This is a genomic window from Enterobacter sp. DSM 30060, assembly GCF_013375955.1.
GTDB lineage: Bacteria > Pseudomonadota > Gammaproteobacteria > Enterobacterales > Enterobacteriaceae > Enterobacter > Enterobacter intestinihominis.
Genome location: NZ_CP056118.1, coordinates 1,771,953 through 2,694,698 on the forward strand (window position 1 = coordinate 1,771,953; position 922,746 = coordinate 2,694,698).

Consider the following 922,746-nt stretch of genomic DNA (forward strand, 5'->3'; position numbering starts at 1 on the left):
TCCAGGTCGATCGGGCCGAGCTTCATGCCGTGGATTTTTGAGGTGGCAGCGTAGTTGCCCTTGTCACCCGTGCCGGAACCGCCGGTACAGGTGATGCGCGACGGGTTGGCTTCATCTTCCATCACTTCCGGGCTACAGGATTCCACCGCCGCCACGGCAGCCACGTCGAACTGCACGCCGCCGATGTCGAAGTTCTTCACCCCGGCGCCCTGGCCATCGTGGTTCATCCAGAAGTAATCGTTGATGCCCTGCTGCGGACGCTGGTGGAAGTCACGACCGGCCCAGAAGTAGGCGTTCGGGTTGGAGGCCATAATGTTGGTCACCCCGGCGTAAGCTTTTTTGAGGTTAACTTCGTCGCCCCAGTGGTCGATCATCACGTTGATGTCCCAGATGGCGCCGTTATCACCCTTGAAGGCCTTGGAGAGCTGGAATTCCCCGCCGTTGCCTTCGTTACCCAGACGACCAATCGCGGACGCGCCGTTGTAGGAGCCGTCCACCGCCACATACTTCTGGTCAGCGGCCTGGAAGTGCGCGCCGTAGCGGGCGTAGCCGGTAAATTTGATGCCAAACGGAATCGCCATGTCCGGGGATTGCGCTGCGCTCTGCGGCTCGGTGATGACGTCTGCTTTTTTCGCGACCGCCGCATCCATTTTCGCCTGACGCTCGGCCAGGGCTTTATCCACCGCTTTCGCCACAATGGCGTCGATTTGCTCCTGCGTAAATTCTTGCGCGAGCACGGAAATTGGACAAAGCGCGGCGATAACCGCCATGGTTAATGGAAGTTTTTTAATCGTATTCATGGTTATCTCAATATAGTTTAATTTTATTCAGACAATAACCATCCCGCTCCGATCTGACAGAATATGTCGCTATCATCAGAACAAGTGGATTTCTAGTTTTAGGTACAGAGGTATTACATTAATTTATTTCGCCATAGACTATCTCTGATATAAATGAATAATCTCTTCAGATAATTCACGCGCTAATAGCGAATTCATTAAATGATCCTGCGCGTGCACCATAATTAAGGTCATCGGCTGGCGGGCTTCGCCCGCGTCCTGCTCGATCAGTTTGGTCTGCATCTTGTGTGCCTGGCGCGCGTAGCCATCGGCTTCACGCAGCAGGCTTTTGGCTTCGTCAAGGTTGCCCTGGCGCGCCGCATGCAGCGCTTCGAAGCACAGGCTGCGGGACTGACCGGCGTTGACGATAATTTCCATTACGGCTTCTTCTAATGCGATCATCATTTTTACTCTTTATCAAAGCAATTATTTAAGGCGGTAGCGGCAAACCACTCTCCGCTTTTTTTAATGGTGCGCTGCTGCGTCTCCAAATCGAGCTGAATAAAACCGTAGCGGTTTTTATAGGCATTGCACCACGACCAGTTATCAATAAACGTCCACATATGGTAGCCCAGGCAATTGCAGCCTTCGCTAATACCTTTATGCAGCCACGCTAAATGCTCAGAAATAAATTCGATGCGGTACCGGTCGTTTATCTGACCGTTTTCAATAAAGCGCTGCTCGTTTTCGACACCCATCCCGTTTTCAGAAATAAAACAGCGGGGGTTACCGTAATTGTCGCGCAGGTTAACCAGAATATCGTAAATACCCGGCTCGTAGATTTCCCAGCCGCGGTACGGGTTCATCTTACGGCCCGGCATCTCGTAGCTATCAAAGAACCACTCCGGCATAAACGGCGCCTGCGGGTTCACCGCGCTGTCGCGACACTTCACGCGACGCGGCTGATAGTAGTTAACGCCGAGCAGGTCGATTTTCCCTTCCGCAATCAGGAAACCGTCTTCCGGCTTGCAGGCGGGTAGCTGATCGTAAGATTTCAGCAATGCCACCAGGTCGGCCGGATACTCCCCGCGCAGCACCGGGTCGAGGAAGCTGCGGTTAAACATCAGATCCGCGATATGCGCCGCCTTCACGTCCGCCGGGTTCTGCGAACGCGGGTATGACGGCGTCAGGTTCAGCACGATGCCGATCTCCCCCGCGTAATGCCCGGCGCGGTAAGCCTGAACGGCCTTCGCATGGGCCAGCACCGTGTGATACGCCACGGTGGCCGCCCGACGAAAATCCACCACGTTGGGGTAGTGGAAGTCGTACAGATAACCGCCTTCCACCGGCACGATCGGCTCGTTGAAGGTAAACCAGTGCAGCACGCGGTCGCCAAACAGCTCGAAGCAGATCTGCGCATAGCGGGCGTAGGCGTCCACTACGTCACGGTTTTCCCACCCGCCTATCTCCTGCATCGCCATCGGCATGTCGAAATGGAACAGGGTGATAAACGGCGTGATGCCCTGTTCATTCAGCTCATCAATAACCTGATTATAAAAATCGACCGCGTCCGGGTTCACTTCACCGATACCGTCGGGGATCAGGCGCGCCCAGCTAATCGAGGTGCGAAAGCTGTTGTGGTTCAGCTGCTTCAACAGCTGAATGTCCGTTTTCCAGTGCTGATAAAACGTGGAGGTGTGCTGCGGTCCCACGCCGTTGTGAAAACGGTTCGGCTCGCGGGCAAACCAGTAGTCCCACGTGGTTTCACCCTCTCGTGTCCCTTCCGTCTGGAGAGCGGAGCTTGCGCTGCCCCACCAGAAGTTATCGGGAAATGCGTATTTCATGACCCTTCCTCTTTGACTTAATTGCTAACTGTTTCAGCGGTGCCGACGGTTGCCTGGGCTTTCTGCTCTTCATTTTTGATGAGCGTACGCTCATAGGCGCGCAGGAATGGCAGGTACATCAGGGCGGACATCACCATGCAGACCAGGCACATCACCACCGGGCTCAGCGCCCAGTTCGCCGCCCACGAGGCGCCAATCGGCGCGGGCGTGGTCCACGGGGTTAACGAAACCACCTGGGCCAGCCAGCCGAGTTTGGTTGCGCCGTACGCCAGGCAGGCATTGACCAGCGGAACAAACACGAACGGGATAAACAGCATCGGGTTCATGATGATCGGCGCGCCGAACAGAATCGGTTCGTTGATGTTAAAGAAGCTTGGCACAACGCCCATTTTGCCGATGGTGCGCAGGTGAGTGGCGCGGCTGCGCAGCAGCAGGAACGCCAGCGGCAGGGTCGAGCCTACGCCGCCAATCAGCAGGTAGTGATCCCAGAAACCTTGCAGATAAACGTGCGGCAGCGCCGCGCCCGCCGCCAGCGCCGCCTGGTTTGCAGAGAGGTTCGCCATCCAGAACGGGTTCATGATGCCGGTGACAATCAGCGACCCGTGGATACCGGCAAACCAGAAGATCTGGCACAGCAGAACGGAGAGCAGAATCGCGGGCAGCGAGTCAGACGCGGACACCAGCGGCTCCAGCAGGTGCATAATCGCCTGCGGGATGATCATCCCGGTCTGCGCTTCAATGAACAGGTTCAGCGGATGTAGGGTACCAATCACCACCATCACCGGGATCAGGATCTCAAACGAACGCGCCACGCCGGTCGGCACCTCTTTCGGCAGGCGGATGGTGACGTTGTTCTGCTTCAGCCACGCGTACACACGGGTGGAGTAGATCGCGGTGATAAGCGCAGTGAAGATGCCCTGACCCGACAGATACTGCGTCGAAATTTTGCCGTCGGCATACGGCGCGGCGACCAGCAGGAAGGCCATAAAGGCCAGCAGACCGGACATCACCGGATCGAGGTTAAACTGACGTCCCAGGCTCGCCCCAATCCCCACCGAGATGAAGAAGGTCATCACGCCCATGCTGAGGTTAAAGGGCAGCATCAGCTGTTCGCGGTAGGTCTCGGAGAAATCCAGCCAGCCGCGGGCGAAGCTGTTGGTGGTATCCGCCGAAAACGGCGGGAAGATAAACACCAGCATAAACGAGCCGATGATCATAAACGGCAGCGCGGCGGTAAAGCCGTCGCGGATTGCAATCACATACTTTTGCTGACCGAGCTTCGCGGCCAGCGGCGTAATTGACTGTTCAATCGCCGCGACCATGGATTGATATAACGAACTCATGTGAACACCTTTTAGTGTGCCGCTTCGATGAGCGACAGAGCATAGTCCAGTACTTTATCGCCACGCTGCATGCCGTAATCCATCATGTCGATGGGCTGCACCGGTATGCCTTGCGTCGCTGCCTTGTCTGAGAGCGTCTTTAACATGTATTTCACTTGCGGTCCGAGAAGCACCACCTGATAGTGCGGAAACTGCGTATCAAATTCGGATACGCCATACGCATCTATCTTCACGGGCAAGCCCCGTTCTTTTGCAACATCGATCATTTTGCTGACCAGCAGGCTGGTGGACATCCCGGCAGAGCAGCACAGCATAATCTTGAACATCGACGACCATCCTCAAAATGTAAAAAGTTATTGCGATGATGATTGGACATGATACGGAAACCGGTTTCCATTCATAAAAGACAGAAGTGTGACAACCATCAATATCCACTACTTATGACGCTAATTAACCGGATGTGGGTCACATAATTTGGCTGTTTTGACATCAAATTGAGTGGAAACGGAAAATCGGTTTCCATGGAAAACGGAAACGGATATACTCCGTTCTGGCTATAATGTGAGCCGTAGCGGTGATGGAAATTACAGACGCCAGTTGCGTCTGACAGGGGAGAGAGATGTCTACAATCAACGATGTATCGCGTCTGGCCGGGGTGTCCAAAGCCACGGTATCACGGGTGTTGAGCGGGTCGCGTGGCGTTAAAGAAGCCAGCCGACAGGCTGTTCTGAGAGCGGTGGATGAGCTGAACTATCGTCCGAACGTGATCGCCCAGTCGCTGCTCAGCCAGTCGACGGGCTGCATTGGGGTGATTTGCGCGCAGGAGAACATTAACCAGACCACCGGTTACCTGTACGCGCTGGAAAAACACCTCAGCCAGCATCAAAAACATCTGCTGCTGCGTTTCGCACACACGAAAACAGAAGTGATGAACGCTCTTGAAGAACTCTCCTGCGGCTTATGTGATGACATTCTGGTGATTGGCGCGCGTTTCCCGCTGGACGTGGACATGGACAACGTCATTCTGGTCGACTGTATGGAAGCCGATAACGCCAACAGCATTCAGTTCGATCACGCGTTCGCGGCTGAAACGGCCTGCAACTATCTCACCAGCCAGGGGCGTCGCCAGATAGCACTGATCCACCCGCACGGCAGCGGCTTTGCCGATCAGGTGCTGCTGGGTTACAAACATGCGCTGGAGAAAAACTTCCTGCCCTTTAATCGCAACCTCGTGTTTATGGACGCGACTTCATCGTCCGTTGCGCTTCAGGAATTACTCAACAACGCGTCCACGCTGAACTTCAACGCGCTGCTGGTGGCAGACGAGCAGGAAGCCCAGCGGGTGATCCCGCAGTTACAGGCGTTTAATAAATCGGTACCGGAAGACATCATGGTCTTCAGCCTCGGCGGTTCGCTGCATCTTCCGGGTATTCCGGTGATCCCGGCCATTGAGTATTCCATGGACGCCATGGCGGCGCGCATCGTGAGCTGGCTGACGGCGAAAACGCAGATGCTCGGGTCCTACGTTCTGCGTGGGGATTTGATTATTCCGGATGTGCGGAAGCGTTAAACATGTGATGTAGGCCGGGTAAGGCGCAGCCGCCACCCGGCGCTCAACCCTCAGTAATCTTCCATACAATCCACCTGACTTACTGCATCCCAGTAGGCGTCCAGGTTGTCACGCTTCACGGCGGTGATGGCATTTTTGATCAGCAGCTGATTGGCCTCAGACGACAAAATCATCGCCTGCCAGGCCTTATCGCTCTGCTTTTTCTGCGGGGTACAGGTTTTCTTCACATCTTTCAGGACCTGCTGTTTTATCTGGGCCTCTTTCTCCGGAGCGCTCTTCTCCTGCGCGTGAACAAACGCAGCGAAAATCAGGCAAACGAGCAGGCAAACCAGGTGTGCAGATTTCATTGAAACCTCCGGTAAAGTCACAGGCTTTCCCTGAAATGTATCGTTACATTCAGGCAGGCGATTCCAGCCGAAAGTATGAATTTACTTTTCACCTGGTATGAGAATCGCCCACCGATGAGGTTACTGAACCCCTCCACCCAGCGATTGCCACAGCGTGATGCGGTTTTCCAGGTCGGTTTGCTGCAAGGCAATCAGTGATTCCTGTGCCGACCACAGCGATCGCTGCGCGGTGAGCACCGTCAGATAATCGCCCGCGCCAGCCTTGTAACTGCGCGTCGCCACATCCAGCGTTTTTTGCTCCGCCGCCACGTATTCACGCTGGGCATCAAGCTGTTCGCTCAACGTTTCGCGCCGCGCCAGCGCGTCGGCCACGTCCTTGAACGCGCTCTGGATGGTCTTCTCATAGGTGGCGATTAGCCCCTTCTTCTCCGCTTCCGCATAGCGCAGCTGCGCCATATTGTTGCCCCCGCTAAACAGCGGCAGGGTGATGGACGGCGCGAACGACCAGACCTTCATGCCGTGGCTGAACAGGGATGACAGCGAATCGCTGCCGACGCCCGCGCTGGCGGTCAGTGAAATGGTCGGGAAGAAGTTGGCGCGTGCCGCGCCGATGTTGGCGTTAGCGCTCAGCAGGTTATGTTCCGCCTCCTGAATGTCCGGGCGACGCAGCAGCGCGCTGGAGCTGACGCCCGCCGGGATCAGCGTGATGGCGTTATCGCTCAGGCTCTCCAGCGTGCCGGGCAGCAGGTTCTCGGGCACCGTATCGCCCGCCAGCAGGTTAAGGGCGTTTTTGTCCTGCATCACCAGCGTCTGGTAGCTCGCCACGCTGGCGCGCGCCTGCTGGTAAACCGCCATCGCTTCACTGACGTCCGTGGCCGCTGCCACACCTACTTCCTGCTGACGTTTAACGATTTTGAGCGAGTTCGCGGCGCTCTCCAGGGTGGATTTCGCCAGCGCCAGATTGCTGTTATCCGCCGCCAGCGTCACCCAGGCCGTGGTCAGCTCGCTGACCATTGTCAGGCGCGTGTTCTGCGCGGTGAACTCGCTGGCAAGCCAGGTTTCCCGCGCGGCACGCGACAGGCTCTGGTTGCGGCCAAACAGATCCAGTTCGAAGCTGGAGACCGTGCCGTTGGCTTCGTCGCTCGTCGCGACGCCGCTCGCCAGCGTACGGCTGCGGGTATGACTCAGTTCCGCGTCCACCGTCGGGAACAGGGACGAGCGCGTTTCGCCATACTGGGCACGGGCGGCGTCGATATCCGCAATCGCTTTTTGCACGTCGCGGTTGCTGTTGAGCGCCATCGTCACCACGCTTTTCAGCCGCGCATCATTCATCACCTGCTGCCACTGGCTCACCACGGCGCTGGCTTCGCCGTGCGCGCCGGGTAGGGTGGCCGGAACGGGCGCGTCCGGGCGCTGATACGTGGGATCTAATGACACACAGCCTGCGCTCAGCAGTGCTAACGCTAAAACAGTTACACGAAACATTATGACCTCCGGTTTGCGTGCTTACCGGAGAACAGACGTTTCACCAGTACAAAGAATAAAGGAACAAAGAAGATAGCCAGCAGCGTCGCGGCCAGCGTCCCGCCGATAATGCCTGTACCGATCGCCACGCGGCTGTTGGCCCCGGCGCCGGTGGCAATCGCCAGCGGCGTCACGCCTGCGATAAACGCCAGCGAGGTCATGATGATCGGACGCAGACGCGTCTGGGCGGCCCGCAGGGCGGCGCGCGTCAGTGAGTAGCCTTCGGCCACTTTGGCTTCGGCAAACTCGACAATCAGAATGGCGTTCTTCGACGACAGACCGATGGTGGTCAGCAGCGCCACCTGGAAATAGACATCGTTGCTCAGGCCGCGCAGGGAGGCGGCAATGGCCGCGCCCAGCACCCCAAGCGGGATCACGAGGATCACCGAAATGGGCACCGACCAGCTCTCATACAGTGCCGCCAGGCACAGGAACACCACGAGGATGGAGAGGGCATAAAGGCTCATCGCCTGACCGCTCGCCAGTTTTTCCTGCAACGACAAACCGCTCCACGCCCAGGTGCTGCCGGACGGCAGGTTATTCGCCAGCTGCTCCATTTTGCTCATCGCCGTACCGGAGCTGGCGCCGCTGGCGTTCTCGCCCTGAATTTCATACGCCGCCGAGCCGTTGTAGCGCACCAGGCTTTCCGGGCCATACTCCCAGCGGGTAGTGGCGAAGGCGGAGAATGGGGTCATAGTGCTGTCGCTGCCGCGCACATACCATTTGTTGAGATCCGACGGTACCGCGCGATAGTCGCTGTCGCCCTGGATGTAGACCTTTTTCACGCGGCCACGGTCAATGAAGTCGTTCACGTAGGTGCCGCCCCAGGCGCTGGACAGGGTGTCGGTGACGTCGCTCAGGGAGAGCCCCAGCGACACGGCTTTGTTGTTATCGATATCCACCTGAAGCTGCGGCATCTGCGGCAGATCGTTGGCGCGCACGGCGTGCAGCGAGCTGTCCTGATTCGCTTCGCCAATCAGCTGGTTACGCAGTTTCAGCAGCGCGTCGCGGTCGGTGCCGCCGCTCGCCATCAGCTCAAAGGTAAAGCCGTTGCTCTGGCCCAGACCGTCCACTGCCGGCGGTGTCATCGCAAAGATGGTGGCATCGCGGATGGCGCTCAGCTCCTGCGTGGCGCGCAGGGCAATGGCCTGCGCGGTGTTTTCCTCGCCTTTACGCTCTGACCAGTTTTTCAGGGAGACGAACGCCATCCCGGCGTTCTGGCCGCTGCCGCTGAAGCTGAAGCCTTCAACGGTAAAGATCACGTCGGTATTGGCTTTCTCTTTGGTGAGGAACCACTCGCGTACCTGGCGGCTTACCTCTGCGGTACGCACCGCGGTTGCGCCGGCAGGGAGGGTGTACTGCACCATGATTTCTCCCTGGTCTTCGGTTGGCAGGAAGCTGCCCGGCAGTTTCAGCATGGCGAACCCCATCGCGCCGCAGAGCAGGGCGAAGATCACCAGCATGCCGCCGGAACGGCGCAGGGCGCGCAGAACCTTATTCTGATAGCCGTGCTCGGTCTTACTGTAGAAGCGGTTAAACGCGCCGAAGAAGCCCTTTTTGTGCGGAGCGGTGTGATTCAGGATCGAGCCGCACAGCGCGGGCGTCAGGGTCAGCGCCACCACCACGGAGAGGAACATCGCCGAAATAATGGTGACCGAGAACTGACGGTAAATGACCCCGGTAGAGCCGCCGAAGAAGGCCATCGGCAGGAATACCGCAGAGAGCACCAGCGCAATGGCGATCAGTGCGCCGGAAATTTCGCCCATCGATTTTTCGGTCGCTTCCCGGGCGGGCAGCCCTTCGTCGCGCATAATACGCTCGACGTTTTCCACCACCACGATGGCGTCATCCACCAAAAGTCCTATCGCCAGCACCATGGCAAACAGCGTCAGGGTGTTGATGGAGTAACCGAACAGCGCCAGTACGCCGAAGGTGCCCAGCAGCACCACCGGCACAGCCAGCGCCGGGATCAGCGTCGCGCGGATGTTTTGCAGGAACAGGTACATCACCACCACCACGAGGATAATGGCTTCGAACAGGGTCTGAATCACGTCCTCAACGGAGATCTTGATGAACTCGGTGCTGTCTTTCGGGTAGGCCACGTCGTAGCCTTCCGGCATCGACTTTTTGAACTCGGCGATCTTGTCTTTTACCGCCGTGGCGGTGTTAAGCGCGTTGGCGCCCGGCGAGAGCATCACCGCCATACCCGCCGCCGGGTGGCCGTTCAGCTTCGCGGTGGCGGTGTAGTCTTCGCTGCCCATCTCCACGCGCGCGACGTCGCTGATGCGCACCACCGCACCGTTGGACTCGCTCTTGACGATGATTTTTTTGAACTCATCGACCGTTTGCAGACGCGACTGAGCGCGAACGGTGGCGGTCAGCTGTTGGGCGTTCGACGAGGGCAGCGCGCCGATTTTACCGGCGGAGACCTGCACGTTCTGCGCTTCAATCGCGCTCTGCACGTCGGAGGGCATCAGCGAGTACGACGCCAGCTTAGCCGGGTCGAGCCAGATGCGCATCGCGTATTCTGCACCGAACACCTGCAGGCTGCCGACGCCATCCACGCGCGCCAGCGGATCCTGCATATTACTCACCAGCCAGTCGGCGATATCCGAGCTGCTGGCGGTGTCGGTTTTATCATATACGCCCATGATCAGCAGGAAGTTGCTCTGGGATTTTTCGACGGTGATCCCGGACTGCTGCACCTCGGTCGGCAGGCGCGATTCCGCCTGCTGGACTTTGTTCTGCACCTGTACCTGAGCGGTGTCCGGATCGGTTCCCTGTTCAAACGTGACGTTGATGCTCACCGAACCGTCCGAGCTGCTGGTGGAGGTGAAGTAGAGCAGGTTATCCAGCCCGGTGAGCTGCTGCTCGATCACCTGCGTCACGCTGTTCTCCAGCGTTTGTGCGGAGGCGCCGGTGTAGGTGGCGGATATTTTGATCGACGGCGGGGCAACGTCCGGGTACTGCGCAACGGGCAGCGTGCGGATCGCCAGTATCCCGGCGAGCATGATGAGAATGGCGATAACCCAGGCAAAGACCGGGCGACGCACGAAGAAACGGGAAAACATCAGGCGTTTCCTCCGTTGGTTTTCATCTCTTCAGCTTTCACTTCCTGCCCGGCGGTGACTTTGTCGGTGCCTTCCACAATCAGCTTATCGCCCGCCTTCAGGCCATTCAGCACCAGCCATTTATCGCCGTAGGTGTCGCCCGTTTCCAGCTGACGCTGCTCGACCTTGTTGCTGGCGTTCACCACCAGCGCGGTGGCGGTACCTTTGGCGTCGCGGGTGATGCCCTGCTGCGGCGCGAGGATCGCGTCATTCATGATGCCTTCATCCACTCGGGCGCGGACGAACATGCCCGGCAGAAGCTGATGCTGCGGGTTCGGGAAGACAGCGCGCAGGGTGACTGAGCCGGTAGACTCATCCACCGCCACTTCGGTTAACGCCAGATGGCCTTTTTCGCTGTAGCTGCTGCCGTCTTCGAGGATCAACGACACGTTCAGCGTATCGCTGTTGCTGGCGAGGGTTTGCTTGCGTAATCGCAGCAGATCGGCGCTGGAACGGGTTAAATCGACGTACATACTGTCCAGCCCGCGAATAGTGGCCAGCGCGGTATCCTGCTGGGCGGTCACCAGCGCGCCGGGGGTCACAGAGGAGATGCCGATACGTCCGGCAATCGGCGCGGTGACGGTGGTCCAGTTGAGGTTAATGCGGGCACTTTCCAGCGCGGCTTTCTTTGACTCGACGCTGGCCTTGTCCTGCGCGCAGGTGGACTTCGCGTCTTCCGCATCCTGACGTGATACGCCGTCGTCCTTCACCAGCTGCGCATAGCGTCGGGCTTTCTGGCAGTCGGCCTGCACCAGCGCCTGCGCCTGTTTTAGTGCGGCGGCAGCTTCATCATAAGCGGCGCGGTAGCTGGAAGGATCGATCTGATACAGCGCCTGCCCGGCCTTGACCGTATCGCCTTCGGTGAAGAGCCGTTTCTGAATAATGCCGCCCACCTGAGGGCGCACTTCGGCGCTCATCGCGGCGGCGGTGCGGCCGGTCAGCTCGCTGACCACGGACACCGGCTGGCTCATGAGTGTGACAATCCCCACTTCCGGAAGAGGACGCTGGGGAGCAGATGTTTGCGCATTATCGCACCCTGTCAGGAGGAGTAATGCTGCGATGGAGGTTGTTATGGTTTTCATAATCTTTTTCCAGGGTGAACGAAGCCTGCCCTGTTAATCGCTTAACAGGGAGGAGGGCTAATTAAAAGCACAGCGATCCCGCATCTCTGGCAGAGCCAGAAATGAAAAAAGGGAAATTACTTATTTCCGCTAATTATTCACATGCGATTACTTCGCAGAGAAAAGCATATTTAAAATATTCTGGTATATGGGCTCTAATTGTTCTGACGGTACTTTTAAAGGCGTGAGTCGACGGTAAATCGTGCCTTCGATCATCACGGCGGTAATCTCCACGCAGCAGCGAATATGCTCATCGCTCAGGTGGGGGAACTGCTTTTTCAGGTGCTCACAGGCGTTGGCGAACATGCGGGCTTCGGCTTCGATCAGCATGTTTGCCACCAGCGGATTGCGCGTGGCCTCTGCGGACATTTCGAGCATTAGCGCGTCATCATCTTCGTTAAGCGTCTGGCGCCAGGCAAGCGCCTGCGGCATCCCTTCAACCAGGGTTTTGCCCTGCATCTCCTCAATACGTGAGTCGATAATGCGCCGGATCATCTCTTCAATGATCGCGTCTTTGTTACTGAAATAGCGATAGATTTGTCCGACGCTGAGCCTGGCTTCGCTGGCGATCTGCGACATGCTGGCAGCGTGAAATCCACTGGCGCGAAAGCAGCGGCGCGCGGCGGTGATGATTTCGTCCTGCCGTAGTTTTTGTCGTTCTTCCAGCTTTGTGCTCATCGTCGGCTACCGTAAAAAGTGAGAATGATCGTTCTCATTATACGTTTTCGGAGCCTATTGGAAAGGTTTTTTTTATTTACATATTGAATGAATATTTCCTTGTTTAAACAATGGAGGAAATAAGGAGTTTTTATGAAGGTTAAGCTGTGAGATATTCAGATTGCGCTGAAAATAAGGAGAGATTTATGCACCTGAGCATTACAGATAAAGTCACGGCTGAAGAAAAAGAAGAATTATTAACGGGGCTAAGAGCCTATAACGCGCAGTATTTAGATCTGGCGACGTTTAGTGGCGATATTGGCGTATATGTGCGAGACGACAGCGGCGTCATGCTGGGCGGGTTAATCGGCGTACGTAAAGGCGACTGGCTGAATATCGACTTTCTGTGGGTCAGCGACAGGGTGCGGGGAACGGGCGTCGGCAGCCAGCTGATCAAAACGGCTGAAGAGGAGGCCCGTCGTAAAGGGTGTCGTCACGCGCTGGTGGATACGGTCAGCTTCCAGGCGCGTCCGTTCTATGAAAAACAGGGTTATCAGGTGCAGATGTCCTTACAGGATTACCCTTATCAGGGAATGCAGAGACACTATCTGACCAGGGATCTTTAACCGCCGATCCCGTTGCCGATCACGGCTAACACGTGGCGCACAACGATCTCCGGCGAGAGGGCATTAAGCCTCTCGTCATTGCGCATGCGAGAGAACGGCACCAGCACCAGGCTCAGCAGCGTCGTGAACAGCAGTTCGGGGGCTAGCGCCGGATTCAGCTTTCCTTCCTGCTGCCAGCCTTTGATGGTTGCCAGCGTGGTGTGATATTTCTCATCGCCAAAGCGCTCCTGCAAATGCGTACGCAGTACCGGCATCTCGCCGATCACCTCCTGCATCCACAGCGGGGCAAACCAGCGATACTTTTCCGCCAGTTCGGCCAGCACCCTGACCATTTCCGTCAGGGCATCCACCGGCGAATCCCGGTTGTCGGCGAAAATCGCCCCGATCCGCTCACGTAACGGCAGGAAGCGCTCCTCAATCATCGCATCCAGTAATTGTTCTCTGGAGTTGAAGTAGTAGTGCAGCATGGCGGGCGTCACGCCGGCTTCGCGGGCAATAGCGTTCAACGACGTATTGGCGATCCCCTGGCGGGAAAAGAGATTCAGGGCGATATCCAGCAGCTGTTCGCGGCTGGCGGTAACGCGCTTGCCGCCGCGTGGCCGACCGGGGCGGCGGGGTTCAGAATTGTCCTTTTGTGCTGACATGGTCACCGTATCTCTTGATCTTATTCATCACTTCCACAAATATTAATTATACGATTAATTAATTTCAAGTGATGTCTTATGGAGTCCGACGTAATGACTCAACCTGCGAAAAAGGCGCCGTCGATTAAGCTGCTGTTCAGCGCACTCCTGCTGGTGATGCTGCTCTCGGCGCTGGATCAGACCATTGTCTCCACCGCGCTGCCGACCATCGTCGGCGAGCTGGGCGGGCTGGATAAGCTCTCCTGGGTGGTGACAGCCTATATCCTCAGTTCGACCATCGTGGTGCCGCTGTATGGCAAATTCGGCGATCTGTTTGGCCGAAAAATCGTTCTGCAAATCGCGATTGTGCTGTTTCTTGTAGGGTCCGCGCTGTGCGGTCTGGCGCAGAACATGACCCAGCTGGTGCTGATGCGCGCCCTGCAAGGGCTGGGGGGCGGCGGTCTGATGGTGATCAGCATGGCTGCCGTGGCGGACGTGATCCCGCCTGCCGATCGGGGTCGCTATCAGGGGTTGTTTGGCGGCGTGTTTGGCCTGGCGACGGTGATAGGGCCGCTGATCGGCGGGTTTATCGTTCAGCACGCATCCTGGCGCTGGATTTTCTACATCAACCTGCCGCTGGGGCTGTTTGCGCTGCTGGTGATTGGCGCGGTATTCCACGGCAGCGCGCGGCGCAGCAAGCATGAGATTGATTACCTGGGGGCGATTTACCTCAGCATGGCGCTGCTGTGCATCATTCTGTTTACCACCGAGGGCGGTACGATCCGCCAATGGAACGACCCGCAGCTGTGGTGCATTCTGGCCTTCGGCCTGACGGGGATCGCCGGGTTTATTTACGAAGAGCGGCTGGCGTGGGAGCCGATTATCCCGCTGTCGCTCTTCCGCGACCGCAGCTTCCTGCTCTGTAGCCTGATTGGCTTTATCATCGGCATGTCCCTGTTTGGCTCGGTAACGTTCCTGCCGCTCTATTTACAGGTGGTGAAAGACGCCACGCCAACGCAGGCCGGCTTGCAGCTGATCCCCCTGATGGGCGGGCTGTTGCTCACCTCCATCATCAGCGGGCGCATCATCAGCCGCACCGGGAAATACCGTCTGTTCCCGATCCTCGGCACGCTGCTCGGCGTGGTGGGGATGGCGTTACTGACGCGCATTTCAATCACCTCCCCAACCTGGCAGCTGTACCTGTTTACCGGCGTGCTGGGCATGGGGCTGGGACTGGTGATGCAGGTGCTGGTGCTGGCGGTGCAGAACAGCGTGTCAGCCGATCAATACGGCGTAGCGACCTCTGGGGTGACGCTGTTCCGTTCCATTGGCGGGGCGATTGGCGTTGCGTTGTTTGGCGCGGTGTTCACCCATATTCTGCAATCAGGGCTGATCGACAGGCTGCCGGAAGGGGCGGAACTGCCGCGCGAACTTAATCCCGTTGCCATTCACCATCTGCCTGATGCCCTGCGTCTGGACTATCTGGATGCGTTCGGCTCGGCTATCCATGCGGTGTTTATGCTGGCGGCGGGGATTATGGTGCTGGCGTTTGTGCTGTCGTGGTTTTTGCGCGAAGCGCCGCTGCGTCGGCAGGCGTGAGGTTAGCGGTTCTGCTTGCGCCTGGACTACCGTAGCCTGATGCCCATCGCCCGGTGGCGCTACGCTTACCGGGCCTACACTTCGCCCGTTACGTAGGCCGGGTAAGCGCAGCGCCACCCGGCAACAGGCCGCATATAACTTAACCGTCTTACTGATTCCTTTTCGTTTTTTAGCCTGCCGTCTCGTTGTCGATATAGTCTTCAAAACCACTGTCGAAAGGAACTGTCTCGTGAAATTTCAGTTGAGTGCTCTGGTGCTCGCGGCCCTGCTGCTGGCAGGTTGCGATCAAGGCGGCAATGATGCCAAACACATTAAAGTCGGCGTGATTAATGGCGCTGAGCAGGACGTGGCGGAAGTCGCCAAAAAGGTGGCAAAGGAGAAATACGGTCTGGATGTTGAGCTGGTGGGCTTTAGCGGCTCGCTGCTACCCAACGATGCCACCAACCAGGGCGAACTGGACGCCAACGTCTTCCAGCATCGCCCGTTCCTTGCACAAGATAACAAGGCGCACAATTACACGCTGGTCGCCGTGGCCAATACCTTCGTCTTCCCGATGGCGGGTTACTCCCGAAAGATTAAATCGGTGTCTGAGCTGAAGGACGGCGCAACCATTGCGATTCCAAACGATCCCACCAACCTTGGTCGCGCGCTGTTGCTGCTGCAAAAAGAGAAGCTGATTACCCTTAAACCGGATGTGGGCCTGCTGCCGACGGCGCTGGATATTACCGCGAACCCGAAAAACTTACAGATTATGGAGCTGGAAGGGGCGCAGCTGCCGCGCGTGCTGGACGATCCGAAAGTGGATGTGGCCATCATCAGTACCACCTATCTTCAGCAAACGGGGCTGTCTCCGGTACATGACAGCGTCTTTATTGAGGACAAAAACTCGCCTTACGTGAATATAGTGGTCACGCGTGAAGACAACAAAGACGCCGAAAACGTGAAGGAATTTATCCAGTCCTATCAGTCGCCGGAAGTGGCGAAAGCGGCGGAGACCATTTTTAACGGTGGCGCGGTGCCGGGCTGGTAAGCCACGGTAAGCTGGCCCTCACAGCTTTACGCGGGCATCGGTGCGGCTTTCGGGCCACAGAAAACCCTGGCCAGACTGTGCGCCAGACGTGCGGGCGCGCGCCAGATCCCGCGAATTCTCGATGCCTTCGATAAGAATTGATTGCGCGATACCTGCCCTGACCTCCTGCACAAACGGGGCAAGCGGCGCTCGCTCGCGCAGCGCTGAGCGGTCAATTTTTACCCCATCCAGCGGCAGCGCAAGCCGCGCGAACGCCTCAGCCAACTCCCGGGTTAAATCGTCCAGCCAGATTTGCCATCCCGCCTCTTTTAACCGAACAAGCGTGGCATGAAGACGATGTTGCTCAGCCTTACTCAGCCGTGTGATGGTGAGAGGATCCTGAATTTCAATCGTTAACCGCTGCTGATGGCGTAACGCCAGCAACAACCGGATAGCGCGTTCGTCGAGAAGGTGCTCTGCCGGAAGGTTTAGCCAGTAAGCGTCCCGGGCGGGTATCTGTAACAGGGTGTTGGCCTGCCAGAAGAAGATTTGCAGCGCGCTGCGCGAAGGCAGAGAAGCAAACAATATCTCCAGATTGACGTTATGGATCTCCACGAGAACTTCATGCGCGAACATCTGGCCCGAATGAAGATCGACAAGCGGCTGGAATCGCAGCCCTGAGATACGTTGCAACAGGGGAGAGGGAAGAACGGTATACATGGAACAGCCTTCAGGAAATGAAAAAAAGGTTCCCGCGGACACGGGAACAAAAGGCAAACGACACACGGTCAAATTCTTAATTCAGGATCCAGCGAATGCTCTGGTAAAACGAGGGGCCACGCACGGCCTTAAGCTTGTTCATGGCGTTGTTTTTATAAAAGTAAACCAGCCTGACGTTACACCCCAGCTGACGGGCGATTTGCTTGGTTTTGAGATTACAGGAATAGCCGCGCAATACGCTGGCCTCCTCGCTGGACAGCCTCGCCGGGGTGCGTAAGCGGGTAGTCATGCCTACGTTGTAACGACCAGACTCTTGCGGCGTCTGGCTCATCAGTATTTGCCACAGCGCTTTGATATCCCCCAGGGAGACTCTTTTGCTGATTACCCCATCAACATGTTTGAATTTCAAATAGCCAGCGGATAACGAATAGATATAGATCTTCGCCGTCACTTGTTTCTGTTTAATACAGAGAATGTCGTCATTCGTCGTCACCCGGAAATGACGCGTATTCAACGGATCATAAATGATGATATCAAAGAGTTGTTCACTCATAGCAAGTTCTTCGATATGGGTAAACCCATGGAAAATAACGTCGTGTTTTTCATCAGGCTCACGCTTTCCGAGCGATTGCAGGCCAATCATCGTGAATTCGCAGCTGTCAACAACGGCAACGTGAATTGTTTTTTTATTTTGCATTGGCATTCTCCTTTCGCTGAGTAAACAGTCCATATAAGAGAAAATGGCGGTTCGCACTCTCTTATTAAAAGAATGGCGAGCACTTTTTAAATAACGCGATGCGATGGCATCAATGTAAGCCAATACAAACCGTCGAGTAAAGCCGATGCCAATTATTAGAGGAAGATAAAATTGAAAAATGGTTTTAATGGTATATGCAATTGTTTTAATCTTCTAATAATATTCATGCCAGATTTTTATTCTGTGAATGGGCGGTTAATAAGCATCAGAAGGTTGATTGATGGGGTTTATCCACCGTTTTTTCAGTGGTTTACTGTTATTCCTGAAAGAAAAATTGTGATCGCGGCAGGGTTATCGACAAGGCTTTATCTGCAAGAGGAAACGGCGTGCAGAATAAAATAGAATTTTTTCTATAAATTTAATGTCCTTGTTCAGATTTTTAAGCCTGAGAAGGATAAAATCCTGGCGTGAAGAGGTTGTGAGTGATGAGTACATAAACTATTATCATTTTCCTCCGGTCACGAGAATTTAGAAAAGACATGAATAATACTGAACGTATCGTAAAGGTAATGGTGTTTTACAAAATAAATATATTTAAAGAGATAATATTCCGGGCGCTCCATGATCTTTTACCCGATTACGTACTGAACATTACTCAGGTCGATTCCACTGAACAGGCGCTGGCGGCGGTGGCGGATAATAACGTGGATGTTTTCTTCACTGAATTTAATTATCTGCTTAATCATAAAGAGTGGAGTGCGGAGGTCAGCAGCCGTTTTACATCTTTATGTAAAACCCATCACGTCAGGCGTGTTCTGTTGGTGCCCGAGCTGCCTTACGGGCTGTTAAAAAAAGTTCTGGAGATGAAATTTGAATTAACCATCAGTCAGCAGGATGAATTGACTGAACTGAAAAAAGAATTACCCGCGTTGCTCATGGCAGACGGGCAAACACCGTCGATCTCTTCGTGGCTCAGGCGGGTAATGCGGTCCGGTTCCCGGGCGCGCTCCATCCTCTCGGCCAGAGAGTGGGAGGTGCTCCATCTTATCGTGGAAGGATTTTCAACGACGGAGATTGCCCGTCATCGAAACCGTTCGGTCAGTACCATTGCGACGCAGAAGCACAATGCGATGAAAAAGCTGAATCTTTCCAACCACAGCGAACTGATTAAGTATGTGCAAGCGGTTGGAAAGATGGATAAATAGCTCACATCAGGGATAGATAATATTCAGCGTAGCCGATGTATTGATCTTACCCTGGCTCACCTGGGCGGGCGCCCACACGTAATAGTACGCCGCCATCGGAAGGGTGAAATGTTCGTCCAGCGCCGCGCCAGCCGCCACGCTGAAAATCATCGTGGCGTTGCCACGGCTGGTGGTTGAGGTAGAGAAGGTCACAGGCGTTTGTGGGGCGTCACGTTTTATCAGGCGTAGCCCCACGCCCTGCGCCGCGCTACTGCCGCTGTCGATCAGCACCGAGCTGTCGGTTGAGAGCAGCTGCGTGCTGGACAGAAACATCTCAATTGCCCGATCGGAATTGCCGTTAACCCCGACGTTCTGACAGCTCATGTTCAGTGAAAAAGGCGTCAGCCCCGGCTGTGAGGATGCACTGAGCTGGGGAATGCCGAGCGTCGGCAGCGCTACGGTCAGCCCCGCATTATCAAAGGAACAGGTAGTCAGTTTTGGCGCGTATTTGATGATCATCGGCTGACCAAACATATCCCGGTTGTCGTAAGGCCACTTGAACCCGCTGAATAACCACTGCGCTATCTTGATGACCTGATTGATTGGCCAGGTGATGATTTCCCAGAAGGATAACCCACTCATGTCGCTGACGAACAGAACGTCGCTCATGTTCGCCGTATCCCCCGTCAGGGTAGTGCCGCTCTGGTTAACGAGGGTGAAGCGAACCGTAAACGGTGTGTTCAGCTCAGACGCCGTATGGCTACCGCTGGCAGTCAGGGTTTTATTGGCCGGGGGATTGGTGATCTCCGCCCGCACCATATACTTGTTATTGCTGAACCCGAGGATGGTCGCGTATTTGCTGTCGGTCGAGAGGATCGGTGTGTAAGAAAATTCACTGTTACCCGTCGTACAGTTGAAAGAGCCGCTGTACTGGGTGCTGAAGCTGCCGGTCCATGTGGGCGTGGCCGGGCTCAGCTTATCCGATAAATCAATGGTAATCGGTGTGCCATAAACGATGCTGCTGCCGGAGCAGGTGGCATAGCTCATCCCACTAATACTGGAGAGGAGCAGGAATATGAATGATCGTAACATTTTGATAATCCGTAATTAATGGCAAACCGATGAGGGGCTGTTCAGCCCCCAGGCTGGGGCGGAGATTTCGCACTTCCCGCCGCGGAGATGCACGTTGAGCGCGCGTGGCGGCTGTTCAGCGCGGATATACAGTACGCTGGCCTGGCCGACATACCCGACAGATTCACCGTGTTCATCCAGCACTTCGGTACCAAAGGGCAGCGGTTTGCCGTCGGCACGCGTCGCATGAAGTACCCATGACTGGCGTTTGTCGGTTTCGAAGCGGATGTAGCTCACCGCCCCGTCGTAAGGGGCCACGTTAGCCATGTTGCCGATCACCTCCGCGCCAGCGCTGTTTTCCGTTTGCGATAACGTAATGGCGTTTTTGCGATACGGGGTGGCGTAAGGCACCAGCGCCACGCCATCGCGGTTCGTCATAATGCTTTCATCGCCGTTCACCATCAGTCCCTCCGCTTTTGGCGCATCGACGATAGTCATGGTTGTGCCGGTTTCGTTTGAGGCGAGAACGTGCCACGGGTAGGCCACCAGGCTTCCCCGTCCGCTGAGCCCGGTCTGGCGGTAGTCGGAGGATTCGCTGTAAGAGCCACCGAGTGTCGCGAAGTTCGAACGGTACGCGGCGTTAACGCTTGCCGCATTTTTACCCCCCCGCGCATTACTGCCGGAGAGGGTGTAGCTCAGTCGGTTCGACGCCAGCGCGTTCCCGCTCATGCTGATATTGCTCTGCTCGTAATGCGAATCGCTGGCCGTCAGGCTGGAGGTGATCCAGGCATTATTATCAAACAGCGAGAACGGCAGGCTGAGGGAGAGGTAAAGGCGCGTCTCTTCTTCACTGTCCCTGTTCCGTACCCGGCTGGCCGACAGGGTATAGCTGGCGCGGCCGATGGCGTTGGAATAGCCCATCTGGTATTCGCGCGTGGTTTGCTGTGAGTTCCAGTAATCGCGCTGTGTGCCGGAGACAAATACCGTGCCCCAGTTATTGAGCAGGCGCTGATTAAGGTTAAGCGTAAAGGTATTCTTGGGCTGCGCCGCGCGCAGGGCATCCCAGGTGCTTAGCGACATGTCGGGCGCAACGCCAAACCGATCTTCATAGTCGTCGTACTGCGCTCTCAGGCGCTGATACCCTTCGCGCGAATAGAGCGCGTCGCTGAAGCTGTAATAGCCTTTAGTGGAATAGCGATATGCCGCCAGGGTGAAGTTGGTGGCGGTGGTATCGATAAATTTGCTGTACGACACGCGATAACTCTGACCGCTGCTGGTGCGATCCTGTAGGGTGGTTTTGGCGTGGGTGACATCAAACGAGACCGCGCCAAACGGAAGGTTCCACCCGGTACCGACAAGCCCGGCCTGGTAGTTATCGCTAATAATCGTCCCGGTATACCCGGTGATGAGGTTATTAAACCCGTAGCGCAGCGTGGCCTGCATGAATGCGGGTTCGGCATCGAGCGTGTTCTGGTGCACTTTACCCGCCACCACGCTGTACTGACTCACCCCTTCTTTTAGCATCCCGGGCACGGCGGAAAACGGCACCGTGAAGGACTGCTGTGAACCGTCCGCTTCACGCACCACCACCAGCAAATCGCCCGCAGAGCCGGTAGGCTGAATGCTGTCGAGGGTAAACTGGCCCGGCGGTACGTTCTCCTGATAGATCACGTTGCCATTCTGGATAACTTTCACCAGGGCGTTCGTCCGTGCCACGCCGTGAACCACCGGTGAAAAACCCTGCTGTGAATTTGGGCGCATCTTCATGTCCGACGCCAGCGACACGCCGCGCACGCGCAGGGAATCAAACAGATCGCCAGGAATATAAAAGTCACCCAGCGTCAGGTTGGATTTCAGCGAGGCCAGGGGACGGCGCAGGTAGCGGGTATTATTCTGCCAGCTACTCTCTCCGCTGGCCGTTTTCCGCCAGGCGCTGCTGTCGCGAAACTGCCAGCCGAACAGGTTGGCGCCGGAATCCAGCCCGGCATAAAAATCATCATTTGTGTCTTTCGCAGCGCCTTTTGCACGGGTGTTATACCAGGTCGTGTTCCACGAGAGCATCAGCGCCGGGATCCCCTCATCCCAAAACTGGGGGGCAATGTAACCTTCTTCAGTACGCAGCACAGCCGCCTGCGGAACGGTAAGCGCCAGACTCAGGGTGCTGGTATCGGTTTTGACTTCACTGCCCTGAACCAGATCGCGCAGCTGCACCTGCCCGTGCGCAATGGCGGGCGCAGGTACGGACGTGGTGTTGATGCCAAGCGACCGGGCATCTTTCCAGGCAAGGCGGATGTCGTCACGCTGCTCGCCGTAGATGACGGTATAACGTCCCTTCCAGCTGCCGTTTACGTAGATATCCATCTCCTGATTGCCGGCAGGCATGGCGTTGTTTTCGGAAAAGCGAGACAGATCGGACTCACCGGATGCGCCAGCAAGCAGGGAGGGATCAAACGAGACGGCCCCTGATTTATGCGAAAGCAGAAGCGTGCAGACTGCCAGCAGACAGAGTCTGTTTTGTTTCATTTTCATGGTGAGTCTTTCCGATCACTGACTGGTGAAAGTCCGGGTTTTATACGCGCCAAGATCGTCCACATACATCAGCTGGAAGGTCTGTCCGCGCTTAACCGTATTTTTTGCGGCGACCGTCAGCTGCCCAAACGGGGAAACCATCGGGGACTCCTGGAGCATTTTCGTTTTACCCAGCGAAATATTGGCGACCGTAATATGGAACGGACTGTTATTTGTAATGCGAAAGCGATCGCCTTCGGCGGCGAGCGTCAGTTTCGCCACCGCGTCATCCAGCGTGCCTTTCAGCGCAGCGGGCCGGTAAAAAAGTTTGATACGGGATTTAATCGCCAGCTGAACGGTATTCTGATTTTGCAGATTTTCAGGTCTGGGCGGAATGTCGAGGACATTCAGGAAAAAGACGGATTCGCGATCCGCAGGCAAGCTGGACGGCAGCTTTTTAATACGAAGCTGTTGGCCATTATGTTCGTTAACTTTTATCACCGGCGGCGACAGCAGAAACGGCACATTGGCTGTTTCCGGCGTGGAATTAATATCACCGTCATCTATCCAGGATTGCACCAGAGCAGGCGCATCGCCCGTATTCATTAACTGGACGATCACCTCTTTGTTATTTTCAGGATAAAGGACACGGGTGCCATTAATGACAATATTGGCCCATGAGTGACCGGTGCTTAGCAGTAAGCCTGCCAGCAAAATTGCCTTGCGCATGATTGCAACCTTAAATACAGGCTCTGCGAAAACAGAGCCTGAATAATCATTATTACAGGTAGGAAATGGTATACGTTACGTTGGAGCTTAACTCGCCCACGGTGGCGGCAGCGGCGTTCGTTTTATAGTAATAAACATCCAGCGTCAGCGTCTCGGAATCTGGCGCGGTCGCTGTACCCATAATATCCGTAGTGTAAGGCTGGTTCAGGGTAATTGGCGTAGACGAACCTGGCTCCACTAACGCAAAACCGACATTACGTGCCACACTGGCATCGCTTTCGTTCACGCTGTTATTCAGCAGGTATTTACCGTCAGTGGAAATATTATCCGCGCTGGAGAAATACACTTTCAGCGGGGTACCGGTTGTTCCGGCTGCTGGTGAACAACCTGAGAACGTCAGCGCAATAGATTTTTTATTCTTAGTGATCAGGCCAACCGTGGTGCCTGCATCTTTTACCGAAATAGGGGAAAGCGCAACGGTAAAGTCCGCGCTTTTACCGCCGTTAATGGTACAGGTTGTATCGGTAATAGCGCCGGTAAAGTTAATGATACCACCCGCTGAATTGTCTGCGGCAACTGCGCTGGTAGAAGCAATAGCGGCGGCCAGCAGTGATACGGTCATGATCGATTTGAACATGATAAACTCCATGAAGATTTGTGTTATTTAAAATGAATGTTAATCGGCTACACATGTCCCTGATGTACCGGCTAGACGCATGGCGACTCGGGAGAATGCTTTGACGATATTATGTTGCACTAAAAAAGTACATAACAAAACATTATTCCAACAACTTCTAAAGTTTAAGATTATAATCTTGCGAGTTAGTTTTTTTTAATGTTTTAACCTAAATGCGTTAGTTCGAATATTTTTATTAATGATTTAATAATTGTTAATTAATGAAGCTTTATGAATTCATCTCTCAATTAATATCACGCGACTTGACCACACAAACTTTAGACTTATTATTGCCTGGCAAATGCACATAATTTTAACAATGGCGTAATAATAATATGAAGTATCTCATTGATCTTACAATGCTTTATGAAGTCGACACCGGTATGATCATGATTAATGGAGAGGAAGAGTCATCCATTAAGTTATCTAACCAGGCGGGTCGTCTGCTTTATGAACTTATCATCAATAATGGTAAAACTCTCGACAGAGACGACCTGATAAAGAAGGTCTGGGAGGATCATGGTTTCTCTGGTTCTTCGGTGAGTCTGAATGTTGCCATAAGTGAAATCAGAAAAGCATTTCGTACATTAGGATGCGATCCTTTACTGATAAAAACGATACGTGGCAAGGGATTTAGCCTTGCCGCGCATATTGAACATCACACGGTCAGGCCGCCGGTCGTTTCAACGCTTAGTGAGCAATCTGCCTCTGAAGCATTCGATACGCTAGCGCATAAGAAAGATGCCGATCCGCCTAAACAATTAATATCGCTGCACAGACTCTTTATTTCTCTTTGCACGTTATTACTGATTACCGTTATCGGCACCGCTGTTTTACTGTTGCACCAAAGGGATTCCTATGCCGAGAGCCTGAAAGATTCTGATATGCATCTGCTCGGTAAAGTGGACCGGTGTACGGTGTACCTGATCGATAAGAATATGTATCAGCCGCGACAGCACTACTTTAATCACGTAAAAGAGGTCATTGCCAGTCAACATATCGACTGTCAACACCAGGTTGCAGATGCTTACTATTCCAGGTTTAAAAAGTCGCAGATAGAAAATTATTTCCTGGCCATCTGTTATCAGCAGGACAGTATCGACGATTATAAGAACTGCATTTCTTACAGAAGCCTGACCGGGAGTTAAAATATGTCAAGGACTAAAATGAGTGTACTGTTCAGTATCGTACTGGCGCTGTCTGCCATCGCGTTGTTGTGGATCTATTTTACCAGAACGCAGGATGAGGGGTTTGGCTGCCAGTCAGATACCATTTCCTGGAAAACCTATTCCACGGGTGAGTTAACCGATATGTCGCTAACCACGCTTTTCCTGTTTAACAACAAAGATGTTGTGACGGTTATTCATAAAGGCGTACTCAAGAAAGAGGGCAAAAGCTACCTGATTGACAGAAATTACACGCTCAGCGTGGAAAAAGTCGACGGAAGCAATATCTTTTATATTAAGGATAAAAAGCTGAATAAGTCTGAAGATGATGCGGCGCCGGATGGCGTTGTAAACGAAATGTTACTTGATAATATCAACTTCTTCTATATTACCCGCGTTAAACCGCACGCCTGGTTAATTAAGGGGCTGGTTTTGCCTGTAATGATGTGTGTGGCTGTTCCGACGTCCTGATATTTCTCTTTATTGAAAAATCGATATTTATCTATTGCTCGGGAAATTGAGTGATTTACTCAATATGTAACAATAAGATACGAGAAATTTATTTATATTTTTATTGTTATTCTCCGGCGAGTGAATTTTTCTGTATTGCCTCGTTATTTTGCGGCTGTCTATACTCCGCCTCGAAAAAGGGGCTCCCCTTTTTATACACGTGGATTCTTTTTTGAAGGACTAAATAAATGAACAAACTGAACGCTATCGTTCTGGGCTCCCTGTTGTCTGTTTCTGCCCTGAGCGCAGTTAATGCAGCAGAAACGACGGCTTCTGCCACCTGGCAGGCAACCGCGACCAAAGACAGCGAATCCGACCTGGTTGTTACGCCAACGCGTGCTTTGAACTTCGTTTACAGCGCCAATACCAAATCTTTCAACACCGATACCGGTCTGTTTGATGTGGCTATCCGTGGCGATCACTCTACGGCGACCAGCTTCAAACTCGAAGCTATCCTCGACGATTCAAACAACACGCTGTTCAGCGTGGGCGGTGAAGCGACCAAGCTGAAAGTGGGTGCGCGTTGGGGCGGTAACGACCTGGGCTCTATCGGTGGCACCGTGGGGGCGAAATCAACCGCATGGACCACGCTGGTTGATTCTTCTTCTAACACCGGCGTCTCTTCTGGCCTGTGGAACCTGACCACCAGCGCAGGCGCGGCGGCAGATACCGAAATTACCGGCCAGGACAAATTCGTCTTCTACGTTGACTCCGCTCAGGACAACGCGGGTACTGCGAAAGAGTTCAAAGACCTGACCAACAGCCTGTGGGAAGGGACCGTATCTGTTGCGTTCCGCGCAACCTGGGGCTAAGGCCTGATCGATCCAGGGGCGCAAGCCCCTGTTTAGGGAAATAGCATGTTTAACCTCAAATCCGCCTTCTTATTTTTATTATTTATCTCTTCCTCCGCGCTGGCCATTAATGTGGGAAAAGTCACCACCATTATTCCTGCGGATGCTGACTCCACCGCCAAGGAAATAAAAAACGAAGCAGACAGCGTGCGTATTGTTTCTGTTCGCGCACAGCGGATCAGCAGCCCAATGGATGAAGGGATCGTCATTAATCCGGAGAAAGTGGACGAGCTGTTGCTGACGCCCACGCGCATGGTAATGCCCGCCGGTACCAGCAATATTGTCAAATTTTACTATCACGGGAACGCCGATAACAAAGAGCGTTACTACCGCATTACCTTCACGGATGAAGGGGTGAGCGAAGAGGTGGACAGCGGTTCACCAAAAAACGGTACCGGGATGACGCGCGCGGTGGTGAGCACCATTCTGGTGGTTCAGCCCCGTGATAAGAAGATCGACTTCGTCTATGTGGCGGGAAAAATAACGAATAAGGGCAACACCGCTTTTCGCGTCAATGCGACCGGAACCTGCCTGAAGCCGAATCCGGAATCACCGACTACGCCGTGTACCAAAAACTTCTACCTGATGCCGGATACCTCGCGCGCTATCGAGGATATCAACGTTACGGATAACCATTTTCATCTCGGAATATGGGACCTGAAACAGTTCATACCTGTTAAGTAAGGATGCATGGTGAAAAATAAATTAGTGTTGCCGGTGATGATGGCTTGCGCATCCGGCACGCTGCCCGCGCTTGCGCATGCAGCCTCAAGCTCCGTGGTTATCGCTAATTACCGTTTTCCCGACTCGCTTTATGCACTGCTGGAGCAGGGGATCAAAATTCCCGTCTATCTGGTGAATACGCGTTCACACTCAGCACAACAAGGGAACCACGAAGGCACGGCGAGCGAATATGTTCGTATCGGTGACGTGACGCTCTTTGCAAAAGATCTGAAGCTGGGGCTGAGGGACGTTCAGGTCCAGGAGTCTGATAACGGCATTCGTCTGTCAAAAGAGATGAGAACGTTATTGCAGAGCATTAACGACAAGCAGTTTGATGACCAGATGCGCATTCCGGTAAGTACGGGGTCCGCGTTCGAGCTGGATCAGAAAAAAATGCGCCTGTTGCTGAATCTGTCGCAGAGCGACTACGGGGTGAATATTCGCCCGCGTGAGGTGGACATTGATGCGCCGGAGTCTGACGACCTGAGCGGCACGTTCTCCTACAACCTCGGGGCGTATCACACCGAGAGCGGCTACGGTGACAGCTGGTCGTCGGGCTATCTGAACGCAAGAAACTGGATCTCAATGGGCGTTGATCATGTGCTGATCGACGGCTCTGGCTACGTCAACGAGAGCAGCAGCGATACCCAGATGAATGCGGTTATGTGGGAGCGCGACTATCAGGGGATGCGCTACGCCGCGGGCATGCTGAACGGCTGGGCGATGCAGTCTCTGGCGAGCGTCAGCGGGATTTCCGGCGGTGAAGTCTACGGCGTTTCCATGGGTAACCAGGCCAACTCCCGTAAGCGCGATAACACGCTCTCTCTGACGCCTGTGGTGGTCTATTTCCCCACGGCGGGCGAGGCCCGTATTCGTCGTGACGGGCAGCTTATCGGGATTCAGCGCTTTGACGTCGGCAACCATGAAATTGACACCAGCAGCCTGCCCTACGGGATCTACAGCATCGAAGTTGAGGTGGTGAGCGGAAGCCGCACCGTGTCGCGTAGCATGTACACCGTGAATAAGTCGTTCTCCAGCAACGTGTCGGAAACGCTGCGCTGGCAGATGTGGGGCGGGATGTATAGCCGCGATAAATCCGTCGTCAATTATAAAAAATACGCGAAACACAAAAACGAGCAGGACAACACCTACTACTACGATTACGACACCAAACATAAAGACACCATGTCGCTGGTGGGGGCCTCGTTCAGCAAGCGCAGCGGGATGGTCGACTGGAACGCCTCCACCTACATGATGCGGGAACACATCGTCAGCGAGCTGTGGGCCTCCCTGAACCTGACGGGCTATTTCTCGGTGAATACCCAGACCATGGCCGCCTCCGACGGAACGTACCGCGCCAACTACGGCGCGAATCTCAGCCTGCCGTGGCAGATCGGTTCGGTCTGGTACTCCCATGAACAGCTCTCCAGCGGCAAGTTCCTCGATATCTATGAGAGCAAGGGCAACACCTGGGGCGCCTCCTTTAGCCTGCCGTCGTTCGGCCTGCCCTCAGCGGGCAACCTGAGCCTGATGCGTCAGGAGGACGACCTCTATCGCTATAAACGCTATCAGCTGGACTACTCCCAGGGGTTATACGCCGGTCGCTACGGTACGGCGCGCCTGCGGGTGGGGATGTCGCGCAACAAATACGACGGGTATTACGAAGAGAAAGATCGCTACGTGATGCTCGATTTCGCCATACCGCTCGGCAATACCGTGTCGGTTGGCGTTTCCCACAATCGCGATACCGGCACGGCGCTGAACGTCAGCGCCAGCCGCCAGTTTGAAGGCGATTACCTGAAATCGGCCACCGCCAACGTCTCGAAAGCCTTTAACAGCCGCCAGGATCGCAGCGTAAGCGGCGGCGGCAGCGTGAACTTCGACACGCCGTGGAACAGCAACATCCTCAGCGTCCAGAGCGGCATGAGTAAAGGATGGAACTCCACGCTGACCAGTGACGGCAGCGTGGGCTGGTCCAAAGAGGCCATCGCCGCCGGGAAAGGCACCGAAAGCGCAGGGGTGATTGTCAGTACCGGTCTCAAATCTGATGAAGCGCTGACCCTGAAGCTTAATGGCCGGGCAGAACGCATCAAAGGGGATAAAACCTGGCTGTCGCTGCCGGCATACCAGGCTTATGACCTGGAAGTGATGAACAGTGAAACCGGTACGGAAAGCTATGAGATTGGCGCGAATGCGCGTCGCCATATCACGGTTTATCCGGGCAATACCGTGGTGATGAAGCCGCAGGTGAAGAAAATCGTCACCCTGTTTGGCCGCCTTGTGGATGCAAACGGCAATCCGATTGGCGCCACGCAGATCAAAAACCACGTTGGGCTGACCCGGACGGAGAACGACGGACGCTTCGTGATCGACGTTGATAAGAACAACCCTGTCCTGAGTATCGCCACGCCGGACGACAGCGTCTGCGAAGTGCGCCTGGACATTGAGTCTAACCGCGGTGCGCTGTGGCTCGGGGACATCTCCTGCGACAAAGGCGATTTCGTCTGGCAGGAAGCAAAAGGAACGCAGGAACGTGACGATGAAAAAGATATTCGCTCTTAATTTGCTGCTGATGAGCGCGGTGGCCCATGCGCAGGAGCTGCCCTATTTCGCCATTAATAATCCGGACAATAACGGTACGGGAAACAGCGCGGGGCTGTTTAGTCTGAACAGCACCTCGACCGCGTTTTTACACGGTTCGCGTGAGTGGCCGACGCTGAGCGCGAAAACGAATAACGGTATCGCCACTTACATCCCGGACAACAGCTACAGCGGTCCGGCAGGCAGCGCGCTGACCATCGACTTTTCGGTGACCGGTTCCAGCGCCTCTCCGTTCTTTAAAGGGACGGCGTGTTCCTCGTCCTGCGGCAACACGGGGTACACCCCGACGACCCGCTATACCGATACGTCGATGGTGGTTAAGCCGCCGGTGATGGAGCCCGGCACGTCATACGGGCGCTGGGTCCTGGGCGATCCGTTCTTTAACTATCTGCTCAACGCCGCGCCAGGGGATGAAGTGACCATCACCTCCACGCCGCAAATCAGCTCCATCAACAAAGTGACCACCACCAATACGCTTCACAAGGTGGGCACGCTGACCATGACCAACTCCAGGGCGCTCAACCTGGGGATTGACCCGATCAGCGGCGAGGTGACGATAGTCGATGGATCAACGGGGGCCACCTGCACCAAATACACCCGCAACACGATCTCTGGCGTGCTGTGCGACCTGCTTGAATACACGTTTGTTGGGGAAGATATCTCCGGTTACAACGGGGGGCTGGCGCTCACCTCTTCCCGCGTCAACAGCGTGCTGCAATCGCACATGAACGGCGGCACCGGGCTTGCCGCCGAGCTGACCTTCGATGAAAACACCTGGTACAGTATCTCCGGCGGTATCCTGAGTGATACGCGTGTCCTGGCAAACACCTTCCTCGCGGCGCCGCAGAAAAACGGCGGCAAAGCGTACCTTAAAATATTTTTGCCGAAAGCGTTAATTCTGAGCGTGGCGCAGGCGGGGGACGGCAGCAGCATTGGCAATATCGTCAGCCTGTGCCTGACGCCCGGCAACAGCTCGCTGGCGGCGGATTTCTGCTTCCAGCCGGGGGGCGGCCTGGTGATTAACCCTATTCAGCCGGGGCTGGAGATTACGCCCGACAACCCGGATTACGCCCTCGATCCTGACGGTCTGGGCGGCTCCGGGAAAGGCGCCATCGGCGAAACGCCCATTGAGATCCCCTACACCATCACCTACAGCGGGGCGCAAAAAGATGCGGCGATTGCGGTCACGGTAAAAGTCACCGGGCCTACTCAAAGCCTGAATGGGGTGGACTACTGCGCCTTCAGCGGCAACGGCTTTACGGTTCCCATTCCTGGCAACGTGCTGGTGGGGAAAAGCCAGACGCGCATGGCGCATAACTGTAAAGGCGAGGTACTGTCGATCCCGGCGCCGGCCACCCATGCGGAAGAGTGGGACAAAATGAGTTCCGGCGTGACCGATATGTGGCTCTGGAAAACACCGCTGATCCTCCAGTTCGTTATGGATAATCCGGTATCGAAGACCACCTATGACGGAAATAGCTGGTTTGGCGAAGTGACCGCGCAGGGAAGAATAGATGTTAGCGCATCCTGGAATTAATCAACCATGACTGGAAAATTCCTGGCTATTTTTGCAATAAATTGCTTCATTTCCACAGGGGCAAATGCTTTAATTATCGAAAGTCTGAATATTGATTTTCTTCCCGAAAGAGAAGTTGTTTTTCAGCCGATAAAAAACGATACCAGCGAACGTCAGAATTATACCGTTTCGCTTATTCAGGTAGACGTTCCTAAAGAGAAGGGAAAAGAAACCGAAATAAAAGACGGCGAAGTCATGTATTCGCCTAAGCAATTAACGCTGGGGAGCGGTGAGCGCGCGGGTTTTAAATTTTACTATACCGGCCCGCATGACAACAAAGAGCGATACTATCGCGTAAAATTCACCGAGACGCCGCTCCAGGCAAAGGTCATCACGCGCAAAGGCCAGCGCATCCAGTCGGATGTGGTGGTCTCGCTTGAGGCTATTTTGATTGTCCGTCCATGGACACGACATTTTGATTATGCGTTTAGCAACGGGGTGGTGAGTAATACCGGGAATACCTATTTTAAATATGTTTCCTCGGTCGGGTGCAGTACGCAATACAATAATTCAAAATATATTCCTCCAGGGCAACGGCTGGAAATAGATAATGCCGGGCAGGCTGCAAGGCGAATGATTATTTATGGCAATAAAATCATTCCGCTGACCACCTGCCCGTAGCAACCGCTTTCCTTCATAAAAGGAAATTAGCCTTTAGCATCATGCTAAAGATCCATCACTACAGGAGATAAAAATGAAAGCGATTTCATTCGTAGAAGCGAAAGACATTATTGGCGGCGCGTTAAACCCGTTCGCTGGTCTGGTTAAAGGTGCACAGCTGGGTTACGACACTGGCGCCAGCATCATGGGCATGGTTGGCGGTGTGGTTGGCGGAGTTCTGGGTGGCGCAATGGGCTTCCTGGGCGCGCTGGTTGGTAGCTACAACTAATTCACGTTTACAGGAAAAGTATCATGCAAGTTATCGATTTCAAAAAAGCACAGGCCATCATCGGTGGTTGGGATCCGTTTGCTGCCGCTATTCAGGGCGCAAGCGCGGGCTATAACGCGGGCAGCCAGATGTTAGGCGCGCTGGGCGGCACCATCGGCGGCGTATTCGGCCTGGTGGGCGGCTTCATCGGCGGTTTCTTCAGCGCTTAAGCGAGAAGCACGTTGTACGCATGGCCCGCATTGCCGGGCCATTTTTTTATTTCAGCCACGGATCATTATGTTTTCGCTCTTTCAGTATAAAAAACAGGGAAAGACCCCTATTATTCGCCAGCATGAATTTACCGAATGTGGACTGGCCTGCCTGGCGATGGTGTTGGGGCACTATGACCACCATGTCTCCGTCAGCCAGCTGCGCCGGGAGATTTCCGTTTCCGCCGATGCGGGAACCTCAATGGCGGAATTGTTGACCCTTGCCAGCGATAAAAATATGTCTGGCCGGGTGCTTAAAGGCGAAATCACTGAAATAGAAACGTCTGAGCTGCCGCTCATCGCCTTCTGGCGCGGCAACCATTTCGTGGTCATCGTGAAGATCGACAGCCGCAGCGTGACCGTTCACGACCCGGCCAGCGGCGTGCGTCGTTACCGCCTGAAAGAGGCGGAAAAACTGTTTTCCGGCTATGTGCTTGAGCTTAAGCCCACGCCGTGTTTCGAAAAGAAATCCCCGGATGAAAAGCTCACGCTTGGCCGGTTAGCCAATAAATCTCCGAGCCTGTTCCAGCGGCAGCTGCTGCTGTTTGTGCTCTGTATTTTTACTCTCATCACCATGCTGGCGAGCCCCACCTACGTGCAGCTGATTATGGATGAGGCCATTTCCCGCAGCGACAGCGATCTGGTGATCCTGCTCACCGCGATCTTCGCTATCGTCTTTATCTTTGAAGTCATCGGTAAATTCCTCAAGCAGCTGCTTGAGATCCTGATGCGTAACATTGCCTATGACGATTTAAGCCAGTCCGTGCGCCACTACATGCTGCGCACCCAGACCAGCTGGTTCCGCTCGCGCCCGCCGGGCATCGTGCTGGCTATTGAAAAATCGCTCCACGCCTGCGCGGAGTTCATCAGCAATGGTTACGTGCAAATTCTCTTTTCCAGCCTGATCGCCGTCACCAGCCTGCTGTTTATGCTGCTGTATAACGTCAAAATTGCGCTGCTGACGATGCTGCTGATGGGCGTGTTTTTCCTGATCCGCTTTTCGCTGATCGGCCCCTATCAACGCGCGGTGGATGACTCCATCGAGCGTACCGCCCAGTATGAATCTCTGCTGGTAGAGACACAGAAAGGGATCATTACGCTCAAGGCGAACAATATGGAGCAGGCCCGGGATGCGGTGATGGACAAATCCCAGCGCGAACACATCGCCGGGCTGATGCGTAAAGAGCGGCTGCTGGCCCGTTTTGACGTGGCTTCGCTGCTGGTGATCAATGCCGAGCAGCTGCTGGTGGTCTGCTTTGGCGCGTGGCTGATCCTGGAAGGGCAGATGAGTATCGGGATGCTGTACGCCTATATCAGCTATAAGCGCTATTTTTCCGATGCCATGGTGCAGGTGGCGCAGAAGCTGCTGGACAAAAATGCCCTTAAGGGGCCGCTGGATCGCGTGGGCGACCTGCTGTTTGCCCCCTCTGAAACCAGCCAGTTTGGGAAGCGGATTGTCACCTCGCCGGTCTGTCTGCAATTTGAGGATGTCTCATTTGCTTATCCAGGCCGGGAGGCCACGCTACAGCATATCAACATGACCCTGAAGCAGGGCGAAGAGGCGGTGATTGTGGGCCAGAGCGGGTCGGGAAAAACCACGCTGCTGCGTCTGATCTCCGGCATGTTGCTGTCATCGTCTGGCACGCTGCGGATCAATAAGATCCCCATTGAAGAGTGCGATCTTTCCTCGCTACGCCAGCACATCCGCATTGTCCATGCAGACGATATTCTCTTCACCGGCTCGATTCTGGACAACATCGCCTGCTTTGACAGCGCGCCGGATAAAGAGCAGGTCATCGCCGCGTGTCGGCTGGCGGAAGTGGACCACGTCGTCGCCCGTCTGCCGCACGGTTACGAAACGGAGATGCTGCCGGGGAACACCTTTTTCTCGGCCGGGGAGATGCAGCGTCTGGTCCTGGCGCGCGCCCTGTACAGCCAGCCTAAGCTACTGCTCTGCGACGAAGTGACGGCGAACCTGGATAAGACCACCGCGCAAAAGGTGCTGGCGAACCTGCGTAGCCTGGGGATTGGCCTGGTATTTGTTACCCACTCGCCGGACGTGGTGGGCTGTCAGGGGCGTCTCTATACCATGGAAAACGGCACCCTGCGGGAGAGTGAGCAATGATGTTTCTGCCGCGTCTCTATGCCCGACTCTGCGCGCGCCAGGCCGGACGCACCTTAATGGCAAACCGGATTGCGCAAAACTACAGCCAGTTTATGCCCTGCCCGGAGGCCGATGTGCCGGCTGATTTTCTGCATCAGAACGCCCATGAGCTGAGCGGGTTTAACTTCGTGGAGCAGATCTTCCCGCCCGCGCTGTGGGCGCGCAACGTTCGCTTCGATCTGCATGCGTACGTGGCGCAGTGGACGCAGGATCAGGGGTTTTACAGTTCGCCTCGCACCCTGCTTCTGGGCATGCGCTGGGCGGGCTTTGGCCTGATCGTGGATGCGCTGCTCGCCACCGCGCCAGATGATGTGCGCTTTCAGTTTATTACCCGTCACCCTGCGCTGCACAAGCTGATGGCCGCACACGACGGACGGCGCGTCGGCTCGTTTTTCGCCCCTCAGCGCCTGGTGACGGTGCTGCTGATGGATGAACGCCTGCCGGATGCGCCACTGTTCCCAATTCAGGCAGGCGATCGCAAGGCGTGGTTAACGGACGTCTCCACGCGGTTTTTATCGCGTTATGGCTACAGCGTCCGAACGCTGCTGCCGGTCTGTTCGCTGCACGCGGTAGAGTTTGGGCTGGAGAGCCAGGCGTATGCGCCAGAGGATTACCGTCTGGCCGCCGCCGACACGCTGAACGCGCTGCGCAAAACCCCCACGCTCTGGAGTGGATGGGACGATCTTTCAGTGATTTATCATGGATGACATATCGTGAAATTAAAAAACCGAAGCCGACAGCGTCGGGCGCTAATCCCGCACCACTTCTCAAAAAGCTATCAAATCAACGCGCCGCGGCTGAAAACCGTGCTGACGCTGTTCATCGCCTTTTTTCTCTGCCTGCTGGTCTTTGCGATTGCTTTCAACTTTTCGGAAACCACGCTGGCACGCGGGGTGCTGATCCCGGCGCAGGGCGATGTGGAGGTGCGCGCCAGAGAGTCCGGAACCCTTGTTGATTTTGCCGTCCGGCCCGGCCAGTACGTGAAGGAAAACGATCCGCTGTTCACCGTGTCGCAGGACTATGGCGGCAAGCAGGGCTCGGTGGTGCAGTTTGACCGCCAGCAGATGGAAGCGGAGAAAAAGCGCAGCGAGCAGCGCATCCAGGCCATTGAGGACTCGATTGCGTCGTATCGCAAAAATCTGGCGCAGCAGCTGGCTCTCACTGACAAGCAGATCGCCGTTTCCCGCGATAAGGTGAAGAAGCTGCGCGCGCTGTTAAAAAACAGCACCGACACCTACGAGGCGTGGAAATCCGTCTCCGGGAAGGGCTATGTCTCCAAAGTGGATCTCGATAAAAGCCATAACGATGTGCTCAACGCCCAGCTCAACCTGACGCTGGAGGAGAGCACTATTCTTGAGCTTGAGGCGCGCAAAACCAGCCTGACCGACAGCACCCAGTCGCAAATTGATTCGCTGAGCGAAGAGCAGCTGTACGTGAAAAACCGCATCAGCGAAATCGATCGCAACCTGTCCAGCCGGGGGAGTTCCACCATGGCGATGCTGGCCCCTTCAGATGGCTACGTGGTGGCGATTAACTTCCCGCCAGGCCGGGCCATTACGCAAAACAGCGAGGTGGTGGTGGTGATCCGTAAAAATACCGCGGCGACGATGGAGGGGTACCTGTATGTTCCGGCAACGGGGGTGGGGCGCGTGGCGAAAGGCGATAAGGTTAAGCTGCGCTTCGACTCCTGGCCCGTGGACAAATACGGTTCCGTGGAGGCGACGCTGTCCGATTTCTATGAGGTAAACATTGATGCCCATTCGGCGCTGATCCCGCTCCAGGAAGGGCAGAACTACTACCTGGCTAAAGTGCGCGTCCCCTCCTGGTTTACCGACCCGGACAAGAAAAAGCGCATGCTGATGGGCGGGATGACGGTGAACGCCGATATCGTTATCGATCGTAAGCCGCTTATCAATCTGCTGATTGCGCCGCTGGAAAGGGTGCGCAAGCGGTTTATCGATTGACCCGATTTCATTTTGAAGCATTTATGCAGGCACTTTTCTGAATTTAATCAAAGTGGTATTGCCTTGTTATCCTTAACAAATATAAGGGTTTAACCTTTATCTCTTTGATTAATGGATTATGCTATGGACACAGTAGAGGAATCTGGCGGGACGTATTTCTATCACGGGAATGCGAACGTAACCCCACAGGAGCTATTTTTGCTGATATTCGCTGAGGGTCTGGCGAACCATCTGGGCGTAACTGTGGAGACTGCTGCAACAATCCTGGCGGGGCAGCCTATATTACCCAAGCGTAAGGTGTTGGGTGCGTCCGGTTCGCGTACAAGTATCGCGTCCAAGGTAGCGCGTCGCATTTTAAAGGGGGTCCACTTTCCTGAAGGCATGAGAGTGGAGACTATCATCGGTATGGGTAAAACCAGACAGACAAATAAGGTTGGGGCCGTCGTGGGAAGAGCAGTTCCCTTTGTTGGCTATGCCCAGGCGGTAATTATCTTTGCCCTAGTTGCCAGAGAAACCAGAAACAAGTACAACCTCATTGCCCGACCGAAAGATCGGATTGCCTGGACCTATTTCTAATGTTGTTGCCGGATGAGCAGGAATTTTTAGATTACATTACTGAGAACTACAGTGAGCGCAAGCGTCCTGCCCTGAAGGAATGGACCTTCCAGGAGCATTTTAACCTCGTACCTGAAGATCTGGAGGAGATGCTGCTCGACCTTTTCAACCGGTATGAAATTGAGCACAGCAACTTTGTCATGGATAACTACTTTGAGCCCGAGCTTTTTTGGTTCCAGTTTGGGCTAAGAAAGAAGTTTCGAGATCGTCAGTACAAGCCGCTAACGCTCGAAATGATAATTGAGTCTGCCAAAGCGGGGCGCTGGTTGTATGATTAAGGGGCTAAGCGCCCCTTGTGCGTTCTATGCTGACTGGCGTTCGTTCCATGCATCGCTGAAGATAATGTTCCCGTCGTTATGCTTCCAGGTAATCTTCTCGTAACGCAGTTCGACCGTTTCCATATGGTTTTCGTTAGGGTTATCCCCTGGCGCCATTGCCGGTGAAATCGAAACTATTCGCACGCCTTCAAGCAGCATGTTGAAGTATTCCTCTTCCTGACCAGAGTAGTTGATCCGATACCATTTTATTTCTGCTGACACCAGGCTTTGACCTGTCGCAACTGCTTTATAAAGATATGGGCTAGAGCAGTCGAATTCTTTAATGATCAGCATAGGGGAATGCATACGTGTACCGGTTATTTTGCCGGTTGCGTTATCTGTTGGGATCATGAGATTGTGGTGGAACCCTTTAACCTCAATGCTGCACTCTCTGTGCTGAACATCAACTCCGCCTTTGATTAATGCTCCACCGTCGTCCTTAAGCCATAAGTATGCTGGTATAGACATTTCCCTATTTCCTTATTTTGTTGAATAACGTCATTATTGCGCTTGAAAACCCCATACCTATTTTTCCATCAAGTATGTCAATACGCTCCAGCGTATGTCCGCTATCCGCATGGAAAGGTGAAACCAGATCATGTTTACTCCCAATCGATGTCCTTTTAAGACATTGACCAGGCAGATTTTAACCAAAATAAGGAGTTAACTTATGACGCTTCCAGAAAAGATAAAAAGCGGTTCTCTCAGCACTACCGGTGAGGATGACAATTACCCCAGCCGCTCCATCCGCGTCTCCCCCTCCATCATCGACAGCTGATACAGCGAAAACGATCGGTGCTTCTCAATCAACTGCGCCAGCTCCGGCGAGTGGCTGGTGAGCCAGATCTGCGAGTAGCGGCTGGCCTCGGCAATGAGGCTTGCCAGAGCGGGCAGCATCTGCGGATGCAGGCTGTTTTCCGGTTCGTTGAGGGCGATAAATGCGGGAGGGCGCGGGCTTAGCAGCGCCACCGCCAGGCACAAAAAACGCAGCGTGCCGTCGGAGAACTCTGCCGGTTCCAGCGGTCTGCTTAGCCCCTCGCGCTGCATCATCATGCGGAAGCGACCGCCGGTGTTGTCGCTGTAAAACACGCAGCCGGGGAAGGCCTGGTCGAGAATGCGTATCAGCAGCAGCTCGTCGCCAATTTCGACAATGGTCTGAAACGCGGCGGCCAGGTTCGCGCCGTCGCTGGCCAGCACCGGGGAACGAAAACCCACCTGCGGCGCACGGATCGCCGAGCCGGATGAGACGGAAAACTCATGATAAAAGCGCCAGTTACGCAGGGACTCGCGCATCTGCGACACTTCGGGATAGAGGTGCGGTTCGCCGAGCTGCCCGAACACCGACTCGTTCTCATACAGCGTACCGCTGTGGGTCACTTTTTCGTGATGCACGTTGTTCAGGAAAACCGCCTGATTCTTACGCTTCATCAGCTGTGACGACGGACGACGGTGCTGGCCGCTCAGCCAGATAGCTTCCTCTTTGATCACCGGATCGAGCTGAAACTGTGAGGGATAGGGCAGCTTTTCCACGAACCCGACCTGAAGCTCATATTCATAGGTTTCCGTTTCCACCGCCAGGTTCATGCGCCGCAGCTGGTCGCTGCGGGTTTTGCCCGCCCAGAACACTTTCAAAATTCCCCCCTCGTTTGCCAGCGCTTGGGAGAATTGCCCCTGCGCCGCGCTGTGCATCAGGTAAATCGCTTTATAAATATTGGATTTTCCGGTGCCGTTGGGGCCGAACACGATGTTGAGCTGTTCCAGCTCAAGCGACATATCGCGAATTGAGCGGTAGTTCTGAATATGCAGATTTTTGATCATCGGGGTACTCCGCTGTGCATGCTTAACCTGTACAGAATTACAGTATTTTACGCTGAGCGCAAAAAAAAGACGACAGTGAGGGTGTCGTCTAAACGGGGTACAGCTTTGGGCCTCTGTGGGTCAATGGGCCTTCGCTTCTTTCTTATCAGGTAACGGCCAGACGCAGACCCAAATCATCAGGATAGGGATCAAAGTAGTTTTGCGTCATCAGATAGCGGTCAGGGTATTCAGCCAGATAATGCTTAAGCAACGTCAGCGGCGCGAGGATCGGCAGCAGTCCGTCCCGGTAATGCAGGATCACATCACGCAGTTCTCCGCGCTGGCGGCTGTTCAGCTGGTTACGGAAATAGCCCTGAATGTGCATCAGCACGTTAGTATGATTCTTCCGCGAAGCGGGTTTTTTCAGGATATTCATCAGTTTGTCGCGATAGGCCACGAAAAACGCGTCCAGATCGTCCCACTCATGCAGTGATGCCACAAACGGACCAATTTCACGGTAGCCTGCCTGATGGTGCGCCAGAAGCTGAAGCTTATAGCGGCTGTGAAAGTCCAGCAGGGCACGGCGCGTCAGGCCATTTTTACGCATTACGTTCAGTTCGTGGAGAGCAAAAACGCGCTCAACAAAGTTTTCCCGCAGTACCGGATCGTGCAGGCGACCGTCTTCTTCGACGGGCAGCCAGGGGAAAGTTTCAAGGAGGGCGGCGGTGAACAGCCCGACACCCTCCTTGCGGCCCCGGTTGCCGTTTTCGTCGTACAGCCGCACGCGCTCCATGCCGCAGCTAGGGGATTTTGCACAGACGATAAACCCTGACAGATCGCCGATTTTCAGCAGATAATCTGCCGTAAATGCGGCCATCTTCTGCGTGACGTCATCGTGCGGCGCTTTGCTGAATCGCATTTCTGTCTCGCCGCCGGTGGTCATCACCAGGCGCAGCGCCGGACGAGGCGTGGGCAGGCCGATAGCCATTTCAGGGCATACCGGGCGGAAAGCGACCCACTGCGCCAGCTCATCCATCACAAAGCCCATACGCTTATGTCCGCCGTCAAAGCGAACGGCGGAACCGGTCAAACATCCGCTAATACCCAGCACAGGTTTTGTTGTCATGATGTGCACCTCCCGATCTCATATCTAAAAGTTACACAACAATGCGTATTTGTCCAAGTATTGACGGGATTATTTTTTAATCGTCTTTAAAATCAAGAGCAATCAGCTGCCCTTGTAGGTTGAGTAACCGTACTGGCTGAGCAGAAGCGGGATGTGCAGTTTTTCATTGGTGCGGGTGACGGTGAACAGCACCGGCACTTCCGGGAAGAAGGAGTCCAGCTTTTTGCCGTGGAAGTAATCTGCGGTTTTGAAGGTCACTTTATACACGCCTGGCGCCATATCCTGATCCTGCGGATAGAGCGATTTGATGCGCCCGTCGTGGTCGGTTTTACCGCTGGCAATCGGGGTCCACTTGTTCTGCTCCTGCTTTTCCAGCGTGACGGCCACATCCGCTGGCGGCATACCGGTTTGCTGGTCCAGAACGTGGACGCTCAGGGTGCCTGCCGGGGCGCTGAACGCGGCAGGGGCGAAAGCCATTGTAGCCAGCATCATCAGAGGGAGTGTCTTTTTCATCGTGTTTTCCTGTTGAGTTGTCGGTGACAGGAAAACGTTAGCACTCGCTGCGCGAAAAAATATTCAACTTTTCGTGAAGTTTGCCACAGCAGAAAATAATCAGAGGATAATTACCTCAAGGGAAACCTGCTGCTGCCACTGCGCAACCTGCTTTTTCCGCGCGGCGGTAAGTTTACCGCTGGTAACCAGCAGCCATTTGCGATCCGGGAAAATTTCCGGGGCCAGCGCGGCAGGGGGAACCGGCAGTATGTCGATGCGGTGGCCCTGGCCGGTGCGCGTCAGGGCTTCAAGCCAGATCTCACACGGGTCGTTCAGATGCCAGCCGCTGATGAGGATGTTATCGCCCGGCGCTTTTTTATCGGCCTCAAGGCAAAACGAGGTGTAGGCGATGAGGATGCCGTCGAGGATCTCACGCAGCGTCATGGCGGCGGCGACGTTGGCCGATATCTGGCTGCGCAACGGACGCAGCACGTTAGTGACCAGCTCTGGCCTTGGGTATTCGCGTCCGGCGTCGTAAATCATCTGACGCAGGGATTCAATTTTCCCCTCCTGCAACTTTTGCAGCATGGCCTGTTGCAGGGTTTGCCAGTTATTGGCGCGGCGCGGAACAGGGCGTTCCAGCAGTGATTTTACCTGGCCGATGGGTACGCCTTTTTTAACCCAGTCGAGGATTTTCAGCGCCTGCTGAACGTCCTCATCGCTGTACAGGCGGTGACCGCCGTCCGTACGCTCGGGTTTGAGTAATCCATAGCGTCGCTGCCACGCCCGCAGCGTGGTGGCGGTGATGCCGCTGAGTCTGGCGAATTCGCCGATGGAGTAAGCCATGTCTGCATCCGAAGAGAAGGAGTAGTCTCAATATACTACGAATATTCCCCGACGGGATGAAGCGCCGCACGGGTGCGCTACACTTAACGTCCAACCGCGTAAATGAAAGGAGTTCTCATGAGGCTATGGCCTGTCGTTACCGGTGTCGCCATTGCGCTGACGCTGGTTGCCTGTAAATCTCCCACGCCGCCGAAAGGCGTGCAGCCCATTACCGGCTTTGATGCCAGCCGCTATCTCGGCAAATGGTATGAAGTCGCCCGACTGGAAAATCGCTTCGAGCGCGGTCTGGAACAGGTGACCGCGACGTACGGCAAGCGCAGCGATGGCGGTATCAGCGTACTGAATCGTGGCTATGATCCGGTGAAGAACAAGTGGAATGAGAGCGAAGGAAAGGCGTACTTTACCGGCGAACCGACTACGGCTGCGCTGAAGGTTTCGTTCTTCGGCCCGTTCTACGGCGGCTATAACGTGATCAAGCTGGACGATAAGTACCAGTACGCGCTGGTCAGCGGCCCGAACCGCGACTACCTGTGGATTTTATCGCGCACCCCGACCATTCCGGATGCGGTAAAACAGGACTACCTGAATACCGCACGCGATCTGGGATTCCGGGTCGATCAGCTGGTGTGGGTTAAACACTGACCTACTGATACGAAAACGTAATGCTCGCCAGGGCGTTAGCCGAGCCGGGGACCAGCTCTCCGGTTCGGATGTACTGCGCCTGGAACGGCAGCGACAGCGTTTGTGCTGCGCTGGTGGTCTGGATGAAAAACTGTCCCGTCGTGCCTGCGGCCGAGCTGTCTGACCCCATCATCAGCGGCCCGGTACCGTTATAGAAAAACTGTACGCCAATGCCGGAGGCCGTGGAGTCCCCGGTCAGCGTCACGACCGAGGTGGTATTTGACGGCGTGGTCTGATCGGTCATTACTGCGTTAACCGCCACGTTCTCATCGCAGGTCAGGCTGACGTTAAACGCCTCCGATGGCGAGGTGCTGCCTACGCTGGGTAGCGTGTGAACATCAATGGTGCCCAGGTCGACGTTGGCGCTTTTCGTGCCTACCGTGCAGCCGCTTGCCGTCACCGTGATGGTGGTCGGGTTGATGATCACCTGTGCGGTTTTCACTTCGTTGTTATAGGCCGTCAGGATCGCCGCATTAATGGTGGGGGTCTGGTATACGCCGGATTTCAGCGGAACGCCGGTCTTGATAAACGTCACTTTTGCCGACCAGCCCAGTGTGGAGGCGTAACCGTTAGTCCCGTCGGCCGGATAACTCTGCGTAATGCCCGTCTGCATCGGGACATAGGTGGTGCCGTTATAATCTTTAAGCCCAAGAATGAAGCCGATGCCGGGCACGCCCGTTTCAAATACCATGTAATTTGCGCCATCAAGAATAACCGTGATGCCGGTGGCCGTTACGCTGCTGCTCGGCTCCAGCGTCCCTTTGGAGCAGGTAAATACCAGGCCGCACCAGAAGACTTCCGAGACGCTCGCAGTGGCGCTCCATTCAGAGCCGATCGTCTTTCCGGGCACGATGGAGTCTGCCGGGCCGGACCAGGACATGGGCGTGGGTGAAAGTGTGATATCCGATGTCCAGGAGAGGGCAAGTGCCTGAGACGTCATGAAAAACAGGCCTAAAAACAGTAAACGCATTATTGATACTCCGTCGTCCAGGTCGCCACTGCCGAAACGTCTCCGGCATTGACCGGCGCACCCGTGGCGGCCAGTCGCGCATAGAAGGTCATTTTTACGCTGTCATCCCCCGCCGCGCCGTAAGCAGTGGTTTGGGTGTCCAGCGGGATAAGTACGCTGTCTTTATCCAGAATCTGCACCGCCACGCCGGTCGCGCCGCCGTCAGCGACTTTCAGAAGCTGCGGATTCTCGTCATCCGGCGTACCGCTGAAGCGGATTTTCACGCCAGCAAAGGTAGGGCCGCACGCTTCAAGGGTGAGCGTGAAGGGCGTTTTGATATTGCTGACTGCCCCCGCCTCGCTAAATTGCTTTACGCCGAGGGTGCCCAGCGGCACGTTTTGCTCCTTCGAATCTTCCGAGACAATACAGGTATTGCCGATCACGTTGCCGGTCACGGAAACCAGCACGTCATAGCCGCGTACGGGGACGGTGATGAACATCAGCAGGATCAGGGGGAGAAACCGGACGGTTACTGACATATGACCTCCTGGGAATACAGCCCGGTGCGGGCCTGATAATTTTTCGGGTTCAACGCATAGCGGATCGTGCAGCGCTGGGCGCTGTCGCGTCCCCATACGGCATGCAATGTTCCCTTCGCTGACAGGCCGGTCAGATACACGCTGCCGCCATCGCCGACGATACCGCTGGCGTTGTCATCCTCTGACGAGACCAGCGTGCCGAAGGGGAGCACGTCTTTAGCGTGACGCACGATAAACATCGCTTTTGCCCCCTGACGCGTGGTGAGGGTGGCGCGAACCAGTGCCCCGTCGGTGGGGATTTTATTGGCGATGGCGTTCTCAAGCTCCACGTCATTGCCCACGGTGGTGACATCCAGCGCAACCTGATTAACGCGATACGGCGTGGCGTACGGGATCACCGCATAGCCCCGGCTGTCGGTTTTGATGCCCTTGTGGTTGAGCACGGCGACATGGCTGGCGCCCGGGGCTTTCACCAGGATATTGGTGTTCCCGAGCGGCTGGCTCAGCGTCAGGCCATCCTCATGCAGCACCGCACCGCCGCTCATCCCGTAGCTGAGGTTGCGGGAGTCACCGGCGTAGCTGTGGCCCAGGTTATACTCTCCCCACGCGCCCTCGTATTGCAGCGCGGCATCGCCGCCGTAGTGCTGCTGCGCGCTGTAGCGCTGGTTGACGCTATAGAAAAGATTCTCCTGTCCCGGCAGATAACCACTGACACCGGTACTGGCGGTGGTGCCAGCGGGATCCGCATGGGTAGCGGTAAAACGGAGACGGGTCGACAGCGCCGGGTTACCCAGCGGCACCGACAGGGACAACGCAAGGATATTGTCTTTCTTGTTGTCGTACAGGCTAGAGCTACGCTGGGCGCTGATGCCAAGCGACAGATTACGAAACGTTGCGTTCCACGCGAACTGCAAACTTTGCGTGGTTTTTGACGTATTCCAGTAGGTTTGTTGATCCCAGGACAGCGACAGCGCGCCGTATTCGCCCATCGGCTGCGACAACAGCAGCTGATTTTTTGCCTTACGCGACATATGCAGGTTGTAAACCGTGTCGTAGCGGGTGGTGACGGTGCCATCGTCTTCTACGGTCTGTTCTGGCGCTCCGCCCGCCATGCCTTTGTAAGTGGTATCGCTGAGGGTATAAAACCCTGCCGTTGAGTAACGCAGCGAGAAGAAATTGACCCGCGTACCGATATCGTTCAGCAGCTTGCTGTACCGCAGGCGCACCGAATCCCCGGTGTAGTGCTGATTATCAGCCAGCTGGCTGCGGGCATGGGTGAGGTCGAGGGAGTAGGCGCCAAAGCGGCCGAGATTCTGCCCTATACCTAAGGCCAGGCCGTTGTAGCGATCGGAAAACTGCGCCCCGCCATAAAACGTGAGACCGTATCGCCAGCCCAGGAACAGCTCGCCCTGCGCGAAGGAGGGCGAAATCTGATTGCCCGCAGGGCGGTATTTCCCGGCCCCCAGAGCATATTTGACCTGACCGTTACGCACCAGATTCGGCACGCTGGCAAAGGGCAGGGTGTATTGCGTCTGGCTGCCGTCGCTCTCCTGAATGGTGACCGCGAGATCGCCGCCGGAAGAGGTCGGATAGAGATCTTTCAGCACAAACGCCCCCGGCGGAACCGAGGTTTGATAGATAACGTTACCGTTCTGGCGAACCGTCACCGTGGCATTGCTGCGCGCAATGCCGCGCACTTCAGGCGCGTAACCGCTCAGGCTGGCGGGCAACATATTGTCATCGGTCTTCAGGGCAATCCCACGCAGGCCAACGGCGTCAAACACCTGCGATGAGGTGAACGTTTCACCGGCATAAACCTGGGCACGCAGGGCGCGGATATCCCGCTGTAGCCAGGTCTGGACGTGGGTGAGCTCGTTACTCTCTTTGGTCCACGTGGTGAAATCACGCAGCCGCCATGCGCCCAGGTTGGCGCCGCTGTTCAGGCTCACAAACAGCTGTTGTTCCCGCGTGCGCGTCTCGCCCCGGTAGTCATTATTCGCGCCATTGACCACATAGTTCAGCCACGCGGCAGGGATGCCGGATTCCCAGCTCTCCGGGCTGACGTACCCGCGCGGCAGAGCGCGCATCGCGCTTTGCGGTACGGTGAAGTTGAGGGTAAGCGTCCTCTGGTCAAAATCAAACCGGGTATCGGCGAACGACCGGGTTAAAAAAATGCAGCGCTGCGCAGGCGACAGCTCACCCCCTTTCGCCTGACGGCTGTCGATGCCAAGTGCGGCGAATTGCGCAGGTGTAAGGCACGGCAGGGCTTCACCGGCGGTGTTTTCAGCGACGCGAAACGTGACGTTACCTGTGAACGCGAACTGGGTGTTGATATACACGTTAAGATTGTACTCGCCCGGCGGCAACGCGCTCCCGGCGTTGACCCAGGCGAGATCGGCACTGTTTGCCTGTTCGCCGTTGAGAAACGCAGGATTAAAGTGCAGCTCGCTTTCGGCAGCCACGGCTTGCCGAATCACCAGGGCGATCGCCGTGGCGCACAGGATTTTAATTTTCATGTGGTCACGCCTTACTGTTTTTATTATTGGGACAATGACGTGCGGGTGACGGGCGTCCAGGCCCCATAATCGTTAATCGTCTGGTAGCTCATGCTGGTCGCATGGCTGAAGGTGTCTGCCAGCGTCACGCTGGCTTTCGGCGGCACCATGACGGGCGACACCGGCCTGCCATCAATTTTCAGATTAATGGTGGTGAGGTAATACGGCGTTGGGTTGGTCAGCGTGACCTTGCCCGCGCGGTAGGCGCCTGCAAGGTTTTTCCATGCCTCTCCTGCGCCTTCCCGAAGCGACTCAGGGCGATAAAAGACCTTGATGCGGTTGGCAGAGGCGAATTGCAGCGAATTGCCGGAACCGTTTTTAACCTGCTGTGGGATAGCTTTGACCGTCATCCAGTACAGCGTTTCGCGATCGGCTGGCAGTGCGTTGCCGCTGAACATGATTTTCACCGCGCTTTCGCTGGCGGGCTTCATGACGTACAGCGGCGGCGTGATGACGAAGTCGTTGGTACGGCTCCCTTTCTCGTCTTCCATCCATGACTGGATCAGGAACGTGGCATCAGGGTGGGTATTTCTTACCTGCATCATCGTCTGCGTCGTCGCGCCTGCGTAGACCAGCCGCGTTGCACCCAACCCCACGCCGCCTGCATACACGGCGGATGAACATAACGTGCCAGCCAGACAAATCCATGTGTTTACGCGCATTGTGCGTCTCCTGAAAGCTGAGTCAGACCCGGCCAGCAGACCGGGCCTGAAGATTACGAATAGGTCACGGTGTAGGTTGCGACCGCGCTGGCATCACCCGCCGTGGCGTTGCCCAGTGGGGAGTAATATTTCGCGCTGAAGTTCAGGGTGTTCGCCCCCGCACGCAGGGGGATCGCTGCTGCCGGCTCACCCAGCCTGACGAAGTTGCCCTGTTCATCATAAAGACGGATAGCGACATGCTGCGCCGAGCCCGCGCCGCCGTTTACTCCCGCGGCCAGGCTATTCACATCGGTACTGTCCGGCGTACCGGTGAAGGTGATAGCCACAGTCGTTGCGGCAATGGGGTTATCTTCCGTGGACGCGGAGGTATCGGCGATTTCGCAATCTTCCAGCGTGATGGAGAAGGCTTTTGCGGTACTGGCTTCACTGCCTGCGGCAGCCAGCGTGGCGGTACGCACTTCACCCATGTCGACGTCGATATTGGCGCTACCGGCGCTGATGGCACAGGCGGAGGTCACCACTTTACCGCTGAAGTTAACCGTGCCGCCGCTGGTGGTGGCGGCCAGTGCTGAGCCCGCTGGCAGCAGGGCGGCAATGCTTAATGCCAGTAGAGATTGGCAAGTAAGGCGTGCTTTCATTTCATGGTTCCTTGGTTTTTTTATTACGAGATTTGCTCTGAAAGCGGCAGGTCTAACTGGTTAAAAAGACCAGCAAATCTGTCTTATTCCTGAGCCCGAGTTTCCTTATCGCTGAGCTTTTTAAAGCGCTCACGCGGCGATAAGAAAGTTTCTCCAGTTCTGCGATGTAACGTATATCCAGTCCGTTCCTGAGTTCCTTTAATACCCTCCTTTCTCCTGGCGTCAGCGATAACGCCGCTGGCTGCTTTTGGGGCCGATAATGGCTATCGACCATTTTTGCTAGCTTTATCCGCCACTGATAAACCGTGTTCTGTAGCGAGATATAGGCATCAATATCTTCCCTGGCCCATAACAGGGAATGGGCAGAGGTTGAGTACAGGCAGATAATCACCTCTGGATGCGTGGCTTTGATTTTTTTTAAATATTTTAGTGAGCCATACCCTGTATGGTATTTCTCTGCGCCGGATATAAATAAGATATCGATACGAATCGATGAGAGCGCCTTATCCAGTTCCTGATAACCTCCTTCGATGATAATGATGTGTAGGTCATCGCGGATGCTGCGTAATAACGTTTTAATGCCGTTTCTTGCATAATGATCGCCGCCCATCAATGCAACAGTAATATGCTGTGTTATTTGGTTATTGTTCGTCATGTTATTCCTCGATTTATAATAGTAATCAGGCGAATTATTTATAAGGGTATCGCCAGTATTCTCGAAGCAATGACGTATTGCATAGTGTAGGCCTACTATACGTCGGCCAATAAAGAGGTAATCTGAATTAATCTAAAATTGTATTAATTACTAAGATCGAGACCGGTTACGACGCTTCCCTCTGATTGGTCTTATTCCGCTTCGCTTTCTGTAAATTATGATAGCCGCTATTTTTAATGAAAATTTAGCTTTGATAAATGTTTTGTAAGGAATTTGTCGTCTGATGTCAGTGCGGGTGTGAAGTTGCTGACGGGGAATAACAATTTACGAATGTTATCATCGATAAAAACTGATAGAGTGGTGGCTGAAAAGCATACAAAAACCATGTAAATTATTGATATTTGTCAGGTTGAGAAAACTTAAGGCTTAAGAGTACTGAATGTTTCAGACACGCATGTCCGTGGCGTACAATGTTTTTTTATGTAGATATTTGTCAATGTCAAGAGGCGAGGAGTGCGCCAAAAGGAAAGGCTCTGATAAAAGAGATGCTGTCGATAGTCAGATACTTCTGTGGAGCGGAAATTCACTTCACAAAACATCATAATGAGGATGATCGCGGATGAATCGGCTCTGCAAGCCACATTCTACAAGGGTTGAGTTCTTATGCAGGTTCAGTGAAGCTTAAGGGATGAAATATAAATTAAGATTTTTCGCCAATGGCGAAGATATACAGCATGCCGTTAATCAGTCACATTAATCCCGACGCGAATGTCATCACATACATGCGGTGACTCAGGTTCAACATTTGTTAACCGGAGAATTCATACTGCCCCTATGCATAAGCATTACATTATAAATAATATCGTCGAATTTCATCCTGCGGCCAGCACGTTACGTGATATCAACAATCCTGACCGTGTGGTTGTGTTAAATTCGCCAGCAGGCCGATGCCTGTTGTTATTAATCGACAGAGCGGGGTCGATTGTCACTCAGCAAGAGTTCCTTGATATTGTCTGGCAAAGCCGCGGCATGCTTGTCTCCTCCAATACCTATTACCAGAACATCTCCATTCTGCGCAAAGGGCTCAAAAAGATTGGTTTTGAAACTGACCCTATCGTTACCATTCCCCGTATTGGGCTGACGCTGGCAAGCGACACGCAAATAACCGTCAGAGAGTCTTCGCCTGTCACGCCTCAACCCGCAGAGGGACAATGTGTGGAGGCGCCAGCGATCGAGGAGGTCTCTGCATCCTCCGAGCCAGCAGCGCCCGTTGCCAGGAAGCCCACGCGCTGGCTGGCTGTCGTCATGGGGCTATTGGTCATCCTGGCCGGGGCAGGCGTGACGGGATATATGAGCGCCAGGGAAAACCGTTTTGTTGAGGATTACCGTTTTGCGGCATCCGTTGGGGCCTGTCGCGTTTATCTTGCGAACGACATTCAGACTCACGCTGAACGCGCTTCCGCGCTGACCTATGTAGAACAATTCAAGGCTGAATGCGCGCAATATCCCTGGGTTTACATCAGCTGGTACGCCCTGCTTCCTCGTGCGTCGGTTATTCGCTGCGACCGGCCAATGAAAGAACCGAACCGCTGTATATCTGATTATTTCCTGAAGGATAACTAGCATGACTCGTTTTCGGCAGATGCTGTATGTCATCGTGACGGGCCTCGTCACGGCAGGCGTGCTGACGGGCTATTACCTGTGGCACCGATCTTACGTTCAGCCTTTTTCATGCCAGGCTAATCTGGTACAGCACCATCCGGATGAGACGCTGACGGTCTGGCTGAATTACACCTTCGACGGGAAATTCGGCACCCTGAGCATGAATGGCCGGGCAAAGAGCGATCCGGGTAAAACCATCGACAGGAAAATTTCCTTTCGGGTGGAGAGAAAAGATCGCCTCTATTTGCTGACGTCAGAAAAAAATATGACTTTCCCGGACGATAATGTCGAAGACAGCTGGCTGGAAAAATATGAACCGCAATTTTTTGTCTATCCGGGCAAGAGTATTTATATGCGTATCAATGAACAACATAATGGTAACTATATCTTTACCTTAGGAACATTACCGACATATGTGTGTCGTGGTTCAAAAAAAGAATGATGTAAACGAGAAAAGCATTATATTTTCCTCCCGTCTCATTTATGCTTGATTTAAAATATCAGGATTATCTTAGAAATATAAAGTGCGACAGATCATGTTGCGATAATGTAATTAATTTTAAATTTGGCAAGTAAATGAAAAGTGTATTTTACTCCTCCGATGGGGGGAAATCAGTACCGGAAAAGTGTCTGCATATTGGGTTGATATTATGGCCCCGTTATTCACTTCTGGCGGTATCTGGATTGCTGGAAGCGCTGCGTTATGCAGCGAAAGCTCAGGATAAATTAGCATTTAAAATCAGCCTGATAAGTGAATTTCCTGATATCCCGATTATCAGCAATGCGGGGATTATCATGAGGCCGGATTCTCCCCATGGGCCGCCGGACAGTTTTAACTACCTTGCTGTTATCGGCGGTGAATTGCAGTATCTGGACTTAGGGTATCAGGGGGATAAAGCGTATCTGGCACATGCCCACCATGCCGGGGTTCCGCTCATTGGCATTGGCACCGGCAGTTTTGTCCTCGCACAGGAAGGATTGCTGAATGAACGACGAGCGTCCATCCATCCTTTCCACCTTGATGCATTTCGGCAGGCTTTCCCGCTGGTTTATGCTGAGCAAGGGTATGATTTCATCGACGATGGCGATGTGCTGACCTGCCCGGGCGGTATTTCCACCCTGACGCTGGCAACTGAGCTTATCCGCGCCCATGCCGGGGATGATATCGCCAGCACCACCTGTCAGCGTTTGTCGCTCGTTCCGCATGAAATTGCCACCCCACGTCCGGCGAATCTTGCGCTTATCCCTGACTCGCGGTTGCGCCGCGCCGTCATGCTGATAGAACAGTTCCTGACCCGGCCGCTCACTACCGCCGGGCTTGCGCGAGAAGTGGCATTGAGTGAACGCCAGCTCAACCGTCTGTTCCACGCAGAATTCGGCAAAACGGCCCGCGAATTTATCCGCAGCGCCAGACTGCGCTATGCTTGCTGGCTGCTGAAGAACTCGCAGCAAAGCGTGACGGATATTGCGCAGCGGATGGGGTTCAGCGACTGCGCGCACTTTATTCGTCATTTTCAGACGGAGTACGGTTGTACGCCTGGGGTGTGGCGCACGTCGCAGAATTAATTTTCTGAGGTGGATGTAAAATGTGGCTTATATAGTTGCGCCATCAACTACAGATACAATCGCGCTAGAGATGAAACGCAACCTGCTTGCCAGTGGGTAGTTCCACGTTAATGCTAAGTTTTCCGCCCATCGCTTCGATGTAACGCTTAAGCGTAGCAATCTTCAGATCGTTTCCACGCTGCTCCAGCTGTGTTACCGCAGGTTGACTTACGCCCATAAGATCGGCGACATGTTTTTGCGAAAGCTGGAGCTCTTCACGCAGAAGTTGCAGACCGGTTTCGAGGAACATTTCCTCTGCCATCTCCTGAATGCGCTGTTGGCTTTCCGGTGAGCGTGACGCAATCACTTCATTTAAGGTTTTCACTTGGCTGCCTCGCTGGCAGTTGTTCGATAAAACCGAACAACTGCATTTTCGACCCGTCCACCCTTATCAGAAATGCTTCATAAAGATAATGTCTGTAAGCTCGTAGTATGCCAGAAACAGCCGCTAAGCCAGGTGGTTTGTATTTGATTTTGCGAGGTGCTTTCCAGGAAGCTGTGTTTGAATCGCTGCAAGCGCGTCTTCTATCTCGGTGAGCTTTGCCTTCGTCCTTTTATAGTCGTCCTGCAACCTCTGCTCCTGCTCGTTATACGCCACCAGAACGATGCATCCTTTCATGACCTTTACTGTGACCTGCTGTCCGGTATCAAAACCCGCCGCGCGCAGCCACTTTCCGGAAAGGATTATTCTCGGCGTAGATTTGTCGTAAACATTCGGGCGGTATCCCACAATTACCGAACGCTCGGTTCCGGATTGGTCGGTGTCTGAGGTAGAATGCGAATCAGCCATAATCAACTCCTTGATAGTTGATGAGGTTAGACGCCCTTTAGTGCTCCAACACTGCTGGGCGTTGCAGAATTCCGAATCCATGTGGTAGGTACCACATGCAGATAAATTAACCGAAGTGGTACCTACCATGCAAGAGAAAAAGAAACCAAATTTTGACCGCACTAAGAGCACGATGAAGAATATTCGGTTCGAGGATGAGCTTTTGGAGCAGATTGAGAAGGCTGCGGGGAAAGGGAACTTTAGTAAGTGGGTCAAAGAGGCTTGTAGGCTTAGGCTTTTGAGTAAGTAGCAATCAAAACTTTTTTGATAGCGGTAAGGAATAATTAAATGATAAGTTTGAAATGCATAGTCCGAACTTATCATTTGTAAACATTATGAAATAAAACTTTATTAATTTATTTTTAACCGAATCTGCTTTTAAATTTTTGCGAACTAACTTTTCGTTGCATTTTACCATTGCAATTAGGACACAAATGTTGTTTCTCTCCATCTATTTTCCATGTGTAGTATTTTCTCTTGAAATAAGTATGGCAGATATCACATTGTCTTGGTTTTAATATGGCAACAAGTATTGCTATTAAAATTACAGCACCTACAATCCATTCCATAACAGCTTCCCTAGAATATTATTTCAAAATAAAGGAAAGGATAACACTCAATACTAAAATCAATAAGTGATCATGTTCACATAAGGGAACTGCAAGGTGGGACGATTTAATGTTGGACGTGTTTTTATTAAAAGAGTGGACATTTTTGGCGGAGATCACAGGAGTCGCATTTGGTGGTTAATCATGTTGAATTTATTGATTATTTTACTATGCGTTTTACTGATATGCCCCCGATTATGCCCCCACATGTTTTTCCTTAAGGATCAGTTGGCTGATTTATGGGCGTTTCAAGCCAAGGTTGGACTGTGCCCGATGAACATCCAAAGATGTTATCCAGGGTTCTTGATCCTGCCAGGAGAAACTCTTCTGGTCAATGCGCACAAGCTCGAATCGTTCCACAAGGAAATTAACAGCATCAGTAAGATTCACTCCCGCCTCTATATGTTCCTGAATCGTCGTATCGTTACTGAACGGTGTGTCGTTGATCGTGAGGCCGTAATGATGCTCTAAAATATACGTTAATAGTTTTTGCCAAACTTGGACAGGAGACAGGCGTGACGAAACCGTCACTGTTTTCGGTACAGTCGAAATATGCATGAGTTGATTCCCTGATAAAAGTAGAGGAAGGTGTTAACTGGTTATAGCTGATGGGGATAAATGGCGATATAAACGTAGCCATAAGAGCCGAGAGTGTCAGCTTCACAAGTAAGTCCATTGTGATGCAGTGTGACGCAGTGCTGGTTGTGAGGATCAAGCTCGCCAGTTGTCAGCATCCGCTCAAGCTGTTTCACCATTAGTGGAAACGCTTGGTCCAGACTCAATGCTTCTGCGTCACTGAATGAGCCATTAAATCCTGCCCGGTCAGCCAAAAAGTATAGGCGCTTGCCTTTCTGTACCAGACGAGCGCCGAAGCACGGCGTGATATTACGTTTTAATCCCCACTGAAGGCAGGATGTGTTCTTCGCCGATGTGCCGGATATGGTGGTCGACTGCATTAATATACTCCTTAATGATTGAGTGGGATGATTAGTTCACCGTCACGCAGCGAAGAATAGCGTACGGACCTGCCCGGTCCTGACGACGTTCAACAAAAACAGCGAGTACGCCGCTGATATGCTGAACTTCATATCCATAGTAATGGCATACACTGCCATGCCACTGGTAGTGGCCTGTACAGAAGGCAGATAGCCTGGATTCGGGATGCTGACGATAAATATGCATCGCCTGGCGCTTACTGATGATTTTCATTCTGCACCTCATAACAAGCCACATTCAGCAAAAGACACCACTTCGTTCCCGACCACAAGATGATCCAGCACACGCACTTCCACCAGAGCCAAGGCTTTAGCAATTCGCTGAGTGACATGTTTATCCTGCTGGCTAATTTCTGTCGTGCCGGACGGGTGGTTATGCGCCAAAATGACCGCAGCAGCGTTATGTTTCAGGGCTGATTTAACCACTTCGCGGGGATGCACTTCGGTATGGCTGAGCGTGCCGGTAAACAGTGTTTCCCGCTCTAGCAGGCAATGCTGATTGTCGAGATACATTACAATGAAGACTTCCCGCTCCAGGTGAGCCATCTGCAGTTGCAGCCAGGTTTTTGTAAGGCTGGCAGAGGTAAATGACTCACTCGGTTGACGCTGGTATTTCTCCAGCAGACGTAATGCTCGCTGGATGACTCGCTGCTCGTTTGCAGGAAATACCGGGGATAAATTGATCGTAGACATGGTTGCTCCTTAGAAAGAAAAGCCCTTCCGAATCTTCGGAAAGGCGTTAAGGGAAAATAGTGGAAGAGATCATGAAGCAAGCTGCAGCATATTCTCAGCCATCACCCAGAGGGCCCGGTTGAGCTTCACATCACCGTCAATACCTTTCACTGCTCGGGTATGGGCGCGCTTTCCTTTGGTTGTTCTCCCCGATAGCCCGCCTTTAATCAGGTTTTCCTGAATGCGCTGATAAGTGGTCCACAGGTCGTTACTCTCATCTTGCCAGCGGCGTGGGGAAAGTATCTGCGTCTCTGTCACCGGTTGGTGCTCCTCACCGAAGCGATATGTCAGCGCCGCTTTCGCCATAGCCTGCTGAGCGGGCGGCGGCAACAAAAGCGACTGCATGGAATCGCGTTTCTCTTCTACGCGGTCAAATATTCCCAGTACTTCGTAGGCCCCTTCGATGACTTTCTCTACTACGTTGCCTTTATGCGGCACGCGTACTTCGCCAAAACTCTCACCGCAAATCAGCCCATTTTGGCAAACTGCTCTGAATAACCCCGGTAGCATCTGATATGAGCTGGAGCCGTCGTGGCTGTTCAGCAGAATAATTTCGGGAACTTGTTTGCCAGTAATCTGGCCTTCACGACGCAGGCGCAGCATGTGCTTCGTATGCTCTCGTTTGCTCTGGTCGCGGACTCTGGTTTGACACGCGAAGAATGGCTGGAAGCCTTCGCGTTGCAAGTTATCGAGAAGGGTAATTGTCGGGATGTAGGTATAGCGATCACTACGGGATTCATGCTTTTCTTCGCTGAAGACACTGGGCACATAATGGGCCAGTTCGTCGCGAGTTAACGGGCGGTCACGACGAACAAGGTTGACTGCACCAAAGCGGCTGGCTAAACGGGTCATAGTTGATTCCTTTTAAAACGGGCATAAAAGCCACTCCAGTAGAGTGGCATTGGATGGAAGATAAAATGTTCAGGGAGAGGCTGGTGGCTGGCTCTGCTGTGGCGAGAGTTCTCTGTCAGGTAATGCCGGTGGTATTAGCTTTTCGGCCTGGTGATGTTGTAATCTCTGCAGAATAAAGGGTTTACTGTACTGGAAGTATCGAAGACACCACTCGTATTTAACGACTCGCCTTATGTTCAGAGGTAAGCGTTCATACGCTTTGCTGCACACCGATAAAACAAAGGCATCATCATTGATTCTGTCCTCTGCTATTGCAGCCAGCCCTTTGATAAAGGAATGCTTCAGCTTTTGTCGAGAGTTAGCTTCCTGGCGAGCTTCGGAAGGTGATAGTACGTCTGGTACAGGTGTTAGAACACAAACCGTGTTGCCTGATTGGGACTTTTCAGGCAAGCGTGGCGAGTTTTTTTATGAGCCTTATCAGGCTATAGGTCATCAGGCTGGCTCCCATTGTCTGGCATACGACCGACTTACTTCTCAGCAGAGTGAGGCCTGCGACGCTGAAAACAACGGGCCAGGTCAACCCAAATGATTCTGCATCTGGCGTTGTATCGTCCGGGGATTTTTTAGTTTTCATAGGTTGATCCAAAAGGCGTCCGGTATCGCAGGAAGCTTATACCGGACTAGAAGAGTAATTAGGGGAGATCGATTGAGGCTATTTCCTCAGAAGCGTTTGTGGGGCCACTGTAAATGCCGACGTATTCATTTTGAGGGAAGATAATTACTGCATTTTTCTTCGGGTCAAAAGAGCAACCATTTAATCCTGCAATTTCGGCGGTTTTCCCGGAGCTTGTGTTTTTAACAACCAGTTTGTTGTCAGCACAACTGCTACCTTTTACATAATTCACCACATAACCGTCCTGCTCTGCGACCGTTTCTCCAGCTGCTGGTTTTGGCTGAGAGTTACTTTCTTTATTCCTACTTACGCGTTTGCTGTTGTAAGGAATATATTGCGCAGCATCATTCCGCATGGTCGGTGGATCATTGTTCAGACCAAGATATACAGGACAACTGGGGACACCCACCTCGCAACTCTTTTCGACGATAGCACGTGACGGCCAGCCTTTTGTGCCGATGTAAGCAGCACCGGTTTCATCAAGGCAGTAGGTTTCCTCCCATGTGTCATTTTTATTCTGACCCGGCATAGTGCGGGTCGTTACGAGACAAGTCAGAGCCTTAACCGGTTTACTGTCGTAGCGGATAAAGTTCTGTTCAAGGGGTGATGCTGCGTACAGCAAAGGAGATATGTTCGCAGCAGCAGCCTTGCTCTGTGCCTCAGCGCTAAAACCAACTTTGTTGTTGAGTTTTACGCTGACTGCCGCATCGTTCATTTCGCGAAGCATTTCACCGCCTCTATCTGTTAGAAAGAACGTGTATCGCTCTGGGTGAATATTACCGGGAATTGTGATGGCAAAACTGAAGGCCGGGATTGAAAGGGTACAGAGTAAAATCAGGCGTGAAATGAATGTCGCCATATAAAGATATCCTCACTAATGATTAACAATGTGGGAGCATGGGCTACCCGATGGGGTGGTTAATGGCTGATGCAGTCTTCCCAGTTGAGGTTCTCCAGTGCGTCCCTGAGCCCTGCGGTATTGAACGGGTGAGATACGGATTTATTCATCCTGGTGATTTCAATTTTCCCATGGCTGTCTGTGTTTTTGAGTGCGATGAAAGCCGCCTTGCCTGGCAGGTAATGTACTGCGTTGATATTAATCCCCATGGCTTCCTGACCTTCATCTGGTACACCCAGGGGTTTCTTATCAGACCCGCTGTAGTTCAACATCAGATGATTGTCCCGGCAGGTGAGCGTCATGCGTTCTCCGGCGCTATTGTCGGTATTCAGTTCAAACTCCATCGCATTAACAGTGCCAAACCAGTTGCCCCATTGTTGCTCCTGGCCCATGGCGTGTACCGCCGCGCTGAACAGTGCCGTACTGAAAAAGAATGCGGAACTTATCTTCAACATAGAGAATCCTTGCTGTTGTTTTGCAAACGAAAAATGGCCCTTTGCTGAACAAAAGGCCACCTGATCGTATGCATTTGAGAGGGAATGGGATAATAGTTAATACAGATCAGTTTCAATAAATTGATCGTTATTATCTATAATAAAAACGATCAATTGACCACCTATTGATAGGTGAATGCTATCTTTTGATTGAGTATCGATCGGTATTGATGATCAATGAGATATTCGTCCAGACAAAGATATGCCGGTGTTCTCAGTAGGGTGATATAGGTTTGAAATAATCTGGAGTGAGTGATGTTGACAATTATGGGCCACTTTCATCGTGGCCTTTGTTATTTATAAATAGAAAACTCTAAAAAGGAATGCCATACCAGTTATTTACTGAGTCATCTTTGACTTCTTTGTTTTCTGCGGCATCAATTTCAGGAGTAGGTGTAATTTCATTTAGCTTTTCATTGGATGTTTGTAAGAGTAATTTATCATGAAGCTTTTCAGCTTCTGAAGGTATTTTTGCGATGATTTTCTCTGCATCAGTTACATTACTGAATTCCCGCCCTACTGGTTCTGACGTTGATTTTTCGCGAACCGTGACTTTCTTCTTTGTCTTCCTGTAAACCGATGATTCCCACGATTTCTTAAATCTGGATAAAAATTTATTGTCGTAACAATACATGCAAATATAAATACAACGTAGTGCAAGATACTTCTCAGTTGTCGTTGATGGCCTGAAAAGGCTAACGAAATGAGGGTTGTGGACGTATCCCTGTAAAGCTGCTTTGTACGCCTCATTAAAAATATGCTCAGAAGGTATATTGTCCTGATGGGGTTGAGTTCCTTTTGCTATCTTAGCTTGCGCTCTCTTTATTGAACCAATGATAACGTTAACCTTGTCCTTAGAAATATAGTCCCACGCCCATTGTATTTTTACTTTCTCAGATTTCTTTAGGGGGAGGTTATTTACTAAAGGAGAGTGTCTGTCCCACTCGTATCTTATCTTCGACATTATCAATAGTTTTGTTGAAAGATCCATCGATGACCTGTCAAAAAAATCTTTTATGCACTCAAGGCGTTCACTATGGCTTACAGGATACTGAATTTTAATCAGCCGGTGATAATACGTCCGGGTATAAACAGTGCACGGTTCATTTATATTAAAACTACCAAGTGCTTTATTTTTATTACTGAGAACCCTTATATACACCCAGGTAAAGTAACAGGCATCATTGCAGCGTTTAAACCAGTTGAATTCTTTTAATGGCAACATTGCATCTTTGGCTTTTTTAAAATTAGATGCATATGCACGAAGTATATCTGGGTCTTTATAAAACAGACGAAACGCGTCATTTATTGCCTCTGCTGCTAATCTATAATCTTCTCCATAAATTAGATCTGCGCTGTATTTCTTGCTGCTATCTTTCAAACGATAATTGTAAATAGCGACATCATCCCCGTTTAGCCACAGAAATAACCTGATATCACGCGAGCTTTTAATGTCGATCCATAACTCATCACTCACAAGGAATTACCTCTTTTTATTATGTGAACTGCAATTCACGTATAGTAGTTCATAGGGTAATTCATAGCAATAATCATAGTGTAAATCGTAGGGTAAAAGTCTAATGCAACCCCTGTAATTAGGCACTTTTTTAGTGAAAAACTGTCTATGAGAACACCATGAAATGGCTGTGTGAAAGTGTAGCTGCGCCAGATTTTTGATGTGTGGTTGATAGTTATCCCCGTCTCGACCGGCAATCCTTTTCTTATGAAATAGCGTCAGGGAAAAGTAAATCTGTACATATGAGGCCTATGACATGAAAGGATGCCATCCGGTGTCCTCCTGATACATTTTTGGAGACATGTCATGAGCACGATTAATATTCACGAGGATAAATTTGTCAGCATGCAGTTTATTACTGAACTAACCGGTTTGTCCGATAAGTGGTTTTATAAAATGGCGCAGGACGGTAAGTTCCCAAAACCGGTGAAATTTGGCCGCAGTTCCCGCTGGATTGAACGTGAGATAAAAGAATGGTTAGAAGCCCGTGTTAATGAGTCAAGAGCATAAAAGACTCCAAAGATAGGGATGAGAAGGTCACTAACTTCACACCATGATTTTATGCTCTCGTGCCTTATGGCACATGGCCTTAATGTGATTTGCAAAGTCGGTTTATTTATTATTGTATTTAATGTATTACCAATCATTAATTAACACATTCAATCACCAATCAATATCACTTCATATAAACACGCTATATCACACTCATTAATGGCGTCATACACTTAGACTTTGTTATCACACAGACACTATTTCTGATATTACTATTCATGCTTCATATCAGATGAAGCCCCTCGTCCAATAACCTCCTTTATACATTGCCAGCCAGTCATTACTGACTGGCTTCAGGGAAATACATTATGGACTTACCAGAATCATTCCTGTTATCTCATGCTGAATATCATATTGAGAATAATACTCCCCACATCATCATATCCGATGACAATGAGTTCAGATGCAAATTAGAACAGCTGGATAATTGCCTTAAAACTATCAGCAGAGGGCGTAAGTTACCTTTCACTATTTTGTATAACCGTTCAGGATACAAAGAGAGTGCAGAGTCAGCCATCATTCTTGATGCCATCCGTCATCTCAATATGTTGCCGCAAGATGCGATGAAAGTACGAATAGCTAATCCACGTATAGCTACATTTCAGCGTTTATTTAATAGCGCCGATTTATATTCGCGTGTCCATAACGGGAAAATAGTAGGGGCAGATACCGTTACCACAGCAGAAATGCTGAATAAGCTGATGCAGGATTACCGATTTACTGTGAGTCAGGCAGGATTTAAACAAGCATGCAGAAAGTACCAGCGGACTTCGGTTAAAAATCTGAAGGGAGTGATAAATTACATCAGGCATCTACAGGAGCGTCATTCCCGGCTGCTGGTCTTGCGGGTTGATTTATCATGGGCAAATGAGCATAAAGCTGACATCACTGCTGATGATGCCCGTAAGCATCGTCAGCAGCTGTTTCGCAATATGCAAAAGAATCCAATGTTTCGCCATGTCCTCGGGACGGTATGGAAACTGGAATATGGCCCACAACGTAAATTTCATTACCACATGCTATTTATCTTAAATGGTAATAAGGCACAACAGGATGGCGTGATTGCTCATGCTTTCGGGAGATACTGGAATGAAACTATTACTAAAGGTAAAGGCATGTTCTACAACTGCAACGCTTACAAAGAGCGTTATGAGGACTGCTGCCTCGGCAAACTGAAACGCGGTGACAGTAGTAAGGACAAGGGGTTACTTAAGGCGCTAAGTTACATCACCAAAATCGATGCCTGTGCACGTCTGGTTCTTCCGGGTAATGCCAGAACCTTTGGTCGCGGAGAAGTACGTTCATTGAAAAAAAGGAAGAGAGCATAAATATGCCGGTAAACCTAACCTGTTGTAACAGTCGGTAATGCTTCCTTCCCCCCTTCTATCTACAAAGCCAGCTAACCATGCTGGCTTTTTTCATTTGTTACGGAGTTCATGATGAATTACTTCGTCTTAGCCACTCACGCCGTCACCGTAGATGGTGAATGGGTTACACCAGAATCTGTTCAACAGGTTGATTTTGATTCATTGCTTTGTATTTACTGCAAACTGCAGATCGGTGTTCAGTTTAATCCTCTGACATCTACAAAAACGTTTGTGCACATACCGAGGCATATCAACAATGTTGCTCGGCTTAAAACATGTCGATTTAACAAGTTCCAAACAGTACCAGAACAAACCTCGCCAAAAACTATCCCGCCTCCAGAAATGCGCCTTCGACCTACTAACACGACGATACGGCAATGGCGATGCTGCTGGTGCGATACTCACTGGCATGGGGACAAGGTTTGTCCGAACTGTCGCGACTTGATTTATGTGTTAGAAGTTTAAGAGACAGTTTCGGTCGTTAGAGTTCGTAGGTTAAATCTGAGCGTGCCGACATCTACCATTGCCTCTCTTTTACCAGGAAAGGAAATTAGGTATATTTCTACAATTCCGGAAATATAGAAATGAGATGCAAATGGAGCTTTCAAAAGCAGCAGACACTCTGAAAGAGCTGGGACATCCTACGCGACTGAGCGTGTACAGAGAGCTGGTTAAAGCCGGACATGAAGGTTTACCGGTTGGCGAACTGCAGAAGCGGCTCGACATCCCTGCCTCTACGCTGAGCCATCATCTCTCATCGCTGATATCAGTTTCTCTGGTACGCCAGGAACGTCAGGGCAGAACGCTCTTTTGCCATGCTCGATATGAAAATCTTGAGGCTCTGATTGCCTTCCTGACAGAAGAATGCTGCTCAGGAGCTGACGACTGCCTCACCATGCCCCAGAAGACGGAGAAGTAAAATGACAGGTGATCTTAAGAATGTTGATTCGGGTTTGTTCGACACCTCAATCACAGAGGCAAGATTCGGCGTTCCTGCCGTGCCCCATCCTCCACGTATCCTCATGTTGTACGGCTCTGTACGCGAACGTTCCTACAGCCGACTGGCAACTGAGGAAGCTGCAAGGCTGCTGACTGCCATGGGCGCAGAGGTGCGGATCTTCAATCCTTCTGGCTTGCCTCTTCCTGATGATGCGCCTGATTCGCATCCTAAAGTCATGGAGCTGCGTGAGCTGGTTCGTTGGTCCGAAGGCATGGTGTGGTGCTCACCTGAACGCCATGGTGCGATGACCGGCATCATGAAGGCCCAGATTGACTGGATACCACTTTCGGAAGGCGCTGTTCGCCCTTCTCAGGGTAAGACGCTGGCCGTTATGCAGGTCTGCGGTGGCTCCCAGTCTTTCAATGCCGTAAATCAGATGCGCATTCTTGGCCGCTGGATGCGGATGATCACCATCCCGAATCAGTCCTCCGTGGCAAAAGCCTGGCAGGAGTTTGATGAAGATGGACGAATGAAACCATCGTCTTATTACGACCGCATCGTGGATGTGATGGAAGAACTGGTGAAATTTACTCTGCTGACAAGAGGTAGCTCAGCTTATCTCGTCGATCGCTACAGCGAACGTAAAGAGTCTGCAGAAGAACTTTCCCGGCGGGTTAATCAGAGCAAAATCTGAGGGCTAGGATGAGTGATGTAACGGCATTCAACAACTGCATGAGCGCGTTATGGCGGCAACATGAAGCCGAACTCTCTCGCTTCCTGACATCGAAGACAGGTGATAGCGAAAAAGCAGTAGACCTTCTGCAAGAGCTATTCCTGCGTGCCCGCGCTCATTCAGACAGTTTCTGCGAGATGGAGAATCCGCGAGCCTGGCTATATCGGGCGGCGAGGAATCTGCTGATTGATGAGTACCGCACCACCAGGGAGTTTGTTGAGCTGGAAGAAGATGCCCCATTAACAGACGCATCCCCTGATGCAATCTCAACGCTGGATATTTGCCTGCCTGAAACATTACAGGCTTTACCCGAAGATGAGCGATGGTTGATTGAAGAGTCCGACCTTAACCGGCGTCCCCAGCAGTCTCTGGCCGATGAACTGCGAATCACGCTTACGGCGTTTAAATCCCGTTTGATTCGGGCCAGAAAGCACCTGAAAGAAACGATGACAGAACTTTGTCAGATTGAGGCGGATGACACGACTCCCATCTGCTGCCACAAAAAAATGAATTAATCGCGCATCTTTTTCCCGTCAACTTCGTTTACCTCAGTGTAAAGCCAAATGACTAAACACTGAGGTAAACAGTCCATGTCAAAAATTGAGATCTTTGAAGCAGCAGGCTGCTGCGCAACCAGCAGCGTTGTGGTCAGCGACAATGCCGTCAAATGGAACGCCAGCGCCGAATGGGCGAAAAAGAATGGCGTTGATATTCAGCGCTACAGCCTTGCGAAGAACCCACAGCAGTTCCTGAATACCCCCGTCATCAAAGAGTTCCTGAACACATCAGGAATGGGGTCCCTCCCCGTCACCTTGCTCGATGGGAAGCTCGTGATGGCAGGCAAACTCCCGACGCGTGAAGATATCGCCCGTTGGTCAGGTATTCCGCTTACTCAGGACTGGAGTGAAGACAACACGCAACCACGCTGCTGCAGCATTCCACGTATGCCTTAATTCCAGAGGAGCTATTACTGATGAATATTCCATTTTTAAAAGACATTCCCCCGTTCATCTTCTTCACTGGCAAAGGTGGCGTGGGTAAAACATCTCTGGCCTGTGCTACTGCGGTATGGCTGGCCGATCAGGGTAAGAGAACGCTTCTGGTGAGTACCGATCCGGCTTCCAATGTCGGCCAGGTCTTTAGCCAGACTATCGGCCACCGAATCACAGATATCAGCACCGTAGAAAATCTTGCCGCGATGGAAGTTGATCCGATGGCTGCAGCACAGGCTTATCGTGACCGCGTACTCGACCCGGTTCGCGGGCTGATGCCAGCCGATGTGGTCAGCAGTATTGAAGAACAGCTCTCTGGCTCATGCACCACGGAAATCGCTGCGTTTGATGAGTTTACCGGTCTACTGACCAATCATGAGCTGCGGGAAAAATATGACCATATCGTATTTGATACCGCGCCAACCGGTCACACCATCCGCATGCTTGAGCTGCCGGGAGCCTGGAGCGGTTATCTGGAAGCGAACCCCGATGCCGCCGCTAACCTCGGGCCGCTGGTGGGGCTGGAGAAACAACAGCACCAGTACTCAGATGCGGTTAAGGCGCTCTCTGATGCTGCACTCACGCGTCTGGTTCTGGTTGCCCGCGCCCAGGCTTCGACACTGAAAGAGGTTTCCCATACGCATGATGAGCTGTCTGCTATCGGTTTGCGGCATCAACACCTTGCCATTAATGGTGTGTTGCCGCCATTTGTGGGTGAAAATGATCCGCTGGCGCAAAGTATTTTAGCTCGGGAGGAAAAAGCGCTACTTGCTATGCCAGAGAATCTGGCGAACCTTCCCCGCTCGCAGCTGTATCTGAAGCCATTTAATCTGGTCGGTCTCGAAGCCCTGCGTGGGTTATTTACAGAGAGCGAAGCCTCGATGTCTCTCCCAACTACCACGCTGAACACTCTGGATTTACCGAAACTTGCCTCGCTGGTGGATGAACTCAGCCTGACAGGTAAAGGTCTGGTAATGACGATGGGTAAAGGCGGGGTCGGCAAAACGGCTGTTGCAGCATCGGTGGCGGTATCTCTGGCAAAACGCGGCCATAAAGTCCATCTGACGACGTCAGATCCGGCAGCACATCTGTCTTATACGCTGGATGGCTCGATACCAAACCTTCAGGTCAGCCGTATTGACCCGAAAGTAGAGACTGAACGCTATCGTCGCTTTGTTCTGGAAAATCAGGGGAAAGGGTTAGATGCAGAAGGGCTGGCGGTGTCGGAGGAAGATCTCCGCTCACCATGTACTGAAGAGATCGCCGTCTTCCAGGCATTCTCGCGGATCATCAAAGAGGCAGACGATCATTTTGTCATTATGGACACCGCGCCAACGGGTCATACGCTTCTGCTACTGGATGCAACAGGGGCCTATCACCGGGAAATGGTGCGCCAGATGGGGCAAACACATGACCATGTGATGACACCAATGATGCAATTGCAGGACCCGGAGAAGACGAAGGTGATTATCGTGACGCTTGCCGAAACGACACCTGTACTGGAAGCAGCAAACCTGCAGCAGGATTTGCGTCGGGCTGAAATTGAACCATGGGCATGGGTAATCAATAGCAGTCTGGCTGCTGCGAAACCGTCCTCACCGTTCCTGGTAACCCGAGCCAGTCGCGAACTGCCGCTGATAAATGACGTTACAGAGCAGTTTGCAAAGCGTATTGCATTAACACCACTGCAGAACGAAGAACCAGTGGGTGCGGCTCTGCTGGCAAAAATGGCAGGCTAATAGATGGGGCTGCGGCCCCATCTTCTGTAGCCAAACTTTTGCTTATACAGATTATAAGTTTAAGTGCTTAACCTGCTGTCGCGAATTCCGGTAGTTTGTAAAACACCACTACTGGAGCAATTCGATGCACATTATCAAAGCTGAAGAACAGCACATTACCGCGATACGCAATATCTATGCTCACCATGTTCTGCATGGTACAGGTAGCTTCGAAACCGAACCTCCGGATATGCAGGAAATGCTTAACCGACTGAGGAGCATTCAGTCTCGGGGATTCCCATGGTATGTCGCCCTGCAGGGCGATACGATCATTGGCTACTGTTATATTTCCCGTTACCGCGAACGCCATGCTTATCGGTTCACGGTTGAAAATTCGATATATATTGATCCGGCTTATCAGCGCCAGGGCGTCGGAAAAGCACTGCTCGATCATGCATTAAAATGGGCCGAATCTCAGGGATATCGTCAGATGATTGCTGTTGTGGGTGACAGCGCTAACGTTGCTTCTGTTGCGCTGCATATCCGCGCAGGATTTACTGAAATAGGCACATTAAAGGACATTGGTTTCAAACATGGCCGCTGGCTTGACACGGTTTTGCTGCAAATGAAACTTGGTGAAGGCAATAGTACTCTGCCAGAAGGTTCAGATCTTATGCCTTGAGGCAGGAATAAGGGGGCGTCTGCCCCCTTTATGTTTATTTCAATCGCTTACCTGTTTCATCAACAACTTTCTCGCCGTCTTCCTTAGCAAATGCACCTTTTTGCGCATCCGGAAGAATATCCAGTACCACTTCGGAAGGGCGGCAAAGGCGCGTTCCCAACGGTGTCACCACAATCGGGCGGTTAATCAGGATCGGATGCTGAAGCATAAAATCGATTAACTGCTCGTCAGTAAACTTATCTTCGGCAAGCCCCAGTTCTTCATAAGGCTCGACATTTTTACGCAGCAGCGCCCGTACTGTAATCCCCATATCTGCAATAAGTTTGACCAGTTCATCGCGTGACGGTGGATTTTCAAGGTAATGAATAACGGTCGGTTCATTACCACTGTTGCGAATCATCTCCAGCGTATTTCGCGACGTGCCGCAGGCTGGGTTGTGATAAATGGTGATGTTGCTCATATCAGTATCTCATTACAAAGTGAAAGAGAGACGTAGCGCCAGCGCGGCCAGCGTTACAAACAGCACAGGCAGAGTCATGACGATCCCGGTGCGGAAATAGTATCCCCAGGTGATGATCATATTCTTCTGTGAAAGGACATGCAGCCAGAGCAGCGTTGCCAGGCTACCAATAGGTGTAATTTTAGGTCCCAGATCGCAGCCAATCACGTTGGCATAAATCATCGCTTCTTTGATAACGCCTGTTGCGGTGCTGCCATCAATAGAGAGAGCGCCAACCAGCACGGTAGGCATGTTGTTCATGATGGAAGACAGGAAAGCCGTCAGGAAGCCAGTACCGAGCGTCGCAGCCCAGAGTCCTTTATCCGCCAGTACGTTCAGCACACCTGCAAGGTATTCGGTTAGCCCGGCGTTGCGCAGACCGTAGACCACCAGGTACATCCCCAGCGAGAAGATAACGATCTGCCATGGCGCACCGCGCAGCACTTTACCGGTGTTAATGGCATGGCCTCGTTTAGCTACTGCAAACAGGATCACAGCGCCAACAGCCGCAATCACGCTAACGGGAATACCCAGCGGCTCAAGGACAAAGAACCCAACCAGCAGAAGAATTAAAACTATCCAGCCGGTTCTGAAGGTTGTCAGATCTTTAATCGCCTTTGCCGGTGCTTTCAGGAGAGCCAGGTCGTAAGTCGGTGGAATATCTTTGCGGAAGAACAGATGCAGCATCACCAACGTGGCGATAATAGCGGCAATATCCACCGGCACCATTACCGACGCATACTCAGTGAAGCCCAGTCCAAAGAAGTCCGCCGAGACTATATTCACCAGGTTCGACACGATAAGCGGCAGGCTGGCCGTATCGGCAATAAAACCGGCAGCCATGACGAATGCCAGCGTGGTGCCTTTGCTGAACCCTAATGCCAGTAGCATGGCGATGACTATCGGCGTCAGAATAAGTGCCGCACCATCGTTGGCAAACAGTGCCGCCACCGCTGCGCCGAGCAGAACGATATACGTAAAGAGCAAACGTCCGCGACCGTTACCCCAGCGGGAAACGTGCAGCGCTGCCCATTCGAAAAAGCCCGATTCATCGAGCAGAAGGCTGATAATAATCACGGCAATAAAGGTCGCCGTCGCATTCCAGACGATATTCCACACCACCGGAATATCGCCCACATGCACAACGCCAGATATCAGAGCCAGTCCCGCGCCCAGCATTGCACTCCAGCCGATCCCTAATCCCTTTGGTTGCCAGATAACCAAAACAATGGTCAGGACAAAAATAGCGCCTGCCAGTAACATAAAACCTCCTGACAGGGCGACTTTGTCGCCCTGTATATGCCAAAAAATTAACTCATCAACTCTCTGAGTTTTTCAATACCGGCAGGCTCTGACGCCAGCACAGGAACAAGCGCTATACGGTTAGAGTGCTGATTCTTAACAGCCTCAATCTGAGGCTGTTCCTGACAAGCGCGCTGGCAAAGCAACGGAGAGCGCGTATCCGCAATGGAAAGGCTGTTATTGATAATCCAGCCCCACGGATAAATCCCCGCTCTTTCAAGGTCAGCCTGCAGGTTTGCCGCTTCCAGCACCGGTGTGGTTTCAGGAAGCGTAACAAGCAGAACTTTGGTTCTATCCGGATCCTGAAGCTGCATCATTGGGGTAGTAAAATGACCTTTACTCCCCATTTTTTTGGCAATCTCTCGGTGGTAAGCCCCGGTCGCATCCAGCAGCAATAGCGTGTGTCCCGTAGGGGCGGTATCCATAACAACAAACCGTTTACCCGCTTCACGAATCACCCTGGAAAAGGCCTGAAACACGGCAATTTCTTCAGTACAGGGAGAGCGTAAATCCTCTTCCAGTAGCCGTTTCCCTGCTTCGTCCAGATCTCTTCCCTTCGTCTCAAGAACATGCTGGCGATAGCGTTCGGTTTCATCGTGAGGGTTGATGCTGCTGACCTGCAGGTTTTTGAGGCTGCCGTTCAGCGTTGTACTCAGGTGTGCAGCAGGATCAGAGGTCGTGAGATGCACGTCAAATCCCATGTCTGCCAGCCTGACGGCGATGGCAGCAGCCATCGTGGTTTTCCCTACGCCACCTTTGCCCATCAGCATAATCAGGCCGTGTTCACTGCGAGCGATATCATTGACCAGGCCAGAGAGCGATAAGTTTTCAGGCGTGTACAGGATGTTCGTTACCGGGAGCGGTAATGCCTCAGAATGGGTATCCAGCAGTCCCTTCAATGCTGAAACACCAACCATATTGACTGGCTGTAGTAATAGGGTATCTGTCGGTAGCTCAGATAAACCGGCAGGAAGATTTGCCAGTGCCTCCTGCTCACGTTGCCATATCGCAGCGGCCAGGGCGTCATGTTCAGCTTCGGCTTTAGGCAGCACACCATTAATAACCAGGTACTGGTTTTTCAGGCCAATTGCGGCGAGTTCTTCATGGGTGCGGGCGACTTCCTGCAGCGTAGATTTTTGCAGTCGTGCAACCAGAACCAGGCGGGTACGTTCAGGATCGGATAACGCCTCTACCGCATGAGCATACTGCTCACGCTGCTTTTCCAGCCCAGCCATTGGACCAAGACAGGAAGCACCATCCGGGTTACTTTCGATGAAACTGCTCCAGGCTCCGGGAAGCTGAAGAAGGCGAATCGTGTGGCCCGTCGGCGCTGTATCAAAAATGATGTGATCGAAACGGGTCAGCAGGGAAGCGTCTGTCAATAAACCGGTGAACTCATCAAACGCCGCAATCTCAGTGGTACAGGCTCCTGAAAGCTGCTCACTGATACTGTTAACAACGTCATCAGGCAACAGACCTTTAATAGGATCAACGATTCTGGCGCGGTATTGCTGGGCGGCTTCCTGCGGGTCAATCTCCAGAGCGGAAAGTCCAGGAGCTGCCGTCACAGGGCGAATGGTGTTACCGATAGCCTGATCGAATACCTGGCCGACATTCGAGGCAGGATCGGTACTGACCAGCAAAACCTGCTTACCCTGTTCGGCAAGGCGGATAGCCGTCGCGCAGGAAATAGAAGTTTTTCCTACGCCTCCCTTGCCAGTAAAAAACAGGTAAGGCGGGATATTCTGTAAGAATTTCATATGTCCTCCTGACATATTCAGCAACAGGAAGTATTACCACCACAGCAGCTGGTGGGAGTTAACCCGACCTTCTCCAGCGGAATACCGAACCAGCGAGCCAGCTCAGCACGTTTTGGGTATCGCCCTGCCATCACCGTTTCACCGTCCAACAGCAGTAGCGGAAGCCCTTCTGCGCCAGATGCTTCGAGGAATGCTTTCGCTTTCTCATTCTGAACAAAGCTCATGGGCTGCTGCGCCAGGTTGTAACGTTCAACCTGTACGCCACGTCCTTTCAGCCACTGCACATCAGCAGAAAAATCAACCAGAATCTGATCGACATCTGAGCCACATACGCCGGTACTGCAGCACATTGCCGGGTCAAACACCGTTAACGTCTTCATTCTAAATATCTCACATTCGTAAAAGCATATATGTCCAGGCAAATTTTTTAGATGCAAACAGCCTTACCGCTACCAGAGCAGTTTGCCGATGCCAGCTTACGGGCGATGGCCTGTACGTCGTCCTGTTGGCTTAACCAGGCCTGCTCAATCACCTGAGCGGCCCAGGAAGGAATATGCGGGGATAAGCGGTAGTGAACCCACTTACCCTGTTTACGGTCCAGCAATAGACCACTTTCCCGGAGCATTGCAAGATGACGGGAGATCTTGGGCTGCGACTGCTCCAACGCCGTGCAAAGATCGCACACGCACAGCTCTCCCATCTCCCTGAGCAGCAGCACGATGCCCAGGCGGGTTTCATCGGAGAGATTTTTGAACAGTTGTAATGCTATGATTTTCATTAAATTTAACGAGGCCTTGAAATTGTGTTGCTTAAAGAACAGAATCAATGCATATGGTAAAGCATATATTTATGATCATAGTAGACCCTTCGTTTCACCAAATCAACTAATAGATCTGCTGCAAAAAATGAGCAAAATTAGGTTGCATACTTTACGTGAAACCTCATTATAAATATGATTGTTTACTTTAAAGAGGGATTTTAAGTTGGAAATATCATATCTGAAACTTAAAGGTTTTAGAAACTTTAAAGATGCACATATCAATTTTAATTCGAACACTCTGATTATCGGAGCTAATGATGTTGGCAAAAGTAATATGCTGCATTCGCTAAGAATGCTATTAGATAAAAGTGTATCAGATTCAGAAATTGAACCAAATGAGCTTGATTTCCATTTAGAAAATGGGAATTCATGTGAAGAGTTTGAGATTATTCTTCATTTTAAAGATATCAATGAAGATGCGGTTCTTTCAATTTTGAAAGGTAATGTCAGTGACTCTGGTGAATCTTTTATTAAGTATGTTGCACAAAAATCTGATCTCAGCTACAAACTTTTTATAGGTGACTCTTTAGAGTCTTTACAAGAAATTAACTCTCGTTATTATCTTAAGTTCGTTAATCTAAAATATATTCAGTCACAACGAGATTTAGAAAGATTTATCCGCAAAGAAAAAAGACAACTCTTAAAAATTGCCCAACAATCATTGAACTCTGATGAAAGAAAAGAAGATGAAGATTTATTAGGAGAGATAAGTACAGATTTGCAGTTGATCAATGATAAAATATCTCAGCTTGTATATGTAGAAAGAGCTACAAAAGAAGTCAACGATGAGTTGAAAAAACTTGCACATCATTATTCAGAGTATTCTGTGCAACTAGATACTGGGGCAATTGGAATAAATGATTTTATTGATAATCTACAACTTGGAGCTAATACAAATGGTTCTAACGTAATGCTTGGAGGAGACGGACGGAACAATCAAATATTATTAGCATTATGGAAAGCGAAAAGTATTAAGGAACATGATATCGATAACGAAGTCATCTTCTATGTTATCGAAGAACCTGAAGCACACCTACACCCTCACCAACAAAGAAAATTGGCTGATTATTTGATAGCTGAACTCCCAGGTCAAACGATCATTTCATCACATTCTCCCCAAATAGCGGTAAACTTTGAGCCAGACTCTATAATAAGATTGCTTGACCGTGGGGGACACACTGTAGCCGCAAGTGAAGGATGCTCAAAAGGTATTTCAGATGGCTGGGAGGATATGAGCTATCGGATGAGTATATTACCAGCAGAATCATTTTTTTCAAATGGCGTTTTCTTAATCGAAGGGCCATCCGAAATTTTGTTTTATCATTCCTTAGCTAAAAGTTTGAAAATTGACCTAGATTATTTAAATATTTCATTGATTTCAGTTGATGGAATATCATTTAAAATATACGCAGCAATTCTAGATGCTTTAGAAATTCCATGGGTAATGCGCACTGATAACGATGTATCAAAGCTAAAAGATAAAGAAAAGTGGCACTATGCAGGGATTAATCGATGTTTAGATATAGCTGGTATAGAAAAGTTTGAGCATAGCGACAAAAAAATATCTTCTCAAGATACTCTTGCTAACGGTGATTGGCAAAAAGTTTCTGATGAAGTGAATAGATCTGGAATATATTTATCAAAAATTGATTTGGAAACTGATCTTGTAGAAGAATTAGGTGCTTCAATATTAGATGCACTAGATAAAAAAATAACCAAAGCGCAATAGAATATTTACAAAAGAAAAAAGCAATAAGAATGCGTATACTTCTTAAGAAAATTAAAAATGACCTTGATAAACTTAGTATGGGTGATTTGGTTAAACCGTTACACCATCTTGTAAAAATAGTTAAAGGTGAATGAAATGAGCGTTTTTTCACCAACCACTCAGCAAGCATCAGCCATTGACTACCCTAAAAGTATGGTAATAACAGCATGCCCTGGTAGCGGTAAAACTACAGTTATAAAAGAGAAAATTAGAAATATTACCGGTTGTCTTCCTGAGCATAAAGGAGTCATTGCTATTACTTTTACAAGGAAAGCAAGTGCAGAACTAGAGCGTAGATGTAAGGCCGATGGGCACGATATAAAACATAGTTTTTTTGGTACGATTGATAGCTTTTGCTTAAATGAAATAATCATTCCGTTTCTTCCCAAAATATGGGGTGGCAAACCAACAGAATGTAAAGTACTTAAGAAATTAGATTCTCCTTATAAATATTACTTAAAGGAGGATTTTTTTGGAACACCATCAATTGTTAATGTCAATGAAGACGCTGGCTATAAGAGACTGTATGATGAGGGAATGCTGTGGATGAGTTCATTTGCTGCCTTATCTTTAAAAATACTCAATGAATCTCCTGCAGCACAACGATATATAAAAGCGAGATATAGCCATATATTTATAGATGAATATCAAGACTCATCCTTATCACAGCATCAATTATTTTTAAAAATAAATGAGATCGGTTTATGTTCTATTGCTGTTGGTGATGTTTGGCAATCAATTTATGAGTTTCGAGGTGGAAATGCAGAGTTGTTACTTGACTTGGTTAGAGATAAAAGTATTTTTGAGCATTTTGAGATAAATTTAAATCATAGATGTCATTCATCAATAATTAATTATGCATCTCGACTACTAGATTCAAATTTCGTATTATTGCCAAGTGAAAGTATTAATGTTTATAGGAAGAGATTGCCTGGAAATCTTAAAGATGTTTCGATGACATTATCATCATGGATTTCAAAATGGTTAAATGTAGGTCAATGGGGCGTGGAGCAAGCAAGCCAAATAGCTATTTTTGCAAGAAAAGAACAGTCATTACTATTGCTATGCTCGGGATTGACATCAAATTTCAGGGTTTATATTGATACGCCATTAGATAAATTGGGCACAGAATGTTCAGATTTATATAAAGATCTTCTAGCGTATAGATACAAGGCAATAGGTACTGCGCAAGAATTAATTAATAAAGTATTTGATGGCTTAATCATGAATGACAACCATCAGTTTTTATTAAGGAAAAAAATTAAAATTCTCAGGAGTAATCTAACTGATGAGGAACTAATTAATTACTTCCATGAAATCGCTGGAATGCTAAACATTCAGTTTACTGAATCTAATGATAATGCAGTTTTGGAAATTATATCAGATGGTATGTACTTAAAGCAGTTTATGCCATTAGATAAAAATGAAGTTCAAGTAATGACACTTCACAAGTCTAAAGGACTTGAATTTAAAATAGTATTACATTTGGATATGGATGAATGGTCTTTTCCATATAGATTAGTAAATGAGGTTGATAGAAATATAGCACTTTATCCCAGTCTTCCACAAGAAACAAACCTTCATTACGTTGGTATTACAAGAGCTGAGAAATGCTGCGTATTAATTAATGCAGAGTTACGCCAAAACTCGACTGGGGCATTTAAGAAGTCTGAAGCATCTTACTTTTTTAAATTGCCCCAACTAGAGGGTCTTTATCGTTAGGAAATACAGGTGCATATTTTAATATGCACCATATTTGTTCTTATCTGCTTTAAATACCCACAATGGCTTATACATTAATAAAGATAATTAACATATTACATATTAATGGTTTTTAGGTCTGGAAAGTATACTGAACTATCTCTATCAACAATAAGGTTGTCAAGATAGTTCCCATACCACTGCATCATCTCCCTACGCCCCTCCAAATACTGCGCATGGTTGTAAGTCCCACGTATCGCGTTCTTATCCACATGTGCTAGCTGCGTTTCTATCCACGCTGAGTTAAAACCTTCTTCATGGAGGATGGTACTCATCGTGTGGCGGAAACCATGTCCTGTCAGCCTTCCTTTATATCCCAATAACTCAATAACCTGATTAACGCTTTCCTTTGAGATCGGCTTCGTTCGATCGTTACGTCCGACGAATACCAGTGGGTATAGCCCGGTAATAGGTTTAAGTGACTCAAAAAGTTCGACAACCTGATCCGACATCGGAACGATGTGTGGTCGTTTCATCTTCATCACTTCAGCAGGGATCTCCCAAAGCCGCTTTTCAAAATTGATATCCTCCCAGCGGGCAAAACGTAATTCCTGGGTTCGTACCCCTGTAAGCATAATGATTTGAGTCGCAGTCTTGGTAATAACGCTACCGGTGTAACCGGCAAGATCCCTAAGAAAGTGAGGGAGTTCTTCGGCTGTCAGGAATGGAAAATGTGTTTTCTTTGGTGTTGCGAGGGCTGTGGCGAGATCGGGTGCTGGATTGTATTCAGCGCGTCCGGTCACAATCGCATGACGGAAAACTTCACCGCAGCGCTGTCTGACTTTGCGCATCTTTTCTAATGCACCACGCTTTTCCATACGACGAAGGGTTTCCAGCAATTCCATGGGCTTAATTTCAGCTATAGGGCGCTTACCGATGTAGGGGAAAATATCCTTTTCAAAGGTATCAATAATTTCATCGCGATAGCGTAATGACCAACGATCCGCTCTCAACTGATGCCATTCACGGGCAATAGCTTCGAAGGTATTTTCATAGTTAAGCTTTTGGGCAATTTTCTCTGCTTTCTTTACTTCACCGGGATCGCTTCCGGCAGACAGCAGCTTTTTCGCAGCATCACGCTTTTCGCGTGCTTGAGCGAGAGAAATCTCGGGATAAACGCCGAAAGCAAGACGCTTTTCTTTACCTGCGTAGCGATACTTTAAACGCCAGTAACGTGAGCCGTTGGTAGTTACTTCAAGGTAGAGGCCGCCACCATCAGATAGCTTATACGGCTTCTCTTTGGGTTTGGCTGTATCAATTTGTCTGACTGTTAGCTTCATTGGGGGCATCTCAAAATAGGGCTATAAATCATGCCCCCCATTATGCCCCCAGAATGCACTTGATTCTGGTAGAGACAGTAGACCTCGGGAGAACATAATCAGCTTTAATTGCGGGTATTATAGGGGATTTACTTGAGACAGTGGAGTTCAGTAGAGGCTAATTGGCGGAAGATCACAGGAGTCGAACCTGCCCGGGAACGCTGGCGCCCCCAACTGGATTTGAAGTCCAGCCACCTCACCGGAGATGACGATCTTCCGCGCCTGCATTGCTACATGGAGGCGGGCGCATTATAGCTACTTTCAGGCATTTACCACATACCCCACACCACTTTTTTCACCGCTCTTTTGACCTTAACCCCCCTGTTTCAGCTAATTCTTAAGAAAATCCTCAGGTTAGCATTTTGTGCTCACCAACCTTTATCCCGATCACAAAAAACAAGAAACGTAATCTGCTAACCAGAAAACGCAATACCCGCTCCTGAAACAATGGTTTAAAAAACGGTAACCGGTCTCAGCGCCCCCTACAGCGTGAAGGATAAAAAGATGAGCGAAGTCCTGTCAGTAAAAGAGAAGATTGGCTACGGCATGGGAGACGCCGCCAGCCACATCATTTTTGATAACGTCATGCTTTATATGATGTTTTTCTACACCGATATTTTTGGTATTCCCGCCGGGTTTGTCGGCACCATGTTCCTGCTGGCCCGCGCGCTGGATGCGATCTCCGACCCGTGCATGGGGCTGATTGCCGACCGCACCCGCAGCCGCTGGGGCAAGTTCCGTCCGTGGATTTTGTTCGGCGCGATCCCGTTCGGCATCGTCTGCGTGCTGGCGTATACCACGCCGGACCTCAGCCTTAACGGCAAAATGGTTTACGCAGCCATCACCTACACGCTGCTGACCCTGCTCTATACCGTGGTCAACATCCCCTACTGCGCGCTGGGCGGCGTAATTACCAACGACCCGACGCAGCGTATCTCCCTCCAGTCCTGGCGCTTTGTGCTGGCGACGGCGGGCGGCATGCTCTCCACGGTGCTGATGATGCCGCTGGTGAACCTGATCGGCGGCGACGATAAGGCGTTCGGCTTCCAGGGCGGGATCGCCGTGCTGTCGGTGGTCGCGTTCCTGATGCTGGCGTTCTGCTTCTTTACTACCAAAGAGCGCATCCAGGTGCCGCCAAGCACCACCTCCATGCGGGAAGACCTGCGCGATATCTGGCAAAACGACCAGTGGCGCATCGTCGGCGTGCTGACCATCCTCAACATTCTCGCCGTTTGCGTGCGCGGCGGCGCGATGATGTATTACTGCACCTGGATCATGGGCTCGCCGGAGGTGTTCGTCGCGTTCCTGACCACCTACTGCGTCGGCAACCTGATTGGCTCGGCGCTGGCGAAACCGCTCACCGACTGGAAGTGCAAGGTCAGCATCTTCTGGTGGACCAACGCCGCGCTGGCGGTGGTCAGCGTGGCGATGTTCTTCGTGCCGATGCATGCCACCGTGCTGATGTTCGGCTTCATCTTCGTTATCGGCGTGCTGCACCAACTGGTGACGCCGATTCAGTGGGTAATGATGTCCGATACCGTCGACTACGGCGAATGGACCAACGGCAAACGTCTGACCGGCATCAGCTTTGCGGGCACGCTGTTCGTGCTGAAGCTCGGCCTGGCGCTGGGCGGGGCGATGATCGGCTGGATGCTGGCAGGCGGCGGCTACGACGCGGCAGCCAAAACCCAGAACAGCGCGACCATCAGCATCATTATCGGTCTGTTTACGCTGGCTCCGGCGATCTGCTACGTGCTGAGCGCCATTATCGCCAGGCGCTACTACACGCTGAAAACCCCCTTCCTGACCAAAATCCTGCGCGAGCTGGCGCAGGGCGCGCGCCGCAATCAGCAGGAGTTTGAAAACCTGCCGGTCAGCAAAGAATTGCAGAACTAAGAGGACGTAAGCATGAAAATCAGTGATGGAAACTGGCTTATCCAACCGGGCCTTAACGTGACGTATCCGGTACAGGTGTTCGACGTGGAGCAGCAGGGCAATGACCTGGTGGTGTATGTGGCGCCGCGTGACGTGCGCGCACGCACCTGGCAGCTCGACACGTTGATGTTCACGGTGCGCCTGTTTGCTCCGCAGGAAGGGATTGTCGGGGTGCGCATTGAGCACTTCCAGGGCGCGCTGAACAACGGCCCGCACTATCCGCTGAACGTTCTGAAGGATGTAAAAGTTGAGATTGAAAACAACGCCGAATTTGCCGAGCTGAAAAGCGGCAGCGCCAGCGTGCGCGTCACCAAAGGCGAGTTCTGGGCGCTGGATTTCCTGCGCAACGGCCAACGCATTACCGGCAGCCAGCTGAAAAACAACGGCTACGTGCAGGACAGCAACACCGACCGCAATTACGTGTTCGAGCGGCTGGATCTCGGCGTGGGGGAAACTGTGTATGGCCTGGGCGAGCGCTTTACCGCCCTGGTGCGCAACGGTCAGACGGTCGAAACCTGGAACCGCGACGGCGGCACCAGCACCGAGCAGTCCTACAAAAACATCCCGTTCTACCTGACCAACCGCGGTTATGGCGTGCTGGTGAATCATCCGGAAAACGTCTCGTTTGAAGTCGGCTCTGAAAAAGTCTCCAAAGTGCAGTTCAGCGTGGAAGGGGAGTATCTCGAGTACTTCGTGATCGACGGCCCGACGCCGAAAGAAGTGCTGAACCGCTATACCCGCTTCACCGGCCGTCCGGCGCTGCCGCCTGCGTGGTCGTTCGGCCTGTGGCTGACCACCTCCTTCACCACTAACTACGACGAAGCGACGGTCAACAGCTTTATCGACGGAATGGCCGAGCGCGACCTGCCGCTGCACGTGTTCCACTTCGACTGCTTCTGGATGAAAGCCTTCCAGTGGTGCGATTTTGAGTGGGACCCGGTGACCTTCCCCGACCCGGAAGGGATGATCCGCCGCCTGAAAGAGAAAGGGCTGAAGGTCTGCGTGTGGATCAACCCGTACATCGGCCAGAAATCGCCGATCTTCCGTGAGCTGAAAGAGAAGGGCTACCTGCTGAAGCGCCCGGACGGCTCCCTGTGGCAGTGGGACAAATGGCAGCCGGGGCTGGCGATCTACGACTTCACCAACCCGGACGCGTGCCGGTGGTACGCCGACAAGCTGAAAGGCCTGGTGGAGATCGGCGTCGACTGCTTCAAGACCGACTTCGGCGAGCGTATCCCGACGGACGTCCAGTGGTTTGACGGTTCCGATCCGCAGAAGATGCACAACCATTACGCCTACATCTACAACGAACTGGTGTGGAACGTGCTGAAAGAGACGGTGGGAGAAGAAGAGGCGGTGCTGTTTGCCCGTTCTGCCTCCGTGGGTGCGCAACAGTTCCCGGTGCATTGGGGCGGCGACTGCTACGCCAACTATGAATCGATGGCGGAAAGCCTGCGCGGCGGGCTGTCGATTGGCCTGTCCGGCTTCGGGTTCTGGAGCCACGATATCGGCGGGTTCGAAAACACCGCTCCGGCGCACGTCTACAAACGCTGGTGCGCGTTCGGGCTGTTCTCCAGCCACAGCCGCCTGCACGGTAGCAAATCCTACCGCGTGCCGTGGGCGTACGATGACGAGTCCTGCGACGTGGTGCGCCACTTCACCCAGCTGAAATGCCAGCTGATGCCGTACCTGTATCGTCAGGCGGCGCTGGCCCGCGAGTTCGGCACGCCGATGCTGCGGGCAATGATGCTGGAGTTCCCGGACGATCCGGCGTGCGATTACCTCGACCGCCAGTACATGCTGGGGGATTCGATGATGGTGGCGCCGGTGTTCTCCGAGGCGGGCGACGTGCAGTTCTGGCTGCCGGAAGGGCGCTGGACGCACCTGTGGCACAACGATGAAATCGAGGGCAGCCGCTGGCATAAGCAGCAGCACGATTTCCAGAGCCTGCCGGTCTATGTGCGCGACAACACGCTGCTGGCGCTCGGCAATAATAACCAGAAGCCGGACTATGCGTGGCACGAGGGGACAACCTTCCAGCTCTTCAACCTGAGCGATGGCGCAACGGCGGTAAGCGAAGTGCCTGCGGCGGACGGTTCTGTGGTGTTTACGCTGAAGGCGTCACGTCAGGGCGACGTCGTGACCTTTACCTGCGCGGGAGATGCGCAAAACTGGTCGGTGTGCTTGCGCAACGTGCAGAAGGTTGGCGGCGTGAAAGGCGGTTCACATGCGGGCAGCGAGTGGGGTGTGGTGGTGAAAGCCGAGGGGGATGAGGTGGTGATCCACCTCTGAGCTGGAAAAATGCCCGGTGGCGCTTCGCTTACCGGGCCTACGGTAATTATGCGGTCTGATGCCCTCACCCACGGGGAGAGGGAACCAAAACCTCGTAGGCCGGGTAAGGCGAAGCCGCCACCCGGCTTTTTACTGTGCCGGAGCCACCGCCGACACCATCCCGCGGGTCATGGTCTGTTGCACCTGCTGTTTATCCATATTCACCGCGCTAAGCTTCCCGTTCACCGTCGGCTTCAGCGGCGCATTCGCCTGCACGCTGCCGCTGGCGGTGAGCTGAATATTGCCGTCGCCCGCAATCGGCAGCGCTGGCCAGCCCCACTGCTGCAAAACGTTGAGTGGTACACCGCGCCCGTTCAGGCTCACGGTGGTTTGTCGCTGTGGCAGCTGTGACACGGTGGCGGTCGCTTCCAGGATCCCTTTCTCGGTAAAGGCGCTCAGGTCGGTAATGTTTACCGTTGCGGCGTTGGCATTCAGCGCCAGCGACGGGCGTCGCACGTCGACGCGGTTAAAGGTTGCTGCCGCCCCGTTCAGGGTTGCGTTACCGCCCCACACGCCCCACTTGTGGTCTTGCGCCAGACGCAGATTAGCGCCATAACCGTCGAGGGAGGTGATCTGCCATGGGAACGCCGGATCGATGTCGATCACCAGGTTGCGGCTCAGGCCGAATTTTTTCAGCGTCACGCTGTTCAGCCATGCCGGAAGCGGATCCATCCACAGCGTTTTCCAGTTTTCCGGAAGCGTATATTCCAGCCCGGCAATGGCAACGTCGTCCAGCACCAGCGCGTTCCCGTCGCGCAGCCAGTTGCCGGAGGTGCGCACCATGCCCCCTTCCCAGCGGGAAGTGAACTGACGCAGCGCAATGCCCTGCGGGGAGAATTCCGCGTTCAGGATAGGGTCAAAAAGATGCAGCGAGCCGTAGATAAATTCGCTGGCGTTCATGGATAACCGTCCCTCCTGGCTTTGCCAGTCCCCTTTACTCAGGGTGAGGTTACGCAGGCTAAGATCAAGGTCGGTTACCGCCCAGTCTGGCCCCTGTAGACGGGCATCGGTCACTTCCAGCCGCCCAATCTGTAACGAAGGCAGGGTGGAGAGAGGGGCGAAGAAATCCAGCAGCGATTTGTCGCTTTGCAGGCGTATCTCATTCAGACGCAGGGTGTCGATAACCCAGCCACCGTCGGCATTACGCAGAGCCGACCCCGTAAGCGAGCCGCGCGCCATATCGGCACCGATGGTATTCAGCACCACCTCTTTGCCGTTGAGTTGTCCCTGAATCAGCACGTTGTTGGCCGGTATGCCGTTGAGCGTGAGCGACCCGGCGCTCATCTGGATTTGCGCATTTTTCCCCAGTACGTTCCCCGCCTCGGGCTGCCACGGGCTGACGCCACCGGTCACCTTTTGCGCACTGAGATCCCACTCCGTATTCGGGCTGTTAAAGGCCATGTTATTCAGTTGCAGACGATCGGCCTGGAACGGCAGCGGCGCCGTCTGTGGAGATAAATTCAGCGTGCCATCGAACAGGGTGATGGCGTCCATATGCAGCGGGTCGGTGATCTGGCGGCTGCTTAAGCCAATATCCACTTTTTTAGCGACCAGCGTGGCCGGTTTGCCATCTCGTCCGAAGGTGACGTTTTCCAGAAGGATGTGAGAAGGGGATGAAAAGCGGTGATCCATCAGGTCAAAGTTGAGCTCGTAATCGGTATTCACCGTGATCCAGCTGCTGACCTGCGATGCGCCCCAGCGGGTCTGGAGCAGAAAATAAAAGGCGAGCACTACAATGAGCAGGGCTACCAGAAGATAGATAAGCAGCTATCCAATAAATTTCATGGTCTTCCTTCCCGCGAAACGCACATAAGGGTGTTATGCACGATTTATGCGCAATGCTCAAGGCGGGAATGGTGTAAAGAGATGTCACGGCAGGCATTGACAGCCTGCCGTGTGGGGATCAGTTCTTTTCAGGCGGGAAAATGAGATTCAGCACGATAGCGGTAATACCGCCCGCGGCGATGCCGGAAGAGAGCAGGTTTTTCACCCAGTCCGGGGCAAACTGCAAAATCATCGGCTGCTGGGAGACGCCAAGTCCTACGGCGAGAGACAGCGCAATAATCATGATTGCGCGGCGGTTCAGCGGCTCGCGGGAGACGATACGCACGCCGGAGGCCGCGATGGTACCGAACATGACCAGCGTCGCGCCGCCCAGGACCGGCTCGGGAATGTGCTGTACAAACCCGCTCACCGCCGGGAACAGGCCGAGGACCACCAGCATCAGCGCCACCACGAAGCCCACGTAGCGGCTGGCAACCCCGGTCAGCTGGATCACGCCATTGTTCTGGCCGAAGCAGGAGTTCGGGAATGTGTTGAACACCGCCGAGACAAACGAGTTCAGTCCGTTCGCCAGCACGCCGCCTTTCAGACGTTTCATGTACAGCGGGCCGGAGACCGGCTGCTCGGACACGTCGGAGGTGGCAGTGATATCGCCAATGGTTTCCAGCGAGGTGATCATAAAGACCAGCATCAGCGGCAGGAGCAGACTCCAGTCAATGCCCAGGCCGTAGTAGAGCGGCGTTGGCACGGTAATCAACGCGCTGTTGGTTGGGGTGGTGTTTTCCGGCAGCATGCCCAGCGCCCACGCCAGCAGGTAACCGGCCGCCATGGCGATCACCAGCGAAGCCACGCGCAGGTACGGGTTACGCTGGCGGTTAAGCAGAATAATGATCGCCAGCACTACGCCTGCCAGCAGCAGGTTTTTCGGCGCGCCGAAGGTATGGTCGCTCATTGCCGCGTAGCCGCCCCCGATGGAGGTCAGACCCACCTGAATCAGCGACAGGCCGATAATCATCACCACCACGCCGGAGACCAGCGGGGTGATCACCCGGCGCGCAAGGTGCAGAACGCGGGAGATGATCATCTCTGTGCAGCTTGCCAGCATCAGGGTGCCGAAAAGCGCCGCCATCATCGTCGGGACATCTGCGCCGCCGGTTTTCAGTGCCGTACCGCCCATGATCAGCGGCGCCACAAAGTTAAAGCTGGTGCCCTGAATCGACAGCAACCCCGAACCCACCGGACCCCAGGCTTTAATTTGAATGATGGAGGCTACACCGGAAGCGAACAGAGACATACTGATGATGTGTTGCGTATCCTGCGCCGGTAACCCCAGCGCCTGACAAATCAGCAGAGCCGGCGTGATGACCGCAACGAACATCGCCAGCAGATGCTGGCAGGCGGCAAACAGGGTTTGAGGCAGCGGGGGACGATCTTCAAGGCGGTAAATCAGTTCACTGTTTTGCTTCTGCGCAATCGGTTGCGCATCAGCAGACTCCAGAGTGTTAACAGACATCGGCGGCAATCCCACGGTGGAAAAGCGGGCATTTTAGCTGACCACCTGGTAAAAGCAAACGATTGCCAGCAAAAAAAAGAGAGAAAATCTGCCGGTGTGAGCAGGTTTTCTACAACGAACAGGAAAAAAAAATTACACTTTTCGCGCCGGCGGCTCATGACGAGCAACACCCGGCCCAGGATAACGCCGCGTGTGTATGGAACACGCGCATAACAGGAGCCTTTTATGATTCATCTCGATACGTTGTCGACCCTTGTTGCCGCAACGCTGGTTCTTCTGCTTGGTCGCAAGCTGGTACACAGTGTTTCCTTTCTGAAAAAGTACACCATTCCTGAACCTGTAGCCGGTGGATTGCTGGTGGCGCTGGCCCTGCTGGTGCTGAAAAAAAGCATGGGTTGGGAAATTGATTTTGATATGTCCCTGAAAGATCCGTTGATGCTGGCCTTCTTTGCCACTATCGGCCTGAACGCTAACCTCGCAAGCCTGCGTTCGGGTGGCAAGGTGCTGGGCGTGTTTTTGATTGTCGTGGTGGGCCTGCTGCTGATGCAAAACGCCATCGGCATCGGTATGGCGTCGCTGCTGGGGCTGGATCCGCTGATGGGTCTGCTGGCGGGGTCGATTACCCTGTCAGGTGGCCACGGAACGGGCGCGGCGTGGAGCAAGCTGTTCATCGAACGCTATGGCTTTGAAAACGCAACGGAAGTGGCAATGGCCTGCGCGACCTTTGGCCTGGTGCTTGGCGGGCTGATTGGCGGCCCGGTGGCGCGCTATCTGGTGAAACATTCCACTACGCCGGAAGGCAGACCAGACGATGAAATGGTGCCGACCGCGTTCGAAAAACCGGACGTTGGTCGCAGCATCACCTCGTTGGTGATGATTGAAACCATCGCCATGATTGCCATCTGCCTCACCGTGGGCAAAATCGTTGCGCAATGGCTGGTGGGAACGGCTTTCGAACTGCCAACCTTTGTCTGCGTGCTGTTTATCGGGGTGATCCTGAGCAACGGTCTGGCGCAGATGGGCTTCTACCGCGTCTTCGAACGCGCGGTGTCCGTGCTGGGGAACGTCAGCCTGTCGCTGTTCCTGGCGATGGCGCTGATGAGCCTCAAGCTGTGGGAGCTGGCCTCGCTGGCGCTGCCGATGGTGGCGATCCTGGCGGTACAGGCCGTGTTTATGGCGCTGTATGCCATCTTTGTTACCTGGCGCATGATGGGCAAAAACTATGATGCGGCGGTACTGGCTGCGGGTCACTGTGGATTTGGTCTGGGAGCGACACCAACGGCCATCGCGAATATGCAGGCGATCACCGAACGATTCGGCCCGTCGCACATGGCGTTTCTGGTGGTGCCGATGGTGGGCGCATTCTTCATTGATATCGTCAACGCGCTGGTCATTAAGCTCTATCTGATGCTGCCGATGTTTGGCTGACCGTCAGGCGTTGGAATACCGCTCGGTTTCCGGCATCCAGCGTTCAATTAACGCTGCCGCCTGTTCGGGGTAGCGTTCATGAATATGACGCGCAAGGCGTTGTACTTCGGGGATCATGGCCTGATCGCGCAGCAAATCCGCCACTTTAAATTCGGCGTTACCCGTCTGACGCGTGCCCAGCAGTTCACCCGGGCCGCGGATCTCCAGATCTTTTTGCGCAATGACGAAGCCGTCATTGCTGTCGCGTAATACCTGCAAACGCATCTGCGCGGTTTTCGACAGCGGGGCTTTGTAGAGCAGCACGCAGTGAGAGGCGATCGCACCACGGCCCACGCGGCCTCGTAGCTGGTGGAGCTGCGCCAGGCCCAGACGCTCCGGGTTCTCAATAATCATCAGGCTGGAGTTCGGCACATCCACGCCCACTTCGATAACCGTGGTCGCAACGAGTAAGTGCAGCTCGCCCTGTTTGAACGACTGCATCACCGCCTGCTTCTCGGCAGGCTTCATGCGCCCGTGAACCAGACCGACGTTCAGCTCCGGCAGGGCGAGCTTTAACTCTTCCCACGTGGCTTCGGCAGCCTGCGCTTCCAGCAGCTCAGACTCTTCAATCAGGGTACAGACCCAGTAAGCCTGACGCCCTTCCTGCGTACAGGCGTTGCGCACGCGGTCAATGATGTCGCTGCGGCGCGTGTCCGGAATGGCGACCGTCGTCACCGGCGTACGGCCCGGCGGCAGCTCGTCGATGGTGGAGGTATCCAGATCGGCATAGGCCGTCATCGCCAGGGTGCGCGGAATCGGCGTGGCGGTCATGATCAGCTGATGCGGGTGGAAGCCCTGTTGCAGACCTTTCTCCCACAGCGCCAGTCGCTGATGAACACCAAAGCGGTGCTGTTCGTCGATAATGACCAGCGCCAGGCCGTTAAACTGCACCTGTTCCTGGAAAATGGCGTGCGTGCCGACAATCATCTGCACCTGCCCGCTGGCAATGGCTTCCTGCTGCGCAAGACGTGCTTTGCCCTTCTGCTTCCCGGCCAGCCAGCCCACTTCGATCCCCAGTGGGGCGAACCAGTTACGGAAATTGTTGGCGTGCTGCTCGGCCAGCAGTTCTGTCGGCGCCATCAGCGCCACCTGCTTGCCGTGGGCGATAGCGCGTAAAGCGGCCAGCGCGGCAACCAGCGTTTTCCCGGAACCCACGTCGCCCTGCACCAGGCGCATCATCGGCACATTCAGCGCCATATCGCGTTCAATCTCGGCGGTAACCCGCGCCTGTGCGCCGGTGGGTTTAAACGGCAGTGAGGCCAGCAGCTTATCTTTGAGTTCATCACGCTGGCCTAAAGGCTGAGCGTGGAAACGCTGCGCACCGGCGCGCAGTGCCAGCATGCTCAGGTTATGAGCCAGTAACTCCTCAAGGATAAGACGCCGTTGTGCGGGGTGTTTACCGCTTTCTAAGTCTATGAGCTGAAGCGTCGGCGGCGGACGGTGCAGGGTGCGCAACGCCTCCGGCAGGCTCATCATGCCCTGCGCCAGCTCCGGCGGCAGCAGCTCGTTAATGGCGCAGGTATTGAGCAGCTCCAGCGCCTGGTCGGTGAGCTTGCGCAGCGTGGCCTGCTTAATGCCTTCGGTGGTTGGATAGACCGGCGTGAGCGTCTCCTGTAGCTCAGGTGAGCTGAGATCGCCCTGCACGCGGTATTCCGGGTGGATCATCTCCGCGCCGTATTTGCCCCGTTTGGCTTCACCGTACGCAAGTACGCGTCGTCCGGTGGCAAGGCTGTTTTTCATCGCCGCATTGAAGTTGAAAAAGCGCATGGTGAGAATGCCGGTGCCGTCGCTGATCTGGCAGGTCATCATCCTGCGTCCGCCAAAGGTGATGTTGCAGTTCAGCACTTCCCCTTCAACGGTGGCGTAAATAGCGGGCAGCAGATCGCCAATTTTATAAAGCTGAGTACGGTCTTCGTAACGCAGGGGGAGGTGGAGCAGGAGATCCTGCACGGTGTGCAGGCCAATCTTCGCCAGTTTACTGCTTTGTGCCGCGCCCACGCCCGTCAGGCTGTTGAGCGGTATGGCGTCCAGCAGGCGGCCTTTCATGATTTATCCTGCGTACTGCATGGTGGACCACCACTCGGCATCGGCTTCAATTTCGCCCTGCGCGTTGACGTGGGGGTAAGGCAATTTCTTCTGCTTCGCAACGCGAGCCAGCACCGGATAGCCACCTTCAAACAGCAGGCGCTGCTGCTCCTCTTCCGGCAGCATGCTGTTGCTGCGCTCGTACATTCCGGCATTCTGACGCTGGCGCTGCGCTTCATACAGGATCAGCGCTGAGGCGACCGACACGTTGAGTGACTGGACCATGCCGATCATCGGAATGATGATGTCCCGGTCAGCCAAATCCAGTGCTTCCTGCGTGATCCCCGTTTTCTCCTGGCCCATTAAAATGCAGGTCGGACGGGTGTAGTCGATCTCACGGAAATCCACGGCTTTAGCTGAGAGGTTGGTTGCCAGAACCTGCATGCCACGCCCTTTCAGGTGCGAGACCGCTTCACCAATAGTCTGGTGAGTTTTCACGGATACCCAGCTGTTGCTGCCTGCGGCGGTGGAGGCCATGGTACGCATACGTGCGCCTGGCCAGACGGCGTGGACTTCATGCACGCCGACGGCATCTGCGGTGCGGACGATAGCAGAGACGTTATGAGGTTTATGGACCTGCTCCATGCAGACCGTCAGATCAGGCTGACGCCTGGCGAGCATTTCGCAGATTCGCTCGTAACGTGTTGAATTCATAATGCTAGTTTCGGTTACGGGTGACTTTAATGACATCCGGCATCACGCGGATCTTGCGCATAATATTGGCCAGATGTACGCGGTCACGGGCGGTCAGGCGAATAAAGGCGCTGTAAACGCGGCCATCTTTTTCTTCAGTATTCAGGCTCTGAATGTTTGACGAGGCCGTGTTGATCGCTGCCGTCAGGTTCGCCAGTGCACCCTGGTGGTTAAACATATCCACCTTGATTTCAGTGATAAATTCCTGCGCTGTCTCTTTATCCCATTCGACCGCCATGAACTTCTCAGGCTCTTTCTGATAGCCACGGATGTTACGGCAAGATTCGTGGTGGATCACCAGCCCTTTACCCGGGCTGACGTGCGCAATAATCGGGTCGCCCGGGATAGGGCGGCAGCATTTGGCGAAGGTGATTAGCACCCCGTCAGCGCCTTTGATTGGCAGGTGACCATGATTTTGCGCGTTAGCAGGAACGGCTGTCGTTTCGCCCTGTTGCAGGTTCTTCGCCACGACCACGCTCATGGCGTTTCCGAGGCCAATCTCTGCCAGCAGGTCATCCAGCGAGGCGAGCTTCATACGCTCCAGCTCATGCTGAATGTTTTCTGGTGGGATCTCTGCCAGTTTGCGGCTGCCACCCAGCGCGTGATTGAGCAGACGACGCCCCAGGCTAACGGAGTCGTCGCGCTTGAGATTTTTCAGCAGCTGGCGGATTTTTGCGCGCGCTTTTGAGCTCACGACAAAGTTCAGCCAGGCGGCGTTAGGACGTGCGCCCGGCGCGGTAATAATTTCGACAGTCTGCCCGCTGAAGAGCGGCTGCGACAGCGGATAAGGCTGCCTGTCGACGCGGGCACCCACGCAGGCATGGCCGATATCGGTATGCACGGCGTAAGCGAAGTCGACCGGCGTCGCGCCCGCAGGCAGTTCGACAATGCGCCCTTCCGGCGTGAAAACGTAAATCTCATCCGGGAAGAGATCGGATTTAACGCTCTCGATAAATTCAAACGAGCTACCTGCACTCTGTTGCAGCTCCAGCAGGCTCTGCATCCAGCGCTGGGCGCGGATTTGCGCGGTGGTGCTGCTTTCGCCGCCGTGCTCTTTATAAGCCCAGTGCGCCGCGACACCCATTTCCGCCATCTGATCCATGTCTTCGGTACGAATTTGCACCTCAACCGGAACGCCGTGCGGGCCAATCATGGAGGTGTGCAAAGATTGATATCCGTTCGCTTTTGGAATGGCGATGTAATCTTTGACGCGCCCCGGACGTGGCTTGTACAGGCTATGCATCTGCCCCAGCACGCGGTAGCAGGTGTCAGAGTCGTGGACGATGACGCGGAACGCGTAGATATCCATGATCGAGTGGAAACGTTGCTCTTTGAGCACCATTTTGCAGTAGATAGAGTACAAATGCTTTTCGCGACCGCTGACGCGGCACGGAATACCGGCTTCCTGCAAGCGCCCTTCGATTTCAGAGAGGATCTTTTGAATCATCTCTTTACGGTTGCCTCGTGCGGCTTTCACCACCTCTTTAATCACGCGATAGCGGTTCGGGTATAACGCTTCAAAACCCAGCTCTTCCAGCTCGGTTTTAATGTGATGAATACCTAAACGGTGCGCCAGCGGACTGTAGATTTCGAGGGTTTCACGGGCGATGCGGCGACGTTTATCCGGGCGAAGTGAGCCCAGCGTGCGCATATTGTGGGTGCGGTCAGCAAGTTTGATGAGAATGACGCGGATATCCTGCACCATCGCCATGATCATCTTGCGAAAGTTTTCGGCTTGCGCCTCTTTCTTATCGCGGAATTTCAGCTTATCAAGCTTAGAGACCCCTTCCACCAGCTCGGCAACGCTTTTGCCAAACAGCTGTTCCATGTCCTGGTAGGTGGCAGGGGTATCTTCAATCACGTCATGCAGCAGGGCGGCCATGAGCGTTTCGTAGTCGAGTTTCATCTCGGCCAGAATACAGGCCACCGCTACCGGGTGCGTGATATAGGGTTCACCGCTTGAACGTGTCTGGCCCTCGTGAGCGTCACGTGCAACGAGATACGCCTGCTGAAGACGCTTAATCTGGTCTTCAGGCAGGTAGGTTTGAATCAGTTGATTCAGGCTTTCAAACAGATACAAGGGCGACCCGCAGGTTTAATTAACGACGACCTTCAGCAATGGCGGTTACGGCCTGCAGTTCTGCGGCTTCCTGCTCTTGCTGCTCCTGGCGCTCACGCACGTCGAGGATCTGGTTGTTGATCAGACCTTCTTCGATTTCGCGAAGTGCAATAACGGTGGTTTTATCGTTTTCTTCCGGTACCAGCGGATCTTTACCGCCTACCTGCATCTGACGAGCGCGACGCGCGGCGACCAGTACCAGGTCAAAACGGTTACCAATTTTCTCTACAGCGTCCTGAACAGTTACGCGTGCCATACTTAAAATGCTCCACAGGTGAAGAAATGACTGGGCATGATACTGAAAGTGGGTTCAGTCTGCCAACAGTTTGGTGATTAATGCGTCATGTCGCTGCTTCTGGCGGCTCATACGCAGACGTTCTGCGCGAAGGATAGTTTTGAGATCGCTCAGCGCGGCATCAAAATCATCATTCACAATAAGGTAATCATATTCCGCGTAATGGCTCATTTCTGCAACAGCCTGTGCCATACGCTTCGCGATAACTTCTTCGCTGTCCTGGCCGCGACCCCGCAGGCGGCGATCCAGTTCATCTTTCGATGGCGGTAGAATAAAAATACTGCGCGAATCAGGCATTTTCTTACGAATTTGCTGCGCGCCCTGCCAGTCGATATCCAGGAACACGTTCACGCCGGTCGCCAGAACCTGCTCAATGGTTTCACGCGAAGTACCGTAGTAGTTACCGAATACTTCTGCGTGTTCAAGAAACGCGTCTCTGCCAATCATCGCTCTGAATTCGTCGTGATTCACAAAGAAATAGTGTTCACCGTGCACCTCACCCGGACGCGGTGCTCGCGTGGTGTGAGAAACAGAAACCTGTGTATCGTACAGCGGTTGGGTTTTTAACAGTGCCTGAATAAGGCTGGATTTACCCGCGCCACTAGGGGCAGAAACAATATAAAGCGTGCCTTGAGCCATGAGAGTCTTTTGTATGTGTTAACGAAGAAGTCCTACATACGGGCTTATTATACACGTCGCCGCTGTGTGACGTAGCCTTTGTCACACTTTTTCCCGTGGATGATTAAATTTTGCGTGCCGTTTTCAGGTTTTGTCTGCGGTTTGCAGCAACAAAAAGAAACGCTGGATAACGCCTCGTAAAGCGTAACGTTGCCATTCGCGTCGTTTTCAATACCGGGTTATACCTCCTCCAACGCAAAGGAGGGGTAATAATGTGGCGATGGATAAGCGGGTTTGCGCTGTTGTGGTGTAGCACCGGGTTAGCGGTATGCCCGGTATGGTCGCAGGCAAAAGCAGAAAAGGAAATTGTAGCGCTGAGCGCGCAGATCAAACGCTGGGACGATGCTTACTGGAAGCAGGGAGTCAGTGACGTTGATGACGGGGTTTACGATCAGCTTAACGCGCGGTTGAACCAGTGGCAGCGCTGCTTTGGTCATGTCTCTTCCGAAGAGAGACCGCCACCTCTGACAGGTAGTGTGACACACCCGGTTGCGCATACGGGCGTGCATAAGGTTGCCAGTAAAGCTGAGCTCAGCCAGTGGATGCGAGCCCGGCAACATCTCTGGATGCAGCCCAAAGTGGATGGCGTGGCTGTGACGCTGGTGTACCAGGGCGGGAAGCTTGTCCGGGCCATTAGCCGTGGCAACGGTGTGAAAGGTGAAGACTGGACGGCGCAGGTTCGATCAATCCCCTCTGTTCCGCAAAACCTGTCCGGCCCCCTGGCAAATAGCGTCTTACAGGGTGAACTGTTCTGGATTCATGAAAACCACATCCAGCGTCAGATGGGGGGGATGAACATGCGGGCAAAAGTGGCGGGCGCCATGATGCGTCATAACGATAGCGCACTTCTCAGGCAGCTCGGCGTGTTTATCTGGGCCTGGCCGGATGGACCTAAAGAGATGCAGGTATCTCTGGATGCGTTGTCAAAAGCCGGGTTCACCCTGACGGCGCGTTATACGCTGCCCGCCGCGTCTGTGAATGCGGTCGAAGCGCAGCGTTCAGCGTGGCATACAACAGCATTGCCCTTTGCCACGGACGGCATTGTGGTGCGTTCAGCGGATGAACCCGCGGGCGACGGTTGGTTACCCGGTGAAGGCCGTTGGGTTGTCGCATGGAAATATACGCCTGTCGCTCAGGTTGCTGAAGTGCGAGGGATACAGTTTGGCGTCGGGCGAACGGGCAAGGTGTCCGTTGTAGCCGAACTGGATCCAGTAAAGCTTGATGATAAACAGGTGCGGCGGGTGAGCCTGGGGTCGGTCACACGCTGGCAGCGGCTGGATATTGTTCCCGGCGATCAGGTTCTGATAAGCCTCGCCGGGCAGGGGATCCCCCGATTCGATCGAGTTGTCTGGCGGGGAGCGAACAGGGAAAAACCAGAACCTCCGGCACTGCAGTACCACTCGCTGACCTGTTTTTATGCCTCACCAGCGTGTATGGAACAGTTCTTTGCCCGGTTGACGTGGCTTAGCTCGAAACAAGGGCTAGGGATCGAGGGGTTAGGCGAGGCGGGCTGGCGAACGCTTCATCAGACGCATCGTTTCGAGCATATTTTTTCGTGGTTAACACTGACGCAGGCGCAGCTACAGTCCACGCCTGGCTTTTCCGCCGGGCGCGGGTTATCGCTCTGGCATCGTTTTAATATGGTGCGCAAACAACCTTTTATTCGCTGGGTCACAGCGATGGGGATCCCGCTGACAAAAGCCACGCTGAATGCGGTTGGGGCGGCGTCGTGGCAGGCGCTGAATCAGCGGAGCGCCGCTGACTGGCAGGCTTTGCCGGGAACAGGTGAAGAGAAGGCGCAGCAGGTCGTTAACTGGCTGCATGCGCCTCCCGTTGATAGGCTGGCAAGGTGGCTGGCTGAGCAGCACATTAACGGGTTCTGACCTTAATGCGCGTTGTGCTTGTAATGAAAAACCGGCAGGCCAAGCTTCAGACGCAATGCCAGCATACGCGCCGTGAAACCAAACAGCAGCGTGGAGATAACGACCACATCGTGGTTGGTGACATAGTGCTGCAAGGCGACATAAAGCACTGCCGCGGCAAAGGAGATGCCGGCGTACAGTTCCTTCTGGAAAACCAGCGGGATACGTTTGCAGAACATATCCCGCAGCACCCCGCCAAACACGCCCGTGATCACCGCCGCAATGGTGGCGATAACCGGGCCTTCACCCATATCGAGAGCAATTTGTGCGCCAATGATGGAAAAAACAATCAGCCCAAGCGCATCCAGCACCAGGAACAAGCGGCGCAGATGAGGCATCACCGGGGCTACAATCGTGGTTAACACGGCTGCCGTTGCCACGATAATGACGTACTCAGGGTTTTTAACCCAGCCGAGCGGATAATGGCCAAGCAGGATATCGCGCACGGACCCGCCGCCGAGCGCAGTGGCCGTGGCAATAATGATCACGCCGAAGGTGTCCATACGGCGACGTCCGGCGGCGAGCGCGCCGGTCATGGCTTCAGCGGTAATGCCAATAAGATAGAGAATGTGAAGCAGCATAAACCCTCCGGAATGAAGAGGAGGAGATTAGCGATTTGTGCGTAAGATCACGATTGAGATTTTCTAAGGCGAGGGGATTTGCCCTAAAGGAATTTATCAACGCATGCCAGGCGGGCTTTTGATAAGGCGGGAGGCAAAGATAGTAAGGATAAATAAGGATTAGAAAAAGTAATGGGTGATGTGCCAGACACCACCCTGAAAGGTATTACTCGATTGAATCTGTTTATTGAGTAGATGGTTTAAAGCTGCTTGTTTGCTGGTTTTTTGGTAATGCGTTTTTTTATTAGGTACACCCTTGTGTACACCGTAAAGTGATGTGCTTAAAGGCGCGTCTATTTTTTATCCAGCTTCTTGGCGGCAGATTCTAATTGTTTGATGCTTTTTTCCGGTGCGGGCAGATTCTCTGGCATTGTCCCGCCTAGCTCTTGGATTGTTTGCCTAACTTTCCGGCCGACCTCGAAGTGAGTTTCATTAGCTTTTTGCTTCGATTTAACATTATCTCTGCGGAGCTTTTCTTCTGCCTGAGTCGCTCGGAACAGGTTGGCAGCCAATTCGGTAGAACCCATGTGATCGAGTATCTTTTGGCTCTTTTTAAGCCCTTTTCGCTGATGGATAGCCTTTTGGTCTAACCCGCCATAAAGCCCCTTGTATCCGTGATTCTGGAAGATTGCAAAGTCCAGTGTTGTTTCAACACCAGCTTGCTGTGCTGCCTCGACCAATTGTTTATTGTGCTCTTTTAGTTCGTTCCTGAGAAAAAGGCGTTTCTCATCTTCGCGGAGTCGCTTGAACGTCTCATCGTCAGCTAGTTCCTGCCGCCTGGTCTGTATTGCAAAGTACGTTTGTCCCGCTGCTATAACGGGTTTGGTGGGGTCTCCGTTTTGAACGACTAAGTAGCTAGCGTACCGGGACAGTCTTATATCCTTTAGCTCCCTTTGCGCACCTGAACCAATTTTGACCATACCGAGGACATCCTCGAAATGGTCGTCAACATTGTGCCCACTGTTAAGGCACGCTTCTTTTGCTCGTTCTAAAACAGGAGTGAAATGACGATACTCTGAGTAATCCAGCAACTTTGCTAGCTCTCGTGCTGACCAATATTCCGATCCTTCGTCATCAACCTGCTTGATCTCTTCGAAAGGCTGGTGGTGCTCGTTCATTGCTCACTCCATGTATTAGCTTGATGTTTAAGGATGGCGGCTATCATTGCCGCTAATGGTAACGGCAAGACTCAATATCTCACATCCTGATTAATGTATGATAGAGGTATCCCACAATAAGGAACCTGCCAGCCATGAGAATGACCAGCCGCAAAAAAGAGATACTCAGTTACTTTGAGCCGGATAACCTCGAGTGGGTATCGGGTGAGATCGGCGCTCCGCCACTCGATGTGTCGGGCGTGGCCTACCTGCTTCACGGCATGGGATCGTTCGATAAACGACACCAGCTCGAATCAACCCGCCGCACGCTCGAAAGCATGGTTGCCGGTGGACTGCTTGAGCGAATGACAGTGTATGAATCGCGGCAGGTACGGCGCGGCGGTGAAACCAACGCAACGGTCGTGCGTTACGGTTTACCCGGTCAGTGCGCTGTTATGCGCGATACTGGCGGCGCTGATAACGCAATATCAGGCGAATATATGCGGGTCAGTTAAGAGCCTGCAATCTATCGTTGATGCTGCTCAGGTCGTAAACCCGGCGCTCAATATCCAGCATCAGGAAATTGTGGATCTCGGCCTGTTGAGGATTATCAGAATCTCTGGCCTGTAAGAGCAATTCATTGTATCCATGCAAACCACCTGAGTTTTCCGCCGGGGTGGTGCCTTTCCCGCGCAGACAGCCAATGGGCTGCTTACTAGTATCGTGTGTTCGCTTCTCCAGCACAACGAGGCAATCCCACCAGTCGCCAAAGTCATACGTGTAAACCAGCCTGTCCCCCTCATTCTGGAGCGCCGCCCATAGTGGCGTGATTGCCGCGTTACCCATGCTTTCATCCTCACCCCATACGCGATACTCGCTACCGGGATCACCTTTACGACCTTTCTCGAACATATACAGATGTTCGTCATTCCAGCCAAAAGCCAACTGGATCACCGCGTGAAGTTCACTAAAGGGGATTTGCTCTGGAACCAGCACACGCCGCCATATTGGTGGTTTGCTGTCTCGGATGGTTATCTTTAGCTGGTACATGCAAATCCTGAATAAATGCGAATCGGAAGGATAACGATACTGACGCACTCACAATTCTGTAAAGGTGAATAAAGGTAATTTGCTTAATACGCATAAGTTACATGCGGAATAATCCCGTATCTACCTGCGCGGCGCTGGCTTCCTCCACTGGTAGGCGGGTGATCGCATCATTTCGCGGAATTTGTCACGCCGGGCTATATCGGCATTAACTGAGCGTTCTATCTCCCGTTGATCTGCCGGGGTTAGCTGGTGGCCTTCGTGCTCCAGTTTGGCGGTGGTCAATAAAGCTATTTCGCGTGGTGTCATACGTCATACCCATCTGGAAGGATGAAACACGCCCGGATTAAATTTTATTTTTCGCGGGTATAAACATTCGATGAGGCGGGCAGTCCTTAAGGCTCAGGGTTGCAGAGATTTGGCCTCCCCCTCCCGGTGATAGTTTATTGCTTGATGTGGACGGCTTGCTATATTGGCGGCGAATGCAAATTGTCGCAGAAGTCTATCCCGTTCCTTGACGCCCCGTGCGGGCGTTTTGCTTTTACAAAGTCAGGCCAATGCCTCTGGCTGCTTTCCCCGTCTTACGCTCAATCACGCCCGTGATTCTATCTACTACCGGACTGAATGCCTGCCAGTAAGCCATCTCCATTGCTGACAACTCTGCCCGCTTCCTGTCAAACGTAGCCCAGCGCATCCCCTTTGGCTTCGGGAACATGCGAATGTCATTAAACAGATTATTGGTAAGGTCATTGTTGCCCCATATCGCGCATCGCTGCTGGCGTATCTTCATTCGCATCCTGTCCAGTCTGTCAGCGCTCTGGCTTTTGTAGTGGAGCTTCCAGCATTCCCGGCAGCCAATATCTTTTTTACCGATATACAGCTTTGCAGCCCGCTTCATACAGTGGGGGCAAACGTACCATTCCCGCACGCCATATCCGGCCTGCGTGGTTGTAGTGCGAATCGCCCGCGTCACGCCGTTGATTGTCATGGCGTAGCTGTCGGCTTGCCGGAAGGCATACAACGTTCCGCTTTCGGTCTGGGTATAAAGCTGTGTACCCGGTTCGGCGTCCGTCAGCCTGCGACGCATGTTCGTAAGGAATGGCAACCCTATGCGGGGCAGGTCGGTGGTATAGCTGCGTGTTCTGTCTCTCACTTTCCGATCCCTCCTCTGCGCAACGTTAGGAAATGTTAGGATTTGCGCTGCGCACTGCGCAAAATGAATACGAAATAATATGCGTATTTTACTGTAAATTGCGCACCACTTTTGTAATTTCAAATCAATAAAGCCAGTAACCGCGCGGGGTTGAGGATGGTTTGCGCATTGGTATCCGTTTCGTTTTGCGCAGATTTTTGGTGAACTGCGCAATTCGCAATTTACTGCGCCCAAAACCTTAGCAAAACTTAACATATCCGTGGTGCTACCAACTGCGAATGGACTAATCTGCGCCAGTAATATCAGTCCTCTCCGCTATTTTGCGAATTCGCATTTCGTTCTGCGCAATTTACGACGAATTCGCAATGCCGCCGTTAGAATTCGTCAGATGGTACGCACGCTGAATGCGCAGTTTTGCTGCGTACCTGACTGCGTACTGCGAACCAATGGCGCGAACCAGAATATTTTTGACAACCTAAATCACGTTCTGGCTTCCAGCCCGCGACTGGCGCGGGTTTAGCGCTACTAGGGTTTAAAATCTGTCAAGAACAGTCCAGAATTTACAGCCGTTCTGGTGCAAACCTTACTGCGAACTGTCGCACCCTTTAACACGACACAGAGTACCTCCTTCTAAATATCAGCAATCATGCCGCTGACTCTCGAGACTCTTAAGGATAGCGATAAAAAACCCGCGAAGCGGGTTTCGAATATGATCCAATATGTTAGCTAAAGAGAGCTTTTTTTCGCGCCTTCAATCTCGGCTTTGCAAATATCGTTATTAGTGAAGTTATACTGTAGAAAAATATACCCCTTCTCGGAACCGTCCGCTCTAGCTTCGATAGATACGGAGATCAGGTTATTTTTCAGTGGTTTTTCTTTAGTTCCTTTCCATTCCGCTGACAAAAACCGCTCCTTTTTATCCAAGGACATCATCCAGTATTTAGGCTCTTTCCAGATTGAACCTGATATCAAGAAATCATTTTTATCAGCTTTACCATAGATAGAGGATAGTGAGTCGCTAAGTTCCTCATATTTGGATTTTAAAGCAATGCCAAAACTATCAGTATCAATGCTTTTCCCCACTGCCCTTATTTGACATAGGCCAGCATCTGGGGAGATTAAAAGCCCATAAGCCTCAAATTCAGCATTCTTTTTCGGCAACGATGCGGATGTGTAAAGGTCAGCACTATTTGCCACAGGTTTAAGATCTTCGCCGGTCATATCCTCAATATTCTTTTTAGATAAACCAACATCTAAACCAAACGGTCCTTCGCCCGGGGGTAACAATGGTGCGTTAGTGGCTGCTGCCGATGGTTGTGGTGTTTGTTTTGCAGCAGCAACCGTATTAGCCTGCTCAGTGGGAACTTTGACCTCAGCCAATCCATACATCGCCGAAAGGTACCGCTGTTGTAGCATCGCCATTGTCTGTTCCTGAGTCGCAACAGTCGACAGTTTCAGCGCCTGGACAAGACCACCGCTGTATTGGCTTGCTTCCTTTTTGGCATCGCTGATTTGGACAGCAAGCTTATCAATTTCAGTTTTTAAAACCGCCGCCGCCTCTGGGTCTGGTTTAACACCGCTAATGGCTAAATCAATCTTAGCGCCCGACTCGATAGCGTTGATACGTTGTTCTAAAAGAGCTTTATTAGTTCCCAGCACTTCAAGCCTGGCCGTCGTGAGATTTTTGATTAATCCACCCGTGAACTGCCCCTGCTGCTCTGTTGCTGCGGCTATTTCTTTTTCCGTCTGCGAAAGCTCGCTCTTGAGATTGCTCACTTCCTGCTTTTGCTCAGGGGTTAATTCCTTTGGACCACACCCGGTTAGAAGAGTGGCAGCAATAACGCACGCTAAAATTGTTCTTTTCATGTCCCTATTCCCATTAGTGATATTCGGATAAATCCTAGCACGCAGCTAGTTACCCGTCAGTAGCCTAAGATCAAAACTGACTCAATGCTTCTATATAAGTAAAAATGTGTTGGTTCAGTTGGTTCAGTTGGTTCACTGCCCGCCAGCACGCACCAGCACTGGGTTTTGCTGAACCAACATCGGCGATTTTGTGTTGGTTCAGCGGGGCTTTCTGTTGGTTCACTGCCTGCCAGAGTGAATACCCCTATCAAAGCATGTTGGTTCAAAACGGGCATTTGTTGGTTCAGTGTTGGTTCAAAACGAAAATTAAATCCTTTATAAAACAAAAATCTTTACATATTGAACCAACTGAACTGACTGAACCAACACCCTTTTTACGCATGTGAGAAGTGCTATTCCTCTGATGGAGCGTAATCCTCTGGTTGGAAGGTCAGGACGTAAACGTTAATCTGTCGCCCGTCGATACGCGGTGATTTACGCTGATAACCACGCCCGCTGGCTGGCGGTTTCAGCATCCCGGCATTTTTCAGAACTTCGGCGAACTGCGTCGGGTTAAAGTTCTGCGCGATCTCCTTTTCGAATGCGCCGCGAAAGGTGTAGAAGATTACAGGGTCGCTATCGTGGTTCCCCTTCTGACGATACCCCGCCAGATCCTTAACGGGCATGTCGGCAGAACTGTAGGGGAACGGCGCGAAACGGCTGAACCCATACGCATTAAGAAACGCTTCCGTTTGCTCAATAATCTGCTGGTGCTCTTTGTTCCCCGTACCGAATTCACGCAACCACGCGTTGTAGCTGTGCTGTATCGCATCACGGCATGTCTGAGCATCCCATCCGGTGACAACTTCACCCAGCAACAAAGCAGCCTCCAGAATGGCAAAGCGTGCAGCCACGCGGTGAACCTGCTCGCCATAGTCGGCAGGAATAAGACTGCGCCAGCGGGCTTCACACTCACGCACGGTATCAATGGCCTGCTGCTGGTGGTCTGCCAGCCACCTGATCCACTCCCGCCCGGCAGTGCCGTGATGGTGCTGGTAAGCATCTTTCAGCGCGTCGGCGTGCTGTTTACCGTTCTGGTGTTCGTGGAAACGTACTGCCTTACTCAGCGGAATATTCAGCAGGCGCACCAGTTGCCCGGCTTTGGTCTTGCGTCCGGCGGTGGCGATGAAGGTTTCCAAGTCCATTTCACCAGTGCTGATCGCCACGGTTCGCCAGCGTTTTAAATCGCGGTTGCCACCCTCTTTTGCGCCCTGCAATTTCCCCACGCCGTTAAACAGCGCATAGGCAGACTGTGACACGCTTATCGGGTCTGCCCCCTGTCCAACTTCATCCAGGGGCATCAGCCCGTCATTGTGTGCGGCGGCTTCGTTCGCCAGCCCCAGCGCCGTGCCGTACCACGTCAGGCGCAGTAAGTCCGGGTTGCCGTATAAACTGCTCGCCACGTTCGCCGTGGTGGTTTTACCCGCGCTCGACTGTTCATAGAAGTGAATGCCGAAACCGTCAGCGCCAGCCAGCCCGATTAACGGTGCTGCCAGTGCGGCGGCAATGCCCGTCATCATCGCGTAGTTACCGTATGCCAGCCGCGCAACACTGTTACGCCAGCTCTCTGAGGTTCCCGCTACGCTGTACCCGGCGGCGGCAGAACTGCGTCCACTGAATAAAACGGGTTGCGCAGGTGCGCCGATAATTTCCCCATCCGGCATAATGTATGCCCCGCACTGCCAGCCACTAGCGTGAGCAACGCGCCACAATTCACGCGAGCCGCTACGCTGTAGCCAGTCAGCCAGAATCGCCCGCAAGCTGCTCTTGGTGGTGACGTTAACCCCGCCCGCTTTCAGGGTGCGCCATCCCTCGCGCTCGCCAATGTCAGCCAGGGGGATAGCCGCTGTTGTCGGTATGCCTGCGCCAAAGGCCAGCCAGCGCAATATCAGGTACTGATCCTTATCGTCCCGCCCGGTGCCGATAACGTCCATCGATGAGGCCAGCCAGCTTTCATTGTTGATAATCTCGCCGCTTTCCTTGTCCACCTTAGGCGTGATCCAGTAAACGCCATCTTTGCGGCTCTCAATGCGGGGTTTTAGCGGGTCTTTCTCTGGCTGGTCAGTTTTACCGCCCTCAATGGCCTGTAGTTGTGGTTTCACGCATTCCCCCTGCGGCTGGTACATCGAATCATTAAACGCAGCCGTAGCGACTTCCAGCCCGTGTTGATGGTGGTAGTCGTTCCAGTCAGCTTTGTAGTCTGTCGGCGGCACGGCAACATAGCCCGCCACGGCAGAAGCGGCTTTCTCCGCCCGTTCAGTGCCAGTATTGGGCTTGTCATCCAGTCGGTCGTTATCAGCGGCAATGATGATCTGCGCCTGTGGGTACTGCTGGCGCATAAACTCCGCCACTGGCAGCAGGTTGCCCGCATCAATGGCGCACACTGTCAGTGCGTCAGGCCGCATCAGGTGAGTAGATAAAGTCGTTGCCAGCCCTTCGGCAATGATCACCTTCTGCGGCTGTCCCGGTGCGTTAACGGCGTGATATGCCCCACGCTTTGCTGAACCTGTCAGGAGTCGTTTTTCACCCTGCGGGGTGATGGTCTGCGCCGCCACCACTGCGCCTGATTCATCCACCAGCGGCAGGAGTAACGAACCATCGGACATAACCGGGTAATTGAACCCGGTCAGCCCTTTTGATTGCAGGTAATCAGATTCGCCCTGTGTGACGTTCTGGCGCATTCCGGCATACAGACGGGTAAACGTTGCCCTTCGCTGCTCTGCGTCCTCTGCTGCCTGTTGCTGGCGCTCCTGCTCACGCTGCTGGCGGTCAGCCTCCAGTTGCTCCCTTCTCTGGCTCGCTGCCGTCTGGTCGGTTTGTGCTGCCCGGTAATCAATACCCAGCACATCAGCGGCAAGGTGCGCCGCCTCTGTTGTGTCGCAATTGTTCACCCGCTTGATTAAATCCAGCCCGTCGCCCGCGCCGCACTGATTGCAGATAAAGCTGCCGCGCCCGTTGTCGTCGAACCGGAAGCGATCCGTACCGCCACATGCAGGGCAGGGGGCATGACGGCGTGATGAATCAGGCACGTCGATAGACAGGCCAGCCAGCACATAAGGCCAGTTACCAGCGGCGGCGGTGGTCACTTCGCGGATAAGGTCGATATTACGCATTGTGTCGCTCCCTCAGTGCGCCGCTGGCATTTCAGGCCAGCCGTTTTCATCCAGATCAGCAATGAAGTGATCGTGTAGCTCTGCCAGCGTTTCACGTCCGAACGGGGTCAGCTCTCCGCGTTCCGCATCCAGCATGGCGCGGTAGAACACAATGGCGTTCTCTGTTCCTTGCTCAACGCCGTAGCGCTCAATCATTGCGCCCTCGATGTTGTTCGCCATCGCCAGCCGTTCAGCAAACGGGTAAATCACCATGCCCGCATTACCATTGGAGTAAATCGCCACCTGCGATGTTGTGCCGTCAGCCTCCGTGACGTAGGTTGTGCCGTTTTCGCGCTTCATCTCAGAAATGAACGTGGCAGCAATCAGCCAGCGCCACATAGTCAGGTTATGCTGCGCGGTGAAGTCGAACCAGCCACGCGCCCCGCCGTCAGCCACTGCAAAATGCAGGGCAAATCCTTCATCGGGTATTTCGTCATACCTGCCGCTATCGAGATGAGTTACCGCGTCTGAATAGGGAACAAGGCAAACATGCTCATACATCCCGGCATCATTGCGGGTCATGATGTTTACGCCGTCCGGTGTGGCTTCTGCGTGGAACAGGTCGGGATTTCCCGGTTTAATGGTCAGTATATTGCTCATGCTTTGCCCTCCCGTTCTGCCAATTCTTCAATCAGCCATGCGGCAACATCACCGGAAAGGCGCTTTAACAGAGTGGCGATTGCGGATACTTCGCTATCGGCAAGGTGGTGGGGGAAGTCTTCAACCAGACGGGCAATTATTTCAGTCTGGTGCGCGCGTTCTGCGACCTGCTCTAAGGTGAGTTCACGGCTCATGCTGCTACCTCCAGACGGATACGGCCTGCAAAGAAACAGACGTGATCCTGCGCCAGCGTGCGGCGGGCTTCGCGCTCAGTTTCAGCAGCAATGTGATGGATTTTGGCGGCTATTGTCGGCATATCGCGGCGAACGGCAGCGATTAACCAGATGAAATGCGGATTTTGGGTAGGGGTAGTAGCCATGATGGCAGCCTCTATACAGTGAATTTTGAATTCACCACCAAGAGACGCCAATCTCAGACTGGTGGTGAGCTGAACAAGGTTGGCGTAACCGGCCTGTATAGACACCGGCCTTCCTTTCGGAAGCCTCATCCAGCCCACCATAATTTGGGTGCGCAGGAATTTTGCCGACAAAAAAACACGCTTAGTGCGTGTCGGCACTATACAGGTTATCGGGACGCCAATCCCGACACCAGATTTTGCTGGTGCGCTATAACCATAAACCGGGTTGGCGATAGTCGGCAAGCCCTTTTTTATGGACTCCAGAAACTCACCTTCGCGCACGCGCGTACTGGTCTCGAAACTCTCCTCGTCACCACGACGAGAAAATGAGGAGCTGGCATTAGCTGGCACTGTTATGCCAGCTTTACCCTCATGCGTGTGCGCGATCCCGCGCAAGGTACACATCAGGCCAGCCAGGGGAAAGGCTTTATTCTGGACGGCGGCATTAAGCATGATTAGCCCCCAGATGTTTAGCTAACCAGCGCTGAGAGAGGCGGATTAGCTCGGCTTTACGCAGGTCATATCCCATACCCATATCAATCAGCGTAATGTTGGTACTCTCCAGGTAGGTGAGGTGTTCCAGTTGCCCGGCGTTCATGCTGTCGCGTGGTTCGCCAGTAATGCTATTCGCCTGCGCCCACTGCTTCGCTGTCATGCCACCCAAAACAATGCGGGCGATCATATTACTCTCGTTGCTGTAGTGGCGAGCCTGCGTCTGTTTACCCTGTTCTGCGCGGGCGCTTTCCAGTGCTACGCACATCGGTTTAAACAGGTTGGCGGCACCGATACGGGCTTTGAGCTGGCGGCGATACTGAGCGGCAATCTCTGGCACGCTGCGCTGTAGGGCTTCTTCACACTGAATAAAGTAACGGCGAACGGCGCGACCTTGTTCGTTTCGCTCAACCATTGCCAGTTCTTTAGCCATTCCCAGAGAAAGGCCATAATCTTTACTGCGACGGTCGCCGCCACGCTTTGTCACCCATCCGGGGCTACCCTGTTCAAAATTTGAACTTTGATTCCTGAAATCTGAGGAATCAAAAACCACGTAATCAGCACTCAGGCTAAAGCCATATTCATCAATGCGTAGTTTGATCCAGGTTGAAAAGTCGTTACCTACTCCGAGCGCTTTATGCAGTGCCTTAGCGCTAACAATACTGGCCTCACGCCCGCCAATTTGACCGGAAATAACGGGAACAATCGCGGCAAAGTCATTATTGCTATGTTCGCCCTGGCAAGTGTTGGATTGTGGGGCGGCCTCCGAATGGAATCGGCTTTTTTCGATAGTCATGTTTTCGGCTCCGTTATGCGGCGTTAAACGCGTCCGGGTAGAGGTTCAGAATGTCGGAAATATCCTGCTGAGATAACCCGTGATGTTCATTAATGGCGGCGTTATGGTTCACAAGCTGGATCACCTTGAGAACATCGCCACGGCAGGAAAAGCGGTAGCGCAGGTGTGCGCCGATACCATCCGGGTTTTTCTCGTCGATACGCTCCAGTTGAATATCAAGCTGGCGCTCCAGTTCAGACGCATAATTACGCCCGGATGAAAGACGGCAGTAGCGCAGAATATCATTTTCTGTCCATCCCTCTACGCCAGTGCGCAGCATATAGACTCGGGCGCGGTGTTTCTTTGGGGTTCGCTTAGGTACTTGTACCGGGCTGGTGGTCGGCGTAATATCAGACGTGCGAATATCTGAGTTAGCCGCCTGCTGTACGGGGCGGTTTTTCTTTTCCATTACGCCACCTTTCCCCGGCGCTCAGCCAGCCAGTTATTAATCTCTACCGCATCAAAGGCGGTCACGTTATCGGTGAGTTTTACCGGGCGCGGCAGAGTACCGTTCTTAACCCAGCGGTCAATAGTTGGCATGGAAACACCCAAAAGTTCCGGCATACGAAAACGGCGGATGTATCCAGTAGTGGGAAGTGCTGATTGTGCGGCTTGAGAGGCTGTCATATGTCCCGTAACTCCTGTGATAGCTGGTGATGGAAAGGCTATCAATAGCAGTTCACAATCTCGCCGAGTTTTAGAAAATTCCTCCGAGTTATGAGATTGTTTGCTTGAAGCTAACGGCACATCTTCATTGGCGAAAACTAACCATAATTACCTATAACCGGCTTTTTCCAACCAATCCCGTAAAGAGTCATCCGTTACGTCAGGAAATTTAACCTCATTTGCCATATGGCTTAATCTATCCATAATATTTTTGATGGAAAGCGTTTTTAGTTCGTCTTGCGTCACGCCTAGAGCATTTATTAGATAGGCAATAAATCTAGATTGCTTTGCCGTTTCCCTAATTTTTGGCTTAGCCTTAATTGATTCAGATACGGTCAATCTATCTTCTGGTAAATCTATACCTTGGACTCCACAATTGTAAATTAGCTCTATATCCTCCCTGCTTAGATAAACATCATTCATACTCAAAACAATTGGCTGAGCATCGTAGCAATACGCATAAACAGGTCTAATTAAAATATCATCTACCGACAGCACCGGGCGGTCTTCACCAACATATGGAGCGCCTAGTTTTGCAATAGGAATCGCGCAGAACAAATCTTGCGGAAAGACCATTAGCTCATCATTTTCAATTAAATACATCCCTTCCAAAACGGATGCCATACCATCAAAGTAGCCCACAAAATCCAGTGTTTTTTTATTTTTATCGATGATGAATGCGGTATCTATCATTGGCGAAGTTGGATTCAATCCGCCTCGTGAGGCTACAGGTATAAGGTCAATATATTCTTTTGAAATATCCCCATATTCATATGGGTTATCATAGTTATTCAATGTAACCGTCAGAGTACCTTCCACTGAACTTTGTTTAAATTCAATCATAGGATTCAGATGATTCATCCATGCTGAGAAGTCTGATAATTCGCACTTCAATAGTGTTGCTGCTCTGTTTAGTGAGCACCACGGTAATGGAGGGATGGAATTTTTTTCCCAGATATTACTTAATTTGCCATGTGCCATAACGTTACCTTTTACGTCATGCCTTTAAAGTGATTGAGCCAGGCGGTAAGGCTTCCCGCTTTTCACCCCGTCGGGCTAGGCTCAACCAGTTCAGTTAGTTTGCCTTTCTAATAGGCATCACGTTGTAATCCTCGCCACGTTCCAGCGCCACCAGCAGATCACACCACAACGTAAGTGCTGCTTTGCGTTCATCGAAATACTGGTAGCGGTTATAAATCCCCTCAACGCCCTTAATACGGTGATTCAGGCAGCGTTCAGCTACCACGGGATCCACACCTAACGCCGCAAGATGGGTGCGGGCAGTGCGCCGGAAGTCATGAATGGTGTAATTCGGTACGTCTGGCATTTCAGCGCGAACCTTTGCCAGCGCAACGGGTAGGGTGCTTTCCTGAATATGGGGAATCATCCGGCTTTGCATCTTTCTGGCTGGCAGCACCCATGCTGTATTACATGAGAATGTGTGAAGCTCACGTAGCCATGCTACGGCTGGTGGGGGGAGTGGTATGTCGATAGCATCGCCGTTTTTGCTGCGTTCTTCGGGTAAGTGCCAGATAGCCCCGTCTAAGTCGAACTCCTCCCAGCGGGCGGCGCATAACTCCATCTTACGCACACACAACGTCAGCAGTAGCTTGAAGGTAAGCTCGTTCTGACGGCTGAATCCCTTAGCCATACGCATAGCCTGAAACAGTCGGATTAGTTCATCACGAGTTAACCAGCGGTCACGGGCAACCTCTTTCCCCCCAGCGTCTGACACCTCAAAAGCTGAACAGGGGTTAATCTCCAGTGCGTGCCGTTTGATGCCGTAATCGAATATGCGGCGCGTCCAGCGTAGAACGTCTGTAGCGATGGTTGGCGCTCCACGGTCAACAATGCCTTTCAGCATGTCGTCAATGTGGCGGGGCTTCACGTCCTCCACCTTCATGTTACCAATGCAGGGGTTTATATCTTTGTCGATACGGCGGCGCAGAATGTCGGGGTGCTTCCAGCGCGGCAGTATCTGACGCTCAAAGTATTCAGCCGCCAGATCTGAAACGCGCATAGCGTTCATCTCTGCTTCCATCTTCGCCAGTGCTTCGGTTTTGCGCTCCTGCTTCTCTCCGGCAACGTCATAGCCCAGCGATACACGCGCCGATAATTCTTTGGCGGATTCTCTGGCTTTGGCTAATGACAGTTCAGCATAAGAGCCAATTAGCATAGCGCGGGACTTCCCGGCAAGTTTATAGCGGAATCTCCATGTAGGGATTTTGTCGGCCGCACGGTAACGCAGGTATAAACCGTTCCCATCTGCCCGCCCCTCGAATCGCTCCCCGCTCTTAATCCATGCACGGATCTGCATATCAGTCAGTTTTGGCATTTTGCGAATATCCAAACTTTGAATAGGGGGTGTACCCAAAGTGATGTACACAAACCTCATTGGGTACACCTTTGTGTACACTCTAATCATGCGCTTTGTTGCGTCGTTATGATAGCCCATGATAACAAAAAAGCCCGCTGGGTTGCGGGCTTGTTGTGATCTATGCGTCGTCTTGAATCTTGCTGATAGTTTACTCGATATTCTGAATCTGCTCGCGCATCTGCTCAATCAGGACCTTCAGTTCAATTGCTGAATTGGTCACCTCTGCATTGATAGACTTAGACGCCAGCGTGTTCGACTCGCGGTTGAACTCCTGCATCATAAAGTCGAGACGGCGGCCTACCGCTTCTTTCTTCTTCAGGATGTTGTAGGTCTCTTTAACGTGCGCTTCCAGACGATCCAGCTCTTCAGCCACGTCTACACGCTGCGCCATCAGCACCAGCTCTTGTTCCAGACGGTTGTTTTCCAGCTGGACTTCCGCCTCTTCCAGTTTGGCGACAAGACGCTCACGCTGCCATTGCAGCACTTCTGGCATATGAGCGCGCACTTTAGCCACTTCGGCGCTCACGCCTTCAAGGCGTTGCTCAATCATCGCTTTCAGCGCCTGGCCTTCGGTTTCGCGGGCAACGATAAAGTCATCCAGCGTGCCGTCGAGTGCAGCCAGGATTTCAGCGGTAATCGCGTCCAGATCCTGCTCTCCGGCGGCCATCACGCCAGGCCAGCGCAGAATATCAACCGGGTTGATCTCGCCTTCATCGCTTTGCATTTTGACCCAGTTCGCCGCATTAACCAGCTGTTTTGCCAGCTTTTCGTTCAGGATCAGTTCGCCCTGGGCACTGGCATCGGGCTCAAAACGCAAATTACATTCCACTTTCCCGCGGGTCAGACGCGTACGGATACGCTCACGCACCACGGGCTCCAGGCTGCGCAACTGTTCCGGCATACGGAAATATGTTTCCAGATAGCGCTGGTTTACCGAGCGCATTTCCCAGGTAGCGCTACCCCAGCTACCCTTGATTTCACGCCGGGCGTAGGCGGTCATACTGCGGATCATAGACATTCCCGTTTTTAAAGGAGAGATGGGGGGATTATAGCTTTCAGGGGCTTCTCAGGATAGGAATAAGCGTCCTTTATCCGTATAATGCGCAGCCACATTCGTTTCAAGCCGGAGAATCCATCATGCGTCCAGCAGGTCGTAGCGCCAACCAGGTGCGTCCCGTCACCCTGACCCGTAACTATACAAAACACGCTGAAGGCTCCGTGCTGGTTGAGTTTGGTGACACCAAGGTGCTTTGCACCGCGTCCATCGAAGAGGGCGTGCCTCGCTTCCTGAAAGGTCAGGGGCAGGGGTGGATCACCGCCGAATACGGTATGTTGCCGCGCGCAACCCATACCCGTAATGCCCGTGAAGCGGCAAAAGGTAAGCAGGGCGGCCGTACTATGGAGATCCAGCGCCTGATCGCACGTGCGCTCCGCGCCGCGGTTGACTTAAAAACGCTGGGTGAGTTCACCATCACGCTGGATTGCGACGTGATCCAGGCCGATGGCGGCACGCGTACGGCCTCCATTACCGGTGCTTGTGTGGCGCTGGCAGATGCGCTGAACAAGCTGGTTGCCGCCGGTAAGCTGAAAACCAACCCAATGAAAGGGATGGTTGCTGCTGTCTCCGTTGGTATTGTTAACGGCGAAGCGCTTTGCGATCTGGAATACGTTGAAGATTCTGCCGCAGAAACCGACATGAACGTGGTGATGACCGAAGATGGTCGCATCATTGAAGTGCAGGGCACGGCAGAAGGCGAGCCATTCACTCACGAAGAACTGCTCACCTTGCTGGCGTTGGCCCGAGGGGGTATTGAATCTATTGTAGCGACGCAGAAAGCGGCGTTAGAAAATTGATTTTAAGGCGACCAATGAGTCGCCTTTTTTTTGCCTGTAAGACTGAAAAGACAAAGGAGCAAATCCATGAAATCGTATCAGCGCCAGTTTATTGAGTTTGCGCTTAACAAGCAGGTACTTAAGTTTGGCGAGTTCACGCTGAAATCCGGTCGTAAAAGCCCGTATTTCTTCAACGCCGGGCTGTTTAATACCGGGCGCGATTTGGCACTGTTAGGCCGCTTCTATGCCGAAGCGCTGGTAGATTCCGGGATTGATTTCGATCTGCTGTTTGGCCCCGCGTACAAAGGCATTCCAATTGCAACCACCACGGCGGTGGCGCTGGCGGAGCACCATGACCGCGACGTACCGTACTGCTTTAACCGTAAAGAGGCCAAAACCCACGGTGAAGGCGGCAATCTGGTCGGCAGTGCGTTGCAGGGCCGCGTGATGCTGGTGGATGACGTGATCACCGCAGGCACCGCGATCCGTGAATCGATGGAGATTATCCAGGCTAACGGTGCAACGCTTGCGGGTGTGCTGATTTCGCTTGATCGTCAGGAACGCGGGCGTGGCGACATCTCTGCTATTCAGGAAGTGGAACGCGATTATGGCTGCAAAGTGATCTCTATCATCACGCTGACAGACCTGATTGCATATCTGGAAGAGAAGCCTGAGATGGCGGATCACCTGGCGGCAGTAAAAGCGTATCGCGAAGAGTTCGGGGTTTAATTGCGTTGCCCGGTGGCGCTACGCTTACCGGGCCTACCTGTTCGTAGGCCGGATAAGGCGAAGCCGCCATCCGGCGATGGCGTTACTGTAATTGTGCTGCCACTAACGGCCAGCGGGCGTCAAAATCGTCCGTTGGTCGATATTTAAACTCGCTGCGCACAAACCGGGAGAGCATCCCTTCGCAAAATGCCAGGATCTGGCTTGCCAGCAGCGTCTCATCCGTATTATATCCCTCACCTTCCCGCATTTTCTTCTCGCGCAGAACCTGACGAAGCTGGGCTTCGATACGCTCAAAAAGCTGGTTTATACGGCCTTGCAGACGATCCTGTTCAAACATCAGCGCGTGGCCAGTCAGAATACGGGTCAGACCCGGGTTACGTTCACCAAAGCCCAGAATCAGCAGCACAATCAGACGCAGACGCGTGCTGGTGTCTTTTTCATCCTTCAGAATCAGGTTGATGCGCGTGATCAGGCTATCTTCGATAAACTCGATCAGGCTGTCGAACATCCGGGTTTTGCTCGGGAAATGACGATACAGCGCCGCCTCTGACACGCCCACAGAGGCCGCCAGCTTGGCGGTGGTGATGCGTTGACTGCCGTCGCTGGATTCAAGCATCAGAGCCAGAGATTGAAGTATTTCTTCGCGACGATTCCTTTTCGCGGTTTGTTTTTCTGCCATGTTACAAAATACCCCTGAAAATAAGCACTTGTCAGGCTGGCAACCACACAGCGACCCGCAAACTGACGTTTGCGGTTTGTTATTGCATTATGGCGCTGTGAGATGCGTGTTTGTCGGGCGGTTATTTGCGCCCGGAATGGCCGAAGCCGCCTTCGCCACGGTCGGTAGCGTCGAAGTCTGCCACCAGGTTAAATTCTGCCTGCACCACCGGTACAAACACCATCTGCGCAATACGCTCGCCCGGTTCAATGGTGAAGCTGTCCTGGCCACGGTTCCAGACGGATACCATCAGCTGACCCTGATAGTCAGAGTCGATCAGGCCGACCAGGTTACCCAGCACGACGCCATGCTTATGGCCCAGGCCAGAGCGCGGCAGGATCACCGCTGCCAGTGACGGGTCAGCAATGTGAATCGCCAGCCCGGTCGGGATCAGGGTCGTTGCACCCGGCGCCAGTTCTACGGCGTCATCGAGACAGGCGCGCAGGTCAAGACCGGCAGAGCCGGAGGTGGCATACGTTGGCAGCGGAAATTGCTCGCCAACGCGCGGGTCCAGAATCTTAACGTCGATTTTTTTCATCATAACGGGTAACGATCTCGTCCAGTAATTGTTGGCCCAGGAGTTCTTTGCGCTCAAGCGGTAAGACTTTATCTCCATCCTGCCAGAAAAGGTGCAATGCGTTGCTGTCGCTGTTAAATCCTTGAGTGGACAGCGATACGTCGTTCGCGCAAATCAAATCGAGGTTTTTGCGGGTACGTTTTTGCCGGGCATATTCTTCCACATTATTCGTTTCTGCGGCAAACCCAACAACGTAAGGACGATGAGTTTTCAATGCGGCGACACCGGCAACGATATCCGGATTCTTCACCATTTTTATTGTTAATTCATCACCTTGCTTTTTAATTTTGGCGTCGGCAATGGTTTCGGCGCGGTAATCAGCGACGGCCGCACAGCCGATAAAAATATGCTGCTGTTGAGCATGCGCCTGTACGGCGGCTTCCATTTCCAGCGCGGTAGTTACATCAATACGCCGCACAAACGCAGGGGTGGTAAGCGACACCGGGCCGCTCACCAGCGTCACGTTCGCGCCGCGTTTGGCTGCCGCGGCAGCAATCGCAAAGCCCATTTTGCCGGAGCTGTGGTTGGTGATGTATCGCACCGGATCCAGCGGCTCGCGCGTGGGGCCCGCGGTAATCATGATGTTGAGATGTTGCAGATCGTTGACAGGCGAGAAATGGGCGGCGGCCATATCAACAATCGTCAATGGGTCGAGCATACGCCCTGGCCCCACGTCGCCACAGGCCTGGCTGCCGCTCTCCGGTCCCCAAATTAGCAGGCCGCGCGAGGCCAGCGTATCCAGATTATGCTGGGTAGCGGCGTTGCGATACATCTGCTGGTTCATTGCGGGTACAACCGCGACGGGCGCAGGCGTGGCGAGGCAAATGGTCGTTACCAGATCGTTCGCCATCCCGGCCGCCACGCGGGCAATTACATCTGCCGTGGCGGGGGCAAGGATAACCAGATCGGCCCATTTCCCCAGCTCAATATGGCCCATTGCGGCTTCGGCTGCCGGGTCGAGAAGGCTGTCGGATACCGGGTATCCCGAGACGGCTTGCAGGCTCAGCGGGGTGATAAAGGCTTTGCCGCCTTCGGTGATCGCGACCCGTACGTCGGCCCCGCGCTCGCGCAAACGGCGCACCAGGTCTGGCGTTTTATAGGCAGCAATACCGCCGCTGACGCCAAGAACGATTTTTTTACCGGCCAGGCTCATCATGATTCTTTCCTGTTGGGTTTCACCAGAGAGCGGGCATTTTATCACAATCCCTAAAACGGGGTGATGATGTCCTCAATTCACTTTGCGAGGCGCTACGCAAGAACGAAACGCCAGCGTCGAGCCCCGAATTTGCCTGTGGCAGCATAATGGCAAACAGAAGGAGGCCGGGCATGGAAGAGACTGAACTGCTGCTACCGCGTGAAAAAATGCTGCGCCATGGCGTCACATTGTTAAAGGACGACGAGCTGCTGGCGCTCTTTTTACGCACAGGCACGCCGGGGAAAACGGTATTTACGCTGGCGAAAGAGCTGATAGAGCATTTCGGCTCACTGTATGGATTGTTGACCGCCGAGCTGGAGGCGTTTACGCACGTTGAGGGTATTGGCGTGGCGAAATATGCCCAGTTACGGGGCATTGCCGAGCTGGCCCGGAGATTTTACAACGTGCGTATGGAAGAAGAAGACCCGATCCTCACCCCCGATATGACCCGCGAATTTCTGCAAAGCCAGCTTTCCGATCTGGAGCGGGAGATCTTTATGGTGATCTTTCTCGACAACAAAAACCGGGTACTGAAACATACCCGCCTTTTTTCGGGAACATTGAGCCACGTTGAGGTGCATCCGCGTGAAATTGTGCGGGAAGCGATAAAATTGAATGCAGCCGGCGTGATCCTCGCGCATAATCACCCCTCTGGCTGTGCAGAACCAAGCAGAGCTGACAAAGCAATTACCGAACGTATTATCAAATGCTGTCAATTCATGGACATTCGTGTGCTGGACCATCTGATAATTGGCCGCGGAGAGTACATTTTTTTTGCCGAACGTGGCTGGATTTAGGCCTTTTCTCGCGATCCATCGGGATCTTTGTCTGTTCGGGACTTGAGCACACCGCCGAGTCAGCGTATACTACGCCACCTTTGAGAATCTCGGGTTTGGCATTTGGGCCTGGCAATCGAGAGTTCAATAGAACTATGCGATGACCGGGCTGTAAAGCCTGACGAGGCGCCGATACCCCATACGAAGCTCGAGCTAATTTGATTTTTGGAGAATAGACATGTCCCGAGTCTGCCAAGTTACTGGCAAGCGTCCGGTGACCGGTAACAACCGTTCCCACGCACTGAACGCGACTAAACGCCGTTTCCTGCCGAACCTGCACTCTCACCGTTTCTGGGTTGAGAGCGAGAAGCGTTTTGTCACCCTGCGCGTATCTGCTAAAGGTATGCGTGTAATCGATAAGAAAGGCATCGATACAGTTCTGTCCGAACTGCGTGCCCGTGGCGAAAAGTACTAAGTACTTAAAGAGGAAATAAATCATGGCTAAAGGTATTCGCGAGAAAATCAAGCTGGTTTCTTCTGCTGGTACAGGTCACTTCTACACCACCACGAAGAACAAACGTACTAAGCCGGAAAAACTGGAACTGAAAAAATTCGATCCAGTTGTACGCCAGCACGTACTGTACAAAGAAGCTAAAATCAAATAATTTTAGTCTCCTTGTATTGAAAAACCCCGCAACTGCGGGGTTTTTTGCATTCTGCATCTCAACGGAGGAACCATGCCTGAATTACCTGAGGTAGAGACCAGCCGCCGCGGCATTGAGCCCCATCTGGTTGGCGCGACTATTCTTCATGCTGTCGTTCGCAACGGGCGTCTGCGCTGGCCGGTGTCCGATGAGATCCACGCGTTAAGCGATAAACCCGTCCTGAGCGTACAGCGCCGCGCGAAATACCTGCTGCTGGAGCTGCCTGACGGCTGGATCATTATCCATCTGGGCATGTCGGGAAGCCTGCGCATCCTCACCGAAGAGTTGCCTGCGGAAAAGCACGACCACGTTGATCTGGTGATGAGTAACGGCAAGGTGCTGCGTTACACCGACCCGCGTCGCTTTGGTGCATGGCTGTGGACCAAAGAGCTGGAAGGGCACAACGTGCTGGCGCATCTTGGACCTGAGCCGCTCTCAGAGGCGTTTAACGCGGATTATCTCAAAGAGAAGTGCGCGAGAAAGAAAACCCCGATCAAACCCTGGCTGATGGATAACAAGCTGGTCGTGGGCGTGGGGAATATCTATGCCAGCGAATCGTTGTTTGCCGCCGGGATCCATCCCGATCGGCTGGCCTCTTCGCTGTCTGCGCAGGAGTGCGAGCTGCTGGTCAGAGTGATTAAAGCGGTACTGCTGCGCTCAATTGAGCAGGGCGGGACGACGCTGAAGGATTTTCTGCAAAGCGACGGGAAGCCGGGCTATTTTGCGCAGGAGTTGCAGGTTTATGGTCGTAAGGGGGAACCGTGCAGAGCATGCGGGACGCCGATTATTGCCACGAAGCACGCTCAGCGCGCCACGTTTTACTGTCGTCAGTGCCAGAAGTAGGGTTACTTTAACTTTTCCATCAACGCCTGGTGGACGTTAACCGGCAGAAAGTGGGTAACGTCCCCGCGATGGCGCGCCACCTCTTTTACCAGCGAAGAAGAGATGAAGGACCACTCTTTGGAGGGCATCAGGAATACGCTCTCCAGCTCCGGCATCAGATGGCGGTTCATGTGCGCCAGCTGCATCTCATATTCGAAGTCTGCTACCGCGCGAAGACCGCGGATCAGGATATTGGCCTGCTGAGCACGGGCAAAGTTTGCCATCAAATCGCTGAATCCGACGACCTCAACATTCGACAAATGCGAAATCGCATCGGTGGCAAGCTGCACGCGTTCGTTCAGGTCGAACATCGGCTTTTTGCTCGGGCTGGCGGCAATGGCCAGAATCACCTTGTCGAACATACACGCCGCACGGGTGATGATATCAAGATGACCGTTAGTGATCGGATCGAAGGTACCCGGATAAATCGCTTTTGTGCTCATGGCTCACGTTTTCTCTGAGTAGCCGCGGTTCAGCGCCCACAGCTCGGTGTATTTATTGAAAGTATACTGGGCATTCACTACCGCCAGTAACCAGCCCTGTTTGCCGTCCAGCACGCCACCACGTAGCAGCAGCGTTTTCAGAAACGCGCCCAGCGTGTGGGTGAAGATGCCGGTCAGCGTGGCCTTCTTGCCGCGCGCATGCCGCTCCTGTGCCCAGGCGGTGGCATAGTTCAGCTGTTTCCGCTGGAAGCTGGCGAAATCGCGGCAGGTCAGATGAAGCAGATCGCCCGTCAGGGGGATGACCTGAGCGTTATCGCAGGCCAGAGACTCATGGACCAGGTTGTCGTTGTACTGATAACGCTCGCGGGCATAGAGGCGCATCACGCGGTCGGGGTACCAGCCGCTGTGGCGCATAAAGCGGCCCAGGAAATAGTTACGACGCGCGATACTGTAGACCGCGCCGGGCTGTGGCGCGGCAAGCACCGTTTGAATGGCCTGTCGGAGTTCCGGGGTGACGCGCTCATCGGTATCGATCATCAACACGTAATCGCCCGTGGCGTAACTCTGCGCACGCTGACGCTGAATACCGTAGCCCTGCCAGTCGGTGTCGGTAAAGACTTTTGCCCCGGCTGCACGGGCAACGTCCGCCGTATTGTCCGTACTTCCGGAATCGAGAATGACGATTTCGTCAGCCCAGGCAACAGAGGCCAGGCAATCCGGAAGCAGGTCGGCGGCGTTTTTGGCGATCATCACGACCGACAGACGCGTTGACATTAGTGGCTCCGCTGCGGCAGGTAAGGTTGCAGAAGTTGCAGCAGACGGGTCAGTGCGCCCTGGTTCTGATGCAGGACTTCAACGGCGTGACGACCGTACCACAGGCGGTAATCTTCGTCAGTCAGAAGGGTTGAGACCTCTTTGACCACCGAGTCCGCATCGGTCACGGTGATTAAGCCATCGGCTTGCTGCAATTTCGCGCAGATATCTTTGAAGTTAAACGTGTGTGGACCCATCAGCACGGGAATGGCGTGGGCTGCCGGCTCCAGCGGGTTATGACCACCGCGCTCCACCAGGCTTCCGCCAACGAAAGCAAGATCGGCAATCCCGTACAGCAGCATCAGTTCGCCCATCGTATCGCCAATCACCACCTGCGTGCTGCCAGAGGGGATTTCACCGCTGCTGCGCAGGGTGAAGCTGAAACCGCCTTTTTGCACCATCTCCCGGGCATCTTTAAAACGCTCAGGATGGCGAGGAACCAGAATCAGCAGTAAATCAGGGAATTTTTCCAGCAGCTGGCGGTGAGCCTGAAGAATAATGGCCTCTTCGCCGTCATGGGTGCTGGTGGCAATCCAGACCTGGCGACGCGGCGCCCACTGACGACGCAGCGTCACCGCACGGGCGGCGAGTTCAGGGGTGACGGAAATATCGAACTTCAGGCTACCCGTGACCGCAAGCTGGTTGCGCTTCAGGCCGAGGGCGATAAAGCGCGCGGCATCTTCTTCGTTCTGCGCGGCGATCAGCGTAATTTTGCTGAGCAGGCGACGCATAAATTTACCCAGCTTGCCGTACCCTTTCGCCGAGCGTTCCGACAGACGCGCGTTGGCGATAACCAAAGGAATTTTACGGGCATGCAGGGCGGAAATCATATTCGGCCACAGTTCGGTTTCCATGACGATCACCAGTTTAGGGCGAACGGTATTCAGGAAACGGTTCATGGCGCAGGGGAGATCGTACGGCAGGTAGACGTGATGCACGTCTTTACCGAAGGCAGACATCACGCGCTCTGAGCCGGTTGGCGTCATCGTGGTGACGGTGATGGGCAGTGACGGATAACGATGGCGTAAGGCACGCACCAGTGGAATGGCGGCCAGCGTTTCCCCAACTGACACGGAATGCAGCAGAATACCGTCCGGCGCCACTTTATTGCGGCAGTAGCCATAGCGTTCGGCCCAGCGTTTACGGTACGCAGGCGCTTTACGGCTACGAAGCAACAGTCGCAGCCACACCAGTGGCTGAATGATGTAGAGCAGGGCGGTATACAACAATTCCAAGCGATTATCCGTTTTTTTAGTTTCGGCCGGGAAATTCTAAGCATTTAAGCGTGCTAAAGCTATCTCTTATGCCAGATACCGTTTTAAACGGAAGTAGCGTCGGCCCAGGCGCCAGCGCAAACGCGGGCTTTTGGCACTTTTCCAGATGAGCTTCCAGATCCCGGTGTCGAAGAACTCTTTGATTATCATTGATTTCTTCGCTTCATCCTTCATGTTGTCGAAGGTATGAATAATTCCCAGACCCTCTTTGGCGATTTGCCAGTGACAGGCCGGGATATTTTTCACTTTATCCGGGTAGCGCTGGTTAATGGCATCTAGCATCTTCAGGATCTTCATGTAATGGCGCGCTGAGCGAATCAGCGTGTCGTCATTATCCGGGGTGTGCGATACCGAGGCGGAGTGAATGTAGTAGTCGTAAAAGCGTTCGCTGGTGTACTGAACGCGTTCTGCAGCAAGCAGCACCTCAGTCGTCCACGGGATATCCTGATGGCGCAGGCCAGGCTCGAAACGAAAGCCGTGCTGACGAATAAAATCGTGACGATAGATATTCAGCCAGGTCACATGCAGGAACTTACGTGAATCCAGCGCCGTTTTTAACCATGCCGCGCCATTCATGACGCTCGTTGAGGCGAGCTTATCTTCAGGGAAGATAGGGCGAGACGGTTTTTTGTTATTTTCCCAGACGTAGTTGCCATTGCAGGTGGCGACATCCAGGTTCTGCGTGACGGCCATATCCAGCAGACGCTGGTACATGCCGGGTTTGAAGACATCATCAATATCCGGGAAAGAGAGATATTGGCCGGTCGCAACGGCCAGGCCGGTATTACGCGCGATGGACACGCCCTGATTAGGTTGTTCAATAACCTGCATCTGTGGCAGCTGTTCGCGCCATTTTTCGACAATCTGCATCGAGCGGTCAGTAGAGCCGTCATTCACGATGATGACTTCCATACTGTCGATATGTTGATTTACAAGGCAGGTAAAGAACTGATCGAGAAAAGCTTCACCGTTATAAACGGCAACCACCACGCTTAATAAAGGCGCTGAATTTTGCATATGAAACCTGATTATTTTTGGTTGTCGACCAAAGCAATGTATTGCTGGCAAATGGCGTTGATACCGAACGATGCGATCGTTTCGCGATCAACAACCGGCGGAGAGGCATACAGTTCTGCCAGTGTTTTCGCCAGTGATTCGTCGGTTAACGCGGTCAGACCGCGCGCCAGGGGGCCAGTAAGGATCTCAGCAGGGCCGCCAGGGCAGTTTGTACTCACCGGTGGGGTCTGACAGATAATGGACTCTACCAGTACATTACCAAAACCTTCGCAGTCGGAACTTAACACTAAAAGGCGTGCACCTTTGATCCACGGATAAGGATTGGTTTCAAACGGGCGGAAGACGATCTTGTTTTCAATTCCCAGCTTAGCGGCAAGCTGTTTGAGCTGGTTAATTTTCACGTCAGAGCCTTTGCCCATCAACACCAGTGATGCGTCAATCTTGCTCATCGCGAACGCGCGAAGCAGCCGGTCGTGACGTTTGTGCTCATGAAAACGGCCAACGTGGATAATGTAATTCTGCCCCTGCATCTCAAAGGGCGCTTCCGCCAGACGCTGAATTTCAGGGATATCAAACGGGTTATGGATAACCGCTTTGCGCCGCAGGGGGATCGCGAGTACTTCAGACAGATCGTGCAGCACGGCGCCGGATACCGCCACCACGTTGCGGTTTTCATAGGTATGACGAATTTTATAATGCTTAAACCAGCGAGAAAGCCCGCTGCGATGGCGCAAATAGGAGAAGGAGAACATCCCGTGTACGCAAAACCAGACCTTATCGCGATCCAGCACGCGGCTGTGCGCCACGATACGGTCGGTTTTATGCAGATGCGAGAAGACGACGTCAAATTTACCGCTGCGTTCTGCCTGCTCAATGGCGCGATCCAGCAAACGGGCGCGACGCGGGATCTCGGTCAGCTTCCGCCAGGGTTTTTTACAGGTATCCTGCACGACCTGAAAATCGATGCCTTCCGGAATGGCGTAGTCGCACACCTTCCGTAAGGAGAAAAGGGTGACCTGATGCCCCAGTTCTGTCAGTCCGCTGGAGAGGGTGAGAACCGTTTTTTCGGCTCCTCCACCGGGTAAACCATCAATAATCATTAGGATGCGCATTATTAATCCAGTAATTTTTGATAAAGCGAAATAAGCTGACTTGATAGTTTTTCAGGGGTTGCTTCTCTAACGCGTTCACGCGCCGCAAGCCCCATATTGTTATTTTTTTCCAGTGAAGGGATGGACATGACGGCCTCCTTCAATGTGTGGATATCAAGTGCATCACAGTAAAACCCGTTCTGGCCTTGCTCAATAAATTCTGAACCACCGCAACTCTCTGACGTAATGACGGGCAATCCACAGGCCATTGCTTCAAGTATGACGTTAGGGAAAGGATCATACAGCGTCGGCAGCAGTAAACCATCAGAAAGCTGATAAAATGGCAGCGTCTCTTTTTGCATCCCCAGGAAACGGATTTGCCCCTCACAGCCTAATGAACGGGCGAGGTCGCGATAGCGGCTTTCCGCTTTATCCTGACCGACCACAACCAGCCACGCCGATGTTCCTGCTATAGCCTGAATAGCGCTTGCCAGCCCCTTGCGTTCAAACCCTGAACCCACGAAGCAGAAAATGACGGCATCAGCGGGTAAGCCAAATTGCTTACGCAGTACAGCGCGCTGCCTCTCTTCTGCCGGAACGAAGCGGCGGGAATCTATTGAATTATAAATCACATGTATCTTTTTTGCGTCAATATCAAAGTCTTCGACGATTTCGCGCTTGATCATCTCCGCATTACAGATAACGGCTTTCAACTCGGGAGCCTGGTACATTTCACGTTCGGCGTTCATCACGTAGCGGTGATAGCGATCGTGCATGAGCAGCTTCGCGCGCCAGGCGGGAAGAATACGCGTACGCTGTAGCAGCCAGCGTCGATGTACACCATCTCCGGCGCGGTAAATATCGCAGCCCGGAATACGTTCGTGGCTCTGTACAATATCAAACTGCTGTTGCTGCCACAGCGCGCGCGCGGCGTGTGCAAAGCCGCGTTCACGGCTGATGCGGCCCCACTTTCGTGGATCGCAAATATGAATATGCCAGTCGTCCTGCTTTTCGCCCTGCCACTCGCGGGTGATGACGTTGAGCTCAAGATTTTGATTGCTCAGCGCGGTGAGTGCCCTGGAGACAAAACGTTCTGCTCCCCCATCCGGCCGATATTTTTGGCGCACAATGGCCAGACGATGAAGCTTCATTGCAGGTATCTCCTTGCGGCGGAGACGACAGCATCAACGGGGATGGCGTCGAGATAACGTTCCGTCGTTTTTGTATCAATGGCGTCAGGGTTGGGAAGCGGGCCGTAGTTACCAGCCCAGATGACCTCGCCGTTAACCTGCCATGGCGACCAGAACGTCAATTTTGATGGGCCAAACAGCGCCACGCAGGGCGTCTGAAGGGCGGCGGCCATGTGCATGGGGACGGAGTCAACGCCAATGAACAGGGCTGCGTGATCGATAAGCGAGGCCAGCTGGCGCAGGGTTAACTGCCCTGCCAGCGACACAACACCCGTCTGCGGGGAGGCGGCAAGAATGCGGTCAATCATCGCCAGTTCTTTCTTATCCGGTCCCGCCGTAAGGACGATAGTGTGGCCGTCCTGCTGCAATGCGGCGATAGCTTGCGCCATTTTGCCTTCGTCCCAGCACTTAAAGAACCAGCGTGAAGTGGGTTGAATAACGATATAGCGTTCCCCCACGCCCTTTTGTGTCAGCTTGTGATGAGCATGGTGCCAGTCATCCGCGCTGTAAGCCATGGTGACGGCGGGTCTGGCGGCAACGGGTAATGGTTTCAGTATGGACAGGTTTTGTTCAACGGTGTGCAGGTTCTGATGGCTGGCGACCGAGACCAGTTCACTGTGACAAAAACGCCAGAAGGCATTATTGCGCTTGTTAAAAGCGAACCCGAGCCGAACCGGTGCGCCGGTGAAGCGGGTAACCAGCGCGCTGCGCCACTGATCGGCAAGATTGATCACCAGATGATAATGCTGAGCGCGTAAAGCACGAAGCAACTGCCACTCTTTTTGCAGGTGTTTCAGCGTCCCCAGCTGCTTCCATTTACGATCGATACCATAGATCGTACCGATTGCCGGATGCGCGGCGAGCATGTCTCGCGTCTCTTCATAGAGAAGGACGTCGATTTGGGCTTCAGGCCATTTCTGGCGCAATGAATTGATGACGGGGGTGGTGAGTAACATGTCACCATGATGGCGAAGTTTAATCAGTAAAATGCGCAAATCAGGCGTGTCAGGTAAGTTATTCATCATCATCTTATCGGCGTTGTACTGTTGGCAATTCTAATAGACCTGGTAACGACTTGCACTCTTTCTCCATAATGTCAGGAATTTCCCTGGAAGGGTTTACTCCTGCTTTCGGGCGTGCGTAACATAGCGCTAACTATTTTGTCTTGCGGACTCATTATGAAAAAACCAGCGTTTATCATCACGATCGATACCGAAGGGGATAATCTCTGGCAGAACCACCGGGTCATCAAAACGGAAAACGCGCGCTACCTGGCGCGGTTTCAGACGCTTTGCGAGCGTTTCGGCTTTAAGCCTGTCTGGCTCACCAACTACGAGATGGCCGTCGAACCGGTGTTCATTGAGTTCGCGAAAGAGGTCATAGCCCGGGGGCAGGGCGAGGTAGGAATGCATCTCCATGCCTGGAACAGCCCTCCGGAGCACGATCTGACCGGTGATGACTGGCGCTGGCAGCCTTATCTGATTGAGTTTTCAGACGAGGTCATGCGTGAGAAAGTGCTGTTCATGACCCGCCTACTGGAAGAGACCTTCCAGACAAAAATGCTCAGCCATCGCGCCGGGCGCTGGGCATTCGACAGCCGTTACGCCCGGTTACTGATTGAGCTGGGGTATCAGGTAGATTGTTCCGTTACGCCGCGCGTGAACTGGCGCAACGCGAAAGGTGCCCCACAGGGTAATGGCGGAACGAATTACCAGCATTTTCCCGATCGCGCCTACTTTTTGGACGTAGACGACATTTCCCGGCCGGGAAACAGCCTTCTCCTCGAAGTGCCAATGAGCATCCAGTATAAACACCCGGCATGGCTGAATTCCCTGAAGCAGGGTTACGATCGTCTGCGCGGTAAATACCGTTCTCCGTCAGTTAACTGGTTACGCCCGTCCGGCGGTAACGCGCAGGAGATGATTAAGGTTGCGCAGCAGTGCCTGTCTCAGGGAAATGACTACGTAGAGTTCATGCTGCATTCGTCGGAATTTATGCCTGGCGGCAGCCCTACTTTTAAAGACGAGGCCGCGATTGAGGGGCTTTATCAGGATCTGGAGCAGCTCTTTACCTGGTTATCAGATAAGACCGTGGGGATGACGCTGGCGGAGTTTTACCAGTACAAAAAATAGTTATGCCCGCCAGGCGGGCATATTTGCTATTGCTGCTTTGTTTGGGTGAAAGGTGTACTTAATGCAAACAAAACCATAAAGAAGATTAAGGCTTCTGAACTGAGCAGTATGACATCCGTCAGACCATACAAAAGCAAAAGTAGCATCGAGGTTAGCAGCAGTGCGTTTCTGTTTCGTAGGGCATACACAATCATCGAAACGAAGAAAAAGAGCATAACCGCCACGCCGGGGATCCCCTGCAATGAATATTTCTCTATAAATTCATTATGCAGGTGGACTTTGATGTACACGAGCGCGGTAGCAAGATGTGGATGACCGTCTTTTATATACTGCCGTGTCCACGTTTCACGCTCTTCAAGTGATTGCCCCAACGGATGTGCAAGACCATTCTCGATCCCGACAGTCCACATCGAAAAACGTGCGCCCAGTGACGTGCGGTCATAGCCTTGCTGATATTTCTCAACTTCAATTTGGGTTTGCGTTATTTTCGGTGCAATCAACGGCTTGTAGCTTACGACGACAATGCCGGCCACAATGCATAAAAAGATGAGAGTGGATTTGAGATGAATTTTTCTGAAATGATATAGCGTGAGCACTATCGCCAGAAGCAGATATAAACCCATCGCAGCACGGGTACCCGTCAACAGTATGACGAAGTAAGAGATTAATATAGTGAAACCCGCGACAACATACAGCTTCACGTTCTGCTGAAGGTAAAGACTGTATACGAAAGCCAGTGACAGGACAGAATAAACATAGGCTGAAACGGTGGCACGGTTAATTGCCATCTCAACGCGAGTCATACCTTGCGAGGCCTGCCACAAGCCATATCCTGTGGCGAGCACAAACCCTAAGGCCGCTGCGTAGAAGAAAAATTTCCTGAAGTTGTCTTTATCAATGTAAAACTTAAAGCGGTCAATATAGAAAATCAGGATACTCGCTAAAATTAACTTTTTGCTGGCGCCTAGATAGTCGCTGTAAAGATTGAGTCCCTCGTTATGATACTCATAGATTAAGTACCAGCCGAGGTTAAGTAACCCAATCAGCAAAATGGGCAGCGCTATAGTAAAAGGTCGAAGAGTGATTTTTTTATATTCGAAAGCCAGGCCAATAATACTGACGTAAATAGCAATATAGAAAAACTCTCTTTGCTTCCCTGAACTGACTAATGCCAGCATCAAAGAGATGAGGCTCAAAGCAATCGTCAGTTGATATAGCCGTGGTTTTATTTTTTCCATAACGCCTCAATAACCCTTTTTTTGTAGCTAAAACGAACATCGGTGGACAGGAAAAAAGACAATGTGTACATGGCCTTTACGCGTTGTTTCACGAGTTGCAATTGTTGGTCTGTAAGACAGGACCGATGGTTGCTGTAAATATCAAACCAGTGGCAATTGACAAGATGCCTGTAGCTTGACGGAAATGTTCTTTCCATCTGTAACGTGCATTCGACAAGCGTTGAAATTTTGCTGGCGTCCAGACTGCTCGACAAACTGTCGCGACGCTTGACGTAATAATAATGCCCCTGGCGTTGATAGACTATTTTGCTCGACTGCATCAACATTCCGGGGAAGACAGCGAAATCCTCATAACATAACATTGGAGGAATAGGGTTGCTTTCGTACAGGCTACGATGAATAAACTGGCCAATGAGATGCGCCTGAAAGTCTTTATGGCGTAAGAAACGAGCGACTGCTTCATGTTGTGACAATGGCACAGGATTGAATCCCTGCCAGTCTGAAGTCATTTTCCGGGGATCGCGAATCTCAAGCAAACGTGTCAGTAACATATCCGGACGTTGCGCTTTCAGAAAGGTAATTGCGTCCCTGAGGCTGCCCGGCTTTAAGCAATCGTCACTGTCGAGCATCGTAATATATTCACCGGATGCCAGTGCGACAGCACTGTTTCGTACCCGGCCGACGTTACGAAAGTTCACGGTGCGCGTTATGATCTGAGGAAATTTAGGTGACCACTCTTCAATTATTGCCTGCGTGGTATCCTCAGAACTGTCATTAAAAATAATAATTTCAGTGTCTTGAACGGTGGCTGCCAGCAGGCTTGAAAGCGTGGCATGCAGCGTAGCTTCAGCGTTATGCGCAGCAATAATGACGCTTAAAAAAGCCATAAAAATTAGTTTCCTTGAGCGTCGGTAGCGCTAGCCAGTGAGCGGGCTTTGGGTAATGTACGGATAAACTGCTGAAGATCGTGTAACGCGGAGTCAGTGACAGAGAATAGTGCTTCCCGTTCTTGCGGGAAGTAATAGCGCGTTTCAAACACATAAGAACAAATGTTGTTGTCATTCCCGATCAGCAACACATTGCCAAGCGGACGTTGTTCATAGTGACAACACGGACCAAACAGCAGGACTACCGGAACGCCAACGGCGTCTGCGATATACACATTCCCCGAGTCAGACGCGATATAACAGTCCATCTTAGAAATGGCCCAGGGAAGCTCTTCCAGCGAAATTTTGCCAATAAGATTGATAAAATTAGGGATTTTACCGTAAAGGCGGGTGATATCGTCCATCCACGACTGTTCATTTGGCGCGCCGAAGACATAAAACTCGCAGGGTAAATCAGCGAGTTGATCAACAATCCGCTTCCAGATAACCGGAGGAACGGTTTTGGCTTTATTGCCCGCCGCAATACTGATGCCGATGCGGATAACGTCAGGTTTATCAAGAGTGGCCGGCCAGGTCGTCGGTTTAAAGAGCGGCTTTGTGGCGTGCTTGGGAGAGTCTTGCCATGTGAGTGCGCGGTCGGCCAGTTTCAGGTAGTTCGTCACCGAAAGCGTTTTTTTGCCATGCTCAACGGTACCGTCAGCCGCAAGATAGAAAATCCCGTGATACCACCTGCGCGTGTAAATGGTTAAAAATTGTTTGTTTTTAGCATTGCAGACGGCGGCAAAAAAGAGGTTCACGCTGTTGGGTTGTAGCAGGTAGACGTTGTCGTAGCGGTTCATGATCCTGCACGCGAAGCACAGTTTACGCCACAGGTTGCGCTTATGCTGCTCAATAAAATAGATCTGCTCGATAGTCTCATCATGCTTCGCCAGCGCACCAACGCTGCGACTGACCAACACATCGCTTTTTTGCAGATATGCCAGTAGAGGTGTCGCATTAATAAAGTCACCGATTTTGGCTGTCTGAATGACAAGGTTTTTGCCCGTGTCTTTTCGAAACAGCTTCCGGAGGAGTTTCACCGGAAAGAGTAAAATCAGCAGAAATACATAACTCATGGGTTAAATATCCCTGTTGGAAAGCCGATGGCTGCCCTGTAAAAATGAAAAAATAGCATCTGCGCTAATATCCTTCGTTTGTTGCGTAGGGCTGACCATCTGATGCTGGTTTTTACCGTAACCCCCGATCAACCCCGGATCGGTCGGGCCGAAAATCGTGATATTAGGACGATCCAGTGCGGCGGTTAAATGGCTTAACCCTGTATCCACAGAAACGACGGCGTTAGCGCCCGCCAGCTGTGCGGCAACCTGCGCCAGCGTGAGTTTGGGTAACACCTCAACGTGGGAAAAGCCTGCTGCCAGACGTTCCGCACGCTGCCGCTCATGTTCTGCACCCCACGGGAGTTTAATATGGATACCGCAAGGTTGCATTAGTTCAATCAGCCTTCTCCAGTGCGTTTCCGGCCAGTGCTTATCGTCGCGCGTTGTGGCATGCAGGAACACCAGATACGGTTCAGCATGCTCCTCCGTCTCGCGCAAAAAATGCTGTGCAATAGCGTAGTCACCCTGGGCTTCAGGTTTTGCATAGCCCAGGCTTTTCGCGAACAGCTCGCGGGTACGTTCCACGGCGTGCTGCTGCTTCGCAATATGGTGGCGACGATTATAGAACAGGCTCGCCAGCGGTTCGCGGGCGGTTTGCCAGTCCATGCCGTGCTTTACGCCGTGCGCCAGACGCGTGACCAGCGCGGCGCTTTTCACCAGGCCCTGAGCGTCAACGATCGCGTCGTAACGCCGGGCCTGCACCGCTTCGCGGAAGGCTTTACGTTCGGCTTTAATCGGTGCGGAGAACCATGCTTTGCGCCAGCGGCGAATGGCCACCGGGATCACGCGGTCAACCGCTTCGTGCCAGGTGGGGATCTGCGCGAAGCCTTCTTCCACCACCCAGTCAAAACGAATGCCGGGAATGGCCCGCATCGCGTCCGTCAGTGACGGCAGCGTATGCAGCACATCGCCCATCGAAGAGGTTTTAACGATCAATACCCGCATTCGTTATCCTTCTTCGCTCAACAGAAGTTCGTTGAGCTCTTCGAGAACGCGCTGCGGCGTAATGTCGATCAGGCTCTGATGGTAGCCTTCTGCGGCATCACCTTTACGTACCTTGTGGTAGCCGGTGATCAGGCGAATTACGCGCGCTTTGTGCGACAGCGGCGGCGTGAAGTCCGGGCTGCTCGGGCCATACAGCGCCACCAGCGGACGATCCAGCGCGGCGGCGACGTGCATCAGGCCAGAGTCGTTGCTGACAACGGCTTTACAGGCGGCAATCAAAATAACCGCCTGCTCGAGCTGCGTTTCCCCGGCCAGGTTTCGGCACCAGGCCTGTTGCTCGGTGCTGAGCGTGGCGAGAATTTCATTGCCCGCCTCGTGATCTTTCGCCGAGCCAAACAGCACAATTTGATAGCCTTCGTCGATCAGCTGTTTCGCCAGCTCTGCGTAGTGATAGTGCGGCCAGCGTTTTGCCGGACCAAACTCCGCGCCGGGGCAGAAGCCAATCATCGGGCGTTCGGACGAAATGCCAAACGCGTTGCAGGTGTGGGATTTCTCCCCGTCGCTTACCTGGAGCTGCGGCCACAGTAGCGGCTGCGGCAGATCTTTCGCGCTGCGCATCACGCCTTTGTCGTAGGCCAGCGCCACGTAGCGTTCTACCATCAGCGGCCAGGCCTCTTTATCCAGCACACGGGCATCGTTCAGCAGGCCGTAGCGCATTTCACCGCGCCACCCGGTACGGTGCGGGATGCCCGCAAAGAAGGGCACAAGAGCGGATTTGAAGGAGTTTGGCAGGACATATGCGCGATCATAGCGTTTCTCGCGCAGGCTATGGCCGAGTTTGCGGCGTTCACCGATTTCCAGCGCCCCGTGGCCGAGCGGCATCGGGATCGCCTCGTTCACTTCCGGCATACGCGATAACAGCGGACGGCACCATGCGGGTGCCATCACGTCGATTATCGCCTGGGGATAACGCGCCTTGAGCGTGCGATAGAGACTTTGCGACATCATCATGTCGCCCACCCAGGACGGGCCGATCACCAGTATTTTCATTCACTTCATCCTTCAAGCTGTCTCTGCGTTGGCTGCCTGCGTTCACTCCAGTCACTTACTTTTGTAAGCTCCCGGAGATTCACTTAGTTGCCGCCTTGATACCGCTCGAATGATTTTGTGAATTTATATCGCGGTCACGGTTCAGCCAGGCCATATATTCCGTTACGCCTTCGGCAACGGTCTTGAACGGCTTGTCGTAGCCTGCGGCGCGCAGGTTAGTCAGGTCCGCCTGGGTGAATGCCTGGTAGCGGCCTTTCAGCTTATCCGGGAACGGAATGTACTCGATGCTGCCTTTCTTATGGTAAGCCAGCGTCGCGTCTGCCACCGCCTGGAAGGATTCCGCGCGGCCTGTGCCCAGGTTGAAAATGCCGGACACGCCGTTTTCCAGGAACCACAGGTTCACTGCCGCCACGTCGCCTACGTAGACGAAGTCACGCTTAAAGCCGTCGCTGCCTTCGAACAGTTTCGGACTTTCGCCGTTATTTAACTGGGTGTTCAGGTGGAACGCCACGCTCGCCATGCTGCCTTTGTGGCCTTCGCGCGGTCCGTAGACGTTGAAGTAGCGGAAGCCGACAATCTGAGAGTTGGCTTCTGGGAGGATCTGACGCACGTACTCATCAAACAGGAATTTGGAGTAACCGTAAACGTTCAGCGGCTGCTCATACTCGCGGGATTCGATGAAATCTGAAGTGCGTCCACCGTAGGTTGCCGCGGAAGAGGCGTACAGGAACGGAATTTCACGCTCCAGGCAGTAGTGCAGGATCTCTTTGGAGTACTGATAGTTGTTGTCCATCATGTACTTGCCGTCCCACTCGGTGGTGGAGGAACAGGCCCCTTCGTGGAAGATGGCTTCGATCTCGCCGAACTCTTCACCCGCCATAATCTGGATAAGAAAGTCTTCTTTATCCATGTAGTCAGCGATGTTCAGATCCACCAGGTTTACGAACTTGGTGCCGTCTTTCAGGTTGTCCACCACCAGGATGTCGGTGATGCCTTTGTCATTGAGGGCCTTAACAATATTGCTGCCGATAAAGCCCGCGCCGCCGGTAACGATGATCATAACTGTAACCTTTGAAGTGTGGAGTCCGGGGAACATCCCGAACGCTAATCTCTTTATCATATCATCACAATGCCCGGTCTTCAGCCATTCACCGATATGCAGCAGGGGTACACGTGATTTATGCTGCAAAAACGAGAAGAGATACGGCGTCATCTCGTCATGAACTATTGGTTTGGGTAATATGTGCCAAAATTTGCCGAGTCTGGAGAATTGCAATGCGTGGTGATTTTTACAAACAGTTAAACAGCGACCTCGACACCGCACGTGCGGAAGGGTTGTTCAAAGAAGAGCGTATTATCACGTCTGCCCAGCAGGCGGACATCACCGTTGCCGACAGCAGCCATGTGATCAACTTTTGCGCGAACAACTATTTAGGTCTTGCGAATCACCCTGAGCTGATTGCCGCGGCGAAAAACGGCATGGATACCCACGGCTTCGGCATGGCCTCCGTTCGCTTTATCTGCGGTACCCAGGACAGCCACAAGCAGCTTGAGCAAAAGCTGGCGAACTTCCTCGGAATGGAAGACGCGATTCTGTACTCCTCCTGCTTCGACGCCAACGGCGGTCTGTTTGAGACCCTGCTCGGTGCAGAAGACGCGATTATCTCCGACGCCCTGAACCACGCCTCCATCATCGACGGTGTACGCCTGTGCAAAGCGAAGCGTTTCCGCTACGCCAACAACGACATGGTTGAGCTGGAAGCCCGCCTGAAAGAGGCCCGTGAAGCCGGTGCCCGCCACGTGCTGATCGCCACCGACGGCGTGTTCTCCATGGACGGCGTGATCGCCAACCTGAAAGGCGTGTGCGATCTGGCGGATAAATACGACGCGCTGGTGATGGTGGATGACTCTCACGCGGTTGGCTTTGTCGGCGAAAATGGCCGCGGCTCCCACGAATACTGCGACGTAATGGGCCGCGTAGATATCATCACCGGTACGCTGGGCAAAGCGCTTGGTGGCGCGTCTGGCGGCTACACTGCTGCGCGCAAAGAGGTGGTTGAGTGGCTGCGTCAGCGCTCCCGCCCGTACCTGTTCTCCAACTCCCTGGCGCCGGCGATTGTGGCCGCCTCTATTAAAGTGCTGGAGATGGTGGAATCCGGGGCTGAGCTGCGCGACCGCCTGTGGGCTAACGCCCGCCTGTTCCGTGAAAAAATGAGCGCCGCAGGATTCACCCTGGCCGGCGCTGACCATGCGATCATTCCGGTGATGCTGGGTGACGCGGTTGTCGCGCAGAAATTTGCTCGTGAGCTTCAGAAAGAAGGGATTTACGTGACCGGGTTCTTCTTCCCGGTGGTACCAAAAGGTCAGGCGCGTATCCGCACCCAGATGTCTGCGGCGCACTCGCCTGAACAAATTGAACGTGCGGTGGAAGCCTTTACCCGCATCGGCAAACAGCTGGGCGTAATTGCCTGAGGACGTGTGATGAAAGCGTTATCCAAACTGAAAGCGGAAAAAGGGATTTGGATGACCGACGTGCCGGAGCCGGAAGTCGGTCATAACGATCTGCTGATCAAAATTCGTAAAACCGCCATCTGCGGTACTGACGTTCACATCTACAACTGGGACCAGTGGTCGCAAAAAACCATTCCCGTGCCAATGGTTGTCGGCCACGAATATGTCGGCGAAGTGGTCGGCATTGGCCAGGAAGTGAAAGGCTTCAACATTGGCGACCGCGTCTCCGGTGAAGGCCACATTACCTGCGGTCACTGCCGCAACTGTCGCGGTGGGCGTACGCACCTGTGCCGCAACACCGTCGGCGTGGGCGTGAACCGTCCGGGCTGCTTCGCGGAATACCTGGTGATCCCGGCGTTTAACGCGTTCAAAATCCCGGACAATATCTCTGACGACCTGGCCTCCATCTTCGACCCGTTCGGCAACGCGGTACACACGGCGCTCTCCTTTGACCTGGTGGGTGAAGACGTGCTGGTCTCCGGCGCGGGCCCAATCGGCATTATGGCGGCAGCCGTGGCGAAGCATGTGGGTGCGCGCAACGTGGTGATCACCGACGTGAACGAATACCGCCTGTCGCTGGCGCGCAAAATGGGCGTCACCCGCGCGGTGGATGTCTCGAAAGAGAGCCTGACAGACGTGATGGAAGAGCTGGGCATGACCGAAGGCTTTGACGTGGGTCTGGAGATGTCCGGCGCGCCACCGGCGTTCCGCACCATGCTCGACACCATGAACCACGGTGGCCGAATCGCGATGCTGGGTATTCCGCCGTCAGATATGTCCATCGACTGGAACAAAGTCATCTTCAAAGGGCTGTTCATTAAGGGCATTTATGGCCGCGAGATGTTCGAAACCTGGTACAAGATGGCTGCGCTGATCCAGTCCGGTCTGGATCTGTCCCCGATTATCACTCACCGTTTCTCCATCGATGAGTTCCAGCAGGGCTTCGACGCAATGCGTTCCGGCCAGTCAGGGAAAGTGATCCTGAGCTGGGATAAGTAATCAAAAAGGGGCCTGAGGCCCCTTTTTTACTGATTCTTTTTCTCTTCGTCCGTCAGGTAACGCACCTTGCGGGTGTAATCCTGACCTTTGAACAGCAGCTTATTATCCGGTGATTCCAGATACTTCTGCCATTCGGAAAGCGGGAAACCGCCGTGCGCGCCAATCACCTCTTTCGGCACAACGGCTTCCTGTCCGCCGATCTTCTTGGAGACCGGCCAGTTCATCCAGTCGCCCAGGTTAACCGTTTTGACATCCAGCATGTCCAGCAGCGCAGCGAGCGGCAGCTGATCGGTCGGCGGCTGCGTATCGTCCATCAGCTCCCAGGTATCCTGGAACAGCGTCAGCCACAGCGGGCAGATACGGCGCCAGGTCTTTTTGGTGGCGGCAAGAAACGCGCCGTTAACATGATCGACCAGATACGGGCGCACCGTTTCTTTGTAATACGCCGGCACTTTCTCCGCTGGCGCGCCGTCCAGCTTGGCAATCATTTTGCCCTGACGGAAGCTGGAGTAGATGTGCATATCCGCCATGTTGATCTCTGGCATTTTAAGCAGGTTGAGATCGGAGTCGATCATCAGCACACCTTCACCGCGCGCCTGCAACGGAGCGTTAAGCTTCACCAGACGACTGAGGTAGATCTGCTTATAGCGGTAACCTTCTTCACGTTTTGGAAGCGTGAGGGTAACAACGCGAGTTTTTGGCGGCAGTTCGCCGAAAGCGGATTCAGGCTGATCGCTGACGATAACAATCTCGCTGACGTCAGAGGCATAACGCTCTGCAAAGGTCGCTGACAATAACGCCTCTTCGACGAAATCTGCGCCCGTACACGGGATCACAATGGAATCAACCGCAACGAGATCGCGCGTGACCGGAAGGGAAGCGTAAGGAATGTTATGACGCCCGGTAATGTGGCGGTAGCGAGCATTCAGGAATTTAAACATGTTCTTCTCGTTTGGTTATTGCGCGCCAAGAACGGCCTCGACACCGTTAACATAGCTTTCAATGGCATACATGTTGCAGACATTCTGGTGCGCGGCAGCGGCGAGCCGGGCGCGCAGAGCAGGATCCTGCCAGATATTATCCAGATGTTGAGCAAGTTGCGACACGTCGCTCCAGGGAAACAGCAGGCCGGTCGACTCATGATCGATCAATTCTGCCGTGCCGGTCACCTTTGAACCAATCACGGGGATGTTGAGCAGCATTGCTTCCAGCACGACGCGGGGCAAGCCTTCGCTCTGCGAGGCCAGAATGAACGCGTCAAAAGTGGCGAGATAGTCAAAAGGCGTGTTCTGGAAACCGGTAAAAATGACGTGCTCAGCAATACCTGATGCATCAGCTTGTGCAGCCAGCGCGCCGCGTTCAGCCCCTTCACCGACCAGCACCATTTTCCATTTTGCCTGCGGGTGTCTCTGGCTGAACTGTGCCAGCGCCTCCAGCGTGTGGTGGTTGGCCTTACGAGGGATTAACGAGCCAATGCTGCCGAATACAAACGTATCGTCTTCAATATTCAGTCGCTGGCGCATCGCGCATCGGTCCGGCAAAGGCTGATGGATGTCGATGGCATTGTTGACCGTGGTACACAGCTCTGGCCGGACGCCATGCTGAAGTAGCACGCGTTCAACGCCGTGCGAGACGGCAATGATTTTTGTGGCATGGGCATTCACCAGCTTCACCAGCGGCGGGGTCAGCACCGGTTCAATCCGGCAGTGCTGGATTATCCGTGCACGCAGGTTTGCGCCCGCCAGATACCCTTCTTCATTAGAGCCTGGCTGGTTGTTCATATACAGCGTATCGAATCCACCTTCCCTGAAAATGGTCTCGATCTTGCTGACGTTGGGCCGGATACGCCACAGGGTATCAATATGCCGCGTAAATGCTTTGCGCGCCGAACGCGAGAAAAACAGCAGACCACGTCCCGCTTCTTTCAGGAGTTTTGCCCATGCCGGTTGCTTACGTTGAGGGATAACGAGTAATGGGATCCCAATGCTGTTGAGCACCTGGCCTATCGTTTGACCTTCAGCACGACTATAATCACTGTAAAAACAACAGGTAATGTCGAATTTGTCGCGGTTGATTCGCTTCAGAAGCTCAAGCATACTGTTGGTACCTCCCCCCCATTCTTTGCCTGTGTCCAGGAGGAGGATTTTACGTTTTTGCGGCATGTCTGAATCCGTATGCTACCCTTCATCTGACCGCATTATAAAGAATTTACTGAAATAAAATAGATTTTTTGTATTTCTTTGTCTTTTTATAAGGAAAGGTTTTAAACGCGCTTATTTTAAAAGTGCGATTTAAGACTTTAATCGCCTCTTCTCAATTCGATAGTATTAGCGCAAAAATTTTATGTTGTTTTTGAGAGAGTGAGAATATGTTTAAAATAACGGTTTGCTTATTAACGTTTAACTCCGAAAGAACGTTGCACGATGTTATTCCTCCTCTTTTAAAAATAGCAGATGAATTCGTTGTAGTTGATTCCGGCAGTACAGACGCAACGATATATATTTGCCAGAGTTATGGATTGTCGCCCATATTCAAAAAATATAGCTGGCACGGCGAGCAGATGAACCATGCCATATCCCATGCGCACAACGACTGGGTGCTGTGCATGGACAGTGACGAAATACTCGATCAAGAAACCGTTGGTGCTATTTTAAAATTAAAAATGGGCGATGAACCCGAACCGGATATGGCGTGGCGGATATGTCGTCACTGGTTTGTTCTGGGAGAAAATGTCCGAACGATTTATCCAGTCTCATCTCCGGATTATCCGGTGCGTCTTTTTAACCGTACGCAGTCGCGATTTAATAACCGGCCAGTAGACGATCAGGTTGAAGGTTTTCTCCGTTCTGAACGTATTCCTGGCTATGTCAGACATGATACGTTTTATTCACTGCATGAACTTTTCAATAAATTAAACGGATATACCACTCGCCTGGTTCAATATCAGACGATACGTCCCTCTCTTGGTCGCGGCGCGATCAGCGCTATCGGCGCATTTTTCAAATGGTATCTGTTTAGCGGTGCGTGGCGTAAGGGCAAAGTGGGTGTGGTGACAGGGTTTTATGCCACGGCGTACAGTTTTTTGAAGTATTTCAAGGCCTGGTATCAGGATCGGGAAAAGAAAGAGTCCGTTGCAAAAGAGCAGTCGGACTCTTATCTGGCAGAATAGGCGTTAGCCGATCAGGCTTTTTTTCCCCAACCCTGCCACTGTTGCTGGACGTATTTAACCAGCGTACTGCTGCTGATGCTTTCGCCAATCACCGTGAAGAAGCGGGTTGCATAGACCGGTTCAGGCGGCTGTTTCAGCGTGCAGTTCTTCACGCCGCGGAATGGATTACGCGGCTGCGTTGCGGGTGGTTGCGCGCTACCCGGACGGGAAGTATCCACCTGAGGTTCATTGAGCAGATCGCTCGGACGCACCAGCGTGATATCGGCGGGTAAGCCCGGCAACATTTGCTGCAAAACGCGAACGGTAGACGGATGCGGATGCCCAATGGCAATCGCCGAACCGTTACGGCGCGCCAGCTGTACCGCGCGGTTGAACTGCACGCGGATATCCGCTTCGTTCTGGGAGTCGTCCAGGAAGACTTTGCGCTTGATGACTTTTACACCCGTCCCCTGAGCGGCACGCATCGCCTGGCTGTTGCCGATGGTCATGCTGTCGAGGAAATAGAGATTGTAACGCTCCAGGGCCTGCATCACTTTCAGCATACCGTACAGGCTGGAGGTCATCGCGCTGCCCATATGGTTATTCAAACCCACGGCATACGGCACTTTATTGTACGCATCGCGGATGATGCGATCGATCTCGTCGCTGCTCATGTCCGGACGCAGGGTATCTTTTTCCAGCGGCTGCTTGCTGAGAGGGGCCATCGGCAGATGGATGAGGACCTGATGGCCGCCATTGTGCGCTTTGGTCGCCATTTCATGCGCGTGAGGCGCATTAGGCAGGACGGCGACAGAGATGGCTGACGGCATCGCCAGCACCTGATTTTCATAGTGTGGTCGATAACCGAAGTCATCAATCACAATCGCGAGTTTGCCTGCATAAACCGGTGCAGCCAGCGCCAGTGCGCTGACGACGGAAAAAACAATTCGACGAAATTGAAGCAAAACTTATCTTCCCAACCACGGCTGTGGATTGACCGCCTGACCCTGACGACGAATTTCGAAATAGAGTGACGGGCGGCCCTGACCGCCACTGCTGCCCACAAGGGCAATGGGTTGACCCGCGCGCACCTGAGTGCCAACGCTGACCAGCGCGCTCTGGTTGTAGCCGTAAAGACTCATGTCGCCTTTACCGTGCTCGACCACCACCACGAGCCCGTAACCCTGTAGCCAGTCGGCCAGGATCACGCGGCCATCGGCGATGGCTTTCACTTCGCTACCTTCAGACGCACCGATAACGATCCCCTTCCAACGTAGCTCACCCTGCAACTGTTCGCCATAGCGATGCAGGATCGTACCGCGAACGGGCCAGTAAGCCTGACCACGCGGGGAGCCGAGGCCGCCGGTACGCGATATCAGGGAACGTTCATTTTCAGTCGGTTTGTAGGTGGTGCCTTTCCGGGAGGCTTCCTGCTGCTTATTACGCACCGCCTGCGCTTCGCGCGCTTCTTTTTCGGCGCGCGCTTTGGCCGCGGCTTCTGCCCGGGCAATGCTGTTACGCAGTCTGGATTCGTTGGCGCGCATTTCGCTCAGCTGGCTTTGTCCTGCCTGGATAGAGGACTCCAGCCCGGCGAGCGTCTTCTTACGCTCATTGCGCGCCTGCTCAAGCTTCTCCTGCTGCGCCTGCTGATCGTAGAGCAGCGTTTGCTGCTGGCTCTGCTTCTCTTCCAGCTCGGCTTTTTGCGTGGTGACTTCTTCGCGCGTCTGTTTCAGCTGCGCAATGGTCTCCTGACGAGCCTGGTTGAGATAGCCGAAATAGGCCTGTAAACGCTGACCGCGCTGGCTCTCTTCACCGCTGAGGATCAACTGAAGGCCTGTGTGCTCACCCTGGCGGAAAGCGGCATCAAGCTGTGCAGCAAGGTTCCGCTCCTGGGCATCGCGCTGACGCTCCAGTTTCGCAATCGATGCGTTCATTTCATCGATTTGCTTATTAAGCTGGGCAAGGGTGTTTTGTGTTTCACGCAGCTTACGCGCGGCGGCGGAAATAGCCTCTTCCTGCTTTTTAAGCTGGGCAAGCAGGGCAGAGCGCTGCTGCTGCTGCTGGCGTACCACACGCTCTTTGGCGGCGATATCGGCCTGAATGGATTTGAGCTGGTCGCGGTCATCCGCGTGGGCAGATGCGGCGCACAGCAATACGCCAGCGCTGAGTGCGCTGGCGCAAAGCAGAGGTCTGACTGATAACCGAAACGGCTTCACGACCCATGTGATTGAAAAAATCGCCTTTCCCCTCATGGGGAGCGATTATTCCACGATGAACAGCGGCTTGCCAGTCATCTCTTCAGGGATTTCCATACCCATCAGCGACAACATGGTTGGCGCGATGTCGGAAAGCTTGCCGCCTTCCACTGCTTTCACTGACTTATCACCTACATAAATCAGTGGAACAGGCAGGTTGGTATGGGCGGTATGCGCCTGACCGGTTGCCGGGTCACGCATCTGTTCTGCGTTACCGTGGTCAGCGGTGATCAGCAGCTGGCCGCCCACGGATTCAACCGCTTTCGCGACCTGCTCAACGCAGTGGTCCAGCGCTTCAACCGCTTTAACGGCAGCTTCCATCACGCCGGTGTGGCCCACCATGTCGCCATTCGGATAGTTACAGATGATGGTGTCGTATTTACCGCTTTCGATCGCGGCCACCAGTTTTTCGGTCAGCTCCGCAGAGCTCATTTCTGGCTGGAGATCGTATGTGGCGACTTTCGGTGAGTTAATCAGGATGCGGTCTTCGCCTTTAAACGGCTCTTCTACGCCCCCGTTAAAGAAGAAGGTCACGTGCGCATACTTCTCAGTTTCGGAGATGCGCAACTGCGTTTTATCGTTTTTCGCCATCCACTCGCCGAAGGTATTTTCCAGGGAAGCGGGTGGATACGCGCATGGGGCTTTGATATCCGCTGCATACTCGGTCAACTGGATGAAATCGATCTTCGCCACTTTCTTACGGGCGAAACCGTCGAAATCGCTGTTGACGAAGGCGCGGGTGATTTCGCGCGCGCGGTCAGCACGGAAGTTCATGAAGATCAGCGCATCGCCATCTTCCATAGCGGCATCGGCCTGGCCTTCAGCGCGGATCACGGTTGCCTTCACAAATTCGTCGTTTTCATCACGCGCGTAAGCCGCTTCCAGGCCTTCAACGGCGGTCGGGAACTGGAACTCGCCTTTTGCCAGGGTCAGCAGATCATAGGCTTGCTCAACGCGGTCCCAGCGGTTGTCGCGGTCCATGGCATAGTAACGACCAACGATGGATGCCACGCGGCCTTTGCCCAGTGCGGCAAATTTATCTTCAAAGGCTTTCAGAGAACCTTTTGCGCTGCGTGGCGGCGTATCGCGACCATCCAGGAAGGCGTGCAGATAGATTTTTTCCGCACCGCGCTCGGCGGCCAGTTCAACCATCGCCATGATGTGATCTTCGTGGCTGTGCACGCCGCCTGCAGAGAGCAGGCCCATAATGTGCACGGCCTTGCCTGCGGCAACGGCTTTATCTACCGCTCCGGTGAGCGTTGGGTTGGCAAAGAATGTACGTTCTTTGATTTCAACGTCCAGGCGCGTCAGGTCCTGATAAACGATACGGCCTGCGCCCAGGTTAACGTGACCCACTTCAGAGTTGCCCATCTGACGATCCGGCAGGCCGACTTCCAGACCAGACGCATCAATCAGGGTGTGGGGACGTTTTGCCCATAGCGCATCCATAACCGGGGTTTTGGCGTTGAAAATGGCGTTATCCTGTTGATCTTCACGGTAGCCATAGCCATCCAGAATCACCAGTACCATAGGTTTTTTAGAAACCGACATTGCGACAACCTCATGCTCAAGAGACAAAAAATTTGCGTAATTTTACTACAGCTGAATCGATAAAATAGCCGCAGAAGATCAAAGAAAGCGCGGGGGCAAGGCTGTTCTCAGGCCATTTTGAGGCTTTTTTTACGTGGCATGCCGCAGAAAATAGATTAGCTTTATGTCGCTGGCTGTATTTGCCACAGCGCACAGGTATACTCCTGTCCTGGTTTTTTTAATCACTTAGTCGGGAGTTGTTACCCCCCATGCAAGAAATTATGCAATTCGTTAGCCGCCACCCGGTTCTGAGCATCGCGTGGATTGGCCTGCTGGTCGCTGTACTGTTCACCACATTTAAGGGACTGACGTCTAAAATTAAGGTGATCACCCGCGGTGAAGCGACACGTCTGATCAACAAAGAGGACGCCGTGGTTGTCGATCTGCGTCAGCGCGACGATTTCCGCAAGGGCCATATTGCAGGTGCTATCAACCTGCTGCCAGCGGAAATTAAAGCGAACAACATTGGTGAGCTGGAGAAGCATAAAGCCCAGCCGATTATTGTTGTTGACGGCACTGGCATGCAGGCGCAGGAATCTGCCAACGCACTGCATAAAGCAGGCTTTGAAAACGTAACGGTGCTGAAAGAAGGCATCTCCGGCTGGAGCGGGGAGAATCTTCCTTTAGTGCGCGGTAAATAAGGAGTTAAGTGATGGCCAATATTGAGATCTACACCAAAGCAACGTGCCCGTTCTGCCACCGAGCGAAAGCGCTGCTGTCCAGCAAAGGCGTAACGTTTAAGGAACTGCCGATTGATGGTGACGCGATTAAACGCGAAGAGATGATCCAACGCAGTGGTCGCACAACGGTTCCACAGATTTTTATTGATGCGCAGCACATTGGCGGCTGTGATGACTTGTATGCGCTCGACGCCCGCGGTGGACTCGATCCGCTGCTGAGCTAGAGACTTTAGGACAATTAAAAAGGGTTTTTCCATGTCAGAACAAAACAACACCGAGATGACTTTCCAGATCCAGCGCATCTACACCAAGGATGTCTCTTTCGAAGCGCCAAATGCGCCGCACGTTTTCCAGAAAGACTGGCAGCCAGAGGTTAAACTTGATCTGGATACCGCATCCACCCAACTGGCGGATGACGTGTATGAAGTCGTACTGCGTGTCACCGTGACCGCCTCCCTGGGCGAAGAAACTGCATTCCTGTGCGAAGTCCAGCAGGGCGGTATCTTCTCTATCGGCGGCATCGAAGGTAACCAGATGGCGCATTGCCTGGGTGCATACTGCCCGAACATCCTGTTCCCGTATGCGCGTGAATGCATCACCAGCCTGGTTTCTCGCGGTACATTCCCGCAACTGAACCTTGCGCCAGTCAACTTTGATGCGCTGTTTATGAACTATCTACAGCAGCAGGCTGGCGAAGGTGCCGAACAACATCAGGATGCCTGATGAGCACTGTTAATGCGTCAATGACTGTGATCGGTGCCGGCTCTTACGGCACCGCTCTTGCCATCACACTGGCAAGAAATGGTCACGACGTGGTCCTGTGGGGCCACGATCCAAAACATATCGCGACGTTGCAACACGACCGCTGCAACGTGGCGTTTCTCCCGGACGTTCCGTTCCCTGACTCACTGTATCTGGAAAGCGACCTCGCGACCGCGCTGGCGGCCAGCCGCAATATTTTGATTGTGGTGCCAAGCCATGTGTTTGGCGAAGTCCTGCGTCAGATTAAGCCGCTGATGCGTGCGGATGCGCGTATTGTGTGGGCGACGAAAGGGCTGGAAGCGGAAACCGGACGTCTGTTGCAGGACGTTGCCCGCGAAGCGCTGGGAACAGCGATCCCGCTGGCGGTGATCTCCGGGCCGACATTCGCCAAAGAGCTGGCTGCGGGCTTGCCGACGGCGATCTCGCTGGCGTCCACCGACCAGGCATTTTCCGACGATCTTCAGCAACTGCTGCACTGCGGCAAAAGCTTCCGCGTGTACAGCAACCCTGATTTTATCGGCGTACAGCTGGGCGGCGCGGTGAAGAACGTCATTGCCATCGGGGCCGGGATGTCTGACGGCATCGGCTTCGGCGCGAATGCGCGTACGGCGCTGATCACCCGTGGCCTGACCGAAATGTCACGCCTGGGCGAAGCGCTGGGCGCCGATCCGGCCACCTTTATGGGGATGGCTGGGCTGGGCGACCTGGTGCTGACCTGCACCGACAACCAGTCGCGTAACCGCCGCTTTGGCATGATGCTCGGACAGGGCAGCGATGTAAAAAGTGCGCAGGAGAAGATTGGTCAGGTGGTTGAAGGCTATCGCAATACCAAAGAAGTTCGCGAATTGGCGCATCGTTTCGGTGTCGAAATGCCAATAACCGAGGAAATTTATCAGGTATTGTATTGCGGAAAAAATGCGCGCGAGGCAGCATTGACCTTATTAGGTCGTGCGCGCAAGGACGAGCGCAGCAGCAATTAGCCGGGAAGTATCGTCACCTGAATGACCCAGCCAGCGCAGAACTGGCTGGTCATTAACTATCGTCTGGAGCAAGCAATGCCGTGTGAAGAACTGGATATCGTCTGGAATAATATTAAAGCCGAAGCCCGAGCGTTGGCCGACTGTGAGCCCATGCTGGCCAGTTTTTATCACGCGACGCTACTCAAGCACGAAAATCTCGGCAGCGCCCTGAGCTACATGCTCGCCAATAAACTGGCTTCCCCTATCATGCCTGCTATCGCTATTCGCGAGGTGGTGGAAGAGGCCTACGCTGCCGATCCGGAAATGATTGCTTCTGCCGCCTGCGATATTCAGGCCGTGCGCACGCGTGACCCGGCGGTGGATAAATACTCCACGCCGCTGCTGTATCTTAAAGGCTTCCACGCCTTACAGGCGTACCGCATCGGCCACTGGTTATGGAATGAGGGACGCCGCGCGCTGGCCATCTTCCTGCAAAACCAGGTTTCCGTGACCTTCCAGGTCGATATTCACCCGGCGGCGAAAATTGGCCGCGGGATCATGCTCGATCACGCCACCGGCATTGTTGTCGGTGAAACGGCGGTGATCGAAGATGACGTGTCGATTCTGCAATCCGTTACGCTGGGCGGTACAGGTAAAACCAGCGGCGATCGCCATCCGAAAATTCGTGAAGGGGTGATGATCGGCGCGGGTGCTAAAATCCTTGGCAATATTGAAGTCGGACGCGGCGCAAAGATTGGCGCGGGATCGGTTGTGCTCCAGCCTGTACCGCCGCACACCACCGCCGCTGGCGTCCCGGCGCGCATCGTCGGTAAGCCAGACAGCGATAAACCGTCGATGGATATGGATCAGCACTTTAACGGTATTCACCACACCTTCGAATACGGCGACGGTATCTGAACGCTGGAACACTCAAATAAAAAAGCCCGGTGAGTTAATGCACCGGGCTTTTGATTAGTTGCGGTATAACACTTTGATAATGTGATAGCCGAACTGCGTATGCAGTGGGCCGGTTGGCTCCAGCACCGGGCAGGAGAAGACCACTTTATCAAACGCCGGAACCATCTGGCCCTGGCGGAACTCGCCTAAGTCACCACCGCGTTTGCCTGACGGGCAAATCGAGTGTTTCTTCGCCAGTTTGCCGAAGTCGGCGCCGTTTTTAATCTGTTCGAGCAGATCCTGTGCCAGTTTTTCTTCTTTAACAAGGATATGCAGTGCTGCTGCTGTTTTTGCCATGATCGTGCCTTGAGTCAACGAGTTTACGATCGGTATACTACCACGCGTTTTTCCTCCTCTCCCGACTTTCATTGAGTGATCATTTATGCGTTTAAACCCCGGACAACAACAAGCTGTCGAATTCGTCACCGGACCCTGCCTGGTGCTGGCGGGAGCGGGATCCGGTAAAACACGCGTGATCACCAACAAAATCGCCCACTTAATTCGGGGTTGTGGATACCAGGCGCGCCATATCGCGGCGGTCACCTTTACCAACAAAGCGGCGCGTGAGATGAAAGAGCGCGTCGGCCAGACGCTGGGCCGTAAAGAGGCGCGCGGGCTGATGATCTCCACCTTCCACACGCTGGGTCTGGATATCATCAAGCGCGAATACGCGGCGCTGGGAATGAAGTCCAACTTTTCGCTCTTTGATGACACCGACCAGGTGGCGCTGCTCAAAGAGCTGACGGAAGGGCTGATCGAAGATGACAAAGTGCTGTTGCAACAGCTGATCTCAACGATCTCGAACTGGAAAAACGATCTGATGACGCCGGCCCAGGCAGCGGCAAGTGCCAAAGGCGAGCGTGACCGCATCTTTGCCCACTGCTATGGCCTGTACGACGCGCATATGAAAGCCTGCAACGTACTGGATTTCGACGATCTGATCCTGCTGCCGACGCTGCTGCTTCAGCGGAATGAAGAGGTGCGCGAGCGCTGGCAGAACAAAATGCGTTACCTGCTGGTGGATGAATACCAGGATACCAACACCAGCCAGTACGAGCTGGTGAAGCTGCTGGTAGGACAGCGCGCGCGTTTTACCGTTGTAGGCGATGACGATCAGTCGATTTACTCATGGCGTGGCGCACGTCCGCAAAACCTGGTGCTGCTGAGCAAAGACTTCCCGGCGTTGCAGGTGATTAAACTGGAGCAGAACTACCGTTCTTCCGGGCGTATCCTGAAGGCGGCGAACATCCTGATTGCCAACAACCCGCACGTCTTTGAGAAGCGCCTGTTCTCTGAACTGGGTTACGGGACCGAGCTGAAAGTCCTTAGCGCCAATAACGAAGAGCACGAAGCGGAGCGCGTAACCGGCGAGCTGATTGCCCATCACTTCGTCAACAAAACTGAATACAAGGATTACGCGATCCTCTATCGCGGAAACCACCAGTCGCGCGTCTTTGAAAAGATGCTGATGCAGAACCGCATCCCCTACAAAATCTCCGGCGGTACGTCGTTCTTTTCGCGTCCGGAAATCAAGGATCTGCTGGCTTATCTGCGCGTGCTGACCAACCCGGATGACGACAGCGCTTTCCTGCGCATTGTAAATACGCCGAAGCGCGAGATTGGCTCTGCGACGCTGCAAAAGCTGGGTGAATGGGCGATGACCCGCAACAAAAGTCTGTTCACCGCCAGCTTCGATATGGGGCTGAGCCAGACCCTGACCGGGCGCGGCTATGACGCCTTAACCCGCTTTACCCACTGGCTGGGTGAGGTGCAGCGTCTGGCAGAGCGCGAGCCCGTGGCGGCAGTACGCGATCTGATCCACGGCATTGATTACGAATCCTGGTTGTATGAAACCTCCGCCAGCCCGAAAGCGGCAGAAATGCGCATGAAAAACGTTAACCAGCTCTTCAGCTGGATGACCGAAATGCTTGAAGGATCTGAGATTGACGAGCCGATGACCCTGACGCAGGTGGTCACCCGGTTCACGCTGCGCGATATGATGGAGCGCGGCGAGAGTGAAGAAGAAGCCGATCAGGTCCAGCTGATGACGTTGCATGCCTCGAAAGGGCTGGAGTTCCCGTATGTCTATCTGGTGGGGATGGAAGAGGGCCTGCTGCCGCACCAGAGCAGCATTGATGAAGATAACGTCGACGAAGAGCGCCGTCTGGCCTACGTGGGGATCACCCGTGCGCAGAAAGAGCTGACGTTTACGCTGTGCAAAGAGCGCCGTCAGTATGGTGAGCTGGTGCGCCCGGAGCCGAGCCGTTTCCTGCTGGAGTTGCCTCAGGACGATCTTATCTGGGAGCAGGAGCGTAAAGCTATTACCGCTGAAGAGCGGATGCACAAGGGTCAAGCCAACGTGGCGAACATACGCGCCATGCTGGCGAAAGCCAAAGAGAAAGGATAACAATTTTGTAGGCCGGGTAAGGCGAAGCCGCCCCCCGGCACGCTTCAAAGGGTCACTTCACATCAAGCGCCCAGTGCACATAGCTCTGCCACTGGCACTCCTGCTCGATCAACTCTGCTCCAAGCGGATGATCTTCTAGCCAATTTTCCGGCAGCGTCAGCGTCAGTTTTTCATCGTCTGCCACCAGCGTAATGGCCGGGAGGAGATCGTCGCGACGCCGGCTGGCAAACAGAATCGCCAGACGAAGTAAGCGGCAGAGATGTTCGGCCACGCGCGGCGGTACAGCGTTTTGCTGATGGAGGGAAGAGAGGTCAACGGCGTTGGTTTGATTCAGCAGCAGGGTCGCGAGCAATTTTTTCTGCGCGGGAGTGTAGCCCGGCAAATCGAGATTACGCACCAGCCAGGCTGCGTGTAGCGGCGCTTGTTTGTACTCAACGCTAAGCCCAATTTCATGTAATGCACACGCACTTAGCAGCAAATCGCGGCTTAACGGTTCGATATCCCAACGTGGTTTAACCTGATCCGCAAAGAGCGATGCCAGTTGGCCCACTCGCTGCGCCTGATCGGTATCCACAATAAAGCGGCGCTGGACGTTACGTAGCGTACGGCTTCGAATGTCCTGATCCACCGAAAGATGCAGCATCCCATAGACCAGACCTTCGCGCAGTGCGCCGCCTGCCAGGGTCATGCACTGGATGTTTAGCTCGGTGAAAATGGCGATGAGAATGGCTAGCCCGCTGGGGAAGACCAGCGCACGTTCGAGCGTCAGCCCTTCAATTTCCAGCTCTTCCAGACGACCACATTGAATGGCGCGCTGTTTAAGCTGCTGGAGTTTAGCAAGCGTGATCCGCTCATCCATCCCCTGCGCCATCATGATTTCCTGCAACGCCTGTACAGTTCCTGACGCCCCAACACACACTTTCCAGCCGTGGTAGCGCAGTTCGTCCATGACCGGACGCAGCACTTCACGCGCGGCATTTTCAGCCTCGTCGAAGTTTTCTTGCGCGAGATTGCGGTCAGTAAAGTAGCGCTCAAGCCAGGTTACGCAGCCCATCGACAGACTGAACAGCGAGGTCGCCTGGGCACCCGTGCCGGTCACCAGTTCAGTACTCGCTCCGCCAATATCCACCACCAGACGGCGATCGTCGCCCCCGGTAGTGTGCGCCACGCCCTGATATATCAGACGCGCTTCTTCTTCACCGCTGATGACTTGCACCGGGCAGCCGAGAATTTCCTGCGCTTTGGCAATAAAATCGACGGCATTAACCGCCAGACGGAGCGTCGCGGTCGCGACAACGCGGATTTGGGCATGCGGTATGTCCTGCAGACGCTCTGCAAAGAGGCGCAGACACTGCCAGCCACGTTCCATGGCTTCGGGAGAGAGGTGATTATCGCTGCTCAGGCCCGCCGCCAGGCGGACCTTGCGCTTGATGCGCGTCAGCGTCTGTATGCTTCCCGCCACCTCGCGTACAACCAGCATATGAAAACTATTCGAACCGAGATCAATTGCCGCATAGAGCGAGGTGGAACTGAGCATCATTTTTTAACCTGAACGACGACGATTACGCGGCGCACCGCCGGAACGACGCGGGCCATTACCGGTACGTGGACGGGTAAGGCGCTTAGGTGGCGGCAGTTCGCTCATCAGCGCGTCCGGATTGTATTTACTCTGTGGAATAGAGTGACCGATATAGGTCTCAATGGCCGGAAGGTTCAGCGCATACTCTTCACATGCAAGGCTGATGGAGTGACCGCTTGCGCCGGCACGACCGGTACGACCGATACGGTGTACATAGTCTTCACAGTCATCTGGCAGGTCATAGTTAAAGACGTGCGTCACGGCTGGAATGTGCAGGCCACGGGCCGCCACGTCGGTCGCGACCAGAATATCAAGGTCGCCACGAGTAAATTCGTCGAGAATGCGCAGGCGTTTTTTCTGCGCCACGTCGCCGGTCAGCAGGCCCACACGGTGACCATCTGCCGCCAGGTGGCCCCAAATATCTTCACAGCGGTGTTTAGTGTTCGCAAAGATGATCGCGCGATCCGGCCACTCTTCTTCGATCAGGGTTTGCAGCAGGCGCATTTTCTCTTCATTAGAAGGATAGAAGAGCTCTTCTTTAATGCGGTGCCCGGTTTTCTGCTCCGGTTCTACTTCCACATATTCCGCATTGTTCATCTGCTCGAATGCGAGTTCACGTACGCGGTATGACAGGGTTGCGGAGAACAGCATGTTCAGACGCTGGTTTGCCGCAGGCATACGGCGGAACAGCCAGCGGATGTCTTTAATGAAGCCCAGATCGTACATGCGGTCTGCTTCATCCAGCACCACGACCTGGATTGCGCCGAGGTTGATATGGTTCTGTTTAGCGTAGTCGATAAGACGGCCTGTGGTCCCAATCAGGATATCCACGCCGCTTTCCAGCACTTTCAGCTGTTTATCGTAGCCGTCGCCGCCATAGGCCAGGCCAAGTTTCAGGCCAGTGGCTTGCGCCAGGGGCTCAGCGTCTGCGTGGATCTGTACCGCCAGTTCTCGCGTCGGGGCCATAATTAGCGCGCGCGGCTGGTTAACTTTGCGGTCTGCAATCGCTGGGTGAGAAAGTAAATAATGAAACGTTGACGTTAAAAACGCCATCGTTTTGCCAGTACCGGTTTGCGCCTGCCCTGCAACATCACGACCGGCCAGCGTCAGCGGCAGGGCGAGAGCCTGAATGGGCGTGCAGTTATGAAACCCTTTAGTTTCAAGGGCTTCGATCACCTTTGGGTGCAGGGCGAAGTCGGAAAACTTCTGTTCTGTTAAATGTGTTTTGCTCATAGTGTGGTAGAATATCAGCTTACTATTGCTTTACGAAAGCGTATCCGGTGAAATAAAGTCAACCTTTAGTTGGTTAATGCGACATCAACACGTCGTTGGTGGAGACAAAACCAACGTACCAGGCTTATTCCTGTGGAGTTATATATGAGCGATAAAATTATTCACCTGACTGACGACAGTTTTGACACGGACGTACTTAAAGCTGACGGGCTGATCCTCGTTGATTTCTGGGCTGAATGGTGTGGTCCTTGCAAAATGATCGCTCCGATTCTGGATGAAATCGCTGACGAATATCAGGGCAAACTGACCGTTGCCAAGCTGAACATCGACCAGAACCCGGGCACCGCGCCAAAATACGGTATCCGTGGCATCCCGACCCTGCTGCTGTTCAAGAACGGTGACGTGGCGGCGACCAAAGTGGGCGCACTGTCCAAAGGTCAACTGAAAGAGTTCCTGGACGCTAACCTGGCGTAAGGTTTCTCCGCTGAGCGTCCAGAGCGCCTAATTAATGGTGAGCTCTGGACGCCCGGCTTTAGTCGTGCTAAGTTAGCTATGACTACGTTTTAAACATATCTTGTTGTTTGAATCTTGTTTTACCCGATACTTCCCGTTGTTAACTTAAACAGTGCGTGAAGTTGCTAGATTCCGGGCTTGTCACTCAATCCGTCTTGTCGTTTCAGTTCTGCGTTCTTTCCCTGTGACCAGACAGCGAACAGACATGAGGTGATGGCCGCTAAACAGGCATGGATGACCCTGCCATACCATTCACAACATTAAGTTCGAGAATCACCCCGAGTTTAAGAACCCACACCATTATGAATCTTACCGAATTAAAGAATACGCCGGTTTCTGAGCTGATCACTCTCGGCGAAAATATGGGACTGGAAAACCAGGCTCGTATGCGCAAGCAGGACATCATTTTCGCCATCCTGAAGCAACACGCTAAGAGTGGCGAAGATATCTTTGGCGACGGTGTGCTGGAGATACTGCAAGACGGATTTGGTTTCCTCCGCTCTGCAGACAGCTCCTACCTCGCCGGCCCTGACGACATCTACGTATCCCCTAGCCAAATCCGCCGTTTCAACCTCCGCACTGGTGACACCATTTCAGGTAAGATTCGTCCTCCAAAAGAGGGTGAACGCTACTTTGCGCTGTTGAAGGTTAATGAAGTCAACTACGACAAACCGGAAAACTCCCGCAATAAGATCCTGTTCGAGAACTTAACGCCGCTGCACGCGAACTCTCGTCTGCGTATGGAGCGTGGTAACGGGTCTACTGAAGACTTAACCGCTCGTGTGCTGGATCTGGCATCGCCAATTGGTCGTGGCCAGCGTGGTCTGATTGTGGCACCACCGAAAGCCGGTAAAACCATGCTGCTGCAAAACATCGCGCAGAGCATTGCTTACAACCATCCAGACTGTGTGCTGATGGTGCTGCTGATTGACGAACGTCCGGAAGAAGTGACCGAGATGCAGCGTCTGGTGAAAGGGGAAGTGGTTGCGTCAACCTTCGACGAGCCTGCTTCCCGCCACGTTCAGGTTGCGGAAATGGTTATCGAGAAGGCGAAACGCCTGGTTGAGCACAAGAAAGACGTGATCATCCTGCTCGATTCCATTACCCGTCTGGCGCGTGCCTACAACACCGTGGTGCCGGCTTCCGGTAAAGTACTGACCGGTGGTGTGGATGCCAACGCCCTGCATCGTCCGAAGCGTTTCTTCGGTGCGGCGCGTAACGTGGAAGAGGGCGGTAGCCTGACCATTATCGCGACGGCGCTGATCGATACCGGCTCCAAAATGGACGAAGTTATCTACGAAGAGTTTAAAGGTACAGGCAACATGGAACTGCACCTTTCTCGTAAAATCGCAGAAAAACGCGTCTTCCCGGCGATTGACTACAACCGTTCCGGTACCCGTAAAGAAGAGCTGCTTACCACTCAGGAAGAGCTGCAGAAAATGTGGATCCTGCGCAAAATCATCCATCCAATGGGCGAAATCGACGCAATGGAATTCCTCATTAACAAACTGGCGATGACTAAAACGAACGACGATTTCTTCGACATGATGAAACGCTCGTAACGCAAATAATCCCAGTAAACGCCACGTTTTTACGTGGCGTTTTTTATTTATGGACTATACGCTATTACCACACACTCCCAATTTTGACCGGTCGGTGCGACAATAAGAAGGTTTGCACAGTCAAAGAAATAATTGATTGAAAAACATACAAAGGGAGTTGTGATAAGCCTTCTTTAATCCTTCTGAGGCAGAGGCTTCATGGTTATACTTCCGGGACTAACATTTGTTGAGAGCAATCCATTGTGAATCTACTCACTGCAGTAACTGAGCTGATCAGTATTTTTTTATTCACAACCTGTTTTTTGTTCATTGCGCGCAAGGTAGCAAAAAGAATTGGGTTAGTGGACAAACCGAATTTCCGTAAACGACATCAGGGGCTTATTCCGCTGGTGGGCGGCATTTCGGTATACGCAGGCATCTGTTTCACATTCGGGATCGCGGATTACTATATCCCCCATGCCGCACTCTACCTGGCATGTGCCGGTGTGCTGGTACTGGTCGGCGCCCTTGATGATCGTTTTGATATCAGCGTGAAGTTCCGCGCGACGGTGCAGGCGGCCATTGGCATCATTATGATGGTGGTGGGCGGCCTCTATCTCAGAAGCCTGGGCTACGTGTTTGGTCCCTGGGAGCTGGTGCTTGGGCCGTTCGGCTTCTTCCTCACGCTGTTTGCCGTGTGGGCGGCTATCAACGCCTTTAACATGGTTGATGGCATAGACGGTCTGCTCGGTGGGCTGTCCTCTGTTTCGTTTGGCGCAATCGGCATCATTTTATGGTTTGACGGCCAGTACAGCTTGTCAATGTGGTGCTTTGCCATGATTGCCGCCATTCTGCCTTACATCTGCCTGAACCTGGGTGTGTTAGGGCGTCGCTATAAAGTCTTTATGGGCGATGCGGGCAGTACCCTGATTGGCTTTACGGTGATCTGGGTCCTGCTGGAGACCACGCAGGGTAAAACGCACCCTATCAGCCCGGTAACGGCTCTCTGGATTATCGCCATCCCGCTGATGGACATGGTCGCTATTATGTACCGTCGTCTACGTAAAGGGATGAGCCCGTTTTCTCCCGATCGGCAGCATATTCATCATCTGATTATGCGCGCCGGCTTCACGTCTCGTCAGGCGTTTGTGCTGATTACGCTAGCGGCTGCTATTCTGGCTGCGATTGGCGTTGCCGCGGAATACGCTCATTTCATTCCTGAATGGGTAATGTTGGTATTATTCTTGCTAGCATTTTTCATGTACGGTTACTGCATCAAGCGTGCATGGAAAGTCGCGCGTTTTATTAAACGTTTAAAACGCAGGATGCGTCGGAACAGTGGCAAAAACACAACATTAACTAAGTAAAACCGGGACTATGATGACTCAACCGTTGGCGGGAGCGAAATCAGTGGGCACTGAGAACGAGCTGGATATTCGTGGTTTGTTTCGAGTGTTATGGCAGGGCAAACTGTGGATTGTGGGGATTGGCCTGGGGTTCGCGCTGTTAGCGCTTGCCTACACCTTCTTTGCGAAACAAGAGTGGAGCGCCACGGCGATCACAGACCGACCAACGGTGAATATGCTTGGAGGCTACTACTCCCAGCAGCAATTCCTGCGTAATCTTGATATCAAGGCCAATCTGGCGACCCCGGATCAGGCCTCGGTGATGGATGAGTCCTACAAAGAGTTTGTGATGCAGCTGGCGTCGTGGGATACACGTCGCGATTTCTGGTCCCAGACAGACTACTACAAGCAGCGCATGGTCGGTAACAGCAAAGCGGATGCCGCGCTGCTGGATGATTTAATCAACAACATTCAGTTTATGCCTGGCGATGTGCTCCGTAACGTTAGCGACAGCGTGAAGCTGATTGCGGAAACGGCGCCTGACGCCAATAACCTGTTGCGTCAGTACGTTGCTTTTGCCAGCCAGCGTGCGGCCAGTCATCTGAATGACGAGCTGAAAGGCGCCTGGGCTGCGCGAACTATCCAGATGAAAGCGCAGGTCAAACGTCAGGAAGAGGTCGCTAAGGCCATCTTCGCCCGTCGCGTGCATAATATTGAGCAGGCGCTGAAGATTGCGGAACAGCACAATATTTCCCGTAGCGAAACGGATGTTCCGGCTGACGAACTCCCTGATTCAGAAATGTTCCTTCTTGGTCGCCCAATGCTTCAGGCACGTCTGGAAAATATCCAGGCCGTTGGCCCTGACTTTGACCTTGATTACGACCAAAACCGCGCCATGCTCAATACGCTCAACGTCGGTCCAACGCTGGACCCGCGTTTTCAGACCTATCGTTATTTAAGAACGCCTGAAGAGCCTGTAAAACGCGATAGTCCGCGTCGCGCATTCCTGATGATCATGTGGGGGATTGTGGGCGCACTGACTGGCGCTGGCGTAGCGTTATTACGTCGCCGCACAAACTAAGAACGCCGTCTACGATGAAGGCTGCGGCCTTCATCGTCTAATCGAAGAGAATCGATGTGAAAGTACTAACCGTATTTGGCACCAGGCCGGAGGCCATCAAGATGGCGCCTCTGGTTCATGCGCTGGCCAGAGATCCTGATATTGAAGCGAAAGTGTGCGTGACTGCCCAGCACCGTGAGATGCTCGATCAGGTCTTAACCCTCTTTTCTATCGTCCCGGATTACGATCTCAATATAATGAAACCGGGACAGGGACTGACGGAAATCACCTGCCGTATTCTGCAAGAATTAAAGCCTATTCTGGAGTCGTTCAAGCCGGATGTAGTGCTGGTGCACGGCGACACCACCACCACCGTGGCGACCAGCCTGGCCGCGTTCTATCAGCGTATCCCTGTTGGCCATGTCGAAGCGGGACTGCGTACCGGCAATCTTTATTCCCCGTGGCCGGAAGAGGCCAACCGTACGCTCACCGGTCACCTGGCGATGTACCATTTTGCGCCAACCGAGAACTCACGTCAGAACCTGCTGCGCGAAAATATCAGCGACAGCAAAATCTTCGTTACCGGCAATACGGTCATTGATGCGCTGATTTGGGTGCGTGACCGCGTGCTGGCTAACAGCGAGCTTCAGGCAGAACTCGCTGCGCGCTATCCGTTCCTGAACAACGGCAAGAAAACGATTCTGGTGACGGGACACCGCCGCGAAAGTTTTGGCCGTGGCTTTGAGCAAATCTGCCACGCGCTGGCTGAAATCGCCGCGCAGAATGAGGATGTGCAGATTGTCTATCCGGTGCACCTTAACCCTAACGTCAGCGAACCGGTCAACCGTATCCTGGGCCATGTGGAAAACGTGCTCCTGATAGAGCCGCAGGACTATCTGCCATTTGTCTGGCTGATGAACCACGCCTGGCTGATCCTGACCGATTCTGGCGGCATTCAGGAAGAGGCGCCTTCCCTCGGTAAGCCGGTACTGGTGATGCGCGAAACCACTGAACGTCCGGAAGCGGTCACTGCCGGTACCGTGCGTCTGGTGGGAACGGATCCGCATCGTATTGTCGAAGAGGTCACGCGCTTACTGCATGACGAAGAAGAGTATCAGGCGATGAGCCGTGCCCATAACCCGTACGGGGACGGGCAGGCTTGTGGACGTATTTTGCACGCACTTAAACACAATCGGGTAACGCTATGAGTTTTACTACCATCTCTGTTGTTGGTCTCGGCTATATCGGGCTGCCTACTGCGGCGGCCTTTGCCTCTCGTCAAAAGCAGGTTATTGGCGTAGATATCAACGCGCATGCGGTAGAAACCATCAACCGTGGCGAAATTCATATCGTGGAGCCCGATCTCGATCGTGTGGTGAAAAAGGCGGTGGACGGTGGCTTCCTGCGCGCCAGCACCACGCCGGTAGAAGCCGATGCGTACCTGATTGCGGTGCCTACGCCCTTTAAAGGCGATCACGAGCCTGACATGGTTTACGTCGAGGCGGCGGCAAAATCCATTGCGCCTGTGCTGAAGAAAGGGGCACTGGTTATTCTTGAGTCCACTTCACCTGTTGGGGCAACCGAGCAGATGGCACAGTGGCTGGCCGAGGCGCGTCCCGATCTCAGCTTCCCCCAGCAGGCGGGCGACCAGGCCGATATCAACATCGCCTACTGCCCTGAGCGCGTACTGCCAGGCCAGGTGATGGTGGAACTGATTAAAAATGACCGCGTGATTGGCGGCATGACCCCAGTCTGCTCCGCGCGCGCCAGCGAGCTGTATAAGATCTTCCTTGAAGGCGAATGCGTGGTGACCAACTCCCGCACCGCCGAGATGTGCAAACTGACCGAAAACAGCTTCCGCGATGTTAACATTGCATTTGCGAATGAACTGTCGTTGATTTGCGCCGATCAGGGGATTAACGTCTGGGAACTTGTTCGCCTTGCCAATCGTCACCCACGCGTGAACATCCTTCAGCCGGGGCCGGGTGTGGGTGGGCACTGTATCGCTGTCGATCCGTGGTTTATCGTGGCGCAGAATCCGGAACAGGCACGCCTGATTCGCACCGCGCGCGAAGTAAACGACCACAAACCGCACTGGGTTATCAACCAGGTGAAAGCCACGGTGGCGGATTGCCTCGCGGACAGCGGCAAACGTGCCAGTGAGCTGAAAATTGCCTGCTTTGGTCTGGCATTCAAACCGAATATTGACGATCTGCGCGAAAGCCCGGCAATGGAAATTGCCGAAACGATCGCAGCCTGGCACAGCGGTGAAACGCTGGTGGTTGAGCCGAATATTCATGCGTTGCCGGCAAAACTTGCCGGTCACTGCACCCTTACCGCACTGGATGACGCGCTGGCGACGGCGGATGTGCTGGTGCTGCTGGTGGATCACAATGCGTTTAAAGCGGTCTCCGCTGATGCCGTGCGTCAGCAGTATATTGTTGATACTAAGGGCGTTTGGCGTTGATTACTCTCAACGGCGTGCTGGAGTCCCTTGAGTGGGAAAGCGTATTTTTTTCGCTCCCCTCAGCGATAGTGCGTCTGCGCGATAACGCTCCTGCGTTGCAGGACGCAGACTTCAGCGCCTGGCAGCGCGTACAGGCTAAGATCCCGGCGGACCGCGCCGATCTGCTGGACGCGCTCCAGCAGCACGGATTCCGGCTGGTCGAGGGCGAGGTTGATCTCTCTGTTACCGTGGCCCGCCACGGCTCACCGGGCGCGGAAATTGCAACGGAGCAGGATATCCCCGCGCTGCGCAAGATGGCGGCGCTGGCTTTCGCTCAAAGCCGTTTCCGGGCGCCCTGGTATGCGCCCGATGACAGCGGCCGCTTTTATGCCCGGTGGATAGAGAATGCGGTTAAAGGCACGTTTGACCACGTCTGTCTGGTGTTCCGTACTGCCGGTGGGCAGATTCAGGGTTTTGTTTCGCTTCGCAGGCTCAACGAGCAAGAGGCGCGCATCGGTTTGTTAGCCGGGCGCGGCATGGGCGAAAAACTCATGCAGGCGGCGCTGCACTGGGCGGAGCAACAACAGGTATCGACGCTGCGGGTCGCAACCCAGATGGGCAACACCGCTGCGCTTAAACGTTATATTGCGAGTGGTGCCAGCATCGACGCCACCGCCTACTGGTTATACAGGTGACAAGATGATTCCATTTAACGCGCCTCCCGTTGTGGGCACTGAACTTGATTACATGCAGTCGGCTATGGGCAGCGGCAAGCTCTGTGGCGACGGTGGTTTTACCCGTCGCTGCCAGCAGTGGATGGAGCAACGTTTTCACAGTGCCAAGGTGCTGCTGACGCCGTCCTGTACCGCATCGCTCGAAATGGCCGCGCTGCTGCTGGATATTCAGCCCGGCGATGAAGTGATCATGCCGAGCTACACCTTCGTCTCCACGGCGAACGCGTTTGTCCTGCGCGGGGCGAAAATCGTGTTTGTGGATATCCGTCCGGATACCATGAACATCGACGAAACGCTGATTGAAGCGGCGATCACCGACAAAACGCGGGCGATTGTTCCGGTGCATTACGCGGGCGTGGCCTGTGAAATGGACACCATCATGGCCATCGCCAAAAAGCACAACCTGTTCGTGGTGGAAGACGCCGCGCAGGGCGTGATGTCCACCTACAAAGGTCGCGCGCTGGGAACCATCGGTCATATCGGCTGCTTTAGCTTCCACGAAACTAAAAACTACACCGCAGGCGGCGAAGGCGGCGCGACGCTGATTAACGATCGTGCCCTTGTGGAGCGTGCGGAAGTGATCCGTGAAAAAGGGACCAACCGCAGCCAGTTCTTCCGCGGTCAGGTGGATAAATACACCTGGCGCGATATCGGCTCAAGCTACCTGATGGCGGACTTGCAGGCCGCGTATCTCTGGGCGCAGCTGGAAGCGGCAGAGCGAATCAATCTGCAACGCCTCTCCCTGTGGCAAACCTACTACGACGCGCTGGAGCCGCTGGCTAAAGCCGGACGTATTGAACTGCCGACTATTCCGGCAGACTGCATCCACAACGCCCACATGTTCTATATCAAGCTGCGCGATAACGACGATCGCAGCAAGCTGATTGCCTGGCTGAAGGAGGCGGAAATTATGGCGGTATTCCACTATATTCCGCTGCACTCCAGCCCGGCTGGCGAAGCCTTCGGGATGTTTGCCGGTGAAGACCGCTACACCACCAAAGAGAGCGAACGTCTGCTCCGCCTGCCCCTGTTCTACAACCTCGCGCCGGTGAACCAGCGTACGGTGATCAATTCGCTTCTGAGTTATTTCGCCTGATATGTCTCTGGCAAAAGCGTCGGTGTGGACGGCAGCGTCCACGCTAGTAAAAATTGGCGCCGGGTTACTGGTCGTCAAGCTGCTGGCCGTCTCATTTGGTCCGTCAGGCGTTGGGCTGGCAGGGAACTTCCGCCAGCTGGTCACGGTGCTTGGCGTGCTGGCAGGTGCCGGGATATTCAATGGCGTCACCAAATACGTCGCGCAGCATCATGACGATGCCGAAAAGCTTCGCACGGTGGTGGGCACCTCCTCTGCTATGGTGCTGGGCTTCTCTACGTTGCTGGCCATCGTCTTTTTGCTGGCGGCGGCACCTGTTAGTCAGGGACTGTTCGGACACACGCACTATCAGGGACTGGTGCGCCTGGTGGCGTTCGTTCAGATGGGGATCGCCTGGGCGAACCTGCTGCTGGCGCTGATGAAAGGCTTCCGTGATGCCGCCGGGAATGCGCTGGCGCTGATCCTCGGCAGCATTATCGGCGTTATCGCCTACTACTTCTGCTATCGGCTGGGCGGCTATGAAGGCGCGCTGCTGGGGCTGGCGCTGGTGCCTGCGCTCGTTGTCGTTCCGGCAGCGTTTATGCTGATGCGCAGAGGCAATGTCCCGCTGAGTTACCTGAAACCGCAGTGGGACAAGATGCTGGCGGGGCAGCTAGGAAAGTTTACCCTGATGGCGCTCATCACTTCGGTAACGCTTCCCGTGGCTTACGTGATGATGCGAAACCTGCTGGCAGCGCATTACAGCTGGGATGAAGTGGGGATCTGGCAGGGCGTGAGCAGCATTTCAGATGCTTACCTCCAATTTATTACGGCTTCCTTTAGCGTCTATTTGCTGCCAACCTTATCGCGCCTGACGTCCAGGCAGGATATTACCCGCGAGATTTTTCGCGCCCTGCGTTTCGTGTTGCCGGCGGTTGCGATCGCCAGCTTTACCGTGTGGTTACTGCGTGATTTCGCCATCTGGCTGCTGTTTTCGGCGAAGTTTACCGCCATGCGCGATCTGTTTGCCTGGCAACTGGTCGGCGATGTGCTGAAAGTGGGGGCATACGTTTTCGGCTATCTGGTGATTGCGAAGGCTTCGCTGCGGTTGTATATCCTGGCAGAGATCGGCCAGTTTGCGCTGCTGACGGCATTTTCTCACTGGCTGATCCCCACCCACGGTGCGCTGGGGGCGGCGCAGGCCTATATGGCAACTTATATCGTTTATTTCGCTGCCTGTTGCGGCGTATTTTTACTTTGGCGTAAACGCGCATGACTGCACTGATACACATACTGGGATCGGATATCCCGCATCATAACCAGACCGTTCTGCGGTTCTTCAACGATGAACTGGCATCCGGCACGCCCGATGCGCGTGAGTTTATGGTCGTTGGACGCGACAGCGGCCTGAGCGCGGCGTGTCCGGCATTGCATATCACCTTCTGGCCAGACAAAGCGGCGCTGACGAAGGCCGTGGTTGCTAAAGCCAAAGCGGATCGAAGCCAACGTTTCTTCTTCCATGGACAGTTCAATACCGGACTGTGGCTGGCGCTGTTAAGCGGCGGGATCAAACCTTCTCAGTTCAGCTGGCATATCTGGGGAGCGGATCTCTACGAAGTCTCCCGTGGCTGGAAGTTCCGACTTTTCTATCCGCTGCGTCGTCTGGCGCAGGCGCGCGTGGGCTGCGTTTTTGCTACCCGAGGCGATCTCAACTATTTTGCTAAACAGCACCCGAAGGTTCGCGGGGAGCTGCTCTATTTCCCGACCCGTATGGATCCGGCGCTGAACACCATGGCGAATGACACGGTTCGAGAGGGCAAGCTGACCATCCTGGTGGGGAATTCCGGCGATCGCAGTAACGAGCATGTCGCGGCGCTGAGGGCGGTGCATCAGCAGTTTGGCGACACGGTGAACGTGGTGGTGCCGATGGGCTATCCCGCCAATAACGACGCCTACATCGATGAAGTTCGCCAGCAGGGGCTTGCGCTGTTTAGCGCGGAAAACCTGCACATTCTCAGCGATAAGCTGGAATTTGATGACTATCTCGCGCTGCTGCGAAAATGCGATCTGGGCTATTTCATCTTTGCCCGTCAGCAGGGGATTGGCACGCTGTGTCTGCTGATTCAGGCGGGCGTACCCTGCGTGCTCAACCGCGAAAACCCGTTCTGGCAGGACATGGCCGAGCAGCATATTCCGGTGCTGTTTACCTCTGACACGCTTAATGTCGAGGTGGTACGGGAAGCGCAGCGTCAGCTCACGCTGGTTGATAAAAATAGCATCGACTTTTTCAGCCCGAACTACCTCACGCCGTGGCACCGCGCGCTGCGTATTGCTTCAGGAGACAACGCATGAGCCAGTTGCAGTTTAGCGGCTTGCTGGTGGTCTGGCTGCTGAGCACGCTGTTTATCGCCACGCTCACCTGGTTTGAATTCCGGCGGGTACGTTTTAACTTCAACGTATTCTTCTCGCTGCTGTTTTTGCTGACCTTTTTCTTTGGCTTCCCGCTGACCAGCATCCTCGTGTTCCGCTTTGATGTTGGCGTCGCGCCGCCGGAAATCTTGTTGCAGGCGCTGCTCTCTGCGACCTGCTTCTACGCGGTGTACTACGTCACTTATAAAACGCGCCTGCGAGCGGCAAAAGACACCACCCCCCGTCGTCCGCTGTTTACCATGAACCGGGTAGAAACCCATCTGACGTGGGTTATGCTGATGACTATCGCCCTCGTCAGCGTGGCGATTTTCTTCATGCATAACGGCTTTTTACTGTTTAAGTTGCAGTCCTATAGCCAGATTTTCTCCGCCGAAGTCTCCGGCGTCGCGCTCAAGCGTTTCTTCTATTTCTTTATCCCGGCGATGCTGGTGGTCTTTTTCCTGCGTCAGGACAGCAAAGCCTGGCTGTTCTTCCTGGTCAGCACCGTCGCATTTGGCATTCTGACCTACATGATCGTCGGCGGCACCCGCGCCAACATCATTATCGCCTTCGCGATTTTCCTGTTTATCGGCATTATTCGCGGCTGGATCTCGCTGTGGATGCTGGCGGCGGCAGGCGTCTTTGGCATTGTGGGGATGTTCTGGCTTGCGCTGAAGCGCTACGGGCTGAACGTGGCCGGCGACGAAGCGTTTTACACCTTCCTGTATCTGACGCGCGACACCTTCTCGCCGTGGGAAAACCTGGCATTACTGCTGCAAAACTACGACAAAATCGAATTCCAGGGGCTGGCGCCGATTGTTCGCGATTTCTATGTCTTTATACCGACGTGGCTGTGGCCCGATCGTCCCGGCATTGTCCTGAACACGGCGAACTACTTCACCTGGGAAGTGCTGAACAACCATTCGGGTCTGGCGATTTCCCCAACCCTGATTGGCTCGCTGGTAGTGATGGGCGGAACGTGGTTTATCCTGCCTGGCGCGATCGCGGTAGGGCTGATAATAAAATGGTTCGACTGGCTATATACGCTGGGTAACGAAGAGACCAACCGCTACAAAGCCGCTGTTTTGCACAGTTTCTGTTTCGGTGCCATTTTCAATATGATCGTTCTGGCGCGCGAGGGGCTGGATTCATTCGTCTCACGCGTGGTGTTCTTTATGGTCGTTTTCGGACTCTGTCTGCTGCTGGCAAAACTGCTGTACTGGTTGTTTGACAGTGCAGGGCTTGTGCACAGACGTGAGCCACAGGGCAGCACAACGCTGTCGCAAGTCTGAGTAGGGATTATCATGACGGATACAACTTCAGCCCCGCGTTATGCGCTGCGCGGGCTACAGCTGATTGGCTGGCGTGACATGCAGCACGCGCTGGATTTTCTGTTCGCGGACGGGCAGATGAAGTCGGGCACGCTGGTGGCCATCAACGCAGAAAAAATGCTGGCGGTTGAAGATAATGCGGAAGTGAAAAGCCTGATTGAAGCCGCGGAGTTTAAATACGCAGACGGTATTAGCGTGGTGCGTTCAATTCGTAAAAAGTTTCCAGACGCTAATGTGTCTCGCGTGGCGGGTGCTGACCTTTGGGAGCGGCTTATGGAGCGCGCAGGCGCTGAAGGCACGCCGGTATTTTTGATCGGTGGCAAGCCAGAGGTGCTGGCGCAGACCGAACAAAAGCTGCGTAACCAGTGGAATGTTAACATAGTGGGCAGCCAGGATGGCTATTTCAGGCCGGAAGATCGCCAGGCGTTATATGAGCGCGTGCGCGACAGCGGGGCGAAAATTGTCACTGTCGCTATGGGGTCGCCGCGCCAGGAAATACTGATGCGCGATTGCCGTCTGGTCAGCCCGGATGCGCTTTATATGGGCGTTGGCGGCACCTACGACGTCTTTACCGGCCACGTTAAGCGTGCGCCCAAAGTCTGGCAAAACCTGGGGCTGGAGTGGCTCTACCGCCTGCTCTCCCAACCGACGCGTATAAAACGACAGATTCGCCTTCTGCGCTACCTCGCCTGGCACTACACCGGGAAAATGTAATCAATATGCAGCGCGATCTGCTGTTCGCGCTGCAACGCCCCCCGCAAAACTGCTGAGTTTATGTGCAATGCATTCATTTTTTTAATGCATTGTTTGCCATTTGCCAGAATTTAAGAAACCATTCGCTCCGTATTTCAGTACCCCTCAAAACAATACCCGGCAACAAGTCGGGAAACAGCAAACACAACCGAGGAATTATGGCAGAGAAAAAACCGGAGCTTCAGCGTGGGCTGGAAGCTCGACATATTGAACTGATCGCGCTGGGCGGGACTATCGGCGTTGGCCTGTTTATGGGCTCGGCAAGCACGCTGAAGTGGGCGGGGCCTTCCGTCCTGCTGGCGTATATTATTGCCGGACTGTTCGTCTTCTTCATCATGCGCTCAATGGGCGAAATGCTGTTCCTGGAGCCGGTGACGGGCTCTTTCGCCGTTTACGCCCACCGGTATATGAGCCCGTTCTTTGGTTATCTCACGGCCTGGTCGTACTGGTTTATGTGGATGGCCGTGGGGATTTCGGAGATCACCGCCATCGGGGTCTACGTGCAGTTCTGGTTCCCGGAGATGGCCCAGTGGATACCCGCGCTTATTGCCGTAGGGCTGGTGGCGCTGGCGAACCTTGCCGCCGTTCGTCTTTACGGCGAAATCGAGTTCTGGTTTGCGATGATCAAAGTCACCACCATCATCGTGATGATTGTCGTTGGCCTTGGGGTCATCTTCTTTGGCTTCGGTAACGGCGGGCACGCTATCGGTTTTGGTAACCTGACCGGGCACGGCGGCTTCTTTGCGGGCGGCTGGAAGGGCTTTCTGACGGCGCTCTGTATCGTTGTCGCCTCCTATCAGGGCGTTGAGCTGATCGGCATTACCGCAGGTGAGGCGAAAAACCCGCAGGTCACGCTGCGTAGCGCGGTAGGCAAGGTACTGTGGCGTATCCTGATTTTCTATGTGGGCGCGATCTTCGTTATCGTGACCATTTTCCCATGGAACGAGATCGGCACCACCGGCAGCCCGTTTGTCTTAACCTTCGCTAAGATTGGCATCACGGCGGCAGCCGCCATTATCAACTTTGTGGTGCTGACGGCGGCGCTCTCCGGCTGTAACAGCGGAATGTACAGCTGCGGGCGCATGCTTTACGCGCTCTCGCAAAACAAACAGCTGCCGGCGGTGATGGGTAAAGTCTCCCGCGTGGGTGTACCGGTGGCGGGCGTAGCGGTGTCGATTGTGATTCTGCTGATTGGCTCTTGCCTGAACTATATCATCCCGAATCCGCAGCGCGTGTTTGTTTATGTTTATAGCGCCAGCGTGCTGCCGGGGATGGTACCGTGGTTTGTCATTTTGATTAGCCAGCTGCGTTTCCGACAGGCGCACAAAGAAGCGATCGCCAGCCATCCATTCCGTTCCATTCTGTTCCCGTATGCGAACTATTTGACGATGGCGTTCCTGATTTGCGTATTAATTGGAATGTACTTTAATGAAGATACCCGCATGTCGCTGTTTGTCGGGATGATCTTCCTGGCTGCCGTCACAGCTGCATATAAACTTTTTGGCCTGGGTCGCCGTGGCTCCGCCCATAAAGTGGAGGAATAAGCGGCAAAATGTGCAAACCATAACCAAACGCGCATTTTTTTCAAAAAAGCACTAGACAGCGGGGTCGGAGGTACGTAATATCCAGCCCCGCAACGGCGCTAAGCGCCCGTAGCTCAGCTGGATAGAGCGCTGCCCTCCGGAGGCAGAGGTCTCAGGTTCGAATCCTGTCGGGCGCGCCATTTTAGTCCCGGCGCTAGAGCTGCGGTGGTCTGAGAAGTAGTCAGAACCGCGTGAAAGAATACAGTGGTGGCTATAGCTCAGTTGGTAGAGCCCTGGATTGTGATTCCAGTTGTCGTGGGTTCGAATCCCATTAGCCACCCCATTATTGAAAGAGTTGTGAATTGCGAAGGTGGCGGAATTGGTAGACGCGCTAGCTTCAGGTGTTAGTGTTCTTACGGACGTGGGGGTTCAAGTCCCCCCCTCGCACCACGACTTTTAATGAGTTGAACTAAAAATTCAAAAAAGCAGTACATCGGCGAGTAGCGCAGCTTGGTAGCGCAACTGGTTTGGGACCAGTGGGTCGGAGGTTCGAATCCTCTCTCGCCGACCAATTTTGAACCCCGCTTCGGCGGGGTTTTTTGTTTTCTGCGCTTTTTCATCCTGTAGCCATTCCCCGACAACACTCTATATCCTTGTCGCGATTCAGCGACATATAAGCCTTTAATAATAAAGAATTTATTATTTTCTCTCTTAACCTGTCTCCTGGTGACGACAGATTGCCGCCCTTAGCGCGAGTTTGTATGGCGTAAGGCGCCTCTTAACAACATAATTTCCTTTTATCTTAAAATGTTGCGCGATGTAAAAGTTATGCGTGTAAACCTGGCACATTACATGCAATAATATGCGTGTAGATGCTCATTCCATCTCTTATGTTCGCCCTACGGCCTCATAAACTCAGGAATGACGCAGAGCCGTTTACGGTGCTTATCGTCCACTGACAGATGTCGCTTCGGCCTCATCAAACACCATGGACATAACGTTGAGTGAAGCACCAAATATGTTGTCTTACAGACCTGTTTTAACGCCTGCTTTTATAGCAGGCGTTTTTTTATGGGTACAAAAAAGGAGGCCATCTGGCCTCCTGGATAATTACTGCTGCGTTCCGTTATTGTGTAGCGTAAGCAGAAGCCCATCACGCCGCATGGCTGCGGCCTCTTCCGGCTTGTGCTGCTTGTCCAGCGAATCAGCAAGCCAGGCGTAATCAAATGCGTCCGGGCGTTGCTTCAGCGCAGCGCGGAAGGCGAGACTCGCCTCCTGCCACTCGCCGTGTTTCATCAAAGACTGGCCAAGCGTACTCCACAGCAGCGGACGATCGCCCACGGTTTTGATCTGCTGGCGCAGTGCTTTTTCTATTTGTTCCGGATTGTTGGTTTTCAGACGCGGGATGACCATCACCAGGCGGTCATCATACTGTCGCTTGAGACCGTCGAGAAGGATCTCCTGCGCGGTGTCATGGTCGTCACACTCAATCAGATGTTCTGCCATCGCCACCTGAAGGGGAACCTGCTGGCGCGTTTTGCGGCTCTGGTTTTTCCACCAGGTTTTCAGGCCGTCGCTGCCAAGATCGGCGCGCGCCTGATCCATCAGGCCAATCCAGGCCAGACGCTGAAGTTCATCACGATGTTCATCATCGCCCACGTCGGCTTTCGCCATGGAAGGGATAATGTCCAGCAGCGAACCCCAGGCACCTGTCCGAATGTATGCCTGCTCCGCAAGACGCAGCACTTCCGGATGACGAGGGGTGATTTCCAGCAGACGGTCAACGCCGTGACGTGCGGCATGGTTTTCATTGCGCGCCAGTTGCAGACGAACGCGGGTGATCTCAACCGGAATCGGATCCTTAGTTGAGAGCTCAGATGCGCGTTCAAGATGCTGATTGGCGCGGGCCTCATCGCCTCGCTGTTGCGCCGCCTCAGCGGCCAGCAGATAGTTAACAACCGGCTGTTCTGCATGGTCGGCATTTTTCGACATCAGCTTTTCAACCTGCTGATAGTCGCCTTCGGCCAGCTTCAGCAACGCTTGCTCGGTCTGCTTACGGGCGCGACGGCGCTTACGGCCAACGAACCAGCCGCGCGTGTGAACGCCGGTACGGAAAATCCGACGCAGGATCCATTCCACTGCCAGCAGGACGACCACACCCAGGATCAGGATGATCACCAGCCCTGTCACGCTGGTTTCGACGTTGTAGTTATCGGTCTGGATCAATACGTAACCCTGGTGACCCGCGAGCATCGGCCCCAGTACAATTCCGGCGATCAGCAGAATGAAGAGTAAGAAGACTTTTAGCATCATCACTCTCCTTGCGGCGCGCTTTCAGGCGCTGGCGCGGCGGCAGGTGCTTCAGCCGGGCGCTCTGCCGGAACGCCCGGCTGGGCCAGCAGGTTACGCACGCGCGTCTGCATGATCTTCTCCAGAATCGGCTGGCTTTCCAGCTTGTCCGGCACGTTCATGGTGATGTTTTGCTGGCTCAGCTTGTCGATATCCTCCAGGAACGCGGTCGTGGTTGCGTCATTGGTATCGTAGTAAGCACGTACCCACGTTGAAACGTTATCCAGCGCCTGTTTGTAGGTCTCTTCCTGGTGACGTGGTACGGCCTGGGCAGCCACCAGCAGGCGGGAGCGAATGTTTTCGCGCAGATAGACATCCTGGTTCGGTGCCAGCAGCGGCACGGCGGTTTCATCGCGGCGGCGAATGGTAATAAAGCTGTCCATAAAGTTCTGCCAGCTCTTTTGCAGGTTGATACGCCATTCGCTCAGGGAGCTGGAAAGCTCGGTGCCGTCAGAATCCATCGGGGAGTCATCATCGTTGTTATCGGCCAGCTGAAGGTTATCAATCTGGTTTGAGAGCTGATTTACCTTAAGGATGATACCGTCGTAGTCGACCTGAGAAACCGCAGACAGGCTGGCGATATCTTCCGTAATAGCGCGGCGTGCGTTGATGAGGCTCGGATCGTTCATATCGGCCAGGCTTGCGTCGGCGCTTTTCAGCAGCGCGGCGGCGGTGGTGACATCCTGATCGCTCCAGAGCTTGCGCCCGGCCAGCTTCACCAGAAAATCGGCCTGTGAGAGCAGCCAGGTTTTGGCATCGGTTCCCGAAATCGTGGCGACTTTCTCCTGCACTTCGCTCAGCTGTTTGGTCAACTCTTCACGTTTGCTGTTCGCGTCGGCGAGGGCGGCAGCCTGCTGTTTGATCACGCCTTCCAGCTCAGCTTTTTGCGTCTCCTGCGCTTTCTGTAGGGCGGTGATTTGGTTAACCAGCGCGTCGCTGGTGGCCGTCTGGTTGGTGCCTTGTTTCTTCACCAGTCCGTAGAGACCCACGCCTGCGGCCAGCGCAATCGCGATGGCAATCACGCTCAGCGTGAGGCTGGTTTTATTGCTGCCGTTTTTCTTCTCAACGGTTTTGTCTGTCGTCTCTGGCTGTGACGTGGTGTCCACAGTCTCCCTGGTCTCTTCAACCACGGCGGAGGATTTTTCGTGTTCCGTCATTATGGCTTCCCATTTGAGAGTTATTGTAATGCGCGCAGCAGCGCATCGTTGTCGGCGTTATCAGCGATCCGAATATCCTGCCAGCCCAGTTCCCGGGCGTGGTTCGCCAGACGCTCGCTGACGACCAGAAGCCGACAGCGGAGTAACCAGTTTTCGCGATACCAAAGCGGAATCAGCGACCATAGCTGTTGTAACATTTCACCGCTGGTAACCACCAGCGTATTAATGCCGCGCGCATGCCAGCGCATGGCTTCTTCCGCGCCATCATAGTGTTTTGCACAGCGCTGATAGCACTCCACAAACGTCACGTCTGCGCCGCGTTCGCGCAGCGTCTCGCCCAGCAGTTCGCGGCCACCGTTGCCGCGCAAAATGAGCGCACGCTTTCCGGCAATAGTTTGTAATTCAGGTAATTGTAGCAAGACTTCGCTGATTTCCCGATCTAACGGGTAACGAACATCGATTCCGCTCGCGGTATGTAAGGCCAGCGCCGTGGTGCGCCCGATGGCGAAATAGCGGGGTGCGTGGGGCCAGTTAACGCCCTGCTGTTGTAGCTGCGCATGGGCAAATTCCACGGCATGCTGCGATAGCGCAAAGAGCAGATCACCTTCCTGCAAGGCACGCATCTGGTCAGCGAGCGTAGGCAGCTCGCGACCGGGGGAGAATTCAATCAACGGAAAACTCCAGGCCACCTGCCCCAGTGCGCGCAGACGGCTCACTAACTGCTCTCCTGCGGGAGAAGGGCGGGTGACAAGTATGCTCATGCAGGGGGCTCTCCGTTATAGACCTCAGCCAGAATTTCACGCGCGCCGTTACTCAGCAGCTCTTCCGCCAGCGATACGCCAAGCGCCTCGGCATCCTGCGGCTTGCCGCGACGTTCACCGCGAACCATCTGCGAGCCGTCCGGCGCGCCAACCAGCGCACGCAGCCACAGCTCACCGTCAGTTAATTCAGCATAGCTGCCAATTGGCACCTGACAGCCCCCTTCGAGGCGAGTGTTCATCGCGCGCTCGGCTTTTACGCGAACGGCGGTATCGTCATGATTCAGCGGCGCGAGCAGTGCCTGAGTACGCGCATCATCCAGACGACACTCAATGCCGACGGCACCCTGGCCGACGGCGGGCAGCGACAGCTCCGGCGGCAACGCCACGCGAATACGTTCTTCCAGCCCCAGGCGTTTCAGGCCCGCAACCGCAAGAATAATGGCATCGTAGTCGCCGTTATCCAGCTTGCCAAGGCGTGTGCCGACGTTCCCGCGCAGCGAGCGAATCACCAGATCCGGACGACGTTCAGCCAACTGACACTGGCGGCGTAAACTTGACGTGCCGACCACGCTGCCTGCCGGCAACGCATCAAGCGAGTCATAGCGATTAGAGACAAACGCATCGCGCGGATCCTCGCGCTCGCAGATGGTCACCAGCCCCAGCCCTTCCGGGAACTCAACGGGCACGTCTTTCATCGAATGCACGGCGATATCGGCGCGGTTCTCAAGCAATGCCAGCTCCAGCTCTTTGACAAACAGACCCTTTCCGCCCACTTTGGCCAGCGGCGTATCAAGAATGACATCGCCACGCGTGACCATTGGCACCAGCTCAACGCGTAATCCGGTGTGGCAGGCTTCCAGGCGCTGCTTAACATAATGTGCCTGCCAGAGCGCAAGAGGACTTTGGCGTGTGGCAATTCTCAAAACATTGTCTAACATGCTTGTTACCGTCATTATCAATCGCTAACCATCCTAACATTGTTGACACTCGGATGGCAGTTTTACGGTTGATGAAGAGTGAGAGGGACAGGGCGGCGTTCGCGTCAGCCACCGCCGTATTCAGGAATTTACACGTACAGAACGGTGCTACACTTGTATGTAGCGCATCTTTCTTTACGGTCAACCGGCAAGGTGTTAAATTGATCACGTTTTAGACCATTTTTTCGTCTGTACCACCAGAAAACAACAAGGCGAAAAAGGGTAACGGTTATTTTTTGAAATACTGCGGGTCCGCTGCTTGTTCTGTTTTGACTGGCGTGCGACACCCGGAAACATCAGGCGATACGTCTTGTACCTCTATATTGAGACTCTGAAACAGAGACTGGATGCCATCAATCAATTGCGTGTGGATCGCGCGCTTGCTGCCATGGGCCCTGCTTTCCAGCAGGTATACAGTCTACTGCCGACATTGTTGCACTATCACCATCCGCTAATGCCGGGTTACCTCGATGGTAACGTTCCCCAGGGCATTTGCCTCTTCACGCCTGATGAAACCCAACAGCACTATCTGACTGAACTTGAGCTTTACCGTGGTATGCCGCCGCAGGTTTCGCCGAAAGGCGAGCTGCCGATTACCGGGGTTTACTCCATGGGCAGCACGTCATCGGTTGGGCAAAGTTGTTCTTCTGACCTGGATATCTGGGTCTGCCATCAGTCCTGGCTCGACAATGAAGAGCGCCAGCTGTTGCAGCGTAAATGCAGTCTGCTGGAGAGCTGGGCGGCGTCGCTCGGCGTGGAAGTGAGCTTCTTCCTGATTGATGAAAACCGTTTCCGCCATAACGAAAGCGGCAGTCTGGGTGGTGAAGACTGCGGCTCGACTCAGCATATTCTGTTGCTGGATGAGTTTTACCGTACAGCGGTTCGCCTGGCCGGAAAACGTATTCTGTGGAATATGGTGCCGTGCGATGAAGAAGAGAATTATGACGACTACGTCATGTCGCTTTACTCGCAGGGCGTACTGACGCCAAACGAGTGGCTGGATCTGGGCGGTCTGAGCTCCCTGTCCGCCGAAGAGTACTTTGGTGCAAGCCTCTGGCAGCTCTATAAGAGCATTGATTCACCGTACAAAGCGGTGCTGAAAACCCTGCTGCTGGAAGCCTACTCCTGGGAATACCCCACGCCGCGTCTGCTGGCGAAAGATATTAAGCAGCGTCTGCACGACGGGGAGATCGTCTCCTACGGGCTTGATGCCTACTGCATGATGCTGGAACGCGTCACCGAATACCTGACGGCCATTGATGACGCCACGCGTCTTGACCTGGTGCGTCGATGTTTCTATCTCAAAGTCTGTGAAAAACTGAGCCGCGAGCGCGCCTGCGTTGGCTGGCGCCGTGAAGTGGTCAGCCAGTTAGTCAAAGAGTGGGGATGGGACGAAGCGCGTCTCGCCATGCTCGACAACCGCGCCAACTGGAAAATCGATCAGGTGCGCGAGGCGCACAACGAGCTGCTTGATGCGATGATGCAGAGCTACCGCAACCTGATCCGCTTTGCCCGCCGTAACAACCTTAGCGTTTCTGCCAGCCCACAGGATATCGGGGTGCTGACCCGTAAACTGTACGCCGCGTTTGAAGCGTTGCCGGGCAAGGTAACGCTGGTGAACCCACAGATTTCGCCTGACCTGTCTGAACCGAATCTGACCTTTATCTACGTGCCGCCGGGCCGCGCGAACCGCACCGGGTGGTATCTGTACAACCGTGCGCCAAGCATGGATTCAATCATCAGCCATCAGCCGCTGGAATATAACCGCTACCTGAACAAGCTGGTGGCCTGGGCCTGGTTTAACGGCCTTCTCACCTCACGCACCCGGTTGTTTATCAAGGGCAACGAGGTGGTCGATTTAGCCAAATTGCAGGAGATGGTGGCGGATGTCTCGCACCACTTCCCACTGCGTCTGCCTGCGCCGACGCCAAAAGCGCTCTACAGCCCGTGTGAGATTCGCCATCTGGCGATCATCGTCAACCTGGAATACGACCCGACGGCGGCCTTCCGCAATCAGGTGGTTCACTTTGACTTCCGTAAGCTGGACGTCTTTAGCTTCGGTGAGCAGCAAAACTGCCTGGTGGGCAGCGTGGATCTGCTGTACCGCAACTCGTGGAACGAAGTGCGTACCCTGCACTTTAACGGCGAGCAGGCGATGATCGAGGCGCTGAAAACGATCCTCGGCAAGATGCACCAGGACGCCGCGCCGCCGGACAGCGTGGAGGTGTTCTGCTACAGCCAGCACCTTCGCGGCCTGATTCGTACCCGCGTGCAGCAGCTGGTGTCTGAGTGCATCGAATTGCGTCTTTCCAGCACCCGGAATGAAACCGGACGCTTTAAAGCGCTGCGCGTCTCCGGCCAGACCTGGGGGCTGTTCTTTGAGCGCCTGAACGTGTCGGTGCAGAAGCTGGAGAACGCCATTGAATTCTACGGCGCGATTTCACACAACAAACTGCATGGCCTGTCGGTTCAGGTGGAAACCAACCACGTTAAGCTGCCGCAGGTGGTGGATGGCTTTGCGAGTGAAGGGATTATTCAGTTCTTCTTCGAGGAGTCGGGCGATAACGCCGGGTTTAATATCTACATTCTGGATGAAACCAACCGTGCCGAGGTGTATCACCACTGTGAAGGCAGCAAAGAGGAGCTGGTGCGCGACGTCAGCCGGTTCTATTCATCCTCGCACGATCGCTTTACCTACGGCTCAAGCTTTATCAACTTCAACCTGCCGCAGTTCTACCAGATTGTGAATGTGGATGGACGAGCGCAGGTGATCCCGTTCCGTACGCAGGCGATTACCCCTGCGGCGCCCGCTAACCAGGAAACTGCGCCGCTGTTGCAGCAGTATTTCTCCTGACCCTTTTCGCCGGGTGGCGCTAACGCTTACCCGGCCTACGGTCTGAGCCGCTGTTGCCGGGTGGCGCTAACGCTTACCCGGCCTACGGTCCGAGCTGCTGTTGCCGGGTGGCGCTAACGCTTACCCGGCCTACGGTCTGAGCCGCTGTTGCCGGGTGGCGCTAACGCTTACCCGGCCTACGGTCCGAGCTGCTGTTGCGGTTGGCGCTAACGCTTACCCGGCCTACGGTCCGAGCTGCTGTTGCGGTTGGCGCTCACGCTTACCCGGACTATGGTTCGAGCCGTTGTAGGCCCGGTAAGGCGTAGCCGCCACCGGGCAACAAAACTACCTGAAACTCACTGCCTCGCCCGCCTGCGCGGTCGCCGCCTGCTCCAGCAGATCCCAGAACGTTTCACCGCTGCGGTCGCAGATCCACTCGTCACCTTTTAGATCAAAGTGATAGCCGCCCTGTTTCGCCGCCAGCCACACCTGGTGAAGCGGCTCCTGACGGTTAATAATAATCTTGCTGCCGTTTTCGAAGCTTAAGGTCAGGATCCCGCCGTTGATTTCACAATCGATATCGCTGTCGCCGTCCCACTCGTCGATACGCTCTTCGATGGTCATCCACAGGGTATCGGCAAGGCGATGAAATTCACTGTCGTTCATGGTTTTATTCCTGTTTTTCGTGATGGCGGCAGTATAACGCTAAATAATTCCCGTTGCAGGAAAGCGGCAAACTCTTGCTTTTGTGTCTTCTCCTGCGATGATAGAAACAGATTTGAACTTACGGGCAACCTCTACATGAAAAACGTCTTCCGAACGCTTGTCGTTCTTGTCACTCTGTTTAGCCTGACCGGCTGTGGACTGAAGGGACCACTGTACTTCCCGCCAGAGGATAAAAACGCACCACCGCCGACAAAACCAGTGCAAAGTGGTATCGAGTCATCTACGCCGGATACCAACGATCGCGGCAATAACGGCGGCCCGACTCAGGTCAATCTCTGACGATTACGTTCTGTACCCGCGCAATGGAGCAAATGATGCAGTTCTCTAAAATGCATGGCCTTGGCAACGACTTTATGGTCGTCGACGCGGTAACGCAGAATGTCTTTTTCTCCCCGGAACTGATCCGTCGCCTAGCGGATCGACACGTGGGCGTGGGGTTTGACCAGCTGCTGGTGGTGGAGCCGCCTTACGATCCTGACCTGGACTTCCACTATCGCATTTTTAACGCCGACGGCAGCGAAGTTTCCCAGTGCGGCAATGGCGCACGCTGTTTTGCCCGCTTTGTTCGGCTGAAAGGGCTGACCAACAAGCGCGATATCCGCGTCAGCACCGCCAACGGCCGGATGGTGCTCAGCGTCACCGACGACGAACTGGTGCGCGTGAACATGGGCGAGCCGAACTTCGAACCCGCTGCCGTGCCGTTTCGCGCCAACAAAGCGGAAAAGACCTATATTATGCGTGCCGCCGAGCAGACAGTATTGTGCGGCGTCGTCTCGATGGGTAACCCGCACTGCGTGATTCAGGTAGATGATGTGCAAACTGCGGCGGTTGAAACGCTCGGCCCGGTGCTGGAAAGCCACGAGCGCTTCCCGGAGCGGGCGAACATCGGTTTCATGCAGGTGGTGAAGCGTGAACACATTCGCCTGCGGGTTTACGAGCGCGGCGCGGGCGAAACCCAGGCCTGCGGAAGCGGTGCCTGTGCGGCGGTGGCCGTCGGTATCTCGCAGGGGTTACTGGCGGAAGAGGTTCGCGTGGAATTACCGGGCGGGCGTCTTGATATCGCCTGGAAAGGAGCGGGTCATCCACTGTACATGACTGGCCCGGCGACACATGTTTATGACGGGTTTATCCATCTATGAAGCAACCAGGGGAAGAACTGCGGGAACCTGTAACGGAGCTGGATGACAGCGCTGTTGTGGATTACCTGCTGCACAATCCTGAGTTTTTTATCCGCAATGCACGCGTCGTCGAAAGGATGCGCGTACCGCATCCGGTTCGCGAGACCGTGTCGCTGGTTGAATGGCACATGGCGCGCTCGCGCAACCACATCAATCAGCTCGAAGAGAACATGACGCTGCTGATGGAGCAGGCCAGCAATAACGAAAGCCTGTTCTATCGTCTTCTGCACCTTCAGGCGCGTCTGGCTTCCGCGCACAGTCTCGAAGAGTTCCTCAACCGCTTCCATCGCTGGGCGCGCGAGCTGGGGCTGGCAGGCGCGACGATCCGTCTCTTCCCTGACCGCTGGCGCATTGGCGCGCCGTCCGGGTTTACCCATCTGGCGCTGAGCCGTCAGGCGTTTGAGCCGCTGCGCATTCAGCGTCTGGGCCATGAGCACCACTATCTGGGGCCGCTTAACGGGCCAGAACTGCTGGTGGTGCTGCCGGAAGCCAAAGCTATCGGCTCGGTGGCGATGTCGCTGATGGGGCGCGATGGTGACCTGGGCGTGATGTTATTTACCAGCCGCGACGCGCATCATTATGAACAGGGGCAGGGTACGCAACTGTTGCAGGAGATCGCCCTGATGCTGCCTGAGCTGCTGGAGCGCTGGATTGAGCGCGTATGACGGACGGACTGCTCGCCACTGACGTCACCCGTTTTCTGCGCTATCTTGGCGTAGAACGCCAGCTTAGCCCTATTACGCTGCTCAACTATCAGCGTCAGCTTGATGCCATCATGCAGATTGCCGATGAAATCGGCCTGAAAAGCTGGCAACAATGTGACGCCGCCACGGTTCGCGGCTTCGTTGTGCGTAGCCGTAAAAAAAACTTAAGCCCGGCGAGCCTGGCGCTCCGGCTCTCTGCCCTGCGCAGTTTCTTCGACTGGCTGGTCAGCCAGGGCGGTCTGAAAGCCAACCCGGCAAAAGGGATCGCCACGCCAAAGGCCCCGCGTCATCTGCCGAAAAATATCGACGTCGACGACGTAAACCGCCTGCTGGATATCGATCTCAACGATCCGCTGGCCGTGCGCGACCGCGCGATGCTGGAGGTGATGTACGGCGCGGGCCTGCGTCTCTCTGAGCTGGTGAACCTCGACTTAAAGCACCTCGATCTGGAATCTGGCGAAGTGTGGGTGATGGGCAAAGGCAGCAAAGAGCGCCGCCTGCCGATCGGCCGCAATGCGGTTTCCTGGATTGAGCACTGGCTGGATCTGCGCGGTCTGTTTGGCGCGGAAGAGGATGCGCTGTTCCTGTCGAAGCTCGGCAAGCGGATCTCGGCGCGTAACGTGCAGAAGCGCTTTGCGGAGTGGGGCATTAAGCAGGGGCTGAACAGCCACGTTCACCCGCATAAGCTGCGCCACTCTTTTGCGACGCACATGCTGGAATCAAGCGGCGACCTGCGCGGCGTACAGGAGCTGCTTGGTCACGCGAATCTGTCGACCACCCAAATCTATACCCACTTAGACTTCCAACACCTTGCCTCGGTGTATGACGCGGCGCATCCACGCGCCAAACGGGGGAAATAATGCGTTTTTACCGCCCACTCGGTCAGATCTCAGCCCTGACGTTTGATCTTGATGACACCCTTTACGACAACCGCCCAGTGATCCTGCGTACCGAGCAGGAGTCGCTGGCGTTTGTGCAAAACTACCATCCTGCGCTGAAAGCGATGCAGAACAAAGAGTTCCAGAAGCTGCGTCAGTCCCTGCGGGAAACCGAGCCGGAAATTTATCATGACGTGACCGAATGGCGCCGCCGTGCGGTTGAGCAGGCGATGCTCAATGCCGGCCTGAGCGCGCAGGACGCGGCCATGGGTGCTGAAGCGGCCATGGAAAACTTCGCCAAATGGCGCAGCCGAATCGACGTGCCGCAGGAGACCCACGACACGCTGGCGAAGCTCGCCGAAAAGTGGCCGCTGGTCGCCATTACCAACGGCAACGCTCAGCCTGAACTGTTTGGTCTGGGGAACTATTTTCAGTTCGTGCTGCGCGCGGGCCCGCACGGACGCTCGAAGCCGTTCAACGATATGTATCATCTGGCGGCGGAAAAACTGGATTTGCCGCTCGGTGAGATCCTGCACGTGGGCGACGACCTGACCACGGACGTCGCCGGGGCGATCCGCTGCGGCATGCAGGCCTGCTGGATCAAGCCGGAAAATGCCGATCTGATGACTACCCCGGATAGCCGTCTTCTGCCGCACGTGGAAATTTCACGGTTGGCATCCCTCACGACGCTGATATAATCATCAATTGTTCTGTATAAATTAACAGGGTTTTGGCGAATGGAAACATTTGCCCGCCCGACATGACGTGACGGTGCCAATGGACGTTTCTTACCTGCTCGACAGCCTTAATGACAAACAGCGTGACGCGGTTGCCGCCTCGCGTACAAACCTGCTGGTACTGGCTGGAGCGGGCAGTGGTAAGACGCGCGTGCTGGTTCACCGTATCGCCTGGCTACAGAGCGTGGAGAACTGCTCGCCGTACTCGATTATGGCCGTGACGTTCACCAACAAGGCGGCGGCGGAGATGCGCCACCGTATCGCACAGCTGATGGGCACCAGCCAGGGCGGCATGTGGGTTGGCACCTTCCACGGCCTGGCGCACCGTCTGCTGCGCGCGCACCATATGGACGCTAACCTGCCGCAGGATTTCCAGATCCTCGACAGCGAAGACCAGCTGCGCTTACTGAAACGTCTGATCAAGGCGATGAACCTCGACGAGAAGCAGTGGCCGCCGCGTCAGGCGATGTGGTACATCAACGGTCAGAAAGACGAAGGGCTGCGTCCGCACCACATTCAAAGCTTCGGTAACCCGGTTGAGCAGACCTGGCAGAACGTCTACAAGGCCTATCAGGAAGCGTGCGATCGCGCCGGTCTGGTGGATTTCGCCGAACTGCTGCTGCGCGCCCACGAGCTGTGGCTCAACAAACCACATATCCTGCAACACTACCGTGAACGCTTCACCAACATTTTGGTGGACGAATTCCAGGATACCAACAACATTCAGTACGCGTGGATCCGCCTGCTGGCCGGGGATACCGGCAAGGTGATGATCGTGGGCGATGACGACCAGTCTATCTACGGCTGGCGCGGCGCGCAGGTGGAGAACATCCAGCGCTTTCTCAACGATTTCCCCGGCGCGCAAACCATCCGTCTGGAGCAGAACTACCGTTCTACCAGCAACATACTGAGCGCGGCCAACGCCCTGATTGAGAACAACAACGGGCGACTGGGTAAAAAGCTGTGGACCGATGGCGTCGACGGCGAACCGATTTCGATTTACTGCGCCTTCAACGAGCTCGACGAAGCCCGCTTCGTGGTGAACCGCATTAAAACCTGGCAGGAGAACGGCGGTGCGCTGGAGCAGTGTGCCATTCTCTATCGCAGCAACGCCCAGTCGCGCGTGCTGGAAGAGGCGCTGTTACAGGTGAGCATGCCGTACCGCATTTATGGCGGTATGCGCTTCTTCGAACGTCAGGAGATCAAAGATGCGCTCTCGTATTTGCGTCTGATTGCCAACCGTAACGACGATGCGGCGTTTGAGCGCGTGGTGAACACGCCGACGCGCGGCATCGGCGATCGTACGCTGGACGTGGTGCGTCAGGCCTCGCGCGATCGTCAGCTCACGCTATGGCAGGCATGCCGCGAGTTGTTGCAGGAAAAAGCCCTCGCCGGGCGCGCCGCCAGCGCATTGCAGCGCTTCCTGGAGTTAATCGACGCGCTGGCGCAGGAAACGGCCGACATGCCGCTGCACGTCCAGACTGACCGGGTAATCAAAGATTCCGGCCTGCGCACCATGTACGAGCAGGAAAAAGGCGAGAAGGGCCAGACTCGTATTGAGAACTTAGAGGAGCTGGTGACGGCAACGCGCCAGTTCAGCTACAACGAAGAAGACGAAGACCTGATGCCGTTGCAGGCATTCCTCTCTCACGCCGCGCTGGAGGCGGGTGAAGGGCAGGCCGATACCTGGCAGGATGCGGTTCAGCTGATGACCCTGCACTCCGCGAAAGGTCTGGAGTTCCCGCAGGTGTTCATCGTCGGGATGGAAGAGGGGATGTTCCCGAGCCAGATGTCGCTGGATGAAGGCGGGCGTCTGGAAGAGGAGCGTCGTCTGGCCTACGTGGGCGTGACCCGTGCGATGCAGAAACTGACCCTGACCTACGCGGAAACCCGCCGCCTGTACGGGAAAGAAGTGTATCACCGTCCGTCGCGCTTTATCGGCGAACTGCCGGAAGAGTGTGTGGAAGAGGTGCGCCTGCGCGCCAGCATCAGCCGTCCGGTCAGTCATCAGCGTATGGGCTCGCCAATCTCGGAAACCGATACCGGTTACAAGCTGGGCCAGCGCGTGCGCCACTCGAAGTTTGGCGAAGGCACCATCGTCAATCTGGAAGGCAGCGGCGAGCACAGCCGTTTGCAGGTCGCGTTCCAGGGGCAGGGGATCAAATGGCTGGTGGCAGCCTATGCCAAGCTGGAAAGTGTGTAACTTTCAGAAAAATATCACTATTTTGTAATAATCTGCTAGCCTTATACGTTGAAGGTCAATTAATGCCCTTCAGCGTTCCGTTGCGTGTTGACGCCACAGTTATTGCTGGCGTAACATGCGCGCACGATTACGCTAAGAGGACATTCGCCTTGGACACACCCAGTAGATACTGGCTCAATTCCCTGTCATCCAGGAACAACTCCTAAGGCTATCTCCTCTTGCTGATGGCCTTAGTGGTTGTCAGCGACTGCATCATTCCCGTCGCGCTGAGTCAGGCTGTTTAATGGTCTGAAACCCAATTTGTTTCTGTGTGCCCACCGAACTGTCCGATATTTTTTGCATTGGGAGTCCCGGTCATGTTGAGCGCATTTCAACTCGAAAATAACCGACTGACTCGGCTTGAAGCCGAAGAGTCACAGCCCCTCATTGATGCCGTATGGGTGGATCTGGTCGAGCCGGACGACGATGAGCGCCTTCGCGTACAATCTGAACTGGGGCAAAGCCTGGCGACACGCCCGGAACTGGAAGACATCGAAGCATCCGCCCGTTTTTTTGAAGACGAAGACGGCCTGCACATTCACTCCTTCTTCTTCTTCGAAGATGCCGAAGACCACGCGGGGAACTCCACCGTGGCGTTTACCATCCGCGATGGCCGCCTGTTCACCCTGCGCGAGCGCGAACTGCCTGCGTTTCGTCTCTACCGCATGCGCGCCCGCAGCCAGGCGATGATGGACGGTAACGCCTATGAGCTGCTGCTGGATCTGTTCGAAACCAAAATCGAACAGCTGGCGGATGAAATCGAAAACATCTACAGCGACCTGGAAAAGCTGAGCCGCGTGATCATGGAAGGCCATCAGGGCGATGAGTACGACGAAGCGTTGTCCACGCTTGCAGAGCTGGAAGATATCGGCTGGAAGGTGCGTTTGTGTCTGATGGATACCCAGCGCGCGCTGAACTTCCTGGTGCGCAAGGCGCGTCTGCCGGGCGGTCAGCTGGAGCAGGCGCGTGAGATCTTACGCGATATCGAATCCCTGCTGCCGCACAACGAATCCCTGTTCCAGAAGGTCAACTTCCTGATGCAGGCGGCAATGGGCTTTATCAACATCGAGCAGAACCGCATCATCAAGATCTTCTCGGTGGTTTCCGTGGTGTTCCTGCCGCCGACGCTGGTGGCATCCAGCTACGGGATGAACTTTGAGTTTATGCCGGAGCTGAAGTGGAGCTTTGGCTACCCGGGGGCGATTATCTTTATGATCCTCGCCGGGCTGGCGCCGTACCTGTACTTCAAGCGGAAGAACTGGTTGTAAAAATCAGGCGGGTGGCTCTGCGCTTACCCGCCCTACAAAGCACCTAAATTCCTCTGCGAGTCCTGCGCTGGGTATAAATTGCATCCGCAACGAAAATCGCCAGCGCCACCCAGATAAAGGCGAACGTCACCATCTTATCCGCACCCGGCACCTCGCCGTAAAACACCACCGCCAGCAGGAACATCAGCGTCGGGCCGATGTACTGGAAGAAGCCAAGCGTGGAGAGGCGCAGACGCGTTGCCGCGCCGGTGAAGCACAGCAGGGGTATCGTCGTGACCACGCCCGCGGCCATCAGCATCAGGTTCAGCGACCATGGGTTACTGCCCATGTGGCTGGTGGCGCTGTCGGCAATACCGAACAGGTAGATCGCCGCGACAGGCAGCAGCCACAGGGTTTCAAACAGCATTCCCGTCTGCGCTTCCACGGCGATTTTTTTACGCACCAGGCCGTAGAAGGCAAAGCTGAACGCCAGCCCCAGGGCGATAACCGGCAGTGAACCGAAGGTCCACAGCTGCACCAGCACGCCGCAGAGGGCCAGAATCACCGCCACCCACTGCATCCGGCGGAAACGTTCGCCGAGGAAAATCATCCCCAGCACGATGTTCACCAGCGGGTTAATGAAGTACCCCAGGCTGGCTTCGAGCATGTGATGGTTATTCACCGCCCAGATAAACAGCAGCCAGTTTCCGCCAATCAGCACCGCAGAGAGGGCAAGCAGGAAGACCTTCTTCGGGGTTTTCAGTAGCGTTTTGACGCCTGACCACTGACGGCTGATGCTCATCAGCGCAATCATAAAGAAAAACGACCAGATGACGCGGTGAGTGAGGATCTCGTCCGCCGGGACATAGGCGATAAGCTTGAAGTACGCCGGCGCGATACCCCAAATAAAATAAGCGGCAAGGGCGAGTAAAACGCCCTGCCGCGTCTGTTTAGCATCCATCGGGAAAATCCGTTACAAAAAAGTGAAGTAATTTTACCCGAATTTGCCGTCTCAACCCACCATATAAGTGGCGGTTGCGCTGGCGATATAAACCTGCTCCTCGTTATGCAGCTCAACGCGGGCGACGGCAACTTTATTCCCGGCGCGCAGCAGGCTGCTGGTGCAGGTGAAGCGGTTTCCGCGTCCCGGTCGCAGATAGTCGACGCGTAAATCGATGGTGCCCATGCGCGACAGGCGCTGGCGTAATTCATCTTCGTTGATGGTGTCATGGCGCGTCAGCGTGCTGCCCACGCACACCAGACCGGCCGCCACGTCCAGCGCAGAGGCAATCACTCCGCCGTGCAAAATGCTTTGCGCCCAGTTACCGACCATCATTGGCTGATTATTGAAACTCAGCTGAGCGAAGTCTTTTTCGTATCGCTCCAGCTCAAGACCCAGTGCACGGTTGAATGGCATGTGATACACAAAAATCTCGCCCACGAGCTTTAAGGTTTCTTCGGCGGTGAGTGTGGCTGACATCTGACGTGGCATCCTTGTTGTTAACAAAATGTTTATTTTATGCTTCAGGATAAAGGAATGCCACTTTAAGAAACGAGGAAGCGGAAGTTATCGCAGAAGTCTGTAGAATGCCCGGACAAAACTATTCATTAAATGTCACAATTTCAGGAGAACACCACCGATGCGGACGTATCTGGGTTGGTTACTGGCGGCGGTTGCGCTGCCCCTCACAGCATATGCGCAGGAAGCGACGATCAAAGAAGTGCATGATAAACCTGCCGTTCAGGGCAGCATCATCGCCAATATGCTTCAGGAGCATGACAATCCGTTCACGCTCTACCCCTATGACACAAACTACGTGATCTATACCCAGACCAGCGATCTCAACAAAGAGGCGATAAGCTCCTATAACTGGTCTGACAATGCGCGTAAAGATGAGGTGAAGTTCCAGCTCAGCCTGGCCTTCCCGTTATGGCGCGGCATCCTGGGGCCGAACTCGGTGCTTGGTGCATCTTACACGCAGAAGTCATGGTGGCAGCTCTCCAACAGCGGGGAATCTTCACCGTTCCGCGAAACCAACTATGAACCGCAGCTGTTCCTCGGTTTCGCCACTGATTATGAGTTTGCAGGCTGGACGCTGCGAGACGTGGAGGTGGGCTATAACCACGATTCCAACGGTCGTTCCGACCCAACCTCACGCAGCTGGAATCGCGTTTATACGCGTCTGATGGCGCAGAACGGCAATTTCATGGTGGAAGTGAAGCCGTGGTACGTGGTGGGCAGCACCGATGACAATCCTGATATCACCAAATACATGGGCTATTATCAGCTTAAAGTGGGCTATCAGCTGGGTGACGCGGTGCTGAGCGCCAAAGGGCAGTACAACTGGAATACCGGCTACGGCGGCGCAGAGTTGGGCCTGAGCTACCCGGTGACGAAACACGTTCGTCTCTATACCCAGGTGTATAGCGGTTATGGCGAATCGCTGATCGACTATAACTTCAACCAGACCCGCGTTGGTGTGGGCGTCATGCTGAACGATATTTTCTAAGCTGCTCGAATGTTTTTGCGTTAAACGTTGAAGTTTCTCTCTCAGGCGCTGAAAATAGCGCCTGTTTCATTTCTGGCATATGGGGTTAACGTGGCGCAGGCGGAAGTATTGAATCAGGAATCGCTGGCTAAACAGGTTTTGCATGAAACCTTTGGCTACCAGCAGTTCCGTCCTGGCCAGGAAACCATCATTGAAACCGTGCTGGAAGGCCGCGATTGCCTGGTGGTCATGCCGACCGGCGGCGGAAAATCGCTCTGCTATCAGGTGCCCGCGCTGGTACTTAATGGCCTGACGGTTGTGGTCTCCCCCCTTATTTCCCTGATGAAAGACCAGGTCGACCAGCTGCTTGCCAACGGCGTGGCGGCGGCCTGTCTTAACTCGACGCAAACCCGCGAGCAGCAGCAAGAGGTGATGGCCGGGTGCCGCACCGGGCAGATCCGCCTGCTGTATATCGCGCCAGAGCGCCTGATGCTGGACAACTTCCTCGATCACCTGGCGCACTGGAACCCGGTGCTGCTGGCGGTGGATGAAGCGCACTGTATCTCCCAGTGGGGGCACGATTTCCGCCCGGAATATGCCGCCCTCGGCCAACTGCGTCAGCGCTTCCCTGAGCTGCCGTTTATGGCGCTTACCGCCACGGCGGATGACACCACGCGTCAGGACATCGTTCGCCTGCTGGGGCTGAAAGACCCCTATATTCAGGTCAGCAGCTTCGACCGGCCGAACATCCGCTATATGCTGATGGAAAAATTCAAGCCGCTGGATCAGCTCCTGCGCTACGTGCAGGAGCAGCGCGGCAAGTCCGGCATCATCTACTGCAACAGCCGCGCGAAGGTGGAAGACACCGCTGCGCGTCTGCAAAATCGCGGCTTTAGCGCGGCGGCATACCATGCCGGGTTAGAAAACCACATCCGCGCCGACGTACAGGAAAAATTCCAGCGTGACGACCTGCAAATCGTGGTCGCAACGGTGGCGTTCGGGATGGGGATCAACAAGCCTAACGTGCGCTTTGTGGTGCACTTTGATATCCCGCGCAATATCGAATCCTACTATCAGGAAACCGGTCGCGCCGGGCGTGATGGCCTGCCTGCGGAAGCGATGCTGTTTTACGATCCGGCGGATATGGCGTGGCTGCGCCGCTGTCTCGAGGAGAAACCGCAGGGGCAGTTGCAGGATATCGAACGCCACAAGCTTAACGCGATGGGTGCCTTCGCCGAAGCGCAAACCTGCCGCCGTCTGGTGCTGCTCAACTACTTTGGTGAAGGGCGTCAGGCGCCGTGCGGCAACTGCGATATCTGCCTCGACCCGCCGAAGCAGTACGACGGTCTGATGGACGCGCGCAAAGCGCTCTCGACTATCGGACGCGTGAACCAGCGCTTTGGGATGGGCTACGTCGTCGAAGTGCTGCGCGGGGCTAACAACCAGCGTATCCGCGACATGGGGCACGACAAGCTGCCGGTTTACGGCATCGGGAAAGACCAGAGCCATGAGCACTGGGTGAGTATCATCCGCCAGCTGATCCATCTCGGCTTTGCCACGCAAAATATTGCCCAGCACTCTGCGCTTCAGCTTACCGAAGCGGCGCGACCGGTCCTGCGCGGTGAGGTTGAACTGAAGCTCGCCGTTCCGCGCGTCGTCGCCCTGAAGCCGCGCGTGATGCAGAAATCCTACGGCGGCAACTACGATCGCAAGCTGTTCGCCAAGCTGCGCAAGCTGCGTAAAGCCATTGCCGATGAAGAGAACATCCCGCCATACGTGGTGTTCAATGACGCGACGCTGATCGAGATGGCCGAGCAAATGCCACTCAGCGCCAGCGAGATGCTCAGCGTCAACGGCGTCGGCACGCGCAAACTGGAGCGCTTTGGTAAAGAGTTTATGGCGCTTATCCGTTCCCACGCTGATGGTGAGGATGAGGAGTAGTCAGCTGGGCGAAAAAGTGCCAGGATGATGACTCACTACATTATTTCCCCGCGAGCTAATTATGTTAATGCTATTTCTCACCGTGGCGTTAGTGCACATCGTTGCGCTGATGAGCCCTGGCCCTGACTTCTTCTTCGTGTCACAAACGGCCGTCAGCCGCTCCCGCAAAGAGGCGATGATGGGTGTGCTCGGTATCACCATGGGCGTTATGGTCTGGGCGTCGGTTGCGCTGCTTGGTCTGAACCTGATCCTGGCGAAAATGGCGTGGCTGCATAACATCATCATGGTTGGCGGCGGTCTGTACCTGTGCTGGATGGGCTACCAGATGCTGCGCGGGGCGCTGAAGAAAGAAGAGAAAAAGCCGGAAGAGCCAAAGGTTGAGCTGGCAACGGGCGGCCGTAGCTTTGTGAAAGGGCTGCTGACTAACCTGGCGAACCCGAAAGCGATTATTTACTTCGGCTCTGTGTTCTCGCTGTTTGTAGGAGATAACGTCGGTGCGGGCGCGCGCTGGGGGATCTTCCTGCTAATCGTTGTTGAGACGTTCGCCTGGTTTACCGTTGTGGCAAGCCTGTTTGCTTTACCGGCGATGCGTCGCGGCTACCAGCGCATCGCGAAGTGGATCGACGGCATTGCCGGCGCACTGTTCGCCGGATTCGGCATTCATCTCATCATTTCTCGCTAAGCATGACGCGCTGACGCAAGCAGCGCGCCAACCAGCATAAACAGCGAACCAAAGACTTTGTTCAGGGCCTTCATCTGCTTAGGCCCTTTGATCCACGCCGCAATTCGCTGCGCCAGCGTCGCGTAACCAATCATCACAATGATATCGACAATAATGGTGGTCGCGCCCAGCACCACGTACTGCATCACCTGGGGCTGATGCGGCACGATAAACTGCGGGAACAGGGCGGCGAGGAACACAATGCTTTTCGGGTTGGTCAGGTTAACGAATACCGCGCGCTTAAACAGGTGGCCGCGTGTTTGCGTCCGGGAGAGCGTATGCAGATCAATCGAGCCTGCGGCGCGCCACTGTTGAATACCCAGCCAGATAAGATACGCTGCGCCAGCCCATTTCAGCACCTCGAAGGCCAGCACCGAACGGGAGAACAGCGTGCCCAGACCAATCCCCACCAGCACAATGTGAATGCCAAGCCCTGTCTGTAAACCGGCAATTGACGCCGCCGCGCCGCGATAGCCGTGATTAATGGAGGTGGTCATGGTGTTGATTGCGCCCGAGCCAGGTGAAAGGCTGAGGATGATGGATGTCAGCAGGTAAGCGAACCACCACTCGAAGGTCATTTGAAACTCCCGGATCGTCTGTTTTTATGCCACAATACGCTATTGTTGAGTCATTTTGTGACCGGTGACGAAAAAAACGATATTCCCTGAATTACGGGGGGTGGAAACCCAATGTTTCAGCAGAAAAAGGACTGGGAAACACGAGAAAACGCATTTGCTGCTTTCTCCATGGGGCCGCTGACCGATTTCTGGCGCCAGCGTGAGGAAGATGAGTTTATGGGCGTCGGGGATATCCCGGTACGCTTCGTTCGTTTCCATGATGAAAAAAATGACCGGGTGATTGTGGTTTGCCCCGGGCGCATCGAAAGCTATATCAAATATGCCGAGCTGGCGTATGACCTGTTCCATCTGGGCTTTGATGTGTTAATTATCGACCATCGCGGGCAGGGGCTATCCGGCCGGATGCTGCCGGATACCCATCGCGGCCACGTGGATAACTTCAGCGATTACGTCGACGATCTGGCCGCGTTCTGGCAGCAGGAAGTGCAGCCCGGACCGTGGCGCAAGCGTTATATTCTTGCCCACTCCATGGGGGGCGCGATCTCGACGTTGTTTTTGCAGCGCCATAAGCACCAGTGCGACGCCATTGCGCTGACCGCGCCGATGTACGGCATTGTGATACGTTTTCCTGACTGGATGGTGCGCCATCTTCTCGACTGGGCTGAGGGCCATCAGCGCATTCGTGAAGGCTATGCCATAGGAACAGGACGCTGGCGGGCGTTGCCGTTTGCCATCAACGTGTTAACCCACAGTCGGCAGCGTTATCGCCGCAACCTGCGTTTTTATGCCGATGAACCGCGTCTGCGGGTCGGCGGCCCCACCTGGCACTGGGTGCGGGAAGGTATTCATGCCGGTGAGCAGGTGCTGGCGGGCGTAGGCGATGATGACACGCCGACGCTCCTGATCCAGGCGGAAGAAGAGCGTGTGGTGGATAACCGCATGCATGACCGCTATTGTGAACTTCGCGCCGCGGCGGGTCATCCCTGTGAAGGGGGTAAACCGCTGGTCATCAACGGTGCGTACCATGAGATCCTTTTTGAAAAGGACGCTATGCGCTCAGTCGCGCTCAACGCCATTGTTGAATTTTTCAACAGGCATAACTGATTATTGTTTTCCACCAGAGGTTGAAATCCCTATGTACCAGGTTGTTGCATCTGATTTAGATGGCACGCTGCTTTCCCCCGACCACACCCTGTCGCCTTATGCGAAAGAGACCTTAAAACTCCTGACTGCCCGCGGCGTGAACTTTGTGTTCGCCACCGGCCGCCACCACGTGGACGTGGGGCAGATCCGCGATAACCTTGAGATCAAGTCGTACATGATCACCTCCAACGGTGCGCGCGTACACGACACGGACGGCAACCTGATTTTTACCCACAATCTCGATCGCGACATCGCCACTGATTTGTTCGGCATTGTGCATAACAACCCGGATATCGTCACTAACGTTTATCGCGACGACGAGTGGTTTATGAACCGTCATCGCCCGGACGAAATGCGTTTCTTCAAGGAAGCCGTCTTCAACTACTCCCTGTATGAACCGGGTTTGCTGGATCCTGAAGGGATCAGCAAGGTGTTCTTTACCTGCGAAAGTCACGAAGCGCTGCTTCCGCTGGAGCAGGCGATCAACGCCCGCTGGGGAGACCGCGTGAACGTTAGCTTCTCCACGCTGACTTGTCTGGAAGTGATGGCGGGCGGGGTGTCCAAAGGTCACGCGCTGGAAGCGGTCGCGAAGCGTCTGGGCTTTGATCTGAAAGACTGCATCGCGTTCGGCGATGGCATGAACGATGCCGAGATGCTCTCCATGGCGGGCAAAGGCTGCATCATGCAGAACGCGCACCAGCGCCTGAAAGATCTGCACCCGGAGCTGGAAGTGATTGGCACCAACGCAGACAACGCGGTACCTAAGTATTTGCGCAAACTGTTCCTTGAATAATCTTCATTTGATTGTTTATTGTTCAGATGTCAACTAAAGAGTTCGCTACAATGCCTCTCCTTCTTTCTGAGAGACAAGCATTGTGGCGCTACTCATTATCACCACTATCCTGTGGGCCTTCTCCTTTAGCCTGATTGGCGAATACCTTGCCGGATCGGTCGACAGCTACTTTTCGGTGCTGATGCGTGTGGGGCTGGCGGCGCTGGTGTTCCTGCCGTTCCTGCGTACCCGCGGGCAATCGCTGAAAACCATTCTGCTGTACATGCTGGTAGGCGCAATGCAGCTCGGCATCATGTACCTGTTCAGCTTCCGGGCTTACGTCTACCTCTCCGTCTCGGAATTTCTACTCTTTACCGTGCTCACGCCGCTCTATATCACGCTGATTTACGACCTGCTCAGCAGGCGCCGCCTGCGCTGGGGATATCTGCTGAGCGCGGCGCTGGCAGTCATTGGCGCGGCGATAATTCGCTATGACAAGGTGAGCGATCACTTCTGGACCGGGCTGATGTTCGTCCAGCTGGCCAATATCAGCTTCGCCATCGGGATGGTGGGCTACAAACGCCTGATGGAGACCCGCCCGATGCCGCAGCATAACGCGTTTGCGTGGTTCTATATGGGCGCGGCGATTGTCGCGATTGCGGCATGGTTTATGCTCGGCAACCCGCAAAAGCTGCCGACCACCACCGTGCAGTGGAGCGTTCTGGTCTGGCTGGGCGTGGTGGCCTCGGGGCTGGGCTACTTTATGTGGAACTACGGCGCGACGCAGGTAGACGCCGGAACGCTGGGGATCATGAACAACGTGCACGTGCCGGCGGGGCTACTGGTGAACCTCGCCATCTGGCAGGAACAGCCGCACTGGCCGAGTTTCCTTATTGGGGGAACGGTGATCCTGGCTTCGCTGTGGGTACATCGCCGCTGGGTCGCTCCGCGCTCCGCACAAACGGAAGATGGTCGCACGCGTGGTTCCGCGCTGAGCGAATAAACGCTTCCGTAATCGGCTGACGCTGCTCGCCGTCGCGCACGGCGGCGTACAGCCGGCTCCACAGTCCTTCACCCAGGGTTTTGGTAACCACCAGACCCTGGCGTTCAACCGTCTCGACCACCCAGTGCGGCAGCGCCGCAATTCCCATTCTGGCCGCCACCATCTGAATTAACAGCAGCGTGTTATCCACGCTTTTCAGCTGTGGGCTGATGCCCGCGGGTTGCAGGAAATGGCGCCAGATATCCAGACGACTGCGCTGTACCGGGTAAATCAGCAGCGTCTCCGTTGCCAGATCTTCCGGCGTGATACGCGTTTTGGCGGCCAGCGGATGGTCCGGGGCCAGCACCAGACGCACCTCAAAATCAAACATTGGCGAATAGTGCAGACCGCTGCGCGGCAGAATATCTGAGGTCATCACCAGATCCAGCTCACCCTGCTGAAGCGACGGCTGCGGATCAAACGTGACGCCGGACTTGAAGTCCATCTCCACCTGCGGCCACTTCTGGCGGAAGTTCTCAAGCGCGGGGGTCAGCCACTGAATACAGCTGTGACACTCAATGGCGATGCGCAGGGTGGTCTGCTGCGGCTCGTTGCAGGACTGCAACGCGCTGGCAATCTGCGGCAGCACCTGGTTCGCCAGCTGAAGCAAAATTTCGCCCTGCGGCGTAAAGCGCAAAGGCTGGCTCTTACGCACAAAAAGACGAAAGCCGAGGCGTTGTTCCAGATCGCTGAACTGGTGAGAAAGGGCAGACTGAGTCTGGTGCAGCGTGGCCGCTGCCGCCGCAAGAGAACCGCAGTTCCGCAACGCTTGTAGCGTTTTCAGGTGTTTTATCTCGATCATGAAAGTCCTTCACTTCGCCATGAACATTTTGCGCTTGAGGAATATACAGTACCTGCCAATTATAGATGTGTAAACATCTGGACGTCTAAATAACGAATTTCACAAGGGGCATACCATGACAATCCGCACTCACACTCTCGGTTTCCCTCGCGTTGGCCTGCGTCGCGAGCTAAAAAAAGCGCAAGAAAGCTACTGGGCAGGTAACGCCACCCGTGAAGAACTGCTGGCGGTGGGACGTGAGCTGCGCGCGCGTCACTGGGATCAGCAAAAACAGGCGGGCATTGACCTGCTGCCGGTGGGCGATTTCGCCTGGTACGACCATGTTCTGACCACCAGCCTGCTGCTTGGCAACGTGCCGGCTCGTCATCAGAACAACGATGGATCGGTGGATATCGATACCCTGTTCCGCATCGGCCGTGGCCGCGCGCCAACGGGTGAGCCAGCGGCGGCGGCGGAAATGACCAAGTGGTTCAACACCAACTATCACTATATGGTGCCGGAGTTCGTTAAAGGCCAGCAGTTCAAACTGACCTGGACCCAGCTTCTGGATGAAGTGGACGAAGCGCTGGCGCTGGGTCACCAGGTGAAACCCGTGCTGCTGGGGCCGATAACCTACCTGTGGCTGGGCAAAGTGAAAGGCGAACAGTTCGACCGCCTCAGCCTGCTGAACGACATTCTGCCGGTTTATAAGCAGGTGCTGATTGAGCTGGGCAAACGCGGCATTCAGTGGGTGCAAATCGATGAACCGGCGCTGGTGCTTGAGCTGCCGCAGGCGTGGCTGGACGCCTTCAAACCGGCGTATAACGCGCTCACCGGGCAGGTGAAGCTGCTGCTGACCACCTACTTCGAAGGCGTAACGCCGAACCTGAAAACCATTACCGCGCTGCCGGTTCAGGGTCTGCACGTTGACCTCGTTCACGGCAAAGACGATGTAGCAGAGTTGCACAAGCGTCTGCCAGTGGACTGGCTGCTCTCTGCCGGTCTGGTGAATGGTCGTAACGTCTGGCGTGCCGATCTCACCGAGAAATATGCACAAATTAAAGACATAGTCGGTAAACGTGAATTGTGGGTGGCCTCTTCCTGTTCCCTGCTGCATAGCCCGATTGACCTGAGCGTGGAGACCCGACTCGACCCTGAGGTGAAAAGCTGGTTTGCCTTCGCCCTGCAAAAGTGTGAGGAGCTGGCTCTGCTGCGCGACGCGTTGAACAGCGGCGACACGGCAGCGATTAGCGACTGGAGCGCTCCGATCCAGGCGCGCCGTCACTCGACGCGCGTGCATAACCCGGCAGTGGAAAAACGTCTGGCGGCCATCACCGCCCGGGACAGCCAGCGCCAGAGCCCGTATGAAGTGCGCGCCGAAGCCCAGCGTGCGCGCTTTAACCTGCCCGCGTGGCCGACCACAACAATCGGCTCCTTCCCGCAGACTACCGAGATCCGCAGCCTGCGCCTGGACTTCAAAAAGGGCAATCTGGATGCGAATCACTATCGCACCGGTATTGCGGAACACATCAAACAGGCGATTATCGAGCAGGAACGTTTAGGTCTGGACGTGCTGGTGCACGGTGAAGCCGAGCGTAACGACATGGTGGAATACTTCGGTGAGCACCTGGACGGGTTTGTCTTTACCCAGAACGGTTGGGTGCAGAGCTACGGCTCCCGCTGCGTGAAGCCGCCGGTGGTAATCGGCGACGTCAGCCGCCCGGAAGCGATTACCGTGGAGTGGGCGAAGTATGCCCAGTCTCTGACCGACAAACCGGTAAAAGGCATGCTGACGGGTCCGGTGACCATTCTCTGCTGGTCGTTCCCGCGTGAAGACGTAACCCGGGAAACCATCGCCAAACAGATCGCCCTGGCGCTGCGCGATGAAGTTGCGGATCTGGAAGCGGCCGGGATTGGCATCATTCAGATCGACGAACCTGCGCTGCGTGAAGGTTTGCCGCTGCGTCGCAGCGACTGGGATGCTTACTTACAGTGGGGCGTGGAGGCGTTCCGCCTCAACGCGGCCGTCGCGAAGGACGATACGCAGATCCACACCCACATGTGTTACTGCGAATTTAACGACATCATGGACTCCATTGCCGCGCTCGACGCCGATGTGATCACCATCGAGACCTCGCGTTCAGACATGGAACTGCTGGAGTCGTTCGAAGAGTTCGACTACCCGAACGAAATCGGGCCGGGCGTGTACGACATTCACTCCCCGAATGTGCCAAGCGTGGAGTGGATTGAATCGCTGCTGCAAAAAGCGGCCCAGCGCATCCCGGCGGAACGTCTGTGGGTAAACCCGGACTGCGGCCTGAAAACCCGTGGCTGGCCTGAAACCCGCGCGGCGCTGGCGAACATGGTGCAGGCGGCGCAGAATTTGCGTCAGGCTTGATGAAATGTAGGCCCGGTCAGGCGTAGCCGCCACCGGGCTTTTTGCTTTTACGCTTTTTTCCCGCCGTACTGGCTAAACCATGTCAGCATCCGCTGCCAGCCATCTTTCGCCGATTCCGCATGATAGCTCGGACGATAATCGGCATTAAAGGCGTGCCCGGCTTCCGGATACACCACAATTTCCGCCTTCGCGTTTGCTGCGCGCAACGCATGGCGCATGGTCTCGACCGTATCAAGCGGGATCCCGGTATCCTGACCGCCATAGAGCCCCAACACAGGCGCATTTAAATCCGTGGCAATATCAACAGGTTGCTTCGGTGAATTCAGCGTTTTTTCACCCACCAGCTTGCCGTACCAGGCCACGGCCGCTTTTAGCTGCGGGTTATGCGCGGCGTACAACCAGCTAATGCGTCCGCCCCAACAGAAGCCAGTCACCATCAGACGATGCGCATCGCCACCGTTGCGCGCTGCCCAGCTGGCAACGTGGTCGAGATCGGCCAGCACCTGCGCGTCCGGCACTTTGCTGACCAGGTTGCTGAACAGCGTCGGGATGTCACTGTAATCATTCGGATCGCCCTGACGGAAATAGAGTTCCGGCGCAACGGCCAGGTAACCTTCCAGCGCCAGACGGCGGCAGAGGTCGCGAATATGTTCATGAACGCCAAATATTTCCTGCACCACGATCACGATGGGCAGCGGGCCATCGGCGGATTTTGGCCGCGCGTGGTACGCTGGCATGTTCTCTCCCTGGGAGGGAATGGAGGTCTCGCCTGCGGTAATGGCCTCTTCAGGGGTTGAGACGATGGTTGAAGCATGCGGGGCCGCAGCAGGTGCAAAACCGGTTTTTTCAGTCATGGCATTCTCCGTACCAATGAATGGATTAGCGCAAAGATAAATATAGACACCAGGTTAACAACCCACAGTGCCTTATAGCGTCTATCTTTTGTGCAGCACCCGGCGATATAACTTGTTAATGTGATGTGAATCACTATTTTATGGAAATTAACTGCAATCATTTTCATTCATGGTGAGGTGTGTCACGAAATAATGCACATTGCTTCTGTAAAGTACCGTTTTACTTCTTCTGACAAACCGACCCACAGAGGAGTCACCTATGTCTAAGTCTGATGTTTTTCATCTCGGCCTCACTAAAAACGATTTACAAGGGGCTACGCTTGCTATCGTCCCTGGCGATCCTGAGCGTGTGGAAAAGATCGCCGCGCTGATGGATAAGCCGGTTAAGCTGGCAGCGCATCGCGAATTCACCACCTGGCGCGCAGAGCTGGACGGTAAAGCGGTGATCGTGTGCTCTACCGGTATCGGTGGCCCGTCTACCTCTATCGCCGTTGAAGAGCTGGCACAGCTGGGCATTCGTACTTTCCTGCGCATTGGCACCACAGGCGCCATTCAGCCGCACATCAACGTGGGCGACGTGCTGGTTACCACCGCATCCGTGCGTCTGGACGGGGCAAGCCTGCACTTTGCACCGATGGAATTCCCGGCAGTGGCTGATTTCGAATGCACCACCGCACTGGTTGAAGCGGCGAAATCCGTGGGCGCCACCACCCATGTGGGCGTCACGGCATCATCCGATACCTTCTACCCGGGCCAGGAGCGTTACGACACCTTCTCTGGTCGCGTGGTGAGCCGTTTCAAAGGCTCAATGGAAGAGTGGCAGTCGATGGGCGTCATGAACTACGAAATGGAATCTGCGACGCTGCTGACCATGTGCGCAAGCCAGGGTCTGCGTGCCGGTATGGTGGCGGGCGTTATCGTCAACCGTACCCAGCAGGAGATCCCGAACGCTGAAACCATGAAGCAGACTGAAAGCCATGCGGTGAAAATCGTGGTTGAAGCGGCGCGCCGTCTGATCTAATTCTCTCTTCAGTGCTAAAAGGCCGACATGCTCGGCCTTTCTTTTTTGCGTAACGCCTCGCAGGAAAACCCTTTCAAACTGGACGTTCATACAGCACAATTCTATTTTGTGCGGGTTAGACGTGGATGCAGGGGGCATTGTGGATATCTCAATCCTGGTTTATGCGGTAGTTGCGCTGGTGAGCGTGGGGATTGGCTGGCTCATTTGCGGCTACCAACATGCTCAGCAGAAAGCCGATCAGCTGGCAGAGCGCGAAGAGATCGTCGCCGAACTCAGCGCGACGAAACAACAGCTTGCGCTGTGTGACCACTGGCGCGATGAGTGTGAACTGCTCAATAACGAACTGCGCAATCTGCGCGACATTAACACCTCGCTGGAGGCCGATCTCCGGGAAGTGACCACCCGCCTTGAATCCACCCAACTGCACGCCGAAGACAAAATCCGTCAGATGATCAACAGCGAGCAGCGTCTTAGCGAGCAGTTTGAGAACCTTGCGAACCGCATTTTTGAGCACAGCAATCGCCGCGTGGATGAGCAGAACCGCCAGAGCCTGAACAGCCTGCTGACGCCGCTGCGTGAACAGCTGGACGGCTTTCGCCGTCAGGTGCAGGACAGCTTTGGTCAGGAGGCTCGCGAGCGCCACACGCTGGCGCATGAGATCCGTAATCTCCAGCAGCTGAATGCGCAGATGGCTCAGGAGGCGGTTAACCTGACGCGCGCACTGAAAGGTGATAACAAAGCGCAGGGAAACTGGGGCGAAGTGGTCATGACGCGCGTGCTGGAGGCCTCTGGCCTGCGTGAAGGATACGAATACGAAACGCAGGTCAGCATTGAAAACGATGCGCGCTCGCGAATGCAGCCGGATGTCATTGTTCGTCTGCCGCAGGGCAAAGATGTGGTTATCGACGCCAAAATGACGCTGGTGGCCTATGAGCGCTACTTCAACGCGGAAGATGACTATACCCGCGAAACAGCGTTGCAGGAGCATATCGCCTCCGTGCGTAACCATATCCGTCTGCTGGGCAGAAAAGATTATCAACAGTTGCCGGGGCTGCGATCGCTGGATTATGTGCTGATGTTCATTCCGGTTGAGCCAGCCTTCCTGCTGGCGCTCGACAGACAGCCCGAACTGATCACCGAAGCGCTGAAAAATAACATTATGCTGGTCAGCCCCACCACGCTGCTGGTGGCGTTACGTACCATTGCCAACCTGTGGCGTTATGAGCACCAAAGCCGAAACGCACAGCAGATTGCCGATCGCGCCAGCAAGCTGTACGACAAAATGCGGCTGTTTGTGGACGATATGTCCTCGGTGGGGCAAAGCCTGGATCGCGCGCAGGATAACTACCGCCAGGCAATGAAAAAACTCTCCTCCGGGCGCGGCAATTTGCTGGCGCAGGCGGAGGCGTTTCGCAGCCTGGGGGTGGAAGTTAAACGCGAGATTAATCCGGAACTGGTGGAGCAGGCTACGGCTCAGGACGAAGAGTTTCGTCTGCGTGAAGGCGATGGTGAGCAAAATAGCCGCAATGAAGACAATGGGTTAGCGGCGAGTTTATCCCCCGAAGCGCAGTCGGCGCGTTTCTTTCACGGTGGTTGAAACGTAGGGCAAATGCGCCCAATCTGTTACACTTCACGAACATTTGACTGATTAGCAGGCTCTGAGATGGTTGACGATTCACAAGACACAACGCACTTTGGCTTTCAGACTGTCGCCAAAGCGCAGAAAGCTGACATGGTGGCCCACGTATTTCATTCCGTGGCGGCGAAGTACGATGTGATGAATGATTTGATGTCGTTTGGCATTCATCGCTTGTGGAAGCGCTTCACTATTGATTGCAGCGGCGTGCGCCGTGGACAAAAGGTGCTGGATTTAGCCGGCGGCACAGGGGATCTGACCGCTAAATTCTCCCGTCTGGTTGGCGAAACCGGTCGCGTGGTGCTGGCAGATATCAACGACTCCATGCTGAAAATGGGACGCGAAAAGCTGCGTAACATCGGCGTGGTAGGCAACGTTGAATATGTTCAGGCCAACGCCGAAGCGCTGCCGTTCCCGGACAATACGTTCGACTGCATCACCATCTCCTTCGGCCTGCGTAACGTGACCGATAAAGATAAAGCGCTGCGCTCTATGTACCGCGTGCTGAAGCCGGGCGGCCGACTGCTGGTACTCGAGTTTTCTAAACCGATTATCGACCCGCTGAGCAAAGCTTACGATGCCTATTCCTTCCACGTTCTGCCGCGCATCGGCGAGCTGGTGGCAAACGATGCAGAAAGTTACCGTTATCTGGCCGAATCCATCCGAATGCACCCGGATCAGGACACGCTGAAAGCGATGATGCAGGATGCGGAGTTTGAAAACGTGGAATACTTCAATATGACGGCGGGTGTCGTCGCGCTGCATCGTGGTTACAAGTTCTGAGTGGAGGTTTCCCGTGCCCATTAAACCCTTAGTCACCGCAGGCATCGAGAATGTACTGAATGCCTTTCTGTATCGCGCCCCGGCGCTGAAAACCGCACGTCAGCGGCTTAACGGAAAGGTGCTGCGTATCGTTTTAAAAGAGTTCTCGACGCCGCTTGTGCTGGTCTTCAGCGAACGCCAGCTTGACGTTCTGGGGGAGTGGGAAGGCGAGGCTGACTGCTCGGTGATTACGCACATGAGCGTATTGCCAAAACTGCGTGACCGTCAGCAGATGACGGCGCTTATTCGCAGCGGTGAGCTGGAGGTCGAGGGCGATATTCAGGTGGTACAGAACTTCGTTGCACTCAGCGATCAGGCTGAATTTGACCCCGCGGAACTGCTGGCGCCCTATATCGGCGACATCGCGGCTGAAGGGATAAGCAAAACGCTGCGCACGGGTTCCACTTTCCTGCGTAAAGGCCTGCTCCGTCAACAGCGCTATGCTGCCGAGGTGCTGACCGAAGAGTGGCGTATGGCGCCTGGGCCTTTAGAAGTCGCCTGGTTTGCAGAAGAGACCGCGGCAGTTGAGCGCGCAGTTGATGCGTTAACCAAACGGCTTGAAAAACTGGAGGGCAAATGACGCCTGGTGAAATTCGGCGCCTCTATTTTATCGTTCGCACCTTTTTGAGCTACGGGCTCGACGAGCTTATCCCCAGAATGCGTATCACCCTGCCGCTTCGGCTTTGGCGTCGCACGCTGTTCTGGATGCCGAATCGCCATAAGGATCAGGAGCTGGGCGCACGCCTGCGTCTTGCGTTGCAGGAGCTGGGACCGGTCTGGATCAAGTTTGGGCAGATGCTCTCAACGCGTCGCGACCTTTTCCCGCCGCAGATTGCCGATCAGCTCGCGCTATTGCAGGACCGCGTCGCTCCGTTTGACGGAGAGAGAGCGAAGAAACAAATCGAAGAAGCGATGGGCAATATCCCCATCGAGACCTGGTTTGATGATTTCGACATTCAGCCTCTGGCCTCTGCCTCTATTGCGCAGGTTCACACCGCGCGCCTGAAGGAGAATGGCAAAGAGGTGGTCATTAAGGTGATTCGCCCGGATATCCTGCCGGTTATCAGAGCGGACATGAAGCTGATCTATCGCCTGGCTCGCTGGGTGCCGCGTCTGTTGCCGGATGGCCGCCGTCTGCGTCCGCTGGAAGTGGTACGGGAATACGAAAAAACGCTCATCGATGAACTTAACCTGCTGCGTGAATCGGCGAACGCCATTCAGCTGCGTCGAAACTTTGAAGACAGTCCGATGCTGTATGTTCCGGAAGTCTATTCTGACTATTGCAGTCAGAACATGATGGTGATGGAACGTATCTACGGCATCCCGGTCTCGGACGTGGTAGCGCTGGAAAAACAGGGCACAAACATGAAGCTGCTGGCCGAGCGCGGCGTGCAGGTCTTCTTTACTCAGGTTTTCCGCGACAGCTTCTTCCATGCTGACATGCATCCGGGCAACATTTTCGTCAGCTATGAGCACCCGGAAGATCCGAAGTACATTGGCATCGACTGCGGTATTGTCGGCTCGCTGAATAAAGAGGATAAGCGTTATCTCGCCGAGAACTTTATCGCTTTCTTCAATCGCGACTACCGTAAGGTGGCCGAACTGCACGTGGATTCAGGCTGGGTTCCGCCAGATACCAACGTGGAAGAGTTTGAATTTGCGATCCGTACCGTCTGTGAGCCAATTTTTGAAAAGCCGCTCTCAGAGATCTCTTTCGGGCATGTTCTGCTCAACCTGTTCAACACCGCACGCCGTTTTAATATGGAAGTGCAGCCACAATTAGTTTTACTTCAGAAAACATTACTTTACGTTGAGGGTGTAGGCCGCCAGCTCTATCCTCAGTTAGACTTGTGGAAAACCGCGAAACCGTTCCTCGAATCCTGGATTAAGGATCAGGTCGGTATTCCAGCCCTGGTTCGCTCGCTTAAAGAGAAAGGCCCGTTCTGGATTGAAAAAATGCCAGAAATTCCTGAACTGGTTTACGACAGTTTGCGTCAGAGCAAGAACCTTCAGCACAGCATGGATAAAATCGCGCACGAGCTTCAATCCAGTCGCGTGCGTCAGGGGCAGTCCCGCTATCTCTTCGGAATTGGCGCGACGCTGCTGATAAGCGGCACGTTGCTGTTGATCAATCGTCCGGACTGGGAAATGATGCCAGCCTGGATTATGGCTGCCGGTGTGGTTGTCTGGCTTGCTGGCTGGCAAAAAACACGCTGAATTAGCGTCGCTATCGAGGGATTGCATACGTATAATGCGATCTGACTAATTAATCATCTATCACTGGGGAACACGCATGGGTGGTATCAGTATCTGGCAGTTAGTGATCATTGCCGTCATCGTTGTGCTGCTGTTCGGCACGAAAAAACTCGGATCAATTGGTTCCGACCTGGGCGCGTCAATCAAAGGCTTCAAGAAAGCCATGAGCGATGATGAGAATAAGCAGGAAAAAAGCGGTCAGGACGCTGATTTTACCGCTAAATCTATCGCCGATAAGCAGGACGAAGCCAAAAAGGAAGAGGCCAAACGTCACGATAAAGAGCAGGTGTAATTCGTGTTCGACATTGGTTTTGGTGAGTTACTGCTGGTCTTTGTGATTGGTTTGATTGTGCTGGGGCCGCAGCGTTTACCCGTTGCGGTAAAAACTGTCGTGGGCTGGGTGCGTGCGCTCCGTTCGCTGGCAACGACCGTGCAGAACGAGCTGGCGCAGGAACTGAAGCTTCAGGAATTTCAGGACAGCCTGAAAAAGGTTGAAAAGGCGAGCATGGACAACCTGACGCCGGAGCTGAAAGCATCCATGGATGAGTTGCGCGAAGCGGCTGAATCCATGAAGCGCTCATACAGCGTTAACGATCCTGAGAAGGCGAGTGATGAAGCAAACACCATCCATAATCCGGTGGTGAAGGGCAGCGAAGAGCAGCGCGAGGGTGTGACGCCTTCCAGCGCGGAACATCAGGCTGCTTCGCCAGAGCAATCGCCGCAGGAGCCCGAAGTGAAAAAGCAGGTGCCGCCGGAAGAGCCCGTGGTCAAAACGGCTGAGGTAAAACCCGCCGCGCCCGTTTCCGAATCATCCCCCTCGTCGAGTGATAAAGCGTAAACATGGCAGTAGATGATACTCAACCGCTGATTACGCACCTCATTGAGCTGCGTAAGCGTCTGTTAAACTGCATTATTGCGGTTTTCCTCATTTTTTTATGTCTGGTCTATTTTGCCAACGATATCTATCAGGTGGTTTCCGCACCGCTGATTAAGCAGATGCCGCTGGGCGCAACGATGATTGCAACGGACGTTGCCTCGCCGTTCTTTACCCCGATCAAGCTGACCTTCTGGGTGTCGTTGATTGCCTCTGCGCCGGTCATTTTGTATCAGGTCTGGGCATTTGTGGCACCCGCGCTGTACAGGCATGAACGCAAGCTGGTTATTCCGCTGCTGGTGTCCAGTTCGCTGCTGTTTTATATCGGTATGGCGTTCGCCTACTTCGTTGTCTTCCCGCTGGCCTTCGGCTTCCTGACGCATACCGCGCCGGAAGGGGTACAGGTGTCGACGGACATCGCCAGCTACCTCAGCTTCGTTATGGCGCTGTTTATGGCGTTTGGTGTCGCCTTCGAGGTGCCCGTCGCGATAGTCCTGCTCTGCTGGGTGGGGGTGACCACGCCTGACGATCTGCGTAAGAAGCGCCCGTACATCCTGGTGGGGGCATTTGTCGTTGGTATGCTGTTAACGCCACCGGACGTCTTCTCGCAAACCTTATTGGCGATACCCATGTACTGCCTGTTTGAAGTCGGCGTATTCTTCGCTCGTTTCTACGTCGGAAAGGGGCGTACCCGGGACGAAGAAGACGAGCCGTCTGAAGAGACCACTAAAGAATAAAACCAACCGCCCGTCAGGGCGGTTGTCATATGGGGATACGTATGTTTGATATCGGGCTTAACCTGACCAGCGCCCAGTTTGCGAAAGACCGCGATGAAGTGGTGGCGCGCGCGTTTGCCGCCGGCGTGAGCGGGCTGTTACTGACGGGAACAAATCTGCATGAGAGTGAGCAGGCACGGCAGCTGGCGCAACGCTATCAACACTGCTGGTCCACCGCAGGCGTGCACCCTCATGACAGCAGCCAGTGGGCGCATGAAAGCGCTGAGGCGCTTCATCGTCTGGCGGCTACGCCAGAAGTGGTTGCCATTGGCGAATGCGGGCTTGATTTCAACCGTAACTTCTCGACGCCTGAAGAGCAGGAGATGGCATTTACCGCCCAGCTCGCGCTGGCTGCAGAGCTGGGGATGCCGGTGTTTATGCACTGTCGCGATGCGCATGAACGTTTTCTGGCGCTACTGGACCCCTGGCTGGAGAAACTGCCAGGCGCGGTGTTGCACTGCTTTACGGGCTCCCGTCAGGAAGCGCTGGATTGCCTGAACCGCGGGCTTTACTTGGGTATCACGGGCTGGGTGTGCGATGAGCGTCGTGGGCTGGAGCTGCGCGAGCTGTTATCCGTAATCCCGGCCGATCGTTTGTTGCTGGAAACGGATGCGCCGTATCTGTTGCCCCGGGATATGCAGCCCAAACCGGCATCACGACGTAACGAACCGGCTTATCTGGGACACATTGCTGAGCGAGTGGCGTACTGGCGCGGGGAAGATGCGCAGTGGCTGGCAGCCCAAACCGATGACAACGTGCGTCGTCTGTTCGGCGTGCAGTTCTAAACTTTGCGGAAATCGGTGTTTTTAACGCTCTGCAACACCTCTTTGTTCAGCAGGTTGAGCAGCAGCATAGAACGCGCTTCACCGTCTGGTTCAGCGAAGATGGCCTGTAACCCTTCAAAAGCGCCTTCGGTGATCACCACGCTGTCCCCGGCATAAGGGGTTTCCGGATCGGTAATATCTTCAGGCTGCTGGTAGACAGAGAGCTGATGAATAACCGATGACGGTACTCTTGCCGGATGGGCGCCAAAACGCACAAAATGGCTGACGCCGCGCGTGGCGCTGATCGTCGTGGTGTGGATCACTTCGGGGTCGAACTCAACGAACAGATAGTTCGGGAACAGAGGCTCACTGACGGTCGTGCGTTTTCCACGCTGCATTTTTTCAAGCGTGATCACGGGCGTCAGGCAGTTAACAGACTGACGTTCAAGATGTTCCTGTGCGCGCTGAAGTTGCCCGCGTTTGCAATACAGTAAATACCAGGCCTGCATAATCACTCTTCCCATTGTTCGGGGCGCAAGCATACCAAAACCCTGGCGGGATCGCTAAGGTGATTATAATGGCGAAAAAGAGAGTAAGTCGTGGAAGTTCACGCTAATTTAACAAAATTACAGCATCACGCGGTCTTACGCCGTATAATGAAGCGCTTACAGAGAGGCCATGATTAACTGCATGAAATACCACGATCTACGCGACTTCCTGGCGCTGCTGGAAAAGCAGGGCGAACTCAAACGCATTACGCTTCCTGTTGATCCGTATCTGGAAATGACAGAAATCGCTGACCGCACCCTGCGCGCGGGCGGCCCGGCGTTGCTGTTTGAAAACCCAAAAGGCTACGCTATGCCGGTACTGTGCAACCTGTTTGGCACACCTCGCCGCGTGGCGATGGGCATGGGGCAGGAAGATGTCACGGCGCTGCGTGAAGTGGGCAAACTGCTGGCCTTTCTGAAAGAGCCGGAGCCGCCAAAAGGGTTCCGCGACCTGTTCGACAAGCTGCCGCAGTTTAAGCAGGTGTTGAATATGCCCACCAAACGCCTGCGCGGCGCGCCATGCCAGCAAAAAGTGCTGGAAGGCGATGCAGTTGATCTGACCAAAATTCCCATCATGCAGTGCTGGCCTGAAGATGCCGCACCGCTGATTACCTGGGGCCTCACCGTGACGCGTGGGCCGCATAAAGAGCGTCAAAACCTCGGCATTTATCGCCAGCAGCTGATTGGCAAGAACAAGCTCATCATGCGCTGGTTGTCCCACCGCGGTGGCGCGCTGGATTTCCAGGAGTGGTGCGCGGCCCATCCGGGCGAACGCTTCCCGGTTTCCGTCGCGCTGGGTGCCGATCCGGCAACCATTCTGGGCGCGGTGACGCCTGTTCCTGATACGCTGTCTGAATATGCCTTTGCAGGGCTGTTGCGCGGCACCAAAACCGAAGTGGTGAAGTGCATCTCCAATGACCTGGAAGTGCCAGCCAGCGCAGAGATCGTGCTGGAAGGTTACATTGAACAGGGCGAGCTGGCACCCGAAGGACCGTACGGCGACCACACCGGCTATTACAACGAAGTGGATAACTTCCCGGTATTCACCGTCACGCACATTACCCAGCGTGAAGATGCCATCTATCACTCTACCTACACCGGCCGTCCACCGGATGAACCGGCGGTACTTGGCGTGGCGCTGAACGAAGTGTTCGTGCCGATCCTGCAAAAGCAGTTCCCGGAAATTGTTGATTTTTATCTGCCGCCGGAAGGGTGTTCGTATCGCCTGGCGGTGGTGACGATGAAGAAGCAGTATGCCGGTCACGCTAAGCGCGTGATGATGGGCGTATGGTCTTTCCTGCGCCAGTTTATGTATACCAAGTTTGTGATTGTCTGCGATGATGACGTCAATGCCCGCGACTGGAATGACGTCATCTGGGCCATCACCACGCGTATGGATCCGGCGCGTGATACGGTGTTAGTGGAAAACACGCCGATTGATTATCTGGACTTTGCCTCGCCGGTTTCCGGCCTTGGTTCAAAAATGGGACTGGATGCCACGAACAAATGGCCTGGCGAAACCGACCGTGAATGGGGTCGCCCGATCGAAAAAGATCCTGCCGTGACCGCGCGAATTGACGCGATCTGGGACGAGCTGGCCATAATGAATAACGGTAAGGCAGAATAAGACCGTTTAGCCCTATAGACTTCCCGACAGAGAGAGCGAATGACAACCTTAAGCTGTAAAGTGACGTCGGTAGATGCTATTACCGACACCGTATATCGCGTCCGTTTGGTTCCTGAAGCGGCATTCTCATTCCGTGCCGGTCAGTACCTGATGGTCGTGATGGACGAGCGTGATAAGCGTCCTTTCTCTATGGCCTCAACGCCAGCAGAGAAGGAATTTATTGAGCTGCATATTGGTGCGTCTGAGCTTAACCTGTACGCGATGGCCGTGATGGATCGCATCCTGAAAGAGCGTGAAATCGTGGTCGATATTCCTCATGGCGAGGCCTGGCTGCGTGAAGACGAAGACCGTCCGCTGATCCTGATTGCCGGTGGTACAGGCTTCTCCTATGTCCGCTCTATTCTGTTGACGGCGCTGGCGCGTAATCCAAATCGCGATATCACCATCTACTGGGGCGGCCGTGAAGAGAAGCACCTTTACGATCTGTCTGAGCTGGAAGCGCTGAGCGTCAATCATCCAAACCTGCGCATCGAGCCGGTTGTCGAGCAGCCGGAAGAGGGCTGGCGCGGGCGCAGCGGTACGGTGCTGACTGCGGTATTGCAGGATCACGGAACGCTGGCCGGGCACGATATCTACATTGCCGGTCGCTTTGAAATGGCGAAAATTGCCCGCGACCTGTTCTGCAATGAGCGTGACGCGCGGGAAGATCGTCTGTTTGGCGATGCGTTTGCGTTTATCTGATTGTGAGACCCGCTTCGGCGGGTTTTTTACGCTCGGGCAATAGCGCTGGTGAAAATTTAACCTTGAAATGGGCGGCGCATTGCCGTTATTCTTGTTCCCGTTAAATTTCGCCCTCAGGAGCGCCCCCCAAAAATGAACAAACACGACTGATGAATTTCGATCCTTGCTCAACGCATCGCGTCGGCAGGGGATGTTTTGATTTCATTCAGGAGTGCTTATGGCTCATTTTGCGCAATCCCCCTCTTTTATTTTGCATCAGGTCACCTGTCAGTTTGCGACGGGCGATATCCTTTTTGGTCCACTGAATCTTTCTCTGGATGCGTCAGTGTGTGCGCTGGTTGGCCGCAACGGCAGCGGTAAAACACGCCTTCTGCGTCTGCTGGCAGGGGTTGATGAACCCGCCAGCGGTCACGTTGAGCGCTTTGGTTCACACGTCTATGTGGCGCAGCAGCAGGATATTTCTGCGGATACCACGCTTGCCGGATTGCTTGGTTACGACGCGATCTTTGCGGCGCGCACGCGCATCGACAGCGGTCATTATGAACCCGACGATCTCGACACGCTCGACGGTTACTGGGATCTGGCTGAACGGCTGAGCCAGGCTTTTATCGCTGCAAAACTTCCCCCTTTTGACCCGAGTAAACTCGCGGCAGAGTTGAGCGGCGGCGAGCGCATTCGTGCCTTGCTGTGCAGCGCATTCACCGCGGATGCTGACTACCTGCTGCTGGACGAACCGACCAACCACCTCGACAGGCAAGGCCGCAAGTGGTTCTACGAGCAGCTTTCCCGGTATCATGGCGGGGTGCTGGTGGCCTCTCACGACCGTGAGTTGCTGGCCCAGGTACCGCGAATCCTTGAACTGAGCGCGTTGGGCTTGCGCAGCTACGGTGGGAATTATGCTGACTATCGAACCCAGCGTGATGCTGAACAGCTGGCTGCCCGCGCCGCGCTGGAGCATGCTGCCACCGAACGCAAGCGTACCCGCGCCCGTATGCATAAAGAGCATGACGACAGCCAGCGTCGTTCGGCCAAAACGCTTCGCACGGTCGACAGCCTTAACATCGCCTCGTTTGAACGGGTCAAATACAAAGGGGCGGCGAAAGAGCGGATTGGTTCCTGGAAAAAACAGCATAGCGATCAAAATCATGCCCTGAACGCTGCGGTTAACCAGGCACGCGAGCGGGTTGAAGGGGATAACGCGGTGATGTTTACCCTGCCGGGCAGTGAAATCCCGGAAGGAAAACAGGTGCTGGTGCTGGAAGAACTGGTGCTTCCGCACGTGCCTGTCTCCCCGATAAACTGGCGAATGGATGGCCCGATGCGCGTGGCGCTACGCGGGCCGAACGGCTGTGGGAAATCCACGCTGTTGAAAGTGATGTTGGGCGAAACCGCCCCTGTTACGGGAACCTGTAAGGTCTCCGTCAGATGTGCTTATCTCGATCAGCATCTTTCCCGGCTGGATCTGTCGCAGTCGGTGATGACACACCTTAGCCTGGGCAATACGCCGCTCGAAGAGGGGGCGCTGCGTACCCGTTTAGCGCCGCTTCAGCTGGGCGCAGAGAAAGTGACACTTCCACTGGCCGATCTAAGCGGCGGCGAGCGCCTGAAGGCCGCACTGGCCTGCGTATTGTGGCGTGAAGCGGCAACGCAGCTGTTGCTTCTGGATGAGCCTACCAACCATCTTGATCTGGCTTCCGTTCAGGCCATTGAAGCGGCCCTGGCCGATTATCCCGGCGCGCTGCTGGTGGTGTCGCACGATGAAGCGTTTTTAGCAGGATTAAAGCTGACGCATGAGCTGGTGTGGGAAGAGTCGGGATGGCGATGTGAAAGCTTCTAAACACAAGCCCCCGCAAGGGCGGGGGCAAACAAACTTTATCAGGCTAACTGCTTGCGAAGGTCAGGGTTTGCCTGTATCAGGCGCATCAGCTTTAGCTCGGCTGGGGTAGGTTTTTCACGCTTTGACTCCCACTCCAGCACCATCGCTACGCTGACACCCATCGCTCTTGCGAATTCATCTGTTTTCAGGCCCGACCCTTTGCGTAAACGCTCAAATTCACTAAAAGGATTGGACTTTTGATTCAGGGTAACCGTCGGCGGTACATCTTTAAAAATAATCTGTTCCAGGCTGCTCAGCAGCTCAAACTCAGGATCTTTTAATTCCATTGAGAACTCCTCATAAATCACACATCGGGATCATGAACATCAGAGAGCATGTTAAGAATAGTCCCTAAACCAAACACAGGATCGTCACGGTTGTGATTAATTGTGCGATAACGATCGCTTTACCCGTTTCAGCTATATGGATAGTTATGCTAATTACCTGATTAATCATATGTAGGGATGCACAGGTATTTTTTTGTAAATAGTCAGTACAAAAACGGCAATACCCGTTTTGCATGAAAACTCTATCTTGCAAGGCTGACCTGGACTATCCTTGTCAGCGTTGGGCACGCGTGTGCCGGTGTGCGCTTTTTGGGTGAAAGGAGTAATAAAATGGCGACAGGAAAGTCCTGCTCTCGCTGGTTTGCGCCTATTGCGGCGTTGTTGATGGTTGTTAGCCTGAGTGGGTGTTTCGATAAAGAAGGCGATCAGCGCAAAGCGTTTATCGATTTTTTACAGAATACAGTGATGCGTAGCGGCGAGCGTTTACCAACGCTGACTGCGGATCAGAAAAAACAGTTTGGTCCATTCGTGTCGGATTACGCCATTCTGTATGGCTATTCACAGCAGGTAAGCCAGGCGATGGATTCGGGCATTCGCCCGGTCGTGGATAGCGTCAATGCCATTCGCGTTCCACAGGATTATATGACCCAGCGCGAACCGCTGCGCCAGTCCAACGGCGCCCTTGGGGTGCTGAGCCAGCAGTTGCAAAATGCCAAAATGCAGGCTGATGCGTCGCGCTCCGCGTTGAAGCAGGACGAGGATCTCAAGCCGGTTTATGACCAGGTGTATGAGAAAGTCGTGACCAAGCCGTCAAACGCCTTGCAACCACTGATCCCGGCGGCGCAAGTCTTTACTCAGCAGCTGGTTCAGGTGGGTGACTTTATTAATGAGCAGGGTACGCAGGTGAGCTTCGTCTCTAACGGTATCCAGTTCCCGACCTCCCAGCAGGCGAGTCAGTACAATACGCTGATAGGGCCGCTGGCGTCCCAGCATCAGGCCTTTAGCCAGGCCTGGAGCGCAGCGGTCGCTGCAACGGAATAAGAAAAACCCCCGCTTCGGCGGGGTTTTTTTATGCATGATGAAAATAACGCTTGTCATTCTTCTACCATATCGGTATAACTATCTTCGTCGGTTTGTTACACAGACCTAAAGCAGTTTAGTAAAGCAGTCCAGATTGTTATCCATAGATACCCTTCGTAGTGACCCTTCCTTCATCGCTTAAAAATCTGTAACGCAATCCATCAAGCCGGAAGGCACAATATATTTGTTAATAAGGTAATTTCTATGTCTGCTAAAATGACTGGTCTGGTAAAATGGTTCAACGCTGATAAAGGTTTCGGCTTCATTACTCCTGACGATGGCTCTAAAGACGTGTTCGTACACTTCTCTGCTATCCAGAACGATGGCTACAAATCTCTGGATGAAGGTCAGAAAGTTTCCTTCACCATCGAAAGCGGCGCTAAAGGCCCAGCAGCTGGTAACGTTGTAAGCCTGTAAGCTTCCAACCCAGTAGCACAAAATTCAAAAACCCGCCTTCTGGCGGGTTTTTTCGTTTCTACTGTTGTATCTGCGGGTTAACGCAGTTCTTATCCACTTTACCGCCGAGCGCGGCAATCAGGTTATCCACGGCGGTCGCCGCCATGTTGTAGCGTGTTTCGTGAGTTGCAGAGCCGATGTGGGGCAGGGCGACGACGTTTGGCATGTTCAGTAGCGGAGAATCCACCGGCAGTGGCTCCTGTTCAAACACGTCCAGACCGGCGGCGTGGATCTCACCGTTTTGCAGTGCCTCAATCAGCGCCTTCTCATCGACCACCGGGCCGCGACCTGCGTTGATGAAAATGGCCGATTTCTTCATCTTTTCAAACGCCGCCCTGCCGATGAGATGACGCGTTTCATCCGTCAGCGGCAGGATCAGGCAGACAAAGTCGGCTTCCTGCAACAACGTATCAAGCTCGCAGTAACGGGCGTTGAAACGTTCTTCAGCTTCAGCGTGATGACGGCGTGCATTATACAGAATGGGCATGTTGAAGCCGAAATGGGCGCGCTGTGCCAGCGCCAGACCGATACGGCCCATCCCAACAATCCCCAGCGTTTTGCCATGTACGTCCACGCCGAACCAGTCCGGGCCAATGCTTTTCGTCCATTCGCCCGCTTTCACGCGCTCAGCCACCTCCACCACGCGACGAGCAGTGCTGAGCACCAGCGCCATCAGCGTGTCGGCGACGGTTTCCGTCAGAGCATGTGGCGTGTGCATCAGCAGGATGTTGCGCGCGTTAAGCGCATCCACGTCGAAATTGTCGTAGCCCACAGAAACGGTTGAGGTTGCACGAAGCTTCGGCATTTTCTCCAGCAGCGCTGCATCCACCTTTTCGCTTGAACCCAGCAGGCCCTCGGCGCAGGCAAACGCGTCGGCGTGCTGTGCCACGGTTTGCGGGCTGAGGTTCTTTACCCGGGTAACGGTAAAGTGTTCCTCCAGGCGTTTTTGCAGATCTTCAGGCAGTGCTTTGTACAAAATGACGGACGGCTTCATGCTAATCTCCGTTGATTTAAAAGGATTCAGGCGTGGCGTGCGCCGACGGGTAGCTGTTGATTATTAGCAGGCTTAACGATCAGAGTAAGCCATACCGAGGCAAAAAGCGCCACCCCCATAAAGATGTAAGAAGCTGAAGGGCTGCCGGTGGCGCCGTTCAGATAGCCCACAAACCACGAGCCAAAGAACGAACCCAGCGCACCCATACTGTTGATCAGCGCCATCGCGCCCCCTGCGACGTTACGCGGCAGCATTTCCGGGATGATGGCAAAGAACGGACCATACGGGGCATACATGGCCGCACCCGCAATCACCAGCAGCGTATACGAGGCCCAGAAGTGGTTCGCGCCTACGGCCCAGGAACCAATGAAGGCAAAAGCAGCGATCAGCAGGAGTGGCCAGACGAACAGCTTACGGTTTTGCAGCTTGTCCGATGCCCAGGAGACGATAATCATCGCGATGGTTGCAGCCAGGTAAGGCACTGATGACAGCCAGCCCACTTCCACCATGCCAAGGTTTTCACCGCCGCTGCGGATAATCGACGGCAGCCACAGAACAAAGCCGTACACGCCAATACTCCAGGTAAAATACTGTGCGCACAGTAGAATAACGTTCCGGGAGCGGAAGGCTTCGCCGTAGTTACGCACCGCTTTCAGCCCCTGCTGCTCTTTATCCAGCTGCGCCTGGAGTGCGGCTTTTTCGTCTTCAGAAAGCCATTTTGCCTGGGCTGGCTTATCTTTCACCAGCACCCACCAGCAGAAGGCCCAGATAATCGCGGGAACCCCTTCGATGATGAACATCTCACGCCAGCCGAAGGACTGGATCAGATAGCCGGAAACCACCGACATCCACAACACGGTGACCGGGTTACCGAGTATCAGGAACGTATTGGCACGTGAACGCTCAGATTTTGTGAACCAGTTGCTGATGTAAATCAGCATTGCTGGCATGACGGCCGCCTCAACCACGCCGAGAATAAAGCGAATAGCCGCCAGAGCAGGAATGTTATTCACCACGCCAGTAAGCGATGCACATGCACCCCATAAGATCAGGCAGATGAAAATGAGCTTTCGCACGCTGCGGCGTTCAGCGTAAATCGCGCCGGGGATCTGGAAGAAGAAATAACCCAGGAAGAAGAGGGCGCCCAGCAGGGAGGAGACCCCTTTGGTGATCCCGAGGTCTTCGTTGATCCCGGCGGCGGATGCAAAACTGAAGTTGGCACGATCCAGGTACGCCAGGCTGTACGTGATAAACACGATTGGCATGATGTACCACCAGCGTTTTACTGCATTGGTCGAACTGTTCATAGGCTTGCCTCTGTTGTTGAGGTTGTTGCCGCCGTTGTCTGTAGGGTACACGGTGGCTTAATTATCTGGTGCGGATTGCTGCCCTCACCCTGGCCCTCTCCCACAGGGAGAGGGAATTCAGACTCCGAGCTCTGCTCGTGTTGGTAATCCTTCGCTGTCGCCCTGCACCTGAATCGCCAGCGAACCAATTTTGTTGCCTCGCGCCACGGCCTGCGACAGCGGTTTGCCCTCCAGCAGGGCGCTGATGACCCCGACGGCAAACCCATCGCCCGCACCCACGGTATCGACCACGTTATCGACTTTTACCGCAGCGACGGCGCCTTGCTCGCCGTCGGCAGTTTTGAACCATGCACCGTCAGCACCGGTTTTCAGCACCACGGCTTTTACTCCTTTGTTGAGGTAAAAATCAGCAATGCCTTCCGGCGTGCTCTCGCCAGTGAGGATCATTCCCTCTTTTACCCCCGGCAGTACCCAGTCCGCCTGAAACGCCAGTCGGTTGAGTTTCTCAACCATCTCCGCTTCGCTTTTCCACAGCACCGGACGCAGGTTTGGATCAAAGGAGATCGTTTTGCCCTGCGCTTTCATTGCCGAAGCGGCATGATCGAGTAAATCGTACGAACTGGCCGAGAGCGCCGCCGCCACGCCGCTCAGGTGCAGGTGGCGCGCAGAGGAGAAATACGCGGCGTGATAATCATCCACGGAGAGATGGCTTGCCGCTGAGCCTTTACGGAAATACTCCACGATGGGATCGGTTCCATTTTCAACTTTAGATTTCAGCTGAAAGCCCGTCGGGAAGCGTCCGTCGAGAGTCACGCCTGCGGCATCAATGCCCTCTTTTTTCAGCGAGTCGAGTACGAAATGGCCAAAGCTGTCATTTCCCACGCGGCTTACCCAGCCAACATTCAGCCCCAGCCGCGCAAGGCCGGTAGCAACATTCAGCTCAGCACCTGCAACGCGTTTGATAAAGTGCTCCACTGCGTTCAGCTCGCCTGTTTCGGTGGCGACAAACATCGCCATGGCCTCGCCGATGGTGATGACATCCAGCGTCTTGTGCATGGTTTACTCCTCGCGCAGCAGGTTGACGTAATGGCGGGTGACGGCGGTGAGATCCGTCCCTTCCAGCGGAAATTCGATACCGCGTGGCGCATCGGCAGGCAGTTGATTAAGCAGATCCCGCCAGCGAGAATCGGTCTGATCCGGCGCGACGGCGCGGAATTGCGCCTTATGCGGGACCGCGGCCTTCACATGAATGTAGCTCACGGCGGGAGCCAACTGACGTGCAGCCTCTTCCGGGGAGTCGCCAACCCACAGCCAGTTGCCCATATCGAACGTCAGCGTGACCGGCAGCGCCATTACCCGGCAGGCGGCTTTGAAGCGCTGCATCGGAGCGAGCTGACCGCAGTCGGTCTGGTCGTTTTCCACCACCAGCGTCATGCCGCTTTCATCCAGCAGTACGCGCAGGGCTTCAAGCGGTTGTTTGTCGCTGAAATGGCCCAGCGAGACTTTAAGCCACAGGGCGTTCAGGGTGCTGGCTTCGCTAAGGTAGCGCGGAAGATCCGGGTTGAGGGTTCCATCGGGCATAAACAGGGGGGCCGGGGCGGAGAAGCACGCCAGTAACCCCAGCAGTTCAATGGACTCGCCGAGCGCAGGCAGGGCCATTAACTCGTCGCTGCTGAAGAGCTCGCGGCGGATTTCAACGCCATCAGCCCCTGCGCCGGCAATAACGGGAAGCATCGCCCGTTGACCGCCTGCTTGTCGCACCTGATCCGCGCCATACGCGGCGGTGACCACCATAATTTTCCTGCTCATTTCCTGACTCCAGGGCGTAATCGATAGTATTACGCTAGATGGAACCGGTTCCAAAGAAAAGATCGGGATGCTGAATTTATGATCGCTGTCACGAAGGGGAAATTAACGGGCAGTAGAGCCGCGAACGACCAGCTCGCCAGAAAAAACCTGCTCGCGTACGGCGTCGCGGGTGCCTTCAATGCGGCGAACCACTTGTTCAACCGCGGCATAGCCGATCTGCCAGGTGGGTTGTTTGAGGGTGGTAATGCCTACGCCAGCAAGTTCAGCCCACTCCAGTTCATCAAAGCCGAGTAAGCCGATGTCGCTGCCCCAGTGCAGGCCAATGCGTTTAAGCGAGCGGGCAACCTGAAGCGTCAGCGCCCCGTTCGCGGAGATCACCGCTTTGCGCATACCCCGATGGCGGGTATGGAACTGGCGCAGGGTATTATCCAGCTGATCGGCTTCATGGAGGGAGATTTCGGCATTTTCGGCGATCACACCGGGATAACGCGCCAGCGTGGCACGAAATGCAGCCAGGCGGTCGCGGCGGGTGTTAACCATACCCAGCGGTTCGCTCAGGAACAAAATGGCTTCGAAACCCTGTTCAATCAGATGTTCGGTGGCAGTGGTGGCCGCCTGGGTGTTATCCAGCCCGACCACATCGCAGGCAAATTCCGGGATTTTGCGGTCAATAAGCACCATCGGCAGCGACGATTGTTGCAGGCGATTTAGTCCCTCTTCGCGCATCCCGACGGCATTGACCACGATCCCTTCCACCTGATAGCTGCGCAGCAGATCGAGGTAGTGCAACTCCTGATCAACTTCGTTATTGGTGTTACAGACCAGCGGGGTAAAGCCTTTCTCACGGCACGCCGCCTCAATGCCGCTGAGGACGTTAACGGAGTAAGGGTTGGTGATATCGGCGATGATGAGGCCAATCAGACGGGTACGACCCCGCTTGAGGCCGCGCGCCATCAGGCTGGGACGGTAGTTGAGATCGGCAATGGCCTGTTCAATTCGCGCCAGCAGTGCATCGGAAAGCAGGTGTTTCTCGCCGTTGAGGTAGCGTGAAATGCTGGTTTTACCGGTTTTGGCGGCTTTCGCCACGTCGCTGATGGTGGCCCGGGTTGGTTTGCTCATCGCTGATTTCCCTGAATTTAGTGAGAATACCTTAACGGGAAAATCTGACGAATCAAGCAATTTGCCGGGTGGCGGCCTGATGCCCTCACCCCAACCCTCTCCCACGGGAGAGGGCGCAAACACTAAAAACGGCAACGGGGTTGCCGTTTTGCTTTTACCTACTGCACAGGGCTCAACGTAATCTCAACGCGGCGGTTCTGCGCTTTGCCTTCCGCCGTGCTGTTGCTGGCGATCGGGTTAGCCGGACCCATGCCGCTGGTGCGGATGCGGTTCGCTTCTACGCCCTGGGTGATCAGCGAGCTGGCCACGGAATCGGCACGCTGCTGCGACAGACGCATGTTCAGATCCTGGCTGCCGGTACTGTCGGTGTAGCCAATCACGTTCACGGCAGTTTTGTTGTACTCTTTCAGCACCGCAGCCACGCCGGTCAGGGTGTTCGCGCCTGCGGGTTTCAGCGTCGCGCTGCTGCTGTCAAAGGTCACGTTGTTTGGCATGTTCAGGATGATGTTGTCACCGCTGCGCGTCACGCTCACGCCTGTACCTTTCATTTTGTCACGGAGTTTTGCTTCCTGCACATCCATGTAATAACCCACGCCGCCGCCCAGGGCTGCACCTGCCGCTGCGCCAATCAGCGCACCTTTACCGCGATCTTTCTTGGAGGAGGAGAGTGCGCCAACGCCAGCGCCCACCAGGGAACCAATACCCGCGCCAATGCCGGATTTACCCGCTTCGCGTTCGCCGGTGTAAGGGTTGGTTGTGCAGCCTGAAACAGCCAGAGCACCGCTCACCAGAGCGGCAATAACGAGTACGCGTTTTTTCATCTTATTTCCTTAATCCTTTTTATTCTTTGCCACGACGGACGTGGCAGTGGATTATGACGTCCGAATACGGAGAAAATTCAGTGTATAACTCTGAAATTTGTCACAAACGATAAACTGCCTCAATGAAAGGCCGTCATACCTGCACGCAACCAGGAGCGCACGCTTTGAGCACCTCAACAAAAACCATTCTGACCGCCGCCCACTGGGGGCCGATGCTGGTCGAAACCGATGGCGACACCGTGCTGTCGTCTCGCGGGGCTTTGCCTTCGCGCCATCTCAACTCTTTACAGACCGTCGTTCGCGATCAGGTACATAGCAAAACCCGCGTACGCTGGCCGATGGTGCGTAAAGGCTTTCTGGCGTCACCGGATAAACCGCAAGGTATTCGCGGGCAGGATGAGTTCGTGCGCGTGAGCTGGGACGATGCCCTGGCGCTGATCCATACGCAGCATAAACGCATCCGCGACAGCTATGGCCCGACGTCCATTTTTGCCGGCTCCTATGGCTGGCGCTCAAACGGCGTGCTGCATAAGGCCGCAACCCTGCTGCAACGCTATATAAGCCTGGCCGGAGGATATACCGGCCATCTGGGTGATTACTCGACCGGCGCGGCGCAGGCGATCATGCCGTATGTCGTGGGCGGGAATGAGGTTTATCAGCAGCAGACCAGCTGGCCGCTGGTGCTGGAGCATACAGAGGTGGTGGTGCTGTGGAGCGCCAACCCGCTCAATACCCTTAAAATTGCCTGGAATGCGTCCGACGAGCAGGGCGTTTCCTACTTCGATGCGCTGCGCAAAAGCGGCAAGCGCATCATCTGTATCGATCCGATGCGTTCTGAAACGCTTGATTTCTTCGGCGACAGCGCCGAGTGGATCGCGCCGCATATGGGCACCGACGTGGCGATGATGCTGGGTATCGCCCACACCCTGGTGGAGAACGGCTGGCACGACACGGAATTTCTGACGCGCTGCACAACGGGGTTCGATAAATTTGCCGACTATCTGACGGGCAAAACCGATGGTATCGCCAAAACCGCAGAGTGGGCTGCGGCGATTTGCGGCGTTGATGCCGCTAAAATCCGCGAACTGGCAGCGTTATTCCATAGCCATGTCACGATGCTCATGTCCGGATGGGGGATGCAGCGCCAGCAGTTTGGCGAGCAGAAGCACTGGATGCTGGTGACGCTCGCCGCGATGCTTGGGCAGATTGGCACACCCGGCGGCGGTTTTGGCCTTTCCTATCACTTTGCCAACGGCGGCAACCCGACGCGTAAAGCGGCGGTGCTGGCGTCCATGCAGGGCTCGGTGCAGGGTGGCGTGGACGCTGTGGATAAAATTCCGGTGGCACGCATTGTTGAAGCTCTGGAGAACCCCGGCGGGTTTTATCAGCACAACGGTCAGGATCGCCATTTCCCGGATATTAAGTTTGTCTGGTGGGCGGGTGGGGCCAACTTCACCCATCACCAGGATACCAACCGCCTGATCCGCGCCTGGCAGAAACCGGAGCTGGTGGTGATCTCGGAGTGCTTCTGGACCGCGTCAGCGAAACATGCCGATATCGTTTTGCCCGCCACGACCTCGTTCGAGCGTAACGATCTCACCATGACGGGGGATTACAGCAACCAGCATATGGTACCGATGAAGCGCGTCGTGGCTCCCCGGGATGAAGCGCGGGATGATTATGACGTCTTTGCTGACCTGAGTGAATTATGGGAAGCGGGCGGACGGGAGCGTTTCACCGAGGGCAAAACGGATCTGCAATGGCTGGAAACGTTTTACCAGATTGCCTGCCAGCGCGGGGCTGCGCAGGGCGTGACGCTGCCGCCATTTGCTGAGTTCTGGGAGGCGAATCAACTCTTCGAAATGCCGGAAAGCGAGCAGAACGCGCGGTTTGTGCGCTTTGCTGACTTCCGTCGCGATCCGGAAAATCACCCGTTAAAAACCGAAAGCGGGAAGATTGTGATCCACAGCGAGCGCATCGCCAGCTTTGGCTACGCGGACTGCCCGCCGCACCCGGCGTGGCTGGAGCCGGACGAATGGCATGGCAATGCGCAGCCGGGGCAGCTTCAGCTGCTGTCTGCCCATCCTGCCCATCGTCTGCACAGCCAGCTCAACTATTCGGTTCTGCGCGAGCAGTATGCGGTGGCGGGTCGTGAGCCGATCGCGCTGAATAGCGACGATGCAAAGGCGCGGGGGATTAACGACGGCGATCTCGTTCGCGTCTGGAACGCACGCGGGCAGGTGCTGGCTGGCGCCGTGGTGAGTGACGGGATCCGCCCAGGCGTGTTCTGCATTCATCAGGGAGCATGGCCGGATCTGGCGCTGGACGAGGGCGGTATTTGTAAGAACGGCGCCGTAAACGTGCTGACCAAAGATCTCCCCAGCTCGAAGCTGGGGAACGGCTGTGCGGGGAATACGGCGCTGGCATGGGTGGAGAAATATGAGGGGCCGGCGCTTCCCCTTACGGCATTTGATCCGCCTGCCAGCTCATGATCCACGTCGGGTGTTGGGTATCATCCTGCCAGGCGCTGTCTTCGATGCGAAAACCCTGAGCATGATAGAAATTCACCGCCCGCACGTTTTTCTGATACACCTCCAGGGTTAAATATGGGTAGTGCTGCTGAACATAGTTCAGCAGCGCACGCCCGATCCCCCTTCCGATGAACGCCGGGGCGACAAACAACGCCCCCACGAACTGGAACTGCATGACGCTGATAAAACCGCACAGGGTACCGTTTTCCTCCCAGACCCAGGTCTCGGCGGCGGGAAGGTAATCATCCCGCACTACCGCTTCATTCGCTTGCCAGTAACTTGCGTCGATAAACGGATGCGCCTCGGTGGTGCTCTCCAGCCACAGACTCAAAAGCGGAGCGGTATCCTCACTTTGCCATTTGCGGATCATGGTGGCCCTCCGGGTGGCAGAAGCAGCCCTTAATGTGGTCATTGACCAGCCCGCAGGCCTGCATAAAGGAGTAACAGATGGTGGTGCCCACAAACTTAAAGCCGCGTTTTTTCAGTGCTTTTGACAGGGCATCTGAGGCGGGGGTAGACGTTGGGATCTCTGCAAGCGTGGCGGCCTGCGTCACCTTCGGCTCGTTATCCACAAACGACCAGACAAAAGCTGAGAAGGGTTCGCCGTTTTGCTCCATCGCCAGATAAGCACGCGCGTTACCAATAATGGCCTGAATTTTACCGCGATGGCGGATGATACCGGTATCCAGAACCAGCCTTTCCACGTCTTCGTCGGTCATGGCGGCCACCGCAACCGGATCGAAATGGTGGAAGGCCTTGCGATAGTTCTCACGCTTTTTCAGAACGGTGATCCACGACAGCCCGGCCTGCTGGCCTTCAAGGCAAATCATTTCAAACAGTTTTTTACCGTCGGTTTCCGGCACGCCCCATTCCTTGTCGTGATAATCGATATAAAGCTGATCCTGGCTTACCCAGCCGCAACGTTGCATAGGTCATCTCCCTTCCTGATACGGTAAACGCAAAAATTTCAATCTGCCCGGCTTGACGTGTTTGCTAAAGAGGCAATAGTTAATACAGGGCTATACGCCCTAATACCTCTTCGAACAATGACATATATCGCCGAACTCGGCTCTTTCTGGAGTCGCTTTGATGATGTTAAAAAAAATCAGTGGTCGCCATGCTGCTTCTGGCCTGGTGGGTGTCTCAGCCTGCCTGCTTATATGTAACACCGCTTTTGCGTGGCAACAGGAATATATCGTTTCAGATGCACAAAGTAATACGACGGAACGTTATACATGGGACGCCGATCACCAACCTCGTTATGAAGATATTCTCGCGGAGCGTATCAACCATTCGCAGAATGCTGCGGGCTTTGCCCTGAACGACCCATCCGGTTCAGATGCGGAAACCGTTCTGAGCGTTGGCTGGAATTTTCCCGTGGCGGGACATTTTACCACCGGCCCCGTCATGGCGTGGCGCACTGATGGCGCTCCCCCTGCAACGGTGAATGCATTTGGTGAGGTAACTACCACGCAGCCGCTTACCGATCCCCTCTGGCATGCCAGCGTGAACTCGTTGGGGTGGCGCGTTGATACGCAGTATGGTGATTTACATCCCTGGGCGAAGATCAGCTACAACCAGCAGTCGGAGGAAGAATATTTGTACACCCTGGGCTTAAGCGCCAAATTTTAGGATTGTTACTTTTTTAAACGCTGCGGTAACATATTTAATACAATAACGGCGCGGGCTGTGGTGATAGTGGTCACTCACCTTTAAGCGTTTTCTTTTCCGGCAAGGTCATTCATTCCCGCTTCCAGGCATTTCATTCCGTATCTCCTGCATTTCATGCCGTTTTACCCCTGGCGTTTTGGGGTTTTGTTTATCGTGTCCTCAGCGAACTTCCTTAATTTCTCTTGCAGGACACTGCCATGAACACATCAACTTATAACCGCACGCGTTGGCTGACGCTTTTCGGCACCATCGTTACCCAGTTCGCACTGGGCTCGGTCTATACCTGGAGCCTGTTTAACAGCGCCCTGTCCGATAAGCTCGGCGCACCGATAAGCCAGGTGGCATTCTCCTTCGGCTTGCTGAGCCTTGGATTAGCGATTTCCTCTTCCGTGGCGGGCAAACTTCAGGAGCGCTTCGGCGTGAAGCGCGTAACCATGGCCTCCGGGATCCTGCTGGGCGTGGGCTTCTTCCTGACGGCACATTCAAACAACCTGATGATGCTGTGGTTAAGCGCCGGGGTGCTGGTGGGTCTGGCGGACGGCGCAGGTTATCTGCTGACGCTGTCTAACTGCGTGAAGTGGTTCCCGGAGCGTAAAGGGCTTATCTCCGCGTTTGCCATTGGTTCATATGGCCTGGGCAGCCTGGGGTTCAAATTCATTGACTCCCATCTGCTGGCCTCGGTGGGGCTTGAGAAAACCTTTATGATCTGGGGCGTGATTGTGCTGGTAATGATCCTCTTCGGCGCCACGCTGATGAAAGATGCGCCACAGCAGGAAGTGAAAACCGTTAACGGCGTGGTGGAGAACGATTTCACCCTCGCTCAGTCCATGCGTAAGCCGCAGTACTGGATGCTGGCGGTGATGTTCCTGACGGCCTGCATGAGCGGTCTGTATGTCATCGGTGTGGCGAAAGATATCGCGCAGGGGATGGTAAAACTGGACGCGGCGACGGCGGCGAACGCGGTAACGGTCATCTCCATCGCTAACCTCTCGGGTCGTCTGGTACTGGGTATCCTGTCTGACAAAATCGCCCGTATCCGTGTGATTACGCTGGGGCAGGTCATCTCCCTGGTGGGTATGGCAGCTCTGCTGTTCGCTCCGCTGAACGAGGCGACATTCTTTGCAGCAATTGCCTGCGTAGCCTTTAACTTTGGCGGCACTATTACCGTCTTCCCGTCACTGGTGAGCGAGTTCTTCGGCCTGAACAACCTGGCGAAAAACTACGGCGTCATTTATCTCGGCTTCGGTATCGGCAGTATTTGCGGTTCACTGATTGCCTCGCTGTTTGGCGGCTTCTACGTGACCTTCTGCGTGATATTCGCTTTGCTGATTATTTCGCTGGCGCTGTCCACCACGATCCGTCAGCCGCAGCGCGAACTGTATAAAGAAGCGCATGTATGATGCGATGAAAAGAGGCCGCAGGGCCTCTTTTATTTATTTCTAAATCGCTTCCGGACTTGCTATTTTGTAAAAATCTTCATCGATTCACATTCTCTGCTGCCACTTTTCTTCCCTGCTGTGGTCTACTTATCGCGCTTGTAGACGTTTCTGATAACGGTTTCTCTCGCATCTACTTACTCTGTCAGCTTTCTCACTGAGATTCGGCGGGTTTTTATACCCCTTCCCCCAGGGTTGTTTGCATGAAATATATTAGGTCTCTTACCCAGCAAAGATTGTGTCTGATGCTGGCTGTCTATATCGGTTTGTTTCTGAATGGCGCGGTGCTGTTCAGACGAGTGGAAGGTTATTTCGAACACCTCACTGTAAGAAATGGAATTTTTGCCGCGATTGAAGTGTTTGGCTCAATTCTGGCGACCTTCTTCCTGTTACGCCTGCTCTCTCTCTTTGGCCGTCGTACATGGCAAATTCTGGCCTCGCTGGTGGTGATTATCTCCGCCGCCGCAAGCTATTACATGACATTCATGAACGTGGTCATTGGCTACGGTATTGTGGCCTCGGTGATGACCACGGACATCGACCTCTCGAAAGAGGTGGTGGGTCAAGGGTTCATCCTGTGGACGATTCTGACCTGCCTGATCCCGCTCTTCTTTATCTGGAGTAACACCTGTCGCTACACCCTGTTACGCCAGCTGCGTACCCGGGGACAGCGCATCCGCAACGTCGCCGTCGTTCTTCTGGCGGGTCTGCTGGTATGGGCGCCTATTCGCCTGATGGAAAAGCAGCAAAAACGGATCGAAAAAGCGACAGGCGTGGATATGCCAAGCTACGGCGGCGTGGTGGCTAACTCGTACCTGCCGTCTAACTGGCTGTCGGCGTTAGGTCTTTATGCCTGGGCTCAGGCGGACGAATCCAGCGATGTGAAATCGCTGATTAACCCGACCAAAAAGTTCACCTACCAGGCTCCGGCTGACGGGCTGGATGATACTTACGTGGTCTTCGTTATCGGCGAAACGACGCGCTGGGATCATATGGGTATTCTCGGTTATGACCGCGATACCACCCCGAAACTGGCGCAGGAAAAGAATCTGGTGGCATACCGCGGCTACTCCTGCGATACCGCCACGAAGCTCTCGTTGCGCTGTATGTTTGTTCGCGAGGGCGGTGCGAGTGATAACCCTCAGCGCACTCTCAAAGAGCAAAACGTGTTTGCTGTTCTGAAGCAGCTTGGATTTAGCTCCGATCTGTTCGCCATGCAAAGTGAGATGTGGTTCTACACCAACACCATGGCGGATAACATCGCCTACCGCGAGCAGATTGGCGCCGAGCCGCGTAACCGCGGAAAGAACGTTGATGACATGCTGCTGCTCTCTGAGATGGAACAGTCGCTGAAAAACCATCCGCAGGGTAAGCACCTTATTGTTCTGCATACCAAAGGGTCACACTACAGCTACTATCAGCGTTACACGCGCGATTTCGCCAAATGGACGCCTGAGTGCGTCGGCATTAACAAGAACTGTAGCAAGCAGGAGTTGATCAATGCCTATGATAACTCGATTCTGTATGTGGATACCTTCCTCAGCCGGGTGATTGACCAGCTTCGCGATAAGAAAGCGATTGTGATCTACGCGGCCGACCACGGTGAGTCCATCAACGAGAAAGAGCATTTACACGGTACGCCGCGTAAGCTGGCGCCACCAGAGCAGTTCCGCGTGCCGATGATCATGTGGATGTCGGACAAGTATCTGGAAAACCCGGACAAAGCCAAAATGTTTGCCCACCTGAAACAGCAGGCAGAGATTAAGGTACCGCGCCGTCACGTTGAGCTGTACGACACTATTATGGGCTGTCTCGGCTATACCTCACCGAACGGTGGGATTAACGAAAACAACAACTGGTGTAAACTCCCTGATAACACCACAAAAGCCGCGCAGTAGCTGGTCTGGCGAGAATATCGCCAGTTGAATGGCTTTTTGAAAATAAGGGATTGACGAGGGCGCACCTCAGCAGTAAGATGCGCTCCGCATTCGGCGAGTAGCGCAGCTTGGTAGCGCAACTGGTTTGGGACCAGTGGGTCGGAGGTTCGAATCCTCTCTCGCCGACCACATTCTAAAAAGGGCTAACCGCAAGGTTAGCCCTTTTTGCATTAACGCGTTACCCCACACGAGTCCTCAAAATACCCCTTAGCCCTGCTTCCCCCCGCCTGCTTGCGGTTTTGTGACATAATCCATTGTATTTTTTTATATATAGTTTGATCTTTTTTCGCGTTGCTTATGGATAACCTCAGCATTTTTCGCTGTGCGTTTTAACGTTCGCGGTATTTAGTGCTCAGATAATCACCATTCTGTAAGAAAATTTACCCATTCTGAATAAAACTTAATCACTGGGTGTTGCGAAATAGGGAGGGGTTTGTGCTGCAACATGGCGAGTAGCATAAATTTCTCTGCTGAAAACTGGCATTCAGAGTTTTTTTAATCTTTGTTTGCGGTTTCTCACACTCCACGTAAATCCCCGCCACCTGTATTGACGTTTTCACATTCTGTTGACAGATTGTAGGGCACGAGGGGCATTTCAGGGAGGATCTGCGCTGCAACTCAAACGCTCTTCTGAAAGGATTCTCTATCCCTTTTAACGCCCTCGGGCATCACCGACCGGACCGGGTAAAAAATAAATAAAGGTCAGGCGGCGTAACACAACAAAGCAAAACATCACATTGGAGCACAATAATGAGTATTTCCTTGAAGAAGTCAGGGATGCTGAAGCTTGGTCTGAGCCTGGTGGCCATGACCGTCGCAGCAAGCGTACAGGCAAAAACCCTGGTTTACTGTTCTGAAGGCTCTCCGGAAGGCTTTAACCCACAGCTCTTTACCTCTGGTACGACTTACGACGCAAGCTCTGTACCGATCTATAACCGTCTGGTTGAATTTAAAACCGGTACCACGGAAGTGATTCCTGGCCTGGCTGAAAAGTGGGATATCAGCGAAGACGGTAAAACCTATACCTTCCACCTGCGTCAGGGCGTGAAGTGGCAGGACAGCAAAGAATTCAAACCTACGCGCGACTTTAACGCCGACGACGTAGTGTTCTCCTTCGACCGTCAAAAAAATGCCCAGAACCCGTACCATAAAGTGTCTGGCGGCAGCTATGAATACTTCGAAGGGATGGGTCTGCCAGACCTGATTGCTGAAGTGAAAAAAGTGGACGATAAAACCGTTCAGTTCGTGCTGACGCGTCCGGAAGCGCCATTCCTCGCTGACCTGGCGATGGACTTCGCCTCTATTCTCTCTAAAGAGTACGCGGACAACATGCTGAAAGCCGGCACGCCGGAAAAAGTGGACCTGAACCCAATCGGTACCGGCCCGTTCCAGCTGCTTCAGTACCAGAAAGATTCCCGTATTCTGTATAAAGCCTTCCCGGGCTACTGGGGCACCAAGCCGCAGATCGACCGTCTGGTCTTCTCCATCACGCCTGACGCATCCGTGCGTTACGCAAAATTGCAGAAAAACGAATGTCAGGTGATGCCGTATCCAAACCCGGCTGACATCGCGCGCATGAAGCAGGATAAAAATATCAACCTGATGGAGCAGGCGGGCCTGAACGTGGGTTATCTCTCCTTCAACACCGAGAAGAAACCGTTCGATGACGTGAAAGTGCGTCAGGCGCTGACCTACGCGGTGAACAAAGAAGCGATCATCAAAGCCGTTTACCAGGGCGCTGGCGTTGCGGCCAAGAACCTGATCCCACCAACCATGTGGGGCTATAACGACGACATTAAGGACTACACCTACGATCCTGAGAAAGCGAAAGCGCTGCTGAAAGAAGCGGGCCAGGATAAAGGTTTCACCGTTGAGCTGTGGGCGATGCCGGTACAGCGTCCTTACAACCCGAACGCACGTCGTATGGCGGAAATGGTTCAGGCTGACTGGGCGAAGATTGGCGTACAGGCCAAAATTGTGACCTACGAGTGGGGCGAGTACCTGAAACGCGCCAAAGCGGGCGAACACCAGGCGGTCATGATGGGCTGGACCGGCGACAACGGGGATCCGGACAACTTCTTCGCGACCCTGTTCAGCTGTGCGGCAGCGAAAGACGGTTCCAACTACTCTCGCTGGTGCTACAAGCCGTTTGAAGACCTGATCCAGCCGGCGCGTGCGACCGATGATCACAACAAACGTATCGAACTGTACAAGCAAGCGCAGGTTGTCATGCACGATCAGGCTCCGGCGCTGATTGTTGCTCACTCCACCGTGTACGAGCCAGTGCGTAAAGAAGTGAAGGGCTACGTGGTCGATCCACTGGGCAAACACCACTTCGAAAACGTGTCTGTTGAATAATAAGTAGGGTGTTCTCCCTCTCCCTGTGGGAGAGGGCAGGGGTGAGGGGCGTGCATGCATCCCCTCACCCTAACCCACTCCCGAAGGGAGAGGGAATTTACATTTGTGAGCAATACAGACGTCACGCTACTGAGCGTGCGTCATCAGAGAGAATCCGGGTTATGTTGCAGTTCATCCTCCGACGTCTGGGACTGGTTATCCCGACGTTTATCGGTATCACCCTTCTCACTTTTGCCTTCGTCCATATGATCCCGGGTGATCCGGTGATGATTATGGCGGGCGAGCGTGGTATCTCCCCTGAACGTCATGCGCAACTGCTGGCTGAACTCGGCCTTGATAAGCCGATGTGGCAGCAGTACCTCCACTACATCTGGGGCGTATTACACGGCGATTTAGGGATTTCACTGAAAAGCCGTCTTCCGGTGTGGGACGAGTTCGTGCCGCGTTTCCAGGCGACGCTGGAACTCGGCATCTGCGCCATGATCTTCGCGACCGCGGTGGGGATTCCCGTCGGCGTGCTGGCTGCCGTTAAGCGTGGCTCTATTTTCGACCACACCGCCGTTGGCCTGGCACTGACCGGCTACTCCATGCCTATCTTCTGGTGGGGCATGATGCTGATCATGCTGGTCTCGGTGCAGTGGAACCTGACGCCGGTCTCCGGACGTGTCAGCGATATGGTTTTCCTTGACGACACCAACCCGTTAACCGGCTTTATGCTGATTGATACGGCGATCTGGGGCGAAGAGGGCAACTTCATTGATGCGGTTGCGCACATGATCCTGCCTGCAATGGTGCTTGGCACCATCCCACTTGCGGTGATCGTGCGTATGACTCGTTCCTCCATGCTGGAAGTGCTGGGCGAAGATTATATTCGTACTGCCCGCGCTAAAGGTCTGACCCGTATGCGCGTCATCATCATTCATGCCCTGCGTAACGCCATGCTGCCGGTGGTGACCGTTATCGGTTTGCAGGTCGGTACGCTGCTGGCCGGGGCGATCCTGACCGAAACCATCTTCTCCTGGCCAGGCCTTGGACGCTGGTTGATTGATGCGCTGCAACGCCGTGACTATCCGGTTGTGCAGGGCGGTGTATTGCTGGTCGCGACGATGATTATCCTCGTCAACCTGCTGGTCGATTTGCTGTACGGCGTGGTGAACCCGCGTATTCGTCATAAGAAGTAAGGGGCCATCATGTCACAAGTTACTCAAAATAAAGCGGTTACCGCACCGGTGCCAATGACGCCGATGCAGGAATTCTGGCACTACTTCAAGCGCAACAAAGGCGCGGTCGTCGGGCTGGTATATGTTTCCATCATGATCCTGATTGCGGTGTTTGCGAACTTCCTTGCGCCGTATAACCCCGCGGACCAGTTCCGTGATGCGCTGCTCGCGCCACCGGCCTGGCAGGAAGGTGGTAGCCTGACGCACCTGCTCGGTACTGATGACGTTGGCCGCGATGTGCTGTCTCGTCTGATGTACGGTGCGCGCCTCTCTCTGCTGGTTGGCTGTCTCGTGGTGGTGTTGTCGCTGATCATGGGCGTTGTGCTTGGTCTGGTGGCGGGCTACTTCGGCGGCATCGTTGATAACGTCATCATGCGTATCGTCGATATCATGCTGGCATTGCCAAGCCTTCTGCTGGCCCTGGTGCTGGTCGCGGTCTTTGGTCCTTCGATAGGCAATGCCGCGCTCGCGCTAACGTTCGTTGCGCTTCCTCACTATGTCCGATTAACCCGTGCGGCCGTGCTGGTCGAGGTGAACCGCGATTATGTGACAGCATCTCGAGTGGCGGGTGCGGGGGCGATGCGCCAGATGTTCGTCAATATTCTTCCTAACTGCCTTGCACCGCTGATTGTTCAGGCGTCGCTCGGTTTTTCTAACGCCATTCTCGATATGGCCGCTCTTGGCTTCCTTGGCATGGGTGCGCAGCCGCCAACACCGGAATGGGGCACCATGCTCTCCGACGTGTTGCAGTTCGCGCAAAGCGCCTGGTGGGTCGTCACCTTCCCGGGTCTGGCGATTCTGCTGACGGTGCTGGCATTTAACCTGATGGGTGATGGTCTGCGTGATGCACTTGATCCCAAACTGAAGCAGTAAGAGGCACGAGATGGCGTTATTAAATGTAGATAAATTATCGGTGCACTTCGGCGATGAAGGCACACCGTTTCGTGCTGTGGACCGCATCAGCTATAGCGTAAATCAGGGCGAAGTGGTTGGTATCGTTGGGGAGTCCGGTTCCGGTAAGTCAGTGAGTTCACTGGCAATCATGGGGCTGATTGATTATCCCGGCCGCGTAATGGCGGAAAGCCTGGAGTTCAATGGTCAGGATCTGCAGCGCATTTCCGAAAAACAGCGCCGCCAACTGGTGGGAGCGGAAATGGCGATGATCTTCCAGGACCCGATGACCAGTCTGAACCCGTGTTACACCGTGGGTTTCCAGATTATGGAAGCCATTAAGGTGCACCAGGGCGGTAACAAGCAAACCCGTCGCCAGCGCGCTATTGACCTGCTGACGCAGGTGGGTATACCCGATCCGGCATCGCGTCTGGACGTTTATCCGCACCAGTTGTCCGGTGGGATGAGTCAGCGTGTAATGATCGCGATGGCCATTGCCTGTCGTCCAAAACTGCTGATTGCCGATGAACCGACAACCGCGCTGGACGTGACCATTCAGGCGCAAATTATTGAGCTACTGCTGGAGTTGCAGCAGAAAGAGAATATGGCGCTGGTGCTGATTACGCACGATCTGGCGCTGGTGGCTGAAGCGGCACACAAAATCATTGTGATGTATGCAGGCCAGGTGGTGGAGACCGGGAGTTCACACGATATCTTCCGGGCCCCGCGTCATCCCTATACGCAGGCGCTGCTGCGCGCGCTGCCGGAGTTCGCGCAGGATAAAGCGCGTCTGGCCTCGCTGCCGGGGGTGGTACCGGGTAAATATGACCGTCCTCAGGGCTGTCTGCTTAACCCGCGCTGCCCGTATGCGACGGATAAATGCCGCGTCGACGAGCCGGAGCTGAACCTGTTAGCTGACGGACGTCAGTCGAAATGCCACTACCCACTCGATGATGCCGGGAGGCCAACACTATGAGTACGCAACAAATGCTGTTGCAGGCCATCGACCTGAAAAAACATTACCCGGTGAAGAAGGGCCTCTTTGCTCCTGAGCGCCTGGTAAAAGCGCTGGATGGTGTCTCCTTTACTCTCGAACGCGGAAAAACGCTGGCGGTGGTAGGGGAATCTGGCTGTGGGAAGTCCACGCTGGGCCGTCTGTTAACGATGATTGAAGTTCCGACTGGCGGCGAGCTTTACTATCAGGGCCAGGATCTGCTCAAGCACGATCCGCAGGCGCAGAAACTGCGACGTCAGAAAATCCAGATTGTGTTCCAGAATCCGTATGGTTCGCTGAACCCGCGAAAAAAAGTGGGGCAGATTCTGGAAGAGCCGCTGCTGATCAACAGCAACCTGAGCAAAGAGCAGCGTCGTGAAAAAGCGCTGGCGATGATGGCGAAGGTGGGCCTGAAAACCGAGCATTACGATCGCTATCCGCATATGTTCTCTGGCGGTCAACGTCAGCGTATCGCCATCGCCCGTGGTCTGATGCTCGACCCGGACGTGGTGATTGCCGATGAACCGGTTTCGGCGCTCGACGTATCCGTGCGTGCGCAGGTGCTGAATCTGATGATGGATTTACAGCAGGATCTTGGGCTGTCGTACGTTTTCATCTCCCATGACCTGTCTGTGGTTGAGCACATTGCCGATGAGGTGATGGTGATGTATCTGGGACGCTGCGTAGAGAAGGGGACGAAAGATCAGATCTTTAATAACCCGCGTCATCCATATACTCAGGCACTACTGTCTGCGACGCCGCGACTGAACCCGGATGACCGTCGTGAGCGCATTAAGTTGACCGGCGAGTTACCAAGCCCGCTTAACCCGCCGCCGGGATGTGCGTTCAACGCCCGCTGCCGTCGCCGCTTCGGTCCGTGTACGCAGTTGCAGCCACAACTGAAAGATTATGGCGGACAGCTGGTGGCCTGCTTCGCGGTCGATCAGGATGAAAACGGCGAAAAGCCGCATGCATAAAGGAAAAAACCGGCGATAAGCCGGTTTTTTTACGTCTGAGATCTACTTCCGTAAACGAATCTGGTCAACGGCGTGTTTCTCACTCTTGGTGAGGATCAGGCTTGCACGTTCGCGCGTCGGCAGGATGTTCTCTTTGAGGTTGACGTAGTTGATCTCATTCCACAGCCCGGTCGCCACGTTGATAGCCTCTTCTTCAGAGAGCTGAGCGTAGTTGTGGAAGTAAGAATCCGGGTCGGTGAACGCCCCTTCACGGAACTTCAGGAAGCGGTTGATATACCAGCGTTGCAACAGATCTTCAGGCGCATCCACATAAATTGAGAAATCGACGAAGTCAGAGACAAACACGTGATGCGGATCGTGAGGGTAATCCATCCCGCTTTGCAGTACGTTTAAGCCCTCCAGAATCAGGATGTCGGGCTGCACCACCGTTTTGTCACCATCCGGGATGCGGTCGTAGATCAGATGCGAGTAGACCGGTGCGGTAACGTTCGGCACGCCCGATTTTAAATCAGAGACAAACTTTACCAGGCGGTGCATATCATAAGAGAGCGGGAAGCCCTTCTTCTTCATCAGGCCGCGTTCTTTCAACACCTCATTGGGATGCAGGAAGCCGTCGGTGGTGATCAGCTCCACGCTGCGGTGTTCCGGCCAGCGGCTCAGCAGCGCCTGTAGCACGCGCGCGGTGGTACTTTTACCCACTGCCACGCTGCCCGCAATACTGATGATATAAGGAATACGTTGACCGTTCGTGCCGAGGAACTGTTCCAGTACGGCCTGACGACGCAAGTTGGAGCTGATGTAAAAGTTAAGCAAGCGAGAGAGGGGGAGATAGATTTCTGCCACCTCTTCCAGGGAGAGATCTTCGTTTATCCCTTTTAGCCGTGCGATTTCACCTTCCGTCAGTGTCATAGGGACGGAGTCACGCAGGGCTGCCCACTGGCTACGGTTAAACTGAAGATAGGGCGTCATTAACGTTTGCTCTTTTTTGCTCATAAGCATGCTTCTGTGAACCATCACGAAACGGCGGGTGCGGGCTCATCACATAGTTAATTTTGGACAATGGGCAGGAGGTTAACACCAGATGAGAGGAATAATAAGAAAAAATATGGGAAAGCGATGCTTAACCGGGCAGGCATCACCCGGGGCTATAGCGTGCCGAAATCAGGCGTTCATGTTGGATTTTTAATCGCGAGCGGATGAATTTACAGCGGTTAGCCCTGGTTTCGAATAAAATGTGAGCGAAAGAACGTTTTATGCAATTTTTTAGTTGCATGACTGCGCAGGTCTCCATAGAATGCGCGCTACTTGATGCCGACTTAGCTCAGTAGGTAGAGCAACTGACTTGTAATCAGTAGGTCACCAGTTCGATTCCGGTAGTCGGCACCATCAAGTCCGGTGGGGTTCCCGAGCGGCCAAAGGGAGCAGACTGTAAATCTGCCGTCACAGACTTCGAAGGTTCGAATCCTTCCCCCACCACCACTTTCTGGCAGCGTCAACGCCGCCGGAGCTGGTTGGAAAAATTGACCAGCTCGAACAGAAAAGAGAGAAATCTCTTTTTTTGTTACAGAAAGAACTGGGTAGCCGAGTTTCAGGATGCGGGCATCGTATAATGGCTATTACCTCAGCCTTCCAAGCTGATGATGCGGGTTCGATTCCCGCTGCCCGCTCCAATACGTGCTGATATGGCTCAGTTGGTAGAGCGCACCCTTGGTAAGGGTGAGGTCCCCAGTTCGACTCTGGGTATCAGCACCACTTCACTTCTCCCTCCCTTTCTCTCTGTTTCAATGTAAATGTATTCAACAGTTCAGGCATTTTCGCCTGGTTGATGTGGTGATATCACCGATTTATCCGTGTCTTAGAGGGACAATCGATGTCTAAAGAAAAGTTTGAACGTACAAAACCGCACGTTAACGTCGGTACTATCGGCCACGTTGACCATGGTAAAACAACGCTGACCGCTGCAATCACTACCGTACTGGCTAAAACCTACGGCGGTGCTGCTCGTGCTTTCGATCAGATCGATAACGCACCAGAAGAAAAAGCTCGTGGTATCACCATCAACACCTCTCACGTTGAGTATGACACCCCGACTCGCCACTACGCACACGTAGACTGCCCAGGCCACGCCGACTATGTTAAAAACATGATCACCGGTGCTGCGCAGATGGACGGCGCGATCCTGGTTGTTGCTGCGACTGACGGCCCTATGCCTCAGACTCGTGAGCACATCCTGCTGGGTCGTCAGGTAGGCGTTCCTTTCATCATCGTGTTCCTGAACAAATGCGACATGGTTGATGACGAAGAGCTGCTGGAACTGGTAGAGATGGAAGTCCGTGAACTGCTGTCTCAGTACGATTTCCCAGGCGACGACACTCCAATCGTTCGTGGTTCCGCGCTGAAAGCGCTGGAAGGCGACGCAGAGTGGGAAGCGAAAATCATCGAACTGGCTGGCTTCCTGGATTCTTACATCCCAGAACCAGAGCGTGCGATTGACAAGCCATTCCTGCTGCCAATCGAAGACGTATTCTCCATCTCCGGTCGTGGTACCGTTGTTACCGGTCGTGTAGAGCGCGGTATCATCAAAGTTGGTGAAGAAGTTGAAATCGTTGGTATCAAAGAGACTGCGAAGTCTACCTGTACTGGCGTTGAAATGTTCCGCAAACTGCTGGACGAAGGCCGTGCTGGTGAGAACGTTGGTGTTCTGCTGCGTGGTATCAAACGTGAAGAAATCGAACGTGGTCAGGTTCTGGCGAAGCCAGGCTCAATCAAGCCACACACCAAGTTCGAATCTGAAGTGTACATTCTGTCCAAAGACGAAGGCGGCCGTCATACTCCGTTCTTCAAAGGCTACCGTCCACAGTTCTACTTCCGTACAACTGACGTGACCGGTACCATCGAACTGCCAGAAGGCGTAGAGATGGTAATGCCAGGCGACAACATCAAGATGGTTGTGACTCTGATCCACCCAATCGCGATGGACGACGGTCTGCGTTTCGCAATCCGTGAAGGCGGCCGTACCGTTGGCGCGGGCGTTGTTGCTAAAGTTCTCGGCTAATCGCTGATAACATTTGACGCAATGCGCAATAAAAGGGCATCATTTGATGCCCTTTTTGCACGCTTTCACATCAGAACCTGGCTCATCAGTGATTAATTTTGTCATAATCATTGCTGAGACAGGCTCTGCGGAGAGCGTATAATACGAAAAGCGAATAGCATTTCGATTGGTTTGCCTCGCACTCGCGGGGTGAAAATGTTTGTAGAATACTTCTGACAGGTTGGTTTATGAGTGCGAATACCGAAGCTCAAGGGAGCGGGCGCGGCCTGGAAGCGATGAAATGGGTAGTTGTAGCCGTGCTGCTGATTGTGGCGATTGTCGGCAACTATCTTTATCGTGACATGATGCTGCCGCTACGCGCGCTTGCAGTGGTAATTCTGATTGCTGCGGCGGGTGGTGTCGCGCTGTTGACGACGAAAGGCAAAGCGACCGTTGCGTTTGCCCGCGAAGCGCGTACCGAAGTCCGCAAGGTCATTTGGCCGACTCGCCAGGAAACATTGCACACCACGCTGATTGTAGCGGCGGTAACCGCTGTAATGTCACTGATCCTGTGGGGACTGGATGGTATTCTGGTTCGCCTGGTATCCTTTATCACTGGCCTGAGGTTCTGAGATGTCTGAAGCCCCTAAAAAGCGCTGGTACGTCGTTCAGGCGTTTTCCGGTTTTGAAGGCCGCGTAGCTACGTCGCTGCGTGAGCATATCAAATTACACAATATGGAAGAGTTATTTGGCGAAGTTATGGTTCCGACCGAAGAAGTGGTTGAGATCCGTGGCGGCCAACGTCGCAAAAGCGAGCGTAAATTCTTCCCGGGTTACGTGCTGGTTCAGATGGTGATGAACGACGCGAGCTGGCACCTGGTGCGCAGCGTACCACGCGTGATGGGCTTTATCGGCGGCACATCTGACCGTCCGGCGCCAATCAGCGACAAAGAAGTTGATGCGATTATGAACCGCCTCCAGCAGGTGGGTGATAAACCGCGTCCGAAAACGCTGTTTGAACCGGGTGAGATGGTTCGTGTTAACGACGGTCCGTTTGCTGACTTTAATGGCGTCGTCGAAGAAGTGGACTACGAGAAGTCCCGCCTGAAAGTTTCCGTTTCTATCTTTGGTCGTGCGACCCCGGTAGAGCTGGACTTTGCTCAGGTAGAAAAAGCCTAAGCAGCGATCAAAAAAGCGACGATTTAATCGTTGCACAGGGCGCGAGATTGGAATACAATTTCGCGCCTTTTGTTTTTATGGGTTCCGACCCGTAAAACGAATTTTATTCACGGGGAGCCTCTCCGAGGCGTTATTACCCAATCAGAGGATTTTAGAATGGCTAAGAAAGTACAAGCCTACGTCAAGCTGCAGGTTGCAGCAGGTATGGCGAACCCAAGTCCACCAGTTGGTCCAGCTCTGGGTCAGCAGGGTGTGAACATCATGGAATTCTGTAAAGCGTTCAACGCCAAAACTGAATCCATGGAAAAAGGTCTGCCAATCCCAGTTGTAATCACTGTTTACGCTGACCGTTCTTTCACTTTCGTTACCAAAACCCCTCCAGCAGCAGTTCTGCTGAAGAAAGCAGCGGGCATCAAGTCTGGTTCCGGTAAGCCGAACAAAGACAAAGTGGGTAAAATTTCCCGCGCTCAGCTGCAGGAAATCGCGCAGACCAAAGCTGCCGACATGACTGGTTCCGACATTGAAGCGATGACTCGCTCCATTGAAGGTACTGCACGTTCCATGGGCCTGGTAGTGGAGGACTAAGAAATGGCTAAACTGACCAAGCGCATGTCCGTGATCCGTGACAAAGTTGATGCGACCAAACAGTACGACATCAACGAAGCTATCGCTCTGCTGAAAGAACTGGCAACTGCTAAGTTCGTTGAAAGCGTTGACGTTGCCGTTAACCTGGGCATCGACGCTCGTAAATCCGATCAGAACGTTCGTGGCGCAACTGTACTGCCACACGGTACTGGCCGTTCCGTACGCGTAGCTGTATTTGCTCAGGGTGCAAACGCTGAAGCGGCTAAAGCTGCCGGCGCTGAACTGGTAGGTATGGAAGATCTGGCTGATCAGATCAAGAAAGGCGAAATGAACTTTGACGTTGTTATTGCTTCTCCAGATGCAATGCGCGTTGTTGGCCAGCTGGGCCAGGTTCTGGGTCCACGCGGCCTGATGCCAAACCCGAAAGTGGGTACTGTAACTCCTAACGTTGCTGAAGCGGTTAAGAACGCTAAAGCAGGTCAGGTTCGTTACCGTAACGACAAAAACGGCATCATCCACACCACCATCGGTAAAGTGGACTTTGACGCTGACAAACTGAAAGAAAACCTGGAAGCTCTGCTGGTTGCGCTGAAAAAAGCTAAACCAACTCAGGCGAAAGGCGTGTACATCAAGAAAGTTAGCATCTCCACCACCATGGGTGCAGGTGTTGCAGTTGACCAGGCTGGCCTGAGCGCTGCTGCAAACTAATGCCTTTACGTGGGCGGTGATTTTGTCTACAATCTTACCCCCACGTTTGCTAACAAAAGTTAGCGGCTAAAAGAATTGTTCGTTGGAGCCTGGCCTATCCAGGCCTCCGTCGAAGACCGCAGGTGTTTCGCAAGAAACTTAATCCCCTGCGTAGACGGTGACAGAACGCTAAGATTATTTTAAATACTCTGGCTTGTTTCTGCTCACCGTATTAAGACGCTCTTCCCGTTGGGTCGAGTGAAGTGAGTTCCGGAACATGAGTTCCGGCAAACATCCAGGAGCAAAGCTAATGGCTTTAAATCTTCAAGACAAACAAGCGATTGTTGCTGAAGTCAGCGAAGTAGCCAAAGGCGCGCTGTCTGCAGTAGTTGCGGATTCCCGTGGCGTTACTGTAGACAAAATGACTGAACTGCGTAAAGCAGGTCGTGAAGCTGGCGTATACATGCGTGTTGTTCGTAACACCCTGCTGCGTCGCGTAGTTGAAGGTACTCAGTTCGAGTGCCTGAAAGACACGTTTGTTGGTCCGACCCTGATTGCATACTCTATGGAACACCCGGGCGCTGCTGCTCGTCTGTTCAAAGAGTTCGCGAAAGCGAATGCAAAATTTGAGGTCAAAGCTGCAGCCTTTGAAGGTGAGTTGATCCCGGCATCGCAAATCGATCGCCTGGCCACCCTGCCGACCTACGAAGAAGCAATTGCACGCCTGATGGCAACCATGAAAGAAGCTGCGGCTGGCAAACTGGTTCGCACTCTGGCTGCTGTACGCGATGCGAAAGAAGCTGCTTAATCGCAGTTATCTTTATAAAGCATTTGCTTACGTATAAACTTATTCTGATTTTCAGGAACAATTTAAATGTCTATCACTAAAGATCAAATCATTGAAGCAGTAGCAGCTATGTCCGTAATGGACGTTGTAGAGCTGGTTTCTGCAATGGAAGAAAAATTCGGTGTTTCTGCTGCTGCTGCTGTAGCTGTAGCTGCGGGCCCGGCTGAAGCTGCTGAAGAAAAAACTGAATTCGACGTAATTCTGAAAGCTGCTGGCGCGAACAAAGTTGCTGTAATCAAAGCAGTACGTGGCGCAACTGGCCTGGGTCTGAAAGAAGCTAAAGACCTGGTAGAATCTGCTCCAGCTGCGCTGAAAGAAGGCGTGAGCAAAGACGACGCAGAAGCACTGAAAAAATCTCTGGAAGAAGCTGGCGCTGAAGTTGAAGTTAAATAAGCCAACTTTTCTGGTTGCAGCCTAAGTAATTAGGCTGATGGCTGGTGACTTTTTAGTCACCAGCCTTTTTGCGCTGTAAGGCATCAGCAGCATTTCACACTGTTTGACTGCTGGTTGTCCTGACAATGCTTGTTTCTATCGACGACTTAATATACTGCGACAGGGTGCTCGCTCTGTGTAAATCGCAATGAAATGGTTTAAGCGTGATAGCAACAGGTATTGCGGAAAGTATTCAATTTTCCGGTCCACAAAATGGTGTTGCACAAACTGTCCCTTCGTCGGACAGATGGGTCGACTTGTCAGCGAGCTGAGGAACCCTATGGTTTACTCCTATACCGAGAAAAAACGTATTCGTAAGGATTTTGGTAAACGTCCACAAGTTCTGGACATTCCATATCTCCTTTCTATCCAGCTTGACTCGTTCCAGAAGTTTATCGAGCAAGATCCTGAAGGGCAGTACGGCCTGGAAGCAGCCTTCCGTTCCGTGTTCCCGATTCAGAGCTACAGCGGTAATTCCGAGCTGCAGTACGTCAGCTACCGCCTTGGCGAACCGGTGTTTGACGTTCAGGAATGTCAGATCCGTGGCGTGACCTATTCCGCACCGCTGCGCGTAAAACTGCGTCTGGTGATCTACGAGCGCGAAGCGCCGGAAGGCACCGTAAAAGACATTAAAGAACAAGAAGTCTACATGGGTGAAATTCCACTCATGACGGACAACGGTACTTTCGTTATCAACGGTACTGAGCGTGTTATCGTTTCCCAGCTGCACCGTAGCCCGGGCGTCTTCTTCGACAGCGATAAAGGTAAAACGCACTCTTCCGGTAAAGTACTGTATAACGCACGCATCATTCCTTACCGTGGTTCATGGCTGGACTTCGAATTCGATCCAAAAGACAACCTGTTTGTCCGTATCGACCGTCGTCGTAAGCTGCCTGCAACCATCATTCTGCGTGCACTGAACTATACCACTGAGCAGATCCTGGACCTGTTCTTTGAGAAAGTGATCTTTGAAATCCGCGACAACAAGTTGCAGATGGAGTTGGTGCCGGAACGTCTGCGTGGTGAGACCGCGTCGTTCGACATCGAAGCCGACGGCAAAGTGTATGTGGAAAAAGGTCGCCGTATCACCGCGCGCCACATCCGCCAGCTGGAAAAAGATGATATCAAACACATCGAAGTTCCGGTTGAATACATTGCAGGAAAAGTAGCCGCGAAAGATTACGTTGATGAATCAACTGGCGAGCTGATCTGCCCGGCGAACATGGAGCTGAGCCTGGATCTGCTGGCTAAGCTGAGCCAGTCTGGCCACAAACGTATCGAAACGCTGTTCACCAACGATCTGGACCACGGTCCGTACATCTCTGAGACTGTACGCGTCGACCCAACCAACGATCGTCTGAGCGCGCTGGTTGAAATCTACCGCATGATGCGTCCTGGTGAGCCACCAACTCGCGAAGCGGCTGAAAGCCTGTTCGAGAACCTGTTCTTCTCCGAAGACCGCTACGATCTGTCCGCGGTAGGTCGTATGAAGTTCAACCGTTCTCTGCTGCGCGACGAAATCGAAGGTTCCGGTATCCTGAGCAAAGACGACATCATTGAAGTGATGAAGAAGCTCATCGATATCCGTAACGGTAAAGGCGAAGTCGATGATATCGACCACCTTGGCAACCGTCGTATCCGTTCCGTAGGCGAAATGGCGGAAAACCAGTTCCGCGTTGGCCTGGTTCGTGTAGAGCGTGCGGTGAAAGAGCGTCTGTCTCTGGGCGATCTGGATACCCTGATGCCTCAGGATATGATCAACGCCAAGCCGATTTCTGCGGCAGTGAAAGAGTTCTTCGGTTCCAGCCAGCTGTCTCAGTTCATGGACCAGAACAACCCGCTGTCTGAGATCACGCACAAACGTCGTATCTCTGCACTCGGCCCAGGCGGTCTGACCCGTGAACGTGCAGGCTTTGAAGTTCGAGACGTACACCCGACTCACTACGGTCGCGTATGTCCAATCGAAACGCCTGAAGGTCCAAACATCGGTCTGATCAACTCCCTGTCCGTGTACGCACAGACAAACGAATACGGTTTCCTTGAGACCCCGTATCGTAAAGTGACCGACGGTGTGGTTACCGACGAAATTCATTACCTGTCTGCTATCGAAGAAGGCAACTACGTTATCGCTCAGGCGAACTCCAACCTGGATGACGAAGGCCACTTTGTAGAAGATCTGGTTACCTGCCGTAGCAAAGGCGAATCCAGCCTGTTCAGCCGCGACCAGGTTGACTACATGGACGTATCCACCCAACAGGTGGTATCCGTCGGTGCGTCCCTGATCCCGTTCCTGGAACACGATGACGCCAACCGTGCATTGATGGGTGCGAACATGCAACGTCAGGCCGTTCCAACTCTGCGTGCTGATAAGCCGCTGGTTGGTACCGGTATGGAACGTGCTGTTGCCGTTGACTCCGGTGTTACAGCAGTTGCTAAGCGTGGCGGTACCGTTCAGTACGTTGACGCATCCCGTATCGTTATCAAAGTTAACGAAGACGAGATGTATCCGGGCGAAGCGGGCATCGACATCTACAACCTGACCAAATACACCCGTTCTAACCAGAACACCTGTATCAACCAGATGCCTTGCGTATCTCTGGGTGAGCCAGTTGAGCGCGGCGACGTGCTGGCAGACGGTCCGTCCACCGACCTCGGTGAACTGGCGCTCGGTCAGAACATGCGCGTAGCGTTCATGCCGTGGAACGGTTACAACTTCGAAGACTCCATCCTCGTCTCCGAGCGTGTGGTTCAGGAAGATCGTTTCACCACCATCCACATTCAGGAACTGGCCTGTGTGTCCCGGGACACCAAGCTGGGGCCAGAAGAGATCACTGCCGACATCCCTAACGTGGGTGAAGCTGCGCTCTCCAAACTGGATGAATCCGGTATTGTTTACATCGGTGCGGAAGTGACCGGCGGCGACATTCTGGTTGGTAAGGTTACACCGAAAGGCGAAACCCAGCTGACGCCAGAAGAGAAACTGCTGCGTGCTATCTTCGGTGAGAAAGCGTCTGACGTTAAAGACTCTTCTCTGCGCGTACCAAACGGTGTTTCCGGTACGGTTATCGACGTTCAGGTCTTCACTCGTGACGGCGTTGAGAAAGATAAGCGTGCGCTGGAAATCGAAGAGATGCAGCTCAAACAGGCTAAGAAAGACCTGTCTGAAGAACTGCAAATCCTCGAAGCGGGTCTGTTCAGCCGTATCTATGCGGTGCTGGTTGCCGGTGGCGTTGAAGCTGAGAAGCTCGACAAACTGCCACGCGATCGCTGGCTGGAGCTGGGCCTGACCGACGAAGAGAAACAGAATCAGCTGGAACAGCTGGCTGAGCAGTATGACGAACTGAAACACGAGTTCGAGAAAAAACTCGAAGCGAAACGCCGCAAAATCACTCAGGGCGACGATCTGGCACCAGGCGTGCTGAAGATTGTTAAGGTGTATCTGGCTGTTAAACGTCAGATCCAGCCTGGTGACAAGATGGCAGGTCGTCACGGTAACAAGGGTGTTATCTCTAAGATCAACCCGATCGAAGATATGCCGCACGATGCTAACGGTACGCCGGTAGATATCGTACTGAACCCACTGGGTGTACCGTCTCGTATGAACATCGGTCAGATCCTGGAAACCCACCTGGGTATGGCTGCGAAAGGTATCGGCGACAAGATTAACGCCATGCTGAAGCAGCAGGAAGAAGTCGCGAAACTGCGCGAGTTCATCCAGCGTGCCTACGATCTGGGTACCGACGTGCGTCAGAAAGTCGACCTGAACACCTTCAGCGATGATGAAGTTCTGCGTCTGGCGGAAAACCTGCGTAAGGGTATGCCAATTGCAACGCCGGTATTCGACGGTGCAAAAGAAGCTGAAATTAAAGAGCTGCTGCAACTGGGTGGTCTGCCAACGTCTGGTCAGATTACGCTGTTTGACGGCCGTACCGGTGAACAGTTCGAGCGTCCGGTAACCGTAGGTTACATGTACATGCTGAAACTGAACCACCTGGTCGACGACAAGATGCACGCTCGTTCTACCGGTTCTTACAGCCTGGTTACTCAGCAGCCGCTGGGTGGTAAGGCTCAGTTCGGTGGTCAGCGCTTCGGGGAGATGGAAGTGTGGGCGCTGGAAGCATACGGCGCAGCATACACCCTGCAGGAAATGCTCACCGTTAAGTCTGATGACGTGAATGGTCGTACTAAGATGTATAAGAACATCGTAGACGGCAACCATCAGATGGAACCGGGCATGCCAGAATCCTTCAACGTACTGTTGAAAGAGATTCGTTCGCTGGGTATCAACATCGAACTGGAAGACGAGTAATTCTCGCTCAAACAGGTCACTGGTGTCGGGTTAACCCCCGACACCAGATTGTGCTAACTCCGACGGGAGCAAATCCGTGAAAGATTTATTAAAGTTTCTGAAAGCGCAGACTAAAACCGAAGAGTTTGATGCGATCAAAATTGCTCTGGCTTCGCCAGACATGATCCGTTCATGGTCTTTTGGTGAAGTTAAAAAGCCGGAAACCATCAACTACCGTACGTTCAAACCTGAGCGTGACGGCCTTTTCTGTGCGCGTATTTTCGGGCCAGTAAAAGACTACGAGTGCCTGTGCGGTAAGTACAAGCGCCTGAAACACCGTGGTGTGATCTGTGAGAAGTGCGGCGTTGAAGTGACCCAGACCAAAGTACGCCGTGAGCGTATGGGCCACATTGAGCTGGCGTCTCCAACTGCTCACATCTGGTTCCTGAAATCTCTGCCGTCCCGTATCGGCCTGCTGCTGGATATGCCGCTGCGCGATATCGAACGTGTTCTGTACTTCGAATCTTATGTTGTGATCGAAGGCGGGATGACGAATCTGGAACGTAACCAGATTCTGACCGAAGAACAGTATCTGGACGCGCTGGAAGAGTTCGGTGACGAATTCGACGCGAAGATGGGTGCGGAAGCTATCCAGGCCCTGCTGAAGAGCATGGATCTGGAGCAAGAGTGTGAAACTCTGCGCGAAGAGCTGAACGAAACCAACTCCGAAACCAAGCGTAAAAAGCTGACCAAGCGTATCAAACTGCTGGAAGCGTTCGTACAGTCTGGTAACAAACCAGAGTGGATGATCCTGACCGTTCTGCCGGTTCTGCCGCCAGATCTGCGTCCGCTGGTTCCGCTGGATGGTGGTCGTTTCGCAACGTCGGATCTGAACGATCTGTACCGTCGCGTGATCAACCGTAACAACCGTCTGAAACGTCTGCTGGATCTGGCTGCGCCGGACATCATCGTACGCAACGAAAAACGTATGCTGCAGGAAGCGGTAGATGCCCTGCTGGATAACGGTCGTCGCGGTCGTGCGATCACCGGTTCTAACAAACGTCCTCTGAAATCTTTGGCCGACATGATCAAAGGTAAGCAGGGTCGTTTCCGTCAGAACCTGCTCGGTAAGCGTGTTGACTACTCCGGTCGTTCTGTAATCACCGTAGGTCCATACCTGCGTCTGCATCAGTGCGGTCTGCCGAAGAAAATGGCTCTGGAGCTGTTCAAACCGTTCATCTACGGCAAGCTGGAACTGCGTGGCCTGGCCACCACCATCAAAGCCGCTAAGAAAATGGTTGAGCGTGAAGAAGCTGTCGTTTGGGATATCCTGGACGAAGTGATCCGCGAACACCCGGTACTGCTGAACCGTGCACCAACTCTGCACCGTTTGGGTATCCAGGCATTTGAGCCAGTCCTGATCGAAGGTAAAGCGATCCAGCTGCACCCGCTGGTTTGTGCGGCCTATAACGCCGACTTCGATGGTGACCAGATGGCTGTTCACGTACCGCTGACGCTGGAAGCCCAGCTCGAAGCGCGTGCGCTGATGATGTCTACCAACAACATCCTGTCTCCAGCGAACGGTGAACCTATCATCGTTCCTTCTCAGGACGTTGTATTGGGTCTGTACTATATGACCCGTGACTGTGTTAACGCCAAAGGCGAAGGCATGGTGCTGACTGGCCCGAAAGAAGCTGAGCGTATTTATCGCGCTGGCCTGGCCTCTCTGCATGCGCGCGTTAAAGTGCGTATCACCGAATACGAAAAAGATGAAAACGGCGAATTCGTGGCGAAAACCAGCCTGAAAGACACGACCGTTGGCCGTGCGATTCTGTGGATGATCGTACCGAAAGGTCTGCCTTTCTCCATCGTCAACCAGGCGCTGGGCAAGAAAGCGATCTCCAAAATGCTGAACACCTGTTACCGCATTCTGGGCCTGAAGCCGACCGTTATCTTCGCTGACCAGACAATGTACACCGGCTTTGCTTATGCAGCGCGTTCAGGTGCATCTGTTGGTATCGATGACATGGTCATCCCAGAGAAGAAACACGAGATCATCTCTGAAGCGGAAGCTGAAGTTGCTGAGATCCAGGAGCAGTTCCAGTCTGGTCTGGTAACCGCAGGCGAACGTTACAACAAAGTTATCGATATCTGGGCTGCGGCGAACGATCGTGTATCCAAAGCGATGATGGATAACCTGCAAACCGAAACCGTGATTAACCGTGACGGCGTAGAAGAGCAGCAGGTCTCCTTCAACAGCATCTACATGATGGCCGACTCCGGTGCGCGTGGTTCTGCGGCACAGATTCGTCAGCTGGCAGGTATGCGTGGTCTGATGGCGAAGCCAGATGGCTCCATCATCGAAACGCCAATCACCGCGAACTTCCGTGAAGGTCTGAACGTACTCCAGTACTTCATCTCCACGCACGGTGCGCGTAAAGGTCTGGCGGATACCGCATTGAAAACGGCGAACTCCGGTTATCTGACGCGTCGTCTGGTTGACGTTGCGCAGGATCTGGTCGTCACCGAAGACGATTGTGGCACCCTCGAAGGTATCACCATGACCCCGGTTATCGAGGGTGGTGATGTTAAAGAGCCGCTGCGCGATCGCGTACTGGGTCGTGTGACCGCGGAAGACATCCTGAAGCCGGGCACCGCAGACATTCTGGTTCCACGCAACACTCTGCTGCACGAACAGTGGTGTGACCTGCTGGAAGCGAACTCTGTTGACTCTGTGAAAGTGCGTTCCGTTGTATCCTGTGACACCGACTTTGGTGTGTGTGCGCACTGCTACGGTCGTGACCTGGCGCGTGGCCACATCATCAACAAAGGTGAGGCTATCGGCGTTATCGCGGCACAGTCCATCGGTGAGCCGGGTACACAGCTGACGATGCGTACGTTCCACATCGGTGGTGCGGCATCTCGTGCGGCTGCTGAATCCAGCATCCAGGTGAAAAACAAAGGTAGCATCAAGCTCAGCAACGCGAAGTCTGTTGTTAACTCCGCAGGCAAGCTGGTTGTGACTTCTCGTAACACCGAGCTGAAGCTGATCGACGAATTCGGTCGTACCAAAGAGAGCTATAAAGTGCCTTACGGTGCGGTTATGGCGAAAGGTGATGGCGAGCAGGTTGCCGGCGGCGAAACCGTAGCAAACTGGGATCCACACACCATGCCGGTTATCACCGAAGTAAGTGGTTTCATCCGCTTCACTGACATGATCGACGGCCAGACCATTACTCGTCAGACCGACGAGCTGACCGGTCTGTCTTCTCTGGTGGTTCTGGATTCTGCTGAACGTACTACCGGTGGTAAAGATCTGCGTCCTGCACTGAAAATCGTTGATGCTCAGGGTAACGACGTTCTGATCCCTGGCACCGATATGCCTGCGCAGTACTTCCTGCCGGGTAAAGCGATTGTACAGCTGGAAGATGGCGTACAGATCAGCTCTGGTGACACCCTGGCGCGTATTCCTCAGGAATCCGGCGGTACCAAGGACATCACCGGTGGTCTGCCACGCGTTGCGGACCTGTTCGAAGCACGTCGTCCGAAAGAGCCTGCTATCCTGGCTGAAATCAGCGGTATCATCTCCTTCGGTAAAGAGACCAAAGGTAAGCGCCGTCTGGTTATCACGCCAGTAGATGGCAGCGAGCCGTACGAAGAGATGATTCCTAAGTGGCGTCAGCTCAACGTGTTCGAAGGTGAACGCGTGGAACGTGGTGACGTGGTCTCCGATGGTCCAGAAGCGCCGCACGACATCCTGCGTCTGCGTGGTGTGCATGCTGTTACTCGTTACATTGTTAACGAAGTACAGGACGTATACCGTCTGCAGGGCGTTAAGATTAACGATAAGCACATCGAAGTTATCGTTCGTCAGATGCTGCGTAAAGCAACCATCGAAAACGCGGGCAGCTCCGACTTCCTGGAAGGCGAGCAGGTTGAATACTCACGCGTTAAGATCGCTAACCGCGATCTGGAAGCGAACGGCAAAATCGGTGCGACCTTTGCACGCGATCTGCTGGGTATCACCAAAGCGTCTCTGGCAACCGAGTCCTTCATCTCTGCTGCATCGTTCCAGGAAACCACTCGTGTCCTGACCGAAGCGGCTGTTGCAGGTAAACGTGATGAACTGCGCGGTCTGAAAGAGAACGTTATCGTGGGTCGTCTGATCCCGGCCGGTACCGGTTATGCGTACCACCAGGATCGTATGCGTCGTCGCGCAGCGGGCGAACTGCCAGCTGCACCGCAGGTGACTGCCGAAGATGCATCCGCGAGCCTTGCAGAACTGCTGAACGCAGGTCTGGGCGGTTCCGACAACGAGTAATCGTTGATGCCGTAAATAAAAAACCCGCCTCGGCGGGTTTTTTTATATCTGCATTTTCAGTTTACCAGCGGGATGCGTCGATAAAGCTCAATCATGTCGCCCGCCAGATCCTGAATAACCATCGCGTTCATCAGATGGTCCTGAGAGTGAACGGTGATCAGGTTAACCGGAAGTTTCCCGGTCCCTTCGTCAAGACCGATGAGCTGCGTCTGGATCGTATGCGCATGTTTCACATATTCACGCGACTCTTCCATCGCTTTCTCGGCTTCGTCAAAGTCACCTTTTCGCGCCATCTGCAACGCTGTCAGGGCCGCACTGCGCGCCGCACCTGCATTGACCAGTAGCTCCATGATTGTGGTTTCTAAGTCTTCCATTATGACTCCAGCAGCTTGAGCGCTTTTTCCAGTACGGCATCACCTTTCATCATGCCGTAATCCATCATGTCGATAACCGCGACCTTTTTTCCGAGCGGATCGGCCTGCGCCTGGAGTTTTGCCTGTTCGTATTTAACCTGTGGCCCCAGTAATACGATATCAGCCGTCGCGATGTTATCTTTAAACTCCGCGACCGGAACGGCTTTAATGGTTACTTCGACTCCTTTTTTCTGCGCGGCATCTTTCATACGTTGAACCAGCATGCTGGTTGACATTCCCGCTGCACAGCATAAAACGATGTTCTTCATAGTCAGCCTCGATCTACATGTGTTTATTGATAATTATCCCGCGCAGACCGCTTCAACAACCGCTTTACCGCGATTGTGTGTCAGGCATCACAAAGAAATCGGCATTTTTCTGAAACCGGTTACAATTTTATACATGAAAGCATTCTGCCCGTCTTAACGGGCGGAATTTCAGGAAGGGTATTATCGGCTAGCCGTGTTTACGATGCGGTTTTTACCCTGTTGTTTAGCGGTATACAGCGCTTCATCTACGTTGCCGATAAATTGTTCCAGCGGTTCGAAGTGCCACTCTCCCACCCCCGCGCTGAAGGTTACTCGCAGGTTCTCTTCCCGCCAGGTCCGTTTTTCCACGGCGGTGCGCCAGGCTTCCAGTAGCGCGTGCGCGGAGTTCATCAGCTCGGCCGGGAAAATCACCCCGAACTCTTCCCCACCGTAGCGGTAAACGGAAACGTGGTGCGGCTGCATGATCTGAATACCTTCGCGCGCCACGCTGCGCAGAACAATATCCCCGCTCAGGTGGCCCCAGGTGTCGTTAATAGATTTGAAGTTATCGATATCGACCAGCGCAAGAACGAAGGGTTGATGAGCGGTCAGCAGCTCATCCACATCGTTGTCGAAAGCACGGCGGTTCTTGCAGCCTGTCAGCGCATCATGGGTGGCCTGACGGACATAGGCCATCTCACGTTCCTTATTGGTTCGAATGGTATGGCTGAGCATCGCCTCAAGACGTGGCGCCTGATTGACGTCTCCGGTTTTGATGGCGTTGATAATGTTCATCAGCACAGAACGCGAGGCATGGCGCAGGTAGAGCCCGAACAGAATGATGATGATTGCCGCCAGCGCAAATCCCCAGCCGACGACGGTGGTTTCATGCCGGGTGATGACGGAAAGCGTGGCATCGGAGACCCGATAAATCACAAACCAGTCCGGATTGGTGAAAGAGTAGTAGTAATACCAGGTTTTACTTTTGGGGTCGAAAAGATGCCCTTCGCCGCTGGTCATTTTGTCCATCAGCGCTTCGCTTACGTACTGCTTAAAGAGCGCCCCCGTGTCCGGATGCAGCACAACGGCGCCGTCACGTTCCACGACAAAAAACTCACCCTGAACCGGTGCCACCATCTGGCGCAGGGTATACCCCATGGAGGTTAAATCAAGATGGAAAGCGAGCGTGCCCTTCAGACGGCCTTCCGGTGAAATGACCGGTTTATAGAGGGTGACCGTAGGATGTTGGGTGAAATAGTCCAGATAGGGGCGGGTGTAGTGAGGAAAGTTGCTGGCTTCCGCTTGCCCGATAAACCATGGGCGTGTTCGTGCGTCGAACGACCTACTCTTCTCCGTTAGCATTACTTCCGGCGCGCGCAGATGGTGCCCTTCGGTGTCCGCAAGAGAGATAGACGACACCGTCGGCATCAGATTCTGCAAATGCATTAACATCTGCAAACCCTGTGCTGGATCGATATTTATCGTCTGATTCACTCTGTCTTCACGGGCGTAGTACATCGCAGCGCGACCAAGAATATAGTCATTTTCTCGCAGGATGGATTCGGTATAGTTCACCGCCAGATTATGGGTGAAGTTACCATTAATTTTATGATAATCCTCAATAAAATCCTTCCATTGTGAAAGGATGACCAGGATCGCGATTATCGCGAAACTGAACAGAATCCCCGCGAAGCTGACCATAATTGGTCGGGTGAAAGAGAGCTTTTTACTGTGGAGTGCCATGAGTTGTGCATCAATCCAGATGGTAGACGCGTTGCGTCTGTCGATATCCTCAGCATAGTCACTGTCAGATTGCTGGTAGTAAATTATACAGAAAGCGATTTCCGACGGGTTGATTTATCTTAAGAGTAGATAAGAAACGACGTATTTATTTTATCAATTGAAATTTTGTTTAAGGGGCGGAGGGCAGGGCGAAACGAGGAAGAAGCATTTTCACCCTGGTCAGCGTCCGTTGCTGACGTGGTTAATCCTAATAAAACCGGGCAGATCTCCTCAATCGCCCGGCGTTGATCTTACGAGCCGTCTCGTAACCTTTCCGCGTTGTTGCAGGCGGTTTCAGCGCAAATGCGAAGCTCTTCCCAGCCAGCTGTCCCAGTCTTTCCACACGGGCTGTAGCCCCTGTGCAGTCAGGGCTTCCGCCACCGCGTCGGGCCGTCGTCCGTCGTGCGGTGCAAACTGTTCCAGTTCCGGGCGATCGTCCGCGTAACCGCCCGGCTGCGTTTTGGAAAAGGCGCTGACGTTGTTGATCGCCAGAGGGATCGCGCGGTCGCGAAACGCGGGGGATTCACGCGTGGAGAGCGACAATTCCACTTCCGGCGCGAACAGGCGAAATGCGCACAGGGTTTGCACCAGCTGGCGCTCATCCATCAGCGAGGCGGGTTCAATGCCTCCCGTACACGGACGCAGCCGTGGGAATGAGATGGAATAGCGGCTTTGCCAGTAGTACTGCTGTAGCCACAGCAGATGCTCCGCCACCATATAGCAGTCAACCCGCCAGCTGTCGGACAGACCGATAAGCGCGCCCAGCCCAATTTTATCGATACCGGCGCGCCCCAGCCTGTCCGGCGTTTCCAGCCGGAAGATGAAATCCTGCTTCTTCCCTTTCAGGTGATGTCGGGCATAGGTCGCCTCATGGTAGGTTTCCTGATAAACCATTACGCCGTCCAGCCCAAGGGTTTTCAGTTCCGCATATTCCTCTTGCGACAGAGGCTGCACTTCCATTTGCAATGAGGCAAATTCGCGGCGGATGGCCGGAAGATGCTGGCGAAAATAGTCCATCCCCACTTTGCCCTGATGTTCACCCGTCACCAGTAAGAGATGTTCAAAACCCATCTCACGAATAGCCGCACACTCGCGGGCGATCTCATGCTCATCCAGCGTTTTACGCTTAATGCGGTTGCTCATTGAGAAGCCACAGTAGGTGCAGTCGTTGGCGCACAGGTTAGAGAGATAAAGCGGCACGTAAAAGCTCACCGTGTTGCCAAAGCGCTGGCGGGTGAGGCGTTGCGCGCGCTGCGCCATCGGTTCAAGGTATGCGCTTGCTGCCGGAGAAAGCAGGGCCATCAAATCCTCGCGGGTCACATGCCGGGCTGTTAATGCCCGCTCTACGTCCGCAGAGGTTTTACTGTTGATGCGTAAGGCAATATCGTCCCAGTTAAGCTGACGCCAGCGATCGATAAAGGTAGCCATCAGAGTGCCTCCAGAAAACCGGTCAGCGGGCTGGTGGCCTGCGCCTGAAAGCTGCGCGAGCCGGGGCCGGACTGTCGTGCCAGCAGACCGGACTCCACGGCAAGGCGGAACGCACGCGCCATCATCACCGGGTCGTCGGCCACCGCAATCGCGGTATTGACCAGCACCGCATCGGCCCCCATCTCCAGCGCCTGCGCGGCATGACTGGGTACGCCGATGCCCGCATCCACCACCACGGGCACGGTCGCCTGCTCGATGATGATCTCCAGCATCGCGCGGGTCTCCAGTCCCTGGTTGGAGCCAATGGGCGCCCCTAACGGCATCACGGCCGCGCAGCCGACCTCTTCCAGACGCTTACACAGCACGGGATCGGCACCACAGTAGGGCAGAACGGTGAATCCCTGCTGCACCAGCGTCTCTGCCGCTTTCAGGGTTTCGATCGGATCGGGCAACAGCCAGCGGGCGTCCGGATGAATTTCCAGCTTCAGCCAGCAGGTGCCGAGCGCTTCCCGGGCCAGATGCGCAGCGAAAATTGCTTCCTCGGCCGTTTTCGCACCGGAGGTATTGGGTAAGAGCGTCACGCCTGCCTCCAGTAAAGGCCCAAGAATGGCATCGTTGTGCTGACGCAGATCCACGCGCTTCATCGCCAGCGTCACCAGCTGGCTGCCGCTTTCACGAATAGCATCCACCATTAGCTGCGGGGAGGCGAATTTTCCGGTTCCGGTAAACAGATGTGAATCAAAGACTTTGTCGGCAATACGTAACATCTCAGCCCCCAGCGATAACCTGAAACAGCAGGATCTGGTCGCCTTCATTGACCTGCTGATGTTCCCACCGCTCGCGCGGCAGGATCTGTTGATTGAGCGCCAGCGCCGTTCCCGGCTTCAGCTGGCGCAGCGTGTCGAGCAGGGCGGCAACGGTGAGATCGTCGTCGCACGTCATCGGCTCATCGTTAAACAGAATGCGCATCGCGGCCTCCGCATACCGGGCAGCGGTTGGCGCGGTTTAACGCCAGATGGCGCCAGCCGCTGGAACGGGCGTCGAACAGCCGGAGCGTGTTGCGCTCTGTTTCCATGCCGCTGAGCAACTTGATGGCTTCCAGCGCCTGAAGGGTACCCATCACGCCCACCACCGGCCCAAGAATGCCAGCCGTGCGGCAGTTACGCTCCGGTTCAGCCTCGTCCGGCCACAGGCAGCGGTAGCAGCCCTGCGTCCACGGCGGCGTAAGCACCATTATCTGCCCGCCTAAACCGACTGCGCTGGCGGTGATCAGCGGCGTGTTCTGTGCAACACAGGCCGCATTAATGGCCTGACGCGTCGCCATATTGTCCGTGCAGTCCAGCACCACGTCGGCAAGGGCAACTTCGCGTTGCAGATCTTCTCCGCTCAGCCGCGTCTGGAGCGCCACCAGTTCAATATCGGGGTTAAGCTGGTTCAGCCGCTTGCGCGTAACCTGTGCTTTAGGCTGGTTAACATCTTCTGTCGTGAAGAGGATTTGCCGTTGCAGGTTGCTGAGGTGTACCTCATCGTCATCGGCCAGTACCAGCGTTCCCACGCCCGCCCCGGCCAGATACAGCGCGGCGGGCGCGCCCAAGCCACCCAAACCGACAATCAGTACCCGGCTGGCGAGCAGCTTTTGCTGCCCGTCAATGGCGATATCCTCCAGCAGGATCTGGCGGCTGTAGCGCATAAAATCACGATCTTTCATCGCCTGCTCCTGCCAGTTGTAAGAGCCGTGCGGTGGCGGCCTGCCAGTCTGCGGCCTGGGTGATAGCGCTGACGACGGCGATACTGCCGACGCCGGTTTCCAGCACGGCGGGCGCACGTTCAAGGCTGATCCCGCCGATGGCGACGGTGGGGTAATCGGCAAGGCGCTTAACGTGGGCTGCCAGCTGAGCCAAACCCTGTGGGGCAGACGGCATCTGTTTGGTTTGCGTCGGGAAAACGTGGCCGAGGGCGATGTAGGAGGGGCGGGCCGCCAGCGCCACGTCGATCTCCATATCATCGTGGGTGGAAACGCCCAGCCGCAGACCGGCGTCACGGATTGCGTTGAGATCGGTCGTTTCCAGATCTTCCTGTCCCAGATGCACGCCGTACGCCTGGTGTTTAACCGCCAGCCGCCAGTAGTCGTTGATAAACAGGCGGGCGTGGTAGCGACGTCCCAGCGCGATAGCGGCGGCCACATCGGCCTCCACCTCTTCGTCGCGTTTATCCTTGATGCGCAGCTGGAGGGTGCGAACGCCTGCCTCCAGCAAGCGCTCTATCCACGCCACGCTGTCCACCACCGGGTAAAGCCCTAAGCGGAAGGGGACAGGTGGGAAATCGGGCTGGTACATTACGCCTCCTCCTTTTTGAGGTAGATTTCGCCGCCTTTGGCGCGGAAGGTTTCGGACATGTCTGCCATGCCGACTTCAATGGTCTGCGCGGCGGCGTAGTCGCGCACCTCCTGGCTGATTTTCATCGAGCAGAACTTCGGCCCACACATGGAGCAGAAGTGCGCGACTTTGCCCGATTCCTGCGGCAGGGTTTCGTCGTGGTAGGCGCGGGCGGTGAACGGATCCAGCGCCAGGTTGAACTGGTCTTCCCAGCGGAATTCAAAGCGCGCTTTGGACATGGCGTTGTCGCGAATTTGCGCGCCCGGATGGCCTTTCGCCAGATCCGCCGCGTGGGCGGCAATCTTGTACGTGATCAGCCCCTGCTTCACGTCCTCTTTGTTTGGCAGCCCGAGGTGCTCTTTCGGCGTCACGTAGCAGAGCATGGCGCAGCCGAACCAGCCGATCATCGCCGCGCCGATCCCGGAAGTGAAGTGGTCATAGCCCGGCGCAATATCGGTGGTCAACGGCCCCAGGGTGTAGAACGGTGCTTCGTGGCAGTGCTCCAGCTCCTCGGTCATGTTGCGGCGGATCATCTGCATCGGCACATGGCCCGGGCCTTCAATCATCACCTGCACATCGTACTCCCAGGCGATTTTGGTCAACTCGCCCAGCGTGTGCAGCTCGGCAAACTGCGCCTCGTCGTTCGCGTCACGGATGGAGCCAGGACGCAGGCCATCGCCCAGCGACAGAGAAACGTCATAAGCGGCGCAGATCTCGCAGATTTCGCGGAAGTGCTCGTAGAGGAAGTTTTCCTGATGATGGGAAAGGCACCATTTCGCCATAATCGAACCGCCGCGTGAGACGATACCGGTCAGACGCTTCGCGGTCATCGGCACGTAGCGCAGCAGTACGCCCGCGTGAATGGTGAAGTAGTCCACGCCCTGTTCCGCCTGCTCCAGCAGCGTGTCGCGGAACGCTTCCCAGGTGAGGTTTTCGGCGATACCGTTTACCTTCTCCAGCGCCTGATAAATCGGGACGGTGCCAATCGGCACCGGGCTGTTACGCAGGATCCATTCGCGGGTTTCGTGAATGTAACGGCCGGTGGAGAGGTCCATCACCGTGTCCGCGCCCCAGCGCGTCGACCAGACCAGCTTTTCCACCTCTTCTTCGATGGAAGAGGTGACGGCAGAGTTGCCGATGTTGGCGTTGACCTTCACCAGAAAGTTGCGGCCGATAATCATCGGCTCGGATTCCGGGTGGTTGATGTTGGCGGGAATAATCGCGCGCCCGGCGGCTACTTCATCACGCACGAATTCCGGCGTGATGTTCTCCGGCAGGCGAGCGCCAAACCCTTCACCCGGATGCTGGTGGCGCAGCACTTCGCTGCGAATGCGCTCGCGGCCCATGTTTTCGCGGATGGCGATGAACTCCATCTCCGGCGTGACGATACCCTGTCGCGCGTAGTGCAACTGGGTTACGCATTTGCCCGCTTTAGCGCGTTTTGGCGTCAGCAGGCCAGTAAAGCGCAGCTCGTCCAGACCGTCGTCGGCCAGGCGCGCGTTGGTGTACGCCGAGCTGCGCACGCTCAGTTCTTCGCAGTCGTTACGGGCGTCAATCCACGGCTGGCGAAGCTTTGCCAGACCCTGCTGCACGTTGATAGCAACATCAGGATCGCCGTACGGGCCGGAGGTGTCATACACCGGCACGGCTTCGTTGTCTTCAAACTGCGGGTGCTCTTTGCTGCCGCCGATAAGCGTCGGGCTGAGCTGGATTTCGCGCATCGGCACGCGGATATCGGCCTGTGAACCGGTGATGTAGATGCGCGTTGAGTTCGGGAAAGCGGTGCCTTCCAGGGTGTCGATGAAGCGTTGTGCGTGTTCGCGCTGTTCGCGGCGGGTCAGTTTTGTTGTAGACATAGCTCATTCCAGATGTGAAGGACATGGCTTGTCAGACGACGGATGAAGCAAGAGAAGATCGCCCGAAGGCGATACAACAGCAGTGTGACTCTTGTTCCCTTCGCAGGTATTAACCTGATCAGGTTCCGCGGATCCCGAATTAACGGTCTCAGCCCGTGCTTTCACACTGGGCACTCCGACAAGAAAAATCCCCCTCCGCAGAGGGGCGAATGGTTGTAAATTACTCGTTAACGATTAAGAACTCAAGCAGGGCGCGCAACGTTATCGCTGGTGCTGATAGTCAGGTTGTTGTCCAGCACGAGGGCGATGAGCTTGTCTTCCAGCGTGAATCGCTCTTCCAGTGCTTCGCCAAGGTCGGAAAGCGCCTGCTGAAACTCAAGATAGTTATCGTGATCGATAGCGTTCTCCAGCGTGGAATCGTAGTAGTCCATGATCTGCTGGGTGTTGGCTTCAAGCAACGGACAGAGTTTACTGGCCGCTAAATACGGCGTTGTCCCTTCCATTTCGCGGATAATGCGTTCATAAAGGTTGAAATGGCCGTCGGAGAGGTAGTCGACCAGGCTCTGACAAAAGTCGTCCAGCGCTTTTTCATTGAGTCGCATAAAGGATTCTTTGCCAGGCTTAAGACCAACCAGATTGTAATACGCCACAAGGAGATGCTTGCGCACATGTAGCCAGCGATCCACCAGGGTGTTACTTCCTCCAACGCGCTCAGTCAGGCTTTCCAGCTGGTTTAACATGGTCGACTCCATAAGGTTTAAAATGGGATCTGCTTATCCAAAATGTAACCACAATGCTAACAACATGTCAGTGAAGCGAAGGTAGTGCAATAGATATGGATCGTATTATTGAAAAATCAGATCTGGGTTGGTGGATCGTCAGCCACGAACAAAAATTATGGCTGCCCTCAGGAGAGTTGCCCTACGGTGCCGCGGAAACGTTCGATCTGGTGGGCCAGTCCGCGCTGAAGATCGGCGAGTGGCAGGGCGATCCCGTGTGGTTGATCCAACAGGCGCGCCGTCAGGATATGGGATCCGTACGTCAGGTGCTGGATCTGGACGTCGGCCTGTTCCAGCTGGCGGGGCGCGGCGTACAGCTGGCGGAGTTTTACCGCTCGCACAAATACTGCGGTTACTGCGGCCACACCATGCACCCGAGCAAAACCGAATGGGCGCTGCTCTGCGGCCACTGCCGTGAACGTTACTACCCGCAAATCGCACCGTGCATCATTGTCGCCATCCGCCGTGATGATTCCATCCTGCTGGCGCAGCATACCCGCCATCGCAACGGCATTCACACCGTCCTCGCCGGGTTCGTGGAAGTCGGCGAAACGCTGGAACAGGCGGTGGCGCGCGAGGTGATGGAGGAGAGCGGCATTAAGGTGAAAAACCTGCGCTATGTGACGTCGCAGCCGTGGCCGTTCCCGATGTCCCTGATGACCGCGTTTATGGCGGAATACGACAGCGGCGAGATTGTTATCGATCAGAAAGAGCTGCTGGAGGCGAACTGGTATCGCTACGACGATTTACCGCTGCTGCCCCCGCCGGGAACGGTGGCGCGTCGCCTGATAGAAGATACCGTGGCAATGTGTCGGGCCGAGTATGAGTAGTGTTACACTGACGGACTGACGCAATAAGGAACTGCAAAATGACCGAACTGAAGAACGATCGTTATCTGCGTGCGCTGCTGCGCCAGCCCGTTGATGTCACCCCGGTGTGGATGATGCGCCAGGCGGGACGCTATCTGCCAGAGTACAAAGCCACGCGTGCGCAGGCGGGCGATTTTATGTCGCTGTGCAAAAACGCCGAACTGGCCTGTGAGGTGACGCTCCAGCCGCTGCGCCGCTTCCCGCTCGATGCCGCCATTCTTTTTTCGGACATTCTTACCATTCCGGACGCGATGGGCCTTGGGCTCTATTTCGAAACCGGCGAGGGCCCGCGTTTTACCTCTCCGATCAAAAACAAAGCCGACGTTGATAAGCTGCCGATCCCCGATCCGGAAGGCGAGCTGGGCTATGTGATGAACGCCGTGCGCACCATCCGCCGCGAGCTCAAAGGCGACGTGCCGCTGATTGGCTTCTCCGGTAGTCCGTGGACGCTGGCAACCTACATGGTGGAAGGTGGCAGCAGCAAAGCCTTTACCGTCATCAAAAAGATGATGTACGCAGAGCCGCAGGCCCTGCATGCCCTGCTCGACAAGCTGGCGAAGAGCGTCACGCTCTATCTCAACGCGCAGATTAAAGCGGGCGCGCAGTCGGTGATGATTTTCGACACCTGGGGCGGCGTGCTGACCGGGCGTGATTATCAGCAGTTCTCCCTGTACTACATGCACAAAATTGTCGATGGTCTGCTGCGTGAAAACGAAGGCCGCCGCGTGCCGGTAACGCTGTTTACGAAAGGCGGCGGTCAGTGGCTGGAAGCGATGGCGGCCACCGGCTGTGATGCGCTGGGCCTCGACTGGACCACTGATATTGCCGATGCGCGTCGTCGCGTGGGGGATAAAGTGGCGCTCCAGGGCAACATGGACCCGTCCATGCTCTATGCACAGCCTGCCCGTATCGAAGAAGAAGTGTCGACTATACTGTCTGGTTTCGGCCAGGGCGAAGGCCACGTCTTCAACCTTGGTCACGGTATTCATCAGGATGTACCGCCAGAACACGCTGGCGTATTTGTGGAGGCGGTGCATCGGCTTTCTGCCCAGTATCACAAGTAAGGAGTGGTTATGGATCTCGCGTCGCTACGCGCTCAGCAAATCGAACTGGCTTCATCGGTGATCCGCGAGGATCGTCTGGATACGGACCCTCCGCGATACATTGGCGGGGCGGATGTCGGGTTTGAGCAAGGCGGTGAAGTGACGCGAGCGGCGATGGTGGTGCTGAAATACCCGTCGCTGGAGCTGGTGGAGTACAAGGTGGCGCGTATCGCCACCACCATGCCCTATATCCCCGGCTTTCTCTCCTTCCGCGAATATCCCGCGCTGCTGGCCGCGTGGGAGCAACTCTCGCAAAAACCCGATCTGCTGTTTGTGGATGGGCACGGCATCTCCCATCCGCGTCGCCTGGGCGTTGCCAGCCACTTTGGTCTGCTGGTAGACGTGCCGACCATCGGCGTGGCGAAAAAACGCCTGTGCGGCGCATTTGAGCCGCTCTCTGCCGAACCGGGCGCGCTGGCGCCGCTTATCCATAAAGGCGAGCAGCTGGCGTGGGTCTGGCGCAGTAAAGCGCGCTGCAATCCGCTGTTTATCGCAACCGGGCATCGGGTCAGCATGGACAGCGCCCTGGCGTGGGTGCAACGCTGTATGAAGGGCTACCGCTTACCTGAGCCTACCCGCTGGGCTGACGCCGTTGCCTCTTCACGTCCGGCATTCATTCGTTGGCAGGAAATTCAGCCGTGATTCAGGTAAACTGCGGCTAATTTTCGATTCGAGACATCATCATGTTACAAAACCCGATTCATCTGCGCCTTGAGAAGCTGGAAAGCTGGCAGCACGTGACGTTTATGGCTTGCCTGTGCGAGCGCATGTACCCCAACTATGCCGCGTTCTGTAAGCAAACGGAGTTTGGCGAAGGCCAGATTTATCGACGTATCCTGGATTTGATCTGGGAGACGCTGACGGTCAAAGACGCAAAGGTAAACTTCGACTCTCAGCTTGAAAAGCTGGAAGAGGCAATTCCTGCGGCGGACGATTACGACCTGTATGGCGTCTACCCGGCTATCGATGCCTGTGTGGCGTTGAGCGAGCTGATCCACTCCCGTCTGAGCGGTGAAACCCTGGAGCACGCCATTGAAGTCAGTAAGGCATCCATCACCACCGTCGCGATGCTGGAAATGACCCAGGAAGGCCGTGAAATGACCGACGAAGAGCTGCGTGCTAACCCGGCGGTTGAACAGGAATGGGATATTCAGTGGGAAATTTTCCGTCTGCTGGCGGAGTGTGAAGAACGTGATATTGAGCTGATCAAAGGGCTTCGCGCGGACCTGCGCGAGGCCGGCGAGAGCAATATTGGTATAATTTTTAACCAATGAGACAACAAAACGTGATTTAACGCCTGTTTTGTCACTCCTCGACTCTTCCCTTTCGCCCCCCGTCTGGTCTACATTTGGGGGGCGAAAAAAAGTGGCTATCGGTGCGTGTATGCAGGAGAGTGCTTTTTTGGCATTTTCGTCGCACTCGATGCTTAGCAAGCGATAAACACATTGAAAGGATAACTTATGAACAAGACTCAACTGATTGATGTAATTGCGGACAAGGCTGATCTGTCTAAAGTGCAGGCTAAAGCTGCTCTGGAATCTACCCTGGCTGCTATTACTGAGTCTCTGAAAGAAGGCGATGCTGTACAACTGGTTGGTTTCGGTACCTTCAAAGTGAACCACCGCGCTGAGCGTACTGGCCGCAACCCGCAGACCGGTAAAGAAATCAAAATCGCCGCAGCTAACGTGCCGGCATTTGTTTCTGGTAAAGCACTGAAAGACGCAGTTAAGTAAGACGCGTGGCAGTGAACAGTTTTAACGAAGGGGCGGCAACGCCCCTTTTGTCATTCTGGCGTGGACCGCTCGCGCTGGCAGGCGTACTGTTGCTGTCTGCCTGTAGTCATGATTCCTCACTCCCCCCGTTTACCGCCAGCGGCTACGCTGACAACCAGGGTGCGGTCAGGATCTGGCGCAAAGATTCCAGCGATGAAGTGCATATGCTTACCGCGTTCAGTCCGTGGCATAACGGCAATACCTCGACCGCAGAATACCGCTGGCAGGGCGATGCGCTGTCGCTCATTGAACTGAATATCTACAGTAAGACTCCCGAACACGTGAAGGTGCGTTTTGACGACCACGGCGAGCTGAGCTTTATGCAGCATGAGGTCAGTGGACTGAAACAGCAGCTTTCCAGCGATCAGGTCGCCCTCTACCGCTACCGTGCTGAACAACTTCGCCAGACCAGCGATGCGCTGCGTCAGGGCCGCGTGGTGCTGCGCCAGGGGCGCTGGCATGCCGACGGCACGGTGACCACCTGCGAAGGGCAGACAGTGAAGCCTGAGCTTGAATCCTGGGCAACCGAACACATTCAGCGTCGTCAGCGGCATTCATCTATGGAGGTGAGTGTGGCATGGCTGGAAGCGCCGGAAGGCTCTCAGCTGTTGCTGGTGGCGAACGAAGATTTCTGCACCTGGCAGCCGACAGAGAAGAGTTTCTGACGTAAATCCCCTCTCCCTTTGGGAGAGGGTTAGGGTGAGGGTGTGAAATTACTCTCCCTGCTCCCGCGCAATGGCACGATAGCCGATATCCTGGCGGCTGAAGCTGCCGTTCCAGTGAATATCCGCCATCAACGCATAGGCGCGCTTCTGCGCCTCTGCCACGGTATGACCCAGCGCGGTCGCACACAGCACGCGTCCACCATTAGTGAGCACGCGGTCATCGTCAGAGAGCTTTGTACCGGCGTGGAAAACCTTCGCACCGTCAATCTCTTCCAGCGGCAGGCCGTGGATCTCATCCCCGGTGTTGTAGCTACCCGGATAGCCACCCGCAGCAATCACCACACCTAAAGAGGCACGCTCGTCCCACTCGGAAGTTTTCTCATTCAGCTTGCCTTCGCACGCCGCCAGACACAGATCAACCAGATCGGACTTCATGCGCAGCATGATCGGCTGAGTTTCCGGATCGCCGAAGCGGCAGTTGAATTCAATCACCTTCGGGTTACCCTGCTTGTCGATCATCAGGCCTGCGTAGAGGAAACCGGTGTAGGTATTGCCTTCCGCCGCCATCCCTTTTACGGTTGGCCAGATGATGCGGTCCATGGTGCGCTGGTGTACTTCGTCAGTGACCACTGGAGCAGGGGAGTAAGCACCCATCCCGCCGGTGTTTGGACCCGTGTCGGCATTGCCTACGCGCTTGTGATCCTGGCTGGTGGCCATCGGCAGGACGTGCTCACCGTCAACCATCACGATAAAGCTCGCTTCTTCACCGTCGAGGAACTCTTCAATCACGATGCGGTGGCCCGCATCGCCAAAGGCGTTACCCGCCAGCATATCCTGCACAGCGGCTTCCGCTTCTTCAAGGGTCATCGCCACGATAACGCCTTTCCCGGCAGCCAGACCGTCGGCTTTAATCACAATCGGCGCGCCTTTTTCACGCAGGTAAGCCAGAGCAGGCTCTACCTCGGTGAAGTTCTGATATTCCGCCGTCGGGATGTTATGACGCGCGAGGAAATCTTTGGTGAAGGCTTTTGAACCTTCCAGCTGTGCGGCACCTTCCGTTGGGCCGAAAATTTTCAGGCCCGCGGCGCGGAAGGCATCTACAACGCCGATCACCAGCGGCGCTTCCGGGCCCACAATCGTCAGATCGATATTCTCGTTCCGGGCAAAGCTCAGCAGCGCCGGGATATCGGTTACGCCGATGGCGACGTTCTGTAGCGCGGGCTCCAGTGCGGTACCGGCGTTACCCGGTGCCACAAAGACGGTTTCAACCTGCGGAGACTGCGCTGCTTTCCACGCCAGGGCGTGCTCGCGCCCGCCATTACCAATCACTAATACTTTCATTTTCTGCTCCGGAAATTAATGGCGGAAGTGGCGCATGTCGGTAAAGATCATTGCGATGCCGTGTTCGTCGGCAGCGGCAATCACTTCGTCATCACGGATTGAACCGCCAGGCTGGATCACACAGGTGATGCCCACAGCAGCGGCCGCATCAATACCGTCGCGGAACGGGAAGAAGGCGTCAGAAGCCATGGCGGAACCTTTGACTTCCAGACCTTCGTCACCTGCTTTAATACCCGCGATTTTCGCAGAGTAAACGCGGCTCATCTGGCCTGCGCCTATCCCGATGGTCATGTTCTCTTTGGCGTAAACAATGGCGTTAGACTTCACGAACTTCGCCACTTTCCAGCAGAACAGCGCGTCGCGCAGCTCCTGTTCGGTCGGCTGACGTTTGGTCACCACGCGCAGGTCGGCTTCTGTCACCATACCCAAATCGCGATCCTGAACCAGCAGACCGCCGTTCACGCGCTTGAAGTCCAGGCCCGGCACGCGTTCCGCCCACTGACCGCAAACCAGCACGCGCACGTTCTGTTTCGCCGCGGTGATTTTCAGCGCTTCTTCGGATGCGGATGGCGCGATGATCACTTCGACAAACTGACGGGAGATGATGGCCTGCGCGGTTTCCGCATCCAGCTCGCGGTTGAAGGCGATAATGCCGCCGAACGCGGAGGTCGGGTCGGTTTTGTAGGCGCGATCGTAGGCATCCATAATGGAGGTGCTTACTGCGACGCCGCATGGGTTGGCGTGCTTGACGATAACGCAGGCCGGCTCGCTGAACTCTTTCACGCATTCCAGCGCGGCGTCGGTATCAGCAATGTTGTTATAAGAGAGGGCTTTGCCCTGTACCTGCTGAGCAGTCGCAACAGAGGCTTCTTTCACCTCTTCTTCTATATAGAAGGCTGCCTGCTGGTGGCTGTTCTCGCCGTAGCGCATATCCTGCTTCTTAATGAAGTTCAGGTTCAGGGTGCGCGGGAAGCGACCAGATGGATCTTTGCTTTCACCGTGGTAGGCAGGAACCAGGCTACCGAAGTAGTTGGCGATCATGCTGTCGTACGCGGCGGTGTGTTCGAAGGCTTTGATGGCGAGGTCGAAACGCGTATCAAGCGTCAGGGACCCTTCGTTGGCGTCCATCTCATTAATAATGGCGCTGTAGTCGCTGCTCTTCACTACGATGGCCACATCTTTATGGTTCTTGGCTGCGGAGCGCACCATGGTCGGGCCGCCGATATCAATGTTCTCTACGGCATCTTCCAGAGAACAGCCTTCGCGGGCGACGGTCTGGGCGAAGGGATAGAGGTTAACGACAACCATGTCGATGGGGGCAATATTGTGCTGCTCCATAATGCCGTCGTCCTGACCGCGACGACCCAGAATGCCGCCGTGCACTTTCGGGTGCAGGGTTTTGACGCGTCCATCCATCATTTCCGGGAAACCGGTGTAGTCGGACACTTCGGTTACCGGCAGACCTTTCTCTGCTAACAGGCGAGCGGTACCGCCTGTAGAAAGCAGCTCCACACCGCGTGCGGAAAGTGCCTGAGCGAATTCGATGATACCGGCTTTATCAGAAACACTGAGCAGAGCGCGGCGGACTGGACGACGTTGTTGCATGGTAAATCCCCTGGATTTCACGATTACAGAGAGCGTTAGATGAATTTTCCAGCGAAAAACTCATCTAACACACCTGACGAGGCCTCCTTGTTAAGCGCGAGCATTTTAACGAAAACGTTTGCGCAACGCTCGCATATTTTCACTTTTTCGAAGCGCTGTGGATAACTCTGTGCGTAAAAGGGTATAAGGCGGGGTTTTGCTGGGGAATGCAGCAGTCAGTCATTTTTCTGTCATTTAGCGGTTGCGGCCTGCGGAGAACTCCCTATAATGCGCCTCCATCGACACGGCGGATGTGAATCACTTCACAGACTACCCGGTCGGTTGAAGAGAAAAAATCCTGAAATAACGGGTTGACTCTGAAAGAGGAAAGCGTAATATACGCCACCTCGCGACAGAGCGCTGAAGCGCGTCGCAACTGCTCTTTAACAATTTATCAGACAATCTGTGTGGGCACTCAAAGTGACATGGATTCTTAACGTCCTCGGACGAAAAATGAATACCAAGTCTCTGAGTGAACATACGTAATTCATTACGAAGTTTAATTCACGAGCATCAAACTTAAATTGAAGAGTTTGATCATGGCTCAGATTGAACGCTGGCGGCAGGCCTAACACATGCAAGTCGAACGGTAACAGGAAGCAGCTTGCTGCTTCGCTGACGAGTGGCGGACGGGTGAGTAATGTCTGGGAAACTGCCTGATGGAGGGGGATAACTACTGGAAACGGTAGCTAATACCGCATAACGTCGCAAGACCAAAGAGGGGGACCTTCGGGCCTCTTGCCATCGGATGTGCCCAGATGGGATTAGCTAGTAGGTGGGGTAACGGCTCACCTAGGCGACGATCCCTAGCTGGTCTGAGAGGATGACCAGCCACACTGGAACTGAGACACGGTCCAGACTCCTACGGGAGGCAGCAGTGGGGAATATTGCACAATGGGCGCAAGCCTGATGCAGCCATGCCGCGTGTATGAAGAAGGCCTTCGGGTTGTAAAGTACTTTCAGCGGGGAGGAAGGCGACAGGGTTAATAACCCTGTCGATTGACGTTACCCGCAGAAGAAGCACCGGCTAACTCCGTGCCAGCAGCCGCGGTAATACGGAGGGTGCAAGCGTTAATCGGAATTACTGGGCGTAAAGCGCACGCAGGCGGTCTGTCAAGTCGGATGTGAAATCCCCGGGCTCAACCTGGGAACTGCATTCGAAACTGGCAGGCTAGAGTCTTGTAGAGGGGGGTAGAATTCCAGGTGTAGCGGTGAAATGCGTAGAGATCTGGAGGAATACCGGTGGCGAAGGCGGCCCCCTGGACAAAGACTGACGCTCAGGTGCGAAAGCGTGGGGAGCAAACAGGATTAGATACCCTGGTAGTCCACGCCGTAAACGATGTCGACTTGGAGGTTGTGCCCTTGAGGCGTGGCTTCCGGAGCTAACGCGTTAAGTCGACCGCCTGGGGAGTACGGCCGCAAGGTTAAAACTCAAATGAATTGACGGGGGCCCGCACAAGCGGTGGAGCATGTGGTTTAATTCGATGCAACGCGAAGAACCTTACCTACTCTTGACATCCAGAGAACTTAGCAGAGATGCTTTGGTGCCTTCGGGAACTCTGAGACAGGTGCTGCATGGCTGTCGTCAGCTCGTGTTGTGAAATGTTGGGTTAAGTCCCGCAACGAGCGCAACCCTTATCCTTTGTTGCCAGCGGTTAGGCCGGGAACTCAAAGGAGACTGCCAGTGATAAACTGGAGGAAGGTGGGGATGACGTCAAGTCATCATGGCCCTTACGAGTAGGGCTACACACGTGCTACAATGGCGCATACAAAGAGAAGCGACCTCGCGAGAGCAAGCGGACCTCATAAAGTGCGTCGTAGTCCGGATTGGAGTCTGCAACTCGACTCCATGAAGTCGGAATCGCTAGTAATCGTGGATCAGAATGCCACGGTGAATACGTTCCCGGGCCTTGTACACACCGCCCGTCACACCATGGGAGTGGGTTGCAAAAGAAGTAGGTAGCTTAACCTTCGGGAGGGCGCTTACCACTTTGTGATTCATGACTGGGGTGAAGTCGTAACAAGGTAACCGTAGGGGAACCTGCGGTTGGATCACCTCCTTACCTTAAAGAACCTGCCTTTGTAGTGCTCACACAGATTGTCTGATGAATGATGAACTTCTGAATGTACTTTTGAGTGCATTAAGAAGTTTTGCTCTTTAAAAATCTGGATCAAGCTGAAAATTGAAACGACACATCTTTAATGGTGTGTTCGAGTCTCTCAAATTTTCGCAATCAGAAGTGAAACATCTTCGGGTTGTGAGGTTAAGCGACTAAGCGTACACGGTGGATGCCCTGGCAGTCAGAGGCGATGAAGGACGTGCTAATCTGCGAAAAGCGCCGGCGAGGTGATATGAACCTTTGACCCGGCGATGTCCGAATGGGGAAACCCAGTGCAATCCGTTGCACTATCGTTAACTGAATACATAGGTTAACGAGGCGAACCGGGGGAACTGAAACATCTAAGTACCCCGAGGAAAAGAAATCAACCGAGATTCCCCCAGTAGCGGCGAGCGAACGGGGAGCAGCCCGGAGTCTGAATCAGCTTGTGTGTTAGTGGAACGGTCTGGAAAGTCCGACGGTACAGGGTGATAGTCCCGTACACGAAAGCACACATGCTGTGAACTCGAAGAGTAGGGCGGGACACGTGGTATCCTGTCTGAATATGGGGGGACCATCCTCCAAGGCTAAATACTCCTGACTGACCGATAGTGAACCAGTACCGTGAGGGAAAGGCGAAAAGAACCCCGGCGAGGGGAGTGAAAAAGAACCTGAAACCGTGTACGTACAAGCAGTGGAAGCCTCTTTATGGGGTGACTGCGTACCTTTTGTATAATGGGTCAGCGACTTATATTCTGTAGCAAGGTTAACCGTATAGGGGAGCCGAAGGGAAACCGAGTCTTAACTGGGCGTTAAGTTGCAGGGTATAGACCCGAAACCCGGTGATCTAGCCATGGGCAGGTTGAAGGTTGGGTAACACTAACTGGAGGACCGAACCGACTAATGTTGAAAAATTAGCGGATGACCTGTGGCTGGGGGTGAAAGGCCAATCAAACCGGGAGATAGCTGGTTCTCCCCGAAAGCTATTTAGGTAGCGCCTCGTGAACTCATCTTCGGGGGTAGAGCACTGTTTCGGCTAGGGGGCCATCCCGGCTTACCAACCCGATGCAAACTACGAATACCGAAGAATGTTATCACGGGAGACACACGGCGGGTGCTAACGTCCGTCGTGAAGAGGGAAACAACCCAGACCGCCAGCTAAGGTCCCAAAGTCATGGTTAAGTGGGAAACGATGTGGGAAGGCACAGACAGCCAGGATGTTGGCTTAGAAGCAGCCATCATTTAAAGAAAGCGTAATAGCTCACTGGTCGAGTCGGCCTGCGCGGAAGATGTAACGGGGCTAAACCATGCACCGAAGCTGCGGCAGCGACACTATGTGTTGTTGGGTAGGGGAGCGTTCTGTAAGCCGTTGAAGGTGTCCTGTGAGGGGTGCTGGAGGTATCAGAAGTGCGAATGCTGACATAAGTAACGATAAAGCGGGTGAAAAGCCCGCTCGCCGGAAGACCAAGGGTTCCTGTCCAACGTTAATCGGGGCAGGGTGAGTCGACCCCTAAGGCGAGGCCGAAAGGCGTAGTCGATGGGAAACAGGTTAATATTCCTGTACTTGGTGTTACTGCGAAGGGGGGACGGAGAAGGCTATGTCAGCCGGGCGACGGTTGTCCCGGTTTAAGCATGTAGGCGGAGGTTCCAGGTAAATCCGGTACCTTATTAACGCTGAGGTGTGATGACGAGGCACTACGGTGCTGAAGTGATAAATGCCCTGCTTCCAGGAAAAGCCTCTAAGCATCAGGTAACACGAAATCGTACCCCAAACCGACACAGGTGGTCAGGTAGAGAATACCAAGGCGCTTGAGAGAACTCGGGTGAAGGAACTAGGCAAAATGGTGCCGTAACTTCGGGAGAAGGCACGCTGATAGGTAGGTGAAGTCCCTGCGGACGGAGCTGAAATCAGTCGAAGATACCAGCTGGCTGCAACTGTTTATTAAAAACACAGCACTGTGCAAACACGAAAGTGGACGTATACGGTGTGACGCCTGCCCGGTGCCGGAAGGTTAATTGATGGGGTTAGCGGCAACGCGAAGCTCTTGATCGAAGCCCCGGTAAACGGCGGCCGTAACTATAACGGTCCTAAGGTAGCGAAATTCCTTGTCGGGTAAGTTCCGACCTGCACGAATGGCGTAATGATGGCCAGGCTGTCTCCACCCGAGACTCAGTGAAATTGAACTCGCTGTGAAGATGCAGTGTACCCGCGGCAAGACGGAAAGACCCCGTGAACCTTTACTATAGCTTGACACTGAACACTGGTCCTTGATGTGTAGGATAGGTGGGAGGCTTTGAAGCGTGGACGCCAGTCTGCGTGGAGCCAACCTTGAAATACCACCCTTTAATGGCTGGTGTTCTAACGTAGACCCGTAATCCGGGTTGCGGACAGTGTCTGGTGGGTAGTTTGACTGGGGCGGTCTCCTCCCAAAGAGTAACGGAGGAGCACGAAGGTTGGCTAATCCTGGTCGGACATCAGGAGGTTAGTGCAATGGCATAAGCCAGCTTGACTGCGAGCGTGACGGCGCGAGCAGGTGCGAAAGCAGGTCATAGTGATCCGGTGGTTCTGAATGGAAGGGCCATCGCTCAACGGATAAAAGGTACTCCGGGGATAACAGGCTGATACCGCCCAAGAGTTCATATCGACGGCGGTGTTTGGCACCTCGATGTCGGCTCATCACATCCTGGGGCTGAAGTAGGTCCCAAGGGTATGGCTGTTCGCCATTTAAAGTGGTACGCGAGCTGGGTTTAGAACGTCGTGAGACAGTTCGGTCCCTATCTGCCGTGGGCGCTGGAGAATTGAGGGGGGCTGCTCCTAGTACGAGAGGACCGGAGTGGACGCATCACTGGTGTTCGGGTTGTCATGCCAATGGCACTGCCCGGTAGCTAAATGCGGAAAAGATAAGTGCTGAAAGCATCTAAGCACGAAACTTGCCCCGAGATGAGTTCTCCCTGAGACTTTAAGTCTCCTGAAGGAACGTTGAAGACGACGACGTTGATAGGTCGGGTGTGTAAGCGCAGCGATGCGTTGAGCTAACCGATACTAATGAACCGTGAGGCTTAACCTTACAACGCCGAAGCTGTTTTGGCGAAGAGAGACAGACACGATTTTCAGCCTGATACAGATTAACAGAATTTGCCTGGCGGCTTTAGCGCGGTGGTCCCACCTGATCCCATGCCGAACTCAGAAGTGAAACGCCGTAGCGCCGATGGTAGTGTGGGGTCTCCCCATGTGAGAGTAGGGAACTGCCAGGCATCAAACAGAAAGAACCCCGTACCGGAAGGTGCGGGGTTTTTTGCTTTGTGCGTTCTGAAAAGTCGGGTGGTGGCCCCACCTTACCCACCCTACATGCTTTCCCTCCTTGAAACTTTCTCACCTTTCGCTTGCAGACTCGACATTAAGCCCGTTTCTGGGTATCGTTAGCTGTCTGGATGTCTAAACGTTTATACGTATGTTGTGAGGATTTAAGGTTATGCCGATTCGGGTGCAGGACGAGCTACCAGCCGTCAATTTCTTGCGTGAAGAGAATGTCTTCGTCATGACGGCTTCGCGTGCGACAGGTCAGGAAATTCGCCCGCTGAAGGTGCTTATTCTCAATCTGATGCCAAAAAAGATCGAAACGGAGAACCAGTTCCTGCGTTTGCTCTCCAACTCTCCGCTTCAGGTTGATATCCAGCTGCTGCGCATTGACGCCCGTGAGTCACGCAACACGCCTGCTGAGCATCTGAATAACTTCTACTGTAATTTTGAAGATATTCGCGATGAGAATTTCGATGGACTGATCGTCACCGGCGCACCGCTGGGTCTGGTGGAATTTAATGACGTTGCCTACTGGCCACAAATCAGGCAGGTGCTGGAGTGGGCAAAAGATCACGTCACGTCCACCTTATTTGTCTGTTGGGCGGTACAGGCCGCGCTGAATATCCTCTATGGCATTCCCAAGCAAACCCGCAGCGACAAACTTTCTGGCGTATACGAACACCACATTCTTCACCCGCATGCGCTGCTGACGCGTGGTTTCGATGACACTTTCCTGGCTCCGCATTCTCGCTACGCCGATTTTCCGGCACAGCTGATCCGCGATTACACCGACCTGGAAATCCTGGCCGAAACGGAAGACGGCGATGCCTACCTGTTCGCCAGTAAAGACAAACGCATCGCGTTCGTTACCGGCCATCCTGAGTACGATCCGCATACCCTCGCGTCAGAGTATTTTCGTGACGTTGAAGCGGGTCTGAATCCGGATGTCCCGTACAACTATTTCCCGAAAAACGATCCGCAAAACACGCCTCGGGCAACCTGGCGTAGTCACGGAAATCTGCTGTTCACTAACTGGCTCAACTATTACGTCTACCAGATTACGCCGTACGATCTGCGCCACATGAATCCGACGCTGGAGTAATCGTCTGCATTAAACGATCCTAAAGCGTTTCAGCTATTCAGATCAGGCACCTTAGGGTGCCTTTTTTATTTCCGAAAACCAACTCAACATCGTGAAAAATTTTAATCCCATATTAATCATACAGTTGTGATTGGATATGAATTAAAATGGAAATTGTTTTTGATTTTGGAAAAATTATAGATAGTCTTAATTCTGCTGAGCGAAAACTAAACAACGATCTTTCGCTCGCATCGGGGGCGTGATTTTGGATCTTTGATGAGGAGCAGAACGATGACTCAACAGGCAACAACGGTCGATGAACTGACCTTTACCCAGCCGAATGGTGAGCAAGAACAGCAAGTTTTGACGGCAGAAGCGGTAGAGTTTCTGACTGAACTGGTGACTCGCTTTACGCCACAGCGTAATAAACTGCTGGCGACACGCATTCATCAACAGCAGGAGATCGATAACGGCAAGTTGCCAGGGTTTATTTCGGAAACCGCTTCCATTCGTCATGGTGAATGGAAAATTCGCGGAATCCCTGAAGATTTACAGGATCGTCGCGTAGAGATCACCGGCCCGGTAGAGCGCAAAATGGTGATTAACGCCATGAATGCCAACGTCAAAGTATTTATGGCGGACTTCGAAGATTCCCTCGCGCCGGACTGGCAGAAATTTATCGACGGGCAGATCAACCTGCGCGACGCCGTCAACGGCACCATCAGCTATACCAACGAAGCCGGTAAAATTTACCAGCTCAAACCGAATCCGGCGGTGCTGATCTGCCGCGTACGCGGTCTGCATTTGCCTGAAAAACACGTCACCTGGCGCGGAGAAGCCATTCCGGGCAGCCTGTTCGACTTTGCGCTGTACTTCTTCCACAACCATAAGAACCTGCTGGCGAAAGGCAGCGGCCCCTATTTCTATCTGCCGAAAACCCAGTCCTGGCAGGAAGCGGCGTGGTGGAGTGAAGTCTTCAGCTACGCAGAAGACCGTTTCAGCCTGCCGCGCGGCACCATTAAGGCTACGCTGCTGATTGAAACCCTGCCAGCCGTATTCCAGATGCATGAGATCCTCCATGCGTTGCGTGACCATATTGTGGGCCTGAACTGCGGCCGCTGGGATTACATCTTCAGCTACATCAAAACCCTGAAAAACCATGCCGACCGGGTATTGCCGGATCGTCAGGTTGTCACCATGGATAAACCCTTCCTCAGCGCCTACTCGCGCCTGCTGATTAAGACCTGCCACAAACGCGGCGCCTTTGCGATGGGCGGTATGGCGGCCTTTATCCCGAGCAAAGATGCTGAGCGTAACAACCAGGTGCTCAACAAGGTGAAAGCCGATAAAGAGCTGGAAGCCCGTAACGGCCACGACGGGACGTGGATTGCCCACCCCGGTCTGGCCGACACGGCGATGGAGGTCTTCAACCGCGTACTCGGCGACAACAAAAACCAGCTGTTTGTCACCCGTGAAGACGATGCGCCAATCGCAGAAGAACAGTTGCTTGCGCCGTGTGCGGGCGAGCGTACGGAAGAGGGCATGCGCGCCAATATTCGCGTCGCCGTGCAGTACATCGAGGCATGGATCTCCGGCAACGGCTGCGTGCCGATCTACGGCCTGATGGAAGATGCCGCCACGGCGGAAATTTCACGTACCTCCATCTGGCAGTGGATCCATCATCAAAAAACGCTCAGCAACGGCAAACCGGTCACCAAAGCCCTGTTCCGTCAGATGCTGGCCGAAGAGATGCGGGTCATCCAGGACGAACTGGGCGAGCACCGCTTCAGCAGCGGGCGTTTTAATGACGCTGCGCGCCTGATGGAGCAAATCACCACCTCTGATGACTTAATCGACTTCCTGACCCTGCCGGGCTACCGCTTCCTGGCGTAATTCACCACATAACAATATGGAGCATCTGCACATGAAAACCCGTACCCAACAGATCGAAGAGTTACAAAAAGAGTGGACCCAACCGCGCTGGGAAGGCATTCGCCGTCCGTACAGCGCAGAGGAAGTGGTGAAGTTACGCGGCTCGGTTAACCCGGAGTGTACGCTGGCGCAGAACGGCGCGGCGAAAATGTGGGATCTGCTGCACGGGGGGTCTAAAAAAGGTTATATCAACAGCCTCGGCGCACTGACTGGCGGTCAGGCATTGCAGCAGGCGAAGGCCGGCATTGAAGCTATCTATCTTTCCGGCTGGCAGGTCGCGGCGGATGCTAACCTGGCCTCCAGCATGTATCCGGATCAATCTCTTTATCCGGCGAACTCGGTGCCGTCAGTGGTAGATCGGATCAACAATACCTTCCGCCGTGCGGATCAGATCCAGTGGGCGGCGGGCATTGAGCCCCACGATCCGCGCTTTACTGATTATTTCCTGCCGATCGTCGCCGATGCGGAAGCCGGTTTCGGCGGCGTGCTGAACGCCTTTGAGCTGATGAAATCGATGATTGAGGCCGGTGCAGCGGCCGTACACTTTGAAGATCAGCTGGCGTCGGTGAAGAAGTGTGGGCATATGGGCGGGAAAGTGCTGGTGCCAACTCAGGAAGCGATCCAGAAGCTGGTTGCCGCGCGTCTGGCTGCTGACGTGCTCGGCGTGCCGACGCTGGTCATTGCCCGTACCGATGCGGACGCAGCGGACCTGATCACCTCTGACTGCGACCCGTACGACAGCGAATTCATCACCGGCGAACGCACAAGCGAAGGGTTCTATCGCACGCATGCCGGTATTGAACAGGCGATCAGCCGCGGCCTGGCGTATGCCCCTTACGCCGACCTGGTCTGGTGTGAAACATCCACGCCGGATCTGGCGCTGGCGAAGCGCTTTGCCGATGCGATTCATGCGAGATATCCGGGCAAGCTGCTGGCCTATAACTGTTCGCCGTCCTTCAACTGGCAAAAAAATCTGGACGACACGACCATCGCCAGCTTCCAGCAGCAGCTGTCGGATATGGGCTACAAGTACCAGTTCATCACCCTGGCGGGTATCCACAGCATGTGGTTCAACATGTTCGACCTGGCGCATGCCTACGCACAGGGCGAAGGCATGAAGCACTATGTTGAGAAGGTACAGCAGCCAGAATTTGCGGCGGGCAAAGAGGGTTACACCTTCGTTTCGCACCAGCAGGAGGTGGGAACCGGCTATTTCGATAATGTGACCACGATTATTCAGGGCGGGACTTCCTCCGTCACGGCATTAACGGGCTCAACGGAAGAAGCACAGTTCTGATCTTTCCCCCTCTCCCCCCTCGGGGAGAGGGTTGGGGTGAGGGGGAATATATGTCGCGTGGTCTGGAATTACTGATAGCCCAAACTATTTTGCAGGGCTTCGATGCCCAGTATGGCCGCTTTCTGGAAGTTACCTCTGGCGCGCAACAGCGTTTTGAGCACGCCGACTGGCATGCGGTTCAGCAGGCCATGAAGCAGCGTATCCATCTTTATGATCACCATGTAGGTCTGGTGGTGGAACAACTGCGCTGTATCACCGACGGTAAAACCCCGGATGCGGAATTTTTACTGCGCGTGAAAGAGCATTACACCCATCTGTTACCCGACTACCCGCGCTTCGAGATTGCGGAGAGCTTTTTTAACTCCGTCTATTGCCGGTTATTTGACCACCGCTCATTATCTCCTGAGCGGTTATTTATCTTCAGCTCCCAGCCCGAGCGACGCTTCCGAACCATTCCGCGTCCGCTGGCGAAAGATTTCTTTCCCGATCGCGGCTGGGAAAAGCTCCTGCACCGCGTCTTAACGGATTTGCCGCTGCGCCTGCCGTGGCAGAATAAACCCCGGGATATCGGCTATATCCACGCGTATCTCAGTGAAACCTTCGGTGAGGCGGTGCTCAGCCGCAGCCATTTGCAGGTTGCCAACGAGCTTTTCTACCGCAATAAGGCCGCCTGGCTGGTGGGCAAACTGGTTACGCCGACAGCCATCGTGCCGTTTCTGCTGCCCATTCACCGTACCGACGACGGCGAACTGTTTGTCGATACCTGCCTGACTACCAGCGCTGAGGCGAGTATCGTATTTGGCTTCGCCCGCTCCTATTTCATGGTCTACGCCCCGCTGCCCGCCGCCCTGGTGGAGTGGCTGCGCGAGATCCTGCCGGGCAAAACCACCGCCGAGCTGTATATGGCGATTGGCTGTCAGAAGCATGCCAAAACGGAGAGTTATCGGGAATACCTGCGTTATGTCACCACGGCTGATGAGCAGTTTATCGAAGCGCCGGGTATCCGCGGCATGGTGATGCTGGTCTTCACGCTGCCGGGCTTTGATCGGGTGTTTAAGGTGATTAAGGATAAATTCGCCCCGCAGAAAGAGATGCCCGCAGCCCACGTCCGTGCCTGCTATCAGCTGGTAAAAGAGCACGATCGCGTCGGGCGAATGGCCGATACCCAGGAGTTTGAAAACTTTGTGCTGGATAAGCAGCAGATCGATCCGGCGCTAATGACGCTGCTCATGCAGGAAGCGCCGACGAAAATTACCGATCTTGGCGATAAGATTGCGATCAGTCATCTCTACATTGAGCGCCGTATGGTGCCGCTAAATATCTGGCTGGAACAGTCAGAGGGCCAGGCTTTACGTGATGCCATCGAAGAGTACGGCAACGCCATCCGCCAGCTCGCCGCTGCCAATATTTTCCCCGGGGATATGCTGTTTAAAAACTTCGGCGTCACCCGTCACGGGCGGGTGGTGTTCTACGATTACGATGAAATTTGCTACATGACCGAGGTAAATTTTCGCGATATCCCGCCGCCGCGCTACCCGGAAGATGAACTGTCCAGCGAGCCGTGGTACAGCGTCTCGCCGGGCGATGTGTTTCCGGAGGAGTTTCGCCACTGGCTGTGTGCGGACCCACGCATCGGGCCGTTATTTGAAGAGATGCATGCCGATCTGTTCCGCGCCAGCTACTGGCGCGGGCTGCAAACGCGGATTAAAAACGGGCACGTGGAAGATGTCTACGCTTACCGCCGCAAGCAGCGGTTTTGCATCCGCTTTTCTCCCTCTCCCGCAGGGTAAGGGCATCATGTTTTCTCCCTCTCCCTGTGGGCTGAGGGATCCCCAGTAATTTTTTTATGCAGAAGCAATAAAGTTGCTTTCTAAATGACTGAGGGCTGTCAGCGATGCCCTGGTCCGGCTGTAAATCGCTGAGGCGTTTGCCTTCCGGCCGGGGCGAGGCGCAGGGATGCGCCGAGAGGGCGGCTTTACAGGGACGTTGCCTCCGCCCGTACCCGATAAGCCGGAAGGAATAAGCCGAGGGCACCGCGAAGCGGCGATTTACCGCCGGGAGCCCGGGTCGGCAGGGTGGTGGCGACTGAGCCACCCTGGCACGTTCACCGGTCATGTCGTTACAGAGTAGCAAGGAACATAAAGTGAACGGAATGACCACCACCGCCGTATGTTCCCCTCACCCTAACCCTCTCCCCGGAGGGGCGAGGGGATTGCTCAGTGCTCGCATTAATTTGTGGGGAACCCTCAGCCCTGTGGGAGAGGGCCGGGGTGAGGGCACCAGACCGCCCTCAATCCTAGCGAATCCCACCATACGCCAGCGTCACCTCTTTTGCGGCCTTAATCACCAGCGCACCCAGCTCGGTGACGCGGTCGTCGGTCATACGTGAAATCGGCCCGGAGATGGAGATGGCGGCAAACGGCTCGCGGTGTTCGTCGAAAATACAGGACGCGAGGCAGCGCAGCCCGAGGGCATGTTCTTCGTCATCAAACGAATAGCCGCGCTTGCGGGTCAGAGCCAGATCTTCTTTCAGATGCACCGGCGACACCAGGGTGGCGTGGGTGTAGGCGTGCAGACCTTTACGGTGCAGCAGACCCGTCACCTGCTCTTCGCTAAGCTGCGAGAGAAACGCTTTCCCTGCGCCAGAGGCATGCATCGGCAGCTTGCCGCCAATCGGTGCAGACATGCGCATCAGCTGCGTACACTGCACCTGGTCGATGATAATCGCCTGATGATCGCTCTGATCCAGCACGGCCAGGTTTACCGTCTCGCCGGACTCCTCCATCAGCTTGCGCAGAATCGGGTGGACAATCGCCAGCAGGTTGCGGCTTTGCAGGAAGCTGCTGCCGACGATAAAGGCATGCGCGCCAACCGCCCAGTGACCCAGCTCGCCCACCTGACGTACGAAGCCCAGCTGCTGCATGGTGGTTAACAGGCGGTGAGTGGTGGAGTTCGGCAGTCCCGCCTGCTGCGCCAGCTCCGTCAGGGCCACGCTACCATGCGATTCGGCTATCCATTCCAGCAGCTTCAGGCCGCGCGTTAGGGATTGAACCTGTCCGCCAGGTTGTGCAGCGGTGGTTGCAGCAGGTTTTCTGCCGCGTTTAGCGGGAACGGTCGTAACCATGACGAATTCCTTTTTCTGTATCGTGGAAATCATTTTCGTTTTATTTGGTGGTTTTGCAACCGCTTTCCTGACTGATCGGAGGAGTGATAGTGAACATGTCTCATGTTACCGCTGTGTGACTTTTCGACCCTTAGAGATTATGCCAGTATGGAACGCAGCCTTTTGGCCATGTTGAACGTTGTCGGGAGCAAGTGTGAGCAGCAAAGTAGAGCAACTGCGTGCGCAGTTAAATGAACGAATTCTGGTGCTGGACGGCGGCATGGGCACCATGATCCAGGGCTATCGTCTGAGTGAAGACGATTTCCGTGGAGAGCGCTTTGCCGACTGGCCTTGTGACCTGAAAGGAAACAATGACCTGCTGGTGTTGAGCAAACCCTCTGTCATCAGGGATATCCACAACGCCTACTTCGAAGCGGGTGCGGATATTGTAGAAACCAACACCTTCAACTCGACAACCATCGCCATGGCGGATTACCAGATGGAATCCCTGTCGGCGGAGATCAACTTTGAAGCGGCGAAACTCGCCCGCGCCTGCGCCGACGAGTGGACGGCCCGCACGCCGGACAAGCCGCGCTATGTTGCCGGGGTGCTGGGCCCGACCAACCGCACCGCGTCGATTTCTCCGGACGTGAACGATCCAGCCTTCCGCAATATCACCTTTGACCAACTGGTGGCCGCGTATCGTGAGTCCACTAAAGCGCTGGTGGAAGGCGGTTCCGACCTGATCCTGATTGAAACCGTATTCGACACTCTCAACGCCAAAGCCGCAATTTACGCGGTGAAAGAGGAGTTCGAGGCGCTGGGCGTTGACCTGCCGATCATGATTTCCGGCACCATCACCGATGCCTCGGGGCGCACGCTTTCCGGCCAGACAACCGAAGCGTTTTATAACTCTCTGCGCCATGCCGAAGCGCTCTCCTTCGGCCTGAACTGCGCGCTGGGGCCGGACGAGCTGCGCCAGTACGTGCAGGAGCTTTCGCGCATCGCAGAGTGCTACGTCACCGCCCACCCGAACGCCGGTCTGCCGAACGCGTTCGGTGAGTATGATCTGGATGCCGATACCATGGCGGCGCAAATCCGCGAGTGGGCCGAATCTGGCTTCCTCAACATCGTCGGCGGCTGCTGCGGCACCACGCCAGAGCACATCGCCGCCATGAGCCGCGCCGTCGCCGGGCTTGCACCGCGCAAGTTACCCGAGCTTCCGGTAGCCTGCCGTCTGTCCGGCCTTGAGCCGTTGACCATCGGCGACGACAGCCTGTTTGTGAACGTGGGTGAACGTACCAACGTCACCGGTTCTGCGAAGTTCAAGCGCCTGATCAAAGAAGAGAAGTACAGCGAAGCGCTGGACGTTGCCCGCCAGCAGGTGGAGAGCGGCGCGCAGATTATCGATATCAACATGGACGAGGGGATGCTCGACGCCGAAGCGGCGATGGTGCGCTTCCTCAACCTGATTGCCGGCGAGCCGGACATCGCCCGCGTGCCGATCATGATTGACTCTTCCAAATGGGACGTCATCGAAAAGGGGCTGAAGTGCATTCAGGGCAAAGGCATCGTTAACTCCATCTCAATGAAAGAGGGCGTCGATACCTTTATCCACCACGCGAAGCTGGTGCGTCGCTACGGGGCCGCCGTGGTGGTGATGGCCTTCGATGAAGTGGGCCAGGCCGATACCCGCGAGCGCAAAATTGAGATTTGCCGCCGGGCGTACAAAATTTTGACCGAAGAGGTGGGCTTCCCGCCGGAAGACATTATTTTCGACCCGAACATCTTTGCTGTCGCAACCGGCATTGAAGAGCACAACAACTACGCCCAGGACTTTATCGGCGCGTGTGAAGACATCAAACGCGAGCTACCGCATGCGCTAATTTCCGGCGGCGTGTCGAACGTCTCGTTCTCGTTCCGCGGCAACGACCCGGTGCGTGAGGCCATCCACGCCGTGTTCCTCTACTATGCCATCCGCAACGGGATGGACATGGGGATCGTTAACGCCGGACAGCTGGCGATTTACGACGACCTGCCCGCAGAACTACGCGACGCAGTAGAAGATGTGATCCTCAACCGTCGTGACGACGCCACTGAACGCATGCTGGATCTGGCGGAAAAATACCGCGGCAGTAAAGCTGACGAATCAGCCAACGTTCAGCAGGCCGAATGGCGTTCCTGGGATGTGAGAAAGCGTCTGGAATACTCGCTGGTAAAAGGCATTACTGAGTTCATTGAGCAGGATACCGAGGAAGCGCGTCAGCAGGCAGCCCGTCCGATTGAAGTGATCGAAGGGCCGCTGATGGACGGCATGAACGTGGTCGGCGATCTGTTCGGCGAGGGCAAAATGTTCCTGCCGCAGGTGGTGAAATCCGCCCGCGTCATGAAGCAGGCCGTGGCTTATCTTGAGCCGTTTATCGAAGCCAGCAAAGAGAAGGGCTCCAGTAACGGTAAGATGGTCATTGCCACCGTGAAGGGCGACGTGCACGACATCGGCAAAAACATTGTCGGCGTGGTACTGCAATGCAATAACTACGAAATTATCGATCTTGGCGTGATGGTCCCGGCGGATAAAATCCTCAGGACCGCTCGCGAAGTGAATGCGGATCTGATTGGTCTTTCCGGGCTGATTACGCCGTCGCTGGACGAAATGGTCAACGTGGCAAAAGAGATGGAGCGCCAGGGCTTCACTATTCCACTGCTGATTGGCGGGGCAACCACCTCGAAAGCCCACACCGCAGTGAAAATCGAGCAGAACTACAGTGGGCCGACGGTGTATGTCCAAAACGCCTCGCGCACCGTGGGCGTGGTCTCCGCGCTGCTGTCTGACACCCAGCGCGATGACTTTGTCGCCCGCACCCGCAAAGAGTATGAAACCGTCCGCATTCAGCATGGACGTAAGAAACCGCGCACGCCGCCGGTTTCGCTTCAGGCGGCACGCGATAACGATCTGGCGTTCGACTGGTCCAGCTATACGCCGCCGGTCGCGCACCGTCTGGGCGTGCAGGAGGTGACGGCCAGCATCGAAACGCTGCGTAACTACATCGACTGGACGCCGTTCTTCATGACCTGGTCGCTGGCGGGCAAATATCCGCGCATTCTTGAAGATGAGGTAGTAGGCGAAGAGGCGAAACGCCTGTTTAAAGATGCCAACGATATGCTCGACAGACTGAGCGCAGAGAAAGCCCTCAACCCGCGCGGCGTGGTGGGGCTGTTCCCGGCGAACCGCGTGGGCGACGATGTTGAAATTTACCGCGATGAAACCCGCACCCATGTGCTGGCCGTGAGCCACCATCTGCGCCAGCAAACCGAGAAAGTGGGCTTTGCCAACTACTGCCTGGCGGATTTCGTCGCACCGAAACTCTCCGGTAAAGCCGACTATATCGGCGCCTTTGCGGTGACCGGCGGTCTGGAAGAAGACACGCTGGCGGACGCGTACGACGCACAGCACGATGATTACAACAAAATCATGGTGAAAGCGATCGCCGATCGCCTGGCGGAAGCCTTTGCTGAGTACCTCCACGAGCGCGTACGTAAGGTGCACTGGGGCTACGCGGCGAATGAGAATCTCAGCAACGAGGAGCTGATCCGCGAAAACTACCAGGGCATTCGTCCGGCGCCGGGGTATCCGGCCTGCCCGGAACACACCGAGAAGGGCACTATCTGGAAACTGCTCGACGTGGAAGCGCATACCGGCATGAAACTTACCGAGTCGTTCGCCATGTGGCCGGGCGCGTCCGTTTCCGGCTGGTATTTCAGCCACCCGGACAGCAAGTACTTCGCCGTGGCACAGCTTCAGCGGGATCAGATTGAAGACTACGCCCTGCGAAAAGGCATGAGCGTGTCAGAGGTGGAACGCTGGCTAGCGCCGAATTTAGGCTACGACGCAGACTAACGTCACTTTTCCTTACAACAAACAGGGCACCGCTATGGTGCCTTGTCTCTTTCTTACGTTTAAACCCTTATACTGGAATAAAGTTCTTACTATATTGCCCGGCGGCGCTGCGCTGACCGGGCCTGCGCGTAGGCCGGATAAGGCGTAGCCGCCATCCGGCAAGATAACGCGCAACAAGCCTCAGGAAAACAGATAACGATAAGGAGGAAAACCCACTGTGTTGACGTTGTTACACCTGCTCTCCGCAGTCGCACTGCTGGTATGGGGCACCCATATCGTTCGTACCGGCGTGATGCGCGTGTTTGGCGCACGTTTACGTACCGTTCTCAGCGGCAGCGTTGAGAAGAAGCCGCTCGCCTTCTGTGCGGGTATTGGCGTCACGGCGCTGGTGCAAAGCAGCAACGCCACCACTATGCTCGTCACCTCGTTCGTGGCGCAGGATCTGGTGGCGCTCGCCCCGGCGCTGGTGATTGTCCTGGGCGCCGACGTCGGTACCGCGCTGATGGCACGTATCCTGACCTTCGATCTCTCCTGGCTGTCGCCGCTGCTGATTTTTATCGGCGTCATTTTCTTCCTCGGTCGAAAGCAAAGCCGTGCCGGGCAGCTTGGCCGCGTCGGTATTGGCCTCGGGCTGATCCTGCTGGCGCTGGAGCTGATTGTGCAGGCAGTTACGCCGATTACCCAGGCCAACGGTGTGCAGGTCATTTTCGCCTCGTTAACCGGCGATATTATGCTGGATGCGCTGATCGGCGCGGTGTTTGCCATTGTCAGCTACTCCAGCCTGGCAGCGGTCCTCCTGACGGCGACCTTAACCGCTGCGGGCGCGATCTCTTTCCCGGTGGCGCTATGCCTGGTCATCGGTGCGAATCTTGGCTCTGGCCTGCTGGCGATGCTCAACAACAGCGCAGCCAATGCTGCCGCCCGCCGGGTGGCGCTGGGGAGTTTGCTCTTCAAGCTGGTGGGTAGCCTGATCATTCTGCCGTTTGTGCACCCGCTGGCGAACCTGATGGACAACCTCTCTCTGCCGAAAGCGGAGCTGGTGATCTACTTCCACGTCTTCTACAACCTGGTACGCTGTCTGGCGATGGTGCCGTTTGCCGCGCCGATGGCCCGCTTCTGCGAGCGGCTAATTCGTGATGAACCGGAGCTGGACGCGCGCCTTAAACCGAAGCATCTGGACACCTCGGTGCTGGACACGCCCGCGCTGGCCATCGCGAATGCCGCCCGCGAAACGCTGCGCATGGGTGACGCGATGGAAACCATGCTGGAAGGGTTGCAAAAGGTGATGCACGGCGAGCCGCGCGAAGAAAAAGAGCTGCGCAGGCTGGCGGACGATATCAACGTGCTGTATACCGCCATCAAGCTCTATCTGGCGCGGATCCCACAGGACGAGCTGGCGGAAGAGGAGTCGCGCCGCTGGGCGGAAATTATTGAGATGTCGCTTAACCTGGAGCAGGCTTCGGATATTGTCGAGCGTATGGGCAGTGAAATCGCAGACAAATCCCTGGCCGCACGTCGGGCGTTTTCTGTTGAAGGGCTGAAAGAACTGGAAGCGCTGCACGAACAGCTGGTCAGCAACCTGAAGCTGGCGATGTCGGTCTTCTTCTCCAGCGACGTGCCGAGCGCGCGCCGCCTGCGCCGCAACAAGCACCGTTTCCGCATCCTCAACCGGCGCTACTCGCACGCCCACGTTGAGCGTCTGCACCAGCAGAACGTGCAGAGTATCGAAACCAGCTCGCTCCACCTGGGGCTGCTGGGAGATATGAAGCGTCTTAACTCGTTGTTCTGCGCGGTGGCATACAGCGTGATGGAGCAGCCGGATGAAGACGATGAGCGGGATGAGTATTAATCTCTGAAAGCGCCTCGCAAAACGGTTTTGTGAGGCGTGACTCCCCATAAAGAGCAATTTATTCTTCAACCCTTACATTTTTAAGGGAATAGGAAGTGCTCAATTATTACGCTACACTTCGCCAGTTCATGCGCATTCCAATGGGGGGTCTCATGCGGTGCTAATAGCATTAAAAAATCAGTGAATGTTTCCCTGTCGCCGGACATCCTTGAAGAGGCGCGAAGGCTTAAACTTAACCTTTCTGCCGTGCTAACGGCGGCTTTGCAGGAGCAATTTCGTGAACATCGGCGCGCAGAGTGGCTTGAAGAAAATAAAGCTTCTATTGACGCCATTAACCAGTGGGTTGATGAAAACGGCTCCTTTAGTGACTTTCAGAGGTCGTTCTGATGAAGCATGTACTGGTCGCTCCCGCCGTTGAGGTCGCGGGAAAACCCTGCGTGGTGATGATGCACATGATGGCAGGCATATCGCTAAAAGAGTTAGGTGAACGCGTTGCCGATCTTACTAACAGCAGTGCTTCATTGCGGGATGCACTCGATTTTCTGATCAGCGGTTACTAGGACTTTTTTGTCAGGCGCAAGGTAAGGTATATTTCGCCCTTCACAGGAGAAACTATGCTGCCAACTCAATCAACCCGATTAAACAAATACATTAGCGAGAGCGGGATCTGCTCACGTCGCGAGGCTGACCGTTACATTGAACAGGGTAACGTGTTTCTTAACGGCAAACGCGCCACCATTGGCGATCAGGTGGTACCTGGCGATGTGGTGAAAGTGAATGGTCAGGTCATCGAACCGCGTGATGCCGAAGACCTGGTGTTTATCGCGTTGAACAAACCGGTTGGGATTGTCAGCACCACGGAAGATGGCGAGCGGGACAACATTGTTGATTTCGTGAACCACAGCAGCCGCATTTTCCCGATTGGCCGTCTGGATAAAGACTCTCAGGGGCTGATTTTCCTCACCAACCACGGCGATCTGGTGAACAAAATTCTGCGTGCCGGTAACGACCACGAGAAAGAGTACATCGTGACGGTGAACAAGCCGGTGACGGACGAGTTTATCCGCGGAATGGGCGCTGGCGTGCCGATTCTGGGCACCGTGACGAAGAAGTGTAAAGTCAAAAAAGAAGCACCGTTCGCGTTCCGCATCACGCTGGTTCAGGGCCTGAACCGCCAGATCCGCCGCATGTGCGAGTACTTCGGTTATGAAGTGACGAAGCTGGAACGCACGCGCATCATGAACGTCAGCCTGTCTGGCATCCCGCTGGGCGAGTGGCGTGACTTAACGGATGACGAGCTGATCGAGCTGTTCAAACTTATCGAGAACTCCTCGTCCGAAGCGAAGCCGAAAGCTAAAGCCAAACCGAAAACGCAGGCGGTTAAGCGTCCGGTGGTGAAGGCACCGCAGGCGGAAGAGAAAGGGCGAGGCAAGCCGGGCAACGGAAAACGCTTTACCCAGCCGGGGCGCAAAAAGAAAGGGCGCTGATTAGCGCCTTCCACGGGTTGATGTGCTGGCGGACCAGGAAAAAGTCGCCTCTGCGTCGGGTTTATACGCCTGCTCTTTTTTCAGCTTGCGGGCTTTTTTCGCCGCGGCATCACGTTGCGCCATCAGCTTATCGATGTACTCTTTTTTAACCTGATTGGTTTCGGCGTTCGTCAGCGTGCGGCCATGCGCGATGCGGGCGCGGTCGAGAAGCGTTTTAAGTTCGCGCTGCTCGGCTTCGGTCATGTCTTTCTGGGTCAAACGTGGTGTAGCCATTGCTGAAGCCTCCTGATGGGGAGGCTTCAGTGTAAAGCAAGCCGGCTCAATTAACCCTGTTTCACCGCATCTTTTTTCGGTTGGTCATCAATCGGCTTACCGGACCAGTACCCTGCTAACAGCGAACCGGACAGGTTGTGCCAGACGGAGAACAGCGCTCCCGGTAGCGCCGCCAGCGGTGAGAAGTAAATTTTACCCAGCGCCGCCGCCAGGCCAGAGTTCTGCATCCCCACTTCGATCGCCAGCGTGCGGCAGGTGGATTCGTCGAAACCAAACAGCTTTCCACCCCAGTACCCGCCCAGCAGACCAATGGTGTTATGCAGCACAACCGCGACGATCACTACAAAGCCCACCGAAGCAATGTGCGATGCGGAACCGGCTACCACGGCGCTGATAATGGCAAGTATGCAGACCATCGAAAACGCGGGCAGATACGGCTCAACCGCTTTCACCACCCGCGGGAAGAGATGGTGGATCACCAGTCCCAGCGCAATCGGGATCACCACGATTTGCAGAATGCTGAGCAGCATGCCCATCACATCCACCTGGATATGCGCGTCCACGTACAGGCGGGTTAACAGCGGCGTGGCAATCACGCCCACTAGCGTGGAAACGGAAGAGATAGTGACGGAGAGCGCCACGTCGCCTTTCGCCAGATAGATCATGACGTTAGATGCCGTGCCGCTGGCGACGCTCCCCACCAGCACCATCCCGGCGGAAAGGTCGGGCGGCATCTTAAAGGCCATCGCCAGCAGCCAGGCCGCGAGCGGCATCACCAGGTAGTGCAGGAAAATCCCTGCGGCAACCGGTGCCGGGCGAGACAGCACGCGTTTGAAATCGTCAATTTTTAGATGCACGCCCATGCCGAACATAATCAGCATCAGTAGCGTGGTGACCCACGGACCAATGCCCGTGAACGTGGTGGGAGTGTAATACGCGAGTACGGAGAGCAGCAGCGCCCATAACGGGAACAGCCGGGTGATAGCGGAGAGCATAGTGAATTCCTTGCAGTATTGTCGTGTTGTTTTGTTATAAAAAAGCCGGGTCTGTGCCCGGCTTATGGATAATGTTTATCGTGCTAACGAATTTTATTCAAACAAATTCTGATGAAGTTTCTGCACAACCTGCTCGGCCTGATCGGCAGGGACCAGGAAGCAGAGGTTGTAGCTGGACGCGCCGTAGCAAATCATGCGGATGCTGAACGGGTCGAGCACGCCGAACACCTCTTTGCCCACGCCGCACGCGCGCGACAGCTTATTACCGATGATGGCAACCAGCGCCAGATCTTCTTCCACCTCCACGCGGCACAGCTCGGAAAGCTCAATCAGCAGCGACTGCGTCAGCAGGGTGTCGCCGGTAGAGGTGGAACCGGTGGTGTCGAGCGTCAGCGCAATGCTGACTTCTGACGTGGTGATCAGGTCCACGGAGATATTGTGGCGCGCCAGGATGCCAAACACTTCCGCCAGGAATCCGCGGGAGTGCAGCATATTATGGCTGTGCAGGGTAACCAGCGTCTGCTTACGACGCAGGGCCAGCGCGCGGAACAGCGGCGGGTTCTCGGTTTTCTTGCAGACCAGCGTCCCGCCCGCCTTTGGATCTTTACTGGAGCCAACGAAGACCGGAATGTCGCTGCGCACGGCGGGCAGCAGCGTGGCCGGATGCAGCACTTTCGCGCCGAAGGTGGCCATTTCAGCCGCTTCTTCAAAGGCGATCACGTCAATGCGTTTTGCCGCAGAGACCACGCGCGGGTCGGTGGTGTAAATGCCCGGCACGTCCGTCCAGATATCCACGCGGGTGGCATGCAGGGCTTCACCCAGCAGGGCGGCGGTATAGTCGCTGCCGCCACGGCCCAGCGTGGTTGTGCGCCCTTTGGCTTCGCTGCCGATAAAGCCCTGGGTGATCACTATGCCTTCATCCAGACGCGGGGCAAGCTGCTGGTTAGTGAGCTCTGCCAAAGCTTCAACGTCCGGCTCGGCGCGGCCAAAGCGGTCGCTGGTGCGCATTACTTTACGCACGTCGAACCACTGCGCCTGAATATTGCGCTCGCGCATGATCTCAACGAACAGCAGGGTGGACATCAGTTCGCCGTGGCTGACCAGTTCATCGGTTAGGGCGGTAGAGGTTGCCAGTGAAGCGGCTTCTGCCAGGGTAGTGATATTTTCCAGCAGGCGTTCCACTTCCTCACGAATGACGTTCGGGTTTTGCAGACGCTCAAGGATGTCGAACTGAATTTTGCGCAGTGCATCCAGCTTCACGAAACGCTCGGTCGCTTCCAGTCCTTCAGACAAAGAAACCAGCAGGTTCGTCACGCCGGCTGAGGCGGAGAGCACCACCAGGCGGGTATTCGGATCGGCCAGCACCACATCGGCGCTGCGGTTCATGGCAGCGTAGTCTGCCACACTGGTGCCGCCAAACTTGGCGACCACAAAACTCGTCATAACAACCTCATGTCAGGGAATGAATAGAGCGACCTTGGCACAAGAATGAAGCGAGAACAGGTGCAGGCGCAAAATACGGCCCTATAAATAAAATGCGGGGGAGGTCCTGTCAATGCTGGGATTATGCGGATTTTTCATGGGGGGGTACCCCTCAGAAACAGGACTTATAACAGGCCCATATATTATGCTCCTTTTTACCCCTTTTTGACCAACATTTCGCCACGCCGGAAGGGCGCGACAGCAGCTATACTTTTCGGGTCTTTTCACCTGCGTTTGATGCAGACCAGGGCAATGGCATAAAAACCATCACAATTTTTATTTGCAGGCGCTACAATCGACCGCAGTCACAATTCTCAAATCAGAAGAGTATTGCTATGAAAAACATCAACCCAACGCAGACCGCTGCATGGCAGGCACTACAGAAACATTTTGATGAAATGAAAGACGTCACTATCGCGGATCTGTTCGCGAAAGATGCCGATCGTTTCAGCAAGTTTTCCGCCACCTTCGATGACCTGATGCTGGTGGATTTCTCCAAGAACCGTATCACCGAAGAGACGCTGGCGAAGCTGCAAGATCTGGCGAAAGAGACTGAGCTGGCAGATGCCATCAAATCCATGTTCTCCGGTGAGAAGATCAACCGCACCGAAGACCGTGCCGTGCTGCACGTGGCGCTGCGCAACCGTAGCAATACTCCAATTATCGTTGACGGCAAAGATGTGATGCCGGAAGTGAACGCGGTGCTGGAAAAGATGAAAACCTTCTCTGAAGCGATCATCTCAGGTCAGTGGAAAGGCTACACCGGCAAAGCGATCACCGACGTCGTAAACATCGGTATCGGCGGCTCTGACCTCGGCCCGTTCATGGTGACCGAGGCGCTGCGCCCGTACAAAAACCATCTCAACATGCACTTCGTGTCCAACGTCGATGGGACTCACATCGCTGAAGTGCTGAAAAAGGTGAACCCGGAAACCACGCTGTTCCTGGTGGCGTCTAAAACCTTCACCACTCAGGAAACCATGACCAACGCCCACAGCGCGCGCGACTGGTTCCTGAAAACCGCGGGCGACGAAAAGCACGTGGCGAAACACTTCGCGGCGCTGTCCACCAACGGTAAAGCGGTGGGTGAGTTCGGTATTGATACTGCGAACATGTTTGAATTCTGGGACTGGGTGGGTGGCCGCTACTCACTGTGGTCTGCAATCGGTCTGTCCATCATCCTGTCCGTCGGCTTCGACAACTTCGTTGAGCTGCTCTCCGGCGCGCACGCGATGGACAAACACTTCTCCACCACCGCGCCTGAGAAAAACCTGCCGGTGCTGCTGGCGCTGATCGGGATCTGGTACAACAACTTCTTCGGCGCTGAAACCGAAGCGATTCTGCCGTACGACCAGTATATGCATCGCTTTGCGGCCTACTTCCAGCAGGGCAACATGGAATCCAACGGCAAGTACGTTGACCGTAACGGTAACGCGGTGGATTATCAGACTGGCCCAATCATCTGGGGCGAGCCGGGCACCAACGGTCAGCACGCGTTCTACCAGCTGATCCATCAGGGCACCAAAATGGTACCGTGCGATTTCATCGCCCCGGCGATTACGCACAACCCGCTTTCCGACCACCATCCGAAGCTGCTGTCTAACTTCTTCGCCCAGACCGAAGCGCTGGCGTTCGGTAAATCCCGCGAGGTGGTTGAGCAGGAGTACCGTGACCAGGGTAAAGATCCGGCTACGCTGGAACACGTTGTGCCGTTCAAAGTGTTCGAAGGCAACCGTCCAACTAACTCCATTCTGCTGCGTGAAATTACGCCGTTCAGCCTGGGCGCGCTGATTGCCCTCTACGAGCACAAGATCTTCACTCAGGGCGCTATTCTGAACATCTTCACCTTTGACCAGTGGGGCGTTGAGCTGGGCAAACAGCTGGCAAACCGCATTCTGCCAGAGCTGGGTGACGATAAAGCAATCGACAGCCACGACAGCTCCACCAATGGTCTGATTAACCGTTATAAAGCATGGCGTGCGTAATAAATATGTCATGAACAATGCCGGCGATATGCCGGCATTTTTTTATCGGATAATTCCTGATGTCTGTTAGTTATCTCAAATTCTGAATCTGAGTTTAATCCGAAAAACACGGTTACCCCGTTAATTGCTGAGGGTTATTTTAAGAAAATACGGAGTGATATTTTAATGGGTTTATATTATAACTGTTTGATAATGAATGGTTATCTATTTCAATAATTATTTTTTCTTTTCATTTTTAACCATTAGTCTGAAAACCTCATCCCTATTTACCCCCACGGTAAACCCACTGCTTTAGTTGTGTATACTCGAATCCGCCTGAATTTCTTTTCGGGCAAATCTCCATTCATTCATTGAAGGGAAATTGTTATGAAGAAAGTACTGTATGGCATTTTTGCCATATCTGCGCTTGCGGCGACGTCTGTCTATGCAGCTCCGGTCCAGGTCGGGGAAGCAGCAGGGTCGGCAGCGACGTCTGCGTCTGCGGGGAGTTCTACCGCAGCCAGCACCAGCGCCGTAAGTTCAGCCGTGGGTGTCGCGCTGGCGGCAACCGGTGGCGGTGATGGCTCCAATACCGGAACCACGACCACTACGACGACCAGCACCCAGTAATACCGGGTGTTTTAATCATAACCACACTTCGGTGTGGTTATTTCGCCCCTTCGGAGAAGAGTCGTGAAGCGACCTGCAATCATCCTGATTTGCCTGCTGTTGCAGGCGTGCTCAGCTACCACCAAAGGGCTGGGCCACTCACTGTGGGACAGCATGTTCGGCACGCCGGGCGTGCATCTGACCGATGACGAACTTCAGAACATGCCGTATGCCAGCCAGTACATGCAGCTAAACGATGGTCCGCAACTGTTTGTGGTGCTCGCTTTCGATGAAAACGGGCAGCAGAAATGGGTGACGCAGGATCAGGCCACCATCGTGACTCAGCATTCCCGAATCGTGAAAACGTTGCTCGGCGGCGACAACCTGCTTGAGATAAACAACCTGGCTGAAGATCCGCTCATCAAGCCGAATCAGATCGTCGATGGCGCAAGCTGGACGCGCACAATGGGCTGGACCGAGCACAAACAGGTGCGCTACGCCACGGCCCGCTCCACCTTCCGCTGGGATGGTACGGACAGCGTCAAAGTGGGCAGCGACGAAACGCAGGTGCGCGTGCTGGATGAAGAGGTGACAACCGATCAGGCCACCTGGCATAACCGCTTCTGGGTGGACGAAGAGGGGCAAATCCGCCAGTCCTTACAGTATCTCGGTGCCGGTTTCTTCCCGGTGAAGACCACCCTGATCAAGGCGGCGAAATCATGAAAATGTTCATTCACGTTGCGCTTCTCGCCAGCCTGGCCTCGCCGCTGGCGTGGTCTGCGGGAACGGTACAGGTCTACACCCCGGACAGCGAAAAACCTAAAACCTTAACCAATGCCGGGCATCTGCTCGATCTGGTGGGGCAGCCGAGGCTGGCGAAAAGCTGGTGGACCGGGGCGGTTATCAGCGAGCGTCAGGCGACGATTGTAGCGGAACAAAAACATCAGGCGCTGCTCGCCCGACTGAGCGGGCTGGCACAACAGGAAGATGCTGACGATGCCGCGGCCATTACTAGCCTGCGTCAGCAGCTTCAGGCGGTTAAGGTGACGGGTCGCCAGAAGGTGAATCTCGATCCGGATGAGGTGCGCGTCGCCGAAAACGGCAATCCGTCGCTGGAAGGGGACTATACCCTGTGGCTGCCGGCTCAGCCTTCCACCGTCACCGTGATGGGGCTTATCAGCAGCCCTGGCAAAAAGTCGTTTACGCCGGGCCGGGACGTCGTGAGCTATCTCGACGAGCAAAGCTTGCTCAGCGGTGCGGATAACAGCTATGCCTGGGTGGTCTATCCGGACGGGCATACGCAAAAAGCGCCGGTGGCTTACTGGAATAAACGCCATATAGAACCTATGCCAGGCAGCATCATTTTTGTCGGTTTTGCCGACCATTTCTGGACGAAAGCGTATGACGGGCTTAATGCCGATATCCTTCGCTCCCTGATACAGCGGATACCGGAATAATGAAAAAAACCTATCTCTACAGCATGCTTGCACTGTGCGTGAGTGCCGCCTGTCATGCAGAAACGTATCCGGCACCCATCGGCCCGTCGCAGTCCGATTTTGGCGGCGTGGGCTTACTGCAAACCCCGACCGCGCGTATGGCCCGCGAGGGGGAAATCAGCCTTAACTATCGCGATAACGATCAGTACCGTTACTACTCTGCGTCCGTGCAGCTGTTCCCCTGGCTGGAGACTACGCTGCGCTACACCGACGTGCGTACAAAACAGTACAGCAGCGTGGACGCCTTCTCCGGCGATCAGACCTATAAAGACAAAGCCTTCGACGTGAAGCTGCGCCTGTGGGAAGAGAGCTACTGGATGCCGCAGGTCTCCGTCGGGGCGAAAGACATTGGCGGGACCGGCCTGTTTGATGCGGAATACATCGTTGCCAGCAAAGCCTGGGGACCGTTTGATTTCTCGCTGGGTCTTGGCTGGGGTTACCTCGGCACCAGCGGCAACGTAACCAACCCGTTCTGTACCTACAGCGACAAATACTGCTACCGCGATAACAGCTACAAAAAAGCGGGTTCCATCAACGGCGACCAGATGTTCCACGGCCCGGCCTCGCTGTTTGGAGGCGTAGAGTATCAAACGCCATGGCAGCCGCTGCGCCTGAAGCTGGAGTACGAAGGCAATAACTACAGCGAAGATTTTGCCGGCAAGATTGAGCAGAAGAGCAAGTTTAACGTCGGCGCCATTTACCGCGTCACCGACTGGGCCGACGTTAACCTCAGCTATGAGCGCGGTAATACCCTGATGTTTGGCTTTACGCTGCGCACCAACTTTAACGACATGCGGCCGCGCTACAATGATAACCCGCGGCCCAAATACCAGCCGGAGCCGCAGGATGCGATCATTCAGCACTCCGTGGTAGCGAACCAGCTGACGCTGCTGAAATATAACGCAGGCCTGGCGGATCCGAAGATCCAGACCAAAGGCGATACGCTGTACGTCACCGGCGAGCAGGTAAAATACCGCGACTCCCGCGAAGGGATCGAGCGCGCCAACCGGATCGTCATGAACGATCTGCCGGAGGGGATCCGCACGATCCGCGTGACGGAGAACCGTCTCAACCTGCCGCAGGTTACAACCGAAACCGATGTTGCCAGCCTTAAGCGTCATCTTGAAGGCGAACCGCTGGGACATGAAACCGAGCTGGTGCAAAAACGCGTTGAGCCGGTGGTGCCAGAGAGCACCGAGCAGGGCTGGTATATCGATAAATCCCGCTTCGATTTCCATATCGATCCGGTGCTGAACCAGTCCGTGGGTGGGCCGGAAAACTTCTACATGTATCAGCTGGGCGCGATGGCGACGGCGGATCTGTGGGTGACCGACCACCTGTTGACCACCGGTAGTCTGTTCGGCAACCTTGCCAACAACTACGACAAATTTAACTACACCAACCCGCCGAATGATTCAAAACTGCCGCGCGTGCGTACCCGCGTTCGCGAATATGTGCAGAACGATATCTACGTGAATAACCTGCAGGCCAACTACTTCCAGTACTTCGGTAACGGCTTCTACGGCCAGGTTTACGGTGGCTATCTGGAAACCATGTTCGGCGGCGCGGGGGCGGAGGTGCTTTATCGTCCCGTCGACAGCAACTGGGCGTTTGGGATTGATGCCAACTACGTGAAACAGCGTGACTGGCGCAGCGCGCAGGACATGATGAAGTTCACCGACTACAGCGTCAAAACCGGCCACCTGACCGCCTACTGGACGCCGTCGTTCGCACAGGATGTGCTGGTGAAAGCCAGCGTCGGGCAGTACCTGGCGGGCGATAAGGGCGGCACGCTGGATATCTCCAAACACTTCGACAGCGGCGTAGTGGTAGGCGGTTATGCCACCATCACCAACGTTTCGCCAGACGAGTACGGGGAAGGGGACTTCACCAAAGGGGTGTACGTGTCGATTCCGCTGGATCTGTTCTCGTCAGGCCCAACCCGCAGCCGTGCGGCAGTGGGCTGGACGCCGCTGACGCGCGACGGCGGTCAGCAGCTTGGACGTAAGTTCCAGCTGTATGATATGACCAGCGATAAGAACATTAACTTCCGCTGATGCTTGTTTGCCCGGTGGCGCTGCGCTTACCGGGCCTACGAAAGTATTTTTGTAGGCCGGGCAAACGCAGTGCCGCCCGGCAGGAATGTTCATCTGGACAAAACATAAACAAAAAATATAGATCCCCGTCACATTTTTGCGTTATACAGGAACCTCGCCCTGGAGAATGAGGTGCTGTATGACATCCCTGACTCGTCCGCGCGTTGAGTTTATCTCAACGATACTCCAGACCGTGCTGAACCTCGGTCTGCTGAGCCTTGGCCTGATCCTGGTCGTGTTTCTGGGTAAAGAGACGGTGCATCTGGCGGATGTGCTGTTCGCACCTGAGCAAACCAGCAAATACGCGCTGGTGGAAGGCCTGGTGGTCTACTTTCTCTACTTTGAATTTATCGCCCTGATTGTGAAGTACTTTCAGTCCGGCTTTCACTTCCCGCTGCGCTATTTTGTCTATATTGGCATCACCGCCATTGTGCGGCTGATCATCGTCGATCATAAATCCCCGCTCGACGTGCTGATCTACTCGGCAGCGATCCTGCTGCTGGTGATCACCCTCTGGCTGTGCAACTCAAAGCGGCTGAAACGCGAATAAAAAAAGGGCGCTCCGAAGAGCGCCTAACAACAGTCACAAGTTGGTTCAATACAATACGTCTAAAGTTGAGGGTTGCAGTGGCATAACAGATGAAACTTAACCTTTCACACCGCCCGCCGTCAGGCCGTTGACCAGCCAGCGCTGGGCCAGCAGGAACACCACGGTAATCGGGATGGCAGAGAGTACGGCCGCCGCGGCAAAGTCGCCCCACAGGTAGTTTTGCGGGTTGAGGTATTGCTGCATACCGACGGCCAGGGTGTAGCTGTTCACATCGCGCAGTAACAGAGAGGCGACCGGTACTTCGGTGATCGCCGCGATAAACGACAGGATGAACACCACCGCCAGAATCGGCACCGACAGCGGCAGCAGCACCAGACGGAACGCCTGCCACGGGGTGGCGCCATCCAGCGCGGCGGCTTCTTCCAGTGAACCATCGATGGTTTCGAAATAGCCCTTGATGGTCCACACATGCAGGGCGATGCCGCCAAGATAGGCGAAGATCACGCCGCCGTGGGTGTTCAGGCCGATAAACGGCACGTACTGGCCCAGACGATCAAACAGGGCATACAACGCCACCAGTGACAGCACCGCCGGGAACATCTGGAAAATCAGCATCCCTTTCAGCAGGGTCGCTTTGCCAGGGAAACGCATACGGGCGAAGGCGTAAGCACAGGTGGTGGAGAGCGTCACGATGCCGATGGCAGTGATGGTCGCCACTTTTACCGAGTTCCACAGCCACAGCAGCACCGGGAACGGCGGCGGAGTGACGCGGCCATCCGCGTGTTCCACACTGAAGCCCAGCGCGAGTTTCCAGTGCTCCCAGGAGATTTCATCCGGGATCAGGCTCCCGGTGGCGAAGTTCCCCGAACGCAGGGAGATGGCGATAACCATCAGCAGCGGGAACATGATCGCCGCGATGAAAATCAGCAGGCCTAAGTGCGTCGCGAGGAGGCGCAGTTTCTGAGATTTGGGTTGTACCATAGCCATGTTCAGTGCCCTCCTTAGTCAAATTTCATACGTGTAGCTTTCAGGTTCACGATCGCCAGGGCGCCCACCAGCAGGAAGATCAGGGTGGCAATCGCCGCCGCCAGTCCGAAGTCCTGGCCACCGCCGCCTTCGAAGGCGATACGGTAGGTGTAGCTCACGAGCAGGTCGGTATAGCCTGCCGGCGTGGTGGTGCCGAGACGGTCCGGTCCACCGTTGGTCAACAGCTGAATCAGCACGAAGTTGTTAAAGTTAAAGGCGAAGCTGGCAATCATCAGCGGCGTCAGCGGCTTAATGAGCAGCGGCAGGGTAATTTTGAAGAAGTTCTGGAACGGACCCGCGCCGTCCATCGCCGAGGCTTCGTACAGGTCATCCGGGATGGCCTTCAGCAGCCCCATGCACAGGATCATCATGTACGGATAACCGAGCCAGGTGTTCACGATGATAATCATCGAGCGAGCGGTGGTCGGGTCGCTGAACCAGGCCGGTTTGATGCCGAACAGCGCGCTCAGCATCATGTTGATTTCACCGAAGCTCTGGTTAAACAACCCTTTGAAAATCAGAATCGAGATGAACGACGGCACGGCGTACGGCAGAATCAGCAGCACGCGGTAAATCGCTTTGCCCTTCAGGGATTCCCACTGGACCAGACAGGCCAGCACCATGCCCACGGCCACGGTCAGGATCACGGTCAGGATGGAGAAGACTACCGTCCAGACGAAGATGGCGAAGAACGGTTTCTGGATGCCTTCGTCGGTAAACACGCGGGTAAAGTTATCCCAGCCGATGGTAACGGTATAGCCCGGGCTGAGCTTGTCGTCGCCCCAGCTGCCGTCGGCATTCACCGACTGATAGAAACCAATGTCGTTATTCGGACGGTACTTCACGCCGCTCTGGTTGTTGGTCAGCGTGCCGTCATCCGCCAGAGTATAAAGCGGCTGCGTGCCGGAAAACTGGCGCAGCGAGCTCATGGTTACTTTGCTGTCATCGGGCAGCACAGCGGTGAGCTGGGTCAGCGCCTGGCGATTTTGAGTGATGATACGCAGGTTGGCACGTTCACCTTCCGGCAGGGCCGCGGCCTCTTTTAAGACCAGCTTCTGCTCGCCGCCAAATTTGAACGCGTCGGAAAGATAGTTTTTGCCGCTCTCACCGTCAGTGAGCGCTAACTTCCATTCATCTCCCGCAGGATACAGGCCGAAGTTAAAGGTTTTACCCGCCTGATAAGAACGATCCAGAAGCACCTGGGTGGCACGCTCCTGCGCGAGCTGGTTGGTGCTGCTGTAGTTAGTAAAGGCAATCGCGATGGTGCAGATCAGCGGAAAGAGGACAAACAGCCCCATCCCGGCAACACCGGGGTAGACATAGCGCCAGGCATACGCTTTACGGTTGGCGAAAATATACAGGCCAACCGAGCTTAAAATCAGCGTCATGATGGCAAAAAGGTATTCCCCTTGCACGTACATTAAAACAACAAGGTAACCCACCAGCAGACACAGCAGACCTATCACTGACCACTTCAGTGCGTCGCTTTGCCACCAGCGTTTCTTTTTAATGACATCCATGGGGTTCTTCCTCTACAACGGTGGAAACTTATCGTCAGGTGGCGCTGCGCTTACCTGACCTACGGATCGTGCCGTAGTCGTAGGGCGGGTAAGCGCACGCGCCACCCGCCGTTTTTCAGACTTACTTAGTAATACGACCCTGAGCATCTTTCAGCGCGGCATCAACAGTCTGGCGACCGCTTGCAGCGTTGATGACGGCGGTACGGGTGGCGTACCAGAACGCAGCCATCTGTGGGATGTTCGGCATGATTTCGCCTTTTTGGGCGTTATCCATGGTGGCCGCAATGCGTGGATCTTTCGCTAACTGATCCTGGAAGGATTTCAGCGCAACGGCGCCCAGCGGTTTGTCCTTGTTCACTTCATCCAGACCCTGATCGGTCAGCAGGTAGTTTTCCAGGAACTCTTTCGCCAGCTCTTTGTTCGGGCTGGCGGCGTTGATACCCGCGCTCAGCACGCCAACAAACGGTTTAGACGGCTTGCCGTTGAAGGTTGGCAGCAGGGTCACGCCGTAGTTGACTTTGCTCTTGTCGATGTTGGTCCAGGCCCACGGACCGTTGATGGTCATCGCGGTTTCGCCTTTGTTGAACGCCGCTTCCGCGATGGAGTAGTCGGTATCCGCGTTCATGTGTTTGTTCTTAATCAGGTCAACCAGGAAGGTCAGGCCTTTTTTCGCGCCCGCGTTGTCCACGCCCACGTCTTTCACGTCATATTTGCCGTTTTCAAACTTGAACGCGTAGCCGCCGTCGGCAGCAATCAGCGGCCAGGTGAAGTACGGCTCTTGCAGGTTGAACATCAGAGCGGATTTACCTTTCGCCTTCAGCTCTTTATCCAGAGCAGGGATCTCTTCCCAGGTTTTCGGTGGATTTGGCACCAGGTCTTTGTTGTAAATCAGTGACAGGGCTTCAACCGCGATTGGGTAAGCGATCAGCTTGCCGTTATAGCGAACGGCGTCCCAGGTGAACGGGAACAGTTTGTCCTGGAAGGCTTTGTCTGGCGTGACTTCTGCCAGCAGGCCAGACTGCGCGTAGCCCCCGAAACGGTCATGCGCCCAGAAGATAATGTCCGGACCATCGCCGGTTGCCGCAACCTGCGGGAACTTCTCTTCCAGTTTGTCCGGGTGTTCTACGGTGACTTTGATACCGGTGTCTTTCTCGAATTTTTTGCCCACTTCGGCCAGACCGTTATAGCCCTTGTCGCCGTTAATCCAGATAACCAGCTTACCTTCTTCAATTTTGGCGAGAGCCGGTGCGGAAATCATCATTGCTGCGAGGGCGGACAATGCGAAAACGCGTGCGCCAGTCTTGATCTTCATATCTGCCATCCTTTATTGGTGATGTGCTCGTGGATACATAAGGTGGTTCAACGTGACTCAGTCTCCTTATTTGACATCCTCTTTCCATCCTCCCAGTCCCTACGCCCCACCCCCTGTTTGTGTGATCCCTGTAACATAAATTTAAGTTATGAGTGCTGGCGCACATAAAAACCCATTGAATTTTGCAGGCCGCTTCACGATTTTCGCCTCAGCCCCTCCGCTGCGGTCGCAGAGCCTGCTCTCTCATCCTCCCGCCTCCTCCCCCATAAAAAAGCCGGGGGGTGGAGGATTCACGAAAGTAATGGAACACGCATAGTGAACTTATCTTGAATGTTTCTGTCGGTGACAGGTTGTAACGAAGGGAGAAGGGCATGGCGAGCGTACAGCTGCGTAATGTAACGAAAGCCTGGGGCGACGTTGTGGTGTCAAAAGACATCAATCTGGACATCCACGAAGGTGAGTTTGTGGTGTTCGTTGGTCCATCAGGCTGTGGTAAATCTACTCTGCTGCGTATGATTGCCGGTCTTGAAACCATCACCAGTGGCGATTTATTTATTGGTGATACCCGAATGAACGACATCCCGCCAGCTGAACGCGGCGTGGGCATGGTGTTCCAGTCTTATGCGCTTTATCCGCATCTTTCCGTTGCCGAGAACATGTCCTTTGGCCTGAAGCTGGCCGGCGCGAAAAAAGAGACCATTAACCAGCGCGTCACCCAGGTGGCGGAAGTGCTCCAGCTGGCACATCTGCTGGAGCGTAAACCGAAGGCGCTCTCCGGTGGTCAGCGTCAGCGTGTGGCGATCGGCCGTACGCTGGTGGCCGAGCCGCGCGTGTTCCTGCTCGATGAACCTCTCTCTAACCTGGATGCCGCCCTGCGCGTCCAGATGCGTATCGAAATCTCCCGTCTGCACAAGCGTCTTGGACGCACGATGATTTACGTCACCCACGATCAGGTCGAAGCGATGACGCTGGCCGACAAAATCGTGGTACTGGACGCCGGTCGCGTGGCGCAGGTGGGCAAACCGCTGGAGCTGTATCACTACCCGGCAGACCGCTTTGTTGCGGGCTTCATTGGCTCGCCAAAGATGAACTTCCTGCCCGTAAAAGTGACCGCGACGGCAATCGAACAGGTACAGGTGGAGCTGCCAAACCGTCAGCAGGTCTGGCTGCCAGTCGACAGCGCCAACGTACAGGTGGGGGCCAATATGTCCCTCGGTATCCGTCCTGAGCATCTACTGCCAAGCCACATTGCGGATGTGACGCTGGAAGGTGAAGTTCAGGTCGTCGAACAGCTTGGTCACGAAACACAGATTCATATCCAGATCCCCGCCATCCGTCAGAACCTGGTCTACCGCCAGAATGACGTGGTGTTGGTAGAAGAGGGTGCCACATTCGCTATCGGTTTGCCGCCAGAGCGTTGCCATCTGTTCCGTGAGGATGGCACTGCATGTCGTCGGTTGCACAAAGAGCCAGGCGTTTAAGCATTCCAATTACAAAGAAAAGCAATGATCTCAGGAGATAGAATAATGATTACTCTGCGCAAAGTCCCTCTGGCTGTCGCCATTGCGGCAGGCATCCTGTCTGCCCAGGCGGGCGCCGTAGACTTTAAAGGTTATGCTCGTTCCGGCATTGGCTGGACCGGAAGTGGCGGTGAACAACAATGTTTCCAGGCAACAGGCGCACAAAGTAAATACCGTCTCGGTAACGAATGTGAAACCTACGCCGAACTGAAACTGGGCCAGGAAGTGTGGAAAGAAGGCGACAAGAGCTTCTATTTCGACACCAACGTAGCGTACTCCGTTTCTCAACAGAATGACTGGGAATCCACCAGCCCGGCCTTCCGTGAAGCTAACGTGCAGGGTAAAAACCTGATTGAATGGCTGCCAGGCTCTACCATCTGGGCCGGTAAACGCTTCTATCAGCGTCATGACGTACACATGATCGACTTCTACTACTGGGATATCTCTGGTCCTGGTGCCGGTATTGAAAACATCGATCTGGGCTTTGGTAAACTCTCTCTGGCAGCGACCCGTTCTTCTGAGTCCGGCGGTTCTGCAACCTTCGCCGATCGTGATGCGAACGGCGACCGTATTTATGACAACGTGGTACCAAACGATGTCTTCGACGTCCGTTTAGCCGGTCTGGAAACCAACCCGGGCGGTACGCTGGAGCTGGGCGTTGACTACGGTCATACCAACATTCCTGACGACTACTACCTGCAACCTGGCGCCTCTAAAGATGGCTGGCTGTTCACCGCTGAACACACCCAGAGCATGATGAAAGGCTTCAACAAGTTCGTACTGCAATACGGTACGGATTCCATGACCTCTAACGGTAAAGGTATTCCACAGGGCGGCAGCATCGATAACGACGGCTCTATGTGGCGCGTGCTGGATCACGGTGCAATCACCCTGGCAGACCGTTGGGACCTGATGTACGTCGGTATGTACCAGAACATCGATCGTGACAACAACAACGGTACCGAGTGGTGGACCGTGGGTGTTCGTCCAATGTTCAAATGGACGCCGATCATGAGCACCTTGCTGGAAGTGGGCTACGACAACGTCAAATCTCAGAAAACTGACGACAAAAACAGCCAGTACAAAATCACCCTGGCACAGCAATGGCAGGCAGGCGACAGCATCTGGTCCCGTCCGGCTATCCGCGTCTTCGCAACCTACGCGAAGTGGGATGAGAAATGGGGCTACGCGAACAACGGCGATACGGGCTACACCTCTGGCGTAGCGTATAGCGACACCTCCGCGAAAACCTTCAGCCGTGGCGACAACGATGAGTGGACCTTCGGTGCCCAGATGGAAATCTGGTGGTAATTCGTTAGACCTGACGTAATGACCTAAAAAGAGGGGCGTGAGCCCCTCTCTCCTTAGGGTGCTGCGCGCTATTGCCTGGCCACCGCAGTGCTCACGCTATCAGAGGTAATAACAATGAAAATGAAGAAAAGTCTCGTCGCGCTGTGCCTCTCTGCGGGGCTGTTGGCCTGTGCGCCTGCGGTCACCTTTGCAGATGTGAATTTTGTTCCTCAAAATACCAGCGCTGCGCCAGCTATTCCGGCTGCGGCACTTCAGCAACTGGTGTGGACGCCAGTTGATCAATCGAAAACACAAACTACCCAGCTTTCAGCGGGGGGTCAGTCACTGAACGTGCCGGGTATCAGCGGTCCGGTCGCGGCTTTCAGCGTGCCGGCGAATATCGGCGAGCTGACCCTGACGTTGACCAGTGAAGTCAATAAACAGACCAGCGTCTTCGCGCCTAACGTGCTGATCCTCGATCAGAACATGACGCCATCCGCGTTCTTCCCAAGCGACTATTTCAGCTATCAGGAGCCTGGCGTCATGAGTGCCGATCGGCTGGAAGGCGTTATGCGCCTGACGCCAGCCCTGGGTCAGCAGAAGATTTATGTCCTGGTGTTCACGACTGAAAAAGATCTGCAACAGACAACGAAGCTTGTTGACCCGGCAAAAGCCTATGCGAAAGGCACGGGGAACTCTGTCCCGGATATTCCGGACCCGCTTGCCCGTCATACAACCGATGGTCTGATCAAGCTGAAAGTCTCCACCAACAGCGCCTCCAGCGTACTCGTAGGCCCACTGTTTGGCTCATCTGGCCCGGGTCCGGTAACGGTGGGTAATACTGCCGCGCCTGTGTATGCCGCGCCAGCCGCAGCACCAGCCGCAGCCCCGGCCCCGGCGAAAAAAGCCGAGCCGGTGCTTAACGATACTGAAACTTACTTTAACAACGCCATCAAGCAGGCAGTTAAAAACGGCGATGTCGATAAAGCGCTGAAACTGCTTGATGAAGCCGAGCGTTTAGGTTCAACCACTGCCCGTTCCACCTTTATCAGCAGTGTAAAAGGCAAGGGGTAACCGTCTCCCCACAGTGCTGATTTTGTTAGTCGTTTGGTGCGCCTTCGCGGGCGCACTTTTTTTGGCTAAGTTGCACCTTTGTTGCGATAGTGATCGTTAAATTCTGTTTGTCCGTCCTCATTTTGCCAATCTGCGATACAATGCTTTTACGTTATGTATCGGAGAGTCTGGCATGTCACACCCCGCGCTAACGCAGCTGCGTGCGCTACGCTATTTCGACCACATCCCTGCGCTTGACCCGGAACAGCTGGACTGGCTGCTGCTGGAAGATTCCATGACAAAACGTTTTGAGCAACAGGGTAAAACGGTCACGGTGACGATGATTCAGGAAGGGTTTGTCTCGCCTGCGGAGATTGCCAGCGAGCTGCCGCTGCTGCCGCAGGAAGAACGCTACTGGCTGCGTGAAATTTTACTCTGTGCGGATGGCGAGCCGTGGCTTGCCGGGCGAACGGTGGTTCCTGAGTCTACACTTTCCGGGCCGGAGCTTGCACTGCAACGCCTCGGCAAAACGCCGCTGGGGCGCTATCTGTTCACCTCGTCTGAACTGACCCGTGATTTTATTGAAATTGGTTGCGATGCCGATTTGTGGGGGCGCCGCACCCGCCTTCGTTTGAGTGGCAAGCCGTTAATACTGACGGAACTCTTTTTGCCTGCATCGCCGTTGTACTAAGAGGGAGAAAAAATGGAGTGGAGTCTGACGCAGAATAAGCTGCTGGCCTATCACCGCCTGATGCGTACTGATAAACCTATTGGCGCGCTGCTGCTGCTGTGGCCGACCTTATGGGCGCTGTGGGTTGCCACGCCGGGCGTACCGCCGCTGTGGATCCTGGCGGTGTTTGTGGCGGGTGTCTGGCTGATGCGCGCTGCGGGCTGTGTGGTCAACGACTATGCTGACCGGAAATTTGATGGACATGTTAAGCGCACCGCGAATCGTCCTTTGCCGAGCGGTCAGGTGACCGGGAAAGAGGCGCGCATCCTGTTTGTGGTGCTGGTGCTTCTCTCTTTCATGCTGGTGTTAACCCTTAACACCATGACCATTCTGCTGTCCGTCGCTGCTCTGGCGCTGGCCTGGGTCTATCCATTTATGAAGCGATACACCCATCTGCCGCAGGTGGTATTGGGTGCGGCATTTGGCTGGTCGATTCCCATGGCGTTTGCCGCGGTCAGCGAGTCCGTTCCGCTCAGCTGCTGGCTGATGTTCCTGGCGAATATTCTCTGGGCCGTTGCGTACGATACCCAATACGCGATGGTCGATCGCGATGACGATCTCAAGATTGGCATCAAATCGACGGCGATCTTGTTTGGCCGTCACGACAAACTGATCATCGGCATATTGCAGGTGTCGGTGCTGGCGCTGATGGTGGCGATTGGTAGCCTGAACGGGCTGAACTGGGAGTTTTACTGGTCCGTGCTGGTGGCGGGTCTGCTGTTTGCGTATCAGCAGAAGCTGATCGCGAAGCGCGAGCGTGAAGCCTGCTTTAAAGCGTTTCTGAATAATAACTACGTCGGGCTGGTGCTGTTTATGGGGCTGGCGATGAGTTATTGGTCATAAAAAAGCCGGGTGGTGGCTTCGCCTTACCCGGCCTACGATTTAGCAGAACATGTAGGCCGGGTAAGCGTTAGCGCCACCCGGCTTTAACATCACTCGCCCTGCGTCGAACTCTCAATCGTTAAACGCACATCCGCGGTAATCAGCTCTGCCAGCATCTGGTAAACCTTCATCGTCTCTTCCGGCTCAGCATCGCCCGTATCGCTAATGTAACCTTCGTCGCGCAGCGTCAGCACCAGGGAGCTGAATACCGCTTTGTCGAAGAATTCCGGGGCGTTAATGCCATGCAGAACGGACAGGCGCTGGGCCAGCGTCCGACTCTCTTTTTCCAGCGTACCGCGGTTGATTGACGGGTTAGCACTCAATAACCAGAAGGTAATGGCGTAGCGCTGCAACGTCTCACGCGCACCGGAAGCCAGGAGCTGCAAGGTTCGGGAACGTGACGGATTGATATGCAGTTCGTCATCACTGATGGTAATCAGCCCCTGACGACGCATCTCTGCGGACATTTTATCGAGCTCTGCCGCCAGCTCATCCTTACTCCAGCGCAGGAACAGCTCCGCTTTCAGCATCGGATAGATGGCCTGAATATGGCGCAGCAGCTCCTGACGCGAAATACGGCGGTGCTGGGTAATAATGGCAGCCATCAGTGACGGCAGCATCAGCATGTGAGTGATGTTATTACGGTAGTAGGTCATCAGCACGGCCTGCTCGCGCGGCAGAATGATGATGTCACCAATCGTATCTTTCTCGACTTCGAACTTGTTCATCTGCAACGCGTGATCGATCAATTCGCTGGCGGTGGCAGACGGCACGGTCGAATCCACGGAATACGGCACGTTGCGCATGATATCCAGATAGCAATCAATCTGCTCGGTCAGCTGTTCACGGGTCAGTGAACGCTGGCGAGAGGCCAGAAGCGCGGTACAACACAGGTTCATGGCGTTTGCCGCACCAGCATTGTTGATGCGTACCATCAGCTCGGATGCAATGCCGTTGACCGTTGGCGTCAGCCATGCCGGACGTACCGCTTCGATAGGATCAATAGACTCGCGCCACTCCGGAACATGATGGTTCAGATACGTCATCAGCGGCAGGGGCTCGCCAAAGTTCACGTAGCCCTGACCGAGGTTGCGCAATTTACTCAGACCACGCAGCATCTGCGGCAGACTCTCTTTCTCTTTGGTCGCACCGCGCAGCTCTTTCGCGTAGGTGCCCACTTCCATCACGTGTTCATAACCGATGTAAATAGGCACCAGCGTGATAGGACGCGTACCGCCACGCAGCATGGCCTGAATGGTCATCGACAGCGTGCCGGTCTTCGGATCGAGCAGACGACCGGTACGGGAGCGACCGCCTTCAACAAAGTACTCCACGGAATAACCGCGGCTGAACAGCTCGCCCAGATACTCCCTGAAAACGGTGGAGTAGAGCTTGTTACCCTTGAAGGTACGACGAATGAAGAACGCACCCAGACGGCGGAAAATCGGACCTGCTGGCCAGAAGTTCAGGTTGATACCGGCAGCAATATGCGGCGGCACCAGGCCCTGGTGATAGAGCACGTAAGAGAGCAGCAGGTAGTCCATGTGGCTGCGGTGGCAGGGCACATAGACAATCTCGTGGCCGTCATGCGCTAACTGACGCACGCGCTCGGCGTTGTGGACGTTAATCCCCTGATAGAGGCGGTTCCACGTGAAACCGAGGATACGGTCGGAGAGACGAATCATCTCGTAGGAGAAGTTTGCGGCGATCTCTTCCATCAGCGCGATTGCGTTCTGCTGCGCTTTCTCGTGCGAAATCTTCTTGCTGCGCGCTTCGTCTTCTACGGCACGGGCAATCGCTTTGGAAGCCAGCAGCTTGTTAAACAGATCCTGACGCGCCGGGAGACGTGGCCCAACGGCCGCCAGACGCTGACGTGCAAAGTGCATACGCGCAACGCGCGCCAGCTTTTGCGCAATGATTTTGTCAGTACCGTGTTCATCCGCCATGCGGCGCAGTGAAACGGAAGGCGAGAAGCGAACAAAGCTGTCGCGTCCCAGCCATGAGACGGCGAAGAATTTCTGAATGCCGTTGAGCATACGCAGCGGCGGGTTCTCTTCCCCTTTTTCACGCCCCGGACGACGGCCAAACATCACCGACACCGGCACCATCTGCACGTCCAGATCGGGGTTGCTGCGGTGCAGATCGAGGTAATCATGGAACAGCTTAATGGACTCTTCTTTCGGCGTGTAATAGGTGAACACGCGCGGTCCGCCATGGATGAACACGTAGCGCGGCAGCAGCGTACCGTCGACTTCCAGCGGTTCAAGCGGGTCAGGTAAATCGTGCGCCAGACATTGAGCGCGAAGCGTTAGCAGGTCTGCCTTCGAGTTATAAGGCAAAACGTACATAATAGGGCGCGACGTATCGAGCCCTAATTCCAGCGCAGGTTCTGCTGGGATAGACTTACTTTTTACCAGTACGCTTAATGGTAAATTAAGTAATTTGTAGTAAATTCGTGGCCAGCCGGACATAAACGATGTAAAGCCTCTGGTTAATAATGCAATTGCGGCGCAAGGATAACAGAAAGCGCGCAAAATTTCTGTTGTTACCCGTCATACTTCAGGTTGCAGCAAAACGCGCTGCGGCTTTAGTTACAGACGCTATTTATCATAAAAGGTTCTTTTAATGGCCAATAATACCACTGGGTTAACTCGAATCATTAAAGCTGCCGGTTATTCATGGAAAGGTTTCCGCGCCGCATGGGTTAATGAAGCCGCTTTCCGCCAGGAGGCGGTTGCTGCAATCGTTGCCGTTGTCATCGCCTGCTTCCTTGATGTTGATGCTATCACCCGCGTACTGCTCATCGGATCTGTCCTTCTGGTGATGATAGTGGAAATTCTGAATAGCGCTATTGAGGCCGTAGTTGACCGAATCGGGTCGGAATTCCATGAACTGTCTGGCCGGGCGAAAGACATGGGTTCCGCTGCCGTACTGCTGTCGATTATCACGGCGGCGATCACCTGGGTCACGCTACTTTGGTCGCATTTCCGATGAGCCTCGAGGAATAATTAAGTCCCTGGTTTTTTGTGCAGTTTTTGGTTCCAAAATCGCCTTTGACTGTATATACTCACAGCATAACTGTATATACACCCAGGGGGCGGTATGAAAGCGTTAACGACCAGGCAGCAAGAGGTGTTTGATCTCATTCGGGATCATATCGGCCAGACGGGTATGCCACCCACGCGTGCAGAAATTGCGCAGCGTCTGGGCTTCCGTTCTCCTAATGCTGCCGAAGAGCACCTTAAGGCGCTTGCGCGTAAGGGCGTGATTGAGATTGTTTCCGGCGCCTCACGCGGCATCCGTCTGCTGGTGGAAGAAGAGAGCGGTATTCCGCTGGTGGGCCGCGTAGCCGCAGGTGAACCTCTGCTGGCGCAACAGCACATCGAAGGGCACTATCAGGTTGACCCTGGCATGTTCAAGCCGAGCGCCGATTTCCTGCTGCGCGTTAGCGGAATGTCCATGAAAGATATCGGTATTCTGGATGGCGATCTGCTGGCGGTACACAAAACGCAGGACGTGCGTAACGGGCAAGTCGTGGTGGCGCGCATTGATGATGAAGTGACGGTTAAACGCCTGAAAAAACAAGGCAATACCGTGCAGCTTCTGCCTGAAAACAATGAATTCTCCCCGATTGTGGTGGATCTCCGCGAGCAGAGCTTCTCTATTGAAGGGCTGGCGGTCGGCGTTATCCGCAACGGTGAATGGCTGTAATCTCTTCCTGACAGGCTGTAGTTCCTCTACAGCCTGGCCTGTTTTCTGATTCCGGTAATTTCCATGGCATTGCTAACTTCTGCCGATAAGGCGTTGTGGCGTCTTGCGCTACCGATGATTTTTTCCAATATTACCGTTCCTCTGCTGGGGCTGGTGGATACGGCAGTTATCGGGCATCTCGATTCGCCGATTTATCTCGGCGGCGTCGCGATCGGCGCAACGGCGACCAGCTTCCTCTTTATGCTGCTACTTTTTCTGCGCATGAGTACGACAGGCCTGACGGCCCAGGCGTATGGTGCAAAAGATCCCCTGCGTCTGGCGCGTGCGCTGGTTCAGCCGCTCATTCTGGCGTTCAGTGCTGGCGCGTTAATCGTTCTGTTGCGTACGCCGCTGATTGATCTTGCGCTCCATATTGTAGGCGGTAGCGATGCCGTACTGGAACAAGCCCGGCGGTTCCTCGAAATTCGCTGGCTCAGCGCGCCCGCTTCACTGGCAAACCTGGTCCTGCTGGGCTGGCTGCTGGGCGTGCAGTATGCCCGCGCGCCGGTGATCCTGCTGGTGGTGGGTAACCTTTTCAATATTGTCCTCGATCTCTGGCTGGTGATGGGACTGCACATGAACGTCCGGGGCGCGGCGCTGGCTACGGCAATTGCCGAGTACGGGACGCTGCTGATCGGTTTGGGGATGGTCTGGCGCGTGCTGGCGATGCGCGGTATCACCCTGGATCTGCTGAAATCGGCCTGGCGCGGCAATATGCGTAAGCTGCTGGCGCTTAATCGCGACATCATGCTCCGTTCGCTCCTGCTGCAACTCTGCTTCGGCGCATTAACCGTTTTTGGTGCGCGTCTTGGGCCTGAGATCGTCGCCGTCAACGCAGTGCTCATGACGTTACTGACCTTTACCGCTTACGCGCTGGATGGTTTTGCTTACGCCGTCGAGGCGCATTCAGGGCAGGCTTATGGCGCGCGTGAAAGCGGCCAGTTACGCGAAGTCTGGCGTGCTGCCTGTCGTCAGGCGGGTCTGGTGGCGCTGGTCTTTGCTCTGGTTTACGCCTGTTTTGGTGGGCATATTGTCGCGCTTCTCACCTCGTTGCCCGCGCTACGTGAGCTGGCCGATCGCTACATCCTCTGGCAGGTAGTATTACCGGTGGTGGGCGTGTGGTGCTATTTGCTGGACGGCATGTTTATTGGTGCGACGCGAGGGGCGGAGATGCGCAACAGTATGGCCGTCGCTGCGGCGGGGTTCGGCCTGACGCTGCTGACCTTGCCGTATCTCGGCAATCATGGTCTGTGGCTCGCGCTGGCGGTGTTTCTCTCACTGCGTGGCCTTTCGCTGGCCGTTATCTGGCGTCGTCACTGGCGAAACAATACCTGGTTTCCAGCCCCGCACGATATATCGTAACGGTTAAAGATTCCGAATATAAAAATAAATGCCGAATCCTTAACTACAATAATAATCACGTCCAGCAGAATAGAACGAAGCGGACGACACTCATAGACGCTTAACACGAGGACACGATTATGAATAAAGACGAAATCGGCGGCAACTGGAAGCAATTCAAAGGTAAAGCGAAAGAACAGTGGGGTAAGCTGACAGATGACGATATGACCGTCATTGAAGGTAAGCGCGATCAGCTGGTAGGTAAAATCCAGGAGCGCTACGGTTATGAAAAAGATCAGGCGGAAAACGAAGTCAAAGACTGGGAAACCCGTAACGACTACCGCTGGTAACCGGCACTATCCCCAAGGGCGGCTCTGAGCCGCCTTTTTCTTTGGCCTTAACGCGGCTTTTTCTTCACCAGGATAGAGTGATCGTGCTGACAGGCATCCTGATGACGGCATGACTCCACCTCCACGCAGGCAGAACATAAGCCGTGGGCTTCGATCACATTATGACGCAGCGCAAAGCCCATTCTGGCTGCCAGCGTATGCATAATATCTTCCACACCTTCCGCACACTCTTCCTTCACCACGCCACAGCGATCGCAGATAAACATGGCGGACGTGTGAGTAGGCTGGTCAAAAAGATGGCACAGCACATAGCTGTTTGTTGATTCCACTTTATGCACAAACCCTTGCTCCAGCAGAAAATCCAGCGCCCGATAGACGGTCGGCGGTTTTGCCTGCGGCTCGCTTTCACGCAGCAGGTCGAGCAGATCGTAAGCGCTGATGGCACCCTGTTGCAGGCTCATCAGACGCAGTACCTCAAGGCGCTGCGGGGTCAGGCGCACATTGCGTTGCGCACAGAGCTTTTCAGCTTGCGCTAACAGCTCTTTTGTGGACTTGTCCATCGGGCACCTCGGATGTGGTAAGGGGTGAAAACCCTCACTTTATCATGTTCTGCTAAAAACACCGAGATCCGCCAGGCTGTGCTATACCTGACGCATCGCAAATCGGGAGATCGCATGATGAAAAGACCTGACTGTATTCGGCACTGGCGGGACGTGGAAGGCGCCGATGACGCAACGTATCCGGACAGCAATGAACGGTTTTCTATTGGCGCGCCGCTGGCCCGCAAGCTGGGTCTCGGCCGCATTGGTATTCACCATGAACGGCTGCCGCCCGGACGCCGTACTTCTTATCCGCATGCGGAAAGCGACGAAGAGGAGTTTGTTTACGTTCTGGAGGGTTACCCTGAGGCCTGGATCAATGGTTATCTGTGGAAGCTTGAACCCGGAGACAGCGTGGGATTTCCTGCCGGCACGGGGGTGTGCCATACCTTTATCAACAACACCGATGAAGAGGTGCGCTTACTGGTGGTGGGTGAGGCTAATAAAAAACATAACCGCATCTACTATCCCCTCAATCCGGTGTATGCCGTGACGCGCGAAGACCACTGGGTAGACCATCCGCCTCAGTTTTTTGGCCCGCACGATGGAAAACCTGGGCGAAAATAATTTCCTCTTCTATAAATATTGATGGTCGTCACACATTAGAACAGGCCGGGATGGAATTTAACTTAGGGAAATAGCGGGTCTTTTTGTACTTATTCACAGCAATAGTTCGTTCCTGTTTGGGTGATAACAGACAGGGTTAACTAATAACAAACTATTTACGAGCACACTGTGAAAAAACATTTTAAATTTTCGATGGTTAGCATTGCTGTCTCCTTTTTTATGGCAAATCAGGCGGGAGCAGCCAATACCTGGACGGAAGCGCGTAGCGACGCAATGGGCGGAACGGGTGTCGCGGCAGGGAGCTATGGCAGCGGGGCGTTAATCAACCCCGCGTTACTGGCAAAATCTAAGCCCGAGGATGATGTGACGGTCATTTTGCCGTCCGTTGGCGTGCAGGTGACCGATGAAGACAATCTTCAGGACGAGATTGATACCATTAACGATAAAATCAATCATTACAAGGACGTGGTTGATAGTCTGACCCCCATTGATATCATCACGGATCCATTAGGTTCGATCAATCAGTTCCAGGGCGCAGCGAAAGATCTCGCTGATGAGCTGGACTACCTGAAAGGCAAAACCGCACACGCCACCGCAGGGGCGGGGATTGCCGTCAGTATCCCTAACGATGTCCTTTCCGTGGCCTTTATGGCCAAAGGCTATGCACATGGCCGCGTCAGCTCTTCAATCGATCAGCAGGACATTGATTATCTGCGCGGTATACAACGAAGCGATGCGGTGGCTGCCGGTCTGGCGCTGGATGCCGCGCTAAACGGTTCCGATCAGATCACCAAAAACCTTAACTCTACGGCGTCTGGTCGGGCGGCGATTGTGTCCGACTACGGTATTGCGGTAGCCCGTCAGTTCGATCTTGGCGGCGTTCCGGTTTCCGTTGGCGTCACGCCGAAGCTGCAAAAAACCTGGCTCTATAACTACACTACTTCAATCTACGATTACGACAGTAATAAGTGGAACGACAGCCGCTACCGTACCGACGACACTGGCTTCAACGTCGATGCCGGTATTGCTGCTGATTTCGGTGAAAACTGGACGGTCGGCGTGAGCGGGCAAAACCTGATGTCGCGCGATATCGATACCAAAGATATCCGCATTCGCAACGGGCGTACGGGAGAGGTGGTGAGTTATAAAGACACTTATCAGATCCGTCCGCTGGTCACTGCCGGGGCCGCCTGGCACAACGATCTGGTCACGCTGACCGCAGATGGCGATCTGACCGAAACCAAGGGCTTTAAAAGCGAAGACACCTCCCAGTACGTTGGCGTCGGTGCCGAAGTCACGCCGCTGAGCTGGCTGGCAGTACGCGCCGGTTATCGTGCGGATATGAAGGGGAACGACAGCAACGTCTTTACCGGCGGTGTCGGTTTCGCGCCGTTCAACTCCGTCCACGTTGACCTGATGGGGCTTTATGGCGAAGACGAGACCTGGGGTGCAGGGGCACAGTTGAGCATGACGTTCTAAAGTGCACCGGAGGCGCTGCGCCTCCGGCTTTTCTTTGTGCTATAGTAGCGCCCCTTTTCCACCAGATGCTTAAAAGTTCGCCATGTCGTCAGAATTCCAGACCGCTTTCCCTGCACACCGTTTTTCCATTGCGCCAATGCTCGACTGGACGGACAGACATTGCCGCTATTTCCTGCGTCAGCTCTCCCGCCATACGCTGCTATACACCGAAATGGTCACTACCGGCGCAATTATTCACGGCAAAGGCGACTATCTGGCGTACAGCGAAGAGGAGCATCCGGTTGCGCTGCAACTCGGTGGCAGCGATCCGGCTGCGCTGGCGCAGTGCGCGAAGCTGGCCGAAGAACGCGGCTATGACGAGATTAACCTCAACGTCGGTTGTCCGTCCGACCGTGTGCAAAACGGCATGTTCGGCGCGTGTCTGATGGGAAATGCGCACCTGGTGGCGGACTGCATCAAAGCGATGCGCGACGTCGTCTCTATCCCGGTCACGGTCAAAACCCGTATCGGCATAGACGACCAGGATAGCTATGAGTTTCTGTGTGATTTCATCAACACGGTATCAGGGAAGGGTGAATGCGAGATGTTTATCATCCACGCCCGTAAAGCCTGGCTCTCAGGCCTCAGCCCGAAAGAAAACCGCGAGATCCCGCCGCTGGACTACCCGCGCGTGTACCAGCTGAAACGCGACTTCCAACACCTGACCATGTCGATCAATGGCGGTATTAAGTCGCTGGACGAGGCCAAAGCGCACCTCGAACATATGGATGGCGTGATGGTCGGACGCGAGGCGTATCAGAATCCGGGCATTCTGGCGACGGTTGACCGGGAAATCTTTGGCGTTGAGGGTGCTGACACCGATCCCGTGGCCGTAGTGCGCGCCATGTATCCGTACATTGAGCGCGAGCTGAGTCATGGTACGTATCTGGGCCACATTACCCGCCATATGCTTGGCCTGTTCCAGGGCATTCCTGGTGCGCGCCAGTGGCGTCGTTATCTCAGCGAGAACGCGCATAAAGCCGGTGCGGATATTGAGGTACTGGAACACGCGCTGCGTCTGGTTGCGGATAAACGTTAAATTTCGCTAAAAGATGGTCAAATACGCCACGCCCTGCAACACATTGCGGGGCGTTTTACTTTCAGAACAACAACTTATTTTTGGCATGATTCTTGTAATGATCGCAGCATCATTCGGGAACTCGTGGGAGAGCACCATGCTGGAACTACTTTTTGTGATTGGCTTCTTTATCATGCTGATGGTCACGGGCGTGTCGCTGCTCGGTATTCTGGCCGCGCTCGTTGTGGCCACGGTGGTGATGTTTGTCGGCGGATTATTTGCCCTGACGATTAAGCTCTTGCCGTGGTTACTTCTGGCGATTGCGGTGGTATGGGCCATACGGGCGATTAAATCACCAAAACTGCCGACTTATCAGCGTAATAACCGCTTCCGTTACTAAGGTATTGAGGGGTACGTCACATACCTGCAACTTTTCCGGCAGCAATCTTTAGAACAGAATAGGATTTACTTATCGAATCTGTCACTATGGCTGCCGCTAAAGAATTCATCGAGCTGTACCCTACATACAGCCGAACTAAAAAAAAGAAAGGGCTTCCCATGGGAAGCCCAATTTCTTTTTATGGCTCAGGGAATTAACAGACTTGAGCCCTGGGTTGCCCGGCTCTCCAGCACCTCATGCGCACGTTGCGCATCGGTCAGCGGATATTTCTGCGCTTCTGCCACATCCACTTTGATCACCCCGCTGGCGATCAGCGAGAACAGCTCGTTGCTGGCTTCCTCAAGTTCTTCCCGATTAGTGATGTAACCTTGCAGGGAAGGGCGGGTGACATACAGCGACCCTTTCTGATTCAGAATGCCCAGGTTCACGCCGGTGACAGCCCCGGAGGCGTTACCGAAGCTCACCATCAGCCCGCGACGTTGCAGGCAGTCCAGCGAAGATTCCCAGGTGTCTTTCCCCACCGAGTCATACACCACGCGTACCTTTTTGCCGCCAGTGATCTCTTTCAGCCGCTCAACGATGCTCTCTTCCCGGTAGTTGATCACCTGCCATGCGCCCGCGTCCAGCGCGCGCTGCGCTTTTTGCGCGCTGCCTGTGGTGCCGATCAGCTTCGCCCCCAGGGCTTTCGCCCACTGGCAGGCAATCAGCCCTACGCCACCTGCGGCTGCGTGAAACAGGAATTGCTCGTCAGGCTTAATTTCGTAGGTTTTGCGCAGCAGATAATAGACCGTCAGCCCTTTCAGGAATGAGGCGGCAGCCTGCTCGAAGCCGATCGCATTTGGCAAAAGCGCCGCTTTCTCGGCCGGAACGTTATGGATGGAGCTGTAAGCGCCCAGCGCCGACTGCGCGTACACCACGCGATCGCCTTCCTTAATGTGCTTAACCGCGCTGCCCACTTTGCTGACGATACCGGCCGCCTCGGTGCCCAGTCCGCTCGGCATCGACGGAGGCGGATAGAGACCGCCGCGAATATAGGTATCGATGTAGTTAATGCCGATCGCTTTGTTTTCAACCTGGATTTCGTTCTCGCCAGGTGCCGTGGGGGTAAACTCCACGGCTTGCAGTACGTCTGGCCCGCCATGTTTCTGGAACTCAATGCGTGTTGCCATGCTCCCTCCGTTAGAAAATTATGGTAATCTTTCGACCCACTCTTTATCTCGGTAACTCCATTCACTATGGCAGGAAACAAACCCTTCAACAAACAGACTGAACCCCGTGAACGTGATTATCAGGTCGCCGGGTTAAAAGTCCCGCCGCACTCGATTGAAGCGGAACAGTCGGTGTTGGGCGGTTTAATGCTGGATAATGAACGCTGGGACGACGTCGCCGAGCGCGTTGTTGCGGAAGACTTCTATACCCGCCCGCACCGCCACATCTTTACGGAAATGGCGCGTTTGCAGGAGTCGGGCAGCCCAATCGACCTGATTACGCTCGCAGAATCGCTGGAGCGTCTGGGACAGCTCGACAGCGTCGGCGGATTTGCCTATCTGGCAGAACTGTCAAAAAACACGCCAAGTGCCGCGAACATCAGCGCTTACGCTGATATCGTCCGTGAACGTGCCGTTGTCCGCGAGATGATCTCGGTGGCGAATGAGATCGCCGAGGCCGGTTTCGATCCCCAGGGGCGCACCAGCGAAGATCTACTTGATCTTGCCGAGTCCCGCGTCTTTAAAATCGCCGAAAGCCGTGCGAACAAAGACGAAGGCCCGAAAAACATCGCCGATGTGCTCGACGCCACCGTTGCGCGTATTGAGCAGCTTTTCCAGCAGCCGCACGATGGCGTGACGGGGGTGAACACCGGTTATGACGATCTCAACAAGAAAACGGCAGGTCTTCAGCCATCGGATTTGATTATCGTCGCGGCGCGTCCGTCGATGGGTAAAACGACATTTGCGATGAACCTCGTCGAAAACGCGGCGATGTTGCAGGATAAACCGGTTCTTATCTTCAGTCTTGAGATGCCCTCAGAACAGATCATGATGCGTTCTCTGGCATCCCTGTCGCGTGTGGATCAGACCCGCATCCGTACCGGTCAGCTCGACGATGAGGACTGGGCGCGGATCTCCGGCACCATGGGGATTTTGCTGGAAAAACGGAACATCTATATTGATGACTCCTCCGGCCTGACGCCGACGGAAGTGCGCTCCCGCGCGCGCCGTATCGCCCGTGAACACGGTGGTATCGGCCTTATCATGATTGACTACCTTCAGCTGATGCGCGTTCCGTCGCTTTCCGACAACCGTACGCTGGAGATTGCCGAAATTTCCCGCTCGCTCAAAGCGTTAGCCAAAGAGCTGCACGTGCCGGTGGTGGCGCTGTCGCAGCTAAACCGTTCTCTGGAACAACGTGCAGACAAGCGCCCGGTCAACTCCGACCTGCGTGAATCCGGCTCCATCGAGCAGGATGCCGACTTAATCATGTTCATCTACCGTGATGAGGTTTATCACGAGAACAGCGATCTGAAAGGGATCGCCGAAATTATTATCGGTAAGCAACGTAACGGCCCCATCGGTACGGTACGTCTGACCTTTAACGGCCAGTGGTCGCGTTTCGACAACTATGCCGGTCCTCAATATGATGATGAGTAATTTCTAAGGAATTCAAATGCAAGCGGCAACTGTTGTGATTAACCGCCGCGCTCTGCGACACAACCTGCAACGTCTGCGAGAACTGGCGCCCGCCAGTAAGCTCGTTGCAGTCGTGAAAGCGAACGCTTACGGACACGGTCTTCTTGAGACCGCGCGAACGCTCCCCGATGCCGACGCTTTTGGCGTCGCCCGTCTCGAAGAAGCTCTCCGCCTGCGCGCAGGTGGAATTACGCAACCGATTCTGCTCCTCGAAGGCTTTTTTGAAGCCTCGGACCTGCCGACCATTGCCGATCAGCACCTGCACACGGCGGTGCATAACGAAGAACAGCTGGCCGCGCTGGAAACGGCCGAACTGAGCGAGCCGGTCACCGTGTGGATGAAGCTCGACACGGGCATGCACCGCCTGGGCGTGCGCCCGGAGAATGCCGAAGCGTTTTATCAGCGGCTGTGCCAGTGCAAGAACGTGCGTCAACCGGTGAATATCGTCAGCCACTTTGCCCGCGCCGATGAGCCTGAATGCGGCGCAACGGAACAGCAGCTTGATATCTTCACCACCTTCTGCGAAGGCAAACCGGGGATGCGCTCCATTGCGGCGTCCGGCGGCCTTCTGCTGTGGCCGCAGTCGCACTTCGACTGGGCGCGTCCGGGGATTATCCTGTATGGCGTTTCCCCGCTTGAGAACAAACCCTGGGGACCGGACTTCGGCTTTAAGCCGGTGATGTCGCTGGTTTCAAAGCTGATTGCCGTGCGTGAGCACAAAGCAGGGGAGCCGGTAGGTTACGGCGGCACCTGGACCAGTGAGCGCGACACGCGGCTTGGCGTGGTAGCGATGGGCTACGGCGACGGCTATCCGCGCGCCGCGCCAACGGGTACGCCGGTACTGGTCAATGGTCGCGAAGTGAAGATTGTCGGCCGTGTGGCGATGGACATGATTTGTGTCGATCTGGGACCCGACGCGCAGGATAAAGCGGGGGACGATGCGGTGATGTGGGGCGAAGGCCTGCCGGTAGAGCGTATTGCTGAAATAACAAAAGTGAGTGCTTACGAACTTATCACGCGCCTTACCTCAAGGGTCGCGATGAAATACGTCGACTAAACATGAGCGGGATGCGGTGCATCCCGCTTCTGTTAACATCCCCTCGATCTTCTCCTGCTTCCGGTTTATTGTTGAAAATCCTGCCTCATAACAATCCGGAGAACATCGCGTGTTTCAGAAAGTAGACGCCTACGCCGGCGACCCTATCCTCTCCTTGATGGAGCGTTTCAAAGAAGATCCTCGCAGCGACAAAGTGAACCTCAGCATCGGTCTTTATTACAACGAGGACGGCATCATTCCTCAACTGAAAGCCGTTGCCGAAGCCGAAGCGCGTCTTAACGCAACCCCGCACGGGGCTTCGCTTTATCTGCCGATGGAAGGGTTAAATACCTACCGTAATACCATTGCGCCGCTGCTGTTTGGTGCGGATCACGCGGTGCTCGCGCAAAAGCGCGTGGCGACTATCCAGACGCTGGGTGGCTCGGGTGCGCTGAAGGTAGGCGCAGATTTCCTGAAAAAGTACTTCCCGGATTCCGGCGTGTGGGTCAGCGACCCGACGTGGGAAAACCACGTGGCCATCTTTGAAGGCGCGGGCTTTAAGGTTGCGACCTATCCATGGTTCGACAGCGAAACCAACGGCGTACGCGTTGATGCGCTGCTGGAAAAACTGAACACTCTGCCGGAGCGCAGTATCGTATTGCTGCATCCGTGCTGCCATAACCCGACCGGTGCGGACCTCACCAATGCCCAGTGGGATGCGGTGATCGAGGTACTGAAGGCGCGTAACCTGATCCCGTTCCTCGACATCGCCTATCAGGGCTTTGGGGCGGGCATGGAGGAGGACGCCTACGCCATTCGCGCGATTGCCAGCGCGGGTCTGCCTGCGCTGGTCAGCAACTCTTTCTCAAAAATCTTCTCCCTCTACGGCGAGCGCGTCGGCGGTCTGTCCGTGGTGTGTGAAGACGCCGAAGCCGCGGGACGCGTACTCGGTCAGTTGAAAGCGACGGTCCGCCGTATTTACTCCAGCCCGCCGAACTTTGGTGCGCAGGTGGTCGCGACCGTACTGGGCGATGATCAGCTGAAAGCCACCTGGCTTGCGGAAGTGGAAGGCATGCGTAAGCGCATCCTGTCGATGCGTCAGGAGCTGGTTAACGTTCTGAAAGAGGCCGTGCCTGGACATAACTTTGATTATCTTCTCAAGCAGCGCGGGATGTTCAGCTATACCGGACTGAGCGCAGCGCAGGTCGATCGCCTGCGCGAAGAGTTCGGTGTCTACCTGATCGCCAGCGGCCGTATGTGTGTGGCGGGGCTGAATGCCGGCAACGTCCAGCGCGTGGCGCAGGCGTTTGCATCCGTAATGTAAGTATTCACTTACTTGCATGCTATATGTAGGCCGGGTAAGGCGCAGCCGCCACCCGGCTTTTTTGTTCGCGCCGGTGCCAGTCATTGTCCGGCGGCGCTTCGCTTACCGGGTCTACACGTTTCTTCTGCGCTTTGTGATCGTCTTCTTTTTATTCAGCTTCATAAGCAAAAACTCCTTTTCTTCCCCTCCCGCTGGGGTTATGGTCGGATAGTTTTTGACCATCCGCTCAAAATAAAAAGATAACAAACTGAATATTCAGGGGAAAACATGCGCAAGATCACACTGGCGCTCAGCGCCGCCTGCTTATTGTTCTCGCTTAATAGTACCGTTGTTGCGCGGGCTTCTGCACCCACGCCGCTTTACACCGGAACCACCGCCGCCATTCTTGCCGAACAGGCCCCCATTCATTGGGTTTCAGTGGCACAAATCGAAAACAGCCTGACGGGTCGCCCGCCGATGGCCGTGGGCTTCGATATTGACGATACCGTTCTCTTCTCCAGCCCCGGTTTCTGGCGCGGCAAAAAAACGTACTCCCCGGACAGCGAAGCCTATCTGAAAAACCCGGAATTCTGGGAAAAGATGAACAACGGCTGGGATGAGTTCAGTATCCCGAAAGAGGTTGCCCGCGCGCTGATCGCCATGCACGTAAAGCGCGGCGACAGCATTTACTTCGTGACAGGACGTAGCCAGACCAAAACCGAAACCGTCTCGAAAACGCTACAGGATGATTTTCTGATCCCGGCGGCCAGCATGAATCCGGTCATTTTTGCCGGGGACCAGGAAGGGCAAAACACCAAAACCCAGTGGCTGGAAAAGAAAAATATCAAGGTGTTCTACGGTGATTCAGATAACGACATCACCGCGGCGCACGACGTGGGAGCAAGAGGCATCCGGGTGTTACGCGCCTCGAACTCTACCTACCGGCCGCTGCCAATGGCCGGTAAATTTGGCGAAGAGGTGATCGTTAACTCCGAATACTGATGCATTAACGGCGGGGTGAATGCTTTTTTAAGCAAATCTCGCCGCGCGGGTTTTACCTTTCGCTTTCTTGCTGCACACTTAGAAAGATTCATCTTTCAACACGGAGCAGCACATGTGGTATCAACAGACCCTGACCTTAAGCGCAAAACCACGCGGATTTCACCTGGTGACGGACGAAGTCATCGGGCAAATCCGCGACCTGCCGCGCGTCAAAACGGGTTTGCTGCATCTGCTGCTTCAGCACACGTCTGCTTCTCTCACGCTCAATGAAAATTGCGATCCCACCGTCCGGTCTGACATGGAGCGGCATTTTCTGAAAACCGTCCCGGATAACGCCCCGTATGACCATGATTACGAGGGGGCGGATGATATGCCTTCGCACATCAAATCCTCTTTGCTGGGGGTCTCGTTGATGCTGCCGGTCCACAACGGACGGCTGCTGCTGGGAACGTGGCAGGGGATCTGGCTGGGAGAACATCGCATTCACGGTGGTTCGCGTAAAATTATCGCAACGCTACAAGGGGAATAAAGATGACAATTTCGGAGATACTTCAGTACTGCATGAGCAAGCCGGGCGCAGAACAGAGCGTTCACAGCGACTGGAAAGCCACGCAGATAAAAGTGGGTGATGTGTTGTTCGCGATGGTAAAAGAGGTGGAGGGACGTCCTGCGGCATCGCTGAAAACCAGTCCTGAACTGGCCGACTTACTGCGCCAGCAGCACGATGATGTCAGGCCAAGCAAGCATCTGAATAAAGCACACTGGAGTACGGTGTTTCTCGACGGCTCGCTGCCAGATTCGCAAATTTACTACCTGGTAGATGCGTCGTATCAACAGGCGGTAGAACTGCTGCCGGAAACGATCCGACAGCAGCTCTCCGTGTAACGATTACAGCAACGGTTTGAGGAAGCGCGCGGTGTGCGAGGCTTCGCACTCTGCAACGGTCTCTGGCGTACCGGAGACGAGGATTTCACCGCCGCCGCTGCCGCCTTCCGGGCCGAGATCGACAATCCAGTCCGCGGTTTTAATCACGTCCAGGTTGTGCTCAATTACCACGATGGTGTTGCCCTGATCGCGCAGCTGGTGCAGCACGTCCAGCAGCTGCTGGATATCCGCAAAATGCAGGCCGGTGGTCGGCTCGTCCAGAATGTACAGCGTCTGACCGGTACCGCGTTTGGACAGCTCACGCGCCAGCTTCACGCGCTGCGCTTCACCGCCGGACAGCGTTGTCGCTGACTGCCCCAGACGAATATAGGTCAGACCCACATCCATCAGGGTTTGCAGCTTACGCGCCAGCGCAGGGACGGCGTCAAAGAACTCGCGCGCCTCTTCGATGGTCATATCCAGCACTTCGTGGATGGTCTTGCCTTTGTACTTAATCTCCAGCGTTTCGCGGTTATAGCGCTTGCCTTTACACTGGTCGCACGGCACGTAGATATCCGGCAGGAAGTGCATCTCAACCTTGATTACGCCGTCGCCCTGGCACGCTTCACAGCGGCCGCCGCGCACGTTAAAGCTGAAACGTCCTGGCGTGTAGCCGCGCGAACGCGCTTCCGGTACACCCGCGAAGAGTTCACGGACGGGCGTAAAGACGCCAGTATAGGTCGCCGGGTTGGAACGTGGGGTGCGGCCAATCGGGCTCTGATCGATATCGATAACCTTGTCGAAATGCTCCAGCCCCTGAATGTCGCGGTACGGTGCAGGCTCGGCCAGCGTCGCGCCGTTCAGCGCCGTCTGCGCAATCGGGAACAGTGTATCGTTGATCAGCGTCGATTTACCGGAACCGGACACGCCGGTGATGCAGGTAAACAGCCCGACAGGCAGCGTCAGGGTCACGTCTTTCAGGTTGTTGCCGCGCGCCCCGGTTAGCTTCAGCACTTTTTCCGGGTTCGCCGCCACGCGTTGTTTTGGCACTTCAATTTTGCGCTTGCCGCTCATGTACTGGCCGGTCAGCGACTCGGGCACCGCCATAATGTCTTTCAGCGTCCCTTCTGCCACCACCTGTCCGCCGTGCACGCCAGCGCCCGGGCCGATGTCGATCACGTGGTCTGCGGCGCGAATGGCGTCTTCGTCGTGCTCAACCACAATCACCGTGTTGCCAAGGTTACGCAGGTGAACCAGCGTGCCGAGCAGGCGTTCGTTGTCGCGCTGGTGCAGGCCGATAGACGGCTCATCCAGTACGTACATCACGCCGACTAAGCCCGCGCCAATCTGGCTCGCCAGACGGATACGCTGGGCTTCACCGCCGGAGAGCGTTTCAGCCGATCGGGAAAGCGTCAGGTAGTTCAGGCCGACGTTCACGAGGAACTTGAGGCGATCGCCGATCTCTTTCAGCACTTTTTCGGCGATTTTCGCGCGCTGGCCGGAGAGCTTCAGGTTGTTGAAGAAGTCCATCGCGTGGCCGATGCTCATGTCTGAGATGGTCGGCAGCGCCGTGTTTTCGACAAACACGTGACGCGCTTCGCGACGCAGACGTGTACCCTCGCAGGTGGCGCAGGAGCGGTTGCTGATGAACTTCGCCAGCTCCTCGCGCACCGCGCTGGATTCGGTCTCTTTGTAGCGGCGCTCCATGTTGTGCAGCACCCCTTCAAACGGGTGGCGACGCACGGAAGTGTCACCGCGATCGTTCATGTACTTGAACTCGATGTTCTCTTTGCCGGAACCGAACAGGATCACTTTATGTACGTTCGCGCTCAGGCTGGCCCACGGGGCTTCAACGTCGAACTTATAGTGCTCTGCCAGCGATTTCAGCATCTGGAAGTAGTAAAAATTACGCTTATCCCAGCCGCGAATGGCGCCACCCGCCAGCGACAGCTCCGGGTTCTGGATCACGCGGTCCGGGTCGAAATATTGCTGAACGCCGAGGCCGTCACAGGTCGGGCACGCGCCCGCTGGGTTGTTGAACGAGAACAGGCGCGGTTCCAGCTCGCGCATGCTGTAGCCGCAAATCGGGCAGGCGAAGTTGGCGGAGAAGAGCAGCTCTTCCGCTTTCGCATCGTCCATGTCTGACACCACCGCCGTGCCGCCCGACAGTTCCAGCGCCGTTTCAAAGGATTCCGCCAGACGCGTCGCCAGATCTTCACGTACCTTAAAGCGGTCAATCACCACTTCGATGGTGTGTTTCTTTTGCAGCTCCAGCTTTGGCGGATCGGACAGGTCACACACTTCGCCATCGATACGGGCGCGGATATAGCCCTGGCTTGCCAGGTTTTCCAGCGTTTTGGTGTGTTCACCCTTACGCTCTTTAATGATTGGCGCCAGCAGCATCAGGCGTTTGCCTTCCGGCTGAGACAGCACGTTATCCACCATCTGGCTGACGGTCTGGGCCGCCAGCGGAACGTCATGATCCGGACAACGCGGCTCGCCCACGCGCGCATACAGCAGACGCAGGTAGTCATGGATTTCGGTAATGGTACCGACCGTAGAACGCGGGTTATGCGATGTGGATTTCTGCTCAATGGAGATAGCAGGAGACAACCCTTCAATGTGGTCGACATCCGGTTTTTCCATCAGCGACAGGAACTGACGCGCGTACGCCGAGAGCGATTCAACGTAACGACGCTGTCCTTCGGCATACAAAGTGTCGAAAGCCAGTGAGGATTTGCCAGACCCCGAAAGCCCGGTCACGACGATGAGTTTGTCGCGAGGGATTATGAGGTTGATATTCTTGAGATTGTGGGTGCGGGCGCCCCGAACTTCGATCTTATCCATTCACCTTTCCCGGTTGGAACACGGATTGCCTGATTTGTTTGAAGGACAAACGGCTGTCAGAAACGGCTAATTATGACACAAAATGACCTGTTTGAATATACAGTATTGGAATGCATTTTCTGATTCACTGTGTAACAATGTCGAGTCCGCGAGAGAACTCTGGAACATGCTACGCAACTATCAAAGTGTCGTATGGAAATGGTACACTCGCGCGTTTACACTATTAAGAAACGTATTCAGGAGACACGAACATGGCCAGCAGAGGCGTAAACAAGGTGATTCTCGTCGGTAATCTGGGCCAGGACCCGGAAGTACGCTACATGCCGAGTGGTGGCGCAGTTGCCAACATTACGCTGGCTACTTCCGAATCCTGGCGTGATAAAGCGACCGGTGAAATGAAAGAGCAGACCGAATGGCACCGCGTTGTGCTGTTTGGCAAACTGGCTGAAGTGGCCGGTGAGTATCTGCGTAAGGGTTCTCAGGTCTATATCGAAGGCCAGCTGCGTACCCGCAAATGGACCGATCAATCCGGTCAGGAAAAATACACCACGGAAGTGGTGGTCAACGTAGGCGGCACCATGCAGATGCTGGGTGGTCGTCAGGGCGGTGGCGCACCGGCAGGTGGCGGCCAGCAGCAGGGCGGTTGGGGTCAGCCTCAGCAGCCTCAGGGCGGCAATCAGTTTAGCGGCGGCGCGCAGTCTCGTCCGCAGCAGCAGTCTGCTCCGGCACCGTCTAACGAACCGCCAATGGACTTCGACGACGATATCCCGTTCTGATATCCAGACGCGTGAAACACAAAAAACCCAGACAATGTCTGGGTTTTTTATAACAGGCTATCAGGTAATCACCATCGGCCAGTCTGGCGGAGTGTGGCTCATGGCTTCAACCATCACCACTTTAATGTTTTCCCAGACGGCGGCCATATCCACCAGCGTAATGCCGAGCAAACCTGTCGCGAACCAGCATGCGGCACCCAACCCTAACAGGGTGCTAATCACAGCAAGACCTGCGTAGTCGGACTTTCGGAACTGAATGTTTAACGTGCTGGCCAGGAACATCAAAACCGCGCTCAACAACGGCCAGCGCAGGAGCACCATGCTGGTGGTAATGGTTGCCATAAAACCCATCCTCGACAAAACAGACGAACTGGAATGAAACAATGTTTCTCGTTACATAAGATGTGTGAACTATATCACATTTGCTGTTTTATTCGCCAGTATCGTATGAGGTAAAAGTGGGTTTATAACCGGGGAAAATATATCGTACTCGCCCAGATCGGCGCTTAGCCGGAATTTTTATTTTTAATTCATTCAGATAGCAAAACCTTTGCAAAACACCCTCGGCTGTATAGCGTTTACAGCAGTATGTCTATGGATTATGCTTGTGTGGAACAATAAATGTACCCGCAAAAATAATTCATCACATTGAATTATTTGGTTTTTTTTGGATTTTTATTCTTTTTTAACACTCAGCATACTCTTTGATTTCGTGGTCTTATTCTTTTATTCAGATATGAGTTATTGCGGTTGCTCTCTCGATTAATGACCTGCGAAAAGATAATGAAAGAAAAAAGACGCGAGATTATTAACGACAGCATGCAGGCTCTGCACGCCCTGGCGAAGCTGATGCCACAACTCAACGCGCAGTGTTCGCCGGTTGAAATGCTGGAAATCATCAACAGCGCACTGGGGGCAAATCTCTCGTGGGTCAGTGTCGAATCCGCAGACGGGCCGCGCGTGGTTTGTGCCGGCGACGTGACGTGTCACGCCTTCAACGTGGCGGATTTTCTTGCCAGCACCCTGTTGCAGCGGCATCACCGCGCCTGGCGCGTTATCTACTGGAAAGAGCATATTGGCCGGGCGGTATTTTCCCCTCAGCACCCGGGCTATGCGCGGCTGCAAAGCGGCGTGCTGTGTAAACTCTCAGCGCATGGCAGACAGTGCAGTGGTTATTTCTTTTTGGCTTTTAATGAAAAACTGACCTCGTTGCCGATATTGAAAAATATCGTGGTGGTATTGGTCGAGAAGCTAAAAGATTATTTTGATGACATCATCGTGAGGGAAAAAACAGCGCAAGAGATGCAGCGCGTCGTCACGCAATATAAAACTTTATTTGAACGTGCTCCGGTATTGATGAACGCCTTTGACAGACATAACCGGTGTGTATTGTGGAACGCCGAATGCGAAAAAGTCTTTGGCTGGAGTATGACTGAAATCGGCGAGCACCCCGATCCGCTGGCCCTGTTTTACCCGGATCCCGAGGAGCGACAGCGCGTGCAGGAGTCGGTTCGTTTCGCACCACTTAAGGATATGTACGAATGGCACCCGGTGCGTAAAGACGGGACGCCGTTAACCATCCTCTGGTCAAACATCCTTTTACCGGATAACTCCATTCTCAATATTGGCCTCGATATCACCGAACGTAAAAAAGCAGAACAGCAGCTGACCGTCAAAGCCACCACGGACGATCTGACGGGCTGTCTGAATCGCTCGACAATTTTACAGCGGCTCAAAATGGCGCTGGCTGCCAGTTCGCCGCAGGATGTCAGTAGCCACTTCTGTCTCCTGATGTTCGATCTCGATTATTTCAAGCAGATCAACGATCGGTGGGGACATCAGGTTGGCGATGCGGCATTGATTCACTTTTGCGACCGTATTCGCGAAGTGAGCCCGGCCGGGTCGGCACTGGGACGGGTAGGAGGCGAAGAGTTTGTTCTTCTGCTGGCGCGTACGGATGGTATGGCCGCTACGTTGCTCTCTTCCCGGCTGCGTGCCGCGCTGATCTCAAAACCGCTGCGTGTGGGCGATAAAACGCTGGTACTCTCTTTCAGCGCCGGGGTGGTTGAAGTCTGTCAGGGGCAACGGGATACTTCTGCCATACTGATGCGTGCCGATCAGGCATTATATGACGCCAAGCGTACGGGAAGAGGAAAAACGGTTCTGGCGTCTGATTATTTATAAATCAGCATAAGAACAAAGAGCAGGCTATTTCAGCCAACAAATTTTCCACACATGTCGCGGGTAATTATTATCCTTATCAGAAACGAAATGAATACTTTTAGTTTGGCTTACGGGAAAATATTATCGGCATCACGAATTTTAGGATTTTTAATACCAAAAGTCAGTTGCTAACTTCCCATGATTCATGCAACGTAATCACCTGTTTATCAAAGCAGCCGGTCTTCATTGCTACAGGCGTACAACATGCAGGGATACAGAGCGGGAAATGAATCGTAGCGCGCGGCGCAAAATGCTCAAAGCGGTCGGGATTATCATGGTAGTTATGCTGCCGGTGATGCTTGCGCTATGGTTTGCCCAGCTTAGAGCCGTGTCGGAAATCAGCGCTCAGCTGCGCACGTTTGCTGAACTTGCTTTAAACAAAACTGAACGGGTTATTCAACAGGTTGATATGGCCCGGGAAGACGCAGAAAAATATCAGGGTAAAGTGTGTACGCCGGAGCATCGTCAATATATGTTGAACGTTTCCCGCGGTCGCCTTTTTGTTGCCGATTTAATTTATGCTGAAGGCCAGGACTTTCTCTGCTCGACCCTTTTTACGCCGGATCATCCTTACATCATCCCCGCTGCCAATTACACACGTAAACCCGACGTTGCTATCTATTATTTTCGCGATACGCCATTTTTTAATGGTTATAAAATGATATATATGCAGCGCGGAAATTATGTCGCAGTGGTCAACCCGCTTTCGTACAGTGAGGTGATGTCAGACGATCGTTCCCTGTCGTGGGGAGTGTATGACACCGTCAGCAATGCATTCTTTTCTGTGAGTCAGAAAGCCAGTATTTCTTTATTGCATTCGATGCTCCGACATCAGGAAACGACTTTTCAGAAAGATGACCGTTTTTATACGATTGTAAAATCAGAGCAGAGGCCCATTGCGGCCATCGTTTCAACCTCCAATGCCCGTTTTTATAAAACGCTTTATCATCAGGCTACTCTGACGCTACCGCTGGGGATGATTTGCAGCATTATTATTTTGCTGGTGTGGTCGCGAACACACCGTGAATTCAATTCGCCTGGCCGACTTCTGCACCGGGCGCTGAATAAACGCCAGCTGTGCGTCCATTATCAGCCCATTATTGATATAAAAAATAACCAGTGCGTGGGAGCAGAGGCGTTGTTGCGCTGGCCAGGATTCAACGGTCAGGTTATGAGCCCGGCGGAATTTATTCCCCTGGCCGAAAAAGAGGGGATGATTGAGCGCATTACGGATTACGTCGTGGAGGAGGTGTTCACCGATCTGGGCCATTTTCTTGCCGCTCACCCCGATCTGTATGTCTCGATTAACCTGTCGGCGTCAGATTTTCACTCTTCGCGTCTTATCGCCCTGATCTCCGACAAAGCCCGCTTTTACTCGGTTCGCGCGCAGCAAATAAAAATTGAGGTGACGGAGCGGGGGTTTATTGACGTGCCGAAAACCACGCCGGTCATTCAGGCGTTTCGCCAGGCGGGGTATGAAGTGGCGATTGATGATTTCGGAACCGGCTACTCTAACCTGCATAACCTCTATTCGCTGAACGTCGATATCCTGAAAATCGACAAATCTTTTATCGATACCTTAACCACCAACAGTACCAGCCACCTGATTGCCGAGCACATCATTGAGATGGCGCAAAGCCTGCGGCTGAAAACCATTGCGGAAGGAGTCGAGACGGGGGAGCAGGTGAGCTGGCTGCTGAAGCGTGGCGTGCAGTATTGTCAGGGATGGCACTTCGCGAAAGCGATGCCGCCCCAGGCATTTATGGCCTGGCAGCAGCAACCCTTGCGTTAACACGCATTAATTGAGCTGATGGCGGTAGTCGCTCGGCGTACGGTCAAACTCGCGGCGGAAGACGCGGGAAAAGGTCTGCTGCGACACATAGCCCAGATCCATTGCGATATCAAAAATGGGCCGCTGCGTTGAGCGTAACGCCTGCGCCGCCAGCAGGAGCCTGCGCTGGCGAATGTAGTCACCCAGCGTTTGATGCATTACGGTGCGGAACATTCTCTGTAAATACCATTTCGAATAGCCCGACTTCTTAGCGACCACATCAATGTTCAACGGCTGGTCGATATGTTCATCAATCCATTCAATAAGCGTCTGAATAATTTGCTGATGCGACATAAGGTTACCCCTCTGTGGAGACATCTGTCCTGGTTGATTCGTCGTTTTCTCTGCGGGGGAGTATAATTCCTCAAGTTAACTTGAGGTAAAGAGGTTTTATGGAAAAGAGATTACCGCGCATCAAAGCGCTGTTAACCCCCGGTGAAGTGGCGAAACGAAGCGGCGTGGCGGTGTCGGCGCTCCACTTCTATGAAAGCAAAGGGTTAATAAAAAGTATCCGTAACGCCGGAAACCAGCGGCGCTATACCCGCGATGTGCTCCGCTACGTGGCGATTATCAAAATTGCGCAACGTATCGGCATCCCCCTGGCTACCATCGGCGACGCGTTCGGCGTATTGCCGGAAGGACACTCGCTGAGCGCGAAAGAGTGGAAGCAGCTGTCGTCCCAGTGGCGAGAAGAACTGGATCGTCGTATTCACACGCTGGTGGCCCTGCGCGATGAACTGGATGGCTGCATTGGTTGCGGGTGTTTATCACGTAGTGATTGTCCGCTGCGTAACCCGGGTGACAGGTTGGGCGAGCAGGGGACGGGGGCGCGGTTGCTGGAGGAGGATTGAAAGGTGTTTGCCGGGTAAGGCGCAGCCGCCACCCGGCAACAAGCATAAAGAACTAAAGCGCCACTAAGGGCGCTTTAGTTTTTTCCGGTCTTTGTCTTTCTCTCTATCCCGCTGGCTCACGGGAGGGTTTCCCCCGACATCAGTACTCCTCGTGTCGAGCTTGTGGAGGAGGTTCCGGTTTGTACTGACACTTTAATTCTATGCCCGGCCGCCGTTTTTGCCACCGGAGATGATGAGATTTTAGCCGAATTTTTTTCGTGAAGTTGTTCAGTTTTCTATAGTTAAAAAGTATGAATCACCGGAGAACATCATGCTAACGGTCCACCACCTTAACCAGTCTCGTTCCCATCGCGTCCTCTGGGCGCTGGAAGAGCTGGGTCTGACATATGAGATTGTGCGCTACCAGCGCGAAAAAACCATGCTCGCACCAGAAGCGCTCAAAAAAGTGCATCCGCTGGGAAAATCCCCGGTACTGGAAGATAACGGACTGGTTCTGGCTGAATCAGGCGCGATTCTGGAATATCTTCAGGAAACGTACGATTCGGCGTCACGATTCAAACCGTTAGATCCCGCCCATAAAGTGCAGTATCGCTTCTGGCTGCATTACGCCGAAGGATCTTTGATGCCGCTGCTGTTAATGAAGCTGGTATTTAACAGCCTCGGCAAACCCCCCGTCCCGTTTGGCCTGCGCACGCTGGGTAAGGCGCTGGGGCAGGGGGTGCAAAAAGCGTATCTCAACCGCCAGCTGGAAACGCATGCGCGCTTTATTAACGATCATCTTGCCGAAAACAGCTGGTTTGCCGGCGATACGCTGAGCATGGCTGATATCCAGATGAGTTTTCCCCTCTTTGCCCTGCTGGCGAGAGGCGGCATCGACAATCTCGACCACATAGCGGCGTGGAAACAGAGAGTGGAGGCACGTCCGGGCTGGCAGACAACGCTTGCGAAAGGCGGCCCGCTGACAATACCCGGCGGGGGATGAAATGTAACGAAATTGCGCATGGACGATAACGTTTGCGCATCCTCTGCTTAATTCTTCATCGTCATGAGGCAATTTTAGCGAAAAACGAGAAAGTTCAGTTGAAAAGGGCGGGTATTAGGCTAGATAATCGTTTGCCTACATTTGACCACCCGTTTTGTAAGCGCGGAGCTAAACGTTTGCTTTTTTTGTGACGCCCCTTTCGTCGCAAACGCAGCACAAGGATTTGACGTTTCGCTGGCAGTGGAGTCTCCACCACGCTTACGGACTTTCAATAAAAATTTTCAGGGGATGTTTTCTATGTCTACGCCATCTGCGCGTACCGGCGGTTCACTTGACGCCATGTTTAAAATTTCTGCTCGCGGCAGCACCGTGCGCCAGGAAGTTGTTGCCGGTCTGACGACGTTTCTGGCGATGGTGTACTCCGTCATCGTGGTGCCGGGCATGCTCGGCAAAGCGGGCTTCCCGCCAGCGGCGGTCTTCGTTGCCACCTGCCTGGTTGCGGGTGTGGGTTCGATTGTGATGGGCCTGTGGGCGAACCTGCCGCTGGCGATCGGGTGCGCCATCTCCCTGACCGCGTTTACCGCCTTCAGCCTGGTGCTGGGCCAGCATATCAGCGTCCCCGTAGCGCTCGGCGCGGTGTTCCTGATGGGTGTTCTGTTCACCGTGATCTCTGCTACCGGCATCCGTAGCTGGATTTTGCGCAACCTGCCGCAGGGCGTGGCGCACGGCACCGGTATCGGCATCGGCCTGTTCCTGCTGCTGATTGCCGCCAACGGCGTGGGTCTGGTCATCAAGAACCCGCTGGACGGCCTGCCGGTTGCGCTGGGTAACTTCGCGAGCTTCCCGGTAATTATGTCGCTGGTGGGTCTGGCGGTGATCATTGGCCTGGAAAAACTGAAAGTGCCGGGCGGCATTCTGCTGACCATTATCGGCGTGTCCATCGTCGGCCTGATTTTCGACCCGTCCGTTCATTTCTCCGGGATTTTCGCCATGCCGTCGCTGAGCGATGACAACGGTAACTCCCTGATTGGCAGCCTGGATATTGTGGGCGCGCTGAACCCGGTGATCCTGCCAAGCGTGCTGGCGCTGGTAATGACCGCGGTGTTTGACGCCACCGGGACCATCCGCGCGGTGGCGGGGCAGGCTAACCTGCTGGACAAAGACGGCCAGATCATTGACGGCGGCAAAGCGCTGACCACCGACTCCCTGAGCAGCGTTTTCTCTGGCCTGGTGGGTGCAGCGCCAGCGGCAGTGTACATTGAGTCCGCAGCGGGTACGGCGGCAGGCGGCAAAACCGGCCTGACGGCTATTACCGTTGGCGTACTGTTCCTGCTGATCCTGTTCCTCTCTCCGCTCTCTTATCTGGTGCCAGCTTACGCGACCGCACCTGCGCTGATGTACGTTGGCCTGCTGATGCTGAGCAACGTGGCGAAAATCGACTTTGCTGACTTTGTTGATGCCATGTCCGGCCTGATCACCGCGGTCTTTATCGTGCTGACCTGTAACATCGTGACCGGCATTATGATCGGTTTCGCCTCGCTGGTGATTGGGCGTCTGGTCTCCGGTGAGTGGCGCAAGCTGAACATCGGTACCGTTGTCATCGCCGTTGCGCTGGTGGCGTTCTACGCGGGCGGCTGGGCAATTTAAGTTATCCATTGATGCGAAAACGGGTGGCTCAGGCCGCCCGTTTTTATTTTCAGGACTCATCCCGTTGTCTTTTACGTTACTCTGGAGAGGATAGAATAAGAGGCACGACGCCTCAGGTTTGGCTTGAAAAGAAACACAGCAAACAGGGAACGCATGGAAATTTTCTTCACAATACTCATCATGACCCTTGTGGTCTCATTATCCGGGGTGGTTACACGCGTACTGCCCTTCCAGGTCCCCCTGCCTTTAATGCAAATAGCTATCGGCGCGCTGCTGGCGTGGCCGACGTTCGGTCTGCACGTGGAGTTCGATCCGGAACTGTTCCTCGTGCTGTTTATCCCGCCGCTGCTGTTTGCCGATGGCTGGAAAACGCCGACGCGCGAATTTCTTGAGCACGGGCGAGAGATCTTCGGTCTGGCGCTGGCGCTGGTGGTCGTTACCGTGGTCGGGATTGGTTTCCTGATCTACTGGGCCGTACCGGGGATCCCGCTTATACCCGCCTTTGCGCTGGCTGCCGTGCTGTCGCCGACCGACGCCGTGGCGCTGTCCGGCATTGTGGGCGAAGGGCGCATTCCTAAGAAAATCATGGGCATTTTGCAGGGCGAGGCGCTGATGAACGACGCTTCCGGCCTGGTCGCCCTGAAGTTTGCCGTGGCGGTAGCCATGGGCACCATGGTCTTTACCGTCGGCGGTGCAACCCTCGAATTCTTCAAGGTGGCGATTGGCGGTATCCTCGCAGGCTTTGTTGTAAGCTGGCTGTACGGTCGTTCGCTGCGCTTCCTCAGCCGCTGGGGCGGCGATGAACCGGCGACGCAGATCGTCCTGCTGTTCCTGCTGCCGTTCGCCTCTTACCTGATTGCCGAACATATCGGCGTGTCGGGCATTCTGGCGGCGGTAGCCGCGGGGATGACCATCACCCGTTCCGGCGTGATGCGCCGGGCGCCGCTGGCGATGCGTCTGCGCGCGAACAGTACCTGGGCGATGCTCGAGTTTGTCTTTAACGGCATGGTGTTCCTGCTGTTGGGCCTGCAACTGCCGGGCATTATGGAATCTTCGCTGATCGCGGCCGAAGCGGATCCAAACGTTGAAGTCTGGATGCTGTTTACCGATATCGTACTCATCTACCTTTCGCTAATGCTGGTGCGTTTCGGCTGGCTGTGGACGATGAAGAAGTTCAGCGTTCGCTTCCTGACCAAAAAGCCGATGGAGTTCGGCTCCTGGACCACGCGCGAGCTGCTGATTGCCTCTTTCGCGGGCGTTCGCGGGGCGATCACCCTTGCTGGTGTGCTCTCCATTCCTCTGCTTCTGCCGACGGGCGACGTCTTCCCGGCGCGCTACGAGCTGGTGTTCCTGGCGGCGGGCGTGATCCTCTTCTCCCTGTTTGTCGGCGTAATTATGCTGCCGATTCTGCTGCAGCATATTGATGCGGGTGACACCTCGCAGCAGCATAAGGAAGAGCGGATTGCCCGTGCGGCGACGGCGGAAGTAGCGATTGTCGCCATCGAGAAGATGGAGGAGCGTCTGGCCGCCGATGCCGAAGAGAACATTGATAACCAGCTGCTGAAGGAAGTCAGTTCACGCGTGATCGGTAATTTGCGTCGCCGTGCTGACGGACGTAACGACGTGGAAAGTTCGTTGCAGGAAGAGAACCTCGAGCGCCGTTTCCGCCTGGCGGCGCTGCGCTCCGAGCGTGCCGAGCTGTATCACCTGCGCGCGACGCGGCAGATCAGCAACGAGACGCTGCAAAAGCTGCTGCACGATCTGGATCTGCTGGAAGCGTTGTTGATAGAGAATCAGTAGCGCTGTAATTGCCCGGTGGCGCTGCGCTTACCGGGCCTACGTGCTCGATCGGTTCCCTCTCCCTATGGGCTGAGGGTTCCCCACAAATTAATGCGAGCACTGAGCAATCCCCTCGCCCCTCCGGGGAGAGGGTTAGGGTGAGGGGAACATACGGCGGTGGTGGTCATTCCGTTCACTTTATGTTCCTTGCTACTCTGTAACGACATGACCGGTGAACGTGCCAGGGTGGCTCAGTCGCCACCACCCTGGCGACCCGGGCTCCCGGCGGTAAATCGCCGCTTCGCGGTGCCCTCGGCTTATTCCTTCCGGCTTATCGGGTACGGGCGGAGGCAACGTCCCTGTAAAGCCGCCCTCTCGGCGCATCCCTGCGCCTCGCCCCGGCCGGAAGGCAAACGCCTCAGCGATTTACAGCCGGACCAGGGCATCGCTGACAGCCCTCAGTCATTTAGAAAGCAACTTTATTGCTTCTGCATAAAAAAATTACTGGGGATCCCTCAGCCCTATGGGAGAGGGTTAGGGTGAGGGTACCCAAAACCCCTCACAGCATTGCAACCACGCCTGTGCGCTGTGCGACAGATACACCCCTTCACGCCAGATCATCCCTAACTGCCAGTGCAGATCGCTCTCCAGCGGGATCCAGCGCAGCGTGTTTTTATCCAGCCGCTCGCAGATCGGCTGCGGCAGAATGGCTATCCCCACGCCCGCCTGTACCATCGCTGCCAGAAAATCCCACTGGCCGCTGCGCACCGCAATGCGCGGCTTTACGTTGTGCTGGTTGAACAGCGCCATCAGCTGGCGGCTTAAGGCGAAATCTTCGTTGTAAATCAGCAGCGGGTGTTCGCCGAGCAGCTCGGGTTTTACTGATTCAATCTTCAGCCAGTCGCCGGAGCGCGGCACCAGCACGCACAGCGGGTGGCTGAACAGCGGCAGCGTCGCCAGGCCGCTTTCCTCCTCTACGGGAAGGGCCGTCATGGCCACGTCCAGTTCACCGTTCATCACCGCCTGCTGCACGGTCAGGCCGCCAAACTCAGAGATTTTTAGCTCAACGCCGGGATAGCGCTGGCGAAACAGGCTAATCGGCCCGGCCATCATCATGCCGACCATCGGCGGAATGCCGAGCCGCAGCAGCCCTTTTGTCAGGTGGTTGATGTCCCCAAGCTCGGCCTCCAGCTGGCGGAACTCCGCCAGAATTGCCAGCCCGCGCTCGAACACCACGCGACCGGTATCGGTCAGCAGCAGCTTGCGCCCGTCGCGGATCAGCAGGGTACAGTTCAGCTCATCTTCGAGGTTTTTCAGCATCTTACTGATGGTAGGCTGGGTTACGAATAACTTCTCCGCTGCGCGGGTAAAACTTTGCTGGCGAACCACCTCGACAAAATAGCGCAGCGTTCTTATGTCCATGATTATTCCTCGAAACTATACCTTCGATGATTTTAATTCATTTCAGTCGATACCGTACGCTCACTATACTGGCGCCTCGTCTCATTTCTGAGGAAAACCCCCATGGCCGTGGCGTTAAGCCGTGTTACTCCTGCCGTTGTTCAACGACTCCAGGTACCGGTTCAGGTACTGCTCTACGCGGGACTGTTTGTTTTTGCTGAATATCTTGTCGACTGGCTGAACCTGCCTTTACCCGCCAACCTGGTGGGAATGGTGCTGATGCTGACGTTGATCCTCTGTCGCGCGTTACCCCTTAGCTGGGTGCGGGCCGGTGCGCGCTGGCTGCTGGCGGAGATGCTGCTGTTCTTCGTTCCGGCCGTGGTGGCGGTGGTGAATTATGCGCAACTGCTGATGGTCGACGGCTGGCGCATCTTTGCGGTTATCGCCCTGAGCACGCTGATGGTGCTGGGCGCCACCGCCTGGGTGGTGGATAAAGTGTATCGCTTTGAAATCAGCAGGCAGAAGCATGACTAACTTTCAGATAAGCGTGCTATGCCTGATTGCGACAGTCGTCATTTACTTTGCCAACAAGCGCCTGTATCGCCGCTTTCGCACGCTGCCGCTGATGCCGCTGGTCTTTACGCCGATCCTGCTGGTGCTGATGCTGGTCTTCGGCCATATCTCCTGGCAGAACTACATTGGTGAATCCCACTGGCTGCTGTGGCTGCTCGGCCCGGCGACTATCGCCTTTGCGGTGCCGGTGTATGACAACCTGGCAATTATTAAACGCCACTGGATGTCGCTCAGCGCGGGAGTCGTCACCGCGACGGTAGTGGCGGTGTGCAGCTCGGTCTGGCTGGCGCGGCTGTTTACCCTGTCTGATGAAATCCAGCGCAGCCTGGCGGTACGCTCGGTGACCACACCGTTCGCGCTGGCGGCGGCTAAACCGCTCGGCGGACAGCCGGATCTGGTGGCGCTGTTTGTGGTGGTGACCGGCGTGTTCGGCATGGCAGTGGGGGATGTGCTGTTTCTGCGCCTTTCCATTCGCGAAGGGATGGCGAAAGGGGCGGGGTTTGGCGCGGCGTCGCACGGGGCGGGGACGGCACGTTCGTATGAGCTGGGACAGCAGGAAGGCGTTGTTGCAAGCCTGGTGATGATGCTCTCGGGCGTGACAATGGTATTAATCGCGCCGCTGGTGGCGTGGGTGATGTTTTAAGTTCCCCGGCCAGAGCGACCGGGGAGAAAAGGTTTAGTGCGCGCGGCCCTGCTCAACACCCAGGCCGGTTTGCGAGCGGATAAACTGGGCGCGGAATTTCTCACGCTCCAGGTTACCCTCCGGCGAGTTGTCGGTCGCTGAGAAGAACCAGATCCCGATAAACGCCACGGCAATGGAGAACAGCGCCGGGTATTCATACGGGAAGATAGCGCTTTCGTGACCGAGGATCTGCACCCAGATGGTCGGGCCGAGGATCATCAGAATCACCGCCGTCAGCAGCCCCAGCCAGCCGCCAATCATCGCCCCACGGGTGGTCAGTTTTGACCAGTACATGGAGAGCAGAATGATCGGGAAGTTACAGCTTGCCGCAATCGAGAAGGCCAGCCCCACCATAAAGGCGATGTTCTGCTTCTCGAACAAAATCCCCAGCAGGATGGCGACGACGCCCAGCACCAGTACGGTGATTTTGGAGACTTTCAGCTCATCGCGCTCGCTTGCGCCTTTGCGGAAAACGTTGGCGTAGAGATCGTGCGATACCGCAGACGCACCAGCCAACGTCAGCCCGGCAACCACCGCGAGGATGGTGGCGAAGGCCACGGCAGAGATAAAGCCGAGGAACAGGTTACCGCCTACCGCGTCGGCCAGATGCACCGCCGCCATGTTGTTACCGCCGATAAGCGCGCCCGCCGCGTCTTTAAACGCCGGGTTTGCCCCCACCAGCATGATCGCGCCAAAGCCGATGATAAAGGTCAGTATGTAGAAGTAGCCCATAAACCCGGTGGCGTAGAACACGCTTTTACGCGCTTCACGTGCATCAGACACCGTGAAGAAACGCATCAGGATATGCGGCAGGCCAGCGGTACCGAACATCAGGCCGAGACCGAGCGAGAGCGCGGATATCGGATCTTTCACCAGCCCGCCCGGGCTCATGATCGCTTCCCCTTTCGGGTGCACTGACATGGCTTCGGTAAACAGATTATTGAAGCTGAACCCGACGTGCTTCATTACCATAAAGGCCATAAAGCTGGCGCCGAACAGCAGCAGTACCGCTTTGATGATCTGTACCCAGGTGGTGGCCAGCATGCCGCCGAACAGGACGTACATCACCATCAGCACGCCTACCAGCACCACCGCGACGTGGTAGTTCAGACCGAACAGCAGCTCGATCAGTTTGCCCGCGCCGACCATCTGGGCAATCAGGTACAGCGCCACCACCACCAGCGAACCGCAGGCGGAGAGCATGCGGATGGGGCCTTGTTTGAGGCGGTATGAAGCTACGTCTGCAAAGGTGTAGCGGCCAAGGTTACGCAGGCGCTCGGCAATCAGGAACAGAATGATCGGCCAGCCGACGAGGAAGCCGAGGGAGTAGATCAGGCCGTCATACCCCGAGGTATAAACCAGCGCGGAGATCCCGAGGAACGAGGCGGCAGACATAAAGTCTCCCGCAATCGCCAGCCCGTTCTGGAAGCCTGTAATGTTGCCGCCCGCGGTGTAGTAATCGTTACGGGAGCGCACGCGTTTCGACGCCCAGTAGGTGATGTAAAGCGTTAGTACCACGAAAATCAGGAACATGATAATCGCCTGCCAGTTGGTTGGCTGGCGCTGGACCTCGCCGGTAAGGGCATCTGCCGCATGGGCAGCAAAGGGAAGTGTGGCGGCAAGCGCCGTCAGGACTCGCTTCATGATGCTTTTACCTCGCGCAGAACTTCTCTGTTAAGACGATCGAATTCACCGTTCGCACGCCAGACATACACACCTGTCAGCACAAACGAAATAACGATAACGCCAATGCCAATTGGGATGCCGCGCGTAACGCTGGTTCCGGCGTGCAGCGGCGTACCGAGCCACTGCGGCGCAAAGGCGATCAGCAGAATAAAGCCGACGTAAATAACCAGCATGATGATGGAAAGGATAAAGGCAAACCGTTGCCGTTTTTCGACGAGCTCCCTGTAGTGCGCACTATTCTCTATCTGCTGACAAATATCGTTATTCATCACAGAGTCTCCAAAGGTAAGGTTGGTTTGTTTTTATCCCCTCTCCCCTATGGGGAGAGGGTTAGGGTGATGGAAGGAAGGTGCGGTCTGATGCCCTCACCCCGGCCCTCTCCCACGGGGAGAGGGAGAAAACACTAGGAAGGCATTGCGATGGCCTGCTTCTCTTCGAGCAGTTTGTCCACCACGCCAGGATCGGCAAGCGTTGAGGTATCACCGAGGTTGCTGGTGTCGCCCGCTGCGATTTTGCGCAGAATACGGCGCATAATCTTGCCGGAACGGGTTTTCGGCAGTGAGTCGGTCCAGTGCAGCACGTCCGGCGTGGCCAACGGGCCGATCTCTTTACGCACCCAGTTACGCACCTCGGTATACAGCTCTGGCGACGGCTCCTCGCCGTGGTTCAGGGTGACGTAGGCGTAGATCGCCTGGCCTTTGATGTTGTGAGGAATGCCGACAACTGCCGCTTCGGCAATCTTCGGATGCGACACCAGCGCAGACTCAATCTCCGCCGTGCCCAGACGGTGGCCGGAAACATTCAGCACGTCGTCCACGCGTCCGGTGATCCAGTAATAACCGTCTTCGTCCCGGCGCGCGCCGTCGCCGCTGAAGTACATGTTTTTAAAGGTCGAGAAGTAGGTCTGCTCGAAGCGCTCATGGTCGCCGAACAGGGTACGCGCCTGGCCAGGCCAGGAATCGACGATTACCAGGTTGCCTTCGGTGGCCCCTTCCTGAGGATTGCCTTCGTTGTCCACCAGCGCGGGCTGCACGCCGAAGAACGGACGGGTGGCCGAACCGGCTTTCAACTGCGTGGCGCCCGGCATCGGGGTGATCATGAAGCCGCCGGTTTCGGTCTGCCACCAGGTGTCCATCACCGGGCACTTCTCGTTGCCGATCTTCTTCCAGTACCACTCCCAGGCTTCCGGGTTGATCGGCTCGCCCACGGAACCGAGGATGCGCAGGGAAGAGCGGTCGGTCCCTTCGATGGCTTTATCGCCTTCCGCCATCAGCGCACGGATCGCCGTTGGCGCGGTGTAGAGAATGTTGACCTGATGCTTATCGACCACCTGGCACATACGCGCCGGCGTTGGCCAGTTAGGTACGCCTTCAAACATCAGCGTCGTTGCGCCGCAGGCCAGCGGGCCGTACAGCAGGTAGCTGTGACCGGTGACCCAGCCCACGTCGGCGGTACACCAGTAGATGTCGCCCGGATGGTAGTCGAAAACGTATTTAAAGGTGGTGGCCGCGTAAACCAGATAGCCGCCGGTGGTATGCAGCACGCCTTTCGGCTTACCGGTGGATCCGGAGGTATAAAGGATAAACAGCGGATCTTCCGCGTTCATCTCTTCCGGCTGATGCTGGTCGCTTGCGTTTTCAATCAGATCGCTCCACCACAAGTCTCGGCCCTCGTGCCAGTCAATGTTGCCGCCCGTGCGTTTGAAGACAATGACGTTATGGATGGATTTCACGTTCGGGTTTTTCAGCGCTTCATCGACGTTTTTCTTCAGCGGAATGCCGCGCCCGGCACGCACGCCCTCGTCAGCGGTGATCACCAGCTTTGAGTTCGAGTCGACGATACGTCCGGCAACCGCCTCCGGCGAGAAGCCACCAAAAATAACGGAGTGGATCGCGCCGATGCGCGCGCAGGCCAGCATAGCCACCGCGGCTTCCGGCACCATCGGCATATAGATCGCCACCACATCGCCTTTTTTAATGCCCTGGGCCAGCAGCACGTTGGCGAAGCGGCAGACATCGCGATGAAGCTCTTTATATGAGATGTGTTTGCTCTGAGAGGCATCATCGCCTTCCCAGATAATGGCCGTTTCGTTGCCGCGTTCGGCAAGATGGCGGTCCAGGCAGTTCGCCGCCAGGTTCAGCGTGCCGTCTTCATACCATTTAATGGAGACGTTGCCCGGCGCGAAAGAGGTGTTCTTTACCTTCTGATAAGGTTTGATCCAGTCGAGGATGTGGCCCTGTTCACCCCAGAATGCGTCAGGGCTGGAAATGGACTGCTGGTATTTCTCCTGGTACTGCTCCGGGCTTATCAGGCAACGGTCCGCAATGTTTGCGGGAATGTCGTGTTTGTGTATTTGGCTCATGGCTTTTTTTCTCCTTGTAAGATGTTAATAATATGTCGCAAAAACGTTAATAGTAGGGGCTTTACAAGCTTTGTTTAGTATTTGGGCGACAGATCACGCAATGTCTGAAGAGTATGAAAATTGAGCGAATGAAACTTTGAAGGGAAATAATTCATCTGAAGAATTATTCACTTTTTTGTTTGTAAAAGTTTTTTCATAACAATCGGTTATTGATGTGGATTGCTATTAATTACCGTCAATGACGCTTTTTGCAGTGAAATGCCTTGTTCTTTAAGGCTTGCGCAGCATGCCGTGCAAATGATACTCATACGGCGCGTTAAAAAATCCCATAAACCAACGCAACACAATTCATACCCTTTCAGTATGTCTCCATATTCATGCAGTTTTGCTGGTGCGGAGATTTCATTGAGGAAGTCAGTTTCTATGAAAAATTTGAAAGTCAGCCTGGCCTGGCAGATCCTGCTGGCCCTTGTGCTGGGCATCTTGCTGGGCAGTTACCTCCATTACCATAGCGACAGCCGCGAGTGGCTGATTGCGAACCTTCTCTCGCCAGCGGGCGATATCTTTATTCATCTGATCAAGATGATTGTTGTGCCGATTGTGATCTCGACGCTGGTGGTCGGTATTGCCGGGGTAGGTGATGCGAAACAGTTAGGCCGCATCGGCGTTAAAACCATTCTCTATTTCGAAGTGATCACCACGGTTGCCATCATTCTTGGTATCACCCTGGCGAACGTGTTCCAGCCAGGTTCCGGGATTGATATGTCGCAGCTGGCGACGGTGGATATTTCGAAATACCAAAGCACCACCGCCGACGTGCAGAGCCATTCGCACGGTCTGATGGGCACAATTCTGTCACTGGTGCCGACCAACATTATCGCGTCAATGGCGAAGGGCGAGATGCTGCCGATCATCTTCTTCTCGGTGCTCTTTGGTCTGGGGCTTTCTTCCCTGCCCGCGACGCACCGTGAACCGCTGGTAACGGTGTTCCGCTCTATCTCTGAAACCATGTTCAAAGTTACCCACATGGTGATGCGCTATGCGCCGGTGGGTGTTTTTGCGCTGATCGCCGTAACCGTGGCGAACTTCGGCTTTGCTTCCCTGTGGCCGTTGGCGAAGCTGGTGATTCTGGTGCACTTCGCGATCCTGTTCTTTGCGCTGGTGGTGCTGGGGATTGTGGCGCGCCTGTGCGGGCTGAGCATCTGGATCCTGATCCGCATTCTGAAAGATGAGCTGATTCTGGCGTACTCCACGGCAAGCTCCGAGAGCGTGCTGCCGCGTATCATTGAGAAGATGGAGGCCTACGGTGCACCGGCGTCCATTACCAGCTTCGTTGTACCGACCGGTTACTCCTTCAACCTGGATGGTTCAACGCTATATCAGAGTATTGCGGCAATCTTTATCGCTCAGCTGTACGGCATTGACCTGTCGCTGTGGCAGGAAATCGTGCTGGTGTTGACCCTGATGGTGACCTCAAAGGGTATCGCAGGCGTGCCGGGCGTCTCCTTCGTGGTGCTGCTGGCGACGCTGGGCAGCGTCGGTATTCCGCTGGAAGGCCTGGCGTTTATCGCCGGTGTGGACCGTATCCTCGACATGGCGCGTACCGCGCTGAACGTGGTGGGTAATGCGCTGGCGGTGCTGGTAATCTCCAAGTGGGAACACAAGTTCGACCGTAAAAAAGCACTGGCGTATGAACGCGAGGTGCTGGGTCGTTTTGATAAAACGGCTGACCAATGATGTAAAAATGCCGGGTGGCGGCTTCGCCTTACCCGGCCTACATAACCGTAGGCCCGGTAAGCGCAGCGCCACCGGGCAATAATTTACTCCCCGCTCAACGCATCAAACTCTTCACACCCGGTATCAAACCCTTCCGTACAGCTCAGGTTTAACCAGTAAAGCGCTTTCTGTTTATTCGGTGTGATAAAGCCTTTCTCACCCTGCCTGAACAGCATGCCTGCCCAGTACTCCGCATAGCCCGTCCGGGACAGAGCCGAACTCCGCTTGAACCACGCCGCAGCCTGCACGTCATCCTGAGGGACTTCAACGCCGTTGGCATAGATCAGCCCCAGCAGCTGTTGCGCGTCTACCGCCGAGTCGCTATCGATGTCTTCGGTCGACGTTTGCAGCAGTTTAATGGCCTGCGGGTAGTCGGTCTTGCCTGCTTGCGTGTTCACCAGCACCCGCGCCAGCATGATCGCGCCGCGTTTGCTGCCCGCAATGTTTGCCTGTTGGGCCAGAGCTTTGGCCTGTGCGTAGTCGCCCTGCGTAAAGAGGATTTGCGACAGCAGCGCCATGGCGTCGACATTGCCGCCTTTCGCCGCTTTCTCGGCCCACAGCGCCGCCTGCGCGCTGTCGCCGGAACTGAACCAGGTATCGGCAAGATAATACTGTGCGCGCGCATCGCCCGCTTCAGCCTGCTTTTTATACTGGCTGCCTATCTCATCGGCATGGGCAAACGCGGTTAAAAATAACAACAACAGAAAAAGGGTTTTCATGGATTCTTATCATCTGGGTACACGCCGCGCAGTATAATCGCGGTGACAGAAGAAAAAAACGGGTGCGTTAAGACCTCAGCATCCCACAAGCCGGGCGGAACACGGGTTCCGCCCGAAGAGGTTAGCCTGCATTACAGGCTAATTTAGCCGCCACCTCCTGATGTTCACTCTTTATTGAAAACTCACATAAGTTACCGCGAGTAATAAAGGTAAAGATCACTATCGTCAGGCAAATAATAAAGACGATGCCTAACGCAGTTTTTAATGGCGTCATGCCTTTTACTCCTTGTGAAAAAAAGAATAAGAGGCTACTCTCAACCTGTTGGGGGTTGAGGGGTAGCCTCGGGTAAATGCAAATTTCCCGGGGCTTTCCACTTTCTGTCCCTCAACAATGCTCAAGACAGAAAGTCTTAAGCACCCGCCGCATATCTTATCCCTCTGAATTAAAATGCAAAGATGTAATTAATTTTCGCGCAAATTACATTTTTCTGCGAGACGTCTTCAGAGAAATATATTGATATTATTAATAGCGATGCCAGAAATAATAATGGGGTGAATATCTCACCCCATTTAGTCAGCGATTAATTAACAGCTTCATCCCATTGCGCTTTCACGCAGGCGGGCTTTCAGCTTGTTATATTCGTCGATCACGTACTGTTCCGCTGCGCGCTGATCCGCTATGGGCTCCACGTTTACGGCGCAGTATTTATACTCCGGCGTTTTGGTTATCGGGCTTAAGTTCTCCGTCACCAGCTCGTTACAGGCGCCAATCCACCACTGGTAGGTCATATAGACCGCGCCTTTGTTCGGACGGTCGCTGACCTGCGCGCGGGTAATGATGCGGCCTTTACGCGAGTTCACCCACACCAGCGCTTCATCTTCAATACCGAGCCGTTCGGCATCGGCGGTGTTGATCTGCGCGTAGCCCGGTTCATCCGCCAGCGCCGCCAGCGCGGCGCAGTTGCCGGTCATGGAACGGCAGGAGTAATGGCCCACTTCACGCACGGTGGAGAGCACCATCGGATACTCGTCGGTGAGTTTATCGATCGGCGCGACCCAGTCGCAGGTGAAGAATTGCGCCAGCCCGTTCGGGGTGTCGAATTTTTCTTTAAAGAGGTACGACGTTCCCTGATCCGCCTCTGACTCATCCCGGCATGGCCACTGGATGTAGCCTAGCTCACCCATTTTTTCATAGGTTGCCCCATAAAAGTCCGGGCACAGATGCCGCAACTCGTCCCAGATCTCCTGGGTGTTGTTGTAGTGCATCGGGTAGCCCATGCGGGTGGCGATTTCGCTGATGATCTGCCAGTCCGTTTTCAGATCCCACTTCGGCTCGACAGCCTTGAAGAAGCGCTGGAAGCCGCGGTCTGCCGCCGTATAGACACCTTCATGCTCTCCCCAGGAGGTCGACGGTAAAATCACATCCGCCGCCGCCGCGGTTTTGGTCATAAAGATATCCTGAACAATCACCAGCTCCAGATCCTCAAACCCTTTACGCACCGCAGACAACTCGGCGTCGGTCTGGAGCGGATCTTCACCCATGATGTAGGCCGCACGCACTTCACCGTGCGCCGCGCGGTGCGGCAGCTCGCTGATGCGATACCCCGTGTGCTCAGGCAGGCTCTCCACGCCCCAGGCCTTCGCGAATTTCTCGCGATTTTCCGGGAATTTGACGTACTGGTAGCCCGGATAGGTGTCCGGCAGCGCGCCCATGTCGCACGCGCCCTGCACGTTATTCTGACCACGTACCGGGTTCACGCCCACATGCGCTTTACCCAGATTGCCGGTCAACATGGCGAGGCTGGTGAGCGAGCGCACGGTTTCCACGCCCTGGTAGAACTGGGTCACGCCCATACCCCACAGAATAGCGGCGGTTTTCGCTCCGGCGTACATCCGCGCCGCCTGGCGGATCTCCTGTGCGCTGACGCCGGTTATCGCCTCAACGGACTCCGGCGTATAGCCTTCGACAATCTTGCGATACTCTTCAAACCCTTCCGTACGGCTTGCGACAAACGCCTGGTCGTAGAGGTTCTCCTCAATAATGACGTGCCCCATAGCATTTAACAGCGCGATGTTCGAGCCGTTTTTCAGTGCGATGTGCATATCGGCAATGCGCGCGGTTTCAATTTTGCGCGGATCGCAGACGATGATTTTCGCCCCGTTCTGTTTGGCGCGAATCACGTGATTCGCGACGATAGGGTGAGAATCCGCCGGGTTATAGCCGAAGATGAACACCAGATCGGTGTTATCTATCTCATTGATGGCATTACTCATTGCGCCGTTACCGACCGACTGGTGCAGACCTGCAACCGATGGGCCGTGTCAGACGCGAGCGCAGCAGTCGACGTTATTGGTACCAATAACGGCGCGCGCGAATTTTTGCATCACATAGTTGGTTTCATTCCCGGTTCCGCGTGAGGAGCCGGTGGTCTGAATCGCATCCGGGCCATACTTGGCCTTGATGGCGCTAAGGCGCGTGGCAACATAATCCAGCGCTTCATTCCAGGAGACGGCTTCCAGCTTGCCGCCGCGCTCGCGGCGGATCATAGGGGTTTTCAGGCGCGGGGTGAGGATTTGGGTATCGTTAATAAAATCCCAGCCGTAGTACCCTTTCAGGCACAGCGTGCCCTGATTGGTTTTACCCTGCGCCGCTTCCGCCCGGACGATTTTGCCGTTATCGACCACCAGGTGGATCTTGCAACCTGAGGCACAATAAGGGCAAACCGTGACGACTTTTTTCATCACTTTGCTCCAGTTAAACAGTTCTTACCTGCCCAATATGCAGCTTCTATGCCATGTTTTTACTATGGGTATTTCCTGACTTTACGACCCTTTGCGGGGCAAAACCCTGACGAAAAACAGCCAATCGTCAAAATTGACGTGTCGAAAGGGCAGGGGATGTGACATGGATTGAATTTCCGTCACGTAAAAAACAATTCGGCTGGAGCCGGCGGCAGAATGGTTCAGACTTAACATAATTCCCTGACGGAAGCATGCGATGAAACCGGCGATTCTGGTGGTTGATGATGATGTCGCAGTCTGCGAACTGCTACAGGATGTGCTCAGCGAGCACGTCTTTACCGTGCTGACGTGTCACACCGGTCAGGAAGCGGTGAACCGTGTCCAGCAGGACTCCGGCATTGCGCTGGTTCTGCTGGACATGATGCTGCCGGATATCAACGGATTACAGGTTTTGCTGCAGATGCAAAAGCGGCGACCGTCGCTACCGGTGGTGATGCTGACGGGGCTGGGAAGTGAATCAGATGTGGTCGTTGGGCTGGAAATGGGCGCTGATGATTACATCGGAAAACCGTTCAATCCGCGCGTGGTGGTCGCCCGCGTTAAGGCGGTGCTGCGTCGTACCGGCGCGCTGGCCGCGGAGCCTGCCGCGCCGCGCGTTGAGGGTATTGCTTTTAACGGCTGGACGCTGGACACCACCCGCTGCGAGCTGAGCGATCCGCAGCGTAATACCGTGCCGTTAACCCAGGGCGAATATGGCCTGCTGCTGGCATTAACGCAAAACGCCCGCCGGGTACTGAGCCGTGAACAGCTGCTTGAACTGACCCACAGCGAAAGCGCTGAGGTCTTTGACCGCACTATCGACGTGCTGATCATGCGGCTGCGGCGAAAAATTGAGGTCAATCCGCACCAGCCTCTGCTGATCAAAACCATTCGCGGTCTGGGCTATGTTTTTGCCACGGACGTTTCCCATCATGAGAAAGCCGCCTGACCGTTCTCCTGAATAAACGTCTGAAGCTCGGCCAGCGTTTTCGCGCCGTCAATTGCATTAGCCGCCAGCAGGCTGGCCCGCGCGCAGGCGTGCGCCAGATAAATACTCTCCGTCAGCGGCAGGGATTCATGGCAGCCGTATAAAAAGCCCGCGCAAAACGCGTCGCCCGCGCCGACGCTGCCGATAATCTCGTCCTGCGTCAGCTTCCACGACGGAACCCATTGCCCTTTTTCACCCGGCGATTCACCCCATGCCCCTTCCGGACAGTGGATCACCACCCGCTGCCGCACGCCTGCCGCCAGCAGCTGTGCGGCAGCGTCGGCGATATGGGCCATGTTCAGCGCATCATGGCTGTCGCGGATCTCAAGCCCGCTAAACTCACCGGCTTCCAGCTCGTTAATCACCAGATAATCAAGATGGCGCAGGGCAGGGAGCACCAGCGGCTGATAGCGCGGGTCGCCCTTGCGGGACACCAGATCGAGCGAGGTTTCATACCCCTGATCGTGCATCTGTGCCAGTAACCGCGCGCTGCGGGTGCCAAATTCGTCATCCGGCATGTCCAGGCTGTCGAGCAGCAGCAGATAGCCGAGATGGAAGATCTTCAGCGATCCATCTAAACGATCGAAGGCGGGAAGATCCAGCAGGCGGTTGGCGCCCGGCGAGTGGAAAAAGGTGCGCTGTCCGCTGGGGTCGGTCATCACCTGCGACATCGACGTTGGGGAGAACGTCGTGCGCTGCACGCGCTGGCGATTGACGTGATACTGGTCGAGCATCGCCAGAATATAGTCTCCGTCGCTGTCTTCCCCAATCAGCCCCACCGCCTGTAACGGCAGGCCGACGTGCATTTTTGCCAGCGTCAGCAGAACGTTGAGCGGCGCACCGCCGGTTGAGCGTTCGCTGTGGGTGATTTCTGCCAGCCAGCCGCGCTCCGGCCACTGTACGATCTGGTGGACGTGATCCACCAGCATATTGCCTGCGGCGACGATCCCTTTGCGTTCCATTAGGCCTGCCCCGCACTGCCGAAGATGCGCATCTGTTCCGCAACCGTATCGGTAATGGCCTCTTCAATGCCCAGCAGCAGCTCGGCAAACTCATCGTAAAGCGGTTGGCGGTTCGCCATGCGTTGCTCAACGGCGGCAAGTGCGGCCTGCGACATGCCGGTATAGAAATTGATTTTATGAATACCGAGTTCAATGGCGCGGCGGAAATCAGAGTCGCTTATGCCAGAGCCACCGTGTAAAACCAGCGGCAGGCCCGTCTGCTGGCGAATGGCGTCCAGACGCGGAAAATCAAGCTTCGGCTCGCCCTTGTATTTGCCGTGCGCGTTGCCAATGGCAACCGCCAGCGCATCGATGCCGGTTGAATCAACAAATTCGCGCGCCAGCTGCGGGTCGGTAAAGAAGGCTTCATCCGCATGACCGTACAGCGCGCCACCTTCATCCCCGCCTACCGCGCCCAGCTCCGCCTCTACCGAGACGCCCACCGCGTGGCACATCTTCACCACTTCCCGGGTCTGGCGGATATTTTCCTCATAGCTCAGCGTGGAGCCGTCGAACATCACCGAGCTGAACCCTAAACGCAGGGCGCGCACCACCGCCTCAAAATGCAGGCCGTGGTCGAGGTTCAGCACCACGGGAATATCGTGGCGGGCAGCTTCGAATTTCACCGCTTCCACCAGCGACTCCAGAGACACGTACTTAAAATGCACTTCGGCGATGTTGATGATAAACGGCGAGCGTTCCTGCTTCGCGGCGGCAAACAGCGCGCGCAGGAAATGGGAGTCGAGCACGTTGAACGCGCCCAGGGCGTAGCGGTGTTCCCTGGCGTGGGCCAGACCGTCGGCAAGAGAAATCAATGGCATCATTCACTCCTTATATCCGAAACAGGTTGTACTCGTTGCACAGCACCAGCACCGCCGGTTCGTCTTCTTCAATGGTGTTGTAGCGGTCAATGGGCTGTAAAAAGTGGTTGTCGTGTTCATCGTCATTGACCGACGACACTTCGCCCACCAGCACGTCACCAAAGCCGCGTTCACCCCAGAAGCTATGGTACAGGCCGGGCGTCAGGCAGATGCTCTCCCCTGGCGTGAGGCGCAGCTGGCTGCCGGGCGCGTGCGTCTGCCGACAGCCGTCTATCGTGACGGTCACGTCGGTGTTTTCGGTCTCTTCATGCGCGCCCGCATTCCATAACTCAATAATCAGATTCCCGCCGCCGCGGTTAATAATGTCCTCCCGCTTGCGCCAGTGAAAATGCATCGGCGTCACCTGGCCGTCGCGGACGTGCATGATTTTTTCGGCATAGCACTTTTCATAGGGCACGCCGTTGGGGGAGCCGTTGCGCAGGGTGAAAAGCGTTAACCCCTGTGCAGCGAAGTTGTTGCCACCAAATGCCGTCACGTCCCAGCCGAGCCTGAGGTCAAACACCTCCTGCCAGGCGGCCTGGTCAAGCTGCTGCCATTTTGTCGGCGGAAAGCTGGCAAAAGGGGGGAGATGCACGTCGTGCATGGAGAAGAACTGCCGTGTGTGGCCGAGGATTTCATTGATGTCGGAGCGTTTCATGGGGACTCCTTACTTTTTTTGCCGCCCCCTCACCCTAACCCTCTCCCCAAAGGGGAGAGGGAACTTGAACACCCTCTCCCCTTTGGGGAGAGGGCCGGGGTGAGGGGCTTACTTAACCGTCCACCCCTTATACGTGCCGACGTTCTTTTTATCGATCATCGTCACCGGGATCAGCACGGGCTCTTTCGGCGCAGGTTTGCCCTGAAGAATGTCATAGCCGATCTCCACCGCCTTCGCCGCCATCACCTGCGGATCCTGCGCCGGGGTAGCAACAAACAGCGAGTTTTCACGCTTCAGGGCTTCTTCACCGTCCGGGCTGCCATCCACGCCAACGATAAAGAATTCGTTGCGTTGAGCCTGTTTAGCCGCCAGATCGGCGCCGATCGCGGTCGGATCGTTAATCGCGAATACGCCGTCGATCTTCGGATTGGCCGCCAGCAGGGAGGTCATGACCTCCAGGCCGCCTTCGCGGCTGCCTTTGGCGTTCTGATTATCCGAGAGCACTTTGATATCCGGGTGGCGCCTGAACTCGGTCTGGCAGCCCTCCACGCGGTTTTGTACCGCAGAAACCGGCGGTCCGTTGATGATCACCACGTTGCCTTTACCTTTCAGGCGGTCGGTAATGTACTTACAGGCCATTTCCCCCGCCTGAGTGTTATTGGAGGTGATGGTCGCATCGGCCCCTTCCGCCGCCACGTCCACCGCCACGACCACGATCCCCGCCTCTTTAGCGCGTTTTACCGCGGGGCCGATCCCTTTGGAATCCGCGGCATTGAGGATGATCATGTCTACTTTCGCCGCAATGAAGTTATCGATCTGCGACACCTGCTGGCCCAGATCGTACCCGCTGGAGACCAGCGTCACCTTGACGTTGTCCCCCGCCAGCTTGCGCGCTTCCAGCTCGGCACCTTTGGTGATCTGCACGAAGAACGGGTTAGCCAGGTCACCCACCGTCACGCCGATGGATTTCAGATCTTTTGCCTGCGCAAACGGGGTTGCGGCCAGCAGCGCGCCAGCACAGAGCGCGGTCACTAAGGGCTTCAATCTCATGCTGTATTCCTCACGTAGGGTATTGTTGTTATGCACTTTGATGGTGTCGGGTACGGTATTTGTCGATCAGCACCGCTATGATGATCACCGCCCCTTTGATCACCAGCTGCCAGAAATAGGAGACGCCCATCAGCGTCATGCCGTTGTTGAGGGTGGCGATGATCAGCGCGCCCACCAGGGTGCCGGTGATCGTGCCGATCCCGCCGACGAAGCTGGTGCCGCCGAGGATCACCGCCGCAATCGCATCCAGCTCGTACCCCGTGCCGAGGTTGCCGTTGGCGCTGTAGAGACGTGAAGCGCTCATCACGCCGCCTAAGCCCGAGAGCAGGCCACTCATGCCGTAGACAAACAGCAGCACCAGCCAGACCTTAATGCCGGTTAAGCGTGCCGCCTGCATGTTGCCACCAACCGCATAGATGTGAACGCCGAGGGTGGTGCGGCGCAGGATGAACCAGCACACCACAATCACCGCCAGGGCGATCACCACCAGCCACGGAATCGGGCCGAGGTAGTTATTGCCGATCCACTCGAAGTTAATGTTGGAGTTAATAACCGTCGTGCCGTCCGCCAACAGGTAGGCCGCGCCGCGCAGCGCCGTATAGGTGCCGAGCGTGACGATAAACGGCGGAAGTCCGGCGAAGGCCACCAGCGCACCGTTGAACAGCCCCAGCACCATACCGAGCATCAGCGCCGCCGGAATGGAGAGCATCGCAAATTCAGGGATAAGCGAGACCACCATCGCCGCCACTGCCGTGGTGCCCAGAATCGAGCCCACGGAGAGGTCAATCCCGCCGGTCAGGATGATGAAGGTCATCCCGGCCGCCAGGACAATGTTGATCGACGCCTGCCGGGTAATGTTGAGCAGGTTGCTCTCGGTGAAAAAGTTCGGGGCGATAAAGCCAAATACCGCCACAATCAGGATTAAAATCGGCAAAATGCCGATCGTTTGCATCAGATCGCTCATCAGCATTTTTTTGGCGGAGGCGGATTTCGCCACCTGCTGCGGATGGGTTGGAGTTGTCATAATTACACCGCCTGATGATGTGTGTCGTTTACGCCGGTTGCCAGCGTCATGATGTTTTCCTGAGAGATGTCGCGCCCGTGCAGTTCACCCGCAATGCTGCCTTCCCGCATCACGTACACCCGGTCGCTCATCCCTACTACTTCCGGCAGCTCGCTGGAGATCATCAGTATCGCAACGCCTTTGCGCGCCATCTGGTTCATGATGCGGTAGATCTCGCTTTTTGCGCCGACGTCTACGCCGCGCGTGGGCTCGTCCAGAATCAGAATGCGCGGGCCTATCGCCACCCAGCGGGAGATCAGCAGTTTTTGCTGGTTGCCGCCGGAGAGCCCGCCCGCGCGCACCTGTGAATGGGGCACGCGGATATTGAGCAGGGCGATGGCGTCATCGGAAATCGACTGCGCTTTTTTGCGGTTCAGCCAGCCGAAGGTGGCGTCGCGCTCCAGCGTCGCCATGGTGATGTTCTCCTGCGCCGCCAGCTCCAGAAACAGACCTTGCTCCTTGCGGTTCTCGGTAAGAAAACCGATGCCGTTCTCAATGGCCGCGCGCGGGGAGTGGATCACCACCGGTTCGCCGTCCACCTCAATCATGCCGCCGGTGGCTTTGCGCACGCCGAAGATCAGCTGCGCCAGCTCGGAACGCCCGGCCCCGACCAGCCCTGCCAGCCCGACGATTTCACCGGAGCGCACCTGCAAACTGCACGGCTGTACTTTTTTGCCGTCGGTGAGGTGGTGGACGTTAAGACGCGGGCTGCCGAGGGGAATATCGCGCTCTTTGTTAAACAGATCGCTGAGCGGACGGCCCACCATCATGCGCACAAGCTCGGAGGCGTTGAGCCTGTCGCGCGTCAGGCTGCCGACGTATTGCCCGTCGCGCAGCACGCTGACGCGGTCCGAGAGTTCATACACTTCCGCCATCCGGTGGCTGATGTAAATAATCGCCATGCCTTCATCGCGCAGGCGCAAAATCAGTTCGAACAGACGGTGGGTTTCGCGCGAGGAGAGGGCGGCGGTAGGTTCGTCCATCACCAGAATGCGGCTGTTGCGGCGCAGGGCGCGGGCGATCTCCACCTGCTGCTGCTCGGCGATCGTCAGCTTCATGACCAGGTCGGTGGCGCTGAACTGCGCGCCCAGACGGTCAATGACCGCCTGCGCCTGGGCAGCCATCTCTTTGCGCTGGACCAGCCCGCCGCGCGACAGCTCGCTGCCGAGAAAAATGTTTTCCGCCACGGTCAGGTTAGGAGCAAGCTGCATCTCCTGATAAATCAGGGTAATGCCTGCGGCCAGCGCATCCTTCGGCCCTTTGATATGAAACGGCTTACCGTCGATGAGGATGTCGCCGCTGCTGGCGGTATAGGCACCTGCGAGGATCTTCATCAGCGTGCTTTTTCCGGCGCCGTTTTCCCCCATCAGCGCGTGGATCTCACCGGGGAAAACCGTCAAATCCACGCCCTTGAGCGCGTGGAAATTGCCAAACGTCTTGGCAATATTGCGCATCTCTAAAACCGGGGTTCTGCTCATGGCGGATCTCCTGTGAATGTCGATATCTGCACTTCATCACAGGCGCGTAAATGCAAAATGTCAGAAGCTGTTCATATTTGTCATAGTTATGAATAGCTAATCGCCATCACATTTTCCTTTTCCCTCTCCCTGTGGGAGAGGGCCAGGGTGAGGGCACCAATCCGCAGAGGAGCCCAAACCCATGTCTTCACGCCCCCCGTTCTTCACCAGCGCCCGCGGACGCCTGCTGATTTTTAATCTGCTGGTGGTCGCCGTCACGCTGATGGTCAGCGGTGTGGCGGTGCTCGGCTTTCGTCACGCCAGCCAGATCCAGGAGCAGGTCCAACAGCAAACGCTGGATGACATGACCGGCAGCATGAACCTCGCCCGTGATACCGCAAATGTGGCAACGGCGGCGGTGCGGCTGTCGCAGGTGGTCGGTGCGCTGGAGTACAAAGGCGAAGCCGAGCGGCTGAAACAGACGCAGATGGCGCTGCGCCACTCGCTGGATCAACTTGCCGATGCGCCGCTGGCGCAGCAGGAGCCGGCGCTGGTGGCGCGAATTATTCGCAGGAGTAATGAATTACAGCAGAGCGTGACGGGAATGCTGGAGCGCGGGCAAAAGCGGCATCTGGAGCGTAACGCGCTGCTCAGCTCGCTCTATCAAAGCCAAAGCTACCTGCGTCATTTGCAGGATATCAACCGCCGTTACGCGAGCAATGTGCCAGACGCCCGACAGCTTGCAGAGATGGACAGGCTGATCGTTGCCGCCATTGATACCCCTTCACCGCGCGCCACGGTGCAGCAGCTGGATGCAGTAACCGCGGGGTTATCCGCGAGCGCCCTGCAACCGGTGGCCAACCTGGTGCTCCCGGATTTTAATGATGAGCTGCGCAAGCTCGCACCACTGTCGACGCAGCTGGAGGAGAGCGAACTGTCCATCAGCTGGTACATGTTCCACATCAAGGCGCTGGTGGCGATATTAAACAGCGACATTAATCAGTACGTTGAACAGGTGGCGCAGGCTTCCCGGCTTCGCACGGCCCAGAGCCATCACGAGCTGCAATCCATCAGCGTGTTTATCAGCATCTTCGCGGTGCTGGCGCTGATCATCACCGGCTGTGCCTGCTGGTATATTTACCGCAATCTGGGCTCCAACCTGACGGCTATCTCAAGGGCGATGTCGCGTCTCGCTCACGGGGAGCAGGATGTGTCGGTGCCCGCGCTACAGCGGCGTGATGAGCTGGGGGAACTGGCGCGCGCGTTTAACGTTTTCGCCCGCAATACCGCTTCGCTGGAGCACACCACGCGGCTGCTGAAGGAGAAGACCTCACAGATGGAGGTTGACCGCATCGAACGTCAGGGGCTGGAGGAGGCGCTGCTGCACAGCCAGAAAATGAAGGCGGTCGGGCAACTGACGGGTGGCCTGGCGCATGATTTTAATAACCTGCTGGCGGTGATTATCGGCAGTCTGGAGCTGACCGATTCGGCATCACCGGACGCGCCGCGCATCACCCGTGCGCTTAAAGCCGCGGAACGCGGAGCCATGCTCACCCAGCGTCTGCTGGCCTTCTCGCGCAAGCAATCCCTGCATCCACATGCGGTAGAGATGAAGCCGCTGCTGGAGAACCTGAGTGAGCTGATGCGGCACTCGCTTCCCGCCACGCTGACGCTGGATATTGAAGCGCAAACCCCGGCCTGGCCCGCATGGATTGACGTCAGCCAGCTGGAAAACGCCATTATCAACCTGGTGATGAACGCCCGTGACGCAATGGAGGGGCAAAACGGTGTGATTAAAATTCGCACCTGGAACCAGCGTGTGACCCGCAGCGACGGGCGCAGGCAGGATATGGTCGCGCTGGAGGTGATTGACCACGGCTGCGGGATGTCGCAGGAGGTGAAATCGCAGGTCTTTGAACCGTTCTTCACCACCAAACAGACCGGCAGCGGCAGCGGGCTAGGGCTGTCGATGGTGTACGGCTTTGTGCGCCAGTCGGGTGGTCGCGTTGAGATCGAAAGCGCGCCGGGGCAGGGAACCACCGTGCGGCTCCAGCTGCCGCGCTCGACGCTGCCCGCGTTCTCCGGTGATGTCGTGCTGGCGACCACGGCCCCGGCAGAAAGTGAGCTGCTTGTGCTGGTCCTGGAAGATGAGGCGGGCGTGCGTCAGACCCTGTGCGAGCAACTGCACCAGCTTGGCTACCTGACGCTTGAAGCCGAAAACGGCGAGCAGGCGCTGAACATGCTGGACGCGTCGCCGGATATCGGTATGTTTATCAGCGACCTGATGTTGCCGGGCGGCCTGAGCGGTGCGGAGGTGATCGGCCATGTACGCAGCCACTATCCGCAGTTGCCGGTTCTGCTGATCAGCGGGCAGGATTTGCGCCCGGCGCATAACCCGCAGCTGCCGGACGTTCCGTTACTGCGAAAACCGTTCACCCGCGCACAGCTGGCGCAGGCGCTGCGCAAGGTGATGGTAATTTGAGATTCCTCCGCTACTCCCGCTAACAGCCAGTCATTACTTTAAGGCCAGTTCACCTGCGAGTCTGGCCTTATGAAACGTTACTCTACCGCTCTGTTATTGGGTCTGCTGACTTTAACCAGCCAACTGGCGCATGCCGATGTGATTGATGATGCTATTGGCAATATTCAGCAGGCGATCAACGACGCCTATAACCCCGGCAGCAGCCGTAATGACGATGACGACGATCGTTACGATCGCAGCCGTCAAACCGACAGCCGCCAGTACGACGATCGTCGCCGGCAGTTAGAAGACCGACGCCAGCGCTTAGACGAGCGTCAGCGGCAGCTGGATGACGACCGGCGTCGGTTAGAGGAGGATGAGCGCCGGTTAGAGGATGATTACGATCGGTGGTAAACCCCGGTATCGCAACGCGTAGGCCGGGTAAGGCGCAGCCGCCACCCGGCAAAACCTAATCCAGCACCAGTACCATCCCGTCATACCCCGCTTCAATGCCGGACGGCAGCGGGTTATCCATCATCCACACGTCAAACTGATGGCTGATATGCGTCAGGATCACCTGCGGACAGCCAATCACCTCGTTCAGCGCAATCACCGTATTCAAATCACAGTGGTTGCGCGGCGTCTCCTGGCGCGGTTCATGGCTACAGTCAATAATCATCGCCTGCGGCTGATTATTTAGCAGAAACGTCACCGTTTTATCCGGTAGCCCGGCGGTATCAGAAAGCCACGCCACGCGACTGTGGGCGGACTCCAGCAGATAGCCAAATGTGAGTTTTGAATGGTTGAGCGGCAGCGGCGTGACCCGCAAGCCCTGAAGTTCAAACGTCACAAACGGCTCTACCATGTGGCTGAAATCCAGAAGGCCCGGATGTTTGAACAGGTCGTCACAGCCTGCGTCGTCCGGCGGACCGTAAACCGGAATGGTCGCTCCCACGCCCCAGCGCAGAGGAAACAGCCCCTGAACGTGATCCATATGATAGTGGGTAAGCAAAAACTGCCTGAAACTCCCTGCGGGCCAGTCGTCCATCAGGTGTGGAATACCTGCGTCCAGCAAGGTGACCGCATCGTTGAATTTCACCGCCGCGCTGCAGGGGCGACGGCGATAATTTTCCTGTAAACGCGCCCGTCGGCACGCCGCGCAGTCGCAGCCAAACACCGGCACCAGCTGCGCCCCTCCCGTTCCTGTTAGCGTGATCGTCAGACTCATAACGCACCTCTACAGCGGTTTGGTGAAGCGGAAATGGCTTTGCGTATACCCTTCACGAACATAAAAACGGTGCGCGTCCACGCGCTTCACGCTGGTGGAAAGCTCGGTCAGCTCGGCGCCTGCCTGGCGTGCGATCTCCTCTGCCCAGGCCAGCAACTGGCTGCCCACTTTTAATCCGCGCGCCTGCGGCATCACCACCAGCTCCTGGATCTCGCCGATCCAGCGGGCGTGGTGCAGGTGAAACTGCATGTGCAGGCCGATCATCCCGATGATCTTCCCGTCGAGCTCGGCCAGCTGGTAGCGCATATTGTGATCCTGCAAGTTGGCCAGATACCCGGCGTGAAACGCCTGATGATCGAACTCGGCCTGCTTAAGTTCGCAGATCAGAGCGTAAACTATCGGCGCATCGTCGGCGGTGGCGGGGCGAAGCTGGCAGTCAGGCATGCTGTTTCTCCTTCTGGCGAATAAGCGATAGAAAGGTCTCGACTGACTGTAGCAAACTTCCGTCGTTATTGAGGAGATGGCAACCCGACGGGGTGTAGCGCGCCGCCCGTTCCAGCCGCTGGTCGATCTCGCGTGCGTTTTCGCGCCCCCGCTTTTGCAGCCGGCTACGCAGAACCTCCGGGGAAACCTGCAAACAGACCGGGAGCAGCGCCGCTTCGTACCGGGCGCGAGCCTGCGGGAGATGCGCCCGTGAGCCGTTAACCAGCACGTCGAACCCCGCGTGCAGCCAGAGGTCGATCTCAATGCCGACGCCATAGTAGTAACCGTTGGCATGCCAGCTTAGCGCCAGCAGGTTTTGTCCGGCGCGGGTAAAAAACTCCTGCTCGCTCAGGGCGATATGGTTTTCGCTTCCGGCGTTGGCATCGCGCGTGATATAGCGGTGCGCCACCAGCAGCTGTGAGTGTTCCCGCTGCCGTAACGCCGACAGCAGGCTGTCCTTCCCGGAGCCGGACGGGCCCATTAACCAGATGAGTCTTCCCATCAGAACACCCTTTTTCCCTGACGCCAGACGTGGTCGATATGAATATGCTCGCCCTTACGGTGCGCCAGCACCAGATCGGCCCGTTTCCCCTCGGCAATTTCCCCGCGATCGTGAAGATTAAGCGCCGAGGCCGGGTTTTTCGTCACCAGACGAATTGCCTGCGGCAGCGTGAAGCTATTGCCTTCGTCGTCCGCGACGCGGAAGGCCGCGTCCAGCAGGCTGGCGGGGTAATAGTCAGATGAGAGGATATCCAGCAGGCCGAGGGAGGCGAGCTTGCTTGCCGCCACGTTGCCGGAGTGTGACCCGCCGCGCACGATGTTCGGCGCACCCATTAGCACGTTCATGCCATGCTTACGCGATGCCTCTGCCGCCTCGAACGTGGTGGGAAATTCGGCGATCACGCTCCCAAGCTGGTGGGATTCGCGAACATGGTCGTGCGTGGCATCATCATGGCTGGCCAGGGCAATATTACGGTCACGGCACATCGCGGCAATGGAGAGACGATTCGGCTGCGACCACCGCGCCGCAAGCTGGAGCTGCTCTTCTTCATAGCGCGCCATCTCGGCATCATTGAGCGCGTATTTGCCCTGATAGTATTCGCGATACTTTTCAATGTTGGCGAACTGGCGCTGCCCCGGCGAGTGATCCATCAGGGAAACCAGCGAGACCGGCTCGCGGCCCACCAGCTTTTCAAACAGCGGCAGGGTAGTGTGGTGCGGCAGCTCGCAGCGCAGGTGCAGGCGGTGCTCGGCGCGGTTGAGGCCGCGCTTTTGCGTCTCCTCCACGGCGTTGATCATCTTCTCCAGGTTCTCCAGCCGATCGCCGCCGTCGCGCACGTCGCCGATCGCCACCGCGTCCAGCACCGTGGTGATGCCGCTGGCGACCATCAGCGCGTCGTGGCTGCTCATCGCTGAATGCGCGGGCCAGTCGACCTTCGGGCGGGGCGTGAAAAATTTATCAAGATTATCGGTATGCAGCTCAATCAGCCCCGGCAGCAGCCAGCCGCCTTCGCCATCCATCGCGTCCGGTGAGCGGCTCTGGGTTTCAGCAAACGCGCGGATGACACCGTCCCGGACCTCAACCGAGCCGTTCACGACCTCATTTTCCAGTACCAGCCTGACGTTATTGATAATCATACGTTTGTCCCCATCGGGTGCAGTCTGTCCGCCACGCGATGGCGTACGGCGTCGTCGTGGAAGATCCCGACGATCGCCGCGCCGCGCGCTTTGGCCTGTTCGATCAGTTCCATCACCGCTGCGCTGTTCTTACTGTCGAGCGAGGCGGTGGGTTCATCCAGGAGTAAAATCGGGTAATCGACGATAAAGCCGCGGGCGATGTTCACGCGCTGCTGTTCGCCGCCGGAAAAGGTCGACGGGGCGAGGTGCCACAGACGCTCCGGTACGTTGAGACGCGTCAGCAGGCTGGCGGCTTTAGCGGCGCAGGTTTCGCGCGGCACGCCGAGATCCAGCAGGGGCTGCATGACCACGTCCAGGGCAGAGATCCGCGGGATCACCCGCAGGAACTGGCTGACCCAGCCGATCGTCGAGCGGCGTACTTCCAGCACCTTGCGCGCGGGAGCCTGGACCAGATCGACCCATTCATTGTTATGGCGGATATGGATATGGCCTTCGTCCGGCAGGTAGTTGGCATACAGGGAGCGCAGCAGGGTGGATTTTCCGCTGCCGGAATGGCCATGCAGCACCACGCATTCGCCGTTGCTGACCTCTAATGAGGCATTTTGCAGTACCGGCAGGCGGACACCGTTTTGCTGGTGGAGCACAAAGGTTTTACTGACATTTTCAACGTGGATCATTTTTGCCTCGCGATTCGTTTTGCCGGGTGGCGGCTTCGCCTTACCCGGCCTACGGGTGCGGTGTTCGTTTTGCCGGGTGGCGGCTTCGCCTTACCCGGCCTACGGGTGCGGTGTTCGTTTTGCCGGGTGGTGGCTTCGCCTTACCCGGCCTACGGGTGCGGTGTTCGTTTTGCCGGGTGGTGGCTTCGCCTTACCCGGCCTACAGGTGCGCTGTTCGTAGGCCGGGTAAGCGCAGCGCCACCCGGCAACAGCGCCCTCAATTCTGCAACACCGACGACACCAGCAGCTGGGTGTACGGATGATGCGGATCGTCGAGCACGCGGTCGGTCAGCCCACTTTCCACCACCTGACCCTGCTTCATCACCAGAAGACGGTCCGCCAGCAGGCGCGCGACGCCTAAATCATGGGTGACAATCACCACCGCCAGGTTCAGCTCCACCACCAGGCCGCGCAGCAGGTCGAGCAGGCGAGCCTGCACGGATACGTCCAGCCCGCCGGTCGGTTCGTCCATAAACACCAGCTTCGGATGGGTGACGAGATTGCGGGCAATCTGTAAACGCTGCTGCATGCCGCCGGAGAAGGTGGTCGGCAGGTCGTCGATGCGCGAGGCGGGGATTTCAACTTCCTCCAGCCAGTGCTGCGCCGTGGCGCGGATATTGCCGTAGTGGCGTGCGCCGGTGGCCATCAGCCGTTCGCCGATGTTGCCTCCCGCTGACACCTGACGGCGCAGGCCGTCCATCGGGTGCTGATGCACCACGCCCCACTCGGTGCGCAGCAGGCGGCGGCGCTCGGCTTCGCTCATGCCGTACAGCGATGCGCCCTCATACAAAATGTCGCCATTCTGCGGCGTCAGGCGCGCGGAGATGGACTTCAGCAGGGTGGTTTTACCGGAGCCGGACTCGCCGACAATGCCCAGCACTTCGCCCGGCCACAGCTCAAACGACACGTCGCTAAAGCCTTTGCCCGGCGCATAAAGGTGAGTCAGGTTGTTAACCGAAAGCAGCGGTTTCATTGGCTGTTCGCCTCGCTCTGTTGGCGGCAGTAATCGGTGTCGGAGCAGACAAACATCCGTTTGCCCGTGTCGTCCAGCACCACTTCATCCAGATAGCTGTGTTTGGATCCGCAGATGGCGCACGGCTCGTCCCACTCCTGCACCGTAAACGGGTGATCGTCGAAATCCAGGCTCTCTACGCGGGTAAACGGCGGTACGGCGTAGATGCGTTTTTCACGTCCGGCACCAAAAAGTTGCAGGGCGGGCATCATGTCCATCTTCGGGTTATCGAATTTCGGGATCGGCGACGGGTCCATCACGTAGCGGCCGTTCACCTTCACCGGATAGGCGTAGGTGGTGGCGATATGGCCGAAGCGGGCGATGTCCTCATACAGTTTGACCTGCATGATCCCGTACTCTTCCAGGGCGTGCATGGTGCGGGTTTCGGTTTCCCGCGGCTCGATAAAGCGCAGCGGCTCCGGGATCGGCACCTGGAAAATCAAAATCTGATCTTCCGTCAGCGGGGTTTCCGGGATGCGGTGACGGGTCTGGATCAGCGTCGCGTCTTCGGTTTTTTCAGTGGTGTTGACGCCCGTTACGCGCCTGAAGAAGTTGCGGATCGACACGGCGTTGGTGGTGTCGTCTGCCCCCTGGTCGATGACCTTCAGCACGTCCGCTTCGCCAATCACGCTGGCGGTGATTTGAATACCGCCGGTGCCCCAGCCGTAGGGCATCGGCATTTCGCGGCCGCCGAACGGCACCTGGTAGCCGGGGATCGCCACAGCCTTAAGGATGGCGCGGCGGATCATGCGTTTAGTTTGCTCGTCCAGATAGGCAAAGTTGTAGCCGCTTAAGTTAGCCATTGGCGCGCTCCCGTTGCAGGCGTTTCAGCAGTTCCAGTTCGGCCTGGAAATCGACGTAGTGCGGCAGCTTGAGGTGCGAGACAAAGCCCGCGGCCTCAACGTTATCCGCGTGGGCCAGCACGAACTCTTCGTCCTGTGCCGGGCCTGCAATATGCTCGCCGTAGTCCGGCGCCTGGAGCGCACGGTCAACCAGCGCCATCGCCATCGCCTTGCGCTCGCTCAGGCCATACACCAGCCCGTAGCCGCGGGTAAAGTGTGGATCTTCATTTTCTGGCGCGACAAAACCGTTGACCATTTCGCACTCGGTCATCAGCAGTTCGCCGATGTTCACCGCAAACCCCAGCTCTTCTGGCACAATTTCGACATCGAGATAGCCGCTGCGGATCTCTGCCGCGAACGGGTGGTTGCGCCCGTAGCCGCGCTGCGTGGAGTAGGCCAGCGCCAGCAGATAGCCTTCGTCGCCGCGCATCAGCTGTTGCAGACGGGACGAGCGCGAACAGGGATAGACCGGCGGCGTGCGGGTGATGTCATCCGGTGTGCTGCCGGTGTCTTCTTCCGCCTTCGCCAGCCCCTGGTTTGCCAGCAGGCTAAAGACGTGCGGGGAGGCGTCTTGTTCAGCATCAGAGGCGCTGAGCTGCGGTGTTTCACCGTTTGCCAGCAGAGCGAAGTCCATCAGACGATGGGTGTAGTCGTAGGTGGGGCCAAGCAGCTGGCCGCCAGGAATATCTTTATACACCGCAGAAATACGGCGCTCTAAACGCATTTCCGCCGTATTTACCGGCTCGCTCACCGCCAGCTTCGCAAGCGTTGTGCGGTAAGCGCGCAGCAGGAAGATGGCTTCCACGTTATCGCCGCTGGCCTGTTTCAGCGCCAGTGCCGCCAGCTCACGGTCCGCGATGCCGCCTTCGGTCATCACGCGGTCGACGGCCAGGTTTAACTGCTGTTCAATCTGGGCGACGCTCAGCTCGGGAAGAGCGTCATCCCCCCGGCGTCTGTGCGCCTGCAAGGCATGGGCGGCGGCGATCGCCTTCTCGCCCCCTTTGACGGCAACGTACATCAGCACACCTCCACGTGAGTGGTTCGCGGGATCGCCAGCAGGCGCTCGCCGCAGGTCAGGATCAGGTCGATACCGAGCGGGAACGGATGCGGGCGCTCGGTCAGCTCATGAATGATGCACTCCGGCAGCTGGGGGGCGACCATCCGCTCGTCGGCGATGCCTGCACCCGTCAGGCGAAGCATGCGACCACCGCTCAGGCTGGAGACCTGCAAAATCAGCGTGGCGCTGGTTTCCGGTGCGACGGCGCTGCCTTCGCTCAGGGCGTTAAGCTGCTCGTGGCTGATTTGCTCGTCTGCCACGGCGAAGACCGCCTGCTGGGGCTGCTCGACCAGCGGCGCGTTGGTATGAAAGCGCAGGTTCTGGCTGGCGATATCGTTCAGCAATGCCCCTGACAGCCATACCGGCGTGTCGTTGTCCGCCAGCGTCAGCAGCACGCTGGTAGAGGCGAGATTCAGCGGCAGCCAGCCCTGCGAAAGCTGGTGCAGCGAGACGATCACGCCGGGCTCGCTCATGGCTTTCAGCAGGCGACGGAAACTCTGTTGGGCATCCTGGACGGCCAGGGTAAAGGCAGGTTGAAGCGTCATGCGTTGTCTCCGCGAACGAGCGTAAAGAAGTCGACCCGGCTGGTATTCACTTCGGCCTGACGCGCGGCAAGGCGTGCGGCGCGGTCAGCTTCCAGCGGGGCAATAAGGGTTTCCATTAAGGTCTGAAAATGCGGCTGTTCCTGTAAAAGCGCGTCGATCACGGCGCAGCGCTCGGCGTGTGTTTTGTCGCGCCCAAGTACGTAGCCGTAGCCCAGCGTGCCGCTGCTCAGGCGGATCACCGCGCGGGTGAGGGTGGCATCGCCGGCGAAGAAGCGCTCGCCGGTGCCGCCCATGCGTGCCTGGATCTGCACCAGGCCGATCTCCGGCGCGCGGATCGTGTCGTAGTCCGGCGTCAGGCCGAGCGCGTTCATGCGGGCAGCCAGCGCAGCAGGCTGGCTGTGGGCCAGCACGCGCATCCAGCGCTGACGAGGGGAGGTGTCGAAGTGCATTCAGTGCTCCATGGTAAATTCAATCATGTCGGCGCGGGTCAGGCTGACGGAGTATTCCGTTGCGTTGACGTCGCCGTCACGGTGGTTGAGGGTGCGCACGCAGAGCAGCGGGGCCATGTTGGGGATCTCCAGCACCTTGCTCTCTTTAGCCTGCGCGCGGCGGGCGCTGATGCGCGTCTGGGTGCGTTTGAGCGCGATACCCGTCGCCTCCTGAAGAAAATCATGCAGGGAACCGCTGGCGAAATGTTGCAGCACGGGCCAGAGGGAGAGGTCCGCGAAGTAGTGGTCGATCTGACAGACCGCCACGCCGTTCACCCGGCGCAACGTGCGCAGGTGAACGACGTTGTCGCCCTCCTGAATCCCCAGCGCGTCCGCTACGTGGCGGGAGGCCGGGCGCAGGACAGACAGCAGCTTTTCGCTGGTGGGGTGGCTGCCCTGATCGAGCAGGTTCTGGCTAAAACGCGCCTGGGCATTGAGCGGGTAGTCAAACGGGCGCATCAGCACCAGCACGCCGACGCCCTGACGACGCTGGACCCAGCCGCGTTCCACCAGCTGATCGATGGCGCGACGCAGGGTGTGGCGATTCACTTCGTAGCGGTCGGCAAGCTGCTGCTCGGCGGGCAGGTAGTCGCCGCACCGATAGTGCGTGCGCAGCTCCACTTCGAGCTTTGCCGCAATCTCTTGCCAGCGGGTAGGATAACTGGTCGGATGTCTGGATAAGTGCATACCAATCAAAGCCTCGCTTCTCAGATGAAGTGCTTACGCAAGCGTTGAGAGAGGAAATCCAGCAGGCTGACGGTGACGATGATAAGCACCATCAATGCGCAGGTTTGCTGGAACTGGAAACCGCGAATCGCTTCCCACAGGGTGACGCCAATACCGCCTGCGCCCACCATGCCGACCACGGTGGCGGAGCGAACGTTGGACTCGAAGCGGTATAGCGAATAGGAGATGAGCAGCGGCATGACCTGCGGCAGGACGCCGTAGAGGATCTCTTCGATTTTGTTCGCGCCGGTTGCGCGGATGCCTTCCACCGGGCCGGGCTCGATGGCTTCAACCGCTTCGGAGAGCAGCTTGGAGAGTACGCCGGTGGTGTGGATGAACAGCGCCATCACGCCAGCGAACGGACCCAGGCCGACGGCGACCACGAACAGCATCGCAAAGACCATTTCGTTGATGGCGCGACAGGCGTCCATCAGGCGACGCATCGGCTGGTAGATCCACCACGGCACGATGTTTTCGGCGCTCATCAGGCCAAACGGAATGGAGAGGATCACGGCGAGGGCGGTGCCCCAGACGGCGATTTGCAGGGTGGTGGCCATTTCACTGAGGTAGTCCTGCCACTGGCTGAAGTCAGGTGGGAAGAAGTCGGCGGCGAAGGTCGCCATGTTGCCCGAGTCCCTGAAGAGCAGCAGCGGATCCATCTCCGCGCCCTTCCAGGAGATAACGAGCACCGCCAGCAGAACGGCCCAGCTTATGAGCGAGAACCAGCTGCGCTTTGGCGGCGGGAGGGTGATGGTTTGCATGTTGGCTCCTTAATCTGTTCTCCCTCTCCCTGTGGGAGAGGGCCGGGGTGAGGGCATCAGCGTGCGCCTTTCCCCCTCACCCTAACCCTCTCCCTTGAGGGAGAGGGGACTTGAGTTACTGCACCGCTTTATTCACGCTGGTCATCGCGCCGAGCGCGGCGGTCAGGCGGTCGAGATCGTCCAGCTGCGCCTGAATTTCCGACACTTTGCTGGTCTTCTCTTCTTCCTTCAGACCTTTGTTGTCCTTCACGCCCTGCATCTGTTTAAACAGCGCCAGCTGGCGAATCGGCACCAGCTGCAAATCGCTGGACGCGCGGAACGGTGCCCAGCCCAGGTGCGCCAGCACCGCTTTCTCTTCCGGCGTTTTGCCGTAGTTCATAAAGAAGTCGTAGACCTTGTCTTTGGTGCTTTCGGAGAGGTTTTTACGCCACACGATCGGGTCGCCCGGGATCAATGGCGATTTCCAGATCACCTTCAGCGCTTTCAGCTTGTCCGGCGCGGAGGTCTTCAGCTTGTCGAGGTTTTCAGTGTTGTTGGTGGCAACGTCTACCTGCTTGTTCGCTACGGCCAGGGCGTTGGTTTCGTGGCTGGCGTTGACCGTGCGCTTGAAGTCGCTGGCGGAGATGTTGTTTTTCGCGAAGACGTAGTAACCCGGGACGAGGAAGCCGGATGTAGAATTCGGGTCGCCGTTACCAAAGGTCAGCTCTTTGCGTTTGGCGAGCATATCGTTGAGGTTGTTGATCGGGCTGTCTTTGTTAACGATCAGCACGCTCCAGTAGCCCGGGGAGCCGTCTGCTGCAACGGTCTGGGCAAAGACCTGGCCGTTGGCGCGATCTACCGCTTCCATGGCAGAGAGGTTGCCGTACCACGCGATGTCGACTTTGTTGAAGCGCATTCCCTGGATAATGCCCGCGTAGTCCGGGGCGAAGAAGGCGTTCACTTTGATCCCCAGTTTGGTTTCCATATCTTTCAGGAACGGTTCCCACTGCGGCTTCAGGTTTTGCTGTGATTCCGTTGAAATGATGCCAAAGTTCAACGCTTTTTCCTGTTCCTCTGCCCAGGCCGGGCTTAACAGGGTGCTGATGCTGAACATGCTGGTGAAGGCCAGCGCGGCAACGGCTTTGTAGTTCATTTCCATTCCTCGTTATCGGGGCGTTAAGCAGCCTGCGCGCGTTCTTCGACGCGGTTTACGCTGCGGTAGAGATGATCAAAACGTTCGTTATCAAACTGATGGCTGGCGCCATCGAAGAACACGTGGCCCTGACGCAGGGCGACGATGCGCTCGCAGTAGCGCAGGGCGTAATCCACCTGATGCAGCGTCACCACCACGGTGATGCCGTCGTTCTGGTTGATGTCGCGCAGGGTTTCCATCACGATGCGGGCCGATTCCGGATCCAGCGAGGCGATAGGCTCATCGGCCAGAATGATTTTGGCTTTCTGCATCAGGGCGCGGGCGATGGCGACGCGCTGCTGCTGTCCGCCGGAGAGCGTTGAGACGCGCTGGTGGGCAAAATGCGCCATGCCGACGCGGGTCAGCGCCTGTAAGGCTTCTTGTTTCTGGGAAGGGGAGAACCAGCGCAGGCAGGTGCGCCAGAACGGGGTGCTGCCGAGCGCGCCAATCAGCACGTTCTCGAGCACCGTCAGGCGGTTCACAAGGTTGAACTGCTGAAAGATATAGCCCGTCTGCGCGCGGCTTTTGCGAATATCGCTCGCCAGACGCCCCGCATGCTGCACAGTGTTACCCAGCAGCTCGACGCGGCTTTCCGGCGTTTTGTCACAGGTAATGAGGCCGCTTAAGTGACGAAGAAGGGTGGATTTTCCTGAACCGGATGGCCCCAGCAGCGCCACCATTTCGCCCTGCTGGACGGTCAGATCAACGGCATGCAGCGCCTTGTTGTGATGGAAGGTTTTGCTCAGTTTCTCGACGCGAATGACAGTTTGCATGTGCTGGGCCTCACGATAAATGTGGCCTCATGCTGGCGCATCAATATGACATTCAGGTTAAGTGTTGGTTGCGGGAGTTTGAAGAGTTGAGGGGGATTTGATGACAATCACCGTAGGCCCGGTCAGCGCAGCGCCACCGGACGCTGTTGCCGGATGCGCTGCGCTCATCCAGCCTACGATTTAACGACGTTAATCATCCACGGCACGCCGTATTTGTCGGTTACAGTGCCGAATCCGTGCGCCCAGAAGGTCTCCTGCCAGGCCATTTCAATATTGCCGCCATCGGCGAGGTTGTCGAACCAGCGCTTGCCTTCCGACACATCCTGGGTGTCGAGCACCAGTGTGAAACCCGCGTATTGCGCGCTGCTGCCAGGCGGTATCCCGTCGCTCATCATAATGTCGCTGCCCGCGATGCGGACGTTAGAGTGGGCGATGGCGGTATCCGGAAAGTTCATGCCGGACGGACAGCCTTCTTCGCTGTTTTCGTCTTTAGGCATTTCGCCGAAGGTGATTTTGTAGAGGAGTTCTGCGCCGACGGCCTGCTGATAGAAGGCGGTGGCCTCCGCACAGTTGCCAGCGAAAGAGATGTAGGGACTTAACGGCATAATCTTTACCTCACGTAAGAAAAGCCCGTTAAGTGTAGTTCCCGAACGCCCGGTAAGCGAAGCGTCACCGGGCGGGTCAATCAGTTCTTTTTCACGAACTCAGATTTCAGTTTCATCGGACCGAAGCCGTCAATTTTGCAATCGATATTATGATCGCCTTCAACAAGACGGATGTTTTTCACTTTGGTACCAATCTTCAGCATGGAAGAACTGCCTTTTACCTTCAGATCTTTCACAACGGTAACGCTGTCGCCGTCTGACAGCAGGTTGCCGTTCGCGTCTTTCACAATCAGCGTATCGCTGTCCTGCGCAGGCTCCGCATCGTTCCATTCATGGGCGCATTCCGGGCAAACGAACATGCCATTGTCTTCATAGGTGTATTCAGAATTGCATTTCGGGCAGTGTGGAAGTTGCATGTTGGTATCCTCAAAAGTGTTAACACGCTGGAAAACGCCAGCTAAATGACGGCAGTGTGCCGAAAAAGGCAGCGAGTATAACGCAAATCCCCACTTTTGTCGGTGATATTGTTTTAGAAAAATAGCGCAAAAATGCGTAAAAGATGACACGAACTGTCAGTGAATTAAGGGAAGCTTATGCCCTGCACGGCAGTGATCGTTATGATGATAAATATATCGAATATTTTATTACAGCAAATTGCTACGCTGTGCCATTTCGGATAAGGTGAAGGAACAAGCCGTTATTTATCTATCCTTTCTGATGCTATACATCTTTTGGTGTCAGGGAATACCTCTCTTTTTTGGTGGGTAAATAACGATGATATCTCCTGATGTTTCCTGAAAATGCGTTTTGTCTATTTACTTTTGGTCTTCTGACCAGAGGGATGTTTTACACGTATTAGAAGGGTGAGATTTAAATTCTCATTATCTTCAGTTACTTGTATTAAATGAACATGTTTTCCATACGTGATCATATAAGCCTGAACAGTATAATTAAAAAAACGTGGCTTAATAAAAGTAATAAATTTGCGTTAAGGGAAGGCTTTTATCATGCACACACAGACCATATTTGAATTAAGCCAGGAAGCCGAACGTTTGTTACAGCTGGCTCTGAACAATCTTGATTCATTAAAATCAATGCCGATTGCAAAGCTGGATAGCACAGCCGCTGCCATGAGCGGCGTTAATAACAACGTTTTGCCATTACATTTTAGCGCGCGGGGTGTCGACGCTCAGCAGGCGTTGCTGAATAACGAATTACGCAAAATAACCCGCCTCGAAATGGTGCTGGCGATTGTGGGTACCATGAAAGCGGGAAAATCGACCACCATTAATGCGATTGTGGGCACGGAAGTGCTGCCGAACCGCAATCGTCCGATGACGGCGCTGCCCACGCTGATCCGCCATACGCCGGGCCAGAAGGAGCCGGTGCTGCATTTTTTGCACGTTGCGCCCATTGATACCCTGATTTCCCAGTTGCAGACGAAATTGTGCGATAAAGATCGCGGCAAGCTGGCGCGGCGTCTGGAAATCGACAAGGACATGAATACGCTGCTGGAGCGCATCGAAAGAGGTGAGGCGTTCGGAAAACATCACCTGGGCGCGGAGCCCATCTTTCATTGTCTGAAAAGCCTGAACGATCTGGTGCGGCTTTCGCAGGCGCTGGGCGTGGAGTTTCCTTTTTCTGAGTACGCCGCGATTGAACATATTCCGGTGATTGAGGTGGAATTTGTGCACCTCGCCGGTCTGGATGCGCACCTGGGGCAACTGACGCTGCTCGACACGCCGGGGCCGAACGAGGCCGGTCAGCCGCACCTGCAAAAAATGCTCAGCGAGCAGCTGGCGCGCGCCTCCGCCGTGCTGGCGGTGATGGACTATACCCAGCTTAAATCCATTTCCGACGCCGAGGTTCGGCAGGCAATTTCGGCGGCGGGGAAATCCGTGCCGCTTTACGCCCTGGTCAATAAATTCGATCAGAAAGATCGTAACAGCGACGATGAAGAGCAGGTACGGGCGATGATTTCCGGCACGCTGATGAAAGGGAATATTTCTCCGGGACAAATTTACCCGGTCTCTTCCATGTGGGCCTACCTGGCAAACCGCGCCCGCTATGAGATGAACACCCATGGGCGGCTTCCCGATCATCAGGATCAGCGTTGGGTGCAGGATTTTGCCGAGGCCGCGCTGGGCCGCCGCTGGCGTATGGCCGATCTCGACGATAGTGACCATATTCGCCATGCGGCGGATCTGCTGTGGGAGGATTCGCTGTTCGAACAGCCCATCCGCAAGCTGATTTACGCGGCTTACGCCAACGCCTCGCTGTTCGCCCTGCGGTCGGCATCGCATAAGCTGCTGAACTATGCGCAAAATGCCAGAGAATACCTGGATTTTCGCCATCAGGGACTGACGGTCGCCTTTGATGAGCTGGAGCGGAATATTAAGCGCCTGGAAGAGGACATGGCGATGCTGCGTCAGCGGCAGAGCGTAGTGAGCGATGAGGTCCAGCATGAAGTTGAAGAGGCGCTCAACGCAGCGGATACATTTCTGCTTAGTCAGAAAGGTGAACTTCACCAGGCGCTGGACGACATGTTTAGCCGCCCGTTAATTCTTGATTTAGCCGGGCGCGAGCCATCCAGCATGCGTACAGACGACACGGATGAGCACCAGCAGCTGGTGCTTGACGATGAAGGGCAGGCACAGATTGTCCTGAGCAAGATCCGATCGTCATGCGAGCAGATTTTGCTGAATGCGCAGAGCAGAATTAGCCGGGAGCTGGCGTTACGCTTCGATCAGCTGGAGTCTACGCTCGCCCGATCGTTGAATGAGGCGATGCGCCCCATCGAGATGCAAATTAAGGAACAGCTCAGTCATGCCGGCTTTCGGGCGCGGATTAGCTTTCCGGCGTTTCAGGCAAACCAGCTTAACTTCAATACGCGCGGCTTATTTAATGATGCCATTGTGCAGGACACCCCTCCCGCCAGTCAGCCTGCAGGGGCGGGCAGCGTACGTAATACCGTCTCGCGCTGGCTCAATCATCCCGGCTGGGGCTGGGAAGCGTATGTGGAGACGCGCACCCGATATGTCATCGATATCGCTCAGCTTCATGGCAAATTTACGCAGCATACCGATCAGTTTTGCGATCAAATACGTAAAGCTTTGGCCGCGCAGGTCGATGTCTCTGTTACGGCAGGTATGGCAACGTTTTTTGCAGAGTTTTCGTTGTGCCTGACCGGGTTACAGGAAAGCTTGCGTGATAGCCTTGCCGTGCGGCAGCAGAATGAGCATTCAACCCGGGCGCTTAGCCAGTTGTTGAAGCAAAGTATGACCACAGCGGCGTGGATTCAGGAAGATACCCGACTGTTACGCGATGATATTCAAACCTTATTCGCGGCAGAGCAACCATGACAACACAGCTACTGGACGGTCCCGGGCGGACGCTGGAGTGTATTCATCCAAAATTTATGGTCGATTTGGTCCAGGGGGCGGATGCTGCTCGTCACACCCTCCTGGGGCCACAGCAACTGCAATTTCGTGAGCGTTTGACGCAGGAGATCGTTACGCAGACCCGGTTGCGGCCATGGGCAATGGCGGGAATGCTCAACGAAAATGCAGCACTGCGGCTGGGTCTGGCGGAGAAACTGGCCGGTATGCTCGACCCCGGACACCTGGCGCTGACCCGCATGTCCGACAAGCTGGTAGCCCTGCGCCAGCAGGTTAATCCACGCCTCCCTCAACCTTCCGGATTGTTGCAACAGTACGAGGCGCTCTCCGCACATTTCAACCAGCGTGCCGCCTATAAAGAGAAAGCGCTCGCGCAGCGCGGCCTTACGGTTCAGGCGGGTGAGCACAGCGAGCAAATTTTTACCCGCTGGCGAGCCGGGCAGTATGAAGGCTGGTCGCTGGCTGGCCGCTGCTTTATCGTGCTGGAAGAGTTGCGCTGGGGCGCGTTTGGCGATGCCTGTCGTCTGGCGAATAGTGATGTGGCGGCCATGCTGAAAGATAACCTGCGCAGCATGGCCGCAAACTATCTGGCACAGGGGATTAACGCTTCTCCCACCACCCGGCATTTTTACCATCAGTGGCTGACGACGCCCGCTTCTCCTGGTCTGATGGATTATAAAGATATGCTTGGCTGGCTGGGGGACTGGTGTCAGGCGGATAAACATCCGGTGAGCTGGTCAGTGACGCAGAGCTGGCAAACGGTCGCGCTGGGTATGCCGAGACTCTGTTCGGCAAAACGGCTGGTGGATGGCATGATGGAAGAGATATTTAGTGCGTGATTGCCCCCTCTTTTTAAGGAGGGGGCGAACGACTTAGTGGTGCATTTCTACCGCTTTCGGCTCTGCCTGGGTTTCCGGAACCTGTCCAAAACGTCTGGCGTACAGCGCCGTGATGATCGGGACCAGAATCGCCGTCACAATCACGCTGGCGGCAACCAGGGCCGTGGCGGAAGCCGCCACCGGTTCAAAGGCCGGGTTAATCTGGGCGATAATCACCGGGTTAGCTACCGCAGCGCCTGCGGCCGACGAGGCGGCCACACCTGCGGTTCCGTTACCGCCCCCGATGACGCGGTCTGCAATAATTAGCGGAATACCCGTGATGACGATGACGGCAACACCCAGCACAATACCCAGCAGGCCGGTTTCCAGAATCACGTTCAGATTGATGGTATTGCCCAACGCGAAGCCGAAGAACGGGATCAGTACCGGGGTGGCTTTGCTGAAGAAATCGCGCAGATCGTGATCGAGGTTGCCTAGCGCAAAACCAATCAGGAACGGCAGGATCGCCCCGACAAAATGGTGGGGTTCAAAGGAGGCAAGGCCGGCAGAACCCAGAATCAGCATGGTCATCAGCGGACCCGACTCCAGGGACATCAGCACGAACGCGCCTGATTCTTCTTTGGTGCCATATTGATTCATCAGGCTGGCATAGAGACCGCCGTTGGTCATATCCATTGCTGAAACAATGGCCAGAACGGATAATCCGGCGAAGAATCCGGTCTGTATGCCATTCTCCGGAATGAACATCGCGCAGATCATGGCAACGACCCAGGCGACCGCAATTTTAGTAATGACCAGCGTCCCTGATTTACGTAATACCGTACCAGTTGCACGTAAATTAATAGATGCGCCGATGCAAAAGAACCAGACTGCCAGAATCGGCACCGTTCCGGTGATCATACCTTTTGTAAAACCGCCAAAATAAGCACCGGTATTCGGGGCCAGCGTATTTAATATCGCGCCAAGTACCAGCGGGACCAGCATCATCCCGCCCGGGATGCGTTCTATTGTTGCTTTAATCTTCATCATTAACCCTCACATCTCGCCCGCGTGGCTGGCGGAAATCTCAAAAAATAGATCAACAAATTCAAATGATTGCCTTTTTGAAGACCAATCTATTCGTTACTTATGCTGTAAAGCGAAATTCAGGTGCTTAGCATTCCTTCATTTGAAAGCCGCTGGGATATTGTGTTCGGGTTTATCATGCGATCTTTGGAATTGCGATTCAATGAAAATAAAACACTGTTTTAGTTATCTGCGTCACATATTGAATGTAAACAGGAATGCCCGCTGTTAATAATTAAATTTTGTGTAAATTCGATGTGAAGAAATGTGATTGTTTTTTGTTTTAAGAGGAATAATAACGGGTGTTAAGATGTGCTTGATAAAGGGGGTGAGAATGACCTTATTTATCGTGAATTGACAAAACCTGAAGCCAACTTACGAACCGGAAAAATATATGTGAAGTTGATCACATATATAAACGCTGGTAGGGTAAAAAGGTCTTTAACTGCCCAGACAGGCGTCAACAGGTTCGGTTGTATTGAGGTAAAACGTCAATGTAAGTAAACCTGCTACGCTTGAATAAGGAGATTCGCATGGAGCGGATCTCTGGTTCACAGCTTGCAAATGCGCTGTGAAACGGACGGGGCTGAGTCTACGAGGAAAGCTATGCTTAGAAGGAAAAAAGTAAAACCCATCACGCTGCGCGATGTCACCATTATTGATGATGCGAAACTGCGCAAAGCGATTACGGCGGCCTCGCTCGGTAATGCGATGGAGTGGTTCGATTTTGGTGTCTACGGCTTTGTTGCCTATGCGCTTGGTAAAGTGTTCTTCCCCGGTGCCGATCCCAGCTTGCAGATGATTGCCGCGCTGGGTACGTTCTCTGTTCCCTTCCTTATTCGCCCTCTCGGTGGCCTGTTCTTCGGCATGCTGGGTGATAAATATGGTCGCCAGAAGATCCTGGCTATTACTATTGTCATCATGTCGATAAGTACATTCTGTATCGGCCTTATTCCGTCCTATGCGACCATTGGTATATGGGCACCGATCCTGCTGTTGATCTGTAAGATGGCGCAGGGCTTCTCCGTTGGCGGCGAATATACCGGTGCATCGATTTTTGTCGCCGAGTATTCTCCGGACCGAAAACGCGGCTTTATGGGCAGCTGGCTCGACTTTGGTTCGATTGCCGGGTTTGTCATGGGCGCGGGAGTTGTGGTTCTGATTTCAACCGTAGTGGGTGAAGAGAACTTCCTCGACTGGGGCTGGCGTATTCCGTTCTTCCTGGCGCTGCCGCTTGGCATCATCGGTCTTTACCTGCGTCACGCCCTGGAAGAGACGCCTGCGTTCCAGCAGCACGTTGAAAAGCTGGAGCAGGGCGACCGTGAAGGGTTGCAGGATGGCCCGAAAGTGTCGTTCAAGGAGATTGCGACCAAACACTGGCGCAGCCTGCTGACCTGTATCGGTCTGGTGATTTCCACCAACGTGACCTATTACATGCTGCTGACCTACATGCCGAGCTATCTGTCGCATAACCTGCACTACTCGGAAGACCACGGTGTGCTGATTATTATCGCCATCATGGTAGGCATGCTGTTCGTGCAGCCGATTATGGGTCTGCTGAGCGACCGCTTTGGCCGTAAGCCATTCATTATTCTCGGTAGCGTCGCACTGTTCGCGCTGGCAATCCCGGCCTTTATTCTGATTAACAGCAATGTGCTGGGGCTGATTTTCGCCGGTCTGCTGATGCTGGCGGTGATCCTCAACTGCTTTATCGGGGTGATGGCTTCTACGCTACCGGCAATGTTCCCGACGCATATTCGCTACAGTGCGCTGGCGGCAGCCTTTAATATCTCCGTTCTGATTGCGGGCCTGACGCCGACGCTTGCTGCTTCACTGGTGGAGAGCACGCAGAACCTGATGATGCCTGCTTACTATCTGATGGTTATTGCGGTGATTGGCCTGATTACCGGTATTACTATGAAGGAGACGGCGAACCGTCCACTGAAAGGGGCAACGCCTGCGGCGTCCGATATTCAGGAAGCGAAGGAGATCCTGCGCGAGCACTACGATAACGTAGAGCAGAAGATTGAAGATATTGACGCAGAGATTGAAGAGCTTCAGAAAAAACGTTCTCGCCTGGTTGACCAGCATCCGCGAATTAACGAGTGATAAAAAACCCGCCGCTGGCGGGTTTTCTTTTATTAGCATCCTGCGGCGATATAGTCGCCGCTGGCGCTGACGGGGATCACCGTCAGGAAGAGGATAGTTGCGAACAGTATCAGAACAACTCCTCCGGCTATTTTGACCATCGGCATTACCCAGTTCAGGGAAGTGCCGCCACTAAACCAGGCTACTGTGCGTTCACGCGCGTAACGTACTGCCAGCGACAGCCCCATAATCGACAACGCCGTTCCCAGCGACATTGTCATCACAGCAGCAATTCCCCAGCTAATAATGCCGAGCGCATTCGAGAACATCAGGATCATAATTGCTCCGCTGCACGGGCGTGCGCCAATGGCCAGCACCACGCCCAGACGGGTTTTCCAGTCGCTTTTAGCCAGATCCACCCCTACGCCGTGATGGCCGCAGCCACAGTGTTCATTATGCTGATGATGCGGCTTGATGGCGCTAATCGCCATTTTGCGCGGACGCAGGCTGCTGAGCGCCTGATAAATGATAAACGCACCGAAGGCGGCAATCAGTAAGGCGCTGATTTTCTCGACGTACCAACGGCTGGTACTGATATCCCCTGCCGCGAGGTTCAATCCAACCGCCAGGATAAAGACAAAGAGGATCGCGCTGACGCCCTGCATCAGGCTACCGATAAACGGTACGACGCGCGCCGCGAGCTGGCTCTCTTTATTGGTGCTGAGATACGTGGCGACGATAAATTTGCCGTGTCCTGGTCCAACGGCATGGAGTACACCATAAAGAAACGCACCGGTTAACAACCACAGCCCACCGCTGTACTGATGATTATTAAGTTGCAGCAAATACATCACCAGATAACGGTGCAGGGTGATCTGAGCGGCGAGGCACCACTGAATAAAAGCATTCCAGTGCGTATGCAGTGCGAAACCTGCCATAAGTAACACCAGCACGGCGAGCCCGGCGGTTGGGATACGCCAGTCACGTTGAAGTCGTTGTGTCGTCATCAGGTTGGTCTGCGAGAGGAATATTTGCCGCTAGTATAGTGTTCAATTAGCGGGATCGCACCGGGATCGTCAATGGATTGTGGATAACTCTGTGCGTAAAAGGGTATAAGGCGGGGTTTTGCTGGGGAATACAGCAGTCAGTCATTTTTTTGCAACTTTTCTGTTGCGGTCGCTCGGGAACTCCCTATAATGCGCCTCCATCGACACGGCAGATGTGAATCACTTCACAGACTACCCGGTCGGTTGAAGAGAAAAAATCCTGAAATAACGGGTTGACTCTGAAAGAGGAAAGCGTAATATACGCCACCTCGCGACAGAGCGCTGAAGCGCGTCGCAACTGCTCTTTAACAATTTATCAGACAATCTGTGTGGGCACTCAAAGTGACATGGATTCTTAACGTCCTCGGACGAAAAATGAATACCAAGTCTCTGAGTGAACATACGTAATTCATTACGAAGTTTAATTCACGAGCATCAAACTTAAATTGAAGAGTTTGATCATGGCTCAGATTGAACGCTGGCGGCAGGCCTAACACATGCAAGTCGAACGGTAACAGGAAGCAGCTTGCTGCTTCGCTGACGAGTGGCGGACGGGTGAGTAATGTCTGGGAAACTGCCTGATGGAGGGGGATAACTACTGGAAACGGTAGCTAATACCGCATAATGTCGCAAGACCAAAGAGGGGGACCTTCGGGCCTCTTGCCATCGGATGTGCCCAGATGGGATTAGCTAGTAGGTGGGGTAACGGCTCACCTAGGCGACGATCCCTAGCTGGTCTGAGAGGATGACCAGCCACACTGGAACTGAGACACGGTCCAGACTCCTACGGGAGGCAGCAGTGGGGAATATTGCACAATGGGCGCAAGCCTGATGCAGCCATGCCGCGTGTATGAAGAAGGCCTTCGGGTTGTAAAGTACTTTCAGCGGGGAGGAAGGCGACAGGGTTAATAACCCTGTCGATTGACGTTACCCGCAGAAGAAGCACCGGCTAACTCCGTGCCAGCAGCCGCGGTAATACGGAGGGTGCAAGCGTTAATCGGAATTACTGGGCGTAAAGCGCACGCAGGCGGTCTGTCAAGTCGGATGTGAAATCCCCGGGCTCAACCTGGGAACTGCATTCGAAACTGGCAGGCTAGAGTCTTGTAGAGGGGGGTAGAATTCCAGGTGTAGCGGTGAAATGCGTAGAGATCTGGAGGAATACCGGTGGCGAAGGCGGCCCCCTGGACAAAGACTGACGCTCAGGTGCGAAAGCGTGGGGAGCAAACAGGATTAGATACCCTGGTAGTCCACGCCGTAAACGATGTCGACTTGGAGGTTGTGCCCTTGAGGCGTGGCTTCCGGAGCTAACGCGTTAAGTCGACCGCCTGGGGAGTACGGCCGCAAGGTTAAAACTCAAATGAATTGACGGGGGCCCGCACAAGCGGTGGAGCATGTGGTTTAATTCGATGCAACGCGAAGAACCTTACCTACTCTTGACATCCAGAGAACTTAGCAGAGATGCTTTGGTGCCTTCGGGAACTCTGAGACAGGTGCTGCATGGCTGTCGTCAGCTCGTGTTGTGAAATGTTGGGTTAAGTCCCGCAACGAGCGCAACCCTTATCCTTTGTTGCCAGCGGTTAGGCCGGGAACTCAAAGGAGACTGCCAGTGATAAACTGGAGGAAGGTGGGGATGACGTCAAGTCATCATGGCCCTTACGAGTAGGGCTACACACGTGCTACAATGGCGCATACAAAGAGAAGCGACCTCGCGAGAGCAAGCGGACCTCATAAAGTGCGTCGTAGTCCGGATTGGAGTCTGCAACTCGACTCCATGAAGTCGGAATCGCTAGTAATCGTGGATCAGAATGCCACGGTGAATACGTTCCCGGGCCTTGTACACACCGCCCGTCACACCATGGGAGTGGGTTGCAAAAGAAGTAGGTAGCTTAACCTTCGGGAGGGCGCTTACCACTTTGTGATTCATGACTGGGGTGAAGTCGTAACAAGGTAACCGTAGGGGAACCTGCGGTTGGATCACCTCCTTACCTTAAAGAACCTGCCTTTGTAGTGTCCACACAGATTGTCTGATGAAAAGTAAATAGCAAGGCGTCTTGCGATTGAGACTGTACGTCCCCTTCGTCTAGAGGCCCAGGACACCGCCCTTTCACGGCGGTAACAGGGGTTCGAATCCCCTAGGGGACGCCACTTGCTGGTTCGTGAGTGAAAGTCACCTGCCGTCATATCTCAAAACTGACTTGCGAGTCATGTTTGAGATATTTGCTCTTTAAAAATCTGGATCAAGCTGAAAATTGAAACGACACATCTTTAATGGTGTGTTCGAGTCTCTCAAATTTTCGCAATCAGAAGTGAAACATCTTCGGGTTGTGAGGTTAAGCGACTAAGCGTACACGGTGGATGCCCTGGCAGTCAGAGGCGATGAAGGACGTGCTAATCTGCGAAAAGCGCCGGCGAGGTGATATGAACCTTTGACCCGGCGATGTCCGAATGGGGAAACCCAGTGCAATCCGTTGCACTATCGTTAACTGAATACATAGGTTAACGAGGCGAACCGGGGGAACTGAAACATCTAAGTACCCCGAGGAAAAGAAATCAACCGAGATTCCCCCAGTAGCGGCGAGCGAACGGGGAGCAGCCCGGAGTCTGAATCAGCTTGTGTGTTAGTGGAACGGTCTGGAAAGTCCGACGGTACAGGGTGATAGTCCCGTACACGAAAGCACACATGCTGTGAACTCGAAGAGTAGGGCGGGACACGTGGTATCCTGTCTGAATATGGGGGGACCATCCTCCAAGGCTAAATACTCCTGACTGACCGATAGTGAACCAGTACCGTGAGGGAAAGGCGAAAAGAACCCCGGCGAGGGGAGTGAAAAAGAACCTGAAACCGTGTACGTACAAGCAGTGGAAGCCTCTTTATGGGGTGACTGCGTACCTTTTGTATAATGGGTCAGCGACTTATATTCTGTAGCAAGGTTAACCGTATAGGGGAGCCGAAGGGAAACCGAGTCTTAACTGGGCGTTAAGTTGCAGGGTATAGACCCGAAACCCGGTGATCTAGCCATGGGCAGGTTGAAGGTTGGGTAACACTAACTGGAGGACCGAACCGACTAATGTTGAAAAATTAGCGGATGACCTGTGGCTGGGGGTGAAAGGCCAATCAAACCGGGAGATAGCTGGTTCTCCCCGAAAGCTATTTAGGTAGCGCCTCGTGAACTCATCTTCGGGGGTAGAGCACTGTTTCGGCTAGGGGGCCATCCCGGCTTACCAACCCGATGCAAACTACGAATACCGAAGAATGTTATCACGGGAGACACACGGCGGGTGCTAACGTCCGTCGTGAAGAGGGAAACAACCCAGACCGCCAGCTAAGGTCCCAAAGTCATGGTTAAGTGGGAAACGATGTGGGAAGGCACAGACAGCCAGGATGTTGGCTTAGAAGCAGCCATCATTTAAAGAAAGCGTAATAGCTCACTGGTCGAGTCGGCCTGCGCGGAAGATGTAACGGGGCTAAACCATGCACCGAAGCTGCGGCAGCGACGCTTATGCGTTGTTGGGTAGGGGAGCGTTCTGTAAGCCGTCGAAGGTGTGCTGTGAGGCATGCTGGAGGTATCAGAAGTGCGAATGCTGACATAAGTAACGATAAAGCGGGTGAAAAGCCCGCTCGCCGGAAGACCAAGGGTTCCTGTCCAACGTTAATCGGGGCAGGGTGAGTCGACCCCTAAGGCGAGGCCGAAAGGCGTAGTCGATGGGAAACAGGTTAATATTCCTGTACTTGGTGTTACTGCGAAGGGGGGACGGAGAAGGCTATGTCAGCCGGGCGACGGTTGTCCCGGTTTAAGCATGTAGGCGGAGGTTCCAGGTAAATCCGGTACCTTGTTAACGCTGAGGTGTGATGACGAGGCACTACGGTGCTGAAGTGATAAATGCCCTGCTTCCAGGAAAAGCCTCTAAGCATCAGGTAACACGAAATCGTACCCCAAACCGACACAGGTGGTCAGGTAGAGAATACCAAGGCGCTTGAGAGAACTCGGGTGAAGGAACTAGGCAAAATGGTGCCGTAACTTCGGGAGAAGGCACGCTGATAGGTAGGTGAAGTCCCTGCGGACGGAGCTGAAATCAGTCGAAGATACCAGCTGGCTGCAACTGTTTATTAAAAACACAGCACTGTGCAAACACGAAAGTGGACGTATACGGTGTGACGCCTGCCCGGTGCCGGAAGGTTAATTGATGGGGTTAGCGGCAACGCGAAGCTCTTGATCGAAGCCCCGGTAAACGGCGGCCGTAACTATAACGGTCCTAAGGTAGCGAAATTCCTTGTCGGGTAAGTTCCGACCTGCACGAATGGCGTAATGATGGCCAGGCTGTCTCCACCCGAGACTCAGTGAAATTGAACTCGCTGTGAAGATGCAGTGTACCCGCGGCAAGACGGAAAGACCCCGTGAACCTTTACTATAGCTTGACACTGAACACTGGTCCTTGATGTGTAGGATAGGTGGGAGGCTTTGAAGCGTGGACGCCAGTCTGCGTGGAGCCAACCTTGAAATACCACCCTTTAATGGCTGGTGTTCTAACGTAGACCCGTAATCCGGGTTGCGGACAGTGTCTGGTGGGTAGTTTGACTGGGGCGGTCTCCTCCCAAAGAGTAACGGAGGAGCACGAAGGTTGGCTAATCCTGGTCGGACATCAGGAGGTTAGTGCAATGGCATAAGCCAGCTTGACTGCGAGCGTGACGGCGCGAGCAGGTGCGAAAGCAGGTCATAGTGATCCGGTGGTTCTGAATGGAAGGGCCATCGCTCAACGGATAAAAGGTACTCCGGGGATAACAGGCTGATACCGCCCAAGAGTTCATATCGACGGCGGTGTTTGGCACCTCGATGTCGGCTCATCACATCCTGGGGCTGAAGTAGGTCCCAAGGGTATGGCTGTTCGCCATTTAAAGTGGTACGCGAGCTGGGTTTAGAACGTCGTGAGACAGTTCGGTCCCTATCTGCCGTGGGCGCTGGAGAATTGAGGGGGGCTGCTCCTAGTACGAGAGGACCGGAGTGGACGCATCACTGGTGTTCGGGTTGTCATGCCAATGGCACTGCCCGGTAGCTAAATGCGGAAAAGATAAGTGCTGAAAGCATCTAAGCACGAAACTTGCCCCGAGATGAGTTCTCCCTGAGACCTTGAGTCTCCTGAAGGAACGTTGAAGACGACGACGTTGATAGGTCGGGTGTGTAAGCGCAGCGATGCGTTGAGCTAACCGATACTAATGAACCGTGAGGCTTAACCTTACAACGCCGAAGCTGTTTCGGCGAAGAGACAGACACGATTTTCAGCCTGATACAGATTAACAGAATTTGCCTGGCGGCTTTAGCGCGGTGGTCCCACCTGACCCCATGCCGAACTCAGAAGTGAAACGCCGTAGCGCCGATGGTAGTGTGGGGTCTCCCCATGTGAGAGTAGGGAACTGCCAGGCATCAATCAGGAAGAACCCCGTACCGGAAGGTGCGGGGTTTTTTGCTTTGTGCGCGGAAAAACATGCCGGATGGCGGCTTCGCCTTATCTGGCCTGCGGGTTTTGTAGGCCCGGTAAGCGCAGCGCCACCGGGCAATGCCGGCCGCACGACCTCATCGGGAAGAGATACAGGAATAAATTTAAGGTAAGGTTGGTAATGCTGCCAACTTACTGATTTAGTGTATGATGGTGATTTTAAGGTGCTTGCGTGGCTTCCATTTCCATCAGATGTCCTTCCTGCTCCGCTACTGAAGGCGTGGTGCGTAACGGCAAAAGCACTGCCGGACATCAGCGCTATCTCTGCTCTCATTGCCGTAAAACATGGCAACTACAGTTCACTTACACCGCCTCTCAGCCCGGTACGCACCAGAAAATCATTGATATGGCCATGAATGGCGTCGGATGTCGCGCCAGTGCACGCATTATGGGCGTTGGCCTCAACACGGTTTTACGTCACTTAAAAAACTCAGGCCGCAGTCGGTAACCTCGCGCATACAACCGGGCAGTGATGTGATTGTCTGCGCTGAAATGGACGAACAGTGGGGCTACGTCGGTGCTAAATCACGTCAGCGCTGGCTGTTTTACGCGTATGACAGGATACGGAGGACGGTTGTGGCGCACGTCTTCGGTGAACGCACTCTGGCCACACTGGAGCGTCTTCTGAGCCTGCTGTCGGCCTTTGAGGTCGTGGTATGGATGACGGATGGCTGGCCGCTGTATGAATCCCGCCTGAAGGGAAAGCTGCACGTTATCAGCAAGCGTTACACTCAGCGCATTGAGCGACATAACCTGAATCTGAGACAACATCTGGCAAGGCTGGGACGGAAGTCACTGTCGTTCTCAAAATCGGTGGAGCTGCATGGCAAGGTCATCGGGCATTATCTGAACATAAAACACTATCAGTAAGTTGGAGTCATTACCATCAACACGTTGGTATCATTACCCACCTGTGAACTGACGTCGGCATTTTGAATCTCACTTCGGCGTGCCCCCTCCGAATGGCGCAAAACATTTCGTGGTATGGCATGATAGCACCCGAAGAGAGTCAATTCAGGGTGGTAAATGTGAAACCAGTAACGCTATACGATGTCGCAGAGTATGCCGGTGTCTCTTATCAGACCGTTTCCCGCGTGATGAACCAGGCCAGCCACGTCTCTGCGAAAACGCGGGAAAAGGTGGAAGCGGCGATGGCGCAGCTGAACTACATTCCCAACCGCGTGGCACAACAACTGGCGGGCAAACAGTCGTTGCTGATTGGCGTTGCTACCTCCAGTCTGGCCCTGCACGCGCCGTCGCAAATTGTCGCGGCGATTAAATCTCGCGCCGATCAACTGGGTGCCAGCGTGGTGGTGTCGATGGTAGAACGAAGCAGCGTCGAAGCCTGTAAAGCGGCGGTACATAACCTTCTCGCGCAACGCGTCAGTGGTCTGATCATTAACTATCCGCTGGATGACGAGGATGCCATTGCTGTGGAAGCTGCCTGCGCTAATGTTCCGGCCCTATTTCTTGATGTCTCTGACCAGACTCCCATCAACAGTATTATTTTTTCCCATGAAGACGGTACGCGACTGGGCGTGGAGCATCTGATCGCATTGGGTCACCAGCAAATCGCGTTGTTAGCCGGTCCATTAAGTTCTGTCTCGGCGCGTCTGCGTCTGGCGGACTGGCATAAATATCTCACACGCAATCAAATTCATCCGATAGCGGAACGGGAAGGCGACTGGAGTGCCATGTCCGGTTTTCAACAAACTATGCAAATGCTGAATGAGGGCATCGTTCCCACTGCGATGCTGGTTGCCAACGATCAGATGGCGCTGGGCGCAATGCGCGCTATTACCGAGTCCGGGCTGCGCGTTGGTGCGGATATCTCGGTAGTGGGATACGACGATACCGAAGACAGCTCGTGTTATATCCCGCCGTTAACCACCATCAAACAGGATTTTCGCCTGCTGGGGAAAACTAGCGTGGACCGCTTGCTGAAACTCTCTCAGGGCCAGGCGGTGAAGAGCAATCAGCTGTTGCCCGTCTCACTGGTGAAAAGAAAAACCACCCTACCGCCCAATACGCAAACCACCTCTCCCCGCACGTTGGCAGATTCCTTAATGCAGCTGGCACGACAAGTTTCCCGACTTGAAAGCGGGCAGTGAGCGCAACGCAATTAATGTGAGTCAGCTCACTCATTAGGCACCCCAGGCTTTACACTCTATGTGTCCGGCTCGTATGTTATGCGAAAATGTGAGCGGATAACAATTCACACAGGATACAACTATGACAATGATTACGGATTCACTGGCCGTCGTATTACAACGTCGTGACTGGGAAAACCCTGGCGTTACCCAACTTAATCGCCTTGCGGCACATCCCCCTTTCGCCAGCTGGCGTAATAGCGAAGAGGCTCGCACCGATCGCCCTTCCCAAGAGTCGCGCAGCCTGAATGGTGAATGGCGCTTTGCCTGGTTTCCGGCACCAGAAGCGGTACCAGAAAGCTGGCTGGAGCGCGATCTTCCTGACGCCGATACTGTCATCGTCCCCTCAAACTGGCAGATGCACGGTTACGATGCGCCTATCTACACCAACGTGACCTATCCCATTGCGGTCAATCCGCCGTATGTTCCCACGGAGAATCCGACGGGTTGTTACTCGCTCACATTTAATATTGATGAAAGCTGGCTACAGGAAGGCCAGACGCGAATTATTTTTGATGGTGTTAACTCGGCGTTTCATTTGTGGTGCAACGGGCGCTGGGTCGGTTACGGACAGGACAGTCGTTTGCCGTCTGAATTTGACCTGAGCGCATTTTTACACGCCGGAGAAAACCGCCTCGCGGTGATGGTGCTGCGCTGGAGTGACGGCAGTTATCTGGAAGATCAGGATATGTGGCGGATGAGCGGCATTTTCCGTGACGTCTCGTTGCTGCATAAACCGACCACGCAAATCAGCGATTTACATGTAGCCACTCACTTTAATGATGATTTCAGCCGCGCTGTACTGGAGGCAGACGTTCAGATGTACGGCGAGCTGCGCGATGAGCTGCGGGTGACGGTTTCTTTGTGGCAGGGTGAAACGCAGGTCGCCAGCGGCACCGCGCCTTTCGGCGGTGAAATTATCGATGAGCGTGGTGGTTATGCCGATCACGTCACCCTACGTCTGAACGTCGAAAACCCGAAACTGTGGAGCGCCGAAATCCCGAATCTCTATCGTGCAGTGGTTGAACTGCACACCGCCGACGGCACGCTGATTGAAGCAGAAGCCTGCGATGTCGGTTTCCGCGAGGTGCGGATTGAAAATGGTCTGCTGCTGCTGAACGGCAAGCCGTTGCTGATTCGCGGCGTTAACCGTCACGAGCATCATCCTCTGCATGGTCAGGTCATGGATGAGCAGACGATGGTGCAGGATATCCTGCTGATGAAGCAGAACAACTTTAACGCCGTGCGCTGTTCGCATTATCCGAACCATCCGCTGTGGTACACGCTGTGCGACCGCTACGGCCTGTATGTGGTGGATGAAGCCAACATTGAAACCCACGGCATGGTGCCAATGAATCGTCTGACCGATGATCCGCGCTGGCTACCCGCGATGAGCGAACGCGTAACGCGAATGGTGCAGCGCGATCGTAATCACCCGAGTGTGATCATCTGGTCGCTGGGGAATGAATCAGGCCACGGCGCTAATCACGACGCACTCTATCGCTGGATCAAATCTGTCGATCCTTCCCGCCCGGTACAGTATGAAGGCGGCGGAGCCGACACCTTCGCAACCGATATTATTTGCCCGATGTACGCGCGCGTGGATGAAGACCAGCCCTTCCCGGCTGTGCCGAAATGGTCCATCAAAAAATGGCTTTCGTTGCCTGGAGAGACGCGCCCGCTGATCCTTTGCGAATACGCCCACGCGATGGGTAACAGTCTTGGCGGCTTCGCTAAATACTGGCAGGCGTTTCGTCAGTACCCCCGTTTACAGGGCGGCTTCGTCTGGGACTGGGTGGATCAGTCGCTGATTAAATATGATGAAAATGGCAATCCGTGGTCGGCTTACGGCGGTGATTTTGGCGATACGCCGAATGATCGCCAGTTCTGCATGAACGGTCTGGTCTTTGCCGACCGCACGCCGCATCCGGCGCTGACGGAAGCAAAACACCAGCAGCAGTTTTTCCAGTTCAGTTTATCCGGGCAAACCATCGAAGTGACCAGCGAATACCTGTTCCGTCATAGCGATAACGAGCTCCTGCACTGGATGGTGGCGCTGGATGGCAAGCCGCTGGCAAGCGGTGAAGTGCCTCTGGATGTCGCTCCACAAGGTAAACAGTTGATTGAACTGCCTGGACTACCGCAGCCGAAGAGCGCCGGACAACTCTGGCTAACGGTTCACGTAGTGCAACCGAACGCGACCACATGGTCAGCAGCCGGACACATCAGCGCCTGGCAGCAGTGGCGTCTGGCGGAAAACCTCAGCGTGACACTCCCCTCCGCGCCCCACGCCATCCCGCAACTGACCACCAGCGAAACGGATTTTTGCATCGAGCTGGATAATAAGCGTTGGCAATTTAACCGCCAGTCAGGCTTTCTTTCACAGATGTGGATTGGCGATAAAAAACAACTGCTGACGCCGCTGCGCGATCAGTTCACCCGCGCACCGCTGGATAACGACATTGGCGTAAGTGAAGCGACCCGCATTGACCCTAACGCCTGGGTCGAACGCTGGAAGGCGGCGGGCCATTACCAGGCCGAAGCAGCGTTGTTGCAGTGCACGGCAGATACGCTTGCCGACGCGGTGTTGATTACCACGGTCCACGCGTGGCAGCATCAGGGGAAAACCTTATTTATCAGCCGGAAAACCTACCGGATTGATGGAAGTGGTCAAATGGCGATTACCGTTGATGTTGAAGTGGCGAGCAATACGCCACATCCGGCGCGGATTGGCCTGACCTGCCAGCTGGCGCAGGTAGCAGAGCGGGTAAACTGGCTCGGATTAGGGCCGCAAGAAAACTATCCCGACCGCCTTACTGCGGCCTGTTTTGACCGCTGGGATCTGCCATTGTCAGACATGTATACCCCGTACGTCTTCCCGAGCGAAAACGGTCTGCGCTGCGGGACGCGCGAATTGAATTATGGCCCACACCAGTGGCGCGGCGACTTCCAGTTCAACATCAGCCGCTACAGTCAACAGCAACTGATGGAAACCAGCCATCGCCATCTGCTGCACGCGGAAGAAGGCACATGGCTGAATATCGACGGTTTCCATATGGGGATTGGTGGCGACGACTCCTGGAGCCCGTCAGTGTCGGCGGAATTCCAGCTTAGCGCCGGTAGCTACCATTACCAGTTGCTCTGGTGTCAAAAATAATAATAACCGGGCAGGCCATGTCTGCCCGTATTTCGCGTAAGGAAATCCATTATGTACTATTTAAAAAACACAAACTTTTGGATGTTCGGTTTATTCTTTTTCTTTTACTTTTTTATCATGGGAGCCTACTTCCCGTTTTTCCCGATTTGGCTACATGACATCAACCATATCAGCAAAAGTGATACGGGTATTATTTTTGCCGCTATTTCTCTGTTCTCGCTATTATTCCAACCGCTGTTTGGTCTGCTTTCTGACAAACTCGGGCTGCGCAAATACCTGCTGTGGATTATTACCGGCATGTTAGTGATGTTTGCGCCGTTCTTTATTTTTATCTTCGGGCCACTGTTACAATACAACATTTTAGTAGGATCGATTGTTGGTGGTATTTATCTAGGCTTTTGTTTTAACGCCGGTGCGCCAGCAGTAGAGGCATTTATCGAGAAAGTCAGCCGTCGCAGTAATTTCGAATTTGGTCGAGCGCGGATGTTTGGCTGTGTTGGCTGGGCGCTGTGTGCCTCGATTGTCGGCATCATGTTCACCATCAATAATCAGTTTGTTTTCTGGCTGGGTTCTGGCTGTGCACTCATCCTCGCCGTTTTACTCTTTTTCGCCAAAACGGATGCGCCCTCTTCTGCCACGGTTGCCAATGCGGTAGGTGCCAACCATTCGGCATTTAGCCTTAAGCTGGCGCTGGAACTGTTCAGACAGCCAAAACTGTGGTTTTTGTCACTGTATGTTATTGGCGTTTCCTGCACCTACGATGTTTTTGACCAACAGTTTGCTAATTTCTTTACTTCGTTCTTTGCTACCGGTGAACAGGGTACGCGGGTATTTGGCTACGTAACGACAATGGGCGAATTACTTAACGCCTCGATTATGTTTTTTGCGCCACTGATCATTAATCGCATCGGTGGGAAAAACGCCCTGCTGCTGGCTGGCACTATTATGTCAGTACGTATTATTGGCTCATCGTTCGCTACCTCAGCACTGGAAGTGGTTATTCTGAAAACGCTGCATATGTTTGAAGTACCGTTCCTGCTGGTGGGCTGCTTTAAATATATTACCAGCCAGTTTGAAGTGCGTTTTTCAGCGACGATTTATCTGGTCTGTTTCTGCTTCTTTAAGCAACTGGCGATGGTTTTTATGTCTATTCTGGCGGGCAATATGTATGAAAGCATCGGTTTCCAGGGCGCTTACCTGGTGCTGGGTCTGGTGGCGCTGGGCTTCACCTTAATTTCCGTGTTCACGCTTAGCGGCCCCGGCCCACTTTCCCTGCTGCGTCGCCAGGTGAATGAAGTCGCTTAAGAAATTAATGTCGGATACGGCGCGAGCGCCTTATCCGACCAACTTATCAGGACGGAATGTTAAAAATGAACATGTCGATGACAGAAAAAATAAAAGCAGGCAAGCTATTTACCGATATGTGCGAAGGCTTACCTGAAAAAAGACTTCGTGGGAAAACATTAATGTATGAGTTCAATCACTCGCATCCATCAGAAGTTGAAAAAAGGGTAATGACTCCAACTTATTGATAGTGTTTTATGTTCAGATAATGCCCGATGACTTTGTCATGCAGCTCCACCGATTTTGAGAACGACAGTGACTTCCGTCCCAGCCTTGCCAGATGTTGTCTCAGATTCAGGTTATGTCGCTCAATGCGCTGAGTGTAACGCTTGCTGATAACGTGCAGCTTTCCCTTCAGGCGGGATTCATACAGCGGCCAGCCATCCGTCATCCATACCACGACCTCAAAGGCCGACAGCAGGCTCAGAAGACGCTCCAGTGTGGCCAGAGTGCGTTCACCGAAGACGTGCGCCACAACCGTCCTCCGTATCCTGTCATACGCGTAAAACAGCCAGCGCTGACGTGATTTAGCACCGACGTAGCCCCACTGTTCGTCCATTTCAGCGCAGACAATCACATCACTGCCCGGTTGTATGCGCGAGGTTACCGACTGCGGCCTGAGTTTTTTAAGTGACGTAAAACCGTGTTGAGGCCAACGCCCATAATGCGTGCACTGGCGCGACATCCGACGCCATTCATGGCCATATCAATGATTTTCTGGTGCGTACCGGGCTGAGAGGCGGTGTAAGTGAACTGTAGTTGCCATGTTTTACGGCAATGAGAGCAGAGATAGCGCTGATGTCCGGCAGTGCTTTTGCCGTTACGCACCACGCCTTCAGTAGCGGAGCAGGAAGGACATCTGATGGAAATGGAAGCCACGCAAGCACCTTAAAATCACCATCATACACTAAATCAGTAAGTTGGCAGCATTACCAGAGACGGCAGCTGATTAAAAAATAGCCTTAACGTACAATAATTTTCGATATCCAAACTGACCCCATATAACCCGGCGTCATTTTTTTCCTGACGGCTTCGCGCGTATCTTCCGGACTCAGTCCCGGGAAAACCGGTACCGTGGGGGTGTCTTCGGTAAAAAGGATCCGCTGACGGTCTTCCGCTGGCAGATTTTTCCAGGGAGTGTCGATGTCATACCCCAGCGTCACCAGAATATCCCGCAGATTCTGTCCGTGCCAGGCCGGGGGCCAGGAAGCAATAGCCCTTTCACGGATACTAAGTGAAGGATCGGGCACCATCAGTGTTTCAGTTACCTCATAGATATGGCCCAGACAATGGCAAGAAGGGCATGCCCCCTGCGGCGTGTTGGGAGAAAAATCCTCGGCATACAGCATCGGCTGTCCGGCAAGATAAGCGCCCGCCCGTGAGTACATAGACGGCAGGCGAGCTGTGTTACGCAGTCAGGTTCTGGAACTGCATAACATCAGCCATGGCTCTGCTGGCGCAAGAAGTATCGCCATCATGGCAACCCTGAGAGACTTCAAAATGGGACGCTGGCTTGCTGGCAGGCTCATGAAAGAACTGGGGCTGGTGAGTTGTCAGCAGCCTACCCACCGGTATAAACGTGGTGGTCATGAACACATCGTTATCCCGAATCACCTTGAGCGACAGTTCGCAGTGACAGAACCTACCAAGTGTGGTGTGGCGATGTGACGTATATCTGGACAGGTAAACGTTGGCCTTACCTCGCTGTTGTTCTCGATATGTTCGCAAGGAAACCGGTGGGCTGGGCAATGTCATTCTCGCCGGACAGCAAGCTGACCATCAAAGCGCTGTAAATGGCGTGGGAAGCTCGCGGTAAACCAGCCGGAGTGATGTTCCATAGTGACCAGGGTAGCCTCTATACAAGCAGGCAGTTCCGGCAGTTACTGTGGAGTTGCCGGATCGGGCAGAGTATGAGCCGACGTGGAAACTGTTGGGACAACAGCCCGATGGAACGCTTCTTCCGTAGTCTGAAAAACGAGTGGGTGCCGGTGACAGGTTATATAAACTTTAGCGAAGCTGCTCATGCGATCACAGACTATATCGTCGGGTATTACAGCTCGCTAAGGTCGCATGACTATAACGGTGGATTACCCCCAAACGAATCGGAAAACCGATACTGGAAAAACTCTAAAGCGGTGGCCAGTTTTAGTTGACCATATATGGACGCCCCGGGTGATGCAAGTACTAGTTCGATGCGGTTTGCGACCATATATCCGGCGTCGTTAGTAGGTTCAATGACCTGCGCCATGATGTTATCCGAGCCCTGTTTCCTAATCACTACACCGGTATTTGATTACCCAGGTCAACTTCAGGCTGTTACAGGGACGGCAACCGTGTCAGCACATCCTTGAGATAGGCATACGGATCGTGCCCATTATTACGGGCCGACTGGATCAAACTCATGATCGCAGCAGCGCGCTTGAGCATGCGAACCCACGCCGAGCATTTGAGAAGGCAACGGGATGAACGCTGGCTGGATAGCCGTGGTTTTGTGGGTAGGCAGCCGAATCCATTTGTGGTCGAGGTTGGCATTGAGGCTGTAGCCCAAGGCGATGTTTGCGATGGAGGCACCGGGTTCAGAACACTCCTGAATGACCTGAGCCTTGAAAGATTTGCTGTAGGTACGGCGCTGAGGGCGCATGGAAAATCCGCTTGATGGGCCATGGCCTTCGGAGGCGGTGTCGGGAAGGTGTGTTGGCCGGACGGATACTGTTGAACTACGTTGTCTGGGGCAACGGAAGTGTTTCGGCCCGACTCTGGAACGCGATCCGCAGCGACGACTGGGCAATTCCGCACGTTGGCCTGAGCAGCCTCGGGGAAATCGTCGTCTGGGCGCGCCCAGACGAGTTTCCGCCAAGGAACATGCAGACGAGCAAGGGGCTGCGGGCACTCGGCTACAACGAGAGGATCGGTGTTTGATCGAGGCGCCTGTGGCACACGCAGGCTGAGGAGCCAGGCGCTGTCCATTGCCTGATCAGGCCGCCCCCCTGTGCCTTGCCTGAGCAGTTGACCTGCATCAATGGGGCGGGAGAACGCTGCACATTGACTCTTGACTCTTGAAGTTTTTCATAGTAGGCCTAATATTACAAAGTATTGCAAGGATATCCTTGGCCGGAACCGCAAAGCGACGCGATTGGAGAGGGTGAGATGAAAGCGCACCTACAGGTGATTTTCACGCTCGATGAATTGGCTGCGTACTTGAAAGTCGGCAAGCGGACGCTTTATCGGCTCGCCGCACACGGGGAAATTCCGGCTTTCAAGGTGGGCGGGACGTGGCGGCTTCGTCAAAGTGAAATCGATCAGTGCATCAATGATCAGACCCGAGCCGGAGCAAAGAAGGAGGTGATGCGCAAGCGTGAACAGCAGAAGTCATCCGAGCAGCCCGTGTCGCCTGGGCGCACTGCCCGTCGCAGCAGGCAAAGGGCTTGAGTAACTCGTTTTCCAATTTTTCTGGAGGTATGACATGGACATCGATTTCAAGAAGTTGGCTCCCTGGAACTGGTTCAAGAACGAGCAGCAAGAGCAGCAGACCGCCTCCTCCCTGCCGGTGCAGCGCAATGACCTGCCAGCGGCGAGCGGGCCAGTCAGCCCGATCCTGCAACTGCATCGGGAAATCGACCGGCTGTTCGATGACGCATTCCGGGGCTTCGGTTTTCCGGCGTTGAACATGCCGCAGTGGCCATCCGATTGGTCGGGCATGCTGAAGCCGGCCCTGGACATCCAGGAAACCGACAAGCAGTACAAGATTGCCCTGGAAGTGCCCGGTGTCGAGGAGAAGGACATCCAGATCACCCTCGACAACGACGTGCTGATGGTGCGTGGCGAGAAGCGCCAGGAACAGGAGAAGAAGGAAGGTGGCTTCCACCGTGTGGAGCGCTCCTACGGCAGCTTTCAGCGTGCCTTGAACCTGCCTGACGACGCCAACCAGGATTCGATCAAGGCATCGTTCAAGAACGGGGTGCTCACGGTCACGATCGACAAGCGCGAGGTCAGCGCGCCGAAGCAGGGACGCTCGATCCCGATCAACGGCTGACGTCGCCGGCTCGTTCGTCACAAGAAAAACCCGGCCCGAGACGAGGTGTCGCGGCTCGCGATGCCTCGTCGCCTCAACCTTTTCAACCTTCTAAGGAGCATCAGCATGGCCAGAAAACAATGCCAGGTCTGCGGCCAACCCGCCACCGTGCGGGTGGAAGCCAATCTCAACGGTCGTCACAGCACCATGCTGTTGTGCGACGACCATTACCGGCAATTAGTGCGCCAGCAAAAGCGCACCGTTTCGCCGCTGGAAGCCTTGTTCGGTTCGCGCAGCGGCCTGTTCGAGGACTTCCTCGGCAGTGACTTCTTCCGCATCGGCGACGACGCGACGCCAGTTGCCGCCGATACCGATGACGTGGTCGATGCCTCGTTTGGCGAGCCCGCCGCCGCAGGTTCGGGTGCGCCGCGCCGTCGCGGCAGTGGGCTGGCCAGCCGCATCAGCGAACAGTCGGAAGCCTTGTTGCAGGAGGCCGCCAAACACGCTGCCGAATTTGGCCGCTCCGAGGTGGATACCGAACATCTGCTGCTGGCGCTGGCCGACAGCGACGTGGTCAAGACCATCCTGGGTCAGTTCAAGATCAAGGTCGATGACCTCAAGCGGCAGATCGAGTCTGAGGCCAAGCGCGGGGACAAGCCCTTCGAGGGCGAGATCGGCGTGTCGCCGCGCGTGAAGGATGCGCTCAGCCGCGCCTTCGTGGCCTCCAATGAACTCGGCCATTCTTATGTCGGTCCAGAGCATTTCCTGATCGGTCTGGCCGAGGAAGGCGAAGGGCTGGCCGCCAACCTGCTGCGCCGCTACGGCCTGACGCCGCAGGCGCTGCGCCAACAGGTCAGCAAGGTGGTCGGCAAGGGCGCCGAGGATGGACGCGCTGAGACGCCGACCAACACGCCAGAACTCGACAAGTACTCGCGCGACCTGACCAAGATGGCGCGCGACGGCAAGCTCGACCCGGTGATCGGCCGCGCGCAGGAGATCGAAACAACCATCGAGGTGCTGGCCCGGCGCAAGAAGAACAACCCGGTGCTGATCGGCGAGCCGGGTGTGGGCAAGACCGCCATCGTCGAAGGGCTGGCGCAGCGCATGGTGGCGGGTGAAGTGCCCGAGACCTTGCGCGACAAGCGCCTGGTGGAACTCAACATCAACGCCATGGTGGCCGGCGCCAAATATCGCGGCGAGTTCGAGGAGCGCGTGCAGAAGGTGCTGAAGGAGGTGACCGAGCACCAGGGCGAGCTGATTTTGTTCATCGACGAGGTGCACACCATCGTCGGTGCCGGCCAGGGCGGTGGCGAAGGCGGGCTGGACGTGGCCAACGTGTTCAAACCGATGATGGCGCGCGGTGAACTCAACCTGATCGGCGCCACGACGCTGAACGAGTACCAGAAATACATCGAGAAGGATGCCGCACTGGAGCGGCGCTTCCAGCCGGTGACGGTGCCCGAGCCGACGGTGGCCCAGGCCATCATGATTCTGCGCGGCCTGCGCGACACCTTCGAGGCGCACCACAAGGTCAGCATCTCCGAGGACGCGATCATCGCGGCGGCCGAGTTGTCCGACCGCTACATCACGGCGCGCTTCCTGCCGGACAAGGCGATCGACCTGCTCGACCAGGCGGCCGCGCGCGTCAAGCTGTCGGCCACGGCCCGGCCGGTGGCCGTGCAGGAGCTGGAGTCCGAACTGCACCAGCTGCGGCGTGAACAGGATTACGTGGCCGCGCGCAAGCAGTACGACCAGGCCGCCGAGCTCGGCAAGCGCATCGAAGCCAAGGAGGCCGAGCTCAAGAAGCTCGTCGAGAACTGGGAGCGGGAGCGGGCCTCCGGCAGTGCCGAGGTCAAGGCGGAACACGTGGCGCAGATCGTCTCGCGCCTGACCGGCATCCCGGTCAACGAGTTGACGGTGGAAGAGCGCGAAAAGCTGCTGCACTTGGAACAACGGCTGCACGAGCGCCTGGTGGGACAAGACGAGGCGGTCCGTGCCGTGGCCGATGCCGTGCGGCTGTCCCGCGCCGGCCTGCGCGAAGGCAGCAAACCGGTGGCTACCTTCCTGTTTCTGGGCCCGACCGGGGTGGGCAAGACCGAGCTCGCCAAGGCATTGGCCGAATCGATCTACGGCGATGAGCACGCCCTGTTGCGCATCGACATGTCGGAATATGGCGAACGCCATACCGTGGCGCGGCTAGTGGGCGCGCCTCCGGGCTATGTCGGTTACGACGAAGGCGGTCAGCTCACCGAGAAGGTGCGGCGCAAGCCCTACAGCGTGCTGCTGCTCGACGAGATCGAGAAGGCACACCCTGACGTCTACAACATCCTGCTGCAAGTGTTCGACGACGGTCGCCTCACCGACGGCAAGGGCCGGGTGGTGGATTTCACCAACACCATCATCATCGCCACGTCCAACCTGGGTTCGGACATCATCCAGCGACGGCTGAAGGCGCGTGGGGCGGCCGACGAGGAGTACGAAAAGACCAAGACCGAGGTCATGGACGTGCTGCGCGGCCACTTCCGGCCCGAGTTCCTCAACCGCATCGACGAGATCATCGTCTTCCATGCGCTGGGCAAGGAGGAGATCCGCCACATCGTCGGCCTGCAGCTCGATCGCGTGGCGCGCAGCGCCGCCAGCCAGGGCGTGACGCTCACTTTCGATCAGACGCTGATCGACCATTTCGCGGAAGAAGGCTACAAACCCGAGTTCGGTGCGCGTGAACTCAAGCGCCTGATCCGCAGCGAGCTGGAAACTGCGCTGGCGCGCGAGATGCTCGGTGGCAGCATCGGCAAGGGCGATCACGCCAGCGCACGCTGGGACGACAAGGCCGAACGCGTGGTGTTCGAACGCAAAGAGCTACCGCAGACCCCGGCCGAGCCGGAGCAGCCGGATGTCGCGAAGGCGACCGAGACGCCGCACGGCGACGCTGGCAAAGGCTCGCGCAAGAAGAAGTCGGCGAGCGACGCATCTTGATGGCGGGCGAGGCTGCCGTGTCCGACCCCATCGGCCTGGCATGGGCAGCCTCCCTGGCATCAATCGCGGTGGCGGTCGTGCCCGCGGGTCACGCGGTCGTCTACAAGCGTGATCCGCGGTCGGCCACGCCGTGGGGGCTGCTCATCAGCGGCGGCACTGCCCTCCCGCTCGCTGGCCATCCGTTTGCGTGACGGTGCGGCCCGTCTGTTCACCTGATCCTCTGGCAACTCGACTTTCGAGGAACAAGGCCCATGGAAAAAAAGAATCAATGGAATACCGGCTACTGGATCGTTGCCCTCCTGCTGTTGCTGAGTTTGCAGAGATACTGGCAGACGGCGAAAACCGTCGAGCCGGTGCCCTACAGCGAGTTCGAGAAGGCGCTGGACGAGGGGCGCGTGGCCGAAGTGCTGGTGTCGGATCGTACGGTGACCGGGCGCCTGAAGTCGCCGGACAGCCGGGGCAAGACGACGATCGTGGCAACGAGGGTCGAACCCGATCTTGCCGATCGCCTGTCGAAGTACGACGTGCCCTATGCCCGCGTGTTGGAGAGCACCTGGCTGCGCGATGTGCTGTCGTGGATCCTGTCAGCGGTATCCTTCTTTGGCGTCTGGTTCTTCCTGTTCCGCCGCTTCGCCGAGAAGCAGGGCATGGGCGGGTTTCTCAACATCGGTAAGAGCCGCGTCAAGGTGTTCGTGGAAAAGAACACCGGTGTGACGTTCGCCTATGTGGCGGGGGGGGATGAGGCCAAGGCGGAGCTGGTCGAGATCGTCGATTTCCTGAAGAATCCGCAGGACTATGGCCGTCTCGGGGCGCGCATTCCCAAGGGCGTGTTGCTGGTCGGCCCACCGGGCACCGGCAAGACATTGCTGACCAAGGCTGTTGCCGGCGAGGCGGCGGTGCCCTTCTTCTCCATCTCCGGATCAGAGTTTGTCGAGATGTTCGTCGGCGTGGGTGCGGCCCGTGTGCGCGACCTGTTCGAGCAGGCCCGAGGGCAGGCGCCGGCCATCATCTTCATCGACGAGCTCGATGCGCTGGGCCGCGCGCGCGGCGTCGGCGGCCCCATCGGCGGTCACGACGAGCGCGAGCAGACCCTCAACCAGCTGCTCACGGAGATGGACGGCTTCGACAGCTCGGTCGGGCTGATCATCCTCGCCGCCACCAACCGCCCCGAAATCCTCGACCAGGCGCTGCTGCGTGCCGGCCGCTTCGACCGCCAGGTGCTGGTGGACCGGCCCGACAAGAAGGGGCGGCTGGACATCCTGAAGGTTCATGTCAAGAAGGTGACGCTGGCCCAGGATGTAGACCTCGAACAGGTAGCCGCACTGACCACGGGCTTTTCCGGCGCGGACCTCGCCAATCTGGTCAACGAGGCGGCGCTGGCGGCGAGGAGACGCCGTGCGTCCGCCGTGGAATTGCAGGACTTCACCGCGACCATCGAGCGCATCGTGGCGGGCCTGGAAAAGAAGAGCCGCGTGCTCAATCCCAAGGAGCGGGAAACCGTGGCCCATCACGAGATGGGCCATGCGCTGGTGGCGCTGGCGCTGCCCGAAACCGACCCCGTACACAAGATCTCGATCATCCCGCGCGGCATCGGCGCGCTGGGCTACACCTTGCAGCGCCCCACCGAAGACCGCTTCCTGATGACGCGTACCGATCTCGAGCACAAGATCGTCGTACTGCTGGGCGGGCGTGCCGCCGAAAAGCTGGTGTTCGGCGAGTTGTCTACCGGGGCGGCGGACGATCTGGCGCGAGCCACCGACATCGCCCGCGACATGATCACCCGCTTTGGCATGGACGAGGGCCTGGGCTACATCGCCTTCGAGGCGCAGCGGCCCCGCTTTGTCGATACACCGGAACTGGCCCACGGCGGTTGCCGGGTGGCCGAATCGACCCAGGCGCGCATCGATCAGGCTATCCGCGACATCGTGATGGGCGTGTTCGAGCACGCCTACCGGATTCTCGACATCAACCGCGCGGTGCTGGAGCGCTGTGCGCGCGAGCTGCTGGCGCGGGAAACGCTCGACGAAAGCGATATCCGTCAATTGACTCAAGGACTTGTTCGGAACTGAAAACAGTAGTAGGTGCCATTCAGAGTAAACCGACGGCTCTGTTCAGTGCGTCATCCAATTCGTCGGCATTGTTCAAGGAGAACCGATATGTCTGCATTGACTCCGTGGGACCCCTTCCGGGAACTGGATGAATTGCAAAACCGCCTGGCGACGATGTTCGGACGAATACCCCAGCGACAGGGCGCCCGTACCGGCAACGAAGCCATGACCACGGCGGACTGGGCACCAATGGCGGACATCAGCGAGGATGAGAACGCATTCCTCCTCAAGCTGGATCTGCCGGAGGTCCCCAAGGATGCCGTGCGCGTCAGCGCGGAAAACGGTGTGCTCACCATCAGCGGCGAGCGCAAACTGGAAAAAGAGGAGCCGGGCAAGAAGTTCCACCGCATCGAACGTGCGTATGGCCGCTTTGTGCGCAGCTTTGTCTTGCCTGACAACGTTGATCCGACCAAGGTGACGGCTTCCATGAAAGACGGCGTGCTGGAAGTGCGGCTTGTCAAGGCCGAGCAAGCCAAACCGAAACAGATTGAAATCTCAGTCAACTAACTTCAACCAAGAGCCCAAGATCATGAATATCAAACAGCCACAATACACCTTCTCCGCACTTGCCCTGGCGGTCGTCGTCGGACTGAGCGGACCGGCTCTGGCCCAATCGGCGGCAGGTTCTAGCCCAGGTGCTGCAGCACCCTCTGCCGCATCCAAGGCGGCACAGCCACAGGTAGATGACAAGGCCGCCCGGGAAGCCGATAAAAAGCGTGCCGAGCTCACTCAAGACGCCATCACGGCGCTCACCAAGACCCAGGAGGCTTTGACCCTCCTTGATGCAAAGAAGACCAAGGAGGCGCTTGCTGCGCTGGAACTGGCCAGCGGAAAGCTGGAACTGGTATTGGCACGCGACGCCAAACTTGCTTTAGCGCCGGTCGATGTACGCGTCATCACCCACGATATCCACGCCAACGTGGAATCGGTAAAGAAAGCGGTCAAGTTGTCTCGGGAGTTGTTGGGTGATGGCGAGGTGCAAAAGGCCCGGCCCATCGTTGCCAATCTGGCCAGCGAAATCGTAATCCAAACCGACAACCTTCCGATGGCAACGTACCCGGCAGCGATCAAGTCGGCCGTACGGCTCATCGACAGCGGCGAGATCGACAACGCCAAAGCGGAACTCGCCCGAGCACTGAACACGCTGGTGGTGACCTCGGTCGCCTTTCCTCTGCCCGTGCTACGGGCCGAAGCCGCGATGGCAAAAGCTGAAAAGCTGGCCGAGACCGACAGGCGCGATGCCAAGCAGAACGAGGAGCTCAGCACCTTGCTGTCGTCCGTGCGCACGGAGATCGAGATGGCGCAGATCCTGGGTTATGGCAAGAAGGCGGACTTCAAACCCATCTTCGATCAGGTGAAGTCCATTGAGCAAAAGTCGGCTGGTGGCAAAAGCGGCAAGGGATGGTTCGACGAGTTGAAGACGCGCATCCAAAAGCTGTTTTGAGGTGATGAAGGGGCTGACTGCTCTGTCGGTCAGTCTCGCGATGTTCGCATTCAGCCCCAATAGATTCGCCTATTTTCACTATCTCATACGAGGCATATCACCATGAATGAGCAAACACCGAATCCCAATGCGACGAACGAAGGAATAAACGAACAGGCCGCGGTAAGCAGCCTTCCTGTCAGTCCAGAGTCCAAGCCTGAAGTCGTCACGGAGGTACAGCCTGAGGTTCAGAAAGAAACGGACTCGCAGGCGGCAGACAAACGTAAACAAGTCCTCGATGAGGCAGTCTCGGCCTTGTCGCTGACCAAATCAGCGCTGGCCGCACTTGACGGCAAGGACACTGCACGCGCATTGGCAACGCTGGCCGAAGTGACGGGAAAGCTGGAGCTGATCGTCGCGCGCGAACCCACGCTCGCCCTGGCCGGCGTTGATGTGCGCACCATCGTGCACGACTTGTTCGCCAACACGGAAACCATTGAGGCGATGACCGACGAGGCGCTGGATGCCCTCAAACATGGCGAGGTGCAACAGGCTCGCCACGTGCTGGCTTTGCTGGCCAGTGAAATCGTGATCACGGTCACCAACATCCCTTTGGCGTCCTATCCCGCAGCCGTGAAGGCAGTCGTGCCGCTGATCGATCAGGGCAAGATCGAAGAAGCCAAAGCCGCGCTGCAGTCAGCGCTCAGCACGCTGGTCGAGGAGCGCAGCGTGCTTCCGCTGCCCGTCCTGCGTGCGAAGCTGCTCCTGAAGCGCGCCGAGCCCCTGGTAGAAGATGGTCAGCGCAGCGAAGCATCCAATGAGCGCCTGGAGACATTGTTGAACGAAGCCCGGCAGCAGTTGGAAATGGCAGAACTGCTGGGCTATGGAAAAAGGAAGGACTTTGAGCCCCTGTACGCTGAACTCAAGAAAATCAAGGAAAAGACGGGAGGGGGAGGCTGCGGAAAAGGCTGGCTCGATGAAGTCAAGGCAAAACTGTCCAAGTTGTTCTGAAACCGCTGGAGAGGGGGCGCATAGCGCCCCCTCTCTTGTCCCATGAGTGTTTGATTTTTTATTTTGTATAGATCTTTAGGAGATATTGCATGAACACAGACACCATCGCCAATTCCAATGCGGATGACCCCACCAAAGCACTGTGTTCGCTGAGCCAAAATTGGTGGCTTTTTGTGCTGCGCGGTGTCTTGGCATTGATTTTTGCAGCCCTCGCGTTCTGGATGCCACAATCGGCTCTGTTGGCCATGACCATCATGTTCGGCGCATTTTCCTTGGTCAATGGCGCGTTCAACTTGTTTGCAGCGGTGCGCCATATCCAGAAAAAAGAGCGCTGGGGCTGGCTGCTGTTCAGCGGCATTGTCGGCATACTTACGGGCGTCGTCGTCCTGGTTGCTCCTTGGGTCGCCACGATAGTCTTGGCTTCTTTTTTATGGGCTAGCGTGGGCTTCTGGGCGATTTTCACCGGTGTGCTGGAGATATCCGCCGCCGTTCGGCTGCGTCGGGAAATCAAGGGTGAAATCTGGCTTGCCCTCAGTGGACTGCTCTCGATTATCCTTGGTGCTATCGTCTTGTGGATATTTTTTACCCGTCCGGTCGAGTCATTCGTGGCCGCAGGCTGGCTGTTGGGTTTCCATGCGGCAGTCTATGGCGTCACGCTTTTGTTCTTGAGTTGGAGTCTTCGCAAAACGCGCCTGGGGTAAGAGCGTGCCAAACCAAAATCTATGGATATGAGCATCCTCGATTCATGCCTCCATAGAAATGACATCGAAGGAGTCATACATGCAGATACAATATAGCTATCGAGCTATCGACAAAGAGTTTCATGAACCTTGGCAGAGAGCTTTGGGAAATGTGATCGAGCACGCCCTCAAGCCATTGCTCGACAAACACACTAAAGATTCAGCGCGACTTCAAATCGTCCTTGATCGCGACAAGATCAAGCGGCAATTTCTGGCCAGTGGCTATATGCACCTGCCCGGCAAAAAGATTGTCAGCGTTACTGCATCACATAACGAGCTGACGCCCCTCGCGCAGATGCTCGCACAGTCGTTGTTCCGTCAGGCCAAGAAGCATTTTGACCGACTGCATGCTCAGGATCAAATCAAGCGCAAAGCACGACGCGAGCGCTTGCGCGAGCTCAAGGTGCGGATTGCCGCAAAACCCGCATCAGCCGCCCATGAGGCCGAGGTGACCCGAATGCCTCTACTGTCGAAACTTGAGGCTGTCGCAAGGCGTGAGCTGGCTTATCTGCGGGCCGTCGGCGATTTACCGCGCGATTATCCGACGCTGCGCGACGTGGTGGATGAAGCGATTGTCCGAGCTAAGGTGGAATGGCAATCCGTGCCGGGGGAAAAAGAGGCTTACACCGGTCTTTTGAAGCATCTGTTCGCCGTCCTGGATAACGAAGTGGCAAGCAGCCGGCAATTTGGCGAATCCGTTTCTCTGGACGCGCCGGTCGAACCGGATGCCCAAGACGTGGCCGAGGCCATGGTGGAAGAGGAAATCTTCGAATTTTATCAGCACGATGACACACTCAAGCTGGCCGATATTTTCGCTGGCAGTCAGCATCCCGATGTCGCAACGATCGCGGAACAGGAGGAGCTGATTGATCGGTCGAGCGAGTTCGCTTTTGCATTTGACCTGCTGAAGGACATGCCGCGTTTGTGGCGGCGCATTTTTCTGCTTATCCGTGTGGACGGGCTGAATGCCAGCAGCGTCTCTGAAATCCTGCTGATTCCTAGTAAGGAAGATGCTGTCCGAAGGTGGCTCATGCAGGCCGAAGCATTCATCGCTGCTCATCTGGAAGAGGCCGGAGTAAGCAAAAACGGGAACGATTGGCTCCAAGGCGTTGATTGGTCGGCATTGTCTGTGACCCGAAACGAGGCAGCCTCACTGTGGTCCAAGGAGGCGAACCATGAAGAATGATCTTCACCTTGTCTGCCCGCATTGCCAGTCCATCAACCGCGTACCGACTGCGAAGCTATCGGAACATCCCAACTGTGGCCGCTGCCAGCAGCCCTTGTTCACGGGCGAGCCCATCGAGTTGACCACGGCGACGTTCTCGCGCCACGTGGAGCGCAGCGATCTGCCGCTGCTGGTCGATTTCTGGGCGCCATGGTGCGGGCCGTGCAAGATGATGGCGCCACAGTTCCAGCAAGCGGCGCACCAGCTCGAACCGAGGATCCGGCTGGCGAAGGTGAATACCGAGGCTGAGCCCCACCTGGCCACGCAGTTCGGTATCCGCAGCATCCCGACGCTTGCCCTGTTCCAGGGTGGGCGGGAGATCGCCCGTCAGGCCGGCGTGATGGGCGCGCAGGACATCGTGCGCTGGACGTCGACGCAAGTGGGACGCTGACCGATGCAGGGCTTGCTCGGCACTACACTAATCCTGCTGGCAGCTTGCAGCCTGGCGGCGATGGCGACGGCGGCGTTCAGAGTGCCCGCCTTGCTGGGGTATCTCTCTGTCGGCGTTGTACTGGGCCCCTCAGTCATCGGCGTGATCGCGCCGGGGGAGACGCTGAGCTTTCTGTCCGAGCTGGGCGTGGCGCTGCTGTTGTTCATGGTCGGACTGGAATTCTCCCTCGGAGACTTCTGGCTCGCCCGCAGGACGGTGCTGATGGCGGGCGCTCTGCAGATGATCGCCGTGGCCCCGCCGCTGATCCTGCTATTGATGTGGCTGGGGCAGCCCGGCCAGAGCGCCGCGCTGCTCGGCACTGCGGCGGCCATGTCGTCCACGGCGCTGGTCAGCCGACAACTGGCCGACCAAGGCGAGCTCACCACCCGCCACGGACGCAGTGCCATCGCCGTGCTGGTCTTTCAGGACCTGGCCAGCGTGCCCCTGCTGGCCTTGCTGGCGATCTGGGCGCGCGGCGAGTCGCCGAAGATCGAGCATGTGCTGCTCGAAGTATTCGGTGTGCTGCTGCTGTTCGCGGCAGCGGCCCTCGCCTCGCGCCGTCTGTTGCATGGCCTGCTGGGCTGGGTGGCGCGGCGGGGCCACGAGGAATCGTTCGTGCTCGTCTCCTTGTGCGTGGTGGTGGCTGCCGCCGCCGCTGCGCACGCGGTCGGCGTATCCGCCGCCCTGGGGGCCTTCCTCGCCGGGATGGTGCTGGGCGAGAGCGACTTCCGGCACCACATGGAAAGCCACCTCAGGCCGTTTCGCGATGTGTTGTCGGGCGTGTTCTTCGTGACCATCGGCCTGCAACTGGACGCAGCACAGATTCTTTCGGCACCGCTGGCGGTGCTGGCGTGGCTGGTGGTGCTGGTACCGGTCAAGATCCTGCTCAATACGCTGGCCTTGCGGGCGACGCGCCTGTCCGCCCTCGATGCCTGGCGCACGGGCATAGCGTTGGGGCACGGCGGCGAGTTCGCCCTGCTGTTGTTGGGCACGGTCTTGCAGCAGCATCTGATCCCCGCGACCGTCGTCCAACCCATGCTGGTCGCGCTGGTGCTCAGCATGGCCCTGGCACCGCTACTGATCCGCCATCACGATGTACTTGCCCGGTTCTTGAGCCGCACCGGCGGCGTCATTCAGCCACCCCAGGCTGAAGAAGTCGAGATCGCCGCGCAGACGACGCGATATCGAGACCATGTCATCGTTTGCGGCGCGGGCGAGCTTGGCCTGACAGTCAGCGAGATTCTTCGCCACGCCGGCGTGGCGCATCTGCTGCTGGAGGCGGACGCGCAGAAGGTCGAGGCCGCGCGTGCCGCCGGCGCGCCGGTGTTCCATGGCGATGCCAGTCGGCCCGATACCTTGCTGGCTGCCGGCTTGACGCATGCGCACTTGGTGGTGCTGACGTTCGCCCATGCCCAGCAAGCGTTGCGCATCGCCCAGGCGATTGCCGAGCGCCGTCCGGCGCTGACCTTGTGGGTGTCATGCAGAAGTACGACCGCGGCCGATGCATTTCGCGCCATGCCCAACGTGCGCGTGTATCAGCAATCCTTTGCCGCAGCTATTGGGCTGGCGGAACAGGTGATGTCGACGCTTGGCATGTCGACCGAGCTGATTGAAGGACACATCAGCGCAATGCGCCGCCGTCTCGACAGCAGCCGTTTTCCAGGGAGTTCATCGTCATGAAATCAACACGCCTTAACCCATTTCAGGTCTTACGTGACCAATTGGCCATCATGAGTTTTTACGAGCGCTTCGAGCAGGTCGTCGCGCTCGTGCTGTCGGCGGTGATCGCCGTCATCATCGTGGTGTCGCTGTTCCAGCTCATCTCCATCGTCTTCACGCTGCTGGTTCTAGATGCCTTCAATCCCCTGGACCACGAGGTATTCCAGAGCGTGTTCGGCATGATCATGACGCTCTTGATCGCGATGGAGTTCAAGCATTCCATCGTGCGCGTGGCGCTGCGTCGGGACAGCATCATCCAGGTCAAGACGGTGGTCCTGATCGCGCTGATCGCACTCTCCCGCAAGTTCGTGATCCTCGACTCCGACGCGAGCCCCGCAAAGATAGCCGCGCTGGCAAGCGCCACGCTGGCTCTGGGTGCGACCTACTGGCTGCTGCGCAAGCGCGGCGACCGCGCCGCCGAGACCTCTGAGCATGACCCGTCATCATCCCAGTGATCCGCGCACGGCGCTCTTGCAACACCGCTGGCTCAACCGCCTGCAGACCGGGCTGTTGGTCCTGACCATGGTCGGGATCGCAGCCGCAGCAGGGAGACTGCCGTTTGGGGAAGGCTGCCTGTGGCTAGCGCTGTTTGCCGTTGCAGGTGCGTTGCTGCTGGAACCGGTAGCCGCGTCGGCGCTGAGCTTGCGCCTGTACCGCGTACGGGCCTTGCACCCGCAAGAAGCCCACAAGATGTGGGCCCTGTTGCGCGAGCTGCCCGCCCGTGCCGGTTTGCCCGCCACGCCGGTGCCGCACTATGTGCCCAGTGCCGTCGTCAACGCCTTCGCCACCGGATCGAAGCAGGAGGCATCGATCGCCCTCACCGATGGCCTGCCTGCTGCGCAGCCTGAGCCCACGCGAGCTGGCGGGTGTGCTCGTGCACGAGGTCGCGCACATCGCTAATGAGGATCTGCGTGTCATGGGGCTGGCGGATTCCGACAGTCGCCTCACGAGCCTACTGGCCCTGATGGGACAGATCGCGATCCTGCTCAGCCTGCCCGCGCAGCTGGTTGGCGCGGCGGAGGTCTATTGGCCTGGTCTATTGTTATTGGCCGCATCGCCCCAGCTGGCCCTGCTCGCACAGCTCGGCTTGTCTCGCGTGCGTGAGTTCGACGCTGACCGCCTTGCGGCGGAACTGACTGGCGACCCGCAGGGGCTGGCGTCCGCGCTGGCGAAAATCGAGCGGGTCAGCCGCTCCTGGCGTGCCTGGCTATGGCCGGGATGGGGCAATCCCGAGCCCTCCTGCTTGCGCACGCGTCCGGCAACGCAAGAGCGCATCGCACGCCTGCTGACGTTGGCGCCTGGGCCAGCATCAGCGTTGCCACTCCGCGCGCCCCATTTTTTGCCGGAATCCGCTTTGGCGACGCGCCCACCGCGCTGGCGCCCGAGCGGGCTGTGGCGCTGATTGCCCATCAACAGGAGACGTCTCATGGCCTATCTCGACCCGTACCAACGCCCCGCGCCGGACCGCTTCGTCCGGCGCGGGCTCTTCATCACCGCCTGCATTGCCGCGCTCATGCTGCTGTGGCAATTTCTGCCCGCCATCGAGGCATGGTTCAGTCCGCGCGAGGCAGCAGAACGCACCGTGATGGCGCGTGGCGATCTGGCGGCGGACGAGAAAACCACCATCGAACTGTTCGAAAAATCGCGCGCCTCGGTGGTCTACATCACCACCGCGCAATTAGTACGCGATGTCTGGACGCGCAACGTGTTCTCCGTGCCGCGCGGCACTGGCTCGGGCTTCATCTGGGACGACGCCGGCCACGTCGTCACCAACTTCCACGTCATCCAGGGCGCGTCCGAAGCCACCGTCAAACTGGCCGACGGCCGCGACTACCAGGCCGCGCTGGTGGGGACGAGCCCCGCGCACGACATCGCCGTGCTCAAGATCGGCGTCGGTTTCAAGCGCCCGCCGGCCGTGCCGGTCGGCACCAGTGCCGACCTCAAGGTGGGTCAGAAGGTGTTCGCTATCGGCAACCCCTTCGGCCTGGACTGGACGCTCACCACTGGTATCGTCTCCGCGCTCGACCGCTCGTTGCCGGGAGAAGCGGGCGGCCCGGCCATCGATCACCTGATCCAGACCGACGCCGCCATCAACCCCGGCAATTCCGGTGGCCCGCTGCTCGATTCGGCTGGGCGGCTGATCGGAATCAATACCGCCATCTACAGTCCGTCTGGCGCCTCGGCCGGCATAGGCTTTGCGGTGCCGGTCGATACCGTCATGCGCGTGGTGCCGCAACTCATAAAGACCGGCAAGTACATCCGTCCGGCGCTGGGCATCGAGGTGGATGAGCAGCTCAACGCGCGTCTGCAGGCGCTGACCGGCAGTAAGGGCGTATTCGTATTGCGCGTGACGCCGGGCTCGGCGGCGCACAGGGCCGGGCTCGTCGGCGTCGAGGTCACCGCAGGCGGCATCGTGCCCGGCGATCGCGTTATCAGCATCGACGGTATCGCCGTCGACGACGTCACCACATTACAGGCCCGGCTAGACGACAAGAACGTTGGAGATGTTGTGGTCTTGTTAGTGGAGCGGGCCGGCAAGACTCGCGAGATGCTTGTGGAACTACAACCGGGAGTTTGATGGAAAGTGGGTCATGGATCTGCACAGCGAAGCAGCCAAGCGACTTCAGCCTTGCGCCGAACTACGAGCCCTAGCTAGGGATGGTCTGAAGTAGCCCTGTATTTCCGGCTGACTTCAGCCACTGCTGATTTTGAAAGCGGTGAACCGATCAAAAACGATCGGATCACCCGCTCATTTCGGTGCTTTCAGCCGTCGCGAGCACCTTGCGACGGCCATTTTCCGCATTACAGGCGCACCTCTCCTGCGCTTGCCAGCAAATGTCGGCGGGCCATCCATAGGTTCGACAGGGCAAACAGCGTCACCAGTTGTGCAGTGTTCCTCACCAGCCCTCGGAAACGTACCTTGGTGTAGCCGAACTGCCGCTTGATCACGCGAAACGGGGGCTCTACCTTCGCTCGCACTTGCGCCTTGGCCTTCTCGATCTTGCGCTTGGCTTTGTACAGGGCGCTGCGTTTATCGAGCATCTTGTAGGTGCTGCGGCGTGCTGCGACCTGCCAGATCACTTCTCGGTCGGCATGCTCGGAGCGCTTTTCGACGCCTGTGTAGCCGTCATCGGCGCAGACGACGTTCTCGTCGCCGTGCAGCAGTTTGTCGACCTGGGTGACATCCGCCACGGTGGCTGCCGTGCCCACCACGCTGTGTACCAGCCCCGATTCATCATCAACGCCGATGTGCGCCTTCATGCCAAAGTAATACTGGTTCCCCTTCTTGGTCTGGTGCATTTCCGGGTCGCGCTTGCCGTCCTGGTTCTTGGTTGAACTGGGCGCGTGGATCAGCGTGGCATCGGCGATAGTGCCCTGGCGCAGCGACAGACCGCGATCCCCCAGGTAGCCATTGATCACACAGAGGATGCCGGCTGCCAGCTCATGTTTCTCCAGCAGACGACGGAAGTTGAGGATGGTAGTTTCGTCAGGAATACGCTCCAGGCTCAGCCCGGCGAACTGACGTAGGATGGTCGTCTCGTACAGCGCTTCTTCCATGGCCGGATCGCTGTAGCCGAACCAGTTCTGCATCAGATGGATACGCAGCATCGCCATCAAGGGATACGCCGGGCGACCACCTTCGCCTTTCGGATAATGTGGTTCGATCAGGGCAATCAGCCCTTTTCACGGCACCACCTGATCCATCTCGATCAGGAACAGTTCCTTGCGGGTCTGCTTGCCCTTGCCGGCATACTCGGCGTCGGCGAAGGTCATCTGCTTCATGGAAGAACTCGGGTGGCGGGATCAGCGTATTTTGGACTGCCCCCACGCCCGTAGACAAATTCTGTCCTCACGATGAGGCCTGTTCGAAGGCCTCCGGACTGGCGCCGCCGAGGTGACTGTGGCGACGGGCCCGGTTGTAGAACACTTCAATGTAATTGAAGATATCCGGCCGGGCCAGATCCCGAGTTTTGTATATTCTCTTCCTGATGCGTTCTTTTTTCAGTGAACTGAAGAACGATTCGGCCACCGCATTATCATGGCAGTTGCCACGCCGGCTCATGCTCGGTGCAAGGTTATTGGCCCGGCAGCAGCTCTGCCAGTCGTTACTGCCGTACTGACTACCTTGATCGCGATGTACGATGACCTCGCCGTCTGGGTTTCGGCGCCAGACCGCCATCATCAGCGCGTCGAGCGCCAGTTCGCGTGAGAGAGTGGGGTTCATCGACCAGCCGACCACATTACGGGCGAAGAGATCGATAACCACCGCCAGACACAGCCAGCCCTGCCAGGTGCGGATATAAGTAATATCGGTGATTGGCCCGGACAACGGTAAACTGCCGCTGCACACGATTAGGCGCAACCACTAAAGGTCGGCCAGCGATACGACGCGGAGCTTTATAGCCGCGCACGGCTTTAATCCGGTTCAATTGCATAATACGGCCCACCCGGTTTTTACCGCAGATTTCCCCGATTTCGTTCAGGTCGCCATGAACCCGGCGGTAACCGTATACGCCTCCGCTCAGTGAATAGGAGTCACGGATAAGCGTCAGCAGACGCTGGCTATCTTTATCACGCGCCGAGGCAGGGTCATGCAGCCACGCATAGAACCCGGCCCGGGCGACATTCAGTACCCGACACATCGTCATCACACCCCATACAGTTCGGTGCTCATTGATAAAGCGGTACTTCAGTCGGGCTCCCTTGCAAAGTACCGCGCGCCCTTTTTCAGGATATACCGTTCTTCTTCGGTGCATTTTAGTTGCGCCCGGAGTTTGGTAATGCTGCCAACTTACTGATTTAGTGTATGATGGTGATTTTAAGGTGCTTGCGTGGCTTCCATTTCCATCAGATGTCCTTCCTGCTCCGCTACTGAAGGCGTGGTGCGTAACGGCAAAAGCACTGCCGGACATCAGCGCTATCTCTGCTCTCATTGCCGTAAAACATGGCAACTACAGTTCACTTACACCGCCTCTCAGCCCGGTACGCACCAGAAAATCATTGATATGGCCATGAATGGCGTCGGATGTCGCGCCAGTGCACGCATTATGGGCGTTGGCCTCAACACGGTTTTACGTCACTTAAAAAACTCAGGCCGCAGTCGGTAACCTCGCGCATACAACCGGGCAGTGATGTGATTGTCTGCGCTGAAATGGACGAACAGTGGGGCTACGTCGGTGCTAAATCACGTCAGCGCTGGCTGTTTTACGCGTATGACAGGATACGGAGGACGGTTGTGGCGCACGTCTTCGGTGAACGCACTCTGGCCACACTGGAGCGTCTTCTGAGCCTGCTGTCGGCCTTTGAGGTCGTGGTATGGATGACGGATGGCTGGCCGCTGTATGAATCCCGCCTGAAGGGAAAGCTGCACGTTATCAGCAAGCGTTACACTCAGCGCATTGAGCGACATAACCTGAATCTGAGACAACATCTGGCAAGGCTGGGACGGAAGTCACTGTCGTTCTCAAAATCGGTGGAGCTGCATGGCAAGGTCATCGGGCATTATCTGAACATAAAACACTATCAGTAAGTTGGAGTCATTACCGTGAATGAAAGACCAATTAAGATAATTGATAGCGATTATTGTTAACGTCAGCGCAAGTTTGTGGATGTTGCTAACTTGTCATGTATACGTAGTATAAAAAAATAAGATCATCATTTTTACGCTCCCGCTCGGGGGCGTTTTTTATCTTTGAAAAAAGGGATCTGGTTTTTTCTCGAAGTGCACGCTTCCCGCTGTCAGGCTGTTTTTTTACATCTGCTGCTGCGGGAGAACACAGTGACCTGGAAAACAACAGCCGAACAAAACGCCATCATCGAGTGGAAGGGCAATCATCTCGTGGTGAATGCCTTTGCCGGTACAGGTAAAACCTCCACTTTAGTGAGTTACGCTGAAGCCAACCCGGAAAGTAAAATGCTTTACCTCGCCTATAATCGCGCTGTGCGGGATGAGGCTGAACGCAAATTCCCCTATAACGTAGAGTGTAAAACGTCGCATCAGCTTGCATGGGCCCGTTTCGGCAAACATTTCCGTGACCGGCTGACAGCCAGTCTGCGCATTACGGATGTGGCCAGAAAGCTCAATACCCGCCACTGGGCGCTGGCGCGGCTGGCGCTCAGCGGGCTGAACATGTTCCTCTGCAGTGCTGACCCCGAGCCGGGGCTGATACATCTGCCGTCTGAGGATGATCGCCACGGTCTCGATGCCGGTAAAATTCTGGGGGCAATACAAATCCTCTGGTATGAAATGAGCCGTACTGATTCAGTCTTTCCCGTCACGCACGACACCTACCTTAAACTGTTCCAGCTCTCTCATCCTGACCTGTCAAAACGCTGGGACACCATCCTCTTCGACGAGGCACAGGACGCCAATCCGGTGACCAGTGCATTTGTACTGAATCAGCCCTGCCGGGTCATTCTGGTCGGCGACCGTTACCAGCAGATATACCGGTTTCGGGGGGCAGATAATGCACTGAGTGCCCCGCAGCTGGTGCAGGCAGACCGGTTGTGGCTGACAGCGAGTTTTCGGTTTGGCCCTGAGGTCGCGCGGATGGCCAACATCCTGCTTGAACGTGCCGGAGAGGAAAAGCGCGTGACAGGTAACGGGGGGCAGGATGCTGTCGTCAGCAGCCTTCCGGCAGGGGCTGAGCATATTGCTGTACTGAGCCGGACGGTATCCGGCGTGATCGGCAGTGCCCTGACGGCGAGCCTTATGGAGAAAAATGTCTTCTGGGTCGGGGGGATTGAAGGCTACAAAACAGAGGAGCTGGAAAACCTGTACTGGTTCTCCGCCGATATGCCTGAAAAGATGCAGTCCCCGCGCCTCAGCCGGGACTACCGGGATTTTGATGAATACTGCTCAATAGCAAAAGCCACACAGGACGTGGAGATGAACCAGGCCATTCGTCTTCTCGATGACTTTTTCCCACTACCGCAAAAGCTGGCCATCATGCGCCGTCAGGTGGTAACCCATGAGAAAGACGCTCAGGTCACGGTTTCAACCGCACACCGCAGCAAAGGGCTGGAATGGCCGGTGGTAATGCTGAGTGAGGATTTTACTGACATTACCGACCCGCTTCTTTCGCAGGATGAGCGGCAGGATGAGACTAACCTGCTGTACGTGGCTGTCACCCGGGCCAGAAGAACGCTTGTGCTTAACGAACTGATGCGCTGGCTGAGCGATGAAGGCGGGAAAAACCGCGAGACGACGCACGAAACCGTACCGTCCGGAAATGGAGAGAGCGCCGACAGGCACGAAGAAACGGGAAAAACTTCTGAGAGTGAGTAACTGTTTTTTTATGGTGAAGCGCGGGGAGTGTCACAACACTGGGCAGCCCTATACCAGGAGAAAATCATGCGCGACAGAATCAGGACCCTTAGGTTTCTGTTTTCAAAAGGTGAACCGGAACCAGCACATCATGTATCCGCTGTCACACCTGCCGGCTACCACACTCCGCGTACGGTCGATACGCTGTGCTGTAGTCCGTTGAGAAAAACCTGCCTGCAACAAATATGGGAAAACAGCTCACTTCCGGCGGATGTTTATCACCGGTTTTATATAACGCCACTGCATGGCTTACTGGCCAGGGTACAGAATGTGCCGGCAACACAGCAGGGAAGGTGGTCGCAGTCAGACGGCTTCGGGGACCTTACGCTGCAGTTCACAACCTGTGCGGTCAGACTGGCCAAAGGATACATGTTTCCACCCGGAGCTGCGCCAGAAGAGCAGGCAGAGCAAAACGTGATGTGGAATGCAGTCATTTTCTGGTCTGCACTGTTCTGGCATTTGCCGCTCCTGGCGTCTCTGGAGGGTGAGCTGCTTGATGGTAAAAGCTGGCTTCCGGGAATAACCGTTCCGGACTCACCTTATCGATTTCGCTTCCGGGAAGCTGACAACTCCTCAGCTTTTGCAGCGCTGGCAGCAGGACAACTTGTGCCAGCAGAGGCGACAGGATGGCTGGCAGAAAATCCCGAAGCTCTGGGCAATCTTACCGGGGCCTTATGGAACCAGCATCCGGCGATGCCACTTATTAGAAGCTTAATGAAGCAAGCTGCTGAAAAGGTGGAATCGCCTTCGCTGGAGGTATCCGGGGCAAATGAGAAAGTTAACACCCTCATAGAGCCGGCCCTTTCAGTTACGCAAACGCCGTCTGATCAAGAGATTGAATCAGAACCGTCAGTAGAAGCAAAACTTAAAACTGCATCGCCAGAAGTTCCAGATTTGCAGGGTATTCAACTCGCATCTTCTATTGCACCGGTGCCGATGGCTGATGACAGCAATCTCGTCAGCAATGAAAAGGCAGGCGAGATTACGGAATGTGATCCAAACGAAACAGAGAAGGCTGATACAGAGATGCTGCTAAGTCTGTTCAGTGCAATTGCAGAGCCTGATATGACCGGGACTGAAGCATGTGATGAAGAGCCTTCAATCAGTACGAGAGCAGAAAGTGTGCCAGAATTTTCCCCCCTTAATGAACTAAGTCCCGAAGCTGATAAGCCTGAGATAAATCAGACAGTAGCAGAAGACTCTTTCCCTGAACGCGCTGTAGAGGATAACATCCCTTTACACAGCATTAACATTGACGCACAAAAAACAGTGATAAAAAAACAGACTGGCACTGAATTTGTCAGGTGGCTTTCTGAAGGACTTAAGAGCAAGCGAATTGATATTAATCAGCCTGATTCGAGGGCGCATGCAGTTGCAGGGTTCATCTTTCTCAGGGTTCCGGACATATTTTATCTTTACATCAGAGAAAGCGGAGCAGAGCTAAGCAGGGATTCCATACAAATTGAATTTGAGAAGCTGCATATTCACAGGGTGCGCAGGGGAGAGCGTTTTATTAAAGCAAAACTGTACCACTCGCCTGGCAAAGAAGGCACGTTTAAACCTGTAAGTGGATATCTTGTCAAGACTACACACCTTTTCAGAGGGGCGTCTTCCCCTGAAGACAGCGGGCTTCTGTCTTTCCTGTGAAGGAGGGGCAGTCCATGAGGGCCCTTAAGGGCAGCTTGATTTAGAAAAAGGAAATGCTGTATGTCTGACAAAAACCATTATACGACATGGGAAGAATTGCTTGAGGAGTACTTCTTCGCCCGAAACCTGCGAGCTGCAACAGAATGGAGCTACGCAAAGGTTGTAAAGGGATTCCTGAAATTTACGGGGGCAGACATAACCCCATCAATGGTTACACATCATGAAGTACTCAGATGGCGGCGACATGTACTCAGAGAAAAGCAACAATCGGCGCAGACCTGGAACAATAAAATTGCACATCTCAGGGCCCTCTATAACTATGCTATGGAAAGTGGTTTATTGCCTGCGGGCAAAAACCCTTTTAACAATTGCACTGTACAGCGGGACAGAAAGAAAAAGCGGACTTTAAACCGCTCTCAGCTAACCCGCCTTTATCTGATAATGCAGCAGGCTGAAATTGAATCCAACCGGAAAATTTTCGCACGTGGCGGTCGGAGTGCGCTTTACCCGGCCTGGTTCTGGATAACCGTCCTGGATACGCTCAGATATACGGGAATGAGGCAAAATCAACTGCTGCATATTCAGCTCAGGGACGTCAATCTGACAGAAGGTTATATAGATCTGCGCCTTGAGGGGAGTAAAACGCACAGGGAATGGCGCGTTCCCGTTGTTAAGCAGCTGCGTTTGCGGCTACAGCTTCTTCTTACACGGGCAACGGAGGCTGGAGCCGGGCCAAAAGATAACCTCTTCGATGTCAGTTTTTACATTGCCGGGAAAAAGGCAAAATTTGATAGGAATGATGTGACAGTGATGCATCAAAAGATCCGCTCCTTTTTTCGCCGTCTGTCAAAGGAATGTGGTTTTGCCGTTTCGCCGCACCGTTTCAGACATACCCTGGCTACAGAACTGATGAAAGCACCGGAAAGGAATCTTCAGTTGGTTAAAGATTTACTGGGTCATCGTAGCGTAAGCACAACAATGGAATATGTGGAACTCAATATGGACATTGTGGGAAAAACACTGGAAGAAGAATTGTCGCTGCACACAGATCTCTGTGTAGAAAGGGAATTACAACTATTGACACAAAACTGATTGACTGGGATTATTGCCAGTGATCGAGAACAGGGAGCCTGCGGACACAGGCTCCCTGACTTGAGGGACTGATTCAGAAACGTTAACCAGTGCAGATACGCCTACACCGGAGGACATTCCGTAATGACCGGCCCCTGTATTAACCGCCCGTTAAGGTTCTCATCTCTTAACCAGCGTGCTTTGATGCAAAATTAGTGGTGCCCGGACTCGGAATCGAACCAAGGACACGGGGATTTTCAATCCCCTGCTCTACCGACTGAGCTATCCGGGCAACGGAGCGCATTAAACCGCAATCGCGCGCGATCGTCAACATTATTTCGGGAAAAGCTGTTCAACTGCTTAAGTTTGCGGCAATCTGTCCGTTTGTGCGTTGAAAATGCACAAATCTTCCAGACAGTTCAGGCAAGATGTGACAATGCTGACGGTAAGAGGAGGGCAGTATGGCAAAAGACTGGCTTGAGCTGCGTCAGCATGCAGAAACAGGTATTGAGACAATTAAGGCGCATTTCGAAGGACACGCCTTTGATCCCCACTGGCATGATAGCTATCTGGTCGGAATAACCCTTTCCGGTACGCAGCAGTTCCACTGTCGCCGCGAACGCCACCGTAGCCAGCCGGGCGATGCTTTTTTACTTGAGCCTGGTGAAATACATGACGGTGATGCACCGGTAGAGGGTGGCTTTACTTATCTGACCTTTTATCTGGATGAACACTGGCTCACCCGTACGCTTCAAGGGCTGTATGACTCTACTCCCGGGAGTTACACCCTCCACTTTGCCCAAACGCTGACGCGAGAGCCTCAGCTGGTGCGCGCTATCGGTGATACATTTGCCTCGCTGCATAACGATGAGATGAAGATCGTACAACAGAGCACAATGGATAACCTGCTCACTAAGATTACAGCCCACTGCCACTGGCGGAAGAAACTCCCGTCGCAGTTACAAAGCTCCGCTGTGGCGCATCGTGCCCGCGACTATCTCTATGCGCATATCGGCGAGAACGTGGGGCTGTCAGACCTTGCGCGGGAGACGGGGACGGATCGCTTTACGCTCACCCGCTGCTTTAAGCGCGAATTTCACCTTGCGCCGCACGCCTGGCTTATCCAGCTGCGCCTGGCAAAGGCCCGACAGATGCTGGCGTATGGGGAACTGCCTGTTGATGTGGCGACGGCAGTAGGTTTTGCCGATCAAAGCCATCTTGGTCGCTGGTTCCAGCGGGCGTACCGTATTTCTCCGGCACACTACCGTCGGTTGTGCACAAACCTTCCAGACGTTTCCAGAAAATAACGGCACATTCATGGCTCTACTAAAAGGAGCCACCTGTGAATTTAATACCCTTCCTGCTGTTTGCATTTGTCGCCTCGATTACGCCGGGGCCAACCAATATTTTGGTACTGGCTAACAGTCAGCACTTTGGCGTAAAAAATACGGTTCCTGCGATCCTGGGTGGGTGTATTGCCGCCAGCGCTATTGTTCTGGTATCAGGCGCTGGGGCAGGAGAAGTGTTACGCCAGTATCCGCTGATACGTCAGGTGATGAGCTGGGCGGGTGTGCTGTGGCTTTCCTGGATGAGCTGGCAGCTGTTTAGCGCCCCGGCCGCGAATCTCTCCTCCAGGCGTCATGTCCGATTTACCGCGCGGGCAGCGGCGTTATTACAGGTTGTAAACCCAAAAACCTGGATGATGGCGCTGGCCGTCGTCAGCCTGTTTGCTCCGGCAAGCGACCATGCATTACGGGATATTTCGCTGATGGCGCTATGGTTTCTGGCGATCTCAGTGGTCTGTTTGTTGTGCTGGGCGTGGCTGGGGAAGGCGGTGAACCGGATTTTCCGCACCACCGTGGCGATGGTGCGATTTCAACGTGCAATGGCGCTGTGTTTGTTTATTTCCGCCTGGACGGGAATGCTGGCTTAGGTCAGTGCACCACCCATACGACACTGCGCAAACCGCAAAATATCTTCCGCCAGACGGTGCGCCGTATCCACATCCGCCTGGCTACGGTTCACCAGCATGCGGCTCAGGCAACCTTCCAGCACCAGCTCCATCTGCTTCGCGACCATTGCCGGATCATCCACTTCAAGTGTGGTCAGCAGCTCGTGTGTGAACTCGTGCGCGGCTCGTTTTTGCTGATCTGCCAGTTGATGGATGGGGTGTCCGGGATCGGGGAAGTAGGTGCAGGCGGCGATAAACAGACAGCCTGGGTAACGGTTGTTGGTGACACACTCCGTCAGTGCGGTATAGCGTGCCAGCAGCTTTTGCTCGGTGGTCAGCTCTTCATTCAGCATCAGTTGCCTGCGCCAGATATCCACCTGCTGGCTGAGATAGCGCAGGGCATCATACAGCAGCGCCTCTTTATCCGGCCAGAAGCGCTTAAGTTCATCCAGAGGGTAATCGATACGGTCGGCTACCATCTCAAGCGTGGTGCTGGCGATCCCTTGAATCTCAAGTAATTGCAGGGCTTGTCCCAGTACGTCTTCGCGTTGCACGGTTATCTCCTCCGCTATTCCCAACGGTTTGTCCCGTCTAAAGTGTTGTTTACGGTTGGCGATTGCGCAAATGCGCGTTGAATGCCGTCGCGTCCATAAACCCGGTTACACGCTGCGTCAGCTGTTCTTCCCCCTGTTCATTGAAGAACAGGATGGTAGGCAGCCCGAGCACGTTAAGTTGCTTCAGCAGAGCCTTATCCTGCGCGCTGTTGGCGGTAACGTTCGCCTGGAGCAGAACGGTATCGCTCAGCGCATGTTGTACCTGCGGATCGCTGAAGGTGTATTTTTCAAACTCTTTGCAGGCCACGCACCAGTCGGCATAGAGATCGAGCATGACCGGTTTGCCTTTCGCCTGCACCAGGGCGCGGTTAAGATCGTCCACGTTTTTAATCTGTATAAAATTCAAATGAGCCTGCGTCTGATCTGTCGGGGTGCCAAACGCCCAGTCCTGTAGCGGACGGACGCTCACCAGCGCGGCCGCCAGCAGAAGGATCTGTAGCAGGCGCATCCACGGTTTCTTCGCACCCAGACTCACGATAAATGCCCAGCTGAAGAAGGCCACGCCGAGCATAGCCCACAGACGCGTACCCCACACATCACCGATGATGCGTTCCAGCAGGAAGACCGGTAGCGCCAGAATGACAAAACCAAACGCGGTTTTCACTGTCTCCATCCACGGGCCGCTCTTCGGCAGCAGACGATTGCCAAATACCGTCACAAGGATCAGCGGCAGACCCATGCCGAGCGCGTAAAGGTACAGCGTGCCGCCGCCGAGCCAAAGGTTGCCGCTCTGGGCAATGTATAACAGGATGGCGCTCAGCGGCGCGGTGGTGCAGGGGGAGCAAATCAGCCCGGCGATGGCACCCATGGCGAACACGCCGCCCGCAGAGCCCCCCTGCTGACGGTTGCTCATTAACGTCAGACGGGTTTGCAGGGAAGAGGGCAGTTGCAGGGTGAACAGGCCAAACATCGACAGCGCCAGCAGAATAAACACTGCTGACAGTCCGATAAGCACATAAGGGTGCTGAAGGGCGGCCTGGAACTGCAACCCGGCAGCGGCGACCACGAGGCCGAGCGCCGTATAGGTTAACGCCATGCCCTGCACATAGATAAAGGCCAGCAACAGCGCACGGGCGGTGGAAAGGCGTTGCTTACCGCCCAGCACGATGCCAGAGATAAGCGGGTACATAGGCAGTACGCAGGGCGTAAAGGCGATGCCGATACCAATCAATAACGCCCAAAGCGCTGAGAACGGAAGGTCTGAAGCGGCTTCGCCTTCACCCCTCACACTGGCCATTTCCCCTGAGGGGAGAGGGGAGGCCGCCGCTTTCACTTCGCTAAGCGGAACGACCTTTGTTTCAGGGGGATAGCAGAAGCCCGCATCGGCGCAGCCCTGATACGTCACCGTCAGGGTAGCGCCTTTATCCGCCTGATTCACCGTGACGGGCACGCTTAAGCGCTGGCGATAAATTTCACTTTTACCGTAGAACTCGTCCTCGTGCCATTCGCCAGCGGGCATCTGCAATGCGCCGACGTCAGCCTTTGCCGGCGTGATGCTGACCTGCTTGCGATAGAGGTAATAACCCTCTTTCACCTGCCAGGTGAGGCTGAGATCGTGCTGGTTTTGCTGAAAGTCGAAAACGAATGCCTGGTCGGCAGGAATAAAGTTCGAACGGCCGGGCGCGTCAAACAACCCGGCAAAAACTGACGTGCTGCACAGCAGCAGGATCAGCGTAAAGAAGCGTTGAGCCATGAGAGATAATCGTTATCGCCGTGGACCACTGGCAGCACCAGCAGCTCCGGGGTTTGGTAAGGATGATGAGACTTGAGGCAGTCGAGGAGCGCCTGCTGGTTGGTCAGATTGGTTTTGAGCAACATCTGGACTTCGTACTCTTGCTCCAGCTTGCCTTCCCAGTAATAAAGGGAGGTGGCGCCGGGAAGTAGCGTGACGCAGGCAGCCAGTTTTTCGGCCAGCACTTTGGCGGCGAGATCCTGGGCAGAAGCTTCATCAGGGGCGGTACACAGTACAACAACAGCATCAGGCGTGTTCACAAGTCGGCCTCCTCATCACGAAAGTCTTCACTATATCACGCCATGTGATTGGTCATTAATGAAACGGGCCGCAGCGCGGCCCGTTTTTAACTATTTTTACAACGGCTAACCGTTTACAGCACAATGCCGCCGATGATAAAGCCGAGGACCACGCAGAGCGTAATCGCCACCACGCCCGGGATGAGGAACGCGTGGTTAAACACGTATTTACCGATACGGGTCGAGCCGGTGTCATCCATCTCAACCGCGGCCAGCAGGGTTGGGTAGGTTGGCAGCACGAACAGGGCGGAAACCGCCGCGAAAGAGGCAATCGCCGTCAGCGGCGTCACGCCCAGCATCAGTGCCGCAGGCATTAGCGCTTTGGTGGTCGCAGCCTGGGAGTACAGCAGCGTTGCGGCAAAGAACAGCACCACCGCCAGTAGCCACGGATAGTTGTGCAGCAGGTCGCCTGCAACTGTCTGGATATCGCTGATGTGCGCTTTCACGAAGGTGTCACCGAGCCACGCCACACCCAGCACGCACACGCAGGCGCTCATACCGGATTTGAAGGTGCTGGCGTTCAGCACTTCGCTGGTGTCGATTTTACAGGTGATACTGATCAGCGTCGCGATGGTCAGCATAAATACCACAATCGCTTCGTTACGCGGCAGAACCGGGTTCTGGATCAGACCTACCGTATCGCTGATGGCGGTCGCGTAGAACATCACGGCGACGATACCAATCAGGAACAGCAGCACGGAGCGTTTTGCATGCGGCTTCAGCTCAAAAACCTGGCTACCGCGCAGGCTCACTTCACCTTTTGCCAGACGCTCCTGGTAAACCGGATCGTCTTTCAGCTCGGCGCCGAGGAAGTTACACAGCACGGCAGTGATCATTACCGCAATCAGCGTGACCGGAATACAGATCGCCAGCAGCGTCAGATAACTTACGCCCATCGGCTCGAGAATACCCGCGAAAAAGACCACTGCCGCAGAAATGGGCGAGGCGGTGATCGCAATCTGGGAGGCGACTACAGCAATAGAAAGAGGGCGAGACGGGCGAATACCCTGCTCTTTCGCCACTTCGGTGATGACCGGCAGCGTGGAGAAAGCGGTATGGCCAGTACCGGCGAGAATGGTCATAAACCAGGTCACCAGTGGGGCAAGGAAGGTGATGTATTTTGGATGACGACGCAGCATACGCTCCGCCAGGCTCACCAGGTAGTCCATACCGCCAGCGACCTGCATGGCCGCAATGGCAGCGATAACCGCCATGATGATTTCGATAACGTCAAAAGGGATTGCGCCGGGTTTAATCTGAAAGATCAGGGTAAGTACGAGCACGCCGAGACCGCCGGCAAAGCCGATGCCGATACCCCCGAGTCGTGCGCCCAAATAAATCGCCAACAGGACGATGACGAGTTCTGCTCCAAACATAAAGACCTGCCTTGCTTATTAACAAGTTGATATTGAATTGTTGTGTTTTGGTAACGGCCATAAAGAAAAAAGGCACGTCACAAGTGACGTGCCTTTCGGAAGCTTAGCCTGAACGGTTACTGTTCGCTTTCATCGGTATATCGTTTCGCTTTATATGCCGGGTGCATCAGGTTCTGGGCGGAGAAGATATCGTCCAGTTCGGCTTCGGTCAACAATCCTCGCTCGAGAACCACCTCACGCACGCTCTTACCGGTTTCGGCACAAATCTTCCCGACGATATCGCCGTTGTGGTGGCCGATGAACGGGTTGAGGTAGGTGACGATGCCGATGGAGTTATAGACGTAGCCTTCACACACTTCTTTATTCGCGGTGATGCCGTTAATGCATTTTTCCAGCAGGTTGTAGCAGGCGTTGGTCAGAATGTGGATAGATTCAAACATCGCCTGGCCAATCACCGGCTCCATTACGTTCAGCTGGAGCTGACCGGCTTCGGAGGCCATGGTGACGGTCGTATCGTTACCAATAACCTTGAAGCAAACCTGGTTCACCACTTCTGGCACCACCGGGTTCACTTTAGCTGGCATGATGGATGAACCCGCCTGCAACTCTGGCAGGTTGATTTCATTCAGGCCAGCGCGCGGACCGGAGGAGAGCAGGCGCAGGTCGTTACAGATTTTGGACAGTTTCACCGCCAGACGTTTCAATGCGCTGTGCACCATCACGTAGGCGCCGCAGTCTGAGGTGGCTTCAATCAGGTCTTCTGCAGGCACAACCGGCAGGTTGGACACTTCAGCCAGCTTCTGTACCGCCAGCTGCTGATAGCCATCCGGGGTGTTCAGGCGTGTACCGATGGCGGTAGCGCCCAGGTTCACTTCCAGCAGCAGTTCGGACGTGCGCAGCAGGTTTTTGGTCTCTTCGTTCAACAGCACGTTAAACGCGTGGAACTCCTGGCCGAGCGTCATCGGCACTGCGTCCTGCAGCTGGGTACGACCCATTTTCAGGATGTCCTGGAACTCAACGGCTTTACGCTGGAAGCCATCACCCAGCTGATTAATCGCGTCGACCAGTTTGACGACAGAGGCATACACCGCGATGCGGAAGCCGGTTGGGTAGGCGTCGTTGGTGGACTGACATTTGTTAACGTGGTCGTTCGGGTTCAGGTACTGGTATTCACCTTTCTGATGACCCATCAGCTCCAGGCCGATGTTTGCCAGCACTTCGTTGGTGTTCATGTTGACGGAGGTGCCTGCGCCGCCCTGATAGACGTCAACCGGGAACTGATCCATGCATTTGCCGTTGTTCAGCACTTCATCGCACGCGGCGATAATCGCATTTGCAGCGCTTTTAGGAATGGTTTGCAGCTCTTTGTTTGCCAGAGCCGCGGCTTTTTTTACCATCACCATGCCACGCACAAATTCAGGGATGTCGCTGATTTTGCTGTTGCTGATGTAGAAGTTTTCAATCGCTCTCAGAGTGTGAACACCATAGTAGGCATCCGCTGGAACTTCCCTGGTACCCAACAAATCTTCTTCGATACGAATGTTGTTTAACATGTGAACCTTCTTTTCAAGCTGCCGATGGATTGTACTAAACACACAGTAGATATGTGGTTTTGAATATTTTATGACCGACGATTATTCCCTCAATCGGCCAGATGTTCGAGATCATATGCTGATGATAGCGAATTGCCGTAAGCTGGATCACTTATTATCGACCCGATTTCATGATAATTATTAATCTGTGAAATATGTCACCGCTTTAATATTTCCAGAAAAAATATCCGTGCAAACCGATTGAATTTTGGCTAACCGTCACCATTTCTTATCTACGCGCTTCGCGAACACATTCAGTCAGGGGCCAGAAGGCACCTGCCACACAGGAGATGCCAGTGCGCTGGATACCATTTATTGCTTTCTTTCTTTATGTTTACATTGAGATTTCCATTTTCATCCAGGTTGCCCATGTGCTGGGCGTCCTGCTGACGCTGATTCTGGTGATCTTCACCTCCGTCATCGGCATGTCGCTGGTGCGCAATCAGGGTTTCAAAAATTTCCTGTTAATGCAGCAGAAGATGGCCGCAGGTGAAAGCCCGGCCGCCGAGATGATCAAAAGCGTGTCGCTGATTATTGCTGGCCTGCTGCTGATCCTGCCGGGCTTCTTTACAGACTTCCTCGGCCTGCTGTTGCTGTTGCCGCCGGTGCAGAAGCATCTGACCATGAAGCTGCTGCCGCATCTGCGTTTCAGCCGTATGCCAGGCGGTGGTTTCAGCACCGGCCCGGGCGATACCTTTGAAGGGGAATATCAGCGTAAGGATGAGCAGCGCGACCGGTTAGATCATAAAGACGATCGGTAAGTTTCTTGCCCGGTGGCGCTCGCTCACCGGGCCTGCGGATTTTGCCGCTTCGGTAAAAACACCCACAGCCCCGCCAGCATGACGATGGCGTACACACTCTTCCATCCCACCATCGCCAGCAGCAGCAGGCACAGGACACACCCGATAGCCGCCAGCGCCTTAAAGCGTCCTTTCAGTAGCCGACAGCCCGCCAGCATGCACAACAGATAGATCATGATGAAAATACCGTTGGCGTAGATAATCAGCGCGTCAAGGTTGATGTCGAGGAGATAAATGGCCAGGGAACTCACCACGCAGCAGCCCAGTACGGTATTCAGCGCATTCACCGGAAGCTGACGCTTTGACAGGCGTGAGAGGGGGCTATCCGGTTTATAAAGTGCCTGAGACCACACCAGCCGGGCGAAGCTCTGAATATAGATGTTGAGGCTGGCAAAGCAGGCGAGATAGCCAATCATGCAGGCTACCCACAGGGCTTTAACGCCAAACAGCTGCACCACGATGCCCGGCAGCGACGCGGCGGCGGCTTTCTCTTCACCGAACGCGTTGAAGTGCAGCACCAGTACGGTACAGGCCCAGTACACGGTACCCGCCAGCAGCAGGCCAATCATCAGGGCGCGGGGAAAATCACGCTCGGGCTGTTTAAACTCGGATGCCAGATGAGCGAACGCCTCCAGACCGACGAAACACCAGAACATGACGGATAGTGCAGCGAAAAGCTGTGTGTGGTCGATGTCATTAATCGCGGGGAAAGGAATATCCGCCACCGTAATGTCACCCGCAAACCAGATGGCGATGATCAGCGCGACGATTAACACGGCGACCAGCGTTTGCAGGTTGGCGCTGGAACTGGCCCCGCGTGAGCCAACCCACCAGATAATCGCCAGCGTACCGAGTTCAGCCAGCAGCAGCTGTTCATCGTGCCAGCCAAACAGCGCCTGTCCGAAGCCGGTTGCGATATGCAGGGCTGCCGGAAGGCCAACGGGTATTACCGACAAAAATAGCCAGCCGGTGACGCGCTCCATTCGCGGCCCAAACGCCATGCCGACAAAATGCGCTACGCCGCCTGCGCTCGGGAAGTGCCGCCCGAGTATGGCAAAGACAACCGCCACCGGAAACACCAGCACGATCAGCACCGGCCATGCCCAAAGACTGTTATTGCCGGCAACCAACGCCGCCAGCGCGGGAACCGCAAAAACGCCCGTGCCTAACAAAGACGTTGAGAGTAAGCCAATGCCCTGCGCCAGCCCCAACTCCTGCCTGAGTCCACTCATTTACCTCGTCCCGCCACCATCAAAAGAGAGTGGATGGTAACACTTTCGCAAATTTTTTTTCGATTACCCCTTGAAGGGGTAAAAAGCTATCCCCATCTCTCAGGGCACTAGCCGGAAAACCGCATGCGGACCGGCGTCATCCATAACTGATAATGACTTTCTCAAAGGAGAGCTATCAATGAGTATTCGTCCGTTACATGATCGTGTGATCGTCAAACGTAAAGAAGTTGAAACCAAGTCTGCTGGCGGCATCGTTCTGACCGGTTCAGCAGCAGCAAAATCAACGCGTGGCGAAATCATCGCTGTCGGTAAGGGCCGCATCCTGGAAAACGGAACTGTGCAGCCACTGGACGTTAAAGTTGGTGACATCGTCATTTTCAACGATGGCTACGGCGTGAAATCCGAGAAGATCGACAATGAAGAAGTGTTGATCATGTCCGAGAGCGACATTCTGGCAATTGTTGAAGCGTAATTAACGCACGAAACTGTACGAATTTGAGGAAATAAGAACATGGCAGCTAAAGACGTAAAATTCGGTAACGACGCTCGTGTAAAAATGCTCCGCGGCGTAAACGTACTGGCAGACGCAGTGAAAGTCACTCTGGGCCCGAAAGGCCGTAACGTCGTGCTGGACAAATCCTTCGGCGCGCCAACCATCACCAAAGATGGTGTTTCTGTTGCACGTGAAATCGAGCTGGAAGACAAGTTCGAAAACATGGGCGCACAGATGGTGAAAGAAGTTGCCTCTAAAGCGAACGACGCTGCTGGTGACGGTACCACCACCGCGACCGTACTGGCGCAGGCGATCATCACCGAAGGCCTGAAAGCCGTTGCTGCGGGCATGAACCCAATGGATCTGAAACGTGGTATCGACAAAGCTGTCGCCTCTGCTGTTGAAGAGCTGAAAGCGCTGTCCGTACCGTGCTCTGACTCTAAAGCCATTGCTCAGGTTGGTACTATCTCCGCTAACTCCGACGAAACCGTAGGTAAACTGATCGCTGAAGCGATGGATAAAGTCGGTAAAGAAGGCGTGATCACCGTTGAAGACGGTACTGGTCTGGAAGACGAACTGGATGTGGTTGAAGGTATGCAGTTCGACCGCGGTTACCTGTCCCCATACTTCATCAACAAGCCAGAAACTGGCGCTGTTGAGCTGGAAAGCCCGTTCATCCTGCTGGCTGACAAGAAAATCTCCAACATCCGCGAAATGCTGCCAGTGCTGGAAGCCGTTGCGAAAGCAGGCAAGCCGCTGGTAATCATTGCTGAAGACGTTGAAGGCGAAGCGCTGGCGACTCTGGTGGTTAACACCATGCGTGGCATCGTGAAAGTGGCAGCGGTTAAAGCACCTGGCTTCGGCGATCGTCGTAAGGCGATGCTGCAGGATATCGCTACCCTGACCGGCGGTACCGTGATCTCCGAAGAGATTGGTATGGAGCTGGAAAAAGCGACCCTGGAAGACCTGGGCCAGGCGAAACGCGTTGTGATCAACAAAGACACTACCACCATCATCGACGGTGTGGGTGAAGAAGCCGCTATTCAGGGCCGTGTTGGTCAGATCCGTAAGCAGATCGAAGAAGCAACTTCCGATTACGACCGTGAAAAACTGCAGGAGCGCGTAGCGAAACTGGCAGGCGGCGTTGCGGTAATCAAAGTTGGTGCTGCGACCGAAGTTGAAATGAAAGAGAAGAAAGCACGCGTTGACGATGCCCTGCATGCGACCCGTGCTGCGGTAGAAGAAGGCGTAGTTGCTGGTGGTGGTGTCGCGCTGGTGCGTGTAGCCGCTAAACTGGCTGGCCTGACCGCTCAGAACGAAGACCAGAACGTAGGTATCAAAGTTGCGCTTCGCGCAATGGAAGCCCCTCTGCGTCAGATCGTGTCCAACGCCGGTGAAGAGCCATCAGTAGTTGCGAACAACGTGAAAGCGGGCGAAGGTAACTACGGTTACAACGCAGCAACTGAAGAATACGGCAACATGATCGACTTCGGTATCCTGGACCCAACTAAAGTTACCCGTTCTGCTCTGCAGTACGCGGCATCTGTAGCTGGCCTGATGATCACGACCGAATGCATGGTAACCGACATGCCTAAAGGCGACGCGCCTGACTTAGGTGCTGCTGGTGGTATGGGCGGCATGGGTGGCATGGGCGGCATGATGTAATCATGTTGTTCTGAACCTCTCAGAATGAACCCCGGGCAGCGATGCCCGGGGTTTTTTATTGCCCGTCGAGCCGTTACTCAAACAAGATGTGCATGGCGGAAGAGATGCGGTTCCAGCACTGAAAAATCCATTTTTATCTCCTCAGAAGAGTAGCTGCATCACCCACATCGAGAGCAAGGCGTTGATGACGCAGACAGCGATGATGTGCGGGTAATATTTCGGGTTCACGCCCGCGGTGCCGAGGCAGCGGCCCGTGTTTTGCACCGGATTGCCCATCAGGTAGATGGCGGGCAGCAGGATGGTGGCATCATGGCCGCTGAACGTGCCGGCGACGACCAGGCTGGCGCAAACCCCCACGCCGCCGCCCATGCTCATCACCGAGGCCAGAAGTACCGTTGCCGCCGCACCCGGAAGCCCCCACAGGGCCATGATGGGCTCGCATACCCTGCCGACAATATCCAGCAGGCCGGTCACCTTAAGCGCCTGAATGATGACAAACGCCATGACCACGTTAGGCAGCAGGCTGGTGGTGGCGATGGTAAAGCCGCGGCGGGCGCCATCGATAAACAAGTCCATGATATTTTTACGCGTCTGGGCGATCATTTTTCCTCCTGAACGCGACGAACTTCCATGTGGGCGATCCACAGCCGCAGGAAGTTGGCGCCAACAAATTTAAATACCAGAATGACCGCCAGCGGCGCGATCACCGGGACGGTAATAAAGGTAAAAAGTGCGGCTCCGGAAGAAAAATAGTTGGTAATAATGGCGCTACCGCTGGTCTGGAAGGTGGCGAAAATGGCGCGTTCATGGTCAGTAATCGCCCCTTCGTCGGTCAACTCTTTGGTCATCCCTGCGGCTGCATCGGTATTTTGCAGGTTGGCGATAAGCGCCAGAGAGCAGATGCCCGGCACGCCGAGCAGCGGGCGCAGAATGGGCGTCATGAGCTGTTGTGCGGCGCGCAGCCCGCCCAGCCCCTCGGTAACGGCAATGATCCCGAGCGATAAAATGACCGAGGGCGCCAGTTCAAGGGCAAACAAAAAACCGTCTTTCGCTCCTGTGCCACCCTCGCCGCGAAACGTTAGGGCGCCGTTCACCGGTCCAAAGCTGCCGTTCAGAACGGTAAAATCCAGCACGCGCCACCATTCAGTACTTTTGGCGAAAAAACCTGAGAAAAATACGATGGTGAGCACGAACGCCAGATAGCCCACCCAGGTTACTTTTTCCTCTCCTGAGGATGATGCACTCATGAAACCCCCTTTTTTTAGTCCCGTACAAAAGTTGTACGTCGCATCACTAAAAACGATCGGGGGCTAAAACACGATATCCCAAAGGTTATTATCAGAATTCATTTAAGATGTCGGAGGAGTGCCAGCGGAATCTGGCTCGCAGAAATGCTCAGCATTTTTCTTTTGGTCATCTTTTTAGTATAAGGTTTACACGCGGACAACTACTGTCCAGCTTATTGAAAACGAGGAATAACATGCGCATAAAAGTCTGTGCAGGGATTGTAGGTGCAGCATTGCTGCTGGCGGGTTGTAGCACCAGCAATGAGCTGACGGCAGCGGGCCAGAGCGTTCGCTTTGTGGAAGATAAGCCGGGCAGCGAATGCCAGCTGTTAGGCACCGCCTCTGGCGAGCAAAGCAACTGGATGTCAGGGCAGCACGGCGAGGAGGGCGGCTCTATGCGCGGTGCGGCCAATGCCCTGCGTAATCAGGCTGCGGCAATGGGCGGCAACGTGATTTACGGGGTGAGCAGCCCGACGCAGGGTATGCTGTCCAGCTTTGTGCCAACCGCCAGCCAGATGAACGGCCAGGTCTATAAGTGCCCGAACTGATATAACATTTTGATGGCGCTGCCGCTTTACCTGTAGGCAGGTAAGCGTAGCGCCACCTGCTTTTTTTACTGCTGCCGCAGCTGCAAATCCAGCGGCGTCTTACTCGGCTCTCCGCCAATCTCACGTGCCAGCTTCGGCACCATATAACCTGAAACCAGCGTTAACAGCTCGCGCATAATCTTCCGGGCCTCTTCATCCGTCACCATGAAGTGCGCCGCGCCCTGGACGCGATCCAGAACATGCAGGTAATAGGGCATTACGCCCGCATCAAATAAGGCATTGCTGAGATCGGCCAACACGTGGGCGCTGTCGTTCACGCCGCGCAGTAATACGCTCTGGTTGAGCAGCGTCACGCCTGCCATTCGCATACGCGTCATCGCCGCACGAAAGTCCGCGTCAATTTCATTTGCATGGTTGATATGGTTTACCAGCAGCACCTGTAAACGGGACTGCTCCAGGCGCGTGACCAGGGCGTCGGTGATACGCGCCGGGATGACGATCGGTAAACGGCTGTGAATGCGCAGACGCTTAATGTGCGGGATGGTCTCAAGTTGAGTCAGCAGCCAGTCCAGCTCATGATCTTTTGCCATCAGCGGGTCGCCGCCGGAAAAGATGATTTCATCCAGTTCCGGGTGCGCTGCGATGTAGTCCAGCGCCACCTGCCAGTTGCGCTTATTACCCTGATTTTCGGCGTACGGGAAGTGGCGACGGAAGCAATAGCGGCAATTTACCGCGCACCCGCCCTTAACCAGCAGCAGGGCACGATTGCGGTATTTATGCAGTAAACCCGGTACAACACTGTTCTGCTCTTCCAGCGGATCGGTGCTGTATCCGGGGGCGGTAATAAACTCATCCTGAGAGGTCAGCGTTTGTTTTAATAATGGATCATCAGGGTTACCCTTTTCCATTCGGGCAACAAACGCGCGGGGAACGCGCAGGGCGAAAAGGCGCTTCGCCTCACGGCCTGCACGCAACGCTTCGTGCTGTTCGAGGTCTAAAAGACGCAGCAATTCATCAGGACTGGTGATTACATCGGCAAGTTGCGATAACCAATCTTCTCTGGACGGGGTGTTTAGGGTTACAATATGCGCCATTTTGTGGCTTAGCTACCAGTTAACAAATTTAGAGGGCCTTATGGCAACGTACTATAGCAACGATTTTCGTGCTGGTCTTAAAATCATGATGGACGGCGAACCGTACGCGGTTGAAGCCAGCGAATTCGTTAAACCAGGTAAAGGCCAGGCATTTGCGCGCGTTAAGCTGCGCCGCCTGCTGACCGGTACCCGTGTTGAGAAAACCTTCAAATCTACTGACTCCGCTGAAGGCGCTGATGTTGTCGATATGAACCTGACTTACCTGTACAACGACGGTGAGTTCTGGCACTTCATGAACAACGAAACCTTCGAGCAGCTGTCTGCGGACGCGAAAGCGATTGGCGACAACGCCAAGTGGCTGCTGGATCAGGCTGAGTGCATCGTGACCCTGTGGAACGGTCAGCCTATCGCGGTTACGCCGCCGAACTTCGTTGAGCTGGAAATCGTTGAAACCGATCCAGGTCTGAAAGGTGATACCGCAGGTACTGGCGGCAAGCCTGCCACCCTGTCTACCGGCGCTGTGGTTAAAGTGCCACTGTTCGTACAGATCGGTGAAGTGATCAAAGTGGATACCCGCTCCGGCGAATACGTATCCCGCGTGAAGTAATTTACGTCATGATGTAAGGCGCAGCGCCCGCTGCGCCTGATTTTGCAGGCAGGGAAGATGAAACGTACCGTTAAAATTCTGCTTCTGTTAGCGCTCTCCAGCGCAATTCTCTCCGGCTGCAACACCGCGCGTGGCGTGGGTGAAGATATCCAGGATCTCGGCCATATCATTTCCCATGCGGCCAGCTAATTCCGTCTAATTTTCCTAAAAATTCTTCCTTTTCCGTCAAACGGCAAGATTTTGTCTATTCTTAAGTTGCTATACACAAAATAACTTTGGCTATAAAAGGAAGATATTATGGTTAAGAAAACAATTGCAGCGATCTTTTCTGTTCTGGTGCTTTCTTCGGTACTGACTGCATGTAACACCACCCGTGGCGTAGGGGAAGATATCTCCGACGGTGGTAGCGCGATTTCTGGCGCAGCAACTAAAGCTCAGAACTAATGTAAGCGACGGTACGGCAAGTTATTACACCGTACCGTCAATTCTCCACTTCCTGTAGCGATAAAAACGGCGAGTAGCGCGTATCCATATGCAGCTTCATGCGGATATTGCGTTTGTACGTATATACCGTTTTTCCGTTAATGCGAAGATTGCTGGCAATTTTCTGGTTGCTCGCACCATCCATCCACAAGGTCAGAACTCTTTCTTCCTGACGCGTCAGCAACGGTGCCGCCATTTTCGGTAGCTCCGCGCTCGCGCATGACGTTAGCGCATCGTTTATCACCGCCGCCAGTGCTTCCAGATCGGTATTTTTGGAGAGCGAAGACCATATCGGGAACTGCGCCAGATAATCAGTCATATCCTGCTCCTGCCCTGATTGAAGCATAATAAAAGGCAGTGTTTCGCTGGCAATTAGCAGGGAGGAAAGCTGCTGAAAATGGTGTAAATCCTGCCGGAAGCCAGATAAATCAGCGATGACCAGCGCAGGTTTCCATTGCAGGATATGCTCTCTGGCGAGGAAAAGATTATTTACCCCGGTTACGACGAAATGACCCGAAAACAGGTCTGAATGATTGACCCAGGCTTCAAATCCCGCGCGGGTGAAGTGACAACGGTCAATCAAAAGAATTTTGAACATAAAATTTTCGCAGTCGGCTAGTGGTTTGGCTTCCTGCCATCAGAAAGCCTATCATCATAGAGAAGTCGGATGAGTCATAAATGCCTGAACTACGTGCCTTACTGAGGCTATTTCTTGCTTTAAGGTGTTCAGCAGAAAAAGTTTGAAAAAAAATTCCACGCTAACCAAAATATAAGGCGCAACTTCTGCCTTGCGGGACGACCCGTAAGCGCTTCACTCATCGGGGACGGCCCCAACTTGCCTTTAAGTTAAGGAGCCTGAAATGTCCTGGATCGTTCTTGTTATTGCTGGTTTGCTCGAAGTGGTATGGGCAATTGGTCTGAAGTACACCCACGGTTTTACCCGCCTGACGCCCAGCGTCATCACTATCGCCGCAATGATTGTCAGTATCGTCATGCTGTCATGGGCGATGCGAACCTTACCCGTCGGCACAGCTTACGCTGTCTGGACGGGAATTGGCGCGGTAGGGGCTGCCATTACCGGCATTCTGCTGCTGGGGGAGTCTGCGAGTCTGGCGCGCATCGCCAGCCTCGCGTTGATTGTCGCGGGTATCATCGGGTTAAAACTCAGTACGCACTAATGCGGCTGTTTTACCCAGATTAACTTCGTCACATCAAACCCTTGCCGGGTCGCTATGTCCAGCATCTGCTGTTTCATTTCCGCCGAGATCGTTGGCGTGCGTGAGAGGAGCCACAGATAGTTGCGATCCGGCCCACAGACCAGCGCGTGGCGGTACTCTCTGTCCAGCGCAATGACGTTATACCCGCCGTAGTATGGGCCGATGAAAGAGGCTTTCATGGCCGCGCGGTTAGATGCGCCGGTGAAATAGGCCTGACCAACTGACTGCTGCCACATCTGGCGATCCGGGTTATAGCCGCGGTTAATGACCCGGATCCCGCCGTCATCCATCGCGCTGTAGCTGACCGTGACTTTTTCTAAGCCCCGTTCGAACTGATGGTCCAGTCGGGCGATTTCATACCAGGTGCCGAGGAAGCGCTGTGCGTCGAAATTACTGACTACCGTGACGCCAGGCGGAGGAGTAGGGGAACTGCAAGCAACCACTAAAAACGCGGCTGTTACTGCGGCAATAACAGGCAGAATGCGCATAGGAGTTTCCTTACTGTTTTTTGTTAAGTGTAGATGACAGCAGGGAAAATGCGGGAGATTGTGCAGGGTGTTTTGCCGGGTGGCGGCTTCGCCTTACCCGGCCTACAAAGTTCATGCGTTGTGTAGACCGGGTAAGCGCAGCGCCACCCGCAATGTTTTACTGTAGCGCGTCGAGGATATGGTATGCCGCCTCAACGCGTGCCGGGTTCGGATAGCTTTTATTCGCGAGCATCACAATACCGATCTGCTTTTCAGGAATAAAGGCCACGTAGCTGCCAAACCCGCCAGTAGAGCCCGTTTTATGGACCCAGGACGCTTCGACCGGGGGAGCCGGTGGATTCACTTCTGCCACGGGCAGCGGTGCCAGCGCCACCTTACTGTCGCTGCCCTCGATCACCGTGTTGGCCTCCACGGGCCAGTTGAGCATCTCCCAGCCCAGACCCTGATACATTGACCCGATACGCCAGTAGCGCGACTGCGCCAGCGAGATGCCCTGCTTAAGTGAGGCATCAGCAACCTTCTCCGGCGCCATGTTTGCCATGACCCAGTTCGCCATATCCTGCACGTTGGTTTTCACGCCATAGGCTTGTGCATCCAGCATTCCCGGCGAAACGCGCACCGCTTTACCGTCACGATAGCCCCAGGCGTAATGCGCCTCTTCCGCTTTCGGAACGTTAATCCAGGTATGGTCCAGCTTGAGCGGCTTAAGGACCCGCGTCGTCATGGCCTGCTCATAGCCCATGCCGGAAGGTTTGACCGCCAGCGCGCCAAAAAGACCGATACTGGCGTTGGCGTAAAGACGCGTTGTGCCAGGCTTCCACTGCGGCTGCCAGTTTTGATAAAAGCGCAGCAGGGCGGCATTATCCGTGACCTCATCCGGTACCTGTAGCGGCAGGCCGCCAGCGGTGTAGGTTGCGAGATCCAGCATACGAATCCCCTGCCACTGCTTGCCCGTCAGCTGTGGCCAGTATCTGGTCACCGGATCGTCCAGCGAAATTTCACCGCGAGCAATGGCATCCCCTCCTAAAACCCCGGTGAAGGTTTTACTTATAGAACCCAGCTCGAACAGAGTCTGAGGCGTAACGGGTTTATTAGCCGCGATATCGGCTTTGCCAAACGTGTAATAGTGCGGTTTACCCTGATAAATAACGGCCACCGCCATGCCTGGAATCGACTGGGCTTTCATCAGCGGGGTAACCGTATTCGCGACCACCTCCGCCAGCTGTTTTTCTGACACTGGCGCGGCGAGAGCAGAGCAAGAGATGCCGAGCAGCAGGGCGCAGCAAAGAGATTTTTTCATCATCAGTAATCTTCCGTAATAGCGAGTCAAGGGGATGTCCGGGCCCGTCAGACAGGCGTAGTCTGTTGGATTTGACTGTGCCTGACAAACGGTTAAATTTAGCATTAGCTGTTAATTTTTCTAACGGAAGAGACCATGACGCGAAGCTATCTCCCCCTCAATTCGCTTCGAGCCTTTGAAGCCGCCGCGAGACATCTCAGCTTTACGCATGCGGCCATTGAGCTGAACGTGACCCATTCAGCCATTAGCCAGCATGTGAAAACGCTGGAGCAGCACCTGAACTGTCAGCTGTTCGTTCGCGTGTCGCGCGGGCTGATGTTGACTACCGAGGGAGAAAACTTACTGCCGGTACTGAATGATTCGTTCGATCGTATAGCCGGAATGCTGGATCGCTTCGCTAACCATCGTGCGCAGGAGAAGCTGAAAATCGGCGTGGTGGGTACGTTTGCCATCGGGGTTTTATTCTCACAGCTGGACGATTTTCGCCGTGGCTATCCGCACATCGATCTTCAGCTTTCCACCCATAACAACCGCGTTGATCCGGCTGCCGAAGGGCTTGACTATACGATCCGCTACGGTGGCGGGGCGTGGCATGGCACCGAGGCTGAATTTCTTTGTCATGCGCCGCTCGCGCCGCTGTGTACGCCCGATATCGCCACCAGTCTGCACTGTCCGGCCGACATCCTCAGGTTTACGCTGCTGCGCTCCTACCGACGCGACGAGTGGACCGCGTGGATGCAGGCGGCCGGCGAGCACCCCCCTTCGCCAACGCACCGTGTGATGGTATTTGATTCATCCGTGACCATGCTGGAGGCCGCTCAGGCAGGGGTAGGTATTGCCATTGCACCTGTCGATATGTTTACCCATCTGTTAGCCAGCGAGCGCATTGTGCAGCCCTTTGCAACGCAGATTGAGCTCGGCAGTTACTGGCTTACCCGATTGCAGTCCCGGGCAGAAACGCCTGCCATGCGCGAATTTTCCCGGTGGCTGGTGGAGAAGATGAAAAAGTAAAAAGCCCGCCGGATGGCGGGCCTGTTCAGTCAGATGGTGACCACGGCAATCAACGTGACGACCGTCAGAATGGTCGCCAGACCGTAGAAGACCCATTTACCGCTTGGCACATGGATTTTCAGATCGTGCATCGCATGGTGGATACGGTGCAGACCACACCACAGCGGCAGGACGATCATCAGGAAGATGAACACCCGGCCAATAAAGCTGCTCGCAAAGGCCAGTACGCGCTCATAGCTCAGCGCATCGCCCGGAAACAGCCCCAGCGGCAGCATAATACCGACCAGCAGGATAATGACCGGGGCAATAATGGCGCTCCACATGCCGCCTGCGCCAAACAGCCCCCAGAAGACCGGCTCATCTGAACGTTTTGGATTTGGATTGATCACAGTAGTCTCCTTACCAGAACAGTGCGACAAACAGAATGACCACAGAGACAACGGCCGTCACTGCCCAGAGCCCTTTAATAACCGGCTCTGGCCCCATTTTTTCGCCTTTTACAATGATGTTCGCTGCTTTTGGCGCCAGTTCAAACCAGGTTTTGGTATGCAGTAGCGCGGCTGCGAGCACAATCAGATTCAGAACTACGATGATTGGGTTTTGCAGGAAACCCACAAAACTGGCCCAGGCTTCCGGGCCGTGCTTGAGGGCATACACCCCGTACATCAGTTCGAGGCTGAACCAGACCGCGGGAACAGCCGTGCCTTCACGCAGCATATAGAAGCGATAAAACGGCAGTTTTTTCCACCAGGTGGACGGCATTGGTCGCACGTAGGCTTTGCGTTTAGTCGTCATCATGCACTCCTTAGCGTGGTTTCAGGGTAGCGATAAGAAAGTCTTTCGAGCTTTCCACTTTTCCCTGCTGAATGGCGGCGGCCGGGTCGACATGCTTCGGACAGACTTCGGAGCAGTAACCGACAAACGTGCAGGTCCAGACCCCGTTCTGGCCGTTAAGCTGTGCCATACGTTCTTTTTTGCCGTGGTCGCGGCTGTCCTCGTTATAGCGGTGCGCCAGGGTAATGGCGGCCGGGCCGATAAACTCAGGGTTCAGGCCAAACTGTGGACAGGCGGCGTAGCACAGGCCGCAGTTGATGCAGCCGGAAAACTGATGGTATTTCGCCATCTGCGCGGGCGTCTGGGTGTTTGGCCCCTGATCCGGCGTGCGCGGGTTGCCGATGATGTACGGCTTAATCGCTTCGAGGCTTTCGATAAAGTGGGTCATGTCGACCACCAGATCGCGCTCAATCGGGAAGTTGCCCAGCGCTTCAACCTTGATGCCCTTGGTGTAATCACGCAGGAAAGTTTTACACGCCAGCTTCGGCACTTTGTTGACCATCATGCCGCAGGAGCCGCAGATTGCCATGCGGCAGGACCAGCGGTAGCTCAGGTCCGGGGCCAGGTTATCTTTGATATAGCCGAGCGCATCCAGCAGGGAGGTTTGCTCGTCGTAAGGGACTTCATAGAAAGCGCTGTGCGGCGCGGCGTCCACTTCCGGGTTGTAGCGCACCACTTCAACTTTCAGTTTTTGCATCTCAGCCATTCGCCTTCTCCTTCTTATCGGCGGCTTCTGCTTCTGCACCGTACACGCGTTTCGCCGGTGGCAGCGTAGTGATTTTCACGTCGCTGTAGTCCAGACGGGTGGTACCATCCGCATCGCGCCAGGCGAGAGTATGTTTAAGGAAATTGACGTCGTCACGTTCGGTGCAGCCCTCATCCAGGCGCTGGTGTGCGCCGCGGGACTCTTTACGCGCCAGGGCGGAATGGGCCATACACTCTGCGACGTTCAGGCCGTGGCCCAGTTCAATGGTATAGAGCAGGTCGGTATTGAAGACGCTGGAGGTGTCGGTGATGCGCACGCGCTTGAAGCGTTCCTGGAGTTCTGCCAGCTTGTCGACGGTTTTCTGCATCAGCTCTGGCGTACGGTAGATCCCGCAGCCTTCTTCCATCGACAGCCCCATTTCGTCGCGGATCTTCGACCAGTTTTCGTTACCTTCCTGGTTCACCAGGCCTTTCAGGCGTTTTTCGATGTCTGCAACCTGCGCATCCAGCGCCGCGCTGTTAGCTTCACCTGCCGTTGCGGCACGCTCCATCGCGCGTTCGCCCGCCATGCGACCAAAGACCACCAGCTCAGCCAGCGAGTTCGAGCCCAGACGGTTTGCGCCGTGCAGACCGACGGAGGAACACTCACCCACCGCAAACAGCCCTTTGATGCGGGTTTCGCACTGCTGGTCGGTTTCGATACCGCCCATGGTGTAGTGCGCGGTTGGACGCACCGGGATCGGCTCTTTCACCGGGTCGACGCCCACATAGGCTTTCGCCAGCTCGCAGATAAACGGCAGACGCTCCAGCAGTTTCTTCTCGCCGAGATGACGCAGGTCGAGATGTACCACGTCGCCGCGCGGCGTTGAGATGGTATTGCCTTTGCGCCACTCGTGCCAGAAAGCCTGAGAGACTTTGTCGCGTGGGCCGAGTTCCATGTATTTGTTTTTCGGCTCGCCAAGCGGGGTTTCCGGACCCATGCCGTAATCCTGCAAATAGCGATAGCCGTTTTTGTTGACCAGAATACCGCCTTCGCCGCGGCAGCCTTCCGTCATCAGAATACCGGAGCCCGGCAGGCCGGTTGGGTGATACTGGACAAACTCCATATCACGCAGCGGGACGCCGTGGCTGAGCGCCATGCCCATACCGTCACCGGTGACGATGCCGCCGTTGGTGTTGTAGCGGTATACGCGGCCCGCACCGCCCGTTGCCATCACCACCGCCTTAGCGCGGATCTGGACGAGCGTGCCTTCCATCATGTTCATTGCTACCAGTCCGTGCGCATGACCGTCGTCGACCAGAATGTCGAGAACGAAATGTTCGTCAAAGCGCTGGATTTGTGGGAACTGGAGGGAGGTCTGGAACAGGGTGTGCAGCATGTGGAAGCCGGTCTTATCGGCAGCAAACCAGGTGCGTTCGATCTTCATGCCACCGAAGCGGCGGACGTTGACGCTCCCGTCCGGACGGCGGCTCCATGGACATCCCCACTGTTCCAGCTGGGTCATTTCCGTTGGGCAATGGTGCACGAAGTAATCAACGACATCCTGTTCGCAAAGCCAGTCGCCCCCTGCAACCGTGTCGTGGAAATGGTATTCGAAGCTGTCATGATCCTGCGCGACGGCGGCGGATCCTCCCTCTGCGGCTACCGTGTGGCTGCGCATCGGATAGACTTTTGAAATCAATGCGATTTTGGCGTTCGGATTGGCTTGTGCCGCAGCAATTGCAGCGCGTAATCCAGCCCCGCCAGCGCCTATTACGGCAAGATCGGCTTGAAAAGTTTGCACGACATTCCTCCAGATTTTGGTTTTCCCGCAACGTGATGAGCTAAAGGACGTTCACCTGCCCGAACGGACGATTGCGGAAGCGATTCCACTGCTCCTTTATGGGTAAAACAGTATAACCGCGTAGAAGTGAGGGAAATTTGACGTGTTCGATTTTTTTGCTGTTCTGTGCGGTGATTTATCATCGTGATTAATGAATGGCGTCACAGTATTTCTCTGTGCAATGAAAAGGGGCTTTTACTGTGCAAAATTTGTCTCTGCCCCGGCTTGCGAGTAGACTTCGTGCCCTTGTCTGAAAACGGAGAAATAACTCATGAGCGAAACGGCCACCTGGCAGCCGAGCGCATCCATTCCAAACCTGCTAAAGCGCGCAGCAATTATGGCGGAGATACGCCGCTTCTTTGCAGATCGCGGCGTCCTGGAGGTGGAAACGCCGTGCATGAGTCAGGCGACGGTCACGGATATTCATCTGGTCCCGTTTGAAACCCGTTTTGTTGGCCCAGGCCACTCTCAGGGCATGAATCTGTATCTGATGACCAGCCCGGAATACCATATGAAGCGTCTGCTGGCGGCCGGGTGTGGTCCGGTCTATCAGCTGTGCCGTAGCTTCCGTAATGAAGAGATGGGCCGACACCATAATCCGGAATTCACTATGCTGGAGTGGTACCGCCCGCACTACGACATGTATCGTCTGATGAACGAAGTCGACGATCTGCTCCAACAGGTGCTGGATTGTGCGGAAGCTGAAACGCTCTCCTATCAGCAGGCCTTCCAGCGTCATCTGGAAATTGATCCGCTGTCGGCTGATAAAACACAGCTGCGTGAAGTGGCGGCAAAACTGGATCTGAGCAACGTGGCGGATAACGAAGAGGATCGCGACACGCTGCTGCAACTGCTGTTCACCTTTGGTGTTGAACCGCAGATTGGCAAAGATCGTCCGACGTTTGTCTATCACTTCCCGGCCAGCCAGGCTTCACTGGCGCAGATCAGCACCGAAGATCACCGCGTGGCGGAGCGCTTTGAGGTGTACTTTAAAGGCATCGAGCTGGCGAACGGTTTCCATGAGCTGACCGACGCGCGCGAACAGCAACAGCGTTTCGAGCAGGATAACCGCAAGCGCAACGCGCGCGGTCTGCCGCAGCAGCCGATTGACACCAACCTGCTGGAAGCGCTTAAAGCCGGTCTGCCGGACTGCTCCGGCGTGGCGCTGGGTGTGGATCGCCTGGTCATGCTGGCGCTGGGCGCAGAACAACTGGGCGATGTGATTGCCTTTACGGTCGATCGCGCATAAAGGATTGCCGGGTGGCGCTGTCGCTTACCCGGCCTACTTGGTCATTTAACTCTGCCACATTAAAAACTACTATCTTCTCTATGCACGGGTCTTTTTCTTAATTTGACTCGGATAGACACAATATTTGTCTGGTCATCTGCTACCATCCGCGCAGTTTAATTCCGTTTCGGATGGTTATATGTCTCACTCACTCAAAAAAATGACCCTTACCGGGCTCATCCTGATGATTTTTACGTCAGTTTTTGGCTTTGCCAATAGCCCGTCCGCGTTTTATCTGATGGGCTACAGCGCGACGCCGTTTTATATCGTTTCCGCGCTGTTCTTCTTTATTCCGTTTGCGCTAATGATGGCGGAGATGGGGTCGGCGTACAGGAAAGAAGAAGGCGGCATCTATTCGTGGATGAACAACAGCGTCGGTCCGCGTTATGCGTTTATCGGTACGTTCATGTGGTTTTCATCCTATGTCGTCTGGATGGTCAGCACGGCGGCCAAGGTCTGGGTGCCGTTCTCAACGTTTCTCTTCGGTGCGGATAAAACGCAGGTCTGGTCTCTGGCGGGGCTGAGTTCCACACAGGTGGTCGGTATTCTGGCGGTGTGCTGGATGGTGGTTGTCACGCTTGTGGCCTCGAAAGGCATCAACAAAATTGCCCGTATCACTGCCGTTGGCGGAATTTCCGTGATGTGCCTGAACCTGGTGCTGCTGCTGGTCAGTATCGCTATTCTGTGCCTGAACGGCGGGCATTTCGCACAGGAAGTCAACTTCGTTTCATCGCCTAATCCGGGTTACCAGTCCGGGCTGGCCATGCTCTCCTTCGTGGTGTTTGCCATCTTTGCTTACGGTGGAATTGAAGCCGTGGGCGGGCTGGTCGATAAAACCGAAAACCCGGAAAAGAACTTTGCCAAAGGCATTATCTTTGCCGCCATCGTCATTTCCATTGGCTACTCGCTGGCGATTTTCCTCTGGGGCGTCAGCACCAACTGGCAGCAGGTACTGAGCAATAACACCACCAACCTCGGCAACATTACCTACGTGTTGATGAAAAGCCTGGGGGTGACGCTGGGCAACGCCATGGATCTCGCGCCGGAAACGTCGGCCACCCTGGGGATCTGGTTTGCGCGGATTACCGGTTTGTCGATGTTCCTCGCCTATACTGGCGCGTTCTTCACGCTGATCTACTCGCCGCTGAAAGCGATTATTCAGGGGACGCCAAAGGCGCTGTGGCCCGCACGTATGACGCAGCTGAATGCTGCCGGTATGCCTGCCAACGCGATGTGGATGCAGTGCCTGCTGGTGTGCGTGTTCATTCTGCTGGTGTCCTTTGGCGGCGATACCGCGTCGGCGTTCTATAACAAGCTGACCCTGATGGCAAACGTATCGATGACGCTTCCGTACCTATTCCTGGCGCTGGCGTTCCCGTTCTTTAAGGCGAAGCGGGATCTGGAGCGACCGTTTGTGATCTTCAAAACCCGCGTGGCGACGCTGCTGGCGACCACTGTTGTGGTGCTGGTCGTCGCGTTCGCCAACATCTTTACCGTCATTCAGCCCGTGGTTGAGGCAAATGACTGGAGCAGCACGCTGTGGATGGTTGGCGGACCGATCTTCTTCTCGCTGCTGGCAATGGGGATTTATGAGAACTACCGCCGCCGCATGATGACCTGCGTGGCAGGAGTGGCATAGCGGATGAAAAAACCCCTCCCGGAAGGGAGGGGGAAATGGATTATAAACTTCCCGCCGGGCGCGAACGCGCCGCAGACGTCAACGTTCTTCCCGTCTTACGTCCGTCCAGCGTTTCCAGACGCATCTGGAAAGGTGGGAACGGCATATCAATTCCGTGCTCGCGGAAGCCAGCCAGGATCAGCTGGTGGATCTCATGGCGCAGCGGCATACGGTGTCCCATCTCGGCGGCGTAGATACGCAGCTCGAAAATCTGGATCCCCTGCTGCAAATCAACCAGGAAGACTTCCGGCGGCGGGTTGTCGATTACCAGCGAACAGCGTTCAGCAGCCGTATACAGGATCTGCGTCACCTCTTCGCTGTTGGCATCCGACGGAGCGGGTACGGTCAGCACCACACGCGTGACGGAGTCAGACAGCGACCAGTTGATAAACTGCTCGGTGATAAACGCTTTGTTCGGGACGATGATCTCTTTACGGTCCCAGTCGCTGATGGTGGTGGCGCGGGTGTTGATCCTGGTGACGCTGCCGGTCAGATCGCGGATGGTCACCGTATCGCCAATTCGAATCGGCTTTTCAAACAGAATGATCAGACCCGAGACGAAGTTGGCAAAGATCTCCTGTAAACCAAAGCCCAGGCCTACGGTCAGGGCGGCAACCAGCCATTGCAGTTTTGACCATTCGATACCAATCATCGAGAAGCCAACCAGCCCACCAAACAGCATGATTAAATACTTGGTAATGGTGGTGATCGCATAGCCTGTGCCGGGGGTTAAATCCAGATGCTGCAACAGCGCCAGCTCCAGCAGGGCAGGGAAGTTACGGATCAGCTGCGTGGTGATAATGAGTACCAGAATCGCAATCAGCACGGCCCCTAAGGTGATGGGCTCCAGGCTTTCGACCCCCTGCACCGTCGACGTCACATCCCACAAAGAGATGTTCTCCAGGAAGCCAAACGCAGAGTGGATTTCCGACCACAGGAAGATCACCGACAGCAGGGCAACCAGCATCAGAATTGAGCGTACCAGCCGCAGGGACTGGGTACTGATCGCATCGAGATCCAGTTCGACGTCATCGGCGTCTGAAGTCCCTTCGGTGCTGTTGACGTGGTTCGGCTCTTCCTCACCCCGCGCGCGCTGAGCCAGTATTTCTGCGCGACGATGTTTGGCACGGTCAAACGCCAGACGACGACGCTGGATCAGCATGCCGCGGCGAATTACATGGTAGACCACCAGCAGCAGGAACCAGATAGCTACTGACGTTTCCAGCCGTGCGAGCAGCGCCTGCGATGTGGCGAGATAACCGACAGCCGCCGCCAGCATCGCCGCCAGCGGCGCGCTAAGCAGCAGGTTCCACAGCAGACGGTTAAACATGTTATCGCCACTGCCGGACTTGTCGAGATAAAGCGGGATCCCGGCGCGCTTCAGGCTGAGCGTCACTACCGCTAATGCCCCGCAGATCAGCATAAAGCACAGCCGTCCCAGCGAGCCGGAGAACTCCCGGTCATTGAGATTATCGAACATGATCAGCGCCATAATTAGCGGCACAATCAGCCCGATGCTCATCAGGTAATAGCGCATCGCCCGCGCCACGCGATTACGCGGCCAGCCAAAGTGAGCGATGAACAGACCATTTGGCCGCGCAAACGTGGCGCAAATCATCACCACCCACAGCAGCGGAACGGTGGCGGTCACGCCATCGCCAATTGCGACGGCAAGCGGATAGGGCCAGGCTTCACGCAGGCCGTATCCGAGCGTCATCCACAGCACCGGCAGCGGAGACGCGACCAGAATTGACCAGAACACTGTACGCAGCGTCAGCCAGAAGTGATCCTGTGTCACTTTCCCCACCCGGGCGCTGGAGCGCTCAAGGAAACGGGTGAAGTGGCGACGGGAATAAATACTGAAACCCACCAGAATCAGTGCCCCCAGCAGCGGGAAGATGGTCTCCTTACTGGTGAGCATCATCACGCTGGCGAGACCCAGCTGGCTGAAGGTGTCCAGCGAAATGAGGCGGCGCAGATCCTGCACGATCTCAATCGGCCAGGCGAAGGTCATCGGCCGCACGTCGGATGTCCAGAACAGGTAACGGTGCGTGGCTTCGTTGACCTCTTTCAGCGCGTCCTCCAGCTGGCTGTTTGAGACTTTCAGCTTGGTGAGCTCGAGGATCAGCGTATCGCCCCCCTGCAACAGGGAATTGAGCAGTTCGCGTTGGGTGCGCAGCTGCGCTTCCAGAATACGGCTTTGCTCGCCGGTGAGCGGCTGTCCGTCAGCCTGACGGATTTGGCGGATTTGCGGCTGCTTATTAAGAAGGTCTTCATAATGAAGACGCTGAACGCGCAGCTGCGCCATCTCCGTATCAAGCTGCTGCGGTTTTGGCATCTCTGGCAGACGAGCCACCTGTGCGCGTAACGCTTCGCCCAACAGGTTTGATGAGCCAAGCCACTGGGACTGTTCACGCAGCGTGTTGAGAGCCTGACGAACCTGGAGGGTTTGATTAGTGGCCTGACGCTGCTGCGAGGCCACCAAATCCATGCGCTGCGCCTGCTGATTCAGCGCGGCAGAAAGCTCGCGGTTAACCTTAAACTGGGCGACGATGCTGTCGGGCAGGTTAGCGCTGTTTTCGGCCAACAACTCGGTGCTTTCCAGCGCACGTTCAGCTTCACGCTGACGCTGGCTGTTGAGTTGATTTCTCAGCGCCTGGAGATACGCATCCAGCTGTTCGCTCTGCTTCTGCGCCAGTTCCGAACGCATCCGCGACAGCTCCTGGCGGTTGTTAGCAGAAAGCTGTGCCAGCTCCAGTTCATCAACCAGCGCTTTTAGTCTGGCGGATTCCGCCTGTAGCCCAAGATTTTGGGCCTGATTCTGCGGGGTGTTGCCGGTCTGCGTCCCAATGCGGCGTTCCACCTCATTTAACTGACGGCGGGCATCGGTTTGCTGCTGTGGAAGCTGACTGAGAGAGTCGGCAATTTCACGCGCCCGTTCCTGCTCCTGCTGTGCCAGACGGCTTTTTTCCAGCAGCTGGCTGCTGACTTGCAGGATCTCCTGATTCAGCGCCTCGGACGTCATCCCTGCGGGTACCTGGCGTGGTTCATCACGCAGGCTGTTTAACTGCGAGCGCAGGGTCTGAGAGAGTTTGGGGAAGTTGTCGATAACCTGCTGATATTGCTGGGCGCGCTCAAGAGAACCCTTTCGTTCCTCAAGTGCGTTCAGTGCAGACTGGAGCGACTCAACGGCCTCCGGCTGAGCGGGTTTCGCCGCTTTTGCCTGCTCCAGCTCCTGGGTTATCTGTTTGGCGTCGGGGGCCGTCGCTGCGTACGCCCCCATGCTGAGGCACCAGGCCATCAGTAATACGATAATCGGGCGCACGTCAGCGATCCTTCTGTTGTTAACCTTCGTCTTTTTTGTCGTCAACCAGCGGGCTGGCATCGTGCTCGGCTTTGATCTCTTCTTCCGGCAACGGGGCTGGCGCAACGTCTGGCGTTGCAAAGACCTCCGTCGATACTGCCAGAGGCTGGCCGAGTTTGGTCACGGACAGGCTTTCCAGCTCGTCGACAAGGTTAACTTTGCCCGGTGCGAACAGGTTGATTACCGTTGAGCCCAGCTTGAAGCGGCCCATCTCCTGACCTTTCAGCAGGGCCACAGAACCTTCTTCTTCCCCGGCAGGCCAGGTCCAGCGCTTGATCACGCCTTCGCGTGGCGGCGTAATGGTGCCCGCCCAGACGGTTTCGATGCTGCCCACAATGGTAGCACCTACCAGAATCTGCGCCATTGGGCCAAATTCAGTATCAAACAGGCAGATGACGCGCTCGTTACGGGCAAACAGGTTAGGGACGTTTTGCGCCGTCAGGTGGTTTACAGAGAACAGATCCCCCGGCACGTAGATCATCTCGCGCAGGATGCCGTTACACGGCATATGAACGCGGTGGTAGTCGCGTGGGGAGAGATAGGTGGTCGCGAAAGTCCCGTTGCGGAACAGATCCGCCATTATGTAGTTACCGGCCAGCAGCGCTTCCAGGCTGTAGTTATGGCCTTTCGCCTGCAAAATTTTGTCGTCTTCAATTTTACCCAGCTGGCTGATCACGCCGTCAGCAGGCATCACCAGCACGTTCGGGTCGGTATTCAGCGGGCGCACTTCGTCGCGCAGCGGACGCACAAAAAATTCGTTGAAGGTGCGGTAGCTTGCCGTATCCGGCTTCTGCGCTTCTTTCATGTCGACCTTGTAGTATTTCACGAACAGGTCGATGACCAGTTTGGTCAGCCAGCCCGCTCGTTTGCTCGCGCCCCAGCCCGCCAGGCGAGTGAGCCACAGTTTAGGCAGAATGTATTGAAGCGAAAGTTTAAATGAGTTTAACAAGGTAGCCTCCAGGCCATTGTTTTGTCGTTCCTGATCCGGCAGTACGCTGCCGGAACCTGAAAAAAGGGGACGATTTTAGCGACGCTTAGCTTAGTTGTCAGTTATCAGAATCAGAAAAGTTTTTACGCGTTTTTACCTGGTCCATGCTTTCGAGAATACGATGGTAATTTTCGAAACGGGTTTCCGCTATTTCACCGTTCTCCACCGCTTCGCGGATGGCGCAGCCCGGATCGTTGTCATGTTTACAGTCGCGGTATTTGCAAGCGCCTATATAGTCATGGAATTCGACAAATCCGTTAAAGATTTGTTCCGGCTCGAGATGCCAGAGACCAAATTCACGCACACCCGGGGAGTCAATCACATCGCCGCCGTGCGGGAAGTGATAGAGACGTGAGGCGGTGGTGGTGTGCTGGCCCAGCCCGGAGACGTCCGACACATCGTTGGTCAGGATTTCTTGCTGAAGGCCGAGCAGGTTGTTAAGCAGGCTCGATTTACCCACGCCAGACTGCCCTGCAAAGATACTGATGCGGTCGGTCAGCGCATCTTCTAACGGCTTCAGGCCATCTTTGGTGCGGCTGGAAACCATCAAAACGCGATAACCAATATTGCGATAGATATCCATCTGCTCATTCACAAAGGCCATGGCCTCGTCATCCAGCAGATCGATTTTATTCAGCACGATGAGCGGCTCAACCTGTAGCGTTTCGCAGGCCACCAGGTAACGGTCAATAATGTTGAGCGAAAGTTCGGGTAAAATCGCTGAAACGATCACGATCTGGTTGATATTGGCGGCAATGGGCTTTACGCCGTCGTAGAAATCAGGACGGGTCAGAACCGACGTGCGTTCATGCACGGCTTCAACGATACCTTTAACCGTTACCCCTTCCGCAGCCGCTTTGCCTGGACGCCAGACCACGCGGTCACCGGTCACCAGGGAACGGATGGTGCGACGGATATTGCAACGGTGGATGTCCCCGTCGGCAGACTCGACATCGGCATGCATACCGAAGCGGCTAATCACCACGCCTTCCGTCGCTTCGCCAAACAGGTTGTCGTCGTAATCGGGCTTCTCCGTAGTGGTTTTAAGACGGCGCTGGTGATTTGCATTCACGCGGCGCTGCTGCCCTTTGGAGAGTTTATTTTTACTCAATCGCGCTGGCTCCTGGTCGCCCATAGCGGGCAAAACCTCTATGATACACTCTAATTAATACTAGTTAACCTGCTACTGCCGGTTAAGCGAGAAGGGTGGAAAATAACATGAGCGCGGACGAAAACAACCTGATTTGGATCGATCTGGAGATGACCGGCCTGGATCCCGAGCGCGATCGCATTATTGAGATCGCCACACTGGTCACCGATGCTAACCTCAATATTCTGGCGGAAGGCCCAACGATTGCCGTGCACCAGTCCGATGACCAGCTTGCGCTGATGGATGAGTGGAACGTGCGTACCCATACTGGCAGCGGGCTGGTGGAACGCGTGAAGGCCAGCACTCTGGGCGACCGCGAAGCGGAGCTGGCGACGCTTGAGTTTCTGAAGCAGTGGGTGCCGGCAGGAAAATCGCCTATCTGTGGCAACAGCATTGGGCAGGATCGTCGTTTCCTGTTTAAGTACATGCCGGAGCTGGAGTCCTACTTCCACTACCGCTATCTGGATGTGAGCACCTTAAAAGAGCTGGCCCGCCGCTGGAAACCGGAAATTCTCGACGGCTTCACAAAGCAGGGGACGCACCAGGCAATGGACGACATCCGTGAGTCTGTTGCGGAGCTGGCGTACTATCGCGAAAACTTTATTAAGCTTTAATTTTGCGATCCGGCGCCTTGCCTGGCCGGGTTTTTGTCGCTAAATTGTTCAGCTTGCCGATTAAATAAGCACTTGAACTGAATTTCAAAAAAATCGCTTTGAGGGGGGTTGCAGCTAAACGGATTTCTCGTATAATGCGCCTCCCGTAACGACAGAGAATTACACGTTACGACAGCAACAAAAGCAGTACAGATTTGCGGGAATAGCTCAGTTGGTAGAGCACGACCTTGCCAAGGTCGGGGTCGCGAGTTCGAGTCTCGTTTCCCGCTCCAAAATTTGAAAAGTATCGCAAGATACGCCAGCACCAGAACACCCAAGCGGGAATAGCTCAGTTGGTAGAGCACGACCTTGCCAAGGTCGGGGTCGCGAGTTCGAGTCTCGTTTCCCGCTCCAAAATTTGAAAGTATCGCAAGATACGCACAGCACCAGAATACCCAAGCGGGAATAGCTCAGTTGGTAGAGCACGACCTTGCCAAGGTCGGGGTCGCGAGTTCGAGTCTCGTTTCCCGCTCCAAATTCTTCTTCTTTCCTAAATTATCCACAGCGAAATGCTTCGTTGGGGACGTTTTCTATTGTATCTGAAACACTCTTGTAAACAGAGTTATCCACAGAAACTGTGATAAATCCCAGTTGTACAAAATGTTAGCAGGGTGAATAATATCTTCGTAATTAAATGTAATCTATGAAGAAAATTTGATTTCAAAATGTTATTGAGATCACTTGACCTGTTTGCTAGACCTTATTGCGCCTGAATTCTTATTTTTATTCACAGCCTGTGAATATATCACACATCCCGTGGCAGCCCTTTTTCAATCACCCTGACCAGGCGCTGTTTCTTCGGTAACTGCACTTCAACCACGCCGGCATTTCGCTTCTCAATTTGCTGCGCAATCGCCCATTCTATGTGCTCATCAAGAAGTGGGTGCTCACCTCTGCGGCTTTCAAGCGCCTGAAGATTGGCTTCATCCCATGGGGCATTACCCAGCGCAACGGCCACATTACGCAGCCAGCGCAGGTGGCCGATACGACGTATGGCGGAACCTTCCGTCACCTTCAGGAACCAGGCTTCGCTCCAGGCGAACAGTTCGATCAACTGCGGGGCATGTAACGCCTTGCGGGGACTGAAGTCTTCTTCGTCCGTCAACTGTGAATAACGGTTCCACGGACAAATCAGTTGGCAGTCATCACAGCCGTAGATGCGGTTGCCAATAAGCGGACGAAATTCCTCTGGAATAGCACCTTCCAGCTCGATAGTGAGATAAGAGATACAGCGGCGCGCATCAACGGTATAGGGTTCAACGATAGCGCCCGTTGGGCAGATGGTCATACAGGCCACGCAGCGGCCACACCCTTCTTCCACCGGACCGTCTACCGGCAGGGGTAAATCAATCAACAATTCACCCAGGAAAAAGAATGAGCCCGCGTCGCGGCTTAAGATAAGTGAGTGCTTACCTGTCCAGCCAAGCCCGGCTTTTTCGGCGATCGGGCGCTCAAGAATAGGCGCAGAATCGACAAAGGGTCTAAAATTCAGCGAAACACAGTGCTGCTGAATGGTTTCCCCGAGCTTTTTTAGACGGTTGCGCAGAAGTTTATGGTAATCACGTCCCAGCGCGTATCGGCTGACGTAACCCAGCGAAGGATTTTTTAGCGTACGCGCAAAGGCCGCGTTAGCGGGCAGATAGTTCATGCGTACGCTAATGACGCGCAGCGTACCCGGCAACAGCTCGTGGGGGCGGGCACGCATCATACCGTGGCGCGCCATCCACTCCATCTCGCCGTGGTATTGTTTATCCAGCCATGCCTGTAGCTTAGGCTCGCTGGCAGAGAGGTCGGTATCGGTAATACCGACCTTCTGGAAGCCCAGTTCAGCACCCCACTGTTTTATTTTTTGCGCTAATTCACTGAGATCGAGGGGCTGTGACATGACGGACCATACTGTGAAGAAAAACCCCGCAAGTATACCACATTCCATCTGGCATGCGGATGACCTCCGTCGGGCCGAAAAAGAGGCCGCAGACAGCCTCGGCATTACCCTTTATGAACTGATGCAGCGCGCGGGCGAGGCGGCGTTTAACGTGGCGCGCACGGCTTATCCGGATGCCTCGCACTACCTGATTCTGTGCGGGCACGGCAATAACGGTGGCGATGGCTATGTGGTGGCTCGTCTTGCGGTGGCGGCGGGGCTGCGCGTTACCCTGCTGGCGCTGGAGAGCGACAAGCCGCTACCGGAAGAGGCTGGCATGGCGAGAGAGGCCTGGCTGAATGCGGGGGGCATTATTCATGCGCCTGATATTATCTGGCCCGAGGATGTCGACGTGATTGTTGATGGTCTGCTGGGGACGGGGCTGATGCGCGCGCCTCGCGATGACGTCGCCGCGCTGATTACCCACGCTAATGCGCACCCCGCCCCGGTGGTGGCGCTGGATATTCCCTCCGGCCTGATGGCGCAAACCGGCGCGACGCCGGGCGTGTCGATTGAGGCTGCGCACACCGTGACCTTTATCGCCCTGAAGCCGGGTTTGCTTACCGGTAAAGCGCGGGATGTCGTGGGGACGTTACATCACAACGCACTGGGGCTGGAAAACTGGCTGGCTGGACAGGATACCCACATCACCCGCTTTTATGCCTCCCTGCTTGCTCAGTGGCTGCCTCCACGCCGCCCCACATCCCATAAGGGTGATCATGGCCGGCTGCTGATTATCGGTGGCGATCATGGCACGGCAGGTGCGATTCGCATGACAGGAGAGGCCGCGTTACGCAGCGGTGCCGGATTAGTACGCGTGCTGACCCGCAGCGAAAACATTCCGCCGATTATTACCGCGCGGCCGGAGCTGATGGTCCACGAGCTTGCCCCACAGGCGATTGAAGAGGGTCTTGAGTGGGCGGACGTGGTAGTCATTGGTCCGGGCCTGGGTCAGCAGGAGTGGGGTAAACAGGCCCTGCAAAAGGCCGAGAATTTTCGTAAGCCGATGCTCTGGGATGCCGACGCGCTTAACCTTCTGGCAATAAACCCGGATACGCGTCACAATCGCATTCTGACGCCACACCCCGGCGAAGCCGCACGGCTGCTTAACTGTAGCGTGGCAGAAATTGAAAGCGATCGCTTACTTTCAGCCCAACGTCTGGTAAAACGTTACGGAGGTGTTGTCGTTTTGAAAGGGGCGGGGACCGTTATTGCCAGCGATGATGCGATGGGCATCGTTGATGCCGGTAATGCAGGCATGGCGAGCGGCGGCATGGGTGATGTGCTCTCTGGCATCATTGGCGCATTGCTCGGACAGAAACTTCCCCTTTATGATGCAGCCTGTGCTGGCTGCGTGGCCCACGGTGCGGCGGCTGACAGGCTGGCTGCTCGTTACGGAACGCGCGGTATGCTGGCCACCGATCTTTTTTGCACGCTGCGGCGTGTTGTTAACCCGGATGTGATTGACGTAGAAAATGACTAATCGAGCGATTCCTTTACCTGATGAACAAGCCACTTTAGATCTCGGCAAGCGCGTGGCGCAGGCCTGTCAGGGGGCGACCGTCATTTATCTGTATGGTGATTTAGGCGCGGGTAAAACAACCTTCAGCCGTGGTTTTTTGCAGGCGTTAGGCCATAACGGGAACGTAAAAAGCCCGACTTATACGCTAGTAGAACCGTACACGCTTGAAAATATCATGGTGTACCACTTTGATTTATATCGTCTTGCGGATCCTGAGGAGCTGGAATTTATGGGGATCCGCGATTACTTTGCCAACGACGCCATTTGCCTGGTGGAGTGGCCGCAACAAGGTGCGGGTGTGCTGCCTGACCCGGATGTCGAAATTCACTTGGATTATCAGGCACAAGGGCGTGAGGCGCGCATCAGTGCGGTTTCCTCATCAGGCTGTTCCTTACTGGCGCGTTTAGCCGGTTGAGCGTAGGGATAACGGGATGATTAATCGCGTTAAAGGTTGGATTTTGGCAGCCACGGTTCTGCTGTGCGCGCAGGCCGGTGCGGCCAGCCTCTCGGATATTCAGGTGTCGAATGGCGATAGCCAGGCCCGCATTACCTTCAGCTTTATGGGCGATCCTGAATATGCTTTCTCACAAATCGACAGCCGCAGCGTGGCGCTCGATATTAAACAGTCCGGGGTGATCCAGGGGCTGCCGCTCCAGTTCAGCGGCAACAATCTGGTGAAAAGCATCCGTTCGGGGACGCCGAAGGATGCGCAGTCTCTGCGTCTGGTGGTCGATCTCACCGAAAAGGGCAAAACGAAGGCGGTTAAGCAGCAAAACGGCGCCAGTTATACGGTGGTTTTTACCATTAATGCTGATGTTCCGCCGCCGCCACCGCCTGCACCTGTGGTAGCAAAACGCGTAGAAGCGCCGGTTTATACCCCAAGGCCGTCTGAGCCAGCCCTTAATCCGTTTAAATCACAAAATGACCGACTTACCGCCGTGACCAGCAGCAACACGGTGACGCGTCCGGCGGTCAGCGCGCGGCGAACGCCGGTCAGTGGCGACAAAGTGATTATCGCCATCGACGCCGGACACGGCGGGCAAGATCCTGGCGCGATTGGCCCGGGCGGCACGCGGGAGAAAAACGTCACTATCGCCATTGCCCGTAAGCTGCGTGCGCTTCTGAATGACGATCCGATGTTTAAAGGGGTCATGACCCGCGACGGAGATTACTTTATTTCAGTGATGGGACGCTCGGATGTGGCGCGTAAGCAAAACGCCAACTTCCTGGTGTCGATTCACGCGGATGCTGCGCCGAACCGTAACGCCACCGGCGCGTCGGTATGGGTACTGTCGAACCGTCGTGCCAACAGTGAAATGGCGAACTGGCTTGAAGAGCACGAGAAGCAGTCTGAACTGTTAGGCGGGGCAGGCGATGTGCTGGCAAACAGCCAGGCCGATCCGTATCTCAGCCAGGCGGTGCTGGATTTACAGTTCGGTCATTCTCAGCGCGTCGGGTATGATGTCGCCACTAACGTACTCAACCAGCTGCAAAGCGTCGGATCGCTGCATAAGCGTCGTCCGGAACATGCGAGCCTCGGTGTCCTGCGTTCGCCGGATATTCCGTCGATTCTGGTAGAGACGGGTTTTATCAGTAATCACGGTGAAGAGCGTTTACTGGGAAGCGACAGCTATCAGCAGCAAATTGCTGAAGCGATTTATAACGGTCTGCGTAAATACTTTGACGCGCATCCGCTTCAGTCTGCGCCGCAGGGCGGGGCAGCCCAGACGGCAAGCGCCGCGCTGCCGGGTGAGATGACCGCGACTAATTAAGGAGAGTTCATGCCGATTCAGGTTCTACCGCCGCAGCTCGCGAACCAAATCGCCGCCGGTGAGGTGGTGGAACGCCCTGCATCGGTGGTGAAAGAGCTGGTGGAAAACAGCCTCGATGCAGGGGCGACCCGCATTGATATCGATATTGAACGCGGGGGCGCAAAGCTTATCCGCATTCGTGATAACGGCTGTGGCATCAAAAAGGACGAGTTGGTGCTGGCGCTGGCGCGTCATGCCACCAGTAAAATTGCGTCACTTGACGATCTGGAAGCGATTATCAGCCTGGGTTTTCGCGGCGAAGCGCTGGCCAGTATCAGCTCCGTTTCCCGCTTAACGTTGACCTCCCGCACGGCCGACCAGCAGGAAGCCTGGCAGGCCTACGCCGAAGGGCGCGATATGGACGTCACGGTTAAACCAGCGGCGCACCCGGTAGGCACCACGCTTGAAGTGCTGGATCTTTTCTATAACACGCCCGCCCGGCGCAAGTTTATGCGAACCGAGAAGACCGAATTCGGACATATCGACGAGATCATCCGCCGCATCGCGCTGGCACGCTTTGATGTCACTCTTAACCTCAGTCATAACGGTAAGGTGATGCGTCAGTACCGGGCAGTGGCGGAAGGCGGGCAAAAGGAGCGTCGGCTGGGCGCCATCTGCGGCACGCCGTTCCTGGAAAAAGCGCTGGCCATTGAGTGGCAGCATGGCGATTTGGCCCTGCGCGGCTGGGTTGCCGATCCGAACGCCAGTAGCGCCGCGTTTGCTGAGATTCAGTACTGCTACGTCAACGGTCGAATGATGCGCGACCGTCTGATTAACCACGCCATTCGCCAGGCCTGTGAAGATAAGCTCGGCACCGATCAACAGCCCGCCTTTGTGCTTTATCTGGAGATCGACCCGCATCAGGTTGACGTTAACGTGCACCCCGCCAAGCACGAGGTGCGTTTCCACCAGTCGCGTCTGGTGCATGATTTTATCTATCAGGGCGTCGTTAGCGTTTTGCAGAAGCAGGCTGAGCCAACGCTGCCGCTGGAAAACGACGTTCCTGCACCGCGATCGCTGCCAGAAAATCGCGTGGCGGCCGGACGTAACCATTTCGCTGAACCCGCAGTCGCGCGCGAACCAGTGGCTCCGCGTTTTTCGTCAGCGGGAAGCGCACCGCGCCCGACGGGCGCCAACTACCCAAATGCCCAGCCGGGGTATCAAAAGCAGCAAGGGGCGTTATACCGTAAATTGCTGGACACCCCAGCCGTGGAACGGAAAGAACATATTGAGGTATCCCCGTCTTCCCTTGACGGACATAGCCAGAGTTTTGGCCGGGTATTGACGATTGTCGCCCCGGACATGGCACTGCTTGAACGTGAGGGGAAATTGATGCTGCTGGCGTTGCCGGTAGCGGAACGCTGGCTTAAACAGGCGCAACTGACGCCAGGGGAAAACGCCGCCTGCGCTCAGCCGTTACTGATCCCGGTTCGGTTGAAAATAAACCATGAAGAAACAGGGGTTTTGCAGCGTGCCCAGGCGCTTCTTGCCGAAATGGGGATTGAAATCGTACTGGACGCGCAGCATGTGACAATTCGCGCAGTGCCTTTACCCTTACGCCAACAAAATTTACAAAACTTGATTCCTGAACTGATAGGCTACCTGGCGCAACAAACGACGTTTGATGCCGCCGATACCGCGCAGTGGATCGCCCGCAATCTGGCCAGCGAACATTCGCCGTGGAGTATGGCGCAGGCGATTACCGTTCTGGCAGAGGTGGAACGCCTCTGTCCACAACTGGTGAAAGCGCCGCCAGGTGGTTTGTTACAACCTGTTGATTTAAAAACGGCGATGACCGCCCTGAAACATGACTGATGTAAGTAAGGCGAGCCTGCCAAAGGCGATTTTTTTAATGGGGCCAACGGCCTCCGGTAAAACGGCGTTAGCCATTGAGTTACGTAAAGTTTTGCCAGTAGAGTTGATTAGCGTTGATTCTGCCCTCATTTACCGAGGAATGGACATCGGCACGGCGAAGCCCAACGCAGACGAACTGCGTGCGGCACCGCACCGTTTACTGGATATTCTCGACCCGGCACAGGCTTACTCCGCAGCAGATTTTCGCCGCGACGCCTTAGCCGAGATGGCCGAGATTACCGCCGCGGGACGCATACCGCTGTTAGTTGGCGGCACGATGCTCTACTTTAAGGCGCTGCTGGAGGGGTTATCGCCTCTGCCATCGGCCGATCCGGAAGTGAGAGCGAAGATTGAGCGGCAGGCGGCAGAGCAGGGGGGGGACGTTTTGCACAGGCAACTGGAAGAGATTGACCCGGTTGCCGCAGCGCGGATCCACCCAAACGATCCGCAAAGGCTTTCCCGGGCACTGGAAGTTTTTTTCATTTCGGGTAAAACTTTAACGGAACTGACGCAAACGTCAGGAGACGCTCTGCCGTATCAGGTGCATCAGTTCGCCATCGCCCCGGCGAGCCGTGAACTGCTCCATCAACGAATTGAGCAGCGTTTTCATCAGATGTTGGCTTCAGATTTTGAAGCAGAAGTGCGGGCGCTTTTTGCCCGTGGAGATTTGCATACGGACATGCCTTCCATTCGTTGTGTGGGATACCGCCAGATGTGGTCGTATCTTGAAGGCGAGATTTCATACGATGAAATGGTTTATCGAGGTGTTTGCGCCACGAGACAGTTAGCGAAGCGCCAGATCACCTGGTTGCGCGGTTGGGAGGGGGTTCACTGGTTAGACAGTGAAAAACCACAACAGGCGTTAAACGAAGTGATTGAGGTTATTGGTGATATCGCTGACTGAATGTGTACAATTAAGCCGTATCGTGCGCAATTTTTCAGAATCGCAAGGTTCTAAGTACAAAACAAGCATATAAGGAAAAGATAGAATGGCTAAGGGGCAATCTTTACAAGATCCGTTCCTGAACGCATTGCGTCGGGAGCGTGTTCCAGTTTCTATTTATTTGGTGAATGGTATTAAGCTGCAAGGTCAGATTGAGTCTTTCGATCAGTTCGTGATCCTGTTGAAAAACACGGTCAGCCAGATGGTCTATAAGCACGCGATTTCTACTGTTGTTCCGTCCCGTCCGGTATCTCATCACAGCAATAACGCTGGCGGCGGCACTGGCAGTAACTACCATCATGGCAGCAACGCGCAGGGTTCATCTGCTCCTGCGCAGGACAGCGAAGAAACCGAATAAGGTTTTGGGCTGTTTTCCACACGGGGAGCCAGGGATCCTGCGTTCCCCGCTGATCTTTTTAGAGAGGTTTACGCTTGTTTGACCGTTATGACGCCGGTGAGCAGGCGGTGCTGGTACACATCTATTTTTCGCAAGACAAAGATATGGAAGACCTCCAGGAGTTTGAATCTCTGGTCTCTTCCGCCGGTGTCGAAGCAATGCAGGTGATTACCGGTAGCCGTAAAGCGCCGCACCCGAAGTACTTTGTTGGTGAAGGTAAAGCAGTTGAAATTGCGGATGCCGTAAAAGCAACCGGCGCATCAGTCGTGCTGTTTGATCATGCGCTGTCTCCGGCTCAGGAACGTAACCTGGAAGCTCTCTGCGAATGTCGTGTTATCGATCGCACGGGGTTGATCTTAGATATTTTTGCTCAGCGTGCGCGTACCCACGAGGGTAAGTTGCAGGTTGAGCTGGCGCAGTTGCGCCATCTGGCGACGCGTCTGGTGCGTGGCTGGACACACCTTGAAAGACAAAAAGGCGGGATTGGTTTACGTGGCCCGGGTGAAACCCAGCTCGAAACCGACCGTCGTTTGCTGCGTGGCCGTATAACCCAGATCCTTTCTCGTCTGGAGCGTGTCGAGAAACAGCGCGAACAGGGGCGTCGGGCGCGAACCAAAGCCGACATCCCAACGGTGTCGCTGGTGGGCTATACCAACGCCGGTAAATCCACCCTGTTTAACCAGATAACCGAGGCCCAGGTGTATGCCGCAGACCAGCTGTTTGCGACCCTGGACCCTACGCTGCGCCGTATTGACGTCGCAGACGTCGGTGAAACGGTACTGGCGGATACCGTAGGGTTTATCCGCCATCTGCCGCACGATCTGGTGGCGGCGTTTAAAGCGACGTTGCAGGAGACGCGTCAGGCGACCCTGCTGCTGCACGTGATTGATGCGGCTGACGTACGCGTGCAGGAGAACATCGACGCGGTGAATGTGGTGCTCGAAGAGATTGACGCCCACGAAATTCCCACTTTGTTGGTGATGAACAAGATCGATATGCTGGACGATTTCGAACCGCGTATTGACCGAGATGAAGAGAACAAACCAATTCGGGTCTGGCTATCTGCTCAGGCCGGGATTGGTGTGCCACTGCTTTTCCAGGCTTTGACAGAACGTCTTTCCGGTGAGGTAGCTCAGCACACGCTGCGACTGCCGCCGCAGGAAGGCAGGCTGCGTAGCCGGTTTTATCAGCTTCAGGCGATAGAAAAAGAGTGGATGGAGGATGACGGCAGCGTGGGGATGCAGGTGCGTATGCCGATCGTTGACTGGCGTCGCCTCTGTAAACAAGAACCTGCGCTGGCGGACTATATCGTCTGATCAGAAAGGGGAAGCCTGAAAAATTCGCCCTTGCATAACAAATATGGAGCATATACATGGCGTGGAATCAGCCCGGTAATAACGGACAAGACCGCGACCCGTGGGGAAGCAGCAATAATCAAGGCGGCAACTCTGGGGGAAATGGCAACAAAGGTGGTCGCGAGCAGGGGCCGCCGGATCTGGATGATATCTTCCGCAAACTGAGCAAAAAGCTTGGTGGCCTTGGCGGAGGAAAAGGTTCTGGCTCGGGTGGCAACTCCACTCAGAGTCCGCGCCCGCCTATGGGTGGCCGCGTAGTAAGCATTGTGGCCGCGGCGGTAGTCATCATCTGGGCAGCCAGCGGGTTCTACACCATTAAAGAAGCAGAGCGCGGCGTGGTAACCCGTTTCGGTAAGTTCAGCCATCTGGTTGAGCCGGGCCTGAACTGGAAACCGACCTTCATTGATAACGTGACCGCAGTGAACGTGGAGTCCGTCCGTGAACTGGCGGCGTCTGGCGTGATGTTGACCTCTGACGAAAACGTGGTGCGCGTTGAGATGAACGTCCAGTACCGCGTGACCGATCCTGAGCGTTATCTGTTTAGCGTGACCAGCGCGGATGACAGCCTGCGTCAGGCGACCGACAGCGCCCTGCGTGGCGTGATCGGTAAATACACCATGGACCGTATCCTGACCGAAGGTCGTACCGTTATTCGTAGCGATACCCAGCGCGAGCTGGAAGAGACCATCCGTCCGTACAACATGGGTATCACCCTGCTGGACGTCAACTTCCAGGCTGCACGTCCGCCGGAAGAGGTGAAAGCGGCGTTTGACGATGCGATTGCCGCGCGTGAAAACGAACAGCAGTACATCCGTGAAGCGGAAGCGTACACCAACGAAGTTCAGCCGCGTGCAAACGGTCAGGCGCAGCGTATTCTGGAAGAAGCGCGCGCGTATAAGACCCAGACCATCCTGGAAGCACAGGGTGAAGTGGCTCGCTTCGCGAAGATCCTGCCGGAATATAAAGCCGCGCCGGAAATTACCCGTGAGCGTCTCTATATCGAGACCATGGAAAAAGTGCTGAGCCATACGCGTAAAGTGCTGGTTAACGACAACAAAGGCGGAAACCTGATGGTCCTGCCGCTGGATCAGATGCTTAAAGGCGGTTCTGCACCGGCAGCAAAAGACAACAGCGGAGCCAACAACCTGCTGCGTCTGCCGCCAGCCTCGTCTGGCAGCTCCAGCGCGAACACAACGCCTTCTTCGAACGATGGTGACATTATGGACCAACGCCGTGCTAACGCGCAGCGTAACGACTACCAGCGTCAGGGGGAATAAGGATGCGTAAGTCAGTTATTGCGATCATCATCATCGCACTGGTCGTGCTCTACACCTCCATCTTTGTGGTGAAAGAGGGCGAACGTGGGATCAAGTTCCAGTTTAGCAGCGTCGTGCGTGACGGCGACAAGCGTCCGGTGATCTACGAGCCGGGTCTGCACTTCAAGGTGCCTTTCATTCAGTCAGTCAAAACGCTCGACGCACGTATCCAGACCATGGATAACCAGGCCGACCGTTTCGTGACTAAAGAGAAGAAAGACCTGATCGTTGATTCCTACATCAAATGGCGTATCAGCGACTTCAGCCGCTACTTCCTGGCAACCGGCGGTGGTGACGTTTCTCAGGCAGAAGTGCTGCTGAAACGTAAGTTCTCTGACCGTCTGCGTTCTGAAATTGGTCGTCTGGATGTAAAAGACATCGTGACCGACTCCCGTGGTCGTCTGACCCTGGAAGTGCGTGATGCGTTGAACTCAGGTACAGCGGGTACCGAAGACGAAGTGGAAACACCGGCAGCGGATGACGCGATTGCCAAAGCGGCTGAACGCGTTCAGGCTGAAACCAACGGTAAAGTACCGGTGATCAACCCGAACAGTATGGCTGCACTGGGTATCGAAGTGGTTGACGTGCGTATCAAGCAGATCAACCTGCCAGCGGAGGTGTCCGAGGCGATCTACAACCGTATGCGCGCCGAGCGTGAAGCGGTAGCCCGTCGTCACCGTTCACAGGGTCAGGAAGAGGCCGAGAAACTGCGTGCCGCAGCGGACTACGAAGTGACCAAGACGCTGGCGGAATCTGAGCGTCAAGGCCGTATCCTGCGTGGTGAAGGCGATGCCGAAGCCGCGAAGCTGTTTGCCGATGCCTTCAGCCAGGATCCCGACTTCTACGCCTTTATCCGTAGCCTGCGTGCTTACGAGAATAGCTTCCAGAGCAACCAGGATGTGATGGTACTCAGCCCGGACAGCGATTTCTTCCGTTATATGAAGACGCCGACTAACGCAACGCGATAAACTCAGGCTCGTTTGAGTATTCAAACCACCGCTCTTCACGGAGCGGTGGTTTTCTTTTATAAGGATGAAAAATGAATTCAACGATCTGGCTCGCACTGGCTTTGGTTTTGGTGCTGGAAGGCCTCGGCCCGATGCTCTATCCACGCGCATGGCGACGGATGATCGCGACCATGAGCCAACTTCCGGACAATATTTTGCGTCGTTTTGGTGGTGGACTTGTGGTTGCCGGTATCGTTATCTACTACATGTTGAGGAAAACGATTGGCTGATCAAAAACTAACCGCAATCGGCATATTTTAGGGTCAAAAAGTGCTGTATATCTGAAAAAGCGATGGTAGAATCCATTTTTAAGCAAACGGTGATTTTGAAAAAAATGGGTAACAACGTCGTCGTACTGGGCACCCAATGGGGTGACGAAGGTAAAGGGAAGATTGTCGATCTTCTGACTGAACGGGCTAAATATGTTGTACGCTACCAGGGCGGTCACAACGCAGGCCATACTCTCGTAATCAACGGTGAAAAAACCGTCCTCCATCTTATTCCATCAGGCATTCTTCGCGAAAACGTCACCAGCATCATCGGTAACGGCGTTGTGCTGTCTCCAGCTGCGCTGATGAAAGAGATGAAAGGTCTGGAAGACCGTGGTATCCCTGTTCGTGAGCGTCTGCTGCTCTCCGAAGCCTGCCCGCTGATCCTGGACTATCATGTGGCGCTGGACGTGGCGCGTGAAAAAGCGCGTGGCGCGAAAGCGATCGGCACTACCGGTCGTGGCATCGGCCCGGCATACGAAGATAAAGTGGCTCGTCGCGGTCTGCGCGTGGGCGACCTCTTCGACAAAGCGACCTTCGCTGAAAAACTGAAAGAAGTGATGGAATATCACAACTTCCAGCTGGTGAATTTCTATAAAGCCGAAGCCGTTGATTACCAGAAAGTGCTGGATGACGTCATGGCGATTGCTGACATTCTGACCGGCATGGTTGTTGATGTGTCCGATCTGCTGGACCAGGCGCGCAAGCGTGGCGATTTCGTCATGTTTGAAGGTGCGCAGGGTACCCTGCTGGACATCGACCACGGTACCTATCCGTACGTAACGTCCTCTAACACCACCGCGGGTGGCGTGGCAACCGGCTCCGGCCTGGGCCCACGTTATGTGGATTACGTTCTGGGCATCATCAAAGCGTACTCCACTCGCGTGGGTGCAGGTCCATTCCCGACCGAGCTGTTTGATGAAACCGGCGAGTTCCTCTGCAAGCAGGGTAACGAGTTTGGCGCAACCACCGGTCGTCGTCGTCGTACTGGCTGGCTGGACGCCGTTGCCGTGCGTCGTGCTGTGCAGATCAACTCCCTGTCTGGCTTCTGCCTGACCAAGCTGGACGTACTGGACGGCCTGAAAGAAGTGAAAATCTGCGTGGGCTACCGTCTGCCAGATGGTCGCGAAGTGACTACCACTCCGCTGGCCGCTGACGACTGGGAAGGCATTGAGCCAATCTACGAAACCATGCCGGGCTGGTCTGAGACCACCTTCGGTGTGAAAGAACGTAGTGGCCTGCCAAAAGCTGCGCTGGACTACATTAAGCGTATTGAAGAACTGACCGAAGTGCCGATCGATATTATTTCTACCGGCCCGGATCGTACTGAAACGATGATCCTGCGCGACCCGTTCGACGCATAATCTTCGTGACTGCTGGCCTGCGGGGAAACCCGTAGGCCGGATAAGCGCAGCGCCATCCGGCGACCGCTCCTGGATCTCCGCTTTTTCGCCCCGTCTGTCAAATAAATTAGCCGCTAACTATCTGGCTGGTTTATCATCATTAATGAATATCTCTGCGGTTTGACCGCGTTTTCCCTTTTTCCTGAGGTTGATGTGCAGTTAACAAGTTTCACCGATTACGGCTTACGCGCGCTGATTTACATGGCGTCGTTACCCGATGGGAAGATGACCAGCATCTCTGAAGTCACAGAGGTGTACGGTGTGTCCCGTAATCATATGGTCAAAATAATCAATCAACTTAGTCGTGCCGGATACGTTGCTGCCGTCCGCGGGAAGAATGGAGGGATCCGTCTCGGTAAACCGGCACAGAGTATCCGTATCGGCGATGTGGTACGTGAACTGGAGCCGCTATCTCTGGTGAACTGTAGCAGCGCGTTTTGCCACATTACGCCCGCTTGCCGCCTGAAACAGGCGCTTTCAAAGGCCGTGCAAAGTTTTCTCAAGGAACTGGATAACTACACGCTGGCCGATTTGGTTGAAGAAAATCAACCGCTTTATAAATTATTGCTGGTGGAATGAAGAAAATTTCCACCGGAGCTGACAACGGAGGAACCGACATGTCACAAGATCCTTTCCAGGAACGCGAAGCCGAAAAATACGCGAATCCTATCCCCAGCCGCGAGTTCATCATTGAACACTTAACAAAACGCGAAAAACCCGCCAATCGTGAAGAACTTGCCGTTGAATTAAACATTGAGGGTGAAGAGCAAATTGAAGCCCTTCGCCGCCGCCTGCGCGCCATGGAGCGCGACGGCCAGCTGGTCTTTACTCGTCGCCAGTGCTACGCGCTGCCAGAACGCCTCGATCTGCTGAAAGGCACCGTTATTGGTCATCGCGATGGCTTCGGCTTCCTGCGCGTGGAAGGCCGTAAAGACGACCTGTACCTCTCATCCGAACAGATGAAGATGTGTATTCACGGCGACCAGATCCTGGCGCAGCCGCTGGGTGCAGATCGTAAAGGCCGCCGCGAAGCGCGCGTGGTCCGCGTGCTGGTGCCGAAAACCAGCCAGATTGTAGGCCGTTACTTTACCGATGCGGGCGTAGGCTTTGTGGTGCCGGACGACAGCCGTCTGAGCTTCGACATTCTCATCCCGCCTGAAGAGGTGATGGGCGCACGCATGGGCTTTGTGGTAGTGGTTGAACTTACCCAGCGCCCGACCCGCCGTACCAAAGCGGTAGGTAAAATCGTCGAAGTGCTGGGCGATAACATGGGCACCGGCATGGCCGTTGATATGGCGCTGCGCACCCATGAAATTCCTTACGTCTGGCCGAAAGCGGTTGAAGACCAGATCGAAAACCTGCGTGAAGAAGTGCCGGAAGAGTCCAAAGCAGGCCGCGTGGATCTGCGCGATCTGCCGCTGGTCACCATTGATGGTGAAGACGCCCGCGACTTCGATGATGCCGTGTACTGTGAGAAAAAACGCGGTGGTGGCTGGCGTCTGTGGGTGGCTATCGCGGATGTGAGTTATTACGTACGTCCACACACGCCGCTGGATAACGAAGCGCGCAGCCGCGGTACGTCGGTCTACTTCCCGTCGCAGGTTGTACCGATGCTGCCAGAAGTGCTCTCTAACGGCCTGTGTTCCCTCAACCCGCAGGTGGACCGCCTGTGTATGGTCTGCGAAATGACCATCTCCAGCAAGGGACGTCTGACGGGCTATAAGTTCTACGAAGCGGTGATGAGTTCTCATGCGCGCCTGACCTATACCAAGGTCTGGCATATGTTGCAGGGCGATCAGGATCTTCGCGAACAGTACGCGCCGCTGGTCAAACACATCGAAGAGCTGCACAACCTCTACAAAACGCTGGATCAGGCGCGCGAAGAGCGCGGTGGGATCTCGTTTGAGAGTGAAGAAGCGAAATTCATCTTTAACGCTGAGCGTCGTATCGAGCGAATCGAGCAGACTCAGCGTAACGATGCGCACAAGCTGATTGAAGAGTGTATGATCCTGGCGAACATCTCGGCGGCACGTTTCGTTGAGAAAGCCAAAGAGCCTGCTCTGTTCCGTATTCACGATAAGCCAACCACAGAAGCCGTAACCTCGTTCCGTTCCGTGCTGGCCGAACTCGGCCTGGAACTGCCTGGCGGCAATAAGCCTGAGCCACGCGTTTATGCCGAGCTGCTGGAATCCATCAGCGATCGTCCTGACGCGGAAATGCTGCAAACCATGCTGCTGCGTTCCATGAAGCAGGCGATTTACGATCCGGAAAACCGGGGCCACTTTGGTCTGGCGTTACAGTCGTATGCGCACTTTACCTCGCCGATTCGCCGTTATCCGGATCTGTCCCTGCACCGTGCGATCAAGTATCTGCTGGCGCACGAGCAGGGTCACAAAGGCAATACGACCGAAACCGGTGGGTATCACTACTCCATGGAAGAGATGCTGCAACTGGGCCAGCACTGTTCCATGACCGAGCGTCGTGCGGATGAAGCAACGCGCGACGTGGCGGACTGGCTGAAGTGTGACTTTATGCTGGATCAGGTGGGTAACGTCTTTAAAGGTGTGATTGCCAGTGTCACCGGCTTTGGCTTCTTCGTACGTCTGGATGAGCTGTTTATCGACGGTCTGGTGCACGTTTCCAGCCTTGATAACGATTACTACCGCTTCGACCAGGTCGGACAACGTCTGATCGGTGAATCCGGCGGTCAGACCTACCGTCTGGGCGATCGGGTGGAAGTGAAGGTAGAAGCCGTGAATATGGACGACCGTAAAATCGACTTCAGCCTCATCTCCAGCGAACGTGCTCCGCGTAACGTCGGGAAAACCGAGCGTGAGAAAGCGAAAAAAGGCGGCAACGGTAAAGCGGGCGGCAAGCGACGTCAGGCAGGTAAAAGAGTAAACTTTGAGCCAGACAGCGCCTTCCGTGGCGAGAAGCAGCAGAAGCCCAAGGCGGCGAAAAAAGACGCTCGTAAAGCGAAAAAACCGTCGACCAAGACCCAAAAAATAGCGGCCGCAACCAAAGCGAAGCGCGCGGCGAAGAAACAGCAGGCGGAGTAATTTCCCCTCACCCTGACCCTCTCCCCAACGGGGAGAGGGACAATATTTATTACGAGAACCATCAATGAGTGAAATGATTTACGGCATCCACGCGGTGCAGGCCCTGCTGGAGCGCGCGCCGGAGCGTTTTCAGGAAGTTTTTATTCTGAAAGGGCGTGAAGACAAACGTCTGATGCCGCTGATCCACGCGCTGGAAGCGCAGGGCGTCGTGATCCAGCTGGCGAACCGTCAGTATCTGGATGAGAAAAGCGAAGGTGCTGTACACCAGGGCATTATCGCGCGCGTGAAGCCGGGCCGTCAGTATCAGGAGAACGATCTGCCGGATCTGATCGCTGAGCTGGATAACCCGTTCTTCCTGATCCTCGATGGCGTAACCGACCCGCACAACCTGGGCGCGTGCCTGCGTAGCGCCGATGCAGCAGGCGTGCATGCGGTGATTGTGCCAAGAGATCGTTCCGCGCAGCTTAACGCTACCGCTAAAAAAGTGGCCTGCGGCGCGGCGGAAAACGTTCCGCTGATCCGCGTGACTAACCTGGCGCGCACCATGCGTCTGTTGCAGGAAGAAAATATCTGGATCGTCGGCACGGCCGGTGAAGCGGATCACACCCTGTATCAGAGCAAAATGACCGGCCGTATGGCGCTGGTGATGGGGGCAGAAGGTGAAGGCATGCGTCGCCTGACCCGCGAGCACTGCGATGAGCTGATCAGCATCCCGATGGCGGGCAGCGTATCGTCCCTGAACGTTTCTGTTGCGACGGGTATCTGCCTGTTTGAAGCGGTGCGTCAGCGCGGGTAGCCTGTTGTGCCGGGTGGCGGCTTCGCCTTACCCGGCCTACAAAAGCATGGTACCGTAGGCCCGGTAAGCGCAGCGCCATCGGGCAACAATCTCACTCCTCTAACGACCGCAAATGGTCATCCTTTCTCAGCGTCATCAGCGCGAAAATACTCACCACCGCCGTTGCCATCACGTAGTACGCCGGAATATCCAGATTGCCCGTCTCTTTAATCAGCCCGGTAATGATCAGCCCCGCACAGCCCGAGAAGATCGCATTCGACAGAGAATAGGCCAGCCCCAGCCCGGTATAACGCACGCGCGTCGGGAACATCTCAGACAGCATTGCCGGCCCCGGCCCTGCCAGCATCCCAACCAGACCTCCAGCAATCAGCACCACAATCGCTTTGACAGCCAGCGTGCTGGACTCCGCCTGCAAAATTTTCAGCAGCGGCAGGGCGAGGATCAGCAGGAGCACGGTGGCGATAATCATCACCGTCCGCCGCCCGATCCTGTCGCTCAGTATGCCCGACGGAATGATCGTGAGCGCAAACCCAATGTTAGAAATCACCGCAATCAGCAGCGCCTGGTTAAAACCGGTGTGCAGCGCAGATTGCAGATAGGTCGGCATAATCACCAGATAGGTATAACCCGCCGCAGACCAGACCATCACGCGACCAATGCCCATCAGAATGGTTTTGAACGTGGCGGCGGTGCTGGCCTGAGTAACAACCGGTTTTTCCCGTTGCTGCACAAAGCTCGGTGTCTCTTCCATGCTTACCCGCAGCCATAGCGCGACCGCACCCATCGGCAACGCCAGGAAGAACGGAATGCGCCAGCCCCAGTCGTGCAAGGCTTCAGGGGAGAGAAGGGCAGAGAGCAACGCGACAATGCCTGCGCCTGCTAACAGCCCGAGCGCCACGGTGAAGGACTGCCATGCCCCGTAAAGACCGCGCTTGCCGCGCGGGGCGAACTCCGTCATCAACGAGACCGCGCCGCCATACTCACCGCCCGCGAACAGTCCTTGCAGAATACGCAGGAGTGTAACGATCAGCGGCGCGGCAATCCCGATACTGGCGTAGACCGGCACAATACCGATGGCAGCGGTGGCGAGCGTCATCAATACCAGCACAATAATCAGCGTCGGTTTACGGCCAATCCTGTCGCCAATGCGGCCAAAGACCACCGCACCCAGCGGGCGGAAGAAGAAAGCGATGGCGAATGAGGCCCAGGTGAGGATCAGGCTGGTGAGCTCCGCTTCCCCCTCAAGCTGGAAGAAGTTTCTGGCAATCACCGTTGCCAGAAAACCATAGACCGCAAATTCATACCACTCGATGAAATTACCGATGGAGCCTGCAATTAATGCACGCTTGTGCGCATCCTGTTGCATAACGATCCTCACAAAAACGGGGTAAGAATAAATTATTCAGCATTAGTGAAGTAAGGAAATAGTTTATTCTTATGTTCTGTGAGCTATTTCACGAATGATATCAACACGATCGTCATCGTGTGACCCCCCTCCCATGCAGCGTTCATGCCCTCTGTCCATACTTACCTTTATTGCCAATGAAAGGAGGGAGACAGCATGCACTGGCAGACACATACCGTTTTTAATCAACCCGCACCGCTATCGAACAGCAACCTTTTTCTCTCTGATTGCGCCCTGCGCGATGCGGTAGCGCGCGAAGGGGCTGAGTGGGATGTGGATCTTCTTGCCAGCATCGGCCAGCAGTTGGGTACGGCAGAGTCGCTGGAGCTGGGCAGACTGGCGAACGTTAATCCGCCGGAGCTGCTGCGTTATGACGCCACGGGAGCGAGGCTGGATGACGTCCGCTTTCATCCGGCATGGCATCTTCTGATGCAGGGGCTTTGCGCCAACCGGGTGCACAACCTGGCGTGGGAGGAGGAGGCGCGGAACGGATCGTTCGTCGCCAGGGCCGCGCGTTTCGTACTTCATGCTCAGGTGGAGGCGGGAACGCTTTGCCCGGTGACCATGACCTTTGCGGCCACGCCGCTGTTGCAACGGTCGCTGCCCAAACCGTTTCATGAGTGGTTAACGCCGCTGATGAGCGATCGCTACGACCCCCATCTCGCGCCGGGGGCGCAAAAGCGCGGCCTGCTGATCGGCATGGGGATGACGGAAAAGCAGGGCGGTTCGGACGTACTCAGTAATACTACCAAAGCAGAGAAATGCAGCGATGGCAGTTACCGGCTGGTGGGGCACAAATGGTTTTTCTCCGTGCCGCAGAGCGATGCGCATCTGGTGCTGGCGCAGGCGAAGGGCGGGTTGTCCTGCTTTTTTGTCCCGCGTTTCTTACCCGACGGGCAACGTAATGCCGTGCGCCTTGAGCGTCTGAAGGACAAGCTCGGCAACCGCTCAAATGCCAGCAGTGAGGCTGAATTTCTTGATGCTTCCGGCTGGCTGCTGGGCGAAGAGGGGGAAGGCGTCCGGCAAATTCTGAAGATGGGCGGGCTGACGCGCTTTGACTGCGCGCTGGGCAGTCACGGACTGATGCGCCGTGCGCTCTCTGTGGCGCTTTATCATGCCCATCAGCGGCAGACCTTCGGCAAAAATCTGATCGACCAGCCGTTAATGCGCGACGTGCTAAGCCGTATGGCGCTGGTGCTGGAGGGACACACGGCACTGCTGTTCCGACTCGCCCGGGCGTGGGACAACCGCAACGACCCGCAGGAAGCCGCATGGGCGCGGCTTTTCACTCCGGCGGCAAAATACAGCGTCTGCAAAGCGGGTATACCGTTTGTGGCAGAGGCAATGGAGGTGCTGGGCGGTGCAGGCTATTGCGAAGAGAGTGAGCTTCCGCGGTTGTACCGTGAAATGCCCGTCAACAGCATCTGGGAAGGCTCTGGCAATATTATGTGCCTGGATGTACTGCGCGTGCTGGCGAAGCAGCCGGGCATTCTCGACCTGCTCGCCGATGATTTCGCGCAGGTCAAAGGTCAGGACAGGCACTTCGATCGCAGCTGGCGTCAGCTACAGCAGAAGCTGCGGAAACCGCAGGAAGCGCAGGGCAGGGAGATCGCGCAGCAGCTCTTTTTACTCGGGGCCGGAAGTCAAATGCTGCGGCACGCATCGCCGCCCGTGGCGCAGGCGTGGTGCCGCATGATGCTGGATACCCGGGGCGGCACGCTGATGAGCGAGCAGGTGCAAAACGACCTGCTGCTGCGCGCCACGGGCCGGGTTGGTTAAGCCTTCAGCTGGAACAGACTCACCAGCCGGGTGAGATGTGAACCCTTCTCGCGCAGCGTCTGTGCCGTCTGCTCGCTGCGTGAGATGCGATCGGCATTGATGTGCGATGCCTCACCGATGTGCGTCATCGCCAGATTCACCTGGCCAATTCCCGCCGACTGCTCGCGGGAGGCGTGGTTGATCTCAGTGACAAGCTGGCTGATGTTATCGATATGAACAATGATGGCATCCATCGCCAGACGCGTCTGCTCAGACAGCGCATGGCCTTCGCTCACCTTGTTCAGCGTATCCCCAATCAGCTGTTCAATCTCTTTTACCGCGTTGGCGCTGCGTGCGGCCAGGGCGCGTACCTCTTGCGCCACCACTGCGAAACCTTTCCCGTGCTCGCCCGCCCGAGCCGCCTCAACCGCCGCATTGAGCGCCAGGATATTGGTCTGGAAAGCGATGGACTCAATCACGCGGGTGATGTCTTCAATGCGTTTCGATGCATCGCGAATATCATCCATGGTGGAGACTGCGTGGGTCACCGTCTCTCCACCCTGATGCACCGCGCGCGAGGTTTCACCCACCAGCTGCTGCGTTTGCTCCATGTTGGCGGCATTTTGCTGCACGGTGGCGGCTAATTGCTCCATGCTGGCGGAGGTCTCCTCAACGCTGCTGGCCTGCTTGTTGATCTGTTCAGAGATCTCGCCGGTGTCTGAAGCCAGCGCGTTAGTCCCCAGATGGATCTCGCTTGCGGCCTCGCGGACCTGCAACACAATTTTTTGCAGGCCTTCCCCGATCCCGTTGATGGCGTCAATCAGCTGGCCGACTTCATCCTGGCGGGTAACCGGCAGGCTGGCGCGCAGATCGCCTGCGGCATACTGCCGGGCAAGCGCGATCACCTCGCGCAGTGGGCGGGTTAGCATCCGGCGAATGAGGATAACGAACAGGCCCGCGAAGAGTACGGATAGCACCACGCCCGCCATCAGGAAGCGATCGCGCAGTGTGGTGACGCTTGAAAGCAGTACGGCTTTATCCACTTCACCCACGATGGTCCAGTTCCAGCCCGGCAGCGGCGTGTAGGCAACTTTGAGCGTACGGCCATCCGCGCTCACGCGTTCCAGCGTGCCGGCTTTACCACTCAGAAGCTGCTGCTGTGTCGCCGTGTCCCAGTTAGGCAGTTTGCCCTCTTCGCTGGCATGGAACAGATACTGTCCGCGCGTTTTGCCGCTACTGCGATCCAGTACAAAGAAGTGACCGCTCTCGCCCAGACGACGGTTAAGGATTTTCTCGCGCATGACGTTCCACGAATGGGTGATGTCCACGCCGACAAAGATAATCCCGATAACCTGGCCTTCCGCATTCTTAACAGGCTGGTACTGCGTGATATAGCGCTTGCCGAACAGCAGCGCGAGGCCACGATAGACCTCCCCTTTAGTGACGGCGGCAAATGCCGGGCTGGTGGTATCAAGAACGGTTCCGATGGCGCGGTCGCCATTCTCTTTGCGCAGCGACGTCGCCACGCGGACAAAATCGTTACCGCTGCGGACAAACAGCGTCGAGATGGCTCCCGTTCGGCTCAGGAAGTCATCAGAAAGCGTATTGTTTTCATGCAGCTCCGTTTCGCCGCCTTTCAGCAAAGGAACGGTAAGCCCATTTATGGTCCGGCTCTGGCTGCTGTCGCTGTTTAATGGCTGTGGCAAAAAGGTGGTGAACAGACGGGTATAGCTTTCAACCTCTTCGCTCAGGCTGGTGTTGAACATCTCTACCATATCCACCATGCCGGTGGACTGGTTATGCAGGTCTTCAACCGCAAGATCTTCAAGCTGCTGGCTGGCGTTGTGGCTCAACAGGAAAGTGAACAGCAAAAAAAGCGTAGCGACACTTACACCTGTTAGCAGCGATAGCTTCGTGCCCAGTCCTGCCCGGCGGAAAAAGGTGATCATAAATTGCTCATTATTGAAAAGTGATGGCTGTTCAACGGCAGAGCGGAGAGAACGTTTATCTGTTTAATGTAACTGAATGTTACGCGTTTGTTTTTATTGGGTTTCGGGAGAGATAAAAAATTTGCAAAAGTGAAAAGCCACTAAAATTAAGTGGCTTTTATCGGAGGGGATTATGCATAAAGAATAGCCTGCACGCGCCAGTGATTAACATGGTGATCTTCCTGCATCTGGACGATACGATACCAGGATGCGCCCTGTTCATCCGCCTTCAGGGCGACGACACGTTCAACGTCTTGCGGACTCCCCGTGATATTATTGACGGAGATCTGACCAATCTCATTCAGGCCCGTGACGCAATCCGCGCTGGCAAATTCAGCCGACTGCGCCGTGGTGCTCAGCAGGCCCGCTGAAAGCAATAGCGTCGTTAAAGCAAGGGTTCGTTTCATCGTCAGCTCCTTTTCACGTGTCTCCGGTATCCGCCGGGCAATCCTTCGCGAATAAACTCATTTCCATTGTTGCTGGCATGGAGTTTATTGTGGACAGGAAAATGTCTACGGACGCAAAGCAGTGTAAAGGTCGTTCAAATGATGATGCTCACTTACGGTACAAAATGCCTTGTGCATACCACTGTCCCGTAATAATGGTTTCATCAATCATCGTGATGACGTAATAATCTGCTTTTGCGGCAACGGCCTGTGCTTCAATTGCGTCTTCTGCATCATCCGGTGAACCGCGAACCATCGCGGATACGGTTCCCAGGCGTTGTAATCCTTCCGTCTGATTACGACGAATTTCCTGAGGATGATCGGTAACCGGCGGTGCCGGTTCTGGCGTACCCTGCAATACGGAACATCCGCTGAGCAGTGAGACCAGCAATAAAGCGGTAAGCCTGCGCATAAACCTGTCTCTTTTCCTGATAGCCATAGTGTAGTGGTCTGCGAATTTAGTTTTGGGGGAATGTTCCCGAAGTGTTATCTGGGACGTAGATTTCGAATGAAAATATCGTGAAACCGTAATCCAGCTCTCAACATTATGAATCATTCATCAGCACAGGATCGACAATGATTGAAATTGAAACTCGCCTGCTTAGTGAGCATGAAATCATCCATGCTTTTCCGGCTGGTAAAGGTGAACAGCCGCTGCCGACGGTAGTTTTCTATCATGGCTTTCTCTCCTCAAAGCTGGTCTACAGCTATTTTGCCGTCGCGCTGGCGCAGGCCGGTTTCCGGGTGGTCATGCCTGATGCGCCGAATCATGGGGCACGCTTTACGGGCGATGAACAGGCGCGGCTGGGGCTGTTCTGGCAAACGCTGCACGGCAATCTGACCGAGTTCGCCGGGCTGCGTGACGCGCTTTTACAGGCCGGGCTGGTGGAGGGGAAACGGCTGGCGGTCGCAGGCGCATCAATGGGCGGAATGACGGCGCTGGGGATCATGGCCAGGCATCCAGAGGTGACGTCCGTGGCTTGCCTGATGGGATCGGGCTACTTTATGTCACTGGCAAAGACGCTGTTCCCGCCGCAGGCTCCTCAGGAGATTGAGGCCCTGTTGTCTGAATGGGACGTCAGCCATGCGCTTTCGCAGCTGGCCGATCGTCCCCTGCTGCTGTGGCATGGGGATGCCGACGATGTCGTACCGCCCGGTGAAACGTTCCGTCTGCAACAGGCGCTACAGCGTGAAGGGCTGGACAGCAATCTGACCTGCCTGTGGGGTGCCGGTGTCCGGCACCGTATTACTCCGGCTGCGCTGGAAGCCACCGTGGAGTTTTTCCGTCAGCACCTTTAAACGCGCAGCACCGTGACACCCTGATCCTCGAGCTTGCTGAGGATCTCGGGGTTGGCGTTTTTGCCGGTGATCACCATGCTGATTTGCTCGGCGCGGCTGAAAAGCATGCCGGCGCGTTCACCGACCTTGCTGCTGTCGACCAGCACCACCAGTTTACCCACCACGTTGAGCATGTTCTGCTCTGCCATTGCGGTGAGCATATCGGTTTTATACAGGCCATCCGCCGTCAGGCCTTTGCCGCTGGTAAACATCCAGTGCCCGGCGTAGAGGCTGTTTTCACTATCCTGCGGGCTCAGGGTTATGGACTGGCTCTTGTTATACTGGCCGCCCATGATCACCACGCTTTCATGTTCCTGGTCAATGAGATAGTTGGCCAGCGGCAGATAGTTGGTAATGATTTGCACCGGCTTGCCGCACATCTCTCGGCCCAGTAAAAACGCTGTCGAGCCGCAGTTAATCACCACGCTTTCCCCGGGATTCACCAGCTGTGATGCCGCTCTGGCAATCCGCACCTTTTCATCGTGATTCTGCGCCTGGTGAATATTCATCGGCGTCCAGCGTGGACGCTGCTGGCTGATGGCCTCTGCGCCGTTGCGGACTTTTTTCAGCTTGCCGCTTTCATCCAGCTTGTTAATGTCCCGCCGCGCGGTAGCAGGGGAGATCCCTAAACGTTCGATCACTTTCTCGACGGTGATAAAGCCTGTTTGCGCCAGGAGTTCCAGTAAAATTTGATGCCGTTGCGCTTCCGTCATGAGCTATTCCGAAAAGAATTGATTTGAAAAGATGATATTTGAAATAGCATGAAATTACTAAATTAAATATGACATCGCCAGACACAGTGTCTGGCGATTGGGCTGCACAATCAGAGGAAGGACTTGAATGGCAGGTCTGGCTCAATGGTGAAGCAATCATCAAAACCACGCGGGTAGTGGTACTCGAGATTGTCTTTATCCAGCGGCCAGGTGAACTTGCCGCCAACCTGCCAGATGAACGGCTTGAAACCATACTTGAGTCGGTCTTTTTTCATCTCCCACAGGACGCGGATCTCTTGCGGATCGGCCTGGAAGTTTGACCAGATATCGTGGTGGAAGGGGATCACCACTTTGGTGTTCAGCGCTTCGGCCATGCGCAGCATGTCCGCGCTGGTCATTTTGTCGGTAATCCCGCGCGGGTTTTCACCGTAAGAGCCAAGCGCCACGTCAATCTGGTGCTCGTTACCGTGCTTCGCGTAGTAGTTGGAGTAGTGAGAGTCACCGCTGTGATACAGGGAACCGCCAGGCGTTTTGAACAGGTAGTTCACTGCGCGCTCGTCCATCCCGTCTGGCAGTACGCCTGCGGCTTTCTGGTCGGCAGGCAGGGTGATCAGCGCGGTGCGATCAAAGGCATCCAGCGCGTGAATTTCAACGTCTTTGATTTTCACCACGTCGCCCGGCTTCATCACAATGCAGCGCTCTTTTGGCACGCCCCAGCCAATCCACAAATCCACGCAGGTCTGCGGCCCGATAAAGGGTACGTCGTCCGCGCAGTTTTGCATTACCGCTGCCGCCACGTTCACATCGATATGATCGTTGTGATCGTGGGTAGAGAGAACGGCGTCGATCTGGCGAATGGCGAAAGGATCAAGCACAAAAGGCGTGGTGCGCAGGTTCGGCTGGAGCTTTTCAACGCCGGCCATACGCTGCATCTGGTGGCCTTTTTTCATCAGTGGATTGCCGTGGCTCTGTTTGCCGGTGCCGCACCAGAAATCGACACAAATGTTGGCGCCGCCTTCTGATTTCAGCCAGATCCCGGTGCATCCAAGCCACCACATCGCAAATGTGCCAGGAGCAACCTGTTCCTGCTCGATCTCTTCGTTCAGCCAGCTACCCCACTCCGGAAAGGTACTCAAAATCCATGATTCACGGGTGATGGTTTTCACTTTACTCATCGTTTGACTCCTGGTTTTAATCAAAAGTAATCATACTGTGACTTGTTGTGATTAATGCTGGCACTGTTTGAATCGATTTGCAATGGGTGATTTGCGGAAAATTCCCCTCGCCACATCACAGAAAATACACCTCGGCGTTGTTAAGATAACCGCTACATATAATTAATATATTGAAAATTAAGAATTTATTTATCTTTCTGGATCGGTAGTGAAAATCATTACTAACTCCATGGAAATAAATTGCGTGATCCGTCACAAATAATCAAATGCAATCTTATGGTGATTATTTGTGATTAATAGAGTGATGACACCAACCACACAGGGATTGCCCCTCGTGTTCTCATTTTCTGGAGAGAGTTATGGAGATCCTCTACAACGTCTTTACCGTTTTCTTTAATCAGGTAATGACCAACGCCCCGCTGTTGCTGGGTATCGTGACGTGCCTGGGGTACATCCTGCTGCGCAAAAGCGTCAGCGTGATTATCAAAGGCACCATCAAAACCATCATTGGTTTTATGCTGTTGCAGGCGGGGTCTGGCATTCTGACCAGCACGTTTAAGCCGGTCGTTGCCAAAATGTCTGAGGTATATGGCATTAACGGCGCCATCTCTGACACTTACGCGTCCATGATGGCCACCATCGATCGCATGGGGGATGCGTACAGCTGGGTTGGGTATGCGGTACTGCTCGCGCTGGCGCTGAACATCATTTACGTGCTCCTGCGCCGCATCACCGGTATTCGCACCATCATGCTCACCGGGCACATCATGTTCCAGCAGGCGGGGCTGATTGCCGTTTCTCTCTATATCTTCGGCTACCCAATGTGGACCACGGTCATCTGCACGGCAGTGCTGGTCTCGCTTTACTGGGGCATCACCTCCAACATGATGTATAAGCCAACGCAGGACGTTACTGACGGCTGCGGCTTCTCCATCGGTCACCAACAGCAGTTCGCCTCCTGGATTGCGTACAAAGTTGCACCGTACCTGGGTAAAAAAGAGGAGAGTGTTGAAGACCTCAAATTGCCTGGCTGGTTGAATATCTTCCACGACAACATCGTCTCCACGGCGATTGTGATGACCCTTTTCTTCGGTGCCATCCTGCTCTCCTTTGGCATTGACGTGGTGCAGGCGATGGCGGGTAAAACCCACTGGACGGTCTATATCCTGCAAACCGGTTTCTCCTTTGCCGTGGCCATTTTCATCATCACTCAGGGCGTGCGTATGTTCGTCGCCGAGCTGTCGGAAGCGTTCAACGGTATCTCTCAGCGCCTGATCCCTGGCGCGGTGCTGGCGATTGACTGTGCGGCTATCTATAGCTTTGCGCCAAACGCCGTCGTCTGGGGCTTTATGTGGGGCACCATCGGCCAGCTGATTGCGGTCGGCATCCTGGTGGGCTGTGGCTCCTCAATCCTGATTATTCCTGGCTTTATCCCGATGTTCTTCTCCAACGCCACTATCGGCGTGTTTGCTAACCACTTCGGCGGATGGCGCGCCGCGCTCAAGATCTGCCTGGTGATGGGCATGGTTGAAATCTTCGGGTGCGTGTGGGCGGTCAAGCTCACCGGCATGAGCGCCTGGATGGGCATGGCGGACTGGTCAATTCTGGCGCCGCCGATGATGCAGGGCTTTGCGTCCGTCGGGCTGGTCTTTATGGCCGTCATCATCCTGATTGCACTGATTTATATGTTCTTCGCTGGCCGTTCGCTGCGAGGTGAAGAAGATGCGGAAAAACAAACAGCAGAAGTTTCTGCTCACTAAGGAGTTTCGATTATGACCGTACGTATCCTGGCTGTGTGTGGCAATGGGCAAGGAAGCTCCATGATCATGAAAATGAAAGTGGACCAGTTTTTAACCCAGTCAAACATTGACCACACGGTGAACAGCTGCGCAGTGGGTGAATACAAAAGTGAACTGAACGGCGCGGACATCATCATCGCTTCAACGCACATTGCCGGCGAGATTAGCGTGTCGGGCAACAAATACGTGGTAGGCGTGCGCAACATGCTGTCGCCTGCGGATTTTGGGCCAAAACTGCTGGAAGTGATCAAAGAGCACTTCCCACAAGACGTGAAGTAAGGATGCCACATGAAACTACGTGATTCGCTGGCTGAGAATAACTCCATCCTTTTACAGGCCGAAGCCAGTACCTGGCAGGAAGCGGTGAAGCTGAGCGTGGACCTGCTGGTTAAGGCGGACGTTGTCGAGCCGCGTTATTACCAGGCCATCCTGGATGGCGTGGCGCAGCACGGCCCCTATTTTGTGATTGCCCCGGGGCTGGCAATGCCGCATGGCCGCCCGGAAGAGGGTGTCAAGAAAACCGGTTTTGCGCTGGTGACGCTGAAAACCCCGTTGGTGTTCAACCACGAAGATAACGACCCGGTCGACATTCTGATCACCATGGCAGCTGTCGATGCCAACACCCACCAGGAGGTGGGCATCATGCAGATCGTTAACCTGTTTGATGACGAAGCTAATTTTGACCGTTTACGTGCCTGCCGTACCGCGCAGGACGTGCTGGATTTAATTGATAACGCCACTGCGGCGGCCGTTTAAGAGGAATTGAAAATGTCATTACCAATGTTGCAGGTCGCGCTGGATAACCAGACGCTGTCTCACGCTTACGAAACCACCCGTCTGATTGCGGAAGAGGTGGACATCATCGAAGTCGGCACCATTCTGTGCGTGGGCGAAGGCGTTCGTGCGGTTCGTGACCTGAAGGCGCTCTATCCGCATAAAATCGTGCTGGCGGATGCCAAAATTGCCGATGCGGGCAAAATTCTCTCTCGCATGTGCTTTGAAGCCAACGCCGACTGGGTCACCGTGATCTGCTGTGCAGATATCAACACTGCGAAAGGCGCGCTGGACGTGGCGAAAGAGTTCAACGGCGACGTGCAGATTGAACTGACCGGCTTCTGGACCTGGGAGCAGGCACAGGAGTGGCGCGAAGCGGGTATCCAGCAGGTGGTTTATCACCGCAGCCGTGATGCGCAGGCCGCAGGTGTGGCGTGGGGCGAAGCTGATATCAACGCGATCAAACGCCTGGCCGATATGGGCTTCAAAGTGACCGTGACCGGTGGTCTGGCGCTGGAAGATCTGCCGCTGTTCAAGGGTATTCCAATCCACGTCTTTATTGCCGGTCGTAGCATTCGCGATGCGGAATCTCCGGTGGAAGCTGCGCGTCAGTTTAAACGCTCAATCGCTCAGCTTTGGGGTTAAGGAGCGGGTATGTTGTCAAAACAGGTCCCGCTTGGCATCTATGAAAAGGCACTCCCTGCGGGGGAGTGCTGGCTGGAGCGGTTACAGCTGGCGAAGCAGCTGGGTTTCGATTTTGTCGAAATGTCGGTGGATGAGACGGACGAGCGTCTTTCTCGCCTGGACTGGCGCCGCGACCAGCGTCTGGCGCTGGTGAGCGCCATTGCCGAAACCGGCGTGCGCGTGCCGTCCATATGCCTGAGCGCTCACCGTCGTTTTCCGCTTGGCAGCGAAGATGATGCCGTACGCGCCGAAGGGCTGGAGATCATGCGTAAAGCCATTCGCTTTGCACAGGATGTTGGCATCCGCGTGATCCAACTGGCGGGTTACGATGTTTACTATCAGGAAGCCAACGATGAGACGCGCCGTCGTTTCCGTGACGGCCTGAAAGAGAGCGTTGAGATGGCAAGCCGTGCGCAGGTGACGCTGGCGATGGAGATCATGGATTATCCATTGATGAACTCCATCAGCAAGGCGCTGGGCTACGCGCACTATCTGAACAATCCGTGGTTCCAGCTTTATCCGGATATCGGCAACCTGTCGGCATGGGATAACGACGTACAGATGGAGCTTCAGGCGGGCATCGGGCATATCGTGGCGGTGCACGTAAAAGATACCCGTCCCGGCGTGTTTAAAAACGTACCGTTCGGCACCGGGGTGGTGGATTTCGAACGGTGCTTCCAGACGCTCAAACAGACAGGTTATTGCGGACCTTACCTGATTGAGATGTGGAGCGAAACCGCGGACGACCCGGCGGCAGAAGTGGCGAAAGCCCGGGACTGGGTGCGCGAGCGCATGGCGCGGGCAGGCTTACTGGAGGCGGAACATGCTTAAGCTGAAACAGCAGGTCTTTGAGGCCAATATGGATCTCCCGCGCTATGGACTGGTGACGTTTACCTGGGGCAACGTAAGCGCCATCGATCGCGATCGGGGGCTGGTGGTGATTAAGCCGAGCGGCGTGGCCTATGAGGCCATGAAAGTGGACGATATGGTGGTGGTTGACCTGGAAGGACACGTTGTTGAAGGCAAATGGCGTCCTTCTTCAGATACGGCAACCCATCTGGCGCTGTACCAGCGTTACCCGTCCCTGGGTGGTGTTGTGCATACCCATTCCACGCACGCCACCGCCTGGGCACAGGCCGGGCTGGCGATCCCTGCTTTGGGTACGACGCACGCGGACTACTTCTTCGGCGATATTCCCTGCACGCGGGCGTTAACGCAGGCTGAGGTCGAAGGCGAGTACGAACTTAACACCGGCAGGGTCATTATCGAAACGCTGGGTGAGACGGAACCACTGCATACGCCGGGTATTGTGGTGTACCAGCATGGTCCATTCTCCTGGGGTAAAGATGCGCATGACGCCGTGCATAACGCGGTGGTGATGGAAGAGGTGGCTCGAATGGCGTGGATTGCGCGCGGCATTAACCCACAGCTTCAGGGCATTGATGATTATCTGATGAACAAGCATTTCATGCGTAAGCACGGCCCGAATGCTTATTACGGGCAGAAGTGAATAAGTGCTCTGGAATACCGAAACAGTTGTAACCGGTGGTATTCCGGAGCCATTCATAAAAAAAGCCCCCGGCAGGGGGCAATCATATATAGCTATGATTTTCGTTGGCTTTCCTGGTGCTGGCGATAAAGCGTTACTGGTAAATATCTGCACTGGCGCGCATATTGCCGTTGCTGCCGGGCTCACGTGTCAGTATGACGTGATAGTATTTTGCGCCCTGCGCATCGGTTTCTTCATTAAGCGCCTGATCTGCTTCACTTTCAGTGGCGAAGTTATGATTGATGTAAATAACGCCTAAGCTCTGCACATCATCCATGTTTCTGGCCTGTCGGCTGTCTATCTTGATGGCTGCCATCGCGTTTGCACTGAGCAAAAGCGCAGCCAAAATGGCGAATGCGATTCTTTTCATGATATGCGCTCCACGACTGCGTGCTGTGATATGGGGTAATGCTCTCCTTCTATGCTTAAGGCTTCTGATTAAAGTGTAATCGCTACTCGGGTTGCGATGGGTGACCATTTCTGATGGTGTTGTTCAAAAAAACAGCGCTTCTGATGAGTGCGATTTTAAATCACCCACTTAAAACAGCTTTACCCTTTGTGCGAATTATTTGTGCAATCAGCTTGAGTTTCCTGGGGGGCGCAAGTATTATGACGCGTCAATTTTTCAGCCGACCTTTAACACGTTCCTTGCCTCCCCGGGCCTCGGCTGACCCAGACAGGAGGCTGAATAATCCGTAAGGAGCAATTCGATGCGTCATTACGAAATCGTTTTTATGGTCCATCCTGACCAGAGCGAACAGGTTCCGGGTATGATCGAGCGTTACTCTGCTGCCATCACTGGTGCAGAAGGCACGATCCACCGTCTGGAAGACTGGGGCCGCCGTCAGCTGGCTTACCCAATCAACAAACTGCACAAAGCTCACTACGTTCTGATGAACGTTGAAGCGCCGCAGGAAGTGATTGATGAGCTGGAAACTACCTTCCGCTTCAACGATGCCGTTATCCGCAGCATGGTTATGCGTACCAAAAACGCAGTGACCGAAGCATCTCCGATGGTTAAAGCGAAAGACGAGCGCCGTGAGCGTCGCGATGATTTCGCAAACGAAACCGCAGATGATTCTGATGCTGGGGATTCTGAAGAGTAATTTCTGATGACCAACCGTCTGGTGTTGTCCGGCACCGTGTGCAGGACCCCCCTTCGAAAGGTCAGCCCATCAGGAATTCCGCATTGCCAGTTCGTGCTTGAGCATCGTTCTGTGCAAGAGGAAGCCGGGTTTCACCGGCAGGCGTGGTGCCAAATGCCCGTTATCATTAGCGGACACGAAAACCAGGCCATTACTCACAGTTTAACGGTCGGTAGTGCAGTAATCGTTCAGGGGTTCATCTCTTGCCACAAGGCAAAGAACGGCCTGAGCAAAATGGTTCTGCATGCCGAGCAGATTGATTTGATAGATACTGGAGACTAGCCAAATGGCACGTTATTTCCGTCGTCGCAAGTTCTGCCGTTTCACCGCGGAAGGCGTTCAAGAGATCGACTATAAAGATATCGCAACGCTGAAAAACTACATCACCGAAAGCGGTAAGATTGTCCCAAGCCGTATCACCGGTACTCGTGCAAAATATCAGCGTCAGCTGGCTCGCGCTATCAAACGCGCTCGCTACCTGTCTCTGCTGCCGTACACTGATCGTCATCAGTAATCGGGCACGGTCCATTAATACGACTTTAAGAGGATAAGGTAATGCAAGTTATTCTGCTTGATAAAGTAGCAAACCTGGGCAGCCTGGGTGATCAGGTAAACGTTAAAGCGGGTTACGCTCGTAACTTCCTGGTACCACAGGGTAAAGCTGTTCCAGCTACTAAGAAAAACGTAGAGTTTTTCGAAGCACGTCGTGCTGAACTGGAAGCCAAACTGGCTGACGTTCTGGCGGCTGCTAACGCTCGCGCTGAAGCAATCAACGCACTGGGCACCGTTACCATCGCGTCTAAAGCTGGCGATGAAGGTAAACTGTTCGGTTCCATCGGTACCCGCGATATCGCTGATGCAGTCACTGCAGCAGGCGTTAAAGTGGCTAAGAGCGAAGTTCGCATGCCGAACGGCGTTCTGCGTACCACTGGTGAGCACGAAGTTGACTTCCAGGTTCACAGCGAAGTGTTCGCTAAACTGGTTGTTAACGTAGTAGCTGAGTAATTTTTTACTCTGCTCACGTCGAAGCGCCGGCCTTGTGCCGGCGTTTTGCTTTTTAGCGTGACCCTACGTCATGTTTTGCGATTGTAAGGTCGCTATTCCTGATGCATTCTCTGATAATAAATTGAAACGCAATTTTATTTATGAGATTTGTCATGGATACCGCTCTGCCCACGCCCGTCTTTGCCCGTCGAAATGTGGCCTATGCCTGCGCCACGCTCTGCTGTCTGCTTTGGGGAAGCTCATACCCGGCCATTAAAAGTGGCTACGAACTCTTCCAGATCGCGACCGATGATATTCCGTCCAAAGTCGTCTTTGCCGGATACCGTTTTCTGTTTGCCGGTGCGTTGCTGCTGCTCTTTGCCCTGGCCCAGCGTAAACCGATTGGCAGGCTCACGCCCACGCAGTTTGGCCAGCTCACGATCCTCGGGCTGACCCAGACCACCATCCAGTACACCTTCTTTTATATCGGCCTTGCTTACACCACCGGGGTGAACGGTTCGATCATGAATGCCACCGGGACCTTCTTCAGCGTGCTGCTGGCGCACTTTATCTACCACAACGACAAACTCAGCTATAACAAAACGCTGGGCTGTGTTCTGGGCTTTACCGGCGTGATGCTGGTGAACTTCCACGGCGGGTTAAGTGATTTCCAGTTTGTCTGGCAAGGTGACGGATTTGTGGTGCTGGCGGCCTTTATTCTCTCTGCGGCCACGCTTTACGGGAAACGCATTTCCCAGACCGTTGACCCGACGGTGATGACGGGATGGCAGCTGGCGATAGGCGGGGCGGCACTGGTTGTGGGAGGCTATGCCACGGGCGGGGCGCTGGAGGTGCACAGCATGAAGGCCGTCGCCGTGCTGGGGTATCTGACGCTGCTCTCATCCGTGGCGTTCGCCCTGTGGAGCGCGCTGCTGAAAGTGAACCGCGTGAGTATGATTGCCCCGTTCAACTTTGTCATACCTGTAGCAGGAACGGTGCTCTCCGCCATATTCCTCGGCGAAGACATTCTGGACATCAAATACGCGATTGCGCTGGTGCTGGTCTGCTCGGGGATCTGGTGGGTGAATAAACGTCGTGCCTGAGAACAAAAGTGCCGGGGGGCGGCTTCACCTTACCCGGCCTGGGCTATTAACGTGCTCTGATAAAACTGCCGTCCGGCTGGCGGGTAAACAGTACCTGCTGCCCGTTTCCGGTATCGATCGTTAACCCGGTCACCACCCCACTGGCATTCTGGCGGATCTGCACCATCTGACCATTTTGCAGGTTGCTGAGCGGCTTGCCAGCCCCCTCGACTTGCGCCATGGCATACACATCCGTTGCCGGCAGATTGTGGTCGCGGAACAGCTGAGCAAGGGTTTTACCTGGCTCTACGCGATACGAACGCCACTGCTGCTCAATGCCGGTGGGCTGTTGCGCCTGTGGCTCTGAAGGGGCGGCGGCCTGCTCCTGATCTTCCTGAACAGGTTCAGGTTCAACCGGCGCAACCTGGCCCGGATCGTTAGACGGTGTGACCAGTTGCGTCTGCATCGGCTGTGAATCAGGCTGCGGCTGGCTTTGCGACTGGATATCCAGCTCAGCATTGCGGCTTACCGGCCCGGTATCAACGTTGTCACTGCCGGAAGGAAGCAGGAAACCGATGACCATCAGCAACGCGCCGATGATAATACCTCTGCGGTGCAAAGGCGGCAGCGGGTCCATGATGCGAAAGTTATCCGGCGCATGCCAGATTTTCGCCAGGGTAGGTTTCAGTTCAAATCGCCCGGGCATGGCTCTCCTCCTGCTCCGCGTCTTTTTATCCTGTCCTGAGAAGTGTAGTTTGCTAACTGCCTGATGGGCGTAACAAAGCCAGCTTTCGTGACATATATTAGGGAAAATCCTGACGGCTACTATTGTTTCCGTTTCGTCGCAGTTTGTCACCTTTACTTAAGACAAAGTTTTACCCATAAGGGCATGGCTGATATGCTGCCCGCTACTTTAAATGTGATGGAAGGAAAACCCATGACCACCCCGACTTTTGACACTATCGAAGCGCAGGCAAGCTACGGCATCGGCTTGCAGGTAGGACAGCAGCTGAGCGAATCCGGCCTGGAAGGTCTGTTACCGGAAGCGCTGGTGGCGGGTATCGCTGACGCGCTGGAAGGCAAGCAGCCCGCTGTGCCGGTTGACGTTGTGCACCGTGCGCTGCGTGAAATCCACGAACGTGCTGACACTGTACGTCGCGCGCGTTTCGAAGAGATGGCGGCAGAAGGCGTGAAATATCTGGAAGAGAACCGTGAGCGTGAAGGCGTGAACAGCACCGAGTCCGGCTTGCAGTTCCGCGTAATCAATCAGGGTGATGGCGCAATCCCGGCGCGTACCGACCACGTTCGCGTACACTACACCGGTAAGCTGATCGACGGCACCGTGTTCGACAGCTCCGTCGCGCGTGGCGAACCGGCTGAATTCCCGGTCAACGGCGTGATTGCAGGCTGGATCGAAGCCCTGACCCTGATGCCAGTAGGTTCAAAATGGGAACTGACTATCCCGCACAACCTGGCATACGGCGAGCGTGGCGCTGGCGCGTCCATTCCGCCATTCAGCACCCTGGTGTTTGAAGTCGAGCTGCTGGAAATCCTGTAATCGGTTTTTCTTATTTTCCTCTCTCCGATCGGGGAGAGGAAAATAGCGATAAAACCTGGAGTTACGACGGAATCAACATTTTGTATTGCAAACGAAACTGTTACGTGTATTTTTGTGAGCTGTTTCGCGCTGTATGAGTGATATGACACTCACTTTCAACATATTATTAACATAATATTCAAATCATAGTATTCATCCCGCCGATTCTTACCTACTATCGATAAGCCCTTACAAAGGGAACGTCATTTTTTTGGCGTATTTAAAGGCCAGAAGAGCCTTAACAACACAGACAGGCATAAACAGGAAAATATCACATGGTAGATCAGGTCAAAGTCGCCGCCGCAGAAGAGGCGACGTCTGAACAGTCGCTACGGCGAAATCTCACGAACCGTCACATTCAGCTCATTGCCATTGGCGGCGCCATCGGCACAGGGCTGTTTATGGGCTCGGGCAAAACCATCAGTCTTGCAGGCCCGTCGATCATCTTCGTTTATATGATCATCGGTTTTATGCTCTTTTTCGTGATGCGTGCAATGGGTGAATTGCTGCTCTCGAACCTCGAATACAAATCCTTCAGCGACTTCGCGTCAGACCTGCTCGGCCCGTGGGCTGGCTATTTTACCGGCTGGACCTACTGGTTCTGCTGGGTGGTTACCGGCATGGCGGATGTTGTCGCTATTACGGCCTACGCCCAATTCTGGTTCCCCGGCCTGTCGGACTGGGTGGCCTCGCTGGCGGTGATTGTCCTGCTGCTGAGCCTCAACCTCGCGACCGTTAAAATGTTCGGTGAGATGGAGTTCTGGTTCGCGATGATCAAAATCGTCGCCATCATCGCGCTGATTGTCGTCGGGCTGGTAATGGTGCTGACGCACTTCCAGTCGCCAACTGGCGTTCAGGCCTCGTTTGCCCATCTGTGGAATGATGGCGGCTGGTTCCCGAAAGGCATCAGCGGCTTCTTCGCCGGTTTCCAGATTGCGGTGTTCGCGTTTGTCGGGATTGAGCTGGTGGGGACCACGGCGGCGGAAACTAAAGATCCGGAGAAATCCCTGCCGCGCGCGATCAACTCCATTCCGCTGCGTATCATCATGTTCTACGTGTTCGCGCTGATCATCATTATGTCCGTGACGCCATGGAGCTCGGTAGTGCCAACCAAGAGCCCGTTCGTCGAGCTGTTCGTGCTGGTGGGGCTGCCCGCTGCCGCGAGCCTGATTAACTTCGTGGTGCTGACCTCTGCGGCCTCTTCCGCGAACAGCGGCGTCTTCTCCACCAGCCGTATGCTGTTTGGTCTGGCGCAGGAGGGGGTTGCCCCGAGCGCGTTCGCCAAACTGTCTAAACGTGCGGTACCGGCGAAAGGGCTGACCTTCTCCTGCATCTGTCTGCTGGGCGGTGTGGTGATGCTCTACGTTAACCCGAGCGTAATCGGCGCGTTCACCATGATCACCACGGTGTCGGCGATCCTGTTTATGTTCGTCTGGACCATCATCCTCTGCTCATACCTGGTGTACCGCAAACAGCGTCCACATCTGCATGAGAAGTCGATCTACAAGATGCCACTGGGCAAGCTGATGTGCTGGGTGTGTATGGCGTTCTTCGTCTTCGTGCTGGTGCTACTGACGCTGGAAGAAGATACCCGTCAGGCGCTCATCGTCACGCCGCTGTGGTTTATCGCGCTGGGGCTGGGCTGGCTGTTTATCGGTAAGAAACGGATGGCAGGCATGCGTTAAGCATGTTGCCGGGTGGCGCTGACGCTTACCCGGCCTACGTTCGAGGACGTTGTAGGCCCGGTAAGCGCTAGCGCCACCGGGCTTTTTTATTTACCCGATAATGCACGCGGGAACAGAACGTTATTCTCAAGACTGATGTGTTCCATCAGATCGTCGATCATCTCGTTGATGCCGTTGTACATCGCTTTCCAGGTGGTGCACGCCTCTGGCGGCGGTGTGACATTGTGGGTGGTGTGTTTGATCACTTCCAGCAGTTCTCCGGCGTCATCATGTTCGCTTTCCATCACGCTGATTGGCCCCATTGCCTGGCTGCCCATGCCCTGTTTGATCATCGGGAAGAGGATCTGCTCCTCTTTCATCATGTGGCTGGATAGTTCTTCGTGCAGCATGGTCAGGTATTTCGCCAGGCCGCGCGGTACGGAAGGTTTATCGGCGTGAACGCGCTCAACTTTGGTGGCCTGTAAAATCAGCTCCGGCAGCTGTTCGCGGTGACGGTCGTGGTAACGCACAATGATATGGTCGATGATTTCAGCCAGCGGCGCGGTGCGCCAGTCTTTGTCGACAGGCTGTTCTGCCAGCTTAGCCAGCTCCGCTTCGATAGCTTCTACATCCAGCTCTTTACGCGACGCTGCGCGCGCCAGCGTTTGCTTACCGCCGCAGCAGTAATCCATATCGTATTTACGGAACAGCGCTGAAGCGCGAGGGATGGAGAGCGCCAGCTCGCCTAAGGGTTGGTCGCGGAAGGCCATAGCAGTTACCTCATCATCAGGAATATAAGATGCATTTTAAATGCATCTTTATGTGGATACTATAACCCTTTAGAGGCAAGGGTAAAAATGAGAAGGGGATCACAAAAAAATCGTGCTTTTAACTTGCTGATTGAATGCAGAAAAGGGCTTTCGAAAGTTTTTAAAGGTGGAGAAACAGTAAACAACCTGCCGCGCGTGCCGATAGATACAGGTCAGACAATACCTGTATATAAAAAAGGCAACGCATGTTTAAACGTATAAAAGTCATTACTCTTTTGATTTCGGTGCTGCTTGTGCTCGGCATCATGCAACTGATCTCCGCTGGCATTTTCATTAATGCGCTCAATAACGACAAAGAGAACTTCACCGTTTCTCAGCTTTCCAGCCAGAACGTCGCGGAGTTTACCGACGCCTGGATCAGCCTGAATCAGGCGCGTGTTACCCTTAACCGCGGCATGCTGCGTCTGCAAAGCAGCATGGCGTCGCAGATTAACGGCGGGCAGCTGAACGAGCTGGTCAATACCGCGAAAAACCTGCTGGCTGATGCCCAGACACATTACGATAAATATTACGCGCTGCCGGAAACGCCGGGTATGGACGAGCACCTGGCCGACAGGCTGGAAGAGCACTACCGCATCTACTCCGCCACGCTGACGCAAATGAACATTCTGCTGGGGCAGGGCAATCTGGAAGATATGTTCAAACAAAATGCCGAACAGAAGCAGACCGCGATGCAAAAGGTCTATCGCGAATGGCGCGAGGCGCAGGCCGCGCTCACCGACAAAGGCATCAAAGACAATGAAAGCGACTACAAACGCATTCTGTGGATCCTCTCTGCGGTGATGCTGCTGGTGATCGCGGTGATTATTTCCAGCTGGATTGCGATGCGCCGCGTGCTGCTGCTGCCGCTGGAAGAGGTGATCAGCCATATCCGCGCCATTGCGGCAGGGGATTTAACCCAGCCGATTCAGGCTGAGGGTAAAAATGAAATGGCGATCCTGGCGCGCAACGTTCAGGAGATGCAGACTGCGCTGGCCAACACGGTGGGCGTGGTGCGTGAAGGCGCAGATACCATCTACACCGGCGCGGGTGAAATCTCGGCGGGCAGCAACGATCTCTCGTCTCGCACCGAGCAGCAGGCCGCTTCTCTGGAAGAGACGGCAGCCAGCATGGAACAGTTAACCGCCACCGTGAAGCAAAACGCCGATAACGCGCGTCAGGCGTCGCGTCTGGCGCTGGACGCCTCCTCCACCGCGAAGAAGGGCGGAAATGTGGTAGAAGGCGTGGTGCGCACCATGGACGAAATCGCCACCAGTTCCAGCAAAATTGCGCAAATTACCAACGTAATCGATGGCATTGCCTTCCAGACCAATATTCTGGCGCTGAACGCGGCGGTAGAAGCGGCGCGTGCGGGCGAGCAGGGGCGTGGCTTCGCGGTTGTCGCGGGTGAGGTGCGTACCCTTGCCCAGCGCAGCGCTCAGGCGGCGAAAGAGATCAAAGCCCTGATCGATGATTCCGGCGAGCGCGTTAACGCGGGCTCTCAGCTGGTAAATGAAGCGGGCGCGACGATGGCAGAGATCGTCAATGCAGTTACGCGCGTGACGGACATCATGGGTGAGATTGCGTCGGCCTCCGACGAACAGAGCCGCGGTATCGACCAGGTGGGCCAGGCGGTGGCGGAGATGGATCGCGTTACCCAGCAGAACGCCTCGCTGGTGGAGGAGTCTGCGGCGGCGGCGGCGGCGCTGGAAGATCAGGCCGCGCGCCTGAACGACGCGGTGGCGGTGTTTAAGATCACCCGTAACCAGGCGGTGAAAGCCGCGCCGGTAAAGACCTATGCACCTAAAGCGCAGCCCGTAGCGGCGTCTGAAGCGAACTGGGAAACGTTCTGATACTGTGCCGGGTGGCGCTGACGCTTACCCGGCCTACGGTTTTGTAGGCCCTGCAAGCTAAGCGCCGCTGGTCGAAAAGCTCACCCCTCCGACGCCGGAACGACCATCGGTTTTTCCGGCTTCGCTCTCACCGCAATCACCACCCCAACGACCAGCAGCGCGATCCCGCAGGCCGTTAGCAGCGGCGGCACGCTCTGGCGCATCAGGAAGGTATAGAGCAGCCCGGCCAGCGTTTCAAAGACAATCAGCGGCCCCAGTATCACCGTCGGCAGCTTCTGGCTGGCAATGTTCCAGCACAGCGCGCCAACCCACGAACAGAGCACGGCAATGGCGACCATTAACCCGACGAATACCCACGGGCGCGGTCCGAAGGGCAGGGCGAAATCCGGATGCTGGCTACCCAGCCAGATACATGCACCCACATAGCCCAGCAACGAGACAGGAAGCGTGACCAGAGCCTGCGCCGTCGCCCACATCATCGGATGCTTATCCGGGTTTTCCCGCAGCCAGCGTGCGTTGCGCAGGGCATACCAGGCCCAGCAGACAACCGAAATAACCGCCAGAAAGATCCCAGAACCGTAACGCCACAAGCTGAAGTTTTCGAGGCCGTGGCGTAGCTCGGCAATATTCACGCACACCAGCCCCACGGCGATGCAGACCAGCGCAGGCACCATCTTTGACCACGCCAGTTTCCCGTCTCGCTGGCTATAAAGCAGGTTTGCGAAAACCGGAATGACCACCGGCAGCGTGCCGATAATCATGGTCGACACCGGCGCACCGGTACGCTGAATGGCGCTCGCCAGGCAGACGTAGTAGATAAGATTACCCATCATGGTCAGCCACAGCGCGGTGAGCCAGTCCTGGCAACTCAGCTGGCGCAGACGCGCACGCCCCAGCCATGCCAGCGGCACGGCAATAAGCCCCAGCGCCAGATAGCGTCCGGTCGACTGCAATATTGCCGGGTACTCCGGCACAATCAGCGGGCCGACGAAAATCAGCCCCCACATCAACCCTGCAAGCAGGGCATACAACACGCCGCTAATCATCTTTTCGTCCACAGTAATACATGTTGTAGCCAGTGTAGGAGGCACAGATGCACGCGTATTGTATGAGGTTGCGCATTAGCGCTCAGGGAACGTAAAGACATGGGGCCAAAGCGTCAGCCGCCAGGATACTTTTTCCGTGGTTTCAGTTTAATCCTACAAGACATACCTATAAGACCTACAGGCTTCGAAGGACGGTGTCATTACTATAGTCGACGGATTTTTACGACCACGGCATAACGTCGGTTTTCATATCCTGCAATCAACGACGTGGGACGATGAGAACGATCGGCCTATTTTACAGGAAAGAAGATGCAGGAAGTCATATGGTCCGAACAGGTGATGCTGACAGGGCGTTCCCGTATTTCTATCAGCGGAGCCAATAATGTATTTTGTTCCGCGCTGATGGTGCTTTTCAGGAATATTATTTCGCCAGACATTATTACCATGCCAGAGATCCAGGTGCAGGTCTTTGTCGGAATGACGCTGCCACAGGTGTTCGTATGGCGGATGAAGGAGGATGCGGCAATGGAAGGGAAGATCCCTCGTATTGTTTTCTGTACTGACTCTTGCTTCCGAATGCTGTCAGGGACCAGCGGATATGAACGAACACTGTTCATTACTCCAGATACCAGCATTTATGCGGTGGCTGAAATAATCAGACGCTGGATTGCCGGTTACGCCTCGCACGCTTCGGACAACGTTCTGCCTCTGCTCACTCGATGTGATAACCGAACCATGCAAATGCTGGAAAAAGATATCCCACTTCCTCTTGAGGCCAGACGGCTCTTTCGCTCGGTAAAAACGCTTTATTGTCAGCGCGCTTTACTGTCGGACCGGATCGGGACGCACAGCCGTCAGGAATTATATCTAAAAGCGCGTCTGATACTCAGTCAAAGCCAAACATTAGCGCTTGGTTAGGCTCAAGGTTCATGACGAGAGATCGCTTACCGCATCTTCAAGACGTAGCGCAAGCTGAAGGCAGAGGCTGATGGTTTTCCTGTCTGCGGCTTCTTCCAGTTCAGTACATAAGTCAGCCAGCGAATCGTTCTTCAGAAGATAAAAACCGCCTTTCATCAGGTGAGCAAGTTCGGCGATCTGCAAGAAATCTTCCGCGCTGATAGCGTCGTGCAAATCGCTGATGGTGACGTCGAGATGCGCTAAGCAGGAGTTAAATACATGCTGGTCGACCCGATCTTCCGCTTTTGCGCATGCGTTTGTGGCGGGCTGGATAGCGCTGGCAAATTTGCTTAATGCGAGGGATAGGGTTTTGAGCGAAACGGGTTTAAAGAGGCATTCCGTCATCCCGGCCTGAAGACAGGCTCCTCTTTGTTCATCGCGGGCATCAGCCGTCAGGCCGATAATTACAGTATCGCTGTTTTCCTTACGGATTAATTTTGTCAGCTCAATTCCTGAGATATACGGCATATTACAGTCAGTGATAATAATCTCGGCACCGGTGCTTCTCCACTGAGCATATGCGTCACGAGGATCGCTACATTCGATCACGACGTAGCCAAGGTATGACAGCTGCTTATTTAACAGCATGAGATTTGGGTAAAAATCATCAACGACAAGAACGGTGGCTGAGCTGTTTTGACGCTGGATATCTATAACCTCTGCCGCAGCACGCTTGCTCTTCTGTTGGCTTACGCCCACTTTTAACGTAATGTCGACTCTGGTTCCCACGCCCGGTTGACTATGAAGTTGTATGCCTCCACCCAAAGCTTCACAAAGCCGGCGAGAGATGAGGAGTCCAAGCCCGGAGCCTGACTGATGAGAATAGCCGTTAATATCAGCCTGGGAAAAAGGTCGGAATAATGTCTGTTGCCCTTCAGGCGATATACCGCAGCCCGTATCCGTTATGGCAATTTGCAGCAGGGCGACGTCTGTGACTTGAGAATTAACGCATTCTACTGCGACACGCACTTCGCCTTCATTCGTGAATTTGATGGCATTACTGATGATATTGCTGACAACCTGTCTGAACCGAAGCTCATCTGTTGTCACAATGATGTCGTCGAGCTTTGCTGGATATAGGAGTACAAGCTCGATACCGTTGTTGAACGCGCCAGGCCTGAATAAGGAGATAATCTGTTCAATGGTTTTTCTGAGCTCCATTTCTGTATAATGAATAACCAGTTTTTCAGATTCAATCATGGAAATATCAAGGATATTACCAATAAGTTCCTGTAGTACGTTTGACGAAGAATAGGCGACGTCGAATGCGGTACTGTCTATGATTCCATCGTGGAGTTTTTTTGTTCCAAGCTCCAGCATACCGATAATGGCATTCAGAGGCGTTCTAATTTCATGGCTCATGGTGGCAAGAAAAGTGGATTTTGCTACATTCGCCCTTTCAGATTCCTTCCTGGCTGCTCTTAGGCTCTCTTCCATTTCGATTCTCGACGTGATGTCAATCCAGCCGCCAATAACGCCATTTACGCGGCCTTCGGCATCCAGGAATGGCACCATCCAGTGATATATCACGGCATCAGGGCGCCCATCGCTGAATGTAATTGCCCGGTCTTTCGATATTGATACCTTATCCCGTAACACGCTGAAGAAATCCTGGCGGTATGTTTCAAGAGACGAAAGATGTGAGGCCGTTGTATTTTCATACTCAGCCTGACTAAAAGCGTATTCCTGTTCGATATGGAAATCTTTTAAAGCTTCCGTATAGGCCTCATTAAACGATATGAGCTCTGCATCTTTATTACGAACATACAGGGGATTCGGCGTGCCGTTGATAAGCGCGTTTGTCAAAGCCAGCTGATCGTCCAGTTTTCTCTGGGTCCGCTGTGCATGTCGAACGTGCTTTCGAAGGACAAGCGCCCAGCCGGTGGAAATCATGCCCAGCAGGAGAAGGACTATTACCGTGTAGAGAATGGCGGTTTTGTTTGCTTCGGGAAGTTGCGATTAAGTGGTCCGCAGCTCCCGATATGACGCCCCAAACCGTCCTTTATCGACGTCCTGTGGCTCAATTTTCCAATTTTCAGCCCAAAATCGTCTCTTCGTGGCTGATTTTGGCCCTGTTTCAGGCCAATTTCCTCATTTCAGGTAGATCTCGCCTGTGCCCGTATCAATTGGTCAACTCGAACCAGGTTCGCCAGGGTGAATAACATCGCCAGTTGACTGTCATTTTTAGCCAGCCCCTTGTACCTGGCTTTGACGAAACCAAACTGACATTTTACTATCCGAAATGGATGCTCAACCTTCGCTCGGATACTCGCTTTCAGGTATTCGTAACGGATGGCCAGCTTGTTCTTGCGCGGGTGTTGCTTCAATGCATTCACTTTGCCGGGACGCTTGGCGATAAGCCAGTCTGCGCTGACATCGCTGAGCTCATCGCGCTTTTCGGCCCCCTGATAACCAGCATCGGCTGAGATAAATTCTTCATCGCCATGCAGTAACTTGCCAACCTGATTGAGGTCGTGCTCGTTAGCCGCCGTGGTCACCAGACTGTGGGTCAGGCCACTTTTGGCGTCCACGCCAATGTGCGCTTTCATGCCGAAGTACCACTGGTTACCTTTCTTGGTCTGGTGCATGTCTTCATCACGGCTGTTGTGTTTGTTTTTGGTAGAGCTGGGGGCTTGAATGATGGTGGCATCCACCAAGGTGCCCTGGGTCATTAGAACGCCACACTCTGCTAGCCAGTGATTAACGGTACTGAAGATTTTGCGGGCCAGTTCATGCTGCTCCAGCAAATGCCGGAAATTCATGATGGTAGTGCGGTCTGGAATGGCTTTATCCAGTGACAGGCGAGCAAATTGGCGCATGGAGGCGATTTCATAGAGGGCATCTTCCATGGCCTCATCGCTCAGGTTGTACCATTGCTGCATGCAGTGAATACGCAGCATGGTTTCCAGCGGATAGGGCCTGCGACCATTACCGGCCTTGGGATACACAGGCTCGATAACGCCAAGTAATTTGTCCCAGGGAAGCAAGTCATCCATTCTGCCAAGGAAAACTTCTTTGCGGGTCTGGCGGCGTTTACTGGAAAACTCACTGTCGGCAAAAGTCAGTTGCTGGCTCATCCGGTTACTCATTCTGGGTTCAGGTTACAACACGATGATCTCACATCTCGGACTTATTCGCACCTTCCTTCGATGAAACTTGTTTTTGAGGGCGCGGCGGTCCATTTCGTGGTGATATCGTCGAGTTCAGATCCGGCGAGGTTCTTTAATGATTTATTGATTATTTCATACAAAATTTCATTGTGCGCGGAAATGCCCAGGGAAAGTTTGGCAAAATTTCCATCAACTATATCGTCTATGGCCAGGGAATATTGATGCGTGTGTGTGTAATAATTAGCGGAGACAAAATTATCAAGTACGGCATCGACTTTGTTACTGCCTAATAAATCATAGGCAGCTGCCGTCGAAGATACAGGCACAACGGTATGCGAAGTGAGATCATAACCCTCGAGATGATTAACATCCATAAAAGTCGCGATCCGGCGAGCGCGTGTAGGCACTTTTTTTAGGCTCTCACCGTGACGAGTAACGAAAACAAGAGGAAACTGAATGAAGCTTCGGGTAAACCGATATCGCGTATCGGTGTTGTATACGGAGCTGGCAAAGCCAACGATCTCATCAGGGTTAATGTTCTTTGATGACGGGTTTTCTGGCAAAAATGCAAACGTGACGTTAAGCATTTTGCCAATGAGACTAAATACATCAGGGATGATGCCAGTAAACGTACCGTTAGCATACTCTGAAAAAGGTTGCGCGGTTGTTGGCAGCTGAACATAAAACTGCTTTTTACCTTGTAACCACCGGGCTTCCTTTTCGGTGAGATATTGTGGTGAACCCGGCGTGATAAAATCACTGGATTTATCCCAGCCCCTTATGAATTCTGACAGATCTGACTGGGATATCTTTTGTAGCCCGGATTTTATGATTTGTCTGGTTTTTATATCAGAGTTACGTATTGCGAAGTATACTTTTCCTTCTGCCTGGTCAATGGTATTAAGCTGGCGACTGACGTGAAGGGTGTTGAAAACGCTATTGTTATAAAAATAACCAGCACTTATTGCATCACCCACATAGATATCGTTTTTATGGAGGGCGACAGAGGCAAGCGCATTCAGTACGGAATCGTAGCGGTTTATTTTTGCTTCAGGATAGCGCTCTTTTATAAACTCATCAGAAATAAACCGATCAACGATGGCAATCGTCTCGTAATCTTTTGTATCGAGTTTATTTTCCGCGGGTGCGATTTCAACTATTTTATTCGTTGAAATAACCGGGAGATAAGAATACCTGGATTTTTTCGTTTCAGTTACCGGACCAGTGGTCGTGATCGCATCAATAGACCCTTCTGCCAGCGCGTCAAAAGCAGCGACAGCGTTATCGAAAAGGGTGACAGAGAAATGGATATCCGAATTATTACGGATTGTCCGCAGTATGTCGGCATTGATCCCATCAAGGTATTCGCCATTAATAACGATATCGAAAGGCGGATAATCGGGTCTGTAAACACCCACCTTCAGAGATTGCTTATAAAAACGCTGGATGGTTGTATCGGGGTAAAGTTCCAGAGACAGAGATTTGTCGCTCAGTGGTTCCGCACAGGCGTACAATGGCAATAAAATAAGCAGCAGCTTAAAGTGAACCCATCGCTTCATTCAATCTTTTCTCTTTTAGCAATCTCGATCAAATCAACCAGTGTCGTAACGCCCATTTTTGTCATTATCCGGGTTTTATAGGTACTGATTGTTTTGCTGCTCAGGCACATGCTGTCTGCTATTTCAATATTTTTCATTCCAGCAATGATTTTACGCAGTACCTCTAGCTCGCGGTTTGTCAGTGAGGATGATTTTCTTGATGTAAAATTGTTGGCATAGCTTATATTTGGAAAAAATGTAAAACCAGAATTGATGGCTTTGATCGCCGCTGAAACATCTTCCATACCCTCATTCTTTGTCAAAAATCCAGACACGCCGGACATCATGCATCTGCTGGCATAGAGTTCCGCTGACTGTGAGGTGAACACTAGGATTTTTGTATTAATCTCTGCTTTTCGCACCGCCGCGATAACCGACATCCCATCCATGTTAGGAATACCAATATCCAGTATGACGATATTGTATTTCCCTTTTTTTATCTGGTTTATAGCCTGCGCACCGTTATCACATTCATCCACATGAGTGAAGCCTATCTTTTCTAATGTCATTTTCAATGCCATGCGGACTGAAGGATGATCGTCTACAACAAGTGCGGTTTTCATACTAACCCTTAATATAATCGGCAAGCGATGCATTATTCTGATGTTAACGCATTAGCCTGGTTCATTCCACTGGTGCGGCGACAAACTGGCTGTAGGTTGAACCCGTGCAGTCAGTTCATTTCAAATCAGGCTTCACCAAAACAACCTGAATGCGTAAAATGTATATAACGTGTTGAATAATAGGTTGTTAAATCGTTCTGTTTACTTGCTACTTAACGCTCAGTATAGCCATTTTTACTACAGAACGAGGTGTCCCTTTTCGCTTTCACGTGTAAGGTTTTTCCTCTTTTTATCGTCACTGACTGATTTCCGTAACACGCAACTCTCCACGCAGGATTGTGGGACTTTTCCTACGTACATTGTCGCCAACGCTGATGTTATCCATTCGGCTGGTAAAATAAAATACAGTCAGTTCGATGTTGACAGGAAAACAAATGAAATTACATTTTTTAAAAAATGCGCTACTGCTGCTTTCAATAACGCTTTTTACCGGCTGTACGGCTAATTCATGGATTGATGCGGTTGGAAGTGTGTTAGAGGAGAAAGATAAATATGAGAAAGACTCGCGATCCAAAAGAATTAAGGCTGCCAATAAGGCAGCAGGCTACTAGATTATTTCAGGCGTGGTAAGCGTTTTTGATGGTTTTTCATTTTTTATCTGCACCATATTAATAGCCACAGCGAGCTGGCGATTATGTTTGTCTTACGATCGAACGTTAATGTAATAATTGTGATAAAACTATTTTTAGTCTGCTTAATGGCGGTGTTTGCACTAATGGTTGTAAACCCAAGCGCGATCTTTGGAAACAGGAGTAATGAAGAAATCAATGAAAGCGAAGACCATTATCGTGCTCAGGATTTAGCCCGGCAAAAACCGGTTTTATTTGTGACCGGCTTTAGATGAGGAATTATAATTCTTGAGTTGAATGTAACATTACTCTATTATTGATACGCTATTTGAGTGATCGCGCGTGTATAACAAAAATGCCTGATAACTCATTTTATTTCAAAGGGATAAAATAAAGACATGAAAAAAAGAGCGATAGTATTATTCAGTATGGCGTTAACCGCATGCTCAGCAAATAACTTGAACCAGGGCGCTGAACGGGTACGTATTACTAATACTGAACCAACCGGCAATTGTACATTCCTGGGGGAAGTGACGGGCAGCCAGGGAAACTTCTTCACGGGTGGATGGACGTCAAACTCTAATCTTGAGACTGGCGCACGTAATGATTTAAAAAACCAGGCTTACAGTATGGGGGGTAACGTTGTCGTTATTCTTACGCAGCGAGCAGGGCAGACCGGGAGCGCCTACTTCGGCTCAGGTTCCAGCCAACAAACTAACGTCACGCTAAGCGGTACAGTGTATCGCTGCAATAACTGATAAATAATCTAAGCACAGTATTTAACGTGCAATAAAGCCCTGAGCCGTTAAGCGCGGCGAAACCTGCTTCTGGTAGCGCACGGGCGTAATGCCGTAGCGGCGGGTAAAGGCGCGGGTCAGGTGAGACTGATCGGTCAGCCCCGTTGCGGCGGCCACCTCGGCGGCAGGCATGCCGTGGGTGAGGAATGCTTTGGCGCGCCACAGCCGGATGGCCATCAGCATCTGGTGTGGGGTGACGTGAAAATGGGCCTTAAACTGGCGCTGGAAATGGTACGGGCTGAGCGACACGACGCTCGCCAGTTCGTCCAGGGTGAGCGCGCGCATATAGTTGTCGTGCAGATAGTCGCGAACGCGCTCGAAGCGGTGCGCGCCCTCCCGGGCTACCGGCGCGTGACGGGCCAGCGGCTGGAACGTCTCAATCAGATCCAGCAGCAACCCTTTTTGTGCCAGCGCATCGTTCGTATGCCAAAGGCCGTAAATCAGCTGGCCAATTTGCTGCGAGCGCAGCGGGTCGTGGCGGGTCACGTCGCTAAACCACCAGTGGCGAAGGCCGGTGACTTCTTCCAGCAGGTCGGGTTCGATATAGACCATCCGGTAGCGCCAGCCGCCTTCGGTGGCGGATTCGCCCGTGTGGATCTCGTCCGGGTTCATGGTCACGACCGATTTTTCAGCGGCTAAGTGTTGGGTTCCGCGGTAACGGAAGCGTTCGGCGCCGGTTTCAATGGTGCCGATACCGAAGGCTTCATGCGTGTGAGGCTCAAAGGCGTAGTCAGCAATATGCGCGTGATATAGCTCCAGACCCGGCAACTGCGCCAGATGGCGAAAGCGCGCGCTGTCTCTCTCATCAGTAAACTGTTCCGGTACGCCTTGCACGGTGAGCCTCCTTGTGGGTCATCGCTTCATTATCCGAGATGACCCGAAGGGATGCCACAAAAAATAACCAATTCTTAACAATTACAGAATGGCTTTGATGCTCTCCGCCAGCGGCGTGGTCGGACGGCCAATCAGTTTGCTCAGGGTACGGCTGTCGTCAAACAGGCCGCCTTTGGACGCGCCGGTATCGGAATCCGCCAGCATCTCCGCCAGCCCGGCAGGCAGACCAACGCCTTTCAGTGCAGCGGCATAATCGGCTTCGCTGAGGTTCTGATACGTTACCGGCTTACCGCTCTGCTTGCTAAGCTCCGCAGCCAGTTCGCTCAGCGTCCAGGCATTGTCACCTGCCAGTTCATACACCTTGCCGGCGTGACCCTCTTCAGAAATCACTTTTGCCGCAGCCGCCGCGTAATCCGCACGGGTCGCAGAGGCAATTTTGCCTTCGCCTGCGGCACCTATAAATACGCCGTGTTCCAGCGCTGGCGGCGCGCTTGCCAGGTAGTTTTCGGTGTACCAGCCGTTGCGCAGCAGGGCGTAAGGCACGCCTGAAGCCGCCAGTGCATTTTCGGTTTCGACGTGCTCAACGTGCAGACCCAGCGGGGATCTGTCCGCATGCAGCAGGCTGGTATAGGCGATGAATTTCACCCCGGCGGCTTTGGCGGCGTTTATCACGTTCTGGTGCTGTACGGCGCGCTGGCCCACTTCGCTGGAGGAGATAAGCAGCAGCTTATCCACGCCGTTCAGGGCGGTGGTGAACGCGGCCTGGTCGGTATAGTCCGCCTGACGTACCACAATTCCCCGCTGGCTTAAGGCGTCGGCTTTTGCCGGGTTACGCACAATAGCCACGATCTGGCTGGCCGGAACGGTTTTCAGCAGTTCTTCAATAACGTGTTGGCCAAGCTGGCCGGTTGCGCCGGTAATCGCGATCATGATGAATCTCCTTCGTGTTTGTCTGGTGTTGTGGCACACTATCACCATAACTAACTTTTAGTAAGTACGCACAAAAAGGTAAGTATGAAAACACCGATACCGACGCTCAGCGAGCAAATGCGCGATGGCAATCTCTTCGCAGAACAGTGCCCGTCACGGGAAGTGCTCAAACATGTTACCAGCCGCTGGGGCGTGCTGATCCTGGTGGCGTTACGTCAGGGGACGCATCGTTTTAGCGATCTGCGCCGCAAGCTGGGCGGTGTGAGCGAGAAGATGCTGGCCCAATCGCTTCAGGCGCTGGAGCAGGACGGGTTTGTCGATCGCGTTTCTTATCCGGTTGTGCCGCCGCACGTGGAATATAGCCTGACGCCGATGGGGCTGGAGGTGAGCGAGAAGGTGGCCGCGCTGGCTGACTGGATTGAGGTGAATACGCCGAAGGTGATGGCGAATCGGGACGATCGTGCGGCATGAAATGCCGGGTGGCGGCTTCGCCTTACCCGGCCTACCCGCAATCCTCGATCCCGTAGGCCGGGTAAGCGCAAGCGCCACCCGGCACAATCATCGCTACCTGCTCAAATCCACCTGATAAATCGCGAACCCAATATCATCCGTCGCGACCTGTTTCATCGGATACTGTGCCTTATCCTTGATAAACGCGGCTGCTTTATCGGACGGTGATGTCTCAAAGCGAATATCCAGCGTCGTGTCGCTGTGGATCGGTGCCAGACGCCAGTTGTTATCCACCGCCGGATGAATTTCACCCGCTTTTTTCGACTCCGCGCTAATCCACGCCGCCAGCACCGAACGGTTCTCATCCGGCGAGGCAAAGGCGATGTGGCTGTCACCCGTACCGGCAAACTTACCGCCATAGGCGCGGTAGTTGTTGGTCACCACCAGGAAAGAGGCATTCGGATCAATCGCTTTGCCGTTGAAGGTCAGGTGTTTAATGCGTTCTGCCTGCGGATTAATGGCCTGACATTCGCCGTCATATTTCGCGGGCTGGGTTACATCAATCTGATATTCCACGCCGTCGATCACGTCGAAGTTGTAGGTGCGGAAACCGTCCCAGTTTATCAGCGACTGCGGTTTGCTGCTGTGCGGATCGATCTGGTTGAACTGCCCGGCAGAGCACTCCAGCCACTCCTTCACCTCTTTCCCGGTGGCTTTCACCACCACGAGGGTGTTGGGATAGAGGTAGAGATCGGCGGCATTACGGAAGGTCAGCTGGCCTTTTTCCACCTCAACGTAGCTGGCCGGATCGTTCTTACGCCCGCCCACTTTGAATGGCGCCGCGGCAGACAGAACCGGCAGATTGGCCAGATCCGGATCGCCCTGAATATAGTGCTCGGCATAGGCTTTCTGCGCCATGTTGACTACCTGCACGGTCGGGTCATCCTGTACCAGCGCGAGGAAGCTGTACATGTTATCAGCCGATTTACCGATCGGCTTGCTGACAAATTCACGCGTTGCGTCGTGGTCCTGCTTCAGGACGTCGACCAGCTTTTTATCTTCTTCGGCCAGGGATTTTTTTGCAGCGGCATCATAAATCGGACGCGCTTCCGCTTTCGACTGCGTGACTTTCCAGCTCCCGCTGTCGTTATTCAGCACCAGATCTACCACGCCAAGGTGGTCGCCCCACATGCCCGGCATCACCGATGGCACACCGTTGAGCGTCCCTTTTTCGATGTCCGCGCCTTTGATACTGGCGAAATCTTTGCCCGGGAAGACGGCGTGGGCGTGACCAAACAGGATCGCATCCACGCCCGGTACCTGGCTGAGGTAATACACGGAGTTCTCAGCCATCGCCTGATACGGGTCGGCCGAGAGGCCAGAGTGGGCCACAACGACCACCACATCTGCGCCTTTCGCCCGCATCTCCGGCACGTATTTGCGCGCCGTTTCGGTAATGTCGTTGACGGTTACTTTCCCGTCGAGGTTGGCTTTATCCCACGTCATGATCTGCGGCGGCACAAAGCCGATATAGCCGATTTTCAGCGTCTGTTTTTTACCGTCCTGGTCGACAACCTCGGTCTCTTTAATCAGGTAAGGGGTAAAGAGCGGCTTTTTCGTCTTAACGTCGATGATATTGGCATTAACGTACGGGAATTTTGCTCCTGCCAGCGCATCGTGCAGGTATTTCAGGCCGTAGTTAAATTCGTGGTTGCCCAGGTTGCCGACGGCATAGTCCAGCGTATTCATTGCCTTATAAACAGGATGGATCTCGCCTTTCTTCAGCCCCTTCGCCGCCATGTAGTCGCTGAGCGGGCTGCCCTGAATTAAGTCCCCGTTATCGACCAGCACGCTGTTTTTCACTTCACCGCGGGCGGCGTTGATCAAACTTGCCGTACGTACCAGTCCGAATTTTTCGACAGGCGTATCTTTGTAGTAATCGAAGTCCATCATGTTGCCGTGCAGATCGGTGGTTTCCAGAATGCGGAGATCCACCGTCGCTGCCTGAACGCTTGCCGCAATCAGCGTTGCCAGGAGCGTTGCGCTAAACTTAATCATCTGAGGAGTCCTTTTTTCGATCCAAGCCACAAAAGAGTATGTATGTAGTATTTGTTGCTTACAGAAGTGTGAATGCTGCCAGAAAAAAGAACGCTGAAACCAGAATTGCTTCACAGATAGCGGAATTGTTCACATTACGATATAACTAAAACAATAAGTTATGCCCACTGCGTTAACGAAGAGGTGGAGAATGTTAGATCAAATTTGTCAGCTCGCACGGGATGCGGGTGATGCCATTATGCAGGTGTACGACGGTGCGAAACCGATGGATGTTGTCAGCAAAGCGGACGACTCCCCGGTGACGGCGGCGGATATCGCGGCGCATACGGTGATCCTGAAAGGTTTGCAGACCCTGACGCCGGATATTCCGGTCCTTTCTGAAGAAGCGCCCCAGGGCTGGGACGAACGTCAGCACTGGCAGCGTTACTGGCTGGTGGACCCGCTGGACGGCACGAAAGAGTTCATCAAGCGTAACGGTGAATTTACCGTGAATATCGCCCTGATTGAAAAAGGAAAGGCGGTGCTTGGCGTGGTTTATGCCCCGGTGATGAAGGTGATGTACAGCGCGGCGGAAGGTAAAGCCTGGAAGGAAGAGTGCGGCGTGCGTAAGCAGATCCAGGTGCGAGATGCCCGTCCTCCGCTGGTGGTGATCAGCCGCTCGCACAGCGACAGCGAGCTGGAGGAGTACCTGCAACAGCTGGGGGAACACCAGACGACGTCGATTGGCTCGTCGCTGAAGTTCTGTCTGGTGGCGGAAGGGCAGGCGCAGTTGTACCCCCGTTTCGGGCCGACGAACGTCTGGGATACGGCGGCAGGGCATGCGGTGGCTGCGGCCGCAGGCGCGCATGTGCATGACTGGCAGGGTAAGCCACTGGACTACACCCCGCGCGAGTCATTCCTCAATCCTGGCTTCAGGGTGTCACTTTACTGAGTCAGCAGCTTATGCAGCAGGGCAACCACCTGCTGCACCTCATCCTGCGTCAGCGCGCCGTCCTTAACCCACTGTACGCGACCGTTTTTGTCCAGCACAACAATCGCTGAACTCTCTTCTTCCAGCTGCCATGCCTTACGCGTCACGCCGTTGCTGTCGACAATAAACTGCGACCAGGGATAGAGCTTCTTATTGCTCTCAAGGCTTGAGCGCACAAACATCCCGGAGCCGGGAATCGCGTCGTCGGTATTCACGATGGTGGTGGTCTGGTAGCGATCGTGCGGGAGTTTTGCGGCCTTGATCGCTTCCACGAGGGTGGCGTTTTTCTCTTTAGCGGATGTACGTCCGGCAATATGCTGTACAACTCTCACTTTGCCCGCAAGCTGCGCGCTATTCCAGGCTTTGTAGCTAAACTTATCATTGTCGAGAATCAATTCTCCCCGGTCAGCAATGCCGACCGGCGGGACACGTTGTCCTTTTTCAATGTTGTGTGCGGAAGCCATCAGCGGCAGCAACAGGCAAGCTGCTGCCAGGAGGTTACGTAGGGTCATGGTGTTTCCTTATTGTGAGCAGGTGATCCGACCACTTGGTCATGCGCTTTTAATCATAAGTGCGATCAATGGGCTTTTCCCGCAATCCCGATGCCAGTTTGCGGGCGAACGCACATATCCACGCAAAAACGACGGCATATACTGCTCTGTATCACGCATTGCAAAGATTATTCTGAATAATTGTAATCAAACGGTAAATAAACTTATGCACACTGGGTAAGTACGGGGTTCTGGTCTATAGTCATTGGGCATCAAAATTTGCGCTCAGGACAGTCGGGCCGATTGTGGCACCGCAAGGGCGTATGATTCGCAGGAGATACAAGAATGAAAATTTTCCAACGCTACAACCCGCTTCAGGTGGCGAAGTACGTGAAGATCCTGTTCCGTGGACGGTTGTATATCAAGGATGTTGGCGCTTTTGAGTTCGATAAGGGCAAAATCCTTATCCCGAAAGTGAAGGACAAACAGCACTTGTCTGTGATGTCCGAAGTCAACCGTCAGGTTATGCGTCTGCAAACTGAGATGGCTTAACCAACGTGCTATGCAGTAGTAGTTAAAAAGACGGCTCCCGATGGGAGCCGTTGATGTTTGTGGGACATACAAAGGGTTACGCCGACACCTTATCTTCCGCATCTGGCAGCTTCGGTACCAGCACGGTCGGTTTACTATCAATGCGCGTTACCAGCAGTTGGTCGATGCGGTAGTTATCAATATCCACCACTTCAAACTTGAAGCCAGAGAATTTCACCGAGTCGGTACGTTTCGGGATCTTACGCAGCATAAACATCATAAAGCCGCCGATGGTCTCGTAGTTTCCGGACTGCGGGAACTCGTCGATGTCGAGCACGCGCATGACGTCTTCAATCGGCGTACCACCATCGATCAGCCATGAGTTCTCATCACGCTGCACAATTTGCTCTTCCAGCCCCTGGCCGACCAGGTCGCCCATCAGCGTCGTCATGACGTCGTTGAGGGTGATAATGCCCACCACCAGCGCATATTCGTTCATGATCACCGCGAAGTCTTCACCGGCGGTTTTGAAACTTTCCAGCGCTTCGGAGAGCGTCAGGGTGTCCGGCACAATCAGGGTGTTGCGGATCTGCACGCCGCTGTTCAGCGCCAGGCTCTGGTTTGCCAGTACGCGGTTCAGCAGGTCTTTGGAGTCCACATAGCCGATGATATGGTCGATATCTTCGTTACAGACCAGGAACTTGGAGTGCGGATGCTGCGCCACTTTGGTCTTCAGGCTCTGCTCGTCTTCATGCAGATCGAACCAGATGATGTTCTCACGGCCGGTCATGGAGGACGGCACGGTACGGGATTCCAGTTCGAAAACGTTCTCGATCAGCTCGTGCTCCTGCTTGCGCAGCACGCCTGCCAGCGCCCCGGCTTCCACCACCGCATAAATATCGTCGGAGGTGATGTCGTCTTTACGCACCATCGGCAGCTTGAAGATGCGGAAAATGACGTTCGCCAGGCCGTTGAAGAACCACACCAGCGGACGGAAGACATACAGGCAGAAGCGCATCGGGTTGATGATACGCAAAGCCACAGCTTCTGGCGCAATCATACCGATGCGTTTCGGGGTCAGGTCCGCGAATAGAATGAACAAACCGGTGACCAGCGAGAAGGAGAGGATGAAGCTCAACTGCTCGGCCAGCTCTGCGGACATGTACTTTACAAACAGGCTATAAAACGCCGGAGAAAATGCTGCATCGCCCACGATACCGCCAAGAATGGCGACCGCGTTCAGGCCAATCTGCACCACGGTAAAGAACATGCCTGGGTTTTCCTGCATTTTCAGAATGCGTGATGCGTTGATGTTGCCCTCGTCGGCAAGCAGCTTCAGTTTGATTTTACGGGAGGCAGCCAGCGAGATCTCCGATATCGAGAAAAATGCACTGACGGCAATAAGACAAAGTATTACTAAAATACTGTTTAACATAGTTTATCCGGCTTCTCGCCAGATCCTCAGAAGGGGAGTTGATACCATTCGTGTGAAGACACATTGAACTCAGCTCGTAGCGTTGAGCCGATTATTTCAGCGGTAGTATAGCGTAAAGGCGTGTAAATCTGCCAGAGGTCACGTTTTCGGCAAAAAGTGGCCGGATGAAAAGGCAGTGAGTGGTTAAGTAATGAACTGACACTTTTGCTTACAGGTGCGCCACGCGGCTCGCGTGGCGCTGATGTTGTAATCAGTCCTGCTGTGGAGGCAGACAGACGCCGATGCCGCCAATGCCGCAGTAGCCGTACGGATTTTTATGCAGATACTGCTGGTGGTCGTCTTCGGCATAGTAGAACGGTTTCGCAGTAGCGATTTCCGTCGTGACCTGACGTTTATCACCGGCTGCCTGCATCGCTTCCTGGAAACGCGTCAGGCTGGCGTGGGCCGCAGCCTCCTGCTCAGGGGTGAGCGGATAGATGGCCGAGCGGTATTGGGTGCCGTGATCGTTACCCTGACGCATGCCCTGCGCCGGGTCATGGTTTTCCCAGAACACCTGGAGCAGCTGTTCATAGCTGATGACGCTCGGGTCATACACCACACGTACCGCTTCAGCATGACCGGTCTCACCGGAACAGACTTCGCGGTAGGTTGGGTTAGGCGTATATCCTCCGGTGTAGCCCGCAGCGGTGCTGTACACGCCCGGCAGTTGCCAGAACAGGCGTTCTACGCCCCAGAAGCAGCCCATGGCAAACAGGGCGATCTCCATTCCATCAGGAACGTTTGTCATTGAATGGTTGTTTACGGCGTGTAATGTCGCCACTGGCATAGGGGTGTTGCGTCCCGGTAACGCATCGGCTTGTGATACCAGATGCTTTTTATCAAATAAACTCACGGTGGGGCCTCCGGGGTAGCGTTGTTTCGGTTAAGGTTGTCACGAAGCGTTTAATTGAACACAATAAATGCGATGAATGAGTCTAGATTTAATCATAAGAAATATTTGGGTGTTAGGCCCTTTTTCAACCCGTAATTTGGGTTTTTGGCTTTCAGGCCGTATTTTGCCGCGGAGCGGCACTGCATTTGCTTCCAGGGTGGAAACAGGGATATTCAGGAGAAAACGTGACAAAGATCCGCCAGTTATGTTTAGTCAGTTTAATGCTGACAAGCGGGATTGCCAGCGCGGCGAAGGTCCGTTTGCAGGTTGAGGGGTTATCCGGGGCGCTGGAAAAAAACGTGCGTGCGCAGCTTTCCACCATCCAGAGCGATGAAGTCACGCCGGATCGGCGTTTTCGCGCGCGCGTGGATGACGCCATTCGCGAAGGCTTAAAGGCGTTGGGGTACTACGAACCCACCATTGATTTCGATTTACGGCCGCCGCCGGCTAAAGGACGTCAGGTATTGATTGCCCGCGTCTCGCCGGGAGAACCCGTCCTGATTGGCGGCACGAACGTGGTGCTGCGCGGCGGTGCACGCACGGATCGTGACTACCTGGATCTGCTCAGCAACCGCCCGAAAGTGGGCACCGTGCTTAATCACGGGGATTACGATCGCTTTAAAAAATCCTTAACCAGCGTTTCGCTGCGCAAAGGCTACTTTGACAGCCAGTTCAACAAAAGCCAGCTGGGCGTTGCGCTTGAACGACGTCAGGCATTCTGGGATATCGATTACGACAGCGGCGAGCGCTATCGGTTTGGCGATGTAACCTTTGAAGGATCGCAAATCCGTGATGAGTATCTGCAAAACCTGGTGCCGTTTAAAAAGGGTGACTACTACCAGTCCAGCGACCTGGGCGAGCTGAACCGTCGTTTATCTACCACCGGCTGGTTTAACTCCGTGGTGGTGGCACCGCAATTTGATAAATCCCGTAAAACGAAAGTGTTACCGCTGCATGGCGTGGTCTCACCGCGCACCGAGAACACCATTGAGACTGGTGTCGGCTACTCCACGGACGTCGGCCCGCGCGTGAAAGCCTCGTGGAAAAAACCGTGGATGAACTCCTACGGTCACAGCCTGACCACCAGCCTCAGCCTGTCTGCGCCTGAACAGCAGCTGGACTTCAGCTATAAAATGCCGCTGCTGAAAAATCCGCTTGAGCAATACTACCTCGTGCAGGGCGGCTTTAAGCGTACCGATTTGAACGATACCGAACAGGATTCGACGACGCTTGCGGTATCACGCTTCTGGGATCTCTCCAGCGGCTGGCAGCGCGCCATTAACCTGCGCTGGAGCCTTGACCACTTTACTCAGGCAAACGTCACCAACACCACCATGCTGCTTTATCCGGGCGTGATGATCAGCCGTACCCGCTCGCGCGGTGGCCTGATGCCGACCTGGGGCGATTCTCAGCGCTACTCCATCGATTATTCCAACTCCGCCTGGGGCTCAGACGTGGATTTCTCCGTCGTGCAGGCGCAAAACGTCTGGATCCGTACCCTCTACGACAAGCACCGCTTTGTGGTTCGCGGCAACCTGGGCTGGATCGAAACCGGTGACTTCGAACGCGTTCCGCCAGATCTGCGTTTCTTCGCCGGGGGCGACCGCAGCATTCGCGGATATAAGTACAAATCGATCTCACCTGAAAACGAGAAAGGCCAATTGACCGGGGCCTCTAAACTGGCGACCGGCTCGCTGGAGTATCAGTACAACGTCAGCGGCAAATGGTGGGGCGCCATGTTTGTCGACAGCGGCGAGGCCGTGAACGACATCCGCCGCAGCGATTTCAAAACCGGCGCGGGTGTGGGCGTGCGCTGGCAGTCACCGGTCGGGCCGATCAAGCTCGATTTCGCCGTTCCGGTGGGCGACAAAGAAGAACACGGTTTACAGTTTTACATCGGTCTGGGGCCTGAATTATGAGTTTATGGAAGAAGATAAGCCTCGGGGTGCTGATTTTTATCGTATTACTGCTCGGTACGGTGGCATTTCTGGTGGGTACCACCACGGGCCTGCATCTGCTGTTTAACGCCGCGAACCGCTGGGTGCCAGGGCTGGAAATCGGCCAGGTGACGGGCGGCTGGCGCGATCTGCGCCTGAAGAATATCCGTTATGAACAGCCCGGCGTGGCGGTGAACGCGGGCGAGTTTCATCTGGCGGTCAAGCTCGGCTGCCTGCGGGATAGCCAGCTGTGCGTAAACGATCTGTCGCTAAAAGATGTGAATGTGGCGATAGACTCCAAAAAAATGCCGAAGTCTGAGCCTGTCGAGGAAGAGGACAGCGGCCCGCTGAATCTCTCCACGCCGTACCCGATTGCGCTCTACCGGGTCGCGCTGGATAACGTCAATATCAAAATCGACGACACGACGGTATCCGTGATGGATTTCACCTCCGGTCTGCGCTGGCAGGAGAAAAACCTCACCCTGACCCCAACCTCCCTGCAAGGGCTGCTGATTGCGCTGCCGAAGGTGGCCGACGTGGCGCAGGAAGAGATCGTCGAGCCGAAGATCCAGAACCCGCAGCCGGAAGAAAAACCGCTGGGTGAAACGCTGAAAGATCTCTTCTCGAAACCGGTTCTGCCGGAGATGACCGACGTGCATCTGCCGCTGAACCTCAATATCGAAGAGTTTAAAGGCGAGCAGTTGCGTCTGACCGGCGATACCGATCTGACGGTCTTCAACATGCTGCTTAAAGTCAGCAGTATCGACGGCAACATGAAGCTCGACGCGCTGGATATCGATACCGACCAGGGGTCGGTAAACGCCTCAGGCAATGCGTTGCTGCGCGATAACTGGCCGGTAGATATTACCCTTAACAGCGCCCTGAACATCGATCCGCTGAAAGGCGAGAAGGTGAAGGTGAAAGTCGGCGGCGCGCTGCGCGAGAAGCTGGAGTTCGGCGTGAACCTCTCCGGCCCTGTGGATATGGTACTGCGCGGGCAAACCCAGCTGGCAGAGGCCGGTCTACCGCTCAACCTTGAGATTGTCAGCAAGCAGCTTTACTGGCCGTTCACCGGTGAAAAGCAGTTCCAGGCAGACGATCTAAAGCTGAAGCTGAGTGGCAAAATGACCGACTACACGCTGTCGTTCCGTACGGCAGTGAAGGGGCAGGGAGTACCGCCCGCCGATATTACTCTGGATGCGAAGGGTAACGAGTTGCAGGTTAACCTCGACAAGCTGACCGTGGCGGCGCTGGAAGGGAAAACCGAGCTGATCGCGCTGCTCGACTGGCAGCAGGCGATCAGCTGGCGCGGCGAGCTGAAGCTGACCGGGATCAACACCGCTAAAGAAGTCCCGGACTGGCCGTCAAAACTGAATGGTCTGATCAAAACCCGCGGTAGCCTGTACGGCGGCACCTGGCAGATGGACGTGCCGGAACTCAAGCTCACCGGTAATGTGAAGCAGAACAAAGTCAACGTAGAGGGCTCGCTTAAGGGCAACAGCTATCTCCAGTGGGTGATCCCGGGCCTGCACGTGGCGCTGGGCCGCAACACGGCAGATATCAAAGGCGAGCTGGGGGTGAAAGATCTCGATCTGGATGCCACCATCGACGCGCCAAATCTCGATAACGCCCTGCCGGGTCTTGGCGGGACGGCGAAGGGGTTAGTGAAGGTTCGCGGTACAGTGGAGGCGCCGCAGCTGCTGGCGGACATCACCGCCAATAACCTGCGCTGGCAGGAACTTTCCATTGCCCGCGTGCGCGTCGAAGGGGACGTGAAATCCACCGATCAGATCGGCGGAAACCTGGACCTGCGCGTGGAGCGTATCTCCCAGCCGGACGTGAACATCAGTCTGGTCACGCTGGCGGCAAAAGGTAACGAAAAGCAGCACGATCTCCAGCTGCGCGTGCAGGGCGAGCCGGTCTCCGGGCAGCTGCACCTGACGGGCAGTTTTGACCGCCAGGCAACGCGCTGGAAGGGCGTGCTGGATAACACCCGCTTCAGCACGCCGGTCGGCCCGCTGGTGCTGTCCCGATCCATCGCGCTGGACTACCGCAATGCGGAGCAAAAGATCAGCATTGGGCCACACTGCTGGACCAACCCGAATGCTGAGCTGTGCGTGCCGCAGACCATTGATGCGGGCGCGGAAGGACGCGCGCAGATCAACCTCAACCGTTTTGACCTGGCGATGCTGAAACCGTTTATGCCGGAAACCACCCAGGCCAGCGGGGTCTTCAGCGGTAAAGCGGACGTCGCGTGGGACACCACCAAAGAGGGACTGCCGCAGGGCAGCGTTACCCTCTCCGGGCGTAACGTGAAGGTGACGCAGGAGGTCAATGACGCGCCGCTGCCGGTGGCGTTCGACACCCTGAATGTGAACGCTGACCTGCGTAACAATCGTGCGGAACTGGGATGGCTTATTCGTCTGACCAACAACGGTCAGCTTGACGGACAGGTGCAAATTACCGATCCGCAAGGGCGGCGCAATCTCGGCGGCAACGTCAATATTCGCAACTTCAACCTGGCGATGGTGAATCCGATTTTCTCGCGGGGAGAAAAGGCGGCGGGGATGCTCAGCGCCAACCTGCGTCTGGCGGGGGATGCGCAAAGCCCGCAGCTGTTTGGCCAGATGCGGTTAAACGGCGTGGACATTGACGGTAACTTTATGCCGTTCGATATGCAGCCAAGCCAGCTGACGATGAACTTTAACGGCCAAAGCTCAACCCTCAGTGGCTCAGTGCTGACACAGCAGGGACAAATCAACCTGACTGGTGACGCAGACTGGAGCCAGCTCGACAACTGGCGCGCCCGTATTGCGGCCAAGGGCAGCAGGGTGCGTATCACGGTACCGCCGATGGTGCGCCTGGACGTGTCGCCAGACGTGGTCTTTGAGGCAACGCCGAGTCTCTTCACCCTGGACGGCCGCGTCGACGTGCCCTGGGCGCGCATCGTGGTTCACGAAGTGCCGGAAAGCGCGGTTGGCGTCTCCAGTGATGAAGTTATGCTCAATGAAAATCTGAAACCTGTTGAACAGAAGAGCGCTGGCATACCGATCAATAGTAATCTTATTGTGCACGTGGGGAATAACGTGCGTTTGGACGCGTTTGGGCTGAAGGCGAGACTCACGGGTGACCTGAAGGTGGCGCAGGATCAACAGGGGCTTGGCCTCAATGGACAAATCAATATTCCTGAAGGGCGCTTCCATGCCTACGGTCAGGATTTGATTGTGCGTAAAGGTGAGCTGCTGTTCTCCGGCCCACCGGATCAGCCGGTACTCAATATCGAAGCGATCCGTAACCCGGAAGCCACCGAAGATGATGTGATTGCGGGCGTGCGCGTGACGGGCTCCGCCGATGAACCTAAGGCAGAGATCTTCTCTGACCCGGCCATGTCGCAGCAGGAAGCGCTCTCCTACCTGCTGCGCGGCCAGGGTCTGGATAGCCAACAGGGCGATGGTGCGGCAATGACATCGATGTTAGTCGGTCTGGGGGTTGCACAAAGTGGTCAGGTTGTGGGTAAAATCGGCGAGACGTTTGGCGTAAGCAATCTGGCGCTGGACACTCAGGGCGTGGGTGACTCTTCGCAGGTAGTGGTCAGCGGCTATGTACTGCCGGGTCTACAGGTAAAATATGGCGTGGGGATCTTTGACTCACTGGCTACACTCACGTTACGTTATCGCCTGATGCCTAAGCTATATCTGGAAGCAGTGTCCGGCGTAGACCAGGCACTTGATCTGCTCTATCAGTTTGAGTTTTAGCAATGCGAATATTTGTTTATGGCAGTTTACGAACCAAGCAAGGCAACAGCCACTGGATGACCAACGCCCAGTTGCTGGGAAATTACACAATCGAAAACTACCAGTTGTACAGTCTGGGCCACTATCCAGGCGCGGTTCCGGGGAACGGAACGGTACAGGGTGAGGTTTATCGTATTGATAATGCTACGCTGGCCGAACTTGATGCCTTGCGCACCAGGGGCGGTGAATACGCTCGCCAGTTGATCCAGACGCCTTACGGCAGTGCATGGATGTATGTGTACCAACGTTCGGTCAACGGGTTAACGCTGATTGAAAGCGGTAACTGGTTAGACAGAGACCAGTTCTGAAAAACGACAGCGCCACCGTAAGGTGGCGTTATCGTTTTGCGCCTCTTGCTGATTGTAGGCCCGTGCAAGCGTAGCGCCGCCGGGCGCATCGAAAGGCACAAAAAAGCCCCGACGCGCGGGGCTTAGTATCAGCAGTAAGAATTACTTCTTAGCAGCACGCTCGAAAGAGGCGATGATTTCTGCTTTCGCCGCTTCTGCGTTATCCCAGCCTTCAACTTTAACCCATTTGCCTTTTTCGAGATCTTTGTAGTGCTCGAAGAAGTGGGCGATCTGCGCTTTCAGCAGCTCTGGCAGGTCGTTCACATCTTTAATGTGATCGTACTCTTTGCTCAGCTTGGTGTGCGGTACGGCAACCAGTTTCGCATCTTCACCCGCTTCGTCAGTCATTTTCAGCACGCCAACAGGGCGGCAGCGAATGACGGAGCCTGGCTGCAATGGGTATGGCGTTGGGACCAGTACGTCAACCGGATCACCGTCCAGAGACAGAGTGTGGTTGATGTAGCCGTAGTTGCACGGATAGAACATGGCGGTAGACATGAAACGGTCAACGAACAGCGCACCGGTGTCTTTGTCGATTTCGTATTTGATTGGATCTGCGTTGGCCGGGATTTCGATCACAACGTAGATGTCTTCTGGCAGTTCTTTACCCGCAGGGACGTTGAGTAAGCTCATGTCGGTGTCCTTTAAAATGGATGGTAAACAAGTGGCAGGTATTATAGCCAACTGGCGCTGAAAGTCTTCGCCTGTTTTCGTCTTATCTCCCTCGCGCTTTCACTTTTCAGACCGTTTCCATGACAGGATAATCCATAAACTCAGCCGCATTTTAAATGTGGAAATGAAAGCGATTACAAACTTGTGATTAACGTTTTATTCACTTTTCTGAAGTGTGATGTAACGCAATCCGTAACATATTCCATTGGCTATAGTTCATCCGCAGAACATCTTTTAACCAACAATAACCTACCCTACGAGGACGTTCATATGTGGAAGCGCTTACTTCTTGTTACAGCAGTTTCGGCAGCCATGTCGTCTATGGCGATGGCCGCACCGTTAACCGTTGGATTTTCGCAGGTCGGATCTGAATCCGGCTGGCGCGCCGCTGAAACGAACGTGGCGAAAAGTGAGGCCGAAAAGCGCGGTATTACCCTGAAAATCGCCGATGGTCAGCAAAAGCAAGAGAATCAGATTAAAGCGGTGCGCTCTTTTATAGCTCAGGGCGTGGATGCCATCTTTATCGCCCCGGTTGTTGCCACGGGCTGGGAACCGGTGCTGAAGGAAGCTAAAGAGGCTGAAATTCCTGTGTTCCTGCTCGACCGTTCCATCGACGTAAAAGACAAATCTCTCTATATGACCACCGTCACCGCCGATAACGTGCTGGAAGGCAAACTGATTGGTGACTGGCTGGTGAAGCAGGTGGATGGCAAGCCGTGTAACGTGGTTGAGTTGCAGGGCACCGTCGGGGCGAGCGTGGCTATCGACCGTAAGAAAGGTTTCGCGGAGGCCATCGGCAAAGCACCAAACATCAAGATCATCCGTTCTCAGTCCGGCGACTTCACCCGCAGCAAAGGTAAAGAGGTCATGGAAAGCTTCATCAAGGCAGAAAATAACGGCAAAAATATCTGCATGGTTTACGCCCACAACGACGACATGGTGATCGGCGCCATCCAGGCCATCAAAGAAGCGGGCCTGAAGCCGGGCAAAGATATTCTCACCGGCTCGATCGACGGCGTACCGGACATCTACAAAGCGATGATTGACGGCGAAGCGAACGCCAGCGTGGAGCTGACGCCGAACATGGCGGGCCCGGCATTCGATGCGCTGGAGAAATTCAAGAAAGACGGCACCCAGCCTGAGAAGTTGACCATCACCAAATCCACGCTCTACCTGCCGGACACGGCGAAAGAAGAGTTAGAGAAGAAGAAAAATATGGGCTACTGATCAGTGACATTGCCGGGTGGCGCTGCGCTTACCCGGCCTACGATACGCTCATTTGTAGGCCGGATAAGCGTAGCGTCATCCGGCTTAATGCAGGGGGAAACCATGACCACCGAACAACACCAGGAAATCCTCCGCACAGAGGGCCTGAGTAAATTTTTCCCTGGCGTTAAGGCGCTGAATAACGTTGATTTCAGCCTGCGGCGTGGGGAGATCATGGCGTTGCTCGGCGAAAACGGGGCGGGGAAGTCGACGCTGATTAAAACCCTGACCGGGGTCTATCACGCCGATCGCGGCGCTATCTGGCTGGAAGGTAATGCTATTTCGCCCAAAAACACCGCGCATGCGCAGCAACTGGGGATCGGCACGGTCTACCAGGAAGTGAACCTGCTGCCAAACATGTCGGTAGCGGATAACCTGTTTATTGGCCGCGAGCCCAGACGTTTTGGCCTGCTGCGCCGTAAAGAGATGGAAGCGCGCGCCGCGAAGCTGATGGAATCGTATGGCTTCTCTCTCGACGTGCGCGAACCGCTGAACCGTTTTTCCGTGGCGATGCAGCAGATCGTGGCGATCTGTCGCGCTATCGATCTCTCGGCGAAAGTGCTGATCCTCGATGAACCCACCGCCAGCCTCGATACCCAGGAAGTGGAGATGCTTTTTACCCTGATGCGCCAGCTGCGCGATCAGGGCGTGAGCCTGATCTTTGTTACGCACTTCCTCGATCAGGTTTACGAGGTAAGCGACCGTATTACGGTGCTGCGCAACGGCGGCTTTGTCGGCTGCCGGGAAACCCGCGAGCTGCCGCAGATTGAGCTGGTCAAAATGATGCTGGGCCGCGAGCTGGAGACCAACGCACTCCAGCGTGCGGGCCGCACGCTGCTGAGCGAAAAACCGATCGCCGCGTTTCACGATTACGGCAAAAAAGGGACCATCGCGCCGTTTAACCTCGAGGTACGCCCCGGTGAAATTGTGGGTCTGGCAGGGCTGTTAGGCTCCGGGCGCACCGAAACCGCCGAAGTGATCTTCGGGATCAAACCTGCCGACAGCGGAACGGCGCTGATCAAAGGCAAACCGCAAACGCTACGTTCACCGCATCAGGCGTCGTGCCTCGGCGTGGGCTTCTGCCCGGAGGACAGAAAAACGGACGGGATTATTGCCGCCGCCTCGGTGCGGGAAAACATCATTCTGGCGCTACAGGCCCAGCGCGGCTGGCTGCGTCCGATCCCTAAGCGCGAGCAGAACGCCATTGCCGAGCGCTTCATCCGCCAGCTCGGTATCCGTACCCCGAGCGCGGAACAGCCCATCGAGTTCCTTTCGGGCGGTAATCAGCAGAAGGTGTTGCTCTCGCGCTGGCTGCTGACCAAACCGCAGTTCCTGATCCTCGACGAGCCCACGCGCGGTATCGACGTGGGCGCGCATGCCGAAATCATCCGGCTTATCGAAACGCTGTGCGCCGACGGTCTGGCGCTGCTGGTGATCTCGTCTGAGCTGGAGGAGCTGGTTGGCTATGCCGATCGCGTCATCATCATGCGCGATCGCAGGCAGGTGGCAGAGATCCCGCTGGATAAACTGTCGGTTCCGGCGATCATGAATGCCATCGCGGCGTAAGGAGTCATATGTGATGTCCCGTTCTCTTTCGCAAACTGGCGAAGCGAAGCGCCGCTTCAGCTGGCCGACCGGCACGCCGCAAATCGTGGCGCTGCTGCTGGTGCTGCTGGTGGATAGCCTGGTGGCTCCGCATTTCTTCCAGATCGTCGTGCAGGATGGCCGCCTGTTTGGTAGCCCGATCGACATCTTAAACCGTGCCGCGCCCGTGGCGCTGCTGGCGATTGGCATGACGCTGGTGATTGCCACCGGCGGGATTGACCTCTCCGTCGGTGCGGTAATGGCGATTGCGGGCGCCACCGCCGCCTCGATGACCGTTGCCGGGCACAGCCTGCCGGTGGTTCTGCTGGCCGCGCTGGGCTCCGGTGTATTAGCCGGGCTGTGGAACGGCATTCTGGTCGCGGTGCTCAAGATCCAGCCGTTTGTCGCGACGTTGATTTTGATGGTGGCCGGGCGCGGTGTGGCGCAGCTTATCACCTCCGGTCAAATCGTCACCTTTACCTCCCCGAATCTTGCGTGGATTGGCAGCGGTAATTTTCTGTTCTTCCCGACCCCGGTGATCGTCGCGCTGGTGACGCTGGTGGTGTTCTGGCTTTTCACCCGCAAAACGGCGCTCGGGATGTTCATCGAAGCGGTGGGGATTAACATTCGGGCCGCGAAAAACGCCGGGGTAAATACACGGCTGATGGTGATGCTGACCTACGTGCTGAGCGGCGTCTGTGCTGCGATTGCCGGGGTGATTGTGGCGGCCGACATTCGCGGGGCGGATGCCAACAACGCCGGACTCTGGCTGGAGCTTGATGCGATCCTCGCGGTGGTTATCGGCGGTGGGTCGCTGATGGGCGGACGTTTTAATCTGCTGCTCTCGGTGGTGGGGGCGTTAATTATTCAGGGTATGAATACCGGTATTTTGCTCTCCGGGTTCCAGCCGGAGCTTAATCAGGTCGTCAAAGCGGTCGTGGTGCTTATCGTACTTATCGTGCAGTCGCCGCGCTTTATCACTCTCATTAAGGGGTTCCGCGGTCATGATAAAACGTAATTTGCCGTTAATGATCACGCTGGGCGTGTTCGTGCTGGGATACCTTTACTGCCTGACCCAGTTCCCGGGCTTCGCCTCCACGCGGGTGATTTGCAACATCCTGACCGACAACGCCTTTTTAGGCATTATCGCCGTCGGCATGACGTTTGTGATCCTCTCCGGCGGGATCGATCTCTCCGTTGGGTCGGTGATCGCCTTTACCGGCGTTTTCCTTGCCAAGGCGATTGGCTTTTGGGGTATTTCGCCGCTGCTGGCGTTTCCGCTGGTGCTGGTCATGGGCTGCGCGTTCGGCGCCTTTATGGGGCTTTTGATCGACGCGCTGAAAATACCGGCGTTTATCATCACCCTCGCCGGGATGTTCTTCCTGCGCGGCGTGAGCTATCTGGTGTCGGAGGAGTCAATTCCGATTAACCATCCGATCTACGACACGCTCTCCAGCCTGGCGTGGAAAATTCCCGGCGGAGGGCGCCTGAGCGCAATGGGGCTGCTGATGCTGGGCGTGGTGGTTATCGGGATCTTCCTCGCTCACCGTACCCGGTTTGGTAACCAGGTTTATGCCATTGGCGGCAGCGCCACGTCCGCGAACCTGATGGGGATTTCCACGCGCAGCACCACCATCCGCATCTATATGCTTTCGACCGGCCTTGCCACCCTCGCGGGGATTGTGTTTTCGGTATACACCCAGGCAGGCTATGCCCTGGCGGGGGTGGGCGTTGAGCTTGACGCCATTGCCTCGGTGGTGATTGGCGGTACGCTGCTCAGCGGCGGGGTAGGGACGGTGCTCGGTACGCTGTTTGGCGTGGCGATCCAGGGGCTGATTCAGACCTACATCAACTTCGACGGCACGCTCAGCTCCTGGTGGACCAAAATCGCCATCGGTATTCTGCTGTTTATTTTTATCGCGCTCCAGCGCGGCCTGACGGTGCTGTGGGAGAACCGCCAGAGCTCGCCTGTTACCCGTGTGAATACATCTTTAACAGGGCGATAACATGCTGAAATTGCTTAAACTCTAAACATTTTCCGGTAGCGGTCGATACTCTTTTTTTATGCCCAGAAATATCTCGCTACCGGAAATAACATCATGCTTAAAACGCTATCGATTCGTACCGGCTTGCTCTCTTTACTGGCCGTTATGACCCTTCTGCTGCTGATTGTCAGCGGCATTGGCATTTATGCCCTTACGCAAAGTTCCGCTTCTCTCCAGCGCATCAATCATCTTCAGGGTGAACAGATGGTGCAGCTAAATGCCGGCTATACGCTGATCCTGCGCGCGCGTAACGAAGCGGGTCAGGCCGTCCGCATGATGGAGGTCGGCCTGCTGGACGATGCGGCCAGGGCGGTCAAAACCATTAACCAGGAAGTGGCGCTGGCACAGAAAACGCTGAAGGGCGTGATCGGCGGCGGCGTGGCGGATGAGCAGGGACAAAAGCTGCTGGATAACGTCGCCTCGAGCCTGGCGGTGTACAACCAGCAGGGTATCAGCCCGATGCTGAAAGCCCTGAACGAGCAAAGCGCGGACGGCTATTACGATCTGCTGGAAAGCAAGCTGGTCCCGGTGGCGAAGCAGTTTGATAACGATATGCAGGCGTTCCAGACGTGGAGCGAGGCGCGCGGCAAAGCGGAGGTGAGCACCGTGCAGGCGAGTAAAACCCGTGTGCTGATCCTGATTATCGTCGCGGCGCTGCTGACGGCAGGCATTATCGTGCTGGCCTGGCTGGTGCTGCGCCATATGCTGCTCAAGCCGCTTTCCGCCTCAATTGCCCAGCTGGAGCACGTAGCGGCCGGGGATTTAACCCACACCCTGAACGCGCCGGCGAGCCAGGAATTTAATCGCCTCAACGCGGTCATCGAAGAGATGCGCCAGTCGCTGATGAACTCCGTTCTGCGGGTGCGTGACGCCAGCTCGCAGATTGATACCGGCAGCCGCGAGCTGACGGCAGGGAACCTGAACCTGGCCCAGCGCACGGAATCCACCGCCACCTCGCTGGAACAGACGGCCGCCAGCATGGAAGAGATCACCGCCACGGTGAAACTTAACGCCGATAACGCCGGGCAGGCGCACCAGCTGGCGCAGTCGGTCTCCGATACCGCCGATCATGGCAGCGAAATGGTTTGCTACGTCATTGAGAAGATGCGCGACATCGCCGGCAGCTCGGCGCGCATCGCCGATATCCTGAGCGTCATCGACGGCATTGCCTTCCAGACCAATATTCTGGCGCTGAACGCCTCCGTGGAAGCGGCGCGCGCGGGCGAGCAGGGACGGGGTTTTGCGGTCGTGGCGGGTGAGGTGCGCAATCTCGCCAGCCGCAGTGCCGATGCGGCGAAAGAGATCCGCTCGCTTATCAGCGATTCGCAAACCCACGTGAACGAGGGCAGCGAGCTGGCGCAACAGGCCGGTGAGACGATGGACGAGATCGCCACTGAAGTGCTGCGTATGACCAAACTGATGCGAGAAATTGCGACGGCGTCTCAGGAGCAGAGCCGCGGTATTGAGCAGGTTAACATTGCCGTCAATCAGATGGATGAAACGGCGCAACAAAATGCGGCGCTGGTTCAGCAGTCCTCTGCGGCAACGCGTTCCCTGGAGGAACAATCGCGCGAGCTGATGGAGGCGATGGCATCCTTCAAACTGACGGCGCAAACGGCATGATAAAAATAGGGGAGCCTGTCGGGCTCCCCTATTTACGCGTTACGCGTCCGGGAATTCGCGGATCATGCGTTCAACGTCTTCCACCATGTGGTCGTTGCCGACAAAGAACGAACGGCGCTGGTGCAGGCTTTCCGGCACGATATCCAGAATACGCTCTTTACCGTCACTCGCTTTGCCGCCTGCCTGTTCGGCCAGGAATGCCATCGGGTTGCACTCGTACAGCAGACGCAGTTTTCCGTCCGGGTGGCTGGCGGTGCTTGGGTAGAGGTAAATACCACCCTTCAGCAGGTTACGGTGGAAATCCGCCACCAGCGAGCCGATATAGCGCGAGGTGTACGGGCGCTGGGTGGCTTTATCCTCTTCCTGGCAGAATTTGATGTACTTCTTCACGCCATTCGGGAATCGGATGTAGTTGCCTTCGTTGATGGAGTAGGTATTGCCCTTCTCCGGGAAGCGCATGCGCTCCTGGCTCAGACAGAAAACGCCCAGCGACGGATCGTAGGTAAAGGCGTGCACGCCGCAGCCGGTGGTGTACACCAGCATGGTGGATGAGCCATACACCACGTAACCGGCAGCAACCTGCTTGCTGCCCGGCTGCAGGAAGTCTTCTTCCGTCACCGGTGTGCCAACCGGGGTGACGCGACGGTAGATGGAGAAAATGGTACCGACAGAAACGTTAACGTCGATGTTGGAGGAGCCGTCCAGCGGATCCATCAGAACAACGTATTTTGCGTGTTCACACCCTTCGAATACGACGATCTCATCTTCTTCTTCAGAGGCGATACCCGCAACGATGTCGCGCGCGCGCAGTGCTGCTTTCAGTTTTTCATTGGCGAACAGGTCGAGTTTCTGCTGAACCTCACCCTGAACGTTCTCGGCACCGCTGGCACCCAGGATATCGACCAGACCGGCCTTGTTGATATCGCGGTGGATGATCTTAGCGCCCAGCTTTATTGCCGACAGCAAAGCAGTGAGCTCACCCGTAGCATGAGAGAACTCGTGCTGCTTTTCGACAATAAATTCACCTAACGTTTTCATAACACTTTCCCTGCATCTTATGTTGAGTAAAGCGGTTGATGTCCAACAATCTTAACAAACATTCAAATATTAGCGCAGAGGTGAATCGCGCCAGCAAAATACGGATTTACCTGAAATGCGTTTCACAGCCGCTGACATGTGAGTAAAATGTGCGCCACATTGAAGAAGGATAGTGACGTATGCGCATTCATATATTGGGGATTTGTGGCACTTTCATGGGCGGACTGGCAATGCTGGCGCGCTCGCTGGGCCATGAAGTGACAGGTTCGGACGCCAATGTGTATCCGCCGATGAGCACGCTGCTGGAGAAGCAGGGGATTTCTCTGATTCAGGGATATGACGCCAGCCAGCTCGAGCCGCAGCCGGATCTGGTGATCGTTGGTAACGCCATGACCCGTGGGAATCCATGCGTTGAAGCGGTGCTGGAACGTAATATCCCGTACATGTCTGGCCCGCAGTGGCTGCATGACTTTGTCCTGCGCGACCGCTGGGTTGTCGCCGTTGCCGGGACGCACGGCAAAACCACCACCGCCGGTATGGCGACCTGGATCCTCGAAGCCTGCGGCTACAAGCCGGGGTTCGTGATCGGCGGCGTGCCGGGGAATTTCGACGTCTCCGCGCGTCTGGGCGACAGCCCGTTCTTTGTGATTGAAGCGGATGAATACGACTGCGCGTTCTTCGACAAGCGCTCCAAGTTCGTGCATTACTGCCCACGCACGCTGATCCTCAACAACCTTGAGTTCGATCACGCGGATATCTTTGACGACCTGAAAGCGATTCAGAAACAGTTCCACCATCTGGTGCGCATTGTTCCGGGTCAGGGCCGCATTATCCTGCCGGAGAACGACATCAACCTGAAGCAGACTATGGCGATGGGGTGCTGGAGCGAGCAGGAGCTGGTTGGCGAGCAGGGGCACTGGCAGGCGAAAAAGCTCAACGCGGATGCTTCCGAATGGGAAGTGCTGCTCGACGGCGAAAAAGTGGGCGAAGTGAAGTGGGGCCTGGTGGGCGAGCACAATATGCACAACGGCCTGATGGCGATCGCCGCGGCGCGTCACGTGGGCGTACTGCCTGCGGATGCCGCCAATGCGCTGGGTTCGTTCATTAACGCCCGCCGCCGTCTGGAGCTGCGTGGTGAAGCGAATGGCGTGACGGTGTACGACGATTTCGCGCACCACCCAACCGCCATTCTGGCGACGCTTGCCGCATTGCGTGGCAAAGTTGGCGGCACCGCGCGCATTCTGGCCGTGCTGGAACCGCGTTCGAACACCATGAAAATGGGGATATGCAAAGACGATCTCGCGCCGTCCTTAGGGCGTGCCGACGAGGTCTTCCTCCTGCAACCGCAGCATATTCCGTGGCAGGTGGCCGAAGTGGCCGACGCCTGCATTCAGCCAGCGCACTGGAGTGCGGACGTGGATGTCTTAGCGGATATGGTGGTGAAAGCCGCACAGCCTGGCGATCACATTCTGGTGATGAGCAACGGCGGGTTTGGTGGGATCCATCAGAAGCTGCTGGACGGTCTGGCGAAGAAAGCCGCGGCCGCAGAGTAAAAAAAGGCCCGGTGGCGTTAGCGCTTCCCGGGCCTACATTATCTCTTCTCCCTCTCCCCTTTGGAGAGAGGGCTGGGGTGAGGGGTTTACTCTTCGTTCTCAGACAGCTCGCGCAGATACTGGAAAATCAGACGCGCAGACTTCGGCGGCTTATTCCCTTCTTTCTCTTTCTTCGCGTTACGGATCAAAGAACGCAGCTGCTGGCGGTCGGCATTCGGCCACAGGTTCAGCACTTCAGGTACCGCGTCATCACCTTGCTCGATCAGACGGTCGCGGATCTGCTCCAGCTTATGGAACAGCGCAACCTGCTGGTTGTGGCGGTTCTTAAGTTTATCCAGCGCCTGACGGATCGGCTCAACATCGCGCTGACGCAGCAGTTTCCCGATAAGCTGAAGCTGGCGGCGACGCCCTTCTTTCTTGATTTTCTGTGCCAGTTCAATGGCATCGCGCAGATCCTGGTCGAGCGGGATCTTATCCAGCGCGTTCTTACCCAGTTCTACCATTTCTGCGCCAAGCTGTTTTAACTCTTCGGCGTCACGTTTAATTTCACTTTTACTGACCCAGATGATCTCATCATCTTCGTCTTCGATGTCATCACCGGGAACGTCGTCGAGCCAGTCTTCGGGCTGCTTAGTCATGTCAGGCTCCTTAAAAAAAGAGGCTAATGTTACCAGTTAAGACGCGCACTGAAAAACGGTTCTCTGTTAGACTTCACTTAACTCTCTCTTACAGTATGGCATTTGCGATGAAAGTAACCTCACAAGTTGAAGCGCAGCGTAAGATCCTGGAAGAAGCCGTCTCCACCGCGCTGATGCTCGCTTCAGGTAAATCAGATGGCGCCGAAGTGGCGGTCAGCAAAACCACCGGCATTAGCGTGAGCACCCGCTATGGCGAAGTGGAGAATGTAGAATTTAACAGCGATGGCGCGCTGGGGATCACGGTGTATCACCAGAATCGCAAAGGCAGCGCGTCGTCTACCGATCTCAGCCCGGATGCTATCGCCCGTACAGTGCAGGCGGCGCTGGATATCGCGCGGTACACCTCCCCGGATCCTTACGCTGGCGTGGCTGATAAAGAGCTGCTGGCGTTTGACGCGCCGGATCTCGATCTGTTCCATCCGGCGGAAGTGACCCCGGATGAAGCCATTGAGCTGGCCTCGCGCGCCGAGCAGGCGTCTTTGCAGGCTGACAAACGCATCACCAATACCGAAGGCGGCAGCTTTAACAGCCACTACGGCATCAAAGTGTTTGGTAACTCCCATGGCATGTTGCAGGGGTACTGCTCAACCCGCCACTCGCTTTCCAGCTGCGTGATCGCCGAAGAGAACGGCGATATGGAGCGTGATTACGCGTATACCATTGGCCGCGCGCTGGGGGATTTGCAGTCTCCGGAGTGGGTGGGAAAAGAGTGCGCCGAACGTACGCTGTCACGCCTCTCGCCGCGTAAACTCTCCACCATGAAAGCCCCGGTCATTTTTGCCAACGAAGTGGCAACCGGTCTGTTTGGTCATCTGGTGGGGGCGATTGCGGGTGGTTCGGTGTACCGTAAATCGACCTTCCTGCTCGACTCGCTGGGCAAGCAGATCCTGCCGGAATGGCTGACCATCGAAGAGCACCCGCACCTGCTGAAAGGGCTGGCCTCCACGCCGTTCGACAGCGAAGGCGTGCGCACGGAGCGCCGGGATATCGTTAAAGACGGCATTCTGACCCAGTGGCTGCTGACCAACTACTCCGCGCGTAAGCTGGGGCTGAAAAGCACCGGGCACGCGGGCGGCATTCATAACTGGCGCATTGCCGGACAGGGCCTGAATTTTGAACAGATGCTGAAAGAGATGGGCACCGGTCTGGTGGTCACCGAGCTGATGGGACAGGGCGTGAGCGGTATCACCGGCGACTACTCTCGCGGCGCAGCGGGCTTCTGGGTCGAAAACGGTGAAATTCAGTATCCGGTGAGCGAAATCACCATCGCCGGCAACCTCAAGGACATGTGGCGCAATATTGTTACGGTCGGTAACGATATTGAAACACGCAGCAATATTCAGTGTGGTTCTGTATTACTGCCGGAGATGAAAATCGCCGGGCAATAATCCCCGTAAAAGCGTGATTTATAATAAAAAAGGAAGTGAGCAATGCGTAAACACCTGTTAGCGATCGTCGCGGCTTCAACGCTGGTTCTTGGCTCATCTGCGTTTGCTGCCGATCTTGAAGACAACATGGACATCCTCAGTCAAAACCTGAAGGTGGTGCAGAAAACCGACGATGCGGCGGAGATGAAAGACGCACTGACCAAAATGCGTGAAGCGGCGCTGGATGCGCAAAAAGCGACGCCGCCGAAGCTGGAAAGCAAAGCGGCGGACAGCGCCGAGATGAAAGACTACCGCCACGGTTTTGACGTGCTGGTCGGCCAGATCGACGGCGCGCTGAAGCTGGCGAACGAAGGCAAAGTGAAGGAAGCCCAGGCGGCAGCCGACCAGTTTGCGGCGACCCGCAACGCGTATCACAAAAAGTATCGTTGATAGTCTGGATGAGCGGGGCGCGTTAAGCATCCCCGCTCACACTCTTCTCCCTCCCCATAAGAAAACCTTATCCACATCACATTTCTACAAGCCTGCTCGTAATCTTTTCCACTCCGCTTACCTGTTTAGTGCCGCGTAATAGCGTGATATTCATCACGTAAATCCAGCGATTAATCCAGATTCACCGCATTTATGTGGCACAGATCACTGCCGCGGCTCGCCTTTCCACTTCGAAGTGGAAAACAACTCGCTACAAACAACGCCCCCTCGACGTTAGTTTTATTCCAGAGCCATTAACGGGGTAAGACGAGTGATTAACGGAGCGGTAATGAACGACGTTGGGGAACAGGCGGTGCAAACAGAACAGCTCGCGAACACCATGCTTCAGCAGGTCTACGCCCTGCTGGCCCGGCACAACATCATCCCCAACGCGGTACAGGAGCAGATGCTGACCTCCCACGTTCGCGCAATGGCGCACCGGTCCGTGACCGGCGAGCCGCTGCCGGAGGTTGAAGCAGAGCTGTTCGACGAAATTTCACCAGATTCAATGCAACTTGCCCGTGAAGTGGTAGCGCAGTTTGGCAATCTTCCTGATGAAGAAGCCTGGCTGCTCTCCGTTCACTTCGAAGTCGCGAAAGACAACCTTTAAGGAGCTACACATGGAACAGATTACAGTCGTGATTGGCGATCGCCTGGGTAAAGGTCAGAAAGTGGCTGCGGGTGTGGAAAAAGCCGGCGGACGCGCGGTTGTCGTACCGGGCATGGCAGCGGATATGAAGCTCGGTGACGTGATGAAAGCAGAAAACGCCACCTTCGGGATCTCGTTCTGCGGCAGCGGCGGCGCGGGTGCCATCACCGCCCAAACCAAATACGGCTACAAGGCCAAATACGGCATGCGCTCCGTGGATGAGGGGGTGACCGCTATCAACGAAGGCTGCAACGTGCTGGGCTTTGGCTTTATGGATAAAGAAGAGCTGGGCGAGCGTCTGGTACAGGCGTGGCAGAAGAAATACGGCGCGTAAGCATGAAAGAACAGTTCACGACCACGGTGAGAGTGAAGGGGAAGGGCGACGCCAAAGCGCGCGCCTTTGCCGACGCCCTCAACCACGTACAGGCCGCGGTGATGAAAGCCTCACCGCATATCTTACTGCGTATTGAGCCACAGGATGTGCAGGTTGTTCAGGCGCAAGAAGCGGTGCGAAAAGAAGCGTTTTTGTTCTTCTTTCTGCGTCGGGAAAGACGCACCTACAGCGTGGAGCTGGATGTGACCGTCAACGTGACCGCCATCAATCTCGACCAGGTGGATTTCGTCACGCAACGCTGATTATTCATAAAAGGGCAGACTGATGTTCTTAATTATATTAATAAAATCGCTCATCATTGGCGGCCTGGTTGGCGTCGGTGTTGGAGCCGGGGCTGCACGCATGTTTCATGCGCCTACCACTCAGGGTATGGGCGCGTTTCGTACATTGGGGGAACTGAACTCCTGTGAAGGGGATCCGGCGTCCCACTTCTCCTTTGGGTTAGGTTTCTTCTTTAACGCCTGGGCCTCTTCCGTGGCCGCAGGTGCCTTCACACAGGACGTTGACCACCGCATCATCCCGAACTGGGGTGCTGCTGCACTGATGATCAAAAACCGTAACGTCGGTGAAACGCTGCATGACCCGCGCAAAATGGCGATTGCCTGCGGCATTATCGGCATGATTGTCGTGACCTTCCTTAACCTGACCGCCTCCTCCGTTCCGGCTGCGCTTCAGGTCACCGCCGTGAAGGTGCTGGTGCCTGCCGCGAACCTGCTGGTCAACACCGTGATGCCAGTGATCTTCTGGCTGGCAGCCATCGACGCGGGTAAAAAATCGGGCTTCTGGGCCACCATTTTTGGCGGCGCAGCGCAGCTGATCATGGGTAACGCCGTGCCGGGCCTGGTGCTGGGGATCCTGATCGGTAAAGGCGTGGAAGAGAGCGGCTGGAACCACGTCACCAAAGTGATGATGGCGGCGATCGTCCTGCTGTTTGTGCTGAGCGGCTTCTTCCGCGGCTTCGACATGAAGATGATCGAATCCTTCCATCTGACCGTGCCGAACTGGCTCGATATGATCCACAACTCGCTCAGCGGTAAATAACAGGAGCCTCTAAATGGAACAGAATAAAGGTTTTTGGTATGCCGACTGGTCGTTCCCGATCTTCGTTGGCCTGCTCTCCTCCGGCGTCTTCGCCGGGACGCACATGTACTACCTCTACGGCATCGGCGCGTTTAACGAAGTGGCCTTCGTGGCGATGCTGAAAGCGGGAATCGATACCGGCGTTTACGGCGCGGTGGCGGCGTTCGGCGCAAGCTTCCTGTTCGCCCGTATCATCGAAGGGTCGCTGGTCGGGATTCTCGACATCGGCGGGGCGATCCAGACCGGCGTGGGCCTCGGCGTACCGGCGCTGCTGCTGGGCGCGGGGATCATGTTCCCGGTGACCAACTTTATTGCCTCGCTGATTACCGGCCTGGTGATTGGTCTGGCGATTGGCTACGTCATCATCCTGGCGCGTAAGTTCACCATCAACCAGAGTAACTCCACCTACGGTGCAGACGTGATGATGGGCGCGGGTAACGCCTCCGGCCGCTTCCTCGGGCCGTTGATTATCCTCAGCGCCATGACCGCCTCCATTCCAATCGGCGTCGGTTCCCTGGTGGGCGCGCTGCTGTTCTACATCTGGCAGAAGCCGATTACCGGTGGCGCCATCCTCGGCGCAATGATTTTGGGCTGGCTGTTCCCGGTCGCCCTTTAATACCTGCGGGCGCTTCGGTGCCCGTCTTATCAGGAGAACCCCATGTTTGATCTACTCCTGCGCCGTGCGCGCCTCGCCGACGATACCCTGACCGATATCGCCATTCAGGACGGGAAGATCGCCGCGACAGGCCAAATTGACGCTCCCGCTCGTAAAACGGTTGAGCTTAACGGTGACGTGTTCGTCAGCGCGGGCTGGATTGACTCCCACGTCCACTGCTACCCGAACTCCCCGATCTACCACGACGAGCCGGACAGCGTGGGCATTGCCACCGGCGTCACCACCGTGGTGGACGCGGGCAGTACCGGGGCCGACGACGTGGATGATTTTTACGCCATCACCCGCAAAGCATCCACCGAGGTGTTTGCCCTGCTGAACATCTCCCGCGTGGGGCTGATTGCCCAGAACGAGCTGGCCAATATGGCCAATATTGATGCTGATGCGGTGAAGCAGGCGGTGACGCGCTACCCGGATTTTATCGTCGGCCTGAAGGCGCGCATGAGCAGCAGCGTGGTCGGTGAAAACGGTATTACCCCGCTGGAGCGCGCGAAAGCCATTCAGAAAGAGAACGGCAACCTGCCGCTGATGGTGCACATCGGCAACAACCCGCCGAACCTTGATGAGATTGCCGAGCTGTTAAGCTCCGGCGACATCATTACCCACTGCTACAACGGCAAGCCCAACCGCATTCTGACGCCCTCCGGCGAGCTGCGCGCCTCCATTACGTCTGCGCTGAAGCGCGGCGTGCGTCTGGACGTCGGCCACGGCACGGCGAGCTTCAGCTTTGAGGTGGCGAAACGCGCCATCGCGATGGGCATTCTGCCGCACACCATCAGCTCGGATATCTACTGCCGCAACCGCATCAACGGCCCGGTCGGCTCGCTGGCCAGCGTGATGTCGAAATTCCTCGCCATCGGCATGTCATTGCCGCAGGTGATTGACTGCGTCACCGCCAACGCCGCAGACGGCCTGCGCCTGACGCGCAAAGGCCGCATTCAGCCTGGTCTCGACGCTGATCTGACGCTGTTCACCCTCAAACGCCAGCCGACGGTGCTGACGGATGCTGAAAACGACAGCCTGCAGGCTGAACACATTCTGGTGCCGCTTGCCGCGATCCGCGCGGGCAAGGGCTACATGACCGAACAAGGGAGCACGGAACATGCCTTCGATTTATGAGAAGTACAACTTAAAGCAGGTTATCAACACCTCTGGCCGCATGACGGCGCTGGGTGTCTCCACGCCGCGCCCGGAAGTGGTGCAGGCGGCGATGGACGGCATGAATCACTATTTCGAGATAAAGGATCTGGTCAATAAAACCGGCGAATACATCGCGAAGTTGCTGGAGGTGGAAGGCGCAACGGTGGTCTCCTGCGCGTCGGCGGGCATTGCCCAGTCCGTGGCGGCGGTACTGGTGAAAGACAGCGACTGGCTGCTGGAAAACCTGCACGTCACACCGATTGAGAACAACGAGATCGTCCTGCCGAAAGGCCACAACGTTAACTTTGGCGCGCCGGTAGGCACCATGGTAGCGCTGGGCGGCGGCAGGCTGGTGGAAGCGGGCTACGCCAACGAATGCTCTGCCGATCAGCTGGCGGCAGCGATCACCCCGCGTACAGCGGCTATCCTCTACATTAAATCGCACCACTGCGTACAGAAAAGCATGCTTAGCGTTGAGCAGGCGGCGGTCGTGGCGCGTAAACACGATCTGCCGCTGATCGTTGACGCCGCGGCGGAAGAAGATCTGCATACCTATTACCGATCCGGCGCCGATCTGGTGATCTACAGCGGCGCGAAGGCGATTGAAGGGCCAACCAGCGGCCTGGTGATCGGCAAAACCCAGTACGTTGAGTGGGTGAAGCGCCAGACGGCGGGCATTGGCCGCGCGATGAAGGTGGGCAAAGAGGGCATTCTTGGCCTGACCTGCGCCATCGAACACTACCTGACGGCCACCAAAGAGAGCGGGGCCGAGATGGTGGCGAAGATGACGCCGTTTATTGACGCGCTCAACACCCTGAACGGCGTCACCGCCCGCGTGGTCTGGGACAGCGCGGGTCGCGATATCGCGCGCACCGAGATTAAGTTTGACGAAGCGACCACCGGCGTCGGCACCGGTGACCTGGTGAACGCGCTCAAGCAGGGCGAATACGCCATTTACTTCCGTGGCTATAAAGCTAACGAAGGGATTATCGAAGCGGATGTGCGCAGCGTGAATGCTGACCAGCTAAACATCGTGTACCGCCGCATTAGCGAAGTATTAGGACAGGAGAAAAAAGCATGAAACTGACCCCCAACTTTTACCGTGACCGCGTCTGCCTGAACGTGCTGGCAGGATCGAAAGCCAACGCCAGCGCCATTTACGAGGCGGCGGAAGGTCATGTGCTGGTGGGCGTGCTCTCCAAAAATTACCCCGACGTGGCGAGCGCCGTCGCGGATATGCGTGAGTATGCGGCCCTGATTGATAACGCGCTCTCCGTGGGGCTGGGCGCAGGCGATCCGAACCAGTCGGCGATGGTGAGTGAAATCTCCCGCCAGGTACAGCCGCAGCACGTTAATCAGGTCTTTACCGGCGTGGCCGCCAGCCGCGCGCTGCTGGGGCAGAATGAGTCGGTGGTCAATGGCCTGGTCTCCCCGACCGGCACCGTCGGCATGGTTAAAATTTCCACCGGCCCGCTGAGCAGCAACGCGCCGGACGGCATTGTGCCGGTTGAAACCGCTATCGCCCTGCTGAAGGATTTCGGCGGAAGCTCAATCAAGTACTTCCCGATGGGCGGCCTCAAGTGCCGTGACGAGTATAAAGCGGTGGCGGAAGCCTGCGCCCGTCACGACTTCTGGCTGGAGCCGACCGGGGGAATCGATCTGGAGAACTTTGAGGAGATCCTGCAGATCGCCCTGGACGCGGGCGTGAGCAAAATCATCCCGCATATCTACAGCTCGATTATCGACAAAGCCAGCGGCGACACGCGTCCGGAAGATGTGCGTACGCTGCTGGCGATGACGAAGAAGCTGGTGAAGTAGAACCTGCCCCTCACCCCAGCCCTCTCCCCAAAGGGGAGAGGGTGTAATCGTCCCCTCTCCCCTTTGGGGAGAGGGTTAGGGTGAGGGGAAACACACCGCACACACTCGAAGGAGCCACCATGCACACCCGTACCATGCTTGTCGCTTCACTCTCAATGCTCGCCACCGCCGCTGTCGCCCAGACGCAATACGCCTGGGTGGGCACCTATAATCCCAACGGCGAAGGGCTGTACCGTTTTACCGTCGACCCGCAAACCGGCGCGCTCGATAACAAAACGCTGGTGAGCCAACTCCCGAACGCTGCGCAGCTTACCGTCTCGCACGACGGCAAAACGCTCTACCTGGCAAGCGAGGTGGAGCAGGGCGTGGTGCAGGCGTTGCGAATAGGCGATAACGGCGCGCTGAGCGAGCTGAATCAGGTGGCCTCCGGCGGCGCGGGGCCGGTGTATCTTTCCCTGACGCCGAACGGCAAACATTTGCTGGTGGCGAACTACGTCAGCGGATCGATCGCGGTGCTGCCCGTTAACGCAGACGGCAGCCTGGGCGATGCTACGGACACCCATCAGGACAAAGGCGAACCGGGCGCGGCGAAGCCGGAAGCTGCCGTCGAGGGCAGTTTCGCCATCAGCGATCATAACGGCCCTCACGCGCACATGATCGCCGCCGATCCGAGCGGGAAATACGTTTTTTCCACCGATCTGGGGCTGGATCGCATCTATCAGTACCGTTTTGACGATCGAACCGGAAAGCTGACCCCGAACGATCCGCCGTTTATCAGCGCCTCCTCAAAAGGGGCCGGGCCGCGCCATTTCGTCTTTACGCCGAAGGGGGATGCCCTGTGGCTGATTAACGAAGAAGCCTCTACGCTCACCCATTATGCGCTGGACAGCAACGGCAGGCTGAAAGAGGGTAAAACGGTTTCAGCCTTGCCGGACGGTTATAAAGGCACCAGTTTTGCTGCCGGGCTGGCGCTAAGCGCCGACGGGAAACAGCTGTATGTCGCTAACCGTTTGCATAACAGCATCGGGCACTTTACCGTAACGGCGGAGGGCACGCTGACGCATCAGGACGATGTCTGGACGCGAGGCGACTATCCGCGCACCCTGACGCTTGATAAGCAGGGGCGCTGGCTGTACGTCATGAACCAGCGCAGCGACAACATTACCCGTTTCCGCGTGGCGCCGGACGGCAAGCTGAGCGCCGAGCCAGACTATACCCCGGTCGGCAGCCCATCCCAGATGGTCATTTCACCCTGAGCAGTAAGAGGACAACGACGTGCGATTTCCGAACCAACGTTTAGCACAACTTTTCGATCTGTTGCAAAACGAGACGCTGCCGCAGGACGAGCTGGCGCAGCGGCTGTCGGTCTCCACGCGAACCGTCCGGGCGGATATCACCGCCCTGAACGCGCTGCTGGCCAGCCACGGCGCGCAGTTCATTTTGAGCCGGGGCAACGGCTATCAGCTCAAAATCAATGATGTGGTGCGCTATCAACAATTGCAGTCGTCCCACCCGCGCGCGCTGCGTATTCCGCGAACCGGACCGGAGCGTGTGCACTATCTGGTGGTGCGTTTTCTGACGTCAGCCTTTTCCCTCAAGCTGGAGGATCTGGCCGATGAGTGGTTCGTCAGCCGGGCCACATTGCAGAGCGACATGGTGGAAGTGCGCGAGTGGTTTCACCGTTACAACCTGACGCTGGAAACCCGCCCGCGCCACGGCATGAAGCTGTTTGGCAGCGAGATGGCGATCCGCGCCTGCCTGACCGACCTCCTGTGGGAGCTGGCGCAGCAGGATAGCCTTAACCCGCTGGTGACCGACGTGGCGCTCAACGCGGGCGTGGCGGAAAAGATGGTCCCTGTCCTGCACGACGCGCTGACGCGCCATCACATTCGCCTGACCGATGAAGGCGAGCTGTTCCTGCGCCTGTACTGCGCGGTGTCGGTGCGGCGCATCAGCGAGGGGTATCCGCTGCCGGAATTCCACGCTGAAGACGTGGAAGAGAACGTACGCGAGGCGGCGAAAGATATTGCGGTGGCTATCCAGGAGCTGGCGGGCAAGGCGCTTTCACCATCGGAAGAGAGCTGGCTGTGCGTGCACATTGCGGCGCGGCAGATCCAGGAGATCGCCCCCAGCGCCATTAATGCTGACGACGACGAAGCCCTGGTCAACTATATCCTGCGCTACATCAACACCCACTATAACTACAACCTGTTGAGCGACGAGCAACTGCATGCAGATCTGCTCACGCACATCAAAACCATGATTACCCGCGTGCGGTATCAAATCATGATCCCCAATCCGCTGCTGGATAACATCAAGCAGCACTACCCGATGGCGTGGGATATGACCCTCGCGGCGGTGTCGAGCTGGGGCAAATACACGCCGTATGTGATCAGCGAAAACGAAATTGGTTTTCTGGTGCTGCATATCGGTGTCGGTCTGGAGCGCCACTACAACATCGGCTACCAGCGTCAGCCGCGCGTGCTGCTGGTATGTGACGCCGGTAACGCGATGGTGCGCATGATCGAGGCGGTGCTTCAGCGCAAATACCCGCAGATTGAGGTGACGCGCACGCTCACCCTGCGCGAGTACGAACTTGCCGATGCCATCGGCGAAGACTTCGTGATCTCCACCGCTCGCGTGAGCGAAAAATCCAAACCGGTGGTGATAATCGCCCCGTTCCCGACCGATTATCAGTTAGAGCAGATCGGCAAGCTGGTGCTGGTGGACCGTACCCGTCCGTGGATGCTGGAGAAATACTTCGACGCGGCCCATTTCCGCATTCTCGACAAGCCTGTCGACCAGCAAACGCTGTTCCGCGAACTGTGTGGGCAGCTTGAAAGTGAAGGCTTTGTCGGCGCGGAATTTCTGGAATCGGTTATCGAGCGTGAAGCTATCGTCAGCACTATGCTCGGCGACGGCATCGCGCTGCCGCACTCCCTCGGCCTGCTGGCGCAAAAAACGGTGGTCTACACCGTGCTGGCGCCGCAGGGCATTCAGTGGGGAGATGAAACCGCCCATGTCATTTTTCTGCTCGCCATCAGCAAAAGCGAGTACGAAGAGGCAATGGCGATTTACGATATTTTTGTCACTTTCCTGCGTGAACGCGCGATGGCGCGCCTGTGCCAGTGCGAGGATTTTGCGGCGTTTAAGGCTGAGGCAATGGAGAGTGTGAGTCGGTTTTGACGTTCAGGCGGACAGAGGATATCCGCCTTCATTCAACGCAGATGATGCACAACCTGGTTGCTGCTGCCGCGCCAGATAAGCATAGGATCTTTTAGATCCTGCACGAACTTGCCGTCGACCAGGACGTTAATCAGATCCACCACTTCCTTCTGCTGCGCATTCAGTTCATCCAGCTTATAACCCGTCCAGACCCAGATGTCTTTTCCCGCGCACTCGCGGCGGATGCGTTTTACCAGCTTCAGGATCGCCGGCACGTTTTGCGGATGGAGCGGGTCGCCGCCGGAGAGCGAGATCCCCTGACGTTTAATGCGCGTGTCGTTCAGGTCGTTGATGATGCGGTCTTCCATCTCAGCGGTAAACGGCATACCCGAGTTCAGGCGCCAGGTGCTTTTGTTATAGCAGCCGGGGCACTCGTGAACGCAGCCTGATACAAAGAGGGTGCAGCGGGTGCCGGGGCCGTTGACGATGTCGACGGGGTAGTACTGGTGATAGTTCATCGCGAATAACCACGCCGGGTGGCGCTGCGCTTACCCGGCCTACAAAAGAGAGCGGTCCGTAGGCCCGGTAAGCGCAGCGCCACCGGGCATTAACGTGGCAGTGGATTACCCGATCTGCCCATTCCCCAGATGTTTCACCCTGCGCTTCACCTCTTCCTGCTTACCGGCGTTAAACGGACGGGCGTCCGGGCTGCCGAGGTAGCCGCACACGCGGCGGGTCACGGAGACGCGGGCTGCATCGTGGTTACCGCATTTAGGGCAGGTGAAGCCTTTGCTGGTACACTCGAACTCACCGGTAAAGCCGCACTCGTAGCACTCGTCGATTGGCGTGTTGGTTCCGTAGTACGGAACGTGCTGATAGCTGTAATCCCACACGTCTTCCAGCGCCTTCAGGTTGTGCTGAATGTTCGGGTACTCGCCGTAGCAGATAAAACCGCCGTTCGCGATGGGCGGATAGGCCGCTTCGAAGTCGATCTTGTCGTACGGGTTCACCTTCTTCTCCACATCGAGGTGGAAGCTGTTGGTGTAGTAACCTTTGTCGGTCACCCCTTCCACGATGCCGAACTCGGCGGTATCCAGACGGCAGAAGCGATCGCAGAGGTTTTCGCTCGGCGTGCTGTACAGGCTGAAACCGTAGCCGGTTTCCTCTTTCCACTGGTCTACCGCATCGCGCAGGCGCTGCACAATCGCGATACCTTTCTCACGCAGGGCGTCGTTGTCATAGATGTGCTTGTCGCCAAACAGCGCGTTAATGGTTTCGTGAATGCCGATATAGCCGAGAGAGATCGACGCGCGACCGTTTTTGAAGATCTCCGACACATCATCATCCGCCTTCAGGCGCACGCCGCAGGCCCCTTCCATATAGAGAATTGGCGCGACGCGGGCTTTCACCCCTTCAAGGCGGGCGATGCGGGTCATCAGCGCCTTACGTGCCAGCTGTAAACGTTCATCCAGCAGCGCCCAGAAGGCCGCTTCATTACCTTTGGCTTCCAGCGCGATGCGCGGCAGGTTCAGGCTGATGACGCCCAGGTTGTTGCGCCCGTCGTGGATCTGCTCGCCGTTCTCATCCTCGTACACGCCGAGGAAGCTGCGACAGCCCATTGGCGTTTTAAACGAACCGGTGACTTTTACCACCTGGTCGTAGTTCAGAATGTCCGGGTACATACGCTTGCTCGCGCACTCCAGCGCCAGCTGTTTGATGTCGTAGTTCGGATCGCCAAACTTGTGGTTCAGGCCGTCGCGAATGGCGAACACCAGTTTCGGGAACACCGCCGTTTTACGGTTTTTACCGAGGCCGGAGATACGGTTACGCAGAATAGACTGCTGGATCAGGCGTGATTCCCAACTGGTTCCGAGGCCAAACCCGAAGGTCACAAACGGCGTCTGGCCGTTGGCGGTGTGCAGCGTGTTTACTTCATATTCCAGCGACTGGAACGCGTCGTAGCACTCTTTCTCGGTGCGGGAACGGGCATAACCGTCGGCATCCGGGATCTGCCACTCTTCCGCCGTTTTACGGTGTTTGTTGAAGCTTTCGGTCACGAACGGGGCCAGCACTTCATCGATGCGGTTAATGGTGGTGCCGCCATAGATGTGGCTCGCCACCTGGGCGATGATCTGCGCCGTGACCGCCGTCGCGGTGGAGATGGATTTCGGCGGCTCAATCTCGGCGTTACCCATTTTAAAACCGTGGGTCAGCATGCCTTTCAGGTCGATCAGCATGCAGTTAAACATCGGGAAGAACGGCGAGTAGTCGAGATCGTGATAGTGGATCTCACCGCGTTCGTGCGCTGATACCACATCGCGCGGCAGCAGATGCTGGCGGGCATAGTGCTTGGCGACGATACCGGCCAGCAGGTCGCGCTGGGTTGGGATCACTTTGCTGTCTTTGTTGGCATTTTCATTGAGCAGCGACGAGTTGGTTTGCTCTACCAGGCCGCGGATCTCCTGGTTCAGGCGCCCGCGTTTCTCACGCTGGACGTCACGGTCGTGACGATACTCAATGTAGGCGCGCGCCAGCTGCTTGTACGGACCAGACATCAGCTGGTTTTCAACCGCGGTCTGGATCTCGTTGATATCCACCTGGCTGCGTTCATGCATCTGGCTGCTAACGACTTCTGCGACGGTGGCGCAGTAATCTGCGTCATCGACTCCCGCTGCTTTAGCTGCACGCAGAATGGCTTCTTTGATGCGCTCTGATTTAAACGGCACTTTACAGCCATCACGTTTCATCACATGCGGTGTCATGATCACTCCATTTTAAAAACAGGTTATCCACAGAGGTGGAGAAGTATTCACCGGGCGTATTCCTCGCCGCGGCAAAGACTTCCCGCGTGCCCAGCCCGTGTTATCCACAATTCCGGCCAGCGTAAGCGCCGTCTTGTTGTTGGAATAGTAGACGATAAATACAAGATGTTGGGTCGGCGTGCATTTTAAGTGCTACATATAGTGATTTGCATCAAACAAGTTTGCGATTTTTTTGATGCAGAACAAAGTAAAAAGACGAGAGTACAAACGGCGGGCGCTGGGGCAATTGTAAAGACGCGAAGGAAAAATCTGATTAATTATTCAACAAAAACAGCAAAGTAAGCCGGACACGGCATCGTGCCCGGCGGAGGAATTACTGCTTTAACCACCACACGGCTTCAAACGGACGAAGCGTTGAGGTTTGAGGGGCGGGGTAGTTACTTATCACCACCTGCGACTCGCCGCTGAGAGCGTCCGCTTGCCATTCCTGAGGCGAATGACTCAGATTCGCCACCACCATCAGCGTTTGTCCCTGCCACTGGCGGCGGTAGCACCACAGGGAAGGGTGGTCAGGCAGGAGATCCTCATAATCCCCCCACGTCAGTACCGGCAGGGTTTTGCGCAGGCGAATCAGCGACTGATAGGTGTAGAACACCGAATCGGGGTCATCCAGCGCCGCGCGGGCATTCACGGTTTCGTAGTTGTCGCAGACGCCAATCCACGGCTCGGCCTCGGTAAAGCCCGCATTGTGCGAGGCGTCCCACTGCATCGGCGTGCGGCCATTATCGCGTGACTTACTCGCCAGAATCGCCAGAAGTTCATCCGTATCGCGACCGTTAGCCCGCTGTTCGGCGAACATGTTCAGGCTTTCCACGTCGCGGTAGTCGGTGATACGGCTGAAATGCGGGTTGGTCATGCCCAGCTCTTCACCCTGATAGATATACGGCGTGCCCTGCATCCCGTGCAGCACCATACCGAGCATTTTCGCCGCCGCCACGCGGTGTTCCCCTTCGTCACCAAAGCGTGACACGATGCGCGGCTGGTCATGGTTACACCAGAACAGCGCGTTCCAGGCTTTGTTGTGCATCCCCTGCTGCCAGTGGCGGAAAAGGGTTTTCAGCGCCACAAAATCCGGCTTCGCAAGCGTCCACTTTTCGCCGCCGGGGTAGTCCACCTTAAGATGATGGAAGTTAAAGGTCATCGACAGCTCGCGCCCGTCGAGCGACGCATACTGCTGACAGTTCTCCAGCGAGGTGGAGGACATCTCGCCCACCGTCATCAGGTTGCGCGGCGTAAAGACATCCCGGCTCATCTCCTGGAGATATTCGTGGATGCGCGGCCCGTCAGTGTAGAAACGGCGACCGTCGCCGATGGTGTCGTCCGGGAAATCCTGATCTTTTGAAATCAGGTTAATGACGTCCAGACGCAAGCCGTCCACGCCGCGATCGGCCCAGAACTCGCACACTTTTTTCAGCTCGGCGCGCACCGCCGGGTTTTCCCAGTTGAGATCCGCCTGCTCCGGCGCGAACAGGTGCAGATAATACTGCTCGCTTTCGGCATGCCAGCGCCAGGCGTTGCCGCCAAACTTGGAGCGCCAGTTGTTGGGAAGCGCGTCCGGCGTACCGTCGCGCCAGATATAGAACTCACGGTACGGACTCGCTTTATCCAGCGACTCGCGGAACCAGGCGTGCTGCGTGGACGTGTGGTTAAAGACCATATCCAGCACGATGCGGATGCCACGTTCATGCGCCCGGGCAACCAGCTCGTCAAAGTCGTCCAGCGTGCCGTAGGTCGGGTCGATGGCAGTGTAGTTCGCCACGTCATATCCGTTATCCACCTGCGGCGAGATATAAAACGGCGTCAGCCAGATGGCGTCAATGCCAAGGGTTTTCAGGTAGTCAAGGCGCTGCGTTACGCCGCGCAGATCGCCGGTGCCGCTGCCGGTGGTATCCTGAAAACTCTTTGGGTAAATCTGATAGATAACGCCGTTCTGCCACCAGTGAGGAAGGGTATTCATAGTACGTTCCTGCAAATGCGAAGGGGCGCAACTGCGCCCCGAAAAAGGGAATTAAACAATCTGCAACGTGCCCTGACGGAACTTACGCTGGTAAACCACGGTAGTCAGCGCCATTGGGATGATAATCGCCACCGCCATCGCCAGCGCAAATACCTGCCAGAATGAAGGCTGAATGGAGAGGATACCCGGCAGGCCGCCGACGCCAATCCCGTTTGCCATTACGCCGTTCAGGCCGCACAGCAAGCCCGCCAGACCGGAGCCGATCATCGCGCAGAGCATCGGGAAGCGATATTTCAGGTTGATACCGTACATCGCCGGTTCAGTGACGCCGAGGTAAGCGGAGATGGCCGCCGGAACGGAGATCTCACGCTCGTTGTGCTTACGGCTGACGATGATAATGCCGGTTACAGCGGAGGCCTGCGCAATGTTAGACAGGGCGATAATCGGCCAGACCGGCGTGCCGCCGAGACTCTGGATCATCTGCATATCGATCGCCAGCGTGGTCTGGTGCACGCCGGTGATCACCAGCGGAGCGTACAGGAAGCCGAACAGTGCGGCGCCAATCGGTGCGAAGCTGCCGGTCATCAGGTGACGGACCGCGAAGGCCACGCCGTCGCCAATCATGCGGCCAAACGGACCGATAAAGGCATGCGCCAGGAACACCGCCAGGATCAGCGAGCAGACCGGGACCACCACCAGATAGAGATAGTCCGGCACGATGCGCTTCAGACGTGTCTCAATAAAGCCCAGCGCCAGACCCGCCAGCAATGCCGGGATAACCTGCGCCTGGTAGCCCACTTTGGCGATGGTAAACAGGCCGAAGTTCCACACCTCTGGCGTTTGCTGACCAAGTAAGTAAGCGTTCATTAACTGCGGAGAGACCAGCGTCACGCCGAGTACGATTCCGAGAATGGGCGTTCCGCCCATCTTGCGCACCGCTGACCAGCAGATCCCGACCGGCAGATAGAAGAAGATGGCTTCGCCAATCAGCCACAGGAAGTCATAGATGCTTTGCAGCGCCGGGTACATCTGCGCCAGGGTTTTGCCGTCGCTCATTGGCACATCGCCGATGACGTTACGGAAGCCCAGAATTAAGCCCCCGCTGATCAGCGCAGGCAGCAGTGGGAAGAAGATCTCCGCAAAATGGGAAATCAGCTGCTCATGCCATTTCATATTCTGGCGCGCTGCCTTCTTCGCCTGCTCTTTATCGGCGGAAGAGTGCCCGGTAGTCGCCAGCAGAGCCTGATAGTAATCGCCCACTTCGGTACCAATCACCACCTGGAACTGCCCGGCGTTGGTGAAGCAGCCTTTAACCATTTTCAACTCTTCAATGGCTTTCGGATTGGCTTTGGCCGGATCGTTCAGCACGAAGCGCAGGCGGGTAATGCAATGGCTGACGGTGGCGATGTTCTCGCGTCCGCCGACCAGGACGATCAGCTGTTCGATATCGGCTTGTTTGACTTTACTCATCATGAAACCTCATGACAGATGGTGAAAGGGGTTATGACCTGTGCGCAAGCCTACTCCTTCAACGTGACGGCGAAAATGGGAACGTTCCCGAAATCGGGCGAAGATCACAATAATCCATTCAAAAAAATTATGAGAGGCGGGCTGGAATAACGATCTGACGGGGCTCGGTACGCCCGGTAATTTGCTCGATCAGCTGCGCGGCAGCCTGCCGGCCAGACTCGGCATAACCCGGGTCAACGCTGATAATCTCCGGGTGTAAGAACTTCATCAGCGGCGTGCTTCCCACGCTCGCTAACTGCAACTCCCCGATGCGTTGTTCCTGCAAATATTTGCTCGCACCCAATGCAAGGGTATCCGTGGCGCACACCAGGGCGGTGGTTTGTGCAGTCAGCACGCTGGCGACCTGCTCATATCCCTGTTTCATACCCAGTCCAGGCAGCGCGGCCACGGCGGGGAGATTGTTTTTTTTACAAAACGCCAGGTACGCTTCATGGCGACGCTTGCCGGTGGTGATGTCGGCATGCGGCACGCCGAGATAGCTGATATGCCGATGGCCCTGTTCATACAGGCGCTGCATCAGGATCACGATTGCCCCTTCGTCATCGTAACAGACAGAGGCAAACCCGCTGGCGTCGCGCGCCAGCAGCACCAGAGACGGCTGCCAGGGTTTAAGCATGTCCTCTTTAAGGCCGGTAAACCCGAACAGCACTACGCCATCAATGTTGCGGCGCTGAAGCATACCGAGATGCTCCTCCACCATTTGCGCCGAGAACTTGCTCTCCATCATGATCGGATCGTAGCCCTGCTCGTAGAACGCGGGCAGCATCGTCTGTACGGCGAGGTTTTCGGAGAGGGAATCCAGACGCGAGACAATAATGGCGACCACTTTATCGCTCTGCCCGCGCATGGCGCGCGCGGAGCGGGAAGGGGAAAAACCGTGCTGATTCATCACCGCCTCGACGCGCTCGCGTGTGCGCTCGCTGACACCGCTTTCGTTGTTAAGCACGCGTGAGACGGTCGATTTCCCCACGCCGCTTAAACGCGCGATGTCTTTAATCGTAAGGCGGTTCTGCATGCTGTATTCCCTGTAACAACGATAAAATAATCAGTTGAGCCTAATGCTATCCTGCGAATTCGCTATGGGCAAAGTCTGGTTTACGTGCGGTTTATTTACGAGGGGGTATCATACCGCCCGAATAGTCACAAAAGGTATGGTTAAATCCTTATACTGCGCGACGACATCCCATTTTTAACTTACCGGAGGCCACATGGATCCCGATCCCACACCTCTCCTGACCAGGAGAAAACCTTCTTTCCGGTAAGCCAGCCTTTTGCTGTCTCACCGGCGTGAGGCAGCAACGTTCATACGTTCCTGCTTGATAAATTAAGTGCCTGACAGGTACGGCTCTGCCACGCCTGCGGGAAAACTGCGTCCGCCTTTGCGGATGCGGGGGAATGACTATGCTGAAAAATATCACCCGGCAGCTGTTCGCGCAGCTGAGCCGCCACCTGCCACATCGCCTGATCGCGCGCGATCCGCTGCCAAATGCCAACACCCTGGCGGGCGCGGAAATCCCCGCTTCCCTGACCGAGCGCTGCCTGAACGTGGCGGCGATGGATGAAAACGAAGTCTGGCGCGCCTTTGGCGGCCACCCGGAAGGGCTGAACGCGCAAGAAGTGTCAAAAATCCGCGAGGAACATGGCGATAACCAGATCCCGGCGCAAAAACCCTCTCCATGGTGGGTCCACCTGTGGCTCTGCTACCGCAATCCGTTCAACCTGCTGCTGACGGTGCTCGGGATTATCTCTTACGCCACTGAAGATCTGTTTGCCGCAGGCGTAATTGCCCTGATGGTGGGGATCTCCACGCTGCTTAACTTTATTCAGGAAGCGCGTTCCACCAAAGCGGCGGATGCGCTGAAAGCGATGGTCAGCAATACTGCCACCGTGTCGCGTGTGATTAACGACCTCGGCGAAAACGCCTGGATTGAACTGCCCATTGACCAGCTGGTGCCGGGCGATCTGGTGAAGCTGGCGGCGGGGGACATGATCCCGGCGGATTTACGCATCATCCAGGCGCGGGATCTGTTCGTCGCGCAGGCTTCACTCACCGGTGAATCCCTGCCCGTAGAGAAGGTGGCGCGGACCCGCGATCCGCAGCAGATGAACCCGCTGGAATGCGACACCCTGTGCTTTATGGGCACCACGGTGGTCAGCGGCACGGCGCAGGCCATTGTCACCGCTACCGGCGGCAACACCTGGTTTGGACAGCTTGCCGGACGCGTCAGCGAGCAGGAGAGCGAGCCGAACGCATTCCAGAAAGGCATTGGCCGCGTCAGCATGCTGCTGATCCGCTTTATGATGGTCATGACGCCGATTGTCCTGCTGATCAACGGCTACACCAAAGGTGACTGGTGGGAAGCGGCGCTGTTCGCCCTCTCCGTGGCTGTCGGCTTAACGCCGGAAATGCTGCCGATGATTGTCACCTCCACGCTGGCGCGCGGGGCGGTCAAACTCTCTAAACAAAAGGTGATCGTCAAACACCTCGACGCCATCCAGAACTTTGGCGCGATGGACATTCTTTGCACCGATAAAACCGGCACCCTGACCCAGGACAAAATCGTGCTGGAGAACCACACCGATATCGCCGGAAAGACCAGCGAACGGGTGCTGTACAGCGCGTGGCTGAACAGTCACTACCAGACAGGGCTGAAAAACCTGCTCGACGTGGCGGTGCTGGAAGGTGTGGATGAAGAGTCTGCCCGCATGCTCTCCGGCCGCTGGCAGAAGGTGGACGAAATTCCGTTCGACTTTGAACGGCGCCGCATGTCGGTGGTGGTCAGCGAGCAGCCGGACGTACATCAGCTGATCTGCAAAGGGGCATTGCAGGAGATTCTGAATGTTTCCACGCAGGTGCGTCATAACGGCGAGATCGTGCCGCTGGATGAGACCATGCTGCGCCGCATCAAACGCGTCACTGATAACCTGAACCGTCAGGGGCTGCGCGTGGTGGCGGTAGCAAGCAAGTTCCTGCCCGCGCGGGAAGGGGACTACCAGCGTATCGATGAATCCGATTTGATCCTCGAGGGTTACATCGCATTCCTCGATCCGCCGAAAGAGACCACCGCGCCGGCGCTGAAAGCACTGAAAGCGAGCGGGATCACCGTCAAAATCCTGACCGGCGACAGCGAGCTGGTGGCGGCCAAAGTGTGCCACGAAGTGGGCCTGGACGCGGGCGACGTCGTGGTGGGGAGCGACATTGAGCACCTGTCCGACGATGAGCTGGCCAAGCTTGCCCTGCGCACCACGCTGTTTGCCCGCCTGACGCCGATGCATAAAGAACGCATCGTCACTCTGCTGCGTCGTGAAGGGCACGTGGTGGGCTTTATGGGCGACGGCATCAACGATGCGCCAGCCCTGCGTGCGGCGGATATCGGTATCTCCGTGGACGGCGCGGTGGATATCGCCCGCGAGGCGGCAGATATCATTCTGCTGGAAAAGAGCCTGATGGTGCTGGAGGAGGGCGTCATCGAAGGGCGTCGCACCTTCGCCAATATGCTCAAATACATCAAAATGACCGCCAGCTCCAACTTCGGTAACGTCTTCAGCGTGCTGGTGGCGAGCGCCTTCCTGCCGTTCCTGCCGATGCTGCCGCTGCACCTGCTGATCCAGAACCTGATGTACGATGTCTCTCAGGTCGCCATCCCGTTTGATAACGTGGACGACGAGCAGATCCAGAAGCCGCAGCGCTGGAACCCCGCCGATCTGGGGCGCTTTATGCTGTTCTTTGGGCCGATCAGCTCCATCTTTGACATTCTGACCTTCTGCCTGATGTGGTTTGTGTTCCACGCCAATACCCCGGAACACCAGACGCTGTTCCAGTCCGGCTGGTTCGTGGTGGGGCTGCTGTCCCAGACCCTGATTGTGCATATGATCCGCACCCGCCGCATTCCGTTTATCCAGAGCCGTGCCGCATGGCCGCTGATCGTGATGACGGGCATTGTGATGGCGCTCGGGATCGCGCTGCCGTTCTCGCCGCTTGCAAGTTACCTGCAACTTCAGGCGCTGCCGCTGAGCTACTTCCCGTGGCTGGTGGCGATCCTCGCGGGTTACATGGTGCTGACGCAGATGGTCAAAGGGTTCTATAGCCGTCGGTATGGATGGCAGTAACGGCAAGCCCGGTGGCGCTGCGCTTACCGGGCCTACGATCCGAACGTAGGCCGGGTAAGGCGAAGCCGCCACCCGGCAGCTGGCTTTCCTCCCAAATTCAACAACCTGTGATCTCCGTCAGCGCATTCGCTTGACGACAATTTGAGCGCATGTTAACAGAATGTTTTGCCTTTATTTGGCCCGTCAGATAAGGAACATTCATGTTACGGTACAGTCTCTTAACCGCCGGGCTTATGCTCGGCGCCTCCGCCTTTGCCGCCCCGGCAGGCGACCTTCCCTTAATGCCCTGGCCTGCGAAGGTTGAACGCCCGACCACGCAGGGTGCGCTGGTGCTTAACAATCAACTCACCGTGAGCGTCAGCGGCGACGATCTGGGGGATGCGGTCAACCGCCTGCGCCAGCGCATCGCCCTGCAAACTGGCTGGACGCTACAGCCGCAGGCCGAAAAACCTGACAAGCCAACCATCCGTATTTCCATCGCTAAAAAAGTGAAGCCGCAGCCGCTGCCGGACAGCGATGAGAGCTATAAACTCACGGTGGACGCCAACGGCGTAAATATCTCCGCCAACACCCGCTTCGGCGCGCTGCGCGCCATGGAAACCTTGCTCCAGCTGATGCAGAACGGTGCCGAAAACACCTCGATTCCGTGGGTTACCATTGAAGATTCGCCGCGCTTCCCGTGGCGCGGGCTGCTGCTCGATTCAGCGCGCCATTTCATCCCGTTACCCGATATCAAACGCCAGATCGACGGCATGGCCGCGGCTAAGCTCAACGTCCTGCACTGGCATTTGACGGACGATCAGGGCTGGCGCTTTACCTCGAAGCGTTATCCAAAATTAACCCAGCTTGCCAGCGATGGGCTGTTCTACACCCCGGAGCAGATGCGCGAGATTGTGCGTTACGCTGCCGAGCGCGGCATACGCGTGGTGCCGGAAATTGATATGCCTGGTCACGCCTCGGCGATTGCCGTCGCCTACCCGGAGCTGATGAGCGCGCCGGGGCCGTACGCCATGGAGCGCCACTGGGGCGTGCTTAAGCCAGTGCTGGATCCCACCAAAGAGGCGACCTATACCTTTGCCGACGCGATGGTCAGCGAACTGGCGGCGATCTTCCCGGATCCGTATCTGCATATTGGCGGCGATGAGGTTGACGACAGCCAGTGGAAAGCGAACGCTGCGATCCAGAGATTCATGCGCGACAACAAACTGGCGGACAGCCATGCGTTGCAGGCGTATTTCAACCGCAAGCTGGAGACGATCCTTGAGAAGCACCACCGGCAGATGGTTGGCTGGGATGAGATCTACCATCCCGATCTGCCGAAAAGCATTCTGATCCAGTCCTGGCAGGGACAGGACGCGCTGGGGCAGGTGGCGCAGAACGGCTATAAGGGCATTCTCTCTACCGGTTTCTACCTTGATCAGCCGCAATCCACCGCCTACCACTACCGCAATGAAATTGTGCCGCAGGGGTTGAACGGCGTGGATGTGATAGCAGACACCGACAGCGTCCAGAGCTGGGCTTTCTCCATGCCGCGTCTGAAAGGCAAGCCGGTGGAAGGCAGCTTTACGCTGGTGAAAGGCGATGCTGGCTGGCGCGGATTCATTGATTTTGCCGGGAAATCGCGTCGGGCGGTGGATAACATTCAGTGGCGGGACGACAATCAGGTAACGTTTACCGTTGATACCTGGATGGGTGAAACGCGTCCGGTCGTTTCTGTTGAGAACGATAAGCTCAGCGGCTATTTCCTGGTGGGTAACGCCCGCTACCCGATTAGCGGCACGCGTCTGGACGAGGTGCCGAAAGGCGTTCCGCCGGTGGTGCCGGACCCGGCGAACGAGGCCAATCTGCTCGGCGGTGAAGCCGCGCTGTGGGCGGAAAACGTAGTCGCGCCAGTGCTGGATATCCGTCTGTGGCCGCGCGCCTTTGCGGTGGCGGAGCGGCTTTGGTCGGCGAAGGACGTCAACGACATCGACAACATGTATACCCGGCTCCAGGCGATGGACAGCTGGTCCACGGTATCGGTTGGGCTACAGCAACATACCCAGCAGCAGGTACAGTTCACGCGCCTCGCTAATAATGCGGATACCTTGCCGCTGCAAATCCTCGCTCAGGCGCTTGAACCGGCGCAGTATTACACCCGCCAGCATCTTAAGTTCCAGGCCGGAAACTATCATCAGTTTGAGCCGCTCAACCGGCTCGCTGACGCGCTAAACGCGGAAAGTGCGACCGTGCGTCAGATGAATAAATGGGCTGACCGTCTGGTGAGCGATGCGGAAGACACGGAGAGCGCCGACGCGCTGCGCCACGTCTTTAACCGCTGGCAGAACAACACCAGCGACGTGCTGGCCTTGAGCGAAAACAGCTATCAGTTGAAGGCCATCAAACCGGTAATTCAGGAGGTGGACAAGCTGGCCTCGATTGGCCTGCGGCTGACGGATCTGGTGGCACGTCAGGGAACGCTGGATGATAAAGAGATCGCGTCGATCCAGAGCGAACTGGATAACGCGGCGACAATCCAGGACGAAGTGGTGATTGCGGCGGTGTACCCGCTGGAAACGCTGCTGCGTGCGACGCAGAATCAGTAGAAAAAAATACCCCTCACCCCAACCCCTCTCCCCATAGGGGCGAGGGGCACTATCGGTACCCTCTCCCCTTTGGAGGGAGGGCCAGGCGAGGGGGCTCTATCGGTACCCTCTCCCCTTTGGAGAGAGGGCCAGGCGAGGGGGCTCGATCCGTTCCCTCTCCCCTTTGGGGAGAGGGTTAGGGTGAGGGGTAAGGTTTTTCCACTCAGTTCTTCAACACCCACGCCTCTTTCCAGTGCGCGCCAACGCCAGGCTCAAACTGGTTTGCGGTTGGGCTGTACTGCACGCAGTAGCCGCTGTACGGGAAAGGCTTACATTCGTAGGTCTTACCGTCTTTTGGCTGTAGTACCACGGTGCCTGCTTTGTACGAGGCGATATTGTCCGGGAAGGTAAAGTCGTGGTGGCCGGTGCTGTCCGCAGCCGCATCGCTTTCCAGCATCAGGTTCAGCACGTCCTGGGCGAACATCGTGCCGTCTTTATTGGTCGCGTAGTATTTCAGCATATGGTGTCCCGCCGTCACGTCAGTCAGCGTCATGGTCACGTCCTGATTGACGTTGTTCATGTCCTGCTTCAGGTAACCTTTTTCCGCACCGTGGTGGTTCATCACGTGTGCTTCAAAATTAACGTCACCCTGCGTGTTGACGTGGAAGGTGACGGTCGCGTTGCCATGTTCGATTTTGCTGTATTGCAGATCGGAAACGGCGATGGTCTCGCTCACCTGCGCTTTTTGCTCTTCATAGGAGATGGCAACGGATTTCAGCGTGCTGCCCTCTTTCACGAATACGCTGTTGGCGCCGTGAACCGGGCTGATGTCACCGGCTTCATCTTTAACACCGACGCGGACATCGCTCTGAGCGGTGTTGATCTTCTGCGCCAGATCGTAAGACCACTGGTTAGCGTCGCCTTGTTCAGCAGAGCCGATGGTCATTTCGGTACGCATGGCGGTCACTTCACCGTTGGCGTCGAAGAAGCGTGCGATAACCTTATCGCCCACGTTCAGGTTATTACCGGCAATCTGGCCGCTCAGGGTTTTGCTCCATTCGGAAACAATCGCAGGCGTTTCATCCGGGGTAACGTTGCCACCATTCCCGAAATCAACGTCAATGGCCTGATAAAAGCTATTTGAGGTGTCCGCAATTTCCCACACGCCGTAAATAACCTGGTACCCCGTACGCGCAGGAACATTGCAAGTCATAGATTTTGTTACGGCTGGTGCCTGACTATTTCCGTTGATCGTACAGAATGGAGTTAATTCAAATTGATCGCGAGTCAGCGGCTTATTTGGATCCCAGTTTTGTTTGGTGATGTAATAGCGCCAGTTAGTGGTTTTATGCGGTGCAGTATGATGCCAGACGAACTCATGCGGGCCTGCCGTTATTGGGTTTTTGGTCCAGGCATTCAGGCTTTGCTTATCCAGCTGAGAATACTGGGAAATACCTGCACTGGCGAGCTGGCCGTCCGGCGGCATAGCGCCGGTCGGGAAACCGGAAGTTTTTTCCACGCTCTGCGGTTCATACTGTACAGCGCCGCAATCAATATTTTGGCCAAGCTTACACATATAGGCGCGGCTGGCTGGTGATTCAATATAGCCGTGAGCAAATGCCGACGATGCAACGGTCACTGTCGCGAGGGCAAGTGCAATTTTTGAAAGTTTCATTACTCATCCATTATTAGAGAATATTACCGGGTGGAGAAGCTTAATAATGGACGGTGCGATTTGTCATTTTATATGGAGAGTAAAAATAGTCGAAATAAAAAGGACAGCTAAGCTGCCCTTTCTTAATTGAATTGAATTAGCGACGTACGGCAATCGCTTCAATTTCAATTTTCACGTCTTTTGGCAGACGCGCCACTTCCACGCAAGAGCGAGCCGGGAAGGTCGCGTTGTGCTCGGTGAAGAACGCTTCGTAAGTGGCGTTAACGGTCGCGAAATCATTCAGATCTTTCACGAACACGGTGGTTTTGACGATATCGCCCACTTTCAGACCGGCAGATTCCACGATCGCCTGCACGTTTTCCAGCGACTGACGCGCCTGCGCCGCTACGTCGGCGGGTACTTCACCGGTTTTTGGGTTCACCGGGATCTGACCAGAAGTGATGATCATGCTGCCCAGATCAACGCCCTGAACGTATGGGCCGATAGCCGCTGGTGCATTTTCCGTCGCGAGTACTTTGCTCATTTTTTCTCCAGAATTACAGCGTTAAGAATGTTCCCGGCCATTATAACAGCCGGGATTTCATTACCAACCTCAATTAGTTGGCCAGCACCACATAATGAGAAAACTCTTTTTCGCAGTATTTGCATTTGAGTGCGATGTCATTGGCGCGTTTTTTCACTGCGAAACTGGAGGAAACCGGCTCAGCATGGCTGATGCAGTTGCTGTTCGGGCAGACCAGCACGCTTTCGATGCGATCCGGCAGGCTTGGGCGGGATTTGCCCACCACGTCGTAATCGTCGATGCGGTTAACCGTGGCGTCCGGCGCGTACAGCGACAGCTGGTTAACCTGCTCGTCGGTCAGGAAGGTGTTCTCGATTTTGATCAGGTCTTTACGGCCCATTTCGCCCGACGGCAGGTTCAGGCCGATGGTGATGCGCTGGTCCGTTTCGGTCAGTTTGAACAGCGTCAGCAGTTTAAAGCCCACCTGCGCAGGGATGTGGTCAATCACGGTGCCACGCTTGATGGCTTCAACCTGGAGTTTGTTATCGTGTGTCATGGTCGTCTCCCCTTACAGAGCTAATTCGCGATTCAGAACCAGTGCCAGTAACGCCTGGCGAGCGAAGATGCCGTTTCCGGCCTGCTGGAAGTACCAGGCGTGCGGCGTTTTGTCCACGTCTGTGGTGATCTCATCGATGCGCGGCAGCGGGTGCAGCACCTTCATATTGTCACGCGCGCCTTCAAGGTCGCTGGCGCGCAGCACGAACTGCGCCTTCACGTTGGCGTACTCGGACGGATCCAGACGCTCTTTCTGCACGCGGGTCATGTAGAGAATATCCACGTTGCCCATCACCTCTTCGATACTGGCGTGCAGGCTCCACGCGATGCCTTTCTCGTCCAGCATGTCGAGAATGTACTGCGGCATCGCCAGCGCGTCCGGCGCGATAAAGAAGAAGCGGTTGCCGTTAAATTTCGCCAGCGCCTGGGTCAGGGAGTGGACGGTGCGGCCATATTTCAGGTCGCCGACCATGGCGATGTTCAGGTTCTCAAGCGTGCCCTGCGTCTCCTGAATGGTGAACAGATCCAGCAGGGTCTGCGTCGGATGCTGGTTGGCGCCGTCACCGGCGTTCAGTACCGGAATGCCGCCGGAAAACTCGGTCGCCAGACGCGCCGCGCCCTCCTGCGGGTGGCGCATCACAATCGCGTCAACGTAGGTACTGATAACCGAAATGGTATCCGCCAGGGTCTCGCCTTTTTTGCCCAGCGACGTGTTGCTGCTGTCCGAGAAGCCCACCACGCTCGCGCCCAGACGGTGCATGGAGGTTTCGAAGGAGAGGCGGGTGCGGGTCGAGGCTTCGAAGAAGCAGCTTGCAATCACCTTGTGCTTCAACAGCTCCGGTTGCGGATTGGCCTTCAGTTTTGCCGCGGTTTCCAGAACCAGTTCCAGCTCTTCGCGGCTGAGGTCGTTTATGGAAATGATGTGTTTTTGATAAAGCGGATTCATGTTTATCTCCTGACGCCGGGCAAAAAAAAGCCCCTCAAATGAGGGGCTCTGGGAATAGGTTTAGCAACGGGAAGAAAAACGGCAGGCCAGCGTCTGATTTCAGACGCGGTAAGACGTTATGTCGTACACGCTTGACCATGCTTCCTCCCGGCAAATTGTCGGGCATTATACGCAGCTCGCTTTTGGGATCAAGCGATTTAATGCACGCTTTACTCAATGCAAACGGTTCTTTGTGAATATTAATGCGTTCTGAGTAAATAATTAATTTGCTTATGCACCAGCGCGGTGCGCTTCACTACGCGGGGCGCGACCCAGACAATACTGCTCCCGGCCACTACACCTAAAATTTCCGGTAACTGGTGATAATCCAGAATACGCGCCACCGCGCGGCCATACCCGGCGACGGTATGGATAAGGATAAATTCGCTGTTGTGCTCCACGCTCACCACCATTTCAGAGACCGTACGCGCCGCGTCGGGGGCCGGGCGCAGCTGGGGATTCAGCGAATAAATCTTTAGCCCTTTGGCATTGCGAATTTTTATGACACCAAGCAACTTGAGCAGACGTGAAACGGTGGACTGGCTGATGGTCTCAAAACCACGCTCCTGTAAGTCGCGGCGGATCTCTTCCTGGGAGAGATAGCTCTTTTCCGCGATCAGACGCTGGCAGACCGTTAGCTGTAGTTGCTCTTTGGGAGAGTACTCTTCGTAATCCATCATAGTTCCCATATCAGTTCCCGAAATAACCGGTGGCACCGCACCGATCCGTAGGCCGGATAAGCGCAGCGCCATCCGGCAAATCACAACAAAGCGCCCAGGCTTAACGCCACCATAATCACCACCGTTAAAATCCCCAGCAGCGGCGCGACCCATTTCAGATAACGCACGTAGGGCACGCGGGCGATAGCCAGCCCGCCCATCACGACGGCAGAGGTGGGAGTGATCAGGTTGACGATGCCGGACGCCGACTGGTAAGCCGTAACCACCAGGTCGCGGTTGACGTTAGCGAAATCGGCAAGGGGCGCCATGATCGGCATCGTCAGAACGGCCAGGCCGGACGAAGAAGGCACAAGAAACGACAGCACCACTTCCAGCCAGTACATCACGTTGATGAACGCCACCGTCGACAATCCGGTGACCATTCCCTCGGCGCTGTGCAAAATGGTGTGGGTAATCATGCCCTTATCCATGATCACTACGATACCGCGCGCGATGCCGATTATCAGCGCGACGCCCAGCAAATCTCGCGCGCCGTTGATAAAGGTTGAGGTCAGCTCCTCTTCGCTCATGCGGGCGATCAGCCCGACGATAATGGCACTGGCGAGGAACACCGCCGAAATCTCCGCCATCCACCAGCCCAGCACCGCCACGCCGTAGATCATCACCGCGAAGGCGAGGGCGAAGATCACCAGGATGAGTTTGCGCACCGGGGTAAATTCCAGCGACTGCTCGCCCTTGTTACCGAGAAAGTGGGCGCGATTTTCTTCCTGCTTATCCGCCACGATCGACAGCGACGGATCCTTGCGCACCTTGCGGGCGTAGCGCATTACCCACGCCACGCAGATGATCCAGCCGATCACCAGCAGCGCGATGCGTAGCATGATGCCGTTGGTGAAGGGGATCCCGGCGGCGTTGGCGGCGATCACCGTGGCGAACGGGTTGATGGTGGATCCGAGCGTGCCGATCCCCGCGCCGAGCAGCACGGTAGAAGCCGCAACCACCGGATCGAACCGCGCTGCCAGCATCACCGGCACAAGTAAGGTATAGAAGGGTAGCGACTCTTCGGCCATGCCGTAAATCGTGCCGCCGGCGGCAAACAGCGCCATCAGGATCGGGATCATCCACTCTTCGCGGCCGCGCAGTCGGGTGGTGACGCGCTCGATCCCGGCGTCTATCGCCCCGGTTTTAGTGACGATCCCGAGGAATCCCCCGATGATCAGAATAAACAGCGCCACGTCGATCGCCCCGGCCTGGCCGGACTCCGGATCGTACAGCCCGGCAATCGGCGCCATCAGCACGGAGACGAGCCCCTGCGGGTGCGCTGCCACGTGCGCGTAAGTGCCAGCAACCGGCACTTCTTTGCCGAGCGCCTCGTTCATCGCCATATGGTACTGCCCGGCCGGAACAATCCACGTCAGCACGGCAACCACGGCAATCAGAAAAAAGAGAATGGTATAAGCGGAGGGAAATTTGAACTTGCCCATGATGTTCTCCTGAACCCGGCGCACCCCGCGGCGCGCCGGGCGGTGATTAGTCGCCGAGTGTCGCCACCATGACCGCTTTAATGGTGTGCATGCGGTTCTCTGCTTCGTCGAAGACGATGGAGTTCGGTGATTCAAAGACCTCTTCCGTCACCTCCAGCCCCTTCAGGCCGTACGCCATCTCGATTTCGCGGCCCACTTTGGTATGTTCGTTGTGGAACGCCGGCAGGCAGTGCATGAACTTGACGTTCGGATTACCGGTGGCCTTCATCACGTCCGCATTAATCTGATACGGCTTCATCAGGCTAACGCGCTCGGCCCACGCCTCCTTCGGCTCGCCCATGGAAACCCACACGTCGGTGTAGAGGAAATCGGTGCCCTGCACGCCTTCTTCCACATCGTCGGTGAGGGTGATGCGCGCGCCGGTCTCTTTGGCGATGGCGCGGCACTGCTCAACCAGCCCGGCCTCCGGCCAGAAGGATTTCGGCGCCACAAGGCGGATATCCATCCCCATTTTGGCCGCGCCGACCATCAGCGAATTACCCATGTTGTTGCGCGCGTCGCCGAGGTAAGCAAAGCTCAGCTCCGGCAGGGTTTTGCCCGGAGAGTGCTCCAGCATAGTCATCAGGTCGGCAAGGATTTGCGTCGGGTGGAACTCGTCGGTCAGGCCGTTCCACACCGGCACCCCCGCGTATTCGCCCAGCTCCTCAACGATGGCCTGGCCGTAGCCGCGGTACTCGATGCCGTCATACATGCGGCCCAGCACGCGCGCGGTGTCCTTCATCGACTCTTTGTGGCCAATCTGCGAGCCGCTTGGGCCGAGGTAGGTGACCTGCGCGCCCTGGTCGAACGCGCCCACTTCAAAGGCGCAGCGGGTGCGGGTGGAGGTTTTTTCAAAGATCAGGGCGATGTTTTTCCCGACCAGGGTTTGCTTTTCGCGCCCGGCTTTTTTGGCCGCCTTCAGCTCGATGGCGAGGTCGATCAGGTACTGGATCTCCGCCGGGGTGTAGTCCAGCAGTTTCAGGAAGTTGCGGTTTTTCAGGTTGATGGTCATGGGTAAATCCTTTTTAAAATTAATGTCTAAGACCTTACCCCTCACCCCAGCCCTCTCCCCAAAGGGGAGAGGGTGTAATCGTCCCCTCTCCCCTTTGGGGAGAGGGTTAGGGTGAGGGGAAATGGGTGCTCAGTTACGAATCAACGTGCCTTTCTCGCCTGCCAGGATCTCCGCGCCGTCGGCCAGCGCGCCGATCCCGGCAATGCCGTTGCAGGCCTCAACAAACTCGCGGCAGGCGGCCACTTTCGGCCCCATCGATCCGGCGTCGAACTGCATGCCTCTGAGCAGCTCCGGCGTCACCTGCGCCAGCGGGCGCTGGGTTGGCTTGCCCCAGTCGAGGTACACCGCGTCGGCATCGGTGAGGATCAGCAGGGCATCGGCCTCGATCTGCCGCGCCAGCAGGGCGGCGGAGAGGTCTTTGTCGATCACCGCCTCGATCCCGCGATAGCCGTTGGCGTTTTCCACTACCGGCACGCCACCGCCGCCGTTGCAGATCACCAGGTGGTCGCGCTGAATCAGCGCCGTGATGGCGTCGCTCTCGACGATGCGCTTCGGCTGCGGCGACGGCACCACGCGGCGGAAGTAGCTGCCGTCGGCCTTAAACACCCAGCCTTTTTCCGCAGCCAGCGCTTTCGCCTGGGCTTCGCTGTAGACCGGGCCGATGTACTTGGTCGGGTTGCCGAACGCCGGATCGGCGGCGTCCACTTCCACCTGCGTGAGCAGGACGCTGACCTCGCGCTGGGGCAGATTGTTTTTCAGCGCCTGCTGGAGCATGTAGCCGATCATTCCCTGGCTTTCTGCACCAAGAACGTCCAGCGGGTAGGGGGTGACTTTGTCGTAGGCGCTGTTTTGCAGCGCCAGCAGCCCGACCTGCGGGCCGTTGCCGTGCACCAGCACCACGCGCCATTGCTCCGTTAAGCCTGCGATGGTGCGGGCGGCCTGCTCGATGTTCTGACGCTGGATGTCCGCTTCCAGCGGCTCGCCGCGCTTGAGCAGCGCGTTGCCGCCCAGGGCCACAACCAGAGTGGGTTTTCGTTCCATGATGGCTCCTTTAAATTCCGTCGCGTTCCAGTGGGCAGCTCATGCAGCGTGCGCCGCCGCGACCGCGTCCCAGCTCGTCGCCCGGGATCGGCAGCACGGTGATGCCCGCTTTGTCGTACTTCTCGTTGGTCCAGACGTTGCGCTCGTAGCCGATCACCACGCCCGGACGGATGGTCAGGACGTTGTTAGCGTCGTTCCACTGCTCGCGTTCGGCTTCAAAGGCATCGCCGCCGGTGGTGATCAGGCGCACCTGGTTAATGCCGAGGGCTTTCTCGATGGCGTGCAGCAGGTCGGTTTCCTGAGTGCGCAGCAGGCCGCCGCGTCCGTCCGGGGTGAGCGTCCAGCACTGGGCGTCCTTGCGCACCACTTCCGGGTAAACGGAGAAAGTGTCCACGTCGATGTGGGTCATCACGGTGTCGAGGTGCATGCAGGAGCGATGTTTCGGCAGCTCAACGGCGATCACGCGTTCGGCCTGACGATGTTTAAACAAGCTGTTGGCGAGGAACTCCACGCCCTGAGGCGTCGTGCGCTCAGACATGCCGATCAATACCGCCCCGCGGCCAATCACTAATACGTCGCCGCCTTCCAGGGTGGCGTGGTCGTAATTAATATTCTCGTCGCCGAAATACTTAATAAACTCGCCATCGGCAAATGCGGGGTGCCAGCGATATATTGCGCGCAGATTATTGGTTTCGCGCTGACGGGCCGGTTTCGCCATCGGATTAATGGATACGCCGTTATAAATCCAGCAGGAGGTATCGCGGGTAAATAAGTGGTTCGGCAGCGGCTTCATAATAAAATCATTTGCCGTGTGGGTATCGACCACCATATTTTTAATAGCCGCCGGAATTTCACCGTAGGTTAATCCGCCGCTTAATCGGCGCGCCAGTTCCCGGTGCGGCATATCCGCCAGCCAGCCGCGGACGTCGCCGGCAAAGGCTGGGCCGAGGCGGTAGTCGGAGATTTGTGTTTCAAGAAGCCAGGCTTTTGCTTCGGCAATATCAAGCGTTTGCGTAAGAAGGTCGGTCAACAGCAGGACTTCCACACCCTGCTCGCGCAGCGTGTTTGCGAAGATGTCATGCTCTTCACCCGCCCGTTCAACCGAGAGCACGTCATCAAATAGCAGCTCCTGACAGTTTGAGGGGGTTAACCGTTTCAGACTTAAATTAGGACGGTGCAGCATAACGCTACGCAATTGACCAATTTCAAAACCGACGTAATGCTTTTCCATAATTATTCCTTTAACTTTTTTTCAGAATAAAAAGGGCATGCGCCATGTGATGTGTTTAATTTCATGGCGGCTAAGCTCAATTGATTTCGTGATTTATAGTAGGCGCTTAAATAATGGTTATTGTGACATTGCTCACGCGAAAACCGATATTGAGCAGTTTATTTTCAATTGCATGATTCGTATCAGATAATGATTAATTTCATATTATTAAGGGATGAATAGCTAAGCAGGAACGGGTGGCAATATTTGAAGTTGTTATTATTTTGTAGAATCACACGCTTTGAAATATTTGGTTATGTTGTTGATTTTAATGGATAAAATGTTGTCGCGGGAATAGCTATGCAATAATGATAGTTAACTATTTTTCACTTAAGAGAAATCGATAAATAATTATGGATTTTTAAAGGAAATAACCGAAGTGATAAAGTGTGATGCAACAACAGGTTTTGTGAGTTACGTTTTAAATTCAGCGAGTTAGATAAGTTGCGTAAAGCTTATGAAGTGAGGTTATGCATAACGACTGCATAAATGCCTTTATGTAATTAACAGTGAATTAACACATTTTCCGATAAACATGCGCTGGCGCAAATCTTGTCTAAAAAGGGCTGGTATGGGAGAGGCGATTCTCGTATAAAAGATTAAAATGAAACAATGTTTTGATTTGAGGGTTGTATCATGATTATTGGCAATATTCATCATCTCCAGTCCTGGCTACCAGAAGAGCTGCGCCAGGCCATTGAGCACGTCAAGGCCCACGTCACCAACGCGACGCCGACCGGCAAGCACGACATCAGCGGCAACAGCCTGTTTTATCTGGTATCGGAGGACATGACCCAGCCGTTCGCCGAGCGTCGCGCTGAATACCATGCACGTTACCTGGATATTCAGATTGTGCTGAAGGGGCAGGAAGGGATGACCTTCAGCACCTTGCCGCACGGCACACCGGACACCGACTGGCTGGCGGACAAAGACATCGCGTTCCTGCCTGAAGGCGAGCAGGAGAAAACCGTGGTGCTGAGCGAAGGGGATTTTGTGGTGTTCTGGCCGGGCGAAGTGCATAAGCCGCTGTGCGCGGTGGGGGCGCCGGCGCAGGTGCGTAAGGTTGTGGTGAAGATGCAGGTAGAGTAACCCCTCACCCCGGCCCTCTCCCAAGGGGAGAGGGTGTAAAAGTTCCCTCTCCCCGTGGGAGAGGGGTAGGGTGAGGGCACCAGACCGCACCCTCTAATATGTGATCCAGCTTAAACTTCCCGCACTCCCTCCTCATCTCCCATTTACCTGCGCTTTTTCTCCGTCATAGTATGATCGTTAAATTAATGAACACTGTTCTATAATGTAGAACAAAATGATTCAGCAAGGAGATCACATGCCGCAGTCCGCGTTGTTCACGGGTATCATTCCCCCTGTCTCCACCATTTTTACCGCCGATGGCCAGCTTGATAAGCCGGGCACCGCCGCGCTGATCGACGATCTGATCGCTGCGGGCGTCGACGGCCTGTTCTTCCTGGGCAGCGGCGGCGAGTTCTCCCAGCTCAGCGCCGAAGAGCGTAAAACCATTGCCCGGTTTGCGATCGATCATGTCGATCGTCGTGTGCCGGTCCTGATCGGCACCGGCGGCACCAACGCCCGGGAAACCATTGAGCTGAGCCAGCACGCGCAGCTGGCGGGCGCGGACGGCATCGTGGTGATCAACCCTTACTACTGGAAAGTGTCGGAAGCGAACCTGATCCGCTACTTCGAACAGGTGGCCGACAGCGTCACGCTGCCGGTGATGCTCTATAACTTCCCGGCGCTGACCGGGCAGGATCTGACCCCGGCGCTGGTGAAAACCCTCGCCGACTCGCGCAGTAACATCGTCGGCATCAAAGACACCATCGACTCCGTCGCCCACCTGCGCAGCATGATCCACACCGTTAAAGCCGCCCATCCGCACTTCACCGTGCTGTGCGGCTACGACGATCATCTGTTTAATACCCTGCTGCTCGGCGGCGACGGGGCGATCTCGGCCAGCGGTAACTTTGCTCCGCAGGTGTCGGTAAATCTTCTGAAAGCCTGGCGGGATAAAGACGTGGCGAAAGCGGCTGAGTATCATCAGACCCTGCTGCAAATCCCGCAGATGTATCAGCTGGATACGCCGTTTGTGAACGTCATTAAAGAGGCGATCGTGCTCTGCGGTCGTCCAATTTCTACGCACGTCCTGCCACCAGCCTCGCCGCTGGACGAGCCGCGTAAGGCGCAGCTGAAAAACCTGCTACAACAGCTCAAGCTCTGCTGAGCCGGACGATAACGATGACCATTGAGAAAATTTTCACCCCACAGGACGACGCGTTTTATGCGGTGATCACCCACGCGGCGGGGCCGCAGGGCGCGCTGCCGCTGACTCCGCAGATGCTGATGGAATCCCCCAGCGGCAACCTGTTCGGCATGACGCAGAACGCCGGGATGGGCTGGGACGCCAACAAGCTGACCGGCAAAGAGGTGCTGATTATCGGTACTCAGGGCGGCATCCGCGCTGGAGACGGACGCCCGGTTGCGCTGGGCTACCACACCGGCCACTGGGAAATCGGCATGCAGATGCAGGCGGCGGCGAAGGAGATCACACGCAACGGCGGGATCCCGTTCGCGGCCTTCGTCAGCGATCCGTGTGACGGGCGCTCGCAGGGCACGCACGGCATGTTCGACTCCCTGCCGTATCGTAACGACGCGGCGATCGTGTTTCGTCGTCTTATCCGCTCTCTTCCGACGCGGCGGGCGGTGATCGGCGTGGCAACCTGCGATAAAGGGCTGCCCGCCACCATGATTGCGCTGGCCGCGATGCACGACCTGCCGACCATTCTGGTGCCAGGCGGAGCGACGCTGCCGCCGACAGTGGGGGAAGATGCGGGCAAGGTGCAGACCATCGGCGCGCGCTTCGCCAACCATGAACTCTCCTTGCAGGAGGCCGCCGAGCTGGGCTGTCGCGCCTGCGCGTCGCCGGGCGGCGGGTGTCAGTTCCTCGGCACGGCGGGCACCTCGCAGGTGGTCGCGGAAGCGCTGGGTCTGGCGTTGCCGCACTCCGCGCTGGCCCCGTCCGGACAGGTGGTGTGGCTGGAGATCGCCCGCCAGTCGGCGCGGGCGGTGAGCGAGCTGGATAACCGCGGCATCGCCACGCGCGATATCCTTACCGATAAAGCCATCGAAAACGCGATGGTGATCCACGCGGCGTTCGGCGGCTCCACCAATTTACTACTGCACATTCCGGCCATCGCACACGCGGCGGGCTGCACGATCCCGGACGTTGAACACTGGACGCGCGTCAACCGCAGGGTGCCGCGCCTGGTGAGCGTGCTGCCCAACGGCCCGGACTATCACCCGACCGTGCGTGCGTTCCTCGCGGGCGGCGTGCCGGAGGTGATGCTCCACCTGCGCGATCTCGGCCTGCTGCACCTGGATGCCATGACCGTCACCGGCCAGACGGTGGGCGAGAACCTCGACTGGTGGCAGAGCTCGGAGCGCCGGGCGCGCTTCCGCCAGTGCCTGCGCGAGCAGGACGGCGTGGAGCCGGATGACGTGATCCTGCCGCCGGAAAAAGCAAAAGCGAAAGGGCTGACCTCGACGGTCTGCTTCCCGACGGGCAACATTGCGCCGGAAGGATCGGTGATCAAGGCCACGGCGATCGACCCGTCGGTCGTCGGTGAAGATGGCGTTTACCGCCACACCGGCCAGGTGCGGGTGTTTGTCTCGGAGGCGCAGGCGATCAGGGCCATCAAGCGGGAAGAGATTGAGCAGGGCGATATCATGGTGGTGATCGGCGGTGGACCGTCCGGCACCGGCATGGAGGAGACCTACCAGCTCACCTCCGCGCTCAAACACATCTCGTGGGGCAAAACGGTGTCGTTAATCACCGATGCGCGCTTCTCGGGCGTGTCGACGGGCGCCTGTTTCGGCCACGTGTCGCCGGAGGCGCTGGCGGGCGGGCCGATAGGCAAGCTGCGCGATAACGACATCATTGAGATTGCGGTGGACCGCCTGACATTAACAGGCAGCGTAAACTTTATCGGTACCGCGGACAACCCGCTGACGCCGGAAGAGGGCGCGCGCGAGCTGGCACGGCGGCAGGTGCATCCGGACCTGCACGCTCACGACTTTTTGCCGGACGATACCCGGCTGTGGGCGGCACTGCAGTCGGTGAGCGGCGGCACCTGGAAAGGCTGTATTTATGACACCGATAAAATCATTGAGGTAATTAACGCCGGTAAAAAAGCGCTCGGTATTTAATTATTTTGTGAGAGAAAATCGTCTGCTGAAAATAGTCCGCGGGCGGTTTTTACGTGTCTGTAATTTACTAATTTAAACAATAAGTTGCGATATATCGTTGACGTCACAAAAGCGAAATAACGTAATTCAGAAATAAGATATGACCATTGCTGGTTAATTGAACAGCTCATTACACTCCATTAACACGATGTTGTAATTCAGCACACTACATAAGGGTGTAATTCTGATGACGCAATTAACCATGAAAGACAAAATTGGCTACGGGCTGGGTGACACCGCCTGCGGCTTCGTCTGGCAGGCCACGATGTTCCTGCTGGCCTATTTCTACACCGACGTGTTCGGTCTCTCCGCGGGCATAATGGGGACGCTGTTTTTAGTCTCCCGCGTGCTCGACGCCGTGACCGACCCGCTGATGGGGCTGCTGGTAGACCGCACCCGCACGCGGCATGGCCAGTTTCGCCCGTTCCTGCTGTGGGGCGCCATCCCGTTCGGCATCGTCTGCATGCTGACCTTCTACACGCCGGACTTCTCCGCGCAGGGCAAAATCATCTACGCCTGCGTGACCTATATTCTGCTGACTCTGGTCTATACCTTCGTTAACGTCCCGTACTGCGCCATGCCGGGCGTCATTACCGCCGACCCGAAAGAGCGTCACGCCCTGCAGTCCTGGCGTTTCTTCCTCGCCGCCGCGGGGTCGCTCGCCATCAGCGGCATCGCGCTGCCGCTGGTCAGCATCATTGGCAAAGGCAACGAGCAGGTGGGTTATTTCGGCGCCATGTGCGTGCTGGGGCTGAGCGGCGTGGTGCTGCTCTACGTCTGCTTCTTTACCACCAAAGAGCGCTACACCTTTGAGGTGCAGCCGGGTTCGTCAGTGGCGAAAGACCTTAAGCTGCTGCTGGGCAACAGCCAGTGGCGCATCATGTGTGCCTTCAAGATGATGGCGACCTGCTCCAACGTGGTGCGCGGCGGGGCGACGCTCTACTTCGTGAAATACGTGATGGATCACCCGGAGATGGCGACCCAGTTTTTACTCTACGGCAGCCTTGCCACCATGTTCGGCTCGCTCTGCTCCTCCCGTCTGCTGGGCCGCTTCGACCGCGTTACCGCCTTCAAGTGGATCATCGTCGCTTACTCGCTGATTAGCCTGCTGATTTTCGTCACCCCGGCGGAGCACATCGCGCTGATTTTTGCCCTCAACATTCTGTTCCTGTTCGTCTTTAACACCACCACGCCGCTGCAGTGGCTGATGGCCTCTGACGTGGTGGATTACGAGGAGAGCCGCAGCGGACGCCGCCTCGACGGGCTGGTGTTCTCCACCTACCTGTTCAGCCTGAAGATTGGCCTGGCGATTGGCGGGGCGGTGGTGGGCTGGATCCTGGCGTACGTCAACTACTCCGCCAGCAGCAGCGTGCAGCCGGTCGAGGTGCTGACCACCATCAAAATTCTGTTCTGCGTGGTGCCGGTGGTGCTCTACGCGGGCATGTTCATCATGCTGTCGTTCTACAAGCTCACCGACGCCCGCGTGGAGGCCATCAGCCAGCAGCTGATCAAGCACCGCGCGTCGCAGGGCGAGGCCGTTCCCGACGCTGCGACAGCCGCATCCCATTAACCGGAGGCAACATGGAAATTACTAACCCGATACTCACCGGCTTCAACCCGGACCCGTCCCTGTGCCGTCAGGGCGAGGACTACTACATCGCCACCTCGACCTTCGAGTGGTTCCCGGGCGTGCGCATCTACCACTCCCGCGATCTGAAAAACTGGTCGCTGGTCAGCACCCCGCTGGACCGCGTGTCGATGCTGGACATGAAGGGCAACCCGGACTCCGGCGGCATCTGGGCACCGTGCCTGAGCTACGCCGACGGGAGGTTCTGGCTGCTCTACACCGACGTGAAGATTGTCGACTCGCCGTGGAAAAACGGCCGCAATTTTCTCGTCACCGCGCCGTCCATCGAGGGGCCGTGGAGCGAGCCGATCCCGATGGGCAACGGCGGGTTCGATCCCTCCCTGTTCCACGACGACGATGGCCGCAAATACTACCTCTACCGCCCGTGGGGGCCGCGCCACCACAGCAACCCGCACAACACCATCGTGATGCAGGAGTTTGATCCGCAGACCGGCACGCTCTCGCCCGAGCGCAAAACGCTGTTTACCGGCACGCCGCTCTGCTACACCGAAGGGGCGCATCTTTATCGCCACGCGGGATGGTACTACCTGATGGTTGCCGAGGGCGGCACCAGCTACGAGCACGCCGTCGTGGTGCTGCGCGCAAAAACCATCGACGGGCCGTACGAGCTGCACCCGGACGTGACGATGATGACCAGCTGGCACCTGCCGGAGAACCCGCTGCAAAAGAGCGGCCACGGCTCGCTGCTGCAAACCCACACCGGGGAGTGGTACATGGCCTACCTTACCAGCCGCCCGCTGCGCCTGCCCGGCGTGCCGCTGCTGGCCTCCGGCGGGCGCGGAAACTGCCCGCTGGGGCGCGAGACCGGCATCGCCCGCATTGAATGGCGCGACGGCTGGCCTTACGTGGAAGGCGGCAGGCACGCGCAACTGACCGTGAAAGGCCCGCAGATGGCGGAGCAGCCTGCAGCCGTTCCGGGCATCTGGCGGGACGATTTCGACGCCAGTTCGCTTGACCCGGAACTGCAGACCCTGCGCATTCCGTTCGACAACACCCTCGGCTCGCTTACCGCCCGCCCGGGCTACTTACGGCTCTACGGCAACGACTCGCTCAACTCGACCTTTACCCAGTCGACCGTGGCGCGCCGCTGGCAGCATTTCACCTTCCGGGCCGAGACGCGGATGCAGTTCTCGCCGGTCCACTTCCAGCAGAGCGCGGGGCTGACCTGCTACTACAACAGCAAAAACTGGAGCTACTGCTTTGTGGACTACGAGGAGGGGCAGGGGAGAACCATCAAGGTGATCCAGCTCGACCACAACGTGCCGTCGTGGCCGCTGCACGAGCAGCCGATTCCGGTGCCGGAACAGGCCGAGAGCGTCTGGCTGCGGGTGGACGTGGATAAACTGGTCTACCGCTACAGCTACTCGTTCGACGGCGAGACATGGCATACCGTGCCGATCACGTATGAGGCGTGGAAATTGTCGGACGACTACATCGGCGGGCGCGGCTTCTTTACCGGTGCGTTTGTGGGGCTGCACTGCGAGGACATCAGCGGCGACGGCTGCCACGCGGACTTCGACTACTTCACCTACGAGCCGGCATAGCCCAGTGCGCGTGAGAGCGCGAGCCCGGCCTGCTGAAGCTGCTCGCGGAAATTAGCCAGCTCGGCGTCGTCCACGCGCGAGGTCAAGGTCGACAGGCTCAGGGCGGCAATCACGCGGGATTCGTGGTTCCACACCGGCACCGCCACGCAGCGCACGCCCTGCTCGTTCTCTTCGCTGTCCAGGGCATAGCCCTGCTCGCGGGTCTGCGCCAGAGCGGCCATTAATGCTTCGCGAGAGGCGAGGGTAGCGGGCGTAAAGGTGGTGTACTGATAGCCCTCCAGCAGGGTGTTCAGCTCGGCCTCGCCCAGCCAGGCAATCAACACTTTGCCGATGGCGGTTGCGTGAACCGGCAGGCGGCGGCCGATGCGCGAATAGGCTATGGCGGCCAGCTTGCCTTCAATCTTCTCGATATAGACCCCTTCACGACCGTCCAGGATCCCCAGATGGGTGGTCTGCCCGGTCCGCTGGGACAGCTCCGTCAGCCAGCCTTTCGCCTTCTGGCGAATATCGATCGAGCCCACAACGAAATGACCGCGCTCAACCAGCTTCATGCCGAGGCGATATTTGCCGTTCTCCGGGTTCTGATCGATATAGCCGTGAAGCTGGAGGGTTTTCAGCAGCGAGTGGAGGGTACTCTTACTCAGCCCCATCAGTTTGCTGATGTCGGTGATCTTAAGCTCGGTGGCCTGCTCGTTGAACAGGTCGAGGATCTGCAACGCACGTTCAACAGACTGAATAATCGGCATAATGCTGGCATGTCCACGCTGGAATGAAGGCGAAAACGTACCTTTTTCAGGGTGAAAAATCAATGAAATGGCGCCGGTTTGCTCCCTCTCCCCGTGGGAGAGGGCCGGGGTGAGGGCATCAGGCCGCATCGTTGCCTGATTCGCCCGGCGGCGCTACGCTTGCACGGGCCTACGGGTTGTGTTTTCTCCCTCTCCCTGTGGGAGAGGGACGGGGTGAGGGCACCAGACCGCATCGTCGCCTGATTCGCCCGGCGGCGCTGCGCTTGCACGGGCCTACGGGCTGGGTGTTCTCCCTCTCCCCGTGGGCTGAGGGATCCCCAGTAATTTTTTTATGCAGAAGCAATAAAGTTGCTTTCTAAATGACTGAGGGCTGTCAGCGATGCCCTGGTCCGGCTGTAAATCGCTGAGGCGTTTCCTGCAGGCCGGGGCGAGGCGCAGGGATGCGCCGAGAGGGCGGCTTTACAGGGACGTTGCCTCCGCCCGTACCCGATAAGCCGGAAGGAATAAGCCGAGGGCACCGCGAAGCGGCGATTTACCGCCGGGAGCCCGGGTCGCCAGGGTGGTGGCGACTGAGCCACCCTGGCACGTTCACCGGTCATGTCGTTACAGAGTAGCAAGGAACATAAAGTGAACGGAATGACCACCACCGCCGTATGTTCCCCTCACCCTAACCCTCTCCCCGGAGGGGCGAGGGGATTGCTCAGTGCTCGCATTAATTTGTGGGGAACCCTCTCCCCGTGGGAGAGGGCCGGGGTGAGGGTACCAGACCGCAGAGGAGTCAATCACTCCCCAAGCGTCGCCACCATCACCGCCTTAATCGTATGCATCCGGTTTTCCGCCTGGTCGAACACGATGCTCGCCGCCGACTCAAACACCTCGTCCGTCACTTCCATCCCGCCGTGCAGGTCGAACTCCTTCGCCATCTGCTTGCCGAGCGTGGTCTGGTCGTCATGGAATGCCGGCAGACAGTGCAGGAACTTCACGTTCGGGTTGCCGGTCAGCGCCATCATATTCGCGTTCACCTGATACCCGCGCAGCAGCGCAATCCGCTCCGCCCACTTCTCTTTGGCTTCGCCCATCGACACCCACACGTCGGTATAGATAAAGTCCGCGCCCTTCACGCCCGCCGCCACGTCTTCCGTCAGGGTGATTTTCCCGCCGTGCTTTTCCGCCAGCGCGCTGCACTCTGCCACCAGGCTCTCTTCCGGCCAGCAGGCTTTCGGGGCCACCAGGCGCAGAACCAGCCCCGTCAGCGCCGCCGCTTCCAGCATCGAGTTGCCCATGTTGTTGCGCGCGTCGCCCGCGTAGACCAGCGTCATCTCGTTAAACGCCTTGCCCGGCAGGTGCTCCTGCATGGTCAGCAGATCCGCCAGCAGCTGCGTCGGGTGGAACTCGTTGGTCAGCCCGTTCCACACCGGCACGCCCGCGTACTGCGCCAGCGTTTCGACCACTTCCTGGCCGTGGCCGCGATACTGAATGCCATCGTACATCCGCCCGAGCACGCGTGCGGTATCCTTAATTGACTCTTTATGCCCAATCTGGCTGCCGCTCGGCCCTAAATAGGTAACGCGCGCGCCCTGGTCAAATGCGGCAACTTCGAAAGAGCAACGTGTACGGGTTGAGTCTTTTTCGAAGATGAGCGCGATGTTTTTTCCAGTAAGCTTTTGTACTTCCTTGCCATTTTTTTTATCGGCTTTGAGCTGTGCGGCAAGAGTCAGCAGAGAAGTGAACTGTGCAGGGGTAAAGTCGAGCAATTTCAGAAAGTGTTTCTTGTACAGATCAGACATTTTATCCTCGCATGGCGAACGCCACTTATTGAATTAAAATTCACTTTATATGTGTAATTATTCATTTGCAACCCCGTTTCACAAATCTTTCCAACAAAGGTGGAGGCAAACCCGTCCGTGTGTGAAAATAGAAGTATCTGCCGCACTTTAAAGAGGATTGACCCATGGCAAACCCGGAATTACTGGAAGAGCAACGCGAAGAGACGCGTCTGATTATTGAAGAACTGCTGGAAGACGGTAGCGATCCGGACGCGCTGTACACCATCGAACACCATTTCTCTGCGGACGACTTTGAAGCGCTGGAAAAAATGGCCGTGGAAGCCTTCAAGCTGGGTTACGAAGTGACCGAGCCGGAAGAGCTGGAAGTGGAAGAGGGCGACACCGTCATCTGCTGCGATATCCTGAGCGAAGGCGCGCTGAAGGCGGAGCTGATCGACGCGCAGGTCGAACAGCTGATGAACCTGGCCGAGAAGTTTGAAGTGGAATACGACGGCTGGGGAACCTACTTCGAAGATCCGAACGGTGAAGACGGCGAAGAAGGCGACGACGAAGATTACGTCGACGAAGACGACGACGGCGTGCGTCACTAAGCGTTTCAGGCGGTGGCACGCGCCACCGCTTTTTCAAGGCAGAACCATGGATTACCCGCAGATACTCGCCCCCGTACTCAACTTCCTCCAGTGCCCGACCCCGCAAGCATGGATTGATAAAGCCCGCGACCCGGCGAACCTGCCGTTGCTGCTCACCGACCACATGGTGTGCGAGCTCAAGGCCGCCCAGACTGCGCTATTACTCGTGCGTAAATACGTCGCCGACGAAAGCGGTGCCGACGCGCTGCTCGACTGGTTCAAACCCTACGAACAGTTCACCTTCCGCGACGGCCCGGAGCCGGACTTCATCGCCCTGCACAGGCAGATTGGCAAAAGCGTGATGCCCAAAACCGACGACCCGTGGGGCCAGGCGCTCATCGACAGCATGGTGCTGCTGATTAAAGAGGAGCTGCACCATTTCTGGCAGGTGCGCGAGGCGATGCTGGCCCGCGACATTCCGTACGTTAAAATCACCGCCAGCCGCTATGCCAAAGGGATGCTGAAGGACGTGCGCACCCACGAACCGCTGACGCTGATCGACAAGCTCATCTGCGGCGCCTACATCGAAGCCCGCTCCTGCGAACGCTTCGCCGCGCTGGCCCCGTTCCTCGACGACGACCTGCAGAAGTTCTATCTCTCGCTGCTGCGCTCGGAAGCGCGCCACTATCAGGACTACCTGACGCTGGCTCAGCAGGTGAGCGACGACGATATCTCACCGCGCATAAAGCTTTTTGGCGAAATTGAAGCCACACTTATCTCGACACCGGACAACGAGTTTCGCTTCCACAGCGGCGTGCCGGTGTAAACCGGCATAACTCAAGGATAAGGATGCGAGATGAATAAAACGTGGACCCGTATTGTGATTGTCGTCATTGCGGCTGCCGCCGTGGCGTTCTGGGTGTTTTTCGACAGGCAGCGTGCTCCGGAACGGCAGATGGATAACGCCCTCAACGAGATGCCCGCCTGGCAGGTGATTAAGGAGCAGGAGCCCGCGCTGCATCAGCGCATCCTCGACCAGATGGCCGCCCTGCAAAAAGCGGGCGAGCCGGAGCAGCAGATTATCGACACCATCCAGCCGCAGATCCTGCATCTGCAGATGACGCGCCTGCAAAACGCCCCGGACGCCAACGTGGTGAACTACATGACCATCAATATGGAGCAGACCGCCGCCATACAGAAGGTGAGTGACGACGCCTGCTTCCGCTTCCTCTATCCGATGGTGAAGGGCGGCATCAACCCGATGCGCATGCTGGATAAAGACCTGATGGCGCGGCGCATGCAGGCCGATGCGGACATGATGCGCGCGGCCTACGGCAAAAACCGCCACACCGTGACCCAGGCCGAGCGTGAGGCGGCCGTCGAGGATGTCCGACCGATTATGAAGCAACTTGCCGATCAGTACGGCGAGGACATCCAGCTGCTGCAGATGCCGGAGAAGGCGGCGGGCAAAGAGAAGCTCTCCTGCGATATGGTGCAGGAGATGTGGGCAAAGGTGCTGGCGCTGCCGGAGCAGAAGGCGGCGAGGGTGATTCGGCTGGCGGTGTCTGAGCTGGAGTGACAAAGGCCGCTGGTTTTTTGGACACTTAGCGCGGGTTTAGCGCGTCGTCGCTTGCATGGCGGCGCGCGACAGGTATAATCCACAACGTTTCCGCATCCCCTTCAGTGCCGAAGTGGCGAAATCGGTAGACGCAGTTGATTCAAAATCAACCGTAGAAATACGTGCCGGTTCGAGTCCGGCCTTCGGCACCAAGTCACTGATCAATAACGATTTTTTCCGCAAATCAAGTGGTTAGGGATTTTACACCTGCCTACTTTGCATGTAGAAAATACATCATTTCATCAAGTACAAAAGCCACTGTGAATGTTAATGGCTTTGGTATGTTATCACGCAGTGGCAAGTAGTTACCAGGCTCAACCTTGTACAGCTATTCCCTTTGAAGCCGGAAGACGTGCCGCCGTCTCTAAATCCTATACCAAAAACTTTTAACCGTTCCACACTTAGCGCGGTGCCCCGTTACAGCCTGTCGTGATGACACGCCACGGATAAACGAGCAAATGTTGGGAAGCCTAACCAGATCGGGAAAGGATCTGGCTCTACCGTGGTGTCCACCGTGCCATAAATGAACGGTACTCGATAAGAGAGCGGTTAACTGACAAAACTCCTGATGATACGCCTACGGCGCTTTTGTTGGTGTACCCAACACGGCGCAAAAGGTGATCTATCGTTTAATTTTGGCCCATACATCGATTGGTATTGTAAGTTGTATAGGGCTGGGTCTGCTGGTTCCGATGAACGGATAAAATTGCTAAGATGCTGACCATAAGCCATGAGGCGGAGATAAGTATGAAATCTGTAGAGCTATTTGCCGGGGCTGGCGGTTTAGCTATGGGGTGCGAGATTGCAGGATTTGAGCACCTTGCTGTTGTCGAGTGGGATAAATGGGCTTGCGATACAGTACGCGAAAATCAGAAGAATGGTTTCCCTTTGCTTAACAATTGGAACCTGTTCGAGGGAGATGTTCGAGAGTTTGACTGGTCGCAAATACCAAAAGGTATAGACCTGTTAGCTGGAGGCCCACCTTGCCAGCCATTTTCAATTGGTGGCAAGCACAAAGCTAACTCTGATACCCGAGACATGTTTCCAGCGACAGCGGAAGCGATCAGACAAATACGCCCTAAGGCTTTCATCGTTGAGAATGTCAAAGGGCTGACTCGGGCAACCTTTGCGAGCTATTTCCAGTACATTCAGTTGCAGCTTGAGTTTCCAGAAGTAGCTCCGCGAAATGGCGAAGACTGGAGCGAGCATTTGAAACGCTTGCAGGAAGAAAAAACCAGTGGAAAGAACAAGGGGAGAGGGCTGACGTATAACGTTCTGGCTACGTTAGTCAATGCAGCAGACTACGGCATCCCACAAAAACGTGAGCGTGTCTTCATTGTTGGTTTCCGCGATGATCTTGAAATTGAGTGGTCGTTCCCTAAACCAACTCATAGTTATGATGCACTTGTTTATGATCAGTGGGTTACTGGTGATTATTGGAAGCGACACGGTTTAGAAATGCCAGTTGTTCCAAACCAGATGGTTAGTCGTATCGCAAAATTGCGTAAAAATCCGCCCGATACACTTCCGTGGAAAACAGTTCGAGATGCTATTGCAGATTTGCCTGATCCTGAAACAAAGGCGGCAAATTTGATCAGGAATCATGCGTTCCAGGCGGGGGCGCGAACTTATCCCGGTCATACGGGAAGCCCATTAGATTTACCAGCTAAAACGCTCAAAGCAGGTGCTCATGGTGTTCCTGGGGGCGAGAACATGCTCGTGCGTAATGATGGTTCAGTACGCTATTTTACTGTGCGAGAAAGTGCCAGAATTCAAACGTTTCCCGATAGTTATCGTTTTCATGGGAGCTGGACTGAAACTATGAGGCAGTTGGGTAACGCTGTGCCGGTTCACCTGGCGTATTGTGTTGCCAGCAGTGTAGCGGAAAAGCTGCTGACCTCTGAAATTGGGAACATCCTCAAGCAGGGTGGTAATAATAAAAGGGCTTCTGCATGACAGGAAAGGTCATTCCATTTAATCCACTTGATAAGCAAAATTTAGGTGCCAGTGTTGCGGAAGCCTTGTTGAGCAAAGATGCTCATCCTCTGGAAGAGTTAACCTCATTTCCAGGAGCAGGGATTTACGCGATTTATTACACTGGCGATCATCCTGCTTACAGGCAACTGGCAGAACTGAATCGTGATGGGCAATTTCGATTGCCTATCTATGTGGGTAAAGCCGTACCAGCAGGTGCGAGAATGGGACTTACTAATCCAGATAAGGTTGGAAACGTCCTATTTAGACGCTTGAAAGAGCATGCCGAAAGTCTTCGTGCAGCGGAGAATCTTTCGATTGAAGATTTTTATTGTCGATTTTTGGTTGTTGATGACATCTGGATTCCGTTGGGAGAATCGCTGGTTATCTCTCGCTTTAAACCGATTTGGAATTCATCTATCGATGGTTTTGGCAATCATGATCCAGGTAAGCACCGTTACACTGGCTTACGTCCTCGCTGGGACTTTATGCACCCAGGGAGAGGATGGGCTCAAAATTTACGTGAGCGTGATGAAACTGTAGATGAACTGATTCGTGATTCTGTACAGTATCTTCAGAATTTGCCGCCTTGCCTGGCTCAGAAATTTATTGAAGCTGAAGGCGATTAATCGGTTAAAGATCATCGGGGGCAATTCGCCTCCGATTGTTATTGGTAATAGCGCCAGCGTCAGCACAAGTAAGCGTTTCATGCGCGTGTCCCTCTCTTAATTCCCGTTGAATAATTCGTTCTCAATGCGTCTACTTGGGCTTGAGTGCTCCCTAAGAAGGCGCTGGTTTGCTCCATTACATGAGTCGCTTAACGATGTTTTCGTGACGTACCCAATTCCCACTCCTGGATTCCCTAAATATCAGGGGGCTGGTGGTGGGATAGCGGGGCTGACAAGGCCCCTGAAAAGATTCTGTTAAGCCGTGGCTTGCGCCTCCAGCACTTTGTTAATGGTGGTTCGGGCTGCGCCTGTGAGGCGATGGATCTCGCTCTTTGTCTTACCTGCTGTATGCAATGCACGGATCTGTTCGTGTAGCTTATCGTTCACTGGACGGCCCTTATAAGCGCCCTCAGCTTTTGCCTTGCTGATTCCCTCAGCCTGACGGCGGCGGCGGTCTGTGTAGTCTTTACGGGCGATTGCTGCCAGCATTTCTAACATCATGCCGTTGATAGCTTTCATCATGGATTGCATAAACTCGCCCTTTGCGGCTAACACTACGTGACTGGTTGGCAGGTCGAGAGCCACCACTCGCAAGCCTTTATTATCGATCTGGGTTTTCAGTGTCTCCCAGTCCTCAGCGTTAAGGCGGCTCAGGCGGTCTACTTGCTCCACTAACAGAATGTCACCAGGCGCGGCTATGTCTATCAGGCGCATAAGCTCCGGGCGCTGTAAGCTGGCTCCGCTCACGTTCTCAGTGAAGTATGTGACGTGGCCCAAATCATGAGCGGCGGCGAACTCTGCTAATGCTGCTTTGGCGCGCGTAGCGTCCTGCTCTTTAGTGGAGGCGCGAAGATAGGCATAAACTCGGCTGGTGGTCATCAGGGTAGTCCTTGTGTAGCCTTTGGGTTGTATTATAATTACATGTAGCGTTTAAGTGGTCAAGCGCTATTTAAACTACATTTTTTAGGCCACCTTTATGATGTAGTTATGATGTATACTCAAATGCTACGGTTGTGTGATGGCGTGAGGATTCACGCCATTAAGAGATAGAAGGGGATTATTCTTCAAAAAACTGTTGAACTGCCCAGCCACCGTGACCACCGGGGGTGATGAAGGAAACGAAACCCTTTTCGTCGATGTTCTGGATCTCCACTGTCATAGATTCTTTTAACAGGCGACATTTACCAGAGGTAATGAGGCCCATCATGCCTTGTTGGTCTTTGTCCTGGATGTAACTAATCATCTCGTAAAAATCGGTCAGCTTTTTACAGTTAAATGTACCTTCCTTTAGGGTCGCATTGCCCCTTGAGTTAATGCATAAGCGTTAGAGGCCACTGCTATCAATGTTGTTGCAATTAGAATCTTTTTCATCGTTCCTAACCTGGTTATCAATGTAGATGATAAAGCATACATGCTTGGTTTGAAATGTCACGATTAGAGCGTGGCTGATTAGAGGTCATAACTTGCATCTTTAGATGATGCAAAAAAATCTAAGAGCCTTGTTTGGGCAAAGAGTAAAACAACTTCGCATTGCTTCTGGGTTAAGCCAAGAGGCATTTGCTGATCGTTGCGGTTTCGCTCGTAGCTACATGAGCAGGATTGAGCGAGGGACGTCCAATGCTTCACTTGATGCCATTGAAATACTGGCCCATGCCCTCGAGGTTGATGTATGCCAACTATTCGTATCCGATCAGGTTGTAAAAACTGAGACTGTTAAAGTTCCGTATGCGAAGGACGGCTCTTGCTTCAATCCAGGGCTTGCAAGTAATCGGGATGGGGCTTATGTCGTTGGCGAGGCTGATAACCTACGGAGATTTTTTGTTTTCGAGGAGGCTCTGGAATACCTGCGAAAGATGAAAACAGCGAAATGGAAGCGACCTAATGTAAATGGTAACTGGGGGATTGTTTCTGCGGTTCGCTGGGACTTTCTCGAAATGTAAAAAGCTAAACGAACGTGTAAACGATGGCGTGATCTTCCAGCTTCCACGGAAACCTTGAGTTAACTACAAAGTGATTCCACTGGTAGGAGATTAACTCCGGATCAACCGTCTGACGCGGTTCTTTCACGACTACCAAGCTATGCCCGTCCCGGTAGGCTTCCCACTCATTACGATGGATGTAGTAACCCGGCAACCATTCGATGATTGGCGTGTTAGGAATGACGCGAGGGAAATGGTCTGCGATGTTCTCAGTGCTCCGCGCCTCTGCTTTAAGCTGGTGCTCTTGCTGTATAGCTTCTCCTGCAAGCTGGCGCTCAACTTCGGCTAACCGCTGTGCCTTGCGACCGTTCTGGAAATAATTTACGTATGCTGCGTGGGTACGTCCTGACATGTAATGTCCTCCTATGAAATTTGGATCTTATTTGATGTGCTGGCTGTACGCTGGAGCGCGTCAGGCGGCGTGAATGTGGAAGGAAAGAAGCCCGAAAATCCGGGCGGCGATACCGATCCACGGTATGAGTGATTTCAGATTTTGCTTTTGGGAAGTTGTTAGGCATTTGCCTATCAAAATTTTAAAAATTGATAGTCGGGAAACGCTGGTGCTCCTGTTATTCCCATTTGGAAAATGGTGAAGCTGTATAACAGATCTAAGAATACTTAATAAGTAGCCCTGTTAGCCCTGTAGCCCTGATCAGGCCAGTAGCGGCGCGGGTTTCAAAATGCAGGGCTAAAATCATAGCCCTGTAGCCCTGATCATTTCGTCGGGGTTGGGTAGTATTTATCGACAAACCAGGAAAGGGCGCTCTCCGGAATTTTCCCGCTGCCGTCCTGAGGCGCTCGATACCAAACTGATTTTAACCCTGCTCTGGTGTTCACTCTGGCACTGACATAGCCGTTGTCACGTAACCATTGACTCGCATCCTGTGGTCGTGGGAATGATGGGCAAGCGTCATGAAATGCCTGGAATGCAAACGCCGGATTTTCTCCGGTGAAGATCTCCGCTTCGTTCTGCTCTTCCGTGATGCTGGCTTGTTTCATGCGCTCAAGTGCCAAACTGAACGGTGGGCGATACGGATTGAAGGATTCCAACGGGTAAGCCATTAGCCAGGCGTGTACGGCTTCCAGACCGCCCACGGCGAGCCAATTAGCAAGACGGGCAATAAACTCTGCTGTTTCTTCCCTGTTCGCCCTGTGGCGTATGTAATGGGTGCAGTAATGGCGGCGATCATTCGCCTCCACTTCAATCGGACTCTCACTGTTGCTGAACGTGAAAAACCGGGTGTAAGTGGCTACCTTTCGAGGCTGCTCATACTTCCTGTTAATCTCGATCATCGGTTCAGTCTGGATGCTTTTTAACCGATCTGCCATGTTACGTCTGGCTGGCGGTGGGTCATCAAACAGGATCAGGATTGTACGGGCCATCGCATCATTGTGGACGCCCGTCAGGGTGCCGTAGTTGGAGTAAAGAGTTGTCTGGTGCATCAGGAGCGGCGAGAGGATTTGATTGAACAAAAAACCTTTGCCTGTCCCGGTATCACTCGGCATAACGATGTGCCAGCTTGGGCGCTGTTCCGGGTGCTGGAACATGTGCGCCATGTATGCGCTCACTGTGTCGCGGTCTGCCTGGTCAGGGAAGAGCCTCGCCAGATACTCAAGCCAGAGAGTCAGATCTGCGGCTGGTGTTTTGTCGCTGTGCCAGCGCCTGAACGTATTCAGGGTTCCATTCTGATCGATACCGTATGGCTTCGCCGGGTTGAAATCGTAAACTTTGATGAATGGAATGTGATCCCAAAGAAGGTTTAAATAATCCCGCCGCCACTTTCTACCAGTTGATAAATGGTATTCCCTTTCGAGAATGTCCAGACAGTGATTTGTATTCGTGGGGATGTGGTGGAGGAGTATTTTACCTTGAGCGCTGATAAATGCGTACTTTTCTGCTTGTAAATGGTCAATCAGTGGTCTTATTTGTTGCTTTTCTGTCATCAGTGCCCTCGTTCATAGCATTTCGTAAAGTTTTAATAATGAATGTTGGGCGGCTGTCCTCGCCCTTATTTGCATCAATCCAGCTGAGCACGTCGCGTGCAATAATGAGTTTCAACATTATTTGTTATCCTTAGTTTTGAAGATGTAGCCTTCGGAAAGTAACCACTGATAGAACTGACCAATGGTGATTTTATCTACTGCTTTGTCGAATAGCTCTGGCTTGTTCAGTGGTTCGAGCTTGATTTCTGATTTCTGCATGTCCTGTTGCTGGTGGCTCCAATAGTGCTTTAACCAGGCTAAGGATTGTTGCGGGTTTTTGGTCATCGGTAATACTCCAGGTGGTGAAGTTGGTCAAAGCGGACGGCGTAATACACCGCAAACTGTTTCAAGATAAATCCGAAGTCATCTTCTTTGAGAAAGCCCTTCCTGCGGTCGAGCGCTGCGTCGTATAACTCATCGTACAGATCGCTATGATGACCGAAATAAACTTCCCACAAGAGCGGTGTGAAGTCTTCACGGTAGGCAATGCGAGACAAGATGCGATTGAAATCGCCTTCAATGGCATTCGTTACACGGTTAAGGATTAGGCGGCAATGTCCCGTTCTGTGGTCATGGTCAATAACCGGATCTGTCAGTGGTGAGCCTGTTATGAAGTCCCTCCCGTCCTGCTCGGCGATCATCATTTTCCGATAGTCGCTGGCACTCCTCTGGGCGAGTTTCGCAGGGTTGCGCTTCTGCGCATAAGATTCAAACATGGGAGCCTTTCACGAGGGATGCACGTAGGCGACCAGAGAAGGTGAGAGCCTCGGCTTCTGCTGCTGCTTGCGCGGCTGCTTCTGCATGTTTACGGCGTTCTTCCTCTGCAACCATCTGTTGGTATAGCTCTTCCGCTTGAGCCTCAAGGGAGGCCATTAAAGCTGATTCTGCTGCCTCTGTGAGGGAACGGCGCTCTGTGTCGATTTCCTGCGGCTTTTTGTTCATTACGATACGCATTGCAGGATCACCAATGTTGTAGAATGGCTGGCGGTCAAACTCCGCGATTTCGTACCCATCTTGAATAGCGGTCTGTAGCTTAATCAGCACTACCGGATAAAAATCAGAGATACTGAAAACATCCGTGAGATGGGATTCGATGTAATCAGCTACGTATTGATCACGTTGTATTTTAAACTCGGCTTTTATTTCTCTGGTGAATGCTGCTGGTAGCTTAGGGAAGGTGCGAATAAGTCCGAGATGTGAGATCATCGTGTTGTAACCTGAACCCAGAATGAGTAACCGGATGAGCCAGCAACTGACTTTTGCCGACAGTGAGTTTTCCAGTAAACGCCGCCAGACCCGCAAAGAAGTTTTCCTTGGCAGAATGGATGACTTGCTTCCCTGGGACAAATTACTTGGCGTTATCGAGCCTGTGTATCCCAAGGCCGGTAATGGTCGCAGGCCCTATCCGCTGGAAACCATGCTGCGTATTCACTGCATGCAGCAATGGTACAACCTGAGCGATGAGGCCATGGAAGATGCCCTCTATGAAATCGCCTCCATGCGCCAATTTGCTCGCCTGTCACTGGATAAAGCCATTCCAGACCGCACTACCATCATGAATTTCCGGCATTTGCTGGAGCAGCATGAACTGGCCCGCAAAATCTTCAGTACCGTTAATCACTGGCTAGCAGAGTGTGGCGTTCTAATGACCCAGGGCACCTTGGTGGATGCCACCATCATTCAAGCCCCCAGCTCTACCAAAAACAAACACAACAGCCGTGATGAAGACATGCACCAGACCAAGAAAGGTAACCAGTGGTACTTCGGCATGAAAGCGCACATTGGCGTGGACGCCAAAAGTGGCCTGACCCACAGTCTGGTGACCACGGCGGCTAACGAGCACGACCTCAATCAGGTTGGCAAGTTACTGCATGGCGATGAAGAATTTATCTCAGCCGATGCTGGTTATCAGGGGGCCGAAAAGCGCGATGAGCTCAGCGATGTCAGCGCAGACTGGCTTATCGCCAAGCGTCCCGGCAAAGTGAATGCATTGAAGCAACACCCGCGCAAGAACAAGCTGGCCATCCGTTACGAATACCTGAAAGCGAGTATCCGAGCGAAGGTTGAGCATCCATTTCGGATAGTAAAATGTCAGTTTGGTTTCGTCAAAGCCAGGTACAAGGGGCTGGCTAAAAATGACAGTCAACTGGCGATGTTATTCACCCTGGCGAACCTGGTTCGAGTTGACCAATTGATACGGGCACAGGCGAGATCTACCTGAAATGAGGAAATTGGCCTGAAACAGGGCCAAAATCAGCCACGAAGAGACGATTTTGGGCTGAAAATTGGAAAATTGAGCCACAGGACGTCGATAAAGGACGGTTTGGGGCGTCATATCGGGAGCTGCGGACCACTTAATCGCAACTTCCTTAGTCATGAGGACATTGCTCCTTTATAGATAGAAGTTTCTTAATGTTTATTCGGTTGCAGGTGTGACAATAAAATGGGCTTACACCTCCAACAATGTATGAGGTGACGTAATAGGATTTTCCTTCAAAGTATTCCATGCTGATAACTCCACTATCCACCCATCTATTTATTTCTCGGTGCTCATTGCCGTTGCTCCATTCATCTACGAAGTCCTCGAACGTGAAGCAATGTTTCATAATTTCTTCGGCCCAGTACATAAATGCAACTCGGTGTGGGGTGGTTGGCATACCATACTGGCGTAACCTGTCACGATAGATGTGGTATTCGAAACGAGGGAGCCAGTTTTTAATTTCTTTCAGATTTTGACTTTTCAACTGTATGAGTTTTCCTTTTCTTTGAGCATAGGAAAGCCTCCTCGGAAGGATTGCCCAAACGTCCAACACAACCGAAATAATCAGACCGGATGATCTGGGAATCATCGACATTAAAACGTTTAGCTTCCGGGAGGCTTTATTCTGCGGAGAGTGCGCAAGCTGCGCTATACGATACTAACTATGGGAATAGTAAGAAGTAGATTCTACGAACAAAAACTATCGCTCAGGGGCATTTGTTCACAACATTGCTTCCTATAATTTATTATACAATTAACAGCACTTTTTGTCAAGTGATTTTGTTGACTTTTGTATTTAAATGTGATTTTCAGTCTGCGTTGTCTGGATCTGCATGGTTGGAAGTGGATAGTGGGAATACAGTGAGGCTGTCAAAGAGAACGGCCCAAAGCACTCATTAAAGCATAGGCATTTCATCGGGGACTGGTGGTGGGCTTCACAACGTCAGATAGCGCCGCTGGTGGCTCTGGGAATCAATTGCAACAGTGAGAAGGGCGACGGCTTACGATTTGCCAGCTTGGGCGCGGTTCTCGCTTCGTCTGCTGCGTTGTGTGCTGCTTTCTCTCAAAGGATGGGGGAATGTCAGGGAGACAGGCTGTAATGCGTTCAGGGGCTGCTGGTGGACAATGGTGAAGGGGATAATCATCGAGACGATTCCCCAGCATACTCTGGAAGCTCATCAAGATGAATCTCTGGTGGGGGTTATCGGTGAGTAACAAGAACAGATTATTATCAGGGTAGGTTAATGGTTAGTTCAGATCGGAGGTAGAGTGTACACCTGAGTAGTGATTAATACACAGGAACAGACATACACTCTCTTTCATGACTAACATGAAAGAATACTATTGTACAAAGGTAACTCTCTCTCTTCGAGAGACAAACCTCCCTCGCTTCGCTCGCGAACTTCGTCTTTAGGGTAGCACATTTCCTTGCTGAAAGTCAATCCCAATACCATAAGATTTTAACGATTTCCACATGTTTTTTTAACTCCTCCATGTTGGCTCTCTACTTCTGGATAGCGTAGCAATTCGATGTATTGCCGAAGTTCTACCGGAGAGGCGGCATTCTTGCTGTACGTCTTAAAACTCTCTGTGCTGCCGCGCTCATGCCCCAGGAGAAGGGCGATTCGGTCTTCTGGTACAGGCTTTAACTTCTTACCTATGCCGCCCCTGTCCAGTATTTGGGCCACCTGGTGGCGTAGGCTGTGGAAAACTTTCTTCTCTGATCCTACTTCGCCCAAAGCCTTACGTTTAGCCCTTGTAAAACGCTGTGAATGCCACGTTGAGCGCTTGCCGTCTGCACGGTCAGTGATTGACGCACGGTAGAATAAAAAGCCGTTATAGGGCTTCTCACGAAGCGACAGCACCAACGGTGTGATCAGGCTGTGGCATGGTATGACCCTGGATGCCGATCTGGTCTTACCTTCCGTTACTTCAAAACATAACACCCCTTCAATTTCTCGGATGTTGGCTGCACGTAACGAACAGATTTCATTAAGGCGCATACCGCTGTACATGCCGATGAGCGTTACGCTCTGCATCTCTTCATCACCATCCATCACCGCGAACACTTTCGCCAATTCGCCAGGCTCAAATACCTCATAGCTCACCTTGCTACTTTTGGCCTCCAGCGCATGACCGCGCCAGATGTTTTCTTGCGGTGCATCGTGGTAGCGGTTACGAGCCAGATCCCAGATTTGAGCCAGTGCGCTGACGTAATTTTGTATGGTCTGTGGCGCTTTCTCCGATTTGAGCTTATCAAGCCAGCCTGTAACGGTGGTTCGGTTAATGTCACGAAGCTGAACATCTTTCTTTTTAAGATGGTCTAAGAGCACTTCTACGGCTTTGTTGGTCTTCGATAGTGTGGTGAGCTTCCGCTTCTCGCTGAACTGGAGAATGTACTGATCCCGCATCCTCAAAAGGGAAGGGCAACTCATTACAGGGGGGCTTAATGGTTCCGGCGCTTCGTGTGCATACGTCCCGACCCGGCGTAGCTCATTGAGTATTTGCTCCACCTTCGAGCCCCGATCACGCTGTGGCTTTAACTGACTGCGTATCTTCACCCATTCCAAAGCAACCGCATCACGAAAGAGACGGGCTTCGCGCACATCGCGTGTGCCTGTGCTCTTCACATAGTTGCGCCGCCCTCCGAAAAGGTGGCGCATGTACTTTGGTATAGCGATCCTCACCAGATAGTTTCCGCAAGGATCTAAAACCAGATAACGATCTCTCTTGTAAATCATGCAAACCCCGGTTATTTTGTCTGGGCTTTTGCACTTGAATTTGATAAGTGTAAATTGCCGGAGTGGCTATCTGTTTTGCAGTTGATTCAAAGCATTACAGTAGCTTGCCAGGCAAGCGAACGACCGTAGAAATACGTGCCGGTTCGAGTCCGGCCTTCGGCACCATTAGTACTTCCAAGACCATCCGAGAAAGTCCAATTATCCCTTTAAAATCAATGCTTGTAGCGATTTTTACGTCCTGAGTCGTCCGAGGTTGTCCGTTGAAATCCGGATGTCATTGGGGGCATAATTGGGGGCATCTTAACTTCGATTAGAAATGTGCCCCCAAATGAAGCTCAACGCCAGACAGGTCGAGACCGCAAAGCCAAAAGACAAAACCTACAAAATGGCCGATGGCGGCGGTTTGTATCTCGAGGTTTCGGCCAAGGGTTCTAAATACTGGCGCATGAAATACCGACGCCCCTCTGACAAAAAAGAGGATCGCCTTGCTTTTGGTGTTTGGCCAACAGTGACGCTTGCTCAGGCAAGAGCAAAGCGCGATGAAGCTAAAAAGCTGTTAGTGCAGGGCATTGACCCAAAGGCTGAACAGAAAGAAGCTCAGGCCGAGAATTCTGGGGCATATACTTTCGAAACTATTGCTCGTGAATGGCATGCAAGTAACAAGCGCTGGAGTGAAGACCATCGATCGCGCGTTCTTCGCTATCTTGAGCTTTATATTTTCCCTCATATCGGTTTGTCCGACATTCGCCAGCTCAAAACCAGTCAGCTGTTAGCCCCGATTAAAAAAGTTGATGCCAGTGGTAAGCATGATGTTGCTCAACGCCTGCAACAGCGCGTCACGGCCATTATGCGTTATGCCGTACAGAACGATTACATCGACTCTAATCCAGCCAGTGATATGGCCGGTGCTTTATCGACAACCAAAGCGCGACATTATCCCGTTTTACCCTCTAGCCGGTTCCCTGAGTTTCTTGCTCGTCTTGCTGCATATCGTGGCCGTGTAATGACTCGGATTGCGGTCGAGCTTTCGTTACTAACTTTTGTGCGTTCCAGCGAGTTACGTTTCGCGCGTTGGGATGAGTTTGATTTTGAAAAATCTTTGTGGCGCGTTCCTGCAAAACGTGAAGAAATTAAAGGTGTGCGCTACTCGTATCGGGGCATGAAGATGAAAGAGGAGCACATCGTTCCGCTTAGTCGACAGGCGTTGATTTTGTTAGGGCAGCTAAAACAGATTAGTGGTGATAAAGAGTTACTTTTTCCGGGTGATCATGATGCAACAAAGGTTATGAGTGAAAACACGGTAAACAGTGCTTTGCGTGCGATGGGGTATGACACGAAAACTGAGGTTTGCGGGCATGGATTTAGAACAATGGCACGCGGTGCTTTAGGTGAGTCTGGATTATGGAGCGATGATGCAATAGAACGTCAGTTGAGCCACACAGAGCGTAATAATGTGCGCGCGGCTTATATTCATACATCTGAGCATTTGGACGAACGTCGTTTGATGGTTCAGTGGTGGGCTGATTATTTGGACTCAAACAAAAAAGAAGGGATTGCCCCGTATGATTTTGCTAAGCGATTGAAATACTAAAATAGGCTATCTAGCCAACTCGCGTAAAGTAGCTGGCTAGATAAATATAGTGTTAGGAACTCGTATCAAGTGTTAAAAGAGCATGCATCCTTTTAACTATCATAATGATATTTAAAATTAGATGTACGCAGACATATATAATCATTGGGCATAAAATATGCGTTAACATATTAATTTTTAAGGTTATATTTGCTTTATCGATGAAGTATTCGTGAGTTGCACCATAGAAATAACCAGATGAATCAACCGAGAATAGTGATACTATAAAACATAATACAACCAAAAATACCCCGCATAATATTGAGTAACAAATGTTAAAATAAAGCTCAGTTAGCAGTGATTTTTTTGATTCATAAAAAGTATCGATGTCTTTTCTTTGTCTTATCTTTGATTCTTGATCATAGACTAAAACTAGAACACTAAGTAACAGCGCTGTTAATATAGCGCTAAAATTCACTAGTAGCGATATTAAATCTTTCGTTATGCCACTTCCAAAAAATGAAAATGAAGCAGCAATGATAAACGGGAGAATAATAAAAGTGAATATATCCCACATGCTGATTTTTTTCGTATCAGCATCCCGTAAAGTTCGAAAATGCCCTATAAGTACTTCGCATATATTTATTTTTGAACTCATTACGCTCTCCTTATAGCAACTCCGCGATATAGTAACTGAATATATTCAATGATAATAGAGTCAACTAATTTATTTAATGATCTGATCTCTGGCATTCCATCATTAAATACAACTTGCTCTTCATCGAATATAATTTCACAAACGGCACCTTTGGCTGTAGTTCCAATTCGGAAAGTCCTTTTTCTACCATCGCCTAATTCTACAACTGTTTTAACGGTTTCTCCATATTCTTTAAGTATTTCTACTAATTGATATTGCTCGGAGTCTCTAGAGAAATAGTCCCTGAGCCTTCCAAGGCCTGAGTTTCTAGGTGGTTTTATTACAAGCTCTTGTTCATTATGACCTAGTTTTCGGGCTTGTTCTGCAACATCCTTTACACCTTGAAATTTTGTTACTTTAATCTCTTTGGCAATGGCGTCCATCCATTTTTCGATCGCTTTATCATATGCTAGAGGATTCATTTGAATTACAAGGTTAGTAACTCTTTTGAAATATTCAGAAAATAAATTCATGAAAAGGGTTTTGATTCCATCCCCTCTGTATGTATGCAAAAAAGCCATGCCTTCATTTACATCTCTGGGAATATAAAAATGTATATAGTATCTAATTATTTCAGCATTGTTCTTTGTTTTTTCAAAATCAACATTGCCGGTGTCAATGTTAATTATGTCAGTTTTTGTTCCATAATATCCTGACTCAAACCAACCGTAAATTTCGCGGTTGTTATCGTCACGAATAACTTCATTGAAACGAAAAACCTGTTTGGTTTGTTCAGAAATAATATATCCATCATTATATTGCTCAATGAAACTATATAATATATCCAATAAATCATGTTCTTTAATGTTACTAAGGGCAGAGTAACGCTGTTCTTTCGCTGCGTGAGGGTTATAGCAGCGAAAAAGATACGGTGCTAAAGCATGCATTTTAATCTCCTTTTTTTTCGTAAGACTAACAAGTTGTCTTAAAGAGATCAATAAATGATCAGGTTGTGATATTATTCTTAGTCTTTTAACATAATTGATATAAATCAAAGACTTATGTTTAATCCCTCTGTTTCCGTGAAAGCTTTAATACTGTTATTAGTAGGGCGCTGATAAATAGTGACTACCATTCGATTTGACTGTCTAAATTTGATAGATACATAAAATCTTAGCGCGCAATGCTCTCCCCGCCCCGCCTGCCCGCTTAAGGGGGCGCATTTAATGCAGGTGCATGACCTGCCTCAGGGCGCGCCAGTGCTGGCGCTGGCGGGGGTTCCAGTATCGGTAAAACGCATGCAAAACCATGCACCTTATGCATGCATGGCTTTTTTAGGGGAAAAAGGCGGGATTTTCGGGAATTTTTGAAAGGACTACTGCGCGGCCAGCTCTACGCGTCGGCGGGTGTAATTCAGGTTCTGTGCAGGCGTGAATTTTTCACGATTATCATCGCGCGAAGCCGCGTCAGGTCTGAATCCTATGGCCGTTAAAATGTCATTATCCTGCGCCGAATAATTAATTTTTTCACCGGCGGCCAGCCAGACCTGTAGCGCCTCACGCAGATAGTCGAGTGAGTGCTGCATGGCACAGCGCTGAACGGCGGAGTGTTGCCCGGAATAATTCATCAGCTCCGGGGCAAGGGCGGCGGCCAGCTCCGCGCCGTGCACCTGCATAAAATCATTTAATCGGTCGCGGATGCTGATGCGCTGCACCTCCTCATGCGAGCGGATGTAGCGACCGGCAGCCTGATTAATTTCCCACTTTTTCACGTCGATAATCTCACTCAGCGTTTGCAGGCTCCGGCCGCTACCGGCAAGCTGTTCGCGGTATGCCTGTTCGGCCTGCGTCAGTTCATCCCTGCGTTGCAGCCAGGCGGATTTGTTTGCCTGACAGGCCTCAAAGGCTTTCTGTAGCGTCAGTGTGGTCACGTATGTTTCTCCTGATGACTGGCCGTGCTTACGCACCGGCACGGTTAACGGTGGCCGCCGGTGCGGGTGCAGGGATGACCGGCTCTGTTGCCTGTGAACGAATAACCCCGTCGATGGATTCAAGCGTGCGGAACGTGGCCGAGCACTCGATGTTCATGCACTGGTGATAGCGCTGTTTTACGTTATCGGACAGATACCGACTGGTGCGGGAATGCGCGCTGGTTTTGCAGAACGGACAGTGAAACATGCTTACCCCTCCGCTTCTGTCTCGCCATTTTCAGCCAGCTTTCTGGCAAGCATCATTCTCTTCGCAGGGCTGCGTAACAGCTCCGTATCAACGTCAGTAATCTGCGGCCGGTGCATGCCCGTCACGGACAACACCGGCTCCTGCGTCATATCGAAGTGATACAGGCTGCCCTGACGGCTCAGCGCATCGCGCAGCTCGCCAGTGGCCACGGACTGCGGGGCGCTTTCTCCCTTCATTTCGAGGGCACGAATGCGCAGCAGGAAAGCGCGGATGAGGGTGACAGGAACCGCATTGACAGCCTGAGCCCATTCCGCACCGGCGTAAGCGGTAAAGGCATCTTCATGCGCTGAAAGGTATTTATTGCCGGTGGAGCAGGCATTCAGCATGGCGCGTGTCCGGTCAGTCTCCAGCTCCGCAATCAGGCCGGTAAACTCGTCGGCCAGCTCGCGACTGGCGATACGCCTGCTGTGCTCAGCTTTCATTTCAGGCGTGAGACTGCCGCGCAGGGTGCGAAAGCGGCTGCGCCAGTCCTGCTCCGCTTCTGCACTCTCACTGAGGGCGGTCTGCCGCTCCTGCTTACAGCGTACAATGGACGTATCAATCTCTTTCAGTACCTGCATGCTGGCCGCGTGCGTGTCTCTGGCAGCAGTGAATGTGCTCAGCTTGTCGGTGATGTGCTGGCTGTTCTCTGCGGACTGCCTGGCGGCAACATCTTGCAGGGCGGTGATGAGTGTTTCGGGTTTCATGTTCAGGCTCTCCATTTATTCAACATGAAATGATTCTGCCCTTCATCACACAACATCTCGATTCATTGCAGTTGTGGCAGTTCTGGCACAAACAGCACTTAAAATCCTGCTTGCCAGAGAAAGGTCTCAGCAAAACCTTACTCATCGTTTGTTTTTTTACTTATAACTGTTCACCACTGTTCACCTTAAATAAAAATATAAGTAATACAGTAAGATAAAGGGTGAACAGTTGAGGGTCTGACTGTTCACCGTCTGTTCACCACTGTTCACCACTGTTCACCCATCTTCTGAACTCTCCTGGAGGTGTATATATTTTTTATTAATAAAAAATAATCTATTAACCACTTTTTGTTATGTATGGGTGTGCCAGAATGTGCCAAAGGATACCCACGATATACCAGAACATTGTCAGAGATTGTCGCTGTATAAAAAACAGTCTGTTGTGTGGTGAAGTACTGCAAAATGACTTGTTGCCCTGAGGGAAAATATTCACAAAATAGAGAGCTACCCGAGGCCGGACGGACACGACCGGCACTGTATGGACATTATGAGGTAGCCCGATGCAAACCGCTTTTTCTTCCCCGTCTTCTGCCCCTGCCGCGCCACTGATGCCGGTTTCTGATGCCGTTCAGGAGCGCTTTATCCGCCTGCCCGAAGTGATGCATCTGTGTGGCCTGTCCCGGTCGACGATTTACGACCTCATCAGCCGGGAGGCTTTCCCGAAACAAATCAGTCTGGGCGGTAAAAACGTGGCGTGGGCGCAGTCTGAAATCACGGCATGGATGGCAGATCGCATTGCCGAACGTAACCGGGACTATGACGCATGATGATGACCGTTCAGCAAACAGCCCCTTTTTCTGGCTTGCTTCTTTTCCCCGTTTCCAGGTATAGTTTTCCCGCTGCCGCAAAATCGGCAGCCGGGATTGGCGTCCCGTTTACAACATTGGCGACACCAGACGCGCCTTGCGTCTTTTTTTGTGTCTATGCCTTAGCGCAACCATTTTTGATCCAAAGATTTAAAAATCTTTGGCTCCATCGAGTAATGGTGGCTCAGGCGGGGGCTTCTCACGAAGCGCCGGTTTCCAATGTTGCCGGTTACGCCAACCCCGTTTGGGCTACCACCAGTGAAATTGGCGTTTCCGGTGGCAGCAGTCACATGCAAACATTGGAGGCTGCCATCATGGCTACTATCCTCGCCCCGTCACACCCGCAGTTTGTCTTTGTATTTGCCGCCGTTCGTCGCGCAGACCGTCAGCCCCGTATCTGTATGCTCCGCGCCGTCGCCGGGGATGAACACGCCGCACGCCTTTCCCTCGTCCGCGATTACGTCCTCTCGTTTGCAGGGCGTCTGCCGGTGGCGGAGGTGCGCGCATGAAACAGCCCGCCATCACCGTCAAAGACCTCGAATGCCTGGAGCACCTGCGTAACGTCGGCCAGTTCGTCGGCGAGCTGATGCAGGTGCAGGACTGTACTTCCCTGCGTCGTGACCCGACTCAGCAGTTACAGCTCACCTCCGTGATTTACCTGATGACCGCCCAGCTCGACGGCGTGGTCGAGCGCTGCAACCACCGCTGGTTCACCGGGGAGGGCAACGTATGAAAACGCCTCTGCCGCCTGTATTGCGTGCTGCCCTGTATCGCCGCGCCGTGGCCTGTGCCTGGCTGACCCTGTGCGAACGTCAGCACCGCTATCCCCACCTCACCCTCGACGCGCTGGAAAGTGCCATCGCCGCCGAGCTGGAGGGCTTCTATCTGCGCCAGCACGGCGAGGAAAAAGGCCGTCTGATTGCCTGTGCATTACTGGAAGATTTGATGGAGGCCGGGCCGCTGAAAGCCGCCCCGTCGCTGTCCTTCCTCGGGCTCGCCGTGATGGATGAGCTCTGCGCCCGCCATCTGACATCGCCTGTACTGCACTGAGGGAGAAAACCATGAAAATGAACGTAACGGACACCGTAAAACAGGCGTGCGGCCACTGGCCGCGCATTCTTCCGGCGCTGGGAATGAAAGTGATAAAAAACCGCCATCAGGCCTGTCCGGTGTGCGGGGGCGCTGACCGGTTCCGCTTTGACGATAAAGAGGGGCGCGGCACATGGTTCTGTAACCAGTGCGGTGCCGGTGATGGCCTGAAACTGGTTGAGAAGGTGTTCGGCATATCGGCATCCGAGGCCGCCGGGAAGGTGAACGCCGTCACCGGGAATCTGCCGCCGGTAGCCCCGGAGGTGGTGGCAGCCGCAGAGGCCGGAACAGAGGCCGACCGCAAAGCAGCGGCCGCGCTGGCCGTCAGACTGCTGGAGAAAACCCGCCCGGCCACCGGCAACGCTTACCTGACCCGCAAGGGCTTTGCCGGTCGTGAGTGTCTGACGCTGACCGCGTCTCACAAAACCGGCGGCGTGGCTTACCGTGCCGGTGATGTGGTGGTGCCGCTGTATGACGAAACCGGCGCGCTGGTTAACCTCCAGCTTATTAATGCTGAGGGGCTCAAGCGCACCCTGAAGGGCGGGCAGGTCAAAGGGGCATGCCATCTTATCGACGGGCAGAAACAGGCCGGGAAACGCCTGTGGATAGCGGAGGGCTATGCGACTGCCCTTACCGTGCATCACCTGACCGGGGAAACCGTCATGGTGGCGCTGTCGTCCGTGAACCTTCTTTCTCTGGCGAGCCTGGCCCGTCAGAAACACCCGGCCTGTCAGATTATCCTCGCCGCTGACCGTGACCTGAACGGCACCGGCCAGAACAAAGCCACCGCAGCCGCTCAGGCCTGTGAGGGCATTGTCGCCCTGCCGCCGGTATTTGGTGACTGGAATGATGCGATGATGCTGAAAGGGGAAGACGCCACGCGGAAAGCCATTTATGCCGCCATCCGGCCAGCGGCACAAAGCCCGTTTGACACCATGAGCGAGGCGGAATTTACCGCCATGGGCCCCAGCGACAAGGCCTGGCGGGTGCATGAGCATTACGGCGAAGCGCTGGCCGTGGACGCCAACGGCCAGCTCCTGTCCCGCTATGAAAACGGCATCTGGAAAAATATCCCGGCCGCCACTTTTTCACGGAGTGTGGCTGATTTATTCCAGCGCGTACGCGCCCCGTTCTCGTCGGGGAGAATCACCTCTGTGGTGGAGACGCTGAAGCTGATTATTCCGCAGCAGGAGGCACCGGCGCGCCGTCTGATTGGTTTTCGCAACGGCGTACTCGATACCCAAAGTGGGATATTCAGCCCGCACAGCAAATCGCACTGGCTGCGCACCCTGTGCGATGTGGATTTCACCCCGCCGGTAGAAGGGGAAACGCTGGAAACCCATGCGCCTAACTTCTGGCGCTGGCTCGACCGGGCGGCCAGTGGCAACCCGACAAAACGTAACGTGATCCTGGCCGCGCTGTTTATGGTGCTGGCGAACCGCTACGACTGGCAGCTCTTTCTCGAAGTGACCGGCCCCGGCGGCAGCGGGAAAAGTATTCTCGCCGAAATCGCCACGATGCTGGCCGGAGAGGATAACGCCACATCAGCCGATATCGACACGCTGGAAGACCCCCGTAAGCGTGCCTCCCTGATTGGCTTCTCGCTCATTCGTCTGCCAGACCAGGAGAAATGGAGCGGGGACGGTGCCGGGCTCAAGGCCATCACCGGCGGCGATGCGGTGTCGGTCGACCCGAAATACCAGAACCCGTACTCGACGCATATTCCGGCGGTGATTCTGGCGGTCAACAATAATCCGATGCGCTTCACCGACCGCAGCGGCGGCGTGTCACGTCGCCGGGTGATTATCCACTTCCCGGAGCAGATAGCCCCGGAGGAGCGCGACCCGCAGCTCAGGGATAAAATCGCCCGCGAGCTGGCCGTGATTGTGCGCCAGTTGATGCAGCAGTTCAGCGACCCGATGAGCGCCCGCGCCCTGCTCCAGTCACAGCAGAACTCCGATGAGGCACTGAGCATCAAGCGCGATGCTGACCCGACGTTTGATTTTTGCGGCTATCTGGAGGCGCTGCCGCAGACCAACGGGATGTTTATGGGGAATGCCAGTATCATCCCGCGTAATTACCGTAAATATCTCTATCACGCGTATCTGGCCTATATGGAGGCCAACGGCTACAGGAATGTGCTCAGCCTGAAAATGTTCGGGCTGGGGCTGCCCATGATGCTGAAAGAGTACGGGATGAATTATGAGAAGCGGCACACAAAGCAAGGTATGCAGACCAACCTGTCGCTGAAAGAAGAAAGCTACGGCGACTGGCTGCCGAAGTGCGACGAACCCACCGCGACTTAACCTGTCTCAGACCGGCAACCGCCGGTCTTTTTGTATCTGCCCCTCCCTCAAGGGTGAACAATCCACTGTTCACCCTTCACCGTATATTCACCCTGTATCACTATGAAAGTATTAATAAAAAACCAAAGGTGAACAGTGTGAACAGTTAAACCCAAAAAAACTTTTTACCCCCCCCTCATCACCATCGTATTGCGGTGATGGTCGCCGGAAACTGGCCAGAAACGCGCTGAGGTGAAGAGTTGACTGTTCACTCTTCACCAACCGTTCACCATCTATCACTATGATATTAAAAAGAAAAACAAGGAGGTGAACAGTGTGAACAGTTAAATGCAAAAAAACTTTTTTTGCGTATGATGTTGCTATGCAACTTCATGAGAAGATTTAAGCAGTGGACAAGACCAGAGATTTCATTCTAGAAGGACTCTCCCGCTTTGACTTGGCTGATTTGCCTGGTCGACCTTATGACTGCGCTTTTGACCTCTTGGCTGCAACGCCATCGAGAAAAAGGCTGATTATGATGGGCTTTAATGGCTCGTTAGCTGATTCATGCATGACTAACCGCCAGTCTATTCTGCAAGATTATGAACATCCTTTTATTTCAGGTATTCAAGAAGGGATACAAGGAAAATGGGGGATCACTCATCTTGCTAAAAGACTCCAGCAAATACCTTCTTGCCTCGGTTATAGCTGGGAAGATGTTATTTATACCAACGCATTAATGATGTGTTCTCAGAATGCTGCAACCCTGAAAAAAGAAGCAGCTCGTCACGAGATGACAATGAATGAAATCGAAGCAAACTCAATGGCATTTTTTGAGCATGTAACAGCCCATTTGAGTGAACCAGATTTGATCGTTGCATATAGCAACAGTCTCCAGTCACTCTCAGCCGCGAGTTTGTTGCTAAAGCACTTTGGCGATGCAACTACTCTCAAATTTTCTCAGCCGAAAGGCTACCACACTACTTTCGCATTTATGGCCAATCTTAACAGTAGAAATATTCCGGTTATCTGCGTGCGACACATGTCACGATTTAAACCTGAAGAGAGTTATATCAGGGCGGCTGTCAAATTAATGGGTTGTTAAGTTTTGTTCTGGTAAGGATCCGCATGACGGAACCTAACCGGTAAGAATAACTATCCATAAAAGGTATATGCTTCAACTCGTTATCCATACAATGGCAACAAAACGGCTGGGGGCACAAAAAGGGGCATATTTTTGAGTTAGCAATATTAAATTCTTTTGTATCAATTAGTTATATTGTGTTTTGAGTCCGGCCTTCGCACTCATCCTCTAAACACCTCCCTACGATGCCACTCTACATATCCCTCCTTTGGATAGTTCCCTTTCACCATCGGCAACGCAATCTGCTTCCCGGCAAAATCCCAGAACACCCGCCCAACAATCCCGCCCCCATTCACCGCCTCGGAAACCAGCACCCGCATACTCTCATCCAGCCCAATCGATCCCTTATCAAACGCCTTATGATGAATCGCACACAGTGCCAGTCCGTTCGGGATCTCACACGGCCCGCCAAACTGCTTCCATTTAATATGCGCGGCTTCAAGTCCAACGGTGGCATTATCATGCCGCATGTTGAATCCGCAGATGGCACATTCATAGTTATAAGCGCGAAGCACCTGTTGGCGGAACAGCGGATCGCGAACCTTACGGATTTGCTGGATATCAAACCCCATCTCATCCGCGATCTCCTCCTGAATGCTTTCAGGAAAGTGCGCTTCAAGGATCTGCTGCGCCAGCGAGCCGATCAGATATTTGTTCTTATTCAGCAGCGCAAAGTGTTTTTCATCAAACCCGCCTGCAACGTTATGTTCCACAAGTTCTTTAACAGGCGGTTGCTTACTGCCAGCGGTCGAACAAAACTCAGTGTTCTGAAGATCTCAAAAACCGTCCCCTTTGAGCCGCCAGAAAGGCATATTCGTGTAATGCGCCTTCCGCTGTGGGCCAAAGCGTTCTAACAGGCTAAGCAACTGCTCGTGGACCTCGGTTCCGTAATTAAACAATCGTGCATGCCCCTGCTGATAGTTCGCCAGCACGTAGAGAAGCAATAAAGGCTTATGCGGGGCACATTATTCGCCTTTGCGCCAGATGGTGATGTTGGCGATTGCCTGTTCGAGAGTTTTGCTGGAAGCCATCGCGTTACGGAAGAAGGTAAATAATTGCGATGATGCTCGCAAAATCCAGACCAATCAATCCACAATCAAAAAATATGACCTTAACGAACCCAACCCTATTTACTGAATCCCCCTCGCAAATTCCAAATTTTCCCCACACCAAACCGCTGTATTTATATTCAGTCCTGTATAATGAGCACCAGAAATTACGCCGAAGGGCAAAGAAAGTATCAAACAGAATTTAATGAGGAATTCGCGATATGAAGGTGCTGCAACACCCCCATACCGCTAACCACAAACAACTATGAAGGAGTTGAAAATGGCTGCGACGAATTTTAAGCCAGAGTTTACTGTTTGCAAAACAGAATCAGACGCCTTCACCAGCATGATTGAAAATCGCGAGCTGGTACGCAAAAACAGCGCCCGCCGTCTGCACGGCAACCCGCCCAACGCGGCGCCCGTCCACCCTCGCGCGGAAACGCCGCAGGACAGTGCCGCTTGCTGCGAACTGTATGCACGCATAGACATGAAATACCTTCTCCTAGGCGGCGACTGGTTAACCCGTGCAGGCTTTATCAACGGTATGCCTGTGAAAATCCGCGCCATGAAAGACTGCATCGTGATTACGCCACAGCATACAAGAGAATTATGGGGATGTCTGGAAGGTATGAGTGTGGTGAATATAAATAAGCAGAAAGTCGCCCAGTGGTTAAAAACGTTTCCGGGAGCGCTGAATGATACGGGAGATATACCTATGGTGAAGCGCGGAAATGGTCTGGCAAAGTAAGAATAATATCTAAAATATCCCTTCATTAATCATGTAAAAGGATAAGTTAATACGGGCTTGAATACGCATGCCCGTATTTTTCCTTTTTTAAATGCATTATCTAACTCCGCTGGTGCACTCAATAAATCGGTTGTAACATTCTCCGCAAAGCGACAGGGAGGATTGCTATGCAGATTTGTAGGATGGATTACAACGATGTCTCAGCCGATGGACGAAGGCTGAAACTACACGTCTATGGCGTTGGGACATTTCCCGTTTTTTCAGGGATAGAACCCGTAACCAATATTGCTGAGTGTGCCTTTATCAGGAATGCTGCATTACCAGTGGGTACGTACTGGATCGTTGATGCACCGGAAGGCAGTATTGCTAATCGGGTTGAGCGGTTTGTAAAAGACTTCAAGAACGGGACCGATCATTCTGAATGGTTCGGCTTGTTTAATGCTTCGACCATGGCTGATAACGTATTTGTGAATGGGGTCGACAGAGGCTCATTTCGACTTCATCCATTGAGGCCGAATGGTGAGGGAGAGTCGTGGGGATGCATAACGTTTTATAATATCCCTGATTTTCAACTGGTCAGACAATCTTTGCTTGCACGTAAGAAGATTCGTGTTCCTGGTGGTAAAGGGTTGATGGCATATGGACGTATTGATGTGAAAGGAAGGGCTGATTATGCTTCATGCAAAGTTAAAAAATAATATCCTGATTGGTCTGGCATGCCTCATTGCTTCCTTCTTTATCGTCCTGTTTCCTCTGGGAGGCTTGCTCGATTACTTGTCTCAAGCCAGCAATGATTTTTTAAATCGCACCGGTTTGGGGTTTGCTGATGGTGAAGCAGACCCATCATTCCTGTGGGTGTTGGGGGGGATGATGGTCGTCGTTACCGCGCTACTGATGATTATCATCCGAAAGATATGCAACCTGAAGCAGGGATGAAATATTTCATAGCCGCTTTCTAAAACAATTAAGCGGCTTCATGCCAATCCCACGCACTCCACCGCTAAACCTACTTTAACTAAACACCGGCACCCCCAGCCCCACCTTCACCTCCCTCAACGTCGCCTGCGTCACCCCCTGCGCCCGTTCCGTGCCGCGCTTCAGCATCGTCATTAACTCGCCCTTGTCACGCATATACATCGCCCTCCGCTCCCGCATCGGCGCAATCAGCTCCTGCAAACACCCCTCCAGCTCGTTCTTGCACGCCCGATCCCCCAGCCCGCCCGCCTGATAGTGCGCCTTCATCGCTGCCACTTTCTCCTTGTCCGGATGAAACGCGTCGAGGTACGTAAACACCACGTTCCCCTCAATCTGCCCCGGGTCGCTCACCTTCAGGTGGTTCGGGTCGGTGTACATGGCGCTGACCGCACGGTGAATCGTCTCTTCGCTGGCCGAAAGGTGCAGCGTGTTGCCCAGCGATTTTGACATCTTGGCGCCGCCGTCGATGCCGGGCAGGCGGCTGGTGTCGCTCAGCATCGCCTTGCAGTGGCGCAGCACCGGGGCGGGCAGCAGGCTGTTCATCTTGTGCACAATCTCATTGGTCTGCTCAATCATCGGCAGCTGGTCGTCGCCGACGGGCACGCACTCGGCCTTGAACGCGGTGATGTCCGCCGCCTGGCTGATGGGGTAGGCCATAAACCCGACCGGCAGCGAGCGGGCGAAGCCCTTCTGCGCAATCTCGTTTTTCACCGTCGGGTTACGCTCCACGCGGGCGACGGTGACGATATTCATATACAGCATTGTCAGCTCGGCGAGGGCGGGCAGGGCGGACTGCAGGCAGATCGTGGTCATATTCGGGTCGATGCCCGCGGCGAGGTAGTCGGCCAGCACTTCGGGGATGTTGTCGCGAATTTTTTGCGGGTTGCTGCCGTTGTCGGTCAGCCCCTGAAGGTCAGCAATCAGCACAAACTGGTTGTGCGTCTGCTGAAGCGCCACGCGCTGGCGCAGCGATCCGACGAAATGACCGAGGTGCAGTGGGCCGGTTGGGCGGTCGCCGGTGAGGATGGTTGGTGTGTTCATAAAGACTCCTTAATGTGCAATTGCCAAAAGGGGTCTTAGAAAAGTGAAAGCCGCCTTTCGGCGGCTATCAGAAAATGGGGAAAACTACTCCGTGCCGCCTTTAAGAAGGCAGCCACCAGCGGTTTACGGTGAGCACGGCGTGGTTTATGTTCATCTCTTTACCGTACCACGTCCGGCGCGAAAAACAAAAGGGCACGTCATGCTGCAATCTCTCAACCATCTGACCCTCGCGGTCAGCGACCTGCAAAAAAGCGTCACCTTCTGGCACGAGCTGCTGGGGCTTGCGCTGCACGCCCGCTGGAATACCGGGGCCTATCTCACCTGCGGCGATCTGTGGGTCTGCCTGTCGTACGACGAGGCGCGCCAGTACGTGCCGCCGCAGGAGAGCGACTACACGCACTACGCGTTTACCGTGGCGGAAGCGGATTTTGAACCGCTCTCGCAAAGGCTTGAGCAGGCGGGCGTCACCGTCTGGAAGCAGAACAAAAGCGAGGGGGCGTCGTTCTATTTTCTCGACCCGGACGGGCACAAGCTGGAGCTGCACGTGGGTAGCCTCGCCGCGCGGCTGGCGGCGTGTCGCGAGAAGCCATATGCGGGCATGGTATTTACTTCAGACGGGGCTTGAGGCGCGCACCTTCAGCCTGCCCGCCAGCGTCACGTGCGTGGCGGCATTTTCCTGATTGCACAGGTACTCCACCGCCAGCCGTCCCAGCTCGCTGTAGGGCAGCTGGATACTGGTCAGCGGCGGGGTGAGCTGCTCGGAGATCTTCTGGTCGTCGTAGCCCGCCAGCAGCATGTCCTGCGGGATACGCACGCCGTTCACCGCCAGCGCCTGGTAGCAGCCAATCGCCAGCCAGTCGCTGGCACAGAAAATGGCGTCCGGGCGTTCGGTCAGTTCCAGCAGGGACGTGGTGGCGGTAAAGGACTCGCTGAACTGCCAGTTGGTCTGGCGCACCAGGCTCTCGTCACACGTTAAACCGGCCTGCTTCAATGCCGCCTGGTAGCCCGCCAGACGCTGGCGCGAGGCCTCCATCCAGCTCTCGCCGGTGATGTGGGCGATACGGCTGGCGCCGCAGGCGATGAGGTGTTTAGTCACCTGAAAAGCGTTGGCGTAGTCGTCCGGGATAAACGACGGCAGCAGCGGGGAGCCGGGGTCGCGCTGGTTGAGCAGCACCAGCGGGATGCGGGTACAGTCCTGAAATGGCGTCATATCGACGACGTTCGTGACCGGAGAGGCAAGAATAATCCCGATGCAGTTGCGCTTGTCCAGCTGGCGGATGATGTTCAGGGCCAGCTCCACGTCGTCGCCGTAGTCGTAGACGGTGAGCAACGTTTCGTTGCGCCACGCCGCTTCCCGCGCCTGGCTGATGGCGTCGATAAACGGGTCGAAGCTCTGCAACGAGCTGACCAGCAGGGCGATCTCCTCCTGGTTGCGCGGAGCGTGAATGGCAGGAAGACGGTCGTAGCCGAGCTCGGTAGCGACGTTGATCACCCGCTGGCGGGTGTCGTCGCTGAGCTTGATGTTGCGGGACTGGTTAAGCACCAGCGATACCGTCGCCTGCGACACGCCCGCCGCCCGCGCAATATCGTTCATCGTCACTTTCGTTTTTCGCTTCATCCGTCCTCTCCCTTTCGCGAATTCGCATCATACCCTAACCGCACGCTTTAGCGCCGCCGATCACGTTTCTCATTCATCGAAGCGTGAACTTTGTGAGAGGCGTCGCTTTTCTTTGCACCGCGATTTGCGCATTTATCCCGCAGCTAATATTTATTAGCTAAACATTATCAGCAAGAGGATGCGTAATGAAAGAGCAGTGGAGTAAAGAACAGGCACAGGCGTGGTATCAGCAAAAAGGCTGGCTGTGCGGGTTCAACTATCTGCCGTCGACAGCGGTGAACTGGACCGATATCTGGCAGGAAGAGACCTTCGATGCCGCCACTATCGACCGCGAGCTGGGCTGGGCGGCGGACGCGGGCTATAACACCCTGCGCATCAACCTGCCGTTCATCGTCTGGGAGCACGACCGTGACGGGCTAATGGCGCGCATCGACCGCTTTTTGACGATTGCCGACGACAACGGGTTCAGCACCATGCTGACCCTAATGGACGACTGCGGTTTCTCCGGCGACGAGCCGTACCTTGGCCCGCAAAAGCCGCCCGTACCGGGCAAACACAACAGCCAGGCGGCGGCGAGCCCGGGGCGCGACAAGGTGTGCGATCGAGACTGCTGGCCACAGATTGAGCGCTATATCCGCGACGTTATGCGCCAGTTCCGCGAGGATAAGCGCGTATTGCTCTGGGATCTGTATAACGAGCCGGGAAACCGCGGCATTTTCGCGACGGGCACGGAAGAGGTGCTGTACGACGAGAAGCTGGAGACCTGCGCGCACGAGTTGATGAAGCTGGCGTTCCGCTGGGTGCGTGAGGAAGACCCGACCCAGCCGCTTACCGTCTGCGCCTGGCGTCTGCCGGCGGAAGAGGAGGGCGAGACGTTTTATCAGCACCCGCTGGACCAGACCGCGCTGGAACTGTCGGACGTGGTGAGCTATCACGCCTACACCAATACCGGGCGCATGACGGCGATTATCCAGCAACTTCAGGCGCTGGGCCGCCCAATCTTCTGCACCGAATGGCTGGCGCGTCACGTGGGCGGCGCCATCGAAGAGCAGCTCCCGCTGATGTACATGGCAAAGGTCGCGCCGTATCAGTGGGGGCTGGTGCGCGGTAAAACCCAGACCTGGCTGCCGTGGCCGGTGGTGATGAAGGAGTCCACGGACTACTGCCGCCTGTGGTTCCACGACGTGTTCGAGGAGAACGGTATCCCGTTTTCACGCGCTGAAATCGCGCTGATGAAGAAGCTGCGCAATATCGCCCCGGATCCGCAGGGCTAATAATAACGACCCGGCGCGCTGTCGCCGGGCAACCAGGTACGCACTATGGCAATGACAATGAAAATACCGTCTCGCGAGTTATGGTCCTACTTTGGCTATGGTTTAGGTCAGTGTTTTAGCTTTGGTTTAGTGGGTTCGTTTATAAACTATTTTTACACCGACGTGCTGGGGATCTCGGCGCTGGCGGCAAGTACCATCTTCCTGATTGCCCGCGCGTGGGACGCGGTTCACGATCCGCTGTTTGCCAGCATTATGGACACCATTAACAGCCGGTTCGGCAAGTTTCGCCACTTTTTACTGATTGCGCCGCTGCTGATTACCGGCGTCACCCTGCTGGCGTTCTATAAAATCGAAGCGGACATGACCACCAAAATCCTCTACGCCGGGGTGACGTATATCCTATGGGGGACGCTGTACGCCATCTCCGATATCCCGTTCTGGTCGATGTCGTCGGTGATGACCAATGACTCCGGCCAGCGCACCCGCGCGGTGACGGCGGCAATGCTCGGGGTGAACGCCGGGATTGCCTGCGCCAATATCTTCTTCCCGAAGCTGGCGGCGTTCTTTGCCCAGTACAGCAACGATAAAGGCTACTTTATGGCGGCGCTGGTGATGATGCTGGTGGGGCTGCCGCTGATGCTCAACGGCTTTATGCAGATCAAAGAGCGCGTCCCGCCCAGCCCGGAAAAGGTGACGATGCGCGACAGCTTCCACAACCTGCGCCAGAACAAGCCGCTGTTTATCGTCCTGCTGTCGTTCTTTTTCTGCGTGTTCCATAACGTGGCGGGCGGACTGTATATCTACTTCTTTATCAACAACATGGGCGACGGCAGCCTGCAAATGGCAATTGGCGTGATGGGGATAGTGGCGGCGGTGCTGTGCCTGGTCGCCCCGCTGCTGACGCGCCGGATGCAGAAGCGGAAGCTGTTTATGATCCTCTGCGGGCTGGACGTGGCGGTGCGCATGGTGATGTGGTTCACGGGCTATCAGCACACGGCGCTGCTGTTTATCCTGCTCGGCCTGAGCACGCTGTTCGTGATGATGACCAACATCCTCACCTCGTCGATGATTGCCGACACCATCGAGTACGCGGAATACCACACCCACAAGCGCTGCGCAGCGATCACCTTCTCCGGGCAGACCTTTACCGGCAAGATGTCGGTGGCGGTGGGCGGCGGGTTAATCGGCGTGTTTTTGACGATGATCAACTATGTGCCGCAGGCGCAGATCCAGAGCGAAGGCGTACTGTCGGGGCTGTTCTTTGGCATTTGTTTGTTGCCGGCGATTGGGTCGCTGATCCGCATGGGCTTTATGTCGCGCTTTACCTTTACCGAAGAGAAGCATGCGGAGATTTGTCGGCTGCTGGCGGAGCGGAATGCGTCTGCGAAAGCGCCGGGTGCCGGCTGCGCCTTACCCGGCCTACAGGACCAGCCCTTGTAGGCCTGATAAGCGAAGCGCCATCAGGCTTCGCGTAATGACTTACAGCGACTTCACAAACGCCAGCAGATCTTCGTTGAGCTGATCCTGGTGGGTCAGCGCGAAGCCGTGCGGCGCGTTGTCGTACACCTTCAGCGTGGCGTTTTTGATCATCTCCGCCGCCAGCTTGCCGGTACTTTCAAACGGCACGATCTGGTCGTTGCTGCCGTGGATCACCAGCGTTGGCACGTCGATTTTCGCCATATCCGGGCGGAAGTCGGTGTCGGCGAAGGCGGTCACGCAATCGATGGTGCCCTTCAGGGACGCCAGCAGGGCGATGTTCAGCGTCTGCGTCAGGGCACCCGCGGAAACGGTCTGCCCGGCGTTGGTGCCGTAGAACGGGGTGGCGAAGTCGCTGATGAACTGGGCGCGATCTTTACGCAGTCCGTCTCGGATGCCGTCGAACACGCTCTGATCCACACCCTGCGGGAAGGAGTCAGATTTGCCGAAGATTGGCGTCACCGCGCCCAGCAACGCCAGACCGGCCACGCGTTCGCTGCCGTAGTTGTTGATGTAGCGGGTCACGTCGCCGCCGCCCATGGAGAAGCCCACCAGCGTTACGTCGCGCAGATCCAGGGTAGTAATCAGGTCGTTAATGTCGGACGCAAAGGTGTTGTAGTCATAGCCGTTCCACGGCTGATCCGAACGCCCAAAGCCGCGACGGTCAAAGGCGATGGAGCGGAAGCCGCGCTCGGCCAGGTAGTTCAGCTGGCTGTCCCACATGTCGCCGTCCAACGGCCAGCCGTGGCTGAAGAGGATCGGTTTGCCCGCGCCGCAGTCTTTGTAGTAAATCTGCGTGCCGTCTTTTGCCTTAAACAGTGCCATAGTGTGTTCCTGTGCAGGTGATTGTTATGGTTATACCGGCGCGACCAGATAGCGAATTGCCGGTGATGTTGTGCCCTGATGAAAAGCCAGAACGCGGCTCTGCAACAGGAGGTCATTCATGGTGTGGCGTTCCTGCTGGCGCAAATGCTCAATCCAGGAACCCATCAGGAAGGTCTCGATAAACAGCCCTGGACGTTCGATATCCTCGTACACCGCCCAGCTCATCGCTCCGGCGCGGCGGCGCACCCGGCGTAGCTCGTGCACGGCCTGCAAAAACGCTTTCGCGTTCTGTGGGTCGATGATGTACTCGTGCGACACCAGCACCGGGCCGCGCTCGTTCGGGAGTTCAATCTCCACGCCGTCCAGCGGCTGCCCGCTCAGGTCGAGATTTAAATTCGGATCTTTCTCCAGCTTCCAGCGGAACGCCGTCGCGCTTGCCAGCACCATCCCCAGCGTGGCAACCACCAGCGAGGTCGGGGTGCCGAACTGCGAGGCGATCTGCCCCCAGACGGCGCTGCCTGCGGTCATCGAGCCGAAGAACACCGTCAGATACACAGCCAGCGCCCGGGCTTTTACCCAGCGGGCGGCGCTGCGCTGTGCGCCAAGGTTGAGGGTGGAGAGCACCGCAATCCACGCGAAGCCGGTGAAGAACTCAAACAGGTTCAGCAGCCAGAAGTGGCGCACGAACGCCAGCGCCAGCATGGTGATTGCAAACGTCAGGCTGGCGGCCACCATCAGCCGATCGGCATTCAGCCGCTGGCGCAGGCGCGGCAGCAGGATCGCCCCGGCAATCGCCCCCAGGCCGATACACGCCAGCATCACGCCGTAGCCCGCCGGGCCTAAGCCCAGCTCGCGGCGCGCCACCAGTGGCAGTAACGCCCAGCCCGCGCTGCCGAAAACGAAGAACGCCACGGTACGCACCAGCACGTTGCGCAGCACCGGGGCGGCGTGCACGTAGCGAATGCCGGACCGCACCGCCGAGAAGAAGTGCTCCGGCGGCAGCCGCTGCACGGAAGGCGCCGGACGCCAGCGCCACAGCACCCACGCCACGCCGACCACGGATAGCGCGTTAAGCGCAAACACCATCCACGGCCCGGCCAGCGACAGCAGGAAACCGCCCAGCGCCGGGCCAATCGCCCGGCTGATGTTGACCCCGAGCGAGTTAAGCGCCACGGCGGAACCCAGCTCGGGCTTGCTCACCAGGTCAGGCACAATCGCCTGAAACGGCGGCGAACTCATGGCCGCGCCCACGCTCAGCAGAAACGTTGCCGCCAGCAGAACGGTGGGGGTGACGTGTCCGGTAAAAGAGAGCAGCGTCAGCCCGGCAGCGGCGATGAATACCCATAGCTGGGAGAAGAGCAGGTATTTTCGTCGGTCAACGATGTCCGCCATCACCCCGGACGGCAGGGCGAAGAGGAACATCGGCAGGCTGCTGGCCGCCTGCACCAGCGCGATATCCAGCGGATCGGCGCTGAGCGTCAGCATGCTCCAGTTGATGCCGACGTCGCTCATCCATGAGCCGACGTTAGAGACCACCGTGGCGATCCACAGCATGCGGAACACCGGCTGGCTCAGCGGCTGCCAGGGCGAAGCCGCCGATGCGGGCGTCGTCTCGACGTGTGCGTCGCGAACGTCGTTAACCTGGGTCATGCGAACCTCTCCGTCGTCTTACGCTGCAGCCGCCACTGGCCCGGTCCGGTGAGGGCGAGGGTGGTGAAGATAATCAGCAGCAGCCAGCCAAACTGCCCTTCGGCAATCGACCAGTCCGGGTGCACCGCCAGCATCGCCACCAGCAGTACGGCGATAATCGGCAGGCACGCCAGGCGGGTGTAAACCCCTGCAATGATAAACAGCGGGCAGATGACCTCGGCGACGATCGCCGGGATCAGGCTCGCGTAAGGTCCGAAACCAAACGGATCTTCGATGCGCGTCAGCTCTTCGCTGAAGTGGAGCACCTTCGGCAGGCCGTGCACGTACAGCAGCAGCAGGCTGCCGGTCAGGCGCAGGAAGAACAGCCCCGGATCGATCCGGGGCGAAGCGTCATTATGTTTCATCAGAATGCAAAGCAGCTGCAGCCCAGCGCCCCCCAGAAAGCGTTATCGTCGGACACCGGCATCTCTGACGTGCGGGCGAAATCATGCTGGTGGCTATGAACCCCGCACGGGCCGCTGCAGTGGTGGACGGCGCTCATGCCGACGCGTGCGGCCTGCGGCGGCGCGCTGCGGTAGTGGCCCGGCACCTTCACCACCGGGGACCACTCGGGCAGGACCGGAATGGCGGGCGGCGCGAGCGGGCCAAAGCTGCCAGCGGCGTAGACGATATCGCCGTTGACCACGGTGAGGACGGACTCGATGCCCTTGATCTCCTCTTCCGGCACGCGGAAGTAATCTTTGCTGAGCACCGCCAGATCCGCGAGCTGGCCCGTTTTGATCTGCCCCTTCTGGTTCTGCTCGCTGGAGAACCACGCGCTGCCCTGGGTCCAGAGCATCAGGGCGGTATCGCGATCCAGACGGGCGCTGTGATCGTACATCTGCATCCCGCCAACGGTGCGGCCGGAGACCAGCCAGTAGAGCGCGGTCCACGGGTTATAGCTCGCCACGCGGGTGGCGTCGGTGCCTAAGCCCACCGGCACGCCGGTCTCCAGCATTTTCGCCACCGGCGGCGTGTGGCGGGTGGCTTCGATGCCGTAGCGCTCGGCAAAGTATTCCCCCTGGAAGGCCATGCGGTGCTGGACGGCAATGCCGCCGCCGAGTGCTTTGATGCGGTCGATGTTGGCCTGGGTGACGGTTTCGGCGTGGTCGAAGAACCAGTGCAGCCCGTTGAACGGAATGTCGCGGTTCACCTTCTCGAACACGTCCAGCATGCGGCTGATGGATTCGTTATAAGTAGCGTGCAGGCGGAACGGCCAGCGGTGTTCGACCAGATGGCGCACCACGCGCTCCAGCTCGTCCTCCATGCCCGGCGCGAGATCCGGGCGCGGCTCGAGGAAGTCTTCAAAATCGGCGGCAGAGAAGACCAGCATCTCGCCCGCGCCGTTGTGGCGGAAGAAGTCGCTGCCCTGGCCCGGCGTGAGCATGTCGGTCCATTTTTCAAAGTCTTCCAGCTCGTGGCCCGGACGCTGGGTAAACAGGTTGTAGGCGATGCGGATGGTCATCTGCTTTTTCTCGTGCAGCTCGGCAATTACCTCGTAATCTTCCGGGTAGTTCTGGAAGCCGCCGCCTGCGTCGATGGCGCTGGTCAGCCCCAGGCGGTTCAGCTCGCGCATGAACTGGCGCGTGGAGTTGACCTGCTGCTCCAGCGGCAGCTTCGGCCCTTTGGCGAGGGTTGAGTACAGGATCATGGCGTTCGGGCGGGCGATCAGCATCCCGGTCGGGTTGCCGTTGGCGTCGCGCTGGATCTCCCCGCCCGGCGGATTCGGCGTGTCCCTGGTGTAGCCGACCACCTTCAGCGCGGCGCGGTTGAGCAGGGCGCGGTCGTACAGGTGCAGGATAAACACCGGCGTATCCGGCGCGGCGTTGTTAATTTCATCCAGCGTCGGCATACGGCGCTCGGCAAACTGGAACTCGCTCCAGCCCCCCACCACGCGCACCCACTGGGGCGACGGCGTGCGCAGGGCCTGCTCTTTCAGCATGCGCAGGGCATCTGCCAGGGACGGTACGCCTTCCCAGCGCAGCTCGAGATTGTAGTTCAGCCCGCCGCGGATCAGGTGCAGGTGCGAGTCGTTCAGGCCGGGGATAGCGGTGTGGCCTTTTAAGTCGACCATCTTAGTGCCGTCGCAGTGGTGTTGCATCACCTCGGCGACGGTGCCCACTTCCAGGAATTTCCCGTCGCGCACGGCAACGGCTTCCGCGAGAGGGTTCTCGCGATCGACGGTGTGAAACTGGCCGTTAACCAGAATGAGATCGGCTTTACCGAGGGTAACCATAACTGCTCCAGACTGAGAGGGGAATGGTCAGGATTATGGGAACCGGTTTCGGGAAAGATCCAGTTATACAATAGGATAGGTATACCAAAGTATAACTATACCTTAGGTTAACTATACGAAGAGATAATTACGCGCCGGCGGCGTGGGTCATAGGATGAATGCGATTTTATCGGCGTGCTGTTCGCGGCGATTTTAACCTTTAACCTCACTGGATAATCTTATGACCACTACAAAGCTCGAAGTCTTAACCCCAGCCAACTGTCAGATCATTTTCATCGACCACCAGCCGCAGATGGCGTTTGGCGTGCAGTCTATTGACCGCCAGGTGCTGAAAAACAACACCGTGGCGCTGGCGAAAGCGGCAAAAGTGTTCAACATCCCGACCATCATCACCACCGTAGAGACCGAAAGCTTCTCCGGTAACACCTATCCGGAGCTGCTGGATGTGTTCCCGGGCCAGGACATCCTGGAGCGTACCTCCATGAACTCCTGGGACGACCAGAAAGTGCGTGACGCGCTGAAGGCTAACGGCAAGAAGAAGGTGGTTGTCGCGGGCCTGTGGACCGAAGTGTGCAACAACAGCTTTGCCCTGTGCGCGATGCTGGAAGGCGACTACGAAATTTATATGGTGGCGGACGCGTCCGGCGGCACCTCCAAAGAAGCCCACGACTTCGCGATGCAGCGCATGATCCAGGCGGGCGTGATCCCGGTGACCTGGCAGCAGGTGATGCTGGAGTGGCAGCGTGACTGGGCGCATAAAGAGACCTACACCGCGGTGATGGATATCGTGCGCGAGCACTCCGGTGCGTACGGCATGGGCGTGGATTACGCCTACACCATGGTGCACAAAGCGCCGTCTCGCCAGAAGAGCGAGCACCGTACCTTAGCGCCGGTTCCGGCACGCTAAATCCCGGCGGCGGGCTGGTCCCTCATCCGGCTCGTCACTGCCTTTTTCTCTGGAGTTCACAATGAGTACAGGGTTGATATCCCTCGCGGCAGGCGTGCTGATTGGCCTGATGTATGCCGTGCTGAAGGTGCGTTCCCCCGCGCCGCCCGCGCTGGCGCTGATTGGCCTGCTGGGTATGCTGGCAGGGGAACAGGCGATGCGTCATCTTTTATCCCGCGACAATCCCGCGGGCGTGCAGGTGACGGTTCCCCACGTTCAGCACCTGACCGGAGCGTCATCATGAAGGCCTGGATTATTTCGCTGGTGTGCGGGGTCGCGGCTGGGGTAATTTACGCCCTGCTCGACGTGCATTCCCCGGCGCCGCCGGTCGTCGCGCTGCTTGGCCTGTTCGGCATGCTGGTGGGTGAACAACTGATCCCCATCGGACGGCGTCTGGTGAGCCGCGAACCGCTGACCCTGGCCTGGTTTCGTCATGAATGCGTACCGAAAATCAGCGGTACCGCGCCCCCAGCGCCCGCGAAGGAAAGCCGCGACGCGTAACGAATTGTTTGAGGAAAGACAGCATGACGCTGCCGTGGCGCATTGCCATCATTGATGACGAACGCTCTGTTCGCAGCGGGCTCAGTAACCTGCTGCAATCGGAAGGGTATGCTACCGATACCTTCGATTCGGCAGAGGTGTTTTTGAGCCACCCTCTCGCCCTGTCCGGCGCGTCGCTGGTGATCACCGACATCAAGCTGCGCGGCATGAACGGGATCGAGCTGTTTGAGAAGCTGCGGTTGCTGGCCACGCCGCCGCCGCCAATACTGTTTATCTCCGGCCATGCGGATGAAAATATGCAGCGGTATGCACTCAGCCTGGGCGCCGCTGCATTTTTGCGTAAGCCGATTAACATCGATATTCTGCTGGATCATATTCAGCGGGAGCTGACCCGCCGACAATAAGGATCGCGGATGAACGAACAAACGTCGCCTGCATTTTGGCCCGCCCGGGGAAGTCTCCATGAAGGGCGGGCTTTTGTTCTGAAAGAGGATGTTATTTTTACCGTGCTGGCGCAGGAGGGCGGCATCTCCTGGATGAACGGGCGGCATCCCCAGTCCGGCGGTTCGTTTATTATTGCCACCGCGGTCAGCGATGAAGAAGAGGAGCGGGCAACGCGGCTGCTTAAAAACGAGTTTGCCCTGCGCGATCGACTTCATGACGGCTGGGCTATCCGGCCCGTCGCTTCAACCCAGTACCGCGGACGTTTTGCGCTGGTCTACGCGCCGTTCTGCTTTGAACTGCTGGCGTGCCGGGCAGGTAAGGCGATTTCCGGGATCGCCCGCTTTATTGAGATGGCGATCCGCATCTGCGGTCCCCTGCGCCAGATGCATCTGCACAACCTGATCCACGGCGATATCAAACCCGGGTCGATCTTCGTTCATCACGACGCCACCAGCCGTCTGTGCAGCTTTGGTCTTTCCTGCGCCACCTCCGACGCATTCTCCCAGTCCCGGCTTGCCGCGTCTGGCGGCACGCCCGCCTACATGTCACCGGAACACACCACGCGTACCCGGCGCGCCGTCGACAGCCGGAGCGATCTCTACAGTCTGGGTATCGTGCTTTATGAACTTCTGACCGGGCGATTGCCGTTTGAACTGAGCGCTGATGATCAGACTAACTGGGCGCATTACCACATTGCCTCTGAGCCGCTTGCGCCGGGCCGGGTGCGTCCGGACGTACCCGGCATGCTCTCGACCATTATCCTTAAGTTGCTGGAGAAGAATCCGGAGAATCGCTATCAGACCGTCGACGGGCTGATTGCCGACCTCAGGCGCTGCCAGGCGACGCTGACCGCCGAAGGTGAGATCGTCGACTTTATTCCCGGCCAGCAGGATCGCTCTCCGGCGATCCATCTTGCCGATTCGCTTTTCTCTGCGCATCCGCAGGCCAGCGACGTCATCGCCGCGTTTGAGCGGGTCAGCCAGAGCGGTGCGCCGGAACTGGTGACGATTGGCGGTCCGTCGGGGATCGGTAAATCTTCCGTGATCGCCACCACGCTGAAATCGCTGCAACAGCGCAAAGTGCTGCTGGCGGTGGGCAAGGTCGATCAATACTCTCCCACGCTGCCCTACGGCGTGCTGAGTTCGGCGTTTCGGACGCTCACGCTGCACCTGCTCGGGCTGCCAGCCGGGGAGGTGGCGACATGGAAAATCCGCCTGTCGCGCGCGCTGGAAGGCTTCGAGGAGCTGGCTGTCAGCCTGGTGCCGGAGCTGAATTTATTTCTTGAGAACAAACCGCGTTTCTCTGCGGATACATTTTCCATCGACGCGCGGGCGCGCTTCAGCCATATGGTGCTGGCGCTGGTGAAAACCTTCGCCACCCAGGGCGCGCCGCTGGTGCTGCTGCTGGATGATGTGCAGTGGATCGACGCCGCCAGCCTGCAAACGCTCGATTACCTGCTGCGCGCCTGCGGCGCCATCCCGCTGCTGGTGGTGGTGGCGCACCGCGATCTCAGTTCGCTTTCTGATCCCAGCTTGCAGACCGCGCTGGCGAGCCTGCCGGAGGCGGCGCAGCATGCCATGACGATCGTGCCGCAGCCGCTGTCGGTGAAGGCCGTGGCACGTTGGCTCGGGGGGATTTTTCATGCCCGCAGTACCGGTACCTCCGATCTTGCCACGCTGATCCATGAAAAAACCGGCGGCAACCCGCTGTTCGTTCAGGAATTTTTCCGCCGCATCGTCGATGACGGACTGGTGGTGCACAACAAATATCAGGGGAAATGGCATTACGATCTCCAGGCCATCCGCGCCCGGCATTACACCGAGAACGTGGTGACGCTGGTGCTTGAACAGCTCAAGGAGATGCCCGACGAGACGCGCCGCCTGCTGGGCAGCATCGCCTGCCTCGGCTGCACGGGCGAGCTGGAGATGCTGTGCCGCGTGGTGGGGCAGTCGGCGGCGGAAATCCGCTACGCCCTTCATCCGGCGGTTACCGCTCAGCTGATTGTGCTGACGGAGAAAGCGTACGCTTTTACCCACGATCGGGTGCAGGAAGCCGCCTTTGCCCTGCTGGATGAGGGCGAGAAAAGCCATCTGCACCTGACCACCGCCAGCCTGCTGGCGGATGCCGCGCGGCAGACGGCGGGTAACGAACTACTGTTCCGCGCGGTTCACCACGTCAGCGCCGCGCTGGACTGCATCCAGCCTGCGCCGCAGCGCCAGAGATTCCGTGAGCTGAGCCTCCAGGCCGCGCGGCGTGCGAAGCGTACCGGCGATTACCTTTCCGCCTTAAGTTACATCCAGACCGCCAGAGCGCTGGGGAACGCGGGTCCGGTCTCGGACTTTATGCTGGATATCGAAGAGGCGGGCTGTGAGTTCGCGCTCGGGCACCTAGAGCGCACGCGCGCGCTGTGCGATACGATCCTCGGCTCACCGGGCGGGCTGACGGAGAAAGCGCTGGCCGCTAACCTGCTGGCGGAAGTCTATATGCGCCAGTCGGAGATCCGCCTGGCGCTGGAGGCGTCGTTATGCTGGCTGGGCGTGTTCGGGATCCAGATCAGCCGCTACCCGGAAAATGCCGAATGTGACGAGGCCTGGCAGCAGTTCTGTCAACGCACCGCCGACGCGCCGCAGAACCCGTTTACTCAGCTTAAGCTGATGGAGAGCGCGGAGACCGAAGCGGTAATGAACCTGCTTTACAGCGCCAGTATTTTCGCCAGCTTTACCTGCCCGCGCCTGCACTTTTTACTCCTGTGCCGGATGATGCACCTCACGCTCGATCGCGGCATAACCGGCGCATCCACCACGGCGATGGCCTGGTTTGGCGTGCTGATTGGCCACCGCTACGCCGAATACCGTCTCGGGTTTGAGTACGGCACGCTGGCTCGCGAGCTGGTGAACCGCCACGGCTATGATGCCTATGAAGCTAAAACTCTGCTGCCGCTCGACCAGCTCAGCGTCTGGACCCAGCCGCTGTCGTACACTATCGAGTGCGCCAAGGCCTGCTTTACCTCGGCGGTGACCCACGGCGACATGACGATGGCCTGCTTCGCGGCCTGTCACCAGATCATTAACTTCCTCTCCCGGGGCGATCATCTGGACGGCGTGTTGACCAGCATCGATCGCGGTCTGGCCTTTGTGCGTAAAACGGATTATCAGGACATTGAAACCGTTCTGCACATTCAGCGCCGCTACGTGGAGTTTTTACGCACGCCGGTGACGGGCACATGGAGCGCCGCCCAGGCGCTGCCTGACGATCTGCTGCCCGCACCGCCGGAGCAGGCGCCCGAGCAGACCTCGACCATGCTGTTCTGGTACTGGCTCTATCGCGGGATGGCGCACTTTACCTGCGGCGAATACGCCGACGCGCAGGCGGATTTAGAGAGGGCGGGCTGGTATGCGTGGTCCGCGCCGGGCCATATCCATCTGCTGGATTACCATTTTTACAGCGCGCTGGCGCTCTCCCGCCAGCTCACGCCGGAGACCTTCTCGGCGGATTATCGCCGCAGTATTCATCACCATTACGACAAAATTGCCCTCTGGGCGCGGATCAATCCGGGCACGTTTGCCGATAAAGAGGCGCTGATTTATGCCGAAATCGTCCGTCTGGACGGCATGAACAGCATCGCGCTGGAGCAGTATGAAAAGGCGGTGCGGCTCTCGCGGGAGGGCGGGTTTAACCCGATCAATGCCCTGGCCCACGAGCTGGCAGGGCGTTTCTCGCTGGCCTGCGGCTACCCGACCGCCTCCGACGCCCATTTCCGCGGTTCGATTGCCGCCTGGGGCCGCGCCGGGGCGCAGGCCAAGGTGCGTCAGCTGGAGCAGGATTTTCCGCATCTGCTGGCCTCCGGGCAGAGCCGCGCGTACGACACCGTGGCATTTGCCCAGAACGAGGTGATCCGCGATTTACAGAGCGTCATCAAAGCCTCACGCGCCTTGTCCGAAGAAATCAACCTCGAGCGTTTAATTGAAAACCTGATGACGCTGCTGCTTGAACGGGCCGGGGCGCAGCGTGGCCTGCTGCTTCGCGTCAGCGATAATCACATCCCGGAGATCGAAGCCAGCGCCTGGACCAGCACCGACGGGGTGCGGGTTCGCATCCTGAAAGAGACACCGATGGCGACGGACATGCCGCTGTCGGTGCTGGCCGCGGTGATCCGCACCGGGCAGGAGATCCGCACCGGCAAACCGGAGGAATTTCACCCGTTCAGCCAGGATCCTTATCTGGTGACGTCCGGCGCCGCCGTGATGTGCGTGCCGATGTTCAAACAGGCGCGACTGGTGGGGGTGCTGTATCTGGAAAACCGCCTGATGCCGGAAGTGTTTACCGCCGAACATTCGCGCGTGGTCAGCCTGCTGGGCGCGCAGGCGGCGGTTTCGCTGGAGACGGCACGGCTCTACGCCGAGCTGCTGGCGGAAAACATCCACCGCCGACGGGTGGAGAAAGAGCTGCGCGCCAGCCAGACCTCGCTGATGCTGGGTGAGCAGATCAGCCATACCGGCAGCTGGCGCTGGGAGCTGGTGCAGGATCTGATGTTTATGTCCGAAGAGTACGCCCGTATTCTTGGCCTGCCGGAGCAGCAAAAGATGATCTCAATGGCGGAGTTTTTGACCTTCGTGCATGAGGATGATTATGGCCGGATCGGTAACCTCGTTAATCAGAGCGTGCGTGACGGGCAGTCGATGCGCGCGGAGTTTCGCATTATCCGCACCGACGGCTCCGTTCGCTACATCCTCGGGATTGGCGATCCGGTGGGCGTGGGCAGCGAGGTGAATGAGTATTACGGCATCATTACCGACATCACCAGCCAGCGGGCGGCGGAAGATGCGATGCGGGTGGCGCAGGCGGATCTGGCGCGAGTCTCACGGGCCACCACCGTCGGGCAACTAACCTCCTCGATCGCGCACGAGATCAACCAGCCGCTGATGTCGATTGTCTCGAACGCCGGCGCGAGCCTGCGCTGGCTCAACCGCGATCCGGCGCGGCTGGACAAAGTGCGCGAGGGGCTGGAGGAGATCGCCGCCGAGGGCGAGCGGGCAGGGGAGATCATCCGCAGCATTCAATCTCTGACGCGCAAACAGGACCCCACGTTTACGCGCATCGATCTGCACTTCCTGATCCACCACATCATTATGCTCTCCCGCAGCGAACTTGAGCTGCGACACATAAGCGTTGATTATCTCCTGAACGCTGACGACAGCTTTATCATCGGCGACAGCGTGCAGATCCAGCAGGTGCTGCTTAACCTGGTGATGAATGCGATGGAAGCGATGGCGGAAGTGACGGATCGCCCGTGCAGCATCACGATCGCCACCGCGAACTGCGCCGAAGGGAAGGTGATCTTTGAGATCGCCGATACCGGCAGCGGCATTGAGCCGGAGCTCACCGAGCGGATCTTTGACTCGTTCTATTCGACCAAAGCGCAGGGAATGGGGATGGGGCTGACCATCAGCGCCAGCATCATTGAACGGCATCGGGGAAAACTGAGCGCGCGCCGCAGAGAGCCGTACGGCACGGTGTTTACCTTCGCGTTGCCGCTTGCCGGACAGGAGGCGTAACGGTTATTCCGCTGGCTGATGTTTTGTCAGGCGCTCGACGGCCCTGACCAGCTCGGCCACGGAGCGGACCTGCATTTTCTCCATCACCCGGCGGCGGTGTACTTTCACCGTAATCTCACTGACGCCCAGCTCGGCGGCGATCTGCTTGTTGAGCTTGCCGCTGATGGCAAGCTCAAGCACCTCATGCTCGCGCGGCGTGAGGGACATGTGGCGCTGTTTCAGGGCGTAGTGCTCTTTGACGCGGGCGGCGTTGTGCTGTGCCAGCCTGAGCGCGGATTCGATAGAGCCAATGAGGGCGCTGGATTCAACGGGTTTAGTGAGAAATTCGTAGGCCCCGCCTTTGATCGCCCGGACGGACATAGGGATAGTGCCGTGACCGGTGAGAAAGATGATCGGTATTTCCCGCCCGTTGGCTTTCAGCGCATCTGCGACATCAAACCCGGTGATCGTGGGCATTTGCATATCGAGGATCACGCAGGAAGGCAGATCCTCAAAGGGATGGCTGAGAAAGGCTTCTGCTGAGGAAAAGCCAAGGGCGTGTATATCCGCTGATTCCAGCAGCCCAACAACGGACTGCCTGACAGCGTCATCGTCATCAACCACATAAACAATGTGTTCCATTCACCGCCCCGGTGTGATCAGTAAACCATCGAGAATAAAATGCGCCTTTTTGAACGTAAGCGACTGTTTGCTATCCTCATTCATACTAACACATTAATAATTATTATCATTCGGCAATATGAAGATGATATGAAAGTGTAATAAAAATGTGGCGAATTGGTTAGGATCGGAACGCTGTTTTTAGAGACCTTTCCGGCTGCGAAGCCAGTGCGTGACACAGGCGATATTCATCCTGAGCCACGATGTTTTGTGTGAGGACGCCGACGGGTAAAACAGGCTACACTCTGATTTTGAGCGCGACAAGCTGAGGACATAACGATGCACTACACACTGAAAAGCAGTGACGATAAAGAAAAAGCGGAAGGAACAAGCGGCGCGGGCGCTCTACAGCAAAAACTGCTGGAATCCCGTTCGATTGTCATCTCCGGTGAGATCAACCAGGAGCTGGCCCAGAAAGTCATCACTCAGATGATCCTGCTGCAAAGCGTCAGCAACGATCCGATCAAGCTGTACATCAACAGCCAGGGCGGCCACGTGGAAGCGGGCGACACCATCCACGACTTCATTAAATTTATTCGTCCGGAAGTGCACGTCATTGGCACCGGCTGGGTGGCAAGCGCCGGGATCACCATCTTCCTGGCGGCGAAAAAAGAGCACCGCTACTCGCTGCCGAATACCCGCTTTATGATCCACCAGCCGCTGGGCGGCGTGCGCGGTCAGGCAACGGATATCGAAATCGAAGCGCGCGAGATTATCCGCATGCTGGAACGCGTAAACAAACTGATTGCTGACGCCACCGGCCAGCCGCTGGAGAAAGTGAAGAAGGACACCGACCGTAACTTCTGGATGTCACCGGCGGAAGCGCTGGACTACGGCATCGTGGGCAAACTGATCACCCATTATGACGAGCTGAACCTGGATTAAGTTTTAGCCCGCGCGTGCGTCGGGTGACGGCTTCGCCTTACCCGACCTACGCGCGCTCGATTGACCCATGACAAGTTCCCCCCTGGCTGTCTCTTCTATAATCGCGCCTGTCTCCCCTCTCACTGGTGCTAACCATGGCGTATCAACTGAACCTCGACTGGCCGGAATTTCTTGAAAAATACTGGCAAAAACAACCCGTTGTGCTGAAAAATGCCTTCCCGAATTTTGTCGACCCCATTACCCCTGATGAACTGGCGGGTCTGGCGATGGAGCCGGAAGTCGATAGCCGCCTGGTAAGCCATGCTAACGGCAAGTGGCAGGCGAGCAATGGCCCGTTTGAGCATTTCGATAACCTCGGTGAAACCGGCTGGTCTCTGCTGGCGCAGGCGGTGAACCACTGGCATATGCCCGCCGCAGAGCTGGTGCGTCCGTTCCGCGTCCTGCCGGACTGGCGTCTCGATGACCTGATGATCTCCTTCTCCGTCCCGGGCGGCGGCGTTGGGCCGCATATCGATCAGTACGATGTGTTTATTATTCAGGGGATGGGTAGCCGTCGCTGGCGCGTGGGTGACAAGCTGCCGATGCGTCAGTTCTGTCCGCATCCGGCCCTGCTGCACGTCGATCCGTTTGAGCCGATCATTGACGAAGATCTGGCCCCGGGCGATATCCTCTATATTCCGCCTGGATTCCCGCATGACGGCTTCACCCATGAAACCGCGCTCAACTACTCTGTCGGTTTCCGCGGGCCGAACGGTCGCGATCTGATTAGCAGCTTTGCCGATTACGCGCTGGAAAACGATCTGGGTGGCGAGCACTACAGCGATCCGGATCTGACCTGCCGCGAACACCCGGGCCGCGTGGAGCAGTACGAGCTCGATCGCATTCGCCAGATGATGATCGACATGATTAGCAAGCCGGATGATTTTACAAAATGGTTCGGCAGCTTCGTCTCCACGCCGCGTCACGAGCTGGATATTGCCGCCGCCGAGCCGCCGTATTCCGCAGACGAGGTGCTCGACGCGCTGCAAGGGGGCGAAACGCTATCACGCCTGAGCGGGCTGCGCGTGCTGAACATCAACGGCTGCTTCTTTATCAACAGCGAACAGCTGGAGACGGCGGATGTGAACGGGGCGGACGCGCTGTCCCGCTACACCCAGCTCGGCCAGGCCGAGCTGGGCAATGCGCTGAATAATCCGGCGTTTGTGGAAGAGTTGACCGGATTGATTAACCAGGGATACTGGTACTTCGACGAGTAACAGACAGCGGCGTTTAGTCAGACTAAACGCCGCTACGTTCAAACCAGCATATTACAGGCCTTCCAGTAGTTCAGAAGCCGCTCATCGTCGCGCTCTTTTTCCGCTTTAATTTTCATCGCCTGGGCGAGATTTTCTCGCGATACCTCATGGCCTTTTTGCACGATGTCTAAGACCGCTTCACCAAGAGCCAGCGAAATTTCTGTCCGATTGTTGCGAATCGTCATAAATACCTCCTCGTTGGTTGCGATACTTTAATTATGAACGGGAAATAATCAGTCGCTAATAATTCATCTCATTCTTATTTTTTTTCAATTCGGCGCTAAATAGACATAATATTCGGTTCTGTCAATGATGTTTCAAAATGCTAATACGCATTTCAGGTCCGAATTTATGCGCTACAGTTAATTTCGTGCAACAGGCAAATAACCGAAACAGGAGAATGAATATGGTAGATAAAAGCGCAATTAAGGATCACACTCAGGTTGTCGCCAGCTGCGGAACGCATGTCGGGGTTGTGGACCATCTTGATGGTGAGCGTATCAAGCTTGCAAAGAGCGACCCGGAATCAGGCGGCAAGCACCACTTTATTCCTCTCGGCTGGGTCGATAAGGTCGAAGATAATAAAGTTGTCCTGACCAAAAACCATAAAGAGGTTTTTGCTGAGTGGCAGGAAGCATAAATATATTTCTCGTAAAGAAATATACGCCTTCGCTCCGGCTTTGTCCGGAGCGTAATAGTGTCTGCGCCCGGTGATTGCTGCCATGGCAAATGAATGGTACTGTTTTGCCTGTCCTTTCCCCGATGCAGGCTCCGAATTATGCTCCAGAGTGAAAATACATCAGCGAAGCGCATATTTTTTGTTGAGGATTTTCAAATATTCGGCGAGCGCTACGGCATCGACTACCGTTTCCCGCAGCTAAAAGATGAGCAGGTCAGCGGCAGCCCCGTGTTGCAGGGGAATGTTGAAGAGATGACGCTCTCGTCCGGCATTTCACTGACCCATTCCGACGTACGTGTATTACAGCCCTATGAAACCACCTCTCGCCACAGCAGCCCGCTTTATATGCTGGTGGTGCTGGAAGGGTGCGTGACGCTCACGCTCAATGGTATCGATTATCCCGTCCGCCCGGGCATGGCGTTCAGCTCGCGTCTGAGTGAAGATCAGGTGATGAGCGCGCGTCACGATGCTGACAGCACGCTGAAAACGCTCTCGTTTGGCGTGTACCCGCACGATGCCGGACGTGAAGCCCTGCTTGAGTCGCTGCTGCTGGAATGGCAAAGCCTGAATACCCCCGCGTTTGTCTGGCACGTTCCCGAGTTTGTGATGTCAGGCATTCAGCATGTACAGCGGCAGGGGGGAAGCGTGCTCTCGCGTAAGCTGTTGCTGGAGGGGCTCATGTACCAGCTGCTCGGCCACGGCCTGAACCAGTGCCAGCTGCCCTGTCCGAGCCGCCCTGAGCATGCGCGTCTGGAACGCGTCCGGTGCCTGCTGGAACAGTCTCCTGAACGTGACCATACACTCGCGCAGCTGGCAGCCCTTGCTGCCATGAGCCCAAGCAGCCTGCGCAGCAAGTTCCGTCAACGCTACGGCTGCACACTCTTCGATTATCTCCGCGACTGTCGCCTTGCGCTGGCGCGTCGCTATCTGCTGGAAGGCCACAGCGTACAGCAGGCGGCGTGGATGTGCGGGTATCAGCATGCCACCAACTTCGCCACCGCGTTTCGTCGTCATTACGGTATTTCACCGGGTGACGTGCGCAAACTCCGCTAACGTAATTTTGTCCATCGCGCGAACGTATCCCGTGCGGTTTAGCATCGCGCATACATAACCTGGCGGCGCGCATAGCTGTTTGCACCCTCAAAAAGGTAATAATTCTTATTAACAATAAGAAATATCTCTGGAGAGGGTTATGTTTGCTAAATCGCGTCTGGCACTGCTGGTGGGATGGGTTACCGGTAGCGTCGCTTTTCCTTTACTGGCGCAGGATGCCCAAAAAACTGACACCGTGGTGGTGACCTCGCAGATGCAGTCTGCGGCCACCAAGCTTGAAACGCCGGATATTGAAACCCCGCAATCGGTCTCTATCGTCACCCGCGAGCAGTTCGAAGAGCAGGGCGCAACCAGCGTGCGTCAGGCCGTGAGCTACACGCCGGGGGTCTACAGCAACCAGATTGGGGCATCAAACCGCTTCGACTACATGGTGCTGCGCGGCTTCTCGGACGGCAGCCTGGACAACGTCTACCTCGACGGACTGAAGATGATGGGCGACACCAATTCCCACAGCTCGCTGGTGGTTGATCCGTGGTTCCTGGACAGTATCGAAGTCGTGCGCGGCCCGGCCTCCGTGCTGTACGGTCGCTCATCGCCGGGCGGCATCGTGGCGCTCACCTCCCGTAAGCCATCGTTCGATCCGGGCGGGGAGATCAAGCTCTTCGCCGGTAACAATAACCAGCGCGGGGCGATGTTCGACGTCACCGGCCCGGTTGATGATAACGACCGCGTGGCGGTGCGCCTCAGCGGGATGACCCGCTATGCCGATTCCCAGTTCGATCCGCTCAAAGAAGAGCGTTACGCGCTGATGCCGAGCCTGACCTGGCGTATCACCGATAATACCCGTCTGGATCTGATGGCCTACCTGCACCGCGATCCGGAAGGCGGCAGCCACTCCGGCCTGCCGTATGAGGGCACCGTCGTGCCGCACAGCGGTAAGAAAATCTCCAACACCTTTTTTGAAGGTGAAGATGATTACGACAAGTACGATCGTCGGGAAAACATGGTCGGTTATAACATCGAGCACTTGTTTGACAGCGGCTGGGCCGTGCGTCAGAAGCTGCGCTACCTGCACACCAAAGTCGAGCTGAACCAGGTGTATGCCGCAGGCTGGCTGAACGACACCGAGCTGAACCGCGGCTATTCCGGCTCCGACGAGAAGATGAACGCCATCACCCTGGATAACCAGGTCGACGGCAGCTTCGATACCGGCGAGGTGAACCACCGCGTGCTGATCGGCATGGACTACCAGGACCGCACCAACAACGTCACCGGCTACTACGGCGGCTTCCCGCCGATTGACGCTTTCCATCCTGCTTATGGCGCGAAGCCGGACTATATCACCCAGTACAGCAGGGAAAAGCATAAGCTGCGCCAGACCGGCTACTACCTGCAGGATCAGATGTCCATTGACCGCTGGCGCCTCACGCTGGGTGGGCGTTACGACCAGGTGAGCGTGTCGAACGTCGACAACTTCAACCATACCCGCAGCGATCTGGATAAAAACAACTTCAGCAGCCGCGCGGCGCTGCTGTATCTGTTTGATAACGGCGTCGCGCCGTACGTCAGTTACTCCACCGCCTTTACGCCGACCAGCTTTGCCGACGAGCAGGGGAATATCCTGGATCCGATGAAGGGCAAGCAGTGGGAAGCGGGCGTGAAGTATGAGCCGGAGGGGATGAACAGCCAGTTCAGCGCCTCGGTGTTCCGCATCAACCAGAAGAACATTGCCACTAAAGAGGAGCCGACCGATCCGTACCGTTCCATCGGTGAAATCGAATCCGAAGGCGTTGAGCTGGAGGCGATTGGACAGCTGACCGACAGCCTGCGCATGCAGGCGGCCTACACCTATACGGATATTCGCTACAAGAAGAGCAGCCCGGAAGAGGAGGGCAAGCGCGCCGTCTATGCCCCGCGTAACATGGCCAGCGCCTGGCTGAGCTACGACGTCAAAAGCGGCCCGCTGGACGGCCTGACCGTCGGCTCCGGCGTGCGCTATGTCAACGGGATCGCCAGCGATCGTCAGAACACCCATACGCTACCGTCATACACCCTGGTGGATATGGTCGTGGGGTATGACCTGTCGAAAGTGGGTCTCACGGGCGTGAGCGCGCAGTTGAACGTCAATAACCTGACGGACAAAAGCTACGTTGCGGCGTGTAACTCGCTCTCTTACTGCTACTTCGGTGCAGAGCGCAGCATTGTCGGCAGCGTTTCGTGGACGTTCTGAGTCGTTAGCCAATGCCCGGTGGCGCTGCGCTTACCGGGCCTACGGGATCGGTTTTCACCCTCTCCCTGTGGGAGAGGGCCGGGGTGAGGGCAAAATGCCGCACTACCCCTCCATCGCAATCACAATCGCCTCACCCATCTTTTTCAACGCCTCGCGATGTTTATCCGTCGGCGGCAGCGCCACGTTGATCCGCAGACAGTTGCGGTACTTACCGGAGGCGGAAAACAGCGACCCCGCCGCAGCCTGGATTTTGAGACGGCACAGCTGCTTGCTGACGCACACCATGTCGACCATCTCCGGCAGCTCGACCCACAGCAGGAAGCTGCCCTGCGGGCGGGTAACGCATATTTCTGCCGGAAAATACTGCCGCACCCAGCAGGTGTAGGTCTCCATATTCTGCTGATAAATCTGGCGCATGCGCCGCACGTGGCGATGGTAATGACCGTCGCGAATAAACGCCGCCACCGCCATCTGCGTGCCCGGCACGTTAAACCCGCCCGCGGCGTATTTCATGTGCATCACCCGGTCGTAATAGCGCCCCGGCACAATCCAGCCGACGCGCAGCCCGGGCGCCACGGTTTTGGTAAAGGAGCTGCAGAGGATCACGCGGCCATCAATGTCCATCGAGTGAATGGTGCGCGGGCGCGGGTACTCTGCGGCCAGCTCGCCGTAGATATCATCCTCCACTATCACAATATCGTGCCGCTGGGCGAGCGCCAGCACCTGCTTTTTACGCGCTTCCGGCATGATAAACCCGAGCGGGTTATTGCAGTTGGGGACCAGGATCACCGCTTTGATCGGCCACTGCTCCAGCGCCAGCTCTAACGCCTCGATGCTGATCCCGGTCTCGGGATCGGTAGGTATTTCAATCGCCTTGATGTCGAAGCCGCGCAGCATCTGCATGGTGCCGTGAAACGACGGCGACTCGACCGCCACGATATCCCCCGGCTTGCACACCGAGAGCAGGGCGATCGACAGCGCGCCGTGGCAGCCGTTGGTGATCACAATCTCGTTTGCCGCCACGGTGGAGCCGCCGTCCAGCATCAGGCGGGCGATCTGCTCGCGCAGCTCCAGACGACCATCGAGCACGTCATAGCTCAGCATTTCGCCAGGGTTATGCTGCGCAATGCGGCTCATCTCGCGCCACAGCGGCTTCAGGCTCGGCTGGTTGATGTCCGGCGAGCCGCCGCCAAAGGAGATCATCTCTTTGTCGGCGCGGGCGTCCAGCAGCATCATCACCTCATCCCACTGGGTGACGTCCACGGGGCGCTGCACCGGGCGCGTCATCGCCGGTACGGGCGGCTGCGCTTTGCGTTTCGAGACAAAATAACCGGAGCGCGGCTGGGGCGTGATCAGCTGGAGATTTTCGAGGATCTGGTAGGCCTGCTGTATGGTGCTGATACTCACGCCGTGTTCCTGGCTCAGCGTGCGTACCGACGGCAGACGTTCGCCGCTGCGATACAGCCCTTGTTCGATACGTTCCGCCAGTAGGTTGGCCAGATGTTGATAGCGCGTCATGCTGTATCCTTTGTTTTCACCATACAGATTATTAAACCAGTACAGATTGGTGGGTAAAACGCCATGCAGATACCGTTTTAGCGGATCTGTATGGTAAACAAAAGCAGTTTTTGAATCTGTATTGTATTGGCCGTTTTCCATGATGATAACCCCACTGGCACAGCGAGGAGAGCATCATGGAGTTCTACGAGAATCGTTCAACACGTCCGTTTATCGCGTTTGTCTGGGTAGCGAAAACGCTGCGTAACTGGTATCGCATCAACCGTACCCGCCGCATTCTGAGCCAGATGAGCGACGAGCAGCTCAAGGACGTTGGGTTATCGCGATATGATGTGTAAGCATAGGGTTGCCCGGTGGCGCTACGCTTACCGGGCCTACAGGAGACCGTAGGCCGGGTAAGGCGCAGCCGCCACCCGGCGGTTTTCAACTCAACAGCGCAAGCGTCTGCCGTTTCGGCCTTTCCAGCAGCTCAACCGCCTCCTGATATGACCGCACGTTGTTATAGCCCATCACCAGCCCGTAGCGTTTGCCCGACCCGCGATACCACTCCGAAAGCGCATTAACCTGAAGTTGCTGTTCCTGCCAGCAGCGGGCGATCTCCCGGTCAGCGCTTCCCTTTGCGAGGAACGCGACAATATGCATTCCACCGTCGTTTTGCTCGGTGAAGAACAGGTCACCATAGACCTCACGCAGGGCGGCAATCATCCAGTCGCGGCGGATCTGATACAGGGCGCGCATCTTTTTCAGATGACGAAAAAAATGCCCTTCGTTGAGAAATGCGGTGAGGATTTTTTGCGTCAGCACCGGCTGGCCGCTGGTGGTAATGTCCGCGCAGTCGGTAAAGGTCCCGACGGTGCTGGCGGGCATCACCACGTAGCCCATGCGCAGTGAAGGCATAATGGTTTTGCTGAAGGTGCCCATAAAGATCACCCTGTCATGCTGGTCGAGGCTTTTCATCGACGGCAGCACTTTGCGGGTATAGTGAAATTCCCCGTCGTAATCGTCTTCGATAATCCACGCCTCGTTTTGTGACGCCCAGTCGAGCAGCTGCTGCTTGCGCGGCAGTGAGAGCGTCACCGCCAGCGGGCTCTGATGCGACGGGGTCACGATGGCAAAACGCGCGTCGCGATGATGACGGAGCAGGTAGTCCGTATCAATGCCGCAGCGATCAACCGGCACGGTGTGCAGGCGGGGCACGATCCGCTTGAGCAGCTGCTGGCCCATAAAATAGCCCGGATCCTCAAACACCACCTTGTCGCTGCGGCTGGCAAGCGTGTCGAGGATCAGGCGCAGGCTGCCGCTGTAGCCGCTGGTGATCAGTACCTGTTCGGCGGTGCAGGATAACCCGCGCGAGATATTGAGATAGCGGGCAATCGCCTCGCGCAGCGGATACCAGCCCAGCACCGGCGGGTTGAGCATTTCATCCTGACGCATGGCGCGCGTCGCCTGGCCCGCCAGCAGCAGCCATTTTTTATAGGGGAAGCTGTCGAGCGCCGGAATGCCGGGGCGCAGAAAACCGGCCCGTTCGCGCTGGCTAATCAACGACGCCGGCAGCGTGCCGGTCGCTTGTTCTGCGGGGGCGTGTTGCGCGGGCAGCAGAAGATCCGGGTTCACCCGCGTCCCGCGCGCGCCCTGGCTTACCAGATACCCTTCCCCTGTCAGAATGGCATAGGCTGTTTCAACGGTTTTTCGCGCGACCTTAAGCTCTTCCGCCAGCACGCGGATGGCAGGTACCTTGTCGCCCGGCTTCAGCACGCCGCGCGTGATGTTGTCGCGATAGCGGGAATAAATCTTATGATAGCCCGGCTTCATGTCCTACCTCATTTCACGCTTTTTGTGTCTTTTTACTATGTCATTAACGGCGTAGATTTGCCTTATCGCATGAAAAAAACGGCACAAAAAGAGGAAAGACAATGAGCACCCGCGTAAACCACCACAAAGCCACACCTGCACTTGCCAACGCGCTTTCTGCCCTGAGCATGGAGGTGGCGAAAACCTCTATTGATCCGGCACTGAAGCACCTGATCGACATTCGCGTATCGCAGCTGAACGGCTGCACCTTCTGTCTGGATATGCACTCGAAAGAGGCTAAAATCGCCGGTGAGCGCGAGCTGCGCCTGTACCATCTGGCGGCCTGGCGCGAGTCCCCGCTGTTTAGCGCCCGTGAAAAAGCGGCGCTGGCCTTCACCGAAGCGCTGACCCAGATTGGCGTACATGGCGTGAGCGATGCGCTGTACCGCAGCGTGGCGGAGCACTTCTCGGATGTCGAGATTTCAGAGCTGAACTTCGCCATCGTAGCGATCAACGCCTGGAACCGCCTGGGCATTACCTCCCGCATGGAGCCGGGCGCGCTGGATGCGGCTTACGGTCTGAACAAGGCTAACCTGGAATAATTCCGCGCTCGCGGATCATCGCCACCAGCGCCCGTAATCCAGGCGAGTGGGGGATTGGGGCGTTTATGGAGTCGAAGTCGATGGTGGGTTAAACCCTGCCCGGTGGCGCTACGCTTACCGGGCCTACATGAGCCCGTAGGCCGGATAAGCGCAGCGCCATCCGGCAAACACTTCGCTCCATACCGAAGCATTGTGGTTTTTCCTCCTGCATTCTCTCCACACCCTCACAACGGAGAGACACCCATGATCGCAGTCCTTTTTGAAGCCAAAGCGGAGCCTCATCATCAGGCGCGCTATCTGCAGCTTGCCGCTGAACTCAAGCCTTTGCTGGCGGACATCGACGGCTTTATTGATATAGAACGTTTTCAGAGCCTGAGCATCGACGGCAAAATCCTGTCCCTTTCCTGGTGGCGGGATGAAGAGGCCGTCCGCCGCTGGAAGCAGAATGTCTTCCATCAGGCCGCGCAGGCCGAAGGCCGGGAGTCGATTTTTTCTTTCTACCGTATTCGCGTGGCGCAGCTGGTGCGGGAGTACAGCTCTGAAACGAGAGGGCACGCGGATGTATGACGTTCACGTGATTTTTAGCGACAGGCCCGGCGAGCTGGGCGAGTTAGCGGCGGCGCTGGCCGCAAAGGGCGTGTCTATCCTGACTCAGTACAGCGACCACGCGAATCACCTTATTCTGCTGACGGATGATGATAAGCTGGCCGCTGAGATCACCACACCCTGGGCGACAAATGTTAAAGACGAGCTTACCCTCTGATAACAGCGCGATGCTGGAAAAGGCCATTGCCGCTGTAGCGGCTGCAATGGCCGATCCGTCGCGCGTGAAAATGCTCTGTGCACTAATGGACGGGCGAGCGTGGACGGCCACCGAACTGAGTGCGGCGGCAGACGTTGCGCCGTCGACCGCCAGCGGGCATCTCGCCCGGCTGATGGACGGCAAACTGATTACCTGCCTGTCTCAGGGGCGGCATCGCTACTATCGTCTGGCGGGGCATGACGTGGCGGAGTTAGTCGAGCAGATGATGGGGCTCTCCTGGCGCCGCATTACCCCGCCGGAAACTACCGCGCCGAAAGCCATGCGTAAAGCCCGGACCTGCTACGACCATCTCGCAGGCGCGGTGGCGGTGCAGATCTACGATTTCATGCAGGCAGCAGGCTGGCTGGAGGCAGACGGTTCAGCGCTCACGCCGTATGGTCGGGAGCAATTTCTGAAGCTCGGCGTTTCGTTAAGCGCTCATTCGCGCCGAAAAGCGTGCTGCGCCTGCCTGGACTGGAGCGAGCGGCGGTTTCATCTCGGAGGCGAAGCCGGCGCAGCGCTGCTTCTTTATCTGGAAAGCAAAGGGTGGATCCAGCGGGTGGCGGGGTACAGGGAGGTGGTTGTGACGGCTTCAGGACAGGGCGCCATCTCCAGACATTTTAGCCGCTAAACTCCGCTGCGGGCTGTGCCCTCACTCTGCCCCTCTCCCACAGGGCTGAGGGATCCCCAGTAATTTTTTTATGCAGAAGCAATAAAGTTGCTTTCTAAATGACTGAGGGCTGTCAGCGATGCCCTGGTCCGGCTGTAAATCGCTGAGGCGTTTGCCTTCCGGCCGGGGCGAGGCGCAGGGATGCGCCGAGAGGGCGGCTTTACAGGGACGTTGCCTCCGCCCGTACCCGATAAGCCGGAAGGAATAAGCCGAGGGCACCGCGAAGCGGCGATTTACCGCCGGGAGCCCGGGTCGCCAGGGTGGTGGCGACTGAGCCACCCTGGCACGTTCACCGGTCATGTCGTTACAGAGTAGCAAGGAACATAAAGTGAACGGAATGACCACCACCGCCGTATGTTCCCCTCACCCTAACCCTCTCCCCGGAGGGGCGAGGGGATTGCTCAGTGCTCGCATTAATTTGTGGGGAACCCTCAGCCCACAGGGCTGAGGGAGAATCTCATTTCGCAATTCCTGCGCTTTAACTTCTCGTTTCTTGATACTTACCCTGATAACTATTATTGTGACCGCGTGTGACGAGAGGTTTCCCCATGAGTGAAGAAGAACTGTTTAGCCGCAGGCCGATGGGCATGCGGATGGCGATGATCGTGCGCCAGTGGCGTGCCGTCATTGACGACGCCATTCTCGATACCGGGTTAACCCAGTCGAGCTGGACGGTGATGATGCAGCTGCATCAGCTCGGGGATAACGTCTCGGTGAGTGAGCTGGCGGAGGTGCAGGGCATTGAACTGCCGCCGCTAATGCGCACCCTGACACAGCTGGAAAAACAGGGTTACCTGCTGCGCACCGTCTCGCCGTATGACAAGCGCATCCGGCTTCTGACGCTGACGCCTGAGGGAAAAGCTGTACTTAACAGGCTCACCCAGTTAATTGAGACGCTTCAGACGCGCGTATCGCAAAACATCGCGCCTGAACATCTCGACATTTTCAGCGCCACCCTGAATCAAATCGCCTGCAATTTGCGGACAATCCGCGAAGAAGATAACAAGACCGAAAAATAATGACTCCTGAACAAAAGTTTGCCCGCTGGGTAAGGGTAAGTATTGCCTCTTTCCTGCTGATGTTTGTCTACTTTATCGTCGCGGATATCTGGATCCCGCTGACGCCGGATTCCACCGTGATGCGCGTGGTGACGCCGGTGTCTGCCCGTGTCTCCGGCTATGTGGCGGCGGTCCATGTCCACAACAATAGCCAGGTGAAGAAAGGCGATCTGCTGTTTGAGCTCGACGACACCCCGTTTCGCAATAAAGTGGAAGCGGCGCAGATCGCGCTTGAGCAAGCTCGCCTTTCCAACGAACAACTGGACGCGCAGATCGCCGCCGCGCAGGCCAGCCTGAAGACCGCCGTGCTGACCGCGCGTAACGACAAAGTGACTTTCGACCGCTACCAGAAACTGAGCACCCTGCAGAACGTGTCGCAGGCGGATCTGGATAAGGTCCGCACTACCTGGCAGAGCAGCGAGCAGTCCGTCAGCTCGATTCAGGCGAATATTCGTAACCTGCGCATTCAGCGCGGCGAGCGGAATGAACACCGTAACGTGACGCTGCAAAAATACCGTAACGCGCTGGATGAAGCGGAGCTGAATCTTGGCTGGACGAAGGTCTACGCCGAGGCGGACGGCACGGTGAGTAATCTGCAATTAAGCCCCGGTTTTTACGCCTCGTCCGGTTCGGCAGCGCTGGCGCTGGTGAATACGCAGACGGATATTGTGGCGGATTTCCGCGAGAAGAGCCTGCGTCATACCCACCAGGGGACCGACGCCGCCGTGGTGTTTGACGCCTTTCCGGGACGGGTTTTCCGCGCCCACGTGACCAGCAGTGACGCGGGGATCCTCGCCGGTCAGGAAGCCGTTAACGGTCAACTTTCTGAACCGGAAACCTCTAACCGCTGGGTGCGCGATGCCCAGCGAATGCGCATTCACGTGGCGCTGGACGAAGCCTTACCGAAGTCGCTGCCGACCGGCGCGCGCGCCACCGTGCAGCTCTACAACAGCGAAGGGCCCTTTGCGCGCTTCTTCTCCGGGATGCAAATCCATCTGGTGAGCCTGCTTCACTATGTCTATTAGCACCCTGGCGCGGGTATTTACCCCGCACGGCAACATCGTCTACACGGCAAACGACTTCCGCCAGACTTTGCGCATTGTCTTTGCCGGGATGATTGCGCTCAGTATTTCGAGCTTCTATAACACCAGCTACGGCGTGTTTTTTGTGGTCTACCCGATCATGCTGCTGTCGCTGGTGCCGGTGTTTAACCGCCACGTGGCGAAGCAGTTTATCTTCAGCGCATCGCTCAACTGCGTCGAAATGGTGATCATCATCGGCTTTCTGTCGCAATGGCCGGTCATTATGACGCTGGTGGTCTTTGCCCTGTACGTGATGCGCTTTCGCTTTATGAGCAAGGGGCCGCTGTTTCTGTTCGGTTCGATGGGCGTGGTGTGCCAGAGCGTAATGCTCAACTTTATGAGCTACCCCACCACCAACTGGCACACGCTTTTGTTCTCCAACATTGAAGCGAGCGTGATGGCGGTGTGTCTGAGCGCGCTGATGAATTACCTGCTGCCGGACGTGGAGCCACGTAAGCCGCCGCCGCTGATAGAGAAAGACGATGCCCGCGTGCGCCACGAGTCGCTGCTCTCCGGCACCGTGGCGACGCTGATTTTCGTGGTATTTCAGATGAGCGACTTAAGCGATTCGCTCTCGGCACTGATGGCGGGCATTCTGATCCTGTTCCCGATGCACTACCGCGGCGCGGTCATGAGCTCCATCTGGCGCGTGGTCGGCGTGGTGCTGGGCTGTCTCTATATCCTCGTCGTTCAGCTTATCCTGTACGATCACAGCAGCCATATGCTGCTGATGATGCCGCTGATCGGCCTCGGGCTGGCATTTGGCGCGCGCCTGCACGTGATGGAGAAGGTCGGGGCCGGGGTGGGATTTTCCAGCATTACCACCATCGGCATTATGTTCGGGCAAAACATGCATCCGGACAGCGATCTGGTGTTCAGCGATCTGTACCGCATCACCTCCGTTACCTTCGCGCTGGTGGTCACGCTGACGATGGTCTTTCTGGTGCACCTGATCCTGAACCGCTTCGAGGCGACGCGCTACGTTATCGCGCCGCCAAAAGCGGATTAATGCCCCAGCACGGCGGGCAACTGAGAAAGTAAAAACAGAATCAGGCCAATCGTTCCGCCTACCAGGATACCGTTTACGCGAATGAACTGAAGATCTTTACCGATATTGAGTTCTATCTGGCGTGACATATCTTTGGCGTCCCAGCTTTTCACCGTGTCGCTGATATGGCGCGTCAGGAATGCCGCAAAATCCGGCGCGACGCGGTGCGCGGCCTGCTCCAGATGCTCGTTCAGCGACGCACGCAGGCTGGCATCATTCGACAGCGTCTCACCAAACCACAGCCCGGCGTTGGCGATACGTTGCTTCACGCGGGAATCGTCGCTCTGCATGTCATTTTTCAGCCACTGGCGCAGGTCAGCCCACATTTCACCCAGGTAGCGGTTAAATGCTTCATCATTCTTCAGATAGTGCTTGATATTGTCGGCTTTGGCCGTCATCTCCGGGTCGTTTTTCAGGTTGTCGATAAACTTCAGCGTGGCGCGGTCAAATGCCCGACGGATCTGGTGCGTGCGGTCGTGGCTGATATCATCCAGCAGCGTGTTCACCGCGTTTGACACCATCTCTGCGCTCTGATCGCCCAGCCACTCGGTGGGCAGCACCATCGCCTTGCGCGGATGCTCGGTCTTCAGCCAGTGGACGATCTGGTCAGAGATAAATTCCCGCGTGCTCTCGCGCTGAATCAGGGTAATCAGACGGTTGATGATGGCGTCCAGCAGCACCTGGTGACGGTTGTTTTTGGTCATGCTTTCCAGCATGACGGCGCTGGTCTCGGTTAAATCGACCTTGTCGATAGCCTTATGCACCGCGCGTTTGAGCAGGCGCTGAATGCGCCCGTCGTCAGTCAGCTCAAGAAAACCGCTCATCACCTGCATCAGATGCAGCCCGACGCGCTGGGCGTTGTCGGGCTTGCTGAACCAGGCACCAATCATCTGGGCCGGCTCGTAGCGGCGAATTAATGCGACCAGCGACTGGGTATCCAGAAACTTTTCCTGCACGAACTGGCCAAGATTGTCGCCGATGCGGTCCTTATTGCGCGGGATAATCGCCGTATGGCGCGAGATAAAGGGAATTGGCACCCGGCGGAACAGCGCGACAACGGCAAACCAGTCCGCCAGCGCGCCGACCATCGCCGCCTCGGCAATAGCTTTTGCGCCGCGTACCCAGAAGGTTTGCGGCAGGAACAGGGTAGTGATAAAGGCCGCAGCGGCAATCAGCAGCAGCGACAGCGCGAGAAGCTTGGCGCGTTTGAGTTCGGTATGTTTTTCCATGGGTTAAGGATAGAGGGTGATGGAGGTAAAATGCAAAATGTGCTATCTGATGAAGAATCAAAATTCCTCTTTTAACTGACAGAACAGAAGATTTGTTGCATTCTCTTTCTGGTTCGGAGTATTCGTTTCTCATAGCTAATAATGATCTACTTTCTGGGGTATATAAAATGAATTTACTGTATCGTTTTATAAATGAAATAAAAAATAAATCCTTGGATTTATATTTGTTAATTTTCTTTGTAGGTTGTTTTGTTTTGTTGAAAATAAAAGATCCAGTTCGGGTTTATTTGTCATATGCATTATTTATTGGCCTTTTAGTAATGCTGTATTTAAAAAGGCAGCGTGCCCGGGAAATTATTATTCATTTTATCCGGTTCGAAAGCGGCGGTGTTGTAAATAAGTTGGCCGGATGGGCGTCGCTCCTTGCCTGGGGTGCGTTTCTTCTTTTTCCTTTTGCAATAAATATACATTTTGGTTTTCTTGCAAAAGTAATGTTGGTGATGTTCTCCATTTTTATTGTTATTAGCAGCTTTTTAACAATCTTTGTTCTCGAGAAAAACGGCCATGAGAAAGTAAAAAATATACGGGTTATGTTATTTTCATTTATATCAATTTGTTATGTTGCATCCAGTGCATTCTCGGCAAGTTTATTTCTTCAGTTGAGTAATATGGAGTTATCATCCAGTCCATGGTTGGAGTTTACATGGAAGCTCAGTTCATTTTTTGTCTTAATATTTTTTATATTACAGTTGACTGCTTACGTAATATTCATCGTGACTGCTGATCATGCAAAGGGATATAGACTTTTTACTATTTTGGGCGCTTTAATGCTAACGAGTTTAATCGTGTTATTTGTCTCAAGCAGGCCGGATGTAGTAGCATATTATGTTTTAAAATATTCTACTGGCAGTGAATGGCGGAGTGATTTTACATGTGAGAATGAAAAAATATCACGCCCTAATGAGAGATATTTTGGTTATAATACTGATAAGTATACAGCTTACTTTTTCAATCGTAACGGAAAGTGGGGGTTCGATGAAATAACTTGTGTTAAAGACTCGCAAGAGGGGAAAGGATATACTGTAAAAAATGTATCGACAGAAAATATCCCTCATTGGGTAAAATAATTAAAATCACAGTTCCCCCTGTCGGTAAACGAAAGGGGGAAAACGTATAAGAACCTTCCGGATATACCCAACTTTACGTCCATAGCCAGTCATGTTGACTACCCTTAATACCCTAAGCGGTAAAACATGGAGATTCGATATGGCTTATCAGACAGTAAATCCTGCCACTAACCAGCTCATCAAAGAATATCCCTCCCACACTGACGCAGATGTTGAAGCGGCGCTGAAGGCAGCCGATGCGCTCTATCACTCCGACTGGGCGAAAGGCGACATAAGCCAGCGCCTGCCGGTACTGCATAAGCTGGCGGACCTGATCGACGAACGCGTGGAGGAGCTGGCGAAAATCGCCAGCCAGGAGATGGGTAAGCTCATCGAACAGAGCCGCGGCGAGGTGAAGCTGTGCGCGCAAATCGCCCGCTACTATGCGGACAACGCGAAGCAGTTCCTGGCCCCGGTGAAGTATGACTCTGAACTCGGGGAAGCATGGGTTGAACATCACCCCATCGGCGTGCTGATGGCCGTCGAACCATGGAACTTTCCATACTATCAGCTGATGCGCGTTCTGGCGCCAAACCTGGCGGCGGGTAACCCTGTCATCGCTAAACACGCCAGCATTGTGCCGCACTGTGCGGAAACCTTCGCCCATCTGGTGCGTGAGGCGGGCGCGCCGGAAGGGGCGTGGACCAACCTGTTTATCTCGTCCGATCAGGTGGCGAACATCATCGCTGACGATCGCGTACAGGGCGCGGCGCTAACCGGTTCAGAAAAAGCGGGCAGCGTGGTAGCGGCCCAGGCGGCGAAGCACATTAAGAAATCCACGCTGGAGCTTGGCGGTAACGACGTATTCGTGGTGCTCGACGATGCGGACCTGGATAAGGCGGTGAAGATCGGCGTTAACGCGCGGCTCAACAACGCCGGGCAGGTCTGTACCGCGGCGAAGCGCTTTATCCTGCATGAAAAGATTGCCGATGCCTTCCTGAGCAAATTCACCGAGGCATTTAAGCAGGTGAAGATTGGCGATCCGCTGGACGAAAGCACCACGCTGGGGCCGCTGTCCTCTAAAGACGCGCTCGACACGTTGACCAAACAGGTTAACGAGGCGGTGAAAAACGGCGCTACGCTGCACTATGGCGGCAAACCTGTGCAGCGAGACGGGAGCTTCTTTGAGCCGACCATCCTGACCAACATCTCACGCGACAACCCGGCGTACTTCGAAGAGTTCTTTGGCCCGGTAGCGCAGATTTACGTGGTGAAAAACGACGACGAGGCGGTCGCGCTGGCGAACGACTCCCACTACGGCCTGGGCGGAGCGGTGTTCAGCCAGGATATTGAGCGCGCGAAGAAGATGGCATCGCGTATTGAGACCGGGATGGTGTACATCAACTGGCTCACCGATACGGCGGCAGAGCTGCCGTTCGGCGGCGTAAAACGTTCGGGTTACGGACGCGAGCTGTCGGACCTGGGGATCAAAGAGTTTGTGAACCAGAAGCTGGTGGTCGTTCGCAAGTAATGTCGGACATAAAAAAACCTGCAATCCGGCAGGTTTTTTTATTAACAGTCTCATCGCCTTTTTTGCCGGGTGGCGCTGCGCTTACCCGGCCTACAAGGTGCAATAATATTCATAAATTGCACCCTTCATTGTAGGCCCGTGCAAGCGTAGCGCCGCCGGGCGAAACGGGCAAACAGGCTTAGAAGGACACGCCACCGCCAACATATGCGCCGTCAATCAGCGTGTGGTTAGGACGACCGTCTTTACCATCAACGCTCACGTGACGATAACCCACCTTCAGCGTCACCGGCTTCACTGGCGTCCAGCTTACGCCACCGTTCGCTTCAACGTAGTTTTTCACGCTGTTGTTCAGGCCGTCTGGCGCAACGTAGCCTTCACCGAATACCCTGATGCTGTCGGTCAGGGCAACGTTCACACCGCCGCCGACCGGGAACGCCACGCCGTTATCGCCTTTTTTCGGGCCAACGTAGAGGGCCTTAGCGCCTGCGTTCAGCATCACCGGGCCGACTTCAAAGTTGTAGCCTGCTCCTACGCCACCGGTTGTGGTGCCGTCATCTGTGTTTTTCAGCCAGCTACCTTCGGTGTACAGACCGGAGGTTGATTTCCCCATTTCCACATTCAGGTTGGTAAAGTTTTTACCCTGCTCAATGCTGCCGCCCATGGCCAGTGCGGAGCCCGATACGGCAGTTAGAGCGGAAAGAAGGAGAATGTTGAGCTTTTTCATGAGTTTTTCCTCGTCATCAAATTAATCTGAGGGCACCTTAACAAGAGCTGTTTATCTCTGCAAATGCGATGCTTGTCACGTTTTTATGCTGTTTTTGTTTGGTTTTTGAATTTTAAATGTTGTTCGAATGTTGACCCGGCAAGGAGTCAATACGTAATGCATTCGCGTTTAGGAAGGGTTCAGGATTCTCATTAAACGTACGCTGAACGGGTCGGAAAAATTAGTTCAGGATGAATTAATTGAGTTTCTAATAATTTCCAAAAGTGTTTCAGTTGTCACAGATAAAGACACAGGTTTACATTTCTGGAGGTGGCTATACGCCCCGTCGTGCCGAACCGCTTTCACCATGTCATTTTTCTGACACGTTTCTTCATTACGTTGTTGGCTTCACTTACTGGGTGCTAACACTATGAAAAGAAAAATCATTCCTGTGCTAATTGGTTGTGCGCTCTCTTTCTCTGGCCTGGCGGCACAGCCAACCGCGGAGCGTTACGTCGTCAGTTTTCCCGAAGGCGCGCATGTCAAATACAGCGGTGCGTTTGCCAGCGCGTTTCCGAACGGGCTGCCTGTGGGGATTGGCTCTGGCCTGCTGTTTATGGGCAAGCAGGGCGACGCCTTGACGTTTATGACCGTGACCGATCGCGGTCCTAACGCGGACTCGCCAAAAATGGGGAAAAATGACGCTAAAATCTTTGTTACCCCGGATTTCGCCCCGCAGCTAATGACGATCCGCGTGCAAAACGGTAAAGCGGAGGCCGTGGACGCGCGTCCTTTGCATGACGATAAAGGCGAAATCAACGGTCTGCCGCTGCAAAGTGGCGTGATTGGTTCCACCAATGAAATCGCGCTAAGCGACACCTTAAAAGTGCTGAAAGGCGATAACCGCGGGCTGGATACGGAAGGCATCACACCGGACGGGAAGGGCGGCTACTGGCTGTGCGATGAGTATGGCCCGTTCCTGATTAATATTGACAGTAAAGGGAAAATCCTCGCGATCCACGGCCCACAGGCGGCGGAAGGGGAGAAATCCATCGCGGGCGGTCTGCCAAATGTTATCAAATGGCGCCAGGCAAACCGGGGATTTGAAGGCCTGACCCGCATGCCGGACGGACGTATTATCGCCGCTGTCCAGAGTACGTTGGATATCGACGGGAAGAGCAAAAAGCAGGCGCTGTTTACGCGACTGGTCAGCTTCGATCCGGCGACCGGAAAAACCGCGATGTACGGCTACCCTGTCGACAGCGCGGCCTACAGCAAAAACAGCGACGCCAAAATCGGCGATATCGTGGCGCTGGATAACCACACTATCCTGCTGATTGAACAGGGCGAAGATAAAAACGACGCAATGCGTAACCTCATCTACAGGGTGGATCTGAGCAAGGCGAGCGATCTGGCCGCCTTCGACAAGCCGGGCGAATACCCGGAATTTGACGATGAGAAAACGCTGGCGCAGCGCGGCATTACACTTGCGGAAAAAACGCAGGTGGTCGATCTGCGTGCGCTGGGCTGGCAGCAGGAAAAGGCCGAAGGGCTGGCGCTGATTGATGACAAAACGCTGGCGGTGGCGAACGATAACGACTTTGGCGTGAAGGTGGCGATGCACAACCCGGCCGAGGGCAAGAAGCTCAAGGATTATCGGGTGAACGCGGAAGGCAAGCTGACGCTGGATGACAAAGCGGTTGAAACTACCCTCAGCGTCAAGCCGCTGAAGAAGCCGGAGTCCGACAGCGAGCTGTGGATTGTGACGCTGCCGGAGGCGTTGAAATAATATTGGGCTTACCCCTCACCCTGGCCCTCTCCCCACAGGGGAGAGGGGAAGCAAGGCGGTTATTTCGGTAGTCCCGCAAACGCTGCCCGAATTTCCTCTTCCGGCAGCTGTATTCCAATAAACACCATCACGCTGTGCGGCGGTTCATCGCCCCACGGACGATCCCAGTCGGCGCTGTACAGGCGCTGTACGCCCTGGAACAGCAGGCGGTTCGGCTCGCCGTCGATCCACAGCATTCCTTTATAGCGCAGCAGCTTGTCGGCAAACGACAGCAGCAGGTTCTCCATCACGCGCGAGACCTCGCTGATGTCCACCGGGTAGTCCAGCTCCACCACAATCGACGCTACGTCGTTTTGCTTGTCTGCCATAAAGTGGAAGCGCGGTTTCGCGGTGACGTTCTCCTCCAGCATAAAGCCGTTGGTGTTGAACAGCTGAGACAGGTCGATATCGCCGTGCGTCACGGTATAAATGGGTGCGCGCGAGTTGATGCGCGTCAGGCGCTCACGCAGTTTTTCGCTTTCACCCGCCACGTCGGTTTTGGTCAGCAGAATGCGGTCGGCGTAGCCAATCTGAGACTGGGCGATGGTGAACTGGTTCATCTGCTCGTCGGCGTGTACCGCATCCACCAGCGCGACGACGCCGTCCAGCAGGTAGCGCTGGCACAGAATATCGTGGGAGAAAAAGGTCTGAATAATTGGGCCGGGATCGGCCATGCCGGTGCACTCGATCACCAGACGGTCGAAGTGGATGTCACCGCGATCGCGGCTGTCGAGCAGGTCCAGCAGGGCGTCTTCTAATTCACTGGAGCGGGTGCAGCAGATGCAGCCGTTGGTCAGGGTTTTGATCTGCGTGGCGCGGTCGCCAATCAGCTGATCGTCAACGGAGACTTCGCCAAATTCGTTTTCAATGACGGCGATTTTGAAGCCGTGCTGTTCATTCAGGATGTGGCGCAGCAGGGTGGTTTTACCGGCGCCGAGAAAACCGGTCAGCAGTGTAACGGCAATCGGGGTCATGGTTTCTCCTTTAGCAGCAGCGGACGCCGCCTTCTCCACTTCCGCCGTAGCGCGCTTCCTGACGCTCGCGGAAGAATTCAGTGTAGGTCATGTACGGCTTATCCGGATGGTTGGTCTTCATATGCTCAACGTAGTTGTCATAGTCCGGAATGCCAATCAGCATTTTCGCCGCCTGACCGAGGTATTTTTTTGCTTCGCCTAAGTTACCAAACATAACGTGTCCTGATAAGAAAAAGCCCGGTGGCGCTACGCTTACCGGGCCTACAGTAACGTTGTAGGGCGGGTCAGCGCAGCGCCACCCGCCATTTTATTAATGGTGTGAAGACGTCTTCACGCCGCCTTCCGGCACCGGCACGTACGGGGTTTCTTTGTCCGTACGGCCATCGGCATTACGCACTTTCATCCAGGTTTTAATGCCGTAGAAGATAATGCTGTACACCACCACCAGGAACAGAATGCTCAGACCCGCGTTGGTGTAGTTGTTCACCACGATATGGTTCATGTTGGCAATCTGCTGCGCAGTCAGATCCGCGCCGCCTGCGGCAATCTTCTCTTTGTACTGGTTAGCCATGAAGAAGAAGCCTTCCAGCTGCGGGTTGGTGCTGAACAGTTTCAGACCCAGCGCCCAGGTAGTGCAGAGCAGCAGCCACAGCGCAGGCACCACGGTTACCCAGATGTATTTGGTGCGTTTCATCTTCACCAGGACAACGGTGCCCAGCACCAGGGCCACAGCCGCCAGCATCTGGTTAGAGATGCCGAACAGCGGCCACAGGCTCTTCACGCCGCCCAGCGGGTCTACAACGCCCTGATACAGCAGGTAACCCCACAGACCTACGCAGCCCGCAGTACCCAGAACACCTGCTACCAGAGAGTCGGTTTTCTTCAGGAACGGCACAAAGTTACCCAGCAGATCCTGCAACATGAAGCGGCCTGCACGCGTACCGGCATCCAGCGCGGTGAGGATGAACAGCGCTTCAAACAGGATACCGAAGTGGTACCAGAAGCCCATGTCCGCCCACGGCAGCACTTTGTGGAACACGTGTGCGATACCCACCGCCAGCGTCGGTGCGCCACCTGCGCGGTTCAGCACGGATGGTTCGCCGATGTCTTTCGCGGTCTGCATAATCTGCTCAGGCGAAATCACGAAGCCCCAGGAGCTGACGGTCGCCGCCGCGTGTGCGCTGGCGTCTTTCAGCTGCGCCATAATCAGCGCGGTATTTTCGCCGCCCATCTCATGCAGGTTTGGCATGGTGATGCCGAGACCCGCTGGTGGGGTGTTCATCGCGAAGTACAGCCCAGGCTCGATAATCGACGCCGCAACCAGCGCCATGATCGCCACGAAGGATTCCATCAGCATCGCGCCGTAACCGATGAAGCGCGCGTCGGTTTCGTTGGCCATCAGCTTCGGCGTGGTGCCGGAGGCGATCAGCGCGTGGAAGCCAGACACGGCACCGCAGGCAATGGTGATAAACAGGAACGGGAACAGGGCACCTTTCCACAGCGGACCGGTACCGTCAATGTACTGCGTCACCGCCGGCATTTTCAGTTCAGGGTTGATGATCACAATCCCGATTGCCAGCCCGACGATCACGCCGATTTTCAGGAAGGTCGCCAGGTAGTCACGCGGAGCCAGAATCAGCCACACCGGCAGCAGCGCTGAGATGAACGCGTAACCGATCAGCGCGAAGGTGATGGTGGTGTCTTTAAAGGTCAGCGCCGGGCCCCAGTACGGGTCGTGGGCAATCACGCCGCCGAAGTAGATGGAGGCGACCAGCAGCACGATACCGATGACCGACACCTCGCCAACGCGGCCAGGGCGCAGGAAGCGCATGTAGATGCCCATGAACAGCGCAATCGGCACGGTAGAGCAGACGGTGAAGACGCCCCACGGACTTTCGGCCAGCGCTTTCACCACGATCAGGGCCAGCACTGCCAGGATGATGATCATGATCAGGAAGCAGCCGAAGAGGGCGATCGTGCCCGGCACGCGGCCCATCTCCTCTTTGATCATCTCGCCCAGCGACGAACCATTACGGCGCGAGGAGATAAACAGCACCATAAAGTCCTGCACCGCTCCCGCCAGCACTACGCCCGCCAGCAGCCAGAGCGTACCCGGCAGGTAGCCCATCTGCGCAGCCAGCACCGGACCGACCAGCGGACCCGCGCCTGCAATGGCGGCGAAGTGGTGACCAAACAGCACGTAACGGTTGGTTGGCACATAGTTCAGGCCGTCATTGTTAATGACCGCCGGGGTGGCGCGCGTCGGGTCGAGCTTCATGACCTTCTGCGCGATGTACAAGCTGTAGTAGCGATAAGCCACAAGATAGACGGAAACCGACGCGACCACGATCCACAGGGCGCTGACGTGCTCGCCCCGGCGTAATGCGACAACCGCCAGACAGAAAGCGCCGATGATCCCGAGGATGGCCCAGGGCACGTGCTTAAGTAGTTTTTTAGTATCCATAGTAAGACCTGGTTTTTTATGTAAAGAAAAAAGGGTCAGGGTTCGTTGTGAGGAGGTATTGATTAATGCTGGAGCGATCGTGCCAGATCCTCGCGCGTGTAAAGCACGGTAAATGGGTGAGTGGTTGAAAGCGATGCGTGAGCGGTCAAAAGCGAGGGTGAGTGGTTAAGGCTCACCCCCGGCGGGAGAAAATATGTGATTGAGATCACTGAGAATAATCTAGCCCTGCGGGGTTTCGTCGTTCGCATCAGGGCAGTGCGCGCGGCGGCAGGGCTGATACGCAGGCAGCAGCTGATAGCGCCCTTTGCCGTCGTGTTCAATAATCGGGGAAAGCGCCTGTAAATCGCGGTACACCGTGCGTTCGGTAATGCCAAATTTATGCATCAGATCGCGGCGATTAACGCTTCCGTTGCGGTGCAGGGCAATAATGATTTCAACCAGACGTTCAGCCGAGCGGCTTCGGGGTGAAGGGGCCATAAGACTTTCCAGCGTTAAGGGGGCGGCTGACGACGTCGCCAGCCGCCCCGGAAAATTTATCTTATGGATAGTTAACGGCGCACCTTTGCGGAAACCTTAGCGTTTTTTTGTGCAACGGGATCAAACCGCGGCTTCCATCTCCATCATCACCGGGTGGAAACGGCGTTTGAAGTAGATCAGGCCGTGCCCCTCGCTGCTGAGGATGATGTTCTTAATCTCCACCAGGTAGACCAGATGGGTGCCGATGGTTTGCACCTGGGTTATCTCGCCTTCCAGGCTTGCCAGAGCGCCTTTCAGCACCGGCTGCGCCAGCGGTCCTTTCTGCCAGCAGGAGAGAGCAAAGCGCTCCTCCATGGCCATGCCGGTCATCCCGGCAAAGTGGCGGGCCATGATCTCCTGCTCGTGGTTCAGCACGTTGACGCACAGTTTACCGTTGCCCTGGAAGACCGGGTTCATGGCGCTGTTGGCGTTGATGCAGACCATGACCGAGGGCGGGGTATCCGTGACCGAACAGACGGCGGTGGCGGTAATGCCGCAGCGGCCCGCATCGCCCTCGGTGGTGACCACATTCACCGCCGCCGACAGGCTGGCCATCGCGTCGCGAAAACGCAGGCGTTCTTCAGATTGCATTGAAACCTCCTGCTGCGTTATTTCAGCAGCTTATCCAGCATGTTGATATCAGTGTTGTTGTGCAGGTGCGGTACAGTCCAGCCGTGCTGGTCGTACTCGGACATGCAGCGGTCAACCATCGCCATCATCTTGTCCATGTTGCCGGAGCTTTGCGCCTGACGCAGGCATTGCAGGCGGATCTCATCCTGGCTACCGGAGTAGTTGATTTCGTACAGCTCGTGACGTCCGCCAAACTCGCTGCCGATGGCATCCCACATCAGTTTCAGAATCTTGATGCGTTCGACGTGATCCATCCCGTTGGAGCCGCGCACATACTTCGCCAGATACTGGTCGATCTGCGGGTTGTTCAGGTCCCGCGCGCTGGACGGCAGGTAGATCAGCCCGGAGGTCACGTTGCGTTCGATGATGTTCTTGATTTTCGCGTAGGCCATTGGCGCCATCACGCGGTAGGTCTGTAACGCCGCGTGGTCAGGCAGGTACGCGCCGTTTACCCACGGCGTGGCTTCGGAGCACATGGAGCCGCTCAGCGCCCAGAACATGTTGCGCCACGCCACCACTTCGCCGAGATCCGCCTGCACGCCGCGGAACTCGAGGGTGCCAGTGCACTCCAGCGATTTCTTCAGCAGAGCGGTGATGAAGTCGAGCTTCACTGCCAAACGCACGCAGGCCTGAAGCGGGTACATGCGAGCGAAGCCACCTTCCATTGTCCAGCGACGGCAGCGGTCGAAATCGCGGTAGATCAGCACGTTTTCCCACGGGATCAGCACATGATCCATCACCAGAATGGCGTCGTTCTCGTCAAAGCGGCTGGAGAGCGGGTAGTCGTATGGAGAGCCTGTCGCCCCTGCCACCATCTCGTATGAGGCGCGAGAGATCAGTTTCACCCCTTCGGCATCCATCGGCGCGACGAACATTAGCGCGAAGTCCGGGTTTTCGCCCATCACCTGCGCAGAGCCAAAACCAATCATGTTGTAGTGGGTCAGCGCCGAGTTGGTGGCCACCACTTTCGCGCCGCTGACGATGATCCCGGCGTCGGTCTCTTTCTCCAGCTTGATGTAAACGTCTTTCACCTCGTCCGCCGGTTTATGGCGGTCGATAGGCGGGTTGACGATGGCGTGGTTAAAGTACAGGCCGGTTTCCTGAATACGGGTGTACCAGTTGCGGGCGTTCTGCTCGAACTGACCGTAGAAGGCAGGGTTAGCCCCCAGCGCGCAGCCGAACGCGGCTTTGTAGTCTGGCGTGCGGCCCATCCAGCCGTAGCTCAGGCGCGACCACTCGGCGATGGCGTCGCGCTGCTGGCGCAGATCGTCGGCGCTTTTCGCCACGCGGAAGAATTTATGGGTGTAGCCGCCGCTGCCGGTGTCGGTGCCCCAGCAGAGGGTATCCTGCATGTCTGGCTTGTGCAGGGCATCGTACATCTGGGCGATGGACGCCGCCGCATTGCGAAATGCCGGGTGGGTAGTAACGTCCTTAACGCGCTCGCCGTAGATATAAATCTCACGGCCATCTTGCAGGCTTTTTAAATACTCTTCACCGGTTAACGGACGTTTGGCATCAGCGCGGAAATCTTCAGGCTTCATAGGGACCTCGTATCGGAAGATGGTTGTTAAATTTATGTTTTGTTTTTGTTGTTTAATTGAAGCGTGAGAGGGGCGGAACGTGAAGGGACGATTGGGACAACGGCAGGTACTTTTCGGGTGGGATGTTGTTTTGTGATCTGTGCGGCTTTTCGGCGGGTGGCACTGCGCTTACCCGCCCTACGAACCGTGATGCGTTCAGGAAACCGGTACTTTCTGCGCCCGGTATGCGCTGGGTGAGCACCCCGTCAGTCGGTTGAAAAAACGGGCGAAATAGGCCGGATCTTTAAACCCCAGTTGCCAGGCAATTTCGCTCACTGTGCTGTCGGAAAACAGCAGCAAGCGCCTGGCTTCCCGCAGCTGGCGGTCGAAGATCAGCCGTTTCGGCGAGCGGTTGGCAAAGCGGCGGCAGATATCGGTCAGGCGGGATTCGGTAAGATGCAGTTCGCTGGCGTATTCCGGCACCGTCCAGTGCTCGTGGTAATGAGCATCTGTCAGCTGGTTAAAGCGCTGAAACAGCTTCAGCTCGCCACGCATGCCGCCTGAAGCGTGGTCGTCGAGCTTCGCGTTGCGCAGCAGCAGGGTAAATACGGCCTGCGCCAGCAGGACCAGCGTATGCTCACGGCCCGGCAGCTGTTCCGTGGATTCCCGGGCAATGAGCTGCCAGTAATGCTTCAGCGCCGCCAGCTCGTCAGGCCTGTCGGCAAGCGACAGGCAGATCCCCGGCAGGCCGAACGCCTCCCGCGTGCCGGGGTAGAGCACTTCTAACAACGGCCAGATAAGATCCTCGCGCACCGTCAGCACGTGGCCGTCGCTGTCGGATTCAGTGATAAACGCGTGCGGCACCGACGGCGGCGTCAGAACGAACAGCGGCGCCTGCACCGAGTAGCGGTGGTCGTCGAGCTGCAGCTCAATCTGCCCGGTGTCGAGAAAATGCATCTGAAAATACTGGTCGTGGCGGTGCGCCTGCATGTCGCGGCCAAAAAAGGCCGCCATGCGGGCGAACGACTGGTAGTGCACATCGTCGGTGCCCAGACTTTCGTCGTACTCCTTGCTGATATCAATGTTGGCGATAGGGCTCTGGCACATGATCGTTCCTCTTTTGAACCCGCTGCGTCATCGGAATGCGCGTCAGCACCAGCGCGCCCACTACCAGCAGACCCGCCACGAACCACAGCCCCGAGCTGAAGCTGCCGGTCGCGTCGCGCAGAATACCAATCAGCAATGGGCTGACGGCAGACCCGACGTTGCCGATGGCGTTGATCACCGCCAGCGCCACCGCGCGGGATTGCAGGCTAATCACCTGGTCCGGCGTGGTCCAGAATATCGCCATGGCGGTAAACGATCCGGTTGAGGCCATGATGATGCCAAGCAGCTGGATCAGGCTGTGATCGGTCGCCGAGGCCAGCATCCATCCCGCCGCCGCAAACAGATACGGCAGGATGGTGTGCTTTTTTCGCTCTTTCAGCCTGTCGGAGCGGCGGCTCCACCAGATCATCCCGAGGATGGTGCAAAACTGCGGGATCGCCGCCAGCAGGCCAATCACGATATTGCTGCTGCCGGTGTTGAAGCTTTGCAGGATCTGCGGCGTCCAGATGTTGATCGCGCTCAGCGTATTCGTCAGGCAGAAGTAGGCCAGCGTGTAGAGCAGTACGGCGGGCGTCAGCACCTCGCGCAGCGTCGATCGCGGCGTGGCGACGTGCGCAATGGCCAGTTCCTGCTCGCGGGCGATCATCGTTTTGAGTGCCTGCTTTTCATCATCATCCAGCCAGGTGGCCTGATCCGGGGTGTCGTTAAGGTAGAACCAGGTCACCACGCCGAGCACCACCGACGGCAGCCCCTCCAACAGGAACAGCCACTGCCAGCCCTTCAGGTTCCACAGCCCGTCCATCGCCAGAATGTACCCGGAGAGGATCGAGCCGAGCATCATGGTCACCGGCATGGCGATCATAAACAACGCGTTGGCGCGGGCGCGGTGATACGCCGGGAACCACCAGGTGAGATAGACCAGGATCCCCGGCAGGAAACCGGCTTCGGCAATGCCCACCAGCATGCGCAGGACGTAGAGCGTTTCGGGGCTGGTGGCGAACATGGTGCAGGTAGAGGCGATGCCCCACACCACCATGATCCCGGCGATCCAGCGCCGCGCGCCGATTTTCGCCAGCATGATGTTGCTGGGGATCCCGCACAGCACGTAGGTGACGTAAAACAAGGTCGCGGCCAGGCCAAACATGGTCGACGTGAGGCCCAGATCTTTACCCATCGTCAGCCCGGCAAAGCCGATGTTGATGCGATCGAGAAACGAAAAGACAAACAGGATAAAGAGAAACACGATCAAACGACGGAACAGCTTGTTGATAACGCGATGTTCTATAGCTTTCTTATCTTGCAGGGTAGAGGTCGTCATGCTGCGCTCCAGATCTTACGTTTAGTAGACGGATTTATTGTTATTAACTGACGTAACCGGTTGTTCGATAAAGCGTGCCGCCAGCGCTTCCGCGCCGCGGGCGAGCAGGGTGGTGTCGACGCCGACGGCGACAAACAGCGCGCCGAGTGCAAGGTAACGTTTCGCCAGCTGCTCGTTCGCCATCAGGATGCCGGGCGCTTTACCGGCGGCGCGTATCTGCGCGATCGCCTGCTCAATGGCGGCCTGCACCTCCGGGTGCTGCGGATTACCGGCAAAGCCCATGTCGGCGCTCAGATCCGCCGGGCCGATAAACACGCCGTCGACGCCGTCCACGTCCAGGATCTGCGGCAGGTTTTTCAGCGCTCTTAGGGTTTCGATCTGCACCAGCACGCACATGGCGTCGTTAGCCTGATGCAGATAGTCCGGGATACGGTTCCAGCGCGACGCCCGCGCCAGCGCGCTGCCGACGCCGCGAATGCCCGCGGGCGGATAGCGGGTGGCGCTGACCGCCAGCCGCGCTTCGTCGGCGTTTTGCACCATCGGCACCAGCAGGGTTTGCACCCCCACGTCCAGCAGTTGCTTGATCTGCACCGGATCGTTCCACGACGGGCGCACCACCGGCTGGCTGGGATAAGGGGCGATGGCCTGTAGCTGAGTCAGAATGGTCTGCACGCTGTTCGGCGCGTGCTCTCCGTCGATCAGCAGCCAGTCAAAACCGGCCCCGGCCAGTAGCTCAGCGCTGTAGCTGCTGGTTAGCCCCAGCCATAACCCGATTTGCGGTCGGCCCGCTTTCAGCGCCGCTTTGAATGCGTTTTGCATGATCATCTCCTTACACAAAGCGGCAACTGATGGAGCCCATGTTGCCGTAGTCGACGTGGAAGGTGTCGCCTCTGCTGGCGGCAACCGGGCGGGTAAACGAGCCGCCGAGGATGATCTGGCCTGGCTCAAGCTGCACGTCGTATGGCGCGAGTTTGTTCGCCAGCCACGCCACGCCGTTCGCCGGGTGGTTAAGGACGCCTGCGGCCACGCCGGTCTCTTCGATCACACCGTTGCGGTAGAGCAGGGCGGAGATCCAGCGCAGATCCAGCTCGTCGGGTTTAATCGGGCGGCCGCCGAGGATCACGCCCGCGTTGGCGGCGTTATCGGAGATAGTGTCGAATACCTTGCGCGGGCGCTGGGTTTCCGGGTCAACGTTGTGGCAGCGGGCGTCGATCAGCTCCAGGGCAGGGATGACGTAATCCGTGGCGTTGTAAACGTCGAAGATCGTGCAGTTCGGGCCGCGCAGCGGTTTTGCCAGCACGAAGGCTAGCTCCACTTCGATGCGCGGGACGATAAAGCGATCCACGGGAATGTCGCTGCCGTCGTGGAAGAACATATCGTCCAGCAGCGCGCCGTAGTCTGGCTCGCTGATCTGCGAGCTGGCCTGCATCGCTTTGGAGGTGAGGCCGATCTTGTGGCCTTTCAGCACGCGGCCTTCGGCAATTTTCAGGCTCACCCATTCGCGCTGGACGGCGTAGGCGTCTTCAATGGTGATCTCCGGATACTCAAGCGAGATCGCGCGGATCTGCTCCCGGGATTGTTCCGCCTGATGCAGGCGGTGGGCGATCTGGGTATGGGTGTGTTTGTCGAGCATGGCGATATCCTGTTGTTGCCGGGTGGCGCGTAGCGATCCCGGCCTACGTTCGAGCCGTTGTAGGCCCGGTAAGCGAAGCGCCACCGGGCGAGCAGACGGCTACTTAAACAACGCGTGCACGTTGTTCTGCTTGTAATTGAGCGTCGGGTGCAGCTCGTCGAGCTCGAAAGACAGCGCCAGATAGCGGGCGGTCATCAGCTCTGCAAAATGCGTTTTGATCAGCGCAAACAGCATTTCACCGACCTCTTCCCGGCTCTCCAGACTGCGCCCGGCGCCGATTTTGAGCGTCATATGCACAAAGGCGTAATCGTGCTTGCCGTCGGCCATCTGCCAGGTGTCCAGCCAGTGGGCGCGGCTGCGGATACCGCCGAGCGGGAAAATACCCGTGGCGGCGAGCGCCTCGTTCACTTTGGCAAACAGCCCCGGCAGGTCGGCCTGCTCGCGGATGTTGTCGGTACATTCAGCAATAAAGTGCGGCATGGTGGCTCCTTACGCGGGCAGCGGGAAAACGGCGTTGACCTGGCCGGTGCCGGAGCTGGCGAACAGCTCGGTGAGAAACTCCACCTTACCGTCGTAGTTGTCCCAGCCGAGCATCCCCAGCAGCATCACCGTGTCGTGCATGTTGCCCTCGCCGTAGCAGTAGTCGGCGTACTCCGGCAGCATGCTGCAAAACTCTTTGAACTGCCCCTCGCGCCACAGCTTCACTACCCGCTCATCCATCTGGCGGTCAAACTCGCGGGTATAGCTGTTCATCCCTTCCTCCGCGCGCTGGTCGTCGATAAAGCGGTGCGACAGCGAGCCGCTGGCGAGCACCGCCACGGTGCCGTCGTATTTTTCGATGGCGCTGACGATGGCCTCGCCCAGCCTGCGGCTGTCGGCGAAGTCGTGAACCGTACAGAACGCCGAGATGGAGACCACTTTGAAGTGCTTATCCGCGTTCATGTAGCGCATCGGCACCAGCGTGCCGTACTCCAGCTTGAGGCTCGGGATGTTGTGCGCCTTGGCGCGCACGCCAAGCTTCACCGCTTCGTCGGCGATCAGCTGGCCGAGTTCCGGGTTGCCGTCGTAGTCGTAGGTCATGTCGCGAATAAAATGCGGCAGCTCGTTGCTGGTGTAGACGCCTGAAAAATGGTCCGCACAGTTGATGTGATACGCGCTGTTCACCAGCCAGTGGGTGTCGAAGACGATAATGGTATCGACGCCCAGCTCGCGGCAGCGCTTGCTGATCTCTTTATGCCCGTCGATGGCTGACTGGCGGCAGCCGTGGTTTTTGCCAGGCAGTTCAGAGAGATACATTGACGGCACGTGGGTGATTTTTGCTGCTAAGGCTAATTTTCCCATGATCAGATCCCCCACTTTGGAATCGGATGGTCGCCCATGGAGATACAGACGTTTTTCATCTCCGCGAAGACCTCAAAGCTGTACTCGCCGCCCTCACGCCCGGTGCCGGAGGCCTTCACGCCGCCAAACGGCTGGCGCAGGTCGCGCACGTTCTGGGTGTTGACGAACACCATGCCCGCTTCGATGTTGCGCGCCAGACGCAGCACTTTGCTGACGTCCTGCGTCCAGATGTACGACGCCAGGCCATACTCCACGTCGTTTGCCAGGCGCAGGCCTTCCGCTTCGTCCTTAAACGGCAGCAGGCAGGCCACCGGCCCGAAGATCTCTTCCTGCGCCACGCGCATGCGGTTATCGACATCCGCCAGCACGGTCGGACGCAGGAAATTGCCGCCTTTCAGGTGCGCAGGCAGATCGGTCGGTTTGTCCGGGCCGCCCGCCAGCAGGGTTGCCCCCTCTTCAATGCCGAGGCGGATGTAGCCGGAGACCTTCTCCCAGTGCTGCTTGCTGATCAGCGCGCCAATCTGGGTGTTCGGATCGGTCGGGTCGCCCACGCGCAGGCGGCTGGCGCGCTCGGCAAAGCGTTTGACGAACTCCGGGTAGATGCTCTGCTGGATGAAGATGCGCGAGCCGGCGGTGCAGCGTTCGCCGTTGATGGAGAAGATGGTGAACAGGGCGGCGTCCAGCGCGCGCTCAATGTCCGCGTCTTCAAATATCAGCACCGGAGATTTGCCGCCCAGCTCCATGGAATACTTCTTCAGCCCGGCGTTTTTCATGATGTTACGCCCGGTGGCGGTGCCGCCGGTGAAGGAGACGGCGCGCACGTCATGATGACGCACCAGCGCGTCGCCCGCCGTGGCGCCATAGCCCTGCACTACGTTCAGCACGCCCGCCGGAATGCCCGCCTCCAGCGCCAGCTCGCCCAGACGGTCGGCGGTCAGCGGGGAGAGCTCGGACATCTTCAGCACCGCGGTGTTACCCAGCGCCAGGCACGGCGCGACCTTCCAGGTGGCGGTCATAAACGGCACGTTCCACGGCGACACCAGCGCACAAACGCCTACCGGCTGCACGAGGGTGTAGTTGAGCATCTTGTCATCGACCGGGTAGGTTTTGCCGTTCATCTGCTGGCACACCTCGGCGAAGAACTCAAAGTTGTGCGATGCGCGTGGAATGAGCACGTTTTTGGTCTGGTGGATCGGCAGGCCGGTGTCGGCGGTCTCCATCGCGGCAATGTCCGGCACGTTCTGGTCAATCAGATCCCCCAGGCGACGCATCAGGCGCGCACGCTCCTTCATCGGCAGGTTGGCCCATTTCGGGAACGCCTCTTTGGCGGCGGCAACGGCCTGATGGATTTCGGCTTCGCCGCCAGAGGCCACTTCTGCCAGCACCTCGCCGGAGGCCGGATTAGTGGTTTGGAAGTACTCACTTCCGGCGACGTTTTTCCCGTTGATCCAGTGGTTAATCTTTTTCATTTTGCAGTCTCCTCACTGACAATTCGGTTTACCAGGCGGCCTACGCCTTCCACTTCCACTACCACCTCATCGCCCGGCACCACGTCGGACAGCCCCTTCGGCGTGCCGGTGGCAATCATGTCGCCCGGTTGCAGGGTCATGAAATCGCTCAGATACGCAATCAGGAATGGGATGCTGAAAATGAGATCGGCGGTGGTGCCTTCCTGACGCAGTTCACCGTTGACGTAGGTGCGAAGACGAAGGTTGTGCGGGTCAGGGATGGCTTCTTTTGGCACTACGTTCGGGCTGATGGGGGTCAGCCCGTCGCGGCTTTTCACCCGCAGGTTCGGGCGATAGTAGTTTTCGAGATAATCGCGGATGGCGTAGTCGTTGCACACCGTGTAGCCCGCAACATAGTCCATCGCCTCGGCTTCGCTGACCTTACGCGCGGTTTTACCGATGACCACCACCAGCTCGGCTTCGTAATGCATGTATTCAATGTTGTTTGGGCGCACCGAGGTCTGGTTGTCGCCGTTAAAGGTGTTCGGCGCTTTGATAAACACCAGCGGCTCGGTGGGCGGTTTGAAGTCCAGCTCGCTGGCGTGATCGGCGTAGTTCAGGCCGAGGGCGAACAGCGTGGCGTGCGGCGGCGTGCGCGAAGCGATGGTAACGTCGCGTTCCTCCACCACCGGGTTTTCCAGCGGCGGAAATCCCTCTGCCAGAATGCGTACCCGATCGCCCGGGCGAATTTCGACGCGGCTTTGCGGGGTACCGAGCAATATCGCATCGCCGGGGTTCAGGGTGGCAAATTCGCTCAGGGCGCTCAGCAGTTCGGCGGCGTTGCGGTGCAGATCGGCCGTGTTCCAGTGGTCCGCTTCGCGACCGTTGATCTCGGTGATGATGGTCAGTTTGTCCACGTTATCAACGGCGACAGGTTCGCCGAGCGGGCAAAATCCATCCCGACATTTGGCCTTGATCGCCGGGCGGTAGAAGCTCTCTTCCGGCAGGCTGATTTCGTTGGCCAGCGCGTAGCCGGCGATGTACGCCGCCGCCTCTTCAACGCGTACTTTGCTGGCGGTTTTGCCCACCACCAGCGCCACCGTTGCGCCGCTTAACACGGTTTCTCCCTGCGGGAAGGGAATCGGCTCGCCTGCGCGAATAACGGTGTTATGTGGCTTGATAAACCACACCGCCGTTTTTGGCGGCGCGTTATAGGGGGCTTTTTCAAACGCCTCAGCCCAGGCCGCACGCTGGCTTTGGTGGTTTAGCGCTACGGCAAAAACAGTACCTTTCATTCCCATACTCCTCAAACCGACTGTCCAGTTTTGATTTCATTAATATGTTAATGATCTGGTTTTATGCTTTTGCTGTTCGTTTCGCAATCAGAAGTGAATAATTTGTGATATGAATAACAATAAATTTACACCAATGGGTTAATTATCATTTAAATCAATGCATTAAAAAAATGACGTTGTTTCTGTTAGACTTTTTGGGTTACAACGTGTTGTCTATAAAAGCATCTGTTTTAAATTGTTTACTTGTTAATGATGTAAGGGGAAGGTGATGCATGATTCATTAACCATCGCGCTGTTGCAGGCGCGTGAAGCGGCGATGGGCTATTTCCGCCCGATAGTGAAACGGCATAATCTGACCGAGCAGCAGTGGCGTATCGTCCGCGTGCTGGCCGAGCATCCCTCCATGGATTTTCACGATCTGGCGTTCCGCACCTGCATTTTGCGCCCAAGCCTGACCGGCATTCTGACGCGGATGGAGCGCGACGGTCTGGTGCTGCGCTTAAAGCCGGTGAATGACCAGCGCAAGCTGTACGTATCGCTGACGAAAGAAGGCAACGCGCTGTACCAGCGTGCTCAGGCTCAGGTGGAAGAGGCGTACCAGCAGATTGAGGCGGAATATACCCCGGAGAAGATGAAGCAGCTCACGGCGCTGCTGGAAGAGTTTATTGAACTCGGAAACCGACATATTGCCGCGCGGGACGAAGAGTAAAAACCCTAAAATCCAGGATGATTTTCGTAAAGTTTTCCCTTTCCAGGCCGAAAATTCTGTATCTGTCTGAGGAAAGAGAAAACATGTTAAATCGTATCAAGATTGTCACCAGCTTACTGCTGGTTTTAGCGATATTTGGCCTTTTACAACTCACATCCGGTGGTCTTTTCTTCAATGCCCTGAAGCATGACAAAGAGAATTTCACCATCCTGCAAACCATTCGCCAGCAACAATCCACCCTGAACGGTAGCTGGGTGGCGCTGCTGCAAACCCGTAACACCCTGAACCGTGCGGGTATCCGCTACATGATGGATCAGAACAATATCGGCAGCGGCTCAACCGTCGCCGAGCTGATGCAGATTGCCTCTGCGTCTCTGAAACAGGCGGAAAAAAACTGGGCGGATTACGAAGCACTTCCGCGTGACCCGCGTCAGAGCGACGCTGCGGCACTGGAAATCAAACGTAATTACGATATCTACCACGGCGCGCTGGCCGAGCTGATCCAGCTGCTGGGGGCGGGCAAGATCAACGAGTTCTTCGACCAGCCGACCCAGAGCTATCAGGATGGCTTTGAGAAGCAGTACGTCAGCTATCTGCAACAAAACGACGCGCTCTATCAGACCGCGGTTGAAGACAGCAACAGCTCTTACCGCCAGGCTATCTGGGTGCTGATTAGCGTGCTGGCTGCGGTGCTGGTGGTGATTGTTGCCGTCTGGCTGGGTATTCGTCAGGCACTGATTTCGCCGCTGAACCGTCTGATTGACAGCATTCGTCATATCGCCAGCGGCGACCTGGTGAAGCGCATCGACGTGGAAGGCTCCAACGAGATGGGTGAACTGGCTGACTCCCTGCGCCATATGCAGGGCGAGCTGGTGCGCACCGTGGGTGACGTGCGTAACGGCGCAAACGCCATTTACAGCGGTGCGAGCGAAATCTCGATGGGCAATAACGATCTCTCATCCCGTACCGAGCAGCAGGCTGCCTCTCTGGAAGAGACCGCCGCCAGTATGGAACAGCTGACCGCCACCGTGAAGCAGAACGCCGAGAATGCCCGTCAGGCGAGCAACCTGGCCCTGAGCGCATCCGAAACCGCGCAGAAAGGCGGGAAAGTGGTGGATAACGTGGTGCAGACCATGCGCGACATCGCCGGCAGTTCGCAGAAAATCGCCGATATTATCAGCGTGATCGACGGGATTGCTTTCCAGACCAATATTCTGGCGCTGAACGCGGCGGTAGAAGCGGCACGTGCGGGCGAGCAGGGCCGCGGCTTTGCGGTGGTTGCAGGTGAAGTACGAAACCTGGCGCAGCGCAGCGCCCAGGCGGCTCGCGAGATCAAGAGCCTGATTGAAGACTCCGTGGGGCGCGTGGAATTGGGTTCAACGCTGGTAGAAAGCGCCGGTGAAACCATGGGTGAGATCGTGAATGCGGTAACGCGCGTGACGGACATCATGGGCGAAATCGCGTCTGCGTCTGATGAGCAGAGCCGCGGTATCGACCAGGTGGGGCTGGCGGTGGCTGAGATGGATCGCGTGACCCAGCAGAACGCCTCGCTGGTGGAAGAGTCTGCGGCGGCCGCGGCGGCACTGGAAGAGCAGGCGAGCCGTCTGACGCAGGCCGTTGCGGTGTTCCGTATTCAGCAGGAACAGATGAAGGCGCGCGAGTTCGCCTCCGCTAAAAGCGTTGCCGCACCGGTAGTGGCGCGTAAACCGGCGACCGCAGATGCGGGCGATAACTGGGAAACGTTCTGACGTTGTGCGTTTTGCCGGGTGGCGGCTGCGCCTTACCCGGCCTACGGGATGTGCGTTTCGCCGGGTGGCGGCTACGCCTTACCCGGCCTACGGATTGTGGGTTTTGCCGGGTGGCGGCTACGCCTTACCCGGCCTACGGATTGTGGTTTCGCCGGGTGGCGGCTGCGCCTTACCCGGCCTACGGATTGTGGGTTTTGCCGGGTGGCGGCTACGCCTTACCCGGCCTACGGATTGTGCAATTTGCCGGGTGGCTTCGCTTTACCCGGCCTGCGGAATTGGGTTTTGTAGGCCCGGTAAGCGCAGCGCCACCGGGCGATTTTACAGAGACAGGCGCATGGCGCAGCGGGAACCATACGCTAAACCGTGCGCCGTCTCTTCTTCACGTTTCTGGCGCATTTCCGGCGTCAGCGTCGTCATCATTTCAAACCCTAATCGCCTGTAGTAGGGCGTGTTCCACGGGACATCACGAAACGTCGTTAACGTCAGCGAGGTTAGCCCCAGCGTGCGGGCATGCTCTGCGACACGGTTAATCAACCGGCGTCCGAGACCTCGTCCCTGCCAGTCCAGATGAACGGAAAGTTCCACAATAAACAGCGAAGATGGCTGGGCTTCGGCGAGAATAAAGCCCACGGGCCTGTCATCAGCCAGCGCCAGCCAGCTTAATCCGCGTCCGGCGTAACCGAGGTGATCTTCAACGGAAATAACCTCGCTGTCTGCCAGCCAGGCCAGCTCAGGAACGTCGCGAAATCGCTGCCCCGCCGCGCGTTCAATGGCGGGCAGGGCAGCGACGTCGTCGATGCGCGTCGGGCGAAGGGTGAACGCCGTCATCAGCCAGCGCTGCTCACAATTTTAATCTCCACCATGCCGATTCCCAGCTTGCGCGGAGCGTGACCGAGAATATTCCCTTCGTTAGTGGACTGCGGCTCGGGCGGCACAATGACCAGCGTATTGCTGCGCGTGGGGTTATCGAAATGCAGCGTGCTGGTGGTGACATCATTGCTCAGCGTCAGCATCTGTTCTTTATCGCCGACGCGCACCGGCACAGGACGGTTTGCGTTGGGACCAAATGCCCTGGCGGTGATCACCAGATCGAATTTCTCCGGCAGCGGATGGGTATACTCAATTTTCACCTCATCACCTAACTGCGCGTTAGACCAGCGCCCCCACGATTCGGGACGTGAAATACCGCTGAACTGCTTCACCTCTTCAGGCGCGCCGGCAACGTTAAAAATAAAGCTGTCAGCTTTATAACGAATGTCGTTGTCGACGATTTTCAGCAGGTCTACGTTGCGCTGATAGCGTGCGGTATCAATGACCGTATCTTTAAACGCGGTTTTCCCCTGCCACTGTGGTTTATCAACGTGTTGCACGGTCTGCTCGCCACCGAGTTGCCCCTGTGAGACGCACCAGTCGGTGGACAGTGACAGCTCTTGTGACCAGAGCTGGCCCATTTTGTAGCATTTGTCGACCCAGACGAAATTATCGCGCGGGGCGAATTCCGCCAGCTGGAAGCGCAGTGGCGCGGAATATTCGCTTTCCGGTAGCGGCTCGACGCGGTTATCCGACACGCGCAGCAGCAGAGGCAGGCGGAAATGGCTGCCGGAGAACGCGATCATTTTTTTATCCTGATCGATGGTGAAGTCGTTTATCTCTTTCGGGAAGTTCCACAGGCGAATGATATCCGGCTTCCAGGCGAGGATTTTTTCCTTCATGTTGAGGAAGATTTCCGACAGGGACTGGCCCGACAACGTACTGCGGCCCAGGCCAATGAAGTTATCGCCACCCAGAATATCCAGCACGGTGGCGCCGTTATCCATCGAGTTACGTTTAGCGGCAATGATCTCCTGCTGCGGTTTATCGCCGCGCAGCACAAAGAACAGGTTGCTGCGATCCAGCTTATTCAGCTCATCCCAGGCGCTGTTTTTCATCGCCAGATGGTCAGATGAAACGACGATGACCGTATTTTTGAAATACGGCGACGCTTTGATTTTCTCGATTAACGCCGCGATATGTTCCTGGCTACAGGTCACAGCGCTGAACGACTTGTTGTTTTTACCGTCAATGTCGTAGCCCTGACGTTTACAGGTGCGTGAGACGAAACCATCCGGATGATGCGTGTCGACGGTCAACGCAAACAGCGAGAAGCGTTTACCGGCGCGGGAAAGCTCCTCGAATTTCTTCCAGGTTTCATCCAGAACGGTATCGTCGTAAAAGCCCCAGTCGTTGCGGTAGGCCGGATCGGCGACCGTGGTTTTCAGCTCTTCGGAACCATATAAGTGATCGAAACCGTGGGATTTCAGGAACACATCTTTCCCGGCAAAGCGCAGGTTAGCGCCCTGCATAAAGTAGTTTTCATAGCCCGAGTTTTTCAGGATATCGCCGAGACAAATGTTCTGCGGGAAGAAACTCGACATCGAGGCGGAGGCGTTGCCTTCAAACGGGGCGAACAGGGGAATGCCGCACTGGGAAGCCACCATCCCGGCGATGGTGTAATCCGTGCCAGGCAACTGCATGGTGTGGCTGAAGTCGAGGCCCTGGTTTTTCAGCGCGCCAAGCTCTGGCGTCAGGTTCGGGAAAGCATCGTTGTCAAACCAGGTGCGTTCCAGACTTTCGCCGTAGATATAGACCAGGTTGAGTTTAGGGTTGTCGATTTTCTTCGAGGGTTCTTTGTAATAGGCCGCAAAGTCCGGATCGCCATCGCGCGACTGGGATTTTACCAGCTCGGTAATTTGATGGAATGCCGGGCTGGCATCCACGGAGGCCAGCGCCAGGCACAGCGCCAGCAGGCTGTAGCCATGATGATGCGGACGGTGACGGCGACGGCGCAGAACCCAGGCCAGCGCGGCGAAGATGCCCACCAGGGCGACCACCAGCCCCAGACCCGGAAGGATGTACTTACCCACACCTGCGCCGGTCAGACTGTTGGTCAATGTGTAGAGCACCGCGTCGTTAATACCGTCGCCGGTAAAGTAATCGCTGGCATATAACGTAATGTTTAAAACAATAAAAATACCGAGCACCACCAGGGTGGCCACAAACCACCAGGTGTGACGACCGGCTTTCCAGGCATAAACGCCGATGGAAGCCAGGAAAAGGACAAGGGACATTAACTCTGACAACAGCAGATCCTCATCATGCCGGACGCTTAGCCGGCTAATTGCTTATTTTTTGGGTAATACAATGTAATTGCGATGTCGCTTAGCTGCAATTTTAGTGTCACGAAAGTGTGCTGTTGTTAGGATTTGGTTTATAAAATCGGATTTTTGAATACAGTCGCATCGTGGCATACGGAGGCTGAGGTGGTGTCAGGGGGTAAAAAAACGCACTTCACGCCGCGGTATAAGACTAATGTAATAAACGCGGCGTGTTTTGGCAGAAAAAGGGGGACGATCAGGAGAGGAAATTAACGCCTTGTTTCAGCACCAGATCGCAGGCTTTCGTTTTCACCTGTTTCGCCAGAGATGAATTTCCAAGGGTGCTGAGGTTCAGCTGCTGACCATTTTGCGCGTTCAGCAGGCCCTGAATACCGTCCATATAGTTGGTGTCCGCTTTCTGCTCCTGGGTGTCCAGACCCAGTTTACCCAACACCTGGTTTTTGATGTTTTCGGTATCGGTGACGGAAGCCAGTTTCTGCTTCGCGCAGTATTCCAGAATACCCGCGGCGTTGTTCATCGTTCCGGCACTCAGGCTTTGGGAGCTGTTGCCCAGCAGGCCGGTGAGGGACGAGGCTGACAGCCCGCCCTGGGACGTGCCGCTCTCTTTGGTTAACTCACTTGCTGCGCTGGAGAGCGACTCCTGCCATGATGCGGCCTGCGCTGCGCCAGTCACCAGCAGGGCGCCAGTAAGGATGCTGATAAGAAATTGTTTTTTCATAATGATTTACTCAACAAGGTCCGTTTTGGGCCAGAAGTGGGTTCAGTATATACCTCTGCTCTTCCGGCGCTCCCTGGAAATATCTTAATACTCTTTGCCGGTGACGCGGCTGCGGTAGCTGTCCCAGTCGAAGATGACGTACAGGCTGTTACCCAGCTTCATGCGATCCATCACCCGCTCGCCAAGAAGTCGGGTCATCTCGTCGATATTGTGGTTCGTCAACATACCGGTTGGGCGTTTTGACGACGAACGGCGATCGACAATCTGGTTGATGATCACTTTTTCGTAGCGGGACTCCGTCTGGACACCGATCTCGTCGATGACCAGCAAATCCACGTTACTTAAATCATTCAGCAACTGTTCTTCGCTGGTTTCGCGATTACTGAAGGTGTCTTTCATGGCGGACATAATATCGGCCACGGTGATAATCAGCACTGACTTCCCGCGCAGCAGCAGCTCGTTGCAGATAGCGGCGGCGAGGTGATTTTTCCCGGTGCCGGGTTTTCCGCTAAAGATGAAGCTGGCGATGTTGCCGTCAAATTCATCCACGTACTGGCGTGCCTGGTTAAGGGCGTTCATCTGCCCCTGAGACTCGACCTTATAATTCTCGAAGGAGCAGTTCTGGTGCAGAGGGCGAATGCCCGAGCGGTTAAAGGTGCGCTGCATTTTCATCGCGCGGTTTTCGCGGGCGAGGGCAGCCGCGCGAATTTTACCCTGCTCTTTTTGCCATGCCAGCAGCTCTTCACCGGTGGTGAAGGCGGGCTTCACGTTGGCAGGCATCATCTTCTGCAAACGTTTCATCAGGTCGCCGACGTTTTTCATTTCGCACCTCGGAATCCATCAGGGATTTTTTTGTCCGGTTCTGAAAAAGCATTGATATCACGTTTTGGCTGGCCGTTGTTGCTGGCGCGGTTGATTTGCAGACTGCGCGCGAATTTTTGCTGCCACTGAACATGGTGGAAGACTTTTCCTTCAGCTTGCCAGTATGCGGTAAAGGCTGCCAGCTCTTCCGGTGTTGCGGGCTGCGAGAGGGCTATTCCCCATAAGGCCGCCTGCCGCTGAAAATCGGCGTCCGGCTGCCAACCGGCGTACATGGGAAATTTCCCCATTGGAACGGCCACCGGGGCGCTGGCGGGTTCGTCAAAAAACTGATTATCCAGCATGACATCGCTCGCCGGGCGCGACAGCTTCGCTTCAATTTCCAGAAGCTGCGCCAGACGTTCCGGCGTGACCGCATAAAACGCCGGGGCGTTGTCGGCAAATACCGCGAGCGTGCCGCCTTCGGCGTGCGTCAACACACCGCGAGGATCGCGCATAAAGGCATCAATGCCAGCAATGCTGGTGGTCAGAATTCTGGAGGACATAACACTTTCTCAACTGATTACTACGGGCGTGATTGAGGGTTATGGTAGCACAGAGAGAGGGGAGGAAAGGAGAGGAGAGGATTTCCCCGGTGGCGTTACGCTTACCGGGGCTAAAATCACAGGGGCTGGTTACGCGATGATGTTCAGCGTCACGTCGATATTGCCGCGCGTCGCGTTAGAGTACGGACAGACGATGTGCGCCGCATCCACCAGTTTTTTGGCTTCCGCTGCGTCCATCCCTTCAACGTGGATGTTCAGCTTCGCTTCGATACCAAAACCGGTTGGCAGCGGGCCGATCCCTACTTCGCCTTCAATAAAGGCGTCTTTTGGCAGAGCGAATTTATCGCGTGCCGCAACGAACTTCATTGCGCCCAGGAAGCAGGCGGAGTAGCCCGCAGCGAACAGCTGTTCAGGGTTGGTTACTTCACCCCCCATGCCGCCCATCTCTTTTGGCACACCCAGTTTGACATCCAGAACGCCATCGGAAGACGTGGCGCGGCCATCACGGCCTCCGGTTGCTTTGGCTTTGGCAGTGTAGACAACTTTTTCTAAAGACATGGCAGGTTCCTCATCTTACGTTTATATGCGCTATTAAATAGCGCGCGATGTTTTAAGTTAAAATTAGACGCGTAAAGTACAGCCTTACGCGCGATGCAGCTGTTGGCGCAAACTTTCGAGCTGTTGCTTGAGCTCCAGCATGGTGTCGGTATCACACTGCGCTGCACAGCCCACGGCGTGGGGTATCGTCACGGCCTGTTGTTGCAGCGCCCGACCCGCGTCGCTCAGGGTGACGGCGACCTGACGCTCATCCTGACGGGAACGCTGGCGGAGGATCAATCCTGCGCTTTCCAGGCGTTTCAGCAGGGGAGTCAGCGTGGCGGAATCCAGGAACAGCCGCTCGCCAATGTCTGACACCGTAATATCATCCTGTTCCCAGAGCACCAGCATCACCAGGTATTGCGGGTAGGTCAGGTTAAGCGGCGCCAGCAGTTGCCGGTACAGCTTGTTAAGCGCCAGATTTGCCGAATAGAGGGCAAAACAGAGCTGGTTATCCAGCAGAAGCGCGTTGGTGGTGTCGTTCGTTTTTGCGTCCATGAAATGAATATAGATAGTGCACGATACAATTGCAAGCGATTTTATTATACGCGTGGACGTTTGCGGTAAAGCCATAAGCCGGGGATCGACAGGCCGATGGAGAGCGCACCCACGATCGACGAGGCTTTAAGGAAGTTGCTCAGGAGCAGGATCATCTGGGGTTCGCTGTAGCCAAAATGGCTGATTTTGACGGCGGAGATCATCGCCGTATAGGCTGAAATGCCCGGGAACATAGGAATCACTGCCGCCACGGTGAATACCTTCGGGTGCGCCAGATACCAGCGGGACCACTGAATACCGATGCTGCCAACCAGCATGGAGGCGATAAACGTCGACCATTCAATATTAAAGCCCGCTGTCATCATGATCATACGAGAGCCGTGGCCAATGGCACCCAGCAGCGCACACCAGGGTAATGCACGCTGTGGGACGTTAAACACCATCGCAAAACCAACGGCGGGAAGGGCAGACAAGAGCATGTCCTGTGCCAGTGCGAGCATAAAATCCATCACGCCCATCCGCGTAACCCCCAGAGTGTCATGGCCATTACCACCCCGATACAGGTCGCCAGCGTCAGCAGGCTGGCTATCGCCCAGCGCGCCAGACCGGTGTTGATATGGCCTTTGAACATATCAGCGACGGCATTAATTAAGGGAAAACCTGGCACCAGCAGCAATACGCTGGCGGCCATCGCAATAGTAGGCGTGCTGGCGAAGTAGGGCTGGCGCAAAAGCAGGCCGGATACGGTTGTCGCCACAAATGCCGTGATGCAGAAGTTAATTTGCGGATGTAGCTGTCTGTGCGTCAACAGCTGGCGGACATACATTGCGATGCTGCTGGCAAAGAAGGTCACGACAGCGCCGTCCCAGCCGCCCGCGTTGAGCTTGCAGAAGCAGGCGCAGGACAGTCCCACCATCAGCACAACCAGCCAGCGCGGATACCGGAGGGGTTTGATTTGATTGAAACGTTTTTCTATCTCCCGGAGATCGAGCAGCTTGTGTTCAGCAAGGATCACGATGTGCTGCACTTCCGTCACGACGTGCATGTTAATGCCGCGGTCATGATTTTTACGGGTGGAGGTCAGGCACTGTCCGTCTTTAATGGTGGTCAGCACAATGGCATTTGACGAGATGGAACTCTCAACGCTGTCCATCCCCAGCGCCAGCCCAAGGCGTGTGGAGAGCTCTTCGACGAGGGCGCTTTCTGCGCCGTGCTGTAAGAGAAAAAGCCCGCACTGAATACATAGCCGCGTGGTGGCACGTTGCGTAGACCGATCTGCCTGCATGAAACGCCCTGAAGAGAAGAGAGATTGCTTACTTTTAACACAAAGTGCAGGGCCCTTTGCGCTGGGCCAGATCAACATTTGTGCGATCAGTGGCGCGATGGGGGCGGAGGAAAGACAGCATTGTTATTTATTTAATGAATATGAAATTAGGATTTATAAAAACAATATATTAAGTATTTCTAATTTCATATTTTCGATCTTTTCACGCAATTTGAATTAAATTTAAATGGTCTTTATGCGATATTAGGCCTGTATTGGGCGTTTCTTAACCCATGTGATATTTGTTCTATTTTGCGAGTATTAACCCGTTTGTACTTCGGAATGCAAACGTGTTTAACCTTGCAGGGTTAGTTCGTTCTTAAATAAAGAATTCATGACAGGGAGGGTCTATGTTGCCATTGAATGGTAAACACGGAGTGGTGATCAGCAGAGTACCGGTTATGCAAAATGGGTTAGGTGGCGTCATGTCGCGTCATTTTCCCGATTTTGAGATAACGTACTGCCGTTCGATGCAGGAGTTGACGTTATTACAATTGCGTCGCGCTGGGGTCGTTATTGCCGATATTTCGGGTGAGTATCGTAATCCACGCGGCACGCTTGAGCAATATTATGGGTTAATGAATCAGTACCGGGATATTCACTGGATATTCCTCGTTTCGCGCCCCCTTTATCCACTTGCAGTAGAGCTTCTTATGCGTCCGGAAAGCACGCTGCTTTCGGATATGGAACCCATTGAAGGCGTAATTAACGCTATTCGCGCGGGGAGTGAACGTGCCGAGCGAATAAGCCAGACGTTATTGATACCGGAAAATCCTGATATTGAAGAGGAGAGTGAGCAAATGATTGCGCTTACCCACTCTGAACGCAAGGTGTTGCGTTTGTTAGGTAAAGGTTGGGGAATCAACCAAATAGCCACGCTACTTAATAAAAGTAATAAAACGATCAGTGCACAGAAAAACAGTGCAATGCGTCGCTTATCACTTCGCAGTAATGCCGATATGTACGCGTGGATAAGCAGTACCCAGGGAATGCGAGAACTCAGTTTAATGTCGGCTTATGGAGAGTTTGAGGAATGGAAAAGACCACTGCAACAAAACATATCGCCGTCATCGAAAGCTGCTCAATGAGCGCTATGGGGCTGAAGCATCTTTTTGCGATGCCCGCCCTGAGCCATTACCAGGTGCACCTGTTTGCCAGATTTGACAACTTCAAAGCGGCGCTCTCGGAAATCTCATTCTTTGCCGTAATTTATTCATTGTCCGATGAGCGTGAGGAGCGGCGAAACTGTCTGGCCTGTTTGCGGGATCTCACCTTCACCCACAGCGACGTCAAGCGTATCGTGCTGGCCTCTGATGAAATGGAGGCGAGACTGGTCAGCCATCTTTCGCCTTCTCGCTTACATGGAATTATCAGTAAATCGGTTCCGCTGAAGCAGTTAATGGAGGGGCTGGAGACATTACTCAGCGAAACGCATCACGTGAACGACAACGTGTACAATCACTGGTGTGTGAGCCAGCATCGTATGCTAAGCCCAACTGAAAGGGCGATTCTGCGATATATGTCATCGGGTTTTTCGATCCCTGAAATTGCGGCACAGCTTGAACGCAATATCAAAACCATCCGGGCGCATAAGTTTAACGCAATGGTAAAGCTGGGCGTCAATTCTGATGTGGGATTACTGGATGCGGCAGATATCCTGGCGCATCTCCCGGTCAGGGAAATACGCCGTTCCGCTCTCACCGTTCCTTCTTTCTCGTAGTGTTAAGTGATGCGCCAGAATTTTTCTGGCGCAACGTTCAAATACAGACATCAACCCATTTTGCTGCGGTCAGTTCCGCCATTCTGTCGGGCGATATACGCACCGCACTGTGGATGGCGCCCGCTGCGGGTAACACTTCGGCGTACTGTTTTAAAGTGATGTCACAGTAAACAGAGAGCGGATTTTCCAGTCCAAAAGGGCAGACGCCGCCAACAGGATGACCCGTCAGGGTTACTACCTCATCGCAGCTGAGCATGCGGGCTTTTGCGCCGAATGTCTCTTTGAGCTTTTTGTTATCCAGACGCGCATCGCCTTTTGCAACCACCAGAATCACATCATTTTTAATTTTCAGTGACAGCGTTTTGGCAATTTGGCCGGGTTCAACGTTGTGCGCGGCAGCAGCAAGGGCAACAGTCGCTGTGCTTTGGTTAAGCTCGATGATTTCTATATCCGGAGCGTGTTCGGCGAAAAACTGCTGTACAGACTGCAAACTCATTGATTCCTCCTGACAAATATCTTCCGTAATCTGTCATAAGAATTTAGTCGCTGTAAATATCCCTTAAGTAACAAATATCCGTCAGGGGCGATTTCTGGATCGCCTTCACATTCACAGAAACCGGTTACAGTAACCGGTTGCAGAGCGTGATGCAGAGATTAATACTGAGTGTGTAACTTCCCCTGTATCTAATAATAAGAGCTAATTATGAAACCATTCCGTTTGAGCAGTACCGCAGGTACACGATCCGGCAAGGTTGTGACGCTGATGTATGGAACAACGTGTGACGTGAGAACGTCCGAAACGAACGTCTGACAGGAGATCTGCTATGTCTGCCAACCATGCTGCATTTAATCTGATTTTCCGCTTCGTTGAAAATTATGTCAGCCCTATTGCCGGGCGCATCTCTTCCCAGCGTCACGTTATGGCGATTCGTGACGGGTTCATCTCGGCAATGCCGTTTATGATTGTCGGGTCGTTTTTATTAGTGTTCGCTTACCCACCTTTTTCGCCAGATACCACCTGGGGCTTTGCCCGCGCCTGGCTGGATATGGCGAAGCAGTTTGAAGGTCAAATTCTGACGCCGTTTGATATGACGATGGGGGTGATGTCCCTCTATATCTGTGCGGCTATCGCCTACAACCTGGGCAAACATTACGTTAAAACCCATCAGCTGGATCCGTTCATGTGCGCGATGCTGTCGCTGATGGCGTTCCTGCTGGTCGCCGCCCCTAAAACCAAAGGCGCCTTACCGGTTGATAGCCTTGGAGGCACCGGGATTTTCACCGCTATCCTGGTGGCGATTTACTGCGTTGAGATGATGCGTTTCCTGAAAGCACATAATATCGGGATCCGCCTGCCAGACCAGGTTCCGCCGATGATCAAAAACTCATTTGACCTGCTGATCCCGGTGCTGGTGGTAGTGCTGACGCTCTATCCGCTGAGTCTGTTGATCCAGTCGCAGTTCGGTATGCTGATCCCACAGGCCATCATGTCGATATTCAAACCGCTGGTCTCTGCGGCGGACTCGCTGCCAGCGATCCTGCTGGCGGTGCTGATTGGCCACCTGCTGTGGTTTGCCGGGATCCACGGTGCAGCGATTGTATCGGGTATGCTGCAAATGTTCTGGCTGACGAACCTGGGGGCGAACCAGACCGCGCTGGCGGCGAGCCTGCCTTTACCACACATCTTTATGGAAGCCTTCTGGACGTTCTTTATTGTGATCGGTGGGTCAGGAGCGACGATGGGGCTGGTGTTCTGTTACCTGCGTAGCCGCTCCGCGCACCTGCGCTCCATTGGACGCCTGAGCGTGGTGCCAAGCATTTTCAATATCAATGAACCGGTGATTTTTGGTACGCCGATTGTGATGAACCCGGTGTTCTTTATTCCTTTCCTGCTGGCGCCGATGGTCAATGCCGTGCTGGCATGGGCAGCGATGAAGTTTGATCTGATTGGCCGCGTGATTTCCGTTGTGCCGTGGACGGCACCGGCTCCGGTTGGTGCCGCCTGGGCGCTGGGCTGGGATTTCCGTGCAGCCATTCTGGTGCTGGTTTTGGCCTGCGTTTCCGCCATTATCTATTTCCCGTTCTTCAAGGTGTACGAGAAACAGTTGCTTCAGCAGGAAGCGGAAGAAGCACAGCGTAATGGGGAAGAGGAAAATCAGCAGGTAGCCTAGATAAAAGCAAAACGGCAACGCAGGTTGCCGTTTTTAGTGTTTGTTCCCTCTCTCTGCGGGTTTCAGGCAGGGCCAGACTACTTAAGCGTGCAATCGCCGCACTGCTGGACATCCGGCAGACGGTAGCGCTGACAGCAGGTACGACGCACCAGAAGTCCCTCACGCGGAACCACGGTGCGGTAAAGAGGGTTATCCCGCCCATCCGACAGCTGTCTGGCAAAGAAACAGCTCTGACGCAGCGCATCCACTTTCTCGTCGCCGAGCAGCGGCTTCATCTCCGTTAAATACCAGTGGATAAGATACCCGGTATTACTCCAGATCAGTTTGCCGTTGATCTCCCCCGTCGCTTTCAGCGCATCAATGACCGGAACCAGCGCTCTTGTAATCAACCGTTCCATACGCGCCTGCGCTGACAGGTGACTCGCGCTCGGATCTTCGTGTACATCAATCCAGAAACAGGCGGCGCGTCCGGTCTCATGGAATTCGACGTGGAAATGTTCCGACGAGAGATCGAGCATCGTTTCCTGGGTCAACAGGGCCAGCATGACAGGCGGCACCATCAGCCCGATATACCATTGTGCCCAGAGGGAAAGCAGCGGTTTATTTTCCCGCGCCAGCGTCGGTTGGTTACGATAAATATGGTCGGAATAGGTTGCCAGCAGTGACCGCAGCTCGGCAGGTCGTTGCCACTGAGTCAGCGTCAGAGCATGATGCGGCGGTGCTTCATCCAGTTTGATGAAATCCAGCAGATGGGCGCGTGTTACGGCGATTTTTTCCCGAATGGCATCCGCGAGCGTCGTTTCTCCGGCGGAGAGTGGAGCTCGCCAGAGCAGTGGCTCAACGATGTGTGCGGTACGAGTCGCCATAGTGTGGATTACAAATCTAAATGATAATGATTGCCAATCCTAACTATAGATAAAACCGAGCGCAAGCGTTTTATCCTGGCGCTGTGAAGGCGGTTTCAGGCGATATGAAGCTCGTCGCTCAGCAGAATGCTGTTGCGTCCCATATGCTTGGCTTCATAGAGGGCTTTATCGGCTTTCGCCAGTGCGCCATCAACGTCTTCACCTTCGAACATGGCTATGCCAATGCTGATGGTCACGTTAGTGGCGACGCTTTCGTTAAACATGTGGGGGATTTTGAGATCGTAAACCTTCTGACGTATGCGTTCAGCTGTCTGGCGCGCTTGCTCCAGTGGGATGTTACTTAACAGCACCATAAATTCTTCCCCGCCAAACCGGGCGACAACATCGCGTGAGCGCACGGCGTCGCGGATCGCAGCCGAGACCCTGATCAAGGCCTGATCGCCCATCATATGGCCGTAATGATCGTTGTAGGCTTTGAAATGGTCGATATCCATCAGCAGCACAAAGTGCTCGCCAGCGTCAGGCCTGGGGAGGTTCTCAAGCCGGCTTTGCAGCCCGCGACGGTTATATAGGCCGGTGAGCGGGTCCATCATGCTGAGATCGGTCAGGGTTTCACGCTCTTCGAGCAGTTCGGAAAGCAGCTCTTGGGCGAAACGGTCATTACGCCGCTGAAGAACATGATGGATACCAATGGCGACCACCGGCAGCGCGAAAAAATAGGCCATTCTCAGCCAGTTTTCGGACGGGCTAAGCCACAGGCAGGATATAAAAGCGGGAAATGAATGTAACGTAAAGGCTTTAATATTACTGGCGAAAGCCAGAGACCCTATAAAAAGCACTGTTAATAGCGCCATCATTAAATAGGTTGCGTGATCGTGCGTTATTAACAGAAATTTTGAGACGATCTGCCATGCCCATAAAAACCCAAAAATAGCTGAAACAGCAGGGATATTTATTTTTCGCGTGCTATTTTTCCAGTGCCAGATAAGTAAGCCAGTGCTGGCAGTCAATACGGCAAACAGGGGGACTGATAACACACGAACGGAATAGAGAGGGTTTGTTACCGAGAACAATGCTGATGCAGCGTTCAGAAATAAAAATAAACGTAAAGAAAGCTGATATTTCTTGTTGACTAAGGACAGCCAGGATTGTGATGTCATATGCGTGCGTTTTTATTAAAAATCAATTAAAACAATGAGCAAGGTGTTGTTATGTATTATTGGTCGCTACAAAATTGAATTTTTATTATCAGAAAAACGTTATCGGAAGTTAACAGGTGGGCAATTTATCACCTTACACATTCTCTGTCATTATGGGAAAGCAATTGCTGGCGCAATTTCTTACGTCGCATGCTGACAAGTGATAATTACTATCATATGATACTGGTTATCATTATCAGTGCGAGAGGTGAAACCATGTTGAGCAAAGCGCTGGGAAGTGGGTGGGGAATATTGCTGCCTGGTTCCATTATCGGTGGGCTGATGTTTGCCGATCTTCCCATTGATGTCTGGAAAGCAATGATTGTTTCGGGCTTGCTGGTGACATCCGCGATGATCTGGCACAAACAGTTACGGCATTACGTGCTGTTGCCATCATGCGTTGCGCTAATCAGTGGACTGCTGGTGATTCTGATGAGTTTGAAATAAAAGGGAAAAAAAAGAGGTACTGCTGAAGGGATGTAAGATAATTGGTGCGAGGGGGGGGACTTGAACCCCCACGTCCGTAAGGACACTAACACCTGAAGCTAGCGCGTCTACCAATTCCGCCACCTTCGCACAGTCATCTTACTGGTTTGATATCGCCTCGTTGGTGCGAGGGGGGGGACTCGAACCCCCACATCCTAAGGACACTAACACCTGAAGCTAGCGCGTCTACCAATTCCGCCACCTTCGCCCAGTGCGAGCAATATCAACGTGATTTATGGTGCGAGGGGGGGGACTTGAACCCCCACGTCCGTAAGGACACTAACACCTGAAGCTAGCGCGTCTACCAATTCCGCCACCTTCGCATACCATCGACACTGTAAAAGTATCGTAACCACGGAGGCGCATTCTAGATGTTTTCAGCTTTACGTCAACAGAAAATTGCGCACGTTGTTTTGATTGCTGCAAAAATGGGCGATGGCAGCGTCAGCCATCGCCGGGCAGGGGAATTACTTTTTCGCCTGGCGCGTCATCACGGTGCGATACACCTTAAAGCGGCCTGTCTGGGCGATTACTTCGTGGAAGCCGAAGGTTTCATCCAGCACTTTCGGATACGCCAGGAAGGCATTCGCCACAATACGTAGCTCACCGCCGCTGTTAAGGTGACGGGTTGCGCCACGGATCAGCGTTTGCGCCGCTTCAAGGCTGGTCTCCATCCCGTCGTGGAACGGCGGGTTAGAGATGATCATGTCAAAGCGACCGGTCACGTCGGAGAAGACGTTGCTGGCAATCACTTCGCCTTCAATGCCATTCGCAGCAAGCGTGGCGCGGCTGGCTTCTACCGCCGGGGCGCTCACGTCACACAGGGTTAAACGCACTTTTGGTGAGTGGCTGGCGAGAACCGTTGACAGCACGCCCGCGCCACAGCCGACATCCAGCACCTTGCCCTTGGTGTGCGGCGTCAGGGTGGACAGCAGCAGCTTGCTGCCCGTATCAAGCGCGTCACGGCTAAACACACCCGGCAGGGTTTTAATGGTCAGGCCGTCAAGCTGGTACTCGTCCCAGAAGGTGTTGGCATCAAAAGTGGTCTGTTTTTCCAGACGGCCATGATACAGGCCGCAGCGTCGGGCGCTGTCGATTTTCGTCAAGGGCGCGTAGCCTTCGAGCATCTGCTCTGCGCTTCGCACCCCGCTGCGGTTCTCACCGACGACAAAAATATCGCAGCCGACCGGCAGCAGAGAAAGCAGGTTCATCAGCTGGAACTGGGCTTCCGGTTTGTTCTTCGGCCAGTAGTAAATGAGCGTATCGCAGTCAGCAATATCGCTCTGCTCCGCCACAAGGCTAAAGCGTGCGCGCTCGCCCATCTGGCGGCTCAGCACCTGCCAGTGGTGGTAGTATTGGGTGTGGGCACGGCTTTCAGCACAGTCGAAACGTGCGGGCAGGTCATCCTGCATATCTCCGGCAAACAGAATACGGCTTTCTTCGAAATCATCACTGTGACGCAGCAAGACTTCACTTGCCGGGGTAAATGCAGACATGAATTGTTCCTCAATAAACTCAGGCGGGGATTATAGTAGGTAGATGGCGCAGTTTCGACACATTTGCTATATTTGCGCGCCTGAGAGACAGGAGTTTTCGCTATGACATCCCGACGAGACTGGCAGTTGCAGCAGCTGGGCATCACCCAGTGGGCTTTGCGTCGCCCGACGGCGTTGCGGGGCGAAATAGCCATCTCCATCCCTGCGCATGTCCGCCTGGTGATGGTGGCAGAAGCGCCGCCTGCCCTGAACGAACCCCTGATTGAGGATGTCCTTCGCACCCTGAAGGTGACAAACGATCAGGTATTACAGCTGGCGCCCGAAAGCGTCGCGATGCTTCCCCCTGACAGCCGCTGTAACAGCTGGCGAATCGGGGCGGTGGATGAGCTACCTCTTGAAGGAAGCCAGATCAGCTCGCCAGCGCTGGACGAACTGAAAGCCAACCCAAAAGCGCGTAGCGCGCTATGGCAACAAATTTGCGAATATGAACACGATTTCTTCCCTCACGACGGCTGACCTGGCCACCGCGTTCGCGATTGAAACACGCGCCCATGCCTTTCCGTGGAGCGAAAAGACGTTTGCCAGCAATCAGGGCGAACGCTATTTAAATCTCCGCCTGGACGTTGACGGTGCGATGGCCGCGTTCGCCATCACGCAGGTCGTTCTGGACGAGGCGACGCTGTTTAATATCGCGGTCGATCCCGCTTACCAGCGCCGCGGGCTGGGCAGGGATCTGCTTGAGCACCTCATTCGTGAGCTGGAAACCCGTGACGTTTTCACCCTGTGGCTGGAGGTGCGCGCGTCCAATGTCGCCGCCATCGCGCTCTATGAAAGCTTAGGCTTCAACGAGGCGACTATCCGCCGTAACTACTACCCCACCGCAGAGGGACGTGAAGACGCCATTATCATGGCTCTGCCGATTGGATAACGAAAATAAGGTTGTAACGATGAAATGGGACTGGATTTTCTTTGATGCCGACGAAACGCTGTTTACGTTTGACTCGTTCGGCGGCCTACAGCGGATGTTTCTCGACTATAGCGTGACGTTCACCGCGGAAGATTTTCAGGACTATCAGGCGGTGAACAAGCCGCTGTGGGTGGATTACCAGAACGGAGCCATCACCGCGTTACAGCTTCAGCATCAGCGTTTTGACGTCTGGGCTGAACGGTTAAACATCAGTCCTGGGGTGCTGAACGAGGCCTTCCTGAATGCGATGGCGGATATCTGCGCGCCGCTGCCCGGCGCCGTTTCTCTGCTGGATTCGCTGAAAGGGAAGGTGAAGCTTGGGATCATCACCAACGGCTTTACCGCGCTTCAGCAGATCCGCCTTGAACGCACTGGCTTGCGCGATCATTTCGACGCGCTGGTGATCTCCGAAGAGGTAGGCGTGCCGAAGCCGGATCCGCGTATTTTCGATTATGCGCTGGCGCAAGCGGGCAATCCTGACCGCGATCGCGTGCTGATGGTGGGGGATACGGCAGAATCTGATATTCTGGGAGGTATGAGATCGGGCCTGTCGACCGTCTGGCTGAATGCGCATGGCCGCACGCTGCCGGAAGGCATCGAGCCGACCTGGACCGTTACGTCATTGAACGAACTGGAGCAGCTCCTGTGTAAACAATGATTGCCTGCCCCCTGTTGATGGGTAAAATAGCCGCATTTTTCGTATTCCATGATGCGCGGCCTGCTGCCGCGCTTACCTAAGAAGAATTGATTATGACGTTGTCTCCTTATCTGCAAGAGGTGGCCAAACGCCGCACTTTTGCCATTATCTCGCACCCGGATGCCGGTAAAACGACCATCACCGAGAAGGTGCTGCTGTTCGGACAGGCGATCCAGACCGCGGGTACCGTTAAAGGCCGTGGCTCCAGCCAGCATGCTAAATCCGACTGGATGGAGATGGAAAAGCAGCGTGGTATTTCGATTACCACCTCCGTGATGCAGTTCCCGTATCATGACTGCCTGGTGAACCTGCTGGACACCCCGGGGCACGAAGACTTCTCCGAAGATACCTACCGTACCCTGACGGCGGTGGACTGCTGCCTGATGGTGATCGACGCCGCGAAAGGTGTTGAAGATCGTACCCGCAAGCTGATGGAAGTCACTCGTCTGCGCGATACGCCGATCCTCACCTTTATGAACAAACTCGACCGTGACATCCGTGATCCGATGGAGCTGATGGATGAAGTGGAAAACGAGCTGAAAATCGCCTGCGCGCCAATCACCTGGCCGATTGGCTGCGGCAAGCTGTTCAAAGGGGTTTACCACCTCTATAAAGACGAAACCTACCTGTATCAGACCGGTAAGGGCCACACTATTCAGGAAGTCCGCATCGTGAAAGGGCTGGACAACCCGGAGCTGGACGCCGCTGTCGGTGAAGAGCTGGCCGCGCAACTACGCGATGAGCTTGAGCTGGTCAAAGGCGCCTCTCACGAGTTCGACAGAGAACTGTTCCTGAGCGGTGAAATTACCCCGGTCTTCTTCGGTACTGCACTCGGCAACTTCGGCGTTGACCATATGCTCGACGGTCTGGTTGAGTGGGCCCCGCAGCCGATGCCGCGTAAAACCGACACCCGCGAAGTAGAAGCGAAGGAAGAGAAGTTCTCCGGCTTCGTCTTTAAAATTCAGGCCAACATGGACCCGAAACACCGTGACCGCGTCGCCTTTATGCGCGTGGTTTCCGGTAAGTACGAAAAGGGCATGAAGCTGCGTCAGGTGCGTATTGGTAAAGACGTAGTGATTTCCGACGCGCTGACCTTCATGGCGGGCGACCGTTCCCACGTGGAAGAAGCCTATCCGGGTGACATCATTGGTTTACACAACCACGGTACCATTCAGATCGGCGATACCTTCACGCAGGGCGAAATGATGAAGTTCACCGGTATCCCGAACTTCGCGCCGGAACTGTTCCGCCGCATTCGCCTGCGCGATCCGCTTAAGCAGAAGCAGCTGCTGAAAGGCCTGGTCCAGCTTTCGGAAGAGGGGGCTGTACAGGTGTTCCGCCCTATCGCCAACAACGATCTGATCGTGGGCGCGGTGGGTGTGCTCCAATTTGACGTGGTAGTTGCCCGTCTTAAGAGCGAGTACAACGTGGAAGCGATTTACGAATCGGTGAACGTGGCGACCGCGCGGTGGGTTGAATGTTCAGACGTGAAGAAATTCGAAGAGTTTAAGCGTAAGAACGAAGTTCAGCTGGCGCTGGACGGTGGCGATAATCTGACCTATATCGCCCCGACTATGGTTAACCTGAACCTGACGCAGGAACGTTATCCCGACGTTCAGTTCCGCAAAACGCGCGAGCATTAATTCCCTCACAGAGCACGGCAGCCGCCGTGCTCTTCTTTAATTCCAGTGTTATTAAACCCTTGCGGAATGTTCTTAATTCAACGTAATTTTTCGCTATTCGTTCGTTTTTTCCCCAATTCTGAATGCACCCCTCTGATTGTGATCTATATTTAACTCAGTGTTTAGCACCGGGCGTGGATGAATTAACTGTTCAATGCATGTCCACTGGTTCTCCATTTCGCCCGTGTGTTAATTCGCAATATATAAAACCAAGATTTAGGGAAGTATGTCGCCCAAATAACGGGCAAAACACAGGAATAAATCGATGAATATGACAAGACTGAAGATTTCTAAAACTCTGCTGGCTGTAACGTTGGGTAGTGTCCTGGTAAGCGGTTCTGCTCTGGCGGAATCCAGCACCATGGATAAAGCGCAAAATACCGCTAATACCGCAGGGGAAAAAATCGATAGCTCTATGAATAAAGTCGGTAATTTCATGGATGACAGCTCTATCACAGCAAAAGTGAAAGCCGCACTGGTGGATCATGAATCCATTAAGAGCACCGATATTTCTGTTAAAACCGACAACAAGGTTGTCACTCTGAGCGGTTTCGTTGAAAGCCAGACTCAGGCTGAAGAGGCCGTTAAAGTAGCGAAAGGCGTTGAGGGCGTAAGCTCTGTAAGCGACAAACTGCACGTACGTGACAGCAAAGAATCGTCGGTGAAGGGCTATGCCGGAGATGCAGCAACTACCAGCGAAATCAAAGCTAAACTGTTAGCTGACGACATCGTGCCATCCCGTATGGTGAAAGTTGAAACCACTGATGGTGTGGTCCAGCTGTCCGGTACGGTTGAGAACCAGGCACAAAGCGATCGTGCCGAGTCAATTGCGAAAGCTATTGATGGTGTGAAAAGCGTCAAAAACGATCTGAAAACGAAGTAAAGCAGTACCACTCGCCCGTCTGGCTGAAAACCGCGGGCGAAATAAAAACGACTCTGGAAAAGCCGGTGAGTGACCTGAGCGCTCACGTTTAGCGGCCGACATTAACTATGGTAAAGGAGAGGCTTATGTTTCGTTGGGGCATTATATTTCTGGTTATCGCGTTAATTGCCGCCGCATTGGGCTTTGGTGGACTGGCGGGTACCGCGGCATGGGCAGCGAAAATTGTTTTCGTCGTCGGTATTATTCTGTTCCTGGTCAGCCTGTTTACGGGTCGACGTCGCCCGTAGCAAACGCAATAGTTATTAAACAAACTCAAGCCAGTCCTCGTGACTGGCTTTTTCTCGTTTGAGAACCATCGGGAATGTGCGTTACTGTGTCTCATCAAAATAATGAAAACAGGAAGGCAGAGGTGGGGCAACGAATTCCCGTGACGCTCGGCAATATTGCGCCGCTGACGTTAAAACCGTTTCATGCAGGCCAGCTTGCTCTGGTCTGTGAAGGGGGCGGGCAGCGCGGTATTTTTACCGCCGGCGTGCTCGACGAATTTATGCGCGCGCAATTCAACCCGTTCGATCTCTACTTCGGTACCTCTGCCGGGGCGCAGAACCTCTCCGCCTATGTCTGCAACCAGCCCGGCTATGCGCGCAAAGTGATTATGCGCTACACCACCTCCAAAGAATTCTTCAATCCGGTACGCTTCGTGCGCGGCGGGAACCTGATCGATCTCGACTGGTTACTGGATGCCACCTCCAGCCAGATGCCGCTGGCCATGGATACCGCGTCACGACTGTTCGATACCGGCAAAGCGTTCTGGATGTGCGCCAGCCGTGGCGATGACTATTCACCGGGTTACTTTTCGCCGCAGAAAGAGAACTGGCTGGATATCATTCGCGCTTCCAGCGCGATCCCGGGTTTCTACCGTACCGGCGCGCTGCTGGAGGGGATAAACTATCTTGACGGCGGTATCAGCGACGCGGTGCCGGTACAGGAGGCCGCACGGCGCGGGGCGAAAACCATTGTGGTGATCCGCACGGTGCCTTCTCAGATGTATTACACCCCACAGTGGTTTAAACGGATGGAACGCTGGCTGGGCGACAGCAGCCTGCAACCGCTGGTGAATATCGCGAAGCAGCATGAAACCACCTACGGCGCGATGCAGCGTTTTATTGAAAAACCACCGGGCAAGCTGCGCATCTTTGAAATTTATCCGCCGAAGCCGCTGCTGAGCATGGCGCTGGGCAGTCGGCTGCCTGCGTTGCGTATGGATTACAAAACGGGGCGGCTATGCGGGCGATACTTCCTGGCGACCGTCGGGAAAATGCTGGCCGAGCAACCGCCTCTTCATCGGCATAAAAGCATCATATTGCCACCCGCTAGTGTGGCCAATGACGCGGTGGCGATGCCGCTGGTGGACGCGCCGCAGGCCAACGACGGCATACTCGATAACGAGGACCTGGCGTGACGCACTCTTTTATCGATACCCATTGCCACTTTGATTTCCCGCCGTTTAGCGGGGAGGAAACATCAAGTATTGCGCGTGCGGCTGAGGCCGGTGTGAGAGCCATTATTGTGCCTGCTATTGAAGCGGCGAGATTCGAGAAAGTCCTGGCGCTTGCCCGGGGTCACGATGCGCTGTATGCCGCGCTGGGTCTGCATCCGATCGTGATTGAGCACCATCTTGATGACCATCTCGACAGGCTGGATGCCACGCTGCAAAACGCGGATACGAAGCTGGTTGCCATCGGTGAGATCGGCCTCGATCTCTATCGTGAAGATCCGCAGTTTGAGCGCCAGCAGACGATCCTGGATGCGCAGCTCCGGCTGGCAAAGCGCCACGATCTGCCGGTGATCCTCCACTCCAGGCGTACCCATGACAAACTGGCGATGCACCTGAAGCGCATCGACGTGCCGCGCAGGGGCGTGGTCCATGGTTTCGCTGGAAGCCTTCAGCAGGCGCAGCGTTTTATCGAGCTGGGCTATAAAATTGGTGTCGGTGGCACTATCACCTATCCGCGTGCCAGCAAAACCCGGGATGTGATGGCGCAACTCCCCCTGTCTTCGTTCCTTCTGGAAACGGATGCCCCTGACATGCCGCTGAATGGTTTTCAGGGCCAGCCCAACCGCCCGGAGCAGGCGGCGCGCGTTTTTGATGTGCTGTGCGAGCTGCGTCAGGAGCCTGAAGATGTGATTGCCAGCGCGCTGCTGGAAAATACCCGCGCGGTCTTCGGCATCACGCTATAGATAAAGGGCCGGGCGGATCACCGTGATCTGCTGTCGTTCCAGGGCCTGCGCCAGCGGCTCGATGTCCTCCGGCGTGGCGCTCCGCCATCGCGCCGCCTCCCCGTAAACCCCATGGGCATGAAACGCGTTGATCCGCACCGGAACGTTCCCCAACGCGTGGATAAAAGCGGTCAGCGATGACAGATGTTGCAGATAATCACACCGATCGGGGATCACCAGCAGGCGCAGCTCCGTCAGGCGATGACGATCGGCCAGCCAGCGGATGCTCTGCTTGATCAGCGTGTTTTCGCGCCCGGTCAGAAAACGGTGATGTTCATTGCCCCAGGCTTTCAGATCCACCATCGCGCCGTCAAACACCGGTAACAGCTTTTGCCAGCCGGTTTCGCTTAACAGGCCGTTGCTGTCCACCAGGCACGTCAGATGGCGCAGGGACGGATCGGCTTTGATCGCGGTGAACAGCGCAACCACAAACGGCAGCTGCGTGGTGGCTTCACCCCCGCTGACGCTCACGCCCTCAATAAACGGCGCGGACGTGCGGATCCGTGAGAGGATCTCCTCGACGCTGTATCGCTGCGCCATCGGCGTCGCCTGCTGCTGACACAGGTGCAGGCAGGTATCGCACTGCTGACAGTGACTCTCCTGCCACCAGACGCGCCCGGCCTGAATCGTCAGCGCATCATGAGGACAGTGGGGAACACAGTCGCCGCAGTCGTTGCAGCGCCCGATGGTCCACGGGTTGTGGCAGGTTTTGCAGCGCAGGTTACAGCCCTGGAGGAACAGCGCCAGGCGGCTGCCCGGCCCGTCCACGCAGGAGAAGGGAATAACCTGACTAACTAAAGCGCATCTGCTGTTCATGGCTTATCACGCGTGGCTGACGTTCCAGAATACGGGTATTGCGCGCGGCCTCCTCGCCGAGCCAGGTGGTGTTGGTGCGCGAGCCGGCCTCCCGATATTTCTCCAGATCGGAGAGCCGCACCATATACCCGGTAACGCGCACCAGGTCGTTTCCGGCCACATTCGCGGTGAACTCACGCATACCGGCGTTGAACGCCCCCAGGCACAGCTGCACCACCGCCTGAGGATTGCGTTTAACCGTCTCATCCAGGGTGAGAATATCGCTGATCCCCGAATGATAATGTTTATGGTGCGGGGCTACGGCCAGCAGGTGGCTGATGGGATCTGGCTCGTCACCGTACGGCAGACGCGCCCCCGGCGTGGTGCCTGAATCAGAACTGATCCCTGACTGCGCGTGCAGCATCGCGCGGTGCTGCCAGCCGTGTTTCACCGGCGTGTTTTCAACGAACGCCGCCAGCTGTTCACTGATGCGGTAACCCAGCGCATTGGCCTGCTCGTTTTTACCGTACCGTCCCGTAATGCCTGCTTTCTCGCACAGCACGTTTACCGCTTCGGCCAGACCGTACATGCCAAACATCGGTACAAAACGATCGGCATCAATCAGCCCCTCTTTCACCAGGAAGCTATTCTCAAAGAAGCCGGATTGTTCATATAAAAAATCGCAGCGCGCATTGATGATCGCGATTTGTTGCTGGCAGTAGTGGGGAAGGGTACGGGTGAAAAAGTCTTCCGGTGAGCGGCTGTGCTCCGCAATCGCTTTCAGGTTAAGGCGCACCAGCGTGCTGCCGCCGCCCGCCAGCGGCAGGGAGTTGTAACAGCTCACCACGCCATAGCGACCTTTTGTGAAAATTTTATCATTTACCGGGCCATTGGAAATATGCGGCTTACTACACTCACAAATGTTTTTCGCCACGCTCAGCAGCAGATCGTCAGGGGTGACGTCCGGGTCGTAAATAAAGGTCAGGTTCGGCGCGACCTGCTTCAGCTCTGCGTCCGCTCGCAAAATGGCACGCGTGACGGGCGTATCCGCCGGGCCGATATTGGCATGCATAAAGGCATCGGGCAGGGTTCTGTCCAGGTAACGCCAGAAACGTTTTATTCGGCTATCGATTTCATCCTGTGTTAGAATTTTAACATATGGGTTGAGTATCTCATCGAGCTGACCCAGATAGACTGGCATCGATGTGACGGACGGAACATGGTGATAAAGGATAGTGAGCAGTGAGAGGGCATCATCCAGATCTTTCGCCCCTTCCAGCTCCAGCCATTCTGAGCCGTTAGCCAGAAATTTAGCGTAGTCCGGCAGCACGTAGCGCGGTTTGTAAGGCGCATGGCCTTCGAACATGTCGCAGATGTATCCCTCGTCCAGCGCGGCGCGGGCCGCCTCTGGCAGAGCGGGATAGAGCAGATTGTTCTCCGCTTCCAGCGCCAGAAAATGACGTTTTTGTTCCGGGGTTAACACCGGGCTGGTCACAATGTGCTGGCATCGTCGTTGCAGGGCGTCGGGCATGTTCAACTTCCTTGAGGGTTCTGCGGATGGTGAACGAATTGTAAGAAGCCAGCCTGCCGGGGCTTTTGATCCGACAGGGGGTATCGCTGCTTTTGTCGGCGGTTGACGCATGAAAGTTTGAAGAAGATCTCATTACAGTAATGCAAATTTGCACACAGTTTTCATTAACTGTGATGAATGTCGAAGTGTGGATGCGGGTGAATGTTAGAATACTCACAGACCCGCAAGGTAAAATTTATACGGCACTGCCGTTGGAGAATGTTATGACCGATTTAACTGCAAGCAGCCTGCGCGCGTTGAAACTGATGGACCTGACCACCCTGAATGATGACGACACCAATGAAAAAGTCATCGCCCTGTGCCATCAGGCAAAAACGCCAGTGGGTAATACCGCCGCCGTCTGTATCTACCCGCGCTTTATCCCGATTGCCCGCAAGACGCTGAAAGAACAGGGCACGCCGGACGTGCGCATTGCGACCGTGACTAACTTCCCGCACGGTAATGACGACATCGAGATCGCGCTGGCGGAAACCCGCGCGGCGATTGCGTACGGCGCAGACGAAGTTGACGTGGTATTCCCGTACCGCGCGCTGATCGCCGGCAACGAGCAGGTCGGTTTTGACCTGGTGAAAGCCTGTAAAGACGCATGTGCGGCGGCAAACGTGCTGCTTAAAGTGATCATCGAAACCGGCGAGCTGAAAGAAGAGTCGCTGATTCGTAAAGCGTCTGAAATCGCTATCAAAGCGGGCGCGGATTTCATTAAAACCTCTACCGGTAAAGTGCCGGTCAACGCGACTCCGGAAAGCGCGCGCATCATGATGGAAGTTATCCGTGATATGGGCGTGTCCAAAACCGTTGGCTTCAAACCGGCAGGCGGCGTGCGTACCGCAGAAGACGCGCAGCAGTTCCTGGCGATTGCCGACGAGCTGTTCGGCGCCGACTGGGCGGACTCCCGCCACTACCGCTTCGGCGCGTCCAGCCTGCTGGCCAGCCTGCTGAAAGCGCTGGGTCACGGTGACGGTAAGAGCGCAAGCAGCTACTAAGTTTGAATTGCCGGGTGGCGCTACGCTAACCCGGCCTACAGGATCGTAGGGCGGGTCAACATACCCGCCGCCATTCACCCGATTCCGCATGGAGGTTACCGTGTTTCTCGCACAAGAAATTATTCGTAAAAAACGTGATGGTCATGCATTAAGCGACGAAGAGATCCGCTTCTTTATCAACGGCATTCGTGATAACACCATCTCTGAAGGGCAGATTGCGGCTCTGGCGATGACCATTTTCTTCCACGATATGTCGATGCCTGAGCGCGTGTCCCTGACCATGGCGATGCGAGATTCAGGAACCGTTCTGGACTGGAAAAGCCTCCACCTCAACGGCCCTATTGTGGACAAACACTCCACCGGCGGCGTGGGTGACGTGACCTCCCTGATGCTTGGCCCGATGGTGGCAGCCTGCGGCGGTTACATCCCGATGATTTCCGGGCGCGGCCTGGGTCATACCGGCGGTACGCTCGACAAACTGGAAGCCATTCCGGGCTTCGATATCTTCCCGGATGACAACCGCTTCCGCGACATTATTAAAGACGTTGGCGTGGCGATTATCGGCCAGACCAGCTCTCTTGCGCCAGCAGACAAGCGTTTCTACGCGACGCGTGACATTACCGCGACCGTAGACTCCATCCCGCTGATCACCGCCTCTATCCTCGCCAAAAAGCTGGCGGAAGGGCTGGACGCGCTGGTGATGGATGTGAAAGTGGGCAGCGGCGCGTTTATGCCGACCTATGAACTCTCTGAGGCGCTGGCTGAAGCGATCGTTGGCGTTTCCAACGGCGCGGGCGTGCGCACCACCGCACTGCTGACGGACATGAACCAGGTGCTGGCGTCCAGCGCCGGTAACGCCGTTGAAGTCCGCGAGGCCGTGCAGTTCCTCACAGGCGAATACCGTAACCCGCGCCTGTTCGATGTCACCATGGCGCTGTGCGTTGAGATGTTAATCTCCGGCAAGCTGGCCAAAGACGACGCTGACGCGCGCGCGAAGCTTCAGGCGGTGCTGGACAACGGCAAAGCGGCGGAGATCTTTGGTCGGATGGTGGCGGCGCAGAAAGGCCCGACCGACTTCGTGGAAAACTACGCGAAATACCTGCCCACCGCGATGCTCAGCAAAGCGGTCTATGCGGACAGTGAAGGCTTTGTCTCGGCTATGGATACCCGCGCGCTCGGCATGGCGGTCGTGTCTATGGGCGGCGGTCGTCGTCAGGCATCGGACACCATTGATTACAGCGTCGGCTTTACCGATATGGCCCGTCTGGGCGACAGCGTTGACGGCCAACGTCCGCTGGTGGTGATCCACGCGAAAGACGAAGCCAGCTGGCAGGACGCGGCGAAAGCGGTGAAGGCGGCAATAACTCTTGACGATAAAGCACCGGAAACCACACCGACGGTCTATCGTCGTATCACTGAATAGCGGTATACTGATCTGATCGCATTTTTATGAAGCACTAAGTACGGAGAACAATTATGAAACGTGCATTTATTATGGTGCTGGACTCATTCGGCATCGGCGCAACCGAAGATGCAGAACGTTTTGGTGACGTGGGTTCCGATACCCTGGGTCACATCGCGGAAGCCTGTGCAAAAGGCGAAGCGGACAACGGTCGTAAAGGCCCTCTGAACCTGCCAAACCTGACCCGCCTCGGGCTGGTAAAAGCGCATGAAGGTTCTACCGGTAAAATCGCAGCCGGTATGGACGGAAACGCGGAAGTGGTGGGCGCCTACGCGTGGGCGCACGAGCTCTCTTCCGGTAAAGATACGCCGTCCGGTCACTGGGAAATCGCTGGCGTGCCGGTGCTGTTTGACTGGGGTTACTTCTCCGATCACGAGAACAGCTTCCCGCAGGAGCTGCTCGATAAGCTGGTGAAGCGCGCCAACCTGCCGGGCTACCTCGGCAACTGCCACTCTTCCGGTACCGTGATTCTGGATCAGCTCGGCGAAGAGCACATGAAAACCGGCAAACCGATTTTCTATACCTCTGCTGACTCTGTGTTCCAGATCGCCTGCCACGAAGAGACGTTTGGCCTGGATAAACTGTACGAGCTGTGCGAGATCGCCCGTGAAGAGCTGACCGAAGGCGGCTACAACATTGGCCGTGTTATCGCGCGTCCGTTTATCGGCGACAAAGCGGGTAACTTCCAGCGTACCGGCAACCGTCACGATCTGGCCGTGGAGCCACCGGCGCCGACCGTGCTGCAAAAACTCGTCGACGAGAAAGACGGCCATGTCGTTTCCGTAGGTAAAATCGCGGACATCTACGCTAACTGCGGCATCACCAAAAAGGTCAAAGCGACCGGTCTGGATGCGCTGTTCGACGCCACCATCAAAGAGATGAAAGAAGCGGGCGACAAGACCATTGTCTTCACCAACTTCGTGGACTTCGACTCCTCCTGGGGCCACCGTCGCGACGTTGCCGGGTATGCTGCGGGTCTGGAGCTGTTTGACCGCCGTCTGCCAGAGTTGATGGAGCTGGTGGGGGAAGATGACATTCTGATCCTGACCGCTGACCATGGCTGTGACCCGACCTGGACCGGTACCGACCACACCCGTGAGCACATTCCGGTGCTGGTGTACGGCCCGAAAGTCAAACCGGGCTCGCTGGGTCATCGTGAAACCTTCGCGGACATCGGCCAGACGATTGCGAAATACTTTGGTACGTCTGACATGGAATATGGCAAGGCTATGTTCTAAACGGATTGGGTGAGGCCTGATGCCCTCACCCCGACCCTCTCCCACAGGGAGAGGGAGAACAGAATGTAGGCCGGGTAAGGCGCAGCCGCCACCCGGCAAAAACAACAATGTAAAAGGAACTGAAGATGGCAACTCCTCACATTAATGCAGAAATGGGTGATTTCGCTGACGTCGTATTGATGCCGGGCGACCCGCTGCGCGCGAAACACATTGCAGAAACCTTCCTGGAAGACGTGCGTGAAGTGAACAACGTGCGTGGCATGCTGGGCTTCACCGGTACCTATAAAGGCCGCAAAATCTCCGTGATGGGTCACGGCATGGGTATCCCATCCTGCTCCATCTACACCAAAGAGCTGATCACCGATTTCGGTGTGAAGAAAATCATCCGTGTCGGCTCCTGCGGCGCGGTGCGCATGGACGTTAAGCTGCGTGACGTGGTGATCGGCATGGGCGCGTGCACCGACTCTAAAGTCAACCGCATTCGCTTTAAAGATCATGACTTTGCGGCCATCGCTGATTTTGACATGGTGCGTAACGCGGTTGACGCAGCAAAAGCGCTGGGCGTTGACGCGCGCGTGGGCAACCTGTTCTCTGCCGATCTGTTCTACTCGCCAGAAGGCGATATGTTCGACGTGATGGAAAAATACGGCATTCTGGGCGTAGAAATGGAAGCGGCCGGTATTTACGGCGTGGCGGCTGAATTCGGTGCGAAAGCGCTGACCATCTGCACCGTGTCTGACCATATCCGTACTCACGAGCAGACCACCGCTGCCGAGCGTCAGACCACCTTCAACGACATGATCAAAATCGCGCTGGAATCTGTTCTGCTGGGCGATAAAGAGTAAGAGCTGTTGTGCCGGGTGGCGGCCTCGCCTGACCCGGCCTACGGTTTTGTAGGCCCGCTAAGCGCAGCGCCAGCGGGCTTTTTTACTAGCGCACGGCCTGAGCAATCCACGCCGATACATCCCGCAGCTCTTTTTCCTGCTCCGGAAAATCCCCAATTAATGCATCACACTCCTGCTGCAGCATATCCGCCCGATACAGACAGCCCTGTAAACGTGCGGCCAGCGCCTCCAGCGGTGCAGGATTGAGACTATCCGTAAAGACCTGCGTGCGGGTAATATGGCCCTTCTCCACGTCAAAGTGCAGCTCAACGCCGCCCCATGTAAATCGCTCATCCAGCAGGTGTGAAAACGCCGGTGCCTGACCGAAGTTCCACTCCCAGCTGCTCTGGCGCGCAAAGGTTTCCGCGAAGTTGGGCAGGTCCGGTGTTTTGTCAGGGGAGATCACTTCAGCTTCTACCCGCTCACCGTAATGTTCGAAGAAGGCTTCACGGATCGCATCGCAAATGCGTTCATGGGTAATCCCCGGCAGTAGCTCCACCAGATTCGCCACGCGACCGCGCACGGAGGTAATGCCTTTCGCCTGGAGCTTTTTCTTGTCCGGGTTCAGATAGTTTGCCAGACGGCTCAGATCGGCATTCAGCAATAATGTGCCGTGGTGGAATCCGCGATCCATCGTTTCGCGGTAGGCTGAGCCTGACACTTTCCGGTCGCCTTCAGGTGTTTTCACCACCAGATCGTTACGACCCGAGGCTTCAGCCGTCACGCCGAGCGAATTGAGCGCGTTGAGCACAATGGAGGTCGAGATGGTTTTGTCGTATTCCGGCTTGCCCGCCATAAAGGTAAAGCAGGTGTTGCCGAGATCGTGGAACACCGCACCGCCGCCGCTGCTGCGGCGCGCCAGGCGGACGTTGTCCTCTTCCATACGGCGGGTGTTACACTCTTTCCACGGATTTTGCGCGCGGCCAATAACGACCGTATCAGCGTTGCGCCAGAGAAACAGGACGCGCTGGGTGGCGGGCATCTGGCGGAAGATGCACTCTTCCACCGCGAGATTAAACCAGGGATCGTAAGAGTCAGAGATAAGCAGGCGTAACGTCGACATGGCAGAGTTCCTTTTCCGAATCATCCGCCTACTTTATCACTATTCTTTCTTCTCGCTCTCTTCCTCTTCGGGAACTGACTTGCTGGCGGTTAACAGGAACGGCGACTGCTGCCAGCGGGTGCGTTTGCCTTGCAGCAGCGTGCGCGCCAGTACCACGCCAATCGCCAGCGAGAGCAGCAGCATCAGGCGCAAAATATTGGTGGTGTTATCCACCTGTTTGGCTTCGGTTGGCAGGGTGTGGGTGTCGAGTGTCAGACGTAAATAGCCGAGTGGGCCATTCTTGCCCTGAATGGGTTCAACGATTTGTTGATTGAAATAACCGCCAGCTTTTTTGCCGTCCAGCGCCAGCCTGTCGCGCACGTCGACATGCTCACCCGCGCGGGCAATCAGGTCGCCCTGTTCATCGTACACGCCCGCATCCAGAATGCGGCTGTTTTCCGTAAGCTGGCGCAATACCTGGGCTATTCGCTTGTCATCCGGCGTTTCGGTGCGCATAGACGGCGCAACGTTGAGCGTCACCTGGCGCGCCAGCGTACGGGCCAGTTCTTCAAACTGTGGGTTACGCTGTCGTTGGTGATTCTGGCTAAACCAGGATGCCCCCTGCATAAGCGCCACTAATAGTGCGAGACAGATCAGGACAATCACGGCGCGATGAAGCCGGAATTTCAGTTTTGCGCGAGCCATATTCCACCTGCTTAAAATTTACGGCTTAATGTTGCCAGAAGTGATGGTTACAGGGTAGCCTCATGCGTTATTTTCCCTCTGGAACCTTCCGGCGCGAACGAAATTACAGGAGCTTCAATGCCGAACATTACCTGGTGCGACCTGCCAACGGATGTCTCTTTATGGCCAGGATTGCCGCTCTCTTTAAGTGGCGATGAGGTGATGCCTCTCGATTACCACGCTGGCCGCAGCGGCTGGCTGCTGTACGGACGCGGCCTGGATAAGCAACGCCTCACCCAGTATCAAACTAAACTGGGCGCAGCGATGGTCATCGTTGCGGCCTGGTGTGTGGAAGATTATCAGGTTATTCGCCTGGCGGGTTCCCTGACGCAGCGCGCCACGCGTCTGGCGCACGACGCCGGGCTGGACGTAGCCCCGCTCGGCAAAATTCCACACCTGAAAACGCCTGGCCTGCTGGTGATGGACATGGACTCTACCGCCATTCAGATCGAATGTATCGACGAGATCGCTAAACTGGCGGGCAGCGGCGAGTTGGTGGCGGAAGTCACCGAGCGCGCGATGCGCGGCGAGCTGGATTTCACCGCCAGCCTGAGACAACGCGTGGCGACCCTGAAGGGAGCCGATGCGAACATTTTGCTTCAGGTGCGCGATGAACTGCCCCTGATGCCAGGGCTGACGCAGCTGGTGCTCAAGCTGGAGACGCTCGGCTGGAAAGTGGCGATTGCCTCCGGTGGGTTCACCTTCTTTGCCGATTACCTGCGTGACAAGCTGCGTCTGACCACCGTGGTGGCAAACGAGCTGGAGATCATGGACGGCAAACTCACCGGACAAGTGATTGGCGACATCGTGGATGCGCAGTACAAAGCCAATACGCTGACGCGTCTGGCGGAGAAATACGCCATTCCGGTCGAACAGACCGTCGCCATCGGCGATGGCGCGAACGATCTGCCGATGATCAAAGTTGCCGGACTGGGTATTGCCTACCACGCCAAGCCGAAAGTGAATGAAAAGACGGAAGTCACTATCCGTCATGCTGACCTGATGGGCGTGTTCTGCATTCTCTCCGGCAGCATTAATCAAAAATAGCGGCCTGCTTTTGTAGGCCGGGTAAGCGTCAGCGCTATCCGGCGCGCAGACCGCACAGAAATAACGAGGTAAACCGTGGCGAAAGCTCCAAAACGCGCATTTGTCTGTAATGAATGTGGTGCGGATTATCCGCGCTGGCAGGGGCAATGCAGCGCCTGTCATGCCTGGAACACCATCACCGAAGTGCGTGGTGTGGCGGCTTCGCCGAGCGTGGCCCGCAATGAACGCCTGAGCGGCTATGCGGGCAATGCAGGCGTGTCGAAGGTACAAAAACTTTCGGATATCAGCCTTGAGGCGCTGCCGCGCTTCTCAACCGGATTCAAAGAATTTGACCGCGTGCTCGGCGGTGGCGTAGTGCCGGGCAGCGCTATTCTGATCGGCGGTAACCCGGGCGCGGGTAAATCGACCCTGCTGCTGCAAACGCTCTGCAAGCTCGCCGAACAGATGAAAACCCTGTACGTCACAGGCGAAGAGTCACTCCAGCAGGTGGCGATGCGCGCGCACCGCCTCGGTCTGCCGACCGGCAATCTGAATATGCTCTCGGAAACCAGCATCGAGCAGATCTGCATGATTGCCGAAGAAGAGCAGCCGAAGCTCATGGTGATCGACTCCATCCAGGTGATGCACATGGCGGACATTCAGTCGTCACCGGGGAGCGTGGCGCAGGTGCGTGAAACGGCTGCGTACTTAACGCGCTTTGCCAAAACGCGCGGCGTAGCGATAGTGATGGTGGGCCACGTCACCAAAGACGGCTCGCTGGCCGGCCCGAAAGTGCTTGAGCACTGTATCGACTGCTCGGTGATGCTCGACGGCGATGCGGATTCCCGTTTTCGTACCCTGCGCAGCCATAAAAACCGCTTCGGCGCGGTGAATGAACTGGGCGTGTTTGCCATGACCGAGCAGGGGCTGCGCGAAGTCAGCAACCCGTCGGCCATCTTCCTGAGCCGTGGCGACGAAATTACGTCCGGTAGTTCGGTGATGGTGCTGTGGGAGGGGACGCGTCCGCTGCTGGTTGAAATTCAGGCGCTGGTGGATCACTCGATGATGGGCAACCCGCGGCGCGTGGCGGTCGGTCTGGAACAGAACCGCCTGGCGATCCTGCTGGCGGTGTTGCACCGTCACGGCGGCCTGCAAATGGCGGATCAGGACGTGTTCGTCAACGTGGTTGGTGGGGTGAAGGTTACGGAAACCAGCGCGGATCTGGCGCTGTTGCTGGCGATGGTCTCCAGCCTGCGCGACAGACCGTTGCCGCAGGATCTGGTGGTATTTGGCGAAGTAGGGCTGGCGGGCGAAATTCGCCCGGTGCCGAGCGGTCAGGAGCGTATCTCCGAAGCGGCAAAACATGGCTTCCGCCGCGCAATTGTTCCGGCCGCCAACGTGCCGAAAAAAATCCCGGAAGGGATGCAGGTTTTTGGCGTTAAAAAACTCGCAGATGCGTTAAATGTCTTTGACGACTTATAATTACGTATTCGATTTTGCAGGAGGCACCGTAATTTATGTCATCATTTGACTACATCAAGACCGCTATCCGCCAGAAGGGTTGCACATTACAGCAGGTAGCGGACGCCAGCGGCATGACCAAGGGCTACCTGAGCCAACTGCTGAACGCCAAAATCAAAAGCCCCAGCGCGCAGAAGCTGGAAGCGCTGCACCGTTTTCTGGGGCTTGAATTTCCGCGGATGCAAAAGAACATTGGCGTGGTGTTCGGTAAGTTCTACCCGCTGCATACCGGGCATATCTATCTGATCCAGCGCGCCTGTAGCCAGGTCGACGAGCTGCATATCATCATGGGTTATGATGAAACCCGCGATCGCCAGCTGTTTGAAGACAGCGCCATGTCGCAGCAGCCCACCGTGCCGGATCGCCTGCGCTGGCTGCTTCAGACCTTTAAATATCAGAAAAATATTCGTATTCATGCCTTTAACGAAGAGGGCATGGAGCCGTACCCGCACGGCTGGGACGTGTGGAGCAACGGCATCAAAGCGTTTATGGAAGAGAAGGGCATTGCGCCTAACTGGATCTACACCTCTGAAGAGTCCGACGCGCCGCAGTTCCGCGAGCATCTGGGTATCGAAACCGTGCTGATCGATCCTAAACGCACCTTTATGAACATCAGCGGGGCGCAGATCCGCGAGAACCCGTTCCGCTACTGGGACTACATTCCGACCGAGGTGAAGCCGTTCTTCGTGCGTACGGTGGCGATCCTCGGCGGCGAGTCCAGCGGGAAATCGACGCTGGTGAATAAGCTGGCGAATATCTTCAATACCACCAGTGCGTGGGAGTATGGCCGCGATTACGTCTTCTCACACCTCGGTGGTGACGAGATGGCATTACAGTATTCCGACTACGATAAAATCGCGCTTGGTCATGCCCAGTACATTGATTTCGCGGTGAAATACGCCAATAAAGTCGCGTTTATTGATACCGATTTCGTCACCACGCAGGCATTCTGTAAAAAGTACGAGGGGCGCGAGCACCCGTTTGTGCAGGCGCTGATTGATGAATACCGCTTTGATCTGGTTATCCTGCTGGAAAACAACACCCCATGGGTAGCCGACGGCATGCGCAGCCTGGGCAGCTCGGTAGACAGGCGTGAGTTCCAGACCATGCTGGTGGAGATGCTCAACGAGAACAACGTTGAGTTTGTGCATGTGGAAGAGTCGGATTACGACACCCGTTTCCTGCGCTGCGTCGAGCTGGTGAAAGAGATGATGGGTGAGCAGGGGTAAAAAACTTACCCCTCACCCTAACCCTCTCCCCAAAGGGGAGAGGGGATCGCACGGAGCTATCTTTACCCTCTCCCCCGTGGGGAGAGGGCAGGGTGAGGGGGAACAAACCACTCAGAACTCAACCACCACTTTCCCACGGATATGCCCCTCCAGCACCATGCGGTGCGCTTCGGTAATGCTTTCCACGCTCAGCCCGTGCAGCGTTTCGCTGAGCGAGCTTTCCACCACGCCGTTATCCACCAGCTTCGCCACCTCATTTAAAATCTCGCCCTGGCGCGCCATATCCGCGGTCTGGTACATGCTGCGGGTGTACATAAATTCCCAGTGCAGGGCGGCAGATTTGGACTTCAGCTTGTCCTGGTTTAGCGGATGCGCATTTTCAACGATGGAACAAATGTGTCCCTGAGGGGCAATCAGATCGCTGACCGCATCCCAGTGCCCGTCGGTGTCGTTGAGGATAAAAATGTAATCCACAAAGGTGAGCCCCTGTTTCGCCAGTTCACCCTTCAGGTCGCGGTAATTTACGACAACGTCAGCCCCGCGATCGCGACACCACCGGGCGGAATCTTCTCGTGAGGCGGTTGCGACGATCTTCACCTTGCTGTTGTGCTTCGCAAACGGGATCGCCAGCGATCCGACTCCACCCGCGCCGCCAATTATCAGCAGCGTTTTATCTGCGTCGGCATCCTGAATCTTCAGCCGTTCAAACAGGCCTTCCCACGCGGTGAGCGCCGTCAGCGGCAGTGCTGCCGCAGAGGCCCAGCCAAGGTTTGCAGGCTTGTGCCCGACAATGCGCGCATCGATAAGCTGGTGCGTGGTATTGCTGCCCGGTCGGGTGATATCCCCCGCGTACCATACTTCGTCACCCGGTTTAAATCCGGTGACGCCAGCCCCGACGGCTTTGACGATCCCGCTGGCATCCCACCCGAGAATGCGCGGCTCCTTCAGCCCGCTTTTAGCAATACCTGCATGTACCTTGGTGTCCACCGGGTTTACGGAGACGGCTTTCACCTCCACCAGCAGATCGTACTCGCCGGGCTGCGGCATCGGCGGGGTGATTTCAACGAAGGTGGAGGGATTTTCTGGGTTAACGGCAATGGCTTTAACAGACATGGTGTTCTCCTCAATGAATGCGTTGTGTTGAGGCTAGTCTATTAAGTGGTCAGCTGCATGATAAGATGGACAATCAAGAACTCAGCGTTCGTACAGGGTGAACAATCATGTTTAAACAGCTACAGGATATGGCGCTGTTTGCGCTGGTGGCTGAGATGGGCAGCTTTACTGCGGCGGCGCAGAAGGCTGAACTGCCGAAATCCAGCGTCAGCCAACGCATTAGCCAGCTGGAGCAGCAGGTGGGGATCCGCCTGCTTAACCGCACGACGCGCAGAATAAGCCTGACGTTTGCGGGCGAGCACTATCTGGTGCACTGCCGCGAGATGCTGGCGGCCAGCGAGCGCGCGGAGTATGCCATTCAGCGGCTGCGAGAAAACCCCAGCGGACGGCTGAGGATCACCTGTCCGGCAGGGATTGGCGCGACGCTGCTGGCGCATATGAATGCCGAGTTCCAGCTTCGCTACCCTGACGTGTCGCTGGATGTATCAATTTCAGACGATGTGGTGGATCTGGTCGAGTCGGGCTTTGACGTGGCGCTGCGCACCGGCAAACCGCAGGATTCTTCCCTGATTGGCCGCATGATTGGGCACTGTCCGCGCTACATGCTGGCCTCGCCTGACTATCTGGCACGTCGGGCGCCGTTAATCCATCCCCGACAGCTGGTGGATCACCGCTGCATTACGCACCGGGCATGGTCGGAGTGGCTTCTGCGAAGCGAGAGTGAGGATTACCGCTACCTGCCGGATAACGCCCACATGACGGATAACCTGGTGTACGCCCGAGAATGCGCCATTGCCGGGGCGGGGATCACGCTGTTACCCGCATTCCTGCTGGAAGATAAAATTGAAAAGGGCGCGCTGGTAAAGGTGCTACCGGAGTGGCGCGTTGAGGGGAACGATCTCTGGCTGGCCTATCCGAGCCGTAAGCTCAATTCGCCTGCGCTGATGAGCTATATCGACTTTGCGATGCAGTTTGATGAGGTGAAGCGGTATTACGTGGGCAAATAAAAAAGCCGGGTGGTGGCTTCGCCTTACCCGGCCTACACACTGTGCGGCCTGATGCCATCACCCAGGCCCTCTCCCACGCGGAGAGGGAACAAACATAAAAAACGGCAACCGAAGTTGCCGTTTTGCTTTTATTTCGCAATACGCTTGTACTTAATACGCTTCGGCTCCAGCGCGTCTGCGCCCAGCGTGCGTTTCTTGTACTCTTCGTATTCGGTGAAGTTACCTTCGAAGAACTCCACTTTACCTTCGTCCTGGTAGTCCAGAATGTGGGTCGCGATACGGTCAAGGAACCAGCGGTCGTGCGAGATAACCATGGCGCAGCCCGGGAATTCCAGCAGGGCGTTTTCCAGCGCGCGCAGGGTTTCGATGTCCAGGTCGTTGGTAGGTTCATCGAGCAGCAGAACGTTGCCGCCAACCTGAAGCAGCTTCGCCAGGTGCAGACGACCACGCTCACCGCCAGACAGCTCGCCCACGCGTTTGCCCTGGTCGGTACCCTTGAAGTTAAAGCGGCCAACATAGGCGCGGCTTGGCATCTCGGTGTTGCCGATACGCATGATATCCAGACCGCCGGAGACTTCTTCCCACACGGTTTTGCTGTTGTCCATCGCGTCACGGAACTGGTCAACGGAGGCCAGCTTCACGGTCTCACCCAGGGTGATAGAGCCGCTGTCAGGTTGTTCCTGACCGGACATCATGCGGAACAGGGTGGATTTACCCGCGCCGTTCGGACCGATAATGCCGACGATAGCGCCTTTCGGTACGGAGAAGGTCAGATCGTCGATCAGCAGGCGGTCGCCGTATGACTTACGCAGGTTGGTCACTTCAACCACTTTATCCCCCAGACGTGCGCCAGGCGGGATAAACAGTTCGTTGGTTTCGTTACGCTTCTGGTATTCGGTGTTGTTCAGCTCTTCGAAGCGTGCCAGACGGGCTTTGCCCTTGGACTGACGGCCTTTCGCGCCCTGACGCACCCACTCCAGCTCTTTCTCAATAGATTTACGACGCGCCGCTTCCTGAGACGCTTCCTGCGCCAGACGCTGATCTTTCTGTTCCAGCCAGGAGGAGTAGTTACCTTCCCACGGAATGCCTTCGCCGCGGTCCAGCTCCAGGATCCAGCCCGCCACGTTGTCGAGGAAGTAGCGGTCGTGGGTAATTGCCACCACGGTGCCTTCGAAGTCGTGCAGGAAGCGTTCCAGCCACGCCACGGATTCCGCATCCAGGTGGTTGGTCGGTTCGTCGAGCAGCAGCATGTCTGGTTTTTCCAGCAGCAGGCGGCACAGCGCCACGCGGCGACGTTCACCACCGGAGAGATTCGCGATTTTCGCATCCCAGTCCGGCAGACGCAGGGCATCTGCCGCGCGCTCCAGCTGCACGTTCAGGTTGTGACCGTCGTGCGCCTGGATAATCTCTTCAAATTTGCCCTGCTGAGCGGCCAGTTTGTCGAAGTCCGCATCCGGCTCGGCGTATTTGGCATACACTTCATCCAGACCTTTCAGGGCGTTAACCACTTCGGATACCGCTTCTTCAACGGATTCACGCACGGTGTGTTCCGGGTTCAGCTGAGGTTCCTGCGGCAGGTAGCCGATCTTGATGCCAGGCTGCGGACGGGCTTCACCTTCGATGTCTGTATCGATGCCGGCCATGATGCGCAGCAGGGTGGACTTACCGGCACCGTTGAGACCCAGAACACCGATTTTTGCGCCCGGGAAAAAGCTCAGCGAGATATTTTTAAGAATATGACGTTTCGGCGGGACAACTTTGCCGACACGATGCATGGTATAAACGAATTGAGCCACGTTGGACTTCGCCTCTTTTATCGTGATGAGAATGAATTTCAGCCTCGAAGTGTAGCCTTTTTCACGCCCTAATCCCAGCCAGGAACGTCGGGAGTGTTAAAACGCGCAAGAAAGGTAAAAAAGTGTCCATGACGTGGCGCGTTGTGGGATGCCTGGTTAGCATAAGTTGAGGTAACTTTAACGTGGCAAGACGCTGCAACTGACGAAAAACAATGAGGAAGAGCTTGTGGAAAAAGCCAAACGGGTGGTCTGGCGTCTGCTGGCTGCCAGCGTATGCGTAATGGCGGTAAGCCAGGCGGTGCATGCCGATTCACTGGATGAACAACGTAACCGCTATGCCCAGATTAAGCAGGCATGGGACAACAAGCAGATGGATACCGTGCAGGCGCTGATGCCGACGCTGAAGGATTATCCGCTGTATCCGTATCTGGAGTATCGTCAGATCACTGATGATCTCATGAATCAACCGACCGTCACCGTAAATAACTTCATTCAGGCGAACCCGACACTGCCGCCTGCGCGCACCCTGAAGTCCCGGTTTGTGAACGAGCTGGCCCGTCGCGAAGACTGGCGCGGCCTGCTGGCTTTCAGCCCGGATAAACCGGGCGCGACGGAAGCGCAGTGTAATTACTATTATGCGAAATGGGCGACCGGTCAGCAGGAGGAAGCCTGGACCGGCGCGAAAGAGCTGTGGTTGACGGGCAAAAGCCAGCCAAACGCCTGTGACCCGCTGTTCAGCGCCTGGCGCGCCTCGGGCAAGCAGGATCCGCTCTCTTACCTGGAACGTATTCGCCTGGCGATGAAGGCCGGTAACACCCGGCTGGTCACCGTGCTGGCGGGCCAGATGCCCGCGGATTATCAGACCATTGCCTCTGCCGTTATCAGTCTGGCAAACGATCCCAATACCGTGCTGACGTTTGCGCGTACCACCGGCGCGACCGATTTTACCCGCCAGATGGCGGCGGTGGCCTTTGCCAGCGTGGCGCGTGAGGATGTGGAAAACGCCCGGCTGATGATCCCGCAGCTGGTGCAGGCCCAGCAGCTTAATGACGATCAAACCCAGGAACTGCGCGATATTGTGGCATGGCGACTGATGGGAACAGATGTCACCGACGAACAGGCGTGCTGGCGTGACGACGCGGTAATGCGTTCAAACTCTGTCTCGCTGGTGGAGCGTCGCGTGCGCATGGCGCTGGGAACGGGCGATCGTCGTGGCCTCAATACCTGGCTGGCGCGCCTGCCGATGGATGCTAAAGAGAAAGATGAATGGCGTTACTGGCAGGCGGACCTGCTGCTGGAGCGTGGTCGTGAAGACGAAGCCAAAGCGATCCTCCACTCCCTGATGCAGCAGCGCGGCTTCTACCCGATGGCGGCGGCGCAGCGTCTGGGCGAGGAGTACACACTGAAGATCGACAAAGCGCCAGCCAACGCGAACCCGGCGCTGACGCAGGGGCCGGAAATGGCGCGCGTGCGCGAGCTGATGTACTGGAATCTGGATAATACCGCGCGCAGCGAATGGGCCAACCTGGTCACCAGCCGTACCACCGACGAGAAGGCGCAGCTCGCCCGCTATGCGTTTGATAATCGCTGGTGGGATCTGAGCGTGCAGGCGACGATCGCCGGCAAGCTGTGGGATCATCTCGAAGAGCGTTTCCCGCTGGCTTATAAGGATCTGTTCGATCGCTACACCAGCGGCAAAGATATTCCGCAAAGCTACGCGATGGCCATTGCCCGTCAGGAAAGCGCCTGGAACCCGAAAGTGCGTTCGCCGGTGGGGGCCAGCGGCCTGATGCAAATTATGCCGGGCACCGCGACGCACACGGTGAAGATGTTTAATATCCCAGGCTACAGCAGCCCGTCCCAGCTGCTGGATCCGGAGACCAACATCAACATCGGTACCAGCTACTTGCAGTACGTCTATCAGCAGTTCGGTAATAACCGTATCTTCGCGTCAGCCGCGTACAACGCCGGGCCAGGCCGCGTGCGGACATGGCTTGGCAACAGCGCAGGGCGACTCGACGCCGTGGCGTTCGTCGAGAGCATTCCGTTCTCGGAAACGCGCGGATATGTGAAGAACGTGCTGGCGTATGACGCCTACTATCGGCACTTCATGGGGGAGAAAGATGCCCTGATGAGCGATGCCGAGTGGCAGAGACGTTACTGATCGGCGCGGGTTGTGTTATGCTGTACTCGCTAATGAGTACAAGAGGCAGCATAACATGACCCAGCATTCCCCGTATTCCTCGGCCATGGCCGAACAGCGTCATCAGGAGTGGCTTCGTTTTGTGGAGTTGCTCCGCCAGTCTTACGACAAAGATCTGCATTTACCCTTGCTACAGCTGATGCTGACGCCAGACGAGCGTGAAGCGCTGGGTACACGGGTACGCATTATTGAGGAACTGCTGCGCGGCGAAATGAGCCAGCGCGAGCTGAAAAACGAGCTGGGCGCGGGCATCGCGACGATTACCCGGGGTTCAAACAGCCTGAAGTCGGCGCCGGTTGAACTGCGTCAGTGGCTTGAAGCGGTATTGCTGAAAAACGCCGGATGACGGCTTCGCCTTATCCGGCCTACAAACTTAACGATAAATCGCGTTATGGAACGGACTTAACGCCAGAATAACGGCCTGGTGGTAAACGCTCGAACGGGTGAGCTTGCCCGCGGTAAAGACGCCAATCGCCCCCTCTTTACGACCAATCTCATCAATGCCGGTGTAGTGCGACATTACCGGCCCCAGCGCCTCACCCGCGCGGACTTTCTCCAGTATGACCTCCGGCAGCGGCAGCGTGGCTGAACGCGCTTCGCCGCGCTGCTCGCGGCTTTCGATGACAACCCAGCTGAAGGTCGCCCCTTCGTCGATACCTGCTTCAATCGCGACCCAGAAGTCAGCATCTGGCGCGGCGGCTTTTGCATTCGCCACGCGATTTCGTGCGCCAGCGCGTGTTTCCTCGCTGCCAAACGGCTGTTCCGGCACACCGCTCTCGACGCCGACGGCGTCAATATGGCAGGATCCTTCGCCGAAGATCTCTTCAAATGCCCTTAGAATTGCCTGAATTTTGGCAGGATTGGTGGTAGCAGAGACAACATGGTGCATAATTAAGCTCGATTTAAAAAATTCATCGCAGTATAACGGAAAAAAAGCATGTTACAGGTATACCTTGTTCGCCACGGTGAAACGCAGTGGAACGCCGAGCGACGTATTCAAGGCCAGTCAGACAGTCCTCTCACCGACAAAGGTGTGCAGCAAGCGTGGCAGGTGGCGGAGCGCGCCAGAACGCTGGGTATCACTCACGTCATCTCCAGTGATTTAGGCCGCACGCAGCAGACGGCACGCATCATCGCCGATGCCTGTGGCTGCGACGTGACCCTTGAACCGCGCCTGCGCGAGCTGGATATGGGCGTGCTGGAAAAACGCCCTATCGATACGCTGACGGAAACCGAAGAAGGCTGGCGTCGCACGCTGGTGAACGGCACTGAAGATGGTCGCATCCCTGAGGGGGAATCCATGCAGGAGCTGAGCGTGCGCATGCATGCCGCGCTGGCCGAGTGCCTGAAACTCCCGGCAGGTAGCCGACCGCTGCTGGTGAGCCACGGTATCGCGCTGGGTTGCCTGGTGAGTACCATTCTGGGGCTGCCAGCTTACGCCGAGCGCCGTTTGCGTCTGCGCAACTGTTCCATTTCCCGTATCGACTATCAGGAAAGTGCCTGGCTGGCATCGGGGTGGGTGGTTGAGATGGCAGGGGACATTTCGCATCTTGATGCCCCTGCACTGGATGAGTTGCAGCGTTAACGACGTACCGGAATCAGGAATTCCATCCGCAGATTGATAGGGCCTTCTTCCGGTTTTGCATCTTGCGCCGGATAGTAGCGCTCAATGTCCTGACCTTTACGGCGATTCAGATTCAGCATTGGCATGCAGGTCCCGTAAACGGTCAGGATGAACTCCTGAACGCCCGTTCCTAACCCTTCGTATGAGAACATCACATACTCGCCGCCTTCCAGCACGACAGGCTTCGAGCCATGAATGTAACCGTTCGCCATGTCAGGCGTCAGCGCCGTGGTATAGAACACTTCCTGCTCGTCGTCTTTTTCCTGGCTTGGATACGTTTCGTTCAGGCCATACAGAATCGGCGGGATCGCCGGAGCGTGGCTTAAAAATTCGCGCCAGAACTGAACGCGCATCTGATGGCGGAACTCGGAGATCTGCTCCAGGGAACAGGAGTAGCTCTGCGTGGTGCCGACCAGGTGCGTTTCCGGCAGGGTGATGATTTCATATTTTGGCATCGCAAACTCGCCCAGACGCAGCGGCGGACGCATACCAAAGGAGCTCCAGTCCGGCGAGCGGCGATAAAGCGCTGGCGTTAACGAGAACTGTTTTTTAAAGGCGCGAGTGAAGGTTTGCTGTGAATCGAAGCGATATTGCAGGGCAATATCCAGGATTGGTCGCGCGGTCAGGCGCAACGCGACAGCAGACTTTGATAAACGACGTGCGCGAATATAGGCACCGATAGCATGACCGGTGACATCCTTGAACATCCTTTGCAGATGCCACTTGGAATAGCCTGCTTTTGCCGCCACATTATCCAGTGACAAAGGCTGGTCGAGATGACCTTCCAGCCAGGTGAGCAGGTCGCGAATAATTCCAGCCTGATCCATATACTATCCTCATCCTTAAAACTGCCGCAGGTGCCTGTTTACAGGTTAGCGGATAATAGCATTTTTTGACGTTTTAGCATTCAGTGTTTTTTTTGCGCATAAATGCTTTTTGTGGTGATTTAAGTGCGGATATATTCTAATCCTGTGATCTTGCTACATTTTTATCTAACCTGTTGAATAATCGCTCAGCGTAATTTTTATGAATGGTAACAATATGAAATACAAGGTTTTAGTCTTTGCAGCACTGGCGCTGATGGCAGGGCGCGTGGCACAGGCGGAGCAAATTGGCTCCGTGGACACCGTGTTTAAAATGTTTGGGCCGGACCACAAAATTGTGGTGGAGGCCTTTGACGATCCGGACGTTAAAAACGTCACCTGCTATGTCAGCCGGGCGAAGACCGGCGGGATTAAAGGCGGCCTGGGGCTGGCTGAAGACACGTCTGACGCGGCCATCTCCTGCCAGCAGGTTGGTCCGGTGGAATTGAGTGACAAAATTAAAAACGGCAAAGCGCAGGGCGACGTTGTATTCCAGAAACGGACCTCGCTGGTGTTCAAAAAGCTACAGGTGGTCCGTTTTTATGACGCGAAGCGTAACACACTGGCTTATCTGGCTTATTCCGACAAAGTCGTGGAAGGCTCACCGAAAAACGCGATTAGCGCGGTGCCGATTATGCCGTGGCATTGATAAAAAAAACGGCGCAAAAGCGCCGTTTTTTACTGCGTGACGGGAGGATTACTCCTGGAGGTCACCGCAGAAACGATAGCCTTCACCATGGATCGTGGCGATGATTTCCGGCGTATCAGGCGTAGATTCGAAATGTTTACGAATACGACGGATGGTTACGTCAACGGTACGATCGTGTGGCTTCAACTCACGACCGGTCATTTTCTTCAGCAGTTCTGCACGGGACTGGATCTTGCCCGGGTTTTCGCAGAAGTGCAGCATCGCGCGGAATTCACTGCGCGGCAGTTTGTACTGCTCACCGTTCGGGCTAATCAGCGAACGGCTATTGATATCAAGTTCCCAGCCGTTGAATTTGTAGCTATCGACGCTACGACGCTCTTCACTGACCGTACCCAGATTCATGGTGCGGGACAGCAGGTTGCGTGCACGAATGGTTAACTCGCGAGGGTTGAACGGCTTGGTGATGTAGTCATCCGCGCCGATTTCCAGACCAAGAATTTTATCAACCTCGTTGTCACGGCCTGTCAGGAACATCAACGCGACGTTCGCCTGTTCACGCAGTTCGCGCGCCAGAAGAAGCCCGTTTTTGCCCGGCAGATTGATATCCATAATCACCAGGTTGATATCATTTTCAGAAAGGATCTGATGCATCTCTGCGCCATCGGTCGCTTCAAAGACATCGTAGCCTTCTGCTTCGAAAATGCTCTTTAACGTGTTGCGTGTTACCAACTCGTCTTCAACGATAAGAATGTGCGGGGTCTGCATGTTTGCTACCTAAATTGCCAACTAAATCGAAACAGGAAGTACAAAAGTCCCTGACCTGCCTGATGCATGTCGCAAATTAACATGATCGGCTTAACGTGACTAAAGTACGTAATTGCGTTCTTGATGCACTTTCCATCAACGTCAACAACATCATTAGCTTGGTCGTGGGTACTTTCCCTTTGGACCCGACAGTGTCAAAAACGGCTGTCATCCTAACCATTTTAACAGCAACATAACAGGCTAAGTGACACCGGACACCCAATAAAACTACGCTTCGTTGACATATATCAAGTTCAATTGTAGCACGTTAACAGTTTGATGAAATCATCGTAGCTGAATGCTAGCCTTTGTCACAATTTTTCAATAAACCAACTAGTTGCGGACATTGATTGATAAACGGTACGAATCCAATCGGAAAAGAGTATTCATAAGGTCATTATCATTACAAAACATAAGGATAATGGACTTCTGTTAACATTCTAACTGATTGTTCAGCCACAAAATAGTTTAGCTTTTTTTAATTGTTATGAAACGCTATTTCGGTGATTTGTGTTGCAAAATTGTAAATTCGTGCTGCGTAATATGTTGAAGTGAATCACATTTTTACCTGCTAACTGATTAAAAAGAGAGCATAAATGCATCTGTCGATTGTGCTGGTGGCACCAGCAAGAGCTGAAAATATTGGCGCTGCGGCGCGTGCCATGAAGACCATGGGTTTTACCGATTTGCGTATCGTAGACAGCGCGGCGCATCTGGAGCCTGCTGCGCGATGGGTGGCGCACGGTTCGGGTGATATTCTCGATAATATAACCACTTACGCTACGCTCGCTGAGGCGCTGCACGATATTTCGTTTACCGTCGCGACGACCGCGCGCAGCCGGGCGAAGTTTCATTATTACGCCACGCCTGCTGAACTGGTGCCACTACTGGAAGAAAAAAGCCAGTGGCTGGAGAAAGCCGCGCTGGTGTTTGGGCGAGAAGATTCCGGGCTAACTAACGAAGAACTGGAACTGGCTGACGTCCTGACGGGCGCGCCGATGGTGGCGGATTATCCGTCACTCAATCTGGGGCAGGCGGTGATGGTGTACTGCTATCAATTAGCATCCTTAATACAAATTTCTCAGCCGCCAGCGTCAGTAACGGATGAAAACCAGCTGGCGGCGCTGCGTATTCGTGCAGATAAGCTTCTCGAGCAACTGGGCGTCGCTGACGATCAAAAAATGGTGGACTGGTTACAGCAGCGCCTGGGGCGTCTTGAACAGCGCGACACGGCAATGCTGCACCGATTGCTTCATGATATTGAAAAAAAATTAGCCGAGTAAAATAGTGTCATAGGTTTTTATTATGGCCGATCCTGCTGATGTCTGGGGTTGCATCTGGGGTATTCCGATGAAAATAAATCTGCACGCAGCGGGACGTGAGAATGTCCCGAATTGTGATCAAATTAAAAATTCATTGACTTAAGGTGTCCGATCCTTTAACCCTAAAAGAATAGAGCACAGACAGATAATAATGACAGAGTACACAACATCCATGAAACGCATCAGCATCACCACCATTACTACAACCATCATCATTACCACAGGTAACGATGCGGGCTGACGCGTACAGGAAAAACAGAAAAAAGCCCGCACCTGAACAGTGCGGGCTTTTTTTTTCGGCTAAAGGAAATGAGGTAGAACCATGCGAGTGTTGAAGTTCGGCGGTACATCAGTGGCAAATGCAGAGCGTTTTCTGCGTGTTGCCGATATCCTGGAAAGTAACGCCAGGCAGGGGCAGGTTGCTACCGTGCTCTCTGCCCCGGCAAAAATCACGAACCACCTGGTGGCGATGATTGAAAAAACCATCGGTGGCCAGGATGCACTTCCGAACATCAGCGACGCCGAGCGTATCTTCGCTGAACTGCTTCAGGGGCTGGCAGACGCCCAGCCTGGCTTCCCGCTGGCGCAGCTGAAAACCACCGTTGAACTCGAATTTGCCCAGATTAAACATGTCCTTCACGGTATCAGCCTGCTGGGTCAATGCCCGGACAGCATCAACGCGGCGCTAATTTGCCGGGGTGAAAAACTCTCTATCGCCATCATGGCGGGCGTGCTGGAAGCGCGCGGTCACCACGTGACGGTCATCGATCCGGTTGAAAAACTGCTGGCTGTGGGACACTACCTTGAATCCACCGTCGACATTGCCGAGTCGACACGCCGCATTGCGGCGAGCAAAATCCCGTCTGACCACATGATCCTGATGGCAGGCTTCACCGCCGGTAACGAGAAGGGCGAACTGGTGGTGCTGGGGCGTAACGGCTCTGACTACTCCGCTGCCGTGCTGGCGGCCTGTTTACGTGCAGACTGTTGTGAGATCTGGACTGACGTTGATGGTGTATATACCTGTGACCCGCGCCAGGTGCCGGACGCCAGGCTGTTGAAGTCGATGTCGTACCAGGAAGCGATGGAGCTTTCCTACTTCGGCGCCAAAGTGCTTCACCCACGTACCATCTCCCCGATTGCCCAGTTCCAGATCCCTTGCCTGATTAAAAACACCGGTAATCCGCAGGCGCCGGGTACGCTGATTGGCGCCAGCGCTGATGAAGATGACCTGCCGGTAAAAGGCATTTCGAACCTTAATAACATGGCGATGTTCAGCGTCTCTGGCCCGGGTATGAAAGGTATGGTTGGCATGGCGGCACGCGTATTTGCGGCCATGTCCCGTAACGGGATCTCCGTGGTGCTGATCACGCAGTCTTCTTCCGAATACAGCATCAGCTTCTGCGTCCCGCAGGGCGATTGCCTGCGCGCCCGTCGCGCGCTGGAAGAAGAGTTCTACCTGGAGCTGAAAGAAGAGCTGCTGGAGCCGCTCTCGATTCAAGAGCGTCTGGCCGTGATCTCCGTGGTAGGCGACGGCATGCGCACCCTGCGCGGAATCTCCGCCAAATTCTTTGCCGCCCTGGCGCGGGCCAATATCAATATCGTGGCGATTGCCCAGGGCTCATCAGAGCGTTCAATTTCCGTTGTCGTGGATAACGATGACGCCACTACCGGCGTGCGCGTGGTGCATCAGATGCTGTTCAACACCGACCAGGTGATTGAGCTGTTCCTGGTGGGCGTCGGCGGCGTCGGCGGCGCGCTGCTGGAGCAGGTAAAGCGCCAGCAGGAGTGGCTTAAGAAGAAACATATCGATCTGCGCGTCTGCGGAATTGCGAACTCGAAAGCGTTGCTGACTAACGTCCACGGTCTGAACCTGGAAAACTGGCAGGCGGAACTGGAAGAGGCGAAAGAGCCGTTCAACCTGGGTCGTCTGATCCGTCTGGTGAAAGAGTATCACCTGCTTAACCCGGTGATCGTCGACTGTACCTCCAGCCAGGCTGTGGCCGATCAGTACGCGGATTTCCTGCGCGAAGGTTTCCATGTGGTGACGCCGAACAAAAAGGCCAACACCTCGTCGATGGATTACTATCACCAGCTGCGTCTGGCGGCGAGCAAGTCGCGCCGCAAGTTTCTGTATGACACCAACGTGGGCGCAGGCCTGCCGGTCATCGAGAACCTGCAAAACCTGCTGAACGCGGGCGACGAACTACAGCGTTTCTCCGGCATCCTCTCCGGCTCCCTGTCGTTTATCTTCGGCAAGCTGGACGAAGGGATGAGCCTGTCGGAAGCCACCCGCGCCGCGCGCGAGCTGGGCTACACCGAGCCGGATCCGCGCGACGACCTCTCCGGTATGGATGTGGCGCGTAAGCTGCTGATCCTGGTGCGCGAAACCGGCCGCGAGCTGGAGCTTTCGGATATCGTGATTGAGCCGGTGCTGCCAGCAGAATTTGATGACAGCGGCGACGTCAGCGCTTTTATGGCCAGGTTGCCGCAGCTTGACGACGCCTTTGCCGCCCGCGTTGCGAAAGCCCGTGATGAAGGTAAGGTATTGCGCTATGTTGGCAATATTGAAGAAGACGGCGTCTGCCGCGTGAAGATTGCCGAAGTGGATGGCAACGATCCGCTGTACAAGGTGAAAAACGGCGAGAACGCCCTGGCGTTCTACAGCCATTATTATCAGCCACTGCCGCTGGTACTTCGCGGCTATGGCGCAGGGAATGATGTGACGGCGGCGGGCGTGTTTGCCGATCTGCTGCGTACCCTGTCATGGAAGTTAGGAGTTTAAGATGGTTAAAGTATATGCCCCGGCTTCCAGCGCCAATATGAGCGTCGGATTTGACGTGCTGGGCGCGGCGGTTACGCCGGTGGATGGTTCGCTGCTGGGCGATACGGTAACGGTTGAGGCGGCAGAGCGCTTCAGCCTGAATAACGTAGGCCGTTTTGCCAGCAAGCTGCCGCCTGAACCGCGTGAGAATATCGTTTATCAGTGCTGGGAACGCTTCTGTCAGGAGATCGGTAAAAACGTGCCGGTCGCCATGACGCTGGAAAAGAGCATGCCGATTGGTTCGGGACTCGGCTCCAGCGCCTGCTCGGTGGTCGCCGCGCTGGTGGCGATGAATGAGCACTGCGGCAAGCCGCTGAACAACAGCCGCTTGCTGGCGCTGATGGGCGAGCTGGAAGGGCGCATCTCCGGCAGCATTCATTATGATAACGTGGCGCCGTGCTTCCTTGGCGGCATGCAGCTGATGATTGAAGAAAATGGCATCATCAGCCAGCAGGTGCCAGGGTTTGATGAGTGGCTGTGGGTGCTTGCCTATCCGGGCATTAAGGTTTCTACCGCCGAAGCGCGTGCGATCCTGCCGGCGCAGTATCGTCGTCAGGACTGTATCGCCCACGGGCGTCATCTGGCGGGCTTTATTCATGCCTGCTACACCCGACAGCCGCAGCTGGCGGCGAAACTGATGAAAGACGTTATTGCCGAGCCGTATCGCACGAAGCTGCTGCCGGGCTTTAACGAAGCGCGACAGGCATCCATGGATATCGGCGCACAGGCGTGCGGCATCTCCGGCTCCGGCCCAACGCTGTTCGCCTTATGCGACAAGCCAGACACCGCGCAGCGCGTGGCGGACTGGCTCTCTAAACACTACCTGCAAAATCAGGAAGGCTTTGTTCATATTTGCCGTCTGGACACGGCTGGCGCACGAGTACTGGGATAACGAATGAAACTCTACAACCTTAAAGATCATAACGAGCAGGTCAGCTTTGCGCAGGCGGTAACGCAGGGTTTGGGCAAAAATCAGGGGCTGTTCTTCCCCCACGACCTGCCGGAATTTCAACTGACTGAAATCGATGAACTGCTTAAGCAGGACTTTGTCACCCGCAGCACCAAAATTCTGTCTGCGTTTATTGGCGACGAAATCCCGCAGGAGCTGCTCGAAGAGCGCGTGCGCGCTGCGTTTGCTTTCCCGGCCCCGGTGAAGCAGGTGGAGCCTGACGTTGGCTGTCTGGAGCTGTTCCACGGCCCGACGCTGGCGTTCAAAGATTTCGGCGGTCGCTTTATGGCGCAGATGCTGACCCACATCAGCGGCGACAAACCGGTGACCATCCTGACCGCGACCTCAGGTGATACCGGTGCGGCGGTGGCTCATGCGTTCTACGGCCTGAAAAACGTCCGCGTGGTGATCCTCTATCCGAAAGGCAAAATCAGCCCGCTTCAGGAAAAACTGTTCTGCACTCTTGGGGGCAACATTGAAACCGTGGCGATCGACGGCGATTTCGATGCCTGCCAGGCGCTGGTGAAGCAGGCCTTTGATGACGAAGAGCTGAAGGCGGCGCTGGGGCTGAACTCTGCCAACTCCATCAACATCAGCCGTCTGCTGGCGCAGATCTGCTACTACTTCGAAGCGGTGGCCCAGCTGCCGCAGGACGCGCGCAATCAGCTGGTAGTTTCTGTGCCAAGCGGGAACTTCGGCGATCTGACGGCGGGCCTGCTGGCGAAATCACTCGGCCTGCCGGTGAAGCGCTTTATCGCCGCTACCAACGCCAACGACACCGTGCCGCGTTTCCTGAAGGACGGAAAATGGGCGCCGAACGCGACGCAGGCCACGCTCTCCAATGCGATGGATGTGTCACAGCCTAACAACTGGCCGCGTGTGGAAGAGCTGTTCCGCCGTAAGGTCTGGCGTCTGGGCGACCTGGGCTACGCAGCGGTGACGGACGAAACCACGAAAGCCACCATGCGCGAGCTGAAAGCGGTGGGCTATACCTCTGAGCCGCACGCGGCGATTGCCTATCGTGCCTTGCGCGATCAGCTTCAACCGGGTGAGTATGGCCTGTTCCTCGGTACCGCCCATCCGGCCAAGTTCAAAGAGAGCGTGGAAGCGATCCTGGGTAAAACGCTGCCGCTGCCAAAAGAGCTGGCCGAGCGCGCCGACCTGCCGTTGCTGTCCCATGAGCTGCCCGCAGACTTTGCCGCACTGCGTAAGCTGATGATGACCCGAGCGTGAGTTTATTGCCCGGTGGCGGCTTCGCCTTACCCGGCCTGGAACATTTCAGAAAGTAGGCCGGGTAAGGCGAAGCCGCCACCCGGCTTTTTTATGGAGAAAATAAGGAGAAAAACAGCAGGAAAAAAGCAGAAATTCCCAATAAATGCGGTCACTTAGGGTTTAGGATTGCAGAGAATAACATCCACCGTTCCCATCACGTACTCTCCTTACATCGGCCCACGTTGGGCAAGAAGAATAAGGAGTCACCTATGTCTACACTGAAACCTGCACTTATCGCGCTTTCACTGATGCTGGTCGCTCCCATGGCGGTGCAGGCAGCTGAGATCACCCTCGTCCCTGCGGTAAAACTGCAAATTGGCGATCGGGATAATAACGGACACTACTGGGATGGCGGCCGCTGGCGCGACCATGACTGGTGGAAAGCGCACTATGACTGGCGCGATAACCACTGGCGTCCGCACGATGAACATCGCGATCGTCACGATCATCACCGTCATGACGATCATCGCCCGGGGCCGGACCGGAAGCACCATTAATACAAACCCCGCCAGCTGGCGGGGTTGTCTTTTATTGCTCGTGACGCTTAAACACCAGCTCGTTTTTTCCTGACGATGCCTCGTCGAAGAAATACCCTTCACTGTTAAAGCCAGTGAGCTGCTCTGGCTTCGTCAGGCGGTTTTGAATGATGAAGCGGCTCATCAGACCGCGCGCTTTTTTGGCGTAGAAGCTGATCACTTTAAATTTGCCGTTTTTCTCGTCGAGGAACAGCGGCTTGATAATGTCCGCATTCAGCTTTTTCGGCTTCACCGATTTGAAGTACTCATCGGAGGCCAGGTTGATCACCACGTTGTCCCCCTGGGCTTGCAGCGCCGCGTTAAGCTTATCGGTAATGACATCGCCCCAGAACTGGTACAGATCTTTGCCTTTAGCATTTTCCAGGCGGATACCCATCTCCAGACGATACGGCTGCATCAGATCCAGCGGGCGCAGCACCCCGTACAGGCCGGATAACATGCGCAGATGCTGCTGGGCAAAATCGAAATCGGCTTCGCTAAACGTTTCTGCTTGCAGGCCAGTGTAGACGTCACCTTTAAAGGCCAATAGCGCCTGGCGGGCGTTGGCGGGCGTGAAGTCAGGCTGCCACTCATGAAAACGGGTGGCGTTCAGGTCGGCGAGTTTATCACTGATGCTCATCAGCGAAGCGATTTGCGGAGCCGAAAGCTTACGCGCCTCGTGGATCAGCTGTTGCGAGTAGTCCAGCAATTCCGGCTGGGTATAACGCTCAGTGGCGAGCGGGCTCTGGTAGTCGAGCGTTTTGGCAGGTGAAATCAGAATCAGCATATCCAGTCCTTGCAGGAAATTTAGAGCGACTTTAACAAAAAATCGCCCTGAATTGATCGATAGCTGTTATTGCCGCGGCAAATCATCCCAGGTGCCAGGAGCAATTTGTGATTCGATTTCGGGATAGCGTGAGGCGTCAAAGACGGGCTGTACGCCGAGCTTGCGCTGACGCAGATAATCGCGCGCGATCAGCGCCACAACCGGTGAAAGAAGCAAAATTGCCGTCAAATTGGTGATGGCCATCAGCGCCATAATGACATCCGCCAGTTGCCAGATCATCGGCATGCTGAGCAGGCAACCGACAAATACCATCGCCAGCACACCCGCGCGAAGGATGTTGCGGGCCAGACGCGAGTCAACTTTCAGGAAAATAAGGTTGTTCTCGGCATAGATATAGTTCACCACAATAGAACTGAAGGCAAAAAGCCCCACGACAAGGGCGACAAGGCCTGCGCCCCAACCGCCGACGAGGGAGACCAGCGCCTGTTGTACCCAGTGAATGCCTGCTGTACTGCCGGATGGATGTTCAACGGCGCCGGACAGCAACATTATCATCGCACTGGCGGAGCAGATAACAATGGTGTCTGTGAAGACGCCAATCATCTGTACAATGCCCTGCGCGGCGGGATGCGGGGGCCAGGATGCGGCCGCTGCGGCGGCATTCGGCGTGGAGCCCATTCCCGCCTCGTTGGAGAACATGCCTCGCTGAAAACCCGCAGTGAGCGCCTGGCTAAGGGTGTAACCCAGCGCGCCGGAAGCCGCTTCGCGCCAGCCGAACGCGCTTTGGAAAATGCTGACGATGACGTTCGGCACTTCGTCGATATGTATCGCGCATACCAACAGGCTGGTTGACACCCACAGCAGCGCCATCAGCGGAACCAGCCACTGCATCAGGCGGGCAACCCCTCTCAGCCCGGTCACAATGGTCAGCAGGGTGAGAAGGGCAAGCGCGCTGCCCGTCAGCCACTCCGGACAATTGAAGGCAAAGCGCAGCGCGTGGGCGACGGAATTAGCCTGAACGGTATTGAAAATAAGACCATAGGCCATCAGTAAAAAGATTGAGAACAGGACGCCCATCCAGCGCATTCCCAGTCCGCGAGCCATATACCAGGCGGGGCCGCCGCGAAATTGACCGTTGCCGTCTTTTTCTTTGTAGAGCTGCGCAAGCGAGCATTCAGCAAAGGAGGTGGCCATACCGATAATCGCCGTCACCCACATCCAGAATACCGCGCCCGGACCGCCCGCGCCGATTGCCAGCGCGACACCGGCCAGGTTACCGCTGCCGACGCGCGCGGCCAGGCTGGTACAGAGCGCCTGAAATGAGGTCAGGCCGCCCGGCTGTGGCGTGACGCTGTTTTTCAGACTTCTGCCAAATTTGCGAATATAGCGAAACTGAATCAGTCCGCTGCGCCACGTAAACCAGATACCTGCTCCTGAAAGCAGGTATATCATGATTGAACCCCAGAGAACTTCGTTAATAAAGAAAAAGAAATCAGGCACTAACGTCCCTCTTGTTGATGCCAACGTGAATATGTAAGCGCTACCACTGATTGTGCATGCTGTTACTTAGCAGCCTGTTAATATTCTGAGTTTATCATACTCTGCCTAAGCGCACTGTCTGCGGTTGCGCTGCCTCTCACTCGTGTTATCATCAGGGCAGACCGGTTACATCCCCCTAACAAGTAAACCTGTCATTTTTCCGCTGCTGGCAGGCTGTCGGTAGTGTGAATTATCCAGGGAACGTTAAAAGAGAAACACTATCATGACGGATAAATTGACCTCCCTTCGTCAGTTCACCACTGTCGTCGCTGACACCGGAGATATTGCGGCAATGAAGCTGTACCAGCCGCAGGATGCTACAACCAACCCTTCTCTGATCCTTAACGCCGCGCAGATCCCTGAGTATCGCAAACTGATCGACGAGGCGGTGACCTGGGCAAAAGCACAGAGCAATGACCGCGCGCAGCAGGTTGTGGATGCGACTGACAAACTGGCAGTAAACATCGGTCTGGAAATCCTGAAGCTCGTTCCTGGCCGTATCTCTACTGAAGTTGATGCTCGCCTGTCCTACGACACCGAAGCGTCTATTGCCAAAGCAAAACGCCTGATCAAACTGTACAACGATGCGGGCATCAGCAACGACCGTATCCTGATCAAACTGGCCTCTACCTGGCAGGGCATTCGCGCCGCTGAACAGCTGGAAAAAGAAGGGATCAACTGTAACCTGACTCTGCTGTTCTCCTTCGCACAGGCGCGTGCATGTGCCGAAGCTGGCGTATACCTGATTTCTCCGTTTGTGGGCCGTATTCTGGACTGGTACAAAGCCAACACCGACAAGAAAGAGTATGCGGCGTCTGAAGATCCAGGCGTGATTTCCGTGACGGAAATCTACGAATACTACAAACAGCACGGCTATGAGACCGTTGTTATGGGCGCAAGCTTCCGTAACGTCGGTGAAATCATTGAGCTGGCTGGCTGTGACCGCCTGACCATCGCCCCTGCGCTGCTGAAAGAGCTGGCAGAAAGCGAAGGAGCTATCGAGCGTAAACTGTCCTACACCGGTGAAGTGAAAGCGCGCCCAGAGCGCATCACCGAGTCCGAGTTCCTGTGGCAGCACAACCAGGATCCAATGGCCGTAGATAAACTGGCGGACGGTATCCGTAAGTTTGCTATCGACCAGGAAAAACTGGAAAAAATGATCGGCGACCTGCTGTAATCATTCTGCGTGACCGGGTTCCCGGTCACGCCTCTTTCCCCCGCCTCTGTCTGAATTTTCTCTCTGCGTGTATCATTCCCTTTAATCAGTACTTTTTGAATGGAATGGATATGAATACCTTACGCATCGGCTTAGTGTCGATTTCTGACCGCGCCTCCAGCGGTGTTTATCAGGATAAAGGCATCCCTGCTCTGGAAGCGTGGCTGGGCAGCGCGCTCACTACCCCGTTTGAGATCCAGACTCGCCTGATCCCGGACGAGCAGCCGATCATCGAGCAGACCCTGTGTGAGCTGGTGGATGAGATGAGCTGCCACCTTGTGCTGACGACGGGCGGAACCGGCCCCGCGCGCCGCGATGTAACGCCGGACGCGACGCTGGCTATCGCCGATCGTGAAATGCCGGGCTTCGGTGAACAGATGCGCCAGATCAGTCTACACTTTGTCCCGACGGCCATTCTTTCCCGTCAGGTCGGGGTGATCCGCAAACAGGCGCTGATCCTGAACCTGCCGGGGCAGCCGAAGTCGATAAAAGAAACGCTGGAAGGAGTAAAAGCCGAAGACGGGAGCGTTATCGTCCACGGTATCTTTGCAAGTGTACCGTATTGTATACAACTGCTTGACGGTCCGTACGTGGAAACTGACGGCAACGTGGTAGCAGCATTTCGCCCTAAAAGCGCTCGCCGCGAAACAATCTCCTGAAAATGCTTTAAATGTGACATTAGCGCCAGCCGCAGTAGCGTGTAAATGGATTTACGATATAGTAATTTTTTCTTTACGATTGCTGTAAAAAATAATCCACAACACATGCACAATGGTTCGCTATGTCACATAACACCCGACCTCTGAATCGACAGGACTACAAAACCCTCACGCTCGCTGCTCTGGGCGGCGCGCTGGAGTTTTACGACTTCATCATCTTTGTCTTCTTCGCCGCCGTCGTGGGGGCGCTGTTTTTCCCGGCGGATATTCCTGAATGGCTGCGTCAGGTGCAAACCTTCGGCATTTTCGCTGCCGGGTATCTGGCGCGTCCGCTGGGCGGCATTGTTATGGCGCACTTTGGCGATCTGGTTGGGCGCAAGAAGATGTTTACCCTCAGCATCCTGCTGATGGCCGTGCCGACGCTGGCGATTGGCCTTTTGCCTACCTATGACTCGATGGGCATTATCGCCCCGTTATTGCTGCTGCTGATGCGTATTCTCCAGGGCGCGGCCATCGGCGGGGAAGTGCCGGGCGCGTGGGTGTTTGTCGCTGAGCACGTCCCGGTGCGCCGCATCGGCATTGCGTGCGGAACGCTGACCGCAGGACTGACGATTGGGATCCTGCTTGGCTCCGTGGTTGCAACCATCATCAATACCAGCATGACGCAACAGGCCGTTCACGACTGGGGCTGGCGTATCCCGTTCCTGCTGGGCGGGGCGTTTGGGCTAGTGGCAATGTACCTGCGACGCTGGTTGCAGGAGACGCCAGTATTTCTGGAAATGCAGCAGCGGAAGGCGCTGGCGCAAGAATTGCCGGTAAAAACCGTAGTAGTGCGGCATAAAAAAGCGGTAGTCGTGTCGATGCTTCTGACCTGGCTGCTGTCTGCGGGTATCGTGGTGGTCATTTTGATGTCGCCGGTCTGGCTGCAAAAACAGTACGGTTTTGCGCCTGCTGTGACGTTACAGGCGAACAGTATCGCGACAATTATGCTCTGCTTTGGCTGTCTGGCCGCGGGACTGGCGGCGGATCGTTTCGGTGCCAGCGTGACCTTTATTGTCGGCAGCCTGCTGCTGGCCGCGTCGAGCTGGGCATTCTACCATCTTGCGGGCAGCCATCCTGAACAGTTGTTCCTGCTGTACGGCATCGTCGGGCTGTGCGTGGGCGTCGTTGGCGCCGTACCGTACGTAATGGTCCGCGCCTTCCCGCCGGAGGTACGCTTCACCGGCATCTCTTTCTCTTATAACGTCTCGTATGCCATTTTCGGTGGGCTGACCCCGATTGTGGTCACGGTGTTGATGGGGCTGTCACCCCTTGCACCTGCATGGTACGTGCTGGCGTTATCGCTGATGGGGCTGGTATTGGGGATGTGGCTTCGCCAGTCAGAGGGATGTCGTGCCCGCGACGCGGGCACGACAGAGGGATCAGTGTTTTTCACCAATCGGTAATACGGTGCGGCCGAACTGCTCGTTCAGCACTTCACCCATTGCCAGGTAGATAGCGCTTGCGCCGCACACCAGACCGACCCAGCCGGCAACGTGAACGATGCCTTCGTTATCCGCCAGGTGACCCGCGGCAAGCAGAGCGAACAGCACGGTCAGGCTCAGGAAGACGAATTGCAGCGCGCGGTTCGCCTTCAGGGTGCCGAAGAACATGAACAGGGTGAACACGCCCCACAGTCCCAGGTACACGCCCAGGAAATGGGCGTTTGAAGCATCTGCCAGGCCCATTTTAGGCATCAGCAGAATGGCGACCAGCGTCAGCCAGAACGAACCGTAAGAGGTAAAGGCGGTTAAGCCGAAGGTATTGCCTTTCTTATATTCCAGCAGGCCCGCGAAAATTTGCGCGATACCGCCGTAAAAAATGCCCATCGCCAGGATTACGCCGTCCATCGGGAACATCCCGATGTTGTGCAGGTTCAGCAGAATGGTGGTCATGCCAAAACCCATCAGGCCCAGCGGAGCCGGATTAGCCAACTTAGTGTTGCCCATAAGTCCTCAAAAAAATCATCATTAATATGGTGAAATGGTTAAACCCGCGCCAGTTCTCCCTGACGGGGCGCGGCATCATAATGGGCGGCATCGGCGCCGTCTATGATCTCATCGGGGTGAAATTAAAAAATTTTTTATCCTTCCCCCTTGATGGATGCCGTTGTGACCCCATCTTGTAAGCAACCGCAGTGTGTGGACCTGAAAAAAATCAAATCTGGGCAGTTGAAAAAGCACGTTCTGCCCTTATTACAGGTACACAACCACATGTTGACTGAATTTTTAGTGGAGACGTTTAGATGGGTAAAATTATTGGTATCGACCTGGGTACTACCAACTCTTGTGTAGCGATTATGGATGGCACTACTGCACGTGTGCTGGAGAACGCCGAGGGCGATCGCACCACGCCTTCTATCATTGCTTATACCCAGGATGGTGAAACTCTGGTTGGTCAGCCGGCTAAACGTCAGGCAGTGACAAACCCGCAAAACACCCTGTTTGCAATCAAACGCCTGATTGGCCGCCGCTTCCAGGACGAAGAAGTTCAGCGTGACGTTTCCATCATGCCTTACAAAATCATCGCAGCCGATAACGGCGATGCATGGCTTGATGTGAAAGGCACCAAAACTGCACCTCCGCAGATCTCTGCTGAAGTGCTGAAGAAAATGAAGAAAACCGCGGAAGATTACCTGGGTGAACCGGTAACTGAAGCTGTTATCACCGTACCTGCTTACTTCAACGATGCTCAGCGTCAGGCAACCAAAGATGCTGGCCGTATCGCAGGTCTGGAAGTAAAACGTATCATCAACGAACCAACCGCAGCAGCACTGGCTTACGGTCTGGATAAAGAAGTTGGTAACCGTACTATCGCGGTTTACGACCTGGGTGGTGGTACCTTCGATATCTCTATTATCGAAATCGACGACGTTGACGGCGAAAAAACCTTCGAAGTTCTGGCAACCAATGGTGATACCCACCTGGGTGGTGAAGACTTCGATACCCGTCTGATCAACTACCTCGTTGACGAGTTTAAGAAAGATCAGGGCATTGACCTGCGTAACGACCCGCTGGCCATGCAGCGCCTGAAAGAAGCCGCTGAGAAAGCGAAGATCGAGCTGTCTTCCGCTCAGCAGACCGACGTGAACCTGCCGTACATCACCGCAGACGCGACCGGTCCAAAACACATGAACATCAAAGTGACCCGTGCGAAACTGGAAAGCCTGGTAGAAGACCTGGTGAACCGTTCTATCGAGCCACTGAAAGTTGCATTGCAGGACGCTGGCCTGTCCGTGTCTGATATTCAGGACGTTATCCTGGTAGGTGGTCAGACTCGTATGCCAATGGTTCAGAAGAAAGTGGCTGAATTCTTTGGTAAAGAGCCACGTAAAGACGTGAACCCGGACGAAGCGGTTGCTATCGGTGCTGCGGTTCAGGGTGGTGTTCTGACGGGTGAAGTGAAAGACGTACTGCTGCTGGACGTTACTCCGCTGTCACTGGGTATCGAAACCATGGGTGGCGTGATGACTCCGCTCATCAACAAAAACACTACTATCCCGACGAAACACAGCCAGGTGTTCTCTACCGCTGAAGACAACCAGTCTGCGGTAACCATCCATGTGATTCAGGGTGAGCGTAAGCGTGCGGCGGATAACAAATCTCTGGGTCAGTTCAACCTGGACGGTATTAACCCGGCACCACGCGGCATGCCACAGATCGAAGTCACCTTCGACATCGATGCTGACGGTATCCTGCACGTGTCTGCGAAAGACAAAAACAGCGGTAAAGAGCAGAAGATCACCATCAAGGCATCTTCTGGCTTGAACGAAGCGGAAATCGAAAAAATGGTTCGTGATGCCGAAGCTAACGCGGAATCCGACCGTAAGTTCGAAGAGCTGGTTCAGACCCGTAACCAGGGTGACCATCTGCTGCACAGCACCCGTAAGCAGGTTGAAGAAGCGGGCGATAAACTGCCAGCGGAAGACAAAACTGCGATCGAAACTGCACTGAGCGCGCTGGAAACGTCTCTGAAAGGCGAAGACAAAGCGGACATTGAAGCGAAGATGCAGGAGCTGGCACAGGTTTCTCAGAAGCTGATGGAAATCGCTCAGCAGCAGCACGCACAGCAGCAGGCGGGCGCTGATGCTTCCCAGAACAACGCGAAAGACGACGATGTTGTCGACGCTGAGTTCGAAGAAGTGAAAGATAAAAAATAATCGCCCTGATGCAGGGTAATTAATCGGCACGGGCGTAGGAGTATTCTCCACGCCCGTGCTCGCATGTTAAGGGGCTTAAAAAAACCAATGGCAAAGCAAGACTATTACGAGATTTTAGGCGTTCCGAAAACTGCGGAAGAGCGTGAAATCAAAAAGGCATATAAGCGCCTGGCCATGAAATTCCACCCTGACCGTAATCAGGGTGACAAAGAGGCTGAAGCCAAATTTAAAGAGATTAAAGAAGCCTATGAAGTCCTGACCGATGCACAAAAACGTGCGGCTTATGACCAGTATGGTCACGCGGCCTTTGAACAGGGCGGCATGGGCGGCGGTGGATTTGGTGGCGGCGGCTTCGGCGGCGGCGCTGATTTCAGCGACATCTTTGGCGATGTATTTGGCGATATCTTCGGCGGCGGTCGTGGTCGTCAGCGCGCGGCGCGCGGCGCAGATCTGCGCTATAACATGGACCTGACGCTGGAAGAAGCGGTTCGTGGCGTAACCAAAGAGATCCGTATCCCGACGCTGGAAGAGTGTGACGTTTGCCACGGCAGCGGCGCGAAAGCGGGGACTCAGCCACAGACCTGTCCAACCTGTCACGGTTCCGGTCAGGTGCAGATGCGCCAGGGCTTCTTCGCGGTGCAGCAGGCCTGTCCGCATTGTCATGGTCGCGGTACGCTGATTAAAGATCCGTGCACCAAATGCCACGGTCACGGTCGCGTGGAGAAAACCAAAACGCTGTCCGTTAAGATCCCGGCAGGCGTAGATACGGGCGACCGCATCCGTCTGGCAGGTGAGGGGGAAGCTGGCGAGCACGGCGCACCGGCAGGGGATCTGTACGTTCAGGTTCAGGTTAAACAGCACGCCATCTTCGAGCGTGAAGGTAACAACCTGTACTGTGAAGTGCCGATCAACTTTGCGATGGCGGCGCTGGGCGGCGAAATCGAAGTGCCGACGCTGGACGGTCGCGTTAACCTGAAAATCCCTGGCGAAACCCAGACCGGGAAGCTGTTCCGCATGCGCGGCAAAGGCGTTAAATCCGTTCGCGGTGGCGCGCAGGGTGACCTGTTATGCCGCGTGGTCGTTGAAACGCCGGTCGGCCTGAACGACAAGCAGAAACAGCTGCTGAAAGAGCTTCAGGAGAGTTTTGGTGGCCCGACGGGTGAGAAAAACAGCCCGCGCTCCAAAAGCTTCTTCGATGGCGTCAAAAAATTCTTCGACGATTTAACCCGCTAACCTGCCAGCTGGTTACTATCCTTTAAAGCCCGGAAGCGATTCCGGGCTTTTTGCTTTATAGCGTTATTCCTCGGTTAAACTGAATCTATAACCAATATTAATCTGTTTTTACCGATCTGTTTGCGCTGATATTATGGTTTTACCGAGGTATTGTTGTAAAAGAGAGTTCAAACGTGAAATTACTACACCGTTTCTTTAGCAGTGAGGCATCCGGCGGCGTCATCCTGATTATTGCTGCTGCAGCCGCCATGCTGCTCGCCAATATGGGCATGACGCGCGATCTCTATCACGCATTTCTGGAAACCCCCGTCGAGCTGAAGGTCGGGGCGCTGGAAATTAACAAGAACATGCTGCTGTGGATCAACGATGCGCTGATGGCGGTGTTCTTCCTGCTGGTAGGCCTGGAGGTCAAACGTGAGCTGGTGATCGGTTCTCTTGCCAGCCGTCAGCGCGCGGCGTTTCCGGTGATCGCGGCGATTGGCGGGATGATCGTTCCCGCGTTGCTCTTTCTCGCGTTTGCGTGGCAGGATCCGATTGCGCGTGACGGCTGGGCGATCCCGGCCGCAACGGATATCGCGTTTGCGCTCGGGGTCTTAGCCTTGCTCGGTAGCCGCGTCCCGGTAGCACTGAAAATTTTCCTGATGGCGCTGGCGATTATCGATGACCTGGGCGCTATCGTGATTATCGCGCTGTTCTACACCAGCGATCTGTCGGTTCTGTCGCTGAGCGTGGCGGCCGTGGCTATTGCGGTGCTGGCGTTGCTGAACGTCTTCAACGTCCGACGCACGGGTATTTATATTCTGGTGGGGATGGTGCTGTGGACGGCGGTGCTGAAGTCTGGCGTGCATGCCACGCTGGCGGGCGTCATCGTTGGCTTCTTTATTCCGCTGAAGGAGCAGGACGGCAAATCGCCTGCCAGACAGCTGGAGCATGTGCTTCATCCGTGGGTGGGCTTTATGATCCTGCCGCTGTTTGCATTTGCCAACGCGGGTGTTTCCCTGGCCGGTGTTACCCTGGACGGACTCACCTCTGTGCTGCCGCTGGGTATCATCGCTGGTTTGTTTATCGGTAAGCCGCTGGGTATCAGCCTGTTCTGCTGGCTGGCGCTGAAGCTGAAGCTGGCGTCATTGCCAAACGGAACCACCTTTAGTCAGATTATGGCCATCGGCGTGCTGTGCGGTATTGGATTCACCATGTCGATCTTTATCTCGACGCTGGCGTTTGGTGCCAGCGCGCCTGAGCTTATCGTCTGGGCGAAACTCGGCATTCTTATCGGGTCGTTACTGGCCGCGGTTATTGGTTATACCTTGTTGAAGGTGAAGTTGTCCGGACAGGCTGTCCAGGCATAACAGGAAACCGGGAGAAGGGAAGCCTTCTCCCGATAAACTATCAGGGAGTGAAAACGTGATGTCTCATTTGAACTATAACCATCTCTATTACTTCTGGCATGTCTACAAGCAGGGCTCGGTCGTGGGAGCGGCAGAGGCGCTCTACCTGACACCACAAACTATTACCGGGCAAATCAAAGCCCTGGAAGAGCGCTTACAGGGCAAGCTTTTTAAGCGGAAAGGACGTGGCATTGAGCCGAGCGAGCTGGGCGAACTGGTGTTCCGCTATGCGGACAAGATGTTCACCCTGAGCCAGGAGATGCTGGATATCGTTAACTATCGCAAAGAGTCGAACCTGCTCTTTGACGTGGGCGTGGCGGATGCGTTGTCCAAACGGCTGGTAAGCGGTGTGCTGGATGCGGCGGTGGTGGAAGATGAACAGATTCATTTACGCTGCTTTGAGTCCACTCACGAGATGCTGCTGGAACAGCTGAGCCAGCATAAGCTGGATATGATCATTTCGGACTGCCCAATCGACTCCACGCAGCAGGAAGGCTTGTTCTCGGTGAAAATTGGCGAATGCGGCGTCAGTTTCTGGTGCATTAATCCGCCGCCGGAAAAACCGTTTCCTGCTTGCCTGGAAGAGCGCCGCCTGCTGGTGCCGGGTAGGCGGTCTATGCTCGGACGTAAGCTGCTGAACTGGTTTAACTCGCAGGGGCTGAACGTGGAGATCCTCGGTGAGTTCGACGATGCGGCTTTGATGAAGGCTTTTGGCGAGGCGCACAACGCTATCTTCGTTGCCCCGACGCTGTACGCGCACGATCTCTATTCAGACGACAAGATTACCGAGATTGGCAGGGTGGATAACGTGATGGAAGAGTATCACGCCATATTCGCCGAAAGGATGATTCAGCACCCGGCGGTGCAGCGAATCTGCAACCGCGACTACTCGGCGCTGTTTACGCCGCCGGCAATCTGAAGACATAAAAAAACCCGCGTTAAGCGGGTTCTTTCAAACAAGCAACAACAAGTAGCGATTAAGCCAGTTTGTTGATCTGCGCGGTCAGGTTTGCTTTATGACGCGCTGCTTTGTTTTTGTGGATCAGACCTTTAGCAGCCTGACGATCCACGATTGGTTGCATTTCGTTAAATGCGTTCTGCGCTGCAGCTTTGTCGCCTGCTTCGATTGCTGCGTATACTTTCTTGATGAAAGTACGCATCATAGAGCGACGGCTTGCGTTGTGCTTACGAGCCTTTTCAGACTGAACGGCACGTTTCTTAGCTGATTTGATATTAGCCAAGTCCAACTCCCAAATATGTTCTATGTGGACAATTCAAAGGCCGAGGAATATGCCCTCTTTGCCTTCTTTTGTCAATGGATTTGTGCAAATAAGCGCCGTTAATGAGCGACGCTACGTTACGTAGTGATGGCGCAGGATTCTACCAGCTTGTCTTTCGTGAATACAGCCTTTCGGCATAAAAATCGCAGTTCTCGGGCAGATTTTTTTGCTGTGAAAGGTCAGCCTGATGAAATCATACGGCTTTCTGTTTCGCGTGAACAATCGCCGGTTAACCTTAACCGCCGTACAAGGTATACTTTGGCGATTTTCACTGTTTTGAGCCAGTCATGAAGCTGATACGCGGCATACATAATCTCAGTCAAGCCCCGCACGGGTGCGTACTGACCATTGGTAATTTTGACGGCGTGCATCGTGGGCATCAGGCGCTGTTGCAGGGATTGCGTAAAGAAGGGGAGGCGCGTGGCCTGCCCGTTGTGGTGATGATTTTCGAACCGCAGCCGCTGGAGCTGTTTGCCGGCGAGAAATCCCCCGCGCGGCTGACGCGTCTGCGTGAGAAGTTACGCTACCTGGCGGAGTCCGGCGTGGACTACGTCCTGTGCGTACGCTTCGACCGTCGGTTTGCCGCGCTGACCGCACAAAACTTTGTCAGCGATCTGTTGGTCAGGCAGCTTGGCGTGCAGTTTCTCGCCGTGGGCGATGATTTCCGCTTTGGCGCTGGTCGTCAGGGCGATTTCTTGTTATTACAGAAGGCTGGCCTGGAGTACGGGTTTGACGTCACCAGTACGATGACCTTCTGTGAGGGCGGGGTGCGCGTCAGCAGCACGGCGGTACGTCAGGCGCTGGCGAACGATGAACTGGACACGGCAGAAACGCTGCTGGGTCATCCGTTCACAATTTCAGGTCGTGTGGTCCATGGCGATGCGCTGGGCCGCACGATAGGTTTTCCGACGGCGAATATACCGCTGCGTCGTCAGGTCTCCCCGGTTAAAGGGGTCTATGCGGTGGAAGTGGCAGGACTGGGTGAGAAGCCTTTCTACGGTGTTGCCAACATTGGTACACGTCCAACGGTTTCCGGTGTGCGTCAACAGTTAGAAGTACACCTGCTGGACGTTGTAATGGACCTCTACGGTCGCCATATAGATGTGATACTGCGTAAAAAAATACGCAATGAACAGCGATTCGCTTCGCTGGATGAACTTAAGGCGCAAATCGCGCGAGATGAATTAACGGCCCGCGAGTTTTTTGGGCTTTAGAACCGGCTTAACTGCCTACGTGATAAATACGGAACCGAGAATCTGATGAGTGACTATAAATCAACCCTGAATTTGCCGGAAACAGGGTTCCCGATGCGCGGCGATCTCGCCAAGCGCGAACCGGGAATGCTGGCGCGTTGGACTGATGATGACCTGTACGGCATCATTCGTGCAGCCAAAAAAGGCAAAAAAACCTTCATTCTGCATGATGGCCCTCCCTATGCGAATGGCAGCATTCATATTGGTCACTCTGTAAACAAGATTCTGAAAGACATTATCGTGAAGTCCAAAGGACTCGCGGGATATGACTCGCCTTATGTTCCGGGCTGGGACTGCCATGGTCTGCCAATCGAGCTGAAAGTGGAGCAAGAGTACGGTAAGCCGGGTGAGAAGTTCACCGCCGCAGAGTTCCGCGCGAAATGCCGCGAATACGCTGCCACCCAGGTAGACGGTCAGCGCGCTGACTTCATCCGTCTGGGCGTGCTGGGCGACTGGTCGCACCCGTACCTGACCATGGACTTCAAAACCGAAGCCAACATTATCCGTGCGCTGGGTAAAATCATCGGCAACGGTCACCTGCATAAAGGCGCTAAGCCGGTGCACTGGTGCGTGGACTGCCGTTCTGCGCTGGCAGAAGCGGAAGTAGAGTATTACGACAAAACCTCGCCTTCTATCGACGTGGCGTTCGAAGCGGTCGATCAGGATGCGATCAAAGCTAAATTTGGCCTGCCAGGCGTAAGCGGTCCAGTCTCGCTGGTTATCTGGACCACCACCCCGTGGACGTTACCAGCCAACCGTGCCATTTCCCTGTCCGGTGAGTTTGAGTACGCGCTGGTACAAATTGATGGTCGCGCGGTTATCCTGGCAAAAGATCTGGTTGAAAGCGTGCTTAAACGCGCGAACATCACCGATTACAGCGTGCTGGGCACCGTAAAAGGCGACGCGCTGGAACTGATGCGCTTCAAACACCCGTTCCTGGACTTCGACGTTCCGGCGATCCTGGGCGACCACGTCACGCTGGACGCGGGTACCGGTGCGGTGCATACCGCCGGCGGCCACGGTCCTGACGACTACAACATCAGCCTGAAATACGGTCTGGAAATCGCCAACCCGGTCGGTCCGGATGGCTCTTACCTGCCTGGCACCTACCCGGCGCTGGACGGTATCAACGTCTTTAAAGCCAACGACATCATCGTTGACATGCTTCGCACCAGCGGCGCGCTGCTGCACGTTGAGAAAATGCAGCACAGCTATCCGTGCTGCTGGCGCCATAAGACCCCGATTATCTTCCGTGCGACCCCGCAGTGGTTCGTCAGCATGGACCAGAAAGGCCTGCGCGAGCAGTCTCTGAAAGAGATCAAAGGCGTGCAGTGGATCCCGGACTGGGGCCAGGCGCGTATCGAATCCATGGTGGCTAACCGTCCTGACTGGTGTATCTCCCGTCAGCGCACCTGGGGCGTGCCGATGTCGCTGTTCGTGCATAAAGAGACGCAGGAACTGCACCCGAACACCCTGGAACTGATGGAAGAGGTGGCGAAGCGCGTTGAAGTTGACGGCATTCAGGCGTGGTGGGATCTCGATTCCCGTGACATCCTGGGCGCTGACGCGGACAACTACGAGAAAGTGCCGGATACCCTGGACGTGTGGTTCGACTCCGGGTCTACCCACTCCTCCGTGGTTGACGTGCGCCCTGAGTTCGCCGGTCACGCTGCCGACATGTATCTGGAAGGCTCCGACCAACACCGCGGCTGGTTCATGTCATCCCTGATGATCTCCACCGCCATGAAGGGCAAAGCACCTTACCGCCAGGTACTGACCCACGGCTTCACCGTGGATGGTCAGGGCCGTAAGATGTCCAAATCCATCGGTAACACCGTTTCTCCGCAGGACGTGATGAACAAGCTGGGCGCGGATATTCTACGCCTGTGGGTGGCATCCACCGACTACACGGGCGAAATGGCGGTGTCTGACGAGATCCTGAAACGTGCTGCTGACAGCTATCGTCGTATCCGTAACACCGCGCGCTTCCTGCTGGCGAACCTGAACGGGTTTGATCCGGTAAAAGACATGGTGAAGCCGGAAGAGATGGTGGTGCTCGATCGCTGGGCGGTAGGCTGCGCGAAAGCGGCACAGGAAGATATTCTGAAAGCCTATGAGTCTTACGACTTCCACGAAGTGGTGCAGCGCCTGATGCGCTTCTGCTCCATTGAGATGGGGTCGTTTTATCTCGACATCATCAAAGACCGCCAGTATACCGCGAAAGCGGACAGCGTGGCGCGTCGTAGCTGCCAGACCGCGCTGTTCCACATCGCAGAGGCGCTGGTACGCTGGATGGCGCCGATCATGTCCTTCACCGCAGATGAAATCTGGGGTTACCTGCCGGGCGACCGTGAGAAGTATGTCTTCACCGGCGAGTGGTACGAAGGTCTGTTCGATCTCTCCAGCACTGAAGCAATGAACGACGCCTACTGGGACGAGCTGCTGAAAGTGCGTGGCGAAGTGAACAAGGTTATCGAGCAGGCGCGCGCTGACAAGAAAGTCGGTGGCTCTCTGGAAGCGACGGTGACCCTGTACGCAGAGCCTGAGCTGGCCGCGAAGCTGACCGCGCTGGGCGATGAATTACGATTTGTCCTGTTGACCTCCGGTGCGAAAGTTGCGGATTATGCCGAGGCATCTGCTGATGCTCAGCAGAGCGAACTGCTCAAAGGACTGAAGGTCGCACTGAGCAAAGCCGATGGTGAAAAATGCCCGCGTTGCTGGCATTACACTACCGATGTCGGCCAGGTGGCGGAACACGCAGACATCTGCGGACGCTGTGTAAGCAACGTCGCCGGCGACGGCGAAAAACGTAAGTTTGCCTGATGAGTAAAACTCTCTGTTCAACAGGACTGCGCTGGCTGTGGCTGGTGGTAGTGGTGCTGATTATTGATTTGGGCAGCAAGTTCCTGATCCTCCAGAATTTCGCTCTGGGGGATACGGTCCCGCTGTTCCCGTCGCTTAACCTGCACTACGCCCGCAACTACGGCGCGGCGTTTAGTTTCCTTGCCGACAGCGGTGGCTGGCAGCGTTGGTTCTTCGCAGGTATCGCAATGGGTATCTGCGTCGTGCTCGCGGTGCTGATGTACCGCTCGAAGGCCACGCAAAAGCTGAATAACATCGCCTACGCGCTGATCATTGGTGGCGCACTGGGTAACCTGTTTGACCGCCTGTGGCACGGCTTTGTAGTCGATATGATCGACTTCTACGTCGGCGACTGGCACTTTGCGACCTTTAACCTCGCCGATAGCGCAATATGCGTTGGTGCAGCGTTAATCGTGCTGGAAGGCTTCTTGCCTAAACCGGCCGCGAAAGAGCAGGTGTAACAAAACCAGCCGGGTGACGCGTAGCGATCCCGGCCTACAGAATTTGTGGCCACCGTAGGCCCGGTAAGCGTAGCGCCACCGGGCAACAGGTGACCCAAAACAAGCGAGCAATTTGCATGTCTAAATCCGTACAGAGCAACAGCGCGGTTCTCGTTCATTTCACGCTGAAGCTGGATGACGGCTCCACGGCCGAGTCCACCCGCAACAATGGCAAACCGGCGCTGTTTCGTCTGGGCGACACCTCCCTGTCTGAAGGCCTCGAACAACAGCTTCTCGGGCTGAAAGAGGGTGAGAAAAAAGCGTTCTCACTGGAGCCGGATGCGGCATTCGGTGTGCCAAGCCCGGATCTGATTCAGTACTTCTCGCGCCGTGAGTTTATGGATGCGGGTGAACCGGAGATCGGGGCGATTATGCTCTTTACCGCTATGGACGGCAGCGAAATGCCTGGCGTGATCCGCGAAATCAACGGGGATTCCATCACCGTTGACTTCAACCATCCGCTTGCCGGGCGTACCGTTCATTTTGATGTAGAAGTGCTGGAGATCGATCCGGCGCTGGAGGACTGAAATGCAGATCCTGTTGGCTAACCCGCGCGGTTTTTGCGCTGGTGTAGACCGCGCTATCAGCATTGTTGAAAATGCGCTGGAGATTTACGGCGCGCCGATTTACGTGCGTCACGAAGTGGTGCACAACCGCTACGTGGTCGACAGCCTGCGCGAGCGCGGTGCGATTTTTATCGAGCAGATCAGCGAAGTGCCGGACGGCGCAATCCTCATCTTCTCCGCGCACGGCGTATCCCAGGCCGTACGTAACGAAGCCAAAAGCCGCGATCTGACCGTATTCGATGCCACCTGTCCGTTAGTGACCAAGGTGCATATGGAAGTGGCGCGTGCAAGCCGTCGTGGTGAAGAGTCGATTCTGATTGGCCATGCCGGTCACCCGGAAGTTGAAGGAACCATGGGTCAGTACAGCAACCCGGAAGGGGGCATGTATCTGGTTGAGTCGCCGGAAGACGTTTTTACGCTGAATGTGAAAAACGAAGCGCGTCTGTCGTTTATGACCCAGACGACGCTTTCCGTGGACGACACCTCAGACGTGATTGACGCCCTGCGCCAGCGCTTCCCAAAAATCGTCGGGCCGCGCAAAGATGATATCTGCTACGCAACCACCAACCGTCAGGAAGCCGTGCGCGCGCTGGCTGAACAGGCGGACGTGGTGCTGGTGGTCGGTTCAAAAAACTCCTCTAACTCTAACCGTCTGGCCGAACTGGCGCAGCGTATGGGGAAAGCGGCGTTTCTGATCGACGACGCAACGGACATTCAGGAAGCGTGGGTGAAAAACGCGGCCTGCGTCGGTGTTACCGCAGGTGCTTCAGCGCCGGATATTCTGGTGCAAAACGTCATTGCCCGCCTGCAAGAGCTGGGTGGTGGCGAAGCGGTGCCGCTGGAAGGCCGTGAAGAGAACATTGTCTTTGAAGTGCCGAAAGAGCTGCGAATCGACGCCCGCGAAGTGGAATAATTTCTTTTCTGATGAAAGGCCAGCACCTTCTGTGCTGGCCTTTTTTTTGCTTCGTATCTTATCGTGACGACAAAATCATGTCTTTTACTGATATCTGAGTCGGTTTCACGTTAAATTCTAATTATTGGTGTTTCTAGTTGGCAGCCTTAGCGAAGGCTGGTTAATCTGAAAACGGTTTACATCATTTTAACGTAAGAGAATAACTATGCATGATGCACAGATCCGTGTCGCCATTGCGGGCGCGGGTGGACGTATGGGTCGCCAGCTGATTCAGGCGGCACTACAGATGGATGGCGTGGCACTTGGCGCGGCGCTGGAGCGTGAAGGTTCATCCCTGCTGGGCTCCGATGCGGGCGAGCTGGCAGGCGCGGGCAAGACAGGCGTTACCGTGCAGAGCAACCTGGAGGCGGTGAAAGAAGACTTTGACGTGTTCATCGACTTTACCCGTCCGGAAGGCACTTTGACTCACCTGGCGTTTTGCCGCCAGCACGGTAAAGGGATGGTGATTGGCACCACCGGTTTCGATGATGCCGGTAAACAGGCCATTCAGGAAGCAGCCGCCGACATTGCAATTGTCTTCGCCGCGAACTTTAGCGTAGGCGTTAACGTTATGCTGAAACTGCTGGAAAAGGCAGCGAAGGTGATGGGCGACTATACCGACATTGAGATTATTGAAGCGCACCACCGCCATAAAGTCGATGCCCCATCTGGCACGGCGCTGGCGATGGGCGAAGCGATTGCTTATGCAATGGATAAAGATTTGAAAGACATCGCGGTCTATTCTCGCGAAGGTCACACTGGCGAGCGCGTGCCTGGCACCATTGGTTTTGCCACCGTTCGCGCGGGTGATATCGTCGGCGAACATACCGCTATGTTCGCCGATATTGGTGAAAGGGTCGAAATCACACATAAAGCATCCAGCCGCATGACGTTTGCAAACGGGGCGGTACGCTCCGCACTGTGGCTAAAAGGTAAGCCAAATGGTCTTTTTGATATGCGAGATGTGCTCGAACTCAACAATTTGTAAGCGTTATTACCCATCGTGATGTGGTTATTGCAGTCGTAACTGTTTGATTGCATAGGGCAATATTTTATTGCCCTTTTATTTTGTCTGTTTCAAAGGATTATTGCATTTAACTCATTTAAAGTAAGTGTTTTCATGCAATTTTATGTTGCTGTACTGTAAATTTTGACCATCTGGTCCACTTTTTATTCCCGCAAGACGATTGTTTCTTTTAAACTGCCTGCGCAAGCGGTTTCCACAGTGATTTAGTTGATCTTTTTGCCGCTTAATTTGAAATCAAGCCATCAGGCCTGCAAAAGAATAAACAAAATCCCCGTTTTAAGTTGACTTTTACATGGCAAATCCCCAGAATGCCGCCGTTTGCCAAAAATCCGCTGGCAACACATTTGCATTGATCCATGACATGGTTATGAATTAATATGCAAATAAAGTGAGTGAATATTCTCTGGAGGGTGTTTTGATTAAGTCAGCGCTATTGGTTCTGGAAGACGGAACCCAGTTTATCGGTCGGGCCATAGGGGCAACGGGTTCGGCGGTTGGGGAAGTCGTTTTCAATACTTCAATGACCGGTTATCAAGAAATCCTCACTGATCCTTCCTATTCTCGCCAAATCGTTACTCTTACTTATCCTCATATCGGCAATGTCGGCACCAATGCGGCTGACGAAGAATCCTCTCAGGTACATGCGCAAGGCCTGGTCATTCGCGACCTGCCGCTGATTGCCAGCAACTTCCGCAACACCGAAGACCTCTCTTCTTACCTGAAGCGCCATAACATTGTGGCGATTGCCGATATCGATACCCGTAAGCTGACGCGTCTGCTGCGCGAGAAGGGTGCACAAAATGGCTGCATCATCGCAGGGGACAACCTCGATGCGGCGCTGGCGCTGGAAAAAGCGAAAGCCTTCCCGGGCCTGAACGGGATGGACCTGGCGAAAGAAGTGACTACCACAGAAGCCTACAGCTGGACGCAGGGAAGCTGGACGCTGGAAGGCGACCTGCCGGAAGCGAAACCGGAAAGCGAGCTGCCGTTCCACGTGGTGGCCTACGATTTTGGTGCCAAGCGCAACATCCTGCGTATGCTGGTTGACCGTGGCTGCCGCCTGACGGTCGTCCCGGCACAAACGTCTGCGGAAGATGTTCTGAAGATGAACCCGGACGGCATCTTCCTCTCTAACGGTCCTGGCGACCCGGCGCCGTGCGACTACGCTATCGACGCCATTAAGTCCTTCCTTGAAACCGATATCCCGGTATTCGGCATCTGTCTCGGCCATCAGCTGCTGGCGCTGGCGAGCGGAGCGAACACCGTCAAGATGAAGTTCGGCCACCATGGTGGTAACCACCCGGTGAAAGATATCGACAACAACACGGTAATGATCACCGCGCAGAACCACGGCTTCGCTGTGGATGAAGCGACGATGCCAGCTAACCTGCGCGTGACGCATAAGTCACTGTTCGATGGAACCTTGCAGGGTATCCATCGCACCGATAAGCCTGCGTTCAGCTTCCAGGGCCACCCTGAAGCCAGCCCGGGCCCACACGATGCCGCGCCGCTGTTCGATCACTTCATCGAACTTATCGAGCAATACCGTAAGACTGCTAAATAATCAGGAGCTGAGAAGACCATGCCAAAACGTACAGACATAAAAAGCATCCTGATCCTTGGCGCTGGCCCGATCGTGATCGGCCAGGCCTGCGAATTTGACTACTCCGGCGCGCAGGCGTGTAAAGCCCTGCGCGAAGAGGGTTACCGCGTCATCCTGGTCAACTCTAACCCGGCCACCATCATGACCGACCCGGAAATGGCAGATGCGACCTACATCGAGCCAATTCACTGGGAAGTGGTACGCAAAATTATTGAGAAAGAGCGTCCGGACGCGGTGCTGCCAACCATGGGCGGCCAGACGGCGCTGAACTGTGCACTGGAGCTGGAGCGTCAGGGCGTGCTGGAAGAGTTCGGCGTGACCATGATTGGGGCAACCGCCGACGCGATTGATAAAGCAGAAGACCGTCGTCGCTTCGACGTAGCAATGAAAAAAATTGGCCTCGACACCGCGCGTTCCGGTATCGCACACAACATGGAAGAAGCGCTGGCCGTCGCGGCTGACGTGGGCTATCCGTGCATCATCCGTCCATCATTCACCATGGGCGGCACCGGCGGCGGTATCGCCTACAACCGCGAAGAGTTCGAAGAGATTTGCGAACGCGGTCTGGATCTCTCCCCAACCAAAGAGCTGCTGATTGATGAATCGCTGATTGGCTGGAAAGAGTACGAGATGGAAGTGGTGCGTGATAAAAACGACAACTGCATCATCGTCTGCTCCATCGAAAACTTCGACGCGATGGGGATCCACACCGGCGACTCCATCACCGTTGCGCCAGCTCAGACGCTGACCGACAAAGAGTACCAAATCATGCGTAACGCCTCGATGGCGGTACTGCGTGAAATCGGCGTGGAAACCGGCGGCTCGAACGTGCAGTTCTCGGTGAACCCGAAAACCGGCCGTCTGATTGTTATCGAAATGAACCCGCGCGTGTCCCGTTCCTCCGCGCTGGCCTCCAAAGCCACCGGCTTCCCGATTGCGAAAGTGGCGGCGAAACTGGCGGTGGGTTACACCCTTGACGAGCTGATGAACGACATCACCGGTGGCCGCACGCCAGCGTCCTTCGAACCGTCCATCGACTACGTTGTGACTAAAATTCCTCGCTTTAACTTCGAGAAATTCGCCGGCGCGAACGACCGTCTGACTACCCAGATGAAATCCGTTGGTGAAGTCATGGCGATTGGCCGCACGCAGCAGGAATCCCTGCAAAAAGCGCTGCGTGGCCTGGAAGTGGGCGCGACCGGCTTTGACCCGAAAGTCAGCCTGGACGACCCGGAAGCACTGACCAAAATCCGCCGCGAGCTGAAAGACGCGGGCGCAGAGCGTATCTGGTACATCGCCGATGCCTTCCGTGCGGGCCTCTCCGTCGACGGCGTATTTAACCTGACTAACATCGACCGCTGGTTCCTGGTGCAGATTGAAGAGCTGGTGCGTCTGGAAGAGAAAGTGGCAGAGCTGGGCATCAACGGCCTTGACGCAGACTTCCTGCGCATGCTGAAGCGTAAAGGCTTCGCCGATGCGCGTCTGGCTAAACTGGCGGGCGTACGTGAAGCGGAGATCCGCAAGCTGCGCGACCAGTATGACCTGCACCCGGTTTACAAGCGCGTGGATACCTGTGCGGCAGAGTTCTCGACCGATACCGCGTACATGTACTCCACCTATGAAGATGAGTGCGAGGCGAACCCGTCCGTCGACCGCGACAAGATTATGGTGCTGGGCGGCGGTCCAAACCGTATCGGCCAGGGCATTGAGTTCGACTACTGCTGCGTGCATGCCTCGCTGGCGCTGCGCGAAGACGGTTACGAGACCATCATGGTCAACTGTAACCCGGAAACCGTCTCGACCGACTACGACACTTCCGACCGCCTCTACTTCGAGCCGGTTACGCTGGAAGACGTGCTTGAAATCGTGCGCATCGAGAAGCCGAAAGGCGTGATCGTGCAGTATGGCGGCCAGACTCCGCTGAAGCTGGCGCGTGCGCTGGAAGCAGCAGGTGTGCCGGTCATCGGCACCAGCCCGGACGCTATTGACCGTGCGGAAGACCGCGAGCGTTTCCAGCAGGCAGTTGATCGTCTCAAGCTGAAACAGCCGGCGAACGCCACCGTGACCGCGATTGAAATGGCCGTTGAGAAAGCGAAAGAGATTGGTTACCCGCTGGTGGTGCGTCCATCCTACGTACTGGGCGGCCGTGCGATGGAAATCGTCTATGACGAAGCCGACCTGCGTCGCTACTTCCAGACGGCGGTGAGCGTCTCCAACGATGCGCCAGTGCTGCTCGACCGCTTCCTCGACGACGCGGTTGAAGTCGACGTTGACGCTATCTGCGACGGCGAAATGGTGCTGATTGGCGGCATTATGGAGCACATCGAGCAGGCTGGCGTGCACTCCGGTGACTCCGCATGTTCTCTTCCTGCGTACACCCTGAGCCAGGAGATACAGGATGTGATGCGTCAGCAGGTGCAGAAGTTGGCCTTCGAGCTACAGGTTCGCGGCCTGATGAACGTCCAGTTCGCAGTGAAAGACAACGAAGTTTATCTGATTGAAGTCAACCCGCGTGCGGCACGTACCGTACCGTTCGTCTCTAAAGCGACCGGTATTCCGCTGGCGAAAGTGGCGGCGCGCGTGATGGCTGGCCAGACGCTGACTCAGCAGGGCGTCACGAAAGAAATCATCCCGCCGTACTACTCGGTGAAAGAGGTGGTGCTGCCGTTCAACAAATTCCCGGGCGTTGACCCACTGTTAGGGCCAGAGATGCGCTCTACCGGGGAAGTGATGGGCGTGGGCCGCACCTTCGCAGAAGCGTTTGCCAAGGCACAGCTGGGCAGCAGCTCCACCATGAGAAAATCGGGCCGTGCGCTGCTCTCCGTTCGCGAAGGCGATAAAGAGCGCGTGGTTGACCTGGCCGCCAAGCTGCTTAAACAGGGCTTCGAGCTGGATGCAACCCACGGCACGGCAATTGTGCTGGGTGAAGCTGGGATCAACCCGCGTCTGGTGAACAAGGTGCATGAAGGTCGTCCGCACATTCAGGACCGTATCAAGAATGGTGAGTACACCTACATCATCAACACCACCGCAGGTCGCCAGGCGATTGAAGACTCCAAGCTGATTCGCCGCAGCGCGCTCCAGTATAAAGTGCATTACGACACCACCCTGAACGGCGGTTTCGCGACGGCCATGGCGCTGAATGCGGATGCCACCGAGAAGGTGATTTCGGTGCAGGAAATGCACGCTCAGATTAGCAAGTAATCTGCGTAGGCCCGGCAAGCGTTAGCGCCGCCGGGCAAGTGGCGGGTGGCGCTTCGCTTACCCGCCCTACGGTTTTCTTTACCCATCTTAAGAACCTTCTGGTTTTTCATCCGCTTTCAGTCAGTTAGCCTAAAATGGTTAGGTCGATAACGAAAATTCAACTGAGAGCAGGGGAAAACACCATGCAAAATAAACTACTGATCGCTTCCGTTCTGGCTGCCACTGCAATGTTCACCGTGGCGGGCTGTTCGTCAAATCAGGCCGTAAAAACCACCGATGGTAAAACTATCGTTACTGACGGGAAACCGCAGGTGGATGACGATACCGGTCTGGTATCGTACAAAAACGCCGAAACCGGTCAAACTGAACAGATTAACCGTGACCAGGTTAAATCAATGGGTGAGCTGGATAACTAAAAAAAAAGCAGTGGCACATGCCACTGCTTTTTTTGCGTCAGAATGATCGATTACCAGCGATGGTTTAACAAAATATGACCGCCGTAAGCGGCATAGCTGTTTTCACCCCACTCACCGCTGGCACGCAGGGAGATCGTTGTGGTTTCGTTCAGGTTGCCGGTTACGCCCAGCTCTAACTGACCACGATCTTCTGGCGTATCGTTGCTGACGGTTTCGTCGTTGAATGCCAGATCGTTTTGACCAGCACCTTTCAACCAGTTAACTGTGACGTATGGCTGCCAGGCCTTGACGTCCTTCTGCTGGAAGTAGCTTGCTTTAACGCCAAGACGACCAAAGACGCTGTCATTGTCCAGCGTGGTTACGCGTACGCCGTCGCGATCGGTGTGATTTTCCTGATCGAGATAGCTGTAGATCACCTGCGCCTGTGGCTCGATCTTCCATGTACGTTCATTTTCAGACTGGATAACCCACGCGTGGCCGACTTCAACAGACGCGGCGAAACCTTCGCTATCGTAATCTTCATCGTTACGATTGCTGGTGACTTTGTTGTTGTACCAGCTATAAGCGGCCCAGGTATCAACGTAGCTGCCCAGACGTAATTTCTGATCTTCCTGCCAGGTGGCGTACAGCCCAACATTGAAGCCATCAACTTTACCCTGTGCGTCACGCACGTTGTGCTTCGCATCAGAGTGGGTCTTCGCCTGGCCTGCACCGAACATACCACCGGCACGCAGGATGCCGTTATCCATTGGCTTGCTCATGAAATCGCTGCCGACTTGCAGAACGGTGGTGGTGGTGTCGTAGCTGACTTTATCGCCACCCGCATCGTTCTCATGATAGCGACCCTTAACGTACATCCAGGTGTTCAGATCGTCTTCATTGCGGAAAGTGAGCTGGTCGCGATCGTCGCGCTTATGCAGGAACATGCTCTGCGCGGCAAGGTAGTTACCTAAGTAAGCACCCACTTCAGGTGCCATAACTTCCGGGGCACTGTTACCGCCGTTATCGGTGTTGCCGCCGTTATCGGTGTTGCCGCCGTTGTCAGTGTTGCCGCCGTTATCGGTGTTGCCACCGTTGTCAGTGTTGCCACCGTTGTCAGTGTTGCCGCCGTTATCGGTGTTGCCGCCGTTGTCAGTGTTGCCGCCGTTGTCGGTGTTACCACCATCATCGGCGTTACCACCGTCATCTGTGTTACCACCGTCATCGGTGTTACCACCATTATCGGTGTTGCCACCGCCGTCGGTGTTACCGCCGTCATCATTATTGCCACCGTCATCGGTGTCGTCGGAAGGATCATCAGAAGGCGTCGCCTTTGATTCCAGATACCAGTTTCCGTCACTGTGCTGGTAGAGGTTATACTCCCAGGCGCCTGCGACGACCGGTTTTGCCAGCGTCAGCTGGGCTTCGGAACTGCCGCCAATGCTGACAATTTCCATACCGTTAATGGTTTGCGCGCCTGCGCCGCCAATGTTGGTAATGCTGACGCCGGACTGACCGAAGCTGCTGCCCGTAATGGTGAGGTGGTCAGTTGGTGAGTTATCTTCACCCAGAGTGCTGTTCATCACAATCTGGCTACCGTCAGAGCCGGTGTAGTCGCCATTAATCGTAAAATTATTGCCAACGCTATTATCAGCCGCACTCAGCAACAGCGTGCCGCCATTAGCCACGTTGCCGTTGATGGTATCAACACCGGAAGCGCTGAGCGTGGAATTACCCTGGACTGCATTCCATGCCGCCAGCGTACCGCCGCTAAGAATCGCGATATTGTTGTTCACTTCGCCTGCGGTGGCAAAGGTCGCGCCGTTTTCAACGGTAACGGTGGCGTTACTGCCCTTGACGCCGAGCGTTGCGCCGGTGGAGACCAGCGTGGTGCCACCGTGCAGAACCGTATTCCCTGTATAGCTATTTTTGCCTGTCAGGGTCAGCGTGTTGGAATCAACTTTTTCGACGTTACCGCTACCGGTCATGTCGGTGGCGAAAGTGAAATCGCTACCCTGATTAAAAATGACGGTACCATTGTTGGTGAGCCCACCGCTGAGCGTCGCAGTTTTTTCGCCATCGCCCAGTTGCAGCGAGGCGTCTTTGGCCACCCGCGTATTACCGGTATTCGATACCGCACCCGACAGGGTTAACGCGCCAGTCTCTATCAGCAAGGAGTCGCCAGAGCCAATAATGTCGAGATCGCCCGACAGTGCCCAGCTTTCACCCTCCATTTTTACGCTGGCAAAACCGTCGCCTTCATTCAGACCCACGAAGTTACTGTCTTCCGTACCGGTGCCGATCAACGTCAGGGTATTTCCTCTGGAATTTGTGGATATTACGTCACCGATGAGGTTGGAGCCAGTGTCGAGCAGTAGCGTGTTATTTTTATCGCTGGCAAACATAATAGCGTTTGTTTCACCACTAATCGTTCCGCTATTTTTGATATCTAATTTTGCTGTATCTTTTACATTGATTCCGTACTGGGTTCCCTGCACAGTGGCACTGTTAAAAATCTTAGTGTTGCCATCATTTGCCGTAATAGCATCACCGTTTGTACCGATAATTTCGCCACTGTTATTAATGCCAATGCCAACCTGAGTACTAAGACCTGTTTTTCCTTTTATCGTTCCGGTGCTGGTATTGGTAATATTTACTGCGGAGGAGTTTTCACTGACAAAAATGCCATTTTCCGAGCCAGTAATGTTTCCACTGTTATTAAAATCACCGAGTAGTGACTGAATATTCACCGCATTCGCGGTGGTGGAGGAAATGGTTGCGCCGATGTCGTTATTAATTACAATGCGCTGTACACCAGTATTTATATTCAGGCCATTTCCCGTGCCAGAAATATTCCCTTCGTTAGTGACATGGGTGAGAGTAAACCCAGAGACCGATACCGCCGCTTCACTACCAGCGGAGGAGATCGTCACGTTTTTATTAATAATATATTCAGCATCGGCTGAGAAATCTTGAGGAACAGAAGTTGATTGGTCAATCGTTGCAGAAAACGCAACCGCAGGGGTGCATATCAACAAGGCAGGAAATATCTTTCCAAGAGTTTTGGTTGTATGATTTAATCTAAAGAAATTGTTGCTCATGTACACATCCATTTGAGTGAGAAGGAACATTAGATAACGTGCGTAAAACGTATTTAGTCCGTCTTAAAGCGTGGGCTTAAAACAAAAAAAGCATAAAATTATTATTTTTTCAATAGGTTATGTACAGGTTGATTTATTAAATAATGACTTAAGTTTCGCTAAAAATATCTGTTGATAATATGAATGGCCATAACTATTTTGTAGGATGAATTTGTCTCGCGTATCGCTCTTCGTGTTTAGCGCCACTGTCGCTGGTAAGGTGGGATGGGTTGCCAATACTTGCGTTTTACTTTTAACCGTTAGATAGCCCCTTTAAGTCGGGGTGGTAACTGTCTACACTCAATGCTACAAGAAAAGTAAAAGACAGGCATATTCATGGTTCTGATAATTTATGCGCATCCCTATCCGCAACATTCGCATGCGAATAAACGGATGCTTGAGCAGGCAAGGACGCTCGAAAACGTTGAGATACGTTCCCTCTATCAACTCTATCCTGATTTCAGTATCGATGTCGCCGCCGAACAGGAGGCGCTCTCTCGTGCCGATCTGATCGTCTGGCAGCATCCGATGCAGTGGTACAGCACACCTCCGCTGCTGAAATTGTGGATCGACAAAGTCTTGTCGCACGGTTGGGCATACGGACATAACGGCAAAGCGCTTCAGGGAAAAAGCCTGATGTGGGCTGTAACCACCGGTGGGGGTGAAAGCCACTTTGAGATTGGCGCTTTCCCCGGATTTGACGTGCTGGCGCAGCCGCTCCAGGCTACCGCCCTTTACTGTGGCCTGAACTGGCTTCCGCCTTTTGCAATGCACTGTACCTTTGTCTGCGACGATGAAACCTTGCAGGCGCAGGCTCGTCACTACAAACAACGCTTACTCGAGTGGCAGGAGGGGCACAATGGATAGCCATACGATGATACAGGCGCTGATTTACCTCGGCGCGGCGGCATTAATTGTGCCCGTGGCGGTCCGTCTGGGGCTGGGCTCGGTGCTCGGCTATCTGATTGCCGGGTGTGTAATTGGCCCCTGGGGCTTTCGGCTGGTGACGGATGCCGAGTCAATCCTGCATTTTGCGGAAATCGGCGTGGTGCTGATGCTGTTTGTGATTGGCCTGGAATTGGATCCGCAGCGGCTGTGGAAACTGCGCGCCTCGGTGTTTGGCGGTGGCGCTTTGCAAATGCTGGCCTGCGGTCTGCTGTTGGGCGGGTTCTGCATTTTGCTGGGGATGGAGTGGAAAGTCGCAGAGCTGATCGGCATGACGCTGGCGCTCTCCTCGACGGCGATTGCCATGCAGGCAATGAACGAACGTAACCTGACGGTCTCGCAAATGGGGCGCAGCACCTTCTCCGTACTGCTGTTCCAGGATATTGCCGCCATCCCGCTGGTAGCGATGATCCCGCTGCTGGCAACCAGCGGCGCTTCAACGACGCTGGGGGCATTTGCCTTATCTGCGCTGAAGGTTGTCGGTGCGTTGGCGCTGGTAATTCTTCTGGGGCGCTACGTAACGCGTCCGTTGCTGCGCTTTGTGGCTCGCTCTGGCCTGCGCGAAGTATTCAGCGCCGTTGCGTTATTCCTGGTGTTTGGTTTTGGATTGCTGCTTGAAGAGGCTGGGCTGTCGATGGCGATGGGCGCTTTCCTCGCAGGGGTCTTACTGGCAAGCTCCGAATATCGTCACGCGCTGGAAAGCGATATCGAGCCGTTTAAAGGATTGCTGCTTGGGCTGTTTTTCATCGGCGTCGGGATGTCTATCGACTTCGGGACGCTGGTAACCCACCCGCTGCGCATTATCATTCTGCTGGTGGGTTTCCTGGTCATTAAAATGGCGATGCTGTGGCTGATTGCCCGACCGTTAAACGTGCCAAAACCGCAACGCCGCTGGTTTGCTGTGCTGCTGGGGCAGGGGAGTGAGTTTGCTTTCGTGGTCTTTGGCGCAGCGCAAATGGCAAATGTACTCGATCCGGAATGGGCAAAAGCGCTGACGCTGGCGGTCGCGCTGTCGATGGCCGCAACACCAATTCTGCTGGTGCTGCTGACGCGTCTGGAAAAAACGGGAAGCGAACAGGAGCGAGAAGCCGATGAGATCGACGAGGAGCAGCCGCGCGTGATCATCGCCGGATTTGGCCGCTTCGGGCAGATCGCAGGCCGTTTACTGCTCTCCAGCGGTGTGAAAATGGTTATCCTCGATCACGATCCTGACCATGTTGATACGCTGCGTAAATTCGATATGAAAGTGTTTTACGGTGATGCGACCCGGGCGGACCTGCTGGAATCCGCCGGAGCGGCGAAAGCCGAGGTGCTGATTAACGCCATCGACGATCCTGAGACCAGCATGCAGATGGTTGAGCTGGTTAAAGAGCATTTTCCGCATCTGACCATTATCTCACGTGCGCGCGATGTGGATCACTACATCCAGCTGCGTCAGGCGGGGGTGGCAGCCCCTGAACGTGAAACCTTCGAAGGGGCGCTCAAATCTGGCCGCATGGCGCTGGAAAGTCTGGGGCTTGGTGCGTATGAAGCGCGTGAACGTGCCGATCTGTTCCGCCGCTTTAACCATGATATGGTGGAAGAGATGGTGGCGATGGCGAGCAGTACGGCAACCGAACGCGCAGCGGTGTTTAAACGCACCAGCACCATGCTGACGGAAATCATCAACGAGGATCGTAATCACCTGTCGCTGGTTCAGCGCCACGGCTGGCAAGGGACGGAAGAGGGCAAGCATACCGGTGATCCTGCGGATGAACCGGAGAGTAAACCCTCTGCGTGAAGTGGAGTTGCCAGCAATATTAAAAAATTTCTAATTCTTTACCCTGCCGCCAGTCGACGAAAGATTAAGCTTTCCGTATAGTGGCGGCAATTTTTTGCATCCGGGAAATTTTCAATGATCAGTCTGATTGCAGCGCTGGCGGTAGACCGCGTTATCGGCATGGAAAACGCCATGCCGTGGAACCTGCCTGCCGATCTCGCATGGTTTAAACGTACTACGTTAAACAAGCCGGTAGTGATGGGCCGCCTGACCTGGGAGTCGATTGGTCGTCCATTGCCGGGTCGTAAGAATATTGTGATCAGTAGCCAGCCGGGCACTGACGATCGCGTGCAGTGGGTGAAATCCGTTGATGAAGCGATTGCCGCCTGCGGCGATGCCGAAGAGATCATGGTGATCGGTGGTGGTCGCGTGTATGAGCAGTTCCTGCCAAAAGCGCAGAAACTGTATCTGACGCACATTGATGCGGAAGTGGAAGGGGATACCCATTTTCCGGATTACGATCCGGACGAGTGGGAGTCCGTATTCAGTGAGTTTCACGATGCGGATGCGCAGAACTCGCACAGCTACTGCTTCGAAATTCTGGAACGTCGTTAACGTTTTTATCCTCTCCCCAAAGGGAGAGGATAAACATCTTCAGGAGGCGACCGCCTCTCCCTCGCCTAAATCCAGCTGTCGGTTGGATGGCTGGACAAAGTAGGTTTTATCTTCCCAGCGTAAGCAGGTTAAATCCCCGCCCCAGCAGCATCCGGTATCCAGCGCATAGATATTTTCCGGGGTGCCTTTTCCTTCCAGTGATGCCCAGTGCCCAAATACCACGCTATATTCGTTTGTCACGGGGCCCGGAATCGCAAACCATGGCTTAAGCGGCGCAGGGGCATTTTCCGGCGTATCTTTGCAATACATATCCAGCTGCCCGTTCGGGAAGCAGTAGCGCATCCGCGTAAAAGCATTGGTGATAAAACGTAGCCGCGCCAGGCCGCTGAGGTCATCACTCCAGTTATTCGGCATGTCGCCGTACATCGCATCAAGGAAGAACGGGTAGGAGTCGCTCGCCAGCACCGCTTCGGCGTCGCGCGCACAGGTTTTTGCCGTCTCAAGATCCCACTGAGGCGTGATGCCGGCATGAGCCATCACCAGCTTTTTCTCTTCGTCAATCTGTAGCAGTGGCTGGCGACGCAGCCAGTTGAGCAACTCATCGGCATCCGGTGCTTCCAGCAGGGGGGTAATGCGATCTTTCGGCTTATTACGGCTGATCCCGGCGTATACGGCCAGCAGATGCAGATCGTGGTTGCCCAGTACCAGCCGCACGCTGTCGCCCAAAGATTTGACGTAACGCAGGACGTCAAGGGAGCCAGGGCCGCGCGCCACTAAATCGCCCGTAAGCCAGAGCGTGTCCTGCCCGGGAGTAAAATCGACCTGTTTTAATAATGCGATCAGTTCATCGTAGCAACCGTGAACGTCGCCAATCAGATATGTAGACATTAGATTAATGAATAAGTGTAGGTACGGCGAGACGGAACACAGGAATAGCAATGCGGAAAGCATTACCGTCGGCATCGACCATTTCGTAATGGCCTTGCATGGTACCCAGTGGCGTTTCAATGACCGCACCGCTGGTGTACTGATACTCTTCGCCAGGGGCGATATGGGGTTGTTCACCGACCACACCTTCACCCTGGACTTCAATTTCGCGGCCATTGCCGTTGGTGATAAGCCAGTAGCGCCCGAGCAGTTGCACAGGCATCCGCCCCAGATTGCGAATGGTTACGGTATAAGCAAAGACAAAACGTTCTTCATCCGGTGTGGATTGGGACTCAATGTAGACGCTTTGAACCTGAACACAGACGCGGGGCGAATCAATCATGGCTTAGCTCTCCTTCGGCGGCGCATTGTCGCTGATGTAATTAGCCAGCTTGCAGTACTGCTCTACGGAAATATTTTCCGCACGCATTGCCGGGTCGATACCCAACTCAGCTAATACGTCAACGGTAAACAGATTGCCAAGGCTGTTACGAATCGTTTTACGGCGCTGGTTAAAGGCTTCTGTCGTGATACGGCTCAGCACGCGCAGGTCTTTGACCGGATACGGCATCGTTTTATGTGGCACCAGGCGCACAACCGCAGAATCCACTTTTGGTGGTGGCGTGAACGCGGAAGGCGGCACTTCTAATACCGGGATCACGTTGCAGTAATATTGCGCCATCACGCTTAAACGACCATACGCTTTACTGTTCGGCCCTGCAACCAGACGGTTAACGACCTCTTTTTGCAACATGAAGTGCATGTCGGCAATGGCATCAGTATAGCTAAACAGATGGAACATCAGCGGGGTGGAGATGTTGTACGGCAGGTTACCGAACACGCGCAGCGGCTGTCCCATTTTTTCTGACAGTTCGCCAAAGTTCATGGTCATCGCATCCTGCTGATAAATCGTCAGCTTCGGCCCGAGGAAAGGGTGCGTTTGCAGACGCGCGGCCAGATCGCGGTCGAGTTCGATAACGGTCAGTTCGTCAAGGCGTTCGCCTACCGGCTCGGTCAGCGCGGCAAGACCCGGGCCGATTTCGACCATGGCCTGGCCTTTCTGCGGATTAATGGCAGAAACGATACTGTCGATCACAAACTGATCGTTGAGGAAGTTTTGCCCGAAGCGTTTACGGGCTAAGTGGCCCTGATGGACTCGATTAGTCATTGAGTATTAACAATCATTTTGATGGCGAGATTAAGCGCCGTGATAAAACTGCCGACATCCGCTTTTCCCTGGCCTGCCAGATCCAGCGCAGTACCGTGGTCAACGGACGTTCGAATAAAGGGTAAGCCGAGGGTGATATTCACCCCGCGACCAAATCCCTGGTATTTTAGCACGGGCAGACCCTGATCGTGGTACATCGCGAGTACGGCATCGGCTTTATCCAGGTATTTGGGCTGGAAAAGGGTGTCGGCAGGCAGTGGCCCGCTGAGGTTCATCCCCTTCGCCCGCATCTCCTCAAGCACCGGAATGATGGTGTCGATCTCTTCAGTGCCCATATGTCCGCCCTCACCCGCGTGCGGATTCAGGCCGCAAACCAGCACATGCGGCTGCGGAATACCGAATTTGGTTTGCAGATCGTGATGCAAAATGCCAATGATCTCACGCAGGAGTTCAGGCGTAATGGCATCCGGAATGGCTTTGATCGGCAGGTGCGTTGTTACCAGCGCAACGCGCATTGCTTCGGTTGCCAGCATCATCACCACTTTCGGGCTGTGCGAACGCTCTTCGAAAAATTCGGTATGCCCGGTAAACGGAATGCCCGCGTCGTTGATTACGCCTTTATGCACCGGACCGGTGATCAGGGCTGCAAATTCGCCCTGAAGGCAACCGTCACAGGCGCGCGCCAGCGTCTCGACAACGTAGTGGCCGTTTTCGATGTGTAACTCACCGGGGACAACAGGTGCACGAAGCGGAACAGAAAGCAGGGTGAGAGTACCAGCCTGCTGCGGTGCGGGCTGTTGGCCTTCAACGTAAGGGAGGAGCGTTAAAGGCAGACCGAGCAAGGCTGCCCGGTCTTGTAACAGTGTTGCATCTGCGCAAACAACCAACTCTACCGGCCAGCTGCGCTGGGCGAGCTGAACCACAAGGTCAGGCCCAATCCCGGCGGGTTCGCCGGGAGTGATCACAACACGATGCGGTTTCATTAGTTGCTCAACACTTTCACGTAAGCGCTGGCGCGTTGTTCCTGCATCCAGGTTGCGGCTTCTTCAGAGAACTTACGGTTAAACAGCATGCGATACGCGCGGTCTTTCTGTGCCGCATCGGTTTTATCCACGTTGCGGGTGTCCATCAGCTGGATCAGATGCCAGCCGAAGGAGGAGTGTACCGGCGCGCTCATCTGGCCTTTATTCAGCTTCATTAACGCATCGCGGAAAGCTGGATCGTAAATATCCGCTGCCGCCCAACCCAGGTCACCGCCCTGGTTTGCAGAGCCAGGATCCTGAGAGAACTCTTTTGCCGCTTTATCGAAGGTGGTTTTACCGCTCTTGATGTCTGCGGCGATCTGTTCCAGCTTCGCACGGGCCTGATCGTCAGTCATGATCGGAGACGGTTTGAGCAGGATATGGCGCGCATGCACTTCGGTAACCGAAATGTTCTGGCTCTGACCGCGCAGGTCGTTCACTTTCAGAATGTGGAAGCCCACACCGGAACGGATTGGACCGACGATGTCGCCTTTCTTCGCCGTGCTCAGCGCCTGGGCAAACAGGGATGGCAGCTCCTGAATACGGCCCCAGCCCATCTGGCCGCCTTTCAGCGCCTGCTGGTCAGCAGAGTAGGTGATCGCCAGTTTGCCGAAGTCATCGCCATTACGCGCCTGCTCAACGATAGCGCGCGCCTGACTTTCCGCCTCAGCCGCCTGATCGGAGGTTGGGTTTTCCGGCAGTGGGATCAGGATGTGGCTCAGGTTAAGTTCAGTGCTGGCATCATTCTGATTACCCACCTGTTTCGCCAGGGCATCCACTTCCTGAGGCAGGATGGTGACGCGGCGACGGACTTCATTGTTACGCACTTCTGAAATCAGCATCTCTTTACGGATCTGATTACGGTAGGTGGCATAGCTGATGCCGTCATAGGCCAGGCGGCTACGCATCTGGTCCGGGGTAATGTTGTTCTGCTTTGCAATGTTGGCGATCGCCTGATCGAGCTGCTCGTCAGAGATCTTCACACCCATTTTCTGGCCCATTTGCAGGACAATCTGATCCATGATCAGACGTTCCAGGATCTGGTGGCGCAGCGTAGCGTCATCCGGAAGTTGTTGACCTGCCTGGCCCGAGTTGAGCTTTACAGATTTCATCAAACCGTCAACGTCACTTTCAAGCACGACGCCGTTGTTAACCACAGCCGCGACTTTATCGACAACCTGTGGGGCCGCGAAGCTGGTATTCGCAACCATAGCGACACCGAGTAGCAGCGTTTTCCAGTTCTTCATACTTTTTCCATTTCAATTAACCGCAAAGCGGATTACGTTGTAAATCAAGCACATTACAATGAACTACGATACGGCAGAATGTTCGAGCGCAGCATCTGCTGCGTGCCCAGACCGTAGTTAGAGCTCAGGCCGCGCAACTCGATATTAAAGCCAATCACGTTATCGTATTTGCCCTGACTGTTTTGCGTATCCCAGCCGTTAAGTTTGCGTTCGTAACCGACACGTATTGCGTAACAGCAGGAGTTATATTGCAGACCCAGCATCTGGTCAGCAGGTTTTTGGGCATTCGTGTCATAGTAGTAGGCTCCGACGACTGACCAACGATCGGCGATAGGCCAGCTCGCGGCGGTACCCACCTGTGAGATACCGTCTTTGTATTGGTCTGTATTCGCATAGTTTGGCAGTGTCGCCTGGATATACTCCGGGCTGGCGTAACGGTACGTCAACTGCAACATGCGATCTTCATCACGACGATATTCGATGGCAGCGCTGCCCGTCGCGATATTGTCCAGTCGTGTATCGTACTGAACACCACCGCGCAGACCCCAACGATCCGTCATACGCCAGTAGGTGTCGCCCGCCCATACCAGTGAGCCCGTTTTGTTGTCTTTCTCCCAGTTAATGTCGTCATCACCGGTACGAGACTCGGTGAAATAGTAGATTTGACCAACAGAAACGTTAAAACGTTCAACGGCAGCATCATCATAAATGCGCGTTGTGACGCCGGTCGTTAACTGGTTAGCAGACGCAATACGGTCAAGGCCGCCGTAGGTACGATCGCGGAACAGGCCGCTGTAGTCTGATTGCAGGAAGGACGAGTCGTAGTTTTGAATTTTGCTCTGATCGCGATAAGGCACGTACAGATACTGCATACGTGGCTCAAGCGTCTGGGTGTATCCATCCGCGAGAAGAGCCATATCACGTTCGAAAATCAGCTTCCCATCCATTTTGAATTGCGGAAGCGTACGGTTTACCGACTCTTCAAGATCGGTGCCATAGCGTTTGTTATACCAGTCCAGATTTTTCTGCTGATAGTGGGTGGCCATCAGCTTGGCTTCGGTATTCAGGCTCGCCCAGTCGTTTGACCACGGCAGATTGATCGTCGGCTCGATATGCAGACGCGTTGATTCCGGCATATCCGAGTTGGTGTTGACGAAATGGACCGCCTGAGCGTAAACGTGCGTGTCGAAAGGACCCACATCGTTCTGGTACCAGTTCACGTCCAGCTGCGGCTCTGCACCATAGGTACTACGCGATTGCGTATCAAATACCTGGAACTGCTTGGTCGACACCGTCGCGTCAAAGTTCTCAATGGCGTAGCCCACGCTGAATTTCTGCGTGGCGTAACCGTCGGTACTGGACCCGTATTTAGAGTCGAAGTCGTTGAAGTAATACGGATCGCTGACTTTGGTGTAGTCGATGTTGAAGCGCCACACCTGATCCAATACCCCGGCGTGCTTCCAGTAGTACATCCAGCGGTGCTTATCACCTTCGCTCGGATGTTCGTCCTGGAACACCTTATCTGATGGCAGATAATCAAACTCCATCAGACCCGCGCCCGCTTTGGTCAGATAGCGGAATTCGTTCTCCCACATGATGTTACCGCGCTTATGGATGTAGTGCGGCGTGATCGTGGCGTCCATGTTGGGCGCAATGTTCCAGTAGTACGGCAGGTAGAACTCAAAGTAGTTCGACGTGCTGTACTTGGCGTTCGGGATCAGGAAGCCTGAACGACGTTTGTCACCCACAGGCAGTTGCAGGTAAGGACTATAGAAAATGGGCACCGGGCCGAGTTTAAAACGGGCGTTCCAGATCTCTGCAACCTGTTCTTCACGGTCGTGGATCACTTCGCTGCCCACAACGCTCCAGGTATTTGACCCTGGCAAACAGGACGTAAACGAGCCGTTTTCGAGAATGGTGTAGCGGTTCTCGCCGCGCTGCTTCATCAGGTCTGCGGTACCGCGCCCCTGACGACCGACCATCTGATAATCACCTTCCCAGACGTTGGTGTCTTTGGTATTCAGATTCGACCAGGCTTTCGGACCTTTCAGGATGACCTGATTGTCGTCATAGTGCACATTACCCAGCGCATCCACCGTACGGACAGGCGCCTGAGCACCTTCCGGCTGCTTCTGGTGCAATTGCACTTCGTCAGCCAGCAGACGGCTGTTACCCTGGTTAATATCGACATTGCCCGTAAAGGTTGCATTGTCAGGATAATTACCTTTTGCGCTGTCGGCATTAATGGTGACGGGTAAGTCATTCGTATCGCCTTTCACCAGTGGGCGATTGTAACTTGGGACGCCAAGCATACACTGCGAGGCGAGATCGGCTGCGAGCCCCTGTTGGCTATACAGGGCGGTGCCAATCATTGTGGCCAGAAGGGTGGGGATACGTTTTTTCATACGTTGTATTTTATTGTTCCGTCATCAGTGGCTACGGCTTACAAACGCTCAGAGACTATCTTACTCATCAGCGCAGTACCAGCGTTAATCCTGCCCGTTTGCGCGCCAGAGTGTTAGGCTCGCTATCGAATGACGAGTATGATAATGCAAATTATAGGCGATGTCCCTCAATTGACCGTGGCGCGACCACTGTAATGATGGCGTTGCGTCGGCCAGGAACATGACCATTCGGGGAGTATATGCAGTATTGGGGTAAAATAATCGGCGTTGCGTTCGCAATTATTATGGGTGCCGGATTCTGGGGTGTTGTTCTTGGCCTCATTATCGGCCATATGTTTGATAAAGCACGCAGCCGCAAAATGGCCTGGTTTGCCAACCAGCGCGAGCGCCAGTCACTCTTCTTCTCCACCACCTTCGAGGTGATGGGGCACTTAACCAAATCAAAAGGGCGCGTAACGGAAGCCGATATTCAGGTTGCCAGCGTCTTTATGGATCGCATGAATCTGCACGGCGAATCCCGCGTCGCGGCGCAGAATGCATTCCGGATTGGTAAAGCGGATAACTACCCGCTGCGTGAAAAAATGCGGCAGTTCCGTAGCATCTGCTTCGGGCGCTTTGATTTAATTCGGATGTTTCTGGAAATTCAAATCCAGGCCGCCTTCGCGGATGGCTCTCTGCATCCGAATGAACGGGACGTCCTGTATGTGATTGCTGAAGAGCTGGGCATTTCCCGCATGCAGTTCGATCAGTTCCTGCGCATGATGCAGGGCGGCGCGCACTTTGGCGGCGGTTATCAACAGCAATCGTCCGGTGGCGGCTGGCAGCAGGCGCAGCGTGGCCCTACGCTTGAAGATGCCTGTAATGTCCTCGGCGTGAAGCCCTCTGACGATGTCACGACCATCAAACGCGCCTATCGTAAGCTGATGAGCGAGCACCATCCGGATAAGCTGGTGGCGAAAGGCCTGCCGCCTGAGATGATGGAGATGGCGAAACAGAAAGCGCAGGAAATCCAGAAAGCCTACGAGCTGATTAAAGAGCAGAAAGGTTTTAAATAAAAAAATGGCCCGACAGTGTCGGGCCATTTTTTCAGAAGTCCACCGGGGCTTTGAACGTCATGGCGTTGCAGAAAGCAGGGTGGGTGATGGTGAGCGTCTGCGCATGCAGTTGCAGGCGCGGCGCTAACGCCAGCGCTTCCGGCGGCGCATAGAATCTGTCACCCAGAATCGGGTGACCCATCGCAAGCATATGCACACGCAGCTGATGGGAGCGCCCGGTAATCGGCTTCAGCAGGACGCGCGCGGTATTATCCGGCGCGTACTCCAGCACTTCATACTCGGTCTGCGCAGCCTTGCCGGTTTCATAACACACCTTCTGCTTTGGCCGGTTCGGCCAGTCGCAAATCAGCGGTAAATCCACCAGCCCTTCCGCCTGCGCCGGATGGCCCCACACGCGGGCGACATACTGCTTCTTCGGCTCGCGCTCGCGGAACTGACGCTTCAGCTCACGTTCTGCCGCCTTATTAAGAGCCACCACAATCACGCCGCTGGTCGCCATATCCAGACGATGGACAGACTCGGCCTGGGGATAATCGCGCTGGATACGCGTCATCACGCTGTCTTTATGCTCTTCCAGACGCCCCGGCACGGACAACAGGCCGCTCGGCTTGCTAACCACCATAATGTGCTCGTCCTGATACAGAATGACCAGCCACGGATCCATCGGGGGATTGTAGGGCTCCATTACCATTTTGCGCTCCGCTTACTGATGCGTCACAACGATAAGACGCAGGGCGTCGAGACGCCATCCCGCCTGATTCAGGCTTTCCAGCACCTGCTGGCGGTTGCTCTCAATTGCGGCCAGCTCATCGTCACGAATGTTCGGGTTTACCGCTTTCAACGCTTCCAGACGCGACAGCTCGGCAGAAAGCTTCTCATCGGCTTCGCTGCGCGCCGCATCAATCAGCACTCTGGCCGCTTTTTCGGCCTGGGTTTCACCCAGTTGCAGAATGGCATGCACGTCCTGTTGCACCGCATTCACCAGCTTGCTGCCGGTATGGCGGTTCACCGCGCTCAACTGACGGTTGAAGCTTTCAAACTCCACCTGGCCGGCCAGATTCGTACCGTTTTTATCCAGCAGCAGACGCACCGGCGTTGGCGGGAGGAAGCGGTTAAGCTGAAGCTGTTTCGGCGCCTGCGCTTCCACAACGTAGATCAGCTCCACCAGCAGCGTGCCCACAGGCAAGGCTTTGTTCTTCAACAGGGAAATGGTGCTGCTGCCGGTATCGCCGGAGAGGATCAGATCCAGACCGTTGCGGATCAGCGGGTGCTCCCAGGTAATGAACTGTGCGTCTTCGCGGGACAGCGCCACATCACGCTCAAAGGTGATAGTGCAGCCGTCTTCCGGCAGGCCCGGGAAATCCGGCACCAGCATATGATCGGACGGGGTCAGCACGATCATGTTCTCGCCGCGATCGTCCTGGTTTATACCGACGATGTCGAACAGATTCATGGAGAAGCTGATCAGGCTGGTGTCGTCGTCCTGCTCTTCAATGCTTTCGGCCAGCTGCTGCGCTTTTTCACCGCCGTTGGAGTGGATCTCCAGCAGGCGATCGCGACCCTGCTCCAGCTGCGCTTTCAGTGCGTCGTGCTTCTCACGGCAGGATTTAATCAGCTCATCAAAGCCCTCACTATTTTCAGGCGCGGCCAGGTAACCGATCAGATCGCCATGGACCTGATCGTAAATGGTGCGGCCGGTCGGGCAGGTGTGTTCAAACGCGTCCAGCCCTTCGTGGTACCAGCGCACCAGCACGGACTGGGCGGTTTTCTCCAGATACGGCACGTGGATCTGAATATCGTGCGCCTGCCCGATACGATCCAGACGGCCGATACGCTGCTCCAGCAGATCCGGGTTAAACGGCAGATCGAACATCACCAGATTGCTGGCGAACTGGAAGTTACGGCCTTCAGAACCGATTTCAGAGCACAGCAGAACCTGCGCGCCGCTGTCCTCTTCACCAAACCAGGCTGCTGCACGATCGCGCTCAACTATGGACATGCCTTCGTGGAACACGGCGGCGCGAATGCCTTCGCGCTCACGCAGAACCTGCTCCAGCTGCAATGCGGTAGCGGCTTTGGCGCAGATCACCAGCACTTTCTGGGAACGGTGAGCGGTGAGGTAGCCCATCAACCACTCCACGCGCGGATCGAAGTTCCACCAGGTGCCGGTGTCGCCTTCGAATTCCTGATAAATCTGCTCCGGGTAGAGCATGTCGCGCGCGCGATCTTCCGCAGTTTTACGGGTACCCATAATGCCGGAGACTTTAATCGCCGTCTGGTACTGGGTCGGCAGCGGCAGTTTGATGGTGTGCAGCTCGCGTTTCGGGAAGCCTTTCACGCCGTTACGGGTGTTACGGAACAGCACGCGGCTGGTACCGTGGCGATCCATCAGCATGTCGATCAGCTCTTTACGCGCGGATCCCGCATTATCGCTGTCGCTGTTCGCGGCCTGAAGCAGCGGCTCAATATCCTGCTCGCCAATCAGATCGCTGAGAGTGTTAAGCTCATCATTAGAGAGACGATTACCGGCCAGCAGCAGCGCGACGGCGTCCGCCACCGGGCGGTAGTTTTTCTGCTCTTCAACAAACTGCTCAAAATCGTGGAAACGGTTGGGATCGAGCAGACGCAGACGGGCGAAGTGGCTCTCAAGACCCAGCTGCTCCGGCGTGGCGGTCAGGAGCAGAACGCCCGGTACGCGCTCGGCAAGCTGCTCAATCGCCATGTATTCACGGCTTGGCGCGTCTTCGCTCCAGACGAGGTGGTGCGCTTCGTCGACGACCATCAGATCCCATTCAGCGTCGCACAGATGCTCCAGGCGCTGCTTGCTGCGGCGCACGAAGTCCAGGGAACAAATGACCAGCTGTTCGGTTTCAAACGGGTTGTCCGCGTCGTGCTGGGCTTCGGCATAGCGCTCATCGTCGAACAGGGAGAAGCGCAGGTTAAAGCGGCGCAGCATTTCAACCAGCCACTGATGTTGCAGCGTTTCTGGAACCACAATCAGCACGCGCTCGGCAGCGCCAGAGAGCAGCTGCTGGTGCAGGATCATGCCTGCTTCGATGGTTTTACCCAGGCCCACTTCATCAGCCAGCAGCACGCGAGGCGCATGGCGACGGCCCACGTCATGGGCGATATTCAGCTGATGGGGAATAAGGCTGGTACGCTGACCGCGCAGGCCGCTCCACGGCATGCGGTACTGCTCACTCTGGAACTTACGCGCGCGGTAGCGCAGGGAGAAGCGATCCATTCGGTCGATTTGCCCGGCAAACAGACGGTCCTGCGGCTTGCTGAACACCAGTTTGCTGTCGAGCAGCACTTCACGCAGGATGACATTTGTCTCGTCGGTATCAAGACGCGTTCCGATGTAGGCGAGCAGTCCATTCTCTTCTTTTACGTCTTCAACCTTCAGTTGCCAGCCGTCATGGCTGGTCACGGTATCACCCGGATTGAACATTACGCGGGTAACAGGGGAGTCATTGCGAGCGTACAGGCGGTTTTCACCGGTAGCAGGGAAAAGGAGGGTAACCATGCGCGCATCGACGGCAACGACGGTTCCTAATCCAAGTTCGCTTTCTGTATCGCTGATCCAGCGTTGACCAAGTGTAAAAGGCATAGTTGTTCGGCTCTAATCTTTAATTGCAGGCAATAGTTCGACCCCGTCAAAAAAGACGGTCATCGAAAAATGGGTCCGGGAATGGAAAGGGCGCTATGGTACTGGATGGCAACGGTTTCGTCACGCGTCAAAATAGCCCAAGTTGTCCTGTCACTAGTGTAGCAAAGTCGTCGTTGATGAACGGTAAAATTCCCTCCGCAACAGGCTGAAGCTGGCGGGTCAGGTAGTGATCGTAATCGAGCGGAGACTGCTGGTAATCAACGGGTTCTGGTCCGTTCGTTGTCCAGACGTATTTGATCGTTCCCCGGTTCTGATACTGCGGCGCGCGGCCCCGGCGAACGTTCTCTTCATCCGCCAGTCGCGCCGCGCGGACGTGCGGAGGAACATTACGCTGGTACTCCGCCAGCGGGCGGCGCAGGCGCTTGCGATACACCAGCTGCGCGTCAAGTTCGCCTGCCATCAGGCTGGCTATCGTCTCGCGCACGTAGTCCTGATACGGCTCATTGCGGAACACCCGCAGATAAAGGGTTTGCTGAAACTGCTGTGCCAGCGGTGTCCAGTCGGTGCGCACTGTCTCCAGCCCTTTAAACACCATCCGCTGCTTGTCGCCTTCCTGAATCAGTCCGGCGTAGCGCTTCTTGCTGCCCTGGTCGGTTCCGCGAATGGTCGGCATTAAGAAGCGGGCAAAATGGGTTTCAAACTCCAGCTCTAACGCGCTGGTTAACCGCTCTTTTTGCAAACTTTCGCGCCACCAGGCGTTCACGAAGGCGACCAGTTCTTTGCCGATTTGCGCGGCGTCGTCTTCTGAATGGGCCGATTTCAGCCAGACAAAGGTGGAATCGGTGTCGCCATAAATAACGTCATAACCCCGGGATTCAATCAACGCTTTGGTCTGGCGCATAATGTCGTGCCCGCGCATGGTGATGGACGACGCCAGACGCGGATCAAAGAAGCGGCAGGCGCTGGTGCCCAGCACCCCGTAAAAGGCGTTCATAATGATTTTCAGCGCCTGTGAGAGCGGCTTGTTGCCGTGGCGTTTTGCCTCGTCGCGGCCGTGCCAGATGTTTCCCACGATCTCAGGCAGGCAGTGTTTTTCGCGCGAGAAGCGTGCCCCGAGAAAACCTTCAGTACTGTGCGCATCGTCTGGCTGCGCCATCCCCTCGACCAGCCCTACCGGATCAATCAGAAATGTGCGGATAATCGACGGGTACAGACTTTTATAATCCAGCACCAGCACCGAATCATACAGCCCGGGCCGTGAATCCATCACGTAACCGCCGGGACTGGCCTGCGGCGGCACGTCACCGAGGTTAGGGGCCACATAGCCCGCCCGATGCATCCGCGGGAAATAGAGGTGGCTGAAGGCCGCTACCGAGCCGCCGTGCCTGTCGACCGCGAGACCGTTTACCGTTGCGCGTTCCAGCAGGAAGGGCATGATCTCGGTTTTATGGAAAATCTGCGTTACCAGCTCACAGTCTTTCAGGTTATAAGTAGCGAGCGCCGGCTTATCCTCATTAAAGCGCCGGTCGATCTCGTCCATTCGGTCCCAGGGATTGTCGATGGATTTACCTTCACCGAGCAGCGCCTGGGCGACCGCTTCCAGCGAGAAGGAAGAGAAGTTCCAGAAGGCGGATTTCAGCGCCTCGATGCCGTCGATTATCAGGCGACCGTTAGCCTGTGCGAAGAATACGCCGTTCTTAAAACCGTGCTCTCGCCACTCCAGCTCCGTGTTTCCGCGCCCTAACGTCAGGGGAATGCGGTACCGCTCGGCATGTTTTTGCAACACGCGCAGGTCAAACTGCACCACGTTCCAGCCGATCAATACATCCGGGTCGTGCTCGGCAAACCACTGGTTAAGCTTCTCCAGCAGCTGTGGTCGGCTGGTAACGTATTCCAGATGAAAATCCAGCGCGGACGCATCGCCGTTCGGGGGCCCGAGCATATAGACAACCCGCTGCCCGCAGCCTTCAAGGCCGATGCAGTAAAGCTCGCCGTGACGGGTGGTTTCGATATCCAGCGAGACCCACTTCAGCGGCGGGCGATAGTGCGGGTTAGGCTTCAGGCGCGCGTTCACGAGACAACCGTTCTGCTCAGCGCCGTCCACCCAGACGGGGGCGGTGATAAACCGCTCCATCAGAAAACGTTCCGGCGGGCGAATGTCCGCTTCATAGAGCGTCACGCCCGCTTCGCGGAGCAATTTTTCATAGCGCATCAGCTGGCGATGGGCGCGGCAGTAGAGGCCATAAACCGGCTGGCGGTGGAAATCTTTTAGCTCAAGAGGCGTGAGGCGCCAGCCGTTTTCACCGCGCAGCAGCTGCTTTACTTTCTCGACGTGGTGTTCAGGGATAAACGCCACGGACTCCTGAGGCGGCAGGGTAACGTGCAGCGGGCCGTTATCCGTCGCCAGCCAGAACGCAACCTCGGTGCCCTGAGGGGTATCCCGCCAGTGTCGGGTCAGTAAAAAGCCTTCTTGCGCCTGTGCCACGCCGCTATCCCACAAAACAAACCAGGCCTGATTATAGCCTGGTTGAGGGGTGTTTGCTGGGGTTTTATACAGTGCCTGTTTTGCCGGATGGCGCTACGCTTATCCGGCCAACAGGATCCGTAGGCCCGATAAGCGCAGCGCCACCGGACAATGTTTTACTGCCCGTAGTACGCCTTCGCGCCGTGCTTGCGCAGATAATGCTTATCGAGCAGGGTTTGCTGCATATCCGGCAACTGCGGTGCCAGCTGGCGGCAGAAGATCCCCATGTAGGCGACTTCCTCCAGCACGATCGCGTTGTGCACCGCGTCCTCCGCGTTTTTACCCCAGGCAAACGGACCGTGGGAGTGCACCAGCACGCCGGGCATTTGCGCCGCGTCGATACCCTGTTTTTCGAAGGTTTCGACGATCACGTTCCCGGTTTCCCATTCGTACTCACCGCCGATCTCCGCATCGGTCATCAGACGCGTGCAGGGAATGGTGCCGTAAAAGTAATCCGCGTGGGTGGTGCCGGTGGCCGGAATTGGCTGGCCCGCCTGCGCCCAGATGGTCGCGTGACGCGAATGGGTATGCACAATCCCACCGATGGTCGGGAAGGCCTGATACAGCAGGCGGTGAGTGGGCGTATCGGAGGAGGGCTTTTTATCGCCTTCAACCACTTCACCCGTTTCGATGCTGACCACCACCATATCTTCCGCGGTCATCACCGTGTAATCCACGCCCGAAGGCTTGATCACGAACACGCCTTTTTCCCGGTCAACGGCGCTGACGTTGCCCCAAGTCAGGGTCACCAGGTTATGTTTTGGCAGCGCCAGGTTGGCTTCGAGTACCTGACGTTTGAGATCTTCTAACATTGTCGTCTCCTGCCGGATGGCGCTGCGCTTATCCGGCCTACAGAACCGTAGGCCCGGTAAACGAAGTGCCACCGGGCATTCAGGGCTTAGCGTTTTGAACTGTAATAGACTTCGTTCCAGCGCAGCGCGTCTTTAAAGGCTGGCAGACGGGTGTCGTTATCAATCACGGTCAGTTCGATGTCGTGCAGCTCGGCAAACTGACGCATATCGTTCAGGTCAAGCGCGTGGCTGAAGACGGTGTGGTGCGCGCCGCCGGCCAGGATCCAGGCTTCCGACGCGGTTGGCAGGTCAGGTTGCGCTTTCCACAGGGCGTTCGCGACCGGCAGTTTCGGCAGAGAATGCGGAGTTTCCACAGCATCGACGCAGTTCACCAGCAGGCGGAAACGGTCGCCGAGGTCGATCAGGCTGGCGTTAATGGCCGGGCCGGTACGGGTGTTGAAGATCAGACGGGCCGGATCCGCTTTGCCGCCAATGCCGAGGTACTGCACATCGAGGATCGGTTTCTCTTCAACGGCGATAGAGGGACACACTTCCAGCATGTGCGAGCCGAGCACCAGATCGTTGCCGTTCTCGAAGTGGTAGGTGTAGTCTTCCATAAAAGAGGTGCCGCCCTGCAGACCGGTTGACATCACCTTCATGATGCGAAGCAGAGCGGCAGTTTTCCAGTCGCCTTCGCCCGCAAAACCGTAGCCCTGCTGCATCAGACGTTGTACCGCCAGACCCGGGAGCTGTTTCAGGCCGTGGAGATCTTCAAAGGTGGTGGTGAAGGCATGGAAGCCGCCCTGTTCCAGGAAGCGCTTCATGCCCAGTTCAATGCGTGCGGCATCCAGCACGTTCTGGCGCTTGTCGCCGTTGACCTGTGCCGCAGGCGTCAGGCGGTAGCTGCTTTCGTACTCGTCCACCAGCGCGTTAACGTCGCCATCGCTGATGTCATTCACCACCTGCACCAGGTCGCCCACTGCCCAGGTATTCACGGAGAAGCCGAACTTGATCTGCGCGGCCACTTTGTCGCCGTCGGTTACGGCAACTTCACGCATGTTGTCGCCGAAACGCACCACTTTAAGGTGACGGGTATCCTGCTTAGAGACCGCCTGACGCATCCATGAGCCAATGCGTTTTTGTGCCTGGCCGTCCTGCCAGTGGCCGGTCACCACGGCATGCTGTTGACGCATACGCGCGCCGATGAAGCCGAACTCGCGACCGCCGTGGGCGGTCTGGTTCAGGTTCATGAAGTCCATGTCGATGCTGTCCCACGGCAGGGAGGCGTTGAACTGAGTGTGGAATTGCAGCAGCGGTTTGTTGAGGATAGCCAGGCCGTTGATCCACATTTTGGCTGGCGAGAAGGTGTGCAGCCACACCACCAGGCCAGCGCATTTGTCATCGTAATTGGCATCGCGGCAGATGTTAGTGATTTCGTCCGGCGTAGTACCCAGCGGCTTCAGCACCAGTTTGCACGGCAGTTTGGCTTCCGCGTTCAGCGCATTCACAACGTGCTCCGCGTGTTTCGTCACCTGCTGCAACGCTTCCGGTCCGTATAAATGCTGGCTGCCAATCACAAACCACACTTCATAATTATTAAAAATGGTCATTATCGTGTCCTTAATGTGTCAGGGTTGCCGTAGTGTCCGCGGTGCTTTTGGCCGGGGCGGCGACAGGGAGATAGTGAAGTTCGGCGCTTTTTGCCCATTGCTGGTAGCGCTGATAAAGCTGTTCAAAGCGTTGTGCCTGCTGAGCCTGCGGCTGAAGCGTACTTTCGACGGCGCTCGCCATATGCTGTTGCGCGGTCGGGATATCCGCATGGACGCCTGCGGCCACGGCAGCGAAAATCGCTGCGCCCAGCGCACAGCACTGATCGGAGGCCACAATTTGCAGCGGACGGTTGAGCACGTCGCAGCAGGCCTGCATGATAACCGGGTTTTTACGGGCGATACCGCCCAAAGCCATCACGTTGTTCACGTCAATGCCCTGCCCGGTGAAGCACTCCATAATGGCGCGCGCGCCGAACGCGGTGGCGGCGATCAGGCCGCCAAACAGCGCGGGCGCGTCGGTCGCCAGGTTGAGATCGGTAATCACCCCTTTCAGACGCTGGTTGGCAAACGGCGTACGACGGCCGTTGAACCAGTCCAGCACCACCGGCAGGTGATCGAGAGACGGATTTTTTGCCCAGGCTTCGGTGAGCTGCGGCAGGAGCTGTTTTTTGCTCGTGGTAATCTGGTTTTTCAGTTCAGGATGCGCGGCCGCCAGCTGATCCAGCGGCCAGCCGAGCACCCGGCCAAACCAGGCGTAGATATCGCCAAACGCGGACTGACCCGCTTCGAGGCCGATAAAATCGGGCACCACGCTGCCGTCAACCTGACCGCAGATACCCTTCACCGCGCGGTCGCCAACGGTCGTTTTATCCGCCGTCAGAATGTCGCAGGTGGAGGTGCCAATCACTTTCACCAGCGTGTTAGGCTGCGCACCCGCGCCCACGGCGCCCATATGGCAGTCGAACGCGCCGCCGGAAATGGTCACGTTTTGCGGCAGACCGAGGCGTTTCGCCCACTCTTCGCAGAGCATGCCGACCGGAATATCGGCGGTGAAGGTGTCGGTAAACAGCGGGTATGTCAGGTTTTTGTTGATGATCGGGTCGAGTTCATCGAAGAACGCTGCCGGAGGCAGACCACCCCAGCTTTCATGCCACAGCGATTTATGCCCGGCGCTGCAACGGCCACGGCGAATAGCCTGCGGACGAGTGGTGCCGGAGAGCAGGGCGGGAACCCAGTCGCACAGCTCAATCCATGACGCCGCTGCCTGTGCGACCGACGTGTCCGCGCGGGTAACGTGCAGGATTTTTGCCCAGAACCATTCGCTGGAGTAGATCCCGCCGATGTAGCGCGAGTAGTCGGTTTTGCCCGGCTGGTGGCATAAGCGGGTGATGGCTTCCGCCTCTTCCACGGCGGTATGGTCTTTCCACAGCACAAACATGGCGTTCGGGTTATCGGCAAACTCCGGGCGAAGCGCCAGTACGCGGCCTTCTGCATCAACCGGGGCCGGCGTTGAACCGGTACTGTCGACGCCAATCCCCACGACGTCGGCCCGCTGGGCATCCGTCAGCTCTGCCAGCACGGTTTTGATCGCCGCTTCCATTGATTCAATGTAATCGCGCGGGTGGTGACGGAACTGGTTGTTCGGCGCATCGCAGTAGCGCCCCTCTTGCCAGCGCGGATACCACTCAACGCTGGTTGCTATTTCCTGGCCAGTCGTACAGTCCACTGCCAGCGCGCGAACTGAGTCGCTGCCAAAATCGAGGCCAATTGCAATTGCCATGGTGTTGCTCCATCCAAAACAGGTATGGAAGAACATTAGAGACTGGGGACAAAGATCGTCAGGCAGGATCCGCTAATCTTATGGACTAAATTGCTGTTACGATTGAAAGTGTGACGCCGTGCAAATATTCAATGTGGACATTTCTGCCGTACTTATAGACACTTTTGTTACTGCTTATCCGCCCTTGCTGGCGGAGAAATCAGGGGAAAAGGCTGAAACATGGCGGACGTAAAAGAGGCGTGATGCTTTTTGGATCTTTTCGCGGGCCATTTTTATACTGCTTTTATCGATATGGACAATTGGTTTCCTTCAGGACCCTTGGGAGAACTGAATCTATGGCCGAACCGCAAAACGATCCCCTGCTGCCGGGATACTCATTTAACGCCCATCTGGTGGCGGGGCTGACGCCCATTGAGGCCGAGGGGTATCTCGATTTCTACGTCGATCGACCGCTCGGAATGAAAGGGTATATTCTGAACCTGACCGTTCGCGGGGAAGGGGTGATTAAAAACGGCGATCGGCAGTTTATCTGCCGCCCTGGTGATATGCTGCTGTTCCCGCCGGGGGAGATCCACCACTACGGACGCCACCCGGATGCCAAAGAGTGGTATCACCAGTGGGTCTATTTCCGTCCGCGCGCCTACTGGCAGGAGTGGCTCTCGTGGCCGGCCATTTTCGCGCAAACCGGTTTTTATCGCCCGGATGAGGCGCATCTGGCGCAGTTCCGTGAGCTGTTCGCACAGATTATTGAGGCAGGGCAGGCGGGAGGGCGCTACGCTGAACTGCTGGCCATCAATCTGCTTGAACAGGTGCTGCTGCGCCGCATGGAGGCCATCAACGAGTCGCTTAATCCGCCGCTGGACAACCGCGTCCGCGACGCCTGCCAGTACATCAGCGACCACCTTGCCGACAGCCAGTTTGATATTGCCAGCGTCGCCCAGCATGTGTGCCTGTCGCCGTCACGGCTGTCGCATCTGTTCCGCCAGCAGCTTGGCGTGAGCGTGCTCAGCTGGCGCGAGGATCAGCGCATCAGCCAGGCGAAACTGCTGCTCAGCACCACCCGAATGCCTATCGCCACCGTCGGGCGTAACGTCGGCTTTGAAGATCAGCTCTATTTCTCTCGCGTGTTTAAGAAGTGCACCGGTGCCAGCCCGAGCGAATTCCGTGCGGGATGTGAATAATCGGTAAACATTCAGGTGAACTTCAGGCGCATCTTGTAAACTATTCAGACAATTGATGCCTTGACGCGGTGCAGGGCGCTAAGCAGAATCGCTGATTCGTTTTCTGACCGGAATAGTTATGCAGGCATTGCTGGAACATTTTATTACCCAGTCCGTTATGTATTCGCTCATCGCCGTGGCGCTGGTGGCGTTTCTGGAGTCGCTGGCGCTGGTCGGGCTGATCCTGCCCGGCACCGTGATGATGGCGGGGCTTGGGGCGCTTATCGGCAGCGGCGAGGTCAATTTCTGGCAGGCGTGGATGGCCGGTATTATCGGCTGTTTGCTGGGGGACTGGATCTCCTTCTGGCTGGGCTGGCGCTTTAAGAAGCCGCTGCACCGCTGGTCGTTCATGAAAAAAAACAAAGCGCTGCTGGATAAAACCGAGCATGCGCTGCACCAGCACAGCATGTTCACCATCCTCGTGGGGCGCTTCGTTGGGCCAACGCGTCCACTGGTGCCGATGGTGGCCGGGATGCTGGATCTGCCCGTCGCGAAGTTTGTGGTGCCGAATATCATCGGCTGCGTCTTCTGGCCGCCGTTCTACTTCCTGCCGGGTATCCTGGCGGGCGCGGCGATTGATATTCCTGACGGTATGCAAAGCGGTGAGTTTAAATGGCTGCTGCTGGGTACGGCGGTGCTGCTGTGGCTGGCGGTTTGGCTCTGCTGGCGCCTGTGGCGCAGCGCGAAAGCGAGCGTCGATCGCCTGACCCGCTATCTCCCGCGCACGCGCCTGCTCTGGCTGGCCCCACTTACGCTCGGCGTGGCGGTGGTAGCGCTGGTGGCGCTAATCCGCCACCCGCTGATGCCGGTGTACGGCGAGATCCTGTTGAAGGTGGTGAGCCGTTAAGGTGTTTTCCCTCTCCCCGTGGGAGAGGGCCAGGGTGAGGGCATCAGACCGCACGAATGCCCAACAATGAAGATGCCCCTGCGTTACCACTCAGAAGTTCTTCTGTTTCTCCATCCCACAAAATACGTCCCTCCGCGATCACCACCGATCGCGGCGCGATGCGTGCGGCATCTTCAATGCTGTGCGAAACCATCAGCATCGTCAGTTGCTCGCGCTCGCACACCTCCTCAACCAGCGAGAGCATCTCCTGGCGCAGGGCCGGGTCGAGCGCCGAAAAGGGTTCGTCGAGCAGCAGCAGCGGCTGCTCGCGCACCAGACAGCGTGCCAGCGCCACGCGCTGGCGCTGGCCGCCGGAAAGCTCCCCCGGAAGTCTGTTGATAAACGCAGACAGGCCCATTTGTTCGGCGATCGCCTCCAGCGTCTGACGCTGCGCAGCACTGAGCTTTAACCCCGGATCCATCCCCAGCGCGATGTTCTGCCAGACCGTAAGATGATTGAACAGATTGTTTTCCTGAAACAGCATCGACACCGGGCGCTTAGCCGGCGGAGCGTAGGAAAACTCGCCGTTATCAATGACGATCGACCCGCTGGCAGGTTGCAGAAAACCGGCGATCAAATTGAGCAAGGTGCTTTTCCCGGCACCGCTTGGGCCAAGCACTGCGATTCGCTCTCCCTGACGAACGGAGAGGGTAAAACGCATTAGCAGGTGCTCATAAAGCCAGGTTACATCAGTCAGTTTTAACATCACGCCCCGGAAGTTTTTCGATAACGGTAAATAACGCAAAGCACAGCAGCAACAGGAGCAGCGCCGTGACGGCGCCGTCCTGGCTACGATAGGAGCCAATTTGCTGATAAAGCCAGAACGGCAGCGTGCGGAAATCCTCGTTGCCGAAGAGCGCCACTACGCCAAAATCGCCAATCGACAGCACGCAGGCAAACGCCAGCGCCTGGGCGAGCGGGCGTTTCAGTGCGCGCAATTCTACCACCTTCAGACGCTGCCAGCCCTGCATGCCCAGCGACTGACACAGCAAGCTGTAGCGGCTGTTGACGTCGCGCATCGGGTTTTCCAGTACCTTGAGCGCGTAAGGGATGGCCATCAGTGCGTTGGTAAAAATGACGATGCCGTCGGCGCTTTCCGGCAGGCCGATGGTGCTGTTGAACAGTAAAAAGAATCCGGTCGCCAGCACAATGCCCGGCATCGCCAGGATCAGCATACCCGTCAGTTCCAGCGCGTGTCCGGCTTTACGGGCATGACGCGCGTACAGCTCGCGGCTGCTCCAGAGCAGCATCATGGTCAGGATCACGCACAGGAGCCCGGCTGCCAGCGCGATGCGCAAGGAGGTCCACGTCGCTTGCCACAGGACAGGTTGTTGCAGTACCGACAACACATTGCGATTCAGTCCATCAACGATAACGGCCAGCAGCGGGGGCAGCAAAAGCAGGAGTGCCAGTGCGATCAGCATAAAATCCGCGACGCGGCTATACAGGCTGTCCTGCGGATCGCGCCAGCCGGTAATGTTATTGCTTCCTGCGGGGATCGCTTTGCTCAGCCGCTGGCTGAGTAACACCAGCACCAGGCAACACAGCATCTGCACGATCGCCAGCAGCGCGGCGCGGCCCGGATCGTAGTCGTAACTTAAAGCCTGATAGATCGCCAGCTCAATGGTGGTGGCCTGCGGCCCGCCGCCGAGAGAAAGTACGGTCGCGAAGCTGGCAAAGCAGAGCATAAAGATTAGCGCGGCAACCGGGGCAATCTGGCGTCGCAGCCACGGCCATTCGACAAAGCGGAAGAACGACCAGCCGCGCATGCCAAGCTGGGCGGCAATCTGACGCTGCTCACCGGGAATGTTTTCCAGCGCCTGTAAAAAGAGGCGCGTGGCCATCGGCATATTGAAAAAAATATGCGCCAGCAGAATGCCTTTCAGGCCGTATGGCGAGAAGGTCCATTCCAGACCAAGCAGGTTGAAAAGGAATGCCAGCCATCCCTGCCGACCATAGACGCTCAGAATGCCGAACACCGCCACCAGCACGGGCAGGATCAGCGTCATCGCGCACAGCCGCAGCAGGGCAAGCCTGCCGGGGAAACGTCTGCGATAGAGGGCGCGCGCGAGGAAAATGGCCGGGAGCGTCGACAGCAGCGCGGAGAGAAACGCCTGCCAGAAGGAGAAACGGATGACGTGCCAGAGATAGCTGTCGTGCCAGAGGGCAAGTAGATCGCTCTCTGGCGCGTTAAACCACAGCGCAAGGAATGCACCCAGGCTGACGACCACCATCAGTATAGCGGCGAGCAGCCCGGGAACTAACCAGCCGGGGATCAGCGGCTGACGGCGCGTTGCCATTCACTTATCCATGCGGCGCGCTGGGTGGCAACCTGCTGCGGCGTAAATTCCAGGGAGGTTTGCGGTTTGTTCAGCTGCTCAAAACCTGCCGGCAGCGCAACATCAGTGACCGGGTACATCCAGTTTCCTGTCGGAATAGCATTCTGGAATGCCGGTGAAACCATAAACTTCAGGAATTTCTCGGCGAGCTCCGGCTGTTTGCTCGCGGCGGTGCGGGCGGCCACTTCCACCTGCAAATAATGCCCTTCAGCAAAGTTCGCGGCGGCGTAGTTGTCTTTCTTCTCGGCGATAATGTGGTAGGCCGGAGAAGTCGTGTAGCTCAGCACAAGGTCGCTTTCGCCTTTCAGGAACAGGCCGTAGGCTTCGCTCCAGCCTTTGGTGACGGTAACGGTTTTCGCAGCCAGTTTCTGCCACGCCTCAGGCGTTTTGTTGCCATAGACTTTCTGCATCCACAACAGCAGCCCCAGACCCGGCGTGCTGGTGCGCGGATCTTCATAAATCACGCGCCACTTCTGATCGCTTTCGACCAGCTCTTTCAGGCTTTTGGGCGGATTCTTCAGCTTGTTTTTATCGTAGACAAACGCAAAGTAACCGTAATCAAAGGGAACGAAGGTGTCGTTTTTCCAGCCGCCCGGCACGTTGACGGCATCTGCCGCCACGCCGCTTTTGGCGAACAGTCTGGTTTGAGTGGCGGCTTGCAGCAGGTTGTTATCCAGCCCGAGCACCACGTCGGCTTTGCTGTTTTTGCCTTCCATACGCAGCCGGTTAAGCAGAGAGACACCATCTTCCAGCGCCACGAATTTCAGCTCGCAGTTGCAGTCGGCTTCAAAGGCTTTTTTCACCGCCGGGCCGGGGCCCCAGTCGGCGGAGAAGGAGTCGTAGGTGTAGACCGTCAGGACAGGCTTAGCAAAAACAGGCAGCGCAAACAGCGCCAGCAGAGGAAGAACGTTTTTTAACACTTTGCACCTCAGGGTTGAGTGGCAAAGGATTTTGAGAGACAGCCTCAAATCCCTTCGCCGGCGTTATCCGGATCAGGTTCGACGGGTATTATCTCAGCGCACATCAGTGATGCAGCACCCCGTTGAGAACGGCGCTATTGTAATGATTTGGTGAATATTACGAAAGCGTTATGGCTCCGGCGGCGCAAACCACGCGGATTTAAAATCAAACCAGCCCAGGGTATTCATTCGCAGGCCGCGCATGCTGCGCTGACCCTGGATCAGCAGCCAGTGGTGAATCAACGGTACGATCGTCTGCCCGGCCAGCAGCTCCTGACACCAGGCGGCCAGATCCATTTCTCCTGCCCGCCACCGTGCGGCGTCTCGCTGCCAGTCCCGATTAATACAGTGCTGAATCAGGGGCACTTCATAAAGGTGAGAGAAGAGCGAAAAATCAAGCGGCAGCGTGAAGTTCGCACTGTTGAGCCAGATATCGCTGATAACATCTCCACGGTGCCATTCATCATAGTCCACTTCCTGTATCGCCAGCGTCACGCCCTCGGCTGCCAGCAGCTTACTCATGATCCTTGCGATAAACCGGTGCTCAATGTGATCGCGATAGTAGCTGAGGGTGATGGTCTCCAGTCCGGCAGGTTTTTCACTGCGTACTGGCTGCGCATGGTGCCAGCGCGGAAGCAGGCCATAGGCCGGGAACCACCAGGTCTGGTATTGCTCCTCTGCGTGATAAATCAGGTTAGCGGGCGCCAGAACATGGCTGATCCACCTGCGTACGTCGTGATTCGCCCCGCGATGGCTGCGGCTATCGAAGAGCAGGTAGTAGCAGCCCTCCTCCAGGCGGCTTTCGAACGCCTTTTCACCGGCTGTTGGCCCTTCCAGCGTCAGGCCTGCGCTCAGCTCTTCGTTGAGATCCGGTAGTACCCAGACGTTGACTTCGTCGATCAGCGCCCTATAGCCAAAGTAATCATCAAAGGCGCGGATCTTCAGCTGATTACTGTTGTTCCGTGAAACGGAGTAGGGGCCCGTACCAATCGGCTGGCTGGAAAAATTGTTCAGGGATCGCCACTCGGCAGGCAGGATCATCGAGGGCACGTAGCCCAGAAGCCACGGAAGCCATTTGTCCGGCTGCGATAGCTCAATATCCAGGGTCCAGGCCGTTGGGGAGTGGATCCGCGCGATATGCGAATAGAGTGGCAGCGTGCGGGCGCGCTCTAAGGAGTCGATAACGTCGCGCATCTCCAGCTCGCGTCCATGGTGGAAATGTATGCCGGGGCGTAAAAAGAAGCGCCAGTGCAACGGAGACACCTGTTGCCAGTGATGGGCAATATCCGCTTCCAGTTCCCCGTTTTCCTCATTTATCCGCGTCAGACCGCTAAAAATCTGCCGGGCCATGTGGGTTTCAGAGCGACGTAACGCCGTACCGGGCAACAGATTTTTCATTGGGCGATAGTAAAGCACTCGCAGAATGTGGCGTCCCTGACGAAAGCTGCGTCCCAGATGCGAGACCAGCATCTGGCGCACGGCGGCTTTGTCGCCCACCAGCTGGACCAGCTGATCGATGCGGTCTTGCTCCAGCAGATCCTCCGCCCGCTGTTGCTGCAACGCCAGGCCGGTATAGAGGAAAGTCAGGCGCGAGCGCTTACCGCGTCCGGCTTCGGCCTCCCAGTTTAGCCAGCCCTGCTGCTGCATGGTGTTAATGAGGGTACGCATATGACGCCGGGAGCAGTTGAGGAGCTCAGCCAGCTCGTTCAGCGTGGTCTCCTGCGATTGCCCCTCGCAGCACTGCCAGAGGCGGATAAATTGTTGTTGCAGACGACCAGAAGGCATAAAAGAGGAACTCCTGACAAAAAATCAGCAATTTATTAATCCCTATATTAAGCCAATAATCCTTATCGATGAAGCGAGGAGGTAAATTATGAAGAGGTCTACCGCACGTCAGTTTTATCAGCACTATTTTTCAGCGACAAAGGGAGTGTCCTGGCTGGCCCGCCAGTGCGCAGAGCAGCGGCTGAGAATACTGGAAGATCTGATGCAGTGGGACGTTACGAAACCGACCTCTTCTCGCTAACTCGCCTCGATCATGTGTGACTGAGTATTGGTGCTAATCACCCGCCAGCAAAATGTTTTTGCTGGCTTTTTTCGTTTACTATTTCACCCAATTTCGATTCGCTTTCACAAGGACTTGCGCATGCTCTGGTTGATGACGATGGGGCGACGCCTGAACGGCGTGTACGCCGCTTTTATGCTGGTGGCCTTCATGATGGGCGTGGCCGGTGCGCTACAGGCGCCGACGCTGAGCCTGTTTCTCAGCCGTGAGGTTGGGGCGCAGCCATTTTGGGTAGGCCTGTTCTACACCGTCAACGCCATTGCCGGGATCCTCGTCAGCCTGTGGCTGGCGAAACGATCCGACAGCCAGGGCGATCGCCGCAAGCTGATCCTCTTTTGTTGCGCCATGGCCGTGGGCAACGCGTTGCTGTTTGCCTTTAATCGTCACTACCTGACGCTTATCACCTGTGGCGTGCTGTTGGCCTCTCTGGCGAACACCGCCATGCCGCAGCTCTTCGCTCTGGCCCGGGAGTACGCCGACAACTCGGCGCGGGAAGTGGTGATGTTCAGCTCGGTGATGCGTGCGCAGCTCTCTCTCGCATGGGTCATCGGCCCCCCGCTGGCGTTCATGCTGGCGCTGAACTACGGTTTCACCGTCATGTTCACCATCGCCGCGGGAATTTTTGCCATCAGCCTGGCGCTGATAGCCTTTGTGCTGCCATCGGTGGCGCGCGTAGAGCAGGTGACGGACAAGCCCATCACCCAGGTAAGCGGCTGGCAGGATAAAAACGTCCGCATGTTGTTTATCGCCTCCACGCTGATGTGGACCTGCAACACCATGTACATTATCGATATGCCGCTGTGGATCAGCAGCGATCTGGGACTGCCCGACAAGCTCGCGGGGATCCTGATGGGCACCGCTGCCGGGCTGGAGATCCCGGCGATGATTCTGGCGGGTTACTACGTAAAACGTTTCGGAAAGCGTCGGATGATGGTCGTCGCCGTGGCGGCTGGGGTGGTGTTCTACGCGGGGTTAATCCTTTTCCATTCGCGGGAAGCTTTGCTGGCGTTACAGCTATTTAACGCGGTATTTATCGGAATCGTTGCCGGGATCGGCATGCTCTGGTTCCAGGATTTAATGCCGGGGCGAGCAGGCTCCGCGACCACGCTGTTTACTAACAGTATCTCTACCGGCGTGATTCTGGCAGGGGTGATTCAGGGGGCGCTGTCGCAAAGCTATGGACATGCATCCGTGTACTGGGTGATCGCAGCGATTTCGGTCATCACGCTTGTGTTAACGTGCCGGGTTAAAGACGTTTGATTCTGGAAGGCGGCTTCACGAAATGAAACGATTTTCTGACAGGAGCAGAGAAGGCGCATAGAGTGCGTGACGGGTGCTTGAGGCTGTTTGCCTCAGGCTTTCGCAAGAGGCAAACAGTGGAGAGTCCCACATCAAAAAACTGATGGGGAGACCAACTTCACAACCAACATTGCGAGGTTAGTCTCTTCATTGCCGAAAAGCAATAAGGAGGCTGGAATGCCAAAACGTACTCTGCTGTTAGGTTTGTTTCTGATCTGTACGACGTTGTTGATCTTCACCTGGATGGTGCGCGACTCGCTGTGTGAGCTGCACTTCAGACAGGAGAAAACAGAGCTGGCGGCAGTGTTGGCTTACGAAGCAAAACGTTAGCGGTATTGGCGGGGTTTTTCCCCGCCTCTCCAGAGTGGTTACGCCTCAACGCACCCTTATCAATGGCCCGCGCCCTGCGGGCCATTGCCTTTAGCCCATAAACGCAGGCTGTTTTTTCTCGTAGGTGGAGATAGCCTCTTCGTGCTGCAGCGTCAGGCCAATGCTATCCAGACCGTTCAGCATGCAGTGGCGACGGAACGCATCAATGCTAAAGCTGTAGGTCTTGTCACCGGCTTTCACCACTTCTGCTTCCAGATCTACTTCAAACGACATCCCCGGATTTGCCTGCACCAGTGCAAACAGTTCATCGACCTGTTCGTCACTCAGCGTCACCGGCAGCAGCTGGTTGTTGAAGCTGTTGCCGTAGAAGATATCCGCGAAGCTTGGGGCGATAACCACTTTAAAACCGTAATCGGTCAGCGCCCATGGCGCGTGTTCACGCGAGGATCCGCAGCCAAAGTTTTCCCGCGCCAGCAAAATGGAGGCGCCTTTGTATTCCTGAAAGTTCAGGACGAATTCCGGGTTCGGCACTTCGCCTTTATCGTCGAGGAAGCGCCAGTCGTTGAACAGATGCGCCCCAAAACCCGTGCGCGTCACTTTCTGCAAAAACTGTTTAGGAATGATCGCGTCAGTATCGACGTTAGCGGCGTCCAGCGGGACAACACGGCCCGTATGTTGGGTAAATTTCTCTGCCATGATTGTCTCCTTATTTCAGGCTGCGAATATCGGCGAAATGACCGGTGACTGCCGCAGCGGCGGCCATTGCCGGGCTGACCAGGTGGGTGCGCCCACCGCGGCCCTGACGGCCTTCAAAGTTACGGTTGCTGGTGGAGGCACAGCGCTCGCCCGGATTCAGGCGGTCGTTGTTCATCGCCAGACACATGGAGCAGCCGGGCAGGCGCCACTCGAAGCCTGCTTCGATAAAGATCTTATCCAGACCTTCCGCTTCCGCCTGGGCTTTCACCGGACCGGAGCCCGGCACAACCAGCGCCTGCACGCCCGGTGCCACTTTGCGGCCTTTTGCAATTTCTGCCGCAGCGCGTAAATCTTCGATACGGGAGTTAGTGCAGGAGCCGATGAACACTTTATCAATGCTCACGTCGGTCAGCGGTACGCCGGGTTTCAGCCCCATATAGGCCAGCGCCTTTTCCGCACTCGCGCGCTCGACCGGATCGGCGAAGGAAGCCGGGTCAGGAATGCTGTCGTTGACGGAAATGACCTGGCCCGGGTTGGTGCCCCAGGTGACTTGCGGGGCGATCTCTTCCGCCTGCAACGTCACAACGGTATCAAAAATTGCCCCCTCGTCCGTTTTCAGGGTTTTCCAGTACGCTACCGCGTCGTCAAAATCCTGTCCTTTCGGCGCATGAAGACGCCCCTTCACATAGTTGAAGGTGGTGTCGTCTGGGGCCACCAGGCCTGCTTTGGCACCCATCTCAATGGCCATGTTGCACAGGGTCATACGACCTTCCATGCTCAGCGCCTGGATAGCGTCGCCGCAGAACTCAACGACGTGACCGGTACCACCTGCACTGCCGGTTTTGCCGATAATCGCCAGCACGATATCTTTCGCGGTGATACCCGGCGCGGCTTTCCCCTTCACTTCAATCTTCATGGTTTTGGCGCGGCCCTGCTTCAGGGTCTGCGTCGCCAGAACGTGTTCCACTTCAGAGGTGCCAATCCCGAACGCCAGGGCGCCAAATGCGCCGTGCGTCGCGGTGTGGGAGTCGCCGCAGACAATGGTCATGCCCGGCAGAGTAATACCCTGTTCAGGTCCCATTACGTGGACGATGCCCTGATAGGGGTGGTTCAGATCGTACAGCTCCACGCCAAACTCGTTACAGTTCTTAATCAGCTCCTGCATCTGGATACGTGCCATCTCGCCAGATGCATTAATGTCTTTGGTCTGGGTGGAAACGTTGTGATCCATCGTGGCAAAGGTTTTACCCGGCTGACGCACCGGGCGCTTGTGCGCACGCAGGCCGTCAAATGCCTGAGGAGACGTCACTTCGTGTACCAGATGACGGTCGATGTACAACAGTGGGGTTTCGTCTGGCGTCTCGTAAACAACGTGCGCATCAAACAACTTCTCATATAACGTCTTAGCCATGATTACACCCCTTCAGCGACATAGCGGGCAATGATGTCGCCCATTTCATCGGTACTGACTGCCGCCGTGCCGCGTGCTAAATCACCGGTACGGACGCCTTCTTCTAACGCCCGGTTAATGGCGTTTTCAATTGCGGTTGCTGCATCGCCTGCATCCAGGCTGTAGCGCAGCAGCAGAGCCAGAGAGAGGATCTGCGCAATCGGGTTGGCGATGTTTTTGCCTGCGATATCCGGCGCGGAGCCCCCCGCCGGTTCGTACAGGCCAAAGCCTTCTTCGTTCAGGCTGGCGGAGGGCAGCATTCCCATGGAGCCAGTGATCATGGCGCATTCATCCGAGAGAATATCGCCGAACAGGTTGGAGCACAGCAACACGTCAAACTGAGACGGATCTTTGATCAGCTGCATCGTTGCGTTGTCGATATACATATGCGACAGCGCAACGTCCGGGTACTGCTTAGCGACTTCACTGACGATTTCGCGCCACAAAATGGAAGACTGGAGCACGTTCGCTTTATCAATAGAGGTCACTTTACGGCGGCGTTTGCGCGCTGACTCAAACGCGATATGGGCGATACGTTCAATTTCAAAACGGTGATAGACCTCGGTATCAAACGCTTTCTCATGCTGACCGCTGCCTTCGCGACCTTTTGGCTGACCGAAGTAGATGCCGCCGGTCAGCTCACGCACGCAGAGAATGTCGAAACCGTTGGCCGCGATATCCGCGCGCAGCGGGCAGAACTCTTCCAGCCCCGGGTACAGCTTCGCCGGACGCAGGTTGCTGAACAGTTTGAAATGTTTACGCAGCGGCAGCAGCGCACCGCGCTCCGGCTGCTCTGCTGGCGGCAAATGTTCCCACTTAGGGCCGCCCACGGAGCCAAACAGCACGGCATCGGCATTTTCACAGCCTTCCACAGTGGCTTTCGGCAATGGCGTACCGTGGTTATCAATCGCAATACCGCCCACATCGTAGTGGCTGGTGGTAATTTTCATCGCAAAACGCGAACGAACGGCTTCCAGTACTTTCAGCGCCTGTGCCATCACTTCCGGGCCAATACCGTCACCCGGCAACACAGCAATATGGTAATTCTTCGACATCACACGGTTTCCTTGTTGTTCTCTTTATTCTGAGCTTTGCGTTGCAACTCTTTTTCGACTTCGGCGGCGCGCCAGATGTTGTTCAGGACATGCACCATCGCTTTCGCGGAGGATTCGACGATATCTGTCGCCAGACCCACACCGTGGAAGCGGCGACCGTTATAATTGACGACGATATCCACCTGACCCAGGGCGTCTTTACCGTGCCCTTTAGCCGTCAGGTCGTATTTCACCAGCTCTACGTCGTACTCAGTGACGCGGTTAATCGCCTGGTAAATGGCATCCACAGGGCCGTTGCCGTTGGCGGCTTCCGCTTTAATTTCATCCCCGCAGGCCAGCTTCACGGAGGCGGTGGCGATGTCGCTTGAGCCGGACTGGACGTTGAAGTAGTCCAGACGGAAGTGCTCTGGCTCTTCCTGCTGTTTGTTGATGAATGCCAGCGCTTCCAGATCGTAATCGAACACCTGGCCCTTCTTGTCCGCCAGCTTCAGGAAGGCGTCGTACAGCTGATCCATGTTGTAATCGCTGTCCTTGTAGCCCATCTCTTCCATACGGTGCTTCACTGCCGCGCGACCAGAGCGTGAGGTCAGGTTCAACTGAACCTGGTTCAGACCGATGGATTCCGGAGTCATGATTTCGTAGTTTTCACGGTTCTTCAGCACGCCATCCTGGTGAATACCGGAAGAGTGAGCGAACGCGCCCGTACCGACAATCGCTTTGTTGGCCGGGATCGGCATGTTGCAAATCTGGCTGACGGTCTGGCTGGTGCGCCAGATTTCGTTGTGATTGATGCGTGTGTGCACGTCCATGATGTCTTTGCGCACTTTGATCGCCATGATCACTTCTTCCAGCGAACAGTTGCCTGCGCGTTCGCCGATGCCGTTCATCGCGCCTTCTACCTGACGCGCGCCGGCGTGCACCGCCGCGATAGCATTGCCAACGGCCAGACCCAGGTCATCGTGGGTGTGTACAGAGATAATGGCTTTATCAATATTTGGTACGCGGTCATACAGACCGGTAATGATGTTGGCAAACTCAAACGGCATGGTGTAGCCGACGGTATCCGGGATGTTGATGGTTCTGGCTCCGGCATTAATAGCGGCTTCCACAACACGGGCCAAATCGTCAATCGGCGTGCGGCCTGCATCTTCACAGGAAAATTCCACGTCGTCAGTGTAGTTACGCGCCCGTTTAACCATATACACCGCACGTTCGATCACTTCATCCAGCGTGCTGCGCAACTTGGTTGCAATGTGCATGGGGGAGGTGGCAATAAAAGTATGGATACGGAAAGCTTCTGCAACTTTCAGGGATTCCGCGGCCACATCGATATCTTTCTCAACGCAGCGAGCCAGAGCGCACACGCGGCTGTTTTTGATGGTGCGGGCGATGGTCTGCACTGACTCAAAATCACCCGGCGAGGAGACAGGAAAACCGACCTCCATTACGTCTACACCCATGCGTTCCAGGGCCAGCGCAATTTGCAGTTTTTCTTTAACACTCAGGCTCGCCTGTAATGCCTGTTCACCGTCACGTAAAGTAGTATCGAAAATAACGACTTGCTGGCTCATGGGTTAGGTCCTTGTCAGTCTTAGGGCGCCTTGCTACGAGCATAAAAAAACCCGCGCAGTGGCGCGGGTTTTTAGTTTTACTGAAGACGATTCAACGCTGAATTTCGCCCGCCAGTCTACCGCGCACAGTGGATGCGTTTAGTAGTAGTAGACCGGTGAAACGAAGGGTGCGAATCATGAATCCTGCTCCAGGTGAATGCGATAGGCTTTTAGTGGTACTGGATACGCCGACTCATGTCAACCCCTCCCCGACAAAACGGGGACCCAACGCAGGGAGAATACATTAGCTAATTGTGCTGGTTTTTGCATGGCTAACCGATTTTATTGTCTATTATTGGACTGGGGATTCATCTCTGGAATAATTTGAATATAATTGGTAGCAATTGAACATACTATTTTCATCAACATGCTAAGAAATGGAATGTGTTTCATATCATTGATTTATAAACTTCATGAATGATTTACGGGTAAGGAAGTTATCAAAATTGATATCAATTTGTTAATGAATATGCGTTGTATACTATTAATAGTTTAATAACGCTTAAGTCATTATTAATGAGAGCGTTGATTGTGTATTTGTCTGGTTTATGGTTTCATGCTCACAATAAAGTTTGAGATATCTTTTGAACGATTTTTAACTCTTCATTTATGGGGTGCGTAAAGCCGCTCGGTGAATGGGGCTCTTTATATATTCCGAATTTTAAATAATTTCCTTTCGCTTGTTGTATATGCATGGTAAATCATATTTTTCGAAGTTATTACTGTACCTGGGCAAAGGGAATTTAGCGTGACGGTGGAGTCAGAAATGCCAGAAAATAATATTAACCAACCACAGACTTATGATGGGGTTAAGCCTCAGTTACGCACAGTGGATCTTAACTTGTTAACTGTATTCGATGCAGTGATGCAGGAGCAGAATATTACGCGAGCAGCGCAATCTCTGGGAATGTCTCAGCCTGCCGTGAGTAATGCCGTAGCCAGACTTAAGGTGATGTTTAACGACGAGTTATTCGTTCGTTATGGGAGGGGAATTCAGCCTACAGCGCGTGCATTCCAGCTATTCGGTTCGATTCGTCAGGCGCTACAGCTGGTTCAAAATGAACTTCCCGGTTCGGGCTTTGAACCCTTAAGCAGTGAGCGGGTTTTCCATCTCTGTGTTTGCAGTCCGTTAGATAATTATTTGACGTCTGTTATATATAATAAAGTTGAACAGATCGCCCCAAATATTCATCTCGTTTTTAAATCATCATTAAATCAAAACACTGAACACCAGCTTCGTTATCAGGAAACAGAGTTTGTTCTGGGATACGAAGAGTTCCGCCGTCCAGAGTTTGCCTGTGTTCCGTTGTTCAAAGACGAAATGGTGTTAGTCGCCAGTAAAAAACATCCCCGTATGAATTCGCCGCTGCGTGAAAGCGATGTTTACAGTGAGCAACACGCCGTTGTTGCTCTTGACAGATATGCCTCATTTAGTCAGCCGTGGTATGACACCGCCGATAAACAAGCCAGCGTGGCTTATCAGGGAATGGCCATGGTCAGTGTATTAAATGTCGTTTCTCAGACGCAGTTAGTCGCTATTGCGCCGCGCTGGCTTGCTGAAGAGTTCTCCGATTCACTTAATCTGCAAATTTTACCTCTGCCGCTCAAGCTTAATAGCCGTACCTGTTATCTTTCCTGGCATGAGGCTGCGGGTCGGGATAAAGGGCATCAGTGGATGGAAGAGCTGCTGATCAATATTTGCCGTCGCTAGGTTCTGGTGAATAAACCGCATGGCGTCATGCGGTTTATTCTGCGGTTTTTAAAACTGGCGATATTATGTTCTGTGTTCGTTTTTTCAGTTACTTATGCATGCTCAAAAATAGATGATTTCCTGATCCATCCTCTTTTTAAGAGATGAATTATTATTGTCTCCACTCATACCAGACGAATTCACCATATTCGTGTCTGTCAGCTGTTTTTTCTGCTTTTATTGCCCATTCCCGCATCCCGTTTGCTAATTGCCTGCCTCATAACGAGCGGTTAAGGTATCCATCACTCTGCACATTATAAGATGGGTTTACCCTGTCAGAAGACGGCGCGGAAATGAATTCTGTAGACCGTCTATAACAAAAGCCTGGAGGCAAAGCATGGAGATGTTGTCTGGCGCGGAAATGGTCGTCCGATCGCTTATCGATCAGGGCGTGAAACAAGTGTTCGGCTATCCCGGAGGCGCGGTTCTCGATATTTATGACGCGCTGCACACGGTAGGCGGTATTGATCATGTTCTGGTTCGTCATGAACAGGCTGCTGTACATATGGCTGACGGCCTGGCCCGCGCCACGGGCGAAGTGGGTGTTGTGCTGGTCACTTCCGGGCCGGGGGCGACCAATGCCATTACCGGCATAGCGACTGCGTATATGGACTCTATTCCACTGGTCATTCTTTCCGGACAGGTGGCGACGTCGCTGATTGGCTATGATGCGTTTCAGGAGTGCGACATGGTGGGGATCTCACGCCCCGTGGTGAAGCACAGCTTTCTGGTTAAACAAACTGAAGATATCCCGGGCGTACTGAAAAAAGCCTTCTGGCTGGCCGCCAGCGGTCGTCCTGGGCCAGTGGTTGTCGATCTGCCAAAAGATATTCTCAATCCGGGGAATAAACTGCCTTACCTTTGGCCTGAGTCGGTGAGCATGCGTTCGTATAATCCGACCACGCAAGGGCACAAAGGACAGATTAAACGTGCGCTGCAAACGCTGCTGGCTGCGAAAAAACCGGTGGTCTATGTGGGGGGAGGCGCCGTCAATGCAGCCTGCGAAACGCAACTACGCGAACTGATCGAGAAGCTTAATCTTCCTGTCGCGTCATCACTGATGGGGCTGGGGGCGTTCCCTGCCACGCATCGGCAGGCGCTGGGCATGCTGGGTATGCACGGCACCTACGAAGCCAATATGACGATGCACAATTCTGACGTGATTTTTGCCGTCGGCGTGCGTTTTGACGATCGCACCACGAACAACCTGGCGAAATACTGCCCGAATGCGACGGTGCTGCACATTGATATCGATCCTACTTCTATCTCTAAAACGGTGCCGGCGGATGTGCCGATCGTGGGAGACGCACGACAGGTGCTGGATCAAATGTTGGATCTGCTGGCGCAGGAGACCGCCTCTCAACCGCTGGACGAGATCCGCGACTGGTGGCAACAAATCGAGCAATGGCGTGGCCGTCAGTGCCTTAAATACGACACGCAAAGTGAGAACATCAAACCGCAGGCGGTGATCGAGACGATCTGGCGTCTGACTAATGGCGATGCGTATGTCACTTCTGACGTGGGCCAGCATCAGATGTTTGCTGCGCTGTATTACCCGTTTGATAAACCGCGTCGCTGGATCAACTCAGGCGGGCTCGGCACGATGGGCTTTGGTTTGCCCGCCGCGCTGGGGGTAAAGCTGGCGTTGCCAAACGAAACGGTTATTTGCGTAACGGGTGACGGCAGTATACAGATGAATATTCAGGAACTTTCCACTGCGCTGCAATATGAACTGCCAGTGCTGGTGCTGAACCTGAATAACGGTTACCTCGGCATGGTAAAACAGTGGCAGGATATGATTTATTCGGGCCGTCACTCCCAGTCCTATATGAAATCACTTCCGGACTTTGTCCGTCTGGCTGAAGCCTATGGTCATATTGGCATGCGGGTAACCGATCCGTCAGAGCTGGAAGCGAAGCTCGGCGAAGCGCTTGACCACGTTAAAAACAATCGCCTCGTCTTCATGGACGTTATCGTCGATGGCACAGAGCACGTTTATCCGATGCATATTCGTGGCGGTGGTATGGATGAAATGTGGTTAAGCAAAACGGAGAGAACCTGATATGCGCCGGATATTATCTGTATTACTGGAAAATGAGTCGGGCGCACTGTCGCGGGTTATTGGGCTTTTTGCCCAGCGCGGCTATAACATTGAAAGCCTGACCGTGGCACCGACCGATGACCCTACGCTCTCGCGCATGACGATCCAGACTGTCGGCGATGCGAAAGTGCTTGAGCAGATCGAAAAGCAATTGCACAAGCTGGTGGACGTACTGCGCGTCAGCGAGTTGGGGCAGGGTGCTTACGTCGAACGTGAAGTGATGCTGGTGAAAATTCAGGCCAGCGGTTACGGCCGTGATGAGGTCAAGCGCAACACGGATATTTTCCGTGGGCAGATTATTGACGTCACGCCTTCTATATATACTGTCCAGCTTGCCGGAACGAGCGATAAGCTGGACGCTTTCCTGGCCTCTGTCAGGGATGTGGCAAAAATTGTTGAAGTTGCGCGCTCTGGCGTTGTTGGCCTCTCGCGCGGCGATAAAATCATGCGTGAGTAGCGCAATAGGTTCGCCTCTTTCAGCCCGGTAGCCAAAGCCGGGCTTTTTTTTGCGTAATCCGCCGACAACGCAGACAAAAGCGGTTGCCGTGAAGGCTATTCTGCGTTTAGATGTTAAAATATTTAACCATAACCTTGACAGGGCCATGGACTCTTTTCTTTTTTTGAGGGGCAATTGTGAAACTGGATGAAATCGCCCGGCTCGCCGGCGTGTCGAGAACCACGGCCAGCTATGTGATTAACGGTAAAGCAAAGCAGTATCGTGTCAGCGATAAGACCGTTGAGAAAGTGATGGCAGTCGTTCGTGAGCATAATTACCATCCGAATGCTGTCGCCGCAGGTTTACGTGCCGGGCGCACCCGCTCTATTGGCCTGGTGATCCCGGACCTGGAAAACACCAGCTATACCCGCATCGCCAACTATCTGGAACGTCAGGCTCGTCAGCGGGGCTATCAGCTGTTGATTGCCTGCTCCGAGGATCAGCCCGACAACGAGATGCGCTGCATTGAGCATCTGCTGCAACGTCAGGTTGATGCCATCATCGTGTCGACCTCTTTACCACCCGAGCATCCGTTCTATCAGCGCTGGGCGAACGATCCGTTCCCGATAGTGGCGCTGGATCGTGCGCTCGATCGTGAACATTTCACCAGCGTCGTGGGTGCCGATCAGGACGATGCAGAAATGCTGGCTGCCGAGCTGCGTACCTTCCCGGCTGAAACGGTGCTGTATCTTGGCGCTTTGCCTGAACTTTCGGTAAGCTTCCTGCGTGAACAAGGGTTCCGTACGGCATGGAAAGACGATCCGCGTGACGTTCATTATCTCTATGCCAACAGTTATGAGCGCGAAGCGGCTGCCCAGCTGTTCGAGAAATGGCTGGAAACGCACCCGATGCCGCAGGCGTTGTTTACCACCTCGTTTGCTCTGTTGCAGGGAGTGATGGACGTGACGTTACGTCGCGATGGCAAGCTGCCATCCGATCTGGCGATTGCTACCTTCGGTGATAACGAACTGCTCGACTTCCTGCAATGTCCAGTGCTGGCCGTGGCTCAGCGTCACCGCGACGTCGCCGAGCGCGTGCTGGAGATTGTTCTGGCAAGCCTGGATGAACCCCGCAAGCCTAAACCCGGACTTACGCGTATCAAACGTAATCTCTATCGGCGCGGAATTTTGAGCCGCCATTAATATTTCCACAGGGGCGGTATAACTGCCCCTTTTGCGGCGAATTTATTGCGATAAATAATTCCCGGATAAAAATTAGGATTTATCTCTAAGATTCATAGCCTGCTATTTTTCTGAATCCATTTTGATGTTAAAAAGCACAATTATAAATTTTTGACTGACATTTCTTTGTATTGTTTTGTTACAAACAGGCGCCAGCCGATGAATATTCAGCCATTTTTCACTCTCCCTCCAGCCTCAATGCACACGAACGAATCCATATTGCCTCGGGATTAAACTGGTGCTGTTATCCCCCGGCGATATGCCTTAAAATGCTGCCCGCGTCGCAAACTGACACTTTATATTTCCCTGCGATGATATTGAGTGAGTCTTAACGCTCGTGTGCATATTCGGTTTTTTTCTTACAAATATTCATAACGTTAATTTTGCCTCGCCAGTTGTTTAGTTATTAGCCAGGTCACTCTTGCTCTGTAAATAGGATGCTTTCGGGTCCGTACAGAGAGAGTCCTGGCTTGACAAGCTTTTCCCTCGCTCCGTAAACTCCTTCAGGTGGGAATTTGTGGGTTAAAGTGGTGAGGAGGGGTGAGGCTGGCATGTTCCGTGGAGCAACGTTAGTCAATCTCGACAGCAAAGGGCGTTTATCGGTACCAACCCGATACCGTGACCAGCTGATTGAGAACGCTTCGGGTCAACTGGTTTGCACCATTGACATCAACTCCCCCTGCCTGCTGCTTTATCCTTTGCCTGAATGGGAAATCATTGAGCAAAAGCTGTCGCGACTGTCGAGCATGAACCCGCAGGAACGCCGCGTACAGCGGTTGTTATTGGGACATGCCAGTGAATGTCAGATGGATAGCGCCGGGCGATTATTGATTGCGCCTGTGTTGCGGCAACATGCCGGTCTGACTAAAGAAGTGATGCTGGTCGGGCAGTTCAACAAGTTTGAACTGTGGGACGAAACGACCTGGTATCAACAGGTCAAGGAAGATATCGACGCTGAGCAGTCTGATTCCGCAACATTATCGGAACGGCTGCAGGACTTGTCTCTATAAATATGATGGAAAATTATAAACATACAACGGTGCTGCTGGATGAGGCCGTTAACGGCCTGAATATTCGTCCAGATGGCATCTATATTGATGGCACTTTTGGTCGCGGTGGCCACTCGCGTTTGATCCTCTCTCAGCTTGGAGCGGAAGGGCGCCTGCTGGCAATTGACCGCGATCCGCAGGCGATTGCCGTTGCGCAAACCATCGATGACCCTCGCTTTTCCATCGTGCATGGACCTTTCTCTGCGCTTGCGGATTATGTCGCCGAGCGCGGCCTGACCGGCAAAATCGACGGGATCCTCCTCGATCTTGGCGTCTCTTCACCACAGCTTGATGATGCAGAACGCGGCTTCTCCTTTATGCGCGACGGTCCGCTGGATATGCGTATGGACCCCACCCGCGGCCAGTCTGCCGCCGAGTGGTTACAAACTGCTGACGAAGCGGATATTGCCTGGGTGATCAAAACCTTCGGCGAAGAACGCTTTGGCAAACGTATTGCGCGCGCCATCGTGGAGCGCAACCGCGTTGAGCCAATGACCCGTACCAAAGAGCTGGCAGAAGTCATCGCGGCGGCAACGCCAGTGAAGGACAAGCACAAACATCCTGCGACCCGTACCTTCCAGGCGGTTCGTATCTGGGTAAACAGTGAACTGGAGGAAATAGAGCTGGCGCTAAAAAGCTCGCTCGACGTGCTGGCCCCGGGTGGGCGGTTATCCATCATCAGCTTCCATTCGCTGGAAGATCGCATCGTTAAGCGCTTTATGCGTGAACAGAGCCGCGGTCCGCAGGTTCCAGCTGGGCTGCCGATGACGGAAGAACAACTCAGAAAGCTGGGAGGCCGTCAGTTGCGAGCATTAGGCAAGTTGATGCCGGGCGAAGAAGAGGTGGCAGAGAATCCACGTGCCCGTAGTTCAGTGCTGCGTATTGCAGAGAGGACGAACGCATGATCAGCAGAGTGACAGAGACCCTAAGCAAAGTTAAGGGATCGTTAGGAAGCAACGAGCGCCATGCCTTGCCTGGCGTGATCGGCGACGATCTTTTGCGGTTTGGGAAGCTGCCACTCTGCTTGTTCATTTGCATCATTGTGACGGCAGTCATGGTGGTAACCACCGCTCACCATACCCGTTTATTAACTGCGCAGCGTGAACAGATGGTACTGGAACGCGATGCGCTGGATATTGAATGGCGAAATCTGATCCTTGAAGAAAACGCGCTCGGCGATCACAGCCGGGTTGAACGGATCGCAACGGAAAAACTGCAATTACAGCATGTTGATCCTTCGCAGGAAAATATCGTAGTACAAAAATAAGGGAAAACGCGACGCATGAAAGCAGCGGCAAAAACGCTAAAACCAAAACGCCAGGAAGAACAGGCCAACTTTATCAGTTGGCGTTTTGCGTTGCTTTGCGGCTGCATTTTACTGGCGCTGGGTTTCCTGCTGGGACGCGTGGCGTGGCTACAAATCATCGCGCCTGACATGCTGGTGCGTCAGGGGGATATGCGTTCTCTGCGCGTGCAGGAAGTTTCTACCTCTCGTGGGATGATCACCGACCGCTCCGGCCGCCCGCTGGCGGTGAGCGTACCGGTGAAGGCGATCTGGGCCGATCCTAAAGAGCTGCATGACGCAGGCGGGATCACCCTTGATAACCGCTGGAAGGCGCTCTCAGACGCGTTGAAAATGCCGCTGGATCAGCTGGCGTCACGCGTTAACGCCAACCCGAAAGGGCGCTTCATCTATCTTGCCCGTCAGGTGAACCCTGACATGGCTGATTACATTAAAAAACTTAAGCTGCCCGGCATTCATCTGCGGGAAGAATCCCGCCGTTATTATCCTTCCGGCGAAGTCACCGCGCACCTGATTGGCTTCACCAACGTGGATAGCCAGGGGATTGAAGGCGTTGAAAAAAGCTTCGACAAGTGGCTTACCGGCCAGCCTGGCGAGCGAATCGTGCGTAAAGACCGCTATGGTCGCGTCATTGAAGATATTTCCTCGACAGACAGCCAGGCCGCGCACAACCTGGCCCTGAGTATTGATGAGCGCTTGCAGGCGCTGGTCTATCGTGAGCTGAACAACGCCGTCGCGTTTAACAAGGCGGAATCGGGCAGTGCCGTGCTGGTGGATGTGGCGACAGGTGAAGTGCTGGCGATGGCCAGTAGTCCCTCATACAACCCGAATAATTTTGCCGGTACAGCAAAAGATGCGATGCGTAACCGCTCCATCACCGATGTGTTTGAACCCGGTTCAACCGTAAAACCTATGGTGGTGATGACGGCTCTACAGCGGGGCATCGTCAACGAAAATACCGTTCTGAATACGATCCCTTATCGAATTAACGGCCACGAAATAAAAGACGTGGCACGTTACAGCGAACTGACCCTGACCGGGGTCTTACAGAAGTCGAGTAACGTCGGTGTGTCAAAACTGGCGTTAGCGATGCCGTCCTCAGCGTTAGTAGATACTTACTCACGTTTTGGGCTGGGAAAGGCGACCAATTTGGGGTTGGTCGGAGAACGCAGTGGCTTATATCCTCAAAAACAACGGTGGTCTGACATAGAGAGGGCCACCTTCTCTTTCGGCTACGGGCTAATGGTAACTCCCTTACAGTTAGCGCGAGTCTACGCAACGATTGGCAGCTATGGCATTTATCGCCCGCTGTCGATCACCAAAGTTGATCCACCGGTACCGGGGGAACGTGTTTTCCCGGAATCTATCGTTCGTACCGTCGTACATATGATGGAAAGCGTCGCGCTGCCCGGTGGTGGTGGCGTGAAGGCCGCGATTAAGGGCTATCGTATCGCCATCAAAACCGGTACAGCGAAAAAAGTGGGGCCGGACGGCCGCTATATCAACAAATACATTGCCTATACCGCAGGCGTAGCGCCTGCAAGCAATCCGCGTTTTGCGCTGGTGGTCGTCATCAACGATCCGCAGGCGGGTAAATACTACGGCGGCGCCGTCTCCGCGCCTGTGTTCGGGGCTATTATGGGCGGCGTGTTGCGCACCATGAACATTGAACCGGATGCGCTGGCGACGGGCGAAAAAAGTGAATTTGTAATTAATCAAGGCGAGGGAACAGGTGGCAGATCGTAATTTGCGCGACCTTCTTGCTCCGTGGGTGCCTATGCTACCTGCGCGAGCACTGCGAGAGATGGTACTGGATAGCCGCGTAGCGGCTTCTGGCGATCTTTTTGTGGCAGTGGTAGGTCATCAGGCGGACGGGCGTCGTTATATCCCGCAGGCGATTGCGCAAGGTGTTGCTGCCATTATTGCTGAGGCCAAAGATGAGGCAACAGACGGTGAGATCCGTGAAATGCACGGCGTGCCGGTCATCTATCTCAGCCAGCTGAATGAGCGTCTCTCCGCGCTGGCAGGACGTTTTTACAACGAACCTTCCGACCAGTTAAAGCTGGTTGGCGTGACAGGAACCAACGGAAAAACCACCACCACTCAGCTGATGGCGCAGTGGGCTCAGCTGCTGGGTGAAACCGGTGCCGTCATGGGCACGGTGGGGAACGGTATTCTGGGCAAAGTAAGCCCGACGGAAAACACTACAGGCTCGGCGGTTGACGTGCAGCGTGTGCTGGCAGGCCTTGCAGAGCAGGGGGCGACCTTCGCGGCGATGGAGGTCTCCTCCCATGGTCTGGTACAACATCGCGTGGCGGCACTGAAATTTGCCGCCTCTGTCTTTACAAACCTGAGCCGCGATCACCTTGATTATCATGGTGATATGGAGCACTACGAAGCGGCGAAATGGCTGCTTTATTCCACTCACCACCACGGGCAGGCGATCATTAACGCCGACGACGAAGTCGGTCGCCGCTGGCTGGAAAAACTGCCAGATGCGGTGGCGGTGTCGATGGAAGATCGCATTAATCCGAACTGTCGTGGCCGCTGGCTGAAGGCAGTGGAAGTAAACTACCACGATAGCGGGGCGACGATCCGCTTTGCTTCCACCTGGGGCGAAGGTGAAATTGAAAGCCGCCTGATGGGGGCTTTCAACGTCAGTAACCTGCTGCTGGCGCTGGCGACGCTGCTGGCGCTGGATTACCCGATGGCGGATCTGCTGAAAACGGCTGAGCGTTTGCAACCGGTCTGTGGCCGCATGGAAGTGTTTAGCGCGCCGGGCAAGCCGACGGTGGTCGTGGATTACGCCCACACGCCGGATGCGCTGGAAAAAGCGCTGGAAGCGGCGCGTCTGCACTGCGCTGGCAAGCTCTGGTGCGTGTTTGGCTGCGGTGGCGATCGCGACAAGGGCAAACGTCCGCTGATGGGCGCCATCGCTGAGCAGTTCGCGGATATTCCCGTGGTGACCGATGACAACCCGCGTACCGAAGAGCCGAGGGCCATTATCAACGACATTCTGGCGGGCATGCTGGATGCGGGTCGTGCGCGCGTGGTCGAAGGCCGTGCGGAGGCCGTGACTAACGCCATTATGCAGGCGCAGGAGAACGATGTGGTTCTGCTGGCCGGTAAAGGTCATGAAGATTATCAGATCGTCGGCAATCGTCGTCTGGATTACTCAGACCGCGTGACGGCAGCGCGTCTGCTGGGAGTGGTGGCATGATTAGCATTACGTTAAGCCAGGCCGCTGCGGTATTGCAGGGGATGCTGCATGGTCAGGATCTGACCATCGAGGCTGTGACCACCGACACCCGTAAGGTGACGGCGGGCTGCCTGTTTGTGGCGCTGAAGGGTGAACGTTTTGACGCCCACGATTTTGCGCAGCAGGCTAAAGATAACGGCGCGGGTGCGCTGCTGGTCAACCGTAAGCTCGATATCGATTTGCCGCAGATTGTGGTGAAAGATACGCGCCTGGCCTTTGGTGAGCTGGCGGCATGGGTTCGCCAGCAGGTGCCAACACGCGTCGTGGCGCTGACGGGCTCGTCGGGCAAAACCTCCGTTAAAGAGATGACGGCGGCGATCCTTAGCCAGTGCGGAAACACGCTTTATACGGCGGGCAACCTTAATAATGACATCGGTGTACCGATGACGCTGCTGCGCCTGACCCACGAGCATGAATATGCGGTGATTGAGTTAGGGGCTAACCATCAGGGCGAAATCGCCTGGACCGTGAGCCTGACGCGTCCGGAAGCGGCGCTGGTGAATAACCTGGCGGCGGCACATCTTGAAGGTTTTGGTTCGCTGGCCGGTGTGGCGAAAGCGAAAGGTGAAATTTATACCGGCCTGCCGGATGACGGCATCGCCATTATGAATGCCGATAACAATGACTGGCTGAACTGGCAGAGCATCATTGGTTCACGCAAAACCTGGCGCTTCTCCCCGAATGCGGCAAACAGTGATTTTTCGGCGACCAACATTCATGTGACGTCACACGGCACCGAGTTCACCCTCATGACCCCAACGGGCGACATCGACGTGCTGCTGCCTCTGCCGGGTCGTCATAACATCGCCAATGCGCTTGCTGCGGCAGCGCTCTCAATGGCGGTAGGGGCCTCACATGCTGCGATAAAAACTGGTCTGGCAAATTTAAAAGCCGTGCCGGGGCGTCTGTTCCCGATCCAGCTGGCTGAAAACAAACTCCTGCTGGATGACTCCTACAACGCTAACGTCGGCTCCATGACGGCGGCCGTGCAGGTCTTGTCTGAGATGCCGGGCTATCGCGTGATGGTTGTTGGCGATATGGCCGAGCTGGGTGATGAAAGCGAAGCCTGCCACGTACAGGTTGGCGAAGCGGCGAAAGCTGCCGGGCTTGACCGCGTACTGAGCGCAGGCACGCTGAGCAAGGCCATTTCCGATGCCAGTGAAGTTGGCGAACATTTTGCCGATAAATCTGCACTGATCGAACGCCTGAAGGCATTGATTACAGAAAAACAGATTGTGACTGTTTTAGTTAAAGGTTCACGTAGTGCCGCCATGGAAGAGGTTGTGCACGCATTACAGGAGAACGGGACATGTTAGTTTGGCTGGCCGAACATTTGGTCAAATATTATTCAGGCTTTAACGTCTTTTCCTATCTGACGTTTCGCGCCATCGTCAGCCTGCTGACTGCGCTGTTCATCTCGTTGTGGATGGGCCCGCGCATGATTGCCCGTTTGCAAAAACTCTCTTTCGGCCAGGTTGTACGCAACGATGGTCCGGAATCGCATTTCAGCAAGCGCGGTACGCCGACCATGGGCGGGATCATGATCCTGACCGCGATTGTGGTGTCCGTTCTGCTGTGGGCTTATCCGTCTAACCCCTACGTCTGGTGCGTGCTGACTGTTCTGGTTGGCTACGGGATCATCGGTTTTGTTGATGACTACCGCAAAGTCGTGCGCAAAGACACCAAAGGTTTGATCGCCCGCTGGAAGTATTTCTGGATGTCGGTAATTGCGCTGGGTGTGGCCTTCGCGCTTTACCTGGCAGGAAAAGACACCCCGGCCACCGAGCTGGTGGTGCCGTTCTTCAAAGACGTGATGCCGCAGCTGGGGCTGTTCTACATTCTGCTGGCTTACTTTGTGATCGTCGGCACCGGCAACGCCGTCAACCTGACCGATGGTCTGGACGGCCTGGCCATCATGCCAACCGTGTTTGTCGCGGGCGGTTTCGCGCTGGTGGCGTGGGCGACCGGTAACATGAACTTTGCAAACTACCTGCACATCCCGTACCTGCGACACGCTGGTGAGCTGGTGATCGTCTGTACGGCGATTGTCGGCGCGGGGCTGGGCTTCCTGTGGTTCAACACCTATCCGGCGCAGGTCTTTATGGGCGACGTCGGTTCACTGGCGCTGGGCGGCGCGCTGGGCATTATCGCCGTGCTGCTGCGTCAGGAGTTCCTGCTGGTGATTATGGGCGGTGTGTTTGTGGTTGAGACCCTGTCGGTGATTTTGCAGGTCGGTTCCTTCAAGCTGCGCGGCCAGCGCATCTTCCGTATGGCACCGATTCACCACCACTATGAACTGAAAGGCTGGCCGGAGCCGCGCGTCATTGTGCGCTTCTGGATTATTTCGCTGATGCTGGTGCTGATTGGCCTGGCAACGCTGAAGGTACGTTAATCATGGCAGATTACCAGGGCAAAAAAGTCGTTATCATCGGGTTGGGCCTTACCGGCCTCTCCTGCGTGGACTTTTTCCTTGCGCGTGGCGTGACGCCGCGCGTGATGGATACGCGCGTCTCTCCGCCGGGTCTGGACAAGCTGCCGGAGCAGGTTGAACGCCACCTGGGTGGTCTAAATGATGAGTGGCTGCTGGTCGCCGATCTGATTGTTGCCAGCCCGGGCATGGCGCTGGCGCATCCTTCGCTGAGTGCCGCGGCGGATGCAGGCGTTGAGATTGTTGGCGATATCGAACTGTTCTGCCGGGAGGCGCAGGCCCCGATCGTTGCCATTACCGGTTCAAACGGTAAAAGCACCGTCACCACCCTGGTGGGTGAGATGGCGAAAGCGGCGGGCAAAAATGTCGGCGTGGGCGGTAACATTGGTCTGCCCGCGTTGATGCTGCTCGATAAAGGGTGTGAGCTGTTTGTACTTGAGCTTTCCAGCTTCCAGCTGGAAACCACTTCAAGCCTGCATGCGGCGGCAGCGACGATCCTTAATGTCACCGAAGATCATATGGACAGATACCCGTTCGGCTTGCAGCAGTACCGCGCGGCCAAGCTGCGTGTCTATGAAAATGCCAAAGTCTGCGTGGTGAATGCCGATGATGCACTCACCATGCCGGTGCGTGGCGCAGACGATCGCTGCATTAGCTTCGGTATTAACATGGGTGACTATCACCTTAACCGCCAGCAGGGCGAAACCTGGCTGCGGGTGAAAGGTGAGAAGGTGCTGAACGTGAAAGAGATGATGCTCTCCGGCCAGCATAACTACACCAACGCCCTGGCGGCGCTGGCGCTGGCGGATGCCGTTGGCCTGCCGCGATCTTCAAGCCTGAAGGCGCTGACCACCTTTACCGGCCTGGCTCACCGTTTTCAGCTGGCGCTGGAACACAACGGCGTACGCTGGATTAACGATTCCAAAGCGACCAATGTGGGTAGCACCGAGGCGGCATTGAACGGTCTGCACGTTGAAGGCACACTGCATCTGCTGCTGGGCGGCGACGGTAAATCAGCCGATTTCTCCTCGCTGAAGCAGTACCTCAACGGTGATAACGTGCGCCTTTATTGCTTTGGCCGCGATGGCAGCGAGCTTGCGGCGTTGCGTCCTGAGGTCGCCGAACAAACCGAGACCATGGAACAGGCGATGCGCCTTATCGCCCCCCGCGTGAAGCCCGGCGATATGGTGCTGCTCTCGCCAGCCTGTGCCAGCCTCGATCAATTTAAGAATTTCGAACAGCGGGGCGATGTCTTTACCCGCCTGGCGAAGGAGTTAGGCTGATGCGTTTATCTCTCCCTCGCCTGAAAATGCCGCGTCTGCCAGGGTTTGGTATCCTGGTATGGCTGTTTACGGCGCTGAAAGGCTGGGTGATGGCTTCACGGGATAAAGATTCCGACAGCCTGATTATGTACGACCGCACGCTGTTCTGGCTCACGCTGGGGCTGGCAGCGACCGGCTTTATTATGGTCACCTCGGCGTCGATGCCTGTCGGACAGCGTCTGGCAAACGATCCGTTCCTGTTTGCCAAGCGTGACGGGCTGTACATCATTCTCGCGTTCTGCCTGGCGATGATCACCTTACGCCTGCCGATGTCGTTCTGGCAGCGGCACAGTACGGCCATGCTTATCGCCTCAATCATCATGCTGTTGATCGTTCTGGTCGTCGGGAGCTCCGTTAACGGGGCATCACGCTGGATCGCCTTTGGTCCGCTGCGTATTCAGCCTGCAGAGTTCACCAAGCTTTCGTTGTTCTGCTACCTGGCAAACTACCTGGTGCGTAAAGTCGACGAAGTTCGTAACAACCTGCGCGGCTTCTTAAAACCGATGGGCGTGATTCTGGTGCTTGCGATCCTGCTGCTGGCGCAGCCCGATCTCGGTACGGTTGTCGTACTGTTTGTCACTACGCTGGCGATGCTGTTCCTGGCGGGAGCAAAACTGTGGCAGTTCATTGCCATCATCGGGATGGGGATTTCGGCGGTGGTGCTGCTGATCCTCGCCGAACCATACCGTATCCGCCGTGTGACCTCGTTCTGGAACCCATGGGAAGATCCGTTCGGCAGCGGTTATCAGCTGACACAGTCGCTGATGGCGTTTGGCCGCGGCGAAGTCTGGGGCCAAGGCCTGGGCAACTCGGTGCAAAAACTGGAGTATTTACCGGAGGCGCATACCGACTTCATCTTCTCCATTATTGGGGAAGAACTGGGTTATATCGGTGTGGTATTGGCGCTATTAATGGTATTCTTCGTCGCTTTCCGCGCCATGTCGATTGGCCGTAAAGCGCTGGAGATCGATCACCGCTTCTCCGGTTTCCTGGCCTGCTCAATTGGTATCTGGTTTAGCTTCCAGGCACTGGTAAACGTTGGGGCCGCAGCGGGTATGCTGCCGACCAAAGGTCTGACGTTGCCGTTGATCAGTTATGGTGGTTCGAGTCTGTTGATCATGTCGACGGCCATCATGTTTTTGTTACGCATAGATTATGAAACGCGTCTGGAGAAAGCTCAGGCGTTTACACGAGGTTCACGATGAATCAACCGAAGCGGTTAATGGTGATGGCAGGCGGGACCGGCGGACACGTGTTCCCGGGACTGGCGGTTGCGCACCATTTAATGGAACAGGGCTGGCAGGTACGCTGGCTGGGAACCGCAGACCGCATGGAAGCCGACCTTGTACCTAAACACGGTATCGAGATCGACTTTATTCGTATTTCTGGCCTTCGTGGCAAAGGGATCAAGGCGCTGCTGCTGGCGCCGGTGCGCATTTTCAATGCCTGGCGTCAGGCGCGCGACATTATGAAGCGCTTTAAGCCTGACGTCGTTCTGGGCATGGGCGGCTACGTTTCCGGTCCGGGAGGACTGGCGGCGTGGTCACTGGGCATCCCTGTTGTTCTGCATGAGCAGAACGGTATTGCCGGGTTGACCAACAAATGGCTGGCAAAAATCGCCACCAAAGTTATGCAGGCCTTCCCCGGGGCATTCCCGAAAGCGGATGTCGTAGGGAATCCGGTGCGTGTGGACGTGCTGGCGCTGCCGCTGCCAGATACGCGTCTGGCGGGTCGCGAAGGGCCGGTGCGCGTGCTGGTTGTCGGCGGTTCACAGGGCGCACGTATTTTAAACCAGACGATGCCACAGGTTGCGGCAAAACTGGGTGATGCGGTGACCATCTGGCACCAGAGCGGGAAGGGCGCTCAGCAGAGCGTTGAGCAGGCTTACGCGCAGGAAGGTCAGCCGCAGCATAAAGTGACTGAATTTATTGATGATATGGCCGCAGCCTATGCCTGGGCCGATGTCGTGGTCTGTCGCTCGGGCGCGCTGACGGTGAGCGAAATCGCCGCCGCCGGTTTGCCGGCGCTGTTTGTGCCGTTCCAGCACAAAGACCGACAGCAGTACTGGAATGCGCTGCCGCTTGAGAAAGCGGGTGCCGCGAAGATTTTTGAGCAGCCACAATTTACCGCTGATGCGGTCGCCACTACCCTGGCGGGCTGGAACCGGGATGTATTACTGGAGATGGCGCAACGCGCACGCGCGACCGCTATCCCGGATGCAACGGAACGGGTGGCAAAAGAAGTGAGCCTGGCAGCCCAGGCATAATTCTCGCAGCGCGTGTTGCGCTGCACGATTTTTTTGAAGTAGTCGATGGCGTTTAGAGAATGAATACACAACAACTGGCAAAACTGCGTTCTATCGTGCCCGAGATGCGTCGCGTCCGGCACATTCACTTTGTCGGCATCGGTGGTGCTGGCATGGGCGGTATTGCCGAAGTGTTAGCTAACGAAGGCTATCAGATCAGCGGGTCTGACCTGGCGCCAAACCCTGTTACGCAGCAGCTGGCGTCGCTGGGGGCGACTATCTATTTCAATCATCGCCCGGAAAACGTGAGCGATGCGAGCGTGGTTGTAGTGTCCAGCGCGATCTCCGCGGATAACCCGGAAATCGTTGCGGCGCATGAGGCGCGCATTCCGGTGATCCGTCGCGCGGAAATGCTGGCTGAACTGATGCGTTTCCGTCACGGCATTGCGGTGGCCGGTACGCACGGTAAAACCACAACAACAGCGATGGTCTCCAGCATTTATGCGGAAGCGGGTCTCGACCCAACGTTCGTTAACGGTGGTCTGGTGAAAGCCGCTGGCGTGCATGCGCGTCTGGGCCACAGCCGTTATCTGATTGCGGAAGCGGATGAGAGCGACGCGTCGTTCCTGCATCTACAGCCAATGGTGGCTATCGTCACCAATATCGAAGCTGACCATATGGATACCTACCAGGGCGACTTCGAGAACTTAAAGCAGACCTTTATTAACTTCCTGCACAACCTGCCGTTCTATGGCCGTGCGGTGATGTGCGTGGACGACCCGGTGATCCGCGAGCTGCTGCCGCGCGTCGGGCGTCAAATTACCACCTACGGCTTCAGCGAAGACGCTGATGTACGCGTGGAAGATTATAAGCAGATTGGTGCGCAGGGACATTTCACCCTGGCACGCCAGGATAAAGAGCTCCTGCATGTCACCCTGAACGCGCCGGGACGTCACAATGCCTTGAATGCGGCGGCGGCGGTGGCTGTTGCAACGGAAGAAGGCATTGATGATGAGGCGATCCTGCGCGCGCTGGAAAGCTTCCAGGGAACGGGCCGTCGCTTCGACTTCCTGGGTGAGTTCCCACTGGAGCCAGTAAACGGTAAGCCAGGTTCTGCGATGCTGGTCGATGACTACGGTCACCATCCGACGGAGGTGGACGCAACCATCAAAGCGGCACGCGCGGGTTGGCCGGAAAAGAATCTGGTCATGATCTTCCAGCCGCACCGTTACACACGTACCCGCGATCTGTATGACGATTTTGCCAACGTCCTTTCGCAGGTCGATACCCTGCTGATGCTGGATGTTTATGCCGCGGGTGAAGCGCCGATTCCGGGCGCGGACAGTCGGTCTTTATGTCGTACCATCCGCGGACGCGGTAAAGTGGACCCTATCCTGGTCCCCGACCCGGTGCAGGTAGCTGAAATGCTTGCCCCGGTCCTGACGGGTAACGATCTGATCCTGATTCAGGGTGCGGGAAATATCGGCAAAATCGCCCGTACCTTAGCTGAAATCAAACTGAAGCCGCAAACTCAGGAGGACGAGCGTCATGGCTGATAAGATTGCTGTCCTGTTTGGCGGCACTTCCGCCGAACGCGAGGTTTCTCTGAATTCGGGCGCTGCCGTGCTGGCGGGCCTGCGTGAAGGTGGCATGGACGCGCATCCGGTTGATCCGAAAGAGGTGGACGTTACGCAGCTGAAAGCGATGGGCTTCGATAAAGCCTTTATCGCGTTGCATGGTCGCGGCGGTGAAGACGGCACGTTGCAGGGGCTGCTGGAGCTGATCGGTATGCCGTACACCGGCAGTGGCGTGATGGCATCCGCTATCTCCATGGATAAACTGCGCAGCAAACTGCTGTGGCAGGGGGCGGGTCTGCCCGTTGCGCCATGGGTTGCACTGACGCGCCGTGAATTTGAATTGGGCTTGTCGGACAGCGTTAATACACGCATTGCGTCACTGGGCTTACCGGTTATTGTGAAGCCTAGCCGTGAAGGGTCGAGCGTGGGAATGTCCAAAGTTGATAAAGCTGTAGATTTGGCTGACGCTTTAGCTCTGGCATTTCAACATGATGAAGAAGTTCTGATTGAAAAATGGCTTAGCGGGCCGGAATTTACCGTCGCGATGCTTGGTGAAGAAATTTTACCGTCAATTCGCATCCAACCCGCCGGAGTCTTCTATGATTATGAGGCGAAGTATCTCTCTGATGAGACGCAATATTTCTGCCCAGCTGGTCTTGAAGCACAACGTGAAGCGGAATTACAGTCTCTGGTGCTTAAAGCCTGGAATGTTTTGGGATGCCGAGGCTGGGGACGAATTGATGTGATGCTTGACGGTGACGGGCAATTTTATCTGCTGGAAGCAAACACGTCTCCGGGTATGACCAGCCATAGCCTTGTGCCGATGGCGGCGCGTCAGGCGGGAATGAGCTTCTCGCAATTAGTCGTACGTATTCTGGACCAGGCGGGCTGATATGTCTCAGGCTGCGTTGAACACGCGCAACCGCGATGACGAAGAAGAATATTCTTCTTCGCGCCGGAGTAATGGAACGCGTCTTGCAGGGATTATCTTCCTGCTCGGGGTGCTGTGCACCGTGTTTATCAGCGGCTGGATGGTGCTGGGCTGGATGGAAGACGCACAGCGGTTGCCGCTGTCGAAGCTGGTAGTGACCGGAGAGCGTCACTACACGCGTAACGATGACATTCGCCAGTCAATTCTGGCGCTGGGGTCGCCTGGCACCTTTATGACGCAGGACGTCAACATTATCCAGAGTCAGATTGAACGTCTGCCGTGGATAAAACAGGCGAGTGTCAGAAAGCAATGGCCTGATGAATTGAAGATTCATCTGGTTGAATATGTGCCGATTGCGCGTTGGAATGATCAGCATATGGTTGACGTAGACGGAAATTCGTTCAGCGTCCCGAGCGATCGTGTCAACAAGCAGAATTTACCGATGTTGTATGGCCCGGAAGGCAGCGAAAACGAAGTATTGCAGGGTTTTCGTGAGATGGGGCAGGTGCTGGCTAAGGATCGCTTTACGTTAAAAGATGCTGCGATGACGGCGCGCCGTTCCTGGCAGCTGACCTTAACGAATGGCATTAAGCTCAATCTTGGCCGCGGCGACACAATGAAACGTCTGGCGCGTTTTGTAGAACTTTACCCGGTTTTACAGCAGCAGGCGCAGACGGATGGCAAACGGATAAGCTACGTTGATTTGCGCTATGACTCAGGCGCAGCAGTCGGTTGGGAGCCGGCTCCGGTCGAGGAACCTAATCAGCAACAAAATCAGGCACAGGTACAGGCAGAACAACAATGATCAAGTCGACGGACAGAAAATTGGTAGTAGGACTGGAGATTGGCACCGCGAAGGTTGCCGCTTTGGTAGGGGAAGTTCTGCCCGACGGTATGGTCAATATCATTGGCGTGGGCAGCTGCCCTTCCCGTGGTATGGATAAAGGTGGGGTAAACGACCTTGAGTCGGTGGTGAAATGCGTTCAGCGCGCCATCGACCAGGCTGAATTGATGGCAGATTGCCAGATTTCCTCTGTCTATCTGGCTCTTTCTGGTAAGCACATCAGCTGCCAGAATGAAATCGGTATGGTGCCGATTTCTGAAGAAGAAGTGACGCAGGAAGACGTTGAGAACGTTGTCCACACGGCGAAATCTGTGCGTGTTCGCGACGAGCACCGTGTGCTGCATGTGATCCCGCAAGAATACGCGATCGACTACCAGGAAGGTATCAAGAATCCGGTCGGTCTGTCGGGCGTACGTATGCAGGCAAAAGTGCACCTGATCACATGTCACAACGATATGGCGAAGAACATTGTAAAAGCCGTTGAACGTTGTGGCCTGAAAGTTGACCAACTAATTTTCGCCGGACTTGCCGCGAGCTATTCCGTGCTGACCGAAGACGAACGTGAACTGGGCGTCTGTGTGGTCGATATTGGTGGTGGTACAATGGACATGGCTGTCTATACCGGCGGTGCGTTGCGCCACACCAAAGTGATCCCGTACGCCGGGAATGTGGTGACCAGCGATATCGCTTACGCCTTTGGTACGCCACCGAGCGATGCAGAGGCGATTAAAGTGCGCCACGGTTGCGCGCTGGGCTCTATCGTCGGCAAAGACGAGAGCGTTGAAGTGCCGAGCGTAGGCGGTCGACCGCCGCGCAGCCTGCAACGCCAGACGCTGGCAGAGGTAATTGAGCCGCGTTATACCGAGCTGCTCAACCTGGTCAACGAAGAGATTTTGCAGTTACAGGAACAGCTTCGCCAGCAGGGTGTGAAACATCATCTCGCAGCGGGGATTGTATTAACCGGCGGGGCAGCGCAAATTGAAGGTCTTGCGGCCTGCGCTCAGCGCGTGTTCCATACGCAGGTGCGTATTGGTGCGCCGCTGAATATTACCGGTTTAACGGATTATGCTCAGGAGCCGTACTATTCAACGGCGGTGGGCCTGCTGCACTACGGGAAAGAATCCCATTTAAGTGGTGAGGCAGAGGTGGAAAAACGCGTCTCGGTGGGGTCGTGGGTCAAACGACTTAACACCTGGTTGCGAAAAGAATTTTAATTTTTTAAGAGACCGGAGAGAATTAGCGGTCTCGGGCGACAGGCACAACGGAGAGAGAGAGATTATGTTTGAACCTATGGAATTAACCAACGACGCGGTGATTAAAGTCATCGGCGTCGGTGGCGGCGGCGGTAACGCCGTAGAGCACATGGTGCGCGAGCGCATCGAAGGTGTTGAATTCTTCGCGGTGAACACCGATGCGCAGGCGCTGCGTAAAACGGCTGTTGGCCAGACGATTCAGATCGGTGGTGGCATCACCAAAGGTCTGGGAGCAGGGGCTAACCCGGAAGTGGGCCGCAACGCGGCTGAAGAAGATCGTGAAGCGCTGCGCGCTGCACTGGACGGTGCAGACATGGTCTTCATCGCAGCGGGTATGGGCGGCGGTACAGGTACCGGTGCAGCACCCGTTGTGGCGGAAGTCGCTAAAGATTTAGGTATTCTGACCGTTGCTGTCGTGACCAAGCCTTTCAACTTTGAAGGTAAGAAGCGTATGGCTTTCGCGGAGCAGGGTATCACCGAGCTGTCCAAGCACGTGGACTCTCTGATTACCATTCCGAACGACAAGCTGCTGAAAGTGCTGGGTCGCGGTATCTCTCTGCTGGACGCCTTTGGCGCGGCAAACGACGTGCTGAAAGGCGCGGTTCAGGGTATCGCTGAACTGATTACCCGTCCTGGCCTGATGAACGTTGACTTTGCAGACGTTCGCACCGTGATGTCCGAGATGGGCTACGCGATGATGGGCTCTGGCGTGGCGAGCGGTGAAGACCGTGCGGAAGAAGCCGCTGAAATGGCGATCTCTTCTCCACTGCTGGAAGATATCGATCTGTCTGGCGCGCGCGGCGTGCTGGTCAACATTACCGCTGGCTTTGACCTGCGTCTGGATGAGTTCGAAACCGTGGGTAACACCATCCGTGCATTCGCCTCTGACAACGCGACCGTTGTTATCGGTACGTCCCTTGACCCGGAAATGAACGACGAACTGCGTGTGACTGTTGTGGCCACCGGTATCGGTATGGACAAGCGTCCTGAGATCACCCTCGTGACCAACAAACAGACTCAGCAGCCGGTGATGGATCGTTACCAGCAGCACGGTATGTCGCCTCTGACTCAGGAGCAAAAACCGGCTGCGAAAGTGGTGAACGACCCGACTCCACAAACGGCAAAAGAGCCAGATTATCTGGATATCCCGGCGTTCCTGCGTAAGCAAGCTGACTAAGAATTGGCTGGAATTTGGGGATTTGCGCTCTTTGTGCTAAACTGGCCCACCGTTAGTGATATACACTCTCGGTTGGATAGTTAATTTGGCGAGATTATACGATGATCAAACAAAGGACACTTAAACGTATCGTTCAGGCGACGGGTGTCGGTTTACATACCGGCAAGAAAGTCACACTGACGTTACGCCCTGCGCCGGCCAATACCGGGGTCATCTATCGTCGCACCGACTTGAATCCACCGGTAGATTTTCCGGCCGATGCCAAATCTGTGCGTGATACTATGCTCTGTACTTGTCTGGTGAACGAGCATGACGTGCGGATTTCTACCGTAGAGCACCTGAACGCCGCCCTGGCGGGTCTGGGTATCGACAACATTATGGTTGAAGTCGATGCGCCAGAAATCCCGATCATGGACGGGAGTGCTGCTCCGTTCGTTTATTTGTTGCTGGATGCCGGCATCGAAGAACTGAACTGCGCGAAGAAATTTGTTCGCATTAAAGAGACCGTTCGCGTCGAAGATGGCGACAAATGGGCTGAATTCAAACCGTACAATGGTTTCTCGTTGGACTTCACCATCGATTTTAACCATCCGGCGATTGACTCCAGCACCCAGCGCTATGCGATGAACTTCTCTGCGGATGCGTTCATGCGTCAGATCAGCCGAGCACGTACCTTCGGCTTTATGCGTGATATCGAATATCTGCAATCCCGTGGCCTGTGCCTGGGCGGCAGCTTCGATTGTGCCATCGTTGTTGACGATTATCGCGTACTGAACGAAGACGGTCTGCGTTTTGAAGATGAATTTGTTCGTCACAAAATGCTGGACGCGATCGGCGACCTCTTCATGTGTGGTCACAACATCATTGGTGCCTTTACCGCGTTTAAATCCGGTCATGCACTGAACAACAAACTGTTGCAGGCCGTCCTGGCAAAACAGGAAGCCTGGGAATATGTGACCTTCGAAGACGAAGCTGAACTGCCGCTGGCGTTCAAAGCCCCGACTATGGTCCTGGCGTAACGGTTAAAGCCGTTTCGTAAGAAAAGCGACTGGTTCACCTGGTACTCTCTCCGACCAGGGAAGCCAGTCGTTTTTATTTCTGCCCTTTCTGGATTTGTCTCTCTCACCCCTGGCCTGTGTTGGGTGCCAAATAACGGTGTGTTCGCTGCATTAATGACCGTTTTTACCTGCTGCAAGGTGTCATTCCTGCTGTCGTGTATTGGCTTTAGTGGTAATATCTGGGCGCTAAAAAAGAATAACTGAACTCAGCCTGCACTGGCGGGCGAACGTGGTGGAGCAAGTGAGCGGAATACTGACGCGCTGGCGACAATTTGGCAGACGTTACTTCTGGCCGCATCTCTTATTGGGGATGGTCGCGGCGAGTCTCGGCTTGCCTGTGCTCAGCAACAGCGCAGACGCGGCAACCCCAGCACGTTCCACGACGACCAAGCACGATCTCACCACGCGGGTTAACTTCACTAATCTCGCATGGCTTGAAGCCAGCCGTCGTCCCAATTTCTCCGTTGATTACTGGCAGCAACACGCGATTCGCACGGTTATTCGCCATCTGTCGTTCGCGATGGCGCCGCAGACGATGCCTGTTGCTGAAGAAACGCTGCCGGTCCAGGCTCAGCACCTTGCTCTGCTCGATACGCTCAATGCGCTTCTGACGCAGGACAACCAGCCGCCTGTGACCGTGAGTCAGACGGCGCAAACTGCTTTTTCTTCCCCCGCATCCTTCTCTGTTTCGACCTGGATTAGCCAGGTTCACGGCATCCGTGCCGGGCCTCAACGCCTCAGCTAAATTAACCCTTTTTCAATACCTTAATTTATCTGCCCGACTGGGGCGTTTGAGAATTTATTATGCTAATCAAATTGTTAACCAAAGTTTTTGGTAGTCGTAACGATCGTACCCTGCGCCGCATGCGCAAAGCTGTGAACGTCATCAACGGTATGGAACCGGCGATGGAGAAGCTCTCTGATGATGAACTGAAAGCAAAAACCGCGGAGTTCCGTGCGCGTCTGGAGAAAGGCGAAACCTTAGAAAGCCTGATCCCGGAAGCCTTTGCCGTAGTACGTGAGGCCAGTAAACGCGTGTTCGGCATGCGTCACTTCGACGTGCAGCTGCTGGGCGGGATGGTGCTCAACGAGCGCTGCATCGCGGAAATGCGTACCGGTGAAGGTAAAACCCTGACTGCAACGCTGCCGGCTTACCTGAATGCGCTGACGGGTAAGGGCGTTCACGTTGTTACCGTCAACGACTATCTGGCGCAACGCGACGCCGAAAATAACCGTCCACTGTTCGAATTCCTCGGCATGACCGTGGGCATTAACATGTCCGGTCTGCCGGCACCTGCCAAGCGTGAAGCGTATAACGCGGATATCACCTACGGCACCAACAACGAATACGGCTTCGACTACCTGCGTGACAACATGGCGTTCAGCCCTGAAGAGCGCGTCCAGCGTAAACTGCACTATGCGCTGGTGGATGAGGTTGACTCCATTCTGATCGATGAAGCGCGTACCCCGCTGATCATCTCCGGCCCGGCCGAAGACAGCTCCGAGATGTACCGTAAAGTCGACAAAATCATTCCTCACCTGCTGCGTCAGGAGAAAGAAGACTCCGATACCTTCCAGGGTGAAGGTCACTTCTCCGTGGATGAAAAAGCGCGTCAGGTCAACCTGACCGAACGCGGCCTGGTGAAAATCGAAGAGCTGCTGGTGGCTGAAGGCATTATGGAAGAGGGCGAGTCTCTGTACTCCCCGAGCAACATTATGCTGATGCACCACGTAACGGCTGCACTGCGCGCGCACGCCCTGTTCACCCGCGACGTTGACTACATCGTTAAAGACGGTGAAGTCATCATCGTCGATGAACACACCGGTCGTACCATGCAGGGACGTCGCTGGTCCGATGGTCTGCACCAGGCCGTGGAAGCGAAAGAAGGCGTGGATATTCAGAACGAAAACCAGACGCTGGCCTCCATCACCTTCCAGAACTACTTCCGTCTGTACGAGAAGTTGGCGGGGATGACCGGTACCGCAGATACCGAAGCGTTTGAGTTTAGCTCCATCTATAAGCTGGATACCGTGGTAGTACCAACCAACCGTCCAATGATCCGTAAGGATATGCCTGACCTGGTATACATGACCGAAGCGGAAAAAATCCAGGCGATCATCGAAGATATTCGCGATCGTACCGCGAAGGGCCAGCCGGTTCTGGTGGGGACCATCTCCATCGAGAAATCTGAAGTGGTGTCTAACGAGCTGACCAAGGCGGGCATCAAGCACAACGTGCTGAACGCCAAGTTCCACGCTAAAGAAGCAGATATCGTTGCGCAGGCGGGTTACCCGGCTGCCGTAACCATCGCTACCAACATGGCGGGTCGTGGTACCGATATTATGCTCGGCGGTAGCTGGCAGGCCGAAGTGGCCGAGCTGGAAAACCCAACCCCGGAGCAAATCGCGCAGATCAAAGCCGACTGGCAGGTGCGTCACGACGCGGTGCTGGCATCCGGTGGTCTGCACATCATTGGTACCGAGCGTCATGAATCTCGTCGTATCGATAACCAGCTGCGCGGTCGTGCGGGCCGTCAGGGTGATGCCGGTTCTTCCCGTTTCTATCTGTCTATGGAAGATGCGCTGATGCGTATTTTCGCCTCTGACCGTGTGTCCGGCATGATGCGTAAACTGGGCATGAAACCAGGCGAAGCGATCGAGCACCCGTGGGTTACCAAAGCGATTGCCAACGCCCAGCGTAAAGTAGAAAGCCGCAACTTCGATATTCGTAAGCAGCTGCTGGAATATGATGACGTTGCCAACGACCAGCGTCGTGCAATCTATACCCAGCGTAACGAACTGCTGGACGTGTCCGACGTGAGCGAAACCATCAACAGCATTCGCGAAGATGTGTTCAAAGCCACTATCGACGCGCACATTCCACCGCAGTCTCTGGAAGAGATGTGGGATATCGAAGGCCTGCAGGAACGTCTGAAAAACGACTTCGACCTCGAACTGCCAATCAAAGAGTGGCTGGACAAAGAGCCTGAGCTGCACGAAGAGACCCTGCGCGAGCGTATCTACGAAACCGCGCTGGACGTCTATAAGCGTAAGGAAGAAGTGGTTGGCGCTGAGATGATGCGTCACTTCGAGAAAGGCGTAATGTTGCAGACCCTGGACTCCCTGTGGAAAGAGCACCTGGCGGCAATGGACTACCTGCGTCAGGGTATCCACCTGCGTGGTTATGCGCAGAAAGATCCGAAGCAGGAGTACAAGCGTGAATCCTTCTCCATGTTTGCTGCCATGCTGGAGTCGCTGAAGTATGAAGTCATCAGCACTCTGAGCAAAGTTCAGGTGCGTATGCCGGAAGAAGTGGAAGCGATGGAGCAGCAGCGTCGTGAAGAAGCTGAGCGTCTGGCACAGATGCAGCAGCTGAGCCATCAGACCGATGAGAGCGAAGCCGCAGCAGCAATCGCAGCGCAAACGGGCGATCGTAAAGTCGGTCGTAACGATCCGTGCCCATGCGGTTCCGGCAAAAAATACAAGGCGTGCCACGGCCGCCTGAGCTAAGAACATAACAAACCGAAAAGGCGCAGATATCTGCGCCTTTTTTATGGACGTGACATGATGAAAACACTGCAAATTGCTGTCGGGATCATTCGCAACCCGCAAAACCAGATCTTCATTACCCAACGTGCCGCCGATGCGCATATGGCCAACAAATGGGAATTCCCCGGCGGGAAAATCGAATCAGGTGAAACGCCGGAGCAGGCGCTGGCGCGTGAGCTTCAGGAAGAGGTGGGGATCACCCCGCTTGACGCAACGCTGTTCGATAAGCTGGAGTACCAGTTTCCGGACAGGCACATCACGCTCTGGTTCTGGCTGGTGGAAAACTGGGAAGGTGAGCCATGGGGAAAAGAGGGGCAGCCGGGTAACTGGATTGAGCTTCAGGCCAGCGATGCGGAAAAATTCCCGCCTGCCAATGAGCCTGTGATCCTCCGGCTGGTCGCACAACCGTAGGCCTGCTAAGCGAAGCGCCAGCAGGCTTTAAATGTTACTGCTGGTTTTCGCTCCAGTCATCGCTATCCGAGAGATCGCCTTCGCTCGGAATGCGTTTCTCTTCCGCCGCCCATTCGCCCAGGTCTATAAGTTGACAGCGTTTGCAGCAGAATGGGCGAAATGGACTCACTTCTCCCCAGACGACAGTTTTACCACAGGTTGGGCAGTTTACGGTGGTTACGTCAGACATCGGCACTCCTTAACAACAGGCCAGTTCAAAATCGAGGCGTTCCGGCACGGTGCCATGCTCACTGTCCAGCGGCATAAAGCGGATCGCGAAACGGCTTTTATGTCCGGAAATTTGCGGGTAAAGCTGCTCGCCAAGAGAGAGATTCAAACGCAGAAGATCGGCGTCGTCGCCGTTATCCTGATAAAAACCGTTGAGACTGGTCTGCTTGCGGAACGGGGCAGAGTTACGCACAAGATCGAGGATCAGGGATAACGTTTGATTCATCGGCTCCAGACTGCCCATCCAGCTGTTCACCTGGCGATCGCGCTGTTCCTGCGGCATGTGCAGCCACATATGCAGCGTTGGAAGGTCAAAGCTACAGCAACCGCCCGGTATGCTCAGACGCTGACGCACCAGCGCAATCAGACGGTCCTCGCGTAAAAATTGTCCAACGCGCGGCGCGGCCATCAGCGTCGCGCTGCTGTTTTTTAGCTGCTGGCGTAAAGCGTCAATTCGACTTTTATCTACGCCCGGTACTTCGGCCCAGGCCTGTAATTTACGCTGCTGGCGCTCCAGCTCTTTCAACAGCTCAGTGCGGACATCGCCGCGTTCAATCACATCCAGCAGATCGCCCACGTTGCGGAAAAAATGCAGCGCGGTGGCATGATCGTTGACGGGCAGATGTTGTGAAAGTTGTTGAATTAGAAATTCTATGCGTAGCCAGGTACGCATTTTTTCGTTAAGCGGATGCTCAAAAAGGATATGAGTCGACATTATGGTTTTTCCTGTGCAACGGCCTGCGCGGCGAAGGTCAGATACTGCGCGTGCAGACGAGCAACATCCGATGCAATGGCATCTGGTGCGCCGTTATTATCAATAACATCATCCGCAACGGCGAGGCGCGCTTCGCGCGTGGCCTGTGCGGCAAGAATTTGTTCAGCATGCTCGCGTGAAACATGGTCACGCGCCATGGTTCTCTGGATTTGCGTTTCGCGGGAAACGTCAATCACCAGCGTTCTGTCCGCCTTATTCTGTAGCTGATTTTCCACCAGTAACGGGATCACCCACAACACATAGGGCGAACTGGCTGCGGCAATCTGACGCTGAGTTTCCTGGTGGATAATGGGGTGGAGCAGGGCATTAAGCCAGGCTTTTTCCGCCGGATCGGAAAATATGCACTCACGCAGCTGCCGACGATTCAGGGTGCCGTCAGCCTGTATCACACGGCGACCAAAATGCGCTTCGATGGCGTTTAAGGCGGGTGTATTGGGTTCTACCACCTGACGGGCAATGATATCGGCGTCGATAATCGTGATGCCGAGACGAGCAAACGCGTGCGCAACGGTGCTTTTACCACTACCGATGCCGCCGGTTAATGCGACGATATACCCCATTAAATCAGATCCTGGGAATTATTCAGTTTTAAAATCAGTTGCTTAAAATTCAAACTTACAACAGCCAATGTTTAGCTCTCTTTACCCGCTTTTTACCAGGTAAATTTATAGGATTGTAGCGTAAAAAAAGAGAATTTCGCAGTCTTGCGGAGCAGGTATTAGTGCGTATGATAGCGTCACTGGAGTTGTGCTTTTAATATATTTGCCTCTAACCCCAGGAATCCGCACATGCGTATTGAAGAAGATCTGAAGTTAGGTTTCAAAGACGTTCTTATCCGCCCTAAACGCTCTACACTGAAAAGTCGCTCAGACGTTGAACTCGAACGTCAATTCACCTTTAAGCATTCCGGTCAGACGTGGTCTGGCGTGCCGATTATCGCGGCCAACATGGACACCGTCGGGACCTTCGAGATGGCGACCGCGCTGGCGCAATTCGACATCCTTACTGCGGTACATAAACACTACAGCCCTGAGGAGTGGAATGCGTTTGTCGCCTCCGCCTCGGCTGACGTGGTGAAGCATGTGATGGTCTCGACCGGTACGTCTGATGCAGATTTCGAGAAAACCAAACAGATCCTGAACGCCAATCCGGCGCTGAATTTTGTCTGCATTGACGTGGCAAATGGTTATTCCGAGCATTTCGTCCAGTTCGTCAGCAAGGCGCGTGAAGCTTGGCCAACCAAAACCATCATCGCGGGCAACGTGGTGACCGGTGAAATGTGTGAAGAGCTGATCCTCTCCGGGGCCGACATTGTGAAAGTGGGCATTGGCCCGGGCTCCGTTTGCACCACGCGCGTGAAAACCGGTGTGGGTTATCCGCAGCTGTCTGCGGTAATTGAATGCGCTGACGCCGCGCACGGTCTGGGCGGCCAGATCATCAGCGACGGTGGCTGCACCATGCCAGGCGATGTGGCGAAAGCCTTCGGCGGCGGCGCGGACTTCGTGATGCTCGGCGGCATGCTGGCAGGCCACGAAGAGAGCGGCGGTACCGTGGTGGAAGAGAACGGTGAGAAATTCATGCTGTTCTACGGAATGAGCTCTGAATCTGCGATGACCCGTCACGTGGGTGGTGTCGCGAAATACCGTGCGGCGGAAGGTAAAACCGTGAAGCTGCCACTGCGCGGCCCGGTCGAAAACACGGCGCGCGATATCCTCGGCGGTCTGCGTTCTGCCTGCACCTACGTGGGGGCTTCCCGCCTGAAAGAGCTGACGAAACGCACGACGTTTATCCGCGTTCAGGAGCAGGAAAACCGCGTATTTAATAGCCTCTGACGGCTACGGCTGGCGCGCGTCCGTGCGCCAGCATTACCCCGCGCTCATTGCATCCCCCAGATGGAAAATCGGCAGATACATTGCCACCACCAGCGTGCCAATAATCAGACCTGTCACGACCAGTAGAAAAGGCTCAAGAAGCGCCGCCAGATTGTCTGCCTGCTGGAATGTCTGTTCCGTATGATGGCGGGCCAGATTCATCAGCATCACATCCAGTGAACCCGATACTTCTCCGGTGCGAATGAGCTGAATACACAGTGGCGTAAAAACAGAGGCCTTCTGGAAGGAGGACCACACGGGCATCCCCTGTTCGATATCGCTGCGTATCTCACGGAGTTTCTCCTGCCAGTAGCCACTCTCAACGGTCTCCTCCACACTCTCCACTCCTTGTAAAAAAGCAATTCCAGCCTGCTGGGTTAATGACAGCACGGTAAAAATTTGCCCCAGTTTTTGCCCACGCATCAGCGTGCCCATCACAGGTACATGTAACAGGACGTACTGCCAGCGCGGATGCCGCCGCAGCTTACAGGCGATGACAACCATTGCCACGAGCAGGGCCAAAAGGGTGAGGATATGTGCCTGAACCAGGGCCGCCAGCCCCATGACTGCCTGCGTGAGCAAAGGGAGCGGGGTGTTGAACGTTTTGTAGATTGCAGCAAACTCAGGCAACACCAGCGTGACCATCGCCAGCACCACGAAAACGGCCAGCGTCAGGATGATCAGCGGATAGCGCAGCGCTTTCTTCACCTTTGCACTGAGCTGCTGCTGGGATTTTTGCTGCAGCGCAAGCTGACGGCAGCAGGCTTCGAGCTTACCCGTCAGCTCACCCGTCTTCACCATCGAGACATAAAGGGGGCTAAACACCTCTGGCCATTTCTTCATGGCCTCTGACAGGGCGCAACCTTCGCTCAGGTCATCAGCAAGACTGTGCAGCAGCGCCTGCCAGTGCTTCAAAGGATGCTGTTCCGCCAGCATGTGCAGGCTTTGGGACAGCGTGAGTCCGGCCTGTAGCAGCGTGGCGAGCTGGCGAAAAATATCGTAGCAGTGCTGCACCTGCCATCGGTGGCGCTGCTGGCAGCGTTTTAGCGCCAGCGGGTGCAGTTGTTTAAGCACCAGAGCCGTGTAAGCTGCGTTACGGTCGATGGCCCAGAGGGTGCCGGTTTGCACCTCCCCCTCGGTGGTCAGGGCACGCCAGCGCCAGAGCGAATTAGCAGCCATCGGGCATTCCCAGGACGCGCAACAGCTCTTCGAGCGTGGTCAGCCCTTGCTCCACGGCCATGCAGCCGTGCTCAAACAAAGATGTCATTCCCGCCTGACGAGCGCTTGACCCAATCACCTCCGTGCTTGCTCCGCTGGCGATGGCCTGCCGCAGCGTGTCGTCGATGACGAGCACTTCAAAAATGGCTACGCGACCATAAAAACCGTGGTAGCAGCGCTCGCAACCGGTGGGTTGCCAGCGAGGAAGCTGCCGGGGCCACAGCGTGCGAGGTAATTCGGTGTGGCGGCTGGCTTCCTGTCGGCAGTACGGGCATAAACGACGCACCAGCCGCTGGGCAATCACCATCGAGAGCGCCGAAGAGATCATCCAGCGCGCGACGCCCATCTGTTGCAGCCGTACCAGCGTTTCAGTCGTCGAATTAGTATGGAGGGTGGACAGCACCAGATGCCCGGTTTGCGCCGCCTTAATGGCAATTTCTGCCGTTTCGCCGTCACGAATTTCACCCACCATAATGATGTCAGGATCCTGCCTGAGCAGGGCACGCAGCACGCTCTGGAAGGTCAGCCCCGCGCGCGGATTAATCTGCGTCTGGTTTAAGCCTGCAAGCGGGATTTCAACGGGATCTTCCACGCTGCAAATATTAACGTCAGGGGTATTTCGCGCCTGTAACGCACTGTACAGCGTCACCGTTTTCCCGCTACCGGTCGGGCCGGTGACCAGAATCAACCCCTGAGGGCTGTTAAGCGCCCCGGCAAAACGGGCCTGCTGGTCTGCACTCATCCCCAGCAGTTCAAGCTCCAGTGCCTGCTGTACCTGGTGAAGCAGACGAAGCACGATTTTTTCTCCACCGCTACAGGGAAGGGTTGCGATACGAAAAGAGACGGGGACGCTTGCCAGCTCCACCGTAAACTGACCGTCCTGCGGCAGGCGGCGCTCCGCAATATCCAGTTGGCCCAGCACCTTCAGGCGTGCGGCAAGCGTCGTACCGAGGGCGGCGGAAACCGGCGGTTGCGGGTAGAGAACACCGTCGATTCGCAAACGGATCTGGTAGCCGTGCTCAGTCGGTTCAATATGGATGTCAGAAGCCCGCTGGTTCACTGCCTGCTGCAACGTTGTACTGAGCACGTCAGCGGCTGAGTTTGGCACTATTCCCGGCAGGTGTGATGATGAGAGGGACTGAAGCCGTTTTTCCATCCGTTCGGCCGTCCAGCACTCAATATCAATACGTTTCTGCGTGGCGAAGCGTAACGCTTCCATCAGCTCAGAGGCAGGATTACCCACCACCGCAATGCTGATCATCTCGGTGTCGCTTGCGAGTAGCAGTGCGTGATGGCGCTGACAGAGCGTCATAAGCTGTTCGGTATTCATTGTCCACTCCTGTCAGTTGTTGTCGAAGCGGAAAACATCTTCACAGGCTTGTCTGAGCGCCGTGTCGGACGCAATGTTGCAGGCACGCGTCCAGCCCGTCATACCGTTACCGTCGCTCCAGATCGGTGTCATGAGCACTTCAAGTCCGTTAAGACTCTCCTGTCCTGTTAACGATACGACCCCCTTCGCCACGCTCATCGCTGAAACGTAACGCGTTGTAGTCGGGGAGGGGATACCATTGGTTCCTGCGTCGCAGCGATCCACACCACCACGATCCAGGGCGCAAAGCTCAATAGCGGTGCGGTAGGGAATGAACGTTTGAAGCATATCGGTGAGCGCTGCTTTTCGCAGGTAGTTCTGATAAGCCGGGATGCCAATCGCGCTCAGGATGGCAATAATGCCAATGACCACCATTAACTCAATCAGGGTAAATCCTTGTTGTCTGTTCATATCTGCTCCTTACGTTAAGTGGCGCTACTGTGGCAGTACCGGCGCGCAGAAACGAGGGGCAAAAGCGCGAACGTGAAAGGGCTTTCAGGGAAATGATTCAGTGTTGCAGAGAAGGACAGCGTAATTGCGAGCGGTTTCGTATTTCCCCTCTCCGGGCGGAGAGGGGAAGATCAGTTATTTGAAGCGCATCGAGAGGTCCAGGGCACGTACGTGCTTGGTCAGGGCTCCCACGGAGATATAATCGACGCCGGTTTCAGCAAATTCGCGGAGGGTGTCGAACGTCACGTTGCCGGACACCTCAAGCTGCGCCTGGCCGTTTGTGCGTTTGACCGCTTCACGCATCTGCTCCGTGTCGAAGTTATCGAGCATGATGATGTCAGCCCCCGCTTTAATGGCCTCGTCCAGCTCATCCAGCGTTTCCACTTCCACCTCAACCGGCACATCCGGATGCAGCCAGAAGGCTTTTTCCACGGCCTGACGTACCGAGCCAGAGGCAATAATGTGGTTCTCTTTGATCAGGAAGGCATCGGATAGCCCCAGACGATGGTTGGCGCCGCCACCGCAGAGCACGGCGTATTTCAGCGCGGTGCGCAGGCCCGGCAGGGTTTTACGGGTATCCAGCAGCTGCGTGCGGGTGCCTGCCAGCAGGTCAACGTAGCGGCGTACTTCACTGGCAACGCCAGAGAGCGTTTGCACAAAATTGAGCGCGGTGCGTTCACCGGTCAGCAAGACGCGGGACGGGCCGTCCAGCTCGAACAGTGGCTGATTTGCCGTGACCGCATCACCGTCCTCAACGTGCCATGTTACCTGCACCTCGTCGCCCGCCAGCTGGGTAAAGACCTCCTCAACCCAGCGTTTGCCGCAGAAAACCCCCGCTTCGCGGGTGATGACTACCGCGTGCGACCGTGTCTCTTTTGGCAACAATTGGGCGGTAATATCGTTATCGGCACTGACGTCACCGCCGAGGTCTTCTCTCAGGGCATGGGCAACGCTTGCCGGGATATCACTATTAATACGTTCCAGAAGCGCGTCACGTCGGTGGTCGGGGTTATAGCGGCGAGGCGGCATGATAAAACTCCAAATTGGTAACGAATCATAATATTGAAACATGCTACTCTGAACCGAGTAACAGCACCATAGATAAGGAGTTCCAGCATGTTGTTAGAAAACGGATGGCTGGTGGACGCGCGACATGTACCGTCGCCGCACCACGATTGCCGCCCGGAGGATGAAAAGCCCACACTGCTGGTGGTTCACAACATAAGTCTCCCGCCAGGTGAGTTTGGCGGTCCGTGGATCGACGCGTTATTCACGGGAACGATAGATCCCGATGCTCATCCTTACTTTGCTGAGATTGCGCATTTGCGCGTATCGGCGCACTGCCTGATCCGCCGTGATGGCGAAGTGGTTCAGTATGTTCCTTTTGATAAGCGAGCCTGGCATGCCGGCGTGTCGATGTATCAGGGGCGCGAGCGGTGCAATGATTTCTCCATTGGAATTGAACTGGAAGGAACGGACACCACGCCTTACACCGATGCGCAATATCAGAAACTGGTTGCTGTGACGCAAACTTTAGTGGGGCTTTATCCCGCCATTGCAGACAATATTACGGGGCACAGCGACATCGCCCCCGAAAGAAAAACCGACCCCGGCCCGGCGTTTGACTGGTCCCGGTTTCACGCCATGCTTACCACGTCGTCAGATAAGGAGATAACATGACGTTGTTTACCATGCTGCTGGTTATGATCGCCGAACGCCTGTTTAAGCTCGGCGAGCACTGGCATCTGGATCATCGGCTGGAAGTGTTATTCCGCCGGATCAGGCATTTTTCCATGCTACGCACGCTGCTTATGACGGCAGGTGTGATGGTGATTACGTTCCTGTTGCTACGCTCACTTTACGGCCTCTTTTTCAACGTGCCGCTGCTGGTGGTATGGATACTGCTGGGCGTGTTGTGTATTGGCGCGGGCAAGGTGCGTTTGCACTATCACGCGTATCTGAAAGCTGCTTCCCGGGATGATGTCCACGCGCGCGGCGCGATGGCGAGCGAGCTGACGATGATCCACGGCGTACCGCCGGACTGCGATGAACGCGAATTTCTGCGCGAGCTACAAAACGCGCTGCTGTGGATTAACTTCCGTTACTACCTGGCGCCGCTGTTCTGGTTTGTGGTGGGCGGTCCATGGGGACCAGTACTGCTGATGGGCTATGCTTTTCTGCGCGCCTGGCAGACCTGGCTTGCCCGCTACCTTACGCCGCATGAACGTCTCCAGTCCGGCATTGATGCCATTCTGCACGTGCTCGACTGGCTTCCGGTGCGACTGGTCGGCGTGGTCTATGCCCTCATCGGTCACGGTGAAAAGGCGTTGCCAGCGTGGTTTGCCTCCCTTGCAGACCGCCATACCGCGCAGTATCAGGTCTTAACCCGACTGGCTCAATTCTCGCTGGCTCGCGAGCCGCACACGAACAAAGTCGAAACGCCTAAAGCTGCCGTCTCGATGGCGAAAAAAACGTCGTTTGTGGTGGTGGTGATTGTGGCGTTGCTGACGATTTACGGCACGCTGGTCTGACCCAGCGCGCCGAAGCCGTTACAGCGTATCCGCAGGCGGGATGCCGAAATCAGGCATCCCGTTGTCGTCCCAGCGGACGAGCTTCAGGCGAGTGTGGCGATTCGGATCGTAAAGCGGATCGCCTTCAATTTCAGTGTAGTTTCGCGCGTGGTAGACCAGCACATCGTCGCCTTCCGGCGTCTGCGTAAAGCTGTTATGGCCTGGTCCATACTGACGGTTTTCGTAGCTGGTGACGAACACCGGGCGCGGGGATTTATGCCAGTTAGTCGGGTTTTGCGGATCGGCATCTACGTCTATCCACAGTAATCCCATGCAGTAATTCTCGTCGGTGGCGCTGGCGGAATAGCTGATAAATAGCTTATCGCCATGGAACAGCACCGCCGGGCCTTCGTTGACCCAGAATCCGCGGCACTCCCAGTCATATTCCGGTTTACTGAGCATCACCGGCTCGCCTTTCAGCGTCCACGGATTTTCCATTTCACACAGGTAAAGATTGGAGTTACCGGAAATGTCCGGGGCTTTTTGCGCCCACAGATACCAGCGTTTGCCCTGATGCACAAAGGTAGTGGCATCCAGCGCGAAGGTGTCAAACGGGGTTTTGATTTGCCCTTTTTCCACCCATGTACCGGTGAGCGGATCGCGATCTGCGCATTCAATGGCGAACATGCGATGCTGGAACATCCCGAGTTCGTCGAGCGCCTGGGTATGTGTGGCGGCAAAGTAGATGTACCACTTGCCGTCGATATGATGCAGTTCCGGTGCCCAGATCAGCTGGCTCATCGGGCCGGTGTCGGGCTTGCGCCAGACAACTACCTCTTCGGCATTGCCTAAATCTTCCAGCGAGTCCGCGCGGCGGATCGCCAGCCGGTCATACTCCGGCACGGAGGCGATAAAGTAATATTGTCCTTCGTGGCGCAGGATATACGGGTCGGCGCGTTGTTCAATAAACGGGTTTGGCCAGGTTTGCATTCGGCTTTCCTTATTTAGTCTCAGCGGCTTTAAATTCCTGATAGTCGCTCAGTTCACGATAGTTGGTGCGACGCTTCTCCAGATCGGACTGGATTTGCTTCATGGTCTCACGGTCCACTTTCAGCAGACGTACAACGCCCGCGGTAATTAAATATCCAATGCCAGGAATGACGGTAAAGAGCAGCACAATGCCGTTGATGGCATCCGCGCTCTGCGCTTTTGCGCCCGCGTCATAACCGTACCAGGAGAGCAGGAAGCCAACCATCGCCCCGGCAATCGCCAGACCCAGCTTCAGGAAGAAGATGTTGCCGGAGAAGCTTATCCCGGTGATACGTTTCCCGGTTTTCCATTCACCGTAGTCGTCCACGTCGGCCATCAGTGACCAGTGCAGAGGGGATGGGATCTGGTGCAGGATATTCAGCAGGACGTAAAGCACAACAATGGTTGTCGTCGCTTTCGGGTCGAAGAAGTAGAAGGCGCAGGAGAAAATCGCCAGCGCGATGTTGGTCCAGAAGAAGACCTTCAGCTTGCACCAGCGGTCGGTCAGCACTTTCGCCAGCATACTGCCGAACATCATGCCGACAACGCCCAGGCTGATAAACAGCGTGGCGAAATGGGTGCTTTGCCCCATTACCCAGGTGACGTAATACATGGTGGCCGCCATGCGGATAAAGCCCGGGCAGACGTTGCAGAGCGTCAGAAGCAGAATGCGCACCCACTGGTCATTCTTCCACACATCCTTCAGGTCGTTTTTCAGTTCGTCGTGGGTTTGTACAGCCGGGCGAACGCGCTCGCGCACCGTGGCGAAGCAGAACAGGAACATGCAGGTACCAATCAGCGCCAGCACGGTCATCGCCATCTGGTAGCCTTTGGCTTTGTTATCCCCACCGAACCAGTCGGCCATTGGCAGGAGCGTAAGCGACAGCAGCAGCGTGGCGATACCGACCATAACAAAACGATAGGACTGGCAGGCAACGCGCTCTTTCGGGTCGTTGGTGATTACGCCGCCGAGCGAGCAGTACGGAATGTTGATGGCGGTATAGGTCAGCGACAGCAGGAAGTAGGTGACAAATGCATAGATAACTTTGCTGTTATAGCTCCACTCTGGGGTGGTGAACATCAGGATGCTGAACAGCGCATAGGGGAAGGCAATCCACAGTAGCCATGGACGAAATCGGCCATATTTGCTGCGGGTACGGTCGGCAATCGCGCCCATGATTGGGTCCGTTACGGCGTCAATCACGCGAACGGACAGCAGCAGTACCCCAACCAGCGCAGGCGCCAGACCAAAAATATCCGTATAAAAATAGTTAACAAATAACATGATGGCGCCAAAGATAATGTTGCATCCGGCGTCACCCATGCCATAGCCGATCTTTTCTTTTACTGACAGTTTGTTGTTATCCATCGACAGATCTCCGGGTTTCGGTATGGAGAGAATTATTCGCTGGCAAACGGATATATGCGTTGCAATATAAGGGCGGTGATATGGAGGATTTTGCTGTTGGCGTGAATTTGTGAGGAAGGTAACAAGACGCTGTACCCGCAACCGCGGGTACAGCGAGAAAACACTTAGTGCGCTTTCACCGTTTTGGCGTTTTTCTGTTTCACCATATAGCCCACGCCGAGGATCGCAATCCACACCGGGATGAGGTAGACGGAAATCGCCATGCCTGGCGTGATGAGCATGATGACCAGCACGGCCGCCATGAACAGCAGGCAAACCCAGTTCCCCAGCGGATAGAGCAGGGCAGGGAAGCGCGTGGTTACGCCCTGCTGCTGCTTGGCGCGGCGGAACTTGATGTGCGCGAGGCTAATCATCGCCCAGTTGATCACCAGCGCGGAAACCACCAACGCCATCAGCAGGCCGAAGGCCGATTCCGGTGCCAGGTAGTTAATCAGAACGCAAAGCGCCGTCACGACCGCCGACACGATAATGGTGTTAACCGGTACGCCACGTTTATCAACGGTAAGCAGCGCTTTCGGTGCGTTGCCCTGTTGCGCCAGGCCGAACAGCATACGGCTGTTGCAGTAAACGCAGCTGTTATAAACAGAGAGCGCGGCGGTCAGCACTACGACGTTAAGCGCGTTTGCCACGAAGGTGTCGCCCAGCTCGTGGAAGATCAGCACAAACGGGCTGGTATCCGCCGTGACGCGTGTCCATGGCAGCAGGGAGAGCAGGACCGCCAGGGAGCCCACGTAGAAGATCAGAATACGGTAGATAACCTGATTTGTGGCTTTCGGGATGCTCTGCTCCGGGTTGTCGGCTTCCGCGGCGGTGATGCCCACCAGCTCCAGACCGCCGAAGGAGAACATAATGATCGCCATCATCATTACCAGGCCGGTCATGCCGTGCGGCAGGAACCCGCCCTGTTCCCAGAGGTTGCGCACGGTTGCCTGCGGGCCACCGTTGCCGCTGAAGAGCAACCAGCCGCCAAAAATGATCATCGCTACAACGGCAATTACTTTGATAATGGCGAACCAGAACTCCATTTCCCCAAACACTTTCACGTTGGTCAGGTTAATGGCGTTGATCAGCACGAAGAAGACTGCCGCAGACGCCCAGGTGGGGATCTCCGGGTACCAGAATTGAATGTATTTACCGACGGCGGTGAGTTCCGCCATAGCAACCAGCACGTAAAGAACCCAGTAGTTCCATCCGGAGGCGAAGCCCGCTAAGCTGCCCCAGTATTTGTAGGCAAAGTGGCTAAAAGAGCCTGCAACCGGCTCCTCAACGACCATTTCCCCTAACTGGCGCATAATCAAAAACGCAATGAAACCTGCAATTGCGTAACCCAGAATGATGCCCGGACCGGCCGACTGGATAACGGACGCACTGCCCAGAAACAGGCCAGTACCAATAGCACCGCCCAGGGCGATGAGCTGAATATGGCGGTTTTTAAGACCGCGCTTTAGCTGATCGCCATGCTGTTGAGCTTCCATTTGAAACCTCGTGTGTGGTTGTTATGTTCACGCTGTGCGTGTGTAATTATGAAAGTCCATATTCTGTATTTATTTCTTTACGGTTAACGATACCGAAAAAAGCGGAGATGGCTTCCGTTAGCGCCAGAATAGTGGTAAGTGCCAGCGAATGCACCTGCTTTATGAAGGGCTGATGACGACTTGAATAAAAAGAAACCAATTGTAAATCGGTACGTTAACCCCTCATACCCCAACCTATAGAATAGAAATGCGTCATAAGCGGGCGAATTTTCATATTTTGCCTTGTTGAATCGCTTCAGATTGCAAAATCCCTCGTTTAAATATGGTTAAAACTGCCCCTTTGGGAGTAACCATTTCATTTGTGCAAAGTTACATTCCTGAAACGTTAGTTCTGTAAGGTTGTTAAAATGTGCCGGGTTTCCTGATTTCAATCAAAACCAATATGGACAGAAGGTGAATACTTTGTTACTTTAGCGATACGAACATGAAATTGGTAAGACCAATTGACTCCGGGCAAAAAGGCGTAAGACAGGGAATATGGCCTACAGCAAAATTCGCCAACCAAAACTTTCCGATGTGATTGAGCAGCAGCTGGAGTTTTTGATTCTCGAAGGGACACTGCGCCCGGGCGAGAAACTCCCGCCAGAACGCGAGCTGGCAAAACAGTTCGACGTTTCACGCCCCTCTCTGCGTGAGGCGATTCAACGTCTCGAAGCAAAGGGCCTGTTGCTCCGTCGTCAGGGTGGCGGAACCTTTGTGCAAAACAGCCTGTGGCAGAGCTTCAGCGACCCGCTGGTAGAACTTCTCTCTGACCACCCAGAATCCCAGTTTGATCTGCTTGAGACCCGTCACGCGCTGGAAGGTATCGCGGCCTATTACGCCGCCCTTCGCAGCACTGATGAAGACCGCGTACGTATTCCCGAGCTGCATCAGGCCATTGAACGGGCACAGCAGTCCGGCGACTTAGACGCCGAATCCAGCGCCGTTGTCCAGTATCAAATTGCCGTCACCGAAGCAGCGCACAACGTGGTGCTCCTCCATCTGCTACGCTGCATGGAGCCCATGCTGGCCCAGAACGTTCGTCAGAATTTTGAATTGTTGTATGCCCGTCGGGAGATGCTCCCGCTGGTAAGCAACCATCGCACCCGAGTATTCGAGGCGATAATGGCCGGGGAACCGGAGCAGGCGCGTGAAGCGTCGCACCGCCATCTGGCTTTCATTGAGGAAATCTTGCTGGACCGCAGCCGTGAACAATCGCGTCGCGAGCGTTCATTGCGCCGCATACAGCAACGAAAGGATTAAGCGCCAGGTACTTTTAGAGCGCGGCAACTAAACGCAGAACCTGTCTTATTGTGTTCTTAACCGAGAGCACAATGGGACAGGTTCCAGACAAATCAACGTATTAGATAGATAAGGAATACCCCCATGTCAGAACGTCTCCAAAATGACGTGGATCCGATCGAAACTCGCGACTGGCTACAGGCGATCGAATCGGTCATCCGTGAAGAAGGTGTTGAGCGTGCTCAGTATCTGATTGATCAGCTGCTTTCAGAAGCGCGCAAAGGCGGCGTGAAAGTGGCTTCAGGTGCAGGGGCTAGCAACTACGTAAACACGATTGCCGTCGAAGACGAACCGGAATACCCGGGCAATCTGGATCTGGAACGCCGTATCCGTTCTGCTATCCGCTGGAACGCTATCATGACCGTTCTGCGCGCATCCAAGAAAGATTTGGAACTGGGTGGCCACATGGCGTCCTTCCAGTCCTCTGCGACCGTTTACGAAGTGTGCTTCAACCACTTCTTCCGTGCAGCCAACGAGAAAGACGGCGGCGATCTGGTGTACTTCCAGGGCCACATCTCTCCGGGCATCTATGCACGTGCCTTCCTGGAAGGTCGTCTGACTGAAGAGCAGATGAACAACTTCCGTCAGGAAGTTCACGGTAAGGGTCTGTCTTCTTATCCGCACCCTAAACTGATGCCTGAGTTCTGGCAGTTCCCGACCGTATCTATGGGTCTGGGTCCAATTGGTGCAATCTATCAGGCTAAATTCCTGAAGTACCTGGAACACCGTGGTCTGAAAGACACCTCTGAGCAGACCGTTTACGCCTTCCTGGGCGACGGTGAAATGGATGAGCCAGAATCTAAAGGCGCGATCACCATCGCGACCCGTGAGAAGCTGGACAACCTGTGCTTCATCATCAACTGTAACCTGCAACGTCTGGATGGTCCGGTAACCGGTAACGGCAAGATCATTAACGAACTGGAAGGCATCTTCGCGGGTGCAGGCTGGAACGTGATCAAAGTCATGTGGGGCGGTCGTTGGGATGAGCTGCTGCGTAAAGACACCAGCGGTAAACTGATCCAGCTGATGAACGAAACCGTTGACGGCGACTACCAGACCTTCAAATCCAAAGACGGTGCCTACGTTCGTGAGCACTTCTTCGGCAAATATCCTGAAACCGCAGCCCTGGTTGCAGACTGGACTGACGAGCAGATCTGGGCGCTGAACCGCGGTGGTCACGATCCGAAGAAAGTTTACGCTGCACTGAAAAAAGCGCAGGAAACCAAAGGTAAAGCGACTGTGATCCTGGCCCACACCATCAAAGGTTACGGCATGGGTGATACCGCAGAAGGTAAAAACATCGCTCACCAGGTTAAGAAAATGAACATGGACGGCGTGCGTTATATCCGCGACCGTTTCAACGTTCCAGTGACCGATGAGCAGGTAGAAAACCTGTCTTACATCACCTTCCCGGAAGGGTCTGAAGAGCACAAGTACCTGCACGAACGTCGTCAGGCGCTGAAAGGCTACCTGCCTGCTCGTCAGCCTAACTTCACCGAGAAGCTGGAACTGCCAGCCCTGGAAGACTTCTCTCAGCTGCTGGAAGAGCAGAACAAAGAGATCTCTACCACTATCGCTTTCGTTCGTGCCCTGAACGTGATGCTGAAGAACAAGTCAATCAAAGATCGTCTGGTTCCAATCATCGCCGACGAAGCGCGTACTTTCGGTATGGAAGGTCTGTTCCGTCAGATCGGTATCTACAGCCCGAACGGCCAGCAGTACACCCCGCAGGACCGTGAGCAGGTTGCATACTACAAAGAAGACGAGAAAGGTCAGATCCTGCAGGAAGGTATCAACGAGCTGGGCGCAGGCGCATCCTGGCTGGCTGCTGCGACCTCTTACAGCACCAACAACCTGCCGATGATCCCGTTCTACATCTACTACTCCATGTTCGGGTTCCAGCGTATCGGTGATCTGTGCTGGCAGGCAGGCGACCAGCAGGCTCGCGGCTTCCTGATCGGTGGTACTTCTGGTCGTACGACCCTGAACGGTGAAGGTCTGCAGCACGAAGATGGTCACAGCCACATTCAGTCTCTGACTATCCCTAACTGTATCTCTTACGACCCGTCTTACGCGTATGAAGTGGCAGTCATCATGCATGACGGTCTGCAGCGCATGTACGGTGAAGCGCAAGAGAACGTTTACTACTACATCACCACCCTGAACGAAAACTACCACATGCCGGCAATGCCAGCAGGTGCCGAGGAAGGTATCCGTAAAGGTATCTACAAACTCGAAACCATCGAAGGTAGCAAAGGTAAAGTTCAGCTGCTGGGCTCCGGTTCTATCCTGCGTCACGTTCGTGAAGCAGCGCAGATCCTGGCGAAAGACTACGGTGTGGGTTCCGATGTGTACTCTGTGACCTCCTTCACTGAACTGGCGCGTGATGGCCAGGATTGTGAGCGCTGGAACATGCTGCACCCAATGGAAACCCCACGCGTTCCGTACATCGCTCAGGTGATGAACGACGCGCCAGCGGTGGCGTCTACTGACTATATGAAACTGTTCGCTGAGCAGGTTCGTACTTACGTTCCAGCTGATGATTATCGCGTACTGGGTACTGACGGCTTCGGTCGTTCTGACAGCCGCGAAAACCTGCGTCACCACTTCGAAGTTGATGCTTCCTACGTGGTTGTAGCAGCACTGGGCGAACTGGCTAAACGTGGCGAAATCGATAAGAAAGTGGTTGCGGACGCAATCACCAAATTCAACATCGATGCAGATAAAGTTAACCCGCGTCTGGCGTAAGAGGTAAAAGAATAATGGCTATCGAAATCAATGTACCGGACATCGGGGCTGATGAAGTTGAAATCACCGAGATCCTGGTCAAAGTAGGCGACAAAGTTGAAGCTGAACAGTCGCTGATCACCGTAGAAGGCGACAAAGCCTCTATGGAAGTCCCGTCTCCTCAGGCTGGCATCGTTAAAGAGATCAAAGTCTCTGTTGGCGATAAAACCGAGACTGGCAAACTGATCATGATTTTCGATTCCGCCGACGGTGCAGCAGCTGCTGCACCTGCGCAGGAAGAGAAGAAAGAAGCCGCTCCTGCTGCTGCTCCAGCAGCGGCCGCGGCAGCGAAAGAAGTAAATGTGCCTGATATCGGCGGTGACGAAGTTGAAGTTACCGAAATCCTGGTGAAAGTGGGCGACACCGTTGCGGCTGAGCAGTCACTGATCACCGTAGAAGGCGACAAAGCCTCTATGGAAGTGCCAGCACCGTTCGCCGGTACCGTTAAAGAGATCAAGATCAACACCGGTGACAAAGTGTCTACCGGCTCGCTGATCATGGTCTTCGAAGTGGCGGGTGCAGCACCTGCCGCTGCGCCTGCTCAGGCTGCTGCTCCGGCTCCGGCCGCTGCACCAGCGGCTGCTGGCGGCGCGAAAGACGTTAACGTACCGGATATCGGCGGTGACGAAGTTGAAGTGACCGAAGTGATGGTGAAAGTGGGCGACAAAGTTGCCGCTGAACAGTCACTGATCACCGTTGAAGGCGACAAAGCTTCTATGGAAGTGCCTGCGCCGTTCGCCGGTACCGTTAAAGAGATCAAAATCAGCACCGGCGACAAAGTGTCTACCGGCTCTCTGATCATGGTCTTCGAAGTGGAAGGCGCAGCGCCTGCCGCCGCTCCGGCTGCCGCGGCTGCTCCGGCACCTGCTGCTGCACCGGCTCAGGCTGCTAAACCTGCTGCTGCCCCTGCTGCTAAAGCAGAAAAATCTGAGTTCGCTGAAAACGACGCTTACGTCCACGCGACTCCACTGATTCGTCGCCTGGCGCGCGAATTCGGTGTGAACCTGGCGAAAGTGAAGGGCACCGGCCGTAAAGGTCGTATCCTGCGCGAAGACGTTCAGGCTTACGTGAAAGACGCGGTGAAACGCGCCGAAGCTGCACCTGCGGCAGCAGCTGGCGGCGGTATCCCGGGCATGCTGCCATGGCCGAAAGTGGACTTCAGCAAGTTCGGTGAAATCGAAGAAGTGGAGCTGGGCCGTATCCAGAAAATCTCTGGTGCTAACCTGAGCCGTAACTGGGTGATGATCCCGCACGTTACGCACTTCGATAAGACCGATATCACCGATCTGGAAGCGTTCCGTAAACAGCAGAACGCCGAAGCTGAGAAGCGTAAGCTGGACGTGAAGTTCACCCCAGTGGTCTTTATCATGAAGGCCGTTGCCGCTGCCCTTGAGCAGATGCCACGCTTCAACAGCTCCCTGTCCGAAGACGGCCAGAAGCTGACGCTGAAGAAATACATCAACATCGGTGTTGCGGTTGATACGCCAAATGGTCTGGTGGTTCCGGTCTTCAAAGACGTGAACAAGAAGAGCATTACCGAGCTGTCCCGTGAACTGACCACCATCTCCAAAAAAGCGCGTGATGGTAAGTTGACTGCCGGCGAAATGCAGGGCGGCTGCTTCACTATCTCCAGCATCGGCGGCCTGGGTACCACCCACTTCGCGCCGATTGTAAACGCGCCGGAAGTGGCTATCCTCGGTGTGTCCAAGTCCGCGATGGAGCCGGTGTGGAATGGCAAAGAGTTCGTGCCGCGTCTGATGATGCCAATCTCTCTGTCCTTCGACCACCGCGTAATCGACGGGGCTGATGGTGCGCGTTTCATCACCATCATCAACAACACCCTGAGCGACATTCGCCGCCTGGTGATGTAATCGAAAAGCCGGCCAGTCGGCCGGCTTTTTTCTGATAATCTCATGGGGTTTTTGAGGTTATTGGTGAAAGCGATAATTCGTGAGCCGTTTGTTGTTTCAAAATTGTTAACAATTTTGTAAAATACGGGCGGATAGAACGACCCGGTGGACGACGGGTATACATTAAGAGGTCATGATGAGCACAGAAATCAAAACTCAGGTCGTAGTACTTGGGGCAGGCCCGGCAGGTTACTCCGCAGCATTTCGCGCCGCGGATTTAGGTCTGGAAACCGTCATCGTAGAACGTTACAGCACCCTCGGCGGTGTTTGTCTGAACGTCGGCTGTATCCCTTCTAAAGCGCTGCTGCACGTAGCGAAAGTTATCGAAGAAGCCAAAGCGCTGGCTGAACACGGTATCGTCTTCGGCGAGCCGAAAACCGATATCGACAAAATTCGTACCTGGAAAGAGAAAGTTATCACTCAGCTGACCGGCGGTCTGGCGGGTATGGCCAAAGGCCGTAAAGTGAAAGTGGTAAACGGTCTGGGTAAATTCACCGGTGCGAACACCCTGGAAGTGGAAGGCGAAAACGGCAAAACCGTGATCAACTTCGACAACGCGATCATCGCGGCAGGCTCTCGCCCAATCGAACTGCCATTCATTCCACATGAAGATCCACGCGTGTGGGATTCCACCGATGCGCTGGAGCTGAAAACCGTTCCTAAGCGTCTGCTGGTTATGGGCGGCGGTATCATCGGTCTGGAAATGGGTACTGTGTACCATGCGCTGGGTTCAGAGATCGACGTGGTTGAAATGTTCGACCAGGTAATCCCGGCAGCCGACAAAGATATCGTTAAAGTCTTCACCAAACGCATCAGCAAGAAATTCAACCTGATGCTGGAAACCAAAGTGACTGCCGTTGAAGCGAAAGAAGACGGTATTTACGTTTCCATGGAAGGCAAAAAAGCCCCATCCGAACCACAGCGTTACGACGCCGTGCTGGTGGCTATTGGCCGTGTGCCGAACGGTAAAAACCTCGACGCGGGCAAAGCTGGCGTGGAAGTGGACGACCGTGGCTTCATCCGCGTTGACAAACAGCTGCGTACCAACGTGCCGCACATCTTTGCTATCGGCGATATCGTCGGTCAGCCAATGCTGGCGCACAAAGGTGTTCACGAAGGTCATGTTGCCGCTGAAGTTATCGCCGGCATGAAGCATTACTTCGATCCGAAAGTGATCCCATCTATCGCGTATACCGAGCCAGAAGTTGCATGGGTTGGTCTGACTGAGAAAGAAGCGAAAGAGAAAGGCATCAGCTACGAAACTGCCACCTTCCCGTGGGCTGCTTCTGGCCGTGCTATCGCGTCCGACTGCGCAGACGGTATGACCAAACTGATCTTCGACAAAGAGACTCACCGCGTCATCGGTGGTGCGATTGTTGGTACCAACGGCGGCGAGCTGCTGGGTGAAATCGGTCTGGCTATCGAAATGGGCTGCGACGCAGAAGACATCGCGCTGACCATCCACGCACACCCGACTCTGCATGAGTCCGTGGGCCTGGCGGCAGAAGTGTTTGAAGGTAGCATTACTGACCTGCCAAACGCGAAAGCGAAGAAGAAATAAGTTTCTTCAGATGAAAAAAGCGGCCTCAGGCCGCTTTTTTTATGCGCTGCGTTCAGGGTGTGACAGGCTGCCAGGTCTTATCCGGCTGGTATTCACTAAGAGTCTGCGCTTTCTGCGCCGAATCGTTGCCGAGATCTGCCTGATAAACCGCGTCATCCTGGTTAATTACAAAGCTCATTACCCCCGTCTGACCGTAGTTCACCGGCCAGGCGACCATGGCAAAGCCATTTTTATCCGGCAGGATGCGGAATCGGTAACCATGGTAACCCGCCCCCGACTGTGGAGGACTGAACGCCGGACCCAGTGGGCTGGGCGTTTCACCGGGAGCGACGGGCCAGTACAGTCCATCCTTTTTACCTTCAGAACTGACTATCTTCTGCGCGTACTTTTGGTTCATCGCAAAATAGCTCTGCTGGGCATCAACATAGGCGTGAAGCGCTTCGATGGCTGCGAGTTCGTTGCGCCCGATTTCGCGGGTCAGGATCTCTTCTGCGGCTTCCTGCATATCAAACTGCCAGCCAGATGCCGTTTTGACCACCGGGATCGGTAGCTGCCAGCCGTTATCGCCCACCACCAGGTGCGCCACGTTGCCACTGATGACGGTTTTATGATGAACGTTCCAGTCGCGCAGGAAGCGATCGACCGCATCAGGATCAACGCCTTCGGGCGGCAGGAAATCGCGCCAGTTTTCACCGAGCAAATTGTTCATCGCACTTTCGTTTTGCTCGCTGATGGCGCTTGCCAGCGCACTGGTCGCCTGTTCTGGCGAACTGAACGATTGCTGTGCCATAACGGCCGCCGAGACCATGAACAACACCATTCCACTGAGTAATTGACGTTTCATGTCGGCTCCCTTAACGATGACGGAATTCATGGCGTTCAGCGCGTTCGCCAGTGAGCTGGCGCGGCTGATGTTGACGAGTAGCGAGCTGCCGGCTTTGCGCCCCGCGCTGCTGCTGGGCTTGCCAGTTCGCGGAGCGGCTGTCGTTGCCGCTCAGGGCATTGGCCCGATGCAGCCTGGCTGGCTGCTGTACCGTCTGTGAAACCCGCTTCTCCTGTCTGTGCATGTCAGTCTGATGATGTTCACGCTGCGGCGTGCTCGTCCGTTTTACGGCCTGTGGCCTGGTGTCATATCCACGATAGTTATTTCGCTGCGAGATCTGCTTCAACTGTTGCGTTGAGGCCAGACGTTGTGCGTCCCGCGTGGCTGTATGTACTGAGTGTGGGAGGGTTTTACCCGTTGATTTTTCCATCTGGCTGAGAGCGGCCTGGCGCTGGCTGTCGCGATTGACTGGATTTTGCTGCGTCGCGCTTAGCCCGGTGGCTGTATGTGTAGAGTGGAAGCGGTTAGCCAGCTGGTTATTCGGGTAAGGCACGCCTTCACGATAGGCAGGATTGTGCTGCCAGGTGTGGTTATTACCGTTCAGGTGCTGCCCGCTGATTCTGTTGAAATTATCCACGTTGATATTGATGTTGTTATCACCGTTGCGGTTATAACCGCCGTGGTTGTCCCAGTCATCATCGTGATGATGGTGATCCCAGTCGTCGTCATCCCAGTCAATATTGCTGAAAATGGCGTAGGTTGTAGCGACCCCGAGGCTAAAACCTAATCCTTTAACCAGACTGTCCGTGAATTGCTCGCCGGGTGAGGGCGGAAGATAGACCGGCGGGTAAGCGGTGTTAGGCCAGCTACCATAAACCGTATTCGGATTATACGTGGGAACATACACCACCTGCGGATCGGCGGATTCAATCTTGATCACCGTTGGGCTGGTAGGCGTTGCGGTTGTCGTGGTTTTTGTCGATGCAGGTTTCGTGACGGTGGTGACCGTCTGCTGCGGTGTGGATTGCAGCGCACCCGTTTGTTGGGCCAGCAGGCGCAGCCGCTGTACGGAATCCATCACATCTTTCGGCTGTGCAAGGAAAGCGTCTCCCAGATTTTGTACCCATGGCGGATTTTCGCCCATCAACGACATCAGCTGAGGAAACGCAACCAGGGATTTTACGCTGGGATCCCACGGCTGGGTGGCTACCGCCTGCAGGGCGGCATCACCCTGCATTTTAGGATTGTCTTTCGACCACTGCGCGGCCTGAATAACATTTGACGGGTAAGTCGACGCCATCAAGATTTGCGACAGCAGGGCATCCGGGTAAAGCGCGACAGGGGCAACCCATTGGTCGATTTGCGCCGCAGTGTAGACCGGGGCAGCGACGGGCGCAGGCTGGGCTACCGGTGCGCCAGGTTGTTGTGTAACCGGAGCAGGCGTAGCAGGTTCCGTTGCGCGACTTTTAACGTACATGACACCCGAGGCGGCAAACAGCCCCGCACTGCAAAGCAGAACAAGAAGATGTGGCTTAAAAGGCAACTTCATAGATTGACTCCAACGAGACGAGTGCAGTGCCGTGAGGCGTTGCTGTTGCCGCGAGTATCATTCACTCGTGTTTTACAGTTTTGACTATTGTTGGGAAACCAACCGGAGCGTCCGGATAAAGAGTGTGAGTATTTATTACACAATTATATCGGATAGCTGAAAAGGCGACGGGAAAGAGGACAAGATTCGCCTCGTCTCCCCGCTACACCATGCTTAACGATTCAGCAAATAATTTAATGTTGCTTTTTTGTAAACAGATTAACACTGTGCAGAAATCCTGCTATGCTGCCCGACGCGGTATCGGGCATTTACCCTACAAACTGCTGTCTCACAGGAGCGTGAAGAGAACGCCCGCCGCATATGACAATGAGAGCGAGGAGAACCGTCGTGCTAGAAGAATACCGTAAGCACGTAGCAGAACGTGCCGCCGAGGGAATTGTACCCAAACCTTTAGATGCAACCCAAATGGCCGCGCTCGTCGAGCTGCTGAAGAACCCGCCTGAGGGCGAAGAAGAATTCCTGTTAGATCTGCTGATCAACCGCGTACCGCCTGGCGTAGATGAAGCTGCCTACGTAAAAGCCGGATTCCTTGCTGCTATCGCCAAAGGCGAAGCCACCTCCCCACTGGTTACTCCTGAAAAAGCCATTGAACTGCTCGGCACCATGCAGGGCGGCTATAACATTCATCCGCTGATTGACGCGCTGGACAACGAAAAGCTGGCACCGATTGCTGCCAAAGCGCTCTCTTCAACGCTGCTGATGTTCGATAACTTCTACGATGTAGAAGAAAAAGCCAAAGCAGGCAACGTTTACGCGAAGCAGGTGATGCAGTCCTGGGCCGATGCCGAATGGTTCCTGAACCGCCCTGCGCTTGCTGAAAAAATTACCGTGACCGTCTTTAAAGTTACCGGTGAAACCAACACCGATGACCTCTCTCCGGCTCCGGACGCGTGGTCTCGTCCTGATATCCCTCTGCACGCCCTGGCGATGCTGAAAAACGCCCGCGAAGGCATCGAGCCGGATCAGCCGGGTAGCGTTGGCCCGATTAAACAGATCGAGGCGCTTCAGGAGAAAGGTTTCCCGCTGGCCTACGTCGGTGATGTGGTTGGTACCGGTTCTTCCCGTAAATCCGCCACCAACTCCGTGCTGTGGTTCATGGGCGACGACATTCCGCACGTGCCGAACAAGCGCGGCGGCGGCCTGTGCCTCGGCGGCAAAATTGCGCCAATCTTCTTCAACACCATGGAAGATGCGGGCGCTCTGCCAATTGAAGTGGACGTGAGCAACCTGAACATGGGCGACGTGATTGACGTTTACCCGTATAAAGGCGAAGTGCGCAACCACGAAACCAACGAACTGTTGGCAAGCTTCGAGCTGAAAACCGACGTGCTGATCGACGAAGTGCGTGCCGGTGGTCGTATTCCGCTGATCATTGGCCGTGGCCTGACCACCAAAGCGCGTGAAGCGCTGGGTCTGCCGCACAGTGACGTGTTCCGTCAGGCGAAAGACGTGGCGGAAAGCAATCGCGGCTTCTCACTGGCACAGAAAATGGTCGGTCGCGCCTGCGGCGTCGCTGGTATCCGTCCTGGCGCGTACTGCGAGCCGAAAATGACCTCCGTGGGCTCTCAGGACACCACCGGTCCAATGACCCGTGATGAACTGAAAGACCTTGCGTGCCTGGGCTTCTCATCTGACCTGGTCATGCAGTCCTTCTGCCACACTGCGGCATATCCGAAGCCGGTTGACGTCACTACGCACCACACGCTGCCTGACTTCATTATGAACCGTGGCGGTGTCTCCCTGCGTCCGGGCGACGGCGTTATCCACTCCTGGCTGAACCGCATGCTGCTGCCGGATACCGTGGGTACCGGCGGTGACTCCCATACCCGTTTCCCGATTGGTATCTCCTTCCCTGCGGGCTCCGGTCTGGTGGCGTTTGCCGCAGCGACCGGCGTGATGCCTCTCGACATGCCTGAATCCGTGCTGGTGCGCTTCAAAGGCAAAATGCAGCCGGGCATCACTCTGCGCGATCTGGTGCACGCAATCCCGCTGTATGCCATCAAACAGGGTCTGCTGACCGTTGAGAAGAAGGGCAAGAAAAACATCTTCTCTGGCCGCATTCTGGAAATTGAAGGTCTGCCGGATCTGAAAGTTGAGCAGGCGTTCGAGCTGACCGATGCCTCTGCCGAGCGTTCTGCGGCGGGCTGTACCATCAAGCTGAACAAAGAGCCGATTATTGAGTATCTGACCTCCAACATCGTGCTGCTCAAGTGGATGATTGCGGAAGGCTACGGCGACCGCCGTACGCTGGAGCGTCGTATTCAGGGCATGGAAAAATGGCTGGCGGATCCGCAGCTGCTGGAAGCTGACGCTGACGCAGAGTACGCGGCGGTGATCGACATCGATCTGGCGGATATCAAAGAGCCAATCCTGTGTGCGCCAAACGATCCGGACGATGCGCGTCTGCTCTCTGACGTACAGGGCGATAAGATCGACGAAGTGTTCATCGGCTCCTGTATGACCAACATCGGCCACTTCCGTGCTGCCGGTAAGCTGCTGGATACTCACAAAGGCCAGCTGCCGACCCGTCTGTGGGTGGCGCCGCCAACCCGTATGGATGCGGCGCAGCTGACCGAAGAGGGCTACTACAGCGTGTTCGGTAAGAGCGGGGCGCGTATTGAAATTCCGGGCTGCTCCCTGTGCATGGGCAACCAGGCGCGCGTGGCCGACGGTGCGACGGTGGTCTCCACCTCCACCCGTAACTTCCCGAACCGTTTGGGTACCGGGGCGAACGTCTACCTGGCTTCTGCGGAGCTGGCAGCGGTTGCGGCGCTGATTGGCAAACTGCCAACGCCGGAAGAGTACCAGACCTTTGTGGCTCAGGTAGATAAGACGGCGGTGGATACCTATCGCTATCTGAACTTCGACCAGCTCTCTCAGTACACCGAGAAGGCTGACGGGGTGATCTTCCAGACGGCAGTATAAAAACCAACCCCTCACCCCTAACCCCTCTCCCCAAAGGGGCGAGGGGGGATTTTATTCCCTCTCCCTTTGGGAGAGGGCCAGGGTGAGGGGTATTTTTTTTATTTTCATTCCTCCCACCTCTCCCGCTTTTTTTCTTCCTCTCTGCTGCGATAATTACCCTAATGGCTTTGCAGAGGAAAACGCTATGGATTACGAATTTTTGCGCGACATCACCGGCGTGGTGAAAGTGCGAATGTCGATGGGGCACGAAGCCGTTGGACACTGGTTTAACGAAGAGGTGAAAGAGAACCTCGCGCTGCTGGATGAAGTCGAACAGGCAGCGGAAACGGTGAAAGGCAGTGAACGCTCCTGGCAACGCGCCGGACACGAATACACCCTGTGGATGGATGGCGAAGAGGTGATGGTGCGTGCCAACCAGCTTGAGTTCTCGGGTGATGAGATGGAAGAGGGGATGAGCTACTACGACGAAGAGAGCCTGTCGCTGTGCGGTGTGGAAGATTTCCTGAAAGTGGTGAACGCCTACCGCGACTTTATGAAACAGAAGTAACTCCCCGAAGCGTCCCTGCTTCGGTTCACGATTACACGGTCGGAATGTTACGGCCGTAGTAAATTTCGCGCATCTCTTTCCAGAGCAGGTCGGTAATGACCTTACGCTCTTCTTCACTTAAATCTTCCGGTTTCGTGTGGAACATGTAGTGCTTAAGGTCGAATTCCTTAAGTAACATTTTGGTGTGGAAGATATTCTCCTGATAGACGTTCACATCCATCATGTCGTATAGCGACTTCATGTCGTCGGACATGAAGTTCTGAATGGAGTTGATCTCATGATCGATGAAGTGCTTCATGCCGTTGATATCACGGGTAAAACCGCGTACGCGATAATCAATAGTGACGATATCGGATTCCAGCTGGTGGATTAAATAATTCAACGCATTCAGCGGTGAAATCACGCCGCAGGTCGACACCTCGATATCCGCGCGGAAGGTACACAGTCCGCCTTCCGGGTGGCTTTCCGGGTAGGTGTGCACGCAGATATGGCTTTTATCCAGGTGGGCGACAACCACTTCTGGCAGTGGGCCGGGGTGCTCGGTTTTGTCGATAAGCTGCGGGTCAACCGGCTCTTCACTGACCAGAATGGTGACGCTTGCTCCCTGCGGCTCGTAATCCTGGCGCGCGATATTCAGGATGTTGGCGCCGATAATCGAGCAGGTCTCTGTCAGGATCTCGGTCAGACGGTTGGCGTTGTAGAGTTCATCGATATAGGCGATATAACCATCGCGCTCTTCTGCTGTTTTGGCGTAGCAGATATCGTAAATACAAAAACTCAGGCTTTTGGTCAGATTGTTAAAGCCATGCAGTTTAAGCTTTTTCAATTAGTTCACCTCCTTTGAGGACAGCGCGTCTTGCAGATATTGAGGCAACGCAAAGGCTGCGGTGTGGATCGCCGGGTTGTAGTATCGGCATTTGAGTCCGGCCTGGTGGAAGCGGGCCTGGATAATTTCGGTGGAGAGATGGCGCAGGACGTCGTTATCCGTCGCCCAGGCAAAGGTCATGATCCCGCCGTAGTAAGTGGGGATCGCCGCCTGGTAGAAGCTGACGTCAGCAAAATAGGTGCTCAGCTTACGGTGGCTATCAAGCGCTTCATCCTGTTGCAGGAAGCAAACGCCGTTTTGCGCCACAAAAATCCCGCCAGGCTTCAGGCAGCGCTTGCAGCCTTCGTAAAACGACGAGGTAAACAGCGACGCGCCGGGGCCGATAGGGTCGGTACAGTCAGAGATAATGACATCAAACGTTTGCGTGGTCTGGTTAACAAAATTGACGCCATCGTCGATAACCAGATTAAACCGCGGATCGTCATAGCTGCCGGCATTGTGGTTGGGCAGATACTGGCGGCAGAACGACACCACACCGGCGTCGATTTCCACCATGGTGATGGTTTCGACATTCTGATGACGCGAGACTTCACGCAGCATCGCGCCGTCGCCGCCGCCGATAATCAGCACGTCCTTCGCGTGGCCGTGGGCCAGCAGCGGGACGTGGGTCATCATTTCGTGATAGATAAACTCGTCGCGCTCGGTGGTTTGCACCACGCCGTCCAGCGCCATCACGCGGCCGAAGGCGGCGTTTTCGAAGATTATCAGATCCTGATGATCGGTTTTCTCATGATAGAGCACGTTATCCACGGCAAAATACTGACCAAACTGGTCATGCAGCGTTTCTTGCCATACCGTTTTTTCGGTCACGGGGAGCACCTCCTTCGTTAGCATCCATTACATCCGGCAGATGGGCGCAACACAACACCGCCGTGAAGCGGTTAGCGGGTCAACAAGGGGCGTCGGGAAGGTTACTTCACGTAGGCGAGCAGGCTGAGTGAATCGCGAGCCAGCGCTTTGCATTTTTTAGCAGTGGGAATGCCAATACCGCTTAAATCACGGTAGCTGTCTTCACCGAGCGCCTTCATGTCGAAGCTGTCGTAGTTGCTGAGGTCCCATTGGTTCTGCTGGGCAAAAAAGACCAGTGCGCGACGAATTTGCCCATTGGGTAAATTCTGGTAACCACAATCGTTTTTCAGAAAAACAAAAACTGCCGTCAGATCGGCCATATCTTCCGCTTCGTTTTCACTTAGCGCGTAACTGTTCGCACACATCGCCATCAGGCTGGCGAACAAAATTGTTCTGAAAAACGTCTTCATTGCCTTTACCACTGCATCACGGAAAATTAACGTTAGCATACTTGATGCCAGGCCGACGATCTTTATTATTGCCGCCGTGCTTGACCTTCCGGTAAGGGGAGGGTTTATGCTCAAAAGATCGCCTGCTGGAAATAAGGAAATGCACATGCAACGTCGTGATTTTTTAAAATTTTCTGCCGCGCTGGGGGTTGCCAGCGCGTTACCTCTCTGGAGCCGCGCCGTTTTTGCCGCCGACAGACCGGCTTTACCCATTCCTGAATTACTCGCCGCAGATGCCCGCAGCCGCATTCAGCTTGTGGTGCAGGCCGGTAAAACCACGTTCGGTCAGCACGACGCTACGACGTGGGGCTATAACGGCAATCTGCTCGGCCCGGCGTTGCAGTTACGCAAAGGGAAGGCGGTGACGGTAGACATTCATAACACGCTTGCGGAAGAGACCACGCTGCACTGGCACGGGCTGGAAGTCCCGGGCGAAGTGGATGGGGGGCCTCAGGGCATCATCAGGCCTGGTGGTAAACGCAGCGTAACCTTTACCCCGGAACAACGCGCGGCGACCTGCTGGTTCCACCCGCATCAGCATGGCAAAACGGGCCATCAGGTGGCGATGGGGCTGGCCGGCCTGGTGCTGATTGAAGACGATGAAAGCCGCCTGCTGCGCCTGCCAAAACAGTGGGGTATCGACGATGTCCCGGTGATTGTGCAGGACAAAAAATTCAGCGCTGACGGGCAAATTGACTATCAGCTGGACGTCATGAGCGCGGCGGTAGGCTGGTTTGGCGATACACTCCTGACCAACGGCGCAATCTACCCGCAGCATGCCGCGCCAAAAGGCTGGCTGCGTTTACGCCTGCTAAATGGCTGTAACGCCCGCTCGCTGAACTTCGCCACCAGCGATAAACGCCCGCTGTATGTGGTGGCAAGCGACGGCGGCCTGCTGCCGGAACCGGTGAAGGTGAGCGAGCTGCCGATGCTGATGGGCGAGCGCTTCGAGGTGCTGGTGGATATCAGCGATGGCAAAGCGTTTGACCTGGTGACTCTGCCGGTCAGCCAGATGGGGATGGCCGTTGCGCCGTTTGATAAACCCCATCCGGTCCTGCGCATTCAGCCGCTACAGATCGCCGCTTCCGGTACGCTGCCGGACGCCCTCACCACGCTACCCACACTCCCGTCGCTGGACGGGCTTACGCAGCGTAAACTTCAGCTCTCCATGGACCCGATGCTCGACATGATGGGCATGCAGGCGCTGATGAAGAAGTACGGCAATCAGGCCATGGCGGGAATGCACCACGGCCAGATGATGGGCCATATGAATATGGACCACGGTAAAATGGGCGGCATGGATCACGGCGGCCATGGTTTCGATTTCCACAACGCCAACCGCATCAACGGCAAAGCGTTCGATATGAACACGCCCATGTTCGCCGCCACGAAAGGGCAGTTTGAACGCTGGGTAATTTCAGGCGAAGGCGACATGATGCTGCACCCGTTCCATATCCACGGCACGCAGTTCCGTATTCTCTCTGAGAACGGTAAAGCGCCGGACGCGCATCGCCGGGGCTGGAAAGATACGGTGAGGGTGGAAGGCGGTGTCAGCGAGGTGCTGGTGAAGTTCGATCACGAAGCGCCGAAAGAGTTTGCCTATATGGCCCACTGCCATCTGCTGGAGCATGAAGATACGGGGATGATGCTGGGCTTTACCGTATAAAAAAAGCCGGGTGGCGGCTTCGCCTTACCCGGCCTACATAGGACACCCGAAAGCCCGGTATGCGTTAGCGCCACCGGGCTTTTTCATTACTTAGCGTCGTCAGGCAGTGCATACGCGACAATATAGTCGCCCATCTTCGTGCCAAACGAACCGTGACCACCTGCGGAGATGACAACGTACTGCTTGCCATTCACTTCATAGGTCATCGGCGTAGCCTGTCCACCGGCTGGCAGACGGCCTTGCCACAGTTTTTCACCGTTGGTCATGTTGTACGCGCGCAGGTAGTTATCTGCGGTTGCCGCGATGAACAGCACGTTACCGGCGGTGGAGATTGGGCCACCCAGCATTGGCATACCCATATTGAACGGCACTGGAACAGGCATCGGGAACGGCATGCTGTCCTGTGGCGTACCAATACGTTTCTTCCAGACGATCTTGTTGGTCTTCAGATCCAGACCGGAGATGTAACCCCAGGCAGGCTGTTTACACGGCAGACCTAACGGAGAAAGGAACGGATTCAGGGTCACACCATAAGGAACGCCATACTGCGGCTGGATACCGGCTTCGGTACCGCTGCCTTTCGCATCTTTCGGCTGCTCCATTGGGTTACCCGGACCGCGTGGGATCAGACGGGAAACGAACGGCAGCGCCATTGGGTTAGCGATGGCGACCTGACGGTTAGGGTCAACGGAGATCCCACCCCACTCGAACATCCCCAGGTTACCCGGGAAGACCAGCGTGCCCTGCTCTGACGGCGGCGTGAAAATGCCTTCATAGCGCAGCTGGTGGAACATCACGCGGCATACCAGCTGGTCAAACATCGTGGCACCCCACATGTCTGCACCGCTGAGGTCTTTCTCCGGACGGAAACTCAGATCAGAGAACGGCTGTGTTTTGGTAACGTAGTCGCCTTTGGCCGCACCCTGCGGAACCGGTTTTTCCGGCGCAGGAACAACCAGCTTACCGTTGCTGCGATCCAGCACGAAGATGTTGCCGGTTTTGGCCGGGGCGTAAATCACCGGAACGGTTTTACCGTTAACGGTAATGTCCGCCAGCGTCGGCTGGGACGGCATATCCATATCCCACAGATCGTGGTGAACGGTCTGGTAGCTCCATGCCAGTTTACCGGTCGTTGCGTTCAGCGCCACGATGGAGCTGGCGTAACGTTCCTGCTCCGGCGTACGGTTACCACCCCAGATATCCGGCGTGGTCACGCCCATCGGCAGGTAAACCAGGTCCAGCTTCGCGTCATACGCTGCCGGTGCCCAGGAGTTCGGTGAGTTAAAGGTAAAGGTGTGTTCATCCGATGGGATCGCGTTGGGATCTTTCGCGCCCGGGTCGAAGGCCCACAGCAGTTTACCGGTGTTCACGTCGAAACCACGGATAACGCCGGAGGTTTCGCGGGTAGAGAAGTTATCCGTTACCGAACCGGCAATCACGATGGTTTTATCGGTAATGATTGGCGGGGAGGTCGGCTCATACAGACCCGGCGTAGTGTCCGGCATGTTGGTCTGAAGATTCAGAATGCCTTTGTTAGCGAAGGTTTCGCACAGCTTACCGGTCTCAGCGTTGATGGCAAACAGGCGGCCATCGTTCACCGGCAGCATAATGCGGCGAGGACAGTCGGCAATGACTTCCGGGCTGGCATTATCAGCGCGCGCTTCGTGGTAAGAGACGCCGCGGCAGGTGATGTGCTGGAACGACGGGTTGGAGTTCAGCTGTGGATCAAAGTGCCATTTCTCTTTACCGGTGGCCGCGTCGAGCGCGAACAGACGCTGGTGCGCCGTACACAGGTAGAGCATGTTGCCCACTTTAATCGGGGTCACTTCGTTGGTCAGCTCACCCGGATCGTTTGGCATTTTCAGGTCGCCGGTACGGAATACCCAGGCTTCCTTCAGGTTTTTCACGTTGTCCGCGTTGATCTGCTTCAGCGGGGAGTAACGTTGACCTTCCTGATTACGACCATAGGCTGGCCAGTCGCCGTCAGCCACCTGCGAAATAGCCGCAGCCGGTGTGGATTCAGTGTTCAGCGTACCGTGGATCTCCTGCGGGTCGTTGAATCCGGCCCAGGTCAGGATGCCGCCACTAATCAGCAGGGCAACGACCAGACCGGCTACAGCACCACTGGAAGGGACGATCAGACGACGCCAGACAAACGGCAGGATCAGCCAGATACCGAAGAAGACCAGAATGTCGCTGCGCGGCGTCAACGCCCAGAAGTCGAACCCGACCTCCCAGACGCCCCAGATCATGGTTGCGAGCAGTAACGCTGCGTACAGCCACAGAGCAGATTGTTTTCTGCGTAAAAGCAGGACGGTTACGCCAACCATAACCAGACCCGCAATCGGGTAGTACCAGGAGCCGCCAATCGCGACCAGCCATACGCCACCGATTAACAAATACAGCGCGCAGAATGCGGCAAACGCGGCTGTTAATGTCACCAGTAGACGCGGCTGTTTAGTTTTTGTTTCAGCCATAGAAAAGTACTCGTCAGTTTTGTTAATTATTTGCTAGCAATTAATTATAGGTATTAACAACTGTGATCGGAATCACAAATATTGCTTTTTATAACTCATACGCCAGGGCAATCCATTTACTGGTATAATGGCTGGCTTGCGTATCGATGCCGGAGCGAGAGTCATCCGCATTGAGAGATTTTCACTAAAATCATTTGGTTAGTAATATGAAACATACTGTTGAAGTGATGATCCCGGAAGCCGAGATCAAAGCGCGTATCGCCGAACTGGGTCGTCAAATCACCGAACATTACAAGGACAGCGGCAGCGAAATGGTGCTGGTCGGTCTGTTGCGTGGTTCTTTCATGTTCATGGCAGACCTGTGCCGTGAAGTGCAGGTGCCGCACGAGGTCGATTTTATGACCGCCTCCAGTTACGGCAGCGGCATGTCCACAACCCGTGATGTGAAAATCCTGAAAGATTTGGATGAAGATATTCGTGGCAAAGATGTGTTGATTGTTGAGGACATCATCGACTCCGGCAACACGCTCTCTAAAGTGCGTGAGATCCTGAGCCTGCGTGAACCAAAATCACTGGCGATTTGTACCCTGCTGGATAAGCCTGAGCGCCGTGAAGTGCAGGTGCCGGTGGAGTTCGTTGGTTTCTCCATCCCGGACGAATTCGTGGTGGGTTACGGCATTGATTACGCGCAGCGTTATCGCCATCTGCCGTATGTTGGGAAAGTAGTGATTCTGGACGAATAATTGCGGGCTGATGCCCTCACCCCAGCCCTCTCCCACAGGGAGAGGGTGAAAACCCCCGGCTTTGTTATTTATGGTTCACATGCTTAAGCTTGAGGTTGGCAATTCCCGAGCGGTAACGCTGTTCCAGCGTTTCGCGGTTGGTGGCGGTCACTTCCAGATTGCGCAGCAGACCGTCGTGAATACCGTACGCCCAGCCGTGGATGGAGACCTTCTGCCCGCGTTTCCAGGCAGACTGCATAATCGTCGAGTGGCCCAGGTTATAGACCTGCTCCATTACGTTCAGCTCACACAGGGTGTCGAGACGGCGCTCCTGCGGCATTTCGCCCAGCAGTGAGCTATGTTTGAACCAGATATCACGAATGTGCAGCAGCCAGTTATCGATTAACCCCAGCTCTGTGTTTTCGACCGCCGCCTGCACGCCGCCGCAGCCGTAGTGGCCACAAATAATGATGTGCTCAACCTCAAGAACGTCAACGGCGTACTGCACAACCGAAAGGCAGTTGAGATCGGTATGAATAACCAGGTTAGCCACATTGCGGTGAACAAACAGTTCGCCAGGTTCAAGACCCGTCAGACGTTCGGCGGGGACACGGCTGTCAGAACATCCAATCCAGAGAAAGCGCGGGTTCTGCGCTTGCGCGAGTTTTCCAAAAAATCCGGGGTCTTCCTCCACCAGCATTTTTGACCATAGTGCATTGTTGCTGATGAGTGTATCTATGTCGTTCATGGAGGTTAGCGACCTGTAACCAAGTGATTGCGTTGCGCTACTATAGGGTAACCCGACTTTTAATGAAACCACACAACGTGTGTCAGAACTTAAGGTAAGTTGAATTCATGGCGATTGCACTGGAGCTTGAACAGCTCAAAAAAACCTACCCGGGGGGCGTTCAGGCGCTGCGCGGGATAGATCTTAAAGTCGAAGCGGGAGATTTCTACGCGCTTCTGGGGCCGAACGGGGCGGGGAAATCCACCACCATCGGGATCATCAGCTCGCTGGTCAACAAAACCTCCGGCCGCGTCAGCGTGTTTGGCTACGATCTGCAAAAAGATGTGGTCAACGCCAAGCGTCAGCTGGGGCTGGTGCCGCAGGAGTTCAACTTCAACCCGTTTGAGACGGTACAGCAGATTGTTGTTAACCAGGCGGGTTACTATGGCGTTGAGCGCAAAGAGGCGCTTGAGCGCAGCGAAAAGTATCTGAAACAGCTCGACCTGTGGGAGAAGCGTAACGAACGCGCGCGGATGTTGTCCGGGGGATGAAGCGCCGCCTGATGATTGCCCGCGCGCTGATGCACGAGCCAAAGCTGCTTATCCTTGATGAGCCGACTGCTGGCGTGGATATTGAACTGCGTCGTTCCATGTGGGGTTTCCTGAAAGATCTGAACGATAAAGGCACCACCATCATTCTGACCACGCACTACCTGGAAGAGGCGGAAATGCTGTGCCGCAATATCGGCATTATTCAGCACGGTGAGCTGGTGGAAAACACCTCGATGAAGAATCTGCTCTCCAAGCTCAAATCAGAGACATTTATCCTCGATCTGGCGGCGAAAAGCGCGCTGCCGAAACTGGAGGGCTACAACTATCGCCTGGTCGATACCTCGACGCTGGAGGTAGAAGTGCTGCGCGAGCAGGGTATCAACAGCGTGTTCTCACAGTTGAGTGCGCAGGGCATTCAGGTATTAAGCATGCGTAACAAAGCAAACCGACTGGAAGAGCTGTTTGTCTCTCTGGTGCACGACAAACAAGGAGACAAGGCATGACGCATCTTTACTGGGTCGCGCTGAAAAGCATCTGGGCAAAAGAGATTAACCGCTTTATGCGTATCTGGGTGCAAACCCTGGTGCCGCCGGTGATCACCATGACGCTCTACTTCATCATTTTCGGTAACCTGATTGGCTCCCGCATTGGTGAGATGCACGGTTTTACCTATATGCAGTTTATCGTGCCGGGCCTGATCATGATGGCGGTGATCACCAACGCTTACGCGAACGTGGCGTCGTCGTTCTTTAGCGCCAAGTTCCAGCGCAACATTGAAGAGCTGCTGGTGGCCCCGGTGCCAACGCATGTGATCATCGCCGGTTACGTGGGCGGCGGCGTAGCGCGCGGGCTGTGCGTGGGGATTCTGGTGACGGCGATTTCGTTGTTCTTCGTCCCGTTCCAGGTGCATTCGTGGCTGTTCGTGGCGCTCACATTATTGCTGACGGCGATCTTGTTCTCCCTCGCCGGGCTGCTGAACGCGGTGTTTGCTAAAACGTTTGATGACATCAGCCTGATCCCGACCTTCGTGCTGACGCCGCTGACCTATCTGGGCGGGGTGTTTTACTCCCTGACGCTGTTGCCGCCGTTCTGGCAGGCGCTGTCGCACCTGAACCCGATTGTCTACATGATCAGCGGCTTCCGCTTTGGCTTCCTCGGCATTGCCGATGTCCCGCTGTTCACCACCGTTGTGGTGCTGGTGGTGTTTATCGTGGCGTTCTATCTGCTGTGCTGGTATCTGATCCAGCGCGGACGCGGGCTGCGTAGCTAATAGTATGTCCCGGCGACGTGCGCGTCACCGGGACATATTACTCACTCCCATGCATAAGTAATGTTGTTCTGAAGTTCTGGAGGAACATTGCGCATATCCCCCCATATTCACCCCAAACGATTACCTTTCCGTCATTGCGAAGGGCGCAGAATCCATAAGTAGAACTATAGATTGCTCTAATATTATATAGCTCATCCGCAACAGGAGAAGTATCACCGCCCTGATCGGGATGGCCCCAGGCAACTACGCTGCCATCTCTTTTGAGTGCGGCTATACAGTCTGCTCCTGCGCAAATATATATTACCTCTGATAGATTTTCTGGTTGCTGTATAAAATAAGGGTTCGACAATTCACCCCATGAGAAGACTTTGCCTCCCGGAAGAAGTACTGCGGCAGCCTGGTTTCTTCCAACCTGAACATCGATTATATCTGAGCGCGAGGCTATTTCGGCTGGGATAGGTTCAGCATACTCACCCCATGAGACCAGCATGTTATTTTCCCGCAATGCAATAAAACCACCATAAAAGGGGTAAATATTTTTGATGTCGCTGAGAGTGGTAATGTATTCTGGCGCTATGCTGTTATATTCAGCTTCACTCCATGTGGAGATCTTTCCACTTTGGTGCAGAACAAGAAAGGTATCGTGATTGCCGAATATCTTTGTGGCATCAGATATATCATTTAAATGTTCCGGTAGTCTGCCACCAGATTTTGGATCTCCCCATGCAACGACATGGCCATTTTCTCTTATCGCAGCGAATGCACCATCGGTGGATTCTATGGCAATAAAATCTTTCATTTCTGCAATATGTTCAGGCATTGTCCAAGGGAACCCAACATCGTTCCATTGCACAATTTGTTTGTTTTTTCTTATGGCCAGGAAAGCACTATACTCATATTCACCCCATTTTTTAAAAGTTTTCACAAAACTTATATCGTTAAGGGCTGCAATATCTTCGGGGATAGGCTCATCAGAGGTTCGTCCCCATACAAAAATCTGATTAAGTTTATTAATACCTACTGAGGTTTCTTCTGAGCCACAGACAACTTGAACATCATGGTTACGATCACTGGTTGGGGTAGTATCCGCTTCTCCCGGCAATCCCCATGCGACGACCATACCATTATCCTGAATAGCGGCGAAGGAAGCACCTGCTCCACCTATATTGCTTATATTAACCAGGCTGCCACGCACGTATATATCAGAGTTGACTAAAAGCCGTTTTGTTGGCTCCGTATCGGTAAATCGACTACCAGTAAAAATTTTTTCAGGAGTATCCTCGTAGCTCCAGTCAACAATGACTGGAGCTAGAGTTATTTTATCAAGCGCGACGAGTTTATGCTCGTTATTACCCCATCCTGATCCAATTTGAGTTCGGCCACCCATTATTTTTAAATCGTAGCTTTGCATGTTATCCCCTTTGGTAATGTATCCTTTTATGATTTTTTCATTTGCGAGTTGCTAGTTATAGTTAATTGTTCTTAAATATAATTGTTAAAATAATTAATCTTTAAAATTGAACATAATCACACTCACGCAGTCTATAATCAGTTGAATTTTTATCTGAGCAAAGGAGTGAACAGATGCTAGGATTGGTGATCACCTGCCACGATGAAGAGGCACAGGAAATGCTGCTTAAGCTGGCGGCCCGATTTGGCCCCCTGGCGCAATGTCGTGCGGTAAATTACTGGCGAGGGCTGAGCACCAATATGCTCAGCCGGATGATGTGTGACGCGCTGCATGAAACCGACACCGGCGATGGCGTGATTTTTCTCACTGACAGATCCGGCGCGGCGCCATACCGTGCGGCTGCCCTAATGAGCCATAAGCACGATAACTGTGAAGTAATCTCCGGTATCAGCCTGCCTTTACTCGAAGCGATGTATCCGCTGCGCGCAACGTTGAGCAGCGCTGAGTTTCGTCACGCCATTGTGGCGCAGGGCTCGCCGGGCGTGAGCAGCTTGTGGCACCAGCAGCAGAAGAACCCGCCTTTTGTTCTGCTTCACGATCTGTATAAGCATTAAACATTGGTATTGATGCCGCTTTTGTTACAATGGCGGCTGATTTTCTGTGTCGATTTATATTCCATGCTCAAGCGCGTTATCTTTATCCTTCTGCTCGTGGTTTCCGGTGGTGCGTCTGCCAGCCTGACCAGCCAGCAAGGCCTTCCTGCTCAGTATATGCAAACCACCGAAGATGCGGCCATCTGGGCGCAGGTGGGAAATGCCGTTGTGAATGTGGGGAATGTCCGCGCCGGGCAGATCCTCGCTGTCTTTCCGGCCGCGGCGGATTACTATGAATTTCGTTTCGGATTCGGTACGGGGTTTATTGATAAAGACCACCTTGAAAAAGTTCAGGGCAAACAACGCGTTGAGGATAGCCTGGGTGACTTGAACAAGCCGCTCAGTAATCAAAACCTCATTACCTGGAAAGACACGCCGGTTTATAACGCCCCCAGCAGCGGAAGCGCGCCCTTTGGCACCTTAAGCGCTAATCTTCGCTATCCGATTCTGAATAAGCTGAAAGACCGCCTGAACCAGACCTGGTTCCAGATCCGTATCGGTAATCGTCTGGCATGGGTAAGCAGCCTGGATGCGCAGGAAGATAACGGGCTACCGGTTCTGACCTACCATCATATTTTGCGTGATGAAGAGAACACCCGTTTTCGACATACCTCCACGACGACCAGCGTACGTGCGTTTAATAATCAGATGGCCTGGTTACGCGATCAGGGCTATACCACGCTGACGATGTACCAGCTTGAAGGGTACGTACGTAACAAGATGAACCTGCCCGCGAAAGCGGTGGTGATCACTTTTGATGATGGCCTGAAATCGGTGAGCCGCTATGCGTATCCGGTGCTGAAAGAATATGGCTTCAACGCGACGGCGTTTATAATTTCATCCCGAATCAAAGGCCATCCGCAGAAGTGGGATCCAAAATCGCTACAGTTTATGAGCGTTCAGGAAATCAAGGGCATCCAGGATGTGTTCGACATTCAGTCTCACACTCATTTCCTGCATCGCGTGGATGGCTATAAACACCCCATCCTGTTGAGCCGTAGCTATCACGTGATCCTGTTTGATTTTGAACGCTCACGTCGTGCACTGGCTCAGTTCAACCCGCGCGTATTGTATGTGTCGTATCCATTTGGCGGCTATGACAATAAAGCGATAAAGGCAGCGAATGACGCTGGTTTTCATCTGGCAGTGACGACGATGAAAGGGAAGGTGAAGCCGGGGGATAATCCGTTCCTGTTGAAGCGTTTGTATATCTTAAGAACGGATTCACTGGAGACGATGTCGCGGCTGATCAGTAATCAGCCGCAGGGATAGCGGTTAGTCGTATGAAAGGGTGAATACGCCGGTGGCTTTAAACGACCCCGGTTTCACTGTGTTTCCGTTTGCTACCAGTTGAGCAACATAATTAATTTGCTTGGATTCAGGGGTTTGGTAATCCGTTATGACATAGGATGAGTCAGGATTGTTCGGCAGAAGTTGAGAGGTTCCGTTATACATGATTTTCACGCCTGCGCCCTCAGCTCCGGACGTAAGCGTATTACCAAGAAGATCATTGTTTTTTCCGGTTAGCTTTGAGGTGGTGAGTTTGGTTGTGATATTTGCCACACCGGTACAATTGCTTAAGCTAATGGAAAAAGGGATATCCTTAACCCGATTGTTTTTAATGTCTGAAACATAATATTCTCCCAGGTTAACATTATTAGTACCATCCGATAGCATGGCCATGTCGCAGGTTGGAAGAACGATCGGGATCTGGAATGAGTCCTCGTTGACCATAAATGTCCATGGTTGGTTGTCACTATCATCTGGATTACCAATAGCCATTTTACCCAGAGTGCCGGGTTTGGGTCTGATTGAGGTTTCTTTGTTCGGGTTGCCTCTGTAACCTTCATCAATATAAATTTGAACTGAGGTGTTTATCCATTTTTCATCCCACGGGTCAGATTTTCCGGAGGAGGCAACGGTAGTCCAGCCAGTAGTATTCATAGCGAAGTAACCACCCATGCCTCCAGTGCTTTCTGCGGTGTGCACCCTTACGGAATAATAAATCCCCGGAATATTTGTTTCAAACATAGCCCTGCCATAACTACTCCCCATTAGCAAGGTCGGGTTTGTTTGTGACACGAGGTTAAAACCATCGTCCCCCGGACCACATTTGGCCTGAATGCCTGGTGTCAGGTTAACGTTAAAAAGAGTACTGGCGTAGTTACCCGGAGGGGGAAGACGTACGGTGCCACCTGAGTAGTCAGAATTGATTAGCGTGGTTGTGCCGCCTTTTCCATTATTCATTTGGCACTCCCCTGCCCAGCAGGAGTGGCTGAGGGTAAATAACGCGCTCGCCATGGCAAACGTCATTGTGCCTTTCACGTTGAAACCCTGTCTTATAAAGTTGAACATTCTCATCCTTTTTCCTGTTCTGATTATTATTCGTAAGTGACGTCAACCAATACTTTACTGGTAACGACACCACCAGCCACTACGCCAATATTTTGATATCGGGCATAGAACTGATAATCCGTTAAAAATGCAGTATCCTGACCGCTTACGTCAAAAGTGATTTTTGACGTGCCGTCGTTGTTTAAAACATTCTTTTTATATTTTTCAGAGAAAACGACGACGCCGACATTTTTTGCCGCGCCTGCGGCGGTATCATCACTTTTGAAAACCTGATTTTGTCCTGGCCAGAAACCCGACTGCGGCGAAAAGCTAAAACTCAGCTTTTTAGCCGTACCGCTGTCTCCATAGCAATCATCTACATGGATCTTAAAAGGCGTACCGCCTGCATCATCGGTTGCAGTAAAACGATCGCTACCATCCGGGTTATAAAACCAACTGCGCATCGCATTGGGGAGATAAATTTCGCCGTCATTTTCCACGGTCATCTTACAGGTGCTATTAACAATGTTAGCGGTAATATTTACGTCTAATCCTGAGCTTGCCTGGCTTACGCCAGGCAAGATGCCACCAGCCAAGCCCATAAGCAACACAAGACCGGGCTGGTATAAAATAAACGGTGATTGTTGCATACTGGTTCCTGGTATTATGGATAAGCGATAGTAAACGTGACTGGCGCAGTAACCGCCCCCGCGCCTACATCAGCAATGGTTTGGCCTTGCCCGATAACGATACGGGAATTCATCGGGAATTCACCGGTACCATCAGTAATGGTGACATCCTTAGCAGCCGGAGGCGTGTTACAGCTCATAAGCTCGCCAGTATCGACAACACCCGACCAGATCTCAAAGCCCGTTGCTAAGCCGCCAGAGTAAGAATCACCCGTCTTGTTGACGCCACTGCATTCACCACCAGCGCCTTTCGCAGCGGACACCGTTGCCTTGGTTACTCCAGAACAGTTGGTGAAACTAATCTTGAGCGGCTCGACACGGGTTTTGTTCACCAGATCGGATTTGTATACGTCGCCGAACGCAATTTCAGTGGAGGCTGTGCCTGCATCGTTAAGTACTTTTGCGGTACATGTGCCTGATACAATTTTTGATTTAATCGTTAATTCGACACTAGGGGTGCCTGTAATTGCTGCGCTTGCCATTCCCGAGAACAGAAGAGCAGAAACGGACAGGGCGATAAAAGTAGAATTGAATTTCATAATGTTGCTCCGTTTTCCTGCACTAATCACTCGTAGCTAAATTCAAAGGTCGCCACGGCCTGAAAATCACCAATGGTCATGCTGTTTTCTTTTGTTTCACGTAAGGTGGCCACCAGAGCAACTTCCTTATTCTGGATTTCTGTCGGACTCCAGACCAGGCGCTCTGAATCCAGGGTTGAGTTAATGATAAAAGGAGTATTTGGTGCATCGGCTCTGGCGATTTCAGCCGCAGAGTAATCAGCGCCACCGTTAGTTTTTGCAATCTGGTTAACAAGGCCGCTAGCTAAATAACCTGATTTGGTTCCTTTTACGGTTGTTTTTAACGAGGTCAGCGACGCCGGGCATTCAACGAGCACAATTTTGAAATTGGCATTTGCCGTTCCGGCTTTGACATCATCTAAACGTACCTGACCGTTATTACCGATAGTCAGCGTTTGCTGCGTATCTGAACCCGTACCGCCGACCAGTTTCATATCGCAGGTGGTTTCGCGGATATTGGCAGTGAAGTTAACATTGAGATCGGCTGCCGCAGCAGAACCTGACATCGCTAACATTGCTAATGCGATTAATGAATAACCGCAATGATTTTTCTTCATATTATTTCCCATGGGTGTGATTCCCTGTTTTAACATCATTACATTTGGCACTGTTGATTACTCAGAATCGTGGTTAAGCCTGCTTTCTTCGCATTTTCAGGAATCTGATAATGCACCGTGCAAGAGCTGGATCCATCGCTTCCCCATACCACCCGGAGAGCGCCTTTGTCTTCCACACCGCGTACATAAGCTTGTCCTGCCTGGCCTACCGTTCCGATAGATTCGTTTTTCTCATTCAGAACGTCTGCACCTAGCGGAATAAAGCCGTTATCAGAACGTTGTAATTCCAGAACAAGCGAACGACCTTCATCCGTTTCAAAATTCACTAATACAACGGAGCCATTGCGAGGTACGGCAACTGCGCTGGTATTTTTGATTTCAACGTCTGCTTCGAGAGTACTGATATCGAGCGATACTCGGTTTTCTCTGTAGGCTGACATATACGGCATAATCCCGTACCCGGAACTGTTAATGCGGCTTTGGCCGTAACCCAGCCGAGCACCCGTTGCGCCACTTGCTTTTACCAGCGCAAGTGAATCCGTTTCGCCGATACTGCCGGATGTAAATACAACGCCACCCGAGTGGACAACCATTCCGCCGTTATAACTCGCGGAATACTGTTTACTATTGTCATCGCCAAAGGACGCTGAGACACCGAGCGGCCCGTAAGGACTGTTCCATGAGCTATAGCCACTGACCTGGTTCAGGTTGCCGTAGTTGCCCCCGCTTGATGAGGCGCTAACGGAATAGCTCACTTCACTGTTTTTGGAGTTGCCGCTTGCCGTAGAGTTAAAACTGGTACCGCCTTTTAAATCAGTGCGCAGGCTCATGTTGACGTTATTGAATCCGCCTGACTGCGCGCTATCTTTATTGAATATGCTGAATGGAATACTGACGTTTAAATAAACGCTGTCATCCTTTTCCCCTGTTTCGTTGTACGTGCGTTGCACAGAAACGCTATAGCTACCGTAAGCAAAACTATTGTTGTAACCCACGCTGTAGTCGGAAGTGGAGCTGGAGTCATTCCAGTAATCCTGCCAGGTACCGCTAATATAGAGTGAGCCGTATTCATCACCGTTAACATTCAATGGCTGGTTCAGGCTGACCTGTATCTGGTTTTTGGTACGCTGATAATCAGCATAAAGCTCGGCATTGCTGTCATAAGATCGATTGCCATATTCCTCGTGATGAATACTGTCCTGCAATGAGGCGGCATCGTTAAGGCTGAGATAATCTTCTGTAGAGAAGCGATAAGCTGCCACGTTAAGAGATGTGTTAGTAGCTTCAAGCATTTTGCTGTAGGTCAGCCGATAACTTTGCCCTTTAAGCGTGTCCAGCCCGTCGATATCGGCATAGGACCCGGTAACATCTAATGCGAATGCACCAATACGGGTATTCATAGCCAGACCAAGCAGGCCGGCGTAGAAATCCATATCCGTATATTGCGCACCCACGTAACCGGTAAAGGTATTATTCAGACCATACGCGTAAGTTGCGTAGCCAACGTTTGGCTTATCGTGCAATGAATCATCATTCAGCTCACCTAAACCCACATCCCAGCGGCTGGAGCCTGGGCGGAGCATTTGTGTAACTGAGGAGAACGGAACGGTAAACGTCCGTTTACTTCCATCGGCTTCCTCTACAGTGACAATCAAATCATTGCCATAGCCTGTTGTACTGAGGTCATTGATCTCGAAAGCACCGGGTGGAACGGTGGTTTCATAAATTTTATTGCCGCTTTGCGTTACGCTAACTTTGGCGTTACTGTTTGCCACACCACGAATTACTGGCGCGTAGCCAGAGGTGCCTTCCGGGAGCATGCGGTCATCGTTATACATACGCGCACCACGCAGGCTCACCGAGTCAAAGACATCACCGCGTGTGTAGGAATCACCCATTACCATCTGTGCGTTAAGTGGTGTGATGTCTCGCTGGAGGTAGATATCCTGGCTGGAATAATGTGTGCCATTATCGCTGTCCCAGTTCAGACTGCCGCGAGAACGTAAACGCCACGGCCCCACGTTCAGGCCATAATGCAAGCCCGCATAAGCGGTATCTGAATTGGTGCCGTTTGACTCGCTGTGCCAGGTATTAAGATCGTATGAGAGTAATCCGGCCGGAACACCATTATCCCATAATGAAGGATCGACATACCCTGCTGGAAGCTTAAGCACGTAGATTTGCGGGAAATTAAGATCCATTTCCTGCTTGCTACTATCAAAATTTTCAGAAGCACCGGGATAATATTTTTTGATATCTACGCAAGACGTTTCGTCGTTTTTGACATCATCGCCTAATATGCTGGTATCAACGCCTGCCTGTGTCAGCGTGAGTTTAGTCAGACATGCTGAGGCACGTGGCGTTTTGTTATCAATGAATGTCATCTCGACCGTGGATTTTGAATTGCCATTCAAATTCACTTTTACACGGTAAGTACCTGGCAGAACTGGGTTGCCATAAGCATAACGATCGACATTGATACCTCCACCATTATCGATAAGGAACTGGTCATTAAATTCAATGGCCGATTCTGTTTCGGATGAGGTGTCTACAGCTTTTTTTTCAGTCTCGCTGGCATGCAGAGGAAATGCTGCACAGATTGCGAGACATAAAATTGATCGTTGAAATAGCATGCTTCATCCAGACAAGTCGTCGTATGAATGCTATGAATCATTCATACGTGTTATATTTATAATGTGGCGGTGGTGCGGTTATTAATTTACTTTGCTTTCAAAAGTATCAGAGCCGCCATTGTCATTAATGGTTTCGTAAGCAACAGTGCCGGTGGCAGTACTACCTAAACCTTTTACCTGCATAATTTGAGTACTAAACGGTAAAATAGATTTATGCTCAACCTGGTACTCTTTATTTGCTGATTTCAGCTTTACATTTGAAATAGAAACGTTGTAAGGGGAATCATTGTGTGCGATCAGGTTTAGCGTATTACCTTGTTTTTGTTGTGACCACGTTACTTTGGCTGCTGCATCTCCTGGCGTACCTTTCAGGCCGTCAGGTCGGAAAAAGAGTTTAATACGTGTGCGGAATGCCAGCTGGAGCTGGTTAGGATTTTCACCGTCTTTCACTTTTGACTTCGGTGGAATCTCGAGCACATTGAACCAGAATAGGGATTCGCGATCTTGCGGCAATGAACCACCCAGGTACGAGATCCGAACGGATTGACCTTTTTGCGGATCAATTCGGGATACTGGTGGAGTAATAATAAACGGTAGTTTTAATTCCTGTGGATTGGTGTCATCGCGACCGTCATCGAGCCATGATTGAACTAATAGGGGTTTTTTGCCACGGTTGTCTAAAGAAACGATGACATCTTTTTGCGACTGCTGATAAACAATACGTGTTCCCGAAATAACGATATCTGCGCTTGCCTGGAATGACGCGACAGCAGCAGCTGTAAAGCAGGCAGCTTTAAATCCTTTATAAAATGATGTGCTTAACATTTTTCCACTTCCTGTTGGAATGATATCAATAGTCCCCTGACGTACGTCAGGGGATAATATGAGCATTTTATTTATGCGCTTAAAATTACTCGTAGATCATGGTGAATGCAGCTTGTGCCTGAACCACACCAGCTGACACTGGGTTGTTGGCCGCATCCCAGTTCTGACCCTGGGTATACGCTACACGGTAGTAAAGTGCGCCTGCGCCTGTGGTATCAATCGTTGCTTTCTGGGTATTGTTGGTCTGATCCAGTTTGATCTGATCGGTAGCGGAGTTGCCATCGTTTGACAGTACCAGATTGACGTTTTTAGCGGCGCCTTGAGTATTTGATGGTGGAACCAGCAGACCGCCGGAAGTTGAAGAAGAACCCGCCCAGGAATCAAACTGAGCAGATGCCTGGTTGACGGTAGCAGAATCACAACCTGTCAGGGTGAGGGAGAATTTCTTTTCTCCCAGGGTGCTGGTGGTACCCAGCGCATTAGCGAAGTCTTTTACAAACACGGTATCCAGGTTAACGTCAAAATCATTACCATCCTGGTCAATCTTCTGATCCAGGGATACTTTACAGGTGTTATTAGAAACCATACCGTGGAAAGTAATAGTGCCTGTATCTGAAGGAATATCAGCTGCCATTGCAGAACCCGCACTCAGAACCATTGCTACTACAGTTGCCAGACCTAATTTATTAAAAGACATTTTTTATATCCATATTTAAATGCTAGAAAAGTGAACATAAGCAAGGCTTATGTTCGTTCCGAACAGATGCTTCGGGAAAAGGATTCTAAGTGATGAGTAATGGTTGTGAGAAGCCGTTAGGCGTTAGAAATACTTAAACGATCTTTAAGTCAATATGATTATTTAATAGTGAATGATAATAATTGTTCATTATTTTGATGAGCAGGTGTTCGGCAGGGTGACTTGAATATATTAATAAAAATATATAAAAAGAACGCTATTCATTTTAATTATGTATAAATTACCCAACCTATTTGTCGGGTAATTTATAATAGTACTATTGGCTTAGGCAACCTGAACCGGAATTGCCTTCGCAATACGTTTCATTTCATTATCGCCTTCAAAGTATGCCACTTTTGGCTGCCAGCGACGTGCCTCTTCGTCAGACATCATCACAAAGCTGGCAATAATGACGATATCACCCACGTCCGCGCAGTGCGCCGCTGCCCCATTAACGGAGATGATTTTAGACCCGCGTTCAGCGGCAATCGCGTACGTTGAAAAGCGTTTGCCGTTATTAACGTTCCAGATATCAATAGCTTCGTTTTCGAGAATACCCGCCGCGTCGAGAAAATCCTGGTCGATCGCGCAGGAGCCTTCATAGTGCAGGTCGGCCTGGGTGACTTTCACACGGTGAAGCTTACCTTGTAGCATTTTGCGAATCATTACGTTTACCTTTCACTTCCGGGTAGTAAAACTACGCCAGTTCAACCACTTTGTTGTCGATAAGGCGGGCCTGGCCGAGCCAAGCCGCCACCAGAATTACCGCACGTTTGCTGGTATCTGAGAGTTCCAGAAGCGTATCGGCATCCCGAATTTGAACGTCGTCAGCACGAAGACCTTTCTCGTTCAGCGCCTGTTCAGCCAGAGCGATGATTTCTTCTGCGGTTAATTCTTTTGCCAGCAGTTGCTCTGCCATGGTATTCATGACTTTGCTTAAGCCTGGCGCAATTTTACGCTGTTCCGCAGTCAGATAGCCGTTACGGGAGCTAAGCGCCAGGCCATCTTTCGCACGTACAATCGGCACGCCGACAATCTCTATGTCGTAGCCCATATCGGCAACCATTTTGCGGATCAGCGCCAGCTGCTGGAAATCTTTCTCGCCAAAGCAGGCGATGTCCGGCTGCACCAGGTTAAACAGCTTGCTGACGATGGTGGAAACGCCGCGGAAATGGCCCGGACGGCTGGCACCCTCCAGCATGGTCGAAATACCCGGTACGTCGACGTAGGTCGCTTCAGTGGTACCCTGAGGATAAACATCTGCGGGGGCCGGTGCGAAGACGATATCCGCATGACGTTTTTTGAGCTTCTCGCAATCTTCCTGCAAGGTACGTGGATAGCGCGCCAGATCGTCTTCGCGATCGAACTGCATCGGGTTAACGAAGATACTGACTACCACGATATCTGCACGGGCTCTCGCTTCATCGACCAGCTTCATATGGCCGTCGTGCAGATTGCCCATGGTCGGGACGAGGGCGATACGTTTACCTTCCTGACGTGCACGGCGGATATGCTGGCGCAGCAGCGGCAGAGTTTCTATGATTAGCACACCTGGACTCCTTAATGGAAACTGTGTTCTTCGCCCGGATAAACGCCGGACTCAACCTCGGCAATATACTGCCGCACAGCAGCACGCATGTCGCCTGCTTCTGTCAGGAAATTTTTAGCAAATTTTGGAATGTGACCGCCGGTGATCCCGAAGGCGTCGTGCATGACCAGAATCTGGCCATCGGTGACGTTGCCCGCGCCGATGCCGATCACCGGAATCGACAGCGCCTCAGTGATACGCTTAGCCAGCTCAACCGGCACACACTCCAGCACCAGCAGCTGTGCACCAGCGGCTTCCAGCGCCAGGGCATCATCAAACAGCGTCTGCGCCGCATCGCCACGCCCCTGAACTTTATAACCGCCAAAGATATTCACGGATTGCGGCGTCAGCCCTAAGTGCCCGCAAACTGGCACGGCCCGTTCGGTGAGCATTTTCACCGTATCGACCAGCCAGTCGCCGCCTTCGATTTTGACCATATTGGCACCGGCGCGCATCACTGTTGCCGCATTTTCAAAGGCCTGTTCCGGGGTGGCATACGCCATAAACGGCAGATCGGAAAGTAGCAGGCAGGCGGGCGCACCCCGGCGCACGGCGCGGGTATGGTAAGCAATATCCTCGACCGTGACCGGCAGAGTGGAATCATGTCCTTGTACCGTCATCCCTAACGAGTCTCCGACCAGCATGACGTTGATCCCTTCTTCGGCAAACAGTTTTGCGAAGCTGTAGTCATACGCGGTGATAGTGGCGAAGCGTTTCTTTTCCTGTTTGCATTTCTGCAATAAGGAGATGGTAGTTGGTTTCATACTGTTTCCTGATGGCCCAAAAGCGGATCTTTGCGCATTCTAACAGTAACATTCGAGGGAACAATGATTTTAGGCAATCGATTAACCATATTTGACACATGGCTAATCGGGGGTGACACGGGATTACCAGCGGACCGGTTTTTCCGCGTTGAGGCTTTGCAGAACGGCGTTCAGCGAGGTGCCGTCAGGGAAGGTGAGATCGGGGGCGACTTCAAACAGTGGCCAGAGCATAAACCCACGGTTTTTCATGTCATAGTGCGGAACGGTGAGGCGCTCGGTGTTAATCACCTTGTGGCCGAAAAGCATAATATCGAGGTCGAGCGTGCGCGGTCCCCAGCGTTCGGCTTTACGTACGCGACCCTGCTGTAGCTCAATACGCTGGGTATTATCCAGCAGCGTTTCTGCGTCAAGGGCTGTTTCCAGCACCACGGCGGCGTTCAGATAATCAGGCTGATCCTGCGGGCCGAGCGGGGGCGTACGGTAAAAGGAGGAGACCGCCACGATATGGCTTTGCGGGATCTCCCCCAGCGCCTGAACGGCAGCGTTAACCTGCTCAAGCGGAGAGGCCAGATTGCTGCCGATGGCAATATACGCAAGGGTCATGCTGTGCCTTCACGACGCGGCGCGCGCTTGCGCGGGCGACGGTGACGACGGCGCGGTGCCGGCTCGTCATCCAGATCCGTGAGCATATCTTTTTGCTCCGGTGGTGCAGAGACCTGAAATTCTCCCCACCACTGCGCCAGGCGCTGTAGCTCCTGGTTTCTTTCGACTTCAGCACGCAGAGAGAGCAAATCGAACGCGGCGCGGAACTTAGGATGCTCCATCAGTTTCCAGGCACGTTTACCCTGACGGCGGGACATACGCAGCTGAAGCTGCCAGATATCACGCACCAGCGTGGTAATACGTTTCGGGATCGCCAGCGTGCGACAGCCTTCGTCCAGCACGTCGTTTGCCGCCAGCGCGAACGCATCATAATAGGCGAGGCCGCTCTCTTGGGTAATGCGCTGCGCCGTTTCCAGCAGCGGATACCAGAACATGGCCGCGAACAGGAACGCCGGATTCACGCGCATATCGTTATGAATACGGGTATCCGTGTTCTTCAGCACCTGTGCAATCATCCGCTCCATTGCGCTGTCACCGTTTTCGGTGAAGTAGCGGGTAATGGTCGGGAACAGCGGCTGGAACAGGTTGTATTCACGCAGCAAATTGTAGGTTTCAAACCCGTAGCCTGCCTGGAGCAGCTTTAACGACTCCTCAAACAGACGGGCAGGGGGGACGTCGTTAATCAGCGTCGCCAGGCGCGGGATCGGCTCTGCGGTTTCCGGGCTGATACGCATGTTTAGCTTGGCGGCGAAACGCACGGCGCGCAGCATTCGGACCGGATCTTCGCGATAGCGCGTTTCCGGCGTGCCGATCAGGCGAATCAGGCCGTCTTTCAGATCCTGCATACCGCCGACGTAATCGCGCACGGTAAAATCCGCCACGCTGTAGTAAAGGCTGTTGATGGTGAAATCGCGACGCTGAGCATCTTCTTCAATAGAGCCGAAGATGTTGTCGCGCAGCAGCATGCCGTTTTGGCCGCGCTGGGAAGTTGTGCGATCGTTGACGCCCGCTTCGTGGTGACCGCGGAAGGTCGCCACTTCAATAATTTCCGGTCCAAACATCACGTGCGCCAGACGGAAACGGCGACCAACCAGACGGCAGTTGCGGAATAATTTACGCACCTGTTCAGGCGTGGCGCTGGTCGTCACGTCGAAATCTTTTGGTTTTTTGCCCAGCAGTAAATCGCGCACCCCGCCGCCGACGAGATAGGCCTCGTAGCCTGCTTTATTCAGACGATAGAGCACCTTGAGGGCATTTTCACTGATATCTTTGCGGGAAATATTGTGCTGCTCACGCGGAATGACCGACATGTGTGGCTGTGCAATAGCATCATTCGCCATGCTCTCTTCGCGGCTCAGCACTTTACGGCAAAAATTAGCGACTCGGGTAAAAATAGTACACCTCGTAGTGTGTTTTGTTATCAAAAAAGCGGCTAATCATAGCTCAGCGCAACGCATTTGAGAATGCTGGATTTTTGGCACGGCCATAAGCGTCCAGTCAGCAATGGCCGTTTTCAGCAATTCATCCAGACTCAGATCCTGCCATTCCTGCGTTACATTCTGGTTGAGAAATCGCAGCGCGTCGATCAATACCGGGCGCGGATCGCCGTCAGGCAGCGCCGGGGCATGATTCTGTTTTGACAGCTTACTCCCCTGTTCATTGACCGCCAGCGGCAGATGAATGTAATCCGGCACCGTCCAGCCAAACTGCTGGTAAAGCGATATTTGCCGCACGGTAGGCTCAACCAAATCCGCCCCACGCACGATTTCCGTGACGCCCTGGAAATGGTCATCGACAACCACCGCCAGGTTATAGGCAAACAAGCCATCACGACGGTGAATAATAAAATCTTCACGCGCCAGACGATCATCCGCCTGAATGGTTCCTGAGAGGACATCGGTAAACTGCGTCACCGGAGCGCGCTGTATCAGCCGTACGGCGGCATTCTCAGGGCCGTTGTGCCGCGTACGGCAGTGGCCGTCGTAAACGCCACCCACGCTCTGAATTCGCGCACGCGTGCAGGTGCAGTTATAGGAAAGGCCCTGTTCAGCAAGCCACGCCAGACGTTCACGGTAGGCATCATGGCGTTGAGACTGCCAGAGTACGTCGCCGTCCCAGTGAAGACCGTAATGTTCCAGCTGACGCAGAATAGTTTCTGCCGCACCGGGAACTTCACGCGGAGGATCGATATCTTCAATGCGAACCAGCCATTTACCCTGACGGGCGCGAGCCTGTAGGTAGCTGCCGAGCGCGGCAATTAATGAGCCGAAGTGTAATTCACCGGAGGGAGATGGCGCAAAGCGCCCGATATAGTGAGATTCAGACATATCAACGGTAACAAGGCGGGAGAAACTCCCGCCTTAGCAGAGTAGTGAGAGGGAAGGCGTTAGCCAGCCATCTGTTTTTCGCGGATTTCTGCCAGCGTTTTACAGTCGATGCACAGATCGGCTGTTGGACGCGCTTCCAGACGACGAATACCGATTTCAACACCGCAGGATTCGCAGTAGCCAAAATCTTCGTCCTCGACCTTTTTCAGCGTTTTCTCGATCTTTTTGATCAGTTTGCGCTCGCGGTCACGGTTACGCAGTTCGAGGCTGAACTCTTCTTCCTGAGCGGCACGGTCGACCGGATCCGGGAAGTTAGCAGCTTCATCCTGCATATGTGTAACGGTGCGATCGACTTCATCCCTGAGTTGATTACGCCATGCTTCAAGAATACGCTTGAAGTGCGACAGCTGGGCTTCGTTCATATACTCTTCGCCCGGCTTCTCTTGATACGGCTCCACCCCAGCGATGGCGAGAATACTCAGGGACGATGTTTTACGGTTTTGCCCTTCTTGCATGTTGCTTCTCCTTAACACGCACTATCGATCCCCGTGTTGGGGGAAAAATCAGGTCGCTATAAATAGCAGATGCTTTTCCGTATGGCAATTATCTAAACGTAACACTTGACAACCCTGTGAGGAAAAGCGTATTTGCGCACGCGGCCAGAACACTTATTAGTCAATCGTCTAATCCCTTATAGGACAATGGGAAGAGAGGATCTCAGAGTCATATTATCGGCAGAAAGTTCCGCTTTATAAGCGAAAATCTCTACCCCCTGCTTTTGTGCCTCATTCAACAATTGCGCGTATTTAGGATCAATATGACGGGCCGGGGAAAACCGTTCAATGGCTGAATGCAGAACCGCAAACAGCAACACGGCGCGCTTGCCCGCCGCCGCTACACTCATTAGCTCCCGCAGATGCTTCTGGCCACGTAGCGTTACCGCATCCGGAAAGAAGCCGTTTTCCTCTTCCGCTAACGTCACTGATTTCACTTCAATATAGCACTCAGGGCGGTCTTCCGCCTGTAACATAAAATCAATTCTGCTGCCTTCATCGCCATATTTCACTTCGCTTTTTTGCGTGCCGTAACCCACCAGTTCAGGAAGGATTCCATTTGTCAGGGCTTCCTTAACCAGCTGATTTGCGCGCAGGGTATTAACGCAAATAAATGCCCCGCTTTGCGTCTCGGTCATTTCCCAGGTATGAGGATATTTGCGTTTAGTATTTTCTGATGTGGAATACCAGACCGTGTCACCCGGCGTGGCGCAACCGGTCATGGCGCCGGTGTTAGGACAATGCAGCGTGAGCGTTTCGCCCTCAGGCGTGATCACGTCAGCGAGAAAGCGTTTGTAACGCTGGATCAGCGTGGCGGGCTGGAGTGCAGGGCTAAACTTCATCAGGATTCCTTAACGTGTCGCCCAGCGACCAGCGCTGGAGCGGAGTGTAGCGGGTGCGTCCTTGTACAAAGGCAGATTCGTATAGGGCAAATTCATTCACCTGAAAGGACCAGTGAAAGCCCGGTGGCGGGATGGCAACAGCCTGACCCGCATCGCGCAGCAGGGTAATGTGGGGATGAAACGGCTGCGGGCTCTGATAACAGCCGCTGCGCGCGGCCTGCGCCCGCAGCATGTTGGCGAGCTGGAGCAGTCCGCGGGGGGGCTGCCGCGTCCCCAGCCAGACCACCCGAGAGCGCAGCCATTGCCCGGCATCGTCAAGATGCAGCGTAAAACCCGGCTGAGAAATGCGTCCGGCCATTGCGCTTAACGCGCGCTGCTTTTCTGCGCTCACCTCGCCAAGAAAAGCTAACGTCAGGTGCATATTGGCGGCGACGACAGGGCGGCCCGCTTCCGCGGGGAAGTGGCTGGCGCGCCAGCGAACAATTTGCCGTTGAAGCGTGGTGGGTAATTCAATGGCGAAGAATAGCCGTTTTGACTCAGACATGCGCAAGACTCGGTAATGATATGCGCCGATGCTACAATGTACGCCGATTAATGTTAACCCTCTGGAGCCGTAAGTGTCCTCTTTGCCCGTCGCCGTCGTCCTTCCTGAGCTTCTCGCAGCCTTAGAACATGCGCCACAGGTTTTGCTCAGCGCGCCCACCGGAGCGGGTAAATCCACCTGGCTGCCCCTGCAAATTCTGCGCGAGGGGAGCATCAGCGGGAAAATTATCCTGCTGGAACCGCGCAGGCTGGCGGCGCGCAATGTGGCGCAGCGCCTGGCGGAACTGCTGAATGAAAAACCGGGCGAGACGGTAGGGTACCGGATGCGCGCCGAAACCTGCATTGGCCCGTCTACGCGGCTGGAGGTGGTCACTGAAGGCATTCTCACCCGTATGCTGCAAAACGATCCGGAGCTGAGCGGCGTCGGGCTGGTGATCCTTGATGAATTTCACGAGCGCAGCCTCCAGGCCGATCTGGCCCTTGCGCTGCTGCTCGACGTTCAGCAGGGGCTGCGCGACGACCTTCGGCTGCTGATTATGTCGGCGACGCTGGATAACGAGCGGCTCCGGCAGACGCTCCCTGACGCGCCGATGATCTCCTCTGAAGGGCGTGCGTTCCCGGTCGAGCGCCGCTATCAGCCGCTGCCTGCCCATCAGCGTTTTGACGAAGCCGTTGCCATCGCCACCGCCGAATTGCTCCGTCAGGAACCCGGCTCGCTGCTGCTGTTTTTACCCGGCGTAGGCGAAATCCAGCGCGTACAGGAGCAACTGGCATCCAGGGTGAGCAGTGACGTTATGCTGTGCCCGCTCTACGGCGCGCTGCATTTGGCTGACCAGCGCAAGGCGATCCTTCCCGCACCGGCGGGGCAGCGCAAAGTGGTACTGGCGACCAATATCGCCGAAACCAGTTTGACCATCGAAGGCATTCGCCTGGTGGTGGACAGTACGCAGGAGAGGGTGGCCAGTTTTGATCCGCGTACCGGGCTGACCAGGCTACTGACGCAGCGCATCAGCCAGGCCTCAATGGTGCAGCGCGCAGGCCGAGCTGGGCGTCTTGAGCCGGGTATTTGCCTGCATTTAACCAGCGCCGAGCAGGCGGAGCGTGCGGCATTGCAGAGTACGCCTGAGATTTTACAAAGCGATCTCTCCGGGCTGGTAATGGATCTGATGCAGTGGGGCTGCCCGGACCCTGACCAGCTCACCTGGCTTAATCCTCCGCCTGTTGTGAACCTTTCCGCCGCGCGCAGCCTGCTGACCCAGCTTGGCGCGCTGGAAGGCGAGCGACTGACGGCGCGCGGCCAGAAAATGGCGGCGCTGGGCAACGATCCGCGTCTGGCTACGATGCTGGTGGCAGCACAAGGCGACGATGAAATTGCCACGGCGGCAAAACTGGCGGCTATTCTTGAGGAGCCGCCGCGCGGTGGCAGCAGCGATCTGGGAGAGGCCTTTTCACGCCATCAGGGAAACTGGCAACAGCGCGCGCAGCAGTTGTGTCACCGCCTGAAGAGCCGGGGAGGATCGCCTGACAGCGATAAAGTTATCCCTCTTCTGGCCCAGGCCTTCCCGGACAGAATCGCGCGCCGTCGCGGGCTGGATGGTCGCTATCAGCTGGCAAATGGGATGGGCGCGATGCTGGACAGCGATGATGCTCTGACGCGTCATGAATGGCTGATCGCGCCGCTCTTACTCCAGGGTAGTCACTCCCCGGATGCGCGCATCTTGCAGGCGGTTGCCGTAGATATTGACGCCCTGACGCGTGCCTGCCCGCAGCTGCTTCAGCAATCTGACATCGTCGAATGGGATGATGCCCAGGGCACGCTGAAGGCGTTCCGTCGTAGCCAGATTGGCAAACTGACGCTCGGGACAAAACCGCTGGCTAAGCCGTCGGAGGAAGAGTTACACCAGGCGATGCTGAACGGCATTCGGGAAAAAGGGCTGAGCGTGTTGAACTGGACGCCTGAGGCTGAACAATATCGTATACGTCTGCACTGCGCCGCGAAGTGGCTGCCGGAACAGGGGTGGCCAGCGGTGGATGATGAGACGCTGCTCGCGACGCTTGAACAGTGGTTGTTGCCGCAGATGAGCGGCGTACACTCCCTGCGCGCCCTGAAGGCGCTTGATGTTAAAGCAGCGTTACAGAATTTACTGGACTGGTCGTTACGTCAACGTCTGGATAGTGAACTGCCTGGGCATTACACTGTGCCAACCGGGAGCCGGATTGCCATTCGTTATCATGAGGATAATCCGCCAGCGCTGGCGGTTCGGATGCAGGAGATGTTTGGTGAGGCCACCACGCCGTCCATCGCTGAAGGGCGCGTGCCGTTAGTGCTTGAGCTGCTTTCGCCTGCGCATCGTCCCTTGCAGATCACCCGCGATCTGGGTGCGTTCTGGGCGGGGAGCTATCGTGAAGTGCAGAAAGAGATGAAGGGGCGATATCCCAAACACGTCTGGCCGGACGATCCGGCGAATACCGCGCCGACACGGCGCACGAAGAAATATTCGTAATGGGGGAGTGCGGCCTGAAAGGTAAAGTGCGGCCTGATGCCCTCACCCCGGCCCTCTCCCACAGGGAGAGGGAGAAAACACTAAAGACTTTCCTGTCAGGAAAGTCTTGCTGTTTATTTTGAGAGATTTCTTCTTTCACTGACCTGTGCAAGATAAGAAAATCTGGCCTTTGCGCCTGAATGTTGCGGAGAAAAAGCATGGCGGGGAATGACCGCGAGCCAATAGGACGTAAGGGAAAGCCGACGCGTCCGGCGAAAGAAAAGGTAAGCCGTCGTCGCCTCAGAGATGAGGAGTATGACGATGACTATGAAGACGATTATGAGGATGAAGAACCGATGCCGCGTAAAGGGAAAGGCAAAGGGCGTAAGCCTCGTGGTAAGCGCGGCTGGTTCTGGCTGCTGCTGAAGCTGTTTATTGTTTTTGTTGTCCTGATCGCGATTTACGGCGTTTATCTGGATCAGAAGATCCGCAGCCGTATCGACGGGAAAGTCTGGCAATTGCCTGCGGCAGTGTACGGCCGCATGGTGAACCTTGAGCCGGACATGTCCATCAGCAAGAATGAGATGGTGAAGCTGCTGCAAGCCACGCAGTATCGTCAGGTCACGAAAATGACCCGTCCGGGTGAATTTACCGTCCAGGCGAAAAGCATTGAGATGATCCGCCGTCCGTTCGACTTCCCGGACAGTAAAGAGGGGCAGGTGCGCGCGCGTCTGACCTTTGACGGCGATCGCCTGGAAACCATTGAGAACATGGATAACGATCGCCAGTTCGGTTTCTTCCGTCTCGATCCACGTCTCATCACCATGCTGTCGTCCGCAAACGGCGAACAGCGCCTGTTCGTGGCGCGTAACGGCTTCCCGGATCTGCTGGTGGATACCCTGCTGGCAACCGAAGACCGCCACTTCTACGAGCACGACGGGATTAGCCTCTACTCCATTGGTCGTGCGGTACTGGCTAACCTGACCGCGGGGCGTACGGTGCAGGGGGCGAGTACCCTGACCCAGCAGCTGGTGAAAAACCTGTTCCTCTCCAGCGAGCGCTCTTACTGGCGTAAAGCCAACGAAGCGTACATGGCCGTGCTGATGGATGCGCGCTACAGCAAGGATCGTATTCTTGAGCTGTACATGAACGAGGTGTACCTCGGTCAGAGCGGCGATAACGAGATCCGCGGCTTCCCGCTGGCGAGCCTGTACTACTTTGGCCGTCCGGTAGAAGAGCTGAGCCTTGACCAGCAGGCGCTGCTGGTGGGCATGGTAAAAGGCGCGTCGATCTACAACCCGTGGCGTAACCCGAAACTGGCGCTGGAGCGTCGTAACCTGGTGCTGCGTCTGCTGCAACAACAGCAGGTGATTGACCAGGAGCTGTACGACATGCTGAGCGCGCGTCCGCTGGGCGTTCAGCCGCGCGGTGGGGTGATCTCTCCGCAGCCTGCCTTTATGCAGATGGTACGTCAGGAGTTGCAGTCTAAGCTCGGAGATAAAGTGAAAGATCTCTCCGGGGTGAAGATCTTCACCACCTTTGACTCCGTGGCGCAGGATGCGGCAGAAAAAGCGGCGGTTGAAGGTATTCCGGTTCTGAAGAAGCAGCGTAAGCTGAGCGATCTGGAAACCGCGATGGTGGTAGTTGATCGCAACACCGGCGAAGTTCGCGCCATGGTGGGCGGCGCCGAGCCGCAGTATGCGGGCTATAACCGCGCGATGCAGGCGCGTCGTTCGATTGGTTCTCTGGCAAAACCGGCAACCTACCTGACCGCGCTGAGCCAGCCGAATCTCTATCGACTGAACACCTGGATTGCCGATGCGCCAATCTCCCTGCGCCAGCCTAACGGCCAGGTGTGGTCTCCGCAGAACGATGATAAGCAGTTCAGCGGCCAGGTGATGCTGGTGGATGCGTTAACCCGCTCGATGAACGTGCCGACTGTTAACCTCGGCATGGCGCTGGGCCTCCCCGCCATCACCGACACCTGGCAGAAGCTGGGCGTACCGAAAGATCAGCTGCACCCTGTGCCAGCGATGATCCTGGGGGCGCTTAACCTGACGCCAATCGAAGTGGCCCAGGCGTTCCAGACCATCGCCAGCGGCGGTAACCGAGCGCCGCTTTCCGCCCTGCGTTCGGTGATTGCCGAAGATGGCTCCGTGCTGTATCAGAGCTTCCCGCAGGCGGAGCGCGCTGTTCCGGCGCAGGCGGCCTATATGACGCTGTGGACCATGCAGCAGGTGGTCCAGCGCGGTACCGGGCGTCAGCTGGGGGCGAAGTATCCTGGTCTGCATCTGGCGGGTAAAACCGGGACTACCAACAACAACGTCGATACCTGGTTCGCCGGTATTGATGGCCGTGAAGTGGTGATCACCTGGGTGGGCCGCGATAACAACCAGCCGACCAAACTGTATGGTGCGAGCGGCGCGATGTCGATTTACCAGCGTTATCTGGCCAATCAGTCTCCGGTGCCGCTGAACCTCGTTGCCCCGGAAGATATCGTCGATATGGGCGTGGACAGCTCGGGTAACTTCATCTGTGGCGGCGGCGTGCGTTCGCTGCCGGTCTGGACGACCAACCCGGATGCGCTGTGCCAGCAAAGCCAGCCAGAAGAACCGACAGGTAACCCGTTCGATCAGTCTTCTCAGCCTCAGCAGCCGCAGCAGCAACAGCCGCAGCAGCAGGAAGAGAAGAAAGACAGCGACGGCGTCGCCGGTTGGATCAAGGATATGTTCGGCGGCAACTAGCCCTTATGACACCCCCTTCCCTGGAAGGGGGTGTTTTTTCACCTCAGCAACTCATTTCCTTAACCCTGTTTTCAATCCTTATTAACGACCCGTTTTCCGTTGATTATTTCTTAAACCCTCAATTCTTGTAGGGCCGCATATCGCTTGCTATGCCGTCAGCGTTTCGCATATTATTCTGCGGTCATAATAATAATTCTCGTTTACGTTATCATTCACCTTTTTCATCAGAGATCCATCATGGCGCTTTCCAATACTGCCAGCCAATTAACACGTCGCTGCGTAAAATCGCAGCCGTCGTAGCCACAGCGGTTGCCGGCATGTCTGCTTATGCACAGGCCGCTGAAACCCCCAAGAAAGAAGAAACCATCACCGTGACTGCCGCACCGGCTGCACAGGAAAGTGCCTGGGGTCCTGCACCGACGATTGCGGCAAAACGCACTGCAACGGCGACGAAAACCGATACACCCATTGAGAAAACCCCGCAGTCTATTTCTGTTGTGACTCGTGAAGAGATGGACATGAAACAGCCGGGGACGGTTAAACAGGCCCTGGCCTACACCCCAAGCGTTTTCGCAACGCGCGGCGCCTCAACAACTTACGATGTGGTTTCGATTCGTGGTTTCACGACCTCCAGCACCGTGAATACCAACCAGTATCTGGATGGTATGAAGTTGCAGGGAGACAACTACTCTGAAGCGTCCATGGACCCGTACTTCCTTGAGCGCGTAGAGCTGCTGCGTGGCCCGACGTCTGTACTGTATGGCAAAAGCCATCCGGGCGGCGTAGTGAGTATGGTCAGCAAGCGTCCAACCACGGAACCGTTGAAAGAAATTCAGTTCAAAATGGGGACGGATAACCTCTGGCAGACGGGGTTTGATTTCAGCGACGCGATTGACGATGACGGCGTGTGGTCCTACCGTCTGACCGGTCTGGGACGTAGTGAGAACGCGCAGCAGGAAATGGTGAAATCTACTCGTTACGCGATTGCGCCGTCTTTCAGCTGGCGTCCTGATGATAAAACCGATTTCACCTTCCTGAGCAACTTCCAGAGCGATCCGGATGCGGGTTACTACGGCTGGCTGCCACGTGAAGGTACCGTTGTGCCTTACTATGATGCTAACGGAAAAGCGCACAAACTGCCGACCGACTTCAACGAAGGTGATGAAGACAATAAGATCTCCCGTCGTCAGAAAATGGTGGGTTACAGCTTCGCGCATGAATTCAACGACACCTTCACCGTGCGTCAGAACCTGCGTTATACCAAAATCAACACGCTGTACCGTTCAGTTTACGGTAACGGCTATATCGCCCCGGCCCAGATAAGCCGTGCCTACGTGCGCTCAGATGAAGACCTCAACTCGTTCACGGTTGATACACAGCTACAGTCGAAATTCGCGACCGGCGCCGTTGACCATACCCTGCTGACGGGTGTGGATTACCTTCGTATGCGAAATGACATTGATGCTGACTACGGCACCGCCGATCCGATCAGCATGAACAATCCTCAGCACGGCAATGCGAACGTCAATGTGAACTTCCCGTATGCCATGCTCAATCGTCAGGAGCAGACCGGGCTCTATGCGCAGGATCAGGCTGAATGGGATAAGTGGGTACTCACCCTGGGTGGCCGCTATGACTTTGCGAAAACGTCTGCCTTTAACCGTAATAACGGAACCACCGCGGAAATTAACGATCAGGCATTTACCTGGCGCGGGGGGATTAACTACCTGTTCGACAACGGGATTACACCATACTTCAGCTACAGTGAATCCTTTGAACCGCTCTCTGGCACTACTCAGGGTGGTAAACCGTTCGATCCGGCACGCGGCAAGCAGTATGAAGCGGGCGTGAAGTATGTTCCAAAAGATCTGCCTGTTGTGGTGACGGCAGCGGTATACCAGCTGACCAAGAACAATAACCTGACCGCCGATCCGGCGAACCCGACCAGCGGCTTTAGCGTGCAGGGCGGTGAAATTCGCTCCCGAGGCTTTGAGCTGGAAGCGAAAGCGGCGGTGTCGGCTAACGTGAACGTGACGGCGGCCTACAGCTACACCGATGCGGAATACACCCACGATACCTGGTATGAAGGTCGTCGTCCGGCAGAAGTACCGCGCAACATGGCATCACTGTGGGCGGATTACACCTTCCACGAGACGGCGCTAAGTGGCCTGACCGTTGGTGCGGGTGCTCGCTACATCGGTAACACGGTGACGTACTACTCCTCAGCGTCGCCTAAAGCCTATGAGTCCTTTAACGTCGCGGGTTATGCCCTGGCGGATGCGACCGTGAAATACGATCTGGCGCGCTTCGGTCTGCCGGGCTCTTCCGTCGGCGTCAACGTGAACAACATCTTTGATCGTGAATACGTCTCCAGCTGCTACAGCGAGTATGCATGCTACTGGGGAGCAGGACGCCAGGTTGTTGCCACGGCGACCTTCCGCTTCTAACCTCTTTATGGGCACGGTTCGCCGTGCCCTTTTTATTTAAGTTGGCTGACATGCAGGATACTAAAACGCAATCCGACTCCACCTTCACGCTCAACAATCTCTCCTTTCGCGTACCCGGGCGCACCTTGCTGCATCCGCTCTCTTTGACGTTTCCCGCAGGTAAAGTGACCGGTTTAATCGGGCACAATGGTTCCGGTAAATCGACGCTGCTGAAGATGCTGGGCCGTCATCAGCCGCCGTCCGAGGGCGACATTCTGCTGGATGACCAGCCGCTGGCGAGCTGGAGCAGTAAGGCCTTTGCCCGCAAGGTGGCCTATCTGCCGCAGCAGTTGCCGCAGGCGGAGGGGATGACGGTGCGCGAGCTGGTGGCGATTGGACGTTATCCGTGGCACGGTGCGCTCGGGCGTTTTGGCGTTGCTGACAGAGAGAAAGTGGAAGAGGCGATCGCGCTGGTTGGGTTAAAACCGCTGGCGCACCGTCTGGTGGATAGCCTGTCCGGTGGCGAGCGTCAGCGCGCATGGATCGCGATGCTGGTAGCGCAGGACAGCCGCTGCCTGCTGCTCGACGAACCCACTTCAGCGCTGGATATTGCTCATCAGGTTGACGTCCTGGCGCTGGTGCATCGCTTAAGCCAGCAGCGCGGCCTGACGGTGATTGCCGTTCTGCATGATATCAACATGGCGGCACGCTACTGCGACTATCTGGTAGCGCTGCGCGGCGGTGAAATGATCGCTCAGGGTACGCCTGCCGAACTGATGCGCAGCGAAACGCTGGAACATATCTACGGTATTCCTATGGGCATTCTGCCTCACCCGGCCGGGGCTGCACCCGTGAGCTTTGTCTACTGATGCTGGATCCAACATTAATTAGCCGCCGTCGCCTGCTGACGGCCATGGCACTCTCACCGCTGCTGTTAAAGATGGGCCCGGCCCGCGCTGCCGCAGTCGATCCGCACCGCATCGTGGCGCTGGAGTGGTTGCCCGTCGAACTGATGATGGCGCTGGGCGTGACGCCTTACGGCGTGGCCGATATTCCCAACTACACCCTGTGGGTGAATGAGCCAAAACTGCCGGACTCCGTCATCGACATCGGTCTGCGTACGGAGCCGAACCTTGAGCTTCTCACCCAGATGAAACCGTCTTATTTATTCTGGTCTGCGGGGTATGGCCCGTCGGAAGAGACCATGGCGAAGATTGCGCCCGGACGGGGCTTTTCCTTTAGCGACGGTAAAAAGCCGCTGACCATGGCAAAAAATTCCATCCACGAGATGGCGCAGTTCCTCAACCGTGAGGCTGAGGCGAAAAAACATCTCAATGAATTTGATGCGCTGATTGATTCCCTTAAGCCGCGCTTTGCCCACCGTGGCGATCGGCCTTTGCTGATGGTGACCCTGCTGGATGCCCGCCATATGCTGGTCTTTGGAAATAACTGTCTATTCCAGGAAGTTCTCGACAGCTTTGGCATTCGCAATGCCTGGGAAGGCGAGATGACGTTCTGGGGCAGTACCGCCGTGGGGATTGACCGTCTGGCGGCGTTTCGTGATGTGGACGTGCTGTGCTTTGACCACGGCAATGAGCGCGAGATGCAAACCCTGATGGCGACTCCGCTCTGGCAGGCAATGCCGTTCGTCCGCGAGCAGCGCTTCCTGCGCGCGCCAGCGGTATGGTTCTACGGCGCGACGCTGTCGGCCATGCATTTTGCCCGCGTGCTGGACAATGCACTGGGAGGCAAGGCATGAGCACGCGTATGGCCCGTTTCCCGATGTTACTGTTAGCGCTCATTTTTCTGGCTGCCCTGGCATTAACCGACTTTAACCTGACCACGGCGTTACCGCGCGATCAGTGGGCAGCCGCGTTTGCCGCACCGGATATCGACAATATTCAGCAAATGCTGTTCCACTACAGCCTGCTGCCGCGTCTGGCTATCTCCCTGCTGGTCGGGGCGGGACTGGGACTGGTGGGCGTACTGTTTCAGCAGGTGCTACGTAACCCGCTGGCGGAGCCAACCACGCTGGGCGTGGCGACGGGGGCTCAGCTGGGGATCACCATCACCACGCTCTGGACCCTGCCGGGAGCGTTAACCTCGCAGTTTGCCGCGCTGGCAGGCGCATGCGTGGTCGGTGCGCTGGTCTTTGGCGTAGCCTGGGGAAAACGTCTCTCGCCGGTCACGCTGATCCTCGCGGGGCTGGTCGTCAGCCTCTACTGTGGGGCGATCAACCAGCTGCTGGTGCTGTTTCACCACGATCAGCTGCAAAGCATGTTTATGTGGAGTACCGGCACGCTCACCCAGACCGACTGGAGTATCGTCCAGCGCCTGTGGCCGCAGCTGTTTGGCGGCGTGGTGCTGACGCTGCTGCTGCTGCGTCCGCTCACGCTGATGGGCCTCGATGACGGCGTGGCGCGCAATCTCGGGCTGGCGCTGTCGCTGGCCCGTCTGGCGGCCCTGACCCTGGCGATTGTGCTGAGCGCGTTACTGGTTAACGCCGTCGGCATCATCGGGTTTATCGGCCTGTTTGCGCCATTGCTGGCAAAAATGCTCGGCGCGCGCCGTCTGCTGGCGCGTCTGATGCTGGCGCCGCTGATTGGTGCGCTGATACTCTGGCTTTCCGATCAGCTCATTCTCTGGCTGGCGCGCGTCTGGATGGAAGTTTCCACGGGCTCGGTGACGGCCCTGATCGGCGCGCCGCTGCTGCTGTGGCTGCTGCCGCGCCTGCGCAGCATTAGCGCTCCGGCGATGGATGCCGGCGATAAAGTGCATGCCGAGCGTCAGTCGGTGGTGTGGTTCAGCCTTGCCGGGCTGGCAGTGCTGGTTATCGCCTCGTTTGCCGCACTCTCGCTGGGACGCGACGCCACGGGCTGGCACTGGGCAACGGGGGATTTGCTGCATGAACTCATGCAGTGGCGCTGGCCGCGGATTTTCTCCGCGCTGATTGCGGGCGTCATGCTGGCGGTGGCGGGCTGTATTATCCAGCGTCTCACCGGCAACCCGATGGCAAGCCCGGAAGTATTAGGGATCAGCTCCGGGGCCGCGTTTGGCGTAGTGATGATGTTGTTCCTCGTGCCGGGCAATGCGTTCGGCTGGCTGATGCCTGCCGGGAGTATCGGTGCGGCAGTCACGCTGATGATTATCCTGATCGCCTCCGGGCGAGGTGGTTTCTCACCTCACCGCATGCTGCTGGCCGGGATGGCGCTCAGCACCGCGTTTACTATGCTGCTGATGATGTTGCAGGCGAGCGGCGATCCGCGCATGGCGCAGATCCTGACATGGATTTCCGGTTCAACATACAACGCCACTGGCAGTCAGGTGGTGCATACCGGGATTGTGATGATCGTGCTGCTGGCGATTGTGCCGCTGTGCCGCCGCTGGATGACCATTCTGCCGCTGGGTGGGGATACCGCCCGCGCGGTCGGGGTGGCGCTGACGCCAACGCGCATTGCGCTGTTGCTGCTGGCCGCGTGCCTGACGGCGACGGCCACCATGACTATCGGCCCGCTCAGTTTTGTCGGATTAATGGCGCCGCATATCGCCCGTATGATGGGTTTCCGCAGGACTTTGCCGCATATCGTGATCTCTGCGCTGACGGGCGGGGCGATCCTGGTCTTTGCTGACTGGTGCGGAAGGATGGTGCTGTTCCCGTATCAGATCCCGGCGGGCCTCCTGTCGACCTTTATCGGCGCGCCTTACTTTATTTATCTGTTGAGAAAGCAGAGTCGGTAATAAAAGTAAACGGCAATCCTTAGATTGCCGTTTTAGTGTTTGCTCCCTCTCCCTGTGGGCTGAGGGATCCCCAGTAATTTTTTTATGCAGAAGCAATAAAGTTGCTTTCTAAATGACTGAGGGCTGTCAGCGATGCCCTGAGCCACCCTGGCACGTTCACCGGTCATGTCGTTACAGAGTAGCAAGGAACATAAAGTGAACGGAATGACCACCACCGCCGTATGTTCCCCTCACCCTAACCCTCTCCCCGGAGGGGCGAGGGGATTGCTCAGTGCTCGCATTAATTTGTGGGGAACCCTCAGCCCTGTGGGAGAGGGTTGGGGTGAGGGCATCAAGCCGCACATTTTACAGCTTCGCAAATACCTTACGCGCTGCGTCGATGGTGTTATTGATATCTTCTTCGCTGTGCGCCACGGACATAAAGCCCGCTTCAAACGCTGACGGGGCAAGATACACGCCTTCTCCCAGCATCAGGTGGAAGAAGCGTTTGAAGCGTTCCACGTCGCATTTCACCACGTCCTGATAGCAGGTCACGGTTTTCGCATCGGTGAAGAAAATCCCGAACATCCCGCCCACGTGGTTCACCACCAGTGGAATACCCGCATCTTCTGCGGCTTCCAGCAAACCGTTTGCCAGTTGCGTCGTCCGGTCCGTCAAGGTTTCGTGGATACCCGGCTGCGCCACTTCGGTCAGACAGGCAAAGCCCGCCGCCATCGCAATCGGGTTACCGGAGAGCGTACCCGCCTGGTAAACCGGACCGGTTGGCGCCAGCACGTCCATGACGTCCTTACGGCCGCCAAACGCGCCGACAGGCATGCCGCCGCCAATGATTTTGCCGAGGCAGGTCAGATCCGGCTCCACGCCATAATAAGACTGGGCACCCGCCAGCGCCACGCGGAAGCCGGTCATCACTTCGTCGATGATCAGCAGCGCGCCGAACTCATCGCACAGGGCGCGCAGGCCCGGCAGGAAATCCGGCTGCGGTGGGATACAGTTCATGTTGCCCGCAACTGGCTCAACGATGATGCAGGCGATCTCCTGCGGATACTGCTCGAACGCGGCGCGAACGGTGCTCAGGTCGTTATAGGTGCAGGTCAACGTGTGTTTCGCGAAATCAGCCGGCACCCCCGGGGAGTTCGGCTGGCCGAGGGTCAGCGCGCCGGAACCGGCTTTCACCAGCAGACAGTCGGCATGGCCGTGATAACAACCTTCGAACTTGATGATCTTGTCACGGCCGGTAAAACCGCGCGCCAGACGGATAGCGCTCATGGTCGCTTCGGTACCGGAGTTCACCATACGCACCATGTCCATCGTTGGCACCAGTTCGGTGACCAGCTCCGCCATTTTGACTTCCATCTCGGTTGGCGCGCCGAAGCTCAGGCCGCGCTGAGCGGCTTCAATCACCGCGTTGCGGATCGCCGGGTGGTTATGCCCCAGTACCATCGGGCCCCAGGAGCCGACGTAATCGACATAGGCTTTACCATCCACATCATACAGATATGCGCCATCCGCACGTTCGATAAACAGCGGGGTGCCACCCACGCCGGTAAAGGCGCGCACGGGTGAGTTCACGCCGCCTGGGATTAGCTCGCGGGCTGCGCTGTAGAGGTTTTCAGACTTGCTCATGGCGTCGTTCCTGGTTCGTAGAAATGAGTTAAGGCAACTATTCTAAGTGATTCGGAAGAGGTTATAAAATTTTTGCCCCATAGAAGGCTTAACAATTGTTAAGTATTTTTCAGGGGACGAGGGGATTGTCTCTGGTAGAATCCCTGCGGCCTTTTGTATGACGAAACAGAACAGGTAATGAACGAGAACACGCCTTCTTTTGAACAACAACAGTTTACGCGCGCGAAGCACCGGGTCAGTATCCGGCGGCTGCTCAACCGTGACAAAACCCCGTTAGCCATTCTGGTGGCAGCCGCCGTTGTGGGCACGCTGGCCGGGCTGGTAGGCGTCGCGTTTGAGAAAGCCGTCAATGCGGTGCTCAACTGGCGCATAGGCACCGTCGCCAGCTTCGCGGATCGTGAATGGCTGGTCTGGGTGTGGGCCTTTGGCCTTTCGGCCCTGTTTGCCATGGTGGGCTATTTTCTGGTGCGTAAATTCGCACCTGAAGCAGGTGGCTCGGGGATCCCTGAAATTGAGGGGGCGCTGGAAGAGCTACGCCCGGTTCGCTGGTGGCGCGTGCTTCCTGTGAAATTTATCGGCGGGATGGGAACGCTCGGAGCGGGCATGGTGCTCGGTCGGGAAGGACCAACGGTACAGCTGGGCGGTAACGTCGGGCGCATGGTCGGCGATCTGTTCCGTATGCGCAGCGCCGAAGCGCGCCATACGCTGCTGGCAACGGGGGCGGCGGCCGGGCTGTCTGCCGCGTTTAACGCGCCGCTGGCGGGTATCCTGTTTATCATTGAAGAGATGCGCGCCCAGTTCCGCTACAACCTGATCTCCATTAAAGCGGTGTTTACCGGCGTGATTATGTCGAGCATTGTCTTTCGCGTCTTTAACGGCGAAGGGGCGGTGATTGAAGTTGGCAAGCTAACCAATGCGCCGGTCAATACTTTGTGGCTGTATCTGATTCTTGGGATGATTTTTGGCGTCGTTGGCCCGCTTTTTAACACCCTGATTTTACGGGCGCAGGATATGTTTCAGCGCATCCATGGCGGAAATACCACGAAATGGGTGCTGGTGGGGGGCCTGCTTGGTGGCGTGTGCGGGATCCTCGGTTTTATCGAACCGAATGCGGCGGGCGGCGGTTTCGGTCTGATTCCCATTGCCGCGGCGGGGAATTTCAGCGTAGGCCTGCTGCTGTTTATGTTTATTTCACGCGTCATCACCACGGTATTGTGCTTCTCCTCTGGTGCCCCGGGCGGCATTTTCGCCCCGATGCTGGCGCTGGGGACGCTGCTGGGTACGGCGTTCGGGATGGCGGCGGCGGCAGGCTTCCCGGCCTACCATCTGGATGCGGGAACGTTTGCGGTTGCGGGAATGGGGGCGCTGCTGGCGGCCTCCCTGCGTGCGCCGCTGACCGGGATCGTGCTGGTGCTGGAAATGACCGACAATTACCAGCTCATTTTGCCAATGATCATTACCTGCCTCGGCGCGACACTATTAGCCCAATTCCTGGGTGGAAAACCGCTATACTCCACCATTCTTGCCCGTACCCTGGCGAAACAGGAAGCTGAACAGGCCCTGAAGCAGAATACTTGAATGAATTACCAGGGTATTAGATAATGACAAAAAGAATTGGGTGATTTTTACCCAATAGCAGTCGCAGTATTCATGGGAGCATAAGATGAGTGATGACGTAGCGTTGCCGCTGGAATTTACCGAAGCAGCAGCGAAAAAAGTGAAAACCCTGATTGCCGACGAGGACAATCCGGATCTGAAACTGCGTGTTTATATTACCGGCGGCGGCTGTAGTGGCTTCCAGTATGGTTTTACCTTTGACGACCAGGTTAACGATGGTGATATGACTATCGAGAAACAGGGCGTCGCGCTGGTGGTTGATCCGATGAGCCTGCAATATCTGGTGGGCGGTTCAGTGGACTACACTGAAGGTCTGGAAGGTTCGCGCTTTGTGGTGACTAACCCGAATGCGACCAGCACCTGCGGGTGTGGTTCTTCATTCAGTATTTAACCTGAATGCAAATTGTAGGCCCGGTAAGCGAAGCGCCACCGGGCTTATAAACGACACCTATCTTGAATTTTCATCCAGTGCAAACGTCGGCAGCTTCAGGTGCCAGCGTATCGCCGCTAAACGGATCACCAGCGTTACCACCATCCCCAGCATCGCCGCGTTTTCCAGCGGGACAGCAAAGGTGTAATACGCCGTGGCGTGAACAATCCCCCCGATGATACAGGCCGTCGCGTAGATTTCCGTTCGCAGGATCATCGGGACTTCTCGCGCCAGAATGTCGCGAATAATCCCTCCGCCCACGCCGGTCAACACGCCCATACAGATCGCCACCAGCGGGCCAGTCCCGGCAATAAAGGCTTTATTCACGCCTATTCCCACAAAGACCGCCAGACCGACGGCATCCAGCACTGGCAATATCCATTTTGGTAGTCTGCGAGGCTGACGAACCAGCACGATGGTTAACAGGCAGGTGACCATCGCCACCACCAGATCCGTTGGATCTTTTACCCAGAATACCGGGCCGTTTGCCAGCGCCATATCGCGAATCGTTCCGCCGCCTACCGCCGTAACGACGCCGAGCACCAGTACGCCAAAAGGATCCATGCGTAGTTTTCCGGCAAGCAAAACGCCGGAGATAGCAAAAACGGCTGTGCCAAGAATATCCAGCCAATACACGAGCATCGTTAAATCCTCGAATAGGGTATTTATCTGTTTGAGTGACTCTCTGCCAGTTCGGCGCAGAGTTGTTTTGCGGCGAGGATAATACGCGGGCTGGCGCGTTCAAACCAGTCGCTGTTGAGTGCGATGACCGGAATTTTAAGCTGCCGATGCCAGAATTGTTCTATTTTAGGAATCTCGCTCGCATTTCCGACCACCACAATGGCCTGCGGTTGTCGCGCCAGAACCTGCTCACGACTGACCTGCGGCCAGGGGACCCGGCTTTCGGCAAAGATATTTTCACCTCCACAGATCTCAAGCACCTGGTTCTGGATCGAACCTTTCCCGGTAGTGAACAGCGGCTGGCTGCCAAATTGCAGAAAAACGCGTTGTTTCGGTTGCGTGCCGTATCGGGTTTTTAGCGCAGCATAGTCGTTGAGCATCTGCTGTGCAGCGTGCTCGGCGCGTTGGGGGGTAGGGCTGAAGGGCGCGAGGTCACGGAGGGTTTGCGCCACCTGTTCGATGCTCACCGCATCTACCCATTTTACCGTTATTCCCAGCGAAGAGAGCTGGTTCACCTGTCGTTCGGCATTACCACCGCGCCAGGCAAGAACCAGATCGGGCTTCAGCGCCACGATGCGTTCCAGGTTCATTCCCTGCCAGGTGGCAACCTGTTCGATTTGGGCGGCCTGCGGTGGATAATCGGAAAAGCTGCTCACCGCAACGGGCGTAATCCCGGCGGCAAACGCCAGTTCCGTATTGGCAGGGGAGAGTGTGATCACCCGCGGCGCGGCGATGAGCCAGGCCGGGGCGAGCAGAAGCAGGGCGACCAGCGCCCTGAATGACACCTTACCCACGCGCCAGTTTCTGCACCAGGGTTTCCACCATCACGGTGGACTGTTTGGCCGCAACGGCCAGGAACTCGTCGAAGCTGATGTGGGACTGCTGGTCCGCCACGTCAGAGATCGCGCGAACGACCACGAACGGCACGCTGAAGTTATGGCACACGTGCGCAATGGCCGTGGCTTCCATCTCAACGGCCACAGCCTGCGGGAAGTTATGACGGATTTTCGCCAGACCAACAGAGCCGTTGATAAAGGCATCGCCGCTGACGATCAGGCCACGCACCGCATTGAGGTTCAGCTCGTTAATGCAGCTTTCAGCGGCGGCAATCAGCTTATCATCCGCTTTAAACCCGGCCGGGCAGCCCGGAAGCTGACCATATTCGTAGCCGAATGCGGTGACATCTGCATCGTGGTAACGCGCTTCGTCGGAAACCACGATATCGCCCACTTTCAGCGTCGGCGCCAGACCGCCCGCAGAACCTGTATTAATGATAACGTCAGGCTTGCAGCGCTCAAGCAGCAGGGTCGCGCCCAGTGCCGCTGCAACTTTACCGATGCCTGATTTCAGCAGAGCCACGTCAACGCCGTTCAGCTGGCCGGTGTAGATCTCACAGCCACCAAGGGAGAGGGTCTGACGGTTCTCAATTTTGTCACGCAGCAGCGTAACTTCTTCTTCCATTGCACCAATAATGCCGATTTTCATAGATTTACTCGCGATGTGCCTTGTTAAGATGCATAGTCTATCATGCGGTTAAGGGGAAACGCATTCTCACGCGGGGGAGCACATGGCACCAATCGATTTTCGCACCAAAATTAACTGGCACCGACGTTTCCGTTCGCCGCAGGGCGATAAGAGCGAACATGAGATCCTGCGCATTTTTGAAAGCGATCGCGGACGCATCATCAATTCGCCCGCCATCCGCCGGTTACAGCAAAAAACCCAGGTGTTCCCGCTGGAGCGTAACGCCGCGGTGCGTACGCGGTTAACGCACTCCATGGAAGTGCAGCAGGTGGGGCGCTACATTGCAAAAGAGATCCTCAGCCGTCTTAAAGAGCAACGTCTGCTGGAAACCTACGGGCTGGATGAACTGACCGGGCCGTTCGAAAGCATCGTTGAGATGGCCTGCCTGATGCACGATATCGGCAATCCTCCCTTTGGTCATTTCGGCGAGGCCGCCATCAATGACTGGTTTAAACAGCGGCTTTTTCCCTCTGACGCCATAAGCCAGCCGCTCAGCGATGACCGCTGTGTGGTACGCGATTTACGCCTGCGTGAGGGCGAAGATAGCCTGAACGATCTGCGCCGCAAGGTGCGTCAGGATCTGTGTCATTTCGAAGGTAACGCGCAGGGGATCCGTCTGGTGCACTCCCTGATGCGCATGAATCTGACCTGGGCGCAGGTGGGCTGTATTCTCAAATACACGCGTCCCGCGTGGTGGATGGGGGAAACGCCTGCCACCCATAGCTACCTGATGAAAAAACCGGGCTATTACCTGTCGGAAGAAGCGTACATTGAACGGTTGCGTAAAGAACTTTCGCTAACGCCGAATGGCCGTTTTCCATTGACGTGGATTATGGAAGCGGCTGATGACATTTCTTATTGCGTGGCCGATCTGGAAGACGCAGTGGAAAAAAGAATATTCAGCGTCGAGGAGCTGTATCAGCATCTTCACGATGCCTGGGGAGAGCATGAAAAAGGTTCTCTGTTTGCACAGGTCGTCGAGAATGCCTGGGATAAATCGCGTTCAAATTCGCTGAGCCGCAGTACCGAAGATCAGTTCTTTATGTATTTGCGGGTCAATACGCTGAATAAACTGGTGCCGTATGCGGCCGCCCGTTTCATTGATAATTTGCCGATGATATTTAGCGGGGAATTTAATCACGCCCTGCTGGAAGATGAGAGCAGTTTTAGTCAGCTGCTTGAATTATATAAAAACGTGGCTGTTCGCCATGTTTTCAGCCACCCGGATGTCGAACAGCTGGAGCTGCAAGGATACCGGGTTATCAGCGGGTTGCTGGAAATTTATGGCCCGCTGCTCCAGCTGACGGTCGATGAGTTTTGCGAGCTGGTCGAAAATGAACGTGTTCGCCGCCTGCCGATTGAATCTCGTCTCTATCAGAAGCTTTCAACCCGTCACCGGCTGGCATACATTGAGGCCGTCAGTAAAATAGATCGTCATTCTTCCCAATGGCCAGTCATGGAATATTATTATCGCTGTCGTCTTATCCAGGACTATATCAGCGGGATGACAGATTTGTATGCCTGGGATGAATACCGCAAGCTTATGGCCGTTGAATAAGCCATGAGTTTTGTAAAGACGACCAATAAATTTTTACTTTTTCCATAAACTTAATCCCGGAACTAAGCGGTATAAAACGAATCTGAGTTACACAGCAATTTTGCGTTATCTGGTAAATCGAGATTGAGAAACATGAAAAAAACCACATTAGCAATGAGTGCACTGGCTCTGAGTTTAGGTTTAGCGTTGTCCCCTCTGGCGACGGCGGCCGAGACAGCTTCCTCGGCAGCGACTGCGCAGCAGATGCCAAGCCTGGCCCCGATGCTCGAAAAAGTGATGCCATCGGTGGTGAGTATTAACGTTGAGGGCAGCACAACCGTCAATACGCCGCGTATGCCGCGTAATTTCCAGCAGTTCTTCGGCGACAATTCGCCATTCTGCCAGGACGGTTCGCCATTCCAGAGCTCCCCGTTCTGTCAGGGCGGCGGCGCAGGGGATGACGGTCAGGGCGGCGGCCAGCAGCAGAAATTCATGGCACTCGGCTCGGGCGTTATTATTGATGCAGCGAAAGGCTACGTGGTGACCAATAACCACGTGGTAGATAATGCTAACACCATTAAGGTTCAGATGAGCGATGGCCGTAAATTCGATGCCAAAGTGGTCGGTAAAGACCCGCGCTCCGATATCGCACTGATTCAAATTCAGGATCCGAAGAACCTGACGGCGATTAAGCTTGCCGACTCTGACGCGCTGCGCGTGGGTGACTACACTGTCGCCATCGGTAACCCGTTTGGTCTGGGCGAAACCGTGACCTCGGGTATCGTCTCCGCGCTGGGACGTAGCGGCCTGAATGCGGAAAACTATGAAAACTTCATCCAGACGGATGCGGCCATTAACCGCGGTAACTCCGGCGGTGCGCTGGTTAACCTGAACGGTGAACTGATCGGTATCAACACCGCTATCCTGGCACCGGACGGTGGCAACATCGGTATCGGCTTTGCTATCCCGAGCAACATGGTGAAAAACCTGACTGCGCAGATGGTGCAATATGGACAGGTGAAACGCGGTGAGCTGGGTATCATGGGGACCGAGCTGAACTCCGAGCTGGCGAAAGCGATGAAAGTGGACGCTCAGCGCGGCGCATTCGTGAGCCAGGTCATGCCGAACTCTTCAGCGGCGAAAGCCGGCATTAAAGCGGGTGACGTGATCACCTCTCTGAACGGTAAACCGATCAGCAGCTTTGCCGCCCTGCGTGCGGAAGTGGGTTCTATGCCAATCGGCAGTAAAGTGACCCTCGGCCTGCTGCGTGAAGGTAAGCCAGTTAACGTGAGCCTGGAACTGCAACAGAGCAGTCAGAATCAGGTGGATTCCAGCACCATCTTCAGCGGTATTGAAGGTGCTGAGATGAGCAACAAAGGGGCAGATAAAGGCGTGGTGGTGAACAACGTGAAAGCGAACTCACCTGCTGCCCGTATCGGCCTGAAAAAAGGTGATGTGATCATGGGCGCTAACCAGCAGCCGGTGAAAAACATCGCTGAACTGCGCAAAATTCTCGACAGCAAGCCGTCCGTGCTGGCACTGAATATTCAGCGTGGTGATACCTCTATTTATCTCCTGATGCAGTAATCTTCTTAAGCCCCTGTTCGCAGGGGCTTTCTCTTTTCTGTGACCTTTCCCACAACTCCATACATCTCTCTCTGCCTTTGGGCATCTGCACAATGCAGCCTTAGCTGAACTTCCCTATGCTTGAGCTCTGCTCACGGGAGGGTTATATGGCTGGCTGGCATCTTGATACCAAAATGGCGCAGGATATCGTGGCGCGCACCATGCGAATCATCGATACCAATATCAACGTAATGGACGCCCGAGGGCGCATTATCGGCAGCGGCGATCGTGAGCGTATTGGTGAATTGCACGAAGGGGCGTTGCTGGTGCTCTCTCAGGGGCGCGTGGTCGACATTGATGACGCCGTGGCGAAACATCTGCACGGGGTCCGTCAGGGGATCAACCTGCCGCTGCGTCTGGAAGGAGAGATTGTTGGCGTTATCGGTCTGACCGGCGATCCTGAATCGCTGCGTAAATACGGCGAGCTGGTCTGCATGACGGCGGAGATGATGCTGGAGCAGTCGCGTCTGATGCACCTGCTCGCCCAGGACAGCCGCCTGCGTGAAGAGCTGGTGATGAATTTGATCCAGGCGGAGGAGCACACGCCTGCCCTGAGCGAGTGGGCGCAGCGTCTGGGTATCGACCTGAATCAGCCGCGCGTGGTCGCCGTTATTGAGGTGGATAGCGGCCAGCTTGGCGTGGACAGCGCCATGGTGGAGCTACAGCAGCTGCAAAATATGCTGGCGACGCCGGAGCGTAACAACCTGGTGGCAATCGTCTCTTTGACGGAAATGGTGGTGCTCAAGCCTGCGCTTAATCAGTTTGGTCGCTGGGACGCGGAAGATCATCGTCGCCGCGTTGAGCTGCTCATCGAGCGCATGAAGGAGAACGGACAGCTCCGTTTTCGCGTCGCGCTGGGAAATTACTTTACCGGGCCGGGAAGTATCGCCCGTTCATGGCGAACGGCGCGCACCACCATGATGGTGGGTAAACAGCGCATGCCGGAGAGCCGCAGTTATTTCTATCAGGATCTGATGCTGCCGGTCCTGCTCGACAGCCTGCGCGGTGGCTGGCAGGCCAACGAGCTGGCGCGCCCGCTGGTGCGTCTGAAAGCGATGGACAACAACGGGCTGCTGCGCCGTACGTTGCAGGCGTGGTTCCGGCATAACGTGCAGCCGCTGGCAACGTCAAAAGCGCTGTTTATTCACCGTAATACGCTGGAGTATAGGCTAAACCGGATCTCGGAACTGACGGGGCTGGATTTAGGGAATTTTGACGACCGGCTACTGCTGTATGTGGCGTTGCAGCTGGATGAACAAAGATGATGCTTTTTGCCGGCTGGCGGCTTCGCCTTACCCGGCCTACATGCGTTCGTAGGCCCGGTAAGCGAAGCGCCACCGGGCAATAAAACGGCTCATTTGTTACGCGTCAATTTCTCAAGATCAGCTTCAATTTCGCTGATCTTATGGGTAACAACACTTTCCAGGTGACGCAGGTCGTCAAGGATCTTACGTTTCAGATCGACTTCGCTGCGATCGCGCTGGCAGATTTGATCGAGTTCGTCGATAACGTAGCGCAGGTTAGGGCTGATTTCCTGTACTTCTTTATATCCCTGACCGATACCGTCAGCGACAACGGTCTTACGCTGGCGTGGGTATTTAAATTTCACGCTTTTGGCGAAGAACTCTCCTTTGTCCTTGTGAAAATAGATTTTCAAAATATCGTTATTGGCTTCCTGGCGGAGACTATAACGATCAATTTCATCAGGATTGGTAATGCCCAGACTTTTCAGATTATCGTACATAGCGGTACCCTTGATCTCAACATAACCTATGAATAATTAACGAAAAAATCTATTTTCGCCACCTTCGGATATAAAAAAAGCGGGGTTGCCCCCGCTTTTTGTTATACCCGATTAATCGATGGTGCGCAGCAGTTCATTGATGCCCACTTTACCGCGCGTTTTCGCATCCACTTTTTTCACGATGACCGCGCAGTACAGGCTGTATTTGCCATCTTTAGACGGCAGGTTGCCGGAAACCACAACGGAACCGGCTGGAACGCGGCCGTAGTGAATTTCACCGGTTTCGCGATCGTAAATACGGGTGCTCTGGCCAATGTACACGCCCATGGAGATCACAGAACCTTCTTCGACGATCACGCCTTCAACCACTTCGGAACGTGCGCCGATGAAGCAGTTGTCTTCGATGATGGTTGGGTTAGCCTGAAGTGGCTCCAGAACGCCACCAATGCCGACGCCGCCGGACAGGTGAACATTTTTACCGATCTGCGCGCAGGAGCCGACGGTAGCCCAGGTGTCCACCATGGTGCCTTCGTCAACGTAGGCGCCGATGTTCACGTAGGATGGCATCAGCACGGTGTTGCGTGCGATGAATGCCCCCTGACGAACGGCTGCCGGTGGTACTACGCGGAAGCCCTCTTTCTGGAAGCGCGCTTCGTCGTAATCCGCAAATTTCATTGGCACTTTATCGAAGTAGCGGCTTTCTGCTCCGTCGATAACCTGGTTATCGTTGATACGGAAAGAGAGCAGCACAGCTTTCTTCAGCCATTGATGAGTAACCCACTGACCGTCGATTTTTTCTGCCACGCGCAGCGCGCCGGAATCCAGCAGGGAAATAACCTGGTTTACCGCTTCACGGGTCACGGTATCCACATTTGCCGGAGTGATGTCGGCGCGACGCTCAAAAGCGGACTCAATAACGTTCTGTAACTGCTGCATTGTTTACTCTTTCCATTTCACTAAAAAACACGTCACCCTTTATCGTTTGGATTGAGGGCTGCTGTCAACCGTTGTTGCACTTCAAGTTGCAGGTCATTATTAAGGGCACGCCGGTCGGCCGTCGCGATTATAAATAAATCTTCTACTCGTTCGCCAATGGTTGTAATTCGGGCGCCGTGAAGCGAAATTCCCAGATCGGCAAAAACCTGGCCGACGCGGGCGAGCAGCCCTGGCTGGTCGAGCGCAATCAGCTCAAGGAACGATTTACGGTCGGTATGGGTCGGCAGGAAATTGACCTCGGTATCGACGGTAAAGTGGCGCAGTTTTGCTGGCTGACGTCGCGGCTGCGGAGGTTGCCAGCTGCGCTGCGTAATCGCCTGCTCGAGGCCAAAGCGTATCCCCTCATGCCTGTCCGACGACAGCGGGCTGCCATCCGGCTCCAGTACAATAAAGGTGTCCATCGCCATGCCGTCGCGGGTGGTAAAAATCTGCGCGTCGTGAACGCTCAGGTTACGCCTGTCCAGTTCGGCGCAGACCGCCGCAAACAAATAAGGCCGGTCCGGGCTCCAGATAAAGATCTCCGTTCCGCCACGCGTGGCCTGCGGGCTGAGCAGAATCATTGGTTTCGTCAGGTCGTGCTTCAGCAGATGCCGGGCGTGCCAGGCAAGCTGGTTTGGGCTGTGGCGCACAAAGTAGTTGGCGCGACAGCGCGCCCAAATCTGATGTAGTGCCTCTTCGTTAATGTTATCCATGCGCAACAGGGCAAGCGCCTGCAACTGGTGGTGGCGCACGCGCTCGCGCATATCCGGGGTGTTCTGCATCCCGCGACGCAGCTGTTTTTCGGTGGCGAAGTACAGTTCGCGCAGCAGGCTCTGCTTCCAGCTGTTCCACAGGGTTTCGTTGGTAGCGCAGATATCGGCTACCGTCAGGCAGACCAGGTAGCGCAGGCGGTTCTCCGTTTGCACTTCCTCGGCGAACTGCTTGATCACTTCCGGATCCTGAATATCACGACGCTGAGCGGTAACCGACATCAGCAGATGATGGCGAACCAGCCAGGCAATAAGCTGCGTCTCACGTGAGTTCAGGCCGTGCAGCTCGGCAAATTTCAGCACGTCCTGGGCACCGAGTACGGAGTGGTCGCCGCCGCGCCCTTTGGCGATATCATGGAACAGGGCGGCGATCAGGATCAGTTCGGGGTGAGAGAGGCGCGGCCACAAATCAACGCACAGCGGATGGCGGGATCGCGTCTCTTCTCTGGCAAAACTTTCCAGCTTCAGCATGACGCGGATCGTGTGCTCATCCACCGTATAGGCGTGAAACAGGTCGAACTGCATCTGCCCGACAATATGCGACCACTGTGGCATATAGGCCCACAATACGCTGTGTCGGTGCATCGGCAGCAGACCGCGGCTGACGGCGCCCGGATGACGAAGCATGCTCAGGAATAGCGAGCGCGCCTCCGGGATGTAACACAGCGGCTGCTTCAGATGACGCCGCGCATGGCGTAAATGGCGAAGGGTAGTGGAGTAGATCCCGGTGATCGTGCTGTTGCGCACCATGGTATAGAACATTCGCAGGATCGCTTCCGGTTCGCGGATGAACAGCGTTTCGTCGCGAAGATCGATCAGCGTGCCGCGCAGCTGAAATTCGTCATCAATCGGACGCGGTTTTTCGTCTGCCGTCAGCGCGAGGATCGCCTCATCGAACAGCTGTAACAGCATCTGGTTCAGCTCAGAGACGCGGCGAGTGACGCGGAAGAAATCCTTCATCATTTGCTCGACCGGCTCGTTGCCCTCGCCCTGGTAATTCAGGCGCTGCGCCACGCTAAGCTGCCGGTCAAACAGCAGGCGGTTATCGTAGCGGTTGACCTCCAGGTGCAGCGCAAAACGGATGCGCCAGAGCAGATGCAGGCACTCGTTGAGTTCGTTACGTTCGGCTTCGGTCAGAAAACCAAAACCGACCATTTCGTCCAGCGAGGTGGCCCCAAAATGGCGACGGGCGACCCATTGCAGCGTGTGGATATCGCGCAGGCCACCGGGGCTGCTTTTAATATCCGGTTCGAGATTATAGCTGGTGCCGTGATAGCGCTGGTGGCGCTGGTTTTGTTCTTCGACTTTCGCGGCGAAGAATTTTTCTGAAGGCCAGAAGCCGTCGCTAAAGATGTGCTTTTGCAGTTCGAGGAACAGCGCCACGTCGCCAATCAGCAGGCGGGTTTCAATTAAATTGGTGGCGACGGTCAGGTCAGATAACCCTTCCAGCAGACACTCTTCCAGCGTGCGCACGCTGTGACCCACTTCCAGCTTCACGTCCCAGAGCAGGGTCAACAGCTCACCGATTTTCTGCGCCCGATCGTCCGGCAGTTTTTTACGGCTTAAGATTAGCAGGTCGATATCAGAGAGCGGATGCAGTTCACCCCGGCCATATCCGCCGACAGCAACCAACGCGACGTCGCTCACCTGCCCGAAACCGTAGTCGATCCACAGACGTTGCAGGAGCTGGTCGATAAATTCGGTGCGCGCTTCAATGAGCTGTTCGGCTGAGACGCCTGCATCAAATGCGCTACCCAGCCAGCGATGGAAAACCGCCATATGGGATTTGATATGTGCGCAGGTCAGCTCATGCGGTGGCCAGACGCCCGGGTTATCAGGCTGGTCGGGGAGGGTGGGAAGTGCTGTGTTAGCATACTGTTCGGGTAAGAGATTACTCATCGTGCGCCACCCATAAGAAAAAGCTATCGCCATTAAAAAAGCCGGCATTCGCCGGCTTCTTATCACTCAATGTTCGTCAGTATCGCCGGGATGGTGTCATCCTTGCGCAACGTCATAATTTCGCAGCCGTTGTCTGTAACCACAATAGTATGCTCGTACTGGGCAGACAAGCTTCTGTCTTTGGTTTTTACCGTCCAGCCATCTTTCATGGTACGGATGCGGTAATCGCCCGCGTTGACCATTGGCTCAATAGTGAAGGTCATGCCCTTTTGCAGCACTACGCCACCGTCGTCTGCATCATAGTGCAGAACTTGCGGTTCTTCATGGAACACACGACCAATACCGTGACCGCAATATTCACGCACCACGGAGAAACCTTCCGCTTCCACAAACTTCTGGATTGCGGCGCCGATGGTGCGCAGGCGGATGCCTGGCTTCACCATTTTCAGCGCCAGGTAGAGGCTGTCCTGGGTGACTTTACACAGGCGCTCGCCCAGAATCGTTGGCTTGCCAACGATGAACATCTTAGAGGTGTCACCGTGGTAGTCGTCTTTAATGACGGTCACGTCGATGTTGACGATATCGCCATCTTTCAGCAGCTTCTCGTCATCCGGAATGCCGTGGCAAACCACTTCATTAATAGAGATGCAGACGGATTTTGGAAAACCGTGATAGCCAAGGCAGGCGGAGACCGCGTGCTGCTCGTTGACGATATAGTCGTTACAGATGCGATCCAGTTCGCCAGTGCTGACGCCCGGTTTCACAAACGGTTCGATCATTTCCAGCACGTCAGCGGCCAGACGACCGGCGACGCGCATCTTTTCAATTTCTTCAGGTGTCTTAATAGAGATAGCCATGTAATCTGTCCATCGGTGTCGATTTTTTCGACAATACTAGTGTAAGTGTTGTCAATGGTATCAGTCAGGCGCACCCCGTGCCAAATTGAGAATCATTAACAGCACACTCCGCCAACAATTATTGGTTTCTGGCCGTGTTTTGTGATATAAAGCGCGCCGGACTTCCGATCCATCTCAGATACACAGGCTGGACGGGAGCGACAAATCTCACTTTGTGTAACAACACACACGTATCGGCACATATTCCGGGGTGCCCTTCGGGGTCGGTAATATGGGATACGTGGAGGCATAACCCCAACTTTCAATATAGAGGTTTTAAACATGGCAACTGTTTCCATGCGCGACATGCTCAAGGCTGGTGTTCACTTCGGTCACCAGACCCGTTACTGGAACCCGAAAATGAAGCCTTTCATCTTCGGCGCACGTAACAAAGTTCACATCATCAACCTTGAGAAGACTGTACCAATGTTCAACGAAGCCCTGGCTGAGCTGAGCAAGATCTCTTCCCGTAAAGGTAAGATTCTGTTCGTTGGTACTAAGCGCGCTGCAAGCGAAGCTGTGAAAGATGCTGCTAACAGCTGCGACCAGTTCTTCGTGAACCATCGCTGGTTGGGCGGCATGCTGACCAACTGGAAAACTGTTCGTCAGTCCATCAAGCGCCTGAAAGATCTGGAAACCCAGTCTCAGGACGGTACTTTCGATAAGCTGACTAAGAAAGAAGCGCTGATGCGCACTCGTGAACTGGACAAGCTGGAAAACAGCCTGGGCGGTATCAAAGATATGGGCGGCCTGCCAGACGCGCTGTTCGTAATCGATGCAGACCACGAGCACATCGCAATCAAAGAAGCTAACAACCTGGGTATCCCGGTATTCGCTATCGTTGATACCAACTCCGATCCGGACGGTGTTGACTTCGTTATCCCGGGTAACGACGACGCAATCCGTGCTGTTAGCCTGTACCTGAGCGCTGTAGCTGCTACCGTTCGTGAAGGCCGTTCCCAGGATCTGGCTTCTCAGGCGGAAGAAAGCTTCGTAGAAGCTGAATAATAAGGTTTTACCCCTTATTAGTACCGTGTATGAATAGGGGCCCATTATCGGCCCCTTTTTTCAATTTATACTGTTTGGCTCCCGGCCGGGCAGTTCACATCTCCCGAGGATTTAAGAATGGCTGAAATTACCGCATCCCTGGTAAAAGAGCTGCGTGAGCGTACTGGCGCAGGCATGATGGATTGCAAAAAAGCGCTGACCGAAGCGAACGGCGACATCGAGCTGGCAATCGAAAACATGCGTAAATCCGGTGCGATCAAAGCAGCTAAGAAAGCAGGCAACGTTGCTGCTGACGGCGTGATCATCACCAAAATCGACGGCAACTACGGCATCATTCTGGAAGTTAACTGCCAGACTGACTTCGTTGCTAAAGATGCTGGTTTCCAGGCATTTGCTAACAAAGTTCTGGACGCAGCGGTTGCAGGCAAAATCACTGACGTTGAAGTGCTGAAAGCACAGTTCGAAGAAGAGCGTGTTGCGCTGGTTGCTAAAATCGGTGAGAACATCAACATCCGTCGCGTATCTTCCCTGGAAGGCGATGTTCTGGGCTCTTACCAGCACGGCGCGCGTATCGGTGTTCTGGTTGCGGCTAAAGGCGCTGACGAAGAGCTGGTTAAACAGCTGGCAATGCACATCGCTGCAAGCAAACCAGAATTCGTTAAGCCAGAAGACGTGTCTGCTGAAGTGGTAGAGAAAGAGTACCAGGTTCAGCTGGACATCGCGATGCAGTCTGGTAAGCCAAAAGAAATCGCAGAGAAAATGGTTGAAGGCCGCATGAAGAAATTCACCGGCGAAGTTTCTCTGACTGGCCAGCCTTTCGTAATGGATCCAAGCAAGTCTGTTGCTCAGCTGCTGAAAGAGCACAACGCTGACGTGACTGGCTTCATCCGCTTCGAAGTGGGCGAAGGCATCGAGAAAGTTGAGACTGACTTCGCAGCAGAAGTTGCTGCCATGTCCAAGCAGTCTTAATGATTGAAAAGGAGCCGCCTGAGGGCGGCTTCTTTTTGTCACCCGTCTCACGAAATCAGACAGGCTCCAGTATCGCTGTGCTGATTTGCGACATATCATGTCGCCAGAATTAACCCCATCTTAATCGTTGACAGTCTCAGGAAAGAAACATGGCTACCAATGCAAAACCCGTGTACAAACGCATTCTGCTTAAGCTGAGTGGCGAAGCGCTGCAAGGATCGGAAGGCTTCGGTATTGACGCAAGCATCCTTGATCGCATGGCACAGGAAATCAAAGAACTGGTCGAACTGGGTATTCAGGTTGGCGTGGTCATTGGCGGTGGCAACCTTTTCCGTGGTGCTGGTCTGGCGAAAGCGGGGATGAACCGCGTAGTGGGCGACCACATGGGGATGCTGGCAACCGTGATGAATGGCCTGGCGATGCGTGATGCGCTTCATCGCGCCTATGTGAACGCTCGCCTGATGTCCGCTATTCCTTTGAATGGCGTATGCGATAACTACAGCTGGGCAGAGGCTATCAGCCTGCTGCGCAACAACCGCGTGGTGATCCTCTCCGCCGGTACGGGTAACCCGTTCTTTACCACCGATTCCGCAGCCTGCCTGCGCGGTATCGAAATCGAAGCCGATGTGGTGCTGAAAGCGACCAAAGTAGATGGCGTGTTTACTGCCGACCCGGCAAAAGATCCTTCAGCGACCATGTACGATCAGCTGAGCTACAGCGAAGTGCTGGATAAAGAGCTGAAAGTGATGGATCTTGCCGCCTTTACGCTTGCTCGCGACCATAAACTGCCGATCCGTGTTTTCAACATGAACAAGCCTGGCGCGCTGCGTCGCGTCGTGATGGGCGAAAAAGAAGGCACTTTGATCACGGAATAATTTCCGTCGGCGATAAATACAGGTAAGATTCCGCTTTACTTTGTAGTGGTATCTTACCTGGACGCGCCTTTGGCGCTGTCATGAATTAAACGCGACTATACTTAGCACACCTGTAGCGCTGTGCTGGCGGATAGTCTGCCTGAGACAAGTTTTCAAGGATTCGTATCGTGATTAACGACATCAGAAAAGATGCTGAAGTACGCATGGACAAATGCGTAGAAGCGTTCAAAAACCAAATCAGCAAAATCCGTACTGGCCGTGCTTCCCCAAGCCTGCTGGATGGCATCATCGTAGAATACTACGGTACGCCTACGCCACTGCGTCAACTGGCGAGCGTGACGGTAGAAGATACCCGTACCCTGAAAATCAACGTGTTCGATCGCTCAATGAGCCCGGCCGTTGAAAAAGCGATCATGGCATCTGACCTGGGTCTGAACCCAAGCTCAGCGGGCGCGGATATTCGCGTTCCACTGCCTCCGCTGACGGAAGAGCGTCGTAAAGACCTGATCAAAGTCGTTCGCGGTGAAGCAGAGCAGGGTCGCGTTTCCGTGCGTAACGTGCGTCGCGATGCGAACGATAAAGTGAAAGCCCTGCTGAAAGAAAAAGAGATCAGCGAAGATGACGATCGTCGTTCTCAGGACGACATTCAGAAAATGACCGACGCGGCGATCAAGAAAATTGATGCGGCGCTGGCAGAAAAAGAAGCGGAACTGATGCAGTTCTGATTTTCGCTATACACTGATAAACGCCGTTCAGAAGGACATTGAGTCTTGCTGGCGGCGTTTTGCTTTTATCTGGTCTAACTTTTGGGCATCTCATGAAGCATCTCACTCTCCTCGGCTCGACCGGCTCTATCGGTTGCAGCACTCTCGACGTCGTACGTCATAATCCCGACAGCTACACCGTGACCGCACTTGTGGCCGGAAAAAACGTGCAGCGAATGGTCGAACAGTGCATGGAGTTTACCCCTCGTTTTGCGGTGATGGATGATGAAGAGAGCGCCCGCCAGGTGAAAGCGCTGTTGCAGGAGAAGGGCTGTCGTACCGAAGTGCTCAGCGGGCAACAGGCGGCTTGCGATATGGCCTCGCTTGATGAAGTTGATCAGGTAATGGCGGCAATCGTCGGGGCGGCGGGTCTTCTGCCGACGCTTGCCGCTATTGATGCGGGAAAAGATGTTCTGCTTGCAAATAAAGAGTCGCTGGTCACCTGCGGACGCCTTTTTATGGAGGCGGTAAAACAGCGTGGGGCGCGTCTTTTGCCGGTCGATAGCGAGCACAACGCGATTTTTCAGAGTTTACCCCAACCTTTTCAACAAAACCTGGGGTACGCTGACCTGGAGCAGAATGGCGTTGTGTCGATTCTGCTTACCGGGTCTGGTGGCCCGTTCCGTGAAACGCCACTGTCTGAATTGAGCGCAATGACGCCGGATCAGGCGTGTCGTCATCCGAATTGGTCAATGGGGCGTAAGATCTCCGTCGATTCGGCCACCATGATGAATAAAGGTCTGGAATACATTGAAGCTCGCTGGCTGTTCAATGCGTCGGCGAAACAGATGGAAGTGCTGATCCACCCGCAGTCGGTGATTCACTCTATGGTGCGCTATCAGGACGGCAGCGTGCTGGCCCAGTTGGGCGAGCCGGATATGCGTACGCCTATTGCTCATACGATGGCGTGGCCAAACCGCGTAAAATCGGGCGTTAAGCCTCTCGATTTTTGCAAGCTGAGTTCACTGACGTTTAGCGAGCCTGATTACGACCGTTATCCCTGCCTGAAACTGGCGATGACGGCCTTCGATCAGGGGCAGGCGGCGACAACGGCGCTTAATGCAGCCAATGAAGTGACCGTTGAAGCATTCCTGAATCAGCAGATCCGCTTTACTGATATAGCCGCGTTGAATTTATCCGTGCTGGAGATGATGGATTTGCGTGAGCCGCAGAGTGTGGAAGAGGTGCTGGCCGTGGATGAACAGGCACGTATTGTTGCGCGTAAACAGGTGACACGTCTCGCAAGCTGGTGATAAAGCAAGCACTAGTCGTCGTGCTATTTGTTAGCGTTGGGCTTCAGTGATATAGTCTGCGCCACCTGATCGCAGGTATTTGGCTTTAAGTGGTCAGGTAAGCCGTGGTATGACACGGCTTTTTTATGTATAGGCTTCAGTATTCCTGTGTACCGTTAAATCCTTTCAGGGACTAAAAACGCGTTATGTTGTCTGCGAATCAACCAATAAGCGAAAACTTGCCAGCACATGGCTGTCGCCATGTTGCAATCATCATGGATGGCAATGGCCGCTGGGCGAAAAGACAAGGGAAGATACGAGCCTTTGGGCATAAAGCCGGGGCGAAATCTGTTCGCCGCGCCGTTTCTTTTGCCGCCAATAACGGCATTGATGCGTTAACGCTCTATGCTTTTAGCAGTGAAAACTGGAATCGACCTGCGCAAGAAGTGACTGCGTTGATGGAACTGTTCGTGTGGGCGCTCGATAGTGAAGTAAAAAGCCTGCACCGCCACAACGTCCGCTTGCGTATTATTGGCGAAACCAGTCGTTTTAACTCACGTTTGCAGGAACGGATTCGCAAAGCTGAAGCGCTGACGGAAAATAATACCGGCCTGACGCTCAATATCGCGGCGAATTACGGCGGACGCTGGGATATTATCCAGGGGGTTCGGCATTTGGCTGAGCAGGTTCAGGAAGGGCTGTTAAGACCCGACCAGATAGATGAAGAGGCGCTGAGTCAGCAAATCTGCATGAATGAACTGGCTCCCGTGGATTTGGTTATAAGGACAGGGGGGGAGCATCGCATAAGTAACTTTTTGCTGTGGCAAATTGCCTACGCTGAACTTTACTTTACGGATGTTCTTTGGCCAGATTTTGATGAACAAGACTTTGAAGGTGCGCTGCATGCCTTTGCCAATCGAGAGCGTCGTTTCGGCGGCACCGAGCCTGGTGGCGATAACGCCTGATGGGGGTAGCTTTTGCTGAAGTATCGCCTGATTTCCGCTTTTGTATTAATACCCGTCGTTATCGCAGCGCTGTTTTTACTGCCTCCGGTGGGATTCGCTATTGTTACGCTGGTGGTGTGTATGCTCGCCGCGTGGGAATGGGGGCAGCTTAGCGGCTTTACCTCGCGCACTCAGCGGGTATGGCTGGCGGTACTCTGTGGTTTTTTACTGGCCCTGATGCTGTATACCTTGCCTGAATATCATCACGATGTTCACCAGCCGCTGGTTGCCGGATCCTTATGGATATCGCTGGCCTGGTGGATTGCTGCGCTTGTTTTAGTGCTTTTCTACCCGGGCTCTGCGGCGATCTGGCGTAACTCTAAAGTGTTGCGCCTTATTTTTGGTCTGCTCACGATTGTTCCGTTCTTCTGGGGTATGGTTGCGCTGCGCGCCTGGCACTATGACGAAAACCACTACAGCGGCGCAATATGGCTGCTTTATGTGATGATTCTCGTCTGGGGGGCTGACTCCGGAGCCTATATGTTTGGTAAACTGTTTGGCAAACATAAACTGGCGCCAAAGGTTTCTCCGGGCAAAACCTGGCAAGGCTTCATCGGCGGCCTGTTTACGGCAGCGATTATCTCCTGGGGCTATGGCGTCTGGGCGAATCTTGAGGTTGCCCCCTCCACGCTGCTGGTATGTTCGATTTTCGCGGCGCTGGCATCGGTACTGGGTGATTTAACCGAGAGCATGTTTAAGCGTGAAGCAGGGATTAAGGACAGTGGTCACCTGATTCCAGGACATGGCGGAATACTGGATCGCATTGACAGCCTTACCGCGGCTGTTCCCGTATTTGCTTGCCTGCTTTTACTGGTGTTTGGGACGATATAACGGAAGGTTTTATGCTGAGCATTCTCTGGAATCTGGCGGCGTTCATTGTTGCATTGGGTGTACTGATTACCGTGCATGAATTTGGCCATTTCTGGGTTGCCCGGCGCTGTGGTGTGCGGGTAGAGCGATTCTCGATTGGCTTTGGCAAATCGCTCTGGAAGCGCACCGATAAGCATGGCACCGAGTTTGTCATTGCTCTGATCCCCCTGGGCGGTTATGTCAAAATGCTCGACGAACGCGTTGAGCCTGTCGCCCCGGAACTTCGACATAGCGCGTTCAACAATAAAACTGTTGGCCAACGTGCTGCCATCATCGCTGCCGGACCGGTAGCCAATTTCATCTTCGCTATCTTCGCCTACTGGCTGGTGTTTATTATCGGCGTGCCTGGCGTACGCCCGGTTGTGGGTGAAATCACCACGGGTTCCATTGCGGCAACGGCGCAAATTACACCGGGAATGGAACTTAAAGCGATTGATGGTATCGAAACCCCTGATTGGGATGCCGTGAGGTTACAACTGGTTGCGAAAATCGGTGATGAGCAGACAACCGTCAGCGTATCGCCTTTTGGTTCCGACCAGCGGCAGGAAAAAGTGCTGGATTTACGCCACTGGCGCTTTGAGCCAGACAAAGAGGATCCAGTCGCTACACTGGGGATTCGCCCGCGCAGCGCGCAGATCGAGCCGGTGTTAGCCGAAGTACAGTCTAATTCGGCAGCGAGTAAAGCAGGTTTACAAGCGGGTGACAGGATCGTTAAAGTCGATGGTCAGCCATTAACACAATGGATGACCTTTGTTACTCTGGTGCGCGATAATCCAGGCAAGCCGCTCGCGCTGGAAGTGGAAAGGCAGGGGAGTTCGCTCTCACTGACCCTCACCCCGGATACCAAATCGGGCGGCGGTAAGGCGGAAGGGTTTGCCGGCGTTGTGCCGAAAGTGATCCCACTGCCAGATGAGTACAAGACAATACGCCAGTATGGGCCGTTTAGCGCCATCGTTGAGGCCACGGATAAAACATGGCAGCTGATGAAGCTTACGGTCAACATGTTGGGGAAATTGATAACCGGTGATGTGAAACTGAACAACCTCAGTGGGCCAATTTCGATTGCTCAGGGGGCTGGGATGTCAGCGGAGTTCGGGGTGATTTACTATCTCATGTTCCTTGCGCTGATTAGCGTGAACCTGGGGATAATCAACCTGTTCCCGCTTCCCGTATTAGATGGGGGCCATCTGCTGTTTTTAGCGATTGAAAAGCTAAAAGGCGGACCGGTATCCGAGCGAGTTCAAGACTTTAGTTATCGCATTGGCTCGATTTTGCTGGTGCTGTTAATGGGGCTTGCACTTTTCAATGATTTCTCTCGGTTGTAAGAGAGTTAGTTAGGAAGAACGCATAATAACGATGGCGATGAAAAAGTTGCTCATAGCGTCGCTGCTGTTTAGCAGCGCGACCGTATACGGTGCTGACGGGTTCGTAGTGAAAGATATTCATTTCGAAGGCCTTCAGCGTGTCGCCGTTGGTGCGGCCCTCCTCAGTATGCCTGTGCGCCCCGGCGATACGGTTAATGATGAAGATATCAGTAACACCATCCGTGCTCTGTTTGCCACTGGCAACTTTGAGGACGTCCGCGTCCTGCGCGATGGTGATACGCTGGTGGTTCAGGTAAAAGAACGTCCAACGATTGCCAGCATCACTTTCTCCGGCAACAAGTCGGTGAAAGATGACATGCTCAAGCAGAACCTTGAGGCATCGGGTGTTCGTGTGGGGGAATCTCTGGACCGCACAACCCTTGCAGACATTGAAAAAGGTCTGGAAGATTTCTATTACAGCGTCGGTAAATACAGCGCGAGCGTTAAAGCGGTTGTTACACCGCTGCCACGTAACCGTGTTGACCTGAAACTGGTCTTCCAGGAAGGTGTTTCTGCGAAGATCCAGCAGATCAACATCGTGGGTAACCACGCGTTCAGCACCGACGAATTGATCTCCAACTTCCAGCTGCGTGACGAAGTGCCGTGGTGGAACGTGGTAGGCGATCGTAAATACCAGAAACAGAAACTGGCGGGTGACCTTGAAACCCTGCGCAGCTACTATCTGGATCGCGGTTACGCCCGTTTCAACATCGATTCAACTCAGGTGAGTCTGACTCCGGACAAGAAAGGTATCTACATTACCGTTAACATCACAGAAGGCGATAAATACACGCTTTCAGGTGTTGAAGTCAGCGGCAACCTGGCAGGACATTCTGCTGAAATTGAATCTCTGACCAAAATTCAGCCGGGCGATCTTTATAGCGGATCTAAAGTCACCAAAATGGAAGACAGCATTAAGAAGCTGCTCGGCCGTTATGGTTATGCGTATCCGCGTGTGCAAACGCAGCCGGAAATTAACGACGCGGATAAGACTGTTAAGCTTCACGTTAACGTTGATGCGGGCAACCGTTTCTACGTGCGTAAAATCCGCTTCGAAGGTAACGATACCTCTAAAGACTCCGTTCTGCGCCGTGAAATGCGCCAGATGGAAGGGGCATGGCTGGGAAGCGATCTGGTCGACCAGGGTAAAGAGCGTCTGAACCGTCTGGGCTACTTCGAAACGGTCGATACCGATACTCAGCGTGTACCAGGTCGTCCGGATCAGGTGGATGTTGTTTATAAAGTTAAAGAACGTAATACCGGTAGTTTCAACTTCGGTATTGGTTACGGTACTGAAAGTGGCGTGAGCTTCCAGGTCGGCGTTCAGCAGGATAACTGGCTGGGTACGGGTTACTCTGTCGGTATCAACGGGACGAAAAACGACTACCAGACCTACTCTGAGTTCTCCGTTACCAACCCATACTTCACCGTGGACGGTGTAAGCCTGGGTGGTCGTATCTTCTATAACGACTTTAAAGCAGACGACGCGGACCTCTCCTCGTATACCAACAAGAGTTACGGTCTGGATGGTACGCTCGGCTTCCCGGTTAACGAATACAACACCCTGCGTGCAGGTTTAGGGTACGTGCATAACGACCTGTCTAACATGCAACCGCAGGTGGCGATGTGGCGTTACCTGGACTCCATCGGTCAGTCTGCAAGTACGTCCAGCGATGACAACGGTTTCGCCGCGGATGACTTCACCTTCAACTACGGTTGGACCTACAACCGTCTTGACCGTGGCTACTTCCCGACGGAAGGTTCACGCGTTAACCTGAACGGTAAGGTGACGATCCCGGGCTCGGATAACGAGTTCTACAAGGTCACTCTGGATACGGCGTCCTACTTCCCAATTGATGACGACCACAAGTGGGTCGTACTGGGTCGTACCCGCTGGGGCTATGGTGACGGTATCGGAAGCAAAGAGCTGCCGTTCTATGAGAACTTCTACGCCGGTGGTTCAAGCACCGTTCGTGGCTTCCAGTCCAATAACATTGGTCCGAAAGCGGTTTACTACGGCGGTAATGACGAAGATAACTGCGCAAGCCGCGATTCAAAACAAGTCTGTAGCTCTGATGATGCGGTAGGCGGTAACGCCATGGCCGTGGCGAGCCTCGAGTTCATCACGCCGACGCCGTTTATCAGTGATAAGTACGCGAACTCTGTCCGTACCTCCTTCTTTATGGATGCAGGTACGGTGTGGGATACCAACTGGGAGAATACCGCCCAGATGCGTGCAGCGGGCGTTCCGGACTACAGCGATCCGGGCAACATTCGCATGTCCGCAGGTATCGCATTACAATGGATGTCACCGCTGGGGCCGTTGGTCTTCTCCTACGCCCAGCCGTTCAAGAAATACGATGGAGACAAAGCGGAGCAGTTCCAGTTTAACATTGGTAAAACCTGGTAATAATCCGCTGCAATGGAATGCGTTGGCAGTGTAGCGCTGACAACCGGCGATCGGTAAAACGGTCGCCTTGCCACGCAAAGAACGGCACCCCTCGGGTGCCAATGGGATGGTAAGGAGTTAATTGTGAAAAAGTGGTTATTAGCTGCAGGTCTCGGTTTAGCGATGGCAACTTCTGCTCAGGCAGCGGACAAAATTGCAATCGTCAACATGGGTAATTTGTTCCAGCAGGTTGCACAGAAAACGGGCGTTTCTGCAACGCTGGAAAACGAATTCAAAGGCCGTGCGAGCGAACTGCAACGTATGGAAGGTGATCTTCAGTCCAAGATGCAGCGTTTACAGCGTGATGGTTCTACCATGAAAGCGAGCGAGCGCAGCAAACTGGAAAAAGACGTCATGTCTCAGCGCCAGACCTTCTCTCAGAAAGCGCAGGCTTTCGAGCAGGATCGTCAGCGTCGTTCTAACGAAGAGCGTGGCAAGCTGGTGACGCGTATTCAGTCTGCCGTTAAAGCAGTAGCAGCCGATCAGAGTATCGATCTGGTTGTTGATGCGAACGCCGTTGCATTCAACAGCAGCGATGTTAAAGACATCACCGCTGATGTTCTGAAACAGGTTAAATAAGTAATGCCTTCAATTCGACTGGCTGATTTAGCTCAGCAGTTGGATGCAGAATTACACGGTGATGGCGATATCGTCATCACCGCTGTTGCGTCCATGCAATCTGCTAAAGCAGGCACTATTACCTTCATGGTAAGCCCTAAGTACCGTGAACACCTGGCTCAGTGCCAGGCGTCTGCCGTTGTTCTGACGCAGGACGATCTTCCGTTTGCCACTAACGCTGCACTGGTAGTGAAAAATCCCTACCTGACCTATGCACGCATGGCCCAAATTCTTGATACCACGCCGCAGCCGGCGCAGAACATTGCAGCCAGCGCTGCGATTGATCCAACGGCTCAGCTGGGTAACAACGTGGCAGTCGGCGCAAACGCCGTTATCGAATCCGGCGTTGTGCTGGGTGATAACGTGGTGATTGGGCCAGGCTGCTTTGTTGGAAAAAATACGAAAATTGGCGCAGGGACTCGGCTGTGGGCCAATGTTTCTGTCTACCATGAGGTTGAGATTGGCGAGAATTGCCTCGTACAGTCCAGCACGGTGATTGGTTCTGACGGATTCGGTTACGCCAACGATCGGGGTAACTGGGTTAAGATCCCGCAGCTGGGTCGCGTGATTATCGGCGATCGCGTTGAGATCGGCGCTTGCACAACCATTGACCGTGGTGCACTTGACGACACCATTATTGGTAACGGTGTTATCATAGACAACCAGTGCCAGATTGCACATAACGTTGTGATTGGCGACAATACCGCAGTTGCGGGTGGTGTTATCATGGCAGGCAGCCTGAAAATAGGCCGTTACTGCATGATAGGCGGTGCCAGCGTGATCAATGGCCATATGGAAATATGCGACAAAGTCACGGTGACGGGGATGGGTATGGTGATGCGTCCCATCACTGAGCCCGGCGTTTATTCCTCCGGTATCCCGCTGCAACCGAACAAGGTATGGCGTAAAACAGCTGCACTGGTGATGAATATTGATGATATGAGCAAGCGACTCAAAGCGATTGAGCGCAAAATCGATCAACAAGACTAAGCGTTCATCCATTTAACGCTAAATTTCCCGGCCTGTCGGCTTTGTTTATAAACCGGCAGGCCGTGTTATTATTGCTACTTAGTACATTTGACAGGAAGAGTATTTTGACTACTGACACTCATACTCTGCATATTGAAGAGATTTTAGAACTTCTGCCGCACCGCTACCCGTTTTTACTGGTAGACCGTGTGCTGGATTTTGAAGAAGGTCGTTTTCTGCGCGCAGTGAAAAATGTCTCCGTTAACGAGCCGTTCTTCCAGGGGCACTTCCCTGGTAAACCTATCTTCCCGGGTGTGTTGATCCTGGAAGCGATGGCACAGGCTACCGGTATTCTGGCGTTTAAAAGCGTAGGTAAACTGGAGCCGGGTGAACTCTATTACTTCGCGGGTATCGATGAGGCGCGCTTCAAGCGTCCGGTCGTGCCTGGTGATCAAATGATCATGGAAGTCACTTTTGAAAAAACGCGTCGCGGCCTGACTCGCTTCAAAGGCGTAGCTATGGTTGACGGCAAAGTTGTTTGCGAAGCGACAATGATGTGTGCGCGTAGCCGGGAGGCCTGATACGTGATTGATAAATCCGCCTTTATTCATCCTACCGCCATTGTGGAAACGGGTGCCATCATTGGCGCACACGTCCACATTGGCCCGTTTTGTATTGTTGGACCCCATGTCGAAATTGGTGAGGGTACAGTACTGAAATCTCACGTTGTCGTGAATGGTCATACCACCATTGGCTGCAACAATGAGATCTATCAGTTCGCCTCCATCGGCGAAGTTAACCAGGATCTTAAGTATGCTGGCGAACCGACCCGCGTGGAAATCGGCGATCGTAACCGCATTCGCGAAAGCGTCACCATTCATCGTGGTACAACGCAAGGCGGTGGATTGACGAAGGTGGGCAGCGACAACCTGTTTATGGTTAATGCGCATATTGCGCACGACTGTACCGTGGGTAGCCGCTGTATTCTCGCCAACAACGCAACGCTGGCGGGGCACGTATCGGTCGATGATTTCGCAATTATTGGCGGCATGACCGCAGTCCATCAGTTCTGCATCATCGGTGCACACGTGATGGTCGGCGGGTGCTCCGGTGTGGCGCAGGACGTCCCACCGTTTGTGATTGCGCAGGGCAACCATGCCACGCCGTTTGGCGTGAACATTGAAGGCCTTAAGCGTCGTGGCTTTAGCCGCGAAGCGATTACCGCGATCCGCAACGCGTACAAATTGCTGTACCGTAGCGGTAAAACGCTGGAAGAGGCGAAGCCGGAAATTGCCGAGCTGGCGAATAAGCACCCTGAAGTGAAAACGTTCATGGAATTCTTTGAACGTTCAACCCGTGGTCTGATTCGTTAATGGTCGACAGTCGTCCGCTTACTATCGCCCTGGTCGCCGGAGAAACCTCCGGCGATATTCTTGGTGCAGGTCTTATCCGCGCGCTTAAAGCCCGTGTACCCAATGCCCGCTTTGTGGGCGTGGCTGGGCCGCTGATGCAGGCCGAAGGCTGTGAAGCCTGGTATGAAATGGAAGAGCTGGCTGTGATGGGCATCGTCGAGGTGCTGGGCCGCCTGCGTCGCCTGCTGCATATTCGCGCCGATCTTACCCGCCGCTTTACCGACCTCAAGCCCGATGTCTTTGTCGGCATTGATGCACCTGATTTCAATATTACCCTTGAAGGGAACCTGAAAAAGCAGGGGATCAAAACTATCCATTACGTCAGCCCGTCCGTGTGGGCGTGGCGACAGAAACGCGTTTTCAAAATCGGACGGTCCACCAATCTGGTGCTGGCTTTTCTGCCTTTCGAAAAAGCGTTTTACGACAGGTTTAATGTCCCGTGCCGTTTTATCGGTCATACCATGGCGGATGCCATGCCGCTGGACCCTGATAAAAATGCGGCGCGTGACGAACTGGGCATCCCGCATGATGTGCACTGTCTGGCGCTGCTGCCAGGGAGCCGGGGTGCGGAAGTTGAAATGCTCAGTGCCGATTTCCTGAAAACGGCGCAAATTCTCCGCAAGACGTACCCAGACCTTGAAGTGGTCGTGCCGCTGGTGAATGCCAAACGCCGCGAGCAGTTTGAGCGTATCAAAGCCGAGGTTGCCCCGGATCTTCACGTCCGCCTGCTGGACGGGAAAGGACGGCAAGCCATGTTTGCGAGCGATGCCGCACTGCTGGCTTCCGGCACGGCTGCGCTGGAGTGTATGCTGGCAAAATGCCCAATGGTGGTCGGTTATCGCATGAAACCGTTTACCTTCTGGCTGGCAAAACGTCTGGTAAAAACAGACTACGTATCCCTGCCAAACCTGCTTGCAGGTCGCGAGCTGGTGAAAGAACTCTTGCAGGATGAATGCCAGCCGCAGGCACTGGCTGATGCATTACTGCCGCTGCTGGCCAACGGTAAAACCAGCCACCAGATGCATGATACTTTCCGTGAACTGCATCAACTGATCCGCTGTAATGCTGATGAGCAGGCGGCCGATGCGGTGCTGGAGTTAGCACAATGATGGAATTTATTTATCCCCATACCCACCTCGTTGCCGGTGTGGATGAAGTCGGTCGTGGTCCGTTAGTGGGTGCCGTTGTGACCGCGGCGGTGATCCTCGATCCAGCCCGCCCGATCCCTGGCCTGAACGACTCGAAAAAACTGAGCGAAAAGCGCCGCCTGGCGCTGTTCGATGAAATTAAAGAGAAGGCGCTGGCCTGGAGTCTCGGGCGCGCAGAGCCGGATGAGATCGACGATCTGAACATTCTGCACGCCACCATGCTGGCGATGCAGCGTGCCGTTGCTGGCCTGAAGATTGTGCCTGAGTATGTGCTGATCGACGGTAACCGTTGCCCGGCGCTGCCGATGCCTTCAATGGCTGTTGTTAAAGGCGATAGCCGCGTCGCGGAAATCAGTGCGGCGTCAATCATTGCCAAAGTGACGCGCGATGCCGAAATGGCCGCGCTGGACCTCACTTATCCCGCGTATGGTTTCGCCCAGCACAAGGGATATCCAACGGCTTTCCATCTGGAAAAGCTGGCTGAACATGGCGCAACTGAACATCATCGGCGCAGCTTTGGCCCGGTGAAACGCGCGCTGGGACTGGTGTCCTGAATCAAGACGCAAGCAATTAAGTAACGCGGGATCTGAAGATGGCTGAACCACGTTTCGTACACCTGCGGGTGCATAGCGACTACTCCATGATCGATGGGCTGGCAAAGACCGGGCCGCTGGTAAAGAAGGCGGCCTCGCTTGGCATGCCTGCGCTGGCGATCACCGATTTTACCAACCTGTGTGGCCTGGTGAAGTTCTACGGAACGGCGCATGGCGCAGGATTAAAGCCCATCGTCGGCGCGGATTTCCACGTGCAGAGCGACCTGCTCGGCGATGAGATGACGCAAATTTCCGTGTTAGCCATGAATAACACGGGCTATCAGAACCTCACTCTGCTGATCTCAAAAGCCTACCAGCGCGGCTACGGCGCGCTGGGTCCATGGATTGACCGCGACTGGCTGGCGGAGCTGAACGAAGGTCTGCTGCTGATCTCCGGTGGCCGTATGGGTGATGTCGGCAAATGTCTGCTGCGCGGGAACAACGTGCTGGTGGATCAGTGCGTCTCGTTCTACGAAGAGTATTTCCCGGATCGCTATTACCTGGAGCTAATCCGTACCGGGCGTGCGGATGAAGAGAGCTATCTGCATGCGGCCGTCGCCCTGGCGGAAGCGCGTGGCCTGCCTGTGGTAGCCACCAACGATGTGCGCTTCCTTGAGCCGGGCGATTTTGACGCACATGAAATTCGCGTCGCTATCCACGACGGCTTCACCCTCGACGATCCGAAACGTCCTCGCAACTACTCATCGCAGCAGTACATGCGCAGCGAAGAGGAAATGTGTGAGCTCTTCTCCGACATCCCGGAAGCGCTGGAAAACAGCGTAGAGATTGCCAAGCGCTGCAACGTCACCGTGCGTCTCGGCGAATATTTCCTGCCGCAGTTCCCGACGGGCGACATGACCACGGAAGATTTCCTGGTCATGAAATCGAAAGAGGGCCTTGAAGAGCGTCTGGAATTCCTCTTCCCGGATGAAGCGGTCCGTAAAGAGAAGCGTCCTGAATATGACGAGCGTCTGGATATTGAACTCCAGGTGATCAACCAGATGGGGTTCCCTGGCTACTTCCTGATCGTAATGGAGTTCATCCAGTGGTCGAAGGATAACGGCGTACCGGTTGGCCCGGGCCGTGGTTCAGGTGCCGGCTCGCTGGTGGCGTATGCGCTGAAAATCACCGACCTCGATCCGCTGGAATTCGACCTGCTGTTCGAACGTTTCCTTAACCCGGAACGTGTCTCCATGCCCGACTTCGACGTCGACTTCTGCATGGAAAAACGCGACCAGGTGATTGAGCACGTGGCCGATATGTACGGTCGTGATGCGGTTTCACAGATCATTACCTTCGGTACGATGGCGGCGAAAGCGGTTATCCGCGACGTGGGCCGCGTTCTGGGCCACCCCTACGGTTTTGTCGATCGAATCTCTAAGCTGGTGCCGCCCGATCCGGGCATGACCCTGGCGAAAGCCTTTGAAGCTGAACCTCAGCTGCCGGAAATCTACGAAGCCGACGAAGAGGTGAAAGCGCTGATCGACATGGCGCGCAAGCTGGAGGGCGTCACGCGTAACGCCGGTAAGCATGCGGGGGGCGTGGTTATCGCCCCGACCAAAATCACTGACTTCGCGCCGCTGTACTGCGATGAAGCGGGTCAGCATCCGGTCACCCAGTTCGACAAGAACGACGTTGAATACGCCGGGCTTGTGAAGTTCGACTTCCTTGGTTTGCGTACGTTGACCATCATCAACTGGGCGCTGGAGATGATCAACGCCCGCCGTGAGAAGAACGGCGAGCCGCCGCTGGATATTGCGGCTATCCCGCTTGATGACAAGAAAAGTTTCGACATGCTGCAACGCTCCGAGACGACAGCCGTCTTCCAGCTTGAATCCCGCGGCATGAAAGATTTGATTAAGCGTCTGCAACCAGACTGCTTCGAAGATATGATCGCGCTGGTGGCTCTGTTCCGTCCGGGCCCGTTGCAGTCGGGGATGGTAGATAACTTTATCGACCGTAAGCACGGGCGCGAAGAGATTTCCTATCCGGATGTGCAGTGGCAGCATGAAAGCCTGAAACCGGTACTGGAGCCAACCTACGGCATCATCCTGTATCAGGAACAGGTCATGCAGATCGCCCAGGTGCTTTCTGGTTACACCCTTGGCGGCGCAGATATGTTGCGTCGTGCGATGGGTAAGAAAAAGCCGGAAGAGATGGCCAAGCAGCGTTCCATCTTTGAAGATGGGGCGAAGAAAAACGGCGTCGATGGCGAACTGGCGATGAAAATCTTCGACCTGGTGGAAAAATTCGCCGGGTACGGATTTAACAAATCCCACTCCGCCGCTTATGCTTTGGTGTCGTATCAGACGCTGTGGCTGAAGGCTCACTATCCCGCTGAGTTTATGGCGGCGGTAATGACCGCCGATATGGACAACACCGAAAAGGTGGTTGGCCTGGTGGACGAGTGCTGGCGCATGGGGCTGAAGATCCTGCCGCCGGATATTAACTCGGGCCTGTACCATTTCCACGTCAACGATGACGGGGAAATCGTCTATGGGATCGGCGCGATCAAGGGCGTGGGTGAGGGGCCGATCGAGGCGATCATCGAAGCGCGTAAAAACGGCGGCTATTTCCGCGAGCTGTTCGACCTGTGCGCCCGCACCGATACCAAAAAACTGAACCGGCGCGTGCTGGAAAAACTGATCATGTCCGGTGCGTTTGACCGGCTGGGGCCACACCGCGCCGCGCTGATGAACTCGCTCGGCGATGCGCTGAAAGCGGCCGATCAGCATGCTAAAGCGGAAGCCATTGGTCAGGCGGATATGTTCGGTGTGCTGGCGGAAGAGCCAGAGCAGATCGAGCAGTCCTATTCCAACTGCCAGCCCTGGCCAGAACAGGTGGTGCTGGATGGGGAGCGTGAGACGTTAGGCCTGTACCTGACGGGACACCCGATCAACCAGTATCTGAAAGAAATTGAGCGCTATGTCGGCGGCCACAGGCTTAAAGACATGCATCCGACAGAACGTGGTAAAATCACCACGGCTGCGGGGCTCGTGATTGCTGCAAGGGTAATGGTCACCAAGCGCGGCAATCGTATCGGCATCTGTACCCTGGATGACCGTTCCGGGCGTCTGGAGGTGATGTTGTTCACCGACGCGCTGGATAAATACCAGCAATTGCTGGAAAAAGACCGCATACTTATCGTCAGCGGACAGGTCAGCTTTGATGACTTCAGCGGGGGGCTTAAAATGACCGCCCGTGAAGTGATGGACATTGACGAAGCCCGGGAAAAATATGCTCGCGGGCTTGCTATCTCGCTGACGGACAGGCAAATTGATGACCAGCTTTTAAACCGACTCCGTCAGTCTCTGGAACCCCACCGCTCGGGGACCATTCCAGTACATCTCTACTATCAGAGGGCGGATGCACGTGCGCGGTTGCGCTTTGGTGCAACGTGGCGTGTCTCTCCGAGCGATCGTTTACTGAACGATCTCCGTGGCCTCATTGGTTCGGAGCAGGTGGAACTGGAGTTTGACTAATACAGGAATACTATGAGTCTGAATTTCCTTGATTTCGAACAGCCGATTGCAGAGCTGGAAGCGAAAATCGATTCTCTGACAGCCGTAAGCCGTCAGGATGAAAAACTGGATATTAACATCGACGAAGAAGTGCATCGTCTGCGTGAAAAAAGCGTAGAACTGACGCGCAAAATCTTTGCCGATCTCGGCGCATGGCAGATCGCCCAGCTGGCGCGTCATCCACAGCGTCCGTACACCCTGGATTATGTCCGCCTGGCGTTTGACGAATTTGACGAACTGGCAGGCGACCGCGCATACGCTGACGATAAAGCTATCGTCGGCGGTATCGCGCGTCTGGATGGACGTCCGGTGATGATCATTGGTCACCAGAAAGGCCGTGAAACCAAAGAGAAGATCCGTCGTAACTTCGGTATGCCAGCACCAGAAGGCTACCGTAAGGCCCTGCGTCTGATGGAGATGGCTGAGCGTTTCAATATGCCAATCATCACCTTCATCGACACCCCGGGTGCTTACCCGGGTGTTGGCGCAGAAGAGCGCGGTCAGTCTGAAGCCATCGCACGCAACCTGCGTGAGATGTCTCGCCTGAAAGTGCCGGTCATCTGTACCGTTATCGGTGAAGGTGGTTCCGGCGGTGCGCTGGCAATTGGCGTGGGCGATAAAGTGAATATGCTGCAGTACAGCACTTATTCCGTTATCTCTCCGGAAGGCTGTGCCTCCATTCTGTGGAAAAGTGCCGATAAAGCGCCGCTGGCTGCGGAAGCGATGGGCATCATTGCCCCACGTCTGAAAGAGCTGAAGCTGATCGACACCGTTATCCCTGAACCGCTGGGTGGCGCGCACCGTAAGCCGGAAGTGATGGCTGCTTCCCTGAAAGCGCAGCTGCTGGCAGATCTGGCGGATCTGGACGTGCTGAGCACAGAAGATCTGCTCAACCGTCGTTATCAGCGTCTGATGACCTACGGTTACGCGTAAGCCTCACAATTATCCTAAAAGCCGCACATTGTTGCGGCTTTTTTTATACCTGCCGTTTACCTTAACTATGCTTATCTGATGTTTTTCAAGGAGGTAAACCATGAACATCATTGCCATCATGGGGCCACACGGCGTCTTTTATAAAGACGAACCCATCAAGGAGCTGGAGCAAGCCCTTAAAGCACGCGGATATCAGCTAATCTGGCCGCAAAACAGCGCCGACCTGCTGAAATTCATCGAACACAATCCGCGCATCTGTGGCGTGATATTCGACTGGGACGAATACGACATGGAGTTGTGCAGCGATATCAATAAGCTCAACGAATATCTTCCGCTGTACGCCTTTATCAACACTCACTCGACCATGGACGTCAGCGCCCATGATATGCGTATGGCGCTGTGGTTCTTCGAATACGCGCTCGGCGTGGCTGAGGACATTGCGACCCGCATTCAGCAGTACACCGGTGAATATCTGGATAACATCACCCCGCCGTTTACGCGTGCGCTGTTCACCTATGTGAATGAAGGGAAGTACACCTTCTGTACGCCAGGCCACATGGCGGGAACGGCCTATCAAAAAAGCCCGGTGGGATGCCTGTTCTATGATTTCTTTGGCGGTAACACGCTGAAGGCGGACGTGTCGATTTCAGTGACCGAGTTGGGCTCTCTGCTGGATCATACCGGCCCGCATCTGGAAGCCGAAGAGTACATCGCCCGGACCTTTGGTGCCGAGCAGAGCTACATGGTGACCAACGGAACCTCGACATCGAACAAGATCGTCGGCATGTATGCCGCGCCTGCCGGTAGCACCCTGCTGATTGACCGGAACTGCCATAAATCACTGGCGCATTTGCTGATGATGAGTGACGTCGTGCCGCTCTGGCTGTCTCCCACGCGTAATGCGCTGGGGATCCTCGGCGGCATTCCTCGCCGTGAGTTCGCGCATGAAGCCATTGAAAATAAGATCGCGGTGATCCCCGAGGCAAGCTGGCCTGTGCATGCGGTGATCACCAACTCCACCTATGACGGGCTGCTTTACAACACGAACTGGATCAAGCAGACGCTGGACGTGCCGTCGATTCACTTTGACTCCGCGTGGGTGCCTTACACCAATTTCCACCCGATTTACTCGGGTAAAAGTGGGATGAGCGGCGAGCGGGTGCCGGGCAAGGTGTTCTTCGAGACGCAGTCGACGCACAAAATGCTGGCCGCGTTTTCCCAGGCGTCTCTCATTCACATCAAGGGCGAATACGACGAGGACACCTTCAACGAAGCCTTCATGATGCACACGACCACGTCGCCCAGCTACCCGCTGGTGGCGTCCATCGAAACGGCGGCGGCGATGCTGCGCGGTAATCCCGGGAAACGCCTTATTAATCGTTCGGTGGAGCGGGCGCTGCATTTCCGAAAAGAGGTTCAGCGACTTAAAGATGAAGCGGACGGCTGGTTCTTTGATATCTGGCAGCCGGAAGAGATTGATGAAGCAGAATGCTGGCCCGTCGCGCCGGGGGAGAGCTGGCACGGTTTTCGGGATGCTGATGCAGACCACATGTTCCTCGATCCGGTTAAGGTGACGATCCTGACGCCGGGTATGGATGAGCAGGGTGTGATGGGTGAGGAAGGGATCCCGGCTGCGCTGGTGGCGAAGTTCCTTGATGAGCGCGGCGTGGTGGTGGAGAAAACCGGCCCCTATAATTTGCTGTTCCTGTTCAGTATCGGGATCGATAAAACCCGCGCGATGGGCCTGCTGCGCGGGCTTATGGAGTTTAAGCGCGCATACGATCTTAACCTGCGGGTGAAGAATATGCTGCCGGATCTCTACGCGGAAGATCCTGACTTCTACCGCAATATGCGTATTCAGGATCTGGCCCAGGGGATCCACAGGCTGATCCGCCAGCACGATCTGCCGCGCCTGATGCTGCAGGCATTTGATGTTCTGCCTGAAATGAAGCTGACGCCGCACAGGGCGTGGCAGCGCCAGGTGAAAGGGGAGGTTGAAACCATTGAGCTGGAGAACCTGGTCGGGCGGGTATCAGCCAACATGATCCTGCCTTATCCACCGGGCGTACCGCTGCTGATGCCGGGCGAGATGATCACCGAGGAGAGCCGGGCGGTGCTCGATTTCCTGCTGATGCTTTGTTCGATAGGGCGCCACTATCCGGGCTTTGAGACGGATATTCACGGTGCGAAACGCGATGATAACGGTGTGTACTGGGTGAGAGTCCTAAAATAAAAGGGGCCGCTTGCCAGGGGCGGGTTGTCGGTTGTAACGTTCAGGACATCATAAAAAGGAGAAACTATGCTGGGTTTAAAAGCTGTTCATCATATTGCGATCATTGCCACCGATTACGCGAAAAGTAAGGCCTTTTACTGCGACATTCTCGGCTTTACGCTGTTGAGCGAGGCCTACCGCGAGGAGCGCGATTCCTGGAAAGGCGATCTGGCGTTAAACGGACAATATGTGATTGAACTGTTCTCTTTTCCTTTCCCGCCAGCGCGTCCTTCGCGCCCGGAAGCCTGCGGCCTGCGCCACCTGGCCTTCAGCGTCGATAACCTGGACAGCGCGGTAAAGCATCTGGAAGCCCACGGCGTGGCCTGTGAAGCAATTCGCATCGATCCCTTCACCGATAAACGTTTCACTTTTTTCAACGATCCGGACGGTCTGCCGCTGGAGCTTTATCAGCAGTAATCGCCGTCATGTGTGATAATGCCCGTTCAGTTCGGGCATTTTTTATGTGTAATTTCCTATGACCTTACCCGCTATCGCGCACGCCGTTTCACCCTACCGCCAGCTGCTGGTGGGGTTCAGCGGTGGCGTGGATTCCACCGTTTTGCTGCACCGTCTTAAGCTCTGGCGCGACCGTGAGCCTGACGTCCAGCTGCGGGCGATGCATATCCATCACGGCTTAAGCCCCCATGCCGACGACTGGGTGGCGCACTGCGAAGCGGTGTGCTCAGGGTGGGCGATCCCGCTAATCGTTGAACGCGTCACGCTTGAGGATGAAGGGCTGGGTATTGAGGCGCAGGCGCGCAAAGCCCGCTACGCCGCGTTTTCCGGCGCGTTACAGCCTGGAGAAGCGTTGGTCACCGCGCAGCATCTGGACGACCAGTGCGAGACGTTTTTACTGGCGCTCAAGCGGGGCAGCGGGCCTGCGGGTTTATCCGCCATGCCTGAGCGTGCTGGTTTTGCTGAAACAGAGCTCATCCGCCCGCTACTGGGTGAGACGCGCGCATCACTGGAAGCCTGGGCGCAGCAACATCATCTGCGCTGGATTGAAGACGAAAGCAATCAGGACGACAGTTACGACCGTAACTTCCTGCGCCTGCGCGTCTTACCGCTGCTGAGTGAGCGCTGGGCCCATTTTTCCGAAGCGGTGGCCAGAAGTGCCATGCTTTGTGCTGAACAGGAAAGCTTGCTGGATGAGTTGCTGAGCGGGGAGCTGAATACGCTGACTACCGCTGACGGTGCCCTGAACATTGCGCCGTTGAAAGTGATGAGCCCCGTGCGTCGGGCTGCTCTGATTCGTCGCTGGCTGGCTTCCCACCGTGCGGTTATGCCGTCCCGGGCGATGCTCAACCGTATCTGGGAAGAAGTTGCACAGGCGCGGGAAGATGCCGCACCGTGTATACACCTGAATGGTTATGACGTCAGGCGCTATAAAGAGCAACTATGGTGGGTGAAATCTGTGCCGTCGCTGGCTGACGTTGTGCTCGACTGGCCGTCGCCGGAAAAAGCACTAACGCTACCGTTGAATGCCGGTGTCGTTGCGTTAAGCCATTCGGGCAATGTGCGTCTACCTGAGCCGGACGAGAACGTCACCATACGCTTCAGGGCCAGCGGCATGCTGCATATCGTTGGGCGTAACGGCGGGCGTAAACTGAAGAAAATCTGGCAGGAACAGAACGTTCCGCCCTGGCGACGTGATACCACGCCGCTTGTGTTTTACGGCGACACGCTCATCGCGGCGGCAGGTGTGTTTATTACCCAGGAAGGGTGGGCTGAAGCGGGTGTCAATTTTGAATGGAAAGCGTAACGGGCAGCCTGGCTGCCCGTTGGTTATCAGGATTCGCTCACCACGACGGTGCCGATTTCCGGATGGCTGAAACTGGCAATTTTGTCGAGGCGTAGCTCACGCGTTGCACCTGCATCTTCCACAACCAGGTATTCCACATTTTTACGGGAAACCAGATCGCTGGCCTTTGCCTTTAGCACTTCGCCATCTTTTAGCTCCAGCGTCAGTATAAAATGATGCTGGCAGGCGAGTTCGAGGTTGTCATAGTCATCACAATTGATGGGTTGATAGATATCATTCATCGACATAATCGCTCACCAGTAAATTCGCCGCAGCATACGCTGCTTTTTCCCTGACCGATTCAGAAAGGCTCTCATCAGAGGCCACTTCATTCAGCACGTTCAATACACAGCCCAACGCATCCGGGATGTACCCCAGATCTCCGCTGGCAATTTCCGCATACCGTCTGCGAATCAACTCACAATAATTATTCACATCACCTCCTGCCAGCGTACTGACTTACTGTGAGATATCATTAAGCCTACGAAGTTAAACTCGGTTTAGCAAGGTGACTATACCATACTCATTTAAGCAATATCAGCGCCTTGATAACGGGGTGCCACCACCTCGTAACAGCCTTTTGCTGCGGTTTTCGCTACAATGTACGCCTGATTCGAAAGGAGTTCTCTCATGGCGCTGAAAGCGACAATTTATAAAGCTGTGGTCAATGTGGCGGATCTTGACCGTAACCAGTTTCTGGATGCGTCATTGACGCTGGCGCGTCACCCTTCTGAAACCCAGGAGCGCATGATGCTGCGCCTGCTGGCGTGGATTAAGTATGCCGACGAGCGTCTGCAATTTACCCGTGGTTTAAGCGCGGAAGATGAACCGGAAGCCTGGCTGCGCAACGATCATCTGGGTATCGATTTATGGATTGAGCTTGGCCTGCCGGATGAACGCCGGATCAAAAAGGCGTGCACCCAGTCAGCTGAAGTGGCGTTGTTTGCCTACAACCAGCGCGCGGCGGAGATCTGGTGGCAGCAAAACAAAAATAAATGTGCGCAGTTCAAAAATCTTACCGTCTGGTATCTGGACGATGAACAACTGGCACAGCTGAGCGCATTCGCCAGCCGGACAATGGCGCTTCAGGCAACGATTCAGGACGGCGCCATCTGGCTTTCCGATTCTCAGAATAATCTGGAAATTCATCTCACGGCCTGGCAGCCCGTATCATGATTGAGTTGTCCCGAAACGTCAGCATCCCTGATCACGAGCTGGAGATCACCGCCATCCGTGCTCAGGGCGCAGGGGGGCAGCACGTTAACAAGGCCTCAACGGCTATCCATTTGCGCTTTGACATCCGGGCCTCCAGCCTGCCAGAGTATTATAAAGAAAGCCTGCTCGCCGCCAGCCATCATCTGATCACCAGTGAAGGTGTGATTGTGATTAAAGCGCAGGAATATCGCAGCCAGGAAATGAACCGGGAAGCGGCACTTTCCAGACTGGCGGCGGTCATAAAAGAGCTGACGGCTGTACAAAAAAGTCGCCGGGCAACACGTCCAACGCGGGCATCGAAAGAACGTCGGTTGTCATCGAAGGCGCAGAAATCCACCGTAAAGTCACTGCGTGGCAAAGTCCGTCACCCGTAATGTGACGAAAGGGACACACTTTTTCATAAGGAATGTATTGTGAAAAAAGCATTATTATCAGCGCTGGCCGTGACAAGCCTGTTCGCGCTTTTTGGCTGTAACAACCGTTCAGAAACACAGGTACTACAGCCAACGCAAAACGAAGAATTGAAGCCGATGCAGCAGAGCTGGCGCGGCGTATTGCCATGTGCAGATTGTGAAGGCATCGAAACCTCTCTGTTCCTGCAAAAAGATGGCACTTGGGTGATGAACCAGCGCTATCAGGGGGCGAAAGAGCCGTCTTCTTTTGCAACATACGGAACATGGGCGCGTACGGCTGAAAAGCTGGTATTGACTGATACCACGGGCGATAAAACGTATTTCCGCGCCAAAGGCGAGGGGATGGAGATGCTCGATCGCGAAGGCAATCCGATTGAATCCCAGTTCAACTACACGCTGGCCCCGGTAAAAGCGACCCTGCCTGCAACCCCAATGGCGATGCGAGGGATGTATTTCTACATGGCGGATGCGGCAATCTTCACTGACTGTGCAACCGGGAAGAAAGTCAGCGTGGCGAACAATGCCCAGCTGGAGCGTGACTATGCCGTCGCGCGCGGTAACGACAGCAAACCAGTGTTGCTGACGGTTGAAGGGCATTTTACGCTGGAGCCAAACCCCGATAGCGGTGAGCTGGTGAAAACGCTGGTGGCAGATAAAGACGCGAAGTTTGCTGCGGGTAAAGACTGCGAAAGCAAATAAGTTATAGCCATTAAAAAACCCCGCACTGGCGGGGTTTTTTTGTTTCTTAGCCTTTGATGGCTTTCACCAGGTAATCAAGAATGTCGCCCGTCTTGATCATCTGTTTTTCGCCGTTGCGACGGTACTTGTATTCAATCTCATCGCTGTCGAGGTTACGGTCGCCGATGACGATGGTGTGTGGAATACCGATCAGTTCCATATCAGCAAACATCACGCCAGGACGCTCTTTACGGTCATCCATCAGCACGTCGATACCTTTCGCGCTCAGCTCAGCGTAGAGTTTCTCTGCCAGCTCCTGCACGCGGTAAGACTTGTGCATGTTCATTGGCAGGATCGCCACCTGGAACGGCGCGATGTTATCCGGCCAGACGATTCCGCGTTCGTCATAGTTCTGCTCGATAGCGGCCGCAACAACGCGCGTTACCCCAATGCCGTAGCAGCCCATGGTCAGAACCTGGTTACGACCATCTTCGCCCTGAACGGCAGCGTTCATTGCGCGCGAGTACTTATCGCCCAGCTGGAAGATGTGGCCTACTTCGATACCGCGTTTGATCATCAGGGTACCCTTGCCGTCCGGGCTTGGATCGCCTGCGACCACGTTACGGATGTCAGCCACTTCCGGCGTCGCCACGTCACGATCCCAGTTGATGCCGAAGTAGTGTATACCGTCGATGTTTGCGCCCGCAGCGAAGTCGCTCATCGCCGCAACGGTGCGGTCAATCACTACAGGAACAGGCATATTCACCGGACCCAGAGAACCTGGGCCTGCGTTCACCACGGCGCGGATTTCGGCTTCCGTCGCGAAGGTCAGCGGGCTGGCAACCTGCGGCAGCTTCTCGGCTTTCACTTCGTTCAGCTCGTGATCGCCACGGACCAGCAGGGCTACCAGCGGGTAAGCGCTGCCTTCAGCCGATTTCACCAGCAGGGTTTTCACGGTTTTTTCGATCGGCAGATTAAACTGTTCAACCAGCTCGGCGATGGTTTTCGCGTTTGGCGTATCAACCAGCGTCATCTCTTGCGTTGCCGCGCCGCGTGGTTCTTTTGGTGCCAGCGCTTCTGCGAACTCAATGTTGGCGGCGTAATCAGAGGAGTCAGAGAAAATTACATCGTCCTCGCCGCTCTGCGCCAGAACCTGGAATTCATGAGAGGCGCTACCGCCGATTGAACCGGTATCAGCCTGTACAGCACGGAAATCCAGCCCCATGCGGGAGAAGATTTTGCTGTAGGCCGCGTACATTTTGTCGTAGGTCTCTTGCAGTGATTCCTGAGAAGTATGGAAAGAGTAGGCATCTTTCATCAGGAATTCGCGAGAGCGCATCACGCCAAAGCGTGGGCGCACTTCGTCACGGAACTTGGTTTGGATCTGGAAGAAGTTCAGCGGCAGCTGTTTGTAAGAGCTCAGCTCGTTACGGATCAGATCGGTGATCACTTCTTCATGCGTTGGGCCGAGAACGAATGGACGATCGCCACGATCGGCAATACGCAGCAGTTCAGGACCGTACTGCTCCCAGCGACCGCTCTCCTGCCACAGTTCAGAAGGCTGAACGACCGGCATTAACACCTCGATAGCACCGGCGTTGTTCATCTCTTCACGCACGATGTTTTCGACTTTTTTCAGGACGCGCACGCCGGTCGGCAGCCAGGTGTATAACCCGGAGGCCAGCTTGCGGATCATCCCGGCGCGCAGCATCAGCTGGTGGCTGATCACCTCGGCGTCGGCAGGTGTCTCCTTCAGAGTGGAGAGCAGATATTGGCTAGTACGCATGTTGTTACGGTTCCATTTCGACGATTGGAACAGGCTGAAACACCAGCCTGACACAAAAAAAGTGGTTTAGTTTACCAGTGTGGCAAAGATGCCAAAAGAGAGGAGAACAAAATTACCTGGGTTCCAGGGCAAACACTTCAAAACCTGCATCAGTTACGCGCCAGCGCACGTTAAAGTCCAGCAGCCAGACGGCGTACGTTTTTCCGGCGTCTTCCTCTTTGCGGTAGGCGGGACGAGGGTCCTGCGCCAGGACTTCGACGATAAAGTCACGCAGACGAGGATAGCGCTTTTCCAGCTGGCTGATTTGCGTCGTTATTTCAGATGTGAAGTAAACCGGCATCTCTGCCTGTGGGGCGTCCTGAGCATAGCTTGCACGGGCATCCGGCAGCGCTTCGGCGAAGGGCAGGTAAGGTTTAATATCGATGACCGGCGTACCATCAACCAGGTCAAGGCTACCTAACTCCAGGATCACCCGATCTTTCTGACAGCGTATCCCTTTCAGTTCGACCAGCGACATCCCGACTGGATTCGGTCGGAACGTTGAGCGGGTGGCAAAAACTCCCATTCTGGCATTTCCGCCCAGACGAGGAGGACGCACGGTAGGACGCCAGCCGCCTTCCATGGTCTGGTGAAACACAAACACCACCCATAAATGGCTGAATGCCTCAAGCCCGCGCACTGCATCGGCCTGATTATACGGCGCGACAAGATGCAGCTCGCCGCCGCCGTTAAGGACCAGTCCCGGCTGACGCGGCACGGCGAACTTTTCTTTATAAGGGGAGCGGATAACGCCTATCGGCTCGAACTGAAATGAACTCATTTCGCCGTGATGTTAAGCGCAGAACCGATACATACCGCCTGACGGTAGCAGCCCGGCGTACCACTGGTGACCTCGCAACTGTGCAGCAGCACCGCGTTGGCTTTCATTTTCGACGCGTTGATTTGCATACGCTTGCGGGCTGTTGGGATATTTGGAGGGGAGTCCTGATTCGTTGCCTGGCAGGATTCGCCGCTCACTTCGCCCAGTTCACGGAATGGCTTACCGACCAGCTCGTCGGCTTTAGTAATAATACGTACCGGCGCAGCGCGAGGCGCTTTCGGTTTTGCTGGCTCCGCTTTTGGCGGGGTTGCAGTGCTTTGAACGGGTTCAACAGGAGATCTGCTTAGCATAGAACAGCCGCTCAGCATCAGTGCTAAAAGACAGATCGGTAAAGCACGCATAATAGTTCCTCAGTGGATAATCAAAACGTCAGATATTGAAGCAGTTGACCGCACAAATGACAAGACGGGCAAATGCCCGTCTTGATGATATTACACTGAGGTGAGATTACCAGCCTTTAACCGCGCCGCCGTTAAACACCTTATTGGCTTCCTGGTAAACTTCTTCAGACTGATATGCCTGCAGGAATTTCTTCACGTTTTCCGCGTCCTTGTTGTCTTCGCGAGTCACGATCAGGTTGACGTACGGGGAATCTTTGTCTTCAACAAAGATGCCATCTTTCGCAGGGGTCAAACCGATCTGGCTGGCGTAAGTGGTGTTGATAACGGCCAGCGCGATCTGTGCATCGTCCAGAGAACGTGGCAGCTGAGGGGCTTCCAGCTCAACAATTTTCAGATTTTTCGGGTTTTCGGTCACGTCCAGAACGGTCGGCAACAGGCCAACACCTTCTTTCAGTTTAATCAGGCCCACTTTCTGGAGCAGAAGCAGCGAACGGCCAAGGTTGGTTGGGTCGTTAGGGACGGCAACCTGTGAACCCGGCTGGAGTTCATCCAGAGATTTAATTTTCTTGGAATAACCGGCAATCGGGTAAACGAAGGTGTTACCGACAGCAACCAGCTTGTAGCCGCGATCTTTGATCTGTTGATCCAGGTACGGTTTATGCTGGAAGGCGTTAGCGTCAATGTCGCCTTTGCTCAGCGCTTCGTTCGGCAGAACGTAATCGTTGAAGGTCACCAGCTCAACGTCCAGGCCATATTTTTCTTTCGCGATTTTCTGCGCGGCCTCAGCAACCTGCTGCTCTGCACCGACGATAACGCCTACTTTGATGTGGTTCGGATCTTTTTCGTCCTGACCGCAACCCACCAGTGCCAGCGAACCAATCAGTGCGCCTACTGCTGCAAAGGTCTTAAATTTAAACGCCATGTTATATCCTTAACTCGTCGAGTTTGTGTTGTTTGTAACGTTATTTATGCGTAACAGCCCGGACGATACGATCGCCAGAGAATTGGATTAAGTAAACCAGCACAACCAGCAATACCAGAACGGTATTCATTACGGTAGCGTTATAGCCAATATAGCCGTACTGATATCCAATCTGCCCTAAACCGCCAGCACCCACGGCGCCGCCCATCGCGGAATAACCGACCAGGGTGATAAGCGTGATGGTTGCTGCATTCACCAGCCCAGGCAGCGCCTCAGGCAGCAGAACTTTGCGAACGATCTGCATTGGCGTCGCACCCATAGCGCGGGAAGCTTCAATCAGGCCTGTTGGGATTTCCAGCAGGGCGTTTTCCACCATACGGGCGATAAACGGCGCGGCGCCTACGGTTAGCGGGACAATTGCCGCCTGCAAACCAATCGACGTCCCGACAATAACGCGTGTAAACGGAATCATCCACACCAGCAGGATAATAAACGGTATAGAACGGAAAATGTTCACCAGCGCAGAGAGCGTGCGATACAGCTTCGCGTTTTCAATAATTTGACCCGGGCGCGTGACGTACAGCAGTACGCCGACCGGCAGCCCAATCACAAAACCAAAAAAGCCCGATACGAAGGTCATTGCCAGCGTTTCCCAAACGCCGCGAACCAGTAGCCACATCATCGGCTCAGACATAACCCAGCACCTCTACTTTTACGTGATGTTCTTGCAGCCAGGCAATTGCCGCCTGGGTTTCTTCCTGTGTGCCGTGCATTTCCGTCAGCATAATGCCGAACTTCACGCCACCGGCGTAGTCCATCTGCGCGCTAATAATGTTGTTATTCACGTTAAAGCGACGCGCGGTTTCGGACAGCAGCGGTGCGTCAACGGACTGGCCCGTGAACTCCATGCGCAGCATCGGGACGCTGTCAGGCGTTGCGTCTGTTTTTAAACGTTCCAGATAATCTTCCGGAATATCCAGATGCAGTGTGGACTGAATGAACTGCTGAGCCAGAGGCGTTTTCGGGTGCGAGAAGACTTCGCTGACCGTGTCCTGCTCAATCAGCTCACCGTTGCTGATGACGGCGACGCAGTCACAGATACGCTTCACCACGTCCATTTCGTGCGTAATAAGGAGGATAGTCAGGCCCAGACGACGGTTAATGTCTTTCAGCAGTTCCAGGATAGAACGCGTGGTGGCCGGATCTAACGCGCTGGTGGCTTCATCACACAGCAGCACTTTTGGGTTGCTTGCCAGCGCGCGAGCGATTGCTACACGCTGCTTTTGCCCGCCTGAGAGGTTGGCCGGGTAGCTGTCATGCTTATCACCCAGCCCAACCAGATCCAGCAGTTCGGTGACGCGTCGGGTAACCTCTTCTTTTGGTGTGTTATCCAGCTCCAGCGGCAACGCCACGTTTCCAAAAACCGTGCGTGAGGCCAGCAGGTTAAAGTGCTGGAAAATCATGCCAATCTGGCGACGCGCTTTGGTGAGTTCTTTCTCTGAGAGAGCGGTAAGCTCCTGGCCGCCAACTTCTACGCTGCCCTGGGTCGGGCGCTCAAGCAGGTTAACACACCGGATCAGCGTACTTTTACCCGCACCCGATGCGCCAATGACGCCATAAATCTGACCAGCAGGCACATTCAGGCTGACGTTGTTCAGCGCCTGAATGGTTCGGTTCCCCTGCTGGAACACTTTGGTGATATTGGAAAGTTTAATCATTAGATTATTTTTATCGTATGTAAGTTAGCCGTGGCATTTTCTTCTGCCAGATACGGGGAATGACCGTAAACAAAATGGATGTTAAGGCATCCAGACGTCTAAATCAATCCACCTCTGTGCGATGAGCACTTTATTGCGCTGCGATTCATGAGATACTAGCTGAACAAGCCTTTTTCAGGAGCAAACCGGTGGCAAAATCTGTACCCGCAATTTTTCTCGATCGTGACGGCACAATTAATGTGGATCACGGTTACGTCCATGAGATTGATGAGTTCGAATTTATCGAGGGCGTAATAGATGCCATGCGCCAGCTGAAAGAGATGGGCTATGCGCTGGTGGTGGTAACTAATCAGTCCGGTATCGCCCGGGGTAAATTCTCCGAAGCGCAGTTCGAGACGCTGACGGAATGGATGGACTGGTCTCTGGCCGATCGTGGCGTCGATCTTGATGGCATCTATTATTGTCCGCATCATCCACAGGGAACAGTAGAAGCGTATCGTCAGGCATGTGATTGCCGTAAGCCACACCCGGGCATGTTTATCTCTGCACAGGAATTCCTGCACATTGATATGGCCGCGTCTTTTATGGTGGGCGATAAACTGGAGGATATGCAGGCAGCGGCGGCGGCGGGTGTGGGAACCAAAGTATTAGTGCGGACCGGTAAACCAGTCACCCCAGAAGCAGAAAATGCAGCTGACTGGGTGATAACTAGTCTGGCAGATCTGCCAAAAGAGATTAAAAAGCACCAAAAATAGACGTTTTGGTGAAAAGGTGAGCGGTTGAAATAAAAATGCATTTTTCCGCTTGTCATTCCTCGGCGGCTCCCTATAATGCGCCTCCATCGACACGGCGGATGTGAATCACTTCACAGACAACCCGGTCGGTTGAAGAGAAAAAATCCTGAAATAACGGGTTGACTCTGAAAGAGGAAAGCGTAATATACGCCACCTCGCGACAGAGCGCTGAAGCGCGTCGCAACTGCTCTTTAACAATTTATCAGACAATCTGTGTGGGCACTCAAAGTGACATGGATTCTTAATGTCTTCGGACACTAAATGAATACCAAGTCTCAACGAGTGAACACGTAATTCATTACGAAGTTTAATTCATTGAGCATCAAACTTTTAAATTGAAGAGTTTGATCATGGCTCAGATTGAACGCTGGCGGCAGGCCTAACACATGCAAGTCGAACGGTAACAGGAAGCAGCTTGCTGCTTTGCTGACGAGTGGCGGACGGGTGAGTAATGTCTGGGAAACTGCCTGATGGAGGGGGATAACTACTGGAAACGGTAGCTAATACCGCATAACGTCGCAAGACCAAAGAGGGGGACCTTCGGGCCTCTTGCCATCGGATGTGCCCAGATGGGATTAGCTAGTAGGTGGGGTAACGGCTCACCTAGGCGACGATCCCTAGCTGGTCTGAGAGGATGACCAGCCACACTGGAACTGAGACACGGTCCAGACTCCTACGGGAGGCAGCAGTGGGGAATATTGCACAATGGGCGCAAGCCTGATGCAGCCATGCCGCGTGTATGAAGAAGGCCTTCGGGTTGTAAAGTACTTTCAGCGGGGAGGAAGGCGACAGGGTTAATAACCCTGTCGATTGACGTTACCCGCAGAAGAAGCACCGGCTAACTCCGTGCCAGCAGCCGCGGTAATACGGAGGGTGCAAGCGTTAATCGGAATTACTGGGCGTAAAGCGCACGCAGGCGGTCTGTCAAGTCGGATGTGAAATCCCCGGGCTCAACCTGGGAACTGCATTCGAAACTGGCAGGCTAGAGTCTTGTAGAGGGGGGTAGAATTCCAGGTGTAGCGGTGAAATGCGTAGAGATCTGGAGGAATACCGGTGGCGAAGGCGGCCCCCTGGACAAAGACTGACGCTCAGGTGCGAAAGCGTGGGGAGCAAACAGGATTAGATACCCTGGTAGTCCACGCCGTAAACGATGTCGACTTGGAGGTTGTGCCCTTGAGGCGTGGCTTCCGGAGCTAACGCGTTAAGTCGACCGCCTGGGGAGTACGGCCGCAAGGTTAAAACTCAAATGAATTGACGGGGGCCCGCACAAGCGGTGGAGCATGTGGTTTAATTCGATGCAACGCGAAGAACCTTACCTACTCTTGACATCCAGAGAACTTAGCAGAGATGCTTTGGTGCCTTCGGGAACTCTGAGACAGGTGCTGCATGGCTGTCGTCAGCTCGTGTTGTGAAATGTTGGGTTAAGTCCCGCAACGAGCGCAACCCTTATCCTTTGTTGCCAGCGGTTAGGCCGGGAACTCAAAGGAGACTGCCAGTGATAAACTGGAGGAAGGTGGGGATGACGTCAAGTCATCATGGCCCTTACGAGTAGGGCTACACACGTGCTACAATGGCGCATACAAAGAGAAGCGACCTCGCGAGAGCAAGCGGACCTCATAAAGTGCGTCGTAGTCCGGATTGGAGTCTGCAACTCGACTCCATGAAGTCGGAATCGCTAGTAATCGTGGATCAGAATGCCACGGTGAATACGTTCCCGGGCCTTGTACACACCGCCCGTCACACCATGGGAGTGGGTTGCAAAAGAAGTAGGTAGCTTAACCTTCGGGAGGGCGCTTACCACTTTGTGATTCATGACTGGGGTGAAGTCGTAACAAGGTAACCGTAGGGGAACCTGCGGTTGGATCACCTCCTTACCTTAAAGAACCTGCCTTTGTAGTGCTCACACAGATTGTCTGATGAAAAACAGCAGTAAAAAATCTCTGCAGGCTTGTAGCTCAGGTGGTTAGAGCGCACCCCTGATAAGGGTGAGGTCGGTGGTTCAAGTCCACTCAGGCCTACCAAACTCCTTTTAAAGGATGAGCGGTACAGAGATTACAAACGATGGGGCTATAGCTCAGCTGGGAGAGCGCCTGCCTTGCACGCAGGAGGTCTGCGGTTCGATCCCGCATAGCTCCACCATCCTTTACTGCGAACACAAGAAAACTTCAGAGTGAACCTGAAAAGGTGCACTGCGAAGTTTTGCTCTTTAAAAATCTGGATCAAGCTGAAAATTGAAACGACACACAGCTCATGTGTGTTCGAGTCTCTCAAATTTTCGCAATCAGAAGATGAAACATCTTCGGGTTGTGAGGTTAAGCGACTAAGCGTACACGGTGGATGCCCTGGCAGTCAGAGGCGATGAAGGACGTGCTAATCTGCGAAAAGCGCCGGCGAGGTGATATGAACCTTTGACCCGGCGATGTCCGAATGGGGAAACCCAGTGCAATCCGTTGCACTATCGTTAACTGAATACATAGGTTAACGAGGCGAACCGGGGGAACTGAAACATCTAAGTACCCCGAGGAAAAGAAATCAACCGAGATTCCCCCAGTAGCGGCGAGCGAACGGGGAGCAGCCCGGAGTCTGAATCAGCTTGTGTGTTAGTGGAACGGTCTGGAAAGTCCGACGGTACAGGGTGATAGTCCCGTACACGAAAGCACACATGCTGTGAACTCGAAGAGTAGGGCGGGACACGTGGTATCCTGTCTGAATATGGGGGGACCATCCTCCAAGGCTAAATACTCCTGACTGACCGATAGTGAACCAGTACCGTGAGGGAAAGGCGAAAAGAACCCCGGCGAGGGGAGTGAAAAAGAACCTGAAACCGTGTACGTACAAGCAGTGGAAGCCTCTTTATGGGGTGACTGCGTACCTTTTGTATAATGGGTCAGCGACTTATATTCTGTAGCAAGGTTAACCGTATAGGGGAGCCGAAGGGAAACCGAGTCTTAACTGGGCGTTAAGTTGCAGGGTATAGACCCGAAACCCGGTGATCTAGCCATGGGCAGGTTGAAGGTTGGGTAACACTAACTGGAGGACCGAACCGACTAATGTTGAAAAATTAGCGGATGACCTGTGGCTGGGGGTGAAAGGCCAATCAAACCGGGAGATAGCTGGTTCTCCCCGAAAGCTATTTAGGTAGCGCCTCGTGAACTCATCTTCGGGGGTAGAGCACTGTTTCGGCTAGGGGGCCATCCCGGCTTACCAACCCGATGCAAACTACGAATACCGAAGAATGTTATCACGGGAGACACACGGCGGGTGCTAACGTCCGTCGTGAAGAGGGAAACAACCCAGACCGCCAGCTAAGGTCCCAAAGTCATGGTTAAGTGGGAAACGATGTGGGAAGGCACAGACAGCCAGGATGTTGGCTTAGAAGCAGCCATCATTTAAAGAAAGCGTAATAGCTCACTGGTCGAGTCGGCCTGCGCGGAAGATGTAACGGGGCTAAACCATGCACCGAAGCTGCGGCAGCGACGCTTATGCGTTGTTGGGTAGGGGAGCGTTCTGTAAGCCGTCGAAGGTGTGCTGTGAGGCATGCTGGAGGTATCAGAAGTGCGAATGCTGACATAAGTAACGATAAAGCGGGTGAAAAGCCCGCTCGCCGGAAGACCAAGGGTTCCTGTCCAACGTTAATCGGGGCAGGGTGAGTCGACCCCTAAGGCGAGGCCGAAAGGCGTAGTCGATGGGAAACAGGTTAATATTCCTGTACTTGGTGTTACTGCGAAGGGGGGACGGAGAAGGCTATGTCAGCCGGGCGACGGTTGTCCCGGTTTAAGCATGTAGGCGGAGGTTCCAGGTAAATCCGGTACCTTGTTAACGCTGAGGTGTGATGACGAGGCACTACGGTGCTGAAGTGATAAATGCCCTGCTTCCAGGAAAAGCCTCTAAGCATCAGGTAACACGAAATCGTACCCCAAACCGACACAGGTGGTCAGGTAGAGAATACCAAGGCGCTTGAGAGAACTCGGGTGAAGGAACTAGGCAAAATGGTGCCGTAACTTCGGGAGAAGGCACGCTGATAGGTAGGTGAAGTCCCTGCGGACGGAGCTGAAATCAGTCGAAGATACCAGCTGGCTGCAACTGTTTATTAAAAACACAGCACTGTGCAAACACGAAAGTGGACGTATACGGTGTGACGCCTGCCCGGTGCCGGAAGGTTAATTGATGGGGTTAGCGGCAACGCGAAGCTCTTGATCGAAGCCCCGGTAAACGGCGGCCGTAACTATAACGGTCCTAAGGTAGCGAAATTCCTTGTCGGGTAAGTTCCGACCTGCACGAATGGCGTAATGATGGCCAGGCTGTCTCCACCCGAGACTCAGTGAAATTGAACTCGCTGTGAAGATGCAGTGTACCCGCGGCAAGACGGAAAGACCCCGTGAACCTTTACTATAGCTTGACACTGAACACTGGTCCTTGATGTGTAGGATAGGTGGGAGGCTTTGAAGCGTGGACGCCAGTCTGCGTGGAGCCAACCTTGAAATACCACCCTTTAATGGCTGGTGTTCTAACGTAGACCCGTAATCCGGGTTGCGGACAGTGTCTGGTGGGTAGTTTGACTGGGGCGGTCTCCTCCCAAAGAGTAACGGAGGAGCACGAAGGTTGGCTAATCCTGGTCGGACATCAGGAGGTTAGTGCAATGGCATAAGCCAGCTTGACTGCGAGCGTGACGGCGCGAGCAGGTGCGAAAGCAGGTCATAGTGATCCGGTGGTTCTGAATGGAAGGGCCATCGCTCAACGGATAAAAGGTACTCCGGGGATAACAGGCTGATACCGCCCAAGAGTTCATATCGACGGCGGTGTTTGGCACCTCGATGTCGGCTCATCACATCCTGGGGCTGAAGTAGGTCCCAAGGGTATGGCTGTTCGCCATTTAAAGTGGTACGCGAGCTGGGTTTAGAACGTCGTGAGACAGTTCGGTCCCTATCTGCCGTGGGCGCTGGAGAATTGAGGGGGGCTGCTCCTAGTACGAGAGGACCGGAGTGGACGCATCACTGGTGTTCGGGTTGTCATGCCAATGGCACTGCCCGGTAGCTAAATGCGGAAGAGATAAGTGCTGAAAGCATCTAAGCACGAAACTTGCCCCGAGATGAGTTCTCCCTGAGACCTTGAGTCTCCTGAAGGAACGTTGAAGACGACGACGTTGATAGGTCGGGTGTGTAAGCGCAGCGATGCGTTGAGCTAACCGATACTAATGAACCGTGAGGCTTAACCTTACAACGCCGAAGCTGTTTCGGCGAAGAGAGACAGACACGATTTTCAGCCTGATACAGATTAACAGAATTTGCCTGGCGGCTTTAGCGCGGTGGTCCCACCTGACCCCATGCCGAACTCAGAAGTGAAACGCCGTAGCGCCGATGGTAGTGTGGGGTCTCCCCATGTGAGAGTAGGGAACTGCCAGGCATCAAATTAAGTAGTAAGCCGGTGCATTAATCCGGTGGTTACAGAAGTATTCGGTGGAGCGGTAGTTCAGTCGGTTAGAATACCTGCCTGTCACGCAGGGGGTCGCGGGTTCGAGTCCCGTCCGTTCCGCCACTTATTAAAAGCCCTGAGCTAACGCTCAGGGCTTTTTTCTTATCTGTCGTTTTACTATTGCGAAATTAGCAAAAATCCTCTGCATTTTACGATCTTTTTCGACATAACAACCACAGCGATAATCCTCCTCAGTTTACGAACATAACGATTGAGGAATGATATGACTATCCCTGCACTGGGTCTGGGCACTTTTCGCCTGAAGGACGACGTTGTTATCGCATCTGTTAAAACCGCACTCGAGTTGGGCTATCGCGCTATTGATACGGCGCAGATTTATGACAACGAAGCTGCCGTAGGTCAGGCTATCGAGGAGAGCGGCGTACCGCGCCATGAGCTTTTCATCACCACCTAAATCTGGATTGAGAACCTCAGCAAAGACAAGCTGATCCTAAGCCTGAAGGAAAGTCTGAAAAAGCTGCGTACTGATTATGTTGATCTGACGCTGATCCACTGGCCATCACCTGGCGATGCCGTCTCCGTAGAAGAGTTCATGCAGGCGCTGCTGGAAGCAAAAGAGCAGGGCTTGACGCGTGAAATTGGTATCTCAAATTTCACTATCCCATTGATGGAAAAAGCCATTGCCGCAGTGGGTAAAGAGAATATTGCTACTAACCAGATTGAACTCTCTCCTTACCTGCAAAACCGCAAAGTTGTGGACTGGGCGAAACAGCATGGCATTCACATCACCTCGTACATGACGCTGGCATATGGTAAGGCCCTGAAAGATGAAGTGATTGCGCGCATCGCTGAAAAACACAATGCAACAGCTGCACAGGTGATCCTGGCATGGGCGATAGGTGAAGGATATGCCGTGATCCCGTCTTCAACCAAACGTGAAAACCTGGCAAGTAACCTGTTAGCGTGGGATCTCCAGCTCGATGATGAAGATAAAAAAGCGATCGCTGCACTGGAATGCAACGATCGTCTGGTCAGTCCCGAAGGGTTAGCACCTAACTGGGATTAATAAAACCCTCCCTCTGTACCCTTAAACCCTCACACAGCTCCTCCGGGAGCTGTTTTTATATGTTCGCTAAGGAAGTCGATAAAAGCGCGTATGCGCGTACTTACTGCTCTGTCACTGTAATACACCGCGCTAAAAGGCATCTCTACAGGTAAGCGTTTGTCAGCCATTAGCTCAACTAGCTGGCCCGCGGCTATTTCCTTATCAATCATATAGTCTGATAAACAGGCGATCCCGTTTCCTTCAAGACATAGCTGTTTCAGCGTTTCCCCGCTATTAGACGAAAGTCCGCAGGTGATCTCATGAAGTTGTCCGTCATGACAGGCCACGGGCCAGGTGTTCAGCGAGACAGGCTCCGTAAAGCCCAGGCAAAGGTGCTGCTTCAGCTCCTCAACGGTCTCAGGTTTGCCATGCTCTGCAATATATTGCGGTGACGCGATAATTTTGCGGTAGCTGGTGAACAGAGGGCGAGCGCGTAAACTTGAATCCGTCAGGGTTCCCGCGCGGATCGCCACGTCAACTTTACGCTCAATCAGGTTAATGAACGTCTCAGAGGAGACCAGAGACAGGGTCATCTCCGGGTAGCGTTCGCGGAAGGGTTTAATCAACGGCATCAGGAAATGCAGCACGACCGGCGTCGCCGCATCTATGCGCAGCAGCCCACGCGGCGTGCTGCGAGATTCCATGATTTCCGTTTCTGCTGCCGCCATCTCCTGCAAAACGGACTGCACGCGTCGAAAATAACGTTCACCTTCTTCCGTCAGGCTGAGCTGCCGCGTTGTTCTGTTGAGCAGACTCACCCCGAGCTTCATCTCCAGCTTTTTCACCGAGCGGCTGATGGCGGAGTTCGCCTGTCCGAGCTGTTCGGCAGCACGGCTGAAGCTGCCGCTTTCAACAACGGCAACGAAGACAGTCAGTTCTTCCGATGTGGCTTTCATTATTGCGTCACCTGCAAAATTCTATTGAGATTCTAACCATTTTTGTTATTTAAACACTGGCGCATACTGCCTGTCATCTTAATCCTGAAGAGACGGAGTATTTTATGCCACTGGCGCTTCTTGCCCTGACGATCAGTGCCTTCGCAATTGGCACGACCGAATTTGTTATTGTAGGACTTGTTCCTACCATTGCTGAACAACTCGCTATCTCGCTGCCTTCTGCCGGGCTGCTGGTATCTATTTACGCGTTAGGCGTCGCTGTTGGGGCGCCTGTGCTGACCGCACTGACTGGACGCTTTCCACGTAAACAACTGTTAGTTGCCCTGATGGTGCTCTTCACCGCTGGCAATATTCTGGCGTGGCAGTCACCGGATTACTCCACGCTGGTCATTGCCCGCCTGCTGACAGGCCTCGCGCACGGTGTCTTCTTCTCCATCGGTTCCACGATTGCAACCAGCCTGGTGCCAAAAGAGAAAGCGGCGTCAGCCATTGCGATTATGTTTGGTGGCTTAACCGTCGCGCTGGTCACCGGCGTGCCGTTAGGAACGTTTATCGGACAACATTTTGGCTGGCGTGAAACCTTCCTCGCGGTATCGCTGTTGGGCGTGATTGCTCTGGTAGCCAGCCTGCTGCTGGTGCCCTCCAGTATTCCGGGGCGCGCGAGCGTCAGCCTGAGCGATCAGGTTAAGGTTCTGACACACCCGCGCCTGCTGCTGATCTATGCCGTTACGGCCCTGGGTTATGGAGGTGTGTTCACTGCGTTCACCTTCCTTGCACCGATGATGCAGGAACTGGCTGGTTTTTCTCCGGGCGCGGTGAGCTGGATTTTACTGGGCTACGGTATCTCCGTCGCAATCGGCAATATCTGGGGCGGCAAGCTTGCGGATAAGCATGGTGCGGTACCGGCGCTGAAATTCATCTTCGCCGCCCTGGTTGCCCTGCTGATGATTTTCCAGTTCACCGCATCGATGCAATACGCCGCGCTGGTAACGGTGTTGGTTATGGGGATATTCGCTTTTGGTAACGTGCCGGGATTGCAGGTATATGTTGTGCAGAAAGCCGAACGTTATACGCCTAATGCGGTGGATGTCGCATCTGGGCTGAATATCGCCGCATTTAATATCGGTATCGCACTCGGTTCGGTTATCGGTGGGCAGGTGGTTGAACATGTTGGATTAACCCAAACGCCATGGATTGGTGCGGTAATTGTGCTTATCGCTTTCCTCCTTATTGGTCTCAGTGGACGGCTTGATAAACCCGCTCGCGTTGCACTTGGATAAGTATCAGTAAGTGCTTGCTTACAAAACTGGAAAGCGGTTTCTCAGTAATTGCGTTGAAAGTGTGACCTAAAATCCCTATAACATTAGAACCAGTCCGTTTTCCGGGCTGGTTCATGTTACAGAGGCCGTTTCCAAAAGTGCGAAAAAATACCTATGCCATGCGTTATGTTGCCGGAATGCCTGCGGAGAGGATCTTGCCTCCGGGGTCGTTTGCGAGCCTTAGCCAGGCATTACCAGCGGGCACTCCATTAAGCAGTGACGAAAAAATTCGCGTACTGGTGTGGAACATCTTTAAGCAACAGCGTGCGGAGTGGTTATCCGTACTTCAAAATTTTGGTAAAGATGCGCATCTGGTTCTGTTACAGGAGGCGCAAACCACGCCTGAACTGGTCAGGTTTGCAACGACGAACTATCTTGCAGCCGATCAGGTGCCTGCCTTTGTTCTGCCACAGCATCCTTCCGGGGTGATGACCCTTTCAGCCGCACATCCGGTCTATTGCTGCCCGCTGCGTGAACGTGAGCCGATCCTGCGTCTGGCAAAATCAGCGCTGGTCACGGTCTATCCGTTGCCCGACACCCGTCTGCTGATGGTGGTAAACATTCATGCGGTGAACTTCAGCCTGGGTGTTGATGTGTACAGTAAGCAGTTACTTCCCATCGGCGATCAGATTGCTCATCACAGTGGGCCGATCATTATGGCCGGGGACTTCAATGCCTGGAGCCGTCCGCGTATGAACGCGTTGTACCGCTTCGCGCGTGAAATGTCGCTGCGTGAAGTTCGTTTTAACGATGACCAGCGCAAGAAAGCGTTTGGTCGTCCTCTCGATTTTGTCTTCTATCGGGGTTTAAGCGTGCACGACGCCTCCGTTCTGGTGACGCGCGCCTCCGATCATAATCCTCTACTAGTTGAATTCAGTCCCGGCAAACCTGATAAATAATGGTGCGTCAGGTCTGCCGTGGGGCAGGCCTGTGCGGGTGCTGCCCTTTATTTTTTAACCCATAAAAGGACAGCAACATGACAACAACACACTCCCATCATGACAACGTCGAAAAACAGTTTGGTTCTCAGGCAAGTGCCTACCTGAGCAGTGCCGTACATGCCTCTGGCCGCGATCTGGTACGTCTCGGCGAACGGCTCGCCGCGTTTCCTGACGCGCACGTGCTGGACTTAGGCTGCGGAGCGGGGCACGCCAGTTTTACCGCCGCACAGCAGGTTGCTCAGGTGACGGCGTATGACTTATCGAGCCAGATGCTGGATGTGGTTGCTGAAGCGGCGAAAGCGAAAGGGCTGAATAACGTCACGACGCGACAGGGCTACGCTGAATCTTTACCCTTTGAGGATGCATCCTTTGAGGCTGTGATTAGCCGTTACTCTGCACACCACTGGCATGATGTGGGGCAGGCATTACGGGAAGTGAAACGCGTGCTCAAACCGGGCGGAATATTCATCATCATGGACGTGATGTCTCCCGGGCATCCGGTACGGAATATCTGGCTCCAGACGGTTGAAGCGCTGCGTGATACCTCGCACGTGCAAAACTACTCCAGTGGAGAGTGGCTTACGTTTATCACCGAAGCTGGCTTGATTTCACGCTCATTGATAACCGACCGTTTGCCGCTGGAGTTCACGTCATGGATTGCACGGATGCGCACACCGGAGGCATTAACTCAGGCGATCCGATTGTATCAGGAGATTGCCTCTGCTGATGTCAAGGCGTACTTTGAATTGCATGACGATGGTTCGTTTACCAGCGACACCATTATGGCTGAAGCGCAAAAAGCGGGATAAACAAAAAAGGCACCGAGGGGAATCGGTGCCTTTTTAATAAGCGATCGTACTATCAGGAATCTGGCGTAGCGCTGTTTTTCACAAACAACGTCAGCTGGTCGCCAGGTTGCAGGTTGTCAGTATCGTTGTTCCAGCGCATCACATCTTTGATGTTTACGCCGTGACGCTTAGCAATACTGGACAGCGAGTCGCCTTTACGTACGCGATAGGTAATGCTATCGCTGTTTTTAGCGAGACGCTGTGCGCTGCTACCTGCACCTACGGTCAGCGTTTGACCCACTTTCAGACCGGATCCGCGCAGATTATTCCACTGCTGGAGATCTTTCGTATTCACGCCAAGACGTGATGCAATACCTGAAAGCGTATCACCTGAACGCACCTTATAGCTGCGGCTGCTTACAGGCGACGTATCAGCAATCAGCGTAGACTGAACGGCTGCAATTTCACCCGAAGCTAAAGACTCACGTAACTGCTCCGCGTGTTTCTGCGGAACCATCACATAGCGCGGGCCGCTTGCACCCAGCGTGGAGCCTTTAACACCTGCATTAAAGGTTTTAAGCTTACTTACCGACATACCCGTCATATCGGCAACCTGTTGAATATCAACAGGGCTGCTGAGGCGGACACGCGCCAGTGCACGACTTTCGTCTGGTGTTGGCAGTTGTACACCGTAACGTTTGCTGTTCTTGAGAATGTCACTCAATGCCAGCATTTTCGGTACGTAAATCTTTGTTTCCTGTGGCAGTGAGAGCGACCAGAAGTCTGTGGATTTTCCACGCGCTTTATTCGCTTTCATTGCCTTCAGTACACGACCTTCACCACTGTTATACGCCGCGACAGTCAATAACCAGTCGCCGTCAAACATCTTGTTCAGACGTTGCATCATGTCGAGAGCGGCTGTCGTTGAAGCGACAACATCACGACGCGCATCGTAGTTGCGGGTCTGCTTTAAACCATAATTTCGCCCTGTGCTCGGAATGATCTGCCAGATGCCTGCTGCATTGGCGCCAGACGTCGCGTGCGGGTCAAAAGCGCTCTCCACTATGGGTAGTAGTACCAGTTCCATAGGCATGTTACGTTTCTTAACTTGCCCTGCTATCCAGTACATATACGGCTCTGCCCGTAATGTTACATCGTGGAGATAGCTCTTATTTCTCAAATACTTCTGTTTCTGTTCGCGAATCCGGCTGTTTTCCGGAATTCCCATCTTTAGCTCGTCGCCAATAGAGGCCCACAAGTCTTGTTCCTGCGCGAAGGATGTCCCATCGTCCAACCATCGCGCCTGACTTGTAAACTTCCCTGCTTCCCCTTGACCAGCCGCAGAAAGGCTCTGTGCGTGCTGTTGTACGTTGCTGCCGTTTTGTGACTGGCAACCTACAAGCAGGACAGAGGCGAGTAATATCGCTTTTGCCTTCATGTGTGTGTCAATAGTTGCTTAAAAGACGAGCGATGATAACGGCGAAATTTTGAAAAGGCAACCCGCAATTATCTGAAGTTATCTTTCTTTGACCTTAACCATGCAAATCGCGCTTCAGGTTGTAACAAATTTGTTTCTTGATTAATTTTATTAATTAAATCAACGTCATTCGTTCTTAAAAATAAATTTATTTGTCGCTCATTTTTCAGAATTACGGGGAGTGTTTTTTGGTTTTTTGCACGTAACTCCTTCACTTTCTGGTAATAATCCTGAATCGCCCGATCCTCTGGTAGTACGCTTGCAGCAAACTTCATATTCCCTAATGTATACTCATGTGCGCAACAAATTACGGTGTCGGCTGGCAGCGCATTAATTTTTTGTAAAGATTGATACATCTGTTCTGGCGTGCCTTCAAACAGCCTTCCACAGCCGCCGGAAAACAGCGTGTCGCCACAAAAAAGATAAGGTTTGCTGTAGAAACAGAGATGACCGGAAGTGTGACCTGGCGTAGCAAATACGGAAAACTCGCACCCGAGGATGAGGATACTTTCGCCTTCTTCGACAACTTGCGTCGTACCCTTATCCTGTGTCTCTGCTGGTCCGTAGACGGGAATATGGGGATAGCGCGCAAGGAGATCGGGAACACCCCCGACATGATCGTGATGGTGATGGGTAAGGAGGATCGCTTCAGGCTGCCAGTCGTTTTCTTCTATCGCGTGCAGGATCGGTACGGATTCGCCGGGATCAACAATGATGCATCTGCGATCGTCATCGACTAAAACCCAGATGTAATTGTCCTGAAAGGCGGAAATACTGATAAGATTCATGCATTACCTCTTATAGCGTGGCGGGTGTTTTGATGAAACCGGCAAGGATACCTCAGACTGTCGCACCACCGGAACGTTGGGCAGAGTTGCCCTGGGGTGAATATTATCGCGAGGCCTTAGAACTTCAGCTTAAACCCTGGCTCGCGAAAATGTATGGTTTTCACCTGCTTAAGATTGGCAATCTGAGCGCAGAAATCAATACCGAAAGCTGCGCTATCTCGCATCAGGTTAGCGTATCGCTTAATGGCTCCCCGGTTCAGGTGAAGGCTGATCCGCTGCATTTGCCTTTTGCGGAAAAATCCATTGATGCCTGTCTGCTCGCCCATACGCTGCCCTGGTGCAGCGATCCCCATCGTCTGCTGCGGGAAGCCGACCGCGTTTTGATTGATGACGGCTGGCTGATCCTGAGCGGTTTTAATCCGCTGAGTCTGATCGGGCTACGTAAACTGACGCCCGTTCTGCGCCGCACGGCGCCATATAACAGCCGGATGTTTACCATGATGCGCCAGCTGGACTGGCTTTCACTGTTAAATTTCGAAGTGCTGAGCTACGGGGGTTTTCAGGTCATCCCCTGGACGCGTAAAGGCGGGGTCTTATTAAGTACCCATTTACCCGCGCTGGGCTGCATGCAATTTATTGTCGCGCGTAAGAGGACGATCCCACTTACGCTCAACCCAATGAAGCAAAGCAAATCAAAAACGCGGATCCGCCAGACCGTGGGTGCCACGCGGCAGTACAAAAAACCGTGATCAGGATTCAGGTTGATAACCTGCATCCTCATGGGTTGGGTTTGATGCCGCCGCGCGAGCCAGCTCGTCACAGCGTTCGTTTTCAGGGTGACCGGCGTGCCCCTTTACCCACTCCCATTTGATTTCGTGCTGACCGAGGGCGGCATCAAGACGCTTCCAGAGATCGACATTCTTGACGGGTTTTTTCTCTGCCGTTTTCCAACCGCGCTTTTTCCAGTTGTGGATCCATTGGGTAATGCCCTGGCGAACATACTGGCTGTCGGTACTCAGCACCACGTCACAATGTTCTTTTAAGGCTTCCAGCGCCACGATGGCCGCCATCAACTCCATGCGGTTGTTGGTGGTCAGGAAATAGCCTTCACTAAATGTTTTTTCATGCTGGCGATAGCGCATAATGGCGCCATAGCCGCCGGGCCCTGGGTTACCGAGACAAGATCCATCGGTGAAAATTTCTACCTGTTTACGCATCTCTGGTAGACTTCCTGTATTTGAAACGTTCAGTAAAACGATAAGTCTGACATAAATGACCGCTATGAGCACTGCAATTACTCGCCAGATTGTTCTTGATACCGAAACCACCGGTATGAACCAGATTGGCGCCCACTACGAAGGGCACAAAATCATTGAGATTGGTGCCGTTGAAGTGGTGAACCGCCGTCTTACGGGCAACAACTTCCACGTTTACCTCAAACCCGATCGGCTGGTGGATCCGGAAGCGTTCGGCGTTCACGGGATTGCCGATGAGTTTTTGCTGGATAAGCCCACCTTCGCCGATGTCGCGGATGAATTTCTCGACTACATCAGAGGTGCGGAACTTGTCATTCATAACGCGTCGTTCGATATCGGCTTTATGGACTATGAGTTCAGCAAGCTCAACCGCGATATTCCAAAGACCAATACGTTCTGTAAAGTTACGGATAGCCTGGCGCTGGCAAGGAAGATGTTTCCCGGCAAGCGTAACAGCCTTGATGCCCTGTGCTCTCGCTATGAGATAGACAACACCAAGCGAACCCTGCACGGCGCATTGCTCGATGCCCAGATCCTGGCCGATGTTTACCTGACCATGACCGGCGGGCAAACGTCGATAAAATTCAGTATGGAAAATGAATCTCAGCAGACGCGGGATGAAGGCGGCATTCAGCGTGTCGTGCGCCAGGCTAATCGCCTGCGGGTTGTTTTAGCCAGTGATGAAGAGCTAATGAACCACGAATCTCGCCTCGATTTAGTGCAGAAGAAGGGCGGAAGCTGTCTGTGGCGTGGATGAAAAAAGGCGGAAACGTTTGTTAAATCGCCGTTTGGGTGATTTTTGCAGCAAACGATTCAAAACCTGAGAAAAAGCGTTGACGAGTTCAGAGGCAAACCGTAATATTCGCCTCGTTCCCCAAACGGGAACAGTGGAGCGGTAGTTCAGTCGGTTAGAATACCTGCCTGTCACGCAGGGGGTCGCGGGTTCGAGTCCCGTCCGTTCCGCCACTATTCAGAAAGCCTGAATCAGAAATGATTCAGGCTTTCGTCGTTTTATACCCCCTAAAAACTCACCTATTCTCATTCTATTTTCATTAACAAAAATTTAATAAACAAAGTGCAATTTATTAACAAATGCACATTATTGGTGCGTAATTTGCACTGTTATTGTGCATTATGTCTCCATCTCACCTTCTGCCCTCATTTTGATATGTAATAATTATGTAAAAATAATTCATAAGAAATCATTCAGTTACCTGTCATTCTTCAGAAAACTCATGAACCAATACGTTATTGGTTCGCTTATTGCTTAATCATTAGCACGATAAGTAGTTCGTCATATCAATAACTTATCGTTAATAAAAATAAAGTCATGATGAAAGCGAGCGAACCAATATGGAAAAACCTTCACGGGTTTTAGCAAATTCCAGCACCGCGCTTGACCAGTTGCGCGGGCTTATCAACCAGCACGAGTCAACACCAGGCACTCCGCTGCCCACTGAACGTGAGCTATCGGAAACACTCGGCGTAGGACGACGCGAAGTGCGTCGCGCGCTGGACGTGCTGGAAGAAGAAGGGCGGATCTGGCGCAAGCAGGGCAAAGGTACCTTCATTGGTCCGGCTGCCCCTGTTGAGCCGTTGGCGCTTCAGGGATTGGTTCAGCAAACCAACCTGCTGGAAGTCATGGAAGCTCGACTACAGCTCGAACCCGGCTTAGCCCGACTTGCGGCACTGCGTGCCACCAGGGAAAACCTCGCGCTCATGCAGCGCATGCTGGAACGCATTGACAAGGTCAGCCCGGATGACCGCGATCTTAACGAACTGTGGGATAGCGCCTTTCATCGCGCCATTGCGGAAGCAGCCGGCAACCGCCTGATGCTAGGGCTTTTCGATGCGATAGATGCCGTCCGCCGGGAGCCCGGCTGGCAGTATTTACGCGAGCTTGCCCGCACCCCCGAACGTGTCGACAACTACAACGACCACCATCACAACATCATGTCAGCGATTATTCATCGCCAGCCTAATGAAGCTGCGGCCGCCATGCGCGAACACCTGCTCAGCCTGCAAACCGCCCTGATTCAGGCCATCCACCTTGAGGACGATTCCACGCTATGACGACGATACCCTTTAAGGACTCCATGCCCGTACTGCGGCTGCAAAACCTCAACGTTAAATTCGCGGGCTCGCCGGTAAGCGTGCTCGAAGACATCTCGCTGACGGTAAGGGCGGGCGAAACGCTGGCGCTGGTGGGCGAGTCCGGCTGTGGTAAAAGCATCACTTCCCTGGCGCTGATGGGGTTATTGCCTGCCAGCGCCAGGATCGTCAGCGGGGAGATGCACTTCCGCCGCCACGATCTGCGCAAGCTCTCGCCGCGCGAGTATGCCAATCTGCGCGGCAGCGAGCTGGCGATGATATTCCAGGAGCCCATGACCTCGCTCAACCCGGCTTTCACGCTTGGCGATCAGCTCAGTGAAGCGGTGATGCGCCATCAAACGATCTCCCGGGCTGAGGCGATGACGGTTGCGCTACAGATCCTGGAGAAGGTGCAGATCCCGGCCGCAGAGATGCGCCTTAAGGTTTACCCGCATCAGCTTTCCGGCGGTATGCGCCAGCGCGTGATGATTGCGATGGCGCTGATAAACCATCCCAAATTACTGATCGCTGACGAACCCACTACCGCTCTGGACGTGACCATTCAGGCGCAAATTCTCGCTCTGCTCAATACCTTAAAAGAAGAAACGGGCACGGCGGTGCTGATGATCACCCACGATTTAGGCGTGGTGGCCGAAGTGGCACAGCAGGTGGCGGTGATGTATGCCGGCCAGGTAGTAGAGCAGGGAAGCGTCGAGGCGATATTTGCCGACCCGCAGCACCCGTACACAATTGGCCTGATGGGCTCGATCCCCTCCCTTGGCGTACGCAAGGGCCAGCTTTCCACCATTCCCGGATCGGTCCCGCTGCCGGAATCTATGCCTCAGGGCTGCCGCTTCGCCACCCGGTGTCCCTTCGCGCAGACGCGCTGTCATGCTGAAAAACCACCGCTCACTATGCTCGGCACGGGTCATCAGGTTGCCTGCTTCCGCGTGCCGCTGGAACAACACATTGTCCTGGGAGAAATTGCATGACCACGCCCATTCTTGAAGCCCGGGATCTGAGCAAGCTTTTCCCCAGCCCGAAAAAACTGTTTGCGCCGGCCCGCTTTGTCACGGCTGTTGACCGCGTTTCACTGTCGGTGCTGCCAGGCGAAACGCTGGCTATTGTCGGCGAATCAGGTTCCGGGAAATCCACCCTCGGCCGGCTGCTGCTGCGCCTGCTGGGCGCCAGCGAAGGGCGCGTATTTTATCAGGGTGAGGAGATCACCCACGCCTCAGGCGCACGTCTGAACCAGCTCCGGCGTGAGCTACAGATCATCTTTCAGGATCCCTTCGCCTCGCTGAACCCGCGCATGACGGTAGAACAGATTGTCGGTGAGCCGCTGTGGCTGCACCAGAACATGAAAAAAGCGGATCGCCAGTACCACGTCGCCGAGCTGCTCAGGACGGTCGGCTTGCCCGCGGCCTGGGCCGGACGTTATCCGCACGAATTTTCCGGTGGGCAGCGTCAGCGTATCGGCATTGCGCGCGCGCTGGCGTCAGGCCCAAAGCTGCTGCTGGGCGATGAACCGGTTTCCGCACTGGATGTTTCCGTCCAGGCACAGGTGGTCAATTTACTGGAAAGCCTGAAGCACCAGTTGGGGCTAACGATGGTGATCGTCGCCCACGGTCTGGCGGTTATCCGTCATATGAGCGACCGCGTGGCGGTGATGTATCTTGGGCAAATCGTCGAGCTGGCCACCGTCGACGATATCTTCGACGCGCCGCTGCATCCTTATACCCAGGCATTAATTGCCTCTGCGCCGCAAATGCAGCCAGGCGTAGCGCGGGATGCGCCGCTGTTGCAGGGTGATTTACCGAACCCGGCTAATCCGCCCTCCGGCTGCCGTTTCCACACCCGTTGCCCCTATGTTAGCGATGAATGTCGTCAGGTTGAGCCGATTCATCAGGTAATCGACGGCGGACGTCAGGTCGCCTGCCACCGCTGGCAGGAGATTAATCGCGATCGCAGCGTTATACAGATCGCACCGCCATCCGCCGCATTTTTGCGCCGCCGCGCGCTGTTTGAACACGCGGCTACTCACTCCTCCCTTCCTTCAAGGAACTCATGATAATGACAATGCGTAATTCTCTTTTGACCGTACTGGGAAGTGTTATGTTGCTTGGTGCGGCGCTGCCCGCCCATTCTGAAAGCGTGCTGCGAATCGGCCTGGGTGCAGATCCGGACATGCTGGACCCGCATCTGGCGCGTACCTATTATGGCCGCTTCGTCTTTGCCTCCCTGTGTGACCGGCTGGTGGACGTGGACGAGCACCTCAAGGTGGTGCCGGGACTGGCGAAATCCTGGGCGTGGAGCGATGACGGCAAAACGCTGACCCTGGATCTCCGTGAAGGCGTGGCCTTCCACGACGGTGAAAAATTCGATGCCGCCGCCGCGAAATACAACCTCGACCGGGCCCTGACGCTAAAAGGCTCTTTGCGTAAAAGTGAACTCTCTTCTGTTGAGTCGGTGGAGGTCACCGGCCCGATGCAGATAGCCCTGCACCTGAAAACGCCGGATGCCGCACTTCTGATGCAGCTCACCGATCGCGCAGGCGCAATGATGGCGCCGGAAGCCGCGAAAAAAGCCGATTTTGCCGCCCATCCGGTCTGTTCCGGCCCATATAAATTCGACAGCCGCGTGTCGCAGGACCGCATTGTGCTGACCCGCTTCGACAACTACTGGAACAAAGACGCCTACCACTTCGATAAAATTATCTATCTGCCGATCCCGGATGCCTCCGTGCGCCTGGCGAACCTGCGCGCGGGCGATCTCGACCTGACCGAAGGCATTGCCGCCAGCGACGTCAAAACCGTCGAAGCCGACAGCAAGCTGGCGCTGGCGAAGGTGACGGGCCTCGGATACCAGGGCATCACCTTCAATATTAACAATGGCAAAGTCCCGGCGAACGATCCCTTCAAAGATGCCCGCGTGCGTGAAGCATTTTCCCAGGCCATCGATCGCGATGCTTTAAACCAGGTAGTGTTCGAAGGGCTTTACACTCCGGCAAACCAGGCGTTTTCGCCGGTAAGCCCGTATCACGTCAATCTTCCGGTTCCCCCGCGTGACGTCGACAAAGCCAAAGCGCTGCTGAAAGCCGCAGGCGTCACCGCGCCGCTGACCGTCAATCTACTGGTGCCGAACAACCCAACCTCGCAGCAGGTGGGACAGGTATTGCAGGCGATGGTGGCAGAGGCGGGCTTTAACCTGAACCTGCAAATGACCGAGTTCGCCACGCTGCTGGATCGCCAGCAGAGCGGTGACTACCAGTTGAGCTTCTCCGGCTGGTCGGGGCGCCCGGATCCTGATGGCAGCATCTACGGCTTTATCAACAGCAAAGGCACCCTCAACGACGGCCGCTACAGCAATGCTCAGGTGGATGAATGGCTGACGCAGGCGCGCCAGAGCACCGATCAGGTCGCTCGCCAGCCGCTGTATGACAAGGTTGTGAAGCAGCTTCAGACCGATATGCCGATTGCATACCTTTACTTCGAACCGCGCATTTTTGGCCTGAACAAGCGCGTGCAGGGCTTTAAAGCGTACCCGGACGGCATTGTGCGTCTGGCTGGCTTAACGCTGGCGAAATAAACCTCCTGAGGAGAACCCATGCTGGAACTGATTTGCAAACGTCTGCTGCTGGCTATACCCACTCTGCTGCTGGTGAGCATGATGGTGTTCGGCCTGCAAAAGCTGCTGCCTGGCGATCCGCTGATTGCCATGGCCGGGGAGGAGCGCGATCCGGCGGTGATCGCCCAGCTGCGTGCTGAGCTGAATCTGGACGCGCCGATCCCCGTGCAGTATTTCAACTGGCTGACGCGGGCGCTGCAAGGCGATCTGGGTGTCTCCTTACGCACTCATGAGCCGGTCACGCAACTGATTGCCAGCAAGCTGCCGGTCACGCTGGAACTGTCGCTGCTGGCGATGATTATCGCGCTGGTGTTTGGTATCAGCATGGGGATCCTCGCGGCGGTGAACAAAAACAGCTGGGTCGATCACGGGGCGAACTTTGTGGCGATCTCGGGGATCTCAATACCGCACTTCTGGCTGGGGATCCTGCTGATTCTGGTCTTTTCAGTAAACCTGCAATGGTTGCCTGCGTCCGGTTATGTGCCGTTCAGTGAAGATCCGATCCAGAACCTGCGGACATTGCTGCTGCCCGCGTCCGTGCTCGGAACCGGCCTGGCGGCGACGCTGATGCGCCATACCCGCGCGTCGATGATTGCGGTGCTGAAAGCGGATTACATCCGCACCGCGCGCGCTAAGGGGCTGCTGCCGAAAGCGGTGATCCTGAAGCACGCCTTTCGCAATGCGCTGGTGCCGGTGATCACCCTCACCACGTTGCTGTTCGGCGAGCTGCTGGGCGGGGCGGTGCTGACCGAGCAGGTGTTCACCATTCCGGGCTTCGGCAAAATGATCGTCGACTCGGTGTTCAACCGCGACTACGCGGTGGTGCAGGGCGTAGTGCTGATCGTGGCGATCGGTTTCCTGATGCTCAACCTGCTGGCTGACGTGCTCTACGTCCTTATCAACCCGAAAATGCGAGGTTAATCATGGCGGAACTGACGACGCAAACCGTGGCGCCCGCGCTGCCGCGCGCGCAAAACCGGGTGCTGAAAAAATTCCTCGCCAATAAAAGTGCGGTGATTGGCGCGATTGTGGTGGGCTTTTTTGTGCTGGTGGCGCTGCTGGCGCCGTGGATCGCGCCATTTGACCCGGTCAAAGCTAACTTCCTCGCGGTGCGCAAAGCGCCATCGGCGATGTACTGGTTCGGCACCGACGAGCTGGGGCGCGATATCTTGTCCCGCATTATCTGGGGGGCGAGAACCTCGCTGATGGCGGGCTGTATGTCGGTGGCGATCGCGGTTGTCATCGGCGTGCCGCTGGGGCTGGTGGCGGGTTATTTCCAGAAGATGTGGGACGGGGTGATCTCCCGCTTTATTGAGGCACTGCTGGCCTGTCCATTCCTGATCATGGCGATCGCGCTGGGGGCATTCTTAGGCCCAAGCCTGACGAATGCCATGATCGCTATTGGACTCTCGGCAATGCCGATCTTCGCCCGCCTGACGCGCGGCCAGGTGATCGCCATTCGCAACGAAGAGTACATCGACGGCGCGCGGGCGATTGGCCTGCCGGACCGCTGGATCATCATTAAATACGTTCTGCCCAACGTGATGTCACCTATCCTGGTGCAGGCCACGCTGGCCATTGCCTCGGCGATTATCGCCGAAGCCAGCCTTTCGTTTTTAGGGTTAGGCCAACAGCCGCCGAACCCATCCTGGGGCTCCATGCTCAACACCGCAAAAGGGTTTCTCGAACAGGCGCCGTGGATGTCGGTTTTCCCCGGCGTGGCGATTTTCCTTGCCGTTCAGGGCTTTAATTTACTCGGCGACGGGCTGCGCGATGCGCTCGATCCGCGCCACGACTAAGGAGTCATGATGACCAAAGCGCTCGATTTTACAACCGGTTACGATTCACGACGCCCGCCGATGATGGGCCATAACGCCGTTGCCACCTCGCAGCCGCTGGCGGCACAGGCGGGAATGAAGATACTACAGCTGGGCGGAAATGCCGTTGATGCGGCGATTGCGACCGCCATGGCGCTGACCGTTGTCGAGCCGACCGGCAACGGCATCGGCAGCGATGCTTTTGCCATTGTCTGGGACGGTGAAAAACTTCACGGTCTGAATGCGTCCGGTCGTTCGCCAGCCAGCTGGCATGCGGATCTGTTTGCCGGAAAAACCGCCGTACCGGAAATCGGCTGGGACGCGGTGACCGTGCCGGGTGCGGTGTCGGGCTGGGTGGCGCTGGCTGAACGTTTTGGCACGCTGCCGCTGACCACGCTCGCGCAGCCAGCCATTGATTACGCGCGTAACGGTTTCCCGGTCTCGCCGCTGATCGGCCATCTCTGGCAGCGCGGCTACAACAAGCTGAAAGATCAGCCCGGGTTTAGTGCCTGCTTTGCGCCGGAAGGCCGCGCGCCGCGCGTGGGGGAGATCTTCCGTAACCCGGCGCAGGCAAACTCACTGGAGCTGATCGCCAAAACCAACGGCGACGCGTTTTACCGTGGCGAACTGGCGCAGAAAATTGCCGCCTTCGCCAAAGCACATGGTGCACACCTGACCGAAGCAGACCTGGCGAATCACCGTGTGGACTGGGTGGAACTGCTATCGCGCGACTTCGCGGGCGGTTCGGTGCAGGAATTGCCGCCAAACGGTCAGGGGATCGCCACCCTGATTGCGCTCGGCATTCTGGAGCAGTGCGGCATCGAGAAACATCACCCGGATTCCGTGCAGGGGCTGCACCTCTCTATAGAGGCAATGAAGCTGGCGCTGGCGGATCTCGATCGCTACGTTGCGGATGAAGAGCATATGGAGTTTGCCGCCAAAGCGCTGCTGAGCGACCATTATCTGAAGTCGCGCGCCGCGCTTATCAATCACGATAAAGCCTCTGATTTTGTGTACGGATCGCCGACGCAGAGTGGGACGGTTTACCTCAGCGCAGCGGATTCCAGCGGGATGATGATCTCCTTTATTCAGTCTAATTTTATGGGCTTCGGTTCAGGGATCGTGGTGCCGGAGACGGGGATCAGCCTGCAAAACCGCGGCTGCGGCTTTGTGCTCGATCCCAAACACCCGAACGCGCTGGCGGGCAGCAAGCGTCCTTTCCACACCATCATTCCGGGCTTTGCGATGGACGGTAACGGCAAACCGCTGATGTCCTTCGGCGTGATGGGTGGCCCGATGCAGGCGCAGGGGCACATGCAGATGGCGCTTCGCATTATGCTGCACGGGCAAAACCCGCAAGCGGCGATTGACGCCCCGCGCTGGCGCGTGGTGCAGGGCAGGGAAGTGGTTGTTGAATCGACCTTCGATCGCAATACCATCGCGGCGCTGCGCGAGCGCGGACACCAGATCGTGGTGGAAGATCCGCTTCAGGATTACAATTTTGGCGGCGCGCAGGTGATTTACCGTATGCCGGAAGGGCACTACGTGGCTGCGACGGAGAGCCGCAAAGACGGGCAGGCGTTGGTGAGCTGATTTGTAGGCCGGGTAAGGCGCAGCCGCCACCCGGCTTTTTCTTATCCAATGCTAAATGGATCTGCATCCTGCCAGGCCGGAAACTTCTCCCGATACTCCTTTAACGCCGTTAACGAGATCTCAGCGTCAATTCGTGTCGCCTGATGCGGCTCGGCGGTGGCAATAATCTCACCCTGCGGACTGATCACCCGGCTGTCACCGCGATAGTGATGCCCGTTACCGTCCGTTCCTACACGGTTACAGCCAACGACATAAGCCTGATTTTCAATCGCGCGCGCGGTCAGTAAAGCCTGCCAGTGCAGGGAGCGTGGGGCGGGCCAGTTGGCGACGTACAACGCCAGGTCATAATCGTTGCGGTTGCGCGACCACACCGGGAAGCGCAGGTCATAGCAGACCAGCGGCAGAATACGCCAGCCGCGCCATTCAAATACCACGCGTTCGTTTCCGGCTTCATAATGTTGATGTTCATCCGCCATGCGGAACAGGTGGCGCTTATCGTAGAAATGGACGTTTCCTTCCGGCTCGACCAGCAGGAAGCGATTGACCGGTCCGCGCCCGGTCTGGAGCGCGACGCTGCCGGCAATCAGCGCGTTTGTTTCCTGCGCCCTGGCGTGCATCCAGGCCACCACCTCGTCCTGCGGCATGGACTGTTTTGCTGCCTCCATCGCGAAACCTGTGGTGAACATCTCCGGCAGGACAATCACATCGCGTCCGGTAATCTCTTCCAGCTGGCGATCAAAATGGCGAAGGTTGGCGGGGCCGTCCATCCACACTAAAGGTTGCTGCAAAACAGAAATCTTTAAACCAGGCACGATACAGGCTCCTTAATAAACACTTTTTGACACTGTAGCACGTCATTACCAGAAAATGTGGCAATAAAAAACCCCGCGCGGGGCGGGGTTTGTGAGAGCAAAATACCTTATGCCGCTTCAGGTTTGCGGTGCTTCTCTGGCAGCTTTACCGGCTGAGTCGCCAGCTCTTCTGGTTCGAAATCATCCACGTTAATACTGCGCAGACGGCTCTCTTCGGCTTTCACCAGAATCGCAGCTTCGCTGTTGTCGATGATGCCACCCGCCAGCGCCTGTTTTGCCAGCTCATCCAGTCGTGTAAACGGCAGGTTTTTGCCCAGCTGTTTGCAGATCTTCTGGTGAATCGGGTCGGCGGCCATCACGTCAAGCAGCGCTTCTTCCAGCAAACCTACCGGGTTATGCGGGGTAGGTTCCAGGTATTGACCACGGCCAATACGGGAACGGGTTGCGCTTGGTACCTGGAGGATCTTCGCCACTTTATGATCCAGCTTGTCAGACGGTGCCAGATGGTGACGACCGGTCGGGAAGATCACCGCGCGCAGGGCGCCCGCCACGAAGCGGTTCGGGAAGTTTGCCAGCAGGTCGTCAATCGCCTGTTCCGCCTGATACATCGCATCCTGCACGCCCCAGTGCACCAGCGGCAGATCCGCTTCCTGACGGCCTTCATCGTCGTAGCGTTTCAGCACCGCAGAGGCCAGGAAGATCTGGCTCAGCACATCACCCAGACGGGCGGAGATGCGTTCGCGACGCTTCAGGCTTCCGCCCAGAACGGCCATGGAGACGTCAGACAGCAGCGCCAGGTTAGCGCTCAGACGGTTCAGGTGTTGGTAATAACGTTTGGTTGCATCGCGGGTCGGCGTCGCGCTGGTCAGCCCCCGCGTCAGGCCGAGCCAGAAGCTGCGAACTTCATTGCTGCCAACGTGACCGATATGTTTGAACAGCAGCTTGTCGAAGGCATCCACGTCGTTATTTTGCGCGGCGGCCATCTCTTCCAGCACGTACGGATGGCAACGAATCGCCCCCTGGCCGAAGATCATCATGCTGCGGGTCAGGATGTTTGCCCCTTCCACGGTGATGGCAATCGGTGCGCCCTGATAGCCGCGCGCCAGGAAGTTGCCTTCGCCAAGCATAATGCCTTTACCGCCTGCGATATCCATTGCATCAATAATTGACTGCTGTGCGCGGTGGGTACAGTGGTACTTCACAATCGCCGACAGCACGGCAGGTTTTTCGCCCAGCATAATACCGTAGGTAATCAGCGAGGCTGCGGCGTCCATCACGTAGGCATTGCCCGCAATACGCGCCAGCGGCTCTTCGATACCTTCCATCTTGCCGATGGAGATTTTGAACTGACGGCGGATATGCGCGTAAGCCCCAATCCCCATCGCCACCGATTTCAGACCGCCGGTAGAGTTCGATGGCAGTGTAATGCCGCGGCCCACCGACAGACATTCCACCAGCATACGCCAGCCCTGACCGGCCATTTTCGGTCCACCGATGATGTAGTCAATCGGCACAAAGATATCCTGACCGCGAGTCGGGCCGTTCTGGAACGGTACGTTCAGCGGGAAATGACGACGACCAATTTCAACCCCCGGGGTCGAGGTTGGGATCAGCGCACAGGTAATGCCCAGATCTTCTTCACCGCCCAGCAGTTTTTCCGGGTCAGAAAGTTTGAACGCCAGACCGAGTACGGTGGCGATAGGCGCCAGGGTGATATAACGTTTGTTCCACGTCAGGCGCATGCCCAGCACCTGTTCGCCCTGCCATTCGCCCATGCAGACCACGCCAGTATCCGGGATCGCACCGGCATCAGAACCGGCTTCCGGGCTGGTCAGCGCGAAGCACGGAATTTCCTGACCACGCGCCAGACGCGGCAGATAGTGATCTTTCTGCTCTTCCGTACCGTAATGCTGTAACAGCTCGCCCGGGCCTAAGGAGTTTGGCACGCCAACGGTGATCGCCAGGATCCCAGAAACACCCGCCAGTTTTTGCAGGACGCGAGCCTGAGCGTAAGCGGAGAATTCCAGACCGCCGTACTCTTTCTTAATGATCATCGCGAAGAAGCGATGCTCTTTCAGATATGCCCACAGCTCAGGCGGCAGGTCGGCCATTTCGTGAGTGATGGCAAAATCGTTCGCCATGCGGCAGGCTTCTTCCACCGGGCCGTCAATAAAGGCTTGTTCTTCGGCGGTCAGACGCGGCTGCTGGTAGTTGTGCAGCTTTTTCCAGTCCGGGTTGCCCTGGAACAGATCGCCTTCCCACCAGGTCGTGCCCGCATCAATCGCCTCTTTCTCCGTGCGCGACATCGGCGGCATCACTTTACGGAATCCCTTGAACACCGGCGCGGAGATCATCGACTTACGCATCGGCGTCAGGTTAAACGGCAGCAAAATGATTGCCAGGGGAACAAGTACCCAGATATTCCACAGGCCAACGACGTCAAGTGCAGCCGTCCAGGCCAGAAGAATCAGGCTACTCAGGAATAAACTGACACGGTGATAGAACAACACCCCGAGCAGCACAACGGTTGCGAAAATGCTCAAAATCATCATAAAGAAAAGCTCCCTTGCTTGTAGGAGGTCTGACCACTTGTGATGATATGGTTGTAGTTGATGTCATTTCCTTTAGCAATGTGTTTACAAAATAATTACAACCTGGTTCACATTGTTCGCGTTTTAGCCGGCACAAAAAATCAAAACGCCGGACGATTCGCATGGCTTTAGCTTCTCGCTTTTACTGCTATCCGGTACACTCCACTGTGTTATTTCATCAATACTGAAGGATTATCCTCATGTACCAGGATCTTATTCGTAACGAACTGAACGAAGCGGCGGAAACGCTGGCGAATTTTCTGAAAGATGATGCCAATATTCACGCTATTCAGCGCGCGGCGGTCCTGCTTGCCGACAGCTTCAAAGCCGGCGGTAAAGTGCTCTCCTGCGGTAACGGCGGTTCCCACTGTGACGCCATGCACTTCGCCGAAGAGCTGACCGGACGCTATCGCGAAAACCGTCCGGGCTACCCGGCGATTGCGATTTCCGACGTGAGCCACATCTCCTGTGTAGGCAACGACTTCGGTTACGACCATATCTTTTCCCGCTACGTTGAAGCCGTAGGCCGTGAAGGCGACGTGCTGCTGGGGATCTCCACGTCCGGTAACTCCGCTAACGTGATCAAAGCGATCGCCGCCGCGCGTGAGAAGGGCATGAAAGTGATCACCCTGACCGGGAAAGATGGCGGTAAGATGGACGGTACAGCGGACATTGAAATCCGTGTACCACACTTCGGTTATGCGGATCGCGTTCAGGAAATTCACATCAAAGTGATCCACATCCTGATCCAACTGATCGAAAAAGAGATGGTTAAGTAAGACTTCGCTGGGGGGCGCCGGTGCCCCCCGCTGTTGTGGAGGTGTTCTATGTGCGAACTGCTCGGGATGAGCGCCAATGTGCCAACCGATATCTGCTTTAGTTTCACCGGGCTGGTTCAGCGCGGTGGAGGAACCGGGCCGCATAAAGACGGCTGGGGCATTACCTTCTACGAAGGCAAAGGATGTCGCACGTTTAAAGATCCACAGCCCAGCTTTAACTCACCCATTGCCAGACTGGTGCAGGACTATCCTATTAAATCCTGTTCGGTGATCGCCCATATCCGCCAGGCCAATCGTGGCGAAGTGGCGCTGGAAAATACCCATCCGTTTACCCGTGAACTGTGGGGACGTAACTGGACCTATGCGCACAACGGGCAGCTCTCGGGCTATAAATCTCTGGAAACCGGCAATTTTCGTCCTGTCGGTGAAACGGACAGCGAAAAAGCATTTTGCTGGCTGCTGCACAAGCTGACCGAGCGCTACCCCCGTACGCCCGGCAACATGACCGCAGTATTTAAGTACATAGCGTCACTGGCGTCTGAGTTACGCGAGAAGGGCGTGTTTAATATGCTGCTGTCTGACGGACGCTACGTGATGGCATTCTGCTCGACGAATCTGTTCTGGATCACCCGACGTGCGCCGTTTGGCGTCGCCACGCTGCTCGATCAGGATGTGGAAATTGATTTTCAGAAGGAGACCACACCGAACGATGTGGTCACTGTCATTGCAACGCAGCCGCTGACGGGCAATGAAACCTGGCAAAAGATCATGCCAGGCGAGTGGGCGCTATTTTGTCTCGGGGACCGCGTAATTTGACGCCAGCTGAGGCTGAACCACTTCATGGCTGAGCGGTTTACTCACCACGTAACGGCCATTGACGATGGACACCACCGGCGGCTTATGGGTCTGCTCGAAGTAGTCATAACCCGGTTTTAGCTGTTTCCAGAAATCTGTGTAAACAGAGTACTTATGGCGCGCCATGTTGGCATCCGTCATACGGAACGGATAGATGCTGACCTGAACATTCGGCTGGCCGAAGACCAGTGCGCCCGTGACAAACTGGAAGATTTCATCAATGCCGGAATCCGTCATCGCATAACAGCCGACAGACACGCAGGCGCCGTGGATCATCAGGTATTTCCCTTCGTAACCGTGCGCACGGTCAAAGGCGTTAGGGAAACCGATGTTAATCGCTTTATAAAAGCGGCTGTCCGGTTTTAGCTGGCTACGCTGAACGTTGTAAAACCCTTCCGGACTTTTGAAGTCACCCTGGCGCTGTTTCGGCCCCAGTCCGCCAGAATAGTTACAGATTTTGTAGCTATCGAGCAGTTGATACGTCTCGCCCATTTTGACAAACAGATCGAGTGTGCGCTCTTCCTTGAAGATTTGAATATAAACAGGGGATCCCATCAACTGCTGTTTATACTCTTTGCTGACCGGCGTCGTTGAACTATTACTGCCAAGCAGCCCGGCAAACGACATGCACGGTATCAGAAGCATCGCAATGAACAATGCGATTTTACGCATACTACTGGTTCCTTGATAAAACAATGACCAACTTGCCAGAACGGCAAAAGACACCCGAAATCAGACTAATCTGGACAGGAGCGCTCACATTAGCACCGATGGAGATTTTCGCAAGAGCCAACCTTTGCGTTTACAAATTAGTTTTACTTTATAACCCATTCATATTGTCCTGACTCCAGGAACTTTGCGCAATAGCTCGCATTTCGGCGCGCCAGACGGCGGATTTACTGCCCTTGGCAGGGCCGAAAATGGTACACTCCGGCCTCTCTGGATTGTTGTTCATGGATACCTGCTAACCACATGTTTAGAATCAGAAAAGGACTCGATCTGCCAATCTCTGGCGTGCCTGAACAGCACGTAACGACCGGCGCCAGTATTCATCATGTCGCTATTGTGGGTGATGATTACGTGGGCATGCGCCCCGCGATGCTGGTACAGGAAGGCGATCGTGTAATAAAAGGCCAGGCACTCTTCGAGGATAAAAAAAATCCTGGCGTTATGTTTACAGCCCCAGCCAGCGGCACCGTTGTCGCCATCCATCGTGGTGAGCGTCGCGTTCTGCAATCGGTAGTTATTCAAATTGAAGGCGATGAGAAACGCGAGTTTGCGCGTTTTGACGCCGCCGATCTCGCTACCCTCAGCCACGACGCGGTGCAGACGCAACTGCTGGAGTCAGGACTGTGGACGGCGCTTCGCACGCGTCCCTATAGCAAAACGCCCGTACCTGGCACTGTGCCAGCCGCTATCTTCGTTACGGCCATCGACACCAACCCGCTCAGCGCGGATCCGCAGCCTCTTATCCTGGCGGAACGCAAAGCTTTCGATGCCGGCCTCACCGTGTTAACGCGCCTGACGCCGGGCAAAGTGCATGTCTGCCAGGCCAGCGGCGGTAAGCTGGGCGGGCATCCGCAAGGGCAGGTCGCCTTTAATGAATTTGCCGGCCCGCATCCGGCCGGGCTGGTGGGAACGCATATTCATTTCCTGGAGCCGGTAAGCCTGACGAAACAGGTCTGGCATCTTAATTATCAGGACGTGATCGCTATCGGTAAGCTCTTCACCAGGGGTGAGCTGTGCGCAGAACGCATTATTGCCATCGGCGGCCCTCAGGCAACCCAACCGCGTCTGGTTCGCACGCTGCTTGGGGCAGACCTGACGGCGCTGTTGGCTGGCGAAACGAAAGAGGGTGAGAACCGCATTATTTCCGGCTCGGTGCTGAGCGGCAGACACGCGACAGGCCCGATGGCCTGGCTGGGTCGTTTCCATCTTCAGGTGAGCGTGGTGCTTGAAGGGCGCGAGAAAGAGCTGTTCGGCTGGGTGCTGCCTGGCGCAGAAAAATACTCTGTAACCCGTACCACGCTCGGCCACTTTTTGCGTCGTAAGCTGTTTAACTTCTCCACCAGCACCAACGGCGGTGAGCGCGCCATGGTCCCGATTGGCAACTACGAACGCGTGATGCCGCTGGATATTCTGCCCACTGTGCTGCTGCGCGATCTGCTGGCCGGCGATACCGACGGTGCCCAGGCGCTGGGCTGTCTGGAGCTGGACGAGGAAGATCTGGCGCTGTGTACCTATGTGTGTCCAGGTAAATACGAATATGGACCCGTATTGCGCGAGGTGTTAACCCGCATTGAGCAGGAAGGATAACCATGGGCTTAAAACACCTCTTTGAAAAAATTGAGCCGCACTTTACCGAAGGGAAGCTCAAAAAGTACTACCCGCTGTATGAAGCGACAACGACCATTTTCTACACCCCGGGTCTGGTGACGAAAGGCGCGGCGCACGTTCGCGACGCCATCGACCTCAAGCGAATGATGATTCTGGTCTGGTTTGCGGTCTTCCCGGCCATGTTCTGGGGGATGTATAACGTTGGGTTGCAGACTATTCCGGCGCTGCACCATATGTACGATGCAGAGCAGCTGGCGCAGGTGATTCAGTCTGACTGGCACTATCGTCTGGCGCAGTCGCTGGGGGTGAGCTTTGCGGCAGATGCAGGCTGGATCAGCATGATGACGCTGGGCGCTGTCTTCTTCCTCCCCATCTATATGACTGTATTTATTGTGGGCGGTTTCTGGGAGGTTCTGTTCGCTATTATTCGCAAACATGAGATCAACGAGGGCTTCTTTGTTACCTCTATTCTGTTTGCG

At 55.2% G+C, this 922,746-nt stretch carries 835 protein-coding genes, 24 tRNA genes, 9 rRNA genes, 15 pseudogenes, 2 riboswitches and 1 other annotated feature (2 of these 886 running past the window's edge); of the genes and pseudogenes, 496 read left to right on the forward strand and 387 right to left on the reverse strand.

Features of this window, described 5'->3' with window-relative positions; genetic code table 11:
* The 5 genes from HWQ15_RS08395 to HWQ15_RS08415 form a co-directional block, all read right to left on the reverse strand.
* Positions 1-800, reverse strand: partial view of a carbohydrate porin gene (locus HWQ15_RS08395; RefSeq protein WP_022646562.1) — the 5' portion only. Its footprint begins 580 nt before the window's first position; only the first 800 of its 1,380 coding nucleotides appear in the window; it begins with the start codon at positions 798-800; the stop codon falls past the left edge of the window.
* 138 nt (positions 801-938) lie between these two features.
* Positions 939-1,241: a PTS lactose/cellobiose transporter subunit IIA gene (locus HWQ15_RS08400; protein WP_014168006.1), complete on the reverse strand. Its 303-nt coding sequence runs from the start codon at positions 1,239-1,241 to the stop codon at positions 939-941.
* Between the two features lie 5 nt (positions 1,242-1,246).
* Positions 1,247-2,623 (reverse strand): glycoside hydrolase family 1 protein, encoded by a 1,377-nt coding sequence (locus HWQ15_RS08405; RefSeq protein WP_063148195.1) that lies wholly within the window; start codon positions 2,621-2,623, stop codon positions 1,247-1,249.
* Between the two features lie 17 nt (positions 2,624-2,640).
* The gene (locus HWQ15_RS08410) at positions 2,641-3,966 is read right to left on the reverse strand and encodes a PTS sugar transporter subunit IIC (protein ID WP_058646771.1); all 1,326 of its coding nucleotides are present in this window, start codon (positions 3,964-3,966) and stop codon (positions 2,641-2,643) included.
* Positions 3,967-3,977: 11 nt separating this feature from the next.
* The gene (locus HWQ15_RS08415; RefSeq protein ID WP_003861034.1) at positions 3,978-4,292 is read right to left on the reverse strand and encodes a PTS sugar transporter subunit IIB; all 315 of its coding nucleotides are present in this window, start codon (positions 4,290-4,292) and stop codon (positions 3,978-3,980) included.
* A 293-nt stretch (positions 4,293-4,585) separates the two neighbouring features.
* Here HWQ15_RS08415 and HWQ15_RS08420 point away from each other — a divergent pair, with 293 nt between their 5' ends.
* A complete protein-coding gene (locus HWQ15_RS08420; protein ID WP_022646566.1) occupies positions 4,586-5,536 on the forward strand; it encodes a LacI family DNA-binding transcriptional regulator in 951 nt (316 codons plus the stop codon).
* Positions 5,537-5,586: 50 nt separating this feature from the next.
* On the opposite strand, the gene HWQ15_RS08425 is transcribed toward HWQ15_RS08420, so the two are convergent.
* The 5 genes from HWQ15_RS08425 to HWQ15_RS08445 all read right to left on the reverse strand — a co-directional run bounded on the left by HWQ15_RS08425 (position 5,587) and on the right by HWQ15_RS08445 (position 12,316).
* The gene (locus tag HWQ15_RS08425) at positions 5,587-5,883 is read right to left on the reverse strand and encodes a YicS family protein (RefSeq protein ID WP_003861030.1); all 297 of its coding nucleotides are present in this window, start codon (positions 5,881-5,883) and stop codon (positions 5,587-5,589) included.
* 120 nt (positions 5,884-6,003) lie between these two features.
* Positions 6,004-7,368: an efflux transporter outer membrane subunit gene (locus tag HWQ15_RS08430; protein ID WP_022646568.1), complete on the reverse strand. Its 1,365-nt coding sequence runs from the start codon at positions 7,366-7,368 to the stop codon at positions 6,004-6,006.
* Positions 7,368-10,478: an efflux RND transporter permease subunit gene (locus HWQ15_RS08435; RefSeq protein WP_038414996.1), complete on the reverse strand. Its 3,111-nt coding sequence runs from the start codon at positions 10,476-10,478 to the stop codon at positions 7,368-7,370. Before HWQ15_RS08435 ends, HWQ15_RS08430 begins: the two co-directional genes overlap by 1 nt.
* A complete protein-coding gene (locus tag HWQ15_RS08440) occupies positions 10,478-11,599 on the reverse strand; it encodes an efflux RND transporter periplasmic adaptor subunit (protein WP_038414997.1) in 1,122 nt (373 codons plus the stop codon). The genes HWQ15_RS08435 and HWQ15_RS08440 overlap by 1 nt, the downstream gene beginning before the upstream one ends.
* A 147-nt stretch (positions 11,600-11,746) precedes the next feature.
* A complete protein-coding gene (locus HWQ15_RS08445) occupies positions 11,747-12,316 on the reverse strand; it encodes a TetR/AcrR family transcriptional regulator (RefSeq protein ID WP_022646570.1) in 570 nt (189 codons plus the stop codon).
* A gap of 185 nt (positions 12,317-12,501) precedes the next feature.
* Between HWQ15_RS08445 and HWQ15_RS08450 the strand changes: the two genes are divergently transcribed.
* Entirely contained in the window at positions 12,502-12,921 is a 420-nt protein-coding gene (locus HWQ15_RS08450) for a GNAT family N-acetyltransferase (protein WP_058677106.1), read from the forward strand.
* Here HWQ15_RS08450 and HWQ15_RS08455 read toward each other — a convergent pair.
* The gene (locus HWQ15_RS08455; protein ID WP_048966521.1) at positions 12,918-13,565 is read right to left on the reverse strand and encodes a TetR/AcrR family transcriptional regulator; all 648 of its coding nucleotides are present in this window, start codon (positions 13,563-13,565) and stop codon (positions 12,918-12,920) included. The genes HWQ15_RS08450 and HWQ15_RS08455 overlap by 4 nt on opposite strands.
* 78 nt (positions 13,566-13,643) lie before the next feature.
* On the opposite strand from HWQ15_RS08455, the gene HWQ15_RS08460 reads away from it, so the two are divergent.
* Both HWQ15_RS08460 and nlpA read left to right on the forward strand, forming a co-directional pair.
* Positions 13,644-15,143, forward strand: a complete 1,500-nt coding sequence (locus HWQ15_RS08460; RefSeq protein WP_032626657.1) for an MDR family MFS transporter — start codon at positions 13,644-13,646, stop codon at positions 15,141-15,143.
* 229 nt (positions 15,144-15,372) lie between these two features.
* Positions 15,373-16,173, forward strand: a complete 801-nt coding sequence (nlpA, locus tag HWQ15_RS08465; protein WP_048966522.1) for a lipoprotein NlpA — start codon at positions 15,373-15,375, stop codon at positions 16,171-16,173.
* Between the two features lie 18 nt (positions 16,174-16,191).
* Here nlpA and HWQ15_RS08470 read toward each other — a convergent pair whose 3' ends face one another.
* Entirely contained in the window at positions 16,192-16,872 is a 681-nt protein-coding gene (locus HWQ15_RS08470) for an EAL domain-containing protein (protein ID WP_048966523.1), read from the reverse strand.
* 76 nt (positions 16,873-16,948) lie between these two features.
* Positions 16,949-17,569 (reverse strand): LuxR C-terminal-related transcriptional regulator, encoded by a 621-nt coding sequence (locus HWQ15_RS08475; RefSeq protein WP_015570093.1) that lies wholly within the window; start codon positions 17,567-17,569, stop codon positions 16,949-16,951.
* 569 nt (positions 17,570-18,138) lie between these two features.
* Between HWQ15_RS08475 and HWQ15_RS08480 the strand changes: the two genes are divergently transcribed.
* Positions 18,139-18,774, forward strand: a complete 636-nt coding sequence (locus HWQ15_RS08480; RefSeq protein WP_048966560.1) for a LuxR C-terminal-related transcriptional regulator — start codon at positions 18,139-18,141, stop codon at positions 18,772-18,774.
* Positions 18,775-18,780: 6 nt separating this feature from the next.
* Here the strand turns inward: HWQ15_RS08480 and HWQ15_RS08485 are convergent, their stop codons facing one another.
* Genes HWQ15_RS08485 through HWQ15_RS08500 form a run of 4 tightly spaced genes read right to left on the reverse strand, consistent with a single transcriptional unit; the run spans position 18,781 to position 23,698 of the window.
* On the reverse strand, positions 18,781-19,845 hold the full coding sequence (locus HWQ15_RS08485; protein WP_045308241.1) for a fimbrial protein: 1,065 nt from the start codon (positions 19,843-19,845) through the stop codon (positions 18,781-18,783).
* Positions 19,846-19,860: 15 nt separating this feature from the next.
* The gene (locus tag HWQ15_RS08490; RefSeq protein ID WP_048966524.1) at positions 19,861-22,353 is read right to left on the reverse strand and encodes a fimbria/pilus outer membrane usher protein; all 2,493 of its coding nucleotides are present in this window, start codon (positions 22,351-22,353) and stop codon (positions 19,861-19,863) included.
* 15 nt (positions 22,354-22,368) lie between these two features.
* Complete coding sequence (locus HWQ15_RS08495; protein WP_048966525.1) at positions 22,369-23,061, reverse strand: molecular chaperone; 693 nt, start codon at positions 23,059-23,061, stop codon at positions 22,369-22,371.
* A 52-nt stretch (positions 23,062-23,113) separates the two neighbouring features.
* Positions 23,114-23,698 carry a fimbrial protein gene (locus HWQ15_RS08500; protein ID WP_022646579.1) on the reverse strand — a complete coding sequence of 195 codons (585 nt, stop codon included), beginning with the start codon at positions 23,696-23,698 and terminating at the stop codon, positions 23,114-23,116.
* A 374-nt stretch (positions 23,699-24,072) separates the two neighbouring features.
* On the opposite strand from HWQ15_RS08500, the gene HWQ15_RS08505 reads away from it, so the two are divergent.
* The 14 genes from HWQ15_RS08505 to HWQ15_RS08570 all read left to right on the forward strand — a co-directional run bounded on the left by HWQ15_RS08505 (position 24,073) and on the right by HWQ15_RS08570 (position 37,322).
* The gene (locus HWQ15_RS08505) at positions 24,073-24,885 is read left to right on the forward strand and encodes a winged helix-turn-helix domain-containing protein (RefSeq protein WP_022646580.1); all 813 of its coding nucleotides are present in this window, start codon (positions 24,073-24,075) and stop codon (positions 24,883-24,885) included.
* Positions 24,886-24,903: 18 nt separating this feature from the next.
* The gene (locus HWQ15_RS08510; protein ID WP_022646581.1) at positions 24,904-25,374 is read left to right on the forward strand and encodes a hypothetical protein; all 471 of its coding nucleotides are present in this window, start codon (positions 24,904-24,906) and stop codon (positions 25,372-25,374) included.
* Between the two features lie 227 nt (positions 25,375-25,601).
* Positions 25,602-26,225, forward strand: coding sequence for a common pilus major fimbrillin subunit EcpA (locus HWQ15_RS08515; RefSeq protein ID WP_003860995.1), 624 nt, complete (start codon positions 25,602-25,604; stop codon positions 26,223-26,225).
* 45 nt (positions 26,226-26,270) lie between these two features.
* Positions 26,271-26,948: a fimbria/pilus periplasmic chaperone gene (locus HWQ15_RS08520; protein WP_022646582.1), complete on the forward strand. Its 678-nt coding sequence runs from the start codon at positions 26,271-26,273 to the stop codon at positions 26,946-26,948.
* Between the two features lie 6 nt (positions 26,949-26,954).
* Positions 26,955-29,549 (forward strand): CS1-pili formation C-terminal domain-containing protein, encoded by a 2,595-nt coding sequence (locus tag HWQ15_RS08525; protein WP_176587385.1) that lies wholly within the window; start codon positions 26,955-26,957, stop codon positions 29,547-29,549.
* The gene (locus HWQ15_RS08530) at positions 29,527-31,125 is read left to right on the forward strand and encodes a hypothetical protein (RefSeq protein WP_022646584.1); all 1,599 of its coding nucleotides are present in this window, start codon (positions 29,527-29,529) and stop codon (positions 31,123-31,125) included. Before HWQ15_RS08525 ends, HWQ15_RS08530 begins: the two co-directional genes overlap by 23 nt.
* A 6-nt stretch (positions 31,126-31,131) precedes the next feature.
* On the forward strand, positions 31,132-31,785 hold the full coding sequence (locus tag HWQ15_RS08535; protein ID WP_006812468.1) for a hypothetical protein: 654 nt from the start codon (positions 31,132-31,134) through the stop codon (positions 31,783-31,785).
* 73 nt (positions 31,786-31,858) lie between these two features.
* Positions 31,859-32,053 carry a hypothetical protein gene (locus tag HWQ15_RS08540; RefSeq protein ID WP_022646586.1) on the forward strand — a complete coding sequence of 65 codons (195 nt, stop codon included), beginning with the start codon at positions 31,859-31,861 and terminating at the stop codon, positions 32,051-32,053.
* A 23-nt stretch (positions 32,054-32,076) separates the two neighbouring features.
* On the forward strand, positions 32,077-32,262 hold the full coding sequence (locus tag HWQ15_RS08545) for a hypothetical protein (RefSeq protein ID WP_001196016.1): 186 nt from the start codon (positions 32,077-32,079) through the stop codon (positions 32,260-32,262).
* Positions 32,263-32,329: 67 nt separating this feature from the next.
* Positions 32,330-34,426 (forward strand): peptidase domain-containing ABC transporter, encoded by a 2,097-nt coding sequence (locus tag HWQ15_RS08550; RefSeq protein WP_063216187.1) that lies wholly within the window; start codon positions 32,330-32,332, stop codon positions 34,424-34,426.
* Positions 34,423-35,172, forward strand: a complete 750-nt coding sequence (locus tag HWQ15_RS08555) for a hypothetical protein (protein WP_032626635.1) — start codon at positions 34,423-34,425, stop codon at positions 35,170-35,172. The genes HWQ15_RS08550 and HWQ15_RS08555 overlap by 4 nt, the downstream gene beginning before the upstream one ends.
* Before the next feature lie 6 nt (positions 35,173-35,178).
* Positions 35,179-36,429: an HlyD family secretion protein gene (locus HWQ15_RS08560; RefSeq protein ID WP_023298992.1), complete on the forward strand. Its 1,251-nt coding sequence runs from the start codon at positions 35,179-35,181 to the stop codon at positions 36,427-36,429.
* A 123-nt stretch (positions 36,430-36,552) separates the two neighbouring features.
* Entirely contained in the window at positions 36,553-37,005 is a 453-nt protein-coding gene (locus HWQ15_RS08565) for an STM2901 family protein (protein ID WP_032646726.1), read from the forward strand.
* The gene (locus HWQ15_RS08570) at positions 37,005-37,322 is read left to right on the forward strand and encodes a DUF1493 family protein (RefSeq protein WP_023298994.1); all 318 of its coding nucleotides are present in this window, start codon (positions 37,005-37,007) and stop codon (positions 37,320-37,322) included. The genes HWQ15_RS08565 and HWQ15_RS08570 overlap by 1 nt, the downstream gene beginning before the upstream one ends.
* Before the next feature lie 24 nt (positions 37,323-37,346).
* Here the strand turns inward: HWQ15_RS08570 and HWQ15_RS08575 are convergent, their stop codons facing one another.
* From HWQ15_RS08575 to HWQ15_RS08595, 5 genes are all read right to left on the reverse strand, one after another.
* Positions 37,347-37,829, reverse strand: coding sequence for an Hcp family type VI secretion system effector (locus HWQ15_RS08575; RefSeq protein ID WP_023298995.1), 483 nt, complete (start codon positions 37,827-37,829; stop codon positions 37,347-37,349).
* A gap of 261 nt (positions 37,830-38,090) precedes the next feature.
* On the reverse strand, positions 38,091-39,179 hold the full coding sequence (locus HWQ15_RS08580) for an AAA family ATPase (RefSeq protein ID WP_063148983.1): 1,089 nt from the start codon (positions 39,177-39,179) through the stop codon (positions 38,091-38,093).
* A 145-nt stretch (positions 39,180-39,324) separates the two neighbouring features.
* Positions 39,325-40,284, reverse strand: a complete 960-nt coding sequence (locus HWQ15_RS08585) for a DUF523 and DUF1722 domain-containing protein (protein ID WP_063147053.1) — start codon at positions 40,282-40,284, stop codon at positions 39,325-39,327.
* A gap of 102 nt (positions 40,285-40,386) precedes the next feature.
* Complete coding sequence (gene uraH / locus HWQ15_RS08590) at positions 40,387-40,797, reverse strand: hydroxyisourate hydrolase (protein WP_023298998.1); 411 nt, start codon at positions 40,795-40,797, stop codon at positions 40,387-40,389.
* 99 nt (positions 40,798-40,896) lie between these two features.
* Positions 40,897-41,622: a MerR family transcriptional regulator gene (locus HWQ15_RS08595; RefSeq protein WP_063148982.1), complete on the reverse strand. Its 726-nt coding sequence runs from the start codon at positions 41,620-41,622 to the stop codon at positions 40,897-40,899.
* A 117-nt stretch (positions 41,623-41,739) separates the two neighbouring features.
* On the opposite strand from HWQ15_RS08595, the gene HWQ15_RS08600 reads away from it, so the two are divergent.
* Positions 41,740-42,264 (forward strand): lipocalin family protein, encoded by a 525-nt coding sequence (locus tag HWQ15_RS08600; protein ID WP_023305169.1) that lies wholly within the window; start codon positions 41,740-41,742, stop codon positions 42,262-42,264.
* Position 42,265: 1 nt separating this feature from the next.
* On the opposite strand, the gene HWQ15_RS08605 is transcribed toward HWQ15_RS08600, so the two are convergent.
* From HWQ15_RS08605 to HWQ15_RS08630, 6 genes are read right to left on the reverse strand one after another with little or no spacing between them, the layout of a single operon-like run.
* The gene (locus tag HWQ15_RS08605; RefSeq protein WP_063148981.1) at positions 42,266-43,273 is read right to left on the reverse strand and encodes a fimbrial protein; all 1,008 of its coding nucleotides are present in this window, start codon (positions 43,271-43,273) and stop codon (positions 42,266-42,268) included.
* A complete protein-coding gene (locus HWQ15_RS08610) occupies positions 43,273-43,791 on the reverse strand; it encodes a fimbrial protein (protein ID WP_038415006.1) in 519 nt (172 codons plus the stop codon). Before HWQ15_RS08610 ends, HWQ15_RS08605 begins: the two co-directional genes overlap by 1 nt.
* Positions 43,782-46,307 (reverse strand): fimbria/pilus outer membrane usher protein, encoded by a 2,526-nt coding sequence (locus tag HWQ15_RS08615; RefSeq protein WP_063148980.1) that lies wholly within the window; start codon positions 46,305-46,307, stop codon positions 43,782-43,784. Before HWQ15_RS08615 ends, HWQ15_RS08610 begins: the two co-directional genes overlap by 10 nt.
* A 23-nt stretch (positions 46,308-46,330) precedes the next feature.
* Positions 46,331-47,008 carry a molecular chaperone gene (locus HWQ15_RS08620; RefSeq protein WP_063148979.1) on the reverse strand — a complete coding sequence of 226 codons (678 nt, stop codon included), beginning with the start codon at positions 47,006-47,008 and terminating at the stop codon, positions 46,331-46,333.
* Positions 47,009-47,061: 53 nt separating this feature from the next.
* Positions 47,062-47,646, reverse strand: a complete 585-nt coding sequence (locus tag HWQ15_RS08625) for a fimbrial protein (protein ID WP_063148978.1) — start codon at positions 47,644-47,646, stop codon at positions 47,062-47,064.
* A 52-nt stretch (positions 47,647-47,698) separates the two neighbouring features.
* Positions 47,699-48,301, reverse strand: a complete 603-nt coding sequence (locus HWQ15_RS08630; protein ID WP_022646604.1) for a helix-turn-helix transcriptional regulator — start codon at positions 48,299-48,301, stop codon at positions 47,699-47,701.
* Positions 48,302-49,135: 834 nt separating this feature from the next.
* Here HWQ15_RS08630 and HWQ15_RS08635 point away from each other — a divergent pair.
* The 3 genes from HWQ15_RS08635 (at position 49,136) to HWQ15_RS08645 (ending at position 51,529) form a co-directional block, all read left to right on the forward strand.
* On the forward strand, positions 49,136-49,924 hold the full coding sequence (locus HWQ15_RS08635) for a winged helix-turn-helix domain-containing protein (protein WP_063148977.1): 789 nt from the start codon (positions 49,136-49,138) through the stop codon (positions 49,922-49,924).
* A gap of 1 nt (position 49,925) precedes the next feature.
* A complete protein-coding gene (locus tag HWQ15_RS08640; RefSeq protein ID WP_022646606.1) occupies positions 49,926-50,405 on the forward strand; it encodes a hypothetical protein in 480 nt (159 codons plus the stop codon).
* A gap of 353 nt (positions 50,406-50,758) precedes the next feature.
* Positions 50,759-51,529, forward strand: a complete 771-nt coding sequence (locus HWQ15_RS08645; protein ID WP_223861999.1) for a GlxA family transcriptional regulator — start codon at positions 50,759-50,761, stop codon at positions 51,527-51,529.
* 64 nt (positions 51,530-51,593) lie between these two features.
* On the opposite strand, the gene HWQ15_RS08650 is transcribed toward HWQ15_RS08645, so the two are convergent.
* Together HWQ15_RS08650 and HWQ15_RS08655 are read right to left on the reverse strand one after the other, a co-directional pair.
* On the reverse strand, positions 51,594-51,893 hold the full coding sequence (locus HWQ15_RS08650) for an XRE family transcriptional regulator (protein ID WP_023299004.1): 300 nt from the start codon (positions 51,891-51,893) through the stop codon (positions 51,594-51,596).
* A gap of 123 nt (positions 51,894-52,016) precedes the next feature.
* Entirely contained in the window at positions 52,017-52,358 is a 342-nt protein-coding gene (locus HWQ15_RS08655; RefSeq protein ID WP_063148976.1) for a SymE family type I addiction module toxin, read from the reverse strand.
* A 127-nt stretch (positions 52,359-52,485) separates the two neighbouring features.
* Here HWQ15_RS08655 and HWQ15_RS08660 point away from each other — a divergent pair, with 127 nt between their 5' ends.
* Complete coding sequence (locus tag HWQ15_RS08660; RefSeq protein WP_064720300.1) at positions 52,486-52,647, forward strand: YlcI/YnfO family protein; 162 nt, start codon at positions 52,486-52,488, stop codon at positions 52,645-52,647.
* A gap of 112 nt (positions 52,648-52,759) precedes the next feature.
* Here the strand turns inward: HWQ15_RS08660 and HWQ15_RS08665 are convergent, their stop codons facing one another.
* From HWQ15_RS08665 to HWQ15_RS08710, 10 genes are all read right to left on the reverse strand, one after another.
* Positions 52,760-52,966, reverse strand: a complete 207-nt coding sequence (locus HWQ15_RS08665) for a hypothetical protein (protein ID WP_071788007.1) — start codon at positions 52,964-52,966, stop codon at positions 52,760-52,762.
* Between the two features lie 276 nt (positions 52,967-53,242).
* Positions 53,243-53,563, reverse strand: a complete 321-nt coding sequence (locus tag HWQ15_RS08670) for a TA system toxin CbtA family protein (RefSeq protein ID WP_071605960.1) — start codon at positions 53,561-53,563, stop codon at positions 53,243-53,245.
* 41 nt (positions 53,564-53,604) lie between these two features.
* The gene (locus HWQ15_RS08675; RefSeq protein WP_044599779.1) at positions 53,605-53,961 is read right to left on the reverse strand and encodes a type IV toxin-antitoxin system YeeU family antitoxin; all 357 of its coding nucleotides are present in this window, start codon (positions 53,959-53,961) and stop codon (positions 53,605-53,607) included.
* Positions 53,962-53,992: 31 nt separating this feature from the next.
* Complete coding sequence (locus HWQ15_RS08680) at positions 53,993-54,214, reverse strand: DUF987 family protein (RefSeq protein WP_057696015.1); 222 nt, start codon at positions 54,212-54,214, stop codon at positions 53,993-53,995.
* Positions 54,215-54,222: 8 nt separating this feature from the next.
* Positions 54,223-54,693, reverse strand: a complete 471-nt coding sequence (gene radC, locus HWQ15_RS08685) for a DNA repair protein RadC (RefSeq protein ID WP_023305179.1) — start codon at positions 54,691-54,693, stop codon at positions 54,223-54,225.
* Positions 54,694-54,762: 69 nt separating this feature from the next.
* Entirely contained in the window at positions 54,763-55,584 is an 822-nt protein-coding gene (locus tag HWQ15_RS08690) for a DUF932 domain-containing protein (RefSeq protein ID WP_044599778.1), read from the reverse strand.
* A 442-nt stretch (positions 55,585-56,026) separates the two neighbouring features.
* Positions 56,027-56,218, reverse strand: a complete 192-nt coding sequence (locus tag HWQ15_RS08695) for a hypothetical protein (RefSeq protein WP_071605959.1) — start codon at positions 56,216-56,218, stop codon at positions 56,027-56,029.
* Between the two features lie 58 nt (positions 56,219-56,276).
* A complete protein-coding gene (locus tag HWQ15_RS08700) occupies positions 56,277-57,116 on the reverse strand; it encodes a hypothetical protein (protein ID WP_052735741.1) in 840 nt (279 codons plus the stop codon).
* A 59-nt stretch (positions 57,117-57,175) separates the two neighbouring features.
* Positions 57,176-57,610 (reverse strand): hypothetical protein, encoded by a 435-nt coding sequence (locus HWQ15_RS08705; RefSeq protein ID WP_044599777.1) that lies wholly within the window; start codon positions 57,608-57,610, stop codon positions 57,176-57,178.
* Positions 57,611-57,962: 352 nt separating this feature from the next.
* The gene (locus tag HWQ15_RS08710; RefSeq protein WP_063850204.1) at positions 57,963-59,126 is read right to left on the reverse strand and encodes a hypothetical protein; all 1,164 of its coding nucleotides are present in this window, start codon (positions 59,124-59,126) and stop codon (positions 57,963-57,965) included.
* A gap of 345 nt (positions 59,127-59,471) precedes the next feature.
* Here HWQ15_RS08710 and HWQ15_RS08715 point away from each other — a divergent pair, with 345 nt between their 5' ends.
* From HWQ15_RS08715 to HWQ15_RS08755, 9 genes are all read left to right on the forward strand, one after another.
* On the forward strand, positions 59,472-59,675 hold the full coding sequence (locus HWQ15_RS08715; RefSeq protein WP_023315141.1) for an AlpA family transcriptional regulator: 204 nt from the start codon (positions 59,472-59,474) through the stop codon (positions 59,673-59,675).
* 350 nt (positions 59,676-60,025) lie between these two features.
* A complete protein-coding gene (locus HWQ15_RS08720; protein WP_044599776.1) occupies positions 60,026-61,045 on the forward strand; it encodes an inovirus-type Gp2 protein in 1,020 nt (339 codons plus the stop codon).
* Positions 61,046-61,156: 111 nt separating this feature from the next.
* Positions 61,157-61,549: a putative zinc ribbon protein gene (locus HWQ15_RS23450; protein ID WP_072053145.1), complete on the forward strand. Its 393-nt coding sequence runs from the start codon at positions 61,157-61,159 to the stop codon at positions 61,547-61,549.
* A gap of 130 nt (positions 61,550-61,679) precedes the next feature.
* Positions 61,680-62,003, forward strand: coding sequence for a helix-turn-helix transcriptional regulator (locus tag HWQ15_RS08730; protein ID WP_044599782.1), 324 nt, complete (start codon positions 61,680-61,682; stop codon positions 62,001-62,003).
* Position 62,004: 1 nt separating this feature from the next.
* Complete coding sequence (gene arsH, locus HWQ15_RS08735; protein ID WP_023305188.1) at positions 62,005-62,718, forward strand: arsenical resistance protein ArsH; 714 nt, start codon at positions 62,005-62,007, stop codon at positions 62,716-62,718.
* A gap of 8 nt (positions 62,719-62,726) precedes the next feature.
* On the forward strand, positions 62,727-63,272 hold the full coding sequence (locus HWQ15_RS08740; protein ID WP_063216084.1) for a sigma-70 family RNA polymerase sigma factor: 546 nt from the start codon (positions 62,727-62,729) through the stop codon (positions 63,270-63,272).
* Positions 63,273-63,347: 75 nt separating this feature from the next.
* On the forward strand, positions 63,348-63,710 hold the full coding sequence (locus HWQ15_RS08745; protein WP_044599774.1) for an arsenic metallochaperone ArsD family protein: 363 nt from the start codon (positions 63,348-63,350) through the stop codon (positions 63,708-63,710).
* 20 nt (positions 63,711-63,730) lie between these two features.
* Entirely contained in the window at positions 63,731-65,488 is a 1,758-nt protein-coding gene (gene arsA / locus HWQ15_RS08750) for an arsenical pump-driving ATPase (protein ID WP_063148974.1), read from the forward strand.
* 124 nt (positions 65,489-65,612) lie between these two features.
* Complete coding sequence (locus HWQ15_RS08755; protein WP_044599772.1) at positions 65,613-66,149, forward strand: GNAT family N-acetyltransferase; 537 nt, start codon at positions 65,613-65,615, stop codon at positions 66,147-66,149.
* A gap of 34 nt (positions 66,150-66,183) precedes the next feature.
* Here HWQ15_RS08755 and arsC read toward each other — a convergent pair whose 3' ends face one another.
* The 5 genes from arsC to arsR are packed head-to-tail and all read right to left on the reverse strand — an operon-like array spanning position 66,184 to position 70,488.
* Complete coding sequence (arsC, locus tag HWQ15_RS08760) at positions 66,184-66,609, reverse strand: glutaredoxin-dependent arsenate reductase (protein ID WP_044599771.1); 426 nt, start codon at positions 66,607-66,609, stop codon at positions 66,184-66,186.
* A gap of 12 nt (positions 66,610-66,621) precedes the next feature.
* Positions 66,622-67,911: an arsenite efflux transporter membrane subunit ArsB gene (gene arsB, locus HWQ15_RS08765; protein ID WP_044599770.1), complete on the reverse strand. Its 1,290-nt coding sequence runs from the start codon at positions 67,909-67,911 to the stop codon at positions 66,622-66,624.
* 47 nt (positions 67,912-67,958) lie between these two features.
* Positions 67,959-69,710 (reverse strand): arsenite efflux transporter ATPase subunit ArsA, encoded by a 1,752-nt coding sequence (gene arsA, locus HWQ15_RS08770; RefSeq protein ID WP_046377360.1) that lies wholly within the window; start codon positions 69,708-69,710, stop codon positions 67,959-67,961.
* A 17-nt stretch (positions 69,711-69,727) separates the two neighbouring features.
* Positions 69,728-70,090, reverse strand: a complete 363-nt coding sequence (arsD, locus tag HWQ15_RS08775; protein ID WP_044599769.1) for an arsenite efflux transporter metallochaperone ArsD — start codon at positions 70,088-70,090, stop codon at positions 69,728-69,730.
* A 47-nt stretch (positions 70,091-70,137) separates the two neighbouring features.
* Positions 70,138-70,488 carry an As(III)-sensing metalloregulatory transcriptional repressor ArsR gene (arsR, locus tag HWQ15_RS08780; protein ID WP_039272869.1) on the reverse strand — a complete coding sequence of 117 codons (351 nt, stop codon included), beginning with the start codon at positions 70,486-70,488 and terminating at the stop codon, positions 70,138-70,140.
* A gap of 205 nt (positions 70,489-70,693) precedes the next feature.
* Here arsR and HWQ15_RS08785 point away from each other — a divergent pair.
* A pseudogene (locus HWQ15_RS08785) lies at positions 70,694-72,393 on the forward strand (ATP-dependent endonuclease).
* A gap of 1 nt (position 72,394) precedes the next feature.
* Positions 72,395-74,020: a UvrD-helicase domain-containing protein gene (locus HWQ15_RS08790; RefSeq protein ID WP_044599768.1), complete on the forward strand. Its 1,626-nt coding sequence runs from the start codon at positions 72,395-72,397 to the stop codon at positions 74,018-74,020.
* A gap of 95 nt (positions 74,021-74,115) precedes the next feature.
* Here the strand turns inward: HWQ15_RS08790 and HWQ15_RS08795 are convergent, their stop codons facing one another.
* Entirely contained in the window at positions 74,116-75,339 is a 1,224-nt protein-coding gene (locus HWQ15_RS08795) for an integrase arm-type DNA-binding domain-containing protein (protein WP_044599767.1), read from the reverse strand.
* 162 nt (positions 75,340-75,501) lie between these two features.
* Positions 75,502-75,596: transfer RNA gene (locus HWQ15_RS08800), tRNA-Sec, on the reverse strand.
* A 286-nt stretch (positions 75,597-75,882) separates the two neighbouring features.
* On the opposite strand from HWQ15_RS08800, the gene HWQ15_RS08805 reads away from it, so the two are divergent.
* Together HWQ15_RS08805 and yicI are read left to right on the forward strand one after the other, a co-directional pair.
* Positions 75,883-77,274, forward strand: coding sequence for a glycoside-pentoside-hexuronide family transporter (locus HWQ15_RS08805; RefSeq protein ID WP_063136741.1), 1,392 nt, complete (start codon positions 75,883-75,885; stop codon positions 77,272-77,274).
* 12 nt (positions 77,275-77,286) lie between these two features.
* Entirely contained in the window at positions 77,287-79,605 is a 2,319-nt protein-coding gene (gene yicI, locus HWQ15_RS08810; protein WP_063148973.1) for an alpha-xylosidase, read from the forward strand.
* Positions 79,606-79,734: 129 nt separating this feature from the next.
* On the opposite strand, the gene HWQ15_RS08815 is transcribed toward yicI, so the two are convergent.
* Positions 79,735-81,411, reverse strand: coding sequence for an AsmA family protein (locus HWQ15_RS08815; protein ID WP_255319058.1), 1,677 nt, complete (start codon positions 81,409-81,411; stop codon positions 79,735-79,737).
* 136 nt (positions 81,412-81,547) lie between these two features.
* Positions 81,548-82,939 (reverse strand): xanthine/proton symporter XanP, encoded by a 1,392-nt coding sequence (gene xanP, locus HWQ15_RS08820; protein ID WP_015570053.1) that lies wholly within the window; start codon positions 82,937-82,939, stop codon positions 81,548-81,550.
* Between the two features lie 225 nt (positions 82,940-83,164).
* Between xanP and gltS the strand changes: the two genes are divergently transcribed.
* Positions 83,165-84,367 (forward strand): sodium/glutamate symporter, encoded by a 1,203-nt coding sequence (gene gltS / locus HWQ15_RS08825; protein ID WP_048966547.1) that lies wholly within the window; start codon positions 83,165-83,167, stop codon positions 84,365-84,367.
* A gap of 3 nt (positions 84,368-84,370) precedes the next feature.
* Here gltS and recG read toward each other — a convergent pair whose 3' ends face one another.
* The 5 genes from recG to gmk are packed head-to-tail and all read right to left on the reverse strand — an operon-like array spanning position 84,371 to position 90,237.
* Positions 84,371-86,452, reverse strand: a complete 2,082-nt coding sequence (gene recG / locus HWQ15_RS08830; protein ID WP_063148971.1) for an ATP-dependent DNA helicase RecG — start codon at positions 86,450-86,452, stop codon at positions 84,371-84,373.
* A 3-nt stretch (positions 86,453-86,455) separates the two neighbouring features.
* Entirely contained in the window at positions 86,456-87,145 is a 690-nt protein-coding gene (trmH, locus tag HWQ15_RS08835) for a tRNA (guanosine(18)-2'-O)-methyltransferase TrmH (protein ID WP_032622047.1), read from the reverse strand.
* Positions 87,146-87,149: 4 nt separating this feature from the next.
* Positions 87,150-89,264, reverse strand: a complete 2,115-nt coding sequence (gene spoT / locus HWQ15_RS08840) for a bifunctional GTP diphosphokinase/guanosine-3',5'-bis pyrophosphate 3'-pyrophosphohydrolase (protein WP_022646616.1) — start codon at positions 89,262-89,264, stop codon at positions 87,150-87,152.
* Between the two features lie 19 nt (positions 89,265-89,283).
* Entirely contained in the window at positions 89,284-89,559 is a 276-nt protein-coding gene (gene rpoZ, locus HWQ15_RS08845) for a DNA-directed RNA polymerase subunit omega (RefSeq protein WP_000135058.1), read from the reverse strand.
* Positions 89,560-89,613: 54 nt separating this feature from the next.
* Positions 89,614-90,237 (reverse strand): guanylate kinase, encoded by a 624-nt coding sequence (gene gmk / locus HWQ15_RS08850; RefSeq protein ID WP_006177710.1) that lies wholly within the window; start codon positions 90,235-90,237, stop codon positions 89,614-89,616.
* 251 nt (positions 90,238-90,488) lie between these two features.
* On the opposite strand from gmk, the gene ligB reads away from it, so the two are divergent.
* Complete coding sequence (gene ligB / locus HWQ15_RS08855) at positions 90,489-92,159, forward strand: NAD-dependent DNA ligase LigB (protein WP_063216089.1); 1,671 nt, start codon at positions 90,489-90,491, stop codon at positions 92,157-92,159.
* 2 nt (positions 92,160-92,161) lie between these two features.
* Here the strand turns inward: ligB and HWQ15_RS08860 are convergent, their stop codons facing one another.
* On the reverse strand, positions 92,162-92,779 hold the full coding sequence (locus HWQ15_RS08860) for a trimeric intracellular cation channel family protein (RefSeq protein ID WP_023299016.1): 618 nt from the start codon (positions 92,777-92,779) through the stop codon (positions 92,162-92,164).
* Positions 92,780-93,111: 332 nt separating this feature from the next.
* Positions 93,112-93,936: a DNA damage-inducible protein D gene (dinD, locus tag HWQ15_RS08865; protein ID WP_155019825.1), complete on the reverse strand. Its 825-nt coding sequence runs from the start codon at positions 93,934-93,936 to the stop codon at positions 93,112-93,114.
* 134 nt (positions 93,937-94,070) lie between these two features.
* On the opposite strand from dinD, the gene HWQ15_RS08870 reads away from it, so the two are divergent.
* Positions 94,071-94,430 carry a hypothetical protein gene (locus HWQ15_RS08870; protein ID WP_047721497.1) on the forward strand — a complete coding sequence of 120 codons (360 nt, stop codon included), beginning with the start codon at positions 94,071-94,073 and terminating at the stop codon, positions 94,428-94,430.
* On the opposite strand, the gene HWQ15_RS08875 is transcribed toward HWQ15_RS08870, so the two are convergent.
* From HWQ15_RS08875 to HWQ15_RS08935, 14 genes are all read right to left on the reverse strand, one after another.
* Entirely contained in the window at positions 94,423-94,965 is a 543-nt protein-coding gene (locus tag HWQ15_RS08875; RefSeq protein WP_071056516.1) for a plasmid pRiA4b ORF-3 family protein, read from the reverse strand. The two genes, HWQ15_RS08870 and HWQ15_RS08875, sit on opposite strands and share 8 nt — an antisense overlap.
* A gap of 120 nt (positions 94,966-95,085) precedes the next feature.
* Entirely contained in the window at positions 95,086-95,271 is a 186-nt protein-coding gene (locus HWQ15_RS23180) for a hypothetical protein (RefSeq protein ID WP_071786473.1), read from the reverse strand.
* A 232-nt stretch (positions 95,272-95,503) separates the two neighbouring features.
* A complete protein-coding gene (locus HWQ15_RS08880) occupies positions 95,504-96,115 on the reverse strand; it encodes a hypothetical protein (RefSeq protein ID WP_023308800.1) in 612 nt (203 codons plus the stop codon).
* A 726-nt stretch (positions 96,116-96,841) separates the two neighbouring features.
* Positions 96,842-97,981, reverse strand: coding sequence for a hypothetical protein (locus HWQ15_RS08885; protein WP_023308801.1), 1,140 nt, complete (start codon positions 97,979-97,981; stop codon positions 96,842-96,844).
* A 392-nt stretch (positions 97,982-98,373) separates the two neighbouring features.
* Entirely contained in the window at positions 98,374-101,133 is a 2,760-nt protein-coding gene (locus HWQ15_RS08890) for a TOPRIM and DUF927 domain-containing protein (RefSeq protein ID WP_023308802.1), read from the reverse strand.
* A gap of 12 nt (positions 101,134-101,145) precedes the next feature.
* Positions 101,146-101,772 (reverse strand): hypothetical protein, encoded by a 627-nt coding sequence (locus HWQ15_RS08895; RefSeq protein WP_023308803.1) that lies wholly within the window; start codon positions 101,770-101,772, stop codon positions 101,146-101,148.
* Positions 101,769-101,966 (reverse strand): hypothetical protein, encoded by a 198-nt coding sequence (locus HWQ15_RS08900; protein WP_023308804.1) that lies wholly within the window; start codon positions 101,964-101,966, stop codon positions 101,769-101,771. Before HWQ15_RS08900 ends, HWQ15_RS08895 begins: the two co-directional genes overlap by 4 nt.
* Entirely contained in the window at positions 101,963-102,643 is a 681-nt protein-coding gene (locus HWQ15_RS08905; RefSeq protein WP_023308805.1) for a host cell division inhibitor Icd-like protein, read from the reverse strand. The genes HWQ15_RS08900 and HWQ15_RS08905 overlap by 4 nt, the downstream gene beginning before the upstream one ends.
* The gene (locus HWQ15_RS08910; protein WP_155019826.1) at positions 102,636-103,478 is read right to left on the reverse strand and encodes an antA/AntB antirepressor family protein; all 843 of its coding nucleotides are present in this window, start codon (positions 103,476-103,478) and stop codon (positions 102,636-102,638) included. The genes HWQ15_RS08905 and HWQ15_RS08910 overlap by 8 nt, the downstream gene beginning before the upstream one ends.
* Before the next feature lie 13 nt (positions 103,479-103,491).
* The gene (locus tag HWQ15_RS08915; RefSeq protein ID WP_155019827.1) at positions 103,492-103,926 is read right to left on the reverse strand and encodes a hypothetical protein; all 435 of its coding nucleotides are present in this window, start codon (positions 103,924-103,926) and stop codon (positions 103,492-103,494) included.
* On the reverse strand, positions 103,926-104,144 hold the full coding sequence (locus tag HWQ15_RS08920) for an AlpA family transcriptional regulator (RefSeq protein WP_032653018.1): 219 nt from the start codon (positions 104,142-104,144) through the stop codon (positions 103,926-103,928). The genes HWQ15_RS08915 and HWQ15_RS08920 overlap by 1 nt, the downstream gene beginning before the upstream one ends.
* A 147-nt stretch (positions 104,145-104,291) precedes the next feature.
* Entirely contained in the window at positions 104,292-105,164 is an 873-nt protein-coding gene (locus HWQ15_RS08925; RefSeq protein ID WP_131824813.1) for a hypothetical protein, read from the reverse strand.
* Between the two features lie 94 nt (positions 105,165-105,258).
* Positions 105,259-106,578 (reverse strand): site-specific integrase, encoded by a 1,320-nt coding sequence (locus HWQ15_RS08930; protein ID WP_155019828.1) that lies wholly within the window; start codon positions 106,576-106,578, stop codon positions 105,259-105,261.
* Between the two features lie 130 nt (positions 106,579-106,708).
* The gene (locus HWQ15_RS08935) at positions 106,709-107,572 is read right to left on the reverse strand and encodes a YicC/YloC family endoribonuclease (RefSeq protein ID WP_063147159.1); all 864 of its coding nucleotides are present in this window, start codon (positions 107,570-107,572) and stop codon (positions 106,709-106,711) included.
* Positions 107,573-107,697: 125 nt separating this feature from the next.
* Here HWQ15_RS08935 and rph point away from each other — a divergent pair, with 125 nt between their 5' ends.
* On the forward strand, positions 107,698-108,414 hold the full coding sequence (gene rph / locus HWQ15_RS08940; RefSeq protein WP_015570044.1) for a ribonuclease PH: 717 nt from the start codon (positions 107,698-107,700) through the stop codon (positions 108,412-108,414).
* A gap of 66 nt (positions 108,415-108,480) precedes the next feature.
* A complete protein-coding gene (gene pyrE / locus HWQ15_RS08945) occupies positions 108,481-109,122 on the forward strand; it encodes an orotate phosphoribosyltransferase (RefSeq protein ID WP_023305206.1) in 642 nt (213 codons plus the stop codon).
* Positions 109,123-109,204: 82 nt separating this feature from the next.
* Here pyrE and slmA read toward each other — a convergent pair whose 3' ends face one another.
* The 3 genes from slmA to coaBC all read right to left on the reverse strand — a co-directional run bounded on the left by slmA (position 109,205) and on the right by coaBC (position 111,570).
* Positions 109,205-109,801: a nucleoid occlusion factor SlmA gene (gene slmA / locus HWQ15_RS08950; RefSeq protein WP_003860901.1), complete on the reverse strand. Its 597-nt coding sequence runs from the start codon at positions 109,799-109,801 to the stop codon at positions 109,205-109,207.
* 121 nt (positions 109,802-109,922) lie between these two features.
* On the reverse strand, positions 109,923-110,381 hold the full coding sequence (dut, locus tag HWQ15_RS08955; protein ID WP_015570042.1) for a dUTP diphosphatase: 459 nt from the start codon (positions 110,379-110,381) through the stop codon (positions 109,923-109,925).
* Entirely contained in the window at positions 110,359-111,570 is a 1,212-nt protein-coding gene (coaBC, locus tag HWQ15_RS08960; RefSeq protein ID WP_087878399.1) for a bifunctional phosphopantothenoylcysteine decarboxylase/phosphopantothenate--cysteine ligase CoaBC, read from the reverse strand. The genes dut and coaBC overlap by 23 nt, the downstream gene beginning before the upstream one ends.
* 173 nt (positions 111,571-111,743) lie before the next feature.
* Between coaBC and radC (HWQ15_RS08965) the strand changes: the two genes are divergently transcribed.
* The 4 genes from radC (HWQ15_RS08965) (at position 111,744) to mutM (ending at position 113,935) form a co-directional block, all read left to right on the forward strand.
* Positions 111,744-112,409, forward strand: a complete 666-nt coding sequence (gene radC, locus HWQ15_RS08965; protein ID WP_063148969.1) for a DNA repair protein RadC — start codon at positions 111,744-111,746, stop codon at positions 112,407-112,409.
* A 217-nt stretch (positions 112,410-112,626) separates the two neighbouring features.
* Complete coding sequence (gene rpmB, locus HWQ15_RS08970; RefSeq protein WP_002436699.1) at positions 112,627-112,863, forward strand: 50S ribosomal protein L28; 237 nt, start codon at positions 112,627-112,629, stop codon at positions 112,861-112,863.
* Between the two features lie 22 nt (positions 112,864-112,885).
* Entirely contained in the window at positions 112,886-113,053 is a 168-nt protein-coding gene (rpmG, locus tag HWQ15_RS08975; protein WP_003024094.1) for a 50S ribosomal protein L33, read from the forward strand.
* A 72-nt stretch (positions 113,054-113,125) separates the two neighbouring features.
* On the forward strand, positions 113,126-113,935 hold the full coding sequence (gene mutM / locus HWQ15_RS08980) for a bifunctional DNA-formamidopyrimidine glycosylase/DNA-(apurinic or apyrimidinic site) lyase (RefSeq protein WP_023305207.1): 810 nt from the start codon (positions 113,126-113,128) through the stop codon (positions 113,933-113,935).
* 2 nt (positions 113,936-113,937) lie between these two features.
* Here the strand turns inward: mutM and coaD are convergent, their stop codons facing one another.
* The 7 genes from coaD to rfaQ form a co-directional block, all read right to left on the reverse strand.
* Entirely contained in the window at positions 113,938-114,417 is a 480-nt protein-coding gene (gene coaD, locus HWQ15_RS08985; RefSeq protein WP_022646622.1) for a pantetheine-phosphate adenylyltransferase, read from the reverse strand.
* A gap of 3 nt (positions 114,418-114,420) precedes the next feature.
* Positions 114,421-115,191 carry a glycosyltransferase family 2 protein gene (locus tag HWQ15_RS08990; protein WP_022646623.1) on the reverse strand — a complete coding sequence of 257 codons (771 nt, stop codon included), beginning with the start codon at positions 115,189-115,191 and terminating at the stop codon, positions 114,421-114,423.
* Complete coding sequence (gene waaA / locus HWQ15_RS08995) at positions 115,191-116,465, reverse strand: lipid IV(A) 3-deoxy-D-manno-octulosonic acid transferase (protein ID WP_003860874.1); 1,275 nt, start codon at positions 116,463-116,465, stop codon at positions 115,191-115,193. The genes HWQ15_RS08990 and waaA overlap by 1 nt, the downstream gene beginning before the upstream one ends.
* 66 nt (positions 116,466-116,531) lie before the next feature.
* Positions 116,532-117,521 carry a glycosyltransferase gene (locus HWQ15_RS09000; protein ID WP_063148968.1) on the reverse strand — a complete coding sequence of 330 codons (990 nt, stop codon included), beginning with the start codon at positions 117,519-117,521 and terminating at the stop codon, positions 116,532-116,534.
* 11 nt (positions 117,522-117,532) lie between these two features.
* On the reverse strand, positions 117,533-118,633 hold the full coding sequence (locus HWQ15_RS09005; RefSeq protein WP_046621790.1) for a glycosyltransferase: 1,101 nt from the start codon (positions 118,631-118,633) through the stop codon (positions 117,533-117,535).
* Between the two features lie 2 nt (positions 118,634-118,635).
* The gene (locus HWQ15_RS09010; RefSeq protein WP_023299023.1) at positions 118,636-119,763 is read right to left on the reverse strand and encodes a glycosyltransferase family 4 protein; all 1,128 of its coding nucleotides are present in this window, start codon (positions 119,761-119,763) and stop codon (positions 118,636-118,638) included.
* A complete protein-coding gene (gene rfaQ, locus HWQ15_RS09015) occupies positions 119,760-120,830 on the reverse strand; it encodes a putative lipopolysaccharide heptosyltransferase III (protein WP_074143571.1) in 1,071 nt (356 codons plus the stop codon). The genes HWQ15_RS09010 and rfaQ overlap by 4 nt, the downstream gene beginning before the upstream one ends.
* A gap of 150 nt (positions 120,831-120,980) precedes the next feature.
* Here rfaQ and HWQ15_RS09020 point away from each other — a divergent pair, with 150 nt between their 5' ends.
* Positions 120,981-121,934: a polysaccharide deacetylase family protein gene (locus tag HWQ15_RS09020; protein WP_022646628.1), complete on the forward strand. Its 954-nt coding sequence runs from the start codon at positions 120,981-120,983 to the stop codon at positions 121,932-121,934.
* 26 nt (positions 121,935-121,960) lie between these two features.
* Here the strand turns inward: HWQ15_RS09020 and HWQ15_RS09025 are convergent, their stop codons facing one another.
* The 6 genes from HWQ15_RS09025 to rfaD form a co-directional block, all read right to left on the reverse strand.
* Positions 121,961-123,172, reverse strand: a complete 1,212-nt coding sequence (locus HWQ15_RS09025; RefSeq protein ID WP_022646629.1) for an O-antigen ligase — start codon at positions 123,170-123,172, stop codon at positions 121,961-121,963.
* Complete coding sequence (locus HWQ15_RS09030; protein ID WP_023305212.1) at positions 123,160-124,059, reverse strand: glycosyltransferase family 2 protein; 900 nt, start codon at positions 124,057-124,059, stop codon at positions 123,160-123,162. Before HWQ15_RS09030 ends, HWQ15_RS09025 begins: the two co-directional genes overlap by 13 nt.
* Before the next feature lie 5 nt (positions 124,060-124,064).
* The gene (locus HWQ15_RS09035) at positions 124,065-125,174 is read right to left on the reverse strand and encodes a glycosyltransferase family 9 protein (protein ID WP_063148967.1); all 1,110 of its coding nucleotides are present in this window, start codon (positions 125,172-125,174) and stop codon (positions 124,065-124,067) included.
* Between the two features lie 3 nt (positions 125,175-125,177).
* Entirely contained in the window at positions 125,178-126,161 is a 984-nt protein-coding gene (gene rfaC, locus HWQ15_RS09040) for a lipopolysaccharide heptosyltransferase RfaC (protein ID WP_022646632.1), read from the reverse strand.
* A 3-nt stretch (positions 126,162-126,164) separates the two neighbouring features.
* A complete protein-coding gene (gene rfaF, locus HWQ15_RS09045) occupies positions 126,165-127,211 on the reverse strand; it encodes an ADP-heptose--LPS heptosyltransferase RfaF (protein WP_023305214.1) in 1,047 nt (348 codons plus the stop codon).
* Positions 127,212-127,290: 79 nt separating this feature from the next.
* Positions 127,291-128,271 carry an ADP-glyceromanno-heptose 6-epimerase gene (gene rfaD / locus HWQ15_RS09050; RefSeq protein WP_022646634.1) on the reverse strand — a complete coding sequence of 327 codons (981 nt, stop codon included), beginning with the start codon at positions 128,269-128,271 and terminating at the stop codon, positions 127,291-127,293.
* Positions 128,272-128,486: 215 nt separating this feature from the next.
* On the opposite strand from rfaD, the gene kbl reads away from it, so the two are divergent.
* On the forward strand, positions 128,487-129,683 hold the full coding sequence (gene kbl / locus HWQ15_RS09055) for a glycine C-acetyltransferase (protein ID WP_063148966.1): 1,197 nt from the start codon (positions 128,487-128,489) through the stop codon (positions 129,681-129,683).
* Positions 129,684-129,692: 9 nt separating this feature from the next.
* Positions 129,693-130,721: an L-threonine 3-dehydrogenase gene (gene tdh / locus HWQ15_RS09060; RefSeq protein ID WP_063148965.1), complete on the forward strand. Its 1,029-nt coding sequence runs from the start codon at positions 129,693-129,695 to the stop codon at positions 130,719-130,721.
* A 26-nt stretch (positions 130,722-130,747) separates the two neighbouring features.
* Here the strand turns inward: tdh and HWQ15_RS09065 are convergent, their stop codons facing one another.
* Positions 130,748-131,662, reverse strand: a complete 915-nt coding sequence (locus HWQ15_RS09065) for a hypothetical protein (RefSeq protein ID WP_023305215.1) — start codon at positions 131,660-131,662, stop codon at positions 130,748-130,750.
* A gap of 15 nt (positions 131,663-131,677) precedes the next feature.
* A complete protein-coding gene (locus HWQ15_RS09070) occupies positions 131,678-132,883 on the reverse strand; it encodes a glycosyltransferase (RefSeq protein ID WP_022646636.1) in 1,206 nt (401 codons plus the stop codon).
* 206 nt (positions 132,884-133,089) lie between these two features.
* On the opposite strand from HWQ15_RS09070, the gene HWQ15_RS09075 reads away from it, so the two are divergent.
* The gene (locus tag HWQ15_RS09075; RefSeq protein WP_063146890.1) at positions 133,090-133,890 is read left to right on the forward strand and encodes a glycosyltransferase family 2 protein; all 801 of its coding nucleotides are present in this window, start codon (positions 133,090-133,092) and stop codon (positions 133,888-133,890) included.
* A gap of 11 nt (positions 133,891-133,901) precedes the next feature.
* Here the strand turns inward: HWQ15_RS09075 and HWQ15_RS09080 are convergent, their stop codons facing one another.
* Genes HWQ15_RS09080 through gpmM form a run of 3 tightly spaced genes read right to left on the reverse strand, consistent with a single transcriptional unit; the run spans position 133,902 to position 137,675 of the window.
* Positions 133,902-134,834 carry a divergent polysaccharide deacetylase family protein gene (locus HWQ15_RS09080; protein ID WP_032622054.1) on the reverse strand — a complete coding sequence of 311 codons (933 nt, stop codon included), beginning with the start codon at positions 134,832-134,834 and terminating at the stop codon, positions 133,902-133,904.
* 3 nt (positions 134,835-134,837) lie between these two features.
* Positions 134,838-136,097 carry a murein hydrolase activator EnvC gene (gene envC, locus HWQ15_RS09085; RefSeq protein WP_237764308.1) on the reverse strand — a complete coding sequence of 420 codons (1,260 nt, stop codon included), beginning with the start codon at positions 136,095-136,097 and terminating at the stop codon, positions 134,838-134,840.
* A gap of 33 nt (positions 136,098-136,130) precedes the next feature.
* Entirely contained in the window at positions 136,131-137,675 is a 1,545-nt protein-coding gene (gene gpmM / locus HWQ15_RS09090; protein ID WP_017383605.1) for a 2,3-bisphosphoglycerate-independent phosphoglycerate mutase, read from the reverse strand.
* Positions 137,676-137,923: 248 nt separating this feature from the next.
* Between gpmM and HWQ15_RS09095 the strand changes: the two genes are divergently transcribed.
* The 5 genes from HWQ15_RS09095 to cysE all read left to right on the forward strand — a co-directional run bounded on the left by HWQ15_RS09095 (position 137,924) and on the right by cysE (position 141,033).
* Positions 137,924-138,355, forward strand: coding sequence for a rhodanese-like domain-containing protein (locus HWQ15_RS09095; RefSeq protein WP_003860840.1), 432 nt, complete (start codon positions 137,924-137,926; stop codon positions 138,353-138,355).
* 11 nt (positions 138,356-138,366) lie between these two features.
* Positions 138,367-138,618: a glutaredoxin 3 gene (gene grxC, locus HWQ15_RS09100; RefSeq protein WP_003860837.1), complete on the forward strand. Its 252-nt coding sequence runs from the start codon at positions 138,367-138,369 to the stop codon at positions 138,616-138,618.
* A gap of 31 nt (positions 138,619-138,649) precedes the next feature.
* Positions 138,650-139,117 carry a protein-export chaperone SecB gene (secB, locus tag HWQ15_RS09105; protein ID WP_003860835.1) on the forward strand — a complete coding sequence of 156 codons (468 nt, stop codon included), beginning with the start codon at positions 138,650-138,652 and terminating at the stop codon, positions 139,115-139,117.
* Positions 139,117-140,136: an NAD(P)H-dependent glycerol-3-phosphate dehydrogenase gene (gene gpsA / locus HWQ15_RS09110; protein ID WP_006812398.1), complete on the forward strand. Its 1,020-nt coding sequence runs from the start codon at positions 139,117-139,119 to the stop codon at positions 140,134-140,136. Before secB ends, gpsA begins: the two co-directional genes overlap by 1 nt.
* Positions 140,137-140,211: 75 nt before the next feature.
* On the forward strand, positions 140,212-141,033 hold the full coding sequence (gene cysE, locus HWQ15_RS09115; RefSeq protein ID WP_022646641.1) for a serine O-acetyltransferase: 822 nt from the start codon (positions 140,212-140,214) through the stop codon (positions 141,031-141,033).
* Between the two features lie 54 nt (positions 141,034-141,087).
* Here the strand turns inward: cysE and ppiC are convergent, their stop codons facing one another.
* Complete coding sequence (gene ppiC / locus HWQ15_RS09120) at positions 141,088-141,369, reverse strand: peptidylprolyl isomerase PpiC (RefSeq protein WP_006812396.1); 282 nt, start codon at positions 141,367-141,369, stop codon at positions 141,088-141,090.
* 85 nt (positions 141,370-141,454) lie between these two features.
* Here ppiC and rep point away from each other — a divergent pair, with 85 nt between their 5' ends.
* Positions 141,455-143,479: a DNA helicase Rep gene (rep, locus tag HWQ15_RS09125; RefSeq protein ID WP_063148964.1), complete on the forward strand. Its 2,025-nt coding sequence runs from the start codon at positions 141,455-141,457 to the stop codon at positions 143,477-143,479.
* Positions 143,480-143,531: 52 nt separating this feature from the next.
* Here rep and gppA read toward each other — a convergent pair whose 3' ends face one another.
* Entirely contained in the window at positions 143,532-145,016 is a 1,485-nt protein-coding gene (gene gppA / locus HWQ15_RS09130) for a guanosine-5'-triphosphate,3'-diphosphate diphosphatase (RefSeq protein WP_038416966.1), read from the reverse strand.
* A gap of 6 nt (positions 145,017-145,022) precedes the next feature.
* Positions 145,023-146,291, reverse strand: a complete 1,269-nt coding sequence (rhlB, locus tag HWQ15_RS09135) for an ATP-dependent RNA helicase RhlB (RefSeq protein ID WP_022646644.1) — start codon at positions 146,289-146,291, stop codon at positions 145,023-145,025.
* Positions 146,292-146,435: 144 nt separating this feature from the next.
* Here rhlB and trxA point away from each other — a divergent pair, with 144 nt between their 5' ends.
* The 17 genes from trxA to HWQ15_RS09220 all read left to right on the forward strand — a co-directional run bounded on the left by trxA (position 146,436) and on the right by HWQ15_RS09220 (position 161,590).
* The gene (gene trxA / locus HWQ15_RS09140; RefSeq protein WP_006812392.1) at positions 146,436-146,765 is read left to right on the forward strand and encodes a thioredoxin TrxA; all 330 of its coding nucleotides are present in this window, start codon (positions 146,436-146,438) and stop codon (positions 146,763-146,765) included.
* Positions 146,766-147,106: 341 nt separating this feature from the next.
* Positions 147,107-148,366: a transcription termination factor Rho gene (gene rho, locus HWQ15_RS09145; protein WP_001054528.1), complete on the forward strand. Its 1,260-nt coding sequence runs from the start codon at positions 147,107-147,109 to the stop codon at positions 148,364-148,366.
* Between the two features lie 242 nt (positions 148,367-148,608).
* A complete protein-coding gene (gene wecA / locus HWQ15_RS09150) occupies positions 148,609-149,712 on the forward strand; it encodes a UDP-N-acetylglucosamine--undecaprenyl-phosphate N-acetylglucosaminephosphotransferase (protein WP_001050933.1) in 1,104 nt (367 codons plus the stop codon).
* 13 nt (positions 149,713-149,725) lie between these two features.
* Positions 149,726-150,772, forward strand: coding sequence for an ECA polysaccharide chain length modulation protein (gene wzzE, locus HWQ15_RS09155; RefSeq protein WP_022646646.1), 1,047 nt, complete (start codon positions 149,726-149,728; stop codon positions 150,770-150,772).
* Between the two features lie 56 nt (positions 150,773-150,828).
* Positions 150,829-151,959, forward strand: a complete 1,131-nt coding sequence (gene wecB, locus HWQ15_RS09160) for a non-hydrolyzing UDP-N-acetylglucosamine 2-epimerase (protein ID WP_045308205.1) — start codon at positions 150,829-150,831, stop codon at positions 151,957-151,959.
* The gene (gene wecC / locus HWQ15_RS09165) at positions 151,956-153,218 is read left to right on the forward strand and encodes a UDP-N-acetyl-D-mannosamine dehydrogenase (RefSeq protein ID WP_023299034.1); all 1,263 of its coding nucleotides are present in this window, start codon (positions 151,956-151,958) and stop codon (positions 153,216-153,218) included. Before wecB ends, wecC begins: the two co-directional genes overlap by 4 nt.
* A complete protein-coding gene (gene rffC / locus HWQ15_RS09170; RefSeq protein ID WP_023305220.1) occupies positions 153,215-153,892 on the forward strand; it encodes a dTDP-4-amino-4,6-dideoxy-D-galactose acyltransferase in 678 nt (225 codons plus the stop codon). Before wecC ends, rffC begins: the two co-directional genes overlap by 4 nt.
* Positions 153,893-153,896: 4 nt before the next feature.
* Positions 153,897-155,027 (forward strand): dTDP-4-amino-4,6-dideoxygalactose transaminase, encoded by a 1,131-nt coding sequence (rffA, locus tag HWQ15_RS09175; RefSeq protein WP_032608214.1) that lies wholly within the window; start codon positions 153,897-153,899, stop codon positions 155,025-155,027.
* 1 nt (position 155,028) lies between these two features.
* Positions 155,029-156,279 carry a lipid III flippase WzxE gene (gene wzxE / locus HWQ15_RS09180; protein WP_023305222.1) on the forward strand — a complete coding sequence of 417 codons (1,251 nt, stop codon included), beginning with the start codon at positions 155,029-155,031 and terminating at the stop codon, positions 156,277-156,279.
* On the forward strand, positions 156,276-157,355 hold the full coding sequence (locus tag HWQ15_RS09185; protein WP_038415039.1) for a TDP-N-acetylfucosamine:lipid II N-acetylfucosaminyltransferase: 1,080 nt from the start codon (positions 156,276-156,278) through the stop codon (positions 157,353-157,355). Before wzxE ends, HWQ15_RS09185 begins: the two co-directional genes overlap by 4 nt.
* Positions 157,352-158,704: an ECA oligosaccharide polymerase gene (wzyE, locus tag HWQ15_RS09190; RefSeq protein ID WP_017693948.1), complete on the forward strand. Its 1,353-nt coding sequence runs from the start codon at positions 157,352-157,354 to the stop codon at positions 158,702-158,704. Before HWQ15_RS09185 ends, wzyE begins: the two co-directional genes overlap by 4 nt.
* A 12-nt stretch (positions 158,705-158,716) precedes the next feature.
* Positions 158,717-159,457, forward strand: coding sequence for a lipopolysaccharide N-acetylmannosaminouronosyltransferase (gene wecG / locus HWQ15_RS09195; RefSeq protein ID WP_022646653.1), 741 nt, complete (start codon positions 158,717-158,719; stop codon positions 159,455-159,457).
* Positions 159,458-159,654: 197 nt separating this feature from the next.
* On the forward strand, positions 159,655-161,040 hold the full coding sequence (locus HWQ15_RS09200; protein WP_023305225.1) for an amino acid permease: 1,386 nt from the start codon (positions 159,655-159,657) through the stop codon (positions 161,038-161,040).
* A gap of 102 nt (positions 161,041-161,142) precedes the next feature.
* Positions 161,143-161,219: transfer RNA gene (locus tag HWQ15_RS09205), tRNA-Arg, on the forward strand.
* A 67-nt stretch (positions 161,220-161,286) separates the two neighbouring features.
* Positions 161,287-161,362, forward strand: a tRNA-His gene (locus HWQ15_RS09210).
* A gap of 21 nt (positions 161,363-161,383) precedes the next feature.
* Positions 161,384-161,469, forward strand: a tRNA-Leu gene (locus HWQ15_RS09215).
* 44 nt (positions 161,470-161,513) lie between these two features.
* Positions 161,514-161,590: transfer RNA gene (locus HWQ15_RS09220), tRNA-Pro, on the forward strand.
* A gap of 539 nt (positions 161,591-162,129) precedes the next feature.
* Here the strand turns inward: HWQ15_RS09220 and hemY are convergent.
* Genes hemY through hemC form a run of 4 tightly spaced genes read right to left on the reverse strand, consistent with a single transcriptional unit; the run spans position 162,130 to position 166,224 of the window.
* Positions 162,130-163,329: a protoheme IX biogenesis protein HemY gene (hemY, locus tag HWQ15_RS09225; RefSeq protein WP_032622057.1), complete on the reverse strand. Its 1,200-nt coding sequence runs from the start codon at positions 163,327-163,329 to the stop codon at positions 162,130-162,132.
* Between the two features lie 2 nt (positions 163,330-163,331).
* Positions 163,332-164,525: a uroporphyrinogen-III C-methyltransferase gene (gene hemX, locus HWQ15_RS09230; RefSeq protein ID WP_022646657.1), complete on the reverse strand. Its 1,194-nt coding sequence runs from the start codon at positions 164,523-164,525 to the stop codon at positions 163,332-163,334.
* Positions 164,526-164,545: 20 nt separating this feature from the next.
* Positions 164,546-165,286 (reverse strand): uroporphyrinogen-III synthase, encoded by a 741-nt coding sequence (hemD, locus tag HWQ15_RS09235; protein ID WP_023299041.1) that lies wholly within the window; start codon positions 165,284-165,286, stop codon positions 164,546-164,548.
* Entirely contained in the window at positions 165,283-166,224 is a 942-nt protein-coding gene (hemC, locus tag HWQ15_RS09240; protein ID WP_038415042.1) for a hydroxymethylbilane synthase, read from the reverse strand. Before hemC ends, hemD begins: the two co-directional genes overlap by 4 nt.
* Before the next feature lie 349 nt (positions 166,225-166,573).
* On the opposite strand from hemC, the gene cyaA reads away from it, so the two are divergent.
* Positions 166,574-169,117, forward strand: coding sequence for a class I adenylate cyclase (gene cyaA / locus HWQ15_RS09245; RefSeq protein ID WP_023299043.1), 2,544 nt, complete (start codon positions 166,574-166,576; stop codon positions 169,115-169,117).
* A gap of 324 nt (positions 169,118-169,441) precedes the next feature.
* Here cyaA and cyaY read toward each other — a convergent pair whose 3' ends face one another.
* Positions 169,442-169,762 carry an iron donor protein CyaY gene (cyaY, locus tag HWQ15_RS09250; protein WP_063148962.1) on the reverse strand — a complete coding sequence of 107 codons (321 nt, stop codon included), beginning with the start codon at positions 169,760-169,762 and terminating at the stop codon, positions 169,442-169,444.
* Between the two features lie 135 nt (positions 169,763-169,897).
* Here cyaY and HWQ15_RS09255 point away from each other — a divergent pair, with 135 nt between their 5' ends.
* From HWQ15_RS09255 to corA, 8 genes are all read left to right on the forward strand, one after another.
* Positions 169,898-170,101, forward strand: coding sequence for a lipoprotein (locus HWQ15_RS09255; RefSeq protein WP_003860815.1), 204 nt, complete (start codon positions 169,898-169,900; stop codon positions 170,099-170,101).
* 35 nt (positions 170,102-170,136) lie between these two features.
* Positions 170,137-170,961 (forward strand): diaminopimelate epimerase, encoded by an 825-nt coding sequence (gene dapF, locus HWQ15_RS09260; protein ID WP_023299045.1) that lies wholly within the window; start codon positions 170,137-170,139, stop codon positions 170,959-170,961.
* On the forward strand, positions 170,958-171,665 hold the full coding sequence (locus tag HWQ15_RS09265) for a DUF484 domain-containing protein (protein WP_023295731.1): 708 nt from the start codon (positions 170,958-170,960) through the stop codon (positions 171,663-171,665). The genes dapF and HWQ15_RS09265 overlap by 4 nt, the downstream gene beginning before the upstream one ends.
* The gene (xerC, locus tag HWQ15_RS09270; RefSeq protein ID WP_022646663.1) at positions 171,662-172,564 is read left to right on the forward strand and encodes a tyrosine recombinase XerC; all 903 of its coding nucleotides are present in this window, start codon (positions 171,662-171,664) and stop codon (positions 172,562-172,564) included. Before HWQ15_RS09265 ends, xerC begins: the two co-directional genes overlap by 4 nt.
* The gene (gene yigB, locus HWQ15_RS09275) at positions 172,564-173,280 is read left to right on the forward strand and encodes a 5-amino-6-(5-phospho-D-ribitylamino)uracil phosphatase YigB (protein WP_063148960.1); all 717 of its coding nucleotides are present in this window, start codon (positions 172,564-172,566) and stop codon (positions 173,278-173,280) included. Before xerC ends, yigB begins: the two co-directional genes overlap by 1 nt.
* A gap of 79 nt (positions 173,281-173,359) precedes the next feature.
* A complete protein-coding gene (uvrD, locus tag HWQ15_RS09280; RefSeq protein WP_017383586.1) occupies positions 173,360-175,522 on the forward strand; it encodes a DNA helicase II in 2,163 nt (720 codons plus the stop codon).
* A gap of 149 nt (positions 175,523-175,671) precedes the next feature.
* Entirely contained in the window at positions 175,672-175,728 is a 57-nt protein-coding gene (ysgD, locus tag HWQ15_RS23115) for a YsgD/CorL family protein (RefSeq protein ID WP_212743980.1), read from the forward strand.
* 150 nt (positions 175,729-175,878) lie between these two features.
* Complete coding sequence (corA, locus tag HWQ15_RS09285) at positions 175,879-176,829, forward strand: magnesium/cobalt transporter CorA (protein ID WP_003860807.1); 951 nt, start codon at positions 175,879-175,881, stop codon at positions 176,827-176,829.
* Positions 176,830-176,872: 43 nt separating this feature from the next.
* On the opposite strand, the gene rarD is transcribed toward corA, so the two are convergent.
* Complete coding sequence (gene rarD, locus HWQ15_RS09290) at positions 176,873-177,769, reverse strand: EamA family transporter RarD (protein WP_023299047.1); 897 nt, start codon at positions 177,767-177,769, stop codon at positions 176,873-176,875.
* 51 nt (positions 177,770-177,820) lie between these two features.
* Positions 177,821-178,288, reverse strand: a complete 468-nt coding sequence (yigI, locus tag HWQ15_RS09295; protein ID WP_006812366.1) for an acyl-CoA thioesterase YigI — start codon at positions 178,286-178,288, stop codon at positions 177,821-177,823.
* A gap of 160 nt (positions 178,289-178,448) precedes the next feature.
* Between yigI and pldA the strand changes: the two genes are divergently transcribed.
* The 3 genes from pldA (at position 178,449) to rhtC (ending at position 181,920) form a co-directional block, all read left to right on the forward strand.
* Positions 178,449-179,318 carry a phospholipase A gene (gene pldA, locus HWQ15_RS09300; protein WP_022646666.1) on the forward strand — a complete coding sequence of 290 codons (870 nt, stop codon included), beginning with the start codon at positions 178,449-178,451 and terminating at the stop codon, positions 179,316-179,318.
* Positions 179,319-179,408: 90 nt separating this feature from the next.
* Positions 179,409-181,238, forward strand: coding sequence for an ATP-dependent DNA helicase RecQ (gene recQ / locus HWQ15_RS09305; RefSeq protein ID WP_048965845.1), 1,830 nt, complete (start codon positions 179,409-179,411; stop codon positions 181,236-181,238).
* A gap of 61 nt (positions 181,239-181,299) precedes the next feature.
* Positions 181,300-181,920, forward strand: a complete 621-nt coding sequence (gene rhtC / locus HWQ15_RS09310) for a threonine export protein RhtC (protein WP_063148959.1) — start codon at positions 181,300-181,302, stop codon at positions 181,918-181,920.
* Here rhtC and rhtB read toward each other — a convergent pair.
* Positions 181,917-182,537 carry a homoserine/homoserine lactone efflux protein gene (gene rhtB / locus HWQ15_RS09315; RefSeq protein ID WP_006812363.1) on the reverse strand — a complete coding sequence of 207 codons (621 nt, stop codon included), beginning with the start codon at positions 182,535-182,537 and terminating at the stop codon, positions 181,917-181,919. The two genes, rhtC and rhtB, sit on opposite strands and share 4 nt — an antisense overlap.
* A gap of 111 nt (positions 182,538-182,648) precedes the next feature.
* Between rhtB and pldB the strand changes: the two genes are divergently transcribed.
* The 3 genes from pldB (at position 182,649) to HWQ15_RS09330 (ending at position 185,455) form a co-directional block, all read left to right on the forward strand.
* Complete coding sequence (pldB, locus tag HWQ15_RS09320; RefSeq protein WP_022646668.1) at positions 182,649-183,641, forward strand: lysophospholipase L2; 993 nt, start codon at positions 182,649-182,651, stop codon at positions 183,639-183,641.
* Between the two features lie 31 nt (positions 183,642-183,672).
* Positions 183,673-184,473, forward strand: coding sequence for a sugar/pyridoxal phosphate phosphatase YigL (gene yigL / locus HWQ15_RS09325; RefSeq protein WP_023299050.1), 801 nt, complete (start codon positions 183,673-183,675; stop codon positions 184,471-184,473).
* A gap of 82 nt (positions 184,474-184,555) precedes the next feature.
* On the forward strand, positions 184,556-185,455 hold the full coding sequence (locus HWQ15_RS09330; RefSeq protein WP_045309031.1) for a carboxylate/amino acid/amine transporter: 900 nt from the start codon (positions 184,556-184,558) through the stop codon (positions 185,453-185,455).
* On the opposite strand, the gene metR is transcribed toward HWQ15_RS09330, so the two are convergent.
* Entirely contained in the window at positions 185,343-186,296 is a 954-nt protein-coding gene (gene metR, locus HWQ15_RS09335; protein ID WP_015570000.1) for an HTH-type transcriptional regulator MetR, read from the reverse strand. The genes HWQ15_RS09330 and metR overlap by 113 nt on opposite strands.
* Before the next feature lie 115 nt (positions 186,297-186,411).
* Here metR and metE point away from each other — a divergent pair, with 115 nt between their 5' ends.
* Positions 186,412-188,673: a 5-methyltetrahydropteroyltriglutamate--homocysteine S-methyltransferase gene (metE, locus tag HWQ15_RS09340; protein ID WP_023299051.1), complete on the forward strand. Its 2,262-nt coding sequence runs from the start codon at positions 186,412-186,414 to the stop codon at positions 188,671-188,673.
* Between the two features lie 47 nt (positions 188,674-188,720).
* On the opposite strand, the gene HWQ15_RS09345 is transcribed toward metE, so the two are convergent.
* Positions 188,721-189,527, reverse strand: a complete 807-nt coding sequence (locus HWQ15_RS09345; RefSeq protein ID WP_023299052.1) for a dienelactone hydrolase family protein — start codon at positions 189,525-189,527, stop codon at positions 188,721-188,723.
* 259 nt (positions 189,528-189,786) lie between these two features.
* Between HWQ15_RS09345 and udp the strand changes: the two genes are divergently transcribed.
* From udp to tatD, 9 genes are all read left to right on the forward strand, one after another.
* A complete protein-coding gene (gene udp / locus HWQ15_RS09350; protein WP_003860792.1) occupies positions 189,787-190,548 on the forward strand; it encodes a uridine phosphorylase in 762 nt (253 codons plus the stop codon).
* 139 nt (positions 190,549-190,687) lie between these two features.
* Positions 190,688-192,145 (forward strand): DNA recombination protein RmuC, encoded by a 1,458-nt coding sequence (rmuC, locus tag HWQ15_RS09355; protein WP_023299053.1) that lies wholly within the window; start codon positions 190,688-190,690, stop codon positions 192,143-192,145.
* Between the two features lie 66 nt (positions 192,146-192,211).
* Positions 192,212-192,967 carry a bifunctional demethylmenaquinone methyltransferase/2-methoxy-6-polyprenyl-1,4-benzoquinol methylase UbiE gene (gene ubiE, locus HWQ15_RS09360; protein ID WP_022646673.1) on the forward strand — a complete coding sequence of 252 codons (756 nt, stop codon included), beginning with the start codon at positions 192,212-192,214 and terminating at the stop codon, positions 192,965-192,967.
* 13 nt (positions 192,968-192,980) lie between these two features.
* Entirely contained in the window at positions 192,981-193,586 is a 606-nt protein-coding gene (gene ubiJ / locus HWQ15_RS09365) for a ubiquinone biosynthesis protein UbiJ (RefSeq protein WP_022646674.1), read from the forward strand.
* Positions 193,583-195,223, forward strand: coding sequence for a ubiquinone biosynthesis regulatory protein kinase UbiB (gene ubiB, locus HWQ15_RS09370; RefSeq protein ID WP_022646675.1), 1,641 nt, complete (start codon positions 193,583-193,585; stop codon positions 195,221-195,223). Before ubiJ ends, ubiB begins: the two co-directional genes overlap by 4 nt.
* Positions 195,224-195,299: 76 nt before the next feature.
* A complete protein-coding gene (tatA, locus tag HWQ15_RS09375) occupies positions 195,300-195,554 on the forward strand; it encodes a Sec-independent protein translocase subunit TatA (RefSeq protein WP_022646676.1) in 255 nt (84 codons plus the stop codon).
* Positions 195,555-195,557: 3 nt separating this feature from the next.
* On the forward strand, positions 195,558-196,100 hold the full coding sequence (gene tatB / locus HWQ15_RS09380; protein WP_022646677.1) for a Sec-independent protein translocase protein TatB: 543 nt from the start codon (positions 195,558-195,560) through the stop codon (positions 196,098-196,100).
* A 2-nt stretch (positions 196,101-196,102) separates the two neighbouring features.
* Complete coding sequence (gene tatC / locus HWQ15_RS09385) at positions 196,103-196,873, forward strand: Sec-independent protein translocase subunit TatC (RefSeq protein ID WP_022646678.1); 771 nt, start codon at positions 196,103-196,105, stop codon at positions 196,871-196,873.
* A gap of 41 nt (positions 196,874-196,914) precedes the next feature.
* Complete coding sequence (gene tatD, locus HWQ15_RS09390; RefSeq protein WP_063148958.1) at positions 196,915-197,697, forward strand: 3'-5' ssDNA/RNA exonuclease TatD; 783 nt, start codon at positions 196,915-196,917, stop codon at positions 197,695-197,697.
* Here tatD and rfaH read toward each other — a convergent pair.
* Positions 197,694-198,185, reverse strand: a complete 492-nt coding sequence (gene rfaH / locus HWQ15_RS09395) for a transcription/translation regulatory transformer protein RfaH (RefSeq protein WP_032626529.1) — start codon at positions 198,183-198,185, stop codon at positions 197,694-197,696. The two genes, tatD and rfaH, sit on opposite strands and share 4 nt — an antisense overlap.
* A gap of 172 nt (positions 198,186-198,357) precedes the next feature.
* Between rfaH and ubiD the strand changes: the two genes are divergently transcribed.
* From ubiD to HWQ15_RS09410, 3 genes are all read left to right on the forward strand, one after another.
* Positions 198,358-199,851: a 4-hydroxy-3-polyprenylbenzoate decarboxylase gene (gene ubiD / locus HWQ15_RS09400; RefSeq protein WP_088581798.1), complete on the forward strand. Its 1,494-nt coding sequence runs from the start codon at positions 198,358-198,360 to the stop codon at positions 199,849-199,851.
* A gap of 39 nt (positions 199,852-199,890) precedes the next feature.
* Complete coding sequence (fre, locus tag HWQ15_RS09405; RefSeq protein ID WP_003860778.1) at positions 199,891-200,592, forward strand: NAD(P)H-flavin reductase; 702 nt, start codon at positions 199,891-199,893, stop codon at positions 200,590-200,592.
* Between the two features lie 217 nt (positions 200,593-200,809).
* The gene (locus HWQ15_RS09410; protein WP_063148957.1) at positions 200,810-202,429 is read left to right on the forward strand and encodes an ABC-F family ATP-binding cassette domain-containing protein; all 1,620 of its coding nucleotides are present in this window, start codon (positions 200,810-200,812) and stop codon (positions 202,427-202,429) included.
* A 38-nt stretch (positions 202,430-202,467) separates the two neighbouring features.
* On the opposite strand, the gene HWQ15_RS09415 is transcribed toward HWQ15_RS09410, so the two are convergent.
* Entirely contained in the window at positions 202,468-202,755 is a 288-nt protein-coding gene (locus tag HWQ15_RS09415; protein WP_003860776.1) for an HTH-type transcriptional regulator, read from the reverse strand.
* Positions 202,756-203,085: 330 nt separating this feature from the next.
* Between HWQ15_RS09415 and HWQ15_RS09420 the strand changes: the two genes are divergently transcribed.
* Together HWQ15_RS09420 and cspA are read left to right on the forward strand one after the other, a co-directional pair.
* Positions 203,086-203,796, forward strand: coding sequence for a DUF3053 domain-containing protein (locus HWQ15_RS09420; RefSeq protein WP_023299059.1), 711 nt, complete (start codon positions 203,086-203,088; stop codon positions 203,794-203,796).
* Between the two features lie 243 nt (positions 203,797-204,039).
* On the forward strand, positions 204,040-204,252 hold the full coding sequence (gene cspA, locus HWQ15_RS09425; protein WP_003860775.1) for an RNA chaperone/antiterminator CspA: 213 nt from the start codon (positions 204,040-204,042) through the stop codon (positions 204,250-204,252).
* A gap of 58 nt (positions 204,253-204,310) precedes the next feature.
* Here the strand turns inward: cspA and ghrB are convergent, their stop codons facing one another.
* The 6 genes from ghrB to HWQ15_RS09455 form a co-directional block, all read right to left on the reverse strand.
* Entirely contained in the window at positions 204,311-205,285 is a 975-nt protein-coding gene (ghrB, locus tag HWQ15_RS09430; protein WP_022646684.1) for a glyoxylate/hydroxypyruvate reductase GhrB, read from the reverse strand.
* 26 nt (positions 205,286-205,311) lie between these two features.
* Positions 205,312-206,592, reverse strand: coding sequence for an MFS transporter (locus HWQ15_RS09435; RefSeq protein ID WP_001089079.1), 1,281 nt, complete (start codon positions 206,590-206,592; stop codon positions 205,312-205,314).
* A 117-nt stretch (positions 206,593-206,709) separates the two neighbouring features.
* Positions 206,710-207,648, reverse strand: a complete 939-nt coding sequence (locus HWQ15_RS09440) for a sugar kinase (RefSeq protein ID WP_022646685.1) — start codon at positions 207,646-207,648, stop codon at positions 206,710-206,712.
* A 3-nt stretch (positions 207,649-207,651) separates the two neighbouring features.
* Complete coding sequence (locus tag HWQ15_RS09445; protein ID WP_063216108.1) at positions 207,652-208,401, reverse strand: sugar phosphate isomerase/epimerase; 750 nt, start codon at positions 208,399-208,401, stop codon at positions 207,652-207,654.
* Positions 208,402-208,503: 102 nt separating this feature from the next.
* Entirely contained in the window at positions 208,504-209,520 is a 1,017-nt protein-coding gene (locus HWQ15_RS09450) for a LacI family DNA-binding transcriptional regulator (RefSeq protein WP_022646687.1), read from the reverse strand.
* Positions 209,521-209,678: 158 nt separating this feature from the next.
* Positions 209,679-210,341, reverse strand: a complete 663-nt coding sequence (locus tag HWQ15_RS09455; RefSeq protein ID WP_022646688.1) for an OmpA family lipoprotein — start codon at positions 210,339-210,341, stop codon at positions 209,679-209,681.
* A gap of 122 nt (positions 210,342-210,463) precedes the next feature.
* Here HWQ15_RS09455 and HWQ15_RS09460 point away from each other — a divergent pair, with 122 nt between their 5' ends.
* The gene (locus HWQ15_RS09460) at positions 210,464-212,833 is read left to right on the forward strand and encodes a molybdopterin guanine dinucleotide-containing S/N-oxide reductase (protein ID WP_063148956.1); all 2,370 of its coding nucleotides are present in this window, start codon (positions 210,464-210,466) and stop codon (positions 212,831-212,833) included.
* Here the strand turns inward: HWQ15_RS09460 and HWQ15_RS09465 are convergent.
* Both HWQ15_RS09465 and tag read right to left on the reverse strand, forming a co-directional pair.
* The gene (locus tag HWQ15_RS09465) at positions 212,802-213,242 is read right to left on the reverse strand and encodes an N-acetyltransferase (protein ID WP_022646690.1); all 441 of its coding nucleotides are present in this window, start codon (positions 213,240-213,242) and stop codon (positions 212,802-212,804) included. The two genes, HWQ15_RS09460 and HWQ15_RS09465, sit on opposite strands and share 32 nt — an antisense overlap.
* Positions 213,220-213,801 carry a DNA-3-methyladenine glycosylase I gene (gene tag, locus HWQ15_RS09470; protein WP_022646691.1) on the reverse strand — a complete coding sequence of 194 codons (582 nt, stop codon included), beginning with the start codon at positions 213,799-213,801 and terminating at the stop codon, positions 213,220-213,222. Before tag ends, HWQ15_RS09465 begins: the two co-directional genes overlap by 23 nt.
* A 160-nt stretch (positions 213,802-213,961) precedes the next feature.
* Between tag and HWQ15_RS09475 the strand changes: the two genes are divergently transcribed.
* The 9 genes from HWQ15_RS09475 to dppF all read left to right on the forward strand — a co-directional run bounded on the left by HWQ15_RS09475 (position 213,962) and on the right by dppF (position 224,356).
* Entirely contained in the window at positions 213,962-214,504 is a 543-nt protein-coding gene (locus HWQ15_RS09475) for a lipase (RefSeq protein WP_023299064.1), read from the forward strand.
* A 236-nt stretch (positions 214,505-214,740) separates the two neighbouring features.
* Positions 214,741-215,943 carry an MFS transporter gene (locus HWQ15_RS09480; RefSeq protein ID WP_023299065.1) on the forward strand — a complete coding sequence of 401 codons (1,203 nt, stop codon included), beginning with the start codon at positions 214,741-214,743 and terminating at the stop codon, positions 215,941-215,943.
* 239 nt (positions 215,944-216,182) lie between these two features.
* Complete coding sequence (gene eptB, locus HWQ15_RS09485) at positions 216,183-217,877, forward strand: kdo(2)-lipid A phosphoethanolamine 7''-transferase (RefSeq protein ID WP_022646694.1); 1,695 nt, start codon at positions 216,183-216,185, stop codon at positions 217,875-217,877.
* Between the two features lie 91 nt (positions 217,878-217,968).
* A tRNA-Pro gene (locus tag HWQ15_RS09490) sits at positions 217,969-218,045 on the forward strand.
* 621 nt (positions 218,046-218,666) lie between these two features.
* On the forward strand, positions 218,667-220,274 hold the full coding sequence (dppA, locus tag HWQ15_RS09495; RefSeq protein WP_022646695.1) for a dipeptide ABC transporter periplasmic-binding protein DppA: 1,608 nt from the start codon (positions 218,667-218,669) through the stop codon (positions 220,272-220,274).
* A 161-nt stretch (positions 220,275-220,435) separates the two neighbouring features.
* Entirely contained in the window at positions 220,436-221,455 is a 1,020-nt protein-coding gene (dppB, locus tag HWQ15_RS09500; protein WP_022646696.1) for a dipeptide ABC transporter permease DppB, read from the forward strand.
* Between the two features lie 9 nt (positions 221,456-221,464).
* A complete protein-coding gene (gene dppC / locus HWQ15_RS09505; RefSeq protein WP_022646697.1) occupies positions 221,465-222,367 on the forward strand; it encodes a dipeptide ABC transporter permease DppC in 903 nt (300 codons plus the stop codon).
* Between the two features lie 10 nt (positions 222,368-222,377).
* Entirely contained in the window at positions 222,378-223,361 is a 984-nt protein-coding gene (gene dppD / locus HWQ15_RS09510; RefSeq protein ID WP_063148955.1) for a dipeptide ABC transporter ATP-binding protein, read from the forward strand.
* The gene (gene dppF / locus HWQ15_RS09515; protein WP_022646698.1) at positions 223,358-224,356 is read left to right on the forward strand and encodes a dipeptide ABC transporter ATP-binding subunit DppF; all 999 of its coding nucleotides are present in this window, start codon (positions 223,358-223,360) and stop codon (positions 224,354-224,356) included. The genes dppD and dppF overlap by 4 nt, the downstream gene beginning before the upstream one ends.
* A 42-nt stretch (positions 224,357-224,398) precedes the next feature.
* On the opposite strand, the gene coaA is transcribed toward dppF, so the two are convergent.
* The gene (coaA, locus tag HWQ15_RS09520; protein ID WP_032622068.1) at positions 224,399-225,349 is read right to left on the reverse strand and encodes a type I pantothenate kinase; all 951 of its coding nucleotides are present in this window, start codon (positions 225,347-225,349) and stop codon (positions 224,399-224,401) included.
* A gap of 317 nt (positions 225,350-225,666) precedes the next feature.
* Between coaA and HWQ15_RS09525 the strand changes: the two genes are divergently transcribed.
* The 13 genes from HWQ15_RS09525 to rpoC all read left to right on the forward strand — a co-directional run bounded on the left by HWQ15_RS09525 (position 225,667) and on the right by rpoC (position 239,729).
* Positions 225,667-225,742 (forward strand) — tRNA-Thr (locus tag HWQ15_RS09525).
* 8 nt (positions 225,743-225,750) lie between these two features.
* Positions 225,751-225,835, forward strand: a tRNA-Tyr gene (locus HWQ15_RS09530).
* A gap of 116 nt (positions 225,836-225,951) precedes the next feature.
* Positions 225,952-226,026: transfer RNA gene (locus HWQ15_RS09535), tRNA-Gly, on the forward strand.
* Between the two features lie 6 nt (positions 226,027-226,032).
* Positions 226,033-226,108, forward strand: a tRNA-Thr gene (locus HWQ15_RS09540).
* A 118-nt stretch (positions 226,109-226,226) separates the two neighbouring features.
* Entirely contained in the window at positions 226,227-227,411 is a 1,185-nt protein-coding gene (tuf, locus tag HWQ15_RS09545; protein ID WP_022646700.1) for an elongation factor Tu, read from the forward strand.
* Between the two features lie 227 nt (positions 227,412-227,638).
* Positions 227,639-228,022, forward strand: coding sequence for a preprotein translocase subunit SecE (gene secE / locus HWQ15_RS09550; protein ID WP_003862342.1), 384 nt, complete (start codon positions 227,639-227,641; stop codon positions 228,020-228,022).
* Between the two features lies 1 nt (position 228,023).
* A complete protein-coding gene (nusG, locus tag HWQ15_RS09555) occupies positions 228,024-228,569 on the forward strand; it encodes a transcription termination/antitermination protein NusG (RefSeq protein ID WP_003862341.1) in 546 nt (181 codons plus the stop codon).
* A gap of 156 nt (positions 228,570-228,725) precedes the next feature.
* A complete protein-coding gene (rplK, locus tag HWQ15_RS09560) occupies positions 228,726-229,154 on the forward strand; it encodes a 50S ribosomal protein L11 (RefSeq protein ID WP_003862340.1) in 429 nt (142 codons plus the stop codon).
* Between the two features lie 3 nt (positions 229,155-229,157).
* Positions 229,158-229,862 carry a 50S ribosomal protein L1 gene (gene rplA / locus HWQ15_RS09565; RefSeq protein WP_006810530.1) on the forward strand — a complete coding sequence of 235 codons (705 nt, stop codon included), beginning with the start codon at positions 229,158-229,160 and terminating at the stop codon, positions 229,860-229,862.
* A gap of 289 nt (positions 229,863-230,151) precedes the next feature.
* Positions 230,152-230,649 carry a 50S ribosomal protein L10 gene (gene rplJ, locus HWQ15_RS09570; protein WP_003862338.1) on the forward strand — a complete coding sequence of 166 codons (498 nt, stop codon included), beginning with the start codon at positions 230,152-230,154 and terminating at the stop codon, positions 230,647-230,649.
* Positions 230,650-230,715: 66 nt separating this feature from the next.
* Complete coding sequence (rplL, locus tag HWQ15_RS09575) at positions 230,716-231,081, forward strand: 50S ribosomal protein L7/L12 (protein ID WP_002445276.1); 366 nt, start codon at positions 230,716-230,718, stop codon at positions 231,079-231,081.
* 319 nt (positions 231,082-231,400) lie between these two features.
* On the forward strand, positions 231,401-235,429 hold the full coding sequence (gene rpoB / locus HWQ15_RS09580; protein WP_023299068.1) for a DNA-directed RNA polymerase subunit beta: 4,029 nt from the start codon (positions 231,401-231,403) through the stop codon (positions 235,427-235,429).
* A gap of 76 nt (positions 235,430-235,505) precedes the next feature.
* Positions 235,506-239,729 carry a DNA-directed RNA polymerase subunit beta' gene (gene rpoC, locus HWQ15_RS09585; protein WP_022646702.1) on the forward strand — a complete coding sequence of 1,408 codons (4,224 nt, stop codon included), beginning with the start codon at positions 235,506-235,508 and terminating at the stop codon, positions 239,727-239,729.
* A gap of 56 nt (positions 239,730-239,785) precedes the next feature.
* Here the strand turns inward: rpoC and HWQ15_RS09590 are convergent, their stop codons facing one another.
* The 10 genes from HWQ15_RS09590 to HWQ15_RS09635 all read right to left on the reverse strand — a co-directional run bounded on the left by HWQ15_RS09590 (position 239,786) and on the right by HWQ15_RS09635 (position 248,571).
* Positions 239,786-240,103 carry a PTS lactose/cellobiose transporter subunit IIA gene (locus tag HWQ15_RS09590; RefSeq protein ID WP_003862327.1) on the reverse strand — a complete coding sequence of 106 codons (318 nt, stop codon included), beginning with the start codon at positions 240,101-240,103 and terminating at the stop codon, positions 239,786-239,788.
* The gene (locus HWQ15_RS09595) at positions 240,103-240,411 is read right to left on the reverse strand and encodes a PTS sugar transporter subunit IIB (protein ID WP_010425948.1); all 309 of its coding nucleotides are present in this window, start codon (positions 240,409-240,411) and stop codon (positions 240,103-240,105) included. The genes HWQ15_RS09590 and HWQ15_RS09595 overlap by 1 nt, the downstream gene beginning before the upstream one ends.
* A 180-nt stretch (positions 240,412-240,591) precedes the next feature.
* The gene (locus HWQ15_RS09600) at positions 240,592-242,133 is read right to left on the reverse strand and encodes a sensor domain-containing diguanylate cyclase (protein ID WP_063216112.1); all 1,542 of its coding nucleotides are present in this window, start codon (positions 242,131-242,133) and stop codon (positions 240,592-240,594) included.
* A gap of 333 nt (positions 242,134-242,466) precedes the next feature.
* On the reverse strand, positions 242,467-243,600 hold the full coding sequence (gene thiH, locus HWQ15_RS09605) for a 2-iminoacetate synthase ThiH (RefSeq protein ID WP_063149671.1): 1,134 nt from the start codon (positions 243,598-243,600) through the stop codon (positions 242,467-242,469).
* Positions 243,600-244,367, reverse strand: a complete 768-nt coding sequence (gene thiG / locus HWQ15_RS09610) for a thiazole synthase (RefSeq protein WP_063149672.1) — start codon at positions 244,365-244,367, stop codon at positions 243,600-243,602. Before thiG ends, thiH begins: the two co-directional genes overlap by 1 nt.
* Before the next feature lies 1 nt (position 244,368).
* Positions 244,369-244,569 (reverse strand): sulfur carrier protein ThiS, encoded by a 201-nt coding sequence (gene thiS, locus HWQ15_RS09615; RefSeq protein ID WP_003862324.1) that lies wholly within the window; start codon positions 244,567-244,569, stop codon positions 244,369-244,371.
* Complete coding sequence (gene thiF / locus HWQ15_RS09620) at positions 244,553-245,308, reverse strand: thiazole biosynthesis adenylyltransferase ThiF (protein WP_063149673.1); 756 nt, start codon at positions 245,306-245,308, stop codon at positions 244,553-244,555. The genes thiS and thiF overlap by 17 nt, the downstream gene beginning before the upstream one ends.
* Positions 245,295-245,936: a thiamine phosphate synthase gene (thiE, locus tag HWQ15_RS09625; protein ID WP_022646707.1), complete on the reverse strand. Its 642-nt coding sequence runs from the start codon at positions 245,934-245,936 to the stop codon at positions 245,295-245,297. Before thiE ends, thiF begins: the two co-directional genes overlap by 14 nt.
* Positions 245,936-247,831 (reverse strand): phosphomethylpyrimidine synthase ThiC, encoded by a 1,896-nt coding sequence (gene thiC / locus HWQ15_RS09630; RefSeq protein ID WP_023299074.1) that lies wholly within the window; start codon positions 247,829-247,831, stop codon positions 245,936-245,938. Before thiC ends, thiE begins: the two co-directional genes overlap by 1 nt.
* Positions 247,832-247,909: 78 nt before the next feature.
* A riboswitch (TPP riboswitch) is annotated at positions 247,910-248,019 on the reverse strand.
* Positions 248,020-248,073: 54 nt separating this feature from the next.
* Complete coding sequence (locus HWQ15_RS09635; RefSeq protein WP_023299075.1) at positions 248,074-248,571, reverse strand: Rsd/AlgQ family anti-sigma factor; 498 nt, start codon at positions 248,569-248,571, stop codon at positions 248,074-248,076.
* 95 nt (positions 248,572-248,666) lie between these two features.
* Here HWQ15_RS09635 and nudC point away from each other — a divergent pair, with 95 nt between their 5' ends.
* From nudC to HWQ15_RS09665, 6 genes are all read left to right on the forward strand, one after another.
* Positions 248,667-249,440 carry an NAD(+) diphosphatase gene (gene nudC / locus HWQ15_RS09640; protein WP_022646710.1) on the forward strand — a complete coding sequence of 258 codons (774 nt, stop codon included), beginning with the start codon at positions 248,667-248,669 and terminating at the stop codon, positions 249,438-249,440.
* 38 nt (positions 249,441-249,478) lie between these two features.
* Positions 249,479-250,543 carry a uroporphyrinogen decarboxylase gene (hemE, locus tag HWQ15_RS09645; protein WP_022646711.1) on the forward strand — a complete coding sequence of 355 codons (1,065 nt, stop codon included), beginning with the start codon at positions 249,479-249,481 and terminating at the stop codon, positions 250,541-250,543.
* 9 nt (positions 250,544-250,552) lie between these two features.
* Positions 250,553-251,224, forward strand: a complete 672-nt coding sequence (gene nfi, locus HWQ15_RS09650; protein WP_003862312.1) for a deoxyribonuclease V — start codon at positions 250,553-250,555, stop codon at positions 251,222-251,224.
* A gap of 41 nt (positions 251,225-251,265) precedes the next feature.
* Positions 251,266-251,856 carry a YjaG family protein gene (locus HWQ15_RS09655; RefSeq protein WP_022646712.1) on the forward strand — a complete coding sequence of 197 codons (591 nt, stop codon included), beginning with the start codon at positions 251,266-251,268 and terminating at the stop codon, positions 251,854-251,856.
* Positions 251,857-252,042: 186 nt separating this feature from the next.
* Positions 252,043-252,315 carry a nucleoid-associated protein HU-alpha gene (gene hupA / locus HWQ15_RS09660; RefSeq protein ID WP_002445246.1) on the forward strand — a complete coding sequence of 91 codons (273 nt, stop codon included), beginning with the start codon at positions 252,043-252,045 and terminating at the stop codon, positions 252,313-252,315.
* Between the two features lie 11 nt (positions 252,316-252,326).
* A complete protein-coding gene (locus HWQ15_RS09665; protein ID WP_063149674.1) occupies positions 252,327-253,019 on the forward strand; it encodes a DUF1481 domain-containing protein in 693 nt (230 codons plus the stop codon).
* A gap of 48 nt (positions 253,020-253,067) precedes the next feature.
* Here the strand turns inward: HWQ15_RS09665 and purD are convergent, their stop codons facing one another.
* The gene (purD, locus tag HWQ15_RS09670; protein ID WP_022646714.1) at positions 253,068-254,360 is read right to left on the reverse strand and encodes a phosphoribosylamine--glycine ligase; all 1,293 of its coding nucleotides are present in this window, start codon (positions 254,358-254,360) and stop codon (positions 253,068-253,070) included.
* A 15-nt stretch (positions 254,361-254,375) separates the two neighbouring features.
* Positions 254,376-255,965, reverse strand: a complete 1,590-nt coding sequence (purH, locus tag HWQ15_RS09675; RefSeq protein WP_022646715.1) for a bifunctional phosphoribosylaminoimidazolecarboxamide formyltransferase/IMP cyclohydrolase — start codon at positions 255,963-255,965, stop codon at positions 254,376-254,378.
* A gap of 560 nt (positions 255,966-256,525) precedes the next feature.
* Between purH and HWQ15_RS09680 the strand changes: the two genes are divergently transcribed.
* The 7 genes from HWQ15_RS09680 (at position 256,526) to aceK (ending at position 267,504) form a co-directional block, all read left to right on the forward strand.
* Positions 256,526-258,067 (forward strand): 16S ribosomal RNA (locus HWQ15_RS09680).
* Positions 258,068-258,266: 199 nt separating this feature from the next.
* Positions 258,267-261,171, forward strand: a 23S ribosomal RNA gene (locus tag HWQ15_RS09685).
* Positions 261,172-261,242: 71 nt separating this feature from the next.
* Positions 261,243-261,358: ribosomal RNA gene (rrf, locus tag HWQ15_RS09690) — 5S ribosomal RNA — on the forward strand.
* Together the 16S, 23S and 5S rRNA genes form the textbook arrangement of a ribosomal RNA operon.
* Before the next feature lie 218 nt (positions 261,359-261,576).
* Positions 261,577-262,506: a homoserine O-succinyltransferase gene (gene metA, locus HWQ15_RS09695; RefSeq protein WP_022646716.1), complete on the forward strand. Its 930-nt coding sequence runs from the start codon at positions 261,577-261,579 to the stop codon at positions 262,504-262,506.
* A gap of 270 nt (positions 262,507-262,776) precedes the next feature.
* Complete coding sequence (gene aceB, locus HWQ15_RS09700; RefSeq protein WP_063149695.1) at positions 262,777-264,378, forward strand: malate synthase A; 1,602 nt, start codon at positions 262,777-262,779, stop codon at positions 264,376-264,378.
* Positions 264,379-264,409: 31 nt separating this feature from the next.
* Positions 264,410-265,714 (forward strand): isocitrate lyase, encoded by a 1,305-nt coding sequence (gene aceA, locus HWQ15_RS09705; protein WP_045309064.1) that lies wholly within the window; start codon positions 264,410-264,412, stop codon positions 265,712-265,714.
* Between the two features lie 50 nt (positions 265,715-265,764).
* Entirely contained in the window at positions 265,765-267,504 is a 1,740-nt protein-coding gene (aceK, locus tag HWQ15_RS09710; protein WP_063149696.1) for a bifunctional isocitrate dehydrogenase kinase/phosphatase, read from the forward strand.
* Between the two features lie 506 nt (positions 267,505-268,010).
* Here aceK and iclR read toward each other — a convergent pair.
* Positions 268,011-268,838 carry a glyoxylate bypass operon transcriptional repressor IclR gene (gene iclR / locus HWQ15_RS09715; RefSeq protein WP_022646720.1) on the reverse strand — a complete coding sequence of 276 codons (828 nt, stop codon included), beginning with the start codon at positions 268,836-268,838 and terminating at the stop codon, positions 268,011-268,013.
* A 193-nt stretch (positions 268,839-269,031) separates the two neighbouring features.
* Between iclR and metH the strand changes: the two genes are divergently transcribed.
* The 5 genes and pseudogenes from metH (at position 269,032) to rluF (ending at position 276,051) form a co-directional block, all read left to right on the forward strand.
* On the forward strand, positions 269,032-272,715 hold the full coding sequence (gene metH / locus HWQ15_RS09720; RefSeq protein ID WP_063149600.1) for a methionine synthase: 3,684 nt from the start codon (positions 269,032-269,034) through the stop codon (positions 272,713-272,715).
* Between the two features lie 217 nt (positions 272,716-272,932).
* On the forward strand, positions 272,933-274,564 hold the full coding sequence (locus tag HWQ15_RS09725; protein ID WP_022646722.1) for a Na/Pi cotransporter family protein: 1,632 nt from the start codon (positions 272,933-272,935) through the stop codon (positions 274,562-274,564).
* Positions 274,565-274,659: 95 nt separating this feature from the next.
* Positions 274,660-274,951, forward strand: a pseudogene (locus HWQ15_RS09730) (type II toxin-antitoxin system CcdA family antitoxin).
* Positions 274,951-275,124 carry a CcdB family protein gene (locus HWQ15_RS09735; RefSeq protein ID WP_022646724.1) on the forward strand — a complete coding sequence of 58 codons (174 nt, stop codon included), beginning with the start codon at positions 274,951-274,953 and terminating at the stop codon, positions 275,122-275,124. Before HWQ15_RS09730 ends, HWQ15_RS09735 begins: the two are co-directional and overlap by 1 nt.
* Positions 275,125-275,178: 54 nt before the next feature.
* Positions 275,179-276,051 (forward strand): 23S rRNA pseudouridine(2604) synthase RluF, encoded by an 873-nt coding sequence (rluF, locus tag HWQ15_RS09740; protein WP_063216396.1) that lies wholly within the window; start codon positions 275,179-275,181, stop codon positions 276,049-276,051.
* Here rluF and HWQ15_RS09745 read toward each other — a convergent pair whose 3' ends face one another.
* The 3 genes from HWQ15_RS09745 to lysC form a co-directional block, all read right to left on the reverse strand.
* The gene (locus HWQ15_RS09745; RefSeq protein ID WP_017382612.1) at positions 276,052-276,324 is read right to left on the reverse strand and encodes a DUF3811 domain-containing protein; all 273 of its coding nucleotides are present in this window, start codon (positions 276,322-276,324) and stop codon (positions 276,052-276,054) included.
* A gap of 50 nt (positions 276,325-276,374) precedes the next feature.
* A complete protein-coding gene (gene panS, locus HWQ15_RS09750) occupies positions 276,375-277,319 on the reverse strand; it encodes a ketopantoate/pantoate/pantothenate transporter PanS (protein ID WP_023295757.1) in 945 nt (314 codons plus the stop codon).
* A 93-nt stretch (positions 277,320-277,412) separates the two neighbouring features.
* Positions 277,413-278,762 carry a lysine-sensitive aspartokinase 3 gene (lysC, locus tag HWQ15_RS09755; protein WP_022646727.1) on the reverse strand — a complete coding sequence of 450 codons (1,350 nt, stop codon included), beginning with the start codon at positions 278,760-278,762 and terminating at the stop codon, positions 277,413-277,415.
* A 374-nt stretch (positions 278,763-279,136) separates the two neighbouring features.
* Between lysC and pgi the strand changes: the two genes are divergently transcribed.
* The 6 genes from pgi to psiE all read left to right on the forward strand — a co-directional run bounded on the left by pgi (position 279,137) and on the right by psiE (position 285,516).
* Positions 279,137-280,786: a glucose-6-phosphate isomerase gene (gene pgi, locus HWQ15_RS09760; RefSeq protein WP_022646728.1), complete on the forward strand. Its 1,650-nt coding sequence runs from the start codon at positions 279,137-279,139 to the stop codon at positions 280,784-280,786.
* A 366-nt stretch (positions 280,787-281,152) separates the two neighbouring features.
* Complete coding sequence (gene yjbE / locus HWQ15_RS09765; protein ID WP_003860341.1) at positions 281,153-281,395, forward strand: exopolysaccharide production protein YjbE; 243 nt, start codon at positions 281,153-281,155, stop codon at positions 281,393-281,395.
* Positions 281,396-281,458: 63 nt separating this feature from the next.
* On the forward strand, positions 281,459-282,097 hold the full coding sequence (locus tag HWQ15_RS09770; RefSeq protein ID WP_058677318.1) for a YjbF family lipoprotein: 639 nt from the start codon (positions 281,459-281,461) through the stop codon (positions 282,095-282,097).
* A complete protein-coding gene (locus tag HWQ15_RS09775; RefSeq protein ID WP_023305255.1) occupies positions 282,094-282,831 on the forward strand; it encodes a capsule biosynthesis GfcC D2 domain-containing protein in 738 nt (245 codons plus the stop codon). The genes HWQ15_RS09770 and HWQ15_RS09775 overlap by 4 nt, the downstream gene beginning before the upstream one ends.
* Positions 282,831-284,927: a YjbH domain-containing protein gene (locus tag HWQ15_RS09780; RefSeq protein ID WP_023299084.1), complete on the forward strand. Its 2,097-nt coding sequence runs from the start codon at positions 282,831-282,833 to the stop codon at positions 284,925-284,927. The genes HWQ15_RS09775 and HWQ15_RS09780 overlap by 1 nt, the downstream gene beginning before the upstream one ends.
* A 178-nt stretch (positions 284,928-285,105) precedes the next feature.
* Complete coding sequence (gene psiE, locus HWQ15_RS09785) at positions 285,106-285,516, forward strand: phosphate-starvation-inducible protein PsiE (protein WP_000202963.1); 411 nt, start codon at positions 285,106-285,108, stop codon at positions 285,514-285,516.
* Positions 285,517-285,612: 96 nt separating this feature from the next.
* Here psiE and malG read toward each other — a convergent pair whose 3' ends face one another.
* The 3 genes from malG to malE form a co-directional block, all read right to left on the reverse strand.
* The gene (gene malG, locus HWQ15_RS09790) at positions 285,613-286,503 is read right to left on the reverse strand and encodes a maltose ABC transporter permease MalG (protein WP_003860332.1); all 891 of its coding nucleotides are present in this window, start codon (positions 286,501-286,503) and stop codon (positions 285,613-285,615) included.
* 14 nt (positions 286,504-286,517) lie between these two features.
* Positions 286,518-288,062 carry a maltose ABC transporter permease MalF gene (malF, locus tag HWQ15_RS09795; protein WP_023299085.1) on the reverse strand — a complete coding sequence of 515 codons (1,545 nt, stop codon included), beginning with the start codon at positions 288,060-288,062 and terminating at the stop codon, positions 286,518-286,520.
* 121 nt (positions 288,063-288,183) lie between these two features.
* Positions 288,184-289,374 carry a maltose/maltodextrin ABC transporter substrate-binding protein MalE gene (malE, locus tag HWQ15_RS09800; protein WP_022646733.1) on the reverse strand — a complete coding sequence of 397 codons (1,191 nt, stop codon included), beginning with the start codon at positions 289,372-289,374 and terminating at the stop codon, positions 288,184-288,186.
* A gap of 371 nt (positions 289,375-289,745) precedes the next feature.
* On the opposite strand from malE, the gene malK reads away from it, so the two are divergent.
* The 5 genes from malK to ubiA all read left to right on the forward strand — a co-directional run bounded on the left by malK (position 289,746) and on the right by ubiA (position 294,810).
* Positions 289,746-290,855, forward strand: coding sequence for a maltose/maltodextrin ABC transporter ATP-binding protein MalK (gene malK / locus HWQ15_RS09805; protein WP_003860329.1), 1,110 nt, complete (start codon positions 289,746-289,748; stop codon positions 290,853-290,855).
* A gap of 42 nt (positions 290,856-290,897) precedes the next feature.
* Positions 290,898-292,205, forward strand: a complete 1,308-nt coding sequence (locus tag HWQ15_RS09810; protein ID WP_026094413.1) for a maltoporin — start codon at positions 290,898-290,900, stop codon at positions 292,203-292,205.
* Positions 292,206-292,319: 114 nt separating this feature from the next.
* Complete coding sequence (gene malM, locus HWQ15_RS09815) at positions 292,320-293,258, forward strand: maltose operon protein MalM (protein WP_015570172.1); 939 nt, start codon at positions 292,320-292,322, stop codon at positions 293,256-293,258.
* A gap of 172 nt (positions 293,259-293,430) precedes the next feature.
* Positions 293,431-293,928 (forward strand): chorismate lyase, encoded by a 498-nt coding sequence (ubiC, locus tag HWQ15_RS09820; protein WP_063149601.1) that lies wholly within the window; start codon positions 293,431-293,433, stop codon positions 293,926-293,928.
* Between the two features lie 12 nt (positions 293,929-293,940).
* Positions 293,941-294,810, forward strand: a complete 870-nt coding sequence (gene ubiA, locus HWQ15_RS09825) for a 4-hydroxybenzoate octaprenyltransferase (protein WP_063149602.1) — start codon at positions 293,941-293,943, stop codon at positions 294,808-294,810.
* 89 nt (positions 294,811-294,899) lie between these two features.
* Here ubiA and plsB read toward each other — a convergent pair whose 3' ends face one another.
* The gene (gene plsB / locus HWQ15_RS09830; RefSeq protein WP_023299088.1) at positions 294,900-297,320 is read right to left on the reverse strand and encodes a glycerol-3-phosphate 1-O-acyltransferase PlsB; all 2,421 of its coding nucleotides are present in this window, start codon (positions 297,318-297,320) and stop codon (positions 294,900-294,902) included.
* Between the two features lie 154 nt (positions 297,321-297,474).
* Here plsB and HWQ15_RS09835 point away from each other — a divergent pair, with 154 nt between their 5' ends.
* The 4 genes from HWQ15_RS09835 to HWQ15_RS09850 all read left to right on the forward strand — a co-directional run bounded on the left by HWQ15_RS09835 (position 297,475) and on the right by HWQ15_RS09850 (position 300,290).
* Complete coding sequence (locus tag HWQ15_RS09835; protein ID WP_006810487.1) at positions 297,475-297,843, forward strand: diacylglycerol kinase; 369 nt, start codon at positions 297,475-297,477, stop codon at positions 297,841-297,843.
* A 108-nt stretch (positions 297,844-297,951) separates the two neighbouring features.
* On the forward strand, positions 297,952-298,560 hold the full coding sequence (gene lexA, locus HWQ15_RS09840) for a transcriptional repressor LexA (protein ID WP_003860318.1): 609 nt from the start codon (positions 297,952-297,954) through the stop codon (positions 298,558-298,560).
* 63 nt (positions 298,561-298,623) lie between these two features.
* Positions 298,624-299,961, forward strand: a complete 1,338-nt coding sequence (gene dinF / locus HWQ15_RS09845) for an MATE family efflux transporter DinF (protein ID WP_063216398.1) — start codon at positions 298,624-298,626, stop codon at positions 299,959-299,961.
* Positions 299,962-300,080: 119 nt separating this feature from the next.
* The gene (locus HWQ15_RS09850) at positions 300,081-300,290 is read left to right on the forward strand and encodes a CsbD family protein (protein ID WP_003860314.1); all 210 of its coding nucleotides are present in this window, start codon (positions 300,081-300,083) and stop codon (positions 300,288-300,290) included.
* Positions 300,291-300,337: 47 nt separating this feature from the next.
* Here the strand turns inward: HWQ15_RS09850 and zur are convergent, their stop codons facing one another.
* The gene (gene zur / locus HWQ15_RS09855) at positions 300,338-300,850 is read right to left on the reverse strand and encodes a zinc uptake transcriptional repressor Zur (RefSeq protein ID WP_006810484.1); all 513 of its coding nucleotides are present in this window, start codon (positions 300,848-300,850) and stop codon (positions 300,338-300,340) included.
* 117 nt (positions 300,851-300,967) lie between these two features.
* On the opposite strand from zur, the gene HWQ15_RS09860 reads away from it, so the two are divergent.
* The 4 genes from HWQ15_RS09860 to pspG all read left to right on the forward strand — a co-directional run bounded on the left by HWQ15_RS09860 (position 300,968) and on the right by pspG (position 304,392).
* Positions 300,968-301,456, forward strand: a complete 489-nt coding sequence (locus HWQ15_RS09860; RefSeq protein WP_022646741.1) for a cupin domain-containing protein — start codon at positions 300,968-300,970, stop codon at positions 301,454-301,456.
* Positions 301,457-301,648: 192 nt separating this feature from the next.
* Positions 301,649-302,935, forward strand: a complete 1,287-nt coding sequence (gene traF, locus HWQ15_RS09865) for a conjugal transfer protein TraF (RefSeq protein ID WP_369806303.1) — start codon at positions 301,649-301,651, stop codon at positions 302,933-302,935.
* Between the two features lie 82 nt (positions 302,936-303,017).
* Positions 303,018-304,013: a tRNA dihydrouridine(20/20a) synthase DusA gene (gene dusA, locus HWQ15_RS09870; RefSeq protein ID WP_063149604.1), complete on the forward strand. Its 996-nt coding sequence runs from the start codon at positions 303,018-303,020 to the stop codon at positions 304,011-304,013.
* Between the two features lie 136 nt (positions 304,014-304,149).
* Complete coding sequence (pspG, locus tag HWQ15_RS09875; protein ID WP_017382623.1) at positions 304,150-304,392, forward strand: envelope stress response protein PspG; 243 nt, start codon at positions 304,150-304,152, stop codon at positions 304,390-304,392.
* 185 nt (positions 304,393-304,577) lie between these two features.
* Here the strand turns inward: pspG and HWQ15_RS09880 are convergent, their stop codons facing one another.
* Positions 304,578-305,561 carry a quinone oxidoreductase gene (locus HWQ15_RS09880; RefSeq protein WP_022646744.1) on the reverse strand — a complete coding sequence of 328 codons (984 nt, stop codon included), beginning with the start codon at positions 305,559-305,561 and terminating at the stop codon, positions 304,578-304,580.
* Positions 305,562-305,627: 66 nt separating this feature from the next.
* Between HWQ15_RS09880 and dnaB the strand changes: the two genes are divergently transcribed.
* The 6 genes from dnaB (at position 305,628) to HWQ15_RS09910 (ending at position 311,305) form a co-directional block, all read left to right on the forward strand.
* Positions 305,628-307,040 (forward strand): replicative DNA helicase, encoded by a 1,413-nt coding sequence (dnaB, locus tag HWQ15_RS09885; RefSeq protein ID WP_003860298.1) that lies wholly within the window; start codon positions 305,628-305,630, stop codon positions 307,038-307,040.
* A 16-nt stretch (positions 307,041-307,056) separates the two neighbouring features.
* Positions 307,057-308,136, forward strand: a complete 1,080-nt coding sequence (alr, locus tag HWQ15_RS09890; protein ID WP_032627027.1) for an alanine racemase — start codon at positions 307,057-307,059, stop codon at positions 308,134-308,136.
* 109 nt (positions 308,137-308,245) lie between these two features.
* Complete coding sequence (gene tyrB, locus HWQ15_RS09895) at positions 308,246-309,439, forward strand: aromatic amino acid transaminase (protein ID WP_023305262.1); 1,194 nt, start codon at positions 308,246-308,248, stop codon at positions 309,437-309,439.
* A gap of 267 nt (positions 309,440-309,706) precedes the next feature.
* Positions 309,707-310,420 (forward strand): acid phosphatase AphA, encoded by a 714-nt coding sequence (aphA, locus tag HWQ15_RS09900; RefSeq protein WP_003860292.1) that lies wholly within the window; start codon positions 309,707-309,709, stop codon positions 310,418-310,420.
* Between the two features lie 112 nt (positions 310,421-310,532).
* Positions 310,533-310,949 carry a secondary thiamine-phosphate synthase enzyme YjbQ gene (locus tag HWQ15_RS09905; RefSeq protein ID WP_023299095.1) on the forward strand — a complete coding sequence of 139 codons (417 nt, stop codon included), beginning with the start codon at positions 310,533-310,535 and terminating at the stop codon, positions 310,947-310,949.
* 2 nt (positions 310,950-310,951) lie between these two features.
* Positions 310,952-311,305, forward strand: coding sequence for an MmcQ/YjbR family DNA-binding protein (locus HWQ15_RS09910; protein WP_006810472.1), 354 nt, complete (start codon positions 310,952-310,954; stop codon positions 311,303-311,305).
* A 3-nt stretch (positions 311,306-311,308) separates the two neighbouring features.
* On the opposite strand, the gene uvrA is transcribed toward HWQ15_RS09910, so the two are convergent.
* Entirely contained in the window at positions 311,309-314,131 is a 2,823-nt protein-coding gene (uvrA, locus tag HWQ15_RS09915) for an excinuclease ABC subunit UvrA (protein WP_003860287.1), read from the reverse strand.
* A 251-nt stretch (positions 314,132-314,382) separates the two neighbouring features.
* Here uvrA and ssb1 point away from each other — a divergent pair, with 251 nt between their 5' ends.
* The gene (gene ssb1, locus HWQ15_RS09920) at positions 314,383-314,907 is read left to right on the forward strand and encodes a single-stranded DNA-binding protein SSB1 (protein WP_003860284.1); all 525 of its coding nucleotides are present in this window, start codon (positions 314,383-314,385) and stop codon (positions 314,905-314,907) included.
* Positions 314,908-314,967: 60 nt separating this feature from the next.
* Here the strand turns inward: ssb1 and HWQ15_RS09925 are convergent, their stop codons facing one another.
* Entirely contained in the window at positions 314,968-315,249 is a 282-nt protein-coding gene (locus tag HWQ15_RS09925; RefSeq protein WP_022646751.1) for a YjcB family protein, read from the reverse strand.
* A 441-nt stretch (positions 315,250-315,690) separates the two neighbouring features.
* On the opposite strand from HWQ15_RS09925, the gene HWQ15_RS09930 reads away from it, so the two are divergent.
* Together HWQ15_RS09930 and HWQ15_RS09935 are read left to right on the forward strand one after the other, a co-directional pair.
* Positions 315,691-317,091, forward strand: a complete 1,401-nt coding sequence (locus HWQ15_RS09930; RefSeq protein WP_032621426.1) for a sensor domain-containing diguanylate cyclase — start codon at positions 315,691-315,693, stop codon at positions 317,089-317,091.
* Between the two features lie 265 nt (positions 317,092-317,356).
* Complete coding sequence (locus tag HWQ15_RS09935; protein WP_063149605.1) at positions 317,357-318,922, forward strand: EAL domain-containing protein; 1,566 nt, start codon at positions 317,357-317,359, stop codon at positions 318,920-318,922.
* A 6-nt stretch (positions 318,923-318,928) separates the two neighbouring features.
* On the opposite strand, the gene soxS is transcribed toward HWQ15_RS09935, so the two are convergent.
* Positions 318,929-319,255 (reverse strand): superoxide response transcriptional regulator SoxS, encoded by a 327-nt coding sequence (gene soxS / locus HWQ15_RS09940; RefSeq protein WP_003860277.1) that lies wholly within the window; start codon positions 319,253-319,255, stop codon positions 318,929-318,931.
* A gap of 98 nt (positions 319,256-319,353) precedes the next feature.
* Between soxS and soxR the strand changes: the two genes are divergently transcribed.
* The 4 genes from soxR (at position 319,354) to HWQ15_RS09960 (ending at position 324,241) form a co-directional block, all read left to right on the forward strand.
* Complete coding sequence (gene soxR, locus HWQ15_RS09945; RefSeq protein WP_003860275.1) at positions 319,354-319,812, forward strand: redox-sensitive transcriptional activator SoxR; 459 nt, start codon at positions 319,354-319,356, stop codon at positions 319,810-319,812.
* 310 nt (positions 319,813-320,122) lie between these two features.
* Positions 320,123-320,794, forward strand: a complete 672-nt coding sequence (locus HWQ15_RS09950) for a glutathione S-transferase family protein (protein ID WP_063149606.1) — start codon at positions 320,123-320,125, stop codon at positions 320,792-320,794.
* Positions 320,795-321,091: 297 nt separating this feature from the next.
* Positions 321,092-322,441, forward strand: coding sequence for a guanine/hypoxanthine transporter GhxP (ghxP, locus tag HWQ15_RS09955; RefSeq protein WP_022646757.1), 1,350 nt, complete (start codon positions 321,092-321,094; stop codon positions 322,439-322,441).
* Between the two features lie 153 nt (positions 322,442-322,594).
* On the forward strand, positions 322,595-324,241 hold the full coding sequence (locus HWQ15_RS09960; protein ID WP_022646758.1) for a Na+/H+ antiporter: 1,647 nt from the start codon (positions 322,595-322,597) through the stop codon (positions 324,239-324,241).
* A gap of 513 nt (positions 324,242-324,754) precedes the next feature.
* On the opposite strand, the gene HWQ15_RS09965 is transcribed toward HWQ15_RS09960, so the two are convergent.
* On the reverse strand, positions 324,755-325,642 hold the full coding sequence (locus tag HWQ15_RS09965) for a LysR family transcriptional regulator (RefSeq protein WP_022646759.1): 888 nt from the start codon (positions 325,640-325,642) through the stop codon (positions 324,755-324,757).
* Positions 325,643-325,744: 102 nt separating this feature from the next.
* On the opposite strand from HWQ15_RS09965, the gene HWQ15_RS09970 reads away from it, so the two are divergent.
* Positions 325,745-326,155: a CidA/LrgA family protein gene (locus HWQ15_RS09970; protein ID WP_022646760.1), complete on the forward strand. Its 411-nt coding sequence runs from the start codon at positions 325,745-325,747 to the stop codon at positions 326,153-326,155.
* Positions 326,148-326,837 (forward strand): LrgB family protein, encoded by a 690-nt coding sequence (locus HWQ15_RS09975; protein WP_022646761.1) that lies wholly within the window; start codon positions 326,148-326,150, stop codon positions 326,835-326,837. The genes HWQ15_RS09970 and HWQ15_RS09975 overlap by 8 nt, the downstream gene beginning before the upstream one ends.
* Positions 326,838-326,870: 33 nt before the next feature.
* Here HWQ15_RS09975 and actP read toward each other — a convergent pair whose 3' ends face one another.
* The 3 genes from actP to acs all read right to left on the reverse strand — a co-directional run bounded on the left by actP (position 326,871) and on the right by acs (position 330,924).
* On the reverse strand, positions 326,871-328,520 hold the full coding sequence (gene actP, locus HWQ15_RS09980) for a cation/acetate symporter ActP (RefSeq protein WP_023299099.1): 1,650 nt from the start codon (positions 328,518-328,520) through the stop codon (positions 326,871-326,873).
* Positions 328,517-328,831 carry a DUF485 domain-containing protein gene (locus tag HWQ15_RS09985; RefSeq protein WP_022646763.1) on the reverse strand — a complete coding sequence of 105 codons (315 nt, stop codon included), beginning with the start codon at positions 328,829-328,831 and terminating at the stop codon, positions 328,517-328,519. Before HWQ15_RS09985 ends, actP begins: the two co-directional genes overlap by 4 nt.
* Positions 328,832-328,965: 134 nt before the next feature.
* Entirely contained in the window at positions 328,966-330,924 is a 1,959-nt protein-coding gene (gene acs / locus HWQ15_RS09990; RefSeq protein WP_023299100.1) for an acetate--CoA ligase, read from the reverse strand.
* A gap of 423 nt (positions 330,925-331,347) precedes the next feature.
* On the opposite strand from acs, the gene gltP reads away from it, so the two are divergent.
* Entirely contained in the window at positions 331,348-332,661 is a 1,314-nt protein-coding gene (gene gltP / locus HWQ15_RS09995; RefSeq protein ID WP_022646765.1) for a glutamate/aspartate:proton symporter GltP, read from the forward strand.
* A gap of 83 nt (positions 332,662-332,744) precedes the next feature.
* Here the strand turns inward: gltP and HWQ15_RS10000 are convergent, their stop codons facing one another.
* The 3 genes from HWQ15_RS10000 to fdhF form a co-directional block, all read right to left on the reverse strand.
* Positions 332,745-333,419 (reverse strand): tetratricopeptide repeat protein, encoded by a 675-nt coding sequence (locus tag HWQ15_RS10000; RefSeq protein ID WP_063149668.1) that lies wholly within the window; start codon positions 333,417-333,419, stop codon positions 332,745-332,747.
* A 121-nt stretch (positions 333,420-333,540) separates the two neighbouring features.
* Positions 333,541-333,693: a Hok/Gef family protein gene (locus HWQ15_RS10005; RefSeq protein ID WP_022646767.1), complete on the reverse strand. Its 153-nt coding sequence runs from the start codon at positions 333,691-333,693 to the stop codon at positions 333,541-333,543.
* 320 nt (positions 333,694-334,013) lie between these two features.
* Positions 334,014-336,161, reverse strand: a complete 2,148-nt coding sequence (gene fdhF / locus HWQ15_RS10010; protein ID WP_080298763.1) for a formate dehydrogenase subunit alpha — start codon at positions 336,159-336,161, stop codon at positions 334,014-334,016.
* A 256-nt stretch (positions 336,162-336,417) separates the two neighbouring features.
* On the opposite strand from fdhF, the gene HWQ15_RS10015 reads away from it, so the two are divergent.
* On the forward strand, positions 336,418-337,149 hold the full coding sequence (locus HWQ15_RS10015) for a response regulator (protein ID WP_022646769.1): 732 nt from the start codon (positions 336,418-336,420) through the stop codon (positions 337,147-337,149).
* Here HWQ15_RS10015 and HWQ15_RS10020 read toward each other — a convergent pair.
* From HWQ15_RS10020 to HWQ15_RS10045, 6 genes are all read right to left on the reverse strand, one after another.
* Complete coding sequence (locus tag HWQ15_RS10020; RefSeq protein WP_058646401.1) at positions 337,131-338,150, reverse strand: carbohydrate kinase family protein; 1,020 nt, start codon at positions 338,148-338,150, stop codon at positions 337,131-337,133. The two genes, HWQ15_RS10015 and HWQ15_RS10020, sit on opposite strands and share 19 nt — an antisense overlap.
* A complete protein-coding gene (locus HWQ15_RS10025) occupies positions 338,150-339,010 on the reverse strand; it encodes a ketose 1,6-bisphosphate aldolase (RefSeq protein ID WP_063149667.1) in 861 nt (286 codons plus the stop codon). The genes HWQ15_RS10020 and HWQ15_RS10025 overlap by 1 nt, the downstream gene beginning before the upstream one ends.
* A gap of 10 nt (positions 339,011-339,020) precedes the next feature.
* Complete coding sequence (locus HWQ15_RS10030; protein WP_038415087.1) at positions 339,021-339,707, reverse strand: D-lyxose/D-mannose family sugar isomerase; 687 nt, start codon at positions 339,705-339,707, stop codon at positions 339,021-339,023.
* A gap of 108 nt (positions 339,708-339,815) precedes the next feature.
* Positions 339,816-340,757: an ABC transporter substrate-binding protein gene (locus tag HWQ15_RS10035; protein ID WP_063149666.1), complete on the reverse strand. Its 942-nt coding sequence runs from the start codon at positions 340,755-340,757 to the stop codon at positions 339,816-339,818.
* 28 nt (positions 340,758-340,785) lie between these two features.
* Complete coding sequence (locus HWQ15_RS10040; protein ID WP_003860239.1) at positions 340,786-341,781, reverse strand: ribose ABC transporter permease; 996 nt, start codon at positions 341,779-341,781, stop codon at positions 340,786-340,788.
* A 2-nt stretch (positions 341,782-341,783) separates the two neighbouring features.
* Entirely contained in the window at positions 341,784-343,298 is a 1,515-nt protein-coding gene (locus tag HWQ15_RS10045) for a sugar ABC transporter ATP-binding protein (protein ID WP_063149665.1), read from the reverse strand.
* A 181-nt stretch (positions 343,299-343,479) separates the two neighbouring features.
* On the opposite strand from HWQ15_RS10045, the gene HWQ15_RS10050 reads away from it, so the two are divergent.
* A complete protein-coding gene (locus HWQ15_RS10050; protein ID WP_063216472.1) occupies positions 343,480-345,759 on the forward strand; it encodes a hybrid sensor histidine kinase/response regulator in 2,280 nt (759 codons plus the stop codon).
* 69 nt (positions 345,760-345,828) lie between these two features.
* On the forward strand, positions 345,829-346,152 hold the full coding sequence (yjdP, locus tag HWQ15_RS10055; RefSeq protein ID WP_017382647.1) for a DDRRRQL repeat protein YjdP: 324 nt from the start codon (positions 345,829-345,831) through the stop codon (positions 346,150-346,152).
* Between the two features lie 55 nt (positions 346,153-346,207).
* Here the strand turns inward: yjdP and phnP are convergent, their stop codons facing one another.
* The 16 genes from phnP to HWQ15_RS10135 all read right to left on the reverse strand — a co-directional run bounded on the left by phnP (position 346,208) and on the right by HWQ15_RS10135 (position 358,199).
* The gene (gene phnP / locus HWQ15_RS10060) at positions 346,208-346,966 is read right to left on the reverse strand and encodes a phosphonate metabolism protein PhnP (protein WP_063149663.1); all 759 of its coding nucleotides are present in this window, start codon (positions 346,964-346,966) and stop codon (positions 346,208-346,210) included.
* A 9-nt stretch (positions 346,967-346,975) separates the two neighbouring features.
* Positions 346,976-347,410, reverse strand: a complete 435-nt coding sequence (phnO, locus tag HWQ15_RS10065; protein WP_022646777.1) for an aminoalkylphosphonate N-acetyltransferase — start codon at positions 347,408-347,410, stop codon at positions 346,976-346,978.
* Positions 347,403-347,954, reverse strand: a complete 552-nt coding sequence (gene phnN, locus HWQ15_RS10070; protein ID WP_032621424.1) for a ribose 1,5-bisphosphokinase — start codon at positions 347,952-347,954, stop codon at positions 347,403-347,405. Before phnN ends, phnO begins: the two co-directional genes overlap by 8 nt.
* The gene (gene phnM, locus HWQ15_RS10075) at positions 347,951-349,087 is read right to left on the reverse strand and encodes an alpha-D-ribose 1-methylphosphonate 5-triphosphate diphosphatase (protein ID WP_038415093.1); all 1,137 of its coding nucleotides are present in this window, start codon (positions 349,085-349,087) and stop codon (positions 347,951-347,953) included. The genes phnN and phnM overlap by 4 nt, the downstream gene beginning before the upstream one ends.
* The gene (phnL, locus tag HWQ15_RS10080) at positions 349,084-349,764 is read right to left on the reverse strand and encodes a phosphonate C-P lyase system protein PhnL (RefSeq protein ID WP_022646780.1); all 681 of its coding nucleotides are present in this window, start codon (positions 349,762-349,764) and stop codon (positions 349,084-349,086) included. Before phnL ends, phnM begins: the two co-directional genes overlap by 4 nt.
* 256 nt (positions 349,765-350,020) lie before the next feature.
* Positions 350,021-350,776, reverse strand: coding sequence for a phosphonate C-P lyase system protein PhnK (gene phnK / locus HWQ15_RS10085; protein ID WP_006177354.1), 756 nt, complete (start codon positions 350,774-350,776; stop codon positions 350,021-350,023).
* Positions 350,773-351,618 (reverse strand): alpha-D-ribose 1-methylphosphonate 5-phosphate C-P-lyase PhnJ, encoded by an 846-nt coding sequence (gene phnJ, locus HWQ15_RS10090; RefSeq protein WP_023299113.1) that lies wholly within the window; start codon positions 351,616-351,618, stop codon positions 350,773-350,775. The genes phnK and phnJ overlap by 4 nt, the downstream gene beginning before the upstream one ends.
* Positions 351,611-352,675, reverse strand: a complete 1,065-nt coding sequence (locus HWQ15_RS10095; protein ID WP_022646782.1) for a carbon-phosphorus lyase complex subunit PhnI — start codon at positions 352,673-352,675, stop codon at positions 351,611-351,613. Before HWQ15_RS10095 ends, phnJ begins: the two co-directional genes overlap by 8 nt.
* On the reverse strand, positions 352,675-353,259 hold the full coding sequence (gene phnH / locus HWQ15_RS10100) for a phosphonate C-P lyase system protein PhnH (protein WP_003860219.1): 585 nt from the start codon (positions 353,257-353,259) through the stop codon (positions 352,675-352,677). The genes HWQ15_RS10095 and phnH overlap by 1 nt, the downstream gene beginning before the upstream one ends.
* Positions 353,256-353,708 (reverse strand): phosphonate C-P lyase system protein PhnG, encoded by a 453-nt coding sequence (gene phnG, locus HWQ15_RS10105; RefSeq protein WP_063149662.1) that lies wholly within the window; start codon positions 353,706-353,708, stop codon positions 353,256-353,258. Before phnG ends, phnH begins: the two co-directional genes overlap by 4 nt.
* Positions 353,709-354,434, reverse strand: coding sequence for a phosphonate metabolism transcriptional regulator PhnF (gene phnF / locus HWQ15_RS10110; protein WP_022646784.1), 726 nt, complete (start codon positions 354,432-354,434; stop codon positions 353,709-353,711).
* 20 nt (positions 354,435-354,454) lie between these two features.
* A complete protein-coding gene (gene phnE / locus HWQ15_RS10115) occupies positions 354,455-355,234 on the reverse strand; it encodes a phosphonate ABC transporter, permease protein PhnE (protein WP_022646785.1) in 780 nt (259 codons plus the stop codon).
* Between the two features lie 115 nt (positions 355,235-355,349).
* Positions 355,350-356,366 carry a phosphonate ABC transporter substrate-binding protein gene (gene phnD / locus HWQ15_RS10120; RefSeq protein WP_022646786.1) on the reverse strand — a complete coding sequence of 339 codons (1,017 nt, stop codon included), beginning with the start codon at positions 356,364-356,366 and terminating at the stop codon, positions 355,350-355,352.
* Between the two features lie 23 nt (positions 356,367-356,389).
* A complete protein-coding gene (phnC, locus tag HWQ15_RS10125; protein WP_003860210.1) occupies positions 356,390-357,178 on the reverse strand; it encodes a phosphonate ABC transporter ATP-binding protein in 789 nt (262 codons plus the stop codon).
* A 173-nt stretch (positions 357,179-357,351) separates the two neighbouring features.
* Entirely contained in the window at positions 357,352-357,783 is a 432-nt protein-coding gene (gene yjdN, locus HWQ15_RS10130) for a VOC family metalloprotein YjdN (protein ID WP_022646788.1), read from the reverse strand.
* Between the two features lie 80 nt (positions 357,784-357,863).
* Positions 357,864-358,199, reverse strand: coding sequence for a zinc ribbon domain-containing protein YjdM (locus HWQ15_RS10135; protein WP_022646789.1), 336 nt, complete (start codon positions 358,197-358,199; stop codon positions 357,864-357,866).
* 591 nt (positions 358,200-358,790) lie between these two features.
* Here HWQ15_RS10135 and crfC point away from each other — a divergent pair.
* Together crfC and HWQ15_RS10145 are read left to right on the forward strand one after the other, a co-directional pair.
* The gene (gene crfC, locus HWQ15_RS10140) at positions 358,791-361,145 is read left to right on the forward strand and encodes a clamp-binding protein CrfC (RefSeq protein WP_063149659.1); all 2,355 of its coding nucleotides are present in this window, start codon (positions 358,791-358,793) and stop codon (positions 361,143-361,145) included.
* A complete protein-coding gene (locus HWQ15_RS10145) occupies positions 361,142-362,020 on the forward strand; it encodes a diguanylate cyclase regulator RdcB family protein (RefSeq protein ID WP_023305281.1) in 879 nt (292 codons plus the stop codon). Before crfC ends, HWQ15_RS10145 begins: the two co-directional genes overlap by 4 nt.
* Before the next feature lie 33 nt (positions 362,021-362,053).
* Here the strand turns inward: HWQ15_RS10145 and kdgT are convergent, their stop codons facing one another.
* On the reverse strand, positions 362,054-363,046 hold the full coding sequence (kdgT, locus tag HWQ15_RS10150) for a 2-keto-3-deoxygluconate transporter (RefSeq protein ID WP_022646792.1): 993 nt from the start codon (positions 363,044-363,046) through the stop codon (positions 362,054-362,056).
* A 645-nt stretch (positions 363,047-363,691) separates the two neighbouring features.
* Between kdgT and proP the strand changes: the two genes are divergently transcribed.
* Positions 363,692-365,194, forward strand: a complete 1,503-nt coding sequence (proP, locus tag HWQ15_RS10155) for a glycine betaine/L-proline transporter ProP (protein ID WP_022646793.1) — start codon at positions 363,692-363,694, stop codon at positions 365,192-365,194.
* A gap of 32 nt (positions 365,195-365,226) precedes the next feature.
* Here proP and HWQ15_RS10160 read toward each other — a convergent pair whose 3' ends face one another.
* Positions 365,227-366,180 (reverse strand): nickel/cobalt transporter, encoded by a 954-nt coding sequence (locus HWQ15_RS10160; RefSeq protein ID WP_023299116.1) that lies wholly within the window; start codon positions 366,178-366,180, stop codon positions 365,227-365,229.
* A gap of 482 nt (positions 366,181-366,662) precedes the next feature.
* On the opposite strand from HWQ15_RS10160, the gene HWQ15_RS10165 reads away from it, so the two are divergent.
* The 9 genes and pseudogenes from HWQ15_RS10165 to HWQ15_RS10205 form a co-directional block, all read left to right on the forward strand.
* Positions 366,663-368,204 (forward strand): 16S ribosomal RNA (locus tag HWQ15_RS10165).
* A gap of 84 nt (positions 368,205-368,288) precedes the next feature.
* Positions 368,289-368,364 (forward strand) — tRNA-Glu (locus HWQ15_RS10170).
* A 183-nt stretch (positions 368,365-368,547) separates the two neighbouring features.
* Positions 368,548-371,453: ribosomal RNA gene (locus HWQ15_RS10175) — 23S ribosomal RNA — on the forward strand.
* 69 nt (positions 371,454-371,522) lie between these two features.
* Positions 371,523-371,638, forward strand: a 5S ribosomal RNA gene (rrf, locus tag HWQ15_RS10180).
* Between the two features lie 246 nt (positions 371,639-371,884).
* Positions 371,885-372,582 (forward strand): IS1 family transposase gene (locus HWQ15_RS10185; protein WP_223862015.1). Its coding sequence is split into 2 segments (ribosomal slippage): positions 371,885-372,134 and positions 372,134-372,582, totalling 699 coding nucleotides; the frame shifts between segments, so codons are not numbered across the junction.
* Positions 372,583-372,740: 158 nt separating this feature from the next.
* Positions 372,741-373,823: a DNA-binding transcriptional repressor LacI gene (lacI, locus tag HWQ15_RS10190; protein ID WP_016809493.1), complete on the forward strand. Its 1,083-nt coding sequence runs from the start codon at positions 372,741-372,743 to the stop codon at positions 373,821-373,823.
* 121 nt (positions 373,824-373,944) lie between these two features.
* Positions 373,945-377,019, forward strand: a complete 3,075-nt coding sequence (gene lacZ, locus HWQ15_RS10195; protein WP_049134064.1) for a beta-galactosidase — start codon at positions 373,945-373,947, stop codon at positions 377,017-377,019.
* Between the two features lie 51 nt (positions 377,020-377,070).
* Positions 377,071-378,324: a lactose permease gene (gene lacY / locus HWQ15_RS10200; RefSeq protein WP_015572119.1), complete on the forward strand. Its 1,254-nt coding sequence runs from the start codon at positions 377,071-377,073 to the stop codon at positions 378,322-378,324.
* A gap of 65 nt (positions 378,325-378,389) precedes the next feature.
* Positions 378,390-378,530: pseudogene (locus HWQ15_RS10205) on the forward strand (maltose acetyltransferase domain-containing protein); the annotation flags it as partial.
* Between the two features lie 14 nt (positions 378,531-378,544).
* Here HWQ15_RS10205 and HWQ15_RS10210 read toward each other — a convergent pair.
* Both HWQ15_RS10210 and HWQ15_RS10215 read right to left on the reverse strand, forming a co-directional pair.
* Positions 378,545-379,242 (reverse strand): IS1 family transposase gene (locus HWQ15_RS10210; RefSeq protein ID WP_094106546.1). Its coding sequence is split into 2 segments (ribosomal slippage): positions 378,545-378,993 and positions 378,993-379,242, totalling 699 coding nucleotides; the frame shifts between segments, so codons are not numbered across the junction.
* 113 nt (positions 379,243-379,355) lie between these two features.
* Positions 379,356-379,751, reverse strand: a pseudogene (locus tag HWQ15_RS10215) (excinuclease ABC subunit A); the annotation flags it as partial.
* Position 379,752: 1 nt separating this feature from the next.
* Between HWQ15_RS10215 and HWQ15_RS10220 the strand changes: the two are divergent.
* A pseudogene (locus HWQ15_RS10220) lies at positions 379,753-380,516 on the forward strand (IS3 family transposase); the annotation flags it as partial.
* 163 nt (positions 380,517-380,679) lie between these two features.
* Here HWQ15_RS10220 and HWQ15_RS10225 read toward each other — a convergent pair.
* Both HWQ15_RS10225 and HWQ15_RS10230 read right to left on the reverse strand, forming a co-directional pair.
* Positions 380,680-380,796, reverse strand: a pseudogene (locus tag HWQ15_RS10225) (transposase domain-containing protein); the annotation flags it as partial.
* Positions 380,741-381,004: a transposase gene (locus HWQ15_RS10230; RefSeq protein ID WP_039185905.1), complete on the reverse strand. Its 264-nt coding sequence runs from the start codon at positions 381,002-381,004 to the stop codon at positions 380,741-380,743. The pseudogene HWQ15_RS10225 and the gene HWQ15_RS10230, both read right to left, overlap by 56 nt.
* A gap of 14 nt (positions 381,005-381,018) precedes the next feature.
* On the opposite strand from HWQ15_RS10230, the gene HWQ15_RS10235 reads away from it, so the two are divergent.
* The 16 genes and pseudogenes from HWQ15_RS10235 (at position 381,019) to HWQ15_RS10310 (ending at position 396,585) form a co-directional block, all read left to right on the forward strand.
* On the forward strand, positions 381,019-381,282 hold the full coding sequence (locus tag HWQ15_RS10235) for a hypothetical protein (protein WP_063850423.1): 264 nt from the start codon (positions 381,019-381,021) through the stop codon (positions 381,280-381,282).
* Between the two features lie 228 nt (positions 381,283-381,510).
* Positions 381,511-381,792, forward strand: coding sequence for a helix-turn-helix domain-containing protein (locus HWQ15_RS23120; protein ID WP_000643630.1), 282 nt, complete (start codon positions 381,511-381,513; stop codon positions 381,790-381,792).
* 34 nt (positions 381,793-381,826) lie between these two features.
* The gene (gene hsp20 / locus HWQ15_RS10245) at positions 381,827-382,396 is read left to right on the forward strand and encodes a small heat shock protein sHSP20 (RefSeq protein WP_000350435.1); all 570 of its coding nucleotides are present in this window, start codon (positions 381,827-381,829) and stop codon (positions 382,394-382,396) included.
* 105 nt (positions 382,397-382,501) lie between these two features.
* Positions 382,502-385,351 carry a heat shock survival AAA family ATPase ClpK gene (clpK, locus tag HWQ15_RS10250; protein ID WP_019077723.1) on the forward strand — a complete coding sequence of 950 codons (2,850 nt, stop codon included), beginning with the start codon at positions 382,502-382,504 and terminating at the stop codon, positions 385,349-385,351.
* A complete protein-coding gene (locus HWQ15_RS10255; protein WP_039185901.1) occupies positions 385,351-385,542 on the forward strand; it encodes a hypothetical protein in 192 nt (63 codons plus the stop codon). Before clpK ends, HWQ15_RS10255 begins: the two co-directional genes overlap by 1 nt.
* 60 nt (positions 385,543-385,602) lie before the next feature.
* Positions 385,603-387,420 (forward strand): ATP-dependent zinc metalloprotease FtsH, encoded by a 1,818-nt coding sequence (gene ftsH, locus HWQ15_RS10260; RefSeq protein ID WP_063850424.1) that lies wholly within the window; start codon positions 385,603-385,605, stop codon positions 387,418-387,420.
* Positions 387,421-387,507: 87 nt separating this feature from the next.
* Positions 387,508-387,966, forward strand: a complete 459-nt coding sequence (gene hsp20-GI, locus HWQ15_RS10265) for a small heat shock protein sHSP20-GI (protein ID WP_063850428.1) — start codon at positions 387,508-387,510, stop codon at positions 387,964-387,966.
* A gap of 22 nt (positions 387,967-387,988) precedes the next feature.
* The gene (gene yfdX1 / locus HWQ15_RS10270; protein WP_057631349.1) at positions 387,989-388,903 is read left to right on the forward strand and encodes a heat resistance protein YfdX1; all 915 of its coding nucleotides are present in this window, start codon (positions 387,989-387,991) and stop codon (positions 388,901-388,903) included.
* 102 nt (positions 388,904-389,005) lie between these two features.
* Positions 389,006-389,893 (forward strand): heat resistance protein YfdX2, encoded by an 888-nt coding sequence (gene yfdX2 / locus HWQ15_RS10275; RefSeq protein WP_016154558.1) that lies wholly within the window; start codon positions 389,006-389,008, stop codon positions 389,891-389,893.
* An 89-nt stretch (positions 389,894-389,982) separates the two neighbouring features.
* Positions 389,983-390,594, forward strand: a complete 612-nt coding sequence (hdeD-GI, locus tag HWQ15_RS10280) for a heat resistance membrane protein HdeD-GI (RefSeq protein ID WP_001090779.1) — start codon at positions 389,983-389,985, stop codon at positions 390,592-390,594.
* 79 nt (positions 390,595-390,673) lie between these two features.
* Positions 390,674-391,819 (forward strand): hypothetical protein, encoded by a 1,146-nt coding sequence (locus HWQ15_RS10285; protein ID WP_047363777.1) that lies wholly within the window; start codon positions 390,674-390,676, stop codon positions 391,817-391,819.
* Positions 391,809-392,249: a heat resistance system thioredoxin Trx-GI gene (gene trx-GI / locus HWQ15_RS10290; RefSeq protein WP_000786816.1), complete on the forward strand. Its 441-nt coding sequence runs from the start codon at positions 391,809-391,811 to the stop codon at positions 392,247-392,249. Before HWQ15_RS10285 ends, trx-GI begins: the two co-directional genes overlap by 11 nt.
* Positions 392,250-392,252: 3 nt before the next feature.
* Positions 392,253-393,968 carry a heat resistance system K+/H+ antiporter KefB-GI gene (gene kefB-GI, locus HWQ15_RS10295; protein ID WP_039185889.1) on the forward strand — a complete coding sequence of 572 codons (1,716 nt, stop codon included), beginning with the start codon at positions 392,253-392,255 and terminating at the stop codon, positions 393,966-393,968.
* Positions 393,965-394,462 (forward strand): heat resistance protein PsiE-GI, encoded by a 498-nt coding sequence (gene psiE-GI / locus HWQ15_RS10300; protein WP_016154556.1) that lies wholly within the window; start codon positions 393,965-393,967, stop codon positions 394,460-394,462. The genes kefB-GI and psiE-GI overlap by 4 nt, the downstream gene beginning before the upstream one ends.
* Positions 394,440-395,409: pseudogene (locus tag HWQ15_RS10305) on the forward strand (zinc metalloprotease HtpX). Before psiE-GI ends, HWQ15_RS10305 begins: the two are co-directional and overlap by 23 nt.
* A 24-nt stretch (positions 395,410-395,433) precedes the next feature.
* Positions 395,434-396,585 (forward strand): S1C family serine protease, encoded by a 1,152-nt coding sequence (locus HWQ15_RS10310; protein ID WP_003847784.1) that lies wholly within the window; start codon positions 395,434-395,436, stop codon positions 396,583-396,585.
* A gap of 224 nt (positions 396,586-396,809) precedes the next feature.
* Here HWQ15_RS10310 and HWQ15_RS10315 read toward each other — a convergent pair.
* A pseudogene (locus HWQ15_RS10315) lies at positions 396,810-397,790 on the reverse strand (IS5 family transposase).
* Between the two features lie 67 nt (positions 397,791-397,857).
* Positions 397,858-398,790: pseudogene (locus HWQ15_RS10320) on the reverse strand (IS3 family transposase); the annotation flags it as partial.
* 49 nt (positions 398,791-398,839) lie between these two features.
* Between HWQ15_RS10320 and HWQ15_RS10325 the strand changes: the two are divergent.
* From HWQ15_RS10325 to HWQ15_RS10340, 4 genes are all read left to right on the forward strand, one after another.
* A protein-coding gene (locus tag HWQ15_RS10325; RefSeq protein ID WP_223862015.1) for an IS1 family transposase occupies positions 398,840-399,537 on the forward strand; the annotation gives its coding sequence in 2 pieces (ribosomal slippage) (positions 398,840-399,089 and positions 399,089-399,537; 699 coding nt in all).
* 249 nt (positions 399,538-399,786) lie between these two features.
* Entirely contained in the window at positions 399,787-401,295 is a 1,509-nt protein-coding gene (locus HWQ15_RS10330) for a UvrD-helicase domain-containing protein (protein WP_050149137.1), read from the forward strand.
* Between the two features lie 66 nt (positions 401,296-401,361).
* A complete protein-coding gene (locus HWQ15_RS10335) occupies positions 401,362-402,981 on the forward strand; it encodes a TraI domain-containing protein (RefSeq protein WP_016807924.1) in 1,620 nt (539 codons plus the stop codon).
* A gap of 60 nt (positions 402,982-403,041) precedes the next feature.
* Entirely contained in the window at positions 403,042-404,073 is a 1,032-nt protein-coding gene (locus tag HWQ15_RS10340; RefSeq protein WP_016807923.1) for a site-specific integrase, read from the forward strand.
* Between the two features lie 195 nt (positions 404,074-404,268).
* Here HWQ15_RS10340 and HWQ15_RS10345 read toward each other — a convergent pair.
* Positions 404,269-404,344, reverse strand: a tRNA-Phe gene (locus HWQ15_RS10345).
* Between the two features lie 169 nt (positions 404,345-404,513).
* Here HWQ15_RS10345 and HWQ15_RS10350 point away from each other — a divergent pair.
* Together HWQ15_RS10350 and HWQ15_RS10355 are read left to right on the forward strand one after the other, a co-directional pair.
* Positions 404,514-405,359, forward strand: coding sequence for an AraC family transcriptional regulator (locus tag HWQ15_RS10350; RefSeq protein ID WP_063148793.1), 846 nt, complete (start codon positions 404,514-404,516; stop codon positions 405,357-405,359).
* A gap of 35 nt (positions 405,360-405,394) precedes the next feature.
* On the forward strand, positions 405,395-405,985 hold the full coding sequence (locus tag HWQ15_RS10355) for a LysE family translocator (RefSeq protein ID WP_063148794.1): 591 nt from the start codon (positions 405,395-405,397) through the stop codon (positions 405,983-405,985).
* On the opposite strand, the gene HWQ15_RS10360 is transcribed toward HWQ15_RS10355, so the two are convergent.
* The 5 genes from HWQ15_RS10360 to aspA form a co-directional block, all read right to left on the reverse strand.
* Complete coding sequence (locus HWQ15_RS10360; protein WP_022646797.1) at positions 405,982-406,557, reverse strand: transcriptional regulator; 576 nt, start codon at positions 406,555-406,557, stop codon at positions 405,982-405,984. The genes HWQ15_RS10355 and HWQ15_RS10360 overlap by 4 nt on opposite strands.
* Before the next feature lie 49 nt (positions 406,558-406,606).
* Positions 406,607-408,310, reverse strand: coding sequence for a protein-disulfide reductase DsbD (locus HWQ15_RS10365; protein WP_045620950.1), 1,704 nt, complete (start codon positions 408,308-408,310; stop codon positions 406,607-406,609).
* Positions 408,286-408,609, reverse strand: a complete 324-nt coding sequence (gene cutA, locus HWQ15_RS10370; protein ID WP_003855908.1) for a divalent cation tolerance protein CutA — start codon at positions 408,607-408,609, stop codon at positions 408,286-408,288. Before cutA ends, HWQ15_RS10365 begins: the two co-directional genes overlap by 25 nt.
* A 113-nt stretch (positions 408,610-408,722) precedes the next feature.
* Positions 408,723-410,024 (reverse strand): anaerobic C4-dicarboxylate transporter, encoded by a 1,302-nt coding sequence (locus HWQ15_RS10375; protein WP_008502949.1) that lies wholly within the window; start codon positions 410,022-410,024, stop codon positions 408,723-408,725.
* Positions 410,025-410,140: 116 nt separating this feature from the next.
* Complete coding sequence (gene aspA, locus HWQ15_RS10380; protein WP_003855923.1) at positions 410,141-411,577, reverse strand: aspartate ammonia-lyase; 1,437 nt, start codon at positions 411,575-411,577, stop codon at positions 410,141-410,143.
* Between the two features lie 335 nt (positions 411,578-411,912).
* On the opposite strand from aspA, the gene HWQ15_RS10385 reads away from it, so the two are divergent.
* Positions 411,913-412,377, forward strand: coding sequence for an FxsA family protein (locus HWQ15_RS10385; RefSeq protein ID WP_003855925.1), 465 nt, complete (start codon positions 411,913-411,915; stop codon positions 412,375-412,377).
* A gap of 23 nt (positions 412,378-412,400) precedes the next feature.
* Here the strand turns inward: HWQ15_RS10385 and yjeH are convergent, their stop codons facing one another.
* A complete protein-coding gene (yjeH, locus tag HWQ15_RS10390; protein ID WP_063148795.1) occupies positions 412,401-413,648 on the reverse strand; it encodes an L-methionine/branched-chain amino acid transporter in 1,248 nt (415 codons plus the stop codon).
* A gap of 178 nt (positions 413,649-413,826) precedes the next feature.
* Between yjeH and HWQ15_RS10395 the strand changes: the two genes are divergently transcribed.
* Positions 413,827-414,120 carry a co-chaperone GroES gene (locus HWQ15_RS10395; RefSeq protein ID WP_003855929.1) on the forward strand — a complete coding sequence of 98 codons (294 nt, stop codon included), beginning with the start codon at positions 413,827-413,829 and terminating at the stop codon, positions 414,118-414,120.
* A 39-nt stretch (positions 414,121-414,159) separates the two neighbouring features.
* Positions 414,160-415,806, forward strand: a complete 1,647-nt coding sequence (groL, locus tag HWQ15_RS10400) for a chaperonin GroEL (RefSeq protein ID WP_006810416.1) — start codon at positions 414,160-414,162, stop codon at positions 415,804-415,806.
* Positions 415,807-415,947: 141 nt separating this feature from the next.
* On the opposite strand, the gene HWQ15_RS10405 is transcribed toward groL, so the two are convergent.
* The gene (locus HWQ15_RS10405) at positions 415,948-416,409 is read right to left on the reverse strand and encodes a YjiG family protein (protein WP_063148796.1); all 462 of its coding nucleotides are present in this window, start codon (positions 416,407-416,409) and stop codon (positions 415,948-415,950) included.
* The gene (locus tag HWQ15_RS10410) at positions 416,406-417,053 is read right to left on the reverse strand and encodes a nucleoside recognition domain-containing protein (RefSeq protein WP_038415111.1); all 648 of its coding nucleotides are present in this window, start codon (positions 417,051-417,053) and stop codon (positions 416,406-416,408) included. Before HWQ15_RS10410 ends, HWQ15_RS10405 begins: the two co-directional genes overlap by 4 nt.
* 233 nt (positions 417,054-417,286) lie before the next feature.
* Here HWQ15_RS10410 and HWQ15_RS10415 point away from each other — a divergent pair, with 233 nt between their 5' ends.
* On the forward strand, positions 417,287-417,640 hold the full coding sequence (locus tag HWQ15_RS10415) for a DUF4156 domain-containing protein (protein WP_022646802.1): 354 nt from the start codon (positions 417,287-417,289) through the stop codon (positions 417,638-417,640).
* Positions 417,641-417,705: 65 nt separating this feature from the next.
* Here the strand turns inward: HWQ15_RS10415 and epmB are convergent, their stop codons facing one another.
* Positions 417,706-418,734, reverse strand: a complete 1,029-nt coding sequence (epmB, locus tag HWQ15_RS10420; RefSeq protein WP_022646803.1) for an EF-P beta-lysylation protein EpmB — start codon at positions 418,732-418,734, stop codon at positions 417,706-417,708.
* Between the two features lie 40 nt (positions 418,735-418,774).
* Here epmB and efp point away from each other — a divergent pair, with 40 nt between their 5' ends.
* The 3 genes from efp (at position 418,775) to ecnB (ending at position 419,785) form a co-directional block, all read left to right on the forward strand.
* Positions 418,775-419,341, forward strand: a complete 567-nt coding sequence (gene efp / locus HWQ15_RS10425) for an elongation factor P (RefSeq protein WP_003855940.1) — start codon at positions 418,775-418,777, stop codon at positions 419,339-419,341.
* A 57-nt stretch (positions 419,342-419,398) separates the two neighbouring features.
* Positions 419,399-419,530, forward strand: coding sequence for an entericidin A/B family lipoprotein (locus tag HWQ15_RS10430; protein ID WP_006810410.1), 132 nt, complete (start codon positions 419,399-419,401; stop codon positions 419,528-419,530).
* A 108-nt stretch (positions 419,531-419,638) separates the two neighbouring features.
* A complete protein-coding gene (gene ecnB, locus HWQ15_RS10435) occupies positions 419,639-419,785 on the forward strand; it encodes a lipoprotein toxin entericidin B (protein WP_006178941.1) in 147 nt (48 codons plus the stop codon).
* Positions 419,786-419,822: 37 nt separating this feature from the next.
* Here ecnB and HWQ15_RS10440 read toward each other — a convergent pair whose 3' ends face one another.
* Positions 419,823-420,422, reverse strand: coding sequence for a LuxR C-terminal-related transcriptional regulator (locus HWQ15_RS10440; protein WP_063148798.1), 600 nt, complete (start codon positions 420,420-420,422; stop codon positions 419,823-419,825).
* A gap of 262 nt (positions 420,423-420,684) precedes the next feature.
* Between HWQ15_RS10440 and sugE the strand changes: the two genes are divergently transcribed.
* Complete coding sequence (sugE, locus tag HWQ15_RS10445) at positions 420,685-421,002, forward strand: quaternary ammonium compound efflux SMR transporter SugE (RefSeq protein ID WP_015572453.1); 318 nt, start codon at positions 420,685-420,687, stop codon at positions 421,000-421,002.
* Here sugE and HWQ15_RS10450 read toward each other — a convergent pair.
* Both HWQ15_RS10450 and blaACT read right to left on the reverse strand, forming a co-directional pair.
* Positions 420,999-421,529, reverse strand: coding sequence for a lipocalin family protein (locus HWQ15_RS10450; RefSeq protein WP_032625173.1), 531 nt, complete (start codon positions 421,527-421,529; stop codon positions 420,999-421,001). The two genes, sugE and HWQ15_RS10450, sit on opposite strands and share 4 nt — an antisense overlap.
* A gap of 157 nt (positions 421,530-421,686) precedes the next feature.
* Positions 421,687-422,832 (reverse strand): ACT family cephalosporin-hydrolyzing class C beta-lactamase, encoded by a 1,146-nt coding sequence (gene blaACT, locus HWQ15_RS10455; protein ID WP_063148799.1) that lies wholly within the window; start codon positions 422,830-422,832, stop codon positions 421,687-421,689.
* 132 nt (positions 422,833-422,964) lie between these two features.
* Between blaACT and ampR the strand changes: the two genes are divergently transcribed.
* Positions 422,965-423,840 (forward strand): LysR family transcriptional regulator AmpR, encoded by an 876-nt coding sequence (ampR, locus tag HWQ15_RS10460; protein WP_048965660.1) that lies wholly within the window; start codon positions 422,965-422,967, stop codon positions 423,838-423,840.
* Between the two features lie 29 nt (positions 423,841-423,869).
* Here ampR and frdD read toward each other — a convergent pair whose 3' ends face one another.
* Genes frdD through frdA form a run of 4 tightly spaced genes read right to left on the reverse strand, consistent with a single transcriptional unit; the run spans position 423,870 to position 427,163 of the window.
* Entirely contained in the window at positions 423,870-424,229 is a 360-nt protein-coding gene (frdD, locus tag HWQ15_RS10465) for a fumarate reductase subunit FrdD (RefSeq protein ID WP_000609653.1), read from the reverse strand.
* Positions 424,230-424,239: 10 nt separating this feature from the next.
* Positions 424,240-424,635: a fumarate reductase subunit FrdC gene (gene frdC / locus HWQ15_RS10470; RefSeq protein ID WP_003855953.1), complete on the reverse strand. Its 396-nt coding sequence runs from the start codon at positions 424,633-424,635 to the stop codon at positions 424,240-424,242.
* 10 nt (positions 424,636-424,645) lie between these two features.
* Positions 424,646-425,380 (reverse strand): succinate dehydrogenase/fumarate reductase iron-sulfur subunit, encoded by a 735-nt coding sequence (locus HWQ15_RS10475; RefSeq protein WP_022646809.1) that lies wholly within the window; start codon positions 425,378-425,380, stop codon positions 424,646-424,648.
* Entirely contained in the window at positions 425,373-427,163 is a 1,791-nt protein-coding gene (frdA, locus tag HWQ15_RS10480; protein WP_023305293.1) for a fumarate reductase (quinol) flavoprotein subunit, read from the reverse strand. The genes HWQ15_RS10475 and frdA overlap by 8 nt, the downstream gene beginning before the upstream one ends.
* Positions 427,164-427,473: 310 nt before the next feature.
* On the opposite strand from frdA, the gene epmA reads away from it, so the two are divergent.
* Together epmA and yjeM are read left to right on the forward strand one after the other, a co-directional pair.
* Positions 427,474-428,451: an elongation factor P--(R)-beta-lysine ligase gene (epmA, locus tag HWQ15_RS10485; protein WP_003855960.1), complete on the forward strand. Its 978-nt coding sequence runs from the start codon at positions 427,474-427,476 to the stop codon at positions 428,449-428,451.
* Positions 428,452-428,629: 178 nt separating this feature from the next.
* Entirely contained in the window at positions 428,630-430,129 is a 1,500-nt protein-coding gene (gene yjeM, locus HWQ15_RS10490) for a glutamate/gamma-aminobutyrate family transporter YjeM (protein WP_063148800.1), read from the forward strand.
* A 40-nt stretch (positions 430,130-430,169) separates the two neighbouring features.
* Here the strand turns inward: yjeM and mscM are convergent, their stop codons facing one another.
* The 3 genes from mscM to rsgA all read right to left on the reverse strand — a co-directional run bounded on the left by mscM (position 430,170) and on the right by rsgA (position 435,631).
* Positions 430,170-433,493, reverse strand: coding sequence for a miniconductance mechanosensitive channel MscM (gene mscM / locus HWQ15_RS10495; RefSeq protein WP_022646812.1), 3,324 nt, complete (start codon positions 433,491-433,493; stop codon positions 430,170-430,172).
* A gap of 19 nt (positions 433,494-433,512) precedes the next feature.
* Positions 433,513-434,481: an archaetidylserine decarboxylase gene (gene asd / locus HWQ15_RS10500; protein ID WP_022646813.1), complete on the reverse strand. Its 969-nt coding sequence runs from the start codon at positions 434,479-434,481 to the stop codon at positions 433,513-433,515.
* A gap of 97 nt (positions 434,482-434,578) precedes the next feature.
* Positions 434,579-435,631 carry a small ribosomal subunit biogenesis GTPase RsgA gene (gene rsgA, locus HWQ15_RS10505; protein WP_072202591.1) on the reverse strand — a complete coding sequence of 351 codons (1,053 nt, stop codon included), beginning with the start codon at positions 435,629-435,631 and terminating at the stop codon, positions 434,579-434,581.
* Between the two features lie 107 nt (positions 435,632-435,738).
* Here rsgA and orn point away from each other — a divergent pair, with 107 nt between their 5' ends.
* From orn to HWQ15_RS10525, 4 genes are all read left to right on the forward strand, one after another.
* A complete protein-coding gene (gene orn, locus HWQ15_RS10510; RefSeq protein ID WP_003855965.1) occupies positions 435,739-436,284 on the forward strand; it encodes an oligoribonuclease in 546 nt (181 codons plus the stop codon).
* 196 nt (positions 436,285-436,480) lie between these two features.
* A tRNA-Gly gene (locus tag HWQ15_RS10515) sits at positions 436,481-436,556 on the forward strand.
* Between the two features lie 45 nt (positions 436,557-436,601).
* Positions 436,602-436,677: transfer RNA gene (locus HWQ15_RS10520), tRNA-Gly, on the forward strand.
* Between the two features lie 45 nt (positions 436,678-436,722).
* A tRNA-Gly gene (locus HWQ15_RS10525) sits at positions 436,723-436,798 on the forward strand.
* A 270-nt stretch (positions 436,799-437,068) separates the two neighbouring features.
* Here HWQ15_RS10525 and queG read toward each other — a convergent pair.
* Positions 437,069-438,208 carry a tRNA epoxyqueuosine(34) reductase QueG gene (queG, locus tag HWQ15_RS10530; RefSeq protein WP_063148801.1) on the reverse strand — a complete coding sequence of 380 codons (1,140 nt, stop codon included), beginning with the start codon at positions 438,206-438,208 and terminating at the stop codon, positions 437,069-437,071.
* Here queG and nnr point away from each other — a divergent pair.
* The 14 genes from nnr to rlmB all read left to right on the forward strand — a co-directional run bounded on the left by nnr (position 438,207) and on the right by rlmB (position 453,979).
* Positions 438,207-439,730, forward strand: coding sequence for a bifunctional ADP-dependent NAD(P)H-hydrate dehydratase/NAD(P)H-hydrate epimerase (gene nnr, locus HWQ15_RS10535; protein ID WP_063148802.1), 1,524 nt, complete (start codon positions 438,207-438,209; stop codon positions 439,728-439,730). The genes queG and nnr overlap by 2 nt on opposite strands.
* Entirely contained in the window at positions 439,723-440,184 is a 462-nt protein-coding gene (gene tsaE, locus HWQ15_RS10540) for a tRNA (adenosine(37)-N6)-threonylcarbamoyltransferase complex ATPase subunit type 1 TsaE (protein ID WP_003855970.1), read from the forward strand. Before nnr ends, tsaE begins: the two co-directional genes overlap by 8 nt.
* Positions 440,185-440,200: 16 nt before the next feature.
* A complete protein-coding gene (amiB, locus tag HWQ15_RS10545) occupies positions 440,201-441,541 on the forward strand; it encodes an N-acetylmuramoyl-L-alanine amidase AmiB (RefSeq protein WP_063216129.1) in 1,341 nt (446 codons plus the stop codon).
* A 9-nt stretch (positions 441,542-441,550) separates the two neighbouring features.
* On the forward strand, positions 441,551-443,395 hold the full coding sequence (gene mutL / locus HWQ15_RS10550) for a DNA mismatch repair endonuclease MutL (protein WP_063148803.1): 1,845 nt from the start codon (positions 441,551-441,553) through the stop codon (positions 443,393-443,395).
* Complete coding sequence (miaA, locus tag HWQ15_RS10555; RefSeq protein ID WP_063148804.1) at positions 443,388-444,338, forward strand: tRNA (adenosine(37)-N6)-dimethylallyltransferase MiaA; 951 nt, start codon at positions 443,388-443,390, stop codon at positions 444,336-444,338. Before mutL ends, miaA begins: the two co-directional genes overlap by 8 nt.
* Positions 444,339-444,423: 85 nt before the next feature.
* Positions 444,424-444,735 (forward strand): RNA chaperone Hfq, encoded by a 312-nt coding sequence (gene hfq, locus HWQ15_RS10560; RefSeq protein ID WP_006810391.1) that lies wholly within the window; start codon positions 444,424-444,426, stop codon positions 444,733-444,735.
* 74 nt (positions 444,736-444,809) lie between these two features.
* The gene (gene hflX, locus HWQ15_RS10565) at positions 444,810-446,090 is read left to right on the forward strand and encodes a ribosome rescue GTPase HflX (RefSeq protein ID WP_003855991.1); all 1,281 of its coding nucleotides are present in this window, start codon (positions 444,810-444,812) and stop codon (positions 446,088-446,090) included.
* 56 nt (positions 446,091-446,146) lie between these two features.
* On the forward strand, positions 446,147-447,406 hold the full coding sequence (gene hflK / locus HWQ15_RS10570) for an FtsH protease activity modulator HflK (RefSeq protein ID WP_022646820.1): 1,260 nt from the start codon (positions 446,147-446,149) through the stop codon (positions 447,404-447,406).
* Between the two features lie 2 nt (positions 447,407-447,408).
* Positions 447,409-448,413, forward strand: a complete 1,005-nt coding sequence (hflC, locus tag HWQ15_RS10575; RefSeq protein ID WP_022646821.1) for a protease modulator HflC — start codon at positions 447,409-447,411, stop codon at positions 448,411-448,413.
* A gap of 71 nt (positions 448,414-448,484) precedes the next feature.
* Positions 448,485-448,682 (forward strand): DUF2065 domain-containing protein, encoded by a 198-nt coding sequence (locus HWQ15_RS10580; protein WP_003855996.1) that lies wholly within the window; start codon positions 448,485-448,487, stop codon positions 448,680-448,682.
* A gap of 104 nt (positions 448,683-448,786) precedes the next feature.
* Positions 448,787-450,085 (forward strand): adenylosuccinate synthase, encoded by a 1,299-nt coding sequence (locus HWQ15_RS10585; RefSeq protein ID WP_032621775.1) that lies wholly within the window; start codon positions 448,787-448,789, stop codon positions 450,083-450,085.
* Positions 450,086-450,277: 192 nt separating this feature from the next.
* On the forward strand, positions 450,278-450,703 hold the full coding sequence (gene nsrR, locus HWQ15_RS10590; RefSeq protein ID WP_003855998.1) for a nitric oxide-sensing transcriptional repressor NsrR: 426 nt from the start codon (positions 450,278-450,280) through the stop codon (positions 450,701-450,703).
* Positions 450,704-450,741: 38 nt separating this feature from the next.
* Positions 450,742-453,183 (forward strand): ribonuclease R, encoded by a 2,442-nt coding sequence (gene rnr, locus HWQ15_RS10595; protein ID WP_063148805.1) that lies wholly within the window; start codon positions 450,742-450,744, stop codon positions 453,181-453,183.
* A 64-nt stretch (positions 453,184-453,247) separates the two neighbouring features.
* Positions 453,248-453,979 carry a 23S rRNA (guanosine(2251)-2'-O)-methyltransferase RlmB gene (gene rlmB / locus HWQ15_RS10600; RefSeq protein WP_003856001.1) on the forward strand — a complete coding sequence of 244 codons (732 nt, stop codon included), beginning with the start codon at positions 453,248-453,250 and terminating at the stop codon, positions 453,977-453,979.
* A gap of 91 nt (positions 453,980-454,070) precedes the next feature.
* On the opposite strand, the gene HWQ15_RS10605 is transcribed toward rlmB, so the two are convergent.
* Positions 454,071-455,345: an MFS transporter gene (locus tag HWQ15_RS10605; RefSeq protein WP_023299137.1), complete on the reverse strand. Its 1,275-nt coding sequence runs from the start codon at positions 455,343-455,345 to the stop codon at positions 454,071-454,073.
* 195 nt (positions 455,346-455,540) lie between these two features.
* Between HWQ15_RS10605 and HWQ15_RS10610 the strand changes: the two genes are divergently transcribed.
* The gene (locus HWQ15_RS10610; protein ID WP_063148806.1) at positions 455,541-457,163 is read left to right on the forward strand and encodes an isovaleryl-CoA dehydrogenase; all 1,623 of its coding nucleotides are present in this window, start codon (positions 455,541-455,543) and stop codon (positions 457,161-457,163) included.
* Here the strand turns inward: HWQ15_RS10610 and HWQ15_RS10615 are convergent.
* From HWQ15_RS10615 to bsmA, 3 genes are all read right to left on the reverse strand, one after another.
* Positions 457,160-459,091 (reverse strand): methyl-accepting chemotaxis protein, encoded by a 1,932-nt coding sequence (locus HWQ15_RS10615; protein ID WP_063148807.1) that lies wholly within the window; start codon positions 459,089-459,091, stop codon positions 457,160-457,162. The genes HWQ15_RS10610 and HWQ15_RS10615 overlap by 4 nt on opposite strands.
* A 170-nt stretch (positions 459,092-459,261) precedes the next feature.
* Positions 459,262-459,537 (reverse strand): DUF1471 family protease activator YjfN, encoded by a 276-nt coding sequence (gene yjfN, locus HWQ15_RS10620; protein ID WP_003856009.1) that lies wholly within the window; start codon positions 459,535-459,537, stop codon positions 459,262-459,264.
* Between the two features lie 148 nt (positions 459,538-459,685).
* Positions 459,686-460,015, reverse strand: a complete 330-nt coding sequence (gene bsmA / locus HWQ15_RS10625; protein ID WP_003856011.1) for a biofilm peroxide resistance protein BsmA — start codon at positions 460,013-460,015, stop codon at positions 459,686-459,688.
* Between the two features lie 137 nt (positions 460,016-460,152).
* Here bsmA and yjfP point away from each other — a divergent pair, with 137 nt between their 5' ends.
* Positions 460,153-460,875, forward strand: a complete 723-nt coding sequence (yjfP, locus tag HWQ15_RS10630) for an esterase (protein ID WP_023299141.1) — start codon at positions 460,153-460,155, stop codon at positions 460,873-460,875.
* On the opposite strand, the gene ulaR is transcribed toward yjfP, so the two are convergent.
* Together ulaR and ulaG are read right to left on the reverse strand one after the other, a co-directional pair.
* Positions 460,872-461,627: an HTH-type transcriptional regulator UlaR gene (gene ulaR / locus HWQ15_RS10635; protein ID WP_003856014.1), complete on the reverse strand. Its 756-nt coding sequence runs from the start codon at positions 461,625-461,627 to the stop codon at positions 460,872-460,874. The two genes, yjfP and ulaR, sit on opposite strands and share 4 nt — an antisense overlap.
* 110 nt (positions 461,628-461,737) lie before the next feature.
* Complete coding sequence (ulaG, locus tag HWQ15_RS10640) at positions 461,738-462,802, reverse strand: L-ascorbate 6-phosphate lactonase (RefSeq protein ID WP_023299142.1); 1,065 nt, start codon at positions 462,800-462,802, stop codon at positions 461,738-461,740.
* A gap of 359 nt (positions 462,803-463,161) precedes the next feature.
* Between ulaG and ulaA the strand changes: the two genes are divergently transcribed.
* From ulaA to HWQ15_RS10670, 6 genes are read left to right on the forward strand one after another with little or no spacing between them, the layout of a single operon-like run.
* On the forward strand, positions 463,162-464,562 hold the full coding sequence (gene ulaA / locus HWQ15_RS10645) for a PTS ascorbate transporter subunit IIC (RefSeq protein WP_063216125.1): 1,401 nt from the start codon (positions 463,162-463,164) through the stop codon (positions 464,560-464,562).
* A gap of 12 nt (positions 464,563-464,574) precedes the next feature.
* Positions 464,575-464,880: a PTS ascorbate transporter subunit IIB gene (gene ulaB / locus HWQ15_RS10650; protein WP_003856022.1), complete on the forward strand. Its 306-nt coding sequence runs from the start codon at positions 464,575-464,577 to the stop codon at positions 464,878-464,880.
* Positions 464,881-464,889: 9 nt separating this feature from the next.
* Positions 464,890-465,357, forward strand: coding sequence for a PTS ascorbate transporter subunit IIA (gene ulaC / locus HWQ15_RS10655; protein ID WP_003856024.1), 468 nt, complete (start codon positions 464,890-464,892; stop codon positions 465,355-465,357).
* 12 nt (positions 465,358-465,369) lie between these two features.
* On the forward strand, positions 465,370-466,020 hold the full coding sequence (gene ulaD / locus HWQ15_RS10660) for a 3-keto-L-gulonate-6-phosphate decarboxylase UlaD (protein ID WP_022646832.1): 651 nt from the start codon (positions 465,370-465,372) through the stop codon (positions 466,018-466,020).
* 9 nt (positions 466,021-466,029) lie between these two features.
* Positions 466,030-466,890, forward strand: coding sequence for an L-ribulose-5-phosphate 3-epimerase (locus HWQ15_RS10665; protein ID WP_032625199.1), 861 nt, complete (start codon positions 466,030-466,032; stop codon positions 466,888-466,890).
* Positions 466,883-467,569, forward strand: coding sequence for an L-ribulose-5-phosphate 4-epimerase (locus tag HWQ15_RS10670; RefSeq protein WP_063148809.1), 687 nt, complete (start codon positions 466,883-466,885; stop codon positions 467,567-467,569). The genes HWQ15_RS10665 and HWQ15_RS10670 overlap by 8 nt, the downstream gene beginning before the upstream one ends.
* Positions 467,570-467,702: 133 nt before the next feature.
* On the opposite strand, the gene yjfY is transcribed toward HWQ15_RS10670, so the two are convergent.
* The gene (yjfY, locus tag HWQ15_RS10675) at positions 467,703-467,978 is read right to left on the reverse strand and encodes a DUF1471 family protein YjfY (RefSeq protein ID WP_023299144.1); all 276 of its coding nucleotides are present in this window, start codon (positions 467,976-467,978) and stop codon (positions 467,703-467,705) included.
* Positions 467,979-468,318: 340 nt separating this feature from the next.
* Here yjfY and rpsF point away from each other — a divergent pair, with 340 nt between their 5' ends.
* The 5 genes from rpsF to HWQ15_RS10700 all read left to right on the forward strand — a co-directional run bounded on the left by rpsF (position 468,319) and on the right by HWQ15_RS10700 (position 470,840).
* Positions 468,319-468,714 (forward strand): 30S ribosomal protein S6, encoded by a 396-nt coding sequence (gene rpsF / locus HWQ15_RS10680; RefSeq protein WP_014068637.1) that lies wholly within the window; start codon positions 468,319-468,321, stop codon positions 468,712-468,714.
* Between the two features lie 6 nt (positions 468,715-468,720).
* Entirely contained in the window at positions 468,721-469,035 is a 315-nt protein-coding gene (gene priB / locus HWQ15_RS10685) for a primosomal replication protein N (RefSeq protein WP_022646836.1), read from the forward strand.
* A gap of 4 nt (positions 469,036-469,039) precedes the next feature.
* Positions 469,040-469,267 (forward strand): 30S ribosomal protein S18, encoded by a 228-nt coding sequence (gene rpsR, locus HWQ15_RS10690; RefSeq protein WP_000135199.1) that lies wholly within the window; start codon positions 469,040-469,042, stop codon positions 469,265-469,267.
* Positions 469,268-469,308: 41 nt separating this feature from the next.
* Positions 469,309-469,758: a 50S ribosomal protein L9 gene (rplI, locus tag HWQ15_RS10695; RefSeq protein ID WP_006810372.1), complete on the forward strand. Its 450-nt coding sequence runs from the start codon at positions 469,309-469,311 to the stop codon at positions 469,756-469,758.
* A 152-nt stretch (positions 469,759-469,910) separates the two neighbouring features.
* Positions 469,911-470,840, forward strand: a complete 930-nt coding sequence (locus HWQ15_RS10700; protein WP_038415152.1) for a DMT family transporter — start codon at positions 469,911-469,913, stop codon at positions 470,838-470,840.
* Between the two features lie 46 nt (positions 470,841-470,886).
* Here the strand turns inward: HWQ15_RS10700 and HWQ15_RS10705 are convergent, their stop codons facing one another.
* Positions 470,887-471,525, reverse strand: coding sequence for an OapA family protein (locus HWQ15_RS10705; RefSeq protein WP_032625204.1), 639 nt, complete (start codon positions 471,523-471,525; stop codon positions 470,887-470,889).
* Positions 471,526-471,756: 231 nt separating this feature from the next.
* Between HWQ15_RS10705 and fklB the strand changes: the two genes are divergently transcribed.
* Both fklB and cycA read left to right on the forward strand, forming a co-directional pair.
* Complete coding sequence (gene fklB / locus HWQ15_RS10710; protein ID WP_022646839.1) at positions 471,757-472,377, forward strand: FKBP-type peptidyl-prolyl cis-trans isomerase; 621 nt, start codon at positions 471,757-471,759, stop codon at positions 472,375-472,377.
* Between the two features lie 314 nt (positions 472,378-472,691).
* Positions 472,692-474,101 carry a D-serine/D-alanine/glycine transporter gene (gene cycA, locus HWQ15_RS10715; RefSeq protein ID WP_022646840.1) on the forward strand — a complete coding sequence of 470 codons (1,410 nt, stop codon included), beginning with the start codon at positions 472,692-472,694 and terminating at the stop codon, positions 474,099-474,101.
* Between the two features lie 86 nt (positions 474,102-474,187).
* Here the strand turns inward: cycA and ytfE are convergent, their stop codons facing one another.
* Positions 474,188-474,850: an iron-sulfur cluster repair protein YtfE gene (gene ytfE / locus HWQ15_RS10720; RefSeq protein ID WP_023299148.1), complete on the reverse strand. Its 663-nt coding sequence runs from the start codon at positions 474,848-474,850 to the stop codon at positions 474,188-474,190.
* 245 nt (positions 474,851-475,095) lie between these two features.
* Between ytfE and HWQ15_RS10725 the strand changes: the two genes are divergently transcribed.
* Positions 475,096-476,742, forward strand: coding sequence for a methyl-accepting chemotaxis protein (locus HWQ15_RS10725; RefSeq protein WP_045307817.1), 1,647 nt, complete (start codon positions 475,096-475,098; stop codon positions 476,740-476,742).
* Between the two features lie 80 nt (positions 476,743-476,822).
* Here HWQ15_RS10725 and HWQ15_RS10730 read toward each other — a convergent pair whose 3' ends face one another.
* Positions 476,823-477,788: a DMT family transporter gene (locus tag HWQ15_RS10730; RefSeq protein ID WP_032625208.1), complete on the reverse strand. Its 966-nt coding sequence runs from the start codon at positions 477,786-477,788 to the stop codon at positions 476,823-476,825.
* A 309-nt stretch (positions 477,789-478,097) separates the two neighbouring features.
* Here HWQ15_RS10730 and HWQ15_RS10735 point away from each other — a divergent pair, with 309 nt between their 5' ends.
* The gene (locus HWQ15_RS10735) at positions 478,098-478,706 is read left to right on the forward strand and encodes a hypothetical protein (protein ID WP_063148810.1); all 609 of its coding nucleotides are present in this window, start codon (positions 478,098-478,100) and stop codon (positions 478,704-478,706) included.
* Between the two features lie 9 nt (positions 478,707-478,715).
* Here HWQ15_RS10735 and HWQ15_RS10740 read toward each other — a convergent pair whose 3' ends face one another.
* The 4 genes from HWQ15_RS10740 to HWQ15_RS10755 all read right to left on the reverse strand — a co-directional run bounded on the left by HWQ15_RS10740 (position 478,716) and on the right by HWQ15_RS10755 (position 484,016).
* Positions 478,716-480,638: an ATP-binding protein gene (locus HWQ15_RS10740; protein ID WP_176587386.1), complete on the reverse strand. Its 1,923-nt coding sequence runs from the start codon at positions 480,636-480,638 to the stop codon at positions 478,716-478,718.
* A gap of 203 nt (positions 480,639-480,841) precedes the next feature.
* Complete coding sequence (locus tag HWQ15_RS10745; RefSeq protein WP_000082736.1) at positions 480,842-481,822, reverse strand: IS5-like element ISEc68 family transposase; 981 nt, start codon at positions 481,820-481,822, stop codon at positions 480,842-480,844.
* Between the two features lie 53 nt (positions 481,823-481,875).
* A complete protein-coding gene (locus HWQ15_RS10750) occupies positions 481,876-483,414 on the reverse strand; it encodes a transporter substrate-binding domain-containing protein (RefSeq protein WP_176587387.1) in 1,539 nt (512 codons plus the stop codon).
* Entirely contained in the window at positions 483,411-484,016 is a 606-nt protein-coding gene (locus HWQ15_RS10755; RefSeq protein WP_023305307.1) for a response regulator transcription factor, read from the reverse strand. Before HWQ15_RS10755 ends, HWQ15_RS10750 begins: the two co-directional genes overlap by 4 nt.
* Before the next feature lie 434 nt (positions 484,017-484,450).
* Between HWQ15_RS10755 and HWQ15_RS10760 the strand changes: the two genes are divergently transcribed.
* Both HWQ15_RS10760 and HWQ15_RS10765 read left to right on the forward strand, forming a co-directional pair.
* Positions 484,451-484,627 carry a hypothetical protein gene (locus HWQ15_RS10760; protein WP_023305308.1) on the forward strand — a complete coding sequence of 59 codons (177 nt, stop codon included), beginning with the start codon at positions 484,451-484,453 and terminating at the stop codon, positions 484,625-484,627.
* A gap of 416 nt (positions 484,628-485,043) precedes the next feature.
* Positions 485,044-485,403 carry a DUF4156 domain-containing protein gene (locus HWQ15_RS10765; protein WP_023305310.1) on the forward strand — a complete coding sequence of 120 codons (360 nt, stop codon included), beginning with the start codon at positions 485,044-485,046 and terminating at the stop codon, positions 485,401-485,403.
* 21 nt (positions 485,404-485,424) lie between these two features.
* On the opposite strand, the gene HWQ15_RS10770 is transcribed toward HWQ15_RS10765, so the two are convergent.
* Positions 485,425-486,276 (reverse strand): AraC family transcriptional regulator, encoded by an 852-nt coding sequence (locus HWQ15_RS10770; protein ID WP_023305311.1) that lies wholly within the window; start codon positions 486,274-486,276, stop codon positions 485,425-485,427.
* Positions 486,277-486,357: 81 nt separating this feature from the next.
* Entirely contained in the window at positions 486,358-487,206 is an 849-nt protein-coding gene (locus tag HWQ15_RS10775; protein WP_023299152.1) for an SDR family oxidoreductase, read from the reverse strand.
* Between the two features lie 84 nt (positions 487,207-487,290).
* Between HWQ15_RS10775 and HWQ15_RS10780 the strand changes: the two genes are divergently transcribed.
* The gene (locus tag HWQ15_RS10780; RefSeq protein ID WP_022646846.1) at positions 487,291-487,677 is read left to right on the forward strand and encodes a helix-turn-helix domain-containing protein; all 387 of its coding nucleotides are present in this window, start codon (positions 487,291-487,293) and stop codon (positions 487,675-487,677) included.
* 93 nt (positions 487,678-487,770) lie between these two features.
* Here HWQ15_RS10780 and HWQ15_RS10785 read toward each other — a convergent pair whose 3' ends face one another.
* The gene (locus tag HWQ15_RS10785) at positions 487,771-489,714 is read right to left on the reverse strand and encodes a bifunctional 2',3'-cyclic-nucleotide 2'-phosphodiesterase/3'-nucleotidase (RefSeq protein ID WP_063148812.1); all 1,944 of its coding nucleotides are present in this window, start codon (positions 489,712-489,714) and stop codon (positions 487,771-487,773) included.
* Positions 489,715-489,904: 190 nt separating this feature from the next.
* Here HWQ15_RS10785 and cysQ point away from each other — a divergent pair, with 190 nt between their 5' ends.
* The gene (cysQ, locus tag HWQ15_RS10790) at positions 489,905-490,645 is read left to right on the forward strand and encodes a 3'(2'),5'-bisphosphate nucleotidase CysQ (RefSeq protein WP_022646848.1); all 741 of its coding nucleotides are present in this window, start codon (positions 489,905-489,907) and stop codon (positions 490,643-490,645) included.
* Here the strand turns inward: cysQ and HWQ15_RS10795 are convergent.
* On the reverse strand, positions 490,639-491,196 hold the full coding sequence (locus tag HWQ15_RS10795; RefSeq protein WP_017383934.1) for a YtfJ family protein: 558 nt from the start codon (positions 491,194-491,196) through the stop codon (positions 490,639-490,641). The two genes, cysQ and HWQ15_RS10795, sit on opposite strands and share 7 nt — an antisense overlap.
* Positions 491,197-491,520: 324 nt before the next feature.
* Here HWQ15_RS10795 and HWQ15_RS10800 point away from each other — a divergent pair, with 324 nt between their 5' ends.
* A complete protein-coding gene (locus HWQ15_RS10800) occupies positions 491,521-491,727 on the forward strand; it encodes a DUF1107 domain-containing protein (RefSeq protein ID WP_003856054.1) in 207 nt (68 codons plus the stop codon).
* Between the two features lie 76 nt (positions 491,728-491,803).
* Here HWQ15_RS10800 and HWQ15_RS10805 read toward each other — a convergent pair whose 3' ends face one another.
* Positions 491,804-493,141 carry a hemolysin family protein gene (locus HWQ15_RS10805; RefSeq protein WP_022646849.1) on the reverse strand — a complete coding sequence of 446 codons (1,338 nt, stop codon included), beginning with the start codon at positions 493,139-493,141 and terminating at the stop codon, positions 491,804-491,806.
* A 250-nt stretch (positions 493,142-493,391) separates the two neighbouring features.
* Entirely contained in the window at positions 493,392-494,033 is a 642-nt protein-coding gene (msrA, locus tag HWQ15_RS10810) for a peptide-methionine (S)-S-oxide reductase MsrA (RefSeq protein ID WP_003856057.1), read from the reverse strand.
* Between the two features lie 224 nt (positions 494,034-494,257).
* On the opposite strand from msrA, the gene tamA reads away from it, so the two are divergent.
* The 3 genes from tamA to HWQ15_RS10825 are packed head-to-tail and all read left to right on the forward strand — an operon-like array spanning position 494,258 to position 500,111.
* On the forward strand, positions 494,258-495,991 hold the full coding sequence (gene tamA, locus HWQ15_RS10815; RefSeq protein ID WP_063148813.1) for an autotransporter assembly complex protein TamA: 1,734 nt from the start codon (positions 494,258-494,260) through the stop codon (positions 495,989-495,991).
* Positions 495,988-499,764: an autotransporter assembly complex protein TamB gene (gene tamB / locus HWQ15_RS10820; RefSeq protein WP_063148814.1), complete on the forward strand. Its 3,777-nt coding sequence runs from the start codon at positions 495,988-495,990 to the stop codon at positions 499,762-499,764. Before tamA ends, tamB begins: the two co-directional genes overlap by 4 nt.
* 2 nt (positions 499,765-499,766) lie before the next feature.
* Positions 499,767-500,111 carry a gamma-glutamylcyclotransferase gene (locus HWQ15_RS10825; protein WP_022646852.1) on the forward strand — a complete coding sequence of 115 codons (345 nt, stop codon included), beginning with the start codon at positions 499,767-499,769 and terminating at the stop codon, positions 500,109-500,111.
* 141 nt (positions 500,112-500,252) lie between these two features.
* Here the strand turns inward: HWQ15_RS10825 and ppa are convergent, their stop codons facing one another.
* On the reverse strand, positions 500,253-500,783 hold the full coding sequence (ppa, locus tag HWQ15_RS10830) for an inorganic diphosphatase (protein WP_006810347.1): 531 nt from the start codon (positions 500,781-500,783) through the stop codon (positions 500,253-500,255).
* A 309-nt stretch (positions 500,784-501,092) separates the two neighbouring features.
* On the opposite strand from ppa, the gene ytfQ reads away from it, so the two are divergent.
* The 5 genes from ytfQ (at position 501,093) to HWQ15_RS10855 (ending at position 507,340) form a co-directional block, all read left to right on the forward strand.
* On the forward strand, positions 501,093-502,049 hold the full coding sequence (gene ytfQ, locus HWQ15_RS10835; protein WP_046621030.1) for a galactofuranose ABC transporter substrate-binding protein YtfQ: 957 nt from the start codon (positions 501,093-501,095) through the stop codon (positions 502,047-502,049).
* Positions 502,050-502,151: 102 nt separating this feature from the next.
* Positions 502,152-503,654 carry a galactofuranose ABC transporter, ATP-binding protein YtfR gene (gene ytfR / locus HWQ15_RS10840; protein WP_063148815.1) on the forward strand — a complete coding sequence of 501 codons (1,503 nt, stop codon included), beginning with the start codon at positions 502,152-502,154 and terminating at the stop codon, positions 503,652-503,654.
* A gap of 10 nt (positions 503,655-503,664) precedes the next feature.
* Complete coding sequence (gene ytfT / locus HWQ15_RS10845; RefSeq protein WP_161496795.1) at positions 503,665-504,690, forward strand: galactofuranose ABC transporter, ATP-binding protein YtfT; 1,026 nt, start codon at positions 503,665-503,667, stop codon at positions 504,688-504,690.
* Positions 504,677-505,678, forward strand: coding sequence for a galactofuranose ABC transporter, permease protein YjfF (yjfF, locus tag HWQ15_RS10850; protein ID WP_022646856.1), 1,002 nt, complete (start codon positions 504,677-504,679; stop codon positions 505,676-505,678). The genes ytfT and yjfF overlap by 14 nt, the downstream gene beginning before the upstream one ends.
* Before the next feature lie 93 nt (positions 505,679-505,771).
* Positions 505,772-507,340, forward strand: coding sequence for a methyl-accepting chemotaxis protein (locus HWQ15_RS10855; protein ID WP_063148816.1), 1,569 nt, complete (start codon positions 505,772-505,774; stop codon positions 507,338-507,340).
* A 39-nt stretch (positions 507,341-507,379) separates the two neighbouring features.
* Here HWQ15_RS10855 and fbp read toward each other — a convergent pair whose 3' ends face one another.
* Entirely contained in the window at positions 507,380-508,378 is a 999-nt protein-coding gene (gene fbp, locus HWQ15_RS10860) for a class 1 fructose-bisphosphatase (protein ID WP_022646858.1), read from the reverse strand.
* A gap of 179 nt (positions 508,379-508,557) precedes the next feature.
* Between fbp and mpl the strand changes: the two genes are divergently transcribed.
* On the forward strand, positions 508,558-509,931 hold the full coding sequence (mpl, locus tag HWQ15_RS10865; protein ID WP_022646859.1) for a UDP-N-acetylmuramate:L-alanyl-gamma-D-glutamyl-meso-diaminopimelate ligase: 1,374 nt from the start codon (positions 508,558-508,560) through the stop codon (positions 509,929-509,931).
* A gap of 86 nt (positions 509,932-510,017) precedes the next feature.
* Here mpl and yjgA read toward each other — a convergent pair whose 3' ends face one another.
* Positions 510,018-510,569, reverse strand: a complete 552-nt coding sequence (gene yjgA, locus HWQ15_RS10870; protein ID WP_003856072.1) for a ribosome biogenesis factor YjgA — start codon at positions 510,567-510,569, stop codon at positions 510,018-510,020.
* Between the two features lie 95 nt (positions 510,570-510,664).
* Here yjgA and pmbA point away from each other — a divergent pair, with 95 nt between their 5' ends.
* The 12 genes from pmbA (at position 510,665) to HWQ15_RS10930 (ending at position 521,425) form a co-directional block, all read left to right on the forward strand.
* Positions 510,665-512,017, forward strand: a complete 1,353-nt coding sequence (gene pmbA, locus HWQ15_RS10875; RefSeq protein WP_023299182.1) for a metalloprotease PmbA — start codon at positions 510,665-510,667, stop codon at positions 512,015-512,017.
* Positions 512,018-512,059: 42 nt separating this feature from the next.
* Positions 512,060-512,446: a cytochrome b562 gene (gene cybC, locus HWQ15_RS10880; protein WP_022646861.1), complete on the forward strand. Its 387-nt coding sequence runs from the start codon at positions 512,060-512,062 to the stop codon at positions 512,444-512,446.
* A gap of 310 nt (positions 512,447-512,756) precedes the next feature.
* Positions 512,757-513,095, forward strand: coding sequence for a PRD domain-containing protein (locus HWQ15_RS10885; protein ID WP_026080657.1), 339 nt, complete (start codon positions 512,757-512,759; stop codon positions 513,093-513,095).
* A 10-nt stretch (positions 513,096-513,105) separates the two neighbouring features.
* Positions 513,106-513,468, forward strand: a complete 363-nt coding sequence (locus HWQ15_RS10890; RefSeq protein ID WP_006810339.1) for an SFCGS family glycine-rich protein — start codon at positions 513,106-513,108, stop codon at positions 513,466-513,468.
* 2 nt (positions 513,469-513,470) lie between these two features.
* On the forward strand, positions 513,471-513,770 hold the full coding sequence (locus HWQ15_RS10895; RefSeq protein WP_006810338.1) for a DUF4312 family protein: 300 nt from the start codon (positions 513,471-513,473) through the stop codon (positions 513,768-513,770).
* A gap of 22 nt (positions 513,771-513,792) precedes the next feature.
* Positions 513,793-514,569 (forward strand): DUF4311 domain-containing protein, encoded by a 777-nt coding sequence (locus HWQ15_RS10900; protein WP_006810337.1) that lies wholly within the window; start codon positions 513,793-513,795, stop codon positions 514,567-514,569.
* A gap of 13 nt (positions 514,570-514,582) precedes the next feature.
* Entirely contained in the window at positions 514,583-515,224 is a 642-nt protein-coding gene (locus tag HWQ15_RS10905; protein ID WP_003856081.1) for a DUF4310 family protein, read from the forward strand.
* Positions 515,225-515,266: 42 nt separating this feature from the next.
* Entirely contained in the window at positions 515,267-516,400 is a 1,134-nt protein-coding gene (locus HWQ15_RS10910; protein ID WP_063148818.1) for an amidohydrolase/deacetylase family metallohydrolase, read from the forward strand.
* Complete coding sequence (locus tag HWQ15_RS10915; protein ID WP_063148819.1) at positions 516,384-517,502, forward strand: DgaE family pyridoxal phosphate-dependent ammonia lyase; 1,119 nt, start codon at positions 516,384-516,386, stop codon at positions 517,500-517,502. The genes HWQ15_RS10910 and HWQ15_RS10915 overlap by 17 nt, the downstream gene beginning before the upstream one ends.
* Positions 517,499-518,239 (forward strand): KDGP aldolase family protein, encoded by a 741-nt coding sequence (locus HWQ15_RS10920; protein ID WP_022646864.1) that lies wholly within the window; start codon positions 517,499-517,501, stop codon positions 518,237-518,239. Before HWQ15_RS10915 ends, HWQ15_RS10920 begins: the two co-directional genes overlap by 4 nt.
* A 119-nt stretch (positions 518,240-518,358) precedes the next feature.
* Positions 518,359-519,495: a lactonase family protein gene (locus HWQ15_RS10925; protein ID WP_063148820.1), complete on the forward strand. Its 1,137-nt coding sequence runs from the start codon at positions 518,359-518,361 to the stop codon at positions 519,493-519,495.
* A 19-nt stretch (positions 519,496-519,514) separates the two neighbouring features.
* Positions 519,515-521,425, forward strand: a complete 1,911-nt coding sequence (locus HWQ15_RS10930; protein WP_023305322.1) for a transcription antiterminator — start codon at positions 519,515-519,517, stop codon at positions 521,423-521,425.
* 32 nt (positions 521,426-521,457) lie between these two features.
* Here the strand turns inward: HWQ15_RS10930 and nrdG are convergent, their stop codons facing one another.
* The 5 genes from nrdG to treR form a co-directional block, all read right to left on the reverse strand.
* The gene (nrdG, locus tag HWQ15_RS10935; protein ID WP_022646867.1) at positions 521,458-521,922 is read right to left on the reverse strand and encodes an anaerobic ribonucleoside-triphosphate reductase-activating protein; all 465 of its coding nucleotides are present in this window, start codon (positions 521,920-521,922) and stop codon (positions 521,458-521,460) included.
* Between the two features lie 105 nt (positions 521,923-522,027).
* A complete protein-coding gene (gene nrdD / locus HWQ15_RS10940; protein WP_032625234.1) occupies positions 522,028-524,166 on the reverse strand; it encodes an anaerobic ribonucleoside-triphosphate reductase in 2,139 nt (712 codons plus the stop codon).
* A 373-nt stretch (positions 524,167-524,539) separates the two neighbouring features.
* A complete protein-coding gene (gene treC / locus HWQ15_RS10945) occupies positions 524,540-526,183 on the reverse strand; it encodes an alpha,alpha-phosphotrehalase (RefSeq protein ID WP_063148821.1) in 1,644 nt (547 codons plus the stop codon).
* Between the two features lie 51 nt (positions 526,184-526,234).
* Positions 526,235-527,653, reverse strand: a complete 1,419-nt coding sequence (gene treB / locus HWQ15_RS10950) for a PTS trehalose transporter subunit IIBC (RefSeq protein WP_063148832.1) — start codon at positions 527,651-527,653, stop codon at positions 526,235-526,237.
* A 127-nt stretch (positions 527,654-527,780) separates the two neighbouring features.
* On the reverse strand, positions 527,781-528,728 hold the full coding sequence (gene treR / locus HWQ15_RS10955) for a trehalose operon repressor TreR (protein WP_022646876.1): 948 nt from the start codon (positions 528,726-528,728) through the stop codon (positions 527,781-527,783).
* A gap of 386 nt (positions 528,729-529,114) precedes the next feature.
* Here treR and mgtA point away from each other — a divergent pair, with 386 nt between their 5' ends.
* Both mgtA and HWQ15_RS10965 read left to right on the forward strand, forming a co-directional pair.
* Positions 529,115-531,823, forward strand: a complete 2,709-nt coding sequence (gene mgtA, locus HWQ15_RS10960) for a magnesium-translocating P-type ATPase (protein WP_048966076.1) — start codon at positions 529,115-529,117, stop codon at positions 531,821-531,823.
* A 200-nt stretch (positions 531,824-532,023) separates the two neighbouring features.
* The gene (locus HWQ15_RS10965; protein ID WP_063148822.1) at positions 532,024-534,408 is read left to right on the forward strand and encodes a beta-N-acetylhexosaminidase; all 2,385 of its coding nucleotides are present in this window, start codon (positions 532,024-532,026) and stop codon (positions 534,406-534,408) included.
* A 202-nt stretch (positions 534,409-534,610) separates the two neighbouring features.
* On the opposite strand, the gene gbpA is transcribed toward HWQ15_RS10965, so the two are convergent.
* The 5 genes from gbpA to HWQ15_RS10990 all read right to left on the reverse strand — a co-directional run bounded on the left by gbpA (position 534,611) and on the right by HWQ15_RS10990 (position 538,204).
* Entirely contained in the window at positions 534,611-536,062 is a 1,452-nt protein-coding gene (gene gbpA, locus HWQ15_RS10970) for an N-acetylglucosamine-binding protein GbpA (RefSeq protein WP_032625241.1), read from the reverse strand.
* Positions 536,063-536,198: 136 nt separating this feature from the next.
* On the reverse strand, positions 536,199-536,585 hold the full coding sequence (gene ridA, locus HWQ15_RS10975; RefSeq protein ID WP_003863373.1) for a 2-iminobutanoate/2-iminopropanoate deaminase: 387 nt from the start codon (positions 536,583-536,585) through the stop codon (positions 536,199-536,201).
* 73 nt (positions 536,586-536,658) lie between these two features.
* Positions 536,659-537,120: an aspartate carbamoyltransferase regulatory subunit gene (gene pyrI / locus HWQ15_RS10980; protein ID WP_003863370.1), complete on the reverse strand. Its 462-nt coding sequence runs from the start codon at positions 537,118-537,120 to the stop codon at positions 536,659-536,661.
* A gap of 12 nt (positions 537,121-537,132) precedes the next feature.
* On the reverse strand, positions 537,133-538,065 hold the full coding sequence (gene pyrB, locus HWQ15_RS10985) for an aspartate carbamoyltransferase (protein ID WP_003863368.1): 933 nt from the start codon (positions 538,063-538,065) through the stop codon (positions 537,133-537,135).
* Between the two features lie 34 nt (positions 538,066-538,099).
* Complete coding sequence (locus HWQ15_RS10990; protein ID WP_022646880.1) at positions 538,100-538,204, reverse strand: pyrBI operon leader peptide; 105 nt, start codon at positions 538,202-538,204, stop codon at positions 538,100-538,102.
* Here HWQ15_RS10990 and HWQ15_RS10995 point away from each other — a divergent pair.
* A pseudogene (locus HWQ15_RS10995) lies at positions 538,184-538,301 on the forward strand (hypothetical protein). The gene HWQ15_RS10990 and the pseudogene HWQ15_RS10995 overlap by 21 nt on opposite strands.
* Before the next feature lie 3 nt (positions 538,302-538,304).
* Here the strand turns inward: HWQ15_RS10995 and HWQ15_RS11000 are convergent.
* From HWQ15_RS11000 to arcA (HWQ15_RS11020), 5 genes are all read right to left on the reverse strand, one after another.
* Positions 538,305-538,784 carry an arginine repressor gene (locus HWQ15_RS11000; RefSeq protein ID WP_003863366.1) on the reverse strand — a complete coding sequence of 160 codons (480 nt, stop codon included), beginning with the start codon at positions 538,782-538,784 and terminating at the stop codon, positions 538,305-538,307.
* Positions 538,785-538,864: 80 nt separating this feature from the next.
* Positions 538,865-540,268 carry a YfcC family protein gene (locus tag HWQ15_RS11005; RefSeq protein ID WP_003863365.1) on the reverse strand — a complete coding sequence of 468 codons (1,404 nt, stop codon included), beginning with the start codon at positions 540,266-540,268 and terminating at the stop codon, positions 538,865-538,867.
* A gap of 46 nt (positions 540,269-540,314) precedes the next feature.
* Entirely contained in the window at positions 540,315-541,319 is a 1,005-nt protein-coding gene (gene argF, locus HWQ15_RS11010; RefSeq protein WP_003863360.1) for an ornithine carbamoyltransferase, read from the reverse strand.
* Positions 541,320-541,448: 129 nt separating this feature from the next.
* The gene (gene arcC / locus HWQ15_RS11015) at positions 541,449-542,360 is read right to left on the reverse strand and encodes a carbamate kinase (RefSeq protein WP_063148824.1); all 912 of its coding nucleotides are present in this window, start codon (positions 542,358-542,360) and stop codon (positions 541,449-541,451) included.
* A gap of 10 nt (positions 542,361-542,370) precedes the next feature.
* Positions 542,371-543,591, reverse strand: a complete 1,221-nt coding sequence (gene arcA / locus HWQ15_RS11020) for an arginine deiminase (protein WP_063216117.1) — start codon at positions 543,589-543,591, stop codon at positions 542,371-542,373.
* A 675-nt stretch (positions 543,592-544,266) separates the two neighbouring features.
* Between arcA (HWQ15_RS11020) and HWQ15_RS11025 the strand changes: the two genes are divergently transcribed.
* The 5 genes from HWQ15_RS11025 to HWQ15_RS11045 all read left to right on the forward strand — a co-directional run bounded on the left by HWQ15_RS11025 (position 544,267) and on the right by HWQ15_RS11045 (position 551,076).
* Positions 544,267-544,719 (forward strand): YhcH/YjgK/YiaL family protein, encoded by a 453-nt coding sequence (locus tag HWQ15_RS11025; RefSeq protein ID WP_063148825.1) that lies wholly within the window; start codon positions 544,267-544,269, stop codon positions 544,717-544,719.
* A gap of 235 nt (positions 544,720-544,954) precedes the next feature.
* On the forward strand, positions 544,955-545,863 hold the full coding sequence (yagE, locus tag HWQ15_RS11030) for a 2-keto-3-deoxygluconate aldolase (RefSeq protein ID WP_058647057.1): 909 nt from the start codon (positions 544,955-544,957) through the stop codon (positions 545,861-545,863).
* A 14-nt stretch (positions 545,864-545,877) separates the two neighbouring features.
* Positions 545,878-547,845 (forward strand): xylonate dehydratase YagF, encoded by a 1,968-nt coding sequence (gene yagF / locus HWQ15_RS11035; RefSeq protein WP_063216115.1) that lies wholly within the window; start codon positions 545,878-545,880, stop codon positions 547,843-547,845.
* A 226-nt stretch (positions 547,846-548,071) separates the two neighbouring features.
* A complete protein-coding gene (locus HWQ15_RS11040) occupies positions 548,072-549,454 on the forward strand; it encodes an MFS transporter (protein WP_023299198.1) in 1,383 nt (460 codons plus the stop codon).
* A gap of 11 nt (positions 549,455-549,465) precedes the next feature.
* Positions 549,466-551,076, forward strand: coding sequence for a glycoside hydrolase family 43 protein (locus HWQ15_RS11045; RefSeq protein WP_063148827.1), 1,611 nt, complete (start codon positions 549,466-549,468; stop codon positions 551,074-551,076).
* Here the strand turns inward: HWQ15_RS11045 and xynR are convergent.
* The 3 genes from xynR to HWQ15_RS23125 form a co-directional block, all read right to left on the reverse strand.
* Entirely contained in the window at positions 551,061-551,822 is a 762-nt protein-coding gene (gene xynR, locus HWQ15_RS11050) for a DNA-binding transcriptional repressor XynR (protein WP_038415186.1), read from the reverse strand. The two genes, HWQ15_RS11045 and xynR, sit on opposite strands and share 16 nt — an antisense overlap.
* 782 nt (positions 551,823-552,604) lie before the next feature.
* Positions 552,605-553,609, reverse strand: coding sequence for an ornithine carbamoyltransferase (gene argF / locus HWQ15_RS11055; RefSeq protein ID WP_063149633.1), 1,005 nt, complete (start codon positions 553,607-553,609; stop codon positions 552,605-552,607).
* The gene (locus tag HWQ15_RS23125; protein ID WP_213083700.1) at positions 553,579-553,674 is read right to left on the reverse strand and encodes a hypothetical protein; all 96 of its coding nucleotides are present in this window, start codon (positions 553,672-553,674) and stop codon (positions 553,579-553,581) included. The genes argF (HWQ15_RS11055) and HWQ15_RS23125 overlap by 31 nt, the downstream gene beginning before the upstream one ends.
* Before the next feature lie 99 nt (positions 553,675-553,773).
* Between HWQ15_RS23125 and rraB the strand changes: the two genes are divergently transcribed.
* From rraB to HWQ15_RS11085, 6 genes are all read left to right on the forward strand, one after another.
* Positions 553,774-554,199: a ribonuclease E inhibitor RraB gene (gene rraB, locus HWQ15_RS11060; RefSeq protein ID WP_017694625.1), complete on the forward strand. Its 426-nt coding sequence runs from the start codon at positions 553,774-553,776 to the stop codon at positions 554,197-554,199.
* Between the two features lie 46 nt (positions 554,200-554,245).
* Positions 554,246-555,004, forward strand: coding sequence for a tRNA isopentenyl-2-thiomethyl-A-37 hydroxylase MiaE (miaE, locus tag HWQ15_RS11065; protein WP_063149632.1), 759 nt, complete (start codon positions 554,246-554,248; stop codon positions 555,002-555,004).
* A gap of 30 nt (positions 555,005-555,034) precedes the next feature.
* Complete coding sequence (locus tag HWQ15_RS11070; protein ID WP_063216463.1) at positions 555,035-555,757, forward strand: hypothetical protein; 723 nt, start codon at positions 555,035-555,037, stop codon at positions 555,755-555,757.
* Positions 555,758-555,863: 106 nt separating this feature from the next.
* Positions 555,864-555,948, forward strand: a tRNA-Leu gene (locus HWQ15_RS11075).
* 595 nt (positions 555,949-556,543) lie between these two features.
* Complete coding sequence (locus HWQ15_RS11080) at positions 556,544-557,752, forward strand: DNA cytosine methyltransferase (RefSeq protein ID WP_029589718.1); 1,209 nt, start codon at positions 556,544-556,546, stop codon at positions 557,750-557,752.
* The gene (locus tag HWQ15_RS11085; protein ID WP_071812491.1) at positions 557,749-558,399 is read left to right on the forward strand and encodes an Eco29kI family restriction endonuclease; all 651 of its coding nucleotides are present in this window, start codon (positions 557,749-557,751) and stop codon (positions 558,397-558,399) included. The genes HWQ15_RS11080 and HWQ15_RS11085 overlap by 4 nt, the downstream gene beginning before the upstream one ends.
* Before the next feature lie 294 nt (positions 558,400-558,693).
* Here HWQ15_RS11085 and HWQ15_RS11090 read toward each other — a convergent pair whose 3' ends face one another.
* Complete coding sequence (locus HWQ15_RS11090) at positions 558,694-559,317, reverse strand: recombinase family protein (protein ID WP_049104474.1); 624 nt, start codon at positions 559,315-559,317, stop codon at positions 558,694-558,696.
* A 178-nt stretch (positions 559,318-559,495) separates the two neighbouring features.
* Entirely contained in the window at positions 559,496-559,681 is a 186-nt protein-coding gene (locus HWQ15_RS23185) for a hypothetical protein (RefSeq protein ID WP_255319055.1), read from the reverse strand.
* A gap of 235 nt (positions 559,682-559,916) precedes the next feature.
* Between HWQ15_RS23185 and HWQ15_RS11100 the strand changes: the two genes are divergently transcribed.
* Entirely contained in the window at positions 559,917-560,378 is a 462-nt protein-coding gene (locus HWQ15_RS11100) for a helix-turn-helix domain-containing protein (RefSeq protein WP_049104489.1), read from the forward strand.
* Between the two features lie 4 nt (positions 560,379-560,382).
* On the opposite strand, the gene HWQ15_RS11105 is transcribed toward HWQ15_RS11100, so the two are convergent.
* The 5 genes from HWQ15_RS11105 to HWQ15_RS11125 all read right to left on the reverse strand — a co-directional run bounded on the left by HWQ15_RS11105 (position 560,383) and on the right by HWQ15_RS11125 (position 563,606).
* Positions 560,383-560,769, reverse strand: a complete 387-nt coding sequence (locus HWQ15_RS11105; protein WP_049104471.1) for a hypothetical protein — start codon at positions 560,767-560,769, stop codon at positions 560,383-560,385.
* Between the two features lie 362 nt (positions 560,770-561,131).
* The gene (locus tag HWQ15_RS11110) at positions 561,132-562,361 is read right to left on the reverse strand and encodes a primase-helicase family protein (protein ID WP_049104468.1); all 1,230 of its coding nucleotides are present in this window, start codon (positions 562,359-562,361) and stop codon (positions 561,132-561,134) included.
* A 117-nt stretch (positions 562,362-562,478) separates the two neighbouring features.
* Positions 562,479-562,619 (reverse strand): hypothetical protein, encoded by a 141-nt coding sequence (locus tag HWQ15_RS11115; protein WP_255319056.1) that lies wholly within the window; start codon positions 562,617-562,619, stop codon positions 562,479-562,481.
* A 62-nt stretch (positions 562,620-562,681) separates the two neighbouring features.
* Positions 562,682-563,116, reverse strand: coding sequence for an endonuclease domain-containing protein (locus HWQ15_RS11120; protein WP_049104466.1), 435 nt, complete (start codon positions 563,114-563,116; stop codon positions 562,682-562,684).
* Positions 563,109-563,606 (reverse strand): hypothetical protein, encoded by a 498-nt coding sequence (locus HWQ15_RS11125; RefSeq protein ID WP_176587388.1) that lies wholly within the window; start codon positions 563,604-563,606, stop codon positions 563,109-563,111. The genes HWQ15_RS11120 and HWQ15_RS11125 overlap by 8 nt, the downstream gene beginning before the upstream one ends.
* A gap of 34 nt (positions 563,607-563,640) precedes the next feature.
* On the opposite strand from HWQ15_RS11125, the gene HWQ15_RS11130 reads away from it, so the two are divergent.
* Positions 563,641-564,621: an IS5-like element ISEc68 family transposase gene (locus HWQ15_RS11130; protein ID WP_000082736.1), complete on the forward strand. Its 981-nt coding sequence runs from the start codon at positions 563,641-563,643 to the stop codon at positions 564,619-564,621.
* 1,499 nt (positions 564,622-566,120) lie between these two features.
* Here HWQ15_RS11130 and HWQ15_RS11135 read toward each other — a convergent pair.
* Positions 566,121-567,401, reverse strand: coding sequence for a tyrosine-type recombinase/integrase (locus HWQ15_RS11135; protein ID WP_049104463.1), 1,281 nt, complete (start codon positions 567,399-567,401; stop codon positions 566,121-566,123).
* 56 nt (positions 567,402-567,457) lie between these two features.
* Between HWQ15_RS11135 and HWQ15_RS11140 the strand changes: the two genes are divergently transcribed.
* Positions 567,458-567,566, forward strand: a tRNA-Ala gene (locus tag HWQ15_RS11140).
* 163 nt (positions 567,567-567,729) lie between these two features.
* Positions 567,730-568,992, forward strand: coding sequence for an integrase arm-type DNA-binding domain-containing protein (locus HWQ15_RS11145; protein ID WP_063216461.1), 1,263 nt, complete (start codon positions 567,730-567,732; stop codon positions 568,990-568,992).
* 52 nt (positions 568,993-569,044) lie between these two features.
* Here HWQ15_RS11145 and HWQ15_RS11150 read toward each other — a convergent pair whose 3' ends face one another.
* The 5 genes from HWQ15_RS11150 to HWQ15_RS11170 all read right to left on the reverse strand — a co-directional run bounded on the left by HWQ15_RS11150 (position 569,045) and on the right by HWQ15_RS11170 (position 572,531).
* A complete protein-coding gene (locus HWQ15_RS11150) occupies positions 569,045-569,629 on the reverse strand; it encodes a hypothetical protein (RefSeq protein WP_045894212.1) in 585 nt (194 codons plus the stop codon).
* Entirely contained in the window at positions 569,629-570,555 is a 927-nt protein-coding gene (locus HWQ15_RS11155) for a hypothetical protein (RefSeq protein WP_045894213.1), read from the reverse strand. The genes HWQ15_RS11150 and HWQ15_RS11155 overlap by 1 nt, the downstream gene beginning before the upstream one ends.
* 428 nt (positions 570,556-570,983) lie before the next feature.
* Positions 570,984-571,538 carry a phage polarity suppression protein gene (locus HWQ15_RS11160; protein WP_063216456.1) on the reverse strand — a complete coding sequence of 185 codons (555 nt, stop codon included), beginning with the start codon at positions 571,536-571,538 and terminating at the stop codon, positions 570,984-570,986.
* A 28-nt stretch (positions 571,539-571,566) separates the two neighbouring features.
* Positions 571,567-571,785 carry an ogr/Delta-like zinc finger family protein gene (locus HWQ15_RS11165; RefSeq protein WP_063216453.1) on the reverse strand — a complete coding sequence of 73 codons (219 nt, stop codon included), beginning with the start codon at positions 571,783-571,785 and terminating at the stop codon, positions 571,567-571,569.
* Positions 571,786-571,787: 2 nt separating this feature from the next.
* A complete protein-coding gene (locus HWQ15_RS11170) occupies positions 571,788-572,531 on the reverse strand; it encodes a hypothetical protein (RefSeq protein ID WP_063216451.1) in 744 nt (247 codons plus the stop codon).
* 560 nt (positions 572,532-573,091) lie between these two features.
* Between HWQ15_RS11170 and HWQ15_RS11175 the strand changes: the two genes are divergently transcribed.
* The 6 genes from HWQ15_RS11175 (at position 573,092) to HWQ15_RS11200 (ending at position 577,876) form a co-directional block, all read left to right on the forward strand.
* Positions 573,092-573,358 (forward strand): AlpA family transcriptional regulator, encoded by a 267-nt coding sequence (locus HWQ15_RS11175; protein ID WP_017692850.1) that lies wholly within the window; start codon positions 573,092-573,094, stop codon positions 573,356-573,358.
* Positions 573,355-573,906, forward strand: coding sequence for a host cell division inhibitor Icd-like protein (locus tag HWQ15_RS11180; protein WP_045894218.1), 552 nt, complete (start codon positions 573,355-573,357; stop codon positions 573,904-573,906). The genes HWQ15_RS11175 and HWQ15_RS11180 overlap by 4 nt, the downstream gene beginning before the upstream one ends.
* Entirely contained in the window at positions 573,903-574,130 is a 228-nt protein-coding gene (locus tag HWQ15_RS11185; protein ID WP_004098168.1) for a hypothetical protein, read from the forward strand. The genes HWQ15_RS11180 and HWQ15_RS11185 overlap by 4 nt, the downstream gene beginning before the upstream one ends.
* Positions 574,127-574,447, forward strand: coding sequence for a DUF5375 domain-containing protein (locus HWQ15_RS11190; RefSeq protein WP_014837515.1), 321 nt, complete (start codon positions 574,127-574,129; stop codon positions 574,445-574,447). Before HWQ15_RS11185 ends, HWQ15_RS11190 begins: the two co-directional genes overlap by 4 nt.
* Before the next feature lie 11 nt (positions 574,448-574,458).
* Positions 574,459-576,792 (forward strand): primase-helicase zinc-binding domain-containing protein, encoded by a 2,334-nt coding sequence (locus tag HWQ15_RS11195; RefSeq protein WP_063216448.1) that lies wholly within the window; start codon positions 574,459-574,461, stop codon positions 576,790-576,792.
* Between the two features lie 388 nt (positions 576,793-577,180).
* Positions 577,181-577,876, forward strand: a complete 696-nt coding sequence (locus tag HWQ15_RS11200; protein WP_004177607.1) for a hypothetical protein — start codon at positions 577,181-577,183, stop codon at positions 577,874-577,876.
* Positions 577,877-578,076: 200 nt separating this feature from the next.
* Here HWQ15_RS11200 and HWQ15_RS11205 read toward each other — a convergent pair.
* A pseudogene (locus HWQ15_RS11205) lies at positions 578,077-578,946 on the reverse strand (phosphorothioated DNA-binding restriction endonuclease).
* 298 nt (positions 578,947-579,244) lie between these two features.
* On the opposite strand from HWQ15_RS11205, the gene HWQ15_RS11210 reads away from it, so the two are divergent.
* The 3 genes from HWQ15_RS11210 to HWQ15_RS11220 all read left to right on the forward strand — a co-directional run bounded on the left by HWQ15_RS11210 (position 579,245) and on the right by HWQ15_RS11220 (position 580,648).
* Entirely contained in the window at positions 579,245-579,712 is a 468-nt protein-coding gene (locus HWQ15_RS11210) for a SymE family type I addiction module toxin (protein ID WP_074142911.1), read from the forward strand.
* Between the two features lie 167 nt (positions 579,713-579,879).
* Entirely contained in the window at positions 579,880-580,410 is a 531-nt protein-coding gene (locus HWQ15_RS11215; RefSeq protein ID WP_063146617.1) for a DUF2778 domain-containing protein, read from the forward strand.
* On the forward strand, positions 580,385-580,648 hold the full coding sequence (locus HWQ15_RS11220; protein WP_063146616.1) for a hypothetical protein: 264 nt from the start codon (positions 580,385-580,387) through the stop codon (positions 580,646-580,648). The genes HWQ15_RS11215 and HWQ15_RS11220 overlap by 26 nt, the downstream gene beginning before the upstream one ends.
* A gap of 75 nt (positions 580,649-580,723) precedes the next feature.
* On the opposite strand, the gene trpS is transcribed toward HWQ15_RS11220, so the two are convergent.
* Complete coding sequence (gene trpS / locus HWQ15_RS11225; RefSeq protein WP_063149617.1) at positions 580,724-581,728, reverse strand: tryptophan--tRNA ligase; 1,005 nt, start codon at positions 581,726-581,728, stop codon at positions 580,724-580,726.
* Positions 581,729-581,927: 199 nt separating this feature from the next.
* Between trpS and fosA the strand changes: the two genes are divergently transcribed.
* Complete coding sequence (fosA, locus tag HWQ15_RS11230) at positions 581,928-582,353, forward strand: FosA/FosA2 family fosfomycin resistance glutathione transferase (protein ID WP_032625316.1); 426 nt, start codon at positions 581,928-581,930, stop codon at positions 582,351-582,353.
* Here fosA and HWQ15_RS11235 read toward each other — a convergent pair.
* Positions 582,339-583,346: a LacI family DNA-binding transcriptional regulator gene (locus HWQ15_RS11235; RefSeq protein ID WP_063149616.1), complete on the reverse strand. Its 1,008-nt coding sequence runs from the start codon at positions 583,344-583,346 to the stop codon at positions 582,339-582,341. The genes fosA and HWQ15_RS11235 overlap by 15 nt on opposite strands.
* A gap of 185 nt (positions 583,347-583,531) precedes the next feature.
* On the opposite strand from HWQ15_RS11235, the gene HWQ15_RS11240 reads away from it, so the two are divergent.
* Both HWQ15_RS11240 and HWQ15_RS11245 read left to right on the forward strand, forming a co-directional pair.
* Positions 583,532-584,620: a cellulase family glycosylhydrolase gene (locus HWQ15_RS11240; RefSeq protein ID WP_063149615.1), complete on the forward strand. Its 1,089-nt coding sequence runs from the start codon at positions 583,532-583,534 to the stop codon at positions 584,618-584,620.
* A 45-nt stretch (positions 584,621-584,665) separates the two neighbouring features.
* Positions 584,666-586,060, forward strand: a complete 1,395-nt coding sequence (locus tag HWQ15_RS11245) for an MFS transporter (protein ID WP_063149614.1) — start codon at positions 584,666-584,668, stop codon at positions 586,058-586,060.
* A gap of 39 nt (positions 586,061-586,099) precedes the next feature.
* On the opposite strand, the gene HWQ15_RS11250 is transcribed toward HWQ15_RS11245, so the two are convergent.
* The 4 genes from HWQ15_RS11250 to HWQ15_RS11265 are packed head-to-tail and all read right to left on the reverse strand — an operon-like array spanning position 586,100 to position 590,846.
* Positions 586,100-586,921: an alpha/beta fold hydrolase gene (locus tag HWQ15_RS11250; protein ID WP_063149613.1), complete on the reverse strand. Its 822-nt coding sequence runs from the start codon at positions 586,919-586,921 to the stop codon at positions 586,100-586,102.
* 30 nt (positions 586,922-586,951) lie between these two features.
* Positions 586,952-588,571, reverse strand: coding sequence for an MFS transporter (locus HWQ15_RS11255; protein ID WP_063149612.1), 1,620 nt, complete (start codon positions 588,569-588,571; stop codon positions 586,952-586,954).
* Positions 588,568-588,975: a DoxX family protein gene (locus HWQ15_RS11260; RefSeq protein ID WP_032625334.1), complete on the reverse strand. Its 408-nt coding sequence runs from the start codon at positions 588,973-588,975 to the stop codon at positions 588,568-588,570. Before HWQ15_RS11260 ends, HWQ15_RS11255 begins: the two co-directional genes overlap by 4 nt.
* A complete protein-coding gene (locus HWQ15_RS11265) occupies positions 588,975-590,846 on the reverse strand; it encodes an amidohydrolase (RefSeq protein WP_063149611.1) in 1,872 nt (623 codons plus the stop codon). The genes HWQ15_RS11260 and HWQ15_RS11265 overlap by 1 nt, the downstream gene beginning before the upstream one ends.
* 220 nt (positions 590,847-591,066) lie before the next feature.
* On the opposite strand from HWQ15_RS11265, the gene HWQ15_RS11270 reads away from it, so the two are divergent.
* The 5 genes from HWQ15_RS11270 to HWQ15_RS11290 all read left to right on the forward strand — a co-directional run bounded on the left by HWQ15_RS11270 (position 591,067) and on the right by HWQ15_RS11290 (position 598,292).
* Complete coding sequence (locus tag HWQ15_RS11270) at positions 591,067-591,753, forward strand: hydrolase (protein WP_022646922.1); 687 nt, start codon at positions 591,067-591,069, stop codon at positions 591,751-591,753.
* A gap of 61 nt (positions 591,754-591,814) precedes the next feature.
* A complete protein-coding gene (locus HWQ15_RS11275) occupies positions 591,815-592,036 on the forward strand; it encodes a DUF1427 family protein (RefSeq protein WP_022646923.1) in 222 nt (73 codons plus the stop codon).
* Positions 592,033-592,293, forward strand: a complete 261-nt coding sequence (locus tag HWQ15_RS11280) for a XapX domain-containing protein (protein ID WP_006810276.1) — start codon at positions 592,033-592,035, stop codon at positions 592,291-592,293. The genes HWQ15_RS11275 and HWQ15_RS11280 overlap by 4 nt, the downstream gene beginning before the upstream one ends.
* 23 nt (positions 592,294-592,316) lie before the next feature.
* Complete coding sequence (locus tag HWQ15_RS11285; protein WP_006810275.1) at positions 592,317-592,697, forward strand: response regulator transcription factor; 381 nt, start codon at positions 592,317-592,319, stop codon at positions 592,695-592,697.
* A gap of 9 nt (positions 592,698-592,706) precedes the next feature.
* Complete coding sequence (locus HWQ15_RS11290) at positions 592,707-598,292, forward strand: ATP-binding sensor histidine kinase (protein ID WP_063149610.1); 5,586 nt, start codon at positions 592,707-592,709, stop codon at positions 598,290-598,292.
* Positions 598,293-598,295: 3 nt separating this feature from the next.
* On the opposite strand, the gene HWQ15_RS11295 is transcribed toward HWQ15_RS11290, so the two are convergent.
* Entirely contained in the window at positions 598,296-598,913 is a 618-nt protein-coding gene (locus tag HWQ15_RS11295; protein WP_022646926.1) for a response regulator transcription factor, read from the reverse strand.
* Between the two features lie 318 nt (positions 598,914-599,231).
* Between HWQ15_RS11295 and HWQ15_RS11300 the strand changes: the two genes are divergently transcribed.
* Entirely contained in the window at positions 599,232-599,837 is a 606-nt protein-coding gene (locus HWQ15_RS11300) for an ATP-dependent Clp protease proteolytic subunit (protein WP_022646928.1), read from the forward strand.
* Between the two features lie 134 nt (positions 599,838-599,971).
* On the forward strand, positions 599,972-601,093 hold the full coding sequence (locus HWQ15_RS11305) for a cupin domain-containing protein (protein WP_023299237.1): 1,122 nt from the start codon (positions 599,972-599,974) through the stop codon (positions 601,091-601,093).
* 38 nt (positions 601,094-601,131) lie between these two features.
* Here HWQ15_RS11305 and HWQ15_RS11310 read toward each other — a convergent pair whose 3' ends face one another.
* Positions 601,132-601,317 (reverse strand): hypothetical protein, encoded by a 186-nt coding sequence (locus HWQ15_RS11310; RefSeq protein ID WP_010427252.1) that lies wholly within the window; start codon positions 601,315-601,317, stop codon positions 601,132-601,134.
* 221 nt (positions 601,318-601,538) lie between these two features.
* Between HWQ15_RS11310 and HWQ15_RS11315 the strand changes: the two genes are divergently transcribed.
* From HWQ15_RS11315 to foxA, 3 genes are all read left to right on the forward strand, one after another.
* A complete protein-coding gene (locus HWQ15_RS11315) occupies positions 601,539-601,772 on the forward strand; it encodes a DUF2171 domain-containing protein (RefSeq protein WP_003863067.1) in 234 nt (77 codons plus the stop codon).
* 138 nt (positions 601,773-601,910) lie between these two features.
* The gene (locus HWQ15_RS11320) at positions 601,911-602,864 is read left to right on the forward strand and encodes an AraC family transcriptional regulator (RefSeq protein WP_063149609.1); all 954 of its coding nucleotides are present in this window, start codon (positions 601,911-601,913) and stop codon (positions 602,862-602,864) included.
* A gap of 121 nt (positions 602,865-602,985) precedes the next feature.
* Positions 602,986-605,094 carry a ferrioxamine B receptor FoxA gene (gene foxA / locus HWQ15_RS11325; protein ID WP_103891573.1) on the forward strand — a complete coding sequence of 703 codons (2,109 nt, stop codon included), beginning with the start codon at positions 602,986-602,988 and terminating at the stop codon, positions 605,092-605,094.
* Between the two features lie 102 nt (positions 605,095-605,196).
* Here the strand turns inward: foxA and HWQ15_RS11330 are convergent, their stop codons facing one another.
* Positions 605,197-606,612 carry a PLP-dependent aminotransferase family protein gene (locus HWQ15_RS11330; RefSeq protein ID WP_023305386.1) on the reverse strand — a complete coding sequence of 472 codons (1,416 nt, stop codon included), beginning with the start codon at positions 606,610-606,612 and terminating at the stop codon, positions 605,197-605,199.
* A gap of 176 nt (positions 606,613-606,788) precedes the next feature.
* On the opposite strand from HWQ15_RS11330, the gene HWQ15_RS11335 reads away from it, so the two are divergent.
* Positions 606,789-606,950: a DUF1127 domain-containing protein gene (locus HWQ15_RS11335; protein WP_048966090.1), complete on the forward strand. Its 162-nt coding sequence runs from the start codon at positions 606,789-606,791 to the stop codon at positions 606,948-606,950.
* Between the two features lie 85 nt (positions 606,951-607,035).
* Here the strand turns inward: HWQ15_RS11335 and HWQ15_RS11340 are convergent, their stop codons facing one another.
* A complete protein-coding gene (locus tag HWQ15_RS11340; RefSeq protein WP_063149608.1) occupies positions 607,036-608,424 on the reverse strand; it encodes a PLP-dependent aminotransferase family protein in 1,389 nt (462 codons plus the stop codon).
* 101 nt (positions 608,425-608,525) lie between these two features.
* On the opposite strand from HWQ15_RS11340, the gene HWQ15_RS11345 reads away from it, so the two are divergent.
* From HWQ15_RS11345 to HWQ15_RS11375, 7 genes and pseudogenes are all read left to right on the forward strand, one after another.
* A complete protein-coding gene (locus HWQ15_RS11345; protein WP_022646934.1) occupies positions 608,526-609,005 on the forward strand; it encodes a carboxymuconolactone decarboxylase family protein in 480 nt (159 codons plus the stop codon).
* Between the two features lie 243 nt (positions 609,006-609,248).
* Complete coding sequence (locus HWQ15_RS11350) at positions 609,249-609,572, forward strand: antibiotic biosynthesis monooxygenase (RefSeq protein WP_023305388.1); 324 nt, start codon at positions 609,249-609,251, stop codon at positions 609,570-609,572.
* Between the two features lie 19 nt (positions 609,573-609,591).
* Positions 609,592-609,768 (forward strand): annotated as a pseudogene (locus tag HWQ15_RS11355) (amino acid-binding protein); the annotation flags it as partial.
* Positions 609,743-610,438, forward strand: a complete 696-nt coding sequence (locus HWQ15_RS11360) for a helix-turn-helix transcriptional regulator (RefSeq protein ID WP_063149607.1) — start codon at positions 609,743-609,745, stop codon at positions 610,436-610,438. The pseudogene HWQ15_RS11355 and the gene HWQ15_RS11360, both read left to right, overlap by 26 nt.
* A gap of 587 nt (positions 610,439-611,025) precedes the next feature.
* Positions 611,026-611,496 (forward strand): MarR family winged helix-turn-helix transcriptional regulator, encoded by a 471-nt coding sequence (locus HWQ15_RS11365; protein ID WP_063148721.1) that lies wholly within the window; start codon positions 611,026-611,028, stop codon positions 611,494-611,496.
* Positions 611,493-612,560, forward strand: coding sequence for an HlyD family secretion protein (locus tag HWQ15_RS11370; protein WP_139154049.1), 1,068 nt, complete (start codon positions 611,493-611,495; stop codon positions 612,558-612,560). The genes HWQ15_RS11365 and HWQ15_RS11370 overlap by 4 nt, the downstream gene beginning before the upstream one ends.
* Positions 612,550-613,626: a DUF2955 domain-containing protein gene (locus HWQ15_RS11375; protein ID WP_022646940.1), complete on the forward strand. Its 1,077-nt coding sequence runs from the start codon at positions 612,550-612,552 to the stop codon at positions 613,624-613,626. The genes HWQ15_RS11370 and HWQ15_RS11375 overlap by 11 nt, the downstream gene beginning before the upstream one ends.
* Here HWQ15_RS11375 and HWQ15_RS11380 read toward each other — a convergent pair.
* Entirely contained in the window at positions 613,623-614,894 is a 1,272-nt protein-coding gene (locus tag HWQ15_RS11380) for a DUF445 domain-containing protein (RefSeq protein ID WP_063148723.1), read from the reverse strand. The two genes, HWQ15_RS11375 and HWQ15_RS11380, sit on opposite strands and share 4 nt — an antisense overlap.
* Before the next feature lie 167 nt (positions 614,895-615,061).
* Between HWQ15_RS11380 and HWQ15_RS11385 the strand changes: the two genes are divergently transcribed.
* Both HWQ15_RS11385 and HWQ15_RS11390 read left to right on the forward strand, forming a co-directional pair.
* On the forward strand, positions 615,062-616,021 hold the full coding sequence (locus HWQ15_RS11385) for a hypothetical protein (RefSeq protein ID WP_063148724.1): 960 nt from the start codon (positions 615,062-615,064) through the stop codon (positions 616,019-616,021).
* Positions 616,022-616,160: 139 nt separating this feature from the next.
* On the forward strand, positions 616,161-617,531 hold the full coding sequence (locus HWQ15_RS11390; protein ID WP_023305391.1) for an NAD-dependent succinate-semialdehyde dehydrogenase: 1,371 nt from the start codon (positions 616,161-616,163) through the stop codon (positions 617,529-617,531).
* 178 nt (positions 617,532-617,709) lie between these two features.
* On the opposite strand, the gene HWQ15_RS11395 is transcribed toward HWQ15_RS11390, so the two are convergent.
* On the reverse strand, positions 617,710-618,255 hold the full coding sequence (locus tag HWQ15_RS11395) for a YfaZ family outer membrane protein (RefSeq protein ID WP_063148725.1): 546 nt from the start codon (positions 618,253-618,255) through the stop codon (positions 617,710-617,712).
* 409 nt (positions 618,256-618,664) lie between these two features.
* Here HWQ15_RS11395 and HWQ15_RS11400 point away from each other — a divergent pair, with 409 nt between their 5' ends.
* Entirely contained in the window at positions 618,665-620,023 is a 1,359-nt protein-coding gene (locus HWQ15_RS11400; RefSeq protein ID WP_063148270.1) for an esterase-like activity of phytase family protein, read from the forward strand.
* 59 nt (positions 620,024-620,082) lie between these two features.
* Here HWQ15_RS11400 and yjiA read toward each other — a convergent pair whose 3' ends face one another.
* The 14 genes from yjiA to hpaG form a co-directional block, all read right to left on the reverse strand.
* Positions 620,083-621,036, reverse strand: a complete 954-nt coding sequence (gene yjiA, locus HWQ15_RS11405; protein ID WP_063148726.1) for a GTPase — start codon at positions 621,034-621,036, stop codon at positions 620,083-620,085.
* Positions 621,037-621,046: 10 nt separating this feature from the next.
* The gene (locus tag HWQ15_RS11410; RefSeq protein WP_003856610.1) at positions 621,047-621,250 is read right to left on the reverse strand and encodes a YbdD/YjiX family protein; all 204 of its coding nucleotides are present in this window, start codon (positions 621,248-621,250) and stop codon (positions 621,047-621,049) included.
* Positions 621,251-621,346: 96 nt separating this feature from the next.
* Positions 621,347-623,500: a carbon starvation CstA family protein gene (locus tag HWQ15_RS11415; protein ID WP_022646950.1), complete on the reverse strand. Its 2,154-nt coding sequence runs from the start codon at positions 623,498-623,500 to the stop codon at positions 621,347-621,349.
* 219 nt (positions 623,501-623,719) lie between these two features.
* Entirely contained in the window at positions 623,720-623,977 is a 258-nt protein-coding gene (locus HWQ15_RS11420) for an HTH domain-containing protein (RefSeq protein WP_063148727.1), read from the reverse strand.
* 120 nt (positions 623,978-624,097) lie between these two features.
* A complete protein-coding gene (locus HWQ15_RS11425) occupies positions 624,098-624,607 on the reverse strand; it encodes a 4-hydroxyphenylacetate 3-monooxygenase reductase subunit (protein ID WP_003856606.1) in 510 nt (169 codons plus the stop codon).
* 17 nt (positions 624,608-624,624) lie between these two features.
* Positions 624,625-626,187, reverse strand: a complete 1,563-nt coding sequence (gene hpaB / locus HWQ15_RS11430) for a 4-hydroxyphenylacetate 3-monooxygenase, oxygenase component (RefSeq protein WP_063215974.1) — start codon at positions 626,185-626,187, stop codon at positions 624,625-624,627.
* A 195-nt stretch (positions 626,188-626,382) separates the two neighbouring features.
* The gene (gene hpaA / locus HWQ15_RS11435) at positions 626,383-627,273 is read right to left on the reverse strand and encodes a 4-hydroxyphenylacetate catabolism regulatory protein HpaA (RefSeq protein ID WP_022646953.1); all 891 of its coding nucleotides are present in this window, start codon (positions 627,271-627,273) and stop codon (positions 626,383-626,385) included.
* Entirely contained in the window at positions 627,245-628,591 is a 1,347-nt protein-coding gene (hpaX, locus tag HWQ15_RS11440) for a 4-hydroxyphenylacetate permease (RefSeq protein WP_032625355.1), read from the reverse strand. Before hpaX ends, hpaA begins: the two co-directional genes overlap by 29 nt.
* Positions 628,592-628,612: 21 nt before the next feature.
* The gene (gene hpaI, locus HWQ15_RS11445; protein WP_023299257.1) at positions 628,613-629,410 is read right to left on the reverse strand and encodes a 4-hydroxy-2-oxoheptanedioate aldolase; all 798 of its coding nucleotides are present in this window, start codon (positions 629,408-629,410) and stop codon (positions 628,613-628,615) included.
* Positions 629,411-629,420: 10 nt separating this feature from the next.
* Complete coding sequence (gene hpaH / locus HWQ15_RS11450) at positions 629,421-630,224, reverse strand: 2-oxo-hept-4-ene-1,7-dioate hydratase (protein ID WP_063148728.1); 804 nt, start codon at positions 630,222-630,224, stop codon at positions 629,421-629,423.
* 99 nt (positions 630,225-630,323) lie between these two features.
* On the reverse strand, positions 630,324-630,704 hold the full coding sequence (locus HWQ15_RS11455; RefSeq protein ID WP_063148729.1) for a 5-carboxymethyl-2-hydroxymuconate Delta-isomerase: 381 nt from the start codon (positions 630,702-630,704) through the stop codon (positions 630,324-630,326).
* A gap of 9 nt (positions 630,705-630,713) precedes the next feature.
* Positions 630,714-631,565, reverse strand: coding sequence for a 3,4-dihydroxyphenylacetate 2,3-dioxygenase (hpaD, locus tag HWQ15_RS11460; RefSeq protein ID WP_022646958.1), 852 nt, complete (start codon positions 631,563-631,565; stop codon positions 630,714-630,716).
* A gap of 2 nt (positions 631,566-631,567) precedes the next feature.
* Positions 631,568-633,034 (reverse strand): 5-carboxymethyl-2-hydroxymuconate semialdehyde dehydrogenase, encoded by a 1,467-nt coding sequence (gene hpaE, locus HWQ15_RS11465; RefSeq protein ID WP_022646959.1) that lies wholly within the window; start codon positions 633,032-633,034, stop codon positions 631,568-631,570.
* Positions 633,031-634,308, reverse strand: coding sequence for a 4-hydroxyphenylacetate degradation bifunctional isomerase/decarboxylase (gene hpaG / locus HWQ15_RS11470; protein ID WP_063148730.1), 1,278 nt, complete (start codon positions 634,306-634,308; stop codon positions 633,031-633,033). Before hpaG ends, hpaE begins: the two co-directional genes overlap by 4 nt.
* A 268-nt stretch (positions 634,309-634,576) precedes the next feature.
* On the opposite strand from hpaG, the gene hpaR reads away from it, so the two are divergent.
* Together hpaR and tsr are read left to right on the forward strand one after the other, a co-directional pair.
* Positions 634,577-635,017 (forward strand): homoprotocatechuate degradation operon regulator HpaR, encoded by a 441-nt coding sequence (hpaR, locus tag HWQ15_RS11475; protein WP_006810239.1) that lies wholly within the window; start codon positions 634,577-634,579, stop codon positions 635,015-635,017.
* Positions 635,018-635,100: 83 nt separating this feature from the next.
* Positions 635,101-636,765 carry a methyl-accepting chemotaxis protein gene (gene tsr, locus HWQ15_RS11480; RefSeq protein WP_023305399.1) on the forward strand — a complete coding sequence of 555 codons (1,665 nt, stop codon included), beginning with the start codon at positions 635,101-635,103 and terminating at the stop codon, positions 636,763-636,765.
* Between the two features lie 318 nt (positions 636,766-637,083).
* On the opposite strand, the gene HWQ15_RS11485 is transcribed toward tsr, so the two are convergent.
* The 9 genes from HWQ15_RS11485 to HWQ15_RS11525 form a co-directional block, all read right to left on the reverse strand.
* On the reverse strand, positions 637,084-637,593 hold the full coding sequence (locus tag HWQ15_RS11485) for a GNAT family N-acetyltransferase (RefSeq protein ID WP_063148731.1): 510 nt from the start codon (positions 637,591-637,593) through the stop codon (positions 637,084-637,086).
* Positions 637,593-639,884 carry a phosphatidylglycerol--membrane-oligosaccharide glycerophosphotransferase gene (gene opgB / locus HWQ15_RS11490; RefSeq protein ID WP_063148732.1) on the reverse strand — a complete coding sequence of 764 codons (2,292 nt, stop codon included), beginning with the start codon at positions 639,882-639,884 and terminating at the stop codon, positions 637,593-637,595. The genes HWQ15_RS11485 and opgB overlap by 1 nt, the downstream gene beginning before the upstream one ends.
* 271 nt (positions 639,885-640,155) lie before the next feature.
* Complete coding sequence (locus HWQ15_RS11495) at positions 640,156-640,638, reverse strand: DUF2501 domain-containing protein (protein WP_022646964.1); 483 nt, start codon at positions 640,636-640,638, stop codon at positions 640,156-640,158.
* Between the two features lie 84 nt (positions 640,639-640,722).
* Complete coding sequence (gene dnaC, locus HWQ15_RS11500; protein ID WP_003856580.1) at positions 640,723-641,460, reverse strand: DNA replication protein DnaC; 738 nt, start codon at positions 641,458-641,460, stop codon at positions 640,723-640,725.
* Positions 641,457-642,002, reverse strand: coding sequence for a primosomal protein DnaT (dnaT, locus tag HWQ15_RS11505; RefSeq protein ID WP_022646965.1), 546 nt, complete (start codon positions 642,000-642,002; stop codon positions 641,457-641,459). The genes dnaC and dnaT overlap by 4 nt, the downstream gene beginning before the upstream one ends.
* Positions 642,003-642,131: 129 nt before the next feature.
* Positions 642,132-642,560 carry an organic hydroperoxide resistance protein gene (locus HWQ15_RS11510; RefSeq protein WP_003856578.1) on the reverse strand — a complete coding sequence of 143 codons (429 nt, stop codon included), beginning with the start codon at positions 642,558-642,560 and terminating at the stop codon, positions 642,132-642,134.
* Between the two features lie 84 nt (positions 642,561-642,644).
* Entirely contained in the window at positions 642,645-643,097 is a 453-nt protein-coding gene (locus HWQ15_RS11515; RefSeq protein WP_063148733.1) for a MarR family winged helix-turn-helix transcriptional regulator, read from the reverse strand.
* Between the two features lie 44 nt (positions 643,098-643,141).
* Positions 643,142-643,615 (reverse strand): threonine/serine exporter, encoded by a 474-nt coding sequence (locus tag HWQ15_RS11520; RefSeq protein ID WP_032621429.1) that lies wholly within the window; start codon positions 643,613-643,615, stop codon positions 643,142-643,144.
* A complete protein-coding gene (locus tag HWQ15_RS11525; protein ID WP_032625377.1) occupies positions 643,606-644,382 on the reverse strand; it encodes a threonine/serine exporter ThrE family protein in 777 nt (258 codons plus the stop codon). Before HWQ15_RS11525 ends, HWQ15_RS11520 begins: the two co-directional genes overlap by 10 nt.
* 389 nt (positions 644,383-644,771) lie before the next feature.
* Between HWQ15_RS11525 and HWQ15_RS11530 the strand changes: the two genes are divergently transcribed.
* On the forward strand, positions 644,772-645,509 hold the full coding sequence (locus tag HWQ15_RS11530; RefSeq protein ID WP_022646969.1) for a response regulator transcription factor: 738 nt from the start codon (positions 644,772-644,774) through the stop codon (positions 645,507-645,509).
* A complete protein-coding gene (bglJ, locus tag HWQ15_RS11535) occupies positions 645,506-646,141 on the forward strand; it encodes a DNA-binding transcriptional activator BglJ (RefSeq protein WP_032625381.1) in 636 nt (211 codons plus the stop codon). The genes HWQ15_RS11530 and bglJ overlap by 4 nt, the downstream gene beginning before the upstream one ends.
* Positions 646,142-646,178: 37 nt before the next feature.
* On the opposite strand, the gene HWQ15_RS11540 is transcribed toward bglJ, so the two are convergent.
* A complete protein-coding gene (locus HWQ15_RS11540) occupies positions 646,179-646,637 on the reverse strand; it encodes a YbaK/EbsC family protein (RefSeq protein ID WP_022646971.1) in 459 nt (152 codons plus the stop codon).
* Between the two features lie 328 nt (positions 646,638-646,965).
* On the opposite strand from HWQ15_RS11540, the gene HWQ15_RS11545 reads away from it, so the two are divergent.
* On the forward strand, positions 646,966-648,312 hold the full coding sequence (locus tag HWQ15_RS11545; protein ID WP_006810218.1) for a PTS cellobiose transporter subunit IIC: 1,347 nt from the start codon (positions 646,966-646,968) through the stop codon (positions 648,310-648,312).
* Positions 648,313-648,389: 77 nt separating this feature from the next.
* Here HWQ15_RS11545 and fhuF read toward each other — a convergent pair whose 3' ends face one another.
* Entirely contained in the window at positions 648,390-649,178 is a 789-nt protein-coding gene (gene fhuF / locus HWQ15_RS11550) for a siderophore-iron reductase FhuF (protein WP_063148734.1), read from the reverse strand.
* Between the two features lie 95 nt (positions 649,179-649,273).
* A complete protein-coding gene (locus HWQ15_RS11555) occupies positions 649,274-650,338 on the reverse strand; it encodes a GGDEF domain-containing protein (RefSeq protein ID WP_023305406.1) in 1,065 nt (354 codons plus the stop codon).
* Between the two features lie 216 nt (positions 650,339-650,554).
* Between HWQ15_RS11555 and HWQ15_RS11560 the strand changes: the two genes are divergently transcribed.
* Complete coding sequence (locus HWQ15_RS11560; protein WP_026080652.1) at positions 650,555-650,824, forward strand: DUF1435 domain-containing protein; 270 nt, start codon at positions 650,555-650,557, stop codon at positions 650,822-650,824.
* A 42-nt stretch (positions 650,825-650,866) separates the two neighbouring features.
* Here the strand turns inward: HWQ15_RS11560 and HWQ15_RS11565 are convergent.
* The 4 genes from HWQ15_RS11565 to rsmC form a co-directional block, all read right to left on the reverse strand.
* Positions 650,867-650,953 (reverse strand) — tRNA-Leu (locus tag HWQ15_RS11565).
* 32 nt (positions 650,954-650,985) lie between these two features.
* A tRNA-Leu gene (locus HWQ15_RS11570) sits at positions 650,986-651,071 on the reverse strand.
* A 28-nt stretch (positions 651,072-651,099) separates the two neighbouring features.
* Positions 651,100-651,186: transfer RNA gene (locus tag HWQ15_RS11575), tRNA-Leu, on the reverse strand.
* A 144-nt stretch (positions 651,187-651,330) separates the two neighbouring features.
* Positions 651,331-652,359 (reverse strand): 16S rRNA (guanine(1207)-N(2))-methyltransferase RsmC, encoded by a 1,029-nt coding sequence (rsmC, locus tag HWQ15_RS11580; RefSeq protein WP_032625390.1) that lies wholly within the window; start codon positions 652,357-652,359, stop codon positions 651,331-651,333.
* A 102-nt stretch (positions 652,360-652,461) separates the two neighbouring features.
* Between rsmC and HWQ15_RS11585 the strand changes: the two genes are divergently transcribed.
* From HWQ15_RS11585 to HWQ15_RS11620, 8 genes are all read left to right on the forward strand, one after another.
* Positions 652,462-652,875, forward strand: a complete 414-nt coding sequence (locus tag HWQ15_RS11585; RefSeq protein WP_022646978.1) for a DNA polymerase III subunit psi — start codon at positions 652,462-652,464, stop codon at positions 652,873-652,875.
* Positions 652,844-653,287 (forward strand): ribosomal protein S18-alanine N-acetyltransferase, encoded by a 444-nt coding sequence (rimI, locus tag HWQ15_RS11590; protein WP_022646979.1) that lies wholly within the window; start codon positions 652,844-652,846, stop codon positions 653,285-653,287. Before HWQ15_RS11585 ends, rimI begins: the two co-directional genes overlap by 32 nt.
* Positions 653,288-653,306: 19 nt before the next feature.
* A complete protein-coding gene (gene yjjG, locus HWQ15_RS11595) occupies positions 653,307-653,984 on the forward strand; it encodes a pyrimidine 5'-nucleotidase (protein WP_022646980.1) in 678 nt (225 codons plus the stop codon).
* 92 nt (positions 653,985-654,076) lie between these two features.
* Entirely contained in the window at positions 654,077-655,666 is a 1,590-nt protein-coding gene (gene prfC, locus HWQ15_RS11600) for a peptide chain release factor 3 (protein WP_006810210.1), read from the forward strand.
* A 304-nt stretch (positions 655,667-655,970) separates the two neighbouring features.
* Positions 655,971-656,588, forward strand: coding sequence for a molecular chaperone OsmY (osmY, locus tag HWQ15_RS11605; protein ID WP_022646982.1), 618 nt, complete (start codon positions 655,971-655,973; stop codon positions 656,586-656,588).
* Positions 656,589-656,713: 125 nt separating this feature from the next.
* Complete coding sequence (locus HWQ15_RS11610; protein WP_003856556.1) at positions 656,714-656,875, forward strand: DUF1328 domain-containing protein; 162 nt, start codon at positions 656,714-656,716, stop codon at positions 656,873-656,875.
* Between the two features lie 122 nt (positions 656,876-656,997).
* The gene (locus tag HWQ15_RS11615) at positions 656,998-658,050 is read left to right on the forward strand and encodes a patatin family protein (RefSeq protein WP_023299272.1); all 1,053 of its coding nucleotides are present in this window, start codon (positions 656,998-657,000) and stop codon (positions 658,048-658,050) included.
* A complete protein-coding gene (locus tag HWQ15_RS11620; protein ID WP_063215972.1) occupies positions 658,047-658,829 on the forward strand; it encodes a TatD family hydrolase in 783 nt (260 codons plus the stop codon). The genes HWQ15_RS11615 and HWQ15_RS11620 overlap by 4 nt, the downstream gene beginning before the upstream one ends.
* Here HWQ15_RS11620 and HWQ15_RS11625 read toward each other — a convergent pair.
* Both HWQ15_RS11625 and HWQ15_RS11630 read right to left on the reverse strand, forming a co-directional pair.
* Entirely contained in the window at positions 658,824-659,684 is an 861-nt protein-coding gene (locus HWQ15_RS11625; RefSeq protein WP_063148736.1) for a YjjW family glycine radical enzyme activase, read from the reverse strand. The genes HWQ15_RS11620 and HWQ15_RS11625 overlap by 6 nt on opposite strands.
* On the reverse strand, positions 659,659-661,194 hold the full coding sequence (locus tag HWQ15_RS11630) for a YjjI family glycine radical enzyme (protein ID WP_063148737.1): 1,536 nt from the start codon (positions 661,192-661,194) through the stop codon (positions 659,659-659,661). The genes HWQ15_RS11625 and HWQ15_RS11630 overlap by 26 nt, the downstream gene beginning before the upstream one ends.
* A gap of 263 nt (positions 661,195-661,457) precedes the next feature.
* On the opposite strand from HWQ15_RS11630, the gene deoC reads away from it, so the two are divergent.
* The 4 genes from deoC (at position 661,458) to deoD (ending at position 665,782) form a co-directional block, all read left to right on the forward strand.
* On the forward strand, positions 661,458-662,237 hold the full coding sequence (gene deoC, locus HWQ15_RS11635; protein WP_038415274.1) for a deoxyribose-phosphate aldolase: 780 nt from the start codon (positions 661,458-661,460) through the stop codon (positions 662,235-662,237).
* Positions 662,238-662,337: 100 nt separating this feature from the next.
* Positions 662,338-663,660 carry a thymidine phosphorylase gene (gene deoA / locus HWQ15_RS11640; RefSeq protein ID WP_063148738.1) on the forward strand — a complete coding sequence of 441 codons (1,323 nt, stop codon included), beginning with the start codon at positions 662,338-662,340 and terminating at the stop codon, positions 663,658-663,660.
* Between the two features lie 53 nt (positions 663,661-663,713).
* On the forward strand, positions 663,714-664,937 hold the full coding sequence (deoB, locus tag HWQ15_RS11645) for a phosphopentomutase (protein ID WP_003856540.1): 1,224 nt from the start codon (positions 663,714-663,716) through the stop codon (positions 664,935-664,937).
* A 125-nt stretch (positions 664,938-665,062) separates the two neighbouring features.
* Entirely contained in the window at positions 665,063-665,782 is a 720-nt protein-coding gene (gene deoD / locus HWQ15_RS11650) for a purine-nucleoside phosphorylase (RefSeq protein ID WP_003856538.1), read from the forward strand.
* A gap of 85 nt (positions 665,783-665,867) precedes the next feature.
* Here the strand turns inward: deoD and lplA are convergent, their stop codons facing one another.
* Entirely contained in the window at positions 665,868-666,884 is a 1,017-nt protein-coding gene (gene lplA, locus HWQ15_RS11655; protein ID WP_063148741.1) for a lipoate--protein ligase LplA, read from the reverse strand.
* Between the two features lie 39 nt (positions 666,885-666,923).
* The gene (locus HWQ15_RS11660) at positions 666,924-667,568 is read right to left on the reverse strand and encodes a YtjB family periplasmic protein (protein ID WP_015572615.1); all 645 of its coding nucleotides are present in this window, start codon (positions 667,566-667,568) and stop codon (positions 666,924-666,926) included.
* A 117-nt stretch (positions 667,569-667,685) separates the two neighbouring features.
* On the opposite strand from HWQ15_RS11660, the gene serB reads away from it, so the two are divergent.
* From serB to nadR, 3 genes are all read left to right on the forward strand, one after another.
* Positions 667,686-668,654: a phosphoserine phosphatase gene (gene serB / locus HWQ15_RS11665; RefSeq protein ID WP_063148742.1), complete on the forward strand. Its 969-nt coding sequence runs from the start codon at positions 667,686-667,688 to the stop codon at positions 668,652-668,654.
* Between the two features lie 75 nt (positions 668,655-668,729).
* Positions 668,730-670,115 (forward strand): DNA repair protein RadA, encoded by a 1,386-nt coding sequence (gene radA, locus HWQ15_RS11670; protein ID WP_003856523.1) that lies wholly within the window; start codon positions 668,730-668,732, stop codon positions 670,113-670,115.
* 35 nt (positions 670,116-670,150) lie between these two features.
* Positions 670,151-671,383: a multifunctional transcriptional regulator/nicotinamide-nucleotide adenylyltransferase/ribosylnicotinamide kinase NadR gene (nadR, locus tag HWQ15_RS11675; protein WP_003856522.1), complete on the forward strand. Its 1,233-nt coding sequence runs from the start codon at positions 670,151-670,153 to the stop codon at positions 671,381-671,383.
* A gap of 111 nt (positions 671,384-671,494) precedes the next feature.
* Here nadR and HWQ15_RS11680 read toward each other — a convergent pair whose 3' ends face one another.
* On the reverse strand, positions 671,495-672,496 hold the full coding sequence (locus HWQ15_RS11680) for a zinc-binding alcohol dehydrogenase family protein (protein WP_176587389.1): 1,002 nt from the start codon (positions 672,494-672,496) through the stop codon (positions 671,495-671,497).
* A 107-nt stretch (positions 672,497-672,603) separates the two neighbouring features.
* Here HWQ15_RS11680 and HWQ15_RS11685 point away from each other — a divergent pair, with 107 nt between their 5' ends.
* The gene (locus tag HWQ15_RS11685; RefSeq protein WP_022646992.1) at positions 672,604-673,503 is read left to right on the forward strand and encodes a LysR family transcriptional regulator; all 900 of its coding nucleotides are present in this window, start codon (positions 672,604-672,606) and stop codon (positions 673,501-673,503) included.
* Positions 673,504-673,631: 128 nt separating this feature from the next.
* Here HWQ15_RS11685 and ettA read toward each other — a convergent pair whose 3' ends face one another.
* Positions 673,632-675,299 carry an energy-dependent translational throttle protein EttA gene (gene ettA / locus HWQ15_RS11690; RefSeq protein ID WP_014882470.1) on the reverse strand — a complete coding sequence of 556 codons (1,668 nt, stop codon included), beginning with the start codon at positions 675,297-675,299 and terminating at the stop codon, positions 673,632-673,634.
* A 226-nt stretch (positions 675,300-675,525) separates the two neighbouring features.
* Here ettA and sltY point away from each other — a divergent pair, with 226 nt between their 5' ends.
* Both sltY and trpR read left to right on the forward strand, forming a co-directional pair.
* The gene (gene sltY / locus HWQ15_RS11695) at positions 675,526-677,463 is read left to right on the forward strand and encodes a murein transglycosylase (protein ID WP_063148744.1); all 1,938 of its coding nucleotides are present in this window, start codon (positions 675,526-675,528) and stop codon (positions 677,461-677,463) included.
* Between the two features lie 55 nt (positions 677,464-677,518).
* Positions 677,519-677,848 (forward strand): trp operon repressor, encoded by a 330-nt coding sequence (gene trpR / locus HWQ15_RS11700; RefSeq protein ID WP_003856511.1) that lies wholly within the window; start codon positions 677,519-677,521, stop codon positions 677,846-677,848.
* A 27-nt stretch (positions 677,849-677,875) separates the two neighbouring features.
* On the opposite strand, the gene yjjX is transcribed toward trpR, so the two are convergent.
* Positions 677,876-678,391: an inosine/xanthosine triphosphatase gene (gene yjjX / locus HWQ15_RS11705; RefSeq protein ID WP_022646994.1), complete on the reverse strand. Its 516-nt coding sequence runs from the start codon at positions 678,389-678,391 to the stop codon at positions 677,876-677,878.
* A gap of 48 nt (positions 678,392-678,439) precedes the next feature.
* Between yjjX and gpmB the strand changes: the two genes are divergently transcribed.
* Complete coding sequence (gene gpmB / locus HWQ15_RS11710; RefSeq protein WP_006810187.1) at positions 678,440-679,087, forward strand: 2,3-diphosphoglycerate-dependent phosphoglycerate mutase GpmB; 648 nt, start codon at positions 678,440-678,442, stop codon at positions 679,085-679,087.
* On the opposite strand, the gene robA is transcribed toward gpmB, so the two are convergent.
* Positions 679,084-679,953 carry an MDR efflux pump AcrAB transcriptional activator RobA gene (gene robA, locus HWQ15_RS11715; RefSeq protein ID WP_022646995.1) on the reverse strand — a complete coding sequence of 290 codons (870 nt, stop codon included), beginning with the start codon at positions 679,951-679,953 and terminating at the stop codon, positions 679,084-679,086. The two genes, gpmB and robA, sit on opposite strands and share 4 nt — an antisense overlap.
* A 214-nt stretch (positions 679,954-680,167) precedes the next feature.
* On the opposite strand from robA, the gene creA reads away from it, so the two are divergent.
* On the forward strand, positions 680,168-680,638 hold the full coding sequence (creA, locus tag HWQ15_RS11720) for a protein CreA (RefSeq protein WP_003856503.1): 471 nt from the start codon (positions 680,168-680,170) through the stop codon (positions 680,636-680,638).
* Positions 680,639-680,686: 48 nt separating this feature from the next.
* On the opposite strand, the gene arcA (HWQ15_RS11725) is transcribed toward creA, so the two are convergent.
* Positions 680,687-681,403 (reverse strand): two-component system response regulator ArcA, encoded by a 717-nt coding sequence (gene arcA / locus HWQ15_RS11725; RefSeq protein WP_003856501.1) that lies wholly within the window; start codon positions 681,401-681,403, stop codon positions 680,687-680,689.
* Between the two features lie 95 nt (positions 681,404-681,498).
* On the opposite strand from arcA (HWQ15_RS11725), the gene yjjY reads away from it, so the two are divergent.
* The 7 genes from yjjY to HWQ15_RS11760 all read left to right on the forward strand — a co-directional run bounded on the left by yjjY (position 681,499) and on the right by HWQ15_RS11760 (position 688,306).
* The gene (yjjY, locus tag HWQ15_RS11730) at positions 681,499-681,639 is read left to right on the forward strand and encodes a protein YjjY (RefSeq protein WP_001541509.1); all 141 of its coding nucleotides are present in this window, start codon (positions 681,499-681,501) and stop codon (positions 681,637-681,639) included.
* Between the two features lie 399 nt (positions 681,640-682,038).
* Positions 682,039-682,725, forward strand: coding sequence for a tRNA/rRNA methyltransferase (locus HWQ15_RS11735; RefSeq protein WP_038415292.1), 687 nt, complete (start codon positions 682,039-682,041; stop codon positions 682,723-682,725).
* Between the two features lie 211 nt (positions 682,726-682,936).
* Complete coding sequence (gene thrL, locus HWQ15_RS11740) at positions 682,937-683,005, forward strand: thr operon leader peptide (RefSeq protein WP_015572623.1); 69 nt, start codon at positions 682,937-682,939, stop codon at positions 683,003-683,005.
* Positions 682,944-683,061, forward strand: a sequence feature (Thr leader region). Its footprint overlaps the gene before it by 62 nt.
* A 25-nt stretch (positions 683,062-683,086) precedes the next feature.
* A complete protein-coding gene (thrA, locus tag HWQ15_RS11745; RefSeq protein WP_022646997.1) occupies positions 683,087-685,549 on the forward strand; it encodes a bifunctional aspartate kinase/homoserine dehydrogenase I in 2,463 nt (820 codons plus the stop codon).
* A 1-nt stretch (position 685,550) separates the two neighbouring features.
* Positions 685,551-686,480 carry a homoserine kinase gene (gene thrB / locus HWQ15_RS11750; RefSeq protein ID WP_023299286.1) on the forward strand — a complete coding sequence of 310 codons (930 nt, stop codon included), beginning with the start codon at positions 685,551-685,553 and terminating at the stop codon, positions 686,478-686,480.
* A gap of 3 nt (positions 686,481-686,483) precedes the next feature.
* Complete coding sequence (thrC, locus tag HWQ15_RS11755; protein WP_063148745.1) at positions 686,484-687,770, forward strand: threonine synthase; 1,287 nt, start codon at positions 686,484-686,486, stop codon at positions 687,768-687,770.
* Positions 687,771-688,018: 248 nt separating this feature from the next.
* Positions 688,019-688,306, forward strand: a complete 288-nt coding sequence (locus HWQ15_RS11760) for a DUF2502 domain-containing protein (protein WP_022646999.1) — start codon at positions 688,019-688,021, stop codon at positions 688,304-688,306.
* A gap of 31 nt (positions 688,307-688,337) precedes the next feature.
* Here the strand turns inward: HWQ15_RS11760 and yaaA are convergent, their stop codons facing one another.
* Both yaaA and HWQ15_RS11770 read right to left on the reverse strand, forming a co-directional pair.
* Positions 688,338-689,111: a peroxide stress protein YaaA gene (gene yaaA, locus HWQ15_RS11765; protein WP_063215971.1), complete on the reverse strand. Its 774-nt coding sequence runs from the start codon at positions 689,109-689,111 to the stop codon at positions 688,338-688,340.
* A 66-nt stretch (positions 689,112-689,177) separates the two neighbouring features.
* Positions 689,178-690,611, reverse strand: coding sequence for a sodium:alanine symporter family protein (locus HWQ15_RS11770; protein ID WP_063148746.1), 1,434 nt, complete (start codon positions 690,609-690,611; stop codon positions 689,178-689,180).
* Between the two features lie 262 nt (positions 690,612-690,873).
* Between HWQ15_RS11770 and tal the strand changes: the two genes are divergently transcribed.
* The 3 genes from tal to HWQ15_RS11785 all read left to right on the forward strand — a co-directional run bounded on the left by tal (position 690,874) and on the right by HWQ15_RS11785 (position 693,970).
* Positions 690,874-691,827 carry a transaldolase gene (gene tal / locus HWQ15_RS11775; RefSeq protein WP_003856481.1) on the forward strand — a complete coding sequence of 318 codons (954 nt, stop codon included), beginning with the start codon at positions 690,874-690,876 and terminating at the stop codon, positions 691,825-691,827.
* A gap of 110 nt (positions 691,828-691,937) precedes the next feature.
* Complete coding sequence (mog, locus tag HWQ15_RS11780; RefSeq protein WP_003856479.1) at positions 691,938-692,525, forward strand: molybdopterin adenylyltransferase; 588 nt, start codon at positions 691,938-691,940, stop codon at positions 692,523-692,525.
* A gap of 122 nt (positions 692,526-692,647) precedes the next feature.
* The gene (locus HWQ15_RS11785) at positions 692,648-693,970 is read left to right on the forward strand and encodes an MFS transporter (protein ID WP_048966496.1); all 1,323 of its coding nucleotides are present in this window, start codon (positions 692,648-692,650) and stop codon (positions 693,968-693,970) included.
* Here HWQ15_RS11785 and satP read toward each other — a convergent pair.
* Positions 693,947-694,513 (reverse strand): acetate uptake transporter, encoded by a 567-nt coding sequence (gene satP, locus HWQ15_RS11790; protein WP_022647004.1) that lies wholly within the window; start codon positions 694,511-694,513, stop codon positions 693,947-693,949. The genes HWQ15_RS11785 and satP overlap by 24 nt on opposite strands.
* 296 nt (positions 694,514-694,809) lie before the next feature.
* On the opposite strand from satP, the gene dnaK reads away from it, so the two are divergent.
* The 4 genes from dnaK to nhaR all read left to right on the forward strand — a co-directional run bounded on the left by dnaK (position 694,810) and on the right by nhaR (position 700,263).
* Positions 694,810-696,723: a molecular chaperone DnaK gene (gene dnaK / locus HWQ15_RS11795; RefSeq protein ID WP_006810169.1), complete on the forward strand. Its 1,914-nt coding sequence runs from the start codon at positions 694,810-694,812 to the stop codon at positions 696,721-696,723.
* An 87-nt stretch (positions 696,724-696,810) separates the two neighbouring features.
* Positions 696,811-697,956, forward strand: coding sequence for a molecular chaperone DnaJ (dnaJ, locus tag HWQ15_RS11800; RefSeq protein WP_008502040.1), 1,146 nt, complete (start codon positions 696,811-696,813; stop codon positions 697,954-697,956).
* Between the two features lie 173 nt (positions 697,957-698,129).
* Complete coding sequence (gene nhaA, locus HWQ15_RS11805) at positions 698,130-699,305, forward strand: Na+/H+ antiporter NhaA (protein WP_045621246.1); 1,176 nt, start codon at positions 698,130-698,132, stop codon at positions 699,303-699,305.
* A 58-nt stretch (positions 699,306-699,363) separates the two neighbouring features.
* Positions 699,364-700,263, forward strand: coding sequence for a transcriptional activator NhaR (nhaR, locus tag HWQ15_RS11810; protein ID WP_003856462.1), 900 nt, complete (start codon positions 699,364-699,366; stop codon positions 700,261-700,263).
* A gap of 58 nt (positions 700,264-700,321) precedes the next feature.
* Here nhaR and rpsT read toward each other — a convergent pair whose 3' ends face one another.
* Positions 700,322-700,585, reverse strand: coding sequence for a 30S ribosomal protein S20 (gene rpsT / locus HWQ15_RS11815; protein WP_003856458.1), 264 nt, complete (start codon positions 700,583-700,585; stop codon positions 700,322-700,324).
* A 101-nt stretch (positions 700,586-700,686) separates the two neighbouring features.
* Between rpsT and HWQ15_RS23455 the strand changes: the two are divergent.
* From HWQ15_RS23455 to HWQ15_RS11865, 10 genes and pseudogenes are all read left to right on the forward strand, one after another.
* A pseudogene (locus tag HWQ15_RS23455) lies at positions 700,687-700,904 on the forward strand (DUF2575 domain-containing protein).
* 7 nt (positions 700,905-700,911) lie between these two features.
* A complete protein-coding gene (ribF, locus tag HWQ15_RS11825) occupies positions 700,912-701,838 on the forward strand; it encodes a bifunctional riboflavin kinase/FAD synthetase (RefSeq protein ID WP_023299293.1) in 927 nt (308 codons plus the stop codon).
* A 45-nt stretch (positions 701,839-701,883) separates the two neighbouring features.
* A complete protein-coding gene (gene ileS, locus HWQ15_RS11830) occupies positions 701,884-704,700 on the forward strand; it encodes an isoleucine--tRNA ligase (protein WP_038415308.1) in 2,817 nt (938 codons plus the stop codon).
* Positions 704,700-705,200, forward strand: coding sequence for a signal peptidase II (gene lspA / locus HWQ15_RS11835; protein WP_023299295.1), 501 nt, complete (start codon positions 704,700-704,702; stop codon positions 705,198-705,200). The genes ileS and lspA overlap by 1 nt, the downstream gene beginning before the upstream one ends.
* Before the next feature lie 116 nt (positions 705,201-705,316).
* On the forward strand, positions 705,317-705,766 hold the full coding sequence (gene fkpB / locus HWQ15_RS11840) for an FKBP-type peptidyl-prolyl cis-trans isomerase (protein ID WP_022647009.1): 450 nt from the start codon (positions 705,317-705,319) through the stop codon (positions 705,764-705,766).
* Position 705,767: 1 nt separating this feature from the next.
* On the forward strand, positions 705,768-706,718 hold the full coding sequence (gene ispH / locus HWQ15_RS11845) for a 4-hydroxy-3-methylbut-2-enyl diphosphate reductase (protein ID WP_022647010.1): 951 nt from the start codon (positions 705,768-705,770) through the stop codon (positions 706,716-706,718).
* A 205-nt stretch (positions 706,719-706,923) separates the two neighbouring features.
* The gene (gene dapB, locus HWQ15_RS11850; RefSeq protein WP_022647011.1) at positions 706,924-707,745 is read left to right on the forward strand and encodes a 4-hydroxy-tetrahydrodipicolinate reductase; all 822 of its coding nucleotides are present in this window, start codon (positions 706,924-706,926) and stop codon (positions 707,743-707,745) included.
* Between the two features lie 454 nt (positions 707,746-708,199).
* Positions 708,200-709,348 carry a glutamine-hydrolyzing carbamoyl-phosphate synthase small subunit gene (carA, locus tag HWQ15_RS11855; RefSeq protein ID WP_023299297.1) on the forward strand — a complete coding sequence of 383 codons (1,149 nt, stop codon included), beginning with the start codon at positions 708,200-708,202 and terminating at the stop codon, positions 709,346-709,348.
* 18 nt (positions 709,349-709,366) lie between these two features.
* Entirely contained in the window at positions 709,367-712,591 is a 3,225-nt protein-coding gene (gene carB, locus HWQ15_RS11860) for a carbamoyl-phosphate synthase large subunit (protein ID WP_022647013.1), read from the forward strand.
* A gap of 182 nt (positions 712,592-712,773) precedes the next feature.
* Positions 712,774-713,007: a YgdI/YgdR family lipoprotein gene (locus HWQ15_RS11865; RefSeq protein ID WP_003856439.1), complete on the forward strand. Its 234-nt coding sequence runs from the start codon at positions 712,774-712,776 to the stop codon at positions 713,005-713,007.
* A 50-nt stretch (positions 713,008-713,057) separates the two neighbouring features.
* Here HWQ15_RS11865 and HWQ15_RS11870 read toward each other — a convergent pair whose 3' ends face one another.
* A complete protein-coding gene (locus HWQ15_RS11870; RefSeq protein ID WP_063148751.1) occupies positions 713,058-716,087 on the reverse strand; it encodes an autotransporter outer membrane beta-barrel domain-containing protein in 3,030 nt (1,009 codons plus the stop codon).
* Between the two features lie 375 nt (positions 716,088-716,462).
* Between HWQ15_RS11870 and kefF the strand changes: the two genes are divergently transcribed.
* The 3 genes from kefF to folA all read left to right on the forward strand — a co-directional run bounded on the left by kefF (position 716,463) and on the right by folA (position 719,445).
* A complete protein-coding gene (gene kefF / locus HWQ15_RS11875) occupies positions 716,463-716,993 on the forward strand; it encodes a glutathione-regulated potassium-efflux system oxidoreductase KefF (RefSeq protein WP_023305423.1) in 531 nt (176 codons plus the stop codon).
* Positions 716,986-718,851 carry a glutathione-regulated potassium-efflux system protein KefC gene (kefC, locus tag HWQ15_RS11880; RefSeq protein WP_063148752.1) on the forward strand — a complete coding sequence of 622 codons (1,866 nt, stop codon included), beginning with the start codon at positions 716,986-716,988 and terminating at the stop codon, positions 718,849-718,851. Before kefF ends, kefC begins: the two co-directional genes overlap by 8 nt.
* A 114-nt stretch (positions 718,852-718,965) precedes the next feature.
* A complete protein-coding gene (folA, locus tag HWQ15_RS11885; protein ID WP_003856431.1) occupies positions 718,966-719,445 on the forward strand; it encodes a type 3 dihydrofolate reductase in 480 nt (159 codons plus the stop codon).
* 39 nt (positions 719,446-719,484) lie between these two features.
* Here folA and apaH read toward each other — a convergent pair whose 3' ends face one another.
* The 6 genes from apaH to lptD are packed head-to-tail and all read right to left on the reverse strand — an operon-like array spanning position 719,485 to position 726,214.
* Entirely contained in the window at positions 719,485-720,333 is an 849-nt protein-coding gene (gene apaH, locus HWQ15_RS11890; RefSeq protein WP_022647017.1) for a bis(5'-nucleosyl)-tetraphosphatase (symmetrical) ApaH, read from the reverse strand.
* Between the two features lie 4 nt (positions 720,334-720,337).
* Positions 720,338-720,715: a Co2+/Mg2+ efflux protein ApaG gene (gene apaG, locus HWQ15_RS11895; protein ID WP_003856425.1), complete on the reverse strand. Its 378-nt coding sequence runs from the start codon at positions 720,713-720,715 to the stop codon at positions 720,338-720,340.
* Between the two features lie 3 nt (positions 720,716-720,718).
* Positions 720,719-721,540 (reverse strand): 16S rRNA (adenine(1518)-N(6)/adenine(1519)-N(6))-dimethyltransferase RsmA, encoded by an 822-nt coding sequence (gene rsmA, locus HWQ15_RS11900; protein WP_003856423.1) that lies wholly within the window; start codon positions 721,538-721,540, stop codon positions 720,719-720,721.
* A complete protein-coding gene (gene pdxA, locus HWQ15_RS11905; RefSeq protein WP_022647019.1) occupies positions 721,537-722,523 on the reverse strand; it encodes a 4-hydroxythreonine-4-phosphate dehydrogenase PdxA in 987 nt (328 codons plus the stop codon). The genes rsmA and pdxA overlap by 4 nt, the downstream gene beginning before the upstream one ends.
* A complete protein-coding gene (gene surA, locus HWQ15_RS11910; RefSeq protein ID WP_003856417.1) occupies positions 722,523-723,809 on the reverse strand; it encodes a peptidylprolyl isomerase SurA in 1,287 nt (428 codons plus the stop codon). Before surA ends, pdxA begins: the two co-directional genes overlap by 1 nt.
* Before the next feature lie 53 nt (positions 723,810-723,862).
* The gene (gene lptD / locus HWQ15_RS11915) at positions 723,863-726,214 is read right to left on the reverse strand and encodes an LPS assembly protein LptD (RefSeq protein WP_023299304.1); all 2,352 of its coding nucleotides are present in this window, start codon (positions 726,212-726,214) and stop codon (positions 723,863-723,865) included.
* A gap of 239 nt (positions 726,215-726,453) precedes the next feature.
* On the opposite strand from lptD, the gene djlA reads away from it, so the two are divergent.
* Entirely contained in the window at positions 726,454-727,269 is an 816-nt protein-coding gene (gene djlA / locus HWQ15_RS11920; RefSeq protein WP_023299305.1) for a co-chaperone DjlA, read from the forward strand.
* 31 nt (positions 727,270-727,300) lie between these two features.
* Here the strand turns inward: djlA and rluA are convergent, their stop codons facing one another.
* The 6 genes from rluA to araB all read right to left on the reverse strand — a co-directional run bounded on the left by rluA (position 727,301) and on the right by araB (position 737,524).
* Complete coding sequence (gene rluA / locus HWQ15_RS11925; RefSeq protein WP_063148753.1) at positions 727,301-727,960, reverse strand: bifunctional tRNA pseudouridine(32) synthase/23S rRNA pseudouridine(746) synthase RluA; 660 nt, start codon at positions 727,958-727,960, stop codon at positions 727,301-727,303.
* 12 nt (positions 727,961-727,972) lie between these two features.
* Entirely contained in the window at positions 727,973-730,879 is a 2,907-nt protein-coding gene (gene rapA, locus HWQ15_RS11930; protein ID WP_063148754.1) for an RNA polymerase-associated protein RapA, read from the reverse strand.
* Positions 730,880-731,006: 127 nt separating this feature from the next.
* Positions 731,007-733,364, reverse strand: coding sequence for a DNA polymerase II (gene polB / locus HWQ15_RS11935; RefSeq protein WP_063148828.1), 2,358 nt, complete (start codon positions 733,362-733,364; stop codon positions 731,007-731,009).
* A 155-nt stretch (positions 733,365-733,519) separates the two neighbouring features.
* Positions 733,520-734,215: an L-ribulose-5-phosphate 4-epimerase gene (araD, locus tag HWQ15_RS11940; RefSeq protein WP_022647024.1), complete on the reverse strand. Its 696-nt coding sequence runs from the start codon at positions 734,213-734,215 to the stop codon at positions 733,520-733,522.
* Between the two features lie 86 nt (positions 734,216-734,301).
* Positions 734,302-735,804 (reverse strand): L-arabinose isomerase, encoded by a 1,503-nt coding sequence (gene araA, locus HWQ15_RS11945; protein WP_063148755.1) that lies wholly within the window; start codon positions 735,802-735,804, stop codon positions 734,302-734,304.
* 10 nt (positions 735,805-735,814) lie between these two features.
* Complete coding sequence (gene araB, locus HWQ15_RS11950; protein WP_063148756.1) at positions 735,815-737,524, reverse strand: ribulokinase; 1,710 nt, start codon at positions 737,522-737,524, stop codon at positions 735,815-735,817.
* A 335-nt stretch (positions 737,525-737,859) separates the two neighbouring features.
* Here araB and araC point away from each other — a divergent pair, with 335 nt between their 5' ends.
* Both araC and HWQ15_RS11960 read left to right on the forward strand, forming a co-directional pair.
* Entirely contained in the window at positions 737,860-738,705 is an 846-nt protein-coding gene (gene araC / locus HWQ15_RS11955; protein ID WP_032625458.1) for an arabinose operon transcriptional regulator AraC, read from the forward strand.
* A gap of 118 nt (positions 738,706-738,823) precedes the next feature.
* Positions 738,824-739,591, forward strand: coding sequence for a DedA family protein (locus HWQ15_RS11960; RefSeq protein ID WP_017383796.1), 768 nt, complete (start codon positions 738,824-738,826; stop codon positions 739,589-739,591).
* Between the two features lie 43 nt (positions 739,592-739,634).
* On the opposite strand, the gene thiQ is transcribed toward HWQ15_RS11960, so the two are convergent.
* The 4 genes from thiQ to sgrR form a co-directional block, all read right to left on the reverse strand.
* Positions 739,635-740,336, reverse strand: a complete 702-nt coding sequence (gene thiQ, locus HWQ15_RS11965; protein WP_063148757.1) for a thiamine ABC transporter ATP-binding protein ThiQ — start codon at positions 740,334-740,336, stop codon at positions 739,635-739,637.
* Positions 740,320-741,930 (reverse strand): thiamine/thiamine pyrophosphate ABC transporter permease ThiP, encoded by a 1,611-nt coding sequence (gene thiP, locus HWQ15_RS11970; protein ID WP_063148758.1) that lies wholly within the window; start codon positions 741,928-741,930, stop codon positions 740,320-740,322. The genes thiQ and thiP overlap by 17 nt, the downstream gene beginning before the upstream one ends.
* On the reverse strand, positions 741,906-742,889 hold the full coding sequence (gene thiB / locus HWQ15_RS11975) for a thiamine ABC transporter substrate binding subunit (protein WP_023299313.1): 984 nt from the start codon (positions 742,887-742,889) through the stop codon (positions 741,906-741,908). The genes thiP and thiB overlap by 25 nt, the downstream gene beginning before the upstream one ends.
* Positions 742,890-742,920: 31 nt before the next feature.
* Positions 742,921-743,021: riboswitch (TPP riboswitch) on the reverse strand.
* A gap of 36 nt (positions 743,022-743,057) precedes the next feature.
* Positions 743,058-744,713, reverse strand: coding sequence for an HTH-type transcriptional regulator SgrR (gene sgrR / locus HWQ15_RS11980; protein ID WP_063148759.1), 1,656 nt, complete (start codon positions 744,711-744,713; stop codon positions 743,058-743,060).
* An 88-nt stretch (positions 744,714-744,801) separates the two neighbouring features.
* Here sgrR and sgrT point away from each other — a divergent pair, with 88 nt between their 5' ends.
* From sgrT to HWQ15_RS11995, 3 genes are all read left to right on the forward strand, one after another.
* Positions 744,802-744,954: a glucose uptake inhibitor SgrT gene (gene sgrT, locus HWQ15_RS11985; protein ID WP_003856388.1), complete on the forward strand. Its 153-nt coding sequence runs from the start codon at positions 744,802-744,804 to the stop codon at positions 744,952-744,954.
* Positions 744,955-745,074: 120 nt separating this feature from the next.
* Positions 745,075-746,253 (forward strand): sugar efflux transporter, encoded by a 1,179-nt coding sequence (locus tag HWQ15_RS11990; RefSeq protein ID WP_022647031.1) that lies wholly within the window; start codon positions 745,075-745,077, stop codon positions 746,251-746,253.
* Positions 746,254-746,469: 216 nt separating this feature from the next.
* Positions 746,470-746,622 carry a Hok/Gef family protein gene (locus tag HWQ15_RS11995; RefSeq protein ID WP_010427008.1) on the forward strand — a complete coding sequence of 51 codons (153 nt, stop codon included), beginning with the start codon at positions 746,470-746,472 and terminating at the stop codon, positions 746,620-746,622.
* Between the two features lie 90 nt (positions 746,623-746,712).
* On the opposite strand, the gene leuD is transcribed toward HWQ15_RS11995, so the two are convergent.
* The 5 genes from leuD to leuL form a co-directional block, all read right to left on the reverse strand.
* Positions 746,713-747,318: a 3-isopropylmalate dehydratase small subunit gene (leuD, locus tag HWQ15_RS12000; protein ID WP_023299315.1), complete on the reverse strand. Its 606-nt coding sequence runs from the start codon at positions 747,316-747,318 to the stop codon at positions 746,713-746,715.
* 10 nt (positions 747,319-747,328) lie between these two features.
* Positions 747,329-748,729 carry a 3-isopropylmalate dehydratase large subunit gene (leuC, locus tag HWQ15_RS12005; RefSeq protein ID WP_022647033.1) on the reverse strand — a complete coding sequence of 467 codons (1,401 nt, stop codon included), beginning with the start codon at positions 748,727-748,729 and terminating at the stop codon, positions 747,329-747,331.
* Positions 748,730-748,731: 2 nt separating this feature from the next.
* Entirely contained in the window at positions 748,732-749,823 is a 1,092-nt protein-coding gene (gene leuB / locus HWQ15_RS12010; protein WP_022647034.1) for a 3-isopropylmalate dehydrogenase, read from the reverse strand.
* A complete protein-coding gene (gene leuA / locus HWQ15_RS12015) occupies positions 749,823-751,394 on the reverse strand; it encodes a 2-isopropylmalate synthase (RefSeq protein WP_022647035.1) in 1,572 nt (523 codons plus the stop codon). Before leuA ends, leuB begins: the two co-directional genes overlap by 1 nt.
* A gap of 91 nt (positions 751,395-751,485) precedes the next feature.
* Positions 751,486-751,572 (reverse strand): leu operon leader peptide, encoded by an 87-nt coding sequence (gene leuL, locus HWQ15_RS23460; protein WP_057979999.1) that lies wholly within the window; start codon positions 751,570-751,572, stop codon positions 751,486-751,488.
* 627 nt (positions 751,573-752,199) lie between these two features.
* Here leuL and leuO point away from each other — a divergent pair.
* The 23 genes from leuO to mutT all read left to right on the forward strand — a co-directional run bounded on the left by leuO (position 752,200) and on the right by mutT (position 779,367).
* A complete protein-coding gene (gene leuO, locus HWQ15_RS12025; protein ID WP_022647036.1) occupies positions 752,200-753,144 on the forward strand; it encodes a transcriptional regulator LeuO in 945 nt (314 codons plus the stop codon).
* A gap of 376 nt (positions 753,145-753,520) precedes the next feature.
* Positions 753,521-755,245, forward strand: coding sequence for an acetolactate synthase 3 large subunit (ilvI, locus tag HWQ15_RS12030; protein ID WP_176587390.1), 1,725 nt, complete (start codon positions 753,521-753,523; stop codon positions 755,243-755,245).
* Between the two features lies 1 nt (position 755,246).
* Complete coding sequence (gene ilvN, locus HWQ15_RS12035; protein WP_023305437.1) at positions 755,247-755,741, forward strand: acetolactate synthase small subunit; 495 nt, start codon at positions 755,247-755,249, stop codon at positions 755,739-755,741.
* 176 nt (positions 755,742-755,917) lie between these two features.
* On the forward strand, positions 755,918-756,922 hold the full coding sequence (cra, locus tag HWQ15_RS12040) for a catabolite repressor/activator (protein ID WP_003856369.1): 1,005 nt from the start codon (positions 755,918-755,920) through the stop codon (positions 756,920-756,922).
* A 590-nt stretch (positions 756,923-757,512) separates the two neighbouring features.
* Positions 757,513-757,971 (forward strand): division/cell wall cluster transcriptional repressor MraZ, encoded by a 459-nt coding sequence (gene mraZ / locus HWQ15_RS12045; protein WP_014830641.1) that lies wholly within the window; start codon positions 757,513-757,515, stop codon positions 757,969-757,971.
* Positions 757,972-757,973: 2 nt separating this feature from the next.
* Positions 757,974-758,915, forward strand: a complete 942-nt coding sequence (gene rsmH / locus HWQ15_RS12050) for a 16S rRNA (cytosine(1402)-N(4))-methyltransferase RsmH (protein ID WP_003856366.1) — start codon at positions 757,974-757,976, stop codon at positions 758,913-758,915.
* Positions 758,912-759,277, forward strand: coding sequence for a cell division protein FtsL (gene ftsL / locus HWQ15_RS12055; protein WP_003856363.1), 366 nt, complete (start codon positions 758,912-758,914; stop codon positions 759,275-759,277). Before rsmH ends, ftsL begins: the two co-directional genes overlap by 4 nt.
* A gap of 15 nt (positions 759,278-759,292) precedes the next feature.
* The gene (gene ftsI / locus HWQ15_RS12060; RefSeq protein WP_022647040.1) at positions 759,293-761,059 is read left to right on the forward strand and encodes a peptidoglycan glycosyltransferase FtsI; all 1,767 of its coding nucleotides are present in this window, start codon (positions 759,293-759,295) and stop codon (positions 761,057-761,059) included.
* A complete protein-coding gene (gene murE, locus HWQ15_RS12065) occupies positions 761,046-762,533 on the forward strand; it encodes a UDP-N-acetylmuramoyl-L-alanyl-D-glutamate--2,6-diaminopimelate ligase (protein WP_032625481.1) in 1,488 nt (495 codons plus the stop codon). The genes ftsI and murE overlap by 14 nt, the downstream gene beginning before the upstream one ends.
* Positions 762,530-763,888: a UDP-N-acetylmuramoyl-tripeptide--D-alanyl-D-alanine ligase gene (gene murF, locus HWQ15_RS12070; protein WP_038415337.1), complete on the forward strand. Its 1,359-nt coding sequence runs from the start codon at positions 762,530-762,532 to the stop codon at positions 763,886-763,888. The genes murE and murF overlap by 4 nt, the downstream gene beginning before the upstream one ends.
* Positions 763,882-764,964 carry a phospho-N-acetylmuramoyl-pentapeptide-transferase gene (gene mraY, locus HWQ15_RS12075; protein ID WP_003856353.1) on the forward strand — a complete coding sequence of 361 codons (1,083 nt, stop codon included), beginning with the start codon at positions 763,882-763,884 and terminating at the stop codon, positions 764,962-764,964. The genes murF and mraY overlap by 7 nt, the downstream gene beginning before the upstream one ends.
* A gap of 2 nt (positions 764,965-764,966) precedes the next feature.
* Positions 764,967-766,283 carry a UDP-N-acetylmuramoyl-L-alanine--D-glutamate ligase gene (murD, locus tag HWQ15_RS12080; RefSeq protein WP_023299321.1) on the forward strand — a complete coding sequence of 439 codons (1,317 nt, stop codon included), beginning with the start codon at positions 764,967-764,969 and terminating at the stop codon, positions 766,281-766,283.
* Positions 766,283-767,527, forward strand: coding sequence for a cell division protein FtsW (ftsW, locus tag HWQ15_RS12085; RefSeq protein ID WP_022647044.1), 1,245 nt, complete (start codon positions 766,283-766,285; stop codon positions 767,525-767,527). The genes murD and ftsW overlap by 1 nt, the downstream gene beginning before the upstream one ends.
* Positions 767,524-768,588, forward strand: coding sequence for an undecaprenyldiphospho-muramoylpentapeptide beta-N-acetylglucosaminyltransferase (gene murG, locus HWQ15_RS12090; RefSeq protein ID WP_023299322.1), 1,065 nt, complete (start codon positions 767,524-767,526; stop codon positions 768,586-768,588). The genes ftsW and murG overlap by 4 nt, the downstream gene beginning before the upstream one ends.
* 59 nt (positions 768,589-768,647) lie before the next feature.
* Positions 768,648-770,123, forward strand: coding sequence for a UDP-N-acetylmuramate--L-alanine ligase (murC, locus tag HWQ15_RS12095; RefSeq protein ID WP_022647046.1), 1,476 nt, complete (start codon positions 768,648-768,650; stop codon positions 770,121-770,123).
* Positions 770,116-771,036, forward strand: coding sequence for a D-alanine--D-alanine ligase (locus tag HWQ15_RS12100; protein WP_063148761.1), 921 nt, complete (start codon positions 770,116-770,118; stop codon positions 771,034-771,036). The genes murC and HWQ15_RS12100 overlap by 8 nt, the downstream gene beginning before the upstream one ends.
* A 1-nt stretch (position 771,037) precedes the next feature.
* A complete protein-coding gene (gene ftsQ, locus HWQ15_RS12105; RefSeq protein WP_003856342.1) occupies positions 771,038-771,880 on the forward strand; it encodes a cell division protein FtsQ in 843 nt (280 codons plus the stop codon).
* Positions 771,877-773,133, forward strand: a complete 1,257-nt coding sequence (ftsA, locus tag HWQ15_RS12110; RefSeq protein ID WP_003856340.1) for a cell division protein FtsA — start codon at positions 771,877-771,879, stop codon at positions 773,131-773,133. The genes ftsQ and ftsA overlap by 4 nt, the downstream gene beginning before the upstream one ends.
* A 64-nt stretch (positions 773,134-773,197) precedes the next feature.
* A complete protein-coding gene (ftsZ, locus tag HWQ15_RS12115) occupies positions 773,198-774,349 on the forward strand; it encodes a cell division protein FtsZ (protein ID WP_022647048.1) in 1,152 nt (383 codons plus the stop codon).
* A gap of 101 nt (positions 774,350-774,450) precedes the next feature.
* On the forward strand, positions 774,451-775,368 hold the full coding sequence (gene lpxC, locus HWQ15_RS12120; RefSeq protein ID WP_003856337.1) for a UDP-3-O-acyl-N-acetylglucosamine deacetylase: 918 nt from the start codon (positions 774,451-774,453) through the stop codon (positions 775,366-775,368).
* Between the two features lie 280 nt (positions 775,369-775,648).
* Positions 775,649-776,152 (forward strand): secA translation cis-regulator SecM, encoded by a 504-nt coding sequence (gene secM, locus HWQ15_RS12125; protein ID WP_032625592.1) that lies wholly within the window; start codon positions 775,649-775,651, stop codon positions 776,150-776,152.
* Between the two features lie 59 nt (positions 776,153-776,211).
* A complete protein-coding gene (gene secA / locus HWQ15_RS12130; protein ID WP_022647050.1) occupies positions 776,212-778,917 on the forward strand; it encodes a preprotein translocase subunit SecA in 2,706 nt (901 codons plus the stop codon).
* Between the two features lie 57 nt (positions 778,918-778,974).
* Positions 778,975-779,367 (forward strand): 8-oxo-dGTP diphosphatase MutT, encoded by a 393-nt coding sequence (gene mutT, locus HWQ15_RS12135; protein ID WP_063148829.1) that lies wholly within the window; start codon positions 778,975-778,977, stop codon positions 779,365-779,367.
* Between the two features lie 34 nt (positions 779,368-779,401).
* Here the strand turns inward: mutT and yacG are convergent, their stop codons facing one another.
* The 3 genes from yacG to coaE are packed head-to-tail and all read right to left on the reverse strand — an operon-like array spanning position 779,402 to position 780,969.
* Entirely contained in the window at positions 779,402-779,596 is a 195-nt protein-coding gene (gene yacG, locus HWQ15_RS12140) for a DNA gyrase inhibitor YacG (RefSeq protein ID WP_003856332.1), read from the reverse strand.
* Between the two features lie 9 nt (positions 779,597-779,605).
* On the reverse strand, positions 779,606-780,349 hold the full coding sequence (gene zapD / locus HWQ15_RS12145) for a cell division protein ZapD (protein WP_022647052.1): 744 nt from the start codon (positions 780,347-780,349) through the stop codon (positions 779,606-779,608).
* Positions 780,349-780,969, reverse strand: a complete 621-nt coding sequence (gene coaE / locus HWQ15_RS12150; RefSeq protein WP_022647053.1) for a dephospho-CoA kinase — start codon at positions 780,967-780,969, stop codon at positions 780,349-780,351. Before coaE ends, zapD begins: the two co-directional genes overlap by 1 nt.
* Before the next feature lie 228 nt (positions 780,970-781,197).
* Here coaE and HWQ15_RS12155 point away from each other — a divergent pair, with 228 nt between their 5' ends.
* On the forward strand, positions 781,198-782,241 hold the full coding sequence (locus HWQ15_RS12155) for a GMP reductase (protein ID WP_022647054.1): 1,044 nt from the start codon (positions 781,198-781,200) through the stop codon (positions 782,239-782,241).
* A 33-nt stretch (positions 782,242-782,274) separates the two neighbouring features.
* Here the strand turns inward: HWQ15_RS12155 and hofC are convergent, their stop codons facing one another.
* From hofC to nadC, 4 genes are all read right to left on the reverse strand, one after another.
* Positions 782,275-783,459, reverse strand: coding sequence for a protein transport protein HofC (gene hofC / locus HWQ15_RS12160; protein ID WP_063148763.1), 1,185 nt, complete (start codon positions 783,457-783,459; stop codon positions 782,275-782,277).
* Complete coding sequence (gspE, locus tag HWQ15_RS12165) at positions 783,449-784,828, reverse strand: type II secretion system protein GspE (RefSeq protein WP_063215966.1); 1,380 nt, start codon at positions 784,826-784,828, stop codon at positions 783,449-783,451. Before gspE ends, hofC begins: the two co-directional genes overlap by 11 nt.
* Before the next feature lie 12 nt (positions 784,829-784,840).
* Positions 784,841-785,278, reverse strand: a complete 438-nt coding sequence (ppdD, locus tag HWQ15_RS12170) for a prepilin peptidase-dependent pilin (RefSeq protein ID WP_023299332.1) — start codon at positions 785,276-785,278, stop codon at positions 784,841-784,843.
* A 174-nt stretch (positions 785,279-785,452) separates the two neighbouring features.
* Positions 785,453-786,346 (reverse strand): carboxylating nicotinate-nucleotide diphosphorylase, encoded by an 894-nt coding sequence (gene nadC, locus HWQ15_RS12175; protein WP_022647058.1) that lies wholly within the window; start codon positions 786,344-786,346, stop codon positions 785,453-785,455.
* 87 nt (positions 786,347-786,433) lie between these two features.
* Here nadC and ampD point away from each other — a divergent pair, with 87 nt between their 5' ends.
* Together ampD and ampE are read left to right on the forward strand one after the other, a co-directional pair.
* Positions 786,434-786,997 carry a 1,6-anhydro-N-acetylmuramyl-L-alanine amidase AmpD gene (gene ampD / locus HWQ15_RS12180; protein ID WP_022647059.1) on the forward strand — a complete coding sequence of 188 codons (564 nt, stop codon included), beginning with the start codon at positions 786,434-786,436 and terminating at the stop codon, positions 786,995-786,997.
* The gene (ampE, locus tag HWQ15_RS12185; protein WP_023299333.1) at positions 786,994-787,848 is read left to right on the forward strand and encodes a beta-lactamase regulator AmpE; all 855 of its coding nucleotides are present in this window, start codon (positions 786,994-786,996) and stop codon (positions 787,846-787,848) included. Before ampD ends, ampE begins: the two co-directional genes overlap by 4 nt.
* An 18-nt stretch (positions 787,849-787,866) precedes the next feature.
* Here the strand turns inward: ampE and HWQ15_RS12190 are convergent, their stop codons facing one another.
* The 3 genes from HWQ15_RS12190 to aroP form a co-directional block, all read right to left on the reverse strand.
* Positions 787,867-788,817: a family 43 glycosylhydrolase gene (locus HWQ15_RS12190; RefSeq protein ID WP_058677779.1), complete on the reverse strand. Its 951-nt coding sequence runs from the start codon at positions 788,815-788,817 to the stop codon at positions 787,867-787,869.
* Between the two features lie 10 nt (positions 788,818-788,827).
* Positions 788,828-790,225, reverse strand: coding sequence for a glycoside-pentoside-hexuronide (GPH):cation symporter (locus HWQ15_RS12195; RefSeq protein WP_022647062.1), 1,398 nt, complete (start codon positions 790,223-790,225; stop codon positions 788,828-788,830).
* Positions 790,226-790,389: 164 nt separating this feature from the next.
* Positions 790,390-791,760 carry an aromatic amino acid transporter AroP gene (gene aroP, locus HWQ15_RS12200; protein WP_176587391.1) on the reverse strand — a complete coding sequence of 457 codons (1,371 nt, stop codon included), beginning with the start codon at positions 791,758-791,760 and terminating at the stop codon, positions 790,390-790,392.
* A 537-nt stretch (positions 791,761-792,297) separates the two neighbouring features.
* Here aroP and pdhR point away from each other — a divergent pair.
* From pdhR to lpdA, 4 genes are all read left to right on the forward strand, one after another.
* Positions 792,298-793,062, forward strand: a complete 765-nt coding sequence (gene pdhR, locus HWQ15_RS12205) for a pyruvate dehydrogenase complex transcriptional repressor PdhR (protein ID WP_063215965.1) — start codon at positions 792,298-792,300, stop codon at positions 793,060-793,062.
* A gap of 123 nt (positions 793,063-793,185) precedes the next feature.
* Positions 793,186-795,849, forward strand: coding sequence for a pyruvate dehydrogenase (acetyl-transferring), homodimeric type (gene aceE, locus HWQ15_RS12210; protein ID WP_022647064.1), 2,664 nt, complete (start codon positions 793,186-793,188; stop codon positions 795,847-795,849).
* 14 nt (positions 795,850-795,863) lie between these two features.
* Entirely contained in the window at positions 795,864-797,759 is a 1,896-nt protein-coding gene (aceF, locus tag HWQ15_RS12215; protein WP_022647065.1) for a pyruvate dehydrogenase complex dihydrolipoyllysine-residue acetyltransferase, read from the forward strand.
* 175 nt (positions 797,760-797,934) lie between these two features.
* The gene (gene lpdA / locus HWQ15_RS12220) at positions 797,935-799,359 is read left to right on the forward strand and encodes a dihydrolipoyl dehydrogenase (RefSeq protein WP_003856313.1); all 1,425 of its coding nucleotides are present in this window, start codon (positions 797,935-797,937) and stop codon (positions 799,357-799,359) included.
* Between the two features lie 52 nt (positions 799,360-799,411).
* Here lpdA and HWQ15_RS12225 read toward each other — a convergent pair whose 3' ends face one another.
* Positions 799,412-800,203 carry a DUF2950 family protein gene (locus tag HWQ15_RS12225; RefSeq protein ID WP_048966472.1) on the reverse strand — a complete coding sequence of 264 codons (792 nt, stop codon included), beginning with the start codon at positions 800,201-800,203 and terminating at the stop codon, positions 799,412-799,414.
* A gap of 10 nt (positions 800,204-800,213) precedes the next feature.
* The gene (locus HWQ15_RS12230) at positions 800,214-801,731 is read right to left on the reverse strand and encodes a DUF3300 domain-containing protein (protein ID WP_048966470.1); all 1,518 of its coding nucleotides are present in this window, start codon (positions 801,729-801,731) and stop codon (positions 800,214-800,216) included.
* Positions 801,732-802,118: 387 nt separating this feature from the next.
* Here HWQ15_RS12230 and acnB point away from each other — a divergent pair, with 387 nt between their 5' ends.
* Entirely contained in the window at positions 802,119-804,716 is a 2,598-nt protein-coding gene (acnB, locus tag HWQ15_RS12235; RefSeq protein WP_022647068.1) for a bifunctional aconitate hydratase 2/2-methylisocitrate dehydratase, read from the forward strand.
* 184 nt (positions 804,717-804,900) lie between these two features.
* Positions 804,901-805,263: a protein YacL gene (gene yacL, locus HWQ15_RS12240; RefSeq protein WP_022647069.1), complete on the forward strand. Its 363-nt coding sequence runs from the start codon at positions 804,901-804,903 to the stop codon at positions 805,261-805,263.
* A gap of 31 nt (positions 805,264-805,294) precedes the next feature.
* Here yacL and speD read toward each other — a convergent pair whose 3' ends face one another.
* From speD to HWQ15_RS12255, 3 genes are all read right to left on the reverse strand, one after another.
* Entirely contained in the window at positions 805,295-806,089 is a 795-nt protein-coding gene (speD, locus tag HWQ15_RS12245) for an adenosylmethionine decarboxylase (protein ID WP_022647070.1), read from the reverse strand.
* Positions 806,090-806,959, reverse strand: a complete 870-nt coding sequence (gene speE, locus HWQ15_RS12250; protein WP_022647071.1) for a polyamine aminopropyltransferase — start codon at positions 806,957-806,959, stop codon at positions 806,090-806,092.
* A 101-nt stretch (positions 806,960-807,060) separates the two neighbouring features.
* Positions 807,061-807,408 (reverse strand): YacC family pilotin-like protein, encoded by a 348-nt coding sequence (locus tag HWQ15_RS12255; RefSeq protein ID WP_003856306.1) that lies wholly within the window; start codon positions 807,406-807,408, stop codon positions 807,061-807,063.
* Positions 807,409-807,553: 145 nt separating this feature from the next.
* Between HWQ15_RS12255 and cueO the strand changes: the two genes are divergently transcribed.
* Positions 807,554-809,113, forward strand: a complete 1,560-nt coding sequence (cueO, locus tag HWQ15_RS12260; RefSeq protein WP_063148777.1) for a multicopper oxidase CueO — start codon at positions 807,554-807,556, stop codon at positions 809,111-809,113.
* An 86-nt stretch (positions 809,114-809,199) separates the two neighbouring features.
* On the opposite strand, the gene HWQ15_RS12265 is transcribed toward cueO, so the two are convergent.
* The gene (locus HWQ15_RS12265; RefSeq protein ID WP_063148778.1) at positions 809,200-811,590 is read right to left on the reverse strand and encodes a glucose/quinate/shikimate family membrane-bound PQQ-dependent dehydrogenase; all 2,391 of its coding nucleotides are present in this window, start codon (positions 811,588-811,590) and stop codon (positions 809,200-809,202) included.
* A gap of 206 nt (positions 811,591-811,796) precedes the next feature.
* Here HWQ15_RS12265 and hpt point away from each other — a divergent pair, with 206 nt between their 5' ends.
* Positions 811,797-812,333 (forward strand): hypoxanthine phosphoribosyltransferase, encoded by a 537-nt coding sequence (hpt, locus tag HWQ15_RS12270; RefSeq protein ID WP_003856303.1) that lies wholly within the window; start codon positions 811,797-811,799, stop codon positions 812,331-812,333.
* Positions 812,334-812,397: 64 nt separating this feature from the next.
* Here the strand turns inward: hpt and can are convergent, their stop codons facing one another.
* On the reverse strand, positions 812,398-813,060 hold the full coding sequence (gene can, locus HWQ15_RS12275; protein ID WP_003856301.1) for a carbonate dehydratase: 663 nt from the start codon (positions 813,058-813,060) through the stop codon (positions 812,398-812,400).
* 107 nt (positions 813,061-813,167) lie between these two features.
* On the opposite strand from can, the pseudogene HWQ15_RS12280 reads away from it, so the two are divergent.
* Both HWQ15_RS12280 and HWQ15_RS12285 read left to right on the forward strand, forming a co-directional pair.
* Positions 813,168-814,093 (forward strand): annotated as a pseudogene (locus HWQ15_RS12280) (ABC transporter ATP-binding protein).
* On the forward strand, positions 814,090-814,860 hold the full coding sequence (locus HWQ15_RS12285) for an ABC transporter permease (RefSeq protein WP_022647074.1): 771 nt from the start codon (positions 814,090-814,092) through the stop codon (positions 814,858-814,860). The pseudogene HWQ15_RS12280 and the gene HWQ15_RS12285 overlap by 4 nt, the downstream one beginning before the upstream one ends.
* Positions 814,861-814,897: 37 nt before the next feature.
* Here HWQ15_RS12285 and HWQ15_RS12290 read toward each other — a convergent pair whose 3' ends face one another.
* Complete coding sequence (locus HWQ15_RS12290) at positions 814,898-816,271, reverse strand: hypothetical protein (RefSeq protein ID WP_176587392.1); 1,374 nt, start codon at positions 816,269-816,271, stop codon at positions 814,898-814,900.
* A 173-nt stretch (positions 816,272-816,444) separates the two neighbouring features.
* Here HWQ15_RS12290 and HWQ15_RS12295 point away from each other — a divergent pair, with 173 nt between their 5' ends.
* Positions 816,445-816,885 carry a PTS sugar transporter subunit IIA gene (locus HWQ15_RS12295; protein ID WP_063148780.1) on the forward strand — a complete coding sequence of 147 codons (441 nt, stop codon included), beginning with the start codon at positions 816,445-816,447 and terminating at the stop codon, positions 816,883-816,885.
* Between the two features lie 63 nt (positions 816,886-816,948).
* Positions 816,949-818,196 (forward strand): polysaccharide deacetylase family protein, encoded by a 1,248-nt coding sequence (locus tag HWQ15_RS12300; protein WP_032670914.1) that lies wholly within the window; start codon positions 816,949-816,951, stop codon positions 818,194-818,196.
* A 3-nt stretch (positions 818,197-818,199) separates the two neighbouring features.
* Here HWQ15_RS12300 and HWQ15_RS12305 read toward each other — a convergent pair whose 3' ends face one another.
* The 16 genes from HWQ15_RS12305 to thpR all read right to left on the reverse strand — a co-directional run bounded on the left by HWQ15_RS12305 (position 818,200) and on the right by thpR (position 832,498).
* A complete protein-coding gene (locus HWQ15_RS12305; RefSeq protein ID WP_050581694.1) occupies positions 818,200-819,285 on the reverse strand; it encodes a fimbrial protein in 1,086 nt (361 codons plus the stop codon).
* A gap of 20 nt (positions 819,286-819,305) precedes the next feature.
* The gene (locus HWQ15_RS12310; protein ID WP_038415358.1) at positions 819,306-819,908 is read right to left on the reverse strand and encodes a fimbrial-like protein; all 603 of its coding nucleotides are present in this window, start codon (positions 819,906-819,908) and stop codon (positions 819,306-819,308) included.
* A 14-nt stretch (positions 819,909-819,922) separates the two neighbouring features.
* The gene (locus HWQ15_RS12315; RefSeq protein WP_023299346.1) at positions 819,923-820,486 is read right to left on the reverse strand and encodes a hypothetical protein; all 564 of its coding nucleotides are present in this window, start codon (positions 820,484-820,486) and stop codon (positions 819,923-819,925) included.
* A gap of 26 nt (positions 820,487-820,512) precedes the next feature.
* On the reverse strand, positions 820,513-821,082 hold the full coding sequence (locus HWQ15_RS12320) for a fimbrial protein (RefSeq protein ID WP_032625598.1): 570 nt from the start codon (positions 821,080-821,082) through the stop codon (positions 820,513-820,515).
* A 38-nt stretch (positions 821,083-821,120) separates the two neighbouring features.
* Positions 821,121-823,715, reverse strand: coding sequence for an outer membrane usher protein (locus HWQ15_RS12325; protein ID WP_022647081.1), 2,595 nt, complete (start codon positions 823,713-823,715; stop codon positions 821,121-821,123).
* A gap of 81 nt (positions 823,716-823,796) precedes the next feature.
* Positions 823,797-824,540, reverse strand: a complete 744-nt coding sequence (locus HWQ15_RS12330; RefSeq protein ID WP_022647082.1) for a fimbrial chaperone — start codon at positions 824,538-824,540, stop codon at positions 823,797-823,799.
* Between the two features lie 85 nt (positions 824,541-824,625).
* Positions 824,626-825,237, reverse strand: a complete 612-nt coding sequence (locus tag HWQ15_RS12335; RefSeq protein ID WP_023299349.1) for a fimbrial protein — start codon at positions 825,235-825,237, stop codon at positions 824,626-824,628.
* Positions 825,238-825,561: 324 nt separating this feature from the next.
* Positions 825,562-825,942, reverse strand: a complete 381-nt coding sequence (panD, locus tag HWQ15_RS12340) for an aspartate 1-decarboxylase (RefSeq protein ID WP_022647084.1) — start codon at positions 825,940-825,942, stop codon at positions 825,562-825,564.
* Between the two features lie 31 nt (positions 825,943-825,973).
* On the reverse strand, positions 825,974-826,825 hold the full coding sequence (gene panC / locus HWQ15_RS12345; RefSeq protein WP_022647085.1) for a pantoate--beta-alanine ligase: 852 nt from the start codon (positions 826,823-826,825) through the stop codon (positions 825,974-825,976).
* Between the two features lie 11 nt (positions 826,826-826,836).
* Positions 826,837-827,628: a 3-methyl-2-oxobutanoate hydroxymethyltransferase gene (panB, locus tag HWQ15_RS12350; RefSeq protein ID WP_022647086.1), complete on the reverse strand. Its 792-nt coding sequence runs from the start codon at positions 827,626-827,628 to the stop codon at positions 826,837-826,839.
* A 123-nt stretch (positions 827,629-827,751) separates the two neighbouring features.
* Complete coding sequence (gene folK, locus HWQ15_RS12355; RefSeq protein ID WP_038415362.1) at positions 827,752-828,231, reverse strand: 2-amino-4-hydroxy-6-hydroxymethyldihydropteridine diphosphokinase; 480 nt, start codon at positions 828,229-828,231, stop codon at positions 827,752-827,754.
* A complete protein-coding gene (gene pcnB, locus HWQ15_RS12360; RefSeq protein WP_071785222.1) occupies positions 828,228-829,625 on the reverse strand; it encodes a polynucleotide adenylyltransferase PcnB in 1,398 nt (465 codons plus the stop codon). Before pcnB ends, folK begins: the two co-directional genes overlap by 4 nt.
* A 42-nt stretch (positions 829,626-829,667) precedes the next feature.
* Positions 829,668-830,558, reverse strand: coding sequence for a tRNA glutamyl-Q(34) synthetase GluQRS (gluQRS, locus tag HWQ15_RS12365; RefSeq protein ID WP_022647088.1), 891 nt, complete (start codon positions 830,556-830,558; stop codon positions 829,668-829,670).
* Between the two features lie 59 nt (positions 830,559-830,617).
* A complete protein-coding gene (gene dksA / locus HWQ15_RS12370) occupies positions 830,618-831,073 on the reverse strand; it encodes an RNA polymerase-binding protein DksA (RefSeq protein ID WP_001155232.1) in 456 nt (151 codons plus the stop codon).
* 176 nt (positions 831,074-831,249) lie between these two features.
* Complete coding sequence (sfsA, locus tag HWQ15_RS12375; RefSeq protein WP_032625548.1) at positions 831,250-831,954, reverse strand: DNA/RNA nuclease SfsA; 705 nt, start codon at positions 831,952-831,954, stop codon at positions 831,250-831,252.
* On the reverse strand, positions 831,944-832,498 hold the full coding sequence (gene thpR, locus HWQ15_RS12380; protein WP_032625550.1) for an RNA 2',3'-cyclic phosphodiesterase: 555 nt from the start codon (positions 832,496-832,498) through the stop codon (positions 831,944-831,946). The genes sfsA and thpR overlap by 11 nt, the downstream gene beginning before the upstream one ends.
* 73 nt (positions 832,499-832,571) lie before the next feature.
* Here thpR and hrpB point away from each other — a divergent pair, with 73 nt between their 5' ends.
* The 6 genes from hrpB (at position 832,572) to fhuB (ending at position 843,888) form a co-directional block, all read left to right on the forward strand.
* Positions 832,572-835,001, forward strand: coding sequence for an ATP-dependent helicase HrpB (gene hrpB / locus HWQ15_RS12385; RefSeq protein WP_063148781.1), 2,430 nt, complete (start codon positions 832,572-832,574; stop codon positions 834,999-835,001).
* Between the two features lie 197 nt (positions 835,002-835,198).
* Positions 835,199-837,724 (forward strand): bifunctional glycosyl transferase/transpeptidase, encoded by a 2,526-nt coding sequence (gene mrcB / locus HWQ15_RS12390; protein ID WP_023305460.1) that lies wholly within the window; start codon positions 835,199-835,201, stop codon positions 837,722-837,724.
* A 263-nt stretch (positions 837,725-837,987) separates the two neighbouring features.
* Positions 837,988-840,171 (forward strand): ferrichrome porin FhuA, encoded by a 2,184-nt coding sequence (fhuA, locus tag HWQ15_RS12395; protein WP_369806304.1) that lies wholly within the window; start codon positions 837,988-837,990, stop codon positions 840,169-840,171.
* A gap of 50 nt (positions 840,172-840,221) precedes the next feature.
* A complete protein-coding gene (fhuC, locus tag HWQ15_RS12400; RefSeq protein WP_022647093.1) occupies positions 840,222-841,019 on the forward strand; it encodes a Fe3+-hydroxamate ABC transporter ATP-binding protein FhuC in 798 nt (265 codons plus the stop codon).
* Positions 841,019-841,909 (forward strand): Fe(3+)-hydroxamate ABC transporter substrate-binding protein FhuD, encoded by an 891-nt coding sequence (fhuD, locus tag HWQ15_RS12405; protein WP_023299359.1) that lies wholly within the window; start codon positions 841,019-841,021, stop codon positions 841,907-841,909. The genes fhuC and fhuD overlap by 1 nt, the downstream gene beginning before the upstream one ends.
* The gene (gene fhuB, locus HWQ15_RS12410; RefSeq protein WP_063148784.1) at positions 841,906-843,888 is read left to right on the forward strand and encodes a Fe(3+)-hydroxamate ABC transporter permease FhuB; all 1,983 of its coding nucleotides are present in this window, start codon (positions 841,906-841,908) and stop codon (positions 843,886-843,888) included. Before fhuD ends, fhuB begins: the two co-directional genes overlap by 4 nt.
* Positions 843,889-844,233: 345 nt before the next feature.
* Here fhuB and hemL read toward each other — a convergent pair whose 3' ends face one another.
* Entirely contained in the window at positions 844,234-845,514 is a 1,281-nt protein-coding gene (gene hemL, locus HWQ15_RS12415; RefSeq protein ID WP_038415373.1) for a glutamate-1-semialdehyde 2,1-aminomutase, read from the reverse strand.
* A gap of 177 nt (positions 845,515-845,691) precedes the next feature.
* Between hemL and clcA the strand changes: the two genes are divergently transcribed.
* A complete protein-coding gene (clcA, locus tag HWQ15_RS12420; protein ID WP_022647097.1) occupies positions 845,692-847,092 on the forward strand; it encodes a H(+)/Cl(-) exchange transporter ClcA in 1,401 nt (466 codons plus the stop codon).
* An 85-nt stretch (positions 847,093-847,177) separates the two neighbouring features.
* Positions 847,178-847,522: an iron-sulfur cluster insertion protein ErpA gene (gene erpA, locus HWQ15_RS12425; RefSeq protein ID WP_003856230.1), complete on the forward strand. Its 345-nt coding sequence runs from the start codon at positions 847,178-847,180 to the stop codon at positions 847,520-847,522.
* Between the two features lie 57 nt (positions 847,523-847,579).
* Here the strand turns inward: erpA and HWQ15_RS12430 are convergent, their stop codons facing one another.
* From HWQ15_RS12430 to mtnN, 3 genes are read right to left on the reverse strand one after another with little or no spacing between them, the layout of a single operon-like run.
* Positions 847,580-848,203, reverse strand: a complete 624-nt coding sequence (locus HWQ15_RS12430; RefSeq protein ID WP_003856227.1) for a TRIC cation channel family protein — start codon at positions 848,201-848,203, stop codon at positions 847,580-847,582.
* A gap of 23 nt (positions 848,204-848,226) precedes the next feature.
* Entirely contained in the window at positions 848,227-849,036 is an 810-nt protein-coding gene (btuF, locus tag HWQ15_RS12435; protein ID WP_022647099.1) for a vitamin B12 ABC transporter substrate-binding protein BtuF, read from the reverse strand.
* Positions 849,029-849,727, reverse strand: a complete 699-nt coding sequence (gene mtnN, locus HWQ15_RS12440) for a 5'-methylthioadenosine/S-adenosylhomocysteine nucleosidase (protein WP_003856223.1) — start codon at positions 849,725-849,727, stop codon at positions 849,029-849,031. Before mtnN ends, btuF begins: the two co-directional genes overlap by 8 nt.
* Positions 849,728-849,809: 82 nt before the next feature.
* On the opposite strand from mtnN, the gene dgt reads away from it, so the two are divergent.
* From dgt to HWQ15_RS12455, 3 genes are all read left to right on the forward strand, one after another.
* Complete coding sequence (dgt, locus tag HWQ15_RS12445) at positions 849,810-851,324, forward strand: dGTPase (protein WP_023299363.1); 1,515 nt, start codon at positions 849,810-849,812, stop codon at positions 851,322-851,324.
* A gap of 132 nt (positions 851,325-851,456) precedes the next feature.
* A complete protein-coding gene (gene degP / locus HWQ15_RS12450) occupies positions 851,457-852,890 on the forward strand; it encodes a serine endoprotease DegP (protein ID WP_022647101.1) in 1,434 nt (477 codons plus the stop codon).
* Positions 852,891-853,036: 146 nt separating this feature from the next.
* Entirely contained in the window at positions 853,037-854,194 is a 1,158-nt protein-coding gene (locus tag HWQ15_RS12455) for a CdaR family transcriptional regulator (protein WP_003856217.1), read from the forward strand.
* Between the two features lie 89 nt (positions 854,195-854,283).
* On the opposite strand, the gene HWQ15_RS12460 is transcribed toward HWQ15_RS12455, so the two are convergent.
* The 4 genes from HWQ15_RS12460 to map form a co-directional block, all read right to left on the reverse strand.
* Entirely contained in the window at positions 854,284-854,673 is a 390-nt protein-coding gene (locus HWQ15_RS12460) for a DUF3461 family protein (RefSeq protein ID WP_022647102.1), read from the reverse strand.
* A 111-nt stretch (positions 854,674-854,784) separates the two neighbouring features.
* Entirely contained in the window at positions 854,785-855,609 is an 825-nt protein-coding gene (gene dapD / locus HWQ15_RS12465; RefSeq protein ID WP_003856214.1) for a 2,3,4,5-tetrahydropyridine-2,6-dicarboxylate N-succinyltransferase, read from the reverse strand.
* A 32-nt stretch (positions 855,610-855,641) separates the two neighbouring features.
* On the reverse strand, positions 855,642-858,317 hold the full coding sequence (gene glnD / locus HWQ15_RS12470; RefSeq protein WP_063148831.1) for a bifunctional uridylyltransferase/uridylyl-removing protein GlnD: 2,676 nt from the start codon (positions 858,315-858,317) through the stop codon (positions 855,642-855,644).
* 62 nt (positions 858,318-858,379) lie between these two features.
* A complete protein-coding gene (gene map / locus HWQ15_RS12475) occupies positions 858,380-859,174 on the reverse strand; it encodes a type I methionyl aminopeptidase (RefSeq protein WP_022647104.1) in 795 nt (264 codons plus the stop codon).
* A 321-nt stretch (positions 859,175-859,495) separates the two neighbouring features.
* Between map and rpsB the strand changes: the two genes are divergently transcribed.
* The 20 genes from rpsB to tilS all read left to right on the forward strand — a co-directional run bounded on the left by rpsB (position 859,496) and on the right by tilS (position 882,976).
* Positions 859,496-860,221, forward strand: a complete 726-nt coding sequence (gene rpsB / locus HWQ15_RS12480) for a 30S ribosomal protein S2 (RefSeq protein WP_022647105.1) — start codon at positions 859,496-859,498, stop codon at positions 860,219-860,221.
* A gap of 117 nt (positions 860,222-860,338) precedes the next feature.
* Positions 860,339-861,190: a translation elongation factor Ts gene (tsf, locus tag HWQ15_RS12485; protein ID WP_015572722.1), complete on the forward strand. Its 852-nt coding sequence runs from the start codon at positions 860,339-860,341 to the stop codon at positions 861,188-861,190.
* 149 nt (positions 861,191-861,339) lie between these two features.
* The gene (pyrH, locus tag HWQ15_RS12490; protein WP_008501910.1) at positions 861,340-862,065 is read left to right on the forward strand and encodes a UMP kinase; all 726 of its coding nucleotides are present in this window, start codon (positions 861,340-861,342) and stop codon (positions 862,063-862,065) included.
* 167 nt (positions 862,066-862,232) lie between these two features.
* The gene (gene frr, locus HWQ15_RS12495; protein WP_003856180.1) at positions 862,233-862,790 is read left to right on the forward strand and encodes a ribosome recycling factor; all 558 of its coding nucleotides are present in this window, start codon (positions 862,233-862,235) and stop codon (positions 862,788-862,790) included.
* 92 nt (positions 862,791-862,882) lie between these two features.
* Positions 862,883-864,082 (forward strand): 1-deoxy-D-xylulose-5-phosphate reductoisomerase, encoded by a 1,200-nt coding sequence (gene ispC, locus HWQ15_RS12500; RefSeq protein WP_023299367.1) that lies wholly within the window; start codon positions 862,883-862,885, stop codon positions 864,080-864,082.
* 185 nt (positions 864,083-864,267) lie between these two features.
* A complete protein-coding gene (ispU, locus tag HWQ15_RS12505; protein WP_003856176.1) occupies positions 864,268-865,026 on the forward strand; it encodes a (2E,6E)-farnesyl-diphosphate-specific ditrans,polycis-undecaprenyl-diphosphate synthase in 759 nt (252 codons plus the stop codon).
* Between the two features lie 12 nt (positions 865,027-865,038).
* Entirely contained in the window at positions 865,039-865,896 is an 858-nt protein-coding gene (gene cdsA, locus HWQ15_RS12510; RefSeq protein ID WP_003856175.1) for a phosphatidate cytidylyltransferase, read from the forward strand.
* An 11-nt stretch (positions 865,897-865,907) separates the two neighbouring features.
* Positions 865,908-867,260: a sigma E protease regulator RseP gene (rseP, locus tag HWQ15_RS12515; protein ID WP_022647108.1), complete on the forward strand. Its 1,353-nt coding sequence runs from the start codon at positions 865,908-865,910 to the stop codon at positions 867,258-867,260.
* A gap of 31 nt (positions 867,261-867,291) precedes the next feature.
* Positions 867,292-869,709, forward strand: a complete 2,418-nt coding sequence (gene bamA / locus HWQ15_RS12520; protein WP_022647109.1) for an outer membrane protein assembly factor BamA — start codon at positions 867,292-867,294, stop codon at positions 869,707-869,709.
* Positions 869,710-869,832: 123 nt separating this feature from the next.
* Positions 869,833-870,327 carry a molecular chaperone Skp gene (skp, locus tag HWQ15_RS12525; RefSeq protein WP_006810039.1) on the forward strand — a complete coding sequence of 165 codons (495 nt, stop codon included), beginning with the start codon at positions 869,833-869,835 and terminating at the stop codon, positions 870,325-870,327.
* A 3-nt stretch (positions 870,328-870,330) separates the two neighbouring features.
* Positions 870,331-871,356, forward strand: coding sequence for a UDP-3-O-(3-hydroxymyristoyl)glucosamine N-acyltransferase (lpxD, locus tag HWQ15_RS12530; protein WP_022647110.1), 1,026 nt, complete (start codon positions 870,331-870,333; stop codon positions 871,354-871,356).
* Between the two features lie 104 nt (positions 871,357-871,460).
* Positions 871,461-871,916 carry a 3-hydroxyacyl-ACP dehydratase FabZ gene (gene fabZ / locus HWQ15_RS12535; protein ID WP_003856165.1) on the forward strand — a complete coding sequence of 152 codons (456 nt, stop codon included), beginning with the start codon at positions 871,461-871,463 and terminating at the stop codon, positions 871,914-871,916.
* 3 nt (positions 871,917-871,919) lie between these two features.
* Positions 871,920-872,708, forward strand: a complete 789-nt coding sequence (lpxA, locus tag HWQ15_RS12540) for an acyl-ACP--UDP-N-acetylglucosamine O-acyltransferase (RefSeq protein WP_063148785.1) — start codon at positions 871,920-871,922, stop codon at positions 872,706-872,708.
* Positions 872,708-873,856 (forward strand): lipid-A-disaccharide synthase, encoded by a 1,149-nt coding sequence (gene lpxB, locus HWQ15_RS12545; protein WP_023305467.1) that lies wholly within the window; start codon positions 872,708-872,710, stop codon positions 873,854-873,856. Before lpxA ends, lpxB begins: the two co-directional genes overlap by 1 nt.
* Entirely contained in the window at positions 873,853-874,449 is a 597-nt protein-coding gene (gene rnhB, locus HWQ15_RS12550; protein WP_022647112.1) for a ribonuclease HII, read from the forward strand. Before lpxB ends, rnhB begins: the two co-directional genes overlap by 4 nt.
* A 38-nt stretch (positions 874,450-874,487) precedes the next feature.
* Positions 874,488-877,970, forward strand: coding sequence for a DNA polymerase III subunit alpha (gene dnaE, locus HWQ15_RS12555; protein WP_063148786.1), 3,483 nt, complete (start codon positions 874,488-874,490; stop codon positions 877,968-877,970).
* A 12-nt stretch (positions 877,971-877,982) separates the two neighbouring features.
* Positions 877,983-878,942: an acetyl-CoA carboxylase carboxyl transferase subunit alpha gene (accA, locus tag HWQ15_RS12560; RefSeq protein ID WP_003856154.1), complete on the forward strand. Its 960-nt coding sequence runs from the start codon at positions 877,983-877,985 to the stop codon at positions 878,940-878,942.
* 100 nt (positions 878,943-879,042) lie between these two features.
* Positions 879,043-881,175 carry a lysine decarboxylase LdcC gene (locus HWQ15_RS12565; RefSeq protein WP_063148787.1) on the forward strand — a complete coding sequence of 711 codons (2,133 nt, stop codon included), beginning with the start codon at positions 879,043-879,045 and terminating at the stop codon, positions 881,173-881,175.
* 66 nt (positions 881,176-881,241) lie between these two features.
* A complete protein-coding gene (locus tag HWQ15_RS12570) occupies positions 881,242-881,631 on the forward strand; it encodes a VOC family protein (protein ID WP_022647115.1) in 390 nt (129 codons plus the stop codon).
* Positions 881,632-881,689: 58 nt separating this feature from the next.
* Positions 881,690-882,976: a tRNA lysidine(34) synthetase TilS gene (gene tilS, locus HWQ15_RS12575; protein WP_063148788.1), complete on the forward strand. Its 1,287-nt coding sequence runs from the start codon at positions 881,690-881,692 to the stop codon at positions 882,974-882,976.
* Positions 882,977-883,002: 26 nt separating this feature from the next.
* On the opposite strand, the gene rof is transcribed toward tilS, so the two are convergent.
* Together rof and HWQ15_RS12585 are read right to left on the reverse strand one after the other, a co-directional pair.
* Complete coding sequence (gene rof / locus HWQ15_RS12580) at positions 883,003-883,263, reverse strand: Rho-binding antiterminator (protein ID WP_063148789.1); 261 nt, start codon at positions 883,261-883,263, stop codon at positions 883,003-883,005.
* The gene (locus HWQ15_RS12585) at positions 883,250-883,450 is read right to left on the reverse strand and encodes a YaeP family protein (RefSeq protein WP_003856146.1); all 201 of its coding nucleotides are present in this window, start codon (positions 883,448-883,450) and stop codon (positions 883,250-883,252) included. The genes rof and HWQ15_RS12585 overlap by 14 nt, the downstream gene beginning before the upstream one ends.
* 195 nt (positions 883,451-883,645) lie before the next feature.
* Here HWQ15_RS12585 and HWQ15_RS12590 point away from each other — a divergent pair, with 195 nt between their 5' ends.
* From HWQ15_RS12590 to nlpE, 3 genes are read left to right on the forward strand one after another with little or no spacing between them, the layout of a single operon-like run.
* Positions 883,646-884,191 (forward strand): YaeQ family protein, encoded by a 546-nt coding sequence (locus HWQ15_RS12590; RefSeq protein ID WP_022647118.1) that lies wholly within the window; start codon positions 883,646-883,648, stop codon positions 884,189-884,191.
* Positions 884,188-884,604 carry an alternative ribosome rescue aminoacyl-tRNA hydrolase ArfB gene (gene arfB, locus HWQ15_RS12595; RefSeq protein WP_022647119.1) on the forward strand — a complete coding sequence of 139 codons (417 nt, stop codon included), beginning with the start codon at positions 884,188-884,190 and terminating at the stop codon, positions 884,602-884,604. Before HWQ15_RS12590 ends, arfB begins: the two co-directional genes overlap by 4 nt.
* 39 nt (positions 884,605-884,643) lie before the next feature.
* Positions 884,644-885,342 carry an envelope stress response activation lipoprotein NlpE gene (gene nlpE / locus HWQ15_RS12600; RefSeq protein WP_006810026.1) on the forward strand — a complete coding sequence of 233 codons (699 nt, stop codon included), beginning with the start codon at positions 884,644-884,646 and terminating at the stop codon, positions 885,340-885,342.
* A 46-nt stretch (positions 885,343-885,388) separates the two neighbouring features.
* Here nlpE and proS read toward each other — a convergent pair whose 3' ends face one another.
* From proS to metN, 6 genes are all read right to left on the reverse strand, one after another.
* Positions 885,389-887,107, reverse strand: coding sequence for a proline--tRNA ligase (gene proS / locus HWQ15_RS12605; protein WP_063148790.1), 1,719 nt, complete (start codon positions 887,105-887,107; stop codon positions 885,389-885,391).
* Between the two features lie 112 nt (positions 887,108-887,219).
* A complete protein-coding gene (gene tsaA, locus HWQ15_RS12610) occupies positions 887,220-887,927 on the reverse strand; it encodes a tRNA (N6-threonylcarbamoyladenosine(37)-N6)-methyltransferase TrmO (protein WP_023299375.1) in 708 nt (235 codons plus the stop codon).
* Complete coding sequence (rcsF, locus tag HWQ15_RS12615; protein WP_003856133.1) at positions 887,924-888,328, reverse strand: Rcs stress response system protein RcsF; 405 nt, start codon at positions 888,326-888,328, stop codon at positions 887,924-887,926. Before rcsF ends, tsaA begins: the two co-directional genes overlap by 4 nt.
* A gap of 106 nt (positions 888,329-888,434) precedes the next feature.
* Positions 888,435-889,250, reverse strand: coding sequence for a methionine ABC transporter substrate-binding lipoprotein MetQ (gene metQ / locus HWQ15_RS12620; protein ID WP_006810023.1), 816 nt, complete (start codon positions 889,248-889,250; stop codon positions 888,435-888,437).
* A 40-nt stretch (positions 889,251-889,290) separates the two neighbouring features.
* Positions 889,291-889,944, reverse strand: a complete 654-nt coding sequence (locus HWQ15_RS12625) for a methionine ABC transporter permease MetI (protein WP_003856130.1) — start codon at positions 889,942-889,944, stop codon at positions 889,291-889,293.
* Positions 889,937-890,968, reverse strand: a complete 1,032-nt coding sequence (gene metN / locus HWQ15_RS12630) for a methionine ABC transporter ATP-binding protein MetN (RefSeq protein ID WP_063148791.1) — start codon at positions 890,966-890,968, stop codon at positions 889,937-889,939. The genes HWQ15_RS12625 and metN overlap by 8 nt, the downstream gene beginning before the upstream one ends.
* Before the next feature lie 188 nt (positions 890,969-891,156).
* Between metN and gmhB the strand changes: the two genes are divergently transcribed.
* The 8 genes and pseudogenes from gmhB to dkgB all read left to right on the forward strand — a co-directional run bounded on the left by gmhB (position 891,157) and on the right by dkgB (position 898,261).
* Positions 891,157-891,723 (forward strand): D-glycero-beta-D-manno-heptose 1,7-bisphosphate 7-phosphatase, encoded by a 567-nt coding sequence (gene gmhB / locus HWQ15_RS12635; protein WP_063148792.1) that lies wholly within the window; start codon positions 891,157-891,159, stop codon positions 891,721-891,723.
* Positions 891,724-892,094: 371 nt separating this feature from the next.
* Positions 892,095-893,636: ribosomal RNA gene (locus tag HWQ15_RS12640) — 16S ribosomal RNA — on the forward strand.
* Between the two features lie 70 nt (positions 893,637-893,706).
* Positions 893,707-893,783, forward strand: a tRNA-Ile gene (locus tag HWQ15_RS12645).
* 42 nt (positions 893,784-893,825) lie between these two features.
* Positions 893,826-893,901 (forward strand) — tRNA-Ala (locus HWQ15_RS12650).
* A gap of 171 nt (positions 893,902-894,072) precedes the next feature.
* Positions 894,073-896,978 (forward strand): 23S ribosomal RNA (locus HWQ15_RS12655).
* Positions 896,979-897,049: 71 nt separating this feature from the next.
* Positions 897,050-897,165: ribosomal RNA gene (gene rrf / locus HWQ15_RS12660) — 5S ribosomal RNA — on the forward strand.
* A gap of 55 nt (positions 897,166-897,220) precedes the next feature.
* A tRNA-Asp gene (locus HWQ15_RS12665) sits at positions 897,221-897,297 on the forward strand.
* Positions 897,298-897,457: 160 nt separating this feature from the next.
* A pseudogene (dkgB, locus tag HWQ15_RS12670) lies at positions 897,458-898,261 on the forward strand (2,5-didehydrogluconate reductase DkgB).
* A 29-nt stretch (positions 898,262-898,290) separates the two neighbouring features.
* Here dkgB and yafC read toward each other — a convergent pair.
* Positions 898,291-899,196: a DNA-binding transcriptional regulator YafC gene (yafC, locus tag HWQ15_RS12675; RefSeq protein WP_022647124.1), complete on the reverse strand. Its 906-nt coding sequence runs from the start codon at positions 899,194-899,196 to the stop codon at positions 898,291-898,293.
* Positions 899,197-899,300: 104 nt separating this feature from the next.
* Between yafC and HWQ15_RS12680 the strand changes: the two genes are divergently transcribed.
* From HWQ15_RS12680 to HWQ15_RS12690, 3 genes are all read left to right on the forward strand, one after another.
* Positions 899,301-900,476: an MFS transporter gene (locus HWQ15_RS12680; protein WP_023305476.1), complete on the forward strand. Its 1,176-nt coding sequence runs from the start codon at positions 899,301-899,303 to the stop codon at positions 900,474-900,476.
* A gap of 137 nt (positions 900,477-900,613) precedes the next feature.
* On the forward strand, positions 900,614-901,414 hold the full coding sequence (locus tag HWQ15_RS12685; RefSeq protein WP_032621812.1) for an endonuclease/exonuclease/phosphatase family protein: 801 nt from the start codon (positions 900,614-900,616) through the stop codon (positions 901,412-901,414).
* 77 nt (positions 901,415-901,491) lie between these two features.
* A complete protein-coding gene (locus HWQ15_RS12690) occupies positions 901,492-902,265 on the forward strand; it encodes a class I SAM-dependent methyltransferase (RefSeq protein ID WP_063135990.1) in 774 nt (257 codons plus the stop codon).
* A 52-nt stretch (positions 902,266-902,317) separates the two neighbouring features.
* Here HWQ15_RS12690 and mltD read toward each other — a convergent pair whose 3' ends face one another.
* Positions 902,318-903,682, reverse strand: coding sequence for a murein transglycosylase D (gene mltD, locus HWQ15_RS12695; RefSeq protein WP_022647128.1), 1,365 nt, complete (start codon positions 903,680-903,682; stop codon positions 902,318-902,320).
* A 68-nt stretch (positions 903,683-903,750) separates the two neighbouring features.
* Positions 903,751-904,509 carry a hydroxyacylglutathione hydrolase gene (gene gloB, locus HWQ15_RS12700; RefSeq protein ID WP_022647129.1) on the reverse strand — a complete coding sequence of 253 codons (759 nt, stop codon included), beginning with the start codon at positions 904,507-904,509 and terminating at the stop codon, positions 903,751-903,753.
* A gap of 32 nt (positions 904,510-904,541) precedes the next feature.
* Here gloB and HWQ15_RS12705 point away from each other — a divergent pair, with 32 nt between their 5' ends.
* Complete coding sequence (locus tag HWQ15_RS12705) at positions 904,542-905,258, forward strand: class I SAM-dependent methyltransferase (RefSeq protein WP_023299381.1); 717 nt, start codon at positions 904,542-904,544, stop codon at positions 905,256-905,258.
* On the opposite strand, the gene rnhA is transcribed toward HWQ15_RS12705, so the two are convergent.
* Positions 905,259-905,837, reverse strand: coding sequence for a ribonuclease HI (gene rnhA / locus HWQ15_RS12710; RefSeq protein ID WP_160840538.1), 579 nt, complete (start codon positions 905,835-905,837; stop codon positions 905,259-905,261). It abuts the gene before it with no gap.
* Between rnhA and dnaQ the strand changes: the two genes are divergently transcribed.
* The 9 genes from dnaQ (at position 905,791) to HWQ15_RS12755 (ending at position 914,893) form a co-directional block, all read left to right on the forward strand.
* Positions 905,791-906,522 (forward strand): DNA polymerase III subunit epsilon, encoded by a 732-nt coding sequence (gene dnaQ, locus HWQ15_RS12715; protein ID WP_072201000.1) that lies wholly within the window; start codon positions 905,791-905,793, stop codon positions 906,520-906,522. The two genes, rnhA and dnaQ, sit on opposite strands and share 47 nt — an antisense overlap.
* A gap of 132 nt (positions 906,523-906,654) precedes the next feature.
* Positions 906,655-906,731, forward strand: a tRNA-Asp gene (locus HWQ15_RS12720).
* Positions 906,732-907,118: 387 nt separating this feature from the next.
* The gene (locus HWQ15_RS12725; protein WP_023299382.1) at positions 907,119-907,838 is read left to right on the forward strand and encodes a FadR/GntR family transcriptional regulator; all 720 of its coding nucleotides are present in this window, start codon (positions 907,119-907,121) and stop codon (positions 907,836-907,838) included.
* Complete coding sequence (locus HWQ15_RS12730; protein WP_063149352.1) at positions 907,835-908,848, forward strand: ABC transporter ATP-binding protein; 1,014 nt, start codon at positions 907,835-907,837, stop codon at positions 908,846-908,848. Before HWQ15_RS12725 ends, HWQ15_RS12730 begins: the two co-directional genes overlap by 4 nt.
* Positions 908,845-909,927 (forward strand): ABC transporter ATP-binding protein, encoded by a 1,083-nt coding sequence (locus HWQ15_RS12735; RefSeq protein ID WP_063216401.1) that lies wholly within the window; start codon positions 908,845-908,847, stop codon positions 909,925-909,927. The genes HWQ15_RS12730 and HWQ15_RS12735 overlap by 4 nt, the downstream gene beginning before the upstream one ends.
* A 2-nt stretch (positions 909,928-909,929) precedes the next feature.
* Complete coding sequence (locus tag HWQ15_RS12740) at positions 909,930-911,444, forward strand: ABC transporter substrate-binding protein (RefSeq protein WP_074143607.1); 1,515 nt, start codon at positions 909,930-909,932, stop codon at positions 911,442-911,444.
* 18 nt (positions 911,445-911,462) lie between these two features.
* Positions 911,463-912,404, forward strand: a complete 942-nt coding sequence (locus HWQ15_RS12745) for an ABC transporter permease (protein WP_022647136.1) — start codon at positions 911,463-911,465, stop codon at positions 912,402-912,404.
* A 2-nt stretch (positions 912,405-912,406) separates the two neighbouring features.
* A complete protein-coding gene (locus HWQ15_RS12750) occupies positions 912,407-913,282 on the forward strand; it encodes an ABC transporter permease (RefSeq protein ID WP_022647137.1) in 876 nt (291 codons plus the stop codon).
* A gap of 9 nt (positions 913,283-913,291) precedes the next feature.
* The gene (locus tag HWQ15_RS12755; protein ID WP_063149353.1) at positions 913,292-914,893 is read left to right on the forward strand and encodes a gamma-glutamyltransferase family protein; all 1,602 of its coding nucleotides are present in this window, start codon (positions 913,292-913,294) and stop codon (positions 914,891-914,893) included.
* A 41-nt stretch (positions 914,894-914,934) separates the two neighbouring features.
* On the opposite strand, the gene HWQ15_RS12760 is transcribed toward HWQ15_RS12755, so the two are convergent.
* Entirely contained in the window at positions 914,935-915,705 is a 771-nt protein-coding gene (locus HWQ15_RS12760; protein ID WP_023305484.1) for an amidohydrolase, read from the reverse strand.
* A gap of 107 nt (positions 915,706-915,812) precedes the next feature.
* Positions 915,813-918,257, reverse strand: a complete 2,445-nt coding sequence (fadE, locus tag HWQ15_RS12765; protein ID WP_063149354.1) for an acyl-CoA dehydrogenase FadE — start codon at positions 918,255-918,257, stop codon at positions 915,813-915,815.
* A 239-nt stretch (positions 918,258-918,496) separates the two neighbouring features.
* On the opposite strand from fadE, the gene lpcA reads away from it, so the two are divergent.
* Positions 918,497-919,075 (forward strand): D-sedoheptulose 7-phosphate isomerase, encoded by a 579-nt coding sequence (gene lpcA / locus HWQ15_RS12770; protein WP_003863232.1) that lies wholly within the window; start codon positions 918,497-918,499, stop codon positions 919,073-919,075.
* 48 nt (positions 919,076-919,123) lie between these two features.
* Complete coding sequence (locus tag HWQ15_RS12775) at positions 919,124-919,891, forward strand: class II glutamine amidotransferase (RefSeq protein WP_017383120.1); 768 nt, start codon at positions 919,124-919,126, stop codon at positions 919,889-919,891.
* Here HWQ15_RS12775 and dpaA read toward each other — a convergent pair.
* Positions 919,862-920,602, reverse strand: a complete 741-nt coding sequence (gene dpaA / locus HWQ15_RS12780; RefSeq protein WP_023305486.1) for a peptidoglycan meso-diaminopimelic acid protein amidase — start codon at positions 920,600-920,602, stop codon at positions 919,862-919,864. The genes HWQ15_RS12775 and dpaA overlap by 30 nt on opposite strands.
* 300 nt (positions 920,603-920,902) lie before the next feature.
* On the opposite strand from dpaA, the gene HWQ15_RS12785 reads away from it, so the two are divergent.
* Positions 920,903-922,246, forward strand: a complete 1,344-nt coding sequence (locus HWQ15_RS12785) for a Na(+)-translocating NADH-quinone reductase subunit A (protein WP_063149355.1) — start codon at positions 920,903-920,905, stop codon at positions 922,244-922,246.
* A gap of 2 nt (positions 922,247-922,248) precedes the next feature.
* Positions 922,249-922,746, forward strand: the beginning of a protein-coding gene (locus HWQ15_RS12790; protein WP_063149356.1) for an NADH:ubiquinone reductase (Na(+)-transporting) subunit B. 738 nt of this gene lie beyond the right edge of the window; only the first 498 of its 1,236 coding nucleotides appear in the window; the start codon lies at positions 922,249-922,251; its stop codon lies off the right edge, out of view.

What these genes read in the sequence shown, in the direction of transcription:
- HWQ15_RS08400 (WP_014168006.1), bottom strand. Translation starts at nt 1,241, where the DNA reads ATGATCGCATTAGAAGAAGCCGTAATGGAAATTATCGTCAACGCCGGT.
- HWQ15_RS08405 (WP_063148195.1), bottom strand. Translation starts at nt 2,623, where the DNA reads ATGAAATACGCATTTCCCGATAACTTCTGGTGGGGCAGCGCAAGCTCC.
- HWQ15_RS08410 (WP_058646771.1), bottom strand. Translation starts at nt 3,966, where the DNA reads ATGAGTTCGTTATATCAATCCATGGTCGCGGCGATTGAACAGTCAATT.
- HWQ15_RS08415 (WP_003861034.1), bottom strand. Translation starts at nt 4,292, where the DNA reads ATGTTCAAGATTATGCTGTGCTGCTCTGCCGGGATGTCCACCAGCCTG.
- HWQ15_RS08420 (WP_022646566.1), top strand. Translation starts at nt 4,586, where the DNA reads ATGTCTACAATCAACGATGTATCGCGTCTGGCCGGGGTGTCCAAAGCC.
- HWQ15_RS08425 (WP_003861030.1), bottom strand. Translation starts at nt 5,883, where the DNA reads ATGAAATCTGCACACCTGGTTTGCCTGCTCGTTTGCCTGATTTTCGCT.
- HWQ15_RS08430 (WP_022646568.1), bottom strand. Translation starts at nt 7,368, where the DNA reads ATGTTTCGTGTAACTGTTTTAGCGTTAGCACTGCTGAGCGCAGGCTGT.
- HWQ15_RS08435 (WP_038414996.1), bottom strand. Translation starts at nt 10,478, where the DNA reads ATGTTTTCCCGTTTCTTCGTGCGTCGCCCGGTCTTTGCCTGGGTTATC.
- HWQ15_RS08440 (WP_038414997.1), bottom strand. Translation starts at nt 11,599, where the DNA reads ATGAAAACCATAACAACCTCCATCGCAGCATTACTCCTCCTGACAGGG.
- HWQ15_RS08445 (WP_022646570.1), bottom strand. Translation starts at nt 12,316, where the DNA reads ATGAGCACAAAGCTGGAAGAACGACAAAAACTACGGCAGGACGAAATC.
- HWQ15_RS08450 (WP_058677106.1), top strand. Translation starts at nt 12,502, where the DNA reads ATGCACCTGAGCATTACAGATAAAGTCACGGCTGAAGAAAAAGAAGAA.
- HWQ15_RS08455 (WP_048966521.1), bottom strand. Translation starts at nt 13,565, where the DNA reads ATGTCAGCACAAAAGGACAATTCTGAACCCCGCCGCCCCGGTCGGCCA.
- HWQ15_RS08460 (WP_032626657.1), top strand. Translation starts at nt 13,644, where the DNA reads ATGGAGTCCGACGTAATGACTCAACCTGCGAAAAAGGCGCCGTCGATT.
- HWQ15_RS08470 (WP_048966523.1), bottom strand. Translation starts at nt 16,872, where the DNA reads ATGTATACCGTTCTTCCCTCTCCCCTGTTGCAACGTATCTCAGGGCTG.
- HWQ15_RS08475 (WP_015570093.1), bottom strand. Translation starts at nt 17,569, where the DNA reads ATGCAAAATAAAAAAACAATTCACGTTGCCGTTGTTGACAGCTGCGAA.
- HWQ15_RS08480 (WP_048966560.1), top strand. Translation starts at nt 18,139, where the DNA reads ATGGTGTTTTACAAAATAAATATATTTAAAGAGATAATATTCCGGGCG.
- HWQ15_RS08485 (WP_045308241.1), bottom strand. Translation starts at nt 19,845, where the DNA reads ATGTTACGATCATTCATATTCCTGCTCCTCTCCAGTATTAGTGGGATG.
- HWQ15_RS08490 (WP_048966524.1), bottom strand. Translation starts at nt 22,353, where the DNA reads ATGAAAATGAAACAAAACAGACTCTGTCTGCTGGCAGTCTGCACGCTT.
- HWQ15_RS08495 (WP_048966525.1), bottom strand. Translation starts at nt 23,061, where the DNA reads ATGCGCAAGGCAATTTTGCTGGCAGGCTTACTGCTAAGCACCGGTCAC.
- HWQ15_RS08500 (WP_022646579.1), bottom strand. Translation starts at nt 23,698, where the DNA reads ATGTTCAAATCGATCATGACCGTATCACTGCTGGCCGCCGCTATTGCT.
- HWQ15_RS08505 (WP_022646580.1), top strand. Translation starts at nt 24,073, where the DNA reads ATGAAGTATCTCATTGATCTTACAATGCTTTATGAAGTCGACACCGGT.
- HWQ15_RS08510 (WP_022646581.1), top strand. Translation starts at nt 24,904, where the DNA reads ATGAGTGTACTGTTCAGTATCGTACTGGCGCTGTCTGCCATCGCGTTG.
- HWQ15_RS08515 (WP_003860995.1), top strand. Translation starts at nt 25,602, where the DNA reads ATGAACAAACTGAACGCTATCGTTCTGGGCTCCCTGTTGTCTGTTTCT.
- HWQ15_RS08520 (WP_022646582.1), top strand. Translation starts at nt 26,271, where the DNA reads ATGTTTAACCTCAAATCCGCCTTCTTATTTTTATTATTTATCTCTTCC.
- HWQ15_RS08525 (WP_176587385.1), top strand. Translation starts at nt 26,955, where the DNA reads ATGGTGAAAAATAAATTAGTGTTGCCGGTGATGATGGCTTGCGCATCC.
- HWQ15_RS08530 (WP_022646584.1), top strand. Translation starts at nt 29,527, where the DNA reads ATGAAAAAGATATTCGCTCTTAATTTGCTGCTGATGAGCGCGGTGGCC.
- HWQ15_RS08535 (WP_006812468.1), top strand. Translation starts at nt 31,132, where the DNA reads ATGACTGGAAAATTCCTGGCTATTTTTGCAATAAATTGCTTCATTTCC.
- HWQ15_RS08540 (WP_022646586.1), top strand. Translation starts at nt 31,859, where the DNA reads ATGAAAGCGATTTCATTCGTAGAAGCGAAAGACATTATTGGCGGCGCG.
- HWQ15_RS08545 (WP_001196016.1), top strand. Translation starts at nt 32,077, where the DNA reads ATGCAAGTTATCGATTTCAAAAAAGCACAGGCCATCATCGGTGGTTGG.
- HWQ15_RS08550 (WP_063216187.1), top strand. Translation starts at nt 32,330, where the DNA reads ATGTTTTCGCTCTTTCAGTATAAAAAACAGGGAAAGACCCCTATTATT.
- HWQ15_RS08555 (WP_032626635.1), top strand. Translation starts at nt 34,423, where the DNA reads ATGATGTTTCTGCCGCGTCTCTATGCCCGACTCTGCGCGCGCCAGGCC.
- HWQ15_RS08565 (WP_032646726.1), top strand. Translation starts at nt 36,553, where the DNA reads ATGGACACAGTAGAGGAATCTGGCGGGACGTATTTCTATCACGGGAAT.
- HWQ15_RS08570 (WP_023298994.1), top strand. Translation starts at nt 37,005, where the DNA reads ATGTTGTTGCCGGATGAGCAGGAATTTTTAGATTACATTACTGAGAAC.
- HWQ15_RS08575 (WP_023298995.1), bottom strand. Translation starts at nt 37,829, where the DNA reads ATGTCTATACCAGCATACTTATGGCTTAAGGACGACGGTGGAGCATTA.
- HWQ15_RS08580 (WP_063148983.1), bottom strand. Translation starts at nt 39,179, where the DNA reads ATGATCAAAAATCTGCATATTCAGAACTACCGCTCAATTCGCGATATG.
- HWQ15_RS08585 (WP_063147053.1), bottom strand. Translation starts at nt 40,284, where the DNA reads ATGACAACAAAACCTGTGCTGGGTATTAGCGGATGTTTGACCGGTTCC.
- uraH (WP_023298998.1), bottom strand. Translation starts at nt 40,797, where the DNA reads ATGAAAAAGACACTCCCTCTGATGATGCTGGCTACAATGGCTTTCGCC.
- HWQ15_RS08595 (WP_063148982.1), bottom strand. Translation starts at nt 41,622, where the DNA reads ATGGCTTACTCCATCGGCGAATTCGCCAGACTCAGCGGCATCACCGCC.
- HWQ15_RS08600 (WP_023305169.1), top strand. Translation starts at nt 41,740, where the DNA reads ATGAGGCTATGGCCTGTCGTTACCGGTGTCGCCATTGCGCTGACGCTG.
- HWQ15_RS08605 (WP_063148981.1), bottom strand. Translation starts at nt 43,273, where the DNA reads ATGCGTTTACTGTTTTTAGGCCTGTTTTTCATGACGTCTCAGGCACTT.
- HWQ15_RS08610 (WP_038415006.1), bottom strand. Translation starts at nt 43,791, where the DNA reads ATGTCAGTAACCGTCCGGTTTCTCCCCCTGATCCTGCTGATGTTCATC.
- HWQ15_RS08615 (WP_063148980.1), bottom strand. Translation starts at nt 46,307, where the DNA reads ATGAAAATTAAAATCCTGTGCGCCACGGCGATCGCCCTGGTGATTCGG.
- HWQ15_RS08620 (WP_063148979.1), bottom strand. Translation starts at nt 47,008, where the DNA reads ATGCGCGTAAACACATGGATTTGTCTGGCTGGCACGTTATGTTCATCC.
- HWQ15_RS08625 (WP_063148978.1), bottom strand. Translation starts at nt 47,646, where the DNA reads ATGAAAGCACGCCTTACTTGCCAATCTCTACTGGCATTAAGCATTGCC.
- HWQ15_RS08630 (WP_022646604.1), bottom strand. Translation starts at nt 48,301, where the DNA reads ATGACGAACAATAACCAAATAACACAGCATATTACTGTTGCATTGATG.
- HWQ15_RS08635 (WP_063148977.1), top strand. Translation starts at nt 49,136, where the DNA reads ATGCATAAGCATTACATTATAAATAATATCGTCGAATTTCATCCTGCG.
- HWQ15_RS08640 (WP_022646606.1), top strand. Translation starts at nt 49,926, where the DNA reads ATGACTCGTTTTCGGCAGATGCTGTATGTCATCGTGACGGGCCTCGTC.
- HWQ15_RS08645 (WP_223861999.1), top strand. Translation starts at nt 50,759, where the DNA reads ATGAGGCCGGATTCTCCCCATGGGCCGCCGGACAGTTTTAACTACCTT.
- HWQ15_RS08655 (WP_063148976.1), bottom strand. Translation starts at nt 52,358, where the DNA reads ATGGCTGATTCGCATTCTACCTCAGACACCGACCAATCCGGAACCGAG.
- HWQ15_RS08660 (WP_064720300.1), top strand. Translation starts at nt 52,486, where the DNA reads ATGCAAGAGAAAAAGAAACCAAATTTTGACCGCACTAAGAGCACGATG.
- HWQ15_RS08665 (WP_071788007.1), bottom strand. Translation starts at nt 52,966, where the DNA reads ATGGAATGGATTGTAGGTGCTGTAATTTTAATAGCAATACTTGTTGCC.
- HWQ15_RS08670 (WP_071605960.1), bottom strand. Translation starts at nt 53,563, where the DNA reads ATGCATATTTCGACTGTACCGAAAACAGTGACGGTTTCGTCACGCCTG.
- HWQ15_RS08675 (WP_044599779.1), bottom strand. Translation starts at nt 53,961, where the DNA reads ATGCAGTCGACCACCATATCCGGCACATCGGCGAAGAACACATCCTGC.
- HWQ15_RS08680 (WP_057696015.1), bottom strand. Translation starts at nt 54,214, where the DNA reads ATGAAAATCATCAGTAAGCGCCAGGCGATGCATATTTATCGTCAGCAT.
- radC (WP_023305179.1), bottom strand. Translation starts at nt 54,693, where the DNA reads ATGTCTACGATCAATTTATCCCCGGTATTTCCTGCAAACGAGCAGCGA.
- HWQ15_RS08690 (WP_044599778.1), bottom strand. Translation starts at nt 55,584, where the DNA reads ATGACCCGTTTAGCCAGCCGCTTTGGTGCAGTCAACCTTGTTCGTCGT.
- HWQ15_RS08695 (WP_071605959.1), bottom strand. Translation starts at nt 56,218, where the DNA reads ATGAAAACTAAAAAATCCCCGGACGATACAACGCCAGATGCAGAATCA.
- HWQ15_RS08700 (WP_052735741.1), bottom strand. Translation starts at nt 57,116, where the DNA reads ATGGCGACATTCATTTCACGCCTGATTTTACTCTGTACCCTTTCAATC.
- HWQ15_RS08705 (WP_044599777.1), bottom strand. Translation starts at nt 57,610, where the DNA reads ATGTTGAAGATAAGTTCCGCATTCTTTTTCAGTACGGCACTGTTCAGC.
- HWQ15_RS08715 (WP_023315141.1), top strand. Translation starts at nt 59,472, where the DNA reads ATGAGCACGATTAATATTCACGAGGATAAATTTGTCAGCATGCAGTTT.
- HWQ15_RS08720 (WP_044599776.1), top strand. Translation starts at nt 60,026, where the DNA reads ATGGACTTACCAGAATCATTCCTGTTATCTCATGCTGAATATCATATT.
- HWQ15_RS23450 (WP_072053145.1), top strand. Translation starts at nt 61,157, where the DNA reads ATGAATTACTTCGTCTTAGCCACTCACGCCGTCACCGTAGATGGTGAA.
- HWQ15_RS08730 (WP_044599782.1), top strand. Translation starts at nt 61,680, where the DNA reads ATGGAGCTTTCAAAAGCAGCAGACACTCTGAAAGAGCTGGGACATCCT.
- arsH (WP_023305188.1), top strand. Translation starts at nt 62,005, where the DNA reads ATGACAGGTGATCTTAAGAATGTTGATTCGGGTTTGTTCGACACCTCA.
- HWQ15_RS08740 (WP_063216084.1), top strand. Translation starts at nt 62,727, where the DNA reads ATGAGTGATGTAACGGCATTCAACAACTGCATGAGCGCGTTATGGCGG.
- HWQ15_RS08745 (WP_044599774.1), top strand. Translation starts at nt 63,348, where the DNA reads ATGTCAAAAATTGAGATCTTTGAAGCAGCAGGCTGCTGCGCAACCAGC.
- arsA (WP_063148974.1), top strand. Translation starts at nt 63,731, where the DNA reads ATGAATATTCCATTTTTAAAAGACATTCCCCCGTTCATCTTCTTCACT.
- HWQ15_RS08755 (WP_044599772.1), top strand. Translation starts at nt 65,613, where the DNA reads ATGCACATTATCAAAGCTGAAGAACAGCACATTACCGCGATACGCAAT.
- arsC (WP_044599771.1), bottom strand. Translation starts at nt 66,609, where the DNA reads ATGAGCAACATCACCATTTATCACAACCCAGCCTGCGGCACGTCGCGA.
- arsB (WP_044599770.1), bottom strand. Translation starts at nt 67,911, where the DNA reads ATGTTACTGGCAGGCGCTATTTTTGTCCTGACCATTGTTTTGGTTATC.
- arsA (WP_046377360.1), bottom strand. Translation starts at nt 69,710, where the DNA reads ATGAAATTCTTACAGAATATCCCGCCTTACCTGTTTTTTACTGGCAAG.
- arsD (WP_044599769.1), bottom strand. Translation starts at nt 70,090, where the DNA reads ATGAAGACGTTAACGGTGTTTGACCCGGCAATGTGCTGCAGTACCGGC.
- arsR (WP_039272869.1), bottom strand. Translation starts at nt 70,488, where the DNA reads ATGAAAATCATAGCATTACAACTGTTCAAAAATCTCTCCGATGAAACC.
- HWQ15_RS08790 (WP_044599768.1), top strand. Translation starts at nt 72,395, where the DNA reads ATGAGCGTTTTTTCACCAACCACTCAGCAAGCATCAGCCATTGACTAC.
- HWQ15_RS08795 (WP_044599767.1), bottom strand. Translation starts at nt 75,339, where the DNA reads ATGAAGCTAACAGTCAGACAAATTGATACAGCCAAACCCAAAGAGAAG.
- HWQ15_RS08805 (WP_063136741.1), top strand. Translation starts at nt 75,883, where the DNA reads ATGAGCGAAGTCCTGTCAGTAAAAGAGAAGATTGGCTACGGCATGGGA.
- yicI (WP_063148973.1), top strand. Translation starts at nt 77,287, where the DNA reads ATGAAAATCAGTGATGGAAACTGGCTTATCCAACCGGGCCTTAACGTG.
- xanP (WP_015570053.1), bottom strand. Translation starts at nt 82,939, where the DNA reads ATGTCTGTTAACACTCTGGAGTCTGCTGATGCGCAACCGATTGCGCAG.
- gltS (WP_048966547.1), top strand. Translation starts at nt 83,165, where the DNA reads ATGATTCATCTCGATACGTTGTCGACCCTTGTTGCCGCAACGCTGGTT.
- recG (WP_063148971.1), bottom strand. Translation starts at nt 86,452, where the DNA reads ATGAAAGGCCGCCTGCTGGACGCCATACCGCTCAACAGCCTGACGGGC.
- trmH (WP_032622047.1), bottom strand. Translation starts at nt 87,145, where the DNA reads ATGAATTCAACACGTTACGAGCGAATCTGCGAAATGCTCGCCAGGCGT.
- rpoZ (WP_000135058.1), bottom strand. Translation starts at nt 89,559, where the DNA reads ATGGCACGCGTAACTGTTCAGGACGCTGTAGAGAAAATTGGTAACCGT.
- gmk (WP_006177710.1), bottom strand. Translation starts at nt 90,237, where the DNA reads ATGGCTCAAGGCACGCTTTATATTGTTTCTGCCCCTAGTGGCGCGGGT.
- ligB (WP_063216089.1), top strand. Translation starts at nt 90,489, where the DNA reads ATGTGGCGATGGATAAGCGGGTTTGCGCTGTTGTGGTGTAGCACCGGG.
- HWQ15_RS08860 (WP_023299016.1), bottom strand. Translation starts at nt 92,779, where the DNA reads ATGCTGCTTCACATTCTCTATCTTATTGGCATTACCGCTGAAGCCATG.
- dinD (WP_155019825.1), bottom strand. Translation starts at nt 93,936, where the DNA reads ATGAACGAGCACCACCAGCCTTTCGAAGAGATCAAGCAGGTTGATGAC.
- HWQ15_RS08870 (WP_047721497.1), top strand. Translation starts at nt 94,071, where the DNA reads ATGAGAATGACCAGCCGCAAAAAAGAGATACTCAGTTACTTTGAGCCG.
- HWQ15_RS08875 (WP_071056516.1), bottom strand. Translation starts at nt 94,965, where the DNA reads ATGTACCAGCTAAAGATAACCATCCGAGACAGCAAACCACCAATATGG.
- HWQ15_RS23180 (WP_071786473.1), bottom strand. Translation starts at nt 95,271, where the DNA reads ATGACACCACGCGAAATAGCTTTATTGACCACCGCCAAACTGGAGCAC.
- HWQ15_RS08885 (WP_023308801.1), bottom strand. Translation starts at nt 97,981, where the DNA reads ATGAAAAGAACAATTTTAGCGTGCGTTATTGCTGCCACTCTTCTAACC.
- HWQ15_RS08890 (WP_023308802.1), bottom strand. Translation starts at nt 101,133, where the DNA reads ATGCGTAATATCGACCTTATCCGCGAAGTGACCACCGCCGCCGCTGGT.
- HWQ15_RS08895 (WP_023308803.1), bottom strand. Translation starts at nt 101,772, where the DNA reads ATGAGCAATATACTGACCATTAAACCGGGAAATCCCGACCTGTTCCAC.
- HWQ15_RS08900 (WP_023308804.1), bottom strand. Translation starts at nt 101,966, where the DNA reads ATGAGCCGTGAACTCACCTTAGAGCAGGTCGCAGAACGCGCGCACCAG.
- HWQ15_RS08905 (WP_023308805.1), bottom strand. Translation starts at nt 102,643, where the DNA reads ATGCTTAATGCCGCCGTCCAGAATAAAGCCTTTCCCCTGGCTGGCCTG.
- HWQ15_RS08910 (WP_155019826.1), bottom strand. Translation starts at nt 103,478, where the DNA reads ATGACTATCGAAAAAAGCCGATTCCATTCGGAGGCCGCCCCACAATCC.
- HWQ15_RS08915 (WP_155019827.1), bottom strand. Translation starts at nt 103,926, where the DNA reads ATGGAAAAGAAAAACCGCCCCGTACAGCAGGCGGCTAACTCAGATATT.
- HWQ15_RS08920 (WP_032653018.1), bottom strand. Translation starts at nt 104,144, where the DNA reads ATGACAGCCTCTCAAGCCGCACAATCAGCACTTCCCACTACTGGATAC.
- HWQ15_RS08925 (WP_131824813.1), bottom strand. Translation starts at nt 105,164, where the DNA reads ATGGCACATGGCAAATTAAGTAATATCTGGGAAAAAAATTCCATCCCT.
- HWQ15_RS08930 (WP_155019828.1), bottom strand. Translation starts at nt 106,578, where the DNA reads ATGAGGTTTGTGTACATCACTTTGGGTACACCCCCTATTCAAAGTTTG.
- HWQ15_RS08935 (WP_063147159.1), bottom strand. Translation starts at nt 107,572, where the DNA reads ATGATCCGCAGTATGACCGCCTACGCCCGGCGTGAAATCAAGGGTAGC.
- rph (WP_015570044.1), top strand. Translation starts at nt 107,698, where the DNA reads ATGCGTCCAGCAGGTCGTAGCGCCAACCAGGTGCGTCCCGTCACCCTG.
- pyrE (WP_023305206.1), top strand. Translation starts at nt 108,481, where the DNA reads ATGAAATCGTATCAGCGCCAGTTTATTGAGTTTGCGCTTAACAAGCAG.
- slmA (WP_003860901.1), bottom strand. Translation starts at nt 109,801, where the DNA reads ATGGCAGAAAAACAAACCGCGAAAAGGAATCGTCGCGAAGAAATACTT.
- dut (WP_015570042.1), bottom strand. Translation starts at nt 110,381, where the DNA reads ATGATGAAAAAAATCGACGTTAAGATTCTGGACCCGCGCGTTGGCGAG.
- coaBC (WP_087878399.1), bottom strand. Translation starts at nt 111,570, where the DNA reads ATGAGCCTGGCCGGTAAAAAAATCGTTCTTGGCGTCAGCGGCGGTATT.
- radC (WP_063148969.1), top strand. Translation starts at nt 111,744, where the DNA reads ATGGAAGAGACTGAACTGCTGCTACCGCGTGAAAAAATGCTGCGCCAT.
- rpmB (WP_002436699.1), top strand. Translation starts at nt 112,627, where the DNA reads ATGTCCCGAGTCTGCCAAGTTACTGGCAAGCGTCCGGTGACCGGTAAC.
- rpmG (WP_003024094.1), top strand. Translation starts at nt 112,886, where the DNA reads ATGGCTAAAGGTATTCGCGAGAAAATCAAGCTGGTTTCTTCTGCTGGT.
- mutM (WP_023305207.1), top strand. Translation starts at nt 113,126, where the DNA reads ATGCCTGAATTACCTGAGGTAGAGACCAGCCGCCGCGGCATTGAGCCC.
- coaD (WP_022646622.1), bottom strand. Translation starts at nt 114,417, where the DNA reads ATGAGCACAAAAGCGATTTATCCGGGTACCTTCGATCCGATCACTAAC.
- HWQ15_RS08990 (WP_022646623.1), bottom strand. Translation starts at nt 115,191, where the DNA reads ATGTCAACGCGTCTGTCGGTCGTGATGATCGCCAAAAACGCCGCCGAC.
- HWQ15_RS09000 (WP_063148968.1), bottom strand. Translation starts at nt 117,521, where the DNA reads ATGCAAAATTCAGCGCCTTTATTAAGCGTGGTGGTTGCCGTTTATAAC.
- HWQ15_RS09005 (WP_046621790.1), bottom strand. Translation starts at nt 118,633, where the DNA reads ATGCGCATCCTAATGATTATTGATGGTTTACCCGGTGGAGGAGCCGAA.
- HWQ15_RS09010 (WP_023299023.1), bottom strand. Translation starts at nt 119,763, where the DNA reads ATGAAGCTTCATCGTCTGGCCATTGTGCGCCAAAAATATCGGCCGGAT.
- rfaQ (WP_074143571.1), bottom strand. Translation starts at nt 120,830, where the DNA reads ATGATGATGAATAACTTACCTGACACGCCTGATTTGCGCATTTTACTG.
- HWQ15_RS09020 (WP_022646628.1), top strand. Translation starts at nt 120,981, where the DNA reads ATGAAAAAACCAGCGTTTATCATCACGATCGATACCGAAGGGGATAAT.
- HWQ15_RS09025 (WP_022646629.1), bottom strand. Translation starts at nt 123,172, where the DNA reads ATGGAAAAAATAAAACCACGGCTATATCAACTGACGATTGCTTTGAGC.
- HWQ15_RS09030 (WP_023305212.1), bottom strand. Translation starts at nt 124,059, where the DNA reads ATGGCTTTTTTAAGCGTCATTATTGCTGCGCATAACGCTGAAGCTACG.
- HWQ15_RS09035 (WP_063148967.1), bottom strand. Translation starts at nt 125,174, where the DNA reads ATGAGTTATGTATTTCTGCTGATTTTACTCTTTCCGGTGAAACTCCTC.
- rfaC (WP_022646632.1), bottom strand. Translation starts at nt 126,161, where the DNA reads ATGCGGGTATTGATCGTTAAAACCTCTTCGATGGGCGATGTGCTGCAT.
- rfaF (WP_023305214.1), bottom strand. Translation starts at nt 127,211, where the DNA reads ATGAAAATACTGGTGATCGGCCCGTCCTGGGTGGGCGACATGATGATG.
- rfaD (WP_022646634.1), bottom strand. Translation starts at nt 128,271, where the DNA reads ATGATCATCGTTACCGGCGGCGCGGGCTTTATCGGCAGCAATATTGTT.
- kbl (WP_063148966.1), top strand. Translation starts at nt 128,487, where the DNA reads ATGCGTGGTGATTTTTACAAACAGTTAAACAGCGACCTCGACACCGCA.
- tdh (WP_063148965.1), top strand. Translation starts at nt 129,693, where the DNA reads ATGAAAGCGTTATCCAAACTGAAAGCGGAAAAAGGGATTTGGATGACC.
- HWQ15_RS09065 (WP_023305215.1), bottom strand. Translation starts at nt 131,662, where the DNA reads ATGTTTAAATTCCTGAATGCTCGCTACCGCCACATTACCGGGCGTCAT.
- HWQ15_RS09070 (WP_022646636.1), bottom strand. Translation starts at nt 132,883, where the DNA reads ATGCCGCAAAAACGTAAAATCCTCCTCCTGGACACAGGCAAAGAATGG.
- HWQ15_RS09075 (WP_063146890.1), top strand. Translation starts at nt 133,090, where the DNA reads ATGTTTAAAATAACGGTTTGCTTATTAACGTTTAACTCCGAAAGAACG.
- gpmM (WP_017383605.1), bottom strand. Translation starts at nt 137,675, where the DNA reads ATGTCGGTTTCTAAAAAACCTATGGTACTGGTGATTCTGGATGGCTAT.
- HWQ15_RS09095 (WP_003860840.1), top strand. Translation starts at nt 137,924, where the DNA reads ATGCAAGAAATTATGCAATTCGTTAGCCGCCACCCGGTTCTGAGCATC.
- grxC (WP_003860837.1), top strand. Translation starts at nt 138,367, where the DNA reads ATGGCCAATATTGAGATCTACACCAAAGCAACGTGCCCGTTCTGCCAC.
- secB (WP_003860835.1), top strand. Translation starts at nt 138,650, where the DNA reads ATGTCAGAACAAAACAACACCGAGATGACTTTCCAGATCCAGCGCATC.
- gpsA (WP_006812398.1), top strand. Translation starts at nt 139,117, where the DNA reads ATGAGCACTGTTAATGCGTCAATGACTGTGATCGGTGCCGGCTCTTAC.
- cysE (WP_022646641.1), top strand. Translation starts at nt 140,212, where the DNA reads ATGCCGTGTGAAGAACTGGATATCGTCTGGAATAATATTAAAGCCGAA.
- ppiC (WP_006812396.1), bottom strand. Translation starts at nt 141,369, where the DNA reads ATGGCAAAAACAGCAGCAGCACTGCATATCCTTGTTAAAGAAGAAAAA.
- rep (WP_063148964.1), top strand. Translation starts at nt 141,455, where the DNA reads ATGCGTTTAAACCCCGGACAACAACAAGCTGTCGAATTCGTCACCGGA.
- gppA (WP_038416966.1), bottom strand. Translation starts at nt 145,016, where the DNA reads ATGCTCAGTTCCACCTCGCTCTATGCGGCAATTGATCTCGGTTCGAAT.
- rhlB (WP_022646644.1), bottom strand. Translation starts at nt 146,291, where the DNA reads ATGAGCAAAACACATTTAACAGAACAGAAGTTTTCCGACTTCGCCCTG.
- trxA (WP_006812392.1), top strand. Translation starts at nt 146,436, where the DNA reads ATGAGCGATAAAATTATTCACCTGACTGACGACAGTTTTGACACGGAC.
- rho (WP_001054528.1), top strand. Translation starts at nt 147,107, where the DNA reads ATGAATCTTACCGAATTAAAGAATACGCCGGTTTCTGAGCTGATCACT.
- wzzE (WP_022646646.1), top strand. Translation starts at nt 149,726, where the DNA reads ATGACTCAACCGTTGGCGGGAGCGAAATCAGTGGGCACTGAGAACGAG.
- wecC (WP_023299034.1), top strand. Translation starts at nt 151,956, where the DNA reads ATGAGTTTTACTACCATCTCTGTTGTTGGTCTCGGCTATATCGGGCTG.
- rffA (WP_032608214.1), top strand. Translation starts at nt 153,897, where the DNA reads ATGATTCCATTTAACGCGCCTCCCGTTGTGGGCACTGAACTTGATTAC.
- wzxE (WP_023305222.1), top strand. Translation starts at nt 155,029, where the DNA reads ATGTCTCTGGCAAAAGCGTCGGTGTGGACGGCAGCGTCCACGCTAGTA.
- HWQ15_RS09185 (WP_038415039.1), top strand. Translation starts at nt 156,276, where the DNA reads ATGACTGCACTGATACACATACTGGGATCGGATATCCCGCATCATAAC.
- wzyE (WP_017693948.1), top strand. Translation starts at nt 157,352, where the DNA reads ATGAGCCAGTTGCAGTTTAGCGGCTTGCTGGTGGTCTGGCTGCTGAGC.
- wecG (WP_022646653.1), top strand. Translation starts at nt 158,717, where the DNA reads ATGACGGATACAACTTCAGCCCCGCGTTATGCGCTGCGCGGGCTACAG.
- HWQ15_RS09200 (WP_023305225.1), top strand. Translation starts at nt 159,655, where the DNA reads ATGGCAGAGAAAAAACCGGAGCTTCAGCGTGGGCTGGAAGCTCGACAT.
- hemY (WP_032622057.1), bottom strand. Translation starts at nt 163,329, where the DNA reads ATGCTAAAAGTCTTCTTACTCTTCATTCTGCTGATCGCCGGAATTGTA.
- hemX (WP_022646657.1), bottom strand. Translation starts at nt 164,525, where the DNA reads ATGACGGAACACGAAAAATCCTCCGCCGTGGTTGAAGAGACCAGGGAG.
- hemD (WP_023299041.1), bottom strand. Translation starts at nt 165,286, where the DNA reads ATGAGCATACTTGTCACCCGCCCTTCTCCCGCAGGAGAGCAGTTAGTG.
- hemC (WP_038415042.1), bottom strand. Translation starts at nt 166,224, where the DNA reads ATGTTAGACAATGTTTTGAGAATTGCCACACGCCAAAGTCCTCTTGCG.
- cyaY (WP_063148962.1), bottom strand. Translation starts at nt 169,762, where the DNA reads ATGAACGACAGTGAATTTCATCGCCTTGCCGATACCCTGTGGATGACC.
- HWQ15_RS09255 (WP_003860815.1), top strand. Translation starts at nt 169,898, where the DNA reads ATGAAAAACGTCTTCCGAACGCTTGTCGTTCTTGTCACTCTGTTTAGC.
- dapF (WP_023299045.1), top strand. Translation starts at nt 170,137, where the DNA reads ATGCAGTTCTCTAAAATGCATGGCCTTGGCAACGACTTTATGGTCGTC.
- HWQ15_RS09265 (WP_023295731.1), top strand. Translation starts at nt 170,958, where the DNA reads ATGAAGCAACCAGGGGAAGAACTGCGGGAACCTGTAACGGAGCTGGAT.
- xerC (WP_022646663.1), top strand. Translation starts at nt 171,662, where the DNA reads ATGACGGACGGACTGCTCGCCACTGACGTCACCCGTTTTCTGCGCTAT.
- yigB (WP_063148960.1), top strand. Translation starts at nt 172,564, where the DNA reads ATGCGTTTTTACCGCCCACTCGGTCAGATCTCAGCCCTGACGTTTGAT.
- uvrD (WP_017383586.1), top strand. Translation starts at nt 173,360, where the DNA reads ATGGACGTTTCTTACCTGCTCGACAGCCTTAATGACAAACAGCGTGAC.
- corA (WP_003860807.1), top strand. Translation starts at nt 175,879, where the DNA reads ATGTTGAGCGCATTTCAACTCGAAAATAACCGACTGACTCGGCTTGAA.
- rarD (WP_023299047.1), bottom strand. Translation starts at nt 177,769, where the DNA reads ATGGATGCTAAACAGACGCGGCAGGGCGTTTTACTCGCCCTTGCCGCT.
- yigI (WP_006812366.1), bottom strand. Translation starts at nt 178,288, where the DNA reads ATGTCAGCCACACTCACCGCCGAAGAAACCTTAAAGCTCGTGGGCGAG.
- pldA (WP_022646666.1), top strand. Translation starts at nt 178,449, where the DNA reads ATGCGGACGTATCTGGGTTGGTTACTGGCGGCGGTTGCGCTGCCCCTC.
- rhtC (WP_063148959.1), top strand. Translation starts at nt 181,300, where the DNA reads ATGTTAATGCTATTTCTCACCGTGGCGTTAGTGCACATCGTTGCGCTG.
- rhtB (WP_006812363.1), bottom strand. Translation starts at nt 182,537, where the DNA reads ATGACCTTCGAGTGGTGGTTCGCTTACCTGCTGACATCCATCATCCTC.
- pldB (WP_022646668.1), top strand. Translation starts at nt 182,649, where the DNA reads ATGTTTCAGCAGAAAAAGGACTGGGAAACACGAGAAAACGCATTTGCT.
- yigL (WP_023299050.1), top strand. Translation starts at nt 183,673, where the DNA reads ATGTACCAGGTTGTTGCATCTGATTTAGATGGCACGCTGCTTTCCCCC.
- metR (WP_015570000.1), bottom strand. Translation starts at nt 186,296, where the DNA reads ATGATCGAGATAAAACACCTGAAAACGCTACAAGCGTTGCGGAACTGC.
- metE (WP_023299051.1), top strand. Translation starts at nt 186,412, where the DNA reads ATGACAATCCGCACTCACACTCTCGGTTTCCCTCGCGTTGGCCTGCGT.
- HWQ15_RS09345 (WP_023299052.1), bottom strand. Translation starts at nt 189,527, where the DNA reads ATGACTGAAAAAACCGGTTTTGCACCTGCTGCGGCCCCGCATGCTTCA.
- udp (WP_003860792.1), top strand. Translation starts at nt 189,787, where the DNA reads ATGTCTAAGTCTGATGTTTTTCATCTCGGCCTCACTAAAAACGATTTA.
- ubiE (WP_022646673.1), top strand. Translation starts at nt 192,212, where the DNA reads ATGGTTGACGATTCACAAGACACAACGCACTTTGGCTTTCAGACTGTC.
- ubiB (WP_022646675.1), top strand. Translation starts at nt 193,583, where the DNA reads ATGACGCCTGGTGAAATTCGGCGCCTCTATTTTATCGTTCGCACCTTT.
- tatA (WP_022646676.1), top strand. Translation starts at nt 195,300, where the DNA reads ATGGGTGGTATCAGTATCTGGCAGTTAGTGATCATTGCCGTCATCGTT.
- tatC (WP_022646678.1), top strand. Translation starts at nt 196,103, where the DNA reads ATGGCAGTAGATGATACTCAACCGCTGATTACGCACCTCATTGAGCTG.
- tatD (WP_063148958.1), top strand. Translation starts at nt 196,915, where the DNA reads ATGTTTGATATCGGGCTTAACCTGACCAGCGCCCAGTTTGCGAAAGAC.
- rfaH (WP_032626529.1), bottom strand. Translation starts at nt 198,185, where the DNA reads ATGCAGGCCTGGTATTTACTGTATTGCAAACGCGGGCAACTTCAGCGC.
- fre (WP_003860778.1), top strand. Translation starts at nt 199,891, where the DNA reads ATGACAACCTTAAGCTGTAAAGTGACGTCGGTAGATGCTATTACCGAC.
- HWQ15_RS09410 (WP_063148957.1), top strand. Translation starts at nt 200,810, where the DNA reads ATGGCTCATTTTGCGCAATCCCCCTCTTTTATTTTGCATCAGGTCACC.
- HWQ15_RS09415 (WP_003860776.1), bottom strand. Translation starts at nt 202,755, where the DNA reads ATGGAATTAAAAGATCCTGAGTTTGAGCTGCTGAGCAGCCTGGAACAG.
- HWQ15_RS09420 (WP_023299059.1), top strand. Translation starts at nt 203,086, where the DNA reads ATGGCGACAGGAAAGTCCTGCTCTCGCTGGTTTGCGCCTATTGCGGCG.
- cspA (WP_003860775.1), top strand. Translation starts at nt 204,040, where the DNA reads ATGTCTGCTAAAATGACTGGTCTGGTAAAATGGTTCAACGCTGATAAA.
- ghrB (WP_022646684.1), bottom strand. Translation starts at nt 205,285, where the DNA reads ATGAAGCCGTCCGTCATTTTGTACAAAGCACTGCCTGAAGATCTGCAA.
- HWQ15_RS09435 (WP_001089079.1), bottom strand. Translation starts at nt 206,592, where the DNA reads ATGAACAGTTCGACCAATGCAGTAAAACGCTGGTGGTACATCATGCCA.
- HWQ15_RS09440 (WP_022646685.1), bottom strand. Translation starts at nt 207,648, where the DNA reads ATGCACAAGACGCTGGATGTCATCACCATCGGCGAGGCCATGGCGATG.
- HWQ15_RS09445 (WP_063216108.1), bottom strand. Translation starts at nt 208,401, where the DNA reads ATGAGCAGGAAAATTATGGTGGTCACCGCCGCGTATGGCGCGGATCAG.
- HWQ15_RS09450 (WP_022646687.1), bottom strand. Translation starts at nt 209,520, where the DNA reads ATGAGCAAACCAACCCGGGCCACCATCAGCGACGTGGCGAAAGCCGCC.
- HWQ15_RS09455 (WP_022646688.1), bottom strand. Translation starts at nt 210,341, where the DNA reads ATGAAAAAACGCGTACTCGTTATTGCCGCTCTGGTGAGCGGTGCTCTG.
- HWQ15_RS09460 (WP_063148956.1), top strand. Translation starts at nt 210,464, where the DNA reads ATGAAAGGCCGTCATACCTGCACGCAACCAGGAGCGCACGCTTTGAGC.
- HWQ15_RS09465 (WP_022646690.1), bottom strand. Translation starts at nt 213,242, where the DNA reads ATGATCCGCAAATGGCAAAGTGAGGATACCGCTCCGCTTTTGAGTCTG.
- tag (WP_022646691.1), bottom strand. Translation starts at nt 213,801, where the DNA reads ATGCAACGTTGCGGCTGGGTAAGCCAGGATCAGCTTTATATCGATTAT.
- HWQ15_RS09475 (WP_023299064.1), top strand. Translation starts at nt 213,962, where the DNA reads ATGATGTTAAAAAAAATCAGTGGTCGCCATGCTGCTTCTGGCCTGGTG.
- HWQ15_RS09480 (WP_023299065.1), top strand. Translation starts at nt 214,741, where the DNA reads ATGAACACATCAACTTATAACCGCACGCGTTGGCTGACGCTTTTCGGC.
- eptB (WP_022646694.1), top strand. Translation starts at nt 216,183, where the DNA reads ATGAAATATATTAGGTCTCTTACCCAGCAAAGATTGTGTCTGATGCTG.
- dppA (WP_022646695.1), top strand. Translation starts at nt 218,667, where the DNA reads ATGAGTATTTCCTTGAAGAAGTCAGGGATGCTGAAGCTTGGTCTGAGC.
- dppB (WP_022646696.1), top strand. Translation starts at nt 220,436, where the DNA reads ATGTTGCAGTTCATCCTCCGACGTCTGGGACTGGTTATCCCGACGTTT.
- dppC (WP_022646697.1), top strand. Translation starts at nt 221,465, where the DNA reads ATGTCACAAGTTACTCAAAATAAAGCGGTTACCGCACCGGTGCCAATG.
- dppD (WP_063148955.1), top strand. Translation starts at nt 222,378, where the DNA reads ATGGCGTTATTAAATGTAGATAAATTATCGGTGCACTTCGGCGATGAA.
- dppF (WP_022646698.1), top strand. Translation starts at nt 223,358, where the DNA reads ATGAGTACGCAACAAATGCTGTTGCAGGCCATCGACCTGAAAAAACAT.
- coaA (WP_032622068.1), bottom strand. Translation starts at nt 225,349, where the DNA reads ATGAGCAAAAAAGAGCAAACGTTAATGACGCCCTATCTTCAGTTTAAC.
- tuf (WP_022646700.1), top strand. Translation starts at nt 226,227, where the DNA reads ATGTCTAAAGAAAAGTTTGAACGTACAAAACCGCACGTTAACGTCGGT.
- secE (WP_003862342.1), top strand. Translation starts at nt 227,639, where the DNA reads ATGAGTGCGAATACCGAAGCTCAAGGGAGCGGGCGCGGCCTGGAAGCG.
- nusG (WP_003862341.1), top strand. Translation starts at nt 228,024, where the DNA reads ATGTCTGAAGCCCCTAAAAAGCGCTGGTACGTCGTTCAGGCGTTTTCC.
- rplK (WP_003862340.1), top strand. Translation starts at nt 228,726, where the DNA reads ATGGCTAAGAAAGTACAAGCCTACGTCAAGCTGCAGGTTGCAGCAGGT.
- rplA (WP_006810530.1), top strand. Translation starts at nt 229,158, where the DNA reads ATGGCTAAACTGACCAAGCGCATGTCCGTGATCCGTGACAAAGTTGAT.
- rplJ (WP_003862338.1), top strand. Translation starts at nt 230,152, where the DNA reads ATGGCTTTAAATCTTCAAGACAAACAAGCGATTGTTGCTGAAGTCAGC.
- rplL (WP_002445276.1), top strand. Translation starts at nt 230,716, where the DNA reads ATGTCTATCACTAAAGATCAAATCATTGAAGCAGTAGCAGCTATGTCC.
- rpoB (WP_023299068.1), top strand. Translation starts at nt 231,401, where the DNA reads ATGGTTTACTCCTATACCGAGAAAAAACGTATTCGTAAGGATTTTGGT.
- HWQ15_RS09590 (WP_003862327.1), bottom strand. Translation starts at nt 240,103, where the DNA reads ATGGAAGACTTAGAAACCACAATCATGGAGCTACTGGTCAATGCAGGT.
- HWQ15_RS09595 (WP_010425948.1), bottom strand. Translation starts at nt 240,411, where the DNA reads ATGAAGAACATCGTTTTATGCTGTGCAGCGGGAATGTCAACCAGCATG.
- HWQ15_RS09600 (WP_063216112.1), bottom strand. Translation starts at nt 242,133, where the DNA reads ATGGCACTCCACAGTAAAAAGCTCTCTTTCACCCGACCAATTATGGTC.
- thiH (WP_063149671.1), bottom strand. Translation starts at nt 243,600, where the DNA reads ATGGCTACCTTTATCGATCGCTGGCGTCAGCTTAACTGGGACGATATT.
- thiG (WP_063149672.1), bottom strand. Translation starts at nt 244,367, where the DNA reads ATGTTACGTATTGCCGACAAAGTCTTTGATTCACATCTGTTTACCGGA.
- thiS (WP_003862324.1), bottom strand. Translation starts at nt 244,569, where the DNA reads ATGCGCATTCTGTTTAACGATGAGCCGATGACGTGCGACGACGATCTC.
- thiF (WP_063149673.1), bottom strand. Translation starts at nt 245,308, where the DNA reads ATGAAAGATCGTGATTTTATGCGCTACAGCCGCCAGATCCTGCTGGAG.
- thiE (WP_022646707.1), bottom strand. Translation starts at nt 245,936, where the DNA reads ATGTACCAGCCCGATTTCCCACCTGTCCCCTTCCGCTTAGGGCTTTAC.
- thiC (WP_023299074.1), bottom strand. Translation starts at nt 247,831, where the DNA reads ATGTCTACAACAAAACTGACCCGCCGCGAACAGCGCGAACACGCACAA.
- HWQ15_RS09635 (WP_023299075.1), bottom strand. Translation starts at nt 248,571, where the DNA reads ATGTTAAACCAGCTGGAAAGCCTGACTGAGCGCGTTGGAGGAAGTAAC.
- nudC (WP_022646710.1), top strand. Translation starts at nt 248,667, where the DNA reads ATGGATCGTATTATTGAAAAATCAGATCTGGGTTGGTGGATCGTCAGC.
- hemE (WP_022646711.1), top strand. Translation starts at nt 249,479, where the DNA reads ATGACCGAACTGAAGAACGATCGTTATCTGCGTGCGCTGCTGCGCCAG.
- nfi (WP_003862312.1), top strand. Translation starts at nt 250,553, where the DNA reads ATGGATCTCGCGTCGCTACGCGCTCAGCAAATCGAACTGGCTTCATCG.
- HWQ15_RS09655 (WP_022646712.1), top strand. Translation starts at nt 251,266, where the DNA reads ATGTTACAAAACCCGATTCATCTGCGCCTTGAGAAGCTGGAAAGCTGG.
- hupA (WP_002445246.1), top strand. Translation starts at nt 252,043, where the DNA reads ATGAACAAGACTCAACTGATTGATGTAATTGCGGACAAGGCTGATCTG.
- purD (WP_022646714.1), bottom strand. Translation starts at nt 254,360, where the DNA reads ATGAAAGTATTAGTGATTGGTAATGGCGGGCGCGAGCACGCCCTGGCG.
- purH (WP_022646715.1), bottom strand. Translation starts at nt 255,965, where the DNA reads ATGCAACAACGTCGTCCAGTCCGCCGCGCTCTGCTCAGTGTTTCTGAT.
- metA (WP_022646716.1), top strand. Translation starts at nt 261,577, where the DNA reads ATGCCGATTCGGGTGCAGGACGAGCTACCAGCCGTCAATTTCTTGCGT.
- aceB (WP_063149695.1), top strand. Translation starts at nt 262,777, where the DNA reads ATGACTCAACAGGCAACAACGGTCGATGAACTGACCTTTACCCAGCCG.
- aceA (WP_045309064.1), top strand. Translation starts at nt 264,410, where the DNA reads ATGAAAACCCGTACCCAACAGATCGAAGAGTTACAAAAAGAGTGGACC.
- aceK (WP_063149696.1), top strand. Translation starts at nt 265,765, where the DNA reads ATGTCGCGTGGTCTGGAATTACTGATAGCCCAAACTATTTTGCAGGGC.
- iclR (WP_022646720.1), bottom strand. Translation starts at nt 268,838, where the DNA reads ATGGTTACGACCGTTCCCGCTAAACGCGGCAGAAAACCTGCTGCAACC.
- HWQ15_RS09735 (WP_022646724.1), top strand. Translation starts at nt 274,951, where the DNA reads ATGAAGCATGTACTGGTCGCTCCCGCCGTTGAGGTCGCGGGAAAACCC.
- rluF (WP_063216396.1), top strand. Translation starts at nt 275,179, where the DNA reads ATGCTGCCAACTCAATCAACCCGATTAAACAAATACATTAGCGAGAGC.
- HWQ15_RS09745 (WP_017382612.1), bottom strand. Translation starts at nt 276,324, where the DNA reads ATGGCTACACCACGTTTGACCCAGAAAGACATGACCGAAGCCGAGCAG.
- panS (WP_023295757.1), bottom strand. Translation starts at nt 277,319, where the DNA reads ATGCTCTCCGCTATCACCCGGCTGTTCCCGTTATGGGCGCTGCTGCTC.
- lysC (WP_022646727.1), bottom strand. Translation starts at nt 278,762, where the DNA reads ATGACGAGTTTTGTGGTCGCCAAGTTTGGCGGCACCAGTGTGGCAGAC.
- pgi (WP_022646728.1), top strand. Translation starts at nt 279,137, where the DNA reads ATGAAAAACATCAACCCAACGCAGACCGCTGCATGGCAGGCACTACAG.
- yjbE (WP_003860341.1), top strand. Translation starts at nt 281,153, where the DNA reads ATGAAGAAAGTACTGTATGGCATTTTTGCCATATCTGCGCTTGCGGCG.
- HWQ15_RS09775 (WP_023305255.1), top strand. Translation starts at nt 282,094, where the DNA reads ATGAAAATGTTCATTCACGTTGCGCTTCTCGCCAGCCTGGCCTCGCCG.
- HWQ15_RS09780 (WP_023299084.1), top strand. Translation starts at nt 282,831, where the DNA reads ATGAAAAAAACCTATCTCTACAGCATGCTTGCACTGTGCGTGAGTGCC.
- psiE (WP_000202963.1), top strand. Translation starts at nt 285,106, where the DNA reads ATGACATCCCTGACTCGTCCGCGCGTTGAGTTTATCTCAACGATACTC.
- malG (WP_003860332.1), bottom strand. Translation starts at nt 286,503, where the DNA reads ATGGCTATGGTACAACCCAAATCTCAGAAACTGCGCCTCCTCGCGACG.
- malF (WP_023299085.1), bottom strand. Translation starts at nt 288,062, where the DNA reads ATGGATGTCATTAAAAAGAAACGCTGGTGGCAAAGCGACGCACTGAAG.
- malE (WP_022646733.1), bottom strand. Translation starts at nt 289,374, where the DNA reads ATGAAGATCAAGACTGGCGCACGCGTTTTCGCATTGTCCGCCCTCGCA.
- malK (WP_003860329.1), top strand. Translation starts at nt 289,746, where the DNA reads ATGGCGAGCGTACAGCTGCGTAATGTAACGAAAGCCTGGGGCGACGTT.
- malM (WP_015570172.1), top strand. Translation starts at nt 292,320, where the DNA reads ATGAAAATGAAGAAAAGTCTCGTCGCGCTGTGCCTCTCTGCGGGGCTG.
- ubiC (WP_063149601.1), top strand. Translation starts at nt 293,431, where the DNA reads ATGTCACACCCCGCGCTAACGCAGCTGCGTGCGCTACGCTATTTCGAC.
- ubiA (WP_063149602.1), top strand. Translation starts at nt 293,941, where the DNA reads ATGGAGTGGAGTCTGACGCAGAATAAGCTGCTGGCCTATCACCGCCTG.
- plsB (WP_023299088.1), bottom strand. Translation starts at nt 297,320, where the DNA reads ATGTCCGGCTGGCCACGAATTTACTACAAATTACTTAATTTACCATTA.
- HWQ15_RS09835 (WP_006810487.1), top strand. Translation starts at nt 297,475, where the DNA reads ATGGCCAATAATACCACTGGGTTAACTCGAATCATTAAAGCTGCCGGT.
- lexA (WP_003860318.1), top strand. Translation starts at nt 297,952, where the DNA reads ATGAAAGCGTTAACGACCAGGCAGCAAGAGGTGTTTGATCTCATTCGG.
- dinF (WP_063216398.1), top strand. Translation starts at nt 298,624, where the DNA reads ATGGCATTGCTAACTTCTGCCGATAAGGCGTTGTGGCGTCTTGCGCTA.
- HWQ15_RS09850 (WP_003860314.1), top strand. Translation starts at nt 300,081, where the DNA reads ATGAATAAAGACGAAATCGGCGGCAACTGGAAGCAATTCAAAGGTAAA.
- zur (WP_006810484.1), bottom strand. Translation starts at nt 300,850, where the DNA reads ATGGACAAGTCCACAAAAGAGCTGTTAGCGCAAGCTGAAAAGCTCTGT.
- HWQ15_RS09860 (WP_022646741.1), top strand. Translation starts at nt 300,968, where the DNA reads ATGAAAAGACCTGACTGTATTCGGCACTGGCGGGACGTGGAAGGCGCC.
- traF (WP_369806303.1), top strand. Translation starts at nt 301,649, where the DNA reads ATGGTTAGCATTGCTGTCTCCTTTTTTATGGCAAATCAGGCGGGAGCA.
- dusA (WP_063149604.1), top strand. Translation starts at nt 303,018, where the DNA reads ATGTCGTCAGAATTCCAGACCGCTTTCCCTGCACACCGTTTTTCCATT.
- pspG (WP_017382623.1), top strand. Translation starts at nt 304,150, where the DNA reads ATGCTGGAACTACTTTTTGTGATTGGCTTCTTTATCATGCTGATGGTC.
- HWQ15_RS09880 (WP_022646744.1), bottom strand. Translation starts at nt 305,561, where the DNA reads ATGGCAACACGCATTGAGTTCCAGAAACATGGCGGGCCAGACGTACTG.
- dnaB (WP_003860298.1), top strand. Translation starts at nt 305,628, where the DNA reads ATGGCAGGAAACAAACCCTTCAACAAACAGACTGAACCCCGTGAACGT.
- alr (WP_032627027.1), top strand. Translation starts at nt 307,057, where the DNA reads ATGCAAGCGGCAACTGTTGTGATTAACCGCCGCGCTCTGCGACACAAC.
- aphA (WP_003860292.1), top strand. Translation starts at nt 309,707, where the DNA reads ATGCGCAAGATCACACTGGCGCTCAGCGCCGCCTGCTTATTGTTCTCG.
- HWQ15_RS09905 (WP_023299095.1), top strand. Translation starts at nt 310,533, where the DNA reads ATGTGGTATCAACAGACCCTGACCTTAAGCGCAAAACCACGCGGATTT.
- HWQ15_RS09910 (WP_006810472.1), top strand. Translation starts at nt 310,952, where the DNA reads ATGACAATTTCGGAGATACTTCAGTACTGCATGAGCAAGCCGGGCGCA.
- uvrA (WP_003860287.1), bottom strand. Translation starts at nt 314,131, where the DNA reads ATGGATAAGATCGAAGTTCGGGGCGCCCGCACCCACAATCTCAAGAAT.
- ssb1 (WP_003860284.1), top strand. Translation starts at nt 314,383, where the DNA reads ATGGCCAGCAGAGGCGTAAACAAGGTGATTCTCGTCGGTAATCTGGGC.
- HWQ15_RS09925 (WP_022646751.1), bottom strand. Translation starts at nt 315,249, where the DNA reads ATGGCAACCATTACCACCAGCATGGTGCTCCTGCGCTGGCCGTTGTTG.
- HWQ15_RS09930 (WP_032621426.1), top strand. Translation starts at nt 315,691, where the DNA reads ATGAAAGAAAAAAGACGCGAGATTATTAACGACAGCATGCAGGCTCTG.
- HWQ15_RS09935 (WP_063149605.1), top strand. Translation starts at nt 317,357, where the DNA reads ATGAATCGTAGCGCGCGGCGCAAAATGCTCAAAGCGGTCGGGATTATC.
- soxS (WP_003860277.1), bottom strand. Translation starts at nt 319,255, where the DNA reads ATGTCGCATCAGCAAATTATTCAGACGCTTATTGAATGGATTGATGAA.
- soxR (WP_003860275.1), top strand. Translation starts at nt 319,354, where the DNA reads ATGGAAAAGAGATTACCGCGCATCAAAGCGCTGTTAACCCCCGGTGAA.
- HWQ15_RS09950 (WP_063149606.1), top strand. Translation starts at nt 320,123, where the DNA reads ATGCTAACGGTCCACCACCTTAACCAGTCTCGTTCCCATCGCGTCCTC.
- ghxP (WP_022646757.1), top strand. Translation starts at nt 321,092, where the DNA reads ATGTCTACGCCATCTGCGCGTACCGGCGGTTCACTTGACGCCATGTTT.
- HWQ15_RS09960 (WP_022646758.1), top strand. Translation starts at nt 322,595, where the DNA reads ATGGAAATTTTCTTCACAATACTCATCATGACCCTTGTGGTCTCATTA.
- HWQ15_RS09965 (WP_022646759.1), bottom strand. Translation starts at nt 325,642, where the DNA reads ATGGACATAAGAACGCTGCGCTATTTTGTCGAGGTGGTTCGCCAGCAA.
- HWQ15_RS09970 (WP_022646760.1), top strand. Translation starts at nt 325,745, where the DNA reads ATGGCCGTGGCGTTAAGCCGTGTTACTCCTGCCGTTGTTCAACGACTC.
- HWQ15_RS09975 (WP_022646761.1), top strand. Translation starts at nt 326,148, where the DNA reads ATGACTAACTTTCAGATAAGCGTGCTATGCCTGATTGCGACAGTCGTC.
- actP (WP_023299099.1), bottom strand. Translation starts at nt 328,520, where the DNA reads ATGAAGCGAGTCCTGACGGCGCTTGCCGCCACACTTCCCTTTGCTGCC.
- HWQ15_RS09985 (WP_022646763.1), bottom strand. Translation starts at nt 328,831, where the DNA reads ATGAATAACGATATTTGTCAGCAGATAGAGAATAGTGCGCACTACAGG.
- acs (WP_023299100.1), bottom strand. Translation starts at nt 330,924, where the DNA reads ATGAGCCAAATACACAAACACGACATTCCCGCAAACATTGCGGACCGT.
- gltP (WP_022646765.1), top strand. Translation starts at nt 331,348, where the DNA reads ATGAAAAATTTGAAAGTCAGCCTGGCCTGGCAGATCCTGCTGGCCCTT.
- HWQ15_RS10000 (WP_063149668.1), bottom strand. Translation starts at nt 333,419, where the DNA reads ATGAAAACCCTTTTTCTGTTGTTGTTATTTTTAACCGCGTTTGCCCAT.
- HWQ15_RS10005 (WP_022646767.1), bottom strand. Translation starts at nt 333,693, where the DNA reads ATGACGCCATTAAAAACTGCGTTAGGCATCGTCTTTATTATTTGCCTG.
- HWQ15_RS10015 (WP_022646769.1), top strand. Translation starts at nt 336,418, where the DNA reads ATGAAACCGGCGATTCTGGTGGTTGATGATGATGTCGCAGTCTGCGAA.
- HWQ15_RS10020 (WP_058646401.1), bottom strand. Translation starts at nt 338,150, where the DNA reads ATGGAACGCAAAGGGATCGTCGCCGCAGGCAATATGCTGGTGGATCAC.
- HWQ15_RS10025 (WP_063149667.1), bottom strand. Translation starts at nt 339,010, where the DNA reads ATGCCATTGATTTCTCTTGCCGACGGTCTGGCCCACGCCAGGGAACAC.
- HWQ15_RS10030 (WP_038415087.1), bottom strand. Translation starts at nt 339,707, where the DNA reads ATGAAACGCTCCGACATCAATGAAATCCTCGGCCACACACGGCAGTTC.
- HWQ15_RS10035 (WP_063149666.1), bottom strand. Translation starts at nt 340,757, where the DNA reads ATGAGATTGAAGCCCTTAGTGACCGCGCTCTGTGCTGGCGCGCTGCTG.
- HWQ15_RS10040 (WP_003860239.1), bottom strand. Translation starts at nt 341,781, where the DNA reads ATGACAACTCCAACCCATCCGCAGCAGGTGGCGAAATCCGCCTCCGCC.
- HWQ15_RS10045 (WP_063149665.1), bottom strand. Translation starts at nt 343,298, where the DNA reads ATGAGCAGAACCCCGGTTTTAGAGATGCGCAATATTGCCAAGACGTTT.
- HWQ15_RS10050 (WP_063216472.1), top strand. Translation starts at nt 343,480, where the DNA reads ATGTCTTCACGCCCCCCGTTCTTCACCAGCGCCCGCGGACGCCTGCTG.
- yjdP (WP_017382647.1), top strand. Translation starts at nt 345,829, where the DNA reads ATGAAACGTTACTCTACCGCTCTGTTATTGGGTCTGCTGACTTTAACC.
- phnP (WP_063149663.1), bottom strand. Translation starts at nt 346,966, where the DNA reads ATGAGTCTGACGATCACGCTAACAGGAACGGGAGGGGCGCAGCTGGTG.
- phnO (WP_022646777.1), bottom strand. Translation starts at nt 347,410, where the DNA reads ATGCCTGACTGCCAGCTTCGCCCCGCCACCGCCGACGATGCGCCGATA.
- phnM (WP_038415093.1), bottom strand. Translation starts at nt 349,087, where the DNA reads ATGATTATCAATAACGTCAGGCTGGTACTGGAAAATGAGGTCGTGAAC.
- phnL (WP_022646780.1), bottom strand. Translation starts at nt 349,764, where the DNA reads ATGATCCACGTTGAAAATGTCAGTAAAACCTTTGTGCTCCACCAGCAA.
- phnK (WP_006177354.1), bottom strand. Translation starts at nt 350,776, where the DNA reads ATGAAACCGCTGCTTTCGGTTAACAACCTGACTCACCTTTATGCGCCG.
- phnJ (WP_023299113.1), bottom strand. Translation starts at nt 351,618, where the DNA reads ATGGCTAACTTAAGCGGCTACAACTTTGCCTATCTGGACGAGCAAACT.
- HWQ15_RS10095 (WP_022646782.1), bottom strand. Translation starts at nt 352,675, where the DNA reads ATGTACGTTGCCGTCAAAGGGGGCGAGAAGGCGATCGCCGCCGCCCAT.
- phnH (WP_003860219.1), bottom strand. Translation starts at nt 353,259, where the DNA reads ATGACGCTTCAACCTGCCTTTACCCTGGCCGTCCAGGATGCCCAACAG.
- phnG (WP_063149662.1), bottom strand. Translation starts at nt 353,708, where the DNA reads ATGCACTTCGACACCTCCCCTCGTCAGCGCTGGATGCGCGTGCTGGCC.
- phnF (WP_022646784.1), bottom strand. Translation starts at nt 354,434, where the DNA reads ATGCACTTATCCAGACATCCGACCAGTTATCCTACCCGCTGGCAAGAG.
- phnE (WP_022646785.1), bottom strand. Translation starts at nt 355,234, where the DNA reads ATGCAAACCATCACCCTCCCGCCGCCAAAGCGCAGCTGGTTCTCGCTC.
- phnD (WP_022646786.1), bottom strand. Translation starts at nt 356,366, where the DNA reads ATGAACTACAAAGCCGTTGCCGCGCTGGCCTTCACCAGCATGTTCAGC.
- phnC (WP_003860210.1), bottom strand. Translation starts at nt 357,178, where the DNA reads ATGCAAACTGTCATTCGCGTCGAGAAACTGAGCAAAACCTTCCATCAC.
- yjdN (WP_022646788.1), bottom strand. Translation starts at nt 357,783, where the DNA reads ATGCCGTTAAGTCCCTACATCTCTTTCGCTGGCAACTGTGCGGAGGCC.
- HWQ15_RS10135 (WP_022646789.1), bottom strand. Translation starts at nt 358,199, where the DNA reads ATGCAACTTCCACACTGCCCGAAATGCAATTCTGAATACACCTATGAA.
- crfC (WP_063149659.1), top strand. Translation starts at nt 358,791, where the DNA reads ATGCACACACAGACCATATTTGAATTAAGCCAGGAAGCCGAACGTTTG.
- HWQ15_RS10145 (WP_023305281.1), top strand. Translation starts at nt 361,142, where the DNA reads ATGACAACACAGCTACTGGACGGTCCCGGGCGGACGCTGGAGTGTATT.
- kdgT (WP_022646792.1), bottom strand. Translation starts at nt 363,046, where the DNA reads ATGAAGATTAAAGCAACAATAGAACGCATCCCGGGCGGGATGATGCTG.
- proP (WP_022646793.1), top strand. Translation starts at nt 363,692, where the DNA reads ATGCTTAGAAGGAAAAAAGTAAAACCCATCACGCTGCGCGATGTCACC.
- HWQ15_RS10160 (WP_023299116.1), bottom strand. Translation starts at nt 366,180, where the DNA reads ATGACGACACAACGACTTCAACGTGACTGGCGTATCCCAACCGCCGGG.
- lacZ (WP_049134064.1), top strand. Translation starts at nt 373,945, where the DNA reads ATGACAATGATTACGGATTCACTGGCCGTCGTATTACAACGTCGTGAC.
- lacY (WP_015572119.1), top strand. Translation starts at nt 377,071, where the DNA reads ATGTACTATTTAAAAAACACAAACTTTTGGATGTTCGGTTTATTCTTT.
- HWQ15_RS10230 (WP_039185905.1), bottom strand. Translation starts at nt 381,004, where the DNA reads ATGCGCCCTCAGCGCCGTACCTACAGCAAATCTTTCAAGGCTCAGGTC.
- HWQ15_RS10235 (WP_063850423.1), top strand. Translation starts at nt 381,019, where the DNA reads ATGGGCCATGGCCTTCGGAGGCGGTGTCGGGAAGGTGTGTTGGCCGGA.
- HWQ15_RS23120 (WP_000643630.1), top strand. Translation starts at nt 381,511, where the DNA reads ATGAAAGCGCACCTACAGGTGATTTTCACGCTCGATGAATTGGCTGCG.
- hsp20 (WP_000350435.1), top strand. Translation starts at nt 381,827, where the DNA reads ATGGACATCGATTTCAAGAAGTTGGCTCCCTGGAACTGGTTCAAGAAC.
- clpK (WP_019077723.1), top strand. Translation starts at nt 382,502, where the DNA reads ATGGCCAGAAAACAATGCCAGGTCTGCGGCCAACCCGCCACCGTGCGG.
- HWQ15_RS10255 (WP_039185901.1), top strand. Translation starts at nt 385,351, where the DNA reads ATGGCGGGCGAGGCTGCCGTGTCCGACCCCATCGGCCTGGCATGGGCA.
- ftsH (WP_063850424.1), top strand. Translation starts at nt 385,603, where the DNA reads ATGGAAAAAAAGAATCAATGGAATACCGGCTACTGGATCGTTGCCCTC.
- hsp20-GI (WP_063850428.1), top strand. Translation starts at nt 387,508, where the DNA reads ATGTCTGCATTGACTCCGTGGGACCCCTTCCGGGAACTGGATGAATTG.
- yfdX1 (WP_057631349.1), top strand. Translation starts at nt 387,989, where the DNA reads ATGAATATCAAACAGCCACAATACACCTTCTCCGCACTTGCCCTGGCG.
- yfdX2 (WP_016154558.1), top strand. Translation starts at nt 389,006, where the DNA reads ATGAATGAGCAAACACCGAATCCCAATGCGACGAACGAAGGAATAAAC.
- hdeD-GI (WP_001090779.1), top strand. Translation starts at nt 389,983, where the DNA reads ATGAACACAGACACCATCGCCAATTCCAATGCGGATGACCCCACCAAA.
- HWQ15_RS10285 (WP_047363777.1), top strand. Translation starts at nt 390,674, where the DNA reads ATGCAGATACAATATAGCTATCGAGCTATCGACAAAGAGTTTCATGAA.
- trx-GI (WP_000786816.1), top strand. Translation starts at nt 391,809, where the DNA reads ATGAAGAATGATCTTCACCTTGTCTGCCCGCATTGCCAGTCCATCAAC.
- kefB-GI (WP_039185889.1), top strand. Translation starts at nt 392,253, where the DNA reads ATGCAGGGCTTGCTCGGCACTACACTAATCCTGCTGGCAGCTTGCAGC.
- psiE-GI (WP_016154556.1), top strand. Translation starts at nt 393,965, where the DNA reads ATGAAATCAACACGCCTTAACCCATTTCAGGTCTTACGTGACCAATTG.
- HWQ15_RS10310 (WP_003847784.1), top strand. Translation starts at nt 395,434, where the DNA reads ATGGCCTATCTCGACCCGTACCAACGCCCCGCGCCGGACCGCTTCGTC.
- HWQ15_RS10335 (WP_016807924.1), top strand. Translation starts at nt 401,362, where the DNA reads ATGCGCGACAGAATCAGGACCCTTAGGTTTCTGTTTTCAAAAGGTGAA.
- HWQ15_RS10340 (WP_016807923.1), top strand. Translation starts at nt 403,042, where the DNA reads ATGTCTGACAAAAACCATTATACGACATGGGAAGAATTGCTTGAGGAG.
- HWQ15_RS10350 (WP_063148793.1), top strand. Translation starts at nt 404,514, where the DNA reads ATGGCAAAAGACTGGCTTGAGCTGCGTCAGCATGCAGAAACAGGTATT.
- HWQ15_RS10365 (WP_045620950.1), bottom strand. Translation starts at nt 408,310, where the DNA reads ATGGCTCAACGCTTCTTTACGCTGATCCTGCTGCTGTGCAGCACGTCA.
- HWQ15_RS10375 (WP_008502949.1), bottom strand. Translation starts at nt 410,024, where the DNA reads ATGTTTGGAGCAGAACTCGTCATCGTCCTGTTGGCGATTTATTTGGGC.
- aspA (WP_003855923.1), bottom strand. Translation starts at nt 411,577, where the DNA reads ATGTTAAACAACATTCGTATCGAAGAAGATTTGTTGGGTACCAGGGAA.
- yjeH (WP_063148795.1), bottom strand. Translation starts at nt 413,648, where the DNA reads ATGAGTGGACTCAGGCAGGAGTTGGGGCTGGCGCAGGGCATTGGCTTA.
- HWQ15_RS10395 (WP_003855929.1), top strand. Translation starts at nt 413,827, where the DNA reads ATGAGTATTCGTCCGTTACATGATCGTGTGATCGTCAAACGTAAAGAA.
- groL (WP_006810416.1), top strand. Translation starts at nt 414,160, where the DNA reads ATGGCAGCTAAAGACGTAAAATTCGGTAACGACGCTCGTGTAAAAATG.
- HWQ15_RS10405 (WP_063148796.1), bottom strand. Translation starts at nt 416,409, where the DNA reads ATGATCGCCCAGACGCGTAAAAATATCATGGACTTGTTTATCGATGGC.
- HWQ15_RS10410 (WP_038415111.1), bottom strand. Translation starts at nt 417,053, where the DNA reads ATGAGTGCATCATCCTCAGGAGAGGAAAAAGTAACCTGGGTGGGCTAT.
- HWQ15_RS10415 (WP_022646802.1), top strand. Translation starts at nt 417,287, where the DNA reads ATGCGCATAAAAGTCTGTGCAGGGATTGTAGGTGCAGCATTGCTGCTG.
- epmB (WP_022646803.1), bottom strand. Translation starts at nt 418,734, where the DNA reads ATGGCGCATATTGTAACCCTAAACACCCCGTCCAGAGAAGATTGGTTA.
- efp (WP_003855940.1), top strand. Translation starts at nt 418,775, where the DNA reads ATGGCAACGTACTATAGCAACGATTTTCGTGCTGGTCTTAAAATCATG.
- HWQ15_RS10430 (WP_006810410.1), top strand. Translation starts at nt 419,399, where the DNA reads ATGAAACGTACCGTTAAAATTCTGCTTCTGTTAGCGCTCTCCAGCGCA.
- ecnB (WP_006178941.1), top strand. Translation starts at nt 419,639, where the DNA reads ATGGTTAAGAAAACAATTGCAGCGATCTTTTCTGTTCTGGTGCTTTCT.
- HWQ15_RS10440 (WP_063148798.1), bottom strand. Translation starts at nt 420,422, where the DNA reads ATGTTCAAAATTCTTTTGATTGACCGTTGTCACTTCACCCGCGCGGGA.
- sugE (WP_015572453.1), top strand. Translation starts at nt 420,685, where the DNA reads ATGTCCTGGATCGTTCTTGTTATTGCTGGTTTGCTCGAAGTGGTATGG.
- HWQ15_RS10450 (WP_032625173.1), bottom strand. Translation starts at nt 421,529, where the DNA reads ATGCGCATTCTGCCTGTTATTGCCGCAGTAACAGCCGCGTTTTTAGTG.
- blaACT (WP_063148799.1), bottom strand. Translation starts at nt 422,832, where the DNA reads ATGATGAAAAAATCTCTTTGCTGCGCCCTGCTGCTCGGCATCTCTTGC.
- ampR (WP_048965660.1), top strand. Translation starts at nt 422,965, where the DNA reads ATGACGCGAAGCTATCTCCCCCTCAATTCGCTTCGAGCCTTTGAAGCC.
- frdC (WP_003855953.1), bottom strand. Translation starts at nt 424,635, where the DNA reads ATGACGACTAAACGCAAAGCCTACGTGCGACCAATGCCGTCCACCTGG.
- HWQ15_RS10475 (WP_022646809.1), bottom strand. Translation starts at nt 425,380, where the DNA reads ATGGCTGAGATGCAAAAACTGAAAGTTGAAGTGGTGCGCTACAACCCG.
- epmA (WP_003855960.1), top strand. Translation starts at nt 427,474, where the DNA reads ATGAGCGAAACGGCCACCTGGCAGCCGAGCGCATCCATTCCAAACCTG.
- yjeM (WP_063148800.1), top strand. Translation starts at nt 428,630, where the DNA reads ATGTCTCACTCACTCAAAAAAATGACCCTTACCGGGCTCATCCTGATG.
- orn (WP_003855965.1), top strand. Translation starts at nt 435,739, where the DNA reads ATGAGCGCGGACGAAAACAACCTGATTTGGATCGATCTGGAGATGACC.
- nnr (WP_063148802.1), top strand. Translation starts at nt 438,207, where the DNA reads ATGACGGACCATACTGTGAAGAAAAACCCCGCAAGTATACCACATTCC.
- queG (WP_063148801.1), bottom strand. Translation starts at nt 438,208, where the DNA reads ATGTCACAGCCCCTCGATCTCAGTGAATTAGCGCAAAAAATAAAACAG.
- tsaE (WP_003855970.1), top strand. Translation starts at nt 439,723, where the DNA reads ATGACTAATCGAGCGATTCCTTTACCTGATGAACAAGCCACTTTAGAT.
- amiB (WP_063216129.1), top strand. Translation starts at nt 440,201, where the DNA reads ATGATTAATCGCGTTAAAGGTTGGATTTTGGCAGCCACGGTTCTGCTG.
- mutL (WP_063148803.1), top strand. Translation starts at nt 441,551, where the DNA reads ATGCCGATTCAGGTTCTACCGCCGCAGCTCGCGAACCAAATCGCCGCC.
- miaA (WP_063148804.1), top strand. Translation starts at nt 443,388, where the DNA reads ATGACTGATGTAAGTAAGGCGAGCCTGCCAAAGGCGATTTTTTTAATG.
- hfq (WP_006810391.1), top strand. Translation starts at nt 444,424, where the DNA reads ATGGCTAAGGGGCAATCTTTACAAGATCCGTTCCTGAACGCATTGCGT.
- hflK (WP_022646820.1), top strand. Translation starts at nt 446,147, where the DNA reads ATGGCGTGGAATCAGCCCGGTAATAACGGACAAGACCGCGACCCGTGG.
- hflC (WP_022646821.1), top strand. Translation starts at nt 447,409, where the DNA reads ATGCGTAAGTCAGTTATTGCGATCATCATCATCGCACTGGTCGTGCTC.
- HWQ15_RS10580 (WP_003855996.1), top strand. Translation starts at nt 448,485, where the DNA reads ATGAATTCAACGATCTGGCTCGCACTGGCTTTGGTTTTGGTGCTGGAA.
- HWQ15_RS10585 (WP_032621775.1), top strand. Translation starts at nt 448,787, where the DNA reads ATGGGTAACAACGTCGTCGTACTGGGCACCCAATGGGGTGACGAAGGT.
- rnr (WP_063148805.1), top strand. Translation starts at nt 450,742, where the DNA reads ATGTCACAAGATCCTTTCCAGGAACGCGAAGCCGAAAAATACGCGAAT.
- rlmB (WP_003856001.1), top strand. Translation starts at nt 453,248, where the DNA reads ATGAGTGAAATGATTTACGGCATCCACGCGGTGCAGGCCCTGCTGGAG.
- HWQ15_RS10605 (WP_023299137.1), bottom strand. Translation starts at nt 455,345, where the DNA reads ATGCAACAGGATGCGCACAAGCGTGCATTAATTGCAGGCTCCATCGGT.
- HWQ15_RS10610 (WP_063148806.1), top strand. Translation starts at nt 455,541, where the DNA reads ATGCACTGGCAGACACATACCGTTTTTAATCAACCCGCACCGCTATCG.
- HWQ15_RS10615 (WP_063148807.1), bottom strand. Translation starts at nt 459,091, where the DNA reads ATGATCACCTTTTTCCGCCGGGCAGGACTGGGCACGAAGCTATCGCTG.
- yjfN (WP_003856009.1), bottom strand. Translation starts at nt 459,537, where the DNA reads ATGAAACGAACCCTTGCTTTAACGACGCTATTGCTTTCAGCGGGCCTG.
- bsmA (WP_003856011.1), bottom strand. Translation starts at nt 460,015, where the DNA reads ATGGCTATCAGGAAAAGAGACAGGTTTATGCGCAGGCTTACCGCTTTA.
- yjfP (WP_023299141.1), top strand. Translation starts at nt 460,153, where the DNA reads ATGATTGAAATTGAAACTCGCCTGCTTAGTGAGCATGAAATCATCCAT.
- ulaR (WP_003856014.1), bottom strand. Translation starts at nt 461,627, where the DNA reads ATGACGGAAGCGCAACGGCATCAAATTTTACTGGAACTCCTGGCGCAA.
- ulaG (WP_023299142.1), bottom strand. Translation starts at nt 462,802, where the DNA reads ATGAGTAAAGTGAAAACCATCACCCGTGAATCATGGATTTTGAGTACC.
- ulaA (WP_063216125.1), top strand. Translation starts at nt 463,162, where the DNA reads ATGGAGATCCTCTACAACGTCTTTACCGTTTTCTTTAATCAGGTAATG.
- ulaB (WP_003856022.1), top strand. Translation starts at nt 464,575, where the DNA reads ATGACCGTACGTATCCTGGCTGTGTGTGGCAATGGGCAAGGAAGCTCC.
- ulaC (WP_003856024.1), top strand. Translation starts at nt 464,890, where the DNA reads ATGAAACTACGTGATTCGCTGGCTGAGAATAACTCCATCCTTTTACAG.
- ulaD (WP_022646832.1), top strand. Translation starts at nt 465,370, where the DNA reads ATGTCATTACCAATGTTGCAGGTCGCGCTGGATAACCAGACGCTGTCT.
- HWQ15_RS10665 (WP_032625199.1), top strand. Translation starts at nt 466,030, where the DNA reads ATGTTGTCAAAACAGGTCCCGCTTGGCATCTATGAAAAGGCACTCCCT.
- HWQ15_RS10670 (WP_063148809.1), top strand. Translation starts at nt 466,883, where the DNA reads ATGCTTAAGCTGAAACAGCAGGTCTTTGAGGCCAATATGGATCTCCCG.
- yjfY (WP_023299144.1), bottom strand. Translation starts at nt 467,978, where the DNA reads ATGAAAAGAATCGCATTCGCCATTTTGGCTGCGCTTTTGCTCAGTGCA.
- rpsF (WP_014068637.1), top strand. Translation starts at nt 468,319, where the DNA reads ATGCGTCATTACGAAATCGTTTTTATGGTCCATCCTGACCAGAGCGAA.
- priB (WP_022646836.1), top strand. Translation starts at nt 468,721, where the DNA reads ATGACCAACCGTCTGGTGTTGTCCGGCACCGTGTGCAGGACCCCCCTT.
- rpsR (WP_000135199.1), top strand. Translation starts at nt 469,040, where the DNA reads ATGGCACGTTATTTCCGTCGTCGCAAGTTCTGCCGTTTCACCGCGGAA.
- rplI (WP_006810372.1), top strand. Translation starts at nt 469,309, where the DNA reads ATGCAAGTTATTCTGCTTGATAAAGTAGCAAACCTGGGCAGCCTGGGT.
- HWQ15_RS10700 (WP_038415152.1), top strand. Translation starts at nt 469,911, where the DNA reads ATGGATACCGCTCTGCCCACGCCCGTCTTTGCCCGTCGAAATGTGGCC.
- HWQ15_RS10705 (WP_032625204.1), bottom strand. Translation starts at nt 471,525, where the DNA reads ATGCCCGGGCGATTTGAACTGAAACCTACCCTGGCGAAAATCTGGCAT.
- fklB (WP_022646839.1), top strand. Translation starts at nt 471,757, where the DNA reads ATGACCACCCCGACTTTTGACACTATCGAAGCGCAGGCAAGCTACGGC.
- cycA (WP_022646840.1), top strand. Translation starts at nt 472,692, where the DNA reads ATGGTAGATCAGGTCAAAGTCGCCGCCGCAGAAGAGGCGACGTCTGAA.
- ytfE (WP_023299148.1), bottom strand. Translation starts at nt 474,850, where the DNA reads ATGGCCTTCCGCGACCAACCCTTAGGCGAGCTGGCGCTCTCCATCCCT.
- HWQ15_RS10725 (WP_045307817.1), top strand. Translation starts at nt 475,096, where the DNA reads ATGTTTAAACGTATAAAAGTCATTACTCTTTTGATTTCGGTGCTGCTT.
- HWQ15_RS10730 (WP_032625208.1), bottom strand. Translation starts at nt 477,788, where the DNA reads ATGATTAGCGGCGTGTTGTATGCCCTGCTTGCAGGGTTGATGTGGGGG.
- HWQ15_RS10735 (WP_063148810.1), top strand. Translation starts at nt 478,098, where the DNA reads ATGCAGGAAGTCATATGGTCCGAACAGGTGATGCTGACAGGGCGTTCC.
- HWQ15_RS10740 (WP_176587386.1), bottom strand. Translation starts at nt 480,638, where the DNA reads ATGATTTCCACCGGCTGGGCGCTTGTCCTTCGAAAGCACGTTCGACAT.
- HWQ15_RS10745 (WP_000082736.1), bottom strand. Translation starts at nt 481,822, where the DNA reads ATGAGCCAGCAACTGACTTTTGCCGACAGTGAGTTTTCCAGTAAACGC.
- HWQ15_RS10750 (WP_176587387.1), bottom strand. Translation starts at nt 483,414, where the DNA reads ATGAAGCGATGGGTTCACTTTAAGCTGCTGCTTATTTTATTGCCATTG.
- HWQ15_RS10755 (WP_023305307.1), bottom strand. Translation starts at nt 484,016, where the DNA reads ATGAAAACCGCACTTGTTGTAGACGATCATCCTTCAGTCCGCATGGCA.
- HWQ15_RS10760 (WP_023305308.1), top strand. Translation starts at nt 484,451, where the DNA reads ATGAAATTACATTTTTTAAAAAATGCGCTACTGCTGCTTTCAATAACG.
- HWQ15_RS10765 (WP_023305310.1), top strand. Translation starts at nt 485,044, where the DNA reads ATGAAAAAAAGAGCGATAGTATTATTCAGTATGGCGTTAACCGCATGC.
- HWQ15_RS10775 (WP_023299152.1), bottom strand. Translation starts at nt 487,206, where the DNA reads ATGATCGCGATTACCGGCGCAACCGGCCAGCTTGGCCAACACGTTATT.
- HWQ15_RS10780 (WP_022646846.1), top strand. Translation starts at nt 487,291, where the DNA reads ATGAAAACACCGATACCGACGCTCAGCGAGCAAATGCGCGATGGCAAT.
- HWQ15_RS10785 (WP_063148812.1), bottom strand. Translation starts at nt 489,714, where the DNA reads ATGATTAAGTTTAGCGCAACGCTCCTGGCAACGCTGATTGCGGCAAGC.
- cysQ (WP_022646848.1), top strand. Translation starts at nt 489,905, where the DNA reads ATGTTAGATCAAATTTGTCAGCTCGCACGGGATGCGGGTGATGCCATT.
- HWQ15_RS10795 (WP_017383934.1), bottom strand. Translation starts at nt 491,196, where the DNA reads ATGACCCTACGTAACCTCCTGGCAGCAGCTTGCCTGTTGCTGCCGCTG.
- HWQ15_RS10800 (WP_003856054.1), top strand. Translation starts at nt 491,521, where the DNA reads ATGAAAATTTTCCAACGCTACAACCCGCTTCAGGTGGCGAAGTACGTG.
- HWQ15_RS10805 (WP_022646849.1), bottom strand. Translation starts at nt 493,141, where the DNA reads ATGTTAAACAGTATTTTAGTAATACTTTGTCTTATTGCCGTCAGTGCA.
- tamB (WP_063148814.1), top strand. Translation starts at nt 495,988, where the DNA reads ATGAGTTTATGGAAGAAGATAAGCCTCGGGGTGCTGATTTTTATCGTA.
- HWQ15_RS10825 (WP_022646852.1), top strand. Translation starts at nt 499,767, where the DNA reads ATGCGAATATTTGTTTATGGCAGTTTACGAACCAAGCAAGGCAACAGC.
- ppa (WP_006810347.1), bottom strand. Translation starts at nt 500,783, where the DNA reads ATGAGCTTACTCAACGTCCCTGCGGGTAAAGAACTGCCAGAAGACATC.
- ytfQ (WP_046621030.1), top strand. Translation starts at nt 501,093, where the DNA reads ATGTGGAAGCGCTTACTTCTTGTTACAGCAGTTTCGGCAGCCATGTCG.
- ytfR (WP_063148815.1), top strand. Translation starts at nt 502,152, where the DNA reads ATGACCACCGAACAACACCAGGAAATCCTCCGCACAGAGGGCCTGAGT.
- yjfF (WP_022646856.1), top strand. Translation starts at nt 504,677, where the DNA reads ATGATAAAACGTAATTTGCCGTTAATGATCACGCTGGGCGTGTTCGTG.
- HWQ15_RS10855 (WP_063148816.1), top strand. Translation starts at nt 505,772, where the DNA reads ATGCTTAAAACGCTATCGATTCGTACCGGCTTGCTCTCTTTACTGGCC.
- fbp (WP_022646858.1), bottom strand. Translation starts at nt 508,378, where the DNA reads ATGAAAACGTTAGGTGAATTTATTGTCGAAAAGCAGCACGAGTTCTCT.
- mpl (WP_022646859.1), top strand. Translation starts at nt 508,558, where the DNA reads ATGCGCATTCATATATTGGGGATTTGTGGCACTTTCATGGGCGGACTG.
- yjgA (WP_003856072.1), bottom strand. Translation starts at nt 510,569, where the DNA reads ATGACTAAGCAGCCCGAAGACTGGCTCGACGACGTTCCCGGTGATGAC.
- pmbA (WP_023299182.1), top strand. Translation starts at nt 510,665, where the DNA reads ATGGCATTTGCGATGAAAGTAACCTCACAAGTTGAAGCGCAGCGTAAG.
- cybC (WP_022646861.1), top strand. Translation starts at nt 512,060, where the DNA reads ATGCGTAAACACCTGTTAGCGATCGTCGCGGCTTCAACGCTGGTTCTT.
- HWQ15_RS10890 (WP_006810339.1), top strand. Translation starts at nt 513,106, where the DNA reads ATGGAACAGATTACAGTCGTGATTGGCGATCGCCTGGGTAAAGGTCAG.
- HWQ15_RS10895 (WP_006810338.1), top strand. Translation starts at nt 513,471, where the DNA reads ATGAAAGAACAGTTCACGACCACGGTGAGAGTGAAGGGGAAGGGCGAC.
- HWQ15_RS10900 (WP_006810337.1), top strand. Translation starts at nt 513,793, where the DNA reads ATGTTCTTAATTATATTAATAAAATCGCTCATCATTGGCGGCCTGGTT.
- HWQ15_RS10905 (WP_003856081.1), top strand. Translation starts at nt 514,583, where the DNA reads ATGGAACAGAATAAAGGTTTTTGGTATGCCGACTGGTCGTTCCCGATC.
- HWQ15_RS10910 (WP_063148818.1), top strand. Translation starts at nt 515,267, where the DNA reads ATGTTTGATCTACTCCTGCGCCGTGCGCGCCTCGCCGACGATACCCTG.
- HWQ15_RS10915 (WP_063148819.1), top strand. Translation starts at nt 516,384, where the DNA reads ATGCCTTCGATTTATGAGAAGTACAACTTAAAGCAGGTTATCAACACC.
- HWQ15_RS10920 (WP_022646864.1), top strand. Translation starts at nt 517,499, where the DNA reads ATGAAACTGACCCCCAACTTTTACCGTGACCGCGTCTGCCTGAACGTG.
- HWQ15_RS10925 (WP_063148820.1), top strand. Translation starts at nt 518,359, where the DNA reads ATGCACACCCGTACCATGCTTGTCGCTTCACTCTCAATGCTCGCCACC.
- nrdG (WP_022646867.1), bottom strand. Translation starts at nt 521,922, where the DNA reads ATGAACTATCACCAGTACTACCCCGTCGACATCGTCAACGGCCCCGGC.
- nrdD (WP_032625234.1), bottom strand. Translation starts at nt 524,166, where the DNA reads ATGACACCGCATGTGATGAAACGTGATGGCTGTAAAGTGCCGTTTAAA.
- treC (WP_063148821.1), bottom strand. Translation starts at nt 526,183, where the DNA reads ATGAATACCCTTCCTCACTGGTGGCAGAACGGCGTTATCTATCAGATT.
- treB (WP_063148832.1), bottom strand. Translation starts at nt 527,653, where the DNA reads ATGAGTAAAGTCAAACAAGCCGATATCGAACAGCTGATCGTCCTGGTC.
- treR (WP_022646876.1), bottom strand. Translation starts at nt 528,728, where the DNA reads ATGCAGAACCGCCTTACGATTAAAGACATCGCGCGTTTAAGCGGCGTG.
- mgtA (WP_048966076.1), top strand. Translation starts at nt 529,115, where the DNA reads ATGCTGAAAAATATCACCCGGCAGCTGTTCGCGCAGCTGAGCCGCCAC.
- HWQ15_RS10965 (WP_063148822.1), top strand. Translation starts at nt 532,024, where the DNA reads ATGTTACGGTACAGTCTCTTAACCGCCGGGCTTATGCTCGGCGCCTCC.
- gbpA (WP_032625241.1), bottom strand. Translation starts at nt 536,062, where the DNA reads ATGAAACTTTCAAAAATTGCACTTGCCCTCGCGACAGTGACCGTTGCA.
- ridA (WP_003863373.1), bottom strand. Translation starts at nt 536,585, where the DNA reads ATGAGCAAAGTACTCGCGACGGAAAATGCACCAGCGGCTATCGGCCCA.
- pyrI (WP_003863370.1), bottom strand. Translation starts at nt 537,120, where the DNA reads ATGACACACGATAACAAACTCCAGGTTGAAGCCATCAAGCGTGGCACC.
- pyrB (WP_003863368.1), bottom strand. Translation starts at nt 538,065, where the DNA reads ATGAATCCGCTTTATCAAAAACACATCATTTCCATAAACGACCTCAGC.
- HWQ15_RS10990 (WP_022646880.1), bottom strand. Translation starts at nt 538,204, where the DNA reads ATGGTCAAGCGTGTACGACATAACGTCTTACCGCGTCTGAAATCAGAC.
- HWQ15_RS11000 (WP_003863366.1), bottom strand. Translation starts at nt 538,784, where the DNA reads ATGATGGATTACGAAGAGTACTCTCCCAAAGAGCAACTACAGCTAACG.
- HWQ15_RS11005 (WP_003863365.1), bottom strand. Translation starts at nt 540,268, where the DNA reads ATGGGCAAGTTCAAATTTCCCTCCGCTTATACCATTCTCTTTTTTCTG.
- argF (WP_003863360.1), bottom strand. Translation starts at nt 541,319, where the DNA reads ATGACCATCAACCTGAAAAACCGCAACTTCCTGAAACTGCTGGACTAC.
- arcC (WP_063148824.1), bottom strand. Translation starts at nt 542,360, where the DNA reads ATGGAACGAAAACCCACTCTGGTTGTGGCCCTGGGCGGCAACGCGCTG.
- arcA (WP_063216117.1), bottom strand. Translation starts at nt 543,591, where the DNA reads ATGGAAAAGCATTACGTCGGTTTTGAAATTGGTCAATTGCGTAGCGTT.
- HWQ15_RS11025 (WP_063148825.1), top strand. Translation starts at nt 544,267, where the DNA reads ATGATTATTGGCAATATTCATCATCTCCAGTCCTGGCTACCAGAAGAG.
- yagE (WP_058647057.1), top strand. Translation starts at nt 544,955, where the DNA reads ATGCCGCAGTCCGCGTTGTTCACGGGTATCATTCCCCCTGTCTCCACC.
- yagF (WP_063216115.1), top strand. Translation starts at nt 545,878, where the DNA reads ATGACCATTGAGAAAATTTTCACCCCACAGGACGACGCGTTTTATGCG.
- HWQ15_RS11040 (WP_023299198.1), top strand. Translation starts at nt 548,072, where the DNA reads ATGACGCAATTAACCATGAAAGACAAAATTGGCTACGGGCTGGGTGAC.
- HWQ15_RS11045 (WP_063148827.1), top strand. Translation starts at nt 549,466, where the DNA reads ATGGAAATTACTAACCCGATACTCACCGGCTTCAACCCGGACCCGTCC.
- xynR (WP_038415186.1), bottom strand. Translation starts at nt 551,822, where the DNA reads ATGCCGATTATTCAGTCTGTTGAACGTGCGTTGCAGATCCTCGACCTG.
- argF (WP_063149633.1), bottom strand. Translation starts at nt 553,609, where the DNA reads ATGTCTGATCTGTACAAGAAACACTTTCTGAAATTGCTCGACTTTACC.
- HWQ15_RS23125 (WP_213083700.1), bottom strand. Translation starts at nt 553,674, where the DNA reads ATGAATAATTACACATATAAAGTGAATTTTAATTCAATAAGTGGCGTT.
- rraB (WP_017694625.1), top strand. Translation starts at nt 553,774, where the DNA reads ATGGCAAACCCGGAATTACTGGAAGAGCAACGCGAAGAGACGCGTCTG.
- miaE (WP_063149632.1), top strand. Translation starts at nt 554,246, where the DNA reads ATGGATTACCCGCAGATACTCGCCCCCGTACTCAACTTCCTCCAGTGC.
- HWQ15_RS11070 (WP_063216463.1), top strand. Translation starts at nt 555,035, where the DNA reads ATGAATAAAACGTGGACCCGTATTGTGATTGTCGTCATTGCGGCTGCC.
- HWQ15_RS11080 (WP_029589718.1), top strand. Translation starts at nt 556,544, where the DNA reads ATGAAATCTGTAGAGCTATTTGCCGGGGCTGGCGGTTTAGCTATGGGG.
- HWQ15_RS11085 (WP_071812491.1), top strand. Translation starts at nt 557,749, where the DNA reads ATGACAGGAAAGGTCATTCCATTTAATCCACTTGATAAGCAAAATTTA.
- HWQ15_RS11090 (WP_049104474.1), bottom strand. Translation starts at nt 559,317, where the DNA reads ATGACCACCAGCCGAGTTTATGCCTATCTTCGCGCCTCCACTAAAGAG.
- HWQ15_RS23185 (WP_255319055.1), bottom strand. Translation starts at nt 559,681, where the DNA reads ATGATTAGTTACATCCAGGACAAAGACCAACAAGGCATGATGGGCCTC.
- HWQ15_RS11100 (WP_049104489.1), top strand. Translation starts at nt 559,917, where the DNA reads ATGCAAAAAAATCTAAGAGCCTTGTTTGGGCAAAGAGTAAAACAACTT.
- HWQ15_RS11105 (WP_049104471.1), bottom strand. Translation starts at nt 560,769, where the DNA reads ATGTCAGGACGTACCCACGCAGCATACGTAAATTATTTCCAGAACGGT.
- HWQ15_RS11110 (WP_049104468.1), bottom strand. Translation starts at nt 562,361, where the DNA reads ATGACAGAAAAGCAACAAATAAGACCACTGATTGACCATTTACAAGCA.
- HWQ15_RS11115 (WP_255319056.1), bottom strand. Translation starts at nt 562,619, where the DNA reads ATGCAGAAATCAGAAATCAAGCTCGAACCACTGAACAAGCCAGAGCTA.
- HWQ15_RS11120 (WP_049104466.1), bottom strand. Translation starts at nt 563,116, where the DNA reads ATGTTTGAATCTTATGCGCAGAAGCGCAACCCTGCGAAACTCGCCCAG.
- HWQ15_RS11125 (WP_176587388.1), bottom strand. Translation starts at nt 563,606, where the DNA reads ATGATCTCACATCTCGGACTTATTCGCACCTTCCCTAAGCTACCAGCA.
- HWQ15_RS11130 (WP_000082736.1), top strand. Translation starts at nt 563,641, where the DNA reads ATGAGCCAGCAACTGACTTTTGCCGACAGTGAGTTTTCCAGTAAACGC.
- HWQ15_RS11135 (WP_049104463.1), bottom strand. Translation starts at nt 567,401, where the DNA reads ATGATTTACAAGAGAGATCGTTATCTGGTTTTAGATCCTTGCGGAAAC.
- HWQ15_RS11145 (WP_063216461.1), top strand. Translation starts at nt 567,730, where the DNA reads ATGAAGCTCAACGCCAGACAGGTCGAGACCGCAAAGCCAAAAGACAAA.
- HWQ15_RS11150 (WP_045894212.1), bottom strand. Translation starts at nt 569,629, where the DNA reads ATGAGTTCAAAAATAAATATATGCGAAGTACTTATAGGGCATTTTCGA.
- HWQ15_RS11155 (WP_045894213.1), bottom strand. Translation starts at nt 570,555, where the DNA reads ATGCATGCTTTAGCACCGTATCTTTTTCGCTGCTATAACCCTCACGCA.
- HWQ15_RS11165 (WP_063216453.1), bottom strand. Translation starts at nt 571,785, where the DNA reads ATGTTTCACTGTCCGTTCTGCAAAACCAGCGCGCATTCCCGCACCAGT.
- HWQ15_RS11170 (WP_063216451.1), bottom strand. Translation starts at nt 572,531, where the DNA reads ATGAAACCCGAAACACTCATCACCGCCCTGCAAGATGTTGCCGCCAGG.
- HWQ15_RS11175 (WP_017692850.1), top strand. Translation starts at nt 573,092, where the DNA reads ATGCAAACCGCTTTTTCTTCCCCGTCTTCTGCCCCTGCCGCGCCACTG.
- HWQ15_RS11180 (WP_045894218.1), top strand. Translation starts at nt 573,355, where the DNA reads ATGATGATGACCGTTCAGCAAACAGCCCCTTTTTCTGGCTTGCTTCTT.
- HWQ15_RS11185 (WP_004098168.1), top strand. Translation starts at nt 573,903, where the DNA reads ATGAAACAGCCCGCCATCACCGTCAAAGACCTCGAATGCCTGGAGCAC.
- HWQ15_RS11190 (WP_014837515.1), top strand. Translation starts at nt 574,127, where the DNA reads ATGAAAACGCCTCTGCCGCCTGTATTGCGTGCTGCCCTGTATCGCCGC.
- HWQ15_RS11195 (WP_063216448.1), top strand. Translation starts at nt 574,459, where the DNA reads ATGAAAATGAACGTAACGGACACCGTAAAACAGGCGTGCGGCCACTGG.
- HWQ15_RS11210 (WP_074142911.1), top strand. Translation starts at nt 579,245, where the DNA reads ATGGCTGCGACGAATTTTAAGCCAGAGTTTACTGTTTGCAAAACAGAA.
- HWQ15_RS11215 (WP_063146617.1), top strand. Translation starts at nt 579,880, where the DNA reads ATGCAGATTTGTAGGATGGATTACAACGATGTCTCAGCCGATGGACGA.
- HWQ15_RS11220 (WP_063146616.1), top strand. Translation starts at nt 580,385, where the DNA reads ATGCTTCATGCAAAGTTAAAAAATAATATCCTGATTGGTCTGGCATGC.
- trpS (WP_063149617.1), bottom strand. Translation starts at nt 581,728, where the DNA reads ATGAACACACCAACCATCCTCACCGGCGACCGCCCAACCGGCCCACTG.
- fosA (WP_032625316.1), top strand. Translation starts at nt 581,928, where the DNA reads ATGCTGCAATCTCTCAACCATCTGACCCTCGCGGTCAGCGACCTGCAA.
- HWQ15_RS11235 (WP_063149616.1), bottom strand. Translation starts at nt 583,346, where the DNA reads ATGAAGCGAAAAACGAAAGTGACGATGAACGATATTGCGCGGGCGGCG.
- HWQ15_RS11240 (WP_063149615.1), top strand. Translation starts at nt 583,532, where the DNA reads ATGAAAGAGCAGTGGAGTAAAGAACAGGCACAGGCGTGGTATCAGCAA.
- HWQ15_RS11245 (WP_063149614.1), top strand. Translation starts at nt 584,666, where the DNA reads ATGGCAATGACAATGAAAATACCGTCTCGCGAGTTATGGTCCTACTTT.
- HWQ15_RS11250 (WP_063149613.1), bottom strand. Translation starts at nt 586,921, where the DNA reads ATGGCACTGTTTAAGGCAAAAGACGGCACGCAGATTTACTACAAAGAC.
- HWQ15_RS11255 (WP_063149612.1), bottom strand. Translation starts at nt 588,571, where the DNA reads ATGACCCAGGTTAACGACGTTCGCGACGCACACGTCGAGACGACGCCC.
- HWQ15_RS11260 (WP_032625334.1), bottom strand. Translation starts at nt 588,975, where the DNA reads ATGAAACATAATGACGCTTCGCCCCGGATCGATCCGGGGCTGTTCTTC.
- HWQ15_RS11265 (WP_063149611.1), bottom strand. Translation starts at nt 590,846, where the DNA reads ATGGTTACCCTCGGTAAAGCCGATCTCATTCTGGTTAACGGCCAGTTT.
- HWQ15_RS11270 (WP_022646922.1), top strand. Translation starts at nt 591,067, where the DNA reads ATGACCACTACAAAGCTCGAAGTCTTAACCCCAGCCAACTGTCAGATC.
- HWQ15_RS11275 (WP_022646923.1), top strand. Translation starts at nt 591,815, where the DNA reads ATGAGTACAGGGTTGATATCCCTCGCGGCAGGCGTGCTGATTGGCCTG.
- HWQ15_RS11280 (WP_006810276.1), top strand. Translation starts at nt 592,033, where the DNA reads ATGAAGGCCTGGATTATTTCGCTGGTGTGCGGGGTCGCGGCTGGGGTA.
- HWQ15_RS11285 (WP_006810275.1), top strand. Translation starts at nt 592,317, where the DNA reads ATGACGCTGCCGTGGCGCATTGCCATCATTGATGACGAACGCTCTGTT.
- HWQ15_RS11290 (WP_063149610.1), top strand. Translation starts at nt 592,707, where the DNA reads ATGAACGAACAAACGTCGCCTGCATTTTGGCCCGCCCGGGGAAGTCTC.
- HWQ15_RS11295 (WP_022646926.1), bottom strand. Translation starts at nt 598,913, where the DNA reads ATGGAACACATTGTTTATGTGGTTGATGACGATGACGCTGTCAGGCAG.
- HWQ15_RS11300 (WP_022646928.1), top strand. Translation starts at nt 599,232, where the DNA reads ATGCACTACACACTGAAAAGCAGTGACGATAAAGAAAAAGCGGAAGGA.
- HWQ15_RS11305 (WP_023299237.1), top strand. Translation starts at nt 599,972, where the DNA reads ATGGCGTATCAACTGAACCTCGACTGGCCGGAATTTCTTGAAAAATAC.
- HWQ15_RS11310 (WP_010427252.1), bottom strand. Translation starts at nt 601,317, where the DNA reads ATGACGATTCGCAACAATCGGACAGAAATTTCGCTGGCTCTTGGTGAA.
- HWQ15_RS11315 (WP_003863067.1), top strand. Translation starts at nt 601,539, where the DNA reads ATGGTAGATAAAAGCGCAATTAAGGATCACACTCAGGTTGTCGCCAGC.
- HWQ15_RS11320 (WP_063149609.1), top strand. Translation starts at nt 601,911, where the DNA reads ATGCTCCAGAGTGAAAATACATCAGCGAAGCGCATATTTTTTGTTGAG.
- HWQ15_RS11330 (WP_023305386.1), bottom strand. Translation starts at nt 606,612, where the DNA reads ATGACGCGCTATCAACATCTGGCCAACCTACTGGCGGAACGTATCGAA.
- HWQ15_RS11335 (WP_048966090.1), top strand. Translation starts at nt 606,789, where the DNA reads ATGGAGTTCTACGAGAATCGTTCAACACGTCCGTTTATCGCGTTTGTC.
- HWQ15_RS11340 (WP_063149608.1), bottom strand. Translation starts at nt 608,424, where the DNA reads ATGAAGCCGGGCTATCATAAGATTTATTCCCGCTATCGCGACAACATC.
- HWQ15_RS11345 (WP_022646934.1), top strand. Translation starts at nt 608,526, where the DNA reads ATGAGCACCCGCGTAAACCACCACAAAGCCACACCTGCACTTGCCAAC.
- HWQ15_RS11350 (WP_023305388.1), top strand. Translation starts at nt 609,249, where the DNA reads ATGATCGCAGTCCTTTTTGAAGCCAAAGCGGAGCCTCATCATCAGGCG.
- HWQ15_RS11360 (WP_063149607.1), top strand. Translation starts at nt 609,743, where the DNA reads ATGTTAAAGACGAGCTTACCCTCTGATAACAGCGCGATGCTGGAAAAG.
- HWQ15_RS11365 (WP_063148721.1), top strand. Translation starts at nt 611,026, where the DNA reads ATGAGTGAAGAAGAACTGTTTAGCCGCAGGCCGATGGGCATGCGGATG.
- HWQ15_RS11375 (WP_022646940.1), top strand. Translation starts at nt 612,550, where the DNA reads ATGTCTATTAGCACCCTGGCGCGGGTATTTACCCCGCACGGCAACATC.
- HWQ15_RS11380 (WP_063148723.1), bottom strand. Translation starts at nt 614,894, where the DNA reads ATGGAAAAACATACCGAACTCAAACGCGCCAAGCTTCTCGCGCTGTCG.
- HWQ15_RS11385 (WP_063148724.1), top strand. Translation starts at nt 615,062, where the DNA reads ATGAATTTACTGTATCGTTTTATAAATGAAATAAAAAATAAATCCTTG.
- HWQ15_RS11390 (WP_023305391.1), top strand. Translation starts at nt 616,161, where the DNA reads ATGGCTTATCAGACAGTAAATCCTGCCACTAACCAGCTCATCAAAGAA.
- HWQ15_RS11395 (WP_063148725.1), bottom strand. Translation starts at nt 618,255, where the DNA reads ATGAAAAAGCTCAACATTCTCCTTCTTTCCGCTCTAACTGCCGTATCG.
- HWQ15_RS11400 (WP_063148270.1), top strand. Translation starts at nt 618,665, where the DNA reads ATGAAAAGAAAAATCATTCCTGTGCTAATTGGTTGTGCGCTCTCTTTC.
- yjiA (WP_063148726.1), bottom strand. Translation starts at nt 621,036, where the DNA reads ATGACCCCGATTGCCGTTACACTGCTGACCGGTTTTCTCGGCGCCGGT.
- HWQ15_RS11410 (WP_003856610.1), bottom strand. Translation starts at nt 621,250, where the DNA reads ATGTTTGGTAACTTAGGCGAAGCAAAAAAATACCTCGGTCAGGCGGCG.
- HWQ15_RS11415 (WP_022646950.1), bottom strand. Translation starts at nt 623,500, where the DNA reads ATGGATACTAAAAAACTACTTAAGCACGTGCCCTGGGCCATCCTCGGG.
- HWQ15_RS11420 (WP_063148727.1), bottom strand. Translation starts at nt 623,977, where the DNA reads ATGGCCCCTTCACCCCGAAGCCGCTCGGCTGAACGTCTGGTTGAAATC.
- HWQ15_RS11425 (WP_003856606.1), bottom strand. Translation starts at nt 624,607, where the DNA reads ATGCAATCTGAAGAACGCCTGCGTTTTCGCGACGCGATGGCCAGCCTG.
- hpaB (WP_063215974.1), bottom strand. Translation starts at nt 626,187, where the DNA reads ATGAAGCCTGAAGATTTCCGCGCTGATGCCAAACGTCCGTTAACCGGT.
- hpaA (WP_022646953.1), bottom strand. Translation starts at nt 627,273, where the DNA reads ATGTGCCAGAGCCCTATCGCCAACATTGATATCAGCAAGGAGTACGAC.
- hpaX (WP_032625355.1), bottom strand. Translation starts at nt 628,591, where the DNA reads ATGACGACCTCTACCCTGCAAGATAAGAAAGCTATAGAACATCGCGTT.
- hpaI (WP_023299257.1), bottom strand. Translation starts at nt 629,410, where the DNA reads ATGCAAAACGCATTCAAAGCGGCGCTGAAAGCGGGCCGACCGCAAATC.
- hpaH (WP_063148728.1), bottom strand. Translation starts at nt 630,224, where the DNA reads ATGCTCGACAAACACACCCATACCCAGATCGCCCACCGCCTGCATCAG.
- HWQ15_RS11455 (WP_063148729.1), bottom strand. Translation starts at nt 630,704, where the DNA reads ATGCCGCACTTTATTGCTGAATGTACCGACAACATCCGCGAGCAGGCC.
- hpaD (WP_022646958.1), bottom strand. Translation starts at nt 631,565, where the DNA reads ATGGGAAAATTAGCCTTAGCAGCAAAAATCACCCACGTGCCGTCAATG.
- hpaE (WP_022646959.1), bottom strand. Translation starts at nt 633,034, where the DNA reads ATGAAAAAGATTAACCACTGGATCAACGGGAAAAACGTCGCCGGAAGT.
- hpaG (WP_063148730.1), bottom strand. Translation starts at nt 634,308, where the DNA reads ATGAAAGGTACTGTTTTTGCCGTAGCGCTAAACCACCAAAGCCAGCGT.
- hpaR (WP_006810239.1), top strand. Translation starts at nt 634,577, where the DNA reads ATGCATGATTCATTAACCATCGCGCTGTTGCAGGCGCGTGAAGCGGCG.
- tsr (WP_023305399.1), top strand. Translation starts at nt 635,101, where the DNA reads ATGTTAAATCGTATCAAGATTGTCACCAGCTTACTGCTGGTTTTAGCG.
- HWQ15_RS11485 (WP_063148731.1), bottom strand. Translation starts at nt 637,593, where the DNA reads ATGACGGCGTTCACCCTTCGCCCGACGCGCATCGACGACGTCGCTGCC.
- HWQ15_RS11495 (WP_022646964.1), bottom strand. Translation starts at nt 640,638, where the DNA reads ATGAAAAAACAATTTCTTATCAGCATCCTTACTGGCGCCCTGCTGGTG.
- dnaC (WP_003856580.1), bottom strand. Translation starts at nt 641,460, where the DNA reads ATGAAAAACGTCGGCGACCTGATGAAACGTTTGCAGAAGATGATGCCT.
- dnaT (WP_022646965.1), bottom strand. Translation starts at nt 642,002, where the DNA reads ATGTCCTCCAGAATTCTGACCACCAGCATTGCTGGCATTGATGCCTTT.
- HWQ15_RS11510 (WP_003856578.1), bottom strand. Translation starts at nt 642,560, where the DNA reads ATGTCTTTAGAAAAAGTTGTCTACACTGCCAAAGCCAAAGCAACCGGA.
- HWQ15_RS11515 (WP_063148733.1), bottom strand. Translation starts at nt 643,097, where the DNA reads ATGGACGCAAAAACGAACGACACCACCAACGCGCTTCTGCTGGATAAC.
- HWQ15_RS11520 (WP_032621429.1), bottom strand. Translation starts at nt 643,615, where the DNA reads ATGGGCGTGATGGATTTTATGCTCGCACTGGCACAGGACATGCTCTTG.
- HWQ15_RS11525 (WP_032625377.1), bottom strand. Translation starts at nt 644,382, where the DNA reads ATGCAGGCAGATCGGTCTACGCAACGTGCCACCACGCGGCTATGTATT.
- HWQ15_RS11530 (WP_022646969.1), top strand. Translation starts at nt 644,772, where the DNA reads ATGTTGCCATTGAATGGTAAACACGGAGTGGTGATCAGCAGAGTACCG.
- bglJ (WP_032625381.1), top strand. Translation starts at nt 645,506, where the DNA reads ATGAGCGCTATGGGGCTGAAGCATCTTTTTGCGATGCCCGCCCTGAGC.
- HWQ15_RS11540 (WP_022646971.1), bottom strand. Translation starts at nt 646,637, where the DNA reads ATGAGTTTGCAGTCTGTACAGCAGTTTTTCGCCGAACACGCTCCGGAT.
- HWQ15_RS11545 (WP_006810218.1), top strand. Translation starts at nt 646,966, where the DNA reads ATGTCTGCCAACCATGCTGCATTTAATCTGATTTTCCGCTTCGTTGAA.
- fhuF (WP_063148734.1), bottom strand. Translation starts at nt 649,178, where the DNA reads ATGGCGACTCGTACCGCACACATCGTTGAGCCACTGCTCTGGCGAGCT.
- HWQ15_RS11555 (WP_023305406.1), bottom strand. Translation starts at nt 650,338, where the DNA reads ATGACATCACAATCCTGGCTGTCCTTAGTCAACAAGAAATATCAGCTT.
- HWQ15_RS11560 (WP_026080652.1), top strand. Translation starts at nt 650,555, where the DNA reads ATGATACTGGTTATCATTATCAGTGCGAGAGGTGAAACCATGTTGAGC.
- rsmC (WP_032625390.1), bottom strand. Translation starts at nt 652,359, where the DNA reads ATGTCTGCATTTACCCCGGCAAGTGAAGTCTTGCTGCGTCACAGTGAT.
- HWQ15_RS11585 (WP_022646978.1), top strand. Translation starts at nt 652,462, where the DNA reads ATGACATCCCGACGAGACTGGCAGTTGCAGCAGCTGGGCATCACCCAG.
- rimI (WP_022646979.1), top strand. Translation starts at nt 652,844, where the DNA reads ATGAACACGATTTCTTCCCTCACGACGGCTGACCTGGCCACCGCGTTC.
- yjjG (WP_022646980.1), top strand. Translation starts at nt 653,307, where the DNA reads ATGAAATGGGACTGGATTTTCTTTGATGCCGACGAAACGCTGTTTACG.
- prfC (WP_006810210.1), top strand. Translation starts at nt 654,077, where the DNA reads ATGACGTTGTCTCCTTATCTGCAAGAGGTGGCCAAACGCCGCACTTTT.
- osmY (WP_022646982.1), top strand. Translation starts at nt 655,971, where the DNA reads ATGAATATGACAAGACTGAAGATTTCTAAAACTCTGCTGGCTGTAACG.
- HWQ15_RS11610 (WP_003856556.1), top strand. Translation starts at nt 656,714, where the DNA reads ATGTTTCGTTGGGGCATTATATTTCTGGTTATCGCGTTAATTGCCGCC.
- HWQ15_RS11625 (WP_063148736.1), bottom strand. Translation starts at nt 659,684, where the DNA reads ATGAACAGCAGATGCGCTTTAGTTAGTCAGGTTATTCCCTTCTCCTGC.
- HWQ15_RS11630 (WP_063148737.1), bottom strand. Translation starts at nt 661,194, where the DNA reads ATGCCCGACGCCCTGCAACGACGATGCCAGCACATTGTGACCAGCCCG.
- deoC (WP_038415274.1), top strand. Translation starts at nt 661,458, where the DNA reads ATGACCGATTTAACTGCAAGCAGCCTGCGCGCGTTGAAACTGATGGAC.
- deoB (WP_003856540.1), top strand. Translation starts at nt 663,714, where the DNA reads ATGAAACGTGCATTTATTATGGTGCTGGACTCATTCGGCATCGGCGCA.
- deoD (WP_003856538.1), top strand. Translation starts at nt 665,063, where the DNA reads ATGGCAACTCCTCACATTAATGCAGAAATGGGTGATTTCGCTGACGTC.
- lplA (WP_063148741.1), bottom strand. Translation starts at nt 666,884, where the DNA reads ATGTCGACGTTACGCCTGCTTATCTCTGACTCTTACGATCCCTGGTTT.
- HWQ15_RS11660 (WP_015572615.1), bottom strand. Translation starts at nt 667,568, where the DNA reads ATGGCTCGCGCAAAACTGAAATTCCGGCTTCATCGCGCCGTGATTGTC.
- serB (WP_063148742.1), top strand. Translation starts at nt 667,686, where the DNA reads ATGCCGAACATTACCTGGTGCGACCTGCCAACGGATGTCTCTTTATGG.
- nadR (WP_003856522.1), top strand. Translation starts at nt 670,151, where the DNA reads ATGTCATCATTTGACTACATCAAGACCGCTATCCGCCAGAAGGGTTGC.
- HWQ15_RS11680 (WP_176587389.1), bottom strand. Translation starts at nt 672,496, where the DNA reads ATGTCTGTTAAAGCCATTGCCGTTAACCCAGAAAATCCCTCCACCTTC.
- HWQ15_RS11685 (WP_022646992.1), top strand. Translation starts at nt 672,604, where the DNA reads ATGTTTAAACAGCTACAGGATATGGCGCTGTTTGCGCTGGTGGCTGAG.
- trpR (WP_003856511.1), top strand. Translation starts at nt 677,519, where the DNA reads ATGACCCAGCATTCCCCGTATTCCTCGGCCATGGCCGAACAGCGTCAT.
- yjjX (WP_022646994.1), bottom strand. Translation starts at nt 678,391, where the DNA reads ATGCACCATGTTGTCTCTGCTACCACCAATCCTGCCAAAATTCAGGCA.
- gpmB (WP_006810187.1), top strand. Translation starts at nt 678,440, where the DNA reads ATGTTACAGGTATACCTTGTTCGCCACGGTGAAACGCAGTGGAACGCC.
- robA (WP_022646995.1), bottom strand. Translation starts at nt 679,953, where the DNA reads ATGGATCAGGCTGGAATTATTCGCGACCTGCTCACCTGGCTGGAAGGT.
- creA (WP_003856503.1), top strand. Translation starts at nt 680,168, where the DNA reads ATGAAATACAAGGTTTTAGTCTTTGCAGCACTGGCGCTGATGGCAGGG.
- arcA (WP_003856501.1), bottom strand. Translation starts at nt 681,403, where the DNA reads ATGCAGACCCCGCACATTCTTATCGTTGAAGACGAGTTGGTAACACGC.
- HWQ15_RS11735 (WP_038415292.1), top strand. Translation starts at nt 682,039, where the DNA reads ATGCATCTGTCGATTGTGCTGGTGGCACCAGCAAGAGCTGAAAATATT.
- thrA (WP_022646997.1), top strand. Translation starts at nt 683,087, where the DNA reads ATGCGAGTGTTGAAGTTCGGCGGTACATCAGTGGCAAATGCAGAGCGT.
- thrB (WP_023299286.1), top strand. Translation starts at nt 685,551, where the DNA reads ATGGTTAAAGTATATGCCCCGGCTTCCAGCGCCAATATGAGCGTCGGA.
- thrC (WP_063148745.1), top strand. Translation starts at nt 686,484, where the DNA reads ATGAAACTCTACAACCTTAAAGATCATAACGAGCAGGTCAGCTTTGCG.
- HWQ15_RS11760 (WP_022646999.1), top strand. Translation starts at nt 688,019, where the DNA reads ATGTCTACACTGAAACCTGCACTTATCGCGCTTTCACTGATGCTGGTC.
- yaaA (WP_063215971.1), bottom strand. Translation starts at nt 689,111, where the DNA reads ATGCTGATTCTGATTTCACCTGCCAAAACGCTCGACTACCAGAGCCCG.
- tal (WP_003856481.1), top strand. Translation starts at nt 690,874, where the DNA reads ATGACGGATAAATTGACCTCCCTTCGTCAGTTCACCACTGTCGTCGCT.
- mog (WP_003856479.1), top strand. Translation starts at nt 691,938, where the DNA reads ATGAATACCTTACGCATCGGCTTAGTGTCGATTTCTGACCGCGCCTCC.
- HWQ15_RS11785 (WP_048966496.1), top strand. Translation starts at nt 692,648, where the DNA reads ATGTCACATAACACCCGACCTCTGAATCGACAGGACTACAAAACCCTC.
- satP (WP_022647004.1), bottom strand. Translation starts at nt 694,513, where the DNA reads ATGGGCAACACTAAGTTGGCTAATCCGGCTCCGCTGGGCCTGATGGGT.
- dnaK (WP_006810169.1), top strand. Translation starts at nt 694,810, where the DNA reads ATGGGTAAAATTATTGGTATCGACCTGGGTACTACCAACTCTTGTGTA.
- dnaJ (WP_008502040.1), top strand. Translation starts at nt 696,811, where the DNA reads ATGGCAAAGCAAGACTATTACGAGATTTTAGGCGTTCCGAAAACTGCG.
- nhaR (WP_003856462.1), top strand. Translation starts at nt 699,364, where the DNA reads ATGTCTCATTTGAACTATAACCATCTCTATTACTTCTGGCATGTCTAC.
- ribF (WP_023299293.1), top strand. Translation starts at nt 700,912, where the DNA reads ATGAAGCTGATACGCGGCATACATAATCTCAGTCAAGCCCCGCACGGG.
- ileS (WP_038415308.1), top strand. Translation starts at nt 701,884, where the DNA reads ATGAGTGACTATAAATCAACCCTGAATTTGCCGGAAACAGGGTTCCCG.
- lspA (WP_023299295.1), top strand. Translation starts at nt 704,700, where the DNA reads ATGAGTAAAACTCTCTGTTCAACAGGACTGCGCTGGCTGTGGCTGGTG.
- fkpB (WP_022647009.1), top strand. Translation starts at nt 705,317, where the DNA reads ATGTCTAAATCCGTACAGAGCAACAGCGCGGTTCTCGTTCATTTCACG.
- ispH (WP_022647010.1), top strand. Translation starts at nt 705,768, where the DNA reads ATGCAGATCCTGTTGGCTAACCCGCGCGGTTTTTGCGCTGGTGTAGAC.
- dapB (WP_022647011.1), top strand. Translation starts at nt 706,924, where the DNA reads ATGCATGATGCACAGATCCGTGTCGCCATTGCGGGCGCGGGTGGACGT.
- carB (WP_022647013.1), top strand. Translation starts at nt 709,367, where the DNA reads ATGCCAAAACGTACAGACATAAAAAGCATCCTGATCCTTGGCGCTGGC.
- HWQ15_RS11865 (WP_003856439.1), top strand. Translation starts at nt 712,774, where the DNA reads ATGCAAAATAAACTACTGATCGCTTCCGTTCTGGCTGCCACTGCAATG.
- HWQ15_RS11870 (WP_063148751.1), bottom strand. Translation starts at nt 716,087, where the DNA reads ATGAGCAACAATTTCTTTAGATTAAATCATACAACCAAAACTCTTGGA.
- kefF (WP_023305423.1), top strand. Translation starts at nt 716,463, where the DNA reads ATGGTTCTGATAATTTATGCGCATCCCTATCCGCAACATTCGCATGCG.
- kefC (WP_063148752.1), top strand. Translation starts at nt 716,986, where the DNA reads ATGGATAGCCATACGATGATACAGGCGCTGATTTACCTCGGCGCGGCG.
- folA (WP_003856431.1), top strand. Translation starts at nt 718,966, where the DNA reads ATGATCAGTCTGATTGCAGCGCTGGCGGTAGACCGCGTTATCGGCATG.
- apaH (WP_022647017.1), bottom strand. Translation starts at nt 720,333, where the DNA reads ATGTCTACATATCTGATTGGCGACGTTCACGGTTGCTACGATGAACTG.
- apaG (WP_003856425.1), bottom strand. Translation starts at nt 720,715, where the DNA reads ATGATTGATTCGCCCCGCGTCTGTGTTCAGGTTCAAAGCGTCTACATT.
- rsmA (WP_003856423.1), bottom strand. Translation starts at nt 721,540, where the DNA reads ATGACTAATCGAGTCCATCAGGGCCACTTAGCCCGTAAACGCTTCGGG.
- pdxA (WP_022647019.1), bottom strand. Translation starts at nt 722,523, where the DNA reads ATGAAACCGCATCGTGTTGTGATCACTCCCGGCGAACCCGCCGGGATT.
- surA (WP_003856417.1), bottom strand. Translation starts at nt 723,809, where the DNA reads ATGAAGAACTGGAAAACGCTGCTACTCGGTGTCGCTATGGTTGCGAAT.
- lptD (WP_023299304.1), bottom strand. Translation starts at nt 726,214, where the DNA reads ATGAAAAAACGTATCCCCACCCTTCTGGCCACAATGATTGGCACCGCC.
- djlA (WP_023299305.1), top strand. Translation starts at nt 726,454, where the DNA reads ATGCAGTATTGGGGTAAAATAATCGGCGTTGCGTTCGCAATTATTATG.
- rluA (WP_063148753.1), bottom strand. Translation starts at nt 727,960, where the DNA reads ATGGTAATGGAGCCCTACAATCCCCCGATGGATCCGTGGCTGGTCATT.
- rapA (WP_063148754.1), bottom strand. Translation starts at nt 730,879, where the DNA reads ATGCCTTTTACACTTGGTCAACGCTGGATCAGCGATACAGAAAGCGAA.
- araD (WP_022647024.1), bottom strand. Translation starts at nt 734,215, where the DNA reads ATGTTAGAAGATCTCAAACGTCAGGTACTCGAAGCCAACCTGGCGCTG.
- araA (WP_063148755.1), bottom strand. Translation starts at nt 735,804, where the DNA reads ATGACCATTTTTAATAATTATGAAGTGTGGTTTGTGATTGGCAGCCAG.
- araB (WP_063148756.1), bottom strand. Translation starts at nt 737,524, where the DNA reads ATGGCAATTGCAATTGGCCTCGATTTTGGCAGCGACTCAGTTCGCGCG.
- araC (WP_032625458.1), top strand. Translation starts at nt 737,860, where the DNA reads ATGGCCGAACCGCAAAACGATCCCCTGCTGCCGGGATACTCATTTAAC.
- HWQ15_RS11960 (WP_017383796.1), top strand. Translation starts at nt 738,824, where the DNA reads ATGCAGGCATTGCTGGAACATTTTATTACCCAGTCCGTTATGTATTCG.
- thiQ (WP_063148757.1), bottom strand. Translation starts at nt 740,336, where the DNA reads ATGTTAAAACTGACTGATGTAACCTGGCTTTATGAGCACCTGCTAATG.
- thiP (WP_063148758.1), bottom strand. Translation starts at nt 741,930, where the DNA reads ATGGCAACGCGCCGTCAGCCGCTGATCCCCGGCTGGTTAGTTCCCGGG.
- sgrR (WP_063148759.1), bottom strand. Translation starts at nt 744,713, where the DNA reads ATGCCTTCTGGTCGTCTGCAACAACAATTTATCCGCCTCTGGCAGTGC.
- sgrT (WP_003856388.1), top strand. Translation starts at nt 744,802, where the DNA reads ATGAAGAGGTCTACCGCACGTCAGTTTTATCAGCACTATTTTTCAGCG.
- HWQ15_RS11990 (WP_022647031.1), top strand. Translation starts at nt 745,075, where the DNA reads ATGCTCTGGTTGATGACGATGGGGCGACGCCTGAACGGCGTGTACGCC.
- HWQ15_RS11995 (WP_010427008.1), top strand. Translation starts at nt 746,470, where the DNA reads ATGCCAAAACGTACTCTGCTGTTAGGTTTGTTTCTGATCTGTACGACG.
- leuD (WP_023299315.1), bottom strand. Translation starts at nt 747,318, where the DNA reads ATGGCAGAGAAATTTACCCAACATACGGGCCGTGTTGTCCCGCTGGAC.
- leuC (WP_022647033.1), bottom strand. Translation starts at nt 748,729, where the DNA reads ATGGCTAAGACGTTATATGAGAAGTTGTTTGATGCGCACGTTGTTTAC.
- leuB (WP_022647034.1), bottom strand. Translation starts at nt 749,823, where the DNA reads ATGTCGAAGAATTACCATATTGCTGTGTTGCCGGGTGACGGTATTGGC.
- leuA (WP_022647035.1), bottom strand. Translation starts at nt 751,394, where the DNA reads ATGAGCCAGCAAGTCGTTATTTTCGATACTACTTTACGTGACGGTGAA.
- leuL (WP_057979999.1), bottom strand. Translation starts at nt 751,572, where the DNA reads ATGATTCGCACCCTTCGTTTCACCGGTCTACTACTACTAAACGCATCC.
- leuO (WP_022647036.1), top strand. Translation starts at nt 752,200, where the DNA reads ATGCCAGAAAATAATATTAACCAACCACAGACTTATGATGGGGTTAAG.
- ilvI (WP_176587390.1), top strand. Translation starts at nt 753,521, where the DNA reads ATGGAGATGTTGTCTGGCGCGGAAATGGTCGTCCGATCGCTTATCGAT.
- ilvN (WP_023305437.1), top strand. Translation starts at nt 755,247, where the DNA reads ATGCGCCGGATATTATCTGTATTACTGGAAAATGAGTCGGGCGCACTG.
- mraZ (WP_014830641.1), top strand. Translation starts at nt 757,513, where the DNA reads ATGTTCCGTGGAGCAACGTTAGTCAATCTCGACAGCAAAGGGCGTTTA.
- rsmH (WP_003856366.1), top strand. Translation starts at nt 757,974, where the DNA reads ATGATGGAAAATTATAAACATACAACGGTGCTGCTGGATGAGGCCGTT.
- ftsL (WP_003856363.1), top strand. Translation starts at nt 758,912, where the DNA reads ATGATCAGCAGAGTGACAGAGACCCTAAGCAAAGTTAAGGGATCGTTA.
- ftsI (WP_022647040.1), top strand. Translation starts at nt 759,293, where the DNA reads ATGAAAGCAGCGGCAAAAACGCTAAAACCAAAACGCCAGGAAGAACAG.
- murF (WP_038415337.1), top strand. Translation starts at nt 762,530, where the DNA reads ATGATTAGCATTACGTTAAGCCAGGCCGCTGCGGTATTGCAGGGGATG.
- mraY (WP_003856353.1), top strand. Translation starts at nt 763,882, where the DNA reads ATGTTAGTTTGGCTGGCCGAACATTTGGTCAAATATTATTCAGGCTTT.
- murD (WP_023299321.1), top strand. Translation starts at nt 764,967, where the DNA reads ATGGCAGATTACCAGGGCAAAAAAGTCGTTATCATCGGGTTGGGCCTT.
- ftsW (WP_022647044.1), top strand. Translation starts at nt 766,283, where the DNA reads ATGCGTTTATCTCTCCCTCGCCTGAAAATGCCGCGTCTGCCAGGGTTT.
- murG (WP_023299322.1), top strand. Translation starts at nt 767,524, where the DNA reads ATGAATCAACCGAAGCGGTTAATGGTGATGGCAGGCGGGACCGGCGGA.
- murC (WP_022647046.1), top strand. Translation starts at nt 768,648, where the DNA reads ATGAATACACAACAACTGGCAAAACTGCGTTCTATCGTGCCCGAGATG.
- HWQ15_RS12100 (WP_063148761.1), top strand. Translation starts at nt 770,116, where the DNA reads ATGGCTGATAAGATTGCTGTCCTGTTTGGCGGCACTTCCGCCGAACGC.
- ftsQ (WP_003856342.1), top strand. Translation starts at nt 771,038, where the DNA reads ATGTCTCAGGCTGCGTTGAACACGCGCAACCGCGATGACGAAGAAGAA.
- ftsA (WP_003856340.1), top strand. Translation starts at nt 771,877, where the DNA reads ATGATCAAGTCGACGGACAGAAAATTGGTAGTAGGACTGGAGATTGGC.
- ftsZ (WP_022647048.1), top strand. Translation starts at nt 773,198, where the DNA reads ATGTTTGAACCTATGGAATTAACCAACGACGCGGTGATTAAAGTCATC.
- lpxC (WP_003856337.1), top strand. Translation starts at nt 774,451, where the DNA reads ATGATCAAACAAAGGACACTTAAACGTATCGTTCAGGCGACGGGTGTC.
- secA (WP_022647050.1), top strand. Translation starts at nt 776,212, where the DNA reads ATGCTAATCAAATTGTTAACCAAAGTTTTTGGTAGTCGTAACGATCGT.
- mutT (WP_063148829.1), top strand. Translation starts at nt 778,975, where the DNA reads ATGAAAACACTGCAAATTGCTGTCGGGATCATTCGCAACCCGCAAAAC.
- yacG (WP_003856332.1), bottom strand. Translation starts at nt 779,596, where the DNA reads ATGTCTGACGTAACCACCGTAAACTGCCCAACCTGTGGTAAAACTGTC.
- zapD (WP_022647052.1), bottom strand. Translation starts at nt 780,349, where the DNA reads ATGTCGACTCATATCCTTTTTGAGCATCCGCTTAACGAAAAAATGCGT.
- coaE (WP_022647053.1), bottom strand. Translation starts at nt 780,969, where the DNA reads ATGGGGTATATCGTCGCATTAACCGGCGGCATCGGTAGTGGTAAAAGC.
- HWQ15_RS12155 (WP_022647054.1), top strand. Translation starts at nt 781,198, where the DNA reads ATGCGTATTGAAGAAGATCTGAAGTTAGGTTTCAAAGACGTTCTTATC.
- hofC (WP_063148763.1), bottom strand. Translation starts at nt 783,459, where the DNA reads ATGGCTGCTAATTCGCTCTGGCGCTGGCGTGCCCTGACCACCGAGGGG.
- gspE (WP_063215966.1), bottom strand. Translation starts at nt 784,828, where the DNA reads ATGAATACCGAACAGCTTATGACGCTCTGTCAGCGCCATCACGCACTG.
- ppdD (WP_023299332.1), bottom strand. Translation starts at nt 785,278, where the DNA reads ATGAACAGACAACAAGGATTTACCCTGATTGAGTTAATGGTGGTCATT.
- nadC (WP_022647058.1), bottom strand. Translation starts at nt 786,346, where the DNA reads ATGCCGCCTCGCCGCTATAACCCCGACCACCGACGTGACGCGCTTCTG.
- ampD (WP_022647059.1), top strand. Translation starts at nt 786,434, where the DNA reads ATGTTGTTAGAAAACGGATGGCTGGTGGACGCGCGACATGTACCGTCG.
- ampE (WP_023299333.1), top strand. Translation starts at nt 786,994, where the DNA reads ATGACGTTGTTTACCATGCTGCTGGTTATGATCGCCGAACGCCTGTTT.
- HWQ15_RS12190 (WP_058677779.1), bottom strand. Translation starts at nt 788,817, where the DNA reads ATGCAAACCTGGCCAAACCCGTTTATTGAACAACGCGCCGACCCGTAT.
- HWQ15_RS12195 (WP_022647062.1), bottom strand. Translation starts at nt 790,225, where the DNA reads ATGGATAACAACAAACTGTCAGTAAAAGAAAAGATCGGCTATGGCATG.
- aroP (WP_176587391.1), bottom strand. Translation starts at nt 791,760, where the DNA reads ATGGAAGCTCAACAGCATGGCGATCAGCTAAAGCGCGGTCTTAAAAAC.
- pdhR (WP_063215965.1), top strand. Translation starts at nt 792,298, where the DNA reads ATGGCCTACAGCAAAATTCGCCAACCAAAACTTTCCGATGTGATTGAG.
- aceE (WP_022647064.1), top strand. Translation starts at nt 793,186, where the DNA reads ATGTCAGAACGTCTCCAAAATGACGTGGATCCGATCGAAACTCGCGAC.
- aceF (WP_022647065.1), top strand. Translation starts at nt 795,864, where the DNA reads ATGGCTATCGAAATCAATGTACCGGACATCGGGGCTGATGAAGTTGAA.
- lpdA (WP_003856313.1), top strand. Translation starts at nt 797,935, where the DNA reads ATGAGCACAGAAATCAAAACTCAGGTCGTAGTACTTGGGGCAGGCCCG.
- HWQ15_RS12225 (WP_048966472.1), bottom strand. Translation starts at nt 800,203, where the DNA reads ATGAAACGTCAATTACTCAGTGGAATGGTGTTGTTCATGGTCTCGGCG.
- HWQ15_RS12230 (WP_048966470.1), bottom strand. Translation starts at nt 801,731, where the DNA reads ATGAAGTTGCCTTTTAAGCCACATCTTCTTGTTCTGCTTTGCAGTGCG.
- yacL (WP_022647069.1), top strand. Translation starts at nt 804,901, where the DNA reads ATGGATTACGAATTTTTGCGCGACATCACCGGCGTGGTGAAAGTGCGA.
- HWQ15_RS12255 (WP_003856306.1), bottom strand. Translation starts at nt 807,408, where the DNA reads ATGAAGACGTTTTTCAGAACAATTTTGTTCGCCAGCCTGATGGCGATG.
- cueO (WP_063148777.1), top strand. Translation starts at nt 807,554, where the DNA reads ATGCAACGTCGTGATTTTTTAAAATTTTCTGCCGCGCTGGGGGTTGCC.
- HWQ15_RS12265 (WP_063148778.1), bottom strand. Translation starts at nt 811,590, where the DNA reads ATGGCTGAAACAAAAACTAAACAGCCGCGTCTACTGGTGACATTAACA.
- hpt (WP_003856303.1), top strand. Translation starts at nt 811,797, where the DNA reads ATGAAACATACTGTTGAAGTGATGATCCCGGAAGCCGAGATCAAAGCG.
- can (WP_003856301.1), bottom strand. Translation starts at nt 813,060, where the DNA reads ATGAACGACATAGATACACTCATCAGCAACAATGCACTATGGTCAAAA.
- HWQ15_RS12285 (WP_022647074.1), top strand. Translation starts at nt 814,090, where the DNA reads ATGACGCATCTTTACTGGGTCGCGCTGAAAAGCATCTGGGCAAAAGAG.
- HWQ15_RS12290 (WP_176587392.1), bottom strand. Translation starts at nt 816,271, where the DNA reads ATGCAAAGCTACGATTTAAAAATAATGGGTGGCCGAACTCAAATTGGA.
- HWQ15_RS12295 (WP_063148780.1), top strand. Translation starts at nt 816,445, where the DNA reads ATGCTAGGATTGGTGATCACCTGCCACGATGAAGAGGCACAGGAAATG.
- HWQ15_RS12300 (WP_032670914.1), top strand. Translation starts at nt 816,949, where the DNA reads ATGCTCAAGCGCGTTATCTTTATCCTTCTGCTCGTGGTTTCCGGTGGT.
- HWQ15_RS12305 (WP_050581694.1), bottom strand. Translation starts at nt 819,285, where the DNA reads ATGAGAATGTTCAACTTTATAAGACAGGGTTTCAACGTGAAAGGCACA.
- HWQ15_RS12310 (WP_038415358.1), bottom strand. Translation starts at nt 819,908, where the DNA reads ATGCAACAATCACCGTTTATTTTATACCAGCCCGGTCTTGTGTTGCTT.
- HWQ15_RS12315 (WP_023299346.1), bottom strand. Translation starts at nt 820,486, where the DNA reads ATGAAATTCAATTCTACTTTTATCGCCCTGTCCGTTTCTGCTCTTCTG.
- HWQ15_RS12320 (WP_032625598.1), bottom strand. Translation starts at nt 821,082, where the DNA reads ATGAAGAAAAATCATTGCGGTTATTCATTAATCGCATTAGCAATGTTA.
- HWQ15_RS12325 (WP_022647081.1), bottom strand. Translation starts at nt 823,715, where the DNA reads ATGCTATTTCAACGATCAATTTTATGTCTCGCAATCTGTGCAGCATTT.
- HWQ15_RS12330 (WP_022647082.1), bottom strand. Translation starts at nt 824,540, where the DNA reads ATGTTAAGCACATCATTTTATAAAGGATTTAAAGCTGCCTGCTTTACA.
- HWQ15_RS12335 (WP_023299349.1), bottom strand. Translation starts at nt 825,237, where the DNA reads ATGTCTTTTAATAAATTAGGTCTGGCAACTGTAGTAGCAATGGTTCTG.
- panD (WP_022647084.1), bottom strand. Translation starts at nt 825,942, where the DNA reads ATGATTCGCAAAATGCTACAAGGTAAGCTTCACCGTGTGAAAGTCACC.
- panB (WP_022647086.1), bottom strand. Translation starts at nt 827,628, where the DNA reads ATGAAACCAACTACCATCTCCTTATTGCAGAAATGCAAACAGGAAAAG.
- folK (WP_038415362.1), bottom strand. Translation starts at nt 828,231, where the DNA reads ATGACCCTTGCGTATATTGCCATCGGCAGCAATCTGGCCTCTCCGCTT.
- gluQRS (WP_022647088.1), bottom strand. Translation starts at nt 830,558, where the DNA reads ATGTCTGAATCTCACTATATCGGGCGCTTTGCGCCATCTCCCTCCGGT.
- dksA (WP_001155232.1), bottom strand. Translation starts at nt 831,073, where the DNA reads ATGCAAGAAGGGCAAAACCGTAAAACATCGTCCCTGAGTATTCTCGCC.
- sfsA (WP_032625548.1), bottom strand. Translation starts at nt 831,954, where the DNA reads ATGAAGTTTAGCCCTGCACTCCAGCCCGCCACGCTGATCCAGCGTTAC.
- thpR (WP_032625550.1), bottom strand. Translation starts at nt 832,498, where the DNA reads ATGTCTGAGTCAAAACGGCTATTCTTCGCCATTGAATTACCCACCACG.
- mrcB (WP_023305460.1), top strand. Translation starts at nt 835,199, where the DNA reads ATGGCGGGGAATGACCGCGAGCCAATAGGACGTAAGGGAAAGCCGACG.
- fhuC (WP_022647093.1), top strand. Translation starts at nt 840,222, where the DNA reads ATGCAGGATACTAAAACGCAATCCGACTCCACCTTCACGCTCAACAAT.
- fhuD (WP_023299359.1), top strand. Translation starts at nt 841,019, where the DNA reads ATGCTGGATCCAACATTAATTAGCCGCCGTCGCCTGCTGACGGCCATG.
- fhuB (WP_063148784.1), top strand. Translation starts at nt 841,906, where the DNA reads ATGAGCACGCGTATGGCCCGTTTCCCGATGTTACTGTTAGCGCTCATT.
- hemL (WP_038415373.1), bottom strand. Translation starts at nt 845,514, where the DNA reads ATGAGCAAGTCTGAAAACCTCTACAGCGCAGCCCGCGAGCTAATCCCA.
- clcA (WP_022647097.1), top strand. Translation starts at nt 845,692, where the DNA reads ATGAACGAGAACACGCCTTCTTTTGAACAACAACAGTTTACGCGCGCG.
- erpA (WP_003856230.1), top strand. Translation starts at nt 847,178, where the DNA reads ATGAGTGATGACGTAGCGTTGCCGCTGGAATTTACCGAAGCAGCAGCG.
- HWQ15_RS12430 (WP_003856227.1), bottom strand. Translation starts at nt 848,203, where the DNA reads ATGCTCGTGTATTGGCTGGATATTCTTGGCACAGCCGTTTTTGCTATC.
- mtnN (WP_003856223.1), bottom strand. Translation starts at nt 849,727, where the DNA reads ATGAAAATCGGCATTATTGGTGCAATGGAAGAAGAAGTTACGCTGCTG.
- dgt (WP_023299363.1), top strand. Translation starts at nt 849,810, where the DNA reads ATGGCACCAATCGATTTTCGCACCAAAATTAACTGGCACCGACGTTTC.
- degP (WP_022647101.1), top strand. Translation starts at nt 851,457, where the DNA reads ATGAAAAAAACCACATTAGCAATGAGTGCACTGGCTCTGAGTTTAGGT.
- HWQ15_RS12455 (WP_003856217.1), top strand. Translation starts at nt 853,037, where the DNA reads ATGGCTGGCTGGCATCTTGATACCAAAATGGCGCAGGATATCGTGGCG.
- HWQ15_RS12460 (WP_022647102.1), bottom strand. Translation starts at nt 854,673, where the DNA reads ATGTACGATAATCTGAAAAGTCTGGGCATTACCAATCCTGATGAAATT.
- dapD (WP_003856214.1), bottom strand. Translation starts at nt 855,609, where the DNA reads ATGCAGCAGTTACAGAACGTTATTGAGTCCGCTTTTGAGCGTCGCGCC.
- glnD (WP_063148831.1), bottom strand. Translation starts at nt 858,317, where the DNA reads ATGAGTAATCTCTTACCCGAACAGTATGCTAACACAGCACTTCCCACC.
- map (WP_022647104.1), bottom strand. Translation starts at nt 859,174, where the DNA reads ATGGCTATCTCTATTAAGACACCTGAAGAAATTGAAAAGATGCGCGTC.
- rpsB (WP_022647105.1), top strand. Translation starts at nt 859,496, where the DNA reads ATGGCAACTGTTTCCATGCGCGACATGCTCAAGGCTGGTGTTCACTTC.
- tsf (WP_015572722.1), top strand. Translation starts at nt 860,339, where the DNA reads ATGGCTGAAATTACCGCATCCCTGGTAAAAGAGCTGCGTGAGCGTACT.
- pyrH (WP_008501910.1), top strand. Translation starts at nt 861,340, where the DNA reads ATGGCTACCAATGCAAAACCCGTGTACAAACGCATTCTGCTTAAGCTG.
- ispC (WP_023299367.1), top strand. Translation starts at nt 862,883, where the DNA reads ATGAAGCATCTCACTCTCCTCGGCTCGACCGGCTCTATCGGTTGCAGC.
- ispU (WP_003856176.1), top strand. Translation starts at nt 864,268, where the DNA reads ATGTTGTCTGCGAATCAACCAATAAGCGAAAACTTGCCAGCACATGGC.
- rseP (WP_022647108.1), top strand. Translation starts at nt 865,908, where the DNA reads ATGCTGAGCATTCTCTGGAATCTGGCGGCGTTCATTGTTGCATTGGGT.
- bamA (WP_022647109.1), top strand. Translation starts at nt 867,292, where the DNA reads ATGGCGATGAAAAAGTTGCTCATAGCGTCGCTGCTGTTTAGCAGCGCG.
- lpxD (WP_022647110.1), top strand. Translation starts at nt 870,331, where the DNA reads ATGCCTTCAATTCGACTGGCTGATTTAGCTCAGCAGTTGGATGCAGAA.
- lpxB (WP_023305467.1), top strand. Translation starts at nt 872,708, where the DNA reads ATGGTCGACAGTCGTCCGCTTACTATCGCCCTGGTCGCCGGAGAAACC.
- rnhB (WP_022647112.1), top strand. Translation starts at nt 873,853, where the DNA reads ATGATGGAATTTATTTATCCCCATACCCACCTCGTTGCCGGTGTGGAT.
- dnaE (WP_063148786.1), top strand. Translation starts at nt 874,488, where the DNA reads ATGGCTGAACCACGTTTCGTACACCTGCGGGTGCATAGCGACTACTCC.
- accA (WP_003856154.1), top strand. Translation starts at nt 877,983, where the DNA reads ATGAGTCTGAATTTCCTTGATTTCGAACAGCCGATTGCAGAGCTGGAA.
- HWQ15_RS12565 (WP_063148787.1), top strand. Translation starts at nt 879,043, where the DNA reads ATGAACATCATTGCCATCATGGGGCCACACGGCGTCTTTTATAAAGAC.
- HWQ15_RS12570 (WP_022647115.1), top strand. Translation starts at nt 881,242, where the DNA reads ATGCTGGGTTTAAAAGCTGTTCATCATATTGCGATCATTGCCACCGAT.
- tilS (WP_063148788.1), top strand. Translation starts at nt 881,690, where the DNA reads ATGACCTTACCCGCTATCGCGCACGCCGTTTCACCCTACCGCCAGCTG.
- rof (WP_063148789.1), bottom strand. Translation starts at nt 883,263, where the DNA reads ATGTCGATGAATGATATCTATCAACCCATCAATTGTGATGACTATGAC.
- HWQ15_RS12590 (WP_022647118.1), top strand. Translation starts at nt 883,646, where the DNA reads ATGGCGCTGAAAGCGACAATTTATAAAGCTGTGGTCAATGTGGCGGAT.
- arfB (WP_022647119.1), top strand. Translation starts at nt 884,188, where the DNA reads ATGATTGAGTTGTCCCGAAACGTCAGCATCCCTGATCACGAGCTGGAG.
- proS (WP_063148790.1), bottom strand. Translation starts at nt 887,107, where the DNA reads ATGCGTACTAGCCAATATCTGCTCTCCACTCTGAAGGAGACACCTGCC.
- tsaA (WP_023299375.1), bottom strand. Translation starts at nt 887,927, where the DNA reads ATGAGTTCATTTCAGTTCGAGCCGATAGGCGTTATCCGCTCCCCTTAT.
- rcsF (WP_003856133.1), bottom strand. Translation starts at nt 888,328, where the DNA reads ATGCGTGCTTTACCGATCTGTCTTTTAGCACTGATGCTGAGCGGCTGT.
- metQ (WP_006810023.1), bottom strand. Translation starts at nt 889,250, where the DNA reads ATGGCGTTTAAATTTAAGACCTTTGCAGCAGTAGGCGCACTGATTGGT.
- HWQ15_RS12625 (WP_003856130.1), bottom strand. Translation starts at nt 889,944, where the DNA reads ATGTCTGAGCCGATGATGTGGCTACTGGTTCGCGGCGTTTGGGAAACG.
- metN (WP_063148791.1), bottom strand. Translation starts at nt 890,968, where the DNA reads ATGATTAAACTTTCCAATATCACCAAAGTGTTCCAGCAGGGGAACCGA.
- yafC (WP_022647124.1), bottom strand. Translation starts at nt 899,196, where the DNA reads ATGAAAGCCACATCGGAAGAACTGACTGTCTTCGTTGCCGTTGTTGAA.
- HWQ15_RS12680 (WP_023305476.1), top strand. Translation starts at nt 899,301, where the DNA reads ATGCCACTGGCGCTTCTTGCCCTGACGATCAGTGCCTTCGCAATTGGC.
- HWQ15_RS12690 (WP_063135990.1), top strand. Translation starts at nt 901,492, where the DNA reads ATGACAACAACACACTCCCATCATGACAACGTCGAAAAACAGTTTGGT.
- mltD (WP_022647128.1), bottom strand. Translation starts at nt 903,682, where the DNA reads ATGAAGGCAAAAGCGATATTACTCGCCTCTGTCCTGCTTGTAGGTTGC.
- gloB (WP_022647129.1), bottom strand. Translation starts at nt 904,509, where the DNA reads ATGAATCTTATCAGTATTTCCGCCTTTCAGGACAATTACATCTGGGTT.
- HWQ15_RS12705 (WP_023299381.1), top strand. Translation starts at nt 904,542, where the DNA reads ATGAAACCGGCAAGGATACCTCAGACTGTCGCACCACCGGAACGTTGG.
- dnaQ (WP_072201000.1), top strand. Translation starts at nt 905,791, where the DNA reads ATGAGCACTGCAATTACTCGCCAGATTGTTCTTGATACCGAAACCACC.
- HWQ15_RS12725 (WP_023299382.1), top strand. Translation starts at nt 907,119, where the DNA reads ATGGAAAAACCTTCACGGGTTTTAGCAAATTCCAGCACCGCGCTTGAC.
- HWQ15_RS12730 (WP_063149352.1), top strand. Translation starts at nt 907,835, where the DNA reads ATGACGACGATACCCTTTAAGGACTCCATGCCCGTACTGCGGCTGCAA.
- HWQ15_RS12735 (WP_063216401.1), top strand. Translation starts at nt 908,845, where the DNA reads ATGACCACGCCCATTCTTGAAGCCCGGGATCTGAGCAAGCTTTTCCCC.
- HWQ15_RS12740 (WP_074143607.1), top strand. Translation starts at nt 909,930, where the DNA reads ATGACAATGCGTAATTCTCTTTTGACCGTACTGGGAAGTGTTATGTTG.
- HWQ15_RS12745 (WP_022647136.1), top strand. Translation starts at nt 911,463, where the DNA reads ATGCTGGAACTGATTTGCAAACGTCTGCTGCTGGCTATACCCACTCTG.
- HWQ15_RS12750 (WP_022647137.1), top strand. Translation starts at nt 912,407, where the DNA reads ATGGCGGAACTGACGACGCAAACCGTGGCGCCCGCGCTGCCGCGCGCG.
- HWQ15_RS12755 (WP_063149353.1), top strand. Translation starts at nt 913,292, where the DNA reads ATGACCAAAGCGCTCGATTTTACAACCGGTTACGATTCACGACGCCCG.
- fadE (WP_063149354.1), bottom strand. Translation starts at nt 918,257, where the DNA reads ATGATGATTTTGAGCATTTTCGCAACCGTTGTGCTGCTCGGGGTGTTG.
- lpcA (WP_003863232.1), top strand. Translation starts at nt 918,497, where the DNA reads ATGTACCAGGATCTTATTCGTAACGAACTGAACGAAGCGGCGGAAACG.
- HWQ15_RS12775 (WP_017383120.1), top strand. Translation starts at nt 919,124, where the DNA reads ATGTGCGAACTGCTCGGGATGAGCGCCAATGTGCCAACCGATATCTGC.
- dpaA (WP_023305486.1), bottom strand. Translation starts at nt 920,602, where the DNA reads ATGCGTAAAATCGCATTGTTCATTGCGATGCTTCTGATACCGTGCATG.
- HWQ15_RS12785 (WP_063149355.1), top strand. Translation starts at nt 920,903, where the DNA reads ATGTTTAGAATCAGAAAAGGACTCGATCTGCCAATCTCTGGCGTGCCT.